The sequence below is a fragment of the Flavobacterium sp. WC2409 genome (assembly GCF_041200085.1).
In the GTDB taxonomy this organism is placed as follows: Bacteria; Bacteroidota; Bacteroidia; order Flavobacteriales; family Flavobacteriaceae; genus Flavobacterium.
Genome location: NZ_CP165625.1, coordinates 3,107,541 through 3,915,292, shown reverse-complemented (window position 1 = coordinate 3,915,292; position 807,752 = coordinate 3,107,541). Strand labels below are relative to the sequence as shown.

Annotated in this window: 673 protein-coding genes, 9 tRNA genes, 1 pseudogene and 2 riboswitches (1 of these 685 only partly in view); of the genes and pseudogenes, 271 read left to right on the top strand and 412 right to left on the bottom strand. The window is 33.3% G+C overall.

All coding sequences use genetic code 11. From position 1 onward, the window contains the following. Positions 1 to 264: 264 nt before the first annotated feature. Positions 265 to 1,500: an ABC transporter permease gene (locus AB3G34_RS16750; RefSeq protein ID WP_369753076.1), complete on the bottom strand. Its 1,236-nt coding sequence runs from the start codon at positions 1,498 to 1,500 to the stop codon at positions 265 to 267. Between the two features lie 86 nt (positions 1,501 to 1,586). Between AB3G34_RS16750 and AB3G34_RS16745 the strand changes: the two genes are divergently transcribed. Continuing rightward, on the top strand, positions 1,587 to 2,846 hold the full coding sequence (locus tag AB3G34_RS16745; RefSeq protein ID WP_369753075.1) for an exo-beta-N-acetylmuramidase NamZ domain-containing protein: 1,260 nt from the start codon (positions 1,587 to 1,589) through the stop codon (positions 2,844 to 2,846). A gap of 21 nt (positions 2,847 to 2,867) precedes the next feature. On the opposite strand, the gene AB3G34_RS16740 is transcribed toward AB3G34_RS16745, so the two are convergent. Beyond that, positions 2,868 to 3,362, bottom strand: a complete 495-nt coding sequence (locus AB3G34_RS16740) for a YkgJ family cysteine cluster protein (RefSeq protein ID WP_367773410.1) — start codon at positions 3,360 to 3,362, stop codon at positions 2,868 to 2,870. Positions 3,363 to 3,435: 73 nt separating this feature from the next. On the opposite strand from AB3G34_RS16740, the gene AB3G34_RS16735 reads away from it, so the two are divergent. Continuing rightward, positions 3,436 to 4,140 carry a class I SAM-dependent methyltransferase gene (locus AB3G34_RS16735; RefSeq protein ID WP_369753074.1) on the top strand — a complete coding sequence of 235 codons (705 nt, stop codon included), beginning with the start codon at positions 3,436 to 3,438 and terminating at the stop codon, positions 4,138 to 4,140. Positions 4,141 to 4,166: 26 nt separating this feature from the next. Further along, complete coding sequence (locus AB3G34_RS16730) at positions 4,167 to 4,712, top strand: YfiT family bacillithiol transferase (RefSeq protein ID WP_369753073.1); 546 nt, start codon at positions 4,167 to 4,169, stop codon at positions 4,710 to 4,712. 58 nt (positions 4,713 to 4,770) lie between these two features. On the opposite strand, the gene AB3G34_RS16725 is transcribed toward AB3G34_RS16730, so the two are convergent. From AB3G34_RS16725 to AB3G34_RS16690, 8 genes are all read right to left on the bottom strand, one after another. Further along, positions 4,771 to 5,178 (bottom strand): DUF2059 domain-containing protein, encoded by a 408-nt coding sequence (locus AB3G34_RS16725; RefSeq protein ID WP_367757013.1) that lies wholly within the window; start codon positions 5,176 to 5,178, stop codon positions 4,771 to 4,773. A gap of 15 nt (positions 5,179 to 5,193) precedes the next feature. Continuing rightward, on the bottom strand, positions 5,194 to 5,826 hold the full coding sequence (locus tag AB3G34_RS16720; RefSeq protein WP_367773404.1) for a 7-carboxy-7-deazaguanine synthase QueE: 633 nt from the start codon (positions 5,824 to 5,826) through the stop codon (positions 5,194 to 5,196). Between the two features lie 169 nt (positions 5,827 to 5,995). Continuing rightward, entirely contained in the window at positions 5,996 to 7,663 is a 1,668-nt protein-coding gene (locus tag AB3G34_RS16715) for a tetratricopeptide repeat protein (protein ID WP_367757009.1), read from the bottom strand. Positions 7,664 to 7,706: 43 nt separating this feature from the next. Beyond that, the gene (locus tag AB3G34_RS16710; RefSeq protein ID WP_369753072.1) at positions 7,707 to 8,621 is read right to left on the bottom strand and encodes a PstS family phosphate ABC transporter substrate-binding protein; all 915 of its coding nucleotides are present in this window, start codon (positions 8,619 to 8,621) and stop codon (positions 7,707 to 7,709) included. Between the two features lie 231 nt (positions 8,622 to 8,852). Then, complete coding sequence (locus tag AB3G34_RS16705) at positions 8,853 to 9,650, bottom strand: energy transducer TonB (RefSeq protein WP_367757005.1); 798 nt, start codon at positions 9,648 to 9,650, stop codon at positions 8,853 to 8,855. A 40-nt stretch (positions 9,651 to 9,690) separates the two neighbouring features. Then, complete coding sequence (locus AB3G34_RS16700) at positions 9,691 to 10,263, bottom strand: ExbD/TolR family protein (RefSeq protein ID WP_367773400.1); 573 nt, start codon at positions 10,261 to 10,263, stop codon at positions 9,691 to 9,693. A gap of 19 nt (positions 10,264 to 10,282) precedes the next feature. Continuing rightward, positions 10,283 to 10,894 carry an ExbD/TolR family protein gene (locus AB3G34_RS16695; RefSeq protein ID WP_367757001.1) on the bottom strand — a complete coding sequence of 204 codons (612 nt, stop codon included), beginning with the start codon at positions 10,892 to 10,894 and terminating at the stop codon, positions 10,283 to 10,285. 42 nt (positions 10,895 to 10,936) lie between these two features. Continuing rightward, positions 10,937 to 11,755, bottom strand: a complete 819-nt coding sequence (locus AB3G34_RS16690; RefSeq protein WP_367756999.1) for a MotA/TolQ/ExbB proton channel family protein — start codon at positions 11,753 to 11,755, stop codon at positions 10,937 to 10,939. A gap of 374 nt (positions 11,756 to 12,129) precedes the next feature. Here AB3G34_RS16690 and AB3G34_RS16685 point away from each other — a divergent pair, with 374 nt between their 5' ends. Beyond that, on the top strand, positions 12,130 to 13,662 hold the full coding sequence (locus AB3G34_RS16685; protein WP_369753071.1) for a helicase HerA-like domain-containing protein: 1,533 nt from the start codon (positions 12,130 to 12,132) through the stop codon (positions 13,660 to 13,662). A gap of 93 nt (positions 13,663 to 13,755) precedes the next feature. Beyond that, positions 13,756 to 14,118: a cupin domain-containing protein gene (locus AB3G34_RS16680; protein WP_367756995.1), complete on the top strand. Its 363-nt coding sequence runs from the start codon at positions 13,756 to 13,758 to the stop codon at positions 14,116 to 14,118. Positions 14,119 to 14,189: 71 nt separating this feature from the next. On the opposite strand, the gene AB3G34_RS16675 is transcribed toward AB3G34_RS16680, so the two are convergent. After that, a complete protein-coding gene (locus tag AB3G34_RS16675; protein ID WP_367756993.1) occupies positions 14,190 to 15,527 on the bottom strand; it encodes an FAD-dependent oxidoreductase in 1,338 nt (445 codons plus the stop codon). 60 nt (positions 15,528 to 15,587) lie between these two features. After that, positions 15,588 to 17,978, bottom strand: a complete 2,391-nt coding sequence (locus AB3G34_RS16670; RefSeq protein ID WP_369753070.1) for a penicillin acylase family protein — start codon at positions 17,976 to 17,978, stop codon at positions 15,588 to 15,590. A gap of 158 nt (positions 17,979 to 18,136) precedes the next feature. Between AB3G34_RS16670 and AB3G34_RS16665 the strand changes: the two genes are divergently transcribed. Next, positions 18,137 to 18,775, top strand: coding sequence for a flavin reductase family protein (locus tag AB3G34_RS16665; protein ID WP_367773390.1), 639 nt, complete (start codon positions 18,137 to 18,139; stop codon positions 18,773 to 18,775). 72 nt (positions 18,776 to 18,847) lie between these two features. On the opposite strand, the gene AB3G34_RS16660 is transcribed toward AB3G34_RS16665, so the two are convergent. Continuing rightward, on the bottom strand, positions 18,848 to 19,264 hold the full coding sequence (locus tag AB3G34_RS16660) for a YMGG-like glycine zipper-containing protein (protein ID WP_367773388.1): 417 nt from the start codon (positions 19,262 to 19,264) through the stop codon (positions 18,848 to 18,850). 105 nt (positions 19,265 to 19,369) lie between these two features. After that, positions 19,370 to 20,644, bottom strand: a complete 1,275-nt coding sequence (gene kynU, locus AB3G34_RS16655; protein WP_367773385.1) for a kynureninase — start codon at positions 20,642 to 20,644, stop codon at positions 19,370 to 19,372. Between the two features lie 167 nt (positions 20,645 to 20,811). Here kynU and AB3G34_RS16650 point away from each other — a divergent pair, with 167 nt between their 5' ends. Continuing rightward, positions 20,812 to 21,546 (top strand): SIMPL domain-containing protein, encoded by a 735-nt coding sequence (locus AB3G34_RS16650; protein WP_369753069.1) that lies wholly within the window; start codon positions 20,812 to 20,814, stop codon positions 21,544 to 21,546. Positions 21,547 to 21,748: 202 nt separating this feature from the next. Here AB3G34_RS16650 and queA read toward each other — a convergent pair whose 3' ends face one another. The 16 genes from queA to AB3G34_RS16570 form a co-directional block, all read right to left on the bottom strand. Next, positions 21,749 to 22,798, bottom strand: coding sequence for a tRNA preQ1(34) S-adenosylmethionine ribosyltransferase-isomerase QueA (queA, locus tag AB3G34_RS16645; protein WP_367756981.1), 1,050 nt, complete (start codon positions 22,796 to 22,798; stop codon positions 21,749 to 21,751). A 205-nt stretch (positions 22,799 to 23,003) separates the two neighbouring features. Continuing rightward, complete coding sequence (gene aroA, locus AB3G34_RS16640; protein WP_369753068.1) at positions 23,004 to 24,221, bottom strand: 3-phosphoshikimate 1-carboxyvinyltransferase; 1,218 nt, start codon at positions 24,219 to 24,221, stop codon at positions 23,004 to 23,006. Between the two features lie 110 nt (positions 24,222 to 24,331). After that, positions 24,332 to 24,658, bottom strand: coding sequence for a nucleotide pyrophosphohydrolase (locus AB3G34_RS16635; RefSeq protein ID WP_367756977.1), 327 nt, complete (start codon positions 24,656 to 24,658; stop codon positions 24,332 to 24,334). A gap of 1 nt (position 24,659) precedes the next feature. Then, positions 24,660 to 26,648: a hypothetical protein gene (locus AB3G34_RS16630; RefSeq protein WP_369753067.1), complete on the bottom strand. Its 1,989-nt coding sequence runs from the start codon at positions 26,646 to 26,648 to the stop codon at positions 24,660 to 24,662. A gap of 6 nt (positions 26,649 to 26,654) precedes the next feature. Further along, positions 26,655 to 27,539 carry a DUF3858 domain-containing protein gene (locus AB3G34_RS16625; protein WP_369753066.1) on the bottom strand — a complete coding sequence of 295 codons (885 nt, stop codon included), beginning with the start codon at positions 27,537 to 27,539 and terminating at the stop codon, positions 26,655 to 26,657. A gap of 66 nt (positions 27,540 to 27,605) precedes the next feature. After that, complete coding sequence (locus AB3G34_RS16620; protein ID WP_369753065.1) at positions 27,606 to 28,643, bottom strand: hypothetical protein; 1,038 nt, start codon at positions 28,641 to 28,643, stop codon at positions 27,606 to 27,608. A gap of 4 nt (positions 28,644 to 28,647) precedes the next feature. Then, a complete protein-coding gene (locus AB3G34_RS16615) occupies positions 28,648 to 30,672 on the bottom strand; it encodes a DUF3857 domain-containing protein (RefSeq protein ID WP_367773375.1) in 2,025 nt (674 codons plus the stop codon). A 6-nt stretch (positions 30,673 to 30,678) separates the two neighbouring features. Next, on the bottom strand, positions 30,679 to 32,685 hold the full coding sequence (locus AB3G34_RS16610; RefSeq protein ID WP_369753064.1) for a DUF3857 domain-containing protein: 2,007 nt from the start codon (positions 32,683 to 32,685) through the stop codon (positions 30,679 to 30,681). 4 nt (positions 32,686 to 32,689) lie between these two features. Next, entirely contained in the window at positions 32,690 to 34,600 is a 1,911-nt protein-coding gene (locus AB3G34_RS16605; protein ID WP_369753063.1) for a DUF3857 domain-containing protein, read from the bottom strand. A gap of 147 nt (positions 34,601 to 34,747) precedes the next feature. Then, positions 34,748 to 35,200 (bottom strand): D-aminoacyl-tRNA deacylase, encoded by a 453-nt coding sequence (gene dtd, locus AB3G34_RS16600; protein ID WP_369753062.1) that lies wholly within the window; start codon positions 35,198 to 35,200, stop codon positions 34,748 to 34,750. Between the two features lie 53 nt (positions 35,201 to 35,253). Further along, positions 35,254 to 36,231 (bottom strand): ribosome small subunit-dependent GTPase A, encoded by a 978-nt coding sequence (gene rsgA, locus AB3G34_RS16595; RefSeq protein WP_367756963.1) that lies wholly within the window; start codon positions 36,229 to 36,231, stop codon positions 35,254 to 35,256. A gap of 134 nt (positions 36,232 to 36,365) precedes the next feature. Continuing rightward, positions 36,366 to 37,448, bottom strand: a complete 1,083-nt coding sequence (locus AB3G34_RS16590) for a chorismate mutase (protein ID WP_367756961.1) — start codon at positions 37,446 to 37,448, stop codon at positions 36,366 to 36,368. A gap of 74 nt (positions 37,449 to 37,522) precedes the next feature. Continuing rightward, on the bottom strand, positions 37,523 to 38,380 hold the full coding sequence (locus AB3G34_RS16585) for a prephenate dehydrogenase (protein ID WP_369753061.1): 858 nt from the start codon (positions 38,378 to 38,380) through the stop codon (positions 37,523 to 37,525). After that, entirely contained in the window at positions 38,381 to 39,529 is a 1,149-nt protein-coding gene (locus AB3G34_RS16580) for a pyridoxal phosphate-dependent aminotransferase (RefSeq protein ID WP_367756957.1), read from the bottom strand. Between the two features lie 51 nt (positions 39,530 to 39,580). After that, positions 39,581 to 40,408: a prephenate dehydratase gene (locus AB3G34_RS16575; protein WP_367773363.1), complete on the bottom strand. Its 828-nt coding sequence runs from the start codon at positions 40,406 to 40,408 to the stop codon at positions 39,581 to 39,583. 354 nt (positions 40,409 to 40,762) lie between these two features. Next, the gene (locus AB3G34_RS16570) at positions 40,763 to 42,004 is read right to left on the bottom strand and encodes a dicarboxylate/amino acid:cation symporter (RefSeq protein WP_369753060.1); all 1,242 of its coding nucleotides are present in this window, start codon (positions 42,002 to 42,004) and stop codon (positions 40,763 to 40,765) included. Positions 42,005 to 42,158: 154 nt separating this feature from the next. Between AB3G34_RS16570 and gldA the strand changes: the two genes are divergently transcribed. Then, positions 42,159 to 43,055, top strand: coding sequence for a gliding motility-associated ABC transporter ATP-binding subunit GldA (gene gldA / locus AB3G34_RS16565; RefSeq protein ID WP_367773359.1), 897 nt, complete (start codon positions 42,159 to 42,161; stop codon positions 43,053 to 43,055). A 69-nt stretch (positions 43,056 to 43,124) separates the two neighbouring features. Here the strand turns inward: gldA and AB3G34_RS16560 are convergent, their stop codons facing one another. The 15 genes from AB3G34_RS16560 to AB3G34_RS16490 form a co-directional block, all read right to left on the bottom strand. Next, positions 43,125 to 43,874, bottom strand: coding sequence for a hypothetical protein (locus AB3G34_RS16560; protein ID WP_369753059.1), 750 nt, complete (start codon positions 43,872 to 43,874; stop codon positions 43,125 to 43,127). An 88-nt stretch (positions 43,875 to 43,962) separates the two neighbouring features. Further along, positions 43,963 to 45,084: a helix-turn-helix domain-containing protein gene (locus AB3G34_RS16555; protein ID WP_369753058.1), complete on the bottom strand. Its 1,122-nt coding sequence runs from the start codon at positions 45,082 to 45,084 to the stop codon at positions 43,963 to 43,965. Positions 45,085 to 45,125: 41 nt separating this feature from the next. Further along, positions 45,126 to 45,977 (bottom strand): alpha/beta hydrolase, encoded by an 852-nt coding sequence (locus AB3G34_RS16550; protein WP_367773353.1) that lies wholly within the window; start codon positions 45,975 to 45,977, stop codon positions 45,126 to 45,128. 308 nt (positions 45,978 to 46,285) lie between these two features. Continuing rightward, positions 46,286 to 46,924 carry a hypothetical protein gene (locus AB3G34_RS16545; RefSeq protein WP_367773351.1) on the bottom strand — a complete coding sequence of 213 codons (639 nt, stop codon included), beginning with the start codon at positions 46,922 to 46,924 and terminating at the stop codon, positions 46,286 to 46,288. A 92-nt stretch (positions 46,925 to 47,016) separates the two neighbouring features. Further along, positions 47,017 to 48,420 (bottom strand): aspartate aminotransferase family protein, encoded by a 1,404-nt coding sequence (locus AB3G34_RS16540; protein WP_369753057.1) that lies wholly within the window; start codon positions 48,418 to 48,420, stop codon positions 47,017 to 47,019. Positions 48,421 to 48,510: 90 nt separating this feature from the next. Next, entirely contained in the window at positions 48,511 to 49,467 is a 957-nt protein-coding gene (gene metF, locus AB3G34_RS16535) for a methylenetetrahydrofolate reductase [NAD(P)H] (protein ID WP_367773347.1), read from the bottom strand. A gap of 81 nt (positions 49,468 to 49,548) precedes the next feature. Next, positions 49,549 to 52,224, bottom strand: a complete 2,676-nt coding sequence (gene metH, locus AB3G34_RS16530; protein WP_369753056.1) for a methionine synthase — start codon at positions 52,222 to 52,224, stop codon at positions 49,549 to 49,551. A 362-nt stretch (positions 52,225 to 52,586) separates the two neighbouring features. Continuing rightward, entirely contained in the window at positions 52,587 to 53,588 is a 1,002-nt protein-coding gene (locus AB3G34_RS16525; RefSeq protein ID WP_369753055.1) for a homocysteine S-methyltransferase family protein, read from the bottom strand. Between the two features lie 273 nt (positions 53,589 to 53,861). Continuing rightward, positions 53,862 to 53,981: riboswitch (SAM riboswitch) on the bottom strand. A 92-nt stretch (positions 53,982 to 54,073) separates the two neighbouring features. Then, complete coding sequence (locus AB3G34_RS16520) at positions 54,074 to 55,126, bottom strand: NAD(P)/FAD-dependent oxidoreductase (RefSeq protein WP_369753054.1); 1,053 nt, start codon at positions 55,124 to 55,126, stop codon at positions 54,074 to 54,076. A gap of 186 nt (positions 55,127 to 55,312) precedes the next feature. Then, positions 55,313 to 55,894 carry a bifunctional precorrin-2 dehydrogenase/sirohydrochlorin ferrochelatase gene (locus AB3G34_RS16515; protein ID WP_369753053.1) on the bottom strand — a complete coding sequence of 194 codons (582 nt, stop codon included), beginning with the start codon at positions 55,892 to 55,894 and terminating at the stop codon, positions 55,313 to 55,315. Then, entirely contained in the window at positions 55,881 to 56,675 is a 795-nt protein-coding gene (cobA, locus tag AB3G34_RS16510) for a uroporphyrinogen-III C-methyltransferase (protein WP_369753052.1), read from the bottom strand. Before cobA ends, AB3G34_RS16515 begins: the two co-directional genes overlap by 14 nt. Further along, positions 56,668 to 58,758 carry a nitrite reductase gene (locus tag AB3G34_RS16505; RefSeq protein ID WP_369753051.1) on the bottom strand — a complete coding sequence of 697 codons (2,091 nt, stop codon included), beginning with the start codon at positions 58,756 to 58,758 and terminating at the stop codon, positions 56,668 to 56,670. The genes cobA and AB3G34_RS16505 overlap by 8 nt, the downstream gene beginning before the upstream one ends. A gap of 69 nt (positions 58,759 to 58,827) precedes the next feature. After that, a complete protein-coding gene (locus AB3G34_RS16500; RefSeq protein WP_369753050.1) occupies positions 58,828 to 60,072 on the bottom strand; it encodes a sulfate adenylyltransferase subunit 1 in 1,245 nt (414 codons plus the stop codon). Positions 60,073 to 60,185: 113 nt separating this feature from the next. Beyond that, on the bottom strand, positions 60,186 to 61,085 hold the full coding sequence (gene cysD / locus AB3G34_RS16495) for a sulfate adenylyltransferase subunit CysD (protein WP_339920630.1): 900 nt from the start codon (positions 61,083 to 61,085) through the stop codon (positions 60,186 to 60,188). A gap of 73 nt (positions 61,086 to 61,158) precedes the next feature. Beyond that, positions 61,159 to 61,860 carry a phosphoadenylyl-sulfate reductase gene (locus tag AB3G34_RS16490; protein ID WP_369753049.1) on the bottom strand — a complete coding sequence of 234 codons (702 nt, stop codon included), beginning with the start codon at positions 61,858 to 61,860 and terminating at the stop codon, positions 61,159 to 61,161. A 202-nt stretch (positions 61,861 to 62,062) separates the two neighbouring features. Between AB3G34_RS16490 and AB3G34_RS16485 the strand changes: the two genes are divergently transcribed. Next, positions 62,063 to 62,845 (top strand): sulfite exporter TauE/SafE family protein, encoded by a 783-nt coding sequence (locus tag AB3G34_RS16485; RefSeq protein ID WP_367773329.1) that lies wholly within the window; start codon positions 62,063 to 62,065, stop codon positions 62,843 to 62,845. A 92-nt stretch (positions 62,846 to 62,937) separates the two neighbouring features. Here AB3G34_RS16485 and AB3G34_RS16480 read toward each other — a convergent pair whose 3' ends face one another. From AB3G34_RS16480 to AB3G34_RS16460, 5 genes are all read right to left on the bottom strand, one after another. Continuing rightward, complete coding sequence (locus tag AB3G34_RS16480) at positions 62,938 to 63,348, bottom strand: Rrf2 family transcriptional regulator (RefSeq protein ID WP_367756925.1); 411 nt, start codon at positions 63,346 to 63,348, stop codon at positions 62,938 to 62,940. 173 nt (positions 63,349 to 63,521) lie between these two features. Further along, positions 63,522 to 64,694 (bottom strand): PLP-dependent aspartate aminotransferase family protein, encoded by a 1,173-nt coding sequence (locus AB3G34_RS16475; RefSeq protein WP_369753048.1) that lies wholly within the window; start codon positions 64,692 to 64,694, stop codon positions 63,522 to 63,524. 83 nt (positions 64,695 to 64,777) lie between these two features. Beyond that, positions 64,778 to 65,212 (bottom strand): OsmC family protein, encoded by a 435-nt coding sequence (locus tag AB3G34_RS16470; RefSeq protein WP_369753047.1) that lies wholly within the window; start codon positions 65,210 to 65,212, stop codon positions 64,778 to 64,780. Positions 65,213 to 65,316: 104 nt separating this feature from the next. Further along, positions 65,317 to 68,703, bottom strand: a complete 3,387-nt coding sequence (thrA, locus tag AB3G34_RS16465; protein ID WP_369753046.1) for a bifunctional aspartate kinase/homoserine dehydrogenase I — start codon at positions 68,701 to 68,703, stop codon at positions 65,317 to 65,319. A gap of 80 nt (positions 68,704 to 68,783) precedes the next feature. After that, positions 68,784 to 68,892: riboswitch (SAM riboswitch) on the bottom strand. Between the two features lie 175 nt (positions 68,893 to 69,067). After that, positions 69,068 to 69,274, bottom strand: coding sequence for a hypothetical protein (locus AB3G34_RS16460; RefSeq protein WP_367773321.1), 207 nt, complete (start codon positions 69,272 to 69,274; stop codon positions 69,068 to 69,070). Positions 69,275 to 70,083: 809 nt separating this feature from the next. Here AB3G34_RS16460 and metK point away from each other — a divergent pair. From metK to AB3G34_RS16445, 3 genes are all read left to right on the top strand, one after another. Then, entirely contained in the window at positions 70,084 to 71,334 is a 1,251-nt protein-coding gene (gene metK / locus AB3G34_RS16455; protein ID WP_367773318.1) for a methionine adenosyltransferase, read from the top strand. A 185-nt stretch (positions 71,335 to 71,519) separates the two neighbouring features. Beyond that, entirely contained in the window at positions 71,520 to 72,248 is a 729-nt protein-coding gene (locus tag AB3G34_RS16450) for a hypothetical protein (RefSeq protein WP_369753045.1), read from the top strand. Next, on the top strand, positions 72,248 to 72,862 hold the full coding sequence (locus tag AB3G34_RS16445; protein ID WP_367756910.1) for a deoxynucleoside kinase: 615 nt from the start codon (positions 72,248 to 72,250) through the stop codon (positions 72,860 to 72,862). The genes AB3G34_RS16450 and AB3G34_RS16445 overlap by 1 nt, the downstream gene beginning before the upstream one ends. A gap of 108 nt (positions 72,863 to 72,970) precedes the next feature. Here the strand turns inward: AB3G34_RS16445 and AB3G34_RS16440 are convergent, their stop codons facing one another. From AB3G34_RS16440 to AB3G34_RS16425, 4 genes are all read right to left on the bottom strand, one after another. Then, on the bottom strand, positions 72,971 to 75,436 hold the full coding sequence (locus AB3G34_RS16440; protein WP_369753044.1) for a sodium-translocating pyrophosphatase: 2,466 nt from the start codon (positions 75,434 to 75,436) through the stop codon (positions 72,971 to 72,973). A gap of 112 nt (positions 75,437 to 75,548) precedes the next feature. Next, positions 75,549 to 76,079 carry an inorganic diphosphatase gene (locus tag AB3G34_RS16435; protein WP_367756906.1) on the bottom strand — a complete coding sequence of 177 codons (531 nt, stop codon included), beginning with the start codon at positions 76,077 to 76,079 and terminating at the stop codon, positions 75,549 to 75,551. A gap of 308 nt (positions 76,080 to 76,387) precedes the next feature. Continuing rightward, positions 76,388 to 78,865, bottom strand: coding sequence for a DUF5686 family protein (locus tag AB3G34_RS16430; protein WP_369753043.1), 2,478 nt, complete (start codon positions 78,863 to 78,865; stop codon positions 76,388 to 76,390). Between the two features lie 71 nt (positions 78,866 to 78,936). Continuing rightward, complete coding sequence (locus AB3G34_RS16425) at positions 78,937 to 79,917, bottom strand: pyruvate dehydrogenase complex E1 component subunit beta (RefSeq protein WP_367756902.1); 981 nt, start codon at positions 79,915 to 79,917, stop codon at positions 78,937 to 78,939. A gap of 265 nt (positions 79,918 to 80,182) precedes the next feature. Here AB3G34_RS16425 and AB3G34_RS16420 point away from each other — a divergent pair, with 265 nt between their 5' ends. The 4 genes from AB3G34_RS16420 (at position 80,183) to AB3G34_RS16405 (ending at position 83,659) form a co-directional block, all read left to right on the top strand. Beyond that, positions 80,183 to 80,929 carry an electron transfer flavoprotein beta subunit/FixA family protein gene (locus AB3G34_RS16420; RefSeq protein ID WP_369753042.1) on the top strand — a complete coding sequence of 249 codons (747 nt, stop codon included), beginning with the start codon at positions 80,183 to 80,185 and terminating at the stop codon, positions 80,927 to 80,929. Between the two features lie 83 nt (positions 80,930 to 81,012). Beyond that, a complete protein-coding gene (locus AB3G34_RS16415) occupies positions 81,013 to 81,981 on the top strand; it encodes an electron transfer flavoprotein subunit alpha/FixB family protein (protein WP_367773308.1) in 969 nt (322 codons plus the stop codon). 162 nt (positions 81,982 to 82,143) lie between these two features. Beyond that, the gene (locus tag AB3G34_RS16410; protein WP_367756896.1) at positions 82,144 to 82,773 is read left to right on the top strand and encodes a bifunctional nuclease domain-containing protein; all 630 of its coding nucleotides are present in this window, start codon (positions 82,144 to 82,146) and stop codon (positions 82,771 to 82,773) included. A gap of 61 nt (positions 82,774 to 82,834) precedes the next feature. Then, positions 82,835 to 83,659 carry a thymidylate synthase gene (locus AB3G34_RS16405; protein ID WP_367773305.1) on the top strand — a complete coding sequence of 275 codons (825 nt, stop codon included), beginning with the start codon at positions 82,835 to 82,837 and terminating at the stop codon, positions 83,657 to 83,659. Between the two features lie 18 nt (positions 83,660 to 83,677). Here AB3G34_RS16405 and AB3G34_RS16400 read toward each other — a convergent pair whose 3' ends face one another. After that, positions 83,678 to 83,974, bottom strand: a complete 297-nt coding sequence (locus AB3G34_RS16400; RefSeq protein WP_367756892.1) for an isoamylase early set domain-containing protein — start codon at positions 83,972 to 83,974, stop codon at positions 83,678 to 83,680. Positions 83,975 to 84,211: 237 nt separating this feature from the next. On the opposite strand from AB3G34_RS16400, the gene AB3G34_RS16395 reads away from it, so the two are divergent. Further along, positions 84,212 to 84,553 carry a 2TM domain-containing protein gene (locus AB3G34_RS16395; protein ID WP_367773304.1) on the top strand — a complete coding sequence of 114 codons (342 nt, stop codon included), beginning with the start codon at positions 84,212 to 84,214 and terminating at the stop codon, positions 84,551 to 84,553. A 3-nt stretch (positions 84,554 to 84,556) separates the two neighbouring features. Beyond that, positions 84,557 to 85,039 carry a dihydrofolate reductase gene (locus AB3G34_RS16390; RefSeq protein ID WP_369753041.1) on the top strand — a complete coding sequence of 161 codons (483 nt, stop codon included), beginning with the start codon at positions 84,557 to 84,559 and terminating at the stop codon, positions 85,037 to 85,039. Positions 85,040 to 85,100: 61 nt separating this feature from the next. Here the strand turns inward: AB3G34_RS16390 and AB3G34_RS16385 are convergent, their stop codons facing one another. Continuing rightward, positions 85,101 to 85,400 carry a hypothetical protein gene (locus tag AB3G34_RS16385; RefSeq protein WP_367756888.1) on the bottom strand — a complete coding sequence of 100 codons (300 nt, stop codon included), beginning with the start codon at positions 85,398 to 85,400 and terminating at the stop codon, positions 85,101 to 85,103. Positions 85,401 to 85,630: 230 nt separating this feature from the next. On the opposite strand from AB3G34_RS16385, the gene ubiE reads away from it, so the two are divergent. Both ubiE and AB3G34_RS16375 read left to right on the top strand, forming a co-directional pair. Further along, entirely contained in the window at positions 85,631 to 86,362 is a 732-nt protein-coding gene (gene ubiE / locus AB3G34_RS16380) for a bifunctional demethylmenaquinone methyltransferase/2-methoxy-6-polyprenyl-1,4-benzoquinol methylase UbiE (protein WP_367756886.1), read from the top strand. 24 nt (positions 86,363 to 86,386) lie between these two features. Continuing rightward, positions 86,387 to 87,091: a porin family protein gene (locus tag AB3G34_RS16375; RefSeq protein ID WP_367756884.1), complete on the top strand. Its 705-nt coding sequence runs from the start codon at positions 86,387 to 86,389 to the stop codon at positions 87,089 to 87,091. Between the two features lie 34 nt (positions 87,092 to 87,125). On the opposite strand, the gene AB3G34_RS16370 is transcribed toward AB3G34_RS16375, so the two are convergent. Continuing rightward, positions 87,126 to 87,848 carry a TrmH family RNA methyltransferase gene (locus AB3G34_RS16370; protein WP_369753040.1) on the bottom strand — a complete coding sequence of 241 codons (723 nt, stop codon included), beginning with the start codon at positions 87,846 to 87,848 and terminating at the stop codon, positions 87,126 to 87,128. A 37-nt stretch (positions 87,849 to 87,885) separates the two neighbouring features. Here AB3G34_RS16370 and AB3G34_RS16365 point away from each other — a divergent pair, with 37 nt between their 5' ends. The 3 genes from AB3G34_RS16365 (at position 87,886) to accD (ending at position 92,541) form a co-directional block, all read left to right on the top strand. After that, positions 87,886 to 90,438 carry a BamA/TamA family outer membrane protein gene (locus AB3G34_RS16365; RefSeq protein WP_369753039.1) on the top strand — a complete coding sequence of 851 codons (2,553 nt, stop codon included), beginning with the start codon at positions 87,886 to 87,888 and terminating at the stop codon, positions 90,436 to 90,438. 66 nt (positions 90,439 to 90,504) lie between these two features. Next, complete coding sequence (gene fbaA, locus AB3G34_RS16360; protein ID WP_367756878.1) at positions 90,505 to 91,572, top strand: class II fructose-bisphosphate aldolase; 1,068 nt, start codon at positions 90,505 to 90,507, stop codon at positions 91,570 to 91,572. A gap of 114 nt (positions 91,573 to 91,686) precedes the next feature. Next, the gene (gene accD / locus AB3G34_RS16355; protein ID WP_367756876.1) at positions 91,687 to 92,541 is read left to right on the top strand and encodes an acetyl-CoA carboxylase, carboxyltransferase subunit beta; all 855 of its coding nucleotides are present in this window, start codon (positions 91,687 to 91,689) and stop codon (positions 92,539 to 92,541) included. Between the two features lie 91 nt (positions 92,542 to 92,632). On the opposite strand, the gene AB3G34_RS16350 is transcribed toward accD, so the two are convergent. Further along, a complete protein-coding gene (locus AB3G34_RS16350) occupies positions 92,633 to 93,883 on the bottom strand; it encodes an ABC transporter permease (protein ID WP_369753038.1) in 1,251 nt (416 codons plus the stop codon). Positions 93,884 to 94,079: 196 nt separating this feature from the next. On the opposite strand from AB3G34_RS16350, the gene purH reads away from it, so the two are divergent. From purH to rodA, 6 genes are all read left to right on the top strand, one after another. Further along, positions 94,080 to 95,606, top strand: a complete 1,527-nt coding sequence (purH, locus tag AB3G34_RS16345) for a bifunctional phosphoribosylaminoimidazolecarboxamide formyltransferase/IMP cyclohydrolase (protein WP_369753037.1) — start codon at positions 94,080 to 94,082, stop codon at positions 95,604 to 95,606. Between the two features lie 54 nt (positions 95,607 to 95,660). Beyond that, complete coding sequence (locus tag AB3G34_RS16340) at positions 95,661 to 96,689, top strand: rod shape-determining protein (protein ID WP_367756870.1); 1,029 nt, start codon at positions 95,661 to 95,663, stop codon at positions 96,687 to 96,689. Positions 96,690 to 96,782: 93 nt separating this feature from the next. Next, on the top strand, positions 96,783 to 97,607 hold the full coding sequence (mreC, locus tag AB3G34_RS16335; RefSeq protein ID WP_367773292.1) for a rod shape-determining protein MreC: 825 nt from the start codon (positions 96,783 to 96,785) through the stop codon (positions 97,605 to 97,607). After that, positions 97,600 to 98,106: a rod shape-determining protein MreD gene (locus AB3G34_RS16330; protein WP_367773290.1), complete on the top strand. Its 507-nt coding sequence runs from the start codon at positions 97,600 to 97,602 to the stop codon at positions 98,104 to 98,106. Before mreC ends, AB3G34_RS16330 begins: the two co-directional genes overlap by 8 nt. Continuing rightward, positions 98,103 to 100,037: a penicillin-binding protein 2 gene (gene mrdA, locus AB3G34_RS16325; protein ID WP_367756864.1), complete on the top strand. Its 1,935-nt coding sequence runs from the start codon at positions 98,103 to 98,105 to the stop codon at positions 100,035 to 100,037. Before AB3G34_RS16330 ends, mrdA begins: the two co-directional genes overlap by 4 nt. A gap of 17 nt (positions 100,038 to 100,054) precedes the next feature. Continuing rightward, positions 100,055 to 101,290: a rod shape-determining protein RodA gene (gene rodA, locus AB3G34_RS16320; protein WP_367756862.1), complete on the top strand. Its 1,236-nt coding sequence runs from the start codon at positions 100,055 to 100,057 to the stop codon at positions 101,288 to 101,290. A gap of 14 nt (positions 101,291 to 101,304) precedes the next feature. Here the strand turns inward: rodA and AB3G34_RS16315 are convergent, their stop codons facing one another. Together AB3G34_RS16315 and AB3G34_RS16310 are read right to left on the bottom strand one after the other, a co-directional pair. Next, the gene (locus tag AB3G34_RS16315; RefSeq protein WP_369753036.1) at positions 101,305 to 102,144 is read right to left on the bottom strand and encodes a DNA/RNA non-specific endonuclease; all 840 of its coding nucleotides are present in this window, start codon (positions 102,142 to 102,144) and stop codon (positions 101,305 to 101,307) included. Between the two features lie 116 nt (positions 102,145 to 102,260). After that, on the bottom strand, positions 102,261 to 104,528 hold the full coding sequence (locus AB3G34_RS16310) for a carboxy terminal-processing peptidase (protein WP_369753035.1): 2,268 nt from the start codon (positions 104,526 to 104,528) through the stop codon (positions 102,261 to 102,263). A 194-nt stretch (positions 104,529 to 104,722) separates the two neighbouring features. On the opposite strand from AB3G34_RS16310, the gene surE reads away from it, so the two are divergent. From surE to AB3G34_RS16285, 5 genes are all read left to right on the top strand, one after another. After that, positions 104,723 to 105,502 carry a 5'/3'-nucleotidase SurE gene (gene surE, locus AB3G34_RS16305; RefSeq protein WP_367756858.1) on the top strand — a complete coding sequence of 260 codons (780 nt, stop codon included), beginning with the start codon at positions 104,723 to 104,725 and terminating at the stop codon, positions 105,500 to 105,502. Beyond that, a complete protein-coding gene (locus AB3G34_RS16300) occupies positions 105,462 to 105,767 on the top strand; it encodes a hypothetical protein (RefSeq protein WP_367773286.1) in 306 nt (101 codons plus the stop codon). The genes surE and AB3G34_RS16300 overlap by 41 nt, the downstream gene beginning before the upstream one ends. A gap of 83 nt (positions 105,768 to 105,850) precedes the next feature. Continuing rightward, positions 105,851 to 106,969, top strand: a complete 1,119-nt coding sequence (lpxB, locus tag AB3G34_RS16295; protein WP_367773284.1) for a lipid-A-disaccharide synthase — start codon at positions 105,851 to 105,853, stop codon at positions 106,967 to 106,969. A 22-nt stretch (positions 106,970 to 106,991) separates the two neighbouring features. Continuing rightward, positions 106,992 to 107,501 (top strand): C40 family peptidase, encoded by a 510-nt coding sequence (locus tag AB3G34_RS16290; protein WP_367773282.1) that lies wholly within the window; start codon positions 106,992 to 106,994, stop codon positions 107,499 to 107,501. Positions 107,502 to 107,545: 44 nt separating this feature from the next. Then, positions 107,546 to 109,567 carry a ComEC/Rec2 family competence protein gene (locus tag AB3G34_RS16285; protein ID WP_369753034.1) on the top strand — a complete coding sequence of 674 codons (2,022 nt, stop codon included), beginning with the start codon at positions 107,546 to 107,548 and terminating at the stop codon, positions 109,565 to 109,567. A 2-nt stretch (positions 109,568 to 109,569) separates the two neighbouring features. Here AB3G34_RS16285 and AB3G34_RS16280 read toward each other — a convergent pair whose 3' ends face one another. The 5 genes from AB3G34_RS16280 to AB3G34_RS16260 are packed head-to-tail and all read right to left on the bottom strand — an operon-like array spanning position 109,570 to position 116,864. Continuing rightward, positions 109,570 to 110,031: a thioredoxin family protein gene (locus AB3G34_RS16280; protein WP_367773276.1), complete on the bottom strand. Its 462-nt coding sequence runs from the start codon at positions 110,029 to 110,031 to the stop codon at positions 109,570 to 109,572. Between the two features lie 52 nt (positions 110,032 to 110,083). After that, complete coding sequence (locus AB3G34_RS16275) at positions 110,084 to 111,625, bottom strand: peptide MFS transporter (RefSeq protein ID WP_369753033.1); 1,542 nt, start codon at positions 111,623 to 111,625, stop codon at positions 110,084 to 110,086. Between the two features lie 34 nt (positions 111,626 to 111,659). Then, positions 111,660 to 113,174, bottom strand: coding sequence for a peptide MFS transporter (locus AB3G34_RS16270; RefSeq protein WP_367756844.1), 1,515 nt, complete (start codon positions 113,172 to 113,174; stop codon positions 111,660 to 111,662). Between the two features lie 26 nt (positions 113,175 to 113,200). Further along, on the bottom strand, positions 113,201 to 114,688 hold the full coding sequence (locus AB3G34_RS16265) for a peptide MFS transporter (protein ID WP_369753032.1): 1,488 nt from the start codon (positions 114,686 to 114,688) through the stop codon (positions 113,201 to 113,203). A gap of 7 nt (positions 114,689 to 114,695) precedes the next feature. After that, complete coding sequence (locus AB3G34_RS16260; protein ID WP_369753031.1) at positions 114,696 to 116,864, bottom strand: S9 family peptidase; 2,169 nt, start codon at positions 116,862 to 116,864, stop codon at positions 114,696 to 114,698. A gap of 181 nt (positions 116,865 to 117,045) precedes the next feature. Here AB3G34_RS16260 and AB3G34_RS16255 point away from each other — a divergent pair, with 181 nt between their 5' ends. Beyond that, complete coding sequence (locus tag AB3G34_RS16255) at positions 117,046 to 118,362, top strand: hydroxymethylglutaryl-CoA reductase, degradative (protein ID WP_369753030.1); 1,317 nt, start codon at positions 117,046 to 117,048, stop codon at positions 118,360 to 118,362. 113 nt (positions 118,363 to 118,475) lie between these two features. Next, on the top strand, positions 118,476 to 119,393 hold the full coding sequence (locus AB3G34_RS16250; protein ID WP_367773266.1) for a GYDIA family GHMP kinase: 918 nt from the start codon (positions 118,476 to 118,478) through the stop codon (positions 119,391 to 119,393). Between the two features lie 99 nt (positions 119,394 to 119,492). Here the strand turns inward: AB3G34_RS16250 and AB3G34_RS16245 are convergent, their stop codons facing one another. The 6 genes from AB3G34_RS16245 to AB3G34_RS16220 form a co-directional block, all read right to left on the bottom strand. After that, complete coding sequence (locus tag AB3G34_RS16245) at positions 119,493 to 121,592, bottom strand: peptidylprolyl isomerase (RefSeq protein WP_369753029.1); 2,100 nt, start codon at positions 121,590 to 121,592, stop codon at positions 119,493 to 119,495. A 107-nt stretch (positions 121,593 to 121,699) separates the two neighbouring features. Next, positions 121,700 to 122,959, bottom strand: coding sequence for a hemolysin family protein (locus AB3G34_RS16240; protein WP_367756832.1), 1,260 nt, complete (start codon positions 122,957 to 122,959; stop codon positions 121,700 to 121,702). 3 nt (positions 122,960 to 122,962) lie between these two features. Further along, a complete protein-coding gene (locus AB3G34_RS16235; protein ID WP_367756830.1) occupies positions 122,963 to 123,157 on the bottom strand; it encodes a hypothetical protein in 195 nt (64 codons plus the stop codon). 18 nt (positions 123,158 to 123,175) lie between these two features. Beyond that, positions 123,176 to 123,730, bottom strand: a complete 555-nt coding sequence (lptC, locus tag AB3G34_RS16230) for an LPS export ABC transporter periplasmic protein LptC (protein WP_367773262.1) — start codon at positions 123,728 to 123,730, stop codon at positions 123,176 to 123,178. Positions 123,731 to 123,785: 55 nt separating this feature from the next. After that, positions 123,786 to 125,036, bottom strand: coding sequence for a hypothetical protein (locus AB3G34_RS16225; RefSeq protein WP_367756826.1), 1,251 nt, complete (start codon positions 125,034 to 125,036; stop codon positions 123,786 to 123,788). Further along, positions 125,029 to 125,763, bottom strand: coding sequence for a type III pantothenate kinase (locus AB3G34_RS16220; protein ID WP_369753028.1), 735 nt, complete (start codon positions 125,761 to 125,763; stop codon positions 125,029 to 125,031). The genes AB3G34_RS16225 and AB3G34_RS16220 overlap by 8 nt, the downstream gene beginning before the upstream one ends. Positions 125,764 to 125,862: 99 nt before the next feature. On the opposite strand from AB3G34_RS16220, the gene AB3G34_RS16215 reads away from it, so the two are divergent. The 10 genes from AB3G34_RS16215 (at position 125,863) to acs (ending at position 137,051) form a co-directional block, all read left to right on the top strand. Next, positions 125,863 to 125,935: transfer RNA gene (locus tag AB3G34_RS16215), tRNA-Phe, on the top strand. Between the two features lie 405 nt (positions 125,936 to 126,340). Continuing rightward, positions 126,341 to 126,643: a helix-turn-helix domain-containing protein gene (locus AB3G34_RS16210; RefSeq protein WP_367756822.1), complete on the top strand. Its 303-nt coding sequence runs from the start codon at positions 126,341 to 126,343 to the stop codon at positions 126,641 to 126,643. 105 nt (positions 126,644 to 126,748) lie between these two features. Beyond that, positions 126,749 to 127,987, top strand: coding sequence for a hypothetical protein (locus AB3G34_RS16205; RefSeq protein ID WP_369753027.1), 1,239 nt, complete (start codon positions 126,749 to 126,751; stop codon positions 127,985 to 127,987). Between the two features lie 27 nt (positions 127,988 to 128,014). Continuing rightward, positions 128,015 to 129,553: an MFS transporter gene (locus tag AB3G34_RS16200; protein ID WP_367773255.1), complete on the top strand. Its 1,539-nt coding sequence runs from the start codon at positions 128,015 to 128,017 to the stop codon at positions 129,551 to 129,553. A 10-nt stretch (positions 129,554 to 129,563) separates the two neighbouring features. After that, positions 129,564 to 129,788: a DUF6814 family protein gene (locus AB3G34_RS16195; RefSeq protein ID WP_367756817.1), complete on the top strand. Its 225-nt coding sequence runs from the start codon at positions 129,564 to 129,566 to the stop codon at positions 129,786 to 129,788. A 151-nt stretch (positions 129,789 to 129,939) separates the two neighbouring features. Continuing rightward, positions 129,940 to 130,134, top strand: coding sequence for a hypothetical protein (locus AB3G34_RS16190; RefSeq protein ID WP_369753026.1), 195 nt, complete (start codon positions 129,940 to 129,942; stop codon positions 130,132 to 130,134). Continuing rightward, a complete protein-coding gene (locus tag AB3G34_RS16185) occupies positions 130,127 to 132,838 on the top strand; it encodes an ATP-binding protein (RefSeq protein WP_369753025.1) in 2,712 nt (903 codons plus the stop codon). The genes AB3G34_RS16190 and AB3G34_RS16185 overlap by 8 nt, the downstream gene beginning before the upstream one ends. Further along, the gene (locus AB3G34_RS16180; protein WP_367756813.1) at positions 132,835 to 133,197 is read left to right on the top strand and encodes a response regulator transcription factor; all 363 of its coding nucleotides are present in this window, start codon (positions 132,835 to 132,837) and stop codon (positions 133,195 to 133,197) included. The genes AB3G34_RS16185 and AB3G34_RS16180 overlap by 4 nt, the downstream gene beginning before the upstream one ends. An 18-nt stretch (positions 133,198 to 133,215) precedes the next feature. Continuing rightward, positions 133,216 to 135,117, top strand: coding sequence for an acetate--CoA ligase (locus AB3G34_RS16175; RefSeq protein WP_369753024.1), 1,902 nt, complete (start codon positions 133,216 to 133,218; stop codon positions 135,115 to 135,117). Between the two features lie 26 nt (positions 135,118 to 135,143). Beyond that, complete coding sequence (gene acs, locus AB3G34_RS16170) at positions 135,144 to 137,051, top strand: acetate--CoA ligase (RefSeq protein WP_367756809.1); 1,908 nt, start codon at positions 135,144 to 135,146, stop codon at positions 137,049 to 137,051. Positions 137,052 to 137,164: 113 nt separating this feature from the next. Here acs and AB3G34_RS16165 read toward each other — a convergent pair whose 3' ends face one another. The 4 genes from AB3G34_RS16165 to AB3G34_RS16150 form a co-directional block, all read right to left on the bottom strand. Then, complete coding sequence (locus tag AB3G34_RS16165) at positions 137,165 to 140,023, bottom strand: alpha-amylase family glycosyl hydrolase (protein ID WP_369753023.1); 2,859 nt, start codon at positions 140,021 to 140,023, stop codon at positions 137,165 to 137,167. Between the two features lie 62 nt (positions 140,024 to 140,085). Next, positions 140,086 to 141,162 (bottom strand): SusE domain-containing protein, encoded by a 1,077-nt coding sequence (locus AB3G34_RS16160; RefSeq protein ID WP_369753022.1) that lies wholly within the window; start codon positions 141,160 to 141,162, stop codon positions 140,086 to 140,088. A 20-nt stretch (positions 141,163 to 141,182) separates the two neighbouring features. Next, positions 141,183 to 142,778, bottom strand: coding sequence for a RagB/SusD family nutrient uptake outer membrane protein (locus AB3G34_RS16155; protein WP_367756803.1), 1,596 nt, complete (start codon positions 142,776 to 142,778; stop codon positions 141,183 to 141,185). A gap of 17 nt (positions 142,779 to 142,795) precedes the next feature. Next, positions 142,796 to 145,738 carry a SusC/RagA family TonB-linked outer membrane protein gene (locus AB3G34_RS16150; protein ID WP_369753021.1) on the bottom strand — a complete coding sequence of 981 codons (2,943 nt, stop codon included), beginning with the start codon at positions 145,736 to 145,738 and terminating at the stop codon, positions 142,796 to 142,798. Positions 145,739 to 145,964: 226 nt separating this feature from the next. Between AB3G34_RS16150 and AB3G34_RS16145 the strand changes: the two genes are divergently transcribed. The 9 genes from AB3G34_RS16145 to AB3G34_RS16105 all read left to right on the top strand — a co-directional run bounded on the left by AB3G34_RS16145 (position 145,965) and on the right by AB3G34_RS16105 (position 158,315). Continuing rightward, the gene (locus AB3G34_RS16145) at positions 145,965 to 146,984 is read left to right on the top strand and encodes a LacI family DNA-binding transcriptional regulator (protein WP_367773241.1); all 1,020 of its coding nucleotides are present in this window, start codon (positions 145,965 to 145,967) and stop codon (positions 146,982 to 146,984) included. A gap of 193 nt (positions 146,985 to 147,177) precedes the next feature. After that, positions 147,178 to 148,707 carry an MFS transporter gene (locus tag AB3G34_RS16140; protein ID WP_367773238.1) on the top strand — a complete coding sequence of 510 codons (1,530 nt, stop codon included), beginning with the start codon at positions 147,178 to 147,180 and terminating at the stop codon, positions 148,705 to 148,707. Then, entirely contained in the window at positions 148,700 to 149,356 is a 657-nt protein-coding gene (gene pgmB, locus AB3G34_RS16135; protein WP_367756796.1) for a beta-phosphoglucomutase, read from the top strand. The genes AB3G34_RS16140 and pgmB overlap by 8 nt, the downstream gene beginning before the upstream one ends. Before the next feature lie 53 nt (positions 149,357 to 149,409). Further along, the gene (locus tag AB3G34_RS16130; protein WP_369753020.1) at positions 149,410 to 151,704 is read left to right on the top strand and encodes a glycoside hydrolase family 65 protein; all 2,295 of its coding nucleotides are present in this window, start codon (positions 149,410 to 149,412) and stop codon (positions 151,702 to 151,704) included. A gap of 177 nt (positions 151,705 to 151,881) precedes the next feature. Continuing rightward, the gene (locus tag AB3G34_RS16125; protein ID WP_369753019.1) at positions 151,882 to 153,759 is read left to right on the top strand and encodes a glycoside hydrolase family 13 protein; all 1,878 of its coding nucleotides are present in this window, start codon (positions 151,882 to 151,884) and stop codon (positions 153,757 to 153,759) included. Positions 153,760 to 153,806: 47 nt separating this feature from the next. Next, the gene (locus tag AB3G34_RS16120; RefSeq protein ID WP_369753018.1) at positions 153,807 to 155,468 is read left to right on the top strand and encodes an alpha-amylase family glycosyl hydrolase; all 1,662 of its coding nucleotides are present in this window, start codon (positions 153,807 to 153,809) and stop codon (positions 155,466 to 155,468) included. 83 nt (positions 155,469 to 155,551) lie between these two features. Further along, complete coding sequence (locus AB3G34_RS16115; protein ID WP_367773230.1) at positions 155,552 to 156,229, top strand: glycerophosphodiester phosphodiesterase; 678 nt, start codon at positions 155,552 to 155,554, stop codon at positions 156,227 to 156,229. Between the two features lie 29 nt (positions 156,230 to 156,258). Further along, positions 156,259 to 157,482: an NAD(P)/FAD-dependent oxidoreductase gene (locus AB3G34_RS16110; protein ID WP_369753017.1), complete on the top strand. Its 1,224-nt coding sequence runs from the start codon at positions 156,259 to 156,261 to the stop codon at positions 157,480 to 157,482. A gap of 104 nt (positions 157,483 to 157,586) precedes the next feature. Next, positions 157,587 to 158,315, top strand: coding sequence for a hypothetical protein (locus AB3G34_RS16105; protein WP_369753016.1), 729 nt, complete (start codon positions 157,587 to 157,589; stop codon positions 158,313 to 158,315). Between the two features lie 93 nt (positions 158,316 to 158,408). On the opposite strand, the gene AB3G34_RS16100 is transcribed toward AB3G34_RS16105, so the two are convergent. From AB3G34_RS16100 to AB3G34_RS16090, 3 genes are all read right to left on the bottom strand, one after another. Beyond that, positions 158,409 to 158,885, bottom strand: a complete 477-nt coding sequence (locus AB3G34_RS16100) for a TspO/MBR family protein (protein WP_369753015.1) — start codon at positions 158,883 to 158,885, stop codon at positions 158,409 to 158,411. A 74-nt stretch (positions 158,886 to 158,959) separates the two neighbouring features. Further along, positions 158,960 to 159,685 carry a LytR/AlgR family response regulator transcription factor gene (locus tag AB3G34_RS16095; protein ID WP_369753014.1) on the bottom strand — a complete coding sequence of 242 codons (726 nt, stop codon included), beginning with the start codon at positions 159,683 to 159,685 and terminating at the stop codon, positions 158,960 to 158,962. Further along, on the bottom strand, positions 159,682 to 160,734 hold the full coding sequence (locus AB3G34_RS16090; protein WP_369753013.1) for a sensor histidine kinase: 1,053 nt from the start codon (positions 160,732 to 160,734) through the stop codon (positions 159,682 to 159,684). Before AB3G34_RS16090 ends, AB3G34_RS16095 begins: the two co-directional genes overlap by 4 nt. A 203-nt stretch (positions 160,735 to 160,937) precedes the next feature. Here AB3G34_RS16090 and AB3G34_RS16085 point away from each other — a divergent pair, with 203 nt between their 5' ends. From AB3G34_RS16085 to chrA, 8 genes are all read left to right on the top strand, one after another. After that, complete coding sequence (locus AB3G34_RS16085) at positions 160,938 to 163,337, top strand: outer membrane beta-barrel protein (protein WP_369753012.1); 2,400 nt, start codon at positions 160,938 to 160,940, stop codon at positions 163,335 to 163,337. A gap of 107 nt (positions 163,338 to 163,444) precedes the next feature. Continuing rightward, entirely contained in the window at positions 163,445 to 164,527 is a 1,083-nt protein-coding gene (locus AB3G34_RS16080) for a diphosphomevalonate/mevalonate 3,5-bisphosphate decarboxylase family protein (RefSeq protein WP_369753011.1), read from the top strand. Between the two features lie 43 nt (positions 164,528 to 164,570). Continuing rightward, the gene (locus AB3G34_RS16075) at positions 164,571 to 164,765 is read left to right on the top strand and encodes a hypothetical protein (protein ID WP_367756774.1); all 195 of its coding nucleotides are present in this window, start codon (positions 164,571 to 164,573) and stop codon (positions 164,763 to 164,765) included. A 51-nt stretch (positions 164,766 to 164,816) separates the two neighbouring features. Further along, entirely contained in the window at positions 164,817 to 165,755 is a 939-nt protein-coding gene (locus tag AB3G34_RS16070) for a mevalonate kinase (RefSeq protein WP_367773219.1), read from the top strand. 69 nt (positions 165,756 to 165,824) lie between these two features. Further along, the gene (locus AB3G34_RS16065) at positions 165,825 to 166,784 is read left to right on the top strand and encodes a geranylgeranylglycerol-phosphate geranylgeranyltransferase (RefSeq protein ID WP_367773217.1); all 960 of its coding nucleotides are present in this window, start codon (positions 165,825 to 165,827) and stop codon (positions 166,782 to 166,784) included. A 269-nt stretch (positions 166,785 to 167,053) separates the two neighbouring features. After that, the gene (locus tag AB3G34_RS16060) at positions 167,054 to 167,962 is read left to right on the top strand and encodes a pseudouridine synthase (protein ID WP_367756768.1); all 909 of its coding nucleotides are present in this window, start codon (positions 167,054 to 167,056) and stop codon (positions 167,960 to 167,962) included. A gap of 71 nt (positions 167,963 to 168,033) precedes the next feature. Continuing rightward, on the top strand, positions 168,034 to 168,396 hold the full coding sequence (locus AB3G34_RS16055) for a nuclear transport factor 2 family protein (protein ID WP_369753010.1): 363 nt from the start codon (positions 168,034 to 168,036) through the stop codon (positions 168,394 to 168,396). A gap of 147 nt (positions 168,397 to 168,543) precedes the next feature. Continuing rightward, positions 168,544 to 169,668: a chromate efflux transporter gene (chrA, locus tag AB3G34_RS16050; protein WP_369753009.1), complete on the top strand. Its 1,125-nt coding sequence runs from the start codon at positions 168,544 to 168,546 to the stop codon at positions 169,666 to 169,668. Positions 169,669 to 169,771: 103 nt separating this feature from the next. Here chrA and AB3G34_RS16045 read toward each other — a convergent pair. After that, positions 169,772 to 169,853 (bottom strand) — tRNA-Leu (locus AB3G34_RS16045). A gap of 110 nt (positions 169,854 to 169,963) precedes the next feature. On the opposite strand from AB3G34_RS16045, the gene AB3G34_RS16040 reads away from it, so the two are divergent. After that, complete coding sequence (locus AB3G34_RS16040) at positions 169,964 to 171,352, top strand: dipeptidase (RefSeq protein ID WP_369753008.1); 1,389 nt, start codon at positions 169,964 to 169,966, stop codon at positions 171,350 to 171,352. A gap of 259 nt (positions 171,353 to 171,611) precedes the next feature. On the opposite strand, the gene AB3G34_RS16035 is transcribed toward AB3G34_RS16040, so the two are convergent. Further along, positions 171,612 to 172,979, bottom strand: coding sequence for a saccharopine dehydrogenase family protein (locus AB3G34_RS16035; RefSeq protein ID WP_367773208.1), 1,368 nt, complete (start codon positions 172,977 to 172,979; stop codon positions 171,612 to 171,614). Between the two features lie 153 nt (positions 172,980 to 173,132). Here AB3G34_RS16035 and AB3G34_RS16030 point away from each other — a divergent pair, with 153 nt between their 5' ends. From AB3G34_RS16030 to AB3G34_RS16020, 3 genes are all read left to right on the top strand, one after another. Continuing rightward, positions 173,133 to 173,519: a DUF423 domain-containing protein gene (locus tag AB3G34_RS16030; protein ID WP_367773206.1), complete on the top strand. Its 387-nt coding sequence runs from the start codon at positions 173,133 to 173,135 to the stop codon at positions 173,517 to 173,519. An 80-nt stretch (positions 173,520 to 173,599) separates the two neighbouring features. Continuing rightward, positions 173,600 to 175,201: a phosphoenolpyruvate carboxykinase (ATP) gene (gene pckA / locus AB3G34_RS16025; RefSeq protein ID WP_369753007.1), complete on the top strand. Its 1,602-nt coding sequence runs from the start codon at positions 173,600 to 173,602 to the stop codon at positions 175,199 to 175,201. Positions 175,202 to 175,356: 155 nt separating this feature from the next. Beyond that, the gene (locus tag AB3G34_RS16020; protein WP_369753006.1) at positions 175,357 to 176,457 is read left to right on the top strand and encodes a DUF4407 domain-containing protein; all 1,101 of its coding nucleotides are present in this window, start codon (positions 175,357 to 175,359) and stop codon (positions 176,455 to 176,457) included. A gap of 62 nt (positions 176,458 to 176,519) precedes the next feature. On the opposite strand, the gene AB3G34_RS16015 is transcribed toward AB3G34_RS16020, so the two are convergent. After that, positions 176,520 to 177,227, bottom strand: coding sequence for a PH domain-containing protein (locus AB3G34_RS16015; RefSeq protein WP_369753005.1), 708 nt, complete (start codon positions 177,225 to 177,227; stop codon positions 176,520 to 176,522). A gap of 224 nt (positions 177,228 to 177,451) precedes the next feature. Next, on the bottom strand, positions 177,452 to 178,630 hold the full coding sequence (locus AB3G34_RS16010) for a glycosyltransferase (RefSeq protein ID WP_367773199.1): 1,179 nt from the start codon (positions 178,628 to 178,630) through the stop codon (positions 177,452 to 177,454). 181 nt (positions 178,631 to 178,811) lie between these two features. On the opposite strand from AB3G34_RS16010, the gene AB3G34_RS16005 reads away from it, so the two are divergent. Genes AB3G34_RS16005 through AB3G34_RS15995 form a run of 3 tightly spaced genes read left to right on the top strand, consistent with a single transcriptional unit; the run spans position 178,812 to position 184,673 of the window. Then, entirely contained in the window at positions 178,812 to 181,901 is a 3,090-nt protein-coding gene (locus tag AB3G34_RS16005) for a hypothetical protein (protein ID WP_369753004.1), read from the top strand. Beyond that, positions 181,901 to 183,136: a hypothetical protein gene (locus tag AB3G34_RS16000; RefSeq protein WP_369753003.1), complete on the top strand. Its 1,236-nt coding sequence runs from the start codon at positions 181,901 to 181,903 to the stop codon at positions 183,134 to 183,136. The genes AB3G34_RS16005 and AB3G34_RS16000 overlap by 1 nt, the downstream gene beginning before the upstream one ends. Further along, positions 183,120 to 184,673, top strand: a complete 1,554-nt coding sequence (locus tag AB3G34_RS15995) for a glycoside hydrolase family 2 TIM barrel-domain containing protein (protein WP_367773193.1) — start codon at positions 183,120 to 183,122, stop codon at positions 184,671 to 184,673. Before AB3G34_RS16000 ends, AB3G34_RS15995 begins: the two co-directional genes overlap by 17 nt. On the opposite strand, the gene AB3G34_RS15990 is transcribed toward AB3G34_RS15995, so the two are convergent. The 3 genes from AB3G34_RS15990 to AB3G34_RS15980 form a co-directional block, all read right to left on the bottom strand. Then, positions 184,656 to 185,858, bottom strand: a complete 1,203-nt coding sequence (locus AB3G34_RS15990; protein WP_369753002.1) for a glycosyltransferase — start codon at positions 185,856 to 185,858, stop codon at positions 184,656 to 184,658. The two genes, AB3G34_RS15995 and AB3G34_RS15990, sit on opposite strands and share 18 nt — an antisense overlap. Positions 185,859 to 185,935: 77 nt before the next feature. Then, the gene (locus tag AB3G34_RS15985; protein WP_369753001.1) at positions 185,936 to 187,216 is read right to left on the bottom strand and encodes an oligosaccharide flippase family protein; all 1,281 of its coding nucleotides are present in this window, start codon (positions 187,214 to 187,216) and stop codon (positions 185,936 to 185,938) included. A 32-nt stretch (positions 187,217 to 187,248) separates the two neighbouring features. After that, positions 187,249 to 187,539: an STAS domain-containing protein gene (locus AB3G34_RS15980; protein WP_369753000.1), complete on the bottom strand. Its 291-nt coding sequence runs from the start codon at positions 187,537 to 187,539 to the stop codon at positions 187,249 to 187,251. A 150-nt stretch (positions 187,540 to 187,689) separates the two neighbouring features. Between AB3G34_RS15980 and AB3G34_RS15975 the strand changes: the two genes are divergently transcribed. Then, positions 187,690 to 189,750 carry a tetratricopeptide repeat protein gene (locus tag AB3G34_RS15975; protein ID WP_369752999.1) on the top strand — a complete coding sequence of 687 codons (2,061 nt, stop codon included), beginning with the start codon at positions 187,690 to 187,692 and terminating at the stop codon, positions 189,748 to 189,750. A gap of 174 nt (positions 189,751 to 189,924) precedes the next feature. Here AB3G34_RS15975 and AB3G34_RS15970 read toward each other — a convergent pair whose 3' ends face one another. The 16 genes from AB3G34_RS15970 to ruvC all read right to left on the bottom strand — a co-directional run bounded on the left by AB3G34_RS15970 (position 189,925) and on the right by ruvC (position 204,730). Continuing rightward, entirely contained in the window at positions 189,925 to 190,281 is a 357-nt protein-coding gene (locus tag AB3G34_RS15970) for a hypothetical protein (protein ID WP_369752998.1), read from the bottom strand. A gap of 230 nt (positions 190,282 to 190,511) precedes the next feature. Then, complete coding sequence (locus AB3G34_RS15965) at positions 190,512 to 193,622, bottom strand: ice-binding family protein (protein ID WP_367773181.1); 3,111 nt, start codon at positions 193,620 to 193,622, stop codon at positions 190,512 to 190,514. A 125-nt stretch (positions 193,623 to 193,747) separates the two neighbouring features. After that, complete coding sequence (locus tag AB3G34_RS15960) at positions 193,748 to 194,455, bottom strand: LytR/AlgR family response regulator transcription factor (RefSeq protein ID WP_367773179.1); 708 nt, start codon at positions 194,453 to 194,455, stop codon at positions 193,748 to 193,750. A gap of 13 nt (positions 194,456 to 194,468) precedes the next feature. Next, positions 194,469 to 194,786, bottom strand: coding sequence for an Hpt domain-containing protein (locus tag AB3G34_RS15955; protein ID WP_369752997.1), 318 nt, complete (start codon positions 194,784 to 194,786; stop codon positions 194,469 to 194,471). Next, on the bottom strand, positions 194,773 to 195,810 hold the full coding sequence (locus AB3G34_RS15950; RefSeq protein ID WP_369752996.1) for an ATP-binding protein: 1,038 nt from the start codon (positions 195,808 to 195,810) through the stop codon (positions 194,773 to 194,775). Before AB3G34_RS15950 ends, AB3G34_RS15955 begins: the two co-directional genes overlap by 14 nt. Next, positions 195,810 to 196,943, bottom strand: coding sequence for an FIST signal transduction protein (locus AB3G34_RS15945; protein ID WP_367773173.1), 1,134 nt, complete (start codon positions 196,941 to 196,943; stop codon positions 195,810 to 195,812). Before AB3G34_RS15945 ends, AB3G34_RS15950 begins: the two co-directional genes overlap by 1 nt. 3 nt (positions 196,944 to 196,946) lie before the next feature. Then, the gene (locus tag AB3G34_RS15940) at positions 196,947 to 199,631 is read right to left on the bottom strand and encodes a PAS domain S-box protein (protein WP_369752995.1); all 2,685 of its coding nucleotides are present in this window, start codon (positions 199,629 to 199,631) and stop codon (positions 196,947 to 196,949) included. A gap of 7 nt (positions 199,632 to 199,638) precedes the next feature. Then, positions 199,639 to 200,181 carry a heme NO-binding domain-containing protein gene (locus AB3G34_RS15935; protein WP_367773169.1) on the bottom strand — a complete coding sequence of 181 codons (543 nt, stop codon included), beginning with the start codon at positions 200,179 to 200,181 and terminating at the stop codon, positions 199,639 to 199,641. A 3-nt stretch (positions 200,182 to 200,184) separates the two neighbouring features. Further along, the gene (locus AB3G34_RS15930) at positions 200,185 to 200,598 is read right to left on the bottom strand and encodes a response regulator (protein ID WP_369752994.1); all 414 of its coding nucleotides are present in this window, start codon (positions 200,596 to 200,598) and stop codon (positions 200,185 to 200,187) included. 130 nt (positions 200,599 to 200,728) lie between these two features. Beyond that, entirely contained in the window at positions 200,729 to 201,085 is a 357-nt protein-coding gene (locus AB3G34_RS15925; RefSeq protein WP_367773165.1) for an MmcQ/YjbR family DNA-binding protein, read from the bottom strand. A 4-nt stretch (positions 201,086 to 201,089) separates the two neighbouring features. Then, complete coding sequence (locus AB3G34_RS15920; RefSeq protein WP_367773163.1) at positions 201,090 to 201,443, bottom strand: DUF4260 domain-containing protein; 354 nt, start codon at positions 201,441 to 201,443, stop codon at positions 201,090 to 201,092. Continuing rightward, positions 201,440 to 201,841 (bottom strand): GNAT family N-acetyltransferase, encoded by a 402-nt coding sequence (locus AB3G34_RS15915; RefSeq protein WP_367773161.1) that lies wholly within the window; start codon positions 201,839 to 201,841, stop codon positions 201,440 to 201,442. The genes AB3G34_RS15920 and AB3G34_RS15915 overlap by 4 nt, the downstream gene beginning before the upstream one ends. Further along, positions 201,838 to 202,602 (bottom strand): cyclase family protein, encoded by a 765-nt coding sequence (locus tag AB3G34_RS15910; RefSeq protein ID WP_369752993.1) that lies wholly within the window; start codon positions 202,600 to 202,602, stop codon positions 201,838 to 201,840. The genes AB3G34_RS15915 and AB3G34_RS15910 overlap by 4 nt, the downstream gene beginning before the upstream one ends. A 40-nt stretch (positions 202,603 to 202,642) precedes the next feature. After that, complete coding sequence (locus AB3G34_RS15905; protein ID WP_369752992.1) at positions 202,643 to 202,927, bottom strand: GIY-YIG nuclease family protein; 285 nt, start codon at positions 202,925 to 202,927, stop codon at positions 202,643 to 202,645. Between the two features lie 70 nt (positions 202,928 to 202,997). Further along, entirely contained in the window at positions 202,998 to 204,125 is a 1,128-nt protein-coding gene (gene hemW / locus AB3G34_RS15900; protein WP_369752991.1) for a radical SAM family heme chaperone HemW, read from the bottom strand. A gap of 50 nt (positions 204,126 to 204,175) precedes the next feature. Further along, a complete protein-coding gene (gene ruvC, locus AB3G34_RS15895; RefSeq protein ID WP_369752990.1) occupies positions 204,176 to 204,730 on the bottom strand; it encodes a crossover junction endodeoxyribonuclease RuvC in 555 nt (184 codons plus the stop codon). Between the two features lie 54 nt (positions 204,731 to 204,784). On the opposite strand from ruvC, the gene AB3G34_RS15890 reads away from it, so the two are divergent. Next, a complete protein-coding gene (locus AB3G34_RS15890) occupies positions 204,785 to 205,729 on the top strand; it encodes a hypothetical protein (RefSeq protein ID WP_369752989.1) in 945 nt (314 codons plus the stop codon). Next, positions 205,726 to 206,829 (top strand): glycosyltransferase, encoded by a 1,104-nt coding sequence (locus AB3G34_RS15885; protein WP_369754113.1) that lies wholly within the window; start codon positions 205,726 to 205,728, stop codon positions 206,827 to 206,829. Before AB3G34_RS15890 ends, AB3G34_RS15885 begins: the two co-directional genes overlap by 4 nt. On the opposite strand, the gene AB3G34_RS15880 is transcribed toward AB3G34_RS15885, so the two are convergent. The 3 genes from AB3G34_RS15880 to AB3G34_RS15870 are packed head-to-tail and all read right to left on the bottom strand — an operon-like array spanning position 206,822 to position 208,441. Then, complete coding sequence (locus AB3G34_RS15880) at positions 206,822 to 207,535, bottom strand: DUF4184 family protein (RefSeq protein WP_367773149.1); 714 nt, start codon at positions 207,533 to 207,535, stop codon at positions 206,822 to 206,824. The genes AB3G34_RS15885 and AB3G34_RS15880 overlap by 8 nt on opposite strands. Positions 207,536 to 207,538: 3 nt before the next feature. Beyond that, the gene (locus AB3G34_RS15875) at positions 207,539 to 208,015 is read right to left on the bottom strand and encodes a hypothetical protein (RefSeq protein ID WP_367773147.1); all 477 of its coding nucleotides are present in this window, start codon (positions 208,013 to 208,015) and stop codon (positions 207,539 to 207,541) included. 45 nt (positions 208,016 to 208,060) lie between these two features. Continuing rightward, the gene (locus AB3G34_RS15870) at positions 208,061 to 208,441 is read right to left on the bottom strand and encodes a hypothetical protein (protein WP_369752988.1); all 381 of its coding nucleotides are present in this window, start codon (positions 208,439 to 208,441) and stop codon (positions 208,061 to 208,063) included. 57 nt (positions 208,442 to 208,498) lie between these two features. Between AB3G34_RS15870 and AB3G34_RS15865 the strand changes: the two genes are divergently transcribed. After that, positions 208,499 to 208,999 (top strand): DUF456 domain-containing protein, encoded by a 501-nt coding sequence (locus tag AB3G34_RS15865; RefSeq protein ID WP_367756728.1) that lies wholly within the window; start codon positions 208,499 to 208,501, stop codon positions 208,997 to 208,999. A gap of 175 nt (positions 209,000 to 209,174) precedes the next feature. On the opposite strand, the gene AB3G34_RS15860 is transcribed toward AB3G34_RS15865, so the two are convergent. From AB3G34_RS15860 to dnaE, 6 genes are all read right to left on the bottom strand, one after another. Next, positions 209,175 to 209,248, bottom strand: a tRNA-Asp gene (locus tag AB3G34_RS15860). 355 nt (positions 209,249 to 209,603) lie between these two features. Then, positions 209,604 to 209,677 (bottom strand) — tRNA-Asp (locus AB3G34_RS15855). A gap of 85 nt (positions 209,678 to 209,762) precedes the next feature. Then, the gene (locus tag AB3G34_RS15850; RefSeq protein WP_367773143.1) at positions 209,763 to 210,689 is read right to left on the bottom strand and encodes a DUF58 domain-containing protein; all 927 of its coding nucleotides are present in this window, start codon (positions 210,687 to 210,689) and stop codon (positions 209,763 to 209,765) included. 182 nt (positions 210,690 to 210,871) lie between these two features. After that, positions 210,872 to 211,189 carry a thioredoxin gene (trxA, locus tag AB3G34_RS15845; protein ID WP_073244015.1) on the bottom strand — a complete coding sequence of 106 codons (318 nt, stop codon included), beginning with the start codon at positions 211,187 to 211,189 and terminating at the stop codon, positions 210,872 to 210,874. A 344-nt stretch (positions 211,190 to 211,533) separates the two neighbouring features. After that, positions 211,534 to 212,421, bottom strand: a complete 888-nt coding sequence (locus AB3G34_RS15840; protein ID WP_369752987.1) for an outer membrane beta-barrel protein — start codon at positions 212,419 to 212,421, stop codon at positions 211,534 to 211,536. Positions 212,422 to 212,615: 194 nt separating this feature from the next. Beyond that, the gene (gene dnaE, locus AB3G34_RS15835; RefSeq protein WP_369752986.1) at positions 212,616 to 217,145 is read right to left on the bottom strand and encodes a DNA polymerase III subunit alpha; all 4,530 of its coding nucleotides are present in this window, start codon (positions 217,143 to 217,145) and stop codon (positions 212,616 to 212,618) included. 675 nt (positions 217,146 to 217,820) lie between these two features. On the opposite strand from dnaE, the gene leuC reads away from it, so the two are divergent. The 5 genes from leuC (at position 217,821) to leuB (ending at position 223,596) form a co-directional block, all read left to right on the top strand. Then, positions 217,821 to 219,215: a 3-isopropylmalate dehydratase large subunit gene (leuC, locus tag AB3G34_RS15830; RefSeq protein WP_367773138.1), complete on the top strand. Its 1,395-nt coding sequence runs from the start codon at positions 217,821 to 217,823 to the stop codon at positions 219,213 to 219,215. A gap of 182 nt (positions 219,216 to 219,397) precedes the next feature. Then, positions 219,398 to 219,994 (top strand): 3-isopropylmalate dehydratase small subunit, encoded by a 597-nt coding sequence (gene leuD, locus AB3G34_RS15825; protein WP_367773136.1) that lies wholly within the window; start codon positions 219,398 to 219,400, stop codon positions 219,992 to 219,994. A gap of 128 nt (positions 219,995 to 220,122) precedes the next feature. Further along, positions 220,123 to 220,926 carry a methyltransferase domain-containing protein gene (locus AB3G34_RS15820; protein ID WP_367773134.1) on the top strand — a complete coding sequence of 268 codons (804 nt, stop codon included), beginning with the start codon at positions 220,123 to 220,125 and terminating at the stop codon, positions 220,924 to 220,926. Positions 220,927 to 220,957: 31 nt separating this feature from the next. Beyond that, entirely contained in the window at positions 220,958 to 222,481 is a 1,524-nt protein-coding gene (locus tag AB3G34_RS15815; protein WP_367773132.1) for an alpha-isopropylmalate synthase regulatory domain-containing protein, read from the top strand. A gap of 53 nt (positions 222,482 to 222,534) precedes the next feature. Further along, positions 222,535 to 223,596, top strand: coding sequence for a 3-isopropylmalate dehydrogenase (gene leuB / locus AB3G34_RS15810; RefSeq protein ID WP_367773130.1), 1,062 nt, complete (start codon positions 222,535 to 222,537; stop codon positions 223,594 to 223,596). 113 nt (positions 223,597 to 223,709) lie between these two features. Here the strand turns inward: leuB and AB3G34_RS15805 are convergent, their stop codons facing one another. Further along, positions 223,710 to 224,069 (bottom strand): RNA recognition motif domain-containing protein, encoded by a 360-nt coding sequence (locus tag AB3G34_RS15805; RefSeq protein WP_367756708.1) that lies wholly within the window; start codon positions 224,067 to 224,069, stop codon positions 223,710 to 223,712. Between the two features lie 155 nt (positions 224,070 to 224,224). Continuing rightward, positions 224,225 to 224,704, bottom strand: a complete 480-nt coding sequence (locus tag AB3G34_RS15800; protein ID WP_367756706.1) for a DUF6252 family protein — start codon at positions 224,702 to 224,704, stop codon at positions 224,225 to 224,227. 199 nt (positions 224,705 to 224,903) lie between these two features. On the opposite strand from AB3G34_RS15800, the gene AB3G34_RS15795 reads away from it, so the two are divergent. From AB3G34_RS15795 to AB3G34_RS15770, 6 genes are all read left to right on the top strand, one after another. After that, on the top strand, positions 224,904 to 225,461 hold the full coding sequence (locus AB3G34_RS15795) for a 30S ribosomal protein S16 (RefSeq protein WP_367773128.1): 558 nt from the start codon (positions 224,904 to 224,906) through the stop codon (positions 225,459 to 225,461). A 14-nt stretch (positions 225,462 to 225,475) separates the two neighbouring features. Further along, positions 225,476 to 226,000 carry a ribosome maturation factor RimM gene (gene rimM / locus AB3G34_RS15790; protein WP_367756702.1) on the top strand — a complete coding sequence of 175 codons (525 nt, stop codon included), beginning with the start codon at positions 225,476 to 225,478 and terminating at the stop codon, positions 225,998 to 226,000. A 55-nt stretch (positions 226,001 to 226,055) separates the two neighbouring features. Then, positions 226,056 to 226,769: a tRNA1(Val) (adenine(37)-N6)-methyltransferase gene (locus AB3G34_RS15785; protein ID WP_369752985.1), complete on the top strand. Its 714-nt coding sequence runs from the start codon at positions 226,056 to 226,058 to the stop codon at positions 226,767 to 226,769. Positions 226,770 to 227,045: 276 nt separating this feature from the next. After that, positions 227,046 to 228,224, top strand: a complete 1,179-nt coding sequence (locus tag AB3G34_RS15780; protein ID WP_367756700.1) for an acyl-CoA dehydrogenase family protein — start codon at positions 227,046 to 227,048, stop codon at positions 228,222 to 228,224. A 91-nt stretch (positions 228,225 to 228,315) separates the two neighbouring features. Continuing rightward, the gene (locus AB3G34_RS15775) at positions 228,316 to 229,098 is read left to right on the top strand and encodes a DUF3050 domain-containing protein (RefSeq protein WP_367773124.1); all 783 of its coding nucleotides are present in this window, start codon (positions 228,316 to 228,318) and stop codon (positions 229,096 to 229,098) included. A 70-nt stretch (positions 229,099 to 229,168) separates the two neighbouring features. Then, the gene (locus AB3G34_RS15770; protein ID WP_367773122.1) at positions 229,169 to 229,903 is read left to right on the top strand and encodes an SGNH/GDSL hydrolase family protein; all 735 of its coding nucleotides are present in this window, start codon (positions 229,169 to 229,171) and stop codon (positions 229,901 to 229,903) included. Between the two features lie 29 nt (positions 229,904 to 229,932). Here AB3G34_RS15770 and AB3G34_RS15765 read toward each other — a convergent pair whose 3' ends face one another. The 8 genes from AB3G34_RS15765 to AB3G34_RS15730 form a co-directional block, all read right to left on the bottom strand. Continuing rightward, on the bottom strand, positions 229,933 to 230,250 hold the full coding sequence (locus AB3G34_RS15765; protein WP_367756694.1) for a ferredoxin: 318 nt from the start codon (positions 230,248 to 230,250) through the stop codon (positions 229,933 to 229,935). A gap of 168 nt (positions 230,251 to 230,418) precedes the next feature. Then, entirely contained in the window at positions 230,419 to 230,658 is a 240-nt protein-coding gene (locus AB3G34_RS15760; RefSeq protein WP_007137123.1) for a NifU family protein, read from the bottom strand. A 53-nt stretch (positions 230,659 to 230,711) separates the two neighbouring features. Beyond that, positions 230,712 to 231,839: a P-loop NTPase gene (locus AB3G34_RS15755; protein WP_367756691.1), complete on the bottom strand. Its 1,128-nt coding sequence runs from the start codon at positions 231,837 to 231,839 to the stop codon at positions 230,712 to 230,714. A gap of 194 nt (positions 231,840 to 232,033) precedes the next feature. Then, positions 232,034 to 232,360, bottom strand: a complete 327-nt coding sequence (locus AB3G34_RS15750; RefSeq protein WP_369752984.1) for an MGMT family protein — start codon at positions 232,358 to 232,360, stop codon at positions 232,034 to 232,036. A 42-nt stretch (positions 232,361 to 232,402) separates the two neighbouring features. Then, positions 232,403 to 233,041: a LysE family transporter gene (locus AB3G34_RS15745; RefSeq protein WP_367756687.1), complete on the bottom strand. Its 639-nt coding sequence runs from the start codon at positions 233,039 to 233,041 to the stop codon at positions 232,403 to 232,405. Positions 233,042 to 233,096: 55 nt separating this feature from the next. Next, a complete protein-coding gene (trmB, locus tag AB3G34_RS15740) occupies positions 233,097 to 233,774 on the bottom strand; it encodes a tRNA (guanosine(46)-N7)-methyltransferase TrmB (protein ID WP_367773118.1) in 678 nt (225 codons plus the stop codon). A 151-nt stretch (positions 233,775 to 233,925) separates the two neighbouring features. After that, complete coding sequence (locus AB3G34_RS15735) at positions 233,926 to 235,290, bottom strand: ammonium transporter (RefSeq protein ID WP_369752983.1); 1,365 nt, start codon at positions 235,288 to 235,290, stop codon at positions 233,926 to 233,928. A gap of 215 nt (positions 235,291 to 235,505) precedes the next feature. Then, positions 235,506 to 236,024: a nuclear transport factor 2 family protein gene (locus tag AB3G34_RS15730; RefSeq protein ID WP_369752982.1), complete on the bottom strand. Its 519-nt coding sequence runs from the start codon at positions 236,022 to 236,024 to the stop codon at positions 235,506 to 235,508. Positions 236,025 to 236,221: 197 nt separating this feature from the next. Between AB3G34_RS15730 and AB3G34_RS15725 the strand changes: the two genes are divergently transcribed. After that, complete coding sequence (locus tag AB3G34_RS15725) at positions 236,222 to 237,793, top strand: murein L,D-transpeptidase (RefSeq protein ID WP_369752981.1); 1,572 nt, start codon at positions 236,222 to 236,224, stop codon at positions 237,791 to 237,793. Positions 237,794 to 237,891: 98 nt separating this feature from the next. Here AB3G34_RS15725 and AB3G34_RS15720 read toward each other — a convergent pair whose 3' ends face one another. Then, a complete protein-coding gene (locus tag AB3G34_RS15720; protein WP_367773111.1) occupies positions 237,892 to 238,206 on the bottom strand; it encodes an HPF/RaiA family ribosome-associated protein in 315 nt (104 codons plus the stop codon). A 193-nt stretch (positions 238,207 to 238,399) separates the two neighbouring features. Here AB3G34_RS15720 and AB3G34_RS15715 point away from each other — a divergent pair, with 193 nt between their 5' ends. Both AB3G34_RS15715 and AB3G34_RS15710 read left to right on the top strand, forming a co-directional pair. Next, positions 238,400 to 240,010 (top strand): murein L,D-transpeptidase, encoded by a 1,611-nt coding sequence (locus AB3G34_RS15715; protein ID WP_369752980.1) that lies wholly within the window; start codon positions 238,400 to 238,402, stop codon positions 240,008 to 240,010. An 83-nt stretch (positions 240,011 to 240,093) separates the two neighbouring features. Continuing rightward, a complete protein-coding gene (locus AB3G34_RS15710) occupies positions 240,094 to 241,695 on the top strand; it encodes a murein L,D-transpeptidase (RefSeq protein ID WP_369752979.1) in 1,602 nt (533 codons plus the stop codon). Between the two features lie 73 nt (positions 241,696 to 241,768). Here the strand turns inward: AB3G34_RS15710 and AB3G34_RS15705 are convergent, their stop codons facing one another. The 7 genes from AB3G34_RS15705 to AB3G34_RS15675 all read right to left on the bottom strand — a co-directional run bounded on the left by AB3G34_RS15705 (position 241,769) and on the right by AB3G34_RS15675 (position 253,569). After that, positions 241,769 to 243,235 (bottom strand): glycoside hydrolase family 130 protein, encoded by a 1,467-nt coding sequence (locus AB3G34_RS15705; protein WP_369752978.1) that lies wholly within the window; start codon positions 243,233 to 243,235, stop codon positions 241,769 to 241,771. A gap of 550 nt (positions 243,236 to 243,785) precedes the next feature. Further along, positions 243,786 to 245,885 carry a prolyl oligopeptidase family protein gene (locus AB3G34_RS15700; protein ID WP_369754112.1) on the bottom strand — a complete coding sequence of 700 codons (2,100 nt, stop codon included), beginning with the start codon at positions 245,883 to 245,885 and terminating at the stop codon, positions 243,786 to 243,788. Positions 245,886 to 246,526: 641 nt separating this feature from the next. Further along, positions 246,527 to 248,737, bottom strand: a complete 2,211-nt coding sequence (locus AB3G34_RS15695) for a TonB-dependent receptor domain-containing protein (RefSeq protein ID WP_369752977.1) — start codon at positions 248,735 to 248,737, stop codon at positions 246,527 to 246,529. 221 nt (positions 248,738 to 248,958) lie between these two features. Next, a complete protein-coding gene (locus tag AB3G34_RS15690) occupies positions 248,959 to 249,309 on the bottom strand; it encodes a hypothetical protein (RefSeq protein WP_369752975.1) in 351 nt (116 codons plus the stop codon). Positions 249,310 to 249,410: 101 nt separating this feature from the next. Further along, complete coding sequence (locus tag AB3G34_RS15685; RefSeq protein ID WP_369752974.1) at positions 249,411 to 250,400, bottom strand: aspartate-semialdehyde dehydrogenase; 990 nt, start codon at positions 250,398 to 250,400, stop codon at positions 249,411 to 249,413. Between the two features lie 219 nt (positions 250,401 to 250,619). Beyond that, positions 250,620 to 251,036, bottom strand: coding sequence for a large conductance mechanosensitive channel protein MscL (gene mscL / locus AB3G34_RS15680; RefSeq protein WP_369752972.1), 417 nt, complete (start codon positions 251,034 to 251,036; stop codon positions 250,620 to 250,622). Positions 251,037 to 251,124: 88 nt separating this feature from the next. Next, positions 251,125 to 253,569 (bottom strand): bifunctional UDP-N-acetylmuramoyl-tripeptide:D-alanyl-D-alanine ligase/alanine racemase, encoded by a 2,445-nt coding sequence (locus AB3G34_RS15675; protein WP_369752970.1) that lies wholly within the window; start codon positions 253,567 to 253,569, stop codon positions 251,125 to 251,127. A gap of 206 nt (positions 253,570 to 253,775) precedes the next feature. On the opposite strand from AB3G34_RS15675, the gene AB3G34_RS15670 reads away from it, so the two are divergent. After that, positions 253,776 to 254,381, top strand: a complete 606-nt coding sequence (locus AB3G34_RS15670) for a hypothetical protein (protein WP_367773093.1) — start codon at positions 253,776 to 253,778, stop codon at positions 254,379 to 254,381. Here the strand turns inward: AB3G34_RS15670 and AB3G34_RS15665 are convergent. The 5 genes from AB3G34_RS15665 to AB3G34_RS15645 form a co-directional block, all read right to left on the bottom strand. Next, positions 254,376 to 255,083, bottom strand: coding sequence for a porin family protein (locus AB3G34_RS15665; protein WP_369752969.1), 708 nt, complete (start codon positions 255,081 to 255,083; stop codon positions 254,376 to 254,378). The genes AB3G34_RS15670 and AB3G34_RS15665 overlap by 6 nt on opposite strands. 972 nt (positions 255,084 to 256,055) lie before the next feature. Further along, a tRNA-Ser gene (locus tag AB3G34_RS15660) sits at positions 256,056 to 256,142 on the bottom strand. 60 nt (positions 256,143 to 256,202) lie between these two features. After that, on the bottom strand, positions 256,203 to 257,231 hold the full coding sequence (locus AB3G34_RS15655) for an asparaginase (RefSeq protein WP_367773090.1): 1,029 nt from the start codon (positions 257,229 to 257,231) through the stop codon (positions 256,203 to 256,205). After that, positions 257,231 to 258,358, bottom strand: a complete 1,128-nt coding sequence (locus tag AB3G34_RS15650; protein ID WP_369752968.1) for a 1-acyl-sn-glycerol-3-phosphate acyltransferase — start codon at positions 258,356 to 258,358, stop codon at positions 257,231 to 257,233. Before AB3G34_RS15650 ends, AB3G34_RS15655 begins: the two co-directional genes overlap by 1 nt. A gap of 60 nt (positions 258,359 to 258,418) precedes the next feature. Then, the gene (locus tag AB3G34_RS15645; protein ID WP_369752967.1) at positions 258,419 to 259,186 is read right to left on the bottom strand and encodes a TatD family hydrolase; all 768 of its coding nucleotides are present in this window, start codon (positions 259,184 to 259,186) and stop codon (positions 258,419 to 258,421) included. A gap of 94 nt (positions 259,187 to 259,280) precedes the next feature. On the opposite strand from AB3G34_RS15645, the gene AB3G34_RS15640 reads away from it, so the two are divergent. Beyond that, on the top strand, positions 259,281 to 259,718 hold the full coding sequence (locus tag AB3G34_RS15640) for a retropepsin-like aspartic protease (protein ID WP_369752966.1): 438 nt from the start codon (positions 259,281 to 259,283) through the stop codon (positions 259,716 to 259,718). A 59-nt stretch (positions 259,719 to 259,777) separates the two neighbouring features. On the opposite strand, the gene odhB is transcribed toward AB3G34_RS15640, so the two are convergent. Then, on the bottom strand, positions 259,778 to 260,995 hold the full coding sequence (gene odhB, locus AB3G34_RS15635; protein ID WP_367773084.1) for a 2-oxoglutarate dehydrogenase complex dihydrolipoyllysine-residue succinyltransferase: 1,218 nt from the start codon (positions 260,993 to 260,995) through the stop codon (positions 259,778 to 259,780). Positions 260,996 to 261,177: 182 nt separating this feature from the next. Beyond that, on the bottom strand, positions 261,178 to 263,952 hold the full coding sequence (locus tag AB3G34_RS15630) for a 2-oxoglutarate dehydrogenase E1 component (RefSeq protein ID WP_367773082.1): 2,775 nt from the start codon (positions 263,950 to 263,952) through the stop codon (positions 261,178 to 261,180). A gap of 118 nt (positions 263,953 to 264,070) precedes the next feature. On the opposite strand from AB3G34_RS15630, the gene AB3G34_RS15625 reads away from it, so the two are divergent. Further along, positions 264,071 to 264,613, top strand: coding sequence for a hypothetical protein (locus tag AB3G34_RS15625; protein ID WP_369752965.1), 543 nt, complete (start codon positions 264,071 to 264,073; stop codon positions 264,611 to 264,613). Positions 264,614 to 264,619: 6 nt separating this feature from the next. On the opposite strand, the gene AB3G34_RS15620 is transcribed toward AB3G34_RS15625, so the two are convergent. Continuing rightward, on the bottom strand, positions 264,620 to 264,973 hold the full coding sequence (locus AB3G34_RS15620) for a hypothetical protein (protein WP_367756634.1): 354 nt from the start codon (positions 264,971 to 264,973) through the stop codon (positions 264,620 to 264,622). Positions 264,974 to 265,029: 56 nt separating this feature from the next. Next, positions 265,030 to 266,004, bottom strand: a complete 975-nt coding sequence (locus AB3G34_RS15615; RefSeq protein WP_367773078.1) for a polyprenyl synthetase family protein — start codon at positions 266,002 to 266,004, stop codon at positions 265,030 to 265,032. A gap of 158 nt (positions 266,005 to 266,162) precedes the next feature. Between AB3G34_RS15615 and AB3G34_RS15610 the strand changes: the two genes are divergently transcribed. Genes AB3G34_RS15610 through AB3G34_RS15590 form a run of 5 tightly spaced genes read left to right on the top strand, consistent with a single transcriptional unit; the run spans position 266,163 to position 272,955 of the window. Continuing rightward, positions 266,163 to 266,705, top strand: coding sequence for a YceI family protein (locus AB3G34_RS15610; protein WP_367756630.1), 543 nt, complete (start codon positions 266,163 to 266,165; stop codon positions 266,703 to 266,705). 13 nt (positions 266,706 to 266,718) lie between these two features. Continuing rightward, positions 266,719 to 267,315, top strand: coding sequence for a TetR/AcrR family transcriptional regulator (locus AB3G34_RS15605; RefSeq protein WP_367773077.1), 597 nt, complete (start codon positions 266,719 to 266,721; stop codon positions 267,313 to 267,315). Beyond that, entirely contained in the window at positions 267,315 to 268,658 is a 1,344-nt protein-coding gene (locus AB3G34_RS15600) for a TolC family protein (RefSeq protein ID WP_369752964.1), read from the top strand. The genes AB3G34_RS15605 and AB3G34_RS15600 overlap by 1 nt, the downstream gene beginning before the upstream one ends. Before the next feature lie 5 nt (positions 268,659 to 268,663). Beyond that, on the top strand, positions 268,664 to 269,725 hold the full coding sequence (locus AB3G34_RS15595) for an efflux RND transporter periplasmic adaptor subunit (protein ID WP_367756624.1): 1,062 nt from the start codon (positions 268,664 to 268,666) through the stop codon (positions 269,723 to 269,725). A gap of 56 nt (positions 269,726 to 269,781) precedes the next feature. Then, positions 269,782 to 272,955, top strand: coding sequence for an efflux RND transporter permease subunit (locus AB3G34_RS15590; RefSeq protein WP_367773075.1), 3,174 nt, complete (start codon positions 269,782 to 269,784; stop codon positions 272,953 to 272,955). 283 nt (positions 272,956 to 273,238) lie between these two features. On the opposite strand, the gene AB3G34_RS15585 is transcribed toward AB3G34_RS15590, so the two are convergent. After that, complete coding sequence (locus AB3G34_RS15585) at positions 273,239 to 273,586, bottom strand: toxin-antitoxin system YwqK family antitoxin (protein WP_367756620.1); 348 nt, start codon at positions 273,584 to 273,586, stop codon at positions 273,239 to 273,241. A 229-nt stretch (positions 273,587 to 273,815) separates the two neighbouring features. Here AB3G34_RS15585 and aspS point away from each other — a divergent pair, with 229 nt between their 5' ends. The 16 genes from aspS to AB3G34_RS15505 all read left to right on the top strand — a co-directional run bounded on the left by aspS (position 273,816) and on the right by AB3G34_RS15505 (position 289,224). Beyond that, positions 273,816 to 275,561, top strand: a complete 1,746-nt coding sequence (gene aspS / locus AB3G34_RS15580) for an aspartate--tRNA ligase (RefSeq protein WP_369752963.1) — start codon at positions 273,816 to 273,818, stop codon at positions 275,559 to 275,561. A gap of 131 nt (positions 275,562 to 275,692) precedes the next feature. After that, complete coding sequence (locus AB3G34_RS15575) at positions 275,693 to 275,887, top strand: cold-shock protein (protein ID WP_007137066.1); 195 nt, start codon at positions 275,693 to 275,695, stop codon at positions 275,885 to 275,887. Between the two features lie 220 nt (positions 275,888 to 276,107). Next, positions 276,108 to 276,473 carry an NADH-quinone oxidoreductase subunit A gene (locus tag AB3G34_RS15570; protein ID WP_367773071.1) on the top strand — a complete coding sequence of 122 codons (366 nt, stop codon included), beginning with the start codon at positions 276,108 to 276,110 and terminating at the stop codon, positions 276,471 to 276,473. Positions 276,474 to 276,537: 64 nt separating this feature from the next. Beyond that, a complete protein-coding gene (locus AB3G34_RS15565) occupies positions 276,538 to 277,086 on the top strand; it encodes an NADH-quinone oxidoreductase subunit B (protein WP_367756611.1) in 549 nt (182 codons plus the stop codon). A 4-nt stretch (positions 277,087 to 277,090) separates the two neighbouring features. Then, positions 277,091 to 277,612, top strand: coding sequence for an NADH-quinone oxidoreductase subunit C (locus AB3G34_RS15560; RefSeq protein ID WP_367773069.1), 522 nt, complete (start codon positions 277,091 to 277,093; stop codon positions 277,610 to 277,612). Between the two features lie 32 nt (positions 277,613 to 277,644). Beyond that, the gene (locus AB3G34_RS15555) at positions 277,645 to 278,883 is read left to right on the top strand and encodes an NADH-quinone oxidoreductase subunit D (protein ID WP_367756607.1); all 1,239 of its coding nucleotides are present in this window, start codon (positions 277,645 to 277,647) and stop codon (positions 278,881 to 278,883) included. A gap of 3 nt (positions 278,884 to 278,886) precedes the next feature. After that, positions 278,887 to 279,417 carry an NADH-quinone oxidoreductase subunit NuoE gene (nuoE, locus tag AB3G34_RS15550; RefSeq protein WP_367756605.1) on the top strand — a complete coding sequence of 177 codons (531 nt, stop codon included), beginning with the start codon at positions 278,887 to 278,889 and terminating at the stop codon, positions 279,415 to 279,417. Between the two features lies 1 nt (position 279,418). Continuing rightward, entirely contained in the window at positions 279,419 to 280,786 is a 1,368-nt protein-coding gene (gene nuoF, locus AB3G34_RS15545; protein ID WP_369752962.1) for an NADH-quinone oxidoreductase subunit NuoF, read from the top strand. 86 nt (positions 280,787 to 280,872) lie between these two features. After that, positions 280,873 to 281,922, top strand: coding sequence for a 2Fe-2S iron-sulfur cluster-binding protein (locus AB3G34_RS15540; RefSeq protein WP_367773067.1), 1,050 nt, complete (start codon positions 280,873 to 280,875; stop codon positions 281,920 to 281,922). A gap of 6 nt (positions 281,923 to 281,928) precedes the next feature. After that, positions 281,929 to 282,981: an NADH-quinone oxidoreductase subunit NuoH gene (gene nuoH, locus AB3G34_RS15535; protein WP_367774093.1), complete on the top strand. Its 1,053-nt coding sequence runs from the start codon at positions 281,929 to 281,931 to the stop codon at positions 282,979 to 282,981. 137 nt (positions 282,982 to 283,118) lie between these two features. After that, complete coding sequence (locus AB3G34_RS15530; protein WP_367756599.1) at positions 283,119 to 283,664, top strand: NADH-quinone oxidoreductase subunit I; 546 nt, start codon at positions 283,119 to 283,121, stop codon at positions 283,662 to 283,664. After that, positions 283,664 to 284,176: an NADH-quinone oxidoreductase subunit J gene (locus tag AB3G34_RS15525; RefSeq protein WP_367756597.1), complete on the top strand. Its 513-nt coding sequence runs from the start codon at positions 283,664 to 283,666 to the stop codon at positions 284,174 to 284,176. Before AB3G34_RS15530 ends, AB3G34_RS15525 begins: the two co-directional genes overlap by 1 nt. A 1-nt stretch (position 284,177) precedes the next feature. Then, positions 284,178 to 284,498, top strand: a complete 321-nt coding sequence (gene nuoK, locus AB3G34_RS15520; RefSeq protein WP_007137055.1) for an NADH-quinone oxidoreductase subunit NuoK — start codon at positions 284,178 to 284,180, stop codon at positions 284,496 to 284,498. A gap of 6 nt (positions 284,499 to 284,504) precedes the next feature. Then, positions 284,505 to 286,388 (top strand): NADH-quinone oxidoreductase subunit L, encoded by a 1,884-nt coding sequence (gene nuoL, locus AB3G34_RS15515; protein WP_369752961.1) that lies wholly within the window; start codon positions 284,505 to 284,507, stop codon positions 286,386 to 286,388. Between the two features lie 9 nt (positions 286,389 to 286,397). Then, complete coding sequence (locus tag AB3G34_RS15510; RefSeq protein WP_367773064.1) at positions 286,398 to 287,840, top strand: NuoM family protein; 1,443 nt, start codon at positions 286,398 to 286,400, stop codon at positions 287,838 to 287,840. Between the two features lie 13 nt (positions 287,841 to 287,853). Beyond that, positions 287,854 to 289,224 (top strand): NADH-quinone oxidoreductase subunit N, encoded by a 1,371-nt coding sequence (locus AB3G34_RS15505; RefSeq protein WP_369752960.1) that lies wholly within the window; start codon positions 287,854 to 287,856, stop codon positions 289,222 to 289,224. A gap of 470 nt (positions 289,225 to 289,694) precedes the next feature. Here the strand turns inward: AB3G34_RS15505 and AB3G34_RS15500 are convergent. Together AB3G34_RS15500 and mce are read right to left on the bottom strand one after the other, a co-directional pair. After that, a tRNA-Ile gene (locus AB3G34_RS15500) sits at positions 289,695 to 289,768 on the bottom strand. 125 nt (positions 289,769 to 289,893) lie between these two features. Next, the gene (mce, locus tag AB3G34_RS15495; protein ID WP_367773060.1) at positions 289,894 to 290,295 is read right to left on the bottom strand and encodes a methylmalonyl-CoA epimerase; all 402 of its coding nucleotides are present in this window, start codon (positions 290,293 to 290,295) and stop codon (positions 289,894 to 289,896) included. Positions 290,296 to 290,527: 232 nt separating this feature from the next. On the opposite strand from mce, the gene AB3G34_RS15490 reads away from it, so the two are divergent. Continuing rightward, positions 290,528 to 292,192 (top strand): Ig-like domain-containing protein, encoded by a 1,665-nt coding sequence (locus AB3G34_RS15490; protein WP_369752959.1) that lies wholly within the window; start codon positions 290,528 to 290,530, stop codon positions 292,190 to 292,192. On the opposite strand, the gene AB3G34_RS15485 is transcribed toward AB3G34_RS15490, so the two are convergent. The 5 genes from AB3G34_RS15485 to AB3G34_RS15465 form a co-directional block, all read right to left on the bottom strand. Further along, positions 292,189 to 292,956, bottom strand: coding sequence for an amidohydrolase (locus tag AB3G34_RS15485; RefSeq protein ID WP_369752958.1), 768 nt, complete (start codon positions 292,954 to 292,956; stop codon positions 292,189 to 292,191). The two genes, AB3G34_RS15490 and AB3G34_RS15485, sit on opposite strands and share 4 nt — an antisense overlap. A 194-nt stretch (positions 292,957 to 293,150) precedes the next feature. Further along, on the bottom strand, positions 293,151 to 294,065 hold the full coding sequence (locus AB3G34_RS15480; protein ID WP_369752957.1) for a hypothetical protein: 915 nt from the start codon (positions 294,063 to 294,065) through the stop codon (positions 293,151 to 293,153). A gap of 433 nt (positions 294,066 to 294,498) precedes the next feature. After that, positions 294,499 to 295,245: a succinate dehydrogenase/fumarate reductase iron-sulfur subunit gene (locus AB3G34_RS15475; protein WP_367773049.1), complete on the bottom strand. Its 747-nt coding sequence runs from the start codon at positions 295,243 to 295,245 to the stop codon at positions 294,499 to 294,501. 92 nt (positions 295,246 to 295,337) lie between these two features. After that, positions 295,338 to 297,338, bottom strand: coding sequence for a fumarate reductase/succinate dehydrogenase flavoprotein subunit (locus AB3G34_RS15470; protein ID WP_369752956.1), 2,001 nt, complete (start codon positions 297,336 to 297,338; stop codon positions 295,338 to 295,340). A 12-nt stretch (positions 297,339 to 297,350) separates the two neighbouring features. Then, positions 297,351 to 298,016, bottom strand: coding sequence for a succinate dehydrogenase cytochrome b subunit (locus AB3G34_RS15465; protein ID WP_367756579.1), 666 nt, complete (start codon positions 298,014 to 298,016; stop codon positions 297,351 to 297,353). Between the two features lie 370 nt (positions 298,017 to 298,386). Here AB3G34_RS15465 and AB3G34_RS15460 point away from each other — a divergent pair, with 370 nt between their 5' ends. Further along, a complete protein-coding gene (locus tag AB3G34_RS15460) occupies positions 298,387 to 299,748 on the top strand; it encodes a hydroxymethylglutaryl-CoA synthase family protein (RefSeq protein WP_369752955.1) in 1,362 nt (453 codons plus the stop codon). 63 nt (positions 299,749 to 299,811) lie between these two features. On the opposite strand, the gene AB3G34_RS15455 is transcribed toward AB3G34_RS15460, so the two are convergent. Continuing rightward, positions 299,812 to 301,293 carry a helix-turn-helix domain-containing protein gene (locus tag AB3G34_RS15455; protein WP_367756575.1) on the bottom strand — a complete coding sequence of 494 codons (1,482 nt, stop codon included), beginning with the start codon at positions 301,291 to 301,293 and terminating at the stop codon, positions 299,812 to 299,814. 118 nt (positions 301,294 to 301,411) lie between these two features. Here AB3G34_RS15455 and aceB point away from each other — a divergent pair, with 118 nt between their 5' ends. The 5 genes from aceB to AB3G34_RS15430 all read left to right on the top strand — a co-directional run bounded on the left by aceB (position 301,412) and on the right by AB3G34_RS15430 (position 308,008). Further along, a complete protein-coding gene (gene aceB / locus AB3G34_RS15450; RefSeq protein ID WP_369752954.1) occupies positions 301,412 to 303,013 on the top strand; it encodes a malate synthase A in 1,602 nt (533 codons plus the stop codon). Positions 303,014 to 303,045: 32 nt separating this feature from the next. After that, on the top strand, positions 303,046 to 304,332 hold the full coding sequence (gene aceA / locus AB3G34_RS15445) for an isocitrate lyase (protein WP_367774090.1): 1,287 nt from the start codon (positions 303,046 to 303,048) through the stop codon (positions 304,330 to 304,332). Between the two features lie 160 nt (positions 304,333 to 304,492). Next, positions 304,493 to 305,785 carry an aminopeptidase P family protein gene (locus AB3G34_RS15440; RefSeq protein WP_369752953.1) on the top strand — a complete coding sequence of 431 codons (1,293 nt, stop codon included), beginning with the start codon at positions 304,493 to 304,495 and terminating at the stop codon, positions 305,783 to 305,785. Between the two features lie 388 nt (positions 305,786 to 306,173). After that, on the top strand, positions 306,174 to 306,974 hold the full coding sequence (locus AB3G34_RS15435; RefSeq protein ID WP_369752952.1) for a TIGR00266 family protein: 801 nt from the start codon (positions 306,174 to 306,176) through the stop codon (positions 306,972 to 306,974). 251 nt (positions 306,975 to 307,225) lie between these two features. Continuing rightward, on the top strand, positions 307,226 to 308,008 hold the full coding sequence (locus tag AB3G34_RS15430) for an alpha/beta fold hydrolase (protein ID WP_369752951.1): 783 nt from the start codon (positions 307,226 to 307,228) through the stop codon (positions 308,006 to 308,008). Here AB3G34_RS15430 and AB3G34_RS15425 read toward each other — a convergent pair. From AB3G34_RS15425 to AB3G34_RS15395, 7 genes are all read right to left on the bottom strand, one after another. Beyond that, positions 308,005 to 308,676 (bottom strand): ATP-binding cassette domain-containing protein, encoded by a 672-nt coding sequence (locus AB3G34_RS15425; protein WP_367773034.1) that lies wholly within the window; start codon positions 308,674 to 308,676, stop codon positions 308,005 to 308,007. The genes AB3G34_RS15430 and AB3G34_RS15425 overlap by 4 nt on opposite strands. Before the next feature lie 410 nt (positions 308,677 to 309,086). Then, the gene (locus AB3G34_RS15420; RefSeq protein WP_369752950.1) at positions 309,087 to 311,852 is read right to left on the bottom strand and encodes a PD-(D/E)XK nuclease family protein; all 2,766 of its coding nucleotides are present in this window, start codon (positions 311,850 to 311,852) and stop codon (positions 309,087 to 309,089) included. Between the two features lie 64 nt (positions 311,853 to 311,916). Next, positions 311,917 to 313,350 (bottom strand): OmpA family protein, encoded by a 1,434-nt coding sequence (locus AB3G34_RS15415; protein ID WP_369752949.1) that lies wholly within the window; start codon positions 313,348 to 313,350, stop codon positions 311,917 to 311,919. A gap of 133 nt (positions 313,351 to 313,483) precedes the next feature. Then, on the bottom strand, positions 313,484 to 314,677 hold the full coding sequence (kbl, locus tag AB3G34_RS15410) for a glycine C-acetyltransferase (RefSeq protein WP_369752948.1): 1,194 nt from the start codon (positions 314,675 to 314,677) through the stop codon (positions 313,484 to 313,486). 48 nt (positions 314,678 to 314,725) lie between these two features. Then, positions 314,726 to 317,887 carry a UvrD-helicase domain-containing protein gene (locus AB3G34_RS15405; protein ID WP_369752947.1) on the bottom strand — a complete coding sequence of 1,054 codons (3,162 nt, stop codon included), beginning with the start codon at positions 317,885 to 317,887 and terminating at the stop codon, positions 314,726 to 314,728. A 371-nt stretch (positions 317,888 to 318,258) separates the two neighbouring features. Beyond that, on the bottom strand, positions 318,259 to 318,798 hold the full coding sequence (locus AB3G34_RS15400; protein ID WP_367756557.1) for a hypothetical protein: 540 nt from the start codon (positions 318,796 to 318,798) through the stop codon (positions 318,259 to 318,261). A 71-nt stretch (positions 318,799 to 318,869) separates the two neighbouring features. Continuing rightward, positions 318,870 to 320,444, bottom strand: a complete 1,575-nt coding sequence (locus tag AB3G34_RS15395) for a T9SS type A sorting domain-containing protein (RefSeq protein WP_367756555.1) — start codon at positions 320,442 to 320,444, stop codon at positions 318,870 to 318,872. A 708-nt stretch (positions 320,445 to 321,152) separates the two neighbouring features. On the opposite strand from AB3G34_RS15395, the gene rbfA reads away from it, so the two are divergent. Together rbfA and AB3G34_RS15385 are read left to right on the top strand one after the other, a co-directional pair. After that, a complete protein-coding gene (rbfA, locus tag AB3G34_RS15390; protein WP_367756553.1) occupies positions 321,153 to 321,545 on the top strand; it encodes a 30S ribosome-binding factor RbfA in 393 nt (130 codons plus the stop codon). A gap of 3 nt (positions 321,546 to 321,548) precedes the next feature. Further along, on the top strand, positions 321,549 to 322,748 hold the full coding sequence (locus AB3G34_RS15385; RefSeq protein WP_367756551.1) for an ABC transporter permease: 1,200 nt from the start codon (positions 321,549 to 321,551) through the stop codon (positions 322,746 to 322,748). 94 nt (positions 322,749 to 322,842) lie between these two features. Here AB3G34_RS15385 and dusB read toward each other — a convergent pair whose 3' ends face one another. After that, a complete protein-coding gene (gene dusB / locus AB3G34_RS15380; RefSeq protein WP_367756549.1) occupies positions 322,843 to 323,835 on the bottom strand; it encodes a tRNA dihydrouridine synthase DusB in 993 nt (330 codons plus the stop codon). 268 nt (positions 323,836 to 324,103) lie between these two features. On the opposite strand from dusB, the gene lepA reads away from it, so the two are divergent. Further along, complete coding sequence (gene lepA, locus AB3G34_RS15375) at positions 324,104 to 325,900, top strand: translation elongation factor 4 (RefSeq protein ID WP_367756547.1); 1,797 nt, start codon at positions 324,104 to 324,106, stop codon at positions 325,898 to 325,900. Positions 325,901 to 325,978: 78 nt separating this feature from the next. Here the strand turns inward: lepA and AB3G34_RS15370 are convergent, their stop codons facing one another. Then, positions 325,979 to 326,911, bottom strand: a complete 933-nt coding sequence (locus AB3G34_RS15370) for a 1-phosphofructokinase family hexose kinase (protein ID WP_369752946.1) — start codon at positions 326,909 to 326,911, stop codon at positions 325,979 to 325,981. A gap of 133 nt (positions 326,912 to 327,044) precedes the next feature. On the opposite strand from AB3G34_RS15370, the gene thiL reads away from it, so the two are divergent. After that, on the top strand, positions 327,045 to 328,091 hold the full coding sequence (gene thiL, locus AB3G34_RS15365) for a thiamine-phosphate kinase (protein ID WP_367756543.1): 1,047 nt from the start codon (positions 327,045 to 327,047) through the stop codon (positions 328,089 to 328,091). Between the two features lie 48 nt (positions 328,092 to 328,139). On the opposite strand, the gene AB3G34_RS15360 is transcribed toward thiL, so the two are convergent. The 5 genes from AB3G34_RS15360 to AB3G34_RS15340 form a co-directional block, all read right to left on the bottom strand. Next, on the bottom strand, positions 328,140 to 328,832 hold the full coding sequence (locus AB3G34_RS15360) for a response regulator (RefSeq protein ID WP_367756541.1): 693 nt from the start codon (positions 328,830 to 328,832) through the stop codon (positions 328,140 to 328,142). A gap of 2 nt (positions 328,833 to 328,834) precedes the next feature. Beyond that, positions 328,835 to 330,886, bottom strand: coding sequence for an ATP-binding protein (locus AB3G34_RS15355; RefSeq protein WP_369752945.1), 2,052 nt, complete (start codon positions 330,884 to 330,886; stop codon positions 328,835 to 328,837). Between the two features lie 106 nt (positions 330,887 to 330,992). Continuing rightward, positions 330,993 to 331,292 carry a 3-oxoacyl-ACP reductase gene (locus AB3G34_RS15350; RefSeq protein WP_369752944.1) on the bottom strand — a complete coding sequence of 100 codons (300 nt, stop codon included), beginning with the start codon at positions 331,290 to 331,292 and terminating at the stop codon, positions 330,993 to 330,995. A 177-nt stretch (positions 331,293 to 331,469) separates the two neighbouring features. Continuing rightward, on the bottom strand, positions 331,470 to 332,285 hold the full coding sequence (locus tag AB3G34_RS15345; RefSeq protein ID WP_367756535.1) for a LytR/AlgR family response regulator transcription factor: 816 nt from the start codon (positions 332,283 to 332,285) through the stop codon (positions 331,470 to 331,472). A gap of 361 nt (positions 332,286 to 332,646) precedes the next feature. Continuing rightward, on the bottom strand, positions 332,647 to 334,188 hold the full coding sequence (locus AB3G34_RS15340; RefSeq protein ID WP_369752943.1) for a glycine--tRNA ligase: 1,542 nt from the start codon (positions 334,186 to 334,188) through the stop codon (positions 332,647 to 332,649). 97 nt (positions 334,189 to 334,285) lie between these two features. Here AB3G34_RS15340 and AB3G34_RS15335 point away from each other — a divergent pair, with 97 nt between their 5' ends. The 4 genes from AB3G34_RS15335 (at position 334,286) to AB3G34_RS15320 (ending at position 337,258) form a co-directional block, all read left to right on the top strand. Further along, positions 334,286 to 334,969: a ComF family protein gene (locus AB3G34_RS15335; RefSeq protein ID WP_369752942.1), complete on the top strand. Its 684-nt coding sequence runs from the start codon at positions 334,286 to 334,288 to the stop codon at positions 334,967 to 334,969. A gap of 189 nt (positions 334,970 to 335,158) precedes the next feature. Further along, complete coding sequence (locus AB3G34_RS15330; protein WP_369752941.1) at positions 335,159 to 335,767, top strand: superoxide dismutase; 609 nt, start codon at positions 335,159 to 335,161, stop codon at positions 335,765 to 335,767. A gap of 161 nt (positions 335,768 to 335,928) precedes the next feature. Then, positions 335,929 to 336,291: a transposase gene (locus AB3G34_RS15325; protein ID WP_367753414.1), complete on the top strand. Its 363-nt coding sequence runs from the start codon at positions 335,929 to 335,931 to the stop codon at positions 336,289 to 336,291. A gap of 46 nt (positions 336,292 to 336,337) precedes the next feature. Continuing rightward, positions 336,338 to 337,258, top strand: coding sequence for a transposase (locus tag AB3G34_RS15320; protein WP_369754110.1), 921 nt, complete (start codon positions 336,338 to 336,340; stop codon positions 337,256 to 337,258). Between the two features lie 325 nt (positions 337,259 to 337,583). On the opposite strand, the gene AB3G34_RS15315 is transcribed toward AB3G34_RS15320, so the two are convergent. The 4 genes from AB3G34_RS15315 to purN all read right to left on the bottom strand — a co-directional run bounded on the left by AB3G34_RS15315 (position 337,584) and on the right by purN (position 341,771). Then, complete coding sequence (locus AB3G34_RS15315; protein ID WP_367756527.1) at positions 337,584 to 339,482, bottom strand: amidophosphoribosyltransferase; 1,899 nt, start codon at positions 339,480 to 339,482, stop codon at positions 337,584 to 337,586. Between the two features lie 198 nt (positions 339,483 to 339,680). Beyond that, complete coding sequence (locus AB3G34_RS15310; protein WP_367756525.1) at positions 339,681 to 340,604, bottom strand: PfkB family carbohydrate kinase; 924 nt, start codon at positions 340,602 to 340,604, stop codon at positions 339,681 to 339,683. Between the two features lie 75 nt (positions 340,605 to 340,679). Then, positions 340,680 to 341,165, bottom strand: coding sequence for a ribonuclease HI (gene rnhA / locus AB3G34_RS15305; RefSeq protein ID WP_367773007.1), 486 nt, complete (start codon positions 341,163 to 341,165; stop codon positions 340,680 to 340,682). A gap of 42 nt (positions 341,166 to 341,207) precedes the next feature. Continuing rightward, positions 341,208 to 341,771 (bottom strand): phosphoribosylglycinamide formyltransferase, encoded by a 564-nt coding sequence (gene purN / locus AB3G34_RS15300; RefSeq protein ID WP_369752940.1) that lies wholly within the window; start codon positions 341,769 to 341,771, stop codon positions 341,208 to 341,210. Positions 341,772 to 341,947: 176 nt separating this feature from the next. Between purN and AB3G34_RS15295 the strand changes: the two genes are divergently transcribed. The 6 genes from AB3G34_RS15295 to AB3G34_RS15270 all read left to right on the top strand — a co-directional run bounded on the left by AB3G34_RS15295 (position 341,948) and on the right by AB3G34_RS15270 (position 347,282). Further along, entirely contained in the window at positions 341,948 to 342,184 is a 237-nt protein-coding gene (locus AB3G34_RS15295) for an acyl carrier protein (protein ID WP_007137004.1), read from the top strand. A gap of 182 nt (positions 342,185 to 342,366) precedes the next feature. Then, entirely contained in the window at positions 342,367 to 343,620 is a 1,254-nt protein-coding gene (fabF, locus tag AB3G34_RS15290) for a beta-ketoacyl-ACP synthase II (RefSeq protein WP_367756509.1), read from the top strand. A 7-nt stretch (positions 343,621 to 343,627) separates the two neighbouring features. After that, complete coding sequence (gene rnc, locus AB3G34_RS15285) at positions 343,628 to 344,368, top strand: ribonuclease III (protein ID WP_369752939.1); 741 nt, start codon at positions 343,628 to 343,630, stop codon at positions 344,366 to 344,368. A gap of 107 nt (positions 344,369 to 344,475) precedes the next feature. Continuing rightward, positions 344,476 to 344,970: an IPExxxVDY family protein gene (locus AB3G34_RS15280; RefSeq protein ID WP_369752938.1), complete on the top strand. Its 495-nt coding sequence runs from the start codon at positions 344,476 to 344,478 to the stop codon at positions 344,968 to 344,970. A gap of 5 nt (positions 344,971 to 344,975) precedes the next feature. Continuing rightward, positions 344,976 to 346,406: a pyruvate kinase gene (pyk, locus tag AB3G34_RS15275; protein WP_367773001.1), complete on the top strand. Its 1,431-nt coding sequence runs from the start codon at positions 344,976 to 344,978 to the stop codon at positions 346,404 to 346,406. A gap of 111 nt (positions 346,407 to 346,517) precedes the next feature. Continuing rightward, positions 346,518 to 347,282: a Bax inhibitor-1/YccA family protein gene (locus AB3G34_RS15270; RefSeq protein WP_369752937.1), complete on the top strand. Its 765-nt coding sequence runs from the start codon at positions 346,518 to 346,520 to the stop codon at positions 347,280 to 347,282. 45 nt (positions 347,283 to 347,327) lie between these two features. Here the strand turns inward: AB3G34_RS15270 and AB3G34_RS15265 are convergent, their stop codons facing one another. Together AB3G34_RS15265 and dinB are read right to left on the bottom strand one after the other, a co-directional pair. Further along, positions 347,328 to 347,846, bottom strand: a complete 519-nt coding sequence (locus AB3G34_RS15265; RefSeq protein ID WP_367772997.1) for a PAS domain-containing protein — start codon at positions 347,844 to 347,846, stop codon at positions 347,328 to 347,330. 93 nt (positions 347,847 to 347,939) lie between these two features. Next, positions 347,940 to 349,022 carry a DNA polymerase IV gene (dinB, locus tag AB3G34_RS15260; protein WP_369752936.1) on the bottom strand — a complete coding sequence of 361 codons (1,083 nt, stop codon included), beginning with the start codon at positions 349,020 to 349,022 and terminating at the stop codon, positions 347,940 to 347,942. A gap of 202 nt (positions 349,023 to 349,224) precedes the next feature. Between dinB and AB3G34_RS15255 the strand changes: the two genes are divergently transcribed. Beyond that, entirely contained in the window at positions 349,225 to 349,695 is a 471-nt protein-coding gene (locus AB3G34_RS15255; protein WP_369752935.1) for a CYTH domain-containing protein, read from the top strand. Between the two features lie 8 nt (positions 349,696 to 349,703). Here AB3G34_RS15255 and AB3G34_RS15250 read toward each other — a convergent pair whose 3' ends face one another. From AB3G34_RS15250 to uvrC, 11 genes are all read right to left on the bottom strand, one after another. Then, on the bottom strand, positions 349,704 to 350,201 hold the full coding sequence (locus AB3G34_RS15250) for a septal ring lytic transglycosylase RlpA family protein (RefSeq protein ID WP_367772993.1): 498 nt from the start codon (positions 350,199 to 350,201) through the stop codon (positions 349,704 to 349,706). 79 nt (positions 350,202 to 350,280) lie between these two features. After that, positions 350,281 to 350,721, bottom strand: coding sequence for a hypothetical protein (locus AB3G34_RS15245; protein WP_367772991.1), 441 nt, complete (start codon positions 350,719 to 350,721; stop codon positions 350,281 to 350,283). Between the two features lie 99 nt (positions 350,722 to 350,820). Next, positions 350,821 to 353,532 carry a TonB-dependent receptor gene (locus tag AB3G34_RS15240; RefSeq protein ID WP_369752934.1) on the bottom strand — a complete coding sequence of 904 codons (2,712 nt, stop codon included), beginning with the start codon at positions 353,530 to 353,532 and terminating at the stop codon, positions 350,821 to 350,823. A 278-nt stretch (positions 353,533 to 353,810) separates the two neighbouring features. Then, complete coding sequence (gene pgi / locus AB3G34_RS15235; RefSeq protein ID WP_369752933.1) at positions 353,811 to 355,454, bottom strand: glucose-6-phosphate isomerase; 1,644 nt, start codon at positions 355,452 to 355,454, stop codon at positions 353,811 to 353,813. Positions 355,455 to 355,648: 194 nt separating this feature from the next. Further along, complete coding sequence (locus AB3G34_RS15230; protein ID WP_369752932.1) at positions 355,649 to 356,866, bottom strand: peptidoglycan DD-metalloendopeptidase family protein; 1,218 nt, start codon at positions 356,864 to 356,866, stop codon at positions 355,649 to 355,651. 39 nt (positions 356,867 to 356,905) lie between these two features. Beyond that, positions 356,906 to 357,841 carry a tryptophan 2,3-dioxygenase family protein gene (locus AB3G34_RS15225; protein ID WP_369752931.1) on the bottom strand — a complete coding sequence of 312 codons (936 nt, stop codon included), beginning with the start codon at positions 357,839 to 357,841 and terminating at the stop codon, positions 356,906 to 356,908. Continuing rightward, positions 357,841 to 358,611: a DUF3108 domain-containing protein gene (locus AB3G34_RS15220; protein ID WP_367772987.1), complete on the bottom strand. Its 771-nt coding sequence runs from the start codon at positions 358,609 to 358,611 to the stop codon at positions 357,841 to 357,843. The genes AB3G34_RS15225 and AB3G34_RS15220 overlap by 1 nt, the downstream gene beginning before the upstream one ends. A 289-nt stretch (positions 358,612 to 358,900) precedes the next feature. Beyond that, positions 358,901 to 360,061, bottom strand: a complete 1,161-nt coding sequence (gene hppD / locus AB3G34_RS15215; RefSeq protein ID WP_367772986.1) for a 4-hydroxyphenylpyruvate dioxygenase — start codon at positions 360,059 to 360,061, stop codon at positions 358,901 to 358,903. 196 nt (positions 360,062 to 360,257) lie between these two features. Further along, positions 360,258 to 361,415 carry a homogentisate 1,2-dioxygenase gene (locus AB3G34_RS15210; protein WP_367772985.1) on the bottom strand — a complete coding sequence of 386 codons (1,158 nt, stop codon included), beginning with the start codon at positions 361,413 to 361,415 and terminating at the stop codon, positions 360,258 to 360,260. Between the two features lie 182 nt (positions 361,416 to 361,597). Then, positions 361,598 to 363,799 (bottom strand): patatin-like phospholipase family protein, encoded by a 2,202-nt coding sequence (locus AB3G34_RS15205; protein ID WP_367772983.1) that lies wholly within the window; start codon positions 363,797 to 363,799, stop codon positions 361,598 to 361,600. A 30-nt stretch (positions 363,800 to 363,829) separates the two neighbouring features. Then, entirely contained in the window at positions 363,830 to 365,629 is a 1,800-nt protein-coding gene (gene uvrC / locus AB3G34_RS15200) for an excinuclease ABC subunit UvrC (RefSeq protein ID WP_369752930.1), read from the bottom strand. A 138-nt stretch (positions 365,630 to 365,767) separates the two neighbouring features. Here uvrC and AB3G34_RS15195 point away from each other — a divergent pair, with 138 nt between their 5' ends. From AB3G34_RS15195 to AB3G34_RS15185, 3 genes are read left to right on the top strand one after another with little or no spacing between them, the layout of a single operon-like run. Next, positions 365,768 to 366,742: a succinylglutamate desuccinylase/aspartoacylase family protein gene (locus AB3G34_RS15195; protein ID WP_367772980.1), complete on the top strand. Its 975-nt coding sequence runs from the start codon at positions 365,768 to 365,770 to the stop codon at positions 366,740 to 366,742. Further along, positions 366,732 to 367,301, top strand: a complete 570-nt coding sequence (locus AB3G34_RS15190) for a 5-formyltetrahydrofolate cyclo-ligase (RefSeq protein ID WP_367772978.1) — start codon at positions 366,732 to 366,734, stop codon at positions 367,299 to 367,301. Before AB3G34_RS15195 ends, AB3G34_RS15190 begins: the two co-directional genes overlap by 11 nt. 43 nt (positions 367,302 to 367,344) lie before the next feature. Further along, positions 367,345 to 367,539 carry a hypothetical protein gene (locus AB3G34_RS15185; protein ID WP_367756467.1) on the top strand — a complete coding sequence of 65 codons (195 nt, stop codon included), beginning with the start codon at positions 367,345 to 367,347 and terminating at the stop codon, positions 367,537 to 367,539. Between the two features lie 79 nt (positions 367,540 to 367,618). Here AB3G34_RS15185 and AB3G34_RS15180 read toward each other — a convergent pair whose 3' ends face one another. The 6 genes from AB3G34_RS15180 to gdhA form a co-directional block, all read right to left on the bottom strand. Continuing rightward, positions 367,619 to 368,224, bottom strand: coding sequence for a lipoprotein signal peptidase (locus AB3G34_RS15180; RefSeq protein ID WP_367756465.1), 606 nt, complete (start codon positions 368,222 to 368,224; stop codon positions 367,619 to 367,621). An 88-nt stretch (positions 368,225 to 368,312) separates the two neighbouring features. Continuing rightward, complete coding sequence (locus AB3G34_RS15175; RefSeq protein ID WP_367756463.1) at positions 368,313 to 368,693, bottom strand: TraR/DksA family transcriptional regulator; 381 nt, start codon at positions 368,691 to 368,693, stop codon at positions 368,313 to 368,315. A gap of 7 nt (positions 368,694 to 368,700) precedes the next feature. Further along, entirely contained in the window at positions 368,701 to 372,102 is a 3,402-nt protein-coding gene (gene ileS, locus AB3G34_RS15170; protein WP_369752929.1) for an isoleucine--tRNA ligase, read from the bottom strand. Positions 372,103 to 372,224: 122 nt separating this feature from the next. Then, positions 372,225 to 372,938, bottom strand: a complete 714-nt coding sequence (recO, locus tag AB3G34_RS15165) for a DNA repair protein RecO (protein WP_369752928.1) — start codon at positions 372,936 to 372,938, stop codon at positions 372,225 to 372,227. A gap of 72 nt (positions 372,939 to 373,010) precedes the next feature. Continuing rightward, complete coding sequence (locus AB3G34_RS15160; RefSeq protein WP_367772968.1) at positions 373,011 to 375,296, bottom strand: T9SS type A sorting domain-containing protein; 2,286 nt, start codon at positions 375,294 to 375,296, stop codon at positions 373,011 to 373,013. A 126-nt stretch (positions 375,297 to 375,422) separates the two neighbouring features. Then, the gene (gene gdhA / locus AB3G34_RS15155; protein WP_367772967.1) at positions 375,423 to 376,766 is read right to left on the bottom strand and encodes an NADP-specific glutamate dehydrogenase; all 1,344 of its coding nucleotides are present in this window, start codon (positions 376,764 to 376,766) and stop codon (positions 375,423 to 375,425) included. Positions 376,767 to 377,044: 278 nt separating this feature from the next. On the opposite strand from gdhA, the gene AB3G34_RS15150 reads away from it, so the two are divergent. Continuing rightward, positions 377,045 to 377,848: a glutamate dehydrogenase gene (locus AB3G34_RS15150; RefSeq protein WP_367772966.1), complete on the top strand. Its 804-nt coding sequence runs from the start codon at positions 377,045 to 377,047 to the stop codon at positions 377,846 to 377,848. 108 nt (positions 377,849 to 377,956) lie between these two features. Here AB3G34_RS15150 and AB3G34_RS15145 read toward each other — a convergent pair whose 3' ends face one another. The 6 genes from AB3G34_RS15145 to AB3G34_RS15120 all read right to left on the bottom strand — a co-directional run bounded on the left by AB3G34_RS15145 (position 377,957) and on the right by AB3G34_RS15120 (position 385,175). After that, positions 377,957 to 378,613 (bottom strand): 3-oxoacid CoA-transferase subunit B, encoded by a 657-nt coding sequence (locus tag AB3G34_RS15145; protein WP_367772964.1) that lies wholly within the window; start codon positions 378,611 to 378,613, stop codon positions 377,957 to 377,959. Positions 378,614 to 378,703: 90 nt separating this feature from the next. Then, on the bottom strand, positions 378,704 to 379,402 hold the full coding sequence (locus AB3G34_RS15140; RefSeq protein ID WP_367756450.1) for a CoA transferase subunit A: 699 nt from the start codon (positions 379,400 to 379,402) through the stop codon (positions 378,704 to 378,706). A 124-nt stretch (positions 379,403 to 379,526) separates the two neighbouring features. After that, complete coding sequence (locus AB3G34_RS15135; RefSeq protein WP_367772962.1) at positions 379,527 to 381,833, bottom strand: penicillin-binding protein 1A; 2,307 nt, start codon at positions 381,831 to 381,833, stop codon at positions 379,527 to 379,529. Between the two features lie 9 nt (positions 381,834 to 381,842). Further along, positions 381,843 to 382,322, bottom strand: a complete 480-nt coding sequence (locus tag AB3G34_RS15130) for a gliding motility lipoprotein GldH (protein WP_367772961.1) — start codon at positions 382,320 to 382,322, stop codon at positions 381,843 to 381,845. Next, on the bottom strand, positions 382,306 to 383,613 hold the full coding sequence (locus tag AB3G34_RS15125) for a stage 0 sporulation family protein (RefSeq protein ID WP_367756446.1): 1,308 nt from the start codon (positions 383,611 to 383,613) through the stop codon (positions 382,306 to 382,308). The genes AB3G34_RS15130 and AB3G34_RS15125 overlap by 17 nt, the downstream gene beginning before the upstream one ends. Before the next feature lie 185 nt (positions 383,614 to 383,798). After that, complete coding sequence (locus AB3G34_RS15120) at positions 383,799 to 385,175, bottom strand: rhodanese-related sulfurtransferase (protein WP_369752927.1); 1,377 nt, start codon at positions 385,173 to 385,175, stop codon at positions 383,799 to 383,801. 389 nt (positions 385,176 to 385,564) lie between these two features. Here AB3G34_RS15120 and AB3G34_RS15115 point away from each other — a divergent pair, with 389 nt between their 5' ends. After that, positions 385,565 to 386,035 carry a hypothetical protein gene (locus tag AB3G34_RS15115; RefSeq protein WP_367772958.1) on the top strand — a complete coding sequence of 157 codons (471 nt, stop codon included), beginning with the start codon at positions 385,565 to 385,567 and terminating at the stop codon, positions 386,033 to 386,035. A gap of 221 nt (positions 386,036 to 386,256) precedes the next feature. On the opposite strand, the gene AB3G34_RS15110 is transcribed toward AB3G34_RS15115, so the two are convergent. The 3 genes from AB3G34_RS15110 to AB3G34_RS15100 all read right to left on the bottom strand — a co-directional run bounded on the left by AB3G34_RS15110 (position 386,257) and on the right by AB3G34_RS15100 (position 388,726). Then, positions 386,257 to 386,667 carry a BrxA/BrxB family bacilliredoxin gene (locus AB3G34_RS15110; RefSeq protein WP_367756440.1) on the bottom strand — a complete coding sequence of 137 codons (411 nt, stop codon included), beginning with the start codon at positions 386,665 to 386,667 and terminating at the stop codon, positions 386,257 to 386,259. Positions 386,668 to 386,752: 85 nt separating this feature from the next. Further along, positions 386,753 to 387,928, bottom strand: a complete 1,176-nt coding sequence (locus tag AB3G34_RS15105) for a lycopene cyclase family protein (protein WP_369752926.1) — start codon at positions 387,926 to 387,928, stop codon at positions 386,753 to 386,755. 42 nt (positions 387,929 to 387,970) lie between these two features. Next, the gene (locus AB3G34_RS15100) at positions 387,971 to 388,726 is read right to left on the bottom strand and encodes a transporter (RefSeq protein WP_369752925.1); all 756 of its coding nucleotides are present in this window, start codon (positions 388,724 to 388,726) and stop codon (positions 387,971 to 387,973) included. Positions 388,727 to 388,821: 95 nt separating this feature from the next. On the opposite strand from AB3G34_RS15100, the gene AB3G34_RS15095 reads away from it, so the two are divergent. From AB3G34_RS15095 to AB3G34_RS15085, 3 genes are all read left to right on the top strand, one after another. Continuing rightward, the gene (locus tag AB3G34_RS15095) at positions 388,822 to 390,693 is read left to right on the top strand and encodes an Nramp family divalent metal transporter (protein WP_369752924.1); all 1,872 of its coding nucleotides are present in this window, start codon (positions 388,822 to 388,824) and stop codon (positions 390,691 to 390,693) included. Positions 390,694 to 390,794: 101 nt separating this feature from the next. Further along, entirely contained in the window at positions 390,795 to 391,448 is a 654-nt protein-coding gene (locus tag AB3G34_RS15090) for a metal-dependent transcriptional regulator (RefSeq protein ID WP_367756432.1), read from the top strand. 45 nt (positions 391,449 to 391,493) lie between these two features. Next, on the top strand, positions 391,494 to 391,901 hold the full coding sequence (locus AB3G34_RS15085; protein ID WP_367772952.1) for a hypothetical protein: 408 nt from the start codon (positions 391,494 to 391,496) through the stop codon (positions 391,899 to 391,901). 9 nt (positions 391,902 to 391,910) lie between these two features. Here the strand turns inward: AB3G34_RS15085 and AB3G34_RS15080 are convergent, their stop codons facing one another. The 7 genes from AB3G34_RS15080 to AB3G34_RS15050 all read right to left on the bottom strand — a co-directional run bounded on the left by AB3G34_RS15080 (position 391,911) and on the right by AB3G34_RS15050 (position 404,195). Then, a complete protein-coding gene (locus AB3G34_RS15080; RefSeq protein WP_369752923.1) occupies positions 391,911 to 394,325 on the bottom strand; it encodes a PAS domain S-box protein in 2,415 nt (804 codons plus the stop codon). Positions 394,326 to 394,437: 112 nt separating this feature from the next. Then, a complete protein-coding gene (locus tag AB3G34_RS15075) occupies positions 394,438 to 394,959 on the bottom strand; it encodes a YfiR family protein (protein WP_367772947.1) in 522 nt (173 codons plus the stop codon). 55 nt (positions 394,960 to 395,014) lie between these two features. Continuing rightward, the gene (locus AB3G34_RS15070; RefSeq protein WP_369752922.1) at positions 395,015 to 397,876 is read right to left on the bottom strand and encodes a TonB-dependent receptor domain-containing protein; all 2,862 of its coding nucleotides are present in this window, start codon (positions 397,874 to 397,876) and stop codon (positions 395,015 to 395,017) included. 720 nt (positions 397,877 to 398,596) lie between these two features. Continuing rightward, on the bottom strand, positions 398,597 to 400,696 hold the full coding sequence (feoB, locus tag AB3G34_RS15065; RefSeq protein WP_367756420.1) for a ferrous iron transport protein B: 2,100 nt from the start codon (positions 400,694 to 400,696) through the stop codon (positions 398,597 to 398,599). Further along, a complete protein-coding gene (locus tag AB3G34_RS15060; protein ID WP_367756418.1) occupies positions 400,696 to 400,935 on the bottom strand; it encodes a ferrous iron transport protein A in 240 nt (79 codons plus the stop codon). Before AB3G34_RS15060 ends, feoB begins: the two co-directional genes overlap by 1 nt. Positions 400,936 to 401,085: 150 nt before the next feature. Next, positions 401,086 to 401,751, bottom strand: coding sequence for an SCO family protein (locus AB3G34_RS15055; protein ID WP_367756416.1), 666 nt, complete (start codon positions 401,749 to 401,751; stop codon positions 401,086 to 401,088). Positions 401,752 to 401,876: 125 nt separating this feature from the next. Further along, entirely contained in the window at positions 401,877 to 404,195 is a 2,319-nt protein-coding gene (locus AB3G34_RS15050) for a TonB-dependent receptor domain-containing protein (RefSeq protein WP_369752921.1), read from the bottom strand. Between the two features lie 509 nt (positions 404,196 to 404,704). On the opposite strand from AB3G34_RS15050, the gene AB3G34_RS15045 reads away from it, so the two are divergent. Further along, positions 404,705 to 406,768, top strand: coding sequence for a M13 family metallopeptidase (locus AB3G34_RS15045; RefSeq protein WP_367772941.1), 2,064 nt, complete (start codon positions 404,705 to 404,707; stop codon positions 406,766 to 406,768). A gap of 70 nt (positions 406,769 to 406,838) precedes the next feature. Here AB3G34_RS15045 and AB3G34_RS15040 read toward each other — a convergent pair whose 3' ends face one another. The 5 genes from AB3G34_RS15040 to AB3G34_RS15020 all read right to left on the bottom strand — a co-directional run bounded on the left by AB3G34_RS15040 (position 406,839) and on the right by AB3G34_RS15020 (position 413,083). Further along, a complete protein-coding gene (locus tag AB3G34_RS15040; RefSeq protein WP_369752920.1) occupies positions 406,839 to 407,783 on the bottom strand; it encodes a DMT family transporter in 945 nt (314 codons plus the stop codon). A gap of 1 nt (position 407,784) precedes the next feature. Continuing rightward, a complete protein-coding gene (locus tag AB3G34_RS15035) occupies positions 407,785 to 408,609 on the bottom strand; it encodes an SDR family oxidoreductase (protein WP_367772936.1) in 825 nt (274 codons plus the stop codon). Positions 408,610 to 408,784: 175 nt separating this feature from the next. Then, entirely contained in the window at positions 408,785 to 411,181 is a 2,397-nt protein-coding gene (locus AB3G34_RS15030) for a M28 family peptidase (protein ID WP_369752919.1), read from the bottom strand. Between the two features lie 27 nt (positions 411,182 to 411,208). Next, positions 411,209 to 411,556 (bottom strand): hypothetical protein, encoded by a 348-nt coding sequence (locus tag AB3G34_RS15025; RefSeq protein WP_367772934.1) that lies wholly within the window; start codon positions 411,554 to 411,556, stop codon positions 411,209 to 411,211. A 3-nt stretch (positions 411,557 to 411,559) separates the two neighbouring features. Beyond that, positions 411,560 to 413,083, bottom strand: a complete 1,524-nt coding sequence (locus AB3G34_RS15020) for a carbon-nitrogen hydrolase family protein (protein WP_367756404.1) — start codon at positions 413,081 to 413,083, stop codon at positions 411,560 to 411,562. A 397-nt stretch (positions 413,084 to 413,480) separates the two neighbouring features. On the opposite strand from AB3G34_RS15020, the gene AB3G34_RS15015 reads away from it, so the two are divergent. Beyond that, positions 413,481 to 414,920 carry a hypothetical protein gene (locus AB3G34_RS15015; RefSeq protein ID WP_369752918.1) on the top strand — a complete coding sequence of 480 codons (1,440 nt, stop codon included), beginning with the start codon at positions 413,481 to 413,483 and terminating at the stop codon, positions 414,918 to 414,920. Here AB3G34_RS15015 and AB3G34_RS15010 read toward each other — a convergent pair. Continuing rightward, complete coding sequence (locus AB3G34_RS15010; RefSeq protein ID WP_369752917.1) at positions 414,917 to 415,342, bottom strand: hypothetical protein; 426 nt, start codon at positions 415,340 to 415,342, stop codon at positions 414,917 to 414,919. The genes AB3G34_RS15015 and AB3G34_RS15010 overlap by 4 nt on opposite strands. A 424-nt stretch (positions 415,343 to 415,766) precedes the next feature. On the opposite strand from AB3G34_RS15010, the gene AB3G34_RS15005 reads away from it, so the two are divergent. The 4 genes from AB3G34_RS15005 to AB3G34_RS14990 all read left to right on the top strand — a co-directional run bounded on the left by AB3G34_RS15005 (position 415,767) and on the right by AB3G34_RS14990 (position 423,148). After that, positions 415,767 to 420,629, top strand: a complete 4,863-nt coding sequence (locus tag AB3G34_RS15005; RefSeq protein ID WP_369752916.1) for a DEAD/DEAH box helicase — start codon at positions 415,767 to 415,769, stop codon at positions 420,627 to 420,629. Positions 420,630 to 421,282: 653 nt separating this feature from the next. Further along, positions 421,283 to 422,398, top strand: coding sequence for a hypothetical protein (locus AB3G34_RS15000; RefSeq protein ID WP_369752915.1), 1,116 nt, complete (start codon positions 421,283 to 421,285; stop codon positions 422,396 to 422,398). Between the two features lie 150 nt (positions 422,399 to 422,548). Then, complete coding sequence (locus AB3G34_RS14995) at positions 422,549 to 422,710, top strand: helix-turn-helix domain-containing protein (RefSeq protein WP_369752914.1); 162 nt, start codon at positions 422,549 to 422,551, stop codon at positions 422,708 to 422,710. Positions 422,711 to 422,815: 105 nt separating this feature from the next. Beyond that, positions 422,816 to 423,148 carry a single-stranded DNA-binding protein gene (locus AB3G34_RS14990; protein ID WP_369752913.1) on the top strand — a complete coding sequence of 111 codons (333 nt, stop codon included), beginning with the start codon at positions 422,816 to 422,818 and terminating at the stop codon, positions 423,146 to 423,148. Positions 423,149 to 423,455: 307 nt separating this feature from the next. On the opposite strand, the gene AB3G34_RS14985 is transcribed toward AB3G34_RS14990, so the two are convergent. Together AB3G34_RS14985 and AB3G34_RS14980 are read right to left on the bottom strand one after the other, a co-directional pair. Continuing rightward, a complete protein-coding gene (locus AB3G34_RS14985; protein ID WP_367756400.1) occupies positions 423,456 to 423,974 on the bottom strand; it encodes a ferritin in 519 nt (172 codons plus the stop codon). A gap of 38 nt (positions 423,975 to 424,012) precedes the next feature. Continuing rightward, complete coding sequence (locus AB3G34_RS14980) at positions 424,013 to 424,642, bottom strand: CatA-like O-acetyltransferase (protein ID WP_367772930.1); 630 nt, start codon at positions 424,640 to 424,642, stop codon at positions 424,013 to 424,015. A gap of 354 nt (positions 424,643 to 424,996) precedes the next feature. On the opposite strand from AB3G34_RS14980, the gene AB3G34_RS14975 reads away from it, so the two are divergent. From AB3G34_RS14975 to AB3G34_RS14955, 5 genes are all read left to right on the top strand, one after another. After that, positions 424,997 to 426,022, top strand: coding sequence for a hypothetical protein (locus AB3G34_RS14975; RefSeq protein ID WP_367772928.1), 1,026 nt, complete (start codon positions 424,997 to 424,999; stop codon positions 426,020 to 426,022). An 11-nt stretch (positions 426,023 to 426,033) separates the two neighbouring features. Continuing rightward, positions 426,034 to 426,888: a polysaccharide deacetylase family protein gene (locus AB3G34_RS14970; protein WP_367772926.1), complete on the top strand. Its 855-nt coding sequence runs from the start codon at positions 426,034 to 426,036 to the stop codon at positions 426,886 to 426,888. Positions 426,889 to 427,260: 372 nt separating this feature from the next. Beyond that, on the top strand, positions 427,261 to 428,697 hold the full coding sequence (locus tag AB3G34_RS14965) for a circularly permuted type 2 ATP-grasp protein (RefSeq protein ID WP_367756393.1): 1,437 nt from the start codon (positions 427,261 to 427,263) through the stop codon (positions 428,695 to 428,697). A gap of 35 nt (positions 428,698 to 428,732) precedes the next feature. Then, the gene (locus AB3G34_RS14960) at positions 428,733 to 429,686 is read left to right on the top strand and encodes an alpha-E domain-containing protein (protein WP_367772923.1); all 954 of its coding nucleotides are present in this window, start codon (positions 428,733 to 428,735) and stop codon (positions 429,684 to 429,686) included. Positions 429,687 to 429,692: 6 nt separating this feature from the next. Beyond that, positions 429,693 to 430,646, top strand: coding sequence for a transglutaminase domain-containing protein (locus tag AB3G34_RS14955; protein WP_369752912.1), 954 nt, complete (start codon positions 429,693 to 429,695; stop codon positions 430,644 to 430,646). 79 nt (positions 430,647 to 430,725) lie between these two features. On the opposite strand, the gene AB3G34_RS14950 is transcribed toward AB3G34_RS14955, so the two are convergent. The 20 genes from AB3G34_RS14950 to AB3G34_RS14855 form a co-directional block, all read right to left on the bottom strand. Next, positions 430,726 to 432,009, bottom strand: coding sequence for a murein hydrolase activator EnvC (locus AB3G34_RS14950; protein WP_369752911.1), 1,284 nt, complete (start codon positions 432,007 to 432,009; stop codon positions 430,726 to 430,728). Positions 432,010 to 432,069: 60 nt separating this feature from the next. After that, positions 432,070 to 432,840 (bottom strand): DUF4292 domain-containing protein, encoded by a 771-nt coding sequence (locus tag AB3G34_RS14945; protein WP_369752910.1) that lies wholly within the window; start codon positions 432,838 to 432,840, stop codon positions 432,070 to 432,072. Positions 432,841 to 432,847: 7 nt separating this feature from the next. Further along, complete coding sequence (locus AB3G34_RS14940; protein WP_369752909.1) at positions 432,848 to 434,191, bottom strand: tetratricopeptide repeat protein; 1,344 nt, start codon at positions 434,189 to 434,191, stop codon at positions 432,848 to 432,850. A 31-nt stretch (positions 434,192 to 434,222) separates the two neighbouring features. Beyond that, positions 434,223 to 435,239, bottom strand: a complete 1,017-nt coding sequence (locus tag AB3G34_RS14935; RefSeq protein ID WP_369752908.1) for a sugar phosphate nucleotidyltransferase — start codon at positions 435,237 to 435,239, stop codon at positions 434,223 to 434,225. A gap of 87 nt (positions 435,240 to 435,326) precedes the next feature. Next, positions 435,327 to 435,761, bottom strand: a complete 435-nt coding sequence (dut, locus tag AB3G34_RS14930) for a dUTP diphosphatase (RefSeq protein ID WP_367756377.1) — start codon at positions 435,759 to 435,761, stop codon at positions 435,327 to 435,329. A 128-nt stretch (positions 435,762 to 435,889) separates the two neighbouring features. Then, the gene (locus tag AB3G34_RS14925) at positions 435,890 to 437,356 is read right to left on the bottom strand and encodes a lipopolysaccharide biosynthesis protein (protein ID WP_369752907.1); all 1,467 of its coding nucleotides are present in this window, start codon (positions 437,354 to 437,356) and stop codon (positions 435,890 to 435,892) included. A gap of 73 nt (positions 437,357 to 437,429) precedes the next feature. Then, entirely contained in the window at positions 437,430 to 437,891 is a 462-nt protein-coding gene (locus AB3G34_RS14920; protein WP_369752906.1) for a hypothetical protein, read from the bottom strand. Positions 437,892 to 437,902: 11 nt separating this feature from the next. Then, positions 437,903 to 438,307 (bottom strand): GNAT family N-acetyltransferase, encoded by a 405-nt coding sequence (locus tag AB3G34_RS14915; protein WP_367774086.1) that lies wholly within the window; start codon positions 438,305 to 438,307, stop codon positions 437,903 to 437,905. A gap of 217 nt (positions 438,308 to 438,524) precedes the next feature. Continuing rightward, positions 438,525 to 438,959 (bottom strand): DUF547 domain-containing protein, encoded by a 435-nt coding sequence (locus AB3G34_RS14910; protein WP_369752905.1) that lies wholly within the window; start codon positions 438,957 to 438,959, stop codon positions 438,525 to 438,527. A gap of 147 nt (positions 438,960 to 439,106) precedes the next feature. After that, positions 439,107 to 439,967 (bottom strand): ATP synthase F1 subunit gamma, encoded by an 861-nt coding sequence (gene atpG / locus AB3G34_RS14905; RefSeq protein ID WP_367772903.1) that lies wholly within the window; start codon positions 439,965 to 439,967, stop codon positions 439,107 to 439,109. A 93-nt stretch (positions 439,968 to 440,060) separates the two neighbouring features. Next, on the bottom strand, positions 440,061 to 441,638 hold the full coding sequence (gene atpA, locus AB3G34_RS14900) for a F0F1 ATP synthase subunit alpha (protein WP_367772901.1): 1,578 nt from the start codon (positions 441,636 to 441,638) through the stop codon (positions 440,061 to 440,063). A 38-nt stretch (positions 441,639 to 441,676) separates the two neighbouring features. Further along, positions 441,677 to 442,210, bottom strand: coding sequence for an ATP synthase F1 subunit delta (atpH, locus tag AB3G34_RS14895; protein ID WP_367756365.1), 534 nt, complete (start codon positions 442,208 to 442,210; stop codon positions 441,677 to 441,679). 4 nt (positions 442,211 to 442,214) lie between these two features. Then, complete coding sequence (locus tag AB3G34_RS14890) at positions 442,215 to 442,715, bottom strand: F0F1 ATP synthase subunit B (protein WP_367756363.1); 501 nt, start codon at positions 442,713 to 442,715, stop codon at positions 442,215 to 442,217. Positions 442,716 to 442,832: 117 nt separating this feature from the next. Continuing rightward, positions 442,833 to 443,024: an ATP synthase F0 subunit C gene (atpE, locus tag AB3G34_RS14885; protein ID WP_077374818.1), complete on the bottom strand. Its 192-nt coding sequence runs from the start codon at positions 443,022 to 443,024 to the stop codon at positions 442,833 to 442,835. Between the two features lie 103 nt (positions 443,025 to 443,127). Continuing rightward, positions 443,128 to 444,288, bottom strand: a complete 1,161-nt coding sequence (gene atpB / locus AB3G34_RS14880) for a F0F1 ATP synthase subunit A (RefSeq protein ID WP_367772897.1) — start codon at positions 444,286 to 444,288, stop codon at positions 443,128 to 443,130. Positions 444,289 to 444,912: 624 nt separating this feature from the next. Beyond that, positions 444,913 to 445,140 (bottom strand): AtpZ/AtpI family protein, encoded by a 228-nt coding sequence (locus AB3G34_RS14875; RefSeq protein ID WP_367756359.1) that lies wholly within the window; start codon positions 445,138 to 445,140, stop codon positions 444,913 to 444,915. After that, a complete protein-coding gene (locus AB3G34_RS14870; RefSeq protein ID WP_367756357.1) occupies positions 445,109 to 445,516 on the bottom strand; it encodes a polymer-forming cytoskeletal protein in 408 nt (135 codons plus the stop codon). Before AB3G34_RS14870 ends, AB3G34_RS14875 begins: the two co-directional genes overlap by 32 nt. 5 nt (positions 445,517 to 445,521) lie before the next feature. Then, the gene (locus tag AB3G34_RS14865; protein ID WP_369752904.1) at positions 445,522 to 448,143 is read right to left on the bottom strand and encodes a tetratricopeptide repeat protein; all 2,622 of its coding nucleotides are present in this window, start codon (positions 448,141 to 448,143) and stop codon (positions 445,522 to 445,524) included. Positions 448,144 to 448,371: 228 nt separating this feature from the next. After that, positions 448,372 to 449,067, bottom strand: coding sequence for an ABC transporter ATP-binding protein (locus AB3G34_RS14860; protein WP_367772893.1), 696 nt, complete (start codon positions 449,065 to 449,067; stop codon positions 448,372 to 448,374). Between the two features lie 39 nt (positions 449,068 to 449,106). Beyond that, positions 449,107 to 450,591 carry a DUF5687 family protein gene (locus tag AB3G34_RS14855; protein WP_367772891.1) on the bottom strand — a complete coding sequence of 495 codons (1,485 nt, stop codon included), beginning with the start codon at positions 450,589 to 450,591 and terminating at the stop codon, positions 449,107 to 449,109. Positions 450,592 to 450,719: 128 nt separating this feature from the next. On the opposite strand from AB3G34_RS14855, the gene AB3G34_RS14850 reads away from it, so the two are divergent. Beyond that, positions 450,720 to 451,772, top strand: coding sequence for a 2Fe-2S iron-sulfur cluster-binding protein (locus AB3G34_RS14850; protein ID WP_367772889.1), 1,053 nt, complete (start codon positions 450,720 to 450,722; stop codon positions 451,770 to 451,772). A gap of 73 nt (positions 451,773 to 451,845) precedes the next feature. Here the strand turns inward: AB3G34_RS14850 and AB3G34_RS14845 are convergent, their stop codons facing one another. From AB3G34_RS14845 to AB3G34_RS14825, 5 genes are all read right to left on the bottom strand, one after another. After that, complete coding sequence (locus tag AB3G34_RS14845; protein WP_367772888.1) at positions 451,846 to 452,418, bottom strand: pentapeptide repeat-containing protein; 573 nt, start codon at positions 452,416 to 452,418, stop codon at positions 451,846 to 451,848. A 36-nt stretch (positions 452,419 to 452,454) separates the two neighbouring features. Continuing rightward, the gene (locus AB3G34_RS14840; RefSeq protein ID WP_367772885.1) at positions 452,455 to 452,658 is read right to left on the bottom strand and encodes a hypothetical protein; all 204 of its coding nucleotides are present in this window, start codon (positions 452,656 to 452,658) and stop codon (positions 452,455 to 452,457) included. A gap of 71 nt (positions 452,659 to 452,729) precedes the next feature. Continuing rightward, positions 452,730 to 453,677 carry a helix-turn-helix domain-containing protein gene (locus tag AB3G34_RS14835; RefSeq protein WP_367772884.1) on the bottom strand — a complete coding sequence of 316 codons (948 nt, stop codon included), beginning with the start codon at positions 453,675 to 453,677 and terminating at the stop codon, positions 452,730 to 452,732. A gap of 57 nt (positions 453,678 to 453,734) precedes the next feature. Then, positions 453,735 to 454,733 carry a glycosyltransferase family 9 protein gene (locus tag AB3G34_RS14830; protein ID WP_367772882.1) on the bottom strand — a complete coding sequence of 333 codons (999 nt, stop codon included), beginning with the start codon at positions 454,731 to 454,733 and terminating at the stop codon, positions 453,735 to 453,737. Positions 454,734 to 454,764: 31 nt separating this feature from the next. Further along, positions 454,765 to 455,370, bottom strand: a complete 606-nt coding sequence (locus tag AB3G34_RS14825; protein WP_369752903.1) for a DUF4254 domain-containing protein — start codon at positions 455,368 to 455,370, stop codon at positions 454,765 to 454,767. Positions 455,371 to 455,504: 134 nt separating this feature from the next. On the opposite strand from AB3G34_RS14825, the gene upp reads away from it, so the two are divergent. Continuing rightward, positions 455,505 to 456,158, top strand: a complete 654-nt coding sequence (gene upp, locus AB3G34_RS14820; protein WP_367772878.1) for a uracil phosphoribosyltransferase — start codon at positions 455,505 to 455,507, stop codon at positions 456,156 to 456,158. On the opposite strand, the gene AB3G34_RS14815 is transcribed toward upp, so the two are convergent. Next, positions 456,153 to 457,082, bottom strand: coding sequence for a DUF6427 family protein (locus tag AB3G34_RS14815; RefSeq protein ID WP_367756341.1), 930 nt, complete (start codon positions 457,080 to 457,082; stop codon positions 456,153 to 456,155). The two genes, upp and AB3G34_RS14815, sit on opposite strands and share 6 nt — an antisense overlap. Positions 457,083 to 457,215: 133 nt before the next feature. Between AB3G34_RS14815 and AB3G34_RS14810 the strand changes: the two genes are divergently transcribed. After that, entirely contained in the window at positions 457,216 to 457,446 is a 231-nt protein-coding gene (locus AB3G34_RS14810) for a uracil phosphoribosyltransferase (RefSeq protein WP_367756339.1), read from the top strand. Between the two features lie 46 nt (positions 457,447 to 457,492). On the opposite strand, the gene purD is transcribed toward AB3G34_RS14810, so the two are convergent. Further along, positions 457,493 to 458,767 (bottom strand): phosphoribosylamine--glycine ligase, encoded by a 1,275-nt coding sequence (gene purD / locus AB3G34_RS14805; RefSeq protein WP_367772874.1) that lies wholly within the window; start codon positions 458,765 to 458,767, stop codon positions 457,493 to 457,495. A gap of 131 nt (positions 458,768 to 458,898) precedes the next feature. Here purD and AB3G34_RS14800 point away from each other — a divergent pair, with 131 nt between their 5' ends. After that, positions 458,899 to 460,209, top strand: a complete 1,311-nt coding sequence (locus AB3G34_RS14800; RefSeq protein ID WP_369752902.1) for a phenylacetate--CoA ligase family protein — start codon at positions 458,899 to 458,901, stop codon at positions 460,207 to 460,209. On the opposite strand, the gene AB3G34_RS14795 is transcribed toward AB3G34_RS14800, so the two are convergent. The 15 genes from AB3G34_RS14795 to AB3G34_RS14725 all read right to left on the bottom strand — a co-directional run bounded on the left by AB3G34_RS14795 (position 460,193) and on the right by AB3G34_RS14725 (position 476,525). After that, a complete protein-coding gene (locus AB3G34_RS14795) occupies positions 460,193 to 460,975 on the bottom strand; it encodes a glycosyltransferase family 2 protein (protein WP_369752901.1) in 783 nt (260 codons plus the stop codon). The genes AB3G34_RS14800 and AB3G34_RS14795 overlap by 17 nt on opposite strands. Position 460,976: 1 nt before the next feature. Continuing rightward, positions 460,977 to 462,344: an exopolysaccharide biosynthesis polyprenyl glycosylphosphotransferase gene (locus AB3G34_RS14790; RefSeq protein ID WP_367772868.1), complete on the bottom strand. Its 1,368-nt coding sequence runs from the start codon at positions 462,342 to 462,344 to the stop codon at positions 460,977 to 460,979. Between the two features lie 58 nt (positions 462,345 to 462,402). Then, the gene (locus AB3G34_RS14785) at positions 462,403 to 463,386 is read right to left on the bottom strand and encodes a UDP-glucuronic acid decarboxylase family protein (protein WP_367772866.1); all 984 of its coding nucleotides are present in this window, start codon (positions 463,384 to 463,386) and stop codon (positions 462,403 to 462,405) included. A gap of 8 nt (positions 463,387 to 463,394) precedes the next feature. Next, on the bottom strand, positions 463,395 to 464,714 hold the full coding sequence (locus AB3G34_RS14780; protein ID WP_369752900.1) for an O-antigen ligase family protein: 1,320 nt from the start codon (positions 464,712 to 464,714) through the stop codon (positions 463,395 to 463,397). Then, a complete protein-coding gene (locus tag AB3G34_RS14775; protein ID WP_369752899.1) occupies positions 464,656 to 465,762 on the bottom strand; it encodes a DUF1972 domain-containing protein in 1,107 nt (368 codons plus the stop codon). The genes AB3G34_RS14780 and AB3G34_RS14775 overlap by 59 nt, the downstream gene beginning before the upstream one ends. Before the next feature lie 45 nt (positions 465,763 to 465,807). Beyond that, entirely contained in the window at positions 465,808 to 466,914 is a 1,107-nt protein-coding gene (locus AB3G34_RS14770; RefSeq protein WP_369752897.1) for a glycosyltransferase family 4 protein, read from the bottom strand. Next, the gene (locus tag AB3G34_RS14765) at positions 466,911 to 468,083 is read right to left on the bottom strand and encodes an O-antigen ligase family protein (RefSeq protein ID WP_369752896.1); all 1,173 of its coding nucleotides are present in this window, start codon (positions 468,081 to 468,083) and stop codon (positions 466,911 to 466,913) included. The genes AB3G34_RS14770 and AB3G34_RS14765 overlap by 4 nt, the downstream gene beginning before the upstream one ends. A gap of 122 nt (positions 468,084 to 468,205) precedes the next feature. Next, the gene (locus AB3G34_RS14760) at positions 468,206 to 469,018 is read right to left on the bottom strand and encodes a glycosyltransferase family 2 protein (RefSeq protein WP_369752895.1); all 813 of its coding nucleotides are present in this window, start codon (positions 469,016 to 469,018) and stop codon (positions 468,206 to 468,208) included. Positions 469,019 to 469,043: 25 nt separating this feature from the next. Then, positions 469,044 to 470,327 carry a flippase gene (locus AB3G34_RS14755; protein ID WP_369752894.1) on the bottom strand — a complete coding sequence of 428 codons (1,284 nt, stop codon included), beginning with the start codon at positions 470,325 to 470,327 and terminating at the stop codon, positions 469,044 to 469,046. A gap of 2 nt (positions 470,328 to 470,329) precedes the next feature. Beyond that, the gene (locus AB3G34_RS14750) at positions 470,330 to 471,172 is read right to left on the bottom strand and encodes a glycosyltransferase (RefSeq protein ID WP_369752893.1); all 843 of its coding nucleotides are present in this window, start codon (positions 471,170 to 471,172) and stop codon (positions 470,330 to 470,332) included. A 34-nt stretch (positions 471,173 to 471,206) separates the two neighbouring features. Beyond that, a complete protein-coding gene (locus AB3G34_RS14745) occupies positions 471,207 to 471,740 on the bottom strand; it encodes a hypothetical protein (RefSeq protein WP_367772852.1) in 534 nt (177 codons plus the stop codon). Positions 471,741 to 471,791: 51 nt separating this feature from the next. Then, on the bottom strand, positions 471,792 to 472,781 hold the full coding sequence (locus tag AB3G34_RS14740; protein WP_369752892.1) for a hypothetical protein: 990 nt from the start codon (positions 472,779 to 472,781) through the stop codon (positions 471,792 to 471,794). Positions 472,782 to 472,784: 3 nt separating this feature from the next. Beyond that, positions 472,785 to 474,470 (bottom strand): hypothetical protein, encoded by a 1,686-nt coding sequence (locus AB3G34_RS14735; protein WP_367772848.1) that lies wholly within the window; start codon positions 474,468 to 474,470, stop codon positions 472,785 to 472,787. Positions 474,471 to 474,504: 34 nt separating this feature from the next. Beyond that, on the bottom strand, positions 474,505 to 475,992 hold the full coding sequence (locus AB3G34_RS14730; RefSeq protein WP_369752891.1) for a GH3 auxin-responsive promoter family protein: 1,488 nt from the start codon (positions 475,990 to 475,992) through the stop codon (positions 474,505 to 474,507). 41 nt (positions 475,993 to 476,033) lie between these two features. After that, complete coding sequence (locus AB3G34_RS14725) at positions 476,034 to 476,525, bottom strand: peptidase (protein ID WP_367756306.1); 492 nt, start codon at positions 476,523 to 476,525, stop codon at positions 476,034 to 476,036. Between the two features lie 212 nt (positions 476,526 to 476,737). Here AB3G34_RS14725 and tatA (AB3G34_RS14720) point away from each other — a divergent pair, with 212 nt between their 5' ends. Continuing rightward, a complete protein-coding gene (gene tatA, locus AB3G34_RS14720) occupies positions 476,738 to 476,920 on the top strand; it encodes a twin-arginine translocase TatA/TatE family subunit (protein ID WP_367756304.1) in 183 nt (60 codons plus the stop codon). A 351-nt stretch (positions 476,921 to 477,271) separates the two neighbouring features. On the opposite strand, the gene AB3G34_RS14715 is transcribed toward tatA (AB3G34_RS14720), so the two are convergent. The 13 genes from AB3G34_RS14715 to hemA form a co-directional block, all read right to left on the bottom strand. Next, positions 477,272 to 478,711 (bottom strand): nucleoside recognition domain-containing protein, encoded by a 1,440-nt coding sequence (locus tag AB3G34_RS14715; RefSeq protein WP_369752890.1) that lies wholly within the window; start codon positions 478,709 to 478,711, stop codon positions 477,272 to 477,274. 185 nt (positions 478,712 to 478,896) lie between these two features. Next, a complete protein-coding gene (locus AB3G34_RS14710) occupies positions 478,897 to 479,610 on the bottom strand; it encodes a 3'-5' exonuclease (RefSeq protein ID WP_367772842.1) in 714 nt (237 codons plus the stop codon). Between the two features lie 73 nt (positions 479,611 to 479,683). Next, positions 479,684 to 480,154, bottom strand: a complete 471-nt coding sequence (locus tag AB3G34_RS14705; protein ID WP_369752889.1) for a methylated-DNA--[protein]-cysteine S-methyltransferase — start codon at positions 480,152 to 480,154, stop codon at positions 479,684 to 479,686. A gap of 168 nt (positions 480,155 to 480,322) precedes the next feature. Beyond that, positions 480,323 to 480,730, bottom strand: a complete 408-nt coding sequence (locus AB3G34_RS14700; RefSeq protein ID WP_367756296.1) for a c-type cytochrome — start codon at positions 480,728 to 480,730, stop codon at positions 480,323 to 480,325. Between the two features lie 98 nt (positions 480,731 to 480,828). Next, complete coding sequence (gene hemB, locus AB3G34_RS14695) at positions 480,829 to 481,824, bottom strand: porphobilinogen synthase (RefSeq protein ID WP_367772834.1); 996 nt, start codon at positions 481,822 to 481,824, stop codon at positions 480,829 to 480,831. An 80-nt stretch (positions 481,825 to 481,904) separates the two neighbouring features. Continuing rightward, positions 481,905 to 482,807, bottom strand: coding sequence for an oxygen-dependent coproporphyrinogen oxidase (gene hemF, locus AB3G34_RS14690; RefSeq protein WP_369752888.1), 903 nt, complete (start codon positions 482,805 to 482,807; stop codon positions 481,905 to 481,907). After that, the gene (locus AB3G34_RS14685; RefSeq protein ID WP_369752887.1) at positions 482,807 to 483,283 is read right to left on the bottom strand and encodes a hypothetical protein; all 477 of its coding nucleotides are present in this window, start codon (positions 483,281 to 483,283) and stop codon (positions 482,807 to 482,809) included. The genes hemF and AB3G34_RS14685 overlap by 1 nt, the downstream gene beginning before the upstream one ends. Before the next feature lie 4 nt (positions 483,284 to 483,287). Next, positions 483,288 to 483,662 carry a hypothetical protein gene (locus AB3G34_RS14680; protein WP_369752886.1) on the bottom strand — a complete coding sequence of 125 codons (375 nt, stop codon included), beginning with the start codon at positions 483,660 to 483,662 and terminating at the stop codon, positions 483,288 to 483,290. Positions 483,663 to 483,668: 6 nt separating this feature from the next. Next, a complete protein-coding gene (hemE, locus tag AB3G34_RS14675) occupies positions 483,669 to 484,694 on the bottom strand; it encodes a uroporphyrinogen decarboxylase (RefSeq protein WP_369752885.1) in 1,026 nt (341 codons plus the stop codon). Between the two features lie 62 nt (positions 484,695 to 484,756). Continuing rightward, complete coding sequence (locus tag AB3G34_RS14670) at positions 484,757 to 485,449, bottom strand: uroporphyrinogen-III synthase (protein WP_369752884.1); 693 nt, start codon at positions 485,447 to 485,449, stop codon at positions 484,757 to 484,759. Beyond that, on the bottom strand, positions 485,449 to 486,375 hold the full coding sequence (gene hemC / locus AB3G34_RS14665; RefSeq protein ID WP_369752883.1) for a hydroxymethylbilane synthase: 927 nt from the start codon (positions 486,373 to 486,375) through the stop codon (positions 485,449 to 485,451). The genes AB3G34_RS14670 and hemC overlap by 1 nt, the downstream gene beginning before the upstream one ends. Positions 486,376 to 486,474: 99 nt before the next feature. After that, positions 486,475 to 486,882 (bottom strand): GxxExxY protein, encoded by a 408-nt coding sequence (locus tag AB3G34_RS14660; protein ID WP_369752882.1) that lies wholly within the window; start codon positions 486,880 to 486,882, stop codon positions 486,475 to 486,477. A gap of 74 nt (positions 486,883 to 486,956) precedes the next feature. After that, the gene (gene hemA / locus AB3G34_RS14655) at positions 486,957 to 488,213 is read right to left on the bottom strand and encodes a glutamyl-tRNA reductase (RefSeq protein ID WP_369752881.1); all 1,257 of its coding nucleotides are present in this window, start codon (positions 488,211 to 488,213) and stop codon (positions 486,957 to 486,959) included. A gap of 228 nt (positions 488,214 to 488,441) precedes the next feature. On the opposite strand from hemA, the gene AB3G34_RS14650 reads away from it, so the two are divergent. The 7 genes from AB3G34_RS14650 to AB3G34_RS14620 all read left to right on the top strand — a co-directional run bounded on the left by AB3G34_RS14650 (position 488,442) and on the right by AB3G34_RS14620 (position 495,242). Beyond that, positions 488,442 to 489,314, top strand: a complete 873-nt coding sequence (locus tag AB3G34_RS14650; RefSeq protein ID WP_369752880.1) for a helix-turn-helix domain-containing protein — start codon at positions 488,442 to 488,444, stop codon at positions 489,312 to 489,314. 163 nt (positions 489,315 to 489,477) lie between these two features. Then, positions 489,478 to 490,509, top strand: a complete 1,032-nt coding sequence (gene hemH / locus AB3G34_RS14645; RefSeq protein ID WP_369752879.1) for a ferrochelatase — start codon at positions 489,478 to 489,480, stop codon at positions 490,507 to 490,509. Beyond that, complete coding sequence (locus tag AB3G34_RS14640; protein WP_369752878.1) at positions 490,510 to 491,865, top strand: MATE family efflux transporter; 1,356 nt, start codon at positions 490,510 to 490,512, stop codon at positions 491,863 to 491,865. It begins immediately after the preceding gene. Next, a complete protein-coding gene (locus tag AB3G34_RS14635) occupies positions 491,852 to 492,406 on the top strand; it encodes a CopD family protein (protein ID WP_367772815.1) in 555 nt (184 codons plus the stop codon). Before AB3G34_RS14640 ends, AB3G34_RS14635 begins: the two co-directional genes overlap by 14 nt. A 59-nt stretch (positions 492,407 to 492,465) precedes the next feature. After that, a complete protein-coding gene (locus AB3G34_RS14630; RefSeq protein ID WP_367774083.1) occupies positions 492,466 to 493,881 on the top strand; it encodes a PAS domain-containing sensor histidine kinase in 1,416 nt (471 codons plus the stop codon). A gap of 9 nt (positions 493,882 to 493,890) precedes the next feature. Then, the gene (locus AB3G34_RS14625; RefSeq protein WP_367772813.1) at positions 493,891 to 494,673 is read left to right on the top strand and encodes an enoyl-CoA hydratase/isomerase family protein; all 783 of its coding nucleotides are present in this window, start codon (positions 493,891 to 493,893) and stop codon (positions 494,671 to 494,673) included. A gap of 167 nt (positions 494,674 to 494,840) precedes the next feature. Then, complete coding sequence (locus AB3G34_RS14620) at positions 494,841 to 495,242, top strand: hypothetical protein (RefSeq protein WP_367772811.1); 402 nt, start codon at positions 494,841 to 494,843, stop codon at positions 495,240 to 495,242. A gap of 74 nt (positions 495,243 to 495,316) precedes the next feature. Here the strand turns inward: AB3G34_RS14620 and AB3G34_RS14615 are convergent, their stop codons facing one another. From AB3G34_RS14615 to AB3G34_RS14605, 3 genes are all read right to left on the bottom strand, one after another. After that, positions 495,317 to 495,970 (bottom strand): HD domain-containing protein, encoded by a 654-nt coding sequence (locus tag AB3G34_RS14615; protein WP_367772809.1) that lies wholly within the window; start codon positions 495,968 to 495,970, stop codon positions 495,317 to 495,319. 95 nt (positions 495,971 to 496,065) lie between these two features. Beyond that, positions 496,066 to 497,052, bottom strand: coding sequence for an acyl-ACP desaturase (locus tag AB3G34_RS14610; RefSeq protein ID WP_367756267.1), 987 nt, complete (start codon positions 497,050 to 497,052; stop codon positions 496,066 to 496,068). A 10-nt stretch (positions 497,053 to 497,062) separates the two neighbouring features. Then, positions 497,063 to 497,797, bottom strand: coding sequence for a lysophospholipid acyltransferase family protein (locus tag AB3G34_RS14605; RefSeq protein WP_367772807.1), 735 nt, complete (start codon positions 497,795 to 497,797; stop codon positions 497,063 to 497,065). Positions 497,798 to 497,921: 124 nt separating this feature from the next. Between AB3G34_RS14605 and rnpA the strand changes: the two genes are divergently transcribed. The 3 genes from rnpA to AB3G34_RS14590 all read left to right on the top strand — a co-directional run bounded on the left by rnpA (position 497,922) and on the right by AB3G34_RS14590 (position 500,876). Then, positions 497,922 to 498,335: a ribonuclease P protein component gene (rnpA, locus tag AB3G34_RS14600; RefSeq protein WP_367756263.1), complete on the top strand. Its 414-nt coding sequence runs from the start codon at positions 497,922 to 497,924 to the stop codon at positions 498,333 to 498,335. A gap of 97 nt (positions 498,336 to 498,432) precedes the next feature. Next, the gene (locus tag AB3G34_RS14595; RefSeq protein ID WP_367772805.1) at positions 498,433 to 500,070 is read left to right on the top strand and encodes a S41 family peptidase; all 1,638 of its coding nucleotides are present in this window, start codon (positions 498,433 to 498,435) and stop codon (positions 500,068 to 500,070) included. Further along, positions 500,070 to 500,876 (top strand): OmpA family protein, encoded by an 807-nt coding sequence (locus AB3G34_RS14590; RefSeq protein WP_367772803.1) that lies wholly within the window; start codon positions 500,070 to 500,072, stop codon positions 500,874 to 500,876. The genes AB3G34_RS14595 and AB3G34_RS14590 overlap by 1 nt, the downstream gene beginning before the upstream one ends. Here AB3G34_RS14590 and AB3G34_RS14585 read toward each other — a convergent pair. The 9 genes from AB3G34_RS14585 to AB3G34_RS14545 all read right to left on the bottom strand — a co-directional run bounded on the left by AB3G34_RS14585 (position 500,873) and on the right by AB3G34_RS14545 (position 509,880). Beyond that, positions 500,873 to 501,319 (bottom strand): GNAT family N-acetyltransferase, encoded by a 447-nt coding sequence (locus AB3G34_RS14585; RefSeq protein ID WP_367756257.1) that lies wholly within the window; start codon positions 501,317 to 501,319, stop codon positions 500,873 to 500,875. The two genes, AB3G34_RS14590 and AB3G34_RS14585, sit on opposite strands and share 4 nt — an antisense overlap. 58 nt (positions 501,320 to 501,377) lie before the next feature. After that, positions 501,378 to 502,355 (bottom strand): DUF4837 family protein, encoded by a 978-nt coding sequence (locus AB3G34_RS14580; protein WP_369752877.1) that lies wholly within the window; start codon positions 502,353 to 502,355, stop codon positions 501,378 to 501,380. A gap of 48 nt (positions 502,356 to 502,403) precedes the next feature. Continuing rightward, positions 502,404 to 504,467 (bottom strand): LysM peptidoglycan-binding domain-containing protein, encoded by a 2,064-nt coding sequence (locus tag AB3G34_RS14575; protein WP_369752876.1) that lies wholly within the window; start codon positions 504,465 to 504,467, stop codon positions 502,404 to 502,406. A gap of 109 nt (positions 504,468 to 504,576) precedes the next feature. Next, entirely contained in the window at positions 504,577 to 505,764 is a 1,188-nt protein-coding gene (pgk, locus tag AB3G34_RS14570; RefSeq protein ID WP_367756251.1) for a phosphoglycerate kinase, read from the bottom strand. Between the two features lie 266 nt (positions 505,765 to 506,030). Then, positions 506,031 to 506,534: a hypothetical protein gene (locus tag AB3G34_RS14565; RefSeq protein ID WP_367772795.1), complete on the bottom strand. Its 504-nt coding sequence runs from the start codon at positions 506,532 to 506,534 to the stop codon at positions 506,031 to 506,033. Then, positions 506,527 to 507,237, bottom strand: a complete 711-nt coding sequence (locus tag AB3G34_RS14560; protein ID WP_369752875.1) for a pirin family protein — start codon at positions 507,235 to 507,237, stop codon at positions 506,527 to 506,529. Before AB3G34_RS14560 ends, AB3G34_RS14565 begins: the two co-directional genes overlap by 8 nt. Position 507,238: 1 nt before the next feature. Next, a complete protein-coding gene (locus AB3G34_RS14555; RefSeq protein WP_367772791.1) occupies positions 507,239 to 507,988 on the bottom strand; it encodes an intradiol ring-cleavage dioxygenase in 750 nt (249 codons plus the stop codon). A 144-nt stretch (positions 507,989 to 508,132) separates the two neighbouring features. After that, entirely contained in the window at positions 508,133 to 508,822 is a 690-nt protein-coding gene (locus AB3G34_RS14550) for a LytR/AlgR family response regulator transcription factor (RefSeq protein ID WP_367772789.1), read from the bottom strand. Further along, entirely contained in the window at positions 508,819 to 509,880 is a 1,062-nt protein-coding gene (locus AB3G34_RS14545) for a sensor histidine kinase (RefSeq protein WP_367772787.1), read from the bottom strand. Before AB3G34_RS14545 ends, AB3G34_RS14550 begins: the two co-directional genes overlap by 4 nt. A gap of 223 nt (positions 509,881 to 510,103) precedes the next feature. Between AB3G34_RS14545 and AB3G34_RS14540 the strand changes: the two genes are divergently transcribed. The 7 genes from AB3G34_RS14540 to AB3G34_RS14510 all read left to right on the top strand — a co-directional run bounded on the left by AB3G34_RS14540 (position 510,104) and on the right by AB3G34_RS14510 (position 515,882). Beyond that, entirely contained in the window at positions 510,104 to 511,252 is a 1,149-nt protein-coding gene (locus AB3G34_RS14540; RefSeq protein WP_369752874.1) for an ATP-binding protein, read from the top strand. A gap of 4 nt (positions 511,253 to 511,256) precedes the next feature. Next, the gene (locus tag AB3G34_RS14535; protein WP_367756247.1) at positions 511,257 to 511,640 is read left to right on the top strand and encodes a DoxX family membrane protein; all 384 of its coding nucleotides are present in this window, start codon (positions 511,257 to 511,259) and stop codon (positions 511,638 to 511,640) included. A gap of 35 nt (positions 511,641 to 511,675) precedes the next feature. Continuing rightward, the gene (locus tag AB3G34_RS14530; RefSeq protein ID WP_367756245.1) at positions 511,676 to 512,185 is read left to right on the top strand and encodes an acyl-CoA thioesterase; all 510 of its coding nucleotides are present in this window, start codon (positions 511,676 to 511,678) and stop codon (positions 512,183 to 512,185) included. 161 nt (positions 512,186 to 512,346) lie between these two features. After that, entirely contained in the window at positions 512,347 to 513,354 is a 1,008-nt protein-coding gene (gene recA / locus AB3G34_RS14525) for a recombinase RecA (protein ID WP_367774081.1), read from the top strand. Between the two features lie 134 nt (positions 513,355 to 513,488). After that, complete coding sequence (locus AB3G34_RS14520; protein ID WP_367772781.1) at positions 513,489 to 513,902, top strand: hypothetical protein; 414 nt, start codon at positions 513,489 to 513,491, stop codon at positions 513,900 to 513,902. Between the two features lie 16 nt (positions 513,903 to 513,918). After that, positions 513,919 to 514,461, top strand: coding sequence for an RNA polymerase sigma factor (locus AB3G34_RS14515; protein WP_367772779.1), 543 nt, complete (start codon positions 513,919 to 513,921; stop codon positions 514,459 to 514,461). Continuing rightward, entirely contained in the window at positions 514,458 to 515,882 is a 1,425-nt protein-coding gene (locus AB3G34_RS14510) for a hypothetical protein (RefSeq protein ID WP_369752873.1), read from the top strand. The genes AB3G34_RS14515 and AB3G34_RS14510 overlap by 4 nt, the downstream gene beginning before the upstream one ends. Here the strand turns inward: AB3G34_RS14510 and AB3G34_RS14505 are convergent. Then, positions 515,879 to 516,622, bottom strand: a complete 744-nt coding sequence (locus AB3G34_RS14505) for a lysophospholipid acyltransferase family protein (RefSeq protein ID WP_367772775.1) — start codon at positions 516,620 to 516,622, stop codon at positions 515,879 to 515,881. The genes AB3G34_RS14510 and AB3G34_RS14505 overlap by 4 nt on opposite strands. 138 nt (positions 516,623 to 516,760) lie before the next feature. Here AB3G34_RS14505 and trpS point away from each other — a divergent pair, with 138 nt between their 5' ends. Beyond that, positions 516,761 to 517,738: a tryptophan--tRNA ligase gene (gene trpS, locus AB3G34_RS14500; protein ID WP_369752872.1), complete on the top strand. Its 978-nt coding sequence runs from the start codon at positions 516,761 to 516,763 to the stop codon at positions 517,736 to 517,738. Positions 517,739 to 517,795: 57 nt separating this feature from the next. Here the strand turns inward: trpS and dprA are convergent, their stop codons facing one another. Continuing rightward, positions 517,796 to 518,896 carry a DNA-processing protein DprA gene (dprA, locus tag AB3G34_RS14495; protein ID WP_367772771.1) on the bottom strand — a complete coding sequence of 367 codons (1,101 nt, stop codon included), beginning with the start codon at positions 518,894 to 518,896 and terminating at the stop codon, positions 517,796 to 517,798. Positions 518,897 to 518,999: 103 nt separating this feature from the next. Between dprA and AB3G34_RS14490 the strand changes: the two genes are divergently transcribed. After that, positions 519,000 to 519,935, top strand: a complete 936-nt coding sequence (locus AB3G34_RS14490) for an SPOR domain-containing protein (protein WP_369752871.1) — start codon at positions 519,000 to 519,002, stop codon at positions 519,933 to 519,935. Between the two features lie 95 nt (positions 519,936 to 520,030). On the opposite strand, the gene AB3G34_RS14485 is transcribed toward AB3G34_RS14490, so the two are convergent. From AB3G34_RS14485 to AB3G34_RS14460, 6 genes are all read right to left on the bottom strand, one after another. Further along, positions 520,031 to 522,304 carry a helix-turn-helix domain-containing protein gene (locus tag AB3G34_RS14485; RefSeq protein WP_369752870.1) on the bottom strand — a complete coding sequence of 758 codons (2,274 nt, stop codon included), beginning with the start codon at positions 522,302 to 522,304 and terminating at the stop codon, positions 520,031 to 520,033. A gap of 174 nt (positions 522,305 to 522,478) precedes the next feature. Beyond that, the gene (locus AB3G34_RS14480; RefSeq protein ID WP_367772765.1) at positions 522,479 to 523,066 is read right to left on the bottom strand and encodes an OmpH family outer membrane protein; all 588 of its coding nucleotides are present in this window, start codon (positions 523,064 to 523,066) and stop codon (positions 522,479 to 522,481) included. A 246-nt stretch (positions 523,067 to 523,312) separates the two neighbouring features. Next, positions 523,313 to 524,161, bottom strand: a complete 849-nt coding sequence (locus tag AB3G34_RS14475; protein ID WP_369752869.1) for a class I SAM-dependent methyltransferase — start codon at positions 524,159 to 524,161, stop codon at positions 523,313 to 523,315. A gap of 222 nt (positions 524,162 to 524,383) precedes the next feature. Continuing rightward, positions 524,384 to 526,255: a tRNA uridine-5-carboxymethylaminomethyl(34) synthesis enzyme MnmG gene (gene mnmG, locus AB3G34_RS14470; RefSeq protein ID WP_369752868.1), complete on the bottom strand. Its 1,872-nt coding sequence runs from the start codon at positions 526,253 to 526,255 to the stop codon at positions 524,384 to 524,386. A gap of 171 nt (positions 526,256 to 526,426) precedes the next feature. After that, a complete protein-coding gene (gene ybeY, locus AB3G34_RS14465; RefSeq protein WP_369752867.1) occupies positions 526,427 to 526,846 on the bottom strand; it encodes an rRNA maturation RNase YbeY in 420 nt (139 codons plus the stop codon). After that, complete coding sequence (locus AB3G34_RS14460) at positions 526,843 to 530,148, bottom strand: hypothetical protein (protein WP_369752866.1); 3,306 nt, start codon at positions 530,146 to 530,148, stop codon at positions 526,843 to 526,845. The genes ybeY and AB3G34_RS14460 overlap by 4 nt, the downstream gene beginning before the upstream one ends. A gap of 243 nt (positions 530,149 to 530,391) precedes the next feature. Between AB3G34_RS14460 and gltX the strand changes: the two genes are divergently transcribed. Continuing rightward, on the top strand, positions 530,392 to 531,897 hold the full coding sequence (gltX, locus tag AB3G34_RS14455) for a glutamate--tRNA ligase (RefSeq protein WP_369752865.1): 1,506 nt from the start codon (positions 530,392 to 530,394) through the stop codon (positions 531,895 to 531,897). 35 nt (positions 531,898 to 531,932) lie between these two features. Here gltX and AB3G34_RS14450 read toward each other — a convergent pair whose 3' ends face one another. Next, positions 531,933 to 532,574 (bottom strand): PorT family protein, encoded by a 642-nt coding sequence (locus AB3G34_RS14450; protein ID WP_369752864.1) that lies wholly within the window; start codon positions 532,572 to 532,574, stop codon positions 531,933 to 531,935. A gap of 76 nt (positions 532,575 to 532,650) precedes the next feature. Here AB3G34_RS14450 and AB3G34_RS14445 point away from each other — a divergent pair, with 76 nt between their 5' ends. Then, positions 532,651 to 533,646 carry an SPFH domain-containing protein gene (locus tag AB3G34_RS14445; protein WP_369752863.1) on the top strand — a complete coding sequence of 332 codons (996 nt, stop codon included), beginning with the start codon at positions 532,651 to 532,653 and terminating at the stop codon, positions 533,644 to 533,646. A gap of 18 nt (positions 533,647 to 533,664) precedes the next feature. On the opposite strand, the gene AB3G34_RS14440 is transcribed toward AB3G34_RS14445, so the two are convergent. The 4 genes from AB3G34_RS14440 to AB3G34_RS14425 form a co-directional block, all read right to left on the bottom strand. Further along, on the bottom strand, positions 533,665 to 533,928 hold the full coding sequence (locus tag AB3G34_RS14440; protein WP_369752862.1) for a DUF6327 family protein: 264 nt from the start codon (positions 533,926 to 533,928) through the stop codon (positions 533,665 to 533,667). A 3-nt stretch (positions 533,929 to 533,931) separates the two neighbouring features. Continuing rightward, entirely contained in the window at positions 533,932 to 534,282 is a 351-nt protein-coding gene (locus AB3G34_RS14435; protein WP_369752861.1) for a competence protein, read from the bottom strand. Positions 534,283 to 534,309: 27 nt separating this feature from the next. Beyond that, positions 534,310 to 534,639 carry a YtxH domain-containing protein gene (locus AB3G34_RS14430; protein WP_369752860.1) on the bottom strand — a complete coding sequence of 110 codons (330 nt, stop codon included), beginning with the start codon at positions 534,637 to 534,639 and terminating at the stop codon, positions 534,310 to 534,312. A gap of 281 nt (positions 534,640 to 534,920) precedes the next feature. Next, positions 534,921 to 537,044: a glutamine--tRNA ligase/YqeY domain fusion protein gene (locus AB3G34_RS14425; RefSeq protein WP_369752859.1), complete on the bottom strand. Its 2,124-nt coding sequence runs from the start codon at positions 537,042 to 537,044 to the stop codon at positions 534,921 to 534,923. A gap of 101 nt (positions 537,045 to 537,145) precedes the next feature. Here AB3G34_RS14425 and folB point away from each other — a divergent pair, with 101 nt between their 5' ends. Then, the gene (folB, locus tag AB3G34_RS14420) at positions 537,146 to 537,505 is read left to right on the top strand and encodes a dihydroneopterin aldolase (RefSeq protein ID WP_367772741.1); all 360 of its coding nucleotides are present in this window, start codon (positions 537,146 to 537,148) and stop codon (positions 537,503 to 537,505) included. Between the two features lie 70 nt (positions 537,506 to 537,575). Then, positions 537,576 to 537,646, top strand: a tRNA-Cys gene (locus AB3G34_RS14415). A 332-nt stretch (positions 537,647 to 537,978) separates the two neighbouring features. Here AB3G34_RS14415 and AB3G34_RS14410 read toward each other — a convergent pair. The 3 genes from AB3G34_RS14410 to rnr are packed head-to-tail and all read right to left on the bottom strand — an operon-like array spanning position 537,979 to position 541,570. Further along, positions 537,979 to 538,662, bottom strand: a complete 684-nt coding sequence (locus AB3G34_RS14410; protein WP_369752858.1) for a LysE family translocator — start codon at positions 538,660 to 538,662, stop codon at positions 537,979 to 537,981. Positions 538,663 to 538,701: 39 nt separating this feature from the next. Continuing rightward, positions 538,702 to 539,373 (bottom strand): head GIN domain-containing protein, encoded by a 672-nt coding sequence (locus AB3G34_RS14405; protein WP_367772737.1) that lies wholly within the window; start codon positions 539,371 to 539,373, stop codon positions 538,702 to 538,704. A 7-nt stretch (positions 539,374 to 539,380) separates the two neighbouring features. Beyond that, positions 539,381 to 541,570 (bottom strand): ribonuclease R, encoded by a 2,190-nt coding sequence (gene rnr, locus AB3G34_RS14400; protein ID WP_369752857.1) that lies wholly within the window; start codon positions 541,568 to 541,570, stop codon positions 539,381 to 539,383. Between the two features lie 121 nt (positions 541,571 to 541,691). On the opposite strand from rnr, the gene AB3G34_RS14395 reads away from it, so the two are divergent. The 3 genes from AB3G34_RS14395 to AB3G34_RS14385 all read left to right on the top strand — a co-directional run bounded on the left by AB3G34_RS14395 (position 541,692) and on the right by AB3G34_RS14385 (position 544,404). After that, on the top strand, positions 541,692 to 541,931 hold the full coding sequence (locus AB3G34_RS14395; RefSeq protein ID WP_367756192.1) for a DUF2007 domain-containing protein: 240 nt from the start codon (positions 541,692 to 541,694) through the stop codon (positions 541,929 to 541,931). A 695-nt stretch (positions 541,932 to 542,626) separates the two neighbouring features. Beyond that, positions 542,627 to 543,055, top strand: coding sequence for a ribose 5-phosphate isomerase B (gene rpiB / locus AB3G34_RS14390; protein WP_369752856.1), 429 nt, complete (start codon positions 542,627 to 542,629; stop codon positions 543,053 to 543,055). A 206-nt stretch (positions 543,056 to 543,261) separates the two neighbouring features. Then, a complete protein-coding gene (locus tag AB3G34_RS14385) occupies positions 543,262 to 544,404 on the top strand; it encodes an ATP-binding protein (RefSeq protein ID WP_369752855.1) in 1,143 nt (380 codons plus the stop codon). Here AB3G34_RS14385 and AB3G34_RS14380 read toward each other — a convergent pair. Next, on the bottom strand, positions 544,387 to 544,701 hold the full coding sequence (locus AB3G34_RS14380; RefSeq protein ID WP_369752854.1) for a DUF1294 domain-containing protein: 315 nt from the start codon (positions 544,699 to 544,701) through the stop codon (positions 544,387 to 544,389). The two genes, AB3G34_RS14385 and AB3G34_RS14380, sit on opposite strands and share 18 nt — an antisense overlap. Before the next feature lie 54 nt (positions 544,702 to 544,755). On the opposite strand from AB3G34_RS14380, the gene AB3G34_RS14375 reads away from it, so the two are divergent. Then, entirely contained in the window at positions 544,756 to 546,879 is a 2,124-nt protein-coding gene (locus AB3G34_RS14375; RefSeq protein ID WP_369752853.1) for a Tex family protein, read from the top strand. A 72-nt stretch (positions 546,880 to 546,951) separates the two neighbouring features. On the opposite strand, the gene AB3G34_RS14370 is transcribed toward AB3G34_RS14375, so the two are convergent. Both AB3G34_RS14370 and AB3G34_RS14365 read right to left on the bottom strand, forming a co-directional pair. Then, positions 546,952 to 547,467, bottom strand: coding sequence for a hypothetical protein (locus AB3G34_RS14370; protein ID WP_369752852.1), 516 nt, complete (start codon positions 547,465 to 547,467; stop codon positions 546,952 to 546,954). A gap of 201 nt (positions 547,468 to 547,668) precedes the next feature. Continuing rightward, the gene (locus tag AB3G34_RS14365) at positions 547,669 to 548,061 is read right to left on the bottom strand and encodes a Dabb family protein (RefSeq protein ID WP_367772725.1); all 393 of its coding nucleotides are present in this window, start codon (positions 548,059 to 548,061) and stop codon (positions 547,669 to 547,671) included. 367 nt (positions 548,062 to 548,428) lie between these two features. Between AB3G34_RS14365 and AB3G34_RS14360 the strand changes: the two genes are divergently transcribed. Together AB3G34_RS14360 and AB3G34_RS14355 are read left to right on the top strand one after the other, a co-directional pair. Beyond that, positions 548,429 to 548,992: a Crp/Fnr family transcriptional regulator gene (locus AB3G34_RS14360; RefSeq protein ID WP_367772723.1), complete on the top strand. Its 564-nt coding sequence runs from the start codon at positions 548,429 to 548,431 to the stop codon at positions 548,990 to 548,992. A 93-nt stretch (positions 548,993 to 549,085) separates the two neighbouring features. After that, positions 549,086 to 550,153, top strand: a complete 1,068-nt coding sequence (locus AB3G34_RS14355; RefSeq protein ID WP_369752851.1) for an SDR family oxidoreductase — start codon at positions 549,086 to 549,088, stop codon at positions 550,151 to 550,153. 100 nt (positions 550,154 to 550,253) lie between these two features. On the opposite strand, the gene AB3G34_RS14350 is transcribed toward AB3G34_RS14355, so the two are convergent. The 4 genes from AB3G34_RS14350 to AB3G34_RS14335 form a co-directional block, all read right to left on the bottom strand. After that, complete coding sequence (locus AB3G34_RS14350) at positions 550,254 to 552,743, bottom strand: TonB-dependent receptor domain-containing protein (protein ID WP_369752850.1); 2,490 nt, start codon at positions 552,741 to 552,743, stop codon at positions 550,254 to 550,256. A gap of 149 nt (positions 552,744 to 552,892) precedes the next feature. Further along, positions 552,893 to 553,645, bottom strand: a complete 753-nt coding sequence (locus AB3G34_RS14345; RefSeq protein ID WP_369752849.1) for a LytR/AlgR family response regulator transcription factor — start codon at positions 553,643 to 553,645, stop codon at positions 552,893 to 552,895. Continuing rightward, positions 553,642 to 554,700: a sensor histidine kinase gene (locus AB3G34_RS14340; protein WP_367772715.1), complete on the bottom strand. Its 1,059-nt coding sequence runs from the start codon at positions 554,698 to 554,700 to the stop codon at positions 553,642 to 553,644. The genes AB3G34_RS14345 and AB3G34_RS14340 overlap by 4 nt, the downstream gene beginning before the upstream one ends. Before the next feature lie 278 nt (positions 554,701 to 554,978). Continuing rightward, on the bottom strand, positions 554,979 to 555,932 hold the full coding sequence (locus AB3G34_RS14335; protein WP_367772713.1) for a sugar phosphate isomerase/epimerase family protein: 954 nt from the start codon (positions 555,930 to 555,932) through the stop codon (positions 554,979 to 554,981). A gap of 341 nt (positions 555,933 to 556,273) precedes the next feature. On the opposite strand from AB3G34_RS14335, the gene AB3G34_RS14330 reads away from it, so the two are divergent. Next, positions 556,274 to 557,569 carry a tetratricopeptide repeat protein gene (locus AB3G34_RS14330; protein ID WP_369752848.1) on the top strand — a complete coding sequence of 432 codons (1,296 nt, stop codon included), beginning with the start codon at positions 556,274 to 556,276 and terminating at the stop codon, positions 557,567 to 557,569. Positions 557,570 to 557,830: 261 nt separating this feature from the next. On the opposite strand, the gene AB3G34_RS14325 is transcribed toward AB3G34_RS14330, so the two are convergent. The 3 genes from AB3G34_RS14325 to AB3G34_RS14315 form a co-directional block, all read right to left on the bottom strand. After that, positions 557,831 to 558,514: a HupE/UreJ family protein gene (locus tag AB3G34_RS14325; RefSeq protein WP_369752847.1), complete on the bottom strand. Its 684-nt coding sequence runs from the start codon at positions 558,512 to 558,514 to the stop codon at positions 557,831 to 557,833. Between the two features lie 420 nt (positions 558,515 to 558,934). Further along, a complete protein-coding gene (locus AB3G34_RS14320) occupies positions 558,935 to 560,035 on the bottom strand; it encodes an acyltransferase family protein (RefSeq protein ID WP_369752846.1) in 1,101 nt (366 codons plus the stop codon). A 114-nt stretch (positions 560,036 to 560,149) separates the two neighbouring features. After that, the gene (locus AB3G34_RS14315; protein ID WP_369752845.1) at positions 560,150 to 561,520 is read right to left on the bottom strand and encodes a Gfo/Idh/MocA family protein; all 1,371 of its coding nucleotides are present in this window, start codon (positions 561,518 to 561,520) and stop codon (positions 560,150 to 560,152) included. A 344-nt stretch (positions 561,521 to 561,864) separates the two neighbouring features. On the opposite strand from AB3G34_RS14315, the gene AB3G34_RS14310 reads away from it, so the two are divergent. Beyond that, a complete protein-coding gene (locus AB3G34_RS14310; protein WP_369754109.1) occupies positions 561,865 to 562,284 on the top strand; it encodes a DUF2452 domain-containing protein in 420 nt (139 codons plus the stop codon). 124 nt (positions 562,285 to 562,408) lie between these two features. Here the strand turns inward: AB3G34_RS14310 and AB3G34_RS14305 are convergent, their stop codons facing one another. The 3 genes from AB3G34_RS14305 to rseP form a co-directional block, all read right to left on the bottom strand. After that, complete coding sequence (locus AB3G34_RS14305) at positions 562,409 to 562,885, bottom strand: cupin domain-containing protein (RefSeq protein ID WP_369752844.1); 477 nt, start codon at positions 562,883 to 562,885, stop codon at positions 562,409 to 562,411. Positions 562,886 to 563,047: 162 nt separating this feature from the next. Next, positions 563,048 to 563,121, bottom strand: a tRNA-Asn gene (locus AB3G34_RS14300). A 138-nt stretch (positions 563,122 to 563,259) separates the two neighbouring features. Further along, positions 563,260 to 564,603 (bottom strand): RIP metalloprotease RseP, encoded by a 1,344-nt coding sequence (gene rseP, locus AB3G34_RS14295; protein WP_369752843.1) that lies wholly within the window; start codon positions 564,601 to 564,603, stop codon positions 563,260 to 563,262. 199 nt (positions 564,604 to 564,802) lie between these two features. Between rseP and AB3G34_RS14290 the strand changes: the two genes are divergently transcribed. The 6 genes from AB3G34_RS14290 (at position 564,803) to AB3G34_RS14265 (ending at position 575,057) form a co-directional block, all read left to right on the top strand. Then, entirely contained in the window at positions 564,803 to 565,870 is a 1,068-nt protein-coding gene (locus AB3G34_RS14290) for an NADH:flavin oxidoreductase/NADH oxidase (RefSeq protein ID WP_369752842.1), read from the top strand. A gap of 1,547 nt (positions 565,871 to 567,417) precedes the next feature. Then, a complete protein-coding gene (locus AB3G34_RS14285; RefSeq protein ID WP_369752841.1) occupies positions 567,418 to 568,458 on the top strand; it encodes a Gfo/Idh/MocA family oxidoreductase in 1,041 nt (346 codons plus the stop codon). Between the two features lie 235 nt (positions 568,459 to 568,693). Beyond that, on the top strand, positions 568,694 to 569,905 hold the full coding sequence (locus tag AB3G34_RS14280) for an MFS transporter (RefSeq protein ID WP_369752840.1): 1,212 nt from the start codon (positions 568,694 to 568,696) through the stop codon (positions 569,903 to 569,905). Positions 569,906 to 570,320: 415 nt separating this feature from the next. Further along, on the top strand, positions 570,321 to 573,158 hold the full coding sequence (locus AB3G34_RS14275) for a carboxypeptidase-like regulatory domain-containing protein (protein WP_369752839.1): 2,838 nt from the start codon (positions 570,321 to 570,323) through the stop codon (positions 573,156 to 573,158). Between the two features lie 10 nt (positions 573,159 to 573,168). Beyond that, on the top strand, positions 573,169 to 574,524 hold the full coding sequence (locus AB3G34_RS14270) for a DUF5689 domain-containing protein (protein WP_369752838.1): 1,356 nt from the start codon (positions 573,169 to 573,171) through the stop codon (positions 574,522 to 574,524). Between the two features lie 59 nt (positions 574,525 to 574,583). Next, on the top strand, positions 574,584 to 575,057 hold the full coding sequence (locus AB3G34_RS14265; protein WP_369752837.1) for an FKBP-type peptidyl-prolyl cis-trans isomerase: 474 nt from the start codon (positions 574,584 to 574,586) through the stop codon (positions 575,055 to 575,057). A 69-nt stretch (positions 575,058 to 575,126) separates the two neighbouring features. Here AB3G34_RS14265 and AB3G34_RS14260 read toward each other — a convergent pair whose 3' ends face one another. From AB3G34_RS14260 to AB3G34_RS14250, 3 genes are all read right to left on the bottom strand, one after another. After that, the gene (locus tag AB3G34_RS14260) at positions 575,127 to 576,902 is read right to left on the bottom strand and encodes an alpha-glucosidase (protein ID WP_369752836.1); all 1,776 of its coding nucleotides are present in this window, start codon (positions 576,900 to 576,902) and stop codon (positions 575,127 to 575,129) included. Positions 576,903 to 577,019: 117 nt separating this feature from the next. Next, positions 577,020 to 579,134, bottom strand: a complete 2,115-nt coding sequence (locus tag AB3G34_RS14255) for a glycoside hydrolase family 97 protein (protein ID WP_369752835.1) — start codon at positions 579,132 to 579,134, stop codon at positions 577,020 to 577,022. A 375-nt stretch (positions 579,135 to 579,509) separates the two neighbouring features. Continuing rightward, on the bottom strand, positions 579,510 to 581,159 hold the full coding sequence (locus AB3G34_RS14250; RefSeq protein ID WP_369752834.1) for a DUF6377 domain-containing protein: 1,650 nt from the start codon (positions 581,157 to 581,159) through the stop codon (positions 579,510 to 579,512). Between the two features lie 361 nt (positions 581,160 to 581,520). Between AB3G34_RS14250 and hflX the strand changes: the two genes are divergently transcribed. From hflX to AB3G34_RS14235, 3 genes are all read left to right on the top strand, one after another. Next, positions 581,521 to 582,771, top strand: a complete 1,251-nt coding sequence (hflX, locus tag AB3G34_RS14245; RefSeq protein WP_369752833.1) for a GTPase HflX — start codon at positions 581,521 to 581,523, stop codon at positions 582,769 to 582,771. A gap of 444 nt (positions 582,772 to 583,215) precedes the next feature. After that, entirely contained in the window at positions 583,216 to 584,280 is a 1,065-nt protein-coding gene (locus AB3G34_RS14240) for a hypothetical protein (protein ID WP_369752832.1), read from the top strand. Continuing rightward, positions 584,280 to 584,681, top strand: coding sequence for a hypothetical protein (locus AB3G34_RS14235; protein WP_369752831.1), 402 nt, complete (start codon positions 584,280 to 584,282; stop codon positions 584,679 to 584,681). The genes AB3G34_RS14240 and AB3G34_RS14235 overlap by 1 nt, the downstream gene beginning before the upstream one ends. Positions 584,682 to 584,799: 118 nt before the next feature. Here AB3G34_RS14235 and AB3G34_RS14230 read toward each other — a convergent pair whose 3' ends face one another. The 8 genes from AB3G34_RS14230 to AB3G34_RS14195 form a co-directional block, all read right to left on the bottom strand. Beyond that, positions 584,800 to 585,243 (bottom strand): hypothetical protein, encoded by a 444-nt coding sequence (locus tag AB3G34_RS14230; protein ID WP_369752830.1) that lies wholly within the window; start codon positions 585,241 to 585,243, stop codon positions 584,800 to 584,802. An 85-nt stretch (positions 585,244 to 585,328) separates the two neighbouring features. Beyond that, positions 585,329 to 586,177 (bottom strand): DUF3078 domain-containing protein, encoded by an 849-nt coding sequence (locus AB3G34_RS14225; RefSeq protein WP_367772671.1) that lies wholly within the window; start codon positions 586,175 to 586,177, stop codon positions 585,329 to 585,331. Between the two features lie 21 nt (positions 586,178 to 586,198). Beyond that, positions 586,199 to 586,705, bottom strand: a complete 507-nt coding sequence (locus tag AB3G34_RS14220) for a DUF2480 family protein (protein WP_369752829.1) — start codon at positions 586,703 to 586,705, stop codon at positions 586,199 to 586,201. Between the two features lie 82 nt (positions 586,706 to 586,787). Next, the gene (locus AB3G34_RS14215; RefSeq protein ID WP_367772668.1) at positions 586,788 to 587,111 is read right to left on the bottom strand and encodes an SUF system Fe-S cluster assembly protein; all 324 of its coding nucleotides are present in this window, start codon (positions 587,109 to 587,111) and stop codon (positions 586,788 to 586,790) included. Positions 587,112 to 587,286: 175 nt separating this feature from the next. After that, positions 587,287 to 587,694, bottom strand: a complete 408-nt coding sequence (locus AB3G34_RS14210) for a GxxExxY protein (RefSeq protein WP_369752828.1) — start codon at positions 587,692 to 587,694, stop codon at positions 587,287 to 587,289. A 93-nt stretch (positions 587,695 to 587,787) separates the two neighbouring features. Then, the gene (locus AB3G34_RS14205) at positions 587,788 to 588,210 is read right to left on the bottom strand and encodes a SufE family protein (RefSeq protein ID WP_369752827.1); all 423 of its coding nucleotides are present in this window, start codon (positions 588,208 to 588,210) and stop codon (positions 587,788 to 587,790) included. Further along, positions 588,200 to 588,643 (bottom strand): hypothetical protein, encoded by a 444-nt coding sequence (locus AB3G34_RS14200; protein WP_367772662.1) that lies wholly within the window; start codon positions 588,641 to 588,643, stop codon positions 588,200 to 588,202. Before AB3G34_RS14200 ends, AB3G34_RS14205 begins: the two co-directional genes overlap by 11 nt. 10 nt (positions 588,644 to 588,653) lie before the next feature. Continuing rightward, positions 588,654 to 589,868, bottom strand: coding sequence for an aminotransferase class V-fold PLP-dependent enzyme (locus tag AB3G34_RS14195; protein WP_369752826.1), 1,215 nt, complete (start codon positions 589,866 to 589,868; stop codon positions 588,654 to 588,656). A gap of 163 nt (positions 589,869 to 590,031) precedes the next feature. On the opposite strand from AB3G34_RS14195, the gene AB3G34_RS14190 reads away from it, so the two are divergent. Further along, complete coding sequence (locus tag AB3G34_RS14190) at positions 590,032 to 591,405, top strand: serine hydrolase domain-containing protein (RefSeq protein ID WP_369752825.1); 1,374 nt, start codon at positions 590,032 to 590,034, stop codon at positions 591,403 to 591,405. Positions 591,406 to 591,587: 182 nt separating this feature from the next. Here the strand turns inward: AB3G34_RS14190 and sufD are convergent, their stop codons facing one another. From sufD to AB3G34_RS14165, 5 genes are all read right to left on the bottom strand, one after another. Continuing rightward, on the bottom strand, positions 591,588 to 592,904 hold the full coding sequence (sufD, locus tag AB3G34_RS14185) for a Fe-S cluster assembly protein SufD (RefSeq protein WP_369752824.1): 1,317 nt from the start codon (positions 592,902 to 592,904) through the stop codon (positions 591,588 to 591,590). Between the two features lie 84 nt (positions 592,905 to 592,988). Beyond that, entirely contained in the window at positions 592,989 to 593,735 is a 747-nt protein-coding gene (gene sufC / locus AB3G34_RS14180; RefSeq protein WP_367756053.1) for a Fe-S cluster assembly ATPase SufC, read from the bottom strand. A gap of 43 nt (positions 593,736 to 593,778) precedes the next feature. Further along, a complete protein-coding gene (locus AB3G34_RS14175; RefSeq protein ID WP_369754108.1) occupies positions 593,779 to 594,135 on the bottom strand; it encodes a four helix bundle protein in 357 nt (118 codons plus the stop codon). A 110-nt stretch (positions 594,136 to 594,245) separates the two neighbouring features. After that, a complete protein-coding gene (sufB, locus tag AB3G34_RS14170) occupies positions 594,246 to 595,694 on the bottom strand; it encodes a Fe-S cluster assembly protein SufB (RefSeq protein ID WP_367756049.1) in 1,449 nt (482 codons plus the stop codon). A 133-nt stretch (positions 595,695 to 595,827) separates the two neighbouring features. After that, positions 595,828 to 596,157, bottom strand: a complete 330-nt coding sequence (locus AB3G34_RS14165; RefSeq protein ID WP_367772652.1) for a HesB/IscA family protein — start codon at positions 596,155 to 596,157, stop codon at positions 595,828 to 595,830. 187 nt (positions 596,158 to 596,344) lie between these two features. Between AB3G34_RS14165 and AB3G34_RS14160 the strand changes: the two genes are divergently transcribed. The 5 genes from AB3G34_RS14160 (at position 596,345) to AB3G34_RS14140 (ending at position 603,092) form a co-directional block, all read left to right on the top strand. Further along, on the top strand, positions 596,345 to 597,304 hold the full coding sequence (locus AB3G34_RS14160) for a YjgN family protein (protein WP_369752823.1): 960 nt from the start codon (positions 596,345 to 596,347) through the stop codon (positions 597,302 to 597,304). 4 nt (positions 597,305 to 597,308) lie between these two features. Next, positions 597,309 to 598,376 carry a M48 family metallopeptidase gene (locus AB3G34_RS14155; protein ID WP_369752822.1) on the top strand — a complete coding sequence of 356 codons (1,068 nt, stop codon included), beginning with the start codon at positions 597,309 to 597,311 and terminating at the stop codon, positions 598,374 to 598,376. A 219-nt stretch (positions 598,377 to 598,595) separates the two neighbouring features. Then, entirely contained in the window at positions 598,596 to 599,456 is an 861-nt protein-coding gene (locus AB3G34_RS14150; protein WP_369752821.1) for an MBL fold metallo-hydrolase, read from the top strand. Positions 599,457 to 599,530: 74 nt separating this feature from the next. Next, positions 599,531 to 601,156, top strand: a complete 1,626-nt coding sequence (locus AB3G34_RS14145; RefSeq protein WP_369752820.1) for a S8 family peptidase — start codon at positions 599,531 to 599,533, stop codon at positions 601,154 to 601,156. Between the two features lie 61 nt (positions 601,157 to 601,217). Continuing rightward, positions 601,218 to 603,092, top strand: coding sequence for a M1 family metallopeptidase (locus tag AB3G34_RS14140; RefSeq protein WP_369752819.1), 1,875 nt, complete (start codon positions 601,218 to 601,220; stop codon positions 603,090 to 603,092). Between the two features lie 55 nt (positions 603,093 to 603,147). Here the strand turns inward: AB3G34_RS14140 and AB3G34_RS14135 are convergent, their stop codons facing one another. Continuing rightward, entirely contained in the window at positions 603,148 to 604,101 is a 954-nt protein-coding gene (locus AB3G34_RS14135; RefSeq protein WP_369752818.1) for an L-threonine 3-dehydrogenase, read from the bottom strand. A 225-nt stretch (positions 604,102 to 604,326) separates the two neighbouring features. Here AB3G34_RS14135 and AB3G34_RS14130 point away from each other — a divergent pair, with 225 nt between their 5' ends. From AB3G34_RS14130 to AB3G34_RS14115, 4 genes are all read left to right on the top strand, one after another. Beyond that, positions 604,327 to 604,929 (top strand): hypothetical protein, encoded by a 603-nt coding sequence (locus AB3G34_RS14130; RefSeq protein ID WP_369752817.1) that lies wholly within the window; start codon positions 604,327 to 604,329, stop codon positions 604,927 to 604,929. Beyond that, positions 604,922 to 608,296, top strand: a complete 3,375-nt coding sequence (gene mfd, locus AB3G34_RS14125) for a transcription-repair coupling factor (RefSeq protein ID WP_369752816.1) — start codon at positions 604,922 to 604,924, stop codon at positions 608,294 to 608,296. The genes AB3G34_RS14130 and mfd overlap by 8 nt, the downstream gene beginning before the upstream one ends. A gap of 105 nt (positions 608,297 to 608,401) precedes the next feature. After that, positions 608,402 to 609,331 (top strand): helix-turn-helix domain-containing protein, encoded by a 930-nt coding sequence (locus AB3G34_RS14120; protein ID WP_369752815.1) that lies wholly within the window; start codon positions 608,402 to 608,404, stop codon positions 609,329 to 609,331. Between the two features lie 100 nt (positions 609,332 to 609,431). Beyond that, positions 609,432 to 610,199: an SDR family NAD(P)-dependent oxidoreductase gene (locus tag AB3G34_RS14115; RefSeq protein ID WP_369752814.1), complete on the top strand. Its 768-nt coding sequence runs from the start codon at positions 609,432 to 609,434 to the stop codon at positions 610,197 to 610,199. A gap of 94 nt (positions 610,200 to 610,293) precedes the next feature. Here the strand turns inward: AB3G34_RS14115 and AB3G34_RS14110 are convergent, their stop codons facing one another. The 13 genes from AB3G34_RS14110 to AB3G34_RS14050 all read right to left on the bottom strand — a co-directional run bounded on the left by AB3G34_RS14110 (position 610,294) and on the right by AB3G34_RS14050 (position 630,397). Further along, a complete protein-coding gene (locus tag AB3G34_RS14110; protein WP_369752813.1) occupies positions 610,294 to 612,360 on the bottom strand; it encodes an alpha-amylase family glycosyl hydrolase in 2,067 nt (688 codons plus the stop codon). Between the two features lie 243 nt (positions 612,361 to 612,603). Then, complete coding sequence (locus AB3G34_RS14105; RefSeq protein ID WP_369752812.1) at positions 612,604 to 613,491, bottom strand: type IX secretion system membrane protein PorP/SprF; 888 nt, start codon at positions 613,489 to 613,491, stop codon at positions 612,604 to 612,606. A gap of 17 nt (positions 613,492 to 613,508) precedes the next feature. Then, a complete protein-coding gene (locus tag AB3G34_RS14100; protein WP_369752811.1) occupies positions 613,509 to 616,001 on the bottom strand; it encodes a gliding motility-associated C-terminal domain-containing protein in 2,493 nt (830 codons plus the stop codon). Between the two features lie 100 nt (positions 616,002 to 616,101). Then, the gene (locus AB3G34_RS14095) at positions 616,102 to 618,261 is read right to left on the bottom strand and encodes a glycoside hydrolase family 97 protein (protein ID WP_367772625.1); all 2,160 of its coding nucleotides are present in this window, start codon (positions 618,259 to 618,261) and stop codon (positions 616,102 to 616,104) included. A 318-nt stretch (positions 618,262 to 618,579) separates the two neighbouring features. Beyond that, positions 618,580 to 619,962, bottom strand: coding sequence for an alpha-amylase family glycosyl hydrolase (locus tag AB3G34_RS14090; RefSeq protein ID WP_369752810.1), 1,383 nt, complete (start codon positions 619,960 to 619,962; stop codon positions 618,580 to 618,582). A gap of 127 nt (positions 619,963 to 620,089) precedes the next feature. Next, positions 620,090 to 621,169, bottom strand: coding sequence for a SusE domain-containing protein (locus tag AB3G34_RS14085; RefSeq protein ID WP_367772621.1), 1,080 nt, complete (start codon positions 621,167 to 621,169; stop codon positions 620,090 to 620,092). Positions 621,170 to 621,184: 15 nt separating this feature from the next. Then, positions 621,185 to 622,672: a RagB/SusD family nutrient uptake outer membrane protein gene (locus AB3G34_RS14080; protein WP_367772619.1), complete on the bottom strand. Its 1,488-nt coding sequence runs from the start codon at positions 622,670 to 622,672 to the stop codon at positions 621,185 to 621,187. A gap of 15 nt (positions 622,673 to 622,687) precedes the next feature. Then, positions 622,688 to 625,951 (bottom strand): TonB-dependent receptor, encoded by a 3,264-nt coding sequence (locus tag AB3G34_RS14075; RefSeq protein ID WP_367772617.1) that lies wholly within the window; start codon positions 625,949 to 625,951, stop codon positions 622,688 to 622,690. Positions 625,952 to 626,079: 128 nt separating this feature from the next. After that, complete coding sequence (locus AB3G34_RS14070; protein ID WP_369752809.1) at positions 626,080 to 627,249, bottom strand: FecR family protein; 1,170 nt, start codon at positions 627,247 to 627,249, stop codon at positions 626,080 to 626,082. Positions 627,250 to 627,486: 237 nt separating this feature from the next. Further along, positions 627,487 to 628,050, bottom strand: a complete 564-nt coding sequence (locus tag AB3G34_RS14065) for an RNA polymerase sigma factor (protein ID WP_367772613.1) — start codon at positions 628,048 to 628,050, stop codon at positions 627,487 to 627,489. A 275-nt stretch (positions 628,051 to 628,325) separates the two neighbouring features. Next, on the bottom strand, positions 628,326 to 628,982 hold the full coding sequence (locus AB3G34_RS14060; protein WP_367756025.1) for an aspartate kinase: 657 nt from the start codon (positions 628,980 to 628,982) through the stop codon (positions 628,326 to 628,328). A 118-nt stretch (positions 628,983 to 629,100) separates the two neighbouring features. Continuing rightward, entirely contained in the window at positions 629,101 to 629,460 is a 360-nt protein-coding gene (locus tag AB3G34_RS14055) for a YraN family protein (protein ID WP_367772611.1), read from the bottom strand. A gap of 40 nt (positions 629,461 to 629,500) precedes the next feature. Next, the gene (locus AB3G34_RS14050; protein WP_367772609.1) at positions 629,501 to 630,397 is read right to left on the bottom strand and encodes an LD-carboxypeptidase; all 897 of its coding nucleotides are present in this window, start codon (positions 630,395 to 630,397) and stop codon (positions 629,501 to 629,503) included. Positions 630,398 to 630,659: 262 nt separating this feature from the next. Between AB3G34_RS14050 and AB3G34_RS14045 the strand changes: the two genes are divergently transcribed. Continuing rightward, positions 630,660 to 631,769, top strand: coding sequence for an endonuclease/exonuclease/phosphatase family protein (locus AB3G34_RS14045; RefSeq protein ID WP_369752808.1), 1,110 nt, complete (start codon positions 630,660 to 630,662; stop codon positions 631,767 to 631,769). Between the two features lie 183 nt (positions 631,770 to 631,952). Next, on the top strand, positions 631,953 to 632,492 hold the full coding sequence (locus tag AB3G34_RS14040) for a 3-hydroxyanthranilate 3,4-dioxygenase (RefSeq protein ID WP_367772605.1): 540 nt from the start codon (positions 631,953 to 631,955) through the stop codon (positions 632,490 to 632,492). Positions 632,493 to 632,596: 104 nt separating this feature from the next. Here the strand turns inward: AB3G34_RS14040 and AB3G34_RS14035 are convergent, their stop codons facing one another. Continuing rightward, the gene (locus AB3G34_RS14035) at positions 632,597 to 633,556 is read right to left on the bottom strand and encodes an MBL fold metallo-hydrolase (protein WP_369752807.1); all 960 of its coding nucleotides are present in this window, start codon (positions 633,554 to 633,556) and stop codon (positions 632,597 to 632,599) included. A gap of 198 nt (positions 633,557 to 633,754) precedes the next feature. On the opposite strand from AB3G34_RS14035, the gene AB3G34_RS14030 reads away from it, so the two are divergent. The 3 genes from AB3G34_RS14030 to AB3G34_RS14020 all read left to right on the top strand — a co-directional run bounded on the left by AB3G34_RS14030 (position 633,755) and on the right by AB3G34_RS14020 (position 637,136). Next, a complete protein-coding gene (locus AB3G34_RS14030) occupies positions 633,755 to 635,308 on the top strand; it encodes an aldehyde dehydrogenase family protein (protein WP_369752806.1) in 1,554 nt (517 codons plus the stop codon). A gap of 83 nt (positions 635,309 to 635,391) precedes the next feature. After that, positions 635,392 to 636,480, top strand: a complete 1,089-nt coding sequence (locus AB3G34_RS14025; RefSeq protein ID WP_369752805.1) for a hypothetical protein — start codon at positions 635,392 to 635,394, stop codon at positions 636,478 to 636,480. Beyond that, complete coding sequence (locus AB3G34_RS14020) at positions 636,477 to 637,136, top strand: HIRAN domain-containing protein (protein WP_369752804.1); 660 nt, start codon at positions 636,477 to 636,479, stop codon at positions 637,134 to 637,136. The genes AB3G34_RS14025 and AB3G34_RS14020 overlap by 4 nt, the downstream gene beginning before the upstream one ends. 162 nt (positions 637,137 to 637,298) lie before the next feature. Here AB3G34_RS14020 and AB3G34_RS14015 read toward each other — a convergent pair whose 3' ends face one another. From AB3G34_RS14015 to AB3G34_RS13995, 5 genes are all read right to left on the bottom strand, one after another. Beyond that, positions 637,299 to 637,796, bottom strand: a complete 498-nt coding sequence (locus AB3G34_RS14015; RefSeq protein WP_369752803.1) for a DUF6646 family protein — start codon at positions 637,794 to 637,796, stop codon at positions 637,299 to 637,301. Positions 637,797 to 637,843: 47 nt separating this feature from the next. Further along, a complete protein-coding gene (locus tag AB3G34_RS14010) occupies positions 637,844 to 638,569 on the bottom strand; it encodes a metallophosphoesterase family protein (protein WP_369752802.1) in 726 nt (241 codons plus the stop codon). Positions 638,570 to 638,870: 301 nt separating this feature from the next. Then, positions 638,871 to 640,019: an ATP-binding protein gene (locus tag AB3G34_RS14005; RefSeq protein WP_367756007.1), complete on the bottom strand. Its 1,149-nt coding sequence runs from the start codon at positions 640,017 to 640,019 to the stop codon at positions 638,871 to 638,873. Between the two features lie 3 nt (positions 640,020 to 640,022). Continuing rightward, complete coding sequence (locus AB3G34_RS14000; protein WP_367772598.1) at positions 640,023 to 640,778, bottom strand: SDR family NAD(P)-dependent oxidoreductase; 756 nt, start codon at positions 640,776 to 640,778, stop codon at positions 640,023 to 640,025. A gap of 71 nt (positions 640,779 to 640,849) precedes the next feature. Continuing rightward, entirely contained in the window at positions 640,850 to 641,722 is an 873-nt protein-coding gene (locus AB3G34_RS13995; protein WP_367772596.1) for an aldo/keto reductase family oxidoreductase, read from the bottom strand. A gap of 212 nt (positions 641,723 to 641,934) precedes the next feature. Here AB3G34_RS13995 and AB3G34_RS13990 point away from each other — a divergent pair, with 212 nt between their 5' ends. The 8 genes from AB3G34_RS13990 to AB3G34_RS13955 all read left to right on the top strand — a co-directional run bounded on the left by AB3G34_RS13990 (position 641,935) and on the right by AB3G34_RS13955 (position 651,147). After that, positions 641,935 to 642,939: an AAA family ATPase gene (locus tag AB3G34_RS13990; RefSeq protein WP_367756001.1), complete on the top strand. Its 1,005-nt coding sequence runs from the start codon at positions 641,935 to 641,937 to the stop codon at positions 642,937 to 642,939. Positions 642,940 to 643,023: 84 nt separating this feature from the next. Further along, on the top strand, positions 643,024 to 643,887 hold the full coding sequence (locus tag AB3G34_RS13985) for a DUF58 domain-containing protein (RefSeq protein WP_367755999.1): 864 nt from the start codon (positions 643,024 to 643,026) through the stop codon (positions 643,885 to 643,887). A gap of 62 nt (positions 643,888 to 643,949) precedes the next feature. After that, positions 643,950 to 645,584 carry a hypothetical protein gene (locus tag AB3G34_RS13980; protein WP_369752801.1) on the top strand — a complete coding sequence of 545 codons (1,635 nt, stop codon included), beginning with the start codon at positions 643,950 to 643,952 and terminating at the stop codon, positions 645,582 to 645,584. After that, positions 645,584 to 646,585: a VWA domain-containing protein gene (locus tag AB3G34_RS13975; RefSeq protein ID WP_369752800.1), complete on the top strand. Its 1,002-nt coding sequence runs from the start codon at positions 645,584 to 645,586 to the stop codon at positions 646,583 to 646,585. The genes AB3G34_RS13980 and AB3G34_RS13975 overlap by 1 nt, the downstream gene beginning before the upstream one ends. 101 nt (positions 646,586 to 646,686) lie before the next feature. Further along, on the top strand, positions 646,687 to 647,715 hold the full coding sequence (locus AB3G34_RS13970; RefSeq protein WP_369752799.1) for a VWA domain-containing protein: 1,029 nt from the start codon (positions 646,687 to 646,689) through the stop codon (positions 647,713 to 647,715). A gap of 58 nt (positions 647,716 to 647,773) precedes the next feature. After that, entirely contained in the window at positions 647,774 to 648,553 is a 780-nt protein-coding gene (locus AB3G34_RS13965) for a tetratricopeptide repeat protein (RefSeq protein WP_369752798.1), read from the top strand. A gap of 86 nt (positions 648,554 to 648,639) precedes the next feature. Next, entirely contained in the window at positions 648,640 to 650,385 is a 1,746-nt protein-coding gene (locus AB3G34_RS13960) for a BatD family protein (protein WP_369752797.1), read from the top strand. A gap of 15 nt (positions 650,386 to 650,400) precedes the next feature. Next, positions 650,401 to 651,147 (top strand): tetratricopeptide repeat protein, encoded by a 747-nt coding sequence (locus tag AB3G34_RS13955; protein ID WP_369752796.1) that lies wholly within the window; start codon positions 650,401 to 650,403, stop codon positions 651,145 to 651,147. A gap of 8 nt (positions 651,148 to 651,155) precedes the next feature. Here the strand turns inward: AB3G34_RS13955 and AB3G34_RS13950 are convergent, their stop codons facing one another. After that, complete coding sequence (locus tag AB3G34_RS13950; protein WP_369752795.1) at positions 651,156 to 651,692, bottom strand: CvpA family protein; 537 nt, start codon at positions 651,690 to 651,692, stop codon at positions 651,156 to 651,158. Positions 651,693 to 651,870: 178 nt separating this feature from the next. On the opposite strand from AB3G34_RS13950, the gene AB3G34_RS13945 reads away from it, so the two are divergent. The 3 genes from AB3G34_RS13945 to AB3G34_RS13935 all read left to right on the top strand — a co-directional run bounded on the left by AB3G34_RS13945 (position 651,871) and on the right by AB3G34_RS13935 (position 653,990). Continuing rightward, positions 651,871 to 652,227, top strand: coding sequence for a hypothetical protein (locus AB3G34_RS13945; RefSeq protein WP_367755983.1), 357 nt, complete (start codon positions 651,871 to 651,873; stop codon positions 652,225 to 652,227). 143 nt (positions 652,228 to 652,370) lie between these two features. After that, positions 652,371 to 653,390, top strand: coding sequence for a phenylalanine--tRNA ligase subunit alpha (gene pheS, locus AB3G34_RS13940; RefSeq protein ID WP_369752794.1), 1,020 nt, complete (start codon positions 652,371 to 652,373; stop codon positions 653,388 to 653,390). A 192-nt stretch (positions 653,391 to 653,582) separates the two neighbouring features. After that, complete coding sequence (locus tag AB3G34_RS13935) at positions 653,583 to 653,990, top strand: hypothetical protein (RefSeq protein ID WP_367772585.1); 408 nt, start codon at positions 653,583 to 653,585, stop codon at positions 653,988 to 653,990. An 81-nt stretch (positions 653,991 to 654,071) separates the two neighbouring features. Here the strand turns inward: AB3G34_RS13935 and AB3G34_RS13930 are convergent, their stop codons facing one another. The 3 genes from AB3G34_RS13930 to AB3G34_RS13920 form a co-directional block, all read right to left on the bottom strand. Beyond that, positions 654,072 to 655,067: an NAD(P)H-dependent glycerol-3-phosphate dehydrogenase gene (locus tag AB3G34_RS13930; RefSeq protein WP_369752793.1), complete on the bottom strand. Its 996-nt coding sequence runs from the start codon at positions 655,065 to 655,067 to the stop codon at positions 654,072 to 654,074. A 297-nt stretch (positions 655,068 to 655,364) separates the two neighbouring features. Next, entirely contained in the window at positions 655,365 to 656,522 is a 1,158-nt protein-coding gene (locus tag AB3G34_RS13925; RefSeq protein WP_369752792.1) for an iron-containing alcohol dehydrogenase, read from the bottom strand. Positions 656,523 to 656,524: 2 nt separating this feature from the next. Continuing rightward, positions 656,525 to 657,295, bottom strand: a complete 771-nt coding sequence (locus AB3G34_RS13920; RefSeq protein WP_369752791.1) for a type 1 glutamine amidotransferase domain-containing protein — start codon at positions 657,293 to 657,295, stop codon at positions 656,525 to 656,527. Between the two features lie 86 nt (positions 657,296 to 657,381). Between AB3G34_RS13920 and AB3G34_RS13915 the strand changes: the two genes are divergently transcribed. Further along, the gene (locus AB3G34_RS13915) at positions 657,382 to 658,278 is read left to right on the top strand and encodes a LysR family transcriptional regulator (protein WP_369752790.1); all 897 of its coding nucleotides are present in this window, start codon (positions 657,382 to 657,384) and stop codon (positions 658,276 to 658,278) included. Here AB3G34_RS13915 and nadD read toward each other — a convergent pair whose 3' ends face one another. The 5 genes from nadD to AB3G34_RS13890 all read right to left on the bottom strand — a co-directional run bounded on the left by nadD (position 658,279) and on the right by AB3G34_RS13890 (position 661,762). Further along, entirely contained in the window at positions 658,279 to 658,890 is a 612-nt protein-coding gene (gene nadD, locus AB3G34_RS13910; protein WP_367755970.1) for a nicotinate (nicotinamide) nucleotide adenylyltransferase, read from the bottom strand. Between the two features lie 86 nt (positions 658,891 to 658,976). Next, the gene (gmk, locus tag AB3G34_RS13905; protein WP_367755968.1) at positions 658,977 to 659,549 is read right to left on the bottom strand and encodes a guanylate kinase; all 573 of its coding nucleotides are present in this window, start codon (positions 659,547 to 659,549) and stop codon (positions 658,977 to 658,979) included. A gap of 41 nt (positions 659,550 to 659,590) precedes the next feature. Continuing rightward, entirely contained in the window at positions 659,591 to 660,451 is an 861-nt protein-coding gene (locus AB3G34_RS13900) for a YicC/YloC family endoribonuclease (RefSeq protein ID WP_367755966.1), read from the bottom strand. 68 nt (positions 660,452 to 660,519) lie between these two features. Continuing rightward, on the bottom strand, positions 660,520 to 661,413 hold the full coding sequence (locus tag AB3G34_RS13895; RefSeq protein WP_369752789.1) for a DMT family transporter: 894 nt from the start codon (positions 661,411 to 661,413) through the stop codon (positions 660,520 to 660,522). Beyond that, positions 661,406 to 661,762 carry an arsenate reductase family protein gene (locus AB3G34_RS13890; protein WP_369752788.1) on the bottom strand — a complete coding sequence of 119 codons (357 nt, stop codon included), beginning with the start codon at positions 661,760 to 661,762 and terminating at the stop codon, positions 661,406 to 661,408. The genes AB3G34_RS13895 and AB3G34_RS13890 overlap by 8 nt, the downstream gene beginning before the upstream one ends. 74 nt (positions 661,763 to 661,836) lie before the next feature. Here AB3G34_RS13890 and AB3G34_RS13885 point away from each other — a divergent pair, with 74 nt between their 5' ends. Further along, complete coding sequence (locus tag AB3G34_RS13885; RefSeq protein WP_369752787.1) at positions 661,837 to 662,292, top strand: DinB family protein; 456 nt, start codon at positions 661,837 to 661,839, stop codon at positions 662,290 to 662,292. Between the two features lie 2 nt (positions 662,293 to 662,294). On the opposite strand, the gene AB3G34_RS13880 is transcribed toward AB3G34_RS13885, so the two are convergent. After that, positions 662,295 to 663,038 (bottom strand): PdaC/SigV domain-containing protein, encoded by a 744-nt coding sequence (locus AB3G34_RS13880; RefSeq protein WP_369752786.1) that lies wholly within the window; start codon positions 663,036 to 663,038, stop codon positions 662,295 to 662,297. 79 nt (positions 663,039 to 663,117) lie between these two features. On the opposite strand from AB3G34_RS13880, the gene AB3G34_RS13875 reads away from it, so the two are divergent. After that, positions 663,118 to 664,284, top strand: a complete 1,167-nt coding sequence (locus tag AB3G34_RS13875; RefSeq protein WP_369754107.1) for a cystathionine gamma-synthase — start codon at positions 663,118 to 663,120, stop codon at positions 664,282 to 664,284. A gap of 94 nt (positions 664,285 to 664,378) precedes the next feature. Here the strand turns inward: AB3G34_RS13875 and AB3G34_RS13870 are convergent, their stop codons facing one another. From AB3G34_RS13870 to metG, 4 genes are all read right to left on the bottom strand, one after another. Continuing rightward, complete coding sequence (locus tag AB3G34_RS13870) at positions 664,379 to 665,635, bottom strand: OmpA family protein (protein WP_369752785.1); 1,257 nt, start codon at positions 665,633 to 665,635, stop codon at positions 664,379 to 664,381. Positions 665,636 to 665,855: 220 nt separating this feature from the next. Further along, on the bottom strand, positions 665,856 to 666,545 hold the full coding sequence (locus tag AB3G34_RS13865) for an HAD family hydrolase (protein ID WP_367755952.1): 690 nt from the start codon (positions 666,543 to 666,545) through the stop codon (positions 665,856 to 665,858). 7 nt (positions 666,546 to 666,552) lie between these two features. Continuing rightward, on the bottom strand, positions 666,553 to 667,464 hold the full coding sequence (locus AB3G34_RS13860; RefSeq protein WP_369752784.1) for a DMT family transporter: 912 nt from the start codon (positions 667,462 to 667,464) through the stop codon (positions 666,553 to 666,555). A 100-nt stretch (positions 667,465 to 667,564) separates the two neighbouring features. After that, a complete protein-coding gene (gene metG / locus AB3G34_RS13855; protein ID WP_369752783.1) occupies positions 667,565 to 669,625 on the bottom strand; it encodes a methionine--tRNA ligase in 2,061 nt (686 codons plus the stop codon). Between the two features lie 484 nt (positions 669,626 to 670,109). Between metG and AB3G34_RS13850 the strand changes: the two genes are divergently transcribed. The 18 genes and pseudogenes from AB3G34_RS13850 to AB3G34_RS13765 all read left to right on the top strand — a co-directional run bounded on the left by AB3G34_RS13850 (position 670,110) and on the right by AB3G34_RS13765 (position 684,683). Continuing rightward, a complete protein-coding gene (locus tag AB3G34_RS13850; RefSeq protein ID WP_369752782.1) occupies positions 670,110 to 670,967 on the top strand; it encodes a phosphoribosyltransferase in 858 nt (285 codons plus the stop codon). Then, positions 670,964 to 671,326 (top strand): hypothetical protein, encoded by a 363-nt coding sequence (locus tag AB3G34_RS13845; protein ID WP_369752781.1) that lies wholly within the window; start codon positions 670,964 to 670,966, stop codon positions 671,324 to 671,326. Before AB3G34_RS13850 ends, AB3G34_RS13845 begins: the two co-directional genes overlap by 4 nt. Before the next feature lie 185 nt (positions 671,327 to 671,511). Further along, positions 671,512 to 672,576 carry a retron St85 family RNA-directed DNA polymerase gene (locus tag AB3G34_RS13840; protein WP_369752780.1) on the top strand — a complete coding sequence of 355 codons (1,065 nt, stop codon included), beginning with the start codon at positions 671,512 to 671,514 and terminating at the stop codon, positions 672,574 to 672,576. 12 nt (positions 672,577 to 672,588) lie between these two features. Further along, entirely contained in the window at positions 672,589 to 672,759 is a 171-nt protein-coding gene (locus tag AB3G34_RS13835) for a hypothetical protein (RefSeq protein ID WP_369752779.1), read from the top strand. A gap of 68 nt (positions 672,760 to 672,827) precedes the next feature. Continuing rightward, positions 672,828 to 673,367 carry a hypothetical protein gene (locus AB3G34_RS13830; protein WP_369752778.1) on the top strand — a complete coding sequence of 180 codons (540 nt, stop codon included), beginning with the start codon at positions 672,828 to 672,830 and terminating at the stop codon, positions 673,365 to 673,367. 222 nt (positions 673,368 to 673,589) lie between these two features. Then, entirely contained in the window at positions 673,590 to 674,861 is a 1,272-nt protein-coding gene (gene serS / locus AB3G34_RS13825; RefSeq protein WP_369752777.1) for a serine--tRNA ligase, read from the top strand. Positions 674,862 to 674,920: 59 nt separating this feature from the next. Beyond that, positions 674,921 to 675,115, top strand: coding sequence for a hypothetical protein (locus AB3G34_RS13820; RefSeq protein WP_369752776.1), 195 nt, complete (start codon positions 674,921 to 674,923; stop codon positions 675,113 to 675,115). A 60-nt stretch (positions 675,116 to 675,175) separates the two neighbouring features. Then, positions 675,176 to 676,954 (top strand): tetratricopeptide repeat protein, encoded by a 1,779-nt coding sequence (locus tag AB3G34_RS13815; RefSeq protein ID WP_369752775.1) that lies wholly within the window; start codon positions 675,176 to 675,178, stop codon positions 676,952 to 676,954. 61 nt (positions 676,955 to 677,015) lie between these two features. After that, complete coding sequence (locus tag AB3G34_RS13810; RefSeq protein ID WP_369752774.1) at positions 677,016 to 677,327, top strand: DUF4286 family protein; 312 nt, start codon at positions 677,016 to 677,018, stop codon at positions 677,325 to 677,327. 154 nt (positions 677,328 to 677,481) lie between these two features. Continuing rightward, a complete protein-coding gene (gene rsmA, locus AB3G34_RS13805) occupies positions 677,482 to 678,261 on the top strand; it encodes a 16S rRNA (adenine(1518)-N(6)/adenine(1519)-N(6))-dimethyltransferase RsmA (protein ID WP_367755935.1) in 780 nt (259 codons plus the stop codon). Further along, entirely contained in the window at positions 678,251 to 679,660 is a 1,410-nt protein-coding gene (mgtE, locus tag AB3G34_RS13800) for a magnesium transporter (RefSeq protein ID WP_367755933.1), read from the top strand. The genes rsmA and mgtE overlap by 11 nt, the downstream gene beginning before the upstream one ends. A gap of 47 nt (positions 679,661 to 679,707) precedes the next feature. Further along, positions 679,708 to 680,484, top strand: a complete 777-nt coding sequence (gene proC, locus AB3G34_RS13795; RefSeq protein WP_367755931.1) for a pyrroline-5-carboxylate reductase — start codon at positions 679,708 to 679,710, stop codon at positions 680,482 to 680,484. Positions 680,485 to 680,937: 453 nt separating this feature from the next. After that, the gene (locus tag AB3G34_RS13790) at positions 680,938 to 681,330 is read left to right on the top strand and encodes a hypothetical protein (protein ID WP_369752773.1); all 393 of its coding nucleotides are present in this window, start codon (positions 680,938 to 680,940) and stop codon (positions 681,328 to 681,330) included. Positions 681,331 to 681,380: 50 nt separating this feature from the next. Further along, on the top strand, positions 681,381 to 681,770 hold the full coding sequence (locus AB3G34_RS13785) for a hypothetical protein (protein ID WP_369752772.1): 390 nt from the start codon (positions 681,381 to 681,383) through the stop codon (positions 681,768 to 681,770). 18 nt (positions 681,771 to 681,788) lie between these two features. After that, positions 681,789 to 682,367 carry a DUF6624 domain-containing protein gene (locus AB3G34_RS13780; RefSeq protein ID WP_369752771.1) on the top strand — a complete coding sequence of 193 codons (579 nt, stop codon included), beginning with the start codon at positions 681,789 to 681,791 and terminating at the stop codon, positions 682,365 to 682,367. Between the two features lie 129 nt (positions 682,368 to 682,496). Beyond that, complete coding sequence (locus tag AB3G34_RS13775; RefSeq protein WP_369752770.1) at positions 682,497 to 682,880, top strand: Dabb family protein; 384 nt, start codon at positions 682,497 to 682,499, stop codon at positions 682,878 to 682,880. A 115-nt stretch (positions 682,881 to 682,995) separates the two neighbouring features. Next, positions 682,996 to 683,946 (top strand): annotated as a pseudogene (locus AB3G34_RS13770) (2-hydroxyacid dehydrogenase); the annotation flags it as partial. Between the two features lie 455 nt (positions 683,947 to 684,401). Beyond that, a complete protein-coding gene (locus AB3G34_RS13765) occupies positions 684,402 to 684,683 on the top strand; it encodes a TM2 domain-containing protein (RefSeq protein WP_367755923.1) in 282 nt (93 codons plus the stop codon). Positions 684,684 to 684,747: 64 nt separating this feature from the next. Here AB3G34_RS13765 and AB3G34_RS13760 read toward each other — a convergent pair whose 3' ends face one another. After that, positions 684,748 to 686,550 carry a GNAT family N-acyltransferase gene (locus AB3G34_RS13760; protein ID WP_367755921.1) on the bottom strand — a complete coding sequence of 601 codons (1,803 nt, stop codon included), beginning with the start codon at positions 686,548 to 686,550 and terminating at the stop codon, positions 684,748 to 684,750. A gap of 136 nt (positions 686,551 to 686,686) precedes the next feature. Here AB3G34_RS13760 and AB3G34_RS13755 point away from each other — a divergent pair, with 136 nt between their 5' ends. Beyond that, positions 686,687 to 687,451 (top strand): exodeoxyribonuclease III, encoded by a 765-nt coding sequence (locus AB3G34_RS13755; RefSeq protein WP_369752769.1) that lies wholly within the window; start codon positions 686,687 to 686,689, stop codon positions 687,449 to 687,451. Between the two features lie 40 nt (positions 687,452 to 687,491). Further along, positions 687,492 to 688,433: an OmpA family protein gene (locus tag AB3G34_RS13750; protein ID WP_369752768.1), complete on the top strand. Its 942-nt coding sequence runs from the start codon at positions 687,492 to 687,494 to the stop codon at positions 688,431 to 688,433. A gap of 53 nt (positions 688,434 to 688,486) precedes the next feature. On the opposite strand, the gene AB3G34_RS13745 is transcribed toward AB3G34_RS13750, so the two are convergent. The 8 genes from AB3G34_RS13745 to AB3G34_RS13710 form a co-directional block, all read right to left on the bottom strand. Then, positions 688,487 to 690,637: a peptidase domain-containing ABC transporter gene (locus AB3G34_RS13745; protein ID WP_369752767.1), complete on the bottom strand. Its 2,151-nt coding sequence runs from the start codon at positions 690,635 to 690,637 to the stop codon at positions 688,487 to 688,489. A 3-nt stretch (positions 690,638 to 690,640) separates the two neighbouring features. Next, the gene (locus AB3G34_RS13740; protein ID WP_369752766.1) at positions 690,641 to 691,159 is read right to left on the bottom strand and encodes a TlpA family protein disulfide reductase; all 519 of its coding nucleotides are present in this window, start codon (positions 691,157 to 691,159) and stop codon (positions 690,641 to 690,643) included. A 162-nt stretch (positions 691,160 to 691,321) separates the two neighbouring features. After that, positions 691,322 to 691,957 carry a hypothetical protein gene (locus tag AB3G34_RS13735; protein WP_369752765.1) on the bottom strand — a complete coding sequence of 212 codons (636 nt, stop codon included), beginning with the start codon at positions 691,955 to 691,957 and terminating at the stop codon, positions 691,322 to 691,324. Positions 691,958 to 692,065: 108 nt separating this feature from the next. Then, complete coding sequence (tatA, locus tag AB3G34_RS13730; protein WP_369752764.1) at positions 692,066 to 692,233, bottom strand: twin-arginine translocase TatA/TatE family subunit; 168 nt, start codon at positions 692,231 to 692,233, stop codon at positions 692,066 to 692,068. A gap of 166 nt (positions 692,234 to 692,399) precedes the next feature. Continuing rightward, complete coding sequence (locus tag AB3G34_RS13725) at positions 692,400 to 692,603, bottom strand: hypothetical protein (RefSeq protein WP_369752763.1); 204 nt, start codon at positions 692,601 to 692,603, stop codon at positions 692,400 to 692,402. A 529-nt stretch (positions 692,604 to 693,132) separates the two neighbouring features. Further along, on the bottom strand, positions 693,133 to 693,384 hold the full coding sequence (locus AB3G34_RS13720; protein ID WP_369752762.1) for a hypothetical protein: 252 nt from the start codon (positions 693,382 to 693,384) through the stop codon (positions 693,133 to 693,135). A gap of 502 nt (positions 693,385 to 693,886) precedes the next feature. Further along, the gene (locus AB3G34_RS13715) at positions 693,887 to 694,333 is read right to left on the bottom strand and encodes a DUF2059 domain-containing protein (protein ID WP_369752761.1); all 447 of its coding nucleotides are present in this window, start codon (positions 694,331 to 694,333) and stop codon (positions 693,887 to 693,889) included. An 83-nt stretch (positions 694,334 to 694,416) separates the two neighbouring features. After that, positions 694,417 to 695,757 (bottom strand): DUF6734 family protein, encoded by a 1,341-nt coding sequence (locus tag AB3G34_RS13710; RefSeq protein ID WP_369752760.1) that lies wholly within the window; start codon positions 695,755 to 695,757, stop codon positions 694,417 to 694,419. A 392-nt stretch (positions 695,758 to 696,149) separates the two neighbouring features. Between AB3G34_RS13710 and AB3G34_RS13705 the strand changes: the two genes are divergently transcribed. Together AB3G34_RS13705 and AB3G34_RS13700 are read left to right on the top strand one after the other, a co-directional pair. After that, positions 696,150 to 696,509: a helix-turn-helix domain-containing protein gene (locus AB3G34_RS13705; RefSeq protein ID WP_369752759.1), complete on the top strand. Its 360-nt coding sequence runs from the start codon at positions 696,150 to 696,152 to the stop codon at positions 696,507 to 696,509. 219 nt (positions 696,510 to 696,728) lie between these two features. Further along, positions 696,729 to 697,766, top strand: coding sequence for an aldo/keto reductase (locus AB3G34_RS13700; protein ID WP_369752758.1), 1,038 nt, complete (start codon positions 696,729 to 696,731; stop codon positions 697,764 to 697,766). A 117-nt stretch (positions 697,767 to 697,883) separates the two neighbouring features. Here AB3G34_RS13700 and AB3G34_RS13695 read toward each other — a convergent pair whose 3' ends face one another. The 8 genes from AB3G34_RS13695 to panC all read right to left on the bottom strand — a co-directional run bounded on the left by AB3G34_RS13695 (position 697,884) and on the right by panC (position 706,807). Beyond that, entirely contained in the window at positions 697,884 to 699,845 is a 1,962-nt protein-coding gene (locus AB3G34_RS13695) for a transglycosylase domain-containing protein (protein ID WP_369752757.1), read from the bottom strand. A 145-nt stretch (positions 699,846 to 699,990) separates the two neighbouring features. After that, positions 699,991 to 700,407, bottom strand: coding sequence for a hypothetical protein (locus tag AB3G34_RS13690; protein WP_369752756.1), 417 nt, complete (start codon positions 700,405 to 700,407; stop codon positions 699,991 to 699,993). Positions 700,408 to 700,480: 73 nt separating this feature from the next. Continuing rightward, positions 700,481 to 700,891 carry a hypothetical protein gene (locus AB3G34_RS13685; RefSeq protein ID WP_369752755.1) on the bottom strand — a complete coding sequence of 137 codons (411 nt, stop codon included), beginning with the start codon at positions 700,889 to 700,891 and terminating at the stop codon, positions 700,481 to 700,483. Positions 700,892 to 701,089: 198 nt separating this feature from the next. Beyond that, positions 701,090 to 702,733: a carboxylesterase/lipase family protein gene (locus AB3G34_RS13680; protein WP_369752754.1), complete on the bottom strand. Its 1,644-nt coding sequence runs from the start codon at positions 702,731 to 702,733 to the stop codon at positions 701,090 to 701,092. A 126-nt stretch (positions 702,734 to 702,859) separates the two neighbouring features. Then, positions 702,860 to 704,221: a DNA repair protein RadA gene (radA, locus tag AB3G34_RS13675; protein ID WP_367772549.1), complete on the bottom strand. Its 1,362-nt coding sequence runs from the start codon at positions 704,219 to 704,221 to the stop codon at positions 702,860 to 702,862. Beyond that, on the bottom strand, positions 704,221 to 705,369 hold the full coding sequence (locus AB3G34_RS13670; RefSeq protein WP_369752753.1) for an alpha/beta hydrolase: 1,149 nt from the start codon (positions 705,367 to 705,369) through the stop codon (positions 704,221 to 704,223). Before AB3G34_RS13670 ends, radA begins: the two co-directional genes overlap by 1 nt. Positions 705,370 to 705,563: 194 nt before the next feature. Then, the gene (gene panD / locus AB3G34_RS13665) at positions 705,564 to 705,914 is read right to left on the bottom strand and encodes an aspartate 1-decarboxylase (RefSeq protein WP_367755901.1); all 351 of its coding nucleotides are present in this window, start codon (positions 705,912 to 705,914) and stop codon (positions 705,564 to 705,566) included. A 14-nt stretch (positions 705,915 to 705,928) separates the two neighbouring features. Beyond that, positions 705,929 to 706,807 carry a pantoate--beta-alanine ligase gene (gene panC, locus AB3G34_RS13660; protein ID WP_369752752.1) on the bottom strand — a complete coding sequence of 293 codons (879 nt, stop codon included), beginning with the start codon at positions 706,805 to 706,807 and terminating at the stop codon, positions 705,929 to 705,931. Positions 706,808 to 706,885: 78 nt separating this feature from the next. On the opposite strand from panC, the gene AB3G34_RS13655 reads away from it, so the two are divergent. The 7 genes from AB3G34_RS13655 (at position 706,886) to AB3G34_RS13625 (ending at position 718,022) form a co-directional block, all read left to right on the top strand. Further along, a complete protein-coding gene (locus AB3G34_RS13655) occupies positions 706,886 to 707,692 on the top strand; it encodes a glycogen/starch synthase (protein ID WP_367755898.1) in 807 nt (268 codons plus the stop codon). Between the two features lie 21 nt (positions 707,693 to 707,713). Beyond that, positions 707,714 to 709,330, top strand: coding sequence for a DUF4270 domain-containing protein (locus AB3G34_RS13650; RefSeq protein ID WP_367755896.1), 1,617 nt, complete (start codon positions 707,714 to 707,716; stop codon positions 709,328 to 709,330). 9 nt (positions 709,331 to 709,339) lie between these two features. After that, a complete protein-coding gene (gene glmS / locus AB3G34_RS13645) occupies positions 709,340 to 711,187 on the top strand; it encodes a glutamine--fructose-6-phosphate transaminase (isomerizing) (RefSeq protein ID WP_367772546.1) in 1,848 nt (615 codons plus the stop codon). 302 nt (positions 711,188 to 711,489) lie between these two features. Continuing rightward, positions 711,490 to 714,318 carry a TonB-dependent receptor domain-containing protein gene (locus AB3G34_RS13640; protein ID WP_369752751.1) on the top strand — a complete coding sequence of 943 codons (2,829 nt, stop codon included), beginning with the start codon at positions 711,490 to 711,492 and terminating at the stop codon, positions 714,316 to 714,318. Between the two features lie 37 nt (positions 714,319 to 714,355). Next, complete coding sequence (locus tag AB3G34_RS13635) at positions 714,356 to 715,897, top strand: G-D-S-L family lipolytic protein (RefSeq protein WP_369752750.1); 1,542 nt, start codon at positions 714,356 to 714,358, stop codon at positions 715,895 to 715,897. Between the two features lie 257 nt (positions 715,898 to 716,154). Then, complete coding sequence (gene atpD / locus AB3G34_RS13630) at positions 716,155 to 717,666, top strand: F0F1 ATP synthase subunit beta (RefSeq protein WP_367755888.1); 1,512 nt, start codon at positions 716,155 to 716,157, stop codon at positions 717,664 to 717,666. Positions 717,667 to 717,740: 74 nt separating this feature from the next. After that, positions 717,741 to 718,022 (top strand): F0F1 ATP synthase subunit epsilon, encoded by a 282-nt coding sequence (locus AB3G34_RS13625; protein ID WP_367755886.1) that lies wholly within the window; start codon positions 717,741 to 717,743, stop codon positions 718,020 to 718,022. 292 nt (positions 718,023 to 718,314) lie between these two features. Here AB3G34_RS13625 and AB3G34_RS13620 read toward each other — a convergent pair whose 3' ends face one another. The 6 genes from AB3G34_RS13620 to AB3G34_RS13595 form a co-directional block, all read right to left on the bottom strand. Beyond that, positions 718,315 to 719,433, bottom strand: coding sequence for a permease (locus tag AB3G34_RS13620; protein ID WP_367772540.1), 1,119 nt, complete (start codon positions 719,431 to 719,433; stop codon positions 718,315 to 718,317). A 47-nt stretch (positions 719,434 to 719,480) separates the two neighbouring features. Next, positions 719,481 to 721,037: a phosphatase PAP2 family protein gene (locus tag AB3G34_RS13615; protein WP_369752749.1), complete on the bottom strand. Its 1,557-nt coding sequence runs from the start codon at positions 721,035 to 721,037 to the stop codon at positions 719,481 to 719,483. Beyond that, a complete protein-coding gene (locus tag AB3G34_RS13610; RefSeq protein WP_369752748.1) occupies positions 721,027 to 721,950 on the bottom strand; it encodes a hypothetical protein in 924 nt (307 codons plus the stop codon). Before AB3G34_RS13610 ends, AB3G34_RS13615 begins: the two co-directional genes overlap by 11 nt. 33 nt (positions 721,951 to 721,983) lie before the next feature. Next, positions 721,984 to 722,385, bottom strand: a complete 402-nt coding sequence (locus tag AB3G34_RS13605) for a DoxX family membrane protein (protein ID WP_369752747.1) — start codon at positions 722,383 to 722,385, stop codon at positions 721,984 to 721,986. Positions 722,386 to 722,594: 209 nt separating this feature from the next. Then, positions 722,595 to 723,722, bottom strand: coding sequence for a hypothetical protein (locus AB3G34_RS13600; protein WP_369752746.1), 1,128 nt, complete (start codon positions 723,720 to 723,722; stop codon positions 722,595 to 722,597). A gap of 309 nt (positions 723,723 to 724,031) precedes the next feature. Continuing rightward, the gene (locus tag AB3G34_RS13595; RefSeq protein WP_369752745.1) at positions 724,032 to 724,571 is read right to left on the bottom strand and encodes a hypothetical protein; all 540 of its coding nucleotides are present in this window, start codon (positions 724,569 to 724,571) and stop codon (positions 724,032 to 724,034) included. Between the two features lie 186 nt (positions 724,572 to 724,757). Between AB3G34_RS13595 and AB3G34_RS13590 the strand changes: the two genes are divergently transcribed. The 4 genes from AB3G34_RS13590 to AB3G34_RS13575 all read left to right on the top strand — a co-directional run bounded on the left by AB3G34_RS13590 (position 724,758) and on the right by AB3G34_RS13575 (position 729,302). Then, entirely contained in the window at positions 724,758 to 725,894 is a 1,137-nt protein-coding gene (locus tag AB3G34_RS13590; RefSeq protein WP_369754106.1) for an aminotransferase class I/II-fold pyridoxal phosphate-dependent enzyme, read from the top strand. A gap of 150 nt (positions 725,895 to 726,044) precedes the next feature. Continuing rightward, entirely contained in the window at positions 726,045 to 726,662 is a 618-nt protein-coding gene (gene bioD / locus AB3G34_RS13585) for a dethiobiotin synthase (RefSeq protein ID WP_369752744.1), read from the top strand. An 82-nt stretch (positions 726,663 to 726,744) separates the two neighbouring features. Further along, positions 726,745 to 728,016 carry an adenosylmethionine--8-amino-7-oxononanoate transaminase gene (bioA, locus tag AB3G34_RS13580; protein WP_369752743.1) on the top strand — a complete coding sequence of 424 codons (1,272 nt, stop codon included), beginning with the start codon at positions 726,745 to 726,747 and terminating at the stop codon, positions 728,014 to 728,016. A 128-nt stretch (positions 728,017 to 728,144) separates the two neighbouring features. Continuing rightward, positions 728,145 to 729,302 carry a beta-ketoacyl synthase N-terminal-like domain-containing protein gene (locus AB3G34_RS13575; protein ID WP_369752742.1) on the top strand — a complete coding sequence of 386 codons (1,158 nt, stop codon included), beginning with the start codon at positions 728,145 to 728,147 and terminating at the stop codon, positions 729,300 to 729,302. 2 nt (positions 729,303 to 729,304) lie between these two features. Here AB3G34_RS13575 and AB3G34_RS13570 read toward each other — a convergent pair whose 3' ends face one another. Together AB3G34_RS13570 and AB3G34_RS13565 are read right to left on the bottom strand one after the other, a co-directional pair. Further along, positions 729,305 to 732,751 (bottom strand): T9SS sorting signal type C domain-containing protein, encoded by a 3,447-nt coding sequence (locus AB3G34_RS13570; protein ID WP_369752741.1) that lies wholly within the window; start codon positions 732,749 to 732,751, stop codon positions 729,305 to 729,307. Positions 732,752 to 733,061: 310 nt separating this feature from the next. Then, positions 733,062 to 733,538 (bottom strand): regulatory protein RecX, encoded by a 477-nt coding sequence (locus tag AB3G34_RS13565; RefSeq protein ID WP_367772519.1) that lies wholly within the window; start codon positions 733,536 to 733,538, stop codon positions 733,062 to 733,064. A 285-nt stretch (positions 733,539 to 733,823) separates the two neighbouring features. Between AB3G34_RS13565 and AB3G34_RS13560 the strand changes: the two genes are divergently transcribed. The 4 genes from AB3G34_RS13560 to AB3G34_RS13545 all read left to right on the top strand — a co-directional run bounded on the left by AB3G34_RS13560 (position 733,824) and on the right by AB3G34_RS13545 (position 747,317). Continuing rightward, positions 733,824 to 737,396, top strand: coding sequence for a T9SS sorting signal type C domain-containing protein (locus AB3G34_RS13560; protein ID WP_369752740.1), 3,573 nt, complete (start codon positions 733,824 to 733,826; stop codon positions 737,394 to 737,396). 368 nt (positions 737,397 to 737,764) lie between these two features. After that, positions 737,765 to 741,853 carry a T9SS sorting signal type C domain-containing protein gene (locus AB3G34_RS13555; RefSeq protein WP_369752739.1) on the top strand — a complete coding sequence of 1,363 codons (4,089 nt, stop codon included), beginning with the start codon at positions 737,765 to 737,767 and terminating at the stop codon, positions 741,851 to 741,853. Positions 741,854 to 742,200: 347 nt separating this feature from the next. Further along, complete coding sequence (locus AB3G34_RS13550) at positions 742,201 to 742,620, top strand: hypothetical protein (RefSeq protein WP_369752738.1); 420 nt, start codon at positions 742,201 to 742,203, stop codon at positions 742,618 to 742,620. 17 nt (positions 742,621 to 742,637) lie between these two features. Further along, on the top strand, positions 742,638 to 747,317 hold the full coding sequence (locus tag AB3G34_RS13545) for a T9SS sorting signal type C domain-containing protein (protein WP_369752737.1): 4,680 nt from the start codon (positions 742,638 to 742,640) through the stop codon (positions 747,315 to 747,317). Between the two features lie 65 nt (positions 747,318 to 747,382). Here AB3G34_RS13545 and bioB read toward each other — a convergent pair whose 3' ends face one another. From bioB to AB3G34_RS13525, 4 genes are all read right to left on the bottom strand, one after another. Then, positions 747,383 to 748,468, bottom strand: a complete 1,086-nt coding sequence (gene bioB / locus AB3G34_RS13540; protein WP_369752736.1) for a biotin synthase BioB — start codon at positions 748,466 to 748,468, stop codon at positions 747,383 to 747,385. Positions 748,469 to 748,566: 98 nt separating this feature from the next. Continuing rightward, a complete protein-coding gene (locus AB3G34_RS13535; RefSeq protein WP_367755857.1) occupies positions 748,567 to 749,004 on the bottom strand; it encodes a hypothetical protein in 438 nt (145 codons plus the stop codon). 75 nt (positions 749,005 to 749,079) lie between these two features. Beyond that, complete coding sequence (locus AB3G34_RS13530; protein WP_369752735.1) at positions 749,080 to 749,532, bottom strand: hypothetical protein; 453 nt, start codon at positions 749,530 to 749,532, stop codon at positions 749,080 to 749,082. Positions 749,533 to 749,642: 110 nt separating this feature from the next. Beyond that, on the bottom strand, positions 749,643 to 750,575 hold the full coding sequence (locus tag AB3G34_RS13525; RefSeq protein ID WP_369752734.1) for a bifunctional riboflavin kinase/FAD synthetase: 933 nt from the start codon (positions 750,573 to 750,575) through the stop codon (positions 749,643 to 749,645). A gap of 218 nt (positions 750,576 to 750,793) precedes the next feature. On the opposite strand from AB3G34_RS13525, the gene AB3G34_RS13520 reads away from it, so the two are divergent. Beyond that, positions 750,794 to 753,469 carry a reprolysin-like metallopeptidase gene (locus AB3G34_RS13520; protein ID WP_369752733.1) on the top strand — a complete coding sequence of 892 codons (2,676 nt, stop codon included), beginning with the start codon at positions 750,794 to 750,796 and terminating at the stop codon, positions 753,467 to 753,469. 51 nt (positions 753,470 to 753,520) lie between these two features. Here the strand turns inward: AB3G34_RS13520 and pth are convergent, their stop codons facing one another. From pth to AB3G34_RS13505, 3 genes are all read right to left on the bottom strand, one after another. Then, positions 753,521 to 754,195: an aminoacyl-tRNA hydrolase gene (gene pth / locus AB3G34_RS13515; protein WP_369752732.1), complete on the bottom strand. Its 675-nt coding sequence runs from the start codon at positions 754,193 to 754,195 to the stop codon at positions 753,521 to 753,523. Between the two features lie 285 nt (positions 754,196 to 754,480). Continuing rightward, positions 754,481 to 755,095, bottom strand: a complete 615-nt coding sequence (locus AB3G34_RS13510; RefSeq protein ID WP_369752731.1) for a 50S ribosomal protein L25/general stress protein Ctc — start codon at positions 755,093 to 755,095, stop codon at positions 754,481 to 754,483. Positions 755,096 to 755,137: 42 nt separating this feature from the next. Next, the gene (locus AB3G34_RS13505; protein ID WP_367755845.1) at positions 755,138 to 756,079 is read right to left on the bottom strand and encodes a ribose-phosphate pyrophosphokinase; all 942 of its coding nucleotides are present in this window, start codon (positions 756,077 to 756,079) and stop codon (positions 755,138 to 755,140) included. A 289-nt stretch (positions 756,080 to 756,368) separates the two neighbouring features. Between AB3G34_RS13505 and AB3G34_RS13500 the strand changes: the two genes are divergently transcribed. Then, positions 756,369 to 756,448 (top strand) — tRNA-Leu (locus tag AB3G34_RS13500). A 65-nt stretch (positions 756,449 to 756,513) separates the two neighbouring features. Here AB3G34_RS13500 and AB3G34_RS13495 read toward each other — a convergent pair. Genes AB3G34_RS13495 through AB3G34_RS13485 form a run of 3 tightly spaced genes read right to left on the bottom strand, consistent with a single transcriptional unit; the run spans position 756,514 to position 760,606 of the window. Further along, complete coding sequence (locus AB3G34_RS13495; protein ID WP_369752730.1) at positions 756,514 to 758,286, bottom strand: ATP-binding protein; 1,773 nt, start codon at positions 758,284 to 758,286, stop codon at positions 756,514 to 756,516. Next, positions 758,267 to 759,553: an SIR2 family protein gene (locus tag AB3G34_RS13490; RefSeq protein WP_369752729.1), complete on the bottom strand. Its 1,287-nt coding sequence runs from the start codon at positions 759,551 to 759,553 to the stop codon at positions 758,267 to 758,269. The genes AB3G34_RS13495 and AB3G34_RS13490 overlap by 20 nt, the downstream gene beginning before the upstream one ends. A 48-nt stretch (positions 759,554 to 759,601) precedes the next feature. Continuing rightward, positions 759,602 to 760,606: a virulence RhuM family protein gene (locus AB3G34_RS13485; protein ID WP_369752728.1), complete on the bottom strand. Its 1,005-nt coding sequence runs from the start codon at positions 760,604 to 760,606 to the stop codon at positions 759,602 to 759,604. 336 nt (positions 760,607 to 760,942) lie between these two features. Here AB3G34_RS13485 and AB3G34_RS13480 point away from each other — a divergent pair, with 336 nt between their 5' ends. Then, on the top strand, positions 760,943 to 762,862 hold the full coding sequence (locus AB3G34_RS13480) for a glycoside hydrolase family 97 catalytic domain-containing protein (protein WP_369752727.1): 1,920 nt from the start codon (positions 760,943 to 760,945) through the stop codon (positions 762,860 to 762,862). Between the two features lie 378 nt (positions 762,863 to 763,240). Here AB3G34_RS13480 and AB3G34_RS13475 read toward each other — a convergent pair whose 3' ends face one another. From AB3G34_RS13475 to AB3G34_RS13420, 12 genes are all read right to left on the bottom strand, one after another. Further along, the gene (locus tag AB3G34_RS13475; protein WP_369752726.1) at positions 763,241 to 764,422 is read right to left on the bottom strand and encodes an aldose epimerase family protein; all 1,182 of its coding nucleotides are present in this window, start codon (positions 764,420 to 764,422) and stop codon (positions 763,241 to 763,243) included. Between the two features lie 21 nt (positions 764,423 to 764,443). Then, a complete protein-coding gene (gene araA, locus AB3G34_RS13470) occupies positions 764,444 to 765,952 on the bottom strand; it encodes an L-arabinose isomerase (protein ID WP_369752725.1) in 1,509 nt (502 codons plus the stop codon). A gap of 87 nt (positions 765,953 to 766,039) precedes the next feature. Then, complete coding sequence (locus tag AB3G34_RS13465; RefSeq protein ID WP_367772475.1) at positions 766,040 to 766,741, bottom strand: L-ribulose-5-phosphate 4-epimerase; 702 nt, start codon at positions 766,739 to 766,741, stop codon at positions 766,040 to 766,042. Then, positions 766,725 to 768,416 (bottom strand): ribulokinase, encoded by a 1,692-nt coding sequence (locus tag AB3G34_RS13460; RefSeq protein ID WP_369752724.1) that lies wholly within the window; start codon positions 768,414 to 768,416, stop codon positions 766,725 to 766,727. The genes AB3G34_RS13465 and AB3G34_RS13460 overlap by 17 nt, the downstream gene beginning before the upstream one ends. A 167-nt stretch (positions 768,417 to 768,583) precedes the next feature. Beyond that, positions 768,584 to 770,569 (bottom strand): alpha-L-arabinofuranosidase C-terminal domain-containing protein, encoded by a 1,986-nt coding sequence (locus tag AB3G34_RS13455; RefSeq protein ID WP_369752723.1) that lies wholly within the window; start codon positions 770,567 to 770,569, stop codon positions 768,584 to 768,586. Between the two features lie 86 nt (positions 770,570 to 770,655). After that, positions 770,656 to 772,620: a glycoside hydrolase family 127 protein gene (locus AB3G34_RS13450; RefSeq protein ID WP_369752722.1), complete on the bottom strand. Its 1,965-nt coding sequence runs from the start codon at positions 772,618 to 772,620 to the stop codon at positions 770,656 to 770,658. A 20-nt stretch (positions 772,621 to 772,640) separates the two neighbouring features. Further along, positions 772,641 to 773,627: an arabinan endo-1,5-alpha-L-arabinosidase gene (locus tag AB3G34_RS13445; RefSeq protein ID WP_369752721.1), complete on the bottom strand. Its 987-nt coding sequence runs from the start codon at positions 773,625 to 773,627 to the stop codon at positions 772,641 to 772,643. A gap of 10 nt (positions 773,628 to 773,637) precedes the next feature. Then, positions 773,638 to 774,633 carry a glycoside hydrolase family 43 protein gene (locus AB3G34_RS13440; protein ID WP_369752720.1) on the bottom strand — a complete coding sequence of 332 codons (996 nt, stop codon included), beginning with the start codon at positions 774,631 to 774,633 and terminating at the stop codon, positions 773,638 to 773,640. Between the two features lie 44 nt (positions 774,634 to 774,677). Continuing rightward, positions 774,678 to 776,291, bottom strand: coding sequence for an arabinan endo-1,5-alpha-L-arabinosidase (locus AB3G34_RS13435; protein ID WP_367772463.1), 1,614 nt, complete (start codon positions 776,289 to 776,291; stop codon positions 774,678 to 774,680). Between the two features lie 11 nt (positions 776,292 to 776,302). Beyond that, positions 776,303 to 777,847 (bottom strand): alpha-N-arabinofuranosidase, encoded by a 1,545-nt coding sequence (locus tag AB3G34_RS13430; protein ID WP_369752719.1) that lies wholly within the window; start codon positions 777,845 to 777,847, stop codon positions 776,303 to 776,305. A gap of 89 nt (positions 777,848 to 777,936) precedes the next feature. Continuing rightward, positions 777,937 to 779,499 carry a RagB/SusD family nutrient uptake outer membrane protein gene (locus AB3G34_RS13425; RefSeq protein WP_369752718.1) on the bottom strand — a complete coding sequence of 521 codons (1,563 nt, stop codon included), beginning with the start codon at positions 779,497 to 779,499 and terminating at the stop codon, positions 777,937 to 777,939. 30 nt (positions 779,500 to 779,529) lie between these two features. After that, positions 779,530 to 782,577, bottom strand: coding sequence for a SusC/RagA family TonB-linked outer membrane protein (locus AB3G34_RS13420; RefSeq protein WP_369752717.1), 3,048 nt, complete (start codon positions 782,575 to 782,577; stop codon positions 779,530 to 779,532). Between the two features lie 592 nt (positions 782,578 to 783,169). Here AB3G34_RS13420 and AB3G34_RS13415 point away from each other — a divergent pair. Next, positions 783,170 to 783,859: an NUDIX domain-containing protein gene (locus AB3G34_RS13415; RefSeq protein WP_367755787.1), complete on the top strand. Its 690-nt coding sequence runs from the start codon at positions 783,170 to 783,172 to the stop codon at positions 783,857 to 783,859. A gap of 204 nt (positions 783,860 to 784,063) precedes the next feature. On the opposite strand, the gene fsa is transcribed toward AB3G34_RS13415, so the two are convergent. From fsa to AB3G34_RS13360, 11 genes are all read right to left on the bottom strand, one after another. Then, the gene (gene fsa / locus AB3G34_RS13410; protein WP_369752716.1) at positions 784,064 to 784,720 is read right to left on the bottom strand and encodes a fructose-6-phosphate aldolase; all 657 of its coding nucleotides are present in this window, start codon (positions 784,718 to 784,720) and stop codon (positions 784,064 to 784,066) included. 27 nt (positions 784,721 to 784,747) lie between these two features. Beyond that, the gene (locus AB3G34_RS13405; RefSeq protein ID WP_367772453.1) at positions 784,748 to 786,787 is read right to left on the bottom strand and encodes a transketolase family protein; all 2,040 of its coding nucleotides are present in this window, start codon (positions 786,785 to 786,787) and stop codon (positions 784,748 to 784,750) included. Between the two features lie 398 nt (positions 786,788 to 787,185). Further along, entirely contained in the window at positions 787,186 to 788,187 is a 1,002-nt protein-coding gene (locus tag AB3G34_RS13400; RefSeq protein ID WP_367772451.1) for a glycoside hydrolase family 43 protein, read from the bottom strand. A 22-nt stretch (positions 788,188 to 788,209) separates the two neighbouring features. Further along, a complete protein-coding gene (locus AB3G34_RS13395) occupies positions 788,210 to 789,391 on the bottom strand; it encodes an aldose epimerase family protein (RefSeq protein WP_369752715.1) in 1,182 nt (393 codons plus the stop codon). Positions 789,392 to 789,424: 33 nt separating this feature from the next. After that, positions 789,425 to 790,465 (bottom strand): family 43 glycosylhydrolase, encoded by a 1,041-nt coding sequence (locus tag AB3G34_RS13390; protein ID WP_367772449.1) that lies wholly within the window; start codon positions 790,463 to 790,465, stop codon positions 789,425 to 789,427. 11 nt (positions 790,466 to 790,476) lie between these two features. Further along, positions 790,477 to 792,297 (bottom strand): glycoside hydrolase family 2 protein, encoded by a 1,821-nt coding sequence (locus tag AB3G34_RS13385; RefSeq protein ID WP_367772447.1) that lies wholly within the window; start codon positions 792,295 to 792,297, stop codon positions 790,477 to 790,479. A gap of 177 nt (positions 792,298 to 792,474) precedes the next feature. Next, the gene (locus AB3G34_RS13380; protein WP_367772445.1) at positions 792,475 to 794,226 is read right to left on the bottom strand and encodes a sugar-binding protein; all 1,752 of its coding nucleotides are present in this window, start codon (positions 794,224 to 794,226) and stop codon (positions 792,475 to 792,477) included. 4 nt (positions 794,227 to 794,230) lie between these two features. Continuing rightward, a complete protein-coding gene (locus AB3G34_RS13375) occupies positions 794,231 to 795,286 on the bottom strand; it encodes a glycoside hydrolase family 43 protein (protein WP_369752714.1) in 1,056 nt (351 codons plus the stop codon). Between the two features lie 59 nt (positions 795,287 to 795,345). Beyond that, the gene (locus AB3G34_RS13370; RefSeq protein WP_367772443.1) at positions 795,346 to 796,518 is read right to left on the bottom strand and encodes an endo-1,4-beta-xylanase; all 1,173 of its coding nucleotides are present in this window, start codon (positions 796,516 to 796,518) and stop codon (positions 795,346 to 795,348) included. A gap of 78 nt (positions 796,519 to 796,596) precedes the next feature. Continuing rightward, positions 796,597 to 798,123, bottom strand: a complete 1,527-nt coding sequence (locus AB3G34_RS13365) for a RagB/SusD family nutrient uptake outer membrane protein (RefSeq protein ID WP_367772442.1) — start codon at positions 798,121 to 798,123, stop codon at positions 796,597 to 796,599. Positions 798,124 to 798,141: 18 nt separating this feature from the next. Further along, entirely contained in the window at positions 798,142 to 801,153 is a 3,012-nt protein-coding gene (locus AB3G34_RS13360) for a SusC/RagA family TonB-linked outer membrane protein (RefSeq protein WP_369752713.1), read from the bottom strand. A gap of 387 nt (positions 801,154 to 801,540) precedes the next feature. On the opposite strand from AB3G34_RS13360, the gene AB3G34_RS13355 reads away from it, so the two are divergent. Then, on the top strand, positions 801,541 to 805,497 hold the full coding sequence (locus AB3G34_RS13355; protein WP_369752712.1) for a two-component regulator propeller domain-containing protein: 3,957 nt from the start codon (positions 801,541 to 801,543) through the stop codon (positions 805,495 to 805,497). Positions 805,498 to 805,529: 32 nt separating this feature from the next. Here the strand turns inward: AB3G34_RS13355 and AB3G34_RS13350 are convergent, their stop codons facing one another. Beyond that, on the bottom strand, positions 805,530 to 806,528 hold the full coding sequence (locus AB3G34_RS13350) for a GntR family transcriptional regulator (protein WP_367755762.1): 999 nt from the start codon (positions 806,526 to 806,528) through the stop codon (positions 805,530 to 805,532). Between the two features lie 126 nt (positions 806,529 to 806,654). On the opposite strand from AB3G34_RS13350, the gene AB3G34_RS13345 reads away from it, so the two are divergent. Beyond that, complete coding sequence (locus tag AB3G34_RS13345; protein WP_369752711.1) at positions 806,655 to 807,680, top strand: aldose epimerase family protein; 1,026 nt, start codon at positions 806,655 to 806,657, stop codon at positions 807,678 to 807,680. A gap of 1 nt (position 807,681) precedes the next feature. Next, on the top strand, positions 807,682 to 807,752 hold the start of the coding sequence (locus tag AB3G34_RS13340; protein ID WP_369752710.1) for a DUF4982 domain-containing protein. 2,371 nt of this gene lie beyond the right edge of the window; only the first 71 of its 2,442 coding nucleotides appear in the window; the start codon lies at positions 807,682 to 807,684; its stop codon lies beyond the right edge, outside the window.

Here is an 807,752-nt window from a genome sequence, read left to right as displayed (position 1 = left end):
TGTGGTTTTTGAAATTTAATTATTTTTAAAAATTAAAGAAGATTTAAATAGAAATGGAATTACTGATACATTTTCTATCATTATTAAATAGAACCTACCTATACTATATACTAATATATAAACAAAAAGCACTCTTTTAATCTAACATCCCTAGCCCTGATAGTAACGAAAATCCTTATCTGGCGGTGTTCGCCAGATAAGATTGTAGTGAATAGCAGGAAAAAGCTCCAAATTCATTTCTTTATTTTAATAATAAATTATATTCTAATCGAAACGAATGGCTTTTACAGGAGAGATTTTGGTTATTATATAGGATGGAATTAATAATACCAAGAAACAAACACTAATTGTAAGTACGTTTAATAATGCTATGTATCCAAAATTAAGATAAACGGGAGCTTGGTCTACATAATAATTCTCTGGATTAAGTTTGATTATCCCAAAATACTTCTGAATCAATAAAATTGCGATTCCGATTAAGTTCCCCCAAAACAATCCACGTAGAATAAGATAAGAAGCATTATATAGGAATATTTTGCGAACCGACCAATTATTAGCCCCAAGTGCTTTTAAGATTCCGATCATTTGCGTGCGTTCAAGGATAAGCACCAATAGTGCTACAACCATATTAATAGTTGCTACAATTATCATGACTACTAATATAACGATGATATTGAAATCAAATAATTGCAACCATTCAAATATATAGCTGTACTTTTCAATTATTGTTTTGGTGTCAAGAGTGGAGCCTGTTTGTTGATACACTTGATCTCCTACTGTTTTTATATTATCAAAGTCAGAAACAAAGACCTCAAATGCTCCTACTTGATCCGCAGTCCACTTATTAATGCGTTGCATGTGGCGAATATCACCTATTATATAGGTAGCATCGAATTCCTGAAAACCAGAGTTAAAAATTCCTGTGATTTTAAATCGACGAATATTGGGTAGTTTATTCTGACCTTCTTTCATGAAGAACGTATTAAAAGCATCCCCAACTTTTAAATGAAGTCTATTGGCAAGAAATTGAGAAATAACAACATCCTCATTTAGGTTCTTAGAAAAATCAGGCAGTTTACCCGCAACGAGGTACTCCTTTATGTTGTCCCATTTATAATCCGGACCTACCCCTTTGAATACAATTCCTTCAAAAGCGGTTTCTGTTCTAATAATTCCTGCTTTACTAGCGATAGCTTGAATATGAATCACTCCTGGAACTGAAGTGAAATTTGGATAAAAATCTTGCTTTTTAGAAATGGGGACTAAAGTAACCTCCGACTGATTGCTATCAAAATTTGAAATAATAATGTGACCATTGAAGGCTGATATCTTTTCTCGAATTTTTTGTTGTAATCCAATACCAGTCGCCACAGAAATAATCATCATAATCATACCAATTGCGATAGCCGAAATTGCAATTTTTATAATTGGGGCAGATATACTACTTTTATAATCTTTAGCAGTGATGAGTCTTTTGGCAATAAAATATTCTAAATTCAATTTGATGAGTTTCTGATTTGGATTCAAAAATACAGCTAAAACACGAATTACACTAATTGACACTAATTTATTCTACTTCAGTAAATATGCTTTTATTTCTAAAAAAAATATCGTTTACAATCATTCCGTTTATTCTTTTATGTGCGTGCTCTAGTGCCATGGATAAAAAGAAAACTTCAAATTGGGACTGGACTCAAGATACTATTGCAACTGCAGTATATCCAAAAATGGATATATTACAAAATAAAGCGGACAACCTATTAAGCATTAAAACGGGTGCAGATAATTTTGAACTCTATTTGCCTATGTTAAAAAACAAAAAAGTTGGCATCGTTACCAATCAATCAGGTATTTTATCTAATAAAATTCACTTAGTAGATTTTTTACTATCCAAGAATATCGATGTGCAAAATATTTTTGCTCCAGAACATGGATTTCGAGGTACCGCTGACGCCGGTCAACATATAGTGGATGGAAAAGATTCTAAAACTGGGCTTTCAATTATCTCCCTTTACGGTGATAATAAAAAACCAAAAACGGAACAGTTAGCCAGTATCGACATTATGGTTTTTGATTTGCAAGATGTAGGTGCTCGTTTTTACACTTACATCTCTTCTTTACACTATATTATGGAAGCATGTGCAGAAAATAATATTCCACTTCTTATTCTAGACAGACCCAACCCAAATGGCGGAATAGTTGACGGGCCTATTTTAGAGAAAGAATTCACCAGTTTTGTAGGAATGCACCCTGTTCCATTATTGCATGGAATGACCATTGGTGAATATGCCCAAATGATAAATGGTGAGAAATGGTTGAAAAATAGAGTTCAATGCAAATTGACTGTTATTCCTTGTTTAAATTACAATCACAATTTATCATATAGTTTACCTGTAAAACCTTCTCCAAATCTTCCGAATGATCAAGCGGTGAATTTATATGCAAGTTTATGTCTTTTTGAAGGGACAAATGTAAGCGTAGGAAGAGGAACTGTGCAACAATTCCAAATTTATGGATCCCCATTTCTACCAAAATCTAATTTTAGTTTTATTCCAAAACCAAATATCGGAGCACAAAATCCGATTTACAATGGTGTAATATGTTATGGTGAAGATTTATCGGCTATTGCCAAAGTAAACCAACTAGAATTAAAATGGATAATTAAGGCTTATAAAAACACAGACGATAAATCAAAATTCTTTAATTCCTTTTTCACCAAATTAGCTGGAACAAAAAAACTGCAGGCACAAATAGAAAATAATATTCCTGAAGTAGAAATAAGAGCAAGCTGGAAAGAAGGATTACTAAACTTTAAAGAAATGAGAGAAAAATATTTGATTTACTAATTAGACTTCAAAAAGCAAAACTTATAAAGGCAATTTCTTCTTCATTTCTTCCACAATATTAAATGCCGCAGGACAAATCGTTACATTCTTTAATGTTAAATCCGTTATCTGCTGGAACTTCTTCCTATCTGTATGCGGAAATTCTCTGCAAGCTTTAGGACGTACATCATAGATAAAACAAGTATTATCCGTATCTAAAAAAGTACAAGGAACACTTTGCAATACATAATCCTGATCTTCATCAATACGCAAATATTGCTCAATAAACTGTTGTGGTTTTTGTTTTAGATATTTTGACACACGCTCAATATCTGCCGAAGTAAAAAGAGGGCCTGTAGTTTTGCAACAATTAGCACATTTTAAACAATCCGTTTTCTTGAACTCTGCATCATGAATGTCTTGCATTACATAATCTAAGTTTTTAGGCGTTTTCTTTTTAAGCTTATCGAAATACTTTTTGTTTTCAATATGCTTATCTTTGGCTTCTTTAGGAAGATTGTTTAAAATATGTTTCAAGTTTAAATTTTAAAGTTGGGAACACAAAAGTAACAAACTTGCAACCTGAAACCTGAAATTTTAAACAAAAAAGATGAAAGACCTTTTTGGCAAAGCCATCCTTGATTATCAAACAAATAATTCACCTGAGGATTTAATAACAGAAACAACTATATCCGAAGAAGATGAGATGAGTGTAGCTTACTTATTCCGTTCCTATAATGAAATGCCAAAAATGGAACAACACGCACTACAACTTGCCAACGGTAAAATTCTTGACGTGGGTTGTGGAGCAGGAAGTCACAGTTTATACCTACAAAACGAACGTGGCTTAGAAGTAACTGCAATTGACATTTCACCAAATGCTATTAAAGCTTGTTCATTGCGTGGTATAAAAGACGCGCGCGTGCAGGATGTTATGACCTTAGAAAATGAAAAGTTTGACACTATTTTACTACTAATGAATGGAGCTGGAATGTGTGGCAAACTTACTAATATTCCAAAATTCCTATTACAACTCAAAGCCCTTTTGAATCCTGGGGGTCAAATTCTATTAGACAGTTCGGATATCATTTACATGTTCGATGACGACGAAGATGGAGGAAAATGGATTCCATCGAATAATAACTACTATGGAGAAGTTATTTTTAACATTGCTTATAAAGGTGAAAAGGAAAAACCATTTAACTGGATGTATATTGATTATAATACATTACAAAATGCCGCTTTCGCCAATAATTTAAAGTCCGAATTAATCCTTGAAGGAGAGCATTATGATTATCTAGCAAAACTTACTTAATAAATTAATTTTATAACGAAAAACTGATGGAAGAAATAGAATTAGAAAAATTAAAGTATCCTATTGGAAAATTTGTCACCCCTGAATCATATTCAAGTGAATACATATCAAATAAAATAGCCGAAATAGCAACATTCCCAGAAAGACTAAAAAGAGAAGTAGAACATTTAACAGAAGAACAACTTGATACTCCTTATCGCAAAGAGGGTTGGACTATAAGACAAGTGATTCATCATTGTGCCGAAAGTCATATGAATTGTTACATACGAATAAAATGGACACTGACAGAAGATACCCCGACGATAAAATATTACCATGAAGATTTGTGGTCAGCACTTGATGACAGTTTAACAATGCCTATTGAACCTACCTTATCACTATTAGAAGGATTGCATTTTAGACTGGCTTTTATCATGAAGAATTTATCTAATATAGATTTAGAAAGATCATTTATTCACCCAGAACATGGCGCTAGTTTTCAATTACGAGAAATAATAGGCACTTATGCTTGGCACGGGAATCACCACTTAGCACATATCACTGAATTAAAGAAAAGAAATAATTGGAACTAATAAAAAAGCCAAACAATGAAAATCATTGTTTGGCTTTTTAACTTTATAAAACGACTAACTATTGTTTCATATATTTCATCATAATTCCTTGTAAACTTCCTCCCCATTCTTTTGAGGCACCCATCATTTTCTTTGTAAAATCCCCCATGTTTCCGTTTATCTTTTTCCCAATAGGGCTTTCATAAAATGCAATCATTTCTTTGATGTCTTTTTCACTATACATTTCAATATAGATATTAGCCAAAGAATCATATAAACTTGGTAATGTCGCATCAAATTCTTTTAAAAACTCACCTTGTTTGTCAGTAGGTATCATTTTTAGAATTTGTTCTTTAGCCACTTTCATGGAAGCATCACTACCACTCAAGTTTATTAATTTCATTACATCTGCTTTCGAAGCAGCTTGTTGGGCAAAACCCAATTGGAAAATAGAAAATAGAGCTAAAGCAAATAGTACTTTTTTCATAATAATTAGTTTATATTAAGGAATATTTAAATATTTATGTGTTTGTAATGAAACTCTCCATTTTGGATTGTTCATCACATAGTCAACAATAAGGGGAGTCATTTCTTCTTTTTTACTCCATTCAGGCTGAAGAAATAAAATTGCGTTACCATTTACCAACTCCGCTTGTTCTTCTGCAAAAATGAAATCATGTTTATTATATATGATAACTTTCAATTCATGCGCGTTATCATAAACGGTTTGAGTTGGCAACTTATTCTTTTTCGGTGAAAGACAAATCCAGTCCCAAGTTCCTGTCAAAGGATATGCACCCGAAGTTTCAATATGAACTTTTCGATTATTCTCTTTTAACTTTTCCGTTAGTAAACTCATATCCCACATTAAAGGCTCTCCACCAGTTACAACAACAGTTTCTGCATATTTACTAGCATTTTCAACTATCCTATCGACAGCAGTTGGAGGATGCAATTCAGCATTCCAACTCTCTTTCACGTCACACCAGTGACATCCCACATCACAACCACCTATTCTTACAAAGTACGCCGCGGTACCCGTATGAAAACCTTCTCCTTGAATGGTATAAAACTCCTCCATTAACGGAAGCATTGCCCCTTTATTTACTTCTAATTGTATTTCTTTTGATAACATTTTTGTAATTTAAAGTGCAAAGATAACTAATTTGAAAAGGAGTTAATTTATAATATGAAAATGGTTTTGTAAAATAGTATAATTACTAAAAACTAAAGAGCTCGTTACACAAAATAAAAAACCCGATAGCGTTAACTATCGGGTTTAAAATATTATTATTTAAAATTAATTATTTCAGTAATTTCAAAGATTGAGTAGCGTATGCATTTTCAGGATCAATAGCTAAAGTTTTTCCGAAAAACTCTTTAGCTTTAACTTTATCAAAGTTAGCATATCCTGCTGCCATTGAGTTATAACATTCAATTAATTTAGATTTCACTGATGGTTTTGCCAATTCAGTTTCCCCTTTTTTAGTTACAATATCAATATACTGTTGGTAATACATAATCATTGCTTCATCATTCTCTAATAAACTATTTGTTCTTGCACGAGAAAGATAAACATCTTGAGTATCAGGTGATGCAGTAATAACATTTCCAAAAGCAATATCAGCCTTTTTCAATGCGATAGTATCTTTAACAATTCCTGGTTTAGTATTGTCAAAATAAATTGCATTTCCTAAATAGTAATTGTCATATAAATAACCATTTGATGCAGGGTTTGAAGTTGCAATTTCTAAAACTGCAGCAGCTTCTTTATACAATTTTTGCTCGTAAAGACCTTTACCTACTTCTCCAAGTTCACTAGTTACAGCATTATCCATCTCAACACCTTTTTTTACACTTGCTATACCTTTTTCAAAAAGAGCTTGATCAACAGTAACACCATCAGCACTGATTGCTTTCTTAATATTAGCCAACCCTAAGTATAAATAATCAAGTGAAATCACTCTGTTAGTAGCACTAGCAGTAAATTCTCCCAATGATTTAATAGCCAAATCATAGTTTCCGTTTTGATAAGCAGAATATCCTAAATAACGATAGATTCTAGGATTTACTTTATCCAATTCTTTCATTTTATTAGCTTCAACTTCTAAAGCTTTATAATCTTTAGTCAGAATCAAGAAATCAGCATGACGCATACGAGAAGCTAATGAATAGTCAGTAAGGTCCATGTATTTTTCATAATACCCTAGGGCTTCTTTAAAATATTGTTCTTGTCTTCCAGGAACATTAAGTCCCCAATAATAATATGTTTCAGCTAATTCTCTGTAAACTGGACCATAATTAGGATTAGTACCTACAACAGCTTGATAAGCAGCTACTGCTTCAGTATAAGCCTTAGCCCCTTTTAATAAAACACCAAGTTGCATTTTTGCTCTAATTAAACTATTGTCAGCTTGAAAAGCATTACGGTACGCTGAATAAGCTGCATTTTGATTTTTATCTCCATAATATGCATCTCCAAAAGCTAAAAGAACTTGTGGTTCTTGACCACTCTTTTCTTTCGCTAATTCTAAAGTAGCAAGTGCCGCTTTATAATCTGGTTTTTCCGAATTCATGTATGCTCTTGCAACATAAACATATTCTGCAAAATCTTTTTTCCTTTTTTCGTTAATAGCAGCAGCAAATTTAGTTTTTGCAGCAACTACATTACCATTATCAAGATCAATCTGACCAAGACCAATATTATTTAAATGAGCATGATCTTTAGCCGCTAATCCGTTTTGATATGTAATCTTAGCAGAGTCAGCAACGTTTTGATAAAGATAAACATTCCCTAAAAGAAAGAAAGCTTCACCTTCAGAAGGATCCGATTTAATTATAGATTTTAAAGTTGTTTTCGCGTTTTGATATTTTTCGGCATCAATTTCTTTCTTTGCTTGATCAATATCTTGAGCATGACTTACCGTAACTGAAGCCAGAAAGGCAACACTTAAAATTTTAAATTTGTTCATTTTAACTTTATTTGATTTATTCATATACATTTTCATTTTTCCTTTATTTTGATTTAGTTGTAATTATAATTTTTCTTCCAGGAGTACGAAATGGTAATAACCCAGACTTTAAAATTATACGTTGCCCAATATCTCCCGCCATAAATGAAGCAAAGCCCATTCCTAATCCAGAGTATCCCTGACAATTTATTATATACAAATCACGTGCCAAAGGATAAGTCCCTTCCGCCAAATTATTTTGAGTAGGCGAAACATATGTCTTCTCATTGAGCCCTTTTACACTTAAAACATTAAGTTTTTGTAAATACTCACTAACAGTTGATGTAGGTCGATACAACCAATTTAAACCAACTACACCTAACATTCCTTCATTTTCAGAAACGTACTTCAAAACTTCTTCATTCGTTTTAAAAGAATAAATTCCCTTTGAAGGATTTACATTTAAACCTGCAACTTCTTTCAAATAACGAAGGGTACTAGAATTAAGATTATCGAAAACCAACCCTTTGATTTTTTGTTGAGATTTACCTTGCATAAAAGAAACTACATCTTGCAACGCAATTAAAGTGTCATTATTGCTTTTATTTGAAACAAATGCAATTGCATCTGTTCCAATAATAGTTGTTTTAGGTTTAATTTTAACAGATTCAAAATATTTCTCTTCCTCTTTATTTAAGGTTCGAGCTAACACTACAATTCTTGTACTATCTTTTAAAAAAGATTTTATAACCTCATTTTCAGATTTTGCAATCAAGGTAATTTTAGCATTATATTCACTTTGAAATACTTCAATTTGTTCCTCAATGATCGGTTTTAAAGTCTCATCAACAAGAATAGAAGTAGAACCTTTTAGGATAGTTTCTTTATTCTTATTAGAATTTTCAGATTGTTTACAACCTAAAAAAGCCAATAAAAACAAACAAACAAAAATACTTGAAAGTTTAGCTGTCTTTTTCATTTTAATCTTTATTATCATTAATTATTCGCACAAACCTTATAAAGGCATATACTATTAGAAGAGCTCCAAATGCAATTCTATAATTCATTGGCATCACAATTGGAAAATTCTTCATAAATATAATAAATAATCCTAAGATGAAATAAAGAAGAAAAAACAAAATCCCTATAACGAGAAGAAATCGCTCTTTTAGCGATTTCTTCTGAATATTTCTATATATTTTATCCAACATTAATCCGCTGTTTGAATAGTAATCGGCAAAGAGTATAATACTCTAACCGGTTTTCCATTTTGAACACCTGGATTCCATCTCGGACATTTTTGTAAAACTCTGATAGCTTCTTTTCCTGTTCCGTAACCTATATCTCTTAATACTTTGATATCAGTTAATGAACCATCTTTTTCTACTACAAAAGTAACATACACTTTTCCTTTAAGACCTTCTTCTTCAGGTGCACGATAATTTTTACCAACGTAAGTGTAAAATTTATCCATACCCCCCGGAAATTCCGGTTTAACCTCAATACCTGCAGTGTTGTAAATTTGGTTATCTTCTTCAACAATTTTAGTTGGCCCAGGACCTACTGGCGCTACAGTCAAAACTGCATCTGGATCCCCTTTTACTGTTTCAGCACCAATCTTTTTGTCTTTAATTTCAGCAATTTTTGGTGGCTCTTCTGTCACTTCTTCTGCTTTAGCAACAACTGGTTTCACAAACTTCACTTGGTCCACTTTCGGTGGTGGTGGTGGAGGTGGTGGAACATTCAATTTAGGCTCTTCTTTTTTCTTAGGTGGTAACTTTATAGTAGTGATTTTTACATCTCTATCCATTTCTGAGTCATCACCTTTAGGGATTAAGTCTATGATAAGAGGAGCAGCTACAGCTAAACTAAAAAATATCGCACCAAGGATAAGTGCTCTAGTAGTAGTTTTTGTATTTGACTTTCTTAATTCATAAGCACCGTAAGTTTTATTACGTCCTTCGAATACGATATCAACCCATTGGTTTTTTAATATATCTAATTTCATCTTTCTTAATTATTAGGTTATTAAGAAAACAAGATTGCTCTTATTTTCCTTCTAACAATTTTGTTTCTTCAGGCGTAAAATCATTAACAATAGCATACGAACCATTATCCCCTACTTTAACAATTGCCATTTCATCAAGTATATCAACAACATTTTTATAGGTTGATTTTTTACTCGGTTTGATAATTACAATAATACCATCTTTAGGTTTCCCCTTAGCAGCAGAATATTCTAATACCATTCTGTTTCTAGCAATTAGTTCCTTACGGATACCATCTTTACCATAAGAAAAATCTTTAGGAGCGCCACCTTCAACAGGTGTAGCTAATAAACCAACATATCTTATAAGTTTATTATCTGCTCCTAACAAAAGAGTCATCGTACGATTTTCATCCACTTTGATATCTTTATTTTTAGTAGGATCTTCATCTTTATCTGGCAACCCCAAACTCATCGATTGAGGTTTAGACAACGTAGTGGTAAGCATAAAGAATGTGATTAATAAGAAAGCCAAATCCACCATAGCAGTTAAATCTACTTTTGAGTTTTGTTTTTTACTTCTTACTTTGCCACCTTTTCCGCCTCCACCGCCGTCGGTATTTAATTCAGCCATTTTAGTGTCTTTTTTTTAATTAAAAATCTTCTGTTCTCAAACCAGTAACTAAACTAAAGCTATTGATTTTTTGATCTTGACAAATATCCATTACTTTTCTAATAGCTGGATACTCTTCTTTTGCATCGCCTTTTATAGCAATTTGCAACTCTTTGTCATTCACCTCTATATTTGCTATACGTGCATTGTAAATCCAATCTTTCAATTGATTATCAAGAGAATCCATAGGCACACCAGGCTGACCCGCTTTACTTCTATCTGCTGACTTCATTTCAATGATTTGCTTCAAGTTAGTAATTGGCACACCAAAACCTTCCATTAAAGAAAACATTTTTTTATCTTCATCTGTAAAAGTAACATTGTATTTTTCACCCATTAATTCCAAAGTTCTAACACGAACTTCTCTTCCTTTTAGGTCAAAAAACACTTTTCCTTTACCAACAGTCAACGTAGCCAAATCAGTTTCAGGTATTTTAGTCTGAACAGTAGATGAAGGTGTATCAACTGGTAACGCTTCAGGAATTTTAGCAGTAGCTGTCAAAATAAAGAACGTAAGCAAAAGGAACGCAACATCACACATGGCAGTCATATCAGTCGATGTTGACTTTTTTTTCATTTTTATTTTAGCCATTCTTTTTATTTTTTATTCTGATATCAATTATATCAAAAATTATTATTGTTTCAAACTTCCTCTGAATCTTCTGTAAGTATTTACAATTGTAGTACCTGCCTCATCAATAGAATAAGTTAAATCATCAATTTTCGCAGTAAAGAAGTTGTAAGCAACAATAGCTAAGATAGAAGTAGAGATACCTGTTGCAGTATTAATAAGTGCTTCAGAGATACCTGTTGCAAGAGCAGCTTGATCCGGAGTACCAGCAGAAGCTAATGCACCAAACGCTTTAATCATCCCTGATACAGTTCCTAATAATCCACCAAGTGTTCCTAAAGAAACTAAAGATGAAATAATAGTCATATTTTTCTCTAACATTGGCATTTCAAGTGAAGTAACCTCTTCGATTTCTTTATGGATAGTTTCAGAAGCTTCTTCGCTGTTGAATCCTTCTTTTTTAACATCTTGGTATTTTACCAAAGCAGATTTAATTGCATTTGCAACAGAACCTTGTTGTTTGTCACAAGAAGCAATAGCGTCATCAATATGACCTTCTTTGATACTTCCTTGTACTTTTTTCATAAAAGCATCTAAGTTACCTTTTCCAGCAGCTTTAGAAATCACGAAAAATCTTTCAATTGAAAATACGATAACCATTAATAACATTCCTAACAATACTGGTACTATAAATCCTCCTTTGTAAACTTGACCTAAAGTATTTATTGGGTGACCAGTTTCTGGGTTTCCACCTTCAAAATTTGTTGGAGATCCCATGATAAATTTCCAGATCAAAACACCAACAAAAACACATAATACAATAATGATACCCGAAACCATTCCTCCTCCGTTTGAACTGCTTTCTTTTTTAACGTTTGCCATTTTTTTTAATTTTAATAGTTTTAAATAATTTATTTTTAGTTATAATAAACTTGTAGTCCCGCAAATTTATATGTTTAGTTCAAATAAAAAAACTTTTTTTAATTTTATTCGAATTAATTTTAAACAAAATTAACTTAGCCCATTTTTTTCTTTGCCTTTTTATCAATATGATTCCACGAAATCGGTATTTTAAAAAAAAATACATATTATTTTGTGACAAAAACAAAGAAAAACCCAACAAAATATTGAAATCGATTAAAAATGCTTTTTTTAATTATTAGCAACAAAAAAGTAATAATATTACAGTAAACACTTAAATTATTAAATTTCAAATAATAATAATATATTGCAGATAATTAATTTCAGATAACATTATGAATAATACAGATAACTTTACAAAACATATAAACGAAGGGTATACCTCTAAAGGCGAGAGCATTATCCTTGGTGGCGCTATACTTGACGGACAAGCTTTAGCTAATAGTTATGTAAAAATCCCACTAAAAACTCTGAATAGACATGGCTTAATCGCTGGAGCTACAGGAACAGGAAAAACTAAAACTATTCAAGTTTTATCCGAACAGCTTTCTTCTTTTGGTGTTCCAATCTTAATGATGGACATTAAAGGAGACTTTAGCGGAATTGCTAAAGAGGGTGAAGAAAAATCATTTATCACAGAGCGTCATGCTAAAATAGGAATTCCTTACCAGATATCCAAATTCCCAGTTGAGCTGCTTACGCTATCAGAACAAAATGGGGTGCGACTAAGAGCAACCGTTTCCGAATTTGGGCCTGTATTATTTTCAAGAATACTAGATTTAAATGACACGCAGTCAGGAGTTGTATCCGTTATTTTTAAATACTGTGATGATAACAAAATGCCTTTATTAGACCTTAAAGACATTAAAAAGGTAATTAACTATATCACCGAAGAAGGAAAAGAAGAAATTACAAAAAGCTACGGAAAGATTTCAACCTCCACTACTGGAATCATTCTTAGAAAAATAATTGAACTTGAACAGCAAGGCGCAGAACTATTTTTTGGTGAAAAATCATTTGAAATTGATGATCTTATGCGAATTGACGAAAACGGAAAAGGATATGTCAACATCCTTCGGTTAACAGATATTCAAGACAAACCTAAATTATTCTCTACTTTCATGTTGAGTTTACTTGCTGAAATATACCAACAGATGCCAGAAAAAGGAGATTCTGACAGACCAGAGTTGGTTATTTTCATTGATGAAGCTCATTTAATTTTTAATGAAGCCAGTAAGGCCTTATTAGAACAAATAGAAACTATTGTAAAATTGATTCGTTCAAAAGGTATTGGAATTTATTTCATAACTCAAAATCCAATGGATGTTCCAAGTGGTATATTAGCACAACTAGGTCTAAAAATACAACATGCTTTAAGAGCTTTTACAGCAAAAGACAGGCAATCCATAAAACAAACTGCTGATAACTACCCTAGTTCTGATTACTACAACACAAGTGAAGTTTTAACTAGTTTGGGAATTGGAGAAGCACTTGTAACTGCATTGAACGAAAAAGGAATCCCTACTCCACTAGTAGCAACAATGCTTAGAGCCCCAATGAGTAGAATGGACGTCCTTACTGAAAGTGAAATTCAGGAAATCAACAGCAAATCAAAACTAGTTAAAAAATATAGTGAGCTTATTGATCGCGAAAGTGCTTACGAAATACTTAACGACAAAATTTTAGCAGCAGAAAAAATAGCTGTAGAACAAGAGAAAGAAAAAGAAGAACAAAAAACGGTAGAAACAAAAACTAAATCTGGACCTAGCACTACTGAAGTAGTAGGTAAGTCGGTTTTAAAAGTCCTAACTAGCGCCACTTTCATTAGAGGTTTTTTCGGCGTTCTTTCGAAAATTATGAAGAAATAAAACTGGATTTGATTATAAAATAAAATTTTACAATTAATCAACAACCCTTTCTCATTTTAAAAATTGGAAAGGGTTTTTTTTATAAAACACGGGATGAAAAAATATTTCATTCAAAACGCTCCATTTGTAGTCCCAACAACTGACGGAAAATTAATTGAAGAACATCATGGCCTAGCTTCCACGAGCTATCAAGAGCTATCCATTGCTCATATGATTGCCCCTCCTAAATGGAGCGAACCATTTCAAACTCCTGAATTTGACGAATACACCTATATAATAAGAGGAAAAAAACAATTTATTATTGACAACGAAACTGTAATCCTAGCAGTTGGTCAATCTATTCATATAGAAAAAAACACCCGTGTCCTGTATTCCAATCCATTTGAGGAAGAATGTGAGTACATTGCCATTTGCAAACCTGCATTTGACTTTACCAAAGTACATCGAGAAGAATGAAAAAAATTCCTGCTTATATTTATAAAAATAAGCAGGAATTTTAATTTACAGTCTATTCTGTTTTTGAAACTTTACTTAAGTAATTCTAATATTTTGTCTTCAATTAGTTTACTATCCCAGATTTTTTCAATATTCTCGGTTTTCAACACTTTTTGCATAATTTCATTTTGTAAATCCCCAATAGCTAATGCCTCCGTGTATGGACGGTCACTAAAAGTAACTCTACTATATAAAGGAATCCATTTGTCAGGATGCTTATCTGAAAATAATTTTTCTATTTTCTTTTGCAAAAGAAAATTATCATCAGCCGTTTTAGAACTCATTTCCATGAAATTTCTATATGAAAGTTCTGCGATAGCGTCTGCATTCGGTTTACGAGAATCTTGGTATTCAGAAAAAATAGTCTCCCAATCATCTCCATATTTTTCAATCATTTCATACAACACTGAAATATCTTCAAAACCTGCATTCATGCCTTGTCCATAAAAAGGAACAATTGCATGGCAAGCGTCTCCTATCAAAGCCACTTTATCTTGATACGTCCAAGGAAAACATTTCATAGTTACCAACGTACTTGTTGGATTCTTGAAAAAATCTTCAGCCAACTTTGGAATTACTTCAATTGAATCTGGGAAGTTTTTCTCAAAAAAGAATTCCACATCTTTTTGTTCTTTTAAAGAATCAAAAGAGTTTTCGCCCTCAAAAGGCATAAACAAAGTACACGTAAAGCTCCCGTCAAGATTAGGCAAAGCAATTAACATATACTCCCCACGAGGCCAAATATGAAATGAATTCTTATCTAATTTATGAGTCCCATCGGAATTTGCAGGAATATTTAATTCTTTATACCCCATATTTAAAAACTCTTGTGAGTAATTAAACATACTTTGACGTTGCATGCGATGACGAATTCTTGAAAAAGCACCATCGGCACCAAAAACCATATCGTATTTTTTTTCTTCCCAAATTCCTCTTTCCGTTTCTCCAATATGTAACGTAGCTTCTTTCAAAGTTACATCCCAAATTTTTTGATCAAAGAAAAACACTGCGCCAGCCTCTTCAGCAAGATCAATCATCTTTCTATTCAAAATTCCTCTCGAAATAGAATAAATAGCTTCTCCTTCTTGTCCGTAATTTTGAAAATTAAGTTTATCAACTAAATGAATAGCACGCTTATCCATTGGGATTGCAATCTCTCGTACTGCTTGACCGACACCAACTCCATCTAAGGCTTTCCAACCTCGATTAGACATCGCTAAATTTATAGAACGTCCAGAAAATTGTATTTGTCTAATATCAGGACTTCTATCATAAATATGAACAATATGACCTGCTTTACGTAAGTAGATAGCTAATAAAGATCCGACTAAGCCGGATCCGACTACTGCTATTCTTTTTGGAGTTTGCATTATTTTTTATAAAAAGTTAGGCAAAATTACTGATTTATTATTTTAAGGAGTTTAAAAAACTCAGTTTTTACTTGGCATAAAAATTAATTTTGTTGAAGTTTTAACAATTTCCTCTTTATTTAATTTCATTTTCCTGAATTTTCCTTGATTATACATCTCGGCTTGGTCACTATAATGAGAGCTTAATGGATTTCCAGACTGACCTGTAGGTAAAATACTCCAACTATTTTCTATATCCGAAAAATCGACAATTCTTCTTGTTGACGGACCTCCCTTAATTGTATATTTTTCTTCATTTGAATAATCAAACATTTGATTGTTGATCACCTCGTTTGAACCTGAAACTTCAAATGGACCTACATTAAATATTTTTCTTAAAGCGGCTATTTTACCCAAAGGATGCTCATATTCTACAACATGTACTTTATTCCAGGTCCAATCAGCAACTGAATTCCCTAGCTGTTTCTCTAAAGTAGCAACAGCTTCTTTAAAAGAATTTGATATGATTTCTTCCCTACTTTCCATTTTGTTTTTAGTCGAAATGTTATCCCACCATGGTGAAGTAGCATTGAGAAGCTGCTTCGCAATCATTTGTTTCATTACGTGTGTCGACAAAAACTGCTTGAAACCAGTAGCTCCAAGTTCGTCTTCAAAAGTATTTTTTAGATACAAATAAATCCATTTATTGTAAATTGTAGGTGCAACATCATTCAAATTACTCGTTCCTTTCCAAGTTTTCAAAACTGTAACCGCAGCTTGCTCATTATTAGAAAGGGATTTTAGGTCAAGATTTGCTATTAGGTTACTCACAACTTCAGGAGCAACTGAAGAAGTATTATCAGTTATCATTTTACTCACTGCTTCTTTGTCCCAATCGGATTTAGGATCCAATAAATGGGTTATTCTTTTGGCTCGATCTTCAGGGAGATAATATCCTGGATACAAAAAACCATCTATAGCTTCTGGTTGATTATTGGCCGAATAAACGTAATTCCAGTCTGGATTTTCTGCTGATGGATTTTTGGAGAAATCTAAATAATCTGTTATATCGTCTTTACCTGAAGCACCATCTAAAATAAAATGAGTGTCGACTCCCTGATTGTGCTTGTATAATTTCCCCGTTGCCCACCAAGCTACATTCCCTTTTGCATCACCATACATTACATTTAATCCTGGGGCAGCAATTAGCGATACCCCTTTTTGAAATTCGGCTTTACTTTTAGCATGAGAAAGCATGTATACGGCATCGAGAATATGAATAGGCTGTTGTGTATAAATCCACGACATTGCCACTGGCTTTTTAACATCTAGACCATCAATTAAATCATTCATGACAGGACCATGTCTAGTCACTTTTACATTCAAAACAACATCTGCGCTGTCTTTAACTTTTATTGTTTTTTTTCTAGTTTTATAATCCGAAAACCCTTCTGGTGTTTTATATTTATTTCCATCGGTAGGATTATTTTCTTCTTGATACAAATCGATATCATCATTTTCAAACATAGTTAAGCCATATGTATAATCTCTATTATGTCCCAATAAGGGATATGGGGTTCCAGCAAGATAACATCCATACAATTCAAATTCTGGCGTTACAATATGCGCTTCATACCAAGTTCCTGGTTGTGAGAATCCAATATGCGGATCATTTGCAAAAATAACTTTGCCACTTTTGGTCTTCTTTCCGCCAATAACCCAACTGTTACTTCCTATAAAAGGAGGAATAGGAGATTGATCTAATAATGCTGTAATAGATTTAGAAATAGCGGTATATTCCTCTGGCTTTTCTTTTGCATTTTTAATTTTTACGGTGTTAAACGAATCGTCTAGACCAAAGTCTTTCAAATAATTCATTCCATATTTATTCTTGATATCAGTCATCAAAGGATCCGTTTTTTGAGCCATCGCAAAACTAAAAGACATATAGCCAAAAATATTATAAACGTCTTTTATTGTAAACTTTTCCTTTTTAACTCCCACCAACTGAAACTCAATTGGGGTCTTTCCTTCTTCAAGATATTGATTGATTCCATCAAGGTAGGCCATAGTCAATTGATAACTTGGGCTATTTTTATCTAAATTAGCAATCGCCTTTTCCGAAGCTTCTTCTATACCGAGCCCTGCAAAAAATTTATCATTCTTTAAGGCTACTTTTCCGAAAATCTCAGACAAGCGTCCAGGAGCTATGCGTCGCATTAATTCCATTTGCCATAATCTATCTTGAGCATGCACATAACCTAGGGCAACCATCGCATCCTTAGAATTTGAAGCATAAATATGAGGTACGCCAAAGTCATCAAAATAGACGGTCGTTTCTTTCTGAATATTTTTTAATTCTATTTTTCCATCATATTTTGGCCTTAGATAGATTCCATAGGCAAGTATCGCAATGGAAAGAATAACTACTAATGACACAACAAAGAGCAACGTTTTTTTGACTATTTTCATATTTACAGAAATTATACTGACAAATATAAACGATTTCACTATTAAACGAGATGAAATTTTATCTCAATAAAGAGGAAGCAAACACAAAAACATAATTAATTTGTTTAATTTATTATAGAAAACAATAAACAAAAAGTATCTTTGTGTAAAAACTTAAAATGAAACAATTATCAATATTAGATCTATCTAAAATGGGACGAGTAGAACGATTGAATTTAATTAATTCGTGTACTGGATATAAATCGGCTAATTTAATTGCAACAAAATCTATCTATGGAAAATCAAATATTGCTATTTTTAGTAGTGTTACTCATCTAGGCAGTGACCCTGCCTTGATTGGATTCATCGTTCGACCTACAACAGTTCCAAGAGATACTTATAAAAACATTAAAGAGACTGGCTATTTTACTGTAAATCACGTGACCGAATCGATGATTGCTGATGCGCATCATACATCTGCCAATTATGACACTGGAGTTTCAGAATTTGAAAAGACTAATTTGGAAGAAGAATACAAGGATAATATAAAAGTACCCTTTGCAAAAGGAAGTCCCATTCAATTGTATTGCAAATATGTAAATGAATATTATATTAAAGAAAATGACACTATACATGTCATTGCATCCATTGAGGATTTATTTTTTGAAGAAAACTTGAGACATGATGATGGATGGTTACAAATCGACAAAGGAAATGTTGTAGCGCTAAATGGCTTAGATGGATATTGCTTACCCAAATTAATTGACCGATTCCAATATGCTAGAAAAGACACACCTACTCAATCATTTTTAAAATAGATTTAAAAAAACAGCACAAAAAAGTGGTTTATATCATATGACCTAAACCACTTTTTTTATAAACAACTTTATTTATTTTTTACTTCCATCTATAATCGCTCCAGTACCTGCACCTACACCAGCACCAGCAATACCACCAATTATAGCTCCCTGAACTTTTTTCTTACTAATAATAGCTCCAGTTGCAGCACCTACACCCGCTCCAATAACAGCGCCTTTGGCAGTACTACTCCACCCTTTCTTCTGAGTGGTAGTCGTGGTAGTGGAAGTTGTAGAACTAGATGTTGCTGGCTGATTTACGACAACAACTTCTTTTTGAGATTCTACTTTAGCCATTTCAACTTGCATCGAATCAATCACTTTTTGTTTCTCTATTGCTACTTTCATTGAATCGATTGTTTCTTCCTTAGTTGCTTGAGCATCCATTTTTACTTGATTTTTACAAGAAAATAGCACAACTGATAATACTAGTATGTATAAAGCTTTCATGATTTTTAATTTTATTTATTAATACATTACAAAGAAACGGTTTAACCACCTATAATAACTTATATAATTCCGAGCAAAATTTATAAAATTATCAGAACTCTAAATCTATCTTAGAATTCCAGCTTTCAAAATTTGCCCAAAATTGTACATGTCCTCAAAGGAACAATACAAAGGAACCGGCGCTAGACGAATTACATTGGGCTCTCTCCAATCCGTAATTACCCCATTTTTCATTAGATAATCAAACAATGTGCGTCCTTCACCATGAAGAAGAACTGACAATTGACATCCTCTTTCAGATACGTTTATTGGAGTAATAATTTCGAAAGTACTATCTACTTCTTTATCTATTTCATGTAGAATAAATTCCAAATAAGAAGTTATTCTATCTCTTTTCTCAATTAAAGCGTCCATCCCTATTTCATCAAACATTTCGACAGAAGCTAAATAAGGAGCCAAAGAAAGGACTGGCAAATTACTTATTTGCCAACCATCTGCACCGTGAACAGGATCAAAAACAGGTTCCATTTTAAAACGTCTTTCCTTATTATGTCCCCACCAACCTGCAAATCTTGGTAAATCTGGATTGTTATGGTGTTTTTCATGCACAAAACAACCCGATGCATTTCCTGGTCCTGAATTCATATATTTATAACTGCACCAAGCAGCAAAGTCCACATTCCAATCATGTAATTCCAGTTTAATATTCCCAGCTGCATGAGCCAAATCCCAACCTACAGTTGCACCTACTTTGTGACCTGCAGCCGTTATTGTTTTCATGTCAAAAACTTGCCCCGTATAATAATTTACTCCTCCTATTAAAACCAAAGCCAGCTCCTCTCCTACTTCATCAATTTTGGCTAATACATCTTCAATGCGAATATTGTGTTCTCCTTCTCGACGTTTTATTTCGACTATAGCTTCCTCTGGTTTATACCCGTGAAAATGAACTTGAGATTGAAACATATATTGATCTGAAGGAAAAGCTTTTTCTTCACAAATGATTTTATATCTGGTTTTTGTAGGGCGGTAAAAAGAAACCATCAATAAATGAAGATTTACGGTCAACGTATTCATAACCGTTACTTCAGATGGCAAAGCTCCCACAATTTTGCTTAATGGTTCAGCAAAACGTTCTTGATAATCCCACCACGGTTTCTCTGCATAAAAATGCCCTTCGACAGCTAGATTTGCCCAATCGTCCATAACTTCATCAACATAGGCCTTAGCACTTTTGGGTTGTAGTCCTAAAGAGTTCCCAGTGAAATAAATTACATTTTTTCCGTTTACTTTTGGAAAAATAAACTCTTCTCTGTATTTATTTAAGGCATCTTGCGCATCTAATTTTCGTGCAAATTCTTTAGTATTTTCGAAAGTCATGGTATGTATCTTATTTGTGTCGTAAAATTAGGTTTTATTTATTCTGCTACAAAATGGACCCTCTTAATATATTCCTATAACTAATTACCAAAACACAAAAGCTTCTATAAATATTTATAAACCAGTTCAATATTTAACTATATTTGATAGCGCCTAAAAATAAAAATATGCTTAAAAATAATTTGAACGTCCTTATTCTATCCATTGCAATGGTGATTTCTGCCTACTTATTTTCGAATGCTTTTCAGAATCGAAATAAAAATAATGATATTATTAGTGTTACAGGACTAGGTAAAAAAGATTTTGTGTCTGATTTAATTGTTTGGAATGGTTCTTTTTCTAAAAAAAGCAGTACGTTGAAAGACGCTTACGCCAGTCTTGATAATGATAGAGAAAAAATAAAAACATATCTTACAGGAAAGGGCATCCAAACTACTGAAATGGTGTTTTCGGCAGTGAATTTCAACAAAGATTTTGAAACTACTTATAATGAAAATGGCACGACCAGACAACAGATTTTTACTGGTTTTACTTTAACTCAAAGTGTAAATATCCAATCTAAGGATGTGAATAAAATTGAAGAAATATCAAGACAATCTACTGAGTTAATTAATTCCGGAGTTGAATTTTACTCTAGTGCTCCCGAATATTATTATACAAAACTTGCGGAATTAAAAATCAAGATGATTGCTGAAGCAACGAAAGACGCTAGTACAAGAGCAAAGAGCATTGCCGAAAATGCAGATGCCAGTCTTGGAAATTTAAAAAAATCAGATATGGGTGTTTTTCAAATTATTGGCCAAAATTCATCAGAAGATTTTTCTTATGGGGGCTCCTTTAATACGAGTTCCAAAAACAAAACCGCGACCATTACTGTAAAACTAGTGTATCAAGTAGACTAATTCATTCTAAATGCATTGTTGCGTGAGGGATTGCTTCGCCAGTTCGCTATCGCTCGTGTGAAGTGAAAATCCTTATTTATTATGGAGCGATAGCGAAATACTAAATAAGAGTGTAGCGAATAGCCCGACCCTTGGGGCACGCCCAAAAAAAAAAAATCTCGCCATTGCTGACGAGATTTAGTGAATTAACCTTTATTTCTTATTAGATGATCAACATGGCATCACCGTAAGAATAGAATTTATATTTTTCTTTGATTGCTTCTTCATATGCTTTTTTCATTAAATCGTGTCCGCAAAATGCAGAAACCATCATTAATAAAGTAGATTTTGGTGTATGGAAATTAGTAATCATACACGTTGCTAAACTAAAATCATGAGGAGGAAAAACGAATTTATTTGTCCAACCATCAAAAGGATTTAGCGTTCCATGTGAAGAAACTGAGCTTTCAACTGCACGCATAGAAGTAGTACCTACAGTACAAATACGTTTTTTCTTAGCTTTAGCATCATTTACAATATCACACGCTTCTTGAGTAATTTTTAATTCCTCAGAATCCATTTTATGTTTAGATAAATCTTCTACCTCAACTGGATTAAAAGTTCCTAAACCTACGTGAAGTGTCACCTCAGCAAATTTAATTCCTTTAATTTCTAATTTTTTCAATAAATGCTTAGAGAAGTGCAATCCTGCAGTAGGTGCTGCAACAGCTCCTTCTTCTTTAGCGTATATAGTTTGGTAACGTTCCGCATCTTCAGGAGTTACGTCTCTAGAAATGTATTTTGGGATTGGAGTTTCTCCAAGTTCCGTTAATTTTTTTCTGAATTCTTCGTAAGAACCATCGTAAAGAAAACGCAATGTTCTACCACGAGAAGTAGTATTGTCAATTACTTCAGCAACTAATGAGTCATCATCACCAAAATATAATTTATTTCCGATTCTGATTTTACGAGCTGGATCTACTAAAACATCCCATAAACGTTGTTCTGCATTTAGTTCTCTTAATAAGAAAACTTCAATTCTAGCACCCGTTTTTTCTTTATTTCCGTACAAACGTGCTGGAAAAACTTTAGTATTATTCAAAATCAAAACATCACCATCATCAAAATAATCGATAACGTCTTTAAACATTTTATGTTCGATTGTTTGTTTTTTACGATCAATAACCATTAGACGAGCCTCGTCTCTATTCTCTGCGGGAAATTCTGCAAGAAGTTCTTTTGGTAAATCAAATTGAAAATGTGATAATTTCATCTTTATTTTTTTGTTTAAGTTGAACCCTAGGACCGAGCATAGGGTGACAAAAAGTTAATTGAAAATCAAATAACTAAGCGGATGCAAATATACGACTGTGAGATAGGCGTTGTCAAGTGTTTTGCTGTTTATTTTAAGCAAACCACATTACAGTTTAAAACCATAAAGGGTTAGATGCCATAAACATTGATAAATATTGAAAAACTTAGGAAATAATAAAATCTAGTTTTTTCATATCTTCCCAGAAATCAGGGTAGGATTTAGAAACTACTTCGGCATTTTCAATTATTATTGGCACTTTTAATGCTAATGGTGCAAATGCCATTGCCATTCTATGGTCATTATAAGTGGCGATTTTAATATTATGATAGATATTTGTAGATGAGATTAATGTCAAACTATCATTCGTCACCGAAATAGTAGCACCTAGTTTTGTCAACTCAATGCGTAGCGCTTCCAGTCTATCTGTTTCTTTAATTTTCAAGGTATGCAGTCCAGTTAAATGACAACCAATTCCTAGTCCTAGACAAGTAACCACGATAGTTTGTGCAATATCGGGTGTGTTGTTTAACTCTAAGTTTAAAGTCTCCGGTTTAAAGGTGGTGTCTTTTGTTAGGGTTAACATATTATTTTCGAATAGAGATATAACACCCATTTGTTTATAGATTTCAACCAAAGCGGAATCTCCTTGTAAACTATTTTCCTTGTAACTACTCAATGATATTGAAGCCGTATCGGCCAAGGCCACCAAACTAAAAAAGTACGAAGCTGAACTCCAATCGGATTCAACTGTCATTACTTTTGGCTCTACTGTTGCTTTTGGAAAAACTTTAATTACATTTCCTTCAAAACTTGTTTTTACGTCTAAATCATTTAGCAAAGCCAAAGTCATTTTGATATAAGGAACTGAGGTGATCTCACCAACTAAATTTATTTCGATTCCGTTTTCTAATTTTGGTGCAACCAACATTAAAGCCGAAATGTATTGGCTACTTACGTTAGCTGGAATATTTACTTTTGAAGCGGTAATTTTTTGTCCTTTGATTCGAATAGGTGGATATCCTACTTCTTTTTCGTAAGTGATTTTTGCTCCTAATTGTTCCAATGCTTCCACCAACACTTTTATAGGACGCTCTGTCATACGTTGTGAACCAGTCAACACCACTTCACGTCCTTCGTTTACTGCAAAGAAAGCAGTAAGAAAACGCATTGCTGTTCCTGCATGATGAATGTCTACAATTTCTTCCTTTCCTTTCAATGCTTTCTCCATCACCTCACTATCGTCAGAGTTGGATGTATTTGCTAATGTTATATTAGGAAAAAGTGCTTTCAATAACAAAAGTCTATTGGTTTCACTTTTTGATCCGGTAACAGCAATTTGCGCTTGTAAATTAGAGTGGGTAGTTTGTAACAGTAAATTCATGGTTTTAATTATGAGTTATGAATTATGAGTTGTGGCTGTAGCTTTGAACTCAAAAACTTTCGGGCGCAATTTACTACTCCTCAATTATAATTCATAATTTATAAATCACATTATTTAAGTTTATCGTTGTTTTTATGACGATCCTTATCACGAACCGATTTCAAATCCATTTTCTTATCGAAAGCCGCTTGTAAATCAATTCCTGTTTGGTTAGCCAAACATAAAACTACAAAAACGACATCGGCTAATTCTTCACCTAAGTCTTTATTTTTATCGCTTTCTTTTTCTGATTGTTCTCCGTAACGACGGGCAATAATACGAGCTACTTCTCCAACCTCTTCGGTTAATTGTGCCATATTAGTCAGTTCATTAAAATAACGAACTCCATGTTCTTTGATCCAGTTGTCTACGTCTAATTGCGAATTTTTCAAGTCCATTTTATATTTTTTTTAAAACAATTTTTTCGTTTTGTGCAACAATCATTTTTTGAAAAAAATCTTTTATCGTGTTATAGTAACTTGGAGAAATAACACTTTTATTAATTTCCCTAATTATAGAAATTTGAATTTTATCTCCTGAACTAGCCGAAAGAATACTAAAAACGGCCGTATTATCCTCAGTAGTTAATTTTATAGCTGTTGGTAATGATTCGACTTCATATCCTTCTGGAATTTCCAAGGTCAAATTGTACCGCATTTGTTTTGGAAATCCAAAATAGATTGGCATTTGCCTTTTTTCCATAACAAAAGGATTCTTTTGATAAGCAAAAAACAATAACGGATTAATAAACAACTTTCCTCCTATTCTTTCATAATGATTGTTGGACACAAAAGTAAATGTTTCAGTAATAGGATTCATTAAATCTGTTTCTCTATTTTCTATTTTGTAATCAGTAATGCGTGCTCCACCCAATTCATTTTCTAATTTTTCAAGATAGGTATCGGTGTTGATAGCATTGTTTTTTTCTCTAAAACTATATGCCTCATAATTTGTTTTTTGAATTCTTAATTTTCCTGAAATTTTTCCTTGGGAATCAATATTTGCTAAAGCGGTATAATTGATATTCGATTGAAAAGTGGGTGCCAAAATAATTTCTTCCGACGTACCGTCTGCTCTAATCAGTCGCCCGTTCCAATTTAAAGCATTTAGAGGTAAAATATTTTGGGTGGTGTATTTTTGAGTAGCGTCTAATAAAACTTGTTTTCCCTCCCTTTCAACTGCAGCAACTACATAATTATAAACTGTTCGGTTCGGATAAACAGGAACTCCGTGATCTACCGTGCTTATTAAAACAGGATTTGCTTTTATTCCTGCTAATTTAAGCATGTCTATTAAAATGAAATTGATTTCGGCACAATTACCCGTTTTTTCCAAATAGGCTTTTTTCACTCCTTTATTAGTAAAATAACCATATTCGTTATTCCAATTCATTTTGTTTTTTACAAATTCAAAAATCACATTTAGTTTATTCTTTTCCTCAACATCTTTAAGAATCAATTTAATGTCTTGCATTAAAAAATCTCGCTCCTCCAGTTGCTTTCCAAAATCATTATCTTTAAAAATGGTTTTTGTCACTCCTTCCCAAGTCATCGAATAGTCCTTTACTTTTTCATTAGGAAAACGAGTACTTTCCAACTCATGATACAACGCTGTTTTATAGTTTATAATATTGTCAACAAAAGCCTCTTCTTTCAATGCAGGCATATTTTCAACACTATACTTGCTGTTTATTTGGCTATAACGAAAACCTCCCGATTGTCCATGCTCATCTTCAAAATTTTGACTTCCTTGCGCATATTTAGCCTCTGATTTTATTGTTGTATATCCTGTAAGAATTGGCTTGTATACAAAATATTCTGGGATTTCCGTATCGTATTCCGCGTAATTTACCGGAATATCATATTGAAAATTATAAACAGGAAATTTTACTAAATTTTCTGATTTAAGCAAATATTTGATCTCTATCACTGAGCCTACCTTTACATTTGGCAACAAAATTGATGCCTCAGCCCAATTCTTATTTATCTCATTCTTAAAAACCCCTTCTCCTTTAAGCTTTGTTTTAACTACAATGTCATTTTCCAGATTATAAGTTGCACAATTTGAAAATTTAACTACATCATCATTGTATTTTTCATACCCTACATAATAGGGAACTTGAAAAGTAGCCCAGCTTAAACCCTCTTTCTTATAAATTTTTATTCTAAAAGTATATTCATGATTTAAGATAAATCCATTATTTCTTCTATAAGTATAAAACGTCCTACCTTTCTTAAATATAATTGCGGCAGCTGCTGTTGAATCTAGTGGATGCACTTTCTGTTGCAATTCCTCTTGAGAGGCCTTACCGTATTCAAAATTCTGGGCGTCACTTTTCGAAAAAGAAAAAATAAATAAAAAAATAAACACTATTTTTTTTAAAGACATCTGTTATTAGATTTTTGTTAAAACAATTTTTTCATTCTGCTTCTCCATCATTTTTTGAAAGAAATCTTTTAAAGCATCATATAAATCAGGAGGAACAACAGCTAAGTTTATTTCTTTTACAATTACAATTTGTATTTTATCATTGTCATATGCTATATTTATTGAATAAGACCCAACTGAATTAGCTGTTGAAATTTTTATGGGCTGCGGAACAGAAACTACTTTATATCCTTTTGGGATTTCAATGTTGATATTATACTTGTCCGTTTTTGGATATCCAAAATAAACAGGCATTTGTCTTTTTTCCAACACAAATGGATTTTGAGTACTATTAAAAAACAACAAAGGATTTATGTATATTTTACCCGCTATGATTTCGCAATGTTTGTTTGATGTGAATTTAAAACTTTCTATGACAGTAGATGAGTTAGTATCATCGTTAACTTGTTTATAATCATCAATTAGAATTCCACCTAAATCAGATTCTAATTTTTCAAGATATTTATCATCAGTCAATAAAGCGGTACTCTCTCTAAACCTTTGAGCTACATAGTCTGTTTTGCGAATTCTAGTTTGTCCAACCATTTTCCCTTGAGCATCTAAAGCAACTACAATATTTACATTTTCATTGGAATTTTTATCTGGTACTAAATTTATCTCTTGGGAATCTCCCTCTTCCTTTATTAAACGACCCGTCCAGTTTAAATCTTCTAATGGCAAAATACCAACTGAAGAATATTTATTGGAAGCATCCATTAAAATTTGTTTTCCATCAATTTCTGCTGCTGCAATAACTGAATTAAAAACGGTCCTATTTGGGTAAACTGGAACCCCATGCTGTATTGTACTTATTAATACTGGATCTGTTTTTATTCCAGCACTTTTAAGCATTGCAATTAAAATGAGATTTATTTCGGCGGTATTTCCAGTACCATCTTTATATGCTTTTTTAACTCCTTAATCTGTCAAAATACTGTAATCTCCATCAAAATTCATTTTAGCTTGAACAAATTTGAAAATGGTTTCCAGCTTATCTATTTCAGTAGTAACATTGGAATTGAGTGCTTTTACATCTGCATCCAAATAATTGTCTTTATTGAGTTCTCTCCCGAAACTATTGTAATCAAAAATATTCTTAGCTACTCCATCCCAAGTCATTGAATAGTCAACTACTCCATCAAACGGAAACCGAGTAGTCTCTAATTCATGCTGAATGGAAGATCTGTAATTTTTTATATTATCAATATAAGCCTCCTCTTTTAAGGCAGGAATATTCTCTGCTTTATAGCTTGCCAATTGATATTTATACGGAAAATCAGATTGCTGATTGTATTTATGAGAAAATGATTCCGTTTCTTTTACAATCTTTGAAGTGGCTTCTACTTTATTATACCCCGTTAAAAGTGTTTTATAGATGAATACTTCTGGAATATCCGTTTGATATTCTGCATAATTAACAGGGATTTCATACTGGAAATTAAATACGGGAAACCGCACATTATTTCTAGATTTCACAGTATAATTGATTTGAAATATGGAACCCACTTTTACGTTTGGCATGGTAATTAATGTCTGATTCCAATATTTATTAATATTAGTTTTCAAATTACCCTCCATTCTGAGCGGTGTTTCTTTTAATTCTCCATTTTCTAAATTATAAGTAACACAATTTGAAAACTTAACAATTTCTTCCTCAAACCCCTCTCTCTTATTGAGATAAATGACGCTAAAGTCGGCCCATTTTAAACCTTCTTTTTTGTACACTTTAAATCTAATATTAAAATCATGGTATAGATAAAAGCCATTTCCTCGTTCATACACAAAATATGTTCTTGCTTTTTTAAAAATAATTGCAGCTGCTGCAGTTGAATCTAGAGGATGTACTTTCTCTTGCAACTCCTCTTTTGTTACTTTACCATATTCTAAATTCTGGGCACTGCTTTTTGAAAAGAGAAGAAAAACAACTAAAACAATTCCAACTTTGCAATACTTCATTTAATTATACTTTTTTTAAAATAATTTTTTCGTTTTGTTTGTCAAGTATTTTTTGAAAAAACTCTTTTAATGCTTGATAATAATCGGCTGCAACAATAGCTTTACTAATCTCAGATGTCATAATAATTTGCACTTTATTTCCTGTATTGGCAATAACATACTTAAAAGTTCCTATTCCGTCAACACCGGCAATATTCAAGCCTGTAGGAATGGTTTCTACCACATATCCTTCCGGAATTTCAAGCGTAATATTGTATTTACTTTGAACAGGAAAACCAAAATCAACAGGGTATTCTCTTGATTCTTGTTTAAAAGGATTCTCTTTGACTCCTAAAAATAAGGACGGAGTAATATAAATTTTATCATTGATTCTCTCAAAATCCTTAGTGTCTTTAAATGCATACGATTCTACGATAGGTTTTGATAAGTCTAAATCATTTTCTCTTGTATATTCATTGACTTCAATACTATTGTTATCACTCTCTAATTCTTCTAAATAAGTATCTTCTTTCGTTGCTGCATTTTTTTGTCGGAACGATAATGCTTCTTGATCCGTAAATTGTTTTCTTAACTTCCCTGATATAAAACCCTCTTTACTTACAACAGCATTCATATTCACCGTTTCCCTCGAAAGCGTTGTTGGAGTTAGGCTTACTTCTGTTGATGTACCATCTTTTCTAATTAAGCGACCAAACCAGTTTAAATCTCTTAGAGGAAGCACATTTGGCAATGAAAATTTTTCGGTAGCATCCAGTAAAACTAATCCACTAGGTGTTTCTATTGCTGCTATTACATAATCAAAAGCAGTTCTATTTGGAAAGATCGCAACTCCGTTAGAACGTGTACTCAACAATACTGGATTAGCAGTTAATCCTGCATAACGCAACATAGCGGTTAACATTAGGTTAATTTCGGCAATATTCCCCGTTTTATCTTTGTAGGCTTTTTTAACTCCGTCATTACAAGAATATCCATAATAATTATTCCATTTTACGTTAGCCTTAACAAAATTAAAAATGGCTGCCACTTTTTCTTCTGGTGTATTTAGACCTGCGATTACAGCATTTACATCATTTTCAAAGTAACCCGTTTTTTCCAATTCTAAACCAAAATCATCATAATCATAAATTGTTTTGGCCACTGCTTTCCAATCGGTGGATAACGATTTCAGTGGTTGATTTGGATATTTAATAAGAGAAAGTTCTTGAATTAAACTAGACGTATAATTTTCAATATTATTAACATACGCTTCCTCTTTCATTGCAGGCAAGTTTTCAGCTAAATAAGTGGTTCTCGTTTCTTCGTACGATAATTTACTTTGACTGTAATTACTGGCTTGTCCTTTCATTAATCCAGCACCTTCATCTCTTTCCATTGTAGAAAAAAGAACTGCTTTTGCCTTTTTTTCAGCTGTTACTTTTGGAAATATAAATCCTTTATAATTAACATTAAAAGTATAATATTCAGGAATAAAAGTACGATACTCCGAGTAATTGACTGGAATACTCGCTTGAAAACTCCAGTCTTTTGGACTGCCTACATAAGGCGTTTTTATAGTATATTCAAATTCAATTACTGAACCTTCTTGCACATTGGGCATAGATATTTTTTTTTGGCCCCAATATCGATTTACAACCTCATCAAATTCACCGTCTTTACTCAGTTTTGTTTTTTCGATTTTTCCATCGACAAGATTATAGGTAATCGCATCTGAAAAGGTGACATTTTCTTTGGAACTATTGCCTATATAGTATCTTACTTTTTGATTAGCCCAATCATATCCTTCTTTCTTGTAAATCTTAATTCGTGTTTGCACCTCAGTAGTCATTACAAATCCGTTACTTTTGGAATAATCATAACTAGTTTTTCCTTTTTTAAATAATACCGCAGCAACAGCATCATTGTCTTTTGGATGTGCTTTTTCTTGTAGTTCTTCAATAGATACTTTTCCTAATTCGAAATTTTGGGCATTTGTTTTAGAAAATAGAAAAACAAATAAAACAAGCAAGAAAGTTTTTTTTAGATGCATTTGTAATTAGATTTTTGTTAATATTATTTTTTCACTTTGTTTATCAATCATCCCTTGATAATAGGATTTAAGCATGGAATAATATTCTGAAGAAACGATTGCTTCATTTATTTGATGCGTAATTGCTAACTGAATTGAATTATCAGATGAAGTGGTCATAAATTTAAAACTTCCTAGGTTATCTTCCATTGTAATCACAGTTGGAGCTGGAAGCTGTTCTACTTTATATCCCTCAGGAATATTAATATTTATTGTATATTTTTCTAAAAAAGGAAATCCATAATCAATAGGATATTCTCTTACTTCTTGTTTAAAAGGATTTTTTAGATCAGTAAAAAACAACAAGGGTTTTACATAAATTTTCCCTCCAATACGCTCACTCAGATTAGTTCCCGAAAAAGCATAGGTTTCCATTATTGGTAATTCAAGATTTGCTTCATTATTTCTAGAATATTCCTTTATTTCAATACTATTGCTTTTGTCTTCTAACTTCTCTAAATAAGCATCTTCAGTAACGCTATTAACATTGTCCCTAAAAACCATTGCATTATAATCTGTTTGTTGTTTTCTTAGTTTTCCTGTTATAAGTCCATTAGCATCAATAGAATAATTCATCATCACTGTCGTATTAGACAATGAGTTAGGCATTAGATTCACTTCATCTGATGTTCCATCTTTTCTAACCAACCTGCCAATCCAGTTCAACGCTCTAAAAGGCAAAACGTTTGGTGTTGAGAATTTATCTGAAGCATCAAGCAATATAACCCCAGTAGGAGTTTCAACAGCAGCTATTACATAATTGAAAGCAGTTCTATTGGGAAACATAGCAATTCCATTAGAACGGGTACTTACTAAAACTGGGTTGGCAGTCAATTTGGCATAGCGCAACATAGCGGTAAGCATTAGGTTAATTTCGGCTACATTTCCTGTTTTATCTTTATAGGCTTTTTTCACTCCATCATTACAAGAATACCCGTAATAATCGTTCCATTTTACCTTTGTTTTTAAAAAATTAAAAATGGCTGACACTTTCTCATCAGTAGTTGTTAAACCAGCAATAACACCCTTTAAATCATCCTCAAAATAGCCTGTTTTATTTAATTCAGGGCCAAAATCTTCATAATCATAGATGGTCTTTACAACCGATTTCCAATCTGTAGATAACATTTCTAAAGGTTTGTTTGGAGATTTAATCATTGACAATTCTAACGACACACTACTAATATAATTATCGACATTATTGACATAAACCTCTTCATTCACAGCAGCAAGATTCTTAGCCACATAGTTTGTATTCGTTTCTTGATAAAAAGTCTTTCTTTCCGAAAATTTGGTTCCTTGCCCAATAATTATTTCCTTGTCAACCATAACTATTTCTTTGTTCTTTTTGTCAGAAGTAATTGTTGGAGTTACAAACCCTTTAAAATGGGTTGAATAAGTATAATATTCTGGTATATAAGTTTTATATTCAGAATAATTCACTGGTATTCTTGACTGAAAATACCAATCTCTAAGGGAACCTACGTTTGGAGATTTAATAGTATATTGGTATTCTATTACTGAACCTACTTTTACATTAGGCATCGTAATTTTCTTTTTACTCCAATATCTATCAACTACTTCTTCAAATTCACCTTCACTTTTTAGTTTTGTCTTTTCTATTTTTCCATCAACCAAATTATAAGTAATTGCATCTGAAAAAGTGACTTTTTCTTTAAAAGAGCTTCCCATTCTAAATATTACCTGTTGATTTGCCCAATCATAACCTTCTTTTTTATAGATTTTAATACGAACATCAACAGTAGTAACTACGGTAAAACCAGCGTCATTTGTATATTCAAAATTAGTTTCTCCTTTTTTGTATAAAATTGCAGCAACTGCAGCAGTATCTTTTGGATGATTTTTTTCTTGAAGTTCCGCAATAGAAACTTTACCTAGCTTGAATTCTTGTGCATATAAGCTAGAAGAAAAAGAAGCCATAAATAATAAAAGAGTGAATAGGTTAGATTTCATTAGGTTAGATTTTGGTTAATATAATTTTGGCGTTGTCGTTTCTAGAGACTTGATCTATGAAGAGGCGGTATTCATCATATTCTGTATTAGAATAAAATCCCTTTTTAATAGACAAACTGCGTTTATACACTATAGTACTGTCATCTTTTTTAATAAATTCTGTTTTATATTCCCCAAATTTATTTTTCAATTCAAAATTAGTAGGCAAGAATTCAATAGCAAACTCCTTAGGTAAAGCAACGGTTATTTGGTCAATATCAGCAAAACCTCTTTGAATTTCAAATGGGTTTTTTCTGTTTCTTATCCTTTTTACACTTGTCGTGTATTGGTTATAAGCATTTATGGCAAACATCATTTTACCTGACAATAAATTACCATAGTTTGCTGCACTTATTTCAACCTTTTCAGCAAAACTGACACTTGACTTATCATTTAAAAAAGATAAGTTGTTGATTTTTAAATTATTAATGGTGTTCCAATACTCTTTATAATGTTGTTCTTTTTCTGTTGGCTGAAGATTTTCTATTGGTTCTTTTTGACTGTATTGCGACCCTTTGGATACTATTTCAATTTTACCTGCCAAATCACCATTAGCAGCCAAAGAATAATTTCCTGAACTGATTTGGCTATTGTATTTATCGATGTATTTTTGAGTATGTACTATTTCCCCTCCATCTGGTTTTATAACAAGTACATCTCTATCGTCAGTAAAAGTTCCTTGAAACCCAAAAGGGGCATCTTGACTTGTACATTCGAGCCAAGTATAATCATCTCCATTTGGGATGGCTAAAATCATATGATTTCCTTGCATAGACACAAATTGTGATTCAATATCTTTCTTATGACTATCTCCATATAAAACGGTATTATAGGACGGCACGCCAACTGTTTCTAAAAGTGCTTTTGTATAATTAGTCAAAGCCTTACAATCTCCATATCCTAAACGATCAACATCATTGGCAAACATTGGTTTCCAACCTCCAATTCCTACTTGAATACTAACATACCTAGATTTTTTTTGAACATAATCATAAATCAATTGTGCTTTCTTTATTGGATCTGTTTCATCTCCTATTAATGTTTTCATCTTTTCTTTTGTACCTTCAGGTAGACTAGTTGTTCCTGATAAAATATCATCATAATACCATTGTCCAAATTCCTTCCATGTCTTGGCTTTTCCATCAACATCTTCTAAATGAAAAAGTTCCAAACCCATCATGACTTTTGGAAAAAGAGAACTATAGGACGGGCTGTAATCTTCTTGCTTTTGCACTGGAATATTTATGGCTGTATAAGACAATTGAGTTGAAGTGTCTATCGTTTTTTGAATGTTGAAATTCGCAAAATTAAATTCCATTTTTTTAAAACCCAGATTATCTGGATAAGTCACATTCAAAACACTTTTCTCTACACTTACAAAAAAATTGGAAATAGGGTACCATTGCGGAATAAAGGCCGTCGTAGACGTTTCCAGTTTACTTTCATACACAACTGTAAAGGGGTATTGTGTAGGTGTATAATCTAAATAAATATAACGGCTATCAGAGAATAAAGTGCTTCCACCTGCAGCACTGTTATCTTTAAAATCTTTCCTTTTTATTTTTTTTATTTCTTTGCCTGCTGCATCATAAATGGTTGCCTGAATATCTTTGACAGTTGTTTTTTTATCGTAATTCTCTACAGCATCAATCTCCGACAGCCCTTTCTCATTTAAAACCGTAATTACTCTAGTTGAATTGATAGTCATATCTCGTTGGGAAGCGATAACAATATCTATTTGATTCAAACGAACAACAGCATTAGCATTTTCTTTTAAACTATCAGCAATAAGTAATGCCGAATAATCATTTTTTTGGGATTGTACGGTAAAAGTTGTAAAAACAACTAGGGATACCAATAGCATTTTTATTTTCATAGTAGGTTTTGAGAGTTTGAATAATTACCAAATAGGAAGGATTGCATAAAGTAACAAAAACCTCTAAGGGAGCTTTTACTTTATGTTTTGGGAATTTTAAGTATTCGTGGCTATCAAAAATAGAATAATTCTGACAATAAACAAGTTCTACTCTCTATTTTTACTATCTATGATTATGGTAACTGGTCCGTCATTTAAAAGACTCACTTTCATGTCGGCACCAAAGATTCCGGTTTGGATTTTCTTTCCTAGCTCCAACTCTAATTTTTCAATAAAGCTTTCATATAGCGGAATAGCAACTTCTGGTTTTGCTGCTTTAATATAAGAAGGGCGATTGCCTTTTTTAGTTGCGGCATGCAGTGTAAATTGACTCACGACAATTACTTCGCCTTTAATATCTTGAATCGAGTGATTCATGACGTGGTTTTCATCATCAAAAATTCTGATTTTTGTAATCTTACCTACTAACCAAGTTAAATCCTCTTGCACATCGGCATCCTCAATACCTACCAAAATCAACAGCCCTTTTTGGATATCGGCTATTACTTTATGATCTACTGTAACAGAGGCGGAAGAAACTCTTTGAAGGACTACTTTCAAATTAATGGTGAATTATAAATTATTTTACTTTTTTAAACTGCTTTTAGCAAAGATTATTTCCTAGATTCATCACTTTCCATTCTATCTTCATTATAAATATCGGTACGATAATGCTCGTCGTCTCCTTCTAAAATTTTAAGGTAACTATTGTATCTCGACCATGCAATTTCATCTTTTTCTAAGGCTTCTTTTACAGCACATTTTGGTTCGTCTTTATGCAAACAATTATTAAATTTACACTGATCTTTTAATTTGAAAAATTCAGGGAAATAACCACTAATCTCGGCTTTTTCCATATCTACCATTCCAAAACCTTTAATTCCTGGGGTGTCTATAATGCTTGCGCCAAAAGATAAATCATACATTTCTGCAAATGTAGTTGTATGTTGCCCTTGTTTACTGGCGTCTGAAATTGTTTTAGTTTTTAAGTGCAAAGACGGTTCCATAGCATTCACCAACGTTGATTTCCCAACACCCGAATGTCCCGAGAACATACTTACTTTACCAATCATCATTTCTTTCAAGGCATCGATTCCTTTCATTTCGGTAGATGAAACTCTAAGGCATTTATAACCTACTTCTTGATACACATGTTGCATATACAACTGTTCGTCAAGTGTTGGTTCGTCAAGAGTGTCTATCTTATTAAAAACCAAAATAGTTTCAATCCCATATGCTTCTGCAGTTACTAGAAAACGATCAATAAAATTAAAAGTCGTTGGAGGATTATTTACCGTAACCAATAAAAAAACACGATCAATATTTGACGCAATAATATGCATCTGATGGGATAAGTTGACTGATTTACGTACAATATAATTCTTTCTTTCATGAATATTATGAATTGTTCCAGTAACCGTATCCGATGATTCTTCGAGTTCATAATCCACAACATCACCCACAGCAATTGGATTAGTGCTTTTAATTCCTTTGATACGGAATTTCCCTTTCATACGGCATTCTATAAAATCACCTTGTTCTGATTTTACAGTGTACCAACTTCCTGTAGATTTATATACGAGTCCTGTCATGTTGCAAAGGTAAAATTTTGTTTCAAGTTTAAAGTTTAAAGTTTAAAGTTTTTAATAGTGTCTACAAATAAAAAAATCCCCACAACTTTAATTTAAAAGCTGTGGAGATTACTATTATAAAATCCTAATTTTAATTATGCATTAAGTACTTTGTCTTGATGACCAATACTTTCTTGGTGAATTGCTTTGAACATTCTAAGAATAAATTCTTCTGAAAGTCCTTTTTTCTCCCCTTCAAGAATCATTTTTCCAAGAATTTCGTTCCAACGTGTGTTTTGTAAAACAGCCACATTTGAGTCTTTTTTCACTTGACCAATTTCGTCAGCCACTTTCATTCTTTTTCCTAATAACTCTAATAAATTAGCATCAAGAACATCAATGTTTGCTCTTAATTTTGTCATTTTATTAGCATATTCATCCGTGTCTCCACTTACTTTTCTTACTCTCAAATCTTTGAAAATTTGTTTCAAAGCGTCTGGCGTTACTTGTTGTGCAGCATCACTCCAAGCATTGTCTGGATCAATATGAGTTTCAATGATCATACCGTCATAATTTAAATCCAATGCTTCTTGAGTTACTTCAAGAATCATATCGCGGTTACCAGTGATATGAGATGGATCAATGATTAATGGTAAATCAGGGAATTTATTTTGTAATTCAATCGCAATTTGCCATTCAGGAATGTTTCTGTATTTTGTTTTTTCGTAAGTAGAAAATCCTCTGTGAATTACTCCAAGATTTTTAATTCCAGCAGCATATAAACGCTCTACACCACCTAACCACAAAGCCATATCTGGATTCACTGGGTTTTTGATCAATACAATTTTATCAGTTCCTTTTAAAGTATCAGCAATTTCTTGAACTGCAAACGGGTTTGCAGTTGTACGAGCACCAACCCACAAAACATCAATATCATGCTCCAAAGCTAATTTACAGTGTGCCGCTGTTGCTACTTCAGTTCCCATCAATAAACCTGTCTCTGCTTTTGCTTTTTGCAACCATTTCAAACCAATTTCTCCCACACCTTCAAATCCTCCTGGACGTGTTCTTGGTTTCCATATACCTGCTCTAAAAACACTTACATCTGAATCTTTCAATTCATGAGCAATTTTTAATACTTGATCTTCTGTTTCAGCACTACAAGGTCCTGCAATTACAAATGGATGAGTTAAATTAAATTCATTCAACCAATTTCTCATTTCTTTCTTGTTTTCCATCTTTTCTAATTATTTATTTTATTATTTTTTTATGTGTTGTTCTTCTCTATTTTAATCTATCATTTGAATGTGAATTACTTCTTTACATTCATTCCATTCAATATTTCTTTTATTTTATTTACACTTTCCATTTCATCAAAAATGGCATTGTATTCATCCTTTACCAATAAATCTTTAAATTGAGTCAAGTTGGCTATATATCCTTCTAAAGCTTCCACCACTTCCAACTTATTTTGTTTGAAAATTGGGGTCCACATTGCAGGCGAACTTTTTGCCAAACGCACTGTACTTTCAAAACCAGAACCCGCCATATCAAATATATCCTGCTCGTCTTTTTCTTTGTTTATTACTGTTTTTCCAAGCATAAAAGCACTAATGTGAGACAAATGCGACACATAAGCAATATGTTTGTCATGTGATTTTGGATCCATATAACGTATTCTCATTCCCATTGCTTTAAAAAGATCTAATGCTTTCTCCTGCAATTTAAAAGCAGTACGTTCTACTTCACAAATTATATTAGTCTTCCCATTGAACAAATCATGTATTGCTGCCGATGGCCCTGAAAACTCGGTTCCTGCAATAGGATGAGTTGCAATAAAATTTCTTCTTCTTGAATGATTAGCAATTGCTTCACAAATTGGCGCTTTGGTAGAGCCCACTTCAAAAACAATAGAATTTTCTCCTACAGCATCCAATACATTAGGCAATAGCGTTAAAGCGACATCCACTGGAACCGATACAATTACAAAATCAGCATTCGATAGATCTTCGAATTGGGCGGCTTCATCAATAACCCCCAAATCCAATGCTTGTTTCACATGACTTTCGTTATGATCGATACCATAAATAGTGGCTGATGGATCTAAGGTTTTAATGTCTAACGCCATCGATCCTCCTATTAATCCTATTCCTATTATATAAACTTTCATTTAATTAAATCTATCAATTGCTTCCTGTACTTTTTCTTCCCCTACACATAATGCAAAACGAATATATCCTTCTCCGTTACTTCCAAAAATTGTTCCTGGTGCTATAAAGAGATGTTTCTCATGTAAGATTTGGTCTATAAATTTTTCAGCTGAAGTTATTCCTTCTGGCAATTTGGCCCAAACAAACAATCCAACACCTTCCTTATATACTTTACAGTTTAATTTCTCCGCTAATTGTTCTGTCAAAACACGACGTTTCTTGTAAATTTCATTCATCGAATCAAACCACGCTTTATCACTTTTTAAAGCAGCTATAGCCCCTTTTTGAATTCCAAAAAACATACCGCTGTCCATGTTGCTTTTTACTTTCAAAACAGCATCAATACAAGCTGCATTCCCCAGAACCATTCCTACTCTCCATCCTGCCATATTGAACGTTTTACTTAAAGAATTTAGCTCTAATGCTACGTCCTTCGCGCCTTCCACTTGTAACAAACTCATTGGCTTATCATTCAAAACAAAACTATATGGATTGTCATTGATTAATAAAATAGTATGTTTTTTGGCGAAAGCCACTAACTTTTCAAATAACTCCAAACTTCCTCTCGCCCCTGTTGGCATATGTGGATAACCAATCCACATAATTTTAACTTTAGATAAATCCAATTTTTCTAAAGCGTCAAAATCAGGTTCCCAATTTGTACTTTCTTTTAAATCATAATAAACGGGAACAGCACCCACTAAATTAGTTACTGAAGTATAAGTAGGATATCCTGGATTTGGTATTAATACTTGATCTCCTTCATTTAAGAAAGCCAATGAAATATGCATAATACCTTCCTTAGAACCCATCAAAGGCAAAACTTCAGTATTGGGATTCAAATCCACATTATAGTTGTTTTTATAAAAATCAACCATTCCATTTCTCAATTCCGGTAATCCTTGATAACTTTGATAACCATGAGCATTTTCCTCTTTCACGGCAAGAACCACTGCATCAATAACTTCTTGTGAAGGTTGCAAATCCGGACTTCCAATTCCCATATTTATTATTGGATTCCCTTCGGATGCCAATTGTCTTACTTCTCTCAATTTAGAGGAGAAATAGTATTCTTCAATGATATCTAATCTTTTTGCTGTTGTAATCATTACTGTTTTTTAAATTCTTTTGACCTTGATGAGTTTATAACTTTTGACTAATTATGGCTTTGTATTTTTATATTCGCCCAAAACTTTAAAATACTCTGCCATTATTTCTAATAACGATTTTGCTTTTTCGTAATCTGCATATTTTTCAAAAGTTACATCCACAAAAAAGGAATATTTCCAAGGTGTTTCAATTTTTGGCAAGGATTGAATTTTGGTCAAATTCATTTTGCAATCACTCATTACATTAAGTACAGCTGCTAAACTCCCTCTTTTATGATCCAATTCAAATTTCAAAGACGCTCTGTTAATATCTTCCTTTGCTACAAATGCATTCTCTTTTTTAATTATAACAAAACGAGTCATGTTATTTTTAATCGTTTGAATTTCTGGTGCCAGAATTTCTAAATCATACATAATTGAAGCCGTTTTACTGGCAATTGCAGCGATTCCTTTTAATTGTTTCTCCTGAATTCTACGAGCTGTTTCGGCTGTATCTTTATCTTCAACTAATTTTATATTAGGATATTTTTTTAAAAAATCCATACACTGTAATAATGCCATTGGATGAGAATGTACTTCAACAATATCTTCCAATTTTTGTCCCTTAAGCGCCATCAAATTTTGATGAATACTTAAATAATGTTCTCCAATGATGTGCAAATTATTCTTATCAATCAACGCATAATTAGGAATAATAGGCCCCGCGATTGAATTTTCAATGGCCATAACTGCCTGCTCCGATTTTCCTGACAATAGACTGTCCACTAATTCTTCAAATGACAGACACTCGTCTACTGCTATATTTTGCTCAAAATATTCTTGTGCCACTTGATGGTGAAAAGAACCTAGTATCCCTTGAATTGCAATTTTTGTTCCCATTTATTCCAAAAAAAAATCCTGATTTTCATCAGGATTGTATATTATTTTTATTTGTTTCTTTTATTTCAAATAACCATAGCACAATCCTTACTTCCTATAAAAGAAGAAATAAGTGTTGCTAAAATAAAAACGGTTATTAGTTGACATTTTGATGTTTTTTTCAATGTTATCAATGCAAATGTATAAACATATTCAATACAAACACATAAAAAAATATGATTTTATCTAACAAAAAACGAATTCTTTGTGAAAGCGACTTTTGATTACCAAATACTTAAAAAAATAGGTTTTAATCCATTGCTTTTTAAATATTTGAAAAGTGCTTTGGGTTAAATTTATGACTAATAAATCAGTTTAGCGAGCTAATTTTACTGAAAGCCATTCTTTTCCTTCTGAAATACGCGTGATTAACATCGCCGAGACTACATCTCCATTCGCATTTAGCAAAGTAGCCATGGGATCGACTAATGTTCCTACAATCATGGCTGCAGGTAAAGCTTGTTCCATTGGAAAACCATAAATAGTGATTGCTAGAATCTCCCCAATATATCCACCATTAGGAATTCCTCCTTCAACTACCGAAACGATAACCGTAATCCCTAATGCTAAAAGTAAGGTATTGGGATCTGTAAAATCTTTACCAAACATGGCAAAAATTACAGCAATTTTTATAATAGATGACATACTTGATCCATCTTTATGCAAAGGAGCTCCTAATGGAATTGCAATATTACGGATATGTGAAGGAACATTCATTTTCTCTGTTGCCTCCAGATTTGCTGGAATTGTTGCAATACTACTGCAAGTTCCCAAAGCTGTTAAGGAAGGTGCAATATTATTACTCCAAAACACTTTCAATCCGATATTTCCTCCTGCAAGGAAAGCATACAAACTAAAGAATACCACAAAGTAGAATCCACATACTGCATAATAAAGTCCTAATGGCTTAGCATAGGCTCCAAATAACTGCGGTCCAAAAATGCCTACTTGATACGCAAAATAAGCACCCAAACCTACCGGTGCCGTTTTCATAATCAAGTGTAGTAATTGTTTCATTACCTCGTTTCCTGAATTTAGGAACACTCTAAAACTTTCTCCTTTCTCTCCCGAACGTAAACTGGCAAATCCTATTAAAAAGGAGAAAATGATTAAAGCCAACATGCTTTTTCTAGAAAGCAATTCGTAAAAATCATTGGCAGTCAGTAATTGAGTGATTTGGGATCCAGGACTAGCGGTTTGCATACTCTCCAATGGAATTTTGGAAATGATAATATCTTGATGAATTGGAAAAAGCAAAACACCTATTATCATAATTATAGCCGATACCAATACCGTACTTAAAAATACTCCAATAACGACTACAAATAACTTTCCTAATTTTTCTGATTTTTCTAAACTGGCAATTGACGACGCTATCGTAAAGAAAATCAAAGGAATAATAGCCGTAAAAAGTAAATTTAGAAATATATCGCCAAGTGGCTTAATCACTTCTACATCTTTCCCAAAAACCAAACCTAATATACTTCCTGCAGTTATACCACATAATAACCATATAATACCACTATAGGTTTTAAACAAACTCTTACTTTCTTCCATTTTTAGATTTGCTTTTTATAATTTTTTATAAATATATCATTCTATTTCTCAAATACCAATAATTAAAGATTAAGTAGTAATCCCTTTTTGATATTGTCTAATAAAAACAATAAATCAATCTTTTTCTTTTTACTTTTGCTACAAATAATTCATCATGTCAATAGCAGTAAATAATATCTCTAAAAGTTATGGTGCCCAAAAAGCACTTGACAACGTTTCATTTTCTATTAACAAAGGAGAAATTGTAGGTTTTCTTGGTCCTAATGGTGCTGGAAAATCAACTTTAATGAAAATATTGACGACCTATATCAATGCCGATGAAGGTACTGCGCAAGTGAATGGGAACTATGTAAACTCAAATCAAAAAGCAGTGCAGCTTTCTATAGGTTATTTACCAGAACACAATCCCTTATACTTGGATTTGTATGTTAGAGAATATCTTGCCTTTAATGCCGAAGTCTATAAAGTTGCTAAATCCCGAATCGAAGAAGTAATTCAACTAACTGGTTTAAGCACTGAAAGTCATAAAAAAATAGGACAGTTATCCAAAGGATTCCGTCAACGTGTTGGCCTTGCCAATGCTTTATTACACAATCCTGATGTTTTAATTCTTGATGAACCTACAACAGGTTTAGATCCGAATCAATTAATCGAAATTCGTAATGTGATTAAAAACGTAGGGAAAGATAAAACGGTTTTCCTTTCTACACATATTATGCAAGAAGTGGAAGCACTTTGTGATCGTGTCATTATCATCAATAATGGTAAGATTGTAACCGACAAAAAACTGGACAACTTAATTTCTGAAGATAAGGAACAAGTAATCGAAGTAGAATTTGATTATAAAATCGAAGAACAAGTGATTGCTAAAATCGAAAACATATCTTCTTATAAAAATACTCATGACATGATTTGGGAACTGACTTTTAAAACGGACAAAGACATGCGCCCTATAGTTTTTGATTTTGCTACAGCAAATGGTTTAAAAACATTACAATTGAATCAGAAAAATAAAAATCTAGAAGCTATATTTAGAGAGATTACAAAATAAGTTAGTATTAGGAATCAAGTTACCCGATAAAAAAAGCTCGTTTAAAATAATTTTAAACGAGCTTTTTTTTTAATTTATCAATGATTTCAAATAGATTGTAAACAACAATGATAACACAATTGCCGACAGCCGAACTATATTTTTTACAAAAACACTATTAAAACTTAACGAGGGTAAATTGGATTTTGTTTTTAGAAAAAAGTCAACTAGACTCTTATAATCTAACGAAATCAAGAACAAAACTCCAATCGTTAACACTACAGATTGCAATAATGCACCTACATTCATTTGATAAAAAACATTAATTAAAGTCAAATTAGCTAGTAGTGCAAATAAAATTATGGATCCAAGCAATACAGTTCTTCGAAACAATAATAAATAACCACTCCCAATTTGGATCACTGCTACTATAATTCCAAAAGTCTGTGAATGTCCAAAATAAAACCAAGTCAGCCATTCACCTGATAGCTTATTGATAGGTAAACTTGCAATTTCAGTAGGAACTATAAATTGAAGTCCGTAAAATTTTTTCCACCCAAAACTGGCAATATTAAAAGCAAGACAATATCGGATAGTACTATACGTAAAACCATATATCTTATCCGATTCCACTTTTTGCTTTTGTTCTAAATAATGCCATATAAACGGAAATAGTAGCGTAACCAATAAAGAAATCCCAACTAAGGAAAAAACTATTATTGGAGGAAACCAAGAAATATTCCCGCCGTTACCCAACATTAAGACTAAAGCCGAAAACACTATACCAAGGGTTAAAGAAGTGCTGATTTTTTTTGATAATGAAGTTGATTGTTCTAACATATCGTTTTATATTTGAATTAATAGTCCACAAATTTGGTTATTAATCAAATATCAACTGTTCCGATGTACCCGTTCGAACCTATTTAAACTACTTTTTTTCTAAAACTAAATTTGCTTTCACAAATGCCGTTGGAGAAATCCCCACATACTTTTTAAAAGTAGTATTAAAAGTGGTTTTGGAATTAAATCCCGATTCATAAGCAATCCCTAAAACATTTAGTAGCTTGTATTTTTCAGACAACAACAAAATTTTCGCCTCTTCTATTCGGTATTTATTTATAAAATTATAAAAGTTATCGCCGTATAATTCGTTAATCACAAATGAGGTTTCATTACAACTAGCATTCATACTGTTGGCTAATTTTGGTAAACTTAAATCATTCTCTAAGTACACTTTTTCAAAATTCATAAGTATCCGCAATTTTTCATTTAATTCATTCAATCGTTTTTCTGAAACTCTTTTAGGATTATCTTTTTTATAATCTCTAATTGTCGAAAGTTCATTTAAATCGTTTTTATTAAAATCAAAAACTTCTTTTTGCTGTAAAGAAAAATAAGCTAACAAAAATACAGCTACAAAATAGAGTAAAGGCGTAAGCTTAATTAAACTTTTTAAGTCGAAAAAAATAAGATTAAACCAAGCAATTACAATTAGCATCAAAACCAATAAAAAATATTTGAGCCAAGAAAGATCACTTTTCTCCGTTGACGATGAAAATTGACGTATGTATTTTATGTGTTTTTGCAATTTGCTAAAAGATAAATACCAATAAATTATTGCTTGGAGCGGTAATGCTGTTTGCAGAATAAAAAATATAATTTTGCCAAAAACATAACTGAATTCAATATTTTTACCTGTAATAAAAAACGGGAATCTGAAAAGCAAAAAAATCAAAAAGGGTAAAAAATGCCATACATTTTTCTTGTCAATTTTTTTCTTTAATGAAGTAAAGTATAAAATACTAATATAAAGGAAAGGAGCAGTTAGAAACCTGACCAAGCCAATTAATTCAAATACATTAGGATGTCTTAAATAGATTTTTTGATAAGACATAGGTATTTCAAGCATTGCTAATCCGAGCGTCATAATAAACAATCCCAAATATTTATTTGCAATTAAATTACTTTTCTGAGGACGCGCAATAAGTAAAAATCCCAGTAGAAAAGCAGCTCCAGAGGTAATCCCCATTATGATTGGAAAGTTTATCATATCAAAAAATTATTGATTAATGGTCTTGCTGGAAAGAAACATCAATACTCCGCAAAATAATTATTTTCTTCAAACCAATCTGTTAATCTTTGTGGCCATGTTTTCAAAGCATTAGTCGTAGCCCTTTTTCCCATATTGAAAGCATGTGATCCTTTTGAATACAAATGCATTTCTACGGATACATTTGCTTGACGGTATTTATTAAGTAAGTCAACTATAGGAGAGGAGCAACACAGGTCATCATTTGCTGCCAATAAAAAAGCGATAGGCGCATCTGGTTTTATTTCTTTTGGTATAAACAAAGGGCCAGGATAAATTAATATTTGAAAATTAGGTTGTGCATCTTGTTTGTCAATCAAATCAGAGGAATTTTCAATACCATTATTTGAAGTGTATGCGACCAATGCTACTACTTCTCCTCCTGCCGAAAACCCCATGACACCAATACGATTTGAATCAATTTTGAAGTCATCAGCCTTACTTCTTATTAATCTCATGGCTCTTTCCACATCTTGCTTCACATGAATTTCTAGTTTGTACGGTGAATCTTTCTCTCTTGCTAAACGATATTTTAAAACAAAAGCAGTAACACCCAAACTATTTAAATACTCAGCAGCATCTTTCCCCTCTGAATTGAATACTAAATTTTCATGACCTCCTCCAGGACAAATAAGAACAGCCATTCCATTAGGCTTCTTAGGTAAATAAGCTGTTATAGATGGATTATGAATGTTTCTTACCCACCAGTCTTTAGCCTGTTCTGGTTCGTTTTTACGGTTTTCAAAACCAGGAGCTCCATTTTCCCAAAGAGGAATTGTCAAACCACTTTGTTGTGAAAATCCAACATTAAAAATAAATACAAAAAACAAAAGAAAATAAAGATTGAATCTCATCTATTAGACTTTTAAATTATTGATTTATAAATATAACTATAAAACTCTAAATTTTGTACTAATCAAATGATTGCTTTTAAAATTATCATTAAACTAACCGCAATCCCATTTTAACACTTTTCTTGATTATTGAAGTAAAAAATTACAAACAAGACTATTCAGTTTAAGTGCTATAAATAGAATAAAATCTAGAAGCTATTTTTAGAGAGATTACAAAATAAGTTAGCATAAGGAATCAAGTTACCAGATAAAAAAAAGCTCGCTTAAAATTATTTTAAACGAGCTTTTTTAAAGATACTAAATATGATTTATGATTTTGGCAAAGGATCTCCAACCGCTACATCACAACGATGTCCCTCTTTTCCGTGTGCAGGATTTATACCTGGAGGTGTTTCCGTATCGGCGGTAGCAGTTGACAATAAAGTGGGCACTGGTTGCTGAACTGTATATTCTTGTGAAGATTGAGTTGAGTTTGTTGCTTTTGCGGTTGTTGAAGACGAATTTAACGGAGCACCAACAGCAATATCGCAACGATGATTTTTTTCTCCATGTGGTGGATTCATCCCTTTTGCAGTGACCGTTTTGGCTGGACTATTTTGTGTGGGCCCCATTGGAGTAGATTGTCCATTTGTAGGTTGTACCGCAATACTTTCATTTACTGACGAATTCAATGGTGCTCCAACAGCAATATCACAACGGTGATTGGGTTGTCCATGTGCTGGATTAATTCCTGCTGCAACTGAACTTGCTATTCCATTATTATTTTCATGAAACAAGTTATGATTTTGGGTCGCAACTGATGTTGACTGGCTTTGAAGCCCCGTATTTGTTTGTTGAGTGAAAGGCACAACTAACCTTGGGTCACCTTGTTCTTGCGCAACATCATTATTTTTACAAGAAATAATTAGTATCGCAACTGCAAGAAGGGAATAATTAAAATATCTCATACTAAAATCATTAAGAGCTGATAATCAAATATAAGAATTTAAAAACTCGTAAGCAAGCTCCAGAATAACTTCTCATTTGACCACTTTAATTCTTAAATTGACAACAGACTTTCCTTCATTTCGTTCATCACAATTTGGATATCATTTTCATTAGTTCTCCAATTTACAAAAGAAGCCCGAAGCCCTTTTCGGTTTTGATAAACTGTTGGTGTCATAAATACTTTTCCTTTTTCATTTAGATGTGTCAAAAATTGATTTACTTTTTCTTGGTTATGGTCTCCCGCCAAAGTAAAACAAACGTTATTCAAACGCGTTGGTGCTAATAATTCAAAGTTTTCGTTTTCACTAATAAAAGCATCAAACCGCAATGCCATCGCAACGCTATTTTCTATTATATCTTGATAGCCTTGTTTTCCATATGCCAATAATGAAAACCAAACTGGCAAAGCTTTTAAACGTCGAGAATTTTCAGGTAAAAAATTGAGGTAACTAAAATTATCAAGAGGATTCCCTAAATAGGGTGCATTAGAATTTTGAAAAGATTCAATTTGAAGATTTTTATGTTTTTCCTTTACCAAATAAAAAGCACTTTCATAAGGTACATTCAACCATTTATGACAATCCACTGTAATGCTATCCGCATTTTCCCAACCACTAACCAAATGACTGTATCTAGGCGAACAAGCAGCAAAACCTCCAAAAGCTGCGTCGATATGCCACCAGAAATTGTATTTACTTTTCAGTTTAGTAATGGCATTGAAATCATCAAAATCAGCTGTATTTACGGTTCCTGCACTAGAGATTAAAATAAAAGATTTCCCATTTAAGCTTTCAATATTTTTTTCTAAATCGGCAATATCAATCGCTTCACGATTTCCTTCACTTGTTTTTATCTTAGTGAAATTTTGACTACCCATTCCTAACATCGCCAAACATTTTACAGAAGAAGAATGCGGTGTTGCAGACAGAACATGAATGGGTTCCGAAATTCCGTTTTTAGCAAAATCTTTTCCTAATTGACTACCAATCCATTGTCTCGCTACTGCTAAACAAGTGAAATTAGACATAGTCGCGCCGGTTACAAATCCTCCAAGATAATTTTTCGGTAAATCTAATAACTGCAACAACAGATTAATTGTTTCTATTTCTATCAACGCAGAAACACCTCCTTGTGCATTAGTAGCTTGTGTATTTTGATCATAAATGGTAGCCAACCAATCCCCAACAATAGAAGCTGGAGTTGCTCCTCCGGTTACAAATCCCCAATACCTCGGGCCCGTTTGTGAAACCATCAATGGTGCTAACCGTTCATTAAATTCTTCCAAAGTTGACAAAGAACCTAACCCAACATCATTAAGATTTCGATCTGTTGTTATCTTATTTTTATTTGAAGTAGGTACGGTATCAATTGAGTTTAAAAAATCAATTCCTTGTTGCTTTACTTTTTCAAGAATATTTTTAACTTCATTTAAGTCTTGTTGGAGTATTGGGTTCATTTGCTTAGTTAATTTAAATTAAAAAAAAAGTCCCGACAGGTATATAAAACCTGTCAGGACTAGTAGAACAACATCGATTTTATTTTATAATTAAAAAACCTTAGAGGCTATTTGTCTAATATTTTCTGATTTTCCCATAGAATAATAATGCAATACAGGAACACCCGCCGCTTTTAATTCCAATGATTGTTGAATTGCCCATTCTATTCCCACTTGTTTAATCTCCGTATTATTTTTACACTGATCAATTGCATGAATTAAATCTTCGGGTAAATCGATACGGAAAATCTGAGGTAAAATTTGTAAATGTCTTTGCACTGCAATAGGTTTAATTCCTGGAATAATAGGTACGGTGATTCCCATTTCTCTTGCTTTAGCAACAAATTCAAAATATTTTGAATTGTCAAAAAACATTTGTGTAACCACATAATCTGCTCCTGCATCAACCTTTTCTTTCAGTCTTTTTAAATCAGAAATTAAAGAAGGAGATTCCAAATGCTTCTCTGGATAACCTGCAACACCTATACAAAAATCAGCTTTGTTATCAACATGCATTACGTCATGTAAGTACTTCCCTTCATTCAATTGATGAATTTGAGATACTAAGTCAACAGCATAATTATTCCCACCTGCTTTTGGAACAAAAGACTGTTCGTCTTTCATTGCATCGCCACGTAATGCCATTACATTATTAATTCCTAAATAATGACAATCCACCAATAAATACTCTGTTTCCTCTTTAGTAAAACCTCCACAAAGTACGTGTGGTACTGTATCAACAGTATATTTATGCTTAATCGAAGCACAAATCCCCAAAGTTCCAGGACGCATTCTCGTTAGTTTTTTATCTAATAAACCATTGCCCTTATCTACATAAATATACTCTTCACGAGAAGTCGTTACATCTATAAATGGGGGCTTAAACTCCATTAACGGATCAATATTATCGTATAATTCTTGAATCCCTTTTCCTTTTTGAGGCGGAATGATTTCGAAAGAGAATAATGTTTCTCCTTTGGCATTTTCTATATGTTCAGTTACTTTCATTTTATTTTTTGTTTCAGGTTTAAAGTTTAATGTTTAAAGTTCTCTTGAGTAACTTGAAACATTAAACTTTAAACAAGTTTTTTAATCTGCGATATTAGGATTCAACCATTTCATTGCCATATCGGTAGAAATACTTCTACGTTTAGCATAATCAATAACTTGGTCTTCTTTTATTTTTCCAAGTCCGAAATACTTACTTTCTGGATTTCCAAAATAATATCCTGAAACGGAAGATGCTGGCCACATCGCCATACTCTCTGTTAAAGTCACTCCTATTTCTTTTTCTACATTTAGCAATTTCCAAATCGTAGGTTTTTCTAAATGGTCAGGACAAGCAGGATAACCTGGTGCAGGACGAATCCCTTTGTAATCTTCGGCAATCATCGCTTCGGTACTCATGTTCTCATCTGATGCGTATCCCCAAACTTCTTTACGTATTTTTTCGTGTAGGTATTCGGCAAAAGCTTCTGCAAAACGGTCTGCTAATGCTTTCACCATAATCGAATTATAATCGTCTAAATCTTTTTCAAATTCTGCAGCCCATTCATCAACACCAAAACCGGTAGTCACACAAAAAGCTCCCATATAATCTACCTTCCCATTGTCTTTTGGAGCAATAAAATCAGCTAAAGCGATATTTGGTGCTCCTTTTGTTTTTTGAGATTGTTGGCGCAACGTCAAGAACGTTTGTAATGGTTTTCCGTTTTCGTCTGTCAATTCAATATCATCATCGTTGATTTGATTTGCAGGGAAAATTCCGTAGATTCCTTTAGCAGTCAATTTCTTTTCTTTCAAAATAACGGCTAACATTTCTTGTGCATCCGCAAAAACCGAAGTGGCTTGCTCACCGACAACATTGTCGGTCAAAATCGCTGGATATTTACCAAACAATTCCCATGTTCTAAAAAACGGCGTCCAGTCGATATATGGAACTAGAATTTCTAAATCAACTTCGATCACTTGCTCGCCTATTATATTTGGTTTCACAGGCGTAAAATTATCCCAATCCAATTGCAATTTATTTTTACGGGCTTGCTCAATAGTCAAGAAATTTTTGTCACGTGAACGATTCAAAAAAGTCTCTCTAAATGCATCGTACTCCGCTCGTATATCACTTGCGTATATTTTCTTTTCACTATTCAATAAATTTCCAGCCACCGTTACAGCTCTGGAAGCGTCATTGACGTGAATTACTGTTTCTCTATATTGAGGTGCAATTTTTACAGCAGTATGCGCTCGTGAAGTTGTTGCTCCCCCAATCATTACTGGTATTTTTATATTTCTTTTGTCTAATTCTTTAGCCAAATAAACCATTTCATCAAGTGAAGGCGTAATCAATCCACTTAGTCCAATAATATCTACATTGTGTTCAATAGCCGCCGCGATAATTTTTTCGGGAGCCACCATTACACCAAGATCAATAATCTCATAGTTATTACAAGCAAGCACCACTGAAACAATATTTTTTCCAATATCATGTACGTCTCCTTTTACAGTTGCCATTAAAATACGGCCTGCAAAACTGGAAACACCATCTTTCTCGGCTTCAATAAAAGGCAATAGATAAGCCACTGCTTTTTTCATCACACGAGCTGATTTAACTACTTGTGGTAAAAACATTTTACCAGAACCAAATAAATCTCCCACCACATTCATTCCCGCCATCAAATTGATTTCGATAACTTCAATTGGTTTTGTAGCTGCTAATCGAGCTTCTTCAACATCTTCCTCTATAAATTGATCCACCCCTTTTACAAGTGAGTGTGTAATTCTTTCTTGAACAGTTCCTGAACGCCATTCTTGAACAGCCTTTTCATTACTTTTTACATCTCCTTTTACATTCTCGGCAAAATCCAATAAACGCTCTGTAGCATCATCACGTCTATTCAAAATTACATCTTCAACATGTTCTAATAAATCTTTTGGAATCTCATCATAAATTGAAAGCATTTCTGGATTTACAATACCCATCGTCATTCCATTTTGAATGGCATGATACAAGAAAACGGAGTGCATCGCTTCACGAACAGTATCATTTCCTCTAAAAGAAAACGACACATTACTTACCCCTCCACTAATGTGTGCATGCGGTAAATTTTCGCGAACCCATTTAGTCCCTCTAAAGAAGTCCAACGCATTCAAGCGGTGTTCTTCCATTCCAGTTGCAACTGGAAATATATTTAAATCAAAAATAATATCCTGAGCCGGAAAACCCACTTTATTCACCAAAATATCATAGGAACGTTGGCAAATTTCAACTCGGCGTTCGTAATTATCCGCTTGCCCTGTTTCATCAAAAGCCATGATAATTGCTGCAGCACCATAGCGCTTAATTAGTTTTGCATGGTGAATAAATTGCTCTTCTCCTTCTTTCAAAGAAATAGAATTTACCACACTTTTTCCTTGTACTACTTTTAGACCTGCTTCGATAATATCCCATTTTGAGCTATCAATCATAATAGGCACACGAGAAATATCGGGTTCGGCAGCAATTAAATTTAGGAATTTTGTCATGGCATATTCACCATCCAGCATTCCTTCATCCATATTAATATCGATGATTTGCGCACCACCTTCTACTTGTTCCTTAGCAATACTTAGTGCTTCTTCGTATTTTTCTTCTTTGATTAATCGAAGGAATTTTCTAGAACCTGTTACATTGGTACGTTCTCCAATATTCACAAATACGCTATCAGGCGTAATGATTAAAGGCTCTAATCCCGATAATACAAGGTTTTTTCTAGTTTCTTGTGCCATTTTTTATTTTTATTTGTCCTGCAAGGTTTCTAAAACCATGTAGGTTTAACTTTTTAATTCTTCTTATTTTGGGCGTGACCACAAGGGTCGGGCTATTCGTTACAAGTCCTCGACTAATTCCGCTTTCGCTTCATTTGTCTGTGGGCTTTTCACTGCTATCCCTCACGCGGGCAATGCCCCTATCATTACGAGAAACGAATTCTCTCGTCCTACAATCCTGCAAGGTTTTTTTAACCTTGTAGGTTTATTTCTCGATTCACTTTCTCAATTTATTCCTACAAGGTTAAAAAAACCTTGCAGGAAAAGCTATTTACTTATAATGTAGCAGTTTTAGACGCGATAAATTGCGTCTCTATCCCCGTTTACATTGTTGCCGTCGAAACTCTTGGTTTATAATCCTTGGCGATATCAGCAATTAACTTGATGTGTTCTGGTGTTGTTCCGCAACAACCGCCTATAATGTTTACTAAATTATCGTCTAAGTAGGTTTTAATTTGCGCTTGCATCTCTTGTGGCGTTTCATCGTATTCTCCAAAGGCATTTGGTAATCCTGCATTAGGATGCGCTGATACATTGAAAGAAGTATTTTGTGATAAAGTCTGCAAGTATGGTTTCAACAAATCAGCTCCAAGGGCACAATTGAATCCTACACTCAATAATGGAATATGCGAAACCGAAACTAAGAAAGCTTCTACTGTTTGCCCAGAAAGTGTTCTTCCTGAAGCATCGGTAATCGTTCCTGAAACCATGATGGGAATATCGATATTGCGTTCGTCTTTTACTTCTTCGATCGCAAAAAGGGCTGCTTTGGCATTTAGTGTATCAAAAATAGTTTCAACGAGTAATAAATCACTTCCTCCGTCAATTAATGCTTCTACTTGTTGCTTGTACGCAATGCGCAAATCATCAAAAGTTACGGCTCTATATCCTGGATCGTTTACATCTGGTGACATACTTGCTGTTCTGTTTGTTGGTCCTATTGAACCCGCTACAAAACGAGGTTTGTCTGGATTTTTAGCTGCCCATTCATCGGCTACTTCACGGGCTAATTTTGCCGATTCGTAGTTTAATTCATATACAATATCTTCCAGATGATAATCGGCCATTCCGATAGTCGTTCCTGAGAAGGTATTGGTTTCAACAATATCAGCTCCAGCCTCAAAATAAGCTGCGTGAACCGCTTTTATGGCTTGTGGTTGTGTAAGTGACAATAAATCGTTGTTTCCTTTTAAGGAATGTGGAAAATCTTTGAAACGCTCTCCACGAAAATCTTCTTCGGAGAAATTGTAGCGCTGCAACATGGTTCCCATCGCTCCATCGAGGATGAGTATGTTTTTTTTAATGGCTTCTTGAATACTTGACATAACTTTTTATTTCTTGTAAACCACAATGATTTGTTGTGATTTATACTTTTGATTATTAATTACAAAAGTTCACTATTGTTTCTTTTTAGCCCTGATTGCAGTGAAAATCCTTTTTATCCTGAATTTAGTTCAGGATCCTGAACTAAATTCAGGATAAAAAGATTGAAACGGAAAGCAGGAAGGATGATGGTAAAAAAGCACCAATCATTCGCTCTAAAAAAATATCGATATGTTGTCAAGAAAAGGTTTGAGAAATACTGTAAAAGTATTCTTGTGTTATCTATCTTGGATGCTGAAACAAGTTCAGCATAAAGTAGAATGTAGCACCTTCTTTAAAGATAAAGGGTTGCTAAGGTTTCATCGGGTCTTTCCCTCCGCCTTTCGTGATAACTTTCAATAAATATAGGAACGGTGCAAAGTAAAGACATAGCGCTAATACTTGCAAGTATTAGCGCTATATTTTTTAACTTGAATGTGATAAATTGTTATACTATAGCTTTTACCACTGCTTTTGGCGCCTCTTTACGAGTTCCGTCAAAACCGTCAACACCAGAAACTGTAGTATATTTCAACACATATCGTTTCCCTGGATTGATAATTTGGTACGCTGCCTGGCACATTAATGTTGCTTCATGGAAACCACAAAGAATTAATTTTAATTTACCTGGATAGGTATTCACATCTCCAATGGCAAAAATACCCGGAATATTAGTTTGATAATCTAAAGCATTGTTTACTTTGATTGCATTTTTTTCAATTTCTAATCCCCAATGTCCTATAGGACCTAATTTTGGTGTAAGACCAAAAAGAGGAATAAAGAAATCTGTTTCAATTTTACGATGCGCTCCATTTTCATCAATGTCAATTGATTCAATATGTTCTGCTCCGTTTATTCCTACGACCTCAGCAGGGGTAATCATACGAATTTTTCCGGCATCTTTTAATTCTTGTACTTTTTCAACAGAATCTAATGCACCACGAAATTCGTTACGACGGTGAATCAATGTCACCTCAGAAGCCACATTAGAAAGGAAAATACTCCAGTCCAATGCTGAATCTCCTCCACCAGCAATTACTACTCTTTTGTTTCTAAACTCTTCAGGATCTTTTATAAAATATTTAATCCCTTTATTTTCATAGAAATCAATTCCATCAATAAGCGGCTTTCTAGGTTCGAAACTTCCTAAACCACCTGCAATTGCAATTACTTTTGCATGAAACTCAGTTCCTTCATTTGAAGTTACAATAAAACTTCCGTCTTCTTGTTTTTCAATTGTTTCAGCACGTTCTCCTAGTGTAAACCCAGGTTCGAATTGCTTGATTTGCTCCATTAGATTATCTACTAAATCTCCTGCTAATACATCAGGAAATCCTGGAATATCATAAATAGGTTTTTTAGGATATAATTCTGATAATTGACCACCTGGTTGTGGTAAAGCATCTAATATATGGCATTTTAATTTTAATAATCCTGCTTCAAAAACGGCAAATAAACCAGTTGGACCGGCTCCTATTATAAGGATATCTGTTTCAATCATGTTCAATACTTTTATTCCTCCCCCCAGCCCCCTTCCCAAGGAGGGGGAGACTGGGTAGAGTTTCTTTTGTTATACTTGTTCTTACTTATTATTCTTTTCACAAAGGAACGAATGAATATCTCAAAAATAAATGATAAATATCATTCGGATTCTTTGTTCTTTAATGTTGACTGTATTATCTCGGTTCTATTCTTTATTCTTTAACGATTCTGTAATTTCATTCATCTTCTGAACTTTCTCTTCGAAATCTCCTTTTAAGGTTTTGCGATATTCGTTTAGATTTTCGACCATTTTATTGATGTCTTCTGGAATAACCTCTTCAAAAAATTCTCGTAATCTTTTGGCTGTTGTTGGTGATTTTCCATTGGTTGAAATAGCAATTTTCACATTTCCTTTGGTTACAATTCCACCCAAGTAATAATCACATAAATCAGGCGTATCGGCAATATTGCAAATGAGATACCTTTCTCTAGACAAATTGTAAATCCTTCTATTCACTTCAAGATCATCCGTACAAGCAATAACCATATGCCGTTTTTTGAGCATTTTTTTCTTGAACTTCTTATCGGTCAATGTAACCGTTTCGTGCTTATCTGCCAATGTTACCAATTCAGGTAAAAATCGTGGTGCTACCACCTCAACATTAGCATTCGGACTTGATTTCAGCAAAAAACTTAATTTTTCTAATCCTACATTTCCTCCTCCCACGATCAATACTTTCATATTGTGCAGCTTCAAAAACACGGGATATAATTCATTCCTTTCCATAAACTAATAGTTTGTTATGATTGGATTTTAACTCTTTGTAAAACCCTTTCCTTTTCTTACTATCACCTACTACCGCTCCGATTACAATAATGGCTGGAGAACTTAACTTTTGTTCAACAACAATTTTTTGAATCGTATTTATTGTTCCAATTCCTATTTTTTCCTCTGGAGTCGTACCGTTTTGAATGATCGCTACAGGTGTTTCACCTTTGGATTCTTTTTGGAAAATAGCAACAATTTCTTCTAATTTGCTCATTCCCATCAGTACTACTACAGTAGCTGAAGATTGAGCTGCCAAGGCCACATCAGTTGATAATTGTCGAGCCGAAGTCGTTCCTGTTATTACCCAAAAACTCTCCGAAACTCCTCTTTTTGTCAACGAAATACCTTGATATGCTGGAACTGCGATAGCCGATGAAATTCCAGGAACAACAAATGTAGGAATTCCAAAGCTTTCTACATACTCTATTTCTTCACTTCCTCTGCCGAAAATGAAAGGATCTCCTCCTTTAAGACGAACGACATGACCATAAGTCAAGGCATTATCTACAATTAGTTGGTTGATTTGGTCTTGTGTGTAAGCGTGACATCCTTTCCTTTTTCCGACAAATATTTTTAAAGCCCTCTTTGGAGCATAACTTAATAATTCTTCATTAGCCAAAGCATCGTATAAAACCACATTAGCTTCAGCCAATGCTTTCGCACCTTTTATGGTCAACAAATCTGGATCTCCCGGACCTGCACCTACTAAAGTTACTATGGGTTTTATAGTATTATGCATTTGCTAAATCTTTGGCTCTGTATGTTTCAATATTTTCAAAAAAAGCAATTGCTTCTTGAATGTATTTTTGTGCAAACACTTCAGATGGTTCATTTTGATTGATTTGATACACCAAGTCTTTAAAACTAGAATCTAAAATAATTTTGTTTGTTTCAACAAAAACAGTATCAAACAAATTAATGATTCCTGCATGGTGGTTTGTTTTTTGGTTTTCAGCCAATAACAATGCTTTTGCTCCATTTACAAATCCCGCATACGCAAGGTAAATAGCATCAGCCCATTTTTTGCCTTCAAAAGCTTCTTGGGCGAAAGTCAATTTGTCTTTGGCTTCCAAGATTAAAGTAGCTACTAAGTCAATTACAACTCCAGCACATTCTCCTACTCCAACCGCTTTTACATAATTATCGGCATTTCCCCAATCGATAAAATCTTCGTCTGTAAGATTGGTCACATCTGCCAATGGTTTCAAGAATTCGTAAAAATACTTTTCTCCTTTTGCATCATAATAATCTAAAAACGACAATCCGTTCGCATTTGCTTCGAAATCATTTAAGATATAACGCAATGCATCAGGTCCTCTACGACTTGGAATCTTAATTACTTTATCCGAAAAACGACCTTTTCCATCACCTAAAATCCCACCTCCAAGTAACACTTGCAACGCTGGCGCCACTAGTTTACCAGAGTTGATAGACATTCCTTGAAAACCAATTTGCGACATGTTGTGTTGCCCACAAGCATTCATACAACCACTAATTTTTATAGTAATTTCTCGGTTGTCTTTGTATTGAGGGAATTCTAATTTCAACACTCTTTCTAATTCTTCGGCAATTCCTGTACTGCTTGCAATACCTAAATTACAAGTATCAGTCCCAGGACAAGCTGTAATATCACCAATAGTGTCATAGCCTAAAGCTACAAAATCTAATTTGGCTAATTCTTGGTAGAAGAACCCTAAGTTTTCTTCTTTTATATTTCGAAGAACAATGTTTTGTCTTAGTGAAAAACGCAGTTCATTAGCTCCGTAATTTTTAATTAAATTGGCTAAAATTCTCGCTTTATCCGTATAAAAATCTCCTAAAAGTACCTTGATTCCAATAGCTACATATCCCGATTGTTTTTGGGCAATAACGTTAGATTTTTTCCACGCTTCAAATGCAGCTGTATCTTCGATAGTAACTTTTGGCACTTCTAATAAAGTGGCTGGAATAGCACCATCAAAATCAGTGGTGTCAATTTCAACTGTTTGGTAAGACAATGCTTTTTTCTCTTCGTCTACCAATCTCAAAAATTCGTCACGCCCCAAATCTTTGATTAAGAATTTCATACGTGCTTTTAAACGTTTGGCTCTTTCGCCATAACGATCAAAAACTCTTAAAACCCCTTCTGTTGTTGGGATAATTTGGTTTACAGGAATAAATTCTGATAATAGCTCCGCATGACTTGGTTGAGAACCTAGTCCTCCACCTAACATTACTTTGAATCCGCGCTCACCATTAACAATTTTTGGAATAAAACCCAAATCATGTAGGTAACTTAGTGCTGTATCTTTATCAGAAGACGAAAATGACATTTTGAATTTACGCCCCATCTCTTGACAAACAGGATTTCTCAAGAAAAACTGAAACATGGCGTGTGCATAAGGCGAAACATCAAACGGTTCGTCAACATCTACTCCCGCTAATTCACTAGCCGTAATATTTCTCACTGTATTACCACAAGCCTCACGAAGTGTAATATCGTCTATTGCCAATTGTGCCCAAAGTTCCGGAGTTCTATCTAAACTCACATAGTGAATTTGAATATCTTGACGGGTTGTAATATGCAAACGTCCAGTAGAATATTCATCTGAAACCTTTGTAATACGCTCCAACTGTTCGCTGCTCACTTTACCATAAGGTAATTTGATACGAATCATTTGCACCCCTTCTTGACGTTGACCGTAAACACCACGTGCTAAACGAAGACTGCGAAAACGTTCGTCATCAATTTTACCGTCTTTGAATAATGCAATTTTTCTTTCTAAATCGATTATTTCTTTTTGAACAATCGGATTCTCTATTTCGGTTCTAAAACTTTCCATCTGTGTTGGCTTATTAGCTAAGTACTGTAATTCTTAAATCTGGATTTTTTTATTGGCTAAAGCCAAAAACTAACGGATAAATCCAACTCCTGCAGTTGTATTTGTTGCTGCATCAATTAAGATAAAAGCACCATTTGATTTGTTATCGTTGTACGCATCAAAATATATTGCTTTGCTTAACTTGATGTTTACTTCTCCTATTTCGTTAATCGCTAATTGAGACGCTGCTGTGGTTCCTGAAAAATCAGTTGCAATTACGTTTTTCACGCTGTCAATTTTAGCTAGAACTCGGTTCGTATTGTGTTGTATAAAATATTTTGCTCCTGGAACTAGTTTTTTACTGTCCATCCAACAAACTGTTGTATTAATATCTTTTTCTACTTTAGGCAATTCAGATGATTTTACAATCATATCTCCTCTAGTTACATTGATATCATTTTCTAATTCGATTGTAATTGAAGAACCTACTGAAGCTTCGTCAAATTGTTTGTCAAAAAAGTGAATGTTTGACACTTTAGATTCTGTTAAAGAAGGTAAAACCGTTACTGCATCTCCAACTTTGATATTGTTACCATAAAGCTTACCAGCATAACCTCTAAAATCGTGGTACTCTTCGGTTTTTGGTCTGATAACTGTTTGAACTGGGAAACGTGCTTTTCCTTTTTCATACACATCTGCTGGCTCTAAAGCTTCCAGGTGTTCTAGAATAGTTTGCCCTTCATACCAAGGCATTCCGCCTAATGATTCCACCACATTATCTCCTGTTAAAGCGCTCAACGGAATATAACTTACGTTTTGCTCTTTAAAAGTACTTTTAGCATTTAATGCTTGAAAGTCGGCTTTAATTTTATTGTATACTTCTTCCGAATAATCAACTAAGTCCATTTTATTAACAGCAACAATTACTTCTTTTACTCTCAATAAATTATTGATAAAAAAGTGACGGTAGGTTTGCTCAATCACTCCTTTACGAGCATCAATCAAAATGATTGAAACTTGTGAAGTTGAAGCTCCAGTAACCATGTTACGTGTATATTCTACGTGACCTGGCGTATCTGCAATGATGTAACTTTTTTTAGCTGTAGAAAAATAAATATGCGCCACATCAATCGTAATCCCTTGTTCTCTCTCAGCAACTAGACCATCAGTAGCTAAAGAAAAATCTAAATAATCATATCCTTTTTGCTTGCTGCTTTTTTCAATTGCTTCTAATTTATCTGTAGTTAAGGATTGCGTATCATATAATAACCTCCCGATTAATGTACTCTTTCCGTCATCTACACTTCCTGCTGTTGCTATTTTTAAAACTTCCATCAGTTTCTATTATTTTAAATTATAAATTTTGAATTTTAAATGGTAATCGTTACTTGAATTTTAAAATGAGTGTCTTTTCATTCAACATTTAAAATTCAACATTTAAAATAATCCTAAAAGTATCCTTGTTGTTTTCTTTTCTCCATCGCTGCCTCTGAACGTTTGTCATCAATTCTAGCTCCTCGTTCAGAAATAGTAGACAATCTGATTTCACCTACTACTTCTGATATTGTTGCTGCATACGAATCAACTGCTGCAGTACAGCTCATATCGCCAACTGTTCTAAAACGAACAATACGTTCTTCAATTTCTTCGTTTTCTTCTTGGTATACGTATGGAGAGTGTGACCAAATCATTCCGTCTCTCAAGAATACTTTACGTTTGTGTGAGAAGTAAATTGATGGTATCTCGATTTGTTCTTGCTCTATATAGCTCCATACATCTAATTCTGTCCAGTTTGAAATAGGAAAAACACGTACGTTTTGTCCATTTTCAATTTTGCCATTCAATAAATCAAACAATTCAGGACGTTGGTTTTTTTCATCCCATTGACCAAAATCATCACGAACAGAAAAAATACGTTCTTTAGCTCTTGCTTTTTCTTCATCTCTACGCGCACCACCAATACAAGCATCAAACTTGAATTCGTCAATTGCATCAAGTAAAGTTGTTGTTTGCAGACTGTTTCTACTCGAATATTTACCAGTTTCTTCTACTACTTTTCCTTCATCGATAGCATCTTGCACATTACGAACGATTAATTCCAATCCTAATTCTTTAACCAATCGATCTCTAAATTCAATAGTTTCAGGAAAATTATGTCCTGTATCTACGTGCAATAGTGGAAAAGGAATTTTGGCGGGAAAGAATGCTTTTTGTGCTAATCTTACCAATGTGATTGAATCTTTTCCTCCAGAAAAAAGCAATACCGGCTTATCAAATTGAGAAATAACTTCTCTGAAAATGTATATTGCTTCGCTTTCTAATGCGTTTGTTTTTAATATTGAACTCATTTTTATTATTTTAAGATTAAATGATTGAAAAATTTAAAGATCTCAACAATCATTTATAATTTATAATTTATAATTACTTCTGATGTAAACCACACTCTTTGTGACTTGATTCCCACCACCATCTTCCGGCTCTTATGTCTTCTCCTTCTGCAATTGCTCTTGTACAAGGCGCACAACCGATGCTTACAAAACCTTTTTTGTGTAATGCATTTTGTGGTACATTATTATCGTCTATATATTTTTGAACTTCATCTAAAGTCCATTTTAACAAAGGATTAAATTTTATAATATTGAAATTGGCGTCATATTCAAAAAATTGCAAATCATTTCTGTTTTCAGATTGTTCCGCTCTTAAACCAGTTATCCAAACTGAATTTCCTTTTAAAGCTTTAGTTAATGGCGCTACTTTTCGAATGAAACAGCACTCTTTTCTATTTTCAACCGACTCGTAGAAGCTATTTGGTCCTTTTGCATTTAAAAGATTTTGAACATCTGACGCTTCAGGAAAATAAACTTCAATGTGTTTTTTATATTTCTTTAATGTTTTATGAAAAACATCGTAAGTTTCTTGAAACAAACGTCCAGTATCTAAAGTAAAGATATTAATAGCCACATCGCTATTTGCGATTAAAGCAGTTATAACTTGGTCTTCTTGCCCAAAAGAAGTTGAAAAAACCACCTTATCTTTATATTCATTAGCCAAAAAGCTAAAAGTTTCCTCAATCGAGAAGTCTTTTGTTTTTTCTATTAGCGTATGTACTATTGATGCACTCATTTCACTTTTTTTAATTAAAAAATCTATTACCCTATCGGTTTAGTAGATTACTATGCAAAAGTAGTACTTATTTCTAAATAACAAAATATTTTTTTCATTTTTTGTGCTTAATTTTAATTTGGTACAAATATTTTTCTACTTAGTCTACTTTGCCTATAGGATAATTATAAAATAGTTATTATTTTTGTCCAAAATATTTTTTATGGATTTTCAAATAGGATTAGTAGTTGCAGGTTTAACCGTCGGTTTCATTGTTGGACTGACAGGTGTAGGAGGCGGTTCTTTGATGACGCCCATTTTATTATGGTTTGGTATCCCTCCAACAACAGCTGTAGGGACTGATTTATTATATGCTGCTTTTACTAAAATGGGTGGAGTTTATGTTCACCATAAGAAAAAAAATATCAATTGGACAATTACAGGTTGGCTTTCTCTAGGTAGTGTTCCTGCGGCATTACTAACTCTATGGATACTACATAGCATAAAAACAGACATTACAGCACTAAATGCAGTAATCAAATACAGCTTAGGTTGGGCATTACTATTAACCTCTGTAGCCGTTTTGTTTAAAAAGAAACTTTTAGTTTTTTCTCAAAAACATTCTGGTGACAAGTTTCACAGTGAAAGTAAAACTCAAAATGCACTAACCGTTGCCATTGGTGTATTGCTAGGGGCAACAGTAACCCTGACTTCAATAGGTGCTGGAGCACTAGGGACAGTCACTTTATTTTTTCTATACCCAATTTTAGCAACACCTAAATTGGTTGGTACCGAGATTGCGCACGCAGTCCCTTTAACGCTTGTAGCAGGTTTAGGACATGCAACAATGGGTAATTTAGATCTTGGATTATTAGGTCAATTGTTAATAGGTTCTCTTCCTGGAATTTATATAGGAAGTATGCTGAGTGGGAAAGTACCCGATTTATTCCTTAGAAATGCTATAGCAATAATGTTATTCTTCGTTGGATACAAACTAGTTTTTTAGATTAAGCGAGAGTTTAATAAAATAAAAGAGTAAAAAAAGACCATTTCATTGCTTGAACACAATGAAATGGTCTTTTTTTGATTGTATATTACTTAAAAAGCAATGTCAGCCAAGGAATTGTTTTCGAGTATCTTCAGTGTATTATCCCTCACTTCTGTCATTAATTTACGCACTGCACAAGCAGCTTCATCAGTACAGTCATCACATTTTTCATAAAAATTATGACTAGCACAAGGCAATAAAGCGATTGGCCCTTCGAGAATACGGTACACTTTAGCCATATTGATCTCTTTCGGATCTTTGATTAAATAATAACCGCCCCCTTTTCCTTTTTTGGCACCCAAAAAACCTGAATGACGCAAAAGCAACAAAATACTTTCTAAAAATTTTATCGAAATGTTTTCACTTTTTGCAATATCAGCAATAGCAACAGGAGTTTGATCTTCTTGGCGGGCCAAAAAAGTCAAAGCTTTAATTCCGTATTTTGTTTTCTTTGAAAGCATGTTAAAGAGTTTTGATTCTTTAGTGAAGAATAGCGATTTTTGATTTAAATAATCAGTTAACACTTGAATAAAAACAAAAATATGTTATTTTTAATACAAATCACATAAAAAAAACGATTTTTGATTTACAGAAAATCTGAAATCAAAAATCGTTACTCTACATTCAATAATCGTTACGAAAGTGCTTGCTCTAAATCGGCAATAACATCGGCTACGGTTTCTAATCCTACTGAAACACGCACTAATCCATCAGTAATACTTACTGCTAATCTTTCCTCAACAGATAATTTGGTATGCGTTGTTGATGCCGGATGCGTCACGATTGTTCTTGTATCTCCTAAATTTGGCGAAAGCGAACATAGTTTTATTTTATCCAAAAACGCTCGTCCTGCTTCTAGTCCGCCTTTTATTTCAAAAGCCACAATGTTTCCACCCAACTTCATCTGTTTTTGAGCAATTTCATATTGTGGATGCGATTTTAAAAATGGATATTTTACTCTATTTATATTAGGATGCTGTTCTAAAAACTCTGCTACTTTCAATGCGTTTTCGCAATGTCTATCTAAACGAATCGCCAATGTTTCTAAACTTTTTGATAATACCCAAGCATTAAATGGTGATAACGAAGGACCGGTAAGTCGTGAAAATAAATAGATTTTTTGAATCAATTCGGCATCACCAACTGTTACTCCACCTAAAACTCTACCTTGTCCGTCCATTAATTTAGTTGCAGAATGCACTACTAAATGTGCTCCCCATTTTATAGGTTGCTGAATATATGGAGTTGCAAAACAGTTATCAATAATCAAAATCAAATTGTGCTTTTTAGCAATAGCCCCTAACAGTTCCAAATCTATAATATCAACTGCGGGATTAGTTGGTGATTCAGCAAAAAGAATCTTCGTATTAGGGTTTATACAACTCTCAATTGTTTCAGGTTTATTGATATCAAAATACGTTGTTTCAATATTCCACTTTGGAAAATAATTTACAAACAATGAATGTGTCGCTCCAAAAACACTACTAGAAGACACAATATGATCCCCTGATTGCAACAAAGCTGCAAAAGTAGAATAAACCGCTGCCATACCAGATGCAAAAGCAAATCCCGCTTCAGCACCTTCCATTTTACAAACTTTGTTTATGAATTCGTTAGTATTGGGATTGCTGTAACGGCTATAAATATTTCTATCTTTCTCTTCAGCAAAAGAAGCACGCATGTCTTCGGCATCTTCAAATACAAAACTTGATGTTAAGTACAAAGGAACTGAATGTTCTAAATATTGTGTTCTTTCTAATTGGTTACGTATGGCTTGTGTTTCAAAACCGTATTCTTGTTCGCTCATTATCTTTTGTTTAAAGTTTAAAGTTTAAAGTTGCTGGAAACTAGTATTACAACACTCCATCTATAAACGAATAATTTTTATTTTTAAATTTTAGCTAATTCGATATCATTCAATACCACTTTATAGTGAATTGTTGCTGTAGGTTCTAATGTCTTAGAAACGGAACAATATTTATCGAAAGACAATTGTGCTGCCTTGGCTGCTTTATCTTCTTTTATGTTTCCTTCTAAGTAAAAAACCAAGTGAATATCTTTAAAAGGTTTTGCTTCTCCTACTTGCACGCGCTCTCCCTCAACCTCAGCTTTGAAAGAAGTAATTTCTTGTCTTTGTTTTTTTAGAATCGAAATCATATCGATGGCGCTACATCCTGCAACTCCCATTAATACTAATTCCATCGGACTTGGTCCTTGATCATCGCCACCAAATTCTGGACGGCTATCTACGTTTACAATATGCCCACGTTCGTTTTTTAATTCGAAATGGAAATTGTCATTTACTCTATTTAATGTGATTTTCATAGTTATGCATTTATTTGAACGCGGATGAAACGGATTTGCAAACGCGGATTTTATTATTTTTTTAAATCTGAAATCAAAAATAGTTACTCTACAATCTTAAATCATTACCCTTTATCCGATAGTCTTAATATATCTCCAAAAACTCCTCTAGCAGTAACTGCTGAACCGGCTCCTGCTCCTTGAATTACAATTGGTCGATCTCCGTAGGATTCTGTATAAATTTCGAAGAAAGAATCAGAACCTTTCAAGCCTCCCAAAGCGGTATCCGAAGGTACGGAAACTAATTTTACTTCCAAAATCCCTTTGTCATGTTGCAAATCTCCTGATAATTCTCCAATGTATCTCAAAACGTGATTTGGTTTTTGATCGCTTTTTATTTTATCGTAAATAGGATCAAATTCTTTCAGTTTAGTCAAGAAATCAGCGGCACTTCCTTCACGTAAATGCTCTGGAATTAAATTCTGAATATCAATTTCTTCAAATTCATTTTGTAAGTCCAATTCTCTTGCCAAAATCAACAATTTCCTTCCTACGTCATTCCCACACAAATCCTCTCTTGGGTCTGGTTCAGTATATCCATTATCAATAGCCTCTTTCAATATTTCGCTAAAAGGAACATCCTTAGCCGAGAAATTATTGAATAAATAACTCAATGTTCCTGAGAAAACTCCTTTTATTTTAGTAATATTTTCACCCGAAAGATGCAATAATTTTATCGTGTCAATTAACGGTAAACCTGCACCAACATTGGTTTCATACAAATAATTCTTTTGATTATCAGCCAATACTTTTCTCAGTTCTTTATAAAAACCATAACTCAAGGTATTGGCCACTTTATTGGAAGAGATTAAATCAAAACTATTTTCGGCAAGCGGAATATAGTTCTCTACAAACGTTGCACTAGCTGTATTATCAACGGCAATCAAATTCTCTAGATGGTGCTCATTTGCGTAAGCAATTACATCATCAATCGTATATGAAGCACCGTTAGTTTGAATTTCATTTTTCCAGTTAGCCGAAACTCCATTTTTATTCAAAAGGACATTTCTAGAATTAGCAATAGCAAACACATTTAGCTTAACGTCTTTTCTTTTTTCGATGGCTTTGGCCGATTCTAAAATTTGATTTATCAAAGTTCCCCCTACTAATCCATGACCAAAAATGGCAATATTGATTTTCTTGGCCACTCCAAAAATCTCTCCATGAATTACGTTCAATGCTTTGTTTAGTTCTGATTTTTTAACCACTAAACTGACATTCTTACCTGTAACAGTATTGTTGAATAAAATAGGAACAATTTTATTTTTTATCAAAGCCGTATAAGGCTTGTGAAACGTACTTAGATCCTGACCAATAATCGAAATAACCGATACATTATCAGTCACCGTGATTTTATTGACATCCTTAGAATAAAAATCATTTTCGAATTCTTTTTCTAATTCGATCATGGCTTTTGTCGCTTTATCAGCAGCAACCACAAGACCAATTCCTCTTTCAGAAGAACCTTGCGAAATAATACTTACACTAATATCATTATCACCCATCACTCTAAAAATACGCGCATCAACACCCGTTTTTCCTAGTAATCCTCTTCCTTCTAAATTTACCAAAGACACATTTTCTAAAACAGACAATGTTTTAATTCCTGCAGCATTAGAGTTAGAAGTAATTAACGTTCCTTTATTTTCATGATTAAACGTATTCAGAATTCGAAGTGGAATATTTTTTTCTAATAACGGAATAATTGTTTTCGCATGTAAAATGTTCGCGCCAAAATTAGCCATTTCATTCGCTTCGTTATACGACAACGATTCAATCTTCTTTGCGTCTAAAACCAATTCTGGATTAGCAGTATAAATCCCATCAACATGCGTGAAATTTTGTAATTCCTCGGCATTAATATAATTAGCAATTAATGAAGCAGTATAATTACTTCCGTTTCTACCCAAAGTGGTTGTTTCTTGTTTCCCATTAGAACCAATAAAACCAGTAAGTACTAGAACGAAATCTTTATTTTCTTTAAAAACTTGGATAATATTCTTTTTAGAAAGAGCGTCTAATGGTTGTGCATCACCAAAATTAGAGTCGGTTACAATCAACTCTCTTGTATCAGCCAGCTTTGCAGGAATGTTTTTTTGATTCAATAAAAACACAAGTAATTTTGCCGAAAGCACTTCACCTTGCGCTAAAACTTGGTCTTTGATTTTAGGGCTATAATCGCCAATTAAACTTACCCCTTCAAATAGTTTGTCTAGTTTATCAAATTCAGCCGAGAAATCTACTGCGTCAAAACCGTCTTTTTGATAGGTTTTAAAACTTTCTAGTAAAGGCTTATAGTTTCCGTTTTTGGCAGCGATGGTTAAAATATCATCAAGCTCATCTGTTGCTTTGCCACGTGCCGAAACTACAACAGCAATTTTTTCTTCTTGCTTTACTTTACTTTCAATAATATCCAAAACTGTATTGATTCCTTCGCCGTTAGCCAAAGATTTTCCACCAAATTTTACTATTTTCATCTGCTTTTTATTTTTAAAAACAACTTCTAATAAATTGTCTAATTGTTCGTATTCCATCAAGAAGGCATCGTGCCCGTGTTGTGAGTCAATCTCACTATAGAATACATTATTTTTAAATTTTTTAATTTCATTGTAGGTTTCTCGATTTTCTTTTGCTGTAAAAAACAAATCCGAATTGATTCCTACAATGTATATATTGGCATCTACTTTTGAAATAATCGATTCTAAAGACTCATGATTCCGAGTAATATCAATTGTTTTCAACAATTGATTCATCATTTTATAAGCAGATAGTTGAAACCTTTTTTCTAGTTTTTCTCCGTGGTAATTCAACCAACTTTCTACTTGAAATGTTTCGAGTTGCACATTGATATCCCTATTAAATTTTTCTTTGAAAGATTCAGGTGTTCGGTAGCACAACATGGCGTGAATACGGGCATCTTCAATAGGTTTTTTAGAATTATTAAGGATTTGCTCTTGCAAATAACAATTAGCAATCAACCAGTCTGTCGCTTTCCAATCTGTAGCAATAGGAATAAAATTTTGTGCCAATTTAGGTTCCAAAGCTAAAATTTCCCAAGCAATTCCACCACCTACAGAACCGCCAATGAGAGCAAATAAACTATCAATTTTCAAAAACCGAAGTCCTTCGATGAAAATCCTAGCAATATCTCTGGCGATAAAATCTCTGTAATTTTCGATGGTAGCCGAATTGAATCCGTTACCTGGTACATCAAAAGAGACAATAGTATATTTTCTAGTATCAATTGTTTTATCGACACCCACGATATCATTCCACCAACCTGATTCTCCAATAACTTGTGAATTTCCGGTCAAGGCATGGTTTATTAAAATAATGGGAGCCGTATGCAGCGGAGCACCAAAAACTTGATAACTTAAGTTGAGGCTAGCGTATAATGCACCATTATGGGTGGTGAAATTTTGTAAGGTAATATGTGTTGGTTTATTTTCCAATGTCAAATCTTTTATTGATTTTGATTTGTATTTGGAAATATTAGAAAGAAAAAACTAGGGAATTACTAGAGAATTTCTTGTTGTTATCTTTCCACTTTTGGGAGTGGTAGAATGCAGCACCTTCTTCGATTTCTCAAAGGGTTGCTAAGGCTTCATCGGGTCTAATCCCTCGTCCTTTCTTTATAACATTTCAATACGTTTGTGAACTTAATGATGCAAATTAACTACTAATTTTTTAAACAACCAAATTTTAAACATTCTGATTTTTAGCTAAAAATATATTTAACAAAAAAACGCAAGGCATCGCTGAATATAACTATTCAGAAATTACTCGCGTACAAAAGGGATGTTGAACAACTTCCAATTAAATGAAAAGTGTATCATTTTCTTTTGAATACATTAAAAGTTGTAATGAATTGACTGCTTTTTTAGATTTTTTTGAGTCTGGTATTTCCATTCCCAATCTTGGATTCACTAATTCATCAACAACTAGTCCGTTGTCCGTATTTTTTTTGCCTCTTAAATTCCTTAGAAACCCCAATGTTCTTGAAAATTTGTTAGTTGTACTCATGATAATTATATTTAAGTTAGTTTGTTTTCTCTTTATTATTTTAAAAAAATTTAGATACCAGAATAAAAAAAATCCTTTTGGACAAAATACCAAAAGGATTCAAGTTATATAAAACTTATACTTTTGGAATCAACAGACCTTATCGCAAAACATTGCGACAACTATCTGAATCTTTTTATTTGAAAATATTTTCATTTATTTATTTTTATGAATCGTACTATTTGTATAAATTAAAAAAGCCTCCCAATTGTCTTGGGAGGCTTTTGCTATATTATATTATATATAATTTAAAGCAATAACTAGCTCCCGAATTTCTTCGATAGGACTACAAATTGTTTACAAATATTAAAATTCATCTTTGGTATTTTTTACTGAAACAAATATCTTATTTAATTCTGTATCTTCCAAATAATTCACAACTATTTAACGATATTTTCATCTTTAAAATGAAAAACAGAGATACTATTAACAAATAACACTGATAATGTTATGAAATCAATTACTTTTTCGTTTTAAACTGGCACTCCTGCTACTTTTTTAAAAATCACGACCTCAAACCAGTTGTACTATTTAATTTGATTTTTAATTTAAAAAATAGTTAAGTTTAATTTGCAATTCAAAATGGTTTCATACATTTGCACCCAAATACAAGAGGAAAAATTTGAACTGATTGCAACCTCTTCATAATGAAACGAATTCATTATGAATACTGAAAATTTTTCAGTAGAAAAAATGCTAAAGCAGAAACTCTCCTTTAGCTCGATATTTGCAATTATTTTTCCTCGCTTAATTTTAAAATAAAAATTATTATGGCTTATTTATTTACGTCAGAATCTGTGAGCGAAGGACATCCAGACAAAATTGCAGATCAAATTTCAGACGCATTAATTGATAACTTTTTAGCATTTGACGCTGATTCAAAAGTAGCTTGTGAAACTTTAGTGACTACAGGTCAAGTAATTTTAGCAGGTGAAGTAAAATCAAATACCTATTTAGATGTACAAAACATTGCTCGTGAAGTAATCAGAAAGATCGGTTACACCAAAAGCGAATATATGTTTGAAGCCAATTCTTGTGGTATTCTTTCGGCAATTCACGAACAATCAGCAGATATTAATCAAGGTGTTGACCGTTCTAATCCAGAAGAACAAGGAGCGGGTGATCAAGGAATGATGTTTGGTTACGCTACAAACGAAACAGAGAATTATATGCCATTGGCACTTGATTTATCTCATAAATTATTACAAGAATTAGCCCTATTAAGACGTGAAAATACAGCAATAACTTATTTACGTCCTGACGCTAAATCTCAAGTAACACTTGAATATAGTGATGATAACATCCCAACTCGTATTGACGCGATTGTTATATCAACTCAACATGATGATTTTGACGAAGAAGCGATTATGCTTGCTAAAATCAAGAAAGACATTGTGGAAATCTTGATTCCTAGAATCATTGCAAAAAACCCAAAAAGCGCTCATTTATTTAACGATGCGATTCACTATCACATTAACCCAACAGGTAAATTTGTAATAGGTGGACCTCATGGAGATACTGGTTTGACTGGTAGAAAAATCATCGTGGATACTTACGGTGGAAAAGGTGCTCATGGTGGAGGTGCATTCTCAGGTAAAGACCCTAGTAAAGTAGATAGAAGTGCTGCTTATGCAACTCGTCATATCGCTAAAAACTTGGTTGCTGCTGGTGTTGCTAGTGAAATTTTAGTACAAGTATCGTACGCTATTGGTGTTGCTAAACCTATGGGAATCTTTATTGAGACCTACGGAACATCAAAATTGAACTTGACTGACGGTGAAATTGCTAAAAAAGTAGAAGCAATCTTTGATATGCGTCCTTACTTTATTGAACAACGCTTAAAATTAAGAAATCCTATCTACAGTGAAACTGCTGCTTACGGACATATGGGACGTACACCTGAAACGGTAACGAAAACTTTTTCTGCTCCAGGAGGATTAACAAAAACTGTTGAAGTTGAGTTGTTCACATGGGAAAAATTAGACTTTGTTGACCAAGTTAAAACGGCTTTTGGATTGTAATTAATTTAAATTCAGTTATACAAAAAACCCAGCTCTTAAGCTGGGTTTCTCATTTTGCACCAGTTATATTCTCATAAAATAAAAAAAATAGTATAATGCTTTTTTTGTAATTTGCCTGCATTATGAAAAACTTGATTGTATTATTTTTTTTTAGCTCGATCGCTACTGTTTTTGGACAGAACAAAATGCTATTTGCTTCAAAGTTAAATTACATTGCAATCGATGCTGATGAATTTATAGGTTACGACCAATTTGGCTTTCATTACACCATTAAAAATAATGTGTTCACCAAAACTAAAGACGGTGAATCGTTAGACTATAAAAATATTGCTTTAGGCAAAATCACAAAAGTGGACATTCAAAATCCTTTGAAAATTATTTTATTCTACGAAAACTTCAATTCAGTTATCATTTTAGACAATCAATTGAATGAAATTCAAAAAATAAACTTTTCAGAAAACCCAACTCCAATAGTTGCAAATGCAGTAGGAATAGCTTCCCAAAACCAATTGTGGGTGTACAATAGTTTGAATCAGCAAATAGGTTTATATGATTATTTAAAAAACGAATATAAATCTATCTCAACTTCGTTTCCTGAAAGTATAAAATACTACCAATCCAATCTTACAACATTTTATTGGGTCGATAAAAAACACAATTGGTATTCATGTGACCGTTTTGGCAAAATAACTACAAAGATAAAAACCATTGATTTTGATCAAATAAAAATCATCACCGAAAATCAATACCTCATTTCTAAGAATTCAATCCTTAGTATTGAAGATATTGACAAAAATGAAAAATATGAAATTGAAATTTTAGAAAAAACCTTTAAAAATTTCAGCTACAAAGACCAAATTTTATCTATTTTTACATCAGAGGGAATTACAAATTATAAAATCACAATACCATAATGCACATAGCAGTAGCAGGAAACATTGGATCAGGAAAAACAACTTTAACACGTTTATTAGCAAAACATTTTAAGTGGGAACCCCATTTTGAAGATGTTGTCGACAATCCTTACTTGGATGATTTCTATCATCAAATGGAACGTTGGTCGTTTAATTTACAAATTTATTTCTTGAACAGTCGTTTTCGTCAAGTAATGCAAATTCGTGAAAGTGGTAAAAAAATAATTCAAGATAGAACCATTTATGAAGATGCTCACATCTTTGCTCCCAATCTTTATTCGATGGGATTAATGACAAATCGTGATTTCCAGAATTACAGTTCTCTCTTTGAACTAATGGAATCAACAGTTAAAGCACCCGATTTATTGATTTATTTAAGAAGTTCCATTCCTAACTTAGTTGGTCAAATTCACAAACGTGGCCGCGAATACGAATCCACAATTTCTATTGATTATTTAAGCCGTTTGAACGAACGCTATGAAGCATGGATTCATACTTATGATAGAGGGAAGTTACTTATTATAGACGTTGATAACATTAATTTTGTCGACAATCCAGAAGATTTAGGAGGCATCATACACCGCATAGATACTGAAATAAACGGATTGTTTTAGTTCTTTCCCCGACTCTATTGCTAGGAAAAAGAAACCATAACTCAATTAAAATATAAAACGAAAAATGCCTCACTTTCATGAGGCATTTTTCGTTATAAGTAAAAAGCATTACTTCAAAGCATCAATTTTTGCCTGAACCTCAGCATCCGTACCTTCAAAAACTTGGGTATCTACTTTCCCATTAACAGTTGTAGTTACTGTTCCTACAACAGTTCCGTTTACACTTGTTTTTTCAATCATTATTTGTTTAGAGACTTCTTCATGCATCATTTTATTCCCTGACATCATGTGTTCACAAGATGGATTTGTACATCCTTTTGCAATACACTCTTCTTTAGACATCGAAGTACATGACCCAGTTGTCATACAACAACTAGCCTTAGAATCAGAAATAGTATGACTACCATTACCTAAAATTGGTGCCATAACTAATCCTATCAAACAAGTAAGTTTAATTAAAATATTCATAGATGGTCCTGATGTATCTTTAAATGGATCTCCAACAGTATCTCCAGTGACTGCAGCTTTATGCGCTTCAGATCCTTTATACGTCATTTCTCCATTAATCATAACTCCTGCCTCAAAAGACTTCTTAGCGTTATCCCAAGCACCACCTGCATTGTTTTGAAAAACAGCCCAAAGCACACCAGAAACGGTAACTCCAGCCATATAACCTCCAAGCATTTCCGCAATCAATTGGTTATTATCGCCATAAACTAACTTACCAAGTAATACAATTGCAATCGGAAAACCAATGGTCAAGATTCCCGGCAACATCATTTCACGTAATGCAGCTTTTGTAGAAATATCAACACATTTTGCATATTCAGGTTTGCCAGTTCCTTCCATAATTCCAGGAATTTCTTTAAACTGACGACGCACTTCATACACCATATCCATAGCGGCTTTTCCCACTGAGTTCATCGCTAATGCGGAGAAAACTACTGGTATCATTCCTCCTACAAATAACATGGCCAAAACAGGTGCTTTAAAAATATTAATCCCATCAATCCCCGTAAATGTTACATATGCTGCAAATAAAGCCAATGAAGTCAATGCTGCAGAAGCTATAGCAAAACCTTTACCAGTTGCCGCTGTAGTATTCCCTACAGAGTCTAAAATATCTGTTCTAGTACGTACTTCTTTTGGCAATTCGCTCATTTCAGCAATTCCACCTGCATTATCAGATATTGGTCCAAAAGCATCAATTGCTAATTGCATCGCTGTAGTGGCCATCATTGCCGAAGCTGCTAGAGCCACACCGTAAAATCCTGCAAAAGCATATGAAGTCCAAATGGCGGCTGCGAATAATAAAACTGTTGGAAAAGTAGAAATCATTCCTGTTGCTAATCCTGCAATAACATTAGTTCCAGCTCCAGTACTTGATTTTTGTACAATTGCCATTACTGGTTTTGTACCCAATCCTGTATAATACTCCGTTACTGATGAAATTGTTGCCCCAACTACTAAACCTACGATAGTAGCGTAGAATACGCGCATTGAAGAGATATCCTGTATTCCTTCACCAAAAAATTCCATTTTCATTGTTGTAGGTAACATATATTGCACTAAAAAATAACAAGCAATAGTAGTTAGACCAATAGAAACCCAGTTCCCGATGTTTAACGCTTTTTGAACTTGAGCTTCTTTAGCATTCAAATCAGTAATTTTTACTAACATCGTTCCGATGATGGAAAACAATATTCCGAAACCAGCAATAGCCATCGGTAATAATATAGGACCGATTCCTCCAAAGGCATCCTCGATCTTCCCACCCATATCTTTGATAACATAATTACCTAGTACCATAGCCGCTAAAACGGTAGCTACGTAAGAACCAAATAAATCGGCCCCCATACCTGCTACATCACCCACATTATCGCCCACATTATCAGCAATAGTTGCTGGATTACGAGGATCATCTTCAGGAATACCTGCTTCTACTTTACCTACTAAATCAGCGCCAACATCGGCTGCTTTAGTATAAATACCACCTCCTACACGAGCAAACAAAGCGATAGATTCAGCACCAAGTGAGAACCCTGCCAATGTCTCTAGAACAATTGTCATGTCTTCATTAGAAGTCCAAACCCCATTCATGAAGTAATGAAAAAAGAAAATAAAGAAAGAAGTTAACCCTAAAACGGCCAACCCTGCTACACCTAATCCCATTACAGTCCCACCACCAAAAGAAACTTTTAAAGCTTGTGGCAAACTGGTACGAGCAGCTTGTGTTGTTCTTACATTTGTTTTAGTTGCTATTTTCATTCCCATATTCCCCGCGAGGGCAGAAAAAAACGCTCCAAAAACAAAAGCTACTACGATTAATATATTTGTAGTCGGCACGAAATAAGAAACCCCTGCCAATGCAATACTTGCTCCTATTACGAAAAATGTTAATAACCTATATTCTGCTTTAAGAAATGCTAATGCTCCTTCGTAGATGTGATCTGAAATCTCTTTCATTTTTCCATCTCCAGGATCTTGTTTTAACACCCAAGCTCTTTTAACCCACATAAACAGAAGTCCAACAAATGCCATTACTATTGGCAAGTAAATCATAATTGTATTCATAAATTCGTTTTGGTTTTTGGTTAATAATCAATAGTATAGGAAACGAATTTAAATAAAAAAAGCAATACTCTTTATAGAATATTGCTTTTTTTGTAAAATTTATAGGATAAAATTATTTAATACTAAATAATCCCTCTGGTTTGTTTTCGATTTGATTAAAACGATCTGTACATTTTTTTATGATGTCATACGCTTCACCTACATCTCCCCAGCCACCAACATCAACTGTTTTGTTTTCAAGATCTTTGTATACTTGAAAGAAATGTTCAATTTCTTTTAGTAAGTGTGGATTCATATCAGACAAGTCATTTAATGAATTCCAAATTGGATCTGAAACTGGTACGCAAATTACTTTTTCATCTGGTCCTTTATCATCTGCCATGTGGAAAACACCAATTGGCTTTACTTCCATTACACATCCTGGAAAAGTGGGTTCATTTACTAAAACCAATACATCAAGTGGATCTCCATCTAAAGCTAAAGTTTCAGGAATGAAACCATAATCAGCTGGATACATCATTGAAGAGAATAACATTCTATCAAAACGCATTCTTTTTATTTCGAAATCATACTCGTATTTATTTCTACTTCCTCTTGGAATTTCGATTAACACATCGAAAGTTGTTATTTTGTCTGCAGTCATTTTATTATATTGTCTTAAATTCTATATCTATGCGTGAGCAAAAGTAAGGTAAAAACACATTTATTACAAGAATTATTTATCTTAAAACACAATGAGACAAAAGCTTTACAATTTATCAACGAGAAAGGACAAAAGTGTTTTCTTTAAATAATAATGTTACAATTAAAAAAAATATTACCATCGCCTTTGAACTCTTTTTTTTTAGCCCAGATAGCAGTGAAAATCCTTTTCTTTTTTTCTTTAAAAAAGAAAAGATTGAAACGAATAGCTGGATATAGCTCCAGATACTGAAACAAGTTCAGCATAAATTAAAAATAGAAACCAAAAGATCCTTTCACTGAAAATCGCTGTGTATCTGGTGTATTTAAATAACTTCCTCTCCAAGCAAAATCGATTCTAAATACTTTGAAGATATTACCGATTCCAGCACTATATTCCCAATACACATTTTCTGGAGCTACATAATTTAAACCCGAAGCGTTAATGGCTCTATTGGCATCTGAAATGGTTCCATAAACACCTTTTGCCCCTATTATTTCTCTCCAGTTGAGTTTTCTCATAAATGGAATTCTAGAGAAAATTCGTCCTCCAAAGTTATGTTCCCATTGTAATGTAGCATATTGATCTGTTACAAACTCATAAAAATTAAGATTACTAAACGTATTTTCAATTGTAAAATAAGTTTGATTTCCTGGAATCACACTCATCAAACCAAGTGGAATAGTACCAAAAGTTTTACCCACTTCCATAATCACATTTGAACGACCTAGTGGTCCTATAATTATAGGTTGCTTATAATACAATTGAATTTTTTCGTACTTAAAATCACTATTCAACAAACCTTTAAAACCATGACTGTAATTGACATAAAAACGACTAAATGGACTATCAACATTAGAACGTTCTACTCCATAACCAATTGTTTTCCTATTAGGTGTATATTCAACCTGAAAATTAACTTCGGATTGTTTTACATCACTTTTAATGGATGTATTTGTTGCATCTGTAAAATAATCCAAACTAAAAGTAGGAGATGCAGACTCTAATGTTCTATATGAAAAACCAGCTTGGAACGTAAGATTTTTAATGGGTTCCATTTCGACACCCACATTTGTCAGGTTTATATTAGTCAATTTACCATTACTTCCTGATGAAAAAACAGATGACGAAGCAAAACTTCTACCCAAAACATCATTTGTTGTGGTTAAACTTGCTCCAATTTGTTCAATATCCCTTCTATTACCCCCAGAAATTATGATTCTCTTTTTCTTATCCACCATCCATTTCCCAGACAGGCCATACTTGAATTTATTGTCATCAAAACCATAAGCAGTATACCCTTGTAATCTCCAAGCATCATTAGGCCCAAAATAAGTCCTTCCTCCTGCTCTCAAACGCACTCCTTCTACTTCATTGTAACCAAAAGAAGAAAAAATTGGACCATAATCAAAATGACCTATGGGTATATAACCGCTCCCAAGTACCTGAACTAAACTATAAATTTGCTTAAACTTCTTGACGGTTTGCAAGGTATCCAGCATTTTATAAACCCCTTTTTCATCTTTATTCAGATTTTCAAACCTGTTTTCTTCCCAGAATTCATCTGATTTATTGTAAACTTCATTATCAATATAATTTACCTCATCTTTATAAAAAGTAGTAGGTTTTTCTATATTAAATTTATGATTTTGATACAATGTAGTTCGCTTACCATAGACCCCCTTTGATTCGTCTTTTTTATTCAAGGCAAAATCCGACATCATATAATCTCGAGTTAAGAGAAAAATAGAGTCGTTTTGCACTTCAAATTCTTGTTCGATATAAATATCTTTCACCCAGTTAATATTGGCACTTTTTGTCACTGCCATATTAATTTTTTTAATTGCAAATGTGGTATCATTAACCCAAAAGTCCCCCTTGAAAGTCAATTCGTTTTTCCGTCTCGGATAAAATAAAATATTATAGCACCATTTTTTATCAATATACGCGCTATCTCTTAGGATATAATTATAGGTATCTATTCCTGTTTTAGATAATGGACTTGTAAAACTCTTATCAAAAAAAGTAAGGTGATTATTGTAAATATCATAATCAGAATACAAATCTTTTACAAATGATAAAATTTGTTGGTTGTTACTAAATCCAGAGTTTTTATTTGCTTTTATTTTCTCTTTAACCTTATTAATTTTATTATTTCCATAAACATCATATAAGGACTCATTTATAAAAATGGGCAGATACGTTTTCCCTGTAACGTTTGAAGTATCTATGTGATTAAAAATAAACTCCATTCCTTTGAAAAGTTTATTCTTCATAAACGCACTATCAATTGTGTTCATGTCAAATTCTACTTTTTCATATTTCTCCATTTGATATTGATCAAATTGAGAAAGACCATTTTTACGTTTTCTCTCCCAAATTTTTCGAAGAATATCAAGAGCGGGGTTGTTTTTTTTAGATGTCTTTCCCGTAAAAATAACAACCTCTTTTAAACTTTCGGCTTCGTTTATTTGTACTTTAAAATCATAGTTAATTAATTTTGACAAAGAAATTTCTTTATCCGAATACCCTACTGAAGTAACAATTAATGCCGTATAGTTTTGAGCAGACTCGATATAGAAACGCCCGTCCTCATTTGACAAAACACCAGTATTAGAATCCTTAAAAATTACATTTGCAAAAGGAACTGGTTGATTTGATTTATCAACAACAATCCCACTAACTTTAGTTTGCCCTATTATGACATTTGTTAATAACAACAAAAACAATAGTATATTCTTCTTCATAATTCAACTTTAAAAAAAAAAACTTCATCACACTAACGCATGATGAAGCCTTTATATTATTTGTAAATGTATTATTTTTTATACATTACTTTTTTAACTGCTTTAATTACATCGTCAGCATTTGGCAACCACTCTTTCAATAAAACTGGAGAATATGGCGCTGGTGTATCTGCAGTAGTAATTCTTTGAATTGGTGCATCAAGAAAATCAAAAGCACGTTCTTGAACTACATAAGTAATCTCAGAAGCAACACTTGCAAAAGGCCAAGCTTCTTCAAGTACAACTAATCTATTTGTTTTTCGTACCGAAGTTAAAACCGTTTCATAATCTAACGGACGAACCGTTCTTAAATCTACGATTTCACAAGAAATTCCTTCTTTAGCTAATTCTTCAGCAGCTATATGTGCTTCTTTAATAATCTTACCAAAAGAAACGATAGTTACATCAGTTCCTGCACGTTTAATATCGGCAACTCCTAGTGGAATCGTATACTCTCCTTCAGGAACCTCGCCTTTGTCACCATACATTTGCTCTGACTCCATGAAAATAACTGGGTCATTATCACGAATCGCCGCTTTTAATAATCCTTTTGCATCATAAACAGTAGATGGAACTACTACTTTAAGACCAGGAGTATTAGCAAACCAATTTTCTAAAGCTTGCGAGTGTGTTGCTCCTAATTGTCCAGCAGAAGCTGTAGGACCACGAAAAACGATAGGAACATTGAATTGTCCACCTGTCATTTGACGCATTTTGGCAGCATTATTAATAATTTGATCTATACCAACTAAACAAAAATTGAAAGTCATATATTCTACAATTGGTCTACAACCATTCATTGCCGAACCCACTGCAATCCCTGTAAAACCAAGCTCTGCAATAGGAGTATCAATAACTCTTTTCTCTCCAAATTCGGCTAACATTCCTTTAGATGCCTTGTAAGCACCATTATATTCAGCAACTTCTTCACCCATTAAGTAAATAGACTCATCATGACGCATTTCTTCGCTCATTGCTTCGCAAATGGCCTCTCTAAATTGTATCGTTCTCATATTTGATATTGTATCAGTGTAATTTTCGAAAAGCAAAAATAAATATTTAAAATCATTTAATGCAAAATTACAACAAAATAATGATATGTTATTTTCAGTAATTTGTTATATCATCCTGATTAATAAAGAACCCAAATATATACTCATTTCATTTTCTAGTTCCGAAATCGTAATAGTTAATTGAAAATATTATGCATGCATAGTATATTATTCGAATTATTATTTTAAATTTGTAACAGAAATTAAGAAAATAAAACATACAACCATGAAAATATTAGTTTGCATCAGCCATGTTCCTGATACTACTTCGAAAATTAATTTCGTCAATGGCGACTCAGAATTTGACACCAATGGCGTACAATATGTAATCAATCCAAATGATGAATTTGGTTTAACTAGAGCTATTTGGTTCCAAGAAAAACAAGGAGCTACAGTAACTGTTGTCAATGTTGGAGGTCCAGAGACGGAGCCTACGTTAAGAAAAGCGTTAGCTATTGGTGCAAACGAAGCAATTCGAATCAACGCCAATCCAACTGATGGTTTTTTTGTTGCTAAACAACTAGCCGAAGTAATCAAAACTGGAGGTTATGACTTAGTTATAGCAGGAAAAGAATCACTAGATTATAATGGAGGAATGGTTCCTGGAATGATTGCAGGAATTTTAGGCTATAACTTCCTTAATTCATGTACAGATATTACAGTTGATGGTACAAATGTAAAAGCAGTTCGTGAAATTGATGGAGGTAAAGAAACTGTCTCAACTAGTTTACCATTAATTATTGGTGGTCAAAAAGGATTAGTTGAAGAAAAAGACTTACGCATTCCAAACATGAGAGGAATTATGACCGCGAGATCAAAAGCTTTAGCAGTTGTAGAACCTGTTGATGCTCCAATAAACACAAAGGCAGTAAAGTTTGAAAAACCAGCCGCTAAATCAGCAGTAAAATTAGTTTCTGCAGATAATTTAGATGAGTTAATCGATTTACTACACAACGAAGCGAAAGTAATATAATTTTAAATTATGAATTTTAAATTGTGAATTAACATTCTCAAATACATTTAAAATTTATAATTCAACATTTAAAATAAAAAATCATGTCAATATTAATATATGCAGAATCAGCAGAAGGAAAATTCAAAAAAGTAGCTTTTGAATTGGCTTCTTATGCAAAAAAAGTAGCAGAAACATTAGGAACAACTGTAACCGCTGTAACCGTTAACGCAGGAGACGTTTCAGAATTAGCAAAATACGGAGTGGACAAAGTATTAAAAGTTAGCAATGATAAGTTGAGTGGTTTTACAGCCAAAGCTTACGCTGATGTTATTAAACAAGCAGCACAAAAAGAAAATGCTAAAGTAGTTCTACTATCTTCAACAACTGACAGCATTTACTTATCTTCACTTGTAGCAGTAGCTTTAGAAGCTGGTTATGCTTCAAATGTAGTTGGACTTCCAGTAAGCACTGCTCCATTTCAAGTAAAAAGAAATGCTTTTTCAAACAAAGCATTCAACACAACAGAAATCACAACGGATGTAAAAGTATTAGGACTTGCTAAAAACTCCTACGGGATTTTTGAAAATGCTTCCACATTAACTGAAGAAGATTTCAACCCAACAATTGGAGAAAATGATTTTGGTGTAAAAGTAGAATCAGTAGAAAAAGTATCTGGAAAAGTATCTATTGCAGATGCAGACATTGTAGTATCTGCAGGTCGCGGATTAAAAGGACCTGAAAATTGGGGAATGATTGAAGAATTAGCATCAGTTCTAGGAGCCGCTACAGCATGTTCAAAACCAGTTTCTGATTTAGGTTGGAGACCTCACAGTGAACACGTAGGGCAAACAGGTAAACCAGTTGCAACGAACCTGTATATAGCAATTGGAATTTCAGGAGCTATACAGCATATTGCAGGAATTAGCTCTTCAAAAGTAAAAGTTGTTATCAATAGCGACCCAGATGCACCTTTCTTTAAAGTTGCTGATTATGGAGTTGTAGGAGACGCATTTGACATCGTACCCAGATTGATAGAAAAACTAAAAGCATTCAAATTACAACACTCTTAATAATACTATATTGTTAAATAAATAAGCTGCCTGAAACAAGATAATTGTATCTTTGTAAACAGGCAGTTTTTTTGTGTCCTTTTTTTTTATTAAAATTGCACTGAATTTAACAACAATTCCCAATCTCTAAATAAGTACTTTGTACTATTCATTTCAGCAATTATGAGCTTAGTAAAATTATCCATCAAAGGAATTTCATACAGCCAAACACAAAATGGAGCATATGCTTTAATTTTGAATGAAGTTGATGGTGAGAGAAAGTTACCTATCGTAATAGGAGCTTTCGAAGCGCAATCAATAGCAATTGCACTAGAAAAAGAAATCAAACCACCACGTCCATTAACACACGATTTGTTTAAAAATTTTGCTGAGAGATTTGATATCGTGGTGAAACAAGTTATCATACACAAACTAGTTGACGGCGTTTTTTATTCGAGTATTATTTGCGAAAGAGACAAAATAGAAGAAATAATTGATGCTAGAACATCCGATGCTATTGCTCTAGCATTGCGTTTTAATGCGCCCATTTATACTTATAAAAATATTCTTGACAAGGCGGGTATATACTTAAAAGCAAACCCACAAGAAGCTGACAAAGATTCGCAAGAAATTGATGACATTCTTTCAAATCCTGAAACTTTTGGACAAGAAGAAGAAAGCAGTCAATCAAACAGAGCCTATATTAAACACAGTCTACAAGAATTAAGTGAACTACTAGAACAAGCTGTTGCTCACGAAGATTATGAAAAAGCAGCAAAAATTAGAGACGAAATTTCAAAAAGAGAATCGTAATTATGATAAGCAATAGGCTATATATTTAAAGCAAATAAACTTCAGCACAAAGTATAAAAAAATGAAGCAATATTTAGATTTAGTACAACACGTAATGGAAAACGGTTGTCAAAAAGGAGACCGAACTGGAACTGGTACAAAAAGTGTATTTGGTCACCAAATGCGTTTTGATTTAAGTGAAGGGTTCCCCATGGTTACTACAAAAAAGCTACATTTAAAATCAATCATTTATGAACTACTTTGGTTCTTAAAAGGGGATACCAATATAAAATATTTACAAGAAAACGGTGTTAAAATTTGGGATGCTTGGGCTGATGAAAATGGTGATTTAGGCCCTGTTTATGGGCATCAATGGCGCAATTGGAATAGTGAAGAAATAGATCAAATAAAAGATCTAATTACTGAACTAAAGACCAATCCAAATAGCCGAAGAATGATCGTTTCAGCATGGAATCCATCTGTTCTACCAGATACATCAAAAACATTTGACGAAAATGTAGCCAACAATAAGGCCGCACTTCCTCCCTGCCATGCATTTTTTCAATTTTATGTATCAAACGGCAAACTTTCTTGCCAATTGTATCAAAGAAGTGCAGATATATTTCTAGGAGTTCCTTTTAACATAGCTTCCTACGCATTGCTTACCATGATGATTGCTCAAGTTTGCGATTTAGAAGCCGGAGAATTTATCCATACTTTTGGAGACGCGCACATTTACAACAATCATTTTGAACAATTAGAACTACAATTGTCTCGCGAACCAAAACAATTACCAAAAATGATTTTAAACCCTGCTATAAAAGACATCTTCCAATTTGGTTATGATGATTTTACATTAGAAGGCTACGAACCACACGCTCTAATAAAAGGAAGTGTTGCCGTATAAAAAAAATGTTTTAGAAGCCTACACCTCTAAAACACTATTTTCAGCTCCAGCAAATTCATTCCATTTGAAAGAATCAGCTTCATCATCATTAACGAAAACACCGTCAATTACATATTTAAACTCATAAGAAGCGCCTTTATCCACATTAAAGACTCCTTTAAAAGTACCATTTTTCAACTTACTTAATGCACCTTCTTCTGGACACCAATTGTTAAAATCTCCAACAACTGAAGCATTACTTGCCTCTTTTGCTTCTACAGAAAAAGTAACTTTACAAACTGGTTTCGTTTTTATAAATTGTTTCTTAACAGACATAACTATTTCATTTTTAATATTATGCGACAAAGAAAACAAATTCATTTGAACTTTTAACAATCGGCACGAACTTTTAAGAGTATAGTCTAAAGAATGTTAAATTATAAACAATTTTCTAATCATTCAAATGTTAAATTACATAAAAAAAAAGAGAAAACGTTTTCTTAATAAATATTACCTTAGCTGAATAGTGACTTTAAATTTAAAATTTTATCTTTATAAACTAAAATTCAACTTATGGAAAGGGAACAACATGAATTATATGAATATGCCAGGAAAAGATTAAAACAAAAAAAAAGGCTGTATTTTCATTTTGTTGTTTTGTTTTTAGCTAGTTTATTTCTATTCGTTTCTACTAAAATTTTAAATTTTGGAATTAATTCAAACTGGTATATCTGGATAATTACGATTTGGTTTTTCTTATTTCTTTTACACTTTATTAAAGTATACATTACCGATCGCTTTATGAATAAGAACTGGGAACGAGACCAAATAGATCGTCTTGTTGCTTTACAGCAAAAAAAAATAGAAGAATTACAATCACAAATAACCGAAGAACCCTCTAAACTAGCACAATAGAAAATGATTATAATGATTGCAGCAGCCGCTGAAAATAATGCCCTTGGAAAAAACAATGAATTAGTTTGGCATTTACCTAATGATTTCAAAAGATTTAAAAACCTTACTTCGGGACATCATATCATTATGGGAAGAAAAACATTTGAAAGCTTCCCAAAGCCACTTCCTAACAGAACACATGTTGTAATAACCCGTCAAGAAAACTATGCCCCAGAGGGATGTATTATAGTTAACAGCATGGAAAAAGCAATTGAAATTTGCCCAAAAGAGGAGAACACATATATAATTGGAGGAGGAGAAATATATGATTTAGGAATTCCCTTTTCAGATAAAATAGAACTGACATTGGTTCACCATACTTTTGAAGCCGATGCCTTTTTCCCAATAATAAACAAGGAACAATGGCAGATAATAAATTCTGAGTTTCAACAAAAAGACGAAAAGCATCTTTTTGATTTTACTTATCAAACTTACATTAGAAAATAAAAAAAAACACCCCATTTTACTGGGGTGTTTTTATTAAACTCAATGATTGGGAAAAAATGATTTACTCTTGAAACATAATTTGATAACATAATAAAAAAATCACAAATGTCAACAACACTCCAGAAATGAAGGTGATAACATTTGCTGTTTTCTGAGAATACATCTCAAAAAAGCCTTTAATACCAAATACCACGAAGGTACTAAAGACAAAGAAAATTAAAATTTCCAAAAACAAATTTAATCCTAAGAACGTATGTTGCGCTAAAAATACATTACTGTTTTTTAAAACAGCACCATCAAAACAGCTCACAAGAACAAGTGAAATTACTAGCGCAAGAAGTAACCACTTGATTTGGATCATTAATTCCCTTTTAATCATTGAATAATATCATACTTTTATTTTGTAAAATTCGGCAATATTAATGGACGCCACAATACCCACTTTTAGTGATATTTCATTTTTTTTATTAATAATGGATTCTCATGATTGCGGCAAAACGAAACAAAAAACTGTCCTAAAACTTTTATATATTTTAGAATAGTCAATTACAGTTCAAAATAGATTGTATTATATTTGTAAAAAAATAAAAAATGTCAAAAAACATAACTCCATATAAAGACTCTTCTCTAGGCAAAAAAGAACAAGTTGCAAAAATGTTTGATACAATCTCTGGTAATTACGATAATTTGAATCGTGTTATTTCCTTTGGAATAGATGTTAAATGGCGTAAAAAAGTTTTAGATATAGTATCTAAGGCAAATCCAAATGTAATTTTAGACATTGCAACAGGAACAGGAGACTTAGCTATTTTAATGGCTCAAACAAAAGCAACAAAAATAATAGGACTAGATATTTCTGCTGGAATGCTAGAAGTTGGCGTAAAAAAAATAGCCGATAAAAAACTTTCTAATACAATTGAAATGGTATTAGGAGATTCAGAAAAAATGCCCTTTGACGACAACTTTTTTGATGCAATAACAGTCGCTTTTGGCGTTAGAAATTTTGAAACTCTTGAAAAAGGACTTGTTGAAATCCTAAGAGTATTAAAACCTAATGGTGTTTTTGTTATTTTAGAAACATCAGTTCCAGATAAAACTCCTTACAAACAAGGCTACAATTTTTATAGTAAAAACATACTACCACTTATTGGAAAGTTATTTTCAAAAGATGATGTTGCCTATGGTTATTTATCTGAATCAGCAGCGGCATTTCCATATGGAGAGGCTTTGAACAATATTTTAAGAAAAGTTGGGTTTATAGATGTAGTAGCTATGCCACAAACTTTTGGAGTAGCTACAATTTATTCCGCTTCTAAAAAATAATATTGATTGTTATTTAGCATCTATATGAAAAAAATTGCTCTCTTAATTTTACTTGCTTTATCTATTAAGGGCAACTCTCAGTTTAAAAAAAGCATGTTTGGAAAAGACCCAATAATAAATTTGGAGAATTTTCAAAAAGCACGAGTATACTATGGATATTATTTAGGGTTTAATTCATTTGACTTCAAAATAGACTATAAAACCGTAGGCCCTGACATTCTTGTAAAAAGAACAACAGGGTTTAATGTAGGGATAATAGGAGATCTAAAGTTACAGGAGTATATAAACTTACGATTTGAACCTGGATTATATTACACAAAGAGAGATTTATATTATCCTGGCTTCACAACAAAACTAGACGCACTAAGAGAAGTAAACAGCACTTACATTCATTTCCCACTATTATTAAAATTCTCTTCATTGAGAACTGGAAATGTGCGCCCCTATTTAGTAGGTGGAGTAGCTTCCACTTTGAATTTATCAAGTAATTCGAAATCAATAGACGATAATAAAGAACAAAGATTTAGAGTAAAACCTTGGACCACGAGCTACGAAATAGGATTTGGTATTGATATATTTTCGGAATATTTCATATTCTCTCCTTCCATTCGAGGTTCATTTGGTATAAATGACGAGTTGATTCGCGATAATGATCCTAACAGTCCTTGGACAGGAAATATTCAATCCATAAAAAGCAGAGCCGTATTAATTAATTTTTCTTTTCATTAATTGAAATACTATTAAGTGATTCCAAAAAAACTAATTATCTTCTAAATTCGCTTAAAATAATTGCAGTCGCTGTTGCAACATTTAAACTTTCCGTTTTTCTAAGATCTCCAAAACGAGGAATAGAGAGTCTGTTTTGGATTATTTCTTCAAGTTCATCAGAGATACCGTTAGCTTCATTCCCCATTACGATGATTCCTTCTTGAGGCAAGGATTCTTTATAAATATTAGCTCCATCCATAAAAGTACCAAAAACAGGCAGTTTTGTCTGAGAGAGAAAGTCATTTAAATCAATATACCTTACATTTACTCTGGTTATCGACCCCATTGTAGCTTGCACTACTTTGGGATTATAAATATCCACCGTTTCCTTTGAACACACTATTTGATGAATTCCGAACCAATCACACAATCTCAAAATGGTTCCCAGGTTTCCAGGATCCCGAATACTATCCAAGGCTATAATCAAACCTGATTCAACAATATCTTTTTCTGCAGGCATTTTAAAAACAGCCAAACAGCTATTAGCTGTTGATAAAGCACTAATTTTTTTTAAATCATTTTCATGAATTAACGTTTTCTTGTTTATCAAAACATCCTCAAAATCATTTTGAGTAGTGTACAAATGGTCTAGTTCAAAATCAGATTGCAACAATTCCTGAATCACTTTTACCCCTTCGGCAAAAAATAATTGATTTACTATTCTATACTTTTTTTGCTGTAAACTAGTTATAAGTTTTATTTGGTTTTTACTAACCATAAAAATATGTACTTTTGAATTAAATATTTTAGAACACTTGAAAAAAATCTCTACAAAAATAACAGCATTTATTCTAATTGCAATATTTATATGCGCTTGTAATGCTGAAAAAAGAGTTCCTGATGGAAAAAAGCTCCTTACTAAAAATCAAATCATAGTAAACGGGAAATCCATCAAGGAAGAAAATGTATTTACACAACTATATCAAAAACCAAACAGTACATTATTAGGATTTCGTTTGCGATTGAATCTATACAATTTAGCGAATTTAAACCCTGATTCAACATATCAAGCTAAATTTACAAATAACCCAGGAAAATACGAACGAAAATCTAAATGGCTATCCGCGAAACAGGTGGACAGACTTGGTAAATCATTCTGGTATCATGGTATTCATGATTTTTTAAAAAAAACAGGTGAACCGCCTGTCATAATTGATCAATCTAAAACTGATAAATCAGTATTGCGTTTAAAATATTATTATTTTAACAATGGTTTTTTTAATGTAAAAGCATTATCCAAATTAGACTCTATAAAGCCAAAAAGAGGAAAAATAGAATACAACATTACTACGGGCTCACCCTACTTATTAGATTCCTTAAAGACATCTATATCTACTCCCGCTCTAGACTCTTTATACGAAACTGCTAAATCCAACACGATAATAAAATCAGGCAAACAGTATAAAACAATCGATTTTGAAAATGAAAAAAATCGTATTACAACACACTTTAGAAATAATGGGGTTTATTATTTCCAACCTACCTATGTGACTTTTGATATAGATACCATTAAAAAAGTAAACCAGGCTAACGTTAATTTAATTATTAACAACTATTCTTATCAAGAAAACGACTCAACAAAAACGGAGCCTTTTAAAATGTATACCATTAGTGATGTTAATATATACACTGATTACGCACCTAACAATAATAATCAAAAAATCACGGATAGCACCACTTACAAAAACTTCAATTTATACAGTCATAAAAAACTAAGATACAAACCACATGCAATTACGGATGCAATTTTCATAACAAAAGGATCTCTTTTTGCTGACAACAAAACGGTTTTAACTACACGTTATTTAAATAATCTTAAAATTTTCAATTACCCTAGCATTCAATATGAAGTAGATAAAAGAGACACAACATACAGTTCCTTGATAGCTAAAATATATTTGACTCCTCGAAAAAAATATAGTTTTGGCGCATCAGTGGATGTAACACATTCCAACATTCAAGATATAGGTATCTCGTTCAGCCCTTCACTATCAATACGTAATGTATTTAATGGTGCCGAAACTCTTGAAATTTCTGGTCGTGGAAATATAGGATCATCAAAAGACCTTGCAAACCCAAACAATCAACTCTTTAATGTATCAGAATATGGAGTAGATTTAAAATTAAATTTTCCAAGAATTTTCATGCCATTCTCTACTGAAAAAATCATCCCAAAGAGCATGATTCCTTCAACACTTATGGCCGTAGGATTTGCCAGACAAACAAATATTGGATTAGATAAAGAAAATTTCACAGGTTCATTTTCTTATAATTGGACACCTAAAAAAAACAACACTGCCCGTTTTGATCTATTTAATGTACAGTTTGTTCGAAATCTAAATCCAGAAAACTATTTCAATGTATATGGTTCCTCCTACAATGCATTAAATGAAATTGGTAAAATTTATAATACAGAAGCATCTTATGTTGATAATGGCGATTTAATTATCGAATCGGGAACTTCTGGATTTATAAAGAATGTATTAAATGAGAGTACCGTATTAACACCGTCAGATGATGCCTTTAAATCGGTAAAAAGCATTGAAGAAAGAAGAGTGAGACTAACCGAAAATGATTTTATATTAGCAACAAGCTTCACCTTTAGTAAAACGACTAAAACAGACTTACAAGACAATACTTTCTATCTTTTCAAAACAAAAATCGAATCAGCAGGTTCTCTTTTATCACTTATTTCAAAAGCAGCAAATCAACCTAAAAACGAAAATAATAATTTTGAACTTTTCAATTTAGAATATTCAGAATATATAAAAACAGAATTTGACTATATCAAACATTGGGATTTAAGCAAAGAAAAAGTATTTGCTGTAAGAACCTTTTTCGGTATAGCAATCCCGTTTGGAAATTCAGATAATGTTCCTTTTTCAAGAAGTTATTTTTCAGGAGGCTCTAATGACAACAGAGCATGGCAACCCTACAGTTTAGGACCAGGAAGAAGTGGAGCTACTAATGACTTTAATGAAGCAAATATGAAAATTGCATTTAGTAGCGAATTTAGATTTAAAATATTAGGCGATTTTAAAGGAGCCTTATTTGCTGATGCTGGAAATATTTGGAATGTATATGATAATGTGACTGACGAAAAATCAGTTTTCAAAGGTTTTAAAAGTCTGAAAGATCTTGCATTAGGATCTGGATTTGGATTAAGATATGATTTAAGCTTCTTCGTAATTCGATTTGATTTCGGTTTTAAAACCTACAATCCAGCTAATGAAACTGGCAAAAAATGGTTTCGTGAGTACAATTTTGGACACTCTGTTTTAAATTTTGGAATAAATTACCCCTTCTAATGCTAATTAATTCTTATTTTTGCAGTCTTAAACTAAAAACTAAAAAAACAACTAAAAAAAATTACAATGGCACATAACATCAAACCGGGCGTAGCTACAGGAGATCAAGTTCAAGAAATTTTCAATTATGCAAAAGAAAAAGGCTTTGCTCTACCTGCAGTAAATGTTACTGGTTCAAACACAATAAATGGCGTTCTTGAGACTGCAGCAAAATTAAATGCTCCAGTAATCATCCAGTTTTCAAACGGAGGAGCTCAATTTAATGCTGGAAAAGGACTTTCAAATGCAGGTGAAAAAGCAGCTATCGCTGGTGGAATTGCTGGAGCATTACACATTCATACCTTGGCTGAAGCTTATGGAGCAACAGTAATTTTACATACGGATCACTGTGCTAAGAAATTATTACCTTGGATTGACGGATTATTAGATGCATCTGAAAAACATTTTGCTACAACTGGAAAGCCTTTATTCAGTTCTCATATGATCGATTTATCTGAAGAGCCTATCGAAGAAAACATCGAAATTTGCAAAGGATACCTAGAGAGAATGAGCAAAATGGGAATGACACTAGAAATCGAACTTGGAATTACAGGTGGTGAAGAAGATGGTGTTGACAACTCAGATGTTGATAGCTCAAAACTTTATACTCAACCAGAAGAAGTTGCTTATGCTTACGAAGAATTATCAAAAGTAAGTCCTAAGTTTACAATTGCGGCAGCTTTTGGAAATGTACATGGTGTTTACAAACCAGGTAACGTAAAATTGACTCCGAAAATCTTAAAAAATTCTCAAGATTTCGTTCAAAAGAAATTCAACACTGGAAACAACCCAGTTGACTTCGTTTTCCACGGTGGTTCAGGTTCTACTTTAGAAGAAATAAGAGAAGGAATTAGCTACGGTGTAATAAAAATGAATATCGATACTGATTTGCAATTTGCATTTACAGAAGGTATTCGTGATTATATGGTTAAAAATATTGATTATTTAAAAACCCAAATTGGAAACCCAGAAGGTTCTGATGTACCAAATAAAAAATACTACGATCCAAGAAAATGGATGCGTGAAAGCGAAATGACGTTCAATGCAAGATTAGAACAAGCATTTGCTGACTTAAACAATGTGAATACGCTATAAAAAGTATTCCGTACTCAGTTTTTAGTATTCAGTAATAGGTTACTGAATACTAAAACTGACTACAAACATTGACTTGACTGATTACTTGATTACTGAACACTGAACACTTAAGAAATGGCTTGGTTTAAAAGAAAAGAAAAAGGAATTACTACTGCTACCGAAGACAAAATGGATGTCCCAAAAGGACTTTGGTACAAATCTCCAACAGGAAAAATTATTGATGCCGATGAGCTAGAACGCAACTTGTTTGTTAGTCCTGAGGATGGTTTTCATGTTAGAATTGGTAGTGCTACCTATTTCGAAATCTTGTTTGACAACAATGAGTTTGTTGAATTAGATAAAAACTTAACTTCCAAAGATCCTTTGCATTTTGTTGATACAAAAAAATATGCAGATCGATTAAAAGATGTTATGGAAAAAACCAAACTTAAAGATGCAGTGCGTACTGGAGTTGGTAAATCAAAAGGAAAAGATGTTGTTATTTGCTGTATGGATTTTGCTTTTATTGGCGGATCTATGGGTGCAGTAGTTGGAGAAAAAATTTCAAGAGGGATTGATCACGCTATCAAAAATAAACTTCCATTTATTATGATTTCAAAATCGGGTGGTGCAAGAATGATGGAAGCTGCTTATTCCTTAATGCAATTAGCAAAAACTTCTGTTAAACTAGCACAACTGGCAGACGCTAAACTTCCTTACATCTCATTATGTACGGACCCAACTACAGGAGGGACAACCGCTTCTTATGCTATGCTAGGAGACATTAACATCTCTGAACCTGGAGCTTTAATTGGATTTGCAGGACCACGTGTTGTAAGAGACACAACTGGTAAAGATTTACCAGAAGGTTTTCAAACGGCTGAATTTCTACTTGAACATGGTTTCCTAGACTTTATAACAGCCAGAAAAGAATTGAAAGACAAGATTAACTTGTACATTGATTTAATTCAAAACAATACTATAAGATAGTTTTAAAACTTCTAAAACAAAAAATCCCATCTGTACAGATGGGATTTTTTTGTTTTTATTTATTATTATTATTATTATTAAAAACCTAAGTCTACATCCCAGTTCGAATCGCTTCAACAGGATCTAATTTTGACGCTGTAATAGCAGGAAGAATTCCGGAAATCAATCCTATTAAGGCAGCCAGTCCAGTTCCTAACATAATATTCCCCATACTTAGAACAAATTCAAAGTCCAACACTTTCGTCAAAATAACAGAAATAATCCACACTAAAATCAAACCAATTACACCACCAATAACAGACAATATAACTGCCTCAAATAAAAATTGAAACAATATAAATCTATTTTTAGCACCTAAAGACTTTTGAATTCCAATTAAATTTGTTCGCTCTTTTACAGAAACAAACATAATATTAGCGATTCCAAAACCACCAACAAGTAATGAAAAACCACTTATTATCCAGCCCACAACATTCATCTGCCCAATAATACCATCAATAAGATCTGTAAAACCAGATAACACATTGATGAAAAAATTATCAATTTCACCTGCTTTCAATCCCCTCATACTTCTTAATTTATAACTCACTTCCGCTTTATAAGCATCCATATCAACCCCTTTATTAGGCTTCAACAAAATAACTGGAGTCATTGCATCATTATTATCTCCATACAAACGTCTTAAAAAATTAACGGGTAAAAAAACAGATGTATCATTACTATCCCCAAACAATCCCGCTCCTTGTTTCTTCAATACTCCAATAACAGTAAACCTTTGTCCATATAAACGAATATTTTTCCCAAGAGCATTAGAATTTTCGAAAAGTCCCTGAGCAATTTCATAGCCTAAAACGATAACAGCTGTCCCAGAATTAGACTCTGATTCATTATAAAAACGACCATCATCAAACTCAAGACCTTGAATATCGATAAACTCACTAGATACAGGAACAACATTTACATCGCTCACTAGTTTAGATTCATATTTTATAGATTCGCGCTTTACAAATAATTGATACCCTACTTGATCCGTATTATTTAACGACTCTTTCAAATTGGTATATTCATCAAATTTAACATTGGGAAACTGCTCTCTTTTCCATTGCGGTATATCAGAGGGCCCAAAAGAAAAACGCATTAAATAAATAGTGTTTTTATCTAAACTACTTAAATCCTTTGTTATTTTTCTATCTAAAGAATCAACTGCAGCCAGAACTGCAATTATGGATAAAATCCCTATAGTAACACCAAGCAAAGAAAGAAGTGTTCTTAACTTATTGTTTGTTAATGCATTTATTGCAAAACCAAAACTCTCTTTCAATAATCGTAGATAAACTAGCATAAAAATACATTTTCTATTAAAGTAAAATTCTATAAATTAAATTCAAAAACCTAATGAAATAAATATTCATTGTAATTCAGCATCATTATTTCATCATTTATAAAAATAACAGTATAATTTCTAAATTATCTCTTTTTCAAATAGTCCAATTTTCACATTAAAAAACTATTTTTGCACTTTATAATTATAACTACACATGAACACAACAAAAACAATTCAATCTGCGTTAATTTCAGTCTTTTCAAAAGAAGGCCTTGAACCAATTGTAAGACTACTAAATAGTCAAAATGTTACACTTTATTCAACAGGAGGAACTGAAGATTTTATAAAAAACTTAGGAATCCCCGTTATCCCAGTTGAAGATGTTACATCATACCCTTCAATTCTAGGTGGAAGAGTAAAAACATTGCATCCAAAAGTTTTTGGTGGAATTTTAAATCGTCAAGACAATCCAAGTGATGTGCAACAAATGGAAGAATTTAATATTCCGCAAATTGACTTAGTAATTGTTGATTTATACCCTTTTGAAAAAACAGTAGCCTCTGGAGCAAGTGAATCTGACATTATTGAAAAAATCGATATTGGTGGAATCTCTTTAATTCGTGCTGCTGCAAAAAACTTTAAGGATACTGTCATTGTAGCTTCTGTAGATGAATATAGTTCTCTCTTGGATTTAATTACAAAACAAAATGGAGCAACTACTCTTGCCGATAGAAAATTATTAGCAACAAAAGCATTTCACGTTTCTTCACACTACGATACTGCAATATTTAATTATTTCAATACTGACGAAACTATTTATAAAGAAAGTATTTCTAATGGTCAAGTTTTAAGATACGGTGAAAACCCACATCAAAAAGGATATTTCTTTGGTGATTTTGACGCCATGTTCAATAAAATACACGGTAAAGAATTATCATACAATAATTTACTTGACGTTGATGCTGCAGTAAATTTAATTAATGAATTCAAAACTGACGGTCCTACTTTTGCAATATTAAAACACAATAATGCTTGTGGATTAGCATCTAGAAATACAATTAGCGAAGCGTACAACGCTGCACTGGCTTGTGACCCAACATCCGCTTTTGGTGGAGTATTAATTGCAAATACAAAAATTGATGTAGCAACTGCTACCGAAATTAATAAATTATTTTGCGAAGTTGTTATCGCACCTGAATATGATGCAGATGCAATTAGCATTTTACAAGAAAAGAAAAACAGAATTATATTAGTTCAAAATGAAGTCGCTTTACCAGCAAAACAAGTGAGAACTTGTTTAAACGGATTGCTTATTCAAGAAAGAAATAATATCACAGACAATAAAGACGATTTAAAAACCGTTACCCTAACAAGTCCTACTGAACAAGAAATTCAGGATTTAATTTTTGCATCTAAAGTTTGTAAAAATACTAAATCTAACACGATCGTTTTTGCTAAAAACGGAACACTTATTTCTTCTGGAACAGGACAAACCTCAAGAGTAGACGCTTTGTTACAAGCAATTGAAAAAGCAAAAACATTTGGATTTGATTTACACGGCGCTTCAATGGCAAGCGATGCTTTTTTTCCATTCCCAGACTGTGTGGAAATTGCAAAAAAAGCGGGTATAACAGCCGTAATTCAACCTGGAGGATCGATAAAAGACGAATTAAGCATCAACTATTGTAATGAAAATAAAGTTGCAATGGTATTTACAGGAACACGTCATTTTAAACATTAATTTGTCTAACTTTGTATGCTCCTAATTTTTAACTTTTAAACCCCTGAAAAACTTATGGGATTTTTTGATTTCATGACCGAGGATATCGCGATAGACCTTGGAACCGCAAACACTTTAATCATACACAATGATAAAGTTGTAATAGACAGCCCATCAATTGTTGCCAGAGATAGAATTTCTGGTAAAATAATCGCTGTTGGTAAAGAAGCCAACTTGATGCAGGGTAAAACACATGAAAACATTAAGACAATAAGGCCTTTGAAAGATGGTGTAATTGCCGACTTTGATGCTTCAGAAAAAATGATTAGTATGTTTATAAAAAGCATACCAGCATTGAAAAAAAGAATGTTTACTCCTGCGCTTAGGATGGTGGTTTGTATTCCATCAGGAATTACCGAAGTGGAGATGAGAGCCGTTAAGGAATCTTGTGAAAGAGTAAATGGTAAAGAAGTGTACCTAATCCATGAACCTATGGCTGCGGCAATCGGTATTGGAATCGACATTATGCAACCAAAAGGAAACATGATTGTAGATATAGGTGGTGGAACTACTGAAATTGCTGTAATTGCGTTAGGCGGAATCGTGTGTGACAAATCAGTAAAAATTGCTGGTGATGTTTTCACAAATGACATCGTATATTATATGCGTACACAACACAACCTTTTTGTTGGAGAAAGTACTGCTGAGAAAATAAAAATCCAAATTGGTGCTGCTATAGAAGATTTAGAAACTCCTCCAGAAGACATGTCTGTTCAAGGAAGAGATTTACTTACTGGTAAACCAAAACAAGTAGAAGTTTCCTATAGAGAGATAGCAAAAGCATTAGACAAATCAATTCAAAGAATTGAAGACGCTGTAATGGAAACTCTATCACAAACCCCTCCAGAATTAGCTGCCGACATTTACAACACAGGTATATACCTTGCTGGTGGTGGATCAATGTTAAGAGGTCTAGATAAAAGAATTTCTCAAAAAACAGACTTACCTGTTTATATTGCAGAAGACCCTTTAAGAGCAGTAGTTCGTGGAACAGGAATGGCACTTAAAAACATTACAAAATTTAAAAGTATCTTAATTAAATAAGACCTTTCTTAGATGCACAATTTCATTAAACTCTGAAAATAATTTTTAAAGTTTAATGAAATTACATCTTGAAACAAAATAACAAACTTAGAAATGCAGCAAATATTTAATTTTATATTTAAAAACAGTAATAGAATACTGTTTTTGCTGTTATTATGCCTTTCGTTTTCGTTAACGATACAATCTCATTCTTATCACAAAAGCAAAATAATAAGTTCCGCTAATTTTTTAAGCGGGGGTGTTTATGAGAAAATCAATGATGTAAGTGAATACTTCAATTTGAGAACACAAAACGATGCATTAGCAATTGAGAATGCAAGACTAAAAAGTCTATTATTTAAAACCGTAGACTCTTCTGCCATCAAAAATTTTGAAAATCAAAAAACAACCTTGCCTGAAGATATCATTGTATCGAAAGTAATCCACAATTCCTATAACGTTCATGAAAATTTCCTGACCTTAAACTCTGGCTCTCTTCAAGGAGTTAAATCAGATATGGGAGTCGTTAACAACCTTGGAATAGTAGGGATAATTGATAATACTTCTCCAAGCTATTCTACAGTTATAAGCATTTTGAATGTAAAGTCTCAAATCAATGCTAAAATCAAAAAATCAAATCATTTTGGATCTTTAGTTTGGAATGGAAAAAGTACAGGTTACGTTCAATTGATAGACGTTCCTAGACTTGCATCTGTAAGAAAAGGAGACACGATAGTTACTGGTGGACAATCAGTAATCTTTCCAGAAAACATTAATATTGGTACGATTAACAAAATTTATATTGATAATCAAACCAATTATTATACTTTAGATATTAAACTTTTTAACGACATGACTAATTTAGGTCATGTTTATATCATAAAAAGCAAAGATAGAGATGAACTTAATAACCTAGAAAAAACAACGAAAAATGAATAGCACTTTGTTAGTCAATGTTTCTCGGTTTATTTTATTATTAGCCATCCAAATAATTATATTTAACAATATGAATTTTCTGGGGTTTATAATTCCACTTCCGTATATCTTATTTATAATATTATACCCCGTGAACGGGAACAAATCTGGCTTACTTTTTGCTAGCTTTTTATTGGGTTTGACAATGGATCTTTTTCTAAATTCAGGCGGAGTTCACGCAACTGCTTGTTTAGTCCTAGCATACATGAGACCATCCATTTTTAAATTTTCATTTGGAGTGAGTTATGAATACCAGACCATAAAAATTAATGATGTTTTAACACCCGAAAGATTTTCGTTTATATTCCTTTCTGTTATTATTCATCATATAACAATGTTCTTATTAGAAGCTTTTCAAGTCAGTTTCTTTTTGGACATATTAATCCGAACACTTTTGAGTGCGGTTTTTACCATAATTAGTTGTATTATTATCATTTACCTTATTAAGCCTAACAAACGATGAGAAAATTATTGCTGCCTTCTTTAATTATTGTTGCAGCATCATTGCTAGTGATTCGAATCTTTTATTTGCAAGTTATCAATGATACTTTCAAATTAAAATCCGATAATAATGCGATTAAGATAAAATACGATTACCCTGAAAGAGGTTATATCTACGACAGAAATGGAAAACTATTAGTGGCAAATCAAGCGTCATACGATATCATGGTAATTCCTAGAGAATTAAAGAATATCGATACTTTAGAGTTCTGTCAACTACTAAATATCACCAAAGAAGATTATATTAAAAAAATTGCAAAAGCTAAAATTTACAGCCCACGCTTGCCTTCTGTTTTCTTACCTCAGTTAAACAAAAGTGAATTTGCTGCTTTTCAAGAGAAAATACGAAAATTTGAAGGTTTCTATTTTCAAAAACGTTCTCTACGCGACTATGAAGTCGATTTTGGAGCAAATGTTTTTGGTTTTATCACACAGGTTAATGACAAATTAATAGCAAAAAACCCATATTATAACAGCGGTGACTTAATAGGAAAACAAGGAGTAGAAGAAAGCTATGAAAACATTTTGCGCGGAATTAAAGGGGTGAAATACTTTCAGAAAGACAAATACAATCGTGAAATAGGCTCTTACAAAGACGGAAAATATGATACGATTGCCGTTCAAGGAGAGGATATCAATTTAACTTTAGACGCTGAACTTCAAAGATATGGAGAACAGCTAATGATAAATAAAAGAGGTGGAATTGTAGCTATTGAACCTAGTACAGGTGAAATATTAGCACTAGTAACTGCTCCATCTTATGACCCTTCTATTTTAGTTGGTAGACAACGTTCTAAAAATTACACCTTACTATATAGAGACTCGATAGCAAAACCGCTATATGATAGAGGATTACTAGCGGAATATCCTCCAGGATCACCATTTAAAATCCTGACTGGATTGATTGGACTGCAAGAAGGTGTTATTGATGAACAAACTTCTTTTATGTGCCATCATGGTTTTAGTTATGCACGAGGTCGTTTTATGAAATGTCATGGTTTTGGCCCTCATAATTTACATAATGGAATCTATAACTCTTGTAATACTTATTTTGCAAATGTGTATATGCGTACCATAAACAAATTTGTAAAACCAGCCTATGCAGTTGATGTATGGAGCGATCACGTGAAAAGTTTTGGATTGGGTGATTTTATGGGATACGACTTACCTACTGGAAAAAGAGGAAATGTTCCCGATTCTAAAACATATAAGAAAATTTACCCTAATGGTGGATGGAGAAGTACAACGATTATTTCAAACTCTATTGGACAAGGGGAAGTTTTAATGACACCAATACAATTAGCTAATATGATGGCTACCGTAGCAAACGAAGGATACTACTATACTCCTCACATTATAAAAAAAATAAAAGGAACAAATATAGATCCTAAATTCAAAGTAAAACATCAGACCACCATTGACAAAAAATATTTCAAACCAATGATAAGTGGCTTGTTTGACGTATACAATTTAGGAACTGCAAGAGGACTTAATGTACCTGGTATTGACATTTGTGGTAAAACAGGAACAGCTGAAAATTATGCCAAAATTGATGGGAAAAGAGTAAAACTAGAAGATCACTCTATTTTTGTTGCCTTTGCACCAAAAGACAACCCTAAGATTGCAATTGCGATCCTTGTCGAAAATGGTGGATACGGAGCTACGATTGCAGGTCCCATTGCGAGTTTAATGATTGAAAAGTACCTAAGAAAAAAAATAACAAGAACCGATTTAGAAAAGAGAATACTAGAAAGAAGCTTAAAAGACCGCTATGCAAAACTAGGTGGAATGAAAGAAGCAAGTGCCATTGAAACAACACCTAAAGATTCAATATCTAAATTAAAGGTAACGACAAATTCAACTGTTCAGATAGACTCAACAAATCAAAATTAATAAGCGATTCGTTTCAAATGAAAAACCAAAGTATAAAGAAAAATCTTGACTGGACATGTGTCATCATTTATAGCGTATTAGTGATAATGGGATGGTTAAACATCTATTCATCATCTCTATCCTCTATTGAAGATACTTACCAAAAACAGCTTGTTTTTATCTTACTAACGATTCCTTTAATATTCATAATACTCGCCATTGACGGTAAATTTTATGAAAAATATGCCAGTATTATTTTTGGATTTGCTTTACTTACTTTGGCAGGGCTTTTCCTTTTTGGAAAAACAATAGCAGGACAAAGATGCTGGTATGCCATCGGAAGTTTCACTATCCAACCTTCTGAATTTGCGAAAGCAGCTACTTCACTAGCGATTGCAAAATATTTAAGTGATTCACAAATTAATCTAAAAGATGTAAACAGGCAAATACAAGCACTTGCAATTGTTTTTCTTCCAGTACTTCTAATATTACCACAGCCCGATCCGGGAAGTGCCCTTATTTATAGTATTTTTATAATTGTTTTATATCGTGAAGGACTTCCATCATGGTACGTATGGACTGGTTTTGTTACTATCCTTTTATTTGTATTAACGCTTGTCTTAGAACCTCAATATGTTATTCTATTAGCATTATTAGTTATTTTAATCGTTCATTTTAAATCAAGGCTTGGCGATAGAAACATAGTCTTAAGTGCAATTCTTTTTTCAGTCATTTCTGGCTTTGTTTTATCCGTAAATTATGTGTTTCAAAATGTATTCAAACAGCATCACCGCGATCGTTTCAACATTTTATTGGGAAAAACTGTCGACTTAAAGGGAATTGGATATAATACGAATCAATCAGAAATTGCTATAGGCTCTGGAGGATGGTTAGGAAAGGGTTTTCTAGAAGGAACGCAAACAAAAGGTGGTTTTGTACCAGAACAACATACTGATTACATATTTACCACTGTAGGAGAAGAATGGGGCTTTGCAGGCTCTCTAGTAGTAATTGCGCTATTCGTGAGTTTATTTCTAAGAGTAATTTATCTTGCTGAAAGACAAAAAACGAAATTCAGTAGAGTTTATGGTTATTGTGTAGCAGGAATTCTATTTATACATTTCTTTGTCAACATCGCCATGGTTATTGGCATTTTCCCAACAATTGGGGTGCCTTTACCTTTCTTTTCATATGGAGGCTCTGGTCTTTGGGGATTCACTATTTTGCTTTTTATCTTTTTAAAGATGGATGCAAACAAAGTCAATGAATGGTAAAATATAGTGTAGAGTTAATTGAAAATCCACGATTTATAATCAGTTCGTTTTTCTAGACTTGATTCTAATTCATCATCTAGTTTAGGGAAAAAATCTATGCCCGTTAACTTTTCAATACTATCAACTGAAACTACATAAGTATATAATGGCTTATCACTACCTTTATTAGGAATTAAAAAAGCAATCATTTTATAATTACCATTGGAATCATCTAAAATTATTTTATAAAAATATTCTGGAACAACTACTTTTTGGGTTCCAATAGTCTTGCTAGTTTTATTAAGAATTCCTCCCGTAACCACATAAACACCGTCATATCGTGATGCCCAATAGCGTACTTTTTGCTCTAATCTATTCCAAATTCCTGCATTGAATTCATGGTCTTGAGGAGAAATATTCGAAGTGAAAAAAGTATCATTATACGCATTTTCTTCAAACTCCATATCTCCTGCTGGACAAAGATGCCCTTTGTCATATCCACTTTTCTTATAGTTTCTCCAATCTGCAGAACCTGTTTTAACTTTTGGATCAACTATAAAGAAAGGTCGTTTAAAATTGTTATTCTTCACATAATCCTTCTTTAACTGATAGGCCAACCATTCAGCCTGCTCCGCTTCTTCATTATATGAAAGTGTGAAATAAGAATGTTTAATGACTTGGTGAGTTGTAGATGTAGGTAAGTAATCGAGAACAGTTCTACTAGTTAACTTTTCCGTTGAAGCAGTAGTAACCATCTCTTTTGGGCTATTTACTTGTTCTAAAGAAAATGAATCTACCTCTTTATTATCCATCTTACAAGAAACAAAACCACCAATTAAAATAAATAGTACTGCTTTAAAAATGTGTTTTCCCATGTTCTTAAATAATTTCTATAAACATAAGAATAAATAATAAGTATTGAAACATATTAAAAAAGGGTCCAACTTTATGTTTAAAGTTGGACCCCGATCTATATAAATGAAAGTTTTTTTTAGGATTTAGCCAGTTTTTCTTTTTTTAATTTTTCTGACATATTTTTCTTCACAATAGGCTTAGATTGCAAATCATCCAAAACATTCAAAGCTTCTTCTACATAAATATCTTTAGATAATCCTTCATGCCAACGATCTCTTTTCTCTTTCAAAATACTGTCTTTATCCATTTGAGCTACTTCATAAGGTAACGAAGAAAAGTGCAATGTATTTTTATATTGCGAAATAGGTCTGTATTTTTTAGACTTCTCCTCTATATCATTTTGAGCAATTTTAAACTTATCTATATTCAAACTATAGGTGTTATCTTCACTTCTGCTATCAATCCATTTTGCATTTTCTTCAATTAATTTAAACTGAGGGTTTTTCTCAATTCTTGTCTTACTATTTAAAATAGCCTTATTAAAGTTCTCTGTTTTATTCCAAACAGTATAAGTAGCTGGATCTATTTTATCCCATGGCATTGCATTATCAACATCGCGTTCACCCATTTTTAAATAAGCATATCGATCTGGCATAACTACATCACTACTCACGCCGTCCAACTGAGTTGAACCTCCATTAATTCTATAAAATTTTTGAGTAGTTGTTTTTAACGCACCTAAATCTCCTACTGAACTATTACGTACAAACTGATTTAAATCAATCACATTTTGTACTGTTCCTTTACCGTAGGTCTGTTTACTACCAATAATAATTCCTCTTTTGTAGTCTTGAATAGCTGCCGCTAAAATTTCTGAAGCTGAAGCTGAAAAACTATTGACCATTATCACTAAAGGACCGTCCCATTCTATTTTACTATCTCTATCGAATAAAACCTCTTTTTTTCTTCCAGCAGATTTAATTTGTACAATTGGACCTTGCTCAATGAATAATCCAGCAATATCAACAACAGTTGATAAAGATCCACCACCATCATCACGTACATCCAAAACGATTCCGCTAACTCCTGCTTTTTTAAGTCGTTCTACTTCAAGAGCGATATCTTTACCTGCATCTCTACCGTCTTTATTTTCAAAATCGATATAAAACTTAGGCAAATAGATTACACCATATTTCAATCCGTTTTTCTCTACAACACTTGACTTGGCGTATGTCTCCTCAATTTCTACAATATCTCTAATTATAGAAATAACTTTAATTGTTCCATCCACTTTTTTTACGGTAAGACGAACTTCAGTTCCCTTTGGCCCTTTTATTTTTTTTACAACATCATCAAGACGCATTCCTACCACATCTACTGGCTCCGCATTTCCCTGTGCTACTTTCATTACTAAATCTCCTGATTCTAATTGTTTGCCTCTCCATGCTGGACCACCAGAAATTAACTCAGAAATCTCTGTAAAGTCGTTTTTCTTTTGTAAACGAGCACCTATGCCTTCTAACTTCCCACTAATACTAACATCAAAACGCTCTTTTTCTTCTGGAGCAAAATAATTAGTATGTGGATCAAAACGAGCCGTAATTGAATTAACATAAACAGAGAACCAATCATTCCTATCCAAATCATTCATGAAACCAAAATATTCATCAAGTGATTTCTTAGCACTTTCACGAGTTTCTTTTTCTAATTCAGCAACCGTTTTCACCTTACCTGTATCAGCAGATGTATTGTTTTTTTTATAAAAATCATCGTCAATTTTATCTCCAGATTTTAAGCCAACTAAACTATCAGAATCAGCTGATGCCGTAATTCCTTTACTTTTATTCTCTTGAATTCTAAGACGGTCTGTCAAAGAAGATAGTGTAGATAATTTAATTTGTTTGCGCCATCTATCCTTTAATTCAGCATTATTTTTAGCATAAGGTGCTTTTACATAATCCGTGTTAAAGCTTTCATCAACTGAATAATCAAATGGCACTGCAAGAATATCTTTGTATAATTTTTTACTTTCCTCCATTCGCTTCATCAAGCGATCATACGTCAAATTAAAGAACGTTAAATCCTTATTGATCAATTCATCATCTAATTCAGTTTCATACTTTGAAAATTCATCGATGTCTGATTGAAGAAAAAATCGTTTTGAGGGATCTAAAGCTTGAATATAATCTTTATAGATTCCTTTTGAGAATGTATCATCAATTGCCGCAGGGTTATAGTGTCCTTTTTCAATAACAAAAGTTAATAATTCTAAAAGTAATTTATCTTTATCAGGATCATTCTCGTTAGAAGATTTAATTTTAAAAGCAAATAATGTAGCCGAAAGGAAAACAATTGCAAGGAGTATTTTATAATTTCTTTTCATAAAGTTAAGAATAGTATTCATCCAAAATTTTTAAACTAAGTTACGGTAAAAACTGTGCCAACAATAATAGACACGCCATAATTTTTTGTTAAAGATATAAAAAATGATTTTTGTTTTCTCTTTATATCTTCGCCAATCACTATTTTTTGTTTTACTTTGTTTGATAAAATAGACCCCAATTTTCATTCCATTTTGAAGACTAAAAATATAAAATCATGACTCAAGTTAAACCCTTAATTTTAATTACAAATGACGATGGTGTTTCGGCACCAGGTATCCGAGCATTAATTGACGTTATGTCAGAAATTGGCGAAGTTGTAATTGTCGCACCTGACAAGCCACAAAGTGCAATGGGACATGCTATTACAATCAACAATACATTATATCTAAATAAAATTTCAAAGGACACAGATCGAATTACGGAATATAGTTGCTCTGGTACTCCAGTGGATTGTGTGAAGTTAGCTGTAAATGAAATATTAAAAAGAAAGCCTGATTTGTGTGTTTCTGGAATTAATCACGGGTCAAATTCATCCATTAATGTTATTTATTCAGGTACAATGAGTGCTGCTGTCGAAGCAGGAATTGAAGGCATTCCAGCCATTGGGTTCTCACTCTTAGATTATGATTGGAATGCTGATTTCGAAACTATTAAACCATTTGTAAAAAAAATAACAACAGAGGTTTTAGAAAAAGGATTGCCAAAAGACGTTGTATTGAATGTAAATTTTCCCAAATTAAAAAAAGAAAACATCAAAGGGATAAAAATTTGCCGTCAAGCAAAAGCACTTTGGGTTGAAAAATTCGACAAAAGACAAACACCGCAAGGAAGAGATTATTACTGGCTTGCTGGAGAATTTGTGAACCAAGACAAAGGTGAAGATACTGATGAATGGGCGTTAGGAAACGGATATATCTCAGTAGTTCCGGTACAATTTGACTTAACTGCTCACCATGCAACACAAGAACTTAACACCTGGAATTGGAATGAATAAAACAGACTTATTTATTGGGTTCCTACTTGGTCTTTTAGCTTCCTTACTTGGTTGTTACTTATTTATTGTTTTTGCAACTCAATATAATTTTATTTCGGGTGTACAAATTATGAAATCGCAAGGCTCTTTGGGTAAACTTGTTACACTCGGTTCCATTTTGGACTTAATCCTATTTGCCATTTTATTAAAATCAAACAAAGAGGTAATGGCTAGAGGTGTCGTTTTGTCTGTTATTATTTTAACAATAATTACCGTGTTCCTATAAAATAAGAAACAATTTATTTGATTGATCCCTATTCTATACCTAATTTTGAATACTGAAGTTTTTATTAAACTCAAATCATAAAAATGAAATACTACATTCTAGCCGGAGAAGCATCAGGAGATTTGCATGGGTCGAATTTGATAAAAGAACTATTCAAACAAGATACTAGCGCTCAAATAAGATGTTGGGGTGGTGATTTAATGCAACAAGCCGGAGCCGAATTAGTTTCTCATTACAAAGAACGTTCTTTTATGGGCTTTGCAGAGATTATAAAAAACCTCTCTTCTATCTTAGAATTCATTAAGCTTTGTAAAGAAGATATTCAAGATTACAAACCAGATGCCTTAATATTTATTGACAATTCAGGATTTAATCTCCGAATTGCAAAGTGGGCAAAACCAGCAGGATACAACACCTTTTACTATATAAGTCCGCAAGTTTGGGCATCTAGACCAGGCAGAGTCGAAACCATAAAAAAAACAATTGATCATATGTATGTGGTATTGCCTTTTGTAAAACCATTCTACGAAAAATACAATTATAAAGTCACTTATGTGGGACATCCATTAATTGACGCCATTCATAATCACCCTGCTATAGACTCTGCAGTTTTTAAAAGGGAGAATCAATTGAGTGAAAAACCAATAATAGCATTACTGCCAGGTAGCCGTAAACAAGAAATTACTAAAATGCTTTCGGGAATGTTAAGCATTGTTGATGATTTTCCAGATTACCAATTTGTAATTGCAGGCGCACCCAGTCAAGATTATTCTTTTTACAAGCAATTCATACAGAATGAAAACATAAAATTCATCTCGAATAAAACCTATGATTTATTGAAGAATGCCACAGCAGCATTAGTCACTTCAGGAACAGCAACACTAGAAACTGCGTTATTTAAAGTTCCCGAAGTAGTATGCTACAAAGGAAGTTGGGCTTCATACCAGATTGCTAAGCGCATTATTACACTAAAATACATTTCGCTAGTCAACCTAATAATGGATGAAGAAGTGGTAACTGAATTGATTCAAGAAAACTTTACAACTAAAAATATTAAAAAAGAATTGACAAAAATTCTAGAAACCAATTACCGAAAACAACTTTTGGAAAAATATGACTCGTTAGAAAAAAAATTAGGTGGAATTGGAGCTAGTGAAAAAACCGCTGGGTTAATCATTAAGGATTTAAAAGCCATTTTATAAACTTAACCTTAAAAAACTAATTTTGAAACAAGTACTCTGCTTTCTTCTCCTGATTGTTTTATTTACTTCATGTAAAACTTCTTCGAAAATTGTAACAACGAAAGGCAAAGACAACAACAGTTTGTCGACTAGAAAAACGAACCAACTTATTGACAATATAGTAGAATCAGCAACAGATAATATTGGTGTGAAATACAAAACTGCAGGAACAACCAGATCTGGTTTTGATTGTTCTGGATTAGTGTTTGCTACTTTTGAACACTATAATATTACACTCCCTCGAACTTCTTTTGAGCAATCTAAAACAGGAACCGATTTAGGAAAAAACACTGACAAAGCACATAAAGGAGATTTAATATTTTTTAGAACCAACAACAGATCCCAAATTAATCATGTGGGAATCATTACAGAAGTGACTGATGACGAAGTGAAATTTGTTCATGCCTCTACTTCCAAAGGAGTAATTATCTCTTCAACAAAACAACCTTACTACCAAAAAACATTTGCTCAGATCAATCGAATTTTAGAATAAAAAAAAATAATTTATTTCTTGTTAAAAAGCTGTACTTTAGAACTATGAAAGTACTGCAATTCCCTTTGGCCCGAATTACTTTTGGATTTATTCTAGGAATACTAGTTGCATTTTATGCCAAACCAGATATAAATTATCTTCTTGGATTGCTCTTTCTTTCCTTTTCCCTTTTTATTGTTAGCTACTTCACTCATAAAAGAACGATTTATTTCGGAATATGCACTTACTTATTCGTAGTATGCTTAGGAACAATTACTCAGACAGTCCATACCGATTCGTATCAAAAAAACAATTATATTCATAACGTTTCTGCTTTTGAAAAGCCACAACTGATAACACTTATCATCCGAGAGCAATTAAAAAAAACCAATTTTAACGACCGTTACATTGCAATAATAAATCAAATAGGCTCCGAAAAAAACTCGGGTAAAATAATAGTAAACCTACCTAAAGACAGTTTGAACCACACATTTGAAACGGGATCTTGCCTTCAAATTAAAGGCGTTTTAATTCGAAACAAAAATCCTGACAATCCCAATCAGTTTGATTACGGTAACTATTTAGAGCAAAAACAGATTTATGCCCAACTTTATGCTGATACCGAAGCCATAACTATTGGCTCTGTTTTTAAAAAAGACATTTGGTACTACATATCCAAATTGAGAAATAGCATAATTCACAATTTAGAAAAAAATAATTTCCACAAAAAAGAACTCAGTGTAGCTATTGCCTTAATAATGGGGCAGAGACAAGACATCTCACCCCAAATTATACAAGAATACCAATATGCAGGCGCAATCCATATTTTGTCGGTATCAGGACTTCATGTTGGTTTTATTTTGCTATTCCTAACTTTTATCCTTAAACCAATTCCAAATACAAAAAAAGGTGCTTTATTAAAATTAGTAATTATCATAACATGCTTATGGATTTTTGCCCTAATTGCAGGTTTGTCCCCATCGATTGTACGATCTGTAACCATGTTTTCCTTTGTAGCCATTGGATATCATTTAAGAAGATCCGTTAATATCTATCATACTTTACTAGTTTCTATATTACTGATACTTCTTTTTCAACCTTCCTTTTTATTTGATGTCGGTTTTCAACTGAGTTATGTCGCGTTGTTTTTTATTATCTGGTTTCAACCCCTATTAGCCTCCTTATGGTTGCCAAAGCAAAAGTTACATAAATATATTTGGGGAGCACTTACCGTTTCATTTGCTGCACAAATTGGAACCTTGCCTTTGAGCATCTATTACTTTCATCAATTTCCTGGCTTATTTTTTATAACAAATCTAATAATTATGCCCTTATTGAGTTTCATCATGGTAGTAGGGGTTTTGGTCATGATATTGGCTGCTTTTGATTATGTTCCTTTATTATTAGTAAAACCATTAGAATGGAGTATCTATTATTTAAATAAAATAATCACCACCATCGCTTCATTTGAAGAATTTGTAATTCATGACATTCCACTTAATTTTTATTTCTTATTAAGTTCTTACCTTCTAATAATTGCAAGTATTATTTGGTTCAAAAAACCAAATTTCAACAAATTAATCCTTGTACTAATTTCAATCATTGCTTTTCAAGTTTCATATATAAAAACAAAATGGGACGTTCAAAATCAAAACGAATGGATTGTTTTTAACCAAAAAAGAAGCACAATGTTTGTAGAACGCAATGGCAAAAATGTAATATTATATTCAAATGAAAGTAAAACAATATCCAAAAAGAATAGTGTGCTAAAATCCTATTTAGTTGGTAATTTTAGCAACTTAAAAAATAAAAAAACATTTAAAAATACCGCTTATTTCAATGGAAATAAAATATTAATACTAGACAGTTTAGGATTGTACCCAAAAGACATAAGACCTGATATAGTTATTCTTATTCAATCACCAAAAATCAATATAGATCGAATGTTAGCCATTCTAAAACCAAAAATTATAGTGGCAGATGGATCAAACTATAAAAAAATTCAAAATAACTGGAAAGAAAGTTGCTTAAAGCAAAAAATCCCTTTCCACGCTACTGCCGAAAAGGGATTTTTTAAACTAAATTGAACTTATTTTTTTTTAATGATTCCATCTGCTACTGCAAGCCAAGCAGTAGGGCCTCCAGGAACATATCCAGTACTTCCTAAACCTTCAAAGTTCACTTTACCATCTTTGTCAATACCGTTAGCAAAATGAATAGTAGGAAATCCTTGAATAGCAAAAGCTTGTTGTAAATCATTATTTTGTTTCTTTATTTCGGGAGTCTGAGGTGTTCTTCTTGGATAATCTAATTCAACTAAAACAACGTTTTCTTTGGCCCATTTTGCAAATTCAGGAGTTAACAAAACTTCTTTTTGCAAACGGATACACCATCCACACCAATCACTACCCGTAAAAAACAATAGTAAAGGTTTGTGTTCTTTATTTCCAATAGCAATAGCTTCTTTAACATCTGTATGCCATTTCAAATCTTGTGCTTGTGTAGCAACAATTCCTATAAAGAATACTGCAATTAAATATATATTTTTCATAACTGATTTATTTTCTACAAATTTAAGCAAAAATAATACCACAAAATGTCGCCTACTTTACTCCGTGCATTAATTTTTTCATTAATGGAGACAATAGCACCATCAATAACCCTGCTCCTACAGGAACAATTGTAAAAATAAGGAAAAAAGTAGTTAAGCTATATTGCGCTGTAATGGTTTCAATCATACCTCCCATGGAACCTGCTAATTTATTTCCCATACCAATAAACAAGTAGTAAACTCCAAACATAATTCCAATCCAACTTGCAGGAACCAACTTACTAACATAAGACAATCCTACAGGAGAAATACATAATTCACCTAATGTATGAAACAAATACGCTGCTATTAACCAAAACATACTTACCCTAACAACAGAATCAGTATCAATACCCATACTTCCATATGCTAAAAAACCGAATCCTAACCCTAGTAAAGTAAGTCCTAAACCAAATTTAATCGGTCCAGAAAGATTGTATTTACTTTCCCACCATTTAGAAAAAATAGGGGCAAAAACAACAATAAATAAGGAGTTTAAAATTCCGAACCAAGTGGCTGGCACTTCTGTTTCTGGCGAATTATATTCTCTCATTACTTTCCAAAGTACGATTCCCCAAATGATTACAAAACTTAAAGAAAGTATAAGATTTCCCGTAGAGTATTTCTTAAACGTTTTAGAAAACAATTTAATCAATACATAAGTTATAATCAATAACGGTATAATCGTCAATAAGGTATCCGCAATTTTAAAAATGGAAGCATTGCTTCCAAATAATTCTCTTTGGGTAAATTTTTCAGCAAAAATGGTCATTGACCCTCCAGCTTGTTCAAATGCCGCCCAAAAGAAAACAGTAAAAACAGAAAAAATGATTACAGCAATAATTCTGTCTCGAATGACTTTTGGTGTTGTATTCTCTTTCGCTGCTTTATCTTTTGATTCTTGTTTAGAAGCAGCTGTTGGTTTTAAACCAATATCGCCAAAAATATTTTGGGTAAAATAGAATTGCAACATTCCGAAAAACATAAATATACCCGCTAAACCAAATCCCCAACTCCAAGATATTTTTTCTCCTATATAACCACAAAGCATGATTCCTAAAAAAGCACCAGCATTAACTCCCATATAATATAAAGAGAAAGCACCATCTTTTTTTTCTTCGTGCCCATCATAAGCATTTGAGATTATAGAAGTCATATTTGGTTTAAATAAACCATTACCTATAATTAGACATCCAATACCAATATATAAAAATAAAGGTGTCTCGACTGCCATAGAAGCATGACCCAAAGTCATTGCCAACGCACCTAAAATAACTGCCCATCTATACCCTAAATATTTATCAGCCAAAAAACCACCAATAACAGGCGTAAAATAAACAGACATTGTATAGGTACCGTATAAACCCAAAGCATCTTCAACACTCCAAGCCCATCCTCCTTTAATAAGAGATGTAGTTAAAAACAAAACCAATAAAGCACGCATTCCATAATAAGAAAAACGCTCCCACATTTCAGTAAAAAATAACACAAACAGCCCTGCCGGATGTCCTAAAACATTATTTTCGAAAAACTCATCTTTAGTATTTTGACTCATGGTGTTCGTTTTATTTAGGTGTTTAAATTATAAATTATTTTTCGTTATCCTCTGCCCCATGAGTTAATCGTTTTAATGGTTTTAATAACATTAAAAACAACGCACCAATTATAATAGTAAAAACTAAGATTCCTAAAAACACAGCGTATTCTCCTAATTCACTTGCTGATTCACCAATGATACCAGCCACTTTATTTCCTAGCCCAGTCGCTGCAAAATAGACACCCATCATTAATGAAGCATATTTAACAGGCGATAGTTTGGTTATAAATGATAAAGCCACTGGAGAAATACATAATTCCCCGATGGTATGAAATAAATAAGCCATAACCAACCATAACATACTTGACGAACCTACTTTTTCAAATTCCATGGTAGCAAAAACCATGAATAAAAATCCAAATCCCATGATTACAATACCAATTGCCATTTTGAAAATTGAAGAAGCTTCTTTTCCTTTTAATTTACGTTTAGCCCAATAAGATGCTACAATAGCTGCAAATATAATGATAAACCCTGCATTTAAACTTTGGAACATAACCGTAGGAACCTGCATTCCTAAAAGCATTCTATCTGTTTTTGAATCAGCATATAAGTTCATTAATCCTCCAGCTTGCTCATAAGCACCCCAGAAAATAATCACCATAATAAAAGAAAGAAGTAAAACTAAAAAACGATCTTTATCTTTTTGCGAATCTAATTCTTTGTAAATCATCATCATTAAAGCAGCGATTACTGTTAAAAAAACAAACAACAATCCAAACCCCCAACCTAAACTATACCATCCAAAAACAGAAACTACAGTAAGAATTCCTGTAATAAACAATTGTGTTTTTGATTTCAATAAATTTTTAAAAAGTAAACCATATGAACTTTCGTCAACTACAGCAGTCTCTTGAACCTCAAGATTTCCCACATGCGTTAAGTATTTTTGACCCCATAAGTAAACAACTAATCCCAATACCATTGCGATTCCTGCTAATCCAAAACCAGCATGCCATCCCCATTGAGCAACAACAAATCCAATTACCATAGTTGCTAGTAGTGAACCTGTATTAATCCCAATATAGAAAATACTAAAACCTTTATCTCTTCTTATGTCACCTTGAGCATATAACCCACCTACCATAGTTGATATATTAGGTTTTAACAACCCAACTCCTAAGATTACCAAACCTAACCCTGTATAAAAAGCCCATGTATCTGTTAGTACCAGAACACCATGTCCTATACAAAGGATTACTGCACCTAATAAAACGGCTTTCTTTTGTCCCAATAATTTATCAGCAATCATTCCTCCTGGAATAGACATTACATAGACTAACATTGTGTACCAACCATATAAAGCCAACGCTTCTTGACTAGTCCATCCTAAACCTGGTCCTCTTGCATCTCCCAATGTTTCTGTTGTCATATACAAAACCAGCAAAGCTCTCATTCCATAATAGGAAAAACGCTCCCACATTTCGGTGAAAAACAATATAAACAACCCAATTGGATGTCCGAATAAGGTCGATTTAGAATGATCTACTGTAGTGGTGTTTGACATAATTTATTTTTAGATTACTATTTTTTTTATTTAACTTCTTGCATTAATTTTTTAATAATTGGAGCCGAGAAAATTAAGATGACTCCTGCTATAATAGAATATATGGCCAATTCATAATATCCTTCGGTATAGGACTGAAGCTTTGTTACTAAAGTTGCTCCATTATTTCCTCTAGACATTTCCGCACCTAATTTACCCGCTGCAAACTGCCCAAAAGCACTAGCCAAAAACCACAATCCCATCATCATTCCAAAAAGTCGTTTAGGAGAAAGTTTTGTAATTATTGACATTCCTATCGGTCCTAAGCATAGTTCTCCTAATGTTGTGATTAAGTAAGCAAATGTAAATACGTTCAATGATGTGATCCCGTTTACATCAGCAAAAAAGCGAGTGTAATAAAAGATATAGAATGACAATCCTAGAAACAAAAACCCGATTCCAAACTTAATTACTGTATTAGGTTCTATTTTCTTTTTGGCTAACCACAACCATAACAGCCCTACTAAAGGGCTAAATATAATTACAAATAATGAATTCGAACTATTATTGACCACATTTGGGTCAATCTTAAAGAATAATAAGCTGTCATTAAGATTATCTTTTGCAAAAAGAGAGAGAGAACCGCCACTTTGTTCAAAAATTGCATTAAACAAAAAATAGAAAAACACAAATAGGAAAGCAGCTAAAAGCTTTTTTTGTAGGGTAATTTGCTTTAAATTAACAACTTCAAAAGCAAAGTATAAAATAGCAATAACACCAATGGTATACATAAAGTAGTCTGTATAATCCGTGTTTTTTACCATTATAAATATGAAGGGTATGCATACTAACGAACCAATATATACAGCAATTTCTTGCATTTTTCTTTTGGATGCATCCAAAAGTAATAAAGGAGAATTCCCAATGGGACCAAGATGTTTTTTAGTAAATAAAAAGGTAAAAAGACCGAGAATCATTACTACCGCAGCAGATAAAAAACACAGTCTCCAAGAATAATATTTACCTAAATAAATACATAATGCACCTCCTAAAAGACCTCCTATATTAATACCCGCATAGAACATTCCATAACCAGCATCTCTACGATGATCACTCTCGTGATACAACTCTCCCACCATGGAAGAAATATTTGGTTTAAAAAAACCAGTGCCAATTATCGAAAAAGCGATCCCATAATAAAACAATTCTTGAGGAGAATAAGCAATTAGTAAATTCCCTAAAATCATAATAATACCTCCAAAGAACAAAGACTTTCTAAATCCTAAAATTTTATCGGCGAAAATACCACCAATAAAAGTAAACGCATATACAAAAGCCTGAATGGCTCCATATTGTAAATTGGCAGCATCGTCTTTTAAGAAAAGTTGATCGACCATAAAGAAGGTCAAAACTCCCCGCATTCCATAAAAACAAAACCGTTCCCACATCTCTACCATAAACAAATACCACAATTGTTTTGGGTACTTGCCTTCAAAGTTTTGAATCTCTTCTAAAGTTGGACTTATAGTATTCATTTACAGATTATAGATTTTCTTTGATAAAGTTAGTCATTTTATTGAATAACTGTATTCTAGTCATTCCACCGTAAATCCCGTGGTTTTTATCTGGATAAATCTGTGAGTCAAATTGCTTGTTAGCTTGAATTAAAGCTTCCATCATTTGCATAGAATTTTGAACGTGTACATTATCATCTCCACTTCCGTGAATTAAAAGAAACTTCCCTTTTAGTCTATCCACATAATTAATTGGTGAATTATCATCGTATCCACTTGCATTTTCTTGTGGAGTTTGCAAATATCTTTCGGTGTATATACTATCATAAAATCTCCAGTTTGTTACTGGTGCAACTGCAATTGCCATTTTAAAAGTATCATTCCCTTTAAAAAGACAGTTAGAAGCCATAAATCCACCATAAGACCATCCAAATATTCCAATTCTAGATTTATCTACATAATTGTAATTCCCTATTACTTGAGCAGCATCAATTTGATCTTCTACTTCATATTTCCCTAATTGCAATTGAGTTACTTTTTTAAAATCGGCTCCTTTAAAACCAGTTCCTCTACCGTCTACACAAGCAACAATGTACCCTTGCTGTGTCAACATCATAAACCAATAATCATTAGCACTATTCCATTGATTTGCTACTTGTTGAGATCCCGGACCTGAATATTGATACATAAAAACAGGATATTTTTTAGTAGCATCAAAATCTTTTGGTTTCATTATCCAAGAATTTAGCTCATGCCCCTTAGCTGTTTTTAAAACAAAAAACTCTTTGGTAGGTACATCATATTTTTTCAGGCTTGAAGCCAATGCTGCATTATCTTCAATAACCTGTAATTGTTTTCCTGACTTGGCGTCATTTAGCGTATATCTAGTAGGTTGCGTTGTACTAGAAAATGTATTGATATAATATTGAAAATTCGGACTTAGTGTCGCGTCATTTGTCCCAACTTCATTAGATAAAACTTTTTTATTTTTTCCACTCAATGCAATACTGTACACTGATCTATTGATTGAACCATTCTCTGTAGATTGATAAAAAAGGGTACTTGTTTTTTCATCAAAACCGTAATAGGACGTTACTTCCCAATTCCCTTTGGTCACTTGGTTTTTCAACTTTCCATTTTTATCATAAACATAAATATGGTTGTAGCCATCTTTTTCACTAGTCCAAATAAAGCTATTATCTTTCAAGAAAGTTAGATTGTCAGTAACATCAACGTATGCTTTGTCTTTTTCATTCAAAACCACTTTAGTCGTTCCCGTTGTTCCATCAACAAATAGTAAATCTAAATTATCTTGATGACGATTTAAAACCTGAGCCGATAATACGTTAGCATCATTTGTCCATTGCATGCGAGCAATATAAAAATCATTATATTTTCCTAGATTGATTTCTTTAGTTGCATTTAAAGAAGCATCATATACATGTAACGACACTACTGAATTTTTTTCACCTGGTTTTGGATATTTGAACGTTTCAATAGTAGGATACAACTCTTTTCCAAAGATGGACATCGAGAATTCAGGAACTTCACTTTCATCAAAACGGATATAAGCTAGTTTTTTACTGTCTTTACTCCAGTCAAATGCTTTTACAAAAGCAAATTCTTCCTCATAAACCCAGTCCGTAATTCCATTTATGATGGCGTTTTTCTTTCCATCAGTAGTAATTTGAGTTGTTTTCTTTGTTGCCAATTCATAGACAAAAAGATTGTTGTCTTTTGCATAAGCTATTTTATTACCATCAGGAGAGAATGTTGGCTCTTGAATTTGAAAATCAAACAACTTAGTCAATTCTTTGTTAGTCGTATTATATAAATAATAATCCGCTGTAAAAGAATGACGAAAAATTTGATTCGTGTTACAGGCTAACAAAATCATTTTCTCCGAAGCATCAAAAGTATAACTGTCGATCATTGGCAAATCTGCGTGATCTTTAGTATCAATTAAAGTTGCTGTTTTTTTCAAGCTAGCAAAATCATACAAATCAATTTGCATGCTTCTGTTTGCGTGATCCAAATTCAAAACGGTATATTGATTTGAATTTTTCATAGATTGCAATTCGTCCATTCCTTTGGCACGAAAAGTTCCGTTATAAATTTCAGTAACATTTATTTTTTGTTGTCCAAAAACAGTGAAACATAAAAATAAAAATAAGATCGAAAATTGTTTAGATTTCATACTATTGCTTTATATGTAAAAAAGAGTCCAATTTTAGTGAAAATTTTACAATTATCTCACATATGATATGTTAAATGTTAAAAATAAAGTCCAAAACACAACTTTAATGCAGATAATTTAATGAGTAACAAAAGGGCTAAAAACGTATCTTTGTAGCTAATTATATTATAATCTATTGAGAATGAATAACGCCGTTGCAGGATTTTCTAAATTATCCAAACAAGAAAAAATAAACTGGATTGCCAAAGAATACTTTTCAACTCCGTCAGAAGCAATCGAATTGCTGAAAAATTATTGGAATACGGATGAAAAAATACAGAAATTACATGATGAATTCATAGAAAACACCATAACCAATTTTTATATCCCACTTGGAGTCGCCCCTAATTTCTTAATCAACGGAAAATACAGCACCATCCCAATGGCAATTGAAGAAAGTTCGGTAGTTGCTGCAGCATCAAAATCAGCTAAATTTTGGTCCACTCGTGGCGGCTTCAAAGCAACTATTATTAATAATGAAAAGAATGGACAAGTTCACTTTATCTATAAAGGAGACGAATCTAAATTAACCTTGTTTTTTGCGCAAGTGAAATCTAAATTTTTCTCAGATACCGAAACCATCACCAAAAACATGCAAAAAAGAGGTGGTGGAATTCTTGACATTCAACTAAATGACAAAACTAATTTACTTGATAATTACTTTCAACTTCACGCGACTTTTGACACAAAAGACAGTATGGGAGCCAACTTCATCAATTCTTGTTTAGAGCAATTTGCTAAAACATTAAAAGAGGAAGCACTAACCTACGAATTGTTTACAGAAACAGAGAAAGACATTCAGGTGATCATGAGTATACTTTCAAACTATGTACCCAACTGTATCGTTCATGCCGAAGTTTCATGCCCAATTGAAGATCTTGAAGAAAAACACATAGAAAACCCTCAAGCTTTTGCAGAACGATTTGTACAAGCGGTTCAAATTGCCGAAGTAGAACCCTATCGTGCTGTTACCCATAATAAAGGAATCATGAACGGAATTGATGCCGTTGTACTGGCAACAGGAAACGATTTTAGAGCTGTGGAAGCGGGAATACATGCTTATGCAGCAAAATCTGGTCAATATTCCAGTTTATCTCATGCTAAAGTGGAGAATGGTATTTTTACTTTTTGGCTAGAAGTCCCACTTGCATTAGGAACTGTAGGCGGACTAACTTCACTTCATCCATTAGTCAAACTATCATTAGAAATGCTGGAAAACCCTTCAGCACAAGAACTAATGCAGTTTGTAGCCGTTGCTGGATTGGCACAAAACTTTGCCGCCTTGCGCTCCTTGACTACAACAGGCATACAAGATGGTCATATGAAAATGCATTTAAATAATATTTTAAATCAATTTGATGCTAATGAAAATGAACGAATCACTATTAGAAAGCATTTTAAACACCACGCCATTTCACACAGCGCAGTGGTTGATTATATAGAAACATTACGAAAATAATTTTCAGGAGCTATTCCCGCTATACGCTTAATCTTTACTTGATTAAAAAAATCAAGTAAAGGATATCGCTGCTATCGGGGCTATAAAAAAACACTGAACTAAATTCAGCATAAATGAAGAAAACATTTTACAGCAACGGAAAATTATTGATAACGGGAGAATACCTTGTTTTAGATGGTGCAAAAGCATTTGCATTACCTACAAAATTTGGCCAGAATCTAAATGTTGAAGAAGGAGAAAATCAAGAATTTTCCTGGAAAAGCTACAACGAAGATGGAACAATCTGGTTTCAAGACACCATTCCTTTTTCGGAAATTATAAATCCTATAATTGCTGCAACACCATCTGTAAAAAGTACTTTAATTACCATACTAAATGAAGCATATAAAATGCAACCTGCATTTATAAATACATCTAAAGGGTATCAAATTACTACTGAACTGAGTTTTCCAAAAAAATGGGGATTAGGAACCTCTTCTACTCTTATTAACAACATTGCCCAATGGCTACAAATTGACGCTTTTGAACTGCTTAAAACAAGTTTTGGAGGTAGTGGCTACGACATCGCCTGCGCACAAAATGACAGTCCTATTACATATCAGCTACAAAAAGGAAAACCTAAAGTTGAAAATATAAAATTCCGACCTGATTTTACGGATACCATTTATTTTATTTATCTCAATAAAAAACAAAATAGCAAAACGGCTATTGCCAATTATCAAAATAACAAAACGGAGGATATAGAAAAAAGTATAATTACGATTAATAAACTAACAACTGAAGTTTTACAAGCTAAAGCAGTTACCTCTTTTGGACACGCATTAGAAAAACATGAAGCTGAAATGAGTTATGTTTTAGAAACAAGTACTGTAAAGGAAAGCTTATTTTCTGATTTCAACGGACAAGTAAAAAGCCTAGGAGCTTGGGGCGGAGATTTTGTAATGGTTGTTTCAGAGGTGAACCCAAAAACGTATTTTAATTCTAAAGGATTCAATACGATCCTTACTTACGACGAAATGATATTGAAATAACTATTAATTATATCAAAATAAAAACTCTTAAATTCAATGCATAAAAAAACTCGATACTTAGTATCGAGTTTTTTTTATGAAATAATAACTAACTATTTATTAGTAATTGAATTGCTTTCTATTGTCTTTAATTTCAGCATTATCTTTCAAAGCAGGTAAAACTCTGTTTACATCTCCTGCAGATTGTGCTTTCATTTGTGCAACATACGTAGCATGATCTTTTAAAACTGGCGCTTTAACAGTACTTATATTTTTCACAACATAAACTCCTGTATTTCCTTCTATAGGAGCCGATAATTTATTTGCTGCTAAAGCAAATGCAGTACCAACAACCTTAGGCTCTTGACCAACTCCACCAGTTAAAACTGGGTTTTGCAATGTAACATCAGAAGCTTGTTGAACAGTTGAACCAGCTGCTTTTGCAATAGCTTCAAGTGAACTTCCTGTCATCTTCGCTTTTATCAACTCCGCTTTTTTCTTATTTTTAAGAATAGACTCAACATAAGATCTTGCTTGAGTAACTGGAACTAATCCTGAATTGTCAATATTTTTAACCGTTGCAATAACATGACCTAAATTAGGTACTTCAAAACGTTTTACTGCACCAACTTTAGTACCATCTTCAAAAGCCCATCTTACAATAGCTCTTTGATTTCCTAAAGGTCCAAAATTTTCATCCATCACGCTTACAGTAACAGGAGCTGCAACTGTTAGAGCCATATCTTTAGCAACTTTTGTAAACCCCTTATCAGTAGCATCCATTTCAAATTTGGTCGCTTGTGTAAATACTTTATCAGAAGTAGCTTCTGACGCTTCAATTTTTTGAGCTACAGTCGCTAAACGGATTCCGTCTTGCTTATCTGTAATTTTGATAATATGAAATCCAAAAGGAGTTTCAACCAAACCTACTTTACCAATACCATTATTGAAAACAAAGTCATTGAATGGTTTTACCATTTGGTTTGGACCAAAATATCCTAAATCACCACCTTGTTGTGCTGATGAATCATCAGAATTTGTAAAAGCCAACATCAAGAAACTATCTGGATTAGCATTTACTTGTGCTAAGATTGCTTCTGCTTTCACTTTTGCTTCTTCTTTCGTTCTTTTCTCTTTTTGATTAGGAACTTGTGTCCCTTCATAGCTAATTAAAATGTGACTCGCTTTTGCATTTACACCTAATTTTTTACCCATTGATTTTGAAATACAATAGTACTTTCCAAAAACATAAGGACCATATACTTCTCCCGGAGCAAGGTTATACAATTGATCTGCATCAATAGCTGGCAAATCTTTTTTAGCAATATAAGTAGAATCATAAGGAACATCTGAATTTGAATTCACAAACTCAATAGTGTTTTTAGCCGATTTGAATCCTGATAATGTATCGTTTTTACCAGTAGCTTGGTTATAAACCACACTTCCTGACAATAATGCATTGATTTTAGACTTAACTTCAGCCTCATCTTCTTTCGAAGCTTTATCTTCAATTAAAACATATTCTACTTCACGAGACTCATCAGCCTTAAATTTTTTCTCGTTTTTCTTCATGTATTCCACAATATCAGCATCAGTAACTTTAACATCACTGTCTTTGATAGTTGAATATAAACCAGCTACAAAAGCAAAATTCACTTTATTAGCTTCCATTTCATATCTCAATTTCCCTTCACTTTCAGTTGTGTAGATAGCTGATTTAATCAATGTATTATAAATTTGATACTTCGCATTCAGTTCTGCATCTTTCTCTCTGTCTTTTAAATATTGTGCTTGAGAAGGATTTGATTTGAAATATTCTTTAAATTTAGCCAAATCAAACATACCTGCAGCATTTAAAAACATTGGGTTTTTACCAATATTTGGATCTGCTTTTAAAACTTCTAATAAGTGTTTTTCTCCTACTCTTAATCCTAATTTATCAAATTCAGATGTCAATAAAGCAACAGAAACTTCTTGATCCCATACTTTATTAGCTGCTGCTGTAGAAGTGATACCTTGACCACTTTTTTCAACATTACTTACTTTAATTCTAAAATCTTCAAATGAAATATCTTTTCCATTGATACTTCCTACATCTTTTGATGTACTGTTGAAACTACCACTTTTAAATAAATCACCTATGATAAATGCAAATAAAGCCAATGCGATAACTGCAATCATTAAAGCGGAACGTTGTCTAATTTTTGATAAAACTGCCATTTTTATTGTTGTTAATTTTATATTCAGTTTGCGAAAATACAATTATCTAATTAATAATTATACTAGTAGCGTTTTATTTTACAAAAAAAATATTTTTACAAAACAAATCACTCTTTTACGGTCATATTAACCAATTCAATTTTCTTATTTGTAGCTTCTTCTATCACAAAATGATAGTTTCCAATGGTAATTACCTCTCCTTTTAGAGGAATTTCTTTTGTGAAATCAACAATAAAACCGCCTAAAGTTCCATAAGAATCACTTTCAGGAATGTTCAATTTGTAAGTTTGGTTTAAATACTCTACATCAAATCGTGCTGAAAAAAGGTAGCTATCATCTCCAAGTTCTTTTTCGATTAATTCCTCATCCGAATCGTGCTCATCTTCAATTTCACCAAAAAGTTCTTCCACAATATCTTCTATCGTGATAATACCTGATGTCCCTCCATATTCATCTAGCACAACAGCAACACTTTTTCTTTTTTTAGTAAGCAAATTCATGACATCCTTTATATATATTGTCTCTGGAACAAATTCGACTGAAATGACTACTGATTTGATACTTTTAGGTTTTTTGAATAAATCAAATGAATGAACATAACCCACAATTTCATCGAGGGAATTCTCATAAACCACAATTTTAGAATAACCTGTTTCTATAAACAACTCTTTGAGCTCTTCTATAGAGTCAAACAAATCTATTGCAACAATCTCCGTTCTAGGACTCATTACATCTCTAGCTTTTACACCTGAAAACTCCAATGCATTTTGAAACATTTGAATCTCTGAATCGACTTCATCATTATCCTCCACCGTACTCATTTGTTCCGTGATGTAGTTCCCTAACTCCACTTTACTAAAATAAAGCTGCACTTGATCACCATCAGTTCTAAAGAATTTTTTTAGAATAAAATCAGAAACCCAAATGAAAAAAGTAGAAATGAAATAGAATAACTGATAAAAAAAATAAGCAGGTATTGCAAAGAATTTTATAAGCACATTAGCATAAATCTGAAAGAAAACCTTTGGCATAAATTCAGCCGTTATCAAAACAATTAAGGTTGATAATAGGGTTTGCAAAAATAAATTTGATAAATCTGAAAAATGAAATTTAAAAGAATCTACCCAACGCATTAACAAATCCCCCATGAAAAAACCATACACTACTAATGCAATATTATTACCAATAAGCATGGCAGCAATAAACTTAGAAGGTTTTTCAGTAAGTTTAGTAAGGATTTTTGAAAGGAAATTATTTTGCTTTTTTTCTATTTCCAGATAAATCTTATTGGAAGAAATGAATGCTATTTCCATCCCAGAAAAAAAGGCACATAGTATTAAGCATATTATTATAATACTAATTTCCATGGATTATAATTTATTATTACGGTCTCCCAATTTTTTTGCGAATTTCCTCCTGAAGAAAAACATAAAAATAGCCAGTCCGGCTATCATAAAACTTAACCAAGGTCCAGTTTCAGTATCATTCCACTTTACAATCCCTTCATACATAAAGTACAATGCAAAAATAAGATAAATGTAAGGCGTGTATTTTAAGTAACCCATAATATTATAATTTGAAATTTATTCGGCTGAATCGAATTCGCCGGTAATTCTTTGTGAGTTTATAACTTTAAAATCTTTACTAAAGTCAATTCCTTGTCCATTAGAAGACCCTTTAACATCTGTAAATTTAAACTTTTTTTCAGTAAAAAACCACTCGTTTTTCTGATCGTAGTACAATTGCTCCGTCTCTAACGTTTGCCCTTCTTGAGAAGCAATCTTAACTTTTCCTTGCAAATCAATTATACCCGTGAGACTATATGAAACCGCATACTTAGATGTTATCCGGGTTTTTTTAGCTTTGTTATCAAATAAAGTAACATCCACCCCTTTTGGAAATTCAGTAAAAGGAAAATTAACACTTCCAAAATCTAACATTTTAGGACTTATTAAAATCAATTTTATAAGACCTGAATCTGTATATTTTAAATTCACATTGTCAGCATCGCTACTTGGAGTGAATTCAGTAAAATTTATTTTTTGAACTTCTTTAAAATTACTTTCACAACCAAAAAACAGAGTCACAGCTAAAACTGTGACTACTGGAAACATGCTATATTTTTTTAGTAAAGTCATTTAATAAACGTAACAAGTTAGCTGAGTTTATAAAAAAAAGGTGTGCTTGTAGTAATTAATTAAATTTAGACTTAACAAACCATTTGTCATTCAATGAAAAACCTAAACTAAATTTCAAATAATTTTCTTGAACTAAACCTGCAGTAGTAGTCCCCTTTTTACCTAGTTCAACCCCAAGGTTTACATTAGAGAAAACTCCTGTTATTGGAAAACCAAGTCCTGCCGTTACTCCCATATCATTTATAGATTCACCATTAACAACTAGACCTGTTTTTTCGTATCTAATACCTCCTCTATACACTATTCTTTTTGGATAACTAGAAAATGAATTGTAGTTTGGAATAAAGTACCCACCTAAACTTACACTTCCATATTTTCCATACCCTACATTACTTGAAGCATTATAATCATTAGCCTCTCCTGGATTTTTTTGATACGCTATTTTACCTCCAATAAGCCATTTTTTTGACTCTCCAATTCCTGCACTTAAAGATATTTTACTTGGGAACTTCATTGTGACTTTACTGTTTTGCTGATCTAAAACATCTACAACCGCCACATCAAATCCTGAATTGTAAATTACCGTAGAGATATTTCTCGTGTTTTTAGAATTCAGTGAACTTTCTAATGAATAATTCAAACTAGTAAACAAAGTAAGTTTTTTTGTTAAATTAGTTTGATACATCGCACCAATATTAAAATTCACTCCAGACAAATCAGCTGTATTCAGTTCACGAGTTCCAACTGGAACACCTGTGATAAATTCTAAGCTACTTGTAGAAATTTTACCAAAATTATAATTTACATCTGCTCCCAAACTAAAACCAGAAGTCACTTTATATCCAACCCCTAAAAAAGCTTTATTTAATCCCCCAGTACCGCTATATCTTCTATTATTAGCATTAACATCTGCTGAAAGCGACTCTATTTTATAACCAACAGATGAATAAGGAATTAAACCAAATCCAACACCTACTTTGCCTAAAGGCAATCCAACGGCTAAATAATCCAACGTAGTACGTTTTGCACTTTCAGATTTTGAATCCGATTTTAATTTATTTGTTGCATAAGTCCCGCCAAGAGCAAAAGTAGTCAGCTTTAAATTAGCAAAACTAGCAGGATTCTCTAAATTAATATGGATACTGTCTTGCTCAACAGATACACCACCCATAGAACGACTTTCTGCCGTCCCTCTAAATCTTACATCTCCAATTCCATAAAAAGAATAAGGCGATGAAGTACCTTCTTGAGCAAAGGAAACTAGTGATAAAAGCAAACAAGCGCTTATTATAATTTTTTTAATCATTTTTGATTTTATATTGAAATGTTTGATTCAAACTTTCTAAAAGAAAATTTGAATTGGCAAATATGGTATTTTTTAATCGTTTAGCCAAAAATTCTGTGTCTCCACCCGTTAAAATTATTATAAAATTTAGACTTAGTCCTTTATATTCATCGATAAAACCGTCAATCTCATAGACCAGTCCGTTTACTACCCCTGAATGAATCGACTGAGAAGTTGAGTTTCCAATAAAATCTTTAGGCCTTTCCAATTCTAGCAACGGTAATTTGGAAGTATAATTATGTAAGGCTTCATATCGCAATCGCAATCCTGGCGTTATTGCACCACCTCTATAATTATCATCCTGATCAATAAAATCATAAGTTACACAAGTTCCTGCGTCGATAACCAACCGATTTTGCTTAGAAAACTGCAAAGTCGCTCCCGAAGCAAGCACCATCCTATCAATTCCCAACGTTTGAGGCGTTTCGTATGCATTGACAAAAGGAAAAGAATCCGTATGAGAAACAAAATGGATGCAAATCTGTTTTTCAAATACCAAAAAAGCCTCTTTTTTAACATTTCCAACAGACGCAACCACTAAATGGGTCACTTTTTTATAAGTATTTAAAATATTTTTAATACTTTTTTCAAGTTCAATAGCATCAAAAACAAAATACTCCAAAGCAGTATTACCCTCAAAAACAGCACCTTTTATTCTCGTATTCCCTACGTCAATGGTTAAAATCATAATTTAAATCTTTGTTTGGCGAAGGTACGAATTGATTTTTTTAAAAAAATGTTTTGGATATACTAAAAATCATTCTATATTTGCACCCGCAATAAGAACGGTACCTTAGCTCAGATGGTAGAGCAATGGACTGAAAATCCATGTGTCCCTGGTTCGATCCCTGGAGGTACCACAAAACCCAAACAGCAATGTTTGGGTTTTTTGTTTTTAAATCTATTTAAATACCCTTCCTCTTTTTACTTCTTGCAAAAAGCGTCTTAAATATCTACAAGCCTCCATTTATTTATCTGACCTAAACTAATTCCATAATTAACCCACACTCTAATAAATTCCTTTTTTTTGCTAATAATCCTTCTATTTGCTGACAAAAATGAAAGGTTCGCATTTATTTTTTATTATTAATGATAAATTCAGAAAATAATACTTGCTAATTTAATATATTTATGCAAAATTTATATACATGGAGATTTTAACCTGTCCAAAATGTCAAGGCAATAAAATTATAAAAAGTGGCGTAATCAACAGTAAACAAAGGTATTTATGCAAAAAATGCAATTACTTTTTCACTGTAGCTAAAATGGGCAAAAAGATAGATGATTATTATGTTACAAAGGCATTACAATTGTATTTAGAAGGACTGAGTTATAGAGAAATCGAGCGTATTATTGGGGTTTCACATGTAACTGTAAGTAATTGGGTAAAAAGTTTTAACATTAAAAAACCATCCCATGCTAATTACCATCCTACTTATAAAATATTTAATCATTTAGAACTAGTAGAATACATTAAAAAAAAGGAATTATTATCTGGAGCCGGTATGATAATAACCGAGTTAGGAGACAAATTTATGCTTATCAAGTGGGAACGTTTTAAAGATTAACTATAGTACTTAACAAGTATATATATCATAATTTTTTTTATTAACAAAAAATTAGAATTTGGCACCGTTATAACCAACCACCTTACCAACCAAACCTAATTAATTATGAAAAAAATATATTTGATTACAGTTATACTGTTAATCAGTTTAAAAGGATATTCGCAAGGATCTCCCGATTACGGAGCCGGAATGAAATTCAACTTAAACGAAGAGGGCTCAAAGTACCTTAGGATAATCTCTTGGGCACAAATATGGGGACAATACAATTCTGACCGCCCATTGGACGGAAACGGGAATAAACAAGCTGATTTAGATTTCAGCGTAAGAAGAGCTCGTGTTTTAATGTATGCACAAATAAACAAAGATTTTTTAATCGTAACACATTTTGGCCTAAACAGTCTTAACGCTTCTAACATAACTCCTACTGGAAAAGGAGAAAGCTCTCAGCTATTCTTACATGATGTTTGGACGCAATATAGCCTTGGCAAAAACAATGCGATTGGAGCAGGTTTGCATTACTGGAATGGAATTTCTCGATTAAACAACCAAAGTACTTTAAACATAATGACCTTAGATAATCAGCGTCAAGCATGGGCTACCCTAGGGCTATCCGACCAGTTTGCTAGACATATAGGGATATTTGCAAAAGGGGGATTAGGTAAATTTCAATATCGCGTTGCAGTAAATGGCGCCGCAACAAATAACTTACAAGCAACAACAGTACCTACAAATGGAGGTGCAGCAACTTATACCGGTGCTCGATTACTTGGATCCAAAGAAGCAGGAAGAACTTATGCAGGTTATTTTGAATACGGATTTTTAGATTCAGAGAGTAACTTTTTACCATACAAAGTAGGAACTTATCTAGGGACTAAAAAAGTATTCAACATTGGAGCAGGATTCTTTTCTCATCCAAATGGATCTGTGATTGCAGACCTTAGCGGAAATCTAAGTGGTGAAAATGTAACTATTTTTGGCTTAGACGCATTTTATGATGTACCTGTTGGAAAAAATGGCGCTGCAGTTACCGCTTACGCTTTATATCAAAATACAGATTACGGAAAAAATTATAGAGTTGGAACAACTTACGAAACGGGATCAATGATTCACGCACACCTAGGATATGTGCTTCCAGGAAAATCAAAAACACGTTTTCAGCCTTATTTATCAATTGACGAAAGACAAATTGACGCTTTAAATGATAACGCTTCTCAAATAGGCATTGGTGCTAATGCCTTTTTTAGTGGCCATAATTCTAAATTAACACTAGAATACCAATCTTTAAAATACGCAACAGACAAAGCTGTAAACACAATCACGCTTCAAGCAATGATTTATCTATAATTAACAAACCAAAAAAACCAATAATTTATGAGTACTAAATCAACAAAAGGAATTTGGAAAGTAATTTCCGCATCCTCAATGGGAACAATGATAGAATGGTATGACTTCTATATTTTTGGAAGTTTAGCCGTTGTCATTTCAACTAAATTTTTCCCAGCCGATAACCCAACCGCAGCCTTCTTAGCAACATTAGCAACATTTGCAGTTGGTTTTGTAGTGCGCCCATTTGGAGCACTTTTCTTTGGAAGATTAGGGGATTTAATTGGAAGAAAATACACTTTCATGGTTACTTTATTACTAATGGGTGGAGCAACATTTCTTATAGGTTGTATCCCTAGTTATGAAACAATAGGATTCATGGCACCGGTTTTAGTCTTAATATTAAGAATGCTTCAAGGTCTTGCACTTGGTGGAGAATATGGTGGAGCTGCTACATATGTAGCCGAACATGCACCTGTAGGCCAAAGAGGGTATTGGACTTCATGGATTCAAACCACAGCAACAGTTGGTTTATTTATTTCTTTAATGGTGATTTTAGCCACAAGAAACGTCCTTACTCCTGAACAATTTGACGAATGGGGATGGAGAGTTCCATTCTGGGTTTCTATAATCATGGTAGGGGTTTCTTATCTAATTAGAAAAAACATGGATGAGTCTCCCGTTTTTGCAAAAGCAAAATCAGAAGGAAAAACAAGTACAAATCCATTAAAAGAAAGTTTTGGAAATCGTTACAATTTAAAATTTGTTTTATTAGCTTTATTTGGAGCTACTATGGGTCAAGGAGTTATTTGGTACACTGGACAATTCTACGCCATGAGTTTCATGAAAACGGTAATGTCAATCGACTCTTCTCAAGTAGATACTTTATTAGGAATTGCATTGATATTAGGAACTCCATTTTTTATTGTATTTGGTTGGCTAAGTGATAAAATAGGCCGAAAATACATTATGATGGGAGGAATGCTTTTGGCTATTTTACTATACAGACCTATTTATAAACAAATGTTTGAAACAACAAATGTGAAAAATAAAACAGAATTAGTTGCTAGCACAAAAATAGTTTCTGAACTGAAAGAGAACAAAAAACAAACCATGGATTCTATTTATACAACTAATAAAGAGTATTCTGATGGCACCACTTTGCTGGAAATAAAAACCGTATCTTTAGAGAACGGTAAAGCAATGATAATTGATGGAAAACCTAAGATAGAGACAAAAACAACAATCAACATCAATTGGGATGACAAGTGGGTATTGATATTCTTAATATTTGTACAGGTTATATTTGTCACCATGGTTTATGGACCAATTGCTGCATTCTTAGTAGAAATGTTCCCTGCAAAAATTAGATATACCTCTATGTCATTACCATATCATGTAGGAAATGGAATTTTTGGAGGATTACTTCCAGCTATATCCACTTACTTAGTTATTAACGGCAAAAACGCTGGCGATGCTGAGTTTTATTTAGAAGGACTTTGGTATCCAATTATCATTGCCTCTGTATGCTTTGTAGTAGGAATGGTTTACATTAAAAACAAAGACACAAAAAACACTCACATTTAAAAAAAAAGCTATGAATCAAATAAAAAGAGTTTTAGGATTAGTTTGGATTGCCTTAGCATTAGCCGCTGCTTATTTTTGCATCTTCACTTTTGGGTTGCCCAAATTTATGTCAGGTAAACAAGACGATTTAGTATTTGGAATTATTATCCTTTTCATACTTACACCATTAATAGTTTTAGGATTAGGCACATTTGGCTATTATGCTTTAATGGGTGACTACGACGAAAAAAAATAACAACCAAACCATTTTTTTAATACGCAGTCTCTACATTTACATGTAGAGATTGCTTATTTTAATTTCCATTAAAATCCCTTGATTCATATATTAAACAAGGCATAAAGATGGTGATACACTAATTCTGTTGTAGAGCAAAAAGTTCTTTAATATGAAAAAAAGACACGAACAAAAGTTGGTTATCCTTTCAATACTAATGTTATTAGTATTGAACATTCCTCTTTTACTTTTATTTGACAGTTCAAAACCCCTTTTTGGCTTTCCAATCGTGTATATCTATATTTTTTCGGCTTGGCTTTTTTCAATTGCTATAACCTTTCTAATCATAAAAAAATATTATGAGTAGTATAGGTCTTTTATTTATTTTAGCACTTTATGTGTCCATACTCTTTTATATTGCCTATTGGGCAGAAAAAAGAAGCCACTCTAAATGGACAAACAATCCCTACATCTATTCCTTTTCACTAGCTGTCTATTGTACTGCTTGGACTTATTATGGCAGTATAGGTCTTGCTGCAAATTCAGGATTAAGTTATTTACCAATTTATGTAGGTCCAATCATAATTATACCCACTTGGATGATTATCCTCAAGAGAATTATCCGAATTTCAAGAGTGAATAAAATATCCAGTATTGCCGATTTTATTTCCCTTCGTTATGGGAATAGTAGATTTCTAGGAGCATTAGTTACCTTGATTTGCATTTTTGGGATTGTTCCCTATATCGCTTTACAACTAAAATCGATTTCAGATACTTTTCATATTGTCACTAAAACACAATCAAATTCTAATATTTTCAATGATACCACTACCTATGTTTGTCTTGCTTTGGCATTATTTGCTTCTTATTATGGGACGCGCTATGTAGATGCCTCTGAAAAAAGACGTGGAATAGTAACGGCAGTAGCTATCGAATCCATATTAAAATTAGTTTTCTTTTTGATCATCGGGATTTACGTAACCTATTTTGTTTATGATGGTTTTGGGGACATTTACACTAAAGCAGCTATTCTTGAAAATTTTGAGCAAAAAAATTCTATCGGCGGGTTGAGTGAAAGCATTAATTGGTTTTTTCTTTGTGTATTATCCATGTTTGCTATTTTTCTATTACCTCGACAGTTTCATACCGCAATTATTGAAAACAATAAAGAAACTCATATTCGAACAGCGATTTGGTTATTTCCATTGTACTTATTACTTTTCAATATTTTTGTATTCCCAATTGCTTGGGGAGGAAATATTTTATTTGAAGGACAAGGGTTAAATTCAGATACGTATTCCTTATTAATCCCTCAATTTTTCAATAATAGTACGCTTACTGTATTAGTATTTCTTGGTGGGTTTTCGGCGGCAATATCAATGATTGTTGTTTCATCTATCGCCTTAGCTACGATGCTCAGCAACAATCTTTTAATTCCTTATGGATTCATAGGTTCCTTAGAAAATTCTTTACAAGAAAAAAACAGTAAACGAATCCTAAACAGTAGAAAAATAGGTATTTTTTTACTTATCCTTTTGGCATATGCTATCTATAAAATTTTTATTCTGGATTACACATTGGTATCTATTGGATTAGTATCTTTTGTGATTATTGCACAATTAGCCCCTTCTTTTTTTGGTGCTCTATTCTGGAAAAGAGGTTCTAAAAATGGTGCTGTAACTGGAATTATACTTGGTTTCACTATTTGTTGTTATACACTTCTTGCTCCATATGCTATTGGAATTACAAAATCGACCAGCTTATTTATTCAAGAAGGACCTTGGGGCATTGGACTACTGAGACCATTCCAGCTTTTTGGATTAAATTATTTAGACCCCATTCCGCATGCAGTTTTTTGGAGTTTATTATTCAACTTAATGAGCTATGCTGCCATTTCTGTAAGTTTTAAAGGAAATTACAGAGAACGCAATTATGCCGAAATGTTTGTCGATATTGACAAATACATCACCAATCATGAGAATGCTTTTGTATGGAAAGGAACGGCATACATATCAGACATTCAAAAAGTGTTGCAACGTTTCCTGGGTGAAGAAAGAACCAAACGTGCACTTACTATTTTTAATTTAAAATACAATATCGATAAAAACATTACAACAGCCGATGCTCGATTTATAAAATTTGCTGAAAACTTATTAACGGGTCATATTGGTACGGCTTCCGCCAAAATTTTAATATCAAGTGTAATTAAAGAAGACAAAATCAGTTTGCCAGAAGTACTTCGAATTCTAGAAGAGTCAAAAGAAAATATTATCATCAATAAAAAACTAACGGATACTTCGAATGAATTAAAAAAAATATCCCAGCAGTTAAAAAATGCCAATCAAGAATTAATAAATAAAGACATTCAAAAAGATGAATTTCTTGATACAGTCACACATGAATTAAGAACACCAATTACAGCCATTCGAGCTGCAAGTGAAATCCTTCATGATGACGAAGACATTCCCGAAGAACTAAAAAAACGTTTTTTGCAAAATATTATTTCCGAGTCAGATCGATTGAATCGTTTAATCGATAAAATTCTTGATTTAGAGAAATTTGAAACTGGGAAACAAAAACTGTATTTATCAAAAAACAACATTTCTAAAACAATAAAAAATACTATAGAATCGGTAAAACAATTGATAAAAAATAAGAATATTGAGGTAGAATTTCATCAAGCTCAAAAAGAAATAAAAGCCTTTTATGATGAAGAACGGATTGTTCAAGTAATTCACAATTTATTATCGAATGCTATAAAATTTTGCCCTGAAAAAGAAGGGGAAATTACCATTACTATAGTCGAAAATAAAGATGTTATTGAAGTCCAAATTCACAATAATGGCAAAGGAATTAAAGAAGAAGATTTTGAAGCTATTTTTGATAAATTCTATCAATCTAGAAACCAAAATGTCAAAAAACCCATTGGAAGTGGCTTAGGTCTAGCCATTTGCAAACAAATAATTGAACATCACAAAGGAAAAATTTGGGCCAAAAAGACAAAGACCGAAGGGGCCACTTTTATTTTCACATTACCTAATTACAATACTACTGAAACTACACTGCCATGAAGAAAATTTTAATTGTAGATGACGAACCTAATATTGTTATGTCTTTGGAGTATACTTTCAAAAAAAATAATTTTGAAGTTTTCATAGCACGTGACGGTCAAGAAGCCTTAGACATTTTACAAAACCAACTACCAGACATAATCATTCTCGATGTAATGATGCCACTGGTTGACGGTTTTGCCACATTAGAACAAATAAAAAAAGATGATCGATTACAAAATTGCAAAGTGATATTCCTTTCTGCAAAAAACAAAGAAAAAGACATAGAAAAAGGCCTCTCATTAGGTGCTAATTTATATGTAGTCAAGCCCTTTTCATTAAAAAAATTAGTAGAACAAGTACACGATTTATTGCAATAATTTAGAAGTAACCAAATCATGAATTACAACGATTTTTATAATAAAAGCATTAAGCGGCCCGAAGATTTTTGGGCAGCTCAAGCAGATACTATTGAGTGGTACAATAAACCACAAATAATTTTATCAAAAGATGAAAAGGGCTACCCGCTTTGGTATAAAGATGGGGAACTGAACATTTGTTATTTGGCATTAGACAAACACATACAGGATGGCTATGGAGATCAAACGGCAATAATTTATGACTCTCCTGTAACTCAAACAGTCAAAAAATATACTTTTGAAGAAGTCAAAACAGAAGTTGCCAAACTTGCTGGAGGCATGCAATCATTAGGATTAAAAAAAGGAGACACGGCTATAATTTATATGCCTATGATTCCTCAGGCCGCTTTTGCAATGCTAGCATGTGCCAGAATTGGAGTAACACATTCGGTTGTTTTCGGCGGATTTGCTCCGCACGAATTGGCAATTAGAATTGATGATTGTAAACCTAGACTAATTATTACTGCTTCTTCAGGAATTGAAATCGACCGTCTCATAACCTACAAACCATTAGTAGACGAAGCAATTGAATTAGCATCACATAGACCTAAAAAAGTAATTGTATTCAATCGAAAATTAGGCGCTAAAGTTCCGTTTAAAAAATACGATGTTGATTATGATGCCTTAGTGTATGGCTCAGAAGAGACCCCTTGTATTCCTGTAAATACTTTACACCCCTTATATATTTTATACACATCTGGAACAACGGGAAAACCGAAAGGAGTGGTAAGAGATACAGGTGGTTATGCTGTAGCACTGCAATTTTCAATGCAATACATTTATAATGTAAAAAAAGATGAAGTGTTTTGGGCAGCCTCAGATGTGGGTTGGGTTGTGGGTCACAGTTTTATTGTTTATGGCCCCTTAATCAATAGAAATGCTACTGTCATTTTCGAAGGAAAGCCTATAAAAACGCCAGATGCAAGCACTTTTTGGAGAATTATTGCAGAGCACAAAGTGAATGCCATGTTTACCGCTCCTACTGCAATTCGAGCTATCAAAAAAGAAGATCCTAATGGCGATTTTATAAAAAAATACGATTTAAGTTCTTTAAAAACACAATTTTTAGCTGGTGAACGTTGTGATATTGCTACTTTAGAATGGTATTCAAAACACATATCTGTTCCCGCGATTGATCATTGGTGGCAAACAGAATCGGGTTGGCCTATGATAGCTAACATGATGGGAATAGAACAATTACCAGTTAAACCGGGTTCGGTAGGTAAAGCAGTGTGCGGGTATGACATTAAAATATTTAATGAGGAAGGAATAGAAGTTGGCCCAAATGAACAAGGATATGTAGTTATACAATTACCCTTACCTCCTGGAACCTTACTTGATTTATGGAATGACAACCCTAGATTTAAAGTGGGTTATTTAACCCAATTTCCTGGATATTACTTCTCTGGAGATGGTGGTTACAAAGATAATGATGGTTACATTTTTATCACTGGAAGAGTCGATGATGTTATAAATGTAGCAGGGCATCGCCTATCCACTTCTGAAATGGAAGAAATTGTTTCATCCCATCAATCCGTCGCTGAGTGTGCAGTAATAGGAATAAATGACGCACTAAAAGGACAAATACCTCTAGCTCTTGTAGTTACAAAGTCAAATGAAGATATTGAACATTTTCAATTAGAGCAGGAAATTATAAAATTAGTCCGAAAACAAATTGGAGCAGTAGCATCATTAAGAAACGTAGTGATTGTAGAACGATTACCCAAAACACGTTCGGGGAAAATTTTAAGAAAATTAATGCGTAGTATTGCAGACGGTGATTCTTTCCAAATTCCATCTACTATAGACGACGAGGCTATAGTTGAGGAAATCGATGCTATTTTAATAAAATATGAGATTGGCATTTATAATAAAAAATAACACTAACTATATTAAAAATTACAAAAATGAGTCGTTACAAAATAAATAACCTAGAAGAATACTTTAAAGAATATAAAAAATCAGTTCGTGAACCTAAAAAATTCTGGGACAAAATCGCATCAGAAAACTTCACTTGGTACCAAGAATGGAGTAAAGTTGTCGATTTTAATATGGCTGAAGCCGAAATAAAATGGTTTGAAGATGCAAAAGTAAACATTACTAAAAACTGTATCGACAGACATCTTGCAAAAAAGGGTGATAAAACGGCTATCATTTTTGAACCTAATGATCCAAAAGAAGAAGCATTACATATTTCTTATACTGAATTGCATCAACGTGTTTGTAAAATGGCAAATGTGTTGAGAGATCAAGGCATTCAAAAAGGGGATCGCGTGTGTATTTATTTACCCATGATTCCTGAACTAGCTATTACCACTCTGGCTTGTGCTAGAATTGGAGCCATTCATTCTGTTGTTTTCGCAGGGTTTTCGGCTTCAGCTGTAACAACTAGAATAAATGACAGTGATTGCAAAATGGTAATTACGTCAGATGGTGGATATCGTGGTAACAAAACAATTGACTTAAAGGGGATTATTGACGAGGCTTTAATAAACACTACTTGTGTCGAAAAAGTGTTAGTGGTAAAAAGAACCAAAACGGATATAAAAATGAAAGAAGGTCGCGACCAATGGTTACAACCCCTTTTAGATCAAGCATCAGATAACAATACTGCTGAAATAATGGATGCCGAAGATCCTTTATTCATTCTTTATACTTCTGGCTCAACTGGAAGACCAAAAGGAATGGTACATACTACCGCAGGTTATATGGTCTATACTGCTTACACATTCAAAAATGTATTTAATTATGAAGAGAACGATGTTTTTTGGTGTACCGCAGATATTGGTTGGATAACCGGACACTCTTACATTCTATACGGACCATTACTAAATGGCGCAACTACAGTTATATTTGAAGGCGTACCATCCTATCCTGACTTTAGTCGTTTTTGGGAAATTATCGAAAAACATCAAGTAAATCAATTTTACACAGCTCCTACCGCAATTCGTGCTTTGGCAAAAGAAAGCTTAGATTATGTACAACGATTCCCACTTAAATCTTTAAAAGTAATTGGCTCAGTTGGAGAACCAATCAATGAAGAAGCTTGGCACTGGTATAATGATCATGTAGGAGATAAAAGATGTCCCGTGGTAGATACTTGGTGGCAAACAGAAACGGGAGGAATCATGATTTCACCAATCCCATTTGTTACCCCAACAAAACCAACTTATGCCACGTTACCATTACCCGGAATTCAACCGGTATTAATGGATGAAAAAAGAAATGAAATTGAAGACAATCAAGTAGTAGGATCTTTATGTATTAAATTTCCTTGGCCAGGAATTGCCAGAACGATCTGGGGCGATCATCAACGCTATAAAGAAACTTATTTTTCAGCCTTTCCAGGCAAATATTTTACTGGGGATGGTGCTTTACGTGATGAAGTAGGGTATTACCGAATTACGGGTCGTGTAGATGATGTAGTTATTGTATCTGGTCATAACTTAGGAACAGCTCCTATTGAAGACGCCATCAATGAGCACCCAGCAGTTGCTGAGTCCGCTATTGTAGGTTTCCCACACGACATAAAAGGAAATGCATTATATGGTTATGTTATTCTAAAAGAATCAGGGGAATCTCGCGACAGAGAAAATTTGATGAAAGAAATCAACCAACAAATCTCAAATCAAATTGGTCCAATTGCCAAGTTAGATAAAATACAATTTGTTTCTGGTCTACCCAAAACACGTTCAGGAAAAATTATGAGAAGGATTCTTCGTAAAATAGCCGAAGGAGATTATTCTAATTTTGGGGATACCTCTACATTATTAAATCCTGAAATTGTGGATGAAATAAAAAACGGCAAAATTTAATTTTATAATTTTTATTATAGCAAAAAGCGACTTCATTCATGAAGTCGCTTTTTTTATAAATAAGAAAAGCTGTCTTTTCAGAACAGCTTTTCAAACAAACCAAAACAACTTAATTATTTCTTAATAAACTTCATAACTTTCACTTGATTCTCTTCGGTATACGCTTTCACAACATATATTCCCTGACCTAAATCGCTTACCCCATATTGAAAAGTAGCATTTTTATTCGTTTTGAAACTCTTCATCAATTGTCCTGTAATAGAAAAAATTTCTACTTTAGTTACATCACTGTTGAGTGTAAAGTAATTTTCGACTGGATTAGGATACAAATAAATTGAATTATCCTTATGTTCGAAATTAGCAATTGCCAAAGCAGCCACTTTATTTCCGTATATTCTAAATTCTCCAGCTGGAATATTAATTGTAGCGCTAACGTTTGTAACATTAATAGAAGTATTATCCATCAAGTTATACCAAGTTCCAGTATATGGAAAGCCCGTTGCTACATTTTGAGCTGACAGGTCAAAATTAGCCAAAATTAACACATCTTTAAGTTGAGTCGATGCCAAAGCACTGTTGGTAATCTTAATATTTGGAGTCAGCGAAGTCCCACTAGCCATAGTTACAGTACCTACGAAAACGGGTTCATTTATTTTTAAAGCAATCATTTTAGCCCAATCTGTATAGATTTTACCTCTGCCAGCATCCCCTAACCAATTATTAACCCATTGTGGTTGTGGTTTAGTATCTAGTTTACAATCTCCAGCCGTTGCATCAGAAGAAGTGTTTACTGTTCCATTGTTACAAGAAAAAATGGACAAATCCCAACCCAATTCTCCGAAATGCCAAATCATCTTTGGTCCTGGAACTAATAATGTAACCGCACCTAAAGCTGACATTCTAGTAAGAGCAGTACTTGGTGTTTTTACATTATAACCATTTAGATTAGCCCCATATTGTATGTTTTTATACATCAATCGTTCTTCATCGTGACTTTCAGCATAACCCATCAATCTATTTTTAGTAAATCCATGAGCCGTACTGTTCATTCTAGAAATATCATTATTAGAATTGTATCCCATAGTCAATTGATTGTAAGGATCAGTCATCTTTCCCCACATCATTATCCCTTTACTAGGTGATTCAGTAATTCTATAATTTGCCCATTCCTTTTCCTCAGTATCTGTTCCTAAGTGTTCAAAAATAGTATAATGTGTTGGATCCAAACTCCACGAATAATCCGCATAATCTTTCAAAATCGCAACTCTGTCCGCTTGATACGCATTTGTGCAAGACTCATCATTTGCAGTACAATTTTGCGTAAACCCTTTGGTTAAATCCCAACGAAAACCATCAATTTTGTACTCTTCAATCCATTGCTTCACCACTCTTTTTACATAATTTTTTGTCAATAAAGAAGTATGATTAAGATCCTCACCAACACTATAACTGTGTTTAGCTACTGTATTAAAATAAGGATTTTCGGCAGTTGCGCTTCCAAAGCCATCCCCATCTGGATCATTCATCCACATCCTTACCATTGGATTTCTTCCAAAAGCATGATTTAAAGCTACATCAAGAATAACAGCAATTCCGTTTTGATGACACAAATCAATAAATTCTTTTAATTTATTTGAAGGTCCGTAAAACTTATCCAAAGCCATGTGAAAAGAGGTATTGTAACCCCAACTCTCATTACCTTCAAATTCCATTACGGGTAATAATTCAATTGCATTTATTTTTAAATTCTTGAAATAATCAATTTTATTAATCAAATCTTGAAAATTTCTATTTGCATCAAAATCCCTTACTAAAACTTCATAAACAACTAATTTTTCTTTCTCTGGCTTTACAAAATTTGTAGTTGCCGTACTCCATGCGTAGGGAGCTTGACCCGTTTGTAAAACAGTTACCTCTCTCTCCTGGCCTACTGGATAAGCTGGAAGATTAGGATAAGTTGAAGAAGGAATATAAGGATCGTCATAAGGAGAAAGAACTAATGTCGAATAAGGATCAGCTGTTTTTACTAATGCTGGAGAATTGGCAATTGGGGTTGTTTCACCCACCCAATATTGGTAACTATAATTCGTTCCAGAAACTAATCCGGTCAATTCCAACCAGAATTTTCCTGATACTGGATCCTTTTTCATTGCATAATTAGAATTAGGTTGCCAATCGTTAAAGGTCCCCGCAACATATATAAAATCCTTCAATGGAGCATCTAAAACTAATGTCGCTTTTGTAGGATCCGTTGAATTATAATTAATTCCATCTAATAATCCCGAAGGCATTGCCACAGATGCTGCTCCTGGATTTACAATAACCGAAAACTTTTTTAAAACTGAAGTGGCTCCTTGCGTAATTTCCAATACATAATTCTGGTTTGCAGTTATATTATTATGATTGAAAGTATAATTAGAGGTACTTATATTGGTATTAATACTTGAACCGTTTGATTTCAAATTATAACTTGCATTCCCACCTGTATTATTCGCGGTAATACTCAAACTTCCACCTGATGAAATTATTGTTGAGCTATTTTCAGTTGGAGAGGTCAATGTCGCTTGAAAAGCACCAACATTAAAAAAAGTATCAGCGGTTTGCATATTTCCAGCATCATTCCTTAAAACCACACATATCTCAGTAATAGAGCTTGTCGTTGGAACACCGAAATAGGTATATAAATCAGGTGTTAAATCTAATTTATAAGTAGTGCCAGAAACCAAAGTTAATTTAGGTTGTGTAGTATTATTTCCCCAAGTACCTTTCACGTTTTGCCATCTTGTTCCATTCACCGTCAATCCAATATGCGCATAGATTGTACCTGAATAAGTAGCTAAAGTAGTTCCTGTTTTATTAAAATTAAGAGTAACGATTCCATTTGCGATTGCAGGTGATGGGTTACTAGTAAATTGCGCAAAACTTAATGAGGAGATTAAAAAAAGTAATAATAAAAGTAAAAATTTCTTCATGGTTTTTTGGTTTTAATAGAAAAGGCTACCGTAAAGATAGCCTTTTCAAATATTAAAAAATATTATTGTTTAACCATAGTATAAGTATAAGCTCTAGGGTTACTTAAATCTAAAGTAATCAAATAAGTCCCAGCAGTAGTTCCAATATTTGTACCTCCACCTTCAAGAGTTCCATCGGCTCCAGTATCACCAAAGTTATAATCCCAATTGTTATTAGCTCTAAATTTCATTCCATTATCTGGAGCTGATTGAGTAGTTAAAGTAGCTATTAAAGTCCATTTTTTTGTAACTTTATCATAAGTCATTGGCGTATCAGCATCCCAACCTCCTGGTGTAGCATTACCTACAATTCCCCAAACTTGTTTAGTGGCTTTGTAAGTTAATTTATCAGTATCTACTTCTATTTTATAATATCCTGCAGCAGGAATTTTAAGATTATCTCCAGTTAGTGCTAGTGTTCCTGGTGTAGCACCTGCAGCATATTCTCCTGGTTGTGACCATGCAGGAGCGCTAGTAAATTTATATTCAGCATTAGCATCATTAAAATTAATGTACCCTTCAAAATCAACCTTTCCATAACCCGAAGCCGCTAATTTAGGAGATGAAGCAGGATCCCAATCTTTAGTATAACCAGAAGCTACTGCATATCCTCCTGGAACCCATAATTTAGGGCTTTCAGTAGTATAAGGAGTTACAACAATTCCAATTACATTAGAAAACATATTTGTTGTTCCTACAGTTGCTTTAATTCTAACTTCCATTTCAGAAGGAGAAAATGGAGTAGCATTAAGTGCCAATGCAGCTCCGTTCATTGATTCTACTGATACCGAAACCTGATTATCAGAAGGCAAAGCACTTCCTATTTCTTTAGGAGTTTTAAATTCATTCCCCTTAGTGTCCATTTCGACTACATAGTTCACTTGAACATCTCCTCCAAAATTAGCTGATTTCCAAGTAAAACGTTCCACTTGTGCAGCTGCATTTTGTGGAGTCAATATGTAAGCCACCCCGTCTGTTGGAGCCGTTAAAACAGGTGAATCAACACCTTCGATAACTGGTCTATCTTGAACGTCTTCAACGCTACATGACAAAGCAACTACCGCAAATAAAGCAATTATTGATCTAGTTATATTTTTCATTTTATATATTTTTTAAATTATTAGTATCCAGGATTTTGTTGTAACTTTTGATTTGATGCCAATGCAGTTGCAGGAATCGGGAATAAATTTCTATACGATTGTGTTGGAGATCCACTAGCGGCTCCACCTTTAAAAGGCCATAAATAAGCTCCGCCAGTAAATTTACCAAAGCGAATTAAATCCGTTCGTCTATGTCCTTCCCAGTGCAATTCTCTTGCTCTTTCATCAAGAATAAAATTCAGGTTTAAATCACCTTCAGAAATTGTTGCTCCTTTTGCTCTTGTACGCAAAGCGTTAACGTATGTTGTTGCAGTAACCATATTAGCACCTGCTGCACCTCTAACGGCACATTCAGCATACATTAAATATGCATCTGCTAAACGGAAAATAGGAAAATCTGAATCTGAAAAATCTCCAGATTTATCAGAACCTTGTACTCCGTTGACATCAACATTTCTAAATTTTTGAATTGCATATCCATCCGTAAAAGTTCCTAAATCTTTTATTTCTTTAGTTTGACCGTCTGTATAAAATTGTCCACGTGTATCAGTCGTATTTGCGTCAAATTTATCTACAAAAGCAGCTGTAGTTCTTATTCCTGCCCAACCACCGTTAATACCAAATTGTGCAGCATTCATTGAACCACCTACCGCAGCGTGAGTTAAGAAAGTTGTTCCCCCATACGTTTGGGTATGAATACCATCAAATGCAATGGCAAAAATGAATTCGTTTTGAGCTCCATTTTTATCATTATCAGCAAAAAACAATTGGTTGTAATTTGCATGTAGACTATATGCTGATCCATTTATTTTAGTAATTAACGGCACTGCTTCAGCATAATGATCTACACCAATATATACTTTTGCATTCATATACAATTTAGCCTGTAACATCCAATCAGCAGCTTGATCTACACGATACTTCTCATTTGTTTTTGGCGCTTTTAATTGCCCTGCTATTGCAGTTAATTCTTCGTCAACAAATTTGTATAATTCTGCTCTAGTAGCATAATCTGGATAGTAAAAATTAGTTGGAGAATCTTCAGTAACCAAAGAACCACTACCAAACGTATCAATCAAATGCCAATACGTCATTGCTCTCAAAAAACGAGCTTCAGCTCTGTAAGTAGCAATCTCGCTTTTTAAAGTTGCATCCACACCTCTAGCTGCCAATTTCTCATCAGTAGTTTGGCGCAAAAATTCGTTACAGTTCACAATTTGAAAAGAGAAACGAGCAAAAGTAGCGTTAATAAAACTATCCGAAGATGTCCATGATTGTGAATGAAAATCTTTAATAGTTCCATCATTCCATCCTATAACTGCCTCATCAGTTGTTAATTCCTGCATCATCCAATACCCTCTAATGTATTGACTTGTTCCCTCGTCGATTCCTGAAATATCAGGTTTTCCTGCAGGACCTTGCTGCCCTGAAGTGGCAAAACCTGCATATAGTTTGGCCAAATTTTGCTTATACGATTCCGGCGTGCTGAAAAACTCATCACCAGAAACCGAATCTCCGTTGTCTGGAGATTGGATTAAATCATTGGTACATGATGGAAATGTAAGGACCAACAGTAACAAAGAAATACCCAATAGTTGTTTATATATATTTTTCATTTTTCTTATTATTTGTATTAGAAATTAACGTTTAAACCTAACGTAAATGTGATTGGTCTAGGATATAAATTTTTATCAATACCTCCAGAAATCTCTGGATCTAAACCATCATACTTAGTGATTGTTAAAATGTTTTGTGCAGATAATGTTAATTTAACTAATGATGTAGCATTTTCTTTTTGATTAAAAGTATATCCAACACTCACATTATCCAATCTGATAAATGAAGCATTTTGGATGTAATAATCTGAATGCAATTGAAAATCATTTGATTTAGTAAAACCGGTTTCTAAAAGGTTAGCAACTCCGTTATTTAAATCGGTATTTCTCGTTAAAACATTATTATAAACCCCTTTATTAGAATCTACGTTATTATAATTATAATTACCCCATGAACCTCTCCAGTTCATTCCCATATCCCAGTTTTTATAAGTTACACTTGTATTAAAAGCATAAAAGACATCAGCTGCTGGTTTATGAAAACGGTATTTATCACTTTCATTAACGATACCATCTTTATTTCTATCAATAAAAACGCCTTCAAGTGGTTTACCATCGGCTCCATACGCTTGCTCATAAACAAAGAATGAATTTGGCGCATAACCAACTTGATGACTTTGAATGTAGTTTCCTGTACCTCCGTCAATTGATCCCACATCAGTTATACCAGGAGTGTTGTCTTGAGTCGTAGTTAATTTAGTGATTTTAGAATCTTGAAAAGTTACATTCCCACCAATAGTCCATTGAAAATTATCATTTCTCACCGGAATAACTTCAGCAGCTAACTCAATTCCCTTGTTGTCGATTGTCCCAATATTATAGTTGTCTTGATTTGAGAAACCAAAGAAAGCCGGATTGTAAGTAAACAATAAGAGATCTTTAGTAATTCTTTGATAAGCATCAGCACTACCTGTTATTCTATTATTGAACAATCCAAAATCAAGACCAACGTTTACTGTTGTTGTTTGTTCCCATTTCAAATTGCTATTGTACGGCTCTGGTCTATAAGTAGTATAAAAAGTATCCCCTATTTGATATTGAGCAGCATTATTAGACGCTAAATACAACGGAATTGAAGGATACGATTTACCAATATTTTGTTGTCCCGTTATACCCCAACCTCCTCTTAATTTAAGACTAGAAATAGCTTCCACATCTTTCAAGAAGTTCTCTTCGTTTAATTTCCATCCCACAGCAACTGCTGGGAAGTTTGACCAACGGAAATTCTCTGTAAATCTAGATGTACCATCTCGTCTCAAAGACATTGTCAATAAATATTTATCTGCAATGGTAATGTTTGTTCTTGCAAAAAAAGATTGCAAGTTGATACGTGTAGGCGTAAACAACTCATTATTAGTCACTCCTCTTTCAAAATTATAAGAAGACTTGTTTTTTGATTCTTTAAAATCTTGGTACGTATATCCCCCTGTCACATCAAATTGTGTATCAATAGACTCAACCTTCTTATTGTAGTTTAAGTACAAGTCCATTAATTTATTATCACGAGACTCTAAATTTTTATACGTATTGTTATATCCTGAACCTGAAAACCCATTACGGTAATCTGCCGCTGTATTACCATATCCAGTTCCAGTCATTTGATCATAACCAAAATTAGCTACGGCTTTTAAGTCTGGAAAAAAATGCAACTTATAATCCAACTGAACGTTTCCAATACTTCTATAGAAACTACCATAGTTGTTTTGTTGTTCGATTTGAGAAACTGGATTAACTCCAGCTAATTGATTGATTTCAGTAGGAGAAGTTTGCCATTGAAAATAAGTACCATCAGCATTTCTAACTGGTTGTGAAGGATCAAAGCTAACCGCTCCACCAACAGCACCTGTAGTACTGTAATTACTTTTTATAACAGATGTATTATTATTTATTTCAATTTTCAAATGTTTATCAAAGAAATTTCCAGTAACATTAGCCCCAAGAGAAGTTCTTTGCATATTATCTCTTTTTAAAATTCCATTCAAATTAGCATATCCTACAGAAGCTCTGTACACTACATTATCAACACCACCACTTAAGGCAACATTATGATCCGTTCCAATTGCTGTTCTATAAATTTCATCTTGCCAATCTGTATTTGCAGTACCTACAAGTGCTTGTTGAGCTGCATTTCCATTTGCTGCAACAAACTCTTTAAATTGAGTACTTGATAATGCATCTACTTTTTTAGTAATTTCAGAAACCTGAAGATTACCATTATAAGAAACTTGCAATTCTCCTGCTTTTCCTTTTTTAGTAGTAATAATGATTACACCATTAGAAGCACGTGATCCATAAATTGCTGTAGCAGAAGCATCTTTTAATACTGAAATAGATTCAATATTATTTTGATTAATAGTAGATAATGGATTTCTACCACCCTCTACACCACCATTTGCAACTGGCACACCATCAATTACATATAATGGATCATTACTTGCTGAAAGTGAAGACCCACTTCTAATTCTAATAACCGGGTCAACTCCAGGTGAACCACCACCATTAATAATTTGTAAACCAGCTACTTTTCCTTGAATCATTTGATCTGCAGAAGTTACAGGCCCCTTGTTAAAATCTTTTGCTGATAAAACAGTTACGGCTCCAGTTGCATCTTTTTTCTTAACAGTACCATAACCTACTTGGATAACAACTTCTTTCAATTGATTTTCATCTTCTTCTAAAGAAACTGTCAGTGCTTTTTGAGCAGCATAACTAACAACGGTATTTTTATATCCAATAAAAGAAAAAACGATTTTATCGCCTTTCTTCACATTTACTAATTGAAATTTACCGTCGAAATCAGTGGAAACGCCATTAATAGCGCCTTGTACATTTACATTTACCCCAGGAATTGGTTGTCCTGATATTTTATCAAGAACTGTCCCATTAAGAGTATTCTGAGCCAGAATACTAAAAGGCAATAGCAGTACTAAAAATAACAACTTTTTATAAATTGTTTTCATACTTTTTGTTTAAATTAATTTGTTTTTATTGAACTTTACTTATACTTCGAGCGTTAAATTTATGTAAATTTTAACGTGCTCGACAAAGTCACTTTTATATTGGGTTACGAAAACGTGATAGTGTTGAAAAGTTTCTACTTTATTTAATTTTATAAGGGTTAAATTGCCATAAATTATATTAAAACAGATTTTTATTATGAATACCAAATAATTCCTTAATTGATCCATGAAAAGAAAAGTAACACTTAAACAAATTGCAAAAGAACTGGACGTCTCCATTTCAACCGTTTCAAAGTCACTTAGAAATAGCTTGGAAATTGGAGAAGAGACTAGGTTAAAAGTGCAAGCTTTTGCTAAATTTTACAATTACAAACCTAATAACATTGCACTAAGCCTAAAAAACAGAAAGACAAAAACAATCGGGATCATTATCCCTGAAATAGTACATCATTTCTTTTCGACCGTTATCAATGGGATCGAACAAGTTGCCAATGAATATGGGTACAGTGTAATTATATGTCTCTCTGACGACTCTTTTGATAAAGAGGTCCTTAATATGGAACTATTAGCTAATGGAAGTATCGATGGATTTATTATGTCTCTTTCTAAAGAAACCCAATTAAAAGGAGACTTTCATCATATTACCGAGGTGATAAATCAAGGAATGCCCGTTGTCATGTTTGATCGTGTCACTAACGATATTCTTTGTGACAAAGTTATTATTGATGACAAATCTGCAGCTTACGAAGCCGTTCAAAGTTTAATAGACAAAGGCAAAAGAAAAATAGCATTAGTCACCACCGTAGATTATGTAAGTGTAGGTAAACTAAGGACCGATGGGTATACCAAAGCATTATTAGACAATAACATCCCTTTCGACGAAAACCTAATTATCAAAATTGAAGATATTGATACATGCGAAATCATTATTGGAAAATTATTGGAAGACAAGGCCATTGATGCAGTTTTCGCCGTAAATGAACTTTTTGCCGTAACTTGTATAAAGACAGCCAGTAAAATTGGTTTAAGCGTTCCTGAAGATTTTGCAGTAATTGCTTTTACGGATGGGATTATTTCAAAATATTCTACGCCAACTATTACAACTGTAAGTCAAAATGGAATAAAAATGGGCAATAAAGCGGCAAAAATGCTTATTGACCGATTGGAATTAGAAGAAGACGAAGAGGAAAATTATAAAACTGAAGTGATAGAAACACATCTTATAGAGAGAGAATCCACAAATTAGCTTTTTAATTCTATATAATTCATTACTACAACCTTGTAGTAAAATATTTTCCTATTTTTTAAAAGTTAAAAATAGAAGTTTGGAAAAAAATTTTATATTTACACCCACCTCAAAGCTTTTACTTTTACTTCGAAAATAAGAACAAGTTTTGATAAGCATCGCGCTTATCGTATTATTAATATAAATTACGATAATGGAAAAGCGTAAGTTAAGTTTCTGGCAAATTTGGAACATGAGTTTTGGATTTCTAGGAATACAAATGGGATTTGCATTGCAAAACTCTAATGTTAGTAGAATATTTCAGACTTTAGGTGCAAACATTGATGACATCCCTATTTTATGGGTTGCTGCTCCTTTAACTGGATTAATTATTCAACCAATTATTGGTTATTTCTCTGATCGAACTTGGACCAAATTAGGACGAAGAAAACCTTATTTTTTAGCAGGAGCAATTTTAGCTTCGGCAGCTCTATTTGTTATGCCAAACTCTCCAGTGTTATGGATTGCGGCAGGAATGCTTTGGATTATGGACGCTTCGATCAATGTCTCTATGGAGCCATTCCGTGCATTTGTAGGAGATAATCTTCCTGAAAAGCAACGTACCATGGGGTTTGCTATGCAAAGTTTCTTCATTGGAATTGGTGCCTATTTTGCGTCAAAATTGCCTTTAATTTTTACTCATTTGGGTGTTCAAAACACTGCTCCTTTAGGTATTATTCCAGACTCTGTAAAATATTCCTTTTATTTTGGTGGTATTATATTTATAGTTACTGTTCTATGGACTGTAATTACGTCCAAAGAATATTCGCCAGAAGAATTAGCCGCTTTTGAAAAACACAAAGAAATCACGTTTGTAAAAGAAGATCATTCAGCAGAATGGTTTACCTCCAACGGAAAATCTCATTTAACTAAGGGAACTCTATTTTTAATTGTAAGTATCCTATTTTCATTTGTAATTTATCATTTTGATTTAAAGAAAGATTTATACGTTTTATCTCTTGGGCTTATTGGCTTAGGTGGTCTCGCAATGGTTGCTTCAGGATTAATGCAAAAAACCAATAACACCAAAAATGGTTTTGTTACCATTATGAATGATTTCCAGTTTATGCCAAAAATCATGAAACAGTTGGCTTGGGTACAATTCTTTTCTTGGTTTGCCCTTTTCTCCATGTGGATTTACACCACTCTTGCCGTAACACAACATATTTACGGAACGACTGATACCACATCAGTTGCCTACAATACAGGAGCAAATCAAGTGGGAGAAATGTTTGCTAACTACAATTTAATTGCCGCAATCGCTTCTTTTTTATTGCCCTTATTAGCAAAATACACGAGTAGAAAATTCACCCACTTTGCTGCATTAGTTTGCGGTGGAATTGGTCTTATATCTATCTATTTCATAAAAGAACCTACCACATTTACTATGGAATGGCTTCCAATGATAGGAGTTGGAATTGCATGGGCAAGTATTTTATCAATACCCTATGCTATGTTATCTGGCTCTTTACCTTCTGCCAAAATGGGGTATTACATGGGAGTTTTTAACTTCTTTATCGTAATTCCGCAACTAGTTGCTGCATCCATTCTAGGATTTTTAGTATCCCAAATTTTTAACAATGAACCCATATACGCATTATTAATTGGTGGAGCTTCCATGATTCTTGCCGGAATTATTGCTCTTATTATTAATGACGAATCCAAAATTACAATCAATGAATAAAAAAGCATTCATATTCGACCTTGACGGAGTTATAGTAGATACCGCGAAGTACCATTATTTAGCATGGCAAAAAATTGCACAAGAATTAAATATTGATTTCACACTAGAACACAATGAACTATTAAAAGGAGTAAGTCGTGTACGTTCTCTTGATATTATATTAGAATTAGGAAAAGTTGAAGCGTCACAAGAAGATAAAAACAAATGGTTGATTCAAAAAAATGAAGAATATCTCACCTATCTTGTTGATATGGATCAAAGTGAAATCTTACCCGGAGTAATGCCTATTCTACAGTTTTTAAAAGATAAAAACCAACCCATAGCATTAGGATCAGCAAGTAAAAATGCAAGACCTATTCTTGAAAAAACAGGAATCATACATTATTTTGATGCTATTGTTGACGGGAATGATGTTACCAATGCCAAACCTGATCCAGAAGTTTTCTTGATAGCAGCAAAATTATTAGGATCAAAACCGGAAGATGCTATTGTTTTTGAAGACTCTGTTGCTGGTGTTCAAGCAGCCAATATTGGTAAAATGACAAGCATAGGAATTGGCGAAGAAAAAACACTTCATGAAGCTAAGTATATTTTTGAGGATTTCACTCATATTGAATTTGCTTTCATCGAAAAATTGATTAATAAATAAAGAATTGAAATTATTGGAAAGCTAATTTTCAGTATTTAAATAAAATTAAAAAAATGAACCAAGATTATATAAAACCAGACAATTGGTCCATCATTGAAGAAGGATTTGATTCAGAAAGCGTAAAATCATCAGAAAGCCTTTTTAGTATTGGAAATGGTGCTATGGGACAACGTGCTAATTTTGAAGAAAATTATACTGGCCCTACTTTTCAAGGAAGTTATATTGCTGGGATTTATTATCCAGATAAAACTAAAGTGGGTTGGTGGAAAAATGGCTACCCTGAATATTTTGCAAAAGTATTGAATGCACCCAACTGGATTGGAATTGATATTGAAATCAATGGCGAGAATTTAGATTTAAACACCTGTGTTGAAGTAAACCATTTTCGTCGTGAATTGAATATGAAAGAAGGATGGTACAACCGTTCATTTGAAGCCAAGCTAAAAAATGGTACTGAAATCGACGTAAACGTACGTCGCTTACTTTCATTGGATTTGGACGAAGTAGGTATCATAAATTATGAAATTACGCCATTAAATAAAGACGCAAAAATAGTTTACAAACCGTACATCGATGCAGGTGTAACAAATGAGGACGCCAACTGGGATGAAAAATTCTGGGAGCCACTTGAAGTAAAACATGTAGGCAACGAAGCTTTTGTTACAGCACAAACCTTCAAAACACATTTCAAAGTGACCACTTTTATGCAAAACAGCATCTTAGAAAATGGTCGAAACTTAAATATTTCACCTAGCAACTTTGAAACAGGTACAGACAAAATTCAAAGTAGTTATGCTGTTATTGTCGCTCAAGGCAAAAAATCATCTATTCAAAAAATAGGGGGATATACCGTTTCTTTAAATCATACAAATACTTTTACAGCAGCCGAAAAAACAATCCAACTTGCTTTAACAAAAGGGTACGATCAATTGTTACAAGATCAAATTGATGCTTGGGCAAAAATTTGGGAAATGTCAGATATTACTATTGACGGTGACGTGAAAGCGCAACAAGGTATCCGATTTAATATTTTCCAATTGAACCAAACTTATTTAGGTAAAGACAGCCGATTAAACATCGGTCCAAAAGGATTTACTGGAGAAAAATACGGAGGATCAACCTATTGGGATACTGAAGCGTATTGTATTCCATTTTATATGGCGACCAAAGACCAACAAGTAGCTCGAAACTTATTGACGTACCGTTACAATCAACTGGATAAAGCAATTGAGAATGCCGAGAAAAACCTTGGATTCAAAGATGGCGCAGCATTATACCCGATGGTTACCATGAATGGTGAAGAGTGCCATAATGAATGGGAAATCACGCATGAGGAAATACATAGAAATGGGGCTATCGCTTTTGCAATCTTCAATTACTACCGTTTTACTGGCGATTATTCTTACATCCCAGAAAAAGGATTAGAGGTATTAATAGGTATCGCTCGTTTTTGGCATCAAAGAGCAAATTTCTCCAAAGACAAAAATCAATATGTTATTCTAGGAGTTACAGGTCCTAATGAATATGAAAACAACATCAACAATAATTTCTACACCAATTATATTGCTAAATGGTGTATTGATTATGCGCAAGAACAAATTCAGCAAGTTTCTTTAGAATACCCATCAGATCATAAACGTATTATTGAGAAAGTAAAATTATCTGATGCTGAATTGCAAGAATGGAAGAAAGTAGCAGGAAATATGTATTTCCCAAAATCAGAAGAACTAGGAATCTACTTGCAACAAGATTGCTTTTTAGATAAAGATCTTGTTCCTGTAAAAGACTTAGACAAATCACAACGCCCCATCAATCAAAAATGGTCTTGGGACAGAGTATTACGTTCTCCTTATATCAAACAAGCCGATGTATTACAATGTTTCTATTTCTTTGAAGAGCATTTCTCTAAAGAGGAACTGAAACGTAATTTTGAGTTTTACGAATCGTTCACAGTACATGAAAGCTCTCTTTCGCCTTGTGTTCATTCCATTCAAGCGGCTTCCCTTGACAAAATGGAAATGGCATATACATTCTACTTAAGAACATCGCGACTAGATCTAGATGATTACAACAAAGAAGTAGAAGAAGGGTGTCATATTACATCAATGGCTGGTACCTGGATGAGTATCGTAGAAGGATTTGGCGGAATGCGAGTAAAAAATGACACGCTGCACTTTTCTCCAAAAATTCCAAAAGAATGGAAAGGGTACTCCTTTAAAATAAATTTCAGAAATCAAATTCTAAAAGTGGCTATCAATCACAATCAAACCACTTTTTCAGTAGATGGAACAAAGGAATTGACAATAATCGTAAATGGCAAACCAGTTGTTGTTTCCCCTACTCTATAACAATTTAATTGTAAAGAACTTGTAGATAATTCTTTCTCTTAGAAAAGGCTAATTTGCCTACAAACAATCCCAATTTTATTGGGATTGTTTAATTTAAACTAATACTTCTTTAGTAATCCTACTTTTCTAACCATCTACCATAAAATAATTTCAATAATGTTCAAAATATCCTTAAATATGAATAAATTTGGTTACACGCAGTCAAAAAACAAAGCTTTTATAAAAAAAATAACCCTATTCCTTTTTTTTATGTCCCTATCCATAAATGCTCAAATCGATAAAATCGAACCTCCATTTTGGTATGCGGGAATGCATAATCCAAATTTACAGATTATGTTTTATGGCAAAGACATAGCTAAATATCAAGTCACCGTTTCAAATGAAACCAAAATAATCAATGTCAAAAGAACAGAAAATCCCAACTATATTTTTGTGACTATTGACACACAAAAAACACCTTCTACCGATTTAGTTTTTAGCTTTAAAAGCAACAACAAAGAACTATTTACTCAAAAATATTCCATCAAAAAAAGACGTGAAAACTCTGCTCAACGCAAAAGTTTTGATGCCTCTGATATGTTATATTTATTAATGCCCGATCGTTTTGCTAATGGAAATCCAGACAATGACAGTAACGACAACACTGTCGAAAAATACAATCGTGATTTACCTGGTGGAAGACATGGAGGAGACATACAAGGTATTATAAACAATTTAGACTACATTTCATCGCTGGGAGCAACAGCAATATGGAGTACACCACTTTGTGAGGATAATGACCCCGCTTTCTCTTATCATACTTATGCGCAATCTGATGTTTATAAAATTGACCCTCGTTATGGAACCAATGAAGATTATGTTCGTCTTTCATCAGAAATGCATAAAAAAGATTTGAAATTAGTCATGGACTATGTAACCAATCATTGGGGAATTGAACATTGGATGATGAAAGACTTGCCAACAAAAGACTGGGTGCATCAATTTGATAATTATACGCAAACCAATCATAAAAGATCAACAATCACCGACATCAACGCCTCTGAATTTGATAAAAAAGTATGTTTAGATGGCTGGTTTGTTCCCTCAATGCCCGACTTAAACCAATCAAATCCTTTGGTGTTAAATTATTTGAAACAAAATGCAATTTGGTGGATTGAATATGCAAATGTAGATGGCTTTAGAGTAGACACCTACAACTATTCTGACCCTAAAGGAATTGCCTCTTGGACAAAAGCAATTACTGATGAATACCCAAATTTTAATATTGTAGGGGAAATTTGGATGCAAAGTCAAGCTCAAATGGCGTATTGGCAAAAAGATAGTAAAATTGGAGCCATCCAAAACTTCAATTCAAACTTACCAAGTGTAATGGATTTTACGTTACATGATGCTATTGAGACTGTTTTTAACGAAGATGATGGAAATTGGAACAAAGGGATGGTGAAAATGTATGATAATTTTACAGAAGATTTTTTATATCCAAATCCAAATAACATTATGGTTTTTGCTGAAAATCATGACACCAGTCGATTTAACGAACTCTACAATAATGATTTCAACAAGTATAAAATGGCAATGGCCTTGATCGCTACTGTACGAGGAATTCCTCAATTATATTACGGTAGTGAAATAGGAATGAGAGGAGATAAAAACAAAGGAGATGCTGATATTAGACAAGATTTTCCTGGAGGTTGGAAAAATGATGAAAATAATGCATTCATAAAAGAAGGAAGAACAGACTGGCAAAATCAATACTTCGACTTTACTTCGAAACTTTTTAATTGGAGGAAAACCAATGAAGCGGTTCATTTCGGAAAAATGACCCACTATATCCCCGAACACAATGTCTATGTTTATTTTAGATATACCGAAAACAAAACGGTAATGATTGTTATGAACAATAGTAAGGAAGATCATACTATAAAAACAGATCGTTTTCAAGAAAACATCAAAACCCATAAAACAGGAAAAGATATCTTAACTGATCATACTTATAACTTATCTAATGAAATTAATATAAACAGTAAATCTGTTTTGATATTAGAATTAGAATAGTTTTAGATACTTGATACATCTCTTTAATTTACTTTTCGAATAAAAATATGAAAAAAAATACAGCCCTCATTTTACTTTTTACAATGGCATTCTTTGCTAGCTGTTCCAGTACAAAAACAATTAAGAAAAATAATTCAATAAGTGAAACCCCATTTGTTTGGGAGTCAGCAAGTGTTTATTTTTTATTGACTGATCGTTTTAACAATGGAGATAAATCCAATGATTTAAACTTTAACAGAAATAAAACTGCTGGAAAACTTCGTGGTTTTAAAGGGGGAGATATTCTAGGTATTTCTAAAAAAATTGACGAAGGTTATTTTGATAAATTAGGAATAAATGCCATTTGGTTTACACCTATTGTAGAACAAATACATGATGCCGTTGACGAAGGAACTGGCTTAAGCTATGGCTTTCATGGCTATTGGGCTAGGGATTGGACTGCTTTAGATCCTAACTTTGGAACTAAAAAAGATTTGGCCGCTTTGGTTCAAAAAGCACATGCACATGGCATTCGTATTATTCTAGATGGCGTAATAAACCACACTGGACCAGTAACAAATGATGACACTATTTGGCCTTCGGATTGGGTGCGAACAGGACCACAATGTGATTATAAATCCTTTGAAACTACAACCGTTTGTACCTTAGTAAAAAACCTTCCCGATGTAAAAACCGAAAGCAATCAAGAAGTTACACTTCCTCCTTTTTTAATCGAAAAATGGAAAAAAGAAGGGCGTTATGAAAAAGAAGTCACTTCATTGGATGCATTTTTCAAAAGAACGGGATACCCTAGAACCCCAAAAAATTATATCATAAAATGGCTAACCGATTATATCGCTGAATACGGAATTGATGGTTATAGAGCAGATACGGTTAAACATACTAATGAAAGTGTTTGGTCCGATTTTAAAACACAATGTAATTATGCATTTGCAACTTGGAAAAAAAACAATCCTACGAAAGTACTAGATAACAACTCTTTTTACACCATTGCCGAAGTCTACAATTACAACATTAGTGCAGGTAAATATTTTGATTTTGGAGATAAAAAAGTAAACTATTACGAAAACGGATTTAACAACATGATCAATTTCGAATTCAAATGGGATGCACAAAAAGACTATGAATTTATATTCTCTAAATATTCTAAAATCTTAAACGGAGAATTAAAAGGATATAGTGTTTTAAACTATTTGTCTTCACATGATGATGGAGGCCCTTTTGATGCGGCAAGAACCAAAAACAAAGAAACTGCAACAAAATTATTGCTTTCTCCAGGACTTGCACAAGTCTATTACGGAGACGAGTCAGCGCGTTCTTTAATTGTCGAAGGTACAGAAGGCGATGCCACCTTGCGATCCATGATGAATTGGGACGATATAACAACAAATTCTGATACGCAAAAAGCACTTTTACACTGGCAAAAACTAGGACAGTTTAGAAAAAATCATCCCGCAATTGGAGCTGGAGTTCACCAAGAAATTTCTGCGCAACCTTATACTTTTTCAAGAACGTATTCTAAAGGGAATTACACTGATAAAGTAGTTATTGGACTGGATTTACCAATAGGCAAAAAAGAACTTTCAGTAGGAACTATTTTTGCTAATGGAACAAAATTAAAAGATGCCTATTCTGGAAAAGAAACTACAGTAACAAATGGTAAGGTGACCATCGATTCTCCATTTGATATTATTCTATTAGAAAAATAAACAGTCCCATAAAATATGAAAAGCACAATCCAAACACGGTTTGTGCTTTTTTATTTTAGCTACCTTTGTAAAAAATCTATACCATGTTAAAAATTGGGCATCGAGGTGCAAAAGGGCATAAACCCGAGAATACCTTAATAGGTTTTCAAAAAGCCATCGACCTTCATGCTAATCGAATTGAGCTTGACGTTCATTTAAGTGTAGATAATGAATTAATGGTTATTCACGATGAAACAATCGATAGAACAACCAATGGTAAAGGTTTTGTAAAACAGTTTTCATTGCTTGAATTAAAACGTTTTCTCATAGAAAAAGAACATCATATTCCAACTTTATCAGAAGTTCTAAACTTGATTGATCAAAAATGTGACATCAATATTGAGTTAAAAAGTTTTGAAACTGCAGATAAAGTAGTGGATCTAATTGAAAAATACGTTTCAGAAAAAAACTGGATATACAGTCAATTTTTGGTTTCTAGTTTTGATTGGAACGCTTTACAAAAAGTGGCTGCTGCAAACGCACTAATTCCTATTGGGGTTATAACAGAAACGGATTTGGATCTGGCATTGGCTTTCGCCAAAGTTATCCAAGCAAAATCCATTCATCCTTATTTTCATTTGTTAAACAAAGAAAATACGGCCCAATTACAGGAAAAAGGATTTCAAGTATTCCCTTGGACGGTCAATGAAACTGAAGACATAAAAAGAATAAAAACATATCAAGTAGACGGAATCATATCTGATTTTCCCGATAGATTATAAATTTTGCTTTAAGCAAAAACAACAAAAATATGAATCAAGATTTTGATATAATAATAGTAGGTGGTGGTGCAGCAGGCTTTTTTACTGCCATTAACATCGTTGAGAAAAACCCAAAACTCAAAGTCGCCATCCTAGAACGTGGAGCAGAAGTATTGCAAAAAGTACGCATTTCGGGCGGAGGAAGATGTAATGTGACACATGCTTGTTTTGAACCCAATGAATTGGTGAAATTTTACCCTCGTGGAGAAAAGGAACTGCGCGGTCCCTTCCATCAGTTTTGTTCTGGAGATACAATTGAATGGTTTGAAAAACATGGCGTAGAATTAAAAATGGAAGACGATGGAAGAATGTTTCCCGTTTCTAACTCCTCACAATCCATAATTGATTGTTTTTTAACCGCAACACAAAAACTAGGCATAAAAGTCTTGACAGGACAAAGTGTACAATCTATTTTCAAAAAAGAAAATATTTGGAAAATAGAAACGCAAAGCGAGAATTACATTGCGGAGAAATTAATTCTTGCCACCGGAAGCAATCCTAAAATATGGGAAATGCTACAAACGTATGGTCACGCCATTGTAAGCCCAGTCCCTTCCCTATTCACTTTTAACATCAAGGATTCACGAATCAAGGAATTACCCGGAGTTGCTGCATTAGCAACAGTAAAAGTAAAAGACAGCAAACTCGAATCGACAGGTCCTCTATTGATTACGCACTGGGGAATGAGTGGACCAGCAGTTTTAAAACTATCCGCTTGGGGTGCCCGAATACTACATGACAAAAATTACCAGTTCAACATATTCGTGAATTGGCTGAATGATGTTGACGCTACTGATGCAGAGAAAAAATTAAAGGAATTAAAACAAGAACACGCAAAAAAAGCGGTCTCTAAGAAATCACCATTTGACTTCCCCAACCGTTTATGGGAAAGTTTAGTTCTTTCCTCAGGAATTGATACCTCGACTACGCTCGGTACTACAAAATGGGCTGATTTATCAAAAACTCAATTGCAAAACTTAGCCAATCAATTGACAAATGGAACTTTTCAAGTCAATGGAAAAAGCACTTTTAAAGAAGAGTTTGTAACTGCTGGCGGAATTGACTTAAAAGAAATCAACTTCAAAACTATGGAAAGCAAATTGCATAAAAATCTATATTTTGCTGGAGAAATAGTAAATATTGATGCCATTACAGGAGGATTTAACTTTCAAAATGCATGGACAAGCGGATTTATATTGGCGAATGCCATATAAAAAATATTTTACAAACCATTAATTAACAAGGAATTACACCTTTGCTAAGTTTTCATTAAGACGAATCTAATAATTTTACTATCAAGTTATTCCATTCGAAACCTATGAAAGTAAAACTACTCAGCACCCTAATTTTATTCACTTCTCAATTTAGCTTCTCACAAACAATCAAAGGCAAAGTCGTATTTAATAATTATGCTGTCGCAAAAGTGGAAGTAATTAATGCAAATTCAAAAATTATTACTGTTTCTGATCCAAACGGTGAATTTTCAATTGTCGCAAAAACGAATGATGTTCTTGTATTTATATCGAAAGAACATCAATTAAAAAAACTTACCATAAACCCTAAACTATTTACAAATGGCGAATTAATTATTGATTTGCTTTTAAAAGCAGAAGAGCTAAATGAAGTGGTAATTACAAATATACCTTCAATTCATTTATGTTCAGATGCCAATTACGAGCAAAAAAAATTAGATGAATACGCTTTAGAAAAAGCTACCAGCTCCATTAAAGTAATTGGAGTGAACACTGGAACAATTGAAAACGAGGCTAATTTCATGCGAATTGGAGGTATGCTTTTTGGTCTTTTGGCAAAAGAAAAAGAACCTCAAAAAAAAGAGGTGCCAAAAATAAAATTCAAAGACTTAGTTAATACAACTTGTGATCAGAACTATTTTCTAGAAACCTTAAAACTAAAACCAGATGAAATAGAACTGTTCCTTCAATTCTGTGAAGCAGACCCAAAATCTAAAACAATTGCAGAAACTAATAATGCATTAAGCGTAATGGATTTTTTATTTACCAAAAATATCGAATTCAAAAAACTATAGTTAATATTTATTGGCAACGGAATCGTTTAATTTCCAACTAAAGTCTTCAATACTGAGACTTTTTGACTTTACGACTTTTATCTTTCGACTAACTTATCTATTCAACCACCAAATACTTGCATTCAACACCATTGCAAAACTGACCCAAGCCAAATACGGTATAAATAAATAACCCGCTATTTTATTGATTTTGGAGAATTGAGTATAGGTTTCAAATATCATTAACCACAAAAGAATAATCTCTATTCCCGCCAACATGGGGTTGTGTAGACCAAAGAATAAATACGACCACAAAGCATTTAATCCCAACTGAATTGCAAAAAGAACTAAAGCCTTTTTTACTAACTCTTTTTCAAAATCAATTTGATCCCAAACCAGCCCTGCGGCAATACCCATCATAATATAAAGCATACTCCACACCGGAGCAAAAATCCAATTGGGCGGATTAAAACTGGGTTTTACTAATGTAGGATACCATGTGGTAATAGCAGCTTTTGTAACGATACCAGAGAAATAACCTATAGCAAGACATGTAACAACAACTGCTAATATTTTAGTAATCTTATTCATATTTTATTTTGTTTGAGGATTCAAAATTAATGAATATTATAGTTTTGATCTACAAAAAGAGGCATCACAAGTAATTATAATTTTCTTTGTTGAATAATTTCAAAAAGTTCTTTTTTATAGGTATCGCCTATTGGAATGCTGTTGCCATTGATATAAACACATAATGAATCTGTTTTTGTGATATGACGGAGAGAAACAAGGAACGACTTATGAGTTTTTACAAATTCAGCAGCAGGTAAAAAATCCTCGATGCTCTTTAAGGTATTATTAGTGATGACTTGCTTTTCTTTTAGATGAATCGCAACATAATTTTTCAAGCCTTCAATGTAGCAGATATCATTAACGTACACTTTTTCGAAATTATTTTTACCATCGGTTTTGATAAAGATATATTCATTGACCTCTTTTAAGACTTCCTTTTGCGACTCTTTTACTTCGGTTTGAAAGGTATGCTTCACTTTTAAAACGGCTTCGTAAAAACGTTCAAATTCAAAAGGTTTTAATAAGTAATCAATTGCATCTACCTCGTAACTTTGAAGTGCAAATTGTGGATATGCAGTAGTGAAAATAATATTTGTTTTTCCCTTTACAATCTTCGATAATTGCAAACCGGTTAGATCTGGCATTTGGATATCCATAAATACAAGATCAATACTACCCTCTTCCATTTTAGAAAGTGCTTCTAAGGAACTGGTTGTGGTTGCAATCAACTCTAAAAACGGAACTTTACTCACATATTTTTCTAAAAGTCGGATCGCTGGCGGTTCGTCATCTACGATAAGGCATTTTAATATTTTCATGATTTAATTTTAAATGGTAGTTTGAGAATTGTTGTAAAGATATCATTAGATTGATCGTACTGCAAGATATAATCTTGCTTAAAAATGGCACTCAATCTTCGTTTTAAATTCTCTTTTCCTATTCCGCTTGCACTGTATTGCTCCGCAACCGAAACTAGATTAGCTGTTTCCATACTAATAAATTCGTCGGTAACAATGATACTTATTTTTGCTGGAAAAGCACTATTAGTGACAACACCATGTTTAAAAATATTTTCAACAAAATGAATAAAAACTAAGGAAGGTACAGGCTGATCACTTACGATTCCCGTAACATCGTACTCTAAAAATAAGGTGTCTTCAAATCTTTTCCGGTGCAGATAAATATAATCTTCAATGAAATTTATTTCTTTAGAAAGTGGCATAAAATCAGTTCCAGCTTCATAGGTTACATACCGCAGTAGTTGGCACAAACGCAGAATGTCTTTGGCAATTTCAGGCTTATCATCAACTAAATCTGTATAAAAAGCATTTAGCGTGTTGAATAAGAAATGTGGCTCTAGCTGCGATTTCAATAAGCTAAGTTCTGCTTTGTTATAATCCAGTTCTAATTTATGAATTCTATGTTGGTTTGTCGCGTACTCGAAGAAAAAATAAACCAAAGTACTATACAAAATTCCTTTTATGGCGTAAATCGAATTATCAAAGGTGTAAAATAAAAATTTTCGTGATTCTTCAAAATAATTGTGCTTTCCAGTAAATTCAAAAAGGAGTACTTCTTCTAATAAGTATCGCACACGTCCAAAAATAACAATCAAGAAAACAACACCAATCGCAAATCTTACATAATGCTTCTTTCCTAATGTATAAGGACACACAAAATAAAAATTAACTGCATAAGTTGTAAAAGTTGCTGTATACATAATGACTCTCATATAATTTAAAGACAACTGAAAGTTACCTAAAAATCGTTCACTCCCTCCATATACATAATCAGAGAAAAGATCCATCAGTACAATTGTGAGTACTACTGCAAGATGAAAGTAACACTGTTTTTTATTTATTTCCATGGGATGAAATTACATATTTTAGTTCGAACTACTATTTATTTTACATGAATACCCAAAATAAAGGTACAAACAAGTCGATTTTTGACAAAAATCATAAAATGATTCGTTTTCATGGTTTTGTGTAGTAGAAAAGCGCAATGGTGTAAAATGATTTTTAGCATCTTTTTAGTCGTATACATTTGCTGACAACAAAACCATACAACATGAAAACAACTATCGCCATTTTATTATTATTCAATATGAGTTTGCTTTTTGCACAAAACAGCAAACTAACCGGAACAATTGTATCAAAAAACAATAAGGAAAAAATTGCATTTGCAACTGTTGCTATTTTTGATGCTACTACCAAGTCGTTTGTTAAATCAACGGCAACCGATGAAAAAGGATACTACGAAATCCAAGTCGCTACTGTAGCTTTCTATGTTCAAATTGAAATATTAGGGTATAAAACCGTCCAATCAAAAACGATTACAAATACCAAAACCGACTTAAATCTCAATTTTGAGTTAGAGGAAGATGCCCTTGCGCTGAACGAGGTAGTTGTAATGCAAAGCAAAAGCCTCATTAAATTAAGCCGAGACAAGATGATTGTAGACATTGTTAAGGCTGGTTTTGGAACTGGAAATGATGGACTTGAAACCTTAAGCAAACTACCTGGCGTACAATTAGACAAAGATGAAAATGTAGTTTTTAGAGGCAGCAATAATCTTCAAATAATGATCGATGGTAAATCCTCGCTGCTAACTGGTGAAGAGCTCAAACAATATTTAAAAACACTAGACGGTGCTAATATTAAAGCTGTAGAAATAATCGCTAATCCATCTGCCAAATATGATGCTGCAGGAAGTGCTGGTATTTTCAATATCGTCCTAAAAAAGTCAGCAGCAACGGGTTTAACAGGAAACCTGAGAACATCCGTAGGTTTTGCTGAATTTATTAAAAACTACAACGGATTTAACCTCTACAACAATACCGAAAAATGGAATCTTAAATTTGGTCTAAACTATGGTTACAACGAGAGCGTGAATCGCCGTACAATCGATCAGACTGTAGTTACACCAGATATTACAACTTTGCTTAAGCAAAAAAATGACTGGTTGCCTGCTACTAATAATTATTCTGGGAATTTTGGAGCCTCGCACCAATTAAATAAAAACATTACTGTTGGTGCTTCGACAAATTACAGTATTTACAAAAGTGACGAAAAAACAAATGGTCGTACCGAAGAATCTGATGATAACGTTTACAAGAGATTTACAATATTAGATACACAAGACGATATTGCAAACACAACCCTAACAGGTACTGTATTTTACAACTTCTCTTCAGATAGTCTAGATACTAAAATTGATGCTCAGCTTAATTATGCTAATTATCAAAACAGTAGTGACCGCCTTACTTCTAACACTTATTTCAATGCCAATACAAACGAAATGTACCGAGATATAGAAGCTGTAAAATATCAAAACCCAACGAACTTTAATATAATCAGTGCAAAAATAGATTTTGAAAAAAAGGTAAATAACACCTTTAACTTCGAGACAGGCACGAAACTAAGCTATGTAAATAATGACTACACTATCGTTTTACAAGATAGAGATGCACAAGGCAATTACACTTTGAACACCAATAGAAGTAATCATTTAGTCTACAAAGAGTCGATTTTATCTGGCTACGGAATTACCAATTTCACTAAAGGTAAATTTGATATTCAAGCAGGCTTACGTGGAGAATACATCAATTACAATGCTACATCCTTGACATCAAACAGTACGAACAAAGACAATTATTTATCGCTTTTTCCTTCGTTCAGCATTAATACAAACCTTGAAAACAATCAGTTTAAGTTGTCCTATAGCCGTCGCATTCAGCGTCCACGCTATTTGTACTTAAATCCATACTATGAATATATTGACACCTACAATGTTTCAGTAGGGAATCCAGAACTAACTCCGCAATTCACAGATGCCTTTGAACTGGTATGGATTAAAAAACAAAAAACATCGGTTTCTTTTTTTGCTAATTTCTCAAAGAACGAAATGTATCAAATTATTGACTACGATAAGGAAACAAAAATTACAACCTTGTTTTATGACAATATTGGAAAATCTAAAAGTATTGGACTGTCATTTAACACAAGCTATTTGCTAAAAAAATGGTGGGATCTGCAATTAAATACTGAGGTTTCATATGGTCAAGCCACATCTGATTTAGAAGGTTACAAATTTAACAATAGCGGTATATCGTACTCCGGAGCGTTAAATCAATCTTTTACTTTAGCAAAAGACTGGAGCGCAGCATGGAATAGCTTTTATAGCAAGAATGGCGATTACGGGAATACAAGCTTCAAACCATCTTACGATATGTCATTTAGCATGAGAAAAGATTTTTTTGACAAAAAATTAAGAATGAATCTTAGCGTACAAAATGTTTTAAGAAAAAGCCAATGGATACAAAGTACGCAACAAGATAATGTCACTACGAATTGGCTAAACCGTTGGGAAACAAGAAAAATAACACTGTCACTAACTTATAATTTTGGTACAGCTAAAAAGAAAGAAGTAAAGGATGCGGATCTTAATGAAGAGCAAAATAGATTGTAATTACCGTAAATAACCTCCAAATCTACAATAAGATCTACCTTTATTTGAAAAGAAATCTATGAATCTGTGGTCTAAAAATAAGTATCTTTGCCAAAATTTTACAATTCATGTTAACAGCAAACGATTTTATCCCTACAACTTATTCTCAAGATATAGAAAGTGGTGAATACCAGTGGAGCGCACCCAGTAATATAGCCCTAGTTAAATATTGGGGGAAAAAAGAGAATCAAATCCCAGCCAATCCATCGGTAAGTTTTACGTTGAATAATTGTAAAACAATTACAAAATTGGTTTTCGCCAAAAAAGATAATAATGATGATTTTTCTTTCGATTTGCTATTTGAAGGAAAACCAAAAGAAGATTTCAAACCAAAAATTCAAAAGTTCTTGGAACGAATAGAAGTTTACCTTCCATTTTTGAAATCGTATCATTTTACAATTGACACTCAAAATACGTTTCCGCATAGTTCTGGAATCGCTTCGTCGGCATCTGGAATGGCAGCTTTGGCAATGAATTTAATGAGTTTAGAAAAAGTACTAAATCCAGCAATGACTGAAGAATACTTTTATCAAAAAGCGTCATTCCTTGCCAGATTGGGATCAGGAAGTGCTTGTCGAAGTGTAAAAGGAAAAGTAGTTGTTTGGGGAAATCAAGCCAATATTCAAGGGAGTTCTGATTTATTTGGAGTTGAATTTCCAAATAAGATACACGATAACTTCAAGAATCACCAAGACACAATTTTACTAGTAGATAAAGGCGAAAAACAAGTTTCGAGCACCGTAGGTCATGATTTAATGCACAACCATCCATATGCCGAAAGACGTTTTGAACAGGCACATGAAAACTTAGACAAACTAATTGCTGTTTTTGAAAGTGGTGATTTGAACGAATTCATTAAAGTGGTGGAGAGTGAAGCCTTAACTTTACATGCTATGATGATGACTTCAATGCCGTATTTCATTTTAATGAAACCCAATACCTTGCAAATTATCAATGCGATTTGGAAATTTAGAAATGAAACCAATATTCCTGTTTGTTTTACTCTAGATGCAGGAGCAAATGTTCATGTATTATATCCCGAAAACGTTAGCGAAACAGTTTTACAATTTATTAAGGACGAATTAGTTGGCTTTTGCCAAAATGGGCAGTACCTTTGTGACGAAATTGGAATTGGGGCTGTATTGAATTAGTCTATTTTTTTGTTTATCTTTATTTTTTTAAAGATTTGAAATTATGGATATTGAGTCTGAAAAATTAGAAATAATTAAATTGTTATTAGATACTAATGACAAGACTATAATTGAGGCAATAAAAAACATTTTCGAATTACAAAAGAGAGTTGTTTGGAACGAATTAACACCTGAGCAACAAGAAAAAATTGACTCTAAAATTCTAGAAGAGAATCGAGGAGATCAAGTAGATTTATAAAAAAAAACAAGAAATAATTACCAACCCCAAATTGTTAATTCTTAAATAAATATGAAAGGACCATTATTTTACTCAAAAATATTACTCTTTGGAGAATACGGAATTATTCGTGACTCTAAGGGTTTGTCTATTCCTTATAATTTTTATAATGGAGCATTGAAAAGAAATGAAAATCCTTCGGCAGAAGCAATTGCATCAAATGCCAGCTTAAACCGTTTTGCTGTGTATCTTGAAGCTTTACAACAAGAACAACCTACTCTTGTAACATTTGACCTAGCTACTTTGAAGCAAGATATCGAAACAGGAATGTACTTTGACTCTAGTATCCCGCAAGGATACGGTGTAGGAAGTAGTGGAGCGCTTGTAGCAGCTATTTACGATAAATATGCGCAAGATAAAATCACTGTTCTTGAAAATTTGACACGTGAAAAACTTTTGCAATTAAAAAATATATTTTCTCAAATGGAGAGTTTTTTCCACGGAAAAAGTTCTGGTTTAGATCCTTTAAACAGCTATTTGAGTATTCCTATTTTAATAAACTCCAAAGACAACATTGAAGCAACTGGAATCCCAAATCAAAGTTTTGACGGGAAAGGAGCTGTATTTCTGCTGGACTCAGGAATTGTAGGAGAAACGGCACCTATGGTTAATATCTTTATGGAGAACCTAAAAGACAAAGGATTCCGTACGATGTTGAAAAATCAGTTTGTAAAATATACTGACGCTTGTGTAGAGAATTTCTTGGGTGGTGACATGAAATCTTTGTTCATGAATACTAAAAAATTATCAAAAGTAGTTTTGAATAACTTCAAACCTATGATTCCAGAGCAATTTCATGCCATTTGGCAAAAAGGAATTGACACCAATGATTATTATTTAAAATTATGTGGTTCTGGTGGAGGCGGTTATATTCTAGGTTTTACCGAAGATTTAGAACGCGCCAAAGCATCTTTACAAGATTATAAATTAGAAGTGGTCTATCAATTCTAATAGAACCTGAAAAATAAATTTAAAGCTTAAAATTCTTTGTGGTTTTAAGCTTTATTATTTTAAAAAAGTATGGCATTAAGCAGAAAGTATAAGCTTTTATTAATGAAGATAGTCAGTTTATTCTCAGTAGTAAGAGGATATAATATCCCTATCATTATACTAGCGCAGTATCTTTCGGCAATTTTTATTCTGGCACCAGAGAAAAGAGCCATTGCTATTCTATTGGATTTTAATTTGTTTTTACTCGTATTTGCATCTGCTATTACCATTGCTTCCGGCTATATTATCAATAATTTTTATGACAGCCAAAAAGATCTAATCAACCGTCCTAACAAATCAATGCTAGACAGATTAGTTAGTCAATCCACAAAACTAAAAGTTTATTTTGCATTAAACTTTTTAGCTGTATTGTTAGCCATATTTGCTTCTTGGCAAGCATTTATATTCTTTTCAGGATACATTTTTCTAATTTGGTTTTACTCTCATAAAATTAAAAAATATGCGGTTGTAGGCAATCTAACTGCTACAGTAATGGCTGTCATTCCATTTTTTGCCATTTTACTGCATTATTATTACAACCTCAGTTTTGAAGAGATTGAAAATTACAAAGGCCATTTTGCTGTAATTTTTGCACATGCTTGCTTTTTATTTTTACTATTACTTATTCGAGAAATGATTAAGGATTTAGAAAATTTAAAAGGAGATTTGGCTAATGATTACCAAACCATCCCAATTCGTTTTGGAGAAACGGTTTCTAAAAAGATAATTACTGTTTTGACACTTTTAACTATTTTTCCAGTTTACGTTTTAGTAGACATCTACGACGTTGGTTATATGGATATTTACTTTTATTGTTGTTTTATTATTCTAATTTTCTTCATACTATACCTGTGGAAATCTAATAAAAAAGAACAGTATTTATTACTTCATAATGTTTTGAAATTCCTAATTGTTGCCGGTGTTTTTTGTATTGTATTGATTAATCCATCTGTATTATGGAATGGTAAAAAGTTATTATTACTTATTTAAAAAATACAATTCAGGAATACCTAATTAACTTGTACTCTTAGCCCCGATTACTTCACATAATATTTATTTAAATTGGAGTTCAGTGAACCTTGTTTACAACGGCATTCTTTTACTTTTTCCTTTAAAAAGTAAAAGATAGAGTGAAAAGCGGGAAAAAGCTCCAAAAAAACGAAACAAAAACCTATTAGATAGATCGTTAGCGTTTTATAATTACCATATATCGATTGTCAACTATATAAATACTATCTTTGCACAAATTATAGAATATTATGAATAATAAGGAAGGCAATAATAAAAAAAGCGGTGCTAGACCAACGAGTTCTAGACCTAGCTCTAATAAGCCAAAACCTGCGATGCAAAAAAGGGCACAAGGGCCTAAAAAAGTAAAGGTAAATACTAAGGTTGCTGAAGTCGTTTCGGATAAAGTAGAGAAAAAACCGAATCAGGCTCCAAAGAGACCTAAGGTAAAAGATGAAATTCGTTTGAATAAATATATCGCAAATTCTGGTGCTTGCTCACGTCGTGATGCTGATATTTACATTCAATCAGGTACTGTTAAAGTAAATGGAATTGCCGTTACCGAAATGGGATATATGGTAAAACCAGGTGACGTCGTTAACTTTGACGGGGTAAAATTAACTCCAGAGAAAAAAGTATACATCTTATTGAACAAGCCTAAAAACTTCACGACAGCTCTTGACGAAGGTCAAGAATTTCGTAATGTTTTGGAACTGGTAAAAGGTTCTACAACTTCAAAAATTGGAGCTGTAGGGAGAATGGATAAAAATACGACTGGTCTATTATTGTTTACCAATGACACAGACATGATTCGTAAATTTACTTTACCTAGTCAAAAATCATCAAAAATTTATCAAGTTTCTCTTGACAAAAACTTAAAATTTGAAGATTTAGAAAAAATCAACAAAGGACTTGTTCTTGATGGACACCGTGTTTTTGTAGAAGACGTAAGTTATATTGAAGGAGAAGCAAAAAGTGAAATAGGTTTAAAACTGAGATCATCAAATGTAAAAGTAGTTCGTTCTATTTTTGAACATTTTAGTTATGATGTTTTAAGAATTGACCGTGTTTCATTTGCAGGTTTGACAAAGAAAAACTTACCAAGAGGAAACTGGAGATTACTTACAGAACAAGAAATTATCAATTTAAAGAACGTTTAATTCTTTATTTTTTTACTCATAAAAATCCCATTCGTGTTTATCGAAATGGGATTTTTTAATAATAGACCTCTATGACACCCGAAAAACTACAATCAATTGCCTTTAAATGGTTTGAGACTTTTAATAATAAAGAATTAGAAAAACTGTTGGCATTATATGATGACGACGCAGTACACTTTAGCCCTAAACTAAAAATACACCAACCAGAGACTAATGGTTTTGTATCAGGGAAAGAGGCTTTACGCCAATGGTGGCAAGGAGCATTTGACCGATTGCCTAGTTTAAACTATAAAGTAACCTCACTTACTGCCAATGGCGATCGTGTTTTTATGGAATACATACGAACAGTAGATAACGAAGAGGAAATGCTTATTGCGGAAGTACTTGATATTAGAAACGATAAAATTGTAGCTTCAAGAGTCTATCACGGATAAAAATGAGACTTCAATTTTAAAAATTATCTTAAATACACGACTTTTAAAACACGCATTAAAAACTTCATGAAATAGTAATATAAAAAAAGACCAGAGGCTAATTTTATATTTATTTTAGCCATTCTAGACAATCGAAAAAAAGTCTTTATGAGTGAAAAAAACTCTTTAAAAGAAATTGGTAAATTATTTTTAAAATTAGGCGTAATTGGCTTTGGAGGTCCTGCAGCTCATATTGCCATGATGCGACAAGAAGTGGTAATAAAAAAACAGTGGCTGAATGAACAACACTTCTTAGACCTTATAGGAGCTACCAGTTTAATTCCTGGTCCCAATAGTACCGAAATGGCTATTCATATTGGTCGTGAAAGAGGAGGTGTAAAAGGATTAATTATTGCTGGCGTATGCTTTATTTTGCCCGCAGTGCTAATCACTGGAGTTTTTGCCTATTTCTACAAAGAATACGGGCAACAACCCGAAGCCCAAGCCTTTTTATACGGAATTAAACCCGCCATTATTGCCATAATTCTAGCTGCCATTTATCCTTTGGCTAAGAAATCAGTAAAAACAAAAGAACTGGCTCTCATTGGAATCCTAACATTGGTTTTATCGCTATTAAAGTGTAATGAAATATACATTTTGTTTGGCGCTGGATTAGTAGCTTTGTTGTATTCTAAAATCAAAAGTCCACAAACATTCAACATAATTCCGCTTACATTATTTCAAGTTACAAAAACGACTATAGTAACAGCAACCAACTGGAATCTATTTTTGATATTTTTAAAAATTGGGGCTATCTTATACGGAAGTGGCTATGTTCTTTTTGCTTTTCTAGATACCGAATTAGTTTCAACTGGCATTATATCCCGAGCAACCTTAGTAGACGCCATAGCAATTGGTCAATTTACGCCTGGACCCGTTTTCTCATCAGTTACTTTCATTGGATATCAAATTAATGGTTTAATAGGCGCTGCTATAGCAACAATAGCCATCTTTATTCCCTCCTTCTTATTTGTAGCTTTGTTAAACCCATTGGTTAAAAAACTTCGGGCTTCACCTTCCATTTCTATTTTTCTTGATGCAGTTAATGTTGCTTCTGTTGCTATTATTGTAGCAATCTGTTGGCAAATGGGCAGCGATTCCATTTTAGACTGGCGCACCTTACTTATCGCCATAACCAGCGTTATAGTAACATTTGGCTTTCCGAAAGTCAATAGTGCCTTTATTGTAATTTATGGCGCACTAGCGGGATATTTATTATTGTTTATGGGGTAAACGAGGATGCATTCATCATAAAGAGTCAAAAACTCAAATATCAACCCCTTTATTCAAAAGTATTTAACAAAAAAAAAGCTTCTCGATTGAGAAGCTTTTTAAGTGCGGATAATAGGACTCGAACCTACACGCCTTGCGGCACCAGATCCTAAGTCTGGCATGTCTACCAATTTCACCATATCCGCGTGTAATTGTGGGTGCAAATATAATCATATCTTCCAACATTCAAAGTAATTTTTCAAAAAAATTTTTATTCAATTTTTTGTACTTTTGAGACTCAATAAAAAACACATAAATGGAAAATATAAAGTCATACGTTCAAGAAAACAAAGATCGTTTTATTAGCGAATTAATTGAATTATTAAAAATACCATCTGTAAGTGCTGACTCTGCCTACTCGCAAGATGTAATAGACACTTCAGAAGCTGTAAAATTAAGTTTGGAAAAAGCGGGTTGCGATAAAGTTGAAATTTGTGAAACAGATGGATATCCAATTGTATATGGTGAAAAAACAATTGACCCTGCATTGCCAACTATCTTAGTGTACGGACATTACGATGTTCAACCAGCAGATCCAATTGAATTATGGACCTCGCCTCCATTCGAGCCTGTTATAAAAACGACCGATATTCATCCTGAAGGAGCCATTTTTGCACGTGGTGCTTGTGATGATAAAGGTCAAATGTACATGCACGTAAAAGCTTTTGAATACATGATTCAAAACAACAACTTGCCATGTAACGTGAAATTCATGATTGAAGGCGAAGAAGAAGTAGGTAGTGTAAACCTAAAAACATTTGTAGAAAACAATACCGAGAAACTAAAAAACGACGTCATTCTTATTTCTGATACAGGAATGATTTCTAATCAACAACCTTCTATCACCACTGGACTTCGTGGTTTAAGCTATGTCGAAGTAGAAATTACAGGGCCAAACCGCGATTTACATTCTGGACTTTATGGAGGTGCCGTTGCAAATCCAATTAATATTTTGGCCAAAATGATTGCGTCCCTTCATGACGAAAACAATCACATTACTATTCCAGGATTTTATGACAATGTAGAAGAGTTGTCACTAGAAGAAAGAGCTGAGATGGCCAAAGCGCCTTTTAGCTTAGAAGATTATAAAAAAGCACTAGACCTAAATGACGTTTATGGTGAAAAAGGATACACAACAAATGAAAGAAATTCCATTCGTCCTACGCTTGACGTAAACGGAATCTGGGGTGGTTATACAGGAGAAGGTGCAAAAACCGTTATCGCAAGCAAGGCTTTTGCCAAAATCTCTATGCGATTAGTTCCTAATCAAGACTGGGAACAAATCACAGAATTGTTTACCAAGCATTTCATTAGCATTGCTCCTGCTGGCGTTACCGTAAAGGTAAAACCGCATCATGGAGGTCAAGGATACGTAACACCTATTGACAGCATAGGTTATAAAGCAGCAAATATGGCTTATACCGAAACTTTTGGAATTCCTGCCATTCCCGTTCGTTCAGGAGGAAGTATTCCTATCGTTGCCTTATTTGAAAAAGAATTAAAAAGCAAAACCATCTTGATGGGATTTGGTTTAGACAGCGATGCCATTCACTCTCCAAACGAGCATTTTGGGATTTTCAATTACTTAAAAGGGATTGAAACCATTCCGTTATTTTACAAATATTTCGTGGAGCTTAGCAAATAAATTATATTTCAATAAACACACAATCCGTTCAGAAATGAGCGGATTTTTTTTTTGGGGCGTTACCCGCCGAAAAAAGCGGGTCAGGCTTTCCGCTGCAATCTTTTTATTTTATGAAAAATAAAATAAAAAGGATTTTCTCTTCAATCCTTAACGCAAAAATAAAACTTTATATTTTAGATAAAAAAATCTATCATATAAACAATAAATCCGTTTCTATTTGAAACGGATTTATCTAACTAAAAATCTAAAAAACTAAAAACTAAAAAACGGCATCGGGTTTATACCCAAAATAAGGCATGGTTTGCTCTTTGAAAACAACACCATATTCTTCTAATTCTTTTAAAATAGGTAAATACACTTCTTTATTTATAGGTAACTGCACACCTGGAGTAGTTATTTTTCCATTCAATATCTGTAAAGTTGCCATAGCCACAGGCAAACCTACTGTTTTAGACATGGCAGTATACGTTTGATCATCTCCAATACATACCATTTTGGAGTCAATTTGTTGTTTTACTCCATTCAATTCATACCCAAATTTATGGTACATCACAATCATGTCTTTATCTTGAGGTTGAAGCGTCCAGCTATCACTTAATATTTTTTCCAAAATCTGGGCAGGAGTAGCATTTTTAAGACCTACAATTTTTTTGTCATTGAACAAATCCAACTCCAATAATTTATCCCACATAATATCATCTTGATCTATTTTTAAAATTAAACGGGTTTTAATTTCAACAGAATCCGTGGGATGATAAGGCAAAAATGCATTGACAAATTGACGATAGCTCATTGTTTCTGAATTTTCCAAAACATAACTATCATCCGTCATTCCCAGCTGCACAAACATATTCCATGCTTTTGAAAAACCTACTTTACGTATCGTTCCTCTATACAATGTAAGTACATCATCTAGTCCATAAACAGATCGGTATTTTAAGGAGTCTCTATTTGAATACGCTTCAAACCGACCGTAGCCTTCTACTTCCAAAAACTCCGTTCTTCGAAATAAATTACAATACGGAATGTATTTATACGCTCCTTCTTGAATAAATTTAGCAGCACCACCTTGTCCAGCCAGAACCACATTACGAGGTGCCCAGGTAAATTTATAATTCCAACGATTCGTATCTGATTCTGGTGCTACTAAGCCACCACAAAAAGACTCAAACAATAACATTTTACCACCACGTTCTTTAATTTCATCAATCACTTTCATGGCGCTCATGTGGTCTATCCCAGGATCAAGACCAATTTCATTCATAAAAATAAGATTATTTTCTTTGGCTGCAGCATCCAATTCCTGCATGGCATCACTAACATAAGAAGCGGTAACCAAACTCTTTTTACATAGAATACAATCTCTAGCCACTTCTATATGTAAATGAGCAGGTAACATCGAAATTACTATATCTGCTTTTTCTATGGCCTCTTTCCTTTGACTAGCATTAAAAATGTCCAAAGCAATTGCCGTAGCATTAGGATGATTATTCGTTTTCTTTTGTGCTAAATCCAACGCTATATCACCAATGACAAGATGCAAGTTTTCTTTCTCGGATTTATTTAAAAGATATTGTATCAATGAAGATGCCGATCTACCTGCACCAATAATTAAAATTTGTCTCATGATTATAAAAATATAACACAAACATACGAAAATGTTGTATTTATAACAAACACTTATTGCGTAAAAAATTAAAATAAAATACATAAAAAAGTATCCGAAAATTTCTTTTAGTTTGGCGATTTATGAAATACTTTTACATAAAATTTAAAAATAATGAATAAAAAAATAATTTCAACGGGAGCCCTTTTGGGTATGATAGCAATTATATTAGGTGCTTTTGGCGCTCATGCCCTAAAAAAAATACTATCAGCAGATCATCTTATCACTTTTGAAACCGGTGTACGCTATCAAATGTACCACGCCCTATTTTTAATCTTAATTGGGACCCTAATTGAACTAAGCGAAAAAACCAAAAGAATAATTTACAATTTGGTGATTTCTGGCGTTGTTTTATTCTCAGGTTCCATTTATTTATTAGCTACAAACGAACTTACTCCTTTTGATTTTAAAAGTATTGGTTTCATAACTCCCATCGGCGGACTCCTATTAATACTGGGCTGGGGTGTCTTATTAATGAATATTATCAATAAAAAATCATAAAATTAAGATAATCAAATCGTATCTTAAATATATGTTCTACTTTTGCAAATAATAAATTAAACTACACAATACATAATTTTATGAATAATAACACACCGTTTACGCAATCGATTTCGCTAAAAAACTTAGGAATCGAAAACGCAAAGATTCATTATCAATTATCAGCCAACGAATTACATGAAATGACCTTAGCTTTAGGCCAAGGAATTGAAAATTCAACAGGAGCTTTAGCCATTAACACTGGAGAATTTACAGGACGCTCTCCTGAAGACCGATTTATTGTAAAAGACAGCATCACTGAGAATCAAGTTTGGTGGGGAAAAGTCAACATCCCTTTTGAGCCAACTGCGTTTGATGCTTTGTATAAAAAGGTCACAACGTATTTATCTAACAAGGAAGTTTTTGTAAGAGATTCTTATGTATGTGCAGACCCCAATTACCGTTTAAATGTAAGAGTAGTTACTGAAACACCTTGGGCCAATTTATTTTGCTACAACATGTTTTTAAGACCTGAAGAGCAAGAGTTAGAAAATTTTAAACTAGAATGGACCGTAATATGTGTTCCTGAATTTATAGCTGATCCAGCTACTGATGGAACTCGTCAAAGTAATTTTGCGATTTTAAATTTTACAAAAAAAATAGTACTTATAGGAGGAACTGGATATACTGGAGAAATGAAAAAAGGTATTTTCTCCGCATTGAATTTCATTCTCCCTGTAGATAAAAACACATTACCTATGCACTGTAGTGCTAACGTAGGTGATAATGGCGACACCGCTATTTTCTTTGGTTTATCTGGGACAGGTAAAACTACGTTATCTGCAGATCCAAAAAGAAAATTAATTGGGGATGATGAACACGGTTGGACTAGCGAAAACACAGTTTTTAATTTTGAAGGAGGTTGCTATGCCAAAGTAGTCAACTTATCCGAAGAAAATGAACCTGATATTTTTAGAGCCATTCGTAAAGGGGCTATCTTAGAAAATGTGGTTTTCAAAAAAGGAACAAATGAAGTTGATTACAAAGATGTTTCCATCACTCCTAATACAAGAGTAAGTTACCCTATTTATCATATTGATAATATCCAACCAGGATCAATAGGTAAAAACCCTAAAAACATCTTCTTCTTAACAGCGGATTCTTTTGGAATCTTACCTCCTATTTCAAGATTAACACCAGGACAGGCTGCATACCATTTTATCTCTGGATATACTGCTAAAGTAGCTGGAACCGAAGCTGGTGTAACGGAACCTCAGCCTAATTTTTCGGCTTGTTTTGGAGCGCCTTTTATGCCTTTGCATCCTACTAAATATGCAGAAATGTTAAGTAAGAAAATACAAGATGCTAATGTGAAAGTATGGTTAATCAATACTGGCTGGACAGGTGGCGCATACGGAACTGGTAGCCGCATGAAACTGAAATATACTCGCGAGATGATTACTGCCGCTCTTAATGGAGAACTAGACGCAGTCGATTATAGAAATCATGTTGTTTTTGGAATTGCAATTCCTCAATCTTGCCCTAATGTGCCTAGCGAAATATTAAACCCTAGAAACACATGGGAAGACAAAGATTTATACGATAAAAAAGCAATTGAATTGGGACAAAAATTCAAAGCTAATTTTGCCAAATTTGAAGAATTTGCCAATGCCGAAATTATGGCTGGCGCACCCCAAATATAAGTTAATTTTTAATTCAAAATTAAAAAGAGCTGTTCTTAGGAACGGCTCTTTTTTGTTTTACAAAAGTCCCTAACCAAAAACTAATCAGTGAATTATACCAAAATAGTTTTTTTGGCGTTACATTTGCAGTCATCAATCAATCAAATTAATCAATCATGTTAAAACAATTTTTTATTGTTTGCTCTGGGGCAGACAAAAACATCCTAGAAGGATGCTCAGAAGGAGAACAAACCAAATATGTAGGTATTGGTGCTACTGTTTTCTTTACAGCCGTAATGGCATTTATTGCAAGTACTTATGCTTTATTTACTGTTTTTGACAATGTATATCCTGCACTAATTTTTGGATTAGTCTGGAGCTTACTAATCTTCAACCTGGATCGTTTTATTGTTTCTACTATTCGAAAAAGAGACAAAATAGGCAGTGAATTTCTTCAAGCGACACCTCGAATTATTCTGGCGATTATCATTGCGATTGTAATATCTAAACCTTTAGAAATTAAAATATTTGAAAAAGAAATCAATACCGTTTTATTGAAAGAGAAAAATGCTATGGCACTTGAAAATAAAAAAGAAGTAGCTAATTACTTTAAATCGGATTTAGACAAAAACAAATCAGAAATCCAACGTTTAAAATTAGAAATAACCAACAAAGAAAAAGAAGTTAACAGCTATTACGAAACTTACATTGCAGAAGCCGAAGGAACTGCTGGAACTAAAAAACTAGGTAAAGGCCCCGTTTTTAAAGAGAAGATTGCCAAACACGATCTAGCAAAAAAAGAATTAGATACTTTGCAAAAAAACAATATGGCCAAAATTGCTGTATTAGATAAAACTACCAAAACACTTCAAACTGATTTAGATAAAAAAGTTACCGAAACCCAACCCATTATTGATGGATTTGATGGTTTAATGGCCCGAATTAATGCTTTGGATAAACTACCTTGGATTCCTTCTTTCTTTATCATGTTATTATTTCTAGCTATCGAGACCTCTCCTATTATTGCTAAACTACTGTCACCAAAAGGAGAATATGATTTTAAACTAGAAGATTTAGAAACGGCACTAAAAGCTACCTTAGAACAAGACAAATACCAACGCAGTCTGTTGGTTAAAACAAGCGCATCCATGCATGACAAAGTATATGAAGATATTGCTCAGGATAAAAATCTCTATAATTTACAGCGAAAAAACACAACTGATTTATTAGAATTACAATCTAATAACTTTGTAGAAAAGCAAAAACGCACTTTATAACAAAACAAAACCCGACAATTTAAAAGTTGTCGGGTTTCGTTTTTATTTCCATTTTAAGAACATTACATATGACTTAAAATTTCTTTTTTATAGTTATCATATTCGCCTTGAAGAATCAAACCATTATCTAAAAGTTTTTTGTAATTCTGTAGTTTTTCAAACAACTCATCTTGTGACAACTCACTTAAGGTTTTGTCTTTTGAAGTTTCATTATAATGTTGATTGTCAGTACTGAAATCAGGTTGAGAAACGGGAATTATTTCAGCATAATTAGTCACCTCTTCTGTTTCCATTTCTTCAATTTCTTCCACTTCTTCAACAGGTTGCGCTTCAAGAATTTCTTCCGCAACACCACTAGTATTTATAGTATTCCCTGTTTTTATAAGGTCCATTTGCTCTTTGGCAAAAGTATATAATTTTCTAGCCTGTGTTTTTGGGATATAATCGATTGAAATAGTCAATTCACTTTTGGTCGAAAATGAAAATTCAGAACCTAAAATATTTTCTTTCACAAAAGCGGCAGCCACATCTTCCCAGTCATAATCAATAAAATCCATAGACAATCCTAGATTTTTAGGTTTGCATAAAATAATTCGCTTATTGGTTAAAACGATACTATCTGGAAACACCGTAATAGCTGGTTTTTTTTGAACACCTATATACCCTATTTCTTCATTTTTCATCAATAAGTCATTCAGCTTTGAAGTGATTTTTTCGATAGCTTTAGGATCTTGTTCCTCGTTTAAAAATTTCTTGATTTGTTCTTTCATTTTAAGCTGAATTTATTTCCAATTTGTTCTTGGATATTGAATGTATTTCATCATCCAGAAAATCCAATGCAAAAGTAATACCTAATTCTATATTTCCGTAATTTCATTCAGGAATTTCTTCGTTAAAGTTATGTGAACCAAACATTTTAAATAAAAAAAGAAAGGTTGTACTATTTAAAGCACAACCTCTTTGAAATAACCCTAAAATATATGTAATCTAATTTTTAATTATAATAAAAAGCAATTTGACCAATTTGACCTACAATTTTAAACGAATCTTTAAACGAAAGTTTAGAACCATCCATATGTACCCATCTATTTAAAGGCTGTTCACATATTAAATCTATTGCTCCTTGTTTCCCGTAAATCTTTTTCATTCTCATGAAAATTTCTACATCAAACAACCATTTAGTCAAGAACTTTTTTTGGAATGTTTTTTCAACAATCTCTTTGTGCATGATTTTAGCACCACATTGTGTGTCTTTAAAATCCATTCCTAACGTTTTTCTAATAATAAAATTAATCCCCTGACTAATAATTTTTCTAGCCGATTCTTTTGCGATATCAGCTCCCATTCTGTTGATACGGGAACCACTAACTATTTTATATTTAGAATTTGAAATTGTATTCACTAACTCTTGGAAATCATCAAAATTTGTCGACAAATCTGCATCAAGAAATCCAATGTAGTTGTATTGACTGTCTTTTGCCAAATGCAACATCCCCAATCTAACTGCTTCGGCTTTTCCACCATTTTTTTCACAATTATAAATACTTATTCTGTCCTCATTCCCTTTACATAATTCTTGTAACACTCCAAGCGTATTGTCCTTACTTCCATCATTTACAAAACACAAATGGTATCCTAAATTAGAATGAACAAATTTCTTAAATTCTTCACTTGATAATCTTTCTTCTTCATTGTAACATGGAATTACAACACCTATACAGTTGTTTTGAATCAACCTATTGCTATTATCAACAGCTACAACATTATTTGATCCAATTAATCTTTTTACTCTTGCTCCAATTTCATTTAAGCTTAATGGTTTTTTCATATAATCTGAAACTCCCAATTCAAACCCTTTTAAAATAACCTCTTCATCATTATTTCCAGATAAAATCATAACTGGTGTGTCGTGTTTTTTTACTTGTTTAATGTATTTCACAATTTCCAATCCTGATGCTTTATCGTTCACACTAAAAGGCTGATTCGTATCTATTGAATTAGTTAAAACAGGCATGTTAATATCTGCAATTACAAGATTCGGTTGAAATTCATCATAGGCAATGATTGCATTAAAAACGTTATTAGCACTTTTAACTTCATATCCTAAATCTGTTAGACATTTGCTTAAAGAAAGGATAACTAATTCTTGATCGTCGATTACTAATATTTTCATGGTGTTGTGTTTTTCATTGTTATTTCTATACAAATATATTTCGAAACCCTTGTTTATTTTTATAAATTAGACCAGTGGAGGTGAATGGTACGACGAATGGATAAATGATGTAGATATTATAAATTCTACTGTGTATTGTTTATTTCCTATATTTACAATTATGATACTAAGTCAGCTTTAAGTGGAGGAAAAAACTAACAAATATTTAATCGTTGCGCTATTGATAGGAGTCGTATTTCACTCCAGTGCTATTTTCTTTACTTTAGAAAATACATACGACGCTTTAATACATCTGTTTTTTGCTAACCATTATGCTCATAGTTGGTTTGAACCTTGGAATTACAGTTGGTACACTGGCTTTACAGTTATGGGTTATCCCCCATTAGTTCACCAAGCTATTGCATTATTATCTTTAATAGGTGGTTTGAAATTTGGGATGTTTGCCGTTGCAATAATTGGTGTAATCCTATTTATAACTGGTGCGTACCGCTTTTCTTTGCTCCTCACTGGAAATAGAAACGTTGCCGGATATACGGCACTAGTAGCTGTGTTTTCATCTTCATTTGTAGAAACATTACATATATTCGGTCAATTACCTAGTGTGATAGCCATGTCGCTATTAATGCACTCTTTCCCCGAAATATATCTTTGGTTAAAAACAGGTAGATTAAAATACTTTTTTACTTCATTGTCGCTTCTTGCAGTAACCATATGTTCCCATCATGTTACCCCTATTTTTGGAATGGTATTTTTTATTTTCCCATTAATAGGTATGGTCATTATGGATGTTTCTAGAGAAAAAACAGCCAATTATAAAGACATCACTTTTAAAATATTTTTCCAATCTTTCCTCCGTTTATTTAAAAGAATAGTCTCTTTTGGCGGTGCTTCTTTGATTTTAATTATAGTATGTATTTTACCCTATTGGATTAATTCAAAGAAAAACCCAATAACCCAAGTTCCTATTCCTCATGGAAGCAGGGATAATTTTCTAGAGGTAACTTCTTCCGGTTTGATGTTTTTTTTAATTCCTTGGGGAATTTTATTATTCTTTTTACCGTATCTTTTTTATCGCTTTTATAGTAAACGGTATTTGTTTTTTGGCTTGTCATTAACTTTATTATTAATATTAGGGACGGGTGGTACAACACCAATTCCATTAATGGTATTAGGTGAAAATGCATTTAACATACTTACTCTTGACCGCTTTACGTTATGGGCATCTATTATGTGTTTACCCTTATTTGGTGAATTCATATATCGTTTTGTTGAAGGGGACTTGAAAGATGCAATGCAAGCGCGCTTTGGACTCGTTTACCATAGAATCATTGGTGGTTTTATTGCAGGTACCTTTCTAACCATGGCTGTTTTTACAATTACATTAGGATACTTTAGACCGTTTCAGCCCCAAAAGATAAATACATTACCCATTATCAATTTCCTAAATCAAGACCAGCATGATCAATGGCGGTATTTACCATTGGGTTTTGGAGATCAAATGGCCACTTTATCTTATCAAACCAAAGCGTTAACCGTTGACGGTAATTACCACTCGGCAAGGAGACTTCCTGAATTGACATCTAGAGCTGTAGAACGCCTAGAAAATTCAAAATTTAGAGGACTGGAAGGGCTAGGTTCCCTACAACAATTCTTGACCGTTCCTGAAAAATACAATTTAAAATATGTCTTTTCGAATGATAAGTTTTACGACCCCATATTGTATTTCTGTGGTTGGCATCGTTTGTCACAGTTGGAAAATGGGATTATGGTTTGGGAAAAATTGAATGTCCCTCCCTTATCAAAAATACTTCCATATGAGGATGTTCCATTATATCAAAAATTAATGTGGGGAATTATCCCAATGTTAACTGTTGTGATAGCATTTGTATTAAACATACAAATGATGTTTTACAAAACCCTTAAACTAAAAGTTATTGAGAAACCTCAGTTTTTATCACTAGGCATTTCATACACCAAATTCTCCAATCGATTAATATCTTATTTACATGTATGGGCAGCCCTTTTATTGTTGATTATCGGTTATTTTATCTACCAGTTCTATATCAATACGGCTTACCAAATAAGCCCAAAAAACGTAGTACGCTCCTATTATGATGCCATTGATTTTAAAGAATTCGAAAAGGCCTATTCCTTTATCAGTCCTGAAAGTAAATTGACGGTATCTCAATTTATGTTAGAAACATCAGTAGCCGATGGAATCCTAAACTCCTATGCAAAACTGGACGCCATAGAAGTAAAAATAATGGCACAAACCGAAAACGAAGCCATCTTGCTTGCCAAAACAAAATGGATTACTCCACTAGAGATTATAAATAAAGAGTACCGCCATGATGTCGTAAAAATAAATGGGAAATGGTACATAAAACCTAAAAAACTAGACTTAGATATCCCACCAAACCAGTTTTTATCCTCTAATACTACTGAATTCTTTAAGCACGGTCGAAGAGTTATATCTACTCAGCAAACCTATCATGATGATGTTTTAAAACAACCTGTACTTGAAATCCTTTCGGCAAATCTAATCCAGCTTGACAAACAATATATCGTAATTGGCGAAGTCCAAAACGTAGACAACGTACCCGCCGATGTTGTTTTGAAAGCAACTTTATATGATAAATTAGATAAAAAGCTAGCCTCTTTTAATGCCAAATTTGTAATCAAACACAAATTGATGCCTAAAGAAATAACCAGCTTTAAAGTTAATTTTGAAGAAACAGCTTGGTTAAAAATGACCGATGTAAAACCTACCACTTTTAATCCAAATGAGTTTACTCCATTAGAAATAAAACGAAACCCTGTAAACTTCAATATTCAATGTGCTGGAAATGTTGCCATTACTGACTTATACACTCAAGTGGCCTTATCTGATTTTGAAATAAGTAACAACAAAATCAAAGGGACATTGTTTAATTATGGCATTCAAGAAGTAACCATTCCCGGATTATTAATCTCCTATTACAACAGTGACAAAAAATTGATTTATGTAGATCATTTTTTTATTCGTGAAGGAGTTAGAGTGCAACGCAAACAATATTTTGAATATAATTTATTAAATTTAGAGAGATTAACTCTTATTCAGTCTTCTTTAAAGAACTGTTTTGTCAATGGATTACCAAATGATGTTATTGCGAAAGAAGTTGTTCCTAATAGACGATTGGATCAAGAAGGAGAACAACTCCAAAAAGTAAATGGAAAAGGATTTAGCTATATAAAAGTAGAAATCAATAATTATATTGGAAATCCAAAATAATGAAGAAAACAATATACATCGTACTTTCCTTCGCTCTTTTGCTTTTATTCGCATTTGAGACGGCTGCTTTTATTGCAAAAGAAAATACTATTTATTTGAGCTCAACAAATAAAGTATTTGTTGCTGGAGACAATATGAAACTAACCTTTTCTTCAACATCAAAAACGACTATACCACAACTTTTCATCATTCATTCGTATGGAAAAACTATTATAGATGGAAAAAATTCTAATGGGAAAATCACCTTTACAATTCCTACAGTTTACACAAAAAAAACAGGAACTGTTTCTTGGTTTTTAATAGACAACGAAAAAACAGTTACAAACGGTACATTTGAAATAATTCCAAATGAAAAAACCAAAACTCAGATGGAAAATTATCTGGGCCCAAGAAGTATCTTGGCTGGTGGAAAGGAATTTACAATGATGGTTGCAGTTCCTACTGACGGATTTGACAATCCAAAATTAGAAAATACGCCCGTGGTTATAAAACATCAATTTTTAAACAATGTAACTACCATTTCAAAAAATACAAAAGACTTTATAATTTGGGAAAATATATATTCGAATACTCAATCAGGACAAATTCTGGCTTCTACAGCCTGTAAAAAAACGGTCACTAAAGAAATAGAAACCGAAGTCTATCCAAATATAGCCACTGATTTTTCAATTTATTATACCAGAAATCACGATTATGCAGATGGCAATCAAATTACAACTCTAACTACTTCACTGATTAAAGATGCGTACAACAATACTGTAAGTGATGGAACTATGGTCGTTTTTCACATTACTACCAAAAACAATATGGCGTTAAAAACCTTTGGCACCACTATAAACGGAATTGCTTCAGGACAAATCCTTCATCCAGACCATCCAGACCATTATAGCGTAAAAGGATATATCACAGGAATTGCAAAAAGTAACATTTTGGAAATTGATTACAAACCCATACTTTCTGACTTTACATATTCTTTTTCTGATTATAATCGAAAACTTACAGTCGGGCCATTAAACAGCTTTATGGGACAATTAGTACCCGATGGAATTAAAGTAGTTCTAAAAATATTCCATGATAATCAATTAATCAGCAGTTTACAAGAAGACAGCTCAAAAGGAATGGTACAATTTTATATTCCTTCGGACTTTTATAAAGAAAAAAACTATCGCTTTGAAATTCAAACTCTAGGTATTATTAAAAAAACTGAAACTAAAAATTATGTCTATAATAAATAACCGAAGCGTTTATAGGACTATTCTAATTGTCTCCTTTATTTTATTGAACCTTTTATTATTACTAGGAATCAATAAGACCTTGATATTTTTAAATACAGGTGCCGAGAGAATTTCAATGCTCCATTTAGAAAAAGAAACCATTAATACGTATTTACCAAAAACAATATGGGAAACTGTTACAAATGTGGGTAGAGCAATGGAGGCCAACACACTTAAAGAGGTAGAAAAAGATTATCTTTTTTCATGGGTTGTTAAAAACAAATCTTTTAAAGACAACACTAAAGAAGGCATTGAAGATTATTATACCCAAAATACCCGTGCCAATCTATACAACACCATCAATTACAATAAAAAAAATAAAATCACTATTGAGAGCACTACATTAGAGCATCATCCCACATTAGAATTTTATAGTGCAGACGGGCAGCTAGTCGTTTTTACGGATAAAAATGTAGTCGAATTTCAAAAAATTTACCAACAAGATAAACTAATTACTACTGTTGAAGATACAGCGACTTATAAGGTAATGATGCTTCTTGAAGATGGGTTTTGGAGAGTGAGGCATATGCAAAAAATGGAAAAAGAAACTTTAGCTGCAGATACTATAAAATCGCATCCTACTTATACAATTCAAGGTAAAAACATGCTCAAAGACAAAGTCAATTATACGATTAAAGGAATTAATTATTACCCAAAAAATTCGGCTTGGGATACTTTTGGACCACTATTTAACATCGATACCATTGCTAAAGATTTTGACATTATCAAGAAAGCAAAACTTAATTCCATTCGGATTTTCATACAGTATGATGACTTTGGCAAAGCCGATGTAAAACAAGAAAAATTAGACAAGCTAAAAAAGATATTAGATTTGGCTGAATCCAAAAATTTGGCTGTAATCGTTACTCTTTTTGACTTTTATAGCGATTACACGTTAGAAAACTGGACGTTAACCCACCGTCATGCCGAAAAAATAGTTTCCACATTCAAGAATCACAAAGCTATTTTGGCCTGGGATTTAAAAAACGAACCCAATCTGGATTTTGAAAACAGAGACAAGGATAATGTACTCAACTGGTTGAACCATATGGTTGCTGTCATTAAAAAATTTGACCCTAATCATTTAGTAACTATTGGTTGGTCTAATGCCTACGAAGCAACACATTTATCCAATAAAGTAGATTTTGTATCCTACCACTTTTATAATGCAATCGAGGATTTTGAAAAAGAAAATACTACCTTAGAAAAAGCAGTAAAAAAACCAGTAGTAATTCAAGAGTTTGGTGTTCCTTCTTATAATGGCATATGGAATTTAAGAGGATATAGTGAAGCAGATCAAGCGCAATACCATAAAAAAATGCAAGCCTTATTCAAAAAGAACAAGCTTGCATTTATGTCGTGGACTTTATATGATTTTCCTCAAGTTCCAAGTCAAGTGGCTGGGAAATGGCCTTGGCAAAAAATCAGACAGAAAAAATTTGGTTTCTTAGATAGTAAAGGAAATAAAAAACCATCCTTTTTATATATTACTTACTAATTGTCCTTCTAATTTACTGTATTCAATTTGTCTGAAGCTTTCCATGTACATTCCAACAATTTTATCCATTGATAAGGCGCTTGCGGCTCTATAATTGGTTTTGGCCAGTTGCACTCTGTACTCATCATTATTAAGAATGGCTGAAATGGCTTTTGCTAATGACTCTGCGCACTCTGGATTGAAAAACTCACCATTATACCCTTCTTCTTTAACTAATAGACTTAAATCCCCTAAATCTGGCATTACAACCGCTTTACCATAACTTCCTGCTTGGTGCAATACTCCAGAACTTCCTGTAGTTGAAGTATAAGGAAATACTACCATCGTACTGTCATTAAAAATATTTTGAACCTCATTTTCTTCTACATACCCTGTAAATGTAATCCCAGAAACATGTGCATATTTTTCTTGTACTTGTTCTAAATAACCTGGAGTGTTAGGACTATTTGTCCCCGCAATCACAATTTCGATCGCTTCAGTTGATTTTTTTCTGATGATTTCAATGGCTTCAATTAAAATTTCTACTTTTTTATACGTTCCAAATTTTCCAAAAGCCATAACTTTTTTAGGTCCAGCTGGTAATTTAAAATTAGGTGTTTGTGGTTTTTCAAAAGAACCATGAGGAATCAATGATACGTTTTCACTTTTATATTTATCTCCTAACACATCAACGTATTTACTGATCGTAACGGCAACAATATCTGCTTTAAGGATGCATTTAGTTAGGTTAGTCCCAATGAAGTTGTAGATTTTTGAAGCTAATTTATTCTTGGTAAAACCAGCACTTTCTAAATCTACTTGTTCTAATATGTTATGCAATAAAACAACTGTATTACATCCTAATAATTTTAAAAACATAGGAATTAACAATCCCATTGCTGCAGGGATTTTTTTATCACCAAATTTTACAAACTGCAAATTGAATAAAACAGCATCTGGTTTTTCTTTTAATACCGTTTTGATAATGGTAAAGAAGTTAAAATAACTATTAAAAGACCAACAGTCTTTAACATTAACTTTATTACTATTTTCAAAATCCAATTGTTTTGGTTCTTTTGTTTTATCTGTTATTAAAACCAATTCCGATACATCTTCATTCTGTACAAAATTCTTCACTAAGTGATATCCATATTCATTTAAGGTTACTTTACTTGGTGGAAACGACGTTATAATAGCTACTTTCATATTTGTTCTGTTTTTAATTACAGTACGAATATCTTTATTTTACAAGGGCTATTTTTTAATTTTCGGTGAATGGAAACTTAGCGTAGACGAACATTCTTTTTGTTCTGATAAAAGAAAAACGATAATTGGGAAAACAACAGGATAACCATAGCAATGATTTGTACATGAACCACTTGTTCTAGTGAGTCATGGAAAAATACAATCAACCCAATTTGAGTTAATCCTATTATTGCCGAAACTACAACTGGAATGTATTGATTTATAGATAAAAAATAATAGGCAAAAATATTAGCTATGGCAAAAATTGAAGTAGCCAAAGCGTATTTCCATAATAAGAAGGCTATAGAAAGGTATTCTTTTCCAAACATTAAGTTCACTACCGTTTCTGGAAAAAGAAAAGTGACCAAAACAATTACAGTAGATAAAACAGCAATATAAGATACATATTTCATTAAGAGAGGTTGGGTTTCCTTTCCGTCCTTTTTTAGTTGAATTACTTTGGGCAATAACAACATCACAAACATCCAAGCGACAAAGTAAACGACCCTACCTATTAATGCCAATGAAGCATAATATCCTGCCTGCTCATTATCAAAATAGTGTTTTACAAGTATGATGTCACTGTTGTTGATAATGATTTGTGTTAGTTCATAAAAAGCAGTTAACATGAAAAAAGTAAAAACCCCTTTACTATCAATTAAATCATCTGCAGAAACCAACTCTTTCTTAATTTTTAAATCTCCTACAATATTTTTTTGAAAAGGATAAAGCCCAAAAACAAATGATACCGAAATTCCTGTTGCTACTATGATAGAAGGTGGAAAATCAGGAAATAATAAAATAGCCGCGATGGTAAGCAATAATCGGCTAGCCATTTCGGTTTGATAGGTAAAAGCTAGTTTGTTCATTACATTTTGGCCTTGATACAATCCCCTATTGATACTCATTAAAAAATAAAGAGGAATTCCAAAACTAAAAATCACGAACATTGTTGCAGTTTTAGTATGAAATAATTCTTGCAGTTCTTTATTAAAAACAAATATTAAAACACCTATACATACCCCTGTCAAAGCTGCATATTTTGTAATGCTCTGTGTAAATAAGGACAGTTTTTTATCTTTATATAAAACGGCATACTTGGCCGAAACGATTTGAAAAGTCATTCCCACAAAGGATAAAATCAATAAAAAAGTGATTAAAATAGCTGCATCTGAGAAAGCGGCTGGTCCTAGTATACGGCCTAACAATAAATTATATAGATAATTCCCCCCGTTTACAAAAAGAATTGTAACCATAAAGAGTTGTTCTGGACTTAATTTTCTTGGGATAGCAGGAATTGTAAAAGAAGCTATTTTCATTTCTATTAATTTTTTAAAAATTACAAAAAATATTAAAGCAAAATATCATTTAAATTTAATGAAGTAAAGAGGTCACTTACTTTTTTGTTTTCCATCCCTACGATATAAAACATCTTGTCATTTCCCCAAGCATTATTATATAATGATTCTATGCTTTTTACAGCCTCACTATCAATTTCTAAAACTTTATTTAAAGAAATAACAATCCCCTTCGAGAAGTTCAACAAAGTCTCAATATGGCTTTTTAGAGCATTACCATTTTGCGAAACTAACGTCCCATTGATTTCATAAACTCCTGCATTGTATGTGATTTGAATTGCCATCTTATTTGTGTTTATTTGTTAATACTGACGCAAATATCTTTCGAATTCACATGAAAGCATTTAATTCTTCGATGAATGGCAAGTTGCTGTAGGTGAAATATCACAGCTTTATACTTAACTTGCATCTATATAAATCAAGAATCAAAACGAATGAAAATATTAAAACAAACAATCTTTTTTCTGCTCCTTATTTTAAGTAATGTAACAAACGCTCAAGATATGAGTAAAGGGTTCAGTAATCTGGAAAAAGGGGAATTTGCTCAAGCGGAAGTATTCTTCAAAAACATTTTAAAAGACTATCCTCAAAACAAAACCGCTCGCTTGTGTTATGCTAGAGCAATTGGTCTTAATAAACAAGCCGAAAAAGCCTTAGATCTATTTATAGATTTAAAAAAAGAAAATCCTGGCGATCTGGAAATTGAACTCAATTATGCTGAAGCCTTACTTTGGAACAAAAAATTTGATGAAGCTAAAGTCTTTTACACTGCTCTTGTAGCAAAAAACCCAACTAGTTTTGTAGCTCACCTTGGGTTTGCAAATACATTATCGAATCTAAAAGAATTCAAAGAAGCTTTAATCAATGTTAATAAAGCATTAGAATTATCTCCTGCCAATCCTGGCGCTTTGATTTCAAGAAAATACATTAAATTAGGATATGCCAATCAAAAAGTAAATGAAAAAAGCTACACAGAGGCCGATGCATTTTACGATGAAATCTTAGTGGACTTTCCTAATGATAAAGAAACCTTGTTAAATAAAGCCAACTTATATTTAATCACCAAAAACATCACAAAGGGAAAAGAAACGTATAATATAATTGCTAAAAACGACCCTATTATTGCATTAAATGGATTGTCTTTAATTGAACATATTGACGGAAAAGACAAACAAGCGTTGACACTGGCTCAAGAAGCAATTCAAAAAGCACAAAATACAAATGACGAAACCATAAAAAAACAAACACAAGAGCGTTATGTACAAGCGTTAATATGGAATAAAAAATACACTTTGGCCGAAGCCAAAATAAACGAACTGAACACCAAGTATGCCAATGAAAATTGGTTATTAGCACTTTCAGCAACTTTAGCAATATACCGCAGTGACTTTAAAGACAGTATAAAATACTATTCAACAATTTTAGAAAACGACTCCAAATCATTTGATGGAAATCTAGGAATTGCTAATGCTTATTATGCTTCAGGAGAAGTTTCAAATGCAGTTGCTGCCGCAAATACAACATTGGAGATTTTTAAAAACCAAAATGACGCCATGAATTTCATGAAGAAAATCAACCAAGAATTCACACCCTATCTTGAAGAAAAATTAAGTTACTCATTTGATAACGGCGACAATACAGCAAAAGCAACCAGAACATTAATTTCACTTCCATTATCTACAAAACTTACCATAAATACAACATACCAATATCGCGAAACGGAAAACACAACAACTAAGGTAAGCGCAAAAACCAACGATTTTCTATTGGGAATTGATTATAAATTCCTACCTAAAATCAGTTATACTTTGGATGCTGGGGTAACCTCAGCCAACTCAAATACGACTAAATACAATCAATTATTGATCAATACTTATTTTAAAATCAAACCTTTTAAATTACAAGATTTAGAAATTGGGTATAAAAGAGAAGTTCAAAATTTCAACTCGGATTTGATTGACAAACAAATTGCTGCCAATAACTATTATTTTAACTATAACATGGGGACCAATTTTAATTTTGGTTGGTTTACCCAATATTTCTATACTTCACAAACGGATAACAATACAAGAAACCTTTTGTTTACTTCTTTCTATTATAATTTCATGTCTAAACCTGTGTTGAAAGGGGGACTTAACTATCAATATATTGCTTTCAAAAACCAAGTTCCAACGGATTATTTTAGTCCAAAGAAATTCAATGCTGTAGAACTTTTTTTAGAAATACTAAAAGACGAAAAAATTGTAGAAGCAAAGTCGTGGTTCTATAATGCCAATGTGGCTACAGGTTTTCAATTTATTGAAGACAATAGTAAGCAATGGACATACAGAGTACAAGCAAAATTTGGTTATAAATTCTCAGATCGATTATTGACTAACATTTATGGAACCCGAAGTAATATTGCCTCCACTACAGCCGCTGGATTTACCTTTAATGAAATTGGATTGCGATTAAAATGGAGTTTGTTTGACAAGCCTATTTTTAAATTAAATTAAAACAGAGCCACATAATAAAAAGATTTACTCCCTAATTACCCCCAAAAAGTAACGTACTATTTGGGGGTAATTTTTTGTTTAAACCAAACATTTGAGGAGTTATACAGCTAAGGTTAAACTGTATTTAATATTCTATAATTTAACAGTAATTAGCACTATACTAAGTAATTGATTTTAAATTACAAGTTGAAAGTCCGTACTTTTAAACCCTATGGATTCTCTTACTTCATCAGTATTAGGCAACATAAAACAATCGTTGTTTTCAACACGGCATTGAATTAAAAATGGTTGAATTTGAAAAAGTTGTACTATAATTGTTTCTTCCTTTTTCACATACTGCTCTAATTCAAACTTACTTTTAGGTCCAGCCCAATCTATATTATAACAGTAGCCTATAGCACTTTTTCTCACAAAAGTAATGTACTCATCATTTAAAATAGACCATTTTATGGAGACTAAAAAACACCCATTATCACTATCCGAAAACTTAGACGCCGTATCTTTATTTACTTTAGGTTCTAATATTTTCATCCTTTTTCTTATTAAATTTCTTTACCTAAAATAATAAAAATCAGCTCAAATACATAATTAAAACGATTAAATACACTAATACGATTTAAATGTACTTTTTTAGCTACAAAAAATTAAAACACCAGTAACAATCAAATATTTAGATAGTAGCGTAATGAAATGTATAGCAATTAGGTCAATAAAAAAGGCTGCCCGTGGTTGGCAGCCTTTTAAACAAAAATCTTAATTAACTAATTGATTAAAAATTTGTTTTGGAATTGTTCTTTTTCTTCAGTAGTTACAATAAATAAATAAACTCCTTTACTCAAGTTGTCTAATCCCATTGTAATCTCATTATTATAAGGAATAACATTTTTACTACTTACGATTCTTCCTGTCATATCTACAATTTGTACATGAGCACTTTCGGTAACCTTAGGCAATACAATTGTCGTAGATTGCACACAAGGATTAGGGTAGTTGTAAATATTTTTAGCATTAGAAGTAACAAAACTAGGTACGCTTAAGGTGCTTGCATTTTTAAATGTTAACTGGGAAACGTTAACTGCAAACGGTTGAAAAACCTTGTAATCTCCTTGAACAGAAAACACAATCCCTTTGATTTTTTCATTAGTGTATTTCTGCCCTTGAGGATTTGTAAACTGATCTAATAGAATATTCATTTCGGCAGTAGAAGTATTTACAGGTATTTGAAAACGCAATCTGTTATTCCAGTCTGTTGTATTTTCCGTTACCAAAACAACCTCAATAGGCAATGAATTATGAACCGCAAAACCTACAGTAGAATATAAACTAGCATCAAATACTAATTCACCAGGAAGAATGTTTCTAAACACATTCAATGTACCATATAGCTCTCCAGTAACAGATGTATTTCTTTCAATACCATATTCATCTGTTGCAATAGCGTCATTAGCATCATTGTCAATCCCATATGATGTAATTGTAGTCTCCGTTTTAGAATAATCTAAACCCCAAGGGCCATCTGCTAAATATAAGGCGTCTAGCTGTTTTGATGTATCCCCAATTATTGAAAATCCAATGTCAAATAACCTTCCTAATTCTACTTCAACATGCTCTTCGTAAGCACCAGTTAAAGATATATTTTGATCCACAAAATCAGAAGTAGTCAATTCGGTTGTTTTTTTATTGCCTTGAAAAGACACATTGGTATTTTTAGATTTATTAATTAATGTCAAATACAGTTTACCGTTACTATACAACCCTTTTTTTACAAAAACAGTTGGAATTCTATTATCAACTGCATCTGAAGACAAGGTTCCTTGTTGTTGAAATTTAGTTAGAATAGCATTTGTAATGCTACAAATTTGTCCCATTGATGAACCCCAAACTTGAAAATTAAGGTAATCTCCTTTCGGATATTGGTCAATATTCCAATAACTATGTAGTTTATTTTCGGCACCTAAGTCTTGGATCGAAAAATTCAAAGCATATTCCATCTCCCCATTGGCTCTTTTTAATTTGGCCATAATTATTTCGTACCCATTTAAATTAATGGTTCTAATATCTTCCAAAGAAGAATTATTCAAACGATCACAAATTGCTTTTGAATGTCCATAAATAGATCCCGTAGTTGCAGTTGCTAATACAGCTGCCAACCGGTTATCACCTTCATAATAATCAACTGAATATACTTGACTAGCATTTGTAATTCCAATTAAATCAGTAGGACTGGAAACATAAGTTGTTTCTGTACCAAACATACCTGTATTTGGGATAATGGTTGAAAAATCAACACTTGAACCTGATGTTTTAGCAGTGATGGAAGAAGAAATGAACTTTTTTTGTGTTGTTTTTTTATCAGCAAAACTGTTAGCCTTGATTCTGTTAAAATTTCTTTTAGCAATTAATGTAGCCAAATCACCATTACTCTCCAAACCACCGTTATTACCCGACGTCACCTTTGCCGCAATACTCACATCAGCAACATTATTAATTCTTATCGCATCAAAAGGATTTGCCGAAACGTAAAAAACCGCATCATTAAAATCATTATCACAAGAAGAATAATCTCTTCTAATATCTTCAAAACCAAGAATAATTCTCTCATTAGCAGGATCGCTTAAAAGCACGTTGTGCTGTCTTAAAGCAGCCGTTGCTTCTGGATTAAAATTAGGATTAGAGAATAACTGCCATAATCCTGGAGTTACTTTAGTTCCATCCCATCCATTGGCTAATAAAACCCAACCAATCCCTGTACCAGCAGTAAAAGTTCCAATCTTTACTTTATTTCCCGCAATTAAACTCCCACCACTTCCAGCTCCAGATACGTTAGGAAAAACTATCGTTATTTGATCAACTGTTGGTACAGTGGTTGGTGGATTATTTATATCGTATGTATAAAAACCAAGCACATTTCTATATCCTGCCCCCTCACTAATAAAGGTAACCCATACATCAGCTGCTTTTTCCAAAACTAAATCCGTATCATAACCCGAAGAAATGTATTGTGGGTTATAGACTGGAACTGGAAAACTTTCTGGTAATGAATTTTTAACTAGATCTATCGTTGATGAATTTACTACGTCACTCGTTGCAAAATATTGTGGTGTTCCATCTGAAGTATAGGGACCTAAAAAGCTATAAGATAAATGTACTGGAGGAATTGTTGCTATTGTTCCATATACAGAAACAGCTCCAACATTAGAAAACATCCTTCCGTTAAGAATACCACCCGCACCCATAGAAACCGCGCCATCATATCCAATTAAAGTACCATTCATAGTAGTACCCGCAGCCATAGCAATTGCCCCGTTTGCAATCCAAATAACATTGGCTGCTACAGCACCATTCCTCAAAGTAACGGTAGCGCCAGCAGCTGTCGTAAGCGCTCCTCCAATTTTAAAAATAAACAAAGCATTTGGATTTCCTTGAGCATCTAACGTAAGAGTACCAGCGATGGATGCTGCTGCTCCAGCAGAATATACACCTGGAACTAGCGTTTCTCCATTTCCGTAAATTGTGCTGTGGGTTGTGTTTGTTGCTATAGTATTTTGCAATTGAATACAAACTGCTTTCAAGTCTAAAGCAGCTTGTGCTGTAAGCGCATTTACATTTTCTATAGTTCCATCTATTGTTGTAGGGGATTGAAATCCAGTTACTGCTCCAATATTTGCTCCAACATTTCCTTTTAAAGTAGAGCTTCCCGTATTTGATACTGCTCCATTTCCAGAAAAAAGTACAAATTTAGCTACCGATCCAAAATTTGGTGCGGTTTGAGCACTTAATTTACTTACAAATCCAAAAAGCAACAAGAAAGAAATAAAAGTAAAAATACCTAAAAAAGAATTTCCGTTTTTATATTGAGTAGAGTTGATCATAGATTTCAAGTTTAAATTATCTAAATTTATTACTCGAAATTATGAAATCAATATGATCTAAAATTAACTATTAGTTTAGTCCGTATTTACTATAGTTGAAATGCGGTTTAATGACGATGAATCGATTATAGCAGATTTAACCTTTTCATTAATTCAGGTCTATTGGCCCGGCTTACAGGAATTACATCTTTGGCAATTAAGACACTATTATCTTCAATATCAATGATTTTTTTAGTGTTGATTATAAAAGAACGGTGCACTTTTAAAAATAAATCTTTAGGTAATTTATCTTCAATCTTTTTAAGCGTAGAGTGCACAATATAATTTTTACCCTCCGTTTTTATATGAATATAGTCTCCTTTGGCTTCAACAATATTAACAGAAGCCATTTCAATTTTAATCAACCTTCGGTCAATATTGATATAAAATTCATTTACATTGTCCTCAGCAACAACGGTAGTTTCTTTTGAGTTTGAATTTATTTTATATGCGCTTGCTTTTTGAATTGCTTTTTGAAAACGCTCTTCAGTAATAGGTTTTACTAAATAATCTACTATACATTCATATTCGAATGCTTCTATGGCAAAGTTTTTATCTGAAGTAACTAAAATTACTTTGGGTGGATTTTTGATCGTTTGAATAAAATCAAAACCAGTAAAATCAGGCATATGAATGTCCAAAAATATTAAATCAACATCATTTTGATTTAAATATTTGATAGCCTGCAAAGCATTTGAAAATTCACTTTCAATTGTTAGCTCTGTATTCTTTGAAATGAATTGTGCAATAATTGCTCTTGCCATTTCTTCATCGTCAATTATAATGCAATTCATAAGTCAAAGAGTGTTACAAATGATCTACAAATTCTTCCATGCTTTTTAAAATATTTTCAAAATCAGCATTCAAATCTGTTGAGTTCTTTTTTAAGTTATTTTCATATTCTTCAGCAATATAATAACTTTTTTCTAAACCAAGTATAGATATTTTATGTTTTAATTTATGTACAGATTGTGCCACTAATAAATAATTGCCCTTTTTAAATTCTCCATCATAAACTATAATTTCCTCTGGTAGCTCTTTTTTGAGAATCCCTATTATTTTATTCTTAAATTCTAAATTGTCTCCTGAGAGCTCGTTTATATAATTCAAATTAGGCTGTTCCATTTTCTTTAGCTATTGTAAAATAAAAAATTGTTCCACTATTTTCTTGGCTTTCAAGCCAAATTTTCCCTTTATATAAATCTATAATTTTTTTCACAATAGAAAGTCCAATTCCTGATGAAGGATCATTGTTTTCCAATTTAGAAAAAATATCGAAAATTTTAGTTTGATATTGTTTTGGTATTCCTATCCCATTGTCTTTAATGAAAAAACAGAACTCATTATCCTTTTCTGAATGACCAATGTCAATCAAAATCTTTTCTTTATCATTATATTTTAAGGCATTTTGAATTAGATTTTGAAATAACTGTTTGAATCTAAAGTCATTACCATACACCTTAGGTAATTGATTTTTTACAGTAACATCAGCATGATCAGGAATATGAATTGTTCTTAAAATCTCGTCTACCAAATTATTCAAATCTATTACTCTATTCTCTGCCTCTTGTTTTTCTATTGATGAATAATCTAAAATTCCTTTAATCAATAAATCCATCTTCTCCACATTAGAGAGTATTAGATTTAACGATTTAATATTAACTTCATTCATCATTTCTGGGTTATCCTCCATAAACCAATTGATTAGCGTGTCAATACTTCGCAAAGGTGCTTTCAAATCATGTGAAACCATATGAGCATACTCATTTAATTCCTGATTTTGTTTTTCAAGATTCATTAACAATTCCTCTCTTTGTTTATTGATTTTTACAATTTCTATAGATTGTTGTTTAATGTAATCCGACGAATTAAAAACGGCTGTTTTTGAAACAATTCCTTCGTCAAGGCTCATTGAATTAAGAATAAATTCAAGGTTTTTATTCACTTCTTTTAGACTCTCTGCCTCATCTCGTAATTTTTGATTGGCTTCAAAAAGCTCGTCAGAACTAATTTTCATAGCTCTTTGCAATAATGCGATCTGATCTTCAAAATTTTTGTATGAATCATCAATTGCATCTAGAAAAAGATCCAGATCATTCAATCCTCCTTTTAGTTTTTTATCAATTTGCCTTTTTAGTAATGGGTTCATTATTCACTTATTAAGGTTAATGTCATTGTTTGATTGTGCAGTTCACAGGAGGCACTTCCATTAAAAGGGGCCATTTCTCCATAGGAGTAAAACCCCGTCATTGGTATTTTCTCTCCAATTGACTCTCTAACTTGCTCAACTTCCTCTTCTACCCTTTGATTCATCACTAATTTTCGGCCTATACAACTAACCAATATTGCAATTTCTGGAGCGTTCCTTCTGTTTTTCATAGCAAATTCAGCTGCAATATGTGCTCCATTTGCAATACCATCAACGGAAGCCATCATTAATTGAACTTTTGAATTCATTGGAACATCTCCCGCTAAAGTCATGGAATGATTCTCGTTATCAATATTCAAAATCGTACGCACTACAGGTTCTTTTTTTCCTTCAGGAGTTACATTTAAAGGATATAATAGAGAAGCTTGCGGTAACTCTTCCGCTTTATCACCTAAGTATTTTTTATATAAATCTAGCGCAGGCTGTCCATCAATTTCATAAAGAATATTCGCTTCTGATTTTGTTATTATGCGTTCAGGTCCAAACGGAATCCATCCGCCAAAGCTAGCATAAGAGACTTCCAAAGTTTCGCCATAAAACCCAATTAAAATAACTTCACCTTCTTTTGGATTCTCTTTATAGGAAGCTAGAGTTTTTTCAAAACGGGCATCATCACCACACATACCACCTGTTATAGACACTGCTAAATCAACATCACTTTCTAAACCGTTTATTAAAGAACTTCCATTTACAAAACTCCCTTCTGATAAAACAAATAAGTGTTTTAAATTCTTTTTTGGAATTTTATGATAGAGTGTTTCACCTAGTTTTTTTGCGTTTTTATCATAGTCTAGAATATTTTCTCTTTCAACAATAAAGGAACCTTTTTCAAATTCAATTGCAGTTACAGAGATCGAATTGTCGTTTACATTACAACATAATATTTCTCCCGATGTTGACCCAAAAACAATATGTTCATACGGGAATTCTTGCCTAATATTATTTATGATTTCTTCCTTTTCTAAAAGAATTCGATTCCCAAAAACCAATACTAAAGGGTTGTTTAATACTTTTTTCGGCTGAAAATAGTTCCATTCTTGATTTTCAATTTTAGAAGCTTGAATGATTTTCATGATTTATTTATTAAGTTTTATGAAAAAAGTTGAACCTACTCCTTCTTCACTTTCGATCCAAATTTCTCCATTATACGTTTCTATAATTTTTTTAACTATAGATAAACCTAGTCCTGTTGAATGTTCATTTGTGGAATACGACTGGAAAGTATTAAATATTTTATCGTGGTGTTTTTTTGCAATTCCAACCCCATTATCTTTAATAGAAAAAACATAGTAAGAATCAAATTCTTCCGAAGAAATCTCAACTAAACCTACTGTTCTCTCAATATAATTTACAGCATTCCCTATTATGTTTTGAAACAATTGCTGGATCCTATACCGATCAGCATTAATTACTGGCAAGGTGTTTTTTATAGTGATCGTAATGTGCTGGGGAATATGGATAATATCAATTATACTTTGAATAATTTGTTGTGTATTTACCTTTTCAATGGCCATCTCTTCTTTATCAATTTTAGAATAAGTCAAGATTCCTTCAATTAAATGATCCATTTTTTCTACTTTATTTTCAATCATTGAAAAATACTGTAAGGTTTGCTCACTAAAGGCTTTGTCATTATCTTCTTTAATCCATGAGATTAAAGAATGTATACTACGCATAGGTGATTTTAAATCATGTGATACTATTTGTGCATAATCCTCTAGTTCTTTATTTGATTTTGCTAAACTGGCTACTAATTCTTCTCTTTGATTTTCTAATAATTTCTTATTGGTTATGTTCTCTTCAATTGCAAAAAACCGAACTATTTCTCCTTTTTTATTATACAAAGCTTGACCTTGAATTTTTACCCAATATTTCTCTCCAGCTTTGGAATAATTTATAATTTCACATGTAAAAGGTTGTCCTTTTCTTATTTGATTTTTCAAATAATGAACTGTTTCTAGATTTGTTTCTTCCCCTTGCAATAAATGGCCTGGTTTTATTCCAACCAATTCCTCTTTAGAATATCCAGACATTTTTTCAAAACTGGAGTTAACCCATTCAATTTTACCCTCTATATCTGAGATGATAACTGCATTTATATTTTTCTCAGCTATCAAGGATAACAAATAAAGCTTTTCTTCCTGTTCTTTCTGTTCCGTTATATCTAAATGAATCCCTATAGACCCTGTCGCTTTGCCCTTTATATCATAATTTGGTGCACCACTGACTAACCAATGTCTTAGTTCTCCACTTTTATTCTTTACCTGTATTTCATAAGAATCCGTAACCCCTTTAATCCTTAATGCATTTTTAGCCTTAATTAATTCCTTACTTTCATTTGTAAAAAGTAAACTTGATGCTTCTTTACCAATTAACTCTTTTAAGCTATATCCACTAAAATCGCAAAAACTATTATTGGCTAAAACAATCCTTTCATCTTGATCAACTTCAATCAAACCTAAGTTCATGTTGGCAATAATGTTACTGTATTTCTCTTTTTCGTTTCGTAATATCTCTTCGTGTTTCTTTTTTAAAGTAATATCTACGTACGCCCTAAGGTTTCCTTTATAAATACCATCTCTAAAAATAGGAATATAGCTTCGCTCAAAAAACCGACCATCAACAAGTTCCAACACTTCATTAAAAGTAGATTTTTTACTTTTAAAAACATTTCTAAGTCGCTCCGTATACAAATCTGGGTTTTTGAAAAATCGTTTAGAATCTTCTACTGAATTTGAACAGTCCATCCCTATTAAAACATCTGGATCTTCTTCAAAATCAAACATGGAGCAAAATTTTTTATTCGTCAATAAAAGCTTTCTGTTTTCATCTTCTAAAATAATACCCGTTTGTAGATTACGTATTAAAAATGAAAGTCGATCCTCTGATTCAATTAATTTAAAATCAGCATTCTTTTTTTCGGTTATATCTTCAATCATGGCAAAGTATTCTAATACTTTTCCATCGGAGTCTAATATAGGTTGCCCCTTAGTTTTAACCCAAAAGTTATCACCGTTTTTTCGGCGATGAAGGTGTTCAACATTAAACAGATCCCCATTTATGAACGGAACTACCATTTTAAGTAACTCTTCTTCACTTGTTTCATCACATTTACCAAGTTGAATAGGTGTTTTCCCAATTACTTCCTCTCTTGAAAAACCAGTCAATTTTAAATAGGATTCATTACACCAAAAAATTTCACCATTAGGTTTAGTAAAAACAACTCCATTCTCATTAGCACTTGCCACAAGTGATAGTCGATTTAACTCCTCTTGATCGCTTTTTAATGCTTTTTTTTGATTATTAATTTTAATTAATAATTCTTTTAATTCTTGGGTAGTAATTTCTTGCGTCTTTAGCACATGTAATAAATCCAATAAAGGATCATGGAAAGCAAAATCGTGTAGTGTTAATTTTCTTTCCCTCACTTGATTCATAGAAACAAACCACGGAGATCCAACAAATAAGATAGCTCCGTTATGTTCCTGAAATTGGCCTCTCAAATCAATAGATTCAGCCGTTGCTTCTATTACTACTAATTGATTAAAAATAGCTACTAAGTTTTCAAAAGTAGGAGTGTCAATCTGGGGTCTTTTAACTCTAAAAGAGGTCGCAAAATCATCATTCAGTCTAATCAATGGCAAAGTCTTTGCTAAACTTTTACCAAACCCTTTTATTTTTAAATCTGAACTAATTAGAATATAAAAAGGGAATAGTTTATTGAAACTATCTTCATCAAAATTAAATTCTACCTTTTCCATCCTTTTTTTACCAAATTACATTAAAAATTTCATGTGGGCTACCTTCGTCACGACTTTGGATTAAATTAATAGTAACTGGCGTATTATACATTATCCCTAATCCTTGAATTAAACCTCTAACAAAATCTTGAAGCCCTTCTCTTTTTGACAAATAATGTAAATTAATACTGTTTTTAGTAATATCGCTTACTTTAAATTCCGGAGGTGTCAATTTAGGGTAAATAAGCATGACCCGATTATGGAAGAGTGGTAAATTTATTAAAAACTCTCTTAAATCATCTCCGCCGGCCTCCATTAAACCACCATATTTTTCTTTAGTTGTTTTTATAACCCACCATTCACCAAATGCAATTAAAACGGCACTTAATGTCATTCCCATTTCTTCAGAAACGGCTTGAGCTAACTTAAAAGTAATGTCGTCATCATAAGGTTCGCTACTTATAAAATAATCAATATCTATACCGCTACGAATTTTAATAGCATCCCATTTATCTTCTCCAAAATTAGCAACAACCAACTCTTCAATTGCTTTATTTACAATTCCGTACATATTTTACTGAGATATTAATTCATTACAACTCCAATAGTCGATTAATTTTTTTATTCGATCCACATAATCATCATACTTAAGAGGTTTCAATAGATAACCTGCAATTCCTATTCGATAACATTCCATAACATCCTTCCGATTATTAGAAGTTGTTAAAATTACAGATGGAATATATTTTAAATGATCATCTCCTTTTAAAATCTCTAAAAATTCAATCCCATTAATTTTAGGCATATTCAAATCTAATATAATGATATCCGGTATGATCTCTTTAACCTTTAAAATGGTTAGTGCTTCTTCACCGTTATTTGCTTCAATTATTTTATGTTTTAAATCCATCGTACTTAAAACTCTATTGAATTTCATTACTTCAATTGCGTCATCTTCAATTAATAAAATATTTAGGGATCTGTTCATTTGTTTTATATATAATTCGTGGACTTTAAAAGTACTATAATTATAAAAACAATGAATTTAATTTTCGTTAATTAAAAAAATACTATAGTTCAATCGTAATAAAGTGTCGACGAATGGTTTTATTCTTTTTTTAAATCTCTTCTTGAATTTTCTTAGTCAAACTCTTAAAAACCAAATCATACGAGTGATCTATTAACTCTTTAACAAGCGTATCTGGAACTTCTTGATTTATAGCAATGGTATTCCAATGTTTCTTATTCATATGAAACCCTGGCTCAATAGCTTCGTACTGCGCACGTAATTCCTGTGCATAATCCGGATTACATTTTAAATTGACAGACGGCTCGCCAATTTCCCACTTTTTTAAAGAGCTTAAAGCAAATACTTTCCCCCCAACTTTAAAAACTAAAGTGTCTTCATCAAAAGGAAAATGGTCCGTCACACCTTTTTTAGACAAGCAATATTGATAATAACTTTCTAAATTCATAATTCTATTTTTTACCTATTTCACCTAAATGTGTAAATTTAAATCCAGTATCATATTTTAACCCATATCCAAACATTCTATCCATGGAAGAATGGGCAAATAAAATAATCCCAATAAGCTGAACAACTTGATTCGAACTGTAAATTCCAATTAAATAAACAAGTACAGCAATACCTCTATGATGAAATAAATCATAGGCCACAGCTCCAGATTTATTACCAAAAGCATAACCAATCATAGAGAAATCAGGAACCAAAATCAGAACCAAAAACCACCACCAAGCATAATCCAGTTGGCTGAAAAGAAAGATTCCAAAAACGAATAAGCCTAATTCTTCTAGTTTGAGTATTGTTTTCATTTGATTGTTTTTTCCATCATCTTTTCTGGATATGCTAATGCATTGAATCCAAATTTTTTATATAAAAAATGGGCGTCAGATGTGGCCAAACGCCAAATCTTTACCTCTTGCAGTTTTGGTTCTTTCATCATCTCTTCGATTAAAAGAGAAGAATACCCTTTGCCACGATGTTCCTCAGTGATAAAAACATCCATCACATAAGCAAAAACAACATAATCCGTAATTACCCTGGCAAAACCAATTTGCTGGTCATTTAAATAAATACCAAAACAAAACGAATGGTCAATCGTTGTTTGAACTTCTTCGATTGTACGTCCGGCGGCCCAATAAATGTCTTTCAAAAAGTGCTGAATGAAAGGAACATCTAATTTACTTTTTACTGTAGAAATGGTTATCATATTTTATACAAAACGGGTTTACTGGGACTGGCATCATTTTCAAAAGAGGCAATTTGTAAGTTCAACAAATAACTTCCATCCTGCACTTCATCAGCAACAAAAATCATTTCGGTTATGGTACTATCCAATCTTGCATCTGCATTCAAATTTTTAACATCCGTTACATTCCAAAAGGCTTTGTGAGCCAAAAGTTTCCCCTCATCTTTTTCTTTATCTACACTTGGTAAATCAATCAATAAATGTTGAATGCCGCTTTCGCAAATGAAACCTGCCGCATCTTCAGCCAAATAGGGCGGATTCGTATGGGAGTATTTTTTGGAAAGTTTGTTTACGTTATTAGGTAAAGTTCTAATTACAACAGCTTCAGGTGTTTTCCCATTTAAGGCATTTTCAATCTGATTTTTAGTGACTACCAAATCGCCATTAATCAATTCCGGCTCTACTGAAATCAATTCTGCTATATAAAAGAATTTTTTCAAAGATTGGTTTACACTATAAAAATCATGGGTAATATGACCCAAGCATTCCGTATGCGTACCGTGACCATGCGGATTGAATTGAATGTTATTGAAATTAGTTGAAGACATTCCTGATGCAACTTTCCCTATCCATTCATCAAATTTCACGGGTTCCATTACGGGTTTACTAATATACCACGCAATTGGATTTTCATCAGTATTAGTTAGTGGAATCGAAATATCAATGGGTTTTGACAAATCGACTTGAAATGTTGTATTGTTGTGTTGAATGGTAGTTTTCATTTATGCTGAATTTATTTCAGCATCTCATCTTGAGATACTTTTATAATATCAAATATAAATCTTTTAATTCAGGATTAGATAATTTTGCTAAATTCCATTTCCAATCTTTATGCCAATTCTTCAATTGTTTTTCTCTTTTAAACGCTTCCGAAGAATTACAAAATTCTTCAAAATAAATCAAAATAGTTGCATTATATTTTTTTGTGAAAAGCGCGCCAGTACCGTTTCTATGACAATCAATTCTGTTTTTTAAATTTTTAGTGGCGCCAACATATATAACAGTATGGTTCTTATTAGTCAAGATATATGTAAATCCTTTTTCCATAATAAAAATTAAAAAGTTTCACCCTAAAATAGTTCAACAGATCCTGAAACTAGTTCAACAGATCCTGAAACTAGTTCAGGATAAACAAATCACTTGCAATTCCATCTGTAAGAAACTTTCCTTTCTTAGTAGGTTTCAAAATATTATTTTCTACCGAAAGCAAATCATCATCCAAATATTTTTGTCCTTGTTTCTTTAAATAATCCAAATAAGTTGGCCCAAATTCTGATTCAATTCTGTCTAAAGAAACGCCCCAAATCGTTCGCAATCCTGTCATAATATACTCATTATATCGATCAGAAAGGGATAAAATTTCAATCTCATTTGGCAATTGATTCAAATCAATTGACTTTATATACAACGGATTATTAGCAATATTCCAACTACGAGAAATCCCATCATAACTGTGAGCTGAAGGTCCTATACCAATGTACTTTTTACCTAGCCAGTAAGCCGAATTATTCTTTGAAAAGTAATCTTCTTTACCAAAATTGGATAGTTCATAATGAATAAAACCATTTGCTTGAAGTGTTTCCACCAGAATCATAAAATGTTCTTGAGCGACTTCGTCATTTGGCTCTGCTATTTTTCCAGTTTGAATTAACTTTTTCAAAGCTGTTTTGGGCTCTACCGTCAAAGCGTAACTAGAAATATGAGGAATACCAAAAGACAAGGCCGTTTCAATATTTTGCTGCCATTTTTCATTACTCATTCCCGGAACTCCATAGATGAGATCAATCGAAATATTATCAAAACATTGCGTGGCTTCTGTCAAACATTTTCGGGCTTCCACCGAATTGTGCGCGCGGTTCATCATTTGTAAATCATCTTCAAAAAAAGACTGAATTCCAATGCTCAACCTATTGATTTTACTTTTCGAAAGTTCCAAAATTCGTTCACTTGACAAGTCGTCCGGATTGGCTTCCAATGTGATTTCAGGATCTTCTATTACTGTATAATTTTCATAAACTGTCGCAATCAAAAAATCAATTTCATCCGAACTCAAAACACTTGGCGTACCACCTCCAAAATAAATAGTCTCCACATTCTCGTTACTTGATTCACTTTTGCGTAAGCGAATTTCTTTGGCCAAAGCCAAAACCATTTCCTCTTTTTTCTTCATGGAAGTCGAAAAATGGAAGTCACAATAATGACACGCTTGCTTGCAGAATGGTATGTGTATGTAGATTCCTGACATATAATGGTGGTCAGTGATCAGTCGCAGTTTTGAAAACTGAACACTGAACACTATTTTTTAACTCGTTCTTCATTTTGTTTTACAAAAGCATCCCAACCCGTATAACTCTTTTCTCCAACTACTTTTCCAGAATTAAAAAAATGACAAACGGCTGCAGCTAATCCATCGGTTGAATCTAGATTCTTGGGTAATTCTTTCAAGCCTAATAATTGCTGTAGCATTTTGGCCACTTGCTCTTTACTGGCGTTTCCGTTTCCGGTAATAGCCATTTTTATTTTCTTGGGTTCATATTCCGTTATTGGAATATCTCTTGATAATCCCGCAGCCATAGCTACACCTTGAGCACGACCTAATTTTAACATTGACTGTACGTTTTTTCCAAAGAAAGGTGCTTCAATGGCAATTTCGTCTGGATTGTGGGTGTCGATTAACTCAATAGTGCGCTCAAAAATGATTTTTAGCTTCTGATAATGGTTATCGTATTTAGACAATTGCAATTCGTTCAATTGTACAAATTCCATTTTTTTATTGATAACACGTATTAAACCAAACCCCATTATGGTGGTTCCTGGATCAATTCCTAATATGATGCGTTCGTTTGCCAAAAGATTTGTTTAAAGTTTAAAGTTCAAAGTTTAAAGTTTTGTTTCTTTGCACTCATGATTTCAATTCCTCACAAAACTAAGCAATTCCTCGTACTTCTAATCAAAGTTTTGATTGTGGGTGGCGCATTTTATTTCATTTACAATCAACTCGCCAATAATGACAAACTAGACTGGGTTCAGTTTATAGTTAAATTCAAAAAGAACCAATCTGTACTTGGAATTGGTTTTATATTACTTTTGAGTGTTTTGAATCGCTATTTTGAGATTTTAAAATGGCAAAACCTGGCTTCCTATATTAAACCTATTTCCCTATCTGAAGCTACTAAACAAGTTTTGGCCGCGTTAACAGCGGGAATTTTTACGCCAAATGGTGTAGGTGAATATGCAGGAAAAGCATTGTACTATGAAAAACAAGATACGAAGCAAGTAGTATTCCTTAACCTGATTTGCAATGGTATCCAAATGGTATTGACAGTAATCATAGGAATCTTTGGCTTGTTGTATTTTAATGCTAAATACAATGTGATTACTACAAAAACGGTTGCCATTATTTTTGGAGCATTATTACTAACATTTATAGTGTTATTTTCAGTGAAAAAAATTGCGATTAAAGGCTATTCTATCGAAAAACTGATTCATAAAATCAATGAAATACCAAAACGAATTCACCAGAAAAACATAGTATTAGGCTTTTCCCGTTACCTCGTTTTTTCGCATCAATATTATTTTCTATTCTTGGCTTTTGATGTCGACTTACCTTACTTGACTTTGATGGCTGCCGTAACTAGTGTTTATTTCTTAGCTTCCTCGCTACCTACTTTTCAGTTTTTGGACTTTGCAGTAAAAGGGAGTGTCGCCATCTTTTTCTTTGGAATATTAGGTGTAAATGAATGGATTGTCATATTTGTATCTACACTGATGTGGTTTCTAAATGTAGTTTTGCCAGTATTCATAGGTAGTTACTATGTACTGAGTTTTAAATCCCAAAAAATTGCATAATGCTTATTTTAATCATCATATTATCCATTTATTTCATAACCATTGGTGCTTTAATTTATGGCTTTACAAAAATAAAAAAGTATGATGCTATTGGCTTAGAACCAAAGACGGAATTCACTATTATTGTTCCGTTTCGAGATGAAACCGATAACTTACCCCTTCTTCTGGCTAGCTTATCCAAACTCAATTATCCAACAAACTTATTCAAAGTAATTCTGGTAGATGATGATTCTAAAGAAAAATTTCTGGTTCCAACTTTCACCTTTCAGGTTTCGGTACTAAACAACATCAGAATTTCAAAATCGCCAAAAAAAGATGCTATCGTAACGGCAATGAATACCGTAACAACGGATTGGATTATTACCACTGATGCTGATTGTGTAGTTGATAAAAACTGGTTATTAATTCTCGATAATTACATTCAAACGCATAAGGTTACTATGATTGCTGGTGCTGTGACTTACGATTGTCAAAACACTTTTTTACATCAGTTTCAACAACTAGACATCGCCAGTTTACAAGGCGCCACAATAGGAAGTTTTGGAATAAAAAAAGGGTTCATGTGCAATGGCGCTAACTTGGCCTACACCAAATCCCTTTTTCAAAAATTAAATGGTTTTGAAGGAAATGATAAAATTGCCAGCGGTGATGATGTCTTTTTATTGCAAAAAGCGATTGTTGCATTCCCAAAGCAAGTGCATTATCTAAAATCAAAAAATAATATTGTAGTTACAAAACCTTTGGACGATTGGAAATCCTTATTTTATCAAAGAGTGCGTTGGGCTTCAAAGACAAGTTCGTATCAAAGTGTTTTTGGAAAAACACTAGGTATAATTGTATTTACTGGTAATTTAGCTTGCATTTGGACTCTTGGATATGGGCTTTTACACTTTAGCAGTAGTCTTCTTTTTTTAAATTTGCTTGCATTTAAAATTATTGTCGATGCCATTTTAATCTTGCAATCCAATCACTTTTTAAATTCAAAAAAAACATCTTATCTTCTACTGAGTAGTTTATTCTATCCTTTTTTTAGTGTTAATGTGGCCTTATATTCTCTATTTGGAAAATACGAATGGAAAGGACGACCATTTTCTAAATAGTTTTTTTATTTCTAAAAATTAAACCTGTCAAAGTAATGGCAATCACCATTGGAGAAATAATACTCACAACGGCATTCCCGATTTTTTCCAATTCTGTCCCAAAATAAAATCGCATCGCAATCAAAACCATAGCAAAAAGTACAGCTATCGACCAGTAACTCAAGTTAATTCTTTTGATATCTTTATTTTCTTCGGGCAAATTATAAATATAATATGCAATCCATATCAAACCAATTATTGAGCTAACATGCTGTGCAATCTTATATACAGGGACCCCGTAAATTTCTATATTAAAAAAAGAAAAATTTTGAACCATAAAGCCATCCCAATGTGTCATAGAATCCCATAAAATATGAGATACAGCTCCTAAAAAGAAACAAATTAAAACGGTGAAAATATTATTTTTAAAATAATTAACCCAATTTGATTCTTTTAATTCTTGCATTCTTTTTTGAAAAAAAACTGGAGTATTCTCTATAAATGGTCTTTTTATAATTTCATGAAAAGTAAACATCACTATAAAGCCCAAGGGAAAATCAATTAGAAATATACCAAGCAAAGTATGACTGATCTCGCTTTGCATTCTCATTCGGAAGAAATACTCAAAATCAGGTGACATAGAACCTACTATCAAAGCGGTAGCTGACAATTTTTTGTTTTTTAAAAACGGTAAAATAATAGCTGGATGTGATAAGGTAAAAGGCATTATTTATTCTACTTTAAGAATTACTGGAAGAATAAATTGTGTTGTCACAGGTATTCCTCGTTTTATAGCTGGATTCACTTTAGGAAAATCAACGAGTCTAACATGCAATATACTATCAATTTTTATGGTGTCATAAGCAACTGAATCTTTAGGAAATAGTGGCTCAAATTTCATTTTTGCATTTGGAAATATCGTGACTTTTACTTCGATAGTGTCTAATTCAGGATACAAGATTGAAAGGGTATCACTGCTTAATTTTTCCTGTATTAGTTGAGTTAAAAAGGTAAAGAAACACTGTTGTCTGCGCTCCTTATTCTCCAATTTATCACAATCAACAAAAGAAGGAAATTCATCGACTTCTTTCCAATTGATGGCTTTCAACTCTTTTTGCAACAATTCTTTTTCCGAAGGCACTTGCTTTTCGAAATATTGGCAGGAAGAAAAAAGTAAGAATACTAAAAAAAAGTAATAGTGCTTCAATGTTTTGGTTTTGAATTGGGCTAATATTTTATAAAAATACAATTATTATTTATGTGATGCTTTCGAAAGCAAATAATCTTGATAGCTTTCGGCGAACCATTTCCTTTTACTTGCCTCAGCAGCTTCTTTTTCCGCTGGATATAAAACTGCCAATCTATCGGAGAATGCTCCAATTTGAATGGTATAATTATAAAACTCTTTCTTTGTTAATATGAAATCAGGCAGTCCTTTTTTACTAGAAAATTCAAAAAAAAGTTGATCAAATTGTTTCAATGAAAAATTAGAAACTTTCTTTTTATTCGCAATATAAATAGAATCTTTCAACAAGCTATCTTCGGTATTAATGGCTTTCGTTTGAGCATAAAGCGTTCCTAAAAAAATATTGAAAAACAACATTAACCCTATTATTAATTTAATTTTTCTCATATTCGTTTCTAAATTAAAAGCTATTATATTAATGCAAAATTACTAAAAAATTAAATTATGGACATACTACTTTTAATCATTGGTTTTATTTGCATGATTATAGGTGTTTTTGGCAGTTTTATGCCTGTAATTCCTGGATTAAGTGTAAGTTGGTTTGGCTTATTATTACTTTATTTTACAAATACTATTCCCGTAAATTACTGGGTTTTGGGAATTACATTACTAATTACACTCCTTCTTTCTGTTTTAGATTATTTCATTCCTGCCAAAGGCGCTAAAAAATTCGGGGGAAGTTCTTATGGAATTTGGGGAACAAATATTGGCTTATTTATCGGACTCCTTATTCCAATCCCTTTTGGGTTTATAATAGGTGCTTTTCTTGGAGCCTTCCTTGGCGAATTACTATATGATTCAAAAAACCATACGCGCGCACTAAAAGCTGCGACAGGATCATTGATAGGTTTTCTGGTTTCTAGTTTTATGCAGTTTTTAGTTGCAATCCTTTATTTGGGATTGTTTATTTCGATTGTTTGGCAATACAAATCGGCCTTGTTTTAATTTCCAAAACAGTTTAAAATCAAAAAAGCCATCCCGAGAAACGGGAAAGCTTTTCATTGGTCTAACTACTAAACCCGGTCTCGTTGCTACCAACTCGACCAAACAACACAACTAATCTTAAAAACCTTTTAGGGGCAAAAAAGCCTTTCCGTTAAGAAAGGCTCTCCCCAATATGCGGTCTGGACGGGACTCGAACCCGCGACCCCCTGCGTGACAGGCAGGTATTCTAACCAACTGAACTACCAGACCCACTCATTATTGCGGTTGCAAAGATACAATAGAACTCGAATAATACAATAGTTTATGCTTTTTTTAAATAAAATAATAAAGATAAAACACAACCTTCTGATTACTATTGTTTTAAAACCAAATAAAAGTAAAATTACTTCAAAAACAAGCTTTAAATTGGATTCCTATCCAATACCTGTTAATTAAAAATGCCCTTAAATCAAAAAAGCCATCCCGAGAAACGGGAAAGCTTTTCATTGGTCTAACTACTAAACCCGGTCTCGTTGCTACCAACTCGACCAAACAACACAACTAATCTTAAAAACCTTTTAGGGGCAAAAAAGCCTTTCCGTTAAGAAAGGCTCTCCCCAATATGCGGTCTGGACGGGACTCGAACCCGCGACCCCCTGCGTGACAGGCAGGTATTCTAACCAACTGAACTACCAGACCAGCTGCGTATTGCGGTGGCAAAGATACAATAGATTTCGAGTTACACAAACGTTTTTACTTAAAAAATAGCTTTTTTTTCGAAGTATTATCCAAAGTTTTGTTTCTCAGCCAAGTATGTCATTAGTATTTTTTCAAAATCGTCACTTACACTTACAGGAACGTACTTAATTCTATTCTGAGCACAAGTTAACGCTAGTTTTTTAAAGTACGATTGCATCTGTTTTTCATATTCCTGCTTCACATTATCGGCAAAAACCGAAATTTCTTCCCCAGTCTCTACATCAATAAACTTTCTTGGTCCATTGTCAAAGTCAAAATTCAATTCGGTTTTATTATCCACCACATGAAACAAGACTACTTTGTGTTTATTATGCTTCAAATGTTGCAAAGCATTTAACAACACTTCTTCCTCACCCATTTGAAACATATCCGTAAATAGAATAATCATCGAACGGCGATGCATTTTCTCCGCTATTTGATGTAAAAAAGTAACCGTATCCGTACTTTTTTTAATTGTAGGGGTAACCAACAAATTCTCCAATGTATTCAGAATCATTCTATGGTGACGATCACTCCCTTTTTCGGGAGCATAGTACTCATAACTATCCGAAAACACACTCAAGCCCACCGCGTCTCTTTGCTTCTTTAAAAGATTCATTAAGACCGCTGAGGCCAAAACAGAGAAGCCCACCTTATTTTCGTAGAAATTTTGATCAGCTTTTAATTTGGGATAATGCATGGACGAAGAGTTATCAATAATAATATGACAACGCAAATTAGTTTCTTCTTCAAACCGTTTTGTATACAATCGATCCGTTTTGGCAAACAACTTCCAGTCAATGTGTTTGGTACTCTCGCCCACATTATACACCTTATGTTCTGCAAATTCAGCCGAAAAACCATGAAACGGACTTTTATGCATGCCCGATATAAATCCTTCGACCACTTGGTTTGCCAACAATTCTAGATGCTGAAAACTGGAAATTTTCTCTATTTGCGATTCGATCTTCATATTCCAAAGTTATTAAAAGATTGAATGAATTAAAAATTAAAAGATTACAAAACGCAAACGCACAATAAATAGAACCACAGAGGCTCAAAACATATTTATCGGATACAAAAAAAGGCTTGACTTGCGCCAAACCTTTAATCTGAATTTATTTAAAAATTCTATAATAAATCATAATCTACCGATTACAACAAAGCGTCCAAACTATCTGCGTAAGTTTGCTTAGGAGCTACTCCTACTTGCTTTCCTACTACTTCTCCGTTATGAAAAACCAAAACTGTTGGGATGTTTCTCACTCCGTATTTTGCAGCAAATTCTTGGTTTGCGTCAACATCAACTTTCCCAATTACCACTTTCCCGTCGTATTCAGTACTCAATTCGTCAATGATTGGTCCAACCATTCTACAAGGTCCGCACCATGCTGCCCAAAAATCCACCATCACTGGTTTGTCTGATTTCAAAACTACTTCTTCAAAAGTAGCGTCTGTTATTGCTAAAGCCATATTATCTTTATTTAAAGTTTAAAGTTTTAATCGATTTCAAAACTAGAGTACAAATTTAGAAATTAAAAACAAACCAAACACTATTCGTAAATTAGTTTTGATTATAAAAGCATTGTAATTCGTTATACCTCCAAAATCTTAGATTTATTGTGAAATCTTTAATCTTAAAAAACCTGCAAATGAATTGTTTTCTTGTTTTTATGAAGCTATTCCTGCTGTCCGCTATATCTTTTATGACCTGATTGCCTCGTACCTCGTCAAAACAGTCCATAAAAGGATGCCGCTACCATCAGGGCTAAAAAAGAGATAACCTACCACTCCTTTTTATAAAATCAACTCACTGCTTATAGACTATATCTTAACCCTAAAGTTAAACCAACACCACTAATACTAATATAAGAACTTAAATCATCTGTTGGCTTCGAACTATCAAAACCAGATGCGTTAGTCTCTTGATTGTTTGAGTTACGATCTAAATGATCCGAATAATTAGTATATCGCTCAGCAGTAGTTACATATAGCGGATGCCCCTCTGGCAAAGTCAAACGGTCCGTACCATTATAAGTATAGGCTGTTACTTCCTTATCTTTACCATGAACTGTAAAATTACGGTATTCAATTTCTCCAAAAGCGGCTAGTTTTCCGGAAATTTTATAGGAAGTCCCCAATGCAGCAAGGAACCCTACGGTCGGATTTGGCTTAATTACATCTTCACGATAAATCACAGCTCCATTAGATATTGCATTGGTTTTAATATCTAGTTTACCATTAACTGGCACAATTACCCCCACTTTTGTATACGGTTCAAATCCTTTTACTTTACCTAAATACAATACTAATGCAGGAGCTAAATCTAGTGCTTTTACCTGACCTTTAGCTTGCAAAACCGTTACATCCTGAGAAATGGTCTCCACCATAGTTTTACTATTGCTCGCATAATAATTAACCCCCATTTCAGCACCTAAACGATCCGTAAAACGGTATCCAATTGACAAACCAGTTCTAAATCCTTCTCCAAACGATCCTGTTATACTTTCTTTCGAAACGAGCACTCCATTTTCATACACTTGTTTTAATGGTTCTCTACCGTTAACACTTGGAAACTCAGTCGCAGCGGCTTGTACAAAATACGATCCTCCTAATTTAAAATACCAACTTTCCTTCTTTTCAGTTTGACCAAAAACAGACATTGTAAAAGCTATAAATCCTAATAAAAATAGGTTCTTTTTCATGTTTTCTATATTTAATTTACTACAAATTTAAATTAAATTTGTAGTAAATTAAAGTCATTTTAAAACATAAACTATTAATACAAATACCCCAAGTTATTAGATAAATTAATCCCTATTTGAGTACGATTTAACATATTAAAACATAAAAAAACCAAAAATTTAACCGTTAAAAAAAGTCCTTATTTATTAAGTTACTAATTCAACTTGAAATTAATTTGTAATTTTTCTAATTCAAATAACAATTCATTTGAAATCTTAATTTTAAGCCTTCTACTAGGCATGGTCAACTTAGTCACTACTTTAATTTCTTCCACTTCAGTAACGCTAATCGCCTTATTTCCTACTTCATCTGACACCTCAACATCTTCGTTTTCTTCTACAAAATCTTCTCCTTCTGGCAGTTCAGCAACAGTTTCTACAATTTTTTTAATCTTTTCCAATTCCATAATTTCAAAAGAAACTTGACCGTCTCCCTTATTTTCCTGAAAAAGATGACTTAATTTATGGATAAACTCTGCTTGTAAATCGGTAATATTCAATAAAACAACCAATTTTTTAGCAAACGTATCCAATACATCTTGTAAATATTGAACCAACATAAATTGAATTCTTGGCTCACTCCTTTTACCCGTATCTTGATTTACCCAGCCTTCTTTTACTAACACTTTCATATAAGTAAAATTATTTTGAATGAAGAAATGCCTGAATTTTAAATATTCTTCTCCAAAAATCTTGAACTCGTAACTTTCGTCATATCCTTCCAAATTGAATATCCCCCAGCCTTTCCCGTTTTTGGCAACTCGATGTTGCACATTATTTATAATTCCTCCAAAGGTCAAATTTTTACCTACATGAAGTTCTAAGTTTTTAAGCGCTTCTAACTTAGCATTGCAAAAATATTTCATCTCAAATTTATAATCATCCAATGGATGTCCCGAAATATAAATTCCAACTACTTCTTTTTCTTTAGCCAGTTTTTCCATAGTGCTCCAATCTTCACAAGGCGGCACAATAGGCTCATCAATTTGAACATCACTGCTTTCGCCAAACAAACTTACCTGTGAGGAGTTTTCGTTCTCTTGAAACTTGGCACCATAACGAATGGCTTTTTCATAAAAAGTAATTCCATCGCCATCATCATGAAAATATTGAGAGCGTAAAGTCCCTTCAAAAGAGTCAAAACCGCCTGCCAGTATCAGATTTTCTAAGGCCTTTTTATTGGCAGCACGCAAATCAATACGTTTGGTTAAATCAAACACCGATTTATATCGACCGTCTTTTCTATTTTCAACAATAGTATTCACGGCTCCTTGTCCCACTCCTTTTATGGCTCCCATCCCAAAACGAACTGCATAATTGTCATTTACAGTAAATTTATAGTACGATTCATTGACATCTGGACCTAAAACTTCTAAGCCCATACGTTTACATTCCTCCATAAAAAACGAAACTTGCTTGATATCACTCATGTTATTCGAGAGTACTGCTGCCATGTATTCAGCCGGATAATTCGCTTTTAAATAGGCCGTTTGATACGCAATCCATGCATAACAAGTGGAGTGTGATTTATTAAAGGCATATTCCGCAAAGGCTTCCCAGTCTTTCCATATTTTTTCTAATTTATCTTCGGCATGCCCTTTGGCTGCAGCCTGATTAATAAATTTAGGCTTCATTTTATCCAATACATCCTTTTGCTTTTTTCCCATTGCTTTACGTAAAACGTCAGCATCACCCTTGGAGAAGTCGGCTAATTTTTGAGACAAAAGCATTACCTGCTCTTGGTAAACTGTAATCCCGTAAGTATCTTTCAACAGTTCCTCACAAGCATCAAGATCATAAATAATCTCTTCTTCTCCATTTTTCCTTTTAACAAAACTCGGAATATAAGCAATTGGTCCAGGACGATAGAGTGCATTCATGGCAATCAAATCGGGGAAAACTGTCGGTTTCAATTCCTTCATGTATTTCTGCATTCCAGGACTCTCATATTGAAATATCCCTACCGTTTCTCCACGTTGAAAAAGCTCGTACGTTTTCAAATCATCAATTGGAAACTCGTCCGGATTCAAATCGATATTACTCCTATATTTAACTAGTTTAACCGTGTCTTTTATTAAGGTCAGGGTTTTCAAACCCAAGAAGTCCATCTTTAACAAACCAGCAGTTTCAACAACGGAGTTGTCAAATTGGGTTACATATAAATCGGAATCTTTGGCCGTAGCTACAGGCACAAAATCGGTAATATCACTAGGCGTAATAATTACACCACAGGCGTGAATACCTGTATTTCTAAGATTTCCTTCTAACACTTTGGCTTGCTGAATCGTCTCACCACCTAATCCATCTTCCCCAGCCAGCTCAATTAGTTCTTTTATTTTATCATATTCTTCAGGGCGAACCGCTTTTTTAATAAGCGCCTCATCCTCATTCAGGAATCGTGCTAAATTCCATTTGGACGGCATCATCCCAGGAATTAGTTTTGCAATTTTATCCGCTTCAAACAAAGGCAAATCCAATACACGAGCCGTATCACGTATCGCTGATTTGGTTGCCATTTTTCCGTAAGTAATAATTTGCGCTACCTGTTTTGACCCGTATTTTCGAATCACATAATCCATCACACTGCTACGTCCTTCATCATCAAAATCGATATCAATATCGGGTAATGACACACGATCGGGATTCAAGAAACGCTCAAAAAGCAGGTTGTATTTTAAAGGGTCAATATTGGTGATTTTTAAACAATACGCCACTACTGATCCTGCAGCAGATCCACGCCCAGGACCTACAGAAACCCCCATTCTTCTCGCTTCGGCAATTAAATCTTGTACAATCAAGAAATAACCTGGATAACCTGAATTTGAAATAGTTAATAATTCAAAATCCAAACGCTCCCTTACCTCTTCCGTGATTTCTGGGTATCGTCTATTAGCTCCTTCGTAAGTAAGATGTCTTAAATACGCATTTTCCCCTCGAACTCCACCATCAACTGCATCTTCAGGAACATTAAATTCTACTGGAATTTCAAACTTAGGCAGCAAAACTTCCCGTGCCAGATTGTAAATTTCGATTTTATCAACAATTTCAGTTAGATTCGAAATCGATTCTGGCAAGTCGGTAAAGAGTTTTTTCATCTCCTCACCGGTCTTGAAATAGTATTCTTGGTTGGGTAACCCAAAACGATAACCCCGACCACGACCTATAGGTGTAGTTTGTTTTTCACCATCTCGCACACAAAGTAAAATATCGTGCGCATTGGCATTGGCCTTATCAATATAAAAGGTGTTATTTGTCGCTACAATTTTGACCTCATGCTTTCTCGCTAATGAAATCAAAGTGGTATTCACCCTATTTTCATCTTCTTGATTGTGGCGCATTACCTCAATATAGAAATCATCTTTGAATTGTTCTTTCCACCACAATAAGGCTTCTTCAGCTTGGTTTTCACCAAGATTTAAAACTTTATTTGGTATCTCTCCATACAAATTTCCTGATAAAACAATGATGTCTTCTTTGTACTGCTGAATGACTTTTTTATCAATTCTGGGAACATAATAAAAACCTTCAGTATACGCGATTGAAGACATTTTAGCCAAGTTATGATACCCTTTTTTGGTCTTCGCCAAAAGTACTATTTGGTATCCATTGTCTTTTCGAGACTTATCTTTGTGATCTTCACATACAAAAAACTCGCAACCCACAATTGGTTTCATAGGAACCTCAGTTGGTTCTTCACCATCAGCAATTAAAGTTGCATTCTTAGCTTCAGCTGCTTTATTATGATTTAAAACATCTCTAACAAAGTGAAAGGCTCCCATTAAATTCGCATGATCCGTCATCGCGACAGCAGGCATTTTTTGTTGCGCAGCCGCTTTCACCAATTGTGCAATACTAATAGTTGATTGTAAAACCGAAAACTGGGTGTGATTGTGTAAATGAACAAAGTCAGTATCTACAAGTACTTTTTTATTCTCAGTAAGTTCTTGTTTAGAAAGTACAGCCGCTTGCTTTTCGCCAAACTGCTGACGAATTTTATCTGAAGCTTCTTTTAAATTAATATGTTTTAACCCAATAAGCTGAATTTCCCTTGGATTCTTTGATTGAAAATCCTGAAAATAACCAGCTGGAACATCTAGTTTTTCCTTAGTAAAACTTTCTCTTCTAATCAATTCAAAGAAACATCGGGTAGTTGCCTCTACATCGGCAGTAGCGTTGTGCGCTTCAGAGAAAGGCCTATTGAATAAATACTGATGTAATTCGGTTAGCGTTGGCAACTTGAAACGTCCCCCACGACCTCCTGGGAGTTCCAGTAATTTTGCAGTCACTTCCGTACAAGTATCAAGGACAGGCATGGAAGCCATTGGACTTTCAACTCCTAAACGATGGAACTCACAACCCATAATGTTGACGTCAAAACCTAAGTTCTGACCTACAATAAATTTAGCTTTACCTAACGCTTCATTGAACTTCTCTAAAACTTCAGCTAAAGAAATCCCGTTTTCCTGAGCCAATTCGGTAGAAATTCCATGAATTCGTTCTGCATCATACGGAATATTAAAACCTTCGGGCTTGACCAAATAATCTTGATGCTCGATGAGTTTTCCCATATCGTCATGCAGCTGCCAAGCGATTTGTATACATCGAGGCCAGTTGTTTGTATCGGTTATAGGGGCATCCCAACGCTTTGGTAATCCTGTGGTCTCCGTATCGAATATTAAATACATAGCTGTAAATGAGGTGATTGCAATTTGTGTGAATTACAAAAAATGAATGTCAAATTTAGTTGTTTTTTTAAGTAAAAACTAACGCAAGTTATCAACAAAAGAACGCTACTATAAAAATCTTATTGCTCTTCACAATTCGTAAATTAAATTCAATTTCAATACTGCTAAACTCAAAAAAGGAAGGGCAAAGTCACAAAAAATTGCACTGCCATTTTTTTGGATGTCGTAGTATTTACTTAAAAAAAACAAATACAATCCAGTCGAAAAAGCAATTTTAATTCTACTAAAAATCAAATAAAAAGAGGTCTACTCCAAAAATAAAAAACAAACAATCATTGATTATTCGATACAAAAATACCTAAATATTAGTTTTTTAATCATAAAAAAGTTTGCTTTTAGTGTTTTAGGCATTAAATCATCAAAACTTTAAAATCCCGTTACCTCTTTTTTAAACCATCCGCGAAAGAAAATTAAAATAAAAATAAAAACAGTTTACAAAACACCAAATAGATAAAAGGAAGTGGTAAGCAACCGTAAAAACAGTTTGGGTATCGTATATAATGAAGAATCGAAATTGACAACTTTAATTGTTTTATTAAATTTGCTCTCCATGTTTACAATTTTAGAAAGTTAACTTGATTGGAACTAAAGAAATACACTTAAAAAATATTAAAAATGAGTACTACATTATTTGACAAAGTATGGGATTCGCACGTGGTGCGTAAAATTGAGGATGGACCAGACGTGTTTTTTATTGACCGTCATTTCATTCATGAAGTGACTAGTCCTGTTGCTTTTTTAGGTTTAAAAGAAAGAGGAATTAAAGTTTTATATCCAGAGCGCACTTTTGCTACTGCCGATCACAATACACCAACAATAAACCAACATTTACCAGTTGAAGATGCTTTATCAGCAAATCAGTTGAAAGCATTAGAGGATAACGCTGCTGAATATGGAATTTCACACTGGGGACTAGGTCATCAAAAAAACGGAATCGTTCACGTAGTTGGTCCTGAAAACGGAATTACTTTACCTGGTGCTACCATTGTTTGTGGAGATTCACATACATCAACTCACGGTGCTTTTGGAGCGATTGCTTTTGGTATTGGAACTTCTGAGGTAGAAATGGTTATGGCTACCCAATGTATCATGCAACCGAAACCAAAGAAAATGCGTATCAACGTAAACGGAACTTTGAGTAAAGGTGTAGGTCCAAAAGACGTAGCACTTTATATCATTTCTCAATTGACTACTTCTGGAGGAACAGGTTATTTTGCTGAATATGCAGGAAACGTTTTCGAAGACATGTCTATGGAAGGTCGTATGACAGTTTGTAATTTAAGTATCGAAATGGGTGCTCGTGGTGGTATGATTGCTCCAGACCAAAAAACATTCGATTTCCTTGAAGGTAGATTATATGCGCCAAAAGGAGAAGCTTGGACAAAAGCAGTTGAATACTGGAAAACATTAAAAACAGATGCGGATGCTATTTTTGACGCCGAATTAAACATCGACGCAGCAGATATCGAACCAATGATTACTTATGGAACTAATCCAGGTATGGGAATTGGTATTTCAAAAAGTATCCCAAATGCTAGTCAAGTTCAAGGCGGAGCTGAAACCTATAAAAAATCATTAGCCTACATGGGCTTTGAAGAGGATGATGTAATGATAGGAAAACCTATTGACTTTGTTTTCTTAGGTAGTTGTACAAATGGTCGTATTGAAGATTTTAGAGCTTTTACAGAAATTGTAAAAGGACGTAAAAAAGCAGATAACGTAACAGCTTGGTTGGTTCCAGGATCTCACGTTGTCGAAGCACAAATCAAAGAAGAAGGATTATTAGACATTCTTACTGAAGCTGGTTTTGTACTGCGTCAACCAGGATGTTCTGCTTGTTTAGCAATGAATGATGACAAAGTACCCGCAGGAAAATACGCGGTAAGTACTTCAAACAGAAACTTCGAAGGGCGTCAAGGTCCAGGTTCAAGAACTCTGTTAGCTTCACCAATCATGGCAGCAGCAGCGGCAGTTACTGGAAAATTAACAGATCCTAGAGATTTGTTTTAAAAATTTCAGAATGCAGATTTTAGATTTCAGATTTCGCTAACGAATAGCTTTTACTGAATTACAACCTAAAATCTTCAATCGAAAAATGATTTACATGATTAATAAAAAACATTTTGGAATATCAATTTAGTCTTTCAAAAGAGAATCTAAAATATGAATTCTAAAATCTAAAATTACAAAAAATGGCATACGATAAATTTAACATCCTTACCAGTAGTGCAGTGCCACTACCTATAGAAAACGTAGATACAGATCAAATCATCCCTGCTCGTTTCTTGAAAGCTACTAAACGTGAAGCCTTTGGAGACAATCTCTTCAGAGACTGGAGATACAACGGAGACGATACTCCAAAAGCAGATTTCGTTTTGAACGACTCAACTTACTCAGGAAAAATCTTGGTAGGAGGGAAAAACTTTGGTTCAGGTTCATCACGTGAGCACGCTGCTTGGGCGGTTTACGATTATGGATTTCGCGCAGTAGTTTCTTCGTTCTTTGCAGATATCTTCAAAGGAAACTGTTTAAATATTGGTGTTTTACCTGTTCAAGTGAGCCCTCAATTTGCTGATGCAATCTTCAAAGCAATTGAAGCGGATCCAAAAACAGAATTAGAAATCAACTTGCAGGAGCAAACGATTACTTTGAAAGCTACTGGAGAAAAAGAATCTTTTGATATTAATGGATACAAAAAGAACAATATGATCAATGGTTTTGATGATATTGATTATTTACAAAATATCAAACCAGAAATAGTAGGTTTTGCAGATAAACTGCCATACTAAAAAATCGAGTTCAGTATATTTAGACCTGACAGATTTTTAAAAGCTGTCGGGTCTTTCTAAATTAAGCAAATCAGTATAATTGTTTAAAATTATTCGACAAAAAATAAATTTAAATAATTCAATTATAAATGAAAGCTAACAAACACATACAAAGAGACGAAGAAGCTAATAAAATATTTGATAATAGAAGTCTAAAAAAAGATTACAGGCACTTGATTCAAATTTTGAAACCTGGTATGAAGGTTTTAGATGTAGGTTGCGGGACAGGTACAATTTCGAAGGATATTGCCAATATTATAGGACCAAAAGGAAAAATAACCGGAATCGACAACACAGAAAATTTTATTTTAAGTGGCAAAAAATCGTATGGTAATAGCGTAAATCTAGAACTTATTCATGTTGATTTATTTGATTTCCATCCAAATGAAAAATTTGATTTAATTGTTTCAGCCAGAACATTACAATGGTTGAGCAATCCAAAAGAAGCTTTGATAAAAATGAAATCATTATTAAAGTCAAACGGACAAATTTCGATTCTTGATTATGACCACATAAATATGATATGGAATCCATCCCCACCAGAAAGTATGCAAACATTTTACAATACGTTCTTAAAATGGAGAGCAGATGCTGGAATGAATAACAGAATTGCAGAAGATTTACCTAATTTATTTAAAGAAGTAGGTTTTCATTCGATTGAAAAAATTAACTCAGATGAGTTTTACAATAAAGAAGATTCCAATTTTAAATCGAAAATAAGTATTTGGTCAAAAGTGGCAGGCTCAACACAAATGGTAGAAGAAGGTTATTTAGACAATAATTTGCGATTGAAAGCCATTGAAGAATATAATAATTGGATAGAAACAGAAGCGATTTCGATGACAATGAAATTAAATGAGGTGAGAGGAAAAAACCAATCACCACAACAATAATTTTCCTTTAAAAGGAATTTAGAACAGGAATATGGAAAAAAGAAAAATTGAAATAATGGATACGACACTCCGCGATGGTGAACAAACCTCAGGAGTATCTTTTTCTGCCGCAGAAAAACTAACCATTGCCCAATTATTACTGGAAGAATTAAATATTGATCGAATAGAAATTGCTTCTGCTCGAGTAAGCGAAGGAGAATTTCAAGGCGTAAAAGGCATTATGGCTTGGTCCAAAGAAAAAGGGTATACGGACCGCATAGAAGTTTTGACTTTTGTAGACGGCGGATTATCAATTGAATGGATGAAAAAAGCAGGAGCCAAAGTTCAAAATTTATTGACCAAAGGCTCATTGAATCATTTGACACATCAATTAAAAAAAACTCCCGAACAACATTTTTCCGAAATTGCAACAGCAATAACTTTAGCCTCAGCAAATAATATTGAAACAAATGTTTATTTAGAAGACTGGAGTAATGGAATGCGTAATTCACCCGAATATGTATTTCAATATTTAGACTTTTTGACTAAACAACCTATCAAAAGAGTCTTATTACCCGATACTTTAGGAGTTTTAATTCCTTCAGAAACTTTTGAATTTATTTCAAAAATCATAGCAAGATACCCAAATACCCATTTTGATTTTCACGCTCATAACGATTATGATTTAAGTATTGCCAATGTTATGGAAGCGGTAAAAGCTGGAATTCAAGGGCTACACGTAACGGTAAACGGAATGGGAGAACGTGCTGGAAATGCACCGCTTGAAAGTACCGTTGCAGTTATTAATGACTTTTTACCTCAGATAGAAATTGGCGTAAAAGAATCTTCTTTATACTCTGTGAGTAAATTAGTAGAGACCTTCACTGGATATCGAATTCCTGCTAACAAACCTATTGTAGGAGATAATGTTTTTACACAAACCGCGGGCATCCATGCCGATGGAGACAATAAAAACAATCTCTATTTTAATGATTTACTTCCAGAACGTTTCGGGAGAAAAAGGCAATATGCGCTAGGAAAAACTTCTGGAAAAGCAAATATTGAAAAAAACCTTCAAGAATTAGGACTGAAATTAAACCAAGAAGATTTAAAACTAGTTACACAACGAATCATTGAACTAGGTGATAAAAAAGAAACGGTAACCAAAGAAGATTTGCCTTATATCATTTCGGATGTACTGGACAGTCATTCCTATGAAGAAAAAATTTCGGTAGAATCTTATTTACTGTCACACGCCAAAGGTATGCGCCCCTCAACTACATTGTGCTTGAAAATTGATGGCGAAATAATCGAAGAACATGCACAAGGTGACGGACAGTTTGACGCTTTTATGAATGCATTAGCGAAAATATATACTAGCAAAAAATTGGTTTTACCAAAGCTGATTGATTATGCAGTACGTATCCCTCCTGGTAGTAGCTCAGATGCTTTGTGTGAAACCATTATCACTTGGACCAACAATGGAAAAGAGTTTAAAACGAGAGGACTAGACTCCGATCAAACTGTTGCTGCAATTATAGCAACTCAAAAAATGCTTAACGTAGTTACCAACTAAAGCACTATTTTTACAAAAAAAGAAGAAAGAATCAGTAATAAAAAAATATCATAATGAAATATACTATCGCACTTTTGGCAGGAGACGGAATTGGACCTGAAGTAATCAATGAAGCTGTAAAAGTTTCGGATGCCATTGCAAAAAAATTCAACCATGAAATCACTTGGACACCAGCTCTTACTGGAGCCTGTGCAATTGATGCTGTTGGAGTTCCTTATCCAGATGAAACACATGAAATATGTATGGCTGCTGATGCCGTTTTATTTGGAGCTATTGGTCACCCAAAATACGATAATGATCCTTCTGCACCAGTTAGACCAGAACAAGGGTTATTGTTGATGCGTAAAAAACTAGGTTTATTTGCTAATGTTCGCCCTACTTTCACTTTCCCTTCTCTAATTGACAATTCTCCTTTAAAAAGAGAACGTATTGAAGGAACTGATTTGGTTTTCTTAAGAGAATTAACCGGAGGAATCTACTTTGGAGAAAAAGGAAGAAGAGACGGTGGAGAAACCGCTTTTGATAACTGTGTTTACACAAGAGCAGAAGTACAACGTTTGGCAAAAAAAGGTTTTGAATTAGCAATGACACGCACAAAAAAATTGTGTTGCGTTGACAAAGCTAATGTTCTAGAGACTTCTCGTTTATGGAGAGAAACAGTGCAAGCTATGGAAAAAGATTATCCTGAAGTAACTGTTAGCTATGAATTTGTTGATGCTGTTGCAATGCGTTTGGTACAATGGCCAAATTCGTATGACGTATTGATTACTGAGAATTTATTTGGAGATATTTTAACTGATGAAGCATCTGTAATTTCAGGATCTATGGGATTAATGCCATCTGCATCAGTAGGAGAACATACTTCGCTATACGAACCAATTCACGGGTCTTACCCGCAAGCTACTGGATTAAATATAGCAAATCCATTAGCAACCATATTATCGGCAGCAATGATGTTTGAAGATGCTTTTGGTTTAAAAGAAGAAGCGGAAGCGATTAGAGCTGTAGTTAATAAATCATTGGAACAAGGAATCGTTACCGAAGATTTAGCACCAAAAGGAGCTACAGCATATAAAACAAGTGATGTTGGAGATTGGTTAGTCGCTAATCTATAAAAATAATAATTCCTTTTAGAGATACACTGTAGTGCATCTCTAAAAGGAATATATCAAACAAAAAAGGGGACAATGTAAATTGTCCCCTTTTTTTATAGTTGTTAAAAAGAATATTAATATCCTCCTCTGTTTCCACCACCACGGTTATCTCCACCACGGCTGTTTCCACCATAACCACCACGAGAGTCACCTCCACCACGGTTGTTATTAAAACTTCTTCTTTCTCCTTCTGGTTTTGGCTCAGATTTGTTAACCACAATAGCACGTCCTTGAACAGTAGCTCCGTTCAATTCGTCAATCGCTTTTTGAGCTTCATCATCATTTGTCATTTCAACAAAACCAAATCCTTTACTTCTTCCAGTAAATTTATCAGTAATGATTTTAACTGAATCAACTGCTCCGTAAGCCTCGAAAGACTCTCTTAAATCTGCTTCCTCAATACTGAATGGAAGGCTTCCAACAAAAATATTCATATGTACTTATTTATAATAATTGCAACAAATGTAGTCTAATTTTTTTCTAAACAACTATAAATTAGCTTATTTATGTTTTTATTTTGATTTAAAAAAGAAACAAACTACTAAAACTAAACCCTAAAGTGTATGTTAAAATTAACCTCCCACTACTCCTACTGGACTGTTGTAGTTATAGGTATCTTATAAAAAACTCCTTGTTGGAAATTTAAAACTGGTCCAGCCAACGGATTATTGTATATATTTTCCGCATTGAATTTAAAAGTCCCCGAAACGGTATTACTTACAGCATCATATTCGGTAATCTTAATTTGACCGTCACCAATTCCAGAACCAGTGGCAAACGTAATAGACCCATTACTATCTGTTAAGACATAAGTAGCCGTTTTAGAAGAACTAGTTCCTAAAAGGTAAGTTTGAGGCAACTTAGATGTTGTTTTAAAAGTAACAACTTCATTTCCAGAGTAAGCTTCAATAATCAAAGACCCATTAGCGCCTAACGATGCTTTCGTTTGGATAGCACGCCAAAAAACGTTGTCTTTTACTCCTTGAAAAGAAGGATTATTAAACCTTATATCTTCTTGACAAGATATAACGGAAAATAGCACGATAATAAACAGAAAATGTTTTTTCATAAAATGCGTCTTTAAACAAACAAAAGTATAACATTATACATTAAAAAACAGAATTAGGAGCCAAAAAAACCATTAAAAAAGACCTAAAGCATTCTCTTTCATAATAATAACAACCTATTAGTTATTTCAAATAAATTTAATATCTTTGCACCCTTAATTAACAGAGGTCGAGTACCTCAAAATTTAATCATACAAGATTATGTCAGTAAAAATTAGATTACAAAGACACGGTAAAAAAGGAAAACCTTTTTACTGGGTTGTAGCTGCAGATGCACGCTCAAAAAGAGATGGTAAATACTTAGAGAAAATCGGTACTTACAATCCAAACACAAACCCAGCAACTATCGACTTAAACCTTGATAGCGCAGTGAAATGGTTGCACAATGGTGCACAACCAACTGATACTGCTAAAGCAATTCTTTCTTACAAAGGAGCTTTATTGAAACATCACCTTGATGGTGGTATTCGTAAAGGTGCCTTAACTCAAGAACAAGCTGATGCAAAATTAGCTACTTGGTTAGAAGCAAAAAACGGAACTGTTGATGCTAAGAAAGATGGTTTAACTAAAGCACAAGCTGATGTTAAAGCAAAAGCTTTCAAAGCAGAACAAGATGTAAATGCAAAACGTTTAGCTGCAGCTGCACAAGCAGAAGCTGACGCAATTGCTGCTGCAAATCCAGTTGCTGAAGAAGTTGAAGCTTCAACTGAAGAAGAAGCTCCTGCTGCTGAAGAAAACAACGAAGAAACTCAAGCATAATTTTATAAGCGACGATGCGTAAAGAAGATTGTTTCTACTTAGGTAAAATCGCTAAAAAATTTAGTTTCAAAGGGGAAGTTCTTGCCTATTTAGACACGGATGAACCTGAGTTATACGAAAACTTGGAATCAGTGTTTGTTGAATGCAACAAACACTTGGTTCCTTTTTTTATTGAAAATAGCTCACTACACAAAAACGATTTTCTTAGAATTCGTTTTGAAGATGTAAATACAGAAGAAGAAGCGGAAGCCTTATTAGGAAATGACCTATACCTTCCTTTGAAAATGTTGCCAAAACTTACCGGTAATAAATTCTATTTCCATGAAGTAATTGGTTTTGAAGTGGAAGACAAACGCTTAGGCTATGTTGGAGACATCCAATCCATAAACGATACTACTGCCCAACCTTTATTTGAAGTTCTCAAAGGTGATGTAGAAATTCTCATTCCTATGATTGATCATTTTCTTGTAAAAATTGATCGTGAGAATAAAAAAGTCATCATGGACCTTCCTGAAGGTTTGATCGAAATGTATTTATAGACAGATTCAATCGGTTAGTTGTTTAATCGTTTAATCGAAAAAAACTAAACTCTTTATGTCTACATTCCAATTCAAACAATTCTCTCTTGAACAAGACCGTTGCGCCATGAAAATTGGCACCGATGGAGTTTTACTGGGCGCCTGGACTTCAATTGAAAACAATCCCTTTAGCATTTTAGACATTGGAACAGGAACAGGTGTAATTGCCTTAATGCTGGCACAAAGAAGTCAAGCAGAACAGATTGACGCTTTGGAAATTGACGAAGAAGCCTATGAACAATCGGTTGATAATTTTGAAAACTCCCCTTGGAGCGATCGCTTATTCTGTTTTCATGCTGGCTTAGATGAATTCATAGAAGAACCGGAAGACGAATATGATTTAATCGTTTCCAACCCTCCCTTTTATAGTGAAGATTATAAAACCGAAACTGACCAAAGAGATAAAGCACGCTTTCAAGATGCGATGCCTTTTGAAGATTTAATAGAAGCAGCCGACTTATTACTTTCTGAAAACGGAATTTTATCTATCATCATTCCTTTTAAAGAAGAAGATCATTTTTTGGCTTTAGCCAAAGAAAGCGAATTGTATCCTATGAAAATCACCCGTGTCAAAGGAACACCTACTACAGAAGTTAAACGCAGTTTGATGGCTTTTACACGAAACGAAATTTCTGATTTTCCTATCGATGAATTAATCATTGAAACAGCCAGACATATATATACACCTGAATACATTGAATTAACAAAGGAGTTTTATTTGAAGATGTAATTCAAAACCTCTTTTTCTCCATTACAAAAGTTAGTTTTTCTTATTTAGAAAATGCTTTTAACTTGTTGTTTTTTCAAATTCTTACCATTCCAATACTATAAAATGTTATATAGGATAGTTTTTTTATTCAAATATAAAAATATAACAATTTATAATGGTTTTGTTATATTTCTTTGCGTAAATTTGTTTTTTAAAATTACCATTTGATCCATTCTAAAAAAGAATTACAAAAGGTACCCAAACGCTATTTAATTACTAAACAAATAAAAGCTACCTATGAAACCAGATTTATTTCAAGCGCCAGATTATTACTTATTAGACGATTTATTGACAGAAGAACATAAACTAGTCCGTGATTCTGCACGTGCATGGGTAAAAAAAGAAGTTTCTCCTATTATTGAAGAATATGCGCAAAGAGCGGAATTTCCAAAACAAATCGTAAAAGGTTTAGGTGAAATTGGTGGTTTTGGCCCTTACATCCCTGTGGAATATGGTGGTGCAGGTTTAGACCAAATATCATACGGATTAATCATGCAAGAAATAGAACGAGGTGATTCAGGAGTACGCTCTACTTCATCAGTTCAATCCTCTTTAGTTATGTACCCTATTTGGAAATACGGAAACGAAGAACAAAGAATGAAATACCTTCCAAAATTAGCTACTGGTGAATTCATTGGGTGTTTTGGATTGACAGAACCTAATTATGGATCTGACCCCGGAAGCATGATCACCAACTTTAAAGATATGGGAGACCATTATTTATTAAATGGTGCCAAAATGTGGATTTCTAATGCCCCTTTTGCAGACATTGCCATCGTTTGGGCAAAAAGTGAAGAAGGAAGAATACATGGATTAATAGTTGAACGCGGAATGGAAGGATTTACTACTCCTGAAACACATAACAAATGGTCACTACGTGCATCAGCTACTGGTGAATTAATATTTGATAATGTAAAAGTTCCTAAAGCTAATTTATTACCCAACAAATCTGGATTGGGAGCCCCACTTGGTTGTTTAGATTCTGCTCGCTATGGTATTGCCTGGGGTGCTATTGGTGCTGCAATGGATTGTTATGATACGGCTTTGCGTTATGCCAAAGAAAGAATACAATTTGACAAACCAATTGCTGGAACTCAATTGCAACAAAAAAAATTGGCCGAGATGATTACTGAAATCACAAAAGCGCAATTATTGACTTGGAGATTGGGTGTTTTAAGAAATGAAGGAAGAGCAACTACAGCTCAAATCTCAATGGCTAAAAGAAACAATGTAGACATGGCTATTCACATAGCTCGTGAAGCGAGACAAATTCTTGGCGGAATGGGAATTACTGGAGAATATTCCATCATGCGACACATGATGAACTTAGAATCAGTAATTACTTACGAAGGAACACATGACATTCATTTATTGATAACAGGAATGGATATTACTGGAATTCCAGCATTTAAATAATGTGAAAAACTATTAAAGTATTTATAAAATTGATAGCAAAAGCTTCTTGGAAACAAGAAGCTTTTTTATATTTACACCCAAAATAAATTTTATGAATATTCAGCATATCGAGGACACAATTACACCTCAAAAAAAAATATTATTACAACACCCGTTATACGAGAAAGTAAAAACAATTACTGACTTACATTGTTTCTTAGAAAACCATGTCTTTGCTGTTTGGGATTTTATGTCCTTATTAAAAGCATTACAATCCAAGTTAACCTGTACTACTACGCCTTGGTTTGCCACACCAAATCCTGAAACAAGATATTTAATTAATGAAATTGTACTTGCCGAAGAATCTGATTTGACGTTAGATGGTCGCAGACAAAGTCATTACGAAATGTACATAGAAGCCATGAAAGATTGTGGCGCCAATACAATGGAAATTGACAATTTTTTAACTGAGTTAAATTCCTTACAAAACATTTTTGTCGCGATAAAAACAAGCAACTTACATCCTAATATCAAAGCATTTCTCGACTTTACATTTCGTGTTATTGAAGAAGGAAAACCACATGAAATTGCTGCCGCTTTTACTTTTGGTAGAGAAGATTTGATTCCAAATATGTTTACCGTAATCTTAAAAAACTTTCAAACTAATTTCCCAGACACTGATCTAAGCAAATTGATTTATTATTTTGAAAGACATATCGAATTAGACGCCGATGAGCACGGACCAATGGCGATGAAAATGATTACCGAACTTTGTGGTGACGATCCTCAAAAATGGGCCGATGTAGAAGAAGTATCAATACTGGCTTTAGAAAAGAGAATCGGTCTATGGGATGCCATAGAAGAAACAATTACGATGAAAGTAGAAATGGCTTAAAATTTAAAACCAATAAAAGCAGAACAACGTAACTAGTATTAGAATTGATTTAATCCCAATTTTCAAACTAATGAAAAACAAAATTCTAATACTAGTTCTGTTTCTACCCCTTCTTTTCGCAGCAAGTTGCAGCACCGAAGCTGTTATCACAGAAACAACACCAATAGCAACCCCTTCCTCACAAACAGAAGGAAAATCCTATAGCTATTTAGCCCTTGGCGACAGTTACACAATAGGGCAAAGCGTATGTGAAAGTTGTCGATTTCCAGAACAACTCAAGAAAAGCTTGGGCAATACAAATCCAACTAATACTTACCCATTAACGATTATCGCACAAACGGGCTGGACTACTTCCAATTTACTTTCGGCAATTGATTCTCAGAATCCTCCTTCAACGTATGATTTAGTTACACTATTAATTGGCGTAAACAATCAATATCAAAACAGGTCTTTTGCTTTGTATGAAAAGGAGTTTCCCGAATTAGTAACTAAAGCTATTGCTTTCGCAAAAGGTGACAAAGGAAAGGTGATCGTGGTTTCTATACCGGATTATGCTTACACTCCGTTTGGTCAACAAACAGGCAATCAAGGTCGGATTTCAACTGAAATCGACGCCTACAATGCTTTTGCAAAAAAGTATTGCATCGACAATGGGATTGAGTTCATCAACATTACTGACATCACTCGAGAAGGATTAACCGATCCCAATCTTGTAGCACAAGACGGACTACATCCATCTCAGCTCGCTTATTCTAAATTTGTAGAACGTATTTTACCTAAAGCAATTACTGCCATTAAAAAATAAAAAAGTCCCGATGCTATCGGGACTTTATATTAACTTTCTGGAGCCAACTCCAGTTCTAAACCTTCAAGACTTTCAGTGATTGGGATTTGACAACCCAAACGGCTGTTTGGTTTTACATAGAATGCTTCAGATAACATCGCTTCTTCATCATCTCCCATTTCTGGCAAGGCAACGTCATTAAGAACATAACATTGACATGAGGCACACATGGCCATTCCGCCACAAGTTCCTTCTACTGGAAGTTCGTATGCTTTACACAGTTCCATGATATTCATGGCCATATCAGTAGGAGCTTGCAGGTCATGCACTACTCCTTCTCTATCTTTGATTTTTATTAATACATCCATAAACAAATTATGAGTTATAAGTTAGTTAGTTGTGTGTTATAGGGTTTGCATGAGGGATAGAAGCAAGCTACCAAAGTAGCGCGTATAGCCCGACCGTTTTCATAAAAAAGGCTTATCACTGCAAAGTGGATTAGCCTTTTTTATGAAAAGGGACATGCCCAACAAAAATTATAGGATATTAACAACAGTTTCAATTTGGGGCGCAAACTTCTTGATGGTCGTTTCCACTCCTGCTCTAAGCGTCATTTGGTTTACGCTACAGCTAGTGCAAGCTCCTTCCAGTCTAACTTTGACATGTTTGTCTTCCTCTATGGAAATCAATGTTATGTCGCCACCATCTGAATTCAAAAAAGGTCTAATTTCTTCGAGTGCTTTTTGAACTTCTATTGTTAATTCTTCTGTTGTCATTTTCTTTATTTAAAGATTGAAAGATTAGAAATCATTTCAAATAGTCTAATTTTTTATTTTTTTACTGCAGAACAACCTGCCATAGTCGTAATTTTAACTGCTTCAGTAGCTGGTAAATTTTCATTTCTACTCACTACTTCTTGAACTACATTACGTGTTATTTCTTGAAAAACAGACTCAATTAACGATCCTGTTTGCATGGCAGCAGGACGACCGTAATCACCCGCTTCGCGAATCGATTGTACGATAGGCACTTCTCCAAGGAAAGGCACTTCTAAATCGGCAGCAAGGTTTTTAGCTCCTTCTTTACCAAAGATATAGTATTTATTTTCAGGAAGTTCTTCAGGTGTGAAATACGCCATGTTCTCCACGATACCCAATACTGGGACATTTATTGCTTCAGACATGAACATGGAAACTCCTTTTTTAGCATCAGCCAAAGCTACAGCTTGTGGTGTACTTACGATCACCACTCCTGTAATAGGCAATGATTGCACAATAGAAAGGTGTACATCTCCTGTTCCTGGAGGTAAATCGATTAACATGAAATCCAATTCTCCCCAATCAGCATCAAAGATCATTTGGTTTAATGCTTTTGAAGCCATAGGACCTCTCCAGATTACTGCTTGACTTGGTGCCGTAAAAAATCCTATAGAAAGTATTTTTACTTCGTAACTTTCTACTGGTTTCATTTTTGATTTCCCGTCAATAGTAACCGAAATTGGTTTTTCGTTTTCTACATCAAACATGATTGGCATAGAAGGTCCGTAAATATCAGCATCAAGGATACCAACTGAGAACCCCATTTTGGCCAAAGAAACAGCCAAATTTGCCGTAACAGTAGATTTTCCTACTCCCCCTTTACCAGAAGCTACTCCAATAATATTTTTTATTCCAGGAATCATTTTTCCTTTTATCTCAGGTTTGTCTGGAACCTCTACTTTACTGTTGATTTTTATTTTTGCTTCAGCAGATACCAATTCAAGAATTGCTTTTTTGATGTCGTCTTCAGCACGTTTTTTTATATGCATTGCAGGTGTATGTAAAACTAAATCCACTACTACCTCATCGCCAAAAGTGATTACATTTGCTATTGCTCCACTTTCCACCATGTTTTTTCCTTCTCCAGCTATAGTAATTGTTTCTAAAGCTTTCAGAATATCTTTCCTGTCTAATTTCATTTTTAGTTTATTGTTTTCCAAAGGCGTTTTAGCACCCGAATATTATCTTTATTTAAACTGATTTCAGATTACAAAGATAACAGATTAAGTTCTTATTCTAAAGGTTTTTGTATTGCATTTATTGATGCGCAGATTAACTGTAGTTATGGATTTAAAAAACACCATTTCTCAAAAGAAAAATGAAACAATCCTAACTATCTTAGGACCTCGGGCTCCCAAAAATGTTTTTCGAACTCGATGATTTGATTGTCGATTACTTGAATCCCTTCGCTTTCTAACAACTGCTGCATGAGATTAGTACCGTCAAAATGGAATTTCCCGGTAAGCAATCCTTTTCTATTCACCACTCTATGCGCAGGTACATCCTCTATATTGTGCGACGCATTCATGGCCCATCCCACCATTCTTGCTGAACGAGCTGTGCCCAATGCTTTTGCGATAGCACCATAAGAGGTTACTCTCCCATAAGGAATAAGTCTAGCAACAGCATAAACACGTTCAAAAAAATTATCGTTTGACATGACTTTATGGGGTAATAAGAAAGGTACTTTTAGGTTCTTTCTTTATTTTTCTAAATAAAATCGTATAATATTAAACAAGGTAATGATAGAAATAACACCAGTAATACTACCAATGATCGTGTTCATATTTTTTAACAGATAATCCGCCTTATTTTCAATGTTTTGAAAGAAACGAATATAACAGTAAAAAACAAAAGCAGAGCCCAAAACTACACCACTGACAAAGGTAAAAATAGTAAGCGTATCAAAGGTAAAAAGACCGTAAGATGCCAATGTAATACTGATAAAAACGTAATAAGGAATGGGAAAAAAGTTCAAAGCAGATAATAACATCCCTAAAAAGAAACGTTTCTTTTTACTTTTCTTGTCAATTTTAGCTTTCTTGATTTTTGGTTTTTTGGCTATCCATAAAAAATAAACCGTCAAAGCACCAAATATACCAAACCCAATTTCTCGGAACAAAATGACAATATCTGGACGTATATTAATAATAGTAGCAAATAGAATTGCAAGATAGGCTTGAAAAAAAATGATAATTATAGCCCCAAGAACAAACCAATAGGCATTTCTTCTTCCCTCTTTTAGATTCACTTTGGCAGCCGTCATATTGATTAATCCAGGCGGAATAATCCCTATAACTGCTGTAATAAATCCTAAAAATAAGGGTAAAATAAAATTCATTTATTGGTTGTCAAACATTCAAAATGGGTTACCTATTCCGGCAAAAAACGTATTATTATTCTTTAATTTTAAATCGAATATACGTAATTGCTTTGTTAACTTCCAAATATTGTTTTTCGTAAAAGGTCTGAAAAGCAGTAACTTCCTCTGGACTTCCCTCATTTACATACACATTATGATTGGCATACAATACTTCGTGCCCTTCTCCATGTAGCAAACCAAGTGTGTATCCATGCATAAATTCACTATCCGTTTTCAAGTTGACAACACCGTCTTTTTTAAGTATTTTTTTATACAATTGCAAAAACTCCGAATTCGTCATACGGTGTTTTGTTCTCTTGTATTTTATTTGTGGATCTGGAAAAGTAATCCAAATTTCATCTACTTCATTTTCGGCAAAAATATGATTGATTAGTTCTATTTGTGTACGAATGAACGCCACATTATGCAACCCAGTTTCTACAGCCGTTTTAGCACCACGCCAAAAACGAGCTCCTTTAATATCAATTCCAACGAAATTTTTATTTGGATATCTTTCTGCTAGTCCAACGGAATATTCTCCTTTACCACAACCTAATTCCAGCACTAAAGGATTGTCATTCTTGAAGAATTCAGTATTCCAGTTCCCCTTTAAAGGAAACAAATCTCCTACTACCTCTTCCCTTGTTGGTTGAAAAACATTTGTAAATGTTTCGTTTTCCTTGAATCTCTTTAACTTATTTTTGCTTCCCACGATTTTTTGAATATTTGCGCAAAATTAAGGAAATATATAAGACCGAAGGACATGATAGCAAATTTTTTAATTTGACTAACTCGGATTTCTTAATAAAACTCTTCGATACGTTTTTGACTTCTTAGACTACTATTTGCAAAAAATTAATCAGTTATTCAGTGCATTCAATTGGAAACAAGGTTTCGTCATGTTGCGATAAATCCAAACCTATAATTTCTGATTCCTCAGAAACACGCATCGGAATAATTCTATTGGTAATTTTGAATAAAATATACGCACCAAAAAAAGTAAAAATTGACACCAGTACTAAAGCCACCATGTGATGCCCAAAAACACCCCAACCGCCATGAAGTAAACTAGCCTCTTCACCATGAGCAAAAATAGCAGTAAGAATCATTCCCATAATTCCCCCAACACCATGACAAGCAAATACATCTAAGGTATCATCAATTCTATTTAGAAATTTAGCATGCACCACAAAATTAGAAACTATCGCTGCAATAAATCCAAAAAACATACTCTCTGGAACTGATACATAACCAGCTGCTGGCGTAATGGAAACCAAACCAACGACCGCACCAATGCAAGCACCCAATGCCGAAACTTTTCTACCATTAATTCGATCAAAGAAAATCCAAGTTAGCATGGCTGCTGCAGAGGCTGTGGTAGTCGTTGCAAAAGCCATTGCTGCAACTCCATTGGCTTCTAAGGAAGAACCTGCATTAAAACCAATCCAACCAAACCACAGCATTCCCGTTCCTAATAATACAAAAGGAATATTGGTAGGCACATGATTGCTATTGTTTCTTTTACCTAAAACAATTACTCCTGCTAGTGCAGCAAACCCTGCACTCATATGTACAACCGTTCCTCCCGCAAAATCTTTAACTCCAAAAAACGAACCCAAAATTCCAGTAGGATACCAAACCGCATGACACAATGGAGCATAAATAAACAGCGTAAACAAACATATGAAAAGTAGATACGAGATAAAACGAACCCGCTCCGCAAACGAACCTGTAATAATTGCAGGTGCAATTACTGCAAACTTCATTTGAAACAAAGCATACAACATAAAAGGGACCGTAGTAGCTATTTCTTTATGAGGTAAAATACCCACATAATCCATAAAGGCAAAAGTAGTAGGATTCCCTACAAAACTATAAAAACCAGTCCCTATATGTATTCCCATAGGTTCACCAAAAGCCAAGCTAAATCCCACAACAACCCATAACAACGTAACAACTCCCAAACAAATAAAACTTTGCAACATGGTCGATATTACATTCTTCTTTCCTACCATTCCTCCATAAAAAAAAGACAATCCAGGAGTCATGATTAAAACCAAACAACAGGACGTTAACATCCAAGCAACATCAGCTGGAACAATTTGATCCATAGTTCCAAATTGCAATAGAACAGGATTCTTTTCGGTTACTGCTGGCCATAAAACTCCAAAAATACAAACAATACTTATAATTATAAACGAAATAACCCAGCGTTTCTCAATTTTCATTTTAATTTAATTTACCCTTTCAAAATAGGGGGCAAAGGTAAAAAAAAATTGAATTTTATTAAAAAAACGGAGCTAAAGAGGGGAGCAAGAATTGATTTAAGTCAAATTAATAATTTATAGTACCGTTCAATACGAGTACTTGATTTTACGACCGTAATTTGAGCTCTTTTTTGAGAATTATGTTTAAATTAAATTCACATCCAATTTAAAAGAGTCTATTTACTTCCTTTTTCCAATATCTTTTTAATTAATCCATCTTCAATAGGTGCTTTTATTTTAATTACAGCATCAACATCATCATTTGGAATAGTCATAGACAAAACATACTGTTTTATTTTCCATTCCGTTCCTATTTTGACTAAAACACCTGAACCGCGGCAAATTCTCATTTGTGTATTCAGTAATTCATCAAACCAAGCTGTTTTACCCGTTTCATCAAAATAAATATGGCGTTCCAACATCGTAAAATTCCACGTCTTCCTTGAATCAAAAAAAGGTTTTGCCCACACTTTAAAATCAGCTTTATTCCAATTCTCGGTAGCATCTGTGCCAATAAAAATGGCGTCAGCAGTCATCATACTAAAATAAGAGTCATATTTTGCATCAGCAGCAGCTTTATGCCATGAATTCAGCATCCAATTAATTTTGTCTTTCTCTTTATTTTGCTCTGGACTGTTTGTAGTAAAGGCAGAAAATAATAAAAAACTTAAAAACAGTACCATTGTATTTTTCATAACAAATTTGATTTTTATCAAAAATAGGAATATCTAATTTAACTGTGGAAAAAAAAATAGCTATTAATCAAAACTGACATAAGTGACCATTCTTATATAATTTTTGGATATTAGTCCTTAATGCGCTAATAGCAACTTCAAATGAATACAATTTTACTTATTTTTACGGCATCCTATTATCAAGAAAGTCCCCAAGTATGAGAAAGTTATTCTTTTCATTTGCCCTTATGGTTTCTATTCTTTTCCTTACAATCCTATCCTGCAAGAAAAAAGAATACAAATCCATTGCTATTATTACGGATGACCTTGCCTCTCCTTTTGACAGCACATTAGTACAAACTTTTTTTGAGAAACACCCTAAACTGAAAGACTACCAAGCCGAAGTACTACAACTATATCGCAAACACCAGTACCATTATATTTGGTATGACAAAAGTGGCGTCAATGAATTTGGTAATCTGTTGCATAATAAAATCAACACTCTCGAAGAGGAAGGAATTGAAAATTCAGTTCCATATAAAGAAGAAGTAGATTTAATTTACGTCAATCCCACGAACTCGAAAAAGCCAAATATAGAAACCGAGTTATTAAACTCCGCCTTGTATTTCTATTACACCAACACTGTTTACCATGGACTCGACGCCACAAAATCTACAGAAATGGAATGGCATCTACCTCGAAAAAAACAATCGTATGTCAATTATTTAGATTCCCTATTAACCAATCCTGGATTAATCAACAAGAATGAAAAAGGGCTAATTGCCCAATATTTTCTATTAAAAAAGGTATTAAAAAAATACCGCGAAATGGAAAAAAAGGGAGGCTGGAAAACGATTTCAATAGATTCTACCGTTACTTCTTATAAAGTAGGCGACAGCGCCAAAGTCATCGCTCAAATAAGGCAGCGTCTCTTTATCTCTGGAGATATCACAACTGATTCTAAAAGTGCTGTTTATGATAAAGAATTATCTAAAGCCGTCTTAAAATATAAAAAAAGAATGGGCACTTTTGCCAGCACCATTATTTTACAAAAACACATTAAAGAACTGAATATTTCTGTAGCAGAACGCATAAAGACCCTTACTATCAATATGGAGCGTTGCCGTTGGATTTCGAATGACATCTTTAAAGCCAAAGAATTTATTGCCATCAATATTCCTTCTTATCAACTAAGTTATTTTATTGATGGAAAACCGGCGCTGCGACTAAAAGCCGTTGTAGGAAAAGCGCTGAATAAAACAGTGATTTTTAGTGCGCCTATGAAATACATTGTATTTAGCCCGTACTGGAATGTTCCCAAAAGTATTCTTGATAAAGAAATCCTTCCTGGGATTGAGAAAAATGAAAACTACCTCGCGGAACACGATATGGAATGGAACAACAATACTGTACGTCAAAAACCGGGGCCTAAAAATTCATTGGGTCTCATTAAGTTTTTATTTCCAAACTCTAATGACATTTACTTGCATGACACCCCTTCTAAAAGCTTGTTTAATCGGGAAGATAGAGCCTTTAGCCATGGATGCATTCGCATACAAAACCCTAATTTGTTAGCCGAAAAAATCCTTAGAGAGGATAAAAAATGGGATGCTGAGAAAATTAAAGAAGCAATGAACAGTGGTGTAGAATCTTGGTACACACTCAAAAACAAAATCCCTGTTTACATTGGTTATTTTACCGCTTGGGTAGACGAGGATAATACTGTTCACTTTTATGATGATGTGTACAAAAGAGATGATGCCTTAGCTTCTTTATTGTTTGTAAAATAAAACATTCCCTTTTTAGATTCCAAAAAAAAATGACACTCCTTTTTTGAAAGGAAGTGTCATTTTTTTGAATTTATATTTTAAACTTCAATTATTTTTTTTTAGTGTGCTTTTTGTTTTTCAAAAGCAGTGGTTAGGATCTTTTTCATTTTGTCTAGAGCACCATGAAATGCTTTTTCAGTAACATCCGCATAATCAGAAACTACTAAAGGTTGCATTCCTGCTGGACGTGCTTCTATAAGACATTTTTTGTCATGTGTCCCAACTTTTTCTCCATTTTCATCTGTAAAATGAACTTCAATACGTGTAATTTTATCATCAAAACGGGATAGTGATTTAGCTAATTCAGTAGAAAAATAAGCCTCTTGTCTATCGTGTCCTTCTACATTTTTGTCAGTGTTAATCTGTATTTTCATAGTATATAATATTTTAAGATTGTCTTTCAAAACTAAGGTTAATTCCCTCAAAAAACGAAGCAATTAATAAAACATTATGAAAAGAAAGCAAGATTTTCGAATAAAAAACCAAAAAACAATCCTACCGTTAATTCCATCCTAATAGACTTTCAAATTTGCGATACTTTTATTAACTTTAAGAAACGTTTTTGCCATGAAAAACTTTTTTTGGTTATTTATCGTTTTACTATCTGGCTATTCTATTGCTGCCATTCCCCGTGATCATAAAAAAAAAACCACGGATACGCTTTCCTATTGCACCCCTAACTCTGAAGAAATTACTGCTAACAATTCCATCGTCACTATTGACCTGAATACTATCAACCGTTTTTTTAACATGTATTCCAATTTAAAAAAATACCGATCAGATGTGATTCTTTTGTATAAAAACCGCAATTACAAATCCATTTGGTATGATGACAACCAGCTTATTGAGTTTGCCAACGTATTATATTCGAAAGTAAACCAACTTGAAAATGAGGGACTCAAGTTCAACTTGTCTTACAAAGATAAAATTCAGGCGATTTTTAATACGGAATCGGCAATTGAAATCACAAAGACCGAGAAAGAACTGCTGCTTTCCACACTTTATATTTATTATGCAAAAAAGGTATTTCATGGTATTGACACCAATAAAGTTCACGAAACGGGCTGGTTTTTACCTAGAAAGAACATTTCCTATAAAACGCTATTGGATTCGTTATTAAACACCCCTGAATTATTAGATAAAAATGAAAAACAACTATTTGGTCAATATTACAAACTACGTGATGCCTTAATGCGCTACCGTCAAATAGAAAAAAGCGGTGACTGGAAACCCATTGAAACCGAATCTGGAGTCAAAGAATTCCAGCCGGGCGATAGTTCAAAAACTATTGCTCAAATCAGGCATCGATTGCTTGTTATGGGTGATTTGAATACCGATTCTAAAAGCAATATCTATGATGCCGAACTGATGGCAGGAATACTGAATTTCAAAAAAAGAAATGGTTACAAACCTGATTATCCCATAGGTTCCCAACACCTCAACCGCATGAATCTTCCTATAGAAAAATACATAAAAACCATTATGGTCAATATGGAACGCTGTCGATGGATTCCACCCAATTTAGCAAAAACCGACGAATTTATCATTATAAACATTCCGTCGTTTACCTTAATTTATAAAAGAAACGGACAACCTATTCTAGAGTCCAAAGTGTTTGTGGGTATTAATATGATGGAAACTGTACTTTTTAGTTCCAGCATTAGCAAGGTAGTCTTTAGTCCGTACTGGAACGTTCCTCAAAGCATATTGGAAAACGAAATCAAACCTGCTATGGAAAAAGACACTAGTTACATGACCAGACACAATCTGGAATGGAATAAAAAAAGTCTCAGACAAAGACCCGGCCCTACAAATGCTTTGGGAGTAGTCAAGTTTGTGTTCCCAAATACCTACAGCATCTATTTACACGATACCCCATACAAACTCAATTTTAATTATGAATTTCCACGGTTCAGTCATGGTTGCATTAATATGCAAAAAGCTAAAGAATTGGCTTATTTAATATTAGAAAACAATCCAGACTGGCCATTGGATAAAATCAATAAAGCGATGGATAGCGGAGTCGAAACCGTATGTGTTTTAAAAAAACCAATTCCCATTCATATTGGGTATTTTACGGCTTGGGTAGATGACGCGGGAGAAATTCATTTTTATTTTGATATCTATAACAAAGACAATCATCTGGCTGAACTCCTATTTGATGATAATTTAGATTAAAATTCGCTGTTAATACCGAATAAAACAACTAGATTCCTGACTCTTTTTTGTACCTTTAGTACTGATTATCAAATTGTAACAACATGAATCGTCCTTTCATTTCATTCCTTTTTCCTCTTTGTTGCCTCGTACTTTTGGGTATATCCAATGAGGCAAAGGCTAGCACTAAAAAGGTGTTGTTCGTTACTAAATTAGTGAATTACCAAAAAATCCCTTCCTTTCCTGCTGTTCCATTTGACAGTACGTTGATTGCTCCTTTTTTTAAAAAATACCCCAAATTCAACTCCTTTAAAACTGAGTTGATAAAACTCTATAGAAAACACGAATACAATTATTTATGGTACGATAGTCGAGGCATCAATGAATTTGCCAGTTTATTGTATGACAAAGTCAATAACTTGGATCAGGAAGGTTTGCGCATCCGGGTTCCGTATCAAGAGGAACTACGCGATATTTTTCAGGACACGGAGAAAACGGAAAAATCAAATGTAGAAGTAGAACTGCTATTATCCGCTCTCTATTTCTTTTATGCCGATAAGGTATTCAAAGGGCTTGACATCCAGAAAACCACAGAACTGGGATGGTATTTGCCTCGAAAAAAACAATCTTATGGCAACCGATTGGATTCTTTATTGCAAGATCCCAACCTCATTAACAAACCAGACAAAGGAATACTGGGGCAGTATTATCAATTAAAGGAAGCGTTACAAGACTACCGCAACATCGAGAAAAAAGGCGGATGGAGTGCTATTGAATTCCCTAAGAAAATAAAGTCTCTAAAACCTGGTGACACCGCAGCTGTGATTCTAAAAATTAGAACTCGACTCTTGGCAACTGGTGATCTAAAAACCGATTCTAAAAATAATATGTTTGACGAGGAACTGCTCACAGGAGTTGTAAAATACAAAGAGCGAAATGGCTATGCGGCGGATTCATTGCTCTTACCTAAACACATCAAGGACATGAATGTTCCCGTCAATGAACGCATTAAAACCCTTATGGTCAATATGGAACGTTGTCGATGGATTGCTCCTAGTTTAACCCAAAACAAGCGCTACATTATTGTAAATATCCCCTCCTTCACCCTTACTTTTTTTAAGGACGGCAAACCTGCTTTGATATCCAAAGTAGTCGTGGGGAAATCCATGAATAAAACAGCGGTTTTTAGTGGTCAGATGAGTCAGGTTATTTTTAGTCCCTATTGGAACGTGCCTCCCAGTATTTTAAGAAAAGAGATTTTACCCGCCATTGCCAAGAACTCCAACTACCTAGTACAACACGATATGGAATGGGTGGGCAACCGCGTAAGGCAGCGACCCGGAGAGCAAAATGCTTTGGGTAAGGTGAAGTTTGTATTCCCTAATTCGCATATTATTTATATGCATGACACACCTTCCAAAAGCTTGTTTGACCAAGATACAAGGGCTTTTAGTCACGGTTGTATTCGTGTGGCTCGCCCTCGCGATTTGGCAATTATGGTTTTAGAAGGAGATACCAACTGGCCTATAGAAAAAATTGACGGAGCCATGAATCGTGAAGTAGAAAAAACCTACAACCTCAAGACCAAAATCCCCGTTTACATAGGCTATTTCACCGCTTGGGTGGATCGGGAAGGCCAAGTACATTTTTATGACGATATCTATGGCCATGATGAAAAACTCGCCGAATTGTTGTTTACGGATTGATTTTTATTTTTGCGACGGCTTGCAATGAAAAGCACGAAATAACTCCAAACAAAAAAAGAGGTTCTTGGTTTTATTATTTACTCTTTTTTAAAGCATCGAGTAATTCTACCATGTCAACCACTCCATAAGTGGAGGAATAGTCAGATACGGCATAGGGCAATATGAGGTTGTTGTTATGGATAATCGAACCACACGAATAGACCACATTAGGCACATAACCTTCGCGCTCGTCTTCTAGTGGGGCAAGCAAGGGCTCGGCCAGTCGGCCAATTTCCTTTGAAGGATCGTCAAGATCAAACAAGGAAGCGCCTAGACAATAGCGTCTCATGGCACCTACTCCGTGAGTGATTATTAGCCAACCTTCGGCGGTCCAGATGGGAGAACCACAGTTTCCTATTTGTGTGAATTCCCAAGGATATCGGGGTTGCTGGATGAGCAAAGGATAATTCCATTCCGTAGGCCTGTCTGAATACATGAGGTAATTATTGACCCCATCGATTCTAGAAAGCATGGCGTACTTGCCTTTTATTTTTCTAGGGAACATCGCCAGGTTTTTATTTTTTGCCCCTTCTCCATATAAAGGCATGATATGAAAGGAATAAAAGTCTTCGGTTGAAATGAGTTTTGGCATAATCACGTGGCCGTTGTATGCAGTATAGGTTCCAAAAATTTTGTGGGATGTGCCATCGTCAAAGAATCGTACAAAACGGGCATCTTCAATACCCCGGCTTTCGGAGTCCGAAATGGGAAATATAACCCGTTCCGTGATATCCGAGTCGTGCTTGAATTGTATGTCATAAAAAGAATCTGCCAACCAGATGATTTCTTCCAATGCCCTGCGCTGATCTTGGCTTATAGATGGATCTTTCAGCACCTTATTGATGGCGTTTTTTATAATTTCATATCCAAATTTCTCGGGCATGTCTTGCAATATCATGGCCGTGTATTTATCTGGCGTATTCATCTCGGCTAATTTCTTGACAAATCTATTTTTGTCAAACAAGGATTTGTGTACAATCTCAGCTTTATCGATATTAGCACCTATCTTCATCATTTGGAGGTCGTTGTTTTTATCGAGAATTCCTCTTCTAAAAACGACCGAAGAAATATGGCCTTCTCCTGTGGCCCTAAAAGAAATAATAACCCGCTTTTCCTGTTTTCCCAGAAAAGACTGATCGAAATCCTCCATCATGGAAGGATTGAAAAAAGCAGCCGATTCGATGGCGTATTCCATAGTGCAGTACGAACCAATGAGCATTTTTCGTTCCTCAGAAATGCCGTCATAGTTGATTTGCATTTCTTCAATGATGCCACGAATGTTTTCACAATGCTTGAAGAATATACGTGAAATATTACGGTGTCGTCTAGCAAACTCACGCAGTGTGTGTTCCAGTGTATGAATGACTTGTTTTTCGTCTAACACCATGATATGACTAACCATATCGCGGGTTCGCTGCTCGCCATTCATAAAATAGCGAGCCACTACTCTACTGGAATCTGGGGTGAATTTTACATTTTTTCGGGTCACAGCAACTCTCATAGCTTCATTTTTAAAATAAAAATAAGTGAGGCTTTTAAATATTGTAGTAAAAAGTCTTTTAAATACGGTGCGTTATTCGCCTTATTGTAGCCAATACACTTTCATTATCAGGACATTAAAGATACTAAAAAAGTTTAAAATAAGCCCTATTTAGGAATTGTTATCTATTGTAGTTCAGGTAATTAAATAACGAGGAGGGATTTGGTGGTTGTAGTTTGTGAGAGTTATTATTGTCAAAAACGTAAAGCGACTCGGTTTCTCGCCATTGCTAGGAAAGAATCAATCTTATTATCCTTTTCTATTTTATTTATGTGATCTCTCTTGCGTCGAGATGACAAAGAGAACTTGATGAGTAGTAACAAAAAAACGCTACTCTTTCGAATGGTGTTTTATTAAAATAAAGTTGTTAATTCCTCTTTGTCCCTAGCCCTGATGGGAGCGGCATCTCCCGATTTAGAAAAACAAGGCTTTTTTCAAGCCGTAGTTTTTATTTATCGGGAATACAGCGGACAGCAGGAAAAAGCTCCTAAAAATAAATGAAATACAAATCCTAGTTGTCTTCTTTTTGCAATTGGGTGATGCCCATGTTGTATAAGGTAAAGGCTTGGATATCGACGTTTTCCTGAATGGTTGCCGCCACCGATTTTCCTGCGCCGTGACCCGCTTTGACATCAATGCGAATTAAGGTTGGGTTGCTTCCCGCTTGTTTTTCTTGCAACTCGGCAGCAAACTTGAAGCTATGTGCCGGCACCACTCGGTCATCATGATCGCCCGTAGTGACCATCGTCGCGGGATAGTGTGTACCTGATTTTACGTTGTGCACTGGTGAGTACCCTTTGATGTATTCGAACATTTCTTTGCTGTCCTGCGCGGTTCCGTAATCGTACGCCCAGCCCGCTCCTGCCGTAAAGGTATGGTAGCGCAACATGTCCATAACGCCCACGGCCGGCAAAGCGACTTTCATCAAATCAGGACGCTGGGTCATGGTGGCTCCTACTAGCAAACCTCCATTTGACCCACCACGAACGGCAAGAAAGTTTGGAGAGGTGTACTGTTGGTCAATTAGATATTCAGCTGCAGCGATGAAGTCATCAAAGACGTTTTGTTTATGCATTTTGGTTCCGGCATCGTGCCATTTTTTACCGTATTCTCCTCCTCCACGCAAGTTAGGAACAGCAAAAACACCTCCGTTTTCCATCCAAACGGCATTGGCAATACTAAAACTAGGCGTTAAACTCACATTGAATCCTCCGTAACCGTAAAGCATGGTTGGGTTTTGTCCGTTTTGTTTTAATCCTTTTTTGTAAGTGATAATCATGGGGATTTGGGTTCCATCTTTCGACGAATAAAATACTTGTTTTGACTCGTAATCGTCGCTGTTGAAATCTACTTTTGGCTTGGCATACACCGCTGATTTTCCTGATTTGGGTTCAAATGAGAAAATGGTTCCTGGCGTTGTGTAGTTTGTAAATGAATAATAGAGTGTTTTGTCGTTTATCTTTCCGCCAAAACCTCCTGCTGTTCCCAGTCCCGGCAACTGGATTTCACGCATCTTTTTGCCATTGTAATCGTACTGCTGCACTACTGATACGGCATCTTTCATATAATTTGCAAAAATGTATCCGCCTCCTGTTGATGGAAATAAAACATCCTGAGTCTCGGGGATAAAATCGTTCCAGTTTTCTTGTGTTGGATTTTTTACATCTACCATTACCACGCGTTTATTGGGTGCTTTCCAATCGGTAACGATAAAGAGCTTGCTTCCTTGACTCTCTATAATACTGTTGTCACTATTGAAATTATCGACTAGCGTCACAATAGGACTATTGGCTTTTCTTAAATCTTTGATGTACAATTCGTTTCCATAAGTCGAATTGGCCGCTGTGATGACCAAGAAATTATCGTCTTCGGTCACATAACCGCCTACATATCTTCGTTTTTGGTCTTCACCAAAGATGATTTTATCGTCTTTTTGAGCGGTTCCTAGTTTATGAAAATAGAGTTTATGTTGGTCGGTTTTGGCCGACAGTTCGCTTCCTTTTGGTTTTTCGTAACTAGAGTAATAAAATCCTTTGTTTCCAAGCCATGAAATGCCACTGAATTTGATATCGACAAGGGTGTCTTCAATTACTTTTTTGGACAAAGCATCCATAATAATTACTTTTCGCCAGTCGCTTCCTCCTTCGGATATCGCATAGGCTACTATAGAACCGTCTTTGGAAAAATCCATTCCGCCTAGTGAAGTTGTTCCATCTTTGGAAAAAGTATTGGGATCTAAGAAAACTTCTTCAACACCCGAGGCGTCTTTGCGATACACCACCGACTGGTTTTGCAGTCCGTTATTTTTAGAATAATAGGTAAATTTCCCTTCTATGGATGGCGCACCTATTTTTTCATAATTCCATAGTTTTTCCATTCGGTTTTTTAGTGCTTCTCGAAAAGGAATTTGGCTTAGGTAGCCGTAAGTGACTTCGTTTTGTGCTTTTACCCAAGCTGCGGTTTCAGCAGAGCGGTCGTCTTCTAGCCAACGGTACGGATCATTGACTGCAGTATCAAAATACTGGTCGACAACTGTTCCTTTTGGGGTTTTAGGGTATTGGATTGGATTGTTGTTTTGTCCAAAAGTTGTTATTGTTGGAAGTATTGCCATTATAAAGAGTAGTTTTTTCATTAAAAAAAGGAATTGGTTAAAACAAAAATAGACAATCAAAATATAAAGATATAAGTCAGATACGTTTTTTGACCGTTTTGGGCTTGTTTTTTTTAAACATATAAGTCATATAAGTTTTTTTTAGCTGATTGTGTTGAAAAGTATTTTAACTAGAGTCGCAAAGCAATAAAAAACAAACCATATAAAGTATCTAAGGCCATATAAGCTTTGTGTAAAAAGTATTTCAAACAATCGCTATCTTAAACATACAACTCAGATACGCTTTTCTTATTAGATTGTGAGAGAAGATTGTTTCACAGAGAATCACAAAGATTTTGTTATTAAACCATTAAGGAATTAAGAAAATGAAGCTCAGCGGGACTTTGAGTTTACTTTGTGATTCTTTGCGAAACAAACAACTAAAAAACTTATATGACTTACATCTTAAAAAGCCTCAGCGAGACTTTGCGGTTATTCTGCGGCTCTTTGTGAAACAAAAACTATAAGCAGATTTACAAAAACCATTAAGAAATTAAGAAAATTAAGCTAATAATCTATATGACCTTAAAAGCCTTACATGGTTATAAATACTTAATGAAACTTAATCCCTTAATGGTTTAAAAAGCTTTAGACTGTAAAAACTACAAGCCGAAGTTCACCCCAAGCACGATATTTCTTCCTATATTAGGAACACCATCATTTTTTAATCTTGATAAATGAGCAATGTATCTTTTGTCTAAAAGGTTATTTGCATTTAAATTGACATCAAAAACCGTTTTTCCTAATTTCACTGTTCCACCAAGGCCTAAGTTTATTAATGTATACCCATTGGACTTAGTTTCAAAACCGCTTACATTACTTTGATTTAAAGTGGTATTGACATTAAAAGTAGCAAATCCATCTTCAAGCCACTCTTTGATTTTGAATTCTCCTTTCAGGGTATTGCTCCAGTTATTCGCAGGAATTAACGGTAAATAGTCTCCGTTTTGTTTCTTTCCTGTAACGGTTTCAAAACTGGTTTCGTAATGCAACCAATCTAAAGGATGTGGGTGAAAATGCAACCCAATTTCTCCTCCATACAGTTTCGCATTATTTTGAATATAATTAAATACGTCCGTGTTTGACAACATGGTTCCTGTAGGTGAAGTATAAATATAATTGTTGATGTGGTTGTAAAACCCGTTGACAAAAAACTCAAAGTGATCGGCCTTGTATTCCAAGTTCAAATCCGTTTGTACGTTTTGTTCCGTTTTTAAATCGCTATTTCCTATTTCGTAACGATTGGTTCCTTCATGAATCCCATTTGAAGTAAGTTCAGCCAAGTTAGGCGCTCTAAATCCAGAAGCTAGATTTAATCTTAAAGTAAAATCATCGGCTAAGTTTGTTTTATATCCTAACGAAGCATTAAAGCTGTCAAATGATTTATCAACCGCTTTGAAATACCCCTCTTGACCAACAGTTCCGTGTTCGACACTTGAAATTTGTCTGTTATCAAATCGCAAACCTGCTTGAACTGCACTATTGTTCCCCCATTCATAATTAGCGGTACCAAAAACACCAAAATCATTCGTTGTAGCATCAGGAATTAAATATTCATTTCCGAAATTGGTATTCGTTTGATGCATTCCTTGAATTCCTAAAATTGATTCTAGTTTGCCCATTTTAGGCAAATGGTATTTTGCATCGTAATTAAAGGTTTTCAGTTTCATATGTAAACCGGCCACATTACTATCTACAAACTCTGAACGATCATTTGCGATGTATCCTAAATCGACATCCAGTTTTGAATCTTTGAAGTAGAAAATAGAGTTTAAACTCAGTAAATTATTAAAAACTCCTTGTCTAGGAAAACCCGTCTTTTTGCTCGAAGATTGAGCTGCTATTCCATCTTCAGGAATTCCCAAATCCAGTTTATTGAAGTTGTAACGCAACACACTAGAAAACTTTGCATTACTATATCCAATTCCTGTTTTGAAATCGGTTTCATTGTAACGCGTATTTGTCACACGATCACCACCAGAAATACGGTAATCTGAATGCGTATTGTAACTCCCACGAGCTAGAAATTTCCAGTTGTCTGTGGATGTTTTTAATCCAAGAGATGAATTACTTCCTAAAGTATTAGAAAATAATTTTTGGCTAAAATTAGCTTTGAACGTATTAGCGTCGGCAAATTTCTCTGGGTTGAAATACAAAACACCTCCTAGCGCATCCGAACCATATAATAAGGAAGCAGGCCCTTTTATCACCTCAACACTTTCTACTCCCGCGTCGTTTAATCCTAAACCATGTTCGTCTCCAAATTGTTGATTTTCCATACGGACTCCTTGAGAATATACTAAAACACGATTGCCACTCAAACCACGAATCACCGGTTTCCCGATAGATGTTCCTGTTGAAACTTGCAAAACTCCTGGTATCGTAGCTAATCCTTCGATCAAGGTAGACGTTCCTTTTTGTTGCAATGACTTCATACTCTCATGCTCTACTTTCATCACGTTTTGCGACTGCAATTTATTGAAAGCAGTAGAAACAATTACCTCATCCATTTGAAAAATACTTTCTTCTAAGATGACATCTAGTGTATTCTCTTTTTGTACTTTTTGAATGGTTTTATTTTGAGTAGTGAAACCGACGAAGGTAAAGTCCAGTTTTAAATCCCCATTAGGAAGGTTTGTTAAACTGTATTTTCCATTTGCATCTGTTGTGGTTCCTTTATGCAATTCTGGAGCAGAAACAGAAACTCCTTTTATAGGCTGATTTGCCAAGTTAAGTACAGTTCCTGAAACGGAATTTTGGGCATGTAGTAGTGCCGAAAACCCTAATATTAGCGTAATAATAATTTTTTTCATTGAAAATGATTGTATTCTCATGGGTGCAAAGTAACAGCACTCCATGCGTGAAATTGTTTTTAATTGTATTTGAAATTATAATGCTATTTAAAACAAAGGCAATTCATAAAAACCCAAATAGTCTAAAAACTAAGGATTAAAGTCGTTTTTCACGAATTGAATCACTCAATTTAGATCCTTTCAGATTTAAAATCATCTTTTAATTTAAATAGCAGAGCAGTTTAAACAATTAAAGTGGGGGGACCACGATGGGAATACAAGCTTCCTGAAAAGGAAATAACAGTCTCTCCTTTTTCAAAAAAATAAGGTATTAATTTGTAATTGGAATCCAGTTTATAAGCAAACTGAGTAGGAGAAACATAGGAACCGAATGTAAAATGACACACTTTACAATCATCAAAATTATGATGTTGGTGTGTTATTTCGGTATGGGTAACATTGTATTTGTGGTGGCATTCTGTTTGCGAAAATTGCTTTACAAAATGTTCATAAGTATGTAGCGATTGAAATAGTATCGAAAACACTATAATCAACGCCAAAGAAAGACTGAGTAAGAGTTGTTTCTTTTTCATACACTACAAATGTAGGGAAACCTCAAAAAGAAAACCATCTAAATTAACAAAACATAAAGAATTATTAACTTAGATGGTTTAAAATAGTTGTGTATTACTACTTACACCAATTTGGCAGCAATAAGATATTCCGCAATTTGAACTGTATTTGTAGCTGCACCTTTACGCAAATTGTCAGCAACAATCCACATGTTTAAAGTATTTGCTTGGCTTTCGTCACGACGAATTCTACCTACAAAAACCTCATCTTTACCCTGTGCATACATTGGCATTGGGTATGTATAGGTATCATTATTGTCTTGAACCACTACTCCATCAGTGTGATGTAATATATTTTGAATATCCGAAACCACAAAATCATTTGTGAATTCTACATTTACTGCTTCACTGTGACCACCTACGATAGGCACACGAACAGCAGTTGCTGTAACTGCAATTGTTTTATCATCAAGAATTTTTTGAGTCTCACGAACCAATTTCATCTCTTCTTTAGTATATCCATTTTCTTCAAATGAATCGCATTGTGGAATCGCATTTCTATGAATTGGATATTTGTAAGCCATTTCTCCTTGAACACCTGCATATTCATTTTCTAATTGTTGTACTGCCTTAACTCCAGTTCCTGTAATAGACTGATAAGTTGAAACAATGACACGCTTGATATTGTATTTTCTATGTAATGGTGCTAAAACCAAAACCATTTGAATAGTCGAACAGTTTGGGTTTGCTATAATTTTGTCTTCTTTGGTCAAAGACGCAGCATTGATTTCAGGAACAATTAATTTCTTAGAAGGATCCATTCTCCATGCAGATGAGTTATCAATAACGGTTGTTCCAGCAGCAGCAAATTTTGGAGCCCATTCTAATGAAGTATCCCCACCAGCAGAGAACAACGCAATATCTGCTTTCATGTCTACAGCAGTTTGCATTCCAACTACTTTATATTTTTTTCCTTTGTACTCAATTTCTTTTCCAACGGATCTCTCTGAAGCAACAGGAATTAATTCTGTTACAGGAAAATTTCTTTCTGCCAATACTTTTAACATTACTTCGCCCACCATTCCAGTAGCGCCTACAACTGCTATTCTCATCTTATATTTTTATTATTGAATATTAATTTTGAAGTACAAAAGTAAGTAATATTCAAATCAAAACAAGAGTGTTCACAAAAAATAACAAAATGTTACAAATAAAACATTTTGTAAGTTTTAATCATTCCTTAATGAAGCTACCTTTTAATTTAAAGAATCAAACAAAGAAAAACCGCCTCAATCAAGAGGCGGTTTTATTAGAATATAAGTATAGCGGTATTATTTTTTTAATAAATCTCTAATTTGAGTAAGTAACTCTTCCTGAGATGGTCCAGCTGGAGCAGCTGCTACAACTTCTTCTTTCTTTTTTGTTTTTTCAGCAGCTCTTAAGATGATAAAAACAAACAATGCAATAATAACAAAGTTGATTACCGCTTGAACTAAATTACCATACGTAATTACAGCAGCGCCTGCCGTTTTTGCTGCAGCTAAATCAGCATAGCTATTACCATCTAATGTTATGAATTTTGTAGTAAAATCAATTCCACCTGTTATTAAACCCACGATTGGCATAATAACATCATCAACCGCAGAACCTACAATTTTACCAAATGCACCACCGATAACTACAGCAGTTGCTAAACTTAACACATCACCTTTCATTAAAGATGCCTTAAAATCACTGAAAAATCCCATACCTTTTTTTTTAAAAATTAGACTTATTTAGTGCTAAATTAATAAATAATTAACATGAATTGAAATTTCGTGTTAAAATTACACTATATCAGCGATAAAAAACGCGTTTTACCCTTTGGGATATACTTGTAAGAATTTCATAAGGAATGGTATGAAGCATTTTTGCTATATAAGATACCGTAGGATTTTCTCCAAAAATAATCACAGAATCGCCCTCTGTACAATCAATATCTGTAACATCAACCATCAACATATCCATACAAATACTTCCTAAAATCATCGCTTTTTCGTCTTTTATTGTGACAAACCCGATTCCATTTCCCCAAGCTCTTGAAATGCCATCGGCATAACCTATGGGAATTGTTGCTACCTTGGTTGTTCTACTGGCGACGAATTTCCGTCCATATCCTACACTTTCACCAGCAGAAATAGTTCTAATTTGTGATATAACCGATTTTAAGGTACCCACGTTTTCTAAGTACTTTTGTTCTGATGGATCATTAGAAACACCGTAAAGCCCTATTCCTAAACGAACCATATTAAATTGAGAGTCGGGGTAATTGCTTATTCCAGATGTATTCAAAATATGTCGGATGGGATTTATTTCCAATTCAGTACAAATTTTAGAAGATAACTTTTCAAAAAGTGCAATCTGTGCCAAAGCAAATTCACGATGTTTCAAATCATCGCTAGTAGCCAAATGAGATAAAATGCTTTTCACATAGACCGTATCATGTCCTTTCAACGTTGCAATGAGCTCATCAATTGTGTCTTCTTCAAAACCCAAACGATGCATCCCTGTATCTAGTTTTATGTGAATAGGAAAATGCTTTAGTTTTTTTTGGGTTGCAATCTTCAAAAAAGCATAAAGTCCTTTCAAACAATAAATCTCAGGTTCTAACTGATGTTGTATAATGGCCGAAAAACTAGTGTTCTCTGGATTCAAAACCATTATAGGCAAATGAATCCCCCCATTTTTCAACGATATTCCTTCATCGGCGAAAGCCACACCCAGATAATCTACTTTATGATGCTCGAGTAATTTAGCAATTTCAAGTCCGCCATTACCATAACCAAATGCTTTTACCATGACCATAATTCTCACCTTGGGATTCAGCTTTGACTTGAAGAAATTGAGATTGTAACTAATGGCATTTAGGTTAATTTCTAAAACTGTTTCATGCGTTTTCTCTTCTAATAATTGAACGATTTCTTCAAATTGAAAAGAACGTGCTCCTTTGATCAAAATGGTTTCGTTTACAAATTCAAGATTTTCAAAATCAGCAATAAATTCGGCTGTATTTTTATACGTAATGCAATTGGCAAATTTATCTTTAAATGCTGATATAGTTTCTCCAATTCCAATAATTCGATTGATATTATTGGAAACAATTAAGGTGGCAACTCGGGAATATAACTCCTCATTGGCCAACCCACTTTGAAAAATATCCGATAGAATTATCGTTTTCTTTTGGAATTGTTTTTGACTCTCCAAGAAATCCAATGCTATTTTTAAAGATTGAAAATCCGAACTGTAACTATCATCAATAATACTACAATTGTTGATTCCGTTTTTTACTTTCAACCGCATTTCTACAGGATAAAGTAATAACATTCTTGCCTGAATTGTTTCGTTGTCATAATTGAAATATAACAGGGTCATTAAACAGGACACAGCATTCTCAATGGATGCGCTATCTAGAAAAGGGATTTCTAATGTAAACTGATTCCCTTTGTACTTATAATACAGTATTATGCTTTCGCTTTTTATTTCTTTTTTAAATACAAAAACATCTACATCTTCATTTTCAAAACTCCAATTGAACTTTTTTGATGTTGGTAGAATATAGTTATCAACTAAACTATTCTTTTGATAAATAACAACTTCAGCCCTTTTAAAGAGTGTTAGTTTTTCCTTTATTTTTTCCTCTAAATTTTGAAACCCTTCATCATGCGAAGAACCAATATTTGTCAAAATTCCTATTGTAGGTCGAATTACCTTTTCAAGTTTTCCCATTTCATCCACAGTGGAAATCCCTGCTTCAAAAACCCCTAAATTATGTTTTTCATTAATAGCAATTACAGACAAAGGCACACCCACCTGTGAGTTATAACTTTTAGGACTCCGAATAATATTAAAATCGGGACTTAATAAAAAATTGAGCCATTCTTTTACAATTGTTTTTCCATTACTGCCTGTTAAACCAATAACTGGAAAATGAAATAAATTGCGGTAATAAGACGCAAATTGTTGCAAAGCATCCAAAGTATTTTTGACAACCAAAAAATTAGCTTTACTCTCACAACCCTCAGGAATATAATTCACAACAAAATTATGAACACCAATAGCAATCAACTCTTTAATATACAAATGTGCATCATTATTAGGCCCTATTAACGCAAAAAACAAAGTTTGTGAACTATTTTGCAAGGATCGACTATCAATAGAAACCGTATCCACTGCAGCATCCGAATCAGTGCCAAACCATTTGGCTTCAAGAATTGGTATTATGTTTTTTATTAATATACTCATTTATAGCTAACGTTTTAAACGTATGTTTTTACGGATTGGTTAATCTCCCTCAAAAATAAGACTTCTTTTTATAATGCTAGTATTCACTTTACAACAATTTCATTCAAATTCCTCTTAAATTAAAATCATTATCAATTCTAGAGTAGATTTGATTTCCTATTTTACTAGATTTCTTATCTTTGCTACGCTAACCAAATATAGAAGTCTTGAAAAAAATCCTTCCCCTATTTTCTTATATCTTGCACCCGATTTTTATTCCTGTTTACGCCACCTTGTTCTATCTTTTTTCAAATAATTCTTACTTTTTAAATAAAGAAAAATATTTAGTTTTACTACAAGTTGTAATAATCACCGTGTTCCTTCCGATTTTGTTCTTCTGGGGGTTGCGCTCAACAGGGAAAATCAGTTCGGCAATGGCGCCGCTTCTCTCTGAACGTAAAATTCCATTAGTACTTCAATGTTTTTTAATCATTTTTTTGGTTCGCACCAACATCACAATCGAACGTTATCCAGAATTGCATTTTTTCTTTTTGGGGGCTTTATTAAGTACTCTAATAGCGTTGCTTCTTTTATTTGCTAAAATGAAAGTAAGCCTGCATATGATTGGAATAAGTGCTTTGACATTTTTTGTATTGGGTTTAAATTTACACTTTCAAACACAAAATATTTTTTCGATACTATTTTTAATTCTGATGAACGGTTTTATAGCTTCATCCCGATTAGAAATGAACGCACATACCGTTAAAGAATTAATTATTGGCTTTTTAATAGGTGCACTTCCTCAAGTATTGCTAATGTACTTATGGCTATAGAATGTAAAAAATAACTCCAATATTAAGTGATTTAATACCTAGTTGCTCCCCATTAATTTGAGCCGTTTTTTTGAAAATTGAGTTTAAACCATAATAAGCATAAACATTTATTGTATTGTAGCCCGAAGACACATACAATCCATATAAAAATTTATTAAAATCTTTATTTCCTGTAATGGTCGTTTTTCCATCACCATCACTAAAAACAGATTTGTCATAAATTAAATAACTAAACTTAACTCCTCCATAAATTCTCCAAAACTTATGGCTCTCATATGTAGAGGTTCTCCATCGAAACTCAACAGGTAGGTCTATTAATAGCTGGGTGAATTTATTTTTGCTATATGTTGCTTTAGAATCGATTATGTCATAAACCGGCAATTGATTCGTTCCTGTAATTGCTACATTTTGATTGTAATTATTGTATGAAAAACCCAATCCAGATGCAATTGCAACGGTTCTGTCTTTATTTATAGGCATATCCCTAAGAAACCCCAAAGAAAGTCCTGTTGAGAATTTTTTTTGAGATAACCCAGCAGGCTTTTGTTGTAAAGTGTTGTATGTAAAGCCAAAATAAAACTGATCTTCTCTATATAAAGAATCAATCTTAGTTGGTGCTTTTTCCGCTAACGGCACACTTTCTTCTTGCGAAAAAACATTAAAAAAGGGAATTAAAAGGAAACAACTTAAAAAAAATCGCATAGTCTTATTTTTGTTTGATGAAATTTCCATAATCATAATTAAATATATTCTCAACTATTGCTATTCTTTATAGCAGTACAAATATAGGATTTTGACAGGTTTATGCTACCTAATGTTTTTAAAAAAAACTGTCATTTATATAAATGCAAATACCCCACTAAATATATTTAGTGGGGTATTTGCGTAGAGTTATAAAACTCAGTACAATTCTTTTAATTTATCAATTCGTAATATCTTGTTGCAGCCGTTTTTTTAATTCAAAAAACCGCATACCCTGATACCGATATAAATTAAAAAACCATCAAAATTAATACACCTATGGAAAGACTAGCTGCCATAACAAAAAAGCTTCCTATGTATAAAAACATCTCGTTTTTTTTATTTTCCATTTTCATTAGTAAATTATTATTCGTTAGTATTCAATTTTTTTGTTAGTTAAATCTACGAAATAATCCGTTTAAACAACAAATTAAATCGATTAAATACATATTTTATCATTTTAAATGTGTTTTTTCTTATATTTTAATTTTATACAACTACAAGACATACTACAATCCTAACAAAAGAAATCTTGACTTCATAATTGGCTCAAAATAATCACTAAAACTTTAAAAAAATTAAATAAAGAGGTACAGGTTTTAAAGAATAAACAAACATTCCACACTCAGAAATACGCAAAACAAAAATCAAAAAATAAAGATTGTTTATTAGCAATTTTTTATTAGCAAAATACATTATTTGTCCGTTTTGGAAAGTTTAAAAATTTAAGCAAAAAAGCTTCTAAAAAGAAAGTCTGTTCTTATTGTTGAAAGGAAGTGATTAATTAGGTAGCATCGTAAGGAGAGTATTTCCCAAAGAAATAATCGTTTATGCTTTCCAAATTCCTTTTTGCCTTTAAACGCATACGAAAAATAGGTTATAAAAGCTATAAAACAAAAAATGCTTCCCTTTTAGGAAGCATAAATAATTTTGCAGAGAGGATGGGATTCGAACCCACGATGCAGTTACCCACATACTAGCTTTCCAGGCTAGCTCCTTCAGCCACTCGGACACCTCTCTTTTTATTTGAGGCTGCAAATAACATGAAAAAAAATGAGTTAGAAAAGCAAAATCAATTTATTATGCAATTTCTCCTCTCAAAGAGGTTTCAAAAACTGTTTTAAAAGCATTTGGCGCAATATCATGTCCTAATAGGTACATTAATTTTGTGATTGCAGCCTCAGTTGTAATGTCTTTACCAGAAATAACACCTATTTCTTTTAAAACGGTACTTGTTTCATATTGTCCCATATTCACGCTTCCGCCCGAACATTGAGTAACATTAACAATGTGTATTCCGTCTAAAATTGCTTTGCGCATTAGGTTTAAAAACCAATCTTCGGTAGGAGCATTTCCTGAACCATAGGTCTCTAAAATAATTCCTTTTAAATCTTTTATTGATAAAATACCTGACAAAACTGTTTCACTCATTCCTGGGAACATTTTGACAATAGCCACATTATTATCCATTTTTTTATGAAGCTGCAAAGGCTTGTCGCTGATTTCTGAAAGAAACAATTCAGGATATAATTTTAAATGTACTCCTGACTCCACTAATTCAGGATAATTAGGAGATGTAAAGGCTCTAAAATGTTCCGCATTAATTTTAGTTGTACGGTTTCCTCGGTATAATTTATATTCAAAATACAAACAAACTTCCTGAATAACGGGCTTACCATTTTCCAATAAAGAAGCGATTTGAATAGCGGTAATTAAATTTTCTTTGGCATCTGTACGCAAATCACCTATAGGCAACTGAGAGCCTGTAAAAATGACTGGCTTAGACAAATTCTCTAGCATAAAACTCAATGCAGATGCTGAGTAGGACATCGTATCTGACCCATGTAAAACTACAAAACCATCAAATGAGGCATAATTTTCTTCAATAACAGAACCAATATTACACCACTGTTCTGGATTCATATTGGATGAATCTATTGGATCTTCAAAAGAATAGGTCTCAATTGCACAATCTAGTTGTTTCAATTCAGGTATGTTTTTCAATAATTTACTAAAATTAAACGCCTTAAGTGCGCCAGTTTCAAAATCCTTACTCATCCCGATTGTACCACCAGTATATATCAATAAAATCCTAGCCTTCGTATTCATTAAATGTGTTTTAATTGATTAACAACTGGATTAGCATACATATTCAAAATCCCTTGCAAAGCCACCGGGTTTTCGGCATCTATCCTCATCTCTAATCTACGTTCAAACAGTGATTTTTCATTTTCAGTATACAAATGAGCGTGTTCATTTGTTTTATTCAAAATATCATAAGCAATATAGTTTGTAGGCCATAACTTATAATTCTTCAATATGGAGTCGTCAATTACTTGTGCTAAAGCCTGTATTTGCTTATTTGAATTTTCAAATTCATTTTTAATTGAGTCCAGTTCAGTATCTAAAACATCTCCAATATGAATATGAATTCTTTTCTTTGGTCCCATTACACCACTTAGTAATGTCATGAAATCCTCGTTTTTTTCTTTAATGTAAACTTCATTATTGGCTTCAGCCATTAGTTGTGGTATTTTTAAAACATCCGTTGGATCGTATTCGTATGAAATAGAAACGGGAACAATTTTTATTTTTTTAAAATAATCCATCAAATTTGACTCATCAGAACCCATTCCAAGCATCTTCAAAACACCAGGATTTGTTTCATCATCACCATCTTTTGTTCTACCTTCTCTTTGCGCAATCCAAACAGAACGGTTTTCATGTTGTAACAAATGGCCTATATACTCTGAAAGTGTTTTGGAACTTTGCAACATTTCTCTTGGCGTCAAACCTCTTTGAACCAAAAAATTACGATTCAGTTTGGCTAACGTATTCAAGAAATCTTTCTTAACCAGATTATCGCCAATTGCCGAAGCTGTCATTACTAATCCGTGTTCAAACAAAGAAACATTTAGCAAGGTCGTATCCAAAAGAATATCTCTATGATTAGAAATGAATAAATAAGACTCTCCTTTTTCTAATTTTTCAAAACCAGAAGTCGTCAATCCATCAGAACTTTTTTCTAATACTTTTTGAATCGTATGATAGATAAAATTACACTGAAAATCACGAATAGAATGTGTTTTTCTAAGTTGTTCTTTCCAAACTTCATCATCTGAATCAGGGAAAGTAAAATTCATCATAGCCTTCATCATCGGATGATTCACTACATTTAGAATGGCATCATTTATTTCGGAATCATAAAATGGCCGAATAGCGTCAAATTTTTGCATTTTGGTAATTTTAAGTGGGCAAATGAACAAAAAAAATATCAATTTATAGTGAAATTAGCATTAAATCCCAAAAATTGCTTTAGAATTTTCGGTTGTCACCGTGGCAATATCTGCTATCGAAGATTCATATATCTGCGATAATTTATCAGCTACATTTAGCAAATAACTACTCTCATTTCGTTTACCTCTATAAGGAATAGGGGCTAAATAAGGAGAATCCGTTTCAAGCACAATATTTTTTAGATCAATTTGCTTCAAAAACTGATCTATTTTTCCATTTTTAAAAGTGACAACTCCACCAATTCCAAGTTTCATATTATACGAAATAGCTTGTAAAGCCTGCTCATATGTTCCGGTAAAACAGTGAAAAATTCCAAACAAATCATCCCCTTTTTCTTGTTCCAAAACTTCAAAAACTTCATCAAAAGCATCTCGACAATGAATCACAATGGGCAGTTTATATTTTTTAGCCAATTGGATTTGTTTGCTAAAAGCATCTTGTTGCTCCTTTAAATGGGTTTTATCCCAAAACAAATCGATTCCAATTTCTCCTATAGCATAAAACTTCCTTTTAGCTAATTCTACTTCTACATGTTGCAATTCTTCCAGATAATTCTCTTTTACATAGGTTGGATGCAATCCCATCATCAAGAAAACATGATTGGGATGTTTCTTTTCTAACTCATACATTGCATTTGTGCAACTAGAATCTATGGCAGGAATAAAAAAACGAGAAACTCCAGCTTCAATAGCTCTTTGTATCATTTCGTCTCGATCTTGGTCAAATTCTTCTGAATATAAATGGGTATGCGTATCCGTTAGTATCATTCTATTAATTTAAAGAAGCAAAGTTACTATTTTGAATTGTTGTTTTTTTAGATTCTTGGTAATTTAGATTACTTTTGAATATCAGTTTCAAACTATGAAAAACCTCCACGAAGTCTTAAAAAAGGAAAAATATAAAAAAATTAAATTTAAAATTACTAAAACACAACATCTTTTATTAAAGGCAAAGATTAACGGTGTGAAAGGGAATTTTATTTTGGACACAGGAGCTTCCAATAGTTGTATTGGTTTTGAAAGTGTAACCTTATTTCAAGTCGAAGCTGAGGACTCAAAAACATTGGCTTCAGGAGCAGGAGCTACAGGAATGCAAACACAGATGGCTTCGAATAATACGCTACAATTGGGCTTCTGGAAAGATGTTGAATTCAATTTGGTGATTTTTGATTTGTCTCATGTCAATGAAGCATTAATTCAGCATAAATCAAAACCAGTACATGGTATCATTGGCGCCGATGTATTGATGAAAGGAAAAGCAATTGTAGATTATTACAACCATTTTTTGTATTTACTATAATTAAAAAAAAACTGCCTCAATTATTGAGGCAGTTTTTTTTAAAATTTCAAACTAGTAAATTATAGTTCAAAAGCTCTTTTAGGATTGTTGTCTAACAATAATTCCATTGGGTTTTCTAAAGCTTCTTTTACAGCTACTAAGAAACCAACAGACTCACGACCATCAATAATTCTGTGGTCATATGAAAGTGCTACATACATCATTGGGTGAATTTCTACTTTCCCATTTACTGCAATAGGACGCTCGATAATGTTGTGCATTCCAAGAATTCCAGATTGAGGAGGATTGATAATAGGTGTAGACAACATAGACCCAAATACACCACCATTAGTAATAGTAAATGTTCCACCAGTCATATCATCAACAGTAATTTGTCCATCGCGTGCTCTAATTGCTAATCTTTTGATATCCGCTTCAACACCACGGAACGTTAAATTCTCAGCATTACGAACAACAGGAACCATTAATCCTTTTGGTCCAGATACTGCGATAGAAATATCACAGAAATCATAAGCAATTTTATAATCACCATCCATCATAGAATTCACATCTGGATATAATTTTAATGCTCTTGTTACTGCTTTTGTGAAGAAAGACATATACCCAAGACCTACACCAGCGTGTTTTGCCTTGAACTCATCTTTATATTGATTACGGATCAAGTTGATTGGCGTCATGTTTACTTCGTTGAAAGTAGTTAACATAGCCGTTTCATTTTTGGCAGCAACTAAACGCTCCGCTACTTTACGACGCAACATTGATAATTTAGTGCGCTCACTTCCACGGCTTCCTCCTGTGGGAGTTCCCATTGATGGTACTGCATTTACAGCATCATCTTTAGTTATTCTTCCGTCTTTACCAGTTCCTGTTACAGTTGTTGGAGCTATATTTTTTTCGTCTAATATTTTTCTTGCTGCTGGAGAAGGCGTTCCTGAAGCATATGTCGCTGCTGGAGCTGCTGCTACTGGAGCTGGAGCTGCTTTTGGCGCTTCGGCAACTGGAGCTGCTGCTGGTGCAGGAGCTGAACCAGATGGTTTTGCTGCCGCAGTATCAATTAAACAAACTACTGCCCCTACTGCTACTGCATCACCTTCTTCTGCTTTTAATGTGATAATTCCACTAGCTTCCGCAGGTAATTCAAGAGTTGCTTTGTCCGAATCAACCTCAGCGATTGCTTGGTCTTTCTCTACATAATCTCCGTCTTTTACTAACCAAGTTGCAATTTCAACTTCTTTTATAGATTCCCCTGGTGATGGGACTTTCATTTCTAAAATCATCTTGTATAATTTTTAAATTATGAATTTTATTGTTTGAGTTGTTATTGAAACAACTACTGTTTATTGTTTGTTTTATTTTTTAGCCCTGATGGTAGCGGCATCCTTTCTTGTCCTGAATTTAGTTCAGGATCCAGAAACAAGTTCTGGACAAGAAAGATACAGCGTACAGCAGGAAATAGCTTCTAATTGAATAAATTTTTATCAAAAACCATTTTTATAGCATCGGCCTGACGACGTTTTGCTCTTGTGTAACTTCCTGATGCTGATGCTGAATATGCTTTTAACGAAGCTAATCTCCATTTTACCAAGTTGAAGTTCATCAACATAAAGCTGTAAGCTCCCATGTTTTTTGGTTCTTCTTGTGCCCAAACATAATCATCGGCATTAGGATATAGTGCAATAATCGCTTTTAATTGTTCTACTGGAAGCGGAAATAATTGTTCGATTCTTACCACTGCCACATCTTTACGACCATTATTTTCTCTTTCGGCAGTAATGTCATAATAGAATTTACCCGTACAGAAAACCAATGTTTTCACATCTGCTTTATTTACTGTTTCATCATCTATTGTTTCTTGGAAACTTCCGTTTTCTAACTCTTCGATGGTAGATACACATCTTGGGTCACGCAATAAACTCTTAGGTGTAAACACAATTAATGGTTTACGGAATTTTGTTTTCATTTGTCTTCTTAGCAAGTGAAAGAAATTCGCTGGAGTGGTACAGTCGGCCACAAACATATTTTGTCTTGCACAAAGCTGTAAGTAACGCTCCATTCTTCCTGATGAATGCTCAGCTCCTTGCCCTTCATATCCATGTGGCAATAACAACACGATACCGTTTTGATTATTCCATTTATCTTCTCCACAAGAGATGTATTGGTCAATCATGATTTGAGCTCCATTGCTGAAATCTCCAAATTGAGCTTCCCAAATAGTCAACGTATTAGGATTTGCTAAAGCATAACCATAATCAAATCCCAGCACTCCGTATTCAGATAAAAGAGAATTAAAGATATTAAAATTTCCTTTTTTACCTTCTAAGCTATTGATTAATGTTACCTCTTCTTCAGAATCTTCCACTTTTACTACGGCATGACGGTGAGAAAAAGTTCCTCTTTCTACGTCTTGCCCAGAAATACGTACATCATATCCTTCTTGCAATAACGAGCCATAAGCTAAATGTTCCGCCATTCCCCAATCTAATTTATTCGTTTCGAAAAACATCGTTTTTCTGTCGTTGATTAGTTTTTGGATTTTGCTGATGAATTTTTTATCAGAAGGTAAATTACAAACCGCATTGGCTACTTGAGTCAAACCTTCTTTTGAATAAGAAGTTTCAACATTTTGCAACATTTGTTTATCGGTAACTTGCTCAAAACCTAACCATTCATTTCTCATAAATGGAGTTATAATGGTCAAATCTTTTTTACGAGATGCTTCCAAATTCTCTTCCATTCTAGATTTGTACTCAACTTCTAGTCCTTTTACAAAATTAGAATCAATAACACCATCTGCTAATAATTTCTCTGCGTAAAGATCCCTTGGGTTTTTATGCTTCGCTATAATTTTATACAATACGGGTTGTGTAAAACGAGGTTCATCACCTTCATTATGACCGTATTTTCTATATCCTAATAAATCAATAAATACATCACGACCAAATTGCATTCTGAAATCCAAAGCAAAATCAATAGCATGAACTACCGCTTCAGGATCATCTGCATTTACGTGTAATACTGGTGACAATGTTACTTTGGCCACATCCGTACAATAAGTTGACGAACGAGCATCTAAATAATTTGTAGTAAACCCAACTTGATTGTTAATTACAATATGTATGGTTCCACCTGTTTTGTATCCATCTAACTGTGCCATTTGCACAATTTCGTAAAGTATCCCTTGTCCTGCAATCGCAGCATCACCGTGAACGGCGATTGGTAATACTTTAGAAAAATCATTTGGAAAATATTTATCTTGTTTTGCTCTTGTAATTCCTTCAATTACCGCACCTACTGTTTCAAGGTGAGAAGGATTTGGAGCCAAATTAATATTGATTTTTTTACCTGTGCTCGTGATCTTATCAGCAGTGAGTCCTAAGTGGTACTTAACATCCCCATCAAAATATTCTTGATCGTAATCTTTCCCGTCAAATTCTCCGAAGATATCTTGAGTAGACTTCCCAAATATATTTGCTAAAACATTCAAACGGCCACGGTGTGCCATTCCCATTACAAACTGCTCCACTCCTTTTTCGGCTGCTCTTTCGATTAAAGCGTCAAGTGCAGGAATAATAGACTCACCCCCTTCTAGTGAAAATCGTTTTTGTCCTACATATTTAGTATGTAAGAAATTTTCAAAAGAAACGGCCTGATTCAATTTATTTAAAATTGATTTCTTTTCGTCTGCAGAGAAATTAGGCTGATTGTCGTTTACAGTTAGTTTATCTTGAATCCATTGAATAATCTCTGGTTTTCTAATATACATATACTCCACACCAATGTGTTGACAGTAAATGTTATCTAAATGTTTTATTATATCTGTTAATGTGCAAGGAGCTATACCTATTACTTTTGCCGCATCAAAAACAGTATTTAAATCTGCAGTTGAAAGACCAAAATTAGTAATCTCAAGTGTTGGCTCAAATGTTCTTCTGTCTCTTACTGGATTAGTTTTGGTGAACAAATGTCCACGAGAACGATATCCTTCAACTAATTTCAAAACATTAAACTCTTTTTGAAGTTTTTCAGAAATTTGAGAATAGTCAACGTTGCCTGAAGTTTCACTGATTATATGCTGAACTGGATTTTCACCGTTATAAGTTTCCATTCCAAAGTCAAAACCTTGAAAAAAACTTCTCCAACTTGGCTCAACGCTATCTGGATTCTCTAAGTACTGATCGTATAATTGTGCAAAAAATTCTGTATGTGCTGCGTTTAAAAATGAAAACCTATCCATAATATTTATTGAATATACTTTTTGTTAAAATAGTTTGGCAAAAGTACAATAATCAACTAAATTTACATTTACTTTTAAATACATTTTATCTATTAAAATGTTAAAAAACTAGATACTTATGAAAAAAAGTGCCTTTATGAGGGTTTCAAAATCAATTTCACTTACCATTATCTTATTTGTTTGCAATAATTTAATTGCTCAACAACAACCTTCTACTAGTAAATCAAGAAGTGATTTTTGGAATCATGTACAATTTGGTGGTGGCCTTGGTTTAGGTTTTGGATCTGGTTATACTGATATTTCTATAGCACCTAGTGCGATTTACAATTTTAATGAATATGTAGCTTTGGGATTGGGCGCACAATATACCTATGTAAAACAGCGAGATTATTACGCTTCCCATTTGTACGGTGGCAGTATTATAGCCTTATTCAATCCTATCAATCAAATTCAACTCTCAGTAGAATTAGAAGAATTACGTGTCAATGTAAATTTAGACGGTTCTAATAGTAATTCTCAAGATTATTGGAATACTGGTTTGTTTTTAGGAGCCGGTTATCGATCAGGAAACGTAACTATTGGTGCACGTTATAATGTATTACAAGACAACAAAAGCGTCTATAGTGATGCTTTCATGCCTTTTGTGAGGGTGTATTTCTAAAAGAGATTAACTAAACTTATTCCTAAACCACACTTTTTGCCATTCTCTTTTTAAAACTAAAAAAGAAACCTGTTCCGCAAGCGCAACTAGATCTGAACCATCTAATCTTTTTATCTCTTCTTCAGACACATCAATAATATAAAGAAGATTCAGATATTCGGCAAATTTATACTGAATCAATCTATAGATTTTTTCATGCATTTGAATTTTCAATTCATTAGGTGAGATACTCATTGGGAAATCAATTCCTTCATTTGCCAAATTAAAATCCTTATTAATTTGTTCAATTAACTTAAGATACAATGATTCCCCTTCGGCCTCAGATAACAATAAATCGGTATTTTGTGGAGCTATAAACATCTAAAGTGATTTGTATTTGCGATTCATTGAATTCTTTCAACAGTACTAGTTACGCACTAGACCTTCCTATCCATTAAGTTTTCACCAAAGCTCTTTAAGATTGCTTTTTTATCGGCAGTGATATTCATTTTTTCTAATGTATCAAAAGCCTTAAAAGTATATTCTTGAATAGCATCTTGAGTTGCTTTTGATGCACCAGATTTATTAAAAATATCTTTTGCATGATTGACTTTTTCTACATACTCATCTGGTTGAGTTGAAAACAAAGCCATCAATTTATCGCGATCCTCTTTAGAAGAAAAAGAAATTGCTTTCAAGTACAAATACGTTTTTTTATTTTCGATAATATCTCCACCCACTTGTTTTCCAAAAGTCTCCGGATCTCCAAAAGCATCTAGATAATCATCTTGCAACTGAAAAGCCAGTCCCAAATTTAATCCAAATTCATATATCAAGTTTGCATTTTCATCTGAGGTTTGAGCAACTATAGCGCCCATTTTCATTGCAGCAGCAACAAGAACAGCCGTTTTATACTCAATCATTTTGAGGTATTCCGGAATAGTAACATCAGTACGTGTTTCAAAATCCACATCCCATTGTTGCCCTTCACAAACTTCAAGAGCCGTTTTACTAAACAACTTTGCTAAGTCTCTAAAAACGGTTGGTTCATATTGCTCAAAATATTGATAGGCCAAAATAAGCATTGCATCACCGGATAAAATACCAGTATTAATATCCCATTTTTCATGTACTGTTACTTTACCACGTCGTAAAGGAGCATCATCCATAATATCATCATGAACTAAGGAGAAATTATGAAAAACTTCAACAGCCATCGCTGCAGGAAGGGCTTTTTCATAATCGGCATTAAAAACTTCTGTTGCCATTAGCGTTAATACCGGTCGCATTCTTTTTCCTCCTAGGCCTAAAATATAGGTAATAGGATCGTAAAGATTCTTTGGCTCTTTAGTTATTGACTGTTTTTGTAGGAAATTTATAAAAAAATCTTGGTACTGAAAAATGGCATGCATAAAAAGTAATTTTTGGCTAATTTACTGCATTCACAATTGAATGCAAACTCCTTTTGTTAATGAAACGTTAAAAAAATGAAAAAACAATGGAAACTATTTCGGTATTCAAAGTTTCCATATTACATTTGCCCTCGAAATCAACACTAGGATTTAAAGTTATGAATACTACTCTACCACTATCAGCAACAAAATGGACTATTGATTCAAATCAATCTGACGTTTTAATAAAAGCAAGACATTCAATAATTGCATATATAGCCGGATCTATTAATAAGTTCAAAGGACACATCGACATTCATGAAAATGCAATTGAAGATGCATCTATTGAATTTTGTTTAGATGTAAACAACAAGGATACAAAACTGGAGCAAATGGACACTCATTTACAACTAAATGATTTTCTAGATATCAATGAGTTCCCATACATCCATTTTAGATCTACATCTTTTCAAAAAATAAACAACAATATTAATTTTCTAAAAGGAGAATTAACAATCAATAATATAACAAAAATAGTTGAACTAGATGCTGAATTTATAGGTATAAAAACTTATAACGGTATCGAAAAAGCTGTTTTTGAAGTGGTTGGTCAAATACAACGAAAAGATTTTAAATTAAGCTCGAACTCTTACAATCACAATGGAGGTATAGCGATGGGGCAAGATATAAAGCTGATTGCCAATTTAGAGTTTTCAGTGTAAAAAGTAAATGAACATGAAAGAGAAAATAATAAAAAAAGCAAGTGAAATGTTTTTAAAACTAGGTTTTAAGAGCATCACAATGGATGATATTGCTGGAGAAATGTGTATTTCAAAAAAAACAATCTACAAGTATTTTTGTAATAAAGAGTTGCTGATTGAAGAAAGCACAAATGCCATTCATAAAGAAGTACATCAGATTATCGATCAAATAATTTCGAATAATTACAACGCAATTGAAGAAAATTTTGAAATTAGAAAAATGTTTAAAGAAATGTTTAAGTCATCCGACACCTCGCCTGTCTATCAATTGAAAAAACATTATCCAGAAATATATGAAAAAGTAATAGATAGAGAAATAAATGAGTGCAATGCCGTTTTTAGAAAAAACATAGAGGACGGAATTAAACAAGGTTTATATCGAAAAAATATTGATACTGAAAACTATACAAAATTTTATTACAACCTCATTTTTAGTATCAAAGGAAGCATTAGCTCAGAAAAAGAAGGTCAAAAAATAGAGCTTGAAATATTAGAATACCACACCAGAGCCATGGCTACTCAAGAAGGACTTATTGAACTAGAAAAACACTTACTTAACCCAGAAATATAATGAGAAAAATAATCATATTAACATTCTTAACTTTTGCCATTACAGCAAAATCGCAAGAAATTAAATCGCTAACGCTAAAAGATGCAATAACTTATGCATTAGAAAACAAAGCAGATGCAAAAAAAGCGAAATTAAAAGTTGAAAATAGCGAATACCAAATTCAAGAAGTACGCGCTAGAGCTTTACCACAAATATCCGCTAATGGAGGGCTTACTTACAATCCAATTCTTCAAACTACATTTTTAGATGCAGGATCTTTTGGAGGTACACCTGGACAAACAATAAAAGCAAATTTTGGACAAAAATGGAGCTCAACAGCCGGACTTTCCTTGACACAAAATTTATTTGATCAGTCCGTATTTACTGGATTAAAAGCTGCCAAATCAACTCGAGAATTCTACCAAATTAATGAACAATTAACAGAAGAACAAGTTATTGAACGCGTAGCTAATAACTATTATCAAGTATATGTACAAAGACAAAATTTAAATGTACTTGACAGCACTTTTATAAATACAACTAAAGTAAAGAATATTATTAAAGGACAATTTGATAACGGACTCGCTAAGAAAATTGATTTAGACAGGATATTGGTGAAAATTTCAAACATAAATACACAACGTCAACAAGTTTTGAATGCCGTACAAATTCAAGAAAATGCCTTAAAATTTTATATGGGAATGCCAATTGAGACTAAAATTGAAATTCCCCAAGCTGCATTTGAAGTAAGTCCCCAATCATTTACTGAAACTCCAAACACAGAGACTCGAACTGAGTTTTTGTTAATGAAAAAGCAAGAGCAATTACTAGAATTTCAAAAAAAGTCAGTAATAGCAGGTCTCTACCCAACACTATCTCTTACAGCGGGATATAACTACATCGGACAAGGACCAAAAATGCCTTGGGGAGGAAAACCTACTGACGGTGTATATTGGTCTGATTTCTCTTCCGTGGGATTGAATTTAAAAGTACCAATTTTTTCAGGTTTTGAAACCCGATCAAAAATAAGAAAAGCAGATGTGGAACTTCGATCTTTACAAGAAGATTTAAAGGATACAAAATTGTCTCTTGATCTGGATTATGCTAATGCCAAAACACAAATAGACAACAGTATAATAACTATTCAAAATCAAAAAGCAAATGCGCAATTGGCAAAAGAAGTTTTAAGTAATACTAAAAATAATTATGTTCAAGGTTTAGCTTCTTTAACAGATCTACTGGACGCAGAAAACGCATTTACTGAAGCACAAAATAACTATACAGCTGCAATATTAGATTACAAACTAGCAGAAATACAATTAATCAAATCAAAAGGAGAACTAAAAACACTTATAAATAACTAATAAAAATGAAAAAAAACATACTAATCGGAATAGTAATTATAGCTGCTTTAGGACTTATAGCATATACTTTAACAAGTAATAAAAAAGAGAACGAAGCAAAAACTGCTATTGTTGCAGAAAAAAACGCTAGTGTTACCGTAAAAATAAACCCTGTAAAAACAGAAGAAATTTCTTTGGATTTTTCTGTAAATGGTAGTTTTGAACCATTTCAAGAATTAAACTTCTCTGCCGAAAAACCAGGAAGAGTTGTTAGAGTACTTGTGGATGAAGGTTCAAGCGTTAGAATAGGTCAAACATTAGCTATTGTACGAAGCGAATCAATAAATGCTGATTTACAAACTGCTGAGGCAGCATACCAAAATGCAGTAACGGATTACAATCGTTTTGAAAATGCTTATAAAACTGGTGGTGTTACCAAACAACAATTGGATCAAGCAAAACTAAGTTTAGTAACTTCTAAGTCAAGATTACAGCAAGCCAAAGTAAATATTGGAGACACAAACATCAAGTCAACTATAAATGGAATTGTAAACAAAAAATACATTGAACCAGGTTCAGTATTAGGAGCTGCAACTCAAATGTTTGAAATTGTAAATGTATCTAAATTAAAACTAAAAGTATCCGTAAACGAAAGCCAAGTTGCTAGTTTAAAGCTAGGAAATGCAGTAAACGTTACAGCTAGTGTTTACCCTGACGTTACCTTTTCTGGTAAAATAACTTTTATCGCACCAAAAGCAGATTCAAGTTTAAGTTTTCCAGTAGAAATAGAAATAGCAAATAATTCCAACAATGATTTAAAAGCTGGTATGTATGGAACTGCTGAATTTGCTTCAAAACAACAAAAACAATCTATGATGACCGTTCCTAGAAATGCTTTTGTAGGAAGTGTGAGTAGCAATCAAGTTTTTGTAGCTGAAAATGGAATCGCCAAACTAAAAACCGTTACTGCTGGAAGAATTTTAGGAGACAAAGTAGAAATCATAAATGGGTTGTCAGATGGTGAAAATGTTATTGTAACTGGACAAATCAATCTACAAGACGGCAATAAAGTGGAGATCATAAAATAATTTAAAAAATGAATTTTAAATTTTAAAATCCATTTCACGACTTACAACTAAAAAATATGAAATTAGCAGAAATATCCATAAAACGTCCCTCGTTAGTAATCGTATTATTTACGATTCTAATCCTAGGTGGACTCTTTAGCTATAGCCAATTGGGCTACGAATTGATTCCTAAATTCGAACAAAACGTAATTACTGTTTCAACAATATATCCTGGAGCTTCTCCAAGTGAGGTAGAAAACACAGTAACTAAAAAAATTGAAGATGCAATTGCTTCTTTAGAAAATATCAAAAAAATTGATTCTAAATCATACGAAAGTTTATCAATTGTATCGATCTCTTTGAATTCAAATGCCGATGTCGATATTTCGATGAACGACGCACAGCGTAAAATAAATGCCATAATAAGTGATTTACCAGATGATGCTAAAGCACCATCGCTTTCTAAATTCTCATTAAGTGATTTACCAATTATGACTATTGGTGCTAATGGAAAAATGGATGAAGCCGCTTTTTATGATTTGATTGATAAAAAAATAGCTCCTGTATTATCTCGTGTTACTGGTGTAGCACAAGTAAATATTGTGGGAGGTCAAGAACGTGAAATTCAAGTGAATTTGGATGCCGTTAAAATGCAAGGTTATGGTCTTTCCATTCCCCAAGTACAGCAAACTATTTTAACTTCCAACCTGGATTTCCCAACAGGAAACATACAAACACGGGAACAAAAAATATTAATTCGTCTTGCTGGAAAATATAAAAGTGTTGAAGAATTAAGAAATCTTGTGGTTTCTTCAAATGGTGGAATTCAAATTAGATTAAAAGACATCGCTGATGTTCAAGATGCACAGAAAATTGCTGAAAAAATATCTCGTGTAGACCAAAAAAGTGCAATTATTTTACAAGTAATAAAACAATCTGATGCCAATGCAGTTGCAGTAAGTGAAGAATTGGTTAAGAGTATCAACCAATTAGAAAAAGATTATAAAACGAATGATGTAAAACTAGAAATAGCTAAAGACAGTACAATATATACTTTAGAAGCAGCAGATTCTGTACTTCATGATTTATTAATTGCGGTTATCTTGGTAGCCTTTGTAATGTTGTTTTTCCTGCACAGTATTCGTAACTCATTAATTGTAATGGTTTCAATACCTGCTTCATTAATTGCAACCTTTATAGGAATTTACCTTTTAGGATATACGTTAAACTTAATGAGTTTATTAGGACTATCACTCGTTGTTGGTATATTAGTTGATGATGCAATTGTGGTGTTAGAAAACATTTACCGTCACATGGAAATGGGTAAAAATAGAATTCGAGCTTCCTATGACGGTACAGCTGAAATTGGTGGAACAGTAACTTCGATTACTTTAGTAATTGTGGTGGTGTTTTTACCAATTGCAATGAGTTCTGGTCTGGTTTCTAATATCATTACACAATTTTGTGTGACCGTGATTATCTCAACATTGCTTTCCCTTTTGGCTTCCTTTACCATTATCCCTTGGTTGTCTTCTCGTTTTGGAAAATTAGAGCATATTGAAGGTAAAAACTTGTTTGGAAGAATTATTCTTGGTTTCGAAAGCTATTTAACACGTTTTATCAACTGGATTTCAGGTTTACTAACTTGGTGTTTGGATCATTACAAAACTACATTAGCAATTGTTCTATTAATATTTTTTAGTTCTATTGCACTAATTCCTGCAGGATTTATTGGTGGTGAGTTTTTTGCAGCATCAGATAGTGGGGAATTTTTAGTTCAAATTGAAATGCCTAAAGATGCGTCATTAGAACAAACTAATTTCATGACCCAAAAAGCAGAAGCATTTTTGAAAAAAGAACAATATGTTTATAGCCAAATTACAACAGTTGGACAAACAAGTGAGGGAATGGGTGCTTCACAGGCCACTGCTTATAAATCGGAGATTGATGTAAAAATGATTGACCAAAAAGAGCGTACAGATGGAGCATCAGTTTATGCCGCGAAAATCAAACGCAAATTGGAAAAAGTATTAGTTGGAGCAAAAGTAAAAACCGTTCCAGTTGGTATTTTAGGAACAGCTGAAAATGCAACACTTGGATTAATTGTTACGGGACCTTCAGTAGAAAGTGCCATGAAGTTTGCTAAATTAGCAGAAGCTGAATTGCGCACTATTCCTGGTACAACTGAGATCAAATTGACTGTTGAGGATGGAAATCCTGAAATCAATGTTCAAGTAGATCGCGATAAAATGAGCGCATTAGGACTAACTCTTCAAACCGTTGGTATGACAATGCAAACTGCATATAGCGGTAATACTGATGGTAAATTTAGAGCAGGAGAATATGAATACGATATCAATATTAAATACAATGCTTTTGATCGAAAAAGTATTACAGATGTTAGTAACCTAATTTTTATCAATAATGCGGGTCAACAAATTAAACTATCACAATTTGCAACTATTAGTGAAGGTTCTGGTCCTAGTCAATTAGAACGTAGAGATAAAACAGCATCTGTTACCGTTCAAGGACAAAATGTAGGAGTTCCTGCTGGTACTATTGTAGCTGAATGGCAAGTAAAACTAGATAAATTAGAAAAACCTGTAGGTGTAAATTACATTTGGGGTGGTGATCAAGAGAACCAAAGTGAAGGTTTTGGAACATTAGGTATTGCTTTATTAGCAGCTATTATACTGGTTTATCTTATTATGGTTGGTTTATATGATAGCTTTGCACATCCATTTGTTGTATTGTTTGCAATTCCCTTATCGTTTATTGGAGCTCTACTAGCCCTAGCATTGACTAACAATACATTGAATATATTTACCATTCTTGGTATCATTATGTTAATTGGATTAGTTTGTAAAAATGCGATTATGCTTGTCGATTATACCAACCAGCGAAGAGCTGCTGGTGAAACAATAAGAACAGCATTAATTCAGGCCAATCATGCACGACTTCGTCCCATTTTGATGACGACCATTGCAATGGTTTTCGGAATGTTCCCAATTGCATTAGCTTCTGGTGCAGGTGCAGGATGGAAAAATGGTTTAGCTTGGGTAATCATTGGTGGACTGATCAGTTCTCTTTTTCTTACGCTAATCGTAGTTCCTGTGATTTATGAAATCATGGAAAAAATAATTGCTAAGTTCAGTAAAGGAGAAAAAATAGATTACGAAGCAGAAATGGTTGCTGACTATGAGCATAAAGAATTGAGTGAAGATGGATTTAATCCAAAACATACACTGTAATACCTTAATTTAATTTATAATTCTAAAAACCTGTTCATTAATTTGAACAGGTTTTTTTATACTAAAATCCTAGAAAGCAAAAAAGTCTGATACATTTAAAACACATACAAAACCGCAATTGAATGATAATTGTACATTCATCTGAGTTCTACAATTACTAACTACTAAGTCGAAATTATGTCTAATACTATTTTCTAAACTTCAAAATCGATTGCTCCATTGTTCGGGCATAAAAAAAGGCTTTCATAAACTGAAAGCCTTTTTATTGAATTATATTTTTTAATTAATCAACGTTAACTAAATTATCTTTTTTCCAGTTTTTAACAGAAGCAACTCTATTATCCGAATAATCAACTTCACTTAGAACGGAATCATTCCAGTAAAACCATTTACCAACTTTTTGTCCTTTATCGTATTCAGCAACTGCTAATTTATTCCCATTGGCATCAAAAGAAACCCATTGTCCTTGCAATTTTCCGTTTTTATAAAATCCTTCTTGTTGTACTTGTCCATTTTCATGGTGATAAGTAACTTTCACCATATTTCCAACAGCTTCTAATTTTGGTTCTTTATTTTGTGCGAATATCATACCTGAAATTAACACGGCTGCAATCATTATATATTTTTTCATCGTATAAGGTTTTAATTGTTATCTCCACAAATATAACGATGTATTTACAATTAAAAAACTATTTGATAACAATTTAGTAACATTGGACGAAAGCTTAACATTGGAAATTGAAAATATATTAACTTAGAATTACTAAAAAATCTAATTTCTCAATTCATTGTTCATAATTAGTCCTAAATTTGCAGCTGGGTCAAATGGCCTACTGTTGAAATAATATAAAATTGTAATAATGTATAGAAGTCATAATTGTGGCGAATTAAATGCCTCACATATAAATACTGAAGTAACTTTAGCTGGTTGGGTTCAAAAATCTCGTGACAAAGGATTTATGAATTGGGTTGATTTAAGAGATCGTTATGGTATTACACAATTAATTTTTGACGAAGGTCGTACCGAAAAAACGGTATTTGAACTAGCAAAAACTCTTGGACGTGAATTTGTAATTCAAGTTAAAGGAACGGTTATCGAACGTGAAGCCAAAAACAAAAACATTGCTACAGGAGAAATTGAAATTTTAGTTACTAAACTAAACATTTTGAACGCCGCCTTAACACCACCTTTCACTATTGAAGATGAAACAGATGGTGGTGAAGACATTCGAATGAAATACCGATACCTTGATATAAGAAGAAATCCTGTAAAAAACAGTTTGCTTTTTCGTCATAAAGTAGCCATGGAAGTTCGAAAATATCTTTCTGACTTGGATTTTTGTGAAGTAGAAACTCCATACCTAATTAAATCAACACCAGAGGGAGCTAGAGATTTTGTTGTACCTTCTCGAATGAATGAAGGACAATTCTATGCTTTACCTCAATCCCCACAAACCTTCAAACAATTATTGATGGTAGGTGGAATGGACAAATATTTCCAAATCGTGAAATGTTTCCGTGATGAAGATTTACGTGCGGACAGACAGCCAGAATTCACACAAATCGATTGCGAAATGGCATTTGTAGAACAAGAAGACATTTTAAATGTTTTTGAAGGACTTACCCGTCATTTACTAAAAGAAATAAAAGGAATTGAAGTAGATAAATTTCCTCGTATGACGTATGAACATGCCATGAAAACCTACGGGAATGACAAACCAGATATCCGTTTTGGAATGGAGTTTGGAGAATTAAACGAAGTAGCTAAAAGCAAGGAATTCCCGGTTTTCAATGCTGCTGAATTAGTTGTCGGAATCGCCGTTCCAGGAGCTGGAAACTACACCAGAAAAGAAATTGACGCATTAATCGAATGGGTAAAGCGTCCACAAGTTGGTGCTTCAGGAATGGTTTATGTGAAATGTAACGAAGATGGGACTTATAAATCATCTGTAGATAAATTTTATGACCAAGCTGATTTATCCAATTGGGCAAAAACTACAGGAGCGCAAGCTGGAGATATGATCTTTGTACTATCTGGTCCTGCTGACAAAACAAGAGCGCAACTAAGTGCCTTGCGTATGGAACTAGCTACACGATTAGGTCTAAGAAATCCTGCAGAATTTGCACCATTATGGGTTGTTGATTTCCCATTATTGGAATTTGATGAAGAATCAGGACGTTATCATGCTATGCATCACCCCTTTACTTCACCAAAACCAGAAGACATGCACTTATTAGAAACCAATCCAGGAAAAGTTCGTGCCAATGCATATGACATGGTTTTGAATGGAAATGAAATTGGAGGAGGTTCTATACGTATCCATGATAAAGCAACACAACAATTAATGTTTAAATATTTAGGATTTACTGAGGATGAAGCCAAAGCACAATTTGGATTCCTAATGGACGCATTCCAGTTTGGAGCCCCGCCACACGGAGGATTAGCTTTTGGATTAGATCGATTAGTTGCTATCTTAGGAGGTCAAGAAACAATACGTGACTTCATTGCTTTCCCTAAAAACAATTCAGGTAGAGATGTGATGATTGATGCGCCGTCTCCTATTGACGAAACACAATTAAAAGAACTACACATCAAATTAAGCTAAGGTATTTAGTCGGTACTATTTGTTGGAAAACGTTGAATATCAATTATTTTAATAAAAAAAATGACATTGATAGTATTCGTATTATATTATATATTATATTTGCCTCATTATAAATTATTATTACTATTACAATGCGTACAGGTACAGTTAAATTTTTCAATGAGTCAAAAGGTTACGGATTCATTACAGACGAAGAAACAGGAAAAGACATTTTTGTTCACGCTTCAGGAATCAACGCGGAAGAATTACGCGAAGGTGACAGAGTTAGCTATGAAGAAGAAGAAGGAAGAAAAGGAAAAGTTGCTGCGAAAGTAGCAGTTATCTAAGCAAAAATTATTTTTTGCCTACGAATGTTTAAAAACGTTTCGATTTATTTCGAAGCGTTTTTTTTTGATTATACTCAAACCGAAATACACTACTATTTATAATCATTAAAAATTAATTAAAAAACACATTTTCAAATAAACTAATTTCATTCATTAACTTGTGTTTTAATTCCTTGAAACCTATCTTTGTCACTTATTTTAGTACCTAAAAATAATAATTATGCAATCTGATCAACTAAATTATATTCCCATTTTAATACAGTTTATACTTGCTGTAGGATTTGTAGTAGGAACCATTATCGTTTCTGGCAAATTAGGACCAAAAAGAAAGTCAGAAATCAAAGACAAAAACTTTGAATGTGGCGTTGAATCCGTTGGTAATGCACGTATTCCTTTCTCTGTTAAATACTTTCTAGTCGCGATATTATTTGTTCTATTTGATGTGGAAGTAATTTTCCTGTATCCATGGGCAATTAACTTCAAAGAACTAGGAATGGAAGGAATGGTGAAAATGGTAATTTTCATGCTTTTACTATTGGTTGGATTTTTCTATATCATCAAAAAGAAAGCGTTAGTTTGGGAATAAAGAATAATTTTAAATATTGAATTTCAATTCTATATTTCTAATATATAATTCAAAAAAATAAAAAATGAGCGATTCGAATATAAAAATGGTTGCCCCGCCAGAAGGTGTTGTAGGAGAAGGATTCTTCGCTACAAAACTGAATGATGTAGTAGGAATGGCTCGCGCCAATTCACTTTGGCCATTGCCTTTTGCAACTTCATGTTGTGGAATTGAATTTATGGCTACTATGGCATCACATTATGATTTAGCACGATTTGGATCTGAACGCGTTAGTTTTTCTCCTCGTCAAGCAGATATGTTAATGGTAATGGGAACTATTTCTAAAAAAATGGCTCCAATTTTACGTCAGGTATACGAGCAAATGGCAGAACCTCGCTGGGTAATTGCTGTTGGTGCTTGTGCTTCTTCAGGAGGAATTTTTGATACGTATTCTGTATTACAAGGTATAGACAAAGTAATCCCTGTAGATGTATATGTTCCTGGATGTCCGCCAAGACCAGAGCAAATAGTAGATGGAGTAATGAAATTACAAGAATTAGTTAGAACAGAATCTGTAAGAAGAAGAAGTTCTCCAGAATACCAAGAATTATTGGCTTCTTATAATATCAAATAACAAAATGGCTTTAGAAACAATAGAAATTCAGGATAAATTGACAGAGACATTTGGTGCTACGGTCTTCAATTTTAATCAAGAAAGAGATGTGTTTTCATTAGAAGTAGCTTCCGACAAAATAACGGCAGTGATCCTTTTTTTGAAAAATGACCCTATATTGCGTTTTCACTTTTTAACTGATTTATGTGGTATTCATTATCCAGATAACGAAGTAGACAGACAGTTTGCAATTGTATATCATATGCACAATTGGTACGAAAACAAACGCATAAAAATTAAGGCCTTTATTAATGGTGAAAAACCAGAAATAAAAACAATATCAAACATTTTCTTAAGCTCCAATTGGATGGAAAGAGAAACGTATGATTTTTATGGAGTTAACTTTATTGGCCACCCTCAATTGAAACGTATTTTAAATATGGATGAGATGATTTCTTTTCCAATGCGAAAAGAGTTCCCAATGGAAGACGGCGGAAGAACCGATAAAGACGACCGTTTTTTCGGTAGAACAATAGACAATTGCTAAAAACAGAATATATAATTTTTCACATTCTATAAATGTCAGAACTATTATTACCACCAGAGCATCGATATGCTAAAATAATAAAAGAGAAGCTAAACGAAGATGGAAGCGAGCTTTCAATTCTAAATTTAGGTCCTACTCACCCCGCTACGCACGGAATTTTTCAAAACATTTTGTTGATGGATGGGGAGCGAATTTTAGAAGCGGAACCTACTATTGGTTATATTCATAGAGCTTTTGAAAAAATAGCTGAAAACCGTCCTTTTTACCAAATTACACCACTTACAGACCGAATGAATTATTGCTCGTCTCCTATTAACAATATGGGATGGTGGATGACTTTGGAAAAACTACTGGATATTGAAGTACCGAAGCGCGCACAATATTTAAGAGTAATTGTAATGGAGTTAGCCAGAATTACAGATCATATTATTTGCAACTCTATTTTAGGAGTAGATACAGGAGCTTATACTGGTTTCCTTTATGTATTTCAATTTAGAGAAAAAGTATACGAAATCTACGAAGAAATTTGTGGAGCTCGATTGACAACTAATATGGGAAGAATTGGTGGTTTCGAAAGAGATTGGTCACCAGAAGCTTTTAGAAAATTAGATGTTTTTTTAGAAGAGTTTCCAGCAGCTTGGAAAGAATTTGAAAACCTATTCGAAAGAAACAGGATTTTTATTGATAGAACAGTTAATGTAGGTGCAATTTCTGCTGAACAAGCTATGGCTTATGGCTTCACAGGTCCTAACTTACGTGCTGCAGGTGTTGATTATGATGTACGTGTTGCACAACCATATAGCTCTTATGAAGATTTTGACTTTGTAATTCCTGTTGGAAAATCAGGAGATACTTACGATCGTTTTTGCGTTCGTAATGCCGAAGTTTGGGAAAGCTTAAGTATCATTCGTCAAGCATTAGCAAAAATGCCAGAAGGAAATGATTTTCATGCAGATGTTCCAGACTATTATCTTCCTCCAAAAGAAGATGTATACACTAATATGGAGTCATTAATCTATCATTTCAAAATTGTAATGGGAGAAGTTCCTATTCCAGTGGCAGAAATATATCATCCTGTTGAAGGTGGAAATGGCGAACTAGGTTTTTATTTAGTAACAGACGGAAGTCGTACTCCTTATAGATTGCATTTTAGAAGACCTTGTTTTATTTATTACCAAGCCTATCCAGATATGATAAAAGGTTCATTACTATCAGATGCGATTGTTATTTTATCAAGTTTAAATGTAATCGCAGGAGAATTAGACGCATAAATTATGAAATGTACCCCTTACAAACAAGAAATAAATATGACTGACGAGTTGATGAATCGCATCAATGAATTAATTAGTCATTATCCCGCAGACAAACGAAAATCAGCTTTATTACCCGTTCTACACGAAGTGCAAGATGCTCATGAAAATTGGCTTAGCACTGAATTAATGGACAAAGTCGCTGAAATTATTCAAATTCTACCAATTGAAGTCTATGAAGTAGTTTCGTTCTACTCCATGTACAATCAAAAACCTATTGGAAAATATATGTTTGAATTTTGTCAAACTTCTCCTTGTTGTTTAAAAGGAACTGAAGATTTGATGGATTATACTTGTGAAAAATTGGGCGTTAAAATAGGTGAAACCACTGCTGACGGTCTATTTGAAGTAAAAGGAGTTGAATGTCTAGGTGCTTGTGGATACGCACCAATGATGCAATTGGGTGATTTTTACAAAGAAAACCTTACCGAAGACAAAATTGATCAGTTAATCGCTGATTGTAGAGATAATAAAATAATATTACACGATAAATAAGATGTCAAAAAAAATATTATTAGATAAAATAAACGTTCCCGGAATCAAAACTTACGAAGTATATCGTAAAGAAGGTGGCTACGCATCTGTAGAGAAAGCAATGAAAGCAATGACTCCTGACGAAGTTGTTGAAGAAGTAAAAAAATCAGGACTTCGTGGTCGTGGTGGTGCTGGATTTCCTGCTGGAATGAAATGGAGTTTTATTGATAAAAAATCAGGAAAACCAAGACATTTAGTTTGTAATGCTGATGAATCAGAACCAGGGACTTTCAAAGACCGTTATTTGATGGAATTTATTCCTCATTTATTGATCGAAGGAATGATTACTTCTAGTTTTGCATTGGGTGCAAACCTATCGTATATCTACATTCGTGGAGAATACATGTGGGTTTATAAAATATTAGAAAGAGCCATTGCCGAGGCGAAAGCTGCCGGTTGGTTAGGAAAAAATATATTAGGTACTGGTTACGACTTAGAACTTTACGTTCATTGTGGAGCTGGTGCTTACATCTGTGGTGAAGAGACTGCATTGATTGAATCATTAGAAGGAAAAAGAGGAAATCCTCGTATTAAGCCACCATTTCCAGCAGTTTCTGGATTGTGGGCAAATCCTACTGTGGTAAATAATGTAGAAACAATTGCTTCAGTGCCATGGATTGTAAACAATTCAGGTGATGAATATGCCAAAATAGGGATTGGAAGATCTACTGGAACTAAATTAATTTCTGCTTCAGGACATGTAAAAAACCCTGGTGTTTATGAAATTGAATTGGGCTTATCTGTTTATGAATTTATGAATTCTGACGAATATCTTGGCGGAATGAGTTCTATTAGACCTTTGAAAGCTTTAGTACCTGGAGGATCATCTGTACCCATTTTACCTGCTGATTTAATTTATAAAACAGCAAATGGTGATGATCGTTTGATGACGTATGAATCTTTAAGTGATGGAGGATTTGCAACAGGATCGATGCTAGGTTCTGGAGGATTTATCGTTTACAATGACACTTCTTGTGTTGTACGTAACACTTGGAACTTTGCTCGTTTTTACCACCATGAAAGCTGTGGACAATGTTCCCCTTGTCGTGAAGGAACAGGCTGGTTAGAAAAAGTATTGTGGCGTATTGAAAACGGACAAGGTCGTGAAGAGGATATTGATTTGCTTTGGAGTATTCAAAGTAAAATTGAAGGAAACACGATTTGCCCACTTGGAGATGCTGCTTCATGGCCAGTAGCAGCAGCTATTCGTCATTTTAGAGATGAATTTGAATACCATGTTCGTTTCCCAGAAAAAATAAAAAATAGAAATCACTTTGTAGAAGAACCATTTGCTCAAGTAAAGCACTTAGTAACAAAACAAACAGTTTAAAATAGTTTCAAGTTTCAAGTTTTTTTTAGTTTCAAGTGTAACAACCTGAAACTTTAAGCTTTAAACTAAAAAAACAAAAGTAAGAAATGAAAGTAACAATAGACGGTCAAAGCATAGAAGTAGAACCAGGAACAACTATCCTGCAAGCAGCACGTATGATTGGTGGTGAATCTGTTCCCCCAGCGATGTGCTATTATTCTAAACTAAAAGGAAGCGGTGGAAAATGCCGTTGTTGTTTAGTGGAAGTAGCTAAAGGTAGTGAAGCAGATCCAAGACCTATGCCAAAATTGATGGCTTCTTGTGTAACAGGATGCATGGATGGTATGGAAGTAAACAGCAAATCTTCGGATAGAGTAAGAGAAGCGAGACAATCTGTAACTGAATTTTTATTGATCAATCACCCTTTAGATTGTCCAGTTTGTGACCAAGCGGGAGAATGCGATTTACAAGATTTAAGTTTTGAACACGGAAAATCAAAAAGCCGTTTCATAGAAGAAAAAAGAACATTCGAACCAGAAAATATAGGTCCAAATATTCAATTACATATGAACCGTTGTATCCTTTGTTACCGTTGTGTAATGGTTGCTGATCAATTGACAGACAATCGTGTACATGGAGTTATGGACAGAGGAGATCATTCGAATATTTCTACTTGTATCTCCAAAGCAATTGACAATGAATTCTCTGGAAATATGATCGATGTATGTCCAGTAGGTGCATTAACTGACAAAACATTCCGTTTCAAATCAAGAGTTTGGTTCAACAAACCCTACGATGCACACAGAGAGTGTACTACTCCAGGATGTTGTGGAAAAACTACGGTTTGGATGTTTGGTGACGAAATTCAAAGAGTTACAGGTCGTAAAGATGTGTACCATGAAGTAGAAGAATTCATTTGTAATGAATGTCGTTTTGACCACAAAGATCCAGCGGACTGGGTTATTGAAGGACCAAGAGAATTTGATAAAGATTCGGTTATCAATCAAAACAATTACACACAAAAACTAGACACAGTAACGATTGCTACAGAAGAAGGAATTCTAAAAGGTAGAGAACAAGATCGTAAAAAGATAAGCATGCCTGCTATCCCATTGGATAAAGAAGATCAAGAAAAATTTAATCACGGAAATCTTTAACCTATGATCGATAGTACTATAATTATAGAAAAAAGTGTCATCATCTTAGTTGTTTTTGCAATTACAATGGTAATGGCGATGTATTCTACGCTTGCTGAACGTAAAGTAGCAGCTTGGCTTCAAGATAGAATTGGACCAAATAGAGCTGGTAAAGGTGGAATTCTTCAACCGTTAGCTGATGGTTTAAAATTATTCTCGAAAGAGGAGTTTGAACCAGACACAAAAAATAGATTTTTATTCTTCGTAGGGCCAGCAATTGCTATGAGTACTGCTTTGATGACCAGCGCAGTAATTCCTTGGGGAGATAAGTTTCACCTTTTTGGTAGAGACATTATTTTACAAGCGACTGATATTGATGTAGCCTTATTATATGTATTTGGTGTAATGTCAGTGGGAGTTTACGGAATCATGATTGGTGGATGGGCATCTAATAATAAATTCTCTTTGATGGGAGCGGTTCGTGCTGCCTCACAAATGATTTCTTATGAAGTTGCTATGGGATTGTCTATTATTGCTTTGTTGATGATGACAGGAACATTGAGTTTGAGAGAAATTGCTGCGCAACAACCTGGAATGCACTGGAATGTATTTTACCAACCATTATCATTTTTCATATTCTTAATTTGTGCTTTTGCTGAAACAAATAGAACACCATTTGACTTAGCGGAATGCGAAAGTGAATTGATTGGTGGATACCATACGGAATATTCCTCTATGAAAATGGGATTCTACCTATTTGCTGAATATGCAAATATGTTTATTTCTTCTACCATTATAGCTGTTTTGTTCTTTGGAGCTTACAACTATCCAGGAATGGCTTGGGCAGTAGAACACTGGGGAGTGAATATTGCTAACGTAATAGGAATTGGAGTTTTATTTGGAAAAATATGTTTCTTCATCTTCTTTTACATGTGGGTAAGATGGACTATTCCAAGATTTAGATACGATCAATTGATGCATTTAGGTTGGAGAGTATTAATTCCGTTATCAATCATCAATATTATAATCACTGGAATTGTGATTTTGAGAGATCAAATCGCCATTTATTTCGGATTTTAAATAGCATCAAAAAAACGCCTAGCCCTGATAGCAGTGGAAATCCTTTTATCTTGAACTTGTTTCAGGATCCTGAAACAAGTTCAGGATAAAAGATTGAAACGAATAGCAGGAAGAAGCTTTAAATAAAAAATAAAAAAATGTCAATAGAAGCCATATCCTTATCGGGAAGAAAAAAGCAAGTCTCTAATAAAGAGATGAGTTTTTTGGAAAGAATGTACATTGTTGCAATTGTCAAGGGTTTGATGATTACAATCAAGCATTTATTTACAAGAAAAGTTACGATTCAATATCCAGAACAAGTACGTGAAATGAGTCCCGTTTACCGTGGTCAACACATGTTGAAACGCGATGAGCAAGGAAGAGAAAACTGCACTGCTTGTGGATTATGCGCTTTATCATGCCCTGCGGAAGCAATTACCATGAAAGCCGAAGAACGTAAGCCGGAAGAAAAACATTTGTACCGTGAAGAAAAATATGCTTCGATTTATGAAATCAATATGTTGCGTTGTATTTTTTGTGGTTTGTGTGAGGAAGCTTGTCCAAAAGACGCTATTTACCTGACTACTTCAAAAGTATTGGTTCCTTCCAGTTATGAAAGAGAAGATTTTATTTTTGGAAAAGATAAATTGGTTATGCCATTAGATATCGCAATGAAAAATGCACAACTTAAAAACGCCAACTAATGTCAACTATACTTATTATATTTTGTGTTTTAGCTGCCATCACATTGTCAACTGCATTTTTGACAATCTTTAGCAGAAACCCAATTCACAGTGCGCTATATCTTGTTGTTTGTTTTTTCTCGATTGCAGGACATTATTTATTATTGAACTCACAGTTTCTAGCAGTAGTTCATATCATAGTATACTCGGGAGCAATTATGATTTTGTTTCTATTCACGATCATGTTAATGAACTTGAATAAAGAAAATGAAGTTCATAAACCTAGAATCACTCGTTTAGGAGCTATTGTTTCCTTTTGTTTGATTTGCTTGGTTCTACTTGCTGTTTTCATCAACTCGAAACCAATTACTGGTGAATACGACTTTACTGGTGAAGATTACCAATCAATAAAAGTTTTAGGAAAAGTACTATTGAATGAGTACATGGTTCCATTCGAATTTGCCTCTATCTTGCTTTTAGTAGCAATGATTGGAACGGTTCTATTGTCTAAAAAAGAAAAAACAGAGAAATAACATGAACAATATTTTAAATGAAATAGGCATCGAAAACTATATCTTCCTTTCTGTGATACTTTTTAGTATTGGAGTTTTCGGAGTATTATATAGACGTAATGCCATCATCGTATTTATGTCAATCGAAATTATGCTTAATGCTGTCAATCTTTTGTTTGTTGCTTTTTCTACTTACCATCAAGATGCACAAGGACAAATTTTTGTATTTTTCTCTATGGCCGTGGCCGCTGCCGAGGTTGCTGTAGGATTAGCAATACTAGTTTCGATATTTAGAAATTTAGGTTCAATTGACATCAATAATTTAAAAAACTTAAAAGGATAAATTTCAATGGATACAAGTTTAACTTTACTCTTATTACTAGCTCCTTTTATAGGATTTTTATTTAATGTTTTCTTCGGAAAAAGCATCGGAAAATCGGCTTCTGGAATTCTTGGGACATTAACTGTCGCAACTTCATTTGCAGCTTCTGTTTACTTTTTCATGCAGATTAGCCAAACTCATCAAGCAATCCAAATTCAATTGTTTGATTGGATTCAAATTAGTAATTTCAAAGTAGACTTTGGTTTTCTTTTAGACCAATTATCTATTTTATGGTTGCTTTTTGTAACAGGTATTGGTTCATTGATTCATATGTACTCGATCAGCTATATGCATGATGACGAGAACATGCACAAGTATTTTGCTTATTTGAATTTATTTATCTTCTTCATGATTACTTTGGTAATTGGAAGCAATTTATTGGTATTATTCATCGGTTGGGAAGGAGTTGGACTTTGTTCTTACCTTCTTATCGGCTTCTGGCATAAAAATCAAGAATTCAATGATGCTGCTAAGAAAGCATTCATCATGAATAGAATTGGAGATCTTGGATTACTAATCGGGATATTCATTATTGGTTCCATGTTTTCTACTTTAGATTATGCTACTTTAAAAACTGCTATTACAGGTGCTACTGATCTTAATATGTATTGGATTTCTATCGCTGCTTTTGCATTGTTCATAGGAGCTTGTGGAAAATCAGCACAAATCCCATTGTACACTTGGCTACCAGACGCGATGGCAGGACCTACACCAGTTTCGGCATTAATACATGCCGCAACGATGGTAACTGCAGGAATCTTTATGATCACCAGATTAAATTACTTATTTGATTTAGCCCCAGATGTTCAAAACATCATTGCCATTGTAGGAGCTGTTACCTCTCTTGTAGCTGCAACAATAGCATTAGTTCAAACGGATATTAAAAAAGTACTAGCCTACTCTACTGTTTCTCAACTAGGGTTAATGTTCTTAGCATTAGGATTAGGAGCTTACGAAGTAGCTGTATTCCACGTAATCACTCACGCTTTTTTTAAAGCTTGTTTGTTCCTTGGATCAGGTTCAGTAATACATGCGTTACATGGCGAACAAGACATGAGAAAAATGGGTGGATTGAAAAAAGTAATGGGAATCACATTCTTTACTTTCTTAATCTCGTCATTAGCCATCTCAGGAATCCCACCTTTTTCAGGCTTTTTCTCGAAAGATGAAATCTTAATGGTTGCGTTTGAGCACAACAAAATACTGTGGTTCATCGCTTCATTAGCGTCTCTAATGACAGCTTTCTATATGTTCCGTTTACTATACCTTACTTTCTTTAATGATTTTAGAGGTACGGCTGAACAAAAAAATCATTTACATGAAAGTCCTTCTTTAATCACGTTCCCATTAATTGTTCTAGCAATTTTAGCAACTATAGGCGGATTAATTAGTTTACCTACAAATAGCTGGTTGAACGAATACTTGGCTCCGTTATTTACAAAAGTAGCTACTGAAGAACACCATTTTGGAACAACAGAATACACTTTGATGTTAATTGCTGTGATTGGTGGATTAGTTGGAATAGGGATTGCTTACGCCAAATACATCAAACAAAATAGCGTTCCAGAAGAAGATTCACAAATTACTGGATTTGCCAAAGTACTTTATAATAAATACTATGTTGATGAAATCTATGATTCTATATTTGTAAAATCAATAAACGGTTTATCAAAATTCTTTAGAGATAATGTAGAAACTACTTTATCGTCTTTAGTTTTCGGTCTAGGAAAAGTAACCAACGAAATAGGTTTTCAAGGTAAAAAAATACAAAACGGAAGTATCGGACGTTATCTGTTTGTTTTTGTATTAGGCATTTGTGCCATCATAACCTATTTATTTTTAGCTCAATAATTTTATACTATGAATGTATCTCTAATATTAATTATACTTTTAGTTGGCGCATTTGCAACTTATATCGCTGGTGATAAACTAGCTTCAAAAGTGGCTTTGTTCTTTGGAATAGCAGCATTAGGCTGTTCGATTGTATTGTTAAACCATTATAATTTAGGTGAAAACATAAGCTTTTTATGCCAATGGATAAATCAACCCAATGTTTCTTTTGCTTTAAAGGCAGATGGATTAGCAATTGCCATGCTTTTATTGACAACAGCATTGACACCGATCATTATTTACACTTCATTTGGTACTGAATATAAAAATGCGAAAGCATTTTATGCACTTATCTTATTTATGTCATTTGCCATGGTAGGAACATTCCTTGCAGCAGATGGACTTTTATATTATATCTTCTGGGAATTATCTTTAATTCCGATCTACTTTATCGCATTAATTTGGGGTAATGGCGATGCTGAAGAGCGTAAAAAAGCAGTTGTAAAATTCTTTATCTACACTTTAGCAGGTTCTTTATTTATGCTTGTTGCTTTTATTTATCTATATCAAAAAGCAGGAAGTTTCTTAATCGAAGATTTATATAAATTAAATTTATCCGCAGCAGAACAATTATGGATCTTTTTGGCGTTCTTTTTAGCGTATGCTATTAAAATTCCAATTATTCCTTTCCATACTTGGCAAGCGAATGTGTACCAAAAAGCACCCGCTGTAGGTACGATGTTACTATCTGGTATCATGTTAAAAATGGGATTATATAGTGTGATTCGTTGGCAGTTGCCAATTGCTCCGCTTGCAGCCAAAGAATACATGAACATCTTTATCGCTCTAGGAATCGCTGGAGTAATCTACGGATCGATTGTCGCTTTAAGACAAAAAGACCTAAAGAAATTATTGGCTTACTCTTCGTTAGCACACGTAGGGCTAATTGCAGCAGGAACCTATACATTGACTATTGACGGATTACGAGGTGCGGTTTTACAAATGATTGCGCACGGATTTGTAGTAGTTGGATTGTTCTTTATCTCTGAAATAATCTTCAGAAGATATGAAACGAGAACCATTGCTGAAATGGGTGGTATTCGTACACAATCACCAAAATTTGCTTCCATGTTCTTGATTTTAGTATTGGCATCAGTTGCCTTGCCTACTACTTTCAACTTTGTGGGTGAGTTTACGGTTTTATATAGTTTATCTCAAATCAATGTTTGGTTTGCTCTTTTAGGCGGAACAACGATTATCCTAGGAGCTTACTATATGTTAAAAATGTACCAACAAGTAATGTTAGGAGAAACCAATACAAAAGTGTTTGCTGATGTAACTTTAAAAGAAGGATTAGCTTTGGTACTTATCATTGCAGTATTATTCTTTTTCGGATTGTATCCAAAACCAATTACAGACTTGATTACTCCAAGTTTGGAAAATATTTTAACTCAAATTAATAGAATTAACTAGTCAAATAAAAAAAATGAATACATTAATAGCTATAATAGGATTAGGTGTTTTATGCCTTTTATTTGAAATTTTCGAATTAAGAAAAGCCATTGTTCCTATAACAATTATTGGATTATTGGCCATTCTTGGTCTGAACATATCTGAATTTTATTCTCCACAATCGTATTACAATAATATGATTATTGTGAGTAAGTTTTCTACAGCATTCACTGGTTTGTTTATCATACTAACGATTTTCTTAGTAGCATTGAGTCATAAATTTTATGAAAATCACCAAACTAAGATATCTGATTTTATCGCCATTAAAGTTTTTTTATTGGCAGGGACTGTAGCAATGGTTTCATTTGGGAACTTAGCCATGTTCTTTTTAGGAATAGAAGTGTTGTCTATTGCTCTTTATATTTTGGCGGCTAGCAATAGATTAAGTATCAAAAGTAATGAAGCCGGATTGAAATATTTCTTAATGGGATCTTTTGCTTCAGGAATTATTTTGTTCGGTATTTGTTTAATTTACGGAGCTATGGGAACTTTTGATGTAACTGAAATCAGTGAATTGTCAAGATCAGCTGAATTACCAGTTTGGTTTCCTATCGGAATTGCATTAGTAACAATAGGAATGTTTTTCAAAATTGCTGCTGTACCCTTTCATTTTTGGGCTCCTGATGTTTATGAAGGTTCACCTGCTTTAACGACTGCTTTAATGAGTACATTAGCAAAAGTTGTTGCTATCGCTACCTTATTTAAATTACTAACAGTAATGAATGCAGACTTGTCTCCTTCTTTCCAAATCGTAATTGTAATCATTTCTATGGCTTCCATGACAGTGGGTAACATTATGGCATTGCGTCAAGTAAATGTAAAGCGTATGTTGGCTTTCTCTGGAATTTCACATGCTGGATTTATGTTGATGACATTACTAAGTATTACAAATGCTGCTGGAAGTTTACTGTATTATACATCTGCTTATGCGTTAGCAGGAATCGCAGCGTTTAGTGTTATATTGTATGTTTGTAAAAATACCGAAAATGAAGATATCACCAATTTTCATGGATTAGGAAAAACTAATCCCTTATTGGCCGCAATTCTAACTGCCTCCTTGTTATCGATGGCGGGTATTCCAATTTTTGCTGGATTCTTTGCAAAAATGGTTTTATTCAATCAAACGATTCAAGCTGGTTATATTGCTTTAGTAATAGTTGCTGTAGTAAATTCGATTATAAGCGTAGGATACTACTTTAAATTAATTCTTGCAATGTATACGAAAGAAGCTAATGAAACAAGAACAGGAACGCCAGTTGTAATATATGCTGTTGCGGTAATTGCAATTGTTTTGAATATTGCTTTAGGTTTATTTCCCTCATTAGTACTAGATTTAATAGCATAACAACATAATTAATTTTATACAAAAAGCCCCGTCAAAATATTTTGACGGGGCTTTTTGTATAAAATTACAAGAGCTTCTATTAAACTGAAGTCTTCGTTTTTAACGTATTTGTATAAATAATATATATCCCAAATAATAGCGCTAAAATAAATAAAACTATAATATTATCGTCTATTGGAAGCCCTGGTGGAGGTGGTGGTTTTTTTCCAGTCGGAGACGGTGGACCTGAACCAGCACCATTGCCAGCAGTAAGGTCCATAATCCAAAATAGGAAAATGAATAAAATATAAAATTTGTTTGACACAATCTTCATTGGCTTCAAAAATAGTAAATTAGCTGACAAAAAAAAATCTATTTAACCTTAAATAACATACAATCTCCTTTAACATATAAAGATACGATATTTTAACTAGTCTGGTTTTTGCCTATATTAAAAAACCCTTCAAAATAATAATTTTGAAGGGTTAATGTGGTCCCACCTGGGCTCGAACCAGGGACCACCTGATTATGAGTCAGGTGCTCTAACCAGCTGAGCTATAGGACCGGTTTAGAGTTTGCAATATTACTACTATTTTTTCTTTACTCCAAATATTTTTTACTTAGTTTTCTAGATAATTGCAATTATAAAACCATAAAAATTCAAAACTACTGATTATTAGAATTCTAAAATTATTTTATTTCTTGACACAACTCAATTAACACCCCATTTGTGCTTTTTGGATGCAAAAAGGCTACTATTTTATTATCTGCTCCCTTTTTTGGAACATCATTCAATACTATAAAGCCTTCTTTTTTTAATCGGGCAATTTCCTGAACGATATCTTCCACATCAAATGCAATATGATGAATGCCTTCTCCCTTTTTCTCAAGAAATTTAGCAATTGGACTATCTGGGTTTGTAGCTGCAAGAAGTTCGATTTTATTAGGGCCATTTTGAAAAAAAGAAGTCATCACACCTTCACTAGCCACTTCTTCTGATTTATAAGCTGGAGCTCCAAATAATTTTTCGAATAAAGCATTAGATACATCCAAATCTTTAACTGCAATTCCAATATGTTCAATTTTTCTCATTCCTCTAATTTTATTAAATAACTTTATCTTGTATAACCTGTTGTACAATACTCCAAATTTACTAATTAAAATCTCAAAAAAATTTTACCCAAAAATACAACTACAACTTATTTCATTATAGCATATGAAAGCGTTCTATTTCAATTCAAATTAGGCAATCATAATAAATCTATAAAAATTTCAATTACCGTAAATATAATTGTTATTTTGTATTATCAAATTCAAATTCTATATGTTGAAAAATAGCACACTCATTATATTTATACTTTTAGCATTATCACTAGCCAATTGTGCTAAAAGAGGAACTATAACAGGCGGTCTTAAAGACACTATTGCTCCCGTTTTAACAATGAGCTTCCCAAAAAACTTCAGCACAAATTTTAAAGGCGATGAAATCAAATTAGTTTTTGACGAAAACATAAAATTAAAAAACCTAAACAAGCAATTAATTATTTCACCTCCTATGAAACAGGAGCCTCTAATATTACCTACAACTGCTAGTAAGTTTCTAACCATAAAAATAAAAGACACCTTACAACCCAATACCACCTACAGTTTTAATTTTGGTCAAAGTATTGCTGACAACAACGAAGGTAACCCTTACAATCAATTTAAATATGTCTTCTCAACAGGAGATTTTATTGATTCACTAGCTATAGGCGGCAAAATAAAAGATGCTTACGATAAAGAAGTAGAGTCTTTTGTCTCTGTCATGTTGTATGAAGTAAATGACAGCTTTAAAGATTCGGTTGTCTACAAAGACACTCCAAGATATGTTACTAATACTTTAGATAGCTTAAAAACGTTTCGATTAGAAAATTTAAAAGCGGGAAAATATCTATTAGTAGCTCTAAAAGATAAAAATAGTAACAATAAATTCAACCCTAAAGAAGATAAAATAGGATTTAGAAAACAATATATTACTATCCCAAACGACTCCATTTTTGAGTTGGAGCTCTTTAAAGAAACACTAGATTATAAAGCTTTAAAACCTAGTCAAGCTTCTGGTAATCGATTATTACTCGGTTATAATGGCAAACAAAACTTAAAGAACTCAAAACCTCAAATCACGCTTAAAAAAGGTTCTGATGTGATTCCAACCATCATTACACAAATGCCAAAAAAAGATTCTTTACAAATATGGTATAAACCTATAAAAGCAGACTCTTTGGCTTTATCTGTTTCCAAAGGGAAATACCAAGAAAATTTCATGTTGAAAGTTAAAGATCAGAAAAAGGATTCTTTAAACATATCTGCCTTGCAGAATGGGATATTGAATTTTAGAGACCGATTCACTTTAGAAAGCTCAATACCGCTTATTAAATTTGACAATTCAAAAATAAAATTAGTTTCAAAAGATTCAACAGCAATAGATTTTACAACCGAATATGATGATTTTAATCAAAAACTATATTTTGATTTCAAAAAATCTCCTGCTGAAAAATACACTATTTCACTTTTACCAGGTGCGCTTACTGATTTTTATGAAAAAACTAATGATAGCTTAACCTACAATCTAACTACAAAGAATACTGCCGAATATGGTAATCTACGCGTACAATTGCAAAACGTAAAGCATTTTCCAGTAATAGTGGAGCTTACCAATGCAAAAGGAGACGTCATCGCTTCAGAATATTCTGAAAAAAACAATGTCGTCGACTTCAATTTACTTGACCCCGCACTATTTACCCTTCGAATTATTTATGATGATAATAAAAACAAACAATATGACGCTGGTAATTATTTAGAAAAAAGATACGCCGAAGAAGTGGTTTATTTTTCTAAAGAAATAGATGTGCGTGCCAACTGGGATGTAGACCAAGTTTTTGATGTAAGCCTTCCTTATACGCCTGAGCCAAAAAAGAAAATAGATCCCAAGAAAAATTCTAGTTTTTAATTTATAATTTCAAAATTATCTTTATCACTTAAAAAATTAAGCTTTTTACGAACTTCAATTAATTTAGGTTTATCAAGAGTGGTTATAAAAACACCTTCCTGTTCCATTGGTTCAATCAAATGTTCTCCTAAGTAATCTACCACTTGTGAGTGACCTACATATTCATATCCATTATTGTCGTTCCCTATTCTATTTACACCAATAGTATAACTCATATTCTCAATAGCACGTGCTGCAAGTAAAGTATCCCAAGCTTTAATCCTAGTTTTAGGCCAACTTGCTACATAAATCAATATATTGTAATCCTCTACGTTACGAGAGAAAACCGGGAATCGTAAGTCATAACATACCAATTGACAAATTTTCCAACCTAGGTAGTCTACAATCAATTTTTGAGCACCTCTAGAGTATACTTTATCTTCCCCTGCGAGTGTAAACAAATGTCGTTTGTCATAATGCTGTATTTCTCCAGAGGGAAATACAAATAACATGCGGTTGTAAAAAATTGAGTTCTCTACAATGACAACACTTCCAGTTATGGCGCAGTTTTTGGCTTTCGCCAAAGCTTGCATCCACAACACTGTTTTGCCGTTCATAGACTCCGCCACTTGGGCTGGTTCCATCGTAAAACCGGTTGTAAACATTTCAGGAAGTACAATGAGATTGATACTATCCTCAATTGCATTAATTTTTTCTTCAAAATAAGTTCTGTTTGCATCTGGGTTTTCCCAAACTATGGCCGACTGTATTATAGCTACTTTCATTTTATAAAATTACTAAAAAATGAAATACAGATGATGATGTTTTATTGAGAAATACGGCATGTGAAATTTGAACGCAGATTTAAACGGATTTTTAAAAACACCAAGAAACTATAATCTAGTTTAAAAATTGTTTTGGAGAAATACTTTGTGGGCATGTATTTTATATCCGCGCTATCTGGTTTGAAATTTAAAATTTAATATTGCTGTTTATTAAGAACTGCTTCATAATTAAGGCCGTCAGAAAAATTTTTTGTGTTAATTAGAATTTCTTTATTAACTTGAGATAGAGATTTATCCCTAATTTTTTGAATTAATATATTTTTATCCACGTTAATCAATATTTGCTTTTCATTTATTAATTTTCCAATTTCTTCAACAGTGTTTTGGGAAATTTTTTTTTGATATTCATCGTTAAAAATAGCCATAGTTTTTTGAAGTTCTTCTCGAGTTTTATCCGTAGCCTTTATCAAATATGTACATTCATCAAAATCATCTAACTTATTATATTCTAATTCTGGATGAATTCCATTGTTTCGATGAGTTTTAATAGAGAAAATAGAAGATCCCATACTCGAATCAAAATTTGTTCCTGAGGAATCACTTACAGATTCGAATATAGTATCCTTATAATACACATTCATAAGATACAACGCTGCTAATCCTTGAATTAAATTTTTTAGATTCCCTTTCGATAAGTTTTTAACTCTATTATGTTTTACTGCTTGATACGCTTTTTGCCAATCAGAGGAACTACTACCCATTTTATTGGCTTTTCTCAAAGGTGTTTGTATCCTATTTTTATCATCATTTAAATAAAAATTAACAGCAGATATAAAGACTTTTTTTTTACTTAATTTCCATCTTTCCTCTATAAGCTGAATACAATCTGTATCAAAGAATAAGGTTTTGTCATTAGGTTTTGTTCCACCTATCATCTGATATAATTCTTTTGAAAGCGATTCAATTTCGACAACAGTTCTAATTAAAAGTTCAGAAATTTTTACTGAGTAAACATTAAGTTGATTATCATCAATATGTATCTGATTAGATAACTCAATAAGTTCTTTTTCCAAATTTTTGAAAACAGACCAATATAAATTCTTATTCATCAGTTTTTATAGTTTTTTTGTTTAATTCACAATAATTCATTTGTAAAACAAACACATCTAAATAGAAACGCAATCGGGACTATATAGAGACACATTCTTTTAAAAAATGTTTTTTTAATTAAAAGCGTAATGGCAAATCCTTTGAAAAGTCAAGATTAGCAACTCTTTAGCTCTTTTGTATTTACCAAATATAACAAATAAATTACTACAAATCATCAAGCTAATGTTCTTTCTTAGGGTGAGGGATAGCAGTGGAAATCCTTTTATGAAATGCAATGGAATAAAAGATTGCTACGCATAGCCCGACCGGAGCTTTTGCGGAGGACACCCCAAAAAACAAAAACGCATCCAAATGAATGAATGCGTTTTTTAAAATGTAGATTCTTTGTGTGTTCTCGACTGCGCTCGAACTGACAAAGAATATTTTGGATTATTATCCTTTTAAACTTGCTGACATGTACTCTCTGTTCATACGAGCGATGTTCTCTAAAGAAATTCCTTTAGGACATTCAACCTCACATGCTCCAGTGTTTGTACAGTTACCAAAACCTTCAGCATCCATTTGGTGCACCATGTTTAATACACGATCAACTGCTTCAATTTTCCCTTGTGGTAATAAAGCATATTGAGAAACTTTGGCTGCTACGAATAACATTGCTGATGAGTTTTTACAAGTCGCAACACAAGCTCCACAACCAATACAAGCTGCAGCATCAAATGCTTTATCAGCATCCTCTTTGTTGATTGGAATGGTATTGGCATCGATAGTGTTTCCTGAAGTATTCACTGATATAAATCCTCCTGCATGTTGGATTCTATCAAATGAGCTACGGTCAACTACTAAATCTTTTACTACTGGGAAAGCAGCTGCACGGAAAGGCTCGATTGTAATCGTATCACCGTCCTTGAACATACGCATGTGCAATTGACAAGTGGTTACTCCTCTATCAGGTCCGTGAGCTTCACCATTGATGTACAAAGAACACATTCCGCAAATTCCTTCGCGACAATCGTGATCAAATGCAACTGGCTCACCCCCTTTACTCATTAAATCTTCATTGAAAACGTCTAGCATTTCAAGGAAAGACATATCTGGCTCAATTCCGTCGATTTGATAATCAACCATTGCTCCTTTATCTTGGGCGTTTTTTTGACGCCATATTTTTAATGTAAGTTTCATACTATTTTAGTTTGAAAGTCATAAAGTCGAAAGTCGAAAGTCGCTTGACATGGAGTCATTTGACTGTAAGACTTTTGCCTTTCGACTAATTGCTATTTGTAATTTCTTTGAACTAGTTTAACGGCATCAAATACCAAATCTTCTTTATGTAATACAGCGTCACTTGGTTTCCCTTTGTACTCCCAAGCAGCAACGTATGCGAAGTTTTCGTCATCACGTTTTGCTTCACCATCTTCCGTTTGATACTCTTCTCTAAAGTGACCTCCACAAGATTCGTTACGGTGTAATGCATCTTTTGCGAATAATTCACCTAGTTCAAGGAAATCGGCAACACGAGTCGCTTTTTCTAGTTCTTGGTTGAAACCTTTATCCGTTCCTGGTACTTTAACATCTTTGTAAAACTCTTCACGTAAAGCAGCAATTTCAGTAATAGCTTCGTTCAATCCTTCAGCATTACGAGCCATACCAACTTTGTCCCACATAATTTTTCCTAATTTCCTGTGGAAATAGTCAACAGAATGTGTTCCATTGTTGTTCATGAATTTCACAATTTGGTCTTTTACCCCTTTTTCTGCAGCTTCAAATTCTGGAGAATCAGTAGAGATCGGTCCCATTTTAATATCTGGAGATAAGTAATCACCAATTGTGTAAGGCAATACAAAATATCCATCAGCTAAACCTTGCATCAAAGCGGAAGCTCCTAAACGGTTCGCTCCGTGATCTGAGAAGTTAGATTCTCCAATAGAGAAACAACCTGGAATTGTAGTCATCAAGTTATAATCAACCCATGTTCCCCCCATTGTGTAGTGTACCGCTGGGTAAATCATCATCGGTGAAGTATAAGGATCCTCATCTACAATCTTATAATACATTTGGAATAAATTCCCATATTTACTTTTTACAACTTCAGTACCTAATTTAGTTACAAGCGCATTATCATTAGAATCAAGTCCTTTTACATAGGTTTGCTCTTTTCCGTAACGTTGAATTGCTGCTGCAAAATCTAAATAAACCGCTTCACCTGTTTTGTTAACTCCAAAACCTGCGTCACATCTTTCTTTAGCTGCACGAGAAGCAACGTCTCTAGGAACTAAGTTACCAAATGCTGGATATCTTCTTTCTAAGTAATAATCTCTTTCTGCCTCCGTTAGATCTTTGGCTTTTTTCTTTCCTTCACGAATTGCTTTAGCATCTTCGATTTTTGCAGGAACCCAGATACGTCCATCATTACGCAAAGACTCCGACATCAACGTTAATTTTGATTGGTGGTCTCCAGAAACTGGAATACATGTTGGGTGAATTTGTGTGTAACAAGGGTTTGCGAAGTACGCTCCTTTTTTATGGATTTTCCAAGCTGCAGTAGCATTAGATCCCATTGCATTTGTAGACAAGAAAAATACGTTTCCGTATCCTCCAGAAGCAATAACAACTGCATGAGCAGAATGTCTTTCGATTTCACCTGTAATCAAGTTACGAGCGATAATTCCTCTTGCTTTACCGTTTACGATTACTATATCTAGCATTTCGTGACGGTTGTGCATTTTTATTTTTCCACGACCGATTTGACGGTTCATTGCTGAATAAGCACCTAATAATAATTGTTGTCCTGTTTGTCCTTGTGCATAAAATGTACGAGAAACTAAGGCTCCACCAAAAGAACGGTTGTCAAGCAATCCACCATATTCACGTGCCAATGGAACTCCTTGAGCCACACATTGGTCAATAATATTAGTAGAAACTTCAGCCAAACGGTGTACGTTTGCCTCACGAGCGCGGTAATCTCCTCCTTTTACAGTGTCATAAAACAATCTAAAAACAGAATCTCCGTCTCCTTTATAGTTTTTCGCTGCGTTGATTCCTCCTTGTGCTGCAATAGAGTGCGCACGACGAGGTGAATCTTGAAAACAAAAAGCTTTTACGTTATATCCTAATTCTGCTAATGTTGCAGCAGCAGAACCTCCAGCTAGTCCTGTTCCAACAACGATAACATCTAAGTTACGCTTGTTTGCAGGATTTACTAAATTAATATGATCTTTATAATCTGTCCATTTATCCGAAATCGAACCACTTGGAATTTTTGAGTCTAATGCCATTATAATTTAATATTAATGATTGAAATGATGAAATAATGCTACAAATACAAATCCTAAAGGGATAACAATTGCGAAACCTAATCCGAAATTTTTCATTCCTTTTGTGTATTTATTGTTTTGTCCTATCGACTGAAAAGAAGAACTGAAACCATGTTGTAAGTGTAAAGACAACAGTACAAATGAAATACAGTACAAAGCGGTACGAACTGGGCTTTCAAACTTCTCTGCTAATTCATGAAAATATCTAGTGTCATCTAGTGGATTAAAAGCTACATATTTATAAACCATTTCTGGAACCCAGAAATCATAAAAATGTAATCCTAAAAACGCCAAAATTACTGAACCAGAAATAATCATATTTCTTGATGCCCAAGTAGAATTTGCAGCTCCGTTGTTTTTTGCATAAGCGATTGGTCTTGCGCTTCTATTTTTAAAATCTAAAACAAATCCCATAATAAAATGAAAAACAACACCTACAATTAAGATGGGTTGAATTACAAATTGAACCAAGGGATTATTCCCCATAAAATGAGATATAGAATTAAATACGTCGGGACTAAACACCGAAGTCATGTTGATAAAGAAGTGCTGTGCTAGAAACAACATCAGAAAAAGTCCTGAAAGCGCCATAGCCACTTTTTTAGCTATTGACGACTTCAATAATGCAGATTGTGCCATAAGTTTTGAATAAGTTTGTTTTGAAAAATAGGACAAAAATAAAGCAAATAGACTTGAACTACAACCTTTTCGTTGTTATTTATAATGATTTTAAAGTGTTTTAGCCAAAAAACTATTGAATTCCTAAAAAATAAGCGCTAACCCTTTATACAACGGTAAGTTAGTTAAACAAATGACAAAAAAGTCTTAAATATGGTTTTGTAAAATAAATAATAATGGCCCTCCATAAAGAGTTATAATTATCAATCATATAATTTTAGCCGCCCTTTCCTTTTAAATTAATAAAAACACAAAAAAGAGGCATTTTGTGCATTTAAAAAATTGCATTCTGCCTGCGTGATTTTAACTTTACAAGTTAAAAAAAATCAAAATGAAAGTAGGAATTGATAGCATATCTTTTGATGTTGCCAAGATACATTTACCCATTACCACTTTGGCGAAAGCCCGAAATATTGAACCCGAAAAACTAGAAAAAGGCCTCGGATTATTGAAAATGACTTTAGCAGATGTTCATCAAGATACTGTAGTTTTTGGAGCTAATGCCTTAACTAAATTAATTCAAGACAACAACATCAACTTGAATGAAATTGCCCGTATATATATAGGTACCGAAAGCAGTATTGATAGCTCAAAACCCATCAGTTCTTTCTTGATAGCATTGATGGAACAAAAATTTGGAGAAAATACTTTATCTCAATGTGATGTAGTTGACTTTACTTTTGCCTGTATTGGTGGCGTAGACGCGATGCACAACTGCATTGATTTTGTAAAACTAAATCCAACAAAGAAAGCCATAGTTGTCACTACAGATTTGGCTAAATACGATTTGAATTCTACTGGAGAATACACCCAAGGCGCTGGAGCAGTTGCGATTTTGATAGCGTCGAATCCAAGAATTATTTCTTTTGAGAATAACTGGGCAACAAGTACCAAAGGCGTTTTTGACTTCTTTAAACCCTACAGAACCATTTCTAAAGAAGCTATTACCAGAAATAACTCCAATGAACCTTGGTTTGATAACCTAGAATCCGAAATAGAAATTCACAAAGAGCAACCTGTTTTTGATGGACAATATTCGAATCAATGTTATATGGATCGGACTCGTGACGCTTATTTTTCTTTCAAAAAATTAAAACAAACGGAGGATACTATTTACAATTCATGGGAAAGTATTATCATGCATTTACCGTATGCTTTTCAAGGACGCCGCATGTTATCTGAAATTTACACCTTAGACGCTAAAAACAAAACGATCACTGGAAACGAAGACGCTCAAGAGTACCAAAACAAACTAAAAGAAACCAGCAAATCAGAGGAATACAAGAATTTTGTAATCCAAAAATTAATGCCCGCTGAACTCGCTTCTTCTTTAATTGGGAATTTATACACAGGTTCTATTTTCATGGGATTATTATCTACTTTGGCACATTTTCAGGATACTGAGAAGGAAATAAATGGTGCTAAATTTGGCTTCCTAGCTTATGGTAGTGGCTCAAAATCAAAAGTTTTTGAAGGAACAATTCAACCAGAATGGACAGTCGCTATTGCAAATTGCAAGCTTTTTGAAACGTTAGCACAGAGTCACGAAATAGACTTTGACACTTATGAAAAACTGCACAAAAAAGAACAAAGTGCTAGTATCCAAGAACCAAAAAATGAATGGATTCTTGACCGAATAGAAAAAGAAATCCCAAATCTTATGGGTGCTCGTTATTATAAATGGGTAGATTAACACAACAGAAAACCTCGATTGTAACTAGTTTATAATTGAGGTTTTTTAATTAAAATATTTTGACTAACTAAATTTAGCCATATACTGCTGTACAATTAAGTCGGTATTTTCATTCCGCTTTTTTTGCTCTAATTGAATGGGTGGCGACGCGCGTTCTTCGCAGTTTTTAACCGCACAAGTTTCACAAGTAACACCAACAATTTGCCTTTTAATACTTTCATTATCGATAAACTTGAATTTCTTTTTCATCGCAGGACTTATTAAAATCCCAACCGATATACTTCTCAAACAATCTTTCTTAAACGGATCATCGGTAGCTGATGAAAAAACCAAATACTCATTACTACTATTGTCGTAACGGGATATTTGAGCGCCAAAATAATGACTCTTTTTTTCGGCAATAGCCGCTTCAATTGTTTTTACAGAAATCCATCTTCGGCAATAATGCTCATTCATTTCATTAGCATGAGGCTCTTGCTGATTGGTAATATGCAATTCTTTTTTTATCTGATAGGTATCCGCTCCTATTTTATGAGAAAGACGCAGGAAAAATAAGTTTTTTAACTGAAAATCCTTTGGTAGAATGTTTGTTAACCTTTGATAAAAAGATTCTGGCGACACATTAAATTGCCCCATCAAATCAATCATTTCTTGTGATGTTGGATTACTCTTAGACAGAAAAATATTGAGCTCCCCTATAAGTTTTTTTCTTGGAATCAACAATGCGCCTGCAAAATAAGAGGCATAAAAATTATTCAAAACCTGATCAAAATTATCGAACTTTATCCAACTAAACGTATACAAACGATCTTGAATTTCTAAATAATTATAGGCAATTTCTTTTGCCAAAATAAACGCTTTTTGCTGTTCATCAATCTCAAGTGACAGCAATAAAGTTTTGCTTTTGGGAACATAAATCGAACGCAAATCCCCCAACTCTTCTTGCTCCGAAAAAACAAGTTCCTGAATCGTATAGCCGTATTCTTCTTTCAAAATTGCCGTTAATTCATCTAACGAAATTTTGTTGTTCATATCAATGTGAAACGCTTTGGAAAAATCCAAAACCTTTTGTTCTAAATCTTCAAAATAATTATTGTGCGCTTCTTGATAAGATCTCAAGGCGGCCAAGAAAAAACTTTCCCTACTTAAATTGTAGTGTTGCGCGATCTCAATAATCGTACTTATAAACGCATTGACTTTGGCTGGAGCATTTGCAATAATATCAATCAAATCATTTTCTTGGATTCCGAAGATGTCAAGCGGTATCTCTTTTAAAATTCCCGATTTCAAAATCTCACCAATAGGAGCCAAATTATTATCCAATTTCAAAGACACCATATGATCGTAAGAAACCTCTAGCTTTTCAGCTAGTAGAATAATCTTATCGGTCTTGGGATATTTTTTCCCCTTCTCTATTTCATTCAAATACGATTTAGAGAGCTCGGTGATTTTGGCTAAACCAAATAGAGACAAATTCTTATTCGTGCGTGCTTGCTTGAGTTTTAACCCAAAAATTAACTTGATGTAATCCTTTTCCATGTTCATATTTCAAATATACGCTAAAAAATAAAAACAGCAAAAAAAAGTTTTTTAAATTTTTAGCGTACGTTCGCTTGTTTTGTAAAAAACTTTTCGTAACATTGTCATGTAAAACATATTAACCATGAAACAATCAACCCACACAATTGAAAAAACATTGCGAATTAAGGCTAATGCCAATCAACAATTCCCAGATGTATTAACTGAAGATGCGATGGAGTATCTAACTAATTTGCATCATCAATTCAACAATCGAAGAATTGTATTATTAGAAGATCGCAAAAAACAACAACTATTATTTGATGCAGGCGCCTTGCCAACTTTTCCATTGGAAACAAAAAACATTCGTGAAAATGAATGGCTAGCCGCTCCCACACCAGACGATTTATTAGACCGTAGAGTCGAAATTACTGGTCCAGTCGATAGAAAAATGGTTATTAACGCTTTGAATAGCGGTGCAAAAACATTTATGGCCGATTTTGAAGACAGCACCTCGCCTACTTGGAGTAATCTAATGCAAGGACAACAAAATCTAATAGATGCTGTAAACAAAACCATCGTTCTGGAAGATGTTTCAAAAAATAAAAAATACCAACTGAATGATACGACTGCCGTTTTACTGGTCCGCCCAAGAGGTTTGCATTTGCAAGAAAAACACATTTTGATTGAAGATCAAGAAACATCGGGCGCACTCGTTGACTTTGGATTATATGCTTTTCACAATTTCAAACAATTGCTAAAAGACGGTTCAGCACCTTACTATTACATTCCAAAACTGGAACATTATCTTGAAGCACGCTGGTGGAATGAAGTAATTGATTTTACCGAGGATTATCTAGGTATGCAAAGAGGAACGATCAAAGTGACGGTCTTGGTAGAAACGATAACAGCGAGTTTTCAGCTTGACGAAATCATATTCGAATTAAAAGAACATATCGTAGGATTGAATTGCGGACGTTGGGATTACATCTTTTCATACATCAAAAAACTAAGAAATAACCCCGCTTATATTGTTCCAAATAGAGACCAAGTAACCATGACCTCACCGTTTATGAGCGCGTATTCGCAACTGGTAATTCAGCGTTGCCACAAAAGAAACATTCATGCAATTGGCGGAATGGCCGCGCAGATTCCGATAAAAAACAATCCAGAAGCAAACACAACTGCTTTCAATAAAGTAATTGCCGACAAAGAAAGAGAAGTTAAAAACGGGCATGATGGCACATGGGTAGCACATCCAGATTTGATTCCGCTTGCCATGGAAGTATTCGACAGAGAAATGCCAACAAAAAATCAGATTCACGTAAAAAGAACCGATTTACACATTACAGAGAGTGATTTATTAGAAGTGCCAAAAGGAACCGTTACAGAAGAAGGCATTCGAAAAAACATCAATGTTTCTATTCTGTACATCGCTTCTTGGCTTCATGGTCAAGGTGCCGCCGCTATTCATCATTTGATGGAAGACGCAGCAACAGCCGAGATTTCAAGATCACAACTATGGCAGTGGCTACAAAACGGAGTCACTTTGGACAATAACAAAAAACTGACCAACAATTATTACCATCGTTTAGCTATGGAAGAATATGAAAAAATTAAAAAACTAGTTGGAGAAGACAGCCACGAAAATGGAGAATATAAACTAGCCGAACAATTGTTAGATGTGCTCGTTGTAAATCCAAATTTTATTGACTTCCTAACTATTCCAGGCTACAAATACTTATAAACAAACCAAAAAAAAATACCAAAAAAAAAGAAATTATGAAAACTAGAGAAGAAAGAATTCAAGCATTAGTTACGGATTGGATCACTAACCCAAGGTGGAAAGGCATTGAGCGCCCATACACAGCTGAAGAAGTAATCAACTTGCAAGGTTCTTATAAAATAGAACACAGTATTGCAAGAATGGGTGCTGAGAAATTATGGAAAAAACTAAACGCTCAAGATTTTGTAGCTGGATTAGGTGCCTTAACTGGAAATCAAGCCATTCAAGAAGTAGAAGCTGGATTAGAAGCTATTTATTTGAGCGGATGGCAAGTAGCTGCTGATGCTAATGTTGCCGGTGAAATGTACCCTGACCAATCTTTATATCCCGCTAATAGCGTTCCGCTAGTAGTAAAAAGAATCAACAATGCATTATTACGTGCAGATCAAATACAGGTTGTAAACGGAGAAGAAAATAAAAAAGATTATTTAGTACCAATTGTAGCGGATGCCGAAGCAGGTTTTGGTGGAAACCTAAATGCATTCGAATTAATGAAATCCATGATTGAATCGGGAGCTGCTGGAGTTCACTTTGAAGATCAATTAAGTTCAGCTAAAAAATGCGGTCATCTAGGCGGAAAAGTATTAGTTCCAACCCAAGAGGCTATTAACAAATTGGTTGCTGCACGTTTAGCAACGGATGTTATGGGAACACCAACATTAATTGTAGCACGTACTGATGCGGATGCGGCAAATCTATTAACAAGCGACATTGATCCAAGAGATGCAAAATTTATTACAGGTGAAAAAACATCCGAAGGTTTTTTCCATGTAAACTGTGGTGTACAACAAGGAATTGATAGAGGGTTAAGTTATGCGCCTTATGCTGATTTGATTTGGATGGAAACGAGCAACCCAGATTTAGCTTATGCAAAACAATTTGCCGATGCCATTCACAAAGAATTCCCAGGCAAAATGTTAGCCTACAACTGTTCGCCTTCATTCAACTGGGCTGCAAAACTTTCCGTTGCAGAAATGGAAACCTTTAGAGAAGACCTTGCTGCAATGGGATACAAATTTCAATTCATCACTTTGGCAGGATTTCATGCTTTAAACACCAGTATGTTTGAATTGTCAAAAGCCTATAAAGAAAGAGGAATGGCAGGATATTCTGAATTACAAGAGCGTGAATTTGCGTTGCAAAAGCACGGATTTAAAGCGGTTAAACACCAAGGCTTTGTAGGGACATCCTATTTTGATGCCGTACAAAATACCGTTACCACTGGAAGATCTTCAACAACAGCGATGAAAGACTCAACAGAAACGGCACAGTTTAAATAAAATAAGTTACTAATTCAATTGCAAAACGCATTGGTTTAAAAAGACTCTTTTTAAGCCAATGCGTTTTTTGTTGTTTTTTACTTAAAATTATCGAATTCATAACTAGAAACAATTTAAACTTAGTATTTTTGAATAAATAAAAGTAAAAAACAAGATCGTTATGAAATACCATCAAATTGACCGTGACTTATTTATAAAAAATCGCGCCAAATTCATGGCTCAAATGAAGCCTAAAAGTGTTGCCGTTTTCAACTCAAATGACATCTATCCTATAAGTGCCGATAGCACCATGCCATTTGCGCAACACCGTGATATTTTTTATTTAAGTGGCGTTGACCAAGAAGAAAGCATCTTATTACTTTTTCCAGATGCTCCTTATGAGCATCAAAGAGAAATATTATTCTTAAAAGAGACGAACGAACATATCGCCGTTTGGGAAGGAGAGAAACTAACCAAAGAACGCGCGTTATCTGTTTCTGGAATCAAAACTGTGTACTGGTTACAAGAATTCGAGAAAGTTTTATTCGAATTAATGACACATTCTGATACGATTTATATCAATACAAACGAGCACTATAGAGCGACAGTAGAAACTGAAACTCGTGAGGCCCGTTTTGTAAAATGGTGGAAAGAAAAATATCCTGCACACACTGTTGCTAAAAGCAATCCTATCCTGCAACGCATCCGTTCAGTGAAAGAAAGTGAAGAACTAGACCTTATTCAAAAAGCATGTGACATCACCGAAAAAGGATTTAGACGCATCCTTTCTTTTGTGAAACCAAATGTAATGGAATACGAAATTGAAGCCGAATTTATTCATGAATTCCTCTACAATCGTTCCAAAGGTTTTGCGTACACGCCAATCATTGGTTCAGGGAATAATGCAAATGTGTTACATTATATCGAAAACAACCAACAATGTAAAGCGGGTGATTTAATATTACTAGACGTAGGAGCTGAATATGCTAATTATTCTAGTGATATGACACGTACGATTCCTGTATCAGGGAAATTCTCTGACCGACAAAAAGCAGTTTACAATTCCGTATTAAACGTTAAAAACGAAGCGACAAAAATGCTTGTTCCAGGAACAATGTGGAAACAATACCATGTTGAAGTGGGTAAATTAATGACTTCAGAATTATTAGGTTTGGGTTTAATCGATAAAGCCGATGTGCAAAATGAAAACCCAGAATGGCCTGCCTATAAAAAATATTTCATGCACGGAACTTCCCACCACATGGGTCTAGACACGCATGATTACGGAATCTTGACTGAACCTATGCAAGCCAATATGGTTTTCACGGTAGAGCCTGGAATTTATATCCCAGCCGAAGGTTTTGGAATCCGTCTTGAGGACGATGTTGTCATTCAAGAAAAAGGAGAGCCGTTCAATTTAATGCGCAACATTCCTATCGAGGCAGACGAAATAGAAAGTTTGATGCATTCGTAAGAAAATAGAATCAAGAGAAAAAAAAAGACGGTTCACAGCAATGTGAGCCGTTTTTTTATATTCAAAGCCCAAATAAACAAACAACCATTAAACAAATAAACGATTAAACATTTTTCTTGGGCGCATCCCGCCTCCGTAAACTCCGGCAGGGTCGGGCTGTACACTTCTAGTCCTCGTCCCTAAAAAACGGGACTGTGGGCTATCCGCTGCCATCCCTTGCGCATTACAACAACGTTAAATTTCCCAAAACAACAATTCTAAAATTACCAAAAAATGTAACTTTATAACTCCATTTGCGTCTTATAAAAAGTATAAAATACAATGAACCTTAATTCCTTAATGGTTAAAAAACATAAATCATCTTTTAAAAATCAATACAATCAAAATTATGACAGCACACGAAATAGATTACCAGATTTTCGGCGAAGAAATGCAGTATGTAGAAATCGAACTAGATCCACAAGAAATTGTCATTGCCGAGGCAGGCAGTTTCATGATGATGGACAATAACATTCAGATGCAAACCATTTTTGGCGACGGATCACAACAACAATCAGGGATTTTTGACAAGCTTTTAAGTGCAGGAAAAAGAGTCTTAACAGGCGAAAGCATGTTCATGACAGCCTTTATCAATCAGCATCACGGAAAAGGAAAAGTCTCTTTTGCATCACCATACCCAGGTAAAATCCTCCCAATTGATCTAACCGAATTTCAAGGAAAATTCATCTGCCAAAAAAGTTCGTTTTTATGCGCTGCTAAAGGTGTTTCTGTTGGTATCGAATTTTCTAAAAAAATAGGTCGCGGCCTTTTTGGTGGAGAAGGTTTCATCATGCAAAAAATCGAAGGAGACGGAATGGCATTTGTACATTCAGGAGGAACGCTAGCCAAAAAAGAATTAAAAGCAGGCGAAGTACTTAAAGTTGACACCGGTTGTATTGTAGGATTCACCAAAGATGTCGATTACGATATCGAGTTCATAGGCGGCATCAAGAATTCCATTTTTGGAGGAGAAGGGTTATTTTACGCCACACTTCGAGGTCCTGGAACTGTTTATGTACAATCATTACCCTTCAGCCGACTAGCCGATAGAATCATAGCCTCCGCACCCAAAGCAGGTGGAAACAGCCGTGACGAAGGAAGCTTACTAGGCGGTTTAGGAAATCTATTGGATGGTGATAATCGATTTTAACAACTAACACTATTCCTCAAACATGTCATACAGCGAAGGAGGCATCTCGCTAGTTTCTCCTATTATGTGATTTCTCCTCCGTCTAAATGACAAAATAACGACAGTTGTTAGAATTAGAAACTAAAAACTTACATGTACTTCTATACTTTATATCGTTTAAAAAACCATCTTGCCTACTATCTTAAAAACTTATAGGATTTAAACGTAATTAAATTACTAATTTTGCTGTCCCTCAAAAACGAAAGTAAAAAGTGAATCACATACAATTCAAAAATACAAGTATTGCCTACTCCGATACTGGAAAAGGAACCGCAATAGTTTTCCTCCATGGTTTTCTTGAAAATCAAAAAATGTGGAACAACCTCATCGCCCCTATTACCAAAAAAAATCGAGTAATCACGATTGACTTATTGGGTCATGGCGAAACAGAATGTTTGGGTTATGTGCAAAGCATGGAAGACAATGCAGATGCTGTTCATGCGGTCTTGGCAGAGTTGCGCATTCGTAAAGCGATTTTCGTTGGGCATTCTATGGGCGGTTATGTTGCTCTAGCTTTCGCCGAAATGCATCCTGATGCCGTAAAAGGTTTAGTTTTACTGAATTCAACTGCAAAAGCAGATAGTGATGAACGAAAAACAAATCGAGATCGAGCAATTAAGGCTGTTAAACAAAGCTACAAAGGATTTGTAAGCATGGCTATAACCAATTTATTCAGTGAAAACAATCGAGAGCGATTAAATGACCAAATTGAAATTGTAAAAAAAGAAGCTTTAAAAACACCGCTTCAAGCTATTGTTGCTTCACTAGAAGGCATGAAAATACGCAAAGACCGAGAAGTTTTACTGCATCTTACTCCTTATCCAAAAATGTTGATTTTAGGCGAAAAAGATCCTGTTTTAGACTACGAAGAAACCAAAGTTCAAGTTGAAAATACCAATGTAGAATTAATTACTTTTCCTGACGGACACATGTCACATATTGAAAACCAAGAAGAACTGACAGGCGTTTTATTACAATTTTTTAAGAAAATTTAGAAATTTCCAGTTCTTAAATATCCTTTTTCAATCAATTCATTTTTATTGGTTAGATGATGGGCTTTTCCTTCTTTCATCAATATCAATTTAGTAGAAATAGCAATTACATTTTCATAATTATGATCTGTAATAACAATTCCTTTCTTTGTTGAATGTTCTTGTAACAAAAGATTGACTTTTTCAATCATTAATGGTGACAAACCGTTATAAGGCTCGTCTAAAAGAACAAACTGAGAAGTATTGTTAAGAATCAGTTTAATTTCGAGATAGCGCAACTCTCCTCCAGAAAGATGATTAATTTTTTTATCCTTGAAAGTCTTAATTATTTCATCATCATTAAAGGCATTTATTTTGCTTTTTTCTAATGTTAGTGCAATTGCTTTGTTAACGGTAAAATGATTTGGAATAAAATTATCTTGAGAGAGGTAACTAATTTGCTGGAACAAATCATTGGTTTTATCTTTCACGACGCCATCAATTCGGACAAACTTGAAATCGGCAATCTCAATTCCGAAAATAATTTTCAGTAATGTAGATTTCCCAGAGCCATTTCGACCTAATAAACCGATGATATCATTCGTTTCACATTTTAAATACACATCCGACAGAATGGATTTATTATCAAACCTTTTCTGAACGCTGTCTATTTCAAGTACATGTTTTTTCAAAATAGTAAACTGATAAAATTAATAGTAAGACTTAGAAAAATGAGAGCTACAAAATTACAACACCAAGCATACAACCAAAGTTCTGTTTTAGAAATATTATTGTTGTAATAAAACAAATATTCGTTTTTAGTATTGATTTCCTTGGCTAATAAACTAACCGCAAAACCAACCGTTAAAAAAGTATACTTGAAAGCAAAAAACCCCAAGTAAAGAACTGGCAGAACACAAAAAGCCAAATTAATGACTAAAGTACTTTTAAAAAATTCAAATATATTGAGTGCTTTTTTGATAGTTGCTCTTTTTTGTAAAGAAAATAAATTTCTAGAATATCAATGACAAAATAATGCTAATTAAAAATCACGCATATGATTCTCAATTATAACTTTTCACATTTCACGTCTCACAATTCACTAAATTATTTTTTCCTCAAATGGTACTTTTTCATCCAAAATTTCCTTTAAAAGCAACACAATTTGTTCTAAATAATTAGCCATAATAATATCGTTTATCACATATTCACTGTCTTTTTCCTCTTTAAAATTAAAAGGTAAAAATCCTGATTTTAAATTCTTAAACGAAATTATCCCTGCTTCAATAGGTTTTGAATCCGCTAGTTTTTCATACATGAAAGCATAGGCCAAAACCTGAATGATCTTATCGTTTTTAATTTCTTCAGTTAGTCCTTTCCACGTTTTCAAAGTCACACTCGACTTCTCTACTTTACCCGTTTTATAATCGATAATTCGGATAGTGCCGTTACGCTCTTCGATTCTATCGACATTCCCTTTTATCAATACAGGAAAAGGCAAGCTTGGGTGCGTTAACGTCCGTTCAAAAGTTTGTTCTAAGGCAATGATTTTGATCGCATCACCTGCTTTGATACTTTCTAATTCCACTTTTAAGAAATTAGACACGTTGCGTTTAGCAACTTCAAAAGCGAGTAGATTTCGCCCTTTTTTAATATCTCCTTCTTTGTATACGGCCTTGAATTGTTTGAGTACTTCAGCATCTATTTGCTTAAAGCAATTTTGAATATCATGTTCGGCTATGAATTTACCAATAAAAGGCTCATACAAGACTTTTAATGTTTCATGAATAATAGTTCCTAACGTATTCAACGCAATATTTTCTTCGACTTCTTCGACTTCGCGAATGCGCAAAATCTTCTGAAAATAAAACTGAATCGGATTCCTGATATAGCTTGTCAATGCCGAAGGTGAAAAACCAACAGTGGCAATTTCCTTTAATCGCGTCATCACTGCTTCCGATTTTTGAATCTTCATTGGCGTATAAGCCGTTTCAGGTAGCACAGCATTGTATATTTCGTGCGTAAGATTATGATTGCGTTGCTTCTCTACTTCTAGCTGTGTAATAAATCGGCTTTTTTCACCTGCATCCAGTCCTTCACTTTCGGTGTTATACAGCAAATAGATGTTTTTTGCACGTTGCAGTAAATGATAAAAGTGATAGGTGTAAATCGCATCTTTTTCTTTGAAAGTAGGCAATCCCAATTCGCGTTTCACATCATAAGGAATAAAAGAATTCTGTGATTTTCCTGCCGGAAACTTCCCTTCATTCATAGAAGTAACAATTACGGTATCAAAATCCAAAACCCGACTTTCAAGGACACCCATGATTTGTAAACCATTGAGTGGCTCGCCTTCAAATGAAACCTCCGCCAAATCAATTACTTGTTTGTAAATAGCATGTAAAGTGTCTATCTTGTCAATATGTTCGTGTTGTGAATAATAATTAATCAATTTATTAATGACCTTAAAAATAGCAAAAACAAAGGCTTTTGTAATTTTTTCTTCTTCATTATCATTACTCAAGTTGTTCTTAATGGTCAGTAATAAACCGGAAATAGTATCTAAAACTGCAATTGACCCTTGCTCCCATTTTTTAAATAATAGTAGAAACAAATCAGTAGGTTCAGGATTTAATTCCATCACCTTTTGATGGGTAATAAATGTATAATTATTTTGATTGATGATAGTAACCAATCCTGATGTTTTGGCATAGGGTTCCACTAATGGATGTGTCAAAATATCCAAGACATCTTTGTAATACAACACATAATTTTTAGCATTACGAGACAGGGCATTGGTGTGCATCTTGAAAAGCTTTGCAATCAAAATTTGAGCTGGATTGTTTTTACTCGAATACCCCATGGTAATATTCAAAGCACCAACGGTTGAGGGTAGCGAATACAAAAGGGGAACTAACACATTTTCCTCACCAAGAACAACTGCTACTTTATCAAGTGAAGCTGAAGGATTCTTGTTGATGATTTTTTCAATTATACTTCCAGTAATTTTGGCCTGACCAATTGTTTTTGGTGTGCCAATGACTTGGATATTTTTTGTTTCCGAAAAATCATTTACAATCCATTCAAAAGGATTGGATTTATAGTGTTTCCAGTTCGCTTTAAATCGTCTTAAAAACAGCCCTGCATCATGATAGGGATCATTTAGAAACGTTTGATCTGCGTCCCAATATATTTTAGCTTGATCAGCAGCAATAAGGTGTTGAATAATTTTTTCTTCAGAAGCATTTAAGGCATTAAAGCCTGCAAAAACGTAATGCTTATCGGTGATTGTTTTCGAAAAATGAATAAGATTTTCTACTGCTTGACGGTAAATTAAACCTTGATAGCCTATCCCTTTTTTTAGCAAATGAGCATATAATGATTGGTAGTAATTGGGCAGTAATTTCCAGAAGTCAATGTAGTTCTCTAGTAGTTGGGTTTTGTTCTCTACCTCTATTCCCCATTTTTTGATATCCTCAATGTCTTTTAGGTAAGACAAAACATGAGTAGGATCTAATAAATAACGGTCAATTTCATTGAAATCTTGCAAAAGCATTTTGGCCCAATTTGCAAATAACTCAAAGGACTGTTGGCTTGAATTTTCGGTAACTGACAAATAAACCTCATAGAATTCAAACAATAATTCAATAGGATCTACCGTACGAATAGCCGCAATATCTTGAATAAAATCCTCAATACTAATAATCTCTGGAGAAAGTACATTAGAGCTTACTTGTTTTTTTAAGGCTTCGATTAAGAATATCTTGGCTCTTTTATTAGGTAAGACTACTATTGTATTCGATAATTTATCGGAATAATCTTTAATTAAAACATGTGCAATTTTATCTAAAAAAGAAGTATTTATCATTTCATAAAAATAAAAAAAACGCCCCGATAAATCGAGGCGTTTTCTATAATTATTTTAGAAGAAATTATTCTTTGATTAAAGAAACTTCAACTCTTCTATTTTGAGCTTTTCCTGTTGCTGTTTTATTAGTAGCAATTGGTTTAGTTTCACCATAACCTGTGTGCTCTAATCTATCAGCAGCAATACCATTTTCAATTAAGTAATTTTTAACGGCATGAGCTCTATTTTGAGATAAATCTTGGTTTAATGCATTAGAACCATCACTATCAGTATGACCTTCAATCATAAATCTAGAATTAGGATATTCTTTTAAGATTGATGCAATAGATTCTAAAACTGTATAAGATTGTTTCTTGAAAGTAGATTTTCCAGAATCAAACAAAATTGTTTTACCATATTCGTTTAATTGTTTGATAACTTCAGCAGTAACTTCAGGACAACCTTTGTTAGCAACAGTTCCTTTTACAGTAGGACATTTATCATCTTTGTCTAATACTCCATCTCCATCAGTATCTGGCCAAGGACAACCTGCGTTTTCTTTTGGACCTGCAACAGTAGGACATTTATCATCTTTATCAGTAATTCCATCACCATCAGCATCTGGACATCCTTTTAAAGCGGCTAAACCAAATACATCTGGACAAGCATCATCTTTATCAGCGATACCATCTCCATCAGTGTCAGGACAACCGTTTAATGCAGCTAAACCAAATACATCTGGACAAGCATCATTTCCGTCGATAATTCCGTCTCCATCAGTATCAGGACAACCGTTGAATTGTTTTAAACCTGCAACTTCTGGACAAGCATCATCTTTGTCGTAAATTCCATCTCCGTCAGTATCTTTTCCTCCAAATTTGAAAGTAAGACCAGCGGTATGTTGGAAGTGAGATGGAGCATCAGGAGTACCTGAAGCATCTTCTCTATCACCAAATGATTTTTTATAGCTTGTTTCAAATGACAAACCTATGTTTTCAGTAAACCATAAAGTTAATCCAGCACCTGGATTTACAGTACCATAACTACTATCTCCAAAGAAAGTATAACCTCCACCAACGTGTAACGAAGGATCGATAACTTTAGAGTTGATTAAGCTCATGAAGCTATATTTAACCGTTGCGTCAATACCATAATACATTAAATCTCCAGGATTAGAAACAACCATTCCACGAGAATCATGACCTGTTGCAGTAGGATCAAATTTTACATATTTTTCAATTTTATTCACAGATCCTTGAACACCAAAAGAGAAATTATCTCCTAGGTATTTAGATATACCAATGTAAGATACAGAAGGAAGAACATTCCAATTATCTTTAACAGCAAATGGCTGAGAAAAATGTTGATCCAACCATCCATTTCCACCACCAGCACTTGTTCTAGTGTCTACGGCATTAACTCCAAAAGAGATAGCCCACGGGTTGTTACTGTCTTGTGCGTGAGAGCTTAACCCCATCACCATCATTGCAGCAACTAAAATTTTGTTAAGATGTTTCATACTTAATTTATTTAATTACAATTTAGTTAATTACAAACAAAAGTAATGCGATATTTATTAATTACAAAACTAAATGTTAAAAAAAACCCTTTAAAATCACAAAAAGTGGCAATTTCATAACTTTCAATAATAATTATACAACATCTAATAAACGTCCAACCTCAATGAAAGCTGAAATCGCCTTATCTAAATGTTCCTTTGTATGTGCAGCAGATAGCTGAACACGAATTCTTGCTTTATCCTTAGGAACTACAGGGAAAAAGAATCCAATTACATAAATTCCTTTTTTCAATAATTCATCTGCCATGGTCTGGGACAACTTAGCATCATATAACATAACTGGTACAATAGCCGAATCACCTTCCACAATGTCAAATCCGGCTTTTTTCATTCCGGCTTTAAAGTAATTCGTATTCCATTCTAATTGATCTCTTAAACTAGTGTCTTTTTCTAAAAGCTCAAAAACTTTAATTGACGCCCCTACAATTGCAGGAGCTAATGAATTAGAAAACAAATACGGTCTTGAACGCTGACGCAACAATTCGATTATTTCTTTTTTAGCTGTAGTATAACCTCCCATGGCTCCACCTAAAGCTTTTCCGAGAGTTCCTGTTATAATATCTACCCTTCCCATTACTCCTTTTGCTTCAAGCGTACCTTTACCAGTTGCTCCTATAAACCCAGCGGCATGACATTCGTCAACCATTACCATTGCATCATATTTATCAGCGAGGTCACAAATTTTATCTAATGGCGCTACAACTCCATCCATTGAGAAAACTCCATCAGTTACAATTATCTTAAAACGACTTCCCGCTTCATTTGCTTTGATTAATTGTTGTTCTAGGTCTTCCATGTTACTGTTTTCATAACGGTAGCGCGATGCTTTACACAAACGAACTCCATCAATAATAGAAGCATGATTCAAACTATCTGAGATTATTGCGTCTCCTTCTTCTAATAAAGGTTCAAAAACTCCACCATTAGCATCAAAAGCAGCCGCATACAAAATCGTATCTTCTGTACCGTAAAATTCCGAGATTTTTCTTTCTAATGTTTTGTGAATATCTTGTGTCCCACAAATAAAACGTACAGATGACATTCCGAAACCATGTGTATCCATAGCATCTTTCGCAGCTTGTATCACTTCTGGATGAGATGACAAGCCTAAATAATTATTGGCACAAAAATTTAAAACTGTTTCACCTGTAGAAATCGTAATTTCTGCTCCTTGTGGAGAAGTAATGATTCTTTCTTTTTTAAATATCCCGTTATCTTCTATTGTTTGTAATTCGTTTTGAAGATGTTCTTTTATCTTTCCGTACATTTTTTATCTTTTTATAAGTTTGGATTTTGCGAATAATTCATTTTTAAGCTACAAATTTACTACATCGATTTCTTTTCCGATGTAAATCAATGATTTTTTTACGACTTTATAACCCATTAACTCAATTGCATATTGATAATTTTCTAATTGCTTTTGATATTTTGCATTATGCCCCCCCGTTTTATAATCTAATAAATAGACTTCATTGTTATTATTCACTACCATACGGTCCGGTTTTATTGTACTTCCTTCTTTTTGAATAATAGTTTGTTCGTTCAAAATAACATTCCCTTCAGCAAAAAAGAATTCCAATTCCCTATGATTAACAATATCCTGGATGGTTTGGTAGACCAACTCTTTTTGTCCAAAATTGATCAATCCGTTTTCAATCGCTTTCTCGACAGCCAAAACGACATCTCCTTTAGTTTTCACAAATGATAAAATTTCGTGTACGACATTTCCATACTCAATGGACTCTTGTTGATGCGTCCCCCACATTAATGCTTCTCGTTGGGCAATCTTAATGTTTTTTGCATCTAACGTCTCAGCTACTACTTCAATCTTTTTTGAAGTATCCACATGTTTTGATGCTGATGATAATTTTGCCGAATTTCCAAATTCATATTCGAATTTCTCTGGTTCAAAACCATCTTTGCTATTCAAATAATTAATAAAGAAAGCTGACATATTATTGGTCTTCACCTCTCCTTTACTCGTTAAGTTCATATTTGAAATAATATACAATTGTTCTTCTGCACGGGTTAATGCCACATATAAAACATTGATATTATCTAATAGCTCTTCTTGTTTTTTTAAATCATAAACTGATTTTGCCTCTTCACCAAAACCTTCAACAGCACTACTATTGTCTATTAAAACCTTAGGCAGACCAAAATCCATTTCGGAAGCATCCAACCACAATTTATCTTTTGGTTTCCTACTATAATCTTCCTCAGCAAAAGGCATAATCACTACTGGAAATTCCAGTCCTTTTGATTTATGTATGGTCATAATACGAACCGCGTTATTCCCTTCTGGTGACGGAATACTAAACTTCTCAGCGTTCTTATCCCAGAAATTCAAGAAATCAGTAATTCCTGCTTGATTACGAACATCACGTTCTAAAACGATATCAAGGAAATACTGCACATACGCTCCGCCACCTTTAGCTAGTTCTGGCGACAAAAATTTTGAAATCACAATTTCTACAGCCTCATACAATGATTTTTTTCGAATGTTTTGAAACGAAAGCGAGATATCAAAACTCGTGAGCCAATTCTCAAAATCCACTTCGTTTTTTTGTTCCATACCTTGGGCGATGAAATCATGAACCGCTAATTTATCTTGAACGTGCTCTGCGATGTAATGCAGAAAATACGCTTTTGCCTCTAAGTCAGCGTTATTTTTTAAGTATTTTAATAGGTGAATGATCAAGCGCACTTCAGTTGCGTTTTGAATCATCAAGGTTTCTGATGACAAAAGTGGAATGTTTTGTTCCGTCAAATAATTAGCAATCGCAACTCCTTGATCTCGTTTGCGAGTCAAAATCACAATATCTTTATACTCAAAACCTTCACGTAACACTTTTTGTATGGTATTTAAAGTCGCTAAAACATATAATTCTGTTTTATCTAGCGCTTCTTCATCGTCTTCACTATTTTCAACTTTTGGAATAAAAGAAATATTCACATATCCACCGGTTTTACTATTCGTTTTTTGATGACTGTGGTTTTCGTACAAATCTTTATAATCTGGATGTTCAAATTCACCAGAGATCAACTTAAAGAATTCATTATTAAAATCAATTACTTGAGAATATGAACGATAATTTTTATCTAAATGTTCTAGCTTTTTATCTGGATTATTAAACGGATTATTGTCTTTGCTTAACTCAATAAACTGTTCCGCTTTTCCTCCACGCCAGCGGTAAATAGACTGCTTGGGATCACCTACAATCATCAAAGTCCCTTTTTCTCCAAAATCATCTTGACCCGAAAGTGCATTGTCAATTAAGGGAATCAAGTTTTGCCATTGCATTTCAGACGTATCTTGAAATTCATCAATAAAAAAATGACGGTAACGCTCTCCTAATCTTTCATAGATAAAAGGCGCTGGCTGGTTTTGAATTTCGCGGTGAATGATGGCGTTAAATTCAGTTATTGAAAGTACATTTTGTTCTTCTTGAATTTTAGCCAATTCATTACTCACCGTATTCAATAAAGAAAGTGGCGTGATATTTTTAAGAAAGGCTTTGTAAAAATCTCTTTTTTCGAAATTTTTATAAATCGTTGCTAGAATCTGGATTAACTCCGGAATTAGATTTTCTATTAAAGCGCGATCTTTGGCGGTTTTATTGATAGCAATATCATCAAACTCGTGAAAAGTCTTATTTTTTGGGTTGAATTTCCCGTCACGAATACTAACCAAATGATTTGGAAAAGTACCTCTAGAAAACGACTTTAAATCGATTCCGTTATTTTCTATTAAAGTCAACATACCTTCCGCTAATGAGGCGTTTTCTTTATCTAAAACTCTACAAGTCTCCTCTAATTTCTTTTTTATTTCGACGAAATCAGCGATGGATTTATCGTGAAAATGAGTGATTTCATTACGGTGATTTTCATTGAGTACCAAGCGACCTGTGTCTAGAATTTCGCGCGAAATATCCCAAGATTTATCGTCATCGGTCTTTTCCATTGTAAAATCGATGAGTAACTTGGTTAAAGTTTCATCTTCTCCTGCTTGGGCTATGATGGCATCTACGGCTTCAATCAATAAATTTTCGGTGTCCAAAGTCACCTCAAAAGTCATAGGTAAATTTAAATCATGTGCAAAAGCGCGAATCACTTTGTGCGTAAATTTATCAATCGTAGAAATATCAAAAGCGGCATAATTGTGAATAATATGCTTGATGATTTGCTTTGATTTGGTTTTGATTTCAATGATAGATAATTCCGTATCAATTGCCAAATCCTGCATTAAATCTTGCGCTTTATTGCTTGGTTCTTCTTTGGCAAATTCAGAAAGACTGCCTACGATTCGGCTTTTCATTTCGTGTACCGCTTTGTTGGTAAACGTAATGGCGAGAATGTTGCGATAGGCATCATTTTTTTTGGCAACAAGAATTATTTTTAAATATTCTTTGACAAGTGCGTAGGTTTTTCCGGAACCTGCCGATGCGTCGTATATGGAGAATGAAGGTCTTTGCATATTGATTTTTGTTTAATCATCATTAAATGTAATACAAAGATTTATAACTTTCTATTGTTTTATAATCTTAATCATGTAAGCCAATAAATTCAACAAAAAAACCTTTGGACTTAGCCTTAGCCAAAGGTTTTTTATAATATTGAAATGTCAGACCAAATTTAAAAAACAAAAAAACTTAAACTTTTAATCATTTTTACTGATTTGTAATCGGTTTCGTTTAACCCAGTTTTTATTGTTGGTGCTGCGCGCATAAATAACACGTAGCTGTTGCCAAATGCTTTTGTGGTTATTTATTAGGATGATAATTTTATCTTTTTATTGCATAGCTTATTCCAAATAATAAAAATTTATGTTTTACGTTTTTAATTATTTCATTCTTTCTCTAAATGTATTTGAAAACCAACATTTAAATATATGGATCGATTTTCAATGTTTGGATTAAGTTTTTGAGTTGAATAATTTAATGCAACTTCAATACCAACACTACTATTCACAAAGAAAACAGTCCCCGCTTTAATTAAAAATGTATCTGATTTAAAATTGCTACGATGTAATCTTACAATTTCATAACGTACTTCCGAAAAAATATTTATTTGCTTTTCTTTTCCTAAAAAGTAATATCTAATAAATGGGGATATATTATTTGAACTTATGGAGTGGTCACCTCCTTTCGGAAAAATATAACTGAATTGGCCAGCCGCGCCGATAGCTAGTTTATCAATGAAAAAATATCCAATATTTGGTGCAATTCCTAAAGAAGTTGAAGATTCAGTAGTACTTCCACCAATTGTTGATTTAGAGCTTGACAATCCTGCAGTACCCCCCATCATCCAGTTTCCTTTGTTTATTTGAGCATTTGAAGCAACTGCAACTAATAAAGTTGCGATGAATAAAATTTTATTGATTTTCATTTTTTTGTTGATTTAAGTTATTGTAAAAAAAAACAATTGCATTGCCTGTAGACAATGCAATTGAAGTTATTTTATTTGTTTAAAATGATTTTCCCTGTAAAAATGTTAGTATCTGTAATCACTTTGAGAACGTAAATACCTGATTTTAATTTTTGTGAAAGTTCAATTTGTAATTCAGTTTGATTGTCAAATTTTGCTTCTTGCACTAAAATCCCATTTATATCAAATATTTGATAATTACCCGAATAGTTATCAGGCAGCATAGCATTGATATTGCCGTTTGTTGGGTTCGGGGTTATAAGTAAGGTAGCAGCCAAAATCTCAGTAGATTCAACTTTAACACTTGTTACTGACTTGCCTTTTGAGGATAATTTGGCACTAGGAGTACAAGGAGCAGGAGGATAAACAGTAAACGTTTTACTGCTTGACAAACCAGTACACAGATTTTTATTAGATACAGTAACCGTTGTAGGTCTGCCATTTCTATAATGCAATTCATCCCCTGGGCCCCAAAGAAATTCAGGAGAAACAGTAGTTATTCCATTGTTAAAGCCATTTGTGCTTACAAATGACAAATCGAATATTTCCGCAGTACATATTGAACCACCATTTGAAGATGTTACAGTAAAATAACCCTGAGGAGTTGGAGCAGTTGTGCTGTCTAAAATTTTAAATAAAATTGAAGGAGTTGTTGCTATACAACCACCAATAAAAGAAACTTCGGCATAAATATTTATTGAACTCCCTGTTGCAATCGCACTAGTAGGGGTTATAGTTGGTGTTAATGTATTTTGACCAGAGATAGTACAATTTGGAGCCACCCAATTAATGCTTGAAATTCCGCATTGAGTAGGAATAATCATTTGCAACCCACCACTTCCTTTGCATATATAATCATAGGGTGGAGTGGTACTATAATTTGGAGTAAATGAGGCTGTTCTATTTGTTTTTGGGATTGTATTGGATTTTGATTTTTGATACATAATACTTCCATTACTTCTCGAAACAACACAATCTACTGTAACAAGAGCTTGTAATGGATCTGGGCTAACTGTAATTGTCGGAGAACCTTGACCTGAAATTATAGTAGCCCCTGAAATTAACCAAACAAATTTATTGGCAGTTCCATAATTTGAAGCTTGTATAGAAACATTGTTTGAACAGCAACCCAAAATCGTCGGAGAAGAAATTGTTGGTGCAAAAATTCGATTAATATTTACGGTGTAGGTCAAAGGATGAATTCTACTTCCAGTAGGATAAGTATTGCCTAAAGCATCAACTGCATAATAACTAACATTTGCAACAATAGAAATGTTGGAGGTCAAAGAATTTGAATTATCTTCCCATCGAATTGGGAAATTTATACTTTGTGATTGGCCAATACTGTAAGTGTTTAAAGATTGTGAGTTATTACTATACGAGCCATATCCAGAATTATTCATATTAGAACTTCCGTCATTAATAAACCAAGAGGTTAATTTATATGAGCTACTACCAGCAGGATAATCGGATGATTTAGGCATAAAAGTAAAACTAAATTGATTATTCAAACCTACTTCGACACTCGATGGTGCGTTTACTGTTATTTGTGACCAAGTAAAATTAGTGAATATTACACTAAAACATAAAAAGATAATTTTTTTCATTTCATTGATTTTTGGACTGCCTACTATCTTTTTGGGCATCTGTTCGGCTAATTTTCCCCGCTACAATTTACCGTTATCGAATGTTAGAATACTAACCGTTCCTTACATTTCTTGAATAAATCAAAGGTTTTCAAGTCTTTTTTCAGGTAACGTTTCTCAAAGGTATCTAATAACTCTAATCCTCTCACAAATCTACCATAGAAAAAATCGATTACTTTACGGTTTTCCTCATTTGGGCAAATAAATTTACGATGAGCAGATACAAAACAAATTTTGACTTGTCGTAAATGATAATTAAAATTTGGAAAAATCAAAACAAATACAAGTTGGCAAACGCAATTTTGAGAAAAGTAATAGGTCTAGATTAGAAGCTGGCAGAGCAAATGCAACTCTTTCTACCTTGTGAATAATGTCAAAAGCCTTGAAAATAAATACAATCGAATTATTCAAGTTTAACGATTAATAGTGCTTTTGAAACTCGTAAATTTTCATTCAAAAACCTAAATTTATTTTCTTCCCAAATCCCCTAGGCCCTGATAGAAGTGGAAATCCTTTTATAAAGCTGGAAGCCTTTTGAATGCTTTCAGCTTTATAAAAGATTGCAAAGAACAGCAGGAAATAGCTCCTACAAACACAACTATTTTTAGGTTACTTTTAAAATTTGTCCCGAAACTTCGGGATAAAACTTAAAAGTAGTATTTTTGCAGCATGGAAACAAATAGACAGAAAAAAATAGGTGGGGTTATCCAAAAAGATTTGGTTGATATTCTCCAAGGTGAAGTGAGAAAAAACGGAGTAGCTAATTTAATCATTTCGGTATCCAAGGTTACGGTAACTACAGATTTATCAGTAGCTACAGTGCATTTAAGCGTTTTCCCTCAGGACAAAGCCAAAGAAATCTTAGAGGCGGTTAAGTCCAATGCTAAAAACATAAAACATGATTTATCGCAACGAGTTCGTTTGCAATTAAGAAAAGTTCCCAATTTGGTTTTCTTTATTGACGACTCTTTAGACTACATTGAAAAAATTGACAATGCGTTAGCCAATAGAGATAATCCTATAGAAAATAGAGATCTTTTGGACAAACGCAGATTCCAATAAAATTTGAATTTTCCCCTTTACATAGCCAAACGCTACATTCTTAGCAATAGTAAAAATAATGCTATCAATATCATCAATCGAATTGCCAGCATGGGAATTATTGTTGGCGCAATGGCTTTGTTTGTGGTTTTGTCCGTTTTTAGTGGGCTGAAAGTTTTTAGCCTTTCGTTTACCAATGATATTGATCCCGATTTAAAAATAAGTAGCACTTTAGGGAAATCATTTTTTGTTACTCCAGAACAAGAAAACCAAATCAAAAAAATAGAAGGCGTTGTTTCTTATTCTAAAATAATAGAAGAGCGCGTTTTGTTTGTTTTTGATGACAAGCAAGAAGTAACCTATTTGAAAGGCGTCGACCAAAACTTTAGTAAAGTCAACGACATCAAAAAAACACTTTACAATGGGCAATGGATTGAGCCTAATACAAATCAAGTAGTGGTAGGTTATGGCATTGCTCAAAAATTTTCGATGGGCTTGCTTGATTATAACAAAACCCTAGAAGTTCTAGTTCCAAAACCTGGAAAAGGAACAATTGAAAATGCGGAACAAGCTTTTAACAAAAGTGAAGTTTTCCCTATTGGCATTTACGCTATCAGCGAAGATCTAGATTCTAAATATGTTTTTTCTGATTTAGGTCTAGCCCAAGAATTATTGGAATACAAAAACAATCAGATTTCTGGCATAGAAATTAAAGAAAAAACTGGAGCCGATGAAAATGCGATTATAGACAAACTACAATCTATTTTCAACAATAAAATAACTGTAAAGAATCGAGCACAACTCAATGAATCCTTATATAAAATGTTGAACACTGAGAATATCGCAGTATATTTAATATTTACTTTAGTAATAGTGGTAGCTCTTTTCAACCTCATTGGTGCATTGATTATGATGATTCTAGACAAAAAAGGAAATTTGAAAACCCTTTTTAATTTAGGAACTGAAATAAAAGATTTGAGAAAAATATTTTTACTTCAAGGTACTTTATTGAGCGTTTTTGGCGGAATAATCGGATTAGTTTTAGGAATAATTATCGTTTTACTGCAACAACACTTCCAACTCGTTATGATTACTCCTACACTGGCTTATCCTGTCATTTTCTCTCTTGAAAATGTGTTAATTGTGATGGGGACAATAGTTACGCTTGGCTTTATTGCTTCATTGATTGCTAGTAGCCGAGTAAGTAAAAAGTTATTGGATTAAGATTTCAGATGTAAATAAAAAAATTCCACTAATTTACACAAATTGATTTGTATAAATTAGTGGAATTCGTGTTTAACTATTTTATCAAAAATTTCTACACCACTTCATAACCAGCATATGCTTGCTCTATGTTATTTAAAATAGCAAACAATTCGGCAGGATTATCTTGTGTAACTAATTGTTGTTTGAAGGGTTTAAAAGAGTGAATTCCTTTAAAGTAATTAGTATAATGAGGACGGGTTTCAACAATTCCCAATCGCTCTCCTTTCCATTCCATTGCCCAGGTTAAGTGATTGCGCACGGCTTCTACTCTATCAGCAACTGTAGGTTTAGCTAAATGCTCCCCTGTTTTGAAGTAATGTTTGATTTCGTTGAAAATCCAAGGATACCCAATCGCGGCACGACCAATCATAATTCCGTCGATACCGTATTCATTTTTATATTGCAATGCTTTTTCTGGACTGTCGATATCTCCGTTACCAAAAATAGGCATGGTGATTCTAGGGTTGTTTTTTACTCGGGCGATGTGCGACCAGTCCGAATGGCCTTTATACATTTGGGCACGAGTTCTAGCGTGAATACTCAAAGCAGCAACACCAATATCTTGCAAACGCTCTGCCACCTCATCTATATTAATCGAATTGTCATCCCAACCCAAACGCGTTTTTACCGTTACTGGTAAATGAGTACTGTCAATAACGGCTTTCGTCAAGCGTATCATCAAATCCACATCTTTTAAGACTCCGGCACCTGCACCTTTACAAACCACTTTCTTAACTGGACAACCATAATTGATATCAATTAGATCTGGATTTACAGTTGAAACAATTTTAGAAGACAAAGCCATCGCTTCCTCATCACCTCCAAAAATCTGGATTCCAACGGGGCGTTCGTAGTCGAAGATGTCTAATTTCATTCGGCTTTTGATTGCGTCACGAATTAAACCTTCAGAAGAAATAAACTCAGAGTACATCAAATCGGCACCATGCATTTTACACAACCTACGATAAGGTGGGTCACTCACGTCCTCCATAGGAGCGAGAAGTAAAGGGAAATCTGGTAATTCTATGTTGCCAATCTTAATCATCTTCGTTTAATTTTGTGCAAAATTACAACATTTAGATGAATCGCAGAAAGTAGTTATCGAAAAGACTTCTAACTTAACCTATTAGTTTACTAATTCTAGGCTTTGAAGCTATTGATTTTAGCGTATATTTGCAGATTAATTGTCGTTGTTCGACGCTTTTGCGTGAGGGGTAGCAGTGAAAATCCTTTTCCTTTTTTTTAAAGGAAAAGATTGAAACGAATAACCCGACCCTTGTGGTCACGCCCTAAAAAATTGACATAAATAGAAGATGAAACATATAAGGAATTTTTGCATTATTGCACATATTGATCACGGGAAAAGTACACTTGCTGACCGTTTACTTGGTGCTACACAAACAGTAACCGCTCGTCAAGAAAAAGCACAATTGCTTGACAACATGGACTTGGAACGCGAACGCGGGATTACCATAAAAAGTCACGCCATACAAATGGAGTATACCTACAAAGGACAAGAATACATCTTGAACTTGATTGATACTCCGGGACACGTCGATTTTTCTTATGAAGTTTCGAGATCAATCGCTGCTTGTGAAGGTGCGCTTTTGATTGTTGATGCTGCACAAAGTATTCAAGCACAAACGATTTCAAATTTATACTTAGCTTTAGAAAATGACTTGGAAATTATTCCAGTTTTAAATAAAGTGGATTTACCGAGTGCGAACCCAGAAGAGGTAAGTGACGATATTATTGATTTACTTGGATGTAAATTGGAAGATATTATTCATGCTTCGGGAAAAACAGGTTTTGGTGTCGAAAATATTTTGGCTGCAATTATTGAGAAAATTCCACCTCCATCAGGAAATGTTGACGAACCATTACAGGCATTGATTTTCGACTCTCATTACAATCCTTTTAGAGGTATTGAAGTTATTTTCCGTGTGAAAAATGGACAAATAAAGAAAGGTCAAAAAATTAAATTCATGGCTACTGGCAATGAATATTTTGCAGATGAAATTGGTACTTTAAAATTAAACCAGGTTCCAAAACAAGTGATTTCAGCTGGTGATGTTGGGTATTTAATTTCTGGAATTAAAGAAGCCAAAGAAGTAAAAGTAGGAGATACATTGACGGATGCGAAAAATCCAACAACAAATATAATTACAGGTTTTGAGGATGTAAAACCAATGGTTTTTGCTGGAATTTATCCTGTAGACACTGAGGATTATGAGGAGTTGAGAAACTCAATGGAGAAACTTCAGTTGAATGATGCTTCACTCGTATTTTTACCGGAAAGTTCAGCAGCATTAGGTTTTGGTTTCCGTTGTGGATTCTTAGGAATGTTACACATGGAAATTATCCAGGAACGTCTAGAACGTGAGTTTAACATGACAGTAATCACTACTGTTCCCAATGTTTCGTACCATGCGTTTACTAAGAAAGATCCAACAACTGTACTTATTGTAAACAATCCTTCCGACTTGCCTGAGCCTTCTCGCTTGGACCATGTTGAAGAGCCTTTTATCAAAGCTACAATCATTACTAAAGCGGATTATGTAGGTAACGTAATGAGTTTGTGTATTGAAAAACGCGGATTGATTACCAATCAAACGTATTTGACTACAGAAAGAGTAGAGTTGACATTTGATATGCCGTTAGCAGAGATAGTATTTGATTTTTACGACCGATTGAAAACGGTTTCTAAAGGATATGCTTCATTTGATTATACACCTATTGGAATGAGAACTTCCAACTTGGTTAAAGTAGATATTTTATTGAATGCTACTATTGTGGATGCTTTATCTTCCTTGATGCACGTTGATAATGCTTATTCTATTGGTAAAAAGATGTGTGAGAAATTGAAAGAATTGATTCCGCGTCAACAGTTTGACATTCCTGTTCAAGCGGCTATTGGAGTAAAAGTAATTTCGCGTGAAACCATTAAAGCTTTGCGTAAAGATGTAACTGCCAAATGTTATGGTGGAGATATTTCTCGTAAACGTAAGTTACTTGAAAAACAAAAGAAAGGTAAAAAACGTATGCGATTGGTAGGAAATGTTGAGATTCCGCAAGAAGCGTTTATGGCTGTATTGAAATTGAATGATTAAAAATTATTTTAAATTCTGAATTTTAAATTATAAATGAACCCTGATGATGTAAAAATTATCAGGTTTTTTTATAGAGCTTTATTTATCCTGCAACCACACGAACAATCGTTTCGCATCTTCTAATTTAAACAGCTGTGTTCCTTCGTTCATAGTTGCTGCTGAACCGCAAGCTACTCCCCAACGAATTACTTCTTTCAAGCTTTTATTTTGAGACAATGCCCAAACCATTCCTCCTACCATACTGTCTCCAGCACCAACAGTACTTTTCTTAGCAACATTAGGAGCGGGAACATATTCATACACATCTTTAGTAACTAAAACTGCACCCTGAGGACCAAGAGAAACCACAACAATTTCGGCACCGCCTTTAGCAATGATTTTTTTGGCAGCTTCGTTTACTTCTTCCATTTCCAGGCGTTCGACACCAATTAGTTTTGCTAATTCACCCACATTGGGTTTAATTAAATAAGCACCAGTTTCTAATACTTTTTCTAAAGCTTCGCCAGCCGTATCAACTATAATTTTTGAATTTGATTTTTTGGCAATTTCTGCTATTTTTTGATAAAAATCAACAGGTAACCCCTCCCTTAAACTTCCACTTAAAACGAGAAATTTAAATTCAAGTCCTTCTACAACTTGGATAATTTCATTTTTTTCAATTTCCGTAACTGCAGTTCCAGGAAAATTAAAACGGTATTGCGAATTGGTATTATCATCAACAGCAACAAAACTTTCTCTTGTCCAATTTTTAGTTTCAATAGCTCGAAACGAAATTGACTCTTTATTTAGAATTTCTTTAATAATTTCGCCTGACGGACCGCCAGAAGCCATTACCGCTAAAGAGCTCCCTTCTAAACGAAATATCGCTTTAGAAACGTTTATTCCCCCTCCACCTGCATCATAAAGGGGTGCTTCACATCTTATTTTTTGTTCAGGAACTAATCCCGAAAAATGAGCGCTTTTATCCAAAGCGGGGTTTACTGTTAGTGTAATTATATCAAATGATTTCATTGTAAACTTTTTTTAATTATTCTTAAAGATGCGAAAAAAAAATTATATTCATAAAGTCAATTCTAAAATCTCTTCTACTTTATCTCATTAAAGGGTTACAACTTTGTACCTTTGCTTCTTTAAAATAAAGATAATGATTGAAGATAAAAACCCGCAACGTACTAGTATAGCTCAATTAGGAGAATTTGGATTGATAGACCATTTGACAAAAAACTTCGAAATAATCCAACCTTCCACTCTAAAAGGAATTGGTGATGATGCCGCTGTTCTTGATTTCAAGGATAAAAAAGTTGTGGTTTCTACCGATTTATTAATAGAAGGCGTACATTTTGATTTGGCTTACATGCCTTTGAAACACTTAGGGTACAAAGCAGTTGTAGTAAATATATCAGATATCTGTGCAATGAACGCTAAAGCAACTCAAATTACGGTTTCTGTTGCCGTTTCAAATCGTTTTCCACTAGAAGCATTAGAAGAATTATTTGAAGGAATTACTCATGCTGCCAATGAATACAAAGTAGATGTAATAGGCGGCGACACAACCTCTTCTCAAAAAGGATTAATTATAAGCATAACTGCTATTGGCGAAGCCAATGAAGATGAAATTGTTTATAGAAATGGAGCAAAACAAAGCGATTTACTAGTTGTGTCTGGTGATATTGGAGCTGCGTACATGGGACTACAAGTTTTAGAGAGAGAGAAACAAGTTTTTCAAGTAAATCCTAATTCACAACCAGATCTAGATTCTTATACTTATATAATTGAGCGTCAATTAAAACCGGAAGCCCGTAAAGACATTAGAACTTTATTACATGCTTTAGAAATAAAACCTACTTCAATGATTGATATCTCTGATGGGTTATCATCAGAAATTATGCATTTATGTAAACAATCTAAAGTGGGTTGTAATTTATATGAAGATAAACTTCCTCTTGATCCACAGTTCATCAGTGTTTGTGAAGAATTCAATATTGACAGCACCACAGTTGCCATAAATGGTGGTGAGGATTATGAATTGCTTTTCACTATTGCGATGGAAGATTTTGATAAAATAAAAGCAAATCCAAATTTCTCTATTATTGGACACATGGTTCAAGAAAGTGAAGGAATCCATTTAGTGACAAGAGCAAATACTCGAATTCCTCTAAAGGCAAGAGGTTGGGATGCTATAAAAGAATAAAAAAAGCGACATCATTAGGTGTCGCTTTTTTTTATGTAATTTCCAATATTAAAATAACAAACCGATTTTTCTAGCTTCCCGAACCAATTCGATATCACTTCCATCAGTTACTTTTAATAATTCCTTGAGATTTAATTTTCGCGCTTCAATTGCGTTTAACGAAATTGGAATGTATTGAGGAATGTCTTTTGCTTTAGTTCCCTTTGACAAATGGAAAAGAATTTGCTTATCAAATAAATCTATTTCGATGTCATTTTCATGCGATTCTAACATCTCTAAAACAGATTTACTGTAATAAAATTCATTTTTGATCACTTTATCAAAAGCAAATAAAAGTTCATCAAAGGTTAAATCATTTTTAATTACTAACCCATTTGGATTTATATTACTTATGATTGTTTTAATTTTTAGAAACTCAGTAAACATAGTCAACAAAATTATTTTACAATTTGGCATGTTCTCTAAAATCAATTTTGCCAAATCCTCACCCGAATAAAGATTTTGTTCTTCATACGAAGGCATACTGATATCTAAAAAAGCGATATCAAAAATAGCCGATTCAGGATTAGTAATAACATGATAAGCTGACTCACAATCTTTTGCCTCTGTTATAAAAAACTCATAATTATCAGCATCATACCTAGTTATAGCATTTTTATATCCCTGTATAATGAACGGATGATCGTCAACTATTAATATGTTTTTTTTTACTTTTAGCATTAAAGTAGATTCGATTGTCATTTCTATGATGGTATTTGTATTTGTTCTAATGGAACTATAACAGTAATAATTGCGCCTTCTCCTTTTTTGGATTTTACATTAAATATCCCATTACATTCTTTAGTTCGAGATAACATATTTTGCATTCCAATTCCCTTTTTTTTAACTCTGGCATTAAATCCAATGCCATCATCTGTTACCGTTAATACTAAATTATCGCCTTGTTTTCTCAGCTCAATATTAATATTTTCAGCGTTGGCATATTTATTAATATTTTGAAGTGATTCCTGAATGATTCTATATAAATTGATTTTTACAGCATTTACTAATAATTCCCATTTAATGTTTCTATCAATATTAGAAATCAATCTGGGCTTAAAAGTATTACGCTGTTTTTCAAATAAATTATCAACAATTGCTACGAAGTTATTAATTAATTCCGATTTTTCTCTATTTAAGTCATGAGAAATTTCACGAATATCCTGCTCAATATTTTTTAATTCCGATAAATAACTAATTCTTTGTTCAATAGCCATATCATCATTAAACCTATTTAGACCATCTAAATTCATTCGCACCCCAAACATTCTCCCTAAAACCCCATCATGTAATTCTTGAGCAACGCGTTTTTTCTCTTTTACCCTGTTGGTCTCAATCGTATTTTGCTGCGAGATCATTAAGTTATAAATATCCTCATTTGCTTTTTGTTGCTGTTGTTTGTACAACAATTCTCTATTCTTGGTTTTTTGCGCTTTGATGATATATAAAAACAATCCTAAAATGGTGAAGAAACTAAAAACATAAACTAAATTCCTGTTTTGATCCGCTAAACTACTGTTTTCATCTTTTATCTTGTCTGTTTCATATTCAATACGAGAAAATTTATCTCCCATACTTCGTTCTGCTTTTTGTAAATTTTCGTTGACATGGATATATTCTTTAGTATAAAGTGAAGCCTTTTCAGGTTCAATCAAAGCTATTTGCTTAAGAGCGACTAAAATATCTCTTGAGATATTAGTACTTTGAGCGAGTGACAAAGCTTCTTTGGAATATTGCAACGCTTTTATTTTATCATTTTTAGAAGCAAAAAATTCAGCTAAGTGAATTTTATTGATAAATATCCCAGCTGTTAATTGAAGGCTATCTCTAATTTTCAAAGATTGATAAAATAAATCTGGAAGCCCATCATTTTCTCCCATTTTAAATTTAGAATAGGCTAAATTATCCAATAGCATAGTGTAGACATATGGCTTTTGTAATTTTAAATTGGGCTGACTTAATCCTTTTTGAAAGTAGTTTTTTGCAAGAAAGTATTTTTGTGAACTAAGATACAGAAAACCAATATTGTTATAGGAAGTTGCTCTTGCTTGAAATACTTTAGGTATTATTTCATCATCACTAATTAACAAAGCTTTATTATGATAAGCGATTGCGTTATCATATTCACTTAGTTCACCATATATAATGCCTAAAAGATTATAAGCATCATATAGAATATTATTTGCTTGCTTTACTCCTTTGATAATCCGCAACACATTAAAAACAGATTTTTCTGAACCTAAAAAATCACCCGCCTTATATTGCAAATTTGCTTTATTTATGAGTATTTTTCCCAAATTAAAATTATCGCCCAGTTTCTCATACATTTTTTCCGCTTTATAATAAAACTGAAATGAACTGTCTAGTATAGCTTGTGACTCATAATAATCTCCCAAATAAGTATAACCTTTTATAACATTTAGAGTGTCATTAGCCTTTTCAGATTTTTCTAAAACCAAATGAACTGTTTTATTAAATTCACTCCATTTATTAATATTATAATAGCGATTGGCTACTCTAAACATATTAACTCTGTTCAAAGAGTCATCATCCTGACTTACAACAATTTCAAATGATTTTTTAGTATACAACAGCCTTTTCTCTTTAGACAAACTAAAATCATTTGCTAAGGAAAAATAAGTGGATAGACTGTCCTCAGATGAAGTAACAAGGGTATTATTTGTTTTTTCTTTAGTACAACTAAAGAAAACAAATAAAAGAAAAAATAATATATATATGAAGAATTTATTTTTCAATAGTTACAAATGAATTTTACCAAAAATAGTAAAATAAAACTATTGACATAAAAAAAAGGCTGCCAAATAAATTGACAGCCTAAATTATATTTAAAAAAAATAATTTTTAGTCTACTTTTACATTCCCTCCTGTTGCAGTACCTCCAATGATGTCCACTTTCACGTTTCCTCCAGTTGCTGTTCCTCCAATAATGTCAACTTTTACATTTCCACCTGTTGCAGTTCCTCCGATGATATCTACTTTTACATTTCCTCCTGTCGCAGTTCCTCCTATAATATCCACTTTTACATTTCCTCCTGTCGCAGTTCCTCCAATAATATTTACATTATTTGTTTCTGGTGTAGTAAATGATGTTAATACCATTACTAAAGAGAATAAAGCGATTGTTAAGATTGATTTTTTCATAATTTGGGGATTTTATGTTTTTAAAATTGTTTACTTGTTTAATGACCTACATATCAGCAGTATCACGGTGTAAAAATACACAGGACATCCCATTTTTTCTTACAAAAAAGGATCTCAATGGTAGAACACTATCGTCTGATAGTGAATGATAGTCAAATTAGGGTGAATGACTATTTTTTAAATTTCAAGGTAATTCCCGTTAGAAATTTCAGAGATAATAAGGTCAATATTCACCTTATATGTTTTAGAAAACGGAAGTTTTGTAGTCGTGTTTTTAATGTAACACAATGAATTACCCGTATGGATTCTTGAAATGAAGTGACTGTTAACAATATAACTGTTATGGATTCTTGTAAAAGGATAGGTTAATACGCCTTCAAAATGTTTTAATGTTTTGAAAGCGGTGACCATCTCTCCGTTATTTAAGTGTATATCAGTAGAGTTATTATCCGCTTGTAAATAACAAATATCTCTAGCATCAATATACCTGTAATCACCATAAGACTTAATACACAATACGAGAGGTTCTTCCTTACTAGTCGATTCATGCTGAACAAAAACGGTTGGTCGCTCTTCAGTAGAAACTGTTGGCTTCAAAATTTGAACTTCAGCTTCAGTATTTGATTTGTTTAATTTTAAAATAAATTTTACAAAATCAATACGTGCTAAAGGTTTTAAAAGGTAATCCGTTACCTCATATTGTATCGCTTCATAAGCTAAGTCTTTTTTAGAAGTGGTAACAATAATTTTGGGAACCACTTTTAAATACCTATGCAACTCATTAATAAGCGATAAGGATAAATTACTTTTTTTATTAGTTGGGTCAATTTCTAGAAAAACTAAGTCTGGCGTATTTTCTAATATAAGATTCAAACCATCTTCATAATTATGGGCTGTAGCTACAAAAGCAAGCTCCGAAAAACTATCAGCCATGGCTTTTGTTTTCAAAACACTTTCTTGATTGTCGTCAATAATAATGTACGAATAGTTCATCTATAGCTTTTCCTAAATTATAGGCATAGTAACACACACTCTATAGTAGAGAATACATCATAAACAATAGCTTGATTATAGTAGTTTTGGGAAACTATATTAAATAAAATTATCGATTTTTACTTCAGAAATTGTTATTTAACATTTTAAAAATACATGTTTACAGCATTTTAACTCTCTAATGTTAACATATTTTAAATAAATGTTAATACATTTTGATGAACTGCAAATAAATCCGATAAAGAGCATATTCAGTAGAATTGAAAGAAAACAAACAATGGCTTTTTTTACTTTTTATTTATAGCGCATAAAAAAAGCTTCCCAATAGGAAAGCTTTTTTTATGCGCTGTAATTAGTGTCACTATATCTTCATTAACCAGTTTTTCATCGAAACTTCATTTTCAATGATTTCTTTCAGATCCGATATTTTAACACGATCTTGTTTCATTGTATCTCTATGACGAATCGTTACCGTTTGGTCTTCGATGGTCTGATGGTCTACTGTAATACAAAATGGCGTACCTAATGCATCTTGTCTTCTATAACGACGACCTACTGCATCTTTTTCATCATAAGCTACTTGGAAATCCCATTTCAAATCATCAATGATTTTATGCGCAATTTCTGGCAAACCATCTTTTTTAACTAATGGCAAAACCGCTGCTTTTGTTGGCGCTAAAACAGATGGTAATTTTAAGACTGTTCTAGTTGACCCATCTTCTAAAACCTCTTCTTTTAATGAGGTTGCAAAAACAGCCAAAAACATTCTATCCAATCCCACCGAGGTTTCCACCACATAAGGGACATAGTTTTTATTTAATTCAGCATCAAAATACTGTAATTTTCTACCAGAGAATTTTTCGTGTGCTTTTAAATCAAAGTCGGTACGCGAATGAATTCCTTCTAATTCTTTGAAACCAAAAGGGAAATTAAATTCGATATCAGCCGCTGCATTTGCATAATGAGCTAATTTTTCATGATCATGAAAACGATAATTTTCTTTTCCTAAACCTAAAGACAAATGCCATTTTAAACGCGCATCTTTCCAAAACTCATAATGCTGCATTTCGTCTCCAGGGCGCACAAAGAATTGCATTTCCATTTGTTCAAATTCACGCATGCGGAAAATAAATTGTCTAGCAACAATTTCATTTCTAAATGCCTTACCTGTTTGCGCAATACCAAAAGGAACTTTCATTCTTCCAGATTTTTGCACATTTAAGAAATTCACAAAAATACCTTGAGCCGTTTCTGGACGTAAATACAAGTCCATCGCAGTATCTGCTGATGCGCCTAATTTAGTACCAAACATCAAATTAAACTGACGCACTTCGGTCCAATTGCGAGAACCTGATTCTGGACATGCAATTTCTAATTCTTCGATTAAAGCTTTTACATCCTCTAAGTCTTCATTTCCTAAAGAGCGTCCCAATCGTTCCAGAATTTCTCTCTCTTTAGTTTTGTATTCAACAACTCTCGGATTTGTACTTACAAATTCTTCTTCATTGAATGCATCACCAAAACGTACTTTTGCTTTTTCGATTTCTTTAATTGCTTTTACATTCAGCTTTTCAGCATAATCTTCAATTAAAACATCAGCTCTATATCTTCTTTTTGAATCTTTATTATCAATTAATGGGTCATTAAAAGCGTCCACGTGTCCTGATGCTTTCCATGTCGTTGGATGCATTAATATTGACGCATCTAATCCCACAATATTATCATTCATCTGAACCATTGATTTCCACCAATATTCACGTATGTTCTTTTTTAATTCCACTCCGTTTTGTGCATAATCATAAACTGCACTTAAACCATCGTATATTTCGCTAGACGGAAAAATAAATCCGTATTCTTTTGCATGCGAAATTACATTCTTAAATATATCTTCTTGTTTTGCCATAGTAATGCAAAAATATAAAAAGTCAACTTAAAAAAAAGAAAATTGATGAAGATTGAAGCATTGATTTTCATATTTTTATAAATAAATTACTATTTGTATGTTCAAAAACATTATAAACCTATTCTTTCCTAAGGCGTGTGCTGGTTGTGATTCTTTATTAGTTGCCAATGAAAATACAATTTGTACCCTTTGTAGACATCATATCCCTTTAACAAACCATCATTTGAACCCCGAAAACGAAGCTTTTAAAAAATTCTATGGTAGAATTCCGATTGAATATGCGTCAGCTCATCTCTATTTTCATAAAAAAGGAATCGTACAAGAAGTAATTCATAAATTAAAATATAAGGGACAAGAAGAAATAGGTACTGTATTAGGGAATTGGTATGCCGATGATTTAAAAAAGATAACTATCCTACAAACTGCAGATATAATTATTCCAGTTCCGTTACATAAAAAAAAGCTTCGTGAAAGAGGCTATAATCAAGTCACCACTTTTGGGCTAGCACTATCTAACGAAATAAATATAGCGTATAATGACTCCATTTTAATTCGAAAAGTCTATTCCAAAACGCAATCCAAGAAAAATCTTTTAGGTCGAACAGAAGGAATTGAATCTGTATTTGATGTATCAACTATAGAAAAATATCATAACAAGCATTTTATACTAATAGATGATGTTATAACAACTGGAGCAACACTTGAAGCATGTTCACGAGCATTACTGAAAATTCCTGGTGCAAAAATCAGTATTATTTGCATAGCAATGGCACAATCTTAAAAACGAATCAAATACCCAACTAATGTATTTAAATAATATCCGTTTTCTTAGGAAAAATAAACACAAAAAAAACACATATCTTCTTGGTAATAGATTTTTTTAATGAAATTATAACTAAATAGAATTTCCAATTCCAAAGTTAAATGTTTAAATTTGAATAAATTTTATAAATCATTAAACAAATATATCATGGCTTTTGAATTACCTCAGTTACCTTATGCATACGATGCATTAGAACCTAATATTGATGCACGTACTATGGAAATCCACCATTCAAAGCATCATAACGCTTATACTACCAACCTAAATACTGCTATAGCAGGTACAGATATGGAAGGCAAAACAATCGATAACATTCTAATTAATCTTGATATGAAAAACGCTGCTGTACGTAATAACGGTGGAGGATTTTATAATCATAACTTGTTCTGGACTGTAATGTCACCAAATGGCGGTGGACTTCCAACAGGAGATTTACTTGCTGCAATTGAAGCTGCTTTTGGATCTTTTGAGGAATTTAAAGCTAAATTCAGCAAAGTAGGCGCAACACAATTTGGTTCAGGATGGGCTTGGTTATGTGTTCATAAAGGTGGAAAACTTGATGTTTGCGGAACTCCTAATCAAGACAATCCTTTAATGCCTGGAATTGGTTGTGGAGGAACACCAATTTTAGGAATGGATGTCTGGGAACATGCTTATTATTTGCATTACCAAAACAGAAGACCTGATTATATTGAAGCTTTCTTCAATGTTATCAATTGGACTGAAGTTTCAAGAAGATATGCTTCTGAAAAATAGTTTTTTCACAAGAACATAAAATAAAAAATATCGAGAATAGACAAATGACTAGAAAGTTGTTTGTCTATTTTTTTTGCTCTAAACCCACTTTTTTCGGATCAAGTCTAAATGTTGTGGGGAAATATTAAATTAAGATATTTGTATTTATAAATTTAATACAAATGCAAGATTCTTTTGTTGAACTTCTCAAGTTATTGTTACCAGAAATTATAGTTGATTATTTTGAACTTACTTCATATAAAAAAGGGGAAGAAATTCTTCATCTTTATTTAAAAGAGATTAATTCGATTCCAAAAGAATATCGTCAAAACAAATTAAGTTCAAAAGGATTCTTTGATGAGATAACTGTTCAAGATTTTCCAATCCGTGGACATCAAGTTTATCTACATATCACCCGCAGAAGATGGCTTAACGAAGATAGTGGACAAGTTGTATTTAGGGATTGGAATTTAGTAGCAGACGGAACTCGGGTAACACAGGAGTTCGCGTCTTTTTTAAAAGAAATCAATAGATTCCAAGCCTAATGATTGCAATGCTATTGCTTCTTTCTACGGTGTAAGCGGTAAGAATCTGCAACATCATTACAAAGATTTCTTAAGTGATTTTAAAATCTGGAATCAAAAACCACACGCAAAAGAATGGCTTATTTTTCCTGAAAACATTGGAAAAAGACTGTCATTGGACGAAACCTCACTATCCAACGGTGAGCTCTATACAATTCTAACTAATAAAGCAGCAAAAGGTAGAAAAGGAACCATCGTTGCAATGGTTGCTGGAACTAAAGCTGAAACAGTAATCGCTATCATTGAAAAGATACCTCTTAAACAACGAAATCTAGTCACAGAGATAACCCTAGATATGGCAGGAAATATGGGGTTAATTGCCAAGAAATGTTTTCCTAATGCAACTCGTGTCATCGATAGATTCCACGTTCAAAAATTGGCCACAGAGGCCTTACAAGAAATCAGAATCAAATACCGTTGGCAAGCAATAGATCAGGAAAATGAAGCTATAGAAAAAGCCAAGGAAAACAAGAAAAAGTTCGAATCTGTAGTGTTGACTAACGGGGATACACTTAAACAATTACTAGCCAGAAGTCGCTATTTCTTATACAAGAATAAATCAAAATGGTCTGAAAATCAATTACAACGTGCCCATTTATTATTTGAATTATATCCTGATATCAAAGAGGCTTACAATCTATCTCAAGGATTACGCAACATTTTTGAAAGTACAGCCGATAAAATAATCGGTTTTGCTAGACTTGCAAAATGGCATGAAAAGGTAAGTCAATCTGGGTTTAAGTCTTTCAATACAATATCTCGAACCATAATCAATCATTATCAAAACATATTGAACTATTTTGATTATCGAAGCACAAATGCATCAGCTGAATCTTTCAACGCCAAAATAAAAGCGTTTAGATCTCAATTTAGAGGTGTTAGGAACATTGAGTTTTTCCTTTTTAGACTAACAAATATTTATGCTTAATTTTTGTTGCTCCACAGGTTTTGGGATTGATCCCTTTTTTCTCGTTTTTGAAGAACTTTATTCCAATAAAAAAGACGAACAAACTAATTAGCTTACTCGTCTTTATTATATGTCCGATTCTCTTTCTTCTTTTTTCTATTTTTCTTTTCAGAAACTTTAATCCAATAAAAAAGGTGGAATTCCTTCCACCTTTTTTGCCCCAAATCTACCATAAACTTAACCTACTAATGTTATGGTGATTCAAATTTATACTAGTTGCTTCATCAATCCAAATATTTAAGACAAACAACTCATAAAACCGATAAATTACCTGTTTTAACAATTCTTAATATGCTCTTGCATCTTTTCCTTCGTAAAAATTCATAAATGCCCTATTTACTACTCTATTCCCTCCAGGAGTTGGATAATCCCCTGTAAAATACCAATCCCCTAAATTTTTAGGACATGCTATATGTAAATCTTCAACTGTTTGAAAAATAATTTTAACTTCAGCTTTGATTTCAGGAGAGCTTAACATCTCTGAAATTTTATCTGAAACTTCTTGTGGCTGAAAAGGTGCATAAATCTCAGTTACATAATTCACAACCTCAGTGTCTACAAAGTTTTCTTGCGCTTTACATTTAGCATATACTTCATCAACAATATGATATAAGTTTCTTTCTTTCAATAACTCCAAAGTTGCTTTAAAGGCAACTAATCCTTCTAATTTAGCCATGTCAATTCCATAACAATCAGGAAAACGAATCTGAGGTGCCGATGAAACTACAACAATCCTCTTTGGATTTAAACGATCCATCATTTTTATGATACTCATTTTCAATGTAGTTCCCCTTACAATACTGTCATCAATAATAACTAAATTATCAGTTGGCTTAATAACACCATAAGTAACATCATATACATGTGCCACTAAATCATCACGACTACTATCTTCAGTGATAAAAGTTCTAAGTTTTGCATCCTTAATAGCTACTTTTTCTGTGCGGATTTTTACTTTAAGAAGCTCTTGTAAAGTCTCTTTAGTTAGTATATTTCTATTTTCTAAAATAAAATTATTCTTACGTTGATTCAAGAAATCCTGAGCCGCTTCCACTAAACCATAGAACGAAGTCTCGGCCGTATTTGGAATATAGGAGAAAACTGTGTTGTCAGTATCTTCATCAATAGCTTCAAGAACAGCAGGCAATATCAATCTCCCTAAGTTTTTTCTTTCTTGATATATTTCGGCATCACTTCCTCTAGAAAAATAAATTCTTTCAAATGAGCATGCTTTTTTTACTGTTGGAACTAGAATTTCTTCCATTGTAACAGTACCGTTTTTCTTGATTATTAATGCATTTCCAGGCTCAATTTCTTGCACTTTTTCGAAAGGAACATTAAAAACAGTTTGTATAACCGGTCTTTCAGAAGCGACAACAACAACTTCGTCATCTTGATAAAAATAAGCTGGACGAATTCCTGCTGGGTCTCTAAACACAAATGAGTCACCATGTCCTAAAAGTCCTGCCATAGCATATCCTCCATCTAAGTTTTTAGAGGAACGTCTTAAAATTTTAGCGATATCTAGTCGCTCTGCAATTACAGGTGACGCCTCTCTTTTTGACAAACCTTCTTCTTTACAATCTTGATACAATTGCATCACTTCCTTATCTAGAAAATGACCAATTTTTTCCATAATTGTAACCGTATCCGCCATTTCTTTTGGATGTTGCCCTAATTCAACTAAGTTCTCAAAAAGCTCCTTAACATTAGTCATGTTAAAATTCCCAGCCAAAATAAGATTTCGATGCATCCAATTACTTTGACGTAAAAAAGGATGTACACTTTCAATACTGTTTTTTCCAAAAGTTCCATAACGAACATGTCCTAAAAACAATTCCCCCAAATAGGGAATGTTTTCTTTTTGAAGCGCTACGTTATCAGCATATTCAGGATGAGAAGACATCTCCTCATTTATTCTATCATTTATTTGAGCAAAGACGTCTTGGATTGGTTGCGCATTATTGGATCGTACGCGGCTAATGTAACGCTCCCCTGGATTAACATCCATTTTTATGCTTGCAAAACCAGCACCATCTTGACCTCGATTGTGCTGCTTTTCCATAAGGAGATACATTTTTTGTATTCCGTAAAAAGCAGTACCATATTTTTCTTTGTAAAATTCAAGCGGTTTAAGTAGTCTAACTAAGGCTATTCCACATTCGTGTTGTAAAGCATCGCTCATTGTGTAGTTGTTTGTTGTGTTTATTTTTATACTATTAAACTCACTTTCGTAATCTTTAATATTTTATGTTTTGAAATTACAAGATTCCGACTTTTTTTGTTCTCCGTCTCTTAACCTAGCTTAAGAAAAACTTCTTTTAACTGGATAATCCTTACTTTTTATTTTGAACAAAAAAACCCCGTTTCCGAGGTTTGAATGTTATAATTCTATATCAAATTGTGTTAACGATTTAAATTGTTTCAATCTTGAAATCACTTCATTTTTATCTAAATCAACCATTCGCTCTGTACCAAATTTCTCCACACAGAAAGAAGCTAAATTAGATCCATAGATAATGGCATTTTTCATATTCTCAAAAGATACATTTTCACTTTGAGTAATAAACCCTGCAAATCCACCTGCAAATGTATCCCCTGCTCCTGTAGGGTCAAATACTTCTTCTAATGGCAAGGCGGGCGCAAAGAAAACTTGTTTATCATGAAATAATAATGCACCATGCTCCCCTTTTTTAATTACAACATACTTTGGTCCCATTGCTTGAATTTTGGCTGCAGCCTTAACTAAAGAATATTCTCCAGAAAGTTGTCTTGCTTCTTCATCATTAATCGTAATCACATCAACGCGTTTTATCACATCAAGCAATTCAGGTAATGCACAATCCATCCAAAAATTCATTGTATCTAAAACAACTAACTTAGGCTTGGTTTCCATTTGGTCCAAAACACTACTTTGTACTAACGGATGTAAATTTCCAAGCATTACTACATCAGCATTTTTATAATTTTCAGGTACTTTGGGTTGAAAATCAGCCAATACATTTAACTGCGTATCTAAAGTATCTCTAGAATTCAAATCGTTATGGTAGCGCCCACTCCAAAAGAATGTCTTACCTCCCTTAACTACTTCAAGACCAGAAATATCAATATTTCTTTCGGTCAATAAATCTAAATATTCTTGTGGAAAATCATCCCCAACCACAGAAACTATGGCAGATTGTAAATTAAAAAAAGCAGCCGATAGACCAATATAAGTTCCAGCTCCACCTAAAATTTTATCTGTTTTACCAAAAGGAGTTTCAATAGCGTCGAAAGCAACAGTTCCAACAATCAATAATTTGTTCATTTTATGAATTTCGAATTAAGGCGCAAAGATAGTTTATAAGTTTCAGAGTTGCAAAGGTTGAAACTCGCAAAATTTTCATAAAACTTTACCTTCTTCTTTCTCATAAAAAGTATCAACCGAAACCTCTTTTTGCACGGAAGCCATAACAGCAAGTTCATCACATCTTTCATTCTGAGGATGATTATTATGCCCTTTAATCCACTTAAAATCAACCTGGTGTTTTCTATAGATAATTAGGAGCCGTTTCCATAAATCGGAGTTTTTTCTGTCAACGAATTTCTTTTTCTCCCAGCCAAACACCCATTTTTTAACAACAGAATCTACTACATATTTCGAATCCGACACCACTAACACTTTTGTATTGGGATTTTTCAATTTTTCTAATCCTACAATTACCGCCAATAGCTCCATTCTATTATTAGTAGTTCGTCTAAAACCTTCGTAAAATTCTTTTCTATACGTCTTACCCTCCACAACGCTTTCCATGACTACACCGTAGCCTCCTTTTCCAGGGTTTCCTTTTGCAGCACCATCAGTATATATATGTACTTCGTAGTCCATTTATTGAATTTTAATTTATCTAGCGATAAAAAATGTATTGTTTTATTTTTTCAAAAGATCCCCTATAACTTCTGGGAAATACCTTTGCTCTAGATCGTGTATTTTTTCGGCAACAACTTCTGATGTATCCGTACCTAAAACAGTCACTTTCTTTTGAAATATAATCCCTCCTTCATCATAATGCTCATTAACATAATGAATCGTAATTCCAGTTTCTGATTCTCTATTTTCAACCACCGCTCTATGCACATTCATACCATACATTCCTTTTCCTCCATATTTAGGTAATAATGCAGGATGAATATTAATGATTTTATTGGGGTAAGCATGAATAATATTCTCGGGGAATTTCAATAGAAATCCGGCAAGAACGATCAAATCAGGTTGAATTGCCTTAATCTTTTGTAGTACTTTACCTTCAAATAGATCGTCTTTAGAAAAAACTTCCGTCGGAACTTCGTGTTTACTTGCACGCTCAATAACCATTGCCTTAGAATTGTTTGTAAACACTGCAACAACAGTCCCACTTTCATTTTCCTTAAAGTACTTTATGATATTTTCAGCATTAGTACCCGATCCGGAAGCGAAAACAACTATTTTTTTCATAATCTACACAATTTTAATAACGCAAAAAAAGGAATAAAAAATGAAAATAAATAACATTGAGAAGCCTTTGTTTTAATTTATTTTATAATTTAGTTGACACATTTATTAACTTATTGGTTGTTTTAAAATAAAGTTTTTTATTTTTGCCAACAAATTAAATTCTAAAATTAAAGATTATGTCAGACATTGCATCAAGAGTAAAAGCGATTATCGTAGACAAATTAGGCGTTGACGAAAACGAAGTTGTAACAGAAGCAAGCTTCACTAATGATTTAGGAGCTGACTCATTAGACACTGTTGAGCTTATTATGGAATTCGAAAAAGAATTTGACATTCAAATTCCAGACGATCAAGCAGAAAACATTGCTACTGTTGGTCAAGCTATTTCTTACATCGAAGAAGCTAAAAAATAATAAACACACACTCGCTTGCAACTTTTGTAAGCGGGTGTTATTATTTTTTTAAATATGAAATTCGGGATTGAAGTTCAATCCAAAAGATATTTATAATCTAATACCCACGGCTTTTTTGTAATAACAATACAGTAAAGAAAGCGTGGGTTTTATTTGTTTAAAGATAACAAAATACATAAGTTATGGTATTAAAGCGAGTTGTTGTAACAGGTTTAGGTGCTCTTACTCCTATAGGAAATAATATTCAAGAATATTGGAACGCCCTTATTAACGGTGTTAGTGGCGCAGCTCCAATTACTTATTTTGACGCTACAAAATTCAAAACACAGTTTGCTTGCGAATTGAAAAATTTTAATGTCGAAGATTTTCTAGACAGAAAAGAAGCAAGAAAAATGGACCGTTATGCACAATATGCAATGGTTTCATCTGAAGAAGCAGTTCGTGACGCAGGGTTTGATTTTGAAAAATTAGACAAAGACAGAGCGGGTGTAATATGGGGTTCTGGAATTGGAGGACTTGAAACATTTCAAATCGAAATGTTGAACTTCGCCGCTGGCGACGGTACACCAAAATTCAATCCTTTCTTTATACCAAAAATGATTTCAGATATTGCCAGTGGTCATATCTCCATTAAATATGGTTTTAGAGGTCCAAACTTTGCAACCGTTTCAGCTTGTGCTTCTTCTACAAACGCCATTATTGACGCTTTTAACTATATTAGACTAGGACATGCAGATGTCATGGTAACTGGTGGATCTGAGGCCGCAGTAACAATTGCTGGTATGGGTGGATTTAATGCCATGCATGCACTATCAACAAGAAATGATGATCCAAAAACTGCTTCAAGACCAATGGATAAAGACCGAGATGGCTTTGTACTTGGAGAAGGTGCTGGAGCTTTAATTCTTGAAGAATACGAACACGCAATCGCTAGAGGTGCAAACATATATTGCGAAATAGGTGGAGGCGGTATGTCTGCAGATGCACATCACATTACAGCTCCACATCCTGAAGGATTAGGTGCTAAAAATGTAATGTTAAATTGCTTAAGAGATGCTGGATTGAAGCCTACAGATGTAGATGGAGTAAATATGCACGGAACTTCAACTCCATTAGGAGATTTAGCCGAATCAAAAGCAATTGAGCATGTTTTTGGCGATCATGCATACACCATGAATTTGAATTCAACAAAATCAATGACTGGTCACCTTCTAGGTGCCGCTGGTGCTGTTGAAACCATATCTTCAATTCTCTCCATGAAACACGGATTAGTTCCTCCAACAATAAATCATTTTACAGATGATGAAAATATTGACCCTAAATTAAACTTTACTTTTAATGTAGCTCAAAAAAGAGACATGAAAGTGGTTATGAGTAATACTTTTGGATTTGGTGGACACAACGCATGCGTATTAGTAAAAAAATTAGACTTGTAACCAACCTATGAGTATAATAAGAAAAATATTTTCGAAATCCCGTTCTCTAGAAGACGGGATTTTTTTTGATGCTATTCAAAAGATTTTAGGCTTTGCGCCAAAAAAAATTGAGCACTATAGAAAAGCATTCACCCATCGTTCTTCCAATCGGTTGAACGCAGAAGGAAATCCTATTAATTATGAAAGACTAGAATTTCTAGGTGACGCCATGTTAAGTGCTGTAATAGCTGCACATTTATTTAATAAGGCACCACATGGTGATGAAGGCTACCTTACTAAGATGCGCTCAAAAATTGTAAGTAGAGAACACTTGAATGAATTAGGAAAAGACCTAAATTTAATTCGATTTATCGAAAGCAAAGTACCCGTGCAACATTTTGGAGAAAATATTCATGGAAATATTTTTGAATCATTAGTGGGTGCAATATATCTTGATAAAGGGTATGAATATTGTGAAAAATTCATTCAAAAAAGAGTCGTTCTTCCCTATGTAGATATTTCTAGATTAGAAGGAAAAGTAATTAGCTACAAAAGCTTAGTTATCGAATGGTGTCAAAAAGAAAAGAAAATATTCCATTATGACATTTATGAAGATAACGGCATTGATGGAGAACGTCTTTTTGGAGTTAAATTAAGTATTGACGAAAAAGTCATCGCAAAAGCAAGAGCAACATCAAAAAAGAAGGCTGAAGAAAAAGCATCACAACGTGCTTATTTTGCATTTCAAGAAAAAATGGATAAGAAATAATATTAAATTCATTAAAACTACAACGTTTTCGTTCATAAATTAACGAAATCATTACATTTTCCGTTCTTTAACTTCGATAGAAATACTATATTTACAACATATTTTACATGAATATGGCTATTCATAAACTGGATCTTGGAGAATTTGACGAAATAGACTATAATCTTATTGCTATACATACTGCACTGGAAGATTATCGATTAGCGTTTTTTATCAATCAAAAACTTCCAATAATTCTAGGAAAAAGTAAGGATGAAGTTCAAATTAACATAAAAGAAGGAGAAACAAAATTTTCTAGATTTTATTATTATGACTCAGAAAATGCTATTTCTTGGAATTTAATTCAAAATAAAAATGAGGTTTATCAGGATACAAAAGATACAGCTCAAAATTTATTTTCAAATATAACAATGGAGATTTCGACAAAAGTTTATTTGCTCCCAGAATTTAAAAAAGCAGATTATTTTTTAAAAATTGAAAATACTCAAGACACGATTAATGTCTCAAAAATTAAAGAAATATTAAATACCATTGAAAGTATATCTACAGTTTACACAGTAGATACAAATCAAATAAAATCAAAAAACAATTTAATTTTTTAATAAAAATGATTACAAACAAAAAAACCAAAATTGTAGCCACACTTGGACCTGCATGTAGTACCAGAGAGATTATAAAAGATATGATCGACGCAGGGGTAAATGTGTTTAGAGTTAACTTCTCACACGCAGATTATTCTGATGTTACAGAAAAAATCAATATCATAAGAGGACTTAACGAAGAATTTGGATACACTACAGCGATACTTGGAGACTTACAAGGACCAAAGCTTCGTGTAGGAGTAATGAATGAAGGAGTAGTTGTAAATGACGGTGACTTAATTACTTTTACTACTGCTGAAGAAGTTCTTGGAACAGCACAAAAAGTGTTCATGAAATATAAAAATTTCCCAAACGATGTAAATCCTGGGGAAAGAATTTTATTGGATGACGGAAAACTTATTTTTGAGATTGTTGAAACTGATAAAAAAACCGAAGTTGTTGCAAGAGTAATACAAGGTGGTGAGTTGAAATCAAAAAAAGGAGTAAACTTACCTAATACTAAAATTTCTCTTCCAGCAATGACAGAGAAAGATATCGCTGATGCTATATTTGCAATTGGACAAAAAGTAGATTGGATTGCTCTATCTTTTGTGAAAACACCTCAAGATTTAAAAGATTTACAGGACTTAATTGCAGAACATTCAGAATATAAAATTCCGATTGTTGCGAAAATCGAAATGCCTGAAGCATTAGAAAACATCGATAAGATTGTAGCTTATTGTGATGGATTAATGGTTGCTCGTGGAGATCTTGGAGTTGAACTTCCAGCTCATGAAGTACCCCTAGTTCAAAAAGAATTAATACGTAAAGCTAAAATGGCTCGTATTCCAGTTATTGTTGCGACGCAAATGATGGAAACTATGATTACTAGCTTAACTCCAACACGTGCTGAAGTAAATGACGTTGCGAACTCAGTAATGGACGGTGCAGATGCAGTTATGCTTTCAGGAGAAACGGCTACAGGTAATTATCCAGTACAGGTAATTGAAAAAATGACCCAAATCATTAAAGCAGTTGAAGACTCACCGCTTATTCAAGTACCACAAAACACACCACAAATAAAAACAAAACGTTTTATTACTAAAACAATTTGTCGTCACGCTGCCCTTATGGCTAATGCTATTCAAGCAAAAGCAATTTGTACCTTGACAAATAGTGGGTATACTGCATTTCAAATTTCAGCTTGGAGACCATCAGCACATATTCTAGTATTTACATCTAACAAAAGAATCTTAACTCAGCTAAGTTTATTATGGGGAGTTAAATCTTATTTCTATGATAAAGTAGTAAGTACAGATGAGACTGTTACTGATATAAATGAAATAGCAAGAGAAAAAGGATATGTTACTAAAGGTGACTTTCTTATCAACTTAGCTGCAATGCCTATCAAAGAAAAAGGAATGGTAAATACCATGAGAGTTTCTGAAATAGAATAAGTAAAGCTTTAAAATAATAAAAAATCCGTCTTGTAAGAAATCAAACAAGACGGATTTTTTTGTGCTTCGTTTATTTTTCATTTATCTTTGATAAAAATTAGTTCAACTACTATGGAATTCAAATCGAAAAATCCTTTTTTAAATAATAAATCTTTTTCTGCTACAAGCAAAGATCAAGTACATCAGGCCACCTTCATTGATTACAATCAAGAAATGACTCTGTCTGGAACAATCAATAAAACACTGCTTTTATTCATGCTACTTACTGCTTCTGCGATGGTTATCTGGTGGATGACTTTCAATGGCATGAATCCAATGGTTCCAGCTTTTGGTGGCGCTATTGTAGGATTAGTGTTAGTTGTTATATCGGCATTCAAACCGCAATACTCCCCTTATTTAGCTCCTGGCTATGCGCTATTTGAAGGGCTTTTTATTGGTGGGATTTCGGCAATTTTTGAGGCTAAATATCCTGGAATTGTTATTCAGGCAGTTGGCGCTACTTTTGTAACATTCATTGTTTGTTTGGGGTTATATAAATTTAAAATCGTCAAAGTTACTGAACAATTTAAATCAGTGGTGGTAGCTGCTACGCTTGCCATTGCCACTTATTATCTTATTTCATGGGTATTTTCTATGTTCACTAGTTTTCAACCAGTACACTACGGAAATTCCATGATGAGTATTGGAATTAGCGTATTCGTAATTATAATTGCTGCTTTAAATTTATTCTTGGATTTTGACAGAATAGAAAAAGGAGTCCAAGAAAAAATGCCAAAATACATGGAATGGTTTGGGGCCATGGGGTTAATGATAACCTTGGTTTGGTTGTATATCGAATTCTTACGATTACTCTCTAAGCTTTCAAGTAAAGACTGAAAAAATAGCTCTCTTAAAAACCCTTTCAAATTTGGAAGGGTTTTTTTATGCTGCTTTTTCAAAAGCAATGAAGTGTGAAAATTCACCGCTTACATTATAGATGGGATAACCATTAATTAAACAGGTGTATATATCTCCATTTTTTTTATAGTTCAAAATCTTTTTTTCAAATGGTTGCTTAAGTTGAATTGCTTTTCTAATTTGTTTTGATACAAAAGCACTAGTCTTTTTCCCCTGAAACATACTTGGACTTTTACCAATCACTTCATCTGGTGTATAACCGTTCATTTTAGTGATGTTTTGCGAGGCAAAAACAATCGACAACTGAGCATCAGTTACAATAATCACTTCTTCTTCTGAAAGCTTATTTTTTATATCCCAATATGGATTATTCCATTTATACATAGAGGCAATTTGCTCTAACATATTAAAATCTATAAATGAATTTTTCATATCATTTATCATGACACAATGAAAATCCCAAGAAGATACTGGAGTCGTTTTTATTCTTATACTCTTATGATGTTCAGCGACAGCATTTTCGTAGTGTTCAAAGTTAATCATGAGACTTATTTTTATCAAATATAATTGATATTCGAAAAATAATACACCAATAAGAATGTTTTAACTATTGTTGAACCTTACACATTCCCTTACTTAAAATGCAAATCTAAGTTGAACTACAACCGCTTTTTTAACTTCAGTATTTAGATTCCCCATGGATATCCCAAGTAATCTTACAGAATCTTTCATCTTTTCTTGATACAAAAGTTCCTTAACTGTTTCCAAAATCAACCCTTTGTCTGAAATAAAATAAGGAAGTGTTTTACTTCTTGTTTGCTGTGTAAAATCACTATATTTAATTTTTAAGGTAACTGTTTTTCCAGAAATCGTATGTTTTTTCAATCTTTTTTCTAATGATGTAGCGATTTTATCTAATTGCTCAATCATGAAAACCTCCGACGAAAGATTAACGTCAAAAGTATGTTCTGCAGCAACTGATTTAGTTATCCGATCCGATTTAACTTCGCTATTGTGAATTCCACGTACGACATGGTAATAAAAACTACCCGATTTCCCAAAATGTTTCTCTAAAAACTCCAATGATTTACTTTTTAAATCAACTCCCGTAAAAATCCCCAACTGATACATTTTTTCAGTGGTCACTTTTCCAACTCCATAAAATTTTCGAATTGGCAATACTTCCAAAAATGAAATAACTTCATCCGGATTTACTGTTTTCTGTCCGTTCGGTTTATTATAGTCACTGGCTATTTTAGCAACAAATTTATTAATAGAAATTCCTGCAGAAGCTGTTAGCCCTACTTCCTTAAAAATGCGTAATCTAATTTCTTCGGCTAATAAACTCGCGCTGGGGTTTCCCTTTTTATTTATTGTTACATCAAGATAGGCTTCATCTAGCGACAGCGGTTCAATCAAATCCGTATATTCTCTAAAAATTTTATGGATTTTTCCAGAAATCTCTTTATATCTATCAAAACGAGGTTTTACAAAAATAAGATCTGGACAATTTTTTTTAGCCATGACACCGCTAATCGCACTACGTACTCCAAACTTCCTAGCCTCATAACTAGCAGCAGCAACGACCCCCCTGTTTTCTGATCCCCCAACTGCAATGGGCTTCCCTCGTAGATCAGGATTATCCATTTGCTCTACAGAAGCATAAAATGCATCCATGTCAATGTGAATAATTTTTCTATTAATTGGGTTATCAAGCATGACACAAATTTAAATAGGTTTTACTTGAAAACATTCAAATGAAGGGAATTATTTGATACATTTGATGTCATCTTTTAGCCCAGATCGAAGCGACATCCTTTCTTATACTGAACTAGTTTCAAGATTTTGAAACCTAGTTCAGTATAAGAAAGATACAGTGAAGTGCTGGAAGAAGCTACAAAAAAAGACAAATCGATAAGAAATGATTGAAATAGAACGAAAATTTTTGGTTACCTCAGAAGCATTCAAAAAAGAAGCTTTTACTCAGAACAGAATTAAACAGGGCTATTTAAGCTCCGTTCCACAAAGAACTGTTAGAGTTCGAACAAAAGGAGATCGTGCATTTATGACCGTAAAAGGAGTTTCAAATAGCTCTGGAATGTCACGTTTTGAATGGGAAAAAGAAATTTCAATCGACGAAGCAACTAAATTACTTGAACTATGTGAAAAAGGGATAATTGACAAAACCCGTTTTGAGGTAAAAGTAGATAATCATACCTTTGAAATAGATGAATTTCACGGAGAAAACGAAGGCCTAATTATGGCCGAAATAGAACTTACTTCAGAAAATGAAAATTTCGAAAAACCATACTGGCTAGGACAAGAAGTAACAAATGACAAGCGCTATTACAATTCTTATCTAAGCGCTAATCCCTATAAAACATGGGGATAGTTATATAGTTATTTTGTAAAAACTTCAATAGTAACTGTCATAACTCCTATCCCTTTATTTTTAGCAATTTCCATAAAAGCTCTTTTAGAAAGATCAATTTCTCTTGATCTTACAAAAGGACCTCTATCAATAACTTCTACAATAACCGACTTACCGTTTGCCTCATTTGTCACTTTTAATTTAGTACCAAAAGGGAATTTTTTATGGGCAGCAGTATACTTATTCATATCAAATGGGATTCCACTAGCAGTACGTCGACCATGAAATTTGTCAGCATAATAAGAAGCATGTGACCCTTTTTTATAAGGAAGCAATTTTCCCATTTTTTCTGTCAAAGTGTCTTTCTCCACTTCTTGCTGTGCAATTATCGTTTTTGTTTTTTTTACAGTGTCTTTTTGTATTGTAGGTTTTTGTAGAGATGTTTTTATCTTATCCGCAATGGAGCTTTGACTACTTGCCAAACCTATAATAGCTATTAAAAAAAACAATGTTATTAATTTTCTCATATTTCTTTTTTATGTAATGCATTTTTACAAAAACCGTACCTAGATAAAAAAAGCCCTGTAAAAAGGACTTTTTTTTATTTTAAAACCACAAACTCCATGGTATTCTACTTAAAATTAGTACTAAACCTAACGTATAAAAAATAGTAAATGTTTTAAATTTAGATTCGCTTGTTGTTAATTTTTTGTGCTTTGACCAGCCTATTGTAATGAGCGTTATTGCAATAATATTAATCACTGGATGCTCTACAGCAGTTAATCTAAGTGAAGCATTTTTCATTACTTCACCCATTCCTGAATTAACAATAGCAGAAAACCCATTTGGTGAAATAAAATACAAAATCAATCCAATCAACAATTGCGTATGTGTCCCTATCAATCCAAAAATAGCAATTTTTCTGTCTTTAGCAGTAAATTCTTTTTTACCAACTAAACCAAGAACAGCATTAAAAACTGCAACAACTAACAATAAAAGAGCTAAATATGCCCAACCAGAATGAAATTTTACAATAAATTCGTACATAGAGTAATTATTTTTTTAAAACAAATATAAACAAAAAAGCATAAAAAAACGGCATTACACTTAAAGTGAATGCCGTTTTAGTATATATTAATTTAACTCTTAGAAGTTGTAACGCAAACTAAAGTTCCAAGTTCTTCCATATCCGAAATAAACTTGATTTGTAGTAGCAACACCATCATAAGTAGGTGTATTACCTGTAGCAAAGTTATTAGTTCTTGATTCAGAGATATAAACTTCGTCTAAAACGTTGTTTACATTTAATCTAAAACTAACAGAATCTTCTTTGTCTTTACCAACTAACATTTTATATGAAAAACCTGCATCCATTAAACCATAAGATGGCAATTGTAATGTTCCATCATTTTGTTCAGTTGTAAATTTAGTAGGGTCAATTGAAGCATATAATTTATCAGCAACTCTATAGTTAGCATCTAAACTTACTCTTTCAAACACTTCATATCTTGCTCCAATACTAGCTGTATTTTGAGCAGCATCACCTACTTTTAATTTATCTAAGTATAAAGTTGTAGAAGTACCACCACTTATTTTATTGTTTTCAGCATCGTATCTATTACTAGCTACGTTCCCTTTATATATCCAGTTTCCAATAGAAACCATTGCATTCAAGCTTAATTTTGGTAATGGCTTAGCATTCATTTCAAGCTCAACACCTGAGTGAATTTCAGTTAGACCATTAAAGTCATAATATCCACCAATATTATCAGCCGCTGAATCAGAATTTCTTTGGTATCTGTCTTTCCAAGAAGTGTAATACACATTTAAATTAGCACTAAACATTGAAGAACGGAAACCATATCCCCCTTCTAAACCTAAAACTTTTTCGTTAACTAAGTTTGAAGCTACTATAGATTGACTATTTGGATAAACCGCATTAAAGAATGGTTGTTTAGAGTAAAAACCTGAATTTACAAATACATTACTTTTTTCGCTGATGTTATAATTAACTCCACCTTTTACGTTTCCACCTAATAAATTTTCAAATTTAGTTTTATAAAGAGGATCGGTTGCTAAATAAAGGAAAGTATCTTCTCTTTTAAATCCTTGCTCAGAAATTGCTCCTTGAAAGAATGCAGAAAGGTTTTCATTAGAATATTCTAATTGTGTAAAAGCACCTAACCAGTTTACATAACCATTGTTATTGTAAGCAATTTTTTCTTGATCTTTAATATTTACAAAAGGATTCAAGCTTGGTGTAGCATCGTACGTTTTGTATAACACTCTTGATGGATTGTTTTTATCTGAAGTATCTTTAAATCCATCAGCACCAAGTAAGTCAGTCAAAATTCTGTAATGAAATCCAACATATGATCTTGCGTCAACACCAAAATCAAGAGTCAATTTATCCGATAATTTTGTATTTAAATCTATAACTGCACCGTACCAGTTATGTGAATTCATAGACGCTCTTCTAATAAAACCACCAGTAGAACTTGAAGAACTTGCGATACGTTCTCCACCAACTGATTTAAGGTAAGGCACAGCAGTTGTACCCACTGAATTAGATTGGCCAGTATTGTATTTAACGAATTCATCAATAGGAAGCAAACCATCAGCAGTTTTATAAGCTGAAGAATAAGGACTTTTTCCTATACTTCCCGTTCCTCCACCTCTACCCCATGAACCATAGAATACAGATGATAATTTTGTCTTGTCATTGATTTTATAATCCCAATTCAAAGAGGCAACCGGTTTACTATAGAAGTTTCTAGAAAAAGAATATTCTTCACCATTTTTGTAACCCCAATCTGAGTTGTATTTAATATTTGGCTCTCCATTTTTACCATATTTAATATATTCTGATAATGGATTTGCAAAACTTCTTTGGTGATGCCATTGAGGAGCACCTGTAAAAGTAAATTGAATATCATGTTTGTCATTTGGTTTATAACCAAAAGCAATAAAATAATTTTTCCCTTCAAATTTAGTTCCGTCAACATAACCGTCTCCAGTAGTTGAACTTAACAATACAGAAGCTGAAAGACCGTTTTTCATTAATCCTGTAGAGTAAGAACCTTGAACTTTTAAATAATTTGCATTACCAAAACCTGTAGAAACTGACCCGCCTTCTTTCATTTCTGAAGTTCTAGTAACAACATTTATTGTTCCCCCAACAGATGAAATAGCTAATTTTGAAGAACCTAAACCTCTTTGAACCTGCATAGCAGAAGTTACATCAGAAAGTCCAGCCCAGTTGCTCCAATAAACAGCACCCGTTTCCATGTCATTCACAGGAACACCATTTATCATAACAGCTACGTTTTTTTGATCAAAACCACGAATATTAATCCTTGAATCTCCAAAACCACCACCTTGTTTAGTTACATATACTGAAGGTGTATTTGCTAAGATTTCAGGGAATTCTTGAGTTCCTAATTTTTCTTGAATTTCAGATGCTTTAATTGTTGAAACAGCAACTGGAGTTTTTCTGTCTTTTGCAATTCCAAGAATAGTACTTGTAACAACCACTTCATCTAAATCGTTAGAATTTGAAGTTAAAACAATAGCTCCTACATTTTTTGTAGTACCATTTGCAACAGAGAATTTGATTGTTTTAGGTTCAAAACCTATAAAAGAAATAACTAATTCTCCAGATGTAACTGTAGTATTAATTGAAAATTTACCATTAAAATCCGCAGATACTCCAGTTGCTGAACCTTTAATAGCAACATTAGCACCAGGTAATGAACCTTGACCATCAGTAATTGTTCCAGTTATTTTCCCTTGAGAAAATGCACTTACAGCTACTAAAAACAGTAATCCAGAGAGTAACCAATTTTTCATTGTCTTCATTTTTATTTAGTTTATTAATTTTTGGCAAAATTATAACATTTTTACCTTAAAAAGTTAACGCAATGTTAAGAAATTTTTTTTTCAAATAATATTTTTTCAAATAAAAAATCAATAAATCATTCATTTTACAGAAAATAATGCGAAATAAACCTCAATAACCCACTGAAAATAGCAATTCAGTAAAAAAAGTAAATATAAAATACAGAGTTGGGAAAAATAAAAAAACCCGAGTTTTAGTAAAATTCGAGTTTTTTTATAACAAATTAAAAAAATATAATTTATTTATTCTTCAAAAAATAATTCAATAAAAATTCAGTTGAACTATCGTGACTTTTAACTTTTTCAGTATTGATTTCTTCCAAAATAGAATTAGCCAACTGTTTCCCTAATTCTACACCCCATTGATCAAAGCTGAATATATTCCAAATCACTCCTTGTACAAAAATTTTGTGCTCATATAATGCAATTAACGAACCTAAAGAATTTGGTGTTAATTTATCAATAAGAATAGTATTGGTAGGTTTATTACCATTAAACACTTTGAATGGAAGAAGGAATTTAGCTTTATCGGCTGAAAGTCCCTGTTTATCAAATTCTGATTGAACTTGGACTGCCGACTTTCCTTGCATCAAAGCTTCAGTTTGTGCAAAAAAGTTAGACATCAATTTATCGTGGTGATCTTCATCTCCATATAATGGCTTTACATAACCAATAAAATCTGATGGAATTAATTTTGTCCCTTGATGGATTAATTGAAAAAAAGCATGTTGTGCATTTGTTCCTGGTTCTCCCCAAATAATAGTTCCCGTTTCATAATTAACTGGCTTACCGTCTCTCCCTACACTTTTACCATTACTCTCCATAGTTCCTTGTTGCAAATAGGGAGCTAGTTTTTGTAAATATTGTGTATAAGGAATCAATGCTTCACTTTCGGCACCAAAGAAATTATTATACCAAACACTTAATAAAGCCAAAATCACTGGCATATTTTTATCAAAATCTGCCGTTTTAAAATGATCGTCCATTTCATTAGCACCACCTAATAATTCATCAAAATTATCAAAGCCAATTGCTAAACTTATAGTAAGTCCAACTGCACTCCATAAGGAAAATCGTCCACCAACCCAGTCCCACATTGGAAAAACATTATCAGGATTAATTCCAAAATCGGTAACTTTTTGAATATTAGTAGAAACCGCAACAAAATGTTTCGCAACATCCTCTTGAGTTGCTGATTTCAAAAACCATTTTCTAATTGTCTCCGAATTGGTCAATGTTTCTTGAGTTGTAAACGTTTTAGAAACAATTACAAAAAGAGTAGTTTCTGGATCTAACTTTTTAATAATCTCATTTACATGATCTCCATCTACATTTGAAACAAAATGAACATTTAACTGATTGTTATAAAACTGCAAGGCTTCCACAACCATAACAGGGCCAAGATCAGATCCACCAATACCAATATTTACCACATCAGTAAATACTTTTCCTGTATATCCCTTTCTAGCTCCTGAAATTACTTCATTTGTAAAAGCTTTAATTTTACTTTTTACATCATATATTTCTGGGACTACATTTTCACCATTAACATTTACAACAGCTGATTCCTTAGCTCTTAAGGCAGTATGAAGAACCGCTCTATTTTCGGTTTGATTTATTAATGCTCCTTCAAAATATTCAGCAATTGCATCTTTTAGTCCCACTTCATTTGCCAAATCCAACAATAAAGTAATTGTTTCTTGATTGATAATGTTTTTAGAATAATCAATTAAAAAATCATTCCATTGTAGATTAAATTTTTCAGTTCTTGATTTATCTTCTTCAAACATTTCTTTCATAGAAACTTTTTGCATTTCAGTAAAATGATTCTGAAGCTTCCCCCACGAAAGGGTATCTGTAGGATTTATTGTATTTAAGGCCATTTATATCGAGATTCTAATATTAATATTATTTTTTTTGCAAAAATACAGAATTTAGTTTTAAATGATAAACACTTTTGATTTATATAACAATTTAATAGAAATAGAAAAGATAATAGGGCTACAATGAAATAGAGAGAACAAAATCAATTATAAATTGACCTGTTCTCTCTAAATTATGTAAACTATGATTAAAATTATAAATTAGCTATACTATCTAATTCAAACTTTAAGGGCTCTATATATTTTAAAAAACGAGTTTTATTAGCTCCATACATCGGCTCTCCATTTGGTAAGTTTAATTTTAAGGCATCTACTTGCTTACCGTTTTTCCAAAATCGATAACACACATGAGGACCAGTAGCTAATCCCGTACTACCTACTCTTCCTATCACATCTCCTTGATTTACATGTTGACCACGTCTCACCAATATTTTTGACATATGTAAATATTGTGTAGAATAAGTTCCATTGTGTTTCACCTTGACATAATTACCATTTCCAGCTGTATATCCCGTCTTTTCAACTATTCCCGCTGCGGTAGTTGAAATAGGCGTTCCTGTTGGCGCAGCATAATCAGTCCCCTTATGAGCTTTCCATCTGTGTTGTACAGGATGAAACCTACTCATTGTAAATCGAGACGTTATTCGACTAAACTTAATAGGGGTTTTAAGAAAGAAGTTTTTTAATGTCTTACCTTCTTCATCGTAATATTCAATCTTGCCCGAAGATTCGTTTTGAGCGAAAGGAAAGGCATATATGATTTTACCTTTATATTCAAAAAATGCCGCTTCCAGATCTTCTACTCCATCATATACAGAATCATTAATAAATCTTTCCGTAAAAATGATGCCAAATCGATCCCCTTTTTTAAGTTTAAAAAAGTCAATGGACCAAGAATATATTTTTGTTATTTTATTAGCTAAAGCTGCTTCAACACTTGCATTACCTAAGGTTTCTGATAGAGATCCTTTTAAAACCCCGCCAATAGATCTTCTTTTAATGGTTATGGGCCTGGTTCTTTTATGAGCTACAACTACAGAATCACGTAAATCAAAAATATAATAATTTATAGCATCGGGTTGATAAATAAAAACCTGTAACTTATTTGTTTTATCCTTTGACCGAAGCATCGTATAAGGTTTATTAGGTCGTATTACCCTAACATCAAAAGTGTCTTTTACACTTTTGACAATCTCAAATACTCTTCTATCTCCAATATTTTGTTTATCTATAATTGTTCCAAAAGTATCCCCTCTTTTTACAGTATCTTGTACAACATTAAAATCAGAATAATTAAACCCAAAATCAGAATTGTCTGCAATTGGTTTTACGGTTTTAACCTTAACTACATTTTCGGATTTATCATTAGACTTATTACAAGATAGTATTGTGGTTAATACTATGATAATCATGAATACCTGCTTCAAACCGTCTCTTTTTTTTAATTCAACTTACTTTTCTACACCCCAATTAGCCAACTCTTCATCGCTCCATAATTCTGGAAAAAATATCCTTCGTTGGTATTTAGGGTGCATGTATTTTTTCCAATCACTTCCTCCAGTAGCTTCTCCATCTCCCTTACCGCTTTGATCGATGTATTTTATGGCAACATTTAAATGCTGCATCACCCAAGTAATATTTACCGTATAATCAAAATGACGCATTGCCTTTATAATTTCCAGTTTTTTTTGTTCTATTTCTGGTAGTTGTTTGAATTTTTGCCAAATATTAATGGTGCTATATTCTTCCATGTGACGCATGAAAATCCCTTTGTATTTTTTTTCGAATTCTTCTAGCAAATAGGATTTTTCACCTGTTTGATAATCTTTTCCGGCAGCTTGCCAATACAAATGTTCAAATGCATTTTCATAAGAATCTTTAACCTTTATTTTATTTCTAAAACGATAGTCAATAAGGTTAATTACATCAGTAGAAGAAAATTCTATTAAGCGATATTGTGCGCTTTGAAAACCACTTGCAGGAGTAAGAGTAGTTCTAAATTTCATATATTGATCAACATCCATGCCCTCTTCCATAATACCGAATGATGTGGTAAGCATATCAAAATAACGACTCACTCTCATTAATCGTTCTGAAAAAAATTCGGCATTACTGTTTTGAGAATAACCAATTTGATTCATTTCCCAAAGAATCATTTTAAAAATTAATTCATTTACTTGATGATACATGATAAAAACCATTTCATCTGGGAGTGTCGTTCTTTGAATTTGTAAATTCAATAAGGCATCAGTTTGGATATAATCCCAATATGTAATGGGTTTTGACCAAAGTAAGCCCTCGAGTTGCGTTTCTGTTTTTTGATTTATGGAATCATATTTAAGTTCAATTTCTTTTAAAATTGCTTCTTTATTCGCATTAATGTTCATTAGTTTTTTATTTTAAACGGATTTTTTAATCCTTTAAATGCATCTAGATCTGCTTTGATTGACCCTACCGCAAGCTCTGCTTTTATTCGAATAGGCAATCTGTTGTCGTCGTCTGAAATCCAGACAGTTAAACTTTCTTGTTCTTTAAAAACACGTCCTGATTGAACTAATGGTCTAAAAACCATTGAAGACACGACGCCAAATTTAGTGGTAATATCTTGACGACCTATAAACTTTAACTTAAATTTTGTGGTTTCATCATCAAAAAACATATCAATCACGATCGATTCCCCAGGATTAATTTTATCAATACTTGGATAATTTCTTAAATAATAGAAAGCCGATAAGATATCTTGAGTATTTTTGGGAATTACAAAGGTTTTTTCATTCTTGTTTTTATAATCTTTCACCAAAATCTTATTAGATGCTTGATTAAAAAACCCTTCTTGACTTTTGGTATAGCCCCCTTCGTTTATTTTTCTTACAAATTGGGATGGATTCCCAGATTCTTTATCGATATAACTTTCGTATAAATCATCTACTTTGAAGAAAAATCGAGACATCCCTGTGGTATATCCTTTCCCAATTACATGAAATGCTTTTTTATTATTGATGGTGGCGTCTTTTACTTCAAGCGTGGCATAACCTGCATTGACAAACCCATAATGGATTCGAAACTTAAACCATTCACCCACATCATAGGCGTCATCATTATGAGAGTCAAAACTTACAGTTAAAATCAATATTAAGAATAGTATTATTTTTTTCATAACTTACTTTGTCTTTTACTGACTGTTCTTGCAAAAGTTGTTCCAAATATATTAAAACAAAAAAACTCAGTCAAATAATGACTGAGTTTTTATGCTATTAACTAACCAAAAAACTATAAATTATGAAATTTATATCAATACGGAAGGAAACCACCCCTTCCATTTTGCGAGTGCAAAGGTAGTCAACAAGTTTAGTTTTATATTCAAAAAAAAAAGTTTAACAAAACATTGACAAAATTACACTCGTTTGAATAGTTATTTTTTCACATTATGCAAAAAAAATCGCATTTTACAACGTTCCTCGCAATTGTTGCTCACGTTCTATTGATTCAAAAAGTGCTTTGAAGTTACCTGCTCCAAAACCTTTAGCGCCCATTCTTTGAATAATTTCAAAAAATAAAGTTGGCCTGTCCTGTACTGGTTTTGTGAAAATTTGCAATAAATATCCATCTTCATCGGCATCAACCATAATGGCTAATTTTTCAATTTCATTGATATCTTCTTTCATCATACCCATATGCGCTCCCAAACGTTCCGGAATTGCTTCATAATAGGTATGAGGTGGTGCCGATAAAAATTCTACTCCTCTTGTTTTTAACTGGCTTACCGTTTTAATAATGTCATCAGTAGCGATGGCAATATGCTGTATTCCAGGTCCGCCATAAAAGTCCAGATACTCTTCGATTTGAGATTTTTTCTTTCCTTCGGCTGGCTCATTGATTGGGAATTTTATTCTTCCGTTTCCATTAGACATTACTTTACTCATCAAAGCAGAGTATTCCGTATTGATTTGTTTGTCATCAAAAGAAAGGAAATTTACAAATCCCATTACTTCTTCATAGAACTTCACCCAAGTGTTCATTTCGTTCCAACCCACATTTCCTACCATGTGGTCAATGTATTTCAATCCTGTTGGCTCTGGATTATAATCCGATTTCCATTCTTTATATCCTGGTAAGAAAACACCATTATAGTTTTTACGTTCTACAAATATATGAACGGTTTCACCATAGGTATAAATTCCAGAGCGCACTACTTCTCCATGTTCGTCTTTCTCAACAGTAGGCTCCATAAAAGAGCGTGCACCACGTTTCATAGTCTCTTCGTATGCGCTTGTAGCATCCTCAACCCAAAGTGCCGCAACTTTTACTCCATCTCCGTGTTTTCTCAAATGCTCATGTATTGGAGAATCTTGTGTTAACGGTGTAGTAAGTACAATACGAATCTTATCTTGTTTTAACACATAAGAAGTGCGATCTCTAACTCCTGTTTCTAATCCAGCATACGCCAAGGACTGATATCCAAAAGCGGTTTTATAATAATGTGCGGATTGTTTTGCATTTCCTACGTAGAATTCTACATAATCCGTTCCTAATAATGGAAGGAAATCTTGCGCTCCTTCAAATATTTTTTCTAGCCCGTATTCTACTGATTTAACTTCCTTTGCCATTGTATTTATTTTTTTATGTGAAACCTACTTTTAGTACCCAACTGTTGCGGATCAAATTGATTTACACAGATTTTATTGATTTGAAAATTGTTATTTATTTGCACTTAAGCCCTAGCCCTGATAGTAGTGGAAATCCTTTTTTGAGGTTTTTACCGAAAAAAAGATTGCAACAGATAGCAGGAAATAGCTCCTTAAACTACTCCACCCACGACTTATAATATTGCCCATCGTCTAATCCCATAGCTTCTTCGGTTACCATCAGTGGGCGAAAAGTGTCTACCATAACGGCTAACTCCTCAGTACTTGTGTGACCAATACTACGCTCCATGGCCCCTGGCGCTGGACCGTGGGGAATTCCTTTGGGGTGCAATGTGATGTGTCCTTGTTCTATATTATTGCGGCTCATGAAATCACCATCTACGTAATACAACACCTCATCGCTATCAATGTTACTATGATTGTAAGGCGCTGGAATTGCTTTTGGGTGGTAATCATACAATCTAGGAACAAACGAACATACTACAAAAGTTGAAGTTTCAAACGTTTGATGCACTGGTGGCGGTTGATGAACACGACCCGTTATTGGCTCGAAGTTATGAATACTGAATCCGTATGGAAAATTGTAACCGTCCCAACCCACAACATCAAAGGGATGCGTAGCATAGACTACTTCATGCATCATTCCTTCTTTTTTGATTTTGATTAAAAAATCTCCTTTTTCATCGTGTGTCTCTAACTCGTTTGGTAAAATAAAATCTCGTTCGCAAAATGGCGAATGCTCCAAATGTTGTCCCGATTCATTTTTATATCGTTTTGGCGTATAAAAAGGGGCGAACGACTCGACGTAAAACAAGCGATTGTCTGTTGTGTTAAACTGAATCTGGTAAATAATTCCGCGCGGTATGATTAAGTAATCTCCATACTCAAAAGGGATATTCCCCATCATGGTACGTAATTTTCCTTTTCCTTTATGAATGAAAATCATTTCATCAGCATCGGCATTTTTATAGAAATAGTCTGTCAATGATTTCCGAGGTGCTGCAAGCCCAATTGTACAGTCTTTATTGACTAGCATGGCTTTGCGACTGTCTAAAAAATCATCTGCGGATTTTAATTCAAACCCTTTAAGCAATAATGATTTTATGTTTTTCCCAATAGCAATTTTAGGTTCAACTGAGTAGGACTTATTGATTTCCTTTACCTGTGTTGGCCTATGGACATGATATAGCAATGAAGAGTTTCCATGGAACCCTTCAGTACCAAAGAGCTGTTCGTAGTACAAACCTCCATTTGGCTTTTCAAATTGAGTGTGCCTTTTTTGAGGGAAAACCCCTAATTTATGATATAATGGCATGATTTTTTTGTTTTAAAGTGTAACTAATAAAGCGAGTAGGCTTTGCTATTCGTTATTCTAAATCAAAAAATAGTGACTTATTCAGGATTTCTCTTGATAAGGAATTGAAGATATTCTAATAAACCTGTCCATTTTGTTTTCATTATAACAAATATCGGAATTTTTAATGAAATAGATTGAATTTAAAATAAAAATCCGATGCTAAACCAAGTATACCCTTTTGCGTTTTCTGGTGACCATGAATATTTAATTTCTAAAGGACCAACAATAGTTTCTAAACCGTATCCTACTGCGTAACCCGAATATTTAGGAACTGATATCCAATCAACTGTTTCAAAAATATTACTGCCCAAATTGGCAAAATTAGCCGAAAAATTCAAATGGTTTTTTTTATAAAACTCATAATCAACCGTTCCTGTTGTTTTTATATAGCTATTGCCCGCTATACTTAAAAAATCATAACCATAAAACGGTCTAAAATTATTAATGGTATTGAAACCATACCCTCCTAATACAAAATTGAAATAAGGGACACTCTCATTACCAAATGAAAAACCTGCTTCGGATTGAATTTTTATTGTGGCATGTTTGAATAATGTGGCAGCTACACCAAAATCAGCTTTGGCAATAGAGAAAGGATTAAACTTTCCCGTATAATTTGATGACAAGAAATAGGACTGAATATCTCCCGAAAAATACAACCCTTTTTTCGGAAAGTCTTTGTTGTCAAAAGTATCGTATTTCATATATCCAAAAACACTCAGATAACTACTTTTGTCAATTATAGGATCCGTATTTGCTAAGGTTTCCGACTTAATTTTTAAATATTTATACTCAACTCCAGCACCTATTAAAAATTTTTGAACAAACAGGGATTGAAAATAAGCTTGGCTTGTCAAATCCGAAAAATCGACAAAGATTGAATTTACTCCCAAAGCACCATAATCCAAACCACTGACCTCACTTGGTATGTTTCGACTAAATTGATTGAAATTAGACTTAAACCCCAAACTTAGATTGTATCCATTTTCGATATAATAATCAAAATTATATCGAAAATTATCCCCTAAAACAATATCTAATGAAGCAATGTCATTTTTAAAAAAAGTTTTTTTGCGAGTGAAATTTACCAAAACTCCACTTTTAAATAAATCATCGTAATGTAAACCAAATTTCAAATAAGATTTTATTGGGTTTTCTTTTAAATTAAGGTCTAAATCATCATCTCCAGCATTGGAATTTAATGTATAGTTTATAACACTAAAGTTATTAGTCGCATTAATGTTGTTTATTCCTTTTTCTAGTTGTTGGTATGTTATTTTTGAACCTGGTTTGAAACGCAACTTCCCTAAAACATATTCTTTTGTAAAATTATCTAATTCATTACAATTTATATTCTTTAATTGTAAACTGTCCGATTGAATTTTTAATTTAGGTTTACTGTAATAATTTGAGCCCTCCCCCAACACTTTTATCTTTTCATAAACTGAAAAAGTAGCATCTTCTCCTTTTTTAATTATCTCTTTTCCTTTATCAAATGATATCACACCATAGTCTTTTATATCAGGCTTTATATAAATGTCCGTTTTTTCAATATTACTTTTCATTTTTTCTATCGAATGAAGATTGGTAATTTGAACTAAAATTTTTGTAGCATCTTTAAGCGAGTTTCTGTCCCTTAAATCATCTTGAACATCCACCCCAATTATGATATCAGCACCCAATTTTCGAATTTCATCAATTGGATAGTTATTAGTAACTCCTCCGTCCACCAGAAGCGCTCCGTCAATTTCAACTGGAGAAAACAAAGATGGAAATGCAGAACTGGCAATCATCGCTTGCGCCAAATTCCCTTTATCTAAAATTACTTGTTTCCCTGTTTCTATATTAGAACCTATACATAAAAATGGAGTTGGTAATTTATTAAAATCTCTTACATGCCTTACGTTTCTAGTCAAACTGCTTAATAAGTTAAAATTGTACATCCCTTTAGAAAGCGCTTCCGGTATACCAATTTTAAATTTATCAAAAGGCAAGACTAATGCATATAACTCATCATTCCTTTTTTCATAAAAATTTTTAGAAGACCTAGGAATGAAATCATTTATTAATTCATCAAAATTAGTGGATTGAAATATAGAATCTATTTGTGATGCTGTATAACCTGAAGCATACAATCCCCCAACTACTGAGCCCATACTTGTTCCTCCAATATAATCAATTTTAACACCTGCTTCTTCCAGTACTTTCAAAACACCTATATGAGCAAATCCTTTGGCACCACCGCCACTTAACACCAAGCCTACTTTAGGTTTGTTTTGGACTTGGGAAAGCAATATAAAACTTGTAAAAAATAGGGAGATTAAAAGAATATATTTTTTCATAAATTATTTTGCTTTGTATCTATCTTACCATCATTTCGTTACAGATTTGTAAAAGTCGACAATTTTTTTTGCTTTTGATACTCCTATAACGTCAGAAATTTCTTTTTCTGTTGCTATTTTTAATCTTTTTACACTTTTAAACTGTTGAATCAATGCTAACATCGTTTTTTCTCCAATTCCAGGAATTGATTCTATAGATGAATTTAATGCTGCTTTACTTCTTTTGTCTCTATGATGCGTAATCCCAAATCGATGCGCTTCATTTCTTAATTGTTGTATTACTTTTAAAGTTTCAGATTTTTTATCTAAATATAAAGGCACTGAATCTCCTGGGTAAAACAATTCTTCAAGACGTTTTGCAATTCCTATTATCGCAATCTTCCCGCGCAATCCCAAATCATCAATGCTCTTAAGCGCTGCAGAAAGCTGCCCTTTCCCTCCATCAATAATAATCAATTGCGGCAGCGGCTCTTCCTCTTCTAGTAATCGTTTGTACCGTCTATACACCACTTCAGTCATCGATGCAAAATCATCTGGACCTTCAACTGTTTTTATATTAAAATGGCGGTAATCTTTCTTACTTGCCTTCCCGTCTTTAAAAACTACACAAGCCGAAACAGGATTTGTTCCCTGAATATTTGAGTTATCAAAACATTCAATATGCCTTGGCTCCACAGGCAATCGTAAATCTTTTTGCATTTGCGCCATTATTCTATTGGCATGACGGTCCGGGTCTACAATTTGCAATTGTTTTAGCTGCTCAATTCTGTAAAATTTTGCATTGCGGATAGAAAGGTCTAGAATTTGCTTTTTATCTCCAAGCTGTGGCACAGTAACTTTTATATTTTCTCCTAAATCAACTTCAAATGGCACCAATACTTCTTTGGACAGCAATTGAAATCGCTCTCTAAGCTCAATAATTGCCAGCTCTAATAATTCTTCATCGGTTTCTTCAAGTTTCTTCTTAATTTCCATGGTATGTGAACGAATAATCGAGCCATGAGAAATTTGTAAAAAGTTGACATAGGCTGCTGCTTCATCAGAAACAATGGAGAATACATCAATATTCGTGATTTTTGGATTCACAATAGTAGAGCGCGATTGGTAATTCTCGAGTACTTCTATTTTTTCTTTTATTTTCTGCGCTTCTTCAAAATGCATGTTCTGTGCCAAGTCCGTCATTACTTTTTTAAAGTCTTTCATGCTTTCCTTAAAATTCCCTTTTAGAATTTCACGAATAGCATCCACTTGTTTTTGATAGACTTCGAGAGATTCATGCCCCTCGCAAGGTCCTTTACAGTTTCCAATATGATATTCCAGACAAACTTTGAATTTACCACTTTCTATATTGGACTTACTTAAATCAAAATTGCAAGTACGTAAGGGATACAACTCCTTTATCAATTCTAAAATAGTATTGACAGTCTTGAAACTAGTGTAGGGACCAAAATATTCCGAACCATCTTTAACCATTCTTCTAGTAGCAAAAATCCGCGAGAAAGGTTCTTTCTTAATACACAACCAAGGATAACTTTTATCATCCCGTAACAACACATTATATCTGGGCTGTAACGTTTTTATCAAGTTGTTTTCTAATAAAAGCGCATCGGTTTCCGTAGGAACTACTATGTGTTTTATCGTGACAATTTTCTTGACAAGCACATTCGTTTTTGCAGTATCATGAATTTTATTAAAATAGGATGAAACTCTTTTCTTTAAATTCTTAGCTTTTCCTACATACAATATTTTTCCCTCTTTATCATAATATTGATAAACTCCAGGGCTATCAGGTAATGTTTGTATTTGAAGATCTAGCGTTGGGTTTTGCATTGTATTATTATTTCACAAAGATACACAGTGGTACATATTGACCTATTGTGATTGTATTAATTTGAAGTTAATTCTTGAATTCATTTCAAATTTACGAATTCCAAATAATAATCTCTACATTTAGCTTTTTTATTAAATATGAGAAGCACAAAAACAATAACAATTTTAGGAGAATCTATTTTACCAGGCGAAAGCAAAACCATTGACATGGAAATCGCAAAACTGCATAATACGGCAAAACTTAAAATTCCAATTATTGTTTCGCGATCAAAAATTGACGGTCCTATTGTCCTTTTTTCAGCTGGGATACATGGCGATGAAATCAATGGAGTAGAAATTGTTCGCCAAATAATTACAAAAAAAATCAATAAGCCTAAAACAGGAACTGTTATCTGTATTCCTATAATCAACATGTTTGGATTTGTAAACATGTCCCGTCAATTTCCTGATGGTAGAGACTTAAATCGAGTTTTCCCTGGAAGTAAAAAAGGATCTTTAGCGAGTCGATTTGCCTATCATATTCTAACAGAAATAATGCCATTAGTTGATTATGCTGTAGATTTTCACGCTGGAGGCGCAAGCCGATTTAACGCCCCACAAATACGACTTGCACCAAATAATACAGAATTAAAAATATTGGCCGATGTTTTTAATGCACCATTTACCTTATACTCAAAAAATATTGCTGGTTCCTTTAGAAATTCAAGTTCGAAGCTAAACGTAAAAATGCTGCTTTTTGAAGGTGGAAAATCACTGGACATTAACGAATCAATCGCTGATGCTGGAATTGATGGAGTAAAACGAATTTTGTCACATTTAAACATGCTGGACCCCAAACATAGTATTGAAAAACAAGAGAAGAATACCATTTATATTGAAAAATCGGCTTGGATAAGAGCCAAGTGTTCTGGTTTATTACATGATAGTGGTTATATTGGTTCATTTGTAAAAAAAGGAACTGTCTTAGCTACAATTACTGATCCATTTGGAAAATTTGAACGCAAAGTAAAAGCACCCAATGACGGTTACATAATAAATGCCAATCATTCACCTATTGTATATCAAGGGGATGCAATTTATCATATTTCTAAAACTATTGGTGATGGAAAGTAATAAAAAAGAATTACGAACTAAGTATAAAAAGTTAAGACAAAATCTTAGTGAGATAGAAATTGAGGAGATGAGTTTAGCTATTGCCAATAGACTATTAGCACTCCCCATTTGGGAGAAAACGTATTTCCATATTTTTCTTTCTATTGTAGAACACAAAGAGGTCGATACTGAATTGATCTTACATCTTCTTTCAGGGAAAGATAAAGAAATTATTATTTCAAAATCTGATTTTACGACAAGAGAAATGACCCACTTTTTACTTACTGATAACACAAAAATAAAGAAAAACGAATACAATATTCCAGAACCAATTGATGGTATTGAAGTACCTTCAAAAAAAATTGACGTTGTTTTCATTCCTCTTTTGGCTTATGACATTAAAGGAAATAGAGTGGGATATGGTAAAGGTTTTTATGACAAGTTTCTTTCGGACTGCAAACTAGATGTAATCAAAATTGGACTCTCATTCTTTGAACCCGAAGAATTAATTACTGATATCTTTGAGGGTGATGTGAAATTAGATTATTGCGTGACACCAAATTCTTTTCACACTTTTTAAAATTGAATTCGTACTTTCGCATCAGATAAAATCTAATTCAGTTATGAAAACATTTAAATACTCAAGATTTGCTTTAACCTTTATGGTTATTGTATTTACTGCTTCAATATCAAGCTGCAGCATTCAAACCAGAACCAGCAGATCTACTTATAAAGCCAAAAAACTTCCGCCAGGTCAAGCTAAAAAAATATATGGTGGAAAAAGCGCTAAACGTTATGCACCAGGACACAACAAATAAATCTAATAAAAAACAAAGACCTATTCAAATATACTGAATGGGTCTTTGTTTTTTATTTTGCAAATTATTCGTTGAAGAATTAATCTAATTTATGGTGAAACGCTTTTTTATTGAAAAAAATCAATATCCCTACTCCAGTTGATATTGCCATATCAGCAACATTAAAAATAGCATTAAAGAAAGTAAAATCTCTTCCGCCCCAAACAGGAATCCAGCTTGGTAAACTTCCATGCCAAAATGGGAAGTAAAACATATCCACTACTTGACCGTGAAACCATGTTCCATAGGGCTTTTCAGAAAATAGTGTAGCTAATTGTGCGTTACTATCGTCAAAAATAACACCGTAAAAAACAGAATCAATAATATTACCAAAGGCACCTGCCAAAATTAAGGCAATGGCTATAATTAAGTAATTAGAACTGTGTTTTCGCTCTACAGAGTCCCACAACCAATATCCAATCCCGCCCACAGCGACTAGTCTAAAAAGGGTAAGGAATAACTTACCATATGCTCCGGGTATTTTTGTCCCCCAAGCCATTCCTTCATTTTCAATAAAAAGAATTTTAAACCAATTAAAAACTTCTACTTCTTCCCCTAATACAAAATTAGTTTTTACAAATATTTTCGAAACTTGATCAACGATTAATACAATGAAGATAAGTAGATACGCTTTTCGTAATGACATTTTTTAATTTTTAAGTGGCGTAAAAGTAATAATTTTATCAAAAAAAACGCTCCCAATGGAGCGTTAAATATTTAAATTGAAAAAGCGCTTATCGTTGTAGATTTTTAGCTTCAATACTCATCGTTGCGTGAGGAACAATTTTTAGTCTTTCTTTACTAATTAGTTTACCTGTTACCTTACACAATCCATAGGTTTTGTTTTCCACACGGAATAAAGCATTTTTCAAATCACGAATAAACTTTTCTTGACGAATCGCTAATTGTGAGTTGGCTTCTTTAGACATGGTTTCGCTTCCTTCTTCAAATGCTTTAAATGTTGGAGACGTATCATCTGTACCGTTATTTAAATCATTCATGTAGGCGCTCTTTATCAAATCTAAATCAGCTTGCGCTTTGTTAATTTTATTTAGAATTATTTCTTTGAACTCTGCTAAATCAGCGTCAGAGTATCTTGTTGGTGCATCTACCATATCCTAATTATTTAGTAATTTTTATTTTTGTTTTTATCTCGTCAAATTCAATTTCTATGCCATTTTCAATCTCTTCATCAAAAACCAATTCTTCTGTTAAGGTTTCTGATTTTATATATTCTTCATTAGAGCCTACAGCTTCTTTTAAAACATCATTTTGCTGTAAGTGTACTTTTATTTTATCTGTCACTTCAAATCCAGAATCTTTTCTAATGTTCTGAATTCTGTTCACTAACTCTCTTGCTATTCCTTCTTTCTTCAATTCCGGTGAGATAACAATATCAAGCGCAACCGTGATTCCATTTGAATTAGCAACCAACCAACCTTCAATATCTTGAGATGAAATCTCAACATCTTCTAATGTTAAAGTTATGCTTTTTTCACCAATAACAACATCTATGGTACCTTCACTGTCTAGCTTGTTAATATCATCTGCCGAAAACCCTTGTATCTGCTTAGAAATCAACCCCATATCTTTACCAAATCTTGGTCCTAAAGTTTTAAAATTAGGTTTAATTTGCTTTACTAAGACACCCGAAGCATCATCCAAAAGTAGTATTTCTTTAACATTTACCTCCGCTTTTATAAGGTCAGAAACCGCCTCGATTTCAAGCCTTTGTGCTTCGTCAAGTACTGGAATCATTATCTTTTGCAAGGGTTGACGCACCTTAATCATTTCCTTTTTACGGAGTGATAAAACTAGTGATGAAATGGTCTGTGCTTTCTGCATTTTACTCTCTAACATTTTATTAACATAGTTTTCAACCGAAATTGGAAACTGGGCCAAATGTACACTGTCATACTTTTCTGATTGTGTTGTTAAAGTTAAGTCTCTGTAAAGCTTATCCATAAAGAAAGGAGCAATAGGAGCACTAAGCTTACTTACCGTCAATAAACATGTATACAGCGTTTGATAAGCCGCAATTTTGTCTTGAGCATATTCTCCTTTCCAGAAACGTCTTCTACATAAACGAACGTACCAGTTACTCAAATTTTCCTGAACAAATTCTGATATAGCGCGTGCTGCTTTTGTAGGTTCATAATCAGCATAGAAACCATCTACTTCTTTTATCAAAGTATTCAACTCAGATATAATCCACTGATCAATTTCTGGTCTTTCATTTACTGGAATTTCGGCTTCCTCGTATTTAAACCCATCTATATTAGCATACAAACTAAAGAAAGAATACGTATTGTATAAAGTCCCAAAGAACTTACGGCGCACCTCAGCAATTCCTTCTAAGTCAAACTTCAAGTTATCCCAAGGGTTTGCATTAGAGATCATATACCAACGAGTAGCATCAGGTCCATATTCTGATAAAGTTTCAAATGGGTCCGCAGCATTCCCTAGACGTTTAGACATTTTTTGTCCGTTTTTGTCTAATACTAAACCATTCGAAACCACATTTTTATAGGCGACTTTATCAAAAACCAAAGTGGCAATAGCATGCAAAGTATAAAACCATCCACGCGTTTGATCGACTCCTTCGGCAATAAAGTCTGCAGGGAAATCTTTATTCTCATCAATTTTGTCTTTGTTTTCAAAAGGGTAATGCCATTGTGCATACGGCATGGAACCAGAGTCAAACCATACATCTATCAAATCAGCTTCACGCGTCATTGGTTTTCCAGAAGGAGAAAGCAAAGTAATTTGATCAACTACATTTTTATGTAAGTCAATTAAATCATAGTTACTTTCGTCCATATTACCAATTTCAAACCCTTTGAAAGGATTTTCTTTTTGGAAACCAGCAGCGATTGATTTTTCTATTTCGTTGTATAATTCTTCAACAGAACCAATTAAAATTTCTTCTTGTTTGTCCTCCGTTCTCCAGATAGGCAATGGAATCCCCCAATATCTTGAACGCGATAAGTTCCAGTCATTGGCATTCTTTAACCAATTCCCAAAACGACCTTCTCCTGTTGCTTTTGGCTTCCAGTTGATGGTTTCGTTCAATTCAAACATTCTATCTCTAACTTCGGTGATTTTTATAAACCAAGAATCTAGTGGATAGTACAAAATAGGCTTATCTGTTCTCCAACAATGTGGGTAACTGTGCACATATTTCTCTACTTTGAAGGCTTTATTTTCTTCTTTTAACTGAATGGCAATCTCAACATCTATAGAACGTTCTGGAGCTTCACCATCATTATAATATTCGTTTTTAACATACTTACCTGAATAATCACCTAATCCCTCGATGAATTTTCCTTGTAAGTTTACCAATGGTACTGGTGTTCCATCCGCATCTAAAACTAACATTGGCGGAATTTCTGGAGTGGCTTCTTTAGCAACTTTTGCATCATCAGCACCAAAAGTGGGCGCTGTATGTACAATTCCTGTTCCATCTTCTGTGGTTACAAAATCTCCTGAAATAACTCTAAATGCATTCTCAGGGTTTTGATACGGAAGCACTAATGGCATTAATTGCTCGTATTTGATTCCAACTAAGTCCGCTCCTTTTGCTTCAGCGATTACTTGGAATGGTATTTTCTTGTCTCCTGCTTTGAAGTTCTCAAAGTCGGCTACTTCTTCACTAGCGAAAAACCCTTTCCCAAATTGTTTTCCAACTAAGTTTTTGGCTAAAACTACATTCGTTGGTAAAAAAGTATATTGGTTGAATGTTTTTACAACAACATAATCAATTTTAGGACCTACAGTCAGCGCCGTATTTGAAGGCAATGTCCAAGGAGTTGTTGTCCAAGCCAAGATAAGAATCTCGCCAATTTCTTGCCAAGCAGCTGGCAAGGTATCATTAATTGCCTTGAATTGAGCTACAACAGTCGTATCCGTTACATCTCTATAACTTCCTGGCTGGTTCACTTCGTGAGAACTCAATCCTGTTCCTGCTTTTGGAGAATACGGCTGGATTGTGTACCCTTTGTACATCAAATCTTTATTATAGATTTGTTTCAAAATCCACCAAACCGTCTCCATATATTTGGGTTTGTAAGTCACATACGGATCTTCCATATCTACCCAGTACCCCATTTTTTCGGTTAAATCATTCCATACGTCTGTATAACGCATCACGGTTTTTTTACACGCCTCGTTATATTCTTCGATAGAAATTTTCTTTCCTATATCTTCTTTTGTAATTCCGAGTTCTTTCTCAGTTCCTAATTCTACAGGCAATCCATGAGTATCCCAGCCCGCTTTACGCTTTACTTGAAACCCTTTTTGAGTTTTATATCTACAAAAAATATCTTTAATGGCACGAGCCATTACGTGATGAATTCCAGGTAATCCATTTGCAGAAGGTGGCCCTTCAAAAAATACGTATGGTGTACTTCCCTCACGGGTAGTTACACTTTTCTCAAATATGTTTTCTTTCTTCCAAAAATCAAGTACTTCTGACGCTACTGTTGGCAAGTCAAGTCCTTTGTATTCAGTAAATTTTGTGCTCATTTTATCCTTTTCTTTAATCGAAGTGCGAAAGTAAGGAATTTTGAATAATTAAACACAAATTTCACGAATTGACATGAATTTTGTTTATACACTTGGGTTAAAGTCTAAAAACTTCCTTTAATTTAAGAAAAAACTTCCTTTAATACCTCTAACGATTTTGGTCTTTTGAAACCGTCAAGATGGTAACTGTAGTATTCAATAAGTATTTTCAGCACAATTTGGCGTTCGATTATATGGAAGACTTTTTGATCGTTATCTAATCGCAAATCAATTAGTTTTTTAAACAAATTGGTTTCATGCTCTGTCAATGAACTGACCGCATGAAAAGGAGAAAAAACACCTTCGTTTACATCAAAAAAAGGCATATCTATATCAGAAATATCAGGGTAAAACCCAAGGTATTTTGTAGCTTCTAGCATTAGAATTAAATGAAAATTAGCTATTTCATCATGATGATCCAGCCAAAGCAAAGCCGCTTCCAGAAAGCTGAAAAGCGATTCGTTTTTTTCCTCTTCATGAATGGAATGGTACAATATTTCGGAAATAAAAATAACGATGGTACTTTTATAAATATCTGTATGAATGCTTGTAAATGGCGTGCTTAACTTAATTTCTTTGAAGTTTTCCAAAGTGCCTTTGTTCTTATGTACTGCTTCAATTTCTAGAATAGAAAGCGGTTGAAAATAGGCGATTTTTTGATTTGATTTTCTACCCGAAAAAGCATCCCGAACAAAATAGGATTTCAAACCATGCGATTGCGTAAAGCATTTCACAATCAAGCTTTTTTCTTGAAATTTTATCGACGAAATGACAATGGCTTTGGTTTTTACGAGCATTATTTTTGTTTAAAGTTTAAAGTTTAAAGTTTGGGATTGTAGTTAATGACCAAAATGTAAACTAAAAACTAATTATCTGATTATCATTACTTTCTTAACTTTGGTTTCTACCCCGTCTTGTGCCGAAATAAAAATCATATACACACCCGAAGCTACTTTATATTTTCCAAATGCAGTGGTATCCCATTCAATCGTACCCCCTTCTGAAGTAGTTTCATAAACAAGATTGCCTTCTATATCAGTGATTTTAATATTTGCTTTATTAAGCAAACCTGCAATTTTTACTGTTCCTTGATATTCTGGCCGAACTGGATTGGGGTACACATACGCTTGTGTCAAATCTTCATTTGCAGCAGTAGAAACTCCTTTAAAAGAAACCAATCCTTTGGCTGTAGCTATAAAAACTTCACCTGTTGCACTATTTATATCAATATCATTAATCACATTGCTTGGTAATGGTGAGTTGTTTATGGTAAAATGATATTTGGTTTCTTGACCATTTGGCGACACCATAAACACACCCGAATCTGCAGTTCCTATCCATTTATTATTAGCGCCATCTACTACAATATCAGTTATAAACTGCTCATACAACAATTCTTGAGCAAGGTTATTATCCAATATAATAATGGAATTGGTTGTCAATTGATTGTCGGTTTGAAAATTACCTACATTAGATAATACCCGAAGTCCTTTTGTCGTTCCTATCCAAAGTTGGTTTCTATTGTCAACGGCTACAGCTCGCACATCCGAAATGGGCAAATTACCCGTATCTGGTCCAAAAGTAATTTTCTTAAATGTATTATTACTTTCATTAAATGCTATAACTCCATCTCGATTTGTCGTCATCCATTTTGTTCCATTGCGATCAATCACCATTCTACCAAAACTATTGTCTTGACTAGCATCTAAAATATTATCCATTGAAAAGCTTTGCCATTGCCCATTGGTTCCTAAAACTTTTAAACCGTTTTTAACCCTACTGTTAGTAACCCATAGATTACCTGATTTATCAAAAGCTGCTCCATTAATTCTAACATCAAAATAATTAGCTCCAGCAAAGGTTAATGTTTCTAAACCACTATTCGTTTGGTTATATAAAAAAGTAGGCACATCATTTTCAATTTTCAACAATCCCGAAAAGAAAGAACTAGCGAACACATCATTTTCATTACTTGGATTAATAGTCACCCTGCTTATTGATTTTGCTCCCAATACGGCATCATACGGAATATTTAACCAACCCGAGGACGAAAATTTACTCACTCCATAATTGTCTAATGGATACGGATTATAATCTACCGTATAATCCCCATATACAGCCCAAAAAAGATTTGGAGTTGCTTGAAGTGAAAAAATACTATTCCGTAGTGGCCCCATTGGTGTTATATTCTCAAAATCAGTAGCTGTAATTACTGTTGTATACAATCCATTTTGTTTTGTTCCAATATAAATTACATCCTCGATACTGGTAGCGCAACTAAAAATAGGGCTAGTACCCGGAATTTGATTGCTATTGATTTGACGTACTAGTACTAACTGTTTATTATAAATAAATATGCTATTGCTTGTGGTTACAATTAGATAAGAATCATTTGCCCTCATATCTAAAACAGGTTGAGAAAGAGCAATAAAACTTACAAAAGAATTGGTACTTGAATTGTATTTATGAATATCCCCTGAAGAATTTATAGCGATTAACTCCGTGTCAAAAGTTTCAATACTTGTCCAATTCCCCCCAGCTACTTGTTGCCATTGTGCATAATCATTCAAATTCTTATTAGCAATTAAGGCTCTTCGAATCCCACTATTTGTAGACGCATAGATAAACCCATTGTAAATTGCAGTTTGTGAAACAATTATTTCGGCACCATTATCTCCAATAAAATAAGTATCTCCAAAAAGCATCGTTTCTAAATTAAATTGTACGATTCCAAAATCACAAGAAACATAAACAACCCCTTCATACTCCATAAAATGATTGACTCTTTTCGTGCTGGCAGGAAGTTGCTTGTTAATAATATCAACCACATTTAACATGCTCCCATCGGCTTCGTTAATTACAATGAGTAAACCGTTTTCATAACCTACAATTGATTTATTGAATTGTGAACTATAATACAGTGCGCTTATGGTTTGACCCGAGAGTCCGTCGACAGTGTTTGTAGTTTTAATTAAGTTCGTGCTAGTATTTCTGGAAAAAAGTGCATTTTCAGAAGCGGCAAAAATAGTATTTGAAGAAGCCGATACATCTTTAATTTCATTGTATGAAAAATAGCCCTGCCATGACAAATTGTTTTGAGCAAATGTCATTTGCATTAGCAAGAGTAACAGCAATAGTAAAACGTTTTTTTTCATTCTTTGGATTGCAATTGATTCACAAATATAGCACAAACGAAAGTATTCGTTTTTTGTTGGGATCAAAAAAAAAGCCTTCCAACCAAAATTTGGCTAGAAGGCTTTAATCTATTATTTGAAAAAGACTTAAACCACCCCTTGAGCTAGCATAGCATCAGCTACTTTTACAAATCCAGCAATGTTTGCTCCTTTTACATAGTCAACATATCCATTACCATCAGAACCATACTTAACGCATGAAGCATGAATATTTAACATAATCCCTTTTAGTTTATCATCTACTTCTTCAGAACTCCAGCTCAATCTCAATGAATTTTGAGACATTTCTAAACCTGAAGTAGCTACTCCACCAGCATTAGACGCTTTTCCTGGAGCAAATAACAATTTAGCTTTTTGGATTACGTGAACTGCTTCTGGTGTTGTTGGCATATTAGCCCCTTCAGCTACACAAAGACATCCGTTTGCAACAAGTGTTTTTGCTTCGTCTTCGTTTAACTCATTTTGAGTAGCACATGGTAAAGCAATATCACATTTTACTTCCCATGGGCGTTTCCCTGCGAAATATTTAGCTTTTGGATATTTAGCAACATAGTCACTAATTCTACCTCTTAATTCATTTTTAATCTCCATTACATAGGCTAATTTCTCTGCATCGATACCATCAGCATCGTAAATATATCCAGCAGAGTCTGACATAGTCACCACTTTACCACCTAATTGAGTTGCTTTTTCAGTAGCATATTGCGCCACGTTTCCAGAACCAGAAACAACAACTGTTTTACCTGCAAAACTATTTCCTTTTGTTTCTAACATACTTTGAGCAAAATAAACTGCTCCGTATCCAGTTGCTTCAGGTCTAATTAAAGAACCTCCAAAAGAAATTCCTTTTCCAGTTAAAACACCCGTAAATTCATTTCTTAGTCTTTTATATTGACCAAATAAATAACCTACTTCTCTTCCTCCAACTCCAATATCTCCCGCAGGAACATCCGTGTTAGCACCAATATGTTTAGATAATTCCGTCATGAAGCTTTGACAAAAACGCATTACTTCATTATCTGATTTTCCTTTTGGATCAAAATCTGCTCCACCTTTTCCTCCACCCATTGGCAAAGTAGTTAAGCTATTTTTAAATGTTTGTTCGAAAGCTAAAAATTTTAAAATACTTAAATTTACTGAAGGGTGAAAACGCAGTCCACCTTTATACGGTCCGATAGCTGAATTCATTTGAATACGGTATCCTCTATTTACTTGAGTAGCGCCTTTATCATCAATCCAAGCTACACGAAACATAATGATACGATCAGATTCGACCATTCTTTCCAAAAGCATTTTGTTTTGGTATTTTTTATTTTCTTCGATAAAAGGAATCACAGTTTCAGCAACTTCCAAAACTGCTTGCAAGAATTCCGGTTCGTTTGGGTTTTTTTTAGTAACCTCTTCAATAAAAGTAGAAATACTTTGTGACATGATTATTAGATTATTAACGTTTAAGAAAACGTTTTCGTTAGAGTGTACAAATATACATTTAATGCGACTATTTCAAATTAATTATTAAGTATGTTTTATCGATTTATCTTTTTATTAATCATTCTTGAAGAATTCAGCTTTTGAAGTTGTAGTTTAAACGAAAACGTTGCTTTTTTCTTAGCCATTTTAGGAATTTAATTACTTATTTTTAATTTTAATTTCAAAGGTTGAATGATGTTTTTTATATATTTGTCAAGACTTGAAATTTTAACTAAAAAATGCTTAAACAAATAACCTTAACTCTATTGATTTTATTGGGCTTTTCAAACAGCTCAAATGCTCAATTTGGCTTTTCGCATGAAGTAGGAGTTATAGCTGGTCCAGTAGCTTTTCAATCTGACTACGGGGAACGTTATAATTTAACTACAAATGCTGGAAATACGGGTTTGGGTATAGGTATTATTCATTATATCAACTTTTCTTACAAGGCATCTTGTAACTGTTATACTCCCGAAACCTATTTTAACGATCATTTCAAGCTTAGGAGTGAATTGTCATACAATAAAACCGAGTTAAAACATTTTGGAGAATGGGTAAGCCCTGACAGAACTTCACTTGGTGCTGATCAATTAAGAGCAATGAGAGGTAGCACCGCTGTAACAAACATTGGTATGCAACTGGAATATTTCCCTTTTAGTATTCGAGATTTCACTTCTAGAATAGGTAGTCTAGGTCCATTTATAAGTCTTGGAGGTCAATTCAGTTATTACAATGCTACGGCCTCTTCCACATTAGGTCCTTTAGGAACACCATTAACTACTTTCCCTAAATACTTAACTCCTACTGACAATCGTCCCTATGGGTTTTCAAATGAAGGAGGTACAGTTTGGTCAGTAGTTTCAAGTGTAGGAACACGATATAAATTAACTCCTTTACGTGATTTAATGATTGACTTACGATTTCAATATTATTTTTCTAACTGGGTAGATGGTTTAAATCCAAACCCTGCTATTTATAAAGAAAACAAAGCTAATGACTGGTTAGTATGGCTTAATGTGGGTTATATATATTACTTACAATAGACCACAACAATAGCAATAAATAAAAATAGGCTGTCCTCAAAAAGGGCAGCCTATTTTTATAAGTATATTTTCTACCTATATTATTTTGTTTTGCTGTTTAATAAAGCATTAATCAATCACCATTTCAGGAATATCTCCTTCAATAATAAGTTCCGCTTCTGTGGAAGCAATAATATATTCTACTGTAACACCTGGAGCACGTTCTAGTAATTTAAATCCTTTTGGGGTTATTTCAAGCACGGCTAATTCAGTAACTACTTTTTTCACACAACCTACACCAGTTAGGGGTAAGCTGCATTTTTTAAGAATTTTAGATTCTCCTTTTTTATTTACGTGCATCATCGCCACAACAATATTCTCTGCCGAAGCGACTAAATCCATTGCGCCACCCATTCCTTTTACCATTTTGCCAGGGATTTTCCAGTTGGCAATATCCCCATTTTCAGCTACTTCCATTGCACCAAGAATGGTTAAATCTACTTTTTGAGAACGAATCATTCCAAAACTCAAAGCGGAATCAAAGAAAGAAGCTCCTGGTAAAGTCGTTATGGTTTGTTTTCCTGCATTAATTATATCAGCATCTTCTTCTCCTTCAAAAGGAAAAGGGCCCATACCAAGAACGCCGTTTTCACTTTGAAATTCAACAGCAATATCATTACGAACATAGTTAGCTACCAATGTAGGAATTCCGATTCCTAAGTTTACGTAATAGCCGTCTTTTACTTCTTTGGCTATTCGTTTTGCGATTTCTTCTTTTCCTAACATATACTTTATATTTAAACCATTAAGGAATTAAGGATAATTAAGTGTTTTATATAAAAGTAATCACCATGAATTTTGGGATTACAGAATCTATTATTTTTGTCTAACAGTTCTTTGTTCAATTCTTTTTTCGAATTTTTCACCTTGAAAGATGCGTTGTACCATGATTCCTGGAATATGAATTTCATTTGGGTCTAATGAACCCACTGGTAAAAGTTCTTCTACTTCGGCAACAGTAATTTTTGCACCACCAGCCATACAGGCATTAAAGTTACGAGCGGTTCCTTTAAAAATTAAATTCCCTGCTTCGTCTCCTTTCCATGCTTTTACGATGGCAAAATCAGCTTTGTAGGCTAATTCCATAATGTGCATTTTTCCATTAAATTCACGCACTTCTTTCCCTTCGGCTACTTCAGTTCCGTATCCTGCAGGGGTAAAAAAGGCAGGAATACCCGCTTGTGCTGCACGGCATTTTTCGGCTAAAGTTCCTTGAGGAGTTAACTCTACGTCCAATTCTCCAGAGAGCATTTGGCGCTCAAATTCGGCATTTTCTCCTACATAAGAAGAAATCATTTTCTTGATTTGGCGCTTTTGCAAAAGCAATCCAAGTCCAAAATCATCAACCCCAGCATTATTAGAAATACAGGTAAGTTCTTTGGTTTCTTTTATAACAAGCTCGGCAATTGAATTTTCCGGAATTCCACACAAGCCAAAACCACCTAGCATAATGGTCATTCCATCTTGCACTCCTTTCAGTGCGTCTTGAACTGTATTTACTTTTTTATTAATCATATATTTTGGTTCTAATGATGTAATTAATAGTATAATCTCTAGCCCAGATCAAAGCGGCATCCTTTATGGCTGGTGTTCAGCCACAAAGATAAAGCGTAGAGCTGGAAATGGCTTCTAAAAAAATTTAAAATTCAAATTCATCTGTGTTTTGAACAGCTGTAGAATCTTTTACTTTTGGAGCCGAATAACAATCTACTTTTATAGACAGGTTTGCGGGTCTTTCAAATTCTTCTTTGGATACTTTAAGCTCCGAATCAGCATAACACAATTTCATGAAATAGGCCCAAACTGGTAAAGCTGCAGTGGCACCTTGACCATACGTAATGCTTTTAAAACGTGCAGAACGATCTTCGCAACCTACCCAAACACCCGTTACTAAATTAGGAACCATTCCCATGAACCAACCATCGGATTGATTTTGTGTGGTACCCGTTTTACCAGCAATAGGGTTTGTAAATTTATAAGGATATCCTGTGATTCTATTGTAACCATAACCACCACCTTCAGTTCTTAATCTGTTTCCAGATCCCCCTTCGGTAACTCCTTCTAATAATTTAATAATAGCAAAAGCGATGTCTTTATTTAAAACATCATGTGATTCTGGAATAGGCTCATAAATAATAACACCACTTTTATCTTCGATTCGTGTTAAAAACTGTGGTTTAGTATACACTCCTTGATTAGCAAATGTACTGTAGGCAGCTACCATGTCTTCCACTGTAATATCTACAGCTCCTAAGGCTATAGAAGGTTGCAAAGGAATTTCGGATTTTATACCTAATTTATGTGTCAATTTAACGACAGCTTCTGGCCCTACTTTATCCATTAATTTCGCCGAAATGGTATTGACAGAATTGGCTAATGCTTTTTTCAGCGTAATCATTCCTCTGTATTTATTGTCAGAGTTTTTAGGTGTCCAAGCAGCAGTAACATGGTGACGACCAACTGGAATTGTAAATGGTGCATCGATGATAGAATCACAAGGAGACATATTTAATTGCTCGATTGCAGTAGCATAAACAAAAGGTTTAAATGTTGAACCTACTTGTCTAGCTCCTTGCCCTACGTGATCGTATTGAAAATACTTGTAATTGATTCCTCCAACCCACGCTTTTATATTCCCTGTTTGTGGTTCCATTGCCATCAAACCAGATTGTAAAAAATGTTTGTAATAACGAATAGAATCTATTGGAGTCATGATGGTATCTTTTTCTCCTTTCCAGGTGAAAACTGTCATTTTTGTTTTGACTTTAAAAGACGCGATTATTTCCTCGTCACTTTTATCTAATGATTTTAAAACGGACCATCTGTTAGACGACTTCATGGCTTGGTTTAAAATACGTTGGGTTTCGGCATCAGAAATATTTACAAACGGAGCGTTTTTATTGGTTTTAGCCTGAATAAAAAACTCTTGTTGTAAGTTGGCCATATGAGCAGCAACAGCTTCTTCAGCATGCAATTGCATTCTGGAATCAATAGTCGTATATATTTTTAAACCGTCTTTGTAGATGTCGTAATCTGATCCATCTGGTTTTTTATTTTCATCAACCCATTTTTTCATGTAATCACGTAAGTATTCTCTAAAATAAGTTGCAGTCCCTTCCCTATGGCTTTCTAATTTAAAATGTAAAGTGATGGGCATTGCTTGCATTTTTACTTTTTGGTCTTCCGTTATCATATGCGCTTTTTCCATTTGAGAAAGCACTACATTTCTACGGTTTTTCACCCCTTGTGGGTTTCTTACCGGATTGTATAATCCTGAATTTTTGAACATCCCAACCAAAATTGCTGATTCATCAGTCGTTAGATTCTTTGGTTCTTTTGAGAAATAGGTTTGTGCAGCAGAACTCACCCCAACGGAATAATTACCAAAATCGTATACGTTGCAATACATGGCAAGAATCTCGTTTTTAGTATATTGTCTTTCTAATCGGATGGCGATAATCCATTCTTTAACTTTTTGCACAATTCTAAACGGCAAAAATTTAGACCCTTCACCGTGAAATAATTGTTTGGCTAGTTGTTGTGTCAAGGTACTTGCCCCACCGCTAGTTCCAAGACTTGCAATGGCTCTTAATGTTCCTCTTCCGTCAATCCCAGAATGCTCATAAAAACGTTCGTCTTCAGTTGCAACCAAAGCATCAACTAGATTTTTAGGTAAATCAGAATATTTTAATTGCGAACGGTTTTTCTGAAAATATTTTCCTAAAACAACCCCATCAGAAGAGATTATTTCTGTAGCTAAATTAGAATCGGGATTTTCTAGATCTTCAAAGGACGGCATAGAGCCAAAAATTCCCCAAGAAGCAAACAAGAAAAAAAGAACAACAGCTCCCATTCCGTAAAAGAAAAACCTCCAAAATGTTTTAGTATAATACTTGAAATCTTTATCTACAGTATTACCTTTATTATTGTTTTTATTAGCAGCCATATATCTATTCTATTCTTTTTTTTCTATTCTTAAACCTACTTCTGTTATTCCTTCCAGGCTTTCAACTCCAGGAACTTTCCCTGTTTCCCGTACCACCTGTTTGATATTGACTTTGTACTTTCCTCTGAAACGTACATTTTCTTTGTAAAACAATTTGCTTTCCTTAATATCCGTGAAACCATCCCCAAGTAATGTTCCATCGGGATCAGCCATTTGGTACTCTAAAGTATCTACTTTCGTGTAGCCATTTGGTTTTTCTAAGGTCACAATCAAAAAAAGATTGTTGTATTTATAATTGTTATTGTCTCTCAAGTTTATAAACAAATCATATCTTTTCGTAGAATCTAATTCCGGTAAATTAAAAGATACAATACTGTCTTTATGCCAGGCACTTCCAACGGATTTATACTCATCAAAAGCTCTTTTTTTATCACATGAAAAAAAGACTGCCGTAATCAAAAGCAATAAAAAGCTATTTCTTAGACTCATTTTTAGTAATAATTATTGGTTTTCTTGCTGGTGCAGGCTCTGTTCCAGTTGGCGTTTTTTGATTTGGATTTCCTTGTTTTTTATGTACCGGTTTTTTATTATTAGGAACAATTGCATTTTCCCCACCTTTTTTAGGAGCCGCAGTGATAACATTTTCACCTACTTTCTTCGGTTTTTTGTTCGGTCTTTTGCTTTTCTTAGGTTGGTCAAAACGAGTTAAACTCTCTTGTCCCATCGCATTATTAAAGTCTTTTTCTGTTTCTTGAATAATTTCAATAGCAAAATCTTCTAGTGATGAAACTTTGTTTTTCAGCTTATTCTCTGCAATGATTTCTTTGACTTTTTCGATTTTTAATACGTGCCAGTTTGCAAAGTTATTGGTGTAAGCAAACCACATTAAGCCCTTAAAAATATCTTGTTTTTGACAGATAGCATCTCCTTTTTCAGTAACTAACTTCGTTTCAAAATCAGGAAACCCTTTCAACGCATCCATGTAAGTGTCTAACTCATAGTTGAGACAACATTTCAATTTTCCGCATTGACCAGCTAGTTTTTGTGGATTTAAAGACAGTTGTTGGTACCGTGCCGCAGAAGTATTTACACTTCTAAAATCCGTCAACCAAGTAGAACAACACAATTCTCTACCACAAGATCCAATACCACCTAAACGAGCTGCTTCCTGGCGGAAACCTACTTGTTTCATCTCTACTCTAGTGCTAAATTCTTTGGCAAAATCTTTAATCAAAAGTCTAAAATCGACTCTATCATTGGCCGTATAATAAAAAGTAGCCTTAGATCCATCTCCCTGAAATTCAATATCAGATATTTTCATTTCTAGTTTTTGGGCTATAGCCAATTCACGTGCTCGAACTTTCATAGGTTCTTCACGTTCGCGTGCAGCAGACCAAATATCAATATCTTTTTGAGATGCTTTTCTATAGATTTTTGGGATTTCATTACCGTTGTAATTCGCTCCTTTTTTCTTCATTTGGATTTTAACCAACTCTCCCGTCAAAGTAACAATTCCGATATCATGACCTGGAGAAGCGACCGTAGCCACAATGTCTCCCATCGATAAAGTTAATTTTTCCGTATTGCGGTAAAATTCTTTACGTCCATTCTTAAATCGAACTTCAACACAGTCAAAAGGCGCTTCCCCATTAGGTAAACTCATATTAGAAAGCCAATCGAAAACAGTTAATTTATTGCAGCTATCGGTGCCGCAAGTCCCATTATTTTTACAACCCTTAGGTGAACCACCATCAGAAGTTGAACAACTTGTACATGCCATAATTTTATATATAGTGTTGTGATAAACACAACTTATGTTCTTAAAACGATTAATTCGTAAAGATAGTATTTTTTAAGCGTAAGATGCAAAAGTTACAACTGACAAAGAATTAAAGTTTTATTAAAAAAAAAGACCTTTTCCATCTATTTGGAAAAGGTCTTAATGAATTTTTAAGAAATAGGGGGTTAGTCTATAATTTTATATAATTTATCTGACAAACGAATTCGGAAAGAAAGCTTAAAAGTACATGTATCTCCCACAACCGCTTTTTCAGCAACTTTATCATTTACAAGCATTTCAGATATTACTACTTTTTGTTCTCCAGTAGTTTCTCCTTTAATCAGCATTGTATCTCCAATTTTTATTTCATTTTCTTCAATCAAGAATTGACCAATGCTTGGTTTTGGATAAAAATGAGTTCCTTTCCCAATGTATTGTTTTTTAATTTTTGGCGTTTTTTTAGCCAATGCTTTCGATTTTGTCAAATCGGCAAGATTAGGAACTGCGGCCAAAGGGTCTTGATTGGCTTCTCTATTTTTAAAAGTCAACACATCTGATTTTCCTTTTTTGAAAATCTTATTGCCGTTTTTTATTCCTCTTCTAATTGCTTTTTGCTCTTCTTCAGGTAAATGAATCACATCCACACATTCGGCGGAACAACAACCCTCCATGGCTTGCGCACATTCTTCACATTGAATAAACAATAAATGACACCCTTCATTGACACAATTGGTATGCACATCACAAGGTTTTCCACATTGGTGGCATTGTGAAACGATATCGTCAGTGATTCTTTCGCCTAAGCGGTGATCAAATACAAAGTTTTTACCAATGAATTTACTCTCTAGATTTTCTTCTTTAATTTGTTTGGCATAATTAATTATACCTCCTTCTAACTGGTATACGTTTTTAAACCCTTGATGTTTAAAATAAGCCGAAGCTTTCTCGCAACGGATTCCTCCAGTGCAGTACATTACTAGGTTTTTATCTTCTTTAAAATCTTGCAATTGTTCATTAATGATAGGCAATGACTCTCTAAAAGTATCCACATCTGGTGTAATAGCGCCTTTAAAATACCCAATTTCACTTTCGTAATGATTTCTAAAATCAACCACAATTGTATTTGGATCGTCTAAAATAGTATTGAATTCTTTGGCTTTTAAATGCACTCCAATGTTGGTAACATCAAAAGTTTCATCGTTTAATCCGTCAGCAACAATTTTGTCACGTACTTTTACTGTTAACTTCAAGAAAGAGTGATCGTCATGCTCCACGGCAATATTCAAGCGCATTCCTTTCATAAAATCATATTCTTCTATAGTGTCTTTGAATGCATAGAAATTATCTGCCGGAAGTGATAGCTGAGCGTTAATTCCTTCTTTGGCCACATAAATACGACCAAGAACCACAAGTGGGTCCCAAGCGCGGAATAAATCGTTACGGAATTGTGTTGGATCTTGAATTTGCGCATAAGCATAGAAAGACAAAGTAAGTCTTTGTTTTCCGGCATCATCAATCATGATGGCTCTTTCTTCTGCGCTTAAAGTGTTATACAGTTGCATGCTATAAACGGTTTAAGTGTGAAAAATTATTTTTGCAAAAGTAGGGAAAAGTTAGAGAGTTTCAAAGTTGCAGAGAAATAGAGTTACAGAGATGCAGAGAATCAAAGTTTAGGCTTTTTATATCGCTTTTCGTCACTATAATATGTTACCACTTCAAGTGAAGCAATCTGGGTTGACAATGAGTTCTGAATTGCAATTATTCAATTTTGACAAAGGAAATGGCACATTTTAGTAGGAGGTCTATTTGTAAGAAGAGGAGGACTTCAATTGTAAAAACTGTTGATTCTTTTATTGATTTGTAGTTGTTTTTAGTTTTACCCAAAATAAAAATGTTTATTAGCTTAAATATCAAACCATAAACCAATACCAACTAACTAAACCAAAAAACCATGAAAAACTTTATCCTTATTATTTTGGTACTTTTAAGTTCCGCCACCGTGTTTTCTCAGGAAAACAAAAACGATTTTGGAGGTTTAAAAAAGAATGCTATATCCTTTACAATTTTAGGAACAACCCCTGTAATTGGGTTGACTTATGAACGAATTGTCTCGAACTATGTGAGTTTAGAAATTGGAGTTGGACTACCAAGTGTAGGTATTGGAGCCAAAGTTTTTTTTAGTAAAATCCAAGAGCAAAAAATGATGTTTAATACTGGATTAACAGCAACTTATGTTGATTTTGGAAATGGTTATTTACTTAACGGTAATGCTGTAGTTATTTATTTACCCATCGGACTTAGTTATTACGGATTGAAAGGTTTTAATTTTGGAGTAGATGTTGGACCTGGGTTAGACACTGGTAATGAAGACGGAACTATTCTAATTCCTTATGCTGGTCTTAAACTAGGAAAACGATTTTAATTGAGATAATTTGGTTTTTAGAGCTATTTTAATTAATCAGTTCACTCTTGCCAGCGGTACACTATATCCTATTCTGGTGAACACTGCCAAAATAGGATATAGTGTACCGCTGGAAATAGCTCCAAATAAAAAACCGCAGCCCACACATTTAAAATGGGTGAAGCTGCGGTTAAAACCTTTGCGAACTTAGCGCAATACTTTGTGTTCTTCGCGGTTAAATACTAGCAATATTCGTTAAAAGCATCTTGTAAGTTCTCAGCAATCATTTCAGCTGGGCGACCTTCAATGTGGTGACGCTCTAACATGTGAACCAATTCTCCGTTTTTGAACAACGCCATACATGGTGATGATGGAGGAAAAGGAAACATGTGTTGTCTTGCTGCATCTACTGCTTCTTTGTCAACTCCTGCAAAAACCGTGATTAAATGATCTGGTTTTTTAGCTCCTTCTAAACTCATTTTTGCTCCTGGACGTGCGTTTCTTGCTGCACAACCACAAACTGAATTCACAACTACTAGTGTTGTTCCTTCGGCTTTTATTGCATTGTCTACCGCATCTGCACTATGTAAATCTTGAAAACCTGCTACTGTCAATTCAGCTTGCATTGGTTTTACCATTTCTTCTGGATACATATCTTTGTATTTTAAATATTAATGTTTGAATAGGCAAAGTTACGAAGTTTAAAAAGAACTCCATTATTTGCTTTATAAAGTTTTGTTATTGTTTGATAGCCATTTGATTTTTCTGGAATAAATAACGAACAGATCGCATTAAAGCCATGACAAAAGGCATTTTAGGGCATTTTAAAATTACTTTTATATCCTCATAAAGCGATGTTTCTTCGTCTAAGAATTTAAAAATCAAAACGGGACTCCCCTTTTTAAACATTGAAGAGAATATACTTGCTCCCAGTTCGTTTTTTCGATCCAGAATATCCAACAAAAGCAAGTCGTAAAACCAAAATTTAGTTTGTTTATGGAATTTCCTGAAGTCCTTTTCTTTTTGTAAAAAAGTGATTAAGGCAGTCGATTTTTTATCAGAATTCTTGAAGGTATAACCCGTACTGGCTTTGGTCCATCCGCCGGCGGTTCCAATGTTGAGGACGCGTTGGGTGTTTTTTTTCCAAAAAGGATAGCAGGTCATCGGGATGCTACCTTGTTCTTTTTCGATGATTTCATAATCCGTGATACCGAGTTTTGTAATGTAGTTTTGAATTTCATCTTCGTACTCGCTTTTGGCTAATAAATCATGTGAAAACAAGGTGTATTCCAGCAACGCTTCGGTTGTGGAAGTAGGCAAAACATACATAAAACGTGTATTCCCTTTTTGTTCTACCGAAAAATCCATGAAAGTCGCTTGCACTGGATTGAAAGCCGCTTCTTTACTTTTTATAAACCAACCAATAAAATGCTGTTGCAAAACGGGATATTTAGTTTGGCTTTCGACGGCAAACTTTCTATAAATACTATTAAACAGTTTATCGCCAGTAAAATTTTTGGTTTCGGTAGCAACGTAAACATGCGTTTGGAGTTCGTTGATATCGGTCACTTTTTCGTTAAGGAAGTCGATATTTTTTTGTTTCGAAATCAAATCAAATACTTGATTGTAAAAATCCAATCCCTTTACTCTATTGTATTGATACGGCTTTAATTCTATATCTCTACTGAATTTTTCATTGGCAAATAAAGCCAAATCCCATTTTTTAGTAATTGATTGTTCCCAAGTTGATTGCTCTACTTGCCAGAAACACCAAGTTCTATCATTGGTTTTCTTGGTATTTTCATCGATAAGCAAAATGGATTTTTCCCTATAATTACCTGATTGAATCATTTTATAAACAGTCATCAATGCTGCTAAACCTGTGCCTGTAAAAATGTAATCGTAGTTTTTCATTTAAAGTGGTGTCCAATTTTTATCAAAAATAGACAATTAAAATTAGATTTTAAATCGGAATGAATAGCCCAAAGACAAGAAATAATCGGGTGAAATTTTAGATAATCCCAGTCCACCTGAAATGTCTAATTGATGATTTGGGTTGAATAAGTAAGTGAAACCAGCGTCAAAGCGATGATCTGGTTTTTCAATTTGAGGGATAAAACCATAGAGTTCTACATATCCACCTAATTTCTCCGTAATCGAATACCCTGTTGTCAAGGTATAAACAAAAGTAGGTTCGGTCGTTTCCCCATTCCATTCGGCACCCAAGTTGTAACTCAATGCTTGTTTATCACTAATGGTATGTTGCATGGTAAAGCGAAATTCAGGAGTATAATATTTTTGTTTGTATGGATTTGACGCCAATTTTGGAATTGTAATATGTCCAATAAACGAGGTAGTGGGAATGATTCCTTTTTCGTCAATCAGTTTTGTTTTAAAACCCAATAAAATAGGATTTATACCTGTTGTAGTTGCATAATCTGTTTGGTTGCGATTGTGCTCCACTATCATTCGCAGCTCCGTATTGGGTGTGATTCCATAACGAACTAATACGGCTGCTGCCTGAATTTCATTTGCATTTTGTTTTGTTTTTTCAAATGAAAATCCATTTTCTAATTGCAAATAACCCACAGGAGTAATAAAAGGACATTCGGTTTGATCCGGCCTGTCAGTTTGTATGGAAGGCATATTTTGTGCAAATCCAACATTGTATAACAAAATGATTACTATAATAGAAAGGTATGATTTTTTCATTTTTTCAATAGCTTAAATAAATATTTAGACAAAACTAAAATAAATATTTGATAAAACAAAAAAACATAATTATATTTGCATCAAACAGTTATAAAATGGGTAAGTCGTTAGAAGAAGTAAACCAATCGGTTTCCACTCAAAATAAGAAATCAGTTTTCCGAAAAATATTAGCCTTTTTTGGTCCTGCCTACTTAATAAGCGTAGGATATATGGATCCTGGAAACTGGGCAACGGACCTTGCTGGAGGAAGTCAATTTGGCTATTCTTTGCTTTGGGTTTTATTGATGAGTAACATCATGGCGTTGCTTTTGCAAAGTTTAAGCGCGCGACTGGGTATTGTAACCCAACGTGATTTAGCACAGGCTTCTCGTGAAACATACTCCCCGTTTATTAACTACATTCTTTATTTCTTAGCTGAAATTGCTATTGCCGCCTGTGACTTGGCAGAAGTTTTAGGAATGGCCATTGGTATTAATTTACTATTCGACATTCCGCTGATTGAAGGCGTAATGATTACCGTTTTAGATACTTTTTTGTTATTATTTCTAATCAACAAAGGCATCCGAAAAATGGAAGCGTTCATTATCGCTTTGGTATTGGTCATTGGGGTTTCGTTCATATTCGAAATGATTTTTGCACAACCAGAAATGGATAAGGTACTTCTAGGTTTAATCCCTTCCATGCCTAATGAAACGGCTTTATATATTGCTATCGGGATTATTGGGGCGACAGTTATGCCACATAATTTATATTTACATTCCTCATTAGTACAAACCAGAAAATTTGATCGAACTACTGAAGGCATCAAGCAAGCCTTAAAATACAATTTCATCGATTCAACCATTGCCTTAAACCTTGCTTTTTTTGTCAACGCCGCCATTTTAATTTTGGCTGCAGCCACATTTTACAAAATAGGAATGCATGAAGTAGCCGAAATTCAAGATGCGCATCGCTTTTTGCAACCACTTCTAGGAACTAAATGGGCACCCATTTTATTTGCCGTTGCACTTATCGCTGCTGGACAAAGCTCCACAGTTACAGGAACATTAGCAGGACAAATCATCATGGAAGGCTATTTGAATTTAAGAATCCAGCCGTGGGTACGTAGAATTATTACTCGATTAATTGCGATAGTTCCAGCCGTTATTGTCATTTCTATTTTTGGTGAAGGTGTAACCGGAAAATTGCTGATTTTTAGTCAGGTGATCTTGAGTTTACAATTGGGTTTTGCCATCATTCCTTTAATCCATTTTGTAAGTGACAAATCAAAAATGAAAGGGTTTCACATTGGAATATGGACCCAAATTGCCTCTTGGATCGTAGCCTCAATTATCGTGGTGCTGAACGCAAAATTAGTTTTGGATGAAATAAGTGGCTGGCTTGAAACTTCAGATAACCCAATGATATTGTGGTTAACAGTAGTTCCATTAGCAATAAGTTTCTTAATTTTGTTGCTGTTCATTGTGTTTAAACCTTTAATTACCAAATCCAAAACTGCATTCCACAATCATTCTCCGCACAACTTAAAACTCCGTTTTTCTAAATCAGAAACGTATGATAAAAAGAATATTGCTGTTTCAGTAGATTTCTCGAGTGCCGATGAAGTGGCTTTAAATAGTGCTTTTGAATTAGGCGGAATTGCGGCCAACTATACATTAATTCATGTTGTTGAAACCGTTGGAGCGCTCATTTATGGAGAACATATTGACGATCACGAAACTTTGGTAGATGAAAAATTATTGAAAGAATACCAAGAAATGCTATCTGAAAAAGGATTCAAAGTCAGTATTCTGTTGGGCTTTGGTAAACCAAACAAAGTGATACCAGAAATCATTAATAAAGGAAATTTTGACGTTTTGGTGATGGGAACGCATGGACACACAGGATTCAAAGATTTGATTTTTGGAACTACAGTCGATAAATTGAGACATAAAATTTCCATTCCTTTATATATCGTTAAAAATTAATATTCATAGGAGCTCATTCCCGCTATTCGCTTTATCTTTATCTTTTTTAAAGAAAAAAAGATAAAGGATGTCGCTGCTATCGGGGCTAAAAAAAAACAACAATGACACTTTCAGAAGAAAATTACCTAAAAGCCATATACCATCTTACCGTAGTTTCAAATGCTGATGTGAGTACTAATGCCATTGCGGAAATGATGGAAACCAAAGCCTCATCAGTTACGGATATGCTTAAAAAATTGGCTGAAAAAGACTTGGTTAATTATAAAAAATACCAAGGCGTTTCCCTAACAGAACCAGGTAAACTAGCTGCCAAAATGATTGTGAGAAAGCACCGCCTTTGGGAAGTTTTCTTGGTAGATAAATTGGATTTTTCATGGGATGAAGTGCATGATATTGCCGAACAATTAGAACACATCAAATCAGAGAAACTCATCAATAAACTAGATGATTTTCTAGGTAACCCCACCGAAGATCCACATGGAGATCCGATACCAAATGCGCAAGGGGAAATATTCAAAATCGAAAAACAATTACTTTCAGAACTTTTGGTAAATCAAAAAGGAATGTGTGTTGGTGTTAAAGACACCTCATCTGAGTTTTTAAAATATCTGGACAAGCAAGAAATTGCTTTGGGTTCTAAAATTGAAATTTTAAGTAAAGAGACTTTTGATTTATCACTAAAAATAAAAGTAGATGGCAAGAATTTGACGATTTCAAATAAGATTGCTAGCAACCTTTTTGTAAAGACAAATTAACAATTTTCAAGTAATCTTGACCCTAACCTAATCAATAGATTTGAAATGAAAAAATGTATACTGCTGTTATTATTGACTTTTAATTTAACCGCTTTTGCTCAAAATAAAAACCTAAGTTATTTTAAAATTACTCAAAAGGAATGTCTCCCAAAAAAAGGCTATCAATTCGTTTTAAAACAAATCGTTTCGGATTCCCGTTGTCCCAAAGGCGTAAACTGCATATGGGCAGGAGAAATAAAATTACTAGTTTCAGTTTATCAAGACAAACATTTTATTACGGATGAAGCGGTAACTATTTCTGGAAATAATTTTCAAGAAAACAAAGATTGGTTGGTGCGTTATTTGCCTATCAATAAACAGAACCTACAAACCATCACTGTTTTTCCTTACCCTGAAGAAGGTATTAAAATCAACCCTAAGGATTACTACTTGAAAATTGGCTACTTGAAATAGAAAATCATCCTATTTGTTATCGCTTTTAAAACCTATTAATTTTCTAATTTTTTGTTCACTTTCTTCTAGAGCAACCTCCATGTTTTTGTAGGATGTAATGTCTTTTATATTGGCAACAGCCGCGATAATATAGTTGTTGTCATCAATTATGGGACGTCCACTAATTACTACTCTTTTTTTATCTCGTGTTTCCGAGTCTTCTATTACTATTTCAACATCATCTGTAGACTCCCCTTTTAATGCTTTTTCTAAAGGAAGGTTTTGAGCTGGAAATATAGTACGCTCATCAGGATAGTATAAATCATATTTAGCCGACCAATCAAGAGTCGTTGGCATTCCTGAATCTTGTTTAATTCCTATAATTTCTTCGGCCATATGATTAGAAAGCACAATTCTCTTATGAGTATCTGTAACAATAATTCCTTCACCTATATTTTCTAGAATCAATTTCAATTTTAATTCATTAAGGCGTACCAATTTATCGGCTTCAATTTTTTCGTTTTCTAGTTTTTTACTTAGAGAAATGTCTTTTATAAATCCAATAAAAATATATTTCCCTGAAATAGTTGCTTGAGATACTGTTAATTCAATTTCAAACTCTTCTTTCTTTTTATTAAGCGCCGTGATTTCGACTGTTTTATTAATATAAGGTCCTTCTGCAGTCTCAAGGAAATGTGTAAATCCTTTCATATGACTTTCTTTATACTGCTCTGGAACAATTAAATCCCTCATTTTTTTACCTAAAACTTCTTGAATTGACCAACCAAATATTTTTTCGGCTTGCGGATTCCATCTTATAATGTCCCCTTCATCATTAATCACAATCAAAGCATCAGGAGCTTCATTAAAAATAGTTTGTAGCTGTCCTTCACTTTCTTTTAGCTTTTGGTCTGCTAGTTTTCTTTCGGTAATGTCTCTCATAATAGAGCGATGTCCAGTTATTTTATTTCCTTCTCTTAATTGCATTACGGTTTGTTCAATCCATTTTTGTTTTCTGTCTTTAGTTATAATTGGAAAAGAAAAGGACGTTTCATCAATTTTATTTTTAAACTGATTCAAATAAAACTCAGCCACACGATCTCTCCAATCTGGCGCAACGAGATCTATAATATTGGTACCCATCAATTCGCTTTGCGTGAAACCTGTTAGTTTTTCGCACGCAGGATTAATGTAAGTAAAGTTGCCTTTGTAGTCTGAAGTATGCACGACATCACTTGTGTTTTCAACAATTTCACGGTATTTCTCTTCACTATTGCGAAGCGTTTCAATAGCATCAGCTAATTGAGCTGTGCGTTCACTTACTTTTTGTTCTAGTTCTTCATTGAGTTTCTTAATTAGATTTTCAGAATTTTTTCGCTCTGTAATATCATGAATAACTAAAACACCACCTACTGTTTCTCCTGATGTGTTTTTTAAAGGTCTGGCCGTTACAGTGACAAAAAGACCAGCCGTTTTTCTATAATTTTGAATAAACATTTCCTGATTATCAACTTCTTCTCCGTTTAATGCTTTCACTAACGGAAGTTCATTAGTAGCAAAAAGAGTATTGGAATCTGGCAAAAAGAAACCATAAGTATCAGCCCATTTCTCTTTAGGAATATCAATAGCACCAATTCCTATAATTTTTTCACTAGCAGTATTCCACAATAGGAATTTATTACTTTCATCAACAACTATTAATCCATCTCCCATGTTTTGTATAACGGATTGCAAGAGTGTGTTTTGTTTATTTAATTGCTCTTTAGATTGTGCTACTTCATTACTTCTTTTTTCTATGGTTTCTAGCATATCATTGAGACCAATAGAAAGGGTACTAATTTCATCTTTACCTTCAACGGCCATTCTAATTTTATAATCTTCTGTTTCTTTTATTTGTTGAATAACAGTGACTAAATTCAGCAATGGTTTAGAGATGTATTTTTTAATAAAAATGGCAATTAAAAATGCAAGCCCAATTCCCACTATAAGCAGCACGATTCCCAGACGCAAAACATCCATCTTTATTTTATTCAATTCCGAAAGTTCAAATCGAATAAGAACACGACCTATTACTTCATTGTCTTTTTTAATTTTACTGTATACAAAAAGTTCATTACTAGTAAATTCGAATCTATCTGAGACATCTTTAGAAACATTAAATTGATATTTTGAATCGGTACCTTCTTTTGCATAAGAGGCAAATACTTTTCCTTTCTTGTCTAAAATTACCGCATTTAAAATATCATGCTGAACATTTAATTCAGATAAAATTTTACTTGCAGCTGAATTGTCCAAAAAATCAAGTGCAGAAATACTATTAAAACCAACTACTTGAGCTATGGCTTTCGAACCTACTGCCTTACGGTCTTTAAAGCCTTTTATGTCGATTAAAACAAAGGCTGTGATACAAATAATCAGTACAAATGCAGAAGTAAATACTTGCATTAGCACGAGTTTGTTTTTAATGGATATGTTACGTGGATTAAGCATATGTATATTATTTTAATATTTTAAAAACTCTTTTTCATTCCATAAGTTGACAAATGGAGCTTCAGTACTATTGCACAATAATCGCGTGTTGCAATAAGAATGAACTAATTCCAATTCCCGCTTTATTTATTGCTTTTAGATTTACCTCAAATTTTAATTTGTTATCGACAATAACAAAATTCATTTGAGCTCCTTTTTTGCCATAACCATTTCGCTCAGTGACTATCAATACTGGTTTGTCAGAAAATTTAGAAAGAATAGTTTCAATTGGTATCGTGCTATTATAAGGAACAAATAAAATATTACAAAAACCGATTTCCTCCAAATTTCCATATTCGTTAATCTCAATTTTTTTAGTTTTAGGCACAGCAAGCAATGAAGTTGTAATTGGGCTTCCTTCTAAAATAGCGATCTTAAAAGCTTGGTTTTTAGAATAATCTTTCCAATTAACATAATCTATAAAACGATACAGAAAAGCCGCTTTTAAAGCATATTCCTTCCCTCCAGCATTCTCTTGGGCGGTTACTAGATTGCCATCCAACAACAATACGGTCAACGACAAAAAAAACAATTGAGTTATAGTTTTCATACTTTTATTTTTAAAACAGTTCTTTTATGCCTTAATAAACCAGCTCTTTTTGAAATCAAAATCTATAGTTAAGTGCCAGACTAAACTGGGTTCCCAATTGGCTGAAATGATATCCTTCATATGTCATTTGAGAATAACGCCCGTTGAAAGTAATCAAATTAAATTGTGACTTAACTTGTGACGAATCTTTTAAAATTGCAGCTCCAGCTTCATTTTCGGCTTTAAATTTCCATTGGGGCAACACATTAAATAGATTGTTGACATTAAAAGCAAAAACCAATTGACTTGTAGGGGAATAATTAATGCCTAAGTCAGTAACTATTTTTGGGGTAAACTCTGTTCTTAAATTTGGATTTAAACCGTCTTGCTTGAATGTTGTTTTTCCAAAATAGGTGTTATTAAGAATGAATTCGTATTTTGAAATTTTATAAACCCCACCCAAAACCCATTTTGTTTTAGGTCTTGAGGTAAACATTAAAGCGCTTAAAGTAGGACTAAAATTATCGCTAGTAACAGCTGAAATTCTTTTGTTTTCAAAAACCACATTTCCCGATAAATTCATCCCTAATTTCCCATTTCCAATGGGAATCTCTCCATAATTCATAACTGCATCTAATCCAGATGTTCTGGAATCAAATGAGTTTTCAAACCAAGAGACTGTTCCAAACTGTGTTTCCACTTTGTCTCCCAAAAGTATTCGATCATTCACTGTAATTGTATAATAATCAATAGTAAAATTTACATTTTTAAAAGGGTTTGCCCCTATACCCATAGTCATATTTCTAGATTTTTCTGCATCTAATTTTGGGATTCCTAAAATGCGCGCCTGAGCAGAAATGTTATTGATCAATCCACTAATTTTTATTCCTTGTCCTGCTACAAATGAATACTGTGATTTTTGGGAATAAATTTGATGCAATGTTGGTGCTCTAAATCCTGTAGAAAAGGATCCACGAATGATGACTTTATCATTAGGAAATTTATATCTTGAACTGATTTTCCAAACCGTTGCGCCCCCAAAATCGCTATAATCTTCATAACGAACGGTTCCATTTAGTATAAATTTTTTAGAGAAATCATATGCCAAATCGATGTACCCTCCAAAATTATAACGGTTCCATTTACCCGAATTTTCAGGTCTATTTCCAGAAAAGGAATCGGCTCCTTCTCCCTCCCAAGACGCTCGGTCTCCTTCGGTAATTTCAAAAGTTTCAGTTCGGATTTCTGAACCAAATGCAACACTAATTTTATCGGAAACAACTTTTGAAATATCTAAATTCCCTACTACATGATGGAAAGCTACTCCGCCTGGTTTAAAATTTATGGGACTATTTTCTTGATAAACGCTCACCCCATTCTGATCTTTTATGACTGATTTATTTTGTGAATCTTCTACAGTATAGGCTTGTGAGTTTCCCCCAATTGTAACACTTGCATCAGTGTTCCATCCATTTCTTATGGACTTATATCCTAAGGTGGCATTATAATCATTTAAATCTCCCGTAAATGTGGGAAGATATCCATTGTATGAAGCTACCGTTCCATTGCCAAAAAAATCTTTCAAATAAGTGGGATATGTTGATGCGGTACTCCAGTTTGGAATAGAATTATTTTCAAAAGGATTTTGTATGGATCTCCAATATGGAGTTCTATAATTGGCAAATGAATTAACTTTTTTAAACACATAGAGGGCATTGTAGTACACTTGTGTTTCACTGGATAAATTAAACCCACCATTAATTAAGAATTTAGCTGTAACAGTTTCTGGCGAACCATTTATGTTTTTCGCATCAGGATTGTTTTTTAAAAAAGAATCAACTGCTTCTCTCCCTGAAACATTCCCTTTATTTATAGTTGCAAATTTTGCATTATAATCGGGTGAGCCTTTGTATCCTTGAAAAACTGCACTAATCCCATCCTCGGTCATTCCATCAATATTTGTTCCGTTTAGGGTATGATCATCGTTTATATAGCTGGACGAGTCATTAGGGTCTATTTTGATAAAATCATTAAATTCTCCTTCTGCATCTACTTTTCCAGGTCTATTAGCCAAATTTACTTTTGAAAAATCAATAGTATAGTTTACAAAGCCGTTGTTACCCGATGTAGAACCGTTGTTCAAACTCACCCCAAATAGTTCTCCATCTCCTTTTTTAGTTATTCCAGTTCGTACTGTAACTGCCCCGTTATTTGGTCTCTTTTTTAAAATAACATTGATCACACCTGCTATTGCATCAGAACCATATTGCGCTGAGGCACCGTCACGTAAAACTTCTACCCTCTCAATTGCATCAATTGGAATACCCGAAATATCGGCAGCCGTTTCACCTCGACCAGGTGAGGTTTGCAAATAAAGTAAAGCACTTAGGTTTTTGCGTTTGCCGTCGATAAGAATTAAGGTTCTACTAGGACCCATGTTTCTAATTTCATAGGGATCCAATAAGGAAGTGGCATCATTTACAGGTGTTTGAACGGTATTGAAGGAGGGAATTTTGTATTGCAATACTTTATCCAATGTGAATTGGCCTGTAGATATAAGATCTTCCGATGATAAAACATCTATCGGAAGTGAACTTGTAGTATTACTCCTTGGTACAGTTCTAGTTCCTGTAACCAAAACCTCATCTCTATTTTGCCCCCCATTTTGTGATAATACCGCATTCAATATAGATTCACTGGCTTCATATTCTTGTTTAGAAAAGCCATAATAACTAACAACCAAAGTGGCACCTTCTTTTACAATAATTGAATACGCCCCATTAATATCAGTAAAGACACTATTATTGGTTCCTTTTTCCGTGATGTTAGCTCCAGCCAAAGCGACACCAGCATTGTCAATGACAAAGCCTGAAATTTCTTTTTGTGAATAAAGAAAAGCAACCTTCAGAAAAAATAATATTAAAATAAATTTTTTCATAATGTGTTGGTATTGGTTCGCTTTTGTTTGAAATCAATGGCAACATAAAATCATAAAAGTGATTTCATCAATACTTCGCTGTTTCCTTTTGGAATAAGTATTGAATAAAAAGACTCATCAAGAAAACGGAACAAACTTACTTTTAATTAAAACGGCTTATTTCCTTGTCCTTTCTATTAAAATTTTTGAAAAGAAGTAGCATAAAACACTCTTACTAAGAAGTAAGCACTAATTCAAAAGGAAGTGATTTTTTGAGTTATAATTTTTTACGAATAAGATAAAGCACTAAAAATTATGAATGTTTAAAATTCATAATAGTTCTATAATTTCAATTGCTATTGTAGATATAAAGCGGGAAGTCTTGAAATTACTTTTAAACAGCTTCTATTATTTGCAATATCTTAAATATTGTTTTTAGGAATAAAAAAAGATAATCAATTGACTTTAAGCATTTAACTACAAGATTTGTACTATAAATTTAATCAAAATTTATTGATTACAGTGGTGTTTATTAGTATTTTAAGAAAATTTTACTGGCTTTAAGTTAGTTTCTACTTTAAAAGAAAGTATTAAAACGATACTCCTTTAATGACAACCACAATCCGTACCATCACCACAATTTTTATCCGATTTTTTCTTTTTAAGAAAGAATTTTTTGATTAAAAAAACTAGGGCAATTCCGAGAGCTGTAAAGGCGATTATTTGCTGGAACATACTGTTTTACTTTAAAATTTGGTAGGCAATTAATGCTACAACGTAGGCAAAACCACTCATGAAAATAAGTTGTCCTAAAGGCCACTTCCATGAATTGGTTTCTTTACGCGTTATGGCTAATGTACTGGCACATTGTAAGGCAAATGCATAGAACAATAACAAGGAAATTCCAGAGGCAAAATTGAATATTTTCTTTCCAGTTTCAGGATTTATTTCCGCAGCCATTTTGTTTTTAATGGTATCTTCATTATCGCTTCCACCCACACTGTAAATAGTTGCTAATGTGCCCACAAAAACTTCACGAGCTGCAAATGAACTGATGATAGCAATCCCTATTTTCCAATCATAACCTAATGGTGAAATGGCAGGCTCAATGGTTTTTCCCATGATTCCGATATAAGAATTCTCCAATTTGTAAGAAGCCACTTTATTATCTAATTCCTGTGGAGTAATGGTCGTGTTTTCAGATTTAGTGCGTATTATTTCGTCCGCATTATTGAACTTCTTTCCTGGTCCATAAGAGGCTAAAAACCATAATACAATGGAAATAGCTAAGATTATTTTTCCTGCGCCAAAAACAAAAGCCTTCGTTTTTTCAATTACATTAATAGCTACGTTTTTAAACATTGGTAATTTGTAGTTTGGCATTTCAACTACAAAAAATGTTTTCCCTTTAATTTTTAATATTTTATTTAAAACATAAGCAGAGAATATTGCCATTCCAAAACCCAAAAGGTACAATAACATTAAGGTTAAACCTTGAAGATTAAATATTCCCAGAACACGAGTGTCAGGAATTACTAACGCAATGATAATAGCATAAACAGGCAGTCTAGCAGAACAGGTTGTAAAAGGGGTGACTAGTATAGTAATGATTCGTTCTTTCCAGTTTTCAATATTTCGAGTAGCCATAATTGCCGGAATAGCACAGGCAGTTCCTGAGATTAATGGAACAACACTTTTTCCTGATAACCCAAACTTTCGCATGATTTTATCCATCAAGAAAACCACTCTACTCATATAACCACTTTCTTCTAAGATGGATATGAATAAAAACAAAAATGCAATTTGAGGAATAAATATTAAAATTCCGCCGATACCAGGAATGATCCCTTGAGAAATTAAATTGGTTAAAACACCTGCTGGTAAAGTATCGTTTGCCAAGGTACTCAATGAGGCAAACGTGCTGTCTATAAAGTCCATTGGTATTTTTGACCAATCAAAAATAGATTGAAAAATAACAAACAAAATGACGAAGAAAATGAAGTACCCCCACACTTTATGCGTTAAAACACGATCCAGTTTAGAACGGAAATCTTTTGCAACTGAGGCATCAACGTTTAATCCTTCTTTGAGTACGTCATTGATAAACTGATATCTTTTTATCGTTTCTTTTTGCTGTAATCGTTTTAAATCCGAATGTGATTTTGTAAAGGAACTGTGAATTTCTTTACGTTCTAAGTTTAAGAAGTTAACATCCTGAGTAATAACCAGCCACAATTTATACAACAATTGGTTTGGGAACGCTTTGCGCAAGCTGTCAAAATACTCCGGATCAATTACCGATGCATTCAAACAAGGTTCGCTTGATATCGTTTTGTAAGTGATTATCATTTTTTTTAACTCCTCTATTCCAAATCCTTTTCTAGAACTGATTAAAGCAATTTTAGTTTTTAAATGTTCCTCCAGATATGGAATATTCAAAGTGATTCCCTTGTGTTCCATTCTGTCAGCCATATTAATGACTAAAATGGTCGGAATTTCAAGGTCTTTTATTTGGGTAAAAAGTAATAAATTACGTTTTAAATTTTCAACATCAGTAACAACAAGCGCAACATCAGGATATAGTTTATCGTTTTTATTAAGCAACAGTTCAATAACCACATTTTCATCAATAGAACTGGCATTTAAACTGTATGTTCCTGGTAAGTCTAGGATATTGGCTTTTATATTATTGGGTAATTTACAAAAACCTATTTTTTTCTCAACAGTAATCCCAGGGTAGTTTCCTACTTGTTGATTCAGTCCGGTTAATTGATTAAAAACTGATGTTTTTCCTGTATTTGGATTGCCTATTAAAGCTACGTTGATGTTTTTATTAATCATTATAGCTTGATTTTTATCATTTCCACTTCAATCTCGTTTGCTGTTTCCACTCTAATGGCCAAATGAGAACCATTAATATTTAAATATAATGGGTCTCCAAATGGAGCAATTTGCAATAATTCAACCATATTACCAGGTAAACAGCCCATTTCAAGTAATTTCAATGGAATGATATCAATATCAAAATCTTTGATAATGGCCTTTTCGCCTTTTTTAAGTGAATTTATCGTGGTGCGCAAGTCTTATTTAGATTGAATTAATATTGCAAAAATACATATTATAATATAAAAATGAATGATATTTATCATTTTTGTCTTTATTCCAAGAAAATTAAAATTCTGAAAACAAGACTGTTCTTTTTACTTTTACAAGTAGGAAATAAAAAGAAATTATTGGTTTGATAAAAAATTAATATCTTCAATTAACTTTTGAATATCTTCTTTTTTAGTACCGTCATAAAAACCACGAACTCTTCGTTTAGCATCTACTAACACAAAATTCTCCGTGTGAACCATATCGTATAATTCACTTGGCTTTCCCATTTTGACTGCTAAATATGATTTTCGAGCCATCGTGTATATTTCCTTTTTATCACCAGTAACTAAATTCCATTTGCTATCATTAACACCATATTTTATAGCATAGGCTTTTAAAGCAGCAACACTGTCTACCTCCGGAAATACAGTATGAGAAAGCAACATTACTTTTGGGTTATTGAGAATGGCTTTTTGAACATCAAATAAATTGGCGGTCATTTTAGGACAAATAGAACCGCAAGTAGTAAAGAAAAAATCAGCCACATATATTTTTCCTTCATAATCTTTTTGGGTAATGGTTTTCCCATTTTGATTTGTAAAAGAGAAATCGGCAATAGTATGGTACTTACTAATGTACTGCACCGTACTGTCAACTAGTTCAGGATTTACATCCGCAGGATTAAATATTGGAAGTGTTTTACTTGGTTTTAGGGCCGTATAGAATAAATATAGTATAATGGATGATAGTACAACAAAAACACCTAAAAATTTTCGGTATCTACTGAAAATTGATTTCATAAAAAATAATTTTTGCAAAAATACGAAAAGGTAATTTTAAAAAAGAATCTACAATGAAATCAATTTTAAATATCAAAAAAAAACTTGTTTTGTAAATCCATATTCTTGAATTCTTTTTTTCGTTGTTAAAATTTAACAATTACATTGCAAAATAGTTGTCTTCCATGCTGTAAAAATTGTTTTGGTCCGCCTATTCTTATATTGGGTTGGTAAAATTGGGAATTAAACATATTAGTAACAAACAATTGTGTAGTAATTTCGACATCATAGACTTTTATTTTTGTGTACGAAAATGTCAGATCAACTTTAGAAAAAGAGGGGATCGTCAGTATTTCATTAATGTCTTTATTACCGTGTTTTGCTTTTATTTCTGAATAATAATTTATTCTAGAATTGACTGTAAAGTCCTCTGTTATATTATACGTCAAGCCTCCAGTTATTCTATGTGGATAAACACCTAGATTTACCGTGCTAACACCTGCATATTCATCAGCATCTTTTCTAACATAGGAATAACTTATTTCGGTTCTGATTTTTCCTGTTTTATAAAATAATTGACTCTCAACACCAAAGACATTTATTATTTTACCAGAATTTACGAAACCACCCGTTTCTGTAGGCTCAATAAAATTTGTTGCTGTATTTCGATAGGCAACAACATTAGCTATCAAATTACTTGTAAACGATTGATTTATTCCAAGTTCGAAAGTATTCATCTTAGCTGGATTAAGCTCGTTAATAACATTATTTACTGAGGAAGCGCCCAGTTCAAAAATATTAGGTTCACGGAAAGCCTGCCCAAAAAGAAATCGAATAGACGTTTTTTGAAAAGGGGTGTAAACTAAACCACTACGAAAGGTAAAAATAGATTTATAAATATTGTGATAGTCAAATCGTCCACCTAGCGTAACGTATAATTTATCAAATAGTGTTTTTTGCAATTGTAAAAATAATGAGTTTTTATACTGACGAAAAAAGGGTTTACGCATACTATTTTCGATCGAACGTGTTTCATCAAAACTAGGGTTTAATCGCTCTGTAGAAAGAGCTAAACCTAATAAATCAAACTCATCAAAAGTATAGCCACCGATTATAGATAACGTTTGACTCGGTTCATAATCTAATTGTACATTTCCTTTATATCGTTTTGAACCCGAGCTCGATTGTTGTGAATAAGCCATCATAAAATTGTCTTTAATTTCTTGTTCAGTAAGGGGAAATTCCGGATTATGTCCGTTTTTTACCATAGTGTCATAGATTACATTATCAAAAGTGTAGTTCACTCCCCAAAATCTTTCTTTATAAAATTGAATTTCTGAATTAATTTTAAGTTTAGCTGTAATGTTTTTTTCAACACCTGCATAATACAAGGCCAATTCACGGAAATCACTTTGATTTGTGTAATCTAATGAAATGTTTTCAAGTCCTTTACTTCCTTGAAGCTCATACCCTTCAATTCCCACATAAAACCCTTTGTAAGAAATTTTGGCAGCATAAGGAAGTGACCAACTTCTCTTTTTAAATTCTTGATTTACAGGAAATGCTTTAGTAGGAACTGCTTGTCTAAAATTTACGGTGTCTTTTATAAAGTCTTTGTAATCCCAAAGGTTAGATCGAAAATATCGAAAACTACCACTAATACGAAAATCAGCAAAATTTTTCCCAAAAACAATACTCTGAGATTGTGTTCCTTGTGTTCCAATTTCAGTGTGATACTCCGTTTTATTAAAATCAGAAGAGTCATTTTTTGTGATAATATTAATTACACCAACCAAAGCATTTGCACCATAAAGGGCTGATGCAGGACCTTGCAGAATTTCAACCTGCTTTATATTATGCGTTGCAAATTGTGTTGAAATAAAAGTCTCGGAAGCAAATAAATTTTGCATTTCTCTCCCATTGACTAACAGTAGTGTTTGTGAAAAATTACTTAGAAAACCTCGTTGTCCTCCAAAAGTAAAATGGTCAGTTCTTATCGGGACCACACCTGGAATGTTTTCTAATAAACTGGTTAAATCATAATATCCTTTTTCTATAATATCTTTTTCGGTGACTACATAAATTGTTGCAGGTGCAATTTTTTGATTCTGTGGTTTTTTCGAAGCTGTTATCACTTCAATATTCATTAGTTCATCCAAACTGAGTTCAAATAAATCAACATCAGTAATCAAAGACATAGTTATGTTTATAACATTATTGGTAATTTCGACTACTTGATCTTTATAGTTTTCTTTAGTGAATTCAAGGGTACTATACGTTTCTGGCACTTCAATAGAATACTTACCAGCGGCATCTGTAAAAGTTTTTAGGGCCGTATTTTTCACACTGACTTTTACACTTTCAATAGGCCTGTTTGTTTTATCACTTATTACCCCAGTTACTATTTGTTGTGCAAATGCAATATTTACTGTGAGAACCAATATAATAAATAAAGACTTTTTCATCGTTCCTTTTTTTATTACTAATTGATATTCGTTGACTAAAATAGTCACTTCAGTTTTGCCTGATAGATCTCGACCAACTCTATAAAATATTTGTTTATAGTTGCATTTTAAATAGTCATCAACTTTGGAGCATTTTGTTGGTAGACGTTGTCAATCCCTATTTTTATTAAATTTATCTTTTTCAAAAATAGCTTTATCGTATTTCCTATTTGAGTTTGACACAATACTGCTAAATTATTTCTAAGAATGAAGTTCTTCTTGCAGAATAAAGTTAGTCATTTTTTTGTTTAGAACAGTTGTTTTCCTATTAAAAGAAGTTGAAAAACGACTCTTCTAATAAAATTAGTATTATAATTTTCAACCATTTATATTATAACTGGGAGAAATAATGTTATTCAAAAAAAGCCTTTGAATAGATTATTTAACAAAACATCGACTACATGTTAATTTTAACATCTTATTTAAAATATTATTGATATGTTTGTGTATCAGTCTAAACCATTATAAAAATGAAAAAATATTTCAACAACACTCTTTTCTTTACGATTCCTGCAATTTTTGGATTAGCGACCATTCAGGCTCAAAACGTTCCGGTACATCAAAATCCTGGGATTAATGTTTCAAATATGGACAAAAGCATTCGGTCAAATGATGACTTTTTTAGATTTGTAAATGGAGCTTGGCTAGACAAAACAGAAATTCCAAGTGATAGAACTTCTTGGGGAAGTTTTAATGAATTACTTAAAAAAACGGATAAAGATGCACTTGCCATTTTGAAAGAAGCTGCAAAAAATCCTAAATATAAGTTCAACACAGATCAAGGAAAAGCGATTAATCTTTTCAATTCAATTTTAGACACAGTCAACAGAGACAAACAAGATATCATTCCATTATTACCCTACTTAGCCAAAATAGATAAAATAAGAAACTCTCAAGACCTTCAGAAAGTATTGATTGAAATGGAACCCATTGGTGGCCTTGGTTTTTTTGGAGTAAGTGTAGGAGCTGATGATAAAAACAGTTCTAAAAACGCACTTAACTTAGGAGTAGTTCGATTAGGGTTACCTGATAAAGATTATTATACATCAGAAGAGAAAGACACGAAAGAAAAAAGACAAAAATACGAATTACATATTGCTCGAATGCTACAATTCATAGGAGAAACTCCAGAGCAAGCCAAAGAAAGTGCTAGTGCGATTTTAGCCTTGGAAATTGAATTGTCAAAACCACGTTTAGACAGAGTAGAACGTAGAGACGGAAGATTGCAATACAATCCAATGACTATTGCTCAATTACAAAAAATAACTCCGCTAATAAATTGGGGAAATTATTTTTCAGGTCTTGGTTTTACAAAATTAGACACAGTTATAGTTTCAGAGCCAAAATACATGAAAGCATTGCAAACTATTCTTGTAGAAAATAATGTTACAGCTTGGAAAGAATACATGAAATGGACATTATTAAACAAATCTACTAGCTTACTTTCTACTACAATTGAATCAGCCAATTTTGATTTCTATGGTAAAACATTAACTGGTGCAATTAAGCAACGACCAAGAGAAGAAAGAGCACTACAAACCGTAAATGGATCTGTGGGAGAAGCTTTAGGGAAATTATACGTTGAAAAAATGTTTCCTGCTGAAGCAAAAGCAAAAGCGGAGAAAATGATTAGAAACATTATTATTGCGTATCAAAATCGAATTAATGATTTAACTTGGATGTCAGCAGAAACCAAAGTTAAAGCAATTGAAAAATTAAGTAAGATTGCCATCAAAATTGGATATCCTGACAAATGGAAGGATTACTCCAAATTAGATATTAAAGCAGTTACTGATGGTGGTAGTTATTTTGAAAATTCAAAAAATCTAGCAAGATGGAGCTTTCAAAAAGATATTGACAAACTATACAAACCAGTAGATAAAACGGAATGGTACATGTCACCACAAACGGTAAATGCCTATTACAATCCCTCTTATAATGAAATTGTTTTCCCAGCAGCAATTTTACAACCTCCATTTTATAACTACCAAGCAGATGAAGCCGTAAATTATGGCGGAATAGGCGCCGTTATTGGTCATGAAATTTCTCATGGATTTGATGATTCAGGAGCGCGTTACAATGCTGATGGAAACCTAGTAGACTGGTGGACTGCTAATGATTTAAAAGAATTTACTGCACTAGGAACTTCACTTGCGGATCAATACAGTGCTTTAGAACCTTTACCAGGAGTTCATGTAGATGGTAAATTTACCTTGGGAGAAAACATTGGTGATTTGGGAGGCGTGAATGCAGCTTATGATGGATTACAATTGTACTTAAAAGACAATAAAAACCCAGGTCTTATCGATGGCTTTACACCGCAACAACGTTTCTTTATTGCTTGGACAACAGTTTGGAGAACTAAATCCCGTGATGAAGCCTTAAAAAATCAAGTAAAAACGGATCCGCATTCTCCAGGAATGTATCGTGCTTACGTACCTATCCAAAATGTGGATGCTTTCTATGATGCATTTGGAATAAAAAAAGGAGACGGTATGTATATTGAACCCGAAAAAAGAGTTAAAATCTGGTAAGAAAAAGTATTATAAAATCAAAACCCAAGTGAGAACTTGGGTTTTTTTGTATCTATAAGTAAACTAATTTTTAGAATTTATTTTCTAATGCCATTTTACGAGACTTCCGTATCGAATGATTCACCATATACAAGCCACAAAGCGTAACTGCTCCACCTAAAGCAATGGCCATTGTAAGTAGTTCTCCAAAGATAAATGCACCTAATAGCACCGCTACAATAGGATTAATGTAAGCATAAATACTATTTATTTCAGGCGGCAATTTTTGTAGCATATAGATAAATGCAATAAAGGTTATAACCGATCCAATGATTACCAAATATGCAATTGCCCACCAAGAATTTACTGGAATTGATGTTATATTCACCCCCGTTCCTGTTGCCCCAGTAATCGTCAAAAGGAAAATACTGGAAATAAGCATTTGTAATCCGAGGCTGAAATAAGGATTAAAAGTGGCCGCTTTTTTCTTAGTATATAAACTTCCAAAAGCCCAACTTATCGTAGATATTACTGAAAGTAGAATTCCAAATCTGAAATCAGGCTGCAAGAAATCAGTTAGATGATCGTAAAAAATAACACAAACACCACCAAAACTTACTATCAAACCTAATATAGCCTGTTTAGCTAATTTCTCTCCTCTAAAAAAAGTAATAATCACAATCCATAAAGGAAAAACAGCATTTATAATTGCACCCAGTCCACTACTAATATATTTAACTCCCCAAGTACTCAAACCGTTACTCAATGCAAAATTAAGCAAACTCAATATGATAATTGTTTTCCACTGTTTCCCTTTAGGCCAAGGTGCTTTTTTATAAAGAAAAAAACAAACATAAAGTAACCCACCAATGAACTGTCTAATTCCTGCCAATTGCAAAGCAGGCATATGCTTCACTCCTTCTTTTGAAGCAATCCAAGTGGTTCCCCAAAAAAAACACACAACACAAAGTGCTAGAATAGGCAAGCCAATTTCATTAATCTTATTTGAAAATGAATTTTGAATTTTTTTTATCACTCTATAACTGTTTTATTGCAAATGAATAATGAAGTGTTTGTTCTAATTTATCACTTAATATCGTTTTTCCTACCGACCCTTTTTCGTGATTGAACTGTGGTGGGACTAAGTTATCTTCTAATGCTTTTTGAGTATAATATTCTTCTCTTGAAGGATGAAATGGAGTAACTGCATTGAAGGTGTCGCCCCAAATATTAGTTTCAATAATTTTCAAGATAATACCAATACAATCGTCTTGATGAATTAGATTGATAGGTGCTTCAGGATTATCAACATTTTCTTTCCCAGCTAGAAATCGGGCGGGATGACGATCATTGCCAATTAAACCTCCAAAACGCAAAATGGTCGTTTTAAAATGAGTATTCTCTACTAATAATTCTTCTATTGCTAGTAATTGTTTGCCACTTTCAGTTACGGGTATCGGTTTTGTATGTTCATCAACTACAGCATTGGCCTCGCCATAAACAGCTGTTGAACTAATAAACAAGAGCTGTTGAACAGAAGACTTTTCGAGTGAAGGTAAAAGACCTGCTATTTTTTTCACAAATGAATTGTTATTGGCATCCGAATAATCCTTGTTCTTTCCTCTTAATTTGGGCGGAATGGCAATGATAAGTGTTTCACTTCCTTCAAAAAAAGCAGGAATAGCATCAGGAACGCTTTCGCTTTCAAGAGCCAACAAAAAAGGTTGAATTTCTGCATTTTCTAATGTAGAAAGTTTCTCTACTGAAGTTGTTGAGCCTTTTACAATAAATTTTTTTTCAACTAAAGCTTTCGCCAAAGGCAAACCCAACCAACCACAACCTAGAATGCTAATTTGTTTCATTTTTAACTTAAATAGAGAATACAAAAGTAGTATAAATCGAAAGGATTTTCGATAAAAATTTTAGTGTCATTTTTAGTTTTATTCTAAAATTAAAAACCGCAAATTCACAGCTTTAATTGGTGAATTTGCGGTTAATTTTAGACTTTAAAATCAAATAAATATTTAAAAAATAGAATTATTGCTCTACACTTAAACTATCCTTTACTTTTAAAACTGGCGTTCTTTGGACCGTTTTAATTGTCTCTATAATTATTGGAACTTCAATCACTTTAGGAGAGGGTTTTATTCTTTCTTTAATCACTACAGCATCATTTAAAACAAAGGGAGTTGGCATCATCCAGGGCGCCCTTGGAGTCATCTTAAATAATGGGTTAGACATTAAATCAAAAGAGCTTTCTAAAAGCTGCATATCAAACAGCCCTGATTTATCTATGGCAAATTGCATCTCTAGCGGTTCGTTATTAACTACATAATAACTTAGAATTTTCTTACCGTTGCGATTCATCTTTGATCCATTTTGTTCTAGTTGTTTTGCTCCATTGGCTTTAAAATCATAAAATACTATTTTTTCATTAGCAAAAATATCATAGCGATTAACGGTACGATTGGGACTGATTTTAATTTTAAAATAGCGGTGATTTCCACCTACACTGTCTTTTAGAAATTCAATGGTAGGTTTTGCCAATTCTTTCACAGGCGTTTCCGTGGCGTAAGTAAATTGAGAATCGTATTTACTGAACAACGGAGTTTCAGCCCAAGAAGTTGCATGTTTTGGGTTTTCACCCAAATAGCTTTTAGTCCAAACATCTAGGTTTTTATCATAGGTAACCCAATGGGCTTTATTTTTATCTGCGTCATAAATGTAAACCAAACTGTTCGATTTGGCTTTGCCTTTTTCATAGCCTGATTCGTAGTGTGCTTTCGCAAAAAATCCGATAGAAAGTAATAAAAAGACAACTGCCCATCTTCCCTTTTTAACAAAAGTCCCAAAAACTGGTAATAACAATGCAAAAGTTAATGCCGTAAGAATCGCACTTCCAAAAAGAATTTTCAACCCTAATCCTATAGGGAACATTTGAATAAAGGGCGCAATCAACAATAAAGCAGGGATAATTAAAATAAGGTTTAAAAGTAGACTCGATTTTTGTGTGATGATAAAAATTCCAAAAACAAAAATTCCAAAATATACAGGAATAATTAAAAATCCAGCGCCTTGTAAATAGAAAGCAATAAATCCATTAATAACAAGCCACAGGAACAAAGGAGCTACATAATGGTTCATCGTCCTTTTATTAACAGATAATTTTTGATAAAATGCAAAACAAATGGCCAAGCTTAATAACACAAAGGCAACAATATAAGCATGTCCATTGTAGGTAAAGCCATTGAGTAAATCAGTGTACTGCGGGTACACCATCAAGAGTCCTTTCCATCCAAAAAAGGTCACCAATCCAGCAGTTAGTATTGAACCTAAAAGGGGGACAAATCCTTTTATGATTTCTGAAAAAGTTAAAATTCTTTTAGCAATTCCTATAAAAATTAAAAACATAAAAAGAAGTAATGCTATGAATAACATTGGTAAAACCCAGCTAAAAGGGTAATGTATAAAGGTGTAAGGAATGGTGAAATAGATATCGTCATTTGCAATTTGAGTGCTGTTTAAGTCCGCATTCGAAAAGTAATGCAATATGGGCATCAAGTAACTTCCCTGATGTGCCAATGTGTTTTTATTTAAATGGCTACTATCATCTTGAGCGGTATGGTAATTATAGTGATCATCAATAAATGCAAAATTATACCCTTGAATGTTTCCTTTTTCTCTAAAAACAGTTAAATCAGTATCGTTAGGAAGCATTTTATAAATACTGTACATCAAAGAGTTGGTTACTGGCATTGGTGCCCCCGCAGCAGCAAATTCTTTTACTAACTCAGCGTTACCCCCGTTTGTTTCCATAAGCATGTAACTAGGTCCTGAAGAACCTCGCGCCTCAAAATTTAGAACCAATCCAATTTCTTTTGCCCATTGGTGTTCTGTTACAAAAAGAGCGGCTCCGTTTAAACCCAATTCTTCGGCATCCGAAAAAAGAATAATAACATCATTTTTATGAGGTGTTTTCGCATATAAAAAAGCACGTACACTTTCTAAAATTGTAGCTACCCCAGAACCAGCATCACTGGCGCCACGAGAAGACGAATGTGGGGCACTGTCGTAATGGGTAAGCAATAATAAGGCTTTTGTATTTTGAGTCCCTTTTATTCGAGCTAAGATATTTTTAGATTTAACTAAGTTTCCCCAGTCAGTTAAGGTATATCCTTCTTGTATAGATGTTTCTAGTCCTAATTTATGTAGTTCTTGTTGCAAGTATTCAGCGACTTTTTCGTGATTGGTCGAGCCTACATAATGGGGTTGTTTTGAAATCGCTTCTACTTGAGTTAAAGCTCTATTAGTTGAAAATTCAGATAGTGGAACGGCATCATTAGAAGTCCATTGTGGCATCATGGTAAAATAAAGTATTCCTAGTACAATAAGAATAAACAAAATGTAAAATAGGGAGGAAAAACCTTTTTTCATACTTGGGGGATTTGGGGTGTTGTGGTATTAAATATCTTTTTTAACTAACATATAGAAATCATTGTCCAAAAGCATATAGCCTTGATCATACAAGAAATAGTAGGTATTTCCTGTTTTAGTATTCAATATGTTAGTGAAAAATTCAAAATCAAACCCCTTACTAAGTAATTTAGCTCGGGTTGTTTTTGACTTTCCATCGGGATTAAGTTCTAGTAGGATGCGATAATTTTTGCGCAATTTATTATTAACATTGCGCATAAAATTATTGTTGTCTTTGTTTATTTTGTTATTATAGGCATTGCGACAACCATCACTACAGAATTTTTTATCTTCCCGCCCTACAATTTTCTCACCACATTCTAAACAATTTTTCATTTATTATATTTTTTTCAAACTATATAAATCGTGTCTTCTGTCTTTCATGATTTTTACACTTCCATGTTCGTGTAGTTCTCTTAAAAGATTAATGTCAACATCCACAATTAAAGTCATCTCCGTATTTGGTGTTGCTTCCGCTTTTACTCCATTACTTGGAAACGCAAAATCGGAAGGCGTAAATACAGCTGCTTGTGCGTATTGTATATCCATATTATTCACTTTAGGCAAATTACCTACACAACCTGCAATGGCAACATAACATTCATTTTCAATGGCTCTTGCTTGTGCACAGTGTTTTACTCGTGTATATCCATTTTGGGTGTCAGTAAGGAAAGGGACAAATAAAATATTCATTCCTTCATCAGCCATTAACCTAGAAAGTTCTGGGAACTCTACATCATAACAAATGACAATTCCTATTTTTCCACAATCAGTATCAAAGGTTTGTATCGTGTCTCCTCCTGTAATTCCCCAGTGGAAAATTTCATTTGGGGTAATGTGTATTTTGCGATACATTTCGTTTGTACCATCACGTTTGCATAAAAAACCAACATTATAAACATGTTCGTTCTCTATGAAAGGCATACTACCCGTGATAATATTGATATTATAGGAAATCGCAAATTCTTGAAATTTTAATTTTACTGCATCTGTATGTTTTGCAAGTTCACGAATCGCTTCGGCTTCTGACAAATGGTTGAAGTCAGCCATTAAGGGCGCAGTAAAAAACTCTGGAAATAAAGCAAAATCACTTCCATAACCCGAAACGGTATCAATAAAAAATTCAGCTTGTTCAAAAAGCGCATCTAGATTAGCTAATGAACGCATTTGCCATTGGATTAATCCAAGTCTCACCACACTTTTGGTTGTGTTAATTAACTTTGGACTGTCATCATAATAAATATTGTTCCATTCTAACAGAACAGCATACTCAAGAGATTCCGTATCTCCTTCTAAATAATTCTTAAGCACACGAACTTCATGGAAATCATTACTTAATTGAAATGATAAAACAGGATCGTATATTTCTTTTTTCTTTACTTTTTCAATATATACTTTTGGAGTAATTTCATCCTTATATTTTCCGTAAGATGGAATTCTACCTGCAAAAATGATTGATTTTAAGTTTAATTGTTCACACAATTCTTTTCTAACATCATACAAACGTCTTCCTAATCGAAGTCCGCGGTATTTAGGATTGATAAAAACATCAATACCATAAATAACTTCTCCTAAAGGGTTATGAGTTGAAAAAGTATAATTACCTGTAATATTTTTGTACGTTCTAGTCTTGAATGCAAAATCTTCTGTAACTAAAATAGATAATGCAGAGCCAACTACAATTCCATCAACAACAATTACCAATTGTCCTTCTGGAAATATTTTTAATAAGGTCTCTAATTGTTCTTCTTTCCAAAATGATTCAGCCATTTCTGGATACGACTCAATCATTGATTTTTTTAATTCTTTATAATCCTCTATTTTTAAATTTCTTAATTCAATAGACTGTATTGTACTTGGCATATGTAAATATTTTTTGACAAATATAAGGAATTTATTATCCGTTTACAAACGTTTACAAATATTTACAACCGAAAGTAATTGAATACTAACCGAATAAGTTTTAGTTATTGTCGAATCTTTGCCATGTCGAAACAAACAAACATCGGCACGATTTTTACACTTAACAATAACATTTAAAATTTACACGCCATGAATGCATTAAGAAACAAAGTACAGTTATTTATTTGACTACCCCCATATTATGCAGCGGGTGTAGCATATATGTATTGGAATTTAAGATTAGTTGTAATAAATTATTAATCAAAAAGAATCAGAAAGAATCAAAAAATATCAATATATTTCGCCGTATATTTCACCGTAGTTAAAAAAAAAATGTTTACCGGACCAAAATTACTTCATGAAAAAACCCAAGATTACATTTAAATTAGAGGCCAAAAGTACTGATGTTGCCAAGAGAACGAAGGAAGAGTTGATCATGGTTGAGATCAATGCTCGTTTCGTTACTGTTGTTGACCGCGTGAAGTCATATAAAACACTTAAACATTCTTTGAAAGCCACTATTCTACCTAAGAATTTTGGACTAGCAACTAATAATTTTAAATTTGATGAGGATGTATTTGCGAAATATTGCAAATCCAGTAGTGGGATAAAAGATTTGATGGACAATTTTAAGGGTCATGTAGATGTTTTGCACAGTAATTTCACATTGAATAACCTTCATCCGACGAGAGAAGAATTTTATGAGGCTTTGAAATCGAGAACAGAAGACACCTCTAATAATGAGACTTTTGGTATTTCCACCTATATAGCGGAACAGATAAAATATTACAAAGGAATAATGAACAGTTCGCGAGGTGATAGTATAAAAAAGCGTAGTATTCAAAACTTAGAAACTTTAAAAGCCGTAATAGATAATTTTAATATTTATACGAAGTCCATTTTAACTTTTGATAATCTTGATGGTGAAAAATATTGGGAATTATGGCGGGTCACTGACTCGTTGGTGAAAGGTGATATAGTTTTGCCGATAAAAGAAGGGCAAAGAAAAAAAGCTACTTCGAAAAATGGAATACTTTCAAATACGATCAGATCCTATCAATTTAGTTTGCGACGAATTCTAAAAGCAGCCCAAGAAGAAAATATAAAAATCACGTCAGTTTTATTACTAAAAAAATATTTAACAAACGAAAAGCCATCCGGAAATGATTTCTGTTTAACAGAAGATATTTTAGAAAAATTATTGAAACACACACCGTCCACAGAGCGATTGAAGAAAGCAAAGGATTATATTTTGTTTAGTTCACTTACTGGGATGAGATTTCAAAGTGTTACTTCTTCAGATTCTATAAAAATGGAGAGCTACCAGAATAAGGGATATGATTTCAAATACTTGCATACGGTTCAAGAGAAGACAAAAACAGAGTGTTATACGCCTCTTTTTGGGTTAGTTGTCGAATTGTTGAAAACCACAGACGGGATAGTTCCTGATTTTAGTAAGCACACCAGTACAATAAACAAGCAATTAAAAGCCTTATTTGCCGAAGCCGGTATAAATGATTCTATAAAAATAGTGCATTATACTTATTCCTTGGGGGATGTAGTTGAAAACAAAGAGACGAATGCTATTGTAAGTTCGCACGACGCACGACGTACTTTCACGACAATTTTATATCAAATGGGCATGCCAATTACTATATCGGAGCTTGTAACACATCCGCGTAAAGGTTCAGGAGGTTCAGGTAAAATATATAATAAATCCACTAATGAGGCTCGTGCAGTCATGTTTGTTGATGAATTTAATAAATTGGAAAAGACGTCGAATATTTATTGTTTTTAAATCAGTAAATCTTCGAGTAGCAGAAGACGTCGATTAGTACGGTAAACGGCACCATGATCTTCAGAAAAAATAGTTCTGTTTTTTTGATTCCAACTGTCAAAACATTCATAGAGTTGTATTGCGCATCCGGTGATACTATGACATAGCGTATTCATCTCAATTCCTGTCATATCATCGATCATTTTCCGAGTAATTAGATCAATATCCAAATTGAATTTTTTGTAGTCGATATCAATTTTTTCATCTGGATTAAGGTGCATATACTCTGGATCAATCTCAGCCAATTTGTTTAAAATGAGTACAAATTCTTTTTTATATTTTTTGGTGTATATTGATTTTTTGTTAAATGTAAGAATAGCAAATAGATAGTATTCCGACGCTAGATCGCACTGCTTTATCAAGGTTTCTTTTTGTGTATCCATTTTTTCTTCTTTTTTCTTATATATAAAAAAAGGAAGGTGGTGAAATCAAAGATTAATGTTTTGTTGCAATAGAAATTCCAACACAACATACAATAATGATATAACTTATACAAAATCATACCGATTTTTGTATCGTACAGCATTTTTTTTACCTTTAAAGAGCATGTAAACAACATATTATTGGTATTCCATTAAGTATTTTCAATAGGTATGGAGTCGGATTTTTTATAGTGATTAGATCCGGTAATGCTTGTCCATTTCAACCGCATAGGAATCACAATATGTTTCTCAAATACATCGAAGTTAATCTTACCGGATGTTAAATACTTTTTAATATTATTATTTCCACATGACTTTCTTTTCAATTTGATTCTCTATTTTAGCCTTGCTCAAAAAGCATCAATCATAATAAGTAAATACTGACATGGGTTTTAATAAAATACTGGAGAAATATAGAAAGATTTCATTTTCTGAACGTGACAAGGGTGACCGCTTTGAGCGACTAATGCAAGCCTACCTATTAACTGATCCTCAGTATTCTTACAGGTTTAAAAAAGTTTGGTTGTGGAGTGAATTTCATGGTAAGAACGATCTAGGAGGTAGTGATACCGGCATAGATTTGGTTGCTCTTACTTTCGATGGTGATTACTGGGCCATACAATGTAAATGTTTCCAGGAATCTTCATCAATCGATAAGCCAGCCGTGGATTCTTTCTTATCTACTTCTAGTAGAGAATTTAAAAATGAAAATTTGAAAACGGTTAGCTTTTCGCATCGCTTATGGATTTCAACCACCAATAGATGGGGTTCTAATGCAACCGAAGCGATCAAGAATCAGAACCCGCCGGTATCTAGAATAAATCTTCATGATTTACAACAAGCCCCTGTTGACTGGGAAAAAATGGAAACCGGTGTTCATGGTGAGGCATCAAGAATTACTGATAGAGCTTTAAAACCACATCAAAAAGAAGCTCTTGAAAAAACCAATGCCCATTTTAAAACAGGGGAACGCGGGAAACTTATCATGGCTTGTGGGACGGGTAAAACCTATAACTCACTTCGAATAGCTGAAAATGAAACCAATGGAACAGGAATGGTTTTGTTTTTAGTGCCCTCAATCGCTTTACTAGGTCAGACGCTGCGTGAGTGGTCAACATTTGCAAAGGAACCCATTAACGCAATTTGTATCTGCTCTGACCCGGAAATATCAAGAAAAAGAACTAAGAACGAAGATAATGATAATTTTAGTGTAGTGGATTTGGCTTTGCCGGCATCAACTAATACTCAGGATATACTTCACCAATTTAATAAAATCAAAAGTAACGGTAACAATGGAATGACTGTAGTTTTTTCCACTTATCAATCTATTGAAGTTATTGCTCGCGCGCAAAAAGAAATTCTTAAAAACGGATTCAGTGAATTCGATTTAATCATATGCGATGAAGCTCACCGTACTACTGGTGTATCGCTCGCTGGTGAAGATGAGTCAGCATTCACCAAGGTGCATGATAATGATTTTATAAAGGCGAAGAAACGTCTGTATATGACCGCTACGCCACGTTTGTATAATGATGACACCAAAAGTAAAGCGGCTCAAGCTGATGCGGTATTATGTTCTATGGATGACCCTAAGCTGTTCGGGGAAGAAATTTACAGAATTGGTTTTGGTGAAGCAGTCGAAAAAGATCTACTTACAGATTATAAAGTTCTGATTTTAACCCTTAATGAAAAAGACGTTCCGCCAGCGGTTCAAAAAATGATTGCGGATGAAGAAAGTGAAATCAATGCGGATGATGCCTCAAAGCTAATTGGTTGTATCAATGCCCTGTCAAAGCAAATCCTAGGTGATCAGGGTATCATAAAAGATAGCGATCCAGAACCGATGAAAAGGGCTGTTGCTTTTTGTGCCAATATTGCAACATCTAAAAAAATTACCGCAACGTACAACACCGCCACTGATGCCTACATAAGTTCGTTACCAGCGGAGAAAAAAGAAAAAATGGTATCCATTTCATCAAAACATATTGATGGAACTATGTCAGCACCAGAGCGGGATGAAATGCTAGGTTGGTTAAGATCCGATTTTGACGAAGGTGAGTGTAGGATTTTAACAAATGTACGTTGTTTAAGTGAAGGTGTTGATGTGCCTTCTCTCGACGCTGTATTGTTTCTTTCAGCTCGAAATTCCCAGGTTGATGTGGTTCAGTCTGTTGGGCGTGTAATGCGAAAATTCAAAGGTAAAAAGTATGGTTATATCATTATTCCGGTTGTGGTTCCGTCAGATATTGAAGCCGATAAAGGACTTGATGACAATGAACGTTATAAAGTAGTTTGGACGGTACTTAATGCACTGCGTGCCCATGATGACCGTTTTAATGCAACAGTAAATAAAATCGAACTTAATAAAAATCGACCTAGCCAAATTTTGGTTGGTGGGGCAGAATACGGTTTTGATGGTGACGGTAATCCAGTTAAAAAAGATGATGATGACTCTAATCCATCCAATAATAAAGATATAAACCGTCAAATGGCGATGCAGTTTGAACAATTGCAGAATGTAATCTTTGCCCGAATGGTTAACAAAGTGGGTGACCGTAGATATTGGGAACAATGGGCTAAAAGTGTAGCCGAAATTGCGGAGAGACAAGCCAAAAGAATTAATACTTTAATCACAGAGGATAAAACACACCAAAAAGAATTCGCTAATTTTTTAAGTGGTCTGCAAAAGAATATTAATCCAAGTATTTCACAACATGAAGCGGTTGAAATGTTGTCGCAACACATTATCACAAAGCCAGTATTTGAAGCTTTGTTTGACGGATATTCGTTCGTGAAAAACAATCCTATTTCAGTGTCAATGCAATCGATGTTAGATTTATTAGAGGATCAGTCTTTTAATAAAGATGCTGAGACACTTCAAAAATTTTACGAATCCGTAAAAATGCGTGCTTCCGGTATTGATAATGCAGAAGGAAAGCAGAGAATCATAATTGAATTATATGACAAATTCTTCAAAACGGCTTTCCCTAAAATGGTCGAGCAATTAGGGATTGTTTATACACCTGTTGAGGTGGTGGATTTTATCATTCATTCAGTGAACGATGTGTTAAAGAAAGAATTTGGCCGAAGTATTTCAGATGAGAATATTCACATTCTTGATCCGTTTACGGGGACGGGAACATTTATCACCCGGTTGCTACAAAGCGGACTGATTGATAAAAAGGATTTAAAGCGTAAATACGACCACGAAATCCATGCCAATGAAATTGTATTGCTTGCTTATTATATTGCGGCCGTAAACATCGAAAATGCGTTTCATGATGCTATGGAACAAACCGAATACAATGCCTTTGATGGTATCTGTTTGACTGATACATTCCAACTGGGCGAAAGTGATGACAGCGAGAAAATGTTCTCTGAAATGTTTCCACAGAATTCGGAACGTGTTGCCAGACAAAAGAAAGCACCGCTAAGGGTAATTATTGGAAATCCACCATATTCTGTCGGTCAGAAATCTGCAAATGACAATGCACAAAATCAAAATTATCCAAAACTTGATAGTAGAATTGCTAAATATTATGCAGAAAATAGTAAAGCCACATCGGTAAAAGCTCTTTATGATTCTTACATTAAATCATTTCGCTGGAGTTCCGATAGATTAGACCCAAAAAATGGTGGAATCATTTGTTTTGTATCAAATGGAGCTTGGCTTGATGGTAATGGTATGGATGGTTTCCGTATGAGTTTAGAAAAAGAATTTTCATCAATCTATGTTTTTAATTTAAGAGGTAATCAACGAACAAGTGGAGAACTTTCAAGAAAAGAAGGGGGTAAAATATTTGGTTCTGGTTCAAGAACACCAATATCAATAACATTATTAGTTAAGAATCCCGACTACGCCAACCAAAAAGGTAAAATAAATTACCATGACATTGGGGATTATTTAAACCAAAAAGAAAAATTAGAAATTATTAAAAAATTTGGTTCAATAAGTAATGAGACTATGAAATGGTCAACACTTAATTCAAATGAACATGGGGACTGGATAAGTCAAAGAAATGATGTGTTTGGGACATTTATTTCTTTGGATACTGAAAAAAAATATGATTTATCTACACCCTCTTTTTTTGTAACTTATTCTTTAGGTTTAGCATCTGGTAGGGATGCTTGGGTTTATAATTTTTCAAAACCATTATTAGAAATTAATGTGTCTACTTCTTTGAAATTCTACAATGAACAAGTAAAAGATTTTAAAGCTGCCCAAATTGATAATATCAAAATAGATGTTGATTCATTTATAGAAACCAATCCTATGAAAATTAGTTGGAATAGGAATTTAAAGGAAGATCTGGCAAAATTTAAAAATCATCCTTTTAATGAGGAAGCTTTTATAACAAGTCAATATCGTCCATATTGTAAACAAAACTTATACTACGATAAAGATTATAATGCGATGCTTTATCAAAACAAAAGATTATTCCCAAATTCTAATTTTGAAAATATCGTTATAGCTGTTGCTGGAATTGGAGCACAGAAAGATTTTTCCGTTTTAATATCTAACACAATTGCAGATTTACAGGTAGTTGATAAAGCACAATGTTTTCCTCTCTACTACTATGAAGAACGACAAAAGCAAAGTCGGGGTTTATTTGACGAAGATGGTGACAGCGAGTTTATAAGAAGAGATGGCGTAAGTGATTTTATATTAGAACGGACCAAAGCGCTGTACGGTAAAACGGTTGGTAAAGAAGATATTTTCTATTATGTCTATGGTTTTTTACACAGCACAGAATACCGAGAATTATTCGCTAATGATTTAAAGAAAATGCTACCCCGCTTACCATTGGTAGAAGATGTTAGGGATTTTTGGAAGTTCAGCAAAGCGGGTCGAGCATTAGCAGAACTACACCTCAATTATGAAACGATTCCAGCTTATGACGGTGCTACCGTTACAGGAGATGATAGTGGTTTTTATATCGTGGATAAAATGCGTTATCCAAAGAAAGACCAGAAGGATACAATATATTATAACAGTAAAATAACTATAACCAACATACCGGCCAAAGCATATGAATATGTAGTTAACGGTAAAAGTGCTATAGATTGGATAATGGAACGTTATGCAGTAACCACACACAAGGATAGCGGGATCAAAAATGACCCTAATGATTGGGCTGATGAGGTTGGTAACCCGCGTTACATATTAGACCTACTTTTGAGCGTCATCAATGTTAGTGTACAAACGGTAGATATTGTAAATGAATTGCCAAAAGTAACTTTTGAATAACACATTTTTTTTAATTTATGATCAAATTTAAATGGGTCGTGCAATTTTTGCACGGCCTTTTTTATTTATCGGAACTTCACTTAGCCACTATTATCTTGGTCGGCATGTAAGTCAATACTTATCATACTCATAGATAGGTAATGCTTGCTTCTACCGTTACGAAAACTATTGAGGACACTTTCGCTTCAACTTTAATATTACTTCACAACAGAGCCTGCATAGGCTCTTTTTTTTAATTAAATAATTTATCGGAGGAAATCACCTATGTGATCAAACTAACTAGCTTTTTAAATATAAAAGGAAGGTGCAACTATTAATATATAACAAAAATAATTATAGAAATGAATAGTAAATTTTACTCATTAATGGAATTACAAAAATTTAGGATGACCACTCTGGGGTCAAGAATGCTCAAATACCGAATCAAATATTTGCTTAGCAGCGGTATTCTCACGATTGGTGAGACGTTATTCAAAAGTGGATCGCGATGGCAAATACACGAGTCTTTGATTCCATTGTTTCAACGAAAGAGTAAGCCAGTGAGCCACTAACAAGTCACGTAGTAAAGTATAGTCTAAGCCCTGTAAATGCTCAAATCTGAAAAAAAAAAGAGCTTTCTTTTTAAAAAAAGCAAAAAAATAATTTAAACAAAAATGTATGCAAATTACCACTCTCACATTGATAAACTTCATTTGTCTTTTCAATCGATATCATATTCGAAATTCGAATCTACCAATCACCCAGACTCTAAAATTCCATTTTATTTCAAGGAGGTTCCTGCTACAAAAGATTATGGCCTTGGCTATAATATTTATTGGATACCAAGTGCCGGCTGCGTGCCGGTTTTGTTTGGTGTGATAGATTTGTCATATCGTTTTATCGCTGACTATTCGATGATGTATGTGCTTAATCCTACACTATATACAATAGGTTGGTCAGATGCTTTGAACGACATCATTTACCATCTAGGCTTATCTCATGTGCAGATAAGAGAAACAGAATTATCAATTGATACTAATCAACCAATCATTAAGCGATTTGTCAAAAAGATGCTCTCGAAGCAAATTATTTTTACAGAAACATACAAGGCAAGCTATTATGGCACCTGGGATGACGTGTATAAATATGGTTACGAAGAAGCAAAATTTCATAATACACAATATGTAATGCCTTTGAAAAACTCAAAAAGAATTAATAAACGCAATTATGATAGGTTAGAGTCCAAGTCCAATGAAATCTTTAATCATTCCGGCAAACATTATATCAACCATTATCTGTCAAAGTACTTGGATGTTGATAAGCCGGTTTATCGCTTGGAGAAAACACTGTATAGGAGGGATTTATCATATAAAGACGTTGTGTATATTGATATCACAACGGGGAGGATGATTTCAAAGTCAACATACAATCGATTATGTGATATTGACAAACGACGATACCGGATACATAGCAAAACGTCTATACTAGACGTTGATTTATCTAGACTAGAAGATTCCAAATACATCACTTCTATATTTAATCATTTCAGTGTTTTCAATAGCGAAATAGTGTTGGATACATACAAAAATGTACCATTATTTGTTGCGAAATATGTTAAGGAGTATAAAGCAGTAATACCGAAAGCTAAAAAAACAAGCTCAGCCCAACGACAAAAGGATTTGCGGAACGCCATTCGAATATCAGAGCTGGAACTAACCTATGATTATGCAGAAAATGCATCAAGAGTCGATGATAATATTTTCAATTTTGACGTGCCTCGTATAAACTGATGCGATGTTCTTTTATGATCACCACAGATGTTCTTTTATGATGACCACAACTATTAAAAAATTTATTTTGTTAAAAAGTAAACTAAAGCTAACTATCTGGATATAACAATATCATCAGCAATTAAGTTGGCGTTTTAAAAATTTATGATTATGTTTGTTAGTACAAAAGAAGCAATGGTGATTCTGGGAGTTAAATCTGAGACGACCATCAGAGAATATGAAAAAAAAGGATATATCACACCGTACCGTTCATTCTCAAATAGAAAAAGATATAAGGTCAAAGAATTAGAAAAAGCCTTAAATAAAAGATAGCCTGAAAGCTATCTTTTTTTGTTTCAGAAACATTATTTCACCGTATATTTCACCGTAACATTTTTTAAAAGTTGCGAAGTACTAATTTTAAAGGAATTTTATATCATGAGTGCATTAAGAAACAAAGTACAGTTAATCGGACACCTAGGAAACGACCCTGAAATCAAAAATTTTGACGGAGGAAAAAAACTAGCCAATTTTACATTAGCTACTAATGAAACCTATAAAAATGACAAAGGGGAAAAGGTAGAAGAAACCCAATGGCATAGACTTATAGCTTGGGGGAAAACGGCCGAAATAATTGAAAAATACGTAACTAAAGGGAAGGAAATTGCTGTTGAAGGAAAATTAACCCACAGAAGCTATGACGATAAAAATGGGGAAAAACGCTATGTAACCGAGGTAGTGGTAACGGAACTCCTTTTATTAGGAAAGTAATTTTATTTAAGAACTATTTTTTAACAAGTCAATAAACACAAAAACCATCGATACTAGTCGATGGTTTTTTTATTTAAACTAAAATAGTTCTTACTTATCGTTGATCAAATCTAGGGCAACGTTTACATCGCTTATCTTCTCCGTCTTTGTAGTTCTCACAACACTTTTTCTTTAACCCTTTATCAGACTTATCTTTTTTAAGGAGTTTTTTTTTATCCTTTTTTTTGGCTTTATTTTTATCCTTTTTACTCAATTTGTAAAGAGTTAAAATTAAGAAAGCAATTATAATTCAGAAATTAAGAGTCTCTTACTTCGAATGACCTGAAGTCACACTATTTACCGTTAATTGTTGGATATCTCTATCAAACAAATACAAACCTCCCTTGTCATCTCCTATCAAATGTATTTTATCTAATATGTTTTTAGCTTGCGCTTCTTCTTCTATTTGTTCAGCAACATACCACTGTAAGAAGTTATGAGTCGCATAGTCTTTTTCGGAAAGAGCAATATGAACCAATTCATTAATCGATTCCGAAACGAAAACTTCGTGTTTATACAACTCTTCAAACATTTCCTGAAAAGTGAGATAGGTTGTTTTTGGAGCCTTTAGTTGGGTTACTTGAGCATGTCCACCACGTTCGTTGATAAATTTAATTAACTTCAACATATGTACGCGTTCCTCATCTGATTGTGCATACATAAATTTAGAAATCCCTTCTAGTCCATGAGTTTCTGCCCATGAAGCCATTGAAAGGTAGGTTTGCGAAGATTCAGCTTCAATACGAACCTGATCGTTCAGTGCGGATTCAATATTTTTTGATAGCATAACTAAATGTTTTATATAAAGTTACAAAAAAGAAAAGACTATTGATTCATTAACTCTTGAAAACAGTCTACAAATTGCCCTACATGCAAACCATCCATTAATCCATGATGAACATGTATTGACATTGACATCGTTTTTTTCCCAGCTTCATTAGTACTCATTTTTCCAAATGAAATTTTTGGGCAACTATCGGGAAAAGTATAACTGCGGGCATGCGAAAGGGATGTGAAATTAATCCATGGAATTGCCGAAAAATGAATTACATTATCCGTATCAAAAGCACGAGTAAAAAGGCCTGGTGCATTTTGAACCCGTTCTATTTCTAATACCGCATTGGCGGTAAAAATTTCAAAATCAGCATCGTATTCTATCCATGAAAAACCAAAAGAACCATCTGTTCTTCCTATCGTTGCTGAACCGTCAATTTTATCATAAATAATAATCTTATCCTCTGAAATTCGGTACCTAAAAGGTTCAATTGTATTCACTGCCACTAACGTTTTGTAGAGGTAATAAATAAAAAAAGTGCTTCCCAGTTTTTTTGAAGTTTGATAGGCTTTAGTACAATCAATTTCTACGGTTACACCAAAAAAAGATTCTTCAAATTTTCTAAAAAAATTAAAATGCTCTTTTCTAGGCCAGTTTTCAATATCTAAATATGTTTTCAAAATGTTGCTCTTAAATTATTTTTCAAAATTACAGCTATTTAATTTTAAGACGGTATTTACAGGAGAAAACTGTTTCCTTTTTTTAAACAACTAAAGTAGCACGTCTTGGAATTTCATATAATAATTGGCAGTAAAATCAAAACCAATATAGAAATACTATAGATAAGGATAATACAACTAAAAAAACATTCAAAAACAAAAGGAGAGTTAAAAAAATGTAGCTGATTTTTTGCTAAAAAAACAGCTGCTAAAAAAAATTCTTTCTTAATGATTATATTATAAAATCATACCATATAAACATAACAAATAGCATATAAATAGACTTACCTTTGTGTAAACATCTAATTTATTTTTATGAAAAATTCCGTTATCCTATCACTTTCTATTTCTATTTTGATTGTCTTTTCTAGTTGCAATCAAGGTAAAGCCGCGGACGAAAAAATAATTGAAAAACAAACTACTAAAGTCGTTACAGATTCTGTAAAGAAAAAAATAGTTTCTACTATAGATACCTTAGATTATAATAAAAGAATGCTAGCGATTAGCAATAATGACACTACAGGAAGATGGCCTGTAAAAACACCTTATCCTTTACCCGGAGCATTATTACCATACAATAGGATTATTGCTTTTTATGGAAATTTGTATTCCAAAAGAATGGGGATACTTGGAGAAATCCCAAAAGAACAAATGCTTAAGCAATTACAAGGAGAAGTGGCCAAATGGGCAGCAGCTGACCCTACAGTTAAAACAATTCCTGCTTTGCATTATATTGCAGTTACTGCTCAAGGCGCACCTGGAAAAGACAATATGCATCGCATGAGAATGCCGTTTAAACAAATTGACACCATAATAAGCTGGGCAAAGCCTATCGACGCACTAATTTTTCTAGATATCCAAGTAGGACATAGCACTGTAAAAACCGAAGTAACTCAACTAGAACAATATCTCGCTTTACCCAACGTACATTTAGGAATCGATCCCGAATTTTCATTGAAAAACGGGCACGTGCCTGGTACTAAAATAGGGACATTTACTGCAGACGATATCAATGACGCGATAGACATCCTTGCTAATTTGGTCAAAAAAAATAAATTGACTCCAAAGGTGTTAATCGTACATCGCTTTACACAAGGAATGGTCACTAATTATAAAAAAATAAAAACAGTTCCTGAAGTACAGGTAGTAATGGATATGGATGGTTTTGGTAGCAAAGTACTTAAAAGATCCACTTACCTTACTTATATCTATAGAGAACCTGTTCAATTTACAGGATTTAAATTGTTTTATAAAAATGACAATTGGAACGATTGGAAAATGTACACTCCTGAAGAGTTGTTAAAATTTACTCCAAAACCACTTTACATTCAATACCAATAATTAATAGAACTATGAAAAAGAGTATATTAGTAGTTATAAGCTGCTTTACCATTTTGATAGGATGCCAATCTAAAACGGAGCAGAAAGAAACCGATAAAAAAGAAACTACCCAAGTTTCAATTGCTAGTCCGGAAAAGGCACCAAAAAAAGAAACTGCAAATACGGCCACTATTCTTGCTAAAAAGGAAGTGCCCATCTTATGCTACCATAATATTCGGGAATTTAGTAATACAGCTAGCGGAGATATAAAGACTTATACGGTTAAACCAGCTGTTTTTTCAGCTCAAATGAAAGCATTGGCAGATGATGGTTATCATACCATATTACCTGATCAATTGTATGAATATCTCCTTCATGATGGACCACTACCCGAAAAGCCAATAATGATAACCTTTGATGACACAAGAGAAGAGCAGTATACGTTAGGAGCAACTGAAATGAAAAAATACGGTTTTAAAGGGGTGTTTTTTGTGATGACCGTCTCTATTAATCGACCAAAATATTTAAGTAAAGAACAAATTAAAGACTTATCAGACTCTGGTAATGTAATTGCAGCACATACTTGGGACCATCATATGGTAACTAAATATAGTGGGGATGACTGGAATATTCAGCTTAATAAACCAAAAACTAAACTGGAAGAAATCATTGGAAAACCAGTAACGTACTTCGCCTATCCTTTTGGGCTGTGGAATACCTCTGTTATCCCAGAAATCAAAAAAAGTGGATATCAAATGGCTTTTATTTTATCTACAAAAAGAGACCCAAACGACCCTCTTTATACCATAAGAAGGATAATAGTTTCCGGTACTTGGACAGCAAATGGAATGCTAAAAGCAATTGAATCTAGTTTTAACAAGCCCTGATTTATATTCCTACTATCCTTTTTAAGAAGACTTCATTTAAAAAACAGCATATGTCAAAAACTAGATTTAAAATCTTAGTAATGACTTGTGCTGTTTTCCGTGCTCTAATTCTTCATAAAAAGACCCAAATCACGATGATTTAAAGGGAGATAGTTTATAATACTGGTACTATAAACACTACTGAATTATCAATAAAACATAGAATAAAAATAAATCATTCAAAAAATTGATATTAAAAAAGGAATAGTATATTTATTATTGAATAATTAATAAATATAGTTATTTTAACAAATAAAATAGTTATTTTAGAGAAAAAATTGTGTTTTCCACACCATAAATAGCATTTGTTTAATTTTTTAATAACGATAATATATGATAAAATTAACACCTAGTTTAAATTCAAATGGATGGGATGAAATGTTCTCAAAAGAAGGTGTTAGAGACTCATACCGCCAAGTACTACAAACATTGGAAAGTTTAAGTATTGCGCAACTAAATGAAAAACAAAAACAGGCTTCAGATATTTTCATGAACCAAGGGATAACATTCACGGTTTATAGCGATGACGACCAGGGAATTGAAAGAATTTTCCCATTTGATATTATTCCTAGAATAATTACCCAGAAAGATTGGATAGAAGTAGAAACAGGGATAGCGCAAAGGCTAAAAGCTCTTAATTTATTTTTGGAAGATATTTATAACGAACAACTTATTATAAAAGAAGGCATTATTCCTGCTGCATTAATTGCTTCATGCCCTCATTATATTCAAGAAGTACACGGAATAAAACTACCCCATAATATCCACGTACACATTGCGGGTATTGATTTAATTAGAGGAGCCGATGGAGAATTTTATGTCTTAGAAGACAATCTAAGATGCCCTAGTGGTGTGAGTTACATGATGGAAAACAGAGAAATAACCAAAAGAGTGTTTCCTGAAATGTTCAGCAACAATGATGTTAGCATGGTGGTCAATTACCCTATGATTTTTCATAATATTTTAATATCTCTTTCTCCAAGAAATATATCAAACCCAAATGTAGTTTTGCTCACTCCAGGAGTTTATAATTCCGCTTACTACGAACATACTTTCCTCGCGAGACAAATGGGAGTACCATTAGTTGAAGGAAGAGATTTAGTTGTGAATAACAACAAAGTCTATATGAAAACAACTTCCGGTCTTCAACAAGTGGATGTAATTTACAGACGATTAGACGACGAGTATTTAGACCCCCTTGTTTTTAAACCAGACAGCACACTTGGTGTTCCTGGATTGATAAGCGCTTATAAATTAGGAAACGTTGCTTTGGTAAATGCGGTAGGAAATGGAGTCGCTGATGATAAAGCCGTCTATGCCTATGTTCCAGATATGATAAAATACTATCTAAACGAGGAACCTATCTTAAAAAATGTGCCTACTTATCAAATGGGTAATAAGGAAGAAAGAGAACTTGTATTTGCTAATATGGAAAACATGGTGGTTAAAGAAACGAACCAGAGTGGTGGTTACGGAATGATCATGGGGAATAAAGCGACCGAAGCAGAACTTGAAGCCGCCAAAATTGCAATTATTGATAATCCTAGAAATTTCATTGCACAACCCATTATCCAGCTAAGCACCGTTCCTTGTTTTATCGACGGAGAACTTAAACTGAGACACGTTGACCTAAGGCCTTATGCATTATGTGGCCCAAACGGAGTTAAAATAGTACCTGGAGGGCTAACAAGAGTTGCGCTTACCGAAGGATCCTTAGTCGTAAATTCCTCGCAAGGAGGTGGTAGTAAAGACACTTGGATCATAAAATAAAAGCAATTGTTTACGAACTTAAAAAAACACACACTATGGAAGTAAATATGCTAAGCCGTGTTGCTGATGGAATGTATTGGCTTAACAGATATATGGAAAGAACAGATGGAATGTTGCTCACCCTTAACACTCTTTATGCTTTATCTTTTGACAAAGAAACTAATGATTATCAAGGTTACAAACCGTTATTAGAATACTACACCATATTGTCAAATGATAAAATTAGAGAAGTTCAGTTTGATACTAATTTTGTTCTAAAATATATTATTTGTGATGAAAATAATCACAACTCGGTTAAAAACCTAATTACTAAGGCACGTGAAAATGCAAGAGGCTCTCAAGATAAGATAACAAAAGAATTATGGGAACATATTAACTCCATGTACCTTTATATTAATTCTCCAGACTTGCCTAAAAAACTAGAAACAGCCAAAGCACTAGATGTATTGGCCAAATTAAATAAAAACTTTTTGCTTTATAATGGTATCATTCAAGTTACCATGCCAAGAGGATTAGGATGGTGCTTTTCAAGCATAGGCAAGCATATTGAGCGTTGTTTACAAACCATTTCAATGACTCAGGCTTATTATGCTCCTATCAATTATAACGTAAATGGAAATGAAGATTTACTGTACTGGAGAAAATTACTGTTATCCCTTTCAGGTTATGAAATGTATATGAAGAGTTATAGTAATATTCCTCACAACCAGAAAGTAATTCAACATGTGATTTTTAATAAAGATTTTGCCCATTCTGTTTATTATACTTTAGAGTACATCGAAATATATTTAGAAAGCCTGTTGAAACAAAATTATTTAAACGAAGGACGAGTGTTACAAAATCAATTTGGAAGACTCAAAAGTTATATTGAATTTACCGATTATCAAAATTTAGATAACCAACAATTAGAGGAAGTACTTCACAATACAAAAAAACAATTGATGCAATTTTCGAAAGATTTTTCTAAATTATTTTTTTCTTATACCTAACAACTAATGGCGATTTATAAAATAGTACACACCACAAAATACCAATACAATTGGCCTATTAAGGAAAGTATAAACGAGATTCGTTTATTTCCTCATAATTTTGACAACCAAGATGTGTTACAATATCAGCTAATGATATCTCAAAAACCTGAGGTAGCACTTTCAGAGGACTACTATGGAAATAGAGTGGGGAATTTTAATATTTTACATTCCCATTCTGAAACAACCATAGAAACTAGAATGTTGGTACGTGTCAATCATTCTCTTAAAATTCCAGAAATCGATGATACGACGGTAAAAGATTTAGAAAAGGAAAAAGAAAAAAGCATCCTTTTACTTCGACTTTGTTACCCAGAAATCATCAACAAACAAAACGAAATTGATGCTATATTAGATGAAATCGATTATAAAAACAAATCCATAATTGAAATTGCCCAACAATGTAATCACTATGTTTTTACAAATTTCACTTATACAAAAGGGATTACCAATATAGAAACTACAATAGATGAAATATTGGAAATTAAAAAAGGAGTATGTCAAGATTTTGCCATTTTATTATTGCAACTATTACGTAGCGCGGGAATTCCTTCAAGGTATGTGAGTGGATATATTTGTCCCAATAAAAATGAACTGCGCGGAGAAGGCGCTACACATGCTTGGGTAGAAATATATTCTCCTAATCAAGGTTGGTTAGGATTAGATCCTACTAATGACATTTGGACAATGGACAATCATGTCAAACTTTCAACAGGGAGGAATTTCAATGATTGCACCCTTGTAAAAGGAACATTTAAAGGTCTTGCAAGACAAACACTGTCGGTTTCAGTTTCAATTGGCTATGAAGACGGCAGGCATTTTGAAGAAGTGAATGATGTACTACTACATGAAGTATCTGCAGAGCTTCAAGAACAACTAAATCACATTGAGAAACAACAACTTCAACAACAACAACAATAATAATAATAATAATAAAAGTAATTAATACCAAAAAAGGAGGAATCAAAGCTTGATCCCTCCTTTTTTATAATATACAATATTATTTATTTGATAACCATCCTTTTGGATCCGTATACGTTGTATTTTGTAAAAGCAAGAATTTAATTACTGTTTTACCAGTATCACCATTTGTTCTTACTCTACCAATCGTTTGTTTTATACTTATTTTATCTCCTTTACTAACCGATACAGAACTTAAATTTTGATAAATGGTAAAGTAATCTCCATGTTGTATCATCACGGCTTTATTAACAGGTGATAAAACCATTACACTTGCTACTTCACCACCAAAAACTGCTCTTGCAGATGCCCCTTCACTAGTTGTTATTTCTACACCGCTATTATGAATCACTAATGTATTATAAATAGGATGCGCTTGATCTCCGTAACCCAACGATATAAACCCTTTTTCTACTGGCCAAGGTAAATTCCCTCTATTAGCTCTAAAATTATCAGCTATTATTTTTGACTCTGGTGTCAATTCAATTCTGGAAGAAGAAACGGATTCTTTTGCAGCTTCTTTTGCAGCTTCTCGTACGGCTTCTTTAGTATCCCCTTTTGTTGTAGACTTCGCGCTATTTGCTAATGCTAGTGCTTTGGCTTTAGCTCTCTCTATCGCTGCTTTTCTATTGGCCTCAGCAATAGCTTCGCGAATTAAACGGTCTATTTGTTTGTCAATCGTTTTGGATTCTCTTTGTTTTTTTCTAATATCCGAAACAATTCTATTCTTGTCTTTTTTAATTGAATTTACTAGTTTTTCCTGTTCTTCTTTTTCTTTTACTAATCCTTTTTTTTCTTTTTCGTTTTCAACGATTAGTTTTTGTTTTGCCACTTTTTGAACATTCAACTTTTTATTATAATCAATTAGTTGAGTCGACTTAGAAAATATTTCTTCTCCTTGTGCCTTTCTAAAATTGGTATATTGTTTTAAATATTGTGCTCTTTTATACGCTTGTAAAAAATTCTCAGACGACAGAATAAACATTGCTCTACTTTGCTCCGATCGGCTTTTATACGATTTCAAGATCATCTTAGCATAATCTTCTTTAAGAATCATCAACTCTTTATTAAGCTTATTGATCTTAACCTGATTAACATACATGTCATTTGCCAAAAGTTTGGTTTGTTTCTCAGTCGTATTTATCAATATTTCTTTCAGTCTAATTTTATTTTTCTGAATCGTAAATACATTCATCGCCGATTTTTCCTTGGACTTCACGGACTGCAATAACTTTTCGTTATCCCTTATTTCTTGTTGGATTTGGGCTTTACGTTGTTCTAATTTTTCTTGTTGAGAAGACTGACTCCATATAACTGAGGTCATGCATAAAAAAATTAAGCTAAGGAGAAATTTTGGCATCTTAAAAATATATTTTTTGCAAATTTACTTAATTATAATTCTATTGTAACCATTTGGGACACTATATGGAAAAGAAAGTTCTTCATTGAATGAAATTGTTTTATAGTCTAAGTTAATTTCCGTTTTTCCTTTGGCTTGATAGGCATTTATAAGCACGTTTGTAGGCATCAAGGCTTCTTTATATTCTTTAATGTCAACGTAGGCTACTTGAATCATCCTACCCTCGGCTACTTGTGTTATTTCTTGTTTATTAACGCTAAAATCATTTGAATTGATATAAAATGTCTTTTTTGTATTTCCATTCGATAAATCATCCAATCGATACAATTGCTCCACTAATGACTCTGTATATTTTCCCTTCTTTAAATCATCTAAAGCTTCTCCCAACAACATATTTTGAATTTTATTATAATCCAAATCAGTACCTAACCATTGGCTTAATGAACTAAAGTCTCCTTCAAAATAGGTTCCTTTAATTTTTTCGTAATAACTCACAGATGTTGGAGTTATAGAAGCTTTTGCCATTGTAATCCCTAAAAAACGGATGCTTATTAGAATTTGTTCGCCCTTCTTAATTCTAATTTCAGCAGTAACATTTTGTGATTGTTTATCATCACTATACCTCGCATTTGCTTTAATATATAATGTAGAAAAATCACTTTTATTGTTATAGTGACTTGCTATAATTTTTTTTGCGGCTAAGTAATCAACAGGAACAGTAGCAGTTGTAGCCACGGCTTTTGACTTACAAGAAATCAATACAAGGATTGACAGAATAGCGAGTATTTTTTTCATTCGATTTTTATTGTTTTAATAATTGATTGGCTTTTGAAAAATAGAACTCTTTTTTCTTATTATCTCCTAAACCATTATAAGCTTCTCCCAATTGAATATTGAAGTTTATTTCTAAAGCAACATCTTCAACCAAATAATCCAACCCCATTTCGAGAATTTCTTTGGCTTTTTTAAACTGAACCAATTGATTGTATCCTAAGCCAGCATAATAATAAAACTGTGGCTGTGTAGGGAAAATATCTACCATATCCATGGCTTTTTTTGCTGCTAGATCAAATTGTTTGGTTTCAATATACGCTTGAAGCAAAAGTAAATTTGTTTCAACATCTACATCCGCCGTTTTTTTAATCGCTTTATCATAGTACACAATGGCTTTATCCCATTGTTTTTTAGCATGATAAAATTTCCCTATTTCCTTTGCCACATTCACTTCAGGATCAGAATCAAAATAACCAATCGCTTTTTCTAAGTCGGAGTTATATTGCGGATTTGCATTTGTAAAAATCAAGAATTCATTTAGAACCCGGTGTTTTATTTTTGAATCAATTTTGGAACTAGCCAAAACGATGTTCATCGCTTTAACTGCTTTATCCCCATCATTATTATCCAGATGAAACTTAAACAAACTTACTTGTGCCCATTCCGATGTTGGAATTTCACTCTCCAATTTTCGTGCCGTTTCAAGGACTTTATCTATTTCATTGTTTTTAGAATACAAATATATTAGTGAAATATAATTGGACTCCTCCTTGGGATACTTCTTTATCTGATCAATTAAATTTACGATTTCAGTATTTTGATATTTCCCTTGCGATAAAATCTGGATTTTGTAAGATTCTCTTCTGTCTGATTTACCTATACTTTCATTTAGTTCATTAATAAGTGCTAATGCTTTGTCAAACTGCCCCGTATTCATGTAAAGCGAAGTTAAATCTTCTTTGAACTTTGGATCAAATGGAATCAGTTTATTGATTGTGTAAATAGCACGCTCATAATCTTTGGTTGCATAATTAACATCATACATTCCTATCCAGAACCATTTGTTCGTAGGATCTATTTTACTCGCCTGCTCAAAATAAGTATAGGCGTTTTTATAATCCTTTAATGCCAAATAGTTTTTACCTAATTCAAAATGTATAGTTGCGTTTTGAGGATCTATTTTTAAGCATTGTTCCAAAGCTACTATTGCTTTGTCATAATTTTCTATTGCTTTTTGTTTTAACGACTCATAAAACAAATCTTGAAATTTATTACTATCTAGCTTTATCTGTTCTGGTTCTGTTTGTGCCAATACCAAAGCAGGATTGCCAAGCAAAACAAAAAACAATAGTACTAAAGCTGATCTTTTCATAATAAAAAGTAATTTCTAAAACTAGAAAAAATTATTCCAAAACAGAATAATCACCAATGCTGATACTGGTAAAATTACCATCAAAAACAACATGATTTCCAATCATGGCATTATCTAAATTAGCATTTTTGATGTGTACATGAGTTTGAATCAAACTGTTTTTTATAGCGCTATCGACTACATGACTTCCTTTGCCAAGAGACACGTTAGGCCCAACAATTGCATTTACTAAAACAACATCTTCACCAATGAAACAGGGCGGGATAATAGTCGAATTTTCTAACTTAACATCATAATCCACCAGATGAATTCCGTCATTATGCAAGAAGCCCAGCATTCTAGTATTGGTTTCTACAGTTACGTTTTTATTCCCGCAATCCATCCATTCATCTACACTACCCGTTTTAAAAACGTTACCCTTAGCCATCATCGCTTTGATTCCGTCATTAATCTGGTATTCTCCACCGTTTTGAATGTTGTTGTCTAATACGTTTTGAAGTTCTTTTTTTAAATTACCCACTTCTTTGAAATAGTATATCCCAATAACCGCTAAATCACTTACAAATTCAGCAGGTTTTTCCACTAATTCTGTGATTTCATTGTTAGCGTTCAGCTTCACCACTCCAAAAGCTTCAGGCTGGTCTACTTGTTTTACCCAAATAACAGCATCAGCAGTAGGGTCTAAATCAAAATCAGCTCTGATTAATGTATCTGCATAAGCAATTACTGCTGGTCCTGACAAGGATTCTTTGGCACACATAATAGCATGTCCAGTTCCTAGAGGTAAGTCCTGACGATAAATAGAAGCTTTGGCACCTAAACTTTGAGCCAATTCTTCTAAACTTTTTACTACATCATCCCCAAAAAAAGCTTCGTCGCCTAGAATAAAAGCAATCTCTTCAATTGGTTCTTTTAATATTTTAGCAATATCTTCTACCAATCGATGGACAATAGGTTTTCCAGCAACAGGGATTAATGGCTTAGGAACGGTAACTGTATGTGGACGAAGACGTGAACCACGTCCTGCCATTGGCACTATTATTTTCATTTTAATGATATTGAAAGATTAAATGATTGAACGATTAAAGAATTCTATTCGAATTTTTAAATATTACAATCTTTGAATTAATAAATTTTATTTTACACCTGTACTACCAAAACCACCCGCTCCTCTAGAAGTCTCTGACAACTCTTCTACTTCAATCCAGTCAGCCCGTTCGTGTTTTGCAATGATTAATTGCGCAATGCGTTCCCCATTTTGGATAACAAATGCCTGATTGGATAAATTTACTAAAATCACACCAATTTCACCACGATAATCGGCATCAACTGTTCCAGGCGAATTCAATACTGTAATACCGTTCTTGAAAGCCAAACCACTTCTTGGTCTTACTTGAGCCTCATACCCTATGGGTAACTCCATAAAAAGCCCTGTTTTAACAATAGTTCTTTCTAAGGGCTGTAATGTTATTGATTCTATTAAATTAGCTCTTAAATCCATTCCTGCTGAAGCTATGGTTTCATAGTTAGGCAGGGCATGTTGTGATTTATTGATGATGTTTATTTTCATTTTAATTTGTTTGAATTGTTAGCAGGATTTCTAGCCCTGATGGGAGTGACATCCTTTTCTTGACTTTTCAGGAAAGAAAAGATATAGCGGACAGCAGGAAATAGCTCCAAAAAACCAGTAAGGAAATACTAGCTATTTTTACGTTTTATGATTTTTAAAAGGGTTTCTTTTTCGTTGTGATATATAAAATAGAGGAATACAATCAATAATAAGATCCCTACAAAGTAATTCTCCCTGAATCCATAAAACGATATTGCCGAAAAGAATATCGATAATGACAGATAGCCTCCTATTTTCTTTAAATCATACGGAATTGGATAATATTTATTACCCAAATAATAGGAAATAAACATCATGCTTCCGTAGGCGGCTATTGTTGCAATTGCTGATCCGTAATAACTCATTGTAGGAATCAATAAAAAGTTAAGTCCTAATGTTATCACAGCTCCTACAATGGAAATGTAAGCACCAATATACGTTTTGTCAATCAATTTATACCAAACAGAAAGATTAGTGTAAATCCCCAAAAAGAAATTGGCCAATATGATTAAGGGCACAACTTTCATGGCTACCCAATACGATTCATCACGAATCATAAGCATTTTGAATAAATCAGCAAAAACGATTACCGATAGCAAGATGAACGATCCAAAAATGACAAAATATTTTGTCACCATTGCATAGGTTTGTGGTGCATTTTTATCAGAAGCATGACTAAAAAAGAACGGTTCAATTCCTAATGTATAAGCGGTTCTATATAAAACCATGAATAAACCTAATTTGTAGCAGGCAGAGTAAACACCCACTTCGGCTTCAGCAATATTGTCTGGTAACAATCGTCCTAAAAGAATTTTATCAAACTGTTCATTGATTGCAAATGCAATTCCGGCTACCATTATAGGCAATGCATAGCGCATCATGCGTTTCCATAAATCCAAATCGAATTTCCATTTTAGAAAAACATAATCTGGAGATAATGCTACAAAAGTTAATAAACTAGCAATAATGTTTGCCAAGAAAATATAGCCTATCTGGAAATTTTCTACATACAAAGAACTTAAAAAACCATGTGGATTAGCAGCGACTACCTTAGGTATATAAAGTAAAAAAAGCACGCTTAAAATAAGGTTTACCAATACATTACCAATTTTTATAACCGCATAAACCATTGGTTTTTGAAAAGCCCTTAATTTAGAAAAAGGAATAATTACCAAAGCATCTAAAGCTAAAATCCAAATGGTATATCCAATATACTGTGAATCAATACCTGACCAAGCTGCCAATGTATTCCTAGATAATAACGCAATAAACAAGAAAGAAATAGTAGTCCAAAAGATAGAAACCATTGATGTTTCTAGCACTGATTTTTTATTGCTTTCATTGTTATAAAACCTAAAAAAAGCAGTTTCCATCCCGTAAGCTAGAATAACATTAAAGAAAATCATCCAAGCAAAAATGATGGAGACTTTTCCATATTCTGCTTTAGGCAGCAAATCGGTATAAAGTGGCACTAGCAAAAAGCTAAACATTCGCGGTAAAACTGTCGCGAGTCCGTAAATAGCTGTTTGTTTAAAAAGATTTTTATATAATCCCAAAATGTGGTGTGTCTATTAATTTTAAAAAACAAAAATAACTAATTCTTTGGTTTAATCACCGAAGCTTTGTTAATCATTGTCTTTCTTTTAGATTAATGATTTTAAAAAAATAAGTTTTGTTTTTCATTTTATATTCCAAAACGGCATCATTGGGACTTAATATGAATTTTGGTTTAGTAATTACGGGCGCTTCATTTCCATATTCTAATTTACTATCACTATTTAAAATTAAATCCGGCTTAGGAACAAATTTAAAAAAAGAAGCCATAAAATTATTTTCATCTACTTTATCAATGGTAGACACCTGGTTATTGAAATACACTTTTATCAACTGAATTGTATTAGGTAACGCTTCGATAAAAACGATATGAATATCACTTTTAATAGTATCCTTTTCTTGACTCCCTATCTTCGTACTGTAATAAACTGAATCCATTGGCACTGGAAAGCGAGTTTCAAACTCATTTTGTGAAACACAAAATGAAAAGCAAAACAAGATTATAACAACGACAACACCTCTGTTTATAAAACGCATCTAACATAAATTTAAGTCAACCCTTCTTCATTCAAGATTTTCACAAAATGAAAACCTTTAGGACCATATCCTTGATTGTAATAAAATCGGTGGGCTGAAAAATTGGAAGTAAAAGCATCGAGAACGATATTAGTGCATTCTAAATCAATAGCTTTTTGCTCCACATAATCAGTCAACAATTTACCTATTCCTTTTGAACGATGGTCTGTATGAACTATAAAATTGTCTATTTCTAAATATTTACCACTCCATAATTTTGTTGAAAACCAACAACCTGTTATACCTAAACAGATCTCATCTTCAAATACAGCAATTTGCGTATAATTATGAGGAACCATCTCTTGAAGATAGGTTTCATACTTCTCTACACTAAGTTTTGGATATAACTGTTGCATCACTTCAATTTGAGCTAGCATTTCGGGAATAGTGGTAAATTCTTTAATATTCAAAGGATTGCTTTTTTAATTAATTTTGGGTTAAAATTAATCAAAAACTAATAATTGGCAAGTCCCAATACCATTAAAATAACGGGTTAAATAGTAATGAAAACAGTATCAAAAAAATTAACAATATTAGATAAACAGCAAAATATGTAGAAAGAACTTGCTAAGATAGAAGTAAAACTGTTTAAAATCAATGCGCAATTAAAGAAGTTTTCAAAGCTGTTCGATCTAAACGAATTAGATAACTAGAATCAACATTCTTTACTGCCGCACTTTTAATAAATCTTGGGCTGAATAAATTATTTATAAATTTATGTAATGGATTATGATTGTTCTTTCCCAAAATTTTAAATTCAATATCATCTAAGGATAAAAGATGACGGGCTATTTTTATTCTCTTATATTTAAAAACAGCAGTTTCTTCTTTGCCTTCTTTTGCTATAATTAGAACATACGCATTGTAAATATTAGACCAAAAGATATATTTCAATTCATCACTATCTAAATAAGACTCTAATTTTTTATCTTTAATATAATAAAGTTCTCTTCTTAAAGACGATGTATCATGGCTAAGCTGTGCCTCTAACAAAATATTCTCAGACAACTGAATTGGAAAATTATCCATAGCTAATACTATTATATATAAATCATTTAATTCACCAAATGTAAATTTTTATTTACAAAAAACACTAGGTATTTATACGTGATTTTTAGGCATAAAAAAAAACCAACGTATGCTGGTTTTTTTTTATAAAATAAGATAAAATTATTCTTACCCTTTTAAAGCTTCTGCCCCACCAACAATCTCAAGGATCTCATTAGTAATAGCAGCTTGACGCGCTTTATTGTATGTTAATTTCAATTGATTTCTCAATTCAGTTGCATTATCAGTTGCTTTGTGCATCGCAGTCATACGCGCTCCATGCTCAGAAGCAAATGAATCACGAATTCCTTTATACAATTGCGTTTTCAATGATTTAGGAATCAAAGTCAATACAATTTCTTCTTTTGAAGGTTCAAAGATATAATCTCCTGTTGAAACTGTTAAATCAGATTTAATTGGTGCTAACGGTAAAAATTGTTCTGTTTGAACGATTTGAGTTGCAGCATTTTTAAACTGATTGTAAATCAATTCGATTTTATCATATTCACCTGAAACAAATTTTTGAGTTAATGTATCTGCAATTGCAGCTACATTATCAAATGTTAAGTTGTCATATACTGCACTTTCGTTAGCAACAACTGAATTTGTTTTAGTTAATACATCGTTTCCTTTTTTACCAATTGCAAAAACATCTACTTGTTTACCTTCATAAAAAGCAGCACGACTTTTAGCACCTTTAATTACGTTTGTATTAAATGCACCACATAAACCTCTATTAGAAGTAATAGCAACTAGTAATACTTTTTTTACTTCACGTTGTGTAGTAAACTCTCCTCCTGCATCACCTTCAAGTGTAGCAGAAAGGTTTTGTAATAATTCCGTTAATTTTTCGGCATAAGGGCGCATTGCTGTAATTGCATCTTGTGCTTTCTTTAGCTTTGCTGCAGAAACCATTTTCATCGCTGATGTAATTTGCATCGTTGATGAAACGGAAGTAATTCTATTACGGATTTCCTTTAAATTTGCCATTTATTTTTTTCTATTTTGAATTATAAATTTTAAATTTTAAATTACAAAAAGACTGACTTTTCATAATTTAAAATTCAAAACTTAAAATAACTTCTAGTTATATTTTGCTGAAACTTCTTTAGCTACAGATTGAATTACATCAGTAATTTCGTCTGTTAACTTCCCTGCTTTTAAAGCATCAAGAGTTGCTCTGTGTTTAGTGTTCAAGAATTCTAAGAAATCTTTCTCAAATTCTTTTACTTTATTTACAGGAACATTTCTCAATAAGTTTTTAGAACCAGCATAGATAATTGCCACTTGGTCTTCAACAGTATAAGGATCATTCAAACCTTGTTTCAAGATTTCAACGTTTCTTCTACCTTTTTCAATTACGTTTAAAGTAACTGCATCTAAGTCTGAACCAAATTTAGCAAACGCTTCCAATTCACGGAATTGTGCTTGATCTAGTTTCAAAGTACCTGCTACTTTTTTCATTGATTTAATTTGAGCATTACCTCCAACACGAGATACAGAAATACCTACGTTAATTGCCGGACGAACTCCAGAGTTAAACAAATCTCCATCTAAGAAAATTTGACCATCAGTAATCGAAATTACGTTTGTTGGGATATATGCAGAAACGTCACCAGCTTGAGTTTCGATAATAGGTAAAGCAGTCAATGAACCACCACCTTTAACGATAGATTTCAATGAATCTGGTAAATCGTTCATGTTTTTAGCAATTCCATCATCAGCAATTACTTTACAAGCACGCTCTAATAAACGACTGTGTAAGTAAAAAACGTCTCCAGGATATGCCTCACGTCCCGGTGGTCTTCTTAATAAAAGAGAAACCTCACGGTAAGCAACAGCTTGTTTAGATAAATCATCATAAACAATTAAAGCTGGACGACCTGAATCTCTAAAGTATTCTCCAATTGCAGCACCTGCGAAAGGAGCGTACACTTGCATTGGAGCTGGATCAGAAGCATTAGCAGCAACAATAATGGTATATGCCATTGCTCCTTTTTCTTCTAACATTTTTGCAATTCCTGCTACAGTTGACGCTTTTTGTCCAATTGCAACATATATACAAAATACAGGTTTTCCTGCATCGTAAAATTCTTTTTGATTTAAGATAGTATCGATACAAACAGTTGATTTACCTGTTTGACGGTCACCAATAACTAGCTCACGTTGTCCTCTACCAACTGGGATCATAGCATCAACTGCTTTTACTCCAGTTTGTAATGGCTCAGTAACTGGTTGACGGAAGATAACTCCTGGAGCTTTTCTTTCCAAAGGCATTTCGTATAAGTCTCCACCAATTGGTCCTTTTCCATCAATTGGAAAACCAAGAGTGTTTACTACACGTCCTACCATTTGCTCACCTACTTTAAGAGAAGCGATACGTTGTGTTCTTTTAGCTGTAGAACCTTCTTTGATTCCTGTTGATGGTCCTAAAAGTACCACCCCAACATTGTCTTCTTCAAGATTCAATACAATCGCTTCTAAGCCATTGTCGAATTCTACTAACTCACCGTATTGAACATTAGAAAGCCCGTAAACACGAGCAATACCATCTCCAACTTGAAGTACGGTTCCTACTTCCTCTAGCGTTGCGCCAGATTCAAAACCTTCTACTTGCTTTCTTAATATTGCTGAAATTTCAGCAGGTTTGATTTCCGCCATCTTAATTTATAATTTAGACACTTAAATGTGCAATAAAACTAGTTACTTAATTCTCTTTTTAATACTTGTAATCTGTTAGCAACAGAAGCATTGTACTGCTTGTCACCTATTCTTAAAATAAACCCTCCAATAATTGAAGCATCTACTGTATTTTCAATTGTAATTTTTTTATCAGATAAAGAAGCAATTTTAGCTAAAACTTTAGCTTCTAATGCTGCATCCATAGGAATAGCTGTAGTCACCTTAGCCACTTCAACACCATTCATAATATCAAATAAAACATTGTATTCTACTGCTACTGCTTCTAGAATTTCAAATCTTTTGTTTTCAAACAACAAATGAAATAAACTTTTAGTTACACTATTAGTATTTGCAAAAACTTCCAATAAGGCATTTTCTTTAACCTCTACTCTTAAAGTTGGGTTTTGAATAAAAGTGCTCAATTCTACATTTCCATTTATAGTTGAAGCTATAGAATTCATATCATCACTAACTGCTTTTGCTACTCCTTTAGATTCTGCGATCTCTAGAATTGCTTTTGCATAACGAATTGCTGCTCTTGTACTTGCCATAATATTAGTTTAGCTTTACGTCACCTAACATTTTCTCTACTAATTTAGTTTGAGCTTCTTTGTTAGATAATTCGTCTTTCAATAATTTTTCTGCAATATTCAATGATAAAGTAGAAACTTGAAGTTTCAACTCAGCCATCGCTGCATTTTTTTCACTTTCAATTGCTGCTTTAGCTTGTTCGATCATTTTCAATCCTTGAACTTGCGCTTCATTTTTTGCATCAGCAACCATTTTCTCTTTCATTTCACGCGCATCTTTAAGCATGTTGTCACGCTCTAATCTTGCTTCTTGTAAAATACGTTGGTTGTCAGCTTGAAGGTTTTGCATTTCTTTTCTAGCATTTTCAGCAGAAAGTAAAGCATTTTTGATTCCTTCTTCTCTATCATTTACTGCATCAAGAATTGGTTTCCAAGCGAATTTTTTCAATAAGAATATTAATCCAACAAATATTAATACTTGCCAAACGAACAAACCTAACTCAAACTGATTTATTAACTTATCCATTATATATAATTATAAATTTTAAATTATCTTTTTTATTGCTCAAAGGCAATTTGTAATGTTTTAATTTAAAACAATAGTTACAACCAACCGTTGTAACTATTGTTTTTTTGATTTTAATTAAGCAGCGAATAACGCAGCGAAACCAATACCTTCAATAAGTGCAGCTGCAATAAGCATAGCTGTTTGGATTTTTCCAGAAGCTTCTGGTTGACGAGCAATAGCGTCCATTGCTGAACCACCAATTCTACCAATACCTAAACCTGCTCCGATTACAATTAATCCTGCTCCTACAATAGTTGGAATTTGCATAATATATATATTAAAAATTAAACATTCAATTTTTTTGTTTAATCGGTTATTTGTTTAATCGGTTAATCGATTTAAACAAATAAACAGCTAAACGGTTAACCCATTAATGATGAGCTTCCTCATGATGATGCTCTTCTACAGCTGAACCAAAGTACAATGCAGATAACATAGTGAAAATATAGGCTTGTAAAAAAGCTACTAATATCTCAAGAATAGAAAGTACAAATGACAATCCAAATGACAAACTACTTCCTAACCAACTTTTGAAAATAAACATTAAACCAATAATACTCATCAATACAATGTGTCCTGCAAAGATATTTGCATACAAACGTATCATCAATGAAAATGGCTTAATAAATACTCCTAACAACTCAATTGGAGCTAATACGATACGCATTACTTTAGGCACTCCTGGCATCCAGAAAATGTGTCCCCAGTAATTTTTATTAGCAGTAAGGTTTGTGATTAAGAATGTCATTATCGCTAATGCAAAAGTAATAGTTAAATTACCTGTTACATTAATTCCAAATGGCATCAAACCAAATATGTTTAAGAACAATACAAAGAAAAAGATAGTCAATAAATAACTCATGTATTTCTTATAGTGCTTTTCTCCAATATTAGGGATTGCAATTTCATCACGAATATACAATACGACTGGTTCAAATATTCTTCCAACTCCAGAAGCAATTCCTTTATTTTTAGCATATGATTTTGCCAAACCAGCAAAAATCAAAAACATGATTAATGAAGCAATCATTATAGACAAAACTGTTTTTGTAATTGAAAAGTCAATTGGACGAACATTAGCAGGGAAACCTGTTTCTTCGTTTTCAGTTATTTTACCATCAGCCGAATCTACTTTGTAAATCTTACCATCGTGGTGGTTGATTTTATAAAAGTTTCCGTTTGACTCCGCTACTGCTTCTCCATGTTCGAATTCAGAAGAAGAAAAAACGTGTAATCCATTATCCCAAAGAATAACTGGCAAAGAAAATCCGTAATGCTTCCCTTCTACTTCGTCAGAAAAGAAAGTGAAGTCGTGAGAATCTAACACGTGATGACCTATAAATGCTTTAATCTTAGATTTTACATCTGTTGGTTCAGCATGAGCTCCTTCATGTGTTTGTTCCGTTACTTCGTGAGTCATTTCGGTCTTAACTTTTACTGAATCCACTTCTGGATTTGCAAAACTCATTAAAGGAAGACACGCTACTAAAGTTGCTATTATAAATCTAAGTGGTTTGTTTGAAATCACCATAACTGTTAAATATCTTAATTTTTTACGTTTCTAAAATTTGGTGCAAAGGTACATTTTTTATTAATATTCAAAAGAATATAAAAATTTATTTTTTCTAATTATGTCCTCTTTATATCCAATTACTGTTTTTCGTTTAATATTCGTATCGTTAAAAGGGTCTCTATTGCTAAAAAGAGAACAAATGTCATAAAAAAATTAATTTTCTCTATTGTGTTGTCGTAAATTTTTATCTGCAAGATAGGTTTTAAAATTAGATAACAAAAAATCATTTTTACACTTGTACTCAAAAGAAATGACATTCCTACATTATCAAAACTTCGTTCTTTTACTTTTATTAAAATAATAAAAACAATAAACGATAAGCTGTAATAAAATAAATACAGAAATTCTATTGAATATAGAAAGGCATTATCATTAATATTTAGATAACTAAAAATAAGCTTATGAAGCAAATAACCTATTCCCGCCAAGATTGTTAAAAACAATAAAGGCTTGTAACTTTTAAAATTCATTGGATTTCATTTGTGCCCCGAAGACAGTAAGTAGCAAAGTTATTTTAAATTAAATTTATCACAAATAACCTATGTTAAATATTAATTACTATTATCTATTCTTTGAAATCAATTATTGCGACTTATTAATCTCATTCACTTGCCTGATTACATTGTATAATGCCAAAACAACTCCTACCATCACTAAGATTTTATTGTAATACACTTTTGGGCTGGGGTAGTTTTCGTCAAGCCAATTTCCCGAATAAGCAAAAAGGAAAATAATAACTCCCATTTGAATGGGAATATTAATAAGTGCTAACCACTTACTAGCTTGTTTTTTGTTGGGTTTCTTGTCCATCAGTAATCATCAATTTTTCTACATCAGATTTCATTATACAAGAAGCACTGAAATCAGCTCCAGGTTCCACAGATAACTTACCTACAGTAACTTCGCCATGAATACTTGCTTTTAACTTAACATTGAGCACCTCAGTAACTTGAATGTTTCCATTAACTTTTCCTTCTATATCGGCATTGTTACAACTGATATCACCCACAACACTGCCTGTTGGCCCAATAACTAATTTTCCAGTAGAATGAAAATTCCCGGTCAACTCACCATCTAAACGAAAATCGGCCTGTGAAATAATATCGCCTTTAATAATTGTTCCTTCAACAATTCTATTCGTTTTTCCTAAAAGTTCAGTATAAGGCTTTGGTTTCTTATTAAACATATTCTTTATTTTTTTGCAACTAAATAGTCATTAAGATTTTTCTTAATTTGAATCACTTTATAATTTTCATTAGAAATTAGTATTGCCGGATCTACTATTTTATATTCTTTGTTTTCTTTTAATTGATCAATCACGTTTTGCCCTTCGGTTTGACTATACATACCATGAATCACTATAAAACTTTCATTTTCCGTATAGACATCATACGAATAGGTAAGTCTTGGATTTAAATTGGCAATGAATTTTTTTATTTTTTCTTCTATGCTTTTTGTATTTTCGGCTTCCCTAGAAGCAACTTTATACACTATTTTCCAGTTCTTAGTTTCTACTGTTCCAAAATCAATTTTTTCTAAAAGCGGAATTTGATTCGTTAAAACATCCTGCGCTTTTTTTCCTTCTTCAGTATTCGAATAGGTATCTGCTACATATTGTAATGCATTTTTATAGGCAAGTAAGCCTCTTAGTTTCCCTATTGTATTGGCTCTTAATAATTCTAATTTAGGAAGAATTTCATCACCTGGAAATTGAGTAATAGCGATGTTTACCTGTTCTAAAACAGTTGTAAATTGTTCCTGTCCATATAAGGAATATATTTTTTTATACACAGCATCAGGACTTCCTTCTTGTGAAGTCTCCTCTTGATTTGTATTATTAATTATTTGTGCATAACGAGAATTAGGAAACTGCCCATTTATCTTGCTTTTCATCGATTCCGCCTTGCCGCTATTCGTGATTTGGTAAATTTTATATAAATTATACATCGTTGGGAGAATGAGTTTCTCCTCAGGATTATTTTGTAATAATTGCTCTAGCCTGTTGGTGGCTAGTTCGTACTCTTTAAATTTTTCTTTATAAATAACTCCAAGTTGATAATAAGCAGTATTGCGTTCCTTAGCAATGCTATCAATTGCTATTTGTGCAGTAGGCAATTGTTTTAAATAAAAATCGGTTGTGTATTGTGGAATTATTTTATCAGCTTCTGTTTCTTTTTTATCAGCTACTGAAACACCAGAGTTCAAAGTGTCATTAGAAATTGTATTTGCTACAGCTTCTGACAACCTCCAATTTCCTTTTGAACTTCTTTCTCCCCATAGTTTTTTAAACTCTACTTTTCCAAATGAAACAGTTGAAGGGTTATAAAAGTAAAATACACTTGTAGCTGCAGTACTAGAGGCCATAGTAGGTGGTGCAAGAGAAGATTTTCGTGTTGGCGCTCCTGGGTTTTGAGTAGAAATTGCATTGTTAACTGGTCCCGCTGAACTGTTTCTTGCAATATTTTCTTGTTTTTCTTTTTCTTTTTCTTCTAAAAGTCTTTTGACATCATCAGCTGCTTTTAACTTAACAATATAATTCTCGAAGTAGGTTATTCTATCTGGTCCAGACAAAGAAACAACATGAAGGATACTATCGTTTTGCATGGCAATGGCTTCATATAAAATGACATCATCTAAATCTTTTCTAATTTTACTGATATGGATAAACTCTCTAGTTTTAGGTTGCATTTTTACTAAAGTACTATCATAATATTTTGCTGCAGTAGCATATTCCGCACTTTTAAAATGCACATTTCCAATATTTCTATAATTTGAAGCAATTAAATATTGATCTGTTTTAGCATTTTTTAGAGAACGGTTATAAAATTGCAAGGCTTGTTTTTTATTGTTGTTTTTATCATAAAAAACCCCTTTTTGATAGTATAAGACATCCAGAAAAGGTCGGTTTTCTCGATCAGCAATTAATTTATTATAGGTTTTTAAAAAAGCAGTAGAGTCTCCCTTTTCATAATCGAATAACTGCGCTTTTCTAGCATGTGCTTGAATGACATATTTCCTTTCGGATTTTCTATTCATTTTTATAACTGACTCATAACTGTAAATAGCACTGTCTTTTTTCCCCAATTCTTCGTATAACTGACCTAGAATAAAACGATATCTCGCTCTTTCATTATTGTTTTTGGTATAATCTACAGCCAATTTTAGTTTAGCAACAGCACTGTCTCTTTCTTCAAGATTTAGAAATGCTTCGGATAGCAATGCATTTGCATCGGCCAGAACTTGCTTTTTAAGTTTTTGTTCTTTCAGCAGTTTGGTCATGTTTTTTACAACAACGGCGTCATTACCTAAACGCATGTTGGTTTTTTCACGCCATATTTTAGCTTCGTAAATTCTACTACTTGTTGGGTATTTGTATAAAATATAATTGAAAGCGTCTAAGGCTGGGATAAACCTTTGATCGTAATACCTTGATTTTCCAAGTAATAAATAGGCTTCGTCCACTTGGTAATTTCTTTCTCTTCCATCAATATTCATGGAATGTTTTTGAATTGCTTTGGTAGCTTTGGTCTCCGCCAATTCAAAATCTGCATTTTTAGTTTTTTCAGTGCTTGTAGGATCATCGCCTATTTGCATTCTTTCGATTGGCAAACGCTTCCAAAAATCATCTGTACTTTTAGATTTAATCCCTTCAACTCCTTTATCTAAACCTATTTGCCCATTGTATAAAATATTGTATTTCGTGCTCAAAGCGTGGGAATTTCTAGACAAAAAACTATCCTTTTTGGTAGAACAAGCTACCAAAAAAACCAAAAATCCTACAGGAATTGAATATTTAAATATATTAGTTTTCAATGGCAAACGTTTTTATCATTAAACTTTTAAAAAAGCTTTTTAGTATAGTGACTGGTAAAAATACGTTTCTTTTTGAGAAAGTGAAAATTATATGTAGTTATTTGAGCGATGCTGCATGAGGGATGTAGTGGAAATCCTTTTTTATTTTATTTTTTTAAAATAAAAAAGATTGAGAATGAAAGCCCGACCACGCTTTTTTTGGCGTGGTCATGCCCTGAAAAATATATTTTAAACGGCAAAAAACGCTTCTAATTCTTGAAGTGTCTCTCCAGATGTTTGAATATCTTTAACAATTTCTCCTTTATTTAAAGCAACAATTCTATCACAAACCTCAACGGTATGTTGCAAATCGTGACTAGAAACTAAAATGGTTGTCTCTGGATCTTGAGCCAGTTCTTTTATCACTTTTTTTAATCTGTTTACCGTTGTCGGATCTAAATTTGCGAAAGGCTCGTCTAGAATTACTACTTTGGGATTTCCAATAAGAGTGGCTATAATCCCTACTTTTTTCTGATTCCCTTTGGACAAATCGCGTAAATACTTTTTATTATTTAGAATTTCTCCATTAAAAAACTCCTCATATTTGGTTAACAACGCATCAATGTCGGCTTTATTTTGTCCGCGCAAATCACCTATAAAGTAAAAATATTCTTCGGGAGTTAGATACCCAATCAAGAAACTTTCGTCAATAAATGCAGCCGTAAAAGGCTTCCAAGATTCGCTAGTATTAACCTGAATTTCATTGTTAACAATTGTACCCGTTGTAGGTCTAATTAAATCGAGTAGTAAACTAAAAAAAGTCGTTTTACCAGCTCCATTATTCCCTACTAAACCTAAACTTTGTCCTTTGGGAATTTCAAGAATGTCAATTTTTAAAACTGTAGTTCCGTTATATTTTTTTGAAATATTATTTACTTGTATCATCTTTTTCTTATTTGTTATTCCAGTCCACAGTTAGCAATACTAATTTTCTTGTTGTTTGAATCCGCTAATGGTTTCGTATTTTCTCTTGGTGTACCCATCGGCAATTTTACTTAAAATAAAACTTCTAAAAACCAACCCAATAATCCCTAATGTCGCAATAGCAACTGTTGCACTTTCTACATTGACTAATTTATAAAAAGCAAAGAAAATCAATGCAGGAAACAACATTAATGGCAGGCCAACAATCCATTGCGTTGCTCCAGTTCCCTGGTAATTCATGAAAGGACTTTTCTCGAGATCAATTCTTTTTTTATTATAGGATCCTGCAAATAATAAAATGGGGATGTTTACCCCTAAATTATAAACAGCACAAGACAGATTTATTGCTAATACATTCCAACCAAAATAAAGATAGGGCGTACTTAAAACTGCTAATACAATCACAGAAACCGACATTAATCCCGCTTTTGAAGCTAAATATTGTTTCATAGGAATGTTTTGTGACATCATCATTCCGTAATAATTACTATCCCATGACGGCACAAATTGCCCAAAATTAAGCATAAAAACACCTGTCATTAAAACTCCTACCACAACAAAAAACGCTGGTGTATCTTTGTAATGTGGATTGGTATAAATCAACATGCCATAAGCCAGAAAGATTAACGAGATCCAAATCACCGTTTTAGGCCTTTTATTTCTCCAAATCATTTTTAAATCCAATGCTAAGAATGGCGCTATATCACCAAAACGTTTCGTCCAAGTTAAATCAGACGTTTTTGCTTCTTCTACTTTGGACTGTAAAGAGCTGTCCAGATAAAAATTAGTTTTTAAGTAGTTGAAATTTAGAAAATACAATCCTACTAAAATCAGTATTGGAACAAGCACGAATAGTGGCTGCACTACTAATCCATTTAAAAGAATCCCCGATACAGTACTGATTTTAAAAGCACCATAATAATCTAGACCAAAGAACACAAGCCCTATTGCCACAAATGGAAGAAAGGCGATGATGTTTTCAGCGAATTTCTTTTTGATTAAAAAATTAGAATAATTAACCACTAAAGCCAAAACATACATTGAAACCATCCATACAATCATATTTAGTGCATTGTAATTCCCCTTGGTAATATTGTACACTCCAAAAGGGATAATGACTAACAATGGAAAAATGTTATAAATTGAAGTCAAACTTTTAAGTAATACGAAATGAATCACCGATTGTTTTTTAATTGGCAAAACAAGTAACGGCTTGATGTTCATTACAGGTAAACTTTGCATAAAAAAGCGAAGTACCAATTCAAAAAACAACCAAAAAACAACAAAACTATTAACTATGACTAATGGTTTTTGGTCAGGGAAACTTTTCTCTAGAATAGGATACAATGCAATTCCCAAAACAAGAAAAACAAGTAGAAAATAGACAACCAAAAACCCCATTAAAATTTTCAATCCAATACTTTTTCCAACACTTGCCGATCGAAAAAAGGCTTTCAATTCTAAATTTATAAAATGCTTGAACATGTCGTTTTTATATTTCGTTTAATAGTAAGTAGATAAAAATAATGAAAAGTTACCGTCTTACTAAAATAATCCTCAATTAATATCTTCCATTTATTTACCGTTTCCTATTTTTGTAAAAAAATTATCCTATGCCATCCTTTTTAAAATTAATTATAAAAGAAGTAAAACGCGAAACCGCTGCTGCCGTTTCGATACTTTTTAATGTTCCCGAAGAATTAAAACCAAACTATAAATTTGTTGCTGGACAATATGTTAACTTGAAACTAACATTAGACGGCCAAGAAATTCGTCGTGCCTATTCTATATGTTCATCCCCTGAAAGTGGTGATTTACGAATTGCAGTGAAAGCAGTTAAAAACGGTGCTTTTTCTCAATTTGCCAACACAAAACTAAAAGCGGGAGATGTACTTGAAGTAGGAAAACCAGAAGGAAAATTCACATTTGAACCCCAAGCAGATCGTCAAAAAAACTATGTGGCTTTCGTGTCGGGAAGTGGAATTACACCTGCACTATCAATTTTAAAGTCGGTATTAAAGAGCGAACCTAAAAGTTCATTTGTTTTGGTTTATGGGAATAAATCACCTGAAGAAACGATCTTTCATCAGGAATTGCATGACCTCCATTTACAATATGTGAGTCGCTTATTTGTACATTATGTATACAGTCAAGCCAAAGCTGATCATGCCTTGTTTGGTCGTATAGACAAATCAGTAGTCAATTTTGTTTTAAACAATAAACACAAGGAACTGGAATTTGACAAGTTTTATTTGTGTGGGCCAGAAGCAATGATTGAAACCGTTTCAAATGTCTTAAAAGAGAAAAATGTAAAAGAATCAGCCATAAAATATGAGCTTTTCACTACTTCTACCCATGAAAATGTAATTACAGAATCATTAGAAGGACATTCAAAAATTACTGTAATGGTAGATGATGAAGAAACTACTTTTGAAATGTCGCAAAAACAAACCATACTTGAGGCTTCCTTAAAACAAGGGATTGATGCTCCTTATTCTTGCCAAGGCGGTATTTGTAGCAGCTGTTTGGCACGAGTTACTGTAGGAACTGCTGAAATGACAAAAAACTCCATTTTAACAGATAAAGAAATTGCAAGTGGATTGATATTGACATGTCAAGCTCATCCTACTTCAGAAAATATTTATATCGATTTTGATGATGTTTAGAAACTCGTTTTTATCTCCATTTAATAAAAAAAGTTTGCGTAAAGCAAACTTTTTTTATTAATAGTAGAACTAATTATTCAAGATCAAGATCGAATTTATCTAATAAACCCGCAAGCTGAGATTTTGAAAATTTTGCTCTCTTCATTTTATTTTCTCCTGGGTCAAAAGAATAATTTTTAGCAGTACGAAAATCTGCTTTTTCAAGATTTGTCCCTGCAAAAATAGCGCCCGAGAGGTCACCGTTTTTAAACAAAGCCATCGTTAAATCGGCATTTGAAAAATCTACATTTTGTAAGGAACAATCCATAAAATTTGTCTTTTTCATTTTCTTTTGAAAAAAAGTAGAATAGTCCAGAATACAACCTTCAAAGCTCATTGAAAACAAGAAGTTATTACAAATTGTAAAATCCAAACCCATTAATTTACATCCAATAAATTTAATGCTTTTTAACCCAGTGTTATTAAGTATTGCTAAGGAGAAATTACAGTTTTGAAAACTACACTCCATAAAATCATTATGACTTAAATCACTTTTTGAAAAGTTACAGTTTATAAATTCACACTTAAAATATTCACTATTCGTTATTTTTTGTTCTGAATAATCAATATTTTCAAATGTTTTGTTTTGGTGAAGTAAGAGATCCATAATAGTACGTTGTTGCAGATTTTTGTTCAAATGTGATTAACCTTCTAATTCTATACAGTCAAAAATGCCATTATTTAATATCGATTCCAAAAATTCGGTTTTGCAATCAATTCTTAAAATATTATCGCAATCTTCAAGGTCAAAATTCCAGATAGTATTTGGTAAAAGCCTATTAAGCATAACCGTTGCCTCTTCAAATTTTAATTTTGTGTCTACTGATGTTTTAAAAATATAAATCATTATTTGGCTTATTTTAGGCCTGCAAATTTCAATAATTACCCGATAGGATAGTAGGATTCCATAATCAATAATTAGGACTTATCAATCCTTTTACGAAACTGAATTGGAGATATACCTTCGTTTTTTTTGAAAATTCTACTAAAATAAGACTGATCATAATGACCAACCCGCATGGCAATTTCACTGATACTCAGATTAGTTTGGTATAACAAATATTTGGCTTCTAATAAAATGGTCTCTTCAATCCATTTTGTAGGCGACTTATCTGTTACCGATTTTATTGATTTGTTTAGATGATTTGGAGACACATTAAGTATTGAAGCATAATAATCAACCTGATGCTGTTGATTAATATTAGCATAAATGAGTTCTTTAAATTTAGATGTTAGCACGGTAGCAGCTGTCCCTTTTTTAGCTGCTTTTAAAGCATTTTTATTAATCTCACAAAGTAAAGCAATCAAATATGGCTGTAAAATATCCAAATTTGTGATACCTGATTCTGTATATTCAATCTGTAACCGATGTAATAACTGTAGGATAAACTGAGATTCCTTATCTGGAAAACAAGGTTTTGGATTTCCCCCTATTTTTAAAAAATTAAAATCATTTATCATTTCTAAATTCCCATATTTTCCAATTAGAATATCAGGGTGAAACTGACAAATAAACCCCTTTAAGTCAATGGGTATCGATTCTATTGAAAAAATTTGACCTGCTGGAACTACTATAATCTCATTAGATTGGGTAGTATATTCCTCGAACCCAATCTTTATTTTGTGGGTTCCCGAAATAATAAATAGTAAAGTGTGAGAAATGTGTTTGGATGGTGGTACAGGAAATTTGAGTTGATTAATTTCTTCTAATTTTAAGCAAAAGAATTGTTCTGATTTTGACTTAAAAAGAAAGTCTTTGGCAATATCATTCTCAAGAAACCTATCTCGAAAACCCTGTTGACTATATGTTTTTACTCTTTCAGTTATTTTCACTTGCAATTTTCTTGTTGAGTATTTGTTATTCATCACTTAGATTTTCAACTAACAGTTGTCTTTCAAACCAACAGAATATACAAAGTCTATTTACTGAACACTAAGTACTATTTTGTCTACAGGAATCGTTCGCATGGCTTCTTCATAGCCTTCTACTTTTTTATTTCCATAAACGGAAGTAGGCAACAAAGGATATTTTTCTCTATCCGAAATCAAACTGTTTTCTATTGGCTGATTAAAAGGCATAAATCCAGCATACGGATGTGTGGCACCCCAAAGTGTAATGACTTTCACCCCCAACATAGCTGCAATATGTGCATTACCCGAATCCATAGAAAGCATCACATGAAGATTACTGATCAATTGTAATTCCTGTTGAAATTTAATTTTACCAGCCATATTAATCACATTTCTGTACGGTGCCGCAATAGCATCTAAAATCTCCATTTCTTTTTTTCCTCCACCAAAAAGCAAGATTTTGTGTCGCGGATTTTTAGCCAATTGAGCAATTACTTCTTGCATTAAATCCAAAGGATACACTTTAGAATCATATTGCGCAAAAGGAGCAATTCCAATTAACTTTTGGTTTTCAGTTCCAATTATGTTGGTTAGTTCCTCGTTTAAAACTGCTTTTGCAGGAAACATGGGATGAGACAAATCAATTGAAAAACCCAGTTTAGCAAATACGGCAACATGCCTTTCAAACATTGAAGCAAGTGGTTTAAAAACCTTATTTTCAAGACTGGTCAATCCTTTCTTTTCTGCTCTTCCTTTATCTACCGCCGCCACTTTTTTTCCGCTTAAAGCAAAAAGCGTACGGACTACTTGAGCTCGTAAAACATTATGTAAATCAGCAAAAGCATCGATTTCCAACCGTTTTAAATCTTGGAACAAACGCAACAATCCAATAAACCCTTTGTGTTTTTCTTTTTCATCGAAAGCAAAAAAGGAAACAGTGGGAATCGTATCAAAAAAAGGTTTGAAAAAGGGTCTGGAAACCACCGTGATTTTTATATCTGGATACTGATTTACAAAAGCGCGTAAAACAGGAACCGTCATGGCGACATCTCCCATTGCGGAAAGTCTCATGACGGCGATATGCTTTATATTAGTTGACAATTTACTTTTTTCCTTGGTACAAAACTGGATTCAACTCATCATCATTGTACATTTTCATTTGTTTGTACACTTTCATGAATTTATCACCATTTTCAATATCAGTCAATAAATCATCAATTGCTGTAGACAAATCAGTTCTTTGTTCTAATAAGATATTTAATTTTGCTTGACATTTATCTCTATGTTCTTGGGAAGCTTCTTCACGAGTAGCTTCCTCATTCATGTGATAAATTTTCAAAGCTAAAATCGAAAGTCTGTCAAATGCCCAAGCAGGACTTTCAGAATTGATTTTGGCATCTTCTTTTACTTTAACATCGCTGTATTTTTGTAAAAAATAACCATCGATATACTCCACCATATCTGTACGTTCCTGGTTTGAAGCATCAATTCTTCTTTTCAAAGTTAAAGCTGCAACTGGATCAATATTAGGATCACGAATGATATCTTCAAAATGCCATTGCACGGTATCTATCCAGTTTTTTACATATAATAAATGTTCGAATTTATCTTTTGGAAAAGGATTATTTATCGGTTGGTCCACGTTATCAAATTGATGATAATCGTTAATACTTTGTTCGAATACGGAATAAGCTAATTTTGAAAACATATTTATATATTTTAATGAGACAAAGATACTTTTTATACTTTTATAAAAAAATTACAATTCATAAATCTGTTTTAGGATAACTATTTGCAGTAAAAACTGTCTTTTATCACCCAAATAAATAATAAAATTATACCATGCAAATTCACCATTTATCAGAAAAAAATAGTGTCCTCAATCATTTTTTAGGTCAAATTAGAGATGTAACTATCCATAAAGACAGTATGCGTTTTAGAAGAAACATTGAGCGCATCGGTGAAATCATGGCTTATGAAATGAGTAAAGAATTCCATTATAAAACAGTTGAAATAAAAACACCTCTTGGGGTTAAAAAAACAACAGCCATAAAAGATCAATTGGTTTTGTGTTCCATTTTACGCGCCGGTTTGCCGTTACATATTGGTTTTTTGAATTATTTTGATGAAGCCGAAAATGGTTTTATTTCGGCCTACAGGCATCATCCTAATAATGATGACTATTTTGATATTGTAGTGGAATACCAAGCCATCGCTGACTTTAATGACAAATACTTACTCCTTATTGATCCTATGCTTGCTACAGGGCAATCCATCGTTGCTGTTTATAATAAGTTAATAGAAAAAGGAACGGCTGCAGCTATTCATATCGCCGTTGTAATTGCCGCACCTGAAGGAATTGCTTATCTAGAAAAACATTTATCAGATAATTGCCATTTGTGGGTTGCTTCGATAGATGAAAAACTAAATGAACACGATTATATTGTTCCGGGACTTGGTGATGCTGGTGACTTAGCGTATGGAACCAAATTATAACTGGGAGAAAAAAGCAAAAAAGCTACAAGCGATCAGTACAAATAACACCATTTCTTTTTTTAATTTTACTTGAGGAATCTCGATATGACTTGTCGCCATTATAGCCAAAGGCGCAATCGTAAAAATTAGTATATCATTGCTTTTATTCGAAGAAACCAAATAAATTAATACCCCAATAAAAAAGGAAGCTATTATTTTTTTAAAAGATGCATGCAGTACTAAAGGCCTATTCGACAATGTTGCAAACATGGATATAACAAAGAATAAAACTACTGTTGCATAGATTGACAAGGCGGCATTTTGATAATTATTAGTAAAATAGTTAATTTCAAAATTGGTCATTACACTGCTATTAATGTATCCTTGAGCATCAATATTAAATACAATTGAAAAAAGAACAAAAATAATTCCCGCAGTAAAAAAAGCGATAAATGGTAAAATCCAATTTCTGTAATCTCTTGCTACGTGAAAAATTATAGAAATAAATACTAGTGCAATATAAAGAATACTCCAAAAATGAAACAAAGACGCTAAAAAAATCCATAAGGAGGCATCAAATATTTTTTCTTTTGATGCTTTTAAGGACTGAAGCGAAATTAATCTACGCAGTGCTAAAAGGATAAAGAAATTAGAAAAAACCAAATTGATATTGTCCAAAACAGAAGGAAAAAAAAGCAAGAATAGAAAGTAGAATAAAATCGTGTAGCTGCTGTCTTTACTCAGTCCGTTGCGCTTTGAAATAAAGTTGGTCATAAAAATAGACGCCAATAAAACGGTAATTATCCCTATTTTTTCAAAAATTAAAATAGTCGAATTCGTCCAACTAAAATCTTGAAATTGATAGATTGAAAAGAAAACGAGTATTAAAAATACTACTAAGGTGAAATTTAATGGTGTAGATTTTTTAAAAACACTTGTTATCATAAGGATATTTTATACTTTTGTGACTGTAAATATAATACTTGTTTAAAAAGGAAACCCTCAAGTTGAAAAAGATTCTTTAAAAAGAGTTCTTTAATCTTGAGAAATTAAAAACAACAACATAACTTTATTCGATATGAAAGCATTTTTTGAAGGAATTCAATACTTATTTGTAAATATTTTATTTGCTCCTCATGATTTCTTACGTTCATTAGAACTTAGAACTTGGTTTGGTGCAAATACTATCAACTGGATTTTCATGGCTATCTGCGCAGCAGCAATGGTATACTGGATCAAACAATTGAGCATTTTTGATGCAAACGGAGAAGAAAATCAAGATACTACGGCACATTCTTTCTTAAAATAAAATCTCCCTAATCCTATTTACTTAGGATTAAGGAAGATTTCTTTATTTATAAAAGATCGTTACCAATATCTTTTCTAAAATTCATCTTATCAAAGCTTAGTTTACCTATGTTTTGATAAGATTTTTTTATAGCCTCTTGAAAATCATCTCCATATGAGGTAACTGTCAACACTCTACCGCCATTAGTAACTACTTCATTGTTCACTAATTTTGTTCCTGCATGAAAAACAATAGAATCAGTGATGTTCTCTAGTCCCGAAATTACTTTTCCTTTTTCAAATTCTTCAGGATAACCACCCGATACCAGCATCACAGTAGTGGCGCTTCTTTCATCAATATCCAAAGTGATTTCGTCTAGTTTTTCATTGGCTACAGCCAAAAACAATTCTACTAAATCCGTTTTTAATCTTGGAACAACAACCTCAGTTTCTGGATCACCCATTCTCACATTGTATTCAATAACAATAGGTTCATTTTTCACATTGATTAACCCAATAAAAACAAATCCTTTGTATTCAATACCATCTTTTTGGAAACCTTCAATTGTTGGTTTAACGATGCGCGTTTCGATTTTTTCCATCAAAACAGCATCAACATAAGGAACTGGAGAAACTGCTCCCATTCCGCCTGTATTTAATCCTGTGTCGCCTTCGCCAATGCGTTTGTAATCCTTGGCTGTAGGTAGAATTTTATAACTTTTACCATCTGTAAGTACAAAACAGCTTAGTTCGATACCGTCAAGAAATTCTTCGATAACTACTTTTGAACTTGCGTCACCAAATTTTTGACCCACAAGCATATTGCGTAATTCTTCTTTGGCTTCTGCCAAATCATGAATAATCAAAACGCCTTTTCCTGCTGCTAGACCATCCGCTTTTAAAACGAAAGGCGGTTGTAAGGTTTCAAGAAAGTCACATCCTTTTTCTACAGTCTCAGCTGTAAAACTATCATAAGCAGCGGTTGGGATATTGTGTTTTACCAAAAATTCTTTGGCAAACTCTTTACTTCCTTCTAATTGAGCACCAATTTTTGATGGCCCAATAACTGGAATATGGTTTATTTGATCATCGTTTTTAAAAAAATCAAAGATTCCTTTTACCAAAGGATCTTCTGGTCCTACAACTACCAAGCTTACATTATTACTTAATACAAATGCTTTCATCGCATCAAAATCAGTAGGACTCATGTTCACATTCGTCGCAATCGATGCGGTTCCTGCATTTCCTGGTGCAACAAAAAGAGTATCGCAAAGTGGGCTTTGAATCATTTTCCATGCAAAAGCATGCTCTCTTCCTCCTGAACCCAATAGTAAAATATTCATGTGTGTGTTTTTTAGTTGTGGTGCAAAAATAATTGCTTTTGGACGTAAAAAATAATTAATTTTTAAAAACTTGCTGGTTCTTCCTAATTAGTTGTTGTTAAATATTATTTTTGAAGAAATAAACACCTAAAATGCTACCACTTTTTGACTTATCGCTCCAGTTAAACGGTTATCCCATAAAGCAGTCCACTGCTGAATTGCGGCAAATTGCAGCTTTATCTCAAAAAGAATATGAAGCATTTTTAACACATAAAAAAAAGGAAATTGTATCCTTTCATTTAGAAAATAATTCCTTTTATAAAGAACTTGTTGGTACTTCAGATTATGAGAATTGGTCCAATTTACCAATTTTGAATAAAAAAAATCTCCAAAAACCTTTATTAGAGAGACTTTCTAGCGGATACAATACTAAAAATAGCTATCTCAATAAAACTTCAGGCTCTAGTGGTGATCCTTTTATTTTTGCCAAAGACAAATACAGCCATGCCCTAACCTGGGCTTCCAATATCTATCGTTTTGGATGGTATGAAATTGATTTCAATCATTCCTATCAAGCGCGTTTTTATGGAATTCCTATGGATTTCATTGGCAATAAAAAAGAACGTTTAAAAGACTTTTTAAGCCACCGCTTCCGCTTTACCATTTTTGACTTATCAGATGCTGTTTTGGAGGGTTTTATAATTCATTTTAGAACCAAAAAATTTGATTACATCAATGGCTATACTAGTTCGATTGTGTTATTTGCCAAATTTTTACAAAAAAAGAATATCGTATTAACAACTATTTGCCCAACCCTAAAGGCTTGTATGGTTACCTCAGAAATGCTTTTTGAAGATGATAAAATACTGTTAGAAAAACAATTGGGAATACCTATCATTAATGAATACGGAGCATCTGAGCTTGATTTAATTGCTTTTCAAAATCCAGAAGGAGAATGGCAAGTAAATTCAGAAACTTTATTTGTGGAGATACTGGACGAAAATAATAAAGTACTTCCTTATGGTCAAGAAGGGCGCATTGTAATTACTTCTCTTTTTAACAAAGCACATCCTTTTATTCGATATGAAATAGGAGATATTGGAATTTTGGATGAAAAAAGCACCTTGCAAAAACCCATTCTGAAAAAATTAATTGGAAGAACAAATGATGTTGCTGTGCTACCAAGTGGAAAAAAAGCACCTGGATTAACCTTTTATTATATTACAAAAAGCATCATTGAAGACGATGGAAATGTAAAAGAATTTGTCATTAAACAAACTCAAACCGACACTTTTGAAATCAAATATGTTAGTGAAACGGAATTAAATTTGGCACAAATTGAAAAAATTGAAAAAGCCATTATTCTCTATCTAGAACCCAACCTCAAGTTTAGTTTCATTAGAAAAAATAGTTTAAAAAGAAACAAAAGAGGAAAATTGAAACAGTTTAAATCGATGGTTTAATATTCTTAATATACCTTGGTTTTATAAATAATTGAGTGAATAAAAAAAGCTTCATACAAGCCACCGCAATTAGAAAACTAAAACCGTGAAACCTTCTATAAACGGCAAAATTATATTTTATCAAATCCAACTTAGAAGTCGAAATAGAGTCGTTTCGTACTCTATAATAAGCCAAACTTTCAGGTACAACATGTGCTATTTTTATCTTTTTTAGTACCGTTAACCAAAGCATCCAATCTTGGCGTTTTCGAATGGAAGAAATGGGAATTTTTCCAAAGAAATTGACATCATAAATAGCGGTGAGATTCCCCACATAATTACAAAAAAACAATTCGCGATAACTCAAATGTACTGGTGCTTCTACTCTCTTATTTAAAGGATTTCCTGCTTCATCAATGCAATCATAAAAGGAAAAAGTAAATGGCAAATTCTTGTTTATAAGAAAATCAATTTGCTTTTTTAATTTTTCAGGTTTCCACAGATCATCGGCATCTAGGAAAGCAATATACTGTCCTTTGGCTAACGCCAATGCCGAATTTCTAGCCACACCAGTTCCAGAATTTTTTTCTAATCTAGAATATTGAATTCGGTTGTCTTTTATAGCTAGTTCCTCAACAAGGCAAAGAGTTGAATCTGTAGAACAATCATCAACAAGGATAATTTCCCAGTTTGTATATGTTTGGTTTTGCACGGAACGAATAGACTCTGAAATAAATTTTTCAGAATTGAATGTTGGAATTAGTATCGAAACCAAAGGTTGTCCCATATTAATATGCTTTTTTATCTCCTTTTAAGATATTGATAACGGTCATGTAAATTATCTTTAGATCTAAAATTAATGACCAGTTTTCAATGTAGAAAACATCCATTTTTATTCGGTTTATCATGTCTTTTTCGGTCTCAATTTCTCCCCTAAAACCGCTTACTTGAGCTAGACCTGTAATCCCTGGTTTTACATAATGGCGCACCATGTATTTTTTAATTTTACTACCATATATTTTATTTTGCGACCATAAATGCGGGCGTGGTCCTACTACAGACATTTCTCCAAATAAAACATTTACAAATTGAGGCATTTCATCCATGCTCGATTTTCGCATCAATTTGCCTATATTAGTTACTCTAGGGTCGTTTTTTAAAGCTTCTGTTTCCGTTGAACCGTTCATTCTCATAGAACGAAATTTATAACAGTAAAACTGTTTTTCACCAATTCCTGGTCGGCCTTGTTTGAATAAAACAGGCCCTTTGGACTCTAATTTAATTAAAATAGCTAATAAGGGAGCTAACCATGATAGAATACCAATAATTACTGTTAACGAAAAAACAATGTCAAAAAATCGTTTAAAAATTTTTATTACGGGCTCATTTAAAAGAGTTTCTTTTAACGACAATACTGGGAAAAAATCGTAATAGTCTATTTTTAAATTCTTTGAAAAAATATCTTTTGTATCTGGTATAAATTTTATTGTTTTATTGTTTTCATCGGCAAATTCAAGCAAGTCTTTTAGCTGTACATTAGAAACTTCGTTTAGTGAACAGTATATTTCGTCCACTTGATTAGTTAGAGCAAAGGTTTTCAAATCCAGCAAATTACCTTTAATCTCTTTATTTATTTTTTTATCTGAAAAATAGCCTAAAAACTGATATCCATACTCTTTCCTAGTTTCAAAAAGCTCCTTTAATTGAATCGATTCAGGTGTATACCCTACAATTACAGCATATCTAAAATTACTTCCTACTATTAATCGGTATTTTTTTAAACAATAAAACAAAAAGAATTTTGAAATTGTAATCAAAACCAAGCTACCTACAATAAATAAAACGATGCACTCTGAATTAAAAACAGCTTGATCATAAAATGGAAAAAAGGCAATAACAATTAGAAGAAAAATAATTCCTTGCTTAATTATTTTTGAGATTATTTCTATCGTTTTTGTAAAACGAAAAATCGCATAAAATTTCAAAAAAACTGCAGTTAAAACCCAACCAATATTGAGGTAAATAATGTAATAAGGAATGTTTAAATTAAGGTCACTAAATAAAAAATAAGCCAAAAAAGAGATCACCATCAAGTCCATTAGAATACTAATGGGCCTAATATATTTAGAATATCTTCCTATTTTGGATGTTGTCATGATTGGCTAACCTGTTCTTGATGCTTTGCATATTATTAATGCTTGCTTTATAGACCTACTATTTAATATAAGCCGTAAAATCTTTGTGCTCTTCTTTGGAAAGTTCTTCTTTTGATAAGGATTTGAAATAATCATACGTTATTTTCATTCCATCAGCACGATTTACAGTTACATCCCAACCCAATATTTCTTTGGCTTTAGTAATGTCTGGTTGTCTCTGTAAAGGGTCATTTTCCGGTAACGCGTGATAGACAATTTTTTGATTCGTTCCCGTCAATTTTATGATTTCTTCGGCAAAATCTTTAATAGTAATTTCGTCTGGATTCCCAATGTTTACTGGATATACATAATCCGAATGCAATAATCTAAAAATTCCTTCGACTTGATCGTCTACATAACAGAAAGAACGCGTTTGCAGACCGTTTCCAAAAATGGTTAAGTCTTCCCCACGAAGTGCTTGCCCAATAAATGCAGGAATTACGCGACCGTCATTGAGTCGCATCCTAGGTCCGTAGGTATTAAAAATTCGAACAATTCTAGTTTCCACACCATGAAAAGTATGATATGCCATGGTTATTGATTCCTGAAAACGTTTGGCTTCATCATACACACCTCTAGGCCCGATGGTATTTACATTTCCATAATACTCTTCGGTTTGAGGGTGTACTAGTGGATCACCATACACTTCAGAAGTGGAAGCAATCAAGATTCTGGCATTTTTTACGCGAGCCAAACCCAAAAGATTATGCGTACCAAGAGAACCAACTTTAAGCGTTTGTATTGGTATTTTTAAATAATCAATCGGACTTGCTGGTGAAGCAAAATGTAAGATATAATCCAATTGTCCTGGAACGTGAACAAACTTAGTAATATCATGGTGATAAAATTCAAAATGTTCTAATTTGAACAAATGTTCTATGTTTTTTAAATCGCCAGTTATGAGGTTATCCATTCCAATAACAAAATATCCTTCTTTGATAAAACGGTCACACAAATGTGATCCTAAAAATCCAGCAGCTCCAGTAATCAGTATTCTTTTCATATGGGTTTTTATAGTTTTGTAATGGGTTTGGGACTATTTTTTGCATTAAAAACGCAAAAAAATATGGTAAAAAAGACAAGTCCGCGTTGTCTTGATAAAAATGATTCTGTCAAAAATAAACTTATCATTAATACTGCAAAAGAAATAGCAACAAAATCTTTTGATTTTATTGCGTTTCTCAAGCTCAAAGATACAATCAAGAGTAACAATAGTAATCCTACTATTCCTGTTTCGGCGAAAATTTGGACATATTGATTATGAAAATTCTTGTTTTGATAGCCATCGTGAGTCGCATCACCAGAAAAAATAGTATGCTCTTTGCCTTTTTCTTTTATTCTAAAATCGGATGCATTCAACCCATATCCTTTAAAAAACACATTATCTTCTTCTAGCATTTCTTTAAAAATCCGTATTTGATACACTCTAAAAGCAGTTCCGGAAAAATAATCATTCTGATTAAATTTATCTTGGGTCCAAGCTTGATTGACACTTACAGTATTGACAGCATCAGTTCTTAAACTAGTTTTGTTTTCAGTAGTATTTGAATTCCATTCCACCAGAAACCGCTCTTTAATTTTAGTCGAAAACAGCAACATAATTATTGCTAATAGAAACAGACTCACGACTGCTTTTTTTTGTTTCAGTTGCCCTTTCGAATAAAATAATTCAAAAACAATTAGCAGTAAAACAAAAACTACAATGATATTTTTTGACGACAGTAAAAAGATAAAAATGGCCAATAAAAATGCAATAATTGAATTTAATTTAGATCTTTTCTCTTTCGAATAAAAATAAAAAAAAGCAACCGACATATAAACCGAAACATGAATGGCATTTAGATCATCGGTTACCAACTCATGGTAAAAGAAAACAGAATTGTCTCTTGTAATACTATAACGAACAACTGCTTTGATCAAAAAATAAACAACATAAATTAACATTCCGAAACTATAATATTTAAGCAACAGTTGTTTTTTACTTTCGTCAAAAGCAGGAAAACTCATGAAACAAACTGCAAAGATCAATAGTGGAAGTTCCTTTGAAATTGCTTTAATAGAAGCGTTTAAATCGTGACTCCACAATAGTGAAAGTGCCATCAATGCATACAGGAAAACTAGTAGAAATAGATTTTTATCTATCTTGAAATTTGATTTTTTAGCATAAAACAAAGTCGATAAACCAAAGATTCCCATTGCTATACTATTGATAGCATAACTTAACGGAATGGTGAGTAAAACAACTAATAGCAGCAGTAAAGGCGGACTTTGCTTATGAAGAAGCATCAGTTCCTGAAATGCTTTTTTCAAATAAGCGTAAATAGTCTCCATTTATTTTATCCCAGTTAAATTCATTTATAATCGTCTCAAAATTCTTTTGAATTTTGTTTAAACAGTCTTCTCTTTTTACTGTTAAAAGTAGTTCTTTCACTTCTATAGCATTCGAAAAATAAAATGCGTTTTCTTTTAAAACAGCTTTATTAAAATTGTTGTCGTGAGCCATAATTAACGCCTTTGACGCCATGGCCTCTAATAAAGATGGGTTGGTACCTCCAACTGAATGCCCGTGAAAATACAGATTACTGAAATACCTTAAATTATTGAGGTGCTCCAAATTAAAAATCCCACCCAAAAATGCAATGTTTGTATGCGCTATGAACTTCTTTTTTAAATAGTCTCCATATTTGGTTTTATGATTGCCAACTACAATAATTTTCATCATAGAATTGCTCAACACCACACCATCTAATACCATTTCCAGATTATTTTCGGGTTCAAACCGAGCCATAATCATGTTGTAATTGTATTTCGAGAGCTCATAATCCGTTACAATGGATTCATCAGGATTCATAAATGGATGTGCACCATAAGCAATATAAGCAGATTCTTTTTTATATTTATCTTTTAAATAGGTTTGAATTCCCAATGAATCAGCAACCAAAAAATCACTACTAACGGCAGCCAATCGCTCAGCAAATTTAAGAAATTGTTGCACTGGCTTGGAATATTTCGTTCGCTTCCACTCTAGCCCGTCCATATTTGTTATAATAATGGGTTTCTTAGGCAATAGGAAAAACCAGATCGAATTGCTTGTATATCCCAGTTGAAGTATGATGTCAAAATCCCTTTTTCTAGAATCCATAATGCAGTTGAAATCATATACAAATTGTCCAAAAGTTCCCATTTTATGCTCAGGATCATTTTTATGGATGATATTTACCCCTTTGAATGTTTTTTCCTGAAATACATGATTGTGAGAATTATAAACATATACTTCATGTCCTTTTTCAACTAGAAAAACAGAAAAGAACTCAGCAAATTGCTCAAAACCAGAATAGTTATTGGGTATTCCTCGCGTTCCTAAAATAGCTATTCTCATACTGTTTATTCCAATTTAATGAACCAAAAATAGGTCTTTTACTATTTATTTAAGTTGTTGATTCTCATTTATTGCTTTTAGAAAAACCTCAGCCGCAATTTCCCAATTGTATTTCTCTTTTATTATTGATGAAATAACACTGTTTTGCCCTTCTTGCTTCAATCCCCAAACAATAGCACGATTCAAATCGTTTTCATCATTCGAATTAAATAATCCCTCCTTTAAAAAATAAAAATCAGACATGGCAGTTGTATTCGAACAAAGCGACGGAATTCCTGTTGCCGACGCTTCTAGAGGAGGAATTCCAAAACCTTCAGCAATTGATGGGTAAATCGAAAGTCTAGCACCACGAACAACAGCAACTAATTCATTGAAGTCCAATTTATTTAAATCAATTATTTTTTCTTTCATTTCACTGCTTAACGTTTCAAAATAATCTAAATATGTCCTATTAGGTATGGCTTTTTCTCCTATAAAAACGAGATGATGTTTTTTGTAGTATTCCTTTTCAACAAAAACCTTCAATAAGAAATCATGGTTTTTTCTAGGTTCCCAACGGCTTATGAATAAAAAATAATCTTCAATTCCGTAGTTCTTTTTTACCTTTTCAGCCACTGTTTTTTTATCATAATCCTCAAAAAAAACAGGATCAACCGCATTGGGAGTTATAGTTACATCGGCACGATTAAAATGATTAACTATGCTATTTTTGGAATATTCAGAAACCGTCAAAACAATAGCAGCTCGTTTAATACTCCATTGGAAAAGATATTTTTTTGAGAGTTTATAACCCAAGGGGAAATATTTTGGAAAATCTAAAAACAACACATCATGAATTGTGACAATGTATTTACAGTACGTAATGGGCGGTATGATGTATTGAAAATGAGCATAATCAATATTCAGTTTTTTTATAAACCGAGGAATATCAATCAACAATCTTACATATTTATTATTTGAAGTATATTTTAAATAGGTCACATTATCGTGTTCTCCAAAAGTGTCTTTAAAATTATTGGTGTGCGATGCAAAATAAAAGTGGTGTTCTTTATTCTTTATTAATTCTGTATATAAACCCGCTATGTAGGTAGTAGTCCCTTGAGGACTTCTATCAAATACACTACAATCTATAAAAAATTTCAGCTCTTTCATCCTTCTATTTCTTTTACAAAAACCGAACTTCTTTCAAAATAAAGCAAGCCTCCTAATATAAAAATAATCACATCGCGTCCATTATAAATTCCTGTGATGGTCAAAGAGGTAAATACATATACTAAACCTATTCCCGAAATAAAAACCAAAATTATTCTCTTGTTATTGTGCTTGCGATACAATGCTAAATAGAGTGTTCCAAAAAACAAAAATAGTATGATTATCCCAATACTTCCCGTTTTATAAAACACATACATATAGCCATTATGCAATTCTGAAATGTACCTAATCCCTTCTTTCTCTCCTGTAAGTGGCGCTTTGAATTTCAAGTTTACCAATGAACCAAAACCTGTTCCAAACACAAAACTACTTGGGTTTTCTTGCATTAAAGCATAGGCTCTTTTGGCCTCATAGCCACGCCAATGATCCCACAAATCCTTATGATTTTCCCGGTCAATTTTGGTTTTGAATAATTCAGCAGGAGCAATTTTCACCTTAAAGAGAAACCCTTCCATCCCTGGTTTATTTCTTTCTATTTTAACCGTATACAAATAGCCGTAAAAAAGGGCAATGGCAGTAATAAAAAGCCCCAGAAAACGGATTGTTTTTTTGTTTAAGACCGTATATCCATAAATAGACAACAATAACACTAGAGCCACCACAATCATTGTTCTTGAGAAATACAAAACATTTGACACAAACAATATAAATACAATTACTCTAGTCAATAAACGACTTTTTAACAAGTATTCCTTTTGAAAATAGCTATACGATAAAAGGAAAAAAAGTGCAAAAAGTTCCAAGAAATTATCCTTTCCAAATTCTCTAATCGCATCCACAGAACTGGAAAAAATGTTCCCCATAAATATCAAAACTAGAAAATGTATAATAGCCGATGCCAATCCGCAGTAAACAATAGTCTTTATAAACAAATTGAAATTATTGATTTTCTTATAGAACAAAAAACCAATTAAGAGTCCTACAATAGGTTTAGAAAAATGAAAAATGTCTTTTATAAAACCATAAATGGGATAACTATTGAATATTGTTCCTATAAAACCCAATAAAAAAAGTAATAAAACTGGCGCAATAATCTTTAAGAAACGGGCTTCTATTGCTAGTTTTTCATAAAAGAAATAAAGCATCAAAACCCCTATTTGAATGAACAAATTTAACTTGAATGAAGGCAGATACAATTGCAACAAAAGTACAAGTATAAAGAGTGAAGTATAAAATTTCGATTTGCTTACAATCATCAATTAAAGTCTATTGTTTTTATAAAATATAGTTTCTAGTTTCTTTTTAAAAACTGCTTTATACGCTTTACTAGTTTGTTTACAGATAAAATAAACCCCAATGTTTTTTTATTAAATCCCTTGAAATGTTTAGCAATATAAATTTCATATCCTCTGACCAACAAATGATTTTTGGAACTATTAAACCCTACAAAGTGAATATAACTATAATTGGACAAGAAAACTCTTTTATAACCCTTGTCGGCGATTTTTTTAGAAAAATCTACATCTTCTACATATAAAAAATAATCTTCGTCAAAACCGTCTATTTCTTTAAACACTTCAGTGGGTAGCATCAAAAAAGAGCCGCTCAACCAGTCTACTTCATAAACCTTTTTAGTGAAAATACCAGTCCTAAATTCGGACCCTATTTTCATTAATTTTTTCATTTGAAACAGATTTTTGTAATTCGGAAAATTTCCCGCCGAGGCTAAATATTTTTTATTCCCATCCAGCATTTTTATTCCCGCAACTCCTATTTTCGCATCGGATTTCAAAAAATTCAAAACGGGTAAAAGTGGATCAAGAACTATTGTATCATTGTTTAATAGTAGCAAATAATTCCCTTTTGCCTTTCTAACTGCTTCATTGTTTCCTTTTCCAAAACCAAGATTAACATTTGATTCAATTAAAATAATTTCAGGATAATTAGCTTTCAAATAAGCGCAACTGCCGTCCTGGGAATTATTGTCAATCACTATTATTTCGAACTCTATGTTTTTTAGATTCTGAAATAAAGCATCAAAACATTCCTTTAAATAAATTAATCCGTTATAGTTGACAATTACAACTGATAGTTCTGGAGGCATTTTTTAACTGTTATAAAAGGTAAATCTACATAAAAGTAAAGAAACCCAATTTCTTTTTAATGACAATAACAAAAACAATGTTTACCACAACGTTAGTAATTAAACTTGCCAATGCGGCTCCTTCAATTCCATAACTAGGTATTAACCCTAAATTTAAGGCAACATTCATTAGAAAACCGAAGAAAAATATGTTTCTTACTCCCTTTTGATGGTTCGTCATATTCAAAATCTGATCCACATTACCCGTCATTGCATTAAAAAGGGCGCCAAGCGTAATCAGTATTAAAGTCGTCTTGCCCGCTATGAATCCCTCACCGAATAATCGAAGGAGGTTTTCACTAAAAAAAATGATTCCTATGGCTAATGGAATTGTGAAAACAATGACCAATTGAGTCGAGCGGTTAATCACTTTTTTCATTTCGCTGAAATTGTTTTGATGAAATAACGCTGCTACTTTAGGCATAATAATCACATTCATCGACAGAACGAAAAAAAGAGTAAGATAACCCAGTTTAAACGCAGTGTTATAAATTCCTATCTGGCTTTCACTTTCTATACGACCCAGCATGAGGATATCCGTCCAATTTAATAAAATGAGAAATATACCGCTAACCATCATTGGAAATGATTTTTTCAATATTTCTTTACTCCTTATTTCGGGGAAAGTAATTTTAGTTTTTTTATAAAATAATACTACTAACGCTATTAAAACTGTTAATATAATTGAGCTTACATAAGCTAGAAAAGTAAAAAATCCAGTTAGATTATAATAATAAAATGCTACTAAAAACAAGGCAAACGACACGCTTGGAAAAATATAGAAAAACAAACCATAAGCAATGATTTTTTTTACTGAAATAAAGTAATAACAAATTATTTCATGAAAAATCATAAAAGGAATACTGAAGGATACCACCAGAAAATAATTTAAAAGCGAGGGTTTTTGAAAAACAGTTTCCGAAAAAAATTGAGCACCAAAAGAAAAACATAGAATAGGAAAAAGAGAGGAGATCAAAACAATTGCACCCGATTTTAGTAATAATCCCTTTAGTTTTTCAACATTGTCTATTCTACCAGCAAAACTTACAAATGCATTTGGAACCCCCAATGCGAATACCATTGCTAAAATTTGTAAAACCGTTAATGCCAATGCGTAAGTTCCATAATCCGCTTCCCCATAAAAATTAGTGATAAACCACATGGAAATGAAACTAAATACCATGGCGAACATCCTAAATAAAAAGGAAAAACCACCTTGAGAAAGCAGGTATTGTATCGTTTCTCTATCTTTTATCCCCGTTTTAAACATCCTTATTCTTCTGTTTTTATTTCGCAAAGTAATTCAGTAGCAAGTTTTTCCCAATCTATGATTGGAGACATCGTTTCTTGATGCATATGAGTGCTTAAACTGGGAATTGGCGATACACAAAGGAGTTTATTGAAAAAAAATGAACGGCCAAAAAGGGTTGTGCTTAAGTAACCATCGTTTGCCCTTTTTGATGATTTAATGAATGTTTTTCTATGTTTGATCAACTCTTTTGCTTCAATTAAAAAAGTAAAAGTAGTATTCGAAATTTGCCTCCAATGGGAATCTTTGGTATGAAATATAAAATTCTTTGTAGCGTATTTAATAGTGTATCGATCAGGGTAATCACAAGGATGAATAACTAGATTGGGTTTGCTTAAATATCTTTTAAATGAAAAAAGAGAAATGGTTCTTTTTCTTAAAAGTTGGTTTAGTTTAATTCTACCCGGAACAATTAGGTCTTTTACTTTTATTAAATTAAGTATCTTTTTAAAACTGTCCTTAGTGTGTAAATAATCATCTTCACAAAAATAAATCCACTCTTCACTATTGATTTTCTCAGCTATTTTTATGGATTCCAGTATTGACTTATCGTTACCAAATACACCTTCTATTAACTCAATATCATATTTCAAAAAAAAATCTCGCGTTTCTTTAGAAAGAGCATCCCCTATTACAATCATTTTATAATCGATTCCCTCTAACGCATTCAACAGACTTTTGAAACAAATTTTAATTAGTGTTCCTTTATCTAAATTAAAAGGTCGTGCTGAGTTATTCACGGCGTTTACAGCATCGCAAGATCTAAAAATCACATTAATTTTAATATTTTCCGAAGCTGAATTCATTAGATTATTAATTGGTTTTGTAGGTTTTAAAAACTTACTTAATAAGTTGCTCGAGCACCGCTTTTACCGCTTCGTCATGAGGATATAAGGATGCGCCTTTGACTGAATTGGGATCTTTTCTTTTTAACGATCTTGTTTTATAATCTATAATAGTTGTGCTTTCATCAGGTCTGAAATAATTGAAAATGGTGCTGTCATTGGCCACAAAATTTTTGTCAAAATAGTCAAACGCAACCGTGTTTAAAACAATCTCTTCGTTCTTTCTATTTACTCCAAAATCAATTCTAAGTTTTACAGGCAATACAGCTTCTGGTAGCATAAAGGTGACTTTTTGTCCTATTTCTTTCCCTTCAACTGGAAGCCAGATAGAATGTTCTTCGCTATAGTCTTCGGCCATATCTTGCCCGTAGTACAAATGAAGCGTATCCCTTTTCTTAATTAATAAATCTAGTGAAACCTTAAATAATTCTTTTGTCTGGTCAATTTTCTCCGTTTTATCTACTTCTTTTTTACATGAAACTAAAGAAAGAAGTGCTAAAAAAAGGGGGATAAACAATTTTATTTTCATGAATTCAGTATGTTTTTTTGAGTGAATTGAAAACTATAATTAGAGTGTAAATTAATTATCAAGCTTTTGTTTTACTGCTTGTTTTTTATAAAAATTGATAAATAAACTCCAAATAATGAAAAACAAAATAAGTAAAAAAGGAAGAATTAATTTTAACTTTCCACCAATAAAACTTTGGTGTTGTTTATTCAAAGTAGCACTATTTTCTTTTATAACTTTATCCATTCCTATCAAGTCAACCCTTAAAACTCCTTGTTGATAAATCAAGTCTCCTTTTGTTTTTATTATGTCATTTAACTGTGTGTTCTCGTTGTAATAAACCAGCTTATCACTTTGTTTTCTACTGTTTACATCACTAGAAAACCCCTTTAAAACAGCATCAATTTGTGAAATAATCGTATCGTTTTGCCTCAGCTTTAATTGAGTATTCTTAAGTTCTTCTATTTGAACTTTCTTAAAATAATCTGATTCATTCAAGAAATTTAGAATTGGCTCAATAGTTGATTTCTCGGTTATTAAATCATTCGTGGTAATGACTATTTCATGATTCGTATAATTTTTACTAGTCAAATTATCTTCCAATATTTTTTTAATATCCCCATCTTCGGCCATTAACTTGATTAGCTCAAAATTTTCTGATTTATTTTCAATGAATTTATATACATCTGTGATGGGTTCTATCTTAATTCCTTTTATCGTTTTTGGTTTTTTTAACCCTACACTATTTTTTAAAAATAAGGTGTCGCCTTCGATAATTTTAGCATTTATTAAATCAATTTTAGCATATAAATAATCCGCAGATTTAAAATTTGGGGCAACAATTATTTGCTGATCATATGTTTTTTGAGTGGTATCTAAGAAAAAACCAAGCCCAATCCCCACTATTAGTAAAGCAATTATTACAATCACATTTCTAATAAAGAACTGAATACATCTAAATATTAAAGCACTAAAATTTTGAAATAGACTCCCTATTTTATTAGAAATCTGTGATAAATCTATTTCTTGATTTTCAGTATTTTGGGGTAGGTTTACACTCATTATTTACTTTTGTTTAGTATTAAAAATTTGTTCCAATATTTTAATTGTAATCAAATAAGTGGGCTTTACACCAGTAGTTCCAAGACCTCCAGAAGCTAGAGTACTTCCAGTTTCAAGCGGATTATCCGATGCATAATAGGCATATCTTACTTTTATATCCTTGGGTACGCTTTTTCTAATTTTAGATGCTGATTGAATCGCTTTTTGATAATAAGAACCTTCCATTTCTAGACCAATTACACCCCAAGTCGATTCATGGAAAAACTTCAATAAATCCCTATTTTGTAATGATGTACCAAGAACAGTAACCATTGGCCCGGCAAAAACTGCAATATCATTTCCTTCAAACATATCGGCCGTTAATTCATTTTCAAAAAAGTAATTATCAGCCGTTCCTTCGTTTATATGTGCATTCGGAATCATGATATCTCCTTTTCCTCCTTCTAGAATTCCTGCTTTTCCCATGATAGAAACTGATTCTACATTGAGTAAAGTATCTTTCTTGAACGGTTTCAGCAATTCATCAATTGTTTCATAGGCTTGTTCCCCAAATGCATAATCCATTACAATTAAAACTGGTTTTTTGTCTCCAAGTTTGGCTGTAGGGAAGGACGAATTAGCCCAATTGATTTTTTCAGTATCAAAAATTTGAACATCAATATTTGTTCCTGAATCATCAAGCACAGAAATCATTCCGTGCTTCAATGCTACTTCTTCTACTTTGTTACGAACTTCATCCGCGCCAGATTTACTTAATTCCTCATAAATAAAGAAATCCGACTTGTCTTTAAACTTTGTTTTTAAAACTGTTGTTGCAAAAATAGAATTCATTACACTATGCATATTGGCACTAATCACATGAATTGGACGGTTTATAAGTCCGTTTTCTTTTAGAACCTCCTTGATATTGGTCGCCCATCTTTCACCATGAATGTGATGCCCTAAACGCTCTCTCAAAATAGGACTAAAAGTGATTGTTCTTTTATTATTGTCAATGATTTCTTCAATCGCTAATTTACCTAACCAAAAAATAATTTGCAAAAAACGATCTGGAGCGGCATCTGAACCAAAAGCATCATAGATATCTAGTACTTCTTCAAAAGTTCTTCCAAGGATATTTGCAGCATGCGAAATGGCTTTCTCTTTTTCAACAAGAGATAATTTTTTTGTCTGTGAAACTGCATGTTGTAATTTTACCCAATCGCGAGAAACTTCTCCTGCATCATCAAGTAGCACTCTATTTCTTATTTTATGAGACTCGATGAAAATAAACGTTAAATGCGTCAAAATATCGTAAATATCTGATCGCCCACGTGTAATTTCAACATTCATTTGCTCCTCATCAATTCGGTAACAATTACGACGCCTTTTTGGAGGAATAATTGCTTGAAAATGGGATTTAGAATAGCCTTCATCTGAAGTTAAATTGATGAATCTGCATTCTTCAATTCCTATAGGAAGTCGTTCAATCACATATAACAGTCCGTTTAATTCTACTTTTTCTTCGGCGATATTTCCATATATTTCTGGACGTAATGTCATTAAAGCTTCCCTTAAAGTATCTCCTGAAATACCCATCGGTTTATAAAAACCTCTATTGAATAAATGGCGCATCGTGATGTACATTTTTTCAATAGCTGCCGATGATTCTTGTGCTCTAGAGCGTGATATATTTTTACTGTCTTTCATTTCTTCTATAATTTCTAACCAACAAATGTAATTTTTATTTTTTATCCAAAAGCGCTACGATATCTCGATTATCAGAAAGTCTTGGTATTTTATTTTGACCTCCTAGTTTCCCAATCGATTTCATATATTCTTGAAAACCGTTTTTAGCAACTCTTGTTATTACCACTTTTTGTAAAATGTTTCCTCTTATTAAATCGTCGTAGTAAATGTTTTGTTTTCGCATAGCGTCATCAATCGCTTCCGCAAAAGTGATCAAGTTTACTGGTTCATTTTCAAATTCAATGAACCATTCATGATAGGGTAATCCGCTAGCAGGATTGATTTGTGGCGCTACAGTAAACTCATTGACACGAACATTTGTTCCTTCCATCGCTTCTTGTAAGGCATTTTCGACTTCTTTACCAATGACATGTTCTCCAAAAGCCGAAATGTAATGCTTGATTCTCCCAGAAACAATAATTCTAAACGGTTTTAATGAAGTAAATTGAACCGTGTCTCCTATATTATATCCCCAAAGACCCGCATTAGTAGAAATAATTAGAACATAATTCACCCCAAGCTCGACTTCACCAATCGTATATCGCCTTGGTTTCTCCGTATAAAATTCATCGCTTTTTACAAATTCGTAAAAAATACCCGCTTTTAAAAGCAGTAGCATTCCTTTTCCTTTTTGGGAATCTTGGTAGGCAAAAAACCCTTCCGATGCAGGGAATAATTCAATACTGTCTACTTTTCTACCTATTAAGTTTTCAAACTTTGCTCTATAGGGTTCATAATTCACCCCACCGTAAATAAACAAATTAAAATTCTTAAAAATATCTCCTACTTTCTTTCCTCCTTTTTGTTCTAATCGCTCAAAATACATTTGAACCCAAGAAGGAATTCCTGAAATTACGGTCATATTTTCATTAAACGTTTCCCCAACAATGGCATCAATTTTGGTTTCCCAATCTTCAATACAATTGGTTTCTAATGAAGGCATGCGGTTTTTTTGCAAATATTTCGGGACAAAATGCGCTACAATCCCTGATAACCTTCCAAATTGTATTCCGTTTTTTTCTTCCAAAATTGGGCTTCCCTGTAGGAAAATCATCTTTCCATCAACAAAGTCAGCTTTACCTGTTTCGTGAATGTAATGCAAAATAGCATTTCGAGCCGCTTGAATATGAAAAGGCATCGATTCCTTAGTCAATGGAATATATTTAGCTCCTGAAGTCGTTCCTGAAGTTTTAGCGAAATAAAGCGGTTTCCCTTTCCAGAGAATGTTTTCTTCTCCTTTTACTACTTTTTCAATGTAGGGTTTTAAGTCCTCATAATCCCTAATGGGAACTTGGTTTGCAAAATCTTCAACCGTTTTTATTGTATCAAAATGATGGTCAATTCCAAACGCTGTTTGCTTGGCTTCTTTTATTAAATCCATAAATACAGTCTTTTGACTCGCAACAGGATTTGAAACCCAGGTTTGTGTTTCTTTATATATTTTTTTAGCAAATAACTTTGCAGCAGCTGATTTTATCGACATTTTTAATTTGGGTTCTTTATAATATAAACGTATTGTCTATTTTATTTCGATTTTTTTGAAGTCTGTTTTTTTTCCTCTTTTGCCACTTGTTCTCTCAGTTCTAATTCTTCTTTTGAAGCAGATAACTTCCCTTTCGGGATTGTATCTTCACTATATACAAGAATGGAATCTTTGTTGAATTTCGCATATTCTAATTGACCATTAAGCACTTTTTGAATGGAGAGAATATAGGCCTCATTTTTCTTTAAGGCTAAAGTTAATGAATCTGATTTTAAAGATAATTCAGTCGCGTCTTTTTTTAGTTTTGAGGAAGAATAGCCAGGGATAAATTCTCTTAGCGGAGTAAAAGCAATAATAAACGTAGTAATTCCTATCAATAAAATAGCGCCAACCGAAGCAACAACGAAGACATTCATCAGATTTAGTTTCATTGAAAAAATCTCTTCAAAAGTATCTTCATTCAAAATAACCAATCGGTTTTTTATGAATAATTTATTATGGAGTTTTTTTCTTTTTAATCTTTTTCTTGACATATTTATGCTTTATCATACAAATATAATAATTAAAGTCATTGAAAGCACTTTGGCCGGTTACTAACGCCTAAATCCTTATTCTGATTTATTTTAATAAATTTTTAACTTTATCATAATTAAATAATTGAAATAAAATCAATTCATATTAACTTATTCTAATTACCTTTGCTCTTAGATTTATTACAAATTGCTTCGGCATAAATTATTCAATCATGGGAAGATTTGGTGTTACAGAAATCCTAGTTATATTAGCAGTGGTTTTATTACTTTTTGGAGGTAAAAAAATTCCTGAACTAATGAAAGGTTTAGGAAGCGGAATTAAAGAATTTAAAAATGCCGCAAAAGAAGATCAGCCATCTGATAAAAAAGAAGATACTGAAAACGAAAAAAAATAAAAAAAGTCCCGATAGTATCGGGACTTTTTTTATTTAAAACAGATAATTTTTTTAACTTATCAAACTGGTAAGTAAAAAAAGAATTACCAAAGCTATTGCTATGTATTTAGTGTATTTTGACATTTTTTAAGTTTTTAATAATTTATAAAACAGTCTCAATTGTATATTTCAAAAGAAAGAAAAATAAATTAACAATCCTATAGTCATTGTTACAATTAGTCCTAAAGTTTCATTATCCTCCTTAGCGACGTTTTCCATTGATTTTTTTCCACTATAGTAAAACCACATACACAGGTTCCCAACCCACAAAAAAAGCAGTTTCCTTACTAACCGATTCATTTTTATTTAGTTCTAAAAAAACCAAGTTGCCACAAAAATAGCTGTAATTACACATATAAAATCAACTAGTAACATGGTTTGCAAAGCATAACGGGTATTCTTTATATTTACAGATCCAAAGTAAACAGCAATCACGTAGAAAGTACTCTCGGCACTACACTGAAAAATACTACTCAATCTTCCGGTCAAAGAATCGGCACCAAAAGTATTCATAGAATCAATTAAAAACCCTCTTGACCCTGCAGAACTAAAGGGTCTTAACATCGCTACTGGCAACGCATCCGTAATTTGCTTATTAACACCCATATTAGAGAAAATAAAAGCAATCCAATTACTTATTATTTCAAATAAACCACTGTTTCTAAATAGTGAAATAGCAACTAACATTCCTAAAACATAAGGAAAAATAATTACTCCTGTTTTGACTCCATTATTGGCTCCTACTACAAATGCATCAAAAACAGTGGTATTGGCATCAGAAAATTTCTTCTCCTTGATAAACGAAAAAATCAGAGTAAACGCTATAATAGCAATCAAAATCATACTTGAAAGATTAGCCGTAAAATAATTTTTACCTATTAAATCTAAGTGGTTGATGTACATCAATAAACCAATAATAGCAGCAATCAAGGTAATCAAAGCCACAACTAAAGAAGCGCTTTTGAAATTGATTTTTTGTTTGATTCCCACAATTAAAAAAGCGGCAATTGTACCAATAAAAGAAGTGATAATACAAGGCAACATCACATCGGCAGGATTGCTTGCATTAGCAGCTGCTCTATACCCTATAATTGAAGTCGCAATTAAGGTTAATCCCGAAGCGTGTAAACACATAAACATAATTTGGGCATCACTGGCTTTGTCTTTTTCAGGGTTGAGTTCCTGTAAACTTTCCATCGCCTTCAAACCAAATGGAGTAGCCGCCGAATCCAATCCTAAGAAATTTGCGGCAAAATTTAAGGTCATATAGGAAATCGAAGGGTGATTCTTTGGGATACTTGGAAACACTTTTACAAAAACAGGACTCAAAACAATGGCTAGTTTTCCCGAAGCTCCAGAAATAATAAGAAGCTCCATCAAGCCACAGAAAAAGGCCAAATAAGCCATCAATGGAAGAACCAAATCGATTAATGTGCTTTTACAAGTGGGTAATAAACCATCTGATTTTTGAACGCCACTATAAATTTTTACGGTTTTAGCCGAATAAACGTATGTAGTATCAGGGTTAGAAGCAATATTGTTAATCACCATCGTTTTATTAGGAGCGCTGGCGATACTGTCTTTTATAAAAGCCGGCAATTGATCAATGTATTTTTCAGATATTAAAATAGGATCGTCTTTCTTACCGTTTAGCACAAAATCAATAGTGTAACTGTTCCCAGAAAATAAACTCACCACAATAAAAACAATCGATGAAATAAAGATCACCAACCAAAATCTACTCAATACCATAATCTATAATTTTTGTAAATGTAAATATTTAACCGCAAAGTACACAAAGGGTTTTCGCGAAGAGCACTAAGAACTAAAATTCTAATAAATAATTTAAACATTAAGATATTTAGAAAATTAAGCTTAAAAACTAAATGATTCTTAAATTCTAAATGGTTTAAATGACTCTGGATTGTTGTGCTATTTTAAACATGTATAATTTCCTCTTCAATCAATAAATCTTCTCGGCGTAAGCGCAAGAAAATTTGAGCAACGGCAATGGTGTCTTTTTCACAATAGGTCACAATGCGATCAATATCTTTATCAACATAAAAAACATGTCCCACTTGACTACCGTCAATATCGCCTTTGGGCGAAGGAATCCCCAGCACTTTACACAATAATTTTAAAGAAGTAAAATGCTTATAATCGCCAAATTTCCATAATTCTAAGGTATCTAAATGCGGGATTTCCCATGGCTTTTTTCCAAAAAGATTTAGCTTATTAGGAATGGCAATTTGATTAATAATCATGCGACGGGCTAGAAACGGAATGTCAAACTCCTTGGCATTATGACCACATAAAACATGCTGTGCTTGATTGAAATGATTGTTTAATAAATTATTGAAATCGTTTAGAATTTTCTTTTCTTCTCCAAAAAAAGAAGTCACTCTAAAGTTTCGAATATCTCCTTTATTCGCAAAAAACCCAACTGAAATACAAACAATTTTACCAAACTCGGCCCAAATACCTGCTCGATCGTAAAATTCCTCAGGAGTATATTCCTCTTTGCGTTGGTATTGGGTTTTATGCTCCCAAAGGTCTTTCAACTCGGTATCTAAGGCGTTATAATCTTCGGCTTCTGGGACTGTTTCAATATCCAGAAACAAAATGTTATTGAGGTTGATTTTTTCTATCATTTATCTTAAGTTTAGCCGCGAATTCACGAATTTAATTAAATAAAATACAACTTGTGTTTATTGACTCAAATTATCAAAACAAACTTTGCTGAGCAGAAGGGTTTTCGTGTTCCAATAACCATTTTTTACGCCACAAACCACCAGCATAACCAGTTAGAGAACCATCAGAACCGATGACTCTATGACAGGGAACAACAACCCAAAGCGGATTTTTTCCATTGGCGGAGGCTACTGCGCGAATGGCTTTGACATCACCCAAAAGCTTGGACTGTTCCAGATAGGTTCTGGTTTTCCCATAAGGGATTTCTAATAATGCGTTCCATACTTTCTTTTGGAAATCAGTTCCTTTTGGGTTGAGTTTAAAATCAAAACTGGTTCTTTCTCCGTAAAAATAGGCATTGAGTTGCGAGACAACTTCTTGTAAAACTACTGGAATTACAGTAGAAACAGCACCTTCGTCAGCAACTGAAATTACTGAAACTCCGTTTTCATCTCCAATAATTGTTGCGATACCCAGTGGTGTTTTAATGTAAGCTGTTTCCATAGTTACTAATTATGAGATGCAAAATACATACTATTTTTGCATTCTAGTTTTAAATAAAAAAACCACTCGCTTTAACGAATGGTTCTTGCTTTTTAGCCCCGATAGTAGCGGCATCCTCATGTGGCGGTGTTCGCCACTTGAGATATAGCGTATAGCGGGATTAGCTTCTTATTTTAAAGTAGAATAGATATATGCTTCTAGTCCTTTTAATTCATCATCTGTCATTGTTTTGGTTAGAACTAGATTAGGTTGCATTACTGCAAATTGAGCAGGATCGACGATTGCTTCACTTTTTCCTTTAAGAAAATCAACGATATTACCATTTTTCTCTTTGTACATTTTGGCAATTTCTTGAAAACTTGGTCCAATTAATTTCGTATCCAGTTTATGACATGAGGCACAAGTTCCTCTGCCTTTAAATAATACTTCACCTAATTCTTCTGGTGTTTGATCTTGAGCTGGCATTCCTTCAGATACAGCTTCTTTTGATTCAACCTTTTTCTCAGTTGGTTCTGCTTCTTGCTTTTTACAAGCAAATGCTAAAAATGCGATTGCAATTATTGCTACTTTTTTCATTTCAGTTTTTTTTAGTTTTCTCAAAAATAATTTATTTTTTTAAAATAGAAACAAAAAATCAGGATTAAAAAATAAGTGAAATCAATAAAAGTGTTATTTTACTTGTTTAAAAGTATCGCAGCTTCTTTGGCAAAATAGGTTGATATTAAGCTTGCTCCTGCTCTTTTGATGCACATTAATTGCTCCATCATGATTTGGTCATGATCCAACCAACCTCTTTCGGAAGCGGCTTTAATCATGGCATATTCACCAGAAACATGGTACACTGTTACGGGAACATTTACTGCATTTTTTACTTCACGAACAATATCTAAATAAGCAATTCCTGGCTTTACCATAACCATATCAGCCCCTTCTTCGACATCCCAAAGCGCTTCTTTGATTGCTTCGATGCGATTAGCATAATCCATTTGGTACGTTTTCTTATCTTTTGGAACTACCACATCAGACTCGCGTGGTGCGCTGTCTAAAGCATCACGAAACGGTCCGTAAAACGCCGAAGCATACTTAGCCGAATAGCTCATGATTCCCACATTATGAAAACCAGCTGCATCTAGACCTTGACGCAAACGCAAAACGCGTCCATCCATCATGTCTGATGGCGCCACAAAATCGGCTCCAGCCTCAGCATGAGAAACGGCCATTTTTACCAAGGCTTCATTGGTTGAGTCGTTTTCTACATCGCCGTTTGTAATAATTCCGTCGTGTCCATAAATAGAATAAGGATCTAAGGCTACATCAGGCATTACAATCATCTCTGGACAAGCCATTTTGATAGCACGAATGGCTTCTTGCATCAATCCGTTCGGGTTCCAAGCTTCTTTTCCTGTATTGTCTTTTAAGTTCTCGCTTACCTTAACATAAATGTTAACCGCGCGAATTCCTAAAGCATATATTTCTTGTACTTCTTTTACCGTTAAATCGATCGATCGACGAAAGATTCCTGGCATGGAAGATATTTCAACTTCATAGTTATCTCCCTCAGCTATAAACATGGGAAACATAAAATCGGACGGACTTAATGTTGTCTCGCGAACCAAACTTCTAATAGATTCATTGGTTCTTAATCTTCGGCCTCTTTGTAATGGGAACATATATTTTTAGTTTAAAGTTTCAGGTTTAAAAGTTTAAAGTTAAACCCATTTAAAATTTAAAATTCAGAATTTAAAATAAATTAAAGCCAATCTACTGGATTTTCTAATACGTTTACTAATTTCTCTTCTTCACTTCCCGCTTCCGCATGATGATCATACACCCATTGCACATGCGGTGGTAAACTCATCAAGATACTTTCTATTCTACCGTTGGTTTTTAAGCCAAATAGTGTGCCTTTGTCGTGCACTAAATTGAACTCGACATAACGACCACGACGAATTTCTTGCCACGTTTTTTGTGCTGGAGTATAGGGTAATTCTTTTCTTTTTTCTACAATTGGAACATATGCTTGCAAGAAACTATTCCCTACTTCACTAACAAAATCGAACCAGTTTTCCATTGACATTTCGTCTGTAGCTTTGCAATAATCGAAAAATAATCCGCCTATTCCTCTCGCTTCATTGCGATGTGCATTCCAGAAATACGTGTCGCATTGTTTTTTATATTTTGGGTAGAACTCCGGATTGTGTTTGTCACAAGCGGTTTTACAGGTTTGGTGAAAATGAATTGCATCTTCTTCAAACAAATAATAAGGTGTCAAATCTTGTCCGCCACCAAACCATTGCTGAATCACGTTTCCGTTCTCATCATACATTTCAAAATAACGCCAATTGGCATGAACCGTTGGCACCATTGGACTTTTGGGATGTAGAACCAAACTCAATCCACAGGCAAAAAAATCAGCTTCACCAACGTTGAACATTTTTTGCATGGCTTCAGGCAATTTCCCGTGAACAGCTGAGATATTGACACCGCCTTTTTCAAAAACTTTACCGTTTTCAATTACTCGGGTTCTTCCTCCTCCGCCTTCTGGGCGTTCCCATAAGTCTTCTTTGAATTTGGCTTGACCATCAACTGCTTCTAATCCTGCGACGATGATGTCTTGTAAGTTTTGTATGTATGTGAAGAATTTATTTTTCATTAATTCCAATATTTTCTGCCGCTTTGAATTGAATAAATTATAGTCATTATACTTGCAAATAGAAAAAAATATCCCATTTTAGTTGACCACTTTTTGTTAGATTCAAAACTTATTAATGTATTACTATCTTTCTCTAATTGAATAATTTCAAATCTATTTTTTCCAAAATCTTCCTTAAAATGTAGATTAACAAAATCTCCTTTTTTTAAAACGTTTAAAAAATCTATATAATTCTGATTCTTTTTAAGGTAAATAAAATCTCTTTTATCATTTTTTAAATTAATAAATAAGACATCTAATTTAGTTCTTGCTCCGTCAATTTGCGAAATCTTAATTACACTTACTTCTCCTTCGACATTATAAAAATCATTAAGAGTGGACTTATCAGTTTTCGAAACATAGAAAAGAACAAAAAACACTAATGCCATTATAAAAAGCAAAATATAACTCAAAAGCCTTTTTAAACTTTGTATCATTTATTTACTTTTTTACCGCTGCAATTTTAGCATTGATTCCAAACGAAAACACCTTACTTTCCTGTTGAATATGATTGTAAATAGCAATGGCTTTGACCGAAAAATCAAATAAATTATTGATAGAATACCCGATTAAAAAATCGGCAAATTGTTCTTTTTGAGTCCAATCCATTTCGTACTTATCTAACAATAAAATCAAGTCTTTTTCTTCAATTTGATCTAAAATAACAGTTGTTAAATCGAAATCCGTCAATTGACTATCAATCAAACTCGTATCTTCAATATTCCAAAACTTTGGCACAAAAACCAAAGAAAGTAAAGTGGCCAACATAGTGTCGATCTTTACTTTCTTCTCGTCTCTTACTCCTTTATTTAGCATTTGCTCTTACTGATTGTATTCTTTCACTGCATCAATAAACGCTTTGGCGTGATCTACAGGAATATTTGGTAAAATACCGTGACCTAAATTCACGATGTATTTGTCTTTTCCAAATTCATCAATCATTTCGTGTACCATTTTCTTGATCACCGGAATTGGCGATAACAATCTTGATGGATCAAAATTACCTTGTAAGGTGATGTTTCCACCAGAAAGGTATCTCGCATTTCTAGGCGAGCAAGTCCAGTCTACTCCTAATGCAGAAGCTCGGCTTTTTCCCATTTCGCCAAGAGCGAACCAACATCCTTTTCCGAAAACAATTACTGGAGCGTCATCAGCCAATGCTTCGACGATTTGGTTGATGTATTTCCAAGAGAATTCTTGATAATCCACTGGTGATAACATTCCTCCCCAAGAGTCAAAAATTTGAACGGCATTTACACCCGCTTTTACTTTCTCTTTTAGGTATAAAATAGTGGTGTCTGTGATTTTTTGTAATAAAACATGTGCTGCTTCTGGATGTGAGAAACAAAAACCTTTCGCTTTATCAAAGCTTTTAGACCCTTGCCCTTCTACAGCATAGCACATAATTGTCCAAGGCGAACCTGCGAAACCAATTAATGGCACCTCATCGTTCAACATTTCCTTAGTCAATTTGATCGCATCAAAAACGTACCCTAAAGTTTCGTGAACATCAGGAACAATTACGTTCTCTACATCTTGAATCGTACGAATAGGATTTGGTAAATACGGACCAAAATTAGGTTTCATCTCTACATCAATTCCCATTGCTTGTGGAATCACTAAGATATCCGAGAACAGAATCGCAGCATCTGGAGCGATTCTACGAATAGGTTGCACGGTAATTTCGGCAGCCAATTCAGGTGTTTGACAACGAGTAAAGAAATCATATTTATCACGCAAAGCAATAAATTCAGGTAAATATCTACCCGCTTGACGCATCATCCATACTGGCGGACGCTGAACTGTTTCTCCCTTTAATGCTCTTAAAAATAAGTCGTTTTTTATCATTTTATTGCTATTGGCTAGTAGCTTGTGGCTTTTAGCGGATGGTTTATCTTGTTTTGTTTATTCTAATTACCTTCTTCAGGCATTGGTGCGTAATGCTGAATTACTTCGAAAATTACCTCTTCGATAGTAGGTACTTCAGGAATTACTATGTTTTTGATTTTCTTCTCTTCTAATGCAGCAGCTGTTGTACTGCCTATGCAAAAGCAGAATTCTTTTTTGATTTTATTATTCGATAAATAACTTTCAACCGCAGATGGGCTGAAGAACATAATCGCATCAAAATTCTCTTGCTCTGAAATCTTAAAAGGAGCCAATGTAGTTTGGTACACTTCGATTTCGTTGAAAGTAATTCCAGCGTTTTTTAAAGCTTCAGGTAAAGTCTCTTTACGCAAGTTTCCGCTGAAAAAAGTATAGCTTTCTTGGTTGTAAATTAAAGTGATGATTTCAGCTAATTCAGATGCGTAGTCCAAATAGACATCCACAGTAAAACCATTTGCTTCTAGTAATTCTTTGGTTTTAATCCCTACACAAAAAACAGGTTTAGACTTTAGCGCTTCCCAACCGTTTTGCTCCATCAAACTTAACACCGCATTTTGACTGCTAAAAATCAAGTTGTTGTTAATAGTATTCAGTTCAAAAAGGTTGTTTTTAATTTCGATAAAATCTTGTTCCAATAGATCAAAATTAGCATCAATAAATACTTGTCTTTGTTCTGCCGACAATGTTTTGGTGGATAAAATGCTTGTTTGGCTCATTATTTCTTCAAATTATTTTTTATTTCTGTCATCAATTTTGTTCCGCCAGTAGTAAGAATTTCTTGAGCCGAATAAAACCCTAATTTTTTCCATTCTTCGATAGGAACAATTTTGTCGATTTCGATCTTTTCTTTTCCGTCAAGCGAAAATAAAACGCCTTGAAAATGAATGGTATCTTCCTCTTCATTATACCTAGCTAAAGCTCCAATTGGTGCTGTACAGCCTCCTTCTAAAGTTTTAAGAAACTGGCGTTCTATATAGGTTACAATTTCGGTTTCAATATCATTTAAATGTGATAAAGCATCGAGTGTAAAAGCATCTTCTTGCATAGCAACTACTAACATCGCGCCTTGTGCAGGAGCAGGAATCATCCAATCTAAATTGATGAAATTCTCTGGTTTCAAGTTGATTCGCTCTAGACCCGCAGCTGCAAAAACAGCTCCGTTCCAGTCGCTTTCATTGAGTTTCTTCATGCGTGAATTTACATTTCCACGTAAGTCAACTACTTTATGTGTGGGGTATTTATTCAACCATTGTGCTTGACGACGCAAACTACCTGTAGCGATAGTTCCTGATTCATTAAGAAAATCAAGATTACCTTTATGAACTAAAATATCTAAAGTGCTTGCTCTTTCTAGAACTGCTGCTTGTACAATCCCTTTAGGTAGTGCTGTAGGAACATCTTTCATGGAATGCACTGCAATATCAACATCTCCATTTATCATGGCAACATCTAGAGTTTTTGTGAAAATTCCGGTGATTCCTAGTTCGTAAAGTGGTTTATCAAGAATGATATCACCTGTAGATTTTACAGCAACAATTTTAGTTTTATAGCCTAAATCCTTTAACTTTTTCTCTACAGTGTGTGCTTGCCAAAGTGCTAATTCGCTATCGCGAGTTCCTATTCGTATTGTCTTTTCTGCCATTATTATTTTTCGCAAATGATTTGAACCATTTAATTTTTTAACAATTTATTGTTTCTTTTTTTTAACCATTAAGAAATTAAGACTCATTAAGTATTATAATTATCCTTCCGATAACATTGAAAAATACTCATTTACAAAAGGTTTTAACGATTTAGTAATATTTGTTGTGTTGAAATTTATTAGCAAACCCTGAGGTCTTTCTAATATTTTCATATATGTTAACAACTGTGCTTCATGTATTGGTAATATTGTTTCTACTGATTTTAATTCAACTACAACTATATCATTTACTAACAAATCAATTCTTAAATTAGATTCTAACTCTAAATCATCATACACGATTTTAACACTCAATTGTTGTTTGACACCATAACCGTTCTTCTCTAATTCATATTTCAAACATTGTTCATACACACTTTCTAAAAGACCTGGCCCTAATTTCTTATGAACTTTTATAGCAAAACCAGTAATTTCAAAAGATAACTGCGTAACCTCCTTTTTAGTCATCGTACATAAAGTAATATTGATTTAAAACTAAATGAAACTTAATTTCTTAATGGTAAACAAAAGAAATGTTCCTGTTATTTTGCCGCTAACCCAATTTTAAAAACTTTCTCAATCCATTCAATACTTTCATCCACCATGGTGTCATCATCTTTTAAATGATTGGCAAAGTGAGTCGTTATTTTTTGGATGATTCTGGCGCTTATAATTTCGGCCTGTTCCTCGTTGAAATCGGCTATTTTTTTACTTTGAAAATTCAGTTCTGAGTTCTTGATTGCATTCAGTTTTTCTTTCAATGCGTGAATCGTAGGTGCAAATTTTCGCCCTTTTGTCCAAACATTAAATTCTTCTTTGATTTCCTCAATGATTGCTTCGGCTGCAGGAATATGATTCTTTCTATTTTCCAAGGTTTCATCTGTCAATTGCGACAAATAATCCATGTGAATTAGTGTAACTTCTTCCAACTCCTCTACATCAGCATTTACATTTTTAGGAATTGATAAATCTAAAATCAATAGCGGCTTTTTTAAGTTTAAAATTGCCTTATCTACAGTTGGGTTTTGAGCACCCGTAGCAACTACAACAACATCCGCTTTTTGTAATTCTAAGTGTAGTTCCGAATAATCTTTAACAATCAAATTTAGCTTTCCTGCTAGTTTTTCTGCTTTGTCTTTGGTCCTATTGATAAGTGTGATGTGCTCGTTCTTAGTGTGTTTAACCAAGTTTTCACATGTATTTCTACCTATTTTTCCTGTACCAAATAATAAAATGTTCTTGTTACCAATATCTTCAACATTCTTGATGATATATTGAACCGCCGCAAAAGAAACCGAAGTTGCTCCGGAGCTAATTTCGGTATCGTTTTTTATTTTTTTGCTCGCTTGAATCACTGCATTTACTAATCGTTCCATGAAATTATTAGCTAATCCCATCGATTTTGATTGCGTAAAACTGGATCGTATTTGAGATATAATTTCAAAATCACCTAGAATCTGACTGTCTAATCCAGTTCCTACTCTAAAAATGTGACCTATTGCTTCTTGGTTTTTATAGACAAAACCTACTTTTTGAAACTCTTCAACACTTCCATTACTGTTTTCACAAATCAATTTTATCAATTGAAAAGGGTGTTCTGCAAATCCGTAAATCTCGGTTCGGTTACAAGTCGAAGTAACAATTAAACTCTCGATTCCTTCGGTTTTTGCTTGTTCTAGCAAACGTGTTTTTGCTAAAGTATCTAAGCTGAATTTACCCCTCATCTCGGCATCCGCTTTTTTATAGCTTAGACCAACAGAATAAAAATAGTGATGCTTTGAAAGGTTATTATTTTTCATATTAATACTTTTCCAGAAAGTCGAACAAAATTATCACTATAGTCTTTATAAAAGTAACGCTGTAAGTACTATTTGTGTCGCTCTGTGTTTTTTTATTTCTAAAGTGCTAAAAATGGACAAAAAACGCTATTTTTGTACTGAAATCAAGTTGTCTGGCTCAATCTATTTAGAGTCGTTCTAAATAAATAATACTGATAATTATCATTTTACCTCAAAAAAAATGTCGCTATGGGTTCACAAGAAATTATAAAAATAGAGGATGATTTTACATTAATTCGCTTTCAAAATGACGGTGTTGAAACTTTTAATGCACAACGCGAAGTGAGTAGTGGGCTGATTCAGTTTCACTTTGGTCTAAAAGGAAGTGCTAAATTTATTTTCAACCAAGGAAATTATGCATTGGATTTAAAAGAAGAAAAATCGTTACTTTTATATAATCCACAAAAAGAATTGCCCTTAAATTTAGAATTGGCACCAAATTCATGGGTAATATCAGTAATTATCTCCATCAAAAAATTTCATGCGTTGTTTTCTGCAGAAGCGGATTATATTACTTTTTTAAGTGCAGACAATAAAGACAAAAAATACTATAACGAAGGAAACATTAGCCCGTCTATGGCAATTGTTTTGAGTCAGTTGTTTCATTATAATTTACATCCTTCTATAAAAAACCTATATTACAAAGGAAAAGGATATGAACTTCTAAGTTTGTATTTCAATAGAACTGAAGATCCTAATGCAGAACAATGTCCGTTTTTAATCGACGAAGACAATGTTATGAAAATTAGAAAAGCCAAAGAAATCATTATTGCCAATATGGCTGAACCACCTGGTTTACAAGAATTAGCCGATGAAATAGGTTTGAATTTGAAGAAATTAAAAATGGGTTTCAAACAAATTTATGGCGATACTGTTTATGGATTTCTATTTGATTATAAAATGGATTTTGCTCGAAAACTTCTTGACAGCGGTTCCTATAATGTAAATGAAGTAGGGTTGAAAATAGGCTATAGTACTGGAAGCCACTTTATAGCAGCTTTCAAGAAAAAATTTGCAACAACTCCCAAAAAATATTTGATGTCAATCAATCCAAACACCTAGTTAAGATTGATTTTCTATATTAAACAATAAATAAAAAATAGTTAATCCCAATTTATAAAAAAGTAAGTTTAGTTACTTTTACGAAACAAATTCCTCATTCTTCGAACACGAGGTTTTACCCGAACTGGCGAAGCAATGACAACAATGAAAAATTATATAATTTATGAAAGGTGTATTATTAGTAAATTTAGGTTCTCCCGAAAGTCCCACTCCCAAAGACGTTAAACCCTATTTAGATGAATTTTTAATGGATAAATACGTAATTGACGTTCCGTTTTTATTGAGAGCATTATTAGTTCGCGGAATTATTTTACAAACAAGACCTAAAAAATCGGCTGCTGCTTACGCAAAAATATGGTGGGACGAAGGTTCTCCATTAGTTGTCATTTCTAAAAGAATGTTTGCAAAAGTAAAACAACAAGTCGAAATACCCGTTTCTTTAGCGATGCGTTATGGAAACCCATCCATCTTATCTGGACTTCAAGAATTACGTGATAAAGGCGTGACTGAAGTGTTGCTTTTCCCTTTGTACCCGCAACATGCAATGGCATCAACTACAACAATACTAGTACTTGCTGAGGAATTACGTAAAAAACATTTCCCAGAAATGAAATTTACATCGGTACCTGCGTTTTACAATAAACCCGATTACATCCAAAACCTAGCGGATTCTATAAAAGGACATTTGGCTAATTTTGAATACGATCATTTATTGTTCTCTTATCATGGAATTCCAGAGCGTCACATTCGTAAAACAGATGTTACCAAATCCCATTGTACAATTGACGGTTCTTGCTGTAATACTCCTTCTCCAGCTCATGAATTTTGTTACCGTCACCAATGTTATGAAACGACAAAGCAAGTTGTAAAATTATTGGGTATTCCAGAAGGAAAATACAGCCAAACTTTTCAATCGCGATTAGCAGGAGACAAATGGCTTACTCCATACACTGATGTTGAAGTAAACAAAATGCCCGAGAAAGGGATCAAAAAACTAGCAGTTGTAACACCCGCTTTTGTATCCGATTGTTTAGAAACACTGGAAGAAATTGCCATGGAAGCCAACCACCAGTTCAAAGAACATGGAGGAGAAGAGTTCCTTGCAATCCCTTGTTTAAATGATGGAGATGAATGGTGCGGTACGGTAAGTAAATGGATTAACAATTGGGCAATGTCAAAAAATTTAAACTATTAAATGGCTGTAACTGCCGATGAATTAGGAACACAAGACATAAAGAAACTCTTGATTAAGCAAGCAGTTCCTGCATCAATAGGTATTCTCTTTATGTCAGTTAATATATTAATTGACACCATATTTGTAGGCCAATGGATCGGTTCATTAGCTATTGCGGCTGTCACTGTAGTTTTACCCATTACATTCTTTATTTCATCATTAGGAATGGCTATTGGTGTGGGTGGTGGTTCAGTCCTTTCGAGAGCTTTGGGTGCCAATAATAAAGAAAAAGCATTGCTTACCTTTGCCAATCAGATCTTGATGACTTTTCTATTGTCCTCACTTTTTGTAGTAATTGGAATTTTTTTTAGCAGTGAGATGTTATTGCTTTTTGGTGCAAAGGGCGCCATTGTAAAACCTGCAACAGCATTTTTCTTCCCCATTATATTTTCTGTGCCTTTTTTGGCACTTTGTATGATGGGAAATAATATTATAAGAGCCGAAGGAAAAGCAAAATTTGCGATGTTTGCCATGATAATTCCTGCATTTGTAAACATTGGTTTGGACATTCTTTTTATAAAAATTATGAATTTAGGAATGCATGGTGCAGCTTTGGCTACAGCCATATCCTACTTTATGTGTTTCTTGTTTGTACTTTGGTTTTTTGTATTTAAAAGTGAATTAAAACTTAAAAAGAAGCATTTTAAATTCAACTTTCCCATTATAAAAGAAATTACAGAACTTAGTTTTGTCACTTTTTCAAGACAAGGCGTAGTCAGTATTTTATCTATTATACTCAACCATACTTTATACACCTATGGTGGTGAACACGCCATTGCTATTTATGGAATAATCAGTAGAATGCTCATGTTTTGTTTATTCCCTATTTTAGGAATTACCCAAGGTTTCCTTCCCATTGCTGGGTATAACTATGGTGCCGGCAATTATAGCAGAGTAGAAGAAAGCATAACAATTTCCATTAAATACGCCGCACTTTTGGCAGCTATTATTTTTATTTTCATCTTGTTTTATGCAACACCAATTGTCGCAGTTTTCACTACAGATCCAAAAGTAATTGCAGAAACTCCCAATGCTTTACGATGGGTTTTTGCCGCTTCACCTATTATTGCGATACAATTAATTGGCGCAGCCTATTTTCAAGCTGTAGGAAAAGCAAAAAAAGCTTTATTGTTGACATTAAGCAAACAAGGATTTTTCTTAATTCCATTAGTACTCATACTACCAAATTTTTTCGGTATTTTTGGAGTATGGGTTGCCTTTCCAATTGCAGACGTATTGTCAACACTACTTACAGGCTATTTTTTAAAAAAAGAAATCAATCTTAAATCGATTAAAAATCAAGATGGAATATTATAATTATCTAAAATCCTTACACCTCATCTTTGTAATCACTTGGTTTGCAGGTTTATTTTACATTGTTCGGTTATTTGTATACCAAATTGAAGCCGCTCAGAAACCTTCTCCAGAAAAAGAAATATTACAAAAACAGTATAAAATAATGACGTATCGTCTGTGGTATATCATCACTTGGCCGTCAGCAATTTTAGCGAGTATATTTGCATTTTGGATGTTGCTTTTTACAGACTTAGGAAAATCATGGTTGCAAATGCCTTGGATGCATGTAAAACTTGGCTTTGTATTTGTATTGTATTTATATCATGGAAAATGCCATCAAATATTCAAGCAATTGCAAAACGACGAAGTAAAATATACAACAAATTTTATGCGCCTTTGGAATGAAGGAGCTACAATCATCCTTTTTGCAGTAGTCTTTTTAGTTGTTCTAAAAAATGCGGTCAATTGGATTTATGGTGTTGTTGGAATTTTTTTATTTTCAATTTTAATCATGTTAGGATTTAAATTTTATAAAAAAATTCGAGAAAAAAATCAATCATAATTATGCTAAAGGGGTTCAAATTATCTATGCTTTCACTGCGAATTCGAATTTTTCTTTCGATGATCGTATTGATAATTGTAGCCTCTGTTTTACTTGCTTCTATTTCAATAATCCAATTTAAAAACGAAGCCAAAGAATACCATCAAGAGCGATTAGAACGCAAAGAAAATGCAGTACGTGAGCATATTAATTATGTCCTTTCCACTACTACATATCCTTTGACTACAGAGAATTTAGATTTAATATTCAAAGATAAAATCCATGAACTGGCCCACATTCATAATATTGAAATAAACATCTACAGTTTAGACGGAAAGCTATTAAAATCATCCAAAGAATCCTTTTCGGTGGATAGCGTTTCTCCTCCTATTCCTAAATACATTCTAAAACTAGTTCGGTCTTCAATTGAAAAGCGATATGTAGACATAAAGACCGTAAATGGAGTTAAAAACCGGTCTTCTTTTACACAAATTAAGGACGATAAATTCAAGCCGTTAGGGATTTTAAACCTCCCTTATCTGGAAGATGACGGATTTTATGACAAGGAATTAAATAGTTTCCTCATTCGTTTAGGCCAAGTATATTCCTTCATGTTAATTGTTGCCTTTGCATTAGCTTACTTTCTTTCCTCTTACATTACAAAATCGTTAAAGACTATTTCTGACCGATTATACGAAACGAGTTTGAATCAAAAAAACAAGAAAATTGTATTAGAAGCTAGCAGCAAAGAAATAAATTTATTGATTACGGCTTACAATCGAATGGTGGACGAACTAGAAATTAGTGCTGTAAAACTGGCACAAAGTGAAAGAGAGGAAGCTTGGCGCGAAATGGCCAAACAAGTGGCTCATGAAATCAAAAATCCGTTGACTCCTATGAGATTAACGGTACAAAGTTTTCAACGAAAATTTGACCCAACCGCTGCCGATGTTAAACAAAAAATGAATGATTATTCAGAAACATTAATCCAGCAAATTGATACTATGAACGCTGTTGCTTCTGCTTTTTCTAATTTTGCCTCTATGCCTGCGCAGCAAAACGAGACGTTGAATGTTGTTGAAGTTGTCGAATTGACCTTAGATATTTTCAATGAAGAGGAGATTGTTTTTAAAAGTGAATCTCCAGAGATCATATCTAAAATTGACCGAACACAACTCATCCGCATTATAACCAACTTGGTTAAAAATGCCATTCAGTCTATTCCAGAACAACAAGATGACAAAACAGTGCATGTAACGGTTAAAAGAGATAATGATAAAGTATTAATTATGGTTAAGGATAATGGAATAGGAATTAAACCTGAGGATATTAGCCGTATATTTGAACCTAAGTTTACTACTAAAAATAGTGGAATGGGATTAGGTCTTGGTATTATCAAAAATATTATTGAAAATTATAAAGGAACAATTACCTTTGAAACAGAATATGGACAAGGAACTACTTTTACGGTTTCTTTACCAATAATTAACTCTTAATTTACTACAATGAGCTACGAAAACCTACTTATTACTTCCGAAAATAATATTGCTACCATAACGATTAACCGCCCTACAAAGTTGAATGCGCTGAACAGATTGACTATTCAAGAATTGCATCAAGCATTTCAAGAATTTGAAAAAAGTCACGATATAAGAGTAATTATCTTGACTGGTAGCGGAGAAAAAGCGTTTGTCGCTGGAGCAGATATTGCTGAATTTGCTGATTTTTCTGTGGAAGAGGGAGTTCAGTTAGCAGCTCAAGGACAAGACACTTTATTTAATTTTGTTGAAAACCTTAAAATCCCAGTAATAGCAGCCATTAACGGCTTTGCTTTAGGTGGCGGTTTAGAACTCGCTATGGCTTGTCATATTAGAGTAGCATCAGAAAATGCAAAAATGGGCTTGCCAGAAGTATCTCTAGGAGTTATCCCAGGTTATGGAGGTACACAACGTTTGCCACAATTGATTGGTAAAGGACGTGCCATGGAAATGATTATGACGGCAGGAATGGTTAACGCTGATGAAGCATACAGAACAGGCTTAGTGAATCACATCGTTTCTCAAGCGGACCTTTTGGATTTCTGTAATGGAATAGCTCAAAAAATCATGAAAAATTCTCCGGTAGCAATTAGCATGGCAATCAATGCAATCAATGCAAATTATAAAGAAGGAGAAAATGGTTTTCAAACAGAAATAAAATCCTTTGGAAAATGTTTTGGAACCGAAGACTTTAAAGAAGGGACTACTGCTTTTTTAGAAAAAAGAAAAGCCGTTTTTACTGGAGAGTAAATCTTTACATTTGAAAATAAACCGCAGATTCACAGAATATAAAGCTATGAATCTGCGGTTTTCTATTTATAAAAACAAAGTTTTCATAGAATACATTCCTCTTTTCACTTACAAAACCTAATTTTGCACTCTCCATTTTTGAGAAAATCAAACCTAAAAATAAACTCATGTCATACGAACCAATATTTGCCCTTTTTTGGGAAAGCGTAAAAAAAAGCATTCAAGAAGGTACTTATGCCAAATTAACTTTGGCAAAAACCATAGGTGATACCGAATTGAAAAATATTTATATACGACCCGTTTTATTAGATGAAGGTGGATACACACTTTCGCTTATGGCTCGTTATAAAACAGAAGAAGTGGAAAGTTTTCACACTTTGGAAGATGCCTATGCAATTTTGTTTCCCTATATGAACAATCCATTTTTGACTGCTTTATTATTCACAACCGAAAATGACATCACTTTTAAACTGAATAAAAAAAGGGTTGGAAGTATTATTGAACAAGCGCCTACCTTTAAAAATGCGTCGGATGTAATAATCGAAATGAAAGAAAAAGGGATTATTTAAGATATTCGATTTTTAATTAACGATTTTTGATTTCAATCAGCAATCAAAAATCGTTAATCTTCATTCATGAATCATTATTTTTCCCCATCCCATTCCGCATAAAACTGGGACAAAAACCCTTCCATATAACGGTGTCTTTCTGTTGCAATGGCTTTTCCTGAAGGAGTATTCATTTTATCTTTTAAGAGTAATAATTTTTCATAAAAATGATTGATTGTTGGAGCCTCATTATTTTTGTACTCTTCTTTATTCATTTTTGTGTTTGGAGCAATATTAGGGTCATACAGCGCTCTATTTTTGAATCCGCCATAATTGAACGTTCTCGCGATTCCAATAGCTCCAATAGCGTCTAAACGATCTGCATCTTGAACAATATCCAATTCTATAGACGAGAAATTCTTTTCAAAATTCCCACCTTTAAAAGAGATGTTTTCAATGATTTTTACAACATGATCAATAATAGATTCATCTACATTTTCATATTCTAGAAATGTTCGTGCCGTTTTGGGGCCTATTGTTTCATCACCGCCATGAAATTTGCTATCGGCAATATCATGAAGTAACGCTCCTAATTTCACCACAGTTAAGTCACAAGCTTCCTCATTAGCAATCAATATACTGTTCTTATACACCCTTTCGATATGAAACCAGTCATGTCCACCCTCAGCATTATTGAGTTTTTCTTTTACAAAAGCGATTGTTTTACTAATAATATCTGTGTTGTTCATTTTTTATAATTTTAAAAAAAATGTTGATTTTCAAAGTTTTAACACTTTAAAAATCAACATTTATATATTTGAATCTATCTATTCAGTCATAAAGACTATAATCTTGCAGGTTCAACCCATTTAAAAATATGAGTTTCTTGAGGAATTACAATTCTTTCCGAAATTCTAGCCATTCTTGCTGGTAGTTTCATCAAGTAATCCCGCGCTTTCTCGGCTTCATCCGTTAAACCTGAGATTTTATCAATTTCCCATTTGTCAATTAATTTTTGCATGATTTCGACATAATCATTAGCTGTGTAAACACCAATACGTTGTGCTGAATCAGAGAATAATTCAAAAGCAGAACTAATTTTTGCTCCTGATTCTCTCAAGAAATGCGCTGGCATCACAATTTTAGCTTTCATCATGTATTGAAAAGCAAGCATCATTTCGCTAGGATCAATTTTGAAAATCTGATTTACAAATTCACTATACGCATGGTGATGACGCATTTCGTCACCAGCAATCATTTTACACATTTTAGCTAATTTTTTATCTCCATAGCTTTTCGCTAATTGAGAAACTCTATTGTGAGAAACATAAGTAGCTAATTCTTGAAAACTAGTGTAAACAAAGTTCTTATAAGGATCTCTACCAGTACCAATATCAAAACCGTCGTTGATAAGATGCTGTGTTGTCATTTCAATTTCGCGCATATTTACACGACCAGATAAATACAAATATTTATTTAGTAAATCTCCATGACGGTTTTCTTCACCTGTCCACTGACGAACCCATTGGGCCCAACCGTTTCTCTCTAGATTATCTACACCTTCAACTTCCATTAACCAGTTTTCATAGGTTGGCAAAGCCTCTTCGGTAATCATATCTCCTACCATTGCTACCCAGAAATCGTAAGGTAAGTCCTTAGATATTTCACGTAACTCTTTTACTTCTTCTAAGAAATTATCGCTTTCAGAATTAGGTAAAAAATCAGAGGGTTGCCATATTTCTTCAACAGGTATTAAATACTGATCAACATAGCTTGCCACGTTTTTTTCTAAAAACTGCATTACTTCTAATCGAATGTTTTTTATTGACATTTTATATAAATTAAAATTTTATTCCTTTTACTATGGCGCTTTCAGCCTTTTCTATGATCTCTTCAAATTTAAATTCACTTACCTTTAAAGGCTTATGAATTACAAAGGTAAGGCGATTTCCTAAACCAAGTGGAAAAAAACCATATTTCACCACTTTCCATGAATTATTTATACTTATTGGAACTACATAAGCCGATGGAGCATACTTGCACAATATCTTTAGTCCGCTTTGTGCAAACGGTTTTGGATGACCCGTTTTACTTCGTGTTCCTTCAGGGAAAATTACAGCTGAACGATTGTTTTTTTCAATATACTCGGATAATCCTTTAATTGCTGGTATGGCTTGTTTTGGATCTTTTCTATCAATAAGCGCTGAACCTCCGTGTCTTAAATTATACGAAACACTTGGAATTCCTTTACCCAATTCCTTTTTGCTGACAAACTTACAATGAAAACGACGCATAAACCAAATCATCGCTATGATATCATACATGCTTTGATGATTGGATACAAATATTAATGGAACTCCTTCAGGAATGCTATCCAGATTTTCAAACTTGTAGGTTGTCCCTAAAAGATTTGTGCATTTGAGTAAAAAAAAATTTAGATAATCAACGCTCACTTTATGGGCTTGATATCCAAATAAATTAAAACAAACCCATTGAATAGGATGAAACACAACCAACGTAAGACCAAAACACAAATAATATATGACGGATATGGGATACGAAATCAGTTTTTGCATGCTAAATAAATTAGACACAAAAGTAATAAATATATTTTTAGTGGTATTTAATTCCTAAACAATAATAGGTTTCGGGTTTAATTGTACCTTTGCTTTTTAGAAATCTTTGCCTTTTTTTATAGAAATGAACTTCACTTATTCCAAAAACGAAAAACTTAAAAGTAAAATTACGATTGGATTATTGTTTTCTGAAGGGAAATCGGTTTCCAAATACCCTTTACGATTGGTTTACTATGCAGATGACACCGTTGATGCTCAAAAAATAAAAATGGGCGTTTCTGTTTCGAAAAAGCACTTTAAAAAAGCGGTTGACCGAAATTATTTCAAACGAGTGCTCCGGGAAACCTACCGCCTTAACAAGCATCTCCTTATTGATAGTTTAGATAAACCCTATGCTTTTATGTTTTTTTACCAAAGCAAAGACCGCCTATCATTCGAAGAAATCAATACCAAAACAATTCAATTGTTTGAGAAGTTTATAGCTCAAACTGCAAAAAAAGAAACCCATGAAAATGGGAATGATTCTATTACGGGATAATTTTTCTTTTTTCAAATAAAATGAACATACAGTTTACTACATAAATGAATTTATTATTGCTTAATTTAGTAATCTTTAAAGTTAGAATCTAAATGCTATGGCCCCTTTTTTCAAAAAAAAATACATCATCCCTATTGTCGCTTCGGCCTTTATATTTGTAGGTGCGAGTTTCAAAAACGATTTTTTTGAAATTGCGAAGCAAATAGAAATATTCACTACTCTTTTCAAGGAATTGAACACTAATTATGTGGACGAAACAAATCCGGGAGAGTTAATGGATAGCGCTATCAAAGGAATGCTAGCCAGTCTTGACCCTTACACTGTTTATTTCAATGAGCAAGATGTATTACGATTTAAAATAAACAACACTGGCGAATATACCGGAATAGGCGCTTTAATTACTCGAAAACAAGATAAATTAATAATTAAAGAAATCTATAAAAATTTCCCTGCCGATAAAGCAGGTTTCAAACCTGGAGATGAAATTATACAAATAGGTGATGTGCTTTTATCTGAATTCAAAGAGGATGCTTCACAATTATTAAAAGGGGCAAAAAACACCAAAATTGACATCAAATACATCCGTCAAGGTAAGGTGAATACGGCACAGATTATTTTGGACGAAGTTGAAATCAAATCAGTTCCCTTCTTCACCAAAATAGATGAAAAAACGGGCTATATTGTTTTAGCTCATTTTAACAAAAAAGCATCTAATGAAACCAAAGAAGCATTAGAATCACTAAAGAGACAAGGTGCCGAAAGAATCATTTTAGATTTACGAGGAAATCCAGGCGGGCTTTTAAATGAAGCCGTGAACATTTGTAATTTATTTGTACCAAAAAATGAAGTCATTGTCACTACAAAATCAAAAATTGAAAACCACAACAACACTTATAAAACCGCTTTTGACCCTGTAGACACTCAAATTCCATTAGTTATTATTGTAAACGGAAGAAGTGCATCAGCATCTGAAATTGTTTCGGGAGCCTTACAAGATTTAGACCGCGCCGTTATTGTGGGGAGTAGAAGTTTTGGGAAAGGACTCGTGCAAAAACCAATTGATTTGACCTACAATACCCAGCTAAAAGTAACTATTTCTCGTTATTATACTCCGTCAGGACGTTGCATTCAAGCATTAGACTATGCACATAAAGACAAAAATGGAGTAGCAACAAGAACTTCTGAAAAAAATTACAATGCTTTTAAAACACGTAAAGGAAGAACGGTTTATGATGGTGGAGGCGTTTCTCCTGATATCGAACTTAAAGAATCAAACACTAGTGTTATCACTGATGCTTTACTAAAAAATGATGGTATCTTTAATTATGTAACTCGTTATTATTATAAGAATCCAAATCTAGGAGATAAAATCCCCACTATAACTGATGCCGATTATCAAGATTTCAAACTGTTTTTAAAAGCAGAAAAATTCTCTTTTGATACGGAAACAGAATTGGCTTTAAAGAATACTTTGGCTGTAGCCAAAAAAGAAAAAATTGACGATACTATTAGTACTGAATATCAACAATTACTAAATGCTCTTCAAAAGAGTGAAGAAACACAATTAGACAAAAATAAAGAAGAAATTAAAAAAATTATTGTTGAAGAAATCATTAAAAGATATCAATATCAAGAAGGATTTTATCAATATTATATAAAAAACAATTCGGAAATTCAAAAATCAATCGACATTTTAAACAATACCACAAACTATAAAAACATCCTGAAAATTTAATGCTCAACTATTTAAAGTTAATTACATTACTGTCTTTTGGTTGTCTTTTTGCGCAAGAAAAAAAAGTCGAAACAATCTATTTTGATTTTGATAAATATAGTATTGACAATCAACAAGAACAAGCCATTCTTGATTTTGTCATAAAAGCGGATACCACAGTTATAGAATCCATACAAATTTATGGCTACTGTGACGATAGAGGCAATAATGACTATAACTATAAATTATCCGAAGACAGAGTTAACACTGTAAAAGCAGTACTCACTTCTCATGGATTTAATAAAAATAAAATTTTAATTATTGAAGGAAAAGGGCGCGTAATAATAACAGAAGATGTCTTCGCAAACTTAGCAGAAATTCGCTCCAAAAATAGACGTGTAGATTTATTAATAGTTAAAAAAAATAGTTTTGGAAAAGGAATTTATAATTCTATTCAAGAGAAGCATAGTGTAGGTGATCGTATTTATTTTGAAAATATCCTATTTCAACTTGGAAGTAGTAAATTAAGTTCAAACTCAAAAAAGGAGTTGGATAAGATTGCCGAACAACTTCAGAAAAACAAAAATATTGAATTTGAAATTAGAGGTCATGTGTGCTGTACTCCCAGCTACTATTATGATGCAATTGATCGGGCAACCAACGAAAGAAAATTGTCTTTAAATAGGGCCAAAATTGTATTCTGGTATTTAATTTCAAAAAATGTCAATAGCCTTCGAATGACTTATAAAGGTTGTGGAAACAAATTCCCCTTGGGAAAAGGGGAAGCGGTTGATCGTAGAGTGGAGTTTTTAATTACTAAGATTTAATCCTTTGTCATCTCAATATGTGGAATATCATCCTCTAAATACATTTCACTCGTTTGAACAAATCCATGACTTTCATAAAATTTTTTTAAATACAATTGAGCACCAATCGTAATTTTACTTTGGTTAAAGTGTTGTTTAATTCCAGCAATTGCTTCTCGCATTAAATCATGCCCCCATTTTCTGTCGCGATAATTTGCATCTACAACTACTCTACCTATTGAAGCATTATCAAAACTAATTCCTGCTTTAAAAAGGCGAGCGTGTGCCACAATTTTACCATCATATTCCGCAAAAAGATGCAATGCAATCTTATCCTTGCCGTCAAGGTCCAAATAAACACAGTTTTGCTCCACTACAAAGATCTCACTTCTTAATTTTAGTAAATCATATAGCTCATGAACTGAAAGTGCGTCAAAAGGCTTTATTTTCCATTCTATTGTCATTGGTAATTGTTATCTTGAGTGTGAATATAAAATTTAAAATCGCGAATTTAACAAATTGTTATTTAATAATTTTAACTGATTTAATAATAGACTCCAACTCGTGCATTAGATCTCTTTTTTCTTTTGAAGGGGAGTAACTAAATCCTTCCAAAACTAAAACTCTGTTGTGTTCTTCATCTATAATCGCATAATTAATAAAGGGACCCGACATAAAATCATTCTTCAATTCCCATGTTCCCTTTGTTTCATAAGCTACTTTGCCGTCTAGTTTTATCTTGAAAAAATATGGTGCATACGCTTCCTCAGTAATTAAATCCGTATTGGGTTCTTTTCCATGAATGTACAATCCTCCAATAGAATCGCGCATACTTATGATACTTGTAACTAGGTTATTTCCTTTCTTAAGTGCATTTATAGGAACTTGATAAAGTAACAAACTTGTATTTCCACTTATAATTTCTTTTTTCAACCATATAAAGTTTTCCTGTTGTATTACGTATTGATAACTGGTAGGAACCTCTAAATTTATATGGAATTTATCAGTAATTATTTTAGGGTCTAGTAGTGATTTTTTATTTATCCTTTGACATTCTTCAATTTCAGTTTTACGAATTAGTTTGATTATTTCCGGGCTGTGCTTTTGAATAATTGCAATAATATCTCCTCCCGTTTTACCAGAAATATGGAATACATTTTGAGGTGAAGCATATTGGTCTTTATTTATTTCAAAGTTATTTTTTTCGCCTTTTTTTATAACGATAATATTGCGACTGTCCGTCATAAATCCCTCCATTAGTTTAACTGGATATTGATTTATAGTAAAAAGAGGTTCTTCTTGTGGCAGTCCAATAACTGGTGAAGCAAACTTATTTCTGACACTGTCACCTACTTCACCATTCCATAATTGATCATCAATAATTACTGAAATAGTATTTATTGCTCCTGTTGTTTTACGTGGAATTGCATCGTCTTTCTTTTTGCAAGAAAAAATCAGTACGAGAATAATAAGTAGAAATAATAAATGGTTTTTGTTCATTATGATTCAATTATGAATTCAAACCCAAATTTATTGAAGATTATTGTATTATCCATTAATTTTCAATTTCATTCCTGGTTTAATCCCTTCAGTGCGAATGCCATTCCATTTTTTAAGATCTGAGACCGATACTCCTGGATATTTTTTTGAAATGCTATACAAAGAGTCCCCTTTTTGAACATAATAATCAATTGCTTTGTTTACTGAAGCTTTCGAATAATTATCTTTTTTCTTAAACGAACTTGCTGTTGCATTATCGGTAGTAATGGCTACTTCATTTTTGGCCACAATCAAAGAACTTCCAACAGCTATATTTTGATTCGATAAATTATTCCATTCTTTTAAGTCAGCTATTGCTGTTCCAAATTTTCTTGAAATAATACTAAGATTATCCCCTTTTAGAACCGTATAATTAATGTCTTTTAACGCTGCTGGTTCTGGTGTAATTGCGACTACCTCTTCTTTGGTTTCTTCTACTATAGTAGCCGAGACTTGTAGTGATTTTCCAGGTTGAATTGTGGATGCTGAAAGATGATTCCATTCTTTAATATCTGCAATCGAAACATTATTTTTTTCAGCAATCACATTTAAATTATCCCCTTTTTGAACAACATAAAAAGAAGTATTATTAGGTGATAAACTATCCGATTTTACTTCTTTTTTAATTTTTAATTTCATGGAAGCAATTCTTTGGTTTTCTAAAATAGTTTCTCTTGAAATTGGTGCTACTTCAGGTTCTTTCTTCATTACTTTTACAATGCTTTCTGTTGAGATAATTTTTAAACTTTTACCATAGGAAATGGTATTGCTTCTTAGTTTATTCCATTTTTTTAAATCAGTTACAGCGACATCATATTTATCAGCAATATTACCTAAATTATCTCCACGTTTTACCTTATAATATTTGGTTATTGTATGTGTAATTGTTTGAGTTCTTCCATCTGTATTTTCTTCTTTAGAAACAATTGCTCTTGAGTTTTGAAAAGGTTTTTCTCTACCATCTAATTCGTGTTGAACATAGGCATATATTCTATCTTCATTTGAAGTAAATAGTGCAATCTTTTCTTTGGGTAATCTTAAATAATGGTTTTCATCTCCATAAAAAGGAATTACATTTAACTTATAAGACGGGTTTAACAATTGAAGTTGAGTGACAGGCACATCCAATAAATCAGAAACTTGTTTAAAGGACATTTGTTTTTTCATTAAAATGGTATCCGTTTCAAAACGCTGCACTAGCGCTTTATCAGGTCTGATTCCATGTTCATTGTGGTATTCATAAAGATACATAGTTGCTAAAAAAGCAGGAACATACCCTTGTGTTTCTTTAGGAAGATTTTTTCGAATGTTCCAATAGTTTTGTTTTCCTCCTGATCTTCGTATTGCTTTAGAAACATTCCCTGGACCAGAATTATAAGAAGCTAATACCAGCTCCCAATCGCCAAAAATGGCATACATATTAGCCATGTATTGTGCTGCTGCAGCAGTCGCTTTTAGAGGATCACTGCGCTCATCGATATAAGAATCAATTTTTAGATTGTACTGTTTTCCTGTTTGATACATAAACTGCCATAAACCCGTTGCTCCTACTCTTGAAACGGCTCTTGGGTTTAATGCCGATTCAACCACTGCTAAGTATTTAATTTCCAATGGGACATTTTTTTTAGCAAAAGCCTCTTCAAACATGGGGAAATAATAATCCGAAATAGCCATCAACTTTTCAAATGATTTTTTTCTGTACTTTAGAAAAGACCGAATTACATTTTCAAGACTCTCATTGTATTCAATTCTAAAAGGAGATTTTGCATTCATGGCCTCCAATCGCGATTTCAACAATTCAGTTGGCAATTCATAATCTACTTTTTCATCAATATTTATGTTTTCAATATCATTTGTAATGTCATTATACAAATCAAGATTTGTCAATTCTTTCATCCATAAACTATCTACACAAGACGCCATTTCATCATTGACAAAGGTTTTTTTGATAGAATCGAGATAAGATAAATTGTTTTCTATAACAACAATTCCTTTGCTTTCAGCAACTTCTTGCGAAAACAAAGGAATCGATAGCAATAGTAAAAATGCTATTGTGGTATTTTTTATATTCATGCTTTTTTATGTCAACATCCTTAATTATAAATGGTTACTACGCCATTTTTTTACAAACTTAATATGTTAGAACTAAAAAATTCAATAAATATTGTTAAAAATGTATTTATTAATCTAGAATTGCAGCTATTCCTGGCAATACTTTACCTTCAAGCATTTCTAACATTGCACCACCACCTGTTGATACGTAACTTACTTTATGTTCAAAACCGAATTGTTTTACTGCTGCAACTGAATCTCCTCCACCTACAAGTGAAAAAGCACCATTTTCTGTAGCTTCTGCAATAAAGTTTCCTAATTCGATAGTTCCATTAGCAAAACTTTCCATTTCAAAAACACCTAAAGGTCCGTTCCAAAGAATCGTTTTAGATTCTAATATTACTTTTTTGAAGTTTTCCAATGATTTTGGACCTGCATCAAGACCTTGCCATCCATCAGGAATTTCTCTTACATCCACAATTTTAGTATTTGCTGTATTTGAAAAATCATCCGCAGCAACTACATCTACAGGAATATGAATTTGAACTCCTTTTTCCTTAGCCAATCTCAAGATTTCTAATGCTAATTCTTGTTTGTCATCTTCACAAATAGATTCTCCAATTTTTCCTCCTAATGCTTTAACAAAAGTAAAAGTCATTCCACCACCAATAATCATATGGTCTACTTTGTCAAGAATATTCTCGATAACTGTAATTTTAGAAGAAACTTTAGAACCTCCAAGAACTGCTGTTACTGGTTTTTCACTGTTCTTTAAAACTTTATTTAAGCTTTCAATTTCTTTTGCTAATAATGCTCCAAAACATTTTTCTGTTGGGAAAAATTGTGCAATAATTGTTGTTGAAGCATGTGCTCTGTGTGCTGTTCCAAAAGCATCATTTACATAAATATCTCCAAGTGAAGCTAATTCTTTTGCAAAAGCAACATCTCCAGCTTCTTCCTCAGCATGAAAACGTAGATTTTCTAATAATAAAACTTCTCCTGCTTTTAAGTTTGCAGCAGCGTTCTTCGCTTCTTCACCAATACAATTTGAAGTAAATTGAACTGGAACTCCAAGAATATCTGAAGCTGTTTTTAATATATGTTTCAAAGAATATTTTTCTTCAACTCCTTTAGGTCTTCCTAAGTGTGACATCAAGATTACACTTCCACCTTGAGCAAGAATAGTATCAATTGTAGGTTTTGCTGCTTCGATACGAGTAGCATCAGTCACATTAAAATTTTCGTCCAAAGGCACGTTAAAATCAACGCGTATTATTGCTTTTTTATTTTTGAAATCAAAATCGTTTAAAGTCTTCATCAGGTTCTTTTTTAGTTTGTTTTTTTGAAAGAGTAACAAATATAGAACTTTTAGATTATTATTAAATTTGAAAAAACTAAAAAATTAAGATTTTTAACAACGAAATCGATGTAAATTAATAATAAATCCGACTTTTACTTTTTATATCATCAAAAAATACTTAAAAAGAAAAAATGATGATCATAAAATTGATCGTATAAAAAAAATCCGCTCTTATCTCGTTTTAAAATAAGAAAGACTTTATCAAGTGTAGATACCTGTTTTTTTTACTCTTCTTTGTAAAAACAAATAGCTAAATTAGGTTGCGCTGGAAACATAATCGTGTCAAATTCATTGCAGTCAGTACTGTTTTTTGAAACCAAATAGTTTTTCTCAACCATGCCTAAATACGCCAAAACAGGAGAATAAAACGTTATGCCTATTTTGTGCTTTACGATGTCAGTGCAATCTGTATTAATGATATCCAATTGATAATTTGTAAAAGGGAAATATTGATTTCCCAATACATCAGTAACCCGATGAAAGTTCCCTTTGAGCTGGTCTACATAATTGCTAGCTGCAATCCCAACTAAATAATGCAATTGATTGGCTTTTTCATTTTCTGAAAGCAACTCCCGAAAGGTATTTTTAGGATTTTCCTTAGAATTGAATTGTTGATGTTGCATGAAATATTCCTTGAAAGTATCTTCATGAACATATTTGTCCCAGATAAAAGTCGAAGCGCTGTCAATTACCAATCGATAGGCTAATCGGATTTTAATATTATTCATAAATCAGTTCTTTATCTAATGGTATTTCTAACAGCAAAAAAAGAGCATTTTCGGATAATGCTTCCCATTCAAAAAAATCTGTTTTTAGCAAATGCAATCCGTCTCTGGATTCCAACAATCGATTATCAATTTCGAATGCGCCACTAATCACAAAAATGAAAACGCCATTTGATTTGTTTTTCAACTGATAAAGTCCTTCGATCCTACCTTCATAATTTCCAATAAAACCAAAACTATTTGCAGTTTTGAATAATGAAATCAATTGGTTTTTTTTGTTCAAATCAAAATCAAATTGTTTGAACCCAGTTTTTGAATCCTGTTTTCCGGACTTAATCCAAATTTGTAAATAACTAACATTCTCCACTCCATAAGGATTAAAAAGCTCAAATGACATTCCTTTTTCAGCAGAAAAACTCCTTATTTGTTCGACTCTAATGAAATCCTCGTTTCCTAGACTGTCTTTGTATTCAACACCTCCAAATAATGGTAAAATAATTATTTCAGTATCCGTTTCTATACTTGTTTTAGAACAATGTTGAGGCAAAAGAATTTCTTCATTTAAAACGTGTAATAAGCCAAACGGTTTTCTAAAGTCATCATAATAAGTACCAAAATTGAAAGTAGACAGACAATTATCCCCATCTGAAATTAAAAGTCCTCTTAATTCCGATTTGTATATTTGAGCTTGACTTTGTTCCTTCATTTTAACCAGCAACATTTATAGCATGCTCAAGCACAAAACCTTCAGCAACACTTCCTGTAACTGTTGACAATTCATTGGCCACTCCATCCGAAAAAACATTATCAGAACTGTTATATGTATAACCTGACATCCCTTTTGTATAGCCATTGGCAGATGAAGTATTTACCAAAACTACGGCGCTATTTGACCCTTCAGGAAACGCAATTTGAGTAACTAGTAAAGAAGTTCCTGAAGAGTTATAAACATGGACATGTATGTGTGTAGCTCTACCGCTATACCATCCTGGGAAAACAGAAGTAAAACTAACTTTACCATTTGCGTTTGTGGTTTGTCTTCCTCTTAAAAAATGAACCGAAGTAAAGTCAGCTGATTGCATTCCTGTTCCTCCATATTCTGAATAATACCCATCCTTATCACAATGCCAAATGTCTACAATTGCTCCAGCCAAAGCAGCACAACTGGCATTTGTATTGTTGATTGTTATGTTGATTGTAAATCCAATGCCAGTTCTATCACTAACAATGTTTGTAGCAACCAATGAAGAAGGTGATTTTGTAGGAAACGGCCCTGCTGTTTCAGATGAAGTAACAGAACAACTACTTGTAGAAGTTGATCCGCTAGTATCGGTTGCTTGGGTTGTGTCAGATGTTGATGCATTAGTATTATTACTGCTACAAGCTTTGATTACTGGAATAGTCAAAGCGCCTAAACCTGCAAATCCCAATCCTTTTAAAAATTGCTTTCTTTCCATCTCTAAATGATTTTATTGTTGTTTTCAATAAAAGTATTTAAATGGAAAGAATCCCTGAAATTTATGAGGTAACAGCATGATTTTATGAGGTAAACTAACATAAAATACAATAATGTAATAGTTTTATTCTTTTAAAATGATTTTTTATTCCTTATGAATTGCAGTAAAAAAAGCCAATTCATAACTGGCACTTACAGGAATTTCCTCCTGATTGATGTAAATTATCTTATTTCTTACTTTTTCAATTTTAGAAATAGGGACAATATAAGAACGGTGCACTCTTATAAATTCAGGTACAGGCAATTTTTGGAGTAGTGCTTTCAAAGTCATTCTGGCCACAATTGTCTTTTGATTTTCTAAGTGAATTTTCAAGTAATCGTCTAATCCTTCTACATATAAAATATCAGAAATAAGAATTTTATTTAAACTGTAATCAGCCCGAATAAAAAGATATAGTTTTTCAGGATCTTGATTTTGCAATTTCCATTGTGAGTATGCTTTTTCAACCGCTTGTTCGAATCTTGGAAAAGAAAAAGGTTTCAAAATATAATCAGTAGCACTTAAAGTAAATCCTTCGACTGCATATTCAGAATGAGCAGTTGTAAAAATTACCATCACTTTATTTGGTAACTTTTTATAAAAATCAATCCCCGAAATGGACGGCATATTGATATCTAAAAACAATAAATCAACTGGATACTTTTTTAAATATTTAAAAGCATCTTCCGATTTTGCAAATGTTTTTTGCAAATCAATATACTCAATATCGTTGCAAAAACTTTGCAATATATCGAGTGCTAAAGGTTCGTCATCAAGAGCAATGGCTTTAATCATCCTACTTTGATAGTTAAAGTTACACTATATTTTTTGAGGTTATCATCAATTGTCAAAACATGATTATTAGGGTACAAAAGGGACAATCTTTCTATTGTATTTTGCAATCCAATGCCACTGTCTGATTTTTTTGATTGTACTTTATTATTGGAAACAAATAAAGTCAAATAATCATTAATAATAGTAATTTGTATAGCAATCTGTGAGTCTTCATTTGGATTAACACCATGTTTAAAAGCATTTTCTATAAATGAAATCAAGATAAGTGGTGTAACACATTTTCCATATGTATTTCCTTCGATTGAATAATCAACCTGTACGGTATTACCTAAACGCGTTTTTTGGAGTTGAATAAAGTTATTGATGTAGTTTATTTCCTTGTCCAAAGCAATTACATCATCATTTGCATTTGTAATTATGTAACGCATGAGTTCTGATAATTGCACAACAGCATCAGCCGTTTTATCATCTTTTTTAATAGCTAAAGCATAAATACTGTTCAAGGTATTAAACAAAAAATGGGGGTTAATTTGTGCTTTCAAAAAAGACAATTCCGATTTCATTTTATCTTTTTCTACTTTTTGTAAACGAATATTAATCGCAAATAACAAACTGGAAATTACACCAATCAAATAGACTAAAATCGTATGGCCATATTGAGTAGGTGGCCCGCCCTCCATCAAAGGCGGCGTCCCCATATATTTTGGTGGCAGAAAACCATCTTTAGGATGAATTCCCTGCCCGAAATCAAGAAAGTTACGTTCTGGATGGTCAAAAAATTTAGAAATAAAAAGAAAAAAAACTAAAAAAAAGATAATTATTGAAAAGTATAAAATCAGTTTATTTGAAAAATAAACCTTAGGGATCAAATAATAATAATTGAGGTAAAAGAAAATAAGCAACAAAAAATAAATAAGAAAATAAATTCTATCATGACCATTACTTACCAAATCTGGCAAGCTTAAAACGGTTCCCGATGAAGTAAATGCATAGGGCAAAACCATGAATGCAAGACATAGACTAAAATGCAATGCGTAAAAAGAAATCGTTTTTTTCATGAATACTACTTATCCACTCAAATCTAGGGTTCTAATCGTACAAATTCTAATTATTGCGGTGAAAACTGCAATAATTGCGGTAAACACATTCATTTCTAAAAGGATCCCATTGATAGAAAGTAAAATTAGACCTAATTTTAAACAAGCTTTTCCTCAATTTTGAGAATTAAAACTTTGCTTCTTTAAAATTTTTGACTAACCCAATTTCTTCTATCTTTGCTTTATGCAATTTTCTCAAATCTTAGGACAAGAACACATTAAAAACCATCTGACAAAAAGTGCTGATTCTGGTAGAATACCTCATGCACAATTATTTGTTGGTCCAGAAGGAAGTGGTACTTTACCTATGGCGATTGCTTATGCACAATACATTTTATGCAACAATCAAAATGGGGAGAACTGCGGTTCTAATGAATCTTGCAATCTGAAATTCCAAAAAATATCCCATCCTGATTTACACTTTGCTTATCCTACTGTAACCACAGATGCAGTAAAGAAAAGCCCAAAAAGCCTTGATTTTATTGCGGACTGGAGACAATTTGTTTTGCAAAATCCTTACGGAGGTCTTTTCGATTGGTATGCTGTTTTGGGAGTTCAAAACAAACAAGGAGAAATAAGAGTTGATGACGCTCAAGAAATTTTAAAATCGTTGTCTTTAAAATCATACGAAGGCGGTTATAAAATTATGATTGTTTGGATGGCCGATAAATTAAATATTGCAGCCTCTAATAAACTATTGAAATTACTAGAGGAGCCACCAGAAAAAACAGTATTCATTTTAATTTCTGAAAACGAAGAAGATATCATTCAAACCATACGTTCTCGATGCCAGATTTTGCATTTTAACGGTTTAAGCGAACCTATAATAGCAGAAGCCTTAGTTTCTCGTGAACAAGTAGACCCAAAATTAGCTGCAAAAATTGCCCATCAAGCACAAGGCAATTATAATCTTGCCTTACATTTATTACGTGATGACAATGATGAATTTCCATTTGAACAATGGTTTGTTACCTGGGTACGAGCTGCATTTAAAGCAAAAGGAAATGCCGCTGCTATTCAAGATTTAATTCTTTGGAGTGAAAAAATAGCCGGTTTAGGAAGAGAAACCCAAAAGAAATTTCTTGAGTTTTGTATCGAAATGTTCCGTCAGGCTTTATTGATTAACTATGAAACGCCTAATTTGGTTTATTTTGAGCCCAAAGTTGATAAATTTAAACTCGAGAATTTTGCTCCATTTGTCAATGGCAATAACATTCATGATATTTTCAAGGAACTTTCGGATGCCATGTATCACGTGGAACGCAACGGAAATGCAAAAATTATATTAACCGATTTATCTATTAAACTTACCCGCTTAATCCATAAAAAATAACAATATGAACAACGCTGCTTCTATTTTAATTTTAGTTTTTCTTGCAATTTCATTTATTCAATCTGGGTATGACAAACTCTTTTATTGGAAAGATAATGTAGATTGGTTAAAAGAACATTTTGCAAAAACACAACTAAAAAACCACGTGCCTTTAGCCTTATTAAACATTCTGATATTAGAATTAATTTCAGGAATTTTATGCATTGTAGGATGTATCGAATTATTAATAAACAACGGCCGTTTATTTGGGTTCTATGGCGCTGTTTTTTCTTGTATTACATTAATAATGTTGCTTTTTGGACAACGATTGGCTAAAGATTATGATGGAGCCAGAACCATTGTTATTTATTTCATCCCAGCTATAATGGCAGTATATTGGTTGAATTAAAAATTAAAAAACACTATTTACATTTATAAAAAAATATGACACCTAAACATCCTTCAGAATCTTTAACAACATTGACCGATTTGGTTTTACCAAGTGAAACAAATCCTTTGAATAATCTTTTTGGTGGTGAGCTATTGGCTCGAATGGATCGTGCTGCCAGCATTGCTGCGCGCAGACATTCTAGAAGAATTGTAGTAACAGCATCGGTAAATCATGTGGCTTTTAACAGAGCCATTCCATTAGGAAGTGTGGTTACGGTTGAGGCCAAAGTATCTAGATCGTTCAAAAGTTCTATGGAAATTTATATTGATATTTGGGTAGAAGACAGAGAATCTGGAAACAAAACCAAAGCTAATGAAGCCATATATACTTTTGTCGCGGTGGATGACACTGGAAGACCTGTAGAAGTGCCACAAATAATCCCCGAGACTGAGCTGGAAAAACAACGTTTTGATGCTGCTTTAAGACGCAAGCAACTGAGTTTACTTTTGGCAGGAAAAATAAAACCAGAAGATGCAACAGAGTTAAAAGCCTTGTTCATGTAAAAACTGTATTTACTTCTTGAAAGTGAAAAATTTAATTAAAAAAAGAAGTATTTTTACGAGCATAAAAATTTAAAAAAATGAAAATTGTAGCAATCTAACAGGTTCTCCAAATTTCTTAGAGCGATAAAATAATACAAATGAAAGAAAAGGTAAAAGAGAAGATGAGTACAGAGAAAGAAGCAAAATTAAAAGCGCTACAATTGACGCTTGACAAATTAGATAAAACATACGGAAAAGGAACTGTAATGAAAATGGGGGATAAAGCGATAGTAGAAGTGGAAAGCATTTCTTCTGGATCTTTAGGAATCGATTTAGCATTAGGAGTTGGTGGATATCCAAGAGGAAGAATTATAGAAATATACGGTCCAGAATCATCTGGAAAAACTACTTTGACGCTTCACGCCATTGCTGAAGCACAAAAAGCAGGTGGAATTGCCGCATTTATTGATGCTGAACACGCATTTGATAGAAATTATGCGGAGAAATTAGGAGTAGATATCGAAAACTTAATCATTTCTCAACCAGACAATGGAGAACAAGCGTTAGAAATTGCAGAGAACTTGATTCGTTCAGGCGCTATTGATATTGTTGTAATTGACTCGGTTGCTGCATTGACACCAAAAAGTGAGATTGAAGGTGAAATGGGAGATTCTAAAATGGGTCTTCATGCCCGTTTAATGTCTCAAGCTTTAAGAAAATTAACAGGAACAATTAGCAAAACAAACTGTACTGTATTTTTCATCAACCAGTTGAGAGAGAAAATTGGAGTAATGTTTGGAAATCCAGAGACTACAACGGGAGGAAATGCATTGAAGTTTTATGCTTCGGTACGTTTAGACATCCGTCGTTCAACTCAAATTAAAGACGGTGATAATGTTCTTGGAAACAGAACTAAAGTAAAAGTGGTGAAAAATAAAGTTGCACCACCTTTCAAAATTGCTGAATTTGATATCATGTATGGTGAAGGAATTTCAAAAACAGGAGAAATCTTAGATTTAGCTGTTGAATTTGAAATCATCAAAAAAGCAGGTTCTTGGTTTAGTTATGGCGAAACCAAATTAGGACAAGGGCGTGACGCTGTTAAGTCTTTAATAAAAGACAATCCAGAATTAGCTGATGAACTCGAAGTAAAAATTAAAGCTAGAATAAAAGAATTAGCAGAAGCATAAAAAACTAAAACCCGAAAATTTTCGGGTTTTTTTATTTCTATACGCAACCTTTTTCAAAATTTATTATCTATTAAAAACAAGCTCATCCTTATCTAGTGAATGTGTCTGTTATAAATTTAAAAAATAGTAAAAAAATGAAAAAGTTTGCGTTATTTATCCTGTTAATTACCACTGTAACAGGATGTAGCCTTGATAATGGTAATCAAGATACTTATAACTACGAAGTACTACCCGTTAATAGTTATACTCTACCTGAGAATTTTAAGCTTGGGGAGACTTATGAAATAAAACTAAAATATCAAAAACCCACTGCCTGTCACATTTTTCAAGGAATTTATTATAACAAAGATTTAAATGTAAGAACAATAGCTATTCAGACCGCTGTAAAAAACAATGAAATATGTACCACAGAAATCCCTGCATTATCTGAAGTTTCTTTTAATTTTTATGTAACTAATACTGGATCCTATATCTTTAAGTTTTATAAAGGAAAAGATACTGCTGGTGCAGACCTATATGAAGAAGTAGAAGTTCCTGTAGTCAACTAACAACTAGAAAAAACCTGTGGGATTAGATCAAATCATTAATGATTGTAAAAAAAATTACCCTAAAGCTCAGGAACAATTGTATGAATTGTTTGCTAAAAAGTTTTTTGGGGTATGCTTGAAGTATTCCAGTAATTATGCGGATGCTCAAGATAATTTACAAGATGGTTTTTTGATAATCTTTAGAAAAATAGACCAGTTTAGTGGTAAGGGATCCTTTGAAGGTTGGGCGAAAAGAATAATGATCAACAATGCACTTCAAAAATTCAAAGGAATACGATATATGGAAGTGATTAATGAAAACATTCCTGACGATGAAGTTGAAATTGATGATGAAAATGTACCCATTGAATATTTGATGAAAATCATCCAAGAATTACCAGATCAGTACCGACTCGTTTTCAGCCTCTATGTTCTTGATGGTTATTCCCATAAAGAAATTTCAGAAATACTAAAAATAACAACTGGAACCACAAAATCTAATCTTTCAAGGGCAAGGCTTATTTTAAAAGAAAAAATTGAAGCTTATACTAGAATCGAAATAAAGTCATTGGCAAAATGAACGATAAAAAAAACATAGACCGATTGTTTCAAGAAAAATTCAAAGATTTTGAAGCAGAGCCAAATAAACAAGTTTGGCTCAATATAGAGGCCGAATTAAAGGAAAAAGAAAGAAAAATAATCCCGTTTTGGGTGCAGTTTTCAGGAATTGCTGCTGCTTTTATTCTGGGTCTTTTTACCTTAAATATGGTTTTCAATACAAACACGGAAAATAAAAAAACTATTGTTTTAGACTCAAAAAATACAACCGAAAACAAAGATTCAATTGCAACAAAAAAAGAAAATAAGAATATCCCTTTTCTCATAAAAAATAAGCAACAAATCGTAATAACTAACCCAAAAACTGTTAGAAATCATGAAAAAGAAAATACAACTTTTATTTCCTCAGAAACCAGTACTGAACAGAAGAAAAATCAAAATGATACTTCGCTTTATAAATCAAAAAATAATTCATCGTTAAAATCAGTAGCTTCTAATACTAACAAAATAATTTCAGATCAGTTTACTGTTGAAGGAAACCCTTTTATAAATACAAATACGCCAAAAAATACTGGGAATGAAATCAGTGGAAATATCAAATCAGTAAAGAACTCTGACACTAAAGTTGCAACAACTGATGCTATAAATTCAACAGAAATTATTCCAGAAACACAAAACGAATTAGAAGCAATTCTAAAAAAGAAGGAGGAAAAAAAATCGACAGTCGTTCTTACTAATTTGGATAAATGGCAAATCGTTCCCAATGTTGCCGCAGTCTATTTGAATTCAAATTCAAGCGGATCATCGATTGATCCACAATTTTCAGAAAACCAAAAAACAGCCGATAACAGCCTTAGTTTTGGAATAGGGGTGAATTATGCTGTTTCAAAAAAATTAACCGTAAGAACAGGTGTTAATAAGCTTATATTGGGATATAATACTAATGATGTAATCTATTCATCAAGTTTGATAGCTCATAATTTGACTAACATTAATTACACTTCCAATGAATCGATTGAAATTAAAAACGAATCGGAACTCAATACGCTAGCCACCCTTGAAAGAAGCTACCAAAATACAAATACAGGCGCAATCAATCAAAAAATGGGATACTATGAAGTGCCTTTGGAGCTTTCCTATGCACTCATAAATAAAAAATTTGGCATTACTGTTATTGGAGGAATTAGTACTTTATTTTTAAATCAAAATAAAATATCATTAGTGTCTAATACTATTAATTTAAAATTAGGAGAAGCTAATAATTTAAACCCAATTCACTTTAGTACTAATGTTGGGATGGGATTTAAGTACCAATTTATAAAATCATTTCAAATTAATGTTGAACCCATGGTCAAGTATCAATTGAATACCTATTCAAACAATTCCGATAACTATAAACCTGTTTTTATTGGGTTGTATTCTGGAATTAGCTATACCTTTTAATTAGCATTAAAAGTCATTAATTGAGCGTAAACAATATCTCGAACGTTTTCACGAATTGCTTTTCTATCTGTTCCTGTTTTACTAATCGTATCCACTTGAGAATGAATTTTAACTCTCATTATACCTGGGCTTCCACTGAAAAAAGTATAAGAAAATCTTTTTTTATTATCTCCAAAAGTAATCGGTACAATAGGAATTTGATGTTCAATAGCTAACCGGAATGCCCCATCTTTAAACGTATCCAAAACAATCGATTCATCATTTGGAACTCCACCTTCTGGAAAAATACATACGCTTAATCCTCTATTAATTCTTTTTTGAGCCTGATTGAAAACTTCCATTCGGCTTTTTGAACAACCTCGATCTACTAAAATACAAGTTCTTTTATAGAAAAATCCAAATAATGGAATCTTAGCCAATTCTTGCTTACCCACAAAAACAAACGGATTTTTAATTACTGCCAGCATTAACATAATATCAACCATTGAAGTATGATTGGCAACAATCATATAGCTTTTATCGGTTTCTAACTTTTGATTTTTGTCAATTTTATAATAAAAACCCATCCCGTACAGAATGAATTTGGCCCAAATTCTGGCCATTTTAAAGAAATAAGGATAGCCTTTTTCAGAAAGAATAGAAGCTACTAAAAAAGGAAACATAATCAATATGGGGATTGCCATAAGGACATAAAACCAAATACGCCAAAGTGTCCAAAAAATAATTTTTATTCCTTTCATGAGTTCAAAAATAAGGAATCAAATGATACTTTTATTAAAAACAATTAAATTTGGGAACTATTTAATAGTATAAAAACAGAAAACCTTGCGCGCTTTGCAAAAATCTTTACGAACTTTGCGGTTCAGAAAAAAATTACAATGGCAAAAATACTTACCGGAGTTCAAAGTACAGGAACACCACATTTAGGCAATTTACTAGGAGCAATCATTCCTGCAATTCAATTATCGAATGATCCAAAAAATGAATCTTTTCTTTTTATTGCCGACTTGCATTCCATTACACAAATAAAAGACGGAGCAACTTTAAGAGCTAATACTTACAGTACCGCTGCAGCTTGGCTGGCTTGTGGACTAGATGTGAATAAAGTAGTTTTCTACAGACAATCTGATGTGCCACAAACGGCAGAATTATCTTGGTATTTGAGCTGTTTCTTTCCTTTTCAAAGATTGACATTAGCGCATTCATTCAAAGATAAAGCAGACCGACTGGAAGACGTAAATGCAGGATTGTTCTCCTACCCGATGTTGATGGCTGCCGATATTTTATTATATGATGCCCAACTAGTTCCCGTAGGAAAAGACCAATTGCAACATTTAGAAATTACCCGTGATGTAGCCTCTCGTTTCAATCACCAAATGGGAGAAACCTTTGTTATTCCTGAAGCTAAAATCCAAGAGGACAGCATGCTAATTCCTGGAACCAATGGTGGAAAAATGAGCAAATCGGCCAATAACATTATCAATATATTCTTAGATGATAAGGCGTTGCGCAAGCAAGTCATGAGCATTGAAACAGATAGTACGCCACTAGAAGATCCTAAAAATCCAGATACTTGTAATGCTTTTGCTATTTATTCTTTATTGGCTAATGAAGAGCAACTAGCAACAATGAGAGCCAATTATTTAGGTGGGAATTATGGTTATGGTCATGCCAAACAAGCCTTGTTTGAACTGATAACGGAAACGTTCAAAACCGAAAGAGAAAAATACAATTACTATATCAATAACTTACCAGAAGTAGATGCTTTACTGAAAATTGGTGCTGAGAAAGCAACCGTTGTGGCTAATGGAGTGTTATCTCGTGTTAGAGAAAAATTAGGCTTTGAAGTGCTTTAGTTTTTGAAAACAGTATAAAAAACCCTTTCTATTCAAAACTAGGAAGGGTTTTAGATTTTAAATTGCTTCAAACAATTTCCCTGGTAACGGTCTTACAACACCTTTCAATTCCATGTTCAAGAGCAGTCCTGAAATCCTGTAAATAGGAAAATCACATCGCAAAGCGATAATATCCATTAGTTCTTTTCCTGTTTTTAAAAGGTAATCATAGACTTTTTGTTCGTCCTCATCTAGAGTAACAAACAATTGTTTCTGAACGGGTTTTATTTCTTTTTGAATGTCCCAATTGAGGATGTAAACTACATCGGCAGCACTGGTGAGTACATTGGCTTTTTGAGTTTTTATCAAGTTATTACAGCCTTGACTGTATTTGTCCGTTACGCGACCCGGGACTGCAAAAACATCGCGATTGTAATCATTAGCCATGTTAGCCGTAATCAAGGAACCACCACGATCCGCTGATTCAATTACAATTGTAGCCTCAGACATTCCTGCAACAATCCTGTTTCTTCGAACAAAATTTTCTTTGTCGGGATTCGAGGAACTCCAAAACTCAGTCATAAAACCACCGTTCTCTTCTACTTTGGCGACATATTTTTTATGCGTTTTGGGATATATTTGATTCAAACCGTGTGCTACTACACCAATGGTTTGTAAATTATATTCTATCGCCAGTTGATGCGCCACGATATCCACGCCATAAGCAAAACCACTTACAATGATGGGATCTAGAGGAGCTAAATCTTCAATCAGTTTTCTACAAAACTCCGTTCCATACGACGTAATTTGGCGGGTTCCCACAATACTGATTATTTTACGGTTTTTTAGATTGATATTCCCAGAAGTAAATAATAAAAGTGGTCCATCAATACACTGTTTCAAGCGCTCAGGATATGCTTCGTCTTGGAAATAAAGGCCTTTAATACCATTCGTTTTTATAAACTCCAGTTCTTGACTAGCTTTTTCAAAAACTAACTTGTCCTTTAGGTTTTTCAACAACATCGAACCCACGCCGTCAATAGCTGCAATTGCAGCAGTTTTTGTTGTAAAAACAGCTTCGGCACTACCACAATGGGTGATCAATTTTTTGGCCATAATATCGCCAACTCCCTCTACTCTTTGTAAGGCTAATAAATAAAATAAATCCTGTTCCGTCATGCTAATTAATTGTTGCTGAAAAGTATAAAATTATTATCTCAATTGTTAATAAAAATTGTGAATAAAATTTTGATAGCTGTTTTCATTGTATAACTTTGTAAGTATGAACATCGAATCTTACATAGCCCAGCTTTTATATCGTTATCAATGTGTTACCGTTCCTGGTTTCGGTGCATTTTTGACTGAAATTCAATCAGCTCAGTGGGTTGAAAGTGCTAATTCATTTTTTCCTCCTAAAAAAATGATTTCTTTCAACGCTAATTTAAAAAATAACGATGGCTTGCTTGCTAATCATATTGCTCAAGCCGAAAAAACATCTTACGACTATGCCGTAAGTGCTATTCAGTATGCAGTTGTGAATTGGAAAAAAACATTAGAGCAAAACGGAACTTTCTCACTAAAAAACATTGGAGATGTTTCATTGAATGCCGATAATAATTTGATATTTAAACCTTTCGATCAAACGAATTACTTAACTAGTTCTTTCGGTTTAAGTTCATTTGTTTCTCCAGTTGTAAAAAGAGAAATTTTCGAACAAAAATTAGAATCTTTAGAAACTGGAAAAGTAATCTCATTTGAACCAGAAGAAAGAAAAGAAAGTTCGTTCTTAAAATACGCCGCAATTTTCGTTTTAGGATTGGGTTTAACTGGAACTGTTGGCTATTCTGTTTATCAAAATCAAATTGCGACACAAACCGTTTTAGTTGAAACTGCTGTTCAAAAACAAGTACAAAACAAAATTCAAGAAGCTACTTTCTTCATCAAAAGCCCTTTACCAGCTGTAACACTTGCTGTAAAAGAAAGAAAATTACCATATCATGTGGTGGCTGGAGCTTTTAGAGAAGAAAAAAATGCAGACAAAATATTCAATCGTTTATCTAATCTAGGATACAAAGCGAGAAGAATTGCTCCTAATAAATACGGTCTTTTTCCAGTGCTTTATGGTAGTTATGCTACGTATGCTGAAGCAGAAAAAGCAAAAAAAGAAATTCAAGAAAAAGACAATCCTGAAGCTTGGTTGCTGATTGAATCTTTATAAAAAATACATTTCACTATTTAAAAACCTCCAAAGGCAAATGCGCTTTTAGAGGTTTTTTTATTAGATTACTGACCCAATTGAAAACCTAAAATTTCTTAATTTAAACTGGCTTTGAACATTCTCAGTTCGTCCCAAGAATACTTATCACCAAACTGCTCTTTCATTCCTGTTAGTGATTCTTCTTTGTAATGCTTGAAGGCTTCACTCAATTCAGTTATTTTATCATTAGGTAGAATGTCATTTACTTTTACTTTTTTAGATTGTATTAGTTTTACTAGATGGCTTTCGATAGTTTGAGTGGTCAGTTTACGAATGGTTGCTATATCCTGAATTGAATTTTTAGCCAGCCACAACTCATAGGTTTCCTCGACAGTTGATTTCTTCGGTGCTTTATTTTCTGATTTTTTCTTTGCCGAATAACGCTCTACATCTTTTTCATCTTCAATCAAAGTAATATGCACTTTCTTAAATTGATTTTCGATTGCCTCTTTTTTCCTCGGAATGTATTTTTTTATTTCGTCTGAAGTTAGTTTCTCTTTCGAAATAGTTTCTCCAGCAACTACGGTTTCAATTAACAATTTGGCTTTCATCAAACGCAAGACCGCTTTCGTCTGCAACTCTTCTAAAACAATTAATTCATCAAAAAAAGCTTTCACTTTCTTGATGCGTTTTACCTCTTCTAGCTTCCACAAGATCTCAAAAACCAACTCATCCATGGGTTTGAAGAAATAATCAAAAGCAGCTTGAATTCTTTCAGAAACATGAATTAAATCGACTGTTTCGTTATTGAAAATTTTATTGAGCTGTATGATGAATTTTTTGGATGGATCCAAAAGTGCATCAATAGCATTCATTTGCTTGGTTGCCCAAATGGTATGTTTGGATTTCTCGGAACTTTCGGATTTTTCCGAATAACTGTACTTGTGATTGCGCCATTCTTGTGCCAGATCTGACCAGTCAAAACTGTTAATCAAGTAATTATGAATAAAGTTTTTAGTTTCAAAATGCAGCGAATTTTTCAACACCTCTTCTGAGGCTTTGTTCAGTGCATAGTTCATCACATCTTGGTCATTTGAAATTCCGTTCATCCGCAACGGAGAAAGTAAAACAAGGCCTTCTAAGGAGCGTAAACGCGAAAGAGCCACATACGCTTGTCCAGGCATAAAAACTTGCGAAACATCAATCGCTGCTTTGTCAAAAGTTAATCCCTGGCTTTTATGAACCGTAATCGCCCACGCCAATTTAATAGGATAATGAACAAAAGTTCCTAAAACCTCCTCTTCTATTTCCTTAGTAACAGGATCTACTTTATAGCGAATGTTTTGCCATTCGTATTTTTCGACTTCAATGGTTTTGTCTTCCTCTGGAAAATGAATTCTAATTTCTTGGCTCGAAAGGGACTTGATAATCCCCATTTTTCCGTTGAAGTAATTTTTATCAAAGGATAAATCATTTTTCACAAACATGACTTGTGCTCCTACTTTAAGTAGCAAACGTTCTTCAATTGGAAATAATTTTTCAGGGAAATCACCTACTATATCCGCTTTATAATTAATTAATTCTCCTTTTAAATCTTCTAATGCTTGCGCATTCATGGTATCCGCCTTGGCATTATGTGTAGTTAATGTGATATAGCCTTTGTTTTCTTTGAGATCAAAATCAGGTTTCACGTATTTATTGAGCAACTCAATGTCTTCAGTAGAAATTTGGTTATTTCTTAAATTATTTAAAACCGAAATAAAACCCGTATCTGTTTGGCGGTATATTTTCGATAATTCGATATACAGAGGTGGACTTTGTTGCACAACATGCGAATGAAAAAAGAATTTTCCTTGGTAGTAAGCACGCAACGTTTTCCATTCTTCATCGCGAATAACCGGTGGTAATTGTAATAAATCTCCAATAAACAAAACTTGCACACCACCAAAAGGGGTTGTTTTCTTGCGAACCGTTTGCATCATATAATCCATCGCATCCAATAAATCAGCGCGAAGCATACTCACTTCATCAATTACCAGCAATTCCATATTACGAATTACGGATTTCTTCAATCCACTCATTTTAAAATGCCTCCGCAAGGTGTCTTTGGACTCAAATTTAACTGTATCCGTAAATTGAGAATCGACATTAAAAGAAGGAATAAAACCTCCAAAAGGCAATTGAAACATGGAGTGAATTGTAACACCGCCAGCGTTTAAAGCCGCAATTCCTGTAGGTGCAACCACCACCGTATTCTTATGGGTCGTTGCTATAATTTCACGAAGCAAAGTGGTTTTACCTGTTCCTGCTTTCCCGGTCAGAAAAACAGATCGTTGAGTTTGATTGATAAATTGCAGCGTGTAAGAGGCAGCTTCGGAAATGGTTTGCATTAGGCGTATAAATTAAAAACGGAAAATAGTTTCGGTATAATCAACCGAATTAAAACAAAGTAAATGTACCTTTTTTTAAGATTATAAAATAAAAAACAAAAGATACAATTCGTAACAAAAAAAAACCTTCATTCTAATAAAAGAATGAAGGCTTCAATCGAATTAAAAATAAAATTATTTTTTAGTTTCTGTTTTAGCATCAGCTTTAACTTCTACTTTTTCATCTGCTTTGGCAGCTGATTTGTATTTGTCATTTAATGCTTTAACAATATCTTTTGTAATGTCATATTTCTCTTCAGCATACAAAATAGAAGCAGCATCACCAGTACCATAAATGTAGCTGTACCCTTTTTCTTTACCATATGCTTTGATGAATTTTTTAACACCACTTACTAAAGTATCCATTTCAACACTACTATCTTGTTGCAATTGTTGCGATAAAGCTTGTTGTGCATACCCTAATTGTTGTTCTCTTTTTTGCAATTCAGCACCTTTTTTTTGTGCCCATTCTTGCCCATTCGCTTGCGCTTGAGATTGAAAATTGGCAGCTTCTTGTTTGAAACGATTAATCTCTGCTTCTAGCTGTCTTCCTTTTTCAGCAGACTGTGCTTTATATTTAGCTTCAAGATCTTTTGCTTCTGTATATTCTTTCATTAATACTGAAGTATCTACATAAGCTGTTTTTACTTCTTTAACTTCTGCAGTTTTGTTACAAGCAACAACTGAAATAGAAATTGCAATAATTAATAATACTTTTTTCATTTTGGTTTATTTGTAATTTAATGTGTGTACGACAAAAATATAAAAAAATAGATAGTAACCTAAAAAAGTTTAGATTTTACGAGTTTATTTATACTATTAGATTTTACTATTAAAAAAAACAAAAGTATAATTTGTAATTATAAAAAACGGCTTTAATAGCGTTAAAATAAGCTTAAATCTAAAAATAGCCAACAAAACATACGTCTGAAACAACAATCGAGTCTTAAAACTATATTAAAATCGATTTTAGTTGTTTTTTAGCACATAAATATGGGATGAATATTCAAAACTACCTTTTGCTTTCCAGTTGGACCATAAACCAACAAAAGATGCTTTTATAAAATTCATTTTTCCGGATTTATATTTTTCTGAAAGTAGACTCACATAAAATGAATCAAACTTCATAGGAAGTACTTTTTCCAATTGTATGTTTTCTTTTTCAAAAAGTAATTTTATTGCTTTTTTAGAAAAATGCCAAAAATGAATCGGTACATCATATGCTGCCCAAAACGCGCCATAATGTTTTGCGTCGAATGATTTAAAATTCGGTACTGCAATAATTAAAGATCCTGTGGGTTTTAATAACCGTTTCAATTCTTTTATTTGAAAATCTAAATCGGGTACATGTTCCAACACATGCCACATCGTAATCACATCAAAAGATTGATTTTCTAGAGTTCTTGTTTCTTCCACAAAAGCAACTCCTTTTTTACTTGCTATAGCTTTTGCTTTTTCACTTGGCTCGACTCCTATTGTTTCCCAACCATTTTGTTTGGCCACCGATAAAAAATCACCTGTACCTGCACCAATATCTAAAATGCGTCCTTTAGCTGGTTGAAGTGAATTGATTAAATCTAGTTTGTTTTTTAAAGCGATGCTTTTTACAAAATGATAGGCTTTCTCAAATAAAGAACGTTTCCCATCCGTATGAGAAATATAATCTTCACTTTCATAATACTTACCTAAAACGTCTAAACTAGGTTGCGGATGTGTTACTAACATATCCAGATTTTCATCATAGTATAATTCGAAAATTTCTTTTGAAACGGAATGGTCTTTTACGGTAAGGAAATGTTTTTTATTAGAAATGTCCATTTATTAAATTATATACTATTTATACTTTTTCAAACCAAACCCCAAAAGCACAGAAATGCTTTTAGGGTTGTGTTTTATTTATTTTTAAAACTATTCAATAATAACAAGGGTTTCAGCAATAGTTTCACGTGGAACAAAATGAATTTAGATTGTAGATTAACGATTTTAGATTGCAGATCTAAAACTCAGAAATCGCTAATAATACTACAGCAATCTAAAATCTTATCTCCCCATGTAAATCAACAAGACCGAAATATCACTTGGCGAAACTCCACTTATTCTTGACGCTTGAGAAATAGTTACTGGACGTATCTTAGTTAACTTTTGCTTTGCTTCAATAGACATGGATTTGATTTTATGATAATCAAAATCTTCTGGGATTTTCACATCTTCTAAACGAGTTAGCTTATCCGCATTGTTGCGTTCCTTTTCTATGTAACCAGAATACTTCACTTGAATTTCGGCTTGTTCTAATATTTCTTGATCCACATCATTCTCGGAAACATATGTTTTTACTTTTTCAAATTTCATCATATCCTCTAAATCGATTTGAGGACGTGAGAAAATTTTAAACATTTTATCTCCTTGCGAAATCAATGCAGTTTCTTTTGATTCTAAAATTGGATTTGCTTCTGCCATTGTAATACTAGATTCTCGGAAGAAAGCAACCATTTTTTCTGACTCTTTCAATTTGTGCTCCATTCTGCGTAAACGTGCCTCAGAAGCCAAGCCAATTTCGTGCGACATCGGTGTCAACCTAAAATCGGCATTGTCTTGACGCAACAACGTTCTATACTCAGCGCGCGAGGTAAACATTCGATACGGCTCTTCAGTACCTTTAGTAATTAGATCATCAATTAATACTCCAATATAAGCTTCATCACGCTTTAAAATCAATGGCGCTTTTTCATGCACTTTTAAATGCGCATTGATTCCAGCCATCAATCCTTGAGAGGCGGCTTCTTCATATCCTGTAGTTCCATTAATTTGTCCCGCAAAATACAACCCTTCTACCAACTTAGTTTCTAAGGTATGTTTTAATTGTGTAGGAGGAAAATAATCGTACTCGATTGCATAACCCGGACGCAAGAACTGTACTTTCTCAAAACCCACAACAGAACGCATGGCTTTGAATTGAATATCGGCAGGAAGTGAAGTAGAAAAACCATTTACATAAACCTCACAGGTTTTCCAACCTTCGGGCTCTATAAATAGCTGATGTCTTTCTTTATCGGCAAAACGATTTATCTTATCTTCAATAGAAGGACAATATCTAGGTCCTAGACTTTTTATACGACCATTAAACATAGGAGAACGATCGAAGCCTTCACGTAAAATATCATGAACTTCCAGAGATGTATATGTCATGTGACAAGATCTTTGATGAACCAATGGTGAAGTTATATCCGAATATGAAAACTTGTCTGGTTTCGCATCCCCCTTTTCTTCATTCATTTTGGTAAAATCAAGAGAACGTCCATCAACACGAGGAGGTGTCCCAGTTTTCATCCTACCGGATTCAAAACCTACTTTTATCAAATCTTCGGTGATTCCATAAGCAGCACTTTCCCCTGCTCTACCACCACCAAATTGTTTTTCGCCAACATGAATTAAACCATTCAAAAAAGTTCCATTTGTCAATACAACTGATTTCGCTTTGATTTCGATTCCGAGCGAAGTACGAACTCCTTTTATTTTACCGTCCTCGATAATTAGCCCTTGAACCATTTCTTGGTAAAAATCCAAATTTGGCGTTCCTTCTAACATCAACCTCCATTCTTCTGCAAATCGCATACGGTCACTTTGAACTCTTGGCGACCACATTGCAGGCCCTTTGGATTTATTCAACATCTTGAATTGAATAGCAGTTCGATCTGAAACAATTCCAGAGTAACCACCAAGCGCATCAATCTCACGAACAATCTGACCTTTGGCAATTCCGCCCATAGCGGGATTACAAGACATCTGAGCAATGTTCTGCAAACTCATTGTTACCAATAAAGTTTTGGAACCTAAATTTGCAGCGGCAGCAGCGGCTTCTGACCCAGCGTGCCCAGCACCAACTACAATAACATCATATTCTTCTTGAAACATTTTCTTTATAAATTAACTCGACTTCGTCGAGAATGGTATTAAAATCTAAGTACTATTTTATTTTTCTAAAAGCACAACTTCCATTGTTCCACGTGGAACTACATTCGCACTAAAAACAATCCACAAGAATTGTTCCACGTGAAACAAAACCAAGAATATCTATATTAGAATTTACTGTTCCACGTGGAACATGGCGATTTTTTCATCTTCTTTAGAACGCATTAAACGTTCGTTATCCTCGCCTTTGTCTTTATAGCCACAATAATGCAACACACCGTGGACTAAAACACGTTTCAATTCTTCTTCGAAAGCCACATTAAAATCAACAGCATTGTCTTGCACACGCTCTACAGATATAAATACATCTCCACTAATCTCATTCCCTATTGTGTAATCAAAGCTTATAATATCAGTCAATGTATCATGATCTAAATATTCCACATTTATTTTATGTAAATACTCATCATCGCAAAAGATATAATTAATCTCCCCTTCTTTTTTACCTTCAGAAATAATTACAGCAGAAAGCCAGCTAGCAATTGCCTCTTCATTATCTAAATTAAACTCGTTTTCGTAATTAAAATTGATCATTTTTTATTAAAATATTCTTGAACCTTTTGGTTGAAATTGGAGCGCAAAGGTAATGATTGTCTATTTAAAATCTCTATCGTATTTAAATAATCTAACAATGCGTCTGGTAACGGTTTAGATTCATTATTAAAGTCTTTTTTATTTGTTTGTGATTGGCGTTTATTTTCCTCCCCCTGCTCTTGAACGGCTGTTTTTAATTTCAATAATTCCTGTTTAAGATTAAGAATCTTTTGCAGTGTTTCATTCTTAAATCCTTTGTTCAGCAACTGCTTCTCAATTTGTTTCATTTGTTCTAAAACACTTTGTCCTTGATTGCCGAGCCCTTGTTTATTCAACTCATTTTCTAGCGCCTCTCTAAGTTGTTGTTGCTCTTTATAAATCTCCATTATTGCCTTAGCATTTCCTTCTCCTTCTTCCTCAGATTGTGAAACTCCTTTTCCTGGTTTAGAACCCTCACCAGGCTTTCCTTCTTTGTCTTCACCAGGTTTCTTTCCAGCTCCCATTCCTTCCTTGACCTTTTCTCCTATTCCTTCTTGCTTCTTAATTATATCTGGCAATTGCATCCCTGACCCTTCACCCGGTTTTGGTTTACCTGAACCCATTCCTGATAAAGACATTTGCATGCCATTTAATATATCGCTTAAAAAATCACCTAATTTATTAGCTGCAGAAATAGTGTATTGTTGATGGGACAATCCTTTTGGAATTTGAGAGTCAGATAAACTCTCCAAAGACTTATCTATATTGTATTGCATATTTCCTATTTCACGAGTAACATCTTCGGCAATTTTAGGATTACGAACTGACATTGCAAACAGACTATCATCAACATGCTTGAACTGCTGTTTTAAATCCTGTTGCCATTTAATTTTTTTATTAAAAGCTGGAGAACCTGTTTTTAAACTTTTAAACTGCGTCATTAAGTCCTCTTGAGACAAAGAAAAAGCCAATAAATTATCTAAAATTTGGCGCAACATTTTTACATCTTCATCTAATTGTTCCATCTCACTTGACTCCAAACTCTGCGCCATTTTCTTAGACATAGACTTCATGTTCTTAGCCGCATTTTTTTGTTTTGGCTTAGCCTTATCTTTATTGTCTTTTTGCAGTTCATCCGAAGCTTTCTTTAAATCATCATCAATATTCTTTTCATTGGCAGCGTCATCAGGCAAATCAAGTGGCGCCCTCAACTCCTTATTGTCTTTCTTTAAATCTTTCAGATCTTCTTGGATTTTGTCAAATGCCTTATTAATTTCATTCTGTTTATCTAACGAATTCTCCTTTACATTATCTGACAATTGATCTTGCTTCTGTGAAAGTTTGTCTAGCTTATCCGCAATCTGTTCTGCCTTTTTATCTACATAATACTTCTTAGTAAGCTCCACCAATTGCTGTAAATTTTTTACTTGGTTTTTACTGTTTTGTTTGAATTTGTCCAGCTTAGATAACAACTCTTCATTTTTAATTTTATCATTCAGATCTTTAAGTTCATCTAATAATTTTTGGTTTTTCTCTAAATCTTTATCGGCATTATCTAATCGCTTTTGTAAAGCCTCTTTCAACTCATCCTTTTCTTTTGATTTGAATTTCTCAAGATTGTCTTCCATTTTATCAGCAAATTGTTTCATCAAATCATCTTGTTGTTTTTGACGTTTGATAAAATCATTTACTTCCTGTTGTTCTTTAAATTCAAACTTGTCTTTTTCCTTTCCCGATTTCTGAAGTTTATCTAATTCCGAAATTTGCTTGCTTTGATTTTTTAATGAATTTTCTAAACCCTTGATATTATCATTTTGCTGTTGCAAAAATTGATCTTTCTGCTCTTCATCTGTAGCCACACGATTAGAAAAAACAGATGATTTTGAACTTTTGAAATTATGCACTCCATCGTTATCAAAAACTTCAAAATAATACTCATAAGAAACACCTTGTTCCACTGGAAGATTAGAAGGAAAAGAAAATACGAACTGATCAAATGGTGATGACTTTATTGCAATTGTTCCACGTTTTACATTGATGGGATTCGATTTAGGATAATAAACAACCTGAAGCTTTGATAATCCATAATCATCAGAAATTTGACCTAAAACATAGTTGCGATCCACGTTTAAACTATCCGGTGCAGTATGCACTTGTATGGCAGGGAACTGATCTTTGATTATAGATAACTGATAATTTAATTTTTCGTAATTATTTACTCTATTATTGGAGGTAATAATTTGATAATCTGTATTTTGAAGTATATTTTTAGACAAAACAAACTTGTTTTCCTCTTTTGAAAAGGGAAATTCCACCTTATCACTAGACCACACTACATTTTCAGTAGCCAGCGTCTTCATTTTCCATACAACACGTGTTCCTTCGGGTACAATTGCATTACCTGTTCCTTGAATTACTTCTGATTTCTTATTTAAATAAGATGGATAATTCAATTGCATTTCAAAATCAACAATAGATGGAACAACTATAACTTTTAACTCATAATCCGGAGACGAAACTGTGTTGGCTTCTAAATGAAAAGAAATAGCCGTACTAGGATTTGCTATTTTAAAATGAAACTCGCCGTTGCCGTTTTTTTCTAAAAAATAACTTTCGTTAGCTATAAAAATCATAACATTTTCAGGAACAACAGAACCAATAGTTTTTACTCTAAGAATAAAATCCTTATTCTGTTCTGTTTGTAAAGCGGAATTCAGCACCATAAATTGAAATGGAGCTGGTGGCAAAAATGCAGTATTAAAGTGCACTACTCTATTTAAACTTTGAGAAATAATACTTTTATTACCGGATACAAAAAAAGCACTAAATAACAAAACAGGAATAATGGCTAATGGCAAATACTTTTTATTCGAATTAAAATTAATTGCATTACTAAAAGGAATCGGTTCTAAAGCATTTGCCTTTTGTTCGATTGATGCGAGTAACAATTCTGATTTAGAATTTATAGATGTAGTATCCGAAAGTTGAATAAAATTAGTCAACGTATCATTAACATTTGCAAAATGACTACCAATAATTTGGGACGCTTGTTTATAATCTAACCCTTTTTGAAATTTAAACAATTTAAAAATTGGGAACAGAATATAGCGAAGGAAAAGAAACCCTTCAACTCCAAGAAAAATCCAAAACAAAAACATCCTTCCTATTGGCTTAAGCCAAAGAAAATATTCTACAAAAAGAGTAAATAGAAAATACAGCAAACCCAAACCGATAAAGAAAACGATTCCTCGTATCAATTCATTTAAATAAAACTTTCTAATGAAAGCTTCTAATTTTTGATAAATAAAATTTGAATTCTCCAAAATCTATAACTGTTTTATATAACCAATAAAAGTAACAATTTATATGAAATGAACATCAGAAAAAAGTACTCAAAGTACGAAACATAATATGTGAACTACACATGACCAATGAAAAACAATAAATAGCTACATGTCAATAAAGAAATGTTAAAAGGATGCAAAGTTGAAAATGATGGAATTACCCGATTTCAAATAAACCATTTGAATAATTGAAATTGTATCTTTGCATCAAAATTTACAAAAATGTCAAACCCAATTCGCGTGCGTTTTGCACCAAGTCCAACAGGACCTTTACATATTGGCGGTGTACGTACTGCTTTATTTAATTATTTGTTTGCCAAAAAAAATGGTGGAACTTTCTATTTAAGAATTGAAGATACAGATCAAAATCGTTTTGTTCCAGGTGCCGAAGCCTATATAATGGAAGCATTAGAATGGTTAGGAATTGCCCCTGATGAAACAATTGGAAAGAACGAAAAGTTTGGACCTTACCGTCAAAGCGAAAGAAAACATTTATATAAAGAATACGCTGATCAATTAATCAATTCAGGTTGGGCTTATTACGCATTTGATACTCCAGAAGCGTTAGATGCTTTTAGAAAATCAGAAGAAGAACAAGGGAAAACATTCATTTACAATCATACAAACAGAGAAAAACTAGATACTTCTTTAGTTATTTCAGCAGAGGAAACTGCTAAAAGAATTGCAAATGGAGAACATTTTGTAATTCGTTTTAAAACACCGGTTGATGAAACATTACAATTACATGATATCATTCGTGGTGATGTAAAATTTGAAACTAGTTTACTGGATGATAAAGTATTGTTTAAAAGTGACGGAATGCCAACCTACCATTTGGCAAATATTGTAGATGATCATTTAATGGAGACTTCGCATGTAATCCGTGGAGAAGAATGGTTGCCTTCTATGCCATTACATGTTTTATTATACAGAGCTTTTGGTTGGAAAGCACCAGAGTTTGCTCACCTGCCCTTGATTTTAAAACCTGTTGGAAACGGTAAATTATCAAAGCGTGATGGAGACAAACTAGGTTTTCCAGTATTTCCATTAGAATGGAAAACAGAAGAAGGTATTTCAACTGGTTATAGAGAAAACGGATTCTTTCCTGAAGCTGTTGTTAACTTCTTGGCTTTATTAGGTTGGAATGATGGAACGGAACAAGAGTTATTCTCCTTAGAAGAATTAGTTGAAAAATTTGACTTGAATAGAGTACATAAAGCGGGTGCTAAATTTGATCCAGAGAAAAACAAATGGTTCAATCACCAGTATCTAATTAAGGCAGATGATCCTACTTTGGCGAAAGCCTTCACTCCTATTTTAAAAGAAAAAGGATTTACAGTAGATGAAAATGTCGTGACAAAAGTGGTTTCTTTAATCAAAGAAAGAGCACATTTTGTATCTGAATTTTGGGAAATGAGTGATTTCTTTTTTGTGGCTCCTACAACCTATGATGAAAAAGCAAGAAAAAACTGGAAGGAAGATACTCCTGCATTAATGCAAGAATTGATTTCGGTTGTTGAAGAAATTACCGATTTTACCTCGATGAACATAGAAACGATTGTTAAAGATTGGATGACGAAAAACGAAATTGGAATGGGTAAAGTAATGCAACCATTCCGTTTGAGCTTAGTTGGCGCACTGAAAGGTCCTCACCTATTTGATATAGTTGAAGTAATTGGAAAAGACGAAACGATTAAGAGAATTCAAAAAGCAATAGCTACTTTATAAAAACAAAAAAAGTCCCGATAAACTCGGGACTTTTTTTATAAATACAATAGAATATTACCATTCAGAATTCCTGGGTTTCCTTTAAAATCATATCCTAAATTTTTAGAATTTAAATTCCCTAGCATATTATTGACACCATATTGATAGGACACATTAAATCGGAAATGTTTCACTCCAGCAGTTAATCCAACTGTTGGATAAAAATTAAACTTAGATATATCCACAATATCTTTAGCTAATAAAGTAGTTCCTGAAATAACATTATTCTCTTCTTCGGGTTTGATTTTAAATTTTCCGTTTATTTGTACAATTGGGCCAAACTCAACACTCAACACATTTTCAACTAAAACAAAACTTAATTGCAATGAAATTTGAGCTGAAGGTAATTTATAGTTTACATCTTTATGCCCAAATCCAACATTATTTGTTTGAACTAAAAAATTGTTTTCTGAAAACTGAATTGAATAAACCATATCCCAATTGTCGTAGAAATTTCCTCGAACGGAAAGCCCGGCATTCCAACCCAAATCAGGTTTTGTTTGAAAGTTATTGGTGTTTAAGGTAAATTGATTTACACCAACAGTAATACCAATTCTATTAGAATCCCTATAGCCATACTGGGCAAATGTTATACAAGTAAAAAAAAATAAAACGAAGGATGCAACTAGCTTTTTCATATAATAACAGTAAACTAACACAAACCTAAAGATTTTTCGTAATTTAACAGTAATTTTTAAACTAAATTATATAATTATGAACATTGCATTACTTATTATTCTTGTTTTTGGATTCTTTATCTTACTCTCCTCCTTCTTTACTGTCAAACAACAATCGTCAGTAATTATAGAACGATTTGGAAAATTTCACAGCGTAAGACAATCGGGTTTACATTTAAAAATTCCATTGATTGATAGAGTTGCAGGACGTGTAAATCTAAAAATCCAACAACTGGATGTTATTATCGAAACTAAAACGAAAGACAACGTATTTGTAAAATTGAAAGTTTCAGTACAGTTTATGGTAGTAAAAGATACCGTGTATGATGCCTTTTATAAACTGGAATATGCACATGATCAAATCACCTCTTATGTGTTTGATGTGGTTCGTGCCGAAGTTCCAAAACTAAAACTGGATGATGTCTTTGAAAGAAAAGATGATATCGCCATTGCAGTAAAAAGAGAATTGAATGAAGCGATGACCACTTACGGTTACACTATCATCAATACTTTAGTTACTGATATTGATCCAGACATTCAAGTAAAAAATGCCATGAACCGAATTAATGCTGCAGATAGAGAGAAAACGGTAGCTGAATTTGAAGCAGAAGCATCTAGAATTAGAATCGTTGCCAAAGCCAAAGCAGAAGCAGAAAGCAAGCGTTTACAAGGACAAGGTATTGCTGATCAAAGAAGAGAGATTGCAAGAGGACTGGTAGAAAGTGTGGATGTATTGAACAGAGTTGGAATAAACTCACAAGAAGCCTCGGCCCTTATAGTAGTTACGCAACATTACGACACATTACAAGCCATTGGCGCAGACTCCAATTCAAATTTAATTTTATTACCTAATTCACCACAAGCAGGAAGCGAAATGCTAAATAACATGGTAGCTTCATTTAGTGCATCCAATCAAGTGGGAGAAATGATGAAAAAAACAAATAGAAAACAAGCGAAGAAAGAAGTAAAAGAAATTGAACCTTCAAGAGAAGAAGATGAAGCAGAAGAAGATGAAGCAGAAGAAGAAATATAACAACAACAAAAAAGAGGCTTAACGGCCTCTTTTTTTAAATAACCATTTTGTTATAAATGGAAATGCCAATCCTATAATCTTTCCATAAGGTCCTGGAATACTTGGACTAAATGAGCTTACAATACCACTTACAGCATTTTTCATGATGTTTTTTGGCTCTAAATTCTCTTTTACACCTTGTATCTCTAAATGGATTTTTTGAAGGTTTATTTCCTTCTCAATTTTTAAAATTTCTAGTTCTCTATCAATCTGAGCATATGACGAATATTTTCTTGTTCCCATAATTTAGTCGTTAAAAAATATTTCTGAAAATTTCTCTAAAAGAGGTCCTTCAATCATTTTATCTTTTATTAAAAATAACAGCATGGTAAAGAAAAAATAGATCCCTCCTACAATTAAAAAACCCAAAGGATAGCTATCAAAATAATTTCCAATAGCAAAAGCTAGAGCAAAGGAACAAAAGAATAAAACCATAGCAATACCTAATAAAATTAATGAAAATTTTAAAAATGCTGTAGTCGATTTCATCGCCATCTTGAAACTACGTAATTTATAATACTCAAGATTACTTTCTAAGTATTTAGTAACATGTTCCTGAATATTCTCTGAATTTTCTTTTAATTCTTCAAAAGCCATATTTTAAATTTTTTAATTCTATTCTTTTTATTTTTGAAGCTTGGCATTTTGTTCTTTTAATTCGGCCAATTTTATTTCCAGAAAAGAAATTACATCTTCTGTTTTGTGACTCATATCAGAAAGTAAATCAACATACGTTTCTTCTAAATCTAATTTGGCACTTTTTAGTTTGTGTTTCATTTCACCAGATAAGTCATCAAACTTAATTTTAAAACCTTTTTCAGCATCATTATATTTGTTTTTGATTTTACCTCTTGTTTTTGAACCTTTATCTGGAGCAAATAAAATTCCTATTCCAGCTCCAATAGCAGCACCAGTTAAAATGGCTAATAATGTATTTCCTGTACTATTTGACATAACTCTATTTTTAAAATTTATACTTTTTATAAAGTTAGCTATTTTATTAACATAACGCTGTTAACAAGCCGTTAAAGTGAGAATAATTGTGCTAAAAACGATTATAAAGATTATAGAAGGATAAAAAAACATAAATCATAATAAGATAACGTTAAAATATAAAAAGGCTTTAAAAACGTTCTTTTAAAGCTGTTTTTAATTACTAAATCTGATGTTTTTTATAAAAAGTATAGAAAATATCAATAATAAAAAAACACCTTAAATAAAGGTGTTTTTGATAATTATAATTGATGAAGTACTTGGTCTATAATCTCCGATTCTCTTTCGGTAGTACTTTTGGTTGGATTTGATTTTAGTTTTAAAATCTCCTCTTTAAATGAATTTACAAAATCTAAATCATAATCAAGGTCTCTTAAATTCAAAAGTGTTTTAGATCGTACAAATGTTGATTCACTTCTCAAAGACATTAAAAATAATTTAGAAAGTTCTTCTTTATCAAAATCGGCTGATTTTAAATTGGAATATTTTAAAATAAAATTAGCAAACAACAACGAAGCTTTATTATTGTTAATATTCTTTTTGAAAGAATTTTGTAATAAACTATAATTCGCAATCGCTGCTATGGTTTCACCAATACTATTTTCAATAGCCAAACGTTCCGGTTTAGTAGCTACTTTAAAATATTTATTGATGTCTTTTAATGAGTTATTAATACTATTTAGTTCTTTCTTTCCTTTTTCTTCCCAGGCATCTTTTAAACCAACTGTTTTATTAAATACTAATTTAGAAGGAGTTGAATCTTTATCCACATTGAAATAACCCAATCGTTGAAATTGGAATTTATCTCCACTAACAGCAGTTGCTAGACTAGGTTCAACATATCCCGTAACCGTTTCTAGAGAAGTTTTGTTCATGAAATCAAGAAAGTTTTTATCTTTATGACTGTCTGGTGCTTCATCAATAAATAAACGGTCGTACAAACGAACTTCAGCTGGAACAGCATGTTTAATAGAAACCCAATGCAAGGTTCCCGCCACTTTTCTTTTAGAGGCTTCACTCCCACTCCCACTTAAAGAATCCGTATCATAAGTAACATGAATTTCTGTAATATTTCCTTCAGCATCTTTTACAACACTTTCTCCTTTAATGATATAGGCATTTTTAAGTCGCACTTCATTACCTAAACTTAAACGGAAAAATTTGGCTGGAGCCACTTCTAAAAAGTCTTCTCTTTCAATATATAATTCTCTAGAAAAAGGAACTTGTCTAAAACCTGCAGTTTCATCTTCTTGATTATTTTCTGCTTCTAATGATTCTTCTTTTACTTCTGGATAATTAGTAATAATAACTTTAATAGGATCTAAAACTGCCATTACTCTAGGAGCCGTTTTATTTAAATCTTCGCGTAAGCAAAATTCTAGAAGAGAAACATCAATAATATTTTCTCTTTTAGCAACACCAATCGTATCACAAAATTTACGGATAGAATTAGCGGTATACCCTCTTCTTCTTAACCCAGAAATAGTAGGCATTCTAGGATCATCCCAACCATTTACAATGTTTTCTTGAACCAATTGCAATAACTTACGTTTGCTCATCACCGTATAATTCAAGTTCAAACGAGCAAATTCATACTGATGTGGTTTCACCTTAGTATCATCATAAATTTGATCCAAGAACCAATTGTATAATTCTCTATGCATTACAAATTCTAGTGTACAAATAGAGTGCGAAATTTGTTCTATATAATCACTTTCGCCATGAGCATAATCATACATAGGATAGATTTTCCAATCGTTTCCAGTTCTATGATGATGACGATGTAAAATACGATACATTAATGGATCACGCATTAACATATTAGTAGAAGTCATATCAATTTTGGCACGTAAAACATGACTTCCTTCTGGAAAATCACCGTTTTTCATTCCTTCAAATAAAGTCAAATTCTCCTCGATAGAACGGTTTCTATAAGGTCCTTCAACACCTGGTTGTGTAGGAGTTCCTTTTTGAGTAGCCATATCTTCGGATGATTGACTGTCAATATAAGCCTTCCCTTTATTGATCATGATAATCGCCCAATCGTATAATTGTTGGAAATAATCAGAAGCATAATGTTCTTCATCCCACTTAAAACCCAACCATTGCAAATCTTCTTTAATAGCATCTACATACTCCTGCTCTTCTTTAGCAGGATTTGTATCATCAAAACGTAAATTTACAGGTGCATTATAACGTAAACCCAATCCAAATTGCAAACAAATCGATTTAGCATGACCAATATGTAAATAACCATTAGGTTCTGGCGGAAAACGGAAACGGAGTTTATCTTTTGGAAATCCATCAGTTAGGTTTTCCTCTATGATTTGTTCTATAAAATGGAGTGATTTATCTTCAGTTGACATTATTTTGTTTTATTTTAGCAAAGGTAAAAAAAAGTTTAAGGATTAACGTTTAAAGTTAACACAAGAAACAGTAAACTGCTAACATTAAATAAAAAATTAAAATGGGAACTATTAAACTAAAAAATATACGCACCTATTCTTATCACGGTTGTTTGATAGAAGAAGGAAAAATTGGTTCAGATTACTCCGTTGACTTAGAGATTAAAACTGATTTAAGAAAATCATGTATCAGTGATGATCTACATGATACGGTAGATTATGTTCTATTAAACCGAATTGTAGTTGAAGAAATGGAGATTCGTTCCCATTTATTAGAACATGTAGGTCATCGAATCATAACAAGAGTTTTTAATGAAATTCCCGAAGTTTCAAGAATCCTTCTTGGTGTATCAAAACTAAACCCTCCTATTGGTGGTGATGTAGAATCAGTTACAATAGAATTAGAAGAATATAGAAGTTAAAAAAAAAACTTTTGGACTAAAAGTTTTAAACTTTGGAGATTTTAGTTACTTTTGCAGTCCATTAAACAATGGCGTCGTGGCCGAGTGGCTAGGCTGGGCTCTGCAAAAGCTCCTACTGCGGTTCGAATCCGCACGATGCCTCTAAAACCTTCAAGGAAACTTGGAGGTTTTTTTTTATGTCTAATTTTTTATAAAAATTAAGTAAAGATTAGGTTCGAATCCGAACGATGCCTCTAAAAACTTCAAGGAAAGAGGAGGTTTCTTTTATGTTTAATTTTTAAAGAATTGTTTCACAGAGATTCACAAAGAAGCTACAGAGATTTACATACTTTTAAAACTATTGGTATAATAAAAGCTATTTATAAAACGTAACTTTTCTTAATTTCTCAATGTTTAACCCTTAATTCAATACATTTTTAAACATAAAAAAACCGCTCAATTGGAGCGGTTTAAATTTATTTAAATTTTCAATTTTATTTATGTTTTTCAATTTTCTGAAAAGCGTTTTTAACCATTTCTTTTTCTTTTGGAAACCAGCCTTGAGTTATTAATACTACTCCAAAAACCATTAGAACTATACTTATTCCTTTTTTTATTTTAAGAATATTAGTGGGTGTCATCTTCGTTTTTAATTGTTTAGCTAATAATATTTTAATACAATCAACCAATAAATAAGTGATGATTACAGTACTAAAAAAAGTTAACATTCTGGAATTTTCCATATCTAATTTTGGACCAACAGAAATAATAATAGCTAACCAAAATCCTAATACTCCAATGTTAATAATGTTTAAAAAGAATCCTTTTATAAAAAGACTTAAGTAATTTTTTTTGATGATTTCTTTGTCAATTTCTGCAGTATTTATTTTTTTTTCTTTTCGTAAACTAATGAACGAAATAACACCATAAGCCAACATTAAAATACCTCCAAATATAAAAAGAGCAGGTTTGTCTTTTAAACTTTGAATTAATCTAAAACTACCTAAATATGCAATTCCAATAAAACAAATATCACCTAAGACCACACCTAAATCAAAAACTAAAGCCGCTCTAAATCCTTTTATTATACTTGTTTCAAGTAAAATAAAAAAAACGGGACCTATCATAAAGCTTAAGAAAATTCCCCAAGGAATACCTGATAAAATATCGTTAACCATTAATAATTGAAATTTGTTTTGGAATAAAAAGATTGCAATTTAATTTTTTTCTATAATTTTTCCACCAAAAAGGGTTTCTTTATTTATCTGTTCTGGTTTTCCATACACATAAATAGCTCCACCAGCCTTTACTTTTGCATCCACTAATACACTAGCATTAATTTCAGCATTTCCTCCTGCAGAAACGTTTATTGAGGTTTGTGATGTCTCTAATTCTTTGGCTTTTAAAACACCTCCAGACATAATTACTACATCTTGATTAACAGCAGTCCCGGATAATTCTATTATCCCACCACTAACGGCTTTTACATTTACTTTTTTAGTTCCATCTAATTGTAAATTGATCTCTGCTCCTTCTCTAACATTTAAATCTAAGATAGTTTCTTTAAAAACACCATCACTTGAAACATAAGAACCTTCACTAGCTGCTATTCCATCAATGTTTTTAAAATACAATTTGATAGAAATATCATTTCCTGATAATAATTTAGGAAATGGCATTCTTATTTTAAGTTCTCCATTATTATTTACAAACTCAACTTCATCTTCCCTATCTCCAGTAATAATTGCTTTATTTTCTGAGGACGAAATTAATTTAACATTCAGTTTATCAAAAACTTTAATAGTATTAAAGTCACCAATGTTCTTAGTGACTTGAGCAAAAGTAGTTTGAACTACTAATGCAAGAGTTAAAATCAATACTTTTTTCATAATTTGTTTATTTTACAGGTTCATCAATTCTTCTTAAAAAATTAAAATCCAATTGTTTTTTAACTAAATCGGCATTTTTAACCTTAACGAAGATTTCGTCTCCTAATTGTAATAATTGATTTGAAGTTGCTCCAACCAATGCATATTGTTTTTCATCAAAGGTGTAATAATCGTCTTTTATATCCCGAATACGCACCATTCCTTCACATTTGTTTTCTATAATTTCAACATAAATTCCCCATTCGGTCACTCCTGAAATTACACCTAAAAACTCTTGATCTTGATGATCTTGCATGTATTTTACCTGCATGTACTTGATAGAATCCCTTTCGGCATTAGTTGCTAAACCTTCCATAGTAGAACAATGCAAACACTTGGTTTCATACAATTCTTCATCGGCCGATTTAGCTCCATCTAAATAAAACTGTAGCAAACGGTGTACCATAACGTCAGGATAACGACGAATTGGTGAAGTAAAATGAGAATAATAATCAAATGCTAGTCCATAATGACCAATATTATCAGTTGAATACTTGGCTTTACTCATCGAACGAATAGCCAAAGTATCAATTAAATTTTGCTCTTTTTTACCATTAACATCTTCCATTAATTTGTTTAAAGCTTGGGAAATAGAACCTTGCTGAAAATCTATTTTATAACCAAACTTAGAAATAAGCGCTTGCATAGCAAAAAGTTTATCTTCATTTGGCTCATCATGAATTCTATAGATGAATGTTTTCTTTTGTTTTCCAATATATTCTGCCACTTTCTTATTAGCTAAAAGCATGAACTCTTCAATCAAATGATTGGCATCTTTAGACACTTTAAAATAAACACCTTCTGGTTCGCCTTCTTCACTTAAATTGAATTTTACTTCCACTTTATCAAATGAGATAGCGCCATCTTGCATTCTTTTTCTTCTAAAAATCTTAGCTAATTCATCTAATTTTAGCGTTGCTGCGACAATTTCAGGAGAAACTTGATATGAACTACCTGTAATCGAAATTTCTTCCGGAATGGTATCGTCTTTCGTTTCTATGATGTATTGCGCTTCTTCATAAGCAAATCGTTGATCTGAATAGATTACTGTTCGACCAAACCATTGGTTGATAACCTCACTTTTCTCAGAGATTTCAAAAACAGCTGAAAAAGTATATTTTTCTTCTTGTGGACGCAATGAACAAGCAAAATTAGACAATACTTCAGGTAACATAGGTACTACCCTATCTACTAAATAGACTGATGTAGCACGTTGATAGGCTTCATCATCTAGTATGGTTCCTTCTTCTAGATAATACGAAACATCGGCAATGTGAATCCCTATTTCGTAGTTTCCATTTTCTAATTTTTTAAATGATAAAGCATCATCAAAATCTTTTGCATCTTTTGGATCAATGGTGAATGTTAGTGTATCACGCATATCACGACGATTAGCAATTTCAGTTTCAGTAATTGAAGTGTCAATTTTTTGTGCATAAGTTTCTACTTCAATAGGAAACTCTGATGGTAAACCATATTCGGCTAAAATAGCATGAATTTCCGTATCGTGCTCTCCAGGTTTACCTAGTACTTTTATTACTTTTCCAAAAGGACTATCGGCTCTGGAAGGCCAATCTTCGATATGAACTAAAACAACATCTCCTTGCTCTGCTTCTCCTATTTTATCCTTTGGAATAAAAATATCGGTATACATTTTTGGGTTGGCTGTTGAAACAAAAGAGAAATTCTTTTGGATGTCAATCACTCCAACAAAATCAGTTTTATTTCTTTCGATAACTTCAATAACCTCACCTTCAGGTCTTTTCCCTTTTCTTCGGTTATAAACATATACTTTGACAATGTCTTTATCTAAAGCATGATTTAAATTATTCGTTGGAATAAATACATCTTCCTCTAATTCAGCACAGACAAAATAAGCTGTTTTACGGCCTGTCATGTCTATTTTACCTTCGTAATATTCTTTACTAGCGGCTTTAATTAAATATTTTCCAGGTTCTGACTCGATAATTTTGCTTTGAGAAGCAAGAATCTTTAAATCTTTAATAATTTGATTTCTACTTTGTGTATCATCAAGTTCCAGCTTTGCTCCTATTTGTTTATAATTGAATGCTTTATTAGCACTTTGCGATAGTATTTTTATAATTTGTTCAGAGAACTCTTTCTCTTTTTTTACCGGCTTTCTTAATCTTTTACTCATAAATCTTTTCTTAAAAGTCGAAAATTACAAAATAGTTAACAGTTATAAGAAAATAGCGGTCAGTTTTAAAGAAAATATAACTTTCACTAGATAGTTGTATCTTTATACAAAGAATCAAATTATGGAAGCATTTATCACTATCGCCGTTTTTGACTACATTCATGAAATTGAAATACTGAAACATCGATTGGATCAAGAAGGATTGCAATACTATTTTCAAAACGAAATTATGTCTTCTTTTGCACCAATGTACTCAACCGCTTTGGGAGGAATCCAACTTAAAATTCATCCTAACGATTTTTCAAGTGTTAAAACTATTCTTCAAGAAATGAAGTACGATAACAATTTAAAAATCGTTTAATTTTTTTGAAAGTTGTCAACACATATATAATACAACAAAAAGAAAAATTAAATTTAAATTATTTATTAATGTGTATTATAGCATGTTAATAGCTACTATAAATTTATTTTAAAAAGCTATGATATCAAGTTATAGTATGTTATTTATAGTTATTAACATAGTTATTTTTATCTAAGTCTTTAGTTTTAAAGAGTTACTATATTTTAATTAACAACAGTTAATAAACTAAAACCATTTCAATTTGTAAATAAGTATTTTTTTTATTTTTGTTGATAAACCTATTTTAAGTATTAATAACTTTTCTAAAAATTCAGTAAACTAAATTAGGTTTTTAAAAGTGGGTTTTGGATTACTTATTTTTTTAATAGAACCAAAAAATACTTCTAATATTCTATCCGAAGTTATTAACATTTAATGTTAATTTAAAGTTAACTGAATATCAAGCAATTGCGTTTCACTATTAACAATGTAAAATATTAACATTTTATTTTCGAATTATTTATTGATTATCAATGATTTATGTATTTATGAAAATTGTGGATAACTCATAAATAGATAGCAATCTGATAGTTATAATACATGTAAATAGATACTTTTTAAAGGACTTTATTTTTTTAACAAATAAACAAAAGCTTCATTTATAATATCCAATAATCTTTTGGTAAATTTGCAGCACACAACTTAACAGATATAAAATGAAAATCTCAATAGGGAACGATCACGCTGGACCAGATTATAAAAAAGCCATTGTTGAAATGCTTATAGCAAAAGGTCACGAAGTAACTAATTATGGAACAGATTCAGAAGATAGTGTAGATTATCCTGATTTTGGACATCCTGTAGCTACAGATGTTACTGAAGGAAAAGCAGATTTTGGGATCGTTATTTGCGGAAGCGGAAATGGAATTGCAATGACAGTAAATAAACATCCTAAAGTGAGAGCTGGTTTGTGTTGGACTAAAGAGATTGCTTATTTAACACGTTTACATAACAATGCTAATATTGTAAGTATTCCTGCTCGTTTTACCTCTATTCCGCAAGCAGTAGAAATTGTAGAAACTTTTCTAGCTACTGAATTCGAAGGAGGAAGACACCAAAATAGAGTGAATAAAATTTCTTGTTAATAAGGATTTTATAAAAAAAATTGCGGGCCAAGGCCTAATTATTTTAGACGAGCTGAGTTTTAAACTAGGCTCGTTTTTTATTTCTATTGACTGAATTAACGTTAATTTAATTATTGTACTGACTGAATTAATGTAAATTCAGTCAATGTACTGACTGAATTATTATTTTTTATGTATATTTGAATTGTGTTTATAATTCAAAATAAATGAAAAGTCATTTAAAAAGAGCGATTTTTGATTCCTTTAGTAAAAAAGTACTACCTAATAAAGTATTGATTTTACTAGGTGCACGACGTGTTGGTAAAACAGAATTGATTAAAAATTATTTAGAAAATATTCCATCACCGACCTATTTACAATTAAATGGAGAGGATATTAATGACGCTAATTTACTAAAAGAGCGGTCGGTGGTTAATTACAAACGATTATTAGCTAATATAGATTTATTAGTTATTGATGAAGCCCAAACAATTCCTGAAATTGGTTTGATTTTAAAGTTGATTGTTGATAGTATTGAAGGTATTAAAATTATAGCTACAGGTTCTTCTATTTTCGATTTAAACAACACATTAGGCGAACCATTAGTAGGCCGTAAAAATACCTTATACCTTTATCCGCTGGCACAATTAGAGTTTTCAATACAAGAAAATTATAAGCAAACCATAGAAAAATTAGAAGAAAGACTGCTCTTTGGTAGTTATCCCGAGTTAATGCAATATCCTGATTGGGAAGAAAAAAAAGAGTATTTATTCGAAATAATTAATTCCTACTTACTTAAGGATATCCTTGTTTTTGAAGGGATAAAACATGCCGATAAAATATATAATTTACTGCGGTTGATTGCTTTCCAGATTGGGAAGGAAGTTTCAATACAAGAGTTAGCGAATCAATTGCAATTATCCAAAAATACGGTTGTTAATTATTTAGACTTATTGTCTAAGGTGTTTATCATTTTTAAAGTAGAAGGATTTAGTCGTAATCTTCGAAAAGAAATTGTAAAATCAAGTCGTTGGTATTTTTATGATAACGGTATCAGAAACGGAATTATAAATAATTTCAACCGATTAGAATCAAGAACAGATGTTGGTGATTTATGGGAAAACTATTTGGCTGTAGAGCGTATTAAGAAGCAAGAATACCAAAAATTGAAAACTAAAAATTATTTTTGGCGCACCTATGACCAGCAAGAGTTAGACTGGTTAGAAGAAAAGGGACAATCATTGGCCGGCTTTGAATTTAAATGGAATGAGAACAAAAAAGCTAAAGTTCCTACGGCTTTCGCCAAAGCGTATCCAGAAGCTAATTTTGAGGTAATAAATAAGTCAAATTATTTAGATTTTATATTGTAATCTAAGACTAGACCAACTCTTAGGACCTAGTAAACCAGTATAGAATAAAGCATATATAATTGCAATTTGCAGTACTAGAATTCCAAAATACTTCCATAAAAACGAGTATTTTGACGTTTTATGTCTAAAAATCAACATAGCAATTCCAGCTCCAATAGTGCCTCCAAAGGCTACAAAACTTAAAAGAGTTTTCTCTGGAATTCTTCTTTTTTGTGCTTTTGCTAAATATTTATCATAACCAGTTAATACAAAGGCAATACCATTTATAATCAAAAAACAGTAGAATAAAAGAGTCATTTAACTTAATTTAAGATTCAAAGATATTATTTTAGCTGTTCGAAAAAAATTAAAATGAACAACATACAATTCATCTCCAAATTTGTAGCTACAGCAGCGATTAACATTCAAAAAACAGTTGAACTTTTACAAGAAGATTGTACGATTCCGTTTATTTCTAGGTATCGAAAAGACACTACAGGAAATCTAGATGAAGTTCAAATTGAAAATATAGCCAAGTTTCAAAAAGAATATGAGGTGATTGTAAAACGCAAGGAAGCGATTTTAAAATCAATCATGGAGCAAGGTGCTATGAACGAAGGATTGTTTGCTAAAATCGATAAAAGTTTTGATTTACAAGAATTAGAAGATTTCTACCTGCCTTTTAAAAAGAAGAAAAAAACTAAGGCTGATGTTGCTCGCGAAAGTGGATTAGAGCCATTGGCTAAAATTATCATGGCACAAAATAACGATGATGTTGATTTTATTGCTACAAAATACCTGAATGATACTATAATTAACGAAGATTTAGCCCTACAAGGCGCCCGTGACATTATTGCCGAATGGATTAATGAAAATATATATGTTCGTAAGCAATTGCGCCGTTTATACGAGCGCAAAGCGACGATTACAACTAAGGTAGTTAAAACCAAGAAAGAGGAGGAAGGCGCACAAAAATTCAATCAGTATTTTGATTGGTCAGAGCCGTTAACGAAAGCACCTTCACACCGTTTATTAGCGATGCTTCGTGCCGAAAATGAAGGTTTTATCAAGTTTAAAGTGGCCGTTGATATCGATGATGCCTATGCTATTATTGATGAATTGGTTTTAAAAGGACAAAATAAAGCAACTCCACATGTACAATTGGCTATTGAAGACAGTTACAAACGATTGTTGAATCCAGCGATTTCCAATGAAGCTTTGCAAGAAGCAAAAGCCAAGGCGGATGCCAATTCGATTCAAGTTTTTGCTAATAATCTAGGGCAGTTGTTACTAGCACCGCCTTTAGGAGAAAAACGAATTTTAGCCATTGATCCCGGTTTTAGATCGGGTTGTAAAATTGTGTGTTTGGATGAAAAAGGAGATTTGTTGTACAACGAAACCATTTATCCGCACGCGCCACAAAAAGAGGAAGCGATGGCGATGAAAAAAATTCGTTCGATGGTGAATTCTTATAAAATTGATGCTATTTCTATAGGAAACGGAACTGCTTCACGGGAAACCGAATTCTTCATAAAGAAAATTGCTTTCGATAAACCAGTACAAGTCTTCATAGTTTCCGAAGCCGGAGCCTCGGTATACTCAGCTTCTAAAATTGCTAGAGAGGAGTTTCCTAATTATGATGTTACTGTTCGGGGTTCGGTTTCTATCGGGAGAAGATTGAGTGATCCATTGGCTGAATTGGTAAAAATTGACCCAAAAGCTATTGGCGTAGGTCAATACCAGCATGATGTGGACCAAAATAAACTAAAAGAAGAACTCGATAATACGGTAATTCGTTGCGTGAATTCAGTAGGTATAAACATCAATACGGCGAGCAAACATTTACTAAGTTATGTGAGTGGAATAGGAGAGAAGCTAGCCGAAAACATTGTGAACTATCGATCTGAAAATGGTCCTTTTGAAAACAGAAAACAACTGAAGAAAGTACCTCGATTGGGTGAAAAAGCATACCAACAAGGAGTCGCTTTTATCCGAATTTCGAATCCTAAAAATCCGTTGGATAATTCGGCTGTTCATCCAGAATCGTATGGAATTGTAGAGAAAATGGCCAAAGATTTAAAATTGACTGTGAATGATTTAATTGCCAATAAAGAAAAAACGGCCCTAATCAAACCAGAGAATTATATCACACCAGAGATAGGATTACTAGGATTGAAAGATATTATAAAAGAGCTTGAAAAACCAGGATTAGACCCAAGAAAATCAGCTAAAGTATTTGAATTTGATCCCAATGTAAAAACGATAAAAGACGTTAAATCAGGAATGATAGTACCTGGAATTGTCAACAACATTACCAATTTTGGTTGTTTTGTAGATATTGGAGTCAAAGAAAGTGGTTTAGTTCATATCTCTCAGCTTAAAGCAGGCTTTGTAAGCGACGTAAATGAAGTAGTGAAGTTACACCAACATGTTCAGGTAAAAGTCACAGAAGTGGATGAGGATAGAAAACGCATTCAGTTGACGATGATCATTTAAAAACAAAAGCCTGACAACATTGTCAGGCTTTTGTTTTATTTATAAAAACTGTAATCGAATTAATAATTAAATCTATATAAATAATAAAATTAAGGTTAATACAATACCTGCAGCGGTAAAGTATAGTCCTTTTTTAAATATTGTTGTTTTTGGCATAAACATCCAAAATGATGATAGTACAAAAAAGAAAAGTGATAGTCCAAAAAAGACATTCAAAAAGAATAATGGTTCTCCTGATCTTGCCTTATGCAGGTGCGTCATTTTTTCTACAATTGCAGGAAGGCTTTCTGTTTTATAGTCAGCTACTCCTGTTTTTTTATTATAAGTTCCATCCTTAAAATAAACAACGTCACCTTCTTCACGATCTGGTTTAAAACCACGGATCTCAAGCATACGACCTAAATCCTCTCCACTAGCATTGGTCTTTACTATTTTAACGATCTGTTTTTGTTGTTTTAGAAAACTAGTATCTCTAAAAATTAATACTAATCCGCTTAGGGAATAAACAGCCATAATTCCAGCAAGGAAAAAGCCTAGATAGCGGTGAACTATGCGCATTGTCGCATTAAGGTTTTGTTTTTTTGACATAAGTAAATGGTTTTTTTATAGTTTTTTATTTTTCTTTATTTGACCTCAAAAGCTATAAAAGGTTTAATCAAGTAAATATTTTTTTTAGTTTTATTTACTTCACGATTTTCTATAAGAAAGGTTTCAAGAAATAATTCTTCAAACTTCAATTGTAATGCTACTTTTAGAATAGAACATTCATGATAATTTCATTTTCATTGGTTACACATCAATAGAATCATAAACAAGTACTTTGGTCCAAAGATGGGAACAGTTCTTCACAAAAGCTTGATGAATTGGGTGATCTTGATAGACTTTTTGACCCGCTTCATCATCAAAAAACATGAGTTCCGAAACATCCCAGGAAGTGTCGACTACCTCCCGTTTCTCAGTAGAGGCCAAAACACCTACATGAATATGACGAATTGTTGGAATAGCAGCTAAGGTTTTTAGACCAGAAATTAATTGTTGTTTATCCGCTTCGGATTCGGGGTTTTTTAACCAAAAAAATACATGGTGTAATAAAGGTTTTTCAATTGGTCGTTTTGCAAATCCAAAAATACCAGCAATTCCCAATAAAGCTGTTGATCCTATAAATCTTCTTCGTACCATCATTTATTTATTTTTAAATGTAAATATCGAATTTTTAAAATAAAAAAAGAGAAAAACTGCTCCTTTATTTAACACCTATAATTCAAATGTAGATTTTACGTTTATAAAAGTTTCTTTTGTGCATTATTTTGCTGAGTAACAGAAAAAGCGGTGAATGGTTTTGAATATTTAATCAAAAACGAAATAGTTAAATCAAGTTGGTTAATACTACTGCTTATGATCTAATTATTCCTACTATTTTGTATCTTATCAAATAAAAAGCAAGTTATACTTCAAGCAGTCACCCTTTAATAAATAAAACCCAATAATTGTGAGTTGTAGTCAGTCTCCTTTTTTTAATTATTTTTATACCGTTTTTTAAAAACAAATAATGGAAGCAATTTTAAGACAACATATTGAGAAAATAGTACTATTAACGGATGATGAATTTCTATTTGTGCTTTCTCACTTTTCGATAGGAAAATATAAAAAACATCAATATCTAGTTCAGCAAGATAATCCCGTTCCGTATGTTCATTTCGTAGTTAAAGGTTTGTTGAAATCGTATTATATAGACCACTCGGGTAAGAGTCATATTCTTCAATTTGCCATGGAAGATTGGTGGGTTACGGATAGTCACGGATTTTATAATAATCAAAATGCCACACTCAATATTGATTGTTTAGAAGATGCACAAACGTATTACATCACTCTTGAAAACAGGCAAAAGCTGTGCGCAGAGTTACAGAAAATGGAGTTCTTCTTTTTGCAAAAAATGACCGCTGGTAATATTGCACTTCAAAGCAGGATTCTATCGTTAATGAGCAAGAATTCTGAGGAACGATATGCGCAATTTATCCAATTATATCCAGATTTGATTCACCGTATTCCTAAAACTTTAATAGCCTCTTATCTTGGAATTTCGAGAGAGACATTGAGTCGTTTATCGCATTGATGTGATATAGGTCACAAAAAAGATGTGATGTATGTCCTATATTATTCCATGGCTGTTTTCGAATTTTGTACTTCAAAATTTAAAAACACAAATATGAAAAATATAGCGTTAATAGTTGGGGCAACAGGGATTACAGGTAATAATCTTGCAGAAAGACTTATTGCTAGAGGCTGGATCACTTTTGGCTTAGCCAGAAACCCTCGAAAAGATATAGAAAATCTACAGCCTGTTGCTGCTGATCTTTTAGATCTTGAAAATTTAAAGCTAGCTTTAAAAGATGTTTCTCCTACCCATGTTTACATTACAAGTTGGATGCGTCAGGATACTGAAGCAGAAAATATAAGAGTAAATAGCTTGATGGTTAGAAATCTTCTAGAGGCCTTATCTTCTAAAAAATCAGTGCAGCACGTAGCGCTTGTTACAGGATTGAAACATTATCTTGGACCTTTTGAGGCTTACGCCAAAGAAGGATTTTTACCCGAAACCCCATTTAGAGAAGAACAACCTCGTCTTGACATAGAAAACTTTTACTATGCACAAGAGGACGAAGTTTATGCCGCAGCAGCACGTGATGGTTTTACATGGAGCATTCACCGTCCGCACACTGTTATTGGGAAAGCGGTGGGTAACTTAATGAATCTAGGAACAACCCTTGCTGTGTATGCTAGCATTTGCAAAGAAAATGGAAAATCGTTTCAGTGGCCAGGTTCAGAAGCACAATGGAATGGACTTTCGGATGTTACGGATGCTAGAGTATTAGCAGAGCATTTAATTTGGGCTTCTACTACGGAAGCGGCCAAAAATGAAGCATTTAATGTCGTAAATGGAGACTATTTTCGCTGGAAATGGCTGTGGGGAAAAATAGCATCTTCGTTCGGGATTGAGGCAATAGGTTATGATGGTATGATTCATCCTCTTGAAGAGCAAATGGAGAATCAAGCTCCTGTTTGGGAAAAAATAGCTCTGGAACATGCTCTTGAAGAATCGAATATAGACAGATTGGCCTCTCCTTGGCATACGGATCTTGACTTGGGACGCCCCATAGAAGTGATGACTGATATGTCTAAAAGTCGTGCGCTTGGTTTTAGTATTTATCAAAGAACTGAAGAATCTTTTTACGATTTATTTGAAAAGCTCCGCCTAGAAAGATTAATTCCTTAATTAAAAAAGCTAAAGAATTTATCATAATAAAGTGACTAAAAAAAAGGTTTCAGGAGCTTATCCTGAAACCTTTTTGAGTTTTCTGGCAGGTCTTATTTTCTTATTTCATTGCTGGCATACCACCACCTTGATTGTTTTGTTCTCCTTCTTTAAGATCATCATTATTGATGCCTTTCTTTTTAGCTCCAGTGAATTTCATGGAACCAAAATTATAGCTGAAGGTAAGTCCAAATGAACGGATTGGGAATTTAAAGGTACTGCTTTGACTGAATCCCTGTCCGCTTGAAACTTGTTTAAATTCTAATTCTTTTTTGAACGGAGATACTATATTAACACCAAGTGATGCGGCTTTATTCCAGAATTGTTTTTTGACACCAAAAACCATTAGATTAAAAGCAGGACTGGTTCCTTGAAGTGTTTTCTTAGACGAATTTTGGATTATAAAAGCTTCGGCTGCAATGTTGTTTTTTAATTGCAATGTAGCACTTACAAATGCGGAATATTGAATGGATGTTCCATTACTTGATTGCTCTAAGCTGTAAATTCCTGTTGGATCTGGCTTGTAAGTAAAAGCATTAAAGTTACCACGTAGGGTTAAAATTTTAAACGGATTTACAGATCCAAAAAAGCTCATTCCAAATGATTTATTGCTTCCAATATTTTGATAATTTGTAATTGTTCCCGTTTCGTCTTGCAATGGTGTTGCAATGCCTTCAATTAAATCGGCAGTGTATTTATAATAAGCCGAAATGTTAAGTGTGCGCTTTTGTGAAAAGGTAGAATACCCTAGTTCTACAGTTTGAGAAATTTCAGGATCCAGTGTTGGATTTCCTTGTGTTTGTGCTTGAATATTTGATTTATTGATAAACGGGTTCAAGTAAGTAAGGCTTGGTCTTGAAATACGTTTGCTATAAGTCAGTTTTAATGATGCTGATTGTGATAATGCTTTTTGTAAAGTAAAGCTAGGAATAAAGGTTCCGTATTTTATTGTAAATGGATTCAAATCTGTTTGTAGCTCATTTGTAGGATCGCCTTTGATAGCTGTATTTTCAAATCGTGCCCCCGCCATTACCGTAAAACCTTTAGGCAAAGTTACCGTTCCCACGGAATAGATTGAAGTAACATCTTGATTGTAATTGTATAAATTAGAACTAATAGGGTCAAAAACAAATGCGTTTTGACTGTCTGGAACATAATTTTGAAAATCACTTGAAATCCTTCTGGTGATTGATTTACCACCCGCTTCCAGTTTGAATTTTTCGGTTACTGGTAAAGTATAATCTAATTGTAGGGTGTATTCATTGTTAGCTCCGTCATTATTCGCTTTTTGGTTGGTATAAAAACTAGAGTATAAATTTTGATAATTAGTTTCTACAATGCTGTGACTCCATTGTGATGAAAAGGTAAGTTCATGTCCTTCTTTTGAGAATTTATGAGCATAATTTAGATTCCAATCAAATCCTCCAAATGCATTTTTAGAACTGCTTTCTCCTTTATAAACACTACTATTTGAAGCATTCATATAATCAGTAAATTGATTATCATTTGTACCTTTTCGCTCAAATCCTCCCTTATTATATCTAAATGTAGTAGTCAAACTATTGAAAGTATTAAAATCATATCCAGCGTTTACGGATGCTAGTAAACCGCTGCGTTTTACTTCGTTTATGCCTTTGGTAACTTGCAGACTTTTGGCTGAACTATTGTCAAAAGCTTGTGTTGATTCAGATGATGATTCTTGTGGCCATCCATTGTTGAATCCAACATTTGCCGAAAGGCTGAAACGATTTTTGTTGTAATTTATATTGGCATTAAAGTTATTTTGTCTCGTACCAATACCACCACTTACAGATCCACTTACACCCGAAGTGCTTTTTTGTTTAGTAATAATGTTTATGATTCCTGCAGATCCTTCTGCATCATACTTTGCCGAAGGCGAAGTAACCACTTCTATGTTTTTAATCTGGTCAGCAGGGATTGTTTTCAACACATCCGCAAGGTTGGCAGAAGTTGCTCCTGATGGTTTTCCGTTGATTAATACACGTACATTTGCGTCTCCACGAATCGATACATTTCCATTGATATCTACATTTACCATAGGTACTTTTTGCAATACATCAGTAGCATTACCACCACCAGCTGTTAGGTCTTTTTCTACGTTGTAAACGATTTTATCAATTTTATTAACTACCTGTTGTGCTGTTCCTACAATTACCACTTCTTTCAAAGTATTCGATTCAGGACTCAAGGCTATTTCACCAATTTCAAAATCTAATTTTGCATCAGTTGTAGTTATTTCTTTAATAGTCTTGTCTTTGTAGCCAATAAATGAAATGGTAAGGGTATAAGTTCCAACTTGAATTTCATTTAATTTAAAGGTTCCAGAAGCATCGGTCAAAGTACCAGTTAAGGGTTTGTCTAAATTAATTTTAGAAATGCTTATAGAAGCATAATCTACTGGAGCCTTTGTTATCGAATCGATGACAGTACCAGTTATTTTACCTTTTAAACTGGATGTACCTGTAAAAGTTTGTGACTGTACAGCTATGGCAGAAAAAAGCAACACGGTGAGCAGGATAATTTTTTTCATTTTTAAGATATTTTAAGTTCTAAATCTCGGAGAATCGTTTTAATCAATTCGTTTAGATTCAGTACAAAGCAATATCTTAATAGGAACATATACCAGCACATTCGACAGAGAGACCGAGAACGTCGACGGAAGTTTAGTATTTTAAAAATTTAAGACCACCCTTGGAAGAATGCTATAAAATTCTCTTTGTATTGATCTGTTACCGTAATAGTTACTTTATCTATTTGGACAGAATTTTTAGTGGCTGATTTTATTTTGTCCAAAGACACAATGAAAGATCGGTGAATGCGCATAAATTTATTTGAGGGCAGCTTTTCTTCAAGAGATTTCATACTGGTTAAAGACAATAAAGGCTTGTCTTCACTTAGTCGATACACTTTTACATAATCTTTCATGCTTTCAATATAAATGATATCGTCTAGCGCAATTCGTACAAGTTGGTATTCAAATTTTAGATAAATGTAAGCTACTTCGGCTTCGGGAATAGGAGGGCTAAATTTTCTTATTTCCTGTTCTGGATTTCTAATAAGTTCAAAATATCCAAGCGCCTTTGCAACCGATTTATTGAAATCAAGAAAACTAAAAGGTTTAAGGAGGTAATCAAGAGCATCTACTTTATAGCCGTCAAGCGCATATTGATCAAAAGCAGTTGTAAATATGATTCTTAAATTCCCTTTTACACGGTATTGTTCTACAATTTTAGCGAGTTCAATTCCATTGATGTCGGGCATTCTAATGTCAAGAAATAATAAGTCTATATCTTGCTCATGAATTGTTTTTAATGCTTCAATGGCATTCGAAAATTGTCCTATTAACGACAAGGAAGGTGATTGCTCTATGTATGAAACTATAATTTGTAGCGCTAGCGGTTCATCATCAACCGCAATACATTGTAATATCATGAGATTTGTAATTTTAAGGTTACACAGTATTCCTTTTGAACTAGATCTTCGGTGGTTGTCAATTCATACTTGTTTGGATATATTAGATCGAGTCTTCTGCGGGTGTTGACTAGCCCAATTCCGTTACTTTCTTCTTTACTTAGTGTTTGATTTTCGAATATAGAATTGCGAACTTCAATTTGTATAGATTTTTCCGACTGTTCAATACCTATGTAAATATAACTTGGATAAATCCCGCTAATTCCGTGTTTATAGGCATTTTCGATAAAAGGTAAAAATAGCATTGGCGCAACTTCTACATCTTTTATGTTTTTTGGTTTATCAAATATTACCTGCACTTTATCCGTAATTCTCAACTCCATCAGTTTAAGGTAATCTTCTACAAAGTTTACTTCTTTACGTAGCGTAGTTAGATTGTTTTTGGTATCATACAATACATATCGCATCATGTGAGATAGAGTATAAATGGCTTCACGTGCAGGATTATTTTCGGTACCCGCTAAGGCATAAATACTATTTAGGATATTAAAAAAAAAGTGTGGGTTGATTTGGGATTTTAGAAAAGAGAGTTCTGAAATGACTTTCTCCTTTTCCAGATTTTGGCGCACTTGTGTTTCTGTTTGCAGTTTTTTGGCCACACTTATTACGGTACTGGCACCCACCATTAGTAAGGTTATTATGATTTCGCTTAAATTTGAAATCAAAGCACCATGCATATTGTCTTTTTTGGATAATTTAAAATGCTGGTTTAAAATAACATCAAGATTTGTAAACGAAGTATACGTATCACTAATGTTTAAAACCAAAACTATTAGAGCGCATATTGCGATAAAAAAAAAGCCGTTCTTACCTTGAAATAAAAGTTTTGGGATAATTATTTTATAAGTGATATAAAACACTAAAATCCATATAAAATACATGAAAGTTTGTTTTAACCAAAATTCTATTGGAAAACTAATATTCATATATAGTGGCATACTTTGAACTATAAGCAGCCCTAAAAAGATCAAAGCTTTTGAAAAAATAGAAATGTCTTTAACTGAAAAAGGTTTCATTTGTTGCAATTTAAAAAATAAATATACGCAATAAATTAAGTCTTAAAATGCAAATCGATGGTTTCCTGTAGAACGCCGATAGAAAGACGTACTTTCTCTAAAGGAAATAAAATACATTGCCATTCATTTTTGAATTTGAGGGTTTTAAGTATCGAATTTAAAAATCAGTTCAGTTGTAAATTAGGACATAGAACTCCATTCGTTTTAAAAAGTCTAATCTCTTTTTATAAAATAAAAAAGAAGCTAAAAACGATCTAAAGTAGTAGTATAAAAATAAATTACAGCGTTTTTAAATAATCGATACTTTTTTTCAAAGCAATGTCAGGCGATTGTACCATATCTTGTTCGACGAAGAAATGCTCAACACCATTTTGTTTTGCGGCTGTAAGTATTGTAGATAAATCTAGCACACCTTCACCACATGAAGTCATGAAAGGAAAAAGACTAATCCATTGGGAGGCATCACCACCATCTCCTGAGAATCTTTTAGCTTCTTTCATATCTTTTATATGTACCATTTTATATCTGTCTTTGTGTTTTTTAAACAACTCAACAGGATCTGCTCCACCAGCAATTGTCCAGTAAAGATCCATTTCAAAAAAGACTAAATTGGGGTCAGTTTGATTAAAAATAATATCCAATGGCATCACCCCATCCACATGGTTTAAGCCATATCCATGATTGTGATAAGCAAAACGGATTCCTGCTTTCTTAGCTTGATCACCTATTATGTTGAATTTTTCAGCTGTGCGTTTATAGTCATCCAAGGTTTTTCTTTCGGCATCAGGAATCGAAGGGAGTACCACATATTTTGCACCTATTAAATTAGCGGCTTCCGCCAATGGGCCCATATTATTTAGTAGTGTATCAAAGTCAGTATGCATAGAAGGAATACTAATTCCATTTGATTTTGCTGCATTATAAAATTCAGAAGCTGTTTTATTAAAGAAACCACTTCCTTTGAATCCTAATTGTGGTGTAACCGCATTCCATGAAGTTTTTGCTTTTTCGGTACTGAATTCATAAGGTCCAAAACACTCCACTTCTTTGTATCCCATTTTAGCTAACATTGCAAAGGCTCCATCAAAGTCATTTTCTAACATTTTAGGGATAGAGAACAATCCCAATCCTACTTTATTGATAAGTGGATTTTTGACAAATAGTTCATTTGCGTTTACGAATGAGGCTACAGAAAATAGGGCAGTAGTTTGAATAAATTGGCGACGTTTCATAAAAATTAATTTAGTATTCTAATTTATTAATTTTTTTTTAAATAAAAATTATATTGTTAATTTAAAACGAATTTAATAAAAACGCACAAAATTATAACAGTAAATTTTAGATGTTTATTTAATTAAAAACTGGCTTTTTGTCAATTTAGCTTATTTTTTTAGGTGGTTTAAGTACTAAATTAGGACTCTCGATTTAGTCATTTGTCCTTTGGTTTTAACCTGATTGTTGGTATGTATAATTATTGAAATTAAATGAGTTAACTTAGGAGCTTATTGCCATAATTTTCCAAAGATTCCAATCCAAGATTACTTTGTTTTCGTATATAAAAAAAACAGAAACCATGCGCATTTTAAAAATCACCGTCCTTTTATTCAGTAGTCTTTTATTTATACAGTGCAAACACAACCAAAAGCAATTGGTTGCCGAAACGTATATCGATAGTTTAATTACTAACTATGGCACTCCAAAAGCCATAACAGATAATGAAAAAGAAATACAATTTTGGCAAAGTCGTATTAACGGTAATGCTTTTGATATGGTAAATAAATCGAGATATGCTGGAAATCTGGTAGCGCGTTTTCATTTAACAGGAGATATTAATGATGTTACAAAAGCGGATAGTTTACTTTTGGATATCGAAAATAAATTTGAAAATAAACAAGCTGGACCCTTTTTGGCGTTAAGCTCTAATGCTATTTTACAGCATCATTTTAAAAATGCTGAAAATTATTTAAAGCAAGCTAAGGCTATTGGAATTAAAAATGCCGAAAGTTATGCGACTACTTTTGACGTCGATTTTGAGTTAGGAAATATAGAAGAAGCCGCGGCAAATCTAGATAAAATGAAAGATCCTAAAGATTTTGGTTATCAATTTAGAAAATCAAAAATGGCACATTATTTAGGAGAATTAGAGGAGTCTATTTCCCGAATGGAAAAAGCAGACAGTCTTGTAGAAAACAATCCAATACTTAAATCGACTGCGCTGTCCAATGTTGGGGATCTTTACACACACGCCGGAAAATTGGATAAAGCACTAGCTTGTTACCAACAATCTTTAAAAATCAATAATTCTGATTTACATAGTTTAATGGGAATCGGATGGATTGCATTGGTAAATGACGGTAAAGATGCCTTGGCTACAAAAATATTCGAATTTGTTCAAACCAAAACAAAATCTCCAGATCCGTTATACAAACTAATTCTAGTGGCACAGCATAAAAAAGATGCAGTTGCCGAAGCCAAATATGCGAAGGAATTTGAGGCAATTGTTACCGACTCTATTTATGGTAAAATGTACAATAAATATTTAATTCAATTGTATACTGGAATCCTTAAAAACCCTGGTAAAGCAGAGGCTTTGGCTAAAGCCGAATTACAAAATAGAGCTACGCCACAAACGTATTCTTGGTATGCATTTGCCTTATTGAACAATAACAAAATAGACGAAGCAAACGCAATCTATAAAAAACACATTTCTGGCAAACCATTGGAAGCATTGGAACTTTATTATATGGGTAGGCTTATGGAAGCAAGCAAAAAAGGCTATAATGCCACAGCATTTTTTAAAGCCGCTAATGAAAACTTCTACGATTTGAGTCCAAGTATTGGCAGGGATTTAGAATCTAAATTGGAATAATTTGCGCTAAGCAAAACAGGTTTTTAATAATAAAGGAGATACTAATTTACATCATTAGTATCTCCTTTTTGTTTTTTAGTAAATCGAATGATTTAAGTAACACTCATTTTTAGAATTATTTATTCGTCATGGATTTTAATAATCTGAGCTAACTTGTAAAATAAGTGATTGTGGAAGGTGATGGATTTGTATAGAAGTCACTTTTTAATAGCTTTTATGTCATTATCTATGTAGAAACAACATGCTTACAATAAGTTGGTATTAGCTAAAGAATATGCGTTCGATAGTCCAATAGGTTGCAATTAGGAATATGGCCGCAGATACAGGAATTACAATGTATTTGCGATAATATGGCTTATCGCCAAAGAATTTTGCTAATAAGAAATAGGCTAAAACAATTACTGAAATTTGCCCTAACTCTACGCCAACATTAAACATCAGTAGCGAAGTTAAAAAAGATTCTTTGGGCAAACCCAATTCGCTAAGAACACTTGCAAATCCCATTCCGTGAATTAATCCAAATAGAAATACAATTCCTATTCGGGTCTTTTTTAATTGTTTGGATAAAATATTTTCCATCGCAACATACATGATAGAAATCGCAATGATAGGTTCTACAATATAACTTGGCGGATTAATAACTTGATACATCGATAATCCTAAAGTAACTGTATGCGCAACGGTAAATGCCGTTGCTTGCATCAACACAGGTTTTAATTTAGGACTTAGTAAAAACAAGCTGAGCACAAATAGAATGTGATCTATACCAAGTGGGATAATGTGTTCAAAACCCAATTTGATGTATAGAAAAACCGTGTCAGTGGCCGACATGTCTTCTAAATCGACTATGGCAACATGGGCATTGGCTTTAGTGGCAGTAAAAAGAGTAAGTAAAAATAAAAAAGCAATCGTTACATATTTTTTGTTGAAAAGGGGATTCTTCATTTTAGTACGGTTTTGTATGTCTAGATACGTAATTTAGTAAAGGTTTGGTTTTTAGAAAAGCCGTATTTTAAAATTTATTTAAAAGATAGGTTTATTACTAAAATTGGAGTTGAGGTTAAAAGTAATAAAACTTGGAATTTTTTTTCATAACTTTTGGGTTAGGTGGGATAGGGGTTTGGCATCATTTTAAAAGGAGGATACCTTTTATAAAAGAAGTGTTACCGAATTGGATGTCTTTTTTTCCTAAAATCATTGTAGAAGTTGTCAAACGACAAAAATTCCCCTTTTATACTTAAACGTGCTAAAGTCTTGATTTCACTATGGCCTAAAAACAAAAAAGACCTTACATTGCTGTAAAGTCTTTTTTATTATTAAAAAGATTCATTCTCTATTTGTAATTCTTCAAATAGTGAAAATGAATCAAATCTTGATATAAATTTTATTTCGATTTAAAAAATAACCCACAATCCAACAAGTCAGCAGAATGGAAACAGCAAACCCCAAAGAACCCATATAATCCCCAAGAGTCGCCACAAAAACATTCTCTGCAATCCAATCATAGGACGAAGTGTTTTTTATTTTAAATTGATAAAGCGTGATTACAAGCAATTCCGAAAGGAGGTAAATAAACAATGGATTTTTACCTAAAACGTCAAAAAAGAAAGTCCATTTGGTCTTTTTTAAGATATCCAATAGGTAAACCAATACTGAAAGGATAATGAGGTCGAGACCAATAGTAAGCACAACAAAGGAACTGGTCCATAATTTTTTATTTATGGGTAAAAAAGAGTTCCATCCTACGGCAATTATAATTAAAACGATACCAGCAAGAACCATTTTCATAATGGTATTATAATTTTGACCGCTTTTTTGAAGAAACGAACCCGCAAGATAACCACCAATAACGTTTACAATAGCGGGAAGGGTACTAAGCAAGCCTTCAGGATCAAATGCGATTCCGTCACCATGATACATATGATTTGCTCCAATTAACCAAGTATCTAGTTTTAATACTGCATTTCCTTCTAGCGTGAGATCACCAAATGTATAGAGCAAAAATTGATAAGACAGCAGTGCGATGATACTAAAAATGATTGCTCCTTCGGTTTTCCAAAAGCGTAAAATAATAGCGCCAAAAAAATAACACAAAGCAATTCTTTGCAGGACACCAAAAATCCGCGTATCACTCAAGGGTTTCAGTGCGCCATTTTCAAAAAACGGAAACCAATACATTAAAAACCCAAGTAGAAAGAGTAGTACTGTCCGTTTTAATACTTTAGTTAAAAACACTTTATTAGATAAATGGCTGTATTTATTCATGCTTAAACTAATTGAATTCCCTACAATAAAAAGGAACGTAGGAAAGACCAAATCAGTAAGTGTAAATCCATGCCATTTGGCGTGCAATAAGGGGGCAAAAGTAGTGGCACTTTTCCCTGGAGAGTTAACAATGATCATAAGGGCGATATCTAGACCCCTAAAAATGTCTAATGATAGGTATCGTTTTTTTTGTAGTTCCATGTAGGTTTTATTTTAGAAAGGGACTGTTTGTAACTTTTTCAAGTAGTGAATTAATGAAATGTTTTTAGTAATGGCTTTCTCTAATGAACGACTGGAGATAAGCCAATTTAACCTTTATAAGGCCACCTTTTCTGTAGAACCTTTCAAACGGCTTTTTTCGGCGGTAAACCCAATAATATGACTTTCCACTGAGGCGTCTATAGAGGAAGATAGTAAACCTGCATTTTGTTGCGATACGGCTTGTATCCAATCGGAAACTAAATTCCAATCGCCTCCACCGTGGGCATCACTGTTTTGTTGCCATTCGGTTTTTTCGCCAGTTAAAAAGTTAGTTAATGTAAATTGCGACATATCCCCAACAATATCTCCATGACTTCCCATGACACGGGTGCGTCTTCCTTCATAAGAGGTAAACGCTTCCATGCTAAATGCTGCTGTAACGCCATTAGAAAATTGAAGGTTGGTCGTGTAATGATCGGGTTGGTCGTTGTCCATTTGGTACACACAACGGCCGTAATTAGTAGTTTTCAGGCGATCTAATATAGCTTCTCCTTGTTTTTCTACTTCGGTAGGAAGATCAAATACATGGGTTCGTTGTCTGTCTCGGTAGTAAATTTTCAAAGCACTATAAGGGCATTCTTTTTCGACCGCACATCCATCAGTACATCGAGGTGTTGCGCCTACAGGAGTATTTTCTTTTTTAAACCATTTTAAGTCGCCAAAAGCCGTTATTTTTTCACAAGAACTACTTACTAACCATCGTAAAATATCAAGATCATGGCATGACTTGGCCAGAATTATAGGCGTAGTTTCTTTACTATTGTGCCAGTTGCCGCGTACATAACTGTGTGACATATGGATATGTTGAATCGGTTCGAGATGTTGAATACTAATTAGTTCTCCAATTGATCCTTTTTGGATGAGCTCTCTTACTTTGATGAAATAAGGAGAATAACGCAATACATGGCATACCGCCACTATACGGTTTGTTTTTTTGGCTAAAGCCAATATTTTTCTGCATTCTTTTTCTGTGGGTGCAATTGGTTTTTCTAGTAAAATATCGTAACCCATTGAAAGTGCTTTCATGCAAGGCCCATAATGCAAATTATCGGGTGTTGAAATGATGATGGCATCAGCAAATTTAGGACGTTTAAAAACATCCTCCCAGGTTACAAAACAATTTTCAGCAGGAATACTGTGTTTTTCACTATAGCGTTCTTTTCTTATATCAATTGGGTCTGCAACTCCTACAATTTTTAAATGTTCTGGATATTGTATGGCATAATTACCATATACATTACCACGATTTCCAGCGCCTAGAGTAATAGCGGTAACTGGTTTTATTGGAGCGGGATATTTTTTTGGATCGGGAAGATGCAATCGTATCGATGTTTCTGCAAATCCATGTAAAGGCATAGTTAATATACCTCCAGTAACAAGCCCTAAAGTTTTAAGGAGATTTCTTCTTGAAAGTGCTTTTCCCATTTCAAATATGTTTTTAGTTTATAGTTTCAATTGATACGTTTGTTATTAATTCCACAGAAATTAATTCTAATTATCCTGTAATTAATTAAATAACTGTTAAATATAAATAAAAAAACAAAACCCAATACAAATTATTACTGGTAACCAGTGAGATGTTATTCAATGTCTTTGATTTTTAAATCAGTAATGAACATTGATCATCTATTTTTCGAAAGATGTTTCAGTCAAATTCAGAAAATAAAAGCAAGGTGAATTAAATAACAGGTCTATTATTTTTTTGTTTATCTTTGCGTATAAATTGTTAAACAAAAAATAATAATCATTTTAAATTAAAGGAGCAGATGTTGAAAAGTAAAATACCTGATAATGTTGTATACTCAGTTGATGAAGGATTTAATGCTAATATTTTGCCTTATGGCACTAATGTGGGTGCTCCGGTAATTAGAGTAGATGATGTAGTTTCTTGGAAAAGTAGGGGTGTTGATAACGTAAATAAAGAGCTTGGCAATAAATTTAACGAACTCAAATTACAATATCAAAAGTTGATGGAAGAATACGAATGGAACGAGTTAGTCTATAGTGCTAAGTTCTCCTTTGAGCCCGTTATTGGTGAAATCTATCATTTATATCGCGATGGGGAAGGAGTCAACTTCTTGTCATTGATAAGCCCACAAGAATGGAATAAAGAACATATCGGTACATTTAGATTGAATAGTAATAAGAAATGGATTTTATTAAATGGTGATAATGCTGGGGTTTATTAAATCCTAAAAATAAAATAGACCTAACTTGCTGTAAAGTCTTTTTAAAAAGCTCCGCTTATTATAAAATTTAGCGAAATTACATTTAATAATCACTTAAGTTAATCCCTATCAAAATTGAAAACGGTTAATTCTTCTTCAACATTCTAGCTATACTATCATAATAATCTTGAGAAAGGACTTCAGTCCAAGTTGTAGGTTGAGAACCACCGTATAATGCCAAATAAGTAACATCATTTTCTTTAGTTGATGAATGCCAATGCTCAATATCCTTATCACAGATAATTACATCTCCAACCTTAAGAATTATAGCCTCTTTACCTCTTTCTTGATAATACCCTTCTCCTTCAACAATAATGATAACTTGCGATGTTGCATGTTTATGCCAGTCTAATGTCGAATTCGCTTTAAAAGAAGCTTTGGTAATATTATAATTAAGATCCCCATCTGCGCGCAGTAGACTGTTTAACCATGCTTCACCTATGTAATGTGTATTTGGAGCTTTCATCCCTGCCACTTTATATGAGGCTATCTTGTATTCTGAATTTTGAGTAAATCCTAAAAAAGGGATAATTATTAGTATTAAAATTATAATTTTTTTCATAGACTAATTTTTAGAATTTAAATGTAAAAAAAAAGTTGCATTATAAAGGTATAATCTCTTTATAATTATAAGTTGCGCTACTCTACATAACGAAGTCTAAACAAATACATAAGTTATAAAAACAAAAAAGACCTTACATTGCTGTAAAGTCTTTTTAAAAAGCTCCCTCTCTTGGGCTCGAACCAAGGACCCTCTGATTAACAGTCAGATGCTCTAACCAACTGAGCTAAGAAGGAAACTGTATATTTTTATTCTAATACTGAATGAACGTTTTTGTGTGCTTAGTAGTGCCGTTTGTTTCACTTGTAAAGCGGTGCAAAGATAGGGGTAAATTTCATTTCTGCAAGCAAAAATTAATTTTTTTTTACTTTTTTTTACTTCCCTATAATTGACTTGTAAATGTCATTCCCATTAGCAAATAATAGTAGTGTTATAAGTAATACAAAACCAACCATTTGAGCATTCTCTAAAAATTTATCAGATGGTTTTTTACCTGAAATTATTTCATATAATAAAAACATGACATGACCTCCATCTAGTGCTGGAATAGGCAATAAGTTCATTACACCCAACATAATTGATAATAAAGCGGTGATTCTCCAAAAAACTTCCCAGCTCCATGTACTTGGAAAAATGTCAAATATGGCTTTAAAACCACCTACTTGTTTGTAAGCACCTGTACTTGGACTAAAAATCATTTTTAGTTGTTTTCCGTATCCTACTAATTGGTCTTTCCCTTTGGTGATTCCCACAGGAATTGCTTCAATTAAACCATATTCTTTTGTGCTTACCTTGTAATATCCTAGTTTTTCTAAAGATTCCATGCTTATTCCGCCTGCATTCACTCCTAGTTTTCCATCTTTAGATACTATTAGAGTAATGTTTTCTTCTTTTTGATTACGAAGTATAGTTGCAGGAATGGTTTTTCCTTTACTATTTGCTAAAATCACTTTAGCTTCATCAAAATATTTTGTTGGTTGTCCGTTTAAAGAAGTAATAATGTCTTTAGCTTGTAAATAAGTGTTTGGAGATTCTTCGCTAACAGCACCGATGGCAAATGGCATACGAATAGCAATTAGGGAACCTTTTTCATACTTTGATAATTGATCTACAAAATCAATTGGCATTTTTATTTCTTGTTGAATTCCGTTTCTTTCAATCATCACTTTTTTAGCCATGATGATTTTCATGTTGATATCGTTATCAAATTTTGCAATAGTGACACCATCTGCAGCCAATATTTTATCACCTGTTTTAAATCCTGCTTTTATCATCACAGGATTTTCGATAAGCATACCGTCTTTGAAATCCGTATTGGCTACAAATGTATCGCCATAAGCAAATGCCATCCCGATATAAATGATGAAAGCCAAAATGAAATTAACAGTCACACCACCTAACATGATAATCAAACGTTGGTAAGCAGGCTTAGAACGAAATTCCCAAGGTTGCGGAGGCAAAGCCATTTGCTCTTTGTCCATACTCTCGTCAATCATTCCTGAAATTTTTACATATCCACCTAGAGGCAACCAACCGATACCATATTCAGTCTCTCCAATTTTCTTTTTTATAAGGGAGTATTTTACGTCAAAAAACAAATAGAATTTTTCGACTCTGGTTTTAAATAACTTAGCAGGAATAAAATGTCCTAATTCGTGAAGTATAATAAGTAATGATAAACTCAATAAAAATTGAGAAAGCTTGATAAATAGATCCATTTTTAAATTTTAATTCTTTTTATAACTCACAAAAGTAAGGTTTTCTATTTGTTTAATTTGCAATAATTGTTCCATACCCTTTTAAATGTTTGTTAATTATTGGAATTTGAATTTTTCCTTAAGGTTATGTCCCTTAACTTTACTTTTCAATAACGGTTTTTCCGTTGTCCTCATTTATAATACATTAAAAATATAAAGTATGTCATCTAAATTATTTTCACCACTTCTAATAAAAAATATTACCCTAAAAAATAGAATTGCGATTTCACCCATGTGTCAATATTCGGCTATAGATGGTTTTGCCAATGATTGGCATTTGGTACATCTAGGGAGCCGCGCATCGGGTGGGGCTGGATTAGTCATCCAAGAAGCGACAGCCGTTTCCCCCGAAGGAAGAATTTCTCCTGGCGATCTTGGAATTTGGAATGACGAACAAATAGAGAAATACATTCAAATCAATCAATTTATCGAAAGTCAAAATGCAGTTTCTGGAATCCAACTCGCACATGCTGGAAGGAAAGCGAGTGTTTCGGCTCCTTGGGAAGGCAATAAAAAATTAGACGCCACTCAAGGGGGATGGCAAACCGTAGCGCCATCAGCCATTGGATACCATGAAAATGAAGCAAGTCCTGTGGCTTTGGACGTAAACGGAATTCAAAAAGTACTTTCTGATTTTAAATCAGCTACTAAAAGATCCGTGCAAGCCGGTTTTAAAGTGATGGAAATTCATGCTGCTCATGGGTATTTGTTACACCAGTTTCTTTCGCCTTTGTCGAATCTAAGAACGGATGAATATGGAGGAAGTTTTGAAAATAGAATTCGGTTTACGCTTGAAGTAGTAGGTGCCGTACAAATGGAATGGCCAAAAGATTTGCCTTTGTTCGTTCGAATCTCAGCTACCGATTGGGCAGATGGAGGGTGGAATGCGGAGGAATCAGTACAACTTTCGAAAAGACTAAAAGAAAAAGGAGTGGATTTAATTGATGTCTCTTCTGGAGGCGCGGTTTCGCACCAACAAATTCCAATAGGACCTAATTACCAAGTTCCTTTTGCAGAAAGAATTAAAAAAGAAACAGGTATTATGACTGGCGCCGTGGGTTTAATTACCGAAGCGCACCAAGCCGAAGAAATTGTTGCTTCTGGAAAAGCTGATTTGGTTTTATTTGCTAGAGAATCATTAAGAGACCCCAATTTAGGATTGACATTTGCTCATGATTTACAAGTAGAAACCGTTTGGCCAAAACAATACGAACGCGCTAAACAATAAAGTTTTTAAAATATATAAATCATATCAGTTTTTTTCTAAAAAGTAGAAGATTTCAACCATATAAGGTATTTAAGGTCATGTAAGTTTTGTTTATTTATATGTTTAATTTTTTTTAAGGTGCTAGAATTTTATCCCGCAGAGCTGACGGATTGAACCGGTTTATTGAATTTAGAACAGTGCAAAAAGAAAATCTGCGCTAATCTGTGGAATCTGTGGTAAAAAAAATAGGACCGCAGATTAAAAGGATTCTCACAGATTTTTTATGATAGAACAAAGTAAAATGATATGCAATAATCACTGTTCCATAAGGCAATACTGAGTAGACGCATCACATTTCTTAAATGAATTATATGGTTAAATTTTTTTAACATATAAGTCATATAAGTTTTTTTCTAAAAAGTAGAAGCTTTAAACCATATAAGGTATTTAAGGTCATATAAGTTTTATGTTTGTTTATTTATATGTTTAATTTTTTTTAAGGTGCTAGAATTTTAGCCCGCAGAGCTGACGGATTGAACTGGTTTATTGAATTTAGAACAGTGCAAAAAGAAAATCTGCGCTAATCAGTGGAATCTGTGGTAAAAAAAATAGAACCGCAGATTAAAAAGATTCTCACAGATTTTTTATGATAGAACAAAGTAAAATGATATGCGATAATCCGCGTTCCATAAGGGAATACTGAGTAGACGCATCACATTTCTTAAATGAATTATATGGTTAAATTTTTTTAACATATAAGTCATTAAAGTTTTTTTCTAAAAAGTAGAGATTTCAACCATATAAGGTATTTAAGGTCATGTAAGTTTTGTTTATTTATATGTTTAATTTTTTTTAAGGTGCTAGAATTTTATCCCGCAGAGCTGACGGATTGTACCGATTTATTGAATTTAGAACAGTGCAAAAAGAAAATCTGCGCTAATCTGTGGAATCTGTGGTAAAAAAATAGGACCGCAGATTAAAAGGATTCTCACAGATTTTTTATGATAGAATAAAGTAAAATGATATGCGATAATCCCTGTTCCATAAGGCAATACTGAGTAGACGCATCACATTTCTTAAATGAATTATATGGTTAAATTTTTTAACATATAAGTCATATAAGTTTTTTTCGAAGAGGTTTTTTTTGAACTATATAAGGCACATAAGTTTTTTTCTAAAAAGTAGAAGCTTTGAACCATATAAGGTATTTAAGGTCATGTAAGTTTTGTTTATTTATATGTTTAATTTTTTTTAAGGTGCTAGAATTTTAGCCCGCAGAGCTGACGGATTGAACCGGTTTGTACCGATTTATTAAATTTTGAACAGTGCAAAAAGAAAATCTGTGCTAATCTGTGGAATCTGTGGTAAAAAAATAGGACCGCAGATTAAAAGGATTCTCACAGATTTTTTATGATAGAATAAAGTAAAATGATATGCGATAATCCGCGTTCCATCAGAAACAGAGTACTTGAATACATTTCTTAAATGCCCTTATATGCCTTATCTAGTTTAAATATAAAAGGTGTTACTATTAAAAAGTTTAAATTCGTGTTTTATAAAATAATACTATGCAAAAAATAAAAACCGCTTTACTTTCCTACGGAATGTCTGGAAAAGTATTCCATGCCCCATTTATAGAATTTCATCCCGGATTTGAATTGATGGGTTCTTGGGAAAGAAGTAAAAAATTAATTCAACTGGATTATCCTGAGGTAAAAAGTTATCCTACGCTAGAAGCAATTTTAGAGGATGATATTGATTTAGTTGTAGTAAATACTCCCGTTGGGACCCATTTTGAATATGCCAAAAAAGTGTTGTTAGCAGGTAAACATGCGATTGTCGAAAAAGCTTTTACGACAACTGTTGCCGAAGCGCAGGAGCTAGCAGCTTTAGCCAAAGAAAAAGGAGTGAAATTGGCCGTTTTTCAAAACCGCCGTTGGGATAGTGATTTAAAAACGGTTCGTCAAGTGTTGTTAGACGGAAGCTTGGGTGATATTGTGGAAGCCGAATTCCATTTTGACCGCTACAATCCTAAGCTGAGTCCAAAACAACATAAAGAGACAGCCAATTCTGGCGCAGGGATTTTAAAAGATTTAGGTCCGCATCTTATCGATCAAGCCCTTTATTTATTTGGTTTTCCTACTGCTGTTATGGGGGATATTCGTATCACTAGAGACAATTCATTAGTGGATGATTGGATCGATATTACCTTGTATTACGATACTTTACGCGTCCGATTAAAAGCCAGTTTTTTTGTTCGAGAAGCTATTCCAGCCTATCAAATTCAGGGTAAAAAAGGTTCCTTTTTAAAACCGAGAGGCGATATACAAGAGAATGATTTAAAAATTGGAAAAAAACCAAACTTAGCGAGTTGGGGAACAGAATCAATCGATAATGAAGGTCTGTTGCATACTGAAATAGAAGGAAAAATAATCCATGGAAAAATCCCAACATTGCAAGGGAATTATTATAGTTTTTTTGATGATGTTTATCATTCCATTGTGAACAATACGATAGAACCAGTTACGGCGCAAGACGGCGTTCATGTGATGCAAATTATTGAGGCAGCCATTCAAAGTAGTGCTCAGAAAAAAATAATCGAATTATAGTTAAGATTTCTATTTTAAAGTAATAACCATTGAGAGATTAAGTTTATCCATTAATCTCTTAATGGTTTGTAAATCAGTTATTTTAACTTGTTTTTTATAAATAAAATATACTTTACAAGTGATATTTTATTTTTTTATAAACAATAACGTTGTATTTAAAAGTACCGGTGTAGTTTAGACACAATGAATCAATGCTTTTTGTATTTTTGTCCATTAATTATAAAAGCCTGTCATTTTGATTGATTTACAATTTATAACGCAGTTTAAAGCCAAAGGGAAATATAAGAAAACGTATCAAAATGCTAAGATTTCTTATCTTAATAGAATACGTTGGGCGGTTTCCTCTTTTTATTTTGGTATGGGATTGTGTTTTGCCACATGGGCAAGCCGAATTCCAGATATTAAAACGGCATTAGATTTAGGATCAGCTGAATTAGGAACTATTTTATTCGCCGTTCCGCTTGGGCAATTACTGATTATGCCTTTTTCGGGTAAATTAGTAACCCGTTTTGGCAGTCATCGCATCTTGATATTTTCTTCCATATTATATGTAATAAGTTTGACTAATCTAGGTTTAGCCACAAATCCTTGGCAATTGTCATTAGGATTATTTGTATTTGGAATCTTTAGTAACCTAACTAATATAGCCGTAAATACACAAGGAGTGTATACCGAAGAGCTTTTTAAAAAAACCATCATGTCTTCTTTTCATGGGATGTGGAGTTTTGCGGGTTTTACAGGCGCTTTAGTTGGTTTAGGAATGTTGGCATTACAACTTACTCCCTATGTTCATTTTTGGATAGTGGGTGTAATCGTGTTTTTGCTGATGGCATTCAATTATAAATTTCTGATAAAAGCCAAGGAAATCCCCAAAACCGAAGAGAAAAAATTATTCACAAAACCGGATTCTGCCCTTATATGGTTAGGAGTCATCGGTTTTTGTTGCATGGCCAGCGAAGGCGTTATGTTTGACTGGAGTGGTGTTTATTTCAAAGATGTCATTCACGCTCCAGGACCATTAGTAATTTTAGGATACACCTCCTTTATGATTATGATGGCTGGCGGACGTTTTTTTGGAGACGGACTCATTCATAAATTTGGCCGAAAACCAGTAATGCAAATCAGCGGATTTTTAATTTCCGGAGGGTTGTTCACAGCCGTATTTTTCCCCTATATTATTCCTGCTACCATTGCATTTATGTTTGTGGGAATTGGAGTTTCAACGATTGTTCCAACACTTTATAGCATTGCAGGAAAAAATCCATCTGTTCCACCAGGCGAAGCTTTAACGATAGTTTCAAGCGTAAGTTTTCTAGGGTTTTTAATTGGACCACCAGTAATTGGCTATATTGCTGAGCTTTCCAGTTTGCGATTTTCGTTCGCATTCATAGGTGTATTTGGAGTGTTAATAGCCTTTATGGTTTCTCGAATTAAGGCCATTCAGTAATTTTTTTAGTAATACCACTTCTCTTTTTCACAATAGTATTTAGCCCCGCTATACACAGTATCTTTATTGCCAAAATGGGGCAATAAAGGATACTTGTTGCTATCGGGATTATTTTACAACTTTTTGTGAAATTCACCTCATAAACTTCCGGGGTTATTTTTTTTATTGGAAACGAACAACTTAATAGTATTTTGATTACATTTAAAAAATATTATTATACAATACAGTCTGTTAGGTTTCTCAATACCACTATTTTATAGTTTTTAAAATTCCCAAAAACATTTTTCTATTATTTTGATTTACGAATCCCGTTCGGGATGCTTTGCTGTACAGTCAATAAATCAAATTTTATCAAAAACAACATTTTCCAAAATCTAATAGGGAAAGAAGTGGGCTATATAACACAAATGTATTTATGAAAAATGTTCTCCTGATTCTTTTTTCTATTTTTCCACTAGGACTTGCTTTTGCACAAAATCAAACCGGTATTTCAGGAAGAGTGATCGATTCCAAAACCCAGAAACCGCTAGCCTATGTTGTCGTTTCTGTTCAAAACACGAATCTAATGCAACTCACCACATTTGACGGGGAGTTTGTTTTCGAGTCCGTTGCTAGCGGGGAACAGTTACTTCTTTTTCATAGTCAAGGTTTCAAAGATGCCTTATATCCTGTGACAATTGTAGAAAATCAAATCACAAATCTTGGAGATGTATTTTTAGAAGACGATCAAATTACCGACTTACAAACAAGTGTAATTCGCTTGTATGAAAATGATTTAACCGATGACAACAGCGGTTCCGAAAGTACTTCGGGTTTATTGCAATCCTCCAAAGATGCTTTTCAACAAGCCGCCGCTTTCAATTGGGGACAGGCCCGATTTCGAATACGAGGATTAGACAGCGAGAATGCCACGACCATGATCAATGGTGTTACCATGAACAAACGTTATGATGGTAGACCACAATGGAGCAATTGGGGTGGACTCAATGACGCCACTCGCAATCAGGAATTTTCCGTCGGAACAACACCCTCCGATTATAGTTTTGGTGGAATTCTGGGAACCCAAGAAATCAATACTCGGGCCTCGATTTATAGACCCGGCACCCGAATCACATTTTCAGGGACAAACACGAATTACAGTTGGCGTACCATGGGAACCTACGCTTCTGGAATGGGAAGCAGTGGTTGGGCTTTTGTAGTTTCGGCAGGGAAAAGATTGGCGGAAGAAGGGTATTTCGAAGGAACAACATACGATGCCAACTCTTTTTTTATGAGTGTGGAAAAGAAGTTAAGCGACAAACATTCCTTGAATTTCTTAGGATTTTACACACCCAATACCCGAGGTAAAAATTCCCCAAATACTGCTGAGGTAACGCAATTGACCTCGGAAAAGTACAATTCTTATTGGGGATATCAAGACGGAAAAAAGCGAAATGCAAGAACCAAAACCATCGAAGAACCCATCTTGATGCTCAATCATTTTTTCAAAATAAATGACCATACCAATTTAAATACCAGTGTGATGTATCAATTTGGAAAAATAGGAAATACCAATATTGATTATCAAAGCGCCAATAGTCCAGATCCAACCTATTTTAGAAAATTACCTTCCTATTATTTGTCGCTTTATGCCAAGGATAGTGGAGAATTTTCGGGGGATTTCACACCTGATTATGACAATGCAGAGAAAAGCAGGATTGAATTTTTAGCCAACCCACAAATCGATTGGGACGCCATGTACCGAGCCAATCAAAAACCAATTCTAGATGCAAACGGAACTATAACAGGTTATGAAGCCGCACAAAGTCACTACGTTTTATACGAAGATAGAACCAATGACAAAACGATGACAGTGAACACCAATTTCAATACCCAACTCAATGAAAACTTGATTATGAATGCAGGAGGTTCATTCAGTAATTTAAAATCACATAATTATCAAAAGGTTTTGGATTTGTTAGGCGGGAATTATTTTGAAGATATTGACGGTTTTTATGATGGGAATCAAGCGCAATCGGATTTAAATAATCCCAATAGGCAAGTGGTGGTAGGAGAGGAGTACGGGTACAATTATAATTATGTGGCCAATACACTAGATGCCTTTACTCAATTTAAGTTCAATTACAGTAAGGTCGATTTCTATTTGGCACAATCTTTTTCTAGTACTAATTATCAAAGAGAAGGGCTCTATAAAAACGGAATTTATGAAACGATATCTTTCGGGAAAAGTGAAAAAGTGCAATTTGAAAACTTCGGATTCAAGGGCGGATTAACCTATAAAGTTTCAGGAAAACAAATGCTGACTTTCAATGCAGCTCATTTGACTAAAGCACCTACAATACGCAATACATTCCCTAATTCCCGACTCAATAATTCCATTGTTGATGGCTTGCAAAGTGAAAATATAAACAGTGTGGATGCCAGCTACTTATTCCGTTCTCCTAAAATGAAAGCAAGGATTACAGCGTATTATTCTACAATAAAAGACGCAACGAAAACTTCTTTCTTCTACGCCGAAGGAATTTTTGATAATGGGGCGGGATATACGAACACCAACGCATTCGTGAGTCAGACTTTAACCCATTTAAACAAAAAGAATATGGGTGCCGAGTTCAGTTTTGAGTACCAAATATCGGCTACTTTTAAAACGAGTTTATCTGCTGGGTATGGACACTATATTTATGATAGTAATCCGAATGTGAGTATCAATAATGATGCAGTAGCATCTATAGAGAATACAAATCCATCCTATGATTTTGGTACCGCTTTATTAAAAAATTACAAACAAGCCGGTCTGCCACAACAGGCCTATGCTCTAGGAATTGAATACCGTGATCCTAAATATTGGTGGATTGGTGCCAATGTAAATTATCTAGCAGATACCTATATCGATGTTTCGCCCATTTCTAGAACGAGTCATTTTTATACTAACCCCACAAGTGGATTTCCATTTCCAGAAGCATCAGAAGCACGAGCTGCTGAATTATTAAAACAAGAAAAGTTTGATCCCGTGTTGCTACTCAATTTCACAGGAGGGAAATCGTGGCGCATTCGAGGGAAATATGTAGGACTATTTGTAAGTATCAATAATGCCTTAGACACTAAATACAAAACGGGTGGATATGAACAAGCTAGAAATGCAAATTTTAGACAACTCAATCAAGATGTTTCCAGTGGAACTCCTTCTTTTGGCAACAAATATTTTTATGGTTATGGAAGGACTTATTTCGTAAACCTTAGTTTCAATTTATAAATCATTCATTATGAAAACTATATATTATACAATTATTTCTTTGCTAGTTTTAGTTATCTTCTTTTCCTCTTGTATTAGTGATGAAGTTACTGTTCCTAAACTCACCTGCAATCAACCTGATTTGATCGTGAATAAAACGGTTGCCGAAGTGCATAGTACTGCAGCTGCTATTGTTTCGCAATATTTGTACGATGATGTCATTGAAGCCTACGTCGTTTCTACAGATGAATTTGGAAATTTTTTCAAGACGATATCCTTTCAAACATTGGCTACAGCCACAAGTCCAGCCATTGGATTTAGTGTTCCAATAGACGTTACAAATGCCTATGTTGATTTTAGATTAGGGAATAAAGTATATGTAAAATTAAAAAATCAATATACCGATATCAATTATGGGAGTTTACGAATTGGAGGAATTTATGTCAATACGTACAACGAAGGCGCAGTGGGGCGACTTTCTCAAACCGATTATAAAAATGTATTGCATGCTTCATGCACGACTTTAACAGAGGATCAATTGGTACGATCGATTTCAATTGCCGATTTGCTGCAGGATTCTAACTTGAATACGCTAGTTGAACTGTCAGATGTTCAGTTTACGGAGGCGGCAATAGGGCGTCATTATTTTGAAGAAGCAAACAATATTGGTGGGGCGACTAATTGGAGTTTAGTAGACAAACAAGGAAATCAAGTCATTTTTAGAACCAGTAGTTATGCTGATTTTGCGGGTAAACTAGTGCCTGATGGAAGCGGAAAAGTAAGAGGGGTATTGACTAAATTTGGATCCGATTATCAATTAATAGCTCGCTCAGAAAAGGATGTAGTAATGACAGGAATAAGAAAGGCTCCATTCTTTGCTGAGGATTTTAAAAATGTGGTGGACAAATCCAATTTAAGTTTGCCGGGTTGGGCTAATATTGTACAAAGTGGCACCCTTTTTTGGAAAGGAACTGTCTATTCGGGTAACGGTTATGCTGAGTTTAATATTTCTGGCACAAAAGTAAACTCTAATATTGCGTGGTTGATTTCACCAAAAATTGATATGGATATGCATACGAATGAGGTACTCACTTTTAGAACCGCCCAGCATCATCTCGATGTAGATTCTCCTTTGAATACTTTAGAAGTATATGTTTCTACTAATTTTGATGGACTGAATGTAAAAACGGCTACTTGGATTCCTGTTTCGGTGATTTTACCCAAACAAGCCACGCCTTGGTATCAGTTTGTAGGAAGTGGTGGAGTTGATTTATCATCTTATAAAGGAAAAATCAATATTGCATTTAAATATATTGGATCAGGAAAAAATCTAGCTTTGGATGGTGCTTTTCAGGTTGATGATGTTCAGATTTATGGAGACAAATAATTTTTATAAAAGGCAATTGTTGAATTGACTATATTTGCCATTATAAAAATAATTTTACCATGAAATACACTTTTATTGCATTAATTTTCACTCTTTTTATTTCTTGTAAACAAGACGATGCTGAAGTAGTAGCACCAACAGAAACAATTGATTATGTTGCTAAAAACGACCAAGAAATTGTAGACTACATTGCCAAAAACAAATTGACAGCTACCAAAACAGATACAGGTTTGTATTATGTCATTAATGAGCCAGGAACAGGTATCAAACCTACAGCGTCTTCTAATGTAACAGTAGCTTACAAAGGATACTTTACAAACGGAACTGTTTTTGATCAAAGTGATGCCTCAGGAATTTCATTTGGTTTGAATCAAGTAATAAAAGGATGGACAGAAGGAATTCCTTATTTTAAAGAGGGAGGAAGCGGTGTACTTTTGGTTCCAGCTCAATTAGGTTATGGAAACAATACGACTGGGCCAATTCCAGGAGGTTCTGTTATTCTTTTTGATGTTAAATTGATCAAAGTAAATTAGATTAAAAATTCTAAATATTAAAAAAGGCTGTCCGATTTGGACAGCCTTTTTGCTTTTTATTAATTCTATCTATTTTTTCAATTGATAAATAACGGCTTCATAAGGTCTTAATTCTCCTGACTTAGAAGCTTTGCCGTAATTGTCAATTAATACTTTTCCTTTTTTACTGATTAGATCTGTATTTGCTTCAGCATTTTTGGAAGAAAAATTCAACAAGACCAAAACCTTTTCCCCGTCCAATTCTCTAGTGTACGCATAAACATCTGGATTTTCTTTGTCTAATAAAGTATATTTACCATAAACCAAAATAGGATTTGTTTTACGCAAATGTGTCATTTGTCTAAAGTAATTTAAAACCGAATTGGGGTCTTTTTCTTGTGCTTCAGCATTTAGACTAACGTGATTGTCATTTACTTTTAACCATGGCGTTCCAGTTGTAAATCCTCCGTTTTCTGAATTATTCCATTGAAAAGGAGTTCGTCCGTTATCTCTGGCTCCTCCCGTTTTTTGGTTTTCTATGAATTGATTTAAATCGCCTCCCGTTAATTTTAAATGCTCGTATTCAGCTAATGTTTCTATATCGCGGTAGTCTTCAATTTTATCAAATTTAGCATTGGTCATCCCAATTTCATCTCCGTTATAGTAGTACGGAGTTCCTCGCATGGAAAGCAAGAAGGTGGTTAGTAATTTAGAAGAAACTGCTCTAAATTCAGGCGCATCATTTCCCCAACGCGAAGTCATTCTTGGCTGATCGTGATTTCCTAAATAAATAGTTCCCCATCCTTTATTTTCATACACTTTGTCCCAATCCGAATAGATTTTTTTGAAATCAACTAGAGAATAGGGCCCCATTTTTTTGAAATAACCAGGTTCATAACCCAAGTTGGTTCCCTCAAAATGATAGCCCATATTAAGTTCTTTACGGTCTTCATCAACAAAATTTAAAGCTGTTGAAGTTAGCATTCCTGCACCTTCAGCTAATGACATACAATCGTATTTACTCAATACTTCGCGATTCATTTCTTGAAGGTATTCATGCAAATGTGGTCCGCTTGCCAAATAGACATCCCAACGGCCGTGGTAGTTTTTGTTTAACTCTTCTTGAGAGATTTCTGGAAAAGCAGTGTCTTTTGAGATAAAAGGAATCACATCCATTCTAAAACCGTCAATTCCTTTTTGGAACCACCAATTCATCATGCTATAAATCTCCTGACGTAATTTTGGATTTTCCCAATTCAAATCGGGTTGTTTGTAGTTGAAATAATGCAGGTAATATGCATTCGTTTGTTCGTCATAACGCCATCCGCTTCCATCGGCTTCAAATGAGCCTGGGCGAAAAGCAGGTTTCCCTTTTTCGGCTGGCCACCAGTGGTAATAATCTCTATAGGGATTATCTCTTGATTTTCTACTTTCTTGAAACCATTTGTGTTGGTCACTACTGTGATTTACCACTAAATCCATCACTAATTTCAATCCTCTTTCATGCATTCCTTTTAGTAAAGCATCAAAATCTTCCATCGTACCAAACTCTTTCATTATAGCTTGGTAATCGGATATATCATACCCATTATCCGCATTTGGAGATCCGTATATGGGATTTAACCAAACTACATCAATACCTAGACTTTTGATGTAATCTAATTTTTGAATGATTCCCTTCAAATCACCCACGCCATCTCCATCACTGTCTTTGAAACTGCGTGGATAGATCTGGTAAACTACTGCTTCTTTCCACCATTTACGGTCATTAGCTGATTTATTTTCTTGTGCCATAGTTTTGTTGGTTACTAACAATACACAGCAAAGTACAAAAAGGACAACGAATTTTGAATAGACTGATTTCATTTTTTGGTTATTTAGTTCTTTTTTATTAAGTTGATATAAAAAGTTGATTTAGAAAGTGTTATTAATAAAAAAGGCTGACCAATTGGACAGCCTTTTTGTATTTGTAGTAATCAATTATTATTTGATTTCAATAAGGCTAATCGCATAACCTCCACCTGGAGCAGATAACTGTGCTAATTTTGATTTGCTAGTTACCGTCATTTTACGAATCGTATACGCTTGAGGATTTGTTTTATAATGAGCGTCTTTTGCATCAGCATAAATGGTAGCAATATATTTTTTTCCTTTTTCTAAGAAGTCAAATTTTATGTTTGAAGTACGTGGCGTTTCTCCATTTACATTCCCTACAAACCAGTTATTGGTTCCCTTTGCTTTTCGAGCAACGGTAATGTATTGTCCCGGCTCTGCTTCTAAATAGTCGCTTACCGTCCAATCGATAGCTACGTCTTTAATGAATTGAAATGCATCAGCAAAACGATTGTAGTTCTCCGGTAAATCAGCTGCCATTTGTAACGGACTGTACATGGTTACATACAAAGCCAATTGGTTAGCAAGAGTACTGTTTACATGCGAATGATTGTCAGGGTTTAATTTTGATAAATCCATTTCAAATATTCCCGGAGTATAATCCATTGGTCCACCTATTAAACGAGTAAATGGCAATACTGTTACGTGGTTTGGTTTAGACCCACCAAAAGATTGGTATTCAGTTCCTCTTGCTGCTTCGTTACCAATTAAGTTGGGATACGTTCTGCAAATTCCAGTAGGACGAACCGCTTCGTGAGCATTCACCATAATTTTATATTTGGCCGCTTTTTCGATGGCATATTGATAATGGTTCACCGTCCATTGGTCGTAATGATTTTCTCCTTTTGGTAAAATATCACCTACATAACCACTTTTTACAGCATCATATCCGTTGTCTTTCATAAACTGATATGCCTGATCCATATGACGCTCGTAGTTACGAACAGATCCGGAAGTTTCATGATGCATAATCATTTTTACCCCTTTTGCTTTTGCGTAAGCGTGAATTCCTTTGACATCAAAATCTGGATAAGGCGTTACAAAGTCAAAAACGTAATCTTTGGCATGACCAAACCAATCTTCCCAACCGATATTCCATCCTTCCACTAAAACACCGCCAAAACCATTTGCAGCAGCAAAATCAATGTATTTTTTCACATTAGTAGTAGTCGCTCCATGAGTTCCATTTGGTTTTGCTTTTGAGTAATCTGTAATCCCTAATTGCACTGATGGAAATTCATTAGTGTAAGACCAAGAACTTTTTCCAGTAATCATTTCCCACCAAACTCCAACATATTTAACTGGTTTGATCCATGAAGTATCTTCAATTTTACAAGGATCATTCAAGTTCAAAGTCATTTTTGAAGCTAGAATATCTCGAGCATCGTCACTCACGATTATCGTACGCCAAGGCGAAGTTTGTGGTGCTTGCATGTTTCCTTTATCACCATTGGCGCTAGGAGTCAACCACGATTCAAAGACCATGTTTTTATCATCTAGATTCAAGTGCATGCAAGAATAGTTGATTAATGCTGCTTCGTGTAAATTGATGTAGATTCCATCATTCGTTTTCAACATCAATGAAGTTTGAACTCCTGTTGGAGAAAATGATGTTTGTGAAACGTTGTCTGTTTTTGCTTTTTCGGTTAACCCTCTAATTTCTGATAATTTTGAGGTAGTATAATCGTATTCTTGTGTGTCATAATCACCTGGAATCCAAAAAGCAGTATGATCGCCTGTCATAGCAAACTGGGTTCTTTCTTCCTTGATTATAAAATAAGTCAGGTTTTTTTGAGCAGGGAATTCATAACGAAAACCCAACCCATCGTCAAACAAACGGAAACGAATTACGATTTGTCTGTCAGTTCCGTTTTGATTTAAGGTAACAGCCAATTCGTTATAATGATTGCGAATTTGATCTTCTTCACCCCAAACTGGTTTCCAAGTTTCATCAAAAGTACTTATTTGTGTATCGATTGTCGTGAAATCATTTAGTAACGATTTTTTGTCATTTTTTAATTCCAGACCTAGTTTACTTGGTTTTATAACTACTTTTCCTTTGTAGTTCAAACTGTAACTTGGAGTACCATCACTAAGCAATGAAAACTCCATTTGGAATTTTTGATTGGGTGATTTTAATTGTTGTGCCGAAACGTTGCTGAAAAATGCTAACGTGAAAAGTAGCGAAAAAAGAGAATGCTTCATTTTATTTAATATAAATTACTAGTTAATTTTTGGTTTTTAATTTGTTCGAAATTTGAAAGTGCTTTTATAGGACTTCCTTCTAAATCTAAAAGCGTGAATATTATTTTCTCAAATACAGTTTTCCGCAAACGATTTATTTAAAAGGCAACACTATACTATTTGTCTTTTAAATTTCTGAAAAGTAAAATTAAGCTCTTTATACTCGTTAGATTTTTTCGATTTTAAAAAAGTAGATTAAAAAGCAAAAATAAAATCATAAATATTATTATATCAGACACTTATAAAAAATAAAGAATCTAAAAAAGTGGTGACTTTAGAACATAAAAAAGTCATTTAAGCTTGATTTATACAGAAACAGACTTTCAAAAAAGAATTTTATGATTTTATATTTGTGCCAATTTGCATTACTTTGGTTTCAAATTCCTCACGAGGACCTGCCGCTTTATTTTTAAGTTGGGAACGATAATTATAAATTGTGGATACCGAATAACGTAAAAAAACAGCAATTTTGGCACTGTCTTTTATTCCCAATCGGATCAAGGCGAAGATTCTTAATTCGGTATTTAATAATTCCCCGTCTTTCAATTGTGTTGCTTCATCATCAATTAGCAAAGCCGAAAATTCTTTGATAAAATTGGGAAAAAGCTGTAAAAAGGTCTGGTCAAAATTAGTATAAAACGTAGCGAGTTCGTTTTCAATAAAATCTTTTGACTTCACGGCACTTACTAAATCGTTCATTTTCCCCGTGGTTGCCATCAAGTTCAATTTACGGCGGTACCCTTCTAGTTTGCCTATATAGTCCGAACATTGATCCATATAACGACCAATGTAAATTTCTTTTACCAAATTGGTTTCAGAAAGGGCGTTATTGGTTTCGTTCAATTTCTCATTAAAAACGGATAATTCTTTATTCAATTCCGAAAGTTGATTGTTAGCCAAACTGATTTCCTGTTTGGCAGTAGACAATCGTTTCATTTGTTTGAAAAGAAGGAACAAAGCCGTCATTAAAAATAGAGAGAGAATACTGGCACTTATTAAAAACAGGATTAACTGGAAACGGTTGGTTTCATTTTGCTTTTGATACGCTTCATTAATAATGGGCATCATCTTAGAAATCTCGTAGGTTCTCAAACGCGCATTACAAAAAACAGCATCTTCCAAGGAACGCTTCATGTATTTATAAGAGCGGTCAATATCGCCTTCTTCGTATAATAAAAAAGCTAAGGAACGTAGCGAAATATATTCTTTTTTGGCCAACTGCAAGTCGGAAATTGCCGAGATAGCCAACCATTTTTTTTCTTGTTCAGTCTCTTTTTTTCCATGGTAGGATTGTGAAATGAGATACGCCACAACAGCTTGCTCAGGATTATCTTTCGCAATTTCTGGAAAATGCTTCAGCAATAAGGTTAAGGTTTGATCGAATTTTTGGTGTTCGATGAGTTTGCTGGCTTGGTCAATAAATTTTAAACTGGATTGAGATGGGTAGGACAGCATGGTGGAATCTCTATACCTCTGTGTTAATACATCATATTTCTTTTTTTCCTGAGGCGATGCCGCATAATCTGACATAGAGCCATAAATAGTAGTACTAACACGGTAAAAATCACTTTTAAGATTGACTAGGGATTTGAGGTCAATTTTATGGAGAACATCTGTGGCTTCCTTGTACATACCTAAGGTTCCCATGATGGAAGCTAAGTTTAAGTTAGCCGAATTAATTTTGGGTATATCTTTTAGCGTACTAGCTATTTGAAAATTTTTTCTAGCATATGCTAGGGCTGAATCCGACTGATAGAGTTTGTATTCTTCGAATAATTTTTGACCAATTTCATATTTTTGAAGATTGGTTGAAGTGTATTCTAACAACTCTTTCAGCTTGTTTATTTTTTCTTCTTTTTTATCCGAATACTGTTGGTAATTGTCTACAGTTTTATCCAACTCACCCAATAAAGAATCAAAATTATTTTGACCAATAAGGAGTACAGGAAAGAGTAAAACAATAAACAATGTCAAAAACCGACTCATTCAATTGGGATTTAATTTGTGTAAAAATAAATAAAATAAGTTAGTAGGTGTTTTTTAAACATATAAGTCATATAAGTTTTTGAGGTTTAAGTTTTTTTTGAACCATATAAGTTATTTAAGGTCATATAAGTTTTAGGAAAATAATTAAATATGCGTTCTGCGTGCCAATAGACACAGAGCATGTGCAGTACATATCTTTAATGAGCTTATATGCCTTATTTGGTTTAAATTTTTTATTGTGTAAGGATTTGAGCCCACAGATCTAGCAGATTAAAATGATTTTCACGCCTTTTACTTATAAAGAACATATAAATTTAATAAGTCCCTCACAAATGATTAAATTTGTAGCTTATTCAAAAATATGTTAGAAAAAGAAGTATTAAATTTCGAAAAAACAGCCATTGTTGGTATTGTAACTCAAAATCAAAGTGAAGAGAAGCTCAATGAATATCTTGACGAATTAGAGTTTTTAACATTTACCGCAGGCGGACAGGTAGTAAAACGTTTTTCTCAAAAAATGGAACGCCCTAATCCCAAAACTTTTATGGGTACAGGGAAGATCGAAGAGATTCATTCGTATGTAAAGGAGAATGATATTTCGACCTTGATTTTTGATGATGAGTTAACGCCTTCACAACAAAAAAATATTTCAAAAATAATTACCGAATGTAAAATTCTCGATAGAACACACCTTATTCTAGACATATTTGCACAACGTGCCGAAACTTCGTATGCGCGAACACAGGTAGAATTAGCACAATGCATCTATATGTTACCAAGATTATCCGGACTTTGGACACACTTGGAACGTCAAAAAGGGGGAATTGGAATGCGTGGACCTGGAGAAACTGAGATTGAAACTGACCGACGTATTGTACGTGATAGAATCGCCTTATTGAAAGATAAAATCAAGGCCATTGACAAACAAATGGGAACGCAACGAGGCAATCGTGGTTCTATGGTGCGTGTCGCTTTGGTGGGATATACTAATGTTGGGAAATCCACCTTGATGAATGCCGTAGGGAAAAGCGATGTTTTTGTCGAAAACAAATTGTTTGCAACTCTAGACACAACTGTTCGTAAAGTGGTGATTAAAAACCTGCCTTTCCTATTGTCAGACACTGTGGGATTCATACGTAAATTGCCTACTATGCTAGTTGATTCCTTCAAAAGTACGCTGGATGAGGTTCGTGAAGCCGATTTGTTGTTGCACGTAGTTGATATTTCACATCCAGAGTTCGAAGATCATATTGCCTCCGTAAATCAGACGCTGTTAGACCTTAAGGCCAATGACAAACCTGTAATTATGGTTTTCAATAAAATAGATGCTTACAAACATTTGACCATTGATGAAGATGATTTAATGACCGAAAAAACGCCAAGACATTACACGCTCGAAGAGTGGAAATCGACTTGGATGAGTCGAGTAGGAGAGGAGAATGCGTTGTTCATCTCGGCAACTAACAAAGAGAATTTCGAAGAGTTTAGAGAACGTGTTTACGAAGCTGTGAGACACATTCATATCACGCGTTTCCCATACAATAAGTTTTTATATCCAGATTACAAAGACGCGATAGAAAAAGAAGAAAAAGAAGAGGAAGAAACCGAATAATTTCCTCCAAAACAGAATAACAACAATCCCTTTTGAATTTTCATTAGGGATTTTTTTTGGGCATGCCCCAGCTTCCAGTCCGTTGCAGCAGCGTCAGGCTATACGTTACAAACAAAGTTCACTGAACACCTATAAAAAATATATACTAAGTGAAGTAATCTTTTATTTCGTTGCACTACATAAAAGGATTTCCAGTACCATCCCTCATGCGAGACTTTGGGATTCATTGCTAATTTATTTTGCAAATGAATTATTGTGAAGTTTGTTAGTGATTATAGACTTATTTTAAATAACATAGACAATACAAAAAAAAGTTAAATACATATAAAAGGGATATTTTTTTATTAATATTGTATAAATAATACATATATGTCAACTGAGAAGATTTTTTTTAAACCTAAATTAGAAGGTCATCGATTTGATGATCATACTCTTCCTTTGAATATGTTAGAAGATTTTTCTGCTTTTGAAGAATTAGTTTTTGAGTTAGCCAAAAAAATATATTTAGATAGAAATCCGTCAAGAAAGAGGGTTCCTAAAGGTTTTACAGAAAATGTTTATTTAAAACTTGCAACCATTGAGGAGGGTAGTACAATACCTCATATTTTAATTGCTGCAGTTACAAGCCTATCTACACCAACAATTCCAGTACAAAACACAGACTATTTTAGTTATTTTGAAAATTCTAGAGATAAAGTTTTTGAATTGGTTGAAAATGCTAATTCTGGTAAATCAATAGATATAGATAATAAGTTTTTAAATTATTTTAATAGAATAGGTAAGAATTTAGAAGAAGGAGAAACAATAGATTTTTTAAATGAACCTAATTCTTCCAGAAATATTAAATTTAGTAAAAATACAAGAAGGAAGATATTATTATCACGAAATGAAAAATTAGAATATTCTGAAAAAATCATAGAAAATATACTTATCCCTTCTATTGATAAAAAAAACCAAATTTTTAAAATAGAGATTGATAATAATGTAATTGAATGTCCAATTTCTTTAGATTTTCAAGAAACAATATATACCGCTTTCCAAGAATATGAAAACAAAACACTTATTTCATTAAAAGCAACAGGGGTATTTAATCAAAATAACAAATTGATTCATGTTGAAGATATCGAATCGATGGACATACTTGATCCTTTTGACATAAGCGTTAGACTTAGTGAATTGTCGAATTTAGAAGACAAATGGTATAATGGTATTGATGGTATTGCATTAAATAAAAAACATTTAGAAATTTTCAAGAATTACTTTGAAAGCTTTTTTAACAGTGATTTAGTGTTACCAGCTATCTTTCCAACAATCAATGGGGATATTGTTTTGGAATGGAAAAAAGGCGATAACGAAATTACGTTAGAAGTTAATTTGTTAAATCTTACTTCAACTTTATTTTATTTTGACATGCAAAATGATGATGAAGACTTTGAAGAAACGTTAGAATTGGAATCAGAAATAAAATGGTCAAAATTAAATGATTTAATTAGTAAATATATTAGTTAATGAAAGGAGAAACTTTATTGCACCGACAAATTCACCCAAGTTGGGTACAAAATGATAGTATATCTTCTCAAGCGTTTTTGAGTGAAAACAACATTGCATCTCTATCTTTCACACCATCAGAAAAAGACGAAAATAAATTATCTGTCTATAACGGAGAAAAATTTACTGCTGAACAATCATTTATACATTATACAAGTAACTTTATATCTCAAGGGGTCTTATCAGTTAGTAATGATGAAGTGAATACAATTGGAGATTTAAAAGTTGTAGAAGATAATAATCCATTTAATGGTCATACTACTATTGATTACTCTCTTATAATATCGGCTACTCAAGTCAAGAAAAAAGCAAAAAAAATAAAAAACATTGCTGTTGCAAGAGGTTGGACACATAAAAAATAACCTCATAGCTCTGATTCTCGTTTGCTAGTAGCGCCTACTTACTTTTAGAAACAAATTGACGGATTTGAAACTTGACTCATTAAAAAAAGAAAACTTAACGATTTTAAATTAGTATAATTTATTCCTTCACCAAACCTAATTTCTTAGCTGATTCACTATCAATAGGTTCAAATTGAAAATCGGAATCTTCAAACTTTAAGGTTCCATCAATAAATAGTGGAATATTCATAAAAGTGGTGGCTACTCCGCTTCCCATTTTGAAAGTTTCCCCTCGCTTTAGCAATACAAATGGAGCCCATTTCTTGCTTCCTCCATAAGTTCTATAATCAAATTTTCCTTTGAGAGTATCTCCTTTTTTCTCACCTCGTACTTCCCCTGATTCTTTGCCTACACCACCGTATCGTATTTCTAATTGACCATAAAATTTGTTATCGTATTGCGCTAACTTTAGTAGTGCAGTATCCTTGCCTTTTACAGCCTGATAAAATTTAAAATCATTAGCTTTATCTGATTGGCAACCCATTAAAATTAAAAACGTAACAATTCCTAATATACTTTTCATTCTATTTTGCTTTTAGGATTAAAGATAAATAAAAACGCCCTTTTGAAATTCATCAAAAGGGCGCTTCTTGTATTAATATAACGGATTAGAAACCGTAGTTCACACCTAGTCCAAAAAGTTCTTTTACTTGTACAGCTTGTACTGAGTTGTCATCATAAATGGCTTGTAAAGCAACATTAGCCGAAAGGTATTTGTTGATTCTCATGACCACATTCATTTGGTAATCTACATCTACATTTTGTGGTGCATCTAAATAATTAGAATATAAATTCAACCGATTCTCAATAGATACGTTAGCCATCACGCTAAACTTATAATAAGCAGATATGCTGGCTCCAAATTCAAATCTAGTGTTGTCCCCTTGCAACACTCCGTAAGACGGTCCAAATTCAGTAAAATGATCGTGAACAACTATTAATTTGGCTGCAGCTGGAGCAAAATTCACACTTAAATTATTACTCTTTTTCCATAACATCCCTGGTCCAAACTGGAAATAAGCGGGAGAGAAAAAATGTGAAATTTTCATGTCATTCTTATCTAATCCCGTATCCATTTGAGACTTAAAATTAAAATAAACAGAGTAGTACCATTGTCCAGATGCTTTTTTGCCCCATAATGAGTTGAGTTCTAAGCGGTCGTCTGTTTTGGCTGTTTTGTTATCTCCTTTTATTTTACTTAAACCATAAGCCAAAATAAATTTATTGTCCCAAACAACATCTTCATTTTTATAATTGAAATCGTAGTTTAATCCAAAATTCCCTGCAACATTTGAGGTTCCGCCACCTAGCCATTGTTTGTTATAAGAGGATTGGTTAAAAAGCAAAGAAATATTTCCTTTTTTGGTCCAGTGTTTAACGGTATCTTGTGCTGTTTCCTGTGCATGTACAGAAAGTATAGCCATTAGTAAGACGAATACAAATAGTATCTTTTTCATATTGTGAAAAGGTATTTATAATTATTTTTTAGCTTTAAATAAGGGAACAGCTGAACAAGCTTCTCCATACATAATACTTCGTGCAACAGGTTGTAAAAAGTTTGCAGCAATGATATACGCTCGCATTGGTACCGGTTTTCTGGAACATCCTTTTATAATAACAGGCTTGTTATTATATACGGAGTAATCAATTTTTGGAAGTAGTTCTTCATACAAAGCTACATCCAAATCTTCTAGACTACCATTAATTATTTTCTTAGCAAATGGTGCTAATTGTATTGACACCAAAATAGAAGCCCAAGCTGGAACAATAGCATCTGTACTGCAATTAATAGCGACTAGTTGGTCTTGATATTGTGTCCAATCGTGATTTTTAAGGTGTTCTCTAAAATCTTTTTCTTTCAGCAAAAAACCTTCCAACAACCATTGTGAAATATCAATTTGTGTGCGGATTCCTTTTGGATAGTAATCTTCAAGATCGAAAACTTCCAAAATACTATTCGCTACTTTATTTATTATTTCTTCCATTTGTTTTTTTGTTTAAAGGTTAAAGTTTCAGGTTTACTATTTTGCACGTATAACTTGAAACCTTAAACTTGAAACCCTTTTTTTATAGCATTCCCAATTCTAATTTTGCTTCTTCGCTCATTAAGTCTTTACTCCAAGGTGGATCAAAAGTAATTTCAACCTCGGCATCCTTAATGTGCTCAATTGATTTTACTTTTTCTTCTACTTCTCTTGGTAAACTTTCTGCAACAGGGCAGTTTGGAGATGTAAGTGTCATTAATATTTTTACTTCATAATCCGTGTTGACCATTACATCATAGATTAATCCTAATTCGTATATATCAACAGGAATTTCAGGATCGTAAATAGTTTTTAATTTTTTTACGATTGCTTCGCCTAATTCGTTAGTGTCTATTTCTTGTGTCATAATTTATTTTTTTTTGAACCATATAAGGAATATAAGGTCATTTAAGGTTTGTTTTAACTCTGTTTTAAACATATATTTTATTATATGTTATATTTAATTTTTGAACCACATTAGGAATATAAGGTGATTTAAGGTTTGTGTTTAACCATTTTGAACCAAATATTTTATAGGTAATTTAATCTTCTAGATATCTATATTTTTCATTCACATATGTTTTTTGCCCTTCTTTGAAAAGATGTGTTACATTAAAATTGAGCATTAGTCCTATAGGAACTTCTAAAAGTTTCATATAGGTTAAAATTTGAGCTTCATGGATGGGTAAAACTTTTTCTACTGCCTTAAGTTCAACAACCAAACAATTTTCAATTAATAGATCACATCTTAATCCTGTTTCAAGTTCTAAACCTTTGTAATTTACTGGAATCTGTAGTTCAGTTTGAAAATTACAGTCTCTAATTGTCAATTCTTTTTTTAAACAACTGTGATAAACACTTTCTAAAAGTCCAGGACCAAGATGCTTATGTACTTCTATAGCACAACCGTTTACATGGTATATTAAATCTTTTAGGTACGTTTTTGTCATAAATTTTCAAGAATTTATTTTTAAAACTATAAGCAACAACTTATATGAACTTATATGCCTTACATGGTTCTTTTTAAAACTTATATGTTTAAATTATCCTTTTTTGGCATCGAATGCCAATGCATACATTTTAATATTTTTTATCATCGACACTAAGCCATTAGCTCTAGTAGGTGATAAGTGTTCTTTTAATCCTATTTCGTCAATAAAACCCATATCGGCAGCAATGATATCTGCAGGAGTTTGGTTTGAAAAAACTCGAATTAATATGGCAATAATTCCTTTGGTTAAGATTGCGTCACTATCAGCAGTGAAAACCACTTTATCGTCATTGTGTTGTCCCTGTAACCACACTTTTGATTGGCAACCTTTAATCAAATTATTTTCGGTTTTGAACTCGTCTTTAATTAATGGTAGGTTTTTCCCTAGATCAATGATGTATTCGTACCGTTGCATCCAGTCATCAAACATGGAAAATTCGTCTACTATCTCTTCTTGTATGTCTTTAATTTTCATCCTTTTGTTTTGCAAATGAATTTATTTTATTCACTAATTTTTTAATCTCAAACGGTGGAAATCCATGATCGAAACTAGGTGATTCATAGGAGATTCCTTTGTAGGTTATTTTTATATTGGCAATGGCAGCACCATCATACAATCGTTTTTCTGTTGGTGATTTTAAATCTTTAATTTCATCTAGATTTACATCTTGGAATAAATCAATTAACTCTTTCCAATCGGCATCCGAAATCTTTGTTGGTTCTGTTTTCTCTTTTCCAGAACGGTCATTCGAAATAAAAACCATTTGTTTCTCGATAGTTATCTTTTGATAAAAACCTCTAGTGTTTGCTACATACTCAATTACAGCAGTTTCAATGTCTTGTTTTTTGTCGCCTTCACATCCTTTTCCAAGAAAAAGAGTTAAAAATAATAAGGAAAGTATTTTCATATTTGATGTATTAAGATAACATTGTTTGCGCTCTTTTTAACGCTTCAACCATCGCGTCAATCTCTTCTTTAGTATTATAAAAAGAAAATGAAGCTCTAATTGTCCCCGGTATTTTGAAATAATTCATGATGGGTTGCGCACAGTGGTGTCCTGTTCGTACCGCTATTCCTAATTTGTCAATTATCGTACCAATATCATAGGGATGAATTCCTTCAATATTAAATGAAATTACCGAAGTTTTTTCATTTGATGTACCAAAAATACGCAATCCCTCGATTTCTAACAATCGCTTGGTTCCGTATTCTAGTAATTCTAATTCTTGTCTTTGAATGTTGTCAAACCCTACTGCATTCATGTAATCAATAGCAGTTCCTAACACAATTCCACCAGCGATATTGGGTGTTCCTGCTTCAAATTTATGAGGCAATTCTGCATAAGTGGTTTTTTCGAAAGTTACTTCCTTGATCATTTCACCACCACCTTGATAAGGAGGTAATTTATTCAACCATGCTTCTTTTCCGTATAAAATACCAGTTCCTGTTGGCCCACACATTTTGTGTCCAGAGAAAACATAGAAATCACAATCTAATTCCTGAACATCTGGTTTTAGATGTGGAACCGCTTGAGCACCATCAATCAAAATAGCAGCACCTACTTGATGCGCTTTTTCAATCATATATTTAACAGGATTCACCGTTCCCAAAGCATTCGAAATATGATTTACAGTGACAATTTTGGTTTTGTCTGACAACAATTTGTCATATTCCGCCATAATCAATTCGCCTTTGTCATTCATAGGAATCACTTTTAGCGTGGCTCCTGTTTTCTCACATAACATTTGCCATGGCACAATATTGCTATGGTGTTCTAATGCAGAAACTAAAACTTCATCTCCTGGTTTTAAAATGGAAACAAATCCATTTGCGACTAAATTAATTCCAAAAGTCGTTCCTGAAGTAAAAAGTACTTCATGAGAAAATTTGGCATTGATATGATTTTGCACTTTGCCACGAGAAATCTCATAAGCATCAGTTGCCAATTGGCTTAAAGTATGGACCCCACGGTGAATGTTGGCATTGATTTCCTGATAATATTTGGAAATAGCGTCAATTACAATTTGTGGTTTTTGTGAAGTTGCTCCGTTATCGAAATAAACTAATGTTTTTCCGTTTACTTTCTCTGAAAGTATTGGAAAATCGGCTCTTATTTTTTGAATGTCTAGCATAATTATTTAGAAAAATTCTAAATACAAAAGTACTAAAAACTAAATTGTTTTAACCATCATTTTTAGATTTTCATTCCTGCTTTTTTGGGTTTCTATTTTAAAATAAATTAATGAAGTCGTGCCAAAAAAAGAATTAAATTGCAGAATAAACAATTCATATAATATGAAAAAAGTATTCAAACTTGTTGGTTTTGCATCATTTGCAGGTGTTTTTTATATCGGGTTCACGACTTATCCTAAATTGGATTTGATTTCTGGTTTTTCAGCCAAAAGTATTGCCTCAGGACATTTTATCGATAATCGTTCTCTAGTAATGATTGAGAAAGGGGATAATGATATCGAAATGATTGATTTGGCAACCAATGAAATTGATCAAAAAGACAATTTTGCGACCGCTTCTGTTTACGGATTGAAAGAACGAAAAGCGATTTATAGACCGGGTTTGGGCGCTACTTTGATTGATGATAATTTTGATACTTCTAAACCCTATGAGATACCAAAAAGGATTTTTGTAAAAAACAATTTACCCTTTCCGTATGGAAATAACGAACCAATGGATACTGTTTTCACCAATGTTGATTATGGTAAATTAAATGCGGCTGTAGCAAATGCTTTTGATAAAAAAGGTGCGATCGAAAAAAGGACGCGTTCTCTATTAGTGATTTATAAAGATAAAATCATTGCCGAAAAATACGATATTGGTTTTACTAAAGACAGTAAAATACTGGGTTGGTCGATGACCAAAAGTATTACGGCAACCTTATTTGGAATTCTTGCTAAAGAAGGAAAGTACAATATTAATACACCTGCTCCCATTGCTGAATGGAAGGATGATGATCGTAAAGTAATTACGACCAGTGATTTATTGCACATGAATTCGGGATTGGCTTGGGAAGAAAATTACAGCACGATTTGTGATGCTACAAAAATGCTGTTTCTAGCCGAAAATATGGGTAGGGTACAGCTCGAAAAACCCGTAGCTTTTAAACCTAATTCACATTGGAATTATTCATCGGGAACAACAAACTTGCTATCTTATATTTTGAGAAATCAGTTTAAAACCCATCAAGAATATTTGGATTTTTGGTACGCTGCCTTAATTGATAAAATAGGAATGAACTCGATGGTTGTTGAAACCGATATGGCAGGAAATTTTGTGGGTTCCTCATATGCTTGGGCAACAACACGTGATTGGGCTAAATTTGGCTTATTATATTTACATGAAGGAAACTGGAACGGTGAACAGTTGTTTGATACTGGTTGGGCTCAATATGTTGCTACACCTACTAATGGATCAAGAGGAGATTATGGAGCCCACTTTTGGTTGAATGCTGGTGGTCGTTATCCTGATGCACCAAAGGATTTATACTCGGCTAATGGATTTCAAGGGCAAAAAGTATTTATTATTCCGTCACTTGATTTAGTGATTGTGAGAATGGGGTTGACTGAAGATGCTAAATTTGATGTTAATGGTATGTTGAAAGGGATAATTGGAAGTTTTAATAAACAAGGTTTAACCGCAAAGTACACTAAGTAAAAAGTGCGAAGTTCACAAAGCTTTGTGTTTTTTAGCCCCGATAGCAATGGAAATCCTTTTATTGTTTTTCTTTAAAACAATAAAAGATTGCAATGTATAGCGGGAATAGCTCCAAAAATAAAATTACAAAGGGCGCAAAGTTTAAATAACTCTGCGCCCTTTGCGTATTTAATAGAATAAAACTACAAATCAAATCCCATTTTCACACCTAATTTATTGGCGATAATTTTGGTAATTCGTTGTTTTAATTCAGGTATTTTGATGTTTTCAATTACGGCATTCGAGAACGCATACATCAATAATGCTTTGGCTTCTTTTTTAGGAATTCCACGTGCTTGCATATAGAACATCGCTGTTTCGTCTAATTGACCAACAGTACAACCGTGAGAACATTTTACATCATCAGCAAAAATTTCTAATTGTGGTTTCGCGTTGATTGTTGCTTTGTCACTCAATAAAATGTTATTGCTTTTTTGGAAGGCATTTGTTTTTTGAGCATCTTTCTCCACATATACTTTTCCGTTGAAAACTCCTGTAGAACGATCAGAATAGATTCCTTTATAATCTTGGAAACTCTCGCAGTTTGGAGCTGAATGTTTCACTAGAGTATAATGATCCACGTGTTGCTTCTCACCAATAATCGTGATTCCGTTTAAAGTACTTGTCAAACGTTCACCAAAATGATAGAAATTCAAGTTGTTACGCGTTAAATTCCCTCCAAAAGAGAATGTATGCACTGATACATGGCTTTCTTTTTGTTGAGAAACGTAGGTGTTATCGATTAGATTAGCAGTCAGATTGTCATTTTGGATTTTGTAAAAATCTACAATTGCACGTTTTTGAGCAAAAATCTCGGTAACCGAATTGGTTAAAACAGGATTGTCATTCAAACTTTGATGACGCTCGATAATTTGTACATGAGAATTTTCCCCTACAATCACCAAGTTTCTTGGTTGTGTCATCAAGGCAGCTTCAGAACCAGTAGAGAAATACATGATTTCGATAGGTTTATCAGCCACTTTGCTTTTTGGGATATTGATATATGCTCCTTCATTGGCGAAAGCCGTATTCAACGAAGTCAAACTATCGTCTTTGCTGGCAATTTGGTTGAAGTAGGTATCAATAACCATTTTGTATTTTGGTTTAGTCAATGCTGATGCCATCAAGCAAACATCAATTCCCTCGTGAGTTGTTGATGATAAATGCGAACTGAAGATACCGTCAATAAACACTACTTTGTAAGTATCTATTTCGTGTAAAAAATATTTTTTTACATCCGAATACTGAATGTTACTTTCTGTTTTTGGAAAAACGGTAAAGTCATTTTTTAGGATGGCGTTTAGCGAAGTGTATTTCCAAGCTTCGTCTTTTTTGGTTGGGAAACCTTTATTTTCAAAGTTTTTTATCGCTTCTGTACGTACATCATGAAGTTCAGAGTGAACATCGATGCGCTCTTCAAAAGCCATAAAAGACGATACTAATTTTTCTTTTAAATCCATTTTTATATTTTTTGTTTAAAGTTTAAGGTTTAAAAGTTTAAAGTTGTTTTGAAGTAACTTTAAACTTTAGACTTTAAACAAATTTTAGTTTTCTGCTTTAATCCAGTCGTATCCTTTTTCTTCTAGCTCGTGTGCTAGTTCTTTTCCACCTGATTTTACAATTTTACCATTGTATAATACGTGAACAAAATCAGGAACGATATAATCTAATAAACGTTGGTAGTGCGTGATTACTACGATAGCGTTTTTGTCGCTTTTCAATTTGTTAACTCCATTTGCAACGATACGTAAAGCATCGATATCTAATCCAGAATCGGTTTCATCAAGAATAGCCAATTTTGGTTCTAACATTGCCATTTGGAAAATCTCGTTACGTTTTTTCTCTCCACCAGAAAATCCTTCGTTAAGAGAACGAGATAAAAATTTACGGTCAATTTCTAATAATTCTGATTTCTCACGAATTACCTTCAACATTTCGTTAGCTGGCATTTCGTCTTGTCCTTTTGCTTTACGTGTTTCATTAATAGCCGTTCTCATGAAGTTCGTTACCGACACTCCTGGAATTTCTACTGGATATTGAAACGAAAGGAAAACTCCTTTGTGTGCTCTTTCTTCTGGAGCTAGTTCCGAAAGGTCTTCACCGTCTAAAGAGATTTCGCCTTCAGTAACTTCGTAAGTTTCGTTTCCTGCGATGATAGATGCTAGGGTACTTTTTCCAGCACCGTTTGGTCCCATTATCGCGTGAATTTCTCCTGCTTTTACTTCAAGATTAATTCCTTTTAATATTTCTTTGTCGCCTATTGAAGCGTGTAAATTTTTTATGCTTAACATCCTTTTTTAGTTGTTTAAAGTTTAAAGTTTAAAGTTCTTGTGTTTACTGAAACTTGGTTCCTTTAAAATCTTTCTTGTTTAAATATGATATAAAATTGTTTATTTTTCCACTTAAATTTTCGAAGTCAGTTTTTAAAATTCCAAACTTAACAACGTCGATATAATTGTAATCTAGCACTCGGTATAATTGCGATCTTGTTTCTCCAGCGGATCCTTTTGCAATAGACAAAAATTGTCTAAATTCTAAATTTCCATTTCTTTCAAACCCTTCGGCAATATTATCCATTACGGAACCAGATGATGCTTTTATTTGATCTCTAAACCTGAAATCATTTTTCAAATCGGTTTCTACAGTTATCAAATGAATTTCTTTGGCTAGTCGTCTTGCTTCTTTCCAAATTTATAAATCTTCAAAACGTGTAATTGTAGCCATTTATTTTTGTTTAAATTTTAACGGTTAAAGTTACTCATAAGTTGCTCAACTTTAAACCTTAAACTTTAAACTAATTTTTAACCTACACTTCCTTCTAAACTAATTTCAAGTAATTTTTGTGCTTCAACTGCGAATTCCATTGGTAACTTATTCAAAACCTCTTTACTGAAACCGTTTACGATTAAAGCAATTGCTTTCTCCGTTGGAATTCCACGTTGGTTGCAATAGAAAACTTGGTCTTCACCAATTTTACTAGTCGTAGCTTCGTGTTCTATTTTGGCTGTTGGATTTTTACTTTCTATATATGGGAATGTATGCGCTCCACAATTGTTACCCATTAATAGGGAATCACATTGCGAAAAGTTACGTGCATTATCCGCACGCGCGCTAATTTGTACTAATCCTCTATAACTGTTTTGTGATTTTCCAGCAGAAATTCCTTTAGAAATAATAGTCGATTTAGTGTTTTTACCTAAATGGATCATTTTAGTCCCCGTATCGGCTTGTTGGAAATTATTGGTAACAGCAATCGAGTAAAATTCTCCTACTGAATTGTCTCCCTTTAATATCACTGATGGATATTTCCAAGTAACAGCAGAACCTGTTTCTACCTGTGTCCAAGAGATTTTTGCGTTTGTTTCGCAAATTCCTCTTTTAGTCACAAAATTGAAAACTCCCCCTTTACCTTCTTTGTTTCCAGGGTACCAGTTTTGTACGGTTGAATATTTAATTTCAGCATCTTCAAGGGCAATCAATTCAACTACAGCTGCGTGTAATTGGTTTTCATCACGGCTTGGAGCGGTACAACCTTCTAGGTATGAAACGTAACTTCCTGCATCAGCAACGAGTAATGTTCTTTCAAATTGTCCTGTTCCTGCTTGATTAATTCTAAAATAAGTCGAAAGTTCCATTGGACAACGAACCCCTTTTGGAATATAACAAAAAGATCCATCAGAGAATACAGCCGAGTTTAATGCGGCGTAAAAGTTGTCTTTTTGTGGAACAACAGTTCCTAAATATTTACGAACTAATTCTGGATGCTCTTTTATAGCCTCAGAAATACTCATAAAAATAATTCCTTTTTCTCCTAATGTTTTCTTGAATGTTGTTGCTACTGAAACAGAGTCAACCACGATATCCATGGCTACATTATTCATCATCTTTTGTTCGTCAACTGAGATACCTAACTTTTTATACATTTCTAAAAGTTCAGGATCTACATCGTCTAATGTTTTATTAGGATCTACGGCTTTTGGAGCTGAATAGTAGGAAATCGCTTGAAAATCTGGTTTTGCATAATGTACGTTTGCCCATTCTGGTTCGGTCATTTCTTGCCATGCACGAAATGCTTCAATTCTCCAGTCGGTCATCCATTGTGGCTCTCCTTTTTTATGGGAAATAGCGCGAACGATATCTTCATTTAAACCAATAGGAAACGTCTCCGATTCCAAATCAGTATAAAATCCATATTCATATTCTTTAGTTTCGAGTTCGATTTTTAAATCGTCTTCTGTGTATTTGCTCATTCTTATTTAAAGATTTAAAGATTTAAGATTCAAAAATTGAATAATGACCTTTATTATTTGTGTCTTAAAGTTTTAGAGTCTAAATTTTCAATATCAATCAAAGCCTTTTGACTTTATGACTTTTAACTTTCGACTATAGGGAGAAACTTTCTCCACATCCACAAGTTCTAGTTGCGTTTGGGTTATTGAAAACAAACCCCTTCCCGTTTATTCCTCCTGAAAACTCTAAAATAGTCCCAGCTAAATAAAGGAAAGATTTTTTCTCGACAGCAATTGTTATTTCGTTGTCTATGAAAATTTTGTCTTCTTCGTTTTTGGTTTTGTCAAATTTCAAATCATAAGACAAACCAGAACATCCGCCACTTTTCACACCTACTCTTACGTAGTCTGTAGCAGCATCAAAACCGTCCTCTTTCATCAAATCGACGATTTTCTTTTTGGCAGTATCAGAAACCTTTATCATTGTTATATTGATTTTGTCTAAATTAACCACAAAGATAGTATATAAAAACCTTTTTCCATAATTGATAACATTTTTATAACTAATGTCAAAATAGAAAAAAGCTATGTTAAAGCGGAAATAAAAATCAATATATTTAACAAATATTTTTTTGTACAAAAAACCTTGTTATTAATTTACTAAAACTATTATGGAAGAAACTTCACAAACAGGAAAAAATTATAAGCTTGATTTTCAAGGAAAAGGGAATGAGTTCTTTGGAATTATAATTATAAACTGGCTTTTAACAATTTGTACACTTGGCATTTATTATCCTTGGGCAAAGGCTAAAAAATTACAATTTTTATATGGACAAACGTCCTTAAATGGAGATGCTTTTGCTTTTCACGGTACTGGAAAAGAAATGTTTAAAGGTTTTTTGAAGGCTATATTGTTGTTTTTGATCTTAGGAGGGATATTTGGATTTTTTATGTATTTGCAAATGCCTTTAGTGGGATTGCTTTTATTTTATTTTGGAATTTTCGCCATTTTGCCTTTGGCAATACATGGGTCGTATCGCTATAGAATGTCTAAAACTTCTTGGCGAGGGATTCGTTTTGGATATCGAGGAGATAAACAAGAATTAGCCATAAATTTTGTCAAATGGATTTTCTTGACGATAATTACTTTTGGTATTTACGGACCTTGGATGAGTATTAATTTGAGAAAATATTTAGTTGGGAATGTTCGTTTTGGTGACGCTGAGTTTGATTATAGTGGAGATGGTTCGGATTATTTTATATTAAATCTTAAAGGCTATTTCTTATCAATTTTCACTCTTGGGATTTACTTTTTTTGGTGGCAAAAGGATCTTTTTGAATACTACATTGACAACCTAACAGTTAACAAAGAAAATAAAGAAATACGTTTAAATTCAACGGTAACAGGTGGTGGCTTCTTTAAATTGGCAATCGTAAATTTGGCGATTATTGTTTTTACACTTGGACTAGGTTATGCATGGGCGGTGACAAGAACGTTAAATTATATTTTCAATAATATTCAATTAGACGGGAATATCGATTTAGATGCGCTTAATCAAACAGAAGAAAATTATAAAGATGCAACTGGGGAAGATTTAAGTGATTTCCTCGATTTAGATTTTGTTATGTAAGCCAATGAAAAATCAAGCAACAGGAATTTTCTATGATGGAAATTCATCGGTGCCACAGGAAGTGGTATTTCTTTTTGACTCTAATGCAGCAACACTTGTTTTTGAAGCATCAAATGGAACTACTTATCAATGGAAATGCAGCGAAATAGGATTCGAAAAAACAGGTTCCAAATTGAGTTTTCGTCACAAAGTAGAAGTTTCCCAAAATGGATATACTACTGATTCGAAATTTATAGACGAAGTACTCACTTTTACAAAGAAAAAGGGACAATATGGTTGGTACCAAAGTCTTTTGGATTTAGGGACTACAATTCATCTAGGATTAGCAGTGGTTATTCTTGCAATTATAGGGTTATGTTATCTTTATGCCATTCCCTGGGTTGCTGAAAAATCAGTTGTTTTGATACCTGAAGAATATGATACTAAACTAGGAGATACTTTTTTTGAACAAAATGTTATTTTTAGCTCCATTGACTCTTCTAAAACAAAGGCTCTAAATGAGTTTGCCAAAGAATTAAAATTAAACAATACAAAACAGCTGAAGTTCTCCGTTGTAGATTCTGAAATTGTGAATGCTTTTGCACTTCCTGACGGCAATATTGTTGTTTATACAGGGATATTGGATTCGATGCAAAACTATGATGAGCTAGTGGGTTTATTGGGCCATGAAGCGGCACATGTAAACCACAGGCATTCCATGAAAATGTTATGCAGGAATTTATCGGGTTATTTGTTTGTTTCGGCAATTTTGGGAGATGTAAACGGGATTATGGCCACTATTGGGAACAACATAAATAGTTTACAATCGCTTTCTTTCTCTCGAGAATTTGAGCACCAAGCCGATGTTGAAGGATTTAATGTGTTAGTTATAAACAAAATAAATCCCATAGGTATGGCTAATCTATTTAAACGATTAGAGAATAAAAATTACATTTCGATGCCACAATTCTTAAGTTCGCACCCTATGACCGAAGACAGAATTACTTTCATGGAAAAGAGGATAAAAACAAAAAAATTTCAGATTGAGGACAATCAAAAATTAAAAAATTTATTTCAAAAAATGAAGAAGTAATTTTTCAAAGGTTTATAATGTACAACCCCAATTTAAAGTTTGAGTTACTTTAAAATTGGGGTTTTGTTTTTTAAGTTTAAGAACTAGATTTAATTGAAAGTTAAATACAGTCTTACTTTGATTAAAGAAGTGAAATTTACTTAAATTGCAAGACTTATTTGGTTTTGTATTTAGATTCTCTTACAACCATATAATTTATTAACCTTTCAAATCCTAAAAATGAAATTATATCCTATAGAAACTGGTAATTTTAAACTGGACGGTGGCGCTATGTTTGGTGTTGTTCCCAAAACAATTTGGAATAGAACCAATCCCGCTGATGAAAACAATTTAATTGATATTGCTGCAAGATGCTTGCTTATTGAAGACGAAAACCGATTGATTTTGATTGATACCGGAATGGGGAACAAGCAATCAGAGAAGTTTTTTGGGTATTATTCGCTTTGGGGTTCTCATTCTATGGATAAATCTTTGGCTAAATATGGTTTTCATCGTGATGATATTACAGATGTTTTTATGACACACTTGCATTTTGACCATTGTGGCGGAAGCGTGCAATGGAACAAAGATAAAACGGGTTATGAACCTGCGTTTAAAAATGCCAAATTCTGGTCGAATGAAAATCATTGGGAATGGGCTACAAAACCAAACCCAAGAGAGAAAGCATCGTTCTTGTCTGAAAATATTTTACCAATGCAGGAAAGCGGGCAATTGAATTTTATAAAAAGACCTGAAGGTGATTTCTTAGAAAAATCAGACTTAGGTTTTGGGATTTTCTTTGCAGATGGTCATACGGAGAAACAGATGATTCCTCACATTCAATATAAAGATAAAACAATCGTTTTTTGTGCTGATTTATTGGCTACAGCCGGACACATTCCAGTAGCTTATGTTATGGGATATGATACCAGACCATTATTAACGATGCCCGAAAAAACTAAATTCCTAAATGCAGCTGCTGATAATAATTATTATTTATTTTTGGAACACGATGCTCATAATGAAATTATAACAGTGCAACATACGGAGAAAGGCGTTCGATTAAAAGATGTTTTCAGTTGTGAGGAAATCTTAAAATAGTGTTAATCTGCCTATTTTTGTAACAAAATAAATTATTTTAGACAAATATTTAAAATCTTATAAAATATCAATAAATGAATAGTATTAAACCTATTTTACTTTCTGCTTTTGCCGTTATGGTGTTGGCGGGATGTGGAGCTCAAAAACAAGTTTCAAGCCTTAGTTCAGTTGCCCTAATAAGTGCCCCTTTAAATATTAAGAAAGTTGCCCCTTTAAAAGAAAGCGAATTAAAACGCTGGAGTCACTTAGATATTGTAAAAGATACGATTCCAGGAATGAGTGTTGATAGAGCGTATTCGGAATTATTAAAGAACAAAACGGGTGTAAAAGTTATTGTTGGAATTGTAGATTCTGGTGTGGACATCGAACATGAAGATTTAAAAGATGTGGTTTGGACCAATACAAAAGAGATTCCAGGAAACGGAATTGATGATGATAAAAACGGTTACATTGATGATATTCATGGTTGGAACTTCCTTGGAGACATTACAAAAGAAAATTTAGAATACGAAAGAATTATAAAGGATAAAAGTTTAGTTGACGAGGCGACATATCTTGAAGCTAAAAAACTAAATGATGACAAAATTGCTGAAGCAAAAGCTGGAAAAGAGCGTTTGGAAGAATTGTTATTTGGAACTTCAAATGCAGATGCCGTTTTAACGAAACATTTTGCAAAACCAGTATATACCATTAAAGAAGTAAATGAAATAGAATCAAAAGACTCTACACTTTTGGGAAGCAAAGTAATGATGCAAAGAATGCTTTCTTATGGATTGAGCGTTCCGGAATTAAAAGTTGCTATTAAAGATGATATTGATGGAATGATTGCATTGCTTAATGGTGATAATCTAAAACAAAACTATAGAGCTGTTGTAGGTGACAATCCAAACGATATTACAGATATAAAATACGGAAATAATAACGTGATGGGACCGGACAAAGAGAAAATCCTTCATGGAACTCATGTTGCCGGAATTGTAGCTCAAGTTAGAAATAACGGTATAGGTGGAGACGGAATCGCATCTAATGTTGAAATTTTAACGGTACGTGCTGTGCCAGATGGTGATGAGTATGATAAAGATATTGCATTAGGAATTCGTTATGCAGTTGATAATGGAGCCAAAGTAATTAACGGAAGTTTTGGTAAAAGTTTTTCACCACACAAGCAATGGGTTTACGACGCTATTAAATATGCCGAAAAGAAAGATGTATTAATCGTTCATGCCGCAGGAAATGATGCGGAAGATATTGATAGTTACAATAATTATCCAAATGATTCTGATGACAAGAAAACAGAATTTGCTGATAACATGATTACTATTGGAGCATTAAATTTTGATTACAGCGATAAAGTGGTGGCCCGTTTTTCAAATATTGGAAAAGTGAATGTGGATGTTTTTGCTCCAGGAGTAAAAATTTATGCTTCGACACCTAATAATACGTACAAATATTTACAAGGGACGTCAATGGCTTCACCAAATGTTGCTGGAGTTGCGGCTATTATTCGTTCGTATTATCCTAAATTATCTGCTTCACAAGTAAAACACATATTGATGGATTCTGGAGTGGCTATTACTACAAATGTTATTGTTGGAGGTAATCCAAAAGATACACGTTCATTTACTACTTTGTCTAAATCAGGGAAAATGGTGAATGCTTACAATGCTATTTTAATGGCTGATAAAATGTCAAAAAAATAAATTATATACTTATTAATCTAATGGAAGGACGGAAGTTCTTCCATTTTTTATTTTAAAAAAAATGAGAAAATTACTTTTACTTTCAATTGTCACATTCAATTTCGGGTCCTTAATGGCTCAAAATTCTACCTATTGGCAACAGCATGTTGATTACAAAATGGAGGTTGCTATGGATGTGAAAAACTACCAATACAAAGGAAAGCAAGAATTGGTATATACTAACAATTCATCCGATACTCTTAAAACAGTTTATTACCATTTATTCAATAATGCTTTTCAGCCAGGAAGCGAAATGGATGCACGCTTACACAGCATCAAAGATCCTGATGGAAGAATGGTAAACAAAGTTACTGTAGAGGGTAAAGAAGTTAAAGTAAGCCGAATTGAAAGTTTAAAACCGAACGAAATAGGATATTTAAAAATCACTAATTTCAAACAAGATGGTGTTGATGCTGCTGCAAAAACTGTAGGGACAATTCTAGAAGTTACTTTGGCTAAGCCAATTTTACCTAATACAAAAACAACATTTACGCTTGATTTTGACGGACAAGTCCCAGTACAAATTCGTCGTTCTGGTAGAAATAATTCCGAAGGAGTAGAGTTGTCAATGGCGCAATGGTATCCAAAAATGGCCGAATTTGATTTCGAAGGTTGGCATGCTGATCCGTATATCGCTAGAGAATTTCATGGTGTTTGGGGAAATTTTGATGTAACTATCAATATCGATAAGGATTATACTTTAGGAGGTTCAGGATATTTACAAAACCAAAACGAAATAGGACATGGGTATCAAGATGAAGGAGTTACTGTAGCATATCCGAAGAAAACTAAAACATTAAGCTGGCATTTTGTAGCGCCTATGGTGCACGATTTTACTTGGGCTGCTGATAAAAATTACATCCACGATGTAGTAAAAGGACCAAATGATGTGGCTTTACATTTCTTGTATAAAGACTACCCAAAAACAGTGGAGAATTGGAAAAAACTAGAGCCAATGATGGTGAAGGTGATGGATTTTTATAATAAAAACATTGGAAATTATCCTTACAAACAATACTCTTTTATTCAAGGTGGAGATGGCGGAATGGAGTATGCTATGTGTACGTTAATGTTAGGAAACGGAACCTTAGAAGGAATTTATGGTACGGCAACGCATGAGTTGGGACACTCTTGGTTCCAACATATTTTAGCCTCAAATGAGTCTAAACATCCTTGGATGGATGAAGGATTTACTACTTATGTAGAGGATTTAGCTATCAATGAATTATCGGGAAAAAAAGTAGCAAACCCTTTTGAAGGAAATTACAAAGCCTATTATAGATTAGTAGAATCAGGTAAAGAGCAACCACAAACAACGCATGGGGATCGTTATGATGAGAATAGACCCTATAGCATTTCTTCCTACGTAAAAGGAAGTATCTTTTTGTCACAGTTGCGATATGTTATTGGAGATGATAAATTGGCAGAAACTATCAAAAGATATTTCCATGATTTTAAATTCAAACATCCTACGCCTAACGATATCAAAAGGAGTGCAGAACGTGTTTCGGGAGCAAATCTAGATTGGTATTTAGTGGATTGGACTGAGACTACTAACACGATTGATTACGGAATCAAAGCCGTAACGGAAAATGGAGATCAAACAACAGTAAGTTTGGAAAGAATAGGAAGAATGCCAATGCCGATTGACTTAACTGTAGAATACACAGATGGAACTTCAGAAAGTTTTTATGTTCCTTTACGTATGATGAGTTTTGTAAAAGAAAATCCAAATCCATTAGTTAAAAGAACGGTTTTAAACGACTGGACTTGGGCAGCATCTAATTATGATTTTACGATTGCTAAACCCAAAAGTACTATCAAGAAAATCACTATTGATCCAAGCGGATTAATGGCTGATGTAAAACAAACGAATAACTTTTATGAAGTAAAGTAATATTTTATTGAGCATAAAAAAAGTCTAGTTATATAACTAGACTTTTTTTATGCTTTTATTTTTCTTTTAATTTACTTAGATTCTCTAACATATCAACTGTCATGGTTTCCAAATCATATTTGTGTTTCCATCCCCAATCTTCTCGAGCTTGATGGTCATCAATACTAGCAGGCCAACTGTTGGCTATTTTTTGACGAAAGTCGGGTTCATAGGTAATTGTAAAATCTGGGATGTGTTTTTTGATTTCAGCTGCAATTTCTGTTGGTGTAAAACTCATGGCTGCCAAGTTATAGGACGAATGAATTTTGATTTCTTCTTCTGGCGCCTGCATGATTTGAATCGTTGCTGCAATCGCATCATCCATATACATCATCGGCATTTTAGTTTCTGAGGATAAAAAGCATTCGTATTTTTTATCCGAAAGGGCTTTGTGAAAAATATCAACAGCATAGTCAGTAGTTCCACCACCTGGAGGCGAAGACCAGCTAATTAAACCTGGATAACGGATGCTTCTCACATCCACTCCAAAGATATTATGGTAATATTCGCACCATCTTTCGCCAGCTTGTTTACTGATTCCATAAACCGTAGAAGGCTCCATTATGGTATATTGTGGAGTATTCTCCTTAGGTGTGGTAGGTCCAAAAACAGCGATACTTGAAGGCCAGAATATTTTTTTTATTTTTTTGGCTTTCGCCAAATTCAGAACGTGAAATAACGAGTTCATATTCAAATCCCAAGCAAATGCAGGGTTTTTCTCTGCAGTTGCTGATAGTAAAGCAGCCATTAAATACACATCAGTTATATTATGGATTTCTACTAAATGCTCGATTTGGTTAAAATCCAACGCATTTATAACTTCAAAAGGCCCAGAATTAACAACGTCAATATTTAGTTTTCTGATATCAGACGCTATAACATTTTCGACTCCATAAATTTTTCTCAATGAAAGAGTCAACTCGGTACCAATTTGGCCACAAGCTCCAATAATCAATATTTTTGTACTCATTTGAATGTGATTTAAAGGACAAAGATAACGTTTTCGTAAACAGTTTAATCGCCTCGAAGCGAGTTTGCAAATTGTATAAATAAACACTTAAAATCATAATTGTATAAATCTTTTTTTGGCATTTTTAATGCTAAAAACGCAGTGTTTGAAGCTGAATTGTAATTCCTGTTTTCAGGCCTTTATTTATAAATTTACTTTGTAACTTTGTGCTTCAATGCAATTACGATGAAATATAAAATTATATATGCTTTTTTTACGGTGCTAATTCTTTCTTCATGTAAAAATGACGATCAAAAAAGAGTGGCTGAAAACGAAAAAGAAGCTAAAAAGAAAGAACTTATTTTTTCTACTATAAATAAAGGTTGGGTTTTTTATGACACACCAATTAATGATGCTTCTGAAGCCAGTGTTGCATCTTGGAATGAGTTCCGTCAATTTTTGGCTGAACTAGCCATTAAGCCCAAAAAGACTATTGGGGCATTTCAACAAAAATCGGCAGCCATTTCAAAGAAAGCGATGGCGTTGAATAACAATATTCCATATCAATACAACAAGCCTCAAATAAAAAGTAGGATTTCGACCTTGATTACTAAAGTTCGTATGTTAGACTTATTCATTCATTTAGACAATATTCCTGATCAAAAAGTCATTCATATAATTGCTGAAATAAATAATGAACTGAGTTCCTTGCAAAGACAAATGGATAAAATCGTTGAAAAAGGCAAAATTCCAGTCGAAGAAGGAGAGTCTGAGTTAAAACAAATGATGGACGCTTCAAGAGCAATCCCAAACACCCCAATTGACCCAAATACCCCTCGCGTTGAGTAAAAAAAATCTATACAACACTTACGATAGTTCGCCTAAAACGAAACAAATTGTTGATTGTTTACAAGAAAATAATCAAGTAAAAATGCATCTTAGCGGTTTGCTTGGATCGGCCGTTTCATTTGTAATTCAAGCTTTATTCAAGAAAGCCGAACTTCCTTTTTTAATTGTATTAAATAATAAAGAGGAAGCCGCTTATTATTTGAATGATTTAGAGCAAATGATAGGCGATAAAGATGTTTTATTTTATCCAGGTTCCTATCGCCGTCCGTACCAAATTGAAGATACCGATAATGCGAATGTTTTGCTACGCGCTGAGGTGTTGAACCGCATCAATTCTCGCAAGAAACCAGCTGTTATTGTCAGTTATCCCGAAGCGCTATTTGAAAAAGTAGTAACCCGCAGAGATTTAGATAAGAACACACTAAAAGTAGCGGTTGGAGACCAACTTTCTATCGACTTTATCAATGAGGTTTTATTCGAATATGAATTTAAACGGGTTGATTTTATTACGGAACCAGGGGAGTTTTCGGTACGTGGTGGAATTGTAGATGTTTTTTCTTTTTCGAATGATAATCCGTACCGAATAGAGTTTTTTGGTAACGAAGTAGATAGTATTCGAAGCTTTGATGTAGGGACACAATTGTCTATCGAAATTCAAAAAAAGATTACCATTATCCCTAATGTGGAGAATAAAGTATTTCAAGAAAACAGAGAAAGTTTCTTGGATTATATTTCGGAAAAAACGGTAATTTTTATTCAAAACACAGAGGATTTATTTTCACAATTAGACAAACAATTTGCGAAAGCTGAAGAAGCTTTTGAGAAATTATCCAAAGATATAAAGCACGCAACACCAGAACAATTGTTTCTCAATCAATCGGCTTTTATCAAGAGAGCTTTAGATTTCTCGGTTGTAGAATTCAGTTCTAAAGCCATTTTTCGAACTACTAAAAAATTCGAATTCCACATTCAACCGCAACCATCTTTCAATAAGCAATTTGATTTGTTGTTAAATAACCTGAATGAAAATCATTTTAACGGATATAAAAATTATTTGTTTTGTTCGAATGAGGCCCAAGCCAAACGCTTTCATGATATTTTTGAAACCTTAGATGAAGCCAATTCTGAGAATATTCGAAAACAATACAGCACTATCGTTTTACCTTTGTACCAAGGTTTTATTGATGAAGAAAATCAAATTGCCTGTTATACCGATCACCAAATTTTTGAACGCTACCATAAATTTAGCATCAAAAATGGCTATTCGAAAAAACAGAATATCACTTTAAAAGAATTAACGACTTTGTCGGTTGGGGACTATGTGACGCATATCGATCACGGTATTGGGCGTTTTGGAGGATTACAAAAGATACAAGTTGAAGGCAAAACGCAGGAAACAATTAAATTAGTTTATGCTGATAATGATATTGTTTATGTGAGTATTCATTCGCTACACAAAATCTCAAAATATACGGGTAAAGACGGAACACCTCCTAAAATTTATAAATTAGGATCGAATGCTTGGAAAGTTTTAAAACAAAAAACTAAGGCCAGAGTCAAACATATTGCCTTCAACTTGATTCAGTTGTATGCCAAAAGGAGACTCGACAAAGGATTCCAGTTTGCACCAGATAGTTATTTGCAAAACGAATTAGAAAGTTCGTTTATTTACGAAGATACACCGGATCAAACTAAATCTACAGCCGAAGTAAAAGCGGATATGGAAAGCGACCGACCAATGGATCGGTTGGTTTGTGGAGACGTAGGATTTGGAAAAACAGAGGTGGCGATTCGTGCCGCTTTTAAGGCAGTTGATAATAGTAAACAAGTAGCGATTTTGGTTCCTACAACCATTCTAGCCTACCAACATTACCGAACATTTACCGAAAGGCTAAAAGACATGCCAGTTTCTATTGGGTACTTAAATCGTTTTAGAACAGCCAAACAAAAAGCAGAAACGCTAAAGTTATTAGCCGAAGGAAAACTAGATATAGTAATTGGAACACATCAATTAGTCAATAAAAATGTAGTCTTTAAGGATTTAGGTTTATTGATTGTAGATGAGGAACAAAAATTTGGTGTCAATGTAAAAGACAAATTAAAAACAATAGCAGCCAATGTGGATACGTTGACCTTAACGGCAACGCCTATCCCAAGAACCTTGCAATTCTCATTGATGGCAGCGCGTGATTTATCCGTAATTACAACGCCACCGCCTAATAGATATCCTATTGAAACGAATGTAGTAGGTTTTAGCGAAGAGCTAATTCGCGATGCTATTTCGTATGAAATTCAGCGTAACGGACAGGTTTTCTTTATTAATAATCGAATTGAAAACATTAAGGAAGTTGCTGGAATGATTCAGCGATTAGTTCCTAATGCCAGAGTAGGTATTGGTCACGGCCAAATGGAAGGAAAAAAACTCGAGGAATTGATGTTAGCCTTCATGAACGGAGAATTTGATGTATTGGTTGCAACTACTATCATCGAAAGTGGATTAGATGTTCCCAATGCGAATACCATTTTTATTAATAATGCCAATAATTTTGGATTGTCTGATTTGCATCAAATGCGTGGTCGAGTAGGGCGTAGTAACAAAAAAGCATTCTGTTACTTTATATGTCCTCCATATTCAGCGATGACAGATGATGCCAGAAAACGAATTCAAGCACTAGAACAATTCAGCGAACTAGGAAGCGGATTTAATATTGCCATGAAAGATTTAGAGATTCGTGGTGCAGGAGATTTATTAGGTGGAGAGCAATCTGGTTTTATAAACGAAATTGGTTTTGATACCTATCAAAAAATCATGAATGAAGCTATTGAGGAATTGAAAGAAAACGAATTCAAAGACTTATATCCTACCGAGAATAATATAGAAACCAAGGAATACGTAAAAGATCTTCAAATTGATACGGATTTTGAATTATTATTTTCTGACGAGTACATTAATAATATTAGTGAGCGTCTTAATTTGTACAATGAATTAGGAGCGATTAAAAGCGAAGAAGATTTACAGGTTTTCCAGAAAAAATTGATTGACCGTTTTGGTCCTATGCCACCACGAGCGATTGCTTTAATGAACAGCATACGAATCAAATGGATTGCTAGTGGAATTGGTATAGAGAAGCTAGTAATGAAACAAGGCAAGATGATTGGTTATTTTGTATCCGATCAACAATCGGATTATTATCAATCGGCTCGTTTTCATAAAGTGTTGCAGTTTGTACAAAAACAAAGTAGTCTTTGTAAAATGAAGGAAAAACAAACTCCAAATGGTTTGCGTTTGCTATTGACTTTTGAGAATGTAAAATCAACTAGAAGAGCATTGGAATTGATGGAAATGTTGGGGGGAGTGGAAAAGTAATATTACAAATTAGCTCTTCTTTTAGACACAAATTAAAAAGCTTTCAATCGTAATCAGGTTGAAAGCTTTTTATTGTTATATTTGATTTTTACAAATTCATTCGCAATGAAATTAAAATCAATAGACGAGTTTTACCAAGAAATCTCTGGAGACGCTAGTACGGAATTGAGCAGCTTATTACCAGACGGTATCCAAAAAGAAATAGGACATTTCAATGTTTTTAATATCAAAGAACTTTATGAAAGATTAAAGGAAAAGTCATTTATGCCTTATGATCGAAGGGCCTATTATAAAATAAGTTTGATACGAGGAAAAAATAGAGTGGAGTATGCTGATAAAGTAATTGAAATTGAAAAGAATGCCCTTTTATTTGCTACGCCAAAAATACCTTATAACTATGTCCCACAGGATACCCAGCAGTCGGGGCATTTTTGTGTCTTTACCAGTGAATTTTTGACGAAGGACAAAATTGGAATTGAATTAGATAGCCTTCCTATTTTTCAAACAAATGGCTATCCTGTTTTCCAATTGACCGATGAAGAAGTCATTGAGGTTGATATGTTATTCAATAAAATTCATAAAGAAATCAATTCTGATTATGTGTATAAGTACGATTTGATTCGAAATTATGTTGCTGAGCTCATACACTTTGGACAAAAACTACAACCAGTAACGGCTTTGTATTCAAAACACAATTCGGCAGCTAGAGTTTCTTCGTTATTTTTAGAATTACTCGAAAGACAATTTCCCATAGAGTCGCCTCATCAACGATTAGAGCTAAAATCGGCCAAGGATTTTGCTGCGCGATTGGCTGTTCATGTCAATCACTTGAATAAAGTATTAAAAGAGAATTCAGGTAAAACTACAACCGAATTAATCAGTGAACGATTGATTTATGAGGCAAAGATTTTATTAAAAGAAACCGATTGGAATATTTCCGAAATTGCCTATTCACTGGGTTTTGAGGAACTGGCACATTTTTCCAATTTCTTTAAAAAACAAACTACATTGACGCCTTTGTCTTTTAGAGTTTAAAACGACATGATTTGAATTTTGCAAACTATGGATTGATATTTACAATTGATGAAGTGTACATCTGTATTAATTTTGTTCTATCAAATAAAAACAAATCAAAATGGAAAACAAAAAAAATAAAATCGCTCTAGTGACTGGTGGTAGTCGCGGATTAGGAAAAGAAATGGCTTTAAGTTTAGCTAAAAAAGGACTTGATGTAGTATTGACTTACCACAGTAAAAAGGAAGAAGCAGAAGTGGTTGTAGGTGAAATTGAAAAACTGGGACAAAAGGCAGTTGCAATTCAGTTGAATGTTGCGGAATCAAGTAGTTTTGATTCGTTTTTTCAAAATGTAACAACGGTTTTAAAAAGCACTTTTAATAAGGATAAATTTGACTTTTTAGTTAATAATGCAGGTGTGGGAGTTCATGAAGGTTTTTTAACAACTACCGAGGCTCAAGTAGACAACATGGTTAATATTCATTTTAAAGGAGCATTTTTTCTAACTCAAAAAGCGTTAGCAGTAATGAATGACGGTGGTGGAATTGTAAATATTTCTTCAGGATTAACTCGTTTTTCATTCCCAGGTTATGCTGCTTATGCAAGTATGAAAGGAGCAATAGAAACCTTGTCCAAGTACCAAGCAAAAGAATTGGGAGAACGAAAAATAAGAGTGAATATCGTGGCACCAGGAGCTATAGAAACTGATTTTGGTGGCGGTGCAGTTCGTGACAATGAACAATTAAACCAAATGATTGCTGCAATGACAGCATTAGGAAGAGTAGGCTTGCCAGACGATATTGGTAGCGTAGTTGCTTTTCTATGTACAGATGATGCTAAATGGGTCAATGCACAACGAATTGAAGTTTCAGGCGGAATGAATTTGTAAAAATAAATTCAAATAAGCTAAACTATTTTGAAAATATAAAAGGGTGTATGAAAAGTAATTCACACACCCTTTTTTTAGTTAATAGTTTTTTTAACTATTTTATAATCAGTTTTTTGGTAGCGTCTAAATTATTCGAATGAATTGAAATAAAATACATACCAGTTGCTAAATTGTGATTAATTATTGTAGAGGTATTAATCTCTTTTGTAAATACAATTTTACCGTTCAAATCAGTAATTTTAACAGTTGCTATATCATTTTGTTCTAATTCAGGTAAGGCTATATTAAATTGATTGTTGGTTGCTGGATTAGGATAAATAGTAATCGAACTAATTAGGTCTTCTTCATTCGAAAGAGTTTTTGAATTTGATACTTTTGAAGTAGAAGTTCCAGCCGCTACAGCATTCAATTGCCATTGTGCACTATAAAAACTGTCTTGAGCACCAGAATATTGGGCCGCTCCCGTTTGTCCTTCTACATTAACAATACTTGCCGGCTGCCATTTATTTCTAATTCTGATCCAAGTTCCATCAATATATTCTGGAGTCCATTGCGCACTCGACCAACCTGCCGTAATTGCGCCACATTGTACAGAACCGGTTTGATTTTCGATGTGCATGAACTCTCCTGTACCTAGGTTTTTGAATTGAGTGTAACGACCATCAATCATTACTTTTTCCCATCGATAATTATTGTTTGCTACTGTTGCCCCATAGGCTACATTATTCCCCGCATCGTAGAGATAGGTTCCTTTCCATCTATTTTGAATTGTATAATAATAGAGGTTTGTGACAACAAGATATTGATAAGGATTCAAAGTCATTGTTGCTCCTGAAGTCAAGTTAATTGTTGTACCAGAATAGACTTCTTTATACGAACCTGCCATGGCTGCTGGGACAACAAACGTAGATGATGAACCTCGGAGGTTGGTAAGAACAATAACTTTTTCGCTACCTGATGTTTTAGTAAAAGCACAAACATTGGTGTTTGAATAATTGGTCATTGTGCCACGTCTTATAGCTACGCTTGAATTTCTGAAATTTAGAATTTTAGTAAAATCATTTTTTGCGGTAGTGTTACCCCAATTAATTTTTACAGAGGTATACGGCCATGGAATTACCTGATTAAAATCTACTTCTTGTCCACTGGTTAACATAGGAACCCCTCGCATGTAAGCTGATACCAGAAAATTTGCAATTACTCCATCGTGACCTCCAAAAACATTCATGGCTGTTTCTGAAGTTTCGGTATCGTGATTAGCGGTATATCTAACCAGCTGCTGTGAGGCATTTGCCGAAGTGTATTCCGTATTTGTGGTCGTTTGAATTTGCGCAACAGAAGTGCCAGTATGTATAGGTTTCAGTGCCTCACCATACCATTTAAACCCAAAGTTCATGTCAAAACCGGAGGTGAAATTTTGTGCAAAGGTTCCTTCTGCAAAAAATATTAATTTGTGGGCACTAATTCCTCTTAAATTACTGATGGCTTGAGTCCAGAAAGCAGCAGGGGAATTGTCGGCAAAATCACAGCGATAGCCATCAATATTAGCAGCAAATACCCAAAAACGCATAGCATCAATCATAGCCGTTTTCATTGCTGTGCTGTTAAAATTTAATGCCGCGACATCAGGATAAGATCCTAATTGCTGAATTGCGCCGTTACTTTGAACATAGTAATCGGGATGTTGTGTAATCCATGGATGATCCCAAGAAGTTTGATTGGCAACCCAGTCCAAAATAACAGCCATTCCCCTGCTGTGAGCTGCATTAGTAAGGTTTCTTAAATCTGTTAAAGAACCATATTCAGCCCCTACTGTTTTAAACTCTTTGATACAATACGGTGAATTGGAACTTCTAGAGTCAGTTCCATATGGGTAAATAGGCATTAGATACAGTACATTAATACCGAGTGCTTTGATACGGTCTAAATCAGCAGTTACTGAGGCTAAATTTCCTGTCGCACTATGAGGGCGAATATGTACTTGATAAATAGTTGCATCTCTTGGATCTGGCACTCCTGTATATGGAGTTCCATATTGAGCAGGATCTTGAGCATAGATGGTGCTTGTAAATAAGATAATCAAAAGATTTAAACAAAGTAGTAGCTCTTTTGATTGGCTTAAACAGTTTATTAATAGTCTCGAAATGGTTTTTTTCTTCATTGGTTTTTTTGGTTTTTTGGTTAATTTTAAAAAAAGTCGGTTTAATTGAGTTTTACTTTTCAAGCAATACTGTAATTAACACTATAGGGTTACTAGCATTAAAATCAATTAACTTTCCTTTTTGAAGGTTGTTAAGATGTATGCAAATGGGTTTGTATTATAATGTTAACGTTTAATTAAAAAGGAATTTTGAAATAAAAAAAACACCTCCTAAGAGGTGTTTTAAACAAAACTAAAATGAACTTAAAACGTATATTGTAGTAAAATTTCATTGGTGTTTTTAGCACTAGCCATTGTTGAAATCGTACTCATTTCATAAGCATACCCAATGATGAATTTCTTGTTAAGAATAAAATTAGCCATTGCAGCATAGGCTTTATCAGTTCGGTATAATGCACCTATTTCAAAGTTTTGTTGTATTTGCAACATCGTGCTAATATCAACTGAGAAAGGTGTAGCAGTAGCATATCGAGCCAAAACAGAAGGTTTCAATATTAATGTCCCTGCTGGATTAAGATTAAAATCATAACCACCGCTTAGATAAATTCTAGGTTTGTTAGTTTCTAATGTTGCATATCCATTGTCATTTTTTGCGTTTTGGATATGTAATAATTTAGGTACCGAAAGCGAGACATAGAATTTTTCACTTTTTAATAGGGCACCGGCTCCAAAGTTAGGGTTAAACGTTTTGATGGAACCAAAAGCAGGATCTGATTCAACAGAATATAGTTCTAGCCCAGCTGTGTTTAGATTAAAATTAGTACCTCCTGCATTAATACCCAAATACAAATCCGTGCTTTGACTCATTTTTACTTTATATGATAAATTAATATCTACTGCTGTTTGTTTTTCTATAAAAGTAGAAGAATTGACAACAGCGATACCAAAGCCAAGATTATTTGCAATTGGCATTCCAAAAGAAACGGCTTGCGTTTTTGGGGCATTTGCTATTCCGCTCCACTGATTTCTTATGGAACTTGTAATTACGGTTTGCTCATCAACACCTGCATAAGCAGGATTGATAACGTTCATGTGGTATTTGTAAAAAGCAAATGAGCTTTCTTGTTGGGCAAAAACGGAACTACCAATTAAGAGTAGTGTGGTTGCCAATATGTAATGTATATTTTTCATGTTACTTTTTTTATAAATTATTTAGCAATGTAAATCCACCCTTGTTGATCAATAGAACCATCATTACCTAAATCAATTTGATAGAAATAAGAACCTATGGCTACAATTTTACCCGTGTTTTTGTATTCTCCATTCCAGTCATTCTGATAATCAGGAGAAAAATACACTTCAGCTCCCGTGCTGTTGAAAACACGAACAGATGAATTGGGGTGATTGATTAAATTATTTATAAACCAAGTATCATTTTTACCATCACCATTTGGTGAAAATCCTTCGGCTACATTTATTTCAACTAAGTCACAAGCATCGCCAATACCATCATGGTCAATATCTGCCTGATCTTGATTATACGTTGTAGGACAATTGTCATTGACATCTAGAATTCCATCAAAATCATGGTCTTCATTGTACACTTCGATAGAGAAGCTCTTTGATGTAGAACCTATTGCATTAGTTGCGGTTACTGTATAGTTGATAACATCAGTTTCGATTGTGGGTCTACCTGATACTGTTCCGTTAGCAGTATTTAAAATTAGGCCAAAAGGCAATGACGGATTTATACTAAAAGTCGAAATTGGATTTGAAATTACAGTTGGTACTACTGTTTCCATTACAATGTTTATGGGTAGTCTAAGGTCTCCTGTATAAGTTAGGTTTGTTGGTACACCTTGTATTTCTATACTAATTGTTTTGGAAGAAAAACCATAACTATTGGTTGCAGATACTGTGTAAGCACTTGCAGATTGAATGCTTGTTGGTGTTCCACTGATAATTCCAGTAACAGCGTCCAATTGCAATCCTTCAGGTAATGATGGATTTACCGTGTAAACAAGATTGCCAAGACCTACATCTACTGATGGTACTAAGCTCGAAATTGTTGTATTTGAAACAAAAATATTTGGGGTATTATAAGTTAATTTACTTGGTGCTGAAGGGATTAAAATACTATATTCTGCTGTCGTTTTATTAAAAGTAATATTGTAAGTGCCAGCTGTAGGCACTGTTATAGGATCAGCATCCACTACTGCAATTCCTGAAGGGAAAGCTGTTCCACCCCAGTTATAAGGCAATGTCCAAGCATGATTCCCTCTAAATTTTAGAGCACCAGGAATTAAAGAAACTCCATCAAGAGTATATAAGTTACCATCAGTAGTAATCATATCGGTATCCGTTACCCAAGCACCCGGAGTCGCATCACCAAAAATACTTATTACTTGATGATTTACTGTTGGAATCGCAATCGAATAAACAGCAGTTTCAATGTTAAAAGTAATATTGTAAGTACCAGCGGTTGGCACTGTTATAGGATCAGCATCAACAACAGCAGTTCCTGAAGGGAAAGCAGTTCCACCCCAATTATAAGGCAATGTCCAAGCGTGATTTCCTCTAAATTTTAGAGCACCAGGAACCAAAGCTACACCATTCAGCGTATACGTAATTCCATCGGTGGTAACCATATCGGTATCCGTTACCCAAGCACCTGGAGTCGCATCACCAAAAATACTGATTATTGGATGGTTTACTGTTGGAATCGCAATCGAATAAACAGCAGTTTCAATGTTAAAAGTAATATTGTAAGTACCAGCTGTAGGCACTGTTATAGGATCAGCATCAACAACGGCAGTTCCCGAAGGAAAAGCAGTTCCACCCCAGTTATAGGGTAATGTCCAAGCGTGATTTCCTCTAAATTTTAAAGCACCAGGAACCAAAGCTACACCATTGAGCGTATACGTAATTCCATCTGTGGTAGTCATATCGGTATCCGTTACCCAAGCACCTGGAGTGGCGTCACCAAAAATACTGATTATTGGATGGTTTACTGTTGGAATCGCAATCGAATAAACAGCAGTTTCAATGTTAAAAGTAATATTGTAAGTACCAGCTGTAGGTACTGTTATAGGATCAGCATCAACAACGGCAGTTCCTGAAGGGAAGTCAGTTCCACCCCAGTTATAAGGCAAGTCCCAAGCGTGATTTCCTCTAAATTTTAAAGCACCAGGAACCAAAGCTACACCATTGAGCGTATACGTAATTCCATCTGTGGTAGTCATATCGGTATCCGTTACCCAAGCACCCGGAGTAGCGTCTCCAAAAATACTGATTATTGGATGGTTTACTGTTGGAATCGCAATCGAATAAACAGCAGTTTCAATGTTAAAAGTAATATTGTAAGTACCAGCGGTTGGCACTGTTATAGGATCAGCATCTACTACTGCAGTTCCCGAAGGAAAAGCAGTTCCACCCCAGTTGTAGGGTAATGTCCAAGCGTGATTTCCTCTAAATTTTAAAGCACCAGGAACTAAAGCTACACCATTCAGCGTATATGTAATTCCATCTGTGGTAGTCATATCGGTATCCGTTGCCCAAGCACCTGGAGTGGCGTCTCCAAAGATGCTGACGGTTAGAAAAACTGCATTCTGTTTTTCAACTGAATGAAGTGGTGGCTTTTTTGCATTTGCAAAAGAGATTGTCAATAGACAAATAATAAAAAAGAGTAATTTCTTTTTCATGGTTTTTTGGTTTTAGTTAATAATCGTGGTTTTTGTGATGTTGTTTAATAAGCCCTATTACTAAAAGAAGATTTTGTAATAGGGCTTGTTGTTGTTCAAATTACAGTTTTTTCAATCCCTTCATTTCTGAAGCATCCCCTTCTTTAATACTGATGGCAGTCCCTCCACCAGGAGCAATGTATTGTTTCAAAACACTTTTTGAAGTCACTATGATTTTTTGAATCGTATAATTTTGTGGTTTTTCATTCCAACTAGCATCTTTAGCATCTGCATAAACAGTTGCGATGAATTTTTTTCCTTTTGGTAAATAGTCAAAAGCAATAGTTGCCGTTCTTGAATTTTCATCAGTGATTCCTCCTACGAACCATTCATTTTTCCCTTTTGCTTTTCGGGCAATAGTAATGTAATCTCCAGGCTCTGCTTCTAGGATATAACTATTGTCCCAGTCTACTGCAACATCTTTTATAAACTGAAAAGCATCAGGAAAACGATTGTAATTGTCCGGAATATCAGCTGCCATTTGCAACGGGCTGTACATCGTCACATAATAGGCCAGTTGTTTTACCAATGTAGTGTTGACACGTTGATTCCCACCTGTTTTGTAATACGTAAGATCCGTTTGAAAAATACCGGGTGTATAATCCATTGGCCCACCCATCAAGCGAGTAAATGGTAAAATAGTGGTGTGTTCTGGAGCTAATCCTCCCATGGCTTCAAACTCCGTTCCTCGAGCTGATTCTTGAGCAACCCAGTTTGGATAGGTACGGTTTAATCCCGTAGGGCGAACTGCTTCGTGGCTGTCGATCATAATTTTATAATCGGCGGCACGCTCTGCAACATGTATGTAATGATTTACCATCCATTGTCCGTCATGGTGTTCACCACGCGGAATAATTTTCCCTACATATCCTGTTTTTACAGCATCATATCCGTTATCATTCATAAACTGAAAAGCACGATCTAAACGGCGTTCGTAGTTTGTTGCAGCTCCCGAAGTTTCATGGTGCATGATAATCTTTACCCCTTTTGAGGCAGCGTATTCATGAACTGCTTTTACATCAAAATCAGGATAGGCAGTTGTGAAATCAAAAACCTCTTCTTTCCAATTGTTAATCCAATCTTCCCAACCTACATTCCATCCTTCGATAAGGATGGCATCAAATCCATTTTTTGCAGCGAAATCAATATATTCTTTGGCATGTTCTGTTGTTGCGCCGTGTTTTCCATTTGGTGTAAGCTTAGTAAAATCTTGGCCAAGCTTCACATTGTTCTCTTTCCCATACGCCCATGTGCTTTTTCCAGCCACGAAGTATTCCCACCAAATTCCAATGTATTTCACTGGTTTTATCCATGAAACATCTTTGTAAGCAGTGGGTTCGTTGAGGTTCAAGATCAGTTTTGAAGCCAAAATATCAGTGGCTTTATCGCTTACTACGATTGTTCTCCAAGGCGTTTGTGTATCCGTTTGCATGTATCCTTTATTTCCAACTGCATCAGGCGTAAGATGACTGCTCATTTTAAAAGTGTTTGCATCAACGTTTAAAGACATCGCTGGGTAATTAATCAATGCAGCCTCGTGAATATTGATGTATAAACCATCCGAAGATTTCATCATCGATGGGGTTTGTACAGCTAGATTTTTTATAGGCCATTGTGAATTAATTTCAACGGTAGCTTTTTTCATCAAGGAAGGAATTTCTGAAATCTTTGATGTGGTATACGCATATTCATTGGTGTCATAATCTCCTGGAATCCAGAAAATTTTATGGTCTCCAGCCAATTGAAATTCGGTATGTTCTTCTTTGATTACAAAATAATTAAGATCATTTTGTTTTGGAAATTCATATCTAAACCCCAATCCATCATTGAACAAACGAAAGCGAATTCGGATGAAACGATTGTTGTTTTTGGCTTGTGCCAAAGTAACTACCAATTCGTTGTAGTTGTCGCGAATGGTTTTTTCCTCACCCATAACTGGGTTCCAAGAATCATCAACTGATTTTTGTTCCGTATTAGTAATGGAAAAGCCATCCATAAACGAAGGCACATCTTTTATTTCTAATCCCAAAGTACTAGGCTTGATTACAGGTTTTCCTTTATAAGATAATTGATAAGAAGGAACACCATTTGCTACAAGTTCAAATTTTAGAACAAGATTCTTATTAGGTGAATTTATTTCTTGTGCTTGTACCAAAAAAGGAGCAAGGAAAATAAATAAAAACAACTGATGTAGATTTGTTTTTTTAAGTTTAAAGGTCATTTTTTTATTTTTTTAATTAATAGAGAATGCAATTCTGGTTGTATTAAAAATCTCTTTTGAATGCGTAGGAGGAGTGCGAAAAGTTCCCATTGAATTTTCCCAGCAGCTTAGGAGTGGATTTTAGTCCCTCCTTAATAATTTTCGAATAGACACAACACACAAAGGCAAATAGTTTCGAAGTATTTAAAATTTAAAAAAAGAATCAAATTACTTATAAACAAGAAAGTGATATGAATTAAATCTTTTATGCCTTTGTGTTTGCGCCAATAATAGAGTCGTTTTTTGGCTAACCGATGTTACCAAAAACTAGTTTTTAGATTAGTTTTTCAATACCTTATATTCATAGGGCAATAAACTTATTTCAGTAGTGGCCGTTATTGCAGCACTAGTAAACCCATCTTTCCATGTCATTTTTGATAATGAAACAGGAATCGTGTAATTAACTGCTGAAGAAGTTAGGTTAGCTAGTACAAAAACTTTTTCAGTATCTGTTTCCATGGTAAATGCACTTACCGCATCACTACTATATCCTTTAAAAGTTCCTTTTTTAATGGCATTACTAGAATTTCTAAATGCAACAATCTTTTTGTATTCAGCTAACATGTCTAAATCGCCTGTACTCCAGTCAATAGGGGTGCGGTTAAAATAATCGATTCTTTTATTGTACCCTACTTCTTGCCCATTATAAATCATAGGTATAGAATTCATGTATGCTGCAACTACAAATGCTGCAATAGATCCTTTTTTTCCACCAAATAACTCTAAAGGGGTACCATCAGAAAGGTTGACATCATGATTGCTTGTATACCTTACCACTTTATTTTCAGGAGTGTAATTATTAGCATATTCTATAGCATTCGAATCTTGTAGAGTAGTTGCTGATTTGCTTTCGCCAAAAACTTTTTCAATAGCACTGAAGAAATTAAATCCAAAAGTAAAATCAAAACCAGCAGCAAATTGACTCACTTTTGACCCTTCTGCAAGCATCAATATGGTTTGATTTTTCTTAATTTTTCTTAATGCTGTAATAGCTTCTGACCAAAAATTTTGAGGTACAAAATCAGCATAATCACATCTAAAACCATCTATGTTTGCACTGTATACCCAGTAGGACATGGCATCAATCATAGCGGCACGCATTTCAGTATTTGTAAAATCTAGTTGTGCTACATCATTATAATTAGTTCCTGGAGGAATAATAATATTTCCGCTAGCATCTTTTTGGTACCAATCTGGATGAGCAGTAATCCAACCATTATCCCATGAAGTATGGTTAGCTACCCAGTCCAAAATAACTGCCATATTTTTTTTGTGGGCTTCTTCTACTAAAACGCGTAGGTCTTCCAAAGTTCCAAAATCAGTATTTACTGCTTTGTAATCTTTAACAGAATATGGAGATCCTAATCCGCCAGAAGATCGCACTATACCCACTGGATAAATAGGCATTAAATAAATAACATTAACTCCAAGTTCTTGAATAGTAGTTAGTTTTTCTTGAACTCCTTTTAGAGTTCCTGCTTCACTAAAGGCACGAATGTTTACCTGATAAATTACGGCATCTTCCTTTTTAGGCATTTTTTCAAAACGGGTTCCGTATTGTGGATATACTGATGCTGGATTTGGCTCATTATCCGAAGAACTGCATGAAGCGAGTACCGAACTAAAGACAAGTATAAAAACGATGTTGATATATAATTTCATTTTTTTTTGATTTTAATAATAAACGTATTGCACATAGCGATGAAAACAGGAGCTCCATTTTGTAATTAGGAGCTCCATTTTTAAATAGATAAACTACATCTTTTAATGCTAAACGAATATTTTGTTTTTAGATTTTTGTAACTGTATAGGTAGCCGTTGGAGGATATCCATTAGTTGCGGGATCAATATCATCTATTTTAAATGTTATTTTATAGGTCCCTGCTTCTGATATATAATGTGCTCCTGGGTCATCTAAATAAACTATCCCATCATCATTATTTTTTGGACCATAATTAATAGTCCAAGCATTATTAAGTCTGAATTTTACATTTCCAACTTTCAAATCACTTGTAATCTCCCATTGTTTTAGTTGGTGATTAAAAGACATATTTGTAGAATTGTCCCAACTTCCAGCTGTAGCATCACCTACAATTCCCCAAGTATAGGGCGTAGCTTTCCATTTTGCTGTATTTAGATTGACATTAATTTGAAAAGAACCAGCTTGAGGCATTAAAAAATCAGCATCACTATGGTCAACTAATACATCATTAGTTGCGCCAGCACCATAAAATTGATCCCAGTTTCTATTGGTGTTAAGTTTAAATCCTAAGCCAGCACCTGCCGGAATCGTAACATATCCTTGATAAATACCTGCATTAATTGCTGTTAAAGATGCTGCTGTATTTATATCCCAACCTTGGTAACTTCCGGGCATGTAAATTTCTCCAAAAACGACTGCTTTTGCAAAAGGAGTTACAGTTAATTCAATTGCATCGGAATAGATAGTTCTGTCTAAAGTGGATACTACACGAACAACTATTTTTCCTGATTCATCAACGGGAAGTCCTAGTTTGATAGCCATTTTATTAAAATCGCTTCCTGAGAAAGCTTTACTTAGCACATCAACTCCTGCCTCAACACGAACTGCTTTTGACCAAGCTGTAGCGCCAACAGCATCTGCGGGAACATCAAATTCCAAAGCATAAGTTACAGGAGCGTTTACAGGAAATACTACTGTAGGCCAAGAAATAGTGACTACAGATAGATTTTCGTTTTCTGATGAAAGGACAATAGTGCTAGACGAAGCTTCTATTGGGGCAGAAAAACTTACTGTTTTTAAAGTAGTAAGTACGGCATCATTTTCACAAGATGCACCTAAGAAAAGTAAGGTGCAAAGTGCGAATATCTTGTTTATATATTTTTTCATAATAGTTTCTATGTGTTAGTAACCTGTATTTTGTTTTAGTCCCTTGTTAGCATCTAATGCTGCGGTAGGTATAGGGAATAATTTTCGGTAATCTGCAGAAACGCCTCTAAAATCGTTTGCTAATGAAAATTTATCAAAACGAATCATGTCTTGTCTTCTATGTCCTTCCCAGTTTAACTCAAATCCTCTTTCATTATAAATATCATCTAATGTTGGATTTGCAGCTAATATTCCAAGACCAGCACGTTGTCTTATTTGATCGATAAATGGTTTGGCAGCTGTAGGGTTACCTAATCTTACATTGCATTCTGCTTTCATTAATAACACATCGGCATAGCGATAGATAGGAAAGTCATTTGATGCACCACCACCATCCATAGGTGTCACAGGGTAAAATTTAGTATCACGAACACCAGCTTGTGGTGCTGCCCCAGGATTGTCAAGTGAAGCGACGTCTATAGAATAATTAACTCCACCACCTTGATCTCCATAACGGAATTGTTTTTTACGAATGTCTTGGTCAGCATATTTCAAGAAGAAATCCTTTGGGACAATAGTTCCATTCCAACCACTAGTTCCAAATAATGCATTAGCATCTGGACCATTCAAACTACGAATAGTAAAAATGTTACGGGAAACTACATTTGCAGTAACGAAAATAGATAGGATCGTTTCATCATCTGGAAGGACATCACCAAATAATTCATAATATTTGTTACCCAGAGGGCTAGAAGCATCGGCAGCACCTGAATGCAGAGAAAATCCTCCTTCGCTTACTTTATCGCAAGCAGCCAAACATTTTTCCCATTCAGGAGTTCCAGTGTATACTTGTGCATTCAAATAAACTTTGGCTAATAAAGTATAACCTGCCCATTTATTGAATCTTCCGTAATAGTTACCGCCTTTAGTACTTGAAAGGGTTTCTACATTTTCGGTAAGTTCTTTTACTACAAAATCATATACCTCTTTACGACTAGATTGAGGGATTTGATCTACAGTAATATTGTTGTCTGTATAAAAAGGAACATTACCAAAATCATCTATTAGTAAATAATAGAAAAAGGCTCTCAATACTTTGGCTTCAGCAATTTTTGAAGGTTCGGCATTGGATTTTTCTAATTGATTAACGGCCAAATTGGCATTGAAAATAGATTTGTACAACCATTTCCAAGTGTTATTTATAAAAGAATCCGTAGGCAACCATTCGTGTTTGTATAAACGAGCAAAATCCAATTCCCAATCACCCGTTGTTCTATGAGGAATTACTTGCTCATCTGAACTGAAACTGTTTAAGTCATACCAACCTCTATCAGCCCCAGCATAACCTACACCATCCCAATTACCGCCAACTTGTGCATAAACACTAGCCAGCGCTACATCGGCACCTTGAGCAGAGCCGTAAAAATCGTCTGCGGAGTATTTATCATATACATTTTCATCTATGTTCGTACATCCGAATAGAAAAAGGAAACAAATGCTTCCTGCTATCAATATATTTTTCATTTTCATTTTCTTTTACTATTTAAATTTTACATTTAATCCAAAGGCAAAACTTCGGGTACGAGGGTAAATACCATTGTCGCCCCCAAAACCATTACCACCACTCAAATTTAATTCGGGATCAATTCCTGAATACGGTGTAATTAGCAATAAGTTATTTCCAGTAAGAGAAAGTCGAACAGATTCAATATATTTTACTTTTTCAAAATGAAAGTTATAGCCTACAGTTACATTTTCTAATCGTAAAAAAGAACCATCTTCAAGCCATAAGTCAGAACCATATTTTGAAGTAAATAACCCTAAAGGAATAGCGCTTTCCAACACGTTTGATTTACCAATATTTTCTAGGTAACTTAAATTTGATTTAAGGCCATTGTAAATTTTGTTTCCACCTGATCCTCTCCATAACATAGAGACATCTAAGTTTTTATATTGAAAAGAGGGGTTGAATGCATAGGTGTAAGTTGGTAATGCAGAACCTTGTATTAAGCGGTCTGGACTAGTAGTTCCTTGATCAATAATACCGTTTCCATCAACATCAAGCACTGTTTCCGAATTTTCATTGTCTTTACCTGTATGATGTAAGATATTAAACGTACCTATAGGTTGTCCTTCAATTAAGTAAGAACTTGGTCCCCAAGGAACATTATTCGTGTTTAATGGTACACCATTGATACTTCCGCTAAGGTTCAATATTCTATTTCTTAAGAAAGACACATTCCCAGCAAGGGTAAGTGTTGTGTTGTCGGTTTTTATTAAATCATAACCAATTGCAATTTCCAATCCTTCGTTTAATAAACTTCCAACATTTGCTTTGATTGTATTATATGGGAAAGGAGGTTGTGGAACGGTATAATCAAATAAAAGATTATCGGTAGTTGCTGTAAATACATCAATACTTCCTCTTACTTTGTTGTCGAAAAGACCAAAATCTAAACCAATATTGGTTTGTTTTTTTGTCTCCCAACGTAAATCGGCATTGGCATTTTGGATTACATTGAAATTGGTGATTTGTTGACCTCCAAAATAAGTTACTCCAGATCCACCCACAAGTGAGATAGAGTTTTGTGGATATAATCCTTGTTGATTACCTGTAACTCCATATCCTCCACGTAATTTTAATTCGCTAAAAATAGTTTGATTGGCCATAAAAGGCTCTTTGTCTATTTGCCAAGCAACCGAAGCCGATGGGAAATCTCCCCATTTATTATTTACACCAAATACAGATGAACCATCTCTTCTAAAACTAGCTGTAAATAAATATCGGTTTAAAAAAGAGTAATTCACACGCCCCAAAAAGGAAACTAGTGTTCGGTCATTTTTATAGGATGAGATATCACCAGGTTGCACTTTAGATAAGTCACCTAGTTGCAAAGCATTATAAGTTGCAATGTCATTGATAAAACCTTTGGCTTGAGCAAAATTACCTTGGTAGGCCTGATTTTGCCATTCATACAAGGCTAATGCATTAATACTATGGTCTCCAAACACTTTTTTGTATGAAAGACTAATATTCATTAATTTTTCATTTTGCTTGTTGTTGCTTATGTTCGCATACCCATTTTGATCCACCGCATAAGCATTAGTTGATTCCGCAGGAAGATAGTACCCATTTGTACTATTTGTTTTTCTCCAACTTCCAAACCAACCAGCTGTTAACCCTTTGTATAAATCTAAATCGGCTTTAAGGCTTCCAAACAAATTATCATATTGCCCTTCATTGGTCACTGTTTGTGCAGCAGCATAAGGATTCAAGTATTGGAATACATTTGGGTCTGTAAAATAACTACCATTTGTATTATAAACGGGATCAGTAGGACGCATTACATACGCATTAGTGATCAAATTTGAAGTAAATGCAGCTCTACCAATGCTACCAATACTGTTAACGGCATTAGTAACCCCACTATTCAAATTAAAAGTCAATTTCAATTTATCATCCATTGCGGATTGCGTAGCTTGAATTCTTCCAATGTATTTTTTATTGCTGGTATTAATTACAACACCATCCTGTAAAATAGCACTGATCGAAGCTCTATAGCTAAATTTATCTGTTCCTCCGCCAAATGATAAAGTGTGAGTTTGTGTAGCACCACCTTTGGTAAGAATACCATACCAGTCTGTATCTGAACCATGATTTGCCGAAGCAGGAACGCCAACTAATTGAGCTTGTTGCCACCATTGGTCAGCATTCAACATGTCTAATTTTTTTGGAATATAATCGATAGCTGTTGAAGCAGAATATTCGACGGATGTTCTTCCTGCTTTGTTTTTCTTTGTAGTAACAATGATTACTCCCGCAGCTCCTCTAGAACCATAAACGGCAGTTGCTGAGGCATCTTTTAATATATCCATAGAGGCAATTTCGCTAGGTGGAATTTGGTTTAATAAATCCATATTTCCTTGAACTCCATCTACAACTACCAAAGGATCATTTCCCCCAATTAAAGAAGAGATTCCTCGTATTCTAACACTAGGAGCTGAACCTGGTTCACTTCCTGTTTGTGTAATATTAACCCCAGCCAATTTTCCCGAAATTAATTGCAATGGGTTGACAACAGCACCCTGATTCATGTCTTTTGCAGCTATAGAAGATACAGCACCAGTAACATCTTTTCTCGATGAAGTTCCATAACCTACCACTACAATCTCTTCTAAGGTAGTTGTATCTGGAAAAAGTTGAATTACACTATTATCTTGGTTTGCAGAGACTCTTTTCTCTTTATAACCTATATAGCTTATTATGATTATAGCGTCACTGTTTTCAACATCAATTTCAAAGTTTCCATTGATATCTGTGACTACTACTTTTTTGGTTTTTTCTTCCATGATCGAGGCACCTGGAAGAGGCATACCATTTTCATCGGATACTTTACCTTTTATAGTCTTTTTTAAATAAAAAGTCTGATCCGTTTTTTCAATTAGAGGTTTTTTCAAAATAATTTGAGTTTCTCTAACTTTAAAATCGGTACCTGTTCCTTTGAACAGTTTGTCTAAAACTACATCAATTGTTTGGTCTTTTACACGAATAGAGATGATTCGATTTAAATCGATATCATTCATTTTGTAAATAAATCTAAAATCTGTTTTTTGCTCAATGGTTTCAATAACCGTTTCAACTGTTGTATTGTTTAATTCTAAACTTACTTTTGTTTTTTGGGCATAAGTATTCGCTCGGATATTAAACATGACAACTAAAAGAAGTAGCGTAGTTAGTTTCAATTTTAGGTTGTTTTGGAACAATGGGAATTGTATCCCACTATTCTTTGGTTTTTTTTTCATAATTTTGTAAATCGATTGTATTTAATCAGTTAGGTTCAATCACTTATTCAATCGGAAATTGTTCGCAGCTCTTTCCGATTTTTTTATGCATAATGGTTAACTCGTCATTTTTATTTGGTTTTTAGTTGTTATTTAATTAATATCTCATTGTCTTTTATCGTGTAATTAATGCCGTGAAGGTCATTAAAGTAGCTCAGTACTTTTTCTATTGGCTCATCACCAAAACTGGCATAAAACTTCTCATTAGCCAATTTCTTGTTGTGGTTCACAATAGTAACATTGTAGTGTCTTTCTAATTTTTTTGTTATATCAGTAAAACTCATATTTTTAAAACTCAATCGTCCTTCCATCCAGGCAGTATAAATGTCAGTATTGACTGCTTTTGTTTCAATATGGCTGTCTTTTTTATTAAAACTACCTTTATATCCTGGTTTAAGAATAGTGTTTTTATTGGCGTCAAATTTCTCGTTTGTAGTATAAAGTCCAACAGAACCTTCTACCAAAACAACGTCAGTTACAGCATCTTCAGGATAGCTAGAAACATTAAAATGTGTTCCTAAAACACGAACGTTTAAATTATTAGCATTAACAACAAAAGGGTGTTTTTTGTCTTTTGTAACATCAAAGAAAGCTTCTCCATCTAGAAAGACTTGACGGTTTTCACTAGCAATAAATTTCACAGGGTATTTAAGTGTGGTTCCTGAATTCAGGTGTACAATAGTTCCATCAGACAATTCCAATTCGAATCGTTTTCCATATGGTATTTTAATGGTGTTGTAAACTAGTTTTTCTAAAGAGGTTTCGGTATCGTACGCAATTTTATTTCCATTGTGACTTGCTACTATATTTCCTTCTGAGTCCGTAACTTGAGTTTTTTTAGTACCAGAAATAATTTGAACATCACCGTTAGCTAATTGGAGTGTGATTTCATCACCATTTAGTATTTGCGCCTTTTTTTCAATTAAAAGAGTATGTTGATAGGACCATCCAATAGACAATATAACAAGAATTGTTGCTGCAATTGAAAGGTATTTTAGAATTGGAATCTTTTTGGTTTCAACAGTAATTGCTTCCGTTTCTTTTGTTTGAGATAGAATATTTGAGAAAATTTTATCTGCTGTTGATGAATCCATTTGAGGAGTTTCAGCCAGCAAAATTTTTATGTCGTCAACTGTTGGAAAATCAGTTGTGAGATTGTTTTTTCGATAATAGGCAACAACTTCATTACTTTCCTCCACATTGCATTGGTTTAAAATAAATTTATGAAGTAATTTTTGTAATTCTGAATTTTCATTCATTTCAAGTAGTTTTTTGTTCCGGTACTATATTATACAGTTGAAGTGGAGTTGACTACTACTCAAACGTTGTAATTTTTTTAATTTTAACATAAAATAATTTAAATAGCACAAAAATATTGAATATAAGTAGTTGATTAAAAGTTACTTACATTCATTTAGTGATGTTTTATTTTTTTTAAAAAAAGTCAAAAAAAATCACCCATAAAGAGTGATTGAGAGAAAAATAGTTAAAGCGTATCATAAAATCCCATCATGGCCTTTTAAAAATAGCCGCATTGATTCAAGTGCTTTGCTCATTTGGCTTTTTACAGTATTTACTGATATCCCTAATTCATGGCTAATTTCTTCATACGTTTTGCCTTGTTTTCGTGACATTTTAAAAATTTGCTTGCGCTTGGGAGGCAATTGTTTAATGGCTTGTTTTTTGAGTTTTTTGCAGTCGTCTTCTCGAATAGAATAATCACCTTGTTCATGTGATTTTTGGCTTTTGTAGAAAATTTCTTCTTTTAGAAGGACATCATTGGCCGCCTTATTCAAAATATTAAAGGCTTGATTTCTGGCAATAGTGAACAAATACGATTTAAAGGATTGCTCTAAATTTAGATTTTCACGATGTAGCCACACTTTTAAAAATACTTCTTGAACATTTTCTTCAGCTAATTCTTTTGATTTAAGTAGGCTAATACTATACCCATAGATATCTTGATGGTAATGATCAAAAAGGGAACGAAAGGCTTTTTCGTTGTTGTTTTTGAGTTCACTAACTAATAATTGATCGCTATAGTTTTTTGTTTCTGACATTAATTGTATTACCCTTAATTTTTATAAGATTAAAATAGCACACTCTCAATTCTAGCCTCTTAATTGTCTGATGAATTAGCAAATATATAAAAATAATATTCTCATTGATTTCTTTAAGTAAAAATCTATTTATAATTTTTTATTCAAAATTTGGTGATAAGTAGTTAATTTTTAATTGAAAACGGAATTAAGCTGAGCCCAAAAATAAGTGTGAATTAAAAAAGCTTCCAACCTTTTTTAAGACTGGAAGCTTGAAAATATACAATTTGAAAGGATTAATTCTTCAAATCTTTTATTACTTTAAAAGCAACATCAACTTGCTCTTCGCTTACTAAAATGGTAAATTCATTAGAAGTAGAAATCACCTCGTTGATTATAATTCCTTCCCAAGCCAAACGTTGAAAAATGAAATAGTAAATACCTGGAATTACAATATTCTCTTTTGGTAATTTTACCGTTATAGAAGCTAAATTGTCTAGTTTTTGAATCAATTTTTCACTTACAAAATGCTTGTCAACTAATTGATTTACACTGTTACTTATTACAATGTTAATTTCATTTACACCTCTTGATGATGTATAAAAAACATCGGGCAATGCATTGATATCCGAGATTAATTCAGCTTGTTTATTTAAAACAGTTTCTGATACTGCAAAAGTATAGTCAGTCAAAGCAGATCGAACCGTAATCTCTCCAATGTTTTTTATTACTTTATTGATTTTGTGATTTAATCGGAAGTCTAATTCTTCGGTCAGTCTTTTTAGTGACATTACGATGGCTCCTTGTTTAACTTCTTTTCCAAATTCACTTTCCAATTCGGACATGATATTTCGGGATAATGAGGTTAAGTTGATTATCCCAAGTGATAAAGCATTTAATAAAAATGGCTTTGTTTTAATGTAATTTTCTACAATTGAAGAAACGGTTTTCATAATAAATTAGGTGTTTTTACTTAGTTTTAGTAGTTAGTTTAGTTAGTTGTTGTGTCAAAAATCGCTACAAATATAAATAAAAAACAATTTGTTACAAATATAACATGATAAAATTTACTTAAAAATGATAAAAAGCATCGATAAGGTGTTCAATTACAAAAGATTTACCTTCTTTATGGATAGCAATAATATCAAAACGGACATTTACATCCATGTTTTTTTCGACTACGTAGGCATCTACCGCCTTAACTAGAAGTTGAATTTTTTTTGGTTTTACAAAATCTTGAGGCAAACCAAATTCAATTGAGGAACGGGTTTTAACTTCAACAATTGCCAAAATATCTTCTTTCTTAGCAATTATATCTATTTCAGCTTTTTGAAAAGTCCAGTTAGTATCTAGAATTTCATAGCCTTCTTTTTGCAGAAAGGCAAAAGCCATTTCTTCACCAAATTTCCCTAATTCATTGTGTTCCGCCATTTCATCAATTTTAAATCACTTGAATTTTTAAAGAAAATTATTACTCAAAAGTTACTGAAGCGTTACTTGTAGTAACTTCTATGTGAATGATATCTCCTAAAACTAGAGCACGATTGTCCCTTATGTGACCTGCGGGGAAATTGTAGATAATAGGAATGTTGTATTTTTTAGTAACATCTTCTATAATTTCGACAGCATTTTTGCCCCAAGGAATATCATTGTCTTTCATCTTAGTCATGGAACCCACAATAATTCCTTTAATACTTTCTAGACAGCCATTGCGTTTGAGGTTCATCATCATGCGGTCAATGTGATATAAATATTCATCGAGATCTTCAATAAATAATATTTTGTCTTTACAGTCAATAGCCGAATTTGATCCTAGTAAACTATATAGAATAGATAGATTTCCTCCTACTAATTCTCCAGAGGCACTTCCAGTTCTATTCATAGGGTCAGATGCAATACTGTAATTCAGTTTTTCTCCAAACAAAGACAAACGCAAACTTTCGATTGCTTCAGGGGTTGCTCTCGGCACCGTTATAGGCATCACACCATGAATAGATTTGAAACCCATTGTATTGAGGTGATTGTGTAAAACGGTAATGTCACTAAAACCCACAATCCATTTCGGGTGTTGTTTGAATTTTGTAAAGTCTAATAAATCAATCATTCGCACCGTACCATACCCTCCTTTTACACACCAAATTGCTTTGATGTTTGGGTTGTCCAATTGCTTTTGAAAATCCGCAGCTCTTTGTTCATCAGTACCTGCAAGTTGGTTATTGTCTAAACCAATGGTACTTCCTATCACTACTTCTAATCCCCAACTGTGCAATAAATCAATTGCCGGCTTAAGATTGTCGTCAATGTTTTTTCTTGCTGTTGATACTATGGCAATGGTATCTCCTTTTTGTAAAATAGGTGGTGTAGTCATTAGTGTGTGGGATTGGGTATTGATAGAATGTAAAATTAAAATTAAAAGTAGGAATTTAGTCCAACAAAAATTAATATTTAACGTCCAAAATCGAGTGGTAGGCATGTTTTTATTTTTCTGGGGTAAATATAATTTGAGTAGCTCCTCAATAGGATTAAAACAAAGATAGCAAATTTGAAATAATTTATTATTTACTTCTCAAAATGTAGTATTTTTACTTGAAGATATATTCTGGACGGTCATTCCTTTTTAAACGGTGCTTATGAAAATTTTACGATCGATTCTCTTTCTTCTTTTATTTTTTCCGCTGACAAAGACAGTAGGTCAACAAAAAAATTATTCGATTCATACCGTTGCTTTTTATAATTTCGAAAATCTTTTTGACACTATTAATAATCCGGATACTAATGATGATGAATGGACTCCAAAAGGAGCACAACACTGGACTTCCAAAAAATACTATCAAAAACTTCAAAACCTTTCTAGAGTTTTATTCGAAATAGGTTCTTCTGAAAACACTAATTCACCTACATTCATTGGATGTTCCGAAATTGAAAATAGAGGAGTCTTAGAAGATTTGCTCAAAGAATCTAAACTCATTAATATTGATTATGGTATCATCCATTTTGATTCTCCCGATAAAAGAGGAATTGATGTGGCTTTATTATATCAAAAGAAATATTTTCGACCAACAAGTTATACTAACATTCCATTATATGTATACAAAGACCAAGTCAAATTAAAAGAAAAAACTAAAAATGAATCTGTTGAAAAAACAGATGATGATGAAGAAATTAACCTACAGAATAATCGTGTTTTTACGCGGGATCAGCTGTTAGTCACAGGTTTTTTAGAGGGAGAAGAAATCAATATTATAGTAAACCACTGGCCATCCCGCTCAGGAGGTGAAAAAAAGACAAGTCCATTTAGAGAAGCTGCTGGAGCCTTGAACAGGAAAATAATTGATTCTTTACAGCGAATTAACCCAAATGCAAAAGTGATTACTTTAGGAGATTTAAATGACGGGCCGTCAAATAACAGTGTCAAAAAAGCACTTGGAGCCAAAGCTAAGAAAGAAGAGGTTTCGGTATTAGGAATCTATAATCCATTCGAAGAAATGGCTAAAAAAGGATTGGGTACCATCGCTTTTCGAGATTCTTGGGATATTTTTGACCAAATCATGGTTTCACAATCTTTAATAAGAAATGATTTTTCCAGCTTTCAATATTGGAAAGCGGGTATTTACAACAAACCTTTTTTAATACAAACTTCAGGACAGTATAAAGGCTATCCTAAAAGACATTCCGCCACCGAAATCGGGTTTAGCGATCATTTTCCCGTTTATATTTATTTAATTAAAGAAGTAAAGTAGGAATTTAAGCATAAAAATTTTGATGTTCCTATTTTATTAAATAAACGAATTGTCGTTAATGACATATTATCCTCCCTTAAATTAGAAAACGTACAAAAACAAGCAGTCTTTTGGTTTTGCTGGCTTTACTGCTAGGGACTTTTTCACTAACTTAGCGATTCAAAAATTTAACACCCAATCAAAATGTCCATAGCTAAACCATTCAACCTCAATAAATGGATTGATGAAAATCGTAAACTACTGAAACCACCAGTTGGCAACAGGAATTTATACAGAGAATCAGGGGATTATATTGTTATGATTGTTGCGGGTCCCAATGCCCGTAAAGATTATCATTATAACGAAACTGAAGAGTTGTTTTATCAACTTGAAGGCTCTATAAAAGTAGTTATTCAAGAAGATGGCGAGCGCAAAGAAATGGAACTTCATGCAGGGGATATGTACTTACATCCCGCCAATGTCCCTCATTCTCCAGTACGTTCTGAGGGTTCTATAGGTCTTGTAATTGAACGCAAGAGAGTAGGAAAAGGCTTCACAGATGGGCTACAATGGTATTGCGACAATTGCAACCATAAATTGTACGAAGTCCGTTTTGAACTTCATAACATCGAGAAAGATTTCTTACCTCACTTTGAGCATTTTTATGACTCTGAAGAACTAAGAACGTGTGACCAATGTGGAACTGTTATGGAAGTCGACCCTCGATTTGTTGCCAAAAAATAGTTTTTTATTTAGGAGCTATTTCCCGTTATCCGCTGTATCTTTTGTGGCTTAAAGAAAGCCACAAAAGGATGTCGCTACTACCGGGGCTAGGATTTAGATGTAATTTACAACTCAAATCGCTTCCCTTGTTCTGGGAATATAAATTGCAAACCCAAGTCATTTTGCTTTATCAATTGATTTTTGATTTTTATATAATTGTCAACTGGCGGCTTCATATGGGTAATCACAATTTTAAACCCATTCAACCCATCTTTTCCAATAAGTTCACTTAACCTATGGAGTTCACTCAAGAGATGATTAGGTGTTAAATGTCCAAATAACTGAGTGTCGGGTTGCTCGTTTGGGAACGAAACTTCAATAAAAATTCCTTTTAATTGGTTGCTTTGGATCAAGGGAGCGATTTCGGTCCACAGCAAACGTAGTTTATCACTTTTTTCAACAGAATCGGCACCAGTATCGCCCAAGTACAAGGCATAAGCATCTTTGTTTTTAATTAAAAAAGCAGTACTTTCAAAAGGATTGACATGGCTTAATGAAAATGCTTTTACGGTCATTGTGGTGTTAGAAATTGGAGTTTCTTCAAGAGTATTTAGCGTTTGAAAATGGTATTTTTTTATTTGATAACCAGTGCCTTCATCTCCAAAATTAGCCCAAGTTTGTCCGTTGAAATAATGTTTTTCCATCATTTCCATACAACTATGTGTTGCATAGACCGTTTTTGATGAATCGGCAGGTGAATTAATGATCAAACCCGAAACATGATCTAAATGGGCATGGGATATTAAATACCCTTTGATATATTTTTTTAAAACCGTCTCTGAGGAAACTTTAAAAATTTTATTTGCAATTGCCTTTTCAATTCCTGCATGTAGGGTTCCCGCATCAAGACAAATATATTCGGTTGTATTTGATGGAGCGAGTAAATAAGCGGAAAGATTGGTTTCGTCAATACCGCCTCTTATACCCAAAGGAATAACTTGAAATGCAGGGTTTTGTGCTTGTTGGGCAAATGTATTTGCAGACAGTAAAAATAAGTAAATCCAGAAATTTTTAAAAAGGGTCATAGGATATTATTATGAATTAATTTCAGACTATAAAATTAGTTTCTTCTTTTTAAATTGAAGCTTTTTTTTGCTAAATCAACTACATGTCACCAAATTGGTCTAATTTTAGTCCGATTTTAACACTATAATTGGGTTGAAATTCAACACGAAATTATATCTTTACAAAAAAATATAACAATTTTAACTAAAAAAGTTACAATGATAACAATAGCAAATCAATTCGGAATGAAAGAAGCTTTAACTCAATTGGGTATAAAGGACATAAATGAAGGAACATCAACAGGATTAAATCATTTTTCAAATGGAGAAATCCTAGAAAGTTATTCTCCCGTAGATGGTCAATTGATAGCAAAAGTAAGAACAACTACAGCAGCAGATTATGAAAAAGTAATGGAATCAGCAACAGCTGCTTTCGCAACGTTTAGAACAATGCCAGCGCCACAACGTGGAGAAATTGTTCGTCAGTTTGGAGAAAAATTACGTAAAAATAAAGAGGCTTTAGGTAAATTGGTTTCTTACGAAATGGGAAAATCATTACAAGAAGGATACGGAGAAGTACAAGAAATGATTGATATCTGCGATTTTGCAGTAGGTCTTTCTCGTCAATTGCACGGATTAACAATGCATTCTGAGCGTCCGGGACATCGTATGTATGAACAATACCACCCAATGGGAATTGTTGGAATCATTTCGGCATTCAATTTTCCGGTAGCGGTTTGGGCTTGGAATACGGCCTTGGCTTGGATCTGTGGGGATGTTTGCGTTTGGAAACCATCTGAGAAAACACCGCTTTGTGGAATAGCTTGTCAAAATATTATTGCTGAGGTAATCAAAGAAAACAACCTTCCAGAAGGAATTTCTTGTTTAATCAACGGAGATTACAAAGTAGGAGAAATGATGACTAGTGATAAACGTGTACCTCTAATTTCGGCTACAGGTTCTACTCGTATGGGTAAAATTGTTGCTCAAACAGTAGCGGGTCGTTTAGGAAAATCATTATTAGAATTAGGTGGAAACAATGCCATCATTGTAACACCAGATGCTGATATTAAAATGACAGTGATTGGAGCTGTTTTTGGAGCAGTGGGAACTGCAGGACAAAGATGTACTTCTACACGTCGTTTAATCATTCATGAAAGTATTTACGATACTGTAAAAGACGCAGTCGTTTCGGCTTATGGTCAATTGCGTATTGGGAATCCATTAGACGAAAACAATCACGTAGGTCCAGTTATCGACAAACATGCAGTAGAAATGTACAACAATGCATTGACTAGAGTGGTTGCCGAAGGTGGGAAACTACTTGTTGAAGGTGGCGTTCTTACTGGTACAGGATATGAAAGCGAATGTTATGTAAAACCAGCGATTGCAGAAGCAGATAATTCATTTGAAATTGTACAACACGAAACATTTGCTCCAGTATTGTATTTATTGAAATATTCAGGAAATGTTGAAGATGCACTTGCTATTCAAAATGGAGTGGCGCAAGGATTGTCATCAGCGATTATGACCAATAATTTAAGAGAAGCAGAATTGTTCTTATCTGTTGTAGGTTCTGACTGTGGTATTGCAAATGTAAACATTGGAACTTCTGGCGCAGAAATTGGTGGAGCTTTTGGAGGAGAAAAAGAAACGGGTGGAGGTAGAGAATCAGGTTCTGATGCTTGGAAAGTATACATGAGACGCCAAACCAATACCATCAATTATACAACTAGTTTGCCATTGGCACAAGGAATTAAATTTGATTTGTAAGTTTTAGATTAAAATAAATTTTGTAAAAAACGCTTTGTCTTATTTAGATAAAGCGTTTTTTTATAAATTAGACAAAAAAATTAATGGCTAATTTAATAGCAGATTTTACTGAAATTTCGGATTGGCAAAAAAATATTTTTTATAGCACAGGAGGTACAAGAAGTAAAAAAATTGTGATACATCCAATTTCAAATGAAGAATATTTTTTTAAAGGTTCTAAAATAAATAAGAAAAATGGCGAAACTTTATATCCAACAGAATTTTGGTCAGAAATTGTCTCTTCTAAAATTGGTCAATTTTTAGGGTTTAATATGTTAGATTATAATATCGCTTATGATGAAAATGATCGTCAAAAAATAGGCTGTATATCAAAATCTATGGTTTTAAATTCGGAAAATAACTTAACAGAAGGCATAACTTATTTAACTGGTTTTGATTCAAAATATAATCCGGAGAAAGACAAAAAAAAATATACTTTTCAATTTATTAAAAATGCTTTAATTGACTTTAATTTCAATGATTATATTGTAAATATCATTGAAATTATCATTTTTGATTCTATTATTGGTAATTCTGATAGGCATCAAGAGAATTGGGGGATAATAATGTTTTACAGAAATTCAATAGACAAAATTAATGAAGAATTATTAAGTTCAAAAGTAAATTTTTGGAAGAAGGTAGAAATGAAATTATATCGCTTTTTAAACGAAACTTTTTTATTGTTACATAAAGAAGAAAGAGAAATTAATAAAAATAATTTAAAACTTCATTCTAATATAACTCTACATAAATTTGCTCCTATTTATGATAGCGGATGTTGTTTAGGAAGAGAACGTGAGGATAATTGGGTTGAAAAAGCAATAAAAGATTCTCAAATGATAGAATCATATGTTAGAAAAGGAGAATCTGAAATTCACTGGGAAGGTTTTTTAAATAAAAGAAAACATTTTGAACTTATAGAATTGTTATTAGACCAATACCCAGTTGAAACTAGAAAAAAAATTGAAAAAGTTAAAGAGAAATACAACTCTGAATTAATAAAAAATATAATCGAAAATATTGATTTTAATGTTCCAACAGATTTAATTAACTTTAAATTATCGGAAACAAGAAAGCAATTGATGTATAAATTGGTAACTTTGCGGATTGAAAAATTAATCCAATATTTATGAAAGCTATAGGAAACATACACCTTATCTGGAGACTAGGTAAAGGTAGTAGAAGAATTTCCGTTGGTACTATTAAAAAAAGTGCCTCGGAAGGAATCCGCTTTCATTATAATCAAGAAGGTGTTGAAGATGCCAACAAGTTAGGTTTTGTTCATTATGAGGGTTTTCCTGATACTAGTAAAGATAAAATGTATACGGAAAATGTAATTGAAATTTTTGGACAAAGATTAATGCGTTCTGAAAGACCTGATTTACATGATTTTTATGACTTTTGGAATATTGATCCACTTAAGAAGGAAGATAAGTATTATATGTTAGCATTTACACAAGGTCTATTACCTACCGATAATTTTGAGTTTCTAGCTGATTTTAATCCTGTAAATAATTTTTCATTTGTTACAGAAATAACTAATTTATCAGAAGCTCAAATCCCTTCCGCTAAAATTTCAATTGGTGATGTTTTAAGATATGAATTAGAAGCTAATAATACCTATGACAAAAATGCAGTAAAAGTATATAAAGAAGAATTGTATCTTGGACATATCAAACTAATACATTGTAAAGTTTTTCATAAAACAAATAAACAGTTTAGTTTAAAGGTGAAAGGAATAGAAAAGAATGGTGTAATAAAAAGAGTTTTTGTAGAAGCAGCTTTATAAATTTCATTAAAAATCAAACTACATAACGAGTTTGCCATTGGCACAAGGAATAAAATTTGATTTGTAATCATAAATAATTAGCATAAAAAAAGGCAATTTGAATTTTCAAATTGCCTTTTTTTTATTTTAAATTTTTAGAAGTTTGCTTTATTATTAATGGTATTACAAATTAAAAGAAGCACCAACGTTTAAAGTAAACTGATTGTTTAAATGATCAAAACCAGTAATTGTTTTGTCGTATTTAGCCAATGGAACACCCGCTTCTCCAAACAATCCAAAACCATCAGTAAAGAAATAACGGAAACCCAAATGAGCACCAAAATTTCGCAAACCTAAATCCAATCCTGGGTAGATGTCCATGTTAGGTTGCATTTGTAAAACACTCCCTAAATTAGCGTTGAATCGTGCTTTTAAGTCAATTCTATCTCCAAATTCTGGTAGATTTCCCATAGCATCTTTATTTACTGTCAATAAGTAATTACCAGTAAGTCCCAATGACATGTTTTCTCCAATTCCAAAATCAGATGATAAGAAAATACCAGTTCCTCCATCTTGAATGTTAAATCCTACTTGCCCTTTAACATCTCCATTCCCTTTGAAGGCTTGAGCGTTAATTAGACCAAAAGCTAATAGTAATGATAATGTAATAATTTTTTTCATAATTCGTGGAGGTTATAAATTCCAAGACAAAATTAGTTTAATAAATCTTAATTTCTACCTTTTTCATCAAAATACAGGTTGTTTAAGGGTTCACTTTGCCAGAATTCCTTTGTATCTACATCCATAATTGTTAAAGGTCCTTTGAAAGCTGCTCCCGTATCTACGTTCCAAATACAAGCCATTTGCAAAGGTTCTGTTTTTCCAATTCGGGTAACTGGGGTGTGGCCAATATAAACTTCATCATATAGCGTCAAGCGTTTTGGATACAATAAGTCATTAGGTTTGATGCTTCGATCCAATGCTAGTGCCGTTTCCCAAAGCGTTCGATCCCAATAAAATAATTTAGAATAAAATTCATACTCCACCCCATTCATATTGGTAAAACCAGCATGAACAAATAAGCGATTTTTTTCATCTAAATAATAGTCGTCCAGTGACAATAAAAAGTCAATGTGTAATTGTTTAGTAGTATCATTAACATTTTGGTAGGCAGTGACGGTTGCCTCACCACCATGTTTGTACCACATGAGGTTGTCTTTGCTGTCTTTTAACCAATGCAATAATAATTCATCGTGGTTACCACGAATAAAAATGCAGTTATTAGTGGTTTTTAATTGAATCAAATAATCAATTACTTGTGGAGATTGACTCCAGCCATCTACATAATCTCCCAGAAAAATTAAAGTATCTTCTGGAGTTACTTTAGCTCTTTCTATAATTTGGTGTAAAGCGCGTAAGCCTCCGTGTATGTCGCCTATAACTAGTGTTCTCATTTATGTTTGGTCAATCGGGATTATGAAAAATGATAAGAGTGTCGTTTTTCTAATTGATAAAAATAGCAAAAAGAGTTGGGACAGGCTGATTTTTTTATTTTTTATTTTTTACAGCATGCGGTATTTGTACTATTTTTGTTTTTCCTAAAATATCACTACTTTTAGTGATTGTTTGATATGAAATTTTTTATGTATTTTTACATAAACATTAAAAACTTCAAAAAAATGAATGCACTGATCGCCTTATCACTTTTGATTATCCAAGCAGTTTGTAGTTTTTTAAATGATATTATATCATTTTTTAATCTTCATTTTTAGTATCGTATTTCATTTTTCTTAAAATCCGCATGGCTTCCTTGAAAGACAAATAAATTTGCGGAAACGGTTTTATAAGTAGTTTAGCATCAATCAATTTTTCTTTGGCATCTTCAAATCCATTGAGATAACAAATCATGAAGGTAGACGGCAGGTTTTCTAAATCTTTATTTTCTCTATCAGACAATACAATTCCTTTTCGTAGTTTTTGCAACAATGCTAGATTAGAATTATAAATGTGAAAAAGCATTTTTCTATTAAATTCTGGGGGCTGAAACAGCATTTTACTTTCTATTTTATAATACCCATTTTCATAAAAATAAATCGTTTGTTGTTCTAATGGATAATAACTGGTTTTATCGTTTAAACCCAAAGGAACATATTCAATAATAGTAAAAGTATCTTCATCAAAAGTTATAGTAACTACATCTTGAGCGGAGTAGAAGAGTTTGATTTGTTCATTAATGAGTTCGATGTCCACACGAGATAAATAAGTACTACCTCGCACTTTCTTTGGGATTCCAGCCCAACAAATCACAAAAAGTTCTTTGAATACTTTGTATTTTGGCGCCATGTCTTTATGGCGAAAATTGATAAAATCAAATACGCCGTCCAAAGTGTATTTAATATTGTTTCTGGAATTATTTTCAATATCAATTACAGTTTCGGTATTGAGATAATTTTTCTCAATTTTATCTTCGGTTGGTGTGGTATTGCTACCCCGTCTTATAAATGTTGCTTTGGCTGGAATGGTATGAATTCCTTTTTTGAAAAAAGAAGGTTTGTTTTTGGGTTTTATCGTTACCAGTCCTACAACTTTATCTTTGGGCAAATTAGGAAAAGGAACATTTTCGTATTGAATTTTGGGAGGATTCTCAAGATAGGCATTTACTAAATTCTGAATATGACTGTCGTCAAAAAAATCATCACCTACAATCTCATTATCTTGATCTTCAACACCTACAACTATATACGAATTATTGGCCGGATTAGAATTGGACAAAGCACAAATGTGTTTTAAAAATTTGGCTTTGCCCTCTCTGGTATGCAAGTTCAATTGTCGTTTTTTATCATAAAAACTGGATTCGTCGTTATGAGCGAGTAGGTTTTTAATTAAAAGACGCTTGTTGATCATTTATTATAGTGATTTATTTACGATTGTTGAAGACGCTTGCGCCGTACTCATAACAACTAAATCGGCGATGTTTACATGATACGGTCTTGATACGACAAAATGAATAATATCGGCAAGGTCTTCCGCTTGCAATGGCGTAAATCCTTTGTAAACATTTTCGGCTTTGGTAGTATCTCCTTTAAAACGCACTTCGCTGAATTCCGTTTCCACCATACCAGGATGAATAGCGCCAACACGTATTCCGTATGGATTTAAATCGATACGCATGCCTTGACTTAGTGCATCTACTGCATGTTTTGTAGCACAATATACATTTCCGTTAGGATACACTTCTTTGGCTGCAGTAGAACCAATGTTAATGATATGTCCTGATTTTCTTTCTATCATTTGTGGAATAATCGCTTTAGAAACATACAGCAATCCTTTTACATTGATGTCAATCATAGCATCCCAATCGTCAATATCACCTGTTTGAATAGGATCTAAACCATGCGCATTCCCGGCATTGTTAATTAAAATGTCGATAGTAGAAAAAGCTTCTGGCAAAGAATTTATCGATTCAAAAACGGCTTTTTTATCTCGAACATCAAATTGTAACGTGTGTACTTCTGTCAGTTTAGCAAGCGAAGTTGCTAGTTCAGTCAATCGGTCTTCCCGTCTTCCGCAAAGAATGATTTTATAGTTGTTTTTAGCTAATATTTCGGCAGTTGCTTTTCCAATTCCGCTGGTAGCACCAGTAATAAAGGCAGTTTTATTCATGTTTTTGTGGTAATTCAATTTGTAATTGTTGTTAAAGTTGCATTTGAAAAATAAATGCAAATCTTAAATTTTTAGGGAACGTCTTGTCCCATACTTTCAGACCATATAGCAAACCAATCTTCTTTTTCTAGCTCTAAATCAACAGCTTTCATTAACGATTGAATTCTAGCTACATTTACAGTTCCTGCAATTGGGATTACTTTGGCTGGATGTCTTAAAACCCAAGAAAGTAATAGTGTATCAGAACCCAAATGGTATTTTGAAACTAATGTTGCCAATAATTTTTTCAAGCGATGCGTTTGTGGAATGTCTTTTCTAAAAACACATCCCAACGGATTCCAAGACATCGGACGAATGTTATTCATTTGCATATAATCAAAACTTCCATCGAGCATAGGTTCAAAATTGGTTGCTGAAAACTGAACTTGATTGTAACTAATTTCTGTTTTTTGGCTAAGTAATTCAGTTTGTGAAGTCGTGAAATTAGACAGTCCAAAATCAATGATTTTACCTTCAGCTGTCAATTTTTCAATCGCCTCAGCAATTTCATCCACTTCAATTAAAGGGCTTGGTCTATGCAATAAAAACACATCTAAATAATCAGTCTGTAAATTCTTCAACGATTGTTCTGCTGACTTGATTATGTGTGCTTTAGAATAATCATAATGCTTGATAGTGGTGCTCTTATTTTCGGCTAACATTTGGATGCCACACTTGGAAATTAACTGTAATTTTTCTCTGGCTATTTTGCTTGAAGCAAATGCTTTTCCAAAATCAGCTTCGGTAGTATAGGAGCCATAAATATCGGCATGATCAAAGGTTGTTATTTTATTTTCTAGGCATACATGGATCATGTTTTCCATTTCTTTTGGAGTTAGGTTTTTGTCCCAAACTCCCCAATTCATTGTGCCAGCAATTATAGGTGATAATGTTGTTTTACTCATGGCTTTTATTTTTTATTGAAATTCAGTATTGTCTTATTTCAAAGTATATTTTTCAAAGTTCTTAAAAATATGAAAATTGTATCATAATTCGTCCTTAAAATTAAGTGTTTGGTAGAAGTTTTAACCATTTTTTAACATCTTTCCTCTAAAAAAAAATTCAATTTGCACTACCAAAAGTAAGGCATTAAATTCAAGGTTTTAAAAATAATAATATGGAAGAGAATACATCGACTTTAGACATTAGAGCAATCAATGAAAAAATAGAAAGAGAGAGTGCGTTTATCGATCTTTTATCTATGGAAATGAATAAAGTGATTGTGGGTCAAAAGCACATGGTGGAGCGTTTGTTAATTGGACTTTTAGGTCAAGGACATATTTTATTAGAAGGTGTTCCGGGATTAGCAAAAACATTAGCCATCAACACGCTTTCTCAAGCAATTCATGGTTCGTTTAGTAGAATCCAGTTTACCCCTGATTTATTACCTGCGGATGTTGTGGGAACAATGATTTACAACATTAAAGCGAACGAATTTTCGATTAAAAAAGGACCTATTTTTGCTAATTTCGTCCTAGCCGATGAGATTAACCGTGCACCAGCCAAAGTGCAATCAGCGTTGCTTGAGGCGATGCAGGAAAAACAAGTAACTATTGGAGATACCACTTTTAAGTTAGAAAGACCTTTCTTGGTTTTGGCAACCCAAAACCCTATTGAACAGGAAGGAACATACCAACTACCTGAGGCGCAAGTAGACCGTTTTATGTTGAAAACAGTTATCGACTACCCAAAAATGGACGAAGAACGATTGGTAATTCGTCAAAACTTAAAAGGAAGTTATGAGAAAGTAAATCAAGTGGTTTCGGTAGAACAAATTTTACGTGCACAAGAAGCCGTACGCGAAGTGTATATGGATGAGAAAATCGAGAAATACATACTTGATATTATTTTTGCTACTCGTTACCCAGAGAAATACAAATTAGCCGACTTGAAACCTTTAATCAGTTTTGGATCTTCACCACGTGGAAGTATCAATTTAGCTAATGCGGCTAAATGTTACGCTTTTATCAAACGTCGTGGATATGTAATTCCTGAAGATGTTCGTGCGGTAGTACATGATGTATTGCGTCACAGAATCGGAGTGACTTACGAAGCCGAAGCGGAAAATATTACTTCAGTAGACATAATCAATAAAATTATAAACGAAGTAGAAGTACCTTAAAATTTGTTTAAGGTTTAAGGTTTCAAGTTGCTGTAGCAAACGTGAAAACCTTAAACTTTTTTAAACTTTAAACAAATTAAATAAATGGATACAAAAGACCTTTTAAAAAAAGTACGAAAAATAGAAATCAAAACCAGAAGGTTGAGTGATCACATCTTTTCGGGGGAATACCACACTTCTTTCAAAGGACGTGGAATGACTTTTAGTGAAGTACGTCAATACCAATACGGAGATGATATTCGTGCCATTGACTGGAATGTGACGGCGCGATACAATGAGGCTCATGTTAAGGTTTTTGAAGAAGAGCGTGAATTGACCATGATGTTAATGGTGGATATTTCAGGTTCAGAAAGTTTTGGTTCAAAAAATCAATTCAAGAAAGATATCGTAACCGAGATTGCCGCTACAATGGCTTTTTCGGCAACTCAGAATAATGATAAAATTGGATTGATTCTTTTTTCTGATCAAATCGAATTGTACATTCCGCCAAAAAAAGGACGTTCTCACGTATTACGTATCATAAGAGAATTGATAGAATTTCAGCCGAAAAGTCATAAAACAAATATTGCTCAAGCCTTAAAGTTTTTATCGAGTACTCAGAAAAAGAAAGCTATTGTATTTATGATTTCTGATTTTATGTGTGAAGATTATGAGCAAACCTTAAAGATAGCTTCAAAAAAGCATGATATTACTGGAATCCGTGTCTATGATATTAGGGAACAAAAAATGCCTAATATAGGAATGGTTCCAATGCAGGATGCTGAAACTGGAGAAATACAATTAATCGATACCAGTTCAAAAACCGTCCGATTTAATTATGAGAAATACTATAATGATAAATTAATGTATTTTAAAGAAACCTTTAGTAAATCAGGTTCAGGAGTTGTAAATACTAGAGTTGACGAAAGTTATGTAACTAAATTATTGAGCTATTTCAAATCGAGGTAAAACTCTGCTTCAATCTCCATGAAGTGCGGGGAGTTGAAAAACAAATGTTTCAAAAATTACTAATGAAAAAATATATAAGCCTACTAATACTACTTCTTTGTACTACCATTTTTGCCCAACAAAAAAGAGTAGTTACAAGTATAGATACCACAAAAAATAAAATTGGAGCAGAGTTTAAACTGACCATAAAAACAGATGTGGATACTTTGTCTAAAGTTGTTTTTCCTAAGTTGAAAAATATAGGAGCGCTTGAAGTAATTCAATCCTACCCAATCGATACGGTTAAAAATAATGACCGCTATGAATTAATCAAGAAATACGGATTAACTCAGTTTGATTCTGGAAAATATTCAGTTCCTAGTATAAAAATCTTAATTAATAATAAACCCTATTATACGGATTCACTTAAGGTAGAAGTAGCTAATGTAGCAGTAGATACTTTAAAACAAAAAATGTATGATATTAAGGATATTGTTCCTGTAGAAAACACATTGGGAGACTGGTGGAAATATCTTTTGGCGCTTGCGATACTTGGTGGAATTGGCGCTTTGATTTATTGGTACATTAAAAAGCAACAAAAGAAAAAAATTGAAGAGGATGTGTATAAAACGCCAATTGAAAGAGCGACCAACCTACTCAATGATTTAGAGAAAAAAGAACTTTGGCAAAAAGGAGAAGTTAAAGAGTATTATAGTGAGTTGACTGATATTGCCAGAAATTATATCGAAGAAGCAATTGAAATTCCAGCTATGGAAAGTACTACTTCCGAATTGATTTTGGGGCTTAGAGCAGCATCTGTCAAAAAGAAAATGACGGTTTCTCAAGAAACAATTGAAAATTTAGAACGGGTATTGAAACAAGCCGATTTAGTAAAGTTTGCAAAATCAAAACCAGTAGAATATGAAATTGCAGAAGATCGAAATAAAATTCAAAAAGCAATTTTAACACTAGACAGCGCTATTCCTGTTGTAGTTGAAATGGAAGAGGATACTTTGTTGAATGAGGTGCAAAGACAAAAGCAAATTCAAATTCAGTTAAAGAAAAAAAGAAATAAACGCATAGCAATAACTATAGCTTCGGTTCTTTTCTTACTTTTTGCAACAACTACTTTTTTAATTGTTACTAAAGGGTTTGACTATGTAAAAGACAATATTATTGGCCATCCAACCAAAGAATTATTAGAAGGGGAATGGGTGAAAAGCGAATATGGAAATCCAGGAATTATAATGGAAACGCCAAAAGTGCTTAAAAGAATAGATTTAACAAAATCATTACCTAAGAATGGAATGGCATTGATTAAAGAAATGAATTCGTTTGCTTATGGTAGCCTTTTAGATAATTTCTATTTAATGGTTTCTACTTATAAGTACAAACAAGACTCGACTTCAGTTGATTTAAAAAAATCAATGGAAGGAACGATTCAAGCATTAGAATCACAAGGAGCTCAAAACATGATTGTGAAACAAGAAGATTTTCAAACACCTGAAGGTATAAGTGGTCTAAAAGGATACGGAACGTTCACTAGAATAAATGAGGCGACTAAGAGCAGTGAAAAATTATATTATGAATTGTTGTTGTTTGGTCAAGATGGAGGATTACAACAAATTATGATTTTCCATGAAGAAGGGGATTCATATGCAAATCAAATATCGGATAGAGTGTTGAGTTCTGTCGAATTAAAACAAGTAAGTAAGTAATGGAGAAAATATCTTTTTTAAATCCTGAGTTTTTCTGGTTGTTTCTTTTAATACCACTAGCTGTTATTTGGTTAGTTTATAAAAGAAATAAACAATCAGCAACCTTAAAAATTAGCTCGATTCAAGGGTTCAAGACAACGCCTTCTTTACTAGCTAAACTAAAACCTTTTTTAAGTGTTTTTCGTTTATTAGCGTTGAGCTCTTTAATTGTGGCAATGGCGAGACCAAGAACGGTAGATATTAGTAATAAAACAAAAACAACAAAAGGGATTGACATTGTAATGGCTGTCGATGTTTCAGGAAGTATGTTGGCCAAAGATTTAAAGCCAAACCGAATGGAAGCCTTAAAAAGAGTGGCAGCTGATTTTGCAGAGGAAAGACCAAATGACCGAATTGGGCTAGTAGTTTATGCTTCGGAGGCGTATACAAAAACACCAGTTACTAGTGATAAAGCAGTTGTTCTTGAAGCAATAAAAAGCATCAAATACGATAATGTTTTACAAGATGGAACGGGAATAGGAATGGGTTTGGCAACAGCAGTAAACCGATTAAAAGACAGTAAGGCCAAAAGTAAAGTGATTATTTTATTGACAGATGGTGTGAATAACGCTGGTTTTATAGAACCAGAAACCGCAGCGGATATCGCCAAGCAATATGGAATAAAAGTATATACTATTGGAATTGGTACTAATGGAATGGCTGAATTTCCTTATGCCGTAGGGCCAAACGGACAGTTTTTATTTCAAATGATGAAAGTGGAAATCGATGAAAAATTAATGCAAAGCATCGCTAAAAAAACGGATGGAAGATATTTTAGAGCAACGAGCAACAGTAAATTGGCAGAAATTTATGGTGAAATCAATAAGTTAGAAACAACCGAAATTGAAGAGCTTAAGTTTTATGATTACGATGAAAAATACAGAGCTTTTGTTTGGATAGCAGGATTTTTATTATTGGCCGAAATTGGTTTAAGAAACACAGTGTATAGAAGTTTTATTTAGTATCCCCACCCCAGTCCTCCTCAAAGGGAAGGGAGATTGGACGTGAAAATTGGAATCTAAAATTTGTCTTGATATTTCGAGACTGATATTTAAAAAAAAATATGGAATTAGACGAATCAAAATATTTATACCTCTTATTCGTACTACCAATTGTGGTGGTGTTGTATCTTTTGAATTTCTATTGGAAAAGAAAAAAACAACGTGAATTTGGAGATCTGGATTTAATTAAAAAATTGAGTCCTGAGACTTCTGTTTTTAAACCTGTTTTTAAACTAGCAGTTATTCTATTAGCATTAGCGGGATTAATTTTAGGATTGGTAAATCCAAAAATAGGAACCAAAATGGAAACGGTAAAACGAGAAGGTATTGATATCGTTTTTGCGATGGATGTATCCAAAAGTATGCTTGCCGAAGATATCGCTCCCAGCCGATTGGAAAAAAGTAAACAACTCGTTTCTCAAATTATCAATCAGTTAGGGAATGACCGCATTGGTATTGTGGCGTATGCGGGAAGTGCTTTTCCTGTATTGCCGATTACTTCTGATTACAGTGTGGCCAAAATGTTTTTGCAAAGTATGAACACGGAGATGGTTTCCTCACAAGGAACATCGCTGGATGAGGCCATAAAGTTATCAGGAACTTATTTTGATGATAAAAGCAAAACAAGCAAATTACTAATTCTTATTTCAGATGGGGAAGACCATTCTGAAGGGGCACAGGCAGCAGCCGAAGAAGCCAATAAGCAAGGAATGCGCATTATCACAATAGGAGTTGGAACCGAAAAAGGAGGGACTATTCCATTGAAAAGAAATGGAATTGTAGAAAGTTATGTTCGTGATAATAATGACCAAGTGGTAGTTACAAAATTAAACCGTGCTGGTTTAGAGACCATAGCTAAAGCTACTAAAGGCGGTTATGTGGATGGAAGCAATACCAAAGAGGTTTTGGAATACATAAAAAACACGTTAAACACGATTCAAAAAACGGAGTTTGAAGCGACACAAATGGCCGATTTTCAATCGCAGTTTCAGTGGTTTCTTGGATTTGCTTTTATCTTATTGTTTCTAGATCTTTTCTTATTAGAAAGAAAAACAAGCTGGGTGAAGAAGCTGAATTTATTTAACGAATAAAAAATAATGTCAATTCCTTGCTGTTTTTACATTCGAGGATAAACATAATAATTGAAAAATGAAAAATTTTAAAAAATACATATTTGTCTTTTCTATATTCCTTAGTTTGGGATTTGGGGGAGTATTTGCGCAGGAGAAAGATAAAAATCTGCCTAAAGCAAATGAGGAATATGCTCAAAATAAATTTGTTGATGCAGAGGCTAATTATAGAATTTCGGGTTCTAAATTTCCAAACAGAACTGTTTCTCCATATAATTTAGGTAATGCAATATACAAACAAAACCAACCTGCTGAAGCTAAATATGCCTATGCCAAAGCTTTAAAAAGTGCTAAAACGAGACCTCAAAAACACAAAGCCTTTCACAACCTAGGTAATGTATTCATGAAAGAAAAAAATTATACTGAAGCGGTAGAAGCATACAAAAACGCACTTCGTAATGACCCTACAGATGAGGAAACAAGATATAATTATGCATTAGCAAAAAAAATGCTAAAAGAAAATCCGCCTAAAGACAATAAAAAGGATAAGGATAAAAAAGACAAAGACAAGGATAAAAAAGATAAGGATAAAAAAGATAAAGACAAAGACAAGAAAGACAAGGATAAGGATAAAAAAGACGGTGACAAAGACAAAAAAGACGATAAGGGAGATAAGGATAAAAAGAACAATGAAAAACCTGAGGATAACGGAAAGCCAAAACCTACTCCTGGCGGTATTTCACCACAACGTTTACAAAGTCTTTTAGATGCGGTAAATAATGAGGAAAAGAAAATCCAAGACAAAGTAAACGCACAAAAAGTAAAAGGAAAACCAACAAAAACAGAAAAAGATTGGTAAGATTTGGTTTATAACCTATTCGTGATTTGTTTTAATAACAAATTCATTAAGTAGTAAATCAAGGAATCAACGAACAAACAGTAATAATGAAGAATTTTTTAATTTTAATACTATTAAGTTTTCAAGGACTTATGGCTCAAGTGCAATTTGAGGCTAAAGTAAGTAAAACGACACTTGGTCTTAATGAAAGACTCCGTGTAGATTTTGCTATGAATATCGATGGTGATAATTTTAGTGAACCTTCTTTTGAAGGATTTAGAGTAATTGCTGGTCCAAGTCAACAAGTAAGTCAATCTTGGGTGAATGGCCGCAGTTCTTTTGAAAAAATATATTCCTATTACCTATTGCCAAATCAAAAAGGGACTTTAGTTATTAAGCAAGCATCCATAGAATACAACGGGCAAGTGTATAAAACTTCTCCAATAAAAATTAATGTTACATCGGCAATCGAACAGCCAAAAGATCCAAACGACACTAGTGTCTCTGCAGCAGATAATATTTATCTTGTGGCTGATATTTCGAAAACAAGTCCGTATATCAATGAACCTATTACAGTAGTGTATAAACTGTATTTTAGCTATAACATTGGAATTACGAATTGGAGGGAATTGAATAAACCCAAGTACAATGATTTCTGGAGTCAAAACATTGACATCAAGCAATTAGTTGCCGAAGAAGGGATGTTTAAAGGTGAGAAATACCGTTATGTAATATTAAGAAAAACAGTTCTATACCCTCAAAAATCGGGAAAATTGACTATAGAGCCATTGTCATTAGATATCGATGTGCAATTGCCTACTAATCGTAGAAACATGTTTGGTCAAGTAATTTTGACCGAAGGAAATAAAAGAGTTTCGGCTGGAGCCAAAGCAATAACGGTAAGAGCACTTCCTGAAGCTGGTAAGCCAGAAGATTTTTCTGGAGCAGTAGGTAGTTTTGATTTTAAAGTGACTCCATCCAAAACAAATCTTAAAAATGGAAAAAGCCTTGATTTAAATGTAAGCGTCACAGGTAAAGGGAATATGAAATTATTCAACTTACCAAAACCAGTAGTACCTAATGCCTTGGAAATGTATGACGCGGTTCACACAGATCAAGTGAATACCTCTTTAGCGGGGATGTCAGGAAAAGTGGCTGACAGTTATACAATTGTGCCACAATATAAAGGGAATTACCCAGTAAAACCACTTCGCTTTTCTTATTTTGATTTAGGATCAGGAACATATAAAACGATTAGTTCTCCTGAAATAATGATTAACGTTCTGGATGGCCCTACTGATACTAGAACAGCAGACAATCTAAACTCTAAGAAGAATACGGTTTCAATTCAAGAACAATTCAAATATATTAAACTGAAAACAAAATTAGAGCCAACAAAAAGAGACGACTTCTTTGGTTCCAATTTGTTCTTGGGATTATTGTTTTTACCGTTCTTAATTGTTCCAATTATAGTTTTACTTAGAAAGAAAAAAGAAGCTATTGACGGAGACGTTGTTGGTAATAGAATTAGAAGAAATAATAAATTGGCTAAGAAATATTTATCTGAAGCCAAGAAACAAATCAATAATAAAGAACCGTTTTACGTGGCTCTTGAAAAGGCGATGCATAATTTCTTGAAGGCAAAACTTCATATTGAAACTTCGGAAATGAGTAAGGACAATATCAAGGACTTATTATTGACTAGAAATGCAAATCCAGAGGTAGTAAATGATTTTATTTCTCTAACTGAAAACTGTGAAGTAGCTCGATATGCACCAGCTTCAAGCGCAACTATTCAAAATGATTATGACAAGGCTGTTTCAATAATCTCTGAATTAGAAAAGCAGATCTAACAATTGATGATTAAGATGAAAAACATTTTTTATATAGTATTATTATTTACTTCTCAAATTTTCTTTGCTCAAAGTGGCTTTGAAACTGGGAATGATTTATACCAAAAAGGGAAATATCAGGAAGCCGTTCATGCATACGAAAGTGTGGTAAATAGCCATAAGCAGTCGGCTGAATTGTATTATAATTTAGGGAACTGTTATTATAAATTAAACAAAGTAGCTCCTGCTATCTATAATTATGAAAAGGCTTTGGTTTTGAAACCAAATGATAAGGACGTTCAAAACAATTTAAGATTTGCACAAAAAAGAACTATTGACGAAATAAAAGTAATTCCAAAAGTAGGTTTTGGTAAATTGCTTCGTGATTTCACGGCAATTTATCATTACAATACTTGGGGATGGATTTCTATAGGATTTTCAGTATTGTTTCTATTGTGTTTTATAGGATATTATTTTTCTCAAATGACTGTGGTTAAAAGAATATTTTTCTTCTCCATGTTTGTGGTTGTTTTCTTGCTTATGATAACTGTCGCTGCAGCCATTTTTGAAAAAAGCCATTTTGAAAATGAAAGGCCAGCAATCGTTTTTGCCGAAATGACGGATGTGAGAAGCGAACCTCAAAAATTAGCTTCTACGATTGTGGTGTTACATGAAGGTACAAAAGTATTTGTAGAAGAAATTGTTGAAGGCTGGAAAAAAGTGCAACTAACAGACGGAACTGAAGGCTGGATTGAAAATAATGCTATCAAAGAAGTAAAATAATTCTCTCTTTATTCTTGCTTATTAGTAAGTGATTTATCTTCGTTTTTGCTTTTAAAATCATCGTACCAGATTTGTAATCTTGGATAAATAAACTTTGACGTTTCTTGAATAGGGTTGTAAAACATAGACTTATCTAGCGTCTCTTGCTTGGTAAGCATATTGTTGATATTGATTTTTTGAAAAAGATTCAATACAATGCTCAAGAGCAATATGGTTTTTATAACACTAAAAAAACCGCCAGCCAACTTGTTAATCCAACCCAAAAAAGCGAAGTCCATAATCCCTGTAAGCACCTTGGCTAATAAATGCACTACTAAGACTACGGCTATAAAAGTGAGCCCAAAAGCGATTATTTCTACGTATTTTGGAGACCATGAAACATGACTTGATACGACTTCACGAACAACATAGGAGAATTTTATGGCAATATAAATTCCTAAGATTAGCGAAATTAAGGAAGCAAGTTCTACAAAAAGCCCATTTTTCATACCTTTAAATAAAGCGTATATCAGTAATGCACCCAGGACAATATCTAAAATTCCCATAAAATTAGTTTAGTAATGATAAAGGAACAAATATAAAAGAATTATCAAACATCCATTGTCAATTTTCTAGTTGTTATCTTTGCCGTAATAATTGGATGCTTTTTTTGAAAATCTGAAATGCTTTGCCTTTTCGCTATCGCTCGGGTCAAAAATCGTTAATCTACAATCAACAATCACAATGTCAAGAGACACACAACTTAAAGAACGCTGGGAACAGCTTGTAACTATATTATCAGATCAATTTTCACAAGGTGAAGATTTAGATCTAGACGCTATCATTTATTTAATTGGGGTACAAGAATTAGGAAAAGTACACCGTGAATATAAAAAAGACGAAAAACTCAACTTAATGCATATTGCTATTTGTCGATTATTAGAACCATACGGATTTTATGAATTCGATTTTTTTGACGAAGAAGGCTGGCCTCATTATACAGTAAAAGAAGAGTTGCCACCACTTAAAGCGGGAGAACAATCCGTATTGATGAAAGAAGCAATTGTTAATTATTTTCTTGAAAGAGAAGTAATAAAGTAGTGTTCAGTTATCAGTTTTTATATTATTTAACCTTATAGTAGTACTTAAATGGTAATCTCACAATTTATCAGGGAAACTTTAAACTTTAAACTTTAAACCTGAAACAAATTTTGTAAATTTGCACACGCAATTATTGAATGAAAATGATAGATAAGATAAAAGAATATATCGGTGAAGCACAAGCCTTCTCGACCCAAAGTCCAGCAGAATTAGAAGCTTTCCGAATTAAATTTCTTGGAAGTAAAGGGGTTTTAAAAGAGTTTTTTGCCGAATTTAAAAATGTTCCTAATGAGGAAAAAAAGGAATTTGGTCAAGTAATCAACTTACTTAAATCATCTGCCGAAGAAAAGGTAAAATCAATACAAGAATCTTTAGAGAATAAAGAAGAAATTAAAGGGTTGTTTGGTGATTTAACACGTTCTGCTGAACCTATTAAAATAGGTTCTCGTCACCCAATATCATTAGTAAAAAACCAAATTATAGATATCTTTTCAAACATTGGTTTCAACGTGTCCGAAGGTCCAGAAATAGAAGATGACTGGCATAATTTTACTGCATTGAACCTGCCAGAATACCATCCGGCTCGTGATATGCAAGATACTTTTTTCATACAAACCAATCCTGATATTTTGTTGCGTACGCATACATCATCGGTTCAGGTGCGTTATATGGAGAATAATAAACCACCTATTCGTACTATTTCTCCAGGAAGAGTGTTCCGTAACGAAGCTGTTTCGTCCCGTTCTCACTGTATTTTTCACCAAGTAGAAGGTCTTTATATCGACAAAGATGTTTCTTTTGCTGACTTGAAACAAACCTTGTTGCATTTTACCAAAGAGATGTTTGGGAAATCAAAAATACGTTTGCGTCCGTCTTATTTCCCATTCACGGAGCCAAGTGCCGAAATTGATATTTACTGGGGTTTAAAAACCGAAACTGATTATCGAATTACCAAAGGCACTGGTTGGTTAGAAATTGGTGGTTGTGGAATGGTAGATCCTAATGTACTTAAAAATTGCGGGATCGATCCAGAAGAATATACTGGTTTCGCATTTGGGATGGGGATTGAAAGAATCGCCATGTTGAACTATCAAATAGGCGATATTCGTATGTTTTACGAAAACGATGTTCGTTTCTTAGAACAATTTAAAGCTAGTATTTAATAATTGAATTAGGAGCTATTTCCAGCTATTCGTTACAATCTTTTCTTGTTTTAAAGAAAAACAAGAAAAGGATTTTCACTTCTATCTGGGCTAGTATTTTAGTTGAATAGTCAATATTGATCAAATAAGGATTAAACGTAACAACCTTAATTTCTTAATAGTTATAAAAGTAGCTTTCAGAGTTATATCACAATGAAAAAAGACATAATTATCCCCGAAGTAGAGAACGTTTTCATAGCCGCAGTCCAAGAATGGAGTGACGACTTTATGGAAAAAGTTTGGTATGCCTATTTAGTAAATGACAGCGATTACCTAATAGAAAGTGTAATGGTTGTTTCTAAAGCATTTGGGACTATAGATGGAGAGATGAAAAAAACATCACTTTTACGTCATGCTTTTGTAGAAGTACCGTCCGTTTCGGTAGTGAAAATCGAAATGATTGAAAAAAGTGTATTACAACTTAACAATGAGTTTATGGTTACTTTTTTCATAGATGATAAATTATACGATAAGAAATTTATTTTTAAAGCCAATACCATTAATGAAACTGATGTGGAAGAAGTTCCTATTTTATTTGTTGATGGAGTTATTATAAGGTAATATAGAATTTATCATAATGAAAAAGGCGTTATCTTATGAGATAGCGCCTTTTTTTGTATTTAAAAATCGAATTATTTTAGATTAATCCAGTTGGTCTGTTAGTTTTTTAAAGACTGCTTTTGCATCTTTTCCTTCGTATAAAATGGCATAAACAGCATCTATAATGGGAGTTTTCGCCTGGTACCCTTGGTTGAGTTTATAAGCGCTTTTTGTTGCGTAATAACCCTCAGAAACCATACTCATTTCCATCATTGCACTCTTTACAGTGTAGCCTTTGCCAATCATATTACCAAACATTCTATTTCTGGAAAAAACAGAGTACCCGGTTACCAATAAATCACCTAAATAGGCAGAGTCATTTATGTTTCGTTTCATTTTATGAACTTTGCGGATGAATTTTTTCATTTCACGAATTCCATTACTCATTAAAACGGATTGGAAATTATCACCATAACCCAATCCATGAGCAATTCCTGCAGCAATAGCATAAATGTTTTTCAACATAGCTGCGTATTCGGTCCCAATGATATCATCTGTAATTTTAGTTTTTATAAAATTTCCTGATAGATTTTTGGCGACTAATTTTGCTTTATCAGCATCACCACAAGCAATAGTAAGGTATGATAAACGCTCTAATGCTACTTCTTCGGCATGGCAAGGTCCTGTAATTACTCCAATATTATAATACGGGATGTCATATTTAAAATGGAAATGTTCGCCAACAATTAAACTTGTTTCAGGAACAATTCCTTTAATAGCTGAAAAGATTATTTTATCTTTTAATGAAACAGTTAGTTTTTCTAACTCATCATTTAAAAATGCAGAAGGAATTGCAAAAATGAGGTAGTCTGCATATGCAACAGCTTCATTAATATCGCTAGTTAATTTTAGTTTTTTAGTGTCAAACTCTACCGCACTAAGATAATTAGGGTTATGCTTGTAAGTCTTTATGTGCTCAATAGCTGATTCATTGCGCATGTACCATGAAACCTCCGAAAGGTTTACACATAACATTTTTGTAATCGCTGTTGCCCAACTACCACCACCTATAACTGCGAATTTTATATTTCCGGCCATTTTTTTAATAAATTTAACCAAAAGTACTTAAAAATGGAGTAATTAAACAAAAAAATTATTTAAGAAACTGGAGTTTTATTTGCTTGAAAAAAGCAATCATAAAAATAAAATATTTTTTTTTATAATTTCTTACAATATTTATATCGTATTAACGTTGTAACCTATTATAAATTAAGTTTTTAATAAATAAATGAAAATTGAGTTAGTTAGTTTTGTTTTGGTGTTATCAAAAAGGCGTCTTGAATTAAATTCAAAACGCCTTTTTATTTTACACTGTAATAGTTCCAGTATTCTGAATTAGTAACTCATTTCCACAATAGCTTTTACTTTGTCTAAAGTGATGTTTTGTCTTTCTCCTAAACCTTTCCATCCGCGTTCATCAAAACGATTTACAATGAAATCAGCAGTGTGATTATACTCTTTTGTATAGTCAGATAGCTTCGTGTCCATTCCCATTTTGTGGAAGAATTCAACCGTTTTATTTATAGCTTCGTTAGCAATTTCATCCTCCGTTCCTTCTAAGTTGAAGATGCGTTTTCCGTATTGTGCTAGTTTTCCTTTTTTAGTCTCAAACATTACTTTGTACAAACTTGGAGCAATAACAGCAAGAGTTCGTGCATGGTCAATTCCGTACATCGCAGTTAGTTCATGACCTATCATGTGTGTTGCCCAGTCACTAGGAACTCCTTTTTGGATTAAACCGTTTAAGGCCATGGTGCAACTCCACATAAAATTAGATGCCAAAGCATAATCTTTAGGATTTTCAACTACCTGTGGACCTACTTCAATTAAGGTTTGTAAAATTCCTTCGGCAATGCGGTCTTGTAAATAACCTTCGTGTGGATAAGTTAAGTATTGCTCCATTACGTGCGTGTAGGCATCGACAACACCATTTTGCAATTGTCTTTTTGGCAAAGATTCAATCACCGTTGGATCGCAAATAGAGAATTTTGGAAACATAGCTGAACCACCAAAAGCCAATTTCTCTTTGGTCGATTCAATAGTTACAACAGCTCCAGAATTCATTTCGCTTCCTGTAGCAGGCAAGGTTAATACAGTTCCAAAAGGCACTGCATTCTCTTTAATTAAAATGCGTTTTTGCAAGATATCGATTGGGTTTCCTTCAAAATTAACAGCTGCTGAAATAAATTTCACACCATCAATTACAGAACCACCACCAACGGCAAGAATAAAATCAATATGTTGTTCTTTAACAATGGCTACTGCTTTCATTAAAGTTTCAAAATGAGGATTAGCTTCAATTCCGCTAAATTCTATAATTTCATGCCCTTTAAGATTGTGGAGTACTTGTTCGTGAATTCCGTTTTTAAAGATACTTCCACCACCGTAAGCCAATAATATTTTAGCTCCTTTAGGTACAAGGCTTCCTAGTTTTTCAATTTGTCCTTTTCCGAATACAAGATTCGTGGGATTATATAATTCGAAGTTTAACATGCTTATTTTTTTTCGTTTAATTGATGTAATAATTTTTCAGCAACTAATTTAGAGGATGCAGGGTTTTGCCCAGTAATCAACAAACCGTCTTCTACTGCATAAGGATGCCAATCTGCCACTTTAGTATAGGTTGCTCCATTAGCTTGTAAGGCGTCTTCTAATAAAAAAGGAACCACATCAGTTAATCCTACCGCAGCTTCTTCAGTGTTAGAAAAACCAGTTACGTTTTTACCTTTAACTAAAAATTCTCCATTTACTTTTACATTTTTCAATACCGCTGGTGAATGACAAACAAAAGCTACTGGTTTATTATTAGTGTAAAATGCTGAGATTAATGCATCTGAATTTTTATTTGAAGCTAGATCCCATAATGGTCCATGACCACCTGGATAAAAAACAGCATCGTAATCAGACTCTTTTACATCGGCTAATTTATGTGTTTTACTTAATTTAGCTTGTAATTCAGTGTCTTTGTCAAATCGTTTCGTGTCTTCAGTTGCCGATGACAGATCTTCACTTTTTGGATCAATTGGAGGTTGTCCACCAAGCGGAGTAGCAATATCAATTAGGATTCCTTTGTCAGCTAACACATAATAAGGAGCAGCAAATTCTTCTGTCCAAAACCCTGTTTTTTCTCCGGTGTCTCCTAATTTATCGTGACTAGTAAGAACAAATAATACTTTTTTCATGTCTTTTTTATTTTGTTTTTGTGCGGTTGCTTTAATGCAACCCACAGTTAATGCAATAATTGTAAATAATGCTATTTTCTTCATAACTGATTTTATTACTACAAATTTACGGCGAATATGCTATTAGTAAAAATAATTTAAATTATGTTTGTGATAAATATACTTATATCATGGTCAATCTAGAATGGTACAGAACTTTTAAATCCGTGTATAAAAACGGGAACTTTTCTTTAGCTGCCAAAGAGTTGTTTATAAGTCAACCTGCAGTGAGTCAGCAAATAGCAATGCTAGAGGCCCATGTAGGCTATACGCTTTTTAATCGAAAATCAAAAGGTGTTGAACCAACAGAATATGCTAAGTTACTGAATAACTTGATTATAGAAGCTCTAGACCGATTGGAAAATGTGGAGAATGGTTTTCGAGCCAAAGCTTTTAATGCAAACCGATTAATTACGGTTGGTATATCGAAGCATTTATTTAGTAGTATTGGTAGTGCATTGATTTCACAGTATGATTATATAGATTTTAGTTTTAATGAAAATCAAGTTCTTTTTGAATTAGTAGATGCTAAAAAATTAGACTTTGCTATTGTGACTAAAAGGTTTGACACCTTTGATACTATACAGAAAAAGGTCGGTGAGATGAAACAAGTAATAGTTGGTTCCAATAATATTGATGCATCTGAATTGAAATTAAAAATTAAAACTAAAGTTTTTTCGTCAATTGAACAATGGTTAAATAATCAAAAATGGTATAGTCATGATGCTGGAATTCCACATATCAAATTGTTTTGGCTACATGTTTTTAATAAAAAAAGGCCAACAATGATTTCTAATTATATTATTCCATCAGAATATGAAATGCTTGGAGTTCTTGCTAAAAATACAGGAGTAGCAGTAGTTTGGGATATTAATGCTAAGTGTTTTATAGAAGAGAAAAGAATTCAATTATTATGGAATAGCAAACAAATGCCAAGTACGGAAGTTTTTTTATTGTCAGGAAAAAACGATAATTTCAACACTGCTTTTCAAGAAATTGAAGTAGTTCTAAGGGCAATATTTGAATAATTATTTTTTATAAAAATTATTGTGATCAATGTATTCCCAAACTTTAGTTGGCAAAAGTGGTTGAATATTTTTTCCTGCTTTAATATTATTGCGAATAAATGTAGAGGAAATTTCAACTACTGGTGCATCAATTAAATGAATTTTAGGATGGTTTTTAAGTTCTACATTTTGCTGCGCCAGTTCGCCTTTTAAGCTCGTGTCAGCTTCTGATGAAATGCGAGGATACACATAGATATCATGATTTTGTAAAATAACTTCGTAGTTTTTCCATTTGTGCAACGACTTTAAGTTGTCTTCGCCCATAATTAAAGAAAACTCGTAGTTTGGAAATTTTTCTTCCAAATGAACCAAAGTGTTCACCGTATAATTGGGCTGTGACAACTTAAATTCTATATCGGAAGGTTTCAATTTTGGAAAATCTTCGGTTGCTAAATGAACCATTTGTAATCGATGGTAATCATCAAGCAAAGTACTTTTCTTTTTGTGTGGATTATGTGGCGTAACTACCATCCAAACTTGATCTAAATCAGAGTGCTCCGCCATATGGTTTGCAATAATAAGATGCCCAACATGAATGGGATTAAAAGTTCCGAAATAGAGTCCTATTTTCATCGATTTAATTTAAAGATTTAAAAAACTCAAGAATTGAAAGATTATCATTGGTTTTTAAATCTTTCAATTCTTTAATTTTTTAATTTTTATTTACTTACAAAATCCTTCACCAATTGATAGGCTTCTTCCAAAGCAATATCTAAATCGTAATTTTTAATTACAACATCAAATTGCGGAGCTGTAGCTAGTTCAACTGATGCTTTTGCAATTCGCATATTAATTTTGTCTTCACTTTCGGTGGAGCGCTTTTTTAGACGAATTTTTAACTCATCAATACTTGGTGGCTTTACAAATACGGCTAAAGTTTCTTCTGGATATTTAGATTTAATACGTAAACCACCAGCAACATCAATATCAAAAATTACATTTTTACCTTTGGCCCAGATGCGTTCGATTTCACTTTTTAAAGTTCCATAGAAGTTGTCTCTATAGACCTCTTCCCATTCTAGGAAATCTTCGTTTTTGATGTGTTTTTTGAATTCTTCAGTTGAAATGAAATAATAGTCTTTTCCGTTTGTTTCTTCCCCTCGAGGATCACGAGAAGCTGCAGAAATAGAGAATTCTAAATTCAAATCAGGTTTGCTTAGTAAATGCTTAACTATGGTTGTTTTTCCAGATCCCGATGGTGCCGAAAAAACAATTAATTTTCCTTTTTTCATTTTATGCTGAATTTATTTCGGTATTTTTTTAATGCCGAAACCTACAATACGTTTAAAACCTGTTCTTTAATTTTTTCTAACTCGTCTTTCATTTGAACGACTAATTTCTGCATTTGTGCATGATTGGATTTAGAACCCATAGTATTGATTTCACGCCCCATTTCTTGAGTAATAAAACCTAATTTTCTACCGTTGGCTTCGGTTCCATTTATAGTTTCTAAGAAATAATCCAAATGATTAGTTAAACGCACTTTTTCTTCGGTAATGTCTAATTTCTCTAGGTAATAGATTAATTCTTGCTCAAAACGATTTTCATCAACGTTTACTTGCAATTCAGCAATGGCAGTTTGTAAACGGTCTTTTATAGCTTGTACGCGTTCAGGGTCTAAAGCTAATGCATCAGTCATGTACTGGCGAATGTTACCTATGCGCAATTGAAATTCTTTTTCAAGTGACATTCCTTCATCTTTTCTAAAAGTCAAGATGTTTTGGACCGCTTCTTCAATAACAGTTTGGATCTGTACCCAGTCATTTTCGTCGATTTCGTCGCGCTCAATTTTTAAAGCATCGGGCATTCTCACCGCCATTTTCATCAATTCGGTTTCATCAGCAGCGGCATAAACTTCTCTTAACTGGCTGATGTATGCTTTCACAATTGGGACATTAACTTTAGTTGTGGTTTGTTCAGCGGTACTTTCGATAAAAATAGAAAAATCTACTTTTCCTCTTTCTAATTTTGATGCAATTTGAGTTCGTAAACCCAATTCCATTTCGCGGTACAGCGAAGGCATTCTTACATTAAGGTCAAGACCTTTACTGTTTAAAGATTTTACTTCTACTGTTATTTTTTTGGTTGGTAGTTGCAAAGTAGCTTTACCAAAACCTGTCATTGATTGTATCATATAGTTGTATAAAGAGGTCAAAGATAATGAAAAGCGAATTAACCCACAAAGAGCCTGTTTTTTAAGGTTTATTCCTTTCTTTCAGATGGTTTTTGGGTAACCATATACACCCCTAAAAAGATTAAAATGGCCGAAACAATTTTCACTAAACTCAAATCATCTTTCCCAAGGCCAATCGCAAATACAGTTGCGAATACAGGTTGTAGATAAATAAATACAGCCACTGTTGTTGGTTTTAATTCCTTCATGGTAAGCAAATTCAATAAATAGGTTACAAAAGTCGAAATAACGACTACAAATCCTATTTTCCAATATATAGCTATAGGGACTATTGACCAGTTAACTATTTCAAATTGGCTCCAGCCAAAAGGCAAAACCATTAAAAAACCAAATAGATAAATCCATTTTACAAAAGTAAAAGCATTGTATTTCTCCATCAATTTTTTGACGATGATTAAATAAAAACCATAAGAAACGGCATTTAAAAAAACGAGAATATTTCCTAAAGTGGCATTTGTGGCGGTACCAATTGACTTGCCATAAAGAATTAAAAAACCAGTTCCTATTAAACCCAGAGAAATCCCAGCAACCATGCGTTTCTTCATTCGTTCTTTCATAATAATTGCCGAAAGGACTAAAACAATCATAGGCGTGGTAACCATAATTACGGATGCCGAGATGGGTGAAGTAAGGCTAAGTCCTTTAAAAAAAGTTAGCATATTGAAGGCCACGCCAAAAAAAGCAGCAACAATAATTCGGGGAAAATCTTTAGTTGCTATTTTTTCTTTAGGCATAAACAACCAGCAGAACCAGAATAAAAGCATAGCACCACTTACACGCAATAAAATGAAGCCATAAGCATCAATATAAGTAGGCATGACATCTTTGGCAATGGTAAATGTAACGCCGTATATTATGGAAACAATAGTTGCACCAAAAAGAGCAATATTTCTTTTAGACATTATTTAATGCTTTCATAACTTGTAGCATGTTTTGCTGCGTTCCGCCAACAAAAACTTTACCGTCAATAACAAAAACGGGACGACTTAAAAACGTATAGTGTTCTAAAATGTATTTTTTATAATCATCTTCAGTCAAGGTTTGATCCTTCAAATTCATAGATTTATACAATTGTGCTTTTTTACTAAACAATGCCTCGTAACTGCCTGATAATTGATACATTTCATCCAATTCTTCAGTAGTTAAAGGATTTTGCTTGATGTCTCTAAAAACAAGATTATTGCCTTTTGGTAAGGTTTTAATAATTTTTCGACAAGTATCACAAGAAGCGATGTAATAGATTTTGTTCATAATAATTTCAATTTCTTTGTGCAAAGAAAAATCATTTGAAACTGAAAATGATTATTTTTATCAAAAAATTAGAAATGAACACATCATTACACGTTACCAGAACCAGTAGAAAAATGTTATCTCAAATTTTAAAAGGATATACATTAGCACAATTGAACGCCATTCCTGAGGGACATAATAATAATTTAATTTGGAATATTGCCCACATTGTAGTTGTGCAACAAATGCTAGTTTATAAATTATCGGGTCTTCCAATGAATATTTCAGATTCGTTGGTTGAAAAATATAAAAAAGGAACAAAGCCGGAACAAGATGCAACCCAAGCTGAAGTAGATGAAATTTATAATTTACTGATGGAAACCATCGATCAAACAGAGATTGATATGAATAATAATAGTTTTGTTAGCTACCAAGAATACCCCACTTCAACAGGTTTTGTTTTGAAAAATGCCAAAGACGCTATGTTCTTTAATAGTTTTCATGAGGGGATTCATATTGGCGCTATTCTAGGTATTAGAAAATTCATTTAATTTTATTTTAATACCAAATAGGGATTTGCTTCTTTATAGGATATGAGCAACTCTTTTGGTCCATCGGCATAGGATGCCGCTTCGTATGAGTTATAATACAATAACAATCCACGGTCAGTATAAAATATATTGAGCGGCAAGTGGAATACATTATTTTCAAATAAGTAGCCAGTTGAATTGATATTTTTGTCGTTAGGGATTTTATATTTAATTCTGAATTTATTCTCTGCAAACGCTTTAAATCCATTTTGGTCTTTAAACAATTGACTGTTCGAAATTGTTTTCCCTGTTGCAGGATCAAAAAGTAGTGAACGTAAGCCTTGGTATCCATGAGCTCCACCAGTATAAGTATAGTGCTTGATTTCAATATTTAAAATACTATCTGAGACGTATTTTACGGATCCCTCGATTTTTGCTTCCCAACCAAAACTGTCTTTTGGGAATTCTTTTTGTAGTTTTTCATAGGAATCAATAAAGGACCTAGAGAGATCATTATAATTGTTTGCTGCGTATGGCTTTTCGCCAAAGTATACAATCTCTTTTAAAACTGAAAAGACTTTTTTATTGATGTTGTCAGCTACATCGGGGACGTCTTTTGCAATTGGAATTTTTATACTAATTTGAGGACAATTCTCTTTGCAGGGTAAACTCGTTTTTTTTAAGAATGATTGATCTTCAAAAACTAGCTCCTTAGAACAACGTGCCATAGAAAAAAGTAATAGGCTAAAAAGGATAATATTTTTCATCTCAAAAAGTGTTAATTTAATACAAAGGTATGGACTTGCTCCTTGTCAGGAATAATTTTAGCGGTAAGTTTGAGTAACCATTAAAACAGTAAAATTTAAAGATATGAAATTCAATACAAAAACAATACATGGAGGGCAACATCATGATCCGTCAACTGGAGCAGTTATGCCACCCATTTTTCAAACTTCGACATATGCACAAACAAGCCCAGGCAAACCAATTGGTGATTATGTATATAGTAGATCTGCAAATCCTACAAGATCAGCTTTAGAGGAAGCATTAGCAAGTATTGAAAATGGAGCAAAAGGATTGGCTTTTTCATCTGGATTAGCAGCTACTGATTGTTTGTTGCGTTCTTTTAAAGCGGGTGACGAAATTATTACAATGGACGATTTATATGGAGGTACGTATAGAATGTTTACTAAAATATATCATAATTCAGGAATTAAGTTTCATTATGTTGATATGAATGATTTGAAGAATGTTACATCATTAATTAACGAAAACACTAAAATGATTTGGGTTGAAACACCTACAAATCCATTAATGAAATTAGCCGATATTGCTGCAATAGCAAAAATTACTAAGGCTAATAATATTCTATTTGCAGTAGACAATACTTTTGCTACACCTTATTTGCAACGTCCATTGGATTTAGGTGCCGATGTGGTAATGCATTCGGCTACAAAATACCTTGCTGGACATTCTGATGTAGTGGCTGGGGCTTTGATTACTAAAACAGCTGAACTGGGGAAGCAATTGCACTTTCAGCAATTTGCGACAGGTGCTACTCTTGGGCCAATGGATAGCTTTTTAGTTCTAAGGGGAATAAAAACGTTGCACTTAAGAATGCAGAGGCATTGTGAAAACGGAGAAAAAGTGGCTGAATTTTTAAATAATCATCCAAAAGTAAAAACAGTCTATTACACAGGACTACCAAGTTATCCGTTTCATGAAATTGCTAAAAAGCAAATGAGTGGTTTTGGCGGAATGGTTTCTTTTGATTTTGTTTCAGGTAAAAAAGAAGATTCAATTGATTTCTTGGAAAAAGTTAAACTATTTACTTTGGCAGAATCATTAGGTGGTGTTGAATCATTAGCAAATCATCCTGCTTTAATGACGCATGCATCGATTCCTGAAGATAAACGTGCCGCAGTAGGTATTACGGATGATTTAGTACGCTTAAGTGTAGGTGTAGAAGATATTGAAGATTTATTGGAAGACTTAAAGAATGCATTAGCATAAATATAAAAAAAGGAGATCTTATAAAAAAGGCTTCTAAATAAAAAAGCCCAAATCTAAATTTTAGATTTGGGCTTTTATTTTATTTAAGAATAAATTATTTTATTCTGAAAGTAACTTTTCTTACTAGTTTTCTAGCTAATTCTGAATCTTTATCAACTGAATTATCTTCACCAGCTGCGATAACGTTCAATCTTGAAGCGTCAACATTAGCTTTTAATAAAATGCTTTTCACTTTAGCAGCTCTTGCATTAGATAATTTATCATTGTAAGCAGATCTTCCAATTTCGTCAGCATGACCAATAATATCAACTGAAGCTGTAGGATTGTTTCTTAAGTAAGTTAAGATAAAATCGATACCTTCTGTAGAAACATTTGTTGGTGTAGATTTGTTAAAATCAAAATAAGTAGCAACATAGCCACCATTAATTAAGCTTTTGATTAATTCATTGTTGCTTAACATTGGAGATTTGTCAGTTTTACTTGTATAGTTCTTCATGATGTAGTTTTCTACGTCATCTGGAACATTATTGTTGTTTGCGTCAACTGATACACCTTTAGTGTTAACTAAAGCACCTGCAGCAGTGTTAGGCTCTTGATCTAAATAATCAGCTACACCATCATTGTCAGTATCAAGCATTTTGTTCTCGATTGCAGCAATTTTTGCGTCAATTCCGTCTAAACGATCTTCATTGTCAATAACCCAGTCAGCATGTTTTACATTTTTACCTAAGTAAACTGTTAAACCAACTGTACCGTTGAAAAGAATTCCTTGAAATCCTTGGTGAGGACGAAATGTTGCAGCATCAAATGTGTGATCTTGTGCAGCATTAAGAATAGTTGTAAAATCACCTGTTAATGATACTCTGTTAGATAATTTAATTTGTCCAGTTACACCAGCCATAAAGTTACCCATTCTGTCTTTTACAGCAGAGTTTTGGTCTTCTAATTGAGCTAAACCAAAACCAGCATGACCTAACAAACCAATTGTATTAGTCCAAGTTTCGAAACTCATGATTCTTCCTAAGTTAGCTACTGCTTGTAAATCAACTCTGTAGTATTTAGTACTAAAGTCTTTAGAACTATTTTTTCCTTCGAAACTGTTGTAACCAAAGTCAGCTTTTAAACCAAATTTGTTGTTAAACATGTATCTAACTCCAAGGTCAGCAACATAAGGGCTAACTAGTGTAGTATAATAACCTGAAGTCATTGGTCTTTGTGGTTTGTTAAGACCTCCAGCTAATTCAACTGACCATTTGTTGTAATCGTCTTTTGTACTCTTTTCTGTCTCTGTTTGAGCACTCATTGTTGTAAATGCCGCAGCAAATACTAACGTAAGTATAAGTTTTTTCATTTTTTTTTCATTTTTAAATTCTAGGCAAAAATACGATATAATGTTTAATAAGAAATTTCAAACAGTTAATTATGTAATAATTAGCATTAATTCTGTAAATTGCGGGGAATGCTTAGGTTATTACTAATTTTTTACCTGTTTTTTTGCGAATATAAATTGTTAAACATTAATTTTCGTGACTTGATTTAGTTAGGAAAGTTATAAAAAGACGCGTTTTTATTTATAAAATGGTCTTTAAAACATCTGAAATTCTAATAAAGGCATTAAAATTAGTATGCTCCACCTTATAATCAATTTTTTCATGAGCCCAAGTAGTGTGAAACGGGATGTGAACAGCGTAACCGCCAATCGCTAAAACAGGTAAAACATCTGATTTTAAAGAGTTCCCTATCATAATGAATTCCTCTGGTTTTATTTCCAATCGCTTAATCAAATCAAGATAGTCCACTTCTTGTTTGTCTGACATGACTTCTATATGATGAAAGTATTTCCCTAATCCAGAATTGTGTAATTTTCTGCGTTGATCTAATAAATCTCCTTTAGTCGCTACAACTAGTTTGTATTTGCCATGTAAAGCTTCCAAGGTTTCTTCAACTCCGTCTAATAAAACAATAGGTTTCTCAATCAATTCCTTTCCGTACTGTATGATTTTTTCGATAATTTCTATTGGAATGGTATTGTTAGAAATTCTCATTGCCGCTTCAATCATAGAAAGGATGTATCCTTTTATGCCATACCCATACATTTTTAAATTATCAATTTCCACTTTAAACAGTTCTTGCGAAATTCCTTGATGCGATAAATAATCTTCCATCAAACCACAAAACTTCTTTTCGGTTTCATCAAAATAGGTTTCGTTGATAAATAAAGTGTCATCTGCGTCGAAGGCTATTACTTTTAAATTTTTCATATTGTTTTTATGCTATCAAAGAGGTATCCTCTTTTGTTTTATTAAATATATTTTTTATTGAAAAGGTTTTCGTGTAAAAAGTAATTCGGATACCCAAAAGCAAAATCATACCACCAATTACCATATTGATTGTAATTTTCTCGTCTAAAAACGCCCAAGCTAAAATAGAGGTGAGAACTGCTTGACCCAATAAACTCAACGAAACTCTTGTGGGACGCATGTGTTGGGTTGCATAACTAACCGATAACCAAGCCATCAGTTGACAAACAACGGCTTGAATCAATAAAACGAACCAACCCGAATTTGAAAACCCAGAAAAAGGCTCATTCATCCAGATGCAGACTACTGCTAAGTAGAGAGTGGATGCCAGTAAACTAATAGTCATAAAGGACAGTACATCTATATGAGTCAGTGCTTTTTTACTAACCAATAAATAGATGGAGTAGAAAATTCCTGATAATACAGCTAATAGAAAGGAATTGTTAAAATCTAATTCCAGAAAGAATTTAAATCCCACTAACATCGCCATTCCAAAAAGGGCTACTATAGTTCCTATCCAAAAATTTAGAGCTGGTTTGGTTTTTAAAAACACATAAGAAATAATTCCCACCCATAGTGGTGACAAATTGGTCAATAAAGAAGCTTGGGTTGCACTTGATTCCTGAATGGCAATATTCCAAACCGCAACATCCGAAGCAAACAAAACACCACAAAGGATTGCCAGTATCAAGTTTTTTTTCTCAGGTAATTTAAATTTTTTAGTGACAAGCACATAAGGTAATAACAAAGAAACAGCAATTGCCATCCTGTAAAATGCAGAAATTAACCCAGGAGCCAGCTTGAGTTTAATCAATATAGGGAAAATCGAAATACAAAGTATCCCGAAAACTAAAGCTAATCTTGGTTTTACATTGGTCATTCTTTTTGCTATTAACTAATATAAACACGAATTTCACTAATTTACACAGTGTAGTTGGTGAAAAATAGTGAAATTCGTGTTTATACACTTTTCTTTTTTCTTAATTTATCGTCTCTCCATTAGAAACACCATCAGTATCTGGATTTACAAAAACCAGTTTTCCTTCGGTATTAGTAGACATCAAAATCATTCCTTGGCTTTCTACACCACGCAAGTTTCTTGGAGCTAAATTCACTAAAACAGTGACTTTCTTTCCAATGATATCTTCCGGTTTAAAACTTTCAGCAATTCCTGAAACAATCGTGCGAACATCTATTCCAGTATCCACTTTCAAAATCAACAATTTGTTGGCTTTTGGCATTTTCTCTGCTTCCAAGATCGTTCCTACACGAATATCCATTTTGGCAAAATCGTCAAACTGAATCGCTTCTTTTTGTGGTTCTGCTTTTTTGTTTTCGGCAGTATTAGCGGTTTTAGTCGCTTCTAGTTTGTCAATTTGTTTCTGAATTTCCTCGTCTTCAATTTTTGCAAAAAGCAATTCTGCTTCACCTATTTGGTGTCCACCCGGAAGTAAATCTGAAGTTTCTGAAATTGTACTCCAACTCAACGGACTTTCGATTTTCAATATTCGTGATAATTTTGTTGCTGTAAAAGGCAAGAACGGTTCGCAAAGTGAACTCAAAGCCGCAGCAATTTGAAGTGCTACATACATTTGAGTTTGAACACGACCTTCGTCGGTTTTTATCATTTTCCACGGCTCTTCGTCGGCCAAATATTTATTTCCTAAACGAGCCACATTCATTAATTCTCCAAGCGCTTCTCTAAAACGGTAACGCTCTAAAGAACTTGAAATAACTGCTGGATAGGCTTTCAATTCCGTTAAAGTTGCTTCATCCACTTCTGATAAGGTATTCGGGCTTGGAACAACTCCTTCGTAATATTTATTAGTCAAAACGACTACGCGGTTAATGAAGTTTCCAAAAATGGCAACCAATTCATTATTGTTTCTTGCTTGAAAATCTTTCCAAGTAAAGTCATTATCTTTTGTTTCTGGCGCATTTGATGTCAAAGCATAACGCAAAACATCTTGCTGATTTGGGAATTCTTCCAAATATTCGTGCAACCAAACTGCCCAGTTTTTAGAAGTCGATAATTTATTTCCTTCCAAGTTCAGGAACTCATTTGCTGGCACATTGTCTGGCAAAATATAGCTTCCTTCGGCTTTCAACATCGCAGGGAAAATAATACAATGAAAAACAATATTGTCTTTCCCTATAAAGTGAACCAATTTCGTATCTTGATCTTTCCAGTAAGGCTCCCAATCTTTTCCTTCGCGCAAAGCCCATTCTTTAGTAGAAGAAATGTAGCCAATTGGGGCATCAAACCATACATATAATTTTTTTCCTTCGGCACCTTTAACAGGAACATCAATTCCCCAATCAAGGTCACGCGTTACTGCACGAGGCTCAAGCCCGCCATCGATCCACGATTTTACTTGTCCGTAAACATTGGGTTTCCAGTCGTTTTTATGTCCTACAAGAATCCATTCTTTCAAGAAATCTTCGTAACGGTCCAAAGGTAAAAACCAGTGTTTCGTTGATTTCATAATAGGAGTTTCTCCCGTAATTGTTGATTTTGGGTTTATTAAATCCGTTGCGTTTAGTGTAGAACCACATTTCTCACATTGGTCACCGTATGCTTCTTCATTACCACATTTTGGGCAAGTTCCAGTTACAAAACGGTCAGCCAAGAACTGATCTGCTTTTGCATCATACAACTGCTCAGTAACTTGTTCTATAAAATCACCTTTTTCATACAATGTAGTAAAGAATTCCGAAGCCGTATCATGATGAATTTGAGCCGAAGTTCTAGAATAATTATCAAACGAAATCCCAAAATCTAAGAACGATTTGCGAATAATGCCATCATATTTATCAATTACTTCCTGAGGAGTAATTCCTTCTTTTTTCGCTTTCATAGAAATTGCCACACCGTGCTCGTCACTTCCGCAAACAAACAAAACGTCTCTTCCTTGCAATCTTAAATATCTGGAATATATGTCCGAAGGCACGTAAACACCCGCCAAATGACCAATGTGAATCGGTCCGTTCGTATACGGCAATGCCGCTGTAATCGTATATCTTTTTGGATTCTGTATCATAAAATTATTTTTAGATTCTGAAATTAATTCAGAACGAGCTGCAAAAATAAGGAATCCAATTTTATTTGAAGCTATTTAGCTTCGCTGAATCTATAATGTCTCGCTATAGGTTGCAAATATGTTCACTGAACTTCGCTGTAAATAAAAGTTACACAATGTAATTTTTTTATTGATGAAAAATAGATAAAGAATCTAAATACTTTTGCGGCTAAGGATTTGGGTTTTCATAATAATTGATATTTTTAAGATTGCATTTTATATACATATTTTTGTCATTCAAAGGAACGAAGAATCTTATCAATAAGGTAACCTTAATAAAGTTAGCTTCAATAAAGACAAAATCAATAGAATTGAATATTTTTGTAAGATATTTTCATATTTATTATAAAAAATAATTAAATTTGAAATTTGTCAAACAGATCTACTTTAGACTATATATTTTTTGTACGATTTTATGACACATATATCCCATACAAAAATATGAATGAGTGAGTTGATAATAAATAGGGCAAATAATACAATAGATTCTAAAGATTTTCTTAAGCTGACTCAACTTCATATGGAATTTGAATGGCTAACCTATGAACCTGAAGCCCTATTTGATTTATGGTGTCTTTCTGAGAATATTGAACAAAAAAGTTTAATTGAACATCTGATTAAGAATTTTTCTTTTATTGATGGACGAAAGTTGATAGAAGCAAGTAAAAATCTTTCAAATCAGATAGAATCAATTTGGGACTTAAAACCTGCGAATACTTTTCTTGTTGCAACATGTGGCGATGATAAGCCTGATGGTTCTCAGAGTATTATACAAATACTAAAGAATAAATTTTCTGTTAATTGGAAAGAGTCTAATTTTTTTAATTCATTACCTAAAGGAGCAAATGAAATCTCTGACAATTCAAATATTATTTTGGTTGACGATTTTATAGGAACTGGAGATACGATTGACAGAAAGCTTAAATATTTAAAAGAGACCATCAAAAAGCGTGGTTTAAAGGGCGTTACTATTAAAATAATTTGCCTTGCTGCTATGGAATTTTCAAAAAAAATTCTAGATAGTTTGGATGTGGAATATTATTCTGTTCATTGGTTAAAAAAAGGTATAAGTGAGCTAATTGAAGAAAGCAAAAGGGAGACTGCGATACAATCAATGGAACAATTAGAAAAAAAACTAAAAAAACAATATCATGGAAAAAATCTTCCTAATTTTGGTTATAAGAGATCAGAGGCATTATATGCTTTAGAAGCCAATAACATACCAAATAATGTATTTCCTGTATTTTGGTGGCCCTTTTATAAAGGAGGAGATTCAAGAAAAACCATGTTTAGACGTATATGATGGATTTATATAGTGAAGACATAGAATTGCTTAAAGAGCTTTATGCAAATGAAAAAATAGAATTATTTTTTTTTCATAAGAAGTATAAGTTATCACCAGCACAATTAGCTCGTACTTTAAAAAAATTTAAAGATGCGGGATTAATTCATCTTGATGAAGATAATGTTACACTTAATGATAACGGTAGGAAATGGATAATTGGAAATAGAAGAGAATTATTCTTAAAAGAAAAATCAAAATACTGGAAAAGGATTCCGGAAAAAATGAAACAAAAATCGTTGAAAATCAACCAATTTTACATACCAGAAAGAAAAAACATAGATAAAGAAATATTTAAAAATATTGAGGATGGAAAATGAAACTAGCACGTTGAGGTGTATTCGCCTCGTAGAATAACGCTACAGTTAACCACACTAGAGTGGGCAGAAAAAGCCCACTCTAGTGTAATTCCTAACGGAATTACACTACTAAATCTACTACGTAGAATTTAGTAGAAGGAATAAATTTCATTGAAAGTAGTTTTTTCATCCTCTTTTTTTTCAAAATGACAGAAGAATATCAAATCGAAATAGCAAAATGGAGTGATTTTATTACTAAAAATATAAGAGGTAAGAAATCACAAGAAGCATTAACACTATATGTTCAAAATATAATTGTGCATAATGCTCCTGTCATTATTGATTTTAATCATCTGGCTGAGTTATTAGGTATTCAAAAAGAGATTTTAGCTAGTATAGTAATGAAGTCTAGCTCGTTTTATTACAATTTTGAAATACCAAAGAGAAATGGAGGAAGTCGTCAGATATCAGCTCCATATCCAGTGTTACTTCATGCACAAAGATGGATTTATGAAAACATTTTAATACAGCAACCATTACACACAAGCTCAAAAGGGTTTGTGAAAAATGTATCTATCGTAGATAATGCAAAAGAACATTTAAACCAAAAATGCCTTTTAAAAATGGATATTGAGAATTTTTTTCCATCAATTAAAATAAATAGAATTATTTCAATATTCAGAAATTTAGGTTATACTAAAAAAATATCATATTATTTAGCTTCAATTTGTTGTTCCAATCAAGAACTTCCTCAAGGTGCTGCAACGAGTCCAACTTTGAGCAACATAATTGCAAAAAGACTTGATTATAGATTAAATGGATTTGCTAATAAATTCCATTTAAAATACACAAGATATGCTGATGATTTTACTTTTTCGGGAGAGACAATACCTTATAAATTGATTTCTTACATAGAAAAAATAGTTAAAGAAGAAGGTTTTGTTGTAAAAGCAGATAAAACAAAATTGCTATCCGAAAAAAAACAAAAAATTATTACTGGAATCTCTATATCATCGGGTAAATTAACAATCCCCAAAAAAACAAAAAGAGAAGTAAGAAAAAATATTCATTTTGTATTAACAAAAGGTTTGTTTGTTCATCAGAAACATATAAAATCATATGATCCTATATATTTAGAAAGACTACTTGGTTACCTTTTTTTTTGGTATTCTGTTGAGCCTAATAATAGTTTTGTTTTAAACTCAATTAGAGAATTAAAAAACTATTCAAAAAAGTTAGATAGTGAATATACTTTGTATAAAAACGGCTAAAAAAAATAAACCATGGCAAAAGGACCCGAAAAGAACACCAAAAATAAGGCTTTACATACCAAATTGCTCAATCGTAAAAAGGCTAAACTTCAAGAAGAAAAAAAAGAAAAAGCAGTTCGTTTGAAAGCATTAGTTACAAAAATAAATCAGAAAAAGAGTAGTGACGAATCTGGTAGCATATAAATCACATTGGATTTCTTTTCTGTGATAATTTAACTGAAATTTGCACCAAATATTCAAACACAAAACCTATGGAATTTGGTAAAATAATTATTTCAGCAACGGCAGCAGCTAGCGAAAACCCTCAAGACGTTGTCAATTCTAATATTTCGGTAATCAACTTAATGCGCGAAGAAAAAATGGAGGATGATTTGATTCACGAAGATGCCATTATGAGTTATTATTTAGATTATTATAATGCCCAATGCACTGAAGGTAATTTTGGGCAATTTGTATACAATTCAGGCTGGAATAGAGAATTAAATGAATTAGTAGAAGAAGGTTTGGCTTTGGTTGGTGCCACCAAGCACTTGGAGTTTTTTCAATTACAAAGCAAGAAAGCTAAATTAATGAGCAGTGTAAAACGAGATAAATTCCTCAAAGGAAAACTAGAAGGCGTTAACCCAACACGAGATGTTTTAAACACACCATCATTTGCAACAATCGAAGAAGATTTAGTGACTTTAAACGCTAATTTTTTAAAATCCCATCCAGATATAGAAGTGCTTTCAGTAGATGATATGTTTGCAGTTTTGGAGGAATTTGTAGGTCATGAGATCAAAAGAGCGTAAATCAAGTCAAAAGTCGCAAGTCAAAAGTCTTAAAGGTGCTTTGTGTTGCACTCAATTGTCTTTTCAACATTAAATAATAGGGTAATTAAATAAGGTTGTTTCCTAGTGATTGACTTTATGACTTTCGACTTTCAACTTTTGACTAATTTTTTGTCCCAATAGTATTAAACATTTCCTTAAATTTGCTTCCATTATATAAAAGAAGATTAATAAAATCAAGCTATGTTACAAATCGCATTTATTAGAGAGAATCAAGAAAAAGTAATCACCGCTTTGGCAAAAAGAAATATGGATGCCACTAGCGTAGTTGAAGAAGTTGTTCAATTAGATGAAAAACGTCGTGCTACACAAGTAGAATTAGACGGAATTTTATCTGAATCTAATAAATTATCCAAAGACATTGGTGAATTGATGAAAGCGGGAGAGAAATCAAAAGCCGCAATCTTAAAAGAAAAAACAGTTTTACTAAAAGAGAAAAGCAAAGTTTTGGCTGAATCAGCTGATGCGTTTGCAGCCGAACTTTTAGAAAAACTATACACTTTACCCAATCTTCCTGCTGATATTGTTCCTGTGGGAAAAACACCAGAAGAAAACTTAAATGTTTTTGAAGAAGGGGAGATTCCAGTTTTACACGAAGGTGCACAACCACACTGGGAATTGGTAAAAAAATACGACATCATCGATTTTGAGTTAGGAGTAAAAATTACGGGTGCAGGATTTCCTGTTTATAAAGGTAAAGGGGCAAGATTACAGCGTGCTTTGATCAATTATTTTTTAGACAAAAACACAGCAGCAGGTTACAATGAAGTGCAAGTTCCTCATATGGTAAACGAAGCTTCGGCATATGGAACTGGGCAATTGCCAGACAAAGAAGGGCAAATGTACCATGACAAAACGGATGATTTGTACTTAATTCCTACGGCTGAGGTTCCAGTGACGAATTTGTTTAGAGATGTAATCTTGAGCGAAAACGAATTACCAGTTTTAACAACTGCATATACACCATGTTTCCGAAGAGAAGCAGGTTCTTACGGTGCACACGTTCGTGGATTGAATCGTTTGCATCAATTTGATAAAGTCGAAATTGTACGCGTGGAGCATCCTGACAACTCTTACAAAGCGTTGGATGGAATGGTGGAACACGTAAAAGAAATTCTAAACGAATTAAAATTACCATACAGAATTTTACGCCTTTGTGGTGGCGATATGGGTTTTACATCGGCTTTGACTTATGATTTTGAAGTTTTTTCTACAGCACAAGACCGTTGGTTAGAAATTTCGTCTGTTTCTAATTTTGAGACTTTTCAAGCCAATCGTTTGAAATTACGTTTCAAAGACAAAGACGGAAAAAACCAATTGGCACACACACTAAACGGAAGTTCATTGGCTTTGCCAAGAGTTCTTGCGGGAATTTTAGAAAATTACCAAACTCCAGAAGGGATCGTAATACCTGAAGTATTGCGTCCGTACTGTGGTTTTGATATTATCAACTAAAATTTTTTACCATATAAGTCATATAAGTTTTTTTAAGATTAATTATAATTTAAATAGTTATGGATTCAGTAATATTTTGGAAAATTATTGCTCAAAGTCTGATATTTATAACTGTTGGTGTTTTTATATTTAGGTATGTATCCAAAATGCCAGAAAGTAAATTGTTTAGTATAAAATTCAAAGGATATGCTGCTGGCGTAGCTTTTATTCTAATTGGTGTTATACATTTACTAAATGAATTCCATCTTTGGTAATACTTATTTTCTTAAAAAAAACTTATATGCCTTATATGGTTAATGTATAACTTTGTAATAATGAAAAAACTCTTTCTACATATCACTTTGTTTTTTTCATTAGTTTGTTTTTCTCAAAACGAGCAATTGGCGCAGTATTATTATGACAAAGGTGATTTTGAAAAAGCTAAAATAAGTTACGAAGAGTTACTGGAAAGCGTACCTCAAAACTTGCAGTATTTCCTGAGAACTGTAGATTGCTACCAACAGTTACAACAATACGACATTGCTGAAAAAGCAATTCAAGCTCGCCTTGATAAATACAAACAAGGGAGTCTTCTAGTAGAATTAGGATACAATTTCCAACTCCAAAAAAAAGAGGATAAAGCTAAAATTAATTACGATTTAGCCTTAGACCGAATTCGGAAAAACCCAAATGAAGTATATGCGATTTCTAATTCATTTGAGAAGAAAGTATTATTGGACTATGCCTTAAAATCATATCAAATAGCTTCTGATCTCGTTCCTAATTATAATTTTAATTATCAAAAAGGACTGCTTTATGGGCAAATGGGAAACACTGAAATGATGATTTCGACCTTTCTTGACGAAGCTTTAGCCAATCCTCAAAATTCGATATTGATACAAAATCAATTAGCACGGTACATTACTGACGATGGCGATGCTGATTTTAGTAATCTTTTGCGAAAAGCATTAATTCTTAGAGTTCAAAAAAGCCAAGACCTATTTTGGAATCGGTATTTGAGTTGGTATTACGTCCAACAAAAAGAGTTTTCAAAAGCATTTATTCAGGAAAAAGCCATTTATAAGCGCAATCCAGAATCGCTAGCTAATATTGTTAGTTTGATTCAGCTTGCCATTGAAGAAGAGGATGAAGCCACTGCCAATGAAATGTTGAGTTTTGTAATAGAAAACACTAAGGATATAGAGTTGCTCGTTCAAGCGCATTCGTATATAATAAAATTAAAAATTGCTAAAGCCCAAGAAAGAGATTTTCCTGCAATCAACTCAGAATTAGATCGTTTGCTAGCAGAATATGAAATAACACCTTTTACCTTATCTTTGCAACTGATTCAGGCACATTTTGTAGCTTTTAATTTAAAAAACCCTGAAAAGGGAAGAGCAATAATAAAGAAAACTTTAGAATTGCAATTGAATGATTATGAAGTTGCCAAAGTAAAAATGGAGTTGGCGGATATTTTGCTGTATGAAGAAAAATTCAACCAAGCGTTGATTTATTATTCACAGATTGAAATGGATTTAAAGAATGATATTGTGGCACACGAAGCCAGTTTGAAAGCAGCAAAAACAAGTTATTTTAAAGCAGATTTCGTTTGGGCATTAAAACAGTTCAAAGAATTAAAATCGGCCAATACGCAATTGATTGCTAATGATGCTTTAGAATATTTTTTACTGATAAATGACAATACGGTTGCTGATTCGACACAAACGGCATTAGCGGCATTTGCCAAAGGAGATTATCTGTTGTATCAAAATAGAAATCAGGAAGCGATTGCGCAGTTTCAGTCTATTTTGCAAAAGTTCAAAGGACAGGAAATAGAAGCAGTAACGTTATTACGACTGGGTAAAATTTATGAAAAAACAGCCGATTTTAATTTGGCATTAAGCCAATATCAAGCAATTATTGACCATCATAGTGACGGAATTTATATAGACGAAGCACTCTATTTTTCGGCAGAAATTTATAATAAAAAATTGAAAGAGCCCGAAAAGGCAAAACCATTATATGAAAAAATACTCTTTGGTCATGAAGACAGTATTTATTTTGTAGAAGCAAGAAAAAGTTTCAGACGATTAAGAGGAGATAAAAATCTATAGAAAGGTTAATCGGTTATTTGGTTAACCGATTAAACAATTAACCAGTTAACCCAATTAACACATGATAATATACAACGTTACCACAAACATACATGAAAGCGTTCACGATCAATGGATGATCTGGATGCAACACAAACACATACCTGAAATTTTGGCTACTGGGAAATTCTCTTCGGCTCGATTGGTTCGTGTTTTAATAGAGGAAGAAATGGGCGGAGTTACCTATTCGGCTCAATATACAACCGACAGTAAAGAAACATTAGAAAAATATTATCTAGAAGATGCTCCTAGATTCCGTGAAGAAGGAGCAAAACTATTTGGAGACAAAATGCTGGCTTTTAGAACAGAATTAGAAGTGATTTCGGATCATTAAATAAGTAGTCAGTTTAGGTGTTTCTGCATCAAAAAGGAATTTAGTAGCTACATTAGAGGAAGCAAATGATCTTCTCTAATTTAAAAAATAGTTTAAGGAATAAGTATTGAGTTGGGAAACTTGGAACTTTAACATTAAACTTTAAACACAAAACATGGAAAAAGTAAAAGCCAAAAAACACCTCGGACAACATTTCTTGAAAGACGAAAGCATTGCTAAAGACATTGCTGATACGTTGAACCTAGAAGGGTATGATGATGTATTAGAAATAGGACCTGGAATGGGAGTGTTAACAAAATACTTGTTAGACAAGCCCATAAATACGTATGTAATCGAGATTGATACAGAATCTGTTACATACTTAGATGAAAATTATCCAAAATTAAAAGACAAGATTATCTCAAAAGATTTCTTGAGATACAATATCAATGAAGTTTTTGAAGGCAAACAATTTGCGATTATAGGGAATTTCCCGTACAATATATCGACACAAATTGTTTTTAAAACGTTGGAAATGAGAGATCAAATTCCTGAATTTGCAGGGATGTTCCAAAAAGAAGTGGCGCAACGTATTTGTGAAAAAAAAGGAACAAAAGCCTACGGAATATTATCAGTTTTGGCGCAAGCATTTTATGATGCTGAATATTTATTTACTGTTGACGAAAATGTTTTTATTCCGCCACCCAAAGTAAAATCAGGGGTGTTGCGTTTGCGTAGAAAAGCAGATTACAGTTTGCCTTGTGGCGAAAAGTTATTTTTTACGGTAGTGAAAACCGCTTTTCAACAACGTCGTAAAACATTACGTAACAGTTTAAAAACGCTAAACTTATCCGATAATTTACGAGAAGATCCTATCTTTGATCTTCGTCCAGAACAGCTGGATGTAGCACAATTTATAGCATTGACCCAAAAAATTGAAGCCGATGGAATTTAAAATCAGTAAAGACTTAATTCAGCAAATAGCACAACTTATTCAAGAAAAAAATAACCAGCAACTGGAAGTTTTGTTGAATGATATGCATCATGCTGATTTTGCAGAAATTCTGGATGAGGTTAGCATCGAGGAAGCTACCTATATTTTCCAAGTTTTAGACAGTGAGAAAACAGCCGAAATTCTCCTTGAATTGGACGATGATTTACGAGAGAAAATATTAAGCCGATTGTCTTCGAAAGAAATTGCAGAGGAGCTCGATGAGTTAGAAACCAATGATGCGGCCGATATTATTGGAGAGCTTTCCAAGGATAGAAAAGCCGAGGTAATATCGGAACTTCAAGATATTGAACACGCCAAAAGTATTGTCGATTTATTGCGTTATGACGAGGATACAGCGGGTGGAATCATGCACAAAGAATTGGTAAAAGTCAATGAGAATTGGAACGTGATGACTTGCGTAAAAGAAATGCGAATACAGGCAGAAAATATTTCCAGAGTACATTCAATTTACGTTGTTGATGACGACAATAAGCTCAAGGGACGTTTGTCGCTGAAGGATTTGCTGACGGCGCCAACTACCAAAACGCCAATAAGCGAATTTTATATTCGAAAACTGAATTATGTAGGTGTTGAAATGGCTGATGTTGAGGTAGCCCGAATAATGGATAAATACGACCTCGAAGCTATTCCAGTTGTGGATGAATTGGGGCGTTTGGTAGGTCGCATCACGATTGATGATGTGATTGATGTCATAAAAGACGAAATAGAAAAAAGGGATACCGAAGATATTCAAAAATTTGGTGGTTTGGAAGCACTTGAATTACCCTATGTGCAAACAAGACTTTTCGAAATGGTCAAAAAACGGGCCACTTGGTTGGTAATTTTATTTGTTGGAGAAATGTTTACCGCTTCGGCAATGGGATTTTTTGAAGGAGAAATCGAAAAAGCGGTTGTTTTGGCACTGTTTGTTCCACTTATCATTTCGAGTGGGGGGAATTCTGGTTCACAAGCCGCCACTTTGATTATTCGTGCTATGGCGTTGAAAGAATTAGACCTCAAAGACTGGTGGTTTGTAATGAAAAAAGAAATTGCCTCAGGATTTTTATTGGGTTCTATATTAGGGATTGTAGGATTTATTAGAATAATGATTTGGCAACAAACGGGATTGTATCAATATGGTATTCATTGGGTTGCGGTTGCAATGACGGTTTCAATTTCATTAGTATTTATAGTTTTATGGGGAACACTTTCAGGCTCGATGATACCTTTTTTATTAAAAAAACTTAGATTAGACCCTGCAACATCTTCAGCACCATTTGTAGCAACTTTGGTAGATGTGACAGGTTTGGTTATTTATTTTACAATTGCTTCCTTATTATTAAAAGGGAAGTTATTATGAAAACCAGACTGAATTTAAAATTTATTAATTAATAAACCACAACCAGCATGAAAGTACATATTATTGGCGGAGGAAACTTAGGAGTTGCCATCGCAAAAGGATTATCTAAATTTTCGCAAGGAAATCAAATCACCATTACAAGAAGAAACACCGCCAGCATTTTATATTTGGAAGAACAGGGCATAACGGTTTCTACGGATAATACACAAGGAATTCAAGAAGCAGATATTGTGATTTTAACCATAAAACCATACCAAGTAGATGTAGTTTTGGCCGAAATTCTTCCTGTAATTTCTAATAAAGTAATCGCCTCAGCTGTAAGTGGCTTATCGATAGAAAATTTACAAAACAAGATAGGATCTGGTAATAGCGCCATCCGAATCATGCCAAATATTGCGTCCCAATTTGGTGCCTCAGCAACCTGTATTGCTTTTCATGAAAAAGACAAAGAGAAAGCCGAAAATACGGTCGCTCTTTTCAAAGATTTAGGGACAGCGCCTATAATTGATGAGAAATTAATGGATGCAGCTACAGTACTTGCCGCCTCTGGAACCGCTTTTGCCTTGCGTTACATCCGTGCATCGATGCAAGCTGGAATCGAAATAGGATTTGACTGGAAAACCGCATTGGCTATCTCAGCACAAACAGTAAAAGGAGCAGCCGAAATGGTCATGGAAGAACAAGTACATCCAGAACAATTAATCGACCGTGTAACTACGCCACAAGGCTGTACCATTGCGGGATTAAACGAAATGGAAATGCACGGATTCAGTTCGTCCTTAATACGCGGAATAAAAACTTCATTGAAACAAATCAAAGGATAATAATTATTTGGGCGTGCCCCCATTAATAAAAAGGGTCTTATCAGCAGGAATGTTGATAAGACCCTTTTTTTAATGGTGTCGAGCTATCCGCGCTACTTCGGTAGCTAGCTTCTATCCCTCACGCAGCCTCGAATGTGTTTTGAGTTTGGTTTTTCAAATCAAAAATCAGCAATCGTTACTCTTTATTCAAAAATCTTTTTTATTACAATTGAGGCAAATCACCATACTCTTTAGTTTTGTTGGTTTTTGTGGTAGTTTTTAAGCCAATTAGCTTAATTAACAATGATTATATTTGTTTCAATGGAGAAACAAAACTACTTTTAATAGTATCATTTGATATTATCGATAAAATCAAATTGCTTTTTTTAATAATAATTCAGGAAGTAACTTATAAATAAGTCAAAAAGTACGCAACCAATTGGAAAAATTCGTATCATATTTAAAACAATAATTATGAAAATACCTTTAATATACTTTGCGTTGATTTTCACTTTGTTTAGTTGTTCAACAAGTGAATCGACTATGGTTGCTAATTCTATTGTTGGAAAATGGGATTGGGTTCAATCTAGCGGAGGCATAACTGGAGAAACTACAACTCCAAGTTCCACAAATAAATCCATGAGTGTTGAAATTTCAAAGTCAGAAGTAAAAATCTATGAAAACGGAAATTTAACAACAACTGAATCCTATTCAATTCAAGCTAAAGAATCTATTTTTGGAGGAAAGAAACCAATGTTAGTTTATCTTTCAGGAAAACCTAGTCAATCATTTAGTGTAGAAGGAGCAAAATTGTTTTTGAGTGACGAGTGTTACGATTGTTATCAAATTGAATATGTTAAGCAATAATTTCCTAACTTGGAAATTTATTATTAGAAGTTAACAACAGTAGAATTAAAATGAAAAAAATAACCAATCTTATCCTATTAATCTTAACAACTTCTGTTTCATTCGGACAAAATCCATCCAATGAATATTATAAACTAGTTACTAAAGCAGATTCGCTTTACGAGGCAAAAGACTATTTAAATTCGGGATTGGTATACTCAAGGGCATTTGAAATTAAGGGATGGAAAATTAGAGCCAATGATCGATATAACGCTGCTTGTTCATGGGCATTAGCCAAAGTTCCAGATAGTTCATTTTATCAACTCGAATCAAAGGAAATAAAAAGAAGTTATACAAATTACGATCATACAATTATTGATGAAGATTTAGCTTCTCTTCATAATGACAAACGTTGGGCAGCCTTTTTAAAGGAAGTGAAACGAAATAAACTTAAAAAGTAAGCTAAGCTAAATTCTATTTTGGTAACCGAATTAAAGGCTTTAAATGATGAAAATCAAAATCTTTTAAAGGATATGCCTGAATTTGTAAATAAGAATGGAAGTAATACGCAAAAAATGCTCGCTTTTAATAAAACAATTGATGAGGGAAAGACAAAAATTAAACAAAAAATAGATGCTATTATTGCTAAGGATGGTTGGCCAAGCTCTGATTTATTAGGTTTTAAGGGGGAGTATATTTTATCAGCTCTAGTTATGAGTCTAGATTTAAAAGACAGTAAAAAGTATTTGCCTTTAATTAAGGAGTCTGTTAAAAAAGGAGAGTCAATGCCAGAATATTTGGCAATGTATGAGGATCGATTTCTTACCATGCAAAATAAAAAACAAATTTATGGAACTCAAGTTGGTCAAGATCCACAAACAAAAACATATTATATTTTACCATTGACAGATCCAGAGAATGTTGATAAAAGAAGAGGAGAAATATATCTCAGTCCTCTGTCTGAATACATTAAAGTATGGAAAATGAAATGGGATGCGAAGCAATATATAAAAGATTTACCTTCAATAGAAAAAAAACTCGGGAGCCATTATCAATAAAAATTCACTTTTTTTGCATTTAGATAATTAAAATTTAATTCAAAAAGAATGCTTAATTCATTTAGAGAACAACCTTATCTCTACCAGTTAAAGGATTGAAATATTTCGTATATTTCAAAAAAAAGCAAAATGAAAAAAGTATTAATAATTACGTTACTAATTATGGCAAGTTGTGCTACTGTAAATGCCCAAAAAACCCATAATAAACAATTGCTACGTCATGTGGTTATGTTTGGTTGGAATGAAAATACAGATCCTGCATATATCAATAAAGTGGTAGCTGCATTGAGTGATTTACAACATAAAATCCCAGTTATAAAGGCATTCGAATGGGGAACTAATAATAGTCCTGAAAACTTAAATAATGGTTTGACGCATTGTTTTACTTTGACATTTACTAGTGAAGCAGATAGGGATGCGTATCTTATTGATCCAGCTCACAAAGCTTTTGTGGCGCTTTTAAATCCAGCGCCAGATAAAGTGACGGTTTTTGATTATTGGGCTACAAACTAGATTCCCTTATTTATACTATTTTATAATTGGAACTTGATTCTCACAATCCAGCAGACAAATCATGCAATTTCACTATTAAGATTTGTAACTTTGAACAACATTAAATTATAGAACAATGTTGAAACCAGAAAACATTAAAATACTTCATATCGATAGCAATAACCCTATATTATGGGGACAATTGCAAACCCTAGGTTTTACCAATCATCAGGATTTCATTTCTTCCAAAGAGGAAATTGAAGCCAAAATTCAAGATTATCACGGCATCGTTATCCGTAGTCGTTTCAAGATTGACAAGCAATTCTTAGATAAAGCCACAAATTTACAGTTTATAGCTCGTGTAGGCGCTGGTCTGGAAAGCATTGATTGTGATTATGCCGAAACTAAAAACGTGACGCTTATTGCTGCGCCTGAAGGAAATAGAAACGCCGTTGCTGAACATACTTTAGGAATGATTCTTTCGCTGTTCAATAAACTGAATAGTGCTGATAGAGAAATCCGTTCGGGGCATTGGAATCGGGAAAGCAATCGCGGTCATGAACTCGATGGAAAAACCGTTGGGATTATTGGCTACGGAAACATGGGGAAATCGTTTGCTAAAAAACTACGCGGTTTTGAGGTGGAAGTATTGTGTTATGACATTTTAGAAAATGTGGGTGACTCCAATGCAAAACAAGTGTCATTAGAAGAATTTAAGCAAAAAGTAGATGTGGTGAGTTTACATATTCCATGGACGCCAGAAACCAATAAAATGGTTAATGCTGATTTTATTAATGGATTCGCTAAGCCGTTTTGGATCATCAATACTTCGAGAGGGAAGAACATTGTAACGGCCGATTTACTTGCTGCCATGCAATCAGGTAAAATACTCGGGGCAGGATTAGATGTGTTGGAATATGAAAAATTGTCTTTTGAAACCTTATTTCAAGAGGAAAACACGCCTGAAGCTTTTCAGTATTTATTAGAAGCGCCAAATGTAATTTTGACTCCGCATGTAGCTGGTTGGACTTTTGAAAGTCACGAGCGATTGGCGCAAGTAATTGTAGATAAAATCAAAGCAAAATATTTTGGAACTCCTGAAAATACAATAGCTGAAAAACGAGTTACAGGAATTGGCGGTATTTTTTTTAAATCTAAAAACCCAAAAGAACTAGTGGAATGGTACGGAAAGTATCTTGGGTTAAAGACAGATGACTATGGATCCACTTTTTGGTGGAAGGACAACAAAGGGCTAGATTGTTCAACACAATGGTCTCCGTTTGCAAATGATACTACTTATTTTGCGCCAAGCGAAAAACAATTCATGCAAAACTTTAGAGTCGATAATCTCGAGAAGCTGTTGTTGCAATTAAGACAGGAAGGTGTGACAGTGGTAGGCGAAATGGAATCGTACGATTATGGGAAATTTGGTTGGATTGTAGATATCGAAGGAAATAAAATTGAACTTTGGGAGCCTATTGACAGTGTTTTTAAATAAAATTTAATACTTTTAATACTCGAAATCAATTAATTATAGTTGTCATGGAGCATTCAAAACAAGAACATTGGAACAATCCGCAACCAGTAGAAGAAGACAATAAAAGGCTAGCGGCAGGATTATTAGCGATACTTTTAGGTCCGTTTGGGATTCATAAATTTTTATTGGGATATACTTCCGAAGGAATTATTTGGTTAGTCATTAGTCTTTTTACACTTGGATCTGTTACGGGATTATTAGGGGTAATTGAAGGGATTATATATTTGACAAAATCGGATGAGGAGTTTTATCAAACGTATCAAGTTCATAAAAAAGGATGGTTTTAAGACATAAAAAAAGTCTCGACATTGTCGAGACTTTTTTTATACTTATATATAGAAGCCTTGTTTTTTAATCTTCCTTATCGACCAGTTTTCTTTCGAGTTCTGCTTGAAACTCTTCCATAACTGGTTTCATTGTGCTTTCAGGAATATCAGCAATTCTAATGTACATTAATCCATCAACAGCATTGTTGAACAAGGGATCTACATTGAAAGCCACTACTTTCGCATTTTGCTTAATGTATTTTTTGATCAATACCGGCAAACGTAACACACCAGGCTCAAGCTCATCAATAATTTTATCAAATTTATTTAAATCCGATTCGGCTTCGTCAAAAATGAAATCTTTATCGGCGTCTTTTAGTTTTACCTTATATGCTTTCTTTGGGTGGATGTATTGTGCAATGTAGGGATCGTAATAATTTGATTTCATAAACTCAATCATCAATGATTTAGAAAAATCTGAGAATTGATTGCTAATACTCACACCGCCAAGCAAGAATTTGTGCTCTGGAAAACGCAAAGTCGTATGAATAATTCCTTTCCATAATAAGAAAAGAGGCATTGGTTTTTGTTGGTATTCTTTGATGATAAAAGCCCGGCCCATTTCGATAGATTTAGACATCATATCATGCAACTCAGGTTCAAAACGGAAAAGTTCATTCAAGTAAAAACCTTCCATTCCGTATTTTGGATAAATTTCAGAACCCAATCCCATTCTATAGGCACCAGCAATTTTCTTAGCATCTTCATCCCAAAGGAATAAATGATGGTAATATTGGTCAAATTTGTCTAAATCAATAGATTCATTTGTTCCTTCACCTACTTCTCTAAAAGTGATTTCTCTCAAGCGGCCAATTTCATGAAGAACATTAGGTATTTTGCTTGCTTCCGCAAAAAAGACTTCGTAGTTTTTACTTTGTAATAGTCGGCAATCCGTATCTCTTAACGCATTTACTTCGGCAATCATTTTTTCTCCATTAGCAGGAGTAACGATTTCTTTTGGACTTTTTGGTATTTTTAAACTTGGCGTATTCAGTAATTTACTTTCCTTTTCAAATGGATTAGCTAACATATATGTTTTCTTTCTCAAGAATTCAGAGTAGGCTTCTATCGATACATGCTCGTTTTGCTCCGCTACCGAAATAGGTTTTCCAATACGCACTTTTATCACACGATGTTTTTGGCTAAAAACTTCTGAAGGTAGTTTAGCCGTGCGGAACGTGTCGCTAATTTTAGAAAGAAGATAAAAAAGTCTGCTGTTTTTAGCATGAAAATAAATTGGTACAACAGGTACTTGTGCTTTTCGAATTACTTTTATAGCTCCTTCTTCCCATGGCTTGTCCACCATGAGTTGCCCGTCTTTATAACTGGAAACTTCTCCAGCCGGGAACATTCCTAGAGGTTTTCCGTCACTTAGGTGGCGTAATGTCTCCTTAATTCCTACCACGCTTGATTTGACATCCTTATGGTTTTCAAACGGATTAACAGGCATGATGTAATCTTTCAAAGGGGCAATACGATGCAAAAGAAAATTAGCAATAATCTTGAAATTTGGTTCTCTTTCGAGCATTAATTTCAATAACAAAACACCATCAATTCCGCCTAGTGGGTGGTTTGAAATGGTGATATAAGCGCCCTCTTTTGGCAATCGTTTTAAGTCTTCTTCTGGAATTTCGAATTTTATTTGTAGATCGTCGATAATAGCATTTAAGAACTCTACGTCCTTTAAATGTTTGTTGCTATCATAAAATTTATTAAGAGTAGAAATTTTTAACACTTTCATTAATAACCAACCCGTAAAAGTTCCTAAAACTCCGTATTTTTCAGCATTTATTGCTTTTGCAACTTCTTTGGCGGTAACTAAACCCATTTACTTTTGTTTTTGAGCGAAAAACAAAGATAGAAAAAAACTCGATTAACTACTCATTCAGGCATCGGATTTTCTTGTTATTTATAGGTTAAGCTTTTTAATTTTTAGTATTTTTGGAAATCAAAATTTTATATAAATGAAGATTATTTCTTATAATGTAAATGGAATTCGTGCAGCAATTTCAAAAGGATTTATAGATTGGTTGCAACAAGCTGATCCCGATGTGATTTGCTTGCAGGAAATTAAGGCAACTCCTGAGCAACTTCCATTGTTGGATTTTGAGCTTGCGGGTTATCCCTATCATTATTGGTTTCCTGCTACTAAAAAAGGATACAGTGGTGTGGCGATTTTATCGAAAATAAAACCAAACAATGTCGTTTTTGGTACAGGAATTGAGCACATGGATTTTGAAGGACGTAATCTACGTGTTGATTTTGATGATGTATCAGTAATGAGTTTGTATTTGCCATCAGGAACAAATAGCGAAAGGTTAAGTCATAAATTTATGTTTATGGATGACTTTCAAAATTATATTACGGAATTGAAAAAGGAAATTCCAAACTTGGTGATTTGTGGAGATTATAATATTTGTCATGAAGCAATAGATATTCATGATCCGGTTAGGAATAAAAAAACATCTGGGTTTTTACCCGAAGAGAGAGCTTGGCTTGATGCATTTTTAAAAAATGGATTTATTGACAGTTTTCGTTTTTTAAACAAAGAACCTGATAATTATACGTGGTGGACTATGCGTTTTCCTACTGCAAGATTGAATAATAAAGGTTGGCGTATTGACTATTGTTTAGTGAGTGAACCATTAAAAGACAGAATAAAAAGAGCACTAATTTTACCCGAGGCAAAACATTCTGACCATTGTCCCGTTTTAGTAGAAGTAGAATAGATTTTAAAATAAAATACAACTTAATCTTTAAATTATAAAAATGATAAAAAGAATCTCAATTGGATTATTAATTATGGCACTATCCACTTCTTGTGTGTCTAAGAAAATATATACGGATTTAGAAAACAAGTATACCGACTTAAAAAAGGAAAACAGAACCTTATCGGATGATAAAGATGCGTTGCTGAAAGATAAAAATCAGTTGGAACTGGATCAGTCTGCGTTAAAAACAGATTTGGATAAAGTAAAACAAGAGCGCGATAAATGGCTTGCAGAGAACAGTGCTTTACAAAGTAAAATGGATCTTTTGCAAGAATCGTATAAAGCATTAGAGAAAAACAGTAATGAGGCTTTACAAGCTAACATGGGTAAAAATCGTGATTTATTGGCTCAACTGGATGCTAAAGGAAAAGCTTTGGCGATAGAACAAGAACGTTTAAATAAAAGTTCGCAACGTTTGCAAGAAATGGAATCTTTGATTGCTGCCAAAGAAGCGGCTATGAAAAAGTTGAAAGAAACATTGTCTAAAGCGTTAAACAGTTTTGAAGGAAAAGGATTGACGGTAGAGCAAAAAAACGGAAAGGTGTATGTTTCTATGGAAAACAAATTGCTTTTTAATTCTGGTAGTTATTCAGTAGGTGCCGAAGGTAAGAAAGCGGTAGTAGAACTTGGAAAAGTTTTGGGTGATAATCCAGATATTTCTGTTTTAATTGAAGGACATACTGATGATGATGGTTTTTCTAGTTCAGGACCAATAGCTAATAACTGGGATTTATCAACTAAAAGAGCAACTGCAATTGTGGCTATTTTGAGTGAAAACAAAGCAATCAACAAGCAAAATCTTACGGCTGCAGGAAGAGGAGAGTTTTCTCCACTCGCTAGTAACGCTACCCCTGAAGGGAAAGCGAAGAACCGTAGAATCGAAATTATTCTTACTCCAAGATTGGATGAAATTGCTGAAATGTTGAATGAAATTAATTAAAAAAACTAATATTTAAGATACAAAGGTTCAGAGTTTTTACTTTGAACCTTTTTTTATTCATTCCAGTATGCACTATAAAAATTTTCCGTTTCCATCAATTCTGGATGATTCCCTGAAACAGAAATGCTTTTATTTTCTAGAATATAAATGTTGTCAGCTATATTTTTTAGCCTATTTAAGCGATGAGAGATGAAAAATACAGCGCAATCTTTTTTGATTTTTTGTAAAAGATTGATTGTGAATTGTTCCGTGTTTCTATCCATTGCAGCGGTGGCTTCATCAAGAATCAATAGTTGTGGTTTTTTGTACAAAGCTCTAGCCAATGCAATGATTTGTTTCTGTCCTCCAGATAAATTGATTCCTTCTTCTCCAAGAAGTGTAGCAAGACCTTGGGGCAATTGATTAAAGTAGAAATCAAAACCATATTCCTGTATAAATAGCATTAAGTTTTCGATTGTTTCAGTTTTACCAAGCAAAATATTGTCAATAACGTTTCCGTTGAAAATGGTAATTTCTTGTGGAATAACCCCAATCAAATCTCTATAGTTTTTCAATTCAATTTCCGAAAGTTGGTATTGATCGTTTACTATAATTTCTCCTTTTTCAAAACTGTAAAAACGTTGTAAAATTTGTCCTAAAGTACTTTTTCCACTGCCACTTTCCCCAACAATGGCGGAAAGTTTCCCTTTTTCTATTTCAATATTTATATTAGAGAATAATTCGCTTCGTCCTGCAAACCGAAAGGATAAATTTTTTATCTGAATACTTTTTAAAGTTGAGATTACAACACCTTCTTCTTTCTCTTTTTCGATAGAAGCAAATTCAAACATTCTATTAAAAGCAATTTTGGCTTCGTTGATTGGAATCGAAATCAAAGCTAGGTTTGCAATAGATGGCAATAGCGAACCTGAAATCCCTAAAACTGCCATTAATTCTCCTAATTTCATTTCTTTGTTAAAAACCGCAATGGAGGTGTAAATCAAAATTCCAATTAAGAAAAATACGCTTGACAATCCAGATTGCCAAGACAATTGAATGTTGATTTTACCTAAATTGAATATTTTTTCTTGAAAATTACCAAAAATAGAGAAATTTACTTTTTCGAATGTTTCTTGTCGATTGTGGTTTTTTATGGTAGCAATCCCTTGTATTGAAGCTATGTAATTACTCTCGTTATATGCATATTCTTGCATTACTTGTTGTTGTGCTGCTATGATTTTTGAATTGCTTTTGTAAATAATATAAAAGTAAATAGGTAAACTAACCAAGGAAATCACCGCTACCTGCCAAGAATATAGGAATAAAAAAGCAATAGAAATTATGGAAACCAAAACATCAATAACCAAGCTGCTGGCAAGTATTTTGATAACACTTTGAATTCTACTTGTATCGTTTAATCTCGCTACTAATTCCCCAATTTTACGAGTGTCAAAAAACGGTTTTGGCAAATGCAAAAGGGAGCTATAAAACTGATTATTGATTCGATTATTAAAGTCTTTAGATTGTTGAAGCAATAAAAATTCTCGTAAAATCATAAAGCCTACCTGTGCCAAAAGTAAAACGGTCAGCAAGACAATTCCAGTTATTAACTTCTTGATATTATGAGAAGGCAAAATATCATCTATGAGTTTTTGAGAAAATAATGACATAGCCATTCCTAGCCCAGCTACAAATACCCCAATAATTATACTAAACCATAATAGTTTGTAGTCTTCCTTAAGTAAGTTGATAAAATATTGTTTCTGTGTTTTAGAAGCTTCTTTTGATGTTGCAAAAGTTTCATTTGGAGACAAAGTGAGGCATTTTTTTGTAGTCCAGATTTTTTCTAACTCTGCTGTGGATAAAAATTGAAGACCTTCTGAAGGATCACCGATTAGGAAACCCTTTTGTTTATCAAAATAATAGCAAACAACATAATGGTTGGGAATTCCAAATTTATCCACATGCAAAATTAATGGTTCATTATGTGCTTTTAGTGTTTGCAAATCTATAAGATACCCTTCTGCAGTAAAGCCAGTTTTTTGGGCAGCTTCATATAGTCCTAATAATGTAAGACCTTGTTTGTTGGTGCCGCTTAACTCTCTTAGTTTTTCAAGGGTATTACTGCCTTTATAAAATTTGATTATTGATAATAAACAAGCTACACCACAATCGTATTGGTCTAATTGTGAGGTGTGGGTTTTCTGAATGTCTTTTAGAGTCATTTTTTATTGTTTCAACTTCTTGAGGATTGTTTCTACTTTGGTTTGCCCTTTTATTTTTTCGATTAAATCTCTGTTTTTGTTGTAAAGAATAATGGTTGGTAAAGAGTTTACATCAAAAGTAGTAGAGAAAGTAACTTGCTTATCAAGTAGAAAAGTAATGTTATCATAAGAATCTAATTTATATTTTTTGGCAAAAGCAATGATTTTATTTTTTTCTTCAAAAGAAACGAAAACCAACTGAAAATTTTTAAAATTTGTTATGTTTTCTTGAATTTGTGAGGCTTCACTTTGGCAGTGCTCACATTCGCTGTTGAAATATATAAATAAAGTGGGTGTGTTATCTTTTAGGTCTTTGTTGGTAAACAGTTTGCCATAAATTGAAGGGTATGAAAATGGCGGAATGGTTTTGATATGTTCTGCCACTTCTCTTTTGTGGGTTATTTTGGTGATTACTTTGTATCCCATAAAAGTTATCAAGACCAAAATAAGAATTGGAATACTGATTTTTAATACTTTTTTCATTGATTTTTGTTTGCTGAAATTTGGCCAGTTATTACAAGTGTCATTGTAATACAAGCTAATAAGAATGAAATCAAATTTTCTCTATAATAAAGAAAGTTTACAATCTGCACAATTAGTAAGCAGATACAGACGAAAATTAAAAATTTTCTAAACCTTACCATATTAAGAGTAATTAAGGGTAAAAAACATTATAGTAACTACCCAAAGCAATAAAGCTGGCCCATAGCTGTAAGCTACTATTTTTAGACCTTGATCCATATTAGTTTCCGTGGCTTTACCTATTTGGTAAGCTAGAATAAGCCAATAGGCTAATTCAAATAAATTGAGTGTTTGGAAAGGATAGATATACCAAGATTCTAAATTCTTATAACCTACAATGTTTAAAGTGGATAAAGGATAGAAATATTGAATGTCCTCCAATTTATAATTGGTTTGAAAAAAATAAAACCAGATTATTTTGAATATTGGTACTAACAAAAATGTAAAATCTGCATTAACTACAAAATCCCAGACTTGTTTAAATGAAACTTGTATTTTACTAAAAAAGAAAGTGCCAATATATAATACACAGGTTATTAGGCTAGTTTTAATGAGTAAAATTATTGGAACAAAAATATAACTTACCCATTCCCATTTATCTTGCAACTCAAAAATATGTTGTATTTGCTTATTAGTGAGCTTTTCAGCCAGAGAAGTATATAGTAATCCTCTAAAATCAAAAACTATATTCGTAATTTTTGCAAGTATAATTATAGCAATAGAAAGTATTAAGTACTTAATAAAAGTTCTTTTAAGCATTTTAATTTTGAGTATTGAATAAGAGAAAAGCAAAAAAAAAGCCTTTTAAGTCAAATAAAAAGCTGTTTTTTATTGCATGAAAAATAAAGATGTTTTTGGTGATTAAGTTTATTTTTCCTTAAGCTGATCATCATTAATTGAGTCTTTTTGTGCATTTTTGAATTCTTTAATGCCATTTCCTAAGCCTTTCATTAATTCGGGTATTTTTTTCCCGCCGAATAGTAATAAAAGAGTAAAAATAATAAGTAAAATTTCTGTAACGCCTAATCTTCCCATATTTTTAATTTTTTAAAACATCCTAGCAATAGTACATATAACTAGGATGTTTTTATTAATAATTCCAAAAAATCACTTTTTATTTTTACTATATCTATATCCGACAGCAATGATTATAATTAGTAATGTTAGAAGCAATGTTTTATTATTCATAAAATTGGAATTTCTAAGTTAACATATAACAACCAAAAGTTGTTAATCCCCCAACTAATGGATTAAATCCAGCAGCAATACCAGCCGCTAAGCCATAGGCTCCACAGCCCCAGTCTCTAGCAGATCCGCCAGCGATTTCTAACATTTCATCTCTTTTAAGCGCAATTTTCACACTTGTCAAATTGATTTTTTCGTTTTCTAAATTAATTTTTTTCATAAAACAATAATTTTAGTTTGTTAATAAATTTTAAGTACAAATTTTGCTACAAAATACTTTATAAGCTATTCGAAAACGAATAATTTTACATTTTAGCATATTTGTTACGACCTATTTTTAATTGCTAAATACCTCTAAAATGGGCTTTGTTATTTTAAAAACGAGACATATCATTATGATTGACTAAAAAACGATTGAATCCAACCAGTGCTTTACTACAAAGAGAATGCTAATATAAAGCGCTAGGAATATTACATTGGTTTTTATCAATAATAGCAATGACGAAAAATAACGACGTTGATTAAAATTAATAATTTTAAAGAAAACGAATTTTTCCTTTTTTATTTTAGTTTATATAATTTTAAATAAAAAACAATTCCTGAACACGCGGAGGATATTATAAATGTTATTTTTATGAATAAATCTTTTTTGTTTTCAAACCCATCTACTATGATATTTGAGATTGTAATACCAAGTAGAAATAAAGAAATCACAAAAAAGATAAACAAAGTGTTTTTACTAAATTTTATCATAATGTAAATGATTTAATGATGACCCAAGCTGCACCCCAAGCTGCACTTCCTCCAATAAATCCTGCAACTGCAAAACCTGTAGCAGCACCAAAACTACCAACTTCAATTGTTGCTAATCTGCCAAACCCAATTACAAGTAAAACTGTTGCGCCTCCACAGCCGTTCCAAAATCCACTCCCGCCAGCAATTTCCAACATCTCGTCTCTTTCAAGTGCAATTTTTACACTTTTTAAATCAATTTTTTCCATAAAATAATAATTTTAGTTTGTTAATAAATTTTATAGTATAAATTTTGCTACAAAATACTTTATAAGCTATTCGAAAACGAATAATTTTAGATTTTAACGTATTTGTTTTGTTCTATTTTTTAATGGCTAAATATCACTAAAAACGGGTTTTGTTGTTTTAAAAAAATACATAGTTATGATTGACCATATACGATTGAATGTAGCTATTACTTTACTATAAAGAGAATGCCAATTATCTTGAAATTCAAAATAGCGATGAATATATTTCGATGTTAGTTGTTCAGATAGGTTATCATAAAGCAAAACTTTTAAATATAGTACTACGTTTGAATATAAACTTTACTTATGAATAATAAAAATGCCTTTCAGTATAGAAAGGCATTGATGCTATTTTAATCAAATTTTTCATGTTTGTATGTTATACGCAGGAAAACGACGTTGATTAAAATTAATAATAAGACTTTTTTGTGAACTGCCAATAATGAAAATATTCAGTATCTTCTTATTTAGGTTTCGTTACTGAATATGTGTTTTGCGCAGGAGTTTCTTCTTTATATTTTGCCATTAATCCTTGTAATTCTTGACTCCATTCTTGTCCTGCTTGCATAGATTTTTGTCCAAGTTCAGCTGCTTTTTCATTCATTTTTTTTCCTACTGGACTTTCATAAAATACAATCATTGCTTTTATGTAATCAATTGTATAAATTTCCATATAAATTTCCGCCATTTTGTCAAGCAAACTTGGAATTGAAGCGTCAAATTCTTTTGAGAAATTTTCCTTTTTATTCTCCGGAACCATATTCATAATTTGCGGTTTGACAATCTTTATTTGAGCATCAGCACCGCTAATGGAAATCAATTTTAATGCATCTGCTTTAAAACTGGCATTTTGTGCTATTGTTATTTGTGCAATTAACAAGAATGTAATGGATAGTAATAATTTTTTCATCAAAGTATTATTTTAAAATTTATTTTTTTTGTCTTGCAAATATGAATTAACTATTGTGTGTTTACTATTCGAAAACGAATAATTTAAAAAGTAAAAACATGTACAATTTTCATTACAATATATTTTCGTAACCTATTGTTTATTAGAGATAAATACTCTTTGCACTCTTCAAAGCCATCTCCATCAAAATATTCTTTGCATCTTATAATAAACTCATAGTAGTTAATTGATTTTTCTAATTCATGTAACATTATTTTATCAATTGGGTCTAGAGGGTATATTCTAGGAATACAGTTTAATTCATTAATTTCTAGATAATCTACTGTATTATTATTTTCGGTGTGCGTCTTTTTTTCAAAACCTTCAATTAGAACAATTTCAAAATTTAGTTTTTTGGTCAAAAAAGCATCAAAAAGGATGGGTAATCCTTCATTGTATAAATCTCTCTTTAATAAAAAATGTTCAATATTCAATTTATTATTGATTAATTCTTCTTTATAACTTGTAATAAGGTGATTTACTTTTTCTGTTGTTAGGAAATCAATTTCAGTTGCGTTTTTGCCTAAATAATTAATCATTTTGCTGAGTTTTGAATAACTTTCGGGATAGTATTTCATAACATATACTTCCATAAATTTGCATACTGTAGCGTTACGCTTATATTCTCCTAATAAATGTAAATACGTTCTGTTTGGTACTTTGTGAAAATCGCCAAAGCCTTTATATTCATTGTCTTTGGGTGTTTCTGTAAAGAGATAGTCAATCTTCTCCTTTCTTTGAGTTGCAAATCCATGGAAAAAAAGTTGTTCGAAAAATATGTTGAAATTTAGAATGTTAATTTCGTCAAAATTTAATTTATTTTCATCTACAAATTCAATACTTTTTCGAGTGAACTCTTGGATAAAGTTTAAATTTGTCCCTCCAAAAATCCCCATATTGCATGCATAGTTATTTCTGTTATTATGATAATCTTTCAATTCTTCGGGTATAAAAGTGAGTTTAGGATAAATAATATTCCAACCTACTTCATAAAAGTGAGTGGTAATTTCAAGATTTTGTGTAACTAAATTAGAATCTTTGAATTTTTCTGTCAATGATTCCCAGACGAAGACATCGCCATCTACATGTAGAAAAGGTTCTTTTTGTAGTTGAAAAGTTTTTATTTTGGCAATAGCCCATAAATCTTTATGATAATGATTGAGTTTGTCATGAACAACATGAACTTTGGTATAAGGTAGTTGCAATTTTTTAATTAATATATCATACCCAAATTGGTCTGTGTATAATTCAACATCTTTGTGGTATTTTACCAATTGATGACAACTCAATATCCAGCTCATCCAATTGTATTTATAATTGAACCAACCGTAATTGTTTGTAAATTCCTTTTGATTTCCTGACCAAAAACTTTGTACTATTTTCATTTATTAATTACGAATTTAAATTTTCGTAAAAATTAAACTTATCTCATAAAATAGCTATTCGAAAACAAATAATTTTCATAAAACATTGTTTGACTATTTTGTTATATTTGATAAAACGAATAAATATCACTAAAAGTGGGTATTGTGATTGTGATTTTAATATAAGATATTTGTAGTAATAACAAAAGTTTCGAAGTTAGATTATTTACCGTATTTTCAATGATTTGTAAAAATCAATCAGCACAACATGTTGAAAAGCAACGTGTTTAAAATAGTGTTGCTTGTATTTTAAATCTATTTGAATAGTAGCAAAACGGTAAATTAAATAATTTATTAATCAAGAGACACTTGAAATATAATATTCCAAGCGTTTTTTACTTCCGAAACTTTAGATGAATATAGGTGTCAGAATAAAAAGATTAAGAGGAGCCAATAGTTGGTCACAACCAGAATTAGCTTACCGTTTGGGAATTTCGCAAACTACTTTATGTAATATAGAAAGTGGTAAATGTAAAAAAATAGATTTCCTGTTGATGGTTAAAGTTTGTCAAGAGTTTAATATTACTTTTGATTATTTTTTAAAAGACAAGCAAGTAAACAAAATAGGTAGCAATGAGGAAAGGGTTGTTGGGTATAATAATGGTGAAATCAATAATTTTCCAGAAGACGTAATAACACAAATTAAACTGCTTATTGAAGACAATAAACAAAAGAATGCTAAAGTAAAAGAGTTGGAACAGAAACTGAAATGATTAGAGTGTGACTTTTTACTGTAGTTTATTATCTTAACCCGATTTTACGAGATTTATAAAATTTTGAATGAAATCAATTAAAAAGTTTCAAAGGTTCAGAGTTTTTACTTTGAACCTTTTTTTATTGGTGTAAACGTTTCTAAAAGATCTGTTAATACCTTCTGACAACTCCACTAATAAAATTTACCTTTGTATCTTTATCTTTTAAAATTACAATAAATGAAATATACTACTTTACCCAATACCGATATAAAAGTCAGCAAGATTTGCCTTGGAACAATGACTTTTGGAGAGCAAAACAATGAATTAGAAGGTCATGCGCAAATGGATTATGCTCTGGAACAAGGTGTTAATTTTTTTGATACTGCCGAAATGTATTCCGTTCCAGCACGACAAGAAACATACGGAAGTACAGAGAAAATTCTTGGAACTTGGTTTAAAAAATCAGGAAAAAGAGAAGAAATAGTTTTAGCCTCTAAAATTGCAGGACCCAATCCTAATTTCACTTACATGCGAGAAAAAAATGATTTTTCGCCAGCAAGTATCAAGTATGCATTAGACAATAGCTTAAAGCGTTTACAAACCGATTATATCGATTTGTACCAATTGCATTGGCCAGAACGCAAAACCAATTATTTTGGGCAACGTGGGTTCACGTTACAAGACGATCAATGGGAAGATAATATTCATGAAGTTTTAGAATCCCTTGACGGATTCATTAAAGAAGGAAAAATTAAGCACATTGGACTTTCTAACGAAAATGCCTGGGGAATCATGCGATTCTTAGAGGAGAATAAATACAATAACTTACCAAGAGTAAAAACAATTCAAAATCCGTATTCGTTATTGAATCGTCTTTTCGAAAATGCTTCGGCTGAGGTTTGTGCTCGTGAAAATGTAGGTTTATTGGCATATTCGCCTATGGGATTTGGTGTATTGTCTGGTAAGTTTTTAACTGGAGAAAAACACCCTAAAGCAAGACTAAACTTGTTTCCACAATATTCAAGATACAGTAGTGAACAATGTACGCAAGCAACAAAATTATACCAAGAAATTGCACTTAAAAATGGCTTGTCATTAACGGAATTGTCTTTGGCTTTTGTTGAGCAACAGCCTTTCTTAACGAGTACCATAATTGGCGCGACTACAATGGATCAATTAAAAGAAAACATTGCTACAATCAATGTAACATTATCTGATGAGGTCTTACAAGCAATAAATGAAGTTCAGGCTATCATTCCTGATCCAGCACCATAATATTTAATTGTAAAATTTTTTACGCAAAGCCTACAAAGAAATTTTTTGTGGGCTTTTTTTATGGAATTCAAAAATCAGTACTATGTTTATGTCTTCTTTGAGAGTTTTACGGAGATTTTAAAACTCAAATTCATCACTCACTTTCAATGAATCGACAGGAATAGTATCTCTTACTTTTAATCGAATAAGTGATTTTGCAGGACCAGAAATCACGATAGGAAGTCTTTTGTAAATAGTGTCCTCAATAGGAATTAACCCTCTTCGTATCATTATATTCGTTAAGAAGGAGACTTGTTTGTTAGCGAAATCTCTCAACTGCCCTTGGTCATTAAACTGGTACATGAATTTTTTTGGACTTGGAATAATTCGCGCCAGATACAAACATTCATTTAAGGTAAGTTCAGCAGGAGCTTTTTGAAAATAATAACGACTTGCTTCTCCAATTCCATACACATTTGGGCCCCATTCGATTATATTAAAATACACTTCAAGCATGCGCTCTTTGCTCGCAATTCGGTTATTTTCTAGGATATAAACCAATAGGATTTCTTCCAGTTTTCGGGAAACCGTTTTTTCTCTTGTAAGAAAAACATTTTTTATTAATTGCATGCTAATGGTACTGGCGCCTCTTGAAAATTTCTTGGTTTTTATATTTTTTACAATGGACTGTTTGAATGCTTCATTAATAAAACCATGGTGAGAAAAGAAAGAAGGATCTTCCGTAGTTAACACACATTTTCTTAAGTAAGGCGAAATTTGATCTAATGGAGTGTAATTGGGATTGGCATTTCCAACTAATACTGGACGTTGTAAAACATCATTGATTATTGCTCTGTATACAAATTCACCATTGAGTTTGTTGAGATTGGCTTCGCCATATTTTGTAATTTTTAAATTTTCTTTTTTCAAATTGCTATCAAAAACAAGTTGGTCTGGTTTGTTTTTGTTGAATTTAAAATTTAATTTATAATCAAATGTTCCTTCGGCTTCCATTCCTTGAAAATGAGTAAACAAACCGTCAGGAAGAGACGAGATGAAGTCTTGTGCTTTCATCTTTGGGATGTTTACTTTGAGTTTGTAAATCGTATCTGATTCAGTTTCATACGCTACATACGGATGAAATTTTATGGCATTAAACTGTGCTGTAGAACTACTGTCTATCGAAATAAAATCGGAACCTAAAAGCAAACGGTAGTCAAAGCGAGCGTTTTTTATAAGGACATCTTTACTGGCAATTTTTGGGTGATTGATTCTTAAGTTCGTAATAGAAGTAAAGCCATCAATATGTAATTTACCTCCACTTTTATCAATATTTTCAATGTTCAATCGGATGGAATCAAAACTTGATTTTAAGTTATAACGCTCGTCAAAATAAGGCACTTTTATGGCACCAGTATCAATATTAAAAAACTGAAGGTCTGCTTTTTTATTTCGAGGATCAGCGTAACCTTTGATTTTCCATCGTTGTGCAAAGGTATTGGTTTGTACATTTATCGATGTCTCTATTTTAGTATTTTCCAAGACTAATTTTTTGATGTCAATAGTAGCTTTTTTTCCGTTGTCATCAAGTTTAAATTTGAGATTCTCAATTTTCATATCCGTAGGAATTAGATTGAGTGCTTTGGAAATAATGCGATACGCAAAGGCTGCATAATCTCGTTTTTCACCAGTACGTATATCGGTACTGTCTTTCTTTAAAAAGGCGGCAAAGTTTTTCACTTTTCCTTTTTGGACTAGTTGTACTAATCCATTGTTTATTTTTAAAGTCCCTAGTTGGATGTCTCCTAAAAATAGATGCCAAAAGTTAATACTGGTTTGCATTTTTTGAATCGTAAAGAGGGTATCTGCATTTTTTGGGACCAATGTTAATTCATTTACTTCTAATCCTGTTAAACCTGTAAAAGAAGCTTTTTTTATGGTTAAGTTACAATTGTATTTCTGTTCGATTTTAGTAGAAACTTGCGCTATGGATTGTTGTAAAAGAGAATCTCGGAATAGATAAAAAAGACAAAAAAGAACCACAAACAAGGCAGCAATTATTTTTACTGCAATCATTATCTTTCCTTTTTTGGTTTTCATGGATATCATTATTTTTTTATAAATAAATGGCTAATTTAAATGAATAGTTTGAATTTTAGCCTAAAGCGTTATAATCTTTTAGGCATATAAAAGCCACAATGATTTGAATTGTGGCTTTGTTAAATAAATTTTATTGAATAGATAATTAATGTGGTTCACTATAGAATTTTTTGACTTTGGCAACAATCTGATTGGAAGTCATATTATCTGATGTTTCCACAGATTTTAATTTTCCGTTACTGGTTAATTTGTCATCATTGATTTTTTGTTGTAGTTTGATTTTGGTTTCAGCTGGACCAAAAAGATAAAGCTCATCCGATTCTTGAACAGAGGTAACAACATCTTTAAGGAAATTATTCATTTGATGTTTTTTTCTTTCTTCAAAAGTCTTGTCCGAATTAATGTGTTGGTTTCCTTGAAAACTTCCTTTGTCTCCCTCTTTATCATGATACACTTTGTTTTCTAAATTCGATTGAATTTCACATATAAACTCCTTACCATCATTCAAAGTCACTATGATTGCTTTTGTTGAGTCAATCCAAATACCAGTTTGCTTTTTCATGTTTTTTAATTTTAAATTATATTGATTTTTTTAATCCTTTTTAATTTTTTAACAAAGACATTATATATTTCAATTAGTAGTTTTCTTGTAGAATGACAATCAATTTACTTATTAAAACAGATTCGGATTTATTTTTACCTGAAAATGATTTTGCAATAGCTTCAGCAGTTTTTAAAATTAATTCTTTAATGGTGGTCGTAAATAAGTGTTGATGCTCTTCTCTAAAAATTTTAAAATCAAAAAAAACGTTCTCTATGTCCCACTGGTTGTTAATTAACCAATCAAATACGATTTCAATTTGGTAGCCCGAATCAGAACCGAATTCATCAAATGTGTTTTCTAAAGGAAGCCATTCTTTCTGGACGATTTTTTTTAATTGATTTATCTCTTCTTTTCTAATGGTGTTATCCGCAGCTGCAATACAATAAAATAGTTTGCCAAGTAGCTGGTAGAAACGTACCATTGTTTTGTCGGATGGTTCCATGTTAGAGCCCTTTAAGTATTTTTTTTCAGAATTATAAATTTACAAAAAAACAATGGTAATAAAAATATAAATTATAGTTAAATACTTGTAAGTGAGTGCTTTTGAATTTAATTCTAGAGGTTGTATTACATTTAATTAGGTATAAAAAAAGAGGACACCCTTTTAAGGACATCCTCTTTTTTTTAATATATTTTAAACTTATTTTTTTGAATATTCTTTGTCTAAAAATAAATAGCGGGCATCATTTTCAGTCTTCTTTGATTTTGAATTGACATCAATAATCATAATTTCAGGTTGCTCTTCATTTTTTGCCATAGGCCATTTTGGAAGTCCATCCCCGTTTGGATTACCCGTTTTTATAAAGTTAGCAAAATAATTCATCATAGTTTCTGAAACTTTATAATCATCTTCAGTCCAAGCATAATCTTTATTACTGCTTAAATTTCCCATAGCATATTCAATTTCAGCCGAGTGAACAGCGCCTTTTGGGATTGGTGCCTTTGGGGTATTTGAGTTTTTCTTGATCACACCTCCAGCAAGACCCGCTTCTAGACTGTTGTCTCGCATTTCTGGTCTTGGGTGGGTATAATAGTAGCGATAGATAGGTTGCGTGCTGTTTTTTCGATGTAAATCATACCATTTCCAAGTGCTGTAAGCAATAAAACGGTCACCAGCTAAATCAGTTGCTGATTGTTCCGTTACTTCTACAGTACCTGCAGGATATAATTGAAGCACTTGATCTGCTTTGTCAGGATACAGTTCTTTTACTTTCTGGATGTAGGTTTCATTATTGATGTCTTTACCCATTGTTAATGCTTTGTAGGTCATTTCTTCGGAGTTCCATCCTACTAACAAAGGAATCATTGCTTGTTGTTTAGCCTCAAAGATTTCAGGCAGTAATTTGGGTAAAAAATAACCATCTATTGTGGTTTTGAATACGCCTAAACTTGTTCCAAGTGATTTTTGATATAGTTCAAAAGTGGACATAGCGCGGAGGTCTTTTAAAGTAGAAGCACCGATTTTATGTGCAAAATCAAGGCCTGTTTTTTCAGCTTCAGCTAAAGGTACAGGTGCTAAAGTAGGATAAATAGAACCACCACTTTCGCCAATAGCTCCTGCAATAAGACCTTTGGATAATGGGGAAGCCATTTGTGCACTCACAGCAATAGAACCTGCAGATTCTCCAGCAATAGTTACTCGTTTTGGATCTCCGCCAAATTTTGCAATATTAGCTTGAACCCATTTCAAGGCTGCATTTTGATCTAATAGGCCGTAATTTCCAGAAGCGTGATTGGGAGATTCTTTGGTTAATTCTGGATGAGAGAAAAAGCCCCAAATTCCTAATCGATAATTTACAGTTAAGGTTACAATTCCTTTCTTGGCCATGTTTTCTCCATCATATCTATTTTCTGATCCATCACCAGCGGCAAATCCTCCACCATAAAAATAAACTAAAACGGGTAATTTATCAGTTGATGTTTTTGCGGGTGACCACACATTAAGATAAAGACAATCTTCACTCATTCCATCACTTCTAAAACCCATATCACCAAAAACATTAGATTGGATTCCTCTTGGTCCAAATTTTTTGGTTTGTCTTATTCCGTTCCAGTTTGTTACTGGTTGAGGTGCTTTCCAACGCAAATTGCCTACTGGTGGTTGTGCAAATGGTATTCCTTTGAAACTTTGAATATTAGTTTTTATATCAAATTCACCTTCAATAATTCCATTTGTGGTGGTTATCTGAACAGGGAAGGCATTTTGATTTTCGGCATGTTGTGCTTTTGAAATTATAGGTGCTACAAGTAATAATATCCCTATACAGGTTTTTTTTAGATTCATATTTTTAGTTTTTTAGTATATTTATTAGTTCGTAAAAGATATAAATAGTTACAAGAAAAAAACTAAATATTGTGTTTAAATTGTTCGTTTTTTGAGCTTTATTGTGAAAAATGATTTCAATTAGTTCTATCCAAATAGCATACTTGCTACATCTTCAATTTTGGCAACTAATTCAATTTTTATCCCTGTATTTTTTAAACTAATTTTATTGTATTTGGATACGAAAATAGTGGAGAACCCTAGTTTTTCAGCTTCCTGAATGCGTTGATCCACACGATTTACAGGACGGATTTCTCCCGAAAGCCCTACTTCGCCAGCAAAACAAAAATCTTTATTTACCGGAATATCTTCATTCGATGATAAAATTGCGGCTACAACAGCCAAATCGATGGCAGGATCATCTACCGAAATTCCTCCTGTTACGTTGAGAAATACATCTTTGGCGCCAAGCCTAAAACCAGCTCTTTTTTCTAAAACAGCCAAAATCATATTTAGTCTTTTGGCATTGTAACCAGTGGTACTGCGTTGTGGAGTTCCGTAAACAGCGGTGCTCACTAGGGATTGTATTTCAATCATTAACGGGCGCATTCCCTCCAGAGTTGAGGCAATGGCCGTTCCTGATAATTCTTCGTCTTTATGAGAAATCAATATCTCGGATGGATTTGAAACTTCTCGTAATCCACTTCCTAACATTTCATAAATTCCAATTTCGGCAGTGGATCCAAAACGGTTTTTGAGTGATCGTAAAATTCGGTATACATGATTTCGGTCGCCTTCAAATTGCAGGACAGTATCTACCATGTGCTCCAGAATTTTTGGTCCAGCTATATTTCCATCTTTGGTAATATGACCAATTAGAATAACAGGGATATTGGTTTCTTTGGCAAACTTGATCAGTTCAGCAGTAGTTTCACGAATTTGAGATATACTTCCTGCTGTGGATTCTATATAATCAGTGTGCAGGGTTTGAATGGAATCGATAATTACAATTTCGGGTTCAATGGCTTCAATTTGTTTGAAGATATTCTGCGTTTTTGTTTCCGTTAGAATATAGCAATTCTCACTTGATGTCGTAATCCTTTCAGCACGCATTTTTATTTGTTTCTGGCTTTCTTCTCCTGAAACATATAGCGTTTTATATGGTAATTTTAGAGATATTTGAAGCAATAACGTACTTTTTCCAATTCCAGGTTCTCCACCTAATAGGATCATAGAGCCCGGTACAATTCCACCTCCTAAAACACGGTTGAGTTCAGCATCAGTAGTATCCATGCGGATCTCTTGAGCGGAATCAATTTCGTTTATTTTTAATGGTTTGGGTGCTTTACTTTTGGTAGTTGGTTCGCTTTTCCAGGCTACTTTTTCTTGTTTTTGTATAATTTCTTCTGCAATGGTATTCCATTCTTTACAAGAATTACATTGACCTTGCCATTTGGCATATTGTGCGCCACAATTTTGGCAGAAAAAAGTAGTTTTAACTTTTGACATTATTTTTTTTGTGTTAAGCTTTTCATATCATCATATTTCTCAAACATCATGTCTTTGGTCAAGTCACCTATCTCTTCTAATTGAGAGGCATGTTGGTATTTTTGTGAGGCTCTTTTAGCGTCACCTTGTTTTTCATACATCAATCCTAACTCATAGGAAGCAAGCATTGATTTCGGGTAGTTTTTATCGGCGATTTCAGCTAATTTATCGAGTTCATTATAGGCTTTGTTTCTTAAAATTGCGGCTTCAATTGCTTTAAAGTCATTTAATCGAACGGGAATTTTTAGTCCCAAATTTTTTGAAATAACATCATATTTATTAATTAAATAATCAACATATCCTGCTTGAAGAACGACTATTTTTTCTGAAAATTCAGAAGAAGAAATAGGCTTATAAGCATCAAAAATTTGATACAAAGCACTAGGAATTGAATAGAGAACTAATGAATAATGCGAGGCATTGTTGAACTCATCATATTTGTAATTAATAGAAGTATTAGTTACTTTTTTAATATTGTCATCTAGTCTTTTAATGGGTTCTTTAAGTTGTCTAATGTCTCCAGAGGCGGAGGACAGATAATAAAAAACGGGTTGTTTTAAATTGGATAATTTTTCAGGAATCCTATTTTCCATTTCAGGAGCTAATTCAGGGCTTAATGAAATATAGGCATTAAAAAGCGGGTTGTCTTTATAAAGGAAAAAGTTTAAAAACCCAGCAGTTGTATCATGTCCAGCAATGATCCTAAAAGGGGCGGTACGGTATTTTTTTTCGATATAAGGGAGTAATTCTCCGCCAATGAATTCAAAAAAAGAAGCTCCTTTTTTTGTTGGTACACCCTCAACTTGGTCAAAGTTACTGTCAGCTATTCTTTCGTTATTTCTATTTTGGTTAATACCTACAATAATTGTTTCGGGTAAATCATCCCAATATCCACCGTAATTTAAAGCTCCGTTAAAAGGATCAAATAAGTATTCTCCATCTAGTAAAATAAGCAAAGGATACTTCTTTGTAGGGTTTTGTTCGTAAGATGATGGTAAGTTGATTGTAATTTGTCGTGTTTCCCCTAAAGTATTTGATTTGAAGGGCTCCGTAGTTTTTTGAGAAAATAGTGCTGTAGTAAAGAAAAGGAACAGTAGTAGATGTTTCATAATTTTTGACTTTATAAAAATTAATGGGAATGCGAAATAGTGTACCAATATAATACTTTTATTATTTTAATTAGTACAATTTGAGATGTAAAAAATGGTTTTTATCTACAAAAAACGCAATACTTTATGCGCATAACAATGCTGTTTCAATATAGAATTATATATTGAAACAGCATTTATCCTATTCTTGTTTATTATGTTAAGGAATTGTCGTTTTCATTTGGAAATATAATCCAAGGCTTAAATGTTTTTGCCTCTTCAAAGTCTAAAGTGGCATAAGAAATAATAATAATAATATCATCTTTTTGGACTCTTCTTGCGGCGGGACCATTCAATGTTATTTCTCCTGAATTTTTTTGGCCTTTGATTGCATAAGTGTCAAAGCGCTCTCCATTATTAATGTTTACAATGGAAACTTTTTCTCCTTCAATAATATTAGAAGCGAGTAAAAGGGTTTCATCGATGGTAATACTACCGATATAATTTAAATCGGCTCCAGTTACTTTTACTCGATGAATTTTTGATTTTAGTACTTGAATTTGCATGCTACAAAAGTAAATTAATTTAATGAAATGGTGTCAATCAATCGAATATTATTGACGATTACGGCTATAAAAGCACGGTATTTTTTATTTTTATTTTTTCTGATACAAGGCAATAGCGAAGTTTCATCAGCAATTTGAAAATATTCTAATTCGAATGAGTTGTTTTCAGCAAATATTTTTTTGACCCAGTCCGTTACCTTTTTGGAACTGTTTGTTTTAAATTTTTCTTTGGCCGTAGTTAAAGTTTTGTAAATCAGTGCTGCATCCTTTTTTTCTAGTTCAGTTAAGCGTTCATTTCTGGAACTCATGGCTAGACCATTTTTCTCGCGGTAAATTTCGCATCCTATTACATTGACGTATAGATGGTTTTTTTTAACCATCATTTTTACAATTTGCAATTGTTGAAAATCTTTTTTACCAAAATAGGCATTTGTGGGAGTTACAATTTCGAATAGACGTTTTACAATGGTTCCCACACCATTAAAATGACCAGGTCTAAATTTTCCTTCCATTTGGTTTTCTAATCCGTCAAAATTAAACGTTTGAGATAGTATTTTTCCTTCGTAAATATCTTCAACAGTGGGTGCATAAAGAATAATATCAGTACTTAGACTTGCTATTTTTTCAATATCTTGATCTAACGTTCTTGGGTATTTTAGTAAATCTTCTGGATTATTAAATTGGGTTGGGTTTACAAAGATACTTACCACAGTATTTTCATTTTCTATCAATGATTGTTGCATCAACGAAAGATGTCCTTGATGTAAAGCACCCATAGTTGGAACAAAACCAATTTTGGAATTCAGGGTTTTAATAGATTTTAAATAGTCCATTAAAGCTGCTTTTCCATTGAAAATATGCATGTCTTTTTTATTAAAATTAAATGCAAACATAATATATTAGTTAATAACTGCATAAATTTTTGTAATTTTGCATGGTTTTTATTACCAATAAATTAAGCAAATTACAATATGAAAGATAAGAGGATATTATACGTATCATCTGAAGTGGTGCCTTACTTGGCTGAAAACGAGGTTTCTTTAATGTCTTACGATGTACCGAAGATGGTTAATGACCAAGGTGGACAGATTAGAATTTTTATGCCTAGATACGGGAATATTAATGAGAGAAGACATCAATTACACGAAGTAATTAGACTTTCAGGGATGAATTTGGTGGTGAATGACCTAGATATGCCTTTGATAATTAAGGTAGCTTCTATTCCTAAAGAGAGAATTCAAGTTTACTTTATTGATAATGATGAATATTTCAAAAGAAAAGCAACATTTGCCGATGAAGATGGGGTAATGTATCCTGATAATGATGAGCGTGCTATTTTCTTTGCTAAAGGAGTAGTAGAAACTGTTAAAAAACTGAATTGGGTTCCAGATATTATTCATGTTCATGGATGGATGGCTGCAATGTTGCCTATTTATATGAAACATTATTATAAAAATGAAGCATTATTTTCTGAAACGAAAATCGTTACTTCAGTTTATAGTCAATCATTTGAAGGAACTTTGGATGCTGAGATGATTAATAAAATTGGTCTTGATGGAGTTCCTTTGGAAGCAATACAAGACTTGAAAACACCTGATTACGAAAGCATTATAAAAGCAACTGTAAATCATTCAGATGCTGTTATTATTGCTTCGGATAGTCTTTCTCCAAGTTTAACAAAATTTATAGAATCTTCAGGAAAACCTTTTTTACCTTTCGTCCCTAAAGATGCATTCGCTGAAGCGTATAGTAATTTTTACAATAACGAGGTTCTGTAGTTTTAACTTTTATTATTTTATATGTACAATAATTCTTTTTTTAAGAAAATTCTAATTGTTACGGTTGTTCTTTTTTTGTATTCCTGTGATAAAGACTATAATTCAATTGGGGATGGTTTATTAGGTGACAATCATTTTGCTTTTGACAAATATACTTCAAGTGTTATATCTTACAATCAAAAAGTAGGCCCGGTTCAATCTAATAATCTTGCTGTAAATGCGTTAGGTGTTTATGATAATCCGGCTTTTGGTACCACTACGGCAAATTTTGCCAGTCAGCTTGCTTTGGAGACGATTAATCCAACAATAGGGAAAAACCCTGTAATTGAAAGTGTTGTTTTGACGATTCCGTATTTTAACACATTGAAATCTACGGATACAGATGGAAATCATGTGTATGAGTTGGATTCTATTTATGGTCCATCTGATGCTAAAATTAAACTAAGCGTTTTTGAATCTGGATATTACATGAGAGATTTAGATCCAGTTGGAGGGTTTCAAACTTCTCAAAGTTTCTTTACCGATCAAAATGCTGATTTTGATAATGTAAAAGTTGGTAATCGACTAAATGATTCTTCTGATCCAGTTGAAAATGATTCTTTCTCTTTTAGCCCGGCAGAATATAAATATACAGTAACCACAGATGGTAAAGATGTCATTACACGAGTTGCTCCAGGAATGCGTTTAAATCTTAATATGGATTTTTTTAAGACTAAAATCATCGACGCATCAGCTTCTGGAAAACTAGTTACAAATGATATTTTTAAAGATTACTTTAGAGGGTTGTACTTTAAAGTAGAAAAATCAGGAAGTAGTTCAAGTGCTTTGGCTATGATGGATTTTAAAAAAGGAAAAATTACAATTACGTATAAAGAAGACACTTCTGATACGGATGCGACAAGAATTGAAAAATCAATAAATCTTAATCTTGCGGGTAATACGGTAAATTTGCTGAATCAAAGTAACGTTAATGCTTCTTATATGGACGCAACTAATTCAGGAAATGTCAATACAACAATTGGTGATGATAAACTATATTTAAAAGGTGGCGAAGGATCGTTAGCTGTCTTAGAGCTTTTTGGAAAAGATTTGTATGGAGAAGATGGCTTAACTGGAAGTCCAAACGGAGTTGCTGATGAGTTAGACATTATTAGAAAAAGTGGATGGTTGATTAATGAAGCTAACCTCGTTTTTCATGTTGATGCAAGTGCAATGGCGAGTAGTTATGAACCTAATAGAATCTACTTATATGATTTAAATAATCATCGTCCAATAACGGATTATTATAATGATGCCACATCAGGAACTAATTCTAAAAATGGGAAAGCTGTTTTTGGTGGTCTTTTGGAAAAAGAGGCAGTGACAAATGGAAGAGGCGTTTCTTATAAGATTAGGATAACGAATCAAATTAGAGGACTTATAAAAAATGTGGATTCAACTAATGTAAAGTTAGGTCTTGTAGTTACAGAAGATATTAATGTAATTGCTTCTAATAAACTGAGAACACCAACTGCGATTTCTCAAGTGCCTAGAGCATCCGTTATGAATCCATTAGGGACCATTATTTACGGAGGTAAATCTACTGTGCCTGAGGATAAAAGATTGAAATTAGAAATTTATTATACTAAACCTAATTAATATAAAGCTATGTGTGGAATTGTTGGATATATAGGTTATAGAGAGGCTTATCCTATTGTTATAAAAGGATTAAAAAGGCTTGAATATAGAGGGTATGATAGTGCTGGTGTCATGATTTATGATGGAGAAGCTATTAAACTATGTAAAACTAAAGGCAAAGTGGTGGATTTGGAAGCAAAAGCTTCTAAAGAAATGTCTACTAATGGAACAATTGGTATTGGACATACGCGTTGGGCTACTCACGGTGTGCCAAATGATGTAAACTCTCATCCGCATCTTTCTAATTCAGGGGATTTAGTAATAATTCATAATGGGATTATTGAAAACTATGCTCCTCTAAAAGAAGAATTAGTTAAAAGAGGATATGTTTTTTATTCAGATACAGATACTGAGGTATTAGTAAATCTAATAGAAGAGGTACAAAAAAAAGAAAATATAAAACTAGGAAAAGCAGTTCAAATCGCATTAAACCAAGTAGTTGGTGCTTATGCAATTGCGGTATTCGACAAGAAAAATCCTGATGAAATTGTTGCGGCTCGTTTAGGTAGTCCTTTAGCAATTGGTATTGGGGAAGGAGAATATTTTATTGCATCCGATGCCTCACCATTTATTGAATATACTTCTAATGCTGTTTATTTAGAAGATGGGGAGATGGCAAATATCATGTTGCATAAGAAGATGAAAGTAAGAAAAATCAAAGATGATTCTTTGGTGGATCCTTATATTCAAGAACTTCAAATGAATTTGGAACAAATTGAAAAAGGAGGTTACGATCACTTTATGTTAAAAGAGATTTATGAGCAACCAAGCGTAATCAAAGATACATATAGAGGTAGGTTGCATCCCAATGAAGGTATTATTCAAATGTCAGGTGTTGAAGATAATTTAGAGAAGTTTTTAAACGCTGATAGAATTATTATTGTAGCATGTGGTACTTCATGGCATGCAGGCTTAGTTGCAGAATATATTTTTGAAGAATTTGCTAGAATATCTGTCGAAGTAGAATATGCTTCTGAATTTAGATATAGAAATCCAATAATAAATAGTAAAGACGTTGTTATCGCTATATCTCAATCTGGAGAAACAGCAGATACGATGGCGGCAATTAAATTAGCTAAAGAAAATGGTGCTTTTGTATTTGGAGTTTGTAATGCAGTAGGTTCCTCTATTTCAAGAGAATCTCACGCTGGTGCTTATACACATGCAGGGCCTGAAATTGGTGTTGCTTCGACTAAAGCATTTACAACACAAATTACAGTATTGACAATGATTGCGCTTCGTTTAGCTAAAGCAAAAGGAACATTGTCTCTTTCTGATTTTCATATGTATTTGCAAGAATTAGAATTGATTCCTGTGAAAGTAAAAGAAGCATTGGAAACTAATGATCGAGCTAAAGAAATTGCAGCTATTTTTAAAGATGCACCCAATTGTCTTTATTTAGGTAGAGGATATAATTTTCCAGTTGCATTAGAAGGCGCTTTGAAGTTAAAAGAGATTTCATACATTCATGCTGAGGGTTATCCGGCAGCAGAAATGAAACATGGTCCAATCGCTTTAATAGATGAGCATATGCCGGTAGTTGTAATTGCTCCTAAACAAGGTCATTACGATAAAATAGTAAGTAATATTCAAGAGATTAAATCTAGAAGTGGTAAAATTATCGCTGTTGTTACGAAAGGGGATACTCAAGTTCGTGATTTAGCGGATTATGTTATCGAAATTCCTGAAACATCAGATGCTTTATCTCCATTGATTACCACAATTCCATTGCAGCTTTTGTCTTATCATATTGCGGTTATGCGAGGTTGCAATGTTGACCAGCCAAGAAACTTAGCTAAGTCGGTTACGGTCGAATAATTATAATCTTCATATATTATATAAAAGAAGCAAGACTTTAGGTCTTGCTTCTTTTTTTTGCGAAAATATTTTTTAAAATCTGTTTTTTTATGATAAACCTATTTTTTTAGTTAATTTTATATGTATGCATAGTATATTTTGTTTTTTTAACAATTTTTTATGGTTAATATTTAATAAAAGACAATATTGAATAAGTTAATATGGGCTAAATTTTATGATAATTATTAAATATTTTTAACGTTTTTTTAGTAATATCAAAAATATTTGTACTTTGGTGACATAAATCTTAAAAAATTAACCAAATGAGAGCTTATTTACTTTTTTTGTCATTGTTTTTTTGTAGCATTAGTTTTGCTCAAAATTCAATTTCGGGTTCGGTAGCTGACAGTAATGGCCAACCTATTATTGGAGCTAATATTAAAATTGTTGGAGAAGACATCGGTTCTGTTTCAGATATTGATGGAAAATTCATCTTAAGTTCTTCAAAAAAGCCTCCTTATACGATCGAGGTTACTAGTGTTAGTTTTATTTCCAAAAAAGTAAATATTTCGTCAAATAATCAAAAAGTAAATCTTGTGCTCAAAGAAGAGGATAATTTACTTAATGAAATTGTTGTTTCTGCTTCAAGAACTCCAGAGCGTGTATTAGAATCTCCGGTAACTATTGAAAGAATGGGTGTTGCGGATATTAAAAAATCAGCCTCAGCGACTTTTTACGATGGTTTAGAAAACTTAAAAGAAGTTCAAATGAATACAAGTAGTTTGTCTTTTAAGTCAATTAACACGCGTGGTTTTGCAACAGTAGCGAATACCCGTTTTATGCAGTTAGTCGATGGAATGGATAATTCATCTCCTTTGTTAAACTTTGTTCTTGGTAACATGATTGGTGTTTCGGAGATTGATGTTCAAAGTGTAGAGCTTTTACCAGGTGCTTCTTCTGCATTGTATGGTGCTAATGCTTTTAACGGAATTTTATTCATGAATAGTAAAAGTCCATTCACTAGTCCTGGAATCACAGCTTATGCAAAATTTGGACAAACAAGTCAAAAAGCGGCAGGGAATAACGATTATGTAGATTATGGAATTCGCATGGCGCATGCTTTTAGTCCTAAATTGGCGGCAAAAGCTAATTTCACGTACATGCATGGTACGGATTGGTATGCTACTAATTATAATGACAAAACCGTTGCTGGAAGAGATAGAAGTCATGTTAATTATGATGGTATAAATGTATATGGTGATGAAGTTTCTACAAATATAAAAGGTGTTGGTCAATCCCTTGCTGGTTTAGGTTTGATACCTGCATCTGCAGTTAATTTACTTCCTAATTATAATGTAAGTAGAACGGGGTATAATGAAACTGATCTTACGGATAATAAAGCGAGTAATACTAAAATTGATTTTTCACTTCATTATAGACCTTTTGGGAATGAAAACTTAGAAGTTATTTTGCAAAGTAAATTTGGTTTTGGTAATGCTGTTTATCAAGGAGCAAATAGGTATTATTTGAATGACTTTTTTATGCAACAGCATAAATTAGAGATTAAAGGAAAGAATTTTTATGTAAGAGGGTATACTACAACTGAAGATGGTGGTAAATCATATGATATGCTATTTACAGGGATTAATGTCAATAGAGTGTGGAAAGACGATAAAACATGGTTTGGACAATATGCAGGAGCTTATGTTCAATCTACATTAGCAGGTATGACTCCTGAAAATGCTCATAAAATAGCGAGACAAACGGCAGACACTGGAAGATTAATTCCAGGTACTCCTGAGTTTAAGGCTGCATTCAATCAAGTTATTTCAGGTGAAAGTGTGCTTACAGGATCTAAATTAGTTGATAATTCTAAAGTATATCATTCAGATGCAAATTATAACTTTAAAGATGTCATCAAATTTGCAGAAATTCAAGTTGGAGGTTCATACAGACAATATCAATTGAATTCTCATGGAAGAATTTATACAGATGCTGATGGTCCTATTTATTATAACGAATATGGAGCGTATACGCAGTTGACTAAAAAAATGATAGATGACCGTTTAAAATTTACTGGATCTGTTCGTTACGATAAATCAAAAAATTTCGACGGAAATGTATCTCCTAGAGTTTCATTTGTTTATTCAGGTGGAGAAAGTAGAAGACATAATTTCAGAGCTTCATTTCAAACTGGTTTTAGAAATCCATCAACACAAGATCAATACATTGGATTTAATGTAGGAAGCGCCATATTACTTGGATCAGCTCCAGACAACTTAACAAGATATAGCGAGACTTTACCAGTTGCTACTGCAGTTGGACAAGCTTTGGCTGGTGGTCAAAACGTTGTTATGACTGGATTAAATGCATATAATAATTCTTATACAGCTAGTTCTGTAGCTGCTTTTAGTGCATTGGCAGCAAGTAACCCTGTTGCAGGTTCTGCATTATTAAGAAAAACAAATGTAAATTATGTAAAACCAGAGCAGGTTAAAGCATTTGAATTAGGATATCGTTCATTTATTCGTGATGTGTCAATCGATATTAATGGGTATTATAATATTTATAATGATTTTATTGGAAACTTGAATGTTGTGGCTCCTTATTACGGAACAGCACAAGACGCTCCAAATCCATTAGCTGCGGATGCCGGTGCGCAATCATTACACGCACTTCAAAACGGAAATTATAGAGCATACCAATTGTATACCAATACGAATGTTGAAATCAAATCGCTAGGTTTTGGTTTGGGCCTTTCTAAAAAAGTATACAGAGATTTCGAAGTAGGTGTTAATTACAACTATGCTGAATTTAATTTTGACCAAGCTAAAGATCCAAGTTTTGAAGCTGGATTTAATACTCCAAAACATAGAGTAAAAGCATCATTTGGTAATGAGAAATTATTTGAAAATTTCGGTTTCAATATTAGTGGAAGATGGAATAGTGAGTATTTATGGCAATCAACAATGGTTGATGGTATGATCGATGCCGCTACAGTAATTGACGCTCAAATTAATTATAACTTCCCAAAATTGAAATCTACATTAAAAATTGGAGCAGCAAATATTGGTGGTAAAGAATATGCTCAAGTATTAGGTGCCGGTTTAATTGGGCAACAATATTTTGCTTCTTGGACAATCAATCCGTAAGCTAATAGTATTCATTAATAAAAAAAAGACTTAAACAATGATAAAAAATTTCAAATGGCTACTATTGGTTTCGTTGACCTTTGTGGCATGTAATAGTGACGATTCAAATACGACTCCTGCTGAAGTACCTGCAACTTCAGGCTCGGCAAGTTTTACAAAATATGTGGCATTGGGCGATTCATTTGCTGCGGGCTATAGTGATGGTGCGCTTTTCAAAAAAGGACAAGAAGGTTCTTATGTTAATCTATTAGCACAACAGTTTGTTGAAGCAGGTGGGGGGGAATTCAAAACACCTTATACTTCTGATAATATCGGTGGATTACTTCTAGGAGGTAATGTTATTGCCGGAGTTCGTTTGTATTTTAATGGTGTTGGTCCAGTTTCTGTTGATGGTGTTCCAACAACTGAAGTGACAACTCACTTAACTGGCCCTTTTAATAATTTAGGTGTTCCTGGGGCTAAAAGTTACCATTTAGTTGCACCTGGATACGGAAATGTTGCCGGTGTAGCTATAGGTGCAGCAAATCCTTATTTTGCAAGATTTTCAACTGCAGCTGGAACTACTGTTTTAGCGGACGCCTTAGTTCAAGCACCAACTTTCTTTTCTTTATGGATTGGAGGTAATGATGTATTGGGATTTGCAACTTCTGGAGGTGTTGGTGTGGATCAAACGGGAAATTTGAATCCGGCTACTTATGGTAGTAATGATATTACTGACCCTAATGTTTTTGCAAGTGTATACTCAGGATTAGTTACTAATCTAACTGCTAATGGGGCAAAAGGGGTTGTCGCTAACTTACCTTATATTACAACGCTACCTTATTTTACAACGGTTCCTTATAATCCTTTAACTTCAAAACTTCTTGGTAGTGGAAGTACTGCTGTTGGGGACGCTACAATTGGGGCACTTAATGCGCAATTGTATGGGCCATTGAAAGCAGCTTTAACTGCTTTTGGTGCAGGTGATAGAATAAATTTATTATCTACGACGGCTTCAAATCCATTATTGATAAAAGATGAGTCTTTAACGAACTTATCAGCTCAATTAACTGCAGCATTCACACCTACATTAGGAGTGGCTACCGCTACTTTTTATGGAAGTGTTTTTGGACAAGCTCGTCAAGCAAATGCAAATGATTTAGTTGTCTTGCCAACCCAATCTGTAATTGGTACTGCTCCAGCTGGAATTCCAGCTCCTTTAAATAAATTTGGGATAACATATCCTTTACAAGATAAAGATGTATTAATTCCAACAGAAGTTGCGATGATTAAAACGGCTACAGATGCTTATAATGTAACGATAAAAGCAATTGCGGATTCAAAAGGTTTGGCATTTGTAGATACAAAGACAATAATGACTCAGTTGTCAACAGGAGGTGTTGTAAGTAATAGTTTTACACTAACATCAACTTATGTGACAGGTGGGGCTTTTTCTCTTGATGGAGTACATCCTGGTCCTAGAGGATATGCATTGATAGCAAATGCTTTTAGTGATGCTATAAATGTTAAATATTCTGCCACTTTGAAGAAGATTGATTTAGGTCTTTATCCAATAATTTATCCAAAAGTAATTCAATAAATTTGTAGTAAGATTAAAAAAATAGAGCCACCCGTTTTTAAAACGTGGTGGTTTTTATTTTTAGTATATTCGGATATTTTGAGGGTTTTAAACTTGATTTTAAGTTATCCATTAATTTTTTAATGTTTTTATGCGAAAAGGTGTTGATTTTTTATTTTAAAAAATTATCTTTGCACTCTGAAAAAAGTATCTAATCGGTAAATTTCGGTTGGTGGTATTTCATAAACCTAAATAGCTATTTAATAAATACATAAGTAATGTCAAAAGTAATAGGAAAAGTTGCGCAAATCATTGGTCCAGTAGTTGATGTAGTTTTCAACGGTAAAGATGTTGAACTTCCAAAAATTTATGATTCATTAGAAATCACAAAAAAAGATGGTACTTTATTAGTACTTGAAGTACAATCTCACATTGGTGAAAACACAGTTCGTACCATTTCGATGGACTCAACAGATGGTTTGAGTAGAGGTTATGAAGTAGTTGGGACAGGAAATCCAATTCAAATGCCAATTGGTGCAGATGTTTACGGACGTTTGTTCAATGTAATTGGTGATGCAATTGATGGTTTACCTGAATTGCCAAAAACGGGTGTAAACGGAATGTCAATTCACCGTCAAGCTCCAAGATTCGAGGATTTATCAACTTCATCAGAAGTTTTATTCACAGGTATTAAAGTAATCGATTTAATTGAGCCTTACTCAAAAGGGGGTAAAATTGGATTGTTTGGTGGTGCAGGTGTTGGTAAAACAGTATTGATCCAAGAGTTGATTAACAATATAGCAAAAGGTCACGGTGGACTTTCAGTATTCGCAGGAGTAGGAGAAAGAACACGTGAAGGAAATGACTTACTTCGTGAGATGTTAGAGTCAGGAATTATAAAATACGGGGATGAATTCATGCACTCTATGGAAAATGGAGGATGGGATTTATCTAAAGTTGATTTACCAGGAATGAGAGAGTCTAAAGCTACTTTCGTTTTCGGACAAATGAATGAGCCACCAGGAGCTCGTGCTCGTGTAGCACTTTCTGGATTATCTATTGCGGAATATTTCCGTGACGGAGCTGGAACTGACCAAGGAAAAGATGTATTGTTCTTCGTGGATAATATCTTCCGTTTTACACAAGCGGGATCTGAGGTATCGGCACTTTTAGGTCGTATGCCATCTGCGGTAGGATACCAACCAACATTAGCTACAGAAATGGGAGCGATGCAAGAGCGTATCACATCTACAAACAAAGGATCTATTACATCTGTACAAGCGGTTTACGTACCTGCAGATGATTTAACGGATCCAGCACCAGCAACAACGTTTGCTCACCTTGATGCAACAACAGTATTGTCTCGTAAAATTGCTGAGTTAGGTATTTATCCAGCGGTAGATCCATTGGATTCTACTTCTCGTATCTTAACTCCTCAAATTTTAGGAAATGAGCACTACGATTGTGCACAAAGAGTAAAAGAGATTCTTCAAAAATACAAACAACTACAAGATATTATTGCGATTCTAGGTATGGAAGAATTATCTGAAGAAGATAAATTAGCCGTTTCTAGAGCACGTCGTGTGCAACGTTTCTTATCTCAACCTTTCCACGTTGCTGAGCAATTTACAGGATTGAAAGGTGTGTTAGTTGATATCAAAGATACTATCAAAGGATTTAATATGATTATTGACGGTGAATTAGATCACTTACCAGAATCAGCTTTTAACCTTAAAGGTACTATTGAAGAAGCTATTGAAGCAGGAGAAAAAATGTTGGCAGAAGCATAATCTATTTTGAATGTTGAATTTTGAATTATAAATTAATTTAAAATCTAAAATTTAAAATTTAAAATAAATAAAAAATGATTTTAGAAATAGTATCACCAGAAGCATCATTGTTCAAAGGAGAAATAACTTCAATATCTGTACCTGGTGTTGATGGAAGTTTTCAAATTTTAAATAATCACGCTCCAATAGTTTCGTTGCTTCAAAAAGGAACTGTAAACATTACAGCACCGGATTTTAAGTTTAATAAAGAAACAGCAGGTTTATTCTCGAAAGTAAACGATCAGAATTATACGTTGGCTATTTCTTCTGGAACTATTGAAATGAAAGATAATAAAGTAATTGTATTAGTTGATTAGTGCAATCTTAAATTTATATAAAAAACGCCTAGCTATTTGTTAGGCGTTTTTTTATGCAGTAAATTGTTTTTTCAACTCTATTTTTGATCTTGATTTTTTTCGTTTATAAACGGTGTAATTACAAATGTTATATTGCGTTTTGTTTATTTTTTATAAGCTTATATAAAAGATATAAGGTTGATATAATCGCAAGCCCAAAAATGAATTTTAGATCAAATGTGTTGTTGTAAAATAAGGCCAAGCTAATTTGCAATAGAAACAATATGATTCCGATGATAGGTTTTTTCATGATTTAAAATAATTGAGTTAAGTAATCCGCTAATAATCCTGTTCCAATTCCAAAAATAAAAGTAATTGCTATTAATAGTGCTGGAATTTTATAGCCCCCTAATTTTTCTTTTGTTAATACTACTGTGAAAAGGCCATAAGAAGGAGCGGTAAATAGCATAGCCGCAATTACACCATTTGTAAAGCCAAGTTGCAATAATATAGTTCCTAATAAAATTTCGAATAATACAGGAACTGAAAGCATAGTTCCAATAAAAGAAACAATTATCAAGATTACAATTGGATTGTAAGCCAAGATAGTATGTAGTACTTCATTTGGGAAAAAGGCTCTAAAAAGAGCTGTGAATAGTGTACCAACAATCATTAAAGGAATTAATTTGTATGCGATAGTACCTACGGCTATTAACCAATCTTCGGTGGCTTTTATTAAAGTTTGAAATATTGATTTTTCTGGAAAATAACAAGATATCTTTTCGAATACTTCACTTTTTACGGGAATAGCTTCTTTTTTAGTTATTAATTTTGATATTTGAGGAATAACGAATAATATCATTATTATGCTAAAAATAATTCTTGAAATAACAATAGCTGGATTAAAGATTCCAAACATAGTTACGATCCCAATGATGTTAAGTAATGCACCTCCGAGGATAATTCCTAGTGTTGCTTCAGTGCTTCCCTTTTGAGAAGTAACGCTAACACTGGTAACAGCAGAACAGTTGGCACACATATTTAAAGGCATTCCAAAAACACTTCCTATAGCGGCTCCTTTTATTCCTTTTAACTGTATTAATTCTTCAAATTTTTTCCAAGACAATAGTAATGATAGGGCGGCACCGCCTATAATAATTGCGAAGGTCATTCCAGTAGCATTTGCTTCCCAGAAATTGGCAACCCCTTTTATAGTTGCAACTGCAAAATTATCATTTGTATCGATATGAAATCGTTCATGATACCCTAATTGACCATGTTCGTGTGGTTTATCGCATTTCCCTTCGATGCAGATTACTTTTTTAAATTCAGCTTGAAAACGGCTTGCGCTTAAAAATAGCGCAAGAAAACTAACTAATAATAGTAGTTTCAGGATGTTTTCTTTGTTTGTGTATGAGGTAGTAGTTGTCATTTTCTATCAAATTATTTTAGTATGTTTTTCTATTTGGAATTCTTTAGTTATTCAGCTCCATCACTTTTTGCCCTAGCAATGGCGATATTTCCAACTTTTTGTCCTAACTCTAATCCTTTTTCGCAATCACTTCTATAGTGAATACAGCCATACATTCTTGAATTTGAGGCTTCCAATGCCATTGCTTTAAATTGTAGCTCTTTTGAAGGAATTAAATAAGAAAGCAATGTTGATGCGGCAGCACTAAAAGTGGAATGACCAGAAACATAAGCTGGGAAATTGGGTGTTCCGGTAGTTGTTTTTATCGAAGGATCTACTTGTGATGGCCTAGGGTTGAAATACGTATATTTTGCATCCCAGCAAGAAATTGCGGCATCCATCATGGCGATATTTAATAAGGCCATGTTTCTCGCCCATCGTACTTCACTATAGTTTTCTTGTACAAATGCTTCTGTTGCAATAGCATTCCAGTGACCAGGTGGGGTGTAAGTGCCTACGCCGTCTGCCCAAAATGAAACGATTGCCATATTTTTTCTTGTTGGATTCTTACTAAAGTCTTTAATTTCAGCTAGCTCTTTAGCAAACTGAGGAGATTGTGTTGATGGAGGGGCTATTGGTCGGTTAGCAACCACCATTTCTGGAGTCATAAAGAAGGATTTGACTTTACCAAATAAGGGCAACATAGGAGGTCTAGCAGGAAATTCCAATGACTTCCATGGTATTTCTCCTTTTGCCACGGCTTGGTTTTCTAGTGATTTCCAAATTTCAGGTGTTCCAATCGCTGCGCCAGTACCATCAGATGTTGCTTTAGATATAAATTTGCCTGCAATTTTTCTACCTAAACTGATTCCTGCATCTATATCACTGCGAACATTTGCTCCAGAAATAATGCGATATAGTTTTTCTTCCTCTGCTTTTCCATCAATATAAGCGATTTCCGTAGGGAACAATAATTTTAGTAATTCTACAGTAACTCCAGCCAAAACTGCGTCCTCTGAAGGATAAGATGGCAAAGTACTTTTTGGAATTAATACTTGCAAATTTGTATCTACTGCGAATGGTGCTGCTCTGTTATACAGTTTTTTGTAGTACCAAGTTGCAATAAGGGCATCATATTGTGCCGCACTTACATACGCATATGACCTTGCAGCATAAGGAGGACTTGAGAATGGAAACTGTGGGTTTGCAAAAGGATTTGCTCCAGATGGGACAGGATAAGTTCCGTCTTCATTTTGATAAGGTGGACGATTATGGCGAGCCACAAGTGTACGCATGATTTCATTCCAACGCAATACACCACCAATGCTCCAGTATTTTATTATTCTTTTTTGATCTTCAGTTATGTTTTCTTGATAGCTTTTTATTTCATTTATTTCTCGATTAAAAGCGGGCGTATTTGCTGCAATTGGAGCATCTAGCTGGAATTCATCAGGAGCTGTTAATAATATAGTTTTCCAATTACCCGCCAATTCATCATTGCTTTTTGGATTCAAAGTGGCATATTGTTCATTACTTTCGGTGATATCATTACTACACGAATAGGTTATTGCAAGTAATAAGACAAAAAGAGAGTTTCGAATTATTTTAATGTTTCTATTTTTCATCTTCTTTCTGTGTTTTTTTTAAATTTAAAATATAAAACAATCCACCATAGACAGTGTTTGATTGCCCCACATTTCTTCCGCTAACTACAAAGTTGCATCCGCTAACGATTGACAATTCAGGGAGGTTTTTAAAAGTATATTTAGAATTAAATCCGTATTTTAAAGTGTTCATAGTATTACTTATAAATGGCATATTGTTTTTTGTAATATCAAATCCTCCAGATTGTGTCACCCAATTATCAAGCACGGCTTCAGCAATTAATCTGCTAGAACGATAACCAAATCTAAAATTGACTGCTATGGCATCTGGCATATCGACTTTATTTGTATAATGAATTTCATCCGTTAAATAAGTATTTCGATCAAGTGTAGCATTCCCTCTTTTAATATACGTCCCTGAAATGGTTGTGAATAATTTCCCTATCTGATAATCTCCCATTAGTCTAATTTGCCCTGTTTTAGTATGTAAACCAATACTTAACGGCAAATAATCTGGAGTATAGTTAGAAACGGGTGTCGAAAATCCACCAATTACATATAAGGAAAAAATACCATTACCTATATTTTTTTCTATAGGCATATACTTTAAGGTTAGGGATAAATCTTGAATTCCCTTTTGCCCACTCATGGTTCCGGCAGAAGCATTTGTTTGTACATATGGCAAACTAAATAATACGTTTAAATTATCAGAAATACCATAGTTTCCCATCATTGAAATTGATTTTGTTGAAACGGTTCCCATGTTTAGGTTGTCTCTTTTAATACTTCCTTCCCAATATTGTTTCCAACTACTGTATTGGTAAATTGATCCAACACAAAAATTTTGTTTCCCCATCATAATCGCATCGGTATCTGTTTGGGCGTTCGTTAAAAATGCCGTTAAGAGGAAACAGCATAATATGGTTTTTTTCATTGTTTAGTGTAAGAATTGGTGATTACTCTATTTTTATTTCTTGTTTAATATTGTTTTGTTCGAATTTCCTGCAATTACTAGTGCTCCTGCAATTAAGACTACATTTTTGATGATGTATTGACCCACTAAAGTAGGGCAGTATGGAAAAGCATCAAAACAAACTTTTTGTAATATAAAAACTGGAAATAACGTAGCACACATGTGTAGTAATAGTAATATAATGGTATAAGGGATGAAGCGTTTCACAAGTAAACCAAGGCCAATCAGTACTTCGCAAATTCCTAAAATGGGGACAAATATTTCGGGTCTAAACCAATATACAGTTTCTTCTACTAGTTCTCCTGCGGGGCTCATTCCGAAAATTTTCAAAGCACCAAACCAAATGTAAACAATAGCAAGAGCAATGCGCATTAAGGTAATGCTGTGTTTTTCCATTTTTGTGCTAAATGAAAAATATAAAGAGTTGAAAGTAGCTTCCATAGTATTTTTTTTTTGAAATTGTAAAGTTTCGGTTTTGTCTTCATTTTAGTAATAATAAATGAAGTGGTAATTGGGCAATTGTATTAATTGAAAAAAAATTAAAAACGGACTATTAATTTTACTAAAATAGTATAGTAGACAAATTAATAGTCCGTCGCTTTTCGTTAAAATCTCGTTGATAGTCCTATATTGATTGTATAATCAGCAAATGCTGCATCTCCTTGAACATGAGTGCCAGTTGTAGCTGAATTTTCTTTATCTGTTACACTTTGTGTACGGTTTCTAGCTACTGCAAATGGAACCGATGCAAATAAAATCACTTTTTTATACTCGTAGTTTACCGATGGCTCTACTGACCAAATATATCCTGGTCGGCGAAAATCACCGCTGCCACCTATAATATCATACACTGGGATTCCTTCTACTCTTGCACCAGCTGCTAATGTTAATCCATGGATGTGGTTAAATAAATAGTTAAAGCCCGCTCTCGCCATGTATTGATCAGGTACACTTGAGATAGCTTCATTTGCTAATCTTGGAGATAAAGTTTCTCTATAGGTTCTTGTTCCGTTTTGTTCTCTAGGATTGCTCAAGTAATAGAAGTTACCATACATGCCAAAATTGTCTGTGAAATTATAGAAAGTATTTAATTCTAATGTAATTCCAGTACCTCCATCTCCTAGTTGAATTGATTGGTCAACAGGACGCAACTCATTGGTGCCATTAGGACCTACATTATGCCAATAGTCTTTGTAATTATAATCTCCAGTTGCTAGTTTAAGTCCTAGTCCTAGTTGAACATTTATTTTTTTATTTTTATTAGGGTCTAATAACCATCTGTATACTGCAAATCGAATGTCACCTATTCCAAATGAGCTAGTCGTATTTCTTTCTTTTTTAACATAGACCCCATTCACAAGTCCATGTTCATATAATGAAGAACGAACATTATTTAAAATTGGGATGTCTACCATTGCTGACCAGCGATTGTCGATTATTCGAGTCAATGAAAGATTAACGATGGAGGAATAATTGATGACTTCCGTTCCTTGAATTAATCGGTCTTTGTTTTCAGTCGTTCCTGAGAAATGTCTAAAAGACTTAAAATAACGGCCACTAGTTGTAAATTGCCATTGAGCAACATTAGTACTGTCAGGATGAACCATCATGCAACTTGTAGCGTTTCCTTTAATGGCAACGCAACCTTGAGCATTGGTTTTTTGAGTAAGAAATAAATTAGAAATAAATAAAATAATAATAAAGACACTGTATAATGAAGATGATTTTTTCATCGTTTTAGGTTTTAATAGGTTAGTTTGCTTTTAGTTAATGGTGAAAAACAAGCATTAACCAAAAGTTTTTTTGAAATACAAGCTATGTTGCTATAACAAATGAGACTCCCTTCGAATGCCTTTTTATTGTTGACCTAATTTGGACAACAAAAAGCATTGAAAAGTTGATAAACCATGAACTAGGTTTGCAAATTGCTAAGACTAATAGAATGTAGTAACCAGTATAATTACAATAGGATACTATCCCAATTATAAGTTATACAAGTTCTCTAACAGCATGTAATGATGCTGCTAAAAATGCAGAAAAAATTAAACTAATTTAGGGGGCGTATACAGTGTGGACAAGTAGCCCGAGTTTAAATCCAGATTAAGATACCCAGAAAGTTTCTTTGAGTCTTGATCTGAGTTTGGAGAAAAATGAACACATACAGTTGTGTTAGGGATATAATCTTGAAGAAACGTCTTTAATAGTTTTTTTATTGGAGAATTTTTAGAAGGACTACTATCAAATAATTGATTGTTGACTATGTCTTTTAAATCTTTTCCAATGACATCTCCATAGGAATTTCTTAAATAGTACAAACTAAGGATGTTATTTTGAATCCTTTTTTTGAAAATATGGTAACTTTTATTCTCAATTACAACATTCTCATTTACATATTCAAAATCAGTGTCTTCAATAAATGAATATAAAGTTGCGTTTAGTTCTATAACTTGAAACTCCGAATCGGGCGTTTTTTCTATAGCAGAAACCCATGCTTGCTCGTCTTGATAAGCAAACATTAAATAGTATCCCAGTACATTGTAAAACAATGATACTAATAAGAATAAGGATGCAATTCGTTTCATAGGCTTCGAAAATATAAAAACTATTTTACATTTGAATATTTTTTTTATTTTTATTTCACATAATGTAATTTTAATGCTAAATAACAGTTAAAACGACTTTATGTTTGTTAATTCATGAAAGAAATTGGTTATAAATTAAACTCGCAATTTATAATCCTAAAAAGTTGTTTATTTTTGTTGCTTATGATTCAACTTCCAAAAAAATTATCTGATAAACTGGAAAGCCGTTTGCAAAATAATGCATTGAGGCAATTGCCAATTAGCAAAGGATTAATAGATTTTGCATCCAATGATTATCTTGGATTATCTCAATCAGATACTATTTTCCATAAAACCCATCAATTTTTAATTGATAACAATGAAATTCATAATGGAGCAACTGGTTCTAGATTGTTATCAGGAAATCATAAAGTATATCAACAAGCCGAGGATTATATTGCTCAATTCCATAAATCCGAATCGGCTTTAATCTTTAATTCGGGCTATGATGCCAATGTGGGCTTTTTTAGTTCGCTTCCGCAAAAGGGAGATTTAATACTTTATGATGAATTATGCCATGCCTCCATTCGGGATGGTATACAATTATCTCATGCTAAAGCGTATAAATTTGATCATAATGATTTTGAAGATTTAGAAAGATTAATTCTTCGAAATCCAAATACTACCATTTATATTGTTACCGAGAGTGTTTTTTCTATGGATGGAGATGCGCCAAATCTGGAAGAATTAGTACAAATTTCAAATAAGTACGATTGTCTTTTGATTGTTGATGAGGCGCATGCTTTAGGAGTTTTTGGTGAAAAAGGGGAAGGATTAGTTCAAATGCTTCATTTACAAGATGCCGTTTTTGCCCGAATTATGACCTTTGGAAAAGGATTGGGTTGTCATGGAGCTGCAGTTTTAGGATCTCCAGAATTAAAAGACTATTTGGTCAATTTTGCTAGAAGTTTTATTTACACGACAGGACTTTCTCCTCACTCCGTCGCTACTATTTTAATGGCCTATCAATTTTTGGAAAATAATCAAGAAAACATCAATAATCTCCGTGAAAATATAATTCAATTTAATCAACAAAAGATTTTATTAGGCTTAAAACCTCTTTTTGTACATTCTAAATCAGCTATACAATCAGCTATTATTCCAGGAAATGAAAAAGTAAAGTCAATTGCTAAACAATTTCAAGAAAAGGGTTTTAATATAAAAGCAATTTTGTCACCTACAGTTCCAGAAGGGCAGGAGCGACTCCGTTTTTGTTTGCATAGTTTTAATTCTAAAGAAGAAATATCAGAAGTATTAAGTTTGTTGGGTACCTTTGTGTTTTAGCTCAGTTTTACACAAAGTTTTAAAATTAAAAACGGAGGATAATTGGAAAAAAATTAACACACTAATTCTTTGTGTACCTTCTTTTTTCTCCGTGTATCTTTATGAAACCAAAAAATTCGTTTAATCATTATTATCAGTGGCCTAATTTATATGAAACTATTTATTACAGGAATTGGAACCGATGTAGGAAAAACAATTGCATCATCCATCATAACCGAAGCGCTAGAAGCGGATTATTGGAAACCCATCCAAGCGGGTGATCTAGAAAATTCAGACAGTCATAAAATACAGTCTTTTATTAGAAATTGTAAAACGGTAATTCATCCCAATAGTTATCAATTAAATACGCCAGCAAGTCCGCATCTTGCGGCTGAAATTGATGGAATTACCATTGACTTAACTAAAATTACAGCACCTGAAACTTCAAATCACTTGGTTATTGAAGGAGCTGGAGGGCTTTTTGTACCCATAAATAATGATGACTGTATCATTGATTTAATTCAACCTGATTACAAAGTAATTGTAGTGTCTAGACATTATTTAGGAAGTATTAATCATACGTTATTGACAATCGAAGCTTTGAAAAATCGTAAAATTGCTATTGCTGGAATTATCTTTAGTGGCGAAGAAAACAAAGCGACAGAATCTATTATTCTCCATAAGACAGGAGTGAAATGTATTGGAAGAATTGAGCAAGAACCTTATTTTGATCAAAATGTAATCCGAGAATATGCTGATCAATTTAGAGAAAATTTACTAAAATTGTAAGTGCAAGGGCAAGTTGGCATAAACAAACCTGATTTCAATGGTTTTCTTGCTTCTTGTCTAACACTTCTTTTATCTTTGCAAAATGAACTTAACAGAAAGAGACCGCCAGCATCTTTGGCACCCTTATACGCAACACAAAACGGCTGCACTTCCTATCGCTATAAAAAAAGGAGAAGGTGCTTTGCTTTGGGACGAAAATGACAAAGAATATATAGATGCCATCGCTTCTTGGTGGGTAAATCCTTATGGGCACAGTAATAAATTCATTGCTGATGCTATTTACAAACAACTCACAACATTAGAGCATGTCCTATTTGGTGGTTTTACGCATGAGCCCGCAATTGTTCTTGGGGAAAGGTTAATCGAAATTTTACCAGATAATCAGCAAAAAATATTTTTCTCGGATAATGGTTCTACTGCTGTCGAAGTAGCCATAAAAGTGGCATTACAGTTTTTTTTCAACAAAGGAGAAAAGCGAACTACCATTATTGCTTTCGAAAATGCTTTTCACGGCGATACTTTTGCAGCCATGGCAGCAAGCGGAATTTCGTTTTATACTCAGGCCTTTGAAGGGATGTTCATTGATGTAGTTCGGATTCCGGTACCTGTAAAAGGGAAAGAGCAAGAAAGTTATGAGGCGTTAAAAACTCAAATAAATAATAATAATTGTGCTGGCTTTATTTTTGAACCCTTAGTTCAAGGAGCAGCAGGAATGGTAATGTACGAACCAGAAACATTAGATCAATTAATCAAAATTTGCCAAGAAAATAATGTATTGACTATTGCCGATGAAGTGATGACTGGTTTTGGAAAAACAGGAAAAAACTTTGCTATGGATTATCTTAAGGAAAATCCAGATATGATGTGCTTGTCAAAAGCCTTGACAGGAGGTACAATTCCTATGGCGATTACCACTTTTACTTCAGCTATTTTTGACGCTTTTTATGACGAAGATATTAATAAGGCATTATTTCACGGACATACATTTACCGCAAACCCTACAGGTTGTGCAGCAGCGTTGGCTAGTTTAGAATTGTTAACTACTTCCGAAATGCAGGCTAATTTAGTTCGAGTGAATGCAAGTCATCTTGCTTTTCAAAACAAAATCAAGCAGCATCCAAAAGTGGAGACTACCCGAGTTTTAGGAACTATTTTTGCTTTAGAGATAAAAACAGACGGTGTAGCAAGTTACTATGGAAGTATGCGAAACAAACTCTATGATTTTTTTATTGAAAATGGAGTGATTTTACGTCCCGTAGGGAATATTGTTTACATTTTGCCACCATACATTATTTCCAATATCCAATTGCAAAAAATATATCAAGTAGTCGAAGATGCTCTAGAAATAGTTTAAATTTTTAGAAAATAATTTTCCTAAATATCAAAAGGAATCACAAAGATTCGCAAAGTTGTTATTTCAGCTTCAATGCTAGTGCGCTTTGAGAAAAACTTTGCGACCTTTGTGGTTAAATCAATAGCATCTTGTCTCAAATAATATCCATCACCGCACTTTCATCTGTTTCTCCACTAGGAAATGATTCCGTAAAAATCTGGAAAAACTATCTTCAAGAAAAACATTTTTTCGTAAAAAAAGAATTAGATAAAATGGCGACATTTATAGCGCCCTTAGATCCCGATTCAGTGCAAGAAATAGAAGCATTGAGAGAATCGGATAATAAATATAAATCATTAGACAATTCAGTTTTATACGCAATGGCTGCATCTCGAAAAGCAATTGTAAATGCTGGATGGGAGAAAGAAGCCGTTTTCGGGATCAATATTGGTTCTTCGCGAGGAGCCACTGATTTATTCGAAAAACACTATAAAGAATACTTAGAAACGGGAAAAGCGCAAACATTGGCTTCGCCTACAACAACTTTAGGAAATATTTCTTCCTGGGTTGCTCACGACTTACAAAGTACAGGTCCTGAAATTTCGCATTCAATCACTTGTTCTACTGCGTTGCATGCTATATTGAATGGAGTGGCTTGGTTAAAATCAGGAATGGTAGATAAGTTTCTAGTTGGAGGAAGTGAGGCTCCCTTAACTGATTTTACGATTGCTCAAATGAGAGCACTAAAAATATATTCTCGAAATGATGATGTGTATCCTAATCGTGCGCTGGACTTAGAGAAAACTCAAAACACGATGATTCTGGGTGAAGGTGCAGGGGTTTGCTGTCTAGAAATTGGAAAAAAAGAGAACGCCTTGGCTTATATTGATGGTGTAGGGTATGCTACAGAATTATTAGAGCATAATATTTCCATTTCGGCAGAAGCCACTTGTTTTCAAAAATCAATGAAAATGGCATTGAAAGAGACTAAACTTTCCGATGTTGATGTGATTGTAATGCATGCTCCAGGAACTATAAAAGGAGATTTGACAGAATATCTTGCCATTCAAAAAGTTTTTGGTTCAACTCTTCCCTTACTGACGTCAAACAAATGGAAAATAGGGCACACTTTTGGCGCTTCAGGTTTATTAAGTTTGGAACTCGCTCTATTAATGATGCAACACAATAGGTTTATTGGAGTCCCTTTTGCAGAAGTGCAATCACAAACCAAACCCATTAAAAAAGTATTAGTAAATGCTGTTGGATTTGGTGGTAATGCTGTGAGTGTGCTTTTGTCTTGCCCTTAAATTTATAAGATAACTTTAGTTGTTATAATTTCCTTGTCCTCTAATGTTGTTTTTACGATAACAACTTGGTTATTGATACTTAAATCGGTCGTACTGAATTTTAAATTGTTAATTTCTTTTTGACTGTAAATTAACTTTCCACTTATATTAAATATTTGTACTGATTGAATTAGCTTAGTTTGTGAATCTAGTTTAATTTGTTTCCCTTTTTTATAAACTGCAAAATTACTGTTTGATGGAGTAAAGGTATCAGTTCCTAATGTTTTATTAGTGTATTTTATTTCAAATCGGTCATTAAAAACACCTTTTTCTGTTGTGAAATCATATGGTTTTTCTGTTAAGTTATGAGTAATATCGAGTAATTTATCTTCTAAGTAAACCACTTGAGTTGTAAAATCACCATCAACTTGGTCTATGCCGATGCTAAAATTACCATCAATAACAGTTGTATATCCAATAGGTACTATATCAGTATCTTTAAATGGTAAAGCACGTCCTTGTATTGTTAAAATCTTGTCTTCATTAATACTGTAAAAATCTACAAATTCATTTCCGTCAAAACTTTCGCCATCAAATGAATCATCATAGTCATCAGTAGCATCAGTGATGTAACCAATTAAAGTTTGTTTGAACGCACCTTGGTCATTATATAGGTCAAGCCATAATCTATTTTTCTCAATGGTTTTACTTTCGGTTGTTTTTGAATTTGAGCTAAATTTAAAAAACTGATTATTCGTTCCAGTTATTCCATTAGCTCCCACTCGCATAGTATTGTTAAAAGTGGCGGTACCAATCGCTTTACTGGTGGTAAAAAAAGCTTGACCAGAAGCAATTTTTCCAGTAGGAATATTTGCATTTACTGCACCTGAGTTTGTAGAACTAATTGCTTTGGCAGTACCAACTCCTCCAGTCAAATTATAAGAAGCATAATCATCTGATGAGTAGGCATATGTTCCTGATCCTGGATTAGGTGTATTCAATGCAATATCAGTATTATGTGTCCATAAATAAATGGTTCCTTCTAATAAACTGCTATTAGCTGTTAAAAATGAGCTAGCATCCAATGCTGAAGGGTACGGATTTCCTAATAAGTTTGAATTTCCTGCTTTACCAATTCCAATAGTGATGATACCATTATTAGGAGCTCCTTTAAATGTCCCATCAAATACACTCAATGGTTTTGGTGAAACATAGTCTTGAGGACCACGAATTGTATATCCTTTTCCTTTAACCATTGTGATAGAATTATCCTCTTGTTTCCAGTCATCAATAGTTTCGTTGAACGAATAGAATTTATCACCAGAAGTATTAGGGGAAAGGTTGTATAATGTTTGAGGGGAAACTGGTGTGGACCAATAAGTATAATCAAATTTATCTATAGGAGTTGTAGAACGGATGTAGGTTATATTCCCAGAGTTTGTATAATTGTCTTTTGCTTGAACGATGCTTCCGTTATTTTTTACAATTAAGTTTGAATTAGTGTCAACTGTTAAAGTTGTTTGAATTATTAAATTTTTATCAGATTCAACCGTTAAAGTATATCCATTTGAAATTTGACAAGAACATACGCTTAAATCATTTGTCAAAATCAAATTATCAGAGATTACTACTGATGTTGTTGCATCAGGTGTACCATTCCAAGCACCATTGGAGTAGGTTAATGAAGCAGGAACTGTAATTGAAATAGGAACTGTGTTTTTTATAGGACAAGACCCGCTTTGAACAACTGCTCTGTAATATCGTGTCGTACTAATGTTTCCCATTAATGCACTAGTTAAAGTAGTTGCGGTTGATGCTATATCAGTAACTCCACTAGTAAAAGCATTGTCATTTGCATATTGCCATTTGGTAATACTTCCTACATTCCCCGCTATTGTTATCGGGTTTGGACTAGTATTTTTACAAATCGTGGTTGCAGTTGAACTTAATGTTCCTGCTGTGGTTCCAGTATTGACAGTAATTGTTTTTGTTACTCCAGATGTTGTATATGTTGAACAGTCTATTATTCTTGTCCAATACGTTGTAGTAACAGTGGGGTTTATTACATAATCAGGAGTCGTTTGTCCGGTTATAATGTTACTACCTATTGTACTTCCTGTTCCCCATTGATAAACGGAGTTTGAGGCTAGTATTCCTCCAGTAGCAATCAAAGTTGTTCCTCCCTCGCCCGTACAAAGCGTACTTGCTCCGGATATGGAAGTAGGAGCTGTAGATGTTTTACAGACGGTATAGTTGAACGAAACTCTAGATTGCCCACCACTTTCAAAATACTCTAAGACAAAATTGGTATTTCCACTTAGATAAACAGTTGCTGTTTTTGATTGATAAGCATGACCAGTCCAATCACTTAAATTAGTTAAAAAAGTTGCTCCACCATCAACACTTAAACGATATCCATCATCCCCTCCAACCGTAAAAGTATAATAGCCTGCGTCGAGGTTTTCTTGCATTTTAAAGCGTATAGCAAAATAATCAGCATAACTGGAGCACAAATTAGGTCCAGAAATGGAACCATTCACTAAATCTAAATTAAACATTTCAGATTGCGTTATATAGCCAATGTAGTTTGTTGTAAAAGCATTACTTGGTGGATTTCCTGTATTTGTTGGTGCATAAACATATCCAATCCATGAGTTACTACCATAACTGGTTTGATCACCTGGGTTTGGATTTACAGTTACTAATTGTGATGCAGCTCCAGTTGTGACATTACATGGAGAAGAATCAATTCTTCTTACCCAATAGGTTGTGCTCGTAGCTGGGGTAACAGTTATTGAACTTGCTGTTTGTCCTGCAATAATATTACTACCTACAGTTCCAGTTCCCCATTGGTAAGTTGTGGAGCTATTTGCTGAACCTCCAGTTGCTGTAAGGGTTGTGGCAAATCCATTACAAATGTTGTTATTACCCGTAATTGAAGTAGGAGCGGTAGAACAAGGATCTACGGTATAGTTAAATGATACTCTTGAATCTCCTCCTGTTTCAAAATATTCTAAAACAAAGTTTGTATTACCACTTAAGTAAACAGAAGTTGTAGAACTAACATACCCATGGTCGTTCCAGTTGTTGATTATATAGGTTGTTCCACCATCTATGCTTAAACGATATCCATCATCACCACCAACGGTAAAATTATAAGTTCCTGCCGGCATGGTTTTATTCATTTTATACCGTACTGCAAAATTATTAGCATATGTACCACATAAATTTGTTCCTGAAATAGACCCAGATCCTAAATTCTGATCGAAAATTTCTGGTTGATTGACGAATCCTTGGTAAGTAGTTGTGAATGCATTGCTGGGAGGATTTCCACCGTTAGTATTTGCATATACATAACCTATCCATGCGCTAGCTCCATAACTAGTTTGGTTACCTGTTATAGTACACTGAGCATTTGATGACTCTATAAATAAACAAAAAAAGAATAGTAATAGTAATTGTTTATGCATATTAGCATTAATTAAGTTTATGGACTAAAACTCTATTTACGATGTTTAACAAAAAAAGGTTTTACTTATTAAAATTTAATCGACAAGTAACCGTAAAATCCGATAAATTAATCTTTTACAAATATATGTAAAAGATTTCTTGTTATTTAGATTTTTTTTCTAATTGAGTTTTACCCTGTATTTTTCTAAAATTTTGGGGTAATTATAAATTTTGAGGTTTAGTTTTACTAATTTTATAAGTTTTGCGATTGTGGAGGGTGCCTTTATTTTTCCTGACTATTTGTTTTAAAAGCAATTGCAAATTAGTAAGTTATTTTGGAGTTTGTTCTAATTCTTTGATTTTCGAATAGATCAAATCACTTTCAAATCCTTTTCGAAGTAAATAGTCACAAAATTTCTTCCTTTTTTTTAATTTATTTGATTCGTGAATTGATTCCCAATGTCTTTCAGCTAATACATGAAATGTTGTTTCATATTCTTCGGGTGTAAATTCTTTAAGAGCTAGGTTAATATTGTAGCTAGTTATATTTCGAAATTTTAATTCGTTAACAATTCTAATCTTTCCCCAATATTTGATTCGGTGCTTTCCTCTTGCAAAACTACAAGCAAAACGACTTTCGTTAAGAAAATTTTCATTTATAAGATGAGTTATAATAGTGCTTATTTCCTCTTGATCCATTTTCATGCTTCTCAATTTTTGCTCTACTTCATCATGACAACGTTCTTGATAGGCACAATAATGTTCTGCTTTTTTGATAGCTTCTTTTATGGAAAATACATCTTTCATTTTGGATTTTTAAGGGTTTTAAATTGAAATTCTAACTTAAAAAAGGTCAGTTTGTTATTTAATTTAGTTGTATAAAGAAGGATTTATTTATTAAAAAATAAAGTTACAATGAATTGTATGTAAGGTATTTAGTCGTTTTATGTGTGAAAAATGATGGTATATCGGATTAATGTGCAAGTTAACGACTTTGTTGTATTGTTTAATTTATTTTTAATTTATTTTGTATATGTAAGTTTTTTCTTTTTAGAGATTACACTACTTTGAATATTAACAACTTAGGGAAATATGATAAAAAAATTACTCCTGCCCTTTTTTTTAGTCTTAGTTCAGATTACCGCTTTTGGAGCAAACATTTCGAGTACATCAACTGGAGGTAATTGGTCGGCATCGTCAACTTGGGTTGGAGGTGTAGTTCCTGCTTCTACCGATAATGTGACGATTGTTTCCGGAAGCACAGTGACTCTTGATGTTACACCTATTTACGCAAATACTATAACTATTTCTGGGACATTAGATTTAAATAAAAATGCCGACATATATTTATATTCTTCATTAATTGTTGTAACGTCTCCTAATGGTCACATTAATTTTGATCATTCTGTATTGAGATTACCTTCAAATGTTGCACTATATCTTCAAAATGGTTCAGCTAGTTTGAATGGAAGTTGTAATAATAATGATGAAATTTTTGTAGGGGCTACTCAATATGCGGTTTGTGTAGGTGGTGGGGCTTTGTACTTATTTGATCAAATTGAGACTGCTGGAGGTATAAATGTTGTTACTACAGGCGCTATCGGAACTTCACAAATAATTTGTAGTGGAGTTACCCCGTCAACATTGACTTCTACGACACCGGGTACAGGTTCTGGGACAATTACCTATGAATGGCAAACGAATGCCAGTGGTAGCTATGTTACTATAGGTTCAGAAACGGCAGCTACATATTCCCCACCTGCTTTATCTTCAACAACAAGCTATAAACGAAGAACGAAATCGGTTGTTCAAGGAACTACTTTTTATTCAGCATATACAACAGCTGTGACTATCACAGTTAATACTTTTCCTAATAATATAAGTAATGGTTTTATAGCGAGTACTATTTGTACTGGAGGTAGTCCACAACTGATATATGATGCAGATGATACCACTTTTACAACCCCATACAGTATAACTTATAAAAATGATACCACTTTACAACAATTTACAGTCTCAATACCAACTGCTTCGCCTTATAGTTTTACGCCAGGGGATAGTCCTACATCCAATACTGGGTATACTATAGTTTCAATATCAAATGCGACGTGTACCAGAACCAGTGGTATTATAAATGCTGGGGCTAATTTAATTGTTAGACCTATGGCTAATGCAACAATAAGTGGTTCAACAACTGTTTGTGCTGGTGCTTCATCTCCTAATATCACTTTTACAAATCCGAGAACTGTGGCCATAACTGTAACGTATAACATAAATGGAGGTTCCAGCCAAACTGTTAATATTAGTGCCCTTGGTAATACGATTCTACCAGTCGCAACAAGTATTGCAGGTCCTTTTGTGTATAATTTAATTAGTGCTGCTTATCAAACTGGTCCAAACTGTTCTAGTACAATTTCAGGAAGTGCATCAGTAACTGTTAATCCAAATTTACCCGCAAGTGTAAGCATTTCAGCTTCTCCAGCGGGATCGATTTGCTCAGGGACATCAGTAACTTTTACTGCAACACCAACAAATGGAGGAACAACTCCAACCTATCAATGGTATAATGGAGTAACAGCAATTAGCGGTGCAACAAACTCAACTTATACATCCAATACATTGGCTAATGCAGATGTTATTAAGGTGATAATGACTTCAAATGCAACTTGTACAACAGGTAGTCCTGCTACTTCAAATACGCTAACTATGACAATGAATCCAAATTCACCAACGAGTGTAAGTATTGCGGCTTCTCCATCGGGAACCATTTGTTTAGGAACATCAGTAACTTTTACCGCCACACCAACAAATGGAGGAACAACTCCAACTTATCAATGGTATAATGGAGTAACAGCAATTAGCGGTGCAACAAACTCAACTTATACATCCAATACATTGGCTAATGCAGATGTTATTAAGGTGATAATGACTTCAAATGCAACTTGTACAACAGGAAGTCCAGCTAATTCGAATGCTGTTACAATGACTGTTCCAGCAGCTGCAATTTGGAGTGGTAGCGGATGGACAAATGGACCACCAACAGATACTCAAGCACTTATTTTTAATGGAACATACTCTTCAATAGGGGATTTGGAGGCTTGTTCTTGTCAAGTAAATTCTGGAGCCATTAAAATTAATACAGGGCATACTTTGAAAATAACAAATGAAGTTACTGTTTCGGGTGGTTCACTTACTTTCGAAGATAAAGCAAGTTTAGTTCAAATTAATAATGTTAACAATGTAGGGGATATAACTTATAAAAGAATAACCCCAGCAATTATAAATACTGATTACGTTTATTGGTCTTCACCAGTTTTAGGATACACATTGGGTGCGGTATCTCCAAATACACTTGCTGGAAAAATGTATTCTTATGATGCTTTTGCCAGTCCAGAAGACTGGAAACAAGAGTCATCAGGAACCGTAATGGTGCCAGGTAAAGGGTATATTATAAGAGGTCCAGAATTTGCACCTCCATTACCGCCATTCCCAACACCTTTTCCAGCTTCTTTTATTGGAGTTCCTAATAATGGGAATATTACAATTCCTATTGGAGGAGTAGATACCTCAAACTTAATAGGAAATCCATATCCATCCGCATTAGATGCAAATTCATTTTTATCCGCAAATAGTGCTGTTTTAGAAGGGACTATTTATTTTTGGACACACAATACTGCGATTCAATTAGCGACTGATATTCTTAATGGAACTGCAGGCTCTGGAGATTATGCTTATACGTCTGATGACTATGCATCTTATAATTTTACTGGAGGAGTTGGTGTTGGAATAGCAGCAATAACTGCGGGCTTTAGTGGTTCAAGTATTCCATCTGGAAAGATTGGGTCAGGACAATCCTTTTTTGCCACTAGTATTGCTACTGGTCAAGTAGCAACTTTTAATAATAGTATGCGTGTAGGAGTTGGTTCAGTTACGGGTAATAATTCTCAGTTTTTTAAAAATGCTACAAATTCTAAAATTGTTGAGGTCAATCAAAAAAATAGAGTTTGGTTGAATTTAACAAATAAACAAGGTGCATTTAAGCAAACATTAGTTGGGTATATTACAGAAGCAACAAATGATTATGATAATGGCTATGACGGGGAAAGTTATGATGGGAATGAATTTATTGATTTTTATAGTATTAATAATGATAAAAATCTAGTAATTCAAGGTAGAGCCTTACCGTTTGAAGATTCGGATACAGTTCCTTTAGGGTATCGATCTGCTATTTCTGGAGATTTTAGTATAAGTATAGATCAAGTGGATGGTTTCTTTATGGGAAAAGCGATTTATTTAAAAGATAATTTGACCAATACTATTCATGATTTGAATCAATCAGCTTATAATTTTAAAACAGAAACGGGAACTTTTAATAATCGTTTTGTTTTAAGTTATGCTAATAAAACTCTGGTAACTGAAAATTTTGATCTATTTGAAAAAGGAGTTTTAATTTCAAATAAAAATAAAGAAGTTAAAATAAACTCATCTGTTGAAAACATTGATATGGTATTGATTTATGATTTATTAGGGCGACAAATTTATAAGAAAACTAATGTAGATAGTAAAGAGCTAATTATTTTAAACTTACTTTCAGCAAAACAAACTATAGTAGTAAAAGTGAGCTTGCAAGGAGGAAAAATAATTAATAAAAAAATTATTTATTAAATAATTAAAATAGTATTGATACAATCCCATCTTGATCTAACAAGATGGGATTTTTTTTAGTTGATAATTAAGTTTTTTTATTCAGTTGAAACACTTTTTTTAACATAAATCCATATAGAATTTTTTTTTAATCCAAAAATGAATAGCTATAATTTTTTTATTTTTTTGTGAGTTTTTTATTTCAAGATATGTAAAACAAGTATTTTATCGGATTTAAATACGCTTTATCGATTAAATTTTATTATTAGTAAAATGACAAACGATATTGCATAATACTATTTGGTTTCGTTTTTTTTTAAGAAAAATAAAAGGTGCTATTTAGAAAGAATTATATTTAAAATTTGCCCCCAATTTTTTAATAATACCACATGAATAAAATTTTACTTTTAAATAATAAAAGAGTGCTTTTTTGTGTTCTTTGTTTAATAATATCTTCAGTTTCTTTCGGGCAAACTACTCTTTTTCAATATAATTTTGAAAATTCAGTAAATCCAAATATAAATAATACGGCAGGTTCACCAGCAATATATCAAAATGGAGGGCTTTCGAATATTAGTTATAATACAAATAATCCATGTGGAGGATCTTATATGCTGTCTAGTACCAATTGGAGTAATAATGATTATTTTTTGATAGTTGTAAACACTACGGGATTTGATAATTTAATTTTTTCTTATTGTAATAGAGCAGATAATACAGCAATAGGTAATTTTACCTCTTATGTTAGTGTTGATCAAGGAGTAAATAAGACTCCAATAATAAATACTTATACCCCTTCAACTAATAATAGTACTGTAACTAGTATAACTTTGCCTAATTCTGCAAGTAATAATAGTGAAATTTACTTATATATTCAAAAAAATAATAATGCAAATAGTAATTCAAGAATATTTTATATAGATGATATAACACTTAAAGGATGTCCTATAAATGCTGGGACATTATCAGGTAACCAATATATCTGTACATACGGAACAAAAAACACTACTTTTACATCAACGATTTCGGGAGGGACTTGGTCTAGTAGCAACAATAGTGTAGCCACAGTAAACTTAACTACTGGAGTTATTACTTCAGTAGGGGGAGGTATTGCAACTATTACTTATACTGTTGGTGGTTCAGGTGGATGTACAACATACACTGCAACAAGAACAGTATATGTTTCAAATGGACCTGGTGCAGGACCAAATAGCTTATCAGGCTCAAACTCTCAATGTCAAAATTCAACAACAACGTACACAATAACTCCAGATGTATATTCTTCTTCTTATGTTTGGTTATATAGTGGTAGTGGAGCTACAATAACGCCAGCAGCTGATGGACTTTCAGCAAGTGTAACTTTTAGCGCAACGGCAACTGCAGGTAATATCAACGTGCAGTCGGTTAATGGTTGTGGTAATGGTGGAGGAGGTAAATATTTATATGTTTCTATCGCATCGTCTAGTGCAGGAGGTACGCTACCCTCAAACGTAAGCGGATGTGCTAATACATATATTGCAAACATAGCCTTGTCTGGTCAAGTGGGAACGCCAATTCGATGGGAATCTTCTACTGATAATTTTGCAACAGCTCCAACGACAATAGTAACAACAAGTAATAATATAAATATTTCAGGTCTAACACAGACTACATATTATAGAGCTGTAGTTCAAAATTCACCATGCTCAGGGATATCTTATTCAAGTGTTTGTACAGCAACAATTTCAAATAATACTGCTAGTACAGCATCTTCTAGCCCAACTGTTTGCTCAGGAACTAGTATGACTAATATAACGCATACAACAACAGGAGCAACAGGGATTTCAAATAATAATGTAATTGGGGCTAATGGTTTGCCAGCTGGTGTGAAAGCGGTATGGGCATCAAACACAATTACAATAAGCGGTACACCAACCGATGCTGCAGGGACTTATAGTTATTCGATTCAATTGACTGGAGGTTGCGGAAATGTAAGCGCAGTTGGAAGTATAACACTAAGTACATCTTCAGCTGTTCCAACAACTATTTCTGCACCAACAACTATCTGTGTGGGTAGTTCTACTTCATTAACTATTAGTGGGGGGACATTAGGAAGTGGAGCAATCGTAAATTGGTATTCAGGATCTTGTGGAGGGACATTAGTTGGTTCAGGAAATACGATAAGTGTTTCGCCAACAATTACAACAACCTATTATGTTAGGTATGAGGGCAGTTGTAATTCAACATCTTGTATATCTACAACAGTGACGGTAAACCCATCATTAAGTAATAATAGTTTGTCTTTTAGTAGTGGAACTTCTGGACAAGTGAGCGCTACAGCTGCAGAAGGTGGTAATGCTTTGCTTACAGCTCCTTTAGGGACTTATTTTTCGAATGTTGCATTCGCAAGTTACGGAACTCCAGGTGGGACCTCCCCAAATTTTACTATAGGAAGTTGCCATGCTACCTCTAGTCAATCTGTAACGGAAGGGTATTTATTAGGAAATAATTCGGCTACAATTCCTGCCACCAATGGAGTTTTTGGAGATCCCTGTGTTGGAACTGTAAAGAAAGTGTATATTTTGGCATCTTATATAGAACCTATTTGTAATGGATCTAAAGCTACCCTAACTGGTTCTATACCAAGTGGAGGAACAGGTACTTATGCTTATCTTTGGGAAAGTAGTACTACAAGTGCTACAACAGGATTTTCTGCCGCTACGGGTACTAATAATACAATCAATTATACTACAGGGTCCATTACACAAACAACTTGGTTTCGAAGAACAGTAACTTCATGTACTTTAAGTAGTACATCCGCCGTAGTCATGATAAAGGTGAATGGTACAAATTCATGGAACGGGACTGTATGGTCAAGTGGAATAGCTCCAACACTCAGTGATAAAATTATATTTGCAGGAGATTACAGTGTAGATGCTGATGTAAATGGTTGTTCTTGTACCGTGTCTGGAAGTAAAAATGTAGTTATTAAGACAGGAAGAACCATGAAAATAGTTAATGAGGTAACTGTTTTAGGTAGTGGAAAATTAACTTTTGAAAACAGTGCCAGTTTAGTACAAGTAAATGATGCTTCAGTAAATACTGGAACTATAAATTATATCAGAAATACTTCTTCGGTTATTAATTCGGATTATACGTATTGGTCATCGCCAGTTACAGGGCAAAATTTAAATATATCACCTTCTTATTCATCAGGGTTAGCATATTCATATAATGACTTTGCTACACCAGAAAATTGGGCAGGAGAACAATTTTCAGCGATTATGCAACCAGGAAAAGGGTACATTATTAATGGAAACCAAGGGTTTTCATCATCACCACCCTCGGTTTATCAAGCCACTTTTGTGGGGGTTCCAAATAATGGAAAAATTGTCCTACCAATTGGACCAACAGGAACTTCTAATCTGGTAGGGAATCCATACCCTTCTGCGATAAATGGAGCGCTGTTTTTGTCGGGTAATAATTTAAACATTGAAGGAACAATTTATATATGGACACATAATACAGCTATTCAATTGGCTTCAAACATATCAAACGGAACCGCAGGTTCTGGGGCTTATGCTTACACTTCGGATGATTATGCGTCCTATAATGGGACTGGTGCAGTAGCCACTAGCGGAGGAACTGTTCCTACTGGTAATATTGCTGCAGGACAATCGTTCTTTACAACCAGTTTAGGTACTAACCCAGTTACATTCTCTAATTCAATGCGTCTTTCCGGAACAACTATAGCTGACGGTTCAGGAATTAATCAACAATTTTTTAAAATAAAAAACGCTAAATACGAAACAGAAAAGCCTATTGAAAAAGATCGTGTTTGGTTAAATCTAACTAATACTCAAGGAGCTTTTAAACAAACTCTAATTGGTTATATAACTGACGCAACAAATGAATATGACTCTGCTTTTGATGGAGAAAGTTTTGATTCTAATGAATATTTAGATTTTTATAGTATTAATCAGGATAAGAATCTAGTTATTCAAGGAAGAGCATTACCATTTGACGTGAAAGATGAGGTGCCATTAGGATATAGTTCTACAATTGTTGGCGATTTTGAAATTGCGATTGGTCAAGTAGATGGGGCATTAGTTGATAAAGAGGTGTTTTTAGAAGACAAACTACTTAATACAACTCATAATTTAAAAAACTCTCCCTATTTATTTAAAACAGAAGATGGGATTTTTAATGAGCGTTTTATTTTAAGTTATAGTAATAAAACTTTAGCAACAGATGACTTTGAGAATTTGAAATATGGTGTCGTAATTTCGAATAAAAACAAAGAAATACAAATTAAATCTTCAGATGATCTTATAGATAAAATATTTGTTTATGATTTTTCTGGAAAACAACTTTATAAAAAAATAAAAGTTGATAATATTGAATATACGATACCTAATTTAGGTCCTACTGATCAAGCTCTAATTGTGAAAGTAGTTTTGCAAAACGGACAAACAGTAAATAAAAAAATTGTGTATTAGATTATAAATAAGAATTTATGTAGAAACCCATTATGTGTACTCATAATGGGTTTTTTATAATATAATTTTGGAATATGAGACGTGACTACTATTTGAATTTAATAGTTAGAACATACTTTTGATTTAAATCATTTTTTTTTGGTTAATGCGGTATGTTTTATTATTTAATACTACTTGTTTGTATTCAATAGGCAAACCAAAAACGGTATTGCAAACCTGCATGATAGGATAAATTTTAAAAAACACGTTTAACTAGCAGCGGATTTTTCTTAATAAATAAATCGTGTGATGAAATGAATTATATTTGTATGAAATAATGCACGATGTGTGTTAAAAATCAACACTATATGAATATAAAATTACTTTCTAACATAAGATCTTTTTTAGTTTTGTATTTTTTGTTAACAGTTTCATTTGCTAATGCAGCAACTATAACAAGCGCTGGAAATGGAAATTGGTCAACGGCCTCAACTTGGGTAGGTGGAATAGTTCCAATTAGTACGGATAACGTAACTATTGTTACAGGACATACAGTTACGGTTACGGTTTCAACTAGTATTACAAACCTTAGTCTAAGCAATACTACAAGTAAGTTAGTTGTAAATAATGGACAAACTTTAACCGTTTCGGGAACTTTTTCTAACAGCGGGACTACTACTAACGGAGTCAACGGTCCTGGGACAGTATTGTTTACGGGGACGGCCACTTTTGGTATTTTAACGCCAACAGGTGTACAATCGGTAATGGTTCTAGTGCTAATACAGTAACTGTTTCAGCATCTACCTTGATTGCAAATTTGACTATTAATAATGGGGTAACATTAGATATTAATAGTAGAGCATTGAATGTAACCGGTTTTATTACTAATAATGGAACAATTGCTGGGACAACAAGTGTGACAACACTCACAGGAGATTTTACGAATAATGGATTGGTTAATCTTACGACATCAGGACAATTAAACATTTCAACAGGGAATTTTTTAAATACAAATACTGGAAGTTTTACTATTGGAACAACGGGGAGAATTACCACAACCGCAGGTAGTTTCTCTAATTCAGGTGCTATGACTTATACTGGTACAGGAGGTGCAGTAGGGCGATTGTATTTAGGAGGGAATTATTCTAATTCTGGTACTGTTGCTTTAGGAACTGCACAAGTTTTTTTTACAGGTACTGCTAGTCAATCGATTCAAGGTTTTACTACAACTGGTACTGTGAGTATGTTAAAAACGGGAGGAATAGCAACTTTTACATCTAATGTTAGTGGAGCAGCTTTAACTATTAACGGAACAGGAGGAACATTAAATTTAGGATTAGGACTAGTTCACACTTTTTCAGGAAGAGTAACTTTAACTGCAGGAACTTTAAACGGAAGTTCTAGTACTATAAAGGCAAACCTTTTAAGTACAACTGCTTGGAGCGGAACAGGAAGTTTATTTACGGCTGGTACTGGAACCGTTGATTTTGGGGCGGCTGGAAACCAAACTGTTTCTGCATCAAACCCAGTATTTAATAATCTTACTTTTTCGGGTTCAGGAATAAAATCATTGCCAAGTGCTAATACTATTAATGGGATTCTTTCTATGGAAGGAACGGCAACTGTGCCCGTTTCTCCCTCAGTTGCTATTCCAAGCTATGGCGCATCGGCTACATTACAATACAATACGGCAACAGCCCGAACTGTTGGACAAGAATGGATAAGTTCTTTTATAGCTACAGGTGGTGTTAATATAACTAATACTGGAGTTATAACACTTAATGCAGCCAAGGTTTTTAATGCATCTATACCTTTGACCATCAATAGTGGGGCGAAGCTAGCGACAGCTAATTTTGGTTTAACCCTTGGAGGTAATTTTATAAATAATGGTGGATTATTTACCGCAGGTAGTTCTCCAATTATTATTGCTAATCCAATGACTACCCAAAGTATTGCTGGTTTTACCACAACGGGATTAGTGTCTATGACTAAAACAGCAGGTACTGCTACTTTGGGAGGAAATGTAAATGGAGCTGGATTTACTATTAATGGTACGGGCGGGAGTTTGAATTTAGGTTCTGGACTAACGCATACTTTTTCTGGGGATGTTAATTTAACTGCAGGAATTTTAAATGGTGGTTCAAGTGTTTTTAATGTAAACTCTTCAACAACAACTGCTTGGATGGGTACTGGGACAAATTTTGTGGCTGGAACTGGAACTGTGAATTTTGGCGGGGCTACTCAAACATTGGCAACAGCCTCCACCTTTAACAATCTTACATTTTCAAATTCAGGAGTTAAAACACTTACTGGATTGCCAACAATAAATGGAATCCTTTCTATGGAAGGTGCTGCAACTGTATCAGCAATACCTACTTATGGTTCTGCTGCCACTTTACAATACAATAGAACATCAGCTCAAGGTACAGGCCTAGAATGGAAAACACCATTTACATCAACTGGAGGTGTATTTGTAACGAATACAGGAGTTATAACAGCAAATGCAAATAAAGTTTTTAATGCAAATGTTCCTCTTACTATTGATAGTGATGCAACTTTAAACACAGGAGGTTTTTCTATTTCTGGAGGTTCAACTCTTACGGTTTTAGATTTTAGTACCTTACAAATAAGTGGGACAAGTTTTTTTCCTGTATTTTCGACAACTTTTTTGGATGTAGATAGTACTGTTGATTATAATGGAACAGCACAAACAGTGGCGGTTAAGAATTATGGGGATCTACTTTTGAGTAATTCAGGTAATAAAACATTTACAGGAACAACTACTATTTCAGGAGATTTTGAAATTAAGGATACTGCGGTGGCTTTATTATTAAATGGGACAGCATCAACTTCAGGTTCATTAACTTTAGGAGGAGTACTACAAACTGCTTTAGGTTCATGGGGGGGAACTGGATCCGCAGCTACAAATATAAACGGGACATGGTTTGGATCTTCTACAACTGGAGTTGTAAATGTATTAACCTCTTGTTTGACTGGAGCCTGGCTTGGTATTACTAGTACCGATTGGAATACCCCTTCTAATTGGTGTGGTGGAAGTGTTCCTACAGCAACAACAGATGTAAGTATAGGAGTAAATACTAATCAACCAATTATAGGAGCAGCTGGTGGAATTTGCAAAAACATTACAATTAAAACAGGTGCTACTTTAACGGTATCAGGTTCAAATACATTAGCAATAAAAGGGAATTGGACAAATAATGGGGCCTTCGTAGCGAACACAGGCACAGTCAATTTTAATGGAACGATTGCTCAGTCTATTGGAGGATCTAGTATAACTACATTCAATAATTTAACGAACTCTAAAACAGTGAATCCATTGACTACATCAATAGGAATTAGTGTAAAAAATATTTTGAATAATAATGTTAGTACATCGGTTTTAAATATGGGGGCTTTTGCCTTAAACGATGGCGGTTCATTTTCTAATACTGGTGCTGGAAAAATCATAACACTAAATACTTCTAGTCTTCCCCTTCCTTCAGGGAAAACCTGGGTAAATACAGTGTTTTATTCCAATGGAACTGGAGGGCAAAAAATAGTGTCTGGAACATATAATGCCTCACCGGCAATAGAAATATACAATACTTCTGGAACACAAACGGCTTCTGGTAATATAGTAACTGGTGGACAATTGAATATTAATAATGGCGGTACTCCTATTTTTGATATGAATGGGTATAATTTGACTACTAGTGCATTAAATGTTTTGGCTCCTAGTTCAGTTATAGATATGAGAGGAGGAACATTAATTTTTGCTTCTGTTGTATCTATGAATGGTACAATTCGTTTTTCAGGGATTTCAAATGCCAAACCTTTTTCTTCTGGTACAGTTGAATATAACGGAACATCTCAAACCGTTACAACTGGAAGTTATTTTAATCTTTTGTTTTCTGGTACGGGGGGAGTTTATACAATGGGTAGTGATATTGATATTGCCAATACGCTTACTGTTACAAAAGGAGATCTTACGGTAAAAGATGGTTTTACGTTATCAGTTGGAGACGCTGTTACCGTAACAAGTCCTGGCACACTTACTTTTGAAAATAATGCCAGTTTGTTACAAACGACATATACAGGATCGAATAGCGGAAATATTAATGTAAAAAGAAATACGACCCCAATGTTATACTATGATATAACCTATTGGTGCTCTCCAACAATTAGTACACAAACTTTACTTGATTTTTCACCACTGACAAAAGGAGATAAGTTTTTCTCCTATAATAGTATGAATGATACATTTACAATTTTAAACCCTTCAACTTCCGTTTTCGAACTAGGGAAAGGTTATGCCATTCGAGCTCCTGAAAACACTTCAAGCACAGTACCGATGGTGACCTCAAATCAATTTGTTGGAGTTCCTAATAACGGAAACATAACTGTGGCAGTTACAACTCCACCAGGCGATGTGGGTTTAAGTTTAGTGGGAAATCCATATCCATCTGCAATTAATGCCACAGATTTTATTAACGAAAACCTTTATGACCCCATTTCGAATCCAACGAATACTTTAGAAGGCACCCTATATTTTTGGTCCCATAATAATCGTTTGGTTGGTAATGATTTTAGCGCAACTGATTATTATTATTTTAATTTACTAGGGGGTGCCGCGGGTAATACAGGTACTGGAAACAATAATTCGCCAACAGAGTTTATTGCCTCTGGTCAAGGGTTTATTATACAAAATGAAATAGCTGGATCATTGAAGTTTAATAATACCATGCGAGAAACAAGTAATAACACCAATTTTTATAAAGTTAAAAATAACAATAAAATAAAGGAACTTGAAAAACACAGGATTTGGTTAAACTTGACAAATAGTTCTTCAAATGTTAGTCAAGCTTTGGTTGGGTATATTGAAAATGCAACTGATGGTTATGATAGAGGTTATGATAGTTATGTGTTTGACGATACTGTTCCTTTTTTATTATATAGTTTAATAGGAACCGATAAATTAGCTATTCAAAGTAAAGGCCTGCCATTTCTTGATTCAGACTCTGTACCTTTAGGGTATGCTATTGATGCCAATGGAACGGCGACAATTGCTATTGATCATGTAGACGGTTTGTTTCTAGATGGCCAAAATATTTATCTAGAAGATAAGTTATTAAATGTAGTTCATAATATAAAAGCCACACCTTATGATTTTAATTCAGTGGCAGGTACTTTTAATGACCGTTTTAACTTGATTTATGTTAATAAGTCATTAGGAATTACTGATTTTGATAAATTAAATACTCAACTTATAGTTTCAATAAAAAATAAACAGATGAAAGTTGCTTCTTCAACTGAATTAATTGATGAAATAATCATTTCGGATGTTACTGGAAAAGAGGTTTTTCACAAAAGGAATGTAAACTCACAAGAATTGATGATTTTAAATTTGAGAGCTACTCAACAAATGTTATTAGTTAAAGTAGCACTTCAAAACGGGAAGGTTGTTACCAAAAAGGTGATTAATTAACCAGATTAAATTCAAAAAAAACCATCTTGTTTTGCAAGATGGTTTTTTATATAATTAAAGAAAGACTATTTTCCTTTAGCAGAAGCTTCTAGGTTTTTTTCGATAACATGTCCTGGTCTTGACCATTTTGGTTTCTCTCCAAGAGGAGCAAACTGTGAATGTTCTGCCTCAACTGTTGCAGGTTGAGAAACTTTAGTGAATGGTTTTTGAGGATTCAATCCTAACATTTCAAACATTTTCATGTCTTCATTTACATCAGGATTTGGAGTGGTAAGTAATTTGTCACCAGCAAATATTGAATTGGCACCAGCAAAAAAGCACATGGCTTGTCCTTCGCGGCTCATATTCATTCTTCCAGCTGATAAACGCACTTGAGTTTCCGGCATAATAATACGAGCAGTAGCTACCATACGAATCATTTCCCAAATTTCAACTGGTTTTTCTTCTTCCATTGGGGTTCCTTCAACAGCAACCAAGGCATTAATTGGTACAGATTCTGGTTGTGGGTTTAAAGTAGACAGTGCCACAAGCATTCCTGCTCTATCTTCAATGCTTTCACCCATCCCAATAATTCCTCCGCTACAAACGGTTACATTGGTTTTACGAACGTTTTCAATGGTTTGCAAACGATCTTCAAAACCACGTGTCGATATCACTTCTTTATAATATTCTTCTGAAGTATCTAAATTATGATTGTAGGCATATAATCCTGCTTCTGCTAAACGTTGTGCTTGGTTTTCAGTAATCATACCTAGTGTACAACATACCTCCATGTCCAGTTTGTTAATGGTACGAACCATTTCTAAAACTTGGTCAAATTCTGGCCCATCTTTTACATTTCTCCAAGCTGCGCCCATGCACACTCTAGATGATCCGCTAGATTTAGCTCTTAAAGCTTGTGCTTTTACCTGGCTTACTGTCATAAGGTCGTTCCCTTCAACAGAAGTATGGTACCTCGCTGCTTGAGGACAATAGCCACAGTCTTCCGGACAACCACCCGTTTTTATAGATAATAATGTAGAAACTTGTACAACATTTGGATCATGATGCTCTCTATGAATAGAAGCTGCTTCAAAAAGCAAGTCCATCATAGGTTTGTTGTATATATTAATAATTTCTTCTTTCGTCCAGTTATGTTTAGTAATGCTCATTGATGCGTTTTTTTGATGCGCCAAAAGTAATCAAATTGTTCTAAAGAATCAATGTATTGGCATTGAAATAAAAGTTTATGAAAATATATTAACGGTAGTTAATCAGTCGCTAGGCGGTTGTTCCAATACAATAGTAGTAACATGGTTACAATCACTGAAGAAGCAATTCCTTCAAAAAGCAGACTGATTGAATAGGTGAATATTGATGGATTTCCACCAAATAAAAATGTTTTTGATAGGGATTGCACGTATTGATCCCCTCCTTTCATATAACTATATGAAATTAATCCTATAATACTTAAAAAAACACCTACAAGGGATGTAGCCATAGCAGAAACAGCATTAGTAACAAATGATTTCTCTCCTATGTTAACATTCATTTTGATTGTTCTATTTACACCATAAAAGACAAAAAGGATGTTGACTAAGCGCAAATAAAAGGAGTTGCCATATCCCAAAACATTCATAAGTAAAAAATAAACCGCAATCCCAATAAAGATAAGACAGCCATTCAGTAATTCCTTTGGTAGTTTCATAATAAGTTTATTTAGATAAAAAACGCAACTTGCTGTTTTACTAGGAAGCGATAATTTTTTTAAACAGGCAAAGGTTTAATTGATTCCATGCTTGTCTGAAGCATAACGAGTGTCCCAATAGAGCATTAAGATAAATGTAACTAGTACAGCCGAGACAATTCCTTCAAAAAGTAAGCTAATACTGTAGGTCATAATAGAAGGGTTTCCTCCAAATAATAAGGTTTCAGACAAAGATTGTACATATTGATCTCCACCTTTAGCATAGCTATAAATAATTAGTCCAATAATGCTTAAAAAAACACCTATTAGTGAAGTAGCTAAAGCTGAAATGGCATTAAAAGTAAATACCTTCTTGTCTTCCAAGAAATTTGATTTTAAGGTCCTGTTTGCTCCATAGAAGACAAAAAGGATATTAAATAAACGCAAATAAAATAGACCAGCTAAATTTAATGCTTCCATTAATAAAAAATAAAGACTAATTCCGATAAAAATAATAATTCCGTTGTATAATTCTTTAGGTAGTTTCATACGTTTGGTTTTAAAAATTAAAATATCATCTCTTTGATAAACAGGAAAATACATATCAAATTTACATAAAATATAGGAATATATTTAAAATGTAACGAGATTTTTTTTAATTATTTAAGACCTTTAATATAAGCTATTGTTGCCTCTTTGTCTTTTTGTAATTGTTTCTTTAAGGTATCGACTGAATCGAATTTTTCTTCTGGGCGAAGGTATTTAAGGATGGAAACTGTAACTTTTTGATCATATAAATCAGCATCAAAATCTAAATAATGAATTTCGATGGATAAGCTTTCTCCTTTAACTGTTGGATTAAAGCCTATGTTCATCATTCCATATACTGTTTTTTGGGCGATTGTGCTTTTAACAATATAAACACCATTTAGCGGAATAAGCTTATAGTTTTCTTCTATTTTTAAATTTGCAGTGGGAAACCCAATTGTTCTTCCCAGTTGTTTTCCTTTAAATATTGTACCCGTTAAAAAATAATCATAGCCTAAGTATTCATTTGCCAAATTCATATTTCCTTCCAATAAGGCATTCCTAATTTTTGTTGAGCTAACTGAAAGATCATTTATTTCCTGAACAGATATTTGTTCTACTTCAAAGCCATACTGTTTGCCAAAATTAATGAGATCATCAATATTTGCCGTTCGGTTTCTACCAAAACGATGGTCGTGACCAATAATGATTTTATGGATATGAAATTGATCCACAAGGACAGTACTTACAAATTCTTCAGCTGTTAATCTCGAGAAAGTTTCGTCAAATGGATGAATGACTAAGTTTTCAATTCCAATTTTCTCTAATAGATTTATTTTTTCGGGGATAGTATTCAGTAGTTTTATTTCGGATTGCTCTTGCAAAACCATTCTTGGATGAGGAAAGAAAGTGAGTACAAGGCTTTCGTATTTTTTGTTAGCGGTATTTTGTATTATTCTCTCCAGAATTTTTTTATGACCAACATGAACTCCATCAAAGGTACCTAGCGTTAGGATTGTTTTTTTTGGAGAACTGAAATCTTTTATAGAATGAAAAATCTTCAAAGCGTAAGTTTTATAATATTGCAAATTTATGCTAATCTATTTTAATTGTGAAGCGATGAGGAGCTGATTTTCTTTGAATAAGGCATTAGTTTCGTTAAAATGAGGGAGTTTTTTACAAAAGTATGCGTCGAATCTTATTTTTCAATCAAAATTGTGAGATTACATTTTATAAGTTAGTAATAAATACTTTAATTTTGAGACATAAATTTTTTGTACCCATGACAAAATACATTACAATTCTATTAATTATTCTATTCTATTCCTCGGTTGATGCCCAAAATCAATTACTTTGGAAAAAAATGGATTCTAGTGTTGCGTCTGCATTAGATAAAAACAGCAATAGCCCAAATGCTAATAAACAAATGGCATTTCAGTTGAATGATAGCTTTTTAAAACAACTATTAACAAAAACTGACAATAAAACGGATGAAGTAAGCGGGATTGAAATTACAGTTCCAAATGCAAAAGGGGAATTAGAAAAATTTTTAGTTAGAGAATCTTCTAATTTTGAGCCTGAATTGCAAGCAAAATATCCAGAGATTAGAGCGTATGTTGGTGTAGGGATTACAGATAAAAAAGCATCTCTAAGTTTTAGTATTTCTCCAAAAGGAATTCAAACTATGGTTTTAAGGGGTGATAGCGGATCTGAGTTTATCGAGCCCATCTCAGGAGAATCATTATATACAATTATTTCAAATACAAACAGAGAAACAGGGAAATTGCCTTTAAATTGTAAAACAGAAGATGTAAGTATAGACAAACAATTACTAAACAGAACCGCTAAGATTTCTGCCAATAATAAAGTTTTTAAAACATTACGATTAGCATTATCCTGTACAGGTGAGTATACGGCTTATCATGGAGGAACTATTGCTTTAGCTTTAGCTGCTATGAATGCGACAATGACAAGGGTTAACGGAGTTTTTAATAAAGACTTGGCAGTGAAATTAGTGATTATTAGCAATAATAATCTAATAATGTACACCAATGCAGCAACGGATCCTTATTCAGATGCAACGGCAGGAGCAGGAGGGGCGTGGGCTCAAGAGGTACAAGATAATTTAAGTAGCACAATTACTAATGGGGGGTATGACATTGGCCATCTATTTGGAGCATCTGGAGGTGGGGGAAATGCAGGTTGTATTGGTTGTGTGTGTGTGCCGCCATCAGTTGCGGTTCCTTTAGGAAAAGGAAGTGCTTATACTTCTCCATCTGATAATAAACCCGAAGGTGATACTTTTGACATCGATTTTGTAGCACATGAAATGGGACATCAATTAGGGGCAAATCATACTTTTTCTTATGAACTTGAGGGAACGGGGGTAAATGTGGAGCCAGGAAGTGGCTCTACAATAATGGGTTATGCTGGTATTACAACGGATTATGATGTGCAAGCTTATTCAGATGATTATTTTGCATATGCAAGTATTAAGCAAATACAAGATAATTTATTAACAAAAACATGTCCTACAAGTACAACAATTACGAACAGTCCACCAACGATTAACGCTGGTTTGGATTATACTATTCCTAAAGGTACTGCCTTTATTTTGAAAGGTACTGGTTCAGATCCCAATGGGGATACAGTTACTTATACTTGGGAACAAAACGACTCTGCAGTAACTGCTGATAAAGCAAATAGTTTAGCTGTTTCGTCTAAAGCAGATGGCCCCTTGTTCAGATCATTACTTCCAAGCAGTAGTGCTACAAGGTACATGCCTGCTTATGCTAATGTTTTGTCGAATAAACTAACCAGTAAATGGGAATCGGTTGCAACAGTGGCGCGAACACTCCATTTTGTTTTGACAGGAAGAGACAGTGCGGCCGCGGGCACCGCCCAAACAAATTCGGATGAAGCTATAATTTCAGTAAGTGGAACAGCTGGACCATTCGCGGTGACCTCACAAAATACGGAGAATTTAAGTTGGTTTCAAGGAACTAGTGAAGTTGTTAATTGGGATGTAAATGGCGCCAATGCATTAGCAGGATCTGCAAATGTAAATATAAAACTATCTACTGATGGAGGACTAACTTTTCCAACAGTGTTGGTTGCAAATACTCCAAATGATGGTGTGCAAATTATTACTGTTCCTAATGTTACAGCTAAAAACTGTAGAATTCTAGTAGAACCAACAGCCAGTATTTTTTATGCTATAAATAGTAAAGCTTTTTCTATAGGATATTCTGTAAGTTCTACTTGTAATACCTATCCTTTTACAGCTCCATTTGCAATTCCAGAACAAGCTGCTTATACAACAAGAACTATTACTGTTCCAGCGACTTCAGCAACTGTTTCTGATGTGAATTTTAAAGTCAATTTCACTCATGCTTTTTTATCGGATGTCGAAATGGAGGTGGTAAGCCCTCTTGGAACAACCGTGAAATTATTTGACAAAAGTTGTGGAAATACAAACAGTACTTTGGACTTGATTTATGATGATTCAGGCATTGATTTAGTATGTGGTACAACTACATTACAAACAGTAACGCCTTTTCAAGCTTTAGCAGCGTTTAATGGCGAAAACCCATCAGGAACTTGGACCTTTAGAATCCGTGATGCTTATAAGAATGATACGGGTACTTTAAATTCGGCATCCATCGCGATTTGCGCTCAATCCTATACGCTTTCAGCAGCTGATTTTGAGATTAGTGATTTTGTGATGTATCCAAATCCAAATAAAGGGAATTTTAACATTCAGTTTACAAGCCAATCTTTAAATGGTGTACAAGTCTACGTTCACGATTTATTAGGCAGAAAATTATTTGAAAAAGCATTTACAAACGAAACCGTTTTTAATAAAAATATTCAATTGCAAGATTTGCAATCAGGAGTCTATTTGTTAACGGTTGTTGATGGTGATAGAAAAGAAATAAAAAAATTGGTAATAGAATAATTATTTTAATCTAAAAAAAAAGGGAAACGTACTAAGTGCGTTTCCCTTTTTTTATTTACCGTTATAGGTTGTCATAGTATTTTCTAATCCTGCGGTTCCAAATGATTTTATAATTTCGGATGCAGTTTCTAAGCGTTCAGGCAGAGCTACTTTCTCAGCATCATCCCAATCTCCAAGGACATAATCTATTTGTTTTCCTTTTTTGAACTCATCACTGATTCCAAAACGGAATCGGGTGTATTGATTGGTGTTTAAAACTAGGTTGATGTTTTTAAGTCCGTTATGACCCCCATCACTTCCTTTTGGTTTAATGCGGATGGTTCCAAAAGATAAATTTAAATCATCGGTGATGACAAATAAATTTTCCAAGGGAATATTTTCTTTATCCATCCAATATTGTACTGCTTTACCGCTAAGATTCATGTACGTATTAGGTTTTAGCAGTAAAAAGGTTCTTCCTTTAAATTTGTATTGAGCAAGTGCGCCTAGTTTTAAGGTTTCGAAGGAGAGACTTTCTTTTTTGGCTAGGTGATCCAGTATTTTAAAACCGATGTTGTGTCTTGTGTTTACATACTCAGCACCAATGTTGCCAAGTCCTACAATTAAAAACTTATTACTCATGCTTTTTATATTGTTTTTGTGGTGTTCGTGAACCTCCGGTTTTATATGATCTGTGTTTTCTTCTGTTTTTGGTGATGAAAACAGGCTGTGTATCCATTTTATCATTATGCAAAAGTAAACTTAATTAGATAATTTGTCAATTAGATAATTAGATAATTTTATGGAGTAGGTTGGAGTAGTTTTCTAAGGATAAATAAAAGTGGTAAAATAGCCCCGATAGTAATGGAAATCCTTTTTGTTCGCCTTTTTTGGCGGGCAAAAAGATTGAAATGAATAGCGGGTAAAATGTTTATGAAAGTAGGTAGTTGTGCTTCAAAAAATATAAAAAGTCAAGAACAAAAAAAAGCACCAGTTGTAAAACTGATGCTTTTTGAATTTGTAGAGAAAATATTATTTTTTCTTTCCTTTTGCAGGTCCTGCTTTTGCAGCTTTTGCAGCTTCTTGAGCCGCTTTCATAGCAGCACGAGAAATCTTCACTTGACAAATTACTGTATTGTCAGGGTGCATGATTTTGAAGTTTTCAGATGGCACTTTAGTAACGTATAATTTGTTACCCATGTTAAGTGGTGTAATGTCAGCTTCAACAAAATCAGGAAGATTTTTAGGTAATGCTCTTACTTTTAATTTACGGTTGTTTAAACGTAAATCTCCACCTGCCATAACTCCTTTAGAGTTACCAATGATTTTAACTGGAACTTCAATAGTGATTTCTTTGTCTTCAAAAATTTGAAAGAAGTCAATATGTAAAATTTTGTCAGACACAGGGTGAACCTGAATGTCTTGAAGAATTGCATTGAATGATTTTCCAGTACCAAGTTCAATCACAACTGTGTGAGCGTTTGGAGTGTAAACCAAGCTTTTGAATGCTTTTTCTTCTGCTGAAAAATGTACTGGTTGATCTCCTCCGTATAACACGCAAGGAACCGCTCCAGCATTACGTAAGGCTTTAGTCGCAACTTTTCCCACGCTTTCTCTTTCTGATCCTTTAATTGTAATCGATTTCATTGTAAAAATTATATAGTTATTAAATATTCTACTTGTTTGTGGTTACATAATAAATTTTCCACTAATGGAATTGTTATGATGTACCATGTGCATAACTTCAGCAAAAAGAGGGGCACAACTCAACACTCTTATTTTCTTTGATTCTTTCTTTAATGGAATAGAATCGGTAACAATTAATTCTAATAATTTAGAATTTTCTATTTTTTCGTAGGCGCTTCCTGATAAGATGGCGTGTGTACATATTGCTCTTACACTCAGTGCTCCTTTTTCCATCATTAAATCAGCGGCTTTCGCCAAAGTTCCTCCGGTATCAATCATGTCATCTACTAAGATTACATTTTTACCTTTTACTTCACCAATTAATTCCATGGTGTCGATAATATTGGCTTCTTTTCTTTGTTTGTAGCAAATAACTACATCCGATTCTAAAAACTTAGAATACGCATACGCTCTTTTTGAACCTCCCATATCAGGAGAAGCGATTGTCAAATTGTCCAATCCTAAACTTTTTACGTACGGTAAAAAGATAGTAGAGGCAAAAAGGTGATCTACTGGTTTTTCAAAGAATCCTTGAATTTGATCTGCATGCAAATCCATTGTCATTACTCTTGTTGCTCCAGCAGTTTCTAGCAACTTAGCTGTTAGTTTAGCTCCTATCGGAACTCTTGGCTTGTCTTTTCTATCTTGTCTAGCCCAACCAAAGTAAGGAATTACTGCAGTTATATGTCTAGCCGAAGCCCGTTTTGCAGCATCTATCATTAGTAATAATTCCATCAAATTATCTGAATTTGGGAATGTAGAACAAACAATAAACACACGTAACCCTCTGATAGACTCTTCGTAAGAAGGTTGAAATTCACCGTCACTATAATGTGACATCGTAACCTTTCCTAGTGGTATTCCGTATTCTGCAGAAATTTTTTCAGCAAGATAGACACTTTGTGAACAAGCAAAAATTTTAGCTTCTGGTTCTAGGTGTGACATTTAATTTGTTGTTTTTATTCCGCTACGCTCCATACTGTTCGGCTTCGTCAATTGTCTAAGCCAGATGTTTGTATGCGCCTCGGGTGTAGTTAGTTGTGTGTTGCGTTTTTAACGAGGTGCAAATTTATAAAATTTATTCAACTCTGAAAGGAAAAAATTAAGTATTTTTAGTAGAATTTTTAATATTATTTTTTACATTTGCACCGTGTTAAAGGAATCGATGGTTGATTTATTACAATCTCCTCTTTTATTGCGTTGAAATAACTGTCGTTATTTCATGTCTAGCTAAGCCCGGATGGCGGAATTGGTAGACGCGCTGGTCTCAAACACCTGTGGGAAACCGTGCCGGTTCGACTCCGGCTCCGGGTACTTAAAAACCTCTTAATCGATTGATTAAGAGGTTTTTGCATTTTAATGGGTAGCCAAAAGGGTGGCTAAATATTTTTATTTAAACTTGGAGTTTGAGAATTTGGCTCATTTAAAGGCTTGTCAAACTTCATAATAATTGGCATTGGGAAATCTACACCAGTCAATATAGCTTCTCCTTCTCCTAAAATGGGCAAAAACTCTAATGTATTCTTGTTCGCAGAACTACAAGCATTGTTGATTGCTTCTTTGTCGTTATGATTTATTAGTCTATGAACAATGAAAGTTCCCATTTGACTTAACGTACCTTGGGGAATATCTCTCGGCATTTGAGTAGCAATACAAAGAAATAAACCGTGTTTTCTACATTCTTTGGCAATAGATTCGAAAGCATCCAATGGTTGAGAGTCAAAATATTCATCTTTTATAGATTTATTTAAAAACTGATGTGCCTCATCCATTAAAACTATTATCGGATTATTTTTAAAAGTCCTAATTCTAGCTTTATTTAGCAGATATTTTCCTATTGCGTTCGCCAAAATTTCTCTGACCTGAAAGTCAAAAGGGATGTTTCCAAAATTTAATCTAAGCAAATTGTTGTCACTGCTTATAAAATCATCCAATATATTTGTTATATCATTTTTGTTTTTTATTTTCTTAAAACCAAATATATTTTGATAAATTGATGAGTTTATTATGTTATTAATTCTTGAAATTAGACTGATGCAGTAAGAAATGTCACTTTCATTTCTATCTCCCCATTTTTCAGGAATATCTATTTTAGCTCTAGGATTTCCTTCCCACTTGGAGGCAGAATCCCATATACATTCTTGAGAAAGTTGAAAAGTTAATTTTTCAATGTCAAAATCTGAATTCCCATCTTCAATACTTGCAATATTTCTAAAATAGAATTCTTCATATGGTCTTTTGTCTGATCCTGCTTTCTTTAATAGACCGTTTTCGATTTTTGTAAAAACAGTCGTTTTACTTAAATCCTCGTTTATAACCTCTTTAGTTAAATTAAGATCATTATTGAGTTTAACTATTTTTAAAGAACGTATAGCCTCCATTAATTTTGGGACTTGCGTTTTTGATGATGGCCTTAACAAGAAAAAAATATCATCTATAGTTAACTGGGAATAATGGAAAACGTGAGTACCATCACCTATATTTATTGTTGTTGATTTCTCATATGAACCATCATACTCCCCAGTAGCATCAATTAAAATTGCTTTATTACCCGTTTCTATCAACGATTCAATTAATTTGCTCACTGTGTAACTTTTTCCACCTCCAGTTGTACCCACAACAGCACAATGACGACCAAATATTGATTGTAAATTCACTTTTATTTCAGTGGAAGGACTTGAAACTAGATTACCTAATTTAATAGGCTCTGAATTTTCTCCATCTTTTACCCCAAATCTTGACATATATTCTTGAACAAGCTGACCAGAACTAACAAATACTTTAGCTCCTATGTTTGGATAAGAGGTTAATCCTTTCTTTACTTTCAAAGGTTGGTAAAGGTCAAAGGATAAAAGTATTTCAATTTTTCCAGTTGGGTGAAAATCGCTAGTTTGAAATGCTTTTTCGTTTAGAGAAAGTCTTTCAGATTCAGGAAGTGATAATTCTGTTATTCTACCTAAAAAACCATTTTTATCCCCTTCTATTATAACAAAACTACCCACTAAACCACCATTAAATTCTTCTCCAAAATGTGTAAAACCATTTAACAATATTGAGGAAGGAAAATGAACTTTTACATATTGAGGAAATACTTGATTAATGTAACCAAGAAAATACTCGTGTCTAAATGGATTAATCTTTAGTTGGCTCATTTCTTAGGTTTATAGTGGGTAAATCATTGTTTTCATAAGTTCCAATTTCTGGAAAGTAATCTGCAAAATCAGAAAATGTTTCATTGACCATTAATATACGTTCTGTTTGGAGTGCTAAACGTTTAATTTCTTTTAGTGATGTTGCAACGTTGTTATTGTCAAACCCAGGATCTATAATCGCTAAACGAAAACTTGGGTTTTGATTTAAAGCTTCTTCAATAGCAGAATTAATATGTTTGTCGTTAAAACTATAGCCAATACATAATAGTAATGTGTCGTTATTGATTCGCAAATTACGTTGAAAACGAGCCATCATTTCGAAAAATGGTTGGTCATAAGAATCTTCATATTTTGCCTCTCTTGGGTATACCATTAGAGGTTTTACTGCATTTTCTTTTATTATAGTTTTATCTCCATTTCTTTCCCAATTTACAGAACCATGTAATTTATGTAAATGAAAGACTCTTTGAATAAAATTATCTTCCTCTTGTACTTTACTATTTTCTCTTTGTACAATATCATAATCGAAGTATCGACCACTGAAAGTTCTGGGGAAAGTAAAAGAAAATCCATCAATCATAATGGCATTAATTTTTTCGGATGCATATTCAAAAAGTAAGTCGTAATTTAAAGTAAAGACTTTAATTCTTGGACTTGTTACTTTTCTCTGTAATAATTTTTCTAAAAGAACTTTATGGGGAAATTTAGTTGCATCTTCAGGACATGGAATTGAACAATTTGTTTTTATAATTTCAAATAAGTCTTTTTTTATATCAGATAATTTAACTTTCTTTTTATCTAATTCAATTTCTATGTCAGCATAAAAATGGATAGTTCCTTCTATTTTAGACAATAGGCTTTCTAAATTTGTATCTGTGTAGTCGTGTTTTACTTGCTTGCAGATTATTTCAAATCCATTTTCTTCGATTTTATCTTCATCCAATAAATCAAATATTTTATATTGCTTATCAGCTAAATTCCAAAGGGCTTTCATTGAAGGACCTTTTACATCCATAGAAGCTCCTGCACCTGTAAGAATCAGAAAATTTTTGAAAGGTTTTCTAAAGAATGAACTATATATTTCTCTTTTTAGGCTTTGAGCATCCTGAACAGTTGGAACAATTGGCTTATCATCTTCTCCTTTCTTATTAAAAGGTCTTAAGTCTTTAATAGAGTTTAGAACTCCTTTATCGAAAATAGGATTTTCTACTTCAACTGTTTTGTACTTTCCATTAATTAACAAATATTTCCATTCCTCTTTTTCCATAATTAAAACACTTTAAATTTAACTCTCAAATTGTTATATGACTTCTCTTTAATTCTTTTTATCCATACCTTTGATATGTTTATCAAAATCAGAGTTGATTTTTTGTGTTTTATTAAAGCTGTCGTATTCGTTCGATGCTTTATTTAAGGCTTGTTGGTGCGAAATTGTTCCTAAACCTTCTAAGACTTTGTATTCGTTAAAATTGAGAAACTTGTTTACGCTTTCTGCCAAGGCTTCCATTGTAAAGGTATTTTGGCGTTCAATAAGATTTTCGATATAATCAAAATAAGCGGATACTGTACGTTCCAGTTGTTTGATTTCTTTTTCTTCGAGATAGTTTTTGGCTATTCCTGTGTCCAACTTTAAAATTCTTCCGTTTGGTGCATTTTTCCATGAAGTTAAACCCATGTTTTCGGTTTTGCTATCTGCTTTTAGATAAATGATTTCGGCTGCAGTTTTACCTGTTATGGCAAAGTGGAATTTGTTTTGAACTGTAGCGTAAAAATTCTTGGTTACTTCTGCTTTTGGATTGTAATCCATGCTACATTCTGCAAATATATCTGTGATTTGTTGGTATATTCTACGCTCACTCGCTCGAATAGAACGAACCCTATCCAATAGTTCTTTGAAATAATCTTTTCCAAATATGGTTGTACCTTGTTTTAATCTTTCATCATCCATTGCAAAACCTTTGATGATGTACTCTTTAAGGGTAGTGGTTGCCCAAATACGGAACTGAGTTGCTTTGTTAGAATTTACACGATAACCAACAGAAATAATTGCATCTAAATTGTAGTATTTAGTTTTGTATTTCTTACCATCGGCTGCAGTTGTTTCCAAAATGGAAACAACTGCATTTTCAATTAATTCACCACTTTCAAAAATGTTACTTAAATGTTTGCTAATAGCAGGAACGCCAACAGTAAATAATTCTGAAATAGCTTTTTGTGTTAACCATATTGTTTCATCACTTAAAACAACCTGTATTTTTATATCGCCATTTGGAGTGCTATATAAGATAAAGTCGTTGTTATTAGGTATTAATTCACTCACGATTGTAGATTTTTTATTTTAGTCAAATTAGGCACTTAAAGTCTGTTTTGCTTTCGGTACTATTTTTAAATTATTGAATTAACTAACGTAAGTATCAAATATAGATAAATAAGAACGATAAAACGTCAAGTCATTTTATGAATTGATTGGTGTAGTTTTTCTATCAAGAATCTATTATACTAATTACAATAGTCTTCTATTGTTAACACATACCTTTTTAGTAGTTATCTCACTCTCTTATTTTATGAAAACAGGTAATTCCAAATATCTTAATTACATCGTTTTATATATAAATTTATTTTCGTATTCTTGTAAGTGTAAATAAAACACTTAAAAATGAAAAAAATAATTTTCTTGTCTTTGTTGTTCGTTTCATTGACCTCTTTCGTACTGAAACCAACTGCTTATTATTTTGTCAATTCAGATAAAACAGTAAAAATCGAATTTAATCTAAATTCAGAAAATACGCCTTCTTATAAGGTCTTCTTTAAAGATAAGGTGGTTATCAATACATCGGAACTTGGCATTATTAGAGAAGATGCTAATTTTTATACGGGTTTAGAAATAGTTTCTGTTTCTAAGCCCATACCTATTCAATCTAGTTATACTATGTTGCAAGGGAAACGAAAACAAATCTCATACACCGCAAATCAATATACGGTGAGTTTGCAAAATAGTAAAGGAGAGGCGATGGATATCATTTTCCAGCTATCAAGCGATGGAATTGCTTTTCGTTACCATTTTCCAGAAACGTTAAATGAGATTAAAAAAATTGTAGAGGAAAAAACCAGCTATAATTTTGATGCCACTACTAAAGCCTGGTTGCAACCCATGTCTAAAGCTAAGACGGGTTGGAAAGAAACCAATCCTTCCTATGAAGAGCATTATGCAATGGGGGTACCTGTTAATACAAAACCTGAAATTGGCGAAGGCTGGGTGTACCCCGCTTTATTTCAATCTAATGCTACATGGATTTTAGTTTCCGAAGTTGGTTTGCCAAGAAATTATTGTGGTAGCCGATTGGTCTATAATGATACCTCAAAAGCAATGCAACTTACCTTCCCTCAAAAAGAAGAAGTTTTTCCTGACGGTGCTCTAAATCCACAATCTACCTTGCCATGGTTCACTCCTTGGAGAACACTAACAATTGGCTCCTTAAAAACAATTACCGAAAGTACGATGGGGACGGATCTTGCTGAGCCGTCTATACCCATGGATACTTCTTTTATAAAAAGTGGATTGTCTTCTTGGAGTTGGGTTTTGCTAAAAGATGATTCGGTGAACTTTGATACTACTTTACAATTTATAGATTACGCTTCGCAAATGCATTGGCCGTATTGTTTAATTGATGCCGACTGGGATACCAGAATTGGATTTGTTAAAATGAAAGAATTAGTGGCTTACGCCAAAGGGAAGAACGTAAAACTAATGGTTTGGTACAACTCATCTGGTTCTTGGAACAGTACCGATTATCATCCTAAAAGTTTGTTGTTGACGCATCGCGACAGGGAAAGTGAATTCACAAAACTGGCCGATATGGGAATTGCCGGTATCAAAGTTGATTTTTTTGGAGGTGACGGTCAATCTATGATTAATTATTATCACGATATGCTTACGGATGCTGCCACTCATCATCTAATGGTTAATTTTCATGGCGCTACGTTGCCTAGAGGATGGCAACGTACGTATCCCAATTTAGTTTCTACGGAGGCCGTTAAAGGATACGAATACATTACTTTCTTTCAAGATATTGCTGACTTAGCACCTTCCCATTGTAGCATGCTTCCTTTTGCTCGTAATGTTTTTGACCCCATGGATTTCACGCCGATGGTTTTGGATTCCATTCCTAATATAACTAGAAAAACAACTCCAGCATTCGAACTAGCATTGCCCGTTTTATTTTTATCAGGAGTGCAACATATTGCCGAAATTCCGGAAGGAATGGCCAAAATGCCAAAATATGTAGTCGATTATTTAAAAGATATCCCAACGAATTGGGACGACTCTAAATTCATTGATGGATACCCAGGGAAGTATGTTATAATGGCTCGAGAAAAAGATAACGTTTGGCATATTGTGGGGATTAACGGGGAGAATACAGCCAAGGAAATTGAAATTGATTTGTCTTTTGTGACCAATGTGAATGGTTTTATTATTAGCGAAAACGAAAAAGGATTTCAACAAAATCCAGTATCCAAAAAGACTAAACTCAAAATAACTATGAAATCTCATGGTGGGTTTGTTGTGAAGATTTAGTTTTTTTAATTAGTTTTAATTTGTGAAAAACCTCGAGAGTTTGTGCTTTCGAGGTTTTCTGTTTTTAGGAGCTATTTCCTGCTCTACACTATATCTTTCCTGCCAAAAAATGGCAGGAAAGGATGCCGCTTCGATCAGGGCTAGAAACGGGTGCATCATTTGAAATTTTAAATCAACTAGGCTGAATGTAACTAGCTACAGGCATTTCATCTATAGTTAATAACCTTTATTCCGTTTTGTTTGATAAAATTAGGTCATAAAAAACCCCAGAAGTACTACTTCTGGGGTTACTAACTAGTTCCATATTTAAACCAAAACCACTTAACTTATTTATAGGTATAGAAAATTAATCTATAATAGTTAGTATTTCTATTTCAATTATTTTACTGAAAACTTAAACGTTGTTTGTGTTTTGTAATTTTCTCCAGGGTTTAATACTGTAGTAGGAAAATCTTTTTGATTTGGAGAATCTGGATAATGTTGTGTTTCTAAACAAAAACCAGTTCTACGTGCATAAGTTCCTCCATTTCTCATTGGCAAAGTCCCGTCTAGGAAGTTACCTGAATAAAATTGAATACCAGGTTGATCTGTGAATACTTCAAGCAATCTTCCGCTTCCTGCATCATATGCCGAAGCTGCAAAACGTTCTCCTTTATCTTGATTATTAAGTACCCAGCAATGGTCATAACCCAATCCGTTTTTCAATTGTTCGTTTTTGGCTTCAATTTCAGCTCCAATCTTTTTAGGTTTTCTAAAATCGAAAGGGGTATTAGTCACATCTGTCAATTGACCAGTAGGAATAAGTGTTGCTGCAACAGGAACTAATTTATCTGCATCAATCGTAATTTCATGATCTAAAATAGGTTTAGAAAAATCAGATGATAAATTAAAATAAGAATGGTTTGTTAAGTTTACCACGGTTTTCTTATCGGTTGTTGCCTCATAAAGAATGTCTAATGAATTGTCATTATTCAAAGTGTAGGTTACAAAAACAGTCAAGTTTCCTGGATAACCTTCTTCCATATCTTTACTTACATACTTCAATTTTAAAGCAGCGCTATCGCCTGATTTTGCTTCTTCTGCAGTCCAAATCACTCTATGAAAACCTTCTGGTCCACCATGTAATGCATTTGGTGCATTGTTAATAGCCAACGAATATTCTTTTCCGTCTAGGGTAAATTTACCTTTCGCAATTCGGTTTCCATATCGTCCAATAAGTGCTCCAAAATAAGGATTGTCTTTCATGTATTGGTCCAATGAATTGAAACCAATTACCACTTCTTCTGATTTTCCTTCTTTGTTAGGTACTTTCATAGAAGAGATAATACCTCCAAAAGTGATGATTTTTACTTCCATCCCTTTTTGATTAGTAAGCGTATATTGATCTACTTTTTCCCCTTTTGGTGTAGTTCCATATTCTGATTTTACTATAGATACGGAATCTGTAGCTTTTGTGTCAACGGTAGTTTCTTCCATTTTTTTATCGCCTTTACATTGAACATTCATACAGGCCAAACTTACTATGGAAAATCCATAAATACAACGTTTTACTATATTCATAACTTTAGGTTTTTTTAGAAATTACATTCCATGTTGGAACAAATGATAATATGCTTCATTGGCATTTATTGTGTCTTTAAACTCACGGATTGTTGTTTTATCATCGATAACAAGCAATTCGATGCCTGCAATATCGGCAAAATCTTCCATAAATTCCGTAGTTACTGCTTGGCTATATACAGTATGGTGTGCTCCACCTGCTAGAATCCATGCTGTAGCTGCTATATCTAAGTTGGGTTTGCAATCCCATAACACACGCGCCACAGGAAGTTTAGGTAAATCAGCCATTGGTTTAACCGCAACAACTTCGTTTACAATTAATCTAAAACGAGTTCCCATATCTACTAAAGATACGTTGATTGCTTCACCAGCTGGAGAATTAAATACCAAACGTGCTGGATCTTCTTTTCCACCTATTCCTAATGGGTGTACTTCACATGAAGGTTTTCCATCAGCAATTGAAGGGCAAATTTCAAGCATATGTGATCCTAATACATACGATTTTTGAGGAGTAAAATGGTAGGTGTAATCTTCCATGAATGATGTACCGCCTTCTAAACCTACGTTCATTACTTTTAAAACTCTAACCATTGCTGCTGTTTTCCAGTCTCCTTCCCCACCAAATCCATATCCATCCGCCATTAAACGTTGGGTTGCGATTCCTGGAAGTTGTTTCCATGCACCTAGATTTTCAAAGGTATCTGTGAATGCTCCAAACCCACCTTCTTCTAAGAATGCTCTTAATCCTAATTCGATTTTTGCCGCATCAACAAGTGATTGTCTTTGTGCGCCACCTTCTTTTAATGATGGAGTTAGATTATAAGAAGCTTCGTAAACAGCTAATAAATCGTTTAATTGTTGGTCTGTAATTTTTTCGATATGTTTAGTCACATCAGATGAATCATAACCATTTACTGAAACGCCAAAACGAATTTGAGCTTCTACTTTGTCTCCTTCGGTAACGGCAACTTCACGCATATTGTCACCAATACGAGCTACTTTTAAATTTTGTAATTCATCCCAACCCAAAGCTACTCTTGTCCAGTTCCCTATTTTTTTCTGAACACGTTCGTCTTCCCAGTGTCCTACAATTACCTTACGTTTTTTGCGCATTCTAGACATGATAAAACCAAACTCTCTGTCTCCATGAGCTGATTGATTTAAGTTCATAAAGTCCATGTCTATTGAACCCCAAGGAATTTCGGCGTTGTATTGTGTGTGTAAATGGCAGATAGGTTTTTTAAGAATACTTAAACCACCAATCCACATTTTAGCAGGAGAAAAAGTATGCATCCAAGCCACGATACCAATACAGTTTTTATTTGAATTGGCTTCTAAACACACATTTGTAATTTGAGAAGGGGATTTTACCACATCTTTGTAAACAATTTTCAGAGGAACAAGTGATGAAGCATCTAAACCTTTTGCAATGTGTTGTGAATGTTCTGCTACTTTTCGTAGTGTTTCTTCACCGTATAATTCTTGGCTTCCTACTACAAACCAAATTTCTTTCTGAGATATATCTATCATTTCTTTTTGTTTAATCGTTTAACTGTTTGTTTTTTTAACTGTTTATTTGTTGAATGGATTAAACGATTCAACAAATAAACGATTTGACTATTGTCCGTAATACGAATCTTTTCCGTGTTTGCGTTCGTAATGTTTCTTTATTAACGAATCTTTCAATCTTGGAGCATTAGGATTTATTAGTAATGTAAGATGGGCCATTTCGGCAACCACTTCCAATACTTTACTATTATATACTGCTTTTGCTGCGTTCTTGCCCCAGGCAAATGGGCCATGATTTCCTATTAAAATCATTTCTACTTCCTCATAAGAAAGATTTTTTTCTTTGAAACAATCCAAAATCTGAATTCCAGTATTGTGCTCATAATTTCCTTCGATAAGGGAGTCAGCCATAGGAGCCGCACAAGGAATATCAGAAGTTAAGTGATCTGCATGTGTAGTTCCAAAAATCGGAATGTCTCTTTGCGCTTGCGCCCAAGCCACAGAATATGTAGCGTGCGTGTGTGCTACACCACCTATATTAGGCCAATTTTTATATAAATAGGCATGTGTTTTAGTATCCGATGACGGACGCATGTTTCCTTCAATGATGTTATTGTCAAAATCAACAATAACAATATCTTCCGGTTTTAAGTCTTCATAAGGAACGCCACTTGGTTTTATGGCAAAAACACCGTTTTTTCTATCTACAGCACTAACATTTCCAAAAGTATATACTACTAAATTCAACGCATTTAGTTGCATGTTTGCTTCGTAGCATTCTTGTTTTAAATCGTTATACATAGAGCTCATCTTGTAATTTTTTAAGTGATGGATCTGCAAAAAAGCTCAGTTGTTCGTAACCCAAAAGCAATTTGTTATAAGCAGCAACTTTATCTAATTGAGGAAAATATTCGCTTTCAAAATCACTTCCCATTTTTTTGCTGGCTTCAATTACGTTATCGTAAATTCCTGCTGCAACGGCTGCATATACAGCCGCTCCAAGTGCTGGTGCTTGATCAGATGCAGCTACTTTTATTGGTTTGTTCAATACATTGGCCAAAGTTTGCATGATAAAAGGCGATTTTCTAGCAACACCACCAATTCCGATAACAGTGTCGATTTTTACCCCTTCTTCTTCAAAACGATCTACAATCTTCTTTGATCCAAAACAAATTGCATTTACTAATGATTTAAATAAATGAGGTGCTTTAGTCCCTAATGATAAATTAGAAATGGCGCTTTTGATTTCTTGATTGGCATCTGGAGTTCTTCTTCCGTTGATCCAGTCTAGTGCAATTGGAATACTTTCGGAAACAGGAATTTTCTCTGCTTCTTCTGTTAATTTTATAATTAGATTATCGCTAATTTCTTCTTGTAGTTTTTCTTTTTGTTCCGCAGTCAAAAGGGTAGAAGTAGCAATTAAATTATCGGTGGGCCATAATAATAGTTCTTTGTACCAAGCTAATAAATCTCCAAATGCAGATTGACCTGCCTCAAGACCTACATAACCTGGAATTACTGAACCATGTACTTGACCACAAATTCCACGTACTGTTTTAGTTCCAACTGCTTCTTCTGAAGCTACTAAAATATCACAAGTTGAGGTTCCCATTACGCGAACCAAAGTGTTTTCTTCAATTTTTGCTCCTACCGCCCCAGAGTGTGCATCAAATGTTCCAACCGCAATTACTGTATCCGTTGTAAGTCCAAGTTTAGTGGCCCAGTCTTGGCTTAATTTTCCAGCTACAATATCTGATGTATACGTTTCATCATATAATCTTCCACGAAGAGCGGCTAGGTAAGGATGCAATTGCCCTAAGAATTCCTCAGGTGGCAATCCATTCCAGTCTTCATGCCACATTGCTTTATGACCTGCAGCGCAACGACTTCTTTTAAATGATTTTAAGTCTTTATTATCAATCAATAAATAAGTCATTAAATCGCAATGTTCCATCCAAGTGTAAGCGGCATTTTTTACGGCTTCATCTTGTCGTGCAATGTGTAGAATTTTTGCCCAAAACCATTCTGATGAATAGATTCCTCCCACATATTTGGTAACGTTTTCTCCACCCCAGCTAGCTGATAATTCGTTGATTTCGTTGGCTTCGTTTATTGAAGTATGATCTTTCCATAATACCATCATGGCATTCGGATTGTGTTCAAATCCTTTAGTCAAAGCTAGTGGTGTTCCATCTTCGGTAACGGGTACTGGAGATGATCCTGTAGTATCAATACAAATGCTTCGTATTAATGAAGGATCTACATTACTAGTTTGAACAACATATTTTATTGTAGCCTCTAGACCTTCGATATGATCTAGTGGATGTTGGCGAAACTGATTGATAGATGCATTGCAATATTCTTTGTTTTTCCAACGGGAATAATGACAAACATTAGATGCTATTTCTTGTCCGTTTTCTGTATCTATTAAGACCGCTCGAACAGAGTCTGTTCCGTAATCTAATCCAATAACGTAATTTTTCATTCTAGATTCTTTAAATTGTAATGACAAATATAGTATAAATAAATTATAAGTGTATAAAAAACACTTAATTTAATTAAGGGTTCTAATTTTTATTAAAATGACATAAAAACTGTTGTTTATGAAAGTATTAGCTAATAAATGTATAATTCACTTTTATTTTGTTACGATTACTTCATTTTAATTTTTAAAACAGTAACAGAATAGGGTGGTAGACTTGTTATTGCTTTGTTATTTTTCACTTTAATTTCACTTTCTGTTGGGCTAATTTTTTTAGGATTGGCAAAAGAGTTCTCATCTTCTAAGTTTGCACTAGTAAGGGTAGTCAATGTTCCTTTAGACGATAATTTGCTTCCTTTTAAATCAATATTAACTACTTGTGCTGAAGACGAAGTGTTGACTAATTTTACAATTACGTCTTTACTCACCACGTCTTTTACAGCAGAGGCAAACAAATCATTTTGTCCTGTCACTGCTTTTCCATCTTTGGTTATGTTGATTAAATTGGTTCCTCTATTGGTTGCAAATAATTTTTGAACATAATAATTAGCAGATCCGTAGGCTTCTAAATTATTGAACCAAAGTAAATCTGGTGTCCATTGCCAAGCTTCTTCGTGTGCCATTAATGGAGCATATGAAGTTAGGTTGACTACTTCGGCATTTCTTTCTAATCCAGTCATGAAAGCCGCTTCAGAAAAAGCACATTCCCAATTGTTTTTATTGTCAGGACTTGCAATAGCAACACTTTGTGCAGCATATTCTCCTGCGAAAATCTTAGGTCCTTTTCGATCATAATTGTCGTAACGAGTAGCGTTTTCTCTAAACCATTGTGGGTTTTTATAATAATGCTCATCTACAATTTCGGCATTTAATTTCTTTAACTCTTCCATTCCGTAGTCAAAATAATCTCCTTCTGGAAATGGACCTGCACCTGAGACAATTGTCATATTTGGGTATTGGTCTTTAATCGCTTTTTCAAAAACTTTGTATCTAGCAATATAATCTGGTCCCCATTGTTCGTTACCTACACCAATGAATTTTAAATTAAATGGTTTTGGATGTCCCATATCTGAACGAACTTTACCCCAAGGAGTTTCAATACTACCATTGGCAAATTGGATCAAATCCAAAGCATCTTGAACATAAGGATCTAATTCTTCCATAGGAACCAACTCGCCCGTATTAAATTGACAAGCCATTCCACAACTTAAAATAGGTAAGGGTTGTGCTCCCAAATCTTCTGCAAGTTGGAAATATTCGAAAAATCCCAATCCGAAAGTTTGGAAATAATCGGGTGCTGGTTTGTGTTCAAATTCGGTATTCCAACGGTTAATTAATGTTTCTCTTTTCTCTACATCACCGACTGTTTTTTTCCATTGGTAGCGTTGTGCCAAAGTTCTACCTTCTACAATACAACCTCCTGGGAATCTTAGAAATCCTGGTTTCATATCATAAAGTAACTGAACGATGTCTTTACGCATTCCGTTTTTTCGATGCATCCAAGTGTCTTCTGGGAATACCGAAATCATGTCTAAATCAATAGTACCTGTTCCTTCAAACGTAATTTTCAGTTGTGCTTTGGCTTCGGTTTGAGTAGCGGTTAATTGTGCTGAATATCCTTTCCAATCGTTTGATGTAGGAACAATGCTAGTTTCGCCTAATACTTTTTTGTCTTTATCAATAAATTGGATTATGATTTTTTTAATAGCACCATTGTGATTGGCTGCTTTTAAAGAAAGATTGTATTTTGCATCCTTCTTAATCCCCATTCCTCTGAATCCAACATTGATCATTTCAAATCCTTTGTCATTTTTTACCAGAACTCTACAAAAACTAGGGTTTGTTTTGTTTTCTAATGCCTTAATAGTGGTTGCAATTCCTGATTCGTTATTGAATGAATGAGTGTCACTGTTGGGTTGTTCCCATCCCATAAGTGGCGTGTCGAATTCAAATGAACGGTTTTTGATCATTTCGGCATAAAGACCTCCATCGGCAGCAAAGTTGATGTCTTCAAAAAACACACCGTACATTGTAGGTTGAATTTTAGTAACAGTATTTGTGGTGTTCACTTCAAGCGTCGTCTTTTGGGCTTGACCATAAAAGCCGTTAAGTAAAAGCCCGCATAGCGTAATTTTGGTAATTAAATTTGGTTTCATTTTTACATTTGTTTAAGGTTTAAAGTTTAAAGTTGTGGGTTAATTTAAACTTTAATGATTTGTTTATTTTCTCTATGGATATTGCTTTATTCTTTATAATCAATCCAAACTTTCATTTTTCCAACGCCTCTATTAGACCAGGAATAATAAGGAATGGCTTTTAATTTTTTATTTTGAATCGTATTCACCCCATCTAGAAGGTTATTTTCTTTTTGAACTTTGAAGCTGTCATTGGCATCGACAGTAATTTTATCGAATGCAGTTGCATTGTCAATTTCTTCAATCGCATACACTATTGGACCATATTCTAATGCTACTTTTCCAATATTACTTTCTACTTTACTATTAGTCACTACCTCCTTTACTTCCATAGGAAAATTAAGGGTTATTTTTTCGCCTTTTTTCCATTTACGAGTAATGGTAATATATCCTTTATCTACTTGGTAATTTATTGGTTTTCCGTTTATAGAAACGGTTGTTTTTGCAGATGAAACATTTTTATAACTGTATAAATCTCCAGGTAATACTTGGTTAGTTGCCCAACCTGGTATTCTTAATTTTATAGTGAATTCACTTTCTTTTTTTGGTGAAACAGTAACTGCAACTTTACCATCCCAAGGATAATTGGTTTGTTGAGCAATCTCTAATTCAGTTTTATCTAATGTAATTTTTGCATTATTCGAAGCATATAAGTTCACATACAGTACCTCTTTGCTTGACGAATAAATTAATCCCGGAATTGAAGGAATAAAACGAATTAAATTTGTTGGGCAACAAGAACAATCAAACCATGATTGACGAGTGCAAGAGCCTCTGTTGTTTTTATAAACTCCATCTGATTCTAGTGCATTAGGATAGAAAAATTGTTTTCCGTCTAATGAAATTCCAGAAATTAAGCCATTATACAAAGTGCGTTCAATAACATTATAATAATCAGAACTTCCAGTTAGATTGTGTAATCTATGGTTCCAATACACATCACCAATAGCAGCACAAGTTTCATTATAAGCCGTAAGGTTCGGTAATTCATAGTTTGCACCAAAAGCTTCTCCATCATGTATGGCACCAATTCCACCAGTGATGTACATTTTTTTGTTGACCATGTTTGTCCACAAAGCATTCACTGCATTAAGGTATTCTTTGTCATTCTCGATCGCAGCAATATCGGTCATTCCAGCATACATATAAACGGCTCTTACAGCATGACCCACTGCTTCCTTTTGTTGGATTACAGGGATATCATCTTGGGAGTAGGCTCCATATAAAGCATGATTTTTTGGGTTGCCTCTATTATCTAAAAAGTATTTAGCCAAATTGAAATAAGCTTTGTTTTTTGTAATTTGATATAGTTTCACCAATCCTGTTTCTACAATTTGATGTCCCGGAACTCCATGAACTTGATTGGTATTATCACCAAAAGTTTTAACCAATAAGTCGGCATTTTTTATCGCAATATCTAGGAAGTTTCTTTTTCCAGTCGCTTCATAATGTACTACTGCAGCTTCAAACATATGGCCCGAATTATATAATTCATGACTGATTTGTAACGATTCCCAACGCTTTCCCTCGATAACAGGGACCCAAGTTGCTGGTGGTTTCGCTGGATTTATTGTTCTCCAAGTGGTTAAATAACCATCTTTTTCTTGACCTACTTTTATAATACCAATAAGGGAATCTAATAATTTACTTAGTTTTGGGTTGGGTTCACTAATCAAGGTGTTTGATGCTCCTTCGATAATTTTGTAGACATCGGTATCGTCAAAAGGCATTTGACCTTTTACCTCTCCTTTCATTATACCACCTGCGATCAAAAAGTTATCCATGCGACCTTCTTCCTCACATTTTTGAATCGCATACTCAATTGTTTTTTCTTGAACCTTTTTTATAATGGGTAACCAAAAATTATCAGTAAGTTTTACATTCTGAATATTGACAGGTGTAATTGAATAACCTAAAGTTGAAGCAGTTGTTTTTTTGATTGGTTGTTGTGCCTGTCCAGAAATGGTCATTGCTAAACTGGCGACTACTATTATTGTTTTTTTGAATGTCATTTTAACTGCTATTTATTTTATTAATTCAGTGGGTCCACAATAGGCCAAAGCGCATTGTCCCACTGCATTTGTTTTATTTTTAAGACAGGTCTTCCTTTTTGTTTGACATCATAGGCGTGAAAAATGATATAATCTTTTCCATCCATAGTATAAGCGCCGTTGTGTCCTGCACCATAATAGTTTTCATTGCCTTGAATAAGTAGCGTTCCTCCGCCTTCGTTTAATGCTTTTCCCTCTTTATCAACATAAGGTCCGGTAATGTTTTTGGATCTTCCTACCACTACTTTGTAGGTGCTTTTTTCTCCTCGACAGCACAAATCCCAAGAAAGAAATTGGTAATAATACCCGTTCTTTTTGAAAATAAAAGGAGCTTCAAGTGCGCCATCGCCAGGATCAGTGTCAGCTAGTTCAAATGTTCTTTTGCGTTTTGCAATGGTGTACCATTCTTGAGGTTGAGCAATTGATTTTAAATCAGGATTTAATTTTACCATTTTCAAGCCATTCCAAAAAGAACCAAAAGCCAACCATGGAACATTGTTTTCATCAAATGTCAAGTTGGGATCTATGGCGTTCCACAAATCACGATTTGGGATGGATTGAATCACAATTCCTTGATCGACCCATTTGTAAGCAGGGTCTTTTGGATCCAAAGTAGTATTGGTTGTTACCGCAATTGCCGAAGTATTTTTTGCGAAAGCAGAAACCGAATAATACAAGTAATAAGTATTGTTGTGGAAAGAAATATCTGGTGCCCAGATGTGATTGTTAAAATCAGGTACAACTGCATCCACCCAGGTTGGTTTTTCATTAAATATTGCTGGTTCTGGTTTCCATTTTTTTAAATCTTTAGAACTAAAAACACTGATACCTTGTCCTGTACAGTAGATATAGTAAGTATCTTTTTGTTTAATCATCACTGGATCATGAACCGTAATATCTTGCGCCCATGATGAACTAGTAGCGATTATTAGTAAAAGTAAGAATTGTATTTTTTTATGTATTTTCATTATACTTATTTTATTTTTGAATTCCTTCTGAAGTCATAATTACTCGTTTCATTGTGCCATTTTCGTTGTAATACAATCGATCGATGCAAACGGATCTTCTAAAACTTCCGCCGTCTGGCTGAGTAGCTCCATTGTGATAGATGAAATAGTCTTTTCCCTTAAATTCAATTATAGCTTGGTGATTGGTATTTGAATTTCCAGCGATTTCATTCAAAATGCCTTTGTATTCCCATGGACCATTGATTGATTTACTCATTGCATAAGCTATCTTTTCGGGAAATTGATATGCATAAGATAAATAATACCAATCTTTTTTCTTGTGAATCCAAGGCGCCTCAGTGTAATTTGGTAAGGAGATGGTTTTAATTGGGCCATCTAATTCGAGCATGTTTTCTTTTAATTTAGCATAATGACAAACTGAGTTTCCCCAAAATAAATAGGCTTGTCCATCATCATCAATCATAACCGTTGGATCAATATCATCCCAATCAATCTTGGTTTGTGTGGTCATGTCATTAGTAACAAGAGCTTTTCCTAATGCATCTTTAAAAGGACCTGTTGGACTATCCGAAACTGCAACTCCAATGGCTTTCCCGTTGATGGCTCCATGAGAAACAGTAACATACCAATAAAATTTACCGTTGCGTTCAATAACTTGTGCCGCCCAAGCATCAGAGCTTGCCCAAGCAAAATCAGTTACTTTAAGAGGTACTGGATGTTCCTCCCAATGAATCATATCGGATGAGGAATAAACCAGCCATTCGTTCATTTTATAAAAATTGAAATCATTTGGTGCTTCATCATGGCCAGCGTACAAGTACACTTTGTCTTTGTAAACAAGCGCAGCTGGATCACCAGTATACTTTCCTTTTATGATTGGATTGTTAAAGGTTGTTGTACCACTGTTTATTTCTTCATTTGCGGAAGCGCTATTTTTATCTATTTTTATTGCTTTACAAGAGGAGAATAGTACAACAGTACATAGGATTAAAAATATATTTTTCATTTTATGTTTTATTTTTATTCAATCTTATAATATGAAGGAATAAATTAGTTTGTTTTTTTACCCCAAACAGGTAATCCTGCTGTCGTAAGTCCGGAGTAAGTTATTGTTACTTTTCGTGTGGCACTTTCCCAATCCCAAGCATCACTAACTTTACATTTTATTCCGTTTACGGTAAGTACTGCGTTTGTGCTGTCATAAGACCAAGTTCCGGTAAGTCCACCGCTCACTTTTTTATCGGCTGTTAAGTATATAGTAACCGATTTTTGAATGACTTTGTATTGGTAATTCATTGTGATTTGTTCCCATTGACCTATAAAAGAGCTTTCGGTTAATGTAGTTTTTGGTACTGCAGCATAGCGCTCAGGTGCTATTACTGGCCATCCATCTTCCGACCACTGAATTTCTCGTACATGTCCCATCATTATTGCATTTGAAACATTAATTCCAGGAACACCTTCTGGTAAACGCGCTTGTGAGGCATAAAACCATTGTTTTGTATCTGGGTTTTGGAAAATGGCGCAATGTGAAATTCCAACCCAGCCCGTATGATTGTTAAAACCGTAAGGATGTGTTAGCATCGGCCAACAATCGGCTCCGTTTGTAACATTGGCTCCGTTTATTCCTAGATAAGGACCTGTGATGTTTTTTGATCGAGCGACACGAGTATTGTACGGTACATCTAGTCCGTCATACGCCATAAATAAATAATAATATTGGGTGTCTGTATTGTATATAATTTCTGGTCCTTCGGAACCTTGCCAACGACTAATTGCACTACGACTAGCGATACGGGTTCCATAATCGCTTAAAGTTTTTAATTGGTATGGCTTCCCTGTTGTTGGGTCTAATTTTAAGGCAGCAATACCCGAATGCCATGAACCATAAATTAAATACTGTTCTCCTGCAGGAGTTTCAATAAAACTTGGGTCAATTGCATTGAACTTGAAATAGGCATCTTCCCAATTTCTAGCACCCGTAAAGGAATAAGGTTTTAATCCGTCTGGTTCTGAGCATACAACCATCCCTTTATCTACCCAAACATTCGAAGCCAAATCGTCGGTTTCAGCCAGTCCAATAAATGCTCTTTCACTCCATGAGTAGGTAAAATCAGAACCAATTATTGGATTATCAACTACTATGCTATAGTACATACGATACTTGTTACCTACTTTTCTCACACAAGGTGCCCAAAAACCGTAGTTAGGACTTGTAATTGGAGGCAAAACTGGATTCATTCTAGCTCTTTTGTTATTTACAGAATCCAAAACCCAAGTAGGAGCAGTAGTCATCGAAGACCCCATGAATTCCCAATTGACAAGATCTTTAGATCTTCTATAAAAAAAATGACCGTGTCCATCAGTAGCGTTTCCATAGGATGCATCCGTTTGATACATATAATAATAATCGCCACATTTCTCTACTGTAGGGTCGTGAACATTGGCTAAATTCCATTGTGAATTAGTTCCCCAAGCGGCTATAGACGTATAATTATCTGCATAGCTTGGTCCTGGAAAGGTAACTGGAGTGGGAGTGGGAGTTGGTGTAGGAGTTGGATCTGGAGTAGGGGCATCACTACTTGAGCAACTACTGGTAGAAGCCACAACCAGCAACAGTACTAGTGATGGGACTAATTTTAAAATAGAATTAAATTTTTTCATTGTATCCTTTTTTATTTACTTTCTAACATTATTACAGAAAAAGGAGGGACCACAATAGATAACTTTCCTTTTTTCACGTCAAATCCTTTGTAAACTACTGGTTGTATTTTGTTTGGATTATCAAAAGAATTGTAATCCTGCAATTTTGATGATGATAATATGTTTCCAGAAATTGCTTTGATTCCAAGTTCGTTTAGATCAATTTCTATTTTATGATCTTTCTTAGTGTCTACGTTTACCAATGAAATATGAACTAATCCGTTTTTATCTTTTGAAGCCGAAGCCGATAAAGCAGGAAGCGATTCGCCATTATAGGTATACAGTGGAGAATTTAAAGTAATGGGTAATAGTTTTGCATCTTGATGTACACTGTACATTTGCATCACATGATAGGTTGGTGTTAAAATCATTTTAGCTTTATCTGTAAGGATAACGGCCTGTAAAACATTTACACATTGTGCCAAGTTTGCCATTCGAACACGATCCGCATGGTTGTTGAAAATATTAAGAGTTGCTCCTGCTAGAACAGCATCTCTCATAGTATTTTGTTGGTATAAAAATCCAGGATTAGTTCCTTTTTCCACATCGTACCAACCGCCCCATTCATCTACAACCAAAGCAATTTTTTTCTCTGGATCATATTTATCCATGATAGCCCCATGTTTAACGATCAATTCATCCATTTTTATGGCTTCTTTCATTGTTGTGAAATATTGCCCTTCGGTAAAATCAACTGCATCTCCTTTTTTATTCCATTCAATCACTGAGTAATGATGCATTGCTACACCACCCAACATGTTTGCTGGGATATTTTTCATCAAAGTTTCAGTCCAGTTATAGTCGGCATCACTTGCACCAGATGCTATACGCATCAAGCCACCAGTGTTTTCCCAATCAGACATGAAAGTGGCATATTTACGGTATTCGCCAGCATAATAATCAGGTGTCATATTGCCACCGCAACCCCAAGCTTCATTACCAATTCCCCAAATTTTTACTTTCCAAGGTTCTATTCGACCATTTTTTTTACGTAAATCACTCATTGGGCTTTTACCTCCAAAGTTGGCATATTGTACCCAGTCTGAAAGTTCTTGCACAGTTCCGCTTCCTACATTTCCGGATAAGTAAGGTTCTGCTCCAAGCAATTCACATAGGTTTAAAAAATCATGTGTTCCAAAACTATTGTCTTCTGTCGTTCCTCCCCACCATTTGTTTACCATTGTTGGTCTTTCTTCTTTTGGTCCAATACCATCTTTCCAGTGGTAAGTGTCCGCAAAACAACCACCTGGCCATCTTAAATTAGGGATTTTTAATTTTTTTAGTGCTTCAACAATGTCATTTCGTACTCCATTTGTATTTGGAATTTTGGATGTGTCACCCACAAAAAAACCTCCGTAGATAGAACGTCCTAAATGCTCGGCAAAATGGCCATAGATGTTTTTGTTGATAGTAGGTGCACTTTCATTACTTTTTATAGAAAGTACTATATTCTCTTTTTGAGAAAAAATACTTTGGTTACAAAAAATAAAAACTAATAATAATAACGCTTTTTTCATATTTTATTTAAGTAATAATATCACATGGTAAACTTTTTTAAGGCCTAGCATGTGATATTAAAATTTCTAACTAATTCAATCAAATTGTATTAATACCCATCATTTTGAACGGTACCAGGATTGTTATCCATTTCTAATTGTGGTATTGGGAAATATTCTCTTCCTGATGCGTAAGAATTAAATTCAACATCTCTTGATTTTAACCAAGCAAGCTTTACGGGATCTTGCAACCAACCCCAACGACGAATATCATCAAAACGGTGTCCTTCAAGAGGGAACTCTAAGAATCTTTCGTGACCTATTTGGTCTCTCATACCTGCTTGTGATAATCCGGGTTTTGCTGTAGCCAAATTAGGTAATCCAGCTCTAGTTCTAACCATTTGAATATAAGTATAAGCACCTGGGGTATCGCCAGTCTCGTTTAAAGTTTCAGCATACATTAACAAGATATCAGCATAACGTAACAAACGCTCGTTGATTCCTGAACGCCAGTCGTATTCATTAGCATAATTTCCATCTGAATTTTCATATTTTCTACAAAATAAATCATTCAAATCTCCAGGGTTTGCTGCATAAAAAGTGGCAAAATCTTGTCCGTACAATTGCATTCCACCAGGTTTGTTATAGAACATTGTAGCATCCAATCGAGGGTCAACTGCACCAGATGTAGTCTTTTCATCATGAAATTCATCAAACAATGCTCTTGTTGGTTGTACATCTGTCCATCCAAAAGCTCTTGGTCCATAAGTAATTGCTCTAGCTGATGTTTTTCCCCATCCAGAAGCTGGAGCACCACCCCAACCTAAGTCAACTCCACCTGCATTTCTACTGAATTGTACTTCAAATAATGACTCCGAATTGTTTTCATTACTGTCTGTAAAATTATCACGGTAGTTAGAGACTAACGAATAAACGCCTAAATCGATTACTTGTTTAAATGCAATTTTAGCATTGGCAAAATCTTTAGTAAACAAGTAGGCTTTCCCTAAATATCCTAAAGCAGCTCCTTTTGTAGCACGTCCTTTTTGACCTGCATCTAATCCTGTAACATTATCATAAGTTGATGGTAACAAATCTGCAGCTGCTTTAAAGTCGGCAATTACTTGTGCCCATCCATCTTGTTGCGTTTTTTGTGGATAATAAACAGCAATGTCTGTAGGTAATGGTACGTTTTTAAACATGTTTACGGCATGAAACAAATACAATCCTCTTAAGAAATAGGCTTGACCTAAAATTCTGTTTTTAAGTCCTGCATCTGCCATTTCAATAGCTGAAACATTCGTAAGTACTTGATTCGCACGATAAATACCTTGGTAATACGTTTCGTAAGCCCAACCATAAATTGCTGAATTTGATACATTAGAGTTGAAACGCCCAACATTGTACATGGCATCCCAAGGACTGTTACTTCTTGTGTCATCTCCTTTTAAGTCTAATAATAAAGGAGTACTTCTCATGTACGTTCCATCAGTTAACAAACTACCATAAGCAGCATTTACACCTTGAATAGCATCCTGATCCGTTTTCCAGAAAGAATCTACCGCATTGTTATTTGGGTCAACTTGAATTAAATCTCCATCATTTACACAGCTCGTTGTTACGACTGCTATTGAGAAGAAAACAGTTAGATAATTAAATATTTTATATTTCATTTTGATTCGTTTTAAATTGTTTGGTTATTTTTAAAAATTCACTTCAAGTCCTAAAGAAAAAGTTCTAGGATTTGGGAATGAACCACCATCGTATCCTCTTGAGAACAAACCATCATTGCTATTAAAATCAGGGTCATATCCTCTGTATTTGCTGATTATTAATAAATTTTGACCGTTTACAAATAATTTTGCTTTTTGAATAAAGCTTATATTTTTAAGTGGAATTTCGTAACCAATTTGCATTGTTTGCAATTTTATGTAGTCTCCTTTTTCGATGAAACGATTAGAGTCTCTTGTGTTTGCATTTGGATCACCTATAATTGGACGAGGAACGTTTGTATTTGTATTTGTAGGTGTCCAGTAATTTAGTTCATCTATACTATGGTTACCATATTGTCCAGCCATTAAATTGCGATACATTCCATCAAACACTTTGTTTCCACCGCTTCCTTGCCAAAACATAGAGAAGTCCCAGTTTTTGTATGAACTACTAAAGTTAAAACCATAACTGTATTTAGGAATTGTAGTTCCTTGGTACGTTCTATCAAGATCTGTAATCATTCCGTCACCGTTTACATCCTTGAATTTTACATCTCCAACTCCTGCATTAGTTTGTGTTGGTGATGCAGCCAGATCTGCAGCATTTTGAAAAATTCCAGCAGTTTCGTATGCGTAAATTTCACCTATTGATCTACCTACTTCTGTTTTTGAAGCAGCACCGTAAATTGGGTTTCCATCAAGACCTATTTGTAATACTTTGTTATTCAAAGTACCTAAGTTAGCTGAGATACTATATTTGAAAGCATTATGATCATTATTATAGGTAGCTGAAAATTCTAAACCATTGTTTCTAACTGCACCTGCATTTGTTGTTACACTTGCAGGAAAAGCACCAGTTGAAAACGGTAATGGCACTCCAATTAAAAGGTCAGTTGATTTTTTAACATAATATTCAGCTGTAAATTGTAGGTCATTATTAAGTAATCCTAATTCAAGAGCGACGTTCGTAGTTCTTGTTTCTTCCCAGTGTACATTTGGATCTAAAGCACTTACTACTGTTGTTCCTGGTGCCAATGCGTTATTAAAATCATAACCAGCAAAACTATTGGTAGTAGTTGCGAAAAAGTAAGTTGGGATTGTGTTGTTACCTAATATACCGTAACCTCCTCTTAATTTAATATTGCTTACCCATTCTGGCAAGTGGATGAATTTTTCATTACTGATTTTCCATGCTCCTGAGAAAGAGTAAAAATTACCTTTATTGTATTTTTGACTAAAAAGAGAAGTTTTGTCTTGTCTAAAGTTAGCTTGCAACAAGTAACGGTCATCATACGCATAATTTAATCTGCTTAAATACGATACACCAGTAATTGTGTTTTCATATTCTCCAGCACTAGTGTTATCAGCATATTCTAAATGGCTAATTTCTCCGGGAGTATATCCAACTCCTCTTGACCAGTGATTGTAGTTATCACTACGTTCTTGTACCCAACCTACTAAAGCATCAAATTTATGTTTGCCAATTTCTTTTTCGTAAGTAAGTAAGTTGTTTAAGAAAGTTCTAGATTGACTTCCTGTAGAAACATCTAATGAAGCTTCATCATTTGTAGTAAGATAGTACCATCCTAAATCACTTGGCGGGATGAATTTTCTATTTTGCCAATCCAGTCTGTCAAAACTAGCGTCAATTTTATATTTTAAACCTTTAACGATTTCATATTCTCCCCAAATATCTCCAATAAAACGATTTCTTTTTCCAGTATTAGTTATCAAGTTGTTGTAACCAATAACGTTCATAGAAATAGCTCTTTGTGTTAAGTTTGTTGTTCCACCGTAACCACCTAAACGGTTCGCATCATAAACAGGCATTGTAGGAATAGCACCTAATAAATCACTAATTGGAGATTCACCAGCGTTGTACTCGTTAAAATTTTCTTTACCTGATTGTGTAAATCCTAATTTTGAACCGTATTTAAATTTTCCTTTTTTACCAGTTAAATTCAAAGTAGTAGATACTCTTTTATAATCTTGTGGGGAATCGATATAGCTACTATTTTTAAAATAGTCCACATTCATATTATACCCTAAACTTTCGGCACCACCACTAAAAGTAAGAGAATGGTTTTCTATAATTCCAGTTTTAAAAGCTGCATTTTGCCAGTTTGTATCTACATTGTTGATGTAATAAGGGCTACTAGGATCATTACCTGGAGCAATAGTTAATCCAGCATTAACCTCTGCAGCACTAGTAATATTTTGATATCCTACTCTATCAGTAAGATCCCATTTTTTGGCTACGTTTTGAAAACCAACAAGTGATTTGTATTTAATGTCAAATTTACCTGCTTTTCCTTTTTTAGTAGTAATAATGATTACTCCATTTGCACCACGAACCCCATATATTGCAGCAGAAGAAGCGTCTTTTAAAACTTGCATAGATTCAATTTCACCAGTTGCAAAGTCATAAGGACTGTCTACAATCATACCATCAATTACAAAAAGAGGATTGTTGTTACTAAAAGAGTTAATACCTCTAATTTTAATGTTAACGAATCCACCTGGTTCTCCTGAGGTTTGCATGGTAACTCCTGCTACTTGACCTTGAAGCATTTTTGCAGCATCATAAGTTACCGTTTTCTTAGCATTATCCATGTTTACCACACTAACAGATCCTGTAAGGTCTGATTTTTTTTGAGTACCATACCCAATAACAACTACTTCATCTAATTTATTTAAATTGTCACTTAATGCGATGTTTAGTTGAGTTTTGTTACCAATGATCATTTCTTGATTTGAATATCCTAAATAGGAAAAAACAAGAATATCTTTTGGTGATGCTTTTATTGAATATTCCCCATCTAGTCCTGTAACAGTAACGGTATTGGTTCCTTTTACTAAAACATTGACTCCTGGTATTGGCATTTCATCTTTTGCCGATTTGACAACCCCTTTTATAGTCTTATCTTCTTGGGCAGAAAGAGTATAAGAAGAAAATAACATAACTATTATTACTAATAGCCATTCTTTTCTCGGCAATTCAAAATTGCAATAGAAAAATGATCGTTGGTTTGTTTTCATTCTAATTTGTTTTGGTTAGTTATAAGTGTATATTTTACATTTGTAAATTTAATTAAAAAAAAACTATAAAAACAAATTAATATGGTAAAAAAAATATCGAAAAAAAACACATATTGCAAATTAAGTGTAAAAACAACATTTAAAAATTGTATTTTTTTTAAAAAACCATAACGTTTTTACAATTTATTTATATAAAAGGTAGTGTTTTCATTAAAAAAGCGATTATTTAATCAAAAAATCAGAAGTGAATAATTATTATTAAAATCAGGATTTATTTGCGTTTTTAACTATAAATCAGGGTAGTATTGTGTAATAAAAGCTTATTACAGCATCCTTTTTTAACAAATCGCAGGTATTTTGGAATGGTAAAACGGTAATAAAGTGCTTCATTAATTGAATTAACTTAAAAAAAAGATAGTGGCCTTCTTTTATTAATGATAAGAACGATATCCAAAATTAAAACAACTACTATCTCAATTTCCGAACATAATTTAGCTGTGATTTACCCTTTATAATTTACGAAGTGTAAAAACCACATTAATAAATTATGAAACGGATGAGGAAGTTTATATATTTACCCTAAAAAAGGAGTATGCTTAATAGTTATAGTTCTGCTGACAAAGTATTATTAGCAGTAGATTGTATCATTTTTGGTTTTGATGATGAAGGTTTAAAAATACTTTTAATTAAAAGGGATTTTGAACCAGAAAAAGGGAAGTGGTCTTTAATAGGAGGCTTTCTTAAAAAAGAAGAAGTATTAGATGCTGCTGCACTAAGAATCCTTAATAGTTATACGGGACTTCAAGATATTTATATGGAGCAGTTGCATGCTTATAGTGATATTGATCGTGACCCTGTCGAGAGAACTATTTCAGTAGCTTATTATGCTTTAATTAATATTGAAAATCATAATGCAGAGTTGATTCAAAATTATCATGCACAATGGTTTAGTGTTTCGAATGCTCCAAAATTAATTTTTGACCATGATTCGATGCTACGACATGCTATAAGAAGATTGCGTTATAGAACTTCGATTAAACCAATAGGATTTGAACTTTTGCCTGAAAAATTCACGATGCGTCAATTGTTAGAATTGTATGAAGCAATTTTAAGCAAAGAGCTGGATAAAAGGAATTTTATCAGTAAAATAAATTCATTGGATATTTTGATAAAATTAGAGGAGAAAGATATGATGTCTTCTAGAAAAGGGTCGTATCTGTATACTTTTGACAAAGAAAAATACGATGCGAAATTATTGAATGATTTTGTACTGAATCTTTAATAATTTAGTAGTTCGTTACTTAAAATAAAAAAGGAAGTCTCTTTATTGAGGCTTCCTTTTTTTTGGATAGTTAAATCGTGAGATATAGAATTTATCGCATCGCCTTTGACGTACTACAATTTCAAGAGATTTGATTATTCGGTATCAATTAAGAACTATTTAGTGAAATAAAATGGCTAAAATAAGTTAGCTCTGTTTTTTGTTTTAACTATTTCCTTTTTGATAATCGGCTAAAAATGTAGCCAAACCACTATCTGTAAGTGGGTGTTTTAGCAAGCCTTCAATAGCACTCAATGGTCCAGTTATTACATCGGCACCAATTTTAGCACAATTTAAAATATGCATGACGTGACGTACTGATGCGGCTAGAATTTGAGTTTCGTAACCGTAATTGTCATAAATTAATTTGATGTCTTCGATAAGTGTTAAACCATCGGTAGAGATGTCATCTAATCTTCCTATAAAAGGAGAAACATAAGTAGCACCTGCTTTGGCTGCCAATAAAGCTTGACCTGCCGAAAACACCAAAGTGCAATTGGTTTTTATTCCTTTGTTCGAAAAGTATTTTATTGCTTTGATCCCGTCTTTTATCATTGGGATTTTTACTACAATTTGTGGATGCAAGGCAGCTAATTTTTCTCCTTCGGCAACCATTCCTTCAAAGTCAGTTGAAATTACTTCGGCACTAACATCGCCATCAACTAATTCGCATATTTTTACATAATGAGCAATGATATTAGCTGCACCAGTAATTCCTTCTTTTGCCATTAATGATGGGTTAGTAGTTACACCATCTAGGATTCCTAAATCATTTGCCTCTTTAATGTCTTTTAAATTTGCTGTATCTATAAAAAATTTCATGTCTTTATTATTTAGTTTTTTGTTTGTTTATTTACTTTCTTCAATATATTTTAGGATTTCTTCGCAAGCATGTGCACTTGTAAATCCAAATTTTTCATCTAAAACTGTTGCTGGTGCCGAATATCCAAAATGGTCTAGCCCAATTACTTTTCCGCTATCTCCTATCAAACCTTCAAGATTTACGGGTAGTCCAGCAGTAAGGCCAAAAACTAATTTTCCTTTTGGAATTATACTTTCTTGGTACGATTTAGATTGCTCTTTGAATAATCCTTCAGAAATGATGGAGGCTACATTTATTTTTAGATTTTTTTCTTTTTCCAATAGAACTGCAGCAGCTAAAAGGGTTGCCACTTCCGAACCATTTGCGATTAATGTGATATCTGGATTTTGAGTTGACTTTACTAAATATCCGCCTTTTGACGCTTCTGTAGCCTCTTCGTATCTTGAAGTTCCTTGTGCAGGAATATCTTGAATGTTTTGTCTCGAAAGAATTAAACCAGTTGGAGTTTTAGTGTTTTTTAATGCCATATCCCAAGCTACTGATGTTTCTATCGCATCGGCAGGGCGTAAGGCCAATAAACTTTGATTCCCTGAATGGTTTTTAATTTTTTCCATCAAGCGAATTTGTGCTTCCTGTTCGATAGGTTGGTGCGTAGGTCCATCTTCACCAACGCGAAACGAGTCATGTGTCCAAACATATTTTACAGGTAATTCTTGAATAGCTGCTAATCGAATAGCTGGTTTCATATAATCGGAGAATACAAAAAATGTCGCTACTACAGGGATTACACCACCATGAAGCGCAATTCCGTTTGCGATGGAAGTCATTGTTAATTCAGCCACTCCAGCTTGTAAAAAGGCACCATTAAAATCATTTTTTTGTAAAATCGATGATTTTTTAAGGAATCCATCAGTTTTGTCACTGTTCGATAAATCTGCCGATGAAACAATCATATTTTCTACGTTTTCTGCTAAATAGGCAAGTACAGCAGAAGAAGCTTCTCTTGTTGCTACATTTGGTTTTTGAACAACACTGCTTAAATCTAAATCAGGAATTTCACCAGATAAAAACGATTCTAGTTTTAAAGAAAGCGCTGGATTTTCTTTTTTCCAAGAAGCGATTTGGAGTTTTTTATTAGCAGATGTTGCTGTTTTTAATTCAAGGATGTTAGCGTAATGTTTTGCGACTTCTTCATAAATAGCAAATGGATCTTCGGGATTTGCTTTTAGATTTAAAAGTGTTTTTACGTAATCTGCTTTTGTATCACCAATAGGTTTTCCATGCAATTCACATTCTCCTTCATACATCGCCCCAGTTGCTGTAACACAACCTTTTCCCATAATTGTCTTCCCAATGATCAAAGTAGGTTTTTCAACTTCTTCGTGTGCTTCACTAAGTGCTTTTCTTATTTGAGTATGATCATGACCATCAATTGTGATTACGTTCCAACCCCAAGCCTCATATTTCATGGCGGTATTTTCGGATGTTACTTCATCTGTCATTGACGAAAGTTGCACATCATTAGAATCATAAAACATGATGAAATTATTCAATCCTAAGTGTCCAGCAATTCTACCTGCCCCTTGAGAAATTTCCTCTTGAACACCACCATCAGTGATGAAACCGTATATTTTATGCTCAAAAAGCCCTTTGAATCTTGCATCAAGAAACTTGGCGGCAATAGCTGCTCCAACACCCATAGCATGACCTTGTCCTAATGGTCCCGAGGTATTTTCAATACCTCTCAAAACATCCACTTCGGGATGTCCTGGCGTTACGGAGCCCCATTGTCTAAATTGTTGAAGGTCTTCTTTTTTGTAATTTCCTAATAAATAATATTGAGAATACATTAATGCTGATAAATGTCCAGCATCCATAAAGAAACGGTCTCTGTATGGCCAATCCATTTCGGTTGGGTCAAAGTTGAGGTATTCCGTATATAAAAGATGCATAAAATCGGCACCACCCATGGCGCCTCCAGGATGTCCTGAATTGGCTTTTTCTACCATTGAAATGGAAAGCGCTCTTATGTTGTCTGTAGCTAATTGGTCAATTTTTTGGTTCATAATTATAGTTCTATTTTTTTATTGTAATTAATTAAAAATCCAAACTGTCAATTCAATTTTATAATAAAAACAAAATTTGTTGTCGTTTTTAGCGATTGAATTAAAGTAGATTAAGTGTTTTTTTTTACTAATTAGTTAAAAACAAAATCAACCAAACTTGAGAAATTGTGTATTGAAAATTGTTGAAAAATAATAAGTGTAAAAAATACATTTACAAATGTATGCAAATTTATTCTACAATAACAAATAAATTATTTTTATAACTTTTTTAAATAAGAATCTTATTTTTTTAGCCAATAAAAAATGGCAATACTATTTTTTTGATAGTATTGCCAAAGTAAGACTGTGTTATTGAAAAACGATAGAAAGGTTAAATCCCCTTTGTGTTGAGGTATTATTTAATTAGTCTTCAAGAATCGGAAAGTCTCTTTTTTTGCTTCTAATTGAAATGCATTTTCTTTTTTAGTAAAATTCATTTCAATAATTGCTGCTTTTCTGGGTGCTTCCTGAGCACCATTGAAATGCGTATGGAAAACATATTGCAACTGGTTCTCTTTGTCCAAAAATAAATCACCATGACCGGTTCCATTTTCTCCAATTAAATTTCGAGAAATAATAGGACTCGTTGCTGCCTTTTCCCAAGGTCCTAAGGGACTTTTACTGGTAGCGTATCCTACGGCATAGTCAGGATTTCTAAAATCATTTGCTGAATAAATTAAATAATACAAGCCCTCTTTTTTTATCACTGTAGGCCCTTCGGCAACTGGCCAGTTTACATTTTGGGTGTTTTCCCATAGTAGTTGTGCAGAGATACATTCTGTTAGTGTTTCTGGTTTTATACTTAAAAGGTCATCATTTATTTCGGCTACAAAAATTCGGTTTCCATTTGTAAGTCTAACATGATATAAATATTTTTTGCCATCATCATCTATAAATACAAATGGGTCTATTTGCTTTACTAGAGCTACTAGAGGTTCTTTTGTTGTATTTTTAAATGGTCCAATCGGGTTATTACTTGTTGCAACGGCAATATTTTCATTGGCAGTATAAATCATATAAAATAGATTGTTATACTTTATTATTTGTGGAGCCCAAAATCCGGTTGTTCCATATGCATCTCCTTTTTTGAGTGCAAGACCACCTTGAGCACCTACGGGTCCTTTCCAATTTTTTTGATCAGTTGAGGTATACACCTGAAAGCCTTCTCCAATAACAGTTGTGTTTCCAGTAGTTGTTCCGTATAAGTAATAGGTTCCATCGTTATAAAAAATGGTAGGATCTGCTAGAAAAATATCTTTTAATGCTACTGGGGGGGCAGGGGTTATTTTATCTTCTCCTTTTGGTTGAGAACAAGAACTTAAACTTAGTCCTAAAAATAGAATTATATAAATTTTTTTCATTTGAGTTTAATTAGAGATCATTTTATTTACGAATTGAAAAGTGGTAATACGAGATTGTGTGATATTTTTCACCCAGTTTTAAGGTTATCGATGGGAAATTTGGTTGGTTTGGTGCATCTGGAAAATGTTGTGTTTCTAAAGCGAATGCGGTTCTAAAATTATCTTTTGCACCTGATTTAAATGTGTTTTTACCTTGCATAAAATTGCCACTGTAAAACTGAATTCCAGGTTCGGTTGTATATATATCCATAGAAATCCCCGAAAGGTCTCCAGTAATTGTAGCCGCATGTTGCATTCCATCTTTAATATCTCCAGTTAGGACATAATTATGATCGTAGCCTTTTCCAAACTCTAGCTGTTCGTTTTTAGTCTCAATGCGCTCTCCAATAGTGTGTTTTTCAAGAAAATCAAAAGGGGTGTCAGCAACATTTTCTAATTTACCAGTTGGAATTAAACCAGAATCTACTGGTGTATATTGTTGTGCAAATAATTGTAATTCATGGTTCAAAATAGTACCACTACCTTCTCCATTTAAATTAAAAAAAGCATGATTGGTTAAATTAACAATGGTAGTTTTATCAGTGGTGGCTTCATATTCCATTTTTAAAGTTTTATCTGCAGTAATACTGTAGGTTACTTTTACGTGTAGATTTCCAGGAAATCCTTGTTCCATATCAGCAGCAATGTAGGTCAAAATTAAAGTATGCTCATCCGTTTTATCCGCACTCCACACTACATCTTGAAAGCCTTTTTTACCACCATGCAATGCATTTTCTCCGTTATTTAAAGGAACATTGTATTCTTTACCTTCAAGGGTAAACTTCCCTTTTGCAATTCGGTTTCCAACTCTACCTATTGTAGCTCCAAAGTAGGGTTCTGTCGATTTTTGAAACCCAATGACACTGTTCATTCCAACTACAACATCAGTTTCTTTTCTATTTTTATCTATTAACCATAATCCTACTAATCTTCCTCCGTAATTGGTGAAAGCCGCTTTTAAACCGTTATTTTCGATCCAATATAAGCTCGTCTTTTTATTGTCTATTACTGTTTCAAAATTTTTATTTTCTAAAGAATTTTTAGCCAATTGAGTAGTCGATTCTTGATTCATATCTTTTTGAGTTGAATTATTATTTTTATTTTCTTTGCATGAAACTTGAATTACAGTAAGAATTATAGCGGTGTAAATCTGAATTTTTTTCATTTTTTTTAATTTTTATATCGTTTTTAAAGAAAACTATTCGGCAGGAATATTTAGTATCGTTCCAGCACTAAGGGGTTCTCCAAACACAGGAAATCCGTTTGAGTCCCAGTTTATTTTTTGCATTCTTGGAGCTCTTTTATTTCCACAACCTTCCCCAGGATTAGAGTTGGCATGATATAAAATCCAATCTTCTTTTCCGTTTGGGGATTTGAAAAACGAATTATGTCCTGGTGCAAAAACTTGGTTTTTTACCGATTGTTGAAATAAGGGTTGCTCTGATTTTATCCAAGAAGAAGCATCCAGTAAATTGCCAATTCCTTTATAATGCAATAAGCCTAAAGCATAAAAATCAGTCCAACAACCGCTTGCTGAATACACTATAAAAACTTGGCCTCCATTTGATAAAAACTGTGGTCCTTCATTGACATTCACTTGTGGTGGATTAGACGGATCATTTAAGGCTCCGTGCTTTTCCCATTCCAGAGTTGGTGATGAAATTAGTACTCGATCTCCCTCTATTTCACAAGGATTTTTCATTTTTGCGATATAGATATTCTGTTGTCCATTAGTATCTCCTTCCCATCCTGCCCAAATCATATATAGGCTATTTTTATAGGAAAATACATTTCCGTCAATGGCCCATTTATCTGTTTTTGCAGCTATTTTTCCTTTAAATTCCCATTCCCCTTTAAAAGGATCGTCTGATTTGTTTTCTAATACATACATTCGATGGGTATTATTGTCTCCATTATCTGCGGCAAAATACACGTACCACTTTCCATTTATAATATGAAATTCGGGTGCCCAGATGTCCCCAGAATAGGCAGTATTTTTTGGTGCTATCCAAATGGTTTTGCTCTCTGCATTTTTCAAATCGGCTAGATTTTTAGTTTTCCATAAAACCAACCTGTTTTGCAACGTATGTGTATAATAATAATATCCATTGTAATACGTACTATATGGGTCTGCGCCAGAAGGTAAAATAGGATTAGTAAAGGTTTCTTTTTGCGAATAGGTTTCGGAATTGCAACCAGAAATAATTACGATTAACATCAACATTAAATATCTTTTCATTGTGACGACTGTTAGTTAGATTTGTTATTTAGAGCATCAATAACTTCTTTATTGATTGTGCTTACTTTTTCAAAATCCATTTTATCTACTTTTCTATCATAGGTCATAAACCCATTAACTTCACCTTCAACATCAGTAGTTTGGGTATATACTGCTGCAGAAAATCCTGTTTTAACTAATTTCTTTAATTCGGTTGCATACTTAATATATTCATTGGTTACTTCAGCATTATTCTTGAATTTTACATACCCCCAATTGTCATTTGCTCTCCATAAATGACCTTCGACAGGTAATCCAATTCCCCCATATTCCCCTAATACAGTTACTCTTCTAGCATCATAAAGATACAATTCGGGACCAGGATAATTGTGTAAATCTAAGATATCGCCTGTTTGAAAATGATTTCCTCCACTAGATGAATTGACTAATCTACTTGGATCGTGATTCTTGGTCCAGTCTGTAATTTCAACGGTTTTGAATTGTCCCCAAGCTTCATTAAAAGGAACCCAAACGACAATACTTGGATAGGAATACAAATGATCCATAATTTCTTTCCACTCTTTTTTATAAATTTCTTCAGATTTAGGTGTTCTTTGTAATTCATTACCTTCAAAATATTTTTTGTTTTGCCATATAGGTTGCTCATCACCACTTGGCATATCTTGCCATACTAAAATTCCTATTTCATCACAATGCGTATACCAGCGATCTGGCTCTACTTTAACATGTTTCCGAATCATATTAAAACCCAATTCTTTTGTCTTAACAATGTCATATTTTAAAGCCTCATCAGTAGGAGCGGTATATAGTCCGTCAGGCCACCAACCTTGATCTAATGGGCCGTATTGGAAATAGTCTTTATTATTCAGTTGCATTCTAAGAACACCATTTGAATCTCTTTTAGATCCAATTTTCCGCATGGCAAAATAGCTTTTTACTTCATCAACCATTTTCCTGTTGCTAATTAATTTCACATTGGTTTTGTATAAAAATGGAGATTCTGGTGACCATAGTTTTGGATTATTTAAAACAATTTCTATATTTTCTCCAGCCGAAGCTTTAACAGTTACAAGTGCTTTTGAATCCTCATAAACAGTTACTTCAATTAGATCTCCATAACTTGCTCCTGCAACTTCAGGTTTTATGTTAATCACATTCTGATCAATATTTGGCGTGGTTCTAATCGTTGTAATATTCTTTTTATTTACAGGCTCTATCCAAACGGTTTGCCAAATTCCCGTAACCGGTGTGTACCAGATTCCTTCTGGGCTCCTAACTTGTTTTCCTCTTGGTTGTGGTCCTTCATTAGAGGGGTCCCAAACTTTTACCGTTAATTGCTGCGTTTTTCCAGTTATGAAAGGTGTTATATCAAAAGAAAACGGAGTATATCCACCAGTATGGGAACCTATTTTTACGCCATTCAACCAAACTTCAGTTCTCCAGTCAACTGAACCAAAATGCAGTAAAATATTCTGGCCTTTCCAATTGGATTCTATAGTGAAGCTAGTGTTATACCAAAGCTCATTTTTAGCGCCAACATCTTTCATCACACCAGACAAACTGGATTCGACTGCAAAAGGAACAAGAATTTGACCGTCATATTTCTCAGGAGCTGCTTTTCCAACTTCTAGAATCGCATAATTCCATAATCCGTTTAGGTTTTTCCATTCCTTTCGTTCCATAATTGGGCGAGGATATTCAGGAAGTACATGATTAGGTTCTACTTTACTTGCCCATACTGTTTTAATTTTTTCTCCAGCAGGTTTCCATTGTGCGGATAGTGATAACCCTAAAAATAAAAATAGGATTACCTGTACATTTTTTTTCATCATTATATTATTTATTTGTAAGCACACATCATTTAAATTGACGTGTTATTTTTTTGTCATTAAATAAATTACCAGACTATTTTAAATAGTCCGGTAATTTTAAAAAAAAAAACTAACTAACCAACTTTGTGAATTTCTTAACCACTAAAAATTCACTAGTTTTTTTATATATGGTTCCTATTAATTAACCAACTTTAAAGTCGACCAAGAATAGGGTTTGTTATTTATATTGGTTGCAATATCTTCTGTATAATCATTTGTTCCTTTCTCTCTAAGGGCTATGTTGTAGCGTACTCTCATGTCTTTTGATGGGATTCCACCTAGTGTTGTCCAAGGAATTTTGGTTTCTATTCGATAGCCATTTGTGGTTTTAACTGTAGTCGTTAGAATTCCTTGAGAACCATCTAATTTTTTCCATTTGCTATTTTCGCCTTCATAAAGTGAAAATTGATTGGATTGTCCTAATTCGAGTTTAAAGATGGAACTTCCAGGAACGATTAATTTTTTATTTTTAGGATCTAAATACAAATCCAAACCATCACTTCCAGTTATTGCATCCGTGCTTATAATTTGGCTGTCTTTTATTTGTGCAAAAACATATAAAAACTCGGTATCATACGTAAAATTAGCTTCTAATTGTGTGGCACTTTTTTGGCCAATAAAAATTGGGCTTTCTTTCTGCCAAACTCCTTCATTGCTCAGTCCGTCAATTGTAGCAGTTTCCCTGACAGCATTAATATCGCGTAAAACATGCCCTTTTATCATCCAAATTTGTGATGAGTTGGAAAATTGGTTTGTGGTTGTTAAAGCAATTACGGTATCATCTTCCAAAACAGAAATACTATTCCACAATGCTGATTTTCCATTTGAAAGTAGAAAAGGAGTAGATTTTCTATTGAAATTTTTGGCTTCATTATTCCCAATTACCACTTTCATATCGGCATTATTAATGTCGTTTGAAGTTCTGTTTTCTGTTCCTTGATAGGACAGTAGCACTTCTCCTGTACTCAGTTGCGATAGGTAAGGAGCACCCGCATAAACAGAGTTACTCAATACCTCTTCCAAAGCATAATTTCGATTATTGCTGTTTGCATCAATGGTTTGTTTCCAGTTTTCTGTAATTGAATTTCGAATAATATAGGGCTTGAATTGATTCTCAACACCATTATCTTCAATAGAAAAAACAATTTCTGTTTGATTTTTTAATAGAATAGGAGAAGGCATTCCGTCTCTTTTCCCAGCTCTGAAACTCACAATTTCAGGTGTTGTTGACCATGTTAAACCATTATTTGAAGAGCGAATAAGAGAAATGTTTTGTTCAGTAGAAGTGCGGTACACGTTTTCATTGGAAAAAAACAATTGAATTTCTCCACTCGGAATTTGTAGTGCAGAAGGTTCCCAACAGCCGTTTTCAAAATCGGAACTGGCTTCATAAACAATTTGATTTTCTTTCCAAGTCAAACCTCCGTCATAACTTTTAATAGTGTTGATAGAAAATTTTTCGTTGCTATTTCCATTACTAATTGGTCTTGGATTATAGCAAATCAAAATAGAATTATCTTCTAACTGTAAAATATCAGGCGTGGTCATATTCACCGCAGTATTTCCAGATGCTACTTTAATAGATGCACTCCAAGTATTTCCAAAATCATTACTTGTCTTTACTAATATGGCTCCTCCAGATTCGTAAGTACAAATTAGTTTTTTATCGTTTAATTGTATTAATCTCGCGTACCCATTGTAATCCGGACTATTTTTATCCGAAACCTGAATTAAAGTGTTATAATCCCAAGCAATTCGGATGCCTTCAACAGCGGGTTTAGATGGAATGTTTTCTACTATCGGTTTTTCATCAACCACATTTGAAGAATCACTACAAGAAAGTAATGGGATGAAAATAAAGAGTAGAAATAAATGATTTATTTTATTCATTTTTTTACTTTTTTGAATTTGATTCCGTTTTACTTAAACCAAATTTTTGCACCAAATTGTTATACTCCTTGGTGGAAATGGAAATCATACAGCCATGTCTTGCTTTTTCGGGTAAACTATATTTATCCCAATCACTGTAAAAAGTATATCCTGAGGCCTGAAACCAAGGGCCATTTAAATTATCTGAAATAGATAATCCATAAGAAACTCCTGGGTATTGTTCGTAATACAGGTACCAAATTTTATCATCAGGAGATGCAATCAACATCGGTGCTTCTCTAAAATTAGGACTAATCGATTCTTGTGGTAAGGAGTAAGGGCCTAAAAGCGATTTTGATTTAGCAATTCGGATGGTTTTTCCCGTGGTCCAATATAAAGAGGGGTAAGTTTCATCTTTTAAAACAGCATAATAGGAATCTCCCACTTTTCTAATAAATACATCAATTGTTCCCATATCCCAATCAAACAATCGATTGGGTGTGCCTTCAAAAGTTTTTAAATCCTTAGATAACACATAAAGTGTTCTTTGACTTGCCCAATAAGCTTCTGGATCTTCTTTTGAGCCTAGTTTGTGTGGTGTGTGCCATGTTAGCATAAATTTTACTGAGTCTTTGTCATAATACAATTTTGGAGCACCTATTCTTTGTAATGCATTTGCATAATCAGGAGTGCTTTTTAGGTCAGGTGTATAAACAGCATGTTTTTTCCAAGTTATTAAATCATCAGAAACCCATATATTAATTTCTGGTGATTCATCGCTGGTATTTCCTGCTATATAATACTTTCCATCTGGCCCTTTACAAATATCAGGATGACCTTGATATTCTGGAAACACTCTTTTTCCATCATTCAAATTAGTCCAATGCAAGCCATCAAGACTTACTGAATAGTATAACCTCCCGTAATCTGTATGGGTCATATGAGCAAATAAGTAGGCTTCGTTCTTTGGTTTTGAACCATTTTCTACTTGTCCCGGTGGATTAGGTTGCTGCGCAAATAATGCCGTTTCTAAAAATAAAACGGCTATTAGAAAAAGTGTATTTAATATCCTTTTTTTCATGTGATTGGTATTATAACCCTATTTTAATTCATTAAAATAGGGTTAGTTTTCAGCTTATTTTATTTAGAAACAGCCTCAGAGGTTAATTTCTTTATTAGTTCAGTTTCCTTAACAATATAAGGAGAGCCATCTGTATTAAAAACCTCGTGGAACCATACTGGAGGAGCTGCAGTGTATTTTTTTGTCCAACTATCCCAAGGGAATTTTGTTTGTGTTTTTCCGTCAACTAAACCCCAGTTGATCATTGCAATTTTGTTTTCTTTTGCAATTGGTAAAAAACCTTCGAATGTACTTCCATTAGGGCGAGCCATATATTCTGTACACAACATTGGTTTTCCATAACGTTTTAATTCATTAATGCGTTTTACAAAATCGACAGGTTTATCATAGCAATGAAATGAGATTACATCCGATTGTTCTAACTGTAATTTAAAAATTGGTTTTAGATTCACCTCTGTCCAATCGCCAGCCCAGACACCTGAAGTCAATGGTTGTGACGGGTTACTTTCTCTAGCCCATTGGAATGCTTTTTCTAAAAGAGGGTATACAAAATCAACTTTATTAGCAATTTCCACTTTTTCATAAGAAGGACCTGTCATGTTATCAGGCTCATTCCACACATCCCAGCCTAATATTCTATCATCATCTTTGAAATGCGCTACCGTTTCCTTAACGTATTTTTCTAAACGCGGATATTCTTTTTCGTCTAATAATGCTTTTTTCCCTGGACTTTGTACCCATCCTGAATTATGAACAAATGGTTTTGGGTCTCTTTGTTTTCCTAATTCTGGAAAGGGATCCCAACAAGAATCAAAAAGCACAAATAAAATTTTTATATGGTGTTTGTTGGCAATTTCTAAAAAGCTATTCATTCTTTTATATAACCCTTCGGCATCTTGTTTGTGTAACAAATCATGTAAATAAACACGCATTACGTTCATTCCAATTTGTTCTGCCCAACCAAGTTCTTGATCAATTCTTTTGGGGTCAAAAGTAGCTTCTTGCCACATTTCTAATTGATTTATGGCAGTACTTGGGCAATAATTTGCCCCTACTAGCCACGGCTGTTTTGCGTACCAGAAATTGGCCTGTTCTTTTGTCCAGATCTCTCTTTTTTCAACCGTGGTTGTTACTGTATTATTCTCTTTTTCTTTACTTGATTTAGTTTTGTTACAACTAAGTAATAACATCCCTACTAGCACAAGCGCCAGATATAGTTTTGTGTTTTTCATTATAATTTATTTTATTGGGACAAATGTTTGCTAATTTTAAGGGAGTGATTCAGGAATCATTCCCTTAAAAATTATAGCTTAATATTCTGGATTTTGAATTAAATTGGGGTTGTTGTTAACCTCTACTTGAGGAATTGGCAATCTTTTATGTTTGCCAACAACGAAGTTTTTAAAATCAGGATCACGGGCTGCAATTTTATCTACAGCAGCTTGAGAATCTAAATCTCCCCAACGTTTTAAATCTTCCCAACGAACACTTTCGCCAGCCAATTCTAAAACTCGTTCCATTTTTAATTGTTCTAAGAATTTGGTTTTGTCATTTCCAATTTCAGGATGAGCAGCGGCTAAAGTGCCTATGTTTACACGAGCTCTTACCTTGTCTACATATTGGTAGGCACCAGCGGTATTTCCTGTTTCATTCAACACTTCGGCATAACGCAATAAAATATCTGCATAGCGAATTAATCGGTAGTTTACTTGACTGTAATAATCTTCATTGTCTCTATAGTAATCTCTACTCCCTTTTCTAAACCATGCCTCATCAGCTCCCCATTGCCAAGTTTTATTATAGGTTTTGTCTCCAAAATCAGCTAATAAATCAGGATAAAACAAGGTATATCTTAATCGAATATCTAAACCACCGTCTTTATTTTTTTCTTTCTTGAAAGCCTCAACTAACCAATATCTTGCTTGTCCATCAGACCATCCAATACTTCTTGGAGCAAAAAACTGAGCACGGTTACTAGAAACGGCCGCACTAGGATCTTCACCAGTTCCCCCTTTTCTTTGATCTCCAAACTGAATTTCAAAAACAGATTCATTGTTGTTTTCATTTACATCAGTAAAGTTATCTCTGTAATTAGCTACTAAACTATATTTTGCGCCAGATCCAGTTATTAAATATTCTAAAGCCGTCTTAGCTTCAGGCCATTTGCGTTGTTGCATATACACTTTTGCGAGCATTGCTTTTGCAGCACCTTTGTCAGGTCTTCCAGTTTGGCTTGACGACCATTCTGTTGGTAAATCGGCGTAAGCATCATTTAGATCTGATTCAATTTGTTTCCAAACTTCAGTGATATTTTTTTGTTCTGGACGATCATTTGGTGTTGAAGGCTCTAAAACGATTGGAATATTTTCCCAAAGTATCGCTGCATAGTAATAGTTTAGTGCTCTTAGGAACTTTGCTTCAGCTAAAATGTTCTTTTTATCCACTTCATTTTTGAATTCAATTTTGGGAACATTGGCTAGCACTTGATTGCATCTAAAAATAGCTTTGTATGTATCTCTCCAAGTAACTGAATTCCCTTCCCAGAAGTTATAATTGATATAATTAAATCGGGTCCAATCGGCTAATTCAATCCATGGGCTTTGGCTAAAACCTTCATCAGATGTTAAATCAAGACGGAAATAAATCCATCTCGCCCACATTCCATCTTTATAAAACATAGCATATGCAGAATTTATTCCTGCTTGTGCATCACTTTCTGTAGCCCAATATTGACCTGTTGTTAATGTATTTGGGTTGTTAAGTTCAAGCTCATTATCGCATGATGATAAGGAAAGGAGGTTGAGAAAAACTACAGTTATTAAAAATATTTTTTTCATTATACTATTTTTTTAAAATTAAAAACTAAACTCTACACCTAGTGAATAGGTTTTTAGATTTGGAAATGAACCTACATCTACCCCTCTTTGAAAAATATTACCATTACTGAATTCAGGATCTAATCCAAGATATTTTGTAATTGTAATCACGTTTTGTGTAGACAAAGTAAATCTAGCACTAGTAAAACCAGCTTTTTGTATTGTTTTTTCAGGTAGGTTGTAACCAATTCCAACATATTTAAGTCGGATAAAATCACCACTTTCTAAAAATCGATCACTATCCCCTCTTGAGTTCAAAGTAGTTCCTTTTACAATTCTAGGAAAATCTGTATTTGGGTTTTCAGGTGTCCAAGGTTGAATTCCAGATCTATAGTTACTATCGTCATCAAAACGGTCTACTGTACTTCGAAATCCGTTATAAACGGTTGCCCCTTGTGAGGTAATCCAGTTCATAGAAAAATCAAAGTTTTTATATGAAGCTCCTACATTTAATCCCATTTCGAATTTTGGCCATGGACTGCCTACAATGTCTTTGTCTTCATTTGTAATTTGTCCGTCATCATTTACATCTTTAAAACGAATGTCTCCAGGTTGTGCATTTGGCATTATTACGGTCCCAGTTGAGTTTACATAATTTTGAATTTCTTCTTGATTTTGGAATAACCCATCCGTTTGTAACATGTACCACATTCCTACAGCACCACCAGCTCTTGTTATTGTATTCCCTTGAATACTTTCATTTTGACCATTACCAAGAGAGACTAACTTGTTGTTTAGTTTAGTAAAGTTGATAGAAGCATTGAAGGAGAAGTCGTTTATTTTCTTATTGTAACTTAAATCCAATTCAAATCCTTTATTTTCGATAGTTGCCGCATTTGAAATTGGATTTCCACCATCATTTCCAGTTGTCATTAAAATTGGGAATCCAAACAAAACATCTTCTGTACGCGCTATAAAATAATCTGCAGTTAAGCGTAATGAGTTATTTAGCATTCCTAAATCGATTCCAACATTGGTTTGTTTTAATTTTTCCCAACGCAATTCTTCGTTTGCTAATCTAACTTGAGTGGCTGATGGATATAAAGTTTGTCCATCTCCCAATACAATGGCACCAAAAGTGTTTATAAATCCTTGGTATTCATAATTTCCAATGTTTCCACTTCCTAATTCACCATAGCTGGCTCTCATTTTTAAATCATTTATGAAATCCACTTTAAAAAAGGATTCGTTGCTCACTCTCCATCCTAATGAAACGGATGGGAAATTACCCCATTTATTAGCATCACTAAATTTTGAAGAGCCATCACGTCTGAAAACAGCATTAAATAAATAACGATCATCATAGTTGTATTCCAGTCTTCCCAAATAAGACGCTAATGCAGATTCATTTCTAAATCCACCAACTTCAGCTTGATCACCTAGATCCAAAACATCAAAATAATTTCCTGTACTTGGATTAATCAAAAGATTTCTTTTTGTACCATAAATTTGGTCGTAATTGTCTTTTTGAAAGGTTTGACCTGCTAAAAGAGTAATTTCATGTTTACCAAACTCCTTTTTGAATGTCAATGTATTTTCAAATAATTTAGTTTGTGAACGGCCTTTATTTTGGTTAATAAATGACTGCTCATAGGGTTGATTTAAAGTCCAATTTCCTAGTTTTCTAATAAAGTTGTAACTATCAAAACTGGTTTCATAACCAAAATTAAATCGGTATTTTAGGAAAGAAGCTAGTTTCAATTCCGTCCATAAGTTCCCTCTTATTCTAAAATTTTGATTTTCTGTATCTAATAAATTGGCAATAGCAATTGGGTTTGTCCCAAAAGTATTTGCAACACCTTGTTTTCCATAACCATATCCGCCTGGGTTATCTTCATCATAAACTGGAATTGTAGGGAATAATCGGTACGTATCTATGATTGGGTTGCCTGACATTTCATCTGTTTTTGAATTACTGATGGCTAAGTTCTCCCCAATACTGAAAATTCCTTTTGTACCACTTGTGTTCACTCTAAATGAAACTCGGTTGAAATCAGTTGAAACTACAGTTCCTTTATTTCCAAAATAATTTGCTGACATAAAGAATGTTGAATTGTCTCCTCCACCTGAAAAACTAGCATTGTAATCTTGAATTAAGCCTTGTTTAAAAACTTCTTTTTGCCAATCAGTGTTTACGCCAAGATTTAAGTTTTGTCTTGGAATACCTGCATTATCGTATGCTTGAAAATTAAATTTCGAAAACTCTTCAGTTCCCATTAAATCATAGGTAGGCATAGATGTAAAGCTGGTTTTTGAGGAAACTTCTATTTTTAGTGGTCCTTTTTTACCTTTTTTGGTAGTAATTATAATTACACCATTTGCTGCTCTAGAGCCATAAATTGCAGCAGCAGAGGCATCTTTTAAAACTTGGATAGTTTCAATGTCATTTGGATTAAAATCTCTATTGGCTGATGTAATTAATCCGTCAACTACATACAGCGGATTTGCATTTTGTAGGTTTTTAAGTCCTCGAATTTCAATACTGGCTTCTTGTCCGGGTCTTCCGCCACCTCTAACTTTAACTCCTGTTACTAAGCCTTGTAATCCTTCGGCCATTGTAGTAACTTGTCTTTTTTGAATTTCATCGGCTTTAACCACTGAAATAGCTCCAGTTAGATCTTTCTTTTGTTGTGAACCATAACCAATTAACACCACTTCATCTAGAGCAACTGCTCCTTCTTCTAGCGAAACGTTAATTGTTTTTTGATTATTGATTGAAACTTCTTTTGTTTTATATCCTTGATAAGAGATAACAAGAGTTTGATTTGTCTTTGCAGTAATTGAAAATTTACCTTCAAGATCTGTAACAGTACCATTTGTAGTATTTTTCACTAAGATATTTGCAAATGGAACAGCATCTCCATGAAGAGCTGAAGTTATTCTCCCAGTAATTTGAATTTGGTCTTGCGCATACGTTTGTTGAAGTAATAAACTAAAAAAAAGTAAGAGGTAGTATCTCTGCTTTAAAATTTGGTTGATTTTTGTTTTCATTGATTTTTCGTTTAAAAAGTTTTCATTGATTTTGGTTTTTTGGATAGTTCCTTTATTATTTTAATCGTCTCTTATTCGATCAAAAAAATAGTTAATATTGTTTTTTAAAATCTGTTGCTTCATTTTTCTAAATTTTAATTATTGTGTATTTTTAATTTGTTTTTTTTACACATGTAATAATTTTTAAGCTAAAAAAATATCAATATGTTTTATTTCAAAATTCAAATTAGGCCTTTTTTATTCGAAAAAAATCAATTCATTTGTGTCAATATTACTTGTAAATGATGCAGATTTCTTTTTTAATGCTAAAAAATTATGTTGTTGCAACATTTGGAATACAATTGAGACGATTTGTAGAAGTTGTCGATTAACATCAAATTTAAAAACATGAGTAAATTCTTATATTTTGTAATTCTTATTTGTTTTTTTACTAATTTTTTATATGCTCAAGACTATTATTTTAAGCACTATAAAGTAGAAGAAGGACTTTCGAATAATACCGTTTTAACTTCGTTACAAGACCAAGATGGTTTTATGTGGTTTGGTACAAAAGATGGATTAAATAGATTTGACGGCTATGGATTTAAGACCTACCGCGGGAATGGTGATCCTATTCATAGTTTGGGTAGTAACTATATTCAATCGCTGCATGAATACAAAGGAATTATTTGGATCGGAACTGATAAGGGGTTGTATAAATATGATAAAATAGCAGATCGGTTTAGTATTCTAAATGAGGCCATTAATGATAGAATTGCGACAATAGAGCATGATGAACATGGTAATATATGGTTTATTTCAGGTAACATTCTCTATAAATATTCAATACTAAAAAATGAAACTACGACATTCAATCCTAATAGTTATTTTATTGCAACATCAATAACTAGAGATGCAAAAGGGGAAATATGGGTTTCGTCTTTAAACAAGCTGTACCACTATTCAGATGAAAGTTTGTCATTTGAGAATGTTGTGTTGAATTATGATGCTGTAAGTAAAACTCCTTATAGGATAACTGTTATTTATGCTGTAGATACTAATAATATAGTAATTGGGACACAAGAACATGGTGTTCTTTCGTACAATCCTATCACTAAAAAAACAGTAGCATTGCCATTTGCCAAAAATGAATGTTTGTTTGTTCGTCAGTTCAATAAAAAAACAAATAATGAAATTTGGATAGCTAGTGAATCGGGTGTGTTTATTTATAATATCAAAACAAATAAATACACTAATCTTAAAAAAGATTTTAACGATCCCTTTAGTATTTCAGATAATGCGGCTTATTCTATAACTATTGACAAGGAATTGGGTGTTTGGATAGGAACTTATTTTGGGGGCATTAATTACCATCAAAAACAGTATACACAATTTAAAAAATATTTCCCCAAAAACAATCAAAACTCCATTAGCGGAAGTGCGGTAAGAGAAATTCATAAAGATGATAAAGGTGATTTTTGGATAGGTACTGAAGATGCTGGTTTGAATAAATTTAATACAAAAACACAGGTATTCACTTCGTTTAAACCAAATGGAAGGTCAGGTTCAGTGTCCTATTATAATATTCATGCTTTATTGCCTAGAAAGGACAATATTTGGATAGGAACTTTTGAGCATGGTTTAGATGTTTTAAATCGAAATACAGGAAAAGTAATTAAACATTATGAAGCTAGTAGCGCCAAAGGGGCGCTTAAAAGCAACTTTGTATTTAGCTTTTATGAAACAAGAAACAAGGATTTTTTAATACTGACTTCAATAGGGATTTACAAATACAATGAACTCGAAGATAATTTTGATCTCTTTAGTATATTTCCTGAAACCATGCATTATACTACTTTTATGGAGGATGTTGATGGTAATTATTGGGCTGGAACTTATAGAGAAGGATTATTGTTTTATGATTCTAAAAACAAGAAAAATGAGATCTTTAGATACAATTATAAAGACAAAAAGGGGATTAGCAACAGTTCTATAAACTGTATTTTTCAAGATAGTAACAATAATTTATGGATTGCTACAGAGAATGGATTGAATCTTTATGATAAAAAAACGAAAAGCTTTACTAAATTCGACACAACAAATGGATTTCCTAGTAATGTGTTCTATTCTATAGTAGAAGATGACTTGAAAAATCTATGGATAACAACTTCCAAGGGATTAGTGAATTTTGGTTCAGATCACACAAGTATTAAAATTTACACCACTGCAAACGGATTGTTAAGTGACCAGTTTAATTATAACTCTGCATTTAAAGATAGTAATGGAGATATGTATTTTGGTAACCTGAACGGGATGATTAGTTTTAATCCTAAAAACTTCACTAAAAATAAATATAAACCGGAAATATTTATAACCAGTTTGCAAATAAATAACAAAGAGGTTTTGACAAATGAGGAAAATTCACCTCTAAAAAAATCCATTTCATACCTAGATGAGTTAGAGTTGGAATACGATCAGTCATCATTTAATATTGAGTTTGCAGCTTTAAATTATACTGGTGCGCAACTGACTGAATATTGGTATAAGCTAGAAAACGTTAATAAAGACTGGGTGTATTTAGGAAGGAATAATAAAGTTTTTTTTACGGCTCTTGCCTCTGGTACTTATACTTTTAAAGTAAAATCATTAAATAGTTTTGGAGTTTGGAGTAAAGAAGCTACTATAACTATAAAAATACTCCCGCCGTTTTGGGCTAGTATTTATGCATATGTATTTTACTTTATAGTATTATGTTGCGGGTTATTTGCAATTATTAGATATTCAAATAATGTGACTCAAGAGAAAAACAATCGAAAAATTAAGCATCTGAATGATGAAAAAGAGAAAGAAATTTATCATGCGAAAATAGAGTTTTTCACCAATGTGGCTCATGAAATAAAAACGCCTTTAACGCTTATTAAAAGTCCTTTAGAAAAATTATTGAATTTTGATTATGAATTACCAGAGATTCCTCAGAATCTTTTAATAATGAAAAAAAATACCTCCAGATTACTCAAGCTGGTAAATGAACTTTTGGATTTTAGAAAAACAGAAATTGGAGGCTTAAAACTCACTTTTGTAGAGACAAATATTTCTGCTGTTATGAGAAACTTGCACCTGCGTTTTAGTCAGCTAATAGAGGAAAAAAACATTGATTTTGAACTCGATTTAAGTGATAAAGATATTTATGCTTTTGTTGATAAAGAAGCTTTAAAAAAAATACTCAGTAATTTGTTTAATAATGCAATTAAATACTCCAATAATAAGGTGATTGTAAGTTTAACTAGGGACGAAAAAAAATTAAAACTGTTGGTTAAAAATGATGGAAATTTGATTCCTAGTTATTTAAAAGATAAAATTTTCGAACCCTTTTTCAGAGTAGAAAATATGGGTAATAATTCAGGAACTGGCATCGGATTGTCCTTGGCACAGTCTTTAACACAACTTCATCATGGGAGCTTACAATTGGTTTTTATAGAGTCGGAATTAAATGTTTTTGAACTTATTGTTCCGCTGCATCAGGAAGAAGAATTTATGTTATATGATGAGTTTCCTAAAGACTCTGGCAATAATGAAAGTGTAATAAAAGAGTTGGAAGGAAAGAGCGAAAAAACTGCTATTCTTGTCGTAGAAGATAATGAAGATTTGTTGGATTTTATTACAAAAGAACTTATTTCTTCTTACATTGTTTTTTCTGCAAATAATGGAGAGTCAGCTCTGGAAATAATTCATAATGAAAATATTTCATTAGTTATCAGTGATATTGGTATGCCTGTGATGGATGGAATTACGTTGTGTAAAAAAATTAAAACTAATCTTGAAACAAGCCATATTCCAGTAGTATTGTTAACGGCAAAAAATTCACTTAAATCACAAATTGACGGACTTGAAGTAGGTGCTGACTCCTATATATCCAAGCCTTTTTCTATGGAATATTTAAAAGTTCAGTCTTCAAATTTAATTGAAAACAGAAAGCAAATAATGAAATATTATGCCAGCTCTCCCCTTTCGCACATCAAAAGTATTGCTCACAATAAAACGGACGAAGCTTTTTTGAAAAAACTAGATGATGAGATTATTAAAAATATTACAGATCAAAATTTAAGTGTAGAATCCCTATCGGAGATTATGAATATGAGCAGGTCAACTTTGTATCGAAAAATCAAAGATATTTCTAATTTGAGTCCAAATGAATTAATCAATATTGTCCGATTAAAAAAGGCGGCTGAATTGTTGCTTAATGGAGATTATAAAATGTATGAAATTGCTGAAATGGTAGGATATAAATCGCAAACCAGTTTTGGTAGAAATTTTCAAAAACATTTTAAAATGTCTCCATCAGATTATATTTCAATGAAAAATTAATAGGGATGTTTTGTTTCAAATCTCAAATTATTTTACAAAGAATTTCGAATAATCAATGCGCTTTTATTCTCAATTTGCTCTTTTTTTCCTTGTAGAATCATTTGTGCAAGAATTTTTCCCATAGCTTCAAAATTGGTAGAAATGGTCGTAATTCCATTTTCTACAATCTTTTTCAATGGAGTTTCGTTATATGAAATAATACCGTAATCACTGCCTAATTTTAAGTTTTGAGACTTTGACTTTTCAATTACACTTACGAGGTCTCGATCCGTTGGAATGATGTAGACTTCTCCCTTTTTTATTTCTCTATTTTTAAAGTCGGGTGTTATTTCGTAGTTGAAATTGTGGTCTTTACAAAAATTTTCAAAACCTATTTTCATTCCTAATGGTTCTCGAAACCCAGGAAATATTAAGATAATTTTTTTGTATTTATTTAATTTTGATTTTCCTTTAAGTAAGCCATTGTAGATGTCTTTAAGGTGGTTTTGATATATCGCAGGATACAATTTTAAATCAGGATTTGTTTGGTCTAATATGTAAACATCGTTAACCGGTAGGGTTTTTATAACGGATGCTGCCTCCACTAAATTGGTTGGCATTATAATATATTTAGTATAGTTTCCATTGCTTTCATTTATTAGTTTTTTAAAAACTTGGATGTTAAAATGATGAAAAAAGATGTCAACTTGGGCCTCTTTTCCTATGTTTTCCAAGAAAGAGTTGTAGATGTCTTCTTTAAAGATATTTAGCTCTTCAAATAATAAGAAAATCCTTTGTTTAGTGCTTATTTCAGTGCTTTTTATGTAGTACCCTTTTCCGAGAATAGCATAGATTATTCCTCTTTTTTTCAATTCTTCATACGCCTGTAAAACAGTGTCGCGGGACAATGAGAATTCTAAGCATACTTTGTTTATAGAAGGTAATTTTTCATCTTTTTTTAGTTTGCCATCTTCAATAGTTTTTTCTATTGATGAGATGATCTGTTTGTATTTGGGTATCCCAAGATTGTTTTTAATGGAAATTGTTTTCATGAGACTGATTTTTTTTGCAATATACAAAAACTGGTAGGTACTGGTATGTAAAAGTGAATTATTATTCTAATTTTGATTTTTGATATTGATAAAAAAAGAATAGAAATAAAACACATATCATATTTTATGACTAATTATATAATGAAATTGTTTGGTTTAACAACTACCGAGGAGGTTATTGAGTCTTTTGATTTAAGTAACAAAAACGGTATGAAATTAACCGTTATAAACTATGGAGCTACCGTAGTCTCATTAAAAATGCCATTAAAAACTGGCGAAGTCATTGATGTTGTTTTAGGGTTCGATAATTTAGAAGCGTATCTAAAATCTTTTCAATTGAAAAGTCCTCCTTATTTTGGAGCAACAGTGGGGAGATTTGCTGGAAGAATAAATAACAGTTTATTTAATTTGAATGGGAAAGCATTTTTATTAAATAAAAATAACAATAATCATTCTCTTCATGGAGGTATTGAGAACTTTAGCCAAAAAATTTGGACTGTAGAAAATTGGACTGAAGGTAAAAACCCATCGATTACATTAAGTTGTTTAAGCCCTAATGGAGAAGAAAATTATCCTGGAGAGCTTGCGGTTAAGTTGACTTATACGGTATCGGAAGAAAATGAATTAATTATAGAATACCAAGCAAGTTCAAGTGAAGACACTATTGTGAATTTAACACATCACAGTTATTTTAATCTTGATGGTCACAAATCAGACATATTAGAGCAAGAGTTAATAGTTAATTCTAAAAGAACTCTGGAAACTACAAATGAAAATATTCCAACAGGAAAATTTTTGAACATTGCCGGTTCTTCATTTGATTTTAGTAGTCCCAAAAAATGTCCATCGGAAATTGATACCACCTTTGTTTTGGATAATAAAGAGGAGTTTGCAGCTTCACTTTTCAACAAAAAGAATAGGCTAAAAATGACTGTTTATACAGATCAACCTGGAGTTCATATTTATGTTGGAGGCAATTGTTTTAATGAAGTAAAAGGCAAAGAAAATTGCGATTATCATCCTTTAAGTGGCATCTGTTTTGAAACCCAAAATTTTCCTGACGCTCCAAATCACGAACATTTTCCAAGTTCAATTTTGAGAAAAGAAGAATTATATCATCATAAAACAATTTATAAATTTCAATCTTTTTAAAATGATTAAAATTATAAACAACATACTTTTTTTATTGCTAATTGTATTGGGTTTTTCTTCTGGAGAAATTCA

What these genes read in the sequence shown, in the direction of transcription:
- AB3G34_RS16745 (WP_369753075.1), top strand. Translation starts at nt 1,587, where the DNA reads ATGCTTTTATTTCTAAAAAAAATATCGTTTACAATCATTCCGTTTATT.
- AB3G34_RS16735 (WP_369753074.1), top strand. Translation starts at nt 3,436, where the DNA reads ATGAAAGACCTTTTTGGCAAAGCCATCCTTGATTATCAAACAAATAAT.
- AB3G34_RS16730 (WP_369753073.1), top strand. Translation starts at nt 4,167, where the DNA reads ATGGAAGAAATAGAATTAGAAAAATTAAAGTATCCTATTGGAAAATTT.
- AB3G34_RS16725 (WP_367757013.1), bottom strand. Translation starts at nt 5,178, where the DNA reads ATGAAAAAAGTACTATTTGCTTTAGCTCTATTTTCTATTTTCCAATTG.
- AB3G34_RS16720 (WP_367773404.1), bottom strand. Translation starts at nt 5,826, where the DNA reads ATGTTATCAAAAGAAATACAATTAGAAGTAAATAAAGGGGCAATGCTT.
- AB3G34_RS16715 (WP_367757009.1), bottom strand. Translation starts at nt 7,663, where the DNA reads ATGAACAAATTTAAAATTTTAAGTGTTGCCTTTCTGGCTTCAGTTACG.
- AB3G34_RS16710 (WP_369753072.1), bottom strand. Translation starts at nt 8,621, where the DNA reads ATGAAAAAGACAGCTAAACTTTCAAGTATTTTTGTTTGTTTGTTTTTA.
- AB3G34_RS16705 (WP_367757005.1), bottom strand. Translation starts at nt 9,650, where the DNA reads ATGAAATTAGATATATTAAAAAACCAATGGGTTGATATCGTATTCGAA.
- AB3G34_RS16700 (WP_367773400.1), bottom strand. Translation starts at nt 10,263, where the DNA reads ATGGCTGAATTAAATACCGACGGCGGTGGAGGCGGAAAAGGTGGCAAA.
- AB3G34_RS16695 (WP_367757001.1), bottom strand. Translation starts at nt 10,894, where the DNA reads ATGGCTAAAATAAAAATGAAAAAAAAGTCAACATCGACTGATATGACT.
- AB3G34_RS16690 (WP_367756999.1), bottom strand. Translation starts at nt 11,755, where the DNA reads ATGGCAAACGTTAAAAAAGAAAGCAGTTCAAACGGAGGAGGAATGGTT.
- AB3G34_RS16685 (WP_369753071.1), top strand. Translation starts at nt 12,130, where the DNA reads ATGAATAATACAGATAACTTTACAAAACATATAAACGAAGGGTATACC.
- AB3G34_RS16680 (WP_367756995.1), top strand. Translation starts at nt 13,756, where the DNA reads ATGAAAAAATATTTCATTCAAAACGCTCCATTTGTAGTCCCAACAACT.
- AB3G34_RS16675 (WP_367756993.1), bottom strand. Translation starts at nt 15,527, where the DNA reads ATGCAAACTCCAAAAAGAATAGCAGTAGTCGGATCCGGCTTAGTCGGA.
- AB3G34_RS16670 (WP_369753070.1), bottom strand. Translation starts at nt 17,978, where the DNA reads ATGAAAATAGTCAAAAAAACGTTGCTCTTTGTTGTGTCATTAGTAGTT.
- AB3G34_RS16665 (WP_367773390.1), top strand. Translation starts at nt 18,137, where the DNA reads ATGAAACAATTATCAATATTAGATCTATCTAAAATGGGACGAGTAGAA.
- AB3G34_RS16660 (WP_367773388.1), bottom strand. Translation starts at nt 19,264, where the DNA reads ATGAAAGCTTTATACATACTAGTATTATCAGTTGTGCTATTTTCTTGT.
- kynU (WP_367773385.1), bottom strand. Translation starts at nt 20,644, where the DNA reads ATGACTTTCGAAAATACTAAAGAATTTGCACGAAAATTAGATGCGCAA.
- AB3G34_RS16650 (WP_369753069.1), top strand. Translation starts at nt 20,812, where the DNA reads ATGCTTAAAAATAATTTGAACGTCCTTATTCTATCCATTGCAATGGTG.
- queA (WP_367756981.1), bottom strand. Translation starts at nt 22,798, where the DNA reads ATGAAATTATCACATTTTCAATTTGATTTACCAAAAGAACTTCTTGCA.
- aroA (WP_369753068.1), bottom strand. Translation starts at nt 24,221, where the DNA reads ATGAATTTACTGTTACAAACTACCCACTCTAATTTACAAGCGCAAATT.
- AB3G34_RS16635 (WP_367756977.1), bottom strand. Translation starts at nt 24,658, where the DNA reads ATGGACTTGAAAAATTCGCAATTAGACGTAGACAACTGGATCAAAGAA.
- AB3G34_RS16630 (WP_369753067.1), bottom strand. Translation starts at nt 26,648, where the DNA reads ATGTCTTTAAAAAAAATAGTGTTTATTTTTTTATTTATTTTTTCTTTT.
- AB3G34_RS16625 (WP_369753066.1), bottom strand. Translation starts at nt 27,539, where the DNA reads ATGCTTAAAAGTGCTGGAATAAAAACAGATCCAGTATTAATAAGTACA.
- AB3G34_RS16620 (WP_369753065.1), bottom strand. Translation starts at nt 28,643, where the DNA reads ATGAAGTATTGCAAAGTTGGAATTGTTTTAGTTGTTTTTCTTCTCTTT.
- AB3G34_RS16615 (WP_367773375.1), bottom strand. Translation starts at nt 30,672, where the DNA reads ATGCATCTAAAAAAAACTTTCTTGCTTGTTTTATTTGTTTTTCTATTT.
- AB3G34_RS16610 (WP_369753064.1), bottom strand. Translation starts at nt 32,685, where the DNA reads ATGAAATCTAACCTATTCACTCTTTTATTATTTATGGCTTCTTTTTCT.
- AB3G34_RS16605 (WP_369753063.1), bottom strand. Translation starts at nt 34,600, where the DNA reads ATGAAAATAAAAATGCTATTGGTATCCCTAGTTGTTTTTACAACTTTT.
- rsgA (WP_367756963.1), bottom strand. Translation starts at nt 36,231, where the DNA reads ATGACAGGACTCGTATATAAATCTACAGGAAGTTGGTACACTGTAAAA.
- AB3G34_RS16590 (WP_367756961.1), bottom strand. Translation starts at nt 37,448, where the DNA reads ATGGAAAACAAGAAAGAAATGAGAAATTGGTTGAATGAATTTAATTTA.
- AB3G34_RS16585 (WP_369753061.1), bottom strand. Translation starts at nt 38,380, where the DNA reads ATGAAAGTTTATATAATAGGAATAGGATTAATAGGAGGATCGATGGCG.
- AB3G34_RS16580 (WP_367756957.1), bottom strand. Translation starts at nt 39,529, where the DNA reads ATGATTACAACAGCAAAAAGATTAGATATCATTGAAGAATACTATTTC.
- AB3G34_RS16575 (WP_367773363.1), bottom strand. Translation starts at nt 40,408, where the DNA reads ATGGGAACAAAAATTGCAATTCAAGGGATACTAGGTTCTTTTCACCAT.
- AB3G34_RS16570 (WP_369753060.1), bottom strand. Translation starts at nt 42,004, where the DNA reads ATGGAAGAAAGTAAGAGTTTGTTTAAAACCTATAGTGGTATTATATGG.
- gldA (WP_367773359.1), top strand. Translation starts at nt 42,159, where the DNA reads ATGTCAATAGCAGTAAATAATATCTCTAAAAGTTATGGTGCCCAAAAA.
- AB3G34_RS16560 (WP_369753059.1), bottom strand. Translation starts at nt 43,874, where the DNA reads ATGTTAGAACAATCAACTTCATTATCAAAAAAAATCAGCACTTCTTTA.
- AB3G34_RS16555 (WP_369753058.1), bottom strand. Translation starts at nt 45,084, where the DNA reads ATGATAAACTTTCCAATCATAATGGGGATTACCTCTGGAGCTGCTTTT.
- AB3G34_RS16550 (WP_367773353.1), bottom strand. Translation starts at nt 45,977, where the DNA reads ATGAGATTCAATCTTTATTTTCTTTTGTTTTTTGTATTTATTTTTAAT.
- AB3G34_RS16545 (WP_367773351.1), bottom strand. Translation starts at nt 46,924, where the DNA reads ATGAGATATTTTAATTATTCCCTTCTTGCAGTTGCGATACTAATTATT.
- AB3G34_RS16540 (WP_369753057.1), bottom strand. Translation starts at nt 48,420, where the DNA reads ATGAACCCAATACTCCAACAAGACTTAAATGAAGTTAAAAATATTCTT.
- metF (WP_367773347.1), bottom strand. Translation starts at nt 49,467, where the DNA reads ATGAAAGTAACTGAACATATAGAAAATGCCAAAGGAGAAACATTATTC.
- metH (WP_369753056.1), bottom strand. Translation starts at nt 52,224, where the DNA reads ATGGCACAAGAAACTAGAAAAAACCTTGTATTATCGGGATTAGAGCCT.
- AB3G34_RS16525 (WP_369753055.1), bottom strand. Translation starts at nt 53,588, where the DNA reads ATGTCAAGTATTCAAGAAGCCATTAAAAAAAACATACTCATCCTCGAT.
- AB3G34_RS16520 (WP_369753054.1), bottom strand. Translation starts at nt 55,126, where the DNA reads ATGATTGAAACAGATATCCTTATAATAGGAGCCGGTCCAACTGGTTTA.
- AB3G34_RS16515 (WP_369753053.1), bottom strand. Translation starts at nt 55,894, where the DNA reads ATGGAAAGGAATGAATTATATCCCGTGTTTTTGAAGCTGCACAATATG.
- cobA (WP_369753052.1), bottom strand. Translation starts at nt 56,675, where the DNA reads ATGCATAATACTATAAAACCCATAGTAACTTTAGTAGGTGCAGGTCCG.
- AB3G34_RS16505 (WP_369753051.1), bottom strand. Translation starts at nt 58,758, where the DNA reads ATGGAAAGTTTTAGAACCGAAATAGAGAATCCGATTGTTCAAAAAGAA.
- AB3G34_RS16500 (WP_369753050.1), bottom strand. Translation starts at nt 60,072, where the DNA reads ATGGAAGTTTTAAAAATAGCAACAGCAGGAAGTGTAGATGACGGAAAG.
- cysD (WP_339920630.1), bottom strand. Translation starts at nt 61,085, where the DNA reads ATGAGTTCAATATTAAAAACAAACGCATTAGAAAGCGAAGCAATATAC.
- AB3G34_RS16490 (WP_369753049.1), bottom strand. Translation starts at nt 61,860, where the DNA reads ATGAGTGCATCAATAGTACATACGCTAATAGAAAAAACAAAAGACTTC.
- AB3G34_RS16485 (WP_367773329.1), top strand. Translation starts at nt 62,063, where the DNA reads ATGGATTTTCAAATAGGATTAGTAGTTGCAGGTTTAACCGTCGGTTTC.
- AB3G34_RS16480 (WP_367756925.1), bottom strand. Translation starts at nt 63,348, where the DNA reads ATGCTTTCAAAGAAAACAAAATACGGAATTAAAGCTTTGACTTTTTTG.
- AB3G34_RS16475 (WP_369753048.1), bottom strand. Translation starts at nt 64,694, where the DNA reads ATGAGCGAACAAGAATACGGTTTTGAAACACAAGCCATACGTAACCAA.
- AB3G34_RS16470 (WP_369753047.1), bottom strand. Translation starts at nt 65,212, where the DNA reads ATGAAAATCACATTAAATAGAGTAAATGACAATTTCCATTTCGAATTA.
- AB3G34_RS16460 (WP_367773321.1), bottom strand. Translation starts at nt 69,274, where the DNA reads ATGAGTACAACTAACAAATTTTCAAGAACATTGGGGTTTCTAAGGAAT.
- metK (WP_367773318.1), top strand. Translation starts at nt 70,084, where the DNA reads ATGGCTTATTTATTTACGTCAGAATCTGTGAGCGAAGGACATCCAGAC.
- AB3G34_RS16450 (WP_369753045.1), top strand. Translation starts at nt 71,520, where the DNA reads ATGCTATTTGCTTCAAAGTTAAATTACATTGCAATCGATGCTGATGAA.
- AB3G34_RS16445 (WP_367756910.1), top strand. Translation starts at nt 72,248, where the DNA reads ATGCACATAGCAGTAGCAGGAAACATTGGATCAGGAAAAACAACTTTA.
- AB3G34_RS16440 (WP_369753044.1), bottom strand. Translation starts at nt 75,436, where the DNA reads ATGAATACAATTATGATTTACTTGCCAATAGTAATGGCATTTGTTGGA.
- AB3G34_RS16435 (WP_367756906.1), bottom strand. Translation starts at nt 76,079, where the DNA reads ATGACTGCAGACAAAATAACAACTTTCGATGTGTTAATCGAAATTCCA.
- AB3G34_RS16430 (WP_369753043.1), bottom strand. Translation starts at nt 78,865, where the DNA reads ATGAAGAAGAATATACTATTGTTTTTGTTGTTATTAACAAATGTCATA.
- AB3G34_RS16425 (WP_367756902.1), bottom strand. Translation starts at nt 79,917, where the DNA reads ATGAGAACGATACAATTTAGAGAGGCCATTTGCGAAGCAATGAGCGAA.
- AB3G34_RS16420 (WP_369753042.1), top strand. Translation starts at nt 80,183, where the DNA reads ATGAAAATATTAGTTTGCATCAGCCATGTTCCTGATACTACTTCGAAA.
- AB3G34_RS16415 (WP_367773308.1), top strand. Translation starts at nt 81,013, where the DNA reads ATGTCAATATTAATATATGCAGAATCAGCAGAAGGAAAATTCAAAAAA.
- AB3G34_RS16410 (WP_367756896.1), top strand. Translation starts at nt 82,144, where the DNA reads ATGAGCTTAGTAAAATTATCCATCAAAGGAATTTCATACAGCCAAACA.
- AB3G34_RS16405 (WP_367773305.1), top strand. Translation starts at nt 82,835, where the DNA reads ATGAAGCAATATTTAGATTTAGTACAACACGTAATGGAAAACGGTTGT.
- AB3G34_RS16400 (WP_367756892.1), bottom strand. Translation starts at nt 83,974, where the DNA reads ATGTCTGTTAAGAAACAATTTATAAAAACGAAACCAGTTTGTAAAGTT.
- AB3G34_RS16395 (WP_367773304.1), top strand. Translation starts at nt 84,212, where the DNA reads ATGGAAAGGGAACAACATGAATTATATGAATATGCCAGGAAAAGATTA.
- AB3G34_RS16390 (WP_369753041.1), top strand. Translation starts at nt 84,557, where the DNA reads ATGATTATAATGATTGCAGCAGCCGCTGAAAATAATGCCCTTGGAAAA.
- AB3G34_RS16385 (WP_367756888.1), bottom strand. Translation starts at nt 85,400, where the DNA reads ATGATCCAAATCAAGTGGTTACTTCTTGCGCTAGTAATTTCACTTGTT.
- ubiE (WP_367756886.1), top strand. Translation starts at nt 85,631, where the DNA reads ATGTCAAAAAACATAACTCCATATAAAGACTCTTCTCTAGGCAAAAAA.
- AB3G34_RS16375 (WP_367756884.1), top strand. Translation starts at nt 86,387, where the DNA reads ATGAAAAAAATTGCTCTCTTAATTTTACTTGCTTTATCTATTAAGGGC.
- AB3G34_RS16370 (WP_369753040.1), bottom strand. Translation starts at nt 87,848, where the DNA reads ATGGTTAGTAAAAACCAAATAAAACTTATAACTAGTTTACAGCAAAAA.
- fbaA (WP_367756878.1), top strand. Translation starts at nt 90,505, where the DNA reads ATGGCACATAACATCAAACCGGGCGTAGCTACAGGAGATCAAGTTCAA.
- accD (WP_367756876.1), top strand. Translation starts at nt 91,687, where the DNA reads ATGGCTTGGTTTAAAAGAAAAGAAAAAGGAATTACTACTGCTACCGAA.
- AB3G34_RS16350 (WP_369753038.1), bottom strand. Translation starts at nt 93,883, where the DNA reads ATGCTAGTTTATCTACGATTATTGAAAGAGAGTTTTGGTTTTGCAATA.
- purH (WP_369753037.1), top strand. Translation starts at nt 94,080, where the DNA reads ATGAACACAACAAAAACAATTCAATCTGCGTTAATTTCAGTCTTTTCA.
- AB3G34_RS16340 (WP_367756870.1), top strand. Translation starts at nt 95,661, where the DNA reads ATGGGATTTTTTGATTTCATGACCGAGGATATCGCGATAGACCTTGGA.
- mreC (WP_367773292.1), top strand. Translation starts at nt 96,783, where the DNA reads ATGCAGCAAATATTTAATTTTATATTTAAAAACAGTAATAGAATACTG.
- AB3G34_RS16330 (WP_367773290.1), top strand. Translation starts at nt 97,600, where the DNA reads ATGAATAGCACTTTGTTAGTCAATGTTTCTCGGTTTATTTTATTATTA.
- mrdA (WP_367756864.1), top strand. Translation starts at nt 98,103, where the DNA reads ATGAGAAAATTATTGCTGCCTTCTTTAATTATTGTTGCAGCATCATTG.
- rodA (WP_367756862.1), top strand. Translation starts at nt 100,055, where the DNA reads ATGAAAAACCAAAGTATAAAGAAAAATCTTGACTGGACATGTGTCATC.
- AB3G34_RS16315 (WP_369753036.1), bottom strand. Translation starts at nt 102,144, where the DNA reads ATGGGAAAACACATTTTTAAAGCAGTACTATTTATTTTAATTGGTGGT.
- AB3G34_RS16310 (WP_369753035.1), bottom strand. Translation starts at nt 104,528, where the DNA reads ATGAATACTATTCTTAACTTTATGAAAAGAAATTATAAAATACTCCTT.
- surE (WP_367756858.1), top strand. Translation starts at nt 104,723, where the DNA reads ATGACTCAAGTTAAACCCTTAATTTTAATTACAAATGACGATGGTGTT.
- AB3G34_RS16300 (WP_367773286.1), top strand. Translation starts at nt 105,462, where the DNA reads ATGCAACACAAGAACTTAACACCTGGAATTGGAATGAATAAAACAGAC.
- lpxB (WP_367773284.1), top strand. Translation starts at nt 105,851, where the DNA reads ATGAAATACTACATTCTAGCCGGAGAAGCATCAGGAGATTTGCATGGG.
- AB3G34_RS16285 (WP_369753034.1), top strand. Translation starts at nt 107,546, where the DNA reads ATGAAAGTACTGCAATTCCCTTTGGCCCGAATTACTTTTGGATTTATT.
- AB3G34_RS16280 (WP_367773276.1), bottom strand. Translation starts at nt 110,031, where the DNA reads ATGAAAAATATATATTTAATTGCAGTATTCTTTATAGGAATTGTTGCT.
- AB3G34_RS16275 (WP_369753033.1), bottom strand. Translation starts at nt 111,625, where the DNA reads ATGAGTCAAAATACTAAAGATGAGTTTTTCGAAAATAATGTTTTAGGA.
- AB3G34_RS16270 (WP_367756844.1), bottom strand. Translation starts at nt 113,174, where the DNA reads ATGTCAAACACCACTACAGTAGATCATTCTAAATCGACCTTATTCGGA.
- AB3G34_RS16265 (WP_369753032.1), bottom strand. Translation starts at nt 114,688, where the DNA reads ATGAATACTATAAGTCCAACTTTAGAAGAGATTCAAAACTTTGAAGGC.
- AB3G34_RS16260 (WP_369753031.1), bottom strand. Translation starts at nt 116,864, where the DNA reads ATGAAATCTAAACAATTTTCGATCTTATTTTTATTTTTATGTTTCACT.
- AB3G34_RS16255 (WP_369753030.1), top strand. Translation starts at nt 117,046, where the DNA reads ATGAATAACGCCGTTGCAGGATTTTCTAAATTATCCAAACAAGAAAAA.
- AB3G34_RS16250 (WP_367773266.1), top strand. Translation starts at nt 118,476, where the DNA reads ATGAAGAAAACATTTTACAGCAACGGAAAATTATTGATAACGGGAGAA.
- AB3G34_RS16245 (WP_369753029.1), bottom strand. Translation starts at nt 121,592, where the DNA reads ATGGCAGTTTTATCAAAAATTAGACAACGTTCCGCTTTAATGATTGCA.
- AB3G34_RS16240 (WP_367756832.1), bottom strand. Translation starts at nt 122,959, where the DNA reads ATGGAAATTAGTATTATAATAATATGCTTAATACTATGTGCCTTTTTT.
- AB3G34_RS16235 (WP_367756830.1), bottom strand. Translation starts at nt 123,157, where the DNA reads ATGGGTTACTTAAAATACACGCCTTACATTTATCTTATTTTTGCATTG.
- lptC (WP_367773262.1), bottom strand. Translation starts at nt 123,730, where the DNA reads ATGACTTTACTAAAAAAATATAGCATGTTTCCAGTAGTCACAGTTTTA.
- AB3G34_RS16225 (WP_367756826.1), bottom strand. Translation starts at nt 125,036, where the DNA reads ATGATTAAAAAAATTATAATAAGCGCTTGTTTGCTTTTATCACTAGTT.
- AB3G34_RS16220 (WP_369753028.1), bottom strand. Translation starts at nt 125,763, where the DNA reads ATGATTTTAACCATTGACGTAGGGAATACGAGAATAAAAGGTGCTGTT.
- AB3G34_RS16210 (WP_367756822.1), top strand. Translation starts at nt 126,341, where the DNA reads ATGGGCAAAAAGATAGATGATTATTATGTTACAAAGGCATTACAATTG.
- AB3G34_RS16205 (WP_369753027.1), top strand. Translation starts at nt 126,749, where the DNA reads ATGAAAAAAATATATTTGATTACAGTTATACTGTTAATCAGTTTAAAA.
- AB3G34_RS16200 (WP_367773255.1), top strand. Translation starts at nt 128,015, where the DNA reads ATGAGTACTAAATCAACAAAAGGAATTTGGAAAGTAATTTCCGCATCC.
- AB3G34_RS16195 (WP_367756817.1), top strand. Translation starts at nt 129,564, where the DNA reads ATGAATCAAATAAAAAGAGTTTTAGGATTAGTTTGGATTGCCTTAGCA.
- AB3G34_RS16190 (WP_369753026.1), top strand. Translation starts at nt 129,940, where the DNA reads ATGAAAAAAAGACACGAACAAAAGTTGGTTATCCTTTCAATACTAATG.
- AB3G34_RS16185 (WP_369753025.1), top strand. Translation starts at nt 130,127, where the DNA reads ATGAGTAGTATAGGTCTTTTATTTATTTTAGCACTTTATGTGTCCATA.
- AB3G34_RS16180 (WP_367756813.1), top strand. Translation starts at nt 132,835, where the DNA reads ATGAAGAAAATTTTAATTGTAGATGACGAACCTAATATTGTTATGTCT.
- AB3G34_RS16175 (WP_369753024.1), top strand. Translation starts at nt 133,216, where the DNA reads ATGAATTACAACGATTTTTATAATAAAAGCATTAAGCGGCCCGAAGAT.
- acs (WP_367756809.1), top strand. Translation starts at nt 135,144, where the DNA reads ATGAGTCGTTACAAAATAAATAACCTAGAAGAATACTTTAAAGAATAT.
- AB3G34_RS16165 (WP_369753023.1), bottom strand. Translation starts at nt 140,023, where the DNA reads ATGAAGAAATTTTTACTTTTATTATTACTTTTTTTAATCTCCTCATTA.
- AB3G34_RS16160 (WP_369753022.1), bottom strand. Translation starts at nt 141,162, where the DNA reads ATGAAAAATATAACTAGATCAATAATTGCTTTATTTGCGGTAGTTGCT.
- AB3G34_RS16155 (WP_367756803.1), bottom strand. Translation starts at nt 142,778, where the DNA reads ATGAAAAATATATATAAACAACTATTGGGTATTTCTTTGTTACTGTTG.
- AB3G34_RS16150 (WP_369753021.1), bottom strand. Translation starts at nt 145,738, where the DNA reads ATGAAAACAATTTATAAAAAGTTGTTATTTTTAGTACTGCTATTGCCT.
- AB3G34_RS16145 (WP_367773241.1), top strand. Translation starts at nt 145,965, where the DNA reads ATGAAAAGAAAAGTAACACTTAAACAAATTGCAAAAGAACTGGACGTC.
- AB3G34_RS16140 (WP_367773238.1), top strand. Translation starts at nt 147,178, where the DNA reads ATGGAAAAGCGTAAGTTAAGTTTCTGGCAAATTTGGAACATGAGTTTT.
- pgmB (WP_367756796.1), top strand. Translation starts at nt 148,700, where the DNA reads ATGAATAAAAAAGCATTCATATTCGACCTTGACGGAGTTATAGTAGAT.
- AB3G34_RS16130 (WP_369753020.1), top strand. Translation starts at nt 149,410, where the DNA reads ATGAACCAAGATTATATAAAACCAGACAATTGGTCCATCATTGAAGAA.
- AB3G34_RS16125 (WP_369753019.1), top strand. Translation starts at nt 151,882, where the DNA reads ATGAATAAATTTGGTTACACGCAGTCAAAAAACAAAGCTTTTATAAAA.
- AB3G34_RS16120 (WP_369753018.1), top strand. Translation starts at nt 153,807, where the DNA reads ATGAAAAAAAATACAGCCCTCATTTTACTTTTTACAATGGCATTCTTT.
- AB3G34_RS16115 (WP_367773230.1), top strand. Translation starts at nt 155,552, where the DNA reads ATGTTAAAAATTGGGCATCGAGGTGCAAAAGGGCATAAACCCGAGAAT.
- AB3G34_RS16110 (WP_369753017.1), top strand. Translation starts at nt 156,259, where the DNA reads ATGAATCAAGATTTTGATATAATAATAGTAGGTGGTGGTGCAGCAGGC.
- AB3G34_RS16105 (WP_369753016.1), top strand. Translation starts at nt 157,587, where the DNA reads ATGAAAGTAAAACTACTCAGCACCCTAATTTTATTCACTTCTCAATTT.
- AB3G34_RS16100 (WP_369753015.1), bottom strand. Translation starts at nt 158,885, where the DNA reads ATGAATAAGATTACTAAAATATTAGCAGTTGTTGTTACATGTCTTGCT.
- AB3G34_RS16095 (WP_369753014.1), bottom strand. Translation starts at nt 159,685, where the DNA reads ATGAAAATATTAAAATGCCTTATCGTAGATGACGAACCGCCAGCGATC.
- AB3G34_RS16090 (WP_369753013.1), bottom strand. Translation starts at nt 160,734, where the DNA reads ATGGAAATAAATAAAAAACAGTGTTACTTTCATCTTGCAGTAGTACTC.
- AB3G34_RS16085 (WP_369753012.1), top strand. Translation starts at nt 160,938, where the DNA reads ATGAAAACAACTATCGCCATTTTATTATTATTCAATATGAGTTTGCTT.
- AB3G34_RS16080 (WP_369753011.1), top strand. Translation starts at nt 163,445, where the DNA reads ATGTTAACAGCAAACGATTTTATCCCTACAACTTATTCTCAAGATATA.
- AB3G34_RS16075 (WP_367756774.1), top strand. Translation starts at nt 164,571, where the DNA reads ATGGATATTGAGTCTGAAAAATTAGAAATAATTAAATTGTTATTAGAT.
- AB3G34_RS16070 (WP_367773219.1), top strand. Translation starts at nt 164,817, where the DNA reads ATGAAAGGACCATTATTTTACTCAAAAATATTACTCTTTGGAGAATAC.
- AB3G34_RS16065 (WP_367773217.1), top strand. Translation starts at nt 165,825, where the DNA reads ATGGCATTAAGCAGAAAGTATAAGCTTTTATTAATGAAGATAGTCAGT.
- AB3G34_RS16060 (WP_367756768.1), top strand. Translation starts at nt 167,054, where the DNA reads ATGAATAATAAGGAAGGCAATAATAAAAAAAGCGGTGCTAGACCAACG.
- AB3G34_RS16055 (WP_369753010.1), top strand. Translation starts at nt 168,034, where the DNA reads ATGACACCCGAAAAACTACAATCAATTGCCTTTAAATGGTTTGAGACT.
- chrA (WP_369753009.1), top strand. Translation starts at nt 168,544, where the DNA reads ATGAGTGAAAAAAACTCTTTAAAAGAAATTGGTAAATTATTTTTAAAA.
- AB3G34_RS16040 (WP_369753008.1), top strand. Translation starts at nt 169,964, where the DNA reads ATGGAAAATATAAAGTCATACGTTCAAGAAAACAAAGATCGTTTTATT.
- AB3G34_RS16035 (WP_367773208.1), bottom strand. Translation starts at nt 172,979, where the DNA reads ATGAGACAAATTTTAATTATTGGTGCAGGTAGATCGGCATCTTCATTG.
- AB3G34_RS16030 (WP_367773206.1), top strand. Translation starts at nt 173,133, where the DNA reads ATGAATAAAAAAATAATTTCAACGGGAGCCCTTTTGGGTATGATAGCA.
- pckA (WP_369753007.1), top strand. Translation starts at nt 173,600, where the DNA reads ATGAATAATAACACACCGTTTACGCAATCGATTTCGCTAAAAAACTTA.
- AB3G34_RS16020 (WP_369753006.1), top strand. Translation starts at nt 175,357, where the DNA reads ATGTTAAAACAATTTTTTATTGTTTGCTCTGGGGCAGACAAAAACATC.
- AB3G34_RS16015 (WP_369753005.1), bottom strand. Translation starts at nt 177,227, where the DNA reads ATGAAAGAACAAATCAAGAAATTTTTAAACGAGGAACAAGATCCTAAA.
- AB3G34_RS16010 (WP_367773199.1), bottom strand. Translation starts at nt 178,630, where the DNA reads ATGAAAATATTAGTAATCGACGATCAAGAATTAGTTATCCTTTCTTTA.
- AB3G34_RS16000 (WP_369753003.1), top strand. Translation starts at nt 181,901, where the DNA reads ATGAAGAAAACAATATACATCGTACTTTCCTTCGCTCTTTTGCTTTTA.
- AB3G34_RS15995 (WP_367773193.1), top strand. Translation starts at nt 183,120, where the DNA reads ATGTCTATAATAAATAACCGAAGCGTTTATAGGACTATTCTAATTGTC.
- AB3G34_RS15990 (WP_369753002.1), bottom strand. Translation starts at nt 185,858, where the DNA reads ATGAAAGTAGCTATTATAACGTCGTTTCCACCAAGTAAAGTAACCTTA.
- AB3G34_RS15985 (WP_369753001.1), bottom strand. Translation starts at nt 187,216, where the DNA reads ATGAAAATAGCTTCTTTTACAATTCCTGCTATCCCAAGAAAATTAAGT.
- AB3G34_RS15980 (WP_369753000.1), bottom strand. Translation starts at nt 187,539, where the DNA reads ATGGCAATTCAAATCACATACAATGCAGGAGTTTATGAAATCAATGGG.
- AB3G34_RS15975 (WP_369752999.1), top strand. Translation starts at nt 187,690, where the DNA reads ATGAAAATATTAAAACAAACAATCTTTTTTCTGCTCCTTATTTTAAGT.
- AB3G34_RS15970 (WP_369752998.1), bottom strand. Translation starts at nt 190,281, where the DNA reads ATGAAAATATTAGAACCTAAAGTAAATAAAGATACGGCGTCTAAGTTT.
- AB3G34_RS15965 (WP_367773181.1), bottom strand. Translation starts at nt 193,622, where the DNA reads ATGATCAACTCTACTCAATATAAAAACGGAAATTCTTTTTTAGGTATT.
- AB3G34_RS15960 (WP_367773179.1), bottom strand. Translation starts at nt 194,455, where the DNA reads ATGAATTGCATTATAATTGACGATGAAGAAATGGCAAGAGCAATTATT.
- AB3G34_RS15955 (WP_369752997.1), bottom strand. Translation starts at nt 194,786, where the DNA reads ATGGAACAGCCTAATTTGAATTATATAAACGAGCTCTCAGGAGACAAT.
- AB3G34_RS15950 (WP_369752996.1), bottom strand. Translation starts at nt 195,810, where the DNA reads ATGAACCCATTACTAAAAAGGCAAATTGATAAAAAACTAAAAGGAGGA.
- AB3G34_RS15945 (WP_367773173.1), bottom strand. Translation starts at nt 196,943, where the DNA reads ATGAAAATCATTCAAGCTTCTAAAATTGAAAATCAAGAATGGAACTAT.
- AB3G34_RS15940 (WP_369752995.1), bottom strand. Translation starts at nt 199,631, where the DNA reads ATGGAAAAGGTAGAATTTAATTTTGATGAAGATAGTTTCAATAAACTA.
- AB3G34_RS15935 (WP_367773169.1), bottom strand. Translation starts at nt 200,181, where the DNA reads ATGTACGGAATTGTAAATAAAGCAATTGAAGAGTTGGTTGTTGCTAAT.
- AB3G34_RS15930 (WP_369752994.1), bottom strand. Translation starts at nt 200,598, where the DNA reads ATGAACAGATCCCTAAATATTTTATTAATTGAAGATGACGCAATTGAA.
- AB3G34_RS15925 (WP_367773165.1), bottom strand. Translation starts at nt 201,085, where the DNA reads ATGAATTTAGAAAGTTATTATCAATATTGCTTGTCTAAAAAAGGTGTG.
- AB3G34_RS15920 (WP_367773163.1), bottom strand. Translation starts at nt 201,443, where the DNA reads ATGAAAACAATACTCAAACTAGAAGAATTAGGCTTATTCGTTTTTGGA.
- AB3G34_RS15915 (WP_367773161.1), bottom strand. Translation starts at nt 201,841, where the DNA reads ATGATAACCATTTCTACAGTAAAAAGTAAATTAGATGTTCCTTTCATT.
- AB3G34_RS15910 (WP_369752993.1), bottom strand. Translation starts at nt 202,602, where the DNA reads ATGAAAACTACCATTCAACACAACAATACAACATTTCAAGTCGATTTG.
- AB3G34_RS15905 (WP_369752992.1), bottom strand. Translation starts at nt 202,927, where the DNA reads ATGGAAAAAGGATTTACATATATCTTGACTAATAAGAACCATACTGTT.
- hemW (WP_369752991.1), bottom strand. Translation starts at nt 204,125, where the DNA reads ATGTCAGGAATCTACATACACATACCATTCTGCAAGCAAGCGTGTCAT.
- AB3G34_RS15890 (WP_369752989.1), top strand. Translation starts at nt 204,785, where the DNA reads ATGATTTCAATTCCTCACAAAACTAAGCAATTCCTCGTACTTCTAATC.
- AB3G34_RS15880 (WP_367773149.1), bottom strand. Translation starts at nt 207,535, where the DNA reads ATGCCTTTTACCTTATCACATCCAGCTATTATTTTACCGTTTTTAAAA.
- AB3G34_RS15870 (WP_369752988.1), bottom strand. Translation starts at nt 208,441, where the DNA reads ATGAGAAAAATTAAATTAATAATAGGGTTAATGTTGTTTTTCAATATT.
- AB3G34_RS15865 (WP_367756728.1), top strand. Translation starts at nt 208,499, where the DNA reads ATGGACATACTACTTTTAATCATTGGTTTTATTTGCATGATTATAGGT.
- AB3G34_RS15850 (WP_367773143.1), bottom strand. Translation starts at nt 210,689, where the DNA reads ATGAAGATCGAATCGCAAATAGAGAAAATTTCCAGTTTTCAGCATCTA.
- trxA (WP_073244015.1), bottom strand. Translation starts at nt 211,189, where the DNA reads ATGGCTTTAGCAATAACAGACGCTACTTTTGAAGAAGTAGTTTTGAAA.
- AB3G34_RS15840 (WP_369752987.1), bottom strand. Translation starts at nt 212,421, where the DNA reads ATGAAAAAGAACCTATTTTTATTAGGATTTATAGCTTTTACAATGTCT.
- dnaE (WP_369752986.1), bottom strand. Translation starts at nt 217,145, where the DNA reads ATGTATTTAATATTCGATACGGAGACCACAGGATTACCAAAGCGTTGG.
- leuC (WP_367773138.1), top strand. Translation starts at nt 217,821, where the DNA reads ATGAGTACTACATTATTTGACAAAGTATGGGATTCGCACGTGGTGCGT.
- leuD (WP_367773136.1), top strand. Translation starts at nt 219,398, where the DNA reads ATGGCATACGATAAATTTAACATCCTTACCAGTAGTGCAGTGCCACTA.
- AB3G34_RS15820 (WP_367773134.1), top strand. Translation starts at nt 220,123, where the DNA reads ATGAAAGCTAACAAACACATACAAAGAGACGAAGAAGCTAATAAAATA.
- AB3G34_RS15815 (WP_367773132.1), top strand. Translation starts at nt 220,958, where the DNA reads ATGGAAAAAAGAAAAATTGAAATAATGGATACGACACTCCGCGATGGT.
- leuB (WP_367773130.1), top strand. Translation starts at nt 222,535, where the DNA reads ATGAAATATACTATCGCACTTTTGGCAGGAGACGGAATTGGACCTGAA.
- AB3G34_RS15805 (WP_367756708.1), bottom strand. Translation starts at nt 224,069, where the DNA reads ATGAATATTTTTGTTGGAAGCCTTCCATTCAGTATTGAGGAAGCAGAT.
- AB3G34_RS15800 (WP_367756706.1), bottom strand. Translation starts at nt 224,704, where the DNA reads ATGAAAAAACATTTTCTGTTTATTATCGTGCTATTTTCCGTTATATCT.
- AB3G34_RS15795 (WP_367773128.1), top strand. Translation starts at nt 224,904, where the DNA reads ATGTCAGTAAAAATTAGATTACAAAGACACGGTAAAAAAGGAAAACCT.
- rimM (WP_367756702.1), top strand. Translation starts at nt 225,476, where the DNA reads ATGCGTAAAGAAGATTGTTTCTACTTAGGTAAAATCGCTAAAAAATTT.
- AB3G34_RS15785 (WP_369752985.1), top strand. Translation starts at nt 226,056, where the DNA reads ATGTCTACATTCCAATTCAAACAATTCTCTCTTGAACAAGACCGTTGC.
- AB3G34_RS15780 (WP_367756700.1), top strand. Translation starts at nt 227,046, where the DNA reads ATGAAACCAGATTTATTTCAAGCGCCAGATTATTACTTATTAGACGAT.
- AB3G34_RS15775 (WP_367773124.1), top strand. Translation starts at nt 228,316, where the DNA reads ATGAATATTCAGCATATCGAGGACACAATTACACCTCAAAAAAAAATA.
- AB3G34_RS15770 (WP_367773122.1), top strand. Translation starts at nt 229,169, where the DNA reads ATGAAAAACAAAATTCTAATACTAGTTCTGTTTCTACCCCTTCTTTTC.
- AB3G34_RS15765 (WP_367756694.1), bottom strand. Translation starts at nt 230,250, where the DNA reads ATGGATGTATTAATAAAAATCAAAGATAGAGAAGGAGTAGTGCATGAC.
- AB3G34_RS15760 (WP_007137123.1), bottom strand. Translation starts at nt 230,658, where the DNA reads ATGACAACAGAAGAATTAACAATAGAAGTTCAAAAAGCACTCGAAGAA.
- AB3G34_RS15755 (WP_367756691.1), bottom strand. Translation starts at nt 231,839, where the DNA reads ATGAAATTAGACAGGAAAGATATTCTGAAAGCTTTAGAAACAATTACT.
- AB3G34_RS15750 (WP_369752984.1), bottom strand. Translation starts at nt 232,360, where the DNA reads ATGTCAAACGATAATTTTTTTGAACGTGTTTATGCTGTTGCTAGACTT.
- AB3G34_RS15745 (WP_367756687.1), bottom strand. Translation starts at nt 233,041, where the DNA reads ATGAATTTTATTTTACCCTTATTTTTAGGATTTATTACAGCAGTTATA.
- AB3G34_RS15735 (WP_369752983.1), bottom strand. Translation starts at nt 235,290, where the DNA reads ATGAAAATTGAGAAACGCTGGGTTATTTCGTTTATAATTATAAGTATT.
- AB3G34_RS15730 (WP_369752982.1), bottom strand. Translation starts at nt 236,024, where the DNA reads ATGAAAAATACAATGGTACTGTTTTTAAGTTTTTTATTATTTTCTGCC.
- AB3G34_RS15725 (WP_369752981.1), top strand. Translation starts at nt 236,222, where the DNA reads ATGAGAAAGTTATTCTTTTCATTTGCCCTTATGGTTTCTATTCTTTTC.
- AB3G34_RS15720 (WP_367773111.1), bottom strand. Translation starts at nt 238,206, where the DNA reads ATGAAAATACAGATTAACACTGACAAAAATGTAGAAGGACACGATAGA.
- AB3G34_RS15715 (WP_369752980.1), top strand. Translation starts at nt 238,400, where the DNA reads ATGAAAAACTTTTTTTGGTTATTTATCGTTTTACTATCTGGCTATTCT.
- AB3G34_RS15710 (WP_369752979.1), top strand. Translation starts at nt 240,094, where the DNA reads ATGAATCGTCCTTTCATTTCATTCCTTTTTCCTCTTTGTTGCCTCGTA.
- AB3G34_RS15705 (WP_369752978.1), bottom strand. Translation starts at nt 243,235, where the DNA reads ATGAGAGTTGCTGTGACCCGAAAAAATGTAAAATTCACCCCAGATTCC.
- AB3G34_RS15700 (WP_369754112.1), bottom strand. Translation starts at nt 245,885, where the DNA reads ATGGCAATACTTCCAACAATAACAACTTTTGGACAAAACAACAATCCA.
- AB3G34_RS15695 (WP_369752977.1), bottom strand. Translation starts at nt 248,737, where the DNA reads ATGAAAAAAATTATTATTACGCTAATATTAGGGTTTTCGGCACTACTA.
- AB3G34_RS15690 (WP_369752975.1), bottom strand. Translation starts at nt 249,309, where the DNA reads ATGAAAAAGAAACAACTCTTACTCAGTCTTTCTTTGGCGTTGATTATA.
- AB3G34_RS15685 (WP_369752974.1), bottom strand. Translation starts at nt 250,400, where the DNA reads ATGAGAATAGCAGTTGTAGGCGCTACTGGAATGGTGGGCGAAGTAATG.
- mscL (WP_369752972.1), bottom strand. Translation starts at nt 251,036, where the DNA reads ATGGGATTTTTCAGTGATTTTAAGGCATCTTTAATGAAAGGTGATGTG.
- AB3G34_RS15675 (WP_369752970.1), bottom strand. Translation starts at nt 253,569, where the DNA reads ATGAGTATATTAATAAAAAACATAATACCAATTCTTGAAGCCAAATGG.
- AB3G34_RS15665 (WP_369752969.1), bottom strand. Translation starts at nt 255,083, where the DNA reads ATGCGATTTTTTTTAAGTTGTTTCCTTTTAATTCCCTTTTTTAATGTT.
- AB3G34_RS15655 (WP_367773090.1), bottom strand. Translation starts at nt 257,231, where the DNA reads ATGAATACGAAGGCTAGGATTTTATTGATATATACTGGTGGTACAATC.
- AB3G34_RS15650 (WP_369752968.1), bottom strand. Translation starts at nt 258,358, where the DNA reads ATGCAAAAATTTGACGCTATTCGGCCATTTTATGATTCCGAAATAAAT.
- AB3G34_RS15645 (WP_369752967.1), bottom strand. Translation starts at nt 259,186, where the DNA reads ATGATACTAACGGATACGCATACCCATTTATATTCAGAAGAATTTGAC.
- AB3G34_RS15640 (WP_369752966.1), top strand. Translation starts at nt 259,281, where the DNA reads ATGAAAAACCTCCACGAAGTCTTAAAAAAGGAAAAATATAAAAAAATT.
- odhB (WP_367773084.1), bottom strand. Translation starts at nt 260,995, where the DNA reads ATGATTTTAGAAATGAAAGTCCCATCACCAGGGGAATCTATAAAAGAA.
- AB3G34_RS15630 (WP_367773082.1), bottom strand. Translation starts at nt 263,952, where the DNA reads ATGGATAGGTTTTCATTTTTAAACGCAGCACATACAGAATTTTTTGCA.
- AB3G34_RS15625 (WP_369752965.1), top strand. Translation starts at nt 264,071, where the DNA reads ATGAAAAAAAGTGCCTTTATGAGGGTTTCAAAATCAATTTCACTTACC.
- AB3G34_RS15620 (WP_367756634.1), bottom strand. Translation starts at nt 264,973, where the DNA reads ATGTTTATAGCTCCACAAAATACCGATTTATTGTTATCTGAGGCCGAA.
- AB3G34_RS15615 (WP_367773078.1), bottom strand. Translation starts at nt 266,004, where the DNA reads ATGCATGCCATTTTTCAGTACCAAGATTTTTTTATAAATTTCCTACAA.
- AB3G34_RS15610 (WP_367756630.1), top strand. Translation starts at nt 266,163, where the DNA reads ATGAATACTACTCTACCACTATCAGCAACAAAATGGACTATTGATTCA.
- AB3G34_RS15605 (WP_367773077.1), top strand. Translation starts at nt 266,719, where the DNA reads ATGAAAGAGAAAATAATAAAAAAAGCAAGTGAAATGTTTTTAAAACTA.
- AB3G34_RS15600 (WP_369752964.1), top strand. Translation starts at nt 267,315, where the DNA reads ATGAGAAAAATAATCATATTAACATTCTTAACTTTTGCCATTACAGCA.
- AB3G34_RS15595 (WP_367756624.1), top strand. Translation starts at nt 268,664, where the DNA reads ATGAAAAAAAACATACTAATCGGAATAGTAATTATAGCTGCTTTAGGA.
- AB3G34_RS15590 (WP_367773075.1), top strand. Translation starts at nt 269,782, where the DNA reads ATGAAATTAGCAGAAATATCCATAAAACGTCCCTCGTTAGTAATCGTA.
- AB3G34_RS15585 (WP_367756620.1), bottom strand. Translation starts at nt 273,586, where the DNA reads ATGAAAAAATATATAATGATTGCAGCCGTGTTAATTTCAGGTATGATA.
- aspS (WP_369752963.1), top strand. Translation starts at nt 273,816, where the DNA reads ATGTATAGAAGTCATAATTGTGGCGAATTAAATGCCTCACATATAAAT.
- AB3G34_RS15575 (WP_007137066.1), top strand. Translation starts at nt 275,693, where the DNA reads ATGCGTACAGGTACAGTTAAATTTTTCAATGAGTCAAAAGGTTACGGA.
- AB3G34_RS15570 (WP_367773071.1), top strand. Translation starts at nt 276,108, where the DNA reads ATGCAATCTGATCAACTAAATTATATTCCCATTTTAATACAGTTTATA.
- AB3G34_RS15565 (WP_367756611.1), top strand. Translation starts at nt 276,538, where the DNA reads ATGAGCGATTCGAATATAAAAATGGTTGCCCCGCCAGAAGGTGTTGTA.
- AB3G34_RS15560 (WP_367773069.1), top strand. Translation starts at nt 277,091, where the DNA reads ATGGCTTTAGAAACAATAGAAATTCAGGATAAATTGACAGAGACATTT.
- AB3G34_RS15555 (WP_367756607.1), top strand. Translation starts at nt 277,645, where the DNA reads ATGTCAGAACTATTATTACCACCAGAGCATCGATATGCTAAAATAATA.
- nuoE (WP_367756605.1), top strand. Translation starts at nt 278,887, where the DNA reads ATGAAATGTACCCCTTACAAACAAGAAATAAATATGACTGACGAGTTG.
- nuoF (WP_369752962.1), top strand. Translation starts at nt 279,419, where the DNA reads ATGTCAAAAAAAATATTATTAGATAAAATAAACGTTCCCGGAATCAAA.
- AB3G34_RS15540 (WP_367773067.1), top strand. Translation starts at nt 280,873, where the DNA reads ATGAAAGTAACAATAGACGGTCAAAGCATAGAAGTAGAACCAGGAACA.
- AB3G34_RS15530 (WP_367756599.1), top strand. Translation starts at nt 283,119, where the DNA reads ATGTCAATAGAAGCCATATCCTTATCGGGAAGAAAAAAGCAAGTCTCT.
- AB3G34_RS15525 (WP_367756597.1), top strand. Translation starts at nt 283,664, where the DNA reads ATGTCAACTATACTTATTATATTTTGTGTTTTAGCTGCCATCACATTG.
- nuoK (WP_007137055.1), top strand. Translation starts at nt 284,178, where the DNA reads ATGAACAATATTTTAAATGAAATAGGCATCGAAAACTATATCTTCCTT.
- nuoL (WP_369752961.1), top strand. Translation starts at nt 284,505, where the DNA reads ATGGATACAAGTTTAACTTTACTCTTATTACTAGCTCCTTTTATAGGA.
- AB3G34_RS15510 (WP_367773064.1), top strand. Translation starts at nt 286,398, where the DNA reads ATGAATGTATCTCTAATATTAATTATACTTTTAGTTGGCGCATTTGCA.
- AB3G34_RS15505 (WP_369752960.1), top strand. Translation starts at nt 287,854, where the DNA reads ATGAATACATTAATAGCTATAATAGGATTAGGTGTTTTATGCCTTTTA.
- mce (WP_367773060.1), bottom strand. Translation starts at nt 290,295, where the DNA reads ATGAGAAAAATTGAACATATTGGAATTGCAGTTAAAGATTTGGATGTA.
- AB3G34_RS15490 (WP_369752959.1), top strand. Translation starts at nt 290,528, where the DNA reads ATGTTGAAAAATAGCACACTCATTATATTTATACTTTTAGCATTATCA.
- AB3G34_RS15485 (WP_369752958.1), bottom strand. Translation starts at nt 292,956, where the DNA reads ATGAAAGTAGCTATAATACAGTCGGCCATAGTTTGGGAAAACCCAGAT.
- AB3G34_RS15480 (WP_369752957.1), bottom strand. Translation starts at nt 294,065, where the DNA reads ATGAATAAGAATTTATATTGGTCTGTTTTCAAAAATTTGGAAAAAGAA.
- AB3G34_RS15475 (WP_367773049.1), bottom strand. Translation starts at nt 295,245, where the DNA reads ATGAAACTTACATTAAAAATATGGCGTCAAAAAAACGCCCAAGATAAA.
- AB3G34_RS15470 (WP_369752956.1), bottom strand. Translation starts at nt 297,338, where the DNA reads ATGGCATTAGACTCAAAAATTCCAAGTGGTTCGATTTCGGATAAATGG.
- AB3G34_RS15465 (WP_367756579.1), bottom strand. Translation starts at nt 298,016, where the DNA reads ATGGCACAATCTGCATTATTGAAGTCGTCAATAGCTAAAAAAGTGGCT.
- AB3G34_RS15460 (WP_369752955.1), top strand. Translation starts at nt 298,387, where the DNA reads ATGAAAGTAGGAATTGATAGCATATCTTTTGATGTTGCCAAGATACAT.
- AB3G34_RS15455 (WP_367756575.1), bottom strand. Translation starts at nt 301,293, where the DNA reads ATGAACATGGAAAAGGATTACATCAAGTTAATTTTTGGGTTAAAACTC.
- aceB (WP_369752954.1), top strand. Translation starts at nt 301,412, where the DNA reads ATGAAACAATCAACCCACACAATTGAAAAAACATTGCGAATTAAGGCT.
- AB3G34_RS15440 (WP_369752953.1), top strand. Translation starts at nt 304,493, where the DNA reads ATGAAATACCATCAAATTGACCGTGACTTATTTATAAAAAATCGCGCC.
- AB3G34_RS15435 (WP_369752952.1), top strand. Translation starts at nt 306,174, where the DNA reads ATGACAGCACACGAAATAGATTACCAGATTTTCGGCGAAGAAATGCAG.
- AB3G34_RS15420 (WP_369752950.1), bottom strand. Translation starts at nt 311,852, where the DNA reads ATGATAAATACTTCTTTTTTAGATAAAATTGCACATGTTTTAATTAAA.
- AB3G34_RS15415 (WP_369752949.1), bottom strand. Translation starts at nt 313,350, where the DNA reads ATGAAACATCTTAACAAAATTTTAGTTGCTGCAATGATGGTGATGGGG.
- kbl (WP_369752948.1), bottom strand. Translation starts at nt 314,677, where the DNA reads ATGTACGGAAAGATAAAAGAACATCTTCAAAACGAATTACAAACAATA.
- AB3G34_RS15405 (WP_369752947.1), bottom strand. Translation starts at nt 317,887, where the DNA reads ATGCAAAGACCTTCATTCTCCATATACGACGCATCGGCAGGTTCCGGA.
- AB3G34_RS15400 (WP_367756557.1), bottom strand. Translation starts at nt 318,798, where the DNA reads ATGAAAATCAATAAAATTTTATTCATCGCAACTTTATTAGTTGCAGTT.
- AB3G34_RS15395 (WP_367756555.1), bottom strand. Translation starts at nt 320,444, where the DNA reads ATGAAAAAAATTATCTTTTTATGTTTTAGTGTAATATTCACTAATTTT.
- rbfA (WP_367756553.1), top strand. Translation starts at nt 321,153, where the DNA reads ATGGAAACAAATAGACAGAAAAAAATAGGTGGGGTTATCCAAAAAGAT.
- dusB (WP_367756549.1), bottom strand. Translation starts at nt 323,835, where the DNA reads ATGATTAAGATTGGCAACATAGAATTACCAGATTTCCCTTTACTTCTC.
- lepA (WP_367756547.1), top strand. Translation starts at nt 324,104, where the DNA reads ATGAAACATATAAGGAATTTTTGCATTATTGCACATATTGATCACGGG.
- AB3G34_RS15370 (WP_369752946.1), bottom strand. Translation starts at nt 326,911, where the DNA reads ATGAAATCATTTGATATAATTACACTAACAGTAAACCCCGCTTTGGAT.
- thiL (WP_367756543.1), top strand. Translation starts at nt 327,045, where the DNA reads ATGATTGAAGATAAAAACCCGCAACGTACTAGTATAGCTCAATTAGGA.
- AB3G34_RS15360 (WP_367756541.1), bottom strand. Translation starts at nt 328,832, where the DNA reads ATGACAATCGAATCTACTTTAATGCTAAAAGTAAAAAAAAACATATTA.
- AB3G34_RS15350 (WP_369752944.1), bottom strand. Translation starts at nt 331,292, where the DNA reads ATGAAAAAATCAATCTTAACAATCGCTTTATTCTCTTTAGTAATGGTA.
- AB3G34_RS15345 (WP_367756535.1), bottom strand. Translation starts at nt 332,285, where the DNA reads ATGAACTATTCGTACATTATTATTGACGACAATCAAGAAAGTGTTTTG.
- AB3G34_RS15340 (WP_369752943.1), bottom strand. Translation starts at nt 334,188, where the DNA reads ATGGCAAAACAAGAAGATATATTTAAGAATGTAATTTCGCATGCAAAA.
- AB3G34_RS15335 (WP_369752942.1), top strand. Translation starts at nt 334,286, where the DNA reads ATGTTCAAAAACATTATAAACCTATTCTTTCCTAAGGCGTGTGCTGGT.
- AB3G34_RS15330 (WP_369752941.1), top strand. Translation starts at nt 335,159, where the DNA reads ATGGCTTTTGAATTACCTCAGTTACCTTATGCATACGATGCATTAGAA.
- AB3G34_RS15325 (WP_367753414.1), top strand. Translation starts at nt 335,929, where the DNA reads ATGCAAGATTCTTTTGTTGAACTTCTCAAGTTATTGTTACCAGAAATT.
- AB3G34_RS15315 (WP_367756527.1), bottom strand. Translation starts at nt 339,482, where the DNA reads ATGAGCGATGCTTTACAACACGAATGTGGAATAGCCTTAGTTAGACTA.
- AB3G34_RS15310 (WP_367756525.1), bottom strand. Translation starts at nt 340,604, where the DNA reads ATGAACAAATTATTGATTGTTGGAACTGTTGCTTTCGACGCTATTGAA.
- rnhA (WP_367773007.1), bottom strand. Translation starts at nt 341,165, where the DNA reads ATGGACTACGAAGTACATATATATACTGATGGTGCTGCAAAAGGAAAC.
- purN (WP_369752940.1), bottom strand. Translation starts at nt 341,771, where the DNA reads ATGAAAAAAATAGTTGTTTTCGCTTCCGGATCGGGTACTAATGCTGAA.
- AB3G34_RS15295 (WP_007137004.1), top strand. Translation starts at nt 341,948, where the DNA reads ATGTCAGACATTGCATCAAGAGTAAAAGCGATTATCGTAGACAAATTA.
- fabF (WP_367756509.1), top strand. Translation starts at nt 342,367, where the DNA reads ATGGTATTAAAGCGAGTTGTTGTAACAGGTTTAGGTGCTCTTACTCCT.
- rnc (WP_369752939.1), top strand. Translation starts at nt 343,628, where the DNA reads ATGAGTATAATAAGAAAAATATTTTCGAAATCCCGTTCTCTAGAAGAC.
- AB3G34_RS15280 (WP_369752938.1), top strand. Translation starts at nt 344,476, where the DNA reads ATGAATATGGCTATTCATAAACTGGATCTTGGAGAATTTGACGAAATA.
- pyk (WP_367773001.1), top strand. Translation starts at nt 344,976, where the DNA reads ATGATTACAAACAAAAAAACCAAAATTGTAGCCACACTTGGACCTGCA.
- AB3G34_RS15270 (WP_369752937.1), top strand. Translation starts at nt 346,518, where the DNA reads ATGGAATTCAAATCGAAAAATCCTTTTTTAAATAATAAATCTTTTTCT.
- AB3G34_RS15265 (WP_367772997.1), bottom strand. Translation starts at nt 347,846, where the DNA reads ATGATTAACTTTGAACACTACGAAAATGCTGTCGCTGAACATCATAAG.
- dinB (WP_369752936.1), bottom strand. Translation starts at nt 349,022, where the DNA reads ATGCTTGATAACCCAATTAATAGAAAAATTATTCACATTGACATGGAT.
- AB3G34_RS15255 (WP_369752935.1), top strand. Translation starts at nt 349,225, where the DNA reads ATGATTGAAATAGAACGAAAATTTTTGGTTACCTCAGAAGCATTCAAA.
- AB3G34_RS15250 (WP_367772993.1), bottom strand. Translation starts at nt 350,201, where the DNA reads ATGAGAAAATTAATAACATTGTTTTTTTTAATAGCTATTATAGGTTTG.
- AB3G34_RS15245 (WP_367772991.1), bottom strand. Translation starts at nt 350,721, where the DNA reads ATGTACGAATTTATTGTAAAATTTCATTCTGGTTGGGCATATTTAGCT.
- AB3G34_RS15240 (WP_369752934.1), bottom strand. Translation starts at nt 353,532, where the DNA reads ATGAAGACAATGAAAAATTGGTTACTCTCTGGATTACTGTTTTTAGTA.
- pgi (WP_369752933.1), bottom strand. Translation starts at nt 355,454, where the DNA reads ATGGCCTTAAATACAATAAATCCTACAGATACCCTTTCGTGGGGGAAG.
- AB3G34_RS15230 (WP_369752932.1), bottom strand. Translation starts at nt 356,866, where the DNA reads ATGATTATCATAGTATTAACCACAATACTATCTTGTAATAAGTCTAAT.
- AB3G34_RS15225 (WP_369752931.1), bottom strand. Translation starts at nt 357,841, where the DNA reads ATGAACATTAATGCGAATAAAGAAGCAATTTTAAAAGAAATTGAACTT.
- AB3G34_RS15220 (WP_367772987.1), bottom strand. Translation starts at nt 358,611, where the DNA reads ATGAAAAAAATAATACTATTCTTAATATTGATTTTAACTGTAAGTTTT.
- hppD (WP_367772986.1), bottom strand. Translation starts at nt 360,061, where the DNA reads ATGGCAAAGGAAGTTAAATCAGTAGAATACGGGCTAGAAAAAATATTT.
- AB3G34_RS15210 (WP_367772985.1), bottom strand. Translation starts at nt 361,415, where the DNA reads ATGCCATTATATCATAAATTAGGGGTTTTCCCTCAAAAAAGGCACACT.
- AB3G34_RS15205 (WP_367772983.1), bottom strand. Translation starts at nt 363,799, where the DNA reads ATGAAAAAATATATTCTTTTAATCTCCCTATTTTTTACAAGTTTTATA.
- uvrC (WP_369752930.1), bottom strand. Translation starts at nt 365,629, where the DNA reads ATGCAAAACCCAACGCTAGATCTTCAAATACAAACATTACCTGATAGC.
- AB3G34_RS15195 (WP_367772980.1), top strand. Translation starts at nt 365,768, where the DNA reads ATGAGAAGCACAAAAACAATAACAATTTTAGGAGAATCTATTTTACCA.
- AB3G34_RS15190 (WP_367772978.1), top strand. Translation starts at nt 366,732, where the DNA reads ATGGAAAGTAATAAAAAAGAATTACGAACTAAGTATAAAAAGTTAAGA.
- AB3G34_RS15185 (WP_367756467.1), top strand. Translation starts at nt 367,345, where the DNA reads ATGAAAACATTTAAATACTCAAGATTTGCTTTAACCTTTATGGTTATT.
- AB3G34_RS15180 (WP_367756465.1), bottom strand. Translation starts at nt 368,224, where the DNA reads ATGTCATTACGAAAAGCGTATCTACTTATCTTCATTGTATTAATCGTT.
- AB3G34_RS15175 (WP_367756463.1), bottom strand. Translation starts at nt 368,693, where the DNA reads ATGGTAGATGCACCAACAAGATACTCTGACGCTGATTTAGCAGAGTTC.
- ileS (WP_369752929.1), bottom strand. Translation starts at nt 372,102, where the DNA reads ATGAGCACAAAATTTACTGAATACAAAGGACTTGACTTGCCAACAGTA.
- recO (WP_369752928.1), bottom strand. Translation starts at nt 372,938, where the DNA reads ATGCTCGTAAAAACCAAAGCCATTGTCATTTCGTCGATAAAATTTCAA.
- AB3G34_RS15160 (WP_367772968.1), bottom strand. Translation starts at nt 375,296, where the DNA reads ATGAAAAAAAACGTTTTACTATTGCTGTTACTCTTGCTAATGCAAATG.
- gdhA (WP_367772967.1), bottom strand. Translation starts at nt 376,766, where the DNA reads ATGTCACAAAGTATTTCTACTTTTATTGAAGAGGTTACTAAAAAAAAC.
- AB3G34_RS15150 (WP_367772966.1), top strand. Translation starts at nt 377,045, where the DNA reads ATGCTTAAACAAATAACCTTAACTCTATTGATTTTATTGGGCTTTTCA.
- AB3G34_RS15145 (WP_367772964.1), bottom strand. Translation starts at nt 378,613, where the DNA reads ATGTTAGGAAAAGAAGAAATCGCAAAACGAATAGCCAAAGAAGTAAAA.
- AB3G34_RS15140 (WP_367756450.1), bottom strand. Translation starts at nt 379,402, where the DNA reads ATGATTAATAAAAAAGTAAATACAGTTCAAGACGCACTGAAAGGAGTG.
- AB3G34_RS15135 (WP_367772962.1), bottom strand. Translation starts at nt 381,833, where the DNA reads ATGGCTGCTAATAAAAACAATAATAAAGGTAATACTGTAGATAAAGAT.
- AB3G34_RS15130 (WP_367772961.1), bottom strand. Translation starts at nt 382,322, where the DNA reads ATGAGTCTAAGAAATAGCTTTTTATTGCTTTTGATTACGGCAGTCTTT.
- AB3G34_RS15125 (WP_367756446.1), bottom strand. Translation starts at nt 383,613, where the DNA reads ATGGCATGTACAAGTTGTTCAACTTCTGATGGTGGTTCACCTAAGGGT.
- AB3G34_RS15120 (WP_369752927.1), bottom strand. Translation starts at nt 385,175, where the DNA reads ATGCAACTGTATAACACTTTAAGCGCAGAAGAAAGAGCCATCATGATT.
- AB3G34_RS15115 (WP_367772958.1), top strand. Translation starts at nt 385,565, where the DNA reads ATGAAAAACTTTATCCTTATTATTTTGGTACTTTTAAGTTCCGCCACC.
- AB3G34_RS15110 (WP_367756440.1), bottom strand. Translation starts at nt 386,667, where the DNA reads ATGTATCCAGAAGAAATGGTAAAACCAATGCAAGCTGAATTGACAGTA.
- AB3G34_RS15105 (WP_369752926.1), bottom strand. Translation starts at nt 387,928, where the DNA reads ATGAAAAACTACGATTACATTTTTACAGGCACAGGTTTAGCAGCATTG.
- AB3G34_RS15100 (WP_369752925.1), bottom strand. Translation starts at nt 388,726, where the DNA reads ATGAAAAAATCATACCTTTCTATTATAGTAATCATTTTGTTATACAAT.
- AB3G34_RS15095 (WP_369752924.1), top strand. Translation starts at nt 388,822, where the DNA reads ATGGGTAAGTCGTTAGAAGAAGTAAACCAATCGGTTTCCACTCAAAAT.
- AB3G34_RS15090 (WP_367756432.1), top strand. Translation starts at nt 390,795, where the DNA reads ATGACACTTTCAGAAGAAAATTACCTAAAAGCCATATACCATCTTACC.
- AB3G34_RS15085 (WP_367772952.1), top strand. Translation starts at nt 391,494, where the DNA reads ATGAAAAAATGTATACTGCTGTTATTATTGACTTTTAATTTAACCGCT.
- AB3G34_RS15080 (WP_369752923.1), bottom strand. Translation starts at nt 394,325, where the DNA reads ATGCAAGTATTTACTTCTGCATTTGTACTGATTATTTGTATCACAGCC.
- AB3G34_RS15075 (WP_367772947.1), bottom strand. Translation starts at nt 394,959, where the DNA reads ATGAAAACTATAACTCAATTGTTTTTTTTGTCGTTGACCGTATTGTTG.
- AB3G34_RS15070 (WP_369752922.1), bottom strand. Translation starts at nt 397,876, where the DNA reads ATGAAAAAATTTATTTTAATATTATTTTTTCTGAAGGTTGCTTTTCTT.
- feoB (WP_367756420.1), bottom strand. Translation starts at nt 400,696, where the DNA reads ATGATTAATAAAAACATCAACGTAGCTTTAATAGGCAATCCAAATACA.
- AB3G34_RS15055 (WP_367756416.1), bottom strand. Translation starts at nt 401,751, where the DNA reads ATGAAATCAATTTTCAGTAGATACCGAAAATTTTTAGGTGTTTTTGTT.
- AB3G34_RS15050 (WP_369752921.1), bottom strand. Translation starts at nt 404,195, where the DNA reads ATGAAAAAGTCTTTATTTATTATATTGGTTCTCACAGTAAATATTGCA.
- AB3G34_RS15045 (WP_367772941.1), top strand. Translation starts at nt 404,705, where the DNA reads ATGAAAAAATATTTCAACAACACTCTTTTCTTTACGATTCCTGCAATT.
- AB3G34_RS15035 (WP_367772936.1), bottom strand. Translation starts at nt 408,609, where the DNA reads ATGAAACAAATTAGCATTCTAGGTTGTGGTTGGTTGGGTTTGCCTTTG.
- AB3G34_RS15030 (WP_369752919.1), bottom strand. Translation starts at nt 411,181, where the DNA reads ATGAAAAAAGGTTTTTCCTCCCTATTTTACATTTTGTTTATTCTTATT.
- AB3G34_RS15025 (WP_367772934.1), bottom strand. Translation starts at nt 411,556, where the DNA reads ATGAAAAATTGTTTAGAATGTGGTGAGAAAATTGTAGGGCGGGAAGAT.
- AB3G34_RS15020 (WP_367756404.1), bottom strand. Translation starts at nt 413,083, where the DNA reads ATGCCAAGTACAATACAGTCTATTGAATTAAGAAATTTAAAAATAGAG.
- AB3G34_RS15015 (WP_369752918.1), top strand. Translation starts at nt 413,481, where the DNA reads ATGAAAAAACCCAAGATTACATTTAAATTAGAGGCCAAAAGTACTGAT.
- AB3G34_RS15010 (WP_369752917.1), bottom strand. Translation starts at nt 415,342, where the DNA reads ATGGATACACAAAAAGAAACCTTGATAAAGCAGTGCGATCTAGCGTCG.
- AB3G34_RS15005 (WP_369752916.1), top strand. Translation starts at nt 415,767, where the DNA reads ATGGGTTTTAATAAAATACTGGAGAAATATAGAAAGATTTCATTTTCT.
- AB3G34_RS15000 (WP_369752915.1), top strand. Translation starts at nt 421,283, where the DNA reads ATGTATGCAAATTACCACTCTCACATTGATAAACTTCATTTGTCTTTT.
- AB3G34_RS14995 (WP_369752914.1), top strand. Translation starts at nt 422,549, where the DNA reads ATGTTTGTTAGTACAAAAGAAGCAATGGTGATTCTGGGAGTTAAATCT.
- AB3G34_RS14990 (WP_369752913.1), top strand. Translation starts at nt 422,816, where the DNA reads ATGAGTGCATTAAGAAACAAAGTACAGTTAATCGGACACCTAGGAAAC.
- AB3G34_RS14985 (WP_367756400.1), bottom strand. Translation starts at nt 423,974, where the DNA reads ATGCTATCAAAAAATATTGAATCCGCACTGAACGATCAGGTTCGTATT.
- AB3G34_RS14975 (WP_367772928.1), top strand. Translation starts at nt 424,997, where the DNA reads ATGAAAAATTCCGTTATCCTATCACTTTCTATTTCTATTTTGATTGTC.
- AB3G34_RS14970 (WP_367772926.1), top strand. Translation starts at nt 426,034, where the DNA reads ATGAAAAAGAGTATATTAGTAGTTATAAGCTGCTTTACCATTTTGATA.
- AB3G34_RS14965 (WP_367756393.1), top strand. Translation starts at nt 427,261, where the DNA reads ATGATAAAATTAACACCTAGTTTAAATTCAAATGGATGGGATGAAATG.
- AB3G34_RS14960 (WP_367772923.1), top strand. Translation starts at nt 428,733, where the DNA reads ATGGAAGTAAATATGCTAAGCCGTGTTGCTGATGGAATGTATTGGCTT.
- AB3G34_RS14955 (WP_369752912.1), top strand. Translation starts at nt 429,693, where the DNA reads ATGGCGATTTATAAAATAGTACACACCACAAAATACCAATACAATTGG.
- AB3G34_RS14950 (WP_369752911.1), bottom strand. Translation starts at nt 432,009, where the DNA reads ATGACCTCAGTTATATGGAGTCAGTCTTCTCAACAAGAAAAATTAGAA.
- AB3G34_RS14945 (WP_369752910.1), bottom strand. Translation starts at nt 432,840, where the DNA reads ATGAAAAAAATACTCGCTATTCTGTCAATCCTTGTATTGATTTCTTGT.
- AB3G34_RS14940 (WP_369752909.1), bottom strand. Translation starts at nt 434,191, where the DNA reads ATGAAAAGATCAGCTTTAGTACTATTGTTTTTTGTTTTGCTTGGCAAT.
- AB3G34_RS14935 (WP_369752908.1), bottom strand. Translation starts at nt 435,239, where the DNA reads ATGAAAATAATAGTGCCAATGGCAGGACGTGGTTCACGTCTTCGTCCA.
- dut (WP_367756377.1), bottom strand. Translation starts at nt 435,761, where the DNA reads ATGAAAATAAACATCATCAATAAATCACAACATGCCCTGCCTAACTAT.
- AB3G34_RS14920 (WP_369752906.1), bottom strand. Translation starts at nt 437,891, where the DNA reads ATGCGTTTTATAAACAGAGGTGTTGTCGTTGTTATAATCTTGTTTTGC.
- AB3G34_RS14915 (WP_367774086.1), bottom strand. Translation starts at nt 438,307, where the DNA reads ATGCTAGCTCAAATTGAAGTGATGCAACAGTTATATCCAAAACTTAGT.
- AB3G34_RS14910 (WP_369752905.1), bottom strand. Translation starts at nt 438,959, where the DNA reads ATGGATAATTTTCCAATTCAGTTGTCTGAGAATATTTTGTTAGAGGCA.
- atpG (WP_367772903.1), bottom strand. Translation starts at nt 439,967, where the DNA reads ATGGCAAATTTAAAGGAAATCCGTAATAGAATTACTTCCGTTTCATCA.
- atpA (WP_367772901.1), bottom strand. Translation starts at nt 441,638, where the DNA reads ATGGCGGAAATCAAACCTGCTGAAATTTCAGCAATATTAAGAAAGCAA.
- atpH (WP_367756365.1), bottom strand. Translation starts at nt 442,210, where the DNA reads ATGGCAAGTACAAGAGCAGCAATTCGTTATGCAAAAGCAATTCTAGAG.
- AB3G34_RS14890 (WP_367756363.1), bottom strand. Translation starts at nt 442,715, where the DNA reads ATGGATAAGTTAATAAATCAGTTTGAGTTAGGTTTGTTCGTTTGGCAA.
- atpE (WP_077374818.1), bottom strand. Translation starts at nt 443,024, where the DNA reads ATGCAAATTCCAACTATTGTAGGAGCAGGATTAATTGTAATCGGAGCA.
- atpB (WP_367772897.1), bottom strand. Translation starts at nt 444,288, where the DNA reads ATGGTGATTTCAAACAAACCACTTAGATTTATAATAGCAACTTTAGTA.
- AB3G34_RS14875 (WP_367756359.1), bottom strand. Translation starts at nt 445,140, where the DNA reads ATGGACAAGAAACCCAACAAAAAACAAGCTAGTAAGTGGTTAGCACTT.
- AB3G34_RS14870 (WP_367756357.1), bottom strand. Translation starts at nt 445,516, where the DNA reads ATGTTTAATAAGAAACCAAAGCCTTATACTGAACTTTTAGGAAAAACG.
- AB3G34_RS14860 (WP_367772893.1), bottom strand. Translation starts at nt 449,067, where the DNA reads ATGATACAAGTAAATAATATTTCAAAAAAATATAACGGAACTACAGTT.
- AB3G34_RS14855 (WP_367772891.1), bottom strand. Translation starts at nt 450,591, where the DNA reads ATGTTCAAGCATTTTATAAATTTAGAATTGAAAGCCTTTTTTCGATCG.
- AB3G34_RS14850 (WP_367772889.1), top strand. Translation starts at nt 450,720, where the DNA reads ATGCCATCCTTTTTAAAATTAATTATAAAAGAAGTAAAACGCGAAACC.
- AB3G34_RS14845 (WP_367772888.1), bottom strand. Translation starts at nt 452,418, where the DNA reads ATGGATCTCTTACTTCACCAAAACAAAACATTTGAAAATATTGATTAT.
- AB3G34_RS14840 (WP_367772885.1), bottom strand. Translation starts at nt 452,658, where the DNA reads ATGATTTATATTTTTAAAACATCAGTAGACACAAAATTAAAATTTGAA.
- AB3G34_RS14835 (WP_367772884.1), bottom strand. Translation starts at nt 453,677, where the DNA reads ATGAATAACAAATACTCAACAAGAAAATTGCAAGTGAAAATAACTGAA.
- AB3G34_RS14830 (WP_367772882.1), bottom strand. Translation starts at nt 454,733, where the DNA reads ATGAGACTTTCCGCAATGGGAGATGTCGCCATGACGGTTCCTGTTTTA.
- AB3G34_RS14825 (WP_369752903.1), bottom strand. Translation starts at nt 455,370, where the DNA reads ATGTTTTCAAAATTAGCTTATTCCGTATTCGAACAAAGTATTAACGAT.
- upp (WP_367772878.1), top strand. Translation starts at nt 455,505, where the DNA reads ATGCAAATTCACCATTTATCAGAAAAAAATAGTGTCCTCAATCATTTT.
- AB3G34_RS14815 (WP_367756341.1), bottom strand. Translation starts at nt 457,082, where the DNA reads ATGATAACAAGTGTTTTTAAAAAATCTACACCATTAAATTTCACCTTA.
- AB3G34_RS14810 (WP_367756339.1), top strand. Translation starts at nt 457,216, where the DNA reads ATGAAAGCATTTTTTGAAGGAATTCAATACTTATTTGTAAATATTTTA.
- purD (WP_367772874.1), bottom strand. Translation starts at nt 458,767, where the DNA reads ATGAATATTTTACTATTGGGTTCAGGAGGAAGAGAGCATGCTTTTGCA.
- AB3G34_RS14800 (WP_369752902.1), top strand. Translation starts at nt 458,899, where the DNA reads ATGCTACCACTTTTTGACTTATCGCTCCAGTTAAACGGTTATCCCATA.
- AB3G34_RS14795 (WP_369752901.1), bottom strand. Translation starts at nt 460,975, where the DNA reads ATGGGACAACCTTTGGTTTCGATACTAATTCCAACATTCAATTCTGAA.
- AB3G34_RS14790 (WP_367772868.1), bottom strand. Translation starts at nt 462,344, where the DNA reads ATGACAACATCCAAAATAGGAAGATATTCTAAATATATTAGGCCCATT.
- AB3G34_RS14785 (WP_367772866.1), bottom strand. Translation starts at nt 463,386, where the DNA reads ATGAAAAGAATACTGATTACTGGAGCTGCTGGATTTTTAGGATCACAT.
- AB3G34_RS14780 (WP_369752900.1), bottom strand. Translation starts at nt 464,714, where the DNA reads ATGGAGACTATTTACGCTTATTTGAAAAAAGCATTTCAGGAACTGATG.
- AB3G34_RS14775 (WP_369752899.1), bottom strand. Translation starts at nt 465,762, where the DNA reads ATGAGAATAGCTATTTTAGGAACGCGAGGAATACCCAATAACTATTCT.
- AB3G34_RS14770 (WP_369752897.1), bottom strand. Translation starts at nt 466,914, where the DNA reads ATGAAAGAGCTGAAATTTTTTATAGATTGTAGTGTATTTGATAGAAGT.
- AB3G34_RS14760 (WP_369752895.1), bottom strand. Translation starts at nt 469,018, where the DNA reads ATGCCTCCAGAACTATCAGTTGTAATTGTCAACTATAACGGATTAATT.
- AB3G34_RS14755 (WP_369752894.1), bottom strand. Translation starts at nt 470,327, where the DNA reads ATGTTTAAAACGGGGATAAAAGATAGAGAAACGATACAATACCTGCTT.
- AB3G34_RS14750 (WP_369752893.1), bottom strand. Translation starts at nt 471,172, where the DNA reads ATGAATTCAGCTTCGGAAAATATTAAAATTAATGTGATTTTTAGATCT.
- AB3G34_RS14745 (WP_367772852.1), bottom strand. Translation starts at nt 471,740, where the DNA reads ATGAAAATAAAATTGTTTATCCCCCTTTTTTTAGCACTTCTTTCTTTA.
- AB3G34_RS14740 (WP_369752892.1), bottom strand. Translation starts at nt 472,781, where the DNA reads ATGAGTGTAAACCTACCCCAAAATACTGAAAATCAAGAAATAGATTTA.
- AB3G34_RS14735 (WP_367772848.1), bottom strand. Translation starts at nt 474,470, where the DNA reads ATGAAAGACAGTAAAAATATATCACGCTCTAGAGCACAAGAATCATCG.
- AB3G34_RS14730 (WP_369752891.1), bottom strand. Translation starts at nt 475,992, where the DNA reads ATGTCGATAAAATCAGCTGCTGCAAAGTTATTTGCTAAAAAAATATAT.
- AB3G34_RS14725 (WP_367756306.1), bottom strand. Translation starts at nt 476,525, where the DNA reads ATGTCAAGAAAAAGATTAAAAAGAAAAAAACTCCATAATAAATTATTC.
- tatA (WP_367756304.1), top strand. Translation starts at nt 476,738, where the DNA reads ATGGGAAGATTTGGTGTTACAGAAATCCTAGTTATATTAGCAGTGGTT.
- AB3G34_RS14715 (WP_369752890.1), bottom strand. Translation starts at nt 478,711, where the DNA reads ATGGTATTGAGTAGATTTTGGTTGGTGATCTTTATTTCATCGATTGTT.
- AB3G34_RS14710 (WP_367772842.1), bottom strand. Translation starts at nt 479,610, where the DNA reads ATGATAGAAAAAATCAACCTCAATAACATTTTGTTTCTGGATATTGAA.
- AB3G34_RS14705 (WP_369752889.1), bottom strand. Translation starts at nt 480,154, where the DNA reads ATGGAAACAGCTTACATTAAAACACCACTGGGTATCGCAACAATTATT.
- AB3G34_RS14700 (WP_367756296.1), bottom strand. Translation starts at nt 480,730, where the DNA reads ATGAAAAAAGTAGCAATAATTGCAATCGCATTTTTAGCATTTGCTTGT.
- hemB (WP_367772834.1), bottom strand. Translation starts at nt 481,824, where the DNA reads ATGTTCCCATTACAAAGAGGCCGAAGATTAAGAACCAATGAATCTATT.
- hemF (WP_369752888.1), bottom strand. Translation starts at nt 482,807, where the DNA reads ATGAAAAATAAATTCTTCACATACATACAAAACTTACAAGACATCATC.
- AB3G34_RS14685 (WP_369752887.1), bottom strand. Translation starts at nt 483,283, where the DNA reads ATGATACAAAGTTTAAAAAGGCTTTTGAGTTATATTTTGCTTTTTATA.
- AB3G34_RS14680 (WP_369752886.1), bottom strand. Translation starts at nt 483,662, where the DNA reads ATGCTAAATAAAGGAGTAAGAGACGAGAAGAAAGTAAAGATCGACACT.
- hemE (WP_369752885.1), bottom strand. Translation starts at nt 484,694, where the DNA reads ATGATAAAAAACGACTTATTTTTAAGAGCATTAAAGGGAGAAACAGTT.
- AB3G34_RS14670 (WP_369752884.1), bottom strand. Translation starts at nt 485,449, where the DNA reads ATGAGCCAAACAAGCATTTTATCCACCAAAACATTGTCGGCAGAACAA.
- hemC (WP_369752883.1), bottom strand. Translation starts at nt 486,375, where the DNA reads ATGGCAGAAAAGACAATACGAATAGGAACTCGCGATAGCGAATTAGCA.
- AB3G34_RS14660 (WP_369752882.1), bottom strand. Translation starts at nt 486,882, where the DNA reads ATGACTAAAAAGGAGGTTACGCAGTTATCTTTTGAAATTACTGGTTTT.
- hemA (WP_369752881.1), bottom strand. Translation starts at nt 488,213, where the DNA reads ATGAAAAATAATAACCTTTCAAAGCATCACTATTTTTATTCTGTTGGT.
- AB3G34_RS14650 (WP_369752880.1), top strand. Translation starts at nt 488,442, where the DNA reads ATGGGTTCACAAGAAATTATAAAAATAGAGGATGATTTTACATTAATT.
- hemH (WP_369752879.1), top strand. Translation starts at nt 489,478, where the DNA reads ATGAAAGGTGTATTATTAGTAAATTTAGGTTCTCCCGAAAGTCCCACT.
- AB3G34_RS14640 (WP_369752878.1), top strand. Translation starts at nt 490,510, where the DNA reads ATGGCTGTAACTGCCGATGAATTAGGAACACAAGACATAAAGAAACTC.
- AB3G34_RS14635 (WP_367772815.1), top strand. Translation starts at nt 491,852, where the DNA reads ATGGAATATTATAATTATCTAAAATCCTTACACCTCATCTTTGTAATC.
- AB3G34_RS14630 (WP_367774083.1), top strand. Translation starts at nt 492,466, where the DNA reads ATGATCGTATTGATAATTGTAGCCTCTGTTTTACTTGCTTCTATTTCA.
- AB3G34_RS14625 (WP_367772813.1), top strand. Translation starts at nt 493,891, where the DNA reads ATGAGCTACGAAAACCTACTTATTACTTCCGAAAATAATATTGCTACC.
- AB3G34_RS14620 (WP_367772811.1), top strand. Translation starts at nt 494,841, where the DNA reads ATGTCATACGAACCAATATTTGCCCTTTTTTGGGAAAGCGTAAAAAAA.
- AB3G34_RS14615 (WP_367772809.1), bottom strand. Translation starts at nt 495,970, where the DNA reads ATGAACAACACAGATATTATTAGTAAAACAATCGCTTTTGTAAAAGAA.
- AB3G34_RS14610 (WP_367756267.1), bottom strand. Translation starts at nt 497,052, where the DNA reads ATGTCAATAAAAAACATTCGATTAGAAGTAATGCAGTTTTTAGAAAAA.
- AB3G34_RS14605 (WP_367772807.1), bottom strand. Translation starts at nt 497,797, where the DNA reads ATGCAAAAACTGATTTCGTATCCCATATCCGTCATATATTATTTGTGT.
- rnpA (WP_367756263.1), top strand. Translation starts at nt 497,922, where the DNA reads ATGAACTTCACTTATTCCAAAAACGAAAAACTTAAAAGTAAAATTACG.
- AB3G34_RS14595 (WP_367772805.1), top strand. Translation starts at nt 498,433, where the DNA reads ATGGCCCCTTTTTTCAAAAAAAAATACATCATCCCTATTGTCGCTTCG.
- AB3G34_RS14590 (WP_367772803.1), top strand. Translation starts at nt 500,070, where the DNA reads ATGCTCAACTATTTAAAGTTAATTACATTACTGTCTTTTGGTTGTCTT.
- AB3G34_RS14585 (WP_367756257.1), bottom strand. Translation starts at nt 501,319, where the DNA reads ATGACAATAGAATGGAAAATAAAGCCTTTTGACGCACTTTCAGTTCAT.
- AB3G34_RS14580 (WP_369752877.1), bottom strand. Translation starts at nt 502,355, where the DNA reads ATGAACAAAAACCATTTATTATTTCTACTTATTATTCTCGTACTGATT.
- AB3G34_RS14575 (WP_369752876.1), bottom strand. Translation starts at nt 504,467, where the DNA reads ATGAATATAAAAAATACCACAATAGCATTTTTACTATTGCTATCGATT.
- pgk (WP_367756251.1), bottom strand. Translation starts at nt 505,764, where the DNA reads ATGAAGACTTTAAACGATTTTGATTTCAAAAATAAAAAAGCAATAATA.
- AB3G34_RS14565 (WP_367772795.1), bottom strand. Translation starts at nt 506,534, where the DNA reads ATGAATAATATTAAAATCCGATTAGCCTATCGATTGGTAATTGACAGC.
- AB3G34_RS14560 (WP_369752875.1), bottom strand. Translation starts at nt 507,237, where the DNA reads ATGAAGGAACAAAGTCAAGCTCAAATATACAAATCGGAATTAAGAGGA.
- AB3G34_RS14555 (WP_367772791.1), bottom strand. Translation starts at nt 507,988, where the DNA reads ATGGAAAGAAAGCAATTTTTAAAAGGATTGGGATTTGCAGGTTTAGGC.
- AB3G34_RS14550 (WP_367772789.1), bottom strand. Translation starts at nt 508,822, where the DNA reads ATGATTAAAGCCATTGCTCTTGATGACGAACCTTTAGCACTCGATATA.
- AB3G34_RS14545 (WP_367772787.1), bottom strand. Translation starts at nt 509,880, where the DNA reads ATGAAAAAAACGATTTCTTTTTACGCATTGCATTTTAGTCTATGTCTT.
- AB3G34_RS14540 (WP_369752874.1), top strand. Translation starts at nt 510,104, where the DNA reads ATGCAATTTTCTCAAATCTTAGGACAAGAACACATTAAAAACCATCTG.
- AB3G34_RS14535 (WP_367756247.1), top strand. Translation starts at nt 511,257, where the DNA reads ATGAACAACGCTGCTTCTATTTTAATTTTAGTTTTTCTTGCAATTTCA.
- AB3G34_RS14530 (WP_367756245.1), top strand. Translation starts at nt 511,676, where the DNA reads ATGACACCTAAACATCCTTCAGAATCTTTAACAACATTGACCGATTTG.
- recA (WP_367774081.1), top strand. Translation starts at nt 512,347, where the DNA reads ATGAGTACAGAGAAAGAAGCAAAATTAAAAGCGCTACAATTGACGCTT.
- AB3G34_RS14520 (WP_367772781.1), top strand. Translation starts at nt 513,489, where the DNA reads ATGAAAAAGTTTGCGTTATTTATCCTGTTAATTACCACTGTAACAGGA.
- AB3G34_RS14510 (WP_369752873.1), top strand. Translation starts at nt 514,458, where the DNA reads ATGAACGATAAAAAAAACATAGACCGATTGTTTCAAGAAAAATTCAAA.
- AB3G34_RS14505 (WP_367772775.1), bottom strand. Translation starts at nt 516,622, where the DNA reads ATGAAAGGAATAAAAATTATTTTTTGGACACTTTGGCGTATTTGGTTT.
- trpS (WP_369752872.1), top strand. Translation starts at nt 516,761, where the DNA reads ATGGCAAAAATACTTACCGGAGTTCAAAGTACAGGAACACCACATTTA.
- dprA (WP_367772771.1), bottom strand. Translation starts at nt 518,896, where the DNA reads ATGACGGAACAGGATTTATTTTATTTATTAGCCTTACAAAGAGTAGAG.
- AB3G34_RS14490 (WP_369752871.1), top strand. Translation starts at nt 519,000, where the DNA reads ATGAACATCGAATCTTACATAGCCCAGCTTTTATATCGTTATCAATGT.
- AB3G34_RS14485 (WP_369752870.1), bottom strand. Translation starts at nt 522,304, where the DNA reads ATGCAAACCATTTCCGAAGCTGCCTCTTACACGCTGCAATTTATCAAT.
- AB3G34_RS14480 (WP_367772765.1), bottom strand. Translation starts at nt 523,066, where the DNA reads ATGAAAAAAGTATTATTAATTATTGCAATTTCTATTTCAGTTGTTGCT.
- AB3G34_RS14475 (WP_369752869.1), bottom strand. Translation starts at nt 524,161, where the DNA reads ATGGACATTTCTAATAAAAAACATTTCCTTACCGTAAAAGACCATTCC.
- mnmG (WP_369752868.1), bottom strand. Translation starts at nt 526,255, where the DNA reads ATGTTTCAAGAAGAATATGATGTTATTGTAGTTGGTGCTGGGCACGCT.
- ybeY (WP_369752867.1), bottom strand. Translation starts at nt 526,846, where the DNA reads ATGATCAATTTTAATTACGAAAACGAGTTTAATTTAGATAATGAAGAG.
- gltX (WP_369752865.1), top strand. Translation starts at nt 530,392, where the DNA reads ATGTCAAACCCAATTCGCGTGCGTTTTGCACCAAGTCCAACAGGACCT.
- AB3G34_RS14450 (WP_369752864.1), bottom strand. Translation starts at nt 532,574, where the DNA reads ATGAAAAAGCTAGTTGCATCCTTCGTTTTATTTTTTTTTACTTGTATA.
- AB3G34_RS14445 (WP_369752863.1), top strand. Translation starts at nt 532,651, where the DNA reads ATGAACATTGCATTACTTATTATTCTTGTTTTTGGATTCTTTATCTTA.
- AB3G34_RS14440 (WP_369752862.1), bottom strand. Translation starts at nt 533,928, where the DNA reads ATGGGAACAAGAAAATATTCGTCATATGCTCAGATTGATAGAGAACTA.
- AB3G34_RS14435 (WP_369752861.1), bottom strand. Translation starts at nt 534,282, where the DNA reads ATGGCTTTTGAAGAATTAAAAGAAAATTCAGAGAATATTCAGGAACAT.
- AB3G34_RS14430 (WP_369752860.1), bottom strand. Translation starts at nt 534,639, where the DNA reads ATGTCAAATAGTACAGGAAATACATTATTAGCCATTTTAACTGGTGCT.
- AB3G34_RS14425 (WP_369752859.1), bottom strand. Translation starts at nt 537,044, where the DNA reads ATGTCAACTGAAGATAAATCACTCCATTTTATAGAACAAATCATAGAG.
- folB (WP_367772741.1), top strand. Translation starts at nt 537,146, where the DNA reads ATGGGAACTATTAAACTAAAAAATATACGCACCTATTCTTATCACGGT.
- AB3G34_RS14410 (WP_369752858.1), bottom strand. Translation starts at nt 538,662, where the DNA reads ATGGTTAACGATATTTTATCAGGTATTCCTTGGGGAATTTTCTTAAGC.
- AB3G34_RS14405 (WP_367772737.1), bottom strand. Translation starts at nt 539,373, where the DNA reads ATGAAAAAAGTATTGATTTTAACTCTTGCATTAGTAGTTCAAACTACT.
- rnr (WP_369752857.1), bottom strand. Translation starts at nt 541,570, where the DNA reads ATGAGTAAAAGATTAAGAAAGCCGGTAAAAAAAGAGAAAGAGTTCTCT.
- AB3G34_RS14395 (WP_367756192.1), top strand. Translation starts at nt 541,692, where the DNA reads ATGGAAGCATTTATCACTATCGCCGTTTTTGACTACATTCATGAAATT.
- rpiB (WP_369752856.1), top strand. Translation starts at nt 542,627, where the DNA reads ATGAAAATCTCAATAGGGAACGATCACGCTGGACCAGATTATAAAAAA.
- AB3G34_RS14385 (WP_369752855.1), top strand. Translation starts at nt 543,262, where the DNA reads ATGAAAAGTCATTTAAAAAGAGCGATTTTTGATTCCTTTAGTAAAAAA.
- AB3G34_RS14380 (WP_369752854.1), bottom strand. Translation starts at nt 544,701, where the DNA reads ATGACTCTTTTATTCTACTGTTTTTTGATTATAAATGGTATTGCCTTT.
- AB3G34_RS14375 (WP_369752853.1), top strand. Translation starts at nt 544,756, where the DNA reads ATGAACAACATACAATTCATCTCCAAATTTGTAGCTACAGCAGCGATT.
- AB3G34_RS14370 (WP_369752852.1), bottom strand. Translation starts at nt 547,467, where the DNA reads ATGTCAAAAAAACAAAACCTTAATGCGACAATGCGCATAGTTCACCGC.
- AB3G34_RS14365 (WP_367772725.1), bottom strand. Translation starts at nt 548,061, where the DNA reads ATGATGGTACGAAGAAGATTTATAGGATCAACAGCTTTATTGGGAATT.
- AB3G34_RS14360 (WP_367772723.1), top strand. Translation starts at nt 548,429, where the DNA reads ATGGAAGCAATTTTAAGACAACATATTGAGAAAATAGTACTATTAACG.
- AB3G34_RS14355 (WP_369752851.1), top strand. Translation starts at nt 549,086, where the DNA reads ATGAAAAATATAGCGTTAATAGTTGGGGCAACAGGGATTACAGGTAAT.
- AB3G34_RS14350 (WP_369752850.1), bottom strand. Translation starts at nt 552,743, where the DNA reads ATGAAAAAAATTATCCTGCTCACCGTGTTGCTTTTTTCTGCCATAGCT.
- AB3G34_RS14345 (WP_369752849.1), bottom strand. Translation starts at nt 553,645, where the DNA reads ATGATATTACAATGTATTGCGGTTGATGATGAACCGCTAGCGCTACAA.
- AB3G34_RS14340 (WP_367772715.1), bottom strand. Translation starts at nt 554,700, where the DNA reads ATGAAACCTTTTTCAGTTAAAGACATTTCTATTTTTTCAAAAGCTTTG.
- AB3G34_RS14335 (WP_367772713.1), bottom strand. Translation starts at nt 555,932, where the DNA reads ATGAAACGTCGCCAATTTATTCAAACTACTGCCCTATTTTCTGTAGCC.
- AB3G34_RS14330 (WP_369752848.1), top strand. Translation starts at nt 556,274, where the DNA reads ATGCGCATTTTAAAAATCACCGTCCTTTTATTCAGTAGTCTTTTATTT.
- AB3G34_RS14325 (WP_369752847.1), bottom strand. Translation starts at nt 558,514, where the DNA reads ATGAAGAATCCCCTTTTCAACAAAAAATATGTAACGATTGCTTTTTTA.
- AB3G34_RS14320 (WP_369752846.1), bottom strand. Translation starts at nt 560,035, where the DNA reads ATGGAACTACAAAAAAAACGATACCTATCATTAGACATTTTTAGGGGT.
- AB3G34_RS14315 (WP_369752845.1), bottom strand. Translation starts at nt 561,520, where the DNA reads ATGGGAAAAGCACTTTCAAGAAGAAATCTCCTTAAAACTTTAGGGCTT.
- AB3G34_RS14305 (WP_369752844.1), bottom strand. Translation starts at nt 562,885, where the DNA reads ATGAAAAAAATTATAATTTTAATACTAATAATTATCCCTTTTTTAGGA.
- rseP (WP_369752843.1), bottom strand. Translation starts at nt 564,603, where the DNA reads ATGGATCTATTTATCAAGCTTTCTCAATTTTTATTGAGTTTATCATTA.
- AB3G34_RS14290 (WP_369752842.1), top strand. Translation starts at nt 564,803, where the DNA reads ATGTCATCTAAATTATTTTCACCACTTCTAATAAAAAATATTACCCTA.
- AB3G34_RS14285 (WP_369752841.1), top strand. Translation starts at nt 567,418, where the DNA reads ATGCAAAAAATAAAAACCGCTTTACTTTCCTACGGAATGTCTGGAAAA.
- AB3G34_RS14275 (WP_369752839.1), top strand. Translation starts at nt 570,321, where the DNA reads ATGAAAAATGTTCTCCTGATTCTTTTTTCTATTTTTCCACTAGGACTT.
- AB3G34_RS14270 (WP_369752838.1), top strand. Translation starts at nt 573,169, where the DNA reads ATGAAAACTATATATTATACAATTATTTCTTTGCTAGTTTTAGTTATC.
- AB3G34_RS14265 (WP_369752837.1), top strand. Translation starts at nt 574,584, where the DNA reads ATGAAATACACTTTTATTGCATTAATTTTCACTCTTTTTATTTCTTGT.
- AB3G34_RS14260 (WP_369752836.1), bottom strand. Translation starts at nt 576,902, where the DNA reads ATGAAATCAGTCTATTCAAAATTCGTTGTCCTTTTTGTACTTTGCTGT.
- AB3G34_RS14255 (WP_369752835.1), bottom strand. Translation starts at nt 579,134, where the DNA reads ATGAAGCATTCTCTTTTTTCGCTACTTTTCACGTTAGCATTTTTCAGC.
- AB3G34_RS14250 (WP_369752834.1), bottom strand. Translation starts at nt 581,159, where the DNA reads ATGAGTCGGTTTTTGACATTGTTTATTGTTTTACTCTTTCCTGTACTC.
- hflX (WP_369752833.1), top strand. Translation starts at nt 581,521, where the DNA reads ATGTTAGAAAAAGAAGTATTAAATTTCGAAAAAACAGCCATTGTTGGT.
- AB3G34_RS14240 (WP_369752832.1), top strand. Translation starts at nt 583,216, where the DNA reads ATGTTAGAAGATTTTTCTGCTTTTGAAGAATTAGTTTTTGAGTTAGCC.
- AB3G34_RS14235 (WP_369752831.1), top strand. Translation starts at nt 584,280, where the DNA reads ATGAAAGGAGAAACTTTATTGCACCGACAAATTCACCCAAGTTGGGTA.
- AB3G34_RS14230 (WP_369752830.1), bottom strand. Translation starts at nt 585,243, where the DNA reads ATGAAAAGTATATTAGGAATTGTTACGTTTTTAATTTTAATGGGTTGC.
- AB3G34_RS14225 (WP_367772671.1), bottom strand. Translation starts at nt 586,177, where the DNA reads ATGAAAAAGATACTATTTGTATTCGTCTTACTAATGGCTATACTTTCT.
- AB3G34_RS14220 (WP_369752829.1), bottom strand. Translation starts at nt 586,705, where the DNA reads ATGGAAGAAATAATAAATAAAGTAGCGAATAGTATTTTGGAAGTTTTC.
- AB3G34_RS14215 (WP_367772668.1), bottom strand. Translation starts at nt 587,111, where the DNA reads ATGACACAAGAAATAGACACTAACGAATTAGGCGAAGCAATCGTAAAA.
- AB3G34_RS14210 (WP_369752828.1), bottom strand. Translation starts at nt 587,694, where the DNA reads ATGACAAAAACGTACCTAAAAGATTTAATATACCATGTAAACGGTTGT.
- AB3G34_RS14205 (WP_369752827.1), bottom strand. Translation starts at nt 588,210, where the DNA reads ATGAAAATTAAAGACATACAAGAAGAGATAGTAGACGAATTTTCCATG.
- AB3G34_RS14200 (WP_367772662.1), bottom strand. Translation starts at nt 588,643, where the DNA reads ATGAAAATACTTTCCTTATTATTTTTAACTCTTTTTCTTGGAAAAGGA.
- AB3G34_RS14195 (WP_369752826.1), bottom strand. Translation starts at nt 589,868, where the DNA reads ATGCTAGACATTCAAAAAATAAGAGCCGATTTTCCAATACTTTCAGAG.
- AB3G34_RS14190 (WP_369752825.1), top strand. Translation starts at nt 590,032, where the DNA reads ATGAAAAAAGTATTCAAACTTGTTGGTTTTGCATCATTTGCAGGTGTT.
- sufD (WP_369752824.1), bottom strand. Translation starts at nt 592,904, where the DNA reads ATGGATTTAAAAGAAAAATTAGTATCGTCTTTTATGGCTTTTGAAGAG.
- sufC (WP_367756053.1), bottom strand. Translation starts at nt 593,735, where the DNA reads ATGTTAAGCATAAAAAATTTACACGCTTCAATAGGCGACAAAGAAATA.
- sufB (WP_367756049.1), bottom strand. Translation starts at nt 595,694, where the DNA reads ATGAGCAAATACACAGAAGACGATTTAAAAATCGAACTCGAAACTAAA.
- AB3G34_RS14165 (WP_367772652.1), bottom strand. Translation starts at nt 596,157, where the DNA reads ATGATAAAGGTTTCTGATACTGCCAAAAAGAAAATCGTCGATTTGATG.
- AB3G34_RS14160 (WP_369752823.1), top strand. Translation starts at nt 596,345, where the DNA reads ATGGAAGAAACTTCACAAACAGGAAAAAATTATAAGCTTGATTTTCAA.
- AB3G34_RS14155 (WP_369752822.1), top strand. Translation starts at nt 597,309, where the DNA reads ATGAAAAATCAAGCAACAGGAATTTTCTATGATGGAAATTCATCGGTG.
- AB3G34_RS14150 (WP_369752821.1), top strand. Translation starts at nt 598,596, where the DNA reads ATGAAATTATATCCTATAGAAACTGGTAATTTTAAACTGGACGGTGGC.
- AB3G34_RS14145 (WP_369752820.1), top strand. Translation starts at nt 599,531, where the DNA reads ATGAATAGTATTAAACCTATTTTACTTTCTGCTTTTGCCGTTATGGTG.
- AB3G34_RS14140 (WP_369752819.1), top strand. Translation starts at nt 601,218, where the DNA reads ATGAGAAAATTACTTTTACTTTCAATTGTCACATTCAATTTCGGGTCC.
- AB3G34_RS14135 (WP_369752818.1), bottom strand. Translation starts at nt 604,101, where the DNA reads ATGAGTACAAAAATATTGATTATTGGAGCTTGTGGCCAAATTGGTACC.
- AB3G34_RS14130 (WP_369752817.1), top strand. Translation starts at nt 604,327, where the DNA reads ATGAAATATAAAATTATATATGCTTTTTTTACGGTGCTAATTCTTTCT.
- AB3G34_RS14120 (WP_369752815.1), top strand. Translation starts at nt 608,402, where the DNA reads ATGAAATTAAAATCAATAGACGAGTTTTACCAAGAAATCTCTGGAGAC.
- AB3G34_RS14115 (WP_369752814.1), top strand. Translation starts at nt 609,432, where the DNA reads ATGGAAAACAAAAAAAATAAAATCGCTCTAGTGACTGGTGGTAGTCGC.
- AB3G34_RS14110 (WP_369752813.1), bottom strand. Translation starts at nt 612,360, where the DNA reads ATGAAGAAAAAAACCATTTCGAGACTATTAATAAACTGTTTAAGCCAA.
- AB3G34_RS14105 (WP_369752812.1), bottom strand. Translation starts at nt 613,491, where the DNA reads ATGAAAAATATACATTACATATTGGCAACCACACTACTCTTAATTGGT.
- AB3G34_RS14100 (WP_369752811.1), bottom strand. Translation starts at nt 616,001, where the DNA reads ATGAAAAAGAAATTACTCTTTTTTATTATTTGTCTATTGACAATCTCT.
- AB3G34_RS14095 (WP_367772625.1), bottom strand. Translation starts at nt 618,261, where the DNA reads ATGACCTTTAAACTTAAAAAAACAAATCTACATCAGTTGTTTTTATTT.
- AB3G34_RS14090 (WP_369752810.1), bottom strand. Translation starts at nt 619,962, where the DNA reads ATGAAATTATATATCAACATCGTTTTTATACTTGTCTTTAGTTCGGTA.
- AB3G34_RS14085 (WP_367772621.1), bottom strand. Translation starts at nt 621,169, where the DNA reads ATGAAAAAATATATAAACAAGATATTCGCACTTTGCACCTTACTTTTC.
- AB3G34_RS14080 (WP_367772619.1), bottom strand. Translation starts at nt 622,672, where the DNA reads ATGAAAAATATATTGATAGCAGGAAGCATTTGTTTCCTTTTTCTATTC.
- AB3G34_RS14075 (WP_367772617.1), bottom strand. Translation starts at nt 625,951, where the DNA reads ATGAAAAAAAAACCAAAGAATAGTGGGATACAATTCCCATTGTTCCAA.
- AB3G34_RS14070 (WP_369752809.1), bottom strand. Translation starts at nt 627,249, where the DNA reads ATGAATGAAAATTCAGAATTACAAAAATTACTTCATAAATTTATTTTA.
- AB3G34_RS14065 (WP_367772613.1), bottom strand. Translation starts at nt 628,050, where the DNA reads ATGTCAGAAACAAAAAACTATAGCGATCAATTATTAGTTAGTGAACTC.
- AB3G34_RS14060 (WP_367756025.1), bottom strand. Translation starts at nt 628,982, where the DNA reads ATGAAAACCGTTTCTTCAATTGTAGAAAATTACATTAAAACAAAGCCA.
- AB3G34_RS14055 (WP_367772611.1), bottom strand. Translation starts at nt 629,460, where the DNA reads ATGGCGGAACACAATGAATTAGGGAAATTTGGTGAAGAAATGGCTTTT.
- AB3G34_RS14050 (WP_367772609.1), bottom strand. Translation starts at nt 630,397, where the DNA reads ATGACTACACCACCTATTTTACAAAAAGGAGATACCATTGCCATAGTA.
- AB3G34_RS14045 (WP_369752808.1), top strand. Translation starts at nt 630,660, where the DNA reads ATGAAAATTTTACGATCGATTCTCTTTCTTCTTTTATTTTTTCCGCTG.
- AB3G34_RS14040 (WP_367772605.1), top strand. Translation starts at nt 631,953, where the DNA reads ATGTCCATAGCTAAACCATTCAACCTCAATAAATGGATTGATGAAAAT.
- AB3G34_RS14035 (WP_369752807.1), bottom strand. Translation starts at nt 633,556, where the DNA reads ATGACCCTTTTTAAAAATTTCTGGATTTACTTATTTTTACTGTCTGCA.
- AB3G34_RS14030 (WP_369752806.1), top strand. Translation starts at nt 633,755, where the DNA reads ATGATAACAATAGCAAATCAATTCGGAATGAAAGAAGCTTTAACTCAA.
- AB3G34_RS14025 (WP_369752805.1), top strand. Translation starts at nt 635,392, where the DNA reads ATGGCTAATTTAATAGCAGATTTTACTGAAATTTCGGATTGGCAAAAA.
- AB3G34_RS14020 (WP_369752804.1), top strand. Translation starts at nt 636,477, where the DNA reads ATGAAAGCTATAGGAAACATACACCTTATCTGGAGACTAGGTAAAGGT.
- AB3G34_RS14015 (WP_369752803.1), bottom strand. Translation starts at nt 637,796, where the DNA reads ATGAAAAAAATTATTACATTATCATTACTATTAGCTTTTGGTCTAATT.
- AB3G34_RS14010 (WP_369752802.1), bottom strand. Translation starts at nt 638,569, where the DNA reads ATGAGAACACTAGTTATAGGCGACATACACGGAGGCTTACGCGCTTTA.
- AB3G34_RS14005 (WP_367756007.1), bottom strand. Translation starts at nt 640,019, where the DNA reads ATGATCAACAAGCGTCTTTTAATTAAAAACCTACTCGCTCATAACGAC.
- AB3G34_RS14000 (WP_367772598.1), bottom strand. Translation starts at nt 640,778, where the DNA reads ATGAATAAAACTGCCTTTATTACTGGTGCTACCAGCGGAATTGGAAAA.
- AB3G34_RS13995 (WP_367772596.1), bottom strand. Translation starts at nt 641,722, where the DNA reads ATGAGTAAAACAACATTATCACCTATAATTGCTGGCACAATGAATTGG.
- AB3G34_RS13990 (WP_367756001.1), top strand. Translation starts at nt 641,935, where the DNA reads ATGGAAGAGAATACATCGACTTTAGACATTAGAGCAATCAATGAAAAA.
- AB3G34_RS13985 (WP_367755999.1), top strand. Translation starts at nt 643,024, where the DNA reads ATGGATACAAAAGACCTTTTAAAAAAAGTACGAAAAATAGAAATCAAA.
- AB3G34_RS13980 (WP_369752801.1), top strand. Translation starts at nt 643,950, where the DNA reads ATGAAAAAATATATAAGCCTACTAATACTACTTCTTTGTACTACCATT.
- AB3G34_RS13975 (WP_369752800.1), top strand. Translation starts at nt 645,584, where the DNA reads ATGGAGAAAATATCTTTTTTAAATCCTGAGTTTTTCTGGTTGTTTCTT.
- AB3G34_RS13970 (WP_369752799.1), top strand. Translation starts at nt 646,687, where the DNA reads ATGGAATTAGACGAATCAAAATATTTATACCTCTTATTCGTACTACCA.
- AB3G34_RS13965 (WP_369752798.1), top strand. Translation starts at nt 647,774, where the DNA reads ATGAAAAATTTTAAAAAATACATATTTGTCTTTTCTATATTCCTTAGT.
- AB3G34_RS13960 (WP_369752797.1), top strand. Translation starts at nt 648,640, where the DNA reads ATGAAGAATTTTTTAATTTTAATACTATTAAGTTTTCAAGGACTTATG.
- AB3G34_RS13955 (WP_369752796.1), top strand. Translation starts at nt 650,401, where the DNA reads ATGAAAAACATTTTTTATATAGTATTATTATTTACTTCTCAAATTTTC.
- AB3G34_RS13950 (WP_369752795.1), bottom strand. Translation starts at nt 651,692, where the DNA reads ATGGGAATTTTAGATATTGTCCTGGGTGCATTACTGATATACGCTTTA.
- AB3G34_RS13945 (WP_367755983.1), top strand. Translation starts at nt 651,871, where the DNA reads ATGTCAAGAGACACACAACTTAAAGAACGCTGGGAACAGCTTGTAACT.
- pheS (WP_369752794.1), top strand. Translation starts at nt 652,371, where the DNA reads ATGATAGATAAGATAAAAGAATATATCGGTGAAGCACAAGCCTTCTCG.
- AB3G34_RS13935 (WP_367772585.1), top strand. Translation starts at nt 653,583, where the DNA reads ATGAAAAAAGACATAATTATCCCCGAAGTAGAGAACGTTTTCATAGCC.
- AB3G34_RS13930 (WP_369752793.1), bottom strand. Translation starts at nt 655,067, where the DNA reads ATGGCCGGAAATATAAAATTCGCAGTTATAGGTGGTGGTAGTTGGGCA.
- AB3G34_RS13925 (WP_369752792.1), bottom strand. Translation starts at nt 656,522, where the DNA reads ATGTTAAACTTCGAATTATATAATCCCACGAATCTTGTATTCGGAAAA.
- AB3G34_RS13920 (WP_369752791.1), bottom strand. Translation starts at nt 657,295, where the DNA reads ATGAAGAAAATAGCATTATTTACAATTATTGCATTAACTGTGGGTTGC.
- AB3G34_RS13915 (WP_369752790.1), top strand. Translation starts at nt 657,382, where the DNA reads ATGGTCAATCTAGAATGGTACAGAACTTTTAAATCCGTGTATAAAAAC.
- nadD (WP_367755970.1), bottom strand. Translation starts at nt 658,890, where the DNA reads ATGAAAATAGGACTCTATTTCGGAACTTTTAATCCCATTCATGTTGGG.
- gmk (WP_367755968.1), bottom strand. Translation starts at nt 659,549, where the DNA reads ATGAAAAAAGGAAAATTAATTGTTTTTTCGGCACCATCGGGATCTGGA.
- AB3G34_RS13900 (WP_367755966.1), bottom strand. Translation starts at nt 660,451, where the DNA reads ATGATACAATCAATGACAGGTTTTGGTAAAGCTACTTTGCAACTACCA.
- AB3G34_RS13895 (WP_369752789.1), bottom strand. Translation starts at nt 661,413, where the DNA reads ATGTCTAAAAGAAATATTGCTCTTTTTGGTGCAACTATTGTTTCCATA.
- AB3G34_RS13890 (WP_369752788.1), bottom strand. Translation starts at nt 661,762, where the DNA reads ATGAACAAAATCTATTACATCGCTTCTTGTGATACTTGTCGAAAAATT.
- AB3G34_RS13885 (WP_369752787.1), top strand. Translation starts at nt 661,837, where the DNA reads ATGAACACATCATTACACGTTACCAGAACCAGTAGAAAAATGTTATCT.
- AB3G34_RS13880 (WP_369752786.1), bottom strand. Translation starts at nt 663,038, where the DNA reads ATGAAAAATATTATCCTTTTTAGCCTATTACTTTTTTCTATGGCACGT.
- AB3G34_RS13870 (WP_369752785.1), bottom strand. Translation starts at nt 665,635, where the DNA reads ATGAAAAAACTTATACTTACGTTAGTATTTGCTGCGGCATTTACAACA.
- AB3G34_RS13865 (WP_367755952.1), bottom strand. Translation starts at nt 666,545, where the DNA reads ATGAAAAATTTAAAAGTAATAGCCTTCGACGCAGATGACACTTTATTT.
- AB3G34_RS13860 (WP_369752784.1), bottom strand. Translation starts at nt 667,464, where the DNA reads ATGACCAATGTAAAACCAAGATTAGCTTTAGTTTTCGGGATACTTTGT.
- metG (WP_369752783.1), bottom strand. Translation starts at nt 669,625, where the DNA reads ATGATACAGAATCCAAAAAGATATACGATTACAGCGGCATTGCCGTAT.
- AB3G34_RS13850 (WP_369752782.1), top strand. Translation starts at nt 670,110, where the DNA reads ATGAGTGAGTTGATAATAAATAGGGCAAATAATACAATAGATTCTAAA.
- AB3G34_RS13845 (WP_369752781.1), top strand. Translation starts at nt 670,964, where the DNA reads ATGATGGATTTATATAGTGAAGACATAGAATTGCTTAAAGAGCTTTAT.
- AB3G34_RS13840 (WP_369752780.1), top strand. Translation starts at nt 671,512, where the DNA reads ATGACAGAAGAATATCAAATCGAAATAGCAAAATGGAGTGATTTTATT.
- AB3G34_RS13835 (WP_369752779.1), top strand. Translation starts at nt 672,589, where the DNA reads ATGGCAAAAGGACCCGAAAAGAACACCAAAAATAAGGCTTTACATACC.
- AB3G34_RS13830 (WP_369752778.1), top strand. Translation starts at nt 672,828, where the DNA reads ATGGAATTTGGTAAAATAATTATTTCAGCAACGGCAGCAGCTAGCGAA.
- serS (WP_369752777.1), top strand. Translation starts at nt 673,590, where the DNA reads ATGTTACAAATCGCATTTATTAGAGAGAATCAAGAAAAAGTAATCACC.
- AB3G34_RS13820 (WP_369752776.1), top strand. Translation starts at nt 674,921, where the DNA reads ATGGATTCAGTAATATTTTGGAAAATTATTGCTCAAAGTCTGATATTT.
- AB3G34_RS13815 (WP_369752775.1), top strand. Translation starts at nt 675,176, where the DNA reads ATGAAAAAACTCTTTCTACATATCACTTTGTTTTTTTCATTAGTTTGT.
- AB3G34_RS13810 (WP_369752774.1), top strand. Translation starts at nt 677,016, where the DNA reads ATGATAATATACAACGTTACCACAAACATACATGAAAGCGTTCACGAT.
- rsmA (WP_367755935.1), top strand. Translation starts at nt 677,482, where the DNA reads ATGGAAAAAGTAAAAGCCAAAAAACACCTCGGACAACATTTCTTGAAA.
- mgtE (WP_367755933.1), top strand. Translation starts at nt 678,251, where the DNA reads ATGGAATTTAAAATCAGTAAAGACTTAATTCAGCAAATAGCACAACTT.
- proC (WP_367755931.1), top strand. Translation starts at nt 679,708, where the DNA reads ATGAAAGTACATATTATTGGCGGAGGAAACTTAGGAGTTGCCATCGCA.
- AB3G34_RS13790 (WP_369752773.1), top strand. Translation starts at nt 680,938, where the DNA reads ATGAAAATACCTTTAATATACTTTGCGTTGATTTTCACTTTGTTTAGT.
- AB3G34_RS13785 (WP_369752772.1), top strand. Translation starts at nt 681,381, where the DNA reads ATGAAAAAAATAACCAATCTTATCCTATTAATCTTAACAACTTCTGTT.
- AB3G34_RS13775 (WP_369752770.1), top strand. Translation starts at nt 682,497, where the DNA reads ATGAAAAAAGTATTAATAATTACGTTACTAATTATGGCAAGTTGTGCT.
- AB3G34_RS13765 (WP_367755923.1), top strand. Translation starts at nt 684,402, where the DNA reads ATGGAGCATTCAAAACAAGAACATTGGAACAATCCGCAACCAGTAGAA.
- AB3G34_RS13760 (WP_367755921.1), bottom strand. Translation starts at nt 686,550, where the DNA reads ATGGGTTTAGTTACCGCCAAAGAAGTTGCAAAAGCAATAAATGCTGAA.
- AB3G34_RS13755 (WP_369752769.1), top strand. Translation starts at nt 686,687, where the DNA reads ATGAAGATTATTTCTTATAATGTAAATGGAATTCGTGCAGCAATTTCA.
- AB3G34_RS13750 (WP_369752768.1), top strand. Translation starts at nt 687,492, where the DNA reads ATGATAAAAAGAATCTCAATTGGATTATTAATTATGGCACTATCCACT.
- AB3G34_RS13745 (WP_369752767.1), bottom strand. Translation starts at nt 690,637, where the DNA reads ATGACTCTAAAAGACATTCAGAAAACCCACACCTCACAATTAGACCAA.
- AB3G34_RS13740 (WP_369752766.1), bottom strand. Translation starts at nt 691,159, where the DNA reads ATGAAAAAAGTATTAAAAATCAGTATTCCAATTCTTATTTTGGTCTTG.
- AB3G34_RS13735 (WP_369752765.1), bottom strand. Translation starts at nt 691,957, where the DNA reads ATGCTTAAAAGAACTTTTATTAAGTACTTAATACTTTCTATTGCTATA.
- tatA (WP_369752764.1), bottom strand. Translation starts at nt 692,233, where the DNA reads ATGGGAAGATTAGGCGTTACAGAAATTTTACTTATTATTTTTACTCTT.
- AB3G34_RS13725 (WP_369752763.1), bottom strand. Translation starts at nt 692,603, where the DNA reads ATGAAAAAAATTAATTTAGAAAACGAAAAAATCAATTTGACAAGTGTG.
- AB3G34_RS13720 (WP_369752762.1), bottom strand. Translation starts at nt 693,384, where the DNA reads ATGGAAAAAATTGATTTAAAAAGTGTAAAAATTGCACTTGAAAGAGAC.
- AB3G34_RS13715 (WP_369752761.1), bottom strand. Translation starts at nt 694,333, where the DNA reads ATGAAAAAATTATTACTATCCATTACATTCTTGTTAATTGCACAAATA.
- AB3G34_RS13710 (WP_369752760.1), bottom strand. Translation starts at nt 695,757, where the DNA reads ATGAAAATAGTACAAAGTTTTTGGTCAGGAAATCAAAAGGAATTTACA.
- AB3G34_RS13705 (WP_369752759.1), top strand. Translation starts at nt 696,150, where the DNA reads ATGAATATAGGTGTCAGAATAAAAAGATTAAGAGGAGCCAATAGTTGG.
- AB3G34_RS13700 (WP_369752758.1), top strand. Translation starts at nt 696,729, where the DNA reads ATGAAATATACTACTTTACCCAATACCGATATAAAAGTCAGCAAGATT.
- AB3G34_RS13695 (WP_369752757.1), bottom strand. Translation starts at nt 699,845, where the DNA reads ATGAAAACCAAAAAAGGAAAGATAATGATTGCAGTAAAAATAATTGCT.
- AB3G34_RS13690 (WP_369752756.1), bottom strand. Translation starts at nt 700,407, where the DNA reads ATGAAAAAGCAAACTGGTATTTGGATTGACTCAACAAAAGCAATCATA.
- AB3G34_RS13685 (WP_369752755.1), bottom strand. Translation starts at nt 700,891, where the DNA reads ATGGAACCATCCGACAAAACAATGGTACGTTTCTACCAGCTACTTGGC.
- AB3G34_RS13680 (WP_369752754.1), bottom strand. Translation starts at nt 702,733, where the DNA reads ATGAATCTAAAAAAAACCTGTATAGGGATATTATTACTTGTAGCACCT.
- radA (WP_367772549.1), bottom strand. Translation starts at nt 704,221, where the DNA reads ATGTCAAAAGTTAAAACTACTTTTTTCTGCCAAAATTGTGGCGCACAA.
- AB3G34_RS13670 (WP_369752753.1), bottom strand. Translation starts at nt 705,369, where the DNA reads ATGAAACATCTACTACTGTTCCTTTTCTTTACTACAGCACTATTTTCT.
- panD (WP_367755901.1), bottom strand. Translation starts at nt 705,914, where the DNA reads ATGCAAATTCAAGTACTAAAATCAAAAATTCATCGAGTAAAAGTAACT.
- panC (WP_369752752.1), bottom strand. Translation starts at nt 706,807, where the DNA reads ATGTTTGCATTTAATTTTAATAAAAAAGACATGCATATTTTCAATGGA.
- AB3G34_RS13655 (WP_367755898.1), top strand. Translation starts at nt 706,886, where the DNA reads ATGAAAGATAAGAGGATATTATACGTATCATCTGAAGTGGTGCCTTAC.
- AB3G34_RS13650 (WP_367755896.1), top strand. Translation starts at nt 707,714, where the DNA reads ATGTACAATAATTCTTTTTTTAAGAAAATTCTAATTGTTACGGTTGTT.
- glmS (WP_367772546.1), top strand. Translation starts at nt 709,340, where the DNA reads ATGTGTGGAATTGTTGGATATATAGGTTATAGAGAGGCTTATCCTATT.
- AB3G34_RS13640 (WP_369752751.1), top strand. Translation starts at nt 711,490, where the DNA reads ATGAGAGCTTATTTACTTTTTTTGTCATTGTTTTTTTGTAGCATTAGT.
- AB3G34_RS13635 (WP_369752750.1), top strand. Translation starts at nt 714,356, where the DNA reads ATGATAAAAAATTTCAAATGGCTACTATTGGTTTCGTTGACCTTTGTG.
- atpD (WP_367755888.1), top strand. Translation starts at nt 716,155, where the DNA reads ATGTCAAAAGTAATAGGAAAAGTTGCGCAAATCATTGGTCCAGTAGTT.
- AB3G34_RS13625 (WP_367755886.1), top strand. Translation starts at nt 717,741, where the DNA reads ATGATTTTAGAAATAGTATCACCAGAAGCATCATTGTTCAAAGGAGAA.
- AB3G34_RS13620 (WP_367772540.1), bottom strand. Translation starts at nt 719,433, where the DNA reads ATGACAACTACTACCTCATACACAAACAAAGAAAACATCCTGAAACTA.
- AB3G34_RS13615 (WP_369752749.1), bottom strand. Translation starts at nt 721,037, where the DNA reads ATGAAAAATAGAAACATTAAAATAATTCGAAACTCTCTTTTTGTCTTA.
- AB3G34_RS13610 (WP_369752748.1), bottom strand. Translation starts at nt 721,950, where the DNA reads ATGAAAAAAACCATATTATGCTGTTTCCTCTTAACGGCATTTTTAACG.
- AB3G34_RS13605 (WP_369752747.1), bottom strand. Translation starts at nt 722,385, where the DNA reads ATGGAAAAACACAGCATTACCTTAATGCGCATTGCTCTTGCTATTGTT.
- AB3G34_RS13600 (WP_369752746.1), bottom strand. Translation starts at nt 723,722, where the DNA reads ATGAAAAAATCATCTTCATTATACAGTGTCTTTATTATTATTTTATTT.
- AB3G34_RS13595 (WP_369752745.1), bottom strand. Translation starts at nt 724,571, where the DNA reads ATGAAACGAATTGCATCCTTATTCTTATTAGTATCATTGTTTTACAAT.
- bioD (WP_369752744.1), top strand. Translation starts at nt 726,045, where the DNA reads ATGAAACTATTTATTACAGGAATTGGAACCGATGTAGGAAAAACAATT.
- bioA (WP_369752743.1), top strand. Translation starts at nt 726,745, where the DNA reads ATGAACTTAACAGAAAGAGACCGCCAGCATCTTTGGCACCCTTATACG.
- AB3G34_RS13570 (WP_369752741.1), bottom strand. Translation starts at nt 732,751, where the DNA reads ATGCATAAACAATTACTATTACTATTCTTTTTTTGTTTATTTATAGAG.
- AB3G34_RS13565 (WP_367772519.1), bottom strand. Translation starts at nt 733,538, where the DNA reads ATGAAAGATGTATTTTCCATAAAAGAAGCTATCAAAAAAGCAGAACAT.
- AB3G34_RS13560 (WP_369752740.1), top strand. Translation starts at nt 733,824, where the DNA reads ATGATAAAAAAATTACTCCTGCCCTTTTTTTTAGTCTTAGTTCAGATT.
- AB3G34_RS13555 (WP_369752739.1), top strand. Translation starts at nt 737,765, where the DNA reads ATGAATAAAATTTTACTTTTAAATAATAAAAGAGTGCTTTTTTGTGTT.
- AB3G34_RS13550 (WP_369752738.1), top strand. Translation starts at nt 742,201, where the DNA reads ATGAATATAAAATTACTTTCTAACATAAGATCTTTTTTAGTTTTGTAT.
- bioB (WP_369752736.1), bottom strand. Translation starts at nt 748,468, where the DNA reads ATGAGCATTACTAAACATAACTGGACGAAAGAAGAAATTATTAATATA.
- AB3G34_RS13535 (WP_367755857.1), bottom strand. Translation starts at nt 749,004, where the DNA reads ATGAAACTACCAAAGGAATTACTGAATGGCTGTCTTATCTTTATTGGG.
- AB3G34_RS13530 (WP_369752735.1), bottom strand. Translation starts at nt 749,532, where the DNA reads ATGAAACTACCTAAAGAATTATACAACGGAATTATTATTTTTATCGGA.
- AB3G34_RS13520 (WP_369752733.1), top strand. Translation starts at nt 750,794, where the DNA reads ATGACAAAATACATTACAATTCTATTAATTATTCTATTCTATTCCTCG.
- pth (WP_369752732.1), bottom strand. Translation starts at nt 754,195, where the DNA reads ATGATAAAATGGATACACAGCCTGTTTTCATCACCAAAAACAGAAGAA.
- AB3G34_RS13510 (WP_369752731.1), bottom strand. Translation starts at nt 755,095, where the DNA reads ATGAAATCGATTACAATTAAAGGATCAGAAAGAGAAAGCGTGGGAAAA.
- AB3G34_RS13505 (WP_367755845.1), bottom strand. Translation starts at nt 756,079, where the DNA reads ATGTCACACCTAGAACCAGAAGCTAAAATTTTTGCTTGTTCACAAAGT.
- AB3G34_RS13495 (WP_369752730.1), bottom strand. Translation starts at nt 758,286, where the DNA reads ATGAGCCAACTAAAGATTAATCCATTTAGACACGAGTATTTTCTTGGT.
- AB3G34_RS13490 (WP_369752729.1), bottom strand. Translation starts at nt 759,553, where the DNA reads ATGGAAAAAGAGGAATGGAAATATTTGTTAATTAATGGAAAGTACAAA.
- AB3G34_RS13480 (WP_369752727.1), top strand. Translation starts at nt 760,943, where the DNA reads ATGAAAAAAATAATTTTCTTGTCTTTGTTGTTCGTTTCATTGACCTCT.
- AB3G34_RS13475 (WP_369752726.1), bottom strand. Translation starts at nt 764,422, where the DNA reads ATGAATATAGTAAAACGTTGTATTTATGGATTTTCCATAGTAAGTTTG.
- araA (WP_369752725.1), bottom strand. Translation starts at nt 765,952, where the DNA reads ATGATAGATATATCTCAGAAAGAAATTTGGTTTGTAGTAGGAAGCCAA.
- AB3G34_RS13465 (WP_367772475.1), bottom strand. Translation starts at nt 766,741, where the DNA reads ATGAGCTCTATGTATAACGATTTAAAACAAGAATGCTACGAAGCAAAC.
- AB3G34_RS13460 (WP_369752724.1), bottom strand. Translation starts at nt 768,416, where the DNA reads ATGAAAAATTACGTTATTGGATTAGATTACGGAACAGACTCTGTTCGA.
- AB3G34_RS13455 (WP_369752723.1), bottom strand. Translation starts at nt 770,569, where the DNA reads ATGAAACCAAATTTAATTACCAAAATTACGCTATGCGGGCTTTTACTT.
- AB3G34_RS13450 (WP_369752722.1), bottom strand. Translation starts at nt 772,620, where the DNA reads ATGACATTCAAAAAAACAATAATAGTAGTCGCCAGTTTAGCAATGACC.
- AB3G34_RS13445 (WP_369752721.1), bottom strand. Translation starts at nt 773,627, where the DNA reads ATGAAAATACATAAAAAAATACAATTCTTACTTTTACTAATAATCGCT.
- AB3G34_RS13440 (WP_369752720.1), bottom strand. Translation starts at nt 774,633, where the DNA reads ATGAAAAATATATTTTTAATCCTATGTACTGTTGTACTATTCTCCTCT.
- AB3G34_RS13435 (WP_367772463.1), bottom strand. Translation starts at nt 776,291, where the DNA reads ATGAAAAAATTTAATTCTATTTTAAAATTAGTCCCATCACTAGTACTG.
- AB3G34_RS13430 (WP_369752719.1), bottom strand. Translation starts at nt 777,847, where the DNA reads ATGAAAAAAGCGTTATTATTATTAGTTTTTATTTTTTGTAACCAAAGT.
- AB3G34_RS13425 (WP_369752718.1), bottom strand. Translation starts at nt 779,499, where the DNA reads ATGAAATATAAAATATTTAATTATCTAACTGTTTTCTTCTCAATAGCA.
- AB3G34_RS13420 (WP_369752717.1), bottom strand. Translation starts at nt 782,577, where the DNA reads ATGAAAACAAACCAACGATCATTTTTCTATTGCAATTTTGAATTGCCG.
- AB3G34_RS13415 (WP_367755787.1), top strand. Translation starts at nt 783,170, where the DNA reads ATGCTTAATAGTTATAGTTCTGCTGACAAAGTATTATTAGCAGTAGAT.
- fsa (WP_369752716.1), bottom strand. Translation starts at nt 784,720, where the DNA reads ATGAAATTTTTTATAGATACAGCAAATTTAAAAGACATTAAAGAGGCA.
- AB3G34_RS13405 (WP_367772453.1), bottom strand. Translation starts at nt 786,787, where the DNA reads ATGAACCAAAAAATTGACCAATTAGCTACAGACAACATAAGAGCGCTT.
- AB3G34_RS13400 (WP_367772451.1), bottom strand. Translation starts at nt 788,187, where the DNA reads ATGAAAAAAATTTATATAATTCTATTTTTAGGACTAAGTTTAAGTTCT.
- AB3G34_RS13395 (WP_369752715.1), bottom strand. Translation starts at nt 789,391, where the DNA reads ATGAAAAAAATTCAGATTTACACCGCTATAATTCTTACTGTAATTCAA.
- AB3G34_RS13390 (WP_367772449.1), bottom strand. Translation starts at nt 790,465, where the DNA reads ATGAAAAGATATTTAATGTTGATGTTAATCGTAATTATTTCTGGTTGC.
- AB3G34_RS13385 (WP_367772447.1), bottom strand. Translation starts at nt 792,297, where the DNA reads ATGATGAAAAAAAATGTACAGGTAATCCTATTTTTATTTTTAGGGTTA.
- AB3G34_RS13380 (WP_367772445.1), bottom strand. Translation starts at nt 794,226, where the DNA reads ATGAATAAAATAAATCATTTATTTCTACTCTTTATTTTCATCCCATTA.
- AB3G34_RS13375 (WP_369752714.1), bottom strand. Translation starts at nt 795,286, where the DNA reads ATGAAAAAAAGGATATTAAATACACTTTTTCTAATAGCCGTTTTATTT.
- AB3G34_RS13370 (WP_367772443.1), bottom strand. Translation starts at nt 796,518, where the DNA reads ATGAAAAACACAAAACTATATCTGGCGCTTGTGCTAGTAGGGATGTTA.
- AB3G34_RS13365 (WP_367772442.1), bottom strand. Translation starts at nt 798,123, where the DNA reads ATGAAAAAAATATTTTTAATAACTGTAGTTTTTCTCAACCTCCTTTCC.
- AB3G34_RS13360 (WP_369752713.1), bottom strand. Translation starts at nt 801,153, where the DNA reads ATGAAAACAAAAATCAACCAAATTTTAAAGCAGAGATACTACCTCTTA.
- AB3G34_RS13355 (WP_369752712.1), top strand. Translation starts at nt 801,541, where the DNA reads ATGAGTAAATTCTTATATTTTGTAATTCTTATTTGTTTTTTTACTAAT.
- AB3G34_RS13350 (WP_367755762.1), bottom strand. Translation starts at nt 806,528, where the DNA reads ATGAAAACAATTTCCATTAAAAACAATCTTGGGATACCCAAATACAAA.
- AB3G34_RS13345 (WP_369752711.1), top strand. Translation starts at nt 806,655, where the DNA reads ATGACTAATTATATAATGAAATTGTTTGGTTTAACAACTACCGAGGAG.